This is a genomic window from Bacteroidia bacterium, assembly GCA_027493955.1.
Taxonomy (GTDB): domain Bacteria; phylum Bacteroidota; class Ignavibacteria; order SZUA-365; family SZUA-365; genus JAOSJT01.
Window position 1 is genome coordinate 692,059 of record JAOSJT010000001.1, and the last position, 922,746, is coordinate 1,614,804.

705 protein-coding genes, 7 tRNA genes, 1 other RNA gene, 15 pseudogenes and 1 riboswitch (1 of these 729 only partly in view) are annotated in these 922,746 nt (G+C 56.6%); of the genes and pseudogenes, 359 read left to right on the top strand and 369 right to left on the bottom strand.

Annotated elements, in window-relative coordinates:
* The 5 genes from M5R41_02730 to M5R41_02750 form a co-directional block, all read left to right on the top strand.
* Positions 1-754 carry the 3' portion of an MBL fold metallo-hydrolase gene (locus M5R41_02730; GenBank protein ID MCZ7555305.1) on the top strand. Its footprint begins 116 nt before the window's first position, so 754 of the gene's 870 nt are visible here — the last part of the coding sequence; its start codon lies beyond the left edge, outside the window; it ends in the stop codon at positions 752-754.
* Between the two features lie 12 nt (positions 755-766).
* A complete protein-coding gene (locus M5R41_02735; protein MCZ7555306.1) occupies positions 767-1,093 on the top strand; it encodes a Rieske 2Fe-2S domain-containing protein in 327 nt (108 codons plus the stop codon).
* Entirely contained in the window at positions 1,053-2,042 is a 990-nt protein-coding gene (gene queG, locus M5R41_02740; protein ID MCZ7555307.1) for a tRNA epoxyqueuosine(34) reductase QueG, read from the top strand. The genes M5R41_02735 and queG overlap by 41 nt, the downstream gene beginning before the upstream one ends.
* 29 nt (positions 2,043-2,071) lie before the next feature.
* Positions 2,072-3,016 (top strand): thioredoxin-disulfide reductase, encoded by a 945-nt coding sequence (trxB, locus tag M5R41_02745; protein MCZ7555308.1) that lies wholly within the window; start codon positions 2,072-2,074, stop codon positions 3,014-3,016.
* A 1,218-nt stretch (positions 3,017-4,234) separates the two neighbouring features.
* The gene (locus M5R41_02750) at positions 4,235-6,115 is read left to right on the top strand and encodes a hypothetical protein (protein MCZ7555309.1); all 1,881 of its coding nucleotides are present in this window, start codon (positions 4,235-4,237) and stop codon (positions 6,113-6,115) included.
* Positions 6,116-6,181: 66 nt separating this feature from the next.
* Here the strand turns inward: M5R41_02750 and M5R41_02755 are convergent, their stop codons facing one another.
* The 19 genes from M5R41_02755 to M5R41_02845 form a co-directional block, all read right to left on the bottom strand.
* Entirely contained in the window at positions 6,182-7,201 is a 1,020-nt protein-coding gene (locus M5R41_02755; protein MCZ7555310.1) for a tetratricopeptide repeat protein, read from the bottom strand.
* Between the two features lie 11 nt (positions 7,202-7,212).
* Positions 7,213-9,129, bottom strand: coding sequence for an excinuclease ABC subunit UvrC (uvrC, locus tag M5R41_02760; protein MCZ7555311.1), 1,917 nt, complete (start codon positions 9,127-9,129; stop codon positions 7,213-7,215).
* A gap of 85 nt (positions 9,130-9,214) precedes the next feature.
* On the bottom strand, positions 9,215-9,619 hold the full coding sequence (gene mce, locus M5R41_02765; GenBank protein MCZ7555312.1) for a methylmalonyl-CoA epimerase: 405 nt from the start codon (positions 9,617-9,619) through the stop codon (positions 9,215-9,217).
* Between the two features lie 418 nt (positions 9,620-10,037).
* The gene (locus M5R41_02770) at positions 10,038-10,988 is read right to left on the bottom strand and encodes a hypothetical protein (protein MCZ7555313.1); all 951 of its coding nucleotides are present in this window, start codon (positions 10,986-10,988) and stop codon (positions 10,038-10,040) included.
* Between the two features lie 52 nt (positions 10,989-11,040).
* Complete coding sequence (locus tag M5R41_02775; protein ID MCZ7555314.1) at positions 11,041-11,451, bottom strand: hypothetical protein; 411 nt, start codon at positions 11,449-11,451, stop codon at positions 11,041-11,043.
* Positions 11,452-11,510: 59 nt separating this feature from the next.
* Complete coding sequence (locus tag M5R41_02780) at positions 11,511-12,029, bottom strand: hypothetical protein (protein MCZ7555315.1); 519 nt, start codon at positions 12,027-12,029, stop codon at positions 11,511-11,513.
* A 270-nt stretch (positions 12,030-12,299) separates the two neighbouring features.
* Positions 12,300-14,765: a DNA gyrase subunit A gene (gene gyrA / locus M5R41_02785; protein ID MCZ7555316.1), complete on the bottom strand. Its 2,466-nt coding sequence runs from the start codon at positions 14,763-14,765 to the stop codon at positions 12,300-12,302.
* Positions 14,766-15,026: 261 nt separating this feature from the next.
* Positions 15,027-16,403 carry an MATE family efflux transporter gene (locus M5R41_02790; protein ID MCZ7555317.1) on the bottom strand — a complete coding sequence of 459 codons (1,377 nt, stop codon included), beginning with the start codon at positions 16,401-16,403 and terminating at the stop codon, positions 15,027-15,029.
* A gap of 102 nt (positions 16,404-16,505) precedes the next feature.
* The gene (locus M5R41_02795; GenBank protein MCZ7555318.1) at positions 16,506-18,245 is read right to left on the bottom strand and encodes an ATP-binding protein; all 1,740 of its coding nucleotides are present in this window, start codon (positions 18,243-18,245) and stop codon (positions 16,506-16,508) included.
* Positions 18,246-18,349: 104 nt separating this feature from the next.
* Positions 18,350-19,606 carry a hypothetical protein gene (locus M5R41_02800; protein MCZ7555319.1) on the bottom strand — a complete coding sequence of 419 codons (1,257 nt, stop codon included), beginning with the start codon at positions 19,604-19,606 and terminating at the stop codon, positions 18,350-18,352.
* A gap of 9 nt (positions 19,607-19,615) precedes the next feature.
* Entirely contained in the window at positions 19,616-20,047 is a 432-nt protein-coding gene (locus tag M5R41_02805; GenBank protein ID MCZ7555320.1) for a hypothetical protein, read from the bottom strand.
* On the bottom strand, positions 20,044-21,270 hold the full coding sequence (locus M5R41_02810) for a hypothetical protein (GenBank protein MCZ7555321.1): 1,227 nt from the start codon (positions 21,268-21,270) through the stop codon (positions 20,044-20,046). The genes M5R41_02805 and M5R41_02810 overlap by 4 nt, the downstream gene beginning before the upstream one ends.
* A complete protein-coding gene (locus M5R41_02815; GenBank protein MCZ7555322.1) occupies positions 21,236-22,870 on the bottom strand; it encodes a response regulator in 1,635 nt (544 codons plus the stop codon). The genes M5R41_02810 and M5R41_02815 overlap by 35 nt, the downstream gene beginning before the upstream one ends.
* The gene (locus M5R41_02820; GenBank protein ID MCZ7555323.1) at positions 22,801-23,199 is read right to left on the bottom strand and encodes a response regulator; all 399 of its coding nucleotides are present in this window, start codon (positions 23,197-23,199) and stop codon (positions 22,801-22,803) included. Before M5R41_02820 ends, M5R41_02815 begins: the two co-directional genes overlap by 70 nt.
* A 272-nt stretch (positions 23,200-23,471) precedes the next feature.
* The gene (locus M5R41_02825; GenBank protein ID MCZ7555324.1) at positions 23,472-24,779 is read right to left on the bottom strand and encodes a TolC family protein; all 1,308 of its coding nucleotides are present in this window, start codon (positions 24,777-24,779) and stop codon (positions 23,472-23,474) included.
* The gene (locus M5R41_02830; GenBank protein ID MCZ7555325.1) at positions 24,776-27,940 is read right to left on the bottom strand and encodes an efflux RND transporter permease subunit; all 3,165 of its coding nucleotides are present in this window, start codon (positions 27,938-27,940) and stop codon (positions 24,776-24,778) included. The genes M5R41_02825 and M5R41_02830 overlap by 4 nt, the downstream gene beginning before the upstream one ends.
* Positions 27,937-29,112, bottom strand: a complete 1,176-nt coding sequence (locus tag M5R41_02835) for an efflux RND transporter periplasmic adaptor subunit (GenBank protein ID MCZ7555326.1) — start codon at positions 29,110-29,112, stop codon at positions 27,937-27,939. Before M5R41_02835 ends, M5R41_02830 begins: the two co-directional genes overlap by 4 nt.
* 281 nt (positions 29,113-29,393) lie before the next feature.
* The gene (locus M5R41_02840; GenBank protein MCZ7555327.1) at positions 29,394-29,840 is read right to left on the bottom strand and encodes a DoxX family protein; all 447 of its coding nucleotides are present in this window, start codon (positions 29,838-29,840) and stop codon (positions 29,394-29,396) included.
* 218 nt (positions 29,841-30,058) lie between these two features.
* Positions 30,059-30,946 (bottom strand): NmrA family NAD(P)-binding protein, encoded by an 888-nt coding sequence (locus tag M5R41_02845; protein MCZ7555328.1) that lies wholly within the window; start codon positions 30,944-30,946, stop codon positions 30,059-30,061.
* A gap of 670 nt (positions 30,947-31,616) precedes the next feature.
* Between M5R41_02845 and M5R41_02850 the strand changes: the two genes are divergently transcribed.
* The 4 genes from M5R41_02850 to M5R41_02865 all read left to right on the top strand — a co-directional run bounded on the left by M5R41_02850 (position 31,617) and on the right by M5R41_02865 (position 39,266).
* Positions 31,617-32,495 carry a hypothetical protein gene (locus tag M5R41_02850; protein ID MCZ7555329.1) on the top strand — a complete coding sequence of 293 codons (879 nt, stop codon included), beginning with the start codon at positions 31,617-31,619 and terminating at the stop codon, positions 32,493-32,495.
* A gap of 99 nt (positions 32,496-32,594) precedes the next feature.
* Positions 32,595-33,161, top strand: coding sequence for a dual specificity protein phosphatase family protein (locus M5R41_02855; protein ID MCZ7555330.1), 567 nt, complete (start codon positions 32,595-32,597; stop codon positions 33,159-33,161).
* Positions 33,158-35,854, top strand: a complete 2,697-nt coding sequence (locus M5R41_02860) for a PD-(D/E)XK nuclease family protein (protein MCZ7555331.1) — start codon at positions 33,158-33,160, stop codon at positions 35,852-35,854. The genes M5R41_02855 and M5R41_02860 overlap by 4 nt, the downstream gene beginning before the upstream one ends.
* Positions 35,847-39,266, top strand: a complete 3,420-nt coding sequence (locus M5R41_02865; GenBank protein ID MCZ7555332.1) for a UvrD-helicase domain-containing protein — start codon at positions 35,847-35,849, stop codon at positions 39,264-39,266. Before M5R41_02860 ends, M5R41_02865 begins: the two co-directional genes overlap by 8 nt.
* A 95-nt stretch (positions 39,267-39,361) precedes the next feature.
* On the opposite strand, the gene M5R41_02870 is transcribed toward M5R41_02865, so the two are convergent.
* The 9 genes from M5R41_02870 to M5R41_02910 form a co-directional block, all read right to left on the bottom strand.
* Positions 39,362-39,826: a hypothetical protein gene (locus tag M5R41_02870; protein MCZ7555333.1), complete on the bottom strand. Its 465-nt coding sequence runs from the start codon at positions 39,824-39,826 to the stop codon at positions 39,362-39,364.
* A 59-nt stretch (positions 39,827-39,885) separates the two neighbouring features.
* On the bottom strand, positions 39,886-40,356 hold the full coding sequence (locus tag M5R41_02875) for a hypothetical protein (protein MCZ7555334.1): 471 nt from the start codon (positions 40,354-40,356) through the stop codon (positions 39,886-39,888).
* Between the two features lie 173 nt (positions 40,357-40,529).
* The gene (locus tag M5R41_02880; protein MCZ7555335.1) at positions 40,530-41,381 is read right to left on the bottom strand and encodes an energy transducer TonB; all 852 of its coding nucleotides are present in this window, start codon (positions 41,379-41,381) and stop codon (positions 40,530-40,532) included.
* On the bottom strand, positions 41,362-41,790 hold the full coding sequence (locus M5R41_02885) for a biopolymer transporter ExbD (protein MCZ7555336.1): 429 nt from the start codon (positions 41,788-41,790) through the stop codon (positions 41,362-41,364). The genes M5R41_02880 and M5R41_02885 overlap by 20 nt, the downstream gene beginning before the upstream one ends.
* Positions 41,787-42,470 (bottom strand): MotA/TolQ/ExbB proton channel family protein, encoded by a 684-nt coding sequence (locus tag M5R41_02890; GenBank protein ID MCZ7555337.1) that lies wholly within the window; start codon positions 42,468-42,470, stop codon positions 41,787-41,789. Before M5R41_02890 ends, M5R41_02885 begins: the two co-directional genes overlap by 4 nt.
* 35 nt (positions 42,471-42,505) lie before the next feature.
* The gene (locus M5R41_02895; protein ID MCZ7555338.1) at positions 42,506-43,480 is read right to left on the bottom strand and encodes an HU family DNA-binding protein; all 975 of its coding nucleotides are present in this window, start codon (positions 43,478-43,480) and stop codon (positions 42,506-42,508) included.
* The gene (locus M5R41_02900) at positions 43,470-43,703 is read right to left on the bottom strand and encodes a hypothetical protein (GenBank protein ID MCZ7555339.1); all 234 of its coding nucleotides are present in this window, start codon (positions 43,701-43,703) and stop codon (positions 43,470-43,472) included. Before M5R41_02900 ends, M5R41_02895 begins: the two co-directional genes overlap by 11 nt.
* A gap of 1 nt (position 43,704) precedes the next feature.
* A complete protein-coding gene (locus M5R41_02905; GenBank protein MCZ7555340.1) occupies positions 43,705-45,423 on the bottom strand; it encodes a hypothetical protein in 1,719 nt (572 codons plus the stop codon).
* Positions 45,420-48,416, bottom strand: a complete 2,997-nt coding sequence (locus M5R41_02910) for a tetratricopeptide repeat protein (GenBank protein ID MCZ7555341.1) — start codon at positions 48,414-48,416, stop codon at positions 45,420-45,422. The genes M5R41_02905 and M5R41_02910 overlap by 4 nt, the downstream gene beginning before the upstream one ends.
* A gap of 352 nt (positions 48,417-48,768) precedes the next feature.
* Between M5R41_02910 and M5R41_02915 the strand changes: the two genes are divergently transcribed.
* The 10 genes from M5R41_02915 (at position 48,769) to M5R41_02960 (ending at position 63,356) form a co-directional block, all read left to right on the top strand.
* A complete protein-coding gene (locus M5R41_02915) occupies positions 48,769-50,076 on the top strand; it encodes an AAA family ATPase (protein MCZ7555342.1) in 1,308 nt (435 codons plus the stop codon).
* Between the two features lie 376 nt (positions 50,077-50,452).
* Positions 50,453-51,976, top strand: a complete 1,524-nt coding sequence (locus M5R41_02920; GenBank protein ID MCZ7555343.1) for a VWA domain-containing protein — start codon at positions 50,453-50,455, stop codon at positions 51,974-51,976.
* Positions 51,977-52,107: 131 nt separating this feature from the next.
* Positions 52,108-52,923, top strand: a complete 816-nt coding sequence (locus tag M5R41_02925) for a TIGR00282 family metallophosphoesterase (protein MCZ7555344.1) — start codon at positions 52,108-52,110, stop codon at positions 52,921-52,923.
* The gene (locus M5R41_02930) at positions 52,904-53,791 is read left to right on the top strand and encodes a bifunctional 5,10-methylene-tetrahydrofolate dehydrogenase/5,10-methylene-tetrahydrofolate cyclohydrolase (GenBank protein ID MCZ7555345.1); all 888 of its coding nucleotides are present in this window, start codon (positions 52,904-52,906) and stop codon (positions 53,789-53,791) included. Before M5R41_02925 ends, M5R41_02930 begins: the two co-directional genes overlap by 20 nt.
* A 44-nt stretch (positions 53,792-53,835) precedes the next feature.
* Positions 53,836-54,945 (top strand): alanine dehydrogenase, encoded by a 1,110-nt coding sequence (locus tag M5R41_02935; protein ID MCZ7555346.1) that lies wholly within the window; start codon positions 53,836-53,838, stop codon positions 54,943-54,945.
* Between the two features lie 38 nt (positions 54,946-54,983).
* A complete protein-coding gene (locus M5R41_02940; protein ID MCZ7555347.1) occupies positions 54,984-56,297 on the top strand; it encodes a 4-hydroxybutyrate CoA-transferase in 1,314 nt (437 codons plus the stop codon).
* A 217-nt stretch (positions 56,298-56,514) separates the two neighbouring features.
* The gene (locus tag M5R41_02945) at positions 56,515-57,312 is read left to right on the top strand and encodes a hypothetical protein (protein ID MCZ7555348.1); all 798 of its coding nucleotides are present in this window, start codon (positions 56,515-56,517) and stop codon (positions 57,310-57,312) included.
* Positions 57,313-57,319: 7 nt separating this feature from the next.
* A complete protein-coding gene (locus tag M5R41_02950; protein MCZ7555349.1) occupies positions 57,320-58,903 on the top strand; it encodes an OmpA family protein in 1,584 nt (527 codons plus the stop codon).
* 277 nt (positions 58,904-59,180) lie between these two features.
* The gene (locus M5R41_02955; protein MCZ7555350.1) at positions 59,181-61,304 is read left to right on the top strand and encodes a VWA domain-containing protein; all 2,124 of its coding nucleotides are present in this window, start codon (positions 59,181-59,183) and stop codon (positions 61,302-61,304) included.
* Positions 61,305-61,310: 6 nt separating this feature from the next.
* Positions 61,311-63,356: a VWA domain-containing protein gene (locus M5R41_02960; GenBank protein ID MCZ7555351.1), complete on the top strand. Its 2,046-nt coding sequence runs from the start codon at positions 61,311-61,313 to the stop codon at positions 63,354-63,356.
* Between the two features lie 245 nt (positions 63,357-63,601).
* Here the strand turns inward: M5R41_02960 and M5R41_02965 are convergent, their stop codons facing one another.
* Both M5R41_02965 and M5R41_02970 read right to left on the bottom strand, forming a co-directional pair.
* A complete protein-coding gene (locus M5R41_02965; protein MCZ7555352.1) occupies positions 63,602-64,213 on the bottom strand; it encodes an RNA methyltransferase in 612 nt (203 codons plus the stop codon).
* Between the two features lie 111 nt (positions 64,214-64,324).
* Positions 64,325-64,397 (bottom strand) — tRNA-Met (locus M5R41_02970).
* A gap of 1,071 nt (positions 64,398-65,468) precedes the next feature.
* On the opposite strand from M5R41_02970, the gene M5R41_02975 reads away from it, so the two are divergent.
* Positions 65,469-65,795: a TfoX/Sxy family protein gene (locus tag M5R41_02975; protein ID MCZ7555353.1), complete on the top strand. Its 327-nt coding sequence runs from the start codon at positions 65,469-65,471 to the stop codon at positions 65,793-65,795.
* Positions 65,796-66,661: 866 nt separating this feature from the next.
* On the top strand, positions 66,662-68,131 hold the full coding sequence (locus M5R41_02980) for a hypothetical protein (GenBank protein ID MCZ7555354.1): 1,470 nt from the start codon (positions 66,662-66,664) through the stop codon (positions 68,129-68,131).
* 1,206 nt (positions 68,132-69,337) lie between these two features.
* On the opposite strand, the gene M5R41_02985 is transcribed toward M5R41_02980, so the two are convergent.
* Genes M5R41_02985 through M5R41_03010 form a run of 6 tightly spaced genes read right to left on the bottom strand, consistent with a single transcriptional unit; the run spans position 69,338 to position 74,029 of the window.
* A complete protein-coding gene (locus M5R41_02985; protein ID MCZ7555355.1) occupies positions 69,338-70,309 on the bottom strand; it encodes an NAD-dependent epimerase/dehydratase family protein in 972 nt (323 codons plus the stop codon).
* Between the two features lie 52 nt (positions 70,310-70,361).
* The gene (locus M5R41_02990) at positions 70,362-71,270 is read right to left on the bottom strand and encodes a phosphatase PAP2 family protein (GenBank protein ID MCZ7555356.1); all 909 of its coding nucleotides are present in this window, start codon (positions 71,268-71,270) and stop codon (positions 70,362-70,364) included.
* A gap of 9 nt (positions 71,271-71,279) precedes the next feature.
* The gene (locus M5R41_02995) at positions 71,280-71,993 is read right to left on the bottom strand and encodes a CPBP family intramembrane metalloprotease (GenBank protein ID MCZ7555357.1); all 714 of its coding nucleotides are present in this window, start codon (positions 71,991-71,993) and stop codon (positions 71,280-71,282) included.
* A complete protein-coding gene (locus M5R41_03000; GenBank protein ID MCZ7555358.1) occupies positions 71,990-72,994 on the bottom strand; it encodes an NAD-dependent epimerase/dehydratase family protein in 1,005 nt (334 codons plus the stop codon). Before M5R41_03000 ends, M5R41_02995 begins: the two co-directional genes overlap by 4 nt.
* Positions 72,991-73,857 carry a DUF3108 domain-containing protein gene (locus tag M5R41_03005; protein MCZ7555359.1) on the bottom strand — a complete coding sequence of 289 codons (867 nt, stop codon included), beginning with the start codon at positions 73,855-73,857 and terminating at the stop codon, positions 72,991-72,993. Before M5R41_03005 ends, M5R41_03000 begins: the two co-directional genes overlap by 4 nt.
* Positions 73,850-74,029, bottom strand: a complete 180-nt coding sequence (locus M5R41_03010) for a hypothetical protein (protein ID MCZ7555360.1) — start codon at positions 74,027-74,029, stop codon at positions 73,850-73,852. The genes M5R41_03005 and M5R41_03010 overlap by 8 nt, the downstream gene beginning before the upstream one ends.
* A 383-nt stretch (positions 74,030-74,412) precedes the next feature.
* On the opposite strand from M5R41_03010, the gene M5R41_03015 reads away from it, so the two are divergent.
* Positions 74,413-76,398, top strand: a complete 1,986-nt coding sequence (locus M5R41_03015) for a T9SS type A sorting domain-containing protein (protein ID MCZ7555361.1) — start codon at positions 74,413-74,415, stop codon at positions 76,396-76,398.
* 263 nt (positions 76,399-76,661) lie between these two features.
* Here the strand turns inward: M5R41_03015 and M5R41_03020 are convergent, their stop codons facing one another.
* The 3 genes from M5R41_03020 to M5R41_03030 all read right to left on the bottom strand — a co-directional run bounded on the left by M5R41_03020 (position 76,662) and on the right by M5R41_03030 (position 81,696).
* Entirely contained in the window at positions 76,662-79,067 is a 2,406-nt protein-coding gene (locus tag M5R41_03020; protein MCZ7555362.1) for a PKD domain-containing protein, read from the bottom strand.
* Between the two features lie 428 nt (positions 79,068-79,495).
* Complete coding sequence (locus M5R41_03025; GenBank protein MCZ7555363.1) at positions 79,496-80,095, bottom strand: indolepyruvate oxidoreductase subunit beta; 600 nt, start codon at positions 80,093-80,095, stop codon at positions 79,496-79,498.
* On the bottom strand, positions 80,092-81,696 hold the full coding sequence (locus M5R41_03030; protein ID MCZ7555364.1) for a thiamine pyrophosphate-dependent enzyme: 1,605 nt from the start codon (positions 81,694-81,696) through the stop codon (positions 80,092-80,094). Before M5R41_03030 ends, M5R41_03025 begins: the two co-directional genes overlap by 4 nt.
* A 211-nt stretch (positions 81,697-81,907) precedes the next feature.
* On the opposite strand from M5R41_03030, the gene M5R41_03035 reads away from it, so the two are divergent.
* The 6 genes from M5R41_03035 to M5R41_03060 all read left to right on the top strand — a co-directional run bounded on the left by M5R41_03035 (position 81,908) and on the right by M5R41_03060 (position 90,909).
* Positions 81,908-82,993: a PA0069 family radical SAM protein gene (locus M5R41_03035; protein MCZ7555365.1), complete on the top strand. Its 1,086-nt coding sequence runs from the start codon at positions 81,908-81,910 to the stop codon at positions 82,991-82,993.
* Between the two features lie 116 nt (positions 82,994-83,109).
* A complete protein-coding gene (locus tag M5R41_03040; protein MCZ7555366.1) occupies positions 83,110-83,802 on the top strand; it encodes a response regulator transcription factor in 693 nt (230 codons plus the stop codon).
* Positions 83,803-85,638, top strand: coding sequence for a cell wall metabolism sensor histidine kinase WalK (locus M5R41_03045; protein MCZ7555367.1), 1,836 nt, complete (start codon positions 83,803-83,805; stop codon positions 85,636-85,638).
* Positions 85,635-86,315 (top strand): phosphate signaling complex protein PhoU, encoded by a 681-nt coding sequence (phoU, locus tag M5R41_03050; GenBank protein ID MCZ7555368.1) that lies wholly within the window; start codon positions 85,635-85,637, stop codon positions 86,313-86,315. Before M5R41_03045 ends, phoU begins: the two co-directional genes overlap by 4 nt.
* 25 nt (positions 86,316-86,340) lie before the next feature.
* Complete coding sequence (locus M5R41_03055) at positions 86,341-88,581, top strand: inorganic phosphate transporter (GenBank protein MCZ7555369.1); 2,241 nt, start codon at positions 86,341-86,343, stop codon at positions 88,579-88,581.
* Between the two features lie 81 nt (positions 88,582-88,662).
* A complete protein-coding gene (locus tag M5R41_03060; protein MCZ7555370.1) occupies positions 88,663-90,909 on the top strand; it encodes an inorganic phosphate transporter in 2,247 nt (748 codons plus the stop codon).
* Between the two features lie 1,103 nt (positions 90,910-92,012).
* Here the strand turns inward: M5R41_03060 and M5R41_03065 are convergent.
* A complete protein-coding gene (locus M5R41_03065) occupies positions 92,013-93,128 on the bottom strand; it encodes a hypothetical protein (GenBank protein ID MCZ7555371.1) in 1,116 nt (371 codons plus the stop codon).
* Positions 93,129-93,263: 135 nt separating this feature from the next.
* Between M5R41_03065 and M5R41_03070 the strand changes: the two genes are divergently transcribed.
* The 18 genes and pseudogenes from M5R41_03070 (at position 93,264) to M5R41_03155 (ending at position 111,268) form a co-directional block, all read left to right on the top strand.
* Positions 93,264-94,166 (top strand): DMT family transporter, encoded by a 903-nt coding sequence (locus M5R41_03070; protein MCZ7555372.1) that lies wholly within the window; start codon positions 93,264-93,266, stop codon positions 94,164-94,166.
* A gap of 224 nt (positions 94,167-94,390) precedes the next feature.
* The gene (locus M5R41_03075; protein MCZ7555373.1) at positions 94,391-95,827 is read left to right on the top strand and encodes a hypothetical protein; all 1,437 of its coding nucleotides are present in this window, start codon (positions 94,391-94,393) and stop codon (positions 95,825-95,827) included.
* A gap of 277 nt (positions 95,828-96,104) precedes the next feature.
* Positions 96,105-96,518 (top strand): DUF1801 domain-containing protein, encoded by a 414-nt coding sequence (locus tag M5R41_03080; protein ID MCZ7555374.1) that lies wholly within the window; start codon positions 96,105-96,107, stop codon positions 96,516-96,518.
* 660 nt (positions 96,519-97,178) lie between these two features.
* Positions 97,179-98,417, top strand: a complete 1,239-nt coding sequence (locus M5R41_03085; protein MCZ7555375.1) for a T9SS type A sorting domain-containing protein — start codon at positions 97,179-97,181, stop codon at positions 98,415-98,417.
* Between the two features lie 231 nt (positions 98,418-98,648).
* Complete coding sequence (locus M5R41_03090; protein ID MCZ7555376.1) at positions 98,649-99,344, top strand: ribonuclease H-like domain-containing protein; 696 nt, start codon at positions 98,649-98,651, stop codon at positions 99,342-99,344.
* Between the two features lie 33 nt (positions 99,345-99,377).
* Complete coding sequence (locus M5R41_03095) at positions 99,378-99,953, top strand: macro domain-containing protein (GenBank protein ID MCZ7555377.1); 576 nt, start codon at positions 99,378-99,380, stop codon at positions 99,951-99,953.
* Between the two features lie 35 nt (positions 99,954-99,988).
* A complete protein-coding gene (gene hppD / locus M5R41_03100) occupies positions 99,989-101,101 on the top strand; it encodes a 4-hydroxyphenylpyruvate dioxygenase (GenBank protein MCZ7555378.1) in 1,113 nt (370 codons plus the stop codon).
* 222 nt (positions 101,102-101,323) lie between these two features.
* Entirely contained in the window at positions 101,324-101,824 is a 501-nt protein-coding gene (locus M5R41_03105) for an NYN domain-containing protein (protein MCZ7555379.1), read from the top strand.
* 60 nt (positions 101,825-101,884) lie between these two features.
* On the top strand, positions 101,885-102,700 hold the full coding sequence (locus tag M5R41_03110; GenBank protein MCZ7555380.1) for an ABC transporter permease: 816 nt from the start codon (positions 101,885-101,887) through the stop codon (positions 102,698-102,700).
* Positions 102,700-103,443, top strand: coding sequence for an ABC transporter ATP-binding protein (locus M5R41_03115; GenBank protein ID MCZ7555381.1), 744 nt, complete (start codon positions 102,700-102,702; stop codon positions 103,441-103,443). The genes M5R41_03110 and M5R41_03115 overlap by 1 nt, the downstream gene beginning before the upstream one ends.
* The gene (locus M5R41_03120) at positions 103,440-104,504 is read left to right on the top strand and encodes an MlaD family protein (GenBank protein ID MCZ7555382.1); all 1,065 of its coding nucleotides are present in this window, start codon (positions 103,440-103,442) and stop codon (positions 104,502-104,504) included. The genes M5R41_03115 and M5R41_03120 overlap by 4 nt, the downstream gene beginning before the upstream one ends.
* Positions 104,501-105,406 (top strand): PfkB family carbohydrate kinase, encoded by a 906-nt coding sequence (locus tag M5R41_03125; protein MCZ7555383.1) that lies wholly within the window; start codon positions 104,501-104,503, stop codon positions 105,404-105,406. Before M5R41_03120 ends, M5R41_03125 begins: the two co-directional genes overlap by 4 nt.
* The gene (locus M5R41_03130) at positions 105,403-106,344 is read left to right on the top strand and encodes an NAD(P)-dependent oxidoreductase (protein ID MCZ7555384.1); all 942 of its coding nucleotides are present in this window, start codon (positions 105,403-105,405) and stop codon (positions 106,342-106,344) included. The genes M5R41_03125 and M5R41_03130 overlap by 4 nt, the downstream gene beginning before the upstream one ends.
* Before the next feature lie 23 nt (positions 106,345-106,367).
* A pseudogene (gene serS, locus M5R41_03135) lies at positions 106,368-107,656 on the top strand (serine--tRNA ligase).
* A gap of 78 nt (positions 107,657-107,734) precedes the next feature.
* The gene (locus M5R41_03140; protein MCZ7555385.1) at positions 107,735-108,523 is read left to right on the top strand and encodes an HAD family hydrolase; all 789 of its coding nucleotides are present in this window, start codon (positions 107,735-107,737) and stop codon (positions 108,521-108,523) included.
* Positions 108,520-108,831: a hypothetical protein gene (locus M5R41_03145; GenBank protein ID MCZ7555386.1), complete on the top strand. Its 312-nt coding sequence runs from the start codon at positions 108,520-108,522 to the stop codon at positions 108,829-108,831. The genes M5R41_03140 and M5R41_03145 overlap by 4 nt, the downstream gene beginning before the upstream one ends.
* The gene (locus M5R41_03150) at positions 108,789-110,267 is read left to right on the top strand and encodes an ABC transporter ATP-binding protein/permease (protein MCZ7555387.1); all 1,479 of its coding nucleotides are present in this window, start codon (positions 108,789-108,791) and stop codon (positions 110,265-110,267) included. The genes M5R41_03145 and M5R41_03150 overlap by 43 nt, the downstream gene beginning before the upstream one ends.
* Complete coding sequence (locus M5R41_03155; GenBank protein ID MCZ7555388.1) at positions 110,264-111,268, top strand: bifunctional oligoribonuclease/PAP phosphatase NrnA; 1,005 nt, start codon at positions 110,264-110,266, stop codon at positions 111,266-111,268. Before M5R41_03150 ends, M5R41_03155 begins: the two co-directional genes overlap by 4 nt.
* A 150-nt stretch (positions 111,269-111,418) precedes the next feature.
* Here M5R41_03155 and M5R41_03160 read toward each other — a convergent pair whose 3' ends face one another.
* Positions 111,419-111,889: a periplasmic heavy metal sensor gene (locus tag M5R41_03160; protein ID MCZ7555389.1), complete on the bottom strand. Its 471-nt coding sequence runs from the start codon at positions 111,887-111,889 to the stop codon at positions 111,419-111,421.
* A 119-nt stretch (positions 111,890-112,008) separates the two neighbouring features.
* Between M5R41_03160 and M5R41_03165 the strand changes: the two genes are divergently transcribed.
* Positions 112,009-112,479, top strand: coding sequence for a hypothetical protein (locus M5R41_03165; protein MCZ7555390.1), 471 nt, complete (start codon positions 112,009-112,011; stop codon positions 112,477-112,479).
* Positions 112,476-113,453: an asparaginase gene (locus M5R41_03170; protein ID MCZ7555391.1), complete on the top strand. Its 978-nt coding sequence runs from the start codon at positions 112,476-112,478 to the stop codon at positions 113,451-113,453. The genes M5R41_03165 and M5R41_03170 overlap by 4 nt, the downstream gene beginning before the upstream one ends.
* An 88-nt stretch (positions 113,454-113,541) precedes the next feature.
* On the opposite strand, the gene M5R41_03175 is transcribed toward M5R41_03170, so the two are convergent.
* The gene (locus M5R41_03175) at positions 113,542-114,474 is read right to left on the bottom strand and encodes a DUF4835 family protein (protein ID MCZ7555392.1); all 933 of its coding nucleotides are present in this window, start codon (positions 114,472-114,474) and stop codon (positions 113,542-113,544) included.
* Between the two features lie 129 nt (positions 114,475-114,603).
* Between M5R41_03175 and M5R41_03180 the strand changes: the two genes are divergently transcribed.
* The 29 genes and pseudogenes from M5R41_03180 to M5R41_03320 all read left to right on the top strand — a co-directional run bounded on the left by M5R41_03180 (position 114,604) and on the right by M5R41_03320 (position 141,591).
* Positions 114,604-115,320 (top strand): hypothetical protein, encoded by a 717-nt coding sequence (locus M5R41_03180; GenBank protein ID MCZ7555393.1) that lies wholly within the window; start codon positions 114,604-114,606, stop codon positions 115,318-115,320.
* A 67-nt stretch (positions 115,321-115,387) separates the two neighbouring features.
* Positions 115,388-116,170 (top strand): enoyl-CoA hydratase-related protein, encoded by a 783-nt coding sequence (locus M5R41_03185; protein ID MCZ7555394.1) that lies wholly within the window; start codon positions 115,388-115,390, stop codon positions 116,168-116,170.
* The gene (locus tag M5R41_03190; protein MCZ7555395.1) at positions 116,167-117,270 is read left to right on the top strand and encodes a divergent polysaccharide deacetylase family protein; all 1,104 of its coding nucleotides are present in this window, start codon (positions 116,167-116,169) and stop codon (positions 117,268-117,270) included. The genes M5R41_03185 and M5R41_03190 overlap by 4 nt, the downstream gene beginning before the upstream one ends.
* 106 nt (positions 117,271-117,376) lie before the next feature.
* A complete protein-coding gene (locus tag M5R41_03195) occupies positions 117,377-118,156 on the top strand; it encodes a hypothetical protein (protein ID MCZ7555396.1) in 780 nt (259 codons plus the stop codon).
* 280 nt (positions 118,157-118,436) lie between these two features.
* A pseudogene (locus tag M5R41_03200) lies at positions 118,437-118,649 on the top strand (4Fe-4S binding protein).
* 164 nt (positions 118,650-118,813) lie between these two features.
* Positions 118,814-119,881, top strand: coding sequence for a 3-methyl-2-oxobutanoate dehydrogenase subunit VorB (locus M5R41_03205; GenBank protein ID MCZ7555397.1), 1,068 nt, complete (start codon positions 118,814-118,816; stop codon positions 119,879-119,881).
* A 14-nt stretch (positions 119,882-119,895) separates the two neighbouring features.
* The gene (locus tag M5R41_03210) at positions 119,896-120,693 is read left to right on the top strand and encodes a thiamine pyrophosphate-dependent enzyme (protein ID MCZ7555398.1); all 798 of its coding nucleotides are present in this window, start codon (positions 119,896-119,898) and stop codon (positions 120,691-120,693) included.
* Entirely contained in the window at positions 120,686-121,240 is a 555-nt protein-coding gene (locus M5R41_03215; protein ID MCZ7555399.1) for a 2-oxoacid:acceptor oxidoreductase family protein, read from the top strand. Before M5R41_03210 ends, M5R41_03215 begins: the two co-directional genes overlap by 8 nt.
* A gap of 165 nt (positions 121,241-121,405) precedes the next feature.
* Positions 121,406-122,155, top strand: a complete 750-nt coding sequence (locus M5R41_03220; GenBank protein MCZ7555400.1) for a DUF1573 domain-containing protein — start codon at positions 121,406-121,408, stop codon at positions 122,153-122,155.
* A gap of 93 nt (positions 122,156-122,248) precedes the next feature.
* Positions 122,249-123,055 carry a DUF1573 domain-containing protein gene (locus M5R41_03225; protein MCZ7555401.1) on the top strand — a complete coding sequence of 269 codons (807 nt, stop codon included), beginning with the start codon at positions 122,249-122,251 and terminating at the stop codon, positions 123,053-123,055.
* An 18-nt stretch (positions 123,056-123,073) separates the two neighbouring features.
* Positions 123,074-123,346, top strand: a complete 273-nt coding sequence (locus M5R41_03230) for a hypothetical protein (protein ID MCZ7555402.1) — start codon at positions 123,074-123,076, stop codon at positions 123,344-123,346.
* A gap of 619 nt (positions 123,347-123,965) precedes the next feature.
* Positions 123,966-125,543, top strand: a complete 1,578-nt coding sequence (locus tag M5R41_03235) for a hypothetical protein (protein ID MCZ7555403.1) — start codon at positions 123,966-123,968, stop codon at positions 125,541-125,543.
* A complete protein-coding gene (locus M5R41_03240) occupies positions 125,533-126,243 on the top strand; it encodes a 3-oxoacid CoA-transferase subunit A (protein ID MCZ7555404.1) in 711 nt (236 codons plus the stop codon). Before M5R41_03235 ends, M5R41_03240 begins: the two co-directional genes overlap by 11 nt.
* Entirely contained in the window at positions 126,240-126,908 is a 669-nt protein-coding gene (locus M5R41_03245) for a 3-oxoacid CoA-transferase subunit B (protein ID MCZ7555405.1), read from the top strand. The genes M5R41_03240 and M5R41_03245 overlap by 4 nt, the downstream gene beginning before the upstream one ends.
* Before the next feature lie 14 nt (positions 126,909-126,922).
* Positions 126,923-128,272 carry an aspartate aminotransferase family protein gene (locus tag M5R41_03250; GenBank protein ID MCZ7555406.1) on the top strand — a complete coding sequence of 450 codons (1,350 nt, stop codon included), beginning with the start codon at positions 126,923-126,925 and terminating at the stop codon, positions 128,270-128,272.
* Complete coding sequence (gene pcaF / locus M5R41_03255; GenBank protein ID MCZ7555407.1) at positions 128,269-129,471, top strand: 3-oxoadipyl-CoA thiolase; 1,203 nt, start codon at positions 128,269-128,271, stop codon at positions 129,469-129,471. Before M5R41_03250 ends, pcaF begins: the two co-directional genes overlap by 4 nt.
* A 466-nt stretch (positions 129,472-129,937) precedes the next feature.
* Entirely contained in the window at positions 129,938-130,588 is a 651-nt protein-coding gene (locus M5R41_03260) for a phosphatidylserine decarboxylase family protein (protein ID MCZ7555408.1), read from the top strand.
* 16 nt (positions 130,589-130,604) lie between these two features.
* On the top strand, positions 130,605-131,384 hold the full coding sequence (gene pssA / locus M5R41_03265; GenBank protein ID MCZ7555409.1) for a CDP-diacylglycerol--serine O-phosphatidyltransferase: 780 nt from the start codon (positions 130,605-130,607) through the stop codon (positions 131,382-131,384).
* 12 nt (positions 131,385-131,396) lie between these two features.
* Positions 131,397-131,645 carry a phosphoribosylformylglycinamidine synthase subunit PurS gene (gene purS / locus M5R41_03270; protein ID MCZ7555410.1) on the top strand — a complete coding sequence of 83 codons (249 nt, stop codon included), beginning with the start codon at positions 131,397-131,399 and terminating at the stop codon, positions 131,643-131,645.
* Between the two features lie 9 nt (positions 131,646-131,654).
* Positions 131,655-132,371 (top strand): phosphoribosylformylglycinamidine synthase subunit PurQ, encoded by a 717-nt coding sequence (gene purQ / locus M5R41_03275; GenBank protein MCZ7555411.1) that lies wholly within the window; start codon positions 131,655-131,657, stop codon positions 132,369-132,371.
* Positions 132,372-132,383: 12 nt separating this feature from the next.
* The gene (tatA, locus tag M5R41_03280) at positions 132,384-132,572 is read left to right on the top strand and encodes a twin-arginine translocase TatA/TatE family subunit (GenBank protein MCZ7555412.1); all 189 of its coding nucleotides are present in this window, start codon (positions 132,384-132,386) and stop codon (positions 132,570-132,572) included.
* Between the two features lie 190 nt (positions 132,573-132,762).
* A complete protein-coding gene (gene gatA / locus M5R41_03285) occupies positions 132,763-134,172 on the top strand; it encodes an Asp-tRNA(Asn)/Glu-tRNA(Gln) amidotransferase subunit GatA (GenBank protein MCZ7555413.1) in 1,410 nt (469 codons plus the stop codon).
* Positions 134,169-134,912, top strand: a complete 744-nt coding sequence (locus M5R41_03290) for an HAD-IB family phosphatase (protein ID MCZ7555414.1) — start codon at positions 134,169-134,171, stop codon at positions 134,910-134,912. The genes gatA and M5R41_03290 overlap by 4 nt, the downstream gene beginning before the upstream one ends.
* A 24-nt stretch (positions 134,913-134,936) precedes the next feature.
* Entirely contained in the window at positions 134,937-135,965 is a 1,029-nt protein-coding gene (locus M5R41_03295; protein ID MCZ7555415.1) for a site-2 protease family protein, read from the top strand.
* A 157-nt stretch (positions 135,966-136,122) separates the two neighbouring features.
* Entirely contained in the window at positions 136,123-136,941 is an 819-nt protein-coding gene (locus M5R41_03300) for a hypothetical protein (protein ID MCZ7555416.1), read from the top strand.
* Entirely contained in the window at positions 136,941-138,509 is a 1,569-nt protein-coding gene (locus M5R41_03305; GenBank protein MCZ7555417.1) for a hypothetical protein, read from the top strand. The genes M5R41_03300 and M5R41_03305 overlap by 1 nt, the downstream gene beginning before the upstream one ends.
* 14 nt (positions 138,510-138,523) lie before the next feature.
* Positions 138,524-139,525, top strand: coding sequence for a hypothetical protein (locus M5R41_03310; GenBank protein ID MCZ7555418.1), 1,002 nt, complete (start codon positions 138,524-138,526; stop codon positions 139,523-139,525).
* Between the two features lie 12 nt (positions 139,526-139,537).
* Positions 139,538-140,461 (top strand): PorV/PorQ family protein, encoded by a 924-nt coding sequence (locus tag M5R41_03315; GenBank protein MCZ7555419.1) that lies wholly within the window; start codon positions 139,538-139,540, stop codon positions 140,459-140,461.
* An 8-nt stretch (positions 140,462-140,469) separates the two neighbouring features.
* Complete coding sequence (locus tag M5R41_03320; GenBank protein ID MCZ7555420.1) at positions 140,470-141,591, top strand: glycosyltransferase; 1,122 nt, start codon at positions 140,470-140,472, stop codon at positions 141,589-141,591.
* Positions 141,592-141,697: 106 nt separating this feature from the next.
* Here the strand turns inward: M5R41_03320 and M5R41_03325 are convergent.
* A tRNA-Ser gene (locus M5R41_03325) sits at positions 141,698-141,784 on the bottom strand.
* A 158-nt stretch (positions 141,785-141,942) separates the two neighbouring features.
* Between M5R41_03325 and M5R41_03330 the strand changes: the two genes are divergently transcribed.
* The 3 genes from M5R41_03330 to M5R41_03340 all read left to right on the top strand — a co-directional run bounded on the left by M5R41_03330 (position 141,943) and on the right by M5R41_03340 (position 143,088).
* Entirely contained in the window at positions 141,943-142,356 is a 414-nt protein-coding gene (locus M5R41_03330) for a hypothetical protein (GenBank protein MCZ7555421.1), read from the top strand.
* A 130-nt stretch (positions 142,357-142,486) separates the two neighbouring features.
* On the top strand, positions 142,487-142,762 hold the full coding sequence (locus M5R41_03335) for a type II toxin-antitoxin system Phd/YefM family antitoxin (protein MCZ7555422.1): 276 nt from the start codon (positions 142,487-142,489) through the stop codon (positions 142,760-142,762).
* Positions 142,762-143,088 carry a type II toxin-antitoxin system RelE/ParE family toxin gene (locus M5R41_03340; GenBank protein MCZ7555423.1) on the top strand — a complete coding sequence of 109 codons (327 nt, stop codon included), beginning with the start codon at positions 142,762-142,764 and terminating at the stop codon, positions 143,086-143,088. The genes M5R41_03335 and M5R41_03340 overlap by 1 nt, the downstream gene beginning before the upstream one ends.
* Before the next feature lie 140 nt (positions 143,089-143,228).
* Here M5R41_03340 and M5R41_03345 read toward each other — a convergent pair whose 3' ends face one another.
* Positions 143,229-143,396, bottom strand: coding sequence for a hypothetical protein (locus M5R41_03345; protein ID MCZ7555424.1), 168 nt, complete (start codon positions 143,394-143,396; stop codon positions 143,229-143,231).
* A gap of 314 nt (positions 143,397-143,710) precedes the next feature.
* Between M5R41_03345 and M5R41_03350 the strand changes: the two genes are divergently transcribed.
* On the top strand, positions 143,711-149,173 hold the full coding sequence (locus M5R41_03350) for a fibronectin type III domain-containing protein (GenBank protein MCZ7555425.1): 5,463 nt from the start codon (positions 143,711-143,713) through the stop codon (positions 149,171-149,173).
* Positions 149,174-149,310: 137 nt separating this feature from the next.
* Here M5R41_03350 and M5R41_03355 read toward each other — a convergent pair whose 3' ends face one another.
* The 3 genes from M5R41_03355 to M5R41_03365 all read right to left on the bottom strand — a co-directional run bounded on the left by M5R41_03355 (position 149,311) and on the right by M5R41_03365 (position 154,721).
* Positions 149,311-150,501, bottom strand: coding sequence for an ATP-binding protein (locus tag M5R41_03355; protein MCZ7555426.1), 1,191 nt, complete (start codon positions 150,499-150,501; stop codon positions 149,311-149,313).
* A gap of 534 nt (positions 150,502-151,035) precedes the next feature.
* Positions 151,036-151,182, bottom strand: coding sequence for a hypothetical protein (locus M5R41_03360; protein ID MCZ7555427.1), 147 nt, complete (start codon positions 151,180-151,182; stop codon positions 151,036-151,038).
* Between the two features lie 290 nt (positions 151,183-151,472).
* On the bottom strand, positions 151,473-154,721 hold the full coding sequence (locus M5R41_03365; GenBank protein MCZ7555428.1) for a T9SS type A sorting domain-containing protein: 3,249 nt from the start codon (positions 154,719-154,721) through the stop codon (positions 151,473-151,475).
* Between the two features lie 342 nt (positions 154,722-155,063).
* On the opposite strand from M5R41_03365, the gene M5R41_03370 reads away from it, so the two are divergent.
* From M5R41_03370 to M5R41_03390, 5 genes are all read left to right on the top strand, one after another.
* A complete protein-coding gene (locus M5R41_03370; GenBank protein MCZ7555429.1) occupies positions 155,064-157,841 on the top strand; it encodes a T9SS type A sorting domain-containing protein in 2,778 nt (925 codons plus the stop codon).
* 61 nt (positions 157,842-157,902) lie between these two features.
* Positions 157,903-159,309 carry a hypothetical protein gene (locus M5R41_03375; GenBank protein ID MCZ7555430.1) on the top strand — a complete coding sequence of 469 codons (1,407 nt, stop codon included), beginning with the start codon at positions 157,903-157,905 and terminating at the stop codon, positions 159,307-159,309.
* 349 nt (positions 159,310-159,658) lie between these two features.
* Positions 159,659-161,089 (top strand): hypothetical protein, encoded by a 1,431-nt coding sequence (locus M5R41_03380; protein MCZ7555431.1) that lies wholly within the window; start codon positions 159,659-159,661, stop codon positions 161,087-161,089.
* Positions 161,090-161,408: 319 nt separating this feature from the next.
* Positions 161,409-161,606 carry a hypothetical protein gene (locus M5R41_03385; protein MCZ7555432.1) on the top strand — a complete coding sequence of 66 codons (198 nt, stop codon included), beginning with the start codon at positions 161,409-161,411 and terminating at the stop codon, positions 161,604-161,606.
* Positions 161,603-161,959: a type II toxin-antitoxin system PemK/MazF family toxin gene (locus M5R41_03390; protein ID MCZ7555433.1), complete on the top strand. Its 357-nt coding sequence runs from the start codon at positions 161,603-161,605 to the stop codon at positions 161,957-161,959. Before M5R41_03385 ends, M5R41_03390 begins: the two co-directional genes overlap by 4 nt.
* A 99-nt stretch (positions 161,960-162,058) precedes the next feature.
* Here the strand turns inward: M5R41_03390 and M5R41_03395 are convergent, their stop codons facing one another.
* The 3 genes from M5R41_03395 to M5R41_03405 form a co-directional block, all read right to left on the bottom strand.
* A complete protein-coding gene (locus tag M5R41_03395) occupies positions 162,059-162,409 on the bottom strand; it encodes a PAS domain-containing protein (GenBank protein ID MCZ7555434.1) in 351 nt (116 codons plus the stop codon).
* A 120-nt stretch (positions 162,410-162,529) separates the two neighbouring features.
* Positions 162,530-164,329: a hypothetical protein gene (locus tag M5R41_03400; protein ID MCZ7555435.1), complete on the bottom strand. Its 1,800-nt coding sequence runs from the start codon at positions 164,327-164,329 to the stop codon at positions 162,530-162,532.
* 273 nt (positions 164,330-164,602) lie between these two features.
* Positions 164,603-165,463: a hypothetical protein gene (locus M5R41_03405; protein ID MCZ7555436.1), complete on the bottom strand. Its 861-nt coding sequence runs from the start codon at positions 165,461-165,463 to the stop codon at positions 164,603-164,605.
* A 756-nt stretch (positions 165,464-166,219) separates the two neighbouring features.
* Between M5R41_03405 and M5R41_03410 the strand changes: the two genes are divergently transcribed.
* The 8 genes from M5R41_03410 to M5R41_03445 all read left to right on the top strand — a co-directional run bounded on the left by M5R41_03410 (position 166,220) and on the right by M5R41_03445 (position 178,287).
* A complete protein-coding gene (locus M5R41_03410; GenBank protein MCZ7555437.1) occupies positions 166,220-168,679 on the top strand; it encodes a PAS domain S-box protein in 2,460 nt (819 codons plus the stop codon).
* Positions 168,676-169,308: a response regulator transcription factor gene (locus M5R41_03415; protein ID MCZ7555438.1), complete on the top strand. Its 633-nt coding sequence runs from the start codon at positions 168,676-168,678 to the stop codon at positions 169,306-169,308. The genes M5R41_03410 and M5R41_03415 overlap by 4 nt, the downstream gene beginning before the upstream one ends.
* Before the next feature lie 164 nt (positions 169,309-169,472).
* On the top strand, positions 169,473-169,862 hold the full coding sequence (locus M5R41_03420; protein MCZ7555439.1) for a response regulator: 390 nt from the start codon (positions 169,473-169,475) through the stop codon (positions 169,860-169,862).
* A gap of 13 nt (positions 169,863-169,875) precedes the next feature.
* Positions 169,876-171,705, top strand: a complete 1,830-nt coding sequence (locus tag M5R41_03425; protein ID MCZ7555440.1) for an ATP-binding protein — start codon at positions 169,876-169,878, stop codon at positions 171,703-171,705.
* A gap of 32 nt (positions 171,706-171,737) precedes the next feature.
* Positions 171,738-174,227 carry a PAS domain S-box protein gene (locus M5R41_03430; protein ID MCZ7555441.1) on the top strand — a complete coding sequence of 830 codons (2,490 nt, stop codon included), beginning with the start codon at positions 171,738-171,740 and terminating at the stop codon, positions 174,225-174,227.
* Between the two features lie 488 nt (positions 174,228-174,715).
* On the top strand, positions 174,716-175,369 hold the full coding sequence (locus M5R41_03435) for a hypothetical protein (protein MCZ7555442.1): 654 nt from the start codon (positions 174,716-174,718) through the stop codon (positions 175,367-175,369).
* Positions 175,366-176,715, top strand: a complete 1,350-nt coding sequence (locus tag M5R41_03440) for a hypothetical protein (GenBank protein ID MCZ7555443.1) — start codon at positions 175,366-175,368, stop codon at positions 176,713-176,715. The genes M5R41_03435 and M5R41_03440 overlap by 4 nt, the downstream gene beginning before the upstream one ends.
* A 405-nt stretch (positions 176,716-177,120) precedes the next feature.
* Positions 177,121-178,287: an ATP-binding protein gene (locus tag M5R41_03445; GenBank protein MCZ7555444.1), complete on the top strand. Its 1,167-nt coding sequence runs from the start codon at positions 177,121-177,123 to the stop codon at positions 178,285-178,287.
* Between the two features lie 294 nt (positions 178,288-178,581).
* Here the strand turns inward: M5R41_03445 and M5R41_03450 are convergent, their stop codons facing one another.
* From M5R41_03450 to M5R41_03460, 3 genes and pseudogenes are all read right to left on the bottom strand, one after another.
* The gene (locus M5R41_03450; protein ID MCZ7555445.1) at positions 178,582-179,193 is read right to left on the bottom strand and encodes a hypothetical protein; all 612 of its coding nucleotides are present in this window, start codon (positions 179,191-179,193) and stop codon (positions 178,582-178,584) included.
* Positions 179,194-179,955: 762 nt separating this feature from the next.
* Positions 179,956-180,360 (bottom strand): annotated as a pseudogene (locus tag M5R41_03455) (PIN domain-containing protein).
* A gap of 1 nt (position 180,361) precedes the next feature.
* The gene (locus M5R41_03460; GenBank protein MCZ7555446.1) at positions 180,362-180,823 is read right to left on the bottom strand and encodes a helix-turn-helix domain-containing protein; all 462 of its coding nucleotides are present in this window, start codon (positions 180,821-180,823) and stop codon (positions 180,362-180,364) included.
* Between the two features lie 542 nt (positions 180,824-181,365).
* Here M5R41_03460 and M5R41_03465 point away from each other — a divergent pair.
* From M5R41_03465 to M5R41_03535, 15 genes and pseudogenes are all read left to right on the top strand, one after another.
* Positions 181,366-183,171, top strand: coding sequence for a DUF262 domain-containing protein (locus M5R41_03465; protein ID MCZ7555447.1), 1,806 nt, complete (start codon positions 181,366-181,368; stop codon positions 183,169-183,171).
* Between the two features lie 37 nt (positions 183,172-183,208).
* Entirely contained in the window at positions 183,209-183,976 is a 768-nt protein-coding gene (locus M5R41_03470) for a hypothetical protein (GenBank protein MCZ7555448.1), read from the top strand.
* A 76-nt stretch (positions 183,977-184,052) separates the two neighbouring features.
* On the top strand, positions 184,053-184,955 hold the full coding sequence (locus M5R41_03475) for an HNH endonuclease (GenBank protein ID MCZ7555449.1): 903 nt from the start codon (positions 184,053-184,055) through the stop codon (positions 184,953-184,955).
* Between the two features lie 34 nt (positions 184,956-184,989).
* A pseudogene (locus tag M5R41_03480) lies at positions 184,990-185,328 on the top strand (site-specific DNA-methyltransferase).
* A 95-nt stretch (positions 185,329-185,423) separates the two neighbouring features.
* Positions 185,424-186,215 (top strand): abortive infection family protein, encoded by a 792-nt coding sequence (locus tag M5R41_03485; GenBank protein ID MCZ7555450.1) that lies wholly within the window; start codon positions 185,424-185,426, stop codon positions 186,213-186,215.
* Positions 186,216-186,231: 16 nt separating this feature from the next.
* Positions 186,232-186,888 carry a hypothetical protein gene (locus M5R41_03490; protein MCZ7555451.1) on the top strand — a complete coding sequence of 219 codons (657 nt, stop codon included), beginning with the start codon at positions 186,232-186,234 and terminating at the stop codon, positions 186,886-186,888.
* Between the two features lie 70 nt (positions 186,889-186,958).
* Positions 186,959-187,180: a hypothetical protein gene (locus tag M5R41_03495; protein MCZ7555452.1), complete on the top strand. Its 222-nt coding sequence runs from the start codon at positions 186,959-186,961 to the stop codon at positions 187,178-187,180.
* A gap of 178 nt (positions 187,181-187,358) precedes the next feature.
* Positions 187,359-187,727 (top strand): type II toxin-antitoxin system RelE/ParE family toxin, encoded by a 369-nt coding sequence (locus tag M5R41_03500; protein MCZ7555453.1) that lies wholly within the window; start codon positions 187,359-187,361, stop codon positions 187,725-187,727.
* A 4-nt stretch (positions 187,728-187,731) separates the two neighbouring features.
* Entirely contained in the window at positions 187,732-188,112 is a 381-nt protein-coding gene (locus M5R41_03505; protein ID MCZ7555454.1) for a helix-turn-helix transcriptional regulator, read from the top strand.
* A gap of 127 nt (positions 188,113-188,239) precedes the next feature.
* Positions 188,240-191,746: an IPT/TIG domain-containing protein gene (locus M5R41_03510; protein ID MCZ7555455.1), complete on the top strand. Its 3,507-nt coding sequence runs from the start codon at positions 188,240-188,242 to the stop codon at positions 191,744-191,746.
* 101 nt (positions 191,747-191,847) lie between these two features.
* The gene (locus M5R41_03515; GenBank protein MCZ7555456.1) at positions 191,848-192,738 is read left to right on the top strand and encodes a hypothetical protein; all 891 of its coding nucleotides are present in this window, start codon (positions 191,848-191,850) and stop codon (positions 192,736-192,738) included.
* Positions 192,739-192,945: 207 nt separating this feature from the next.
* Positions 192,946-193,470 (top strand): response regulator, encoded by a 525-nt coding sequence (locus tag M5R41_03520; GenBank protein ID MCZ7555457.1) that lies wholly within the window; start codon positions 192,946-192,948, stop codon positions 193,468-193,470.
* A gap of 45 nt (positions 193,471-193,515) precedes the next feature.
* Positions 193,516-194,412 carry an HNH endonuclease gene (locus M5R41_03525; protein ID MCZ7555458.1) on the top strand — a complete coding sequence of 299 codons (897 nt, stop codon included), beginning with the start codon at positions 193,516-193,518 and terminating at the stop codon, positions 194,410-194,412.
* Between the two features lie 202 nt (positions 194,413-194,614).
* Positions 194,615-194,845 (top strand): hypothetical protein, encoded by a 231-nt coding sequence (locus M5R41_03530; protein ID MCZ7555459.1) that lies wholly within the window; start codon positions 194,615-194,617, stop codon positions 194,843-194,845.
* A gap of 896 nt (positions 194,846-195,741) precedes the next feature.
* A complete protein-coding gene (locus M5R41_03535) occupies positions 195,742-196,296 on the top strand; it encodes a transposase (protein ID MCZ7555460.1) in 555 nt (184 codons plus the stop codon).
* 502 nt (positions 196,297-196,798) lie between these two features.
* Here the strand turns inward: M5R41_03535 and M5R41_03540 are convergent.
* Both M5R41_03540 and M5R41_03545 read right to left on the bottom strand, forming a co-directional pair.
* Positions 196,799-198,004 (bottom strand): T9SS type A sorting domain-containing protein, encoded by a 1,206-nt coding sequence (locus M5R41_03540; GenBank protein ID MCZ7555461.1) that lies wholly within the window; start codon positions 198,002-198,004, stop codon positions 196,799-196,801.
* A gap of 662 nt (positions 198,005-198,666) precedes the next feature.
* Complete coding sequence (locus M5R41_03545) at positions 198,667-198,966, bottom strand: hypothetical protein (GenBank protein MCZ7555462.1); 300 nt, start codon at positions 198,964-198,966, stop codon at positions 198,667-198,669.
* A 179-nt stretch (positions 198,967-199,145) separates the two neighbouring features.
* Between M5R41_03545 and M5R41_03550 the strand changes: the two genes are divergently transcribed.
* The 9 genes and pseudogenes from M5R41_03550 (at position 199,146) to M5R41_03590 (ending at position 210,007) form a co-directional block, all read left to right on the top strand.
* Positions 199,146-200,609, top strand: coding sequence for an MACPF domain-containing protein (locus M5R41_03550; GenBank protein ID MCZ7555463.1), 1,464 nt, complete (start codon positions 199,146-199,148; stop codon positions 200,607-200,609).
* 263 nt (positions 200,610-200,872) lie between these two features.
* Positions 200,873-201,304 (top strand): SRPBCC family protein, encoded by a 432-nt coding sequence (locus M5R41_03555; protein MCZ7555464.1) that lies wholly within the window; start codon positions 200,873-200,875, stop codon positions 201,302-201,304.
* Positions 201,305-201,385: 81 nt separating this feature from the next.
* Positions 201,386-201,775, top strand: a complete 390-nt coding sequence (locus M5R41_03560; protein ID MCZ7555465.1) for a DUF1801 domain-containing protein — start codon at positions 201,386-201,388, stop codon at positions 201,773-201,775.
* 144 nt (positions 201,776-201,919) lie between these two features.
* Positions 201,920-203,431: an acetyl-CoA carboxylase biotin carboxylase subunit gene (gene accC / locus M5R41_03565; GenBank protein ID MCZ7555466.1), complete on the top strand. Its 1,512-nt coding sequence runs from the start codon at positions 201,920-201,922 to the stop codon at positions 203,429-203,431.
* A gap of 307 nt (positions 203,432-203,738) precedes the next feature.
* Positions 203,739-203,936 (top strand): annotated as a pseudogene (locus tag M5R41_03570) (hypothetical protein).
* A gap of 25 nt (positions 203,937-203,961) precedes the next feature.
* Positions 203,962-205,245, top strand: a complete 1,284-nt coding sequence (locus tag M5R41_03575) for an outer membrane protein transport protein (protein ID MCZ7555467.1) — start codon at positions 203,962-203,964, stop codon at positions 205,243-205,245.
* Entirely contained in the window at positions 205,245-206,537 is a 1,293-nt protein-coding gene (locus M5R41_03580) for a hypothetical protein (GenBank protein MCZ7555468.1), read from the top strand. Before M5R41_03575 ends, M5R41_03580 begins: the two co-directional genes overlap by 1 nt.
* A 246-nt stretch (positions 206,538-206,783) precedes the next feature.
* On the top strand, positions 206,784-209,018 hold the full coding sequence (gene purL, locus M5R41_03585; protein MCZ7555469.1) for a phosphoribosylformylglycinamidine synthase subunit PurL: 2,235 nt from the start codon (positions 206,784-206,786) through the stop codon (positions 209,016-209,018).
* Positions 209,015-210,007 carry a YihY/virulence factor BrkB family protein gene (locus M5R41_03590; protein ID MCZ7555470.1) on the top strand — a complete coding sequence of 331 codons (993 nt, stop codon included), beginning with the start codon at positions 209,015-209,017 and terminating at the stop codon, positions 210,005-210,007. The genes purL and M5R41_03590 overlap by 4 nt, the downstream gene beginning before the upstream one ends.
* Positions 210,008-210,223: 216 nt before the next feature.
* Here M5R41_03590 and M5R41_03595 read toward each other — a convergent pair whose 3' ends face one another.
* A complete protein-coding gene (locus tag M5R41_03595; GenBank protein MCZ7555471.1) occupies positions 210,224-210,982 on the bottom strand; it encodes a slipin family protein in 759 nt (252 codons plus the stop codon).
* Positions 210,983-211,023: 41 nt separating this feature from the next.
* Complete coding sequence (locus M5R41_03600; protein MCZ7555472.1) at positions 211,024-212,352, bottom strand: nodulation protein NfeD; 1,329 nt, start codon at positions 212,350-212,352, stop codon at positions 211,024-211,026.
* A 290-nt stretch (positions 212,353-212,642) separates the two neighbouring features.
* Here M5R41_03600 and M5R41_03605 point away from each other — a divergent pair, with 290 nt between their 5' ends.
* The 12 genes from M5R41_03605 to xseB (M5R41_03660) all read left to right on the top strand — a co-directional run bounded on the left by M5R41_03605 (position 212,643) and on the right by xseB (M5R41_03660) (position 225,609).
* The gene (locus M5R41_03605) at positions 212,643-213,164 is read left to right on the top strand and encodes a hypothetical protein (protein MCZ7555473.1); all 522 of its coding nucleotides are present in this window, start codon (positions 212,643-212,645) and stop codon (positions 213,162-213,164) included.
* Positions 213,165-213,860: 696 nt separating this feature from the next.
* Positions 213,861-214,172 carry a hypothetical protein gene (locus M5R41_03610; protein ID MCZ7555474.1) on the top strand — a complete coding sequence of 104 codons (312 nt, stop codon included), beginning with the start codon at positions 213,861-213,863 and terminating at the stop codon, positions 214,170-214,172.
* 60 nt (positions 214,173-214,232) lie between these two features.
* Complete coding sequence (gene secA, locus M5R41_03615; protein MCZ7555475.1) at positions 214,233-217,301, top strand: preprotein translocase subunit SecA; 3,069 nt, start codon at positions 214,233-214,235, stop codon at positions 217,299-217,301.
* A 93-nt stretch (positions 217,302-217,394) separates the two neighbouring features.
* Complete coding sequence (locus M5R41_03620) at positions 217,395-218,099, top strand: hypothetical protein (GenBank protein MCZ7555476.1); 705 nt, start codon at positions 217,395-217,397, stop codon at positions 218,097-218,099.
* 21 nt (positions 218,100-218,120) lie between these two features.
* Entirely contained in the window at positions 218,121-218,831 is a 711-nt protein-coding gene (locus M5R41_03625) for a putative N-acetylmannosamine-6-phosphate 2-epimerase (protein MCZ7555477.1), read from the top strand.
* A gap of 223 nt (positions 218,832-219,054) precedes the next feature.
* On the top strand, positions 219,055-219,747 hold the full coding sequence (locus M5R41_03630) for a MotA/TolQ/ExbB proton channel family protein (protein ID MCZ7555478.1): 693 nt from the start codon (positions 219,055-219,057) through the stop codon (positions 219,745-219,747).
* A 39-nt stretch (positions 219,748-219,786) separates the two neighbouring features.
* Positions 219,787-220,296 (top strand): biopolymer transporter ExbD, encoded by a 510-nt coding sequence (locus M5R41_03635; GenBank protein ID MCZ7555479.1) that lies wholly within the window; start codon positions 219,787-219,789, stop codon positions 220,294-220,296.
* A 13-nt stretch (positions 220,297-220,309) separates the two neighbouring features.
* A complete protein-coding gene (locus M5R41_03640; GenBank protein MCZ7555480.1) occupies positions 220,310-220,723 on the top strand; it encodes a biopolymer transporter ExbD in 414 nt (137 codons plus the stop codon).
* Positions 220,724-220,804: 81 nt separating this feature from the next.
* Positions 220,805-221,263: a GatB/YqeY domain-containing protein gene (locus M5R41_03645; GenBank protein MCZ7555481.1), complete on the top strand. Its 459-nt coding sequence runs from the start codon at positions 220,805-220,807 to the stop codon at positions 221,261-221,263.
* The gene (locus M5R41_03650; protein ID MCZ7555482.1) at positions 221,256-223,631 is read left to right on the top strand and encodes an endonuclease MutS2; all 2,376 of its coding nucleotides are present in this window, start codon (positions 221,256-221,258) and stop codon (positions 223,629-223,631) included. The genes M5R41_03645 and M5R41_03650 overlap by 8 nt, the downstream gene beginning before the upstream one ends.
* Positions 223,632-223,820: 189 nt before the next feature.
* Positions 223,821-225,401 carry an exodeoxyribonuclease VII large subunit gene (xseA, locus tag M5R41_03655; protein MCZ7555483.1) on the top strand — a complete coding sequence of 527 codons (1,581 nt, stop codon included), beginning with the start codon at positions 223,821-223,823 and terminating at the stop codon, positions 225,399-225,401.
* The gene (gene xseB / locus M5R41_03660) at positions 225,394-225,609 is read left to right on the top strand and encodes an exodeoxyribonuclease VII small subunit (GenBank protein ID MCZ7555484.1); all 216 of its coding nucleotides are present in this window, start codon (positions 225,394-225,396) and stop codon (positions 225,607-225,609) included. The genes xseA (M5R41_03655) and xseB (M5R41_03660) overlap by 8 nt, the downstream gene beginning before the upstream one ends.
* A gap of 266 nt (positions 225,610-225,875) precedes the next feature.
* Here the strand turns inward: xseB (M5R41_03660) and M5R41_03665 are convergent, their stop codons facing one another.
* The 8 genes from M5R41_03665 to M5R41_03700 form a co-directional block, all read right to left on the bottom strand.
* Complete coding sequence (locus tag M5R41_03665) at positions 225,876-228,755, bottom strand: hypothetical protein (protein ID MCZ7555485.1); 2,880 nt, start codon at positions 228,753-228,755, stop codon at positions 225,876-225,878.
* Between the two features lie 147 nt (positions 228,756-228,902).
* Positions 228,903-229,409 carry a LuxR C-terminal-related transcriptional regulator gene (locus M5R41_03670; GenBank protein MCZ7555486.1) on the bottom strand — a complete coding sequence of 169 codons (507 nt, stop codon included), beginning with the start codon at positions 229,407-229,409 and terminating at the stop codon, positions 228,903-228,905.
* A 38-nt stretch (positions 229,410-229,447) separates the two neighbouring features.
* Positions 229,448-229,675 (bottom strand): hypothetical protein, encoded by a 228-nt coding sequence (locus M5R41_03675; protein MCZ7555487.1) that lies wholly within the window; start codon positions 229,673-229,675, stop codon positions 229,448-229,450.
* Between the two features lie 530 nt (positions 229,676-230,205).
* On the bottom strand, positions 230,206-232,260 hold the full coding sequence (locus M5R41_03680; protein MCZ7555488.1) for a T9SS type A sorting domain-containing protein: 2,055 nt from the start codon (positions 232,258-232,260) through the stop codon (positions 230,206-230,208).
* Between the two features lie 88 nt (positions 232,261-232,348).
* Positions 232,349-233,368: a PorV/PorQ family protein gene (locus M5R41_03685; protein MCZ7555489.1), complete on the bottom strand. Its 1,020-nt coding sequence runs from the start codon at positions 233,366-233,368 to the stop codon at positions 232,349-232,351.
* 18 nt (positions 233,369-233,386) lie between these two features.
* On the bottom strand, positions 233,387-237,205 hold the full coding sequence (locus M5R41_03690) for a hypothetical protein (GenBank protein MCZ7555490.1): 3,819 nt from the start codon (positions 237,203-237,205) through the stop codon (positions 233,387-233,389).
* 17 nt (positions 237,206-237,222) lie between these two features.
* Positions 237,223-239,991 (bottom strand): TonB-dependent receptor, encoded by a 2,769-nt coding sequence (locus M5R41_03695; protein ID MCZ7555491.1) that lies wholly within the window; start codon positions 239,989-239,991, stop codon positions 237,223-237,225.
* Positions 239,992-240,021: 30 nt separating this feature from the next.
* On the bottom strand, positions 240,022-241,056 hold the full coding sequence (locus M5R41_03700; protein ID MCZ7555492.1) for a LacI family transcriptional regulator: 1,035 nt from the start codon (positions 241,054-241,056) through the stop codon (positions 240,022-240,024).
* 361 nt (positions 241,057-241,417) lie between these two features.
* Here M5R41_03700 and M5R41_03705 point away from each other — a divergent pair, with 361 nt between their 5' ends.
* Positions 241,418-243,592: a S46 family peptidase gene (locus M5R41_03705; GenBank protein ID MCZ7555493.1), complete on the top strand. Its 2,175-nt coding sequence runs from the start codon at positions 241,418-241,420 to the stop codon at positions 243,590-243,592.
* Between the two features lie 399 nt (positions 243,593-243,991).
* The gene (locus tag M5R41_03710; protein MCZ7555494.1) at positions 243,992-246,157 is read left to right on the top strand and encodes a S46 family peptidase; all 2,166 of its coding nucleotides are present in this window, start codon (positions 243,992-243,994) and stop codon (positions 246,155-246,157) included.
* A 253-nt stretch (positions 246,158-246,410) separates the two neighbouring features.
* Here M5R41_03710 and M5R41_03715 read toward each other — a convergent pair whose 3' ends face one another.
* The 3 genes from M5R41_03715 to M5R41_03725 all read right to left on the bottom strand — a co-directional run bounded on the left by M5R41_03715 (position 246,411) and on the right by M5R41_03725 (position 251,650).
* Entirely contained in the window at positions 246,411-249,167 is a 2,757-nt protein-coding gene (locus tag M5R41_03715; protein MCZ7555495.1) for a T9SS type A sorting domain-containing protein, read from the bottom strand.
* Between the two features lie 306 nt (positions 249,168-249,473).
* On the bottom strand, positions 249,474-250,910 hold the full coding sequence (locus M5R41_03720) for an alpha/beta hydrolase-fold protein (protein ID MCZ7555496.1): 1,437 nt from the start codon (positions 250,908-250,910) through the stop codon (positions 249,474-249,476).
* Positions 250,907-251,650 (bottom strand): DNA alkylation repair protein, encoded by a 744-nt coding sequence (locus M5R41_03725; GenBank protein MCZ7555497.1) that lies wholly within the window; start codon positions 251,648-251,650, stop codon positions 250,907-250,909. The genes M5R41_03720 and M5R41_03725 overlap by 4 nt, the downstream gene beginning before the upstream one ends.
* Before the next feature lie 93 nt (positions 251,651-251,743).
* Between M5R41_03725 and M5R41_03730 the strand changes: the two genes are divergently transcribed.
* The 20 genes and pseudogenes from M5R41_03730 to M5R41_03825 all read left to right on the top strand — a co-directional run bounded on the left by M5R41_03730 (position 251,744) and on the right by M5R41_03825 (position 272,806).
* On the top strand, positions 251,744-252,196 hold the full coding sequence (locus M5R41_03730) for a MarR family transcriptional regulator (GenBank protein ID MCZ7555498.1): 453 nt from the start codon (positions 251,744-251,746) through the stop codon (positions 252,194-252,196).
* Between the two features lie 45 nt (positions 252,197-252,241).
* Positions 252,242-252,943 (top strand): pirin family protein, encoded by a 702-nt coding sequence (locus tag M5R41_03735; protein MCZ7555499.1) that lies wholly within the window; start codon positions 252,242-252,244, stop codon positions 252,941-252,943.
* Positions 252,944-253,296: 353 nt separating this feature from the next.
* Positions 253,297-255,081 carry an activator of (R)-2-hydroxyglutaryl-CoA dehydratase gene (locus tag M5R41_03740; protein ID MCZ7555500.1) on the top strand — a complete coding sequence of 595 codons (1,785 nt, stop codon included), beginning with the start codon at positions 253,297-253,299 and terminating at the stop codon, positions 255,079-255,081.
* Complete coding sequence (locus M5R41_03745) at positions 255,078-258,515, top strand: acyl-CoA dehydratase activase-related protein (protein MCZ7555501.1); 3,438 nt, start codon at positions 255,078-255,080, stop codon at positions 258,513-258,515. The genes M5R41_03740 and M5R41_03745 overlap by 4 nt, the downstream gene beginning before the upstream one ends.
* A complete protein-coding gene (locus tag M5R41_03750; protein ID MCZ7555502.1) occupies positions 258,512-259,513 on the top strand; it encodes a GDSL-type esterase/lipase family protein in 1,002 nt (333 codons plus the stop codon). Before M5R41_03745 ends, M5R41_03750 begins: the two co-directional genes overlap by 4 nt.
* Positions 259,514-259,525: 12 nt before the next feature.
* Positions 259,526-260,671 (top strand): PIG-L family deacetylase, encoded by a 1,146-nt coding sequence (locus M5R41_03755; GenBank protein MCZ7555503.1) that lies wholly within the window; start codon positions 259,526-259,528, stop codon positions 260,669-260,671.
* A 6-nt stretch (positions 260,672-260,677) separates the two neighbouring features.
* Positions 260,678-261,775, top strand: coding sequence for a glycosyltransferase (locus tag M5R41_03760; GenBank protein ID MCZ7555504.1), 1,098 nt, complete (start codon positions 260,678-260,680; stop codon positions 261,773-261,775).
* Positions 261,772-262,944, top strand: coding sequence for a glycosyltransferase (locus M5R41_03765; GenBank protein MCZ7555505.1), 1,173 nt, complete (start codon positions 261,772-261,774; stop codon positions 262,942-262,944). The genes M5R41_03760 and M5R41_03765 overlap by 4 nt, the downstream gene beginning before the upstream one ends.
* Entirely contained in the window at positions 262,944-264,251 is a 1,308-nt protein-coding gene (locus tag M5R41_03770; GenBank protein MCZ7555506.1) for an oligosaccharide flippase family protein, read from the top strand. The genes M5R41_03765 and M5R41_03770 overlap by 1 nt, the downstream gene beginning before the upstream one ends.
* A pseudogene (locus tag M5R41_03775) lies at positions 264,248-264,562 on the top strand (hypothetical protein). The gene M5R41_03770 and the pseudogene M5R41_03775 overlap by 4 nt, the downstream one beginning before the upstream one ends.
* A gap of 60 nt (positions 264,563-264,622) precedes the next feature.
* Positions 264,623-264,817: pseudogene (locus M5R41_03780) on the top strand (antibiotic acetyltransferase).
* Positions 264,814-265,878 (top strand): GNAT family N-acetyltransferase, encoded by a 1,065-nt coding sequence (locus M5R41_03785; GenBank protein MCZ7555507.1) that lies wholly within the window; start codon positions 264,814-264,816, stop codon positions 265,876-265,878. The pseudogene M5R41_03780 and the gene M5R41_03785 overlap by 4 nt, the downstream one beginning before the upstream one ends.
* Complete coding sequence (locus M5R41_03790; protein MCZ7555508.1) at positions 265,871-266,404, top strand: GNAT family N-acetyltransferase; 534 nt, start codon at positions 265,871-265,873, stop codon at positions 266,402-266,404. Before M5R41_03785 ends, M5R41_03790 begins: the two co-directional genes overlap by 8 nt.
* Positions 266,401-267,201 (top strand): PIG-L family deacetylase, encoded by an 801-nt coding sequence (locus M5R41_03795; GenBank protein ID MCZ7555509.1) that lies wholly within the window; start codon positions 266,401-266,403, stop codon positions 267,199-267,201. The genes M5R41_03790 and M5R41_03795 overlap by 4 nt, the downstream gene beginning before the upstream one ends.
* Before the next feature lie 35 nt (positions 267,202-267,236).
* Complete coding sequence (locus M5R41_03800) at positions 267,237-268,010, top strand: hypothetical protein (protein ID MCZ7555510.1); 774 nt, start codon at positions 267,237-267,239, stop codon at positions 268,008-268,010.
* 1 nt (position 268,011) lies between these two features.
* Positions 268,012-268,797, top strand: a complete 786-nt coding sequence (locus M5R41_03805; protein MCZ7555511.1) for a hypothetical protein — start codon at positions 268,012-268,014, stop codon at positions 268,795-268,797.
* A 234-nt stretch (positions 268,798-269,031) separates the two neighbouring features.
* A complete protein-coding gene (locus M5R41_03810; GenBank protein MCZ7555512.1) occupies positions 269,032-269,274 on the top strand; it encodes a type II toxin-antitoxin system Phd/YefM family antitoxin in 243 nt (80 codons plus the stop codon).
* Complete coding sequence (locus tag M5R41_03815) at positions 269,274-269,534, top strand: Txe/YoeB family addiction module toxin (GenBank protein MCZ7555513.1); 261 nt, start codon at positions 269,274-269,276, stop codon at positions 269,532-269,534. Before M5R41_03810 ends, M5R41_03815 begins: the two co-directional genes overlap by 1 nt.
* A 354-nt stretch (positions 269,535-269,888) precedes the next feature.
* Positions 269,889-270,845: a glycosyltransferase family 2 protein gene (locus M5R41_03820; protein ID MCZ7555514.1), complete on the top strand. Its 957-nt coding sequence runs from the start codon at positions 269,889-269,891 to the stop codon at positions 270,843-270,845.
* Positions 270,842-272,806, top strand: a complete 1,965-nt coding sequence (locus M5R41_03825) for a tetratricopeptide repeat protein (protein ID MCZ7555515.1) — start codon at positions 270,842-270,844, stop codon at positions 272,804-272,806. Before M5R41_03820 ends, M5R41_03825 begins: the two co-directional genes overlap by 4 nt.
* A 39-nt stretch (positions 272,807-272,845) precedes the next feature.
* Here M5R41_03825 and M5R41_03830 read toward each other — a convergent pair whose 3' ends face one another.
* Positions 272,846-274,393 carry a hypothetical protein gene (locus tag M5R41_03830; protein MCZ7555516.1) on the bottom strand — a complete coding sequence of 516 codons (1,548 nt, stop codon included), beginning with the start codon at positions 274,391-274,393 and terminating at the stop codon, positions 272,846-272,848.
* A 472-nt stretch (positions 274,394-274,865) separates the two neighbouring features.
* Between M5R41_03830 and M5R41_03835 the strand changes: the two genes are divergently transcribed.
* From M5R41_03835 to M5R41_03850, 4 genes are all read left to right on the top strand, one after another.
* Positions 274,866-275,633: a class I SAM-dependent methyltransferase gene (locus M5R41_03835; protein MCZ7555517.1), complete on the top strand. Its 768-nt coding sequence runs from the start codon at positions 274,866-274,868 to the stop codon at positions 275,631-275,633.
* 520 nt (positions 275,634-276,153) lie between these two features.
* Positions 276,154-277,308 (top strand): glycosyltransferase family 4 protein, encoded by a 1,155-nt coding sequence (locus M5R41_03840; GenBank protein ID MCZ7555518.1) that lies wholly within the window; start codon positions 276,154-276,156, stop codon positions 277,306-277,308.
* A gap of 243 nt (positions 277,309-277,551) precedes the next feature.
* Positions 277,552-280,140, top strand: coding sequence for a T9SS type A sorting domain-containing protein (locus M5R41_03845; GenBank protein ID MCZ7555519.1), 2,589 nt, complete (start codon positions 277,552-277,554; stop codon positions 280,138-280,140).
* Between the two features lie 329 nt (positions 280,141-280,469).
* Positions 280,470-280,862: a four helix bundle protein gene (locus M5R41_03850; GenBank protein MCZ7555520.1), complete on the top strand. Its 393-nt coding sequence runs from the start codon at positions 280,470-280,472 to the stop codon at positions 280,860-280,862.
* A 157-nt stretch (positions 280,863-281,019) separates the two neighbouring features.
* Here M5R41_03850 and M5R41_03855 read toward each other — a convergent pair whose 3' ends face one another.
* Genes M5R41_03855 through xseA (M5R41_03880) form a run of 6 tightly spaced genes read right to left on the bottom strand, consistent with a single transcriptional unit; the run spans position 281,020 to position 287,540 of the window.
* Positions 281,020-281,655, bottom strand: a complete 636-nt coding sequence (locus M5R41_03855; GenBank protein MCZ7555521.1) for a riboflavin synthase — start codon at positions 281,653-281,655, stop codon at positions 281,020-281,022.
* A gap of 6 nt (positions 281,656-281,661) precedes the next feature.
* Complete coding sequence (gene ribD / locus M5R41_03860; GenBank protein ID MCZ7555522.1) at positions 281,662-282,771, bottom strand: bifunctional diaminohydroxyphosphoribosylaminopyrimidine deaminase/5-amino-6-(5-phosphoribosylamino)uracil reductase RibD; 1,110 nt, start codon at positions 282,769-282,771, stop codon at positions 281,662-281,664.
* A gap of 10 nt (positions 282,772-282,781) precedes the next feature.
* Positions 282,782-284,119 carry a phosphodiester glycosidase family protein gene (locus M5R41_03865; GenBank protein ID MCZ7555523.1) on the bottom strand — a complete coding sequence of 446 codons (1,338 nt, stop codon included), beginning with the start codon at positions 284,117-284,119 and terminating at the stop codon, positions 282,782-282,784.
* A 4-nt stretch (positions 284,120-284,123) separates the two neighbouring features.
* Positions 284,124-286,049 carry a 1-deoxy-D-xylulose-5-phosphate synthase gene (dxs, locus tag M5R41_03870; GenBank protein MCZ7555524.1) on the bottom strand — a complete coding sequence of 642 codons (1,926 nt, stop codon included), beginning with the start codon at positions 286,047-286,049 and terminating at the stop codon, positions 284,124-284,126.
* Positions 286,050-286,075: 26 nt separating this feature from the next.
* Complete coding sequence (gene xseB, locus M5R41_03875) at positions 286,076-286,309, bottom strand: exodeoxyribonuclease VII small subunit (protein MCZ7555525.1); 234 nt, start codon at positions 286,307-286,309, stop codon at positions 286,076-286,078.
* Entirely contained in the window at positions 286,302-287,540 is a 1,239-nt protein-coding gene (gene xseA, locus M5R41_03880; protein MCZ7555526.1) for an exodeoxyribonuclease VII large subunit, read from the bottom strand. The genes xseB (M5R41_03875) and xseA (M5R41_03880) overlap by 8 nt, the downstream gene beginning before the upstream one ends.
* A gap of 375 nt (positions 287,541-287,915) precedes the next feature.
* Here xseA (M5R41_03880) and M5R41_03885 point away from each other — a divergent pair, with 375 nt between their 5' ends.
* The 4 genes from M5R41_03885 (at position 287,916) to M5R41_03900 (ending at position 296,721) form a co-directional block, all read left to right on the top strand.
* Entirely contained in the window at positions 287,916-289,688 is a 1,773-nt protein-coding gene (locus M5R41_03885) for a T9SS type A sorting domain-containing protein (protein MCZ7555527.1), read from the top strand.
* Positions 289,689-289,719: 31 nt separating this feature from the next.
* Positions 289,720-293,886 carry a T9SS type A sorting domain-containing protein gene (locus M5R41_03890; protein MCZ7555528.1) on the top strand — a complete coding sequence of 1,389 codons (4,167 nt, stop codon included), beginning with the start codon at positions 289,720-289,722 and terminating at the stop codon, positions 293,884-293,886.
* A 96-nt stretch (positions 293,887-293,982) separates the two neighbouring features.
* On the top strand, positions 293,983-295,110 hold the full coding sequence (locus tag M5R41_03895; GenBank protein MCZ7555529.1) for an IS110 family transposase: 1,128 nt from the start codon (positions 293,983-293,985) through the stop codon (positions 295,108-295,110).
* A gap of 708 nt (positions 295,111-295,818) precedes the next feature.
* Positions 295,819-296,721, top strand: a complete 903-nt coding sequence (locus M5R41_03900) for a fibronectin type III domain-containing protein (protein ID MCZ7555530.1) — start codon at positions 295,819-295,821, stop codon at positions 296,719-296,721.
* A gap of 374 nt (positions 296,722-297,095) precedes the next feature.
* Here the strand turns inward: M5R41_03900 and nadB are convergent, their stop codons facing one another.
* From nadB to M5R41_04085, 37 genes are all read right to left on the bottom strand, one after another.
* On the bottom strand, positions 297,096-298,700 hold the full coding sequence (nadB, locus tag M5R41_03905) for an L-aspartate oxidase (protein ID MCZ7555531.1): 1,605 nt from the start codon (positions 298,698-298,700) through the stop codon (positions 297,096-297,098).
* A gap of 39 nt (positions 298,701-298,739) precedes the next feature.
* Positions 298,740-299,924, bottom strand: coding sequence for an acetylornithine/succinylornithine family transaminase (locus tag M5R41_03910; protein ID MCZ7555532.1), 1,185 nt, complete (start codon positions 299,922-299,924; stop codon positions 298,740-298,742).
* Entirely contained in the window at positions 299,921-300,553 is a 633-nt protein-coding gene (gene coaE / locus M5R41_03915; GenBank protein MCZ7555533.1) for a dephospho-CoA kinase, read from the bottom strand. The genes M5R41_03910 and coaE overlap by 4 nt, the downstream gene beginning before the upstream one ends.
* A 9-nt stretch (positions 300,554-300,562) precedes the next feature.
* Positions 300,563-302,131 (bottom strand): ribonuclease Y, encoded by a 1,569-nt coding sequence (gene rny, locus M5R41_03920; protein MCZ7555534.1) that lies wholly within the window; start codon positions 302,129-302,131, stop codon positions 300,563-300,565.
* 260 nt (positions 302,132-302,391) lie between these two features.
* On the bottom strand, positions 302,392-302,673 hold the full coding sequence (locus M5R41_03925; protein MCZ7555535.1) for a cell division protein ZapA: 282 nt from the start codon (positions 302,671-302,673) through the stop codon (positions 302,392-302,394).
* 55 nt (positions 302,674-302,728) lie between these two features.
* Complete coding sequence (locus M5R41_03930; GenBank protein MCZ7555536.1) at positions 302,729-303,052, bottom strand: hypothetical protein; 324 nt, start codon at positions 303,050-303,052, stop codon at positions 302,729-302,731.
* Between the two features lie 69 nt (positions 303,053-303,121).
* On the bottom strand, positions 303,122-305,491 hold the full coding sequence (gene pheT, locus M5R41_03935; protein MCZ7555537.1) for a phenylalanine--tRNA ligase subunit beta: 2,370 nt from the start codon (positions 305,489-305,491) through the stop codon (positions 303,122-303,124).
* A 1-nt stretch (position 305,492) separates the two neighbouring features.
* Positions 305,493-306,500: a phenylalanine--tRNA ligase subunit alpha gene (pheS, locus tag M5R41_03940; GenBank protein MCZ7555538.1), complete on the bottom strand. Its 1,008-nt coding sequence runs from the start codon at positions 306,498-306,500 to the stop codon at positions 305,493-305,495.
* A 98-nt stretch (positions 306,501-306,598) separates the two neighbouring features.
* Complete coding sequence (rplT, locus tag M5R41_03945; GenBank protein MCZ7555539.1) at positions 306,599-306,946, bottom strand: 50S ribosomal protein L20; 348 nt, start codon at positions 306,944-306,946, stop codon at positions 306,599-306,601.
* Between the two features lie 17 nt (positions 306,947-306,963).
* Positions 306,964-307,152 (bottom strand): 50S ribosomal protein L35, encoded by a 189-nt coding sequence (gene rpmI, locus M5R41_03950; GenBank protein MCZ7555540.1) that lies wholly within the window; start codon positions 307,150-307,152, stop codon positions 306,964-306,966.
* 81 nt (positions 307,153-307,233) lie between these two features.
* Complete coding sequence (gene infC, locus M5R41_03955) at positions 307,234-307,758, bottom strand: translation initiation factor IF-3 (protein ID MCZ7555541.1); 525 nt, start codon at positions 307,756-307,758, stop codon at positions 307,234-307,236.
* Positions 307,759-307,824: 66 nt separating this feature from the next.
* Positions 307,825-309,747, bottom strand: coding sequence for a threonine--tRNA ligase (gene thrS / locus M5R41_03960; GenBank protein ID MCZ7555542.1), 1,923 nt, complete (start codon positions 309,745-309,747; stop codon positions 307,825-307,827).
* 71 nt (positions 309,748-309,818) lie between these two features.
* Positions 309,819-309,892 (bottom strand) — tRNA-Val (locus M5R41_03965).
* Between the two features lie 302 nt (positions 309,893-310,194).
* Positions 310,195-311,454 (bottom strand): hypothetical protein, encoded by a 1,260-nt coding sequence (locus M5R41_03970; protein ID MCZ7555543.1) that lies wholly within the window; start codon positions 311,452-311,454, stop codon positions 310,195-310,197.
* A gap of 406 nt (positions 311,455-311,860) precedes the next feature.
* A complete protein-coding gene (locus M5R41_03975; protein MCZ7555544.1) occupies positions 311,861-312,805 on the bottom strand; it encodes a hypothetical protein in 945 nt (314 codons plus the stop codon).
* Positions 312,806-313,136: 331 nt separating this feature from the next.
* On the bottom strand, positions 313,137-313,553 hold the full coding sequence (locus M5R41_03980; protein ID MCZ7555545.1) for a hypothetical protein: 417 nt from the start codon (positions 313,551-313,553) through the stop codon (positions 313,137-313,139).
* A gap of 492 nt (positions 313,554-314,045) precedes the next feature.
* Positions 314,046-314,600 carry a DUF4287 domain-containing protein gene (locus M5R41_03985; GenBank protein ID MCZ7555546.1) on the bottom strand — a complete coding sequence of 185 codons (555 nt, stop codon included), beginning with the start codon at positions 314,598-314,600 and terminating at the stop codon, positions 314,046-314,048.
* A 273-nt stretch (positions 314,601-314,873) separates the two neighbouring features.
* Entirely contained in the window at positions 314,874-316,253 is a 1,380-nt protein-coding gene (locus tag M5R41_03990; GenBank protein ID MCZ7555547.1) for a serine hydrolase, read from the bottom strand.
* A gap of 184 nt (positions 316,254-316,437) precedes the next feature.
* Positions 316,438-316,932 carry a 5-(carboxyamino)imidazole ribonucleotide mutase gene (purE, locus tag M5R41_03995; protein ID MCZ7555548.1) on the bottom strand — a complete coding sequence of 165 codons (495 nt, stop codon included), beginning with the start codon at positions 316,930-316,932 and terminating at the stop codon, positions 316,438-316,440.
* Positions 316,926-318,083 (bottom strand): 5-(carboxyamino)imidazole ribonucleotide synthase, encoded by a 1,158-nt coding sequence (locus M5R41_04000; protein ID MCZ7555549.1) that lies wholly within the window; start codon positions 318,081-318,083, stop codon positions 316,926-316,928. Before M5R41_04000 ends, purE begins: the two co-directional genes overlap by 7 nt.
* Before the next feature lie 29 nt (positions 318,084-318,112).
* Positions 318,113-319,075, bottom strand: a complete 963-nt coding sequence (locus M5R41_04005; protein ID MCZ7555550.1) for a sodium-dependent bicarbonate transport family permease — start codon at positions 319,073-319,075, stop codon at positions 318,113-318,115.
* Between the two features lie 646 nt (positions 319,076-319,721).
* Positions 319,722-320,798 (bottom strand): ribosome small subunit-dependent GTPase A, encoded by a 1,077-nt coding sequence (gene rsgA / locus M5R41_04010; protein MCZ7555551.1) that lies wholly within the window; start codon positions 320,796-320,798, stop codon positions 319,722-319,724.
* A gap of 251 nt (positions 320,799-321,049) precedes the next feature.
* Positions 321,050-322,639, bottom strand: a complete 1,590-nt coding sequence (locus M5R41_04015) for an ATP-binding cassette domain-containing protein (GenBank protein ID MCZ7555552.1) — start codon at positions 322,637-322,639, stop codon at positions 321,050-321,052.
* Positions 322,640-322,921: 282 nt separating this feature from the next.
* Positions 322,922-323,638: a pyridoxine 5'-phosphate synthase gene (locus tag M5R41_04020; protein MCZ7555553.1), complete on the bottom strand. Its 717-nt coding sequence runs from the start codon at positions 323,636-323,638 to the stop codon at positions 322,922-322,924.
* A gap of 60 nt (positions 323,639-323,698) precedes the next feature.
* Positions 323,699-324,517 carry a CPBP family intramembrane metalloprotease gene (locus M5R41_04025; GenBank protein ID MCZ7555554.1) on the bottom strand — a complete coding sequence of 273 codons (819 nt, stop codon included), beginning with the start codon at positions 324,515-324,517 and terminating at the stop codon, positions 323,699-323,701.
* Positions 324,518-324,526: 9 nt separating this feature from the next.
* Positions 324,527-325,477, bottom strand: a complete 951-nt coding sequence (porQ, locus tag M5R41_04030; GenBank protein MCZ7555555.1) for a type IX secretion system protein PorQ — start codon at positions 325,475-325,477, stop codon at positions 324,527-324,529.
* 68 nt (positions 325,478-325,545) lie between these two features.
* Positions 325,546-326,490 carry a nitronate monooxygenase gene (locus tag M5R41_04035; GenBank protein MCZ7555556.1) on the bottom strand — a complete coding sequence of 315 codons (945 nt, stop codon included), beginning with the start codon at positions 326,488-326,490 and terminating at the stop codon, positions 325,546-325,548.
* Positions 326,491-326,493: 3 nt separating this feature from the next.
* Entirely contained in the window at positions 326,494-327,987 is a 1,494-nt protein-coding gene (locus tag M5R41_04040; GenBank protein ID MCZ7555557.1) for a hypothetical protein, read from the bottom strand.
* 20 nt (positions 327,988-328,007) lie between these two features.
* The gene (acpS, locus tag M5R41_04045) at positions 328,008-328,385 is read right to left on the bottom strand and encodes a holo-ACP synthase (GenBank protein MCZ7555558.1); all 378 of its coding nucleotides are present in this window, start codon (positions 328,383-328,385) and stop codon (positions 328,008-328,010) included.
* Positions 328,382-329,071, bottom strand: coding sequence for an HAD-IA family hydrolase (locus M5R41_04050; protein MCZ7555559.1), 690 nt, complete (start codon positions 329,069-329,071; stop codon positions 328,382-328,384). Before M5R41_04050 ends, acpS begins: the two co-directional genes overlap by 4 nt.
* Positions 329,068-329,856 carry an MBL fold metallo-hydrolase gene (locus M5R41_04055; GenBank protein MCZ7555560.1) on the bottom strand — a complete coding sequence of 263 codons (789 nt, stop codon included), beginning with the start codon at positions 329,854-329,856 and terminating at the stop codon, positions 329,068-329,070. Before M5R41_04055 ends, M5R41_04050 begins: the two co-directional genes overlap by 4 nt.
* Positions 329,853-330,128 carry a hypothetical protein gene (locus M5R41_04060; GenBank protein ID MCZ7555561.1) on the bottom strand — a complete coding sequence of 92 codons (276 nt, stop codon included), beginning with the start codon at positions 330,126-330,128 and terminating at the stop codon, positions 329,853-329,855. The genes M5R41_04055 and M5R41_04060 overlap by 4 nt, the downstream gene beginning before the upstream one ends.
* A gap of 3 nt (positions 330,129-330,131) precedes the next feature.
* Positions 330,132-330,716, bottom strand: a complete 585-nt coding sequence (locus M5R41_04065) for a hypothetical protein (GenBank protein ID MCZ7555562.1) — start codon at positions 330,714-330,716, stop codon at positions 330,132-330,134.
* A gap of 12 nt (positions 330,717-330,728) precedes the next feature.
* Positions 330,729-332,075 carry an ATP-dependent protease ATPase subunit HslU gene (gene hslU / locus M5R41_04070; protein MCZ7555563.1) on the bottom strand — a complete coding sequence of 449 codons (1,347 nt, stop codon included), beginning with the start codon at positions 332,073-332,075 and terminating at the stop codon, positions 330,729-330,731.
* Positions 332,076-332,077: 2 nt separating this feature from the next.
* Positions 332,078-332,635 (bottom strand): ATP-dependent protease subunit HslV, encoded by a 558-nt coding sequence (gene hslV / locus M5R41_04075; GenBank protein ID MCZ7555564.1) that lies wholly within the window; start codon positions 332,633-332,635, stop codon positions 332,078-332,080.
* Between the two features lie 7 nt (positions 332,636-332,642).
* On the bottom strand, positions 332,643-334,154 hold the full coding sequence (gene rpoN, locus M5R41_04080) for an RNA polymerase factor sigma-54 (GenBank protein ID MCZ7555565.1): 1,512 nt from the start codon (positions 334,152-334,154) through the stop codon (positions 332,643-332,645).
* A 2-nt stretch (positions 334,155-334,156) separates the two neighbouring features.
* Complete coding sequence (locus M5R41_04085) at positions 334,157-334,723, bottom strand: DUF3109 family protein (GenBank protein MCZ7555566.1); 567 nt, start codon at positions 334,721-334,723, stop codon at positions 334,157-334,159.
* On the opposite strand from M5R41_04085, the gene M5R41_04090 reads away from it, so the two are divergent.
* From M5R41_04090 to M5R41_04125, 8 genes are all read left to right on the top strand, one after another.
* Complete coding sequence (locus M5R41_04090) at positions 334,661-334,966, top strand: hypothetical protein (protein MCZ7555567.1); 306 nt, start codon at positions 334,661-334,663, stop codon at positions 334,964-334,966. The genes M5R41_04085 and M5R41_04090 overlap by 63 nt on opposite strands.
* A gap of 44 nt (positions 334,967-335,010) precedes the next feature.
* Positions 335,011-335,664 carry a TetR/AcrR family transcriptional regulator gene (locus tag M5R41_04095; GenBank protein MCZ7555568.1) on the top strand — a complete coding sequence of 218 codons (654 nt, stop codon included), beginning with the start codon at positions 335,011-335,013 and terminating at the stop codon, positions 335,662-335,664.
* Positions 335,661-336,980: a TolC family protein gene (locus tag M5R41_04100; protein MCZ7555569.1), complete on the top strand. Its 1,320-nt coding sequence runs from the start codon at positions 335,661-335,663 to the stop codon at positions 336,978-336,980. Before M5R41_04095 ends, M5R41_04100 begins: the two co-directional genes overlap by 4 nt.
* Before the next feature lie 12 nt (positions 336,981-336,992).
* Positions 336,993-337,886, top strand: a complete 894-nt coding sequence (locus M5R41_04105; protein MCZ7555570.1) for an efflux RND transporter periplasmic adaptor subunit — start codon at positions 336,993-336,995, stop codon at positions 337,884-337,886.
* Positions 337,886-338,818, top strand: a complete 933-nt coding sequence (locus tag M5R41_04110; protein MCZ7555571.1) for an ABC transporter ATP-binding protein — start codon at positions 337,886-337,888, stop codon at positions 338,816-338,818. The genes M5R41_04105 and M5R41_04110 overlap by 1 nt, the downstream gene beginning before the upstream one ends.
* A gap of 20 nt (positions 338,819-338,838) precedes the next feature.
* Positions 338,839-339,648 (top strand): ABC transporter ATP-binding protein, encoded by an 810-nt coding sequence (locus tag M5R41_04115; protein MCZ7555572.1) that lies wholly within the window; start codon positions 338,839-338,841, stop codon positions 339,646-339,648.
* The gene (locus M5R41_04120; GenBank protein ID MCZ7555573.1) at positions 339,645-340,748 is read left to right on the top strand and encodes an ABC transporter permease; all 1,104 of its coding nucleotides are present in this window, start codon (positions 339,645-339,647) and stop codon (positions 340,746-340,748) included. Before M5R41_04115 ends, M5R41_04120 begins: the two co-directional genes overlap by 4 nt.
* A 218-nt stretch (positions 340,749-340,966) precedes the next feature.
* Positions 340,967-342,094, top strand: a complete 1,128-nt coding sequence (locus M5R41_04125) for an ABC transporter permease (protein MCZ7555574.1) — start codon at positions 340,967-340,969, stop codon at positions 342,092-342,094.
* Positions 342,095-342,240: 146 nt separating this feature from the next.
* On the opposite strand, the gene M5R41_04130 is transcribed toward M5R41_04125, so the two are convergent.
* The 4 genes from M5R41_04130 to M5R41_04145 form a co-directional block, all read right to left on the bottom strand.
* On the bottom strand, positions 342,241-342,771 hold the full coding sequence (locus M5R41_04130; protein MCZ7555575.1) for a hypothetical protein: 531 nt from the start codon (positions 342,769-342,771) through the stop codon (positions 342,241-342,243).
* Between the two features lie 82 nt (positions 342,772-342,853).
* On the bottom strand, positions 342,854-345,604 hold the full coding sequence (locus tag M5R41_04135) for an insulinase family protein (protein MCZ7555576.1): 2,751 nt from the start codon (positions 345,602-345,604) through the stop codon (positions 342,854-342,856).
* A 178-nt stretch (positions 345,605-345,782) separates the two neighbouring features.
* Complete coding sequence (locus M5R41_04140; protein ID MCZ7555577.1) at positions 345,783-348,029, bottom strand: hypothetical protein; 2,247 nt, start codon at positions 348,027-348,029, stop codon at positions 345,783-345,785.
* Between the two features lie 57 nt (positions 348,030-348,086).
* Positions 348,087-348,752 (bottom strand): polysaccharide deacetylase family protein, encoded by a 666-nt coding sequence (locus M5R41_04145; protein ID MCZ7555578.1) that lies wholly within the window; start codon positions 348,750-348,752, stop codon positions 348,087-348,089.
* On the opposite strand from M5R41_04145, the gene M5R41_04150 reads away from it, so the two are divergent.
* The 3 genes and pseudogenes from M5R41_04150 to aspA all read left to right on the top strand — a co-directional run bounded on the left by M5R41_04150 (position 348,741) and on the right by aspA (position 351,310).
* Positions 348,741-349,016, top strand: coding sequence for a hypothetical protein (locus M5R41_04150; GenBank protein ID MCZ7555579.1), 276 nt, complete (start codon positions 348,741-348,743; stop codon positions 349,014-349,016). The two genes, M5R41_04145 and M5R41_04150, sit on opposite strands and share 12 nt — an antisense overlap.
* Before the next feature lie 479 nt (positions 349,017-349,495).
* A pseudogene (locus M5R41_04155) lies at positions 349,496-349,777 on the top strand (cyclic nucleotide-binding domain-containing protein).
* Positions 349,778-349,843: 66 nt separating this feature from the next.
* Positions 349,844-351,310, top strand: coding sequence for an aspartate ammonia-lyase (gene aspA, locus M5R41_04160; protein ID MCZ7555580.1), 1,467 nt, complete (start codon positions 349,844-349,846; stop codon positions 351,308-351,310).
* A gap of 987 nt (positions 351,311-352,297) precedes the next feature.
* Here aspA and M5R41_04165 read toward each other — a convergent pair.
* Positions 352,298-353,623, bottom strand: coding sequence for a hypothetical protein (locus tag M5R41_04165; GenBank protein MCZ7555581.1), 1,326 nt, complete (start codon positions 353,621-353,623; stop codon positions 352,298-352,300).
* On the opposite strand from M5R41_04165, the gene dacB reads away from it, so the two are divergent.
* Positions 353,589-355,046 carry a D-alanyl-D-alanine carboxypeptidase/D-alanyl-D-alanine-endopeptidase gene (gene dacB / locus M5R41_04170; GenBank protein ID MCZ7555582.1) on the top strand — a complete coding sequence of 486 codons (1,458 nt, stop codon included), beginning with the start codon at positions 353,589-353,591 and terminating at the stop codon, positions 355,044-355,046. The two genes, M5R41_04165 and dacB, sit on opposite strands and share 35 nt — an antisense overlap.
* Here the strand turns inward: dacB and M5R41_04175 are convergent.
* From M5R41_04175 to M5R41_04215, 9 genes are read right to left on the bottom strand one after another with little or no spacing between them, the layout of a single operon-like run.
* Entirely contained in the window at positions 355,030-355,332 is a 303-nt protein-coding gene (locus M5R41_04175) for an MFS transporter (GenBank protein ID MCZ7555583.1), read from the bottom strand. The two genes, dacB and M5R41_04175, sit on opposite strands and share 17 nt — an antisense overlap.
* A 35-nt stretch (positions 355,333-355,367) precedes the next feature.
* Positions 355,368-357,554 (bottom strand): polyribonucleotide nucleotidyltransferase, encoded by a 2,187-nt coding sequence (gene pnp / locus M5R41_04180; protein MCZ7555584.1) that lies wholly within the window; start codon positions 357,552-357,554, stop codon positions 355,368-355,370.
* A 41-nt stretch (positions 357,555-357,595) separates the two neighbouring features.
* On the bottom strand, positions 357,596-357,865 hold the full coding sequence (gene rpsO / locus M5R41_04185) for a 30S ribosomal protein S15 (GenBank protein ID MCZ7555585.1): 270 nt from the start codon (positions 357,863-357,865) through the stop codon (positions 357,596-357,598).
* A 29-nt stretch (positions 357,866-357,894) separates the two neighbouring features.
* On the bottom strand, positions 357,895-358,839 hold the full coding sequence (locus M5R41_04190) for a bifunctional riboflavin kinase/FAD synthetase (protein ID MCZ7555586.1): 945 nt from the start codon (positions 358,837-358,839) through the stop codon (positions 357,895-357,897).
* Entirely contained in the window at positions 358,836-359,573 is a 738-nt protein-coding gene (truB, locus tag M5R41_04195; GenBank protein MCZ7555587.1) for a tRNA pseudouridine(55) synthase TruB, read from the bottom strand. The genes M5R41_04190 and truB overlap by 4 nt, the downstream gene beginning before the upstream one ends.
* Positions 359,570-359,923, bottom strand: a complete 354-nt coding sequence (rbfA, locus tag M5R41_04200; protein MCZ7555588.1) for a 30S ribosome-binding factor RbfA — start codon at positions 359,921-359,923, stop codon at positions 359,570-359,572. Before rbfA ends, truB begins: the two co-directional genes overlap by 4 nt.
* A 6-nt stretch (positions 359,924-359,929) precedes the next feature.
* The gene (infB, locus tag M5R41_04205) at positions 359,930-362,746 is read right to left on the bottom strand and encodes a translation initiation factor IF-2 (protein MCZ7555589.1); all 2,817 of its coding nucleotides are present in this window, start codon (positions 362,744-362,746) and stop codon (positions 359,930-359,932) included.
* A gap of 45 nt (positions 362,747-362,791) precedes the next feature.
* Positions 362,792-364,057 carry a transcription termination factor NusA gene (gene nusA, locus M5R41_04210; GenBank protein ID MCZ7555590.1) on the bottom strand — a complete coding sequence of 422 codons (1,266 nt, stop codon included), beginning with the start codon at positions 364,055-364,057 and terminating at the stop codon, positions 362,792-362,794.
* 40 nt (positions 364,058-364,097) lie between these two features.
* Positions 364,098-364,640 carry a ribosome maturation factor RimP gene (locus tag M5R41_04215; protein ID MCZ7555591.1) on the bottom strand — a complete coding sequence of 181 codons (543 nt, stop codon included), beginning with the start codon at positions 364,638-364,640 and terminating at the stop codon, positions 364,098-364,100.
* Between the two features lie 40 nt (positions 364,641-364,680).
* Here M5R41_04215 and smpB point away from each other — a divergent pair, with 40 nt between their 5' ends.
* From smpB to M5R41_04230, 3 genes are read left to right on the top strand one after another with little or no spacing between them, the layout of a single operon-like run.
* Entirely contained in the window at positions 364,681-365,136 is a 456-nt protein-coding gene (gene smpB, locus M5R41_04220; protein ID MCZ7555592.1) for an SsrA-binding protein SmpB, read from the top strand.
* Positions 365,137-365,168: 32 nt separating this feature from the next.
* Positions 365,169-366,356, top strand: coding sequence for a tyrosine--tRNA ligase (gene tyrS / locus M5R41_04225; GenBank protein ID MCZ7555593.1), 1,188 nt, complete (start codon positions 365,169-365,171; stop codon positions 366,354-366,356).
* Between the two features lie 47 nt (positions 366,357-366,403).
* Complete coding sequence (locus M5R41_04230; GenBank protein MCZ7555594.1) at positions 366,404-366,946, top strand: arginine decarboxylase, pyruvoyl-dependent; 543 nt, start codon at positions 366,404-366,406, stop codon at positions 366,944-366,946.
* A gap of 129 nt (positions 366,947-367,075) precedes the next feature.
* Here M5R41_04230 and M5R41_04235 read toward each other — a convergent pair whose 3' ends face one another.
* The 7 genes from M5R41_04235 to M5R41_04265 are packed head-to-tail and all read right to left on the bottom strand — an operon-like array spanning position 367,076 to position 372,176.
* On the bottom strand, positions 367,076-367,516 hold the full coding sequence (locus tag M5R41_04235) for an acyl-CoA thioesterase (protein MCZ7555595.1): 441 nt from the start codon (positions 367,514-367,516) through the stop codon (positions 367,076-367,078).
* Between the two features lie 2 nt (positions 367,517-367,518).
* Positions 367,519-368,556: an aminotransferase class I/II-fold pyridoxal phosphate-dependent enzyme gene (locus M5R41_04240; protein ID MCZ7555596.1), complete on the bottom strand. Its 1,038-nt coding sequence runs from the start codon at positions 368,554-368,556 to the stop codon at positions 367,519-367,521.
* Positions 368,553-370,211, bottom strand: coding sequence for an apolipoprotein N-acyltransferase (gene lnt, locus M5R41_04245; GenBank protein MCZ7555597.1), 1,659 nt, complete (start codon positions 370,209-370,211; stop codon positions 368,553-368,555). The genes M5R41_04240 and lnt overlap by 4 nt, the downstream gene beginning before the upstream one ends.
* Positions 370,208-370,789: a phosphatase PAP2 family protein gene (locus tag M5R41_04250; GenBank protein MCZ7555598.1), complete on the bottom strand. Its 582-nt coding sequence runs from the start codon at positions 370,787-370,789 to the stop codon at positions 370,208-370,210. The genes lnt and M5R41_04250 overlap by 4 nt, the downstream gene beginning before the upstream one ends.
* A complete protein-coding gene (locus M5R41_04255) occupies positions 370,786-371,421 on the bottom strand; it encodes a DedA family protein (protein MCZ7555599.1) in 636 nt (211 codons plus the stop codon). The genes M5R41_04250 and M5R41_04255 overlap by 4 nt, the downstream gene beginning before the upstream one ends.
* A 3-nt stretch (positions 371,422-371,424) precedes the next feature.
* Positions 371,425-371,919 carry a 2-C-methyl-D-erythritol 2,4-cyclodiphosphate synthase gene (ispF, locus tag M5R41_04260; GenBank protein ID MCZ7555600.1) on the bottom strand — a complete coding sequence of 165 codons (495 nt, stop codon included), beginning with the start codon at positions 371,917-371,919 and terminating at the stop codon, positions 371,425-371,427.
* Positions 371,916-372,176, bottom strand: coding sequence for an acylphosphatase (locus M5R41_04265; protein ID MCZ7555601.1), 261 nt, complete (start codon positions 372,174-372,176; stop codon positions 371,916-371,918). The genes ispF and M5R41_04265 overlap by 4 nt, the downstream gene beginning before the upstream one ends.
* Positions 372,177-372,458: 282 nt before the next feature.
* Here M5R41_04265 and M5R41_04270 point away from each other — a divergent pair, with 282 nt between their 5' ends.
* Positions 372,459-374,012, top strand: coding sequence for a metallopeptidase TldD-related protein (locus tag M5R41_04270; GenBank protein MCZ7555602.1), 1,554 nt, complete (start codon positions 372,459-372,461; stop codon positions 374,010-374,012).
* Positions 374,009-375,334: a metallopeptidase TldD-related protein gene (locus M5R41_04275; GenBank protein MCZ7555603.1), complete on the top strand. Its 1,326-nt coding sequence runs from the start codon at positions 374,009-374,011 to the stop codon at positions 375,332-375,334. The genes M5R41_04270 and M5R41_04275 overlap by 4 nt, the downstream gene beginning before the upstream one ends.
* Here M5R41_04275 and M5R41_04280 read toward each other — a convergent pair whose 3' ends face one another.
* Positions 375,335-376,129, bottom strand: a complete 795-nt coding sequence (locus M5R41_04280) for a DMT family transporter (GenBank protein ID MCZ7555604.1) — start codon at positions 376,127-376,129, stop codon at positions 375,335-375,337.
* Between the two features lie 34 nt (positions 376,130-376,163).
* Between M5R41_04280 and M5R41_04285 the strand changes: the two genes are divergently transcribed.
* Complete coding sequence (locus M5R41_04285) at positions 376,164-376,538, top strand: hypothetical protein (protein ID MCZ7555605.1); 375 nt, start codon at positions 376,164-376,166, stop codon at positions 376,536-376,538.
* Positions 376,539-376,577: 39 nt separating this feature from the next.
* Here M5R41_04285 and M5R41_04290 read toward each other — a convergent pair whose 3' ends face one another.
* From M5R41_04290 to M5R41_04305, 4 genes are all read right to left on the bottom strand, one after another.
* A complete protein-coding gene (locus M5R41_04290; protein MCZ7555606.1) occupies positions 376,578-377,933 on the bottom strand; it encodes a sigma-54 dependent transcriptional regulator in 1,356 nt (451 codons plus the stop codon).
* The gene (locus M5R41_04295; GenBank protein ID MCZ7555607.1) at positions 377,905-378,687 is read right to left on the bottom strand and encodes a hypothetical protein; all 783 of its coding nucleotides are present in this window, start codon (positions 378,685-378,687) and stop codon (positions 377,905-377,907) included. The genes M5R41_04290 and M5R41_04295 overlap by 29 nt, the downstream gene beginning before the upstream one ends.
* A complete protein-coding gene (locus M5R41_04300; protein ID MCZ7555608.1) occupies positions 378,687-380,339 on the bottom strand; it encodes an acyl-CoA carboxylase subunit beta in 1,653 nt (550 codons plus the stop codon). The genes M5R41_04295 and M5R41_04300 overlap by 1 nt, the downstream gene beginning before the upstream one ends.
* A 515-nt stretch (positions 380,340-380,854) precedes the next feature.
* The gene (locus M5R41_04305; protein ID MCZ7555609.1) at positions 380,855-381,046 is read right to left on the bottom strand and encodes a hypothetical protein; all 192 of its coding nucleotides are present in this window, start codon (positions 381,044-381,046) and stop codon (positions 380,855-380,857) included.
* A gap of 75 nt (positions 381,047-381,121) precedes the next feature.
* Between M5R41_04305 and M5R41_04310 the strand changes: the two genes are divergently transcribed.
* From M5R41_04310 to M5R41_04345, 8 genes are all read left to right on the top strand, one after another.
* On the top strand, positions 381,122-384,295 hold the full coding sequence (locus M5R41_04310; protein MCZ7555610.1) for a T9SS type A sorting domain-containing protein: 3,174 nt from the start codon (positions 381,122-381,124) through the stop codon (positions 384,293-384,295).
* Positions 384,296-384,410: 115 nt separating this feature from the next.
* Complete coding sequence (locus M5R41_04315; protein ID MCZ7555611.1) at positions 384,411-385,631, top strand: hypothetical protein; 1,221 nt, start codon at positions 384,411-384,413, stop codon at positions 385,629-385,631.
* A gap of 97 nt (positions 385,632-385,728) precedes the next feature.
* On the top strand, positions 385,729-388,320 hold the full coding sequence (locus M5R41_04320) for a T9SS type A sorting domain-containing protein (GenBank protein MCZ7555612.1): 2,592 nt from the start codon (positions 385,729-385,731) through the stop codon (positions 388,318-388,320).
* Between the two features lie 664 nt (positions 388,321-388,984).
* Positions 388,985-390,040: an ABC transporter ATP-binding protein gene (locus M5R41_04325; protein MCZ7555613.1), complete on the top strand. Its 1,056-nt coding sequence runs from the start codon at positions 388,985-388,987 to the stop codon at positions 390,038-390,040.
* A 117-nt stretch (positions 390,041-390,157) separates the two neighbouring features.
* Positions 390,158-393,184, top strand: a complete 3,027-nt coding sequence (locus M5R41_04330) for a T9SS type A sorting domain-containing protein (protein MCZ7555614.1) — start codon at positions 390,158-390,160, stop codon at positions 393,182-393,184.
* Between the two features lie 118 nt (positions 393,185-393,302).
* The gene (locus tag M5R41_04335) at positions 393,303-394,301 is read left to right on the top strand and encodes a M28 family peptidase (protein MCZ7555615.1); all 999 of its coding nucleotides are present in this window, start codon (positions 393,303-393,305) and stop codon (positions 394,299-394,301) included.
* Positions 394,302-394,307: 6 nt separating this feature from the next.
* The gene (gene prmA / locus M5R41_04340) at positions 394,308-395,156 is read left to right on the top strand and encodes a 50S ribosomal protein L11 methyltransferase (protein MCZ7555616.1); all 849 of its coding nucleotides are present in this window, start codon (positions 394,308-394,310) and stop codon (positions 395,154-395,156) included.
* Positions 395,156-396,094: a Ppx/GppA family phosphatase gene (locus tag M5R41_04345; protein ID MCZ7555617.1), complete on the top strand. Its 939-nt coding sequence runs from the start codon at positions 395,156-395,158 to the stop codon at positions 396,092-396,094. The genes prmA and M5R41_04345 overlap by 1 nt, the downstream gene beginning before the upstream one ends.
* Here M5R41_04345 and M5R41_04350 read toward each other — a convergent pair.
* Together M5R41_04350 and M5R41_04355 are read right to left on the bottom strand one after the other, a co-directional pair.
* Positions 396,037-397,224, bottom strand: coding sequence for a cysteine desulfurase (locus M5R41_04350; protein ID MCZ7555618.1), 1,188 nt, complete (start codon positions 397,222-397,224; stop codon positions 396,037-396,039). The genes M5R41_04345 and M5R41_04350 overlap by 58 nt on opposite strands.
* Positions 397,221-397,973 (bottom strand): biotin--[acetyl-CoA-carboxylase] ligase, encoded by a 753-nt coding sequence (locus M5R41_04355; GenBank protein MCZ7555619.1) that lies wholly within the window; start codon positions 397,971-397,973, stop codon positions 397,221-397,223. Before M5R41_04355 ends, M5R41_04350 begins: the two co-directional genes overlap by 4 nt.
* Positions 397,974-398,282: 309 nt before the next feature.
* Here M5R41_04355 and M5R41_04360 point away from each other — a divergent pair, with 309 nt between their 5' ends.
* On the top strand, positions 398,283-401,900 hold the full coding sequence (locus M5R41_04360; GenBank protein ID MCZ7555620.1) for a T9SS type A sorting domain-containing protein: 3,618 nt from the start codon (positions 398,283-398,285) through the stop codon (positions 401,898-401,900).
* A 188-nt stretch (positions 401,901-402,088) separates the two neighbouring features.
* On the opposite strand, the gene radC is transcribed toward M5R41_04360, so the two are convergent.
* The gene (radC, locus tag M5R41_04365) at positions 402,089-402,799 is read right to left on the bottom strand and encodes a DNA repair protein RadC (protein ID MCZ7555621.1); all 711 of its coding nucleotides are present in this window, start codon (positions 402,797-402,799) and stop codon (positions 402,089-402,091) included.
* Positions 402,800-403,318: 519 nt separating this feature from the next.
* Between radC and M5R41_04370 the strand changes: the two genes are divergently transcribed.
* From M5R41_04370 to M5R41_04380, 3 genes are all read left to right on the top strand, one after another.
* A complete protein-coding gene (locus M5R41_04370) occupies positions 403,319-403,804 on the top strand; it encodes an archease (GenBank protein MCZ7555622.1) in 486 nt (161 codons plus the stop codon).
* A 129-nt stretch (positions 403,805-403,933) separates the two neighbouring features.
* Positions 403,934-405,370 carry an RtcB family protein gene (locus tag M5R41_04375; GenBank protein MCZ7555623.1) on the top strand — a complete coding sequence of 479 codons (1,437 nt, stop codon included), beginning with the start codon at positions 403,934-403,936 and terminating at the stop codon, positions 405,368-405,370.
* Positions 405,371-405,600: 230 nt separating this feature from the next.
* The gene (locus tag M5R41_04380) at positions 405,601-406,374 is read left to right on the top strand and encodes a DUF4382 domain-containing protein (protein ID MCZ7555624.1); all 774 of its coding nucleotides are present in this window, start codon (positions 405,601-405,603) and stop codon (positions 406,372-406,374) included.
* 101 nt (positions 406,375-406,475) lie between these two features.
* On the opposite strand, the pseudogene M5R41_04385 reads toward M5R41_04380, so the two are convergent.
* The 7 genes and pseudogenes from M5R41_04385 to M5R41_04415 form a co-directional block, all read right to left on the bottom strand.
* Positions 406,476-406,565: pseudogene (locus tag M5R41_04385) on the bottom strand (hypothetical protein).
* Between the two features lie 371 nt (positions 406,566-406,936).
* Positions 406,937-408,166, bottom strand: coding sequence for an ABC transporter permease (locus tag M5R41_04390; protein ID MCZ7555625.1), 1,230 nt, complete (start codon positions 408,164-408,166; stop codon positions 406,937-406,939).
* Between the two features lie 4 nt (positions 408,167-408,170).
* Positions 408,171-409,397 (bottom strand): ABC transporter permease, encoded by a 1,227-nt coding sequence (locus M5R41_04395; GenBank protein MCZ7555626.1) that lies wholly within the window; start codon positions 409,395-409,397, stop codon positions 408,171-408,173.
* Positions 409,398-409,402: 5 nt separating this feature from the next.
* Complete coding sequence (locus M5R41_04400; GenBank protein MCZ7555627.1) at positions 409,403-410,107, bottom strand: ABC transporter ATP-binding protein; 705 nt, start codon at positions 410,105-410,107, stop codon at positions 409,403-409,405.
* 9 nt (positions 410,108-410,116) lie between these two features.
* On the bottom strand, positions 410,117-411,418 hold the full coding sequence (locus M5R41_04405) for an efflux RND transporter periplasmic adaptor subunit (GenBank protein ID MCZ7555628.1): 1,302 nt from the start codon (positions 411,416-411,418) through the stop codon (positions 410,117-410,119).
* Positions 411,419-411,439: 21 nt separating this feature from the next.
* A complete protein-coding gene (locus M5R41_04410; GenBank protein ID MCZ7555629.1) occupies positions 411,440-412,774 on the bottom strand; it encodes a TolC family protein in 1,335 nt (444 codons plus the stop codon).
* 94 nt (positions 412,775-412,868) lie between these two features.
* Positions 412,869-414,365, bottom strand: coding sequence for a CCA tRNA nucleotidyltransferase (locus M5R41_04415; GenBank protein ID MCZ7555630.1), 1,497 nt, complete (start codon positions 414,363-414,365; stop codon positions 412,869-412,871).
* Between the two features lie 313 nt (positions 414,366-414,678).
* Between M5R41_04415 and M5R41_04420 the strand changes: the two genes are divergently transcribed.
* From M5R41_04420 to M5R41_04440, 5 genes are all read left to right on the top strand, one after another.
* On the top strand, positions 414,679-415,116 hold the full coding sequence (locus M5R41_04420) for an Hsp20/alpha crystallin family protein (protein ID MCZ7555631.1): 438 nt from the start codon (positions 414,679-414,681) through the stop codon (positions 415,114-415,116).
* 30 nt (positions 415,117-415,146) lie between these two features.
* Positions 415,147-417,063, top strand: coding sequence for a molecular chaperone DnaK (dnaK, locus tag M5R41_04425; GenBank protein MCZ7555632.1), 1,917 nt, complete (start codon positions 415,147-415,149; stop codon positions 417,061-417,063).
* A 917-nt stretch (positions 417,064-417,980) separates the two neighbouring features.
* Positions 417,981-418,181, top strand: a complete 201-nt coding sequence (locus tag M5R41_04430; protein MCZ7555633.1) for a Trm112 family protein — start codon at positions 417,981-417,983, stop codon at positions 418,179-418,181.
* Positions 418,182-418,400: 219 nt separating this feature from the next.
* Positions 418,401-420,461 carry a hypothetical protein gene (locus M5R41_04435; GenBank protein MCZ7555634.1) on the top strand — a complete coding sequence of 687 codons (2,061 nt, stop codon included), beginning with the start codon at positions 418,401-418,403 and terminating at the stop codon, positions 420,459-420,461.
* Positions 420,462-420,466: 5 nt separating this feature from the next.
* Complete coding sequence (locus M5R41_04440) at positions 420,467-422,566, top strand: T9SS type A sorting domain-containing protein (protein ID MCZ7555635.1); 2,100 nt, start codon at positions 420,467-420,469, stop codon at positions 422,564-422,566.
* Positions 422,567-422,646: 80 nt separating this feature from the next.
* Here M5R41_04440 and M5R41_04445 read toward each other — a convergent pair whose 3' ends face one another.
* Genes M5R41_04445 through M5R41_04460 form a run of 4 tightly spaced genes read right to left on the bottom strand, consistent with a single transcriptional unit; the run spans position 422,647 to position 426,153 of the window.
* On the bottom strand, positions 422,647-423,567 hold the full coding sequence (locus M5R41_04445) for a transketolase family protein (protein ID MCZ7555636.1): 921 nt from the start codon (positions 423,565-423,567) through the stop codon (positions 422,647-422,649).
* A gap of 6 nt (positions 423,568-423,573) precedes the next feature.
* On the bottom strand, positions 423,574-424,410 hold the full coding sequence (locus tag M5R41_04450) for a transketolase (protein ID MCZ7555637.1): 837 nt from the start codon (positions 424,408-424,410) through the stop codon (positions 423,574-423,576).
* Positions 424,411-424,450: 40 nt separating this feature from the next.
* Entirely contained in the window at positions 424,451-424,792 is a 342-nt protein-coding gene (locus M5R41_04455; GenBank protein ID MCZ7555638.1) for a hypothetical protein, read from the bottom strand.
* A complete protein-coding gene (locus tag M5R41_04460) occupies positions 424,792-426,153 on the bottom strand; it encodes a DUF1446 domain-containing protein (GenBank protein ID MCZ7555639.1) in 1,362 nt (453 codons plus the stop codon). The genes M5R41_04455 and M5R41_04460 overlap by 1 nt, the downstream gene beginning before the upstream one ends.
* A gap of 229 nt (positions 426,154-426,382) precedes the next feature.
* Here M5R41_04460 and M5R41_04465 point away from each other — a divergent pair, with 229 nt between their 5' ends.
* Positions 426,383-427,795, top strand: a complete 1,413-nt coding sequence (locus M5R41_04465) for an MFS transporter (GenBank protein ID MCZ7555640.1) — start codon at positions 426,383-426,385, stop codon at positions 427,793-427,795.
* A gap of 216 nt (positions 427,796-428,011) precedes the next feature.
* Here M5R41_04465 and M5R41_04470 read toward each other — a convergent pair whose 3' ends face one another.
* The gene (locus M5R41_04470) at positions 428,012-430,663 is read right to left on the bottom strand and encodes a T9SS type A sorting domain-containing protein (protein ID MCZ7555641.1); all 2,652 of its coding nucleotides are present in this window, start codon (positions 430,661-430,663) and stop codon (positions 428,012-428,014) included.
* A 198-nt stretch (positions 430,664-430,861) separates the two neighbouring features.
* Here M5R41_04470 and amrA point away from each other — a divergent pair, with 198 nt between their 5' ends.
* The 3 genes from amrA to M5R41_04485 are packed head-to-tail and all read left to right on the top strand — an operon-like array spanning position 430,862 to position 433,184.
* Positions 430,862-431,458 carry an AmmeMemoRadiSam system protein A gene (gene amrA / locus M5R41_04475; protein MCZ7555642.1) on the top strand — a complete coding sequence of 199 codons (597 nt, stop codon included), beginning with the start codon at positions 430,862-430,864 and terminating at the stop codon, positions 431,456-431,458.
* Positions 431,455-432,303 (top strand): AmmeMemoRadiSam system protein B, encoded by an 849-nt coding sequence (gene amrB, locus M5R41_04480; protein ID MCZ7555643.1) that lies wholly within the window; start codon positions 431,455-431,457, stop codon positions 432,301-432,303. The genes amrA and amrB overlap by 4 nt, the downstream gene beginning before the upstream one ends.
* Positions 432,300-433,184 (top strand): DUF2520 domain-containing protein, encoded by an 885-nt coding sequence (locus M5R41_04485; GenBank protein ID MCZ7555644.1) that lies wholly within the window; start codon positions 432,300-432,302, stop codon positions 433,182-433,184. Before amrB ends, M5R41_04485 begins: the two co-directional genes overlap by 4 nt.
* A 92-nt stretch (positions 433,185-433,276) precedes the next feature.
* On the opposite strand, the gene M5R41_04490 is transcribed toward M5R41_04485, so the two are convergent.
* The 8 genes from M5R41_04490 to M5R41_04525 all read right to left on the bottom strand — a co-directional run bounded on the left by M5R41_04490 (position 433,277) and on the right by M5R41_04525 (position 440,068).
* Positions 433,277-434,044: a hypothetical protein gene (locus M5R41_04490; protein MCZ7555645.1), complete on the bottom strand. Its 768-nt coding sequence runs from the start codon at positions 434,042-434,044 to the stop codon at positions 433,277-433,279.
* Positions 434,045-434,393: 349 nt separating this feature from the next.
* Positions 434,394-435,275 (bottom strand): tetratricopeptide repeat protein, encoded by an 882-nt coding sequence (locus M5R41_04495; GenBank protein MCZ7555646.1) that lies wholly within the window; start codon positions 435,273-435,275, stop codon positions 434,394-434,396.
* 4 nt (positions 435,276-435,279) lie between these two features.
* Positions 435,280-436,821: a glutamine-hydrolyzing GMP synthase gene (guaA, locus tag M5R41_04500; GenBank protein ID MCZ7555647.1), complete on the bottom strand. Its 1,542-nt coding sequence runs from the start codon at positions 436,819-436,821 to the stop codon at positions 435,280-435,282.
* 75 nt (positions 436,822-436,896) lie between these two features.
* Positions 436,897-437,274 carry a glycine cleavage system protein GcvH gene (gcvH, locus tag M5R41_04505; GenBank protein MCZ7555648.1) on the bottom strand — a complete coding sequence of 126 codons (378 nt, stop codon included), beginning with the start codon at positions 437,272-437,274 and terminating at the stop codon, positions 436,897-436,899.
* Positions 437,275-437,303: 29 nt separating this feature from the next.
* Positions 437,304-438,644 carry an acetyl-CoA carboxylase biotin carboxylase subunit gene (gene accC / locus M5R41_04510; GenBank protein ID MCZ7555649.1) on the bottom strand — a complete coding sequence of 447 codons (1,341 nt, stop codon included), beginning with the start codon at positions 438,642-438,644 and terminating at the stop codon, positions 437,304-437,306.
* 39 nt (positions 438,645-438,683) lie between these two features.
* Positions 438,684-439,154: an acetyl-CoA carboxylase biotin carboxyl carrier protein gene (accB, locus tag M5R41_04515; GenBank protein ID MCZ7555650.1), complete on the bottom strand. Its 471-nt coding sequence runs from the start codon at positions 439,152-439,154 to the stop codon at positions 438,684-438,686.
* Between the two features lie 29 nt (positions 439,155-439,183).
* A complete protein-coding gene (gene efp, locus M5R41_04520; GenBank protein MCZ7555651.1) occupies positions 439,184-439,744 on the bottom strand; it encodes an elongation factor P in 561 nt (186 codons plus the stop codon).
* 201 nt (positions 439,745-439,945) lie between these two features.
* Positions 439,946-440,068: a hypothetical protein gene (locus M5R41_04525; protein MCZ7555652.1), complete on the bottom strand. Its 123-nt coding sequence runs from the start codon at positions 440,066-440,068 to the stop codon at positions 439,946-439,948.
* A gap of 58 nt (positions 440,069-440,126) precedes the next feature.
* Between M5R41_04525 and M5R41_04530 the strand changes: the two genes are divergently transcribed.
* From M5R41_04530 to M5R41_04550, 5 genes are all read left to right on the top strand, one after another.
* Positions 440,127-441,137 (top strand): hypothetical protein, encoded by a 1,011-nt coding sequence (locus tag M5R41_04530; protein ID MCZ7555653.1) that lies wholly within the window; start codon positions 440,127-440,129, stop codon positions 441,135-441,137.
* The gene (locus M5R41_04535) at positions 441,134-442,048 is read left to right on the top strand and encodes a hypothetical protein (protein ID MCZ7555654.1); all 915 of its coding nucleotides are present in this window, start codon (positions 441,134-441,136) and stop codon (positions 442,046-442,048) included. The genes M5R41_04530 and M5R41_04535 overlap by 4 nt, the downstream gene beginning before the upstream one ends.
* A gap of 10 nt (positions 442,049-442,058) precedes the next feature.
* A complete protein-coding gene (locus M5R41_04540) occupies positions 442,059-443,045 on the top strand; it encodes a GNAT family N-acetyltransferase (protein ID MCZ7555655.1) in 987 nt (328 codons plus the stop codon).
* Complete coding sequence (locus M5R41_04545) at positions 443,042-445,123, top strand: TonB-dependent receptor (protein ID MCZ7555656.1); 2,082 nt, start codon at positions 443,042-443,044, stop codon at positions 445,121-445,123. Before M5R41_04540 ends, M5R41_04545 begins: the two co-directional genes overlap by 4 nt.
* A 136-nt stretch (positions 445,124-445,259) precedes the next feature.
* A complete protein-coding gene (locus tag M5R41_04550; protein ID MCZ7555657.1) occupies positions 445,260-446,441 on the top strand; it encodes a PLP-dependent aspartate aminotransferase family protein in 1,182 nt (393 codons plus the stop codon).
* A gap of 273 nt (positions 446,442-446,714) precedes the next feature.
* Here the strand turns inward: M5R41_04550 and M5R41_04555 are convergent, their stop codons facing one another.
* Complete coding sequence (locus M5R41_04555; GenBank protein MCZ7555658.1) at positions 446,715-447,866, bottom strand: MFS transporter; 1,152 nt, start codon at positions 447,864-447,866, stop codon at positions 446,715-446,717.
* Between the two features lie 286 nt (positions 447,867-448,152).
* Positions 448,153-449,349, bottom strand: coding sequence for a DNA polymerase IV (dinB, locus tag M5R41_04560; GenBank protein ID MCZ7555659.1), 1,197 nt, complete (start codon positions 449,347-449,349; stop codon positions 448,153-448,155).
* A gap of 257 nt (positions 449,350-449,606) precedes the next feature.
* Between dinB and M5R41_04565 the strand changes: the two genes are divergently transcribed.
* On the top strand, positions 449,607-450,215 hold the full coding sequence (locus M5R41_04565) for a sigma-70 family RNA polymerase sigma factor (GenBank protein ID MCZ7555660.1): 609 nt from the start codon (positions 449,607-449,609) through the stop codon (positions 450,213-450,215).
* A gap of 60 nt (positions 450,216-450,275) precedes the next feature.
* Positions 450,276-450,349, top strand: a tRNA-Pro gene (locus M5R41_04570).
* A gap of 80 nt (positions 450,350-450,429) precedes the next feature.
* On the opposite strand, the gene M5R41_04575 is transcribed toward M5R41_04570, so the two are convergent.
* From M5R41_04575 to M5R41_04595, 5 genes are all read right to left on the bottom strand, one after another.
* Positions 450,430-452,265 carry a hypothetical protein gene (locus M5R41_04575; GenBank protein ID MCZ7555661.1) on the bottom strand — a complete coding sequence of 612 codons (1,836 nt, stop codon included), beginning with the start codon at positions 452,263-452,265 and terminating at the stop codon, positions 450,430-450,432.
* A 187-nt stretch (positions 452,266-452,452) separates the two neighbouring features.
* On the bottom strand, positions 452,453-453,502 hold the full coding sequence (locus M5R41_04580; GenBank protein MCZ7555662.1) for a PorV/PorQ family protein: 1,050 nt from the start codon (positions 453,500-453,502) through the stop codon (positions 452,453-452,455).
* Positions 453,503-453,567: 65 nt separating this feature from the next.
* Positions 453,568-456,837 (bottom strand): T9SS type A sorting domain-containing protein, encoded by a 3,270-nt coding sequence (locus tag M5R41_04585; protein MCZ7555663.1) that lies wholly within the window; start codon positions 456,835-456,837, stop codon positions 453,568-453,570.
* Positions 456,838-456,891: 54 nt separating this feature from the next.
* The gene (locus tag M5R41_04590) at positions 456,892-459,855 is read right to left on the bottom strand and encodes a TonB-dependent receptor (protein ID MCZ7555664.1); all 2,964 of its coding nucleotides are present in this window, start codon (positions 459,853-459,855) and stop codon (positions 456,892-456,894) included.
* A 547-nt stretch (positions 459,856-460,402) separates the two neighbouring features.
* The gene (locus tag M5R41_04595) at positions 460,403-460,558 is read right to left on the bottom strand and encodes a hypothetical protein (GenBank protein MCZ7555665.1); all 156 of its coding nucleotides are present in this window, start codon (positions 460,556-460,558) and stop codon (positions 460,403-460,405) included.
* Between M5R41_04595 and M5R41_04600 the strand changes: the two genes are divergently transcribed.
* The 4 genes from M5R41_04600 to M5R41_04615 are packed head-to-tail and all read left to right on the top strand — an operon-like array spanning position 460,539 to position 463,891.
* Positions 460,539-462,278: a carbon starvation protein A gene (locus M5R41_04600; protein MCZ7555666.1), complete on the top strand. Its 1,740-nt coding sequence runs from the start codon at positions 460,539-460,541 to the stop codon at positions 462,276-462,278. The genes M5R41_04595 and M5R41_04600 overlap by 20 nt on opposite strands.
* Positions 462,279-462,327: 49 nt before the next feature.
* Complete coding sequence (locus M5R41_04605; GenBank protein ID MCZ7555667.1) at positions 462,328-462,726, top strand: hypothetical protein; 399 nt, start codon at positions 462,328-462,330, stop codon at positions 462,724-462,726.
* Positions 462,723-463,010 carry a hypothetical protein gene (locus M5R41_04610; GenBank protein ID MCZ7555668.1) on the top strand — a complete coding sequence of 96 codons (288 nt, stop codon included), beginning with the start codon at positions 462,723-462,725 and terminating at the stop codon, positions 463,008-463,010. The genes M5R41_04605 and M5R41_04610 overlap by 4 nt, the downstream gene beginning before the upstream one ends.
* An 11-nt stretch (positions 463,011-463,021) precedes the next feature.
* Positions 463,022-463,891 (top strand): TRC40/GET3/ArsA family transport-energizing ATPase, encoded by an 870-nt coding sequence (locus M5R41_04615; GenBank protein MCZ7555669.1) that lies wholly within the window; start codon positions 463,022-463,024, stop codon positions 463,889-463,891.
* Positions 463,892-463,915: 24 nt separating this feature from the next.
* Here M5R41_04615 and M5R41_04620 read toward each other — a convergent pair whose 3' ends face one another.
* Entirely contained in the window at positions 463,916-464,812 is an 897-nt protein-coding gene (locus M5R41_04620; GenBank protein MCZ7555670.1) for an SdiA-regulated domain-containing protein, read from the bottom strand.
* 134 nt (positions 464,813-464,946) lie between these two features.
* Here M5R41_04620 and M5R41_04625 point away from each other — a divergent pair, with 134 nt between their 5' ends.
* The gene (locus M5R41_04625; GenBank protein MCZ7555671.1) at positions 464,947-465,930 is read left to right on the top strand and encodes a malate dehydrogenase; all 984 of its coding nucleotides are present in this window, start codon (positions 464,947-464,949) and stop codon (positions 465,928-465,930) included.
* A gap of 217 nt (positions 465,931-466,147) precedes the next feature.
* Here the strand turns inward: M5R41_04625 and mnmA are convergent, their stop codons facing one another.
* A complete protein-coding gene (gene mnmA, locus M5R41_04630) occupies positions 466,148-467,248 on the bottom strand; it encodes a tRNA 2-thiouridine(34) synthase MnmA (GenBank protein ID MCZ7555672.1) in 1,101 nt (366 codons plus the stop codon).
* 103 nt (positions 467,249-467,351) lie between these two features.
* On the opposite strand from mnmA, the gene M5R41_04635 reads away from it, so the two are divergent.
* Positions 467,352-468,113, top strand: a complete 762-nt coding sequence (locus M5R41_04635; protein ID MCZ7555673.1) for a lysophospholipid acyltransferase family protein — start codon at positions 467,352-467,354, stop codon at positions 468,111-468,113.
* Between the two features lie 109 nt (positions 468,114-468,222).
* Here M5R41_04635 and hpnE read toward each other — a convergent pair whose 3' ends face one another.
* From hpnE to hpnC, 3 genes are read right to left on the bottom strand one after another with little or no spacing between them, the layout of a single operon-like run.
* Complete coding sequence (hpnE, locus tag M5R41_04640; GenBank protein MCZ7555674.1) at positions 468,223-469,572, bottom strand: hydroxysqualene dehydroxylase HpnE; 1,350 nt, start codon at positions 469,570-469,572, stop codon at positions 468,223-468,225.
* On the bottom strand, positions 469,569-470,429 hold the full coding sequence (gene hpnD / locus M5R41_04645) for a presqualene diphosphate synthase HpnD (GenBank protein MCZ7555675.1): 861 nt from the start codon (positions 470,427-470,429) through the stop codon (positions 469,569-469,571). Before hpnD ends, hpnE begins: the two co-directional genes overlap by 4 nt.
* Positions 470,422-471,291 carry a squalene synthase HpnC gene (hpnC, locus tag M5R41_04650; protein MCZ7555676.1) on the bottom strand — a complete coding sequence of 290 codons (870 nt, stop codon included), beginning with the start codon at positions 471,289-471,291 and terminating at the stop codon, positions 470,422-470,424. Before hpnC ends, hpnD begins: the two co-directional genes overlap by 8 nt.
* A gap of 185 nt (positions 471,292-471,476) precedes the next feature.
* Between hpnC and M5R41_04655 the strand changes: the two genes are divergently transcribed.
* Positions 471,477-472,253 (top strand): DUF481 domain-containing protein, encoded by a 777-nt coding sequence (locus tag M5R41_04655; protein MCZ7555677.1) that lies wholly within the window; start codon positions 471,477-471,479, stop codon positions 472,251-472,253.
* On the opposite strand, the gene M5R41_04660 is transcribed toward M5R41_04655, so the two are convergent.
* Both M5R41_04660 and M5R41_04665 read right to left on the bottom strand, forming a co-directional pair.
* Complete coding sequence (locus M5R41_04660; GenBank protein ID MCZ7555678.1) at positions 472,239-473,417, bottom strand: small ribosomal subunit Rsm22 family protein; 1,179 nt, start codon at positions 473,415-473,417, stop codon at positions 472,239-472,241. The two genes, M5R41_04655 and M5R41_04660, sit on opposite strands and share 15 nt — an antisense overlap.
* A 288-nt stretch (positions 473,418-473,705) precedes the next feature.
* Positions 473,706-473,957, bottom strand: a complete 252-nt coding sequence (locus M5R41_04665) for a hypothetical protein (protein MCZ7555679.1) — start codon at positions 473,955-473,957, stop codon at positions 473,706-473,708.
* 113 nt (positions 473,958-474,070) lie between these two features.
* Between M5R41_04665 and M5R41_04670 the strand changes: the two genes are divergently transcribed.
* From M5R41_04670 to M5R41_04710, 9 genes are all read left to right on the top strand, one after another.
* Positions 474,071-474,610, top strand: a complete 540-nt coding sequence (locus M5R41_04670) for a hypothetical protein (GenBank protein ID MCZ7555680.1) — start codon at positions 474,071-474,073, stop codon at positions 474,608-474,610.
* 16 nt (positions 474,611-474,626) lie between these two features.
* The gene (locus tag M5R41_04675) at positions 474,627-474,974 is read left to right on the top strand and encodes a hypothetical protein (GenBank protein ID MCZ7555681.1); all 348 of its coding nucleotides are present in this window, start codon (positions 474,627-474,629) and stop codon (positions 474,972-474,974) included.
* Positions 474,971-475,465: a GNAT family N-acetyltransferase gene (locus tag M5R41_04680; protein MCZ7555682.1), complete on the top strand. Its 495-nt coding sequence runs from the start codon at positions 474,971-474,973 to the stop codon at positions 475,463-475,465. Before M5R41_04675 ends, M5R41_04680 begins: the two co-directional genes overlap by 4 nt.
* 40 nt (positions 475,466-475,505) lie before the next feature.
* On the top strand, positions 475,506-477,704 hold the full coding sequence (locus M5R41_04685; GenBank protein MCZ7555683.1) for a S9 family peptidase: 2,199 nt from the start codon (positions 475,506-475,508) through the stop codon (positions 477,702-477,704).
* A 373-nt stretch (positions 477,705-478,077) separates the two neighbouring features.
* A complete protein-coding gene (locus tag M5R41_04690; GenBank protein ID MCZ7555684.1) occupies positions 478,078-478,680 on the top strand; it encodes an RNA polymerase sigma factor in 603 nt (200 codons plus the stop codon).
* Complete coding sequence (locus tag M5R41_04695; protein ID MCZ7555685.1) at positions 478,677-480,023, top strand: hypothetical protein; 1,347 nt, start codon at positions 478,677-478,679, stop codon at positions 480,021-480,023. The genes M5R41_04690 and M5R41_04695 overlap by 4 nt, the downstream gene beginning before the upstream one ends.
* 31 nt (positions 480,024-480,054) lie before the next feature.
* Positions 480,055-481,356 carry a hypothetical protein gene (locus tag M5R41_04700; GenBank protein MCZ7555686.1) on the top strand — a complete coding sequence of 434 codons (1,302 nt, stop codon included), beginning with the start codon at positions 480,055-480,057 and terminating at the stop codon, positions 481,354-481,356.
* A 39-nt stretch (positions 481,357-481,395) separates the two neighbouring features.
* Positions 481,396-482,181, top strand: a complete 786-nt coding sequence (locus tag M5R41_04705) for a glycosyltransferase family 2 protein (protein ID MCZ7555687.1) — start codon at positions 481,396-481,398, stop codon at positions 482,179-482,181.
* Positions 482,181-483,224 carry a glycosyltransferase family 9 protein gene (locus tag M5R41_04710; GenBank protein ID MCZ7555688.1) on the top strand — a complete coding sequence of 348 codons (1,044 nt, stop codon included), beginning with the start codon at positions 482,181-482,183 and terminating at the stop codon, positions 483,222-483,224. The genes M5R41_04705 and M5R41_04710 overlap by 1 nt, the downstream gene beginning before the upstream one ends.
* Before the next feature lie 69 nt (positions 483,225-483,293).
* On the opposite strand, the gene M5R41_04715 is transcribed toward M5R41_04710, so the two are convergent.
* The 32 genes from M5R41_04715 to M5R41_04870 form a co-directional block, all read right to left on the bottom strand.
* Entirely contained in the window at positions 483,294-485,702 is a 2,409-nt protein-coding gene (locus tag M5R41_04715; GenBank protein ID MCZ7555689.1) for an AAA family ATPase, read from the bottom strand.
* A gap of 98 nt (positions 485,703-485,800) precedes the next feature.
* Positions 485,801-489,034: an efflux RND transporter permease subunit gene (locus M5R41_04720; GenBank protein ID MCZ7555690.1), complete on the bottom strand. Its 3,234-nt coding sequence runs from the start codon at positions 489,032-489,034 to the stop codon at positions 485,801-485,803.
* A 28-nt stretch (positions 489,035-489,062) separates the two neighbouring features.
* Positions 489,063-490,124 carry an efflux RND transporter periplasmic adaptor subunit gene (locus tag M5R41_04725; protein ID MCZ7555691.1) on the bottom strand — a complete coding sequence of 354 codons (1,062 nt, stop codon included), beginning with the start codon at positions 490,122-490,124 and terminating at the stop codon, positions 489,063-489,065.
* 28 nt (positions 490,125-490,152) lie between these two features.
* Positions 490,153-491,496 (bottom strand): TolC family protein, encoded by a 1,344-nt coding sequence (locus M5R41_04730; GenBank protein ID MCZ7555692.1) that lies wholly within the window; start codon positions 491,494-491,496, stop codon positions 490,153-490,155.
* A gap of 35 nt (positions 491,497-491,531) precedes the next feature.
* Positions 491,532-492,230, bottom strand: coding sequence for a TetR/AcrR family transcriptional regulator (locus M5R41_04735; GenBank protein MCZ7555693.1), 699 nt, complete (start codon positions 492,228-492,230; stop codon positions 491,532-491,534).
* Between the two features lie 652 nt (positions 492,231-492,882).
* Positions 492,883-493,860, bottom strand: a complete 978-nt coding sequence (locus M5R41_04740) for a deoxyhypusine synthase family protein (GenBank protein ID MCZ7555694.1) — start codon at positions 493,858-493,860, stop codon at positions 492,883-492,885.
* Between the two features lie 340 nt (positions 493,861-494,200).
* On the bottom strand, positions 494,201-494,791 hold the full coding sequence (locus M5R41_04745; protein ID MCZ7555695.1) for a CoA pyrophosphatase: 591 nt from the start codon (positions 494,789-494,791) through the stop codon (positions 494,201-494,203).
* Positions 494,791-495,660, bottom strand: a complete 870-nt coding sequence (gene nadC, locus M5R41_04750; GenBank protein ID MCZ7555696.1) for a carboxylating nicotinate-nucleotide diphosphorylase — start codon at positions 495,658-495,660, stop codon at positions 494,791-494,793. The genes M5R41_04745 and nadC overlap by 1 nt, the downstream gene beginning before the upstream one ends.
* Positions 495,657-496,229 (bottom strand): gamma carbonic anhydrase family protein, encoded by a 573-nt coding sequence (locus M5R41_04755; protein MCZ7555697.1) that lies wholly within the window; start codon positions 496,227-496,229, stop codon positions 495,657-495,659. Before M5R41_04755 ends, nadC begins: the two co-directional genes overlap by 4 nt.
* A 16-nt stretch (positions 496,230-496,245) precedes the next feature.
* The gene (locus tag M5R41_04760; protein ID MCZ7555698.1) at positions 496,246-497,127 is read right to left on the bottom strand and encodes a DUF3108 domain-containing protein; all 882 of its coding nucleotides are present in this window, start codon (positions 497,125-497,127) and stop codon (positions 496,246-496,248) included.
* A gap of 21 nt (positions 497,128-497,148) precedes the next feature.
* The gene (locus M5R41_04765) at positions 497,149-498,750 is read right to left on the bottom strand and encodes a S41 family peptidase (GenBank protein ID MCZ7555699.1); all 1,602 of its coding nucleotides are present in this window, start codon (positions 498,748-498,750) and stop codon (positions 497,149-497,151) included.
* A 155-nt stretch (positions 498,751-498,905) separates the two neighbouring features.
* Entirely contained in the window at positions 498,906-499,733 is an 828-nt protein-coding gene (locus M5R41_04770; GenBank protein ID MCZ7555700.1) for a formylglycine-generating enzyme family protein, read from the bottom strand.
* Positions 499,734-499,796: 63 nt separating this feature from the next.
* Positions 499,797-500,519, bottom strand: a complete 723-nt coding sequence (locus tag M5R41_04775; GenBank protein MCZ7555701.1) for a glycosyltransferase — start codon at positions 500,517-500,519, stop codon at positions 499,797-499,799.
* A 211-nt stretch (positions 500,520-500,730) separates the two neighbouring features.
* Positions 500,731-501,726, bottom strand: a complete 996-nt coding sequence (locus M5R41_04780) for a hypothetical protein (GenBank protein ID MCZ7555702.1) — start codon at positions 501,724-501,726, stop codon at positions 500,731-500,733.
* A 220-nt stretch (positions 501,727-501,946) separates the two neighbouring features.
* The gene (locus M5R41_04785) at positions 501,947-503,116 is read right to left on the bottom strand and encodes a T9SS type A sorting domain-containing protein (protein ID MCZ7555703.1); all 1,170 of its coding nucleotides are present in this window, start codon (positions 503,114-503,116) and stop codon (positions 501,947-501,949) included.
* A 458-nt stretch (positions 503,117-503,574) separates the two neighbouring features.
* Positions 503,575-504,402: a CxxxxCH/CxxCH domain-containing protein gene (locus M5R41_04790; GenBank protein MCZ7555704.1), complete on the bottom strand. Its 828-nt coding sequence runs from the start codon at positions 504,400-504,402 to the stop codon at positions 503,575-503,577.
* Positions 504,399-505,484, bottom strand: coding sequence for a hypothetical protein (locus tag M5R41_04795; protein ID MCZ7555705.1), 1,086 nt, complete (start codon positions 505,482-505,484; stop codon positions 504,399-504,401). The genes M5R41_04790 and M5R41_04795 overlap by 4 nt, the downstream gene beginning before the upstream one ends.
* Before the next feature lie 10 nt (positions 505,485-505,494).
* Positions 505,495-506,778: a hypothetical protein gene (locus M5R41_04800; protein ID MCZ7555706.1), complete on the bottom strand. Its 1,284-nt coding sequence runs from the start codon at positions 506,776-506,778 to the stop codon at positions 505,495-505,497.
* A gap of 165 nt (positions 506,779-506,943) precedes the next feature.
* Complete coding sequence (locus M5R41_04805) at positions 506,944-507,465, bottom strand: cytochrome c family protein (GenBank protein ID MCZ7555707.1); 522 nt, start codon at positions 507,463-507,465, stop codon at positions 506,944-506,946.
* Positions 507,466-507,643: 178 nt separating this feature from the next.
* Positions 507,644-509,158, bottom strand: coding sequence for an NADH-quinone oxidoreductase subunit N (locus M5R41_04810; GenBank protein MCZ7555708.1), 1,515 nt, complete (start codon positions 509,156-509,158; stop codon positions 507,644-507,646).
* Between the two features lie 37 nt (positions 509,159-509,195).
* Positions 509,196-510,776 carry an NADH-quinone oxidoreductase subunit M gene (locus M5R41_04815; protein MCZ7555709.1) on the bottom strand — a complete coding sequence of 527 codons (1,581 nt, stop codon included), beginning with the start codon at positions 510,774-510,776 and terminating at the stop codon, positions 509,196-509,198.
* A gap of 48 nt (positions 510,777-510,824) precedes the next feature.
* Positions 510,825-513,032 (bottom strand): NADH-quinone oxidoreductase subunit L, encoded by a 2,208-nt coding sequence (gene nuoL / locus M5R41_04820; GenBank protein ID MCZ7555710.1) that lies wholly within the window; start codon positions 513,030-513,032, stop codon positions 510,825-510,827.
* A gap of 45 nt (positions 513,033-513,077) precedes the next feature.
* The gene (locus tag M5R41_04825; protein ID MCZ7555711.1) at positions 513,078-515,012 is read right to left on the bottom strand and encodes a hypothetical protein; all 1,935 of its coding nucleotides are present in this window, start codon (positions 515,010-515,012) and stop codon (positions 513,078-513,080) included.
* Entirely contained in the window at positions 515,009-515,311 is a 303-nt protein-coding gene (gene nuoK / locus M5R41_04830) for an NADH-quinone oxidoreductase subunit NuoK (GenBank protein MCZ7555712.1), read from the bottom strand. The genes M5R41_04825 and nuoK overlap by 4 nt, the downstream gene beginning before the upstream one ends.
* A 17-nt stretch (positions 515,312-515,328) precedes the next feature.
* Positions 515,329-515,823, bottom strand: coding sequence for an NADH-quinone oxidoreductase subunit J (locus tag M5R41_04835; protein ID MCZ7555713.1), 495 nt, complete (start codon positions 515,821-515,823; stop codon positions 515,329-515,331).
* A 32-nt stretch (positions 515,824-515,855) separates the two neighbouring features.
* Complete coding sequence (locus M5R41_04840; protein ID MCZ7555714.1) at positions 515,856-516,461, bottom strand: NADH-quinone oxidoreductase subunit I; 606 nt, start codon at positions 516,459-516,461, stop codon at positions 515,856-515,858.
* Between the two features lie 12 nt (positions 516,462-516,473).
* Entirely contained in the window at positions 516,474-517,586 is a 1,113-nt protein-coding gene (locus tag M5R41_04845) for an NADH-quinone oxidoreductase subunit H (GenBank protein ID MCZ7555715.1), read from the bottom strand.
* Between the two features lie 29 nt (positions 517,587-517,615).
* Positions 517,616-518,773, bottom strand: coding sequence for an NADH-quinone oxidoreductase subunit D (locus M5R41_04850; protein MCZ7555716.1), 1,158 nt, complete (start codon positions 518,771-518,773; stop codon positions 517,616-517,618).
* A gap of 11 nt (positions 518,774-518,784) precedes the next feature.
* A complete protein-coding gene (locus tag M5R41_04855; protein ID MCZ7555717.1) occupies positions 518,785-519,255 on the bottom strand; it encodes an NADH-quinone oxidoreductase subunit C in 471 nt (156 codons plus the stop codon).
* Between the two features lie 47 nt (positions 519,256-519,302).
* On the bottom strand, positions 519,303-519,809 hold the full coding sequence (nuoB, locus tag M5R41_04860) for an NADH-quinone oxidoreductase subunit NuoB (GenBank protein ID MCZ7555718.1): 507 nt from the start codon (positions 519,807-519,809) through the stop codon (positions 519,303-519,305).
* 14 nt (positions 519,810-519,823) lie between these two features.
* Positions 519,824-520,279 carry an NADH-quinone oxidoreductase subunit A gene (locus M5R41_04865; protein ID MCZ7555719.1) on the bottom strand — a complete coding sequence of 152 codons (456 nt, stop codon included), beginning with the start codon at positions 520,277-520,279 and terminating at the stop codon, positions 519,824-519,826.
* A 100-nt stretch (positions 520,280-520,379) separates the two neighbouring features.
* On the bottom strand, positions 520,380-520,982 hold the full coding sequence (locus tag M5R41_04870) for a DUF4389 domain-containing protein (protein ID MCZ7555720.1): 603 nt from the start codon (positions 520,980-520,982) through the stop codon (positions 520,380-520,382).
* A 154-nt stretch (positions 520,983-521,136) separates the two neighbouring features.
* Between M5R41_04870 and M5R41_04875 the strand changes: the two genes are divergently transcribed.
* Together M5R41_04875 and M5R41_04880 are read left to right on the top strand one after the other, a co-directional pair.
* Entirely contained in the window at positions 521,137-521,475 is a 339-nt protein-coding gene (locus M5R41_04875) for a P-II family nitrogen regulator (protein ID MCZ7555721.1), read from the top strand.
* A gap of 256 nt (positions 521,476-521,731) precedes the next feature.
* Complete coding sequence (locus M5R41_04880) at positions 521,732-523,681, top strand: C39 family peptidase (protein MCZ7555722.1); 1,950 nt, start codon at positions 521,732-521,734, stop codon at positions 523,679-523,681.
* A 212-nt stretch (positions 523,682-523,893) separates the two neighbouring features.
* Here M5R41_04880 and M5R41_04885 read toward each other — a convergent pair whose 3' ends face one another.
* Positions 523,894-525,534, bottom strand: a complete 1,641-nt coding sequence (locus M5R41_04885) for a DUF362 domain-containing protein (protein MCZ7555723.1) — start codon at positions 525,532-525,534, stop codon at positions 523,894-523,896.
* A gap of 278 nt (positions 525,535-525,812) precedes the next feature.
* Between M5R41_04885 and M5R41_04890 the strand changes: the two genes are divergently transcribed.
* Together M5R41_04890 and M5R41_04895 are read left to right on the top strand one after the other, a co-directional pair.
* Positions 525,813-526,352, top strand: coding sequence for a hypothetical protein (locus M5R41_04890; GenBank protein ID MCZ7555724.1), 540 nt, complete (start codon positions 525,813-525,815; stop codon positions 526,350-526,352).
* Positions 526,353-526,953: 601 nt separating this feature from the next.
* Complete coding sequence (locus M5R41_04895) at positions 526,954-528,270, top strand: hypothetical protein (protein MCZ7555725.1); 1,317 nt, start codon at positions 526,954-526,956, stop codon at positions 528,268-528,270.
* 121 nt (positions 528,271-528,391) lie between these two features.
* Here M5R41_04895 and M5R41_04900 read toward each other — a convergent pair whose 3' ends face one another.
* Positions 528,392-529,108 (bottom strand): porin family protein, encoded by a 717-nt coding sequence (locus tag M5R41_04900; protein MCZ7555726.1) that lies wholly within the window; start codon positions 529,106-529,108, stop codon positions 528,392-528,394.
* Between the two features lie 438 nt (positions 529,109-529,546).
* Between M5R41_04900 and M5R41_04905 the strand changes: the two genes are divergently transcribed.
* Positions 529,547-531,460: an ABC-F family ATP-binding cassette domain-containing protein gene (locus tag M5R41_04905; protein MCZ7555727.1), complete on the top strand. Its 1,914-nt coding sequence runs from the start codon at positions 529,547-529,549 to the stop codon at positions 531,458-531,460.
* A 259-nt stretch (positions 531,461-531,719) separates the two neighbouring features.
* Positions 531,720-534,716 carry an alpha-amylase family glycosyl hydrolase gene (locus tag M5R41_04910; GenBank protein ID MCZ7555728.1) on the top strand — a complete coding sequence of 999 codons (2,997 nt, stop codon included), beginning with the start codon at positions 531,720-531,722 and terminating at the stop codon, positions 534,714-534,716.
* Positions 534,717-534,874: 158 nt separating this feature from the next.
* Here the strand turns inward: M5R41_04910 and M5R41_04915 are convergent, their stop codons facing one another.
* The 4 genes from M5R41_04915 to M5R41_04930 all read right to left on the bottom strand — a co-directional run bounded on the left by M5R41_04915 (position 534,875) and on the right by M5R41_04930 (position 540,248).
* Positions 534,875-535,759 carry a DUF3078 domain-containing protein gene (locus M5R41_04915; protein MCZ7555729.1) on the bottom strand — a complete coding sequence of 295 codons (885 nt, stop codon included), beginning with the start codon at positions 535,757-535,759 and terminating at the stop codon, positions 534,875-534,877.
* Between the two features lie 100 nt (positions 535,760-535,859).
* A complete protein-coding gene (locus tag M5R41_04920; protein MCZ7555730.1) occupies positions 535,860-537,509 on the bottom strand; it encodes a hypothetical protein in 1,650 nt (549 codons plus the stop codon).
* Positions 537,506-538,273 carry an ABC transporter ATP-binding protein gene (locus M5R41_04925; GenBank protein MCZ7555731.1) on the bottom strand — a complete coding sequence of 256 codons (768 nt, stop codon included), beginning with the start codon at positions 538,271-538,273 and terminating at the stop codon, positions 537,506-537,508. The genes M5R41_04920 and M5R41_04925 overlap by 4 nt, the downstream gene beginning before the upstream one ends.
* Positions 538,274-538,412: 139 nt before the next feature.
* Complete coding sequence (locus M5R41_04930; protein MCZ7555732.1) at positions 538,413-540,248, bottom strand: YCF48-related protein; 1,836 nt, start codon at positions 540,246-540,248, stop codon at positions 538,413-538,415.
* Between the two features lie 318 nt (positions 540,249-540,566).
* On the opposite strand from M5R41_04930, the gene M5R41_04935 reads away from it, so the two are divergent.
* From M5R41_04935 to M5R41_04960, 6 genes are all read left to right on the top strand, one after another.
* The gene (locus M5R41_04935) at positions 540,567-541,475 is read left to right on the top strand and encodes a metal ABC transporter substrate-binding protein (GenBank protein ID MCZ7555733.1); all 909 of its coding nucleotides are present in this window, start codon (positions 540,567-540,569) and stop codon (positions 541,473-541,475) included.
* On the top strand, positions 541,472-542,275 hold the full coding sequence (locus tag M5R41_04940; GenBank protein ID MCZ7555734.1) for a metal ABC transporter ATP-binding protein: 804 nt from the start codon (positions 541,472-541,474) through the stop codon (positions 542,273-542,275). The genes M5R41_04935 and M5R41_04940 overlap by 4 nt, the downstream gene beginning before the upstream one ends.
* Positions 542,276-542,309: 34 nt before the next feature.
* Positions 542,310-543,116: a metal ABC transporter permease gene (locus M5R41_04945; GenBank protein ID MCZ7555735.1), complete on the top strand. Its 807-nt coding sequence runs from the start codon at positions 542,310-542,312 to the stop codon at positions 543,114-543,116.
* 366 nt (positions 543,117-543,482) lie between these two features.
* Positions 543,483-544,304 carry a 16S rRNA (adenine(1518)-N(6)/adenine(1519)-N(6))-dimethyltransferase RsmA gene (gene rsmA, locus M5R41_04950; protein MCZ7555736.1) on the top strand — a complete coding sequence of 274 codons (822 nt, stop codon included), beginning with the start codon at positions 543,483-543,485 and terminating at the stop codon, positions 544,302-544,304.
* Positions 544,285-545,700: a magnesium transporter gene (gene mgtE, locus M5R41_04955; protein MCZ7555737.1), complete on the top strand. Its 1,416-nt coding sequence runs from the start codon at positions 544,285-544,287 to the stop codon at positions 545,698-545,700. Before rsmA ends, mgtE begins: the two co-directional genes overlap by 20 nt.
* Before the next feature lie 165 nt (positions 545,701-545,865).
* Positions 545,866-546,852, top strand: coding sequence for a phosphatase PAP2 family protein (locus M5R41_04960; GenBank protein ID MCZ7555738.1), 987 nt, complete (start codon positions 545,866-545,868; stop codon positions 546,850-546,852).
* 20 nt (positions 546,853-546,872) lie between these two features.
* On the opposite strand, the gene M5R41_04965 is transcribed toward M5R41_04960, so the two are convergent.
* The 16 genes and pseudogenes from M5R41_04965 to M5R41_05040 form a co-directional block, all read right to left on the bottom strand.
* Positions 546,873-547,103 (bottom strand): hypothetical protein, encoded by a 231-nt coding sequence (locus M5R41_04965; GenBank protein ID MCZ7555739.1) that lies wholly within the window; start codon positions 547,101-547,103, stop codon positions 546,873-546,875.
* 348 nt (positions 547,104-547,451) lie between these two features.
* Positions 547,452-547,910, bottom strand: a complete 459-nt coding sequence (locus M5R41_04970; GenBank protein ID MCZ7555740.1) for an MOSC domain-containing protein — start codon at positions 547,908-547,910, stop codon at positions 547,452-547,454.
* 85 nt (positions 547,911-547,995) lie between these two features.
* Positions 547,996-548,985 carry a GTP 3',8-cyclase MoaA gene (gene moaA / locus M5R41_04975; GenBank protein ID MCZ7555741.1) on the bottom strand — a complete coding sequence of 330 codons (990 nt, stop codon included), beginning with the start codon at positions 548,983-548,985 and terminating at the stop codon, positions 547,996-547,998.
* A gap of 68 nt (positions 548,986-549,053) precedes the next feature.
* Positions 549,054-549,203: riboswitch (molybdenum cofactor riboswitch) on the bottom strand.
* Positions 549,204-549,239: 36 nt separating this feature from the next.
* Positions 549,240-550,415 carry a hypothetical protein gene (locus M5R41_04980; GenBank protein MCZ7555742.1) on the bottom strand — a complete coding sequence of 392 codons (1,176 nt, stop codon included), beginning with the start codon at positions 550,413-550,415 and terminating at the stop codon, positions 549,240-549,242.
* Entirely contained in the window at positions 550,412-550,996 is a 585-nt protein-coding gene (locus M5R41_04985; protein ID MCZ7555743.1) for a cytochrome c, read from the bottom strand. Before M5R41_04985 ends, M5R41_04980 begins: the two co-directional genes overlap by 4 nt.
* Positions 550,993-551,541, bottom strand: coding sequence for a DUF3341 domain-containing protein (locus M5R41_04990; protein ID MCZ7555744.1), 549 nt, complete (start codon positions 551,539-551,541; stop codon positions 550,993-550,995). Before M5R41_04990 ends, M5R41_04985 begins: the two co-directional genes overlap by 4 nt.
* A gap of 14 nt (positions 551,542-551,555) precedes the next feature.
* Positions 551,556-553,013 (bottom strand): polysulfide reductase NrfD, encoded by a 1,458-nt coding sequence (gene nrfD / locus M5R41_04995; GenBank protein ID MCZ7555745.1) that lies wholly within the window; start codon positions 553,011-553,013, stop codon positions 551,556-551,558.
* Positions 553,006-556,011: a 4Fe-4S dicluster domain-containing protein gene (locus M5R41_05000; GenBank protein ID MCZ7555746.1), complete on the bottom strand. Its 3,006-nt coding sequence runs from the start codon at positions 556,009-556,011 to the stop codon at positions 553,006-553,008. Before M5R41_05000 ends, nrfD begins: the two co-directional genes overlap by 8 nt.
* A gap of 60 nt (positions 556,012-556,071) precedes the next feature.
* Positions 556,072-556,731, bottom strand: coding sequence for a cytochrome c family protein (locus M5R41_05005; protein MCZ7555747.1), 660 nt, complete (start codon positions 556,729-556,731; stop codon positions 556,072-556,074).
* A 9-nt stretch (positions 556,732-556,740) separates the two neighbouring features.
* Positions 556,741-558,054: pseudogene (locus M5R41_05010) on the bottom strand (MFS transporter).
* A gap of 14 nt (positions 558,055-558,068) precedes the next feature.
* On the bottom strand, positions 558,069-559,670 hold the full coding sequence (locus M5R41_05015) for an MFS transporter (protein MCZ7555748.1): 1,602 nt from the start codon (positions 559,668-559,670) through the stop codon (positions 558,069-558,071).
* A 1-nt stretch (position 559,671) separates the two neighbouring features.
* Positions 559,672-560,382, bottom strand: a complete 711-nt coding sequence (gene narI / locus M5R41_05020) for a respiratory nitrate reductase subunit gamma (GenBank protein ID MCZ7555749.1) — start codon at positions 560,380-560,382, stop codon at positions 559,672-559,674.
* On the bottom strand, positions 560,375-560,932 hold the full coding sequence (locus tag M5R41_05025) for a molecular chaperone TorD family protein (protein ID MCZ7555750.1): 558 nt from the start codon (positions 560,930-560,932) through the stop codon (positions 560,375-560,377). Before M5R41_05025 ends, narI begins: the two co-directional genes overlap by 8 nt.
* On the bottom strand, positions 560,932-562,422 hold the full coding sequence (gene narH / locus M5R41_05030) for a nitrate reductase subunit beta (protein MCZ7555751.1): 1,491 nt from the start codon (positions 562,420-562,422) through the stop codon (positions 560,932-560,934). The genes M5R41_05025 and narH overlap by 1 nt, the downstream gene beginning before the upstream one ends.
* 60 nt (positions 562,423-562,482) lie before the next feature.
* Positions 562,483-566,130 (bottom strand): nitrate reductase subunit alpha, encoded by a 3,648-nt coding sequence (locus tag M5R41_05035; GenBank protein MCZ7555752.1) that lies wholly within the window; start codon positions 566,128-566,130, stop codon positions 562,483-562,485.
* Between the two features lie 58 nt (positions 566,131-566,188).
* Positions 566,189-567,079 (bottom strand): cytochrome c, encoded by an 891-nt coding sequence (locus tag M5R41_05040; GenBank protein ID MCZ7555753.1) that lies wholly within the window; start codon positions 567,077-567,079, stop codon positions 566,189-566,191.
* 971 nt (positions 567,080-568,050) lie between these two features.
* Between M5R41_05040 and M5R41_05045 the strand changes: the two genes are divergently transcribed.
* Positions 568,051-568,431, top strand: coding sequence for a GxxExxY protein (locus M5R41_05045; protein ID MCZ7555754.1), 381 nt, complete (start codon positions 568,051-568,053; stop codon positions 568,429-568,431).
* Positions 568,432-568,957: 526 nt separating this feature from the next.
* On the opposite strand, the gene M5R41_05050 is transcribed toward M5R41_05045, so the two are convergent.
* From M5R41_05050 to M5R41_05080, 7 genes are all read right to left on the bottom strand, one after another.
* Positions 568,958-569,458, bottom strand: coding sequence for a hypothetical protein (locus M5R41_05050; GenBank protein ID MCZ7555755.1), 501 nt, complete (start codon positions 569,456-569,458; stop codon positions 568,958-568,960).
* A gap of 99 nt (positions 569,459-569,557) precedes the next feature.
* Positions 569,558-569,914 carry a BREX-1 system adenine-specific DNA-methyltransferase PglX gene (locus M5R41_05055; protein ID MCZ7555756.1) on the bottom strand — a complete coding sequence of 119 codons (357 nt, stop codon included), beginning with the start codon at positions 569,912-569,914 and terminating at the stop codon, positions 569,558-569,560.
* Positions 569,915-570,144: 230 nt separating this feature from the next.
* Complete coding sequence (locus tag M5R41_05060; GenBank protein MCZ7555757.1) at positions 570,145-570,552, bottom strand: hypothetical protein; 408 nt, start codon at positions 570,550-570,552, stop codon at positions 570,145-570,147.
* A 113-nt stretch (positions 570,553-570,665) separates the two neighbouring features.
* Positions 570,666-572,939 (bottom strand): ATP-binding protein, encoded by a 2,274-nt coding sequence (locus tag M5R41_05065; GenBank protein ID MCZ7555758.1) that lies wholly within the window; start codon positions 572,937-572,939, stop codon positions 570,666-570,668.
* A gap of 153 nt (positions 572,940-573,092) precedes the next feature.
* Positions 573,093-574,067 carry a transcriptional regulator gene (locus M5R41_05070; protein MCZ7555759.1) on the bottom strand — a complete coding sequence of 325 codons (975 nt, stop codon included), beginning with the start codon at positions 574,065-574,067 and terminating at the stop codon, positions 573,093-573,095.
* Positions 574,068-574,636: 569 nt separating this feature from the next.
* The gene (locus tag M5R41_05075) at positions 574,637-575,728 is read right to left on the bottom strand and encodes a HigA family addiction module antitoxin (protein MCZ7555760.1); all 1,092 of its coding nucleotides are present in this window, start codon (positions 575,726-575,728) and stop codon (positions 574,637-574,639) included.
* Between the two features lie 26 nt (positions 575,729-575,754).
* The gene (locus M5R41_05080; GenBank protein MCZ7555761.1) at positions 575,755-576,099 is read right to left on the bottom strand and encodes a type II toxin-antitoxin system RelE/ParE family toxin; all 345 of its coding nucleotides are present in this window, start codon (positions 576,097-576,099) and stop codon (positions 575,755-575,757) included.
* Between the two features lie 321 nt (positions 576,100-576,420).
* Here M5R41_05080 and M5R41_05085 point away from each other — a divergent pair, with 321 nt between their 5' ends.
* The 6 genes from M5R41_05085 (at position 576,421) to M5R41_05110 (ending at position 583,948) form a co-directional block, all read left to right on the top strand.
* Positions 576,421-579,405 (top strand): Eco57I restriction-modification methylase domain-containing protein, encoded by a 2,985-nt coding sequence (locus M5R41_05085; protein ID MCZ7555762.1) that lies wholly within the window; start codon positions 576,421-576,423, stop codon positions 579,403-579,405.
* Positions 579,406-579,457: 52 nt separating this feature from the next.
* Entirely contained in the window at positions 579,458-580,075 is a 618-nt protein-coding gene (locus tag M5R41_05090) for a superinfection exclusion B family protein (protein MCZ7555763.1), read from the top strand.
* A 38-nt stretch (positions 580,076-580,113) separates the two neighbouring features.
* Entirely contained in the window at positions 580,114-581,082 is a 969-nt protein-coding gene (locus M5R41_05095; GenBank protein ID MCZ7555764.1) for an HTH domain-containing protein, read from the top strand.
* A gap of 162 nt (positions 581,083-581,244) precedes the next feature.
* Positions 581,245-582,513, top strand: a complete 1,269-nt coding sequence (locus M5R41_05100; protein MCZ7555765.1) for a DUF4041 domain-containing protein — start codon at positions 581,245-581,247, stop codon at positions 582,511-582,513.
* Positions 582,514-582,564: 51 nt separating this feature from the next.
* The gene (locus tag M5R41_05105) at positions 582,565-583,017 is read left to right on the top strand and encodes a hypothetical protein (protein MCZ7555766.1); all 453 of its coding nucleotides are present in this window, start codon (positions 582,565-582,567) and stop codon (positions 583,015-583,017) included.
* A gap of 238 nt (positions 583,018-583,255) precedes the next feature.
* Positions 583,256-583,948 carry a hypothetical protein gene (locus M5R41_05110; protein MCZ7555767.1) on the top strand — a complete coding sequence of 231 codons (693 nt, stop codon included), beginning with the start codon at positions 583,256-583,258 and terminating at the stop codon, positions 583,946-583,948.
* 86 nt (positions 583,949-584,034) lie between these two features.
* Here the strand turns inward: M5R41_05110 and M5R41_05115 are convergent, their stop codons facing one another.
* From M5R41_05115 to M5R41_05145, 7 genes and pseudogenes are all read right to left on the bottom strand, one after another.
* Positions 584,035-585,072, bottom strand: coding sequence for an IS630 family transposase (locus M5R41_05115; protein MCZ7555768.1), 1,038 nt, complete (start codon positions 585,070-585,072; stop codon positions 584,035-584,037).
* Between the two features lie 182 nt (positions 585,073-585,254).
* Positions 585,255-586,301: pseudogene (locus tag M5R41_05120) on the bottom strand (IS630 family transposase).
* A 110-nt stretch (positions 586,302-586,411) separates the two neighbouring features.
* Positions 586,412-587,416 carry an HNH endonuclease gene (locus tag M5R41_05125; GenBank protein MCZ7555769.1) on the bottom strand — a complete coding sequence of 335 codons (1,005 nt, stop codon included), beginning with the start codon at positions 587,414-587,416 and terminating at the stop codon, positions 586,412-586,414.
* A 112-nt stretch (positions 587,417-587,528) separates the two neighbouring features.
* Complete coding sequence (locus M5R41_05130; protein MCZ7555770.1) at positions 587,529-588,155, bottom strand: SEC-C domain-containing protein; 627 nt, start codon at positions 588,153-588,155, stop codon at positions 587,529-587,531.
* 99 nt (positions 588,156-588,254) lie between these two features.
* On the bottom strand, positions 588,255-589,118 hold the full coding sequence (locus tag M5R41_05135) for an Mrr restriction system protein (GenBank protein ID MCZ7555771.1): 864 nt from the start codon (positions 589,116-589,118) through the stop codon (positions 588,255-588,257).
* A gap of 246 nt (positions 589,119-589,364) precedes the next feature.
* On the bottom strand, positions 589,365-591,050 hold the full coding sequence (locus tag M5R41_05140) for an AIPR family protein (GenBank protein MCZ7555772.1): 1,686 nt from the start codon (positions 591,048-591,050) through the stop codon (positions 589,365-589,367).
* Positions 591,051-591,377: 327 nt separating this feature from the next.
* Positions 591,378-591,653 (bottom strand): annotated as a pseudogene (locus M5R41_05145) (DUF2326 domain-containing protein).
* A 1,301-nt stretch (positions 591,654-592,954) separates the two neighbouring features.
* On the opposite strand from M5R41_05145, the gene M5R41_05150 reads away from it, so the two are divergent.
* Complete coding sequence (locus M5R41_05150; GenBank protein MCZ7555773.1) at positions 592,955-594,355, top strand: sigma 54-interacting transcriptional regulator; 1,401 nt, start codon at positions 592,955-592,957, stop codon at positions 594,353-594,355.
* Here M5R41_05150 and M5R41_05155 read toward each other — a convergent pair.
* The 7 genes from M5R41_05155 to M5R41_05185 form a co-directional block, all read right to left on the bottom strand.
* The gene (locus tag M5R41_05155) at positions 594,333-595,196 is read right to left on the bottom strand and encodes an amidohydrolase (GenBank protein MCZ7555774.1); all 864 of its coding nucleotides are present in this window, start codon (positions 595,194-595,196) and stop codon (positions 594,333-594,335) included. The two genes, M5R41_05150 and M5R41_05155, sit on opposite strands and share 23 nt — an antisense overlap.
* A gap of 16 nt (positions 595,197-595,212) precedes the next feature.
* A complete protein-coding gene (locus M5R41_05160) occupies positions 595,213-596,544 on the bottom strand; it encodes a DUF2272 domain-containing protein (protein ID MCZ7555775.1) in 1,332 nt (443 codons plus the stop codon).
* 16 nt (positions 596,545-596,560) lie between these two features.
* Positions 596,561-598,144 (bottom strand): hypothetical protein, encoded by a 1,584-nt coding sequence (locus M5R41_05165; GenBank protein MCZ7555776.1) that lies wholly within the window; start codon positions 598,142-598,144, stop codon positions 596,561-596,563.
* Positions 598,137-599,339 carry a hypothetical protein gene (locus tag M5R41_05170; GenBank protein ID MCZ7555777.1) on the bottom strand — a complete coding sequence of 401 codons (1,203 nt, stop codon included), beginning with the start codon at positions 599,337-599,339 and terminating at the stop codon, positions 598,137-598,139. The genes M5R41_05165 and M5R41_05170 overlap by 8 nt, the downstream gene beginning before the upstream one ends.
* A 101-nt stretch (positions 599,340-599,440) precedes the next feature.
* Positions 599,441-600,100, bottom strand: coding sequence for a hypothetical protein (locus tag M5R41_05175; GenBank protein MCZ7555778.1), 660 nt, complete (start codon positions 600,098-600,100; stop codon positions 599,441-599,443).
* A gap of 755 nt (positions 600,101-600,855) precedes the next feature.
* Positions 600,856-601,158, bottom strand: a complete 303-nt coding sequence (locus M5R41_05180) for a HigA family addiction module antitoxin (GenBank protein ID MCZ7555779.1) — start codon at positions 601,156-601,158, stop codon at positions 600,856-600,858.
* Between the two features lie 11 nt (positions 601,159-601,169).
* On the bottom strand, positions 601,170-601,448 hold the full coding sequence (locus tag M5R41_05185) for a type II toxin-antitoxin system RelE/ParE family toxin (GenBank protein MCZ7555780.1): 279 nt from the start codon (positions 601,446-601,448) through the stop codon (positions 601,170-601,172).
* Between the two features lie 913 nt (positions 601,449-602,361).
* Here M5R41_05185 and M5R41_05190 point away from each other — a divergent pair.
* A complete protein-coding gene (locus M5R41_05190) occupies positions 602,362-604,440 on the top strand; it encodes a DEAD/DEAH box helicase (GenBank protein ID MCZ7555781.1) in 2,079 nt (692 codons plus the stop codon).
* Positions 604,437-605,381, top strand: a pseudogene (locus tag M5R41_05195) (DNA-processing protein DprA). Before M5R41_05190 ends, M5R41_05195 begins: the two are co-directional and overlap by 4 nt.
* A 336-nt stretch (positions 605,382-605,717) precedes the next feature.
* Here M5R41_05195 and M5R41_05200 read toward each other — a convergent pair.
* The 4 genes from M5R41_05200 to M5R41_05215 all read right to left on the bottom strand — a co-directional run bounded on the left by M5R41_05200 (position 605,718) and on the right by M5R41_05215 (position 610,266).
* Entirely contained in the window at positions 605,718-605,867 is a 150-nt protein-coding gene (locus tag M5R41_05200; GenBank protein ID MCZ7555782.1) for an addiction module toxin, HicA family, read from the bottom strand.
* Complete coding sequence (locus M5R41_05205; GenBank protein MCZ7555783.1) at positions 605,864-606,076, bottom strand: type II toxin-antitoxin system HicB family antitoxin; 213 nt, start codon at positions 606,074-606,076, stop codon at positions 605,864-605,866. The genes M5R41_05200 and M5R41_05205 overlap by 4 nt, the downstream gene beginning before the upstream one ends.
* A 447-nt stretch (positions 606,077-606,523) precedes the next feature.
* Positions 606,524-607,924, bottom strand: a complete 1,401-nt coding sequence (locus M5R41_05210; protein MCZ7555784.1) for a sigma-54 dependent transcriptional regulator — start codon at positions 607,922-607,924, stop codon at positions 606,524-606,526.
* Complete coding sequence (locus M5R41_05215; GenBank protein ID MCZ7555785.1) at positions 607,924-610,266, bottom strand: ATP-binding protein; 2,343 nt, start codon at positions 610,264-610,266, stop codon at positions 607,924-607,926. Before M5R41_05215 ends, M5R41_05210 begins: the two co-directional genes overlap by 1 nt.
* A gap of 596 nt (positions 610,267-610,862) precedes the next feature.
* On the opposite strand from M5R41_05215, the gene M5R41_05220 reads away from it, so the two are divergent.
* From M5R41_05220 to M5R41_05240, 5 genes are all read left to right on the top strand, one after another.
* On the top strand, positions 610,863-611,177 hold the full coding sequence (locus M5R41_05220; protein ID MCZ7555786.1) for a transposase: 315 nt from the start codon (positions 610,863-610,865) through the stop codon (positions 611,175-611,177).
* Complete coding sequence (locus M5R41_05225; protein ID MCZ7555787.1) at positions 611,174-612,055, top strand: IS3 family transposase; 882 nt, start codon at positions 611,174-611,176, stop codon at positions 612,053-612,055. The genes M5R41_05220 and M5R41_05225 overlap by 4 nt, the downstream gene beginning before the upstream one ends.
* A gap of 714 nt (positions 612,056-612,769) precedes the next feature.
* A complete protein-coding gene (locus M5R41_05230) occupies positions 612,770-613,786 on the top strand; it encodes a hypothetical protein (GenBank protein MCZ7555788.1) in 1,017 nt (338 codons plus the stop codon).
* 8 nt (positions 613,787-613,794) lie between these two features.
* Complete coding sequence (locus M5R41_05235) at positions 613,795-614,268, top strand: hypothetical protein (protein MCZ7555789.1); 474 nt, start codon at positions 613,795-613,797, stop codon at positions 614,266-614,268.
* A 9-nt stretch (positions 614,269-614,277) separates the two neighbouring features.
* Positions 614,278-617,337, top strand: a complete 3,060-nt coding sequence (locus tag M5R41_05240) for a LamG domain-containing protein (GenBank protein ID MCZ7555790.1) — start codon at positions 614,278-614,280, stop codon at positions 617,335-617,337.
* 57 nt (positions 617,338-617,394) lie between these two features.
* Here the strand turns inward: M5R41_05240 and M5R41_05245 are convergent, their stop codons facing one another.
* From M5R41_05245 to M5R41_05315, 15 genes are all read right to left on the bottom strand, one after another.
* The gene (locus tag M5R41_05245) at positions 617,395-617,742 is read right to left on the bottom strand and encodes a hypothetical protein (GenBank protein MCZ7555791.1); all 348 of its coding nucleotides are present in this window, start codon (positions 617,740-617,742) and stop codon (positions 617,395-617,397) included.
* 1,070 nt (positions 617,743-618,812) lie between these two features.
* Positions 618,813-619,229 carry a hypothetical protein gene (locus tag M5R41_05250; protein MCZ7555792.1) on the bottom strand — a complete coding sequence of 139 codons (417 nt, stop codon included), beginning with the start codon at positions 619,227-619,229 and terminating at the stop codon, positions 618,813-618,815.
* Between the two features lie 217 nt (positions 619,230-619,446).
* Positions 619,447-620,499 (bottom strand): ATP-binding protein, encoded by a 1,053-nt coding sequence (locus M5R41_05255; GenBank protein MCZ7555793.1) that lies wholly within the window; start codon positions 620,497-620,499, stop codon positions 619,447-619,449.
* Complete coding sequence (locus tag M5R41_05260; GenBank protein ID MCZ7555794.1) at positions 620,499-621,176, bottom strand: response regulator transcription factor; 678 nt, start codon at positions 621,174-621,176, stop codon at positions 620,499-620,501. The genes M5R41_05255 and M5R41_05260 overlap by 1 nt, the downstream gene beginning before the upstream one ends.
* A 392-nt stretch (positions 621,177-621,568) precedes the next feature.
* The gene (locus tag M5R41_05265; protein MCZ7555795.1) at positions 621,569-622,864 is read right to left on the bottom strand and encodes a response regulator; all 1,296 of its coding nucleotides are present in this window, start codon (positions 622,862-622,864) and stop codon (positions 621,569-621,571) included.
* 33 nt (positions 622,865-622,897) lie between these two features.
* A complete protein-coding gene (locus M5R41_05270; GenBank protein MCZ7555796.1) occupies positions 622,898-623,980 on the bottom strand; it encodes a CheB methylesterase domain-containing protein in 1,083 nt (360 codons plus the stop codon).
* A gap of 4 nt (positions 623,981-623,984) precedes the next feature.
* Complete coding sequence (locus M5R41_05275) at positions 623,985-625,724, bottom strand: response regulator (protein MCZ7555797.1); 1,740 nt, start codon at positions 625,722-625,724, stop codon at positions 623,985-623,987.
* A 128-nt stretch (positions 625,725-625,852) separates the two neighbouring features.
* Positions 625,853-626,389: an Hpt domain-containing protein gene (locus M5R41_05280; GenBank protein MCZ7555798.1), complete on the bottom strand. Its 537-nt coding sequence runs from the start codon at positions 626,387-626,389 to the stop codon at positions 625,853-625,855.
* A gap of 28 nt (positions 626,390-626,417) precedes the next feature.
* The gene (locus M5R41_05285; GenBank protein MCZ7555799.1) at positions 626,418-628,214 is read right to left on the bottom strand and encodes a methyl-accepting chemotaxis protein; all 1,797 of its coding nucleotides are present in this window, start codon (positions 628,212-628,214) and stop codon (positions 626,418-626,420) included.
* Between the two features lie 29 nt (positions 628,215-628,243).
* Positions 628,244-628,843: a chemotaxis protein CheW gene (locus M5R41_05290; protein ID MCZ7555800.1), complete on the bottom strand. Its 600-nt coding sequence runs from the start codon at positions 628,841-628,843 to the stop codon at positions 628,244-628,246.
* On the bottom strand, positions 628,843-630,411 hold the full coding sequence (locus M5R41_05295; protein MCZ7555801.1) for a hypothetical protein: 1,569 nt from the start codon (positions 630,409-630,411) through the stop codon (positions 628,843-628,845). Before M5R41_05295 ends, M5R41_05290 begins: the two co-directional genes overlap by 1 nt.
* A complete protein-coding gene (locus M5R41_05300; protein ID MCZ7555802.1) occupies positions 630,408-630,926 on the bottom strand; it encodes a chemotaxis protein CheW in 519 nt (172 codons plus the stop codon). Before M5R41_05300 ends, M5R41_05295 begins: the two co-directional genes overlap by 4 nt.
* Positions 630,927-631,283: 357 nt before the next feature.
* Positions 631,284-632,576, bottom strand: coding sequence for an adenylosuccinate lyase (gene purB, locus M5R41_05305; GenBank protein ID MCZ7555803.1), 1,293 nt, complete (start codon positions 632,574-632,576; stop codon positions 631,284-631,286).
* A 12-nt stretch (positions 632,577-632,588) separates the two neighbouring features.
* A complete protein-coding gene (locus M5R41_05310; GenBank protein ID MCZ7555804.1) occupies positions 632,589-633,728 on the bottom strand; it encodes a trypsin-like peptidase domain-containing protein in 1,140 nt (379 codons plus the stop codon).
* Positions 633,728-634,387 carry a glycerol-3-phosphate acyltransferase gene (locus M5R41_05315; protein ID MCZ7555805.1) on the bottom strand — a complete coding sequence of 220 codons (660 nt, stop codon included), beginning with the start codon at positions 634,385-634,387 and terminating at the stop codon, positions 633,728-633,730. The genes M5R41_05310 and M5R41_05315 overlap by 1 nt, the downstream gene beginning before the upstream one ends.
* A gap of 272 nt (positions 634,388-634,659) precedes the next feature.
* Between M5R41_05315 and sppA the strand changes: the two genes are divergently transcribed.
* From sppA to M5R41_05355, 8 genes are all read left to right on the top strand, one after another.
* Positions 634,660-635,586: a signal peptide peptidase SppA gene (gene sppA, locus M5R41_05320; protein MCZ7555806.1), complete on the top strand. Its 927-nt coding sequence runs from the start codon at positions 634,660-634,662 to the stop codon at positions 635,584-635,586.
* 24 nt (positions 635,587-635,610) lie between these two features.
* The gene (locus tag M5R41_05325) at positions 635,611-635,907 is read left to right on the top strand and encodes an integration host factor subunit beta (GenBank protein ID MCZ7555807.1); all 297 of its coding nucleotides are present in this window, start codon (positions 635,611-635,613) and stop codon (positions 635,905-635,907) included.
* 9 nt (positions 635,908-635,916) lie between these two features.
* Positions 635,917-636,801, top strand: coding sequence for a tetratricopeptide repeat protein (locus M5R41_05330; GenBank protein MCZ7555808.1), 885 nt, complete (start codon positions 635,917-635,919; stop codon positions 636,799-636,801).
* 161 nt (positions 636,802-636,962) lie between these two features.
* A complete protein-coding gene (locus M5R41_05335; GenBank protein MCZ7555809.1) occupies positions 636,963-637,487 on the top strand; it encodes an HIT domain-containing protein in 525 nt (174 codons plus the stop codon).
* Between the two features lie 12 nt (positions 637,488-637,499).
* The gene (locus tag M5R41_05340) at positions 637,500-637,898 is read left to right on the top strand and encodes a YtxH domain-containing protein (GenBank protein ID MCZ7555810.1); all 399 of its coding nucleotides are present in this window, start codon (positions 637,500-637,502) and stop codon (positions 637,896-637,898) included.
* Between the two features lie 95 nt (positions 637,899-637,993).
* A complete protein-coding gene (locus tag M5R41_05345) occupies positions 637,994-638,386 on the top strand; it encodes a hypothetical protein (protein ID MCZ7555811.1) in 393 nt (130 codons plus the stop codon).
* Positions 638,383-639,291: a decaprenyl-phosphate phosphoribosyltransferase gene (locus M5R41_05350; GenBank protein MCZ7555812.1), complete on the top strand. Its 909-nt coding sequence runs from the start codon at positions 638,383-638,385 to the stop codon at positions 639,289-639,291. Before M5R41_05345 ends, M5R41_05350 begins: the two co-directional genes overlap by 4 nt.
* A gap of 5 nt (positions 639,292-639,296) precedes the next feature.
* Entirely contained in the window at positions 639,297-640,403 is a 1,107-nt protein-coding gene (locus tag M5R41_05355) for a DUF362 domain-containing protein (GenBank protein ID MCZ7555813.1), read from the top strand.
* 105 nt (positions 640,404-640,508) lie between these two features.
* Here the strand turns inward: M5R41_05355 and M5R41_05360 are convergent, their stop codons facing one another.
* From M5R41_05360 to M5R41_05410, 11 genes and pseudogenes are all read right to left on the bottom strand, one after another.
* Positions 640,509-640,841 (bottom strand): ATP-binding protein, encoded by a 333-nt coding sequence (locus M5R41_05360; protein ID MCZ7555814.1) that lies wholly within the window; start codon positions 640,839-640,841, stop codon positions 640,509-640,511.
* Between the two features lie 402 nt (positions 640,842-641,243).
* Positions 641,244-641,603 (bottom strand): annotated as a pseudogene (locus M5R41_05365) (response regulator).
* A gap of 30 nt (positions 641,604-641,633) precedes the next feature.
* Positions 641,634-645,347, bottom strand: a complete 3,714-nt coding sequence (locus M5R41_05370; GenBank protein MCZ7555815.1) for an ATP-binding protein — start codon at positions 645,345-645,347, stop codon at positions 641,634-641,636.
* A gap of 128 nt (positions 645,348-645,475) precedes the next feature.
* Complete coding sequence (locus M5R41_05375) at positions 645,476-646,843, bottom strand: MmgE/PrpD family protein (protein ID MCZ7555816.1); 1,368 nt, start codon at positions 646,841-646,843, stop codon at positions 645,476-645,478.
* A 43-nt stretch (positions 646,844-646,886) separates the two neighbouring features.
* Positions 646,887-648,857 (bottom strand): homoaconitase, encoded by a 1,971-nt coding sequence (gene lysF / locus M5R41_05380; GenBank protein MCZ7555817.1) that lies wholly within the window; start codon positions 648,855-648,857, stop codon positions 646,887-646,889.
* A gap of 35 nt (positions 648,858-648,892) precedes the next feature.
* Positions 648,893-649,426, bottom strand: coding sequence for an HD domain-containing protein (locus M5R41_05385; protein MCZ7555818.1), 534 nt, complete (start codon positions 649,424-649,426; stop codon positions 648,893-648,895).
* A gap of 50 nt (positions 649,427-649,476) precedes the next feature.
* A complete protein-coding gene (locus M5R41_05390) occupies positions 649,477-650,148 on the bottom strand; it encodes an LUD domain-containing protein (GenBank protein MCZ7555819.1) in 672 nt (223 codons plus the stop codon).
* The gene (locus tag M5R41_05395) at positions 650,135-651,550 is read right to left on the bottom strand and encodes a LutB/LldF family L-lactate oxidation iron-sulfur protein (GenBank protein MCZ7555820.1); all 1,416 of its coding nucleotides are present in this window, start codon (positions 651,548-651,550) and stop codon (positions 650,135-650,137) included. The genes M5R41_05390 and M5R41_05395 overlap by 14 nt, the downstream gene beginning before the upstream one ends.
* Positions 651,547-652,296: a (Fe-S)-binding protein gene (locus M5R41_05400; protein ID MCZ7555821.1), complete on the bottom strand. Its 750-nt coding sequence runs from the start codon at positions 652,294-652,296 to the stop codon at positions 651,547-651,549. Before M5R41_05400 ends, M5R41_05395 begins: the two co-directional genes overlap by 4 nt.
* A 1,221-nt stretch (positions 652,297-653,517) precedes the next feature.
* Complete coding sequence (locus M5R41_05405; GenBank protein MCZ7555822.1) at positions 653,518-654,381, bottom strand: DUF72 domain-containing protein; 864 nt, start codon at positions 654,379-654,381, stop codon at positions 653,518-653,520.
* Between the two features lie 200 nt (positions 654,382-654,581).
* On the bottom strand, positions 654,582-655,907 hold the full coding sequence (locus M5R41_05410; protein MCZ7555823.1) for a hypothetical protein: 1,326 nt from the start codon (positions 655,905-655,907) through the stop codon (positions 654,582-654,584).
* A 493-nt stretch (positions 655,908-656,400) separates the two neighbouring features.
* Between M5R41_05410 and M5R41_05415 the strand changes: the two genes are divergently transcribed.
* Positions 656,401-656,916 carry a T9SS type A sorting domain-containing protein gene (locus M5R41_05415; GenBank protein ID MCZ7555824.1) on the top strand — a complete coding sequence of 172 codons (516 nt, stop codon included), beginning with the start codon at positions 656,401-656,403 and terminating at the stop codon, positions 656,914-656,916.
* 91 nt (positions 656,917-657,007) lie between these two features.
* Here the strand turns inward: M5R41_05415 and ftnA are convergent, their stop codons facing one another.
* From ftnA to M5R41_05430, 3 genes are all read right to left on the bottom strand, one after another.
* A complete protein-coding gene (gene ftnA / locus M5R41_05420) occupies positions 657,008-657,511 on the bottom strand; it encodes a non-heme ferritin (GenBank protein MCZ7555825.1) in 504 nt (167 codons plus the stop codon).
* Between the two features lie 159 nt (positions 657,512-657,670).
* A complete protein-coding gene (locus M5R41_05425) occupies positions 657,671-659,380 on the bottom strand; it encodes a proline--tRNA ligase (protein ID MCZ7555826.1) in 1,710 nt (569 codons plus the stop codon).
* 840 nt (positions 659,381-660,220) lie between these two features.
* On the bottom strand, positions 660,221-661,162 hold the full coding sequence (locus M5R41_05430) for a prolyl oligopeptidase family serine peptidase (protein ID MCZ7555827.1): 942 nt from the start codon (positions 661,160-661,162) through the stop codon (positions 660,221-660,223).
* A gap of 386 nt (positions 661,163-661,548) precedes the next feature.
* Here M5R41_05430 and M5R41_05435 point away from each other — a divergent pair, with 386 nt between their 5' ends.
* On the top strand, positions 661,549-662,412 hold the full coding sequence (locus M5R41_05435) for a hypothetical protein (protein MCZ7555828.1): 864 nt from the start codon (positions 661,549-661,551) through the stop codon (positions 662,410-662,412).
* A 19-nt stretch (positions 662,413-662,431) separates the two neighbouring features.
* On the opposite strand, the gene M5R41_05440 is transcribed toward M5R41_05435, so the two are convergent.
* From M5R41_05440 to M5R41_05450, 3 genes are all read right to left on the bottom strand, one after another.
* Positions 662,432-662,989, bottom strand: a complete 558-nt coding sequence (locus tag M5R41_05440) for a plasmid pRiA4b ORF-3 family protein (GenBank protein MCZ7555829.1) — start codon at positions 662,987-662,989, stop codon at positions 662,432-662,434.
* 321 nt (positions 662,990-663,310) lie between these two features.
* Positions 663,311-663,955: a ferritin-like domain-containing protein gene (locus M5R41_05445; protein MCZ7555830.1), complete on the bottom strand. Its 645-nt coding sequence runs from the start codon at positions 663,953-663,955 to the stop codon at positions 663,311-663,313.
* Positions 663,956-664,150: 195 nt separating this feature from the next.
* Entirely contained in the window at positions 664,151-665,101 is a 951-nt protein-coding gene (locus M5R41_05450; protein ID MCZ7555831.1) for an NmrA/HSCARG family protein, read from the bottom strand.
* Positions 665,102-665,602: 501 nt separating this feature from the next.
* Here M5R41_05450 and M5R41_05455 point away from each other — a divergent pair.
* Positions 665,603-666,247: an energy transducer TonB gene (locus M5R41_05455; protein MCZ7555832.1), complete on the top strand. Its 645-nt coding sequence runs from the start codon at positions 665,603-665,605 to the stop codon at positions 666,245-666,247.
* 135 nt (positions 666,248-666,382) lie between these two features.
* Here the strand turns inward: M5R41_05455 and M5R41_05460 are convergent, their stop codons facing one another.
* The gene (locus M5R41_05460) at positions 666,383-667,546 is read right to left on the bottom strand and encodes an ATP-binding protein (GenBank protein ID MCZ7555833.1); all 1,164 of its coding nucleotides are present in this window, start codon (positions 667,544-667,546) and stop codon (positions 666,383-666,385) included.
* A 208-nt stretch (positions 667,547-667,754) separates the two neighbouring features.
* Between M5R41_05460 and M5R41_05465 the strand changes: the two genes are divergently transcribed.
* Positions 667,755-668,204, top strand: coding sequence for a MaoC/PaaZ C-terminal domain-containing protein (locus M5R41_05465; protein MCZ7555834.1), 450 nt, complete (start codon positions 667,755-667,757; stop codon positions 668,202-668,204).
* Between the two features lie 112 nt (positions 668,205-668,316).
* On the opposite strand, the gene M5R41_05470 is transcribed toward M5R41_05465, so the two are convergent.
* Positions 668,317-669,162, bottom strand: coding sequence for a hypothetical protein (locus M5R41_05470; GenBank protein ID MCZ7555835.1), 846 nt, complete (start codon positions 669,160-669,162; stop codon positions 668,317-668,319).
* Positions 669,163-669,298: 136 nt separating this feature from the next.
* Positions 669,299-669,372, bottom strand: a tRNA-Arg gene (locus M5R41_05475).
* Positions 669,373-669,605: 233 nt separating this feature from the next.
* On the opposite strand from M5R41_05475, the gene M5R41_05480 reads away from it, so the two are divergent.
* From M5R41_05480 to M5R41_05495, 4 genes are all read left to right on the top strand, one after another.
* A complete protein-coding gene (locus tag M5R41_05480; GenBank protein MCZ7555836.1) occupies positions 669,606-671,357 on the top strand; it encodes a tail fiber domain-containing protein in 1,752 nt (583 codons plus the stop codon).
* 332 nt (positions 671,358-671,689) lie between these two features.
* A complete protein-coding gene (locus tag M5R41_05485) occupies positions 671,690-673,141 on the top strand; it encodes a tail fiber domain-containing protein (protein MCZ7555837.1) in 1,452 nt (483 codons plus the stop codon).
* A 332-nt stretch (positions 673,142-673,473) separates the two neighbouring features.
* Positions 673,474-675,372, top strand: coding sequence for a tail fiber domain-containing protein (locus tag M5R41_05490; GenBank protein ID MCZ7555838.1), 1,899 nt, complete (start codon positions 673,474-673,476; stop codon positions 675,370-675,372).
* A gap of 13 nt (positions 675,373-675,385) precedes the next feature.
* Complete coding sequence (locus M5R41_05495; protein MCZ7555839.1) at positions 675,386-676,171, top strand: T9SS type A sorting domain-containing protein; 786 nt, start codon at positions 675,386-675,388, stop codon at positions 676,169-676,171.
* Between the two features lie 394 nt (positions 676,172-676,565).
* On the opposite strand, the gene M5R41_05500 is transcribed toward M5R41_05495, so the two are convergent.
* The gene (locus M5R41_05500; protein MCZ7555840.1) at positions 676,566-677,576 is read right to left on the bottom strand and encodes a MerR family transcriptional regulator; all 1,011 of its coding nucleotides are present in this window, start codon (positions 677,574-677,576) and stop codon (positions 676,566-676,568) included.
* Positions 677,577-677,754: 178 nt separating this feature from the next.
* On the opposite strand from M5R41_05500, the gene M5R41_05505 reads away from it, so the two are divergent.
* The 6 genes from M5R41_05505 to M5R41_05530 all read left to right on the top strand — a co-directional run bounded on the left by M5R41_05505 (position 677,755) and on the right by M5R41_05530 (position 684,146).
* Complete coding sequence (locus M5R41_05505) at positions 677,755-679,119, top strand: DUF4397 domain-containing protein (GenBank protein ID MCZ7555841.1); 1,365 nt, start codon at positions 677,755-677,757, stop codon at positions 679,117-679,119.
* Between the two features lie 46 nt (positions 679,120-679,165).
* Positions 679,166-679,669 carry a fasciclin domain-containing protein gene (locus M5R41_05510; protein ID MCZ7555842.1) on the top strand — a complete coding sequence of 168 codons (504 nt, stop codon included), beginning with the start codon at positions 679,166-679,168 and terminating at the stop codon, positions 679,667-679,669.
* Positions 679,670-679,883: 214 nt separating this feature from the next.
* Positions 679,884-682,013, top strand: a complete 2,130-nt coding sequence (locus M5R41_05515; protein ID MCZ7555843.1) for a YCF48-related protein — start codon at positions 679,884-679,886, stop codon at positions 682,011-682,013.
* A 590-nt stretch (positions 682,014-682,603) separates the two neighbouring features.
* Positions 682,604-682,858, top strand: a complete 255-nt coding sequence (locus tag M5R41_05520) for a helix-turn-helix transcriptional regulator (GenBank protein ID MCZ7555844.1) — start codon at positions 682,604-682,606, stop codon at positions 682,856-682,858.
* Positions 682,855-683,184: a HipA N-terminal domain-containing protein gene (locus tag M5R41_05525; protein ID MCZ7555845.1), complete on the top strand. Its 330-nt coding sequence runs from the start codon at positions 682,855-682,857 to the stop codon at positions 683,182-683,184. Before M5R41_05520 ends, M5R41_05525 begins: the two co-directional genes overlap by 4 nt.
* Positions 683,181-684,146 carry a HipA domain-containing protein gene (locus tag M5R41_05530; GenBank protein ID MCZ7555846.1) on the top strand — a complete coding sequence of 322 codons (966 nt, stop codon included), beginning with the start codon at positions 683,181-683,183 and terminating at the stop codon, positions 684,144-684,146. Before M5R41_05525 ends, M5R41_05530 begins: the two co-directional genes overlap by 4 nt.
* 252 nt (positions 684,147-684,398) lie before the next feature.
* On the opposite strand, the gene M5R41_05535 is transcribed toward M5R41_05530, so the two are convergent.
* From M5R41_05535 to M5R41_05560, 6 genes are all read right to left on the bottom strand, one after another.
* On the bottom strand, positions 684,399-685,973 hold the full coding sequence (locus M5R41_05535; protein MCZ7555847.1) for a DUF1566 domain-containing protein: 1,575 nt from the start codon (positions 685,971-685,973) through the stop codon (positions 684,399-684,401).
* Positions 685,974-686,235: 262 nt separating this feature from the next.
* Entirely contained in the window at positions 686,236-687,909 is a 1,674-nt protein-coding gene (locus M5R41_05540; protein MCZ7555848.1) for an aryl-sulfate sulfotransferase, read from the bottom strand.
* 455 nt (positions 687,910-688,364) lie between these two features.
* On the bottom strand, positions 688,365-690,215 hold the full coding sequence (locus M5R41_05545) for a hypothetical protein (protein MCZ7555849.1): 1,851 nt from the start codon (positions 690,213-690,215) through the stop codon (positions 688,365-688,367).
* Positions 690,212-690,610 carry a hypothetical protein gene (locus M5R41_05550; GenBank protein MCZ7555850.1) on the bottom strand — a complete coding sequence of 133 codons (399 nt, stop codon included), beginning with the start codon at positions 690,608-690,610 and terminating at the stop codon, positions 690,212-690,214. Before M5R41_05550 ends, M5R41_05545 begins: the two co-directional genes overlap by 4 nt.
* A gap of 732 nt (positions 690,611-691,342) precedes the next feature.
* Positions 691,343-691,717 (bottom strand): DUF86 domain-containing protein, encoded by a 375-nt coding sequence (locus M5R41_05555; protein ID MCZ7555851.1) that lies wholly within the window; start codon positions 691,715-691,717, stop codon positions 691,343-691,345.
* Positions 691,707-692,006 carry a nucleotidyltransferase family protein gene (locus tag M5R41_05560; protein MCZ7555852.1) on the bottom strand — a complete coding sequence of 100 codons (300 nt, stop codon included), beginning with the start codon at positions 692,004-692,006 and terminating at the stop codon, positions 691,707-691,709. Before M5R41_05560 ends, M5R41_05555 begins: the two co-directional genes overlap by 11 nt.
* Positions 692,007-693,053: 1,047 nt before the next feature.
* Between M5R41_05560 and M5R41_05565 the strand changes: the two genes are divergently transcribed.
* A complete protein-coding gene (locus M5R41_05565) occupies positions 693,054-694,880 on the top strand; it encodes a DEAD/DEAH box helicase (protein MCZ7555853.1) in 1,827 nt (608 codons plus the stop codon).
* An 86-nt stretch (positions 694,881-694,966) separates the two neighbouring features.
* On the opposite strand, the gene M5R41_05570 is transcribed toward M5R41_05565, so the two are convergent.
* The 5 genes from M5R41_05570 to M5R41_05590 form a co-directional block, all read right to left on the bottom strand.
* Positions 694,967-698,002, bottom strand: a complete 3,036-nt coding sequence (locus M5R41_05570; GenBank protein ID MCZ7555854.1) for a histidine kinase — start codon at positions 698,000-698,002, stop codon at positions 694,967-694,969.
* Between the two features lie 154 nt (positions 698,003-698,156).
* A complete protein-coding gene (locus M5R41_05575) occupies positions 698,157-699,443 on the bottom strand; it encodes a Glu/Leu/Phe/Val dehydrogenase (GenBank protein ID MCZ7555855.1) in 1,287 nt (428 codons plus the stop codon).
* Positions 699,444-700,863: 1,420 nt separating this feature from the next.
* On the bottom strand, positions 700,864-702,057 hold the full coding sequence (locus tag M5R41_05580) for a hypothetical protein (protein ID MCZ7555856.1): 1,194 nt from the start codon (positions 702,055-702,057) through the stop codon (positions 700,864-700,866).
* 240 nt (positions 702,058-702,297) lie between these two features.
* The gene (locus tag M5R41_05585) at positions 702,298-703,002 is read right to left on the bottom strand and encodes a hypothetical protein (protein MCZ7555857.1); all 705 of its coding nucleotides are present in this window, start codon (positions 703,000-703,002) and stop codon (positions 702,298-702,300) included.
* Between the two features lie 599 nt (positions 703,003-703,601).
* Positions 703,602-704,600 (bottom strand): DMT family transporter, encoded by a 999-nt coding sequence (locus M5R41_05590; protein ID MCZ7555858.1) that lies wholly within the window; start codon positions 704,598-704,600, stop codon positions 703,602-703,604.
* Positions 704,601-706,162: 1,562 nt separating this feature from the next.
* On the opposite strand from M5R41_05590, the gene M5R41_05595 reads away from it, so the two are divergent.
* Positions 706,163-707,485, top strand: a complete 1,323-nt coding sequence (locus M5R41_05595) for a saccharopine dehydrogenase NADP-binding domain-containing protein (protein MCZ7555859.1) — start codon at positions 706,163-706,165, stop codon at positions 707,483-707,485.
* A gap of 69 nt (positions 707,486-707,554) precedes the next feature.
* Here the strand turns inward: M5R41_05595 and M5R41_05600 are convergent, their stop codons facing one another.
* Together M5R41_05600 and M5R41_05605 are read right to left on the bottom strand one after the other, a co-directional pair.
* Positions 707,555-708,877 (bottom strand): bifunctional lysine ketoglutarate reductase /saccharopine dehydrogenase family protein, encoded by a 1,323-nt coding sequence (locus tag M5R41_05600; protein MCZ7555860.1) that lies wholly within the window; start codon positions 708,875-708,877, stop codon positions 707,555-707,557.
* A 124-nt stretch (positions 708,878-709,001) separates the two neighbouring features.
* Positions 709,002-709,997: an acetylserotonin O-methyltransferase gene (locus M5R41_05605; GenBank protein ID MCZ7555861.1), complete on the bottom strand. Its 996-nt coding sequence runs from the start codon at positions 709,995-709,997 to the stop codon at positions 709,002-709,004.
* 177 nt (positions 709,998-710,174) lie between these two features.
* Between M5R41_05605 and M5R41_05610 the strand changes: the two genes are divergently transcribed.
* The 4 genes from M5R41_05610 (at position 710,175) to M5R41_05625 (ending at position 717,683) form a co-directional block, all read left to right on the top strand.
* Entirely contained in the window at positions 710,175-712,070 is a 1,896-nt protein-coding gene (locus M5R41_05610; GenBank protein ID MCZ7555862.1) for a 5'-nucleotidase C-terminal domain-containing protein, read from the top strand.
* A 339-nt stretch (positions 712,071-712,409) separates the two neighbouring features.
* On the top strand, positions 712,410-714,308 hold the full coding sequence (locus tag M5R41_05615; protein MCZ7555863.1) for a bifunctional metallophosphatase/5'-nucleotidase: 1,899 nt from the start codon (positions 712,410-712,412) through the stop codon (positions 714,306-714,308).
* 199 nt (positions 714,309-714,507) lie between these two features.
* On the top strand, positions 714,508-717,009 hold the full coding sequence (locus M5R41_05620) for an ATP-binding protein (protein ID MCZ7555864.1): 2,502 nt from the start codon (positions 714,508-714,510) through the stop codon (positions 717,007-717,009).
* Positions 717,006-717,683, top strand: a complete 678-nt coding sequence (locus M5R41_05625; protein ID MCZ7555865.1) for a response regulator transcription factor — start codon at positions 717,006-717,008, stop codon at positions 717,681-717,683. Before M5R41_05620 ends, M5R41_05625 begins: the two co-directional genes overlap by 4 nt.
* Positions 717,684-717,787: 104 nt before the next feature.
* On the opposite strand, the gene M5R41_05630 is transcribed toward M5R41_05625, so the two are convergent.
* The gene (locus M5R41_05630) at positions 717,788-719,755 is read right to left on the bottom strand and encodes a hypothetical protein (GenBank protein MCZ7555866.1); all 1,968 of its coding nucleotides are present in this window, start codon (positions 719,753-719,755) and stop codon (positions 717,788-717,790) included.
* Between the two features lie 281 nt (positions 719,756-720,036).
* Here M5R41_05630 and M5R41_05635 point away from each other — a divergent pair.
* A tRNA-Gly gene (locus tag M5R41_05635) sits at positions 720,037-720,112 on the top strand.
* A gap of 195 nt (positions 720,113-720,307) precedes the next feature.
* Here M5R41_05635 and M5R41_05640 read toward each other — a convergent pair.
* From M5R41_05640 to M5R41_05650, 3 genes are all read right to left on the bottom strand, one after another.
* Positions 720,308-723,454 carry a hypothetical protein gene (locus tag M5R41_05640; protein ID MCZ7555867.1) on the bottom strand — a complete coding sequence of 1,049 codons (3,147 nt, stop codon included), beginning with the start codon at positions 723,452-723,454 and terminating at the stop codon, positions 720,308-720,310.
* A 558-nt stretch (positions 723,455-724,012) separates the two neighbouring features.
* Complete coding sequence (locus M5R41_05645) at positions 724,013-725,401, bottom strand: AbgT family transporter (protein MCZ7555868.1); 1,389 nt, start codon at positions 725,399-725,401, stop codon at positions 724,013-724,015.
* A gap of 160 nt (positions 725,402-725,561) precedes the next feature.
* Positions 725,562-726,992, bottom strand: a complete 1,431-nt coding sequence (locus M5R41_05650; GenBank protein ID MCZ7555869.1) for a sigma-54 dependent transcriptional regulator — start codon at positions 726,990-726,992, stop codon at positions 725,562-725,564.
* A gap of 434 nt (positions 726,993-727,426) precedes the next feature.
* Here M5R41_05650 and M5R41_05655 point away from each other — a divergent pair, with 434 nt between their 5' ends.
* The 22 genes from M5R41_05655 to M5R41_05760 all read left to right on the top strand — a co-directional run bounded on the left by M5R41_05655 (position 727,427) and on the right by M5R41_05760 (position 755,596).
* Positions 727,427-728,098, top strand: coding sequence for a glycine cleavage system protein H (locus M5R41_05655; GenBank protein ID MCZ7555870.1), 672 nt, complete (start codon positions 727,427-727,429; stop codon positions 728,096-728,098).
* A 62-nt stretch (positions 728,099-728,160) separates the two neighbouring features.
* Positions 728,161-729,060, top strand: a complete 900-nt coding sequence (locus M5R41_05660) for a 4Fe-4S dicluster domain-containing protein (GenBank protein ID MCZ7555871.1) — start codon at positions 728,161-728,163, stop codon at positions 729,058-729,060.
* Between the two features lie 10 nt (positions 729,061-729,070).
* Positions 729,071-730,270 carry a Ni/Fe-hydrogenase cytochrome b subunit gene (hybB, locus tag M5R41_05665; GenBank protein ID MCZ7555872.1) on the top strand — a complete coding sequence of 400 codons (1,200 nt, stop codon included), beginning with the start codon at positions 729,071-729,073 and terminating at the stop codon, positions 730,268-730,270.
* A 108-nt stretch (positions 730,271-730,378) separates the two neighbouring features.
* Positions 730,379-731,176, top strand: a complete 798-nt coding sequence (locus M5R41_05670) for a hypothetical protein (protein MCZ7555873.1) — start codon at positions 730,379-730,381, stop codon at positions 731,174-731,176.
* Positions 731,177-731,359: 183 nt separating this feature from the next.
* Positions 731,360-732,961 carry an ATP-binding protein gene (locus M5R41_05675; protein ID MCZ7555874.1) on the top strand — a complete coding sequence of 534 codons (1,602 nt, stop codon included), beginning with the start codon at positions 731,360-731,362 and terminating at the stop codon, positions 732,959-732,961.
* Complete coding sequence (locus M5R41_05680) at positions 732,958-734,319, top strand: sigma-54 dependent transcriptional regulator (protein MCZ7555875.1); 1,362 nt, start codon at positions 732,958-732,960, stop codon at positions 734,317-734,319. Before M5R41_05675 ends, M5R41_05680 begins: the two co-directional genes overlap by 4 nt.
* 6 nt (positions 734,320-734,325) lie before the next feature.
* On the top strand, positions 734,326-734,859 hold the full coding sequence (locus M5R41_05685; protein ID MCZ7555876.1) for an archaemetzincin: 534 nt from the start codon (positions 734,326-734,328) through the stop codon (positions 734,857-734,859).
* Between the two features lie 153 nt (positions 734,860-735,012).
* The gene (locus M5R41_05690) at positions 735,013-736,398 is read left to right on the top strand and encodes a hypothetical protein (protein ID MCZ7555877.1); all 1,386 of its coding nucleotides are present in this window, start codon (positions 735,013-735,015) and stop codon (positions 736,396-736,398) included.
* Positions 736,399-736,539: 141 nt separating this feature from the next.
* Positions 736,540-737,667 carry a DNA-processing protein DprA gene (gene dprA / locus M5R41_05695; GenBank protein MCZ7555878.1) on the top strand — a complete coding sequence of 376 codons (1,128 nt, stop codon included), beginning with the start codon at positions 736,540-736,542 and terminating at the stop codon, positions 737,665-737,667.
* A gap of 55 nt (positions 737,668-737,722) precedes the next feature.
* A complete protein-coding gene (locus M5R41_05700) occupies positions 737,723-739,006 on the top strand; it encodes an efflux RND transporter periplasmic adaptor subunit (protein MCZ7555879.1) in 1,284 nt (427 codons plus the stop codon).
* Positions 739,003-740,313 carry an ABC transporter permease gene (locus M5R41_05705; protein MCZ7555880.1) on the top strand — a complete coding sequence of 437 codons (1,311 nt, stop codon included), beginning with the start codon at positions 739,003-739,005 and terminating at the stop codon, positions 740,311-740,313. The genes M5R41_05700 and M5R41_05705 overlap by 4 nt, the downstream gene beginning before the upstream one ends.
* Positions 740,306-741,793 (top strand): TolC family protein, encoded by a 1,488-nt coding sequence (locus M5R41_05710; protein MCZ7555881.1) that lies wholly within the window; start codon positions 740,306-740,308, stop codon positions 741,791-741,793. The genes M5R41_05705 and M5R41_05710 overlap by 8 nt, the downstream gene beginning before the upstream one ends.
* A 307-nt stretch (positions 741,794-742,100) precedes the next feature.
* A complete protein-coding gene (locus M5R41_05715) occupies positions 742,101-743,453 on the top strand; it encodes a DUF4115 domain-containing protein (protein ID MCZ7555882.1) in 1,353 nt (450 codons plus the stop codon).
* 5 nt (positions 743,454-743,458) lie between these two features.
* A complete protein-coding gene (gene ligA, locus M5R41_05720; protein ID MCZ7555883.1) occupies positions 743,459-745,495 on the top strand; it encodes an NAD-dependent DNA ligase LigA in 2,037 nt (678 codons plus the stop codon).
* Positions 745,492-745,836 carry an STAS domain-containing protein gene (locus M5R41_05725; GenBank protein MCZ7555884.1) on the top strand — a complete coding sequence of 115 codons (345 nt, stop codon included), beginning with the start codon at positions 745,492-745,494 and terminating at the stop codon, positions 745,834-745,836. Before ligA ends, M5R41_05725 begins: the two co-directional genes overlap by 4 nt.
* A gap of 57 nt (positions 745,837-745,893) precedes the next feature.
* Positions 745,894-747,384, top strand: coding sequence for a sodium:solute symporter (locus tag M5R41_05730; protein MCZ7555885.1), 1,491 nt, complete (start codon positions 745,894-745,896; stop codon positions 747,382-747,384).
* The gene (locus M5R41_05735; GenBank protein MCZ7555886.1) at positions 747,381-749,162 is read left to right on the top strand and encodes a Na+:solute symporter; all 1,782 of its coding nucleotides are present in this window, start codon (positions 747,381-747,383) and stop codon (positions 749,160-749,162) included. Before M5R41_05730 ends, M5R41_05735 begins: the two co-directional genes overlap by 4 nt.
* Entirely contained in the window at positions 749,146-750,021 is an 876-nt protein-coding gene (locus M5R41_05740) for a Cof-type HAD-IIB family hydrolase (protein MCZ7555887.1), read from the top strand. The genes M5R41_05735 and M5R41_05740 overlap by 17 nt, the downstream gene beginning before the upstream one ends.
* Positions 750,022-750,057: 36 nt before the next feature.
* A complete protein-coding gene (locus M5R41_05745) occupies positions 750,058-752,391 on the top strand; it encodes an HDIG domain-containing protein (protein MCZ7555888.1) in 2,334 nt (777 codons plus the stop codon).
* A gap of 3 nt (positions 752,392-752,394) precedes the next feature.
* On the top strand, positions 752,395-753,297 hold the full coding sequence (gene xerD / locus M5R41_05750; protein MCZ7555889.1) for a site-specific tyrosine recombinase XerD: 903 nt from the start codon (positions 752,395-752,397) through the stop codon (positions 753,295-753,297).
* 23 nt (positions 753,298-753,320) lie between these two features.
* Positions 753,321-753,947 (top strand): dTMP kinase, encoded by a 627-nt coding sequence (gene tmk, locus M5R41_05755; GenBank protein ID MCZ7555890.1) that lies wholly within the window; start codon positions 753,321-753,323, stop codon positions 753,945-753,947.
* On the top strand, positions 753,944-755,596 hold the full coding sequence (locus M5R41_05760) for a S41 family peptidase (GenBank protein ID MCZ7555891.1): 1,653 nt from the start codon (positions 753,944-753,946) through the stop codon (positions 755,594-755,596). Before tmk ends, M5R41_05760 begins: the two co-directional genes overlap by 4 nt.
* A 478-nt stretch (positions 755,597-756,074) precedes the next feature.
* Here M5R41_05760 and M5R41_05765 read toward each other — a convergent pair whose 3' ends face one another.
* The 3 genes from M5R41_05765 to M5R41_05775 form a co-directional block, all read right to left on the bottom strand.
* A complete protein-coding gene (locus tag M5R41_05765; protein MCZ7555892.1) occupies positions 756,075-756,218 on the bottom strand; it encodes a Fe-Mn family superoxide dismutase in 144 nt (47 codons plus the stop codon).
* A 397-nt stretch (positions 756,219-756,615) separates the two neighbouring features.
* Positions 756,616-756,972, bottom strand: coding sequence for an iron-sulfur cluster assembly accessory protein (locus M5R41_05770; GenBank protein ID MCZ7555893.1), 357 nt, complete (start codon positions 756,970-756,972; stop codon positions 756,616-756,618).
* Between the two features lie 64 nt (positions 756,973-757,036).
* On the bottom strand, positions 757,037-757,348 hold the full coding sequence (locus tag M5R41_05775) for a hypothetical protein (protein MCZ7555894.1): 312 nt from the start codon (positions 757,346-757,348) through the stop codon (positions 757,037-757,039).
* A 237-nt stretch (positions 757,349-757,585) separates the two neighbouring features.
* Between M5R41_05775 and purN the strand changes: the two genes are divergently transcribed.
* From purN to M5R41_05835, 12 genes are all read left to right on the top strand, one after another.
* On the top strand, positions 757,586-758,197 hold the full coding sequence (gene purN / locus M5R41_05780) for a phosphoribosylglycinamide formyltransferase (protein ID MCZ7555895.1): 612 nt from the start codon (positions 757,586-757,588) through the stop codon (positions 758,195-758,197).
* Complete coding sequence (gene purH / locus M5R41_05785; protein ID MCZ7555896.1) at positions 758,194-759,735, top strand: bifunctional phosphoribosylaminoimidazolecarboxamide formyltransferase/IMP cyclohydrolase; 1,542 nt, start codon at positions 758,194-758,196, stop codon at positions 759,733-759,735. The genes purN and purH overlap by 4 nt, the downstream gene beginning before the upstream one ends.
* A 13-nt stretch (positions 759,736-759,748) precedes the next feature.
* Positions 759,749-760,774, top strand: coding sequence for a rod shape-determining protein (locus tag M5R41_05790; protein MCZ7555897.1), 1,026 nt, complete (start codon positions 759,749-759,751; stop codon positions 760,772-760,774).
* A 24-nt stretch (positions 760,775-760,798) separates the two neighbouring features.
* Complete coding sequence (mreC, locus tag M5R41_05795) at positions 760,799-761,641, top strand: rod shape-determining protein MreC (protein MCZ7555898.1); 843 nt, start codon at positions 760,799-760,801, stop codon at positions 761,639-761,641.
* The gene (mreD, locus tag M5R41_05800) at positions 761,638-762,147 is read left to right on the top strand and encodes a rod shape-determining protein MreD (GenBank protein MCZ7555899.1); all 510 of its coding nucleotides are present in this window, start codon (positions 761,638-761,640) and stop codon (positions 762,145-762,147) included. Before mreC ends, mreD begins: the two co-directional genes overlap by 4 nt.
* Positions 762,148-762,152: 5 nt before the next feature.
* Positions 762,153-763,994 (top strand): penicillin-binding protein 2, encoded by a 1,842-nt coding sequence (mrdA, locus tag M5R41_05805; protein ID MCZ7555900.1) that lies wholly within the window; start codon positions 762,153-762,155, stop codon positions 763,992-763,994.
* Positions 763,994-765,226: a rod shape-determining protein RodA gene (gene rodA, locus M5R41_05810; protein ID MCZ7555901.1), complete on the top strand. Its 1,233-nt coding sequence runs from the start codon at positions 763,994-763,996 to the stop codon at positions 765,224-765,226. Before mrdA ends, rodA begins: the two co-directional genes overlap by 1 nt.
* A gap of 275 nt (positions 765,227-765,501) precedes the next feature.
* A complete protein-coding gene (locus M5R41_05815; protein MCZ7555902.1) occupies positions 765,502-766,464 on the top strand; it encodes a 3-hydroxyacyl-CoA dehydrogenase NAD-binding domain-containing protein in 963 nt (320 codons plus the stop codon).
* A gap of 2 nt (positions 766,465-766,466) precedes the next feature.
* Positions 766,467-767,720, top strand: a complete 1,254-nt coding sequence (locus M5R41_05820) for an acetate kinase (GenBank protein ID MCZ7555903.1) — start codon at positions 766,467-766,469, stop codon at positions 767,718-767,720.
* Positions 767,721-767,772: 52 nt separating this feature from the next.
* Positions 767,773-768,798, top strand: a complete 1,026-nt coding sequence (locus M5R41_05825) for a glycosyltransferase family 9 protein (protein ID MCZ7555904.1) — start codon at positions 767,773-767,775, stop codon at positions 768,796-768,798.
* Complete coding sequence (locus tag M5R41_05830) at positions 768,788-769,201, top strand: Ig-like domain-containing protein (protein ID MCZ7555905.1); 414 nt, start codon at positions 768,788-768,790, stop codon at positions 769,199-769,201. The genes M5R41_05825 and M5R41_05830 overlap by 11 nt, the downstream gene beginning before the upstream one ends.
* Positions 769,202-769,314: 113 nt before the next feature.
* Complete coding sequence (locus M5R41_05835) at positions 769,315-769,575, top strand: hypothetical protein (GenBank protein MCZ7555906.1); 261 nt, start codon at positions 769,315-769,317, stop codon at positions 769,573-769,575.
* Positions 769,576-769,686: 111 nt separating this feature from the next.
* On the opposite strand, the gene M5R41_05840 is transcribed toward M5R41_05835, so the two are convergent.
* The 7 genes from M5R41_05840 to metG form a co-directional block, all read right to left on the bottom strand.
* The gene (locus tag M5R41_05840; GenBank protein MCZ7555907.1) at positions 769,687-771,114 is read right to left on the bottom strand and encodes an insulinase family protein; all 1,428 of its coding nucleotides are present in this window, start codon (positions 771,112-771,114) and stop codon (positions 769,687-769,689) included.
* Between the two features lie 22 nt (positions 771,115-771,136).
* Positions 771,137-771,535 (bottom strand): hypothetical protein, encoded by a 399-nt coding sequence (locus M5R41_05845; GenBank protein MCZ7555908.1) that lies wholly within the window; start codon positions 771,533-771,535, stop codon positions 771,137-771,139.
* A 12-nt stretch (positions 771,536-771,547) separates the two neighbouring features.
* Complete coding sequence (hisS, locus tag M5R41_05850) at positions 771,548-772,801, bottom strand: histidine--tRNA ligase (GenBank protein MCZ7555909.1); 1,254 nt, start codon at positions 772,799-772,801, stop codon at positions 771,548-771,550.
* An 85-nt stretch (positions 772,802-772,886) separates the two neighbouring features.
* Positions 772,887-773,357, bottom strand: coding sequence for a PTS sugar transporter subunit IIA (locus M5R41_05855; GenBank protein MCZ7555910.1), 471 nt, complete (start codon positions 773,355-773,357; stop codon positions 772,887-772,889).
* A 42-nt stretch (positions 773,358-773,399) separates the two neighbouring features.
* Positions 773,400-775,919, bottom strand: a complete 2,520-nt coding sequence (locus M5R41_05860) for a sugar phosphate nucleotidyltransferase (protein ID MCZ7555911.1) — start codon at positions 775,917-775,919, stop codon at positions 773,400-773,402.
* Between the two features lie 250 nt (positions 775,920-776,169).
* Positions 776,170-776,655 carry a hypothetical protein gene (locus M5R41_05865; GenBank protein MCZ7555912.1) on the bottom strand — a complete coding sequence of 162 codons (486 nt, stop codon included), beginning with the start codon at positions 776,653-776,655 and terminating at the stop codon, positions 776,170-776,172.
* A gap of 7 nt (positions 776,656-776,662) precedes the next feature.
* Positions 776,663-778,696 carry a methionine--tRNA ligase gene (gene metG / locus M5R41_05870; GenBank protein MCZ7555913.1) on the bottom strand — a complete coding sequence of 678 codons (2,034 nt, stop codon included), beginning with the start codon at positions 778,694-778,696 and terminating at the stop codon, positions 776,663-776,665.
* A gap of 289 nt (positions 778,697-778,985) precedes the next feature.
* Between metG and M5R41_05875 the strand changes: the two genes are divergently transcribed.
* From M5R41_05875 to M5R41_05935, 13 genes are all read left to right on the top strand, one after another.
* Complete coding sequence (locus tag M5R41_05875; protein ID MCZ7555914.1) at positions 778,986-779,309, top strand: EF-hand domain-containing protein; 324 nt, start codon at positions 778,986-778,988, stop codon at positions 779,307-779,309.
* 46 nt (positions 779,310-779,355) lie between these two features.
* A complete protein-coding gene (locus tag M5R41_05880; GenBank protein ID MCZ7555915.1) occupies positions 779,356-779,907 on the top strand; it encodes a sigma-70 family RNA polymerase sigma factor in 552 nt (183 codons plus the stop codon).
* Positions 779,894-780,550 carry a zf-HC2 domain-containing protein gene (locus M5R41_05885; GenBank protein ID MCZ7555916.1) on the top strand — a complete coding sequence of 219 codons (657 nt, stop codon included), beginning with the start codon at positions 779,894-779,896 and terminating at the stop codon, positions 780,548-780,550. The genes M5R41_05880 and M5R41_05885 overlap by 14 nt, the downstream gene beginning before the upstream one ends.
* Before the next feature lie 7 nt (positions 780,551-780,557).
* Positions 780,558-781,046: a hypothetical protein gene (locus tag M5R41_05890; GenBank protein ID MCZ7555917.1), complete on the top strand. Its 489-nt coding sequence runs from the start codon at positions 780,558-780,560 to the stop codon at positions 781,044-781,046.
* A gap of 651 nt (positions 781,047-781,697) precedes the next feature.
* The gene (locus M5R41_05895; GenBank protein MCZ7555918.1) at positions 781,698-785,087 is read left to right on the top strand and encodes a T9SS type A sorting domain-containing protein; all 3,390 of its coding nucleotides are present in this window, start codon (positions 781,698-781,700) and stop codon (positions 785,085-785,087) included.
* Entirely contained in the window at positions 785,084-786,901 is a 1,818-nt protein-coding gene (locus tag M5R41_05900) for a T9SS type A sorting domain-containing protein (protein ID MCZ7555919.1), read from the top strand. The genes M5R41_05895 and M5R41_05900 overlap by 4 nt, the downstream gene beginning before the upstream one ends.
* Before the next feature lie 364 nt (positions 786,902-787,265).
* Complete coding sequence (locus M5R41_05905; GenBank protein MCZ7555920.1) at positions 787,266-789,464, top strand: bi-domain-containing oxidoreductase; 2,199 nt, start codon at positions 787,266-787,268, stop codon at positions 789,462-789,464.
* A gap of 9 nt (positions 789,465-789,473) precedes the next feature.
* Positions 789,474-790,295 carry an undecaprenyl-diphosphate phosphatase gene (locus tag M5R41_05910; GenBank protein MCZ7555921.1) on the top strand — a complete coding sequence of 274 codons (822 nt, stop codon included), beginning with the start codon at positions 789,474-789,476 and terminating at the stop codon, positions 790,293-790,295.
* 19 nt (positions 790,296-790,314) lie between these two features.
* Positions 790,315-790,917 (top strand): peptidylprolyl isomerase, encoded by a 603-nt coding sequence (locus M5R41_05915; GenBank protein ID MCZ7555922.1) that lies wholly within the window; start codon positions 790,315-790,317, stop codon positions 790,915-790,917.
* A 12-nt stretch (positions 790,918-790,929) separates the two neighbouring features.
* Positions 790,930-791,973: a DNA polymerase III subunit delta gene (holA, locus tag M5R41_05920; GenBank protein ID MCZ7555923.1), complete on the top strand. Its 1,044-nt coding sequence runs from the start codon at positions 790,930-790,932 to the stop codon at positions 791,971-791,973.
* Positions 791,974-791,995: 22 nt separating this feature from the next.
* On the top strand, positions 791,996-792,646 hold the full coding sequence (locus M5R41_05925) for a sigma-70 family RNA polymerase sigma factor (GenBank protein ID MCZ7555924.1): 651 nt from the start codon (positions 791,996-791,998) through the stop codon (positions 792,644-792,646).
* Between the two features lie 17 nt (positions 792,647-792,663).
* A complete protein-coding gene (locus tag M5R41_05930; protein MCZ7555925.1) occupies positions 792,664-793,356 on the top strand; it encodes a hypothetical protein in 693 nt (230 codons plus the stop codon).
* Between the two features lie 3 nt (positions 793,357-793,359).
* Entirely contained in the window at positions 793,360-794,652 is a 1,293-nt protein-coding gene (locus M5R41_05935; protein MCZ7555926.1) for a replication-associated recombination protein A, read from the top strand.
* Positions 794,653-794,729: 77 nt separating this feature from the next.
* Here the strand turns inward: M5R41_05935 and M5R41_05940 are convergent, their stop codons facing one another.
* Both M5R41_05940 and upp read right to left on the bottom strand, forming a co-directional pair.
* A complete protein-coding gene (locus M5R41_05940) occupies positions 794,730-795,320 on the bottom strand; it encodes a hypothetical protein (protein MCZ7555927.1) in 591 nt (196 codons plus the stop codon).
* A gap of 103 nt (positions 795,321-795,423) precedes the next feature.
* Positions 795,424-796,068: a uracil phosphoribosyltransferase gene (upp, locus tag M5R41_05945; protein MCZ7555928.1), complete on the bottom strand. Its 645-nt coding sequence runs from the start codon at positions 796,066-796,068 to the stop codon at positions 795,424-795,426.
* Positions 796,069-796,157: 89 nt separating this feature from the next.
* Here upp and M5R41_05950 point away from each other — a divergent pair, with 89 nt between their 5' ends.
* Entirely contained in the window at positions 796,158-797,576 is a 1,419-nt protein-coding gene (locus tag M5R41_05950; protein ID MCZ7555929.1) for a cation-efflux pump, read from the top strand.
* On the opposite strand, the gene M5R41_05955 is transcribed toward M5R41_05950, so the two are convergent.
* The 23 genes from M5R41_05955 to pip all read right to left on the bottom strand — a co-directional run bounded on the left by M5R41_05955 (position 797,563) and on the right by pip (position 826,915).
* Positions 797,563-798,030, bottom strand: coding sequence for a flavin reductase family protein (locus M5R41_05955; GenBank protein ID MCZ7555930.1), 468 nt, complete (start codon positions 798,028-798,030; stop codon positions 797,563-797,565). The genes M5R41_05950 and M5R41_05955 overlap by 14 nt on opposite strands.
* A 141-nt stretch (positions 798,031-798,171) precedes the next feature.
* Positions 798,172-799,704: an aldehyde dehydrogenase family protein gene (locus M5R41_05960; GenBank protein ID MCZ7555931.1), complete on the bottom strand. Its 1,533-nt coding sequence runs from the start codon at positions 799,702-799,704 to the stop codon at positions 798,172-798,174.
* A 9-nt stretch (positions 799,705-799,713) separates the two neighbouring features.
* Positions 799,714-800,160, bottom strand: a complete 447-nt coding sequence (locus M5R41_05965) for an Rrf2 family transcriptional regulator (GenBank protein MCZ7555932.1) — start codon at positions 800,158-800,160, stop codon at positions 799,714-799,716.
* A 132-nt stretch (positions 800,161-800,292) separates the two neighbouring features.
* Positions 800,293-802,983, bottom strand: coding sequence for a PAS domain S-box protein (locus M5R41_05970; GenBank protein ID MCZ7555933.1), 2,691 nt, complete (start codon positions 802,981-802,983; stop codon positions 800,293-800,295).
* 85 nt (positions 802,984-803,068) lie between these two features.
* On the bottom strand, positions 803,069-804,331 hold the full coding sequence (locus M5R41_05975; GenBank protein MCZ7555934.1) for a type II and III secretion system protein: 1,263 nt from the start codon (positions 804,329-804,331) through the stop codon (positions 803,069-803,071).
* Positions 804,332-804,339: 8 nt separating this feature from the next.
* A complete protein-coding gene (pilO, locus tag M5R41_05980; protein ID MCZ7555935.1) occupies positions 804,340-805,248 on the bottom strand; it encodes a type 4a pilus biogenesis protein PilO in 909 nt (302 codons plus the stop codon).
* A gap of 2 nt (positions 805,249-805,250) precedes the next feature.
* Positions 805,251-805,586: a hypothetical protein gene (locus M5R41_05985; protein MCZ7555936.1), complete on the bottom strand. Its 336-nt coding sequence runs from the start codon at positions 805,584-805,586 to the stop codon at positions 805,251-805,253.
* Positions 805,587-805,604: 18 nt separating this feature from the next.
* A complete protein-coding gene (locus M5R41_05990; GenBank protein ID MCZ7555937.1) occupies positions 805,605-806,894 on the bottom strand; it encodes a hypothetical protein in 1,290 nt (429 codons plus the stop codon).
* Positions 806,895-806,912: 18 nt separating this feature from the next.
* The gene (locus M5R41_05995; GenBank protein MCZ7555938.1) at positions 806,913-808,232 is read right to left on the bottom strand and encodes an ATPase, T2SS/T4P/T4SS family; all 1,320 of its coding nucleotides are present in this window, start codon (positions 808,230-808,232) and stop codon (positions 806,913-806,915) included.
* A gap of 252 nt (positions 808,233-808,484) precedes the next feature.
* Positions 808,485-809,513, bottom strand: a complete 1,029-nt coding sequence (locus M5R41_06000; protein MCZ7555939.1) for a hypothetical protein — start codon at positions 809,511-809,513, stop codon at positions 808,485-808,487.
* A gap of 9 nt (positions 809,514-809,522) precedes the next feature.
* Positions 809,523-810,089, bottom strand: a complete 567-nt coding sequence (locus tag M5R41_06005; GenBank protein MCZ7555940.1) for a hypothetical protein — start codon at positions 810,087-810,089, stop codon at positions 809,523-809,525.
* Between the two features lies 1 nt (position 810,090).
* On the bottom strand, positions 810,091-810,603 hold the full coding sequence (locus tag M5R41_06010) for a hypothetical protein (protein MCZ7555941.1): 513 nt from the start codon (positions 810,601-810,603) through the stop codon (positions 810,091-810,093).
* Between the two features lie 147 nt (positions 810,604-810,750).
* Positions 810,751-812,547: an ATPase, T2SS/T4P/T4SS family gene (locus M5R41_06015; GenBank protein ID MCZ7555942.1), complete on the bottom strand. Its 1,797-nt coding sequence runs from the start codon at positions 812,545-812,547 to the stop codon at positions 810,751-810,753.
* Positions 812,507-813,958 carry a type II secretion system F family protein gene (locus tag M5R41_06020; GenBank protein MCZ7555943.1) on the bottom strand — a complete coding sequence of 484 codons (1,452 nt, stop codon included), beginning with the start codon at positions 813,956-813,958 and terminating at the stop codon, positions 812,507-812,509. Before M5R41_06020 ends, M5R41_06015 begins: the two co-directional genes overlap by 41 nt.
* Positions 813,959-814,233: 275 nt before the next feature.
* Positions 814,234-814,650 (bottom strand): hypothetical protein, encoded by a 417-nt coding sequence (locus tag M5R41_06025; GenBank protein MCZ7555944.1) that lies wholly within the window; start codon positions 814,648-814,650, stop codon positions 814,234-814,236.
* A gap of 273 nt (positions 814,651-814,923) precedes the next feature.
* Positions 814,924-817,332: a TonB-dependent receptor gene (locus M5R41_06030; GenBank protein MCZ7555945.1), complete on the bottom strand. Its 2,409-nt coding sequence runs from the start codon at positions 817,330-817,332 to the stop codon at positions 814,924-814,926.
* A 208-nt stretch (positions 817,333-817,540) separates the two neighbouring features.
* Positions 817,541-818,041, bottom strand: coding sequence for a hypothetical protein (locus M5R41_06035; protein MCZ7555946.1), 501 nt, complete (start codon positions 818,039-818,041; stop codon positions 817,541-817,543).
* Positions 818,042-818,437: 396 nt separating this feature from the next.
* The gene (locus M5R41_06040) at positions 818,438-818,968 is read right to left on the bottom strand and encodes a methylated-DNA--[protein]-cysteine S-methyltransferase (GenBank protein MCZ7555947.1); all 531 of its coding nucleotides are present in this window, start codon (positions 818,966-818,968) and stop codon (positions 818,438-818,440) included.
* A gap of 237 nt (positions 818,969-819,205) precedes the next feature.
* Positions 819,206-822,046 carry an insulinase family protein gene (locus M5R41_06045; GenBank protein MCZ7555948.1) on the bottom strand — a complete coding sequence of 947 codons (2,841 nt, stop codon included), beginning with the start codon at positions 822,044-822,046 and terminating at the stop codon, positions 819,206-819,208.
* A 138-nt stretch (positions 822,047-822,184) separates the two neighbouring features.
* Entirely contained in the window at positions 822,185-823,474 is a 1,290-nt protein-coding gene (locus M5R41_06050; protein MCZ7555949.1) for an adenylate/guanylate cyclase domain-containing protein, read from the bottom strand.
* Positions 823,474-825,201 (bottom strand): YgiQ family radical SAM protein, encoded by a 1,728-nt coding sequence (locus M5R41_06055; protein ID MCZ7555950.1) that lies wholly within the window; start codon positions 825,199-825,201, stop codon positions 823,474-823,476. The genes M5R41_06050 and M5R41_06055 overlap by 1 nt, the downstream gene beginning before the upstream one ends.
* Before the next feature lie 6 nt (positions 825,202-825,207).
* Positions 825,208-825,867, bottom strand: coding sequence for a class II aldolase/adducin family protein (locus tag M5R41_06060; protein ID MCZ7555951.1), 660 nt, complete (start codon positions 825,865-825,867; stop codon positions 825,208-825,210).
* Positions 825,851-826,915 carry a prolyl aminopeptidase gene (pip, locus tag M5R41_06065; protein MCZ7555952.1) on the bottom strand — a complete coding sequence of 355 codons (1,065 nt, stop codon included), beginning with the start codon at positions 826,913-826,915 and terminating at the stop codon, positions 825,851-825,853. Before pip ends, M5R41_06060 begins: the two co-directional genes overlap by 17 nt.
* Positions 826,916-827,053: 138 nt before the next feature.
* Between pip and M5R41_06070 the strand changes: the two genes are divergently transcribed.
* The 5 genes from M5R41_06070 (at position 827,054) to M5R41_06090 (ending at position 832,440) form a co-directional block, all read left to right on the top strand.
* A complete protein-coding gene (locus M5R41_06070) occupies positions 827,054-827,239 on the top strand; it encodes a histone H1 (GenBank protein MCZ7555953.1) in 186 nt (61 codons plus the stop codon).
* Positions 827,240-828,172, top strand: a complete 933-nt coding sequence (locus tag M5R41_06075; GenBank protein MCZ7555954.1) for a hypothetical protein — start codon at positions 827,240-827,242, stop codon at positions 828,170-828,172.
* Positions 828,173-828,282: 110 nt separating this feature from the next.
* Positions 828,283-829,488 carry a dipeptidase gene (locus tag M5R41_06080; protein MCZ7555955.1) on the top strand — a complete coding sequence of 402 codons (1,206 nt, stop codon included), beginning with the start codon at positions 828,283-828,285 and terminating at the stop codon, positions 829,486-829,488.
* Positions 829,489-829,692: 204 nt separating this feature from the next.
* Entirely contained in the window at positions 829,693-830,904 is a 1,212-nt protein-coding gene (gene sucC, locus M5R41_06085; protein MCZ7555956.1) for an ADP-forming succinate--CoA ligase subunit beta, read from the top strand.
* A gap of 300 nt (positions 830,905-831,204) precedes the next feature.
* Positions 831,205-832,440 (top strand): YCF48-related protein, encoded by a 1,236-nt coding sequence (locus tag M5R41_06090; protein ID MCZ7555957.1) that lies wholly within the window; start codon positions 831,205-831,207, stop codon positions 832,438-832,440.
* 47 nt (positions 832,441-832,487) lie between these two features.
* Here M5R41_06090 and M5R41_06095 read toward each other — a convergent pair whose 3' ends face one another.
* Positions 832,488-833,333: an alpha/beta hydrolase gene (locus M5R41_06095; GenBank protein MCZ7555958.1), complete on the bottom strand. Its 846-nt coding sequence runs from the start codon at positions 833,331-833,333 to the stop codon at positions 832,488-832,490.
* Positions 833,334-833,403: 70 nt separating this feature from the next.
* Here M5R41_06095 and M5R41_06100 point away from each other — a divergent pair, with 70 nt between their 5' ends.
* Both M5R41_06100 and M5R41_06105 read left to right on the top strand, forming a co-directional pair.
* Positions 833,404-834,534, top strand: coding sequence for a glycosyltransferase (locus tag M5R41_06100; protein ID MCZ7555959.1), 1,131 nt, complete (start codon positions 833,404-833,406; stop codon positions 834,532-834,534).
* Between the two features lie 435 nt (positions 834,535-834,969).
* Positions 834,970-835,935: a PfkB family carbohydrate kinase gene (locus M5R41_06105; protein MCZ7555960.1), complete on the top strand. Its 966-nt coding sequence runs from the start codon at positions 834,970-834,972 to the stop codon at positions 835,933-835,935.
* Between the two features lie 127 nt (positions 835,936-836,062).
* Here M5R41_06105 and fmt read toward each other — a convergent pair whose 3' ends face one another.
* Positions 836,063-836,992 carry a methionyl-tRNA formyltransferase gene (gene fmt, locus M5R41_06110; protein MCZ7555961.1) on the bottom strand — a complete coding sequence of 310 codons (930 nt, stop codon included), beginning with the start codon at positions 836,990-836,992 and terminating at the stop codon, positions 836,063-836,065.
* A 30-nt stretch (positions 836,993-837,022) separates the two neighbouring features.
* Positions 837,023-837,583: a peptide deformylase gene (gene def / locus M5R41_06115; GenBank protein ID MCZ7555962.1), complete on the bottom strand. Its 561-nt coding sequence runs from the start codon at positions 837,581-837,583 to the stop codon at positions 837,023-837,025.
* 122 nt (positions 837,584-837,705) lie between these two features.
* On the opposite strand from def, the gene M5R41_06120 reads away from it, so the two are divergent.
* The 3 genes from M5R41_06120 to M5R41_06130 all read left to right on the top strand — a co-directional run bounded on the left by M5R41_06120 (position 837,706) and on the right by M5R41_06130 (position 842,242).
* A complete protein-coding gene (locus M5R41_06120) occupies positions 837,706-838,497 on the top strand; it encodes an SDR family oxidoreductase (GenBank protein MCZ7555963.1) in 792 nt (263 codons plus the stop codon).
* 322 nt (positions 838,498-838,819) lie between these two features.
* Positions 838,820-842,074, top strand: coding sequence for a CHAT domain-containing protein (locus M5R41_06125; GenBank protein ID MCZ7555964.1), 3,255 nt, complete (start codon positions 838,820-838,822; stop codon positions 842,072-842,074).
* Positions 842,075-842,169: 95 nt separating this feature from the next.
* A tRNA-Met gene (locus M5R41_06130) sits at positions 842,170-842,242 on the top strand.
* 855 nt (positions 842,243-843,097) lie between these two features.
* Here M5R41_06130 and M5R41_06135 read toward each other — a convergent pair.
* Positions 843,098-844,213 (bottom strand): IS4 family transposase, encoded by a 1,116-nt coding sequence (locus tag M5R41_06135; protein ID MCZ7555965.1) that lies wholly within the window; start codon positions 844,211-844,213, stop codon positions 843,098-843,100.
* Positions 844,214-844,984: 771 nt separating this feature from the next.
* On the opposite strand from M5R41_06135, the gene M5R41_06140 reads away from it, so the two are divergent.
* On the top strand, positions 844,985-845,749 hold the full coding sequence (locus M5R41_06140) for a hypothetical protein (protein MCZ7555966.1): 765 nt from the start codon (positions 844,985-844,987) through the stop codon (positions 845,747-845,749).
* Positions 845,750-845,894: 145 nt separating this feature from the next.
* On the opposite strand, the gene M5R41_06145 is transcribed toward M5R41_06140, so the two are convergent.
* The 3 genes from M5R41_06145 to M5R41_06155 form a co-directional block, all read right to left on the bottom strand.
* A complete protein-coding gene (locus M5R41_06145; GenBank protein MCZ7555967.1) occupies positions 845,895-846,779 on the bottom strand; it encodes a hypothetical protein in 885 nt (294 codons plus the stop codon).
* A 60-nt stretch (positions 846,780-846,839) separates the two neighbouring features.
* Entirely contained in the window at positions 846,840-847,376 is a 537-nt protein-coding gene (locus M5R41_06150; GenBank protein ID MCZ7555968.1) for a tetratricopeptide repeat protein, read from the bottom strand.
* A 757-nt stretch (positions 847,377-848,133) separates the two neighbouring features.
* On the bottom strand, positions 848,134-848,754 hold the full coding sequence (locus tag M5R41_06155) for a hypothetical protein (GenBank protein MCZ7555969.1): 621 nt from the start codon (positions 848,752-848,754) through the stop codon (positions 848,134-848,136).
* Positions 848,755-848,984: 230 nt separating this feature from the next.
* On the opposite strand from M5R41_06155, the gene M5R41_06160 reads away from it, so the two are divergent.
* Positions 848,985-849,518, top strand: coding sequence for a hypothetical protein (locus M5R41_06160; protein ID MCZ7555970.1), 534 nt, complete (start codon positions 848,985-848,987; stop codon positions 849,516-849,518).
* A gap of 98 nt (positions 849,519-849,616) precedes the next feature.
* Here M5R41_06160 and cfa read toward each other — a convergent pair whose 3' ends face one another.
* The 5 genes from cfa to M5R41_06185 form a co-directional block, all read right to left on the bottom strand.
* Positions 849,617-850,732 carry a cyclopropane fatty acyl phospholipid synthase gene (gene cfa, locus M5R41_06165; protein ID MCZ7555971.1) on the bottom strand — a complete coding sequence of 372 codons (1,116 nt, stop codon included), beginning with the start codon at positions 850,730-850,732 and terminating at the stop codon, positions 849,617-849,619.
* Positions 850,733-851,500: 768 nt separating this feature from the next.
* Positions 851,501-852,625 (bottom strand): hypothetical protein, encoded by a 1,125-nt coding sequence (locus M5R41_06170; GenBank protein MCZ7555972.1) that lies wholly within the window; start codon positions 852,623-852,625, stop codon positions 851,501-851,503.
* Between the two features lie 67 nt (positions 852,626-852,692).
* Positions 852,693-853,598: an SEC-C domain-containing protein gene (locus M5R41_06175; GenBank protein ID MCZ7555973.1), complete on the bottom strand. Its 906-nt coding sequence runs from the start codon at positions 853,596-853,598 to the stop codon at positions 852,693-852,695.
* Between the two features lie 9 nt (positions 853,599-853,607).
* Positions 853,608-854,075, bottom strand: coding sequence for a hypothetical protein (locus M5R41_06180; protein ID MCZ7555974.1), 468 nt, complete (start codon positions 854,073-854,075; stop codon positions 853,608-853,610).
* A gap of 421 nt (positions 854,076-854,496) precedes the next feature.
* Positions 854,497-862,044 carry a hypothetical protein gene (locus tag M5R41_06185; protein MCZ7555975.1) on the bottom strand — a complete coding sequence of 2,516 codons (7,548 nt, stop codon included), beginning with the start codon at positions 862,042-862,044 and terminating at the stop codon, positions 854,497-854,499.
* A 433-nt stretch (positions 862,045-862,477) separates the two neighbouring features.
* Between M5R41_06185 and M5R41_06190 the strand changes: the two genes are divergently transcribed.
* Entirely contained in the window at positions 862,478-863,350 is an 873-nt protein-coding gene (locus M5R41_06190) for a hypothetical protein (GenBank protein MCZ7555976.1), read from the top strand.
* 120 nt (positions 863,351-863,470) lie between these two features.
* Here the strand turns inward: M5R41_06190 and M5R41_06195 are convergent, their stop codons facing one another.
* Complete coding sequence (locus tag M5R41_06195) at positions 863,471-864,694, bottom strand: hypothetical protein (protein MCZ7555977.1); 1,224 nt, start codon at positions 864,692-864,694, stop codon at positions 863,471-863,473.
* Between the two features lie 422 nt (positions 864,695-865,116).
* On the opposite strand from M5R41_06195, the gene M5R41_06200 reads away from it, so the two are divergent.
* Complete coding sequence (locus M5R41_06200; GenBank protein MCZ7555978.1) at positions 865,117-867,273, top strand: T9SS type A sorting domain-containing protein; 2,157 nt, start codon at positions 865,117-865,119, stop codon at positions 867,271-867,273.
* 67 nt (positions 867,274-867,340) lie between these two features.
* Here the strand turns inward: M5R41_06200 and M5R41_06205 are convergent, their stop codons facing one another.
* Both M5R41_06205 and M5R41_06210 read right to left on the bottom strand, forming a co-directional pair.
* Positions 867,341-868,792 carry a choice-of-anchor D domain-containing protein gene (locus M5R41_06205; protein MCZ7555979.1) on the bottom strand — a complete coding sequence of 484 codons (1,452 nt, stop codon included), beginning with the start codon at positions 868,790-868,792 and terminating at the stop codon, positions 867,341-867,343.
* Entirely contained in the window at positions 868,792-870,996 is a 2,205-nt protein-coding gene (locus tag M5R41_06210) for an SUMF1/EgtB/PvdO family nonheme iron enzyme (protein MCZ7555980.1), read from the bottom strand. Before M5R41_06210 ends, M5R41_06205 begins: the two co-directional genes overlap by 1 nt.
* 280 nt (positions 870,997-871,276) lie before the next feature.
* On the opposite strand from M5R41_06210, the gene M5R41_06215 reads away from it, so the two are divergent.
* From M5R41_06215 to M5R41_06260, 10 genes are all read left to right on the top strand, one after another.
* The gene (locus M5R41_06215; GenBank protein MCZ7555981.1) at positions 871,277-871,792 is read left to right on the top strand and encodes a hypothetical protein; all 516 of its coding nucleotides are present in this window, start codon (positions 871,277-871,279) and stop codon (positions 871,790-871,792) included.
* A gap of 172 nt (positions 871,793-871,964) precedes the next feature.
* Positions 871,965-872,522 carry a hypothetical protein gene (locus M5R41_06220; protein MCZ7555982.1) on the top strand — a complete coding sequence of 186 codons (558 nt, stop codon included), beginning with the start codon at positions 871,965-871,967 and terminating at the stop codon, positions 872,520-872,522.
* A 221-nt stretch (positions 872,523-872,743) separates the two neighbouring features.
* A complete protein-coding gene (locus M5R41_06225) occupies positions 872,744-875,830 on the top strand; it encodes a T9SS type A sorting domain-containing protein (protein MCZ7555983.1) in 3,087 nt (1,028 codons plus the stop codon).
* Between the two features lie 156 nt (positions 875,831-875,986).
* The gene (locus M5R41_06230; protein MCZ7555984.1) at positions 875,987-876,595 is read left to right on the top strand and encodes a hypothetical protein; all 609 of its coding nucleotides are present in this window, start codon (positions 875,987-875,989) and stop codon (positions 876,593-876,595) included.
* A 621-nt stretch (positions 876,596-877,216) separates the two neighbouring features.
* A complete protein-coding gene (locus M5R41_06235; GenBank protein MCZ7555985.1) occupies positions 877,217-879,298 on the top strand; it encodes a TerB N-terminal domain-containing protein in 2,082 nt (693 codons plus the stop codon).
* The gene (locus M5R41_06240) at positions 879,288-880,604 is read left to right on the top strand and encodes an ATP-binding protein (protein ID MCZ7555986.1); all 1,317 of its coding nucleotides are present in this window, start codon (positions 879,288-879,290) and stop codon (positions 880,602-880,604) included. Before M5R41_06235 ends, M5R41_06240 begins: the two co-directional genes overlap by 11 nt.
* 8 nt (positions 880,605-880,612) lie before the next feature.
* A complete protein-coding gene (locus tag M5R41_06245) occupies positions 880,613-882,790 on the top strand; it encodes a DEAD/DEAH box helicase (GenBank protein ID MCZ7555987.1) in 2,178 nt (725 codons plus the stop codon).
* 388 nt (positions 882,791-883,178) lie between these two features.
* Positions 883,179-884,366 carry an iron-containing alcohol dehydrogenase gene (locus M5R41_06250; protein ID MCZ7555988.1) on the top strand — a complete coding sequence of 396 codons (1,188 nt, stop codon included), beginning with the start codon at positions 883,179-883,181 and terminating at the stop codon, positions 884,364-884,366.
* 257 nt (positions 884,367-884,623) lie between these two features.
* The gene (locus M5R41_06255; protein MCZ7555989.1) at positions 884,624-886,234 is read left to right on the top strand and encodes a hypothetical protein; all 1,611 of its coding nucleotides are present in this window, start codon (positions 884,624-884,626) and stop codon (positions 886,232-886,234) included.
* A gap of 81 nt (positions 886,235-886,315) precedes the next feature.
* On the top strand, positions 886,316-887,941 hold the full coding sequence (locus M5R41_06260) for a hypothetical protein (GenBank protein ID MCZ7555990.1): 1,626 nt from the start codon (positions 886,316-886,318) through the stop codon (positions 887,939-887,941).
* 611 nt (positions 887,942-888,552) lie between these two features.
* On the opposite strand, the gene katG is transcribed toward M5R41_06260, so the two are convergent.
* The 3 genes from katG to M5R41_06275 all read right to left on the bottom strand — a co-directional run bounded on the left by katG (position 888,553) and on the right by M5R41_06275 (position 894,399).
* Positions 888,553-890,736: a catalase/peroxidase HPI gene (gene katG, locus M5R41_06265; protein ID MCZ7555991.1), complete on the bottom strand. Its 2,184-nt coding sequence runs from the start codon at positions 890,734-890,736 to the stop codon at positions 888,553-888,555.
* A gap of 140 nt (positions 890,737-890,876) precedes the next feature.
* Complete coding sequence (locus M5R41_06270; protein MCZ7555992.1) at positions 890,877-891,272, bottom strand: transcriptional repressor; 396 nt, start codon at positions 891,270-891,272, stop codon at positions 890,877-890,879.
* A gap of 205 nt (positions 891,273-891,477) precedes the next feature.
* Positions 891,478-894,399, bottom strand: coding sequence for a choice-of-anchor D domain-containing protein (locus M5R41_06275; protein ID MCZ7555993.1), 2,922 nt, complete (start codon positions 894,397-894,399; stop codon positions 891,478-891,480).
* An 843-nt stretch (positions 894,400-895,242) separates the two neighbouring features.
* On the opposite strand from M5R41_06275, the gene M5R41_06280 reads away from it, so the two are divergent.
* Positions 895,243-897,111 (top strand): YCF48-related protein, encoded by a 1,869-nt coding sequence (locus M5R41_06280; protein MCZ7555994.1) that lies wholly within the window; start codon positions 895,243-895,245, stop codon positions 897,109-897,111.
* 362 nt (positions 897,112-897,473) lie between these two features.
* On the opposite strand, the gene M5R41_06285 is transcribed toward M5R41_06280, so the two are convergent.
* Positions 897,474-898,643 carry a Fic family protein gene (locus tag M5R41_06285; protein ID MCZ7555995.1) on the bottom strand — a complete coding sequence of 390 codons (1,170 nt, stop codon included), beginning with the start codon at positions 898,641-898,643 and terminating at the stop codon, positions 897,474-897,476.
* Positions 898,644-899,133: 490 nt separating this feature from the next.
* Here M5R41_06285 and M5R41_06290 point away from each other — a divergent pair, with 490 nt between their 5' ends.
* On the top strand, positions 899,134-900,003 hold the full coding sequence (locus M5R41_06290) for a hypothetical protein (GenBank protein ID MCZ7555996.1): 870 nt from the start codon (positions 899,134-899,136) through the stop codon (positions 900,001-900,003).
* Positions 900,004-900,142: 139 nt separating this feature from the next.
* Here M5R41_06290 and M5R41_06295 read toward each other — a convergent pair.
* Together M5R41_06295 and M5R41_06300 are read right to left on the bottom strand one after the other, a co-directional pair.
* Positions 900,143-900,355: pseudogene (locus M5R41_06295) on the bottom strand (ATP-binding protein).
* A gap of 508 nt (positions 900,356-900,863) precedes the next feature.
* Positions 900,864-901,877 carry a Fic family protein gene (locus tag M5R41_06300; protein MCZ7555997.1) on the bottom strand — a complete coding sequence of 338 codons (1,014 nt, stop codon included), beginning with the start codon at positions 901,875-901,877 and terminating at the stop codon, positions 900,864-900,866.
* A gap of 395 nt (positions 901,878-902,272) precedes the next feature.
* On the opposite strand from M5R41_06300, the gene M5R41_06305 reads away from it, so the two are divergent.
* Positions 902,273-903,241 (top strand): leucine-rich repeat domain-containing protein, encoded by a 969-nt coding sequence (locus tag M5R41_06305; GenBank protein ID MCZ7555998.1) that lies wholly within the window; start codon positions 902,273-902,275, stop codon positions 903,239-903,241.
* A 1,521-nt stretch (positions 903,242-904,762) separates the two neighbouring features.
* Here M5R41_06305 and M5R41_06310 read toward each other — a convergent pair.
* Positions 904,763-905,071, bottom strand: coding sequence for a hypothetical protein (locus M5R41_06310; protein ID MCZ7555999.1), 309 nt, complete (start codon positions 905,069-905,071; stop codon positions 904,763-904,765).
* A gap of 827 nt (positions 905,072-905,898) precedes the next feature.
* Between M5R41_06310 and M5R41_06315 the strand changes: the two genes are divergently transcribed.
* Positions 905,899-906,186: a hypothetical protein gene (locus M5R41_06315; GenBank protein MCZ7556000.1), complete on the top strand. Its 288-nt coding sequence runs from the start codon at positions 905,899-905,901 to the stop codon at positions 906,184-906,186.
* Between the two features lie 25 nt (positions 906,187-906,211).
* On the opposite strand, the gene M5R41_06320 is transcribed toward M5R41_06315, so the two are convergent.
* Positions 906,212-908,263 carry a hypothetical protein gene (locus M5R41_06320; protein ID MCZ7556001.1) on the bottom strand — a complete coding sequence of 684 codons (2,052 nt, stop codon included), beginning with the start codon at positions 908,261-908,263 and terminating at the stop codon, positions 906,212-906,214.
* 387 nt (positions 908,264-908,650) lie between these two features.
* Between M5R41_06320 and M5R41_06325 the strand changes: the two genes are divergently transcribed.
* The 5 genes from M5R41_06325 to M5R41_06345 are packed head-to-tail and all read left to right on the top strand — an operon-like array spanning position 908,651 to position 916,771.
* Positions 908,651-910,624: a site-specific DNA-methyltransferase gene (locus tag M5R41_06325; GenBank protein ID MCZ7556002.1), complete on the top strand. Its 1,974-nt coding sequence runs from the start codon at positions 908,651-908,653 to the stop codon at positions 910,622-910,624.
* A gap of 1 nt (position 910,625) precedes the next feature.
* The gene (locus M5R41_06330; protein MCZ7556003.1) at positions 910,626-913,208 is read left to right on the top strand and encodes a DEAD/DEAH box helicase family protein; all 2,583 of its coding nucleotides are present in this window, start codon (positions 910,626-910,628) and stop codon (positions 913,206-913,208) included.
* 11 nt (positions 913,209-913,219) lie between these two features.
* A complete protein-coding gene (locus tag M5R41_06335) occupies positions 913,220-915,562 on the top strand; it encodes a hypothetical protein (protein MCZ7556004.1) in 2,343 nt (780 codons plus the stop codon).
* 37 nt (positions 915,563-915,599) lie between these two features.
* Positions 915,600-916,070, top strand: a complete 471-nt coding sequence (locus M5R41_06340) for a hypothetical protein (protein ID MCZ7556005.1) — start codon at positions 915,600-915,602, stop codon at positions 916,068-916,070.
* 38 nt (positions 916,071-916,108) lie between these two features.
* Positions 916,109-916,771, top strand: coding sequence for a hypothetical protein (locus tag M5R41_06345; protein MCZ7556006.1), 663 nt, complete (start codon positions 916,109-916,111; stop codon positions 916,769-916,771).
* A gap of 1,335 nt (positions 916,772-918,106) precedes the next feature.
* On the opposite strand, the gene M5R41_06350 is transcribed toward M5R41_06345, so the two are convergent.
* The 4 genes from M5R41_06350 to M5R41_06365 all read right to left on the bottom strand — a co-directional run bounded on the left by M5R41_06350 (position 918,107) and on the right by M5R41_06365 (position 922,493).
* Complete coding sequence (locus M5R41_06350; GenBank protein MCZ7556007.1) at positions 918,107-918,826, bottom strand: hypothetical protein; 720 nt, start codon at positions 918,824-918,826, stop codon at positions 918,107-918,109.
* A 236-nt stretch (positions 918,827-919,062) separates the two neighbouring features.
* Positions 919,063-919,299, bottom strand: coding sequence for a hypothetical protein (locus M5R41_06355; protein ID MCZ7556008.1), 237 nt, complete (start codon positions 919,297-919,299; stop codon positions 919,063-919,065).
* Positions 919,300-921,049: 1,750 nt separating this feature from the next.
* Positions 921,050-921,408: a transfer-messenger RNA gene (gene ssrA, locus M5R41_06360) on the bottom strand.
* Between the two features lie 206 nt (positions 921,409-921,614).
* Positions 921,615-922,493, bottom strand: a complete 879-nt coding sequence (locus M5R41_06365; protein ID MCZ7556009.1) for a hypothetical protein — start codon at positions 922,491-922,493, stop codon at positions 921,615-921,617.
* Positions 922,494-922,746 lie beyond the last annotated feature (253 nt).

Consider the following 922,746-nt stretch of genomic DNA (forward strand, 5'->3'; position numbering starts at 1 on the left):
CGCACAGAATCGCGTCGCGATGACGATGCGTTCGCTTGTGTTGCGCGACGAGAAACGCGTGATTCTTGTCGACACAGGCGTGGGCGACAAGGACGGGGAAAAATTCCAATCGATATACGCCATTGATCACTCGCAGTTCAGATTGGCGGATCAACTGGCCGCTCTCGGCATCGCGACGGAAGATGTGACGGATGTAGTGCTGACGCATTTGCATTTCGACCATGTGGGCGGCTGCGTCCGTCGCATGGGTGAGCGACTGGAACCGGTGTTCACGCATGCAAGGCATTACGTGCAACAGCGTCACTGGGATTGGGCGATGCGTCCTTCGGACAAGGACAAGGCCAGTTTTATCCCGGACAACTACCTTCCTCTCCACGACGCGGGATTGTTGTCCTTTCTGGATGGCGAGACGGAATTGTTCGAGGGCCTTCACCTGGAAATCGTGAATGGCCATACCTTTGCGCAGCAAATGGTGCGCATTGCCGGTGATGGCCGTTCCTTGCTGTATGCCGCTGATCTGATCCCCATGAGTGCGCATATTCCGGCACCGTGGATCATGAGTTACGATCTCCAGCCCCTCGTTACGCTGGAAGAGAAGCTTCGCGTACTGGATCGTTCCGCCCGGGAGGGTGACATTGTGTTGTTCGAACATGATACCGGAACGGAAGCGGCGAGCATCGTCAGAACGGAAAAGGGCTACACCGCCGGCGTTCGCGGAAGGCTTGCGGACGTGCTGAATGAAAACGCCGCATAGTCCGGTACAGCCATGGTGTATCGCGTAGCGTCACTGAACGAATTGCGCCCGAACGCGGGAAGAGCGTTTAACGCGGGAGAGTACAATCTCGCGCTCTTTCTTTTGGAAGGACGCGTGTACGCTATAGAAAATCTCTGTCCGCATCAGCACATCCCCGTGCTCTCCGAGGGCAGTCTCGAGGGGACGGTGCTCACCTGTCCCATGCACGGATGGCGCTACGATATCACAAGCGGTGCCTGTGTACACGCCAGCGGGCGCGTCAAGACCTTTGTCACAGAGATTCGTGACGGAGATGTGTATGTTGAAATCGACGAGGACGAGCATGAATCCTGGTGGTGAAGACGTACAGCGACGCACGCGTGAGATACGCTCCGCTGCACTCGCGCTCGGATTCAGCCATGTCGGCTTCGCCGCGGCGCAGGAGTTACGCGACGAACGTGTGCACCTCGATCAATGGCTGGCGCAGGGCCATCATGCAGCGATGCTCTGGATGGGGAGCGACGTCGCAAAGCGCACCGATCCACGTGCCGTGCTTCCGGGAGCGCGCTCGGTGATCTCCGTGGCGATGAACTACTACACATCCGAGGCGCACCGCGGCGAACCCGGCACAGCAAAGATCTCCCGCTACGCCTGGGGCGACGATTATCACGACATCGTAGGTGAACGTCTTGAACAACTGGAGAAGCTCCTCCACGATATGCTGCCGGAGGTGCGAACGCGGCGCTACTGCGATACGGGGCCCGTTATGGACAAAGCATGGGCTGTGCGCGCGGGTATCGGCTGGTTGGGAAAAAACGGCAACGTGATCACCCGTGATCTCGGCTCCTGGGTGTTTCTGGGCGAAATTCTGGCAACATGCGATTTTGTGTACGATCAGCCGATGGCGGATTTCTGCGGGACGTGTACGCTCTGTATCGAAGCGTGTCCGACGCAGGCCATCGTTGCGCCGACGGTGGTCGATTCCCGGCGCTGTCTGTCCTGGTTGACCATAGAGTGCCGTGACGAGGAATTGCCGTTGCGCGAAGGAATGCGCATGGATGGATGGGTCTTCGGCTGCGATGTGTGTCAGGACGTGTGCCCGTGGAATTCCTTTGCACGGGAAAGCGCCGAGCCCGGATTTCAACCCCGCAGTGCCAACATTTCTCCTCCGCTCGCCGAGTTGGCGGTCATAGGCGACGAGGAATTTCGCGAACGATTTCGCCGGAGTCCGGTCAAGCGTTGCAAACCATGGGGAATGCGGCGGAATGCGCGAACCGTTTCCGCGGAAAATGAATCAAACGTAGATTAGAAACCTCAGCACATCATCAAGAGAGAAACATGGAACATCGCAAAGTCATCATCATCGGTTCAGGTCCCGCCGGCCTCACCGCCGCGCTGTATGCCGCACGCGCCAATCTTTTTCCGCTCGTATTCGAGGGTAATCAGCCGGGCGGACAGCTCACGATCACGACGGAAGTGGAGAATTACCCCGGTTTCCCGGAGGGCATCACCGGTCCCAAGCTCATGGATGAAATGCGCAAGCAGGCGCATCGCTTCGGAGCCGAAAGCAAGTACGAGCATGTGACCGCCGTGGATTTCGGGGCGACGCCTTTCCGTGTCATGGTGGGCGACGCGGCGTATACCGCCGACAGCATTATTGTCTCCACCGGAGCGTCCGCGCGTCTGCTCGGCCTGGAAAGTGAAAAAGAGTACATGGGGTACGGCGTTTCCGCCTGCGCCACCTGCGACGGGTTTTTCTTCAAGAATCAGGAAGTCGCCGTCGTCGGTGGGGGGGACACGGCAATAGAAGAGGCCCTGTTCCTGACAAAGTATGCGACGAGGGTGACAATCATCCATCGTCGCGACGAGTTGCGCGCATCCAAGATTATGCGGGAACGCGCGCTCAACAATCCGAAAATCGCGTTCAAATGGAATTCCGTGGTGGAGGAAGTGAAAGGGAAGGAAGAATTCGGAGCGAAGCGCCTCACACATCTTGCGCTGCGCGACGTCACGTCAAACGCGACGGAAGATTTTCCCGTCGACGGTCTCTTCATCGGCATCGGGCATCAGCCGAACACCGACCTGTTCAAAGGCCTGCTCGATATGGACGAGAACGGCTACCTGGTCACCAGGAGCAAGAGCACGTACACCAATATAGACGGAGTGTTCGCCTGTGGCGACGTGCAGGATCACGTGTACCGACAGGCCGTTTCCGCCGCCGGAAGCGGATGCATGGCAGCCATAGACGCGGAGCGCTGGCTCGCCGCTCGTGGCATTGAGTAACACGAGAGCAATTTTCATGACAGTGAATGCCCGCTTCGGCGGGCATTTTATTTATCATCCCAAGGGAATCCCGGAACAGTCCTACGCTGGCGGCACCGCGTCAAAGCCAAGGAAAGAGGACGCTCAACATTAATTTATTGTAAGGTTGTCCGATTCTATTGCTACGGCGGTCATCCCTGTGTAGATTAGCAACGGATCATGTGGTCTGTTGTTTCCGCCGACATGCTCCGGTCAGATACGCAACGCTTCTGTCGGTCTCCTTCAAGCCGGAAGATAGTGGAATATTAAGGAATCAAATTGTCGGAGGATGTTATGCGAAGTAAGTCAGCACAGATATTTGGAACTATCATCATTGCATTCGTACTGATAGTACCCAATTATATATCGCAAGGTCAAATCTATTCAATTGCATCCGGACAATGGACTGATATCACAACCTGGAGTACATCAGGGATACCTGGTGTTGGTTCACGAGTCGTCGTCTCTACAGGTCATACTGTTACCTTAATTGCAAGTTCAGCAGTAACAATCAGAGAGGTTGTGGTTGAACCAAATGCACAGTTGGTGATAGATGGTGGTGAGCTGTATATGGGTACTAGTGGGATGAGCCGCCAGTTGCTGGTGAATGGAGCCCTATCGATAATAAACGGTGGGTATATTGAGACGAATGGTGCTGAAATTACAATCAACGGTTCGATGCTCTTGAATACGAGTATGGGTATTGACGCTGGGCTTTCGATATTCACCGTAAATTCACTTGCAGAAGTCGATATTCAAAATGGATCCTTTTACTGTCTTGATTTCCGTCTGCTTTCTGACGGAGCGCTGTACATTGACGGTGGAAACGGGATCAATGCGCTTGGAGCAGTGAATATTTCGGGATTGCTGTCTTCACGCGGTGCATTTCCAACTACTAGGGTGTTTAACTCAAGTGGTCCCTTTACCGTCTCTGGGGTGCTGACTGTTGGTGCAACAACTGTTTCTGGAAACTATCTGCTTTCACAACCAATCACGCTCCTGAACGGAAGTGAGGTTCGCTATGTGAGGGCGGGAAATCAGACGATTGAACCGGCACTAAGTTACCATGGCTTGAGACTTTCTGGGAGCGGAAACAAATCCGTGTCTTCTGTGCTCTCCGTATCCGACAAGTTTTTAATCAAAGACAACGCCCGCTTTGTTAACACCAACAATTCGACTGTGAATTTTGGATCGAATCTGATGGACAGCAGCGCCACGACGAATCATCAGTTCGGAAGCGGGAATTACAATTTTACCGGTACCACCATCGCCGCGACCAGCGCGTTGGATTTCAGCGGCAGTACGGTCACTTTCAGCGGCAGTTCTGTGACAATCGGTGACGGCTCCCTGGGCAATGCGCCGATTACGTTCGGCACGGTGAACGTGACCAATACAAACACCATTCTCACCCTCGGCAGCAACGCGTTTTCCGGCCATATTGCGTTCACGGGACCGCTCGCCATGAGCGGCACCAACGCCGCCCTGTATGCCACGGGCGGTACGTTGACATTGGCCTCGCTCAACGCTTCCGGAACCTACGCCTACGTCGACCTTGCCAACAGTGCGGTCACCGTCGTCGGCAATCTGCAGTGCGCGGCGGATATGCGCATTGCCGCGCCCACCACCGTCGGCGGCTATTGCGCTACGGGTGGCGACCTCCTCATCGACAATGAACTCGATGTGAGCGGCAATACCAATGTCGGCGGTGGATTGTTCGGCAGTTCCAGCGGTGCGGGCACGAACACCTTCACCGGTGCGGTGACGGTGAGTGGTCCGGAAATCTCCATCACAGGCGGCAGCGTGACGCTGACGTCCGGGCTGGTGCACTCGACCGCGGCGACCGGCTCGTACTGTACGCTCGGCGGTACGCTCACTGTCGGCGCAGGAACCACCGTGGCGCTGAATTCGGAAACCGTGAATTTCACCGGAAACCTCTCCTTCCATACGCTGGCCGTTACGAATGCGAACGGTGTGTGCAACGCGACATCGGATTTTTCCGTCGCTCATACAGCCAACTTCGCAAAAGATGTGAACATGCCCGGCAAAACGCTCACCTTCCTGAACTCCGCTCCGCTGACCAGCATGCTCGGAAACGGCGAAGTCGTCGGTACTGTGTACCGTACCCTCCAGACGGCGGGGAAGTACACCTTCAATGGTCAATACGCCACCCTGATGATCCCGACTCTCTCCGGCGACGAAGACTACAGCTTCACGTTCATGAAAATGGCACCGGATCAGCAGGCCATCAGCCGTTGCTATGACATTCGTCGCATCGGCTCGAACCTTACACCGGCTTCCGGGACGTACACGCTCGGCTTACAGTACAAAGACACCGAGCTGAACGGAAACGATGAAAACACCTTGTTGCTCTGCTATGGTACCTACGGGAGCGCGGGAGAGGATCAGTTCCTGAAACTCTCCACAAGTAATGTGAACAACTCCGCGAATATCGTGACCTATGTGTACGACGGGACAATGAGTCTCAATCAGCGCTATACCCTCGCCGATGTGAATGCGCCGCTCCCGGTTGAACTGGTGTCGTTCAGTGGAAGGCGTAAGTCCCATGGCGTGGAGCTGCGCTGGGCGACCGCAACAGAGCTCAACAACTACGGCTTCGACGTCGAGCGTTCATTCGCCCGTGATAAGGGATACACGAGCATTGGCTTTGTGGAAGGCAAGGGCAGCAGCTTCACGCGTTCGGAATACCGCTTCACCGATGCGTCCGCGCCCGGGAAAACGCTGTATTACAGACTGCGGCAAATTGACCGCGACGGCGGCGAGAGCTATGGTCCCGTTGTCGAAATCAGCGGTGACGCACCGGTGTTCGAACTGTCGAATTATCCCAATCCGTTCAATCCGACGACCACCATCAGTTTTGTGAGCATGGAGGATGGTGAAGCCATTATTACCGTGGTCAACAGTCTCGGTGAAACTGTCGCGCAACCCTTTGCCTCGCCGGTCCTTCGCGGAGAGCGTGTATCCGTTCCGTTCGACGCCGCCGCATTGCCGGGTGGAGTGTATTTCTATCACCTGACCATCGGCTCAACCGTGAGCAGCGGCAAAATGCTTCTTGTGAAATAGACCGCGGATCGGGCGAACCGCTCTGTCAGGACGTCATTCCACCCTGGCAACAGTGCGTTTCTCGCTTCACAAGTCCGACAACATTTCCTCTACTTCTTCGATGCGCCGGGTAATACGCTCGGCGCCATCGTTTGTAAAGGGCTTGAGTGTCAGGCCTTTGCGTGCCAGCACCCATGAGGCTTCCTTTCGCGCGGTGGCCGTATCGTTAAGCTTCGCGCTCATCAACGCAATTTTGGCGCGTGCCTGAATTTCGATGTAGCGTCGCTCGCTGACCTCTCCGTCAATGGAGCGCAAGATACGCCGGTATGCTTCACGTGCGAGAGACCAGTTTTCCTTTCCTTCGGCGGCTGAAGCCAACCCCCAGAGAAAGAGGCGGTTGTTCGGGTAGCGCTTGAGAATATTTTGGGCCGCATGAATCGCATCGTCCCAGCGCTCCTCTTCGATAAATATCCAGATGAGTGAATTGGTCGCCTGAGCGGCTGTGTACTCGGCGCGGCGCTCGGCCTGACGCAAGGCCGCTATACCCTCTGCACGTTCGTCGTCCAACAGAGGCGTCCAGGTGAGGAAGCGCATGTTCCGGCTCTTCCAGTATTTGTATGTCCCGAGACCTGTCAGCGCATCGAAGGCCTCCGGATGTTTCGCGAGACATTTTTCGAAATACCCTGTAGCGCGCAGGCCGTGGGAGAGTCCGGCAAGCCAATTCTCGCCATCACGGAAATTGTAATAGGCGATGTAGCTGCGAGCCATGCCCAGATAGTACAGGCCCTCGGCTTCGGTGGCGGAGGCATGCGTCATGTCGTCTGCGAGTTTTTCCGTCTTTTCCAGCAGGGCGAGGTACTCCTTGCCGCGGACGGGCGTTTCGAAATCGAGCGACATCACCTGCATCAGAATGGCCTTGTTCATGACGCCGGCCGGATGCTGAGGAAACTTGCGGACCGCTTCGTCGAATTTTGCCATAGCGGCCCGGTATTCCTGTTTTCCGGAACGATCAATACCCTCGACGATCAGATCGTGGAGAGCGGTATCCGGTATGCGTTGTGCTGTAGCCGAGGCGAAAACGAGGAAGAACACTGTGAGGTGTCGCATGCCCAGATTTGTCATTCAGAGTCCTTTTCAGATTGATCGGAAGCGGGGGAGGTGTCCTCACCGGGATCATCGCCGTTGATGGTCGTATCGGCATCCGCCCCGTCGAAGTACACGCGAATACGTTTCGCCGCCGCCCAGCCCACATGTTCCGCAAGTTGCTCCGGCGATGCCTCCTGAACGCTTCGTACGGACCCGAAGGCAGTAAGCAGCGCGGTGGCACGTTTAGGCCCCACGCCGTCGATCTGCTCCAGCTCCGTTTGCAGTGTGGATTTGTCCCGCTTGCTTCGATGGTAGGTGATGGCAAAGCGATGGGCTTCATCACGGACGCGCTGCAGAAGGTGAAGACCAGGCGAGGTTTTCGCGATATTCATAGGAAGACTTTCGCCGGGTACGAACACTTCCTCCAGGCGCTTTGCGAGACCGATGACGGGGACGTGTTCCAGCCCGAGCTCAGTCAGCACCTCGACAGCGGAGGAGAGCTGTCCTTTGCCGCCATCGATGACGATCAGGTCCGGAAGGGGGGTGTCTTCACTCAACGAGCGCTCATACCGGCGCCGCACCACCTCGCGCATGCTCGCGAAGTCGTCCACGCCCTCCACTGTCCTGATGCTGAATTTTCTGTACTCGCTTTTGCGCGCTTTCCCGTCCAAAAAACACACCATGGACGCAACGGTCTCGTCGCCCTGAAAATGCGAGATATCAAAACACTCGATGCGGCGCGGCGGTGCGGGGAGGCGCAGGTCGCGCTGCAGCGCCTCCAGCGTTTTTGGCAGGGTGTTCGAGGACTTCATCTTCTGCAGGAGAATTTCATCGAGCAGGAAGGTCGCATTTGCAGTGCACATGCCGAGGAGTTTCAGCTTATCGCCGGCCTTCGGCACCGTGAAGGAAACACGCATCTGTGCCCGATCTTCAAGCCAGCTGCGCAGGGCTGCTTCGGAATCCAACGGGAGTGGCAGAACGATCTCCGGTGGAATGTCCTGCGTTGCGGTGTAGTAGCGATGCAGCAGGTGCTCGAGTATGTCTTCTTCCTCTTCGACCTCTGCGCCGGTAAGGGTGAAATGCTGTTTCCCGACGATGTTTCCGTCGCGGACACGGAACACCACTCCCACCGCATCGCTGTCTCTGCGCGCAAGCGCTACGATGTCTCTGTCCTTGAAATCCGCTGCGGCAACTTTCTGCTTGTCCTGCCAGATTTGCAGCGCCTGCACACGGTTGCGGAGGTCCGCCGCCTTCTCGAATTCCAGGCGCGCGGCGCAGGCGTGCATCTCCTCTTCGAGAATGTGTCGCAAGGTACGCGTTTTGCCCTTCAGGAGCTGTTCGACCTGTGCGATCATCGCACGATACTCCGCCTGCGACACAAAATCTTCACAGGGTCCCTGACATTTTTTAATATGGTAATCCAGACAAACGGTGACCTTGCGCCGCGCGATCACTTCGGCATCGAGCGCATAATCGCAACTGCGTATGGGAAAAATGCCTCGAATGGTACGGAGCATCAGATGCATGGACCGCACATCGGTGTAGGGACCGTAGTAGCGGGAGCCGTCGCGTATGATGCGGCGCGTCGGAAAAACGCGCGGATAGGGCTCGTTCGTCACGACGATGTACGGATAACTCTTGTCGTCTTTGAGGCGGATGTTATACCGCGGCGTGTGCTCCTTGATCAGGTTGTTTTCGAGCAGCAGCGCTTCGACTTCGGAGTCGGTGACGATGAGTTCCAGATCGGCGATCTTGGATACGAGCACCTCACGCTTGAGATCGTAGCCGCCTCGCTCCTGAAAATAGGATCGTACACGGGTTCGGAGATTCTTCGCTTTCCCGACATAGATAATGGTTCCTTCCGCATTCCGGAATTGATACACTCCTGGTGAACCGGGCAGGGTGTCGAGTTTTCGTTTCAGAATGTCGGATTGTTCTTGAGCTTCCATCTACCAGGGCCTTGGCGGGTGGTTCAGCGCGGAGCGAAACGGCGCCGCGATTCGCGGAACTCGCGGCGCCGTACGGATCGCCGAATCAGGATGCGGGTTGACAGATCTCCACCAGCACACCGCCGGCGGATTTGGGATGAATGAACGCGACGAGAAAATTATCCGCTCCCATGCGCGGTTCTTCGTCAATGAGTTTCACACCGGCCTCCTTCAGGCGGCGCAATTCCGCGTGAATATCATCCACCTCGAACGCCATGTGATGGATACCCTCACCACGCTTTTCGATGAATTTCGTGATGGGAGAATCCTCGGCGATGCCCGCCGTAAGTTCGATATTCGTGTCGTCCACGTGGAAGCTGCTGACATCCACTTTCTGCGCTTCGACGCGCTCGATGTGCGAAGGAGTCATTCCCAGTAAGGTCTCGAAGGTCTTCTGCGCGTCGGCGATTTCTTTGACCGCTATGCCGATATGCGCGATGCGTTTGATCATGGTTGAACCGTATTCTTGTGACAAATGGTGTCGCTGCTGCGACCATGAAAAGTACCGAAATCGTGAACGAGGAAAAAGCGGAGAGCAGACACTAGAGAGCGGAGAGCAGAGAGCAGAGAGCGGAGAGCAGAGAGCAGAGAGCAGAGAGCAGAGAGCAGAGAGCAGAGAGCAGAGAGCAGAGAGCAGAGAGCAGAGAGCAGAGAGCGGAGAGCAGAGAGCATGTCCGTGGGAGATGGCGCGATGCGAAAAGGAGCCTGGAAGCGGTGACAGTGCGCTGTGCTCATACATTCGGATAGCACGACCATGCGCTCCGCTCTCGCTCTCAGCTTCCGCTCAGAAGCGCACGCGTCCGTCACACACAGAAATAAAAAAAAACCGGACCATGCGGTCCGGTTCAATACACAGTGGCGGCAATGCTCTAGAGGAATTTGTTGCAGCGCTGAATCATGCGCATTGCGGGGGCGCGAAGCGATTCGATGTCGGTGAGACTGAGTACGCGTTCGAACTGTTCCCGCGCGTCGCGGTAGCGCTTGAGCCCGAAATAGGTTTCGCCCATCCAGTATACGCCACGCACCTGCAACAGTGCATCGGGGGCCTGCTCGCTTATTTCCTGGAAGAGACTGAGCGCCGTGCTGTAGCGGCGTTCTTCAAAATTATTCCGCGCGATCTGGAATTTCTGTAACCAGGCTTCCAGCATCGGATTGCCTACGGAGACCGGCGGCGGCGGGGGCGGAGGCGCCTGAACTGCCGGCGGGGGAGGAGAGGCACCACGACGCAATTGTTCACCATAATTGGTGAGCGGGTTATTCGTCGGCGCGACCATCACAAAGCGGAAATTTTCCGGCGAGAGATATTTGAGCACGAAGCCGTGGAAGGGGAAGTTGTACAGTTCGCCTTCCTCGTTGATCACATACTCGCCCTCGTTGCCGAAGAACTGCGTTCGCGCAGTCGTCAACCGCCAGCGGTGTCCGTCGAACAGGTATTGATTGTCCAGCGGGAGATCGGAGGTGCCGATAATGCCCATCTCGATAACCGCATACGAGCTGGGATTCAATATGAGATAGTACGTGGAATTCTGCGGCGGAATGTAGACGACGGGAGAGGTGCCCTTCTGGAAGATGTACGGGACGTTCGCTCTGTCAAGGATGTTGCGTGCTTCACCCCACTGCATGCCGAGCGAGACACCGTAGATGGCCATGTTCAGACTGGTCATACCATCGGGAATCTGCATGAGCGACTGTCGTGCAATGTCCATCACGGGAGTGTTCTGCGCCGAGCAGCGATCTCCTCCGGAGCCGGAAACCTGCAGCAGTGCAACGATGAGCGCTACTTTGAGGAAATCCAGCGGGATATTCATTCGAGATGTCATACGGGCCTCCGGATGTTGATGAGGTGCATGCCTGAAATGTGGGCCGGCTCGATCAGAGCAATCTGTCGCGCAGTTCTACTTTCAGATCTGCAACGCGCGGAATGTCAATACCGGGTTCCTTGTACCCAATGATGTAATCCTCATCCACTTTGATGCGTACGGTTTTTCTTCCGTAGGTGAATTTGACAGAGATACGTGTGCGCACCTCCACGCCCTGCGATTCGACGGTCTCGTGCAGCCACTCGGATTTCATATAGCCGTCGTCTTTCGCAAGTGTCTCGAATTGATAGCCCCGTGTCAGCAGACCATCGACCACCACCATCCAGGCGTCGTTGTAGTCCAGACTTTGACGGACTTCGTAGGTGATCCAATTGTCGTTGTCTTCGCTGACGATCGGCTGACATCCGAAGAGCACGGGAAGACTCAGCAGGACGAGCAGTGATGCGATAGCAGTGCGTTTCATGTGCAGACTCCTTGAAGTGTTGGTCTCGTTCGGTCTGAGGGTGGTCACCGGTTTCTTGCTCACCGGCCTGCTAGGCAGCGGTCGAGCAGCTGCAGCAGTTCTTTGTACAATGCTTGCAGCGACGGACGGCTTGCTTCCTTCGCGGCTGTGCGGTTTCCTTCGGTATAACTGAAATCTCTTTCACCTGATCCCGGAATGGCCTTCATGGCGTCGTCGTTGCGGCCACGCAGTGTGGTGATATATCCGGGAGACAGGCAGTACAGATGACTGAGCGAATCAATAACCGCGGTGTTGACACTATGGTAGTCGTGTGCTGTCGGATTGGCCGGGAGATTCGGCCACGGATGCGTAGCCTTGGAACGCTGTTTCTCCCATGCGGTGGCTGTATGCTTCTCCTGCTGCCGATAGGAGTCGATCGAACGCGGTGTGCTTGCGGGTGGCGTGTGATACTGTCCGCTCTTCTCTGCGCGATTCCACGACGCTTCGACCGTCCCTTCGCGCGCCTGCGCGAGCGACAGCCGCGGCAACAGCAGCAGTGATACGACAAACAGAGCGATAAATGCGGTAATCCTTTTCATGTACACCTCATGCTGCATACCGTGATCCCGGACGGGGAGCGTCGGCTGGTGAAAGAGCAGTATGTTTCTCGTTGCGATGGACTCGCTGAAATTGAGCAATTCATGAATACAGGGAACCTAGTCATGAACTGATTAAAAGTCAATAGTTCGTTACTAAAAGCTCGTAATGTTCTCGAAGCGAAAGGACGCTGCGTCTTTCTTTCGCGAACGATAAAGGGCCTGTGCTCATGCAATCCTCGAACGCCTCGGGAGGGGGTGGAGGATTGCGGTCTATGGCGCGGGATCAACAGCATCGGCATCGTTGCTGATGTCCTGATCCGCAGTCACGCGCGCGATGTCCGCGATGGAATCTCCTTCGCGGAGATTGATGAGACGCACCCCTTGGGTATTCCGGCCCATGACGCGTATGCTGCGCATATGCTGGCGTATCACCTGACCCTTGACAGTGATGATGACCAGATCGTCCAGATCGGAGACTTCCTTGAGTCCGATCACGGGGCCTGTTTTCGGTGTCACATTCATTGTGATCACACCTTTCCCGCCGCGCCGTGTATGCCGGTACTCCGACACTTCACTGCGCTTGCCGTAGCCGTGTTCGCTCACGACGAGAACATTGCTGGTGGGGCGGCAGAGTATCATACCGATGACGCGATCGTCGTCGGCGAGACTGATCCCGCGCACACCCGTCGCACCACGGCCCATGTCGCGCACATCCGTTTCGGAAAAACGAATGGCCTGTCCGAGACGGGTGGCGATGAGCATATCGTTGTTCCCGTCGGTGATTTTCGCTTCGATGAGATTGTCGCCCGCATCGAGGGAGATAGCGATGATGCCGGTGGATCGCGGATTGCCATAGGCGCTGAGGACGGTCTTCTTCACCGTGCCCTGCTGGGTCACCATCATGATGTACTGGTCGTCGGTGAACTCCTTGACGGTGACGAAGGCCGCGATGGTTTCGTCCTTCTGCTTGTTGATGCAGTTTATTATGGCTCTGCCACGCGCCACGCGTCCGCCTTCGGGCACTTCAAACACCTTGAGCCAGTAGCAGCGGCCCTTGTCGGTGAAGAAGAGGATGTAATGATGCGTCGAGGCGATAAACATGTGCTCGACGAAATCGTCCTCGCGTGAGGCGGACCCGGCCACGCCCTTGCCGCCGCGGCCTTGCCTGCGGTAGGTGCTGACGGGCGTGCGCTTGATGAAGCCCTGATGGCTGATGGTGATGACCACGTCTTCTTCAGCGATCATGTCTTCCAGACGGAAGTCCGCGTAATCATAGATGATTTCGGTGCGGCGGTCGTCGCTGAAGCGGTCCTTCAACACCCGGAGTTCATCACCGATGACCTGCCAGCGCAATGTTTCGTTTTCCAGAATGCCGCGCAGACGGGTGATCAATTTGATGGTTTCTTTGTACTCGTCTTCGATTTTTTTCCGCTCGAGACCGGTCAGGCGCTGCAGGCGCATATCGAGAATGGCTTTCGCCTGAATCTCGCTGAGCTTGAAGCGCTTCATGAGGTTTGTGCGGGCGGTTTCGGTGTCTTTGGATTTCTTGATCGTCTCGATGACTTCGTCGATGTTGTCGAGCGCGATGATGTACCCTTCGAGAATGTGTGCGCGTTTTTCCGCTTCCGCCAACTCGAATTTGGTTCGGCGCACGACGACATCGTGACGGAAATCAAGAAAATGACGCATCATCTCCCGGAGGGACAAGACTTTCGGACGTCCGTCAACCAGCGCGAGCATGATGGCGCCGAAGGTGACCTGCATTTGTGTGTGCTTGTAGAGATTGTTCAGCACCACCTCGGGATTGCCGTCGCGCTTGATTTCTATGACCATGCGCATACCGTCACGATCGCTCTCGTCGCGGATGTTCGAGATGCCGTCGATCTTTCCCGCCTTGACCAGTTCAACGATTTTCTCTATCAAATTCGCTTTGTTGACCTGATAGGGAAGTTCGCTGACGATGATATTTTCCCGTCCGTTTTTAAGCGTTTCGATATTCGCGCGTCCGCGGACGATAATTTTGCCGCGGCCGGTGAGGTAGGCGTCCTGCACTCCCTGATAGCCGAAGATGATGCCGCCGGTGGGGAAGTCGGGTGCGAGGACGTGTTTCATGATGTCCTCGGGCGAAATCTGCGGATTGTCTATCATGGCGAGCAGGCCGTCTATCACCTCTCCGAGATTATGCGGAGGAATGTTCGTTGCCATACCCACCGCGATACCGCCGGCACCGTTGACGAGCAGGTTGGGAAGCAGCGCGGGAAGCACTTTCGGTTCCTGCAGGGACTCGTCGAAGTTCGAAGTGAAATCGACGGTATCCTTTTCCAGGTCGCGCAGCAACTCCGCAGCAATGGGAGCCATGCGTGCCTCGGTATAGCGCATGGCCGCTGCGCTGTCGCCGTCCACGGAACCGTAGTTCCCCTGACCCTGAACCAACGGATAGCGGAGCGAAAAGTCCTGCACCATGCGCACCATGGCATCGTACACCGCGGAATCCCCGTGCGGATGATACTTGCCCAGCACCTCGCCCACAATACGCGCCGATTTCTTGTACGCGCGGTTGGGAGCGAGGCCCAGCTCGTTCATTCCGAACAGAATGCGCCGGTGTACCGGTTTGAGACCGTCGCGCACGTCCGGGAGGGCACGCGAGACGATGACGGACATGGAATAATCGATGTAGGAATTCTTGAGTTCGTCCTCGATGTTGACGCGGACGATTTTATCGGTAGGGGTGGACATGCAATGGTACGGTAAGTGTTTTCGCGGAATAAAATATCATTAAAATTTACGGAAAATTTGCCGGAATCGGAAATATTTCCGTACGGTTCATCGCACGAAAGGGGGCGCCTTCGCACCCGGAACCGAATCCGGTGAAACCATAACCTACGGCAATCCGGGGTTCTCGATCCTCCTGGCGCGCGAGGAAACCGGCTCTCGCTTTTTCTCCGCAGCAGCGTAGCGAGAAGACGGCTCAACGACGGGGTCGCGCAAGCCGCCTCCTCACGGAAGGGGCTGATGGCCGTCCGCAGCGGCACTCCACCTGTGGGCGAGACGCTCACATTGTCTGCGGAAGCGAACAATGAAGCTTGCTCCCGCCACGCTCAATCCGGCGACAAAACCCAGCCACACTCCTTCGGGCCCGAGTCCCGCTTCGAAGGCCAACAGATAGCTCGCAGGGACACCGATCAACCAGTACGCGACGATGGCGATGCCGAGCGGCACATTGACGTCGGTCATCCCGCGGAGTATGCCCAAGCCGACGGCCTGCGTGCCGTCCGAAAGCTGGAACAAGGCCGCGATCACAAGCAGAGAGGCCGCAAGTGTTACCACGGCCTCATCGCTCACATACAGCGCGGGGAGCTGCTGGCGCATGAAAACAAAACTGATCGCCGCGAGCGACATGACAGTCCAGGCCATGAGGTACGCTGTGTATCCTGCCCTGCGGAGGTTCGCTGCATCCTTACGACCGAAAGCATTTCCAACACGAATAGTCGCCGCATTGGAAATACCGAGAATCGCCATATAGCTTATAGCGGCGAGGTTGATGGCAATCTGATGTGCGGCCAGGGCTGTGGTACCGATCCAACCCATCATCAGGGCGGAAAAGGAAAACGAGCCGGCTTCAAACAGCCATTGCAGCCCGCTGGGCAGGCCGAGCCGAAGAATGCGCCGCTGCAGGTCGGCGCTGAATCTGGCGGTACGTGCGAAGACGAGATGCGCGGTGAAGCGCCGGGAACGAAAAAGGTAGATCAGGATCGCGACCGCCGCAAACAGCTCGACAAGAAAACTCGATAATCCCGCACCCGTCAATCCCATCGCCGGCATTCCCAGCTTGCCGTGAATGAAAACCCAGTTCCCGCCGACATTGACCAGATTTGCGGCGAGCACAATGTACATCGCGGGCCGGGTGAAAGAGAGTCCTTCGATGAAATTCCGCACAGACATGAACAGCAGCATGGGGACGAAGGTCAATCCCATCATTCGAAGGTAGGGTGTCGCTTCCCGCACCACATCCTGCGGTTGACCCAGCATATGCAGATACCCGGCCATCGCCCAGGCCACCCCGACCATACTGATCCCGAACAGCACGTTTTGCTGCACTCCCTGACGAAGTACCCGGCCTGCTTCCTCCGCGTTGCCTTCGCCATCCGCTATCGCTGTCAGCGGGGTAATTGCCGAGGCGACACCGGCAGCGAAAACCAGCAACAGCACGAAGACGCTGTGTCCCAGCGATGCGCCCGCCAGCGGTACGGCGCCCAAAGAGCCCACCATCAGACTGTCCACAACGCCAAGCATGATATGACCCAGTTGCCCGATGGCGACCGGTACTGCCAGGTGCAGGGATTCGCGAATATGTATGCGCCAGGAGATGGACATTATTCACGTCGTTCGGCTTGGTGACACAGCAACCGTTCCGCCTGTTTGTGCACGGGATAGTGCGGGATCACCACGTGATTGTCGGGGCGAGAGGGAATGCGCTTATGCAGCATCCGGTCTGCGAACGGGCAAGGTGATGGTAAACGCGGTTCTTCCCGGTACGCTCTCCACCGACACGGTTCCGTCGTGTTTCTCGATGATGCGGCGCACGATATCCAGTCCGAGTCCGGAGCCTTCGCCGGCGGTTTTCGTGGTAAAGAACGGCTCGAATATTTTTTCCCGAATGTCGTCGGCAATCCCACGGCCTGAATCAGTGATCCGGACGACGATATCCTCACCGAGGAGCTCGGTCTCCACTTCGAGCGTCCCATGATTATCCATGGCATGGATGGCGTTGTGGATAAGATTGGTCCACACTTGATTGAGTTCGTCCGGGAAGCATAAAATGGGCGGCACCGGCGAGAAACGCCTCTGCACCTCGATGCCATGCTTCAGCTGGTTGTGATACAGGGTGAGCACGGTTTCGATACCGTCGGTGATACTGGCGATGGTTGCTGCGCCGCCCGGATCGCGGTGGGAATAACTTTTCAACGCGAACACAATTTTGGAAGCCCGGTCCACCGCGGTTTCGATATTCCGGCTGTTGCGTTGCTGCAGCACCAATCGCGCGGCGACGCGCAAAACATCTATCGTGTTGTCGAGATGGAGGAGAGCGGAGTACCGTCCCAGATTTTCGAACAACCCCATATCGGCGAAATACCCCGCGACGTCGTCCGCATCCGGGATACCTTCCAGTTCCATCTGCGCGAGGAGGTCGCGTTTGCGTTCGCGCTCTTCACGCGCGGAGAGATGTTCGTTCCTGCTCAGGGCTTCCTGGACAAGAGCGAAAAACAAGTCTTGTTCGGCGCTGCCGAGGCTGCGCAGTACGACAGGCAAATGCAGGAGCGTGTGCTCCAGCGCCCGCTCAATATTGGAAATCGACGCACGGATGGCACCCAGCGGGGTGTTAATTTCATGCGCGATACCCGCGATGAGCTGACCGAGCGCGGCCATTTTTTCTGATTGGATGAGCTGCGCCTGCGTAGCCTTGAGATGTTCGAGAGTCCGTGCAAGCTGCCTGCGCTCGGCTTCGAGCAGGCGATTCTTGGTTTGCAGCTCCGAGTTCGCTTCCTGTACAATCTGCTGTGCGTTGCGCACACTGCCCAGCATTTTACCGAATTCCACAGCGAGATCACCGATTTCATCGTTCGTGGTGCGGTCCACACGCGCATCGAGGTCGCCATGGCCGACCTTGATTGCGGCGAGACGGAGCAGCGAGAGCGGACGCACGATAAGGCCCGCCTGCCACACCGCGAATAAGATTCCGAGAAACAGGGTGATCACCGCAACGCTGATTATCGTCGCCCGCAGTTCGGCGATCTGTTGATTGATGAAGGAGGCACTGCTTCCCACGACGACGGAACCGGTGAAAACATCCGTCGTGATCCGTTGCTCGGCAAAAATGACGGCTTCGTCATTGTCGGCGCCGGGTTTGTACACAAAATCCGGGGGGGAGGCGGAAAACGTACTGCCATCCTCGGCGATGAGCGCGATGGCGGAGACATCAAACTCGTCGGCTTGCGGGATCGCGGCCCAATCCTCGTTGTCGAGCGCGATCTTCATCGAGCGTGCAACACCCTTGGCGAGAGATTGTACTTCCTTGCGATGAGAATTCCGCATCGCTTCCTTCAGCTCGGAGGGGAAATACACTGCCATGAACAGTGAGAGCAGCGCGATGAAGAGAATCACCGGCAACTGAATTTTATACCGTACCTCGAAGCGCTTTTTTGTTTTGTGTTTCATGGCTGTGGCGTGCTACCGTGTCGATGATCCGTGAATAGCAGTTCGTGGCGGTGTCCATTCCGTCGAGGGCGGTTCGCCCGGCCAGGGTTTGCGCAGGGACGGCGTCAAAGGAGCACGCTGACGCCGAAGAGGATAAAAATGATGCGAAGATCCTGATGAAATTCCATGTTCTCCGCGGCAACGCCGTGTTCACGCTCGTCGTAGAGCACGACCTGGCCCTTGACGGTGACGGCCCTGCGCAGGCGCCAGGAAAGTCCCGGCAGTGGCAATGAGTAATCCGCATCCACACCGAAGCGATAGTCCCCCCACTGCATCGAGACGTACGGATAGATCGCGTCGGTGAGGTCGTACCCGAGAACCCAGTACAGGAACCATTGCTCCATCTTCAAATCGCGTTCACCCGCCTCGTCGAGATCGTAAGCGACGTTGATCAGCTCTGTTTCGAGTGTCAATCGCGAAACGTGCACAGACAGATCGCCTCCGAGGCGCCAGCGTTTTGCGTCGTCGGGGAGGAGGGAGAGCGTTTCCAGCGAAATGGAACTCTCGTGCGAAGCATAGCGCCGGAGCATATTGTTCGCGTCGTGGGTGAGCGAAGCGCCAAACTTGATCTGTTCGTCCCGCGACCGTACGCCGATGCGTCCCCCGAACAGTTTCAATGCGAAGCTGTTGGGATCCACGCCGCTCAAAAATTCGAACTGCGGATTTTTCTCCGTTTCGATGTCGTGCAGGGCATCGTACCGGGTGATGTAGGAACTTTCGCTGTTGCCGGCGTAGACGGCATAGTCGGCGAAGACGGGCCCCCATGGGATGCTGCCGTACACCTGCACGTAGGCGTGTTCCGGAATGTAGTCCTCGGTCATGAAACGCGTCGAAAGGAGCCGTTCATACACGAGAGGGCGGAAAATGTACGGCTGAAGCGCAAGACGGTTCTTGATTTCATTGAAATGATTAAATGCGGGGAACAACAGCCCGAGCTTCAGATTGACCTCGTCCCGCAGAGAATAGTTCATCCACGCTTCCTGAATACTCAGCGATCCCCACCTCTTCTCGCTGGAATAATTGAGCTGAAATTCGATATCCACGAAAGCGGAAAAAGCGTCGTCAAACTGTTTGGTAAAAAAGAAATCCAGCTGCTGCAGCGCAAAGGAATTTCGTGACTCACCGAGCGAGGCTGTCGCCGGTATGCCCACCACCGAGCGTTCCAGTTGTGAATTCTGATTGAAAAAAATTGCCTGCATGGAACCGAAGGTCTGCATGTCTCCGACGTCCTGTGCGGTGATTGCGACAGGAAACAGGAGTAGCAGCAACGCGTACACGCGGATGCTGTTGGCACGGGAGGGTATGGTGTGTCGCTGCTTCATCTGTCGTGTTTACCTGATGCGTGCAACAATGCGGACGTCTTTTCCGCTTTTCAGTGATCGCTCGCTGACATACCCGATGGCGCCCTCGGTTTCGGCGACGAGATCGATCAGCGCTTCTTCGGTGGGGACAGACCGTGGCGGCCGGGCCTTGCCGGTGAATTGCTTGCGGAGCCAGATCTTCTTCAATTCTTCCTCGGACATACCGATGAATTCATGGAACGCTTCCTTGGCCCGACCGGATTTGAGCTCGAAGACATTTATGCGCGTACCGCTCTCCCAGCGCGAGGTGTTCAGGGTGTAAATATCCATGAGTTCTTTGCTGCCGAGATTTTTCGTGCTCACGGAAGAATGCACAATCACGACGGTTTGCGCGGTCGCATCCATACCCGAAAGGAGAAGCGCGGTGAGCAGCAATGCGAAGGTGAGGTGCGGAATTTTCATAGCAGCACACTCAGGCCGATAAACACAAATTTCAGCACTGCCTTGTCCGAAGGAAAATTTTTGTCATACAACTGTTCATGAACGATGAACTGTCCCTTTGCGGTGACGGAGGGATTGAGCTTCATCGAGGCACCGACCGAGAATGTGGTGTGCCGCCAGGATTCGCCGAAGGTCCCGTGTCCGGCCTCGCCGGATGTGTACAGAAAAAGTTGATCCGTGAACCAATATCCGAGCATACCATAGACAAAGGAGAGCGACATGTCTATACCGAGACGCTCCGCTTTCTCATAATCGTAAAACACGCCGATGTATTCACCCTCGAATTGCACGGGACCGATCGATCCGGAAAGATCGGCACCGAGACGATTGCGCGGCGCGTCACCGACGAGGTCCGCCCGCGGGAGGATGATGGATGGCATGTAGCTCAAGGTGTCACGCAAGTTGTCGTAATCGTGCGTCCACGATATGCCGGCTTTGATCTGCTCGTCGCGCGAACGCATTCCCACCCTGCCGCCGAACAGCTTGAGTTTCACGTCCGTGGGATCCACACCGCTGAGAAACTCGAAATTCTGATTCCGTTCGCTGACGAGTGCTCCATCGGGGCCCATTCTCGTGATATAGGACGCCTCGGCGTTGCCGGTGTATACCGCATAGTCAATGAAGGTTTTCGATAATGGGATAGCACCGTGGATTTGCAGAAATGCGTGTTCCGGGATATAGTTTTCGGAGTTGTACAGCCGGCTCAGCAGACGTTCATACACGCCCGGACGAAAGATATACGGCAGCAGAGCGAGTCGATTTTTGATTTCGTTGAGGTGATTGAACGACGGATAGAGCAGTCCGGCTTTGACGGTGAATTCGTCCATGGGTGCATACTGCAACCAGGCTTCCTGCACGCTCATCGATCCCCACCGATGCTCGGATGAATAATTCAACTGGTACTCGAGATCGATGAAGGCGCTGAACTCGTCGTCGATTTCGCGATGGAGAAAGATGTCGAGCTGTTGGATCGCGAAGGAACTGCGCTCCTCGGAGAGGGAGAACTTTCCGTAGCGGTTGTTGTCCGTCACGGAGACTCGCGATTTCTGCGTGAAAAAAATTGCCTGAAAGGATCCGAACATCGAGGTCTCACCATCCTGTGCGGACAGGGGAACGGCGCTGAAGAACAGCAACGCGATCAGCAGACACTCAGGAAACGACGGTCGGACGCTGTAGGAGCCCATTGATAAAACTCTCCGCATCGGTCGAGAACATGGATGTGAATCGTAAAACATACTCCCCGTCTGCTTCTGTGACAACTTTCGCGTAGACTTCGCTCGTGCGTTCCTCTGATTCCGTGCGAATGCGGCAGACACGTACATCACTGTAGCGGGGGAGCGCAACCTCGGGTCGAATGCGGGCCCGGTGGACGGAACAGGAAAGAAGTGCTGCGCTGATACGTTCGTTGGAGAGGGATTTCCCGTCGAGCACCGCAAGTTCCACCTGCACACCTTCGTGCACGGGCGACATTTCGGCGAGTATGGGAGAAAACGAGGTGGAGTAGGCGCCGCCGATTGCTCTAACCTCCGAGATGCGAAGCGGATGCGGGACGCCCTTGACCGAAATGTCGAAGGTGCTGTCGATGCGCAGTGCGGCGGTGCAGCGTTGCACCGTTTCGGATGAAATCAGCACCTGCTGACCGGTGCTCAGTGATTCAATGCGCGCCGCGAGATTGGCCGGTGTTCCGACAATCCCGTATTTCGCGCGTTTCTCCGATCCGATGTTGCCGATCACCACCTCCCCCGATGAAATGCCGATACCCATTTCCATCAAGGGAAGGTGTTCTTCGAGATGTGCATCGTTAATGTCGCGCATCGCGTTTTGCATTCCGAGGGCACAGGCGACGGCGCATTCGGCATGATCCGGCAGACGCCTGGGAGCTCCGAATACCGCCATGACGCCATCACCAAGAAACTCGATAATGATGCCGTTGAACGCTGAAATGATGGCCACCATGCGTTCGAAGTAGCGATTCAGTACCCGGACCACGGTCTCTGGAGGATATTGCTGCGTCAGCGTCGTGAAGCCGCGGAGATCGGAGAACAGCACGGAAATGTCGCGTCGCTCGCCACCGAACTGCAACCCTTCCGGGTCCTCGAGCAGCCGCACCATCACTTCGTCGCTGACGTACCGCCCGAAAATCCGCCGGATGAAATCGTTTCGTACTTCGAGATCCTTGCGCTGTGTTTCGATGTTGCTCATCTGCCGGTGAATCTCATCCCTTTGCCGGACGACTTCGCGTGTCCTGTCCTGCACGAGGCGCTCGAGATTCTCATTCATTTCGCGAAGAGCGACGTTCTGTTCTTCGAGTTTTTTGTCCTGATAGTAGCTTCTGATCGCTTCTTTGATGGTAAGCACCAGATCGGTCTCTTCCCAGGGTTTGGCGATGTAGCGATACAAATTGGCGTAATTGACGGCGTCTCCCACCGCGCCGGCATCGGCCTGTCCTGTGAGGAGGATGTTGAAGGACTTGGGACTCAAGGCATGGATGTGGCGCAACAACTCATTCCCTTTCATGCCGGGCATGATCTGATCGCACACGATCACCGGAATATCGATCTCCTCGCGCAGAAGTGCGCGCGCTACTTCGAGCGCTTCGTCACCGCTTTCGATGACTTCGATGCGATAGGTGTCGGAGAAATGGTTGCGAAGCTGATCCCGGAGACTGATGAGAATCATGTCCTCATCATCCACGCAGAGTATGACGGGCTTGCTCACGACAGCACCATCGCGGCGGAGATCATGTCGATCAACTCCGCTTCGCGCCAGGGTTTCAGGATGCATGCCCGCATACCACCTTCGAGTTTTGCACGCTCTATCGCGACGTGGTCGGCCTGTCCCGTGAGCATGAACGTCACGATCTCAGGGTGCCGCTGATGGACCTGCACGAGAAACTCGTCACCTCTGATGCCAGGCATGAGCCAGTCGGAAACGATGAGAAGAATCGTGACGCCGCCATGGACGAGATCCTCGATCACCTCCCAGGCCTCGTCGGCATTTTCGGCGATCTCATACCGGAAGCGTTCACCGAAATTGTTCTTCAATTGCGTTCTGAGGCTATCGAGAACAATGACTTCATCGTCGACGCATAAAATTGCTTGCTTCATGGTCATCCATCGTTTCTGCATTCAGGCACAAACGAAAATATACGCAGTCGTGTCGAGAGTGCATAGTCCCGAGCGATCATGCGCTTAACGACGATGATGGGAAGCACAAGCGCCAGAGTGCGCCGGAAGCTAGGACGGCGGGTCGGAGAAGGATCTGTGCGATGAAGAGAAACAGCTTTGCTCGCCGGGGAAGCCGTCAGGAGACGGACAGGAAAGCGCCGGCGAGAGCCACCTTGTGGCTGCTGCCGCAGGCCGTCGGGTTTCTCACTCTCAGCGGATCAGAAGCGCAGATCCCCCGTGGTACGCTGAACATCGATCAGGGCAACGCGCGCGAGGTAGCGCGCGGTGATATTCGCGGCTTCCGCCCGCACGTACTGCAACTGTGCGTCACGAAATTCGAGCGAACTGATGACGCCTGTGTTGTAGCGTTCGAGATGGAGATCCAGGCTGCGACGAGCGGCATCGAGATTGCGTTCCGAGAGACGTGTGGCTTCCAGGCGCGCATCGAGTGTCAACAACTGTGCGCGGAGATCGGCATCGACACGCAGACGTGCTTCCTCCAGCAGGAGTCGGCGGTTTTCACGCACGAGTTCGGCGTTCTGCAATTCCGTGCTGTTGCGCAGGCCATTAAAGAGATTCAGCGAGAGGTTCAAGCCCACCGTTGCGTCGGCACTCTGTGTTGTGATGTCCTGTGAGAAACGTTCGCTGCTCGACGCGACCAGGCGGTCCGAATACCCCCATGTCGCGAACAGGCCGAGTCGCGGTAAGAAACCGGAGCGGGACGCAGTGACATCCTCCTGCGCAACCGTGAGATTTCCACTTGCAATACGCAACGCGGCATTACGCTCCCGCGCCAGCCGGAAAAGTTCATCCCGTTCCTTGTCCGTGCCCCGGACGTCTATGACGGACGTGACCTCGCAGGGAGTGTCCGCCGGGCGGCCAAGATTCAGATTCAGTTCCTGACGTGCGATATCCACGGCTAGTTGTTGTTGCAGCAATTCAAGCGAGTCGCTCGCATAGGCGACTTCAGCGGTGAGCAACGTTGTCAGCGAACCACCAAGCTCGCGGCGTACGCGTTCCTTTTCCAGACGGACCGCGGAAATCTCCAGGGAACGCCGAAGCACCAGTTCGAGCTGCTGTTGCTGTACGAGGGAAAAATATGCGCGCGCGATGGATGTCACCGCTGCCTCGATGCCGGCTCTCGCCTGTTCTTCGCCGAGACGGGCCAGAGCGTGATAGCGGTTGCGGTCGGCGAACATTCGGAAGCCGTCGAACAGCGTCCAATTGAGAGAGAGTTGTGCCGTCATCGAGCGGGTCTCACTGTCACCGAAACTGAAGGGCGAGTTGGTTTGCTGTCTGCTGTCGAGCAGCGATCCGGATGCCGACGCATCCAGTGTCGGCAGGAGTGCGGAGGTTCCGAACGTCGCAGTATTCATCGCGATATCGGCGCTGTTGCGCGCAATGCGGATGCTGTAGTTATTCTCCAGGCCTATCGCAACCGCGTCTTCGAGTGTCATGTGTTGTGCCGTAGCGCGGAAGTTGACCGAAGCGACGAGCAGGATCAGAGCAGTCATGAACGCTTTCATCGGTGTGCCTCCAGCCTCCGCGATTCCATGACCGCCGGCTCCACCTCTTCCGGAGTAAGATGCTTCCCGAGAATCCGCACATGCCAGATGCTTCGCAGGCGATTGACCACGAGAAAGGTGGCGGGGACGACCATCAACAGAATAAAAGTACCGAATAACAATCCGTAGGCCACGGAAATCGCCATCGGAATGAGAAACTGCGCCTGTCGGCTGGTCTCGAGAATGAGCGGAGCGAGTCCGACGGCGGTGGTGAGCGTTGTCAGAAGAATGGGTCGGAGTCGCGCCACCGTTGCCTTGTGGACGGCCTCGAAAACCGGCATGCCGGCTCGCAGGTTTCTGTTGATCTGATCAATCAGGACAATGCTGTCGTTGATGATAATACCGACCAGTGCGATCAACCCGTAGAGCGACAGCGTGTTGAGCTGTACACCATGGATACCATGACCCCACACCGCGCCGAGTATACCGAGCGGGATGATGCTGAACACAATACCCGCCTGCGCATAGGAGCGGAATACGAGAACGACAAGAATGAACATCGCCAGCAATGCCACGGAAAATGCGGAGCGCATGGAATTCACGGATTTCTCCTGGCCGCGGGACTGGCCTTCGAATGAGGCCCGCACACCTTGCACACCCGCAAGTATGGGCGGAAGGATATCTTCGCGAATCTGCCCGAGTATGGGAGGAAGATCGGCATTATGGTCGGCGAGATTCGCTTCGATCTTTATCTCGCGCATGTTTTCCAGCCGATTGATCGTTGTGATGCCGCGCTGTATGGAATATTCGGCCAACTCCGAGAAGGGATATTCCGCACCATCCGGCGTTCTGATACGCATACGGTCAATGAAACCCAGCGACGACCTGTCCTCCGGACGATAGCGCACCCAGACGCGGATTTCGTCGCGGCCCCGCTGTATCCGTTGCACCTCCTGTCCGAAAAAGCCCTGACGCACTTGTGTTGTGACGTCACGCAGGGTCAGGCCCAGAGCGTATGCTCGCGGTTTGAGTCGCACATCAATTTCCCGTCGTCCTTCCTGATCCGAGTCGGTGACATCCTTGAGCGTGGGTAAATTGTTCAGCTCACCAACAAGCCGGTTGCGCGCTTTTGACAGCTGTTCGAGATCGGAACCGAGCAAGCTGACGGAGACCGGTTTTCCAAAAAATCCAATCCTGCCGTAGGTCAGTTTTTGCGCTTCGTGAATCGGACCAACGGCATCGCGCAACATGTTTGCCAGCTGCGGTGTGTCCATATCACGCTCTTCGCTGTCGAGGAGTTGCAGCGTGATCATACCAACATGACTGCCATTTTCGCCGAAATCGTTCCTTCCGATGTCACGCTTGATGCCGAGTACGACGTCCTTCCCGTCTTCCCGCTTCGATTTCAACTCTTTGTTCAATTTCCAGGCTTTGGCCTCGATGAGACGAAGCAGAGAATCCGTATCGGCTTCCTGACGTCCCGGAACCAATGATATGCTTACCGGAAGCGTGTCACCATCAATAAAGGGAAAGAAGGTAACGCCGATATGCCCGCCGCGAAGAAGTCCGAGAGTGATGAGGACGGCGGCGACAGGAGTCACAACGGTGAGCCATTTGTGCTCGAGCGCGAACCGCAGGGAAGGAGAAAAAAAGCGATGCGTCATCCATTCGATGAAACCATTTATGCGTTTCCGTATGGGAGCATCCTCGCGGTGGGCGTGAAGACCTTTGGAATGCGCCAGATGCGCCGGGAGAATGAAAAACGATTCGATGAGAGAAAACGCCAGCGTGGCGATCACCACGAGCGCCATATGCCAGATGAATTTCCCGAGAAAACCTTCCAGGAAAAAGAACGGCGAAAATGCAATAATGGTGGTAAGCACCGACGCCGTCACCGGCGCCACCATTTCTTTCGTTCCGTCGATGGCCGAAAGCAGAGCGGATTTGCCGCTCTCGTAGTGGGAATAGATGTTCTCGGCGACGACAATGGCATCGTCAACAAGAATACCGACCACAACAATCATACCGAACAGCGAGATGACGTTGATGGTTATGCCGACAAAGCCGGCCACGATGAACATGCCCGCGAAGGAAAAGGGAATACCGACCGAAACCCAGAAGGAGAGGCGGAGATTCAGGAAAAATCCCAGCGTGATGATGACCAGCGCAAGCCCCATCAGTCCATTGTTGATCAGCAGATCCAGGCGCTGACTCAGAGCGACGGTACGATCATCCAGGACGTACGATTGAATCTCGCGATGATTGTCGTTGAAGGAAGCAACGAGGCGCTTTGCTGTGCCGGCGATTGCGAGGATGTCTTCCTCGCGAGTCTTGTCTATGTTGAGAATGACGGCCGGTTGTCCGTTGTACCAGCTTCGGTCGGGAACATCTTCCCAGCGTTCGTGTATGCCTGCGATGTCCGCCAGTCGGATCACCTGACCATCCGCTCCACCGCGCACGACCAGATCGGATAATTCCTTCGCGAAATACTTCCTGGCATTGGCGCGGATGAGGATTTCCTCATCTTGTGTATCGAACTTCCCGCCCGAAAGGTTTATGTTTTCCGAGGCGACCGCGGAGGCGAGCTCACTGAAACGCATTCCGTACCGCCGCAAATCCTCCTCCGATACCTCGAGGGAAAATTCGAGCAGCGGTACTCCCTCGATATCCACCTGTGAAATTTCCGGTGTCGCGAGCAGATCATCGCGGAAACGCTCCGCGTAATACTTCAGATTGTAAAGATCTGTCGCACCGTACAGGACAACGGAAAGTGCGCGGGATCGAAATTTCTGTTCAAAGATGATGGGCTTTTCGCTGCCGAGCGGAAAGGAATTGATCCGGTCCACCGCGTTCTTAACATCCGCCGTCACCACATCCATATCGGCTTTCGGAAGCACCTCGACAGTGATGAGACCGAAGTTTTCCCGTGACACCGAGGTGACACGATCGATGCCTTCCAGACCGTCTATGGCTTCCTCGATTTTCAACACCACGCCTTCTTCGACTTCCTCCGGCGATGCCCCGGGAAACACCACCTGCACCGTCAGGAGATCGGGGCGCGTTTCGGGAAAAAAGGAAAACTTGAGGTTGAAAAGGAAGAGTAAACCGAAGATGATGATGCCGAACATGAGTACATTCGTCCAGACCGTATGCTGTACGAAGTACGCGATGATACGCATCATTGTCCGCCGGCCTCCTCGCCGGAAAACTTCGCCTGTACCGGCATGCCCGGAGCGACACCCTGCATCAGTTCCGTGACGAGTGTATCTCCGTCGGAGAGCCCGCGATTGACTAAAACACTTTGAGCGCCGGAATTGATCAGATCAACCTCACGTCGCACGAGCGCTCCATCGTGCACAAGGTAGACGTAGCGATTGTCATACACCGCCCGACGCGGTACACGCACAGCGGCCTCGAGTCCCTTTCCCGGGATGCGGGCGCTTACATACATGCCCTCGATCAATCCGGCGGGAGTAGAGACCGAGACGAATACGGGCACCGTCTGCGTGCGCTTGTCGACAGATGTTCCTATACGCGCGACCCGACCCGACCAGATGCGATCCTCACCGGAGCGCAGAAACACCTCCGCGTCTGATTTCAGCCAGGGCAATTCGGACGCCGGGATCGGGAGTTCTATCTCCATATTCTCCAGGCTGATGATCTCGCCCACGGGAGATCCGCTTCTGGTGGAGGAACCGGGTCTGAGAGTGGTGGAAACAATGCTGCCGTCGAAGGGCGCACGAATGCGGTGCTTCTCCAGCGTGATCTCCAGATTCTTGGTTGTGTAAAATAACTTGTAGACCTGTGCGCGGGTCAGTAAGAGCTTCACGTTTCTGCTCGCCGGTTCCGGCAGTTCTTCGAGCATGCTGTAGAAGGCGCAGCGATCAAAATAGCGCTGCCAGGTTTCATACTCCTCCGGGAAATCCACTTTGAGTTCAGGCAACACCGAAGCGAGCGCGTTCAGGAAGTCGCTTTTGGAACTGTTCAGATTCAGCTCTGCCTGTCTGTCGTCTATCCGCAACAACACCTGTCCCCGACGAAATCGCTGTGCGGGCTTGAAGGGAACGTCGCCCGTTTCGGCGAGGCCGCTCACTTCGCTGATCAACTGCACAGGTTGAGAGGACACGACGCGGCCTAACGCCTCGATCTCCACTGCCATGGCAGAAAGGCGAATGACGGTGGCGTCCACCGGCTTGACCATTTTCGCGGGTGGTCTGCGAGGCGGTTCTTCCTTCATTCCCGCCAACACCTGCATGAGTACGAAACCGGCACCGAGAATGAGAATGGGCAGGGCGTAGTAATAATACTTTCGCCTTGATGGCGTGGAGGGTGATGGTGTATGATGTTCTGTCATGGAATAGTCTGAATTTTGGTAATACTAACCAACACCGCTTTTCGTGAATTTGGTTTCACCGGGTGCGGTGGAGCGGTACGACGGATCGCCCATGGCGGTGATGCGCCACACCCACAGGCGAAGTACAGGGATATGGCGCGAGAGTATTGAAAATGGCCGAAAATGTCGAAAAAATCGAGCTGCCGCAAGCGGTAACCCGTGCGGGCATGCTCCTCATCGCCTGTGGCGTTTCGGAAGAGTGGGAGACCGTGACGCTCGTGGCCGCCGGCGCGTCCCGCGGTTCAACCCCAGTACCGTCTGGTCAGGGCCCTGTCGACGGAAGCCGTTCCGCTTCCCGCGATCATAATGATGAGGGCGAGTCCGAACACAAGCAAATGATACTCGAAGCCTTCACCCTCTTTCATTCCGCTCCAGTTCATGAAAAAGCCATACGCGTAATGCACCTTGATGATCGTTCCCAGCATTATCGCGGCTATCCACAGCGCCATGAATCTCCCTGCCAGACCGATCAGCAGGCTGATGACCCCGATGGTTTCGCCTGCTATCACCGCGATTCCAAGATAGTAGGGAATACCTTGAAGCACGAAGTCATCGAGCGCGGGGATGAGGCCTTTCCCGCCGAACATACCGAGAGATTTCTGCAGACCGTGCGGGAGGAGTACAACAGCAAGCGTAATGCGTGCGACGAGGCCGGCGGAGTGATCTTCAGTGAAAACGAACTGTGCCATGAGTGTATCCGGTTAATCGTAATGACAGATGGTTACAAAGGAAATAATCATGTGTAGCCGAAATGGCTCGCGTCGCTCCGTTGGAGCACAAAATTCAGACAGCAATGAGCCCTGGTGCTTTCTGTTCGCGTGCCCGTATGCGTACGTCGTGCCGCGACGCACCGTCGGCCGCGGCACGACGTGTCCGGAAACCAGGAGCTGCGGAAATGTACAGCGCCTCATGTCGCATGATACACAGCCGCAAAGGTCGGCGCAAAGGCCTCGATGGAAGTCGGAGTCGTATTCAATGAATTCCGCGGCTGGTTGACGCATATCAAGCGCTCGTTGATAGCCCGGGCGAGTTCCGTCATCTCCTTGGCAGCATTGTCGGAATATCCTGTTCGCCGCAAACCTTCCCGCATGTCGTCATAGGTGAACGTCACATACGGCAAATCGTCTTTACCGATCAAGGCGCCAAAAACACGTGCCGTTTCATGCAGGGTCGCATCGCGCTCGCCGAGGAGCTCCCGGATCTGGACACCGGTGAAATTTCTTGCGATCAGCGCCTCCGCGGCCACGGGTGCGATGTCGCGAGTGGCGATCATCGCGAACGGCACATCGCCTTTGATAGCGCCGCCCATCATGCCGCTATGCTTAATCAGCGGGATGGAGGCCAATAAATTTTCCATGAAATACGTGGGGCGAAGGTGCAGCACGTTGATACCGGGGATGCTGTTGAGGCGCTGCTCCTGATCATGTAACCCCTTGACAGGGCCTGTTCCTTCGGCAAGATGTGCACCGTGGCTGCTCAGATGCACAACGTGCGTAATGCCGCTTCCCCTCAGGGCGGTGATGACGGAATCACCGACGTAGCGGCTATGATTGCGGACATTCTCCGCGTCATTTCGTTGCGGCGTCATCACGAAGGCGGCACCCGCTCCCTGAAACGCCTGTTGAAGAAATTCGCTGTCCAAAACATCGCCAATGGCGATATCGGCTCCAAGATCCGCGAGCGGACGTAGGCGCGCTGTATGCCTTCCGATCACCCGGACACGCATCCCGTGCTCGAGAAGAATGCGTGCGGTTTGACTTCCCACATTTCCCGATGCGCCCATGAGAACAATCATGACAGTCTCCTTTTCGATGTTGGTGAAGGATGATCTGTAAACGCGTTGGATTTGTGACGTCGTACGTCGGGAAGATACGGTATTTCGTCATCAGCCGAAAGGAATAGTTTTGCGCGCAACTGCGCGCGTCACATGCATACGAATAGCTGTCGTCACCGAATACCGGGCTAACGAGATGCCGGGTACGATGTATGTATGACGCAATGCGCACCGGGCAACAGGGCTGCCTTTCTGCCTTGAAGCCGTTCACGATTTGCATGTGCATTATATTTCATGTGTCCTGCACAAATCAGGGAGCATGCCGTGAAGAGACTCAAAGAACTCAGTACCCGCCGCCTACGGGGTTTCGATTATTCCCAACCCGCGAAGCATCTGATCGTGTTCAAGACCAGGGGAATGCCGGGATATTCGGAACAACGATGAACGGCGTGACCATTCCGCATCTGGTCGTGCCGCTGTGGCGATACATGAATCGCCCACTTCCGCTTCGGCTCGTGCTGCTGCGGCGATACATGAATCGCCCACTCCAGGGAAAATCCGACATCCTGCATCCGTTGTGTTTTACGTAAAATAAACCGTAATTTTGTCTATCGACCCCGGGATTGATGTCCGAGGCCACAGCCGTTACCACCGACGCTGTCCACTCCTCCACAATTTCTGGAAACCGTGTATGAAGCGCTCTCTACTTCTTCTTTCGCTCTTCCTCCTTCTTGTTTCCTCACAAAGTTTCTCCTCCGGTTGGCCGCGAGCACAGCGCCAGACGTACCTGCATCTGGGATGGAGTGGATTCAGCACCGATACCTATCTCGCGGGTTCGACACCCGTGACACTGGAGAATCTGAGCGAAAATTCTTTCGCTTTCTACGGTGAGTATGGTTATTCGGAGAGACTTACCGGAACCGTACGCCTGCCTGGCTATCGGATGCTCTCTCTGCGCACCAAGGATGGTCTGACCTCGAATGTCCAGGCACCCGGAGATGTCGAAGCCGGGCTGCGCTATGCATGGATACACGATGGATCAACCGTGTTCAGCACCGGCATTACCGCATCGTTTCCGCTTGGGGAAACGTCGGACAGAATGGGGCTGTGGACCGGTGACGGCGAGTATAATCAGCTGTTCTCTCTCAATCTGGAACACCGTCTGACAGCGTTCCCCGCTTGCGCAGCACTAGCCCTCGGCTTTAATAATCGAAACGCCGGCTATTCCGATGAGCTTATCCTGGGGGCCCAAATCGGTGTGCGTACCGTCGGACCGATTTCTCTCAGCATGCTGTTGCTTGCAGTGGAGCCCCTGAAAAACGGTTCGCTCGATTATTTCGGAGGCAATTACGGTTTTGCCACAAACAGGCAGCGCTACCTGCAGTATGGACCGGAACTCAGCATCGACCTCATGGATGGCTTCGGTATGAACATCGCCGTGCTCGCGGTAACCCGCGCGGAAAATGTTGCCTCGGCGGTGACTGTCCGTAGCGGTGTGTATTTCACCCTGGACGGCACCCGGCCTGCCCGGGTCTTGCTTTCGGAAGGGGATGTCCAGACAGGGCAGTAACCGAAGCGTGCGTTGTGCATCCGGCGGCTCCTCCGCCGGATTTTTTTTTGCCCGTGTGTTCCGTATTCTATACGATAGAGTTCAGTACACACGGTCACTATGAATTACAGGGATCAACAGCCGTCACCACCTCGCCCTTTCCCTCGATCCTACTGGGTGAAAGCGGGATCTCTGCTTGCAGGATATTATCCGGGTTCGACTGATCCCGGGGAAGAAGCTTCGAAGCTTCAGCGGCTTCTCGAATGCGGCGTATCCAGAATCATCAATCTTGTGGAGAGATACGAGATAACCCTCGCCGGAGTGGCCGTGGTCGACTACACGGACGCATTGATGGAGCAGGCTTTCGCTACAGACCGGGACGTTTGCATCTGCCGCTTTCCTGTGCAGGATATGTCCGTGCCCGATCACAAGACTATGAGGGAAATTCTCGATACCATAGACATGGCAATCGCGGAAGGGGAACTGGTGTATGTTCATTGCCTGGGTGGTCTCGGTCGCACAGGTACCGTAATCGGTTGCTGGCTCGCCAGACACGCGTACGCGACGGGCGAAGAGGTTTTGGCCACAATCGAGAGTTTGCGCCGAGATGACGCGAAGCGTTTCAGCGCATCCCCGCAAACCTGGGAGCAATGCGAATTCGTCAAGCGCTGGATCCCCGGGGAATGATGTCTGCAACCATAGCGCATTGGTCCGATCTTGCCAGCATCGCGGAAAACGGCGGTACGATCATTACCGTGTCGGCCCGACTCGCACACGCGTTAAGCGAACAATACATCCGCTGGAAACAAGAGTGCGGCGCGAAGGCCTGGGAAACCCCGGACATCATCCCGCTCAATTCCTGGGTGCGTCGTGGAGCGCTCACCGCAGTGCCAGGCACCGGCCCTGCGTCGCAGGAGACGATGCTCCCCCTGACGGAGGGTATCGAGACCGCCGTATGGGAGGAAGCTATCGGGGAAGTGACCCATGAAGACGCGCCCGTCCATGTGCCCGCGCTTGCGGCTATTCTGCGACATGCGTTTTCCGTCGAACAGCAATGGCAACTCACGCCATGGATACATGCGGACAGTACCGAGGATACACGTCTCTATATCGCGGTCCGCGATGCGGTGGTGGCACGCTGCCGGGCCTTCGGCACCGCTCCTGCCTCCACGCAATGGAGGAGTATTCTGCATGTGCTGAAGGAAGGAGCGTTGGCGTTGCCGGCGAATGTGGTCTTTGCCGGATTCGAACGCACTCCGACGGCTGCCCTGCGACAGATCCAGGAACTGCTCGAAGCGCGAGGTACAGTTCTGTGGCGCTGGAATCCGCGGGGCACCGGCTCGTCGCCGCACTACATGCGCTATGCGACGGGTGAGGAAGAAATCCTCGCGGCGGCCTCGTGGGCGCGATCGCTGCTCGAACAGGGAGAAGAGGATATAGCTGTCGTATTTCCTCGACTGCAGGATGTGCGCGGCGTGGTGCAGCGTCTCTTTGCGGAAGTCCTCTCCTGCTCGGCCGGGAAGGAAGACGCTGAAGGAGCGCTGCCGTCGTTCGAGTTATCGTTGGGATCGACGCTGGCAGAGGAACCCCTCGTCCATGCGGCGCTTCTGCTCATCGATGCTCTCACATCCACGGTGCGGGCAGAGGAAATGAGCCGCATCCTGCTGTCGCCGTTCGTAATGGGAGATGCGTCACAGCGGAACGCACGCGCGCTGCTGGACCGGGAACTTCGCCGTGCGCTCCTGTCCGAAGAAGAATGGTCGTCCTTCACGGAACGTCTAGGTCGGGCGTACCAGTCGGAGAGCGGCGATGCTCTTCTGGACGCGCTGCTCTCGCATGCAATCCCGAATGAGAAACGTCTTCCTTCCGCCTGGGCGGATTTCATGGCGGAGATGTTACGGACCTTCGGCTGGCCGGGCGAGCGGTCACTCACAAGCAGAGAATATCAGGCACAACTCCGCTTCCACGAACAACTCGCTTCTCTCGCGGGCTTCGACGCGCTGTATGGACCGGTGTCCGTGCAGGCCGCGGCCGCACAGCTCCGCAGATTGATTCACTCTATGATCTTCCAACCGCAGTCACACCGGGCGCCGGTGCAAATCATGGGTGTGTTCGAAGCACTGGGGCAGCGATTCCGGCATTTGCGTATCTGCGATATGACAGAGGAATCCTGGCCGCCGGCCGCGAGACCCGCTGCCTGTATTCCACTATCCGTACAGAAACGGGCGGGAGTCGCCGATGCTTCCGTCGATATCCACGCCCGTGATATGGAAGCAGTGACGCGTGCCCTGTTCCATGCCTCGGAGAACGTGATTGTGACGCATGCCATGGCAGCGGATGATCGCGAGTTGCTTCCCTCTCCCTTGCTTGGCGCGGTGGAGGACTGTGACGCGGATGTTCCGGAGCTGCGGCTCGCCAGACGCGTACACCGGTTGTCTGACAGGAATACCGAGCATGTCACGGATGAACAAGCGCCGCCGCTGTCTGTACCGGCTGCGATTGCCGGGGGCTCCCGCGTGTTCACCGATCAGGCGCGCTGTCCGTTCAGAGCTTTTGCCGCGCATCGGCTCGGGATTCGCACCCTTGAAATCCCTGAGCATGGCGTGCGGGCCCTGGATCGCGGGATCCTCATTCATGACGTGCTCGGCGCCATCTGGAAATCTCTCGGTGATCAGCGCGCGCTGCTTTCTGCCGATCTCCCGTCGGTAATCCGCGACGCCGTGGCGTCGGTGTTCCGTCGCACCGGCATCGTGAAGCATGGACGGCTAGCGGACGCTATGGTTCATGCGGAGATGGAATGTGTGACGCGGCTCGCCGAGGAAATGCTGCGCGTGGATGCCGCGCGCGAGCTGTTCACCGACGTCGGTGTCGAGCAACCCTGTGAAGCGGACATCGCGGGATTGAGGATCTCGCTGCGGACGGACCGCGTCGATCGTCTGGAGGACGGCACGTATGCGATCATTGATTACAAGACTTCAAAGAAATCCCATGCCGAATGGCTGAGCCGGCGTCCCCTCGAACCGCAACTTCCCCTGTATGCGATCACCCTCGGGGAAAAGGTATCCGCCTTGGCATTCGGCACGGTACGACGGTCGGAATGTGGCTACACGGGCATCGCGGCGGATCCATCCCGCTTTTCGTCTCTGAAAACACCGGAATCACTTGCCGAAAAGGAAGAGATCCCGACGGAATGGTCCACGTTGCTGGCATCGTGGGGTGAGATTCTCGAGTCCTTGGCGCGAGCCTTTCGTGACGGAGATGCGCGTGTTGATCCGCGTGATGGATCGGATACCTGCGCACAATGCGATTTTCACGCGTTATGCAGGGTAGACGAGTTCTCCCGTCAGAATCCCATCCAGGAGGGTACGGTTGATGAGTGAAACCGAACTTCTCAATCTCGATACGGAAGCGCGACGTGCGGTGCTGGATGTGGCTCGTTCCTTCATCGTACAGGCTCCGGCCGGCGCCGGGAAAACAGAACTGCTCGTGCAACGCTACCTGGCCCTGCTTGCGGCCGTGGACGCCCCGGAAGAAATCGTGGCCATCACGTTTACGCGCAAAGCCGCCGCCGAAATGCGCGTTCGCGTTCTGGGCGCACTCGCTTCCGTCCATCACGATCCGGAGTCTGTCCCACCGCATCGCCGCGTCACACGAACATTGGCAGACGCCGCTCTGAAAAGGGATGCCGTATTCGGCTGGAATCTCGAACGACACCCGGCCCGCATGCGCATCATGACCATTGACGCGCTCAATGGGTGGCTGGCGCGTCAGTTGCCCTGGCGATCCGGATTGGGCGGTCAGATGTCCGTCGGTGATCATCCGGAGGATCTGCATCTCGAGGCGGCGCGACGGGTACTCAACGAGGAGCATCGCGACCCGCGCTTCCGCGAACAGCTCGAGCGTCTGCTGGTGCACCTTGACAACCGCTACTCCGATATCGAGACCCGGATCGCGTCGCTGCTCGGAGTGCGGGAGCAGTGGCGTAAAGTTCTGGGCGACGGCGGCGCGGTTGCGCGTGAAACCCTGGAGGCGGGCTTGCGGCGCATCGTGGAAGAACACCTCGCCGCCCTCGTCTCCGTTATGCCGGCGCAGTGCCAACAGCTTCCGCGCTTTGCCGCGCACGCTGCGTCCACACTTGCGGGAGCCGGCGGCATCGCCGATACACATCCCGTTCTGGCTCTGAAGGACATGCAGCTGTTACCGGATGCGGATATCCGGAACCTTGAGCGGTGGCAGGCGCTGGCCTGGCTCCTGCTTACGGATGCGAATACACTCCGGAGTCCGAAAGGAATTACGAAGAATCACGGCTTCCTCCCGGGTGAGCCCGTGAAGAAGGAGTTTCAGGACTTTCTTGAAGTGCTCGGAGGCGAAGATGCCTTCTTGCGACTTCTCGCCGCGACGCGCACATTGCCGGACGTGTGCTACAGCGATGCGCAATGGGGCATGCTGGAAACCATCATAGGCATTCTGCTGCACGCGGACGATTCACTGCATCGTCTCTTTGCCGCCCGGGGAACCGTGGATCACACCGAGGTGGCCGCAGCGGCTCTGAACGCTCTGGGTGATGACCTGCATCCTTCCGACCTGGCCATGATGTTGGAATACCGCATCGGCCATATTCTCATTGACGAATTCCAGGATACCTCGGCGGGACAGTTTGCGCTCCTGGAGCGTCTGACGGAAGCATGGACGCCCGACGATGGGCATTCGCTTTTCCTTGTCGGTGATCCCATGCAATCCATCTACCGTTTCCGTGAAGCGGAAGTCGGTCTTTTCCTCCGTACCTGGAAAGAGGGACGCATCGGCAGTGTCCCGTTGCAGCGATCGCGTCTTACAAAAAATTTCCGCTCCGCGCCCGGTATCGTGCACTGGGTCAACGAGGTGTTCTCCCGCCTCCTCCCGCCCGAAGACGACGCGGAGAACGGCGCGGTGTCCTACGCATCGTCCATTCCAGGAGGGATGTCCGATCCGGAAGGACCGCAGCCGGGCGAGGTCGTCAGCTTTTTTCCATTTTATGATGACGACAGACGCGAGGAAGCGGCCTTCATTGCACGGACTGCTATCGAATACCGGAAGCGCTCTACTGCCGCACCGGGTGGCGATCCGGCTGTGGCCATACTCGTCCGTGCACGCGCGCATCTCGCACCCATCGCGGCCGCTTTGCGCGAAGCGGGACAGCGTTTCCGAGCCGTCGAAATAGAGGCGCTCGCACAAACGCCCATGGTGCGCGATCTTCAGGCGCTGACCTTCGCACTTCTGCATCCCGCCGATGATCTCTCCGCGTATGCCGTACTTCGCGCTCCCTGGTGCGGGGCCTCGCTCACCGCGCTCACCCGCATTGCGAACGCCCGGGTGAGTACGACCGTATTCGATGCGGTCCACTCCTGCCTTGCGCAAGGGGAATTCGACGGGACGGATGCGATCGCGCTTACCCGTTGTATGGACGTAGTGCAGAAAGCGACGCAGCGTGTCGGACGCCTTCCTCTGCGCAGTCTGGTGGAATCGTGCTGGATGGAACTGGGTGGGCCCGCCTGCGCGGACGAGGAAGCGATCGAGACAGCGGAGGCCTTTTTTTCAATACTTGAAAGTTGCGACGAAGGTGGCGGACTCACGGATTATCGGGAAATGCACAAGCGCCTCGATCAGCTCTACGCGCCGCCCGATCCGTTGGCCGACGCCGATCTGCAGTTGATGACGCTGCACAAGGCCAAAGGCCTGCAATTCGATACGGTACTGATGCCCCGACTGGATGCGACGTCCCGACCGGCGCAAAACGAACTCATCCTCTGGCAGCATGGCACGCGCGCGGGTGCGGCGGATTTCCTCCTCGCGCCCGTCGCGGAGCGGGGCGAAGGGCAGGACCCGACTTATACCTGGATCAGGAATTCGAACAAACAGCGGGACGAGCACGAAAGGCTGCGCCTGCTGTACGTTGGCACGACACGGGCGAAGCAGCGGCTCGTACTGACCGCGAATCTCAAGTCCAAAGAAAAGAATGGAGAAAGGGTACTCTCCGCGCCCAGAGCAGGCTCATTTCTTTCTGACCTCTGGCCCGTGCTCGAAAGACAATGCCGCGAGGGTTTCGACGTGGCGCTGGCCTCGCGGCGCAACACTACGGCGTTGAGCACGGGAACGCAACCGCGTACACCGCAGTTGCTCATGCGCTTCGCCGCCACGTGGACTCCGCCGCCATGGCCTCCCGCCGTACAGCTTCCGCGTCAGGAACGGGCGGCGGCAGTCGCGGAGGAATTACGCTCCTCGCCATTCCGCGCAGGCGAGCAGGCACGTGCTGCCGGCATCATCGTCCACGGGTTGCTCGCTCTGCTGGCTGAGCATGGGACGGCATTCTGGAACGAATCCGGCACAGACCAGCGGCACCGCATCATCACCCGTCAGTTGGGTGATGTACAGCTTCCCGGCGGAACGCAGGAGAGCATCGCCACGGCCGAGCTGGCGATACACAACACCCTTGCGGATGAACGCGGACAGTGGATACTGCGGCGATGGCCGGGAGGGAAGCAGGAATGGCGATTGAGCGCGGTCCTCGACGGGATTGTGCGCAATGTGATTATCGACAGAAGCTTTGTGGACGATGACGGAACGCGCTGGATTATCGACTATAAAACTGCTCTGCACGAAGGTGCCGGGCGCGATGAATTTTTGCATCGGCAAGTCGAAGCGTACACACCACAACTTCGCCGTTATGCCGAGATTGTCTCCGCGCTGGAGCATCGGCCACAGCGCCTCGGTCTGTACTTTCCTCTGATGTCGGAATGGCGGGAAATTGTGTAACGGTGCGGGCAGGGTAGCATTGTCCACGCTGGGCATTCGCCGCGGCGAGGGTCTCTGGTCAACGGAAGAGTGATCGCTGTACCGGCGGAGCGATGCTAGCGCGCAAGCTGCGCCACCTGCACATCGCTGAGATCACGAAATGTGAGGAGGAAGAAGTACGTACCCGGCGCAAGCTTTTCGGCGCTGAAGGTCGTGGTGTGTTTTCCGGACGGCAAATCCTGATTGACGAGCGTTGTCACCGGTCGTCCATTGGAGTCGAAAACCTGTATTCTGGTCCTGCCTGCGTCCGGAAGAGTGAAACGCAGCGTCGTGCTCGTAGAGAAGGTTGAAGGGGAGCAGGTGTCGAACAGAATCGTACGCTCGCGCGACGGACCAGTCCTGCTCAACGGTGTTTCCGGCAAAGCGCCCGCCAAAATCTCCGGTACAAAGTCGGATCCGTCCCACAGGAGAAAATACTGAATGGCATTCTCGGCCATCTCCTCGAGACGCAGATCCTTCGCCGCAGACATGAAATCCACCACGGCCCGATCACTGTCGTCGGTCATGATGGGACGAATCACCGCCTGATTCCTGGCAAACCAGTCAATGAAAATCCGTACGGCGCCCGCTTGCCAAATCTCTATCGCGGAATCCAGCCTCGACTGCAGCAGCGGCAGGCAGGGCCGGAGCGACTGCCTATGCGTTGTGCTTCTCCGAGAAGTCGCTTGCGCGTCTCGAAATTACCCTCGAGTCGAGACCGAAAATCCAGTGCGCGCTTGAAATCCTTTCCACGACGGGCTTTGGAAAATTCCTGTTCATGGGTCACGATGCGATCGAGTAAAACGTGGGATTGTTTCCGCAGGTTCTCGAGCCTCGCGAGATCGACGGATTTCAGTGATGCATCGAACTGCTGCTTGAACGAGGTCAGCGCCGGCAGAACACTGCGCGAGAGGTAGGTCGCTACATCTTTGCGCAAACTCTGCATCACCTCGTCTGTCCTCTGGGGTCGGCTCCCGTTCTGGGCAAGAAGGGGAATGCCAAACTCTGCCAGGAAGAGGAGAAAAACGACGGTCAGACTGTAGGAGCTGTGATAGCGGGTACGGGCGTTCATTATTCGTTCGGTGATGACCTTAATCACAACAATCTACAGCGAAACGGAAGCATGGAACAAGGCGAATCCGCGTCCCCAGATCCGCAGGGTATTGATGAACGTCCTGATGAAGGTATTGATGAAGGTGAACTTCATCGCTCGGGATGCACACGTCCCGCGCTCTGCGCCCCCACTCAGCGCAGTTTGAACGTAAACGTCGCCGTGCCCACCTGATCCGCCTGCTGCGCGGAGGAGGGGAGGACGTTGAATTTCCATGTGCGCATGGCGTCCAGAGCGGCGCGCTCGTACGCCGCCTCGCCTTTCTGTATAACGGTCATGCCGTACATAGTGCCGTCGGGACGCACGCGGAAGCGCACGGATACGGTGGCGTCGCGCGTCGAGCCCGGCGGGAAGGCCGGCAAAATACCCGCGATGCGATTGCGTGACAGGCCGCCATCCCACTGAATGTTGGCGCTGGAGCGTGGCGTGGCGCTGAGTGTACCGGGATCGGCAGTGATGGAGCGCTCGGTGCCGCTGCCGGCTCCGGTGACGTTGTCAGAGCTCTGCGATGAAGTGGAAAGTCCCTGCTCACGGGATTCGCGCCGCGTGACATCTCCGGTCACATTCCCGCTCGAACGTTCCTGTTTGCCGCCTCCGAAATCAGAGAATTCTACAGGATTCGCACCACCGCGGAGATCGCGCGGCGGAACGGTGGTGGACGGCGCGCTGCGGTCGGCACCGGCTTCGCGGGCGACGGTCTGCCGCGACGGCGCCTGACGCGCCGCCGGTTGCGCGACGCTTGATGTCTGTGAACGGCGGGGCGTGGAACTGACCGCGGTCTGCTGGCGGGGCTGCACGCGCGCTACAGACTCGAACTCGCGCGTGACAGCAGCTGCCGGCTCCGGCTCGACAAGGGTGATTTCCAGTGTCAGCGGCAGTTTGCGTATGTCGGTAAACACTGCCCAGAAAATCATGATCAACAGCAGTATCGCGTGCAGACCAATGGAAATACCCCAGCTTTTCGCATCAACGCTGTTCACCGTCATTGCCGTCCTGTAGTTTGGTGGAGACAAAGAATCTCGTCGCTCCGGCTCCCTTGGCCTCGTCCATGACAAAGACCGCCCGCTCGAGGGGAACATCGCGGTCGCTGGACAACACGATCACCTGCTGCTCGGGATCGGTAATGGCGGCACGAAGGGCTTCGCTGAAAGCATCACGCGCTACTTCCTCGTTGTTCAGAAACATGCGACCGTCATTGAGCAAGGTCACGACTACTTGCTGCTGTTCCGAAGCCGTGGTGTTGCGCGCCTGCGGCAGCGTCACCTTGATTCCTTCGGTGATGATGAACGAGGAGGTCAGGAGAAAAAAGATCAGCAGAAGCAGCACGATGTCGGTCAGCGAGGAGTAGCTGAACACCGACAAGGGCTTATTCGCGGTGGACAGTTCGATCTTCATCGCGCCTGCCCCTGTGTCTGTGCCTCACGCGCCATCTGCGCACGCTTGGCTGCGATCTGCGCCTTGCGTTGCTCCCCCTGCGCAATGTCAAGGAAATCATTGCAGCTGTTTTCCGTCTCGAACACGAAACGGGTGACGCGGTTCAAAAGATAATTGTACATGAAATACGCCGGAATACCGATGATCAATCCGAACGCGGTTGTCAGCAGCGCTTCCCAGATTCCCGAAGCGAGTATCTGCGGATTGACAACGCCTTCGTTGACTTCGATCACACGAAAAGCCGAAATCATGCCCGTCACTGTTCCAAGAAACCCCAGCAAAGGAGCGATACCCGCGATGGAAGCGAGTAAACCCAATCCACGTTCGAGTTTGTACACCTCCATGCGCGCTGCGCTCTCCACCGCATCCTTGACATCCTGATGCGATCCCTTCATTTTCAGAAGGCCGGCCCGCAAAATCATGGACAGCGGCGTGCTGGCCTGCGAGCATAAGGAAAGCGCGGCGGAGACATCGCCTTTACTCAGAACGGAGCGGATCTGGAGAATGAACTTGCCGCCATCGCCCTTCACCTTGGACAGGGTGATGAGCTTCTGCACGATCAGATACGTTGCAATGAGTGAGGCGGCAAGAATGAACCACATGATGATTCCGCCTTTGAGGAAAAGATCGAACACTGTCATCGGAGTCTCCATTGGTGAGGGATTTCTTCAATTTATCATGTGTGAAACAGGGTTGGCGCTTGCCGGTAATGACCGGTGGATGGGTCGATACCCGGCAGTTCGTGAACGGGTGCATCGGAATACACCAGGTACAGGATGATCGCCAGGACGCAGAGAGTCACCAGCACCGCGATGATGAGCAGTCCACGGCTGGTCTTTTTCTCCGGGGGATGAAACAGTTGATCGCGGTTTTTATAAAAACTGTCACCGTCGGAAAAATCCTGATGTTCTGTTTCTTCCGCAAGAACAATATTCGGTACCTCTGAAACGGCTGCGACGTCTGCGGCCGCTTCCACGGCCTGATGCTGCTTCCCGCCATCGCTCACAGGAACGGTGTCGTGTACGGATGCTGCTTCGTATGCGAAGCTGCGCGGCTGCTCCGAAGCGCTGCCGTCCGGCCAGTCCGACGGAGTGGCGTAATGGACCGCGTCCTCGCTCTCATCGTCGTATTGCTCGTACGATGCATCCGAAAAAAATGCCGAATCCTCGTCTTCTCCTGCCTCATCCCGTTCGGCGTACGCCACCTCTTCCGAGGGAGATGGCAGCGGCAACTCCGTTTCGTCTGCCTCTTCGGCAGCAGAATCGTCGAACGCATCAATTCTGTCGCCGTACCTCCGCAACGAAACCGTCGGCTGTGGTGTCAGGACTTCGGTCACGATTTCCGCCACATCTACCGGAGTGGTGTTCGTCGTGTGCACCTGGGTGACTGCATGCAACGGTACGACGAAATCCTCTCTGCGCATTCTGACCGTTGTCCCGGTTTGCCGCGGCAACGGGGAATAATAGCGAATCTGTCCGGATGAGTTGTCCCGGATGTACTCGAAACTGCCCAAGCCCCCCAGGTCCACCACTTCACCTGCACGAATAAGCGTTTTCGCCGTATCGAAGTAAGCGTGGAGGAAGACGCGAATACTGTGCGCGGGTACCTCCAGGCGTTCGGAAAGCGCCGTCACGAGCTGCTCACGATCCATGGCGTTCCTCCGGCGTATCGGGGAGCAGGGATGTGTGCGGGACGAAACTGCGAATGCCCGCCTCTGTCTTCAGGGTGCCAAGCGTCATCAGTTCGACGTCTTCACCTTGTCGCAGCATTTCCTCCACCAACACGTCCAGGCCGGCGGTGAAGCGTATCATCTCGTCCGGACTGATGGGCAGCCGTCCTGCGAGTCGCACTATGATATCAGCGGATCGTGACATGTCAGAACCGAACGATGATTCCGCCGATGACGAACAACGGACGCTCCTGGTATCCGCGCCAGCGCTGATAGTCATTGTCGAGAAGATTGGAGGCCTGCAAAAATACCCCGACACTGTCGAACAGACGATACTCCGCACCGAAGCCCAACAGCATCGAAGCGGGGACATCACCCTCTTGTGTGAATTGGCTCCCTACGAGCTGCGCCGTCGCTTCGACGTTGAGCCCGAAAGGGAAGACATGCGAAAGCAGGGTCCGTAACTCGAGTGAGGGCAGGTAAGGGATGGAAGCATCGAGTTCGTCGTCATGCGAACTCCGTACAGCCGCGTCCACCTGAATACGCGTCCGTTTGTTGAAACGGTGATGCAGCTCGAGGTGCAAAGCGAAAATCGAGGACGACGCACCGTAGCGGAGTTGCCATTGCTGTCGCACGGGATCGTCCAACAGATCGAAACGCGGCCAGGACGATGTGGAGAGATACTCCGCGTAGAGGCGACCGGATGTGGAACGACGATCGTCGAACGCCACCCCGGTACTGAAGCGGAGCGGAATATCCGTATGGCGTACATCGGATGCCAGCATGAGGAACGGATTGATGCGGCGCATCCCATCGAAGGTGGTCTCCCGCACTTCCGGCTCGAAGGCGAACCAGCTCACGTAATCGTCGTGCAGCCGCAACGACAGTCGCGCTTCGGGGTAAAGACGCATACTGACAGCCTCTTCACTTCCGCGGAAGAGGTACAGATCGAGTCCTGCATCGAGCCAAAGAGCATCCGTAATGCTATGTCTGCCCTCGGCGCCGATTCTGTTGTAGAATGGCGCCGATGCCTCCTTGTCCTTTGGCTTGACATCGCCGAAATGAAACTCTCCGCGCGTCACAACGGGAATACCGAAGATGCCATGCCGTGTGTGTATGTCGATGCCGGCGCGGAGTTCGGCCTGATCCCAGGTCTCGATGGGGAGCGAGTCGCGCAGCGAGAGGTGCTCGCGCAAAGTCGTGGAAGCGAAAAACGCCGAGACGTCATGATCGAAGACGGGATTCTTTCTGGAGATCAGGCTGCCACGAAAATGCATATGGTCCGCGTCGCGCTGAAAATCGAGCAGCGGCAGACTCTGTTGCAGCTTGTCCGCATAGAGTCCGTAGGACGTCCCCTCGTAGCGGAAATCGCCCTCGATGCGCGAAGAAGCGAAAAAGGGCAGGGAGGTTTTCGGAAGCCAGGTGCCCGCGTTGGCGTGCACATGTCCCTGTTCGTAATCCGCCAGTCGGACGTGGCCGCGACTTTTTTCCCAGCTCCCGTCAATGGCGACATCGGCATCGGAAAAGCGGTTCGCGTACCAGGCCTGTACGGACGGTGTTTCGAAGCTGCCGTAGCCGGCCTTGACGCTGAGCACGTTCTGTATGCCTTTCGGCGAAACAAGCGCAAGCGGAAGGCGCGTCGGATGTGTGCTCATGAAGCGCTGCTCACGCTCGCCGCGTCCGGCGCGGGCAAGCAGACCCCGCTCGTCCGGATCACCTATTACGCCCTTTCTGTCGTCGGTGAAGCTGGCCACGTCGCTCCCGGTTATGACATACTCCGGCAAGTTCAGCGCGGGGAGGGCGTCCCCTGGACGTCGGGTTTCGGGTTTGAAGTCCTTTGGGGGCGGCAAGGGCTTATCCTGGGCGAACAGCAGCGCACCGGTAAAAAACAATGAAAGCAGTGTTGCGGTCAGAAAGCGCCTCATCGCAACGTCTCCAGTTTTCTTGCGGCGGTACGGGCTTCGTCGCTGCCCGCGAATTCCGCGGTGATGCGCTCGTAGACGCTGCGGGCTTGCGCGTTTTTCCCAAGTTCCTCGTGCAGCATGCCGAGGCGCAGCAACGCACGTGCAGTCCAGGGCATGGCATCCGGAAATACATAGCCTACGCGCAGCAGAGCTTCTTCCGCCTGTTCGGGGCGCGCAGCTCCTGCCAGGAGTTCGCCTTTGCGGTACTGCGCTTCCGCGGCCACTGCGTCGCTTCTGCTTGCAGCCACGGCATCCAGCGCCGCCACGGCCTTGTCCAGTGATCCCTCTTCGGCGTCAAGCAGTGCGAGTTCGATTTCGGAGAGGACGGCGAATTTTTCGCCCGGCTGCGCGGCCTTCGCCGCGGAAAAGTCGGAGCGGGCCTCGACGAATTTTTTCTCGCTGCGGAAACTCAAGCCGCGCCGGTACAGCGCCCGGGCCTTGTGCGCTCTGCCGCGGGGGTGGGCGAGAATCTCCTCGCAATGCTGCATCGCCGTGCTTCTGTCCTGTAGTTGCATTGCGGTCTCGGTCAGCTCGAACAACGCTTCCACCGCCTGCTCGCTGGAGCGGTCGATGGCATAGCCCTCTCTGAGTGTCTTTCGCGCTTCCTCCAGATCTCCGTTTTCGCGATAGACGCGACCGAGCAGGACGTGTGCCTCCTGTCTGTGCGCTCCGTTGGGATATGCCGCGATAAAGCGCTGCAGCAGGGGAATCGCCTTTGCCGCGTCGGGTTGTGCCGCAGCGGACCGTACCTCCGCGAACTCCACATTCTCCGCGCCGCTGCCGCTGGGATGGGCGCCGAGCCAATCCGCTTTGACGCGATCAGCGGCATCGTTCTGTCCGCGCATGCGCAGCGTCTGTGCAAGTCCGTCCAGCGCGTCGCTGACAATGGGCGAGTCGGGATGCTCATCGAGGACGCGCCGATAGGCCGCCTCCGCATTTGCGTAATCGCCTTTGTTGTAATGGCAGTCGGCTATCGTGTATTTGGTCTGCGCCAGTAACGGGCTCGCGGGCCAGGTGCTGATGAGCTTATGGAATTCGGTGAGAGCCACATCGTAATCGCGGCTCTGGAAATACATCCAGGCGAGGCTGAACTGCGCCTTGTCCGCGTATTCGGAATCCGCATACCGCGCCAGCATGCCTCTCAGGGTGGAAATGGCGCTGGGCGTGTTTCCGAGTCGATGCTCGCAGGATGCGAGCTGCAATAGCGCGTATGCGGTCAGGGGATTCGCCGGATACATGCGCGACGTGTACCTGTAGGTTTTCGCGGCGTCTTCAAAGCGCTTGAGCGCGTATTGTGCATCCCCAAGACGCACGTTGGCGTCCACATCGTGTTTTCCCGCGCGGAATTCTGTTGTGAGCCGCTGGAAGGTGGGCACGGCGGCGGCGAAATTCTGCATTCGGAACTGTGTCCACCCCAGCCCGTACAGCGCGTCCTGCGTTATCGCGGAATCCCTAGTGCTCTCGAGGGCTTGCATGTACGCCGCTTCGGCCGCCTCGAACTCCTCCGTTTTGAAATGCGACTCCGCCAGCCAGGTGAGACCCTCCGCCCGATATGCGTGGTCGGGATAGCGTTGCGTGAAATTCTTGAGCACGATAACGGCGGCGGGATAGCGCGCTGCCTTGTGAAGACTGAAGCCCTGCCGGAACAACGCTTTCGCGACGATGTCAGGATTGGCGTCGGCAATGCTCGCGGCCGAACCGAAGGCCTCGGCGGCTTCGGAGGCCTGACCCTGTTTCAGGCGTGTTTCGCCCAGCATGTACCAGCTGTCGGACAAGACATCGCTTTGCGGAAAGCCGGTAGCGACCGTGGAGAAATGCGTCATGGCCCGATCGTAGAGTTTCTCGTTGTAGGCGGCCATTCCGAGTTCGAAATGCGCATTGTCCGTGTAGGCGCCATCGGATTTTCTCGCAATGATGCCGTCAAATACCATCCTTGCGGCATCGAGCTGTCCATTCAACCGAAGGGCCACTCCCTTGCGAAATGCGGCTGCTTCGGCGATTTCACCGTCCTTCTGCGAAAGCGCATCGAAGGTGGAGACGGCATCGGAATATTTCTGCTGTTCGATCTGTGTCCAGCCAAGGGCGTACTGCACCTGCTTAGCGCGAGCGTTGCCGGGGTACGCCTGCAGGAACGACTGGTACAACGATTCCGCTTCGGCATGACGCCCCAATTTGTACTGAGATTCCGCGCGGAGAAACAGCCGCTCGGCCGCATTGTCCGGATCAGGGCTGTCTGTCAGACTCTCCAGCCAGGCCAGCGATTGCTCGAACTCCTTGCGTTGAAAGAGACAGGCACCCTTTCGCGTGAAGACACTGGATCGCAGCGCGCTTTCGGGAAAGAGGTTCAGAAATTCCTCGTATACGGCCAGCGCCTCATCATGGCGCTCCTGCTTTTCGCGCACGAATCCGGTCGAAAAAAACGCGTAATCGCGAATCCTGCCTTCGGGGTAATGTTCATAGGATATGCGGTAATATCGGAGCGCGTCTTCGTACTGTTCCATGCGAAATGCGGATTCACCCGCCCAATATGCGGATTCATGCGCAAGATTGCCGCGCGGCCAGCTGCGGACAACGGTGGAGAACTGCTCGAACGCCTTCTGGAAGTTTCCCTGCCGGTAGTATACCTCTCCTTCACGGAAACCGGCATCGTCCGCCAGCTTGCTGTCCGGATGATCCTTCTGAAAACGGGCGAAGGCCAGAGCCGCATCGCTGAGCGCGGCGCTTTGATACTGGCTCTCGGCAACGTAGTACTCCGCGTCCACGCGCAAATCGCTGGCGGGGAAATCGGCGACGAACTGACGGAATTTGATCAGCGCCATGTGATAACTGCCGTCTTCGAACAGCCCGAGCGCAAAAGCGTAATCCTGTTGCTCGCGAAGCGACGCGGGTTGAGCCGAAACGGTGGTTATGGAAAGGAGGAAGAGAAAAAACAGTGGGACGAGTGGTCGTGCCATGACAGGCTCATTTGTGAGCGAAACGGGGCGACTTAAAGTGATACTATAGATGGATCACTTAACTATGACAAATTATCTATATATCTGCCACGTGTCAAGGGAGTTCGGCATTTGTGGGCTTTTCTTTCCATTCAAGGATTTCCGTGCTCCCGATCTGCCAAGGAGGAGTCGCGTGGCTGAGCTCAGCCGTCTGCAACCAGGAGCCACTCGCGTACGCACGCGATGCTTTTCGAACAACGCCATACTCGATTATCGCGCGGCGATTTCACTACCATGGAATGCGAACCATTTTGCGCAATCCGACCCGATATCGTAGCTTGTCAGCAACAGTATCACCCTGCACCGGAAGCCCATGCCCCATACCCGCGCTCCCTTTCACCTCCAGGAAACGCTGGACCTTTTTCGTGAATCCATCGAGTTCGTCAACCGCCGCATCATCAACCGTACGGCGGTCATCGACCAGATATTTTCGGCCCTGCTCATGCGGGAGCACGCCCTGGTGCAAAGCCGCACCGGCGCCGCGAAATCGTTGCTGGTGAATCAGATCTTCGCCACCTTCGAAGGCGCGGCTGTGTTCAAGGTGCAGGCCTCCAAGGAACAGCAGCCGGACACCTACTTCGGCGCGCTCGATATCGAGGAACTGAAAAAGGGACGAATCGTCCATAATACCAGCAATTCCCTCGTCGAGAGTGAATTCGGTTTCATTGACGAGATATTCGATGCAAATGATTACACTCTTCGGGCTCTGCTCACCACTCTCAACGAGAGAGCGCTGATTCTCGGCGCGCAGTACGTGCCGGCCAGGGTGCATACCGTCATCGCCGCCACGAACTATCTGCGCGTCAGCGAAATCACCGAAGCCTTGCTCGATCGCTTCATATTCAAGGCCCTGTTCATTCCCGCAAAGGAGCCCTACACGCAGTACCAGATCGCGCAGCGCTATCTCCTGCATCACGGACGTCCCACGGCGCCTCGGCGCCTCATCCCGTACGCCTCTCTCGATCGCACCAGTCTGATCATTCGCGGGGAGGATGCCGATCACAATATCCATATTCCGCTGCATGTGATTTTTTTCGCCAATTCCGTCGTGCGCTACTACGAGACGCAGCGGAACCGCCTCATCCGCGAACGTCCCCACGAACATCCGCACATGCAGGATTTCTATATCTCGCCGCGCACCTACACCCGAGCGATGGACATGCTTCGCGTGCTTGCATTTCTCCAGGGTCGCATGGAAGTCATCCCTGAAGATGTGTCCAAGCTCTGGTATCTCTATACTACTGTCGGTATGCGCGACGAGCAGGAGCTGTTCGAGAAATGCTATACCACCATATTCAAGCAATTGAGTTCCGCCCGCGCCTTCGAGCAAATTCAGAAACTGCTGGAGTTTCAGGAATTCATCGAGATACTGAAAGGCGACCGTAAATTGCTGACACAGCCGATCACGCAGATTGAAGGCACACCCATGCGGCGCACCCTGCGCGAATGGGCCCGCGACACCCTCGGCGTCAGCGACGCCACCGTCGAACACAACAGGCGTCTCCTCGAATCGTATCACAAAGCGCTCGAACCCGTCACGGAAGAAATCGCGGAGTTCAAGAAGCGACAGGAGCGCGACATTATCGAGTTGTTCACGCCCACTCCGCACATCTGGACCTGACGCGTTACGATTGACGATTGTCGATTGATCCGCCTTTAACGGAACGATGTAGCCGCTTCCGGCGGAAGACGTGAAAAGGTAAAGAGAGTAAAGGGGAGGAAGTGAAGAGTGAAGAGTGAAGAGTGAAGAGCGAAGAGTGAAGAGCGAAGAGTGAAGAGCGAAGAGTGAAGAGTGAAGAGTGAAGACCCTAAATCGTCCCGCCTTCGCTCGTATTTTATGACGTCGGTACTATGTACCGATGATGCTTCGGCGGGCAGGCAATCGTGAACGCAGAATTCGCAGAAAAAACAGAACACGCAGAAAAGACAGCAACGATGGATGAGCAGTCCCTGTAAATGCGCAAATCCAAAATCGTAAATCGTAAATCGTACATCTCATGTCTTCGGTCTATAATCACTTTTTCGACATCATGGAGGACCTCGGCTTCTTCGAGCATATCTACGAAGAGTTGCCGGAGGATTTTACCGCGGTGTTCGAAATAGCGAGAATTCTGGAGGATGAGCACAGTCCTCTCACCGAAGCATTGCGGCCGGTGCTGACACTGCGGACACCGGGAGGGAAGCGTAGCGAGGAAAGCGAAGCGGAGCAGCTGCAGGTGTTCATCACCGACGAAGAGGAATACGAAGCCGGTCTTATCCGCACGCCGCAACATCTGCCGCGCATCTACAATCACCAATGGCTGTTGCCGGAACAGGTGTTCTATCACCGCCTCGCAAAAAAGGAACTCTGGGTGCCGTATGCCCGCGAACCGCGGTACTACGCGGTGGATCCCGATGCGGACGATTACCGGCCCGACGGTCGCAAGCAGAAACTGTATCTCCTCCTCGACACGTCGAGTTCCATGGCCATGCGTAACCGCATCAATCTCGCAAAGGCCGTGGTGTACCATTTTCTCAAGCACAACATGAAGGAGCTGGGGTATATTCACTTCCGCACCTTCGACACAAAAATCGGCGAGCTGCACGAAGCACGGGACAGTGCCGGTTTCCGGGCGCTGATCAGTTACGTCATGCGTCTCCACGCGCTGGGCAACGGGACGGCCATGGCGCGTGCCATAACCCAGGCCGTGCGCGATATCAACGAATTGCCGCAACTGTCGGGCACGGAAATCCTGATTATCACCGACGGTGCCTGCGCGCTCAACGAAGCGGAAATCCGATCCATGCTCGGTGAACGCATCGTCATCAACACCATCAAAATCGGCAGAACGCAGCTCTACGCCTCGCGCAGCTATATCCATGACCGCCTCTTCGAAGACGACACCGAGCAGCACCGCATTCTCGACCGACTGCAAAAACGCCAGTCCGAGCTGCGCTATCAGCTCGAACACGCGCAGAGTGTGCAACTCAGACGTCGCTACGAAGAGTCGCTGCAAGCGCTTCAGACCGAACTGGACCGACAGGTCAATGCCATGACCGAAGAAATCACCGTCGGCTACGGGCACGAACTCGAACGGCTGTCGGAATTCTACATCTCTCTCGACGACATGGACCTGCCCGGTCTGTTCACCTTCCGTCAGGAGCAATTGGATGACGTCCGTGCGCTCTTCGCGGAAATAACAGCCGAACTCGACCTGCACTGCTCCCTCGAACAGCTGCGCAAACTCGCGCTGCTCATGGATCACCTGAACCTGCTCATCAAGAACACGAGCGATCCGGACCTGAAGAAACAGTTCGAGGAGTTGCAGGAAGAAGTGAGCCGTCGGCTCACCGGCTGCATCGAAGCCCAGATAGAAAAAAGCGGGGGAGGGGTGTTCCGCGCACTCAGCGCCGCCGATCGCCATGATCTCGAATTCCTCATTTCGTCGGCCTCGGGGTTGCACCTCGGCCTCTGGCGTGCCTTTATCTGGAAGCTTCTGGGGAGACTGAGAAAGATCGTCGGCGCAGGGAAAAACACCTGATCCGCCCGCGCCGGGACCTGCGCGCACGCGGCACCTCGCCCGGACGCTCTCGCTGTCGCGTCCGCGTTTGAGCCTGCGCTCCCTTTTTCGTACCTTACATGACTGTCCGTTTTCTGAAATTACACGCTTGTATGCAATCACTACGTATCCTTTTCATCGGTGACATTGTCGGGACCCCCGGCATGAATGCCGTTCGTCTTTTCCTTCCGTCGCTCGTGCAAAAGCATGCGGTGCAATTCGTCATCGCAAACGGGGAGAATGCGATGGATGGTAAAAGCATCAGCGAGCAGCAGTACAAGGATCTCAGGGAACTCGGTGTGCATGTCGTCACATCCGGAAATCACATCTGGGAAAAGTGGCATATACAGAAGCTCCTGGGAGGTGAGCCCAATCTGCTGCGCCCGCTGAACTATCCCCGCGAGAATGTCGGTCGCGGATTCTGTATCGTGGATCTCGGGACCGCCGGCTCCGTCGCTGTCCTGAATCTGCAGGGCCGCACGTTCATGAACGATATAGATTGTCCTTTCAAAACCGCCGATTGGGCGGTGGAGAAATTGCGGGAGCAGACGAAAATCATCATCGTCGATATGCATGCCGAAGCCACGGCAGAGAAAATCGCCATGGGCTGGCATCTCGACGGACGCGTCAGCGCCGTGCTCGGAACCCATACGCACATTCAGACTGCCGACGCACGCATTTTGCCCCAGGGAACGGCGTATCTCACTGATGTCGGCATGACCGGCCCGTACGATTCCGTCGTCGGTATGCGCAAGGACATCGCCCTCCGCCGCTTCATCCGTCAAACGCCGCACAAATTCGAAATGGCGGCGGACGACGTGCACCTCTCGGCGGTACTTCTCGATATAGACGCCCTCACGGGCAAAGCACATTCCATCACTCCGATGACACTCCCGGAATTCCAACGCAATGCAAACGAAGATCATTGACGGATCGGCCATCGCAGCGGCCATCAAGGACGAAGTACGGCAGGACACCGCGCTGTTGCGGGAAAAATGGGACATCGCGCCCGGTCTGGCGTTTCTGCTGGTTGGCGACAATGCCGCCTCGCGTTCCTATGTCGCTTCAAAGGAAAAAGCCTGCGATTATTGCGGCTTCCATTCCTCCACCGTGCAGCTGCCGGGCGACGCAACACAACAGCAGGTGCTTGCACAAATCGATACCTGGAACATCGATCCCGATATTCACGGCATACTCGTACAGCTCCCGCTTCCCGATCATATCGACGAAAACAAAGTGATTGAAGCCGTTGTACCGCGCAAGGACGTGGACGGCTTTCATCCCGTCAACGTCGGGAAACTCTCCATAGGGCAGGAGTGCTTCGCGCCGTGCACGCCCGCCGGTATTCAGGAGTTGCTTGTCCGTAGCAATATCCCCACCGCGGGGAAACATGTCGTGGTTGTGGGGCGGAGCAACATCGTCGGTAAACCCATCGCGGCCATGCTGCTGCAGAAGTCCGCGACGGCAAACGCCGTGGTGACCGTTGCGCACGCGGCGGCGGGGGACCTCAGCCGCTATACGCGCGATGCGGACATCCTCATCGTGGCGACAGGGCGGGTGAATACCGTAACGGCGGACATGGTGCGCGAAGGCGTCGTGGTGATCGATGTCGGTATCAACCGCGTGGAAGATGCGGGCGCACCGAAAGGGTATCGTATCACGGGCGATGTGGATTTCGAGGGCGTCGCTCCCAAGGCATCAGCCATCACGCCTGTCCCGGGCGGCGTCGGTCCCATGACCATCGCCATGCTCATGCGCAACACCTTACAAGCCGCGCAACGCGCCGCGCGGCAATAGTGGCTCTCACGCACATTCGCAACACCAAGGTATAGAGGTTCATCATGATCATCGGAATTCTCAAGGAACGCTTCGTCAACGAGCAGCGTGTTGCCCTTTCACCATTCGGCGTGGAATCCCTTGTCGCTTCCGGAGCGCAGGTCGTCGTCGAACACGATGCGGGAGCCGAGGCACGCTTCAGTGACGAACAGTACATCAACGCCGGCGCAGTGATCGCGTACTCCGCGGAAGAAACCGCCGGACGCGCCGACATTCTGCTCAAAGTTATGCCGCCCGAGGAAACCGAGTACGATCTCCTCCGGCCTGAGCAGGTGCTTATGTCCTTCCAATTGCTCGGCATGGGAAAAAAGAAATATGTAGAGCATTTGCTCCAGAATCAGGTGACCGCGGTCGCCTATGAGCTGCTGAAGGCGCATGATGGCAGCTTTCCGATCATGCGGCTCATGAGCGAGATTTCCGGACAGGTGGCGGCCCAGGTGGCGTCGCGTTTTCTGCGCAGCGACCACGGCGGCCGTGGCGTGCTGCTTGGCGGACTCGCCGGGGTGGCCCCCGCAGCTGTGGTCATTATCGGCGCGGGCGCTTCGGGTATGTCCGCGGCACAGGCCATGCTCGGCCTCGGCGCGCAGGTCATCCTTCTGGACAACAATCTCGACAGACTGCGGCTTGCCGACCAGTACTTCAACAAGCATATCACGACCGTCATGGCGTCGCCGGAAAATCTGCGGCGCGGATGTAAAATCGCCGATGTGCTCGTGGGCGCGATTTCCATTGCCGACGAAGGCGGACATCACCTCATAACCGAGGATATGGTCAAAACCATGAAGCCCGGAGCGGTCATTCTGGACATTTCCATCAATCAGGGTGGTTGCGTCGAAACCAGCCGTCCGACCACCATTACCGATCCCATATTCTTCAAGCATGGTGTCATCCATTATGCCGTGCCGAATATGCCGTCGGTCGTCGCGCGTACGTCAACCTACGCGCTCACGAACGCGCTGCTGCCGTATCTTCAGACCCTGCTCAACGGCTTCGATCCCAAGGCCAAGTACGATCCCTGTGTGCGCTGCGGTGTGATTACCCACGCCGGTAAAGGAACGCATGCGACGCTTCAAGACATTTACGGACTCGATGTCGAGCCCTACGAATGCTGCTGATTGCATTCTTATAGAACAGACTGCCGAGGAACACTTTTATGCAATGGACCACCAGCTATCGCAACAAGCTGAAAACGGCTGAAGAAGCCGTACAAATCATCAAATCCGGTGACGATGTGTACATTCATCCGGGCTGCGCCGTACCGGAAACCCTCATCCGCGCCATGGTCGGCAGGGGCAAGGACCTCACCGATGTGACCGTGCACCACATCCTCACCATAGGCGAAGCCGGGTACGTCTCCGACGACATGCAGGGACACTTCCGCCATAACGCGCTGTTCATCGGGCATAATGTGCGCGAAGCAGTGAATTCGGGCAAAGCCGACGCCACCCACATCTACCTGCATCAGGTCGCCGAGCTTTTCTACAAGAAAATCATCCCCATCGATGTGGCGCTGATTCATGTGTCTCCTCCCGACGAGCACGGCTTCTGTTCTTTCGGCGTTGGAGTGGAAATGACCAAGCCGGCTTGCGAGATGGCCAAGGTCATCATCGCGCAGGTCAATCCGAACATGCCCCGCGTGCTCGGCGACTGCTTCATTCACATCAACAAGTTGGCCCATATCGTCGAGGTGGACGTACCGATCAAGGAAATGCCGCAGGTGGGGGATATCACCGATCCCGAAGAACTCGAGGTGTACAAACTGCTCGGCGGCCATGTCGCCGAACTGATCGAAGACGAATCCACCCTGCAGATGGGCATCGGCGCGATTCCGGATGCAGTGCTCGGTTATCTCGAAAACAAACGCGACCTCGGTATTCACACGGAGATGTTTTCCGACGGCGTGATCAAGCTCGTCGAGATGGGTGTGATCAACAACGAGAAGAAAACACTGCACAAAGGAAAAATGGTCGCCTCCTTCGTGCTCGGAACCAAACTCATCTACGACTTCATCGACAACAATCCGGTGGTAGAATTCCATCCCAGCCACTACGTGAACGATCCCTTCATCGTGGCGCAGAATCGGAAAATGGTCGCCATCAATTCCGCGCTGCAGGTGGATCTCACCGGACAGGTGTGCGCCGATTCCATCGGTCCCCGCCTGTACAGCGGCTTCGGTGGTCAGGTGGACTTCATACGCGGCGCCTCGCGGTCGCAGGGCGGGAAACCCATAATCGCTTTGCCGGCTACGGCAAGGAACGGCGAATTGAGCCGCATCGTACCGCATCTCATTCCGGGAGCGGGTGTCACCACCAACAGGGCCGATGTGCATTATGTGGTCACCGAATACGGTATCGCGTCGCTGTTCGGAAAGACGGTGCGTCAGCGCGTGAACGAACTGATTCACATCGCGCATCCCAAATTCCGCGATGAACTCCGCGCGTATGCCCGTAAGGTGAACTATATCTGACGACGCAGGCTTGCGCCGCCTGCCGGCGACGGGAAGTGTGTTCAACAGCACGGCGGCGTATTTCGCCCGGACCATCGGTCCGATGCGCAGGACCCGCCGTCAGGCACGACGTCATTTCGCAGAGCGCCGGGACTCGAAGGGGTTCCGGCGTTTGCTGTTGTTTTTTCGGCGATTTTCGCCGATACTAACACTTTGTGTTCATACTGAAGGGGCAAAAATGAAGCACTCTCTCACAGACAATGCACGAAGTGCATGGAACGGCATGCTGTTCGCCGTCGTGTTCCTGTTGTTCGCACCTGCTGCACAAGCCCAGTTCTCCTTCGGGAGTGCGCCGCCGCCCGACGTGCTGCATCCCGCACCGTCACAATGGTGGATAGGCCCGCAGATCGGCGTGAATCTCAATACACATGAGGGAGAGTATTTCACGGACTTCTGCGAATGCGCTTTCAAGGACGGCAGCGGAACCGGACTTACCGCAGGCGTTGAAATCGGACACATGCTCGCTCCCTGGCTCGGCGTGGCTCTGAAACTGGTGTACAACGACCTGCAGGCGCAGTACGAGTATCCGATTCGGCTGCCTACCACGACCGAAGACGATGAAATTATTGATGTCAATTACATGCGTGAGCTGGATGTCCGTCTCGGGTATATCCTGCTTCATCCCGTCGTGCAGATCCAGCCTTTGCCCTTCATCTACCTCTTCGCCGGTCCGGCTATCGGCATTCGCACCACCGCGAAACACGACTATACGCTGCGCATCAATGATCCCGGAGTGGAGTTCCTCTACACAGGTCTCGATGAGCATCTCGTGAAAGAAGACAGCGGCGAAATTCCAAATGCCGAGTCGTTCCGCGCCGATGTCCGCGCGGGTCTGGGTTTGAACCTCGGCATCGGGCGCGGGCTGCGTCTCGCGCCGGAGGTATCGTATGGCATTCCTCTCACGACCATCGCGGATGACGACGACTGGAAGGCCGCAGCCATTCACATCACAGCCGTTTTAAAAATTGATCTGTAATAAACTCATGAATATCCGATACAGTATCCCGCGTCTCGTTCCCCTCATCTTCGTTGCCGCGCTGTTCAGCGCCTGCGGAAGTATCGACCCCGCATCGGTGATGAATCACGAGAAAGTCGCAGCCGAAAACCTGGGGGAAGATGTCAACTCCGCGTTCGACGACTACGGGATGGTGCTTTTCCGCAACCGTCTCATTTTTACCAGTAAACGCCCGACGGCCGAAGGCTATATCCAGGGCGACGATCTGTGGTTTTCCGATCGCGAGGGAAAGAGCTGGTCCCACGCGCTGAATTACGGCGGAACCATCAATTCCGTCAACGACGAAGGATCGCTCTACATCGCGCCGGACGGTGAGTATGTGTACTACGTGCAATGCGAGACGGAAGACGGGCTCGGTGATTGCGACATCTACATGGCGCGCATGGATTACAACGGGAAATGGCAGGATATTCGCAACCTCGGCGAGAACGTCAACACCAAATACTGGGATTCGCAGCCGTATCTTTCGCCCGACGGCGAGTACCTCTACTTCGCCTCGGACAGAACAGGTGGCTACGGAGGTACGGACATCTGGCGCAGCAAGCGCTTGCGCAATGGGAAATGGGGAAAGGCGCAGAACCTCGGGCCGCAAATCAACACCGGCGGCGATGAGAAATCACCGACACTGGCTCCCAACGGCATAGACCTTTTCTTCTCCAGCAACGGACACAACGGCCTCGGCGGAATGGATCTCTTCCGCTCCATTCTCGGCAAAGACGACAAATGGTCGCCGCCGGTCAACATCGGGCAGCCGTTCAATTGCCGGAACGACGACATGTTCTTCCGGCTTTCCCCGATGGAGGATACCGTGTTCATCGCCTCGTCGAGAAGCGGCGGTCTCGGTGCGCTGGATGTATGGGCGGTATGGCCGAATCCTTTCAAGGATACCGCGCGCTACGAGTACTGGGTCCGTGGTGTGGTGTTTGACACCGTCACCACCATGGGCCTCACGGGCTCGTCGCTGCACGTCAGACCGGAGCAGGGAGCGCCATTCACCGTGCGACCGGACAGGAACGGCCGCTATCAGTTCAAAACCAAACTCGGGGCCTCCTATGAGGCCACCGCATCGGCCGAAGGATACGAAAACCTGACGCTGCGTTTCTCCGTACCGAAATCGCTGTACTACAACGAATACCGCCGCAGCTTCGGTCTCGGGAAACCACAGGGGGCAGAGCAGCAACGCCCGGACGATACGCCATCGCGGGATCTTACCATCACGTACTTTGATTTCGATAAAGCCGAAGTCACCTCCGAGTACAAAATGCAGCTTCAGGAATTCTTCGTCGCCACGATCAAGCCGCTGATAGATCAGCGGGTCGAGTTCAGCGTTCAACTCGACGCGCACACCGACGACAGAGGCACGGAGGATTACAACATTGCGCTTTCGCGAAGGCGGGGAGCGGCCGTGAGTGCTGTTCTCAAGTCCAGCGGCGTACCCCTGGACGCCATTCGCATCAATGCCTACGGCAAAAGCCGTCCCGTGAATCAGAACGAATCGGACGAAGCCCGATCCCTCAACCGTCGCGTCGAGCTTCGCATCGAACGCCTGTAGAGATGTCGCATGCAACGTCTCAATACTTCCGTTGCATGCACCAACTCTCGACGGACGTTGCATGCAACGTCTCTCCATGATGGCCGATGATGGGCGGGTAGGGCAACGATTTTGCTCTTTACTTCGTTGCCGGACATCGCTACATTACGGGCATCCCGGAACGCTCCCGTCCGCATGCGTAACTTTCATTTTTCTGGCCACGTAACATCGCAGTGCTGTCGGGTGTCATTCCTTTTTGTTCCCGGCGGATACTTTCAGCATACACACGGCGGGCGCCATGGTTCACAAGCGTATTCATCCTGTCATCGTTCAGGTCCTGCGGCTGGTACCGTTGCTGCTGTTGTGTACCTGCGGCGCGCATGCCCAATACAGACTGAAACTTTCCTCGCCCGATTTTACCCGTTACCCGCTTATTGAGCTGCCCTTCGAGATCATTGACAACACTTCCGCTATCGATACGATTCGGGCGGACGCGATTCGCGTTTTTGAAAACGGCAAAGAAATGCAACCCGTGCAGGTCGAATGCGGTGGATATACGGTGGCCCAGAAAATCCATTTCATGTTTCTGATGGATGTGAGCTACAGTATGGCATTCCGTGAGGGCTCGAGCGAAAAAGATCCGGACAGCGTGAAGTGGCGCACCGCCAAGCGCGTGTTCAACGACGCGTATCGCTCGCTGCGCGATACCGACGAAGCGGCCCTGGCGAGTTTCGCCGCGGATTTCGATGTCGAACAGTTCTTTACCACCGATAAAAAAGCCCTCACCGACGCGACCATGGGCATGGCGTTGCGAAGCGGAACAGCCATTTACGACGCGGTGGTCAATGCCGTCTCGCTGCTCGAGCAGCGCGAAGGCAAACGCGTGATCATTCTTCTCACGGATGGTGTGGACAACTGGTCGCAAAGCACCTTGCGCCAGGCCGTGAATATGGCCTGGGGTCGCGGGATTCCGGTGCATGTCATAGGTTTGGGGTTTTACGTGGATCAGACCGACCCCTTTCGGGTGGACAAGGATACACTGCAGGCCATCGCGGACGGGACGGGCGGGAAAGCCTATTTTACCGCCAAGTCCGAAGAGCTGGCGGAAATTTTCGAACGCATTATCAAAAGCATTTATACCGTGTCCTGTGTCGCGCGCTACACCTCGCCGGATACGTGCAGCGACGGGGCCGCACGCGTCGTGTCGGTACAGGCGACGGTGAAGGGAAGCACCCTGATCGAACAGGTGGTGTACACCTTGCCGGATCTGCGCTCACGTTTGCGCCTGCACGCTGCGTTTCCTTCCGAAGCCACCCATGAGCAGGTGTACAGTATACCATTGCTCGCCGAGGGAGAAATCCGTCCCGGCCAACAATTGCATGCGGATTTTACCTTTCGCTATGACCCGGCGCATCTCGAATTCCGCGGCCTCGATGCAACACCCGCATTGCTGAACCCCGCCGATGTAACGGTGAATGAAAACCCGCCGGGTGAACTTCACTTCTCGGTGGCCGGAGCGATGCCCGTTTCCGGTCTTCCCTACGGGAGCCCGCAGGCATTGTTCACGATGAACTTTTATGTGCCGCGTCATGACACTATCGCCACCACCTCGATGAGCCTCGCGGTGGGGGGGATGTATCAGAACTGTACCATCCTCGGCACGGGCAGCAGCCAGAGCATACGTGTGCAAGGATGTCCGGCGGAGCTGTCTATTGTGCTGGACACGACGGTCATCGCCCTTCCGGGTTCGGACTTTTACCTGCCTGTGTATTTGAAAACCGATCTTGATCCCCGTCAGTCCGTTCATACGGTATTCACCATCGTCCACGGACCGGAAATCGAGTATCTCGGGTACTCGCTCAAAGGCACTATCCTGGAGGGCGCCGATATTACCCTGACACAGGACGCCGGTCTGCTGTCTTTTGAAGCATACTCCGCGATGCCGGCACTGCGTTCAGGTGTGTTGCTCTATCTGCGTTTGCGTGCCGCCAAATTGAAAGAGGCGGGAAGAGCGGATTTCACACTGCTCGTCTCCCGTTTCACCCAGCAATCTCTGGAGACTTCGTCGTTTGTCTGCAATCCTCCCATTCGCATCAGCGGCGCGGATGTATGGATAGACGGTATCTGCGCTCCGCTCGTCCGTCGCAAAGCGATCACCGTGCTTCAAAGTGTGTATCCACAGCCCATTACCTCCGCGGACGCCGCTGTCGGGATTGATTTTTCTTCCTATGGTGTTGGAGCTGTTTCACTGCGTGTCGTGGACGCATCCGGAAAAACCGTATCCATCATTACGGACGGAATGCTGCCCGACGGCAAGCACAGCGTGTTGTGGCATACGGGTGCTTTGCCTCCCGGCATGTATTTTATCGTCTTGCGGCAAGATGACGCCGCTGATTCCAGAAAAATCCTCATCCAAAGGTAGGTGCGTTTGAATCGCTTTGTACTTTTGCTCTTCGCTGTGTGTATGCTCGCTATCGACGCCGCCGCGCAGCGGACTCTTTCCATAGACATCACCCAGGTCCGGCTCGACGAATTTCCGCTCATTCGCGTCCACCTGCAAGTGCGAAGGGAGGGTGCGGTGCCTGTGCAGTTGGCCGAATTGTCGCCCCTTGTCACGGAAAACGGCATCCCGCAAACCATCGAATCCCTTGTCTGTCCGGACGACGGCTCCATACGCCTGTCGCTCGCGATTGTGCTGGATCGCTCGGGCAGTATGGCCAGGTTTCCGAACGATCCGAACAGGGTGGATCCGGACAGTGTGAAAATGCGTGATGCCAAACGCGCGATAGCGGGCTTTCTCGATCTCCTGACCCCGCGCGACGAGGCGGGAATATTCACCTTTACCACTTCGACCGTTTTTCAGACCCACCTCTTCACGGTAGAACAGGATTTCACCACCGATATCGACGCGCTCAAGGGATCCCTGGTGCCGATCGTCGCACTGGGCGGAACACGCATGTGGGAGGCGATCATCGACGCGGTGCGTCTTCTTCGCGTGCGACCCGGTCGCAAAGCGATGATTCTCGTAACGGACGGGAAAAACACGCAGGGAAATAATTTCCGTCAGCAAGCGGTACAGGACGCCGTCAATGCCGGGATCCCCGTCTACAGCATCGGGATAGGCGCCGACGTAGACGTGTTTGAGCTCAACGCGCTCGGCACGGCTACCGGTGGACGCTTCTACAACGCTCCGGGCAGCGATGGACTCAACGCCATTTTTACTCTCATAGCGAACGAGCTTATCACCGACGAATGCGTGCTCAAGTATCGCAGCAGCGCCACTTGCCCCGATGCGACGCAACGTCTGGTGGACGTGCAGGTAGGCGGCGGCGGTTTGATTGCCGAGGATGATACGACGTATTCGGCCCCCGACGCCAGAGAGCGCATAGCCTTCGAGGCGCGTCCGCCAGCCACAATCGCATCGCGCAGTCGCCTTCGGATTCCGGTGTATCCTACTACATCTGTCAACAGCGCGACGGCAGTAACGTATTCAATGACAGTACGTTACGATAATACCTTCATGCGTTGGTTGAGCGTGGATGCGACAGGCGGCGTCTCCGAAGGGCTGCCGTTGAACGTGCGGGAGAGCAGTCCGGGAGTATTGCTTGTGGATATGCCGGGCGGAGTACCCGCACGGCCGGACGGGCCGTTATTCACGCTGGACTTCGACGTGTTGGCCGTTCCCGACGATTTCCCCACGACCGTTATCATCAGCGAAGCGCGTTTCGCGACGCTGTGTCCCTTTATTGTGACCGCCTTCCCCGGATCGCTCACGCTGCTGCCTTGCGAGGAGCGATTCACGATGGGCGAGACGCAGCGCATGGTCGTATTACCCGGCGAAGCTGTGACCGTGCCGATTCGCATGGATCCGCAGCCTACCGTTGGTGACCGCATTGTCTATCGTGGCGGAATCACCTACGATCCGTCATTACTGCGCTTTGACGGTTTATCGTTGCTTGGCGGTGTGGTGGATGGTTCCGCGCTGGTCACAGGTGGAGACGGAACGCTCGACGTCAGTATTGACGGCCTGGCCAGGGCCGGCTCGGATGTGTTCGCTACTTTGCGCTTCACCTCGGCCAGTCTCAAAAATGCGGAGCGCACCGTTGTGACCCTTTCATCCAGGGAATTCAGCACCGCGTGCAAGGTAGTGGCGCAATGGAATCCTGTGGAGCTATTCGTGGACGGCATCTGTCAGCCGCTGGTGCGGAGAAAAGCGGTGGCCCAGTTTAGCAATCATCCCAATCCCGTGTCCGGGCCCACCACGTTTACCTTCACCGTGCCGGAAGAGGGCGCGGTTCGGCTGTTCATCATCGACAGCTATGGCAGACAGCTGCGGCAACTCTTGCATGCGAAGCTGCCGGCGGGAGAGTACACGCACAGCTTCGACGCCACGGATCTTCCGGCCGGCGACTACCTCGGCGTGCTCGAAACCCCCGGTGGTATGCTGACGAGAAAAATCCTGCTGGTGAAATAAGTAACCGGCTTGGATATCGGAAATCCTGCGGATCCGTACGCGGATGCTGCGGATTGCAGTGTATCGTCGCTGTAAGCTTTTTTCGAAACTGTGCCGAGGGATTGCTCAGGTCGCGCAATGAAAAGCGCGGCCTGTTTTCCCCGTTCGCATTCCGCGTCTTCCGCTCCGATTTTTCGGGCGGCACCCCTGTATTCTTCCTCCGCCTGAATCCGCGTACATATCCCGCGAAAATCCGAGTACCGTTTCTACAGTTGCGCCCAGCTTCGTAACGTCTCCTGCAGCACGGTTTCCCCGAGCTGCGGGGTGTCGTACATACCCGCGGCATTGCGCTGCCGCAGGGCTTCGTACAGCGACACGGCGGCGGCTACGGAAACGTTCAGACTTTCCACCATGCCCATCATGGGAATGAAGTACACCCCGTCCGCGCGTTCACAAGCTTCATCGGACACACCGCGATTCTCGTTGCCCAGGATAATGGCCGTGGGCTGCGTGAAATCAATGCTGTGCAGACCCACCGCTTCGCGCGTGAGATGCGAGGCGTACACGCGAAACCCCTGAGAGCGCAGCGCGGCGAAACAGGAATCCACATCCGTATGCAACACGGTTTCCAGCCACTTTTTCGCGCTGGCGGAGCTCTGTTTGCCGTGACGCAGCAGATTGGGCGGCTCTTCCACCGTGTAGAGCAGATGCACGGTGTGGATGCCCGTCGCGTCGGCGCTGCGGAGAATGGCGCTGACATTGTGCGGATCCCAGACGTTTTCCAGCACGATACTGAGCGTGTTCTGCCTGCGGCGGAGCACTGTTTCCAGACGCTGTCGCCTGCGGTCGGTGATGGTTTCGAGCGTGTGTTTTCTCATGCGGCAGGAAGGGGCTGTGGTACTCGGGGTGTGCTGCGTACGCGGCTTCCCGGATGCGGCTAGCGCATGCAGGGGCACAGAAAGAAAAAAGCCACCGCGAGATGGCTTTTGTAGCGGGTGACGGACTCGAACCGCCGACACGTGGATTATGATTCCACTGCTCTACCGACTGAGCTAACCCGCCGGAGAAAAACAATATACTCCGGAGAGGGGAGAAAGGCAAACACCGGCGCGTTCTCAATTGCGTTACCGCAGCGCATAGGGAATGAAACGCAAAGACGCAGAGGGGCAGAGACGCAGAGGCTTTCTTTAAGGGGCTGGTATCGTGGAGCTCGTCTCGTGACGAAAGGGAAGTGACGCGGAAGCGTTGGTGATGTGTCTGGGTTCATTCTGAAACGATCGAGATGGATAATACCGCCACCCACATCTTGAGCGAAGGCTCGGCGATTCCTCCCCCCATAATTTTCCTCTGCGCCTCTGCTGCTCTGCGCCTCTGCGTTAGGAAATGAAACGCAGAGACGCAGAGGGGCAGAGACGCAGAGGCTTTCTTTAAGGGGCTGGTATCGTGGCGTTCGTCTCGTTACGAAAGGGAAGTGACGCGGAAGCGTTGGTGATGTGTCTGGGTTCATTCTGAAACGATCGAGATGGATAATACCGCCACCCACATCTTGAGCGAAGGCTCGGCGATTCCTCCCCCTATAATTTTCCTCTGCGCCTCTGCTGCTCTGCGCCTCTGCGTTAAATCTCCCTCCGCGCCTCTGCACCTTTGCGTCTCTGCGTTAGGGAATGAAACGCAAAGACGCCCCTTCGACTACGCTCAGGAGGGGCAGAGACGCAGAGGCTTTTTTTTAGGGGCTGGTATCGTGGAGCTCGTCTCGTGACGAAACGGAAGTGACGCGGAAGCGTCGGTGATGTGTCTGGGTTCATTCTGAAACGATCGAGATGGATAATACCGCCACCCACATCTTGAGCGAAGGCTCGGCGATTCCTCCCCCCATAATTTTTCCTCTGCGCCTCTGCACCTTTGCGTCTCTGCGTTAAATGTCCCTCTGCGCCTCTGCGTTAAATCTGCCTCCGCGCCTCTGCGTTAAATCTCCCTCCGCGCCTCTGCGCTAGGGAATGCAGCGCAAAGGCGCCCCTTCGACTACGCTCAGGAGGGGCAAAGCCGCAGAGTGTATCCGTTGGGAAACACAGACGCCAGTACTATTTTTCGACCTGTTCTCAAACGGATTCACTCCAGACAGGAAACGGCACTATGGCTTCTGACAAGCAATTCGTGGACTTCGTAACCGACCAGATCCGCGGGGCCGGCGAAATCGTTGCAAAAAAGATGTTTGGCGAGTACGGAGTATTCTCCGACGGAAAAATATTCGGCTTGATCTGCGACAACAAACTCTTTATCAAAGCCACCGAAGCGGGGAGGAAGTATATCGGGACGGTGGTCGAGGCTCCGCCCTATCCCGGCGCGAAACCGAGCTTTCTTATCGGCGAAACTATCGAAGACGCCGCCTGGCTCAGTGAGCTGGTGCGGGTGACGCTGCGGGAATTACCGGCGCCGAAACCCAAAAAGCGAAAAGCGTAATACCAGCGGAGTTCCGTACCACCGGAATGACGCTGGATTCGTCCCTCTCAGCAGCGTCACGGTCGCCATACCCGCCGCGATAGATTCTGCGTCTCCGCTTCGCTCCGCATAGAATGACCGTGGGCTGTCACCCTGCGCGAAGCCGAAGGGGCCTGCCCTGAGCGAAGCTGAAGGGGCCTGCCCTGAGCGAAGTCGCCGTCACCCTGCGCGAAGCGAAGCGAGTCGCAGGGCCTGTCCTGAGCGAAGCCGAAGGGTCCAACGCGGGGAGGGATAGATTCTGCGACTCCGCTTCGCTCCGCGCAGAATGACCGCAGTGTGTCACCCTGCGAGAAGCCGAAGGTGCCTGCCCTGAGCGAAGCCGAAGGGGCCTGCCCTGAGCGAAGCCGCCGTCACCCTGCGCGAAGCGAAGCGAGTCGCAGGGTCCAACGCGGGGAGCGATACATTCTGCGACTCCGCTTCACTTCGCGCAGAATGACCGCAGTTTGTCACCCTGCGAGAAGCCGAAGGGGCCAATGTGGCCTTGCGCGATGTGACCATTGAGAGAGAAGGTACATGCTGCCTTCATGGCTATATGACACCTGAGCGTGTTAAAGTATTCCCAATGTAGTGTTTTTTTTTCAGCCTACCTCGCTTTGGGCAGGGTAGGGGTGGGCAAAGATAACTGAAGCATGAGGGCCGGATAAAGCCACCCGAAACGATGCGAGGCAAATAATCGAAAATGAGAGGCACAATTCACGGAGAAAACGTCCCGGAGGCAGCATCGTGGAGACGTACGGTATGACAATGTCTATTGGGGAAATATCCCTCCCTTGACTTCCTCCTTATCCTGCGCTAACATTCCTGTTTCTAACAGAAACGGAGTCCCCATGACTGGCAAAGGTAACCGAAGCTGCAGGCACGACTGTTGGTACGTGCAAGTGTTCCTCCCGGTGCTGCTCGCAATGCTCTTTCTGCCTGCGATTGTCAGCGCACAGCCCGTCTTCGTCGGTCTCGGAGGGGAGCATGTCACACATCTTGTTGCGGAGCAATGTGATCCGGGGGAGCGGTGGGTACCGGGCACGGCGAATCTGCTCTATGCGGCGGTAAAGGGCGGTGCGCTGCATCAGGGCTTTACCTGGGACGACAGCGGCGTGTGGCGGCGGCTGGAGGATATCGCGCCAACGATGGAGGATGTCACCGCACTCACGGTGCAGCACTGGGGTGTGGGTCCGCGGGACGGCCTGTTTCTGCTCGCCGCCGTGCGGCATGATGCGGAAGCAACGGAGGCCGGCGTGCTGTTCAGACGCGCGGTGGATGCCTTCAATCCTGTGGGTGACGCATGGGTGCGGGCCGACAGCGGGATACTCCGCGGCGATACGGCGACGATAGTGTACGCGCTGGCGGCTTTTTACTATACCGGGCATACGCCGCCGCAAGCGGTGCTGGGCTGGACGGGGCTGCATCCGCTGCGCGGCGGCGCGGGCGGTGTGTTCTGGGAACAGGGCGCAATGAATGGTCGCATTGCTCTGGCCATGGACGTCACGCCGAAGTGGTTCGGGCGTCACGCCTGGGCCGCGGGGCAAAGCGCGCAGGGCGTGGGCGAAGCCGCGTTGTACCGCTCCACCGATCAGGGCGAAAGCTGGCAGGAACGCCGCATCACATACCCCATACCCGCGGCGTGTAGCGCTGTGGCGGCATGTCCGGGCAGTCCCGACACCGTAGCGGTGGTGTGCGCCGGCACCTTGTATCTGAGCCGCGATGCCGGTGTGACGCTGGATGAAGCATTCCGACTCTCCGCTGCGCACGTCACGAGCGTCGTCTTCGATCCGCTGTATCCCACGCATCTGTACGCCGCCACGGATGGCATGCTCGAAGTCTATCGCTCCACCGATCTGGGCGCTCGCTGGCACAAGCTCGCTCAGCCCTCGCCGCTGCCGTCCGCGCGTGTGACCTGCATGACCATGGCGATGATGGACACGGTACCGATGGGGCGTCCTCCGCGGCGGGGCTTGTTCCTCGGCACGACGGGTGCGGGCGTGTGGCGCTACGATGTGGATATGATCGTGCAGCACGCGGGGCCGCCGGGTGAACGGCCCGCGGAGCTGCGCTTACACATGCAGCCGAATCCCGCTACCACAAGCACGGAAATCCGCCTCAGCGGTGCGGCTGCGGGACCTGTCGTCGTCGCGCTGCGGGATATGCTTGGTCGCACGTTGCTGCAACGAACGCTGCATGCCGACAGCGAAGGCCAAGCTCGCGGAATTTTGGACGTGGCAGCTCTGCCGTCCGGCGTGTATGTTTTGCATGCGCCAGGCGCACCGCATGGTCGCCCGCTGCTGCTCCGCGTGCTGCGCTGAGAGAGAACAGCGCCCATCCAGGCACTCCGCGCCGCTGCGTTAGGGAATGAAACGCAGAGACGCCCCTTCGACTACGCTCAGGAGGGGCAGAGACGCAGAGGCTTTTTTTAAGGGGCTGGTATCGTGGCGTTCGTCTCGTTACGAAAGGGGAGTGACGCGGAAGCGTTGGTAATGTGTCTGGGTTCATTCTGAAACGATCGAGATGGATAATACCGCCACCCACATCTTGAGCGAAGGTTCGGCGATTCCTCCCCCCATAATTTTTCCTCTGCGCCTCTGCACCTCTGCGCCGCTGCGTTAGGGAATGAAACGCAGAGACGCAGAGGGGCAGAGACGCAGAGACTTTCTTTAAGGGGCTGGTATCGTGGCGCTCGTCTCGTTACGAAAGGGGAGTGACGCGGAAGCGTTGGTAATGTGTCTGGGTTCATTCTGAAACGATCGAGATGGATAATACCGCCACCCACATCTTGAGCGAAGGTTCGGCGATTCCTCCCCCTCTAATTTTCCTCCGCGCCTCTGCACCTCCGCGCCTCTGCGTTAGGGAATGAAACGCAGAGACGCCCCTTCGACTACGCTCAGGAGGGGCAGAGACGCAGAGGCTTTTTTTAAGGGGCTGGTATCGTGGCGTTCGTCTCGTTACGAAAGGGAAGTGACGCGGAAGCGTTGGTGATGTGTCTGGGTTCATTCTGAAACGATCGAGATGGATAATACCGCCACCCACATCTTGAGCGAAGGCTCGGCGATTCCTCCCCCCATAATTTTCCTCCGCGCCTCTGCACCTCTGCGCCTCTGCGTTAGGGAATGAAACGCAGAGACGCCCCTTCGACTACGCTCAGGAGGGGCAGAGACGCAGAGGCTTTTTTTAAGGGGCTGGTATCGTGGAGTGACGCGGAAGCGTTGGTGATGTGTCTGGGTTCATTCTGAAACGATCGAGATGGATAATACCGCCACCCACATCTTGAGCGAAGGCTCGGCGATTCCTCCCCCCATAATTTTCCTCTGCGCCTCTGCACCTCTGCGCCTCTGCGTTAAATGTCCCTCTGCGCCGCTGCACCTTTGCGTCTCTGCGTTAAATGTCCCTCTGCGCCTCTGCGCCTCTGCGTTAAATCTCCCTCCGCGCCTCTGCACCTTTGCGCCTCTGCGTTAAATGTCCCTCTGCGCCGCTGCGTTAGCAGAATCCATCCCTCCCCGCATGTAGTACCCTCCTCACAGCCAGCCGTTTTCGATATACCAGTCGTAGGTTCCGATCATACCGGATCCGAGCGAATACCGGGGCTCGAAACCAAGTGTGCCTTGCGCCTTGGCTATCGAGCAACTCCACGCGCGCTGTACGGCTTCCCGCACTTTCTGCACATTGAAAAACACTTCACGGCGGGCGATGCGCCCCGCGCATTCACCGAGCAGTCCGGTAAGATATATCACCGCCACGGGCAGATGCAGCACGAGAGGCCGGCGGTTCATGGCTACGGCGATGGAGTTACAAATCTCGTCGCTGCGATAATCCGTCTCGCTGCCGATGAAGAATGTTTCATTCACACCGTCGGGATGCGAAGCCGCGAGTTCGATGCCGCGCACAAGATCGCCGACATGCACCAGATTGAGCAACTGCGTGCCCGAACCAAGCAGCAACTCCACTCCGGAGCGGATCATCTTGAAATACCGGAAGAAATCGCGATCACGCGGACCGTATACGGCGCTGGGCCGGACAATGGTGACAGGCAGCTGCGACGCGGCGTTCATGACCTCGATTTCCGCAAGCATTTTGCTGCGTCCGTAATGCGAGACGGGATGGTAGTCGGTGGACTCGGTAATGGCTTCACCTCCGCGGCGGGGTCCCACAGCGGTGAGACTGCTGACATACACGAAGCGGTTGATATGCGACCCATGCCGAATGCAGGCATCCAGCAAATCGCGTGTCATGAGGTGATTGGCCAGATAATAGTCGCTGTTTCTGCGCGCGCGGGTGAGTCCCGCGAGATGAAAGACGATATCCACATCGCGTAGCGCGTCCGCCAGGGCGTCGCAATCGCGGAGATCGGCGTACACCACATCGGCGCCGAGATGATCGCCGAACATTTTGTCTTTCGCGATGATGCGGAGCTTCCAGCCCTTGCGATGCAGGGATTCGGCGAGATGACTGCCGATGAAGCCGGTTCCTCCGGTGATGAGAGCGTTCATGACTTCCTCCGTAAAGTGCGCACAGTGACGAGACGTGCGCGGTGTAATGACTTCAGTTGCTTTCCGTGGCCATGCCCTCGATGCGCGGCCGCATGCGTGCCGCAGCCGTTGCGTGAGCGCGACCGCGGAGCGCGTACAGGACGACGAGGGCGAGTGCGATGCCGACAATGCTGTCCGATATGTAATGGAAACGTCCGTACACGGTCGCAAGGGGAATGCTGAGCAGAAACGGCGTCATGGCGGCGGCCCAGCGACGGTTCCAGCGCCAGAGCGTCGCGAACATGACCGTGCCCGCCGCGTTGTGCGGACTGGGGAAGCTGCCGCCGGGGAAATGCACGTTGGCCCGCACCCACTCGGCCATCCACGTGAAGGGACCTCCGACGAGCGGTACGCTGTACTGCGCCGGATCATAAAAGAGTTGGCTGGCAATGGGGTACAGCACGAAGCCGACATCGCAACAAAGATTCACCAGAAGCAGACAGAACAGATATTCGTACGCGGGCCGCTCTCCTCCGACCCGAAACACCACCCAGGCCGTGAGCGGCAACAGCGGTATGTAAATGACATAGGATGCCATCAGCCATTCCGTCAGCAGCGGATGCACCCAGGATTGCAGCAGCAGGGAAGTCTCGATGCCGGTGAACACGCGTTCGAAACGGATGAGCGCGGCGTCCTGCCATTCCCGGAAAATGAGCAATTGCAGGCCCGCGACCGCATCGAAGAAGAAGGACGTCAGCCAGACGATACCCGCCATGCGCAGCAAAAGCGCCAAGGGATTGTTCAGCCGCCCGGACACGACGACGACGAACACGAGCGCCGCCGCCGCGATACCGCAGTGCAGCACGATGCGCGAGGGCTCCTGTACCCGCTCCGGAAACAACAACGTCAGAGCGATGATCACACCGAGCGCGGAGAGCGCGACGGCGACGATGGAGTGATAATCGTTTTTCCGGGATGCCATCACACACCTCTACAGGGAAAGAATAATGGATGCATCGGTAACCACACCAATGCCCGCATGCAGCAACAGCGGCCAGAGTACGGACCGGGTTCTGAGCGCCAGCCAGCCGAAGAGAAGACCGCCGGCTATAGACATATACAGTTCGCCCGCGGGATAGTTGATATGCCACAGCGCCGAGGGTATGGTCTGTACACAGATGGCCACCGCGTCACCGGAGATGCGTCGCAATCCGAACAAAAGGAAGCCCCTGAAAAGAAACTCCCATGCGGCGTAGAATAGCAGCAAGCGCCCGGCGCTATGCACGAGAAAGCGAGACAGGGAGTCGCCCGCTGCTCTGTCCACCGGATACGTCGCCCGCATGTCCTCCATGGATGCCGCGGGAAGCAGAAAGAGCAGGGAAATGACCGGCAGAAGCACAGCGATGGCGCGGAGCCCGAACTTCCAGTCGCCGATACACACCCCGTAATCCGCAAGCGCATCCTTCCAAAGGACGCGTATCACCAGCGCGGGCAGCAGCCCGAAGAGCAGAACGGTGGCTCCGTAATACGCCCACACCCGCGCCGTATCCGATGCGAGCAGACCCGTGGCGGGCAGTGCGTCCACTCCGCAGGCCTGTCGGTGCAGCGTGGTAACTACGACGCCGATCAGCAGTGCGAGCGAAGCCATTTGCTCATCGCGGCGCATCCCGCGCCACTGCAGCGAGAGAAGCGAGGGGATGTTCATGACGCCGCGCCTCCTTCCCGCCGGTCTGTGCGCAGCCACGCCAGAGTGCTCCGGAGTGCCGCACGCATGGGTGTGGGCTGATAGCCGAGTTCCTCCGCCGCGCGTCTGCTTGTACACAGCCAATTGTCGTAAAACACATCCACCCAGGCGGGAGTGATGACGGGTGTCATCCAGCCACGGCGACCCATTCGCTCCTGAAGCACAGCGGCGGCGGTGGCGACAGACTTTGGTACATGCACGAGCAGGCGTTGCTGGCCGGAGCATTCCGCCAGCAGGGCGAAGAATTCGTTGAACGTGAGATTGCAGCCGCCGATGATGTAATGCCGTCCTGTGGCGCCTCGTTCCATCGCACGTATCATCCCCTCCACCACATCTTCCACGTACACGTAGTTGCCCGCCGCATGGCCCTCGCCGGGAAGCATGCGCCAGGTGCCGCGACGGTACTGATCTATGAGAATGGTGGTGGAATTGGCCTCGGTAAGTGGACCGGGACCAAACACACGTGTGGGGTGAATCACCACGGCATCCAGGCCTTGCGCAACCGCCTCATCCACGACGTCGAGCGCATCCACTTTCAGCTGCTCGTAGAGCGTGGCGGGCGGCGTCGCGCGTGGTGTCTGCTCCGATACGGCGTGTCCGTTGGACGGACCGTACACCATGACCGTTGAGGTATAGAGCAAGCGGCGTATGCTCGCTTTTCGTGCGGCGGTACACAGAGCCTGGAGAGCGGCACGATTCTCCGCGCGGAGTCGATCGGGCTGCGAAGACCAGTTGCCGGCGAAAGCGGCCAGATGGTACACGCGGTCGCAGCCGATGAGCGCCCTGGTGAGATCAGCCTCCGACGTCAGTTCACCGCGTACGATCTCGGCATGGCTGTGCCCGAAGGTGCTCATATCCGACGATGACCGGCAGAACAGACGCAGCTCGTCCCCTTGCTGGAGTAGTCTTCGCGTGAGGGATTGACCGATAAAGCCGCTGGCCCCGGTGACGAGCGTTTTCATTGCGCACCTCCTTGCCTCGTCGTTTTGCTGTCACGCAGCTCGGCGCATTGCTGCGTTGACCATCCGGGACGCTGCACTTCTTCGAGTTCGAGCACGATGGAGCCGATGGCTATGCCCATTTCGGCGCGCAGAGGAAGCGCGGCACCGTCGGCGGTGCACCACACGTCGATGTTTCCTCCCAAACCGCCCGCCGCATTGTTGACCCAGTCCGACCGAATGACCGTTTTTGTGACCGGGAGGGATTTCGGAAAGGCGGGCACTTCCAGGTATTCGATGGCGGCGGAGGAATGCGCTCTGGACTCGACGATTTCGCCGTCAATAAGGACGGGGATGCTCGTTCTGCCGCCGGAACCCGCAAGTCCGCGCACCAGCATGAACATGCCGACCGCGTCGTATACGCGACGGTTTTCTTTCCGGGTCTTTTTACTGATCAGCTTTTCTCTGTCATGCAATTCCATGGTGAGAATGGCCGCGGAGGTGTCCAGTTGATAGCGGGTGAGTTCCGCGGGATCGTGCTCGGTTTTCATGGAAAAATCCAGACAATGCGGAAAAGCGGGCTGCAGCAAGGCCTGATTCCTGAGACGCACGTCGATGAATGGCAGGCCGGAGGCGGATTTGGCCATCATTCGTACCCGCATGAGCATACGAGATCCGGCTTGCTGGCTCTCCTGCCGAATGACGATGCTCCCGAGCCGAATGAATTTCCAGCGCACGGCGTAACGCAGCACTTCTCCGTCGGAAAACGGACGCGGCGTGTACGAGGCCGGAACAGAGGAATTCTGGCCCCTGCAAGGGGAGGGGAGCAAGGCCAGGAACAATCCGGTCAAAAGGACCAGAGCGGCGGATCGGATGATGCTACGCATGATCGAACCCGCCTTGCTGATCCTGTTCGTGGAGAAAACTTCTGCATGCGCCGGAGCCGAGTATCAGGCCGCACAGAGCCCGCAGCAGTATGGCGATGAAAAACACTGTGGCGAGTATCCACAGACCGTTCATCGCGAGAAGTCGGGTGAGTATCCATTGAAGCGTTTCCATGACGCACCTCCGTTTCACAGGGTTGTTGCAGTGTTCATGAGAAAACTATCGCAACCCCCGCTCGCGCCTGTCACGAAGTTGTCAGAGTCCTGTCGAAGGTCGTCGGAGTTGTGTCATCATTCGCCAACGTCTCCATCGCGCCCCGCCACCGTCCGGGAAGCATCAATGCACATTTGTGTATCCGAAGATGATGGTGTATCTTTCTCGTATTGATATAAGGACACATATGTCTTAAGCATCGTCCAGGACAGGCGAGCGGCTCCTGCACAGGAGTCGCGTACCCTTCAGGCGTGCAATCCGGGCGATGCGGCATATTCATGAAGAGTCATCCGGGCACGCAACAAGCACCTTTCACATATCTGTACCTTCAGGAGGCTTTTCGTATGAAACAGTGGGACATCTCTTCCGTTCACACCGTCAACCGCATGCTTCTCCTGGCCTTTCTCATCGTCTGTTTCGAATCCGCGAGTGCCCAGCGCTTCCGCGAGGTGGACGATTATGGCTGGGCGAGGGGCGAGAATCACACAGCACCGTTTCTGGTGGATATTGACGGCAACGGTCTGCTTGATCTGATTGTGGGCACGGAATACAGCGGATTGATGCGCTGGGAGCAGAGTGCGGGGAATCCGGACCAGTTCCGTCGAATACAGCGCGATTTTCTGATGCCGGCTGAGGGGTCGCGTGTCTGTCCGGTGTACCACGATCTGGACGGCGATGGCAAGCTCGATCTGCTGCTTGCCGACCAGGCGGGCTGGGTGCATCACTACGTGCAAAAGGAGGCACACAGTACAGAATTCACCCTGTACAAGGAGAAAATGTCGGATATCAAGGTCTGGTCCGCAGGAAGAATCTGGCTGGGCGATCTGGATGGAAACGGGCTGCTGGATATCATCACGGGCAGTTCGCAACAATCCGTCTTTCGTTACGAACAGAAGTCAACACAGTCCTTTGAATTCGCCAAAATGCGCGATGTGCGTATTCCGATCAGTACCTACTACCTCGCACCGACGCTGCACGACATAGACGGCGACGGACTGCTCGAGATGCTGCTCGGAAGTCACGATTTCAAGATCCGTCTGCTCCGGCAGCATGCGGCGGTGAAGGATTCCTTCCTGCTCGTGTCGGATACGTGGAACGGTATTATTGACGTCGAGAACGCCACGCCTGTGCTCACCGATGCTGACGGCGATGGTTTACTGGACATGTTCTGTGGGAGCAAGGGCGGACTGATTCATCATTATGAGCAAGTAACCCCGAACGGCTTGGACGGCTGGGTGTTACGGAGCAATAACCTGCTGGGCACCTGGGATTTCGGCTTGCGAAGTCATTCCCTTGTGTACGATCTGGACAAGGACGGCAGGCTGGACATTTTGCGCACCGATGTTCCCGATGAAAGTGATTCGAGAGACAGAGCGGTGCAGCATTTTCGGCAAACAGCCATCGGGGCGCTGACCGTAGAGCATGTGGGGGTTCTTCCGGGTATCGTTGCGGGGATTCACGACAAGCTCGCGGTGACCGACCTGGACGGAGACGGACAACTGGATTTCTTTCTGATCCGCAATGGCAAGGGCATGGAGCATTACCGGCAACGCAGCGGCGCGCCATTCGCATTCGACCTGGTAACGTCGAATTTCCTGTCCGATATTCCATGGACCGACCCCTTCGTGCCCTCGGTCGTCGATCTCGATGGAAACGGGAAGCTGGATATGCTGCTGTTCTACTCGAATAATCGCGTTGCGCGCCTCGAACAGCAGACGCCGGGATCGTTATCTTTCGTCATGCTCGAGGAAAGCTGGATGAATTCGCAGGAGTTTTATCCCGACGCGCATATCCTGGATTACGACAGGGATGGCTTGTACGACATGATACTGGGTGGACGCATGGGGAAGCTGGCGCATTACCGCCAAAGCGCCGCGAATGCGACGACGTTTGAGAAAGGGAACCTCGACCTCTCCGCGATAAACGTCAAACTGCATTCACAGCCCTTTGTGGTGGATGTGAACGATGATGGACGACTCGATTTCGTGGTGGGCGACGGAGCCGGAGGGTTGTCGCTGTACACGAATGAAGGACCCGCTTCGGTACCGTCCCGCGAAGCTGTCTCCGGTGATTTCCGAATTGCGCGGCTTTCACCCAATCCAAGCTCGGGAGCTGCGGCGCTGGCAATCGAGTTGCGCAAACCGCTGCGTATCACTGTCGCTGTGTATGATGTGCTCGGCAGAGAAGTCGCGCGTCCGTTGGACGGCGTGACGATGCGTGAAGGCCTTCAACATATCGGCCTCGAGTTACAGGGGTTGCCCGCCGGACAGTACTCCGTGCTGGCGGAAGCGGATGGGCAGAATAGCGCGGTGACACTGATCAAGCACTAGCGCGTATGCATTCGGATGCCCCTGGTCTGGTCGCGCGCTGCGAAGGATACGCATTCGCAAGCGCTTGCATACCGCTACGATATCAGAACAACGGGATTGCGCGCACCCGCTGTGCGCAGCTCCGGCAGACTGGTGAGCGCAACATTCGCTGACATAATAATGGCGCGACCGGAACATGACTCCGGTCGCGCCGTTTCGTTCAGCAGGCAGAGTGCCTTCAGGCGGAGCTGGAGAACTCGTGCCGGGCCTTTCGGCCTGCTCGTTCAGAGCCCGACCACCATGACGCGGGTCTGGCGTGTTCCCTGCGCATCGAGGTGGTAGTAGTATGTACCCGCGGGAAGCAGCCGCGCATCGAACGCGACAGTATGCCGGCCTTCGGGCAGCCGGCTGTCGAGCATCGACCGCAGTTCCCGACCGAGAAGATCAAATACCCTTATCCGCACATCTGCCTCGGCCGAGAGTTCGAAGTCGATATACGTAAGCGAGACGGCAGGATTCGGATAGTTCTGCTCCAGTACACAGTGAAAGGGCTGGGCAGGCGCTTCCTTCAGCGCTGCTTCGCACTTGCTTATCACACCGAGACTGCTGTTGAAGGTTCGGCCGCTGACGGAGACGTCTGTGACTGTGAAGCACCAGGTGCCGGATGGATTTTTCACCGGCGCAGTCTCCAAAATGACCTGACCGTTGCTGCCCGTATTGCCATTGAGCGTACCGGAGTTCGGGCCGCTGTAACTCACACCCACAGCCGCTCCCGCAACAGGGAGTTGTGTATCATCGAGTACGAGAATGACGTCCCGGCCAGCCCATTTACCCCCTGGCTTGGAAACTCTGCTGACTGTCTGATTCCCGACGTAGGCATAGGCATTCGCGGAGGCGACAGTGACAGTCACCTTGACTGTGACGCTCGCGTTTCCATCATCCGTGACGGTAACCTTTGCGGTATATACGCCGGGTGAAGTGTACGTGTGGTTCGCGGTATGCATAGTCGCACCAGCGGCGATGCTGTTATCCCCAAAATCCCACTCATACAGCACGATACTGCCGTCGGCGTCGGAGGCCGTCGCGGTGAATGTCACTAACTGAGGAGCGGTACCCTGGAGAGTCGAAGCAGAGAGCGTAACCAAAGGCGGAAGATTGTAGATGTAGTCCAGCGGTTGCGAAGGATCGAGCACCCACGGCTCGATGCCATGAACTCCGTCATTCTGCCAGAAAAAAAGCTTTCCCAGCGCAAGTGTGGGCCAGGCGATAATTGTGGCGGGGCAGCCGGTGCATACATCCTTTACCATGCGCGTACCCTGTGCGCTTCCGTCGCTCTGCCACATTTCGAAGCCATGTGTCCCGTTATTAGCGACGAAGTAAAAAGTGAAGCTGTTTTCATGGTACACAACAGGGAAGAAGCCGTCAGGATAATTCGGATTGAAAGTTGATCCCGACCATCCCGGATCTGAGGTGTATCGAAGCGGCTCGCAGTCGCCGCCCGGATTAATGCGCATAACGCGCGCAAGCGCCGGTTGCGCGGCTGGATTGTACGACCAGAGTTGTCGCCCCTCGATACCGTCAGTTGCAGTGAAAAACAGCGTCCCATTGACGGGCGTCAGCCACTGTGGTGTGGACGATGCAGAACCGGAACAAATGTCGGCGATCATCATGGTCCCTTGCGCTGTGCCGTCGCTGCGCCAGAGCTCGACACCGTTGCTGCCGTCATTCGCCGTGAAGTACACGTAACTCCCCATCGAGACGAGCCACGAGGGATTGGAGCCTGTGGAGCCGGGATTGATGTCCTTCACTTGTAACGTGCTCAAAGCGGTGCCGTTGGTGATCCAGAGTTCGCTGCCGGTGCTAAGCCGTGTGTTCACAAATACCACGGACGAATTATGGGCTTTGAAAAAGGCTCGACCATCGCCGGGAGATACGAATTCGCCCTCCTTCGTATTGCTTGTAAGGAGGATCGAACCATTGGCGGTGCCGTCGGAGCAGGCGAGATCGTTGAATTGCGTGCCCCAGGGGATTTTCGCTTTCGATACATGGAAGTAGAGTTTTCCGGCTGTGGAGGTGAGATACCCGATTCCGGAACCATAGGGCGAGGTCGCGAAATCCTTTACCAAATACGTGCCACCGGGTGTTCCATCGCTGCGGAAGATCTCGTGGCAATAAATAGTGAAATGCTGATTTCCTGGTGGGTTGTACGTCTTTGTCCTGTTGGCGGCGTGGAAGTACGCAATGCCATTCAGCTCCACGAAATCTCCCGGATACGATGGTTCGCTGCCCGGGAAAATGTCCTTCACCAACACAGTACCCGGCGCTGTACCATCGCTTTTCCAAAGTTCATGACCCGGAAGAGCGTCACTCTGGCCGGTGATGAGCAACTCACCGCCGAGCGCAATCATGTTCCAGACACCACCGTCCGGTCCCGGGTAGAGATCCGTGACACGGATGGTTTGCGTGCTGCCGTCTGTCTTGTACAACTCTGAACCGTAGATGTTGTTGTACATAGCGAAATAGAGTAAGCTGTTCAGCGGTGCGTTCTGTTTGCTGAAAAAGGAGAAGCTGCTGGAAGCTGTTCCCGGTGTCAGGTCCGAAAGAAGCTTCGGATTCGCCGTTTGCCCTCGAACAGTCGATCCCATCAGCAGAATTGTGAGTGTTGCAATCAATGTTGCCCAGCGTTTCATTCCGTCATCTCCGTGCTTCGTGTGCGTTTTCGTGGATTGAACATGTAGTGCAAGTGAATCGGATACCGGTTGAGCGATGCGATGGAGCGCGGGTTCTATGCCACTGCGCCATGCGGATAGAGACACGGATCAAAAATAGAATATAACGGTGATAATATCCATTGAAAATGCCGTACGACACAGGGGGATGAACTGTTGTGGGACCGGGTGTTTGAATGACATGCGCAATTTAGCGCTATCGTGTAACGCGAGGAAATGGGTATCACCACCCATTTTTCTAGGTGTTGACACGGACAATGCGTCTGTGCAGCTTCCGCGACAAACAGCCGAGAATGACAAAAAAAAGGGGCGCGGTGCTTGCCGCGTCCCCGGGAGGATGGGAGAATGCTTGCGGCGGCTGTGTGTGAGCCGCCTGCAGAGGAAACGCGCTACACGCCGTGCGCCGCGAGATCCTTGGCGTCGGCGTAGGCGCGGCCGGCGCGCAGCGCGGCGATGTTCTGCTGCACCACGGCATCGCCCTTGCGCTGGAAAATGGCGGTAATGGAATGCTCCAGCTCTTCGGTGCTCATGCCCACATGCCCTGAAGCCGCGCCCAGGATGACGATATTCATGGAACGCGCGGTTGCGACTTCGCGCGCGAGTTTATCCGCATCGATGAGCACGCTGCGGGGCATGGCCTCGATGGTGGCCCACACCTGCTCGTGATCGGGGTAATTCGGGATGTTGACGAAGGGCTTGCGGTTCGCGATCAGCCAACCGTCGGGCGCGAGAAAGCTGGTGTAGCGCAGCGCTTCCATCGGTTCGATGGAAATAATCAGATCCGCCTTGCCCTCGGGAATGAGATCGGAGTGTATGACCTTGTCGCTGATGCGCAGATGCGATTGTACGTCGCCTCCGCGCTGCGACATGCCGTGCACTTCGGCCTGCTTGAGATACAGCCCGCGCTCCACCGCGGCGTGCCCGATAATGGTGGCAATGGTCAGAATACCCTGTCCGCCGACGCCGGCGAGAATGATATCGCTTTTCATTTCGCGGCCTCCTTTTCAAGCATTTTCGAGATTTTCAAGGTCTGAATGCACTCCCGGCGTTCGATGATGACGGAAACACCTTCGTAATACAACTCTTCCTTGATCACGCGCATGTTGTCATCGTGATTTTTTTTCAACGGCTCCACGACGCGTACATGGTCTTTGGGTACACCGAGACCGATGCAAATGTCCTCGAGCTTCCCGCGCGCCGAAGAGGTCTGTCCGCCCGTCATCCCCGTAGTTTCATTATCCACAATCATGACGGTGATGGGTGAGTTCTCGATGATGGCATCGAGCAGACCGGTCATGCCGGAGTGCGTGAAGGTGGAATCACCGATCACCGCCACGGCAGGGAAGAGGCCCGCGTCCGCGGCACCCTTGGCCATGGTAATGGAGGCGCCCATATCCACGCAGGTATTGATGGCGTTGAAAGGCTCGAGTGCGCCGAGGGTGTAACAGCCGATGTCGCTGAACACGCGGCCGGGCTCCAGCTCTCGCAGTACTTCGTTCAGCGCGTTGTAACTGTCTATGTGCGGACAGCCGGGACAGAGCTCGGGCGGACGCGGCTTCACGATCTCGGCTTTGGGTTTGCCTGTCTCCACCGTGCGGCCGAGCGCGGTCGCAACGATGTTGGGATTGAGTTCCCCGGCGCGCGGCACCGTGCCGTCGAGTCGTCCGAGAATGGCGTAGGATTCATCCAGAAGTCCGCGGATCTGCTCTTCGAGGAAGGGAGCGCCGTCCTCGAGTATCAGCACCTTGTCGCAGGACTTGAGAATGGTGCGGATCATGTTCCGAGGCGCGGGATACTGGCCGATTTTGAGTACGGGATGCGGACAACCGTCCTGGAAATTTTCCATCAGATAATTGTGCGCGATACCGCAGGCGATGATACCGAGCGTGCGGTCGGGGCCTTCCGTGTAGCTGTTGAATGGGGACTGCTCCGAATCCTCTTCGAAGCCCGCCTGTTTACCCAGCAGACTTTGGTAATTGCGGCGGGCGATACTGGGCAGGAGCACGAACTGCCGTTTGTCCTGCGGCAGGGTGAGGGCGTTCGCGTCGCGGGGCTCCCGCAGTTCCACCCCCGAGCGCGAATGCGCAAGCCGCGTGGTGATGCGCACGAGCACGGGCGTCCCGAATTTTTCAGAAAGATCGAAGCCGTAAGACATTGCATGATATGCTTCCTGCTGATCGGCGGGCTCTATCATCGGAATGAGGGCGAATTTGCCGTAGAATCGCGAGTCCTGCTCGTTCTGCGACGAGTGCATCGAGGGATCGTCCGCGGCGACGACGATGAGGCCTCCGTTTGCGCCCGTGATGCCCGCATTGATGAAACCGTCCGCGGCCACGTTGAGACCGACGTGCTTCATGCAGGCCATGGCGCGCTTGCCGGCGTAGGACATGCCGAGGGCGGCTTCCATGGCGGTTTTCTCATTGGCGCTCCAATCGCTGTGTACGCCGCGTTCGCGCGCGGCTTTCGATCGCTGAATGTACTCGGTAATCTCTGTCGATGGGGTGCCCGGATAGGCGTACACACCGGAAAGCCCGGCATCGATCGCGCCCTGAGCGATGGCCTCATCCCCGAGCAAGAGCATACGTTTCATAACTTGTCCTCTGTATTAAGAGTGTCGAAGGTGTTGCAATTCCACGTCCACCCCTGTGGGTGTCATGAAAGATAATACCGGTTGGTCTTTTATCCTAGAACGTTGGAGGAAAAACAACGGGAGCGACGACACGGAGCCGCGGCATGGCATTTCCCGTTTCGGGGCGTTGCCCGGCCTTTCATTTTTTCCACCCGCGCAGCAAATTACCCGCATGAGCGAACAACCCGATGAGAAAATACCACCATCACGCAAGCTCACGCGTGGACGCGGGAGCGGGAGTAACCCGCGGAACCGCTTTGAAAGCATCCGTATCGAGCGGGACAGCGACTACGACGACAGCGAAGACGCCCCGATACGCACGCAATTCCTGCGTGACGACAGCAAAAGTGTGATAGCCTACAATACGAGTCCCGATATCGGATTCGAGGCGAGCATCAATCCCTACCGCGGCTGCGAGCATGGCTGTACCTATTGCTATGCCCGACCGTTTCACGAGTACCTGGGATTCTCCGCCGGTCTGGATTTCGAAACCCGCATTCTCGTGAAAGAGAAGGCACCGGAGCTGTTGCGCAGGGAATTGGGCAGCGCGAGTTGGAAACCCCGGGTTCTGGAATTGAGCGGCGTGACGGATCCCTATCAACCAGTGGAGCGCGCGCTGCGCGTCACGCGCGGCTGCCTGGAGGTACTCGCGGAATGCCGTAACCCGGTGCAAATCATTACAAAAAACGATCTCATCTGTCGCGACAGCGATCTGCTCTCGGAACTCGCCCGCTACCAGGCGGCGGCGGCTGTCCTCTCCATCACCACGCTCGACACCCGGCTGGCGCGTGCGCTCGAACCACGCACTTCCACCCCGGAACGGCGTCTGGAAGCGATTTCAAGACTGAGTGAGGCCGGAATTCCGACGGGCGTGAGCATCTCTCCGGTGATTCCCGCGCTGACGGATGAGGAAATGCCCCGCATTCTCGCGGAAGCGGCGCGCCATGGAGCGAGCTTCGCGTTTTTCATTCCGCTGCGCCTGCCCCATGCCGTCGCATCCCTTTTCACAGACTGGCTCGAGGTGCACCTGCCGGACAGGAAGGAAAAAATCCTGAACCGGATTAAATCCATGCGCGGGGGTGCATTGAATGATGCGCGTTTCGGCTCGCGCATGCGCGGACAGGGCATACACGCGGAGCAGTTCCGGGCACTGTTTCACGCGGTGTGCAGGAAGGAAGGGCTTGACGGACCATTTCCGCAGCTTTCGACCGGGCATTTTCGCAGACCGGCCGCCGCCGGTCAACTTCGCCTGTTCTGAATGCTTTCAAGCACGGCCGACGAAAAAATAATGCAATCCTCGCAGAACCCTAACACGATCCTAACAATATTAGCCGGATATTTGAATAGTTCTGTATCACGATTGCGGCATCACACATGTCGAAAGCAGGAATACTGGTTGTGGAAGATGAAGAGGAAATCCTCGAACTCATCACCTACAATCTCAGTCGCGAAGGGTACGACGTTCGGGCCGTCAGCGCCGGCGAGGAAGCCCTGAAGCTCATTCAGAACAAAGCGCCGGATCTGATGCTGCTCGATCTCATGCTGCCGGGCGTGGATGGTCTCGAGGTTTGCAAGGCCGTAAAAGGAAATCCGGCGACGAAAGACATTTCCATCATCATGCTCACGGCGCGCAGCGAAGAGGCGGATATCGTGACCGGACTGGAACTGGGCGCGGACGACTACATCACGAAACCCTTCAGCCGCAGGGTGCTGCTCGCACGCGTAAAAGCGGTGCTGCGTCGCCGCTCAGAACCCGAAACTCCCGAATCGGGAGGCATTCTGCGCATTCACAACATTCTCATCAATCCCGGACGTCACGAGGTCCTGATAGACGATCAGGAAGTGCAGCTCACGCTCACGGAGTTCCGCGTCCTGCATTTCCTCGCGAGCCGTCCCGGATGGGTGTTTACCCGCTCGCAGATAGTGGAAGCGGTGCGGGGCGACGGCTATCCCGTGACGGACCGCTCGGTGGATGTGCAAATCGTCGGATTGCGCAAAAAATTGGAGGATGCCGGAAAATATATTGAAACCGTACGTGGTGTCGGGTATCGGTTTATGGAGCCATAAATGCCGAAAAAGAGGCTGTTCTGGCAGCTGTATGCATCGAATTTTCTCATAGTCTTTCTCGCTCTTTTTGCTTTCACATTTTTGACCACCAGCTCCGTCAACAGCATTCTGCTCAGGCAGGTGTCGGCGGATCTCAAGGCAAGAGCAATGCTGCTGGAAGACGTCGTGCGCGAGCATATCGCGGATTCCACCTATAACGCATTGGAAGAAAAATGCGCGCGGCTGGGGAAGAACAGCGGCACGCGCATCACCGTCATTCTGGCCGATGGCTTGGTCATCGCGGACTCCGACAGGCCCGCCCGCACCATGGAGAACCACGCCGCACGGCCCGAAGTGCAGGACGCGCTGCACGGTCGCCACGGCTCGTCGACGCGTTTCAGCGAAACCGTGCAGCAGAACGCCATGTATTCCGCCGTACCGATCCGTCGCGGGGATACGGTGTTTGCGGTGCTCCGTGCCGCCGTACCGGTGCACACGGTGGAGGGTACCATCAGGAATATTCAATGGAATATTGTCATCGGCGGTATCGTCATCACGCTGCTCGCCGGTGTCGTGAGTCTCTTCATTTCGAGAAATATTACCCGTCCCATCGCTGAATTGAAGCAAGGGGCGCGCCGCTTCGCGGAAGGGGATCTCGATTATCGCCTGACCGTGCCCGAGGCGCATGAGCTGCGCGATTTTGCCGAGGTCATGAACACCATGGCCGAGCAGCTGCAGGACCGCATCAGCATTATCGTGCGGCAAAACAGCGAGCAGGACGCGGTGTTTTCCAGCATGATCGAGGGGGTGCTCGCCTTCGATACCGAGGAACGGCTGATCAACATCAACACCTCCGCCGCGCGCATGCTCAGCATACAACCCGAGCGGGCGCTGGGGAAATCCATTATCGAAATCATCCGCAATGTCGGCCTCCAGCGCTTCGTGGGCGAAACGCTCGCCAGCGGCAAGCCCATCGAGGGCTACATCACCATACTCGAGGAACAACAGGAGCGCTTCCTCCAGTCGCACGGCAGTCTGCTGCGTGACCAGGCGGGCCGCGTGCTCGGTGCGCTCGTCGTGTTGAATGACGTGACGGAACTCCGCAAGCTGGAGACGGTGCGGCGCGATTTCGTGGCCAACGTGTCGCATGAATTGAAAACGCCGATTACCAGCATCAAGGGCTTCGTGGAAACGCTGCTCGACGGCGCCTTACAAGATAAAGAAGATACCCTCCGTTTTCTGGGCATTATTTCCCGGCAGGCTGATCGGCTCAATTCCATTATCGAGGATTTGCTCAGTCTCTCGCGCATCGAGCAGGGCGCGGAGAAGGAACAGATCGAATTCGCGCAAACCGCCATCGGGGACGTCCTTGCCTCCGCGGTCCAATCCTGTCAGATGGATGCGGACGCGAAACGCATGACGCTGCTTCTCGACTGCCCGCCGCTGTTGCGCGCCGAAGTGAACTCCGCGTTGCTGGAACAGGCGCTGGTCAATCTCGTCAACAATGCGATGAAATACAGCGAAGACGGCAAGCGCGTGTGGGTGCAGGCGGCCGTGCAGGACGACGAGCATCTCACCATCACTGTGCGCGACGAGGGCTTCGGCATCGAAGCCGAGCATCTGCCGCGGCTCTTTGAGCGGTTTTACCGTATCGACAAAGCCCGCAGTCGCACCATGGGCGGAACCGGCCTTGGCCTCGCTATTGTCAAGCACATCGTGCAGGCGCATCATGGACAGATCGAAGTCAGCAGTTCACCGGGCGCCGGGAGCACCTTTGTCCTGCGTCTGCCGCTGATACAGCGTCGCTCCGAAATGCCGCTGTCGGGCACTGGTGGCTCCGAAGGAGGAATGAAATGAACGCCGACGCACCCGCCTACGATATGAAGCAACTGCGCATGAAGCTTTTACGGCTGAGCGCTCTCGCCGAGGAGAATACCCGTCGTGCGGTGCTCGCCCTGCGTGGCCGGGACCGCGCGACAGCAGATGTGGTCATTGCGAACGAGGCGGAAATCAACGCTCTCGAAATAGAAATCGAACAGGACTGCGTACGACTGCTTTCCAATGGCATCAACGAACGTCGCGACGTGCAGAACATCGTCAGCGTTCTGCGCATCAACACCGATCTCGAGCGCATCGGAGATCTCGCGGCCAATGTTGCGCGGCACGTGGCTGACGTAAGTCAATGCGAGCAGGCTTTGTTGCCCGCACAATTGCTGCGAATGGCGGACTGTGCCCTCGCGATGCTGCATCAGGCCCTCGATGCCTTCGTGGATCTGGATGCCGTGTCCGCACGCGAAGTCTGCGGCCTGGATGACGAAGTGGACGAGCTCAACCGCGTGGTTCATTCGTTGGTGCGGGACCGTATCGTGGCATCTCCGCAACTCACAGACAATCTGCTCAGCGTGCTCGGCGCGGCCCGGCAGCTCGAACGCATAGCCGACTGCGCAACCAATATCGCCGAAGACGTCCTGTATCTGGTCTCCGGCTCCGTATTCCGTCACAGCAAAACCGACTCTCACGCAACGGATGCGTGAAATACACCACTTTTTCACACACACAATGGAAATCTACTACGTCATTCTCGCAGTTCTGCTCCTCGCCGCAATCGCCGATCTCGTGGTTGGTGTAGCCAACGACGCGGTGAATTTTTTGAATTCGGCTATCGGATCCAAGGTCGCACCGCGTGTGCTGATCATGCTGGTGGCTTCGGCGGGAATTATTGTTGGCGTCACCTTCTCCAGCGGCATGATGGAGATTGCGCGAAAGGGCATCTTCAATCCCGAAATGCTGACCTTTCCGGAAGTCATGATCATCTTCGCGGCCACCATGCTGACGGATGTATTGTTGCTGGATTTGTTCAACACCTTCGGTCTTCCAACCTCAACGACGGTCTCGCTGGTGTTCGAGCTTCTGGGCGCGGCCTTTTCGATTTCTCTCGTAAAGGTGTTGCAGGATGGCGGTGGTGTGAGCGAGGCGCTCGCGTTTATCAACACGGCGAGTGTGCTGAAAATATTGTTCAGTATCGTGCTCTCCGTCGTCGTCGCTTTTATTGCGGGCGCGCTGATTCAGTATCTCTCCCGTATGCTGTTCACTTTCGACATCAATTCACGCATCAAGCGGTATGGTTCCATCTGGGGAGGGGCCGCTCTGGCGGGGATTACGTATTTTCTGCTGGTCAAGGGCGCGAAGGGAGCATCTTTTCTCGATGCGTCTCAGGCGACCTGGTTAAAGGATCACGCATTGATGCTCGCCGGGCTTTCCCTCGTGTTCTGGACGCTCGTCATGCAGTTCGTTTCACTGTTCACCCGCGTCAATGTGTTCAAGCCCGTCGTTCTGGCGGGGACCTTCGCATTGGCCATGGCGTTCGCGGCGAACGATCTGGTGAACTTCATCGGTGCGCCGCTCGCCGGTCTTGCGGCTTTCGAGGAAGTGCAATACCTGTCGGATCCGCTGAACACCCTCATGGGATCTCTCGCCGAACCGGTGCGTGCCAACACGATGATGCTTCTGATTGCGGGACTCATCATGGCGGCGACACTGTGGATGAGCAAAAAGGCGCGTACCGTCACAGCCACTGAAGTGAATCTCGGACGGCAGGGGGAGGGTGCGGAGCGGTTTGAAGCGAATCCCATCGCGCGTTCCATCGTGCGCATGGTGCTTTCGGTGTTCCGCTTTTTCGGATATGTAACACCCGCATCCTGGAAGCGGGCCATCGAGCGCCGCTTCGATACCTCGAAGTATCAGCCGGTGCCGGACGAGAACGGCGAGTATCCCTCCTTCGATTATCTTCGCGCCTCGGTCAATCTCATCGTTTCGGCATTGCTGATCTCCTTCGGGACGACGCTCAAGTTGCCGCTTTCCACCACCTATGTGACCTTCATGGTCGCCATGGCCACAGCGTTGCCGGACCGCGCCTGGGGGAGGGATTCGGCTGTCTACAGGGTGTCCGGTGTGCTCACCGTCGTCGGCGGGTGGTTTTTCACCGCGCTGATAGCCGCGAGTTCGGCGGCGCTCATTGCCGTCATCATTTTTTACACGCAGCTTCCCGGACTCATCGCCATCATGCTGATTGCGTTGCTGCTTTTAGGCAACAGCATTCGCGTGCATCGCCGGAGAGAGCGGGAGCACGAAGAGGAAAACCGCTATCTCATATCTCCGTCCACTATGGCGGAAGCGTCGAAGCGCATTCGTACCGAAGTGTCGGATATCATCGCGGGCGTGGCCGAGACGGTAAGGAAATCCAACGACGGTCTCGCTTCGGAGAATCGCCTGCTCATGAAGGAGGCGCGTGATCAGGCCCGCACCTTGGCAAAACGCGGGAAGGGCATGGCGCATTCCGTGATGAACACCGCGCATCTCGAAGAGAGCGAGGATGCCGTAGATGACAAATCCTATGCGGAAGTCATCGGCTCGATTTCTCTGCTGCTTCGCGGATTGCGAAACATGACAGGGCAGTGTTATACCCACGTCAATAATAACCACCGTGCCCTCACGGAGGAGCAAATTCTTGACCTGAAAGAAATCGAAGCCGGACTGCTGCATTTTCTTGAACGGCTGTCCGCAGAGATAAAAGACGCGCAACCCGAACTTTCGTCCGACACGGAGTCTGAGGCGGAGGGTATTGTGAGCATGATCAGAAAGGCCGACAAACGCCAGTTGAAGCGCTCGAAGAAGGAAAAGCAGACGACGCGTAGCAGCCTGCTCATGCTCGAAATATTGACCGAATATGAAGAAATCGTGTATCATACCATGGCTCTCCGGAGACGGAGCGCGCAGCTTGCCGATACACCCGGGCTGTAATCCGGACCCGCACCGCCCCCTCAATGGCGATCGTGTTTGCCGGAACACCGATGACAACTTTATTCACAACATGATACAGTGATGGAAATCTTTTACTTCATTCTCATCATCCTCGCGATCGCCGCCGTGACCGATCTCATGGTCGGCGTCGCGAATGACGCAGTGAATTTCCTCAACTCCGCCGTCGGTGCCAAGGTGGCTCCGCGCACTGTCATTCTCATCGTCGCCACCGCAGGCATTCTCGTGGGTGTGACGTTTTCCAGCGGTCTCATGGAGATTGCCAGGAAGGGGATATTCAATCCCGGCATGCTGACCTTCCCCGAGGTCATGTTCATTTTTGCGGCAACGATGCTGACGGATGTGCTCCTCCTGGACTTTTTCAACACCTTCGGTTTGCCGACTTCCACCACGGTGTCGCTGGTGTTCGAATTGCTCGGTGCCGCTTTCGCCATCTCCCTGATCAAAGTGTTGGAGACGGGAGGCGGTGTCGCCGAGGCGCTGGCATTCATCAATACGGCCAGTGTGTTGAAAATCATCTTCGGTATCATATTGTCCGTTGTCGCCGCCTTCCTTGTCGGCTCACTGGCGCAATATCTTTCGCGTATGCTCTTCACCTTCGATCTCAACTCGCGAGTGAAGCGATATGGCGCGCTGTGGGGAGGCTTCGCGCTGGCGATCCTTACCTACTTCCTCCTCGTGAAAGGCGCGAAAGGGGCGTCGTTCCTCGAGCCCGATCAGGCCGACTGGTTAAAAAGCAGCGCGCTGTGGCTTGCCGCGCTGTCCATGCTGTTCTGGGCGTTGATCATGCAATTGCTCACATGGTTCACGAAAGTCAACATTTTCAAAATCGTCACGCTTGCCGGGACTTTTGCCCTTGCGATGGCCTTTGCGGCGAACGATCTCGTGAATTTCATCGGCGCGCCGCTCGCTGGCCTTGCTGCATTCGAATTCGCCGATGGCAGCCCCAATCCGCTGACCATGACGATGGAGGCGCTGTCGGACCCCGTTCGGGCCAACACGTATCTGCTGCTTCTCGCCGGTATCATCATGGCGATCACTCTGTGGGTGAACAAGAAGGCGCGTACCGTCACAGCGACGTCGGTCAATCTTGGAAGACAAAGCGAAGGCTCAGAGCGCTTCGAATCGAACGCGGCCGCCCGTTCCATAGTCCGTCTCTTCCTGTCGGTGATCCGCTTTTTCTCGTTGATCACGCCGCCGGCAATGAAAAAATGGGTGGAGGGACGTTTCGATACCAGCAAATTCAAACCCGTACCCGATGAAAACGGAGAGGTACCGGCGTTCGATATGTTGCGCGCTTCCGTGAGTCTCATCGTTGCCGCGCTGCTGGTTTCCATTGGTACGACACTCAAACTGCCGCTCTCCACCACCTATGTCACCTTTATGGTGGCGATGGCGACCGCGCTCCCCGACCGCGCGTGGGGAAGGGACTCCGCCGTGTATCGCGTGTCCGGCGTGCTCACCGTTGTGGGCGGGTGGTTTTTCACGGCCATCATAGCGGCAAGCGCAGCAGGTATTGTCGCAACGATTATCTACTTCACCGAGCTGCCCGGTCTCATCGGGCTGACTGTCCTCGCTGTCTTTCTTCTCATTCGGAGCGTCAGGATACACAAAACCCGTGAAGCGGAAGCCGCCGAGGAAGCGCGTACGCTCGTCACCGCCGACACTGTGGAGGAAGCCGTCACGACGTTGTACAACGATCTCAGCACGCTGATCACAGCCACCGGCGAGATTCTGCACGGCACGAACGATGGCCTTGTCACCGAAAACCGCATGGAACTCCGCGAGATGCGCGAAAAAGCCAAGCAACTCCATAAGCGCTCAAAAAACATGGCCACCGTCATTCTGCAGACCTCAAAATTGGAGGAGAAGGACGACGCGGTGGAGGATCGCACCTACGCGGAAATCATGAGTTCTATGACGCTGCTGCTGCGCAGTTTGCGCGATATGACCACGCACTGTTACTCCCATGTCAGCAACAATCATCAGCCGATGACGGAGGAGCAGATCAACGATATTCACGATATCGAACGTGAGTTACTCGAACAGCTCGACATCGTGGCATCCAGTCTCTCGGCGGCCGATTTCTCCCGCGTCGAGCAGGTCAACATCGAAACGCAGGACGTACGCGACCGCATCCGTAAAGCGGACAAGCGTCAGCTCAAGCGTTCGAAAAAGGATAAGCAGACTACCAGAACCAGTTTACTTTTCCTGGAAATGCTCACCGAATACGAGGAAATCATTTACCATACCAGGACGATTTACGAATTATGCCTGTCCTGTCAGGTTGACCCGCCCGCACAGGGATAAGCCGGATAACAGCAATAGGAAAAGCAAAGCGCCCCGCAATACACGGGGCGCTTTGCATCAGAGAGCGAAGGCGGTCTGTCGCTGACTCCGCCATCCTTTACAGTAGAGCGAAAGCGGGAGCTTCATGGAACGCCCACTTTTGCGCCGAATGTGGGAGCTTCATGGACCGCCCACTTTTGCAACGAATGTGGGAGCTTCATGGACCGCCCACTTGTGCGCCGAATGTGGGAGCTTCATGGAACGCCCACTTTTGCAGCGAATGTGGGAGCTTCATGGACCGCCCACTTCTACACCGAATGTGGGAGCTTCATGGAACGCCCACTTTTGCAGCGAATGTGGGAGCTTCATGGAACGCCCACTTTTGCAGCGGATGTGGGAGCTTCATGAACCGCCCACTTGTGCAGCGAATATGGGAGCTTCATGGAACGCCCACTTTTGCAGCGGATGTGGGAGCTTCATGGAACGCCCACTTGTGCAGCGGATGTGGGAGCTTCATGGACCGCCTACTTTTGCACCGAATGTGGGAGCTTCATGGAACGCCCACTTGTGCAGCGAATGTGGGGACTTCATGGACCGCCCACTTCTGCATCGAATGTGGGAGTTTCATGGACCGCCCACTTCTACACCGAATGTGGGAGTTTCATGGACCGCCCACTTTTGCGCCGAATGTGGGAGCTTCATGGACCGTCCACTTGTGCGCCGAATGTGGGAGCTTCATGGAACGCCCACTTTTGCGCCGAATGTGGGAGCTTCATGGACCGTCCACTTTTGCGCCGAATGTGGGAGCTTCATGGAACGCCCACTTGTGCAGCGAATGTGGGGACTTCATGGACCGCCCACTTCTGCATCGAATGTGGGAGTTTCATGGACCGCCCACTTCTCCACCGAATGTGGGAGTTTCATGGACCGCCCACTTCTGCATCGAATGTGGGAGTTTCATGGGACGCCTACTTGTGCAGCGAATGTGGGGACTTCATGGACCGCCCACTTCTGCATCGAATGTGGGAGTTTCATGGGACGCCTACTTGTGCATCGGACGCATACAAAAGCGCCCCGCAATACACGGGGCGCTTTGCTTTTGTATAGCAATGGCAAAGTGTCGATCAGAACCCGTACTCTACGGAAAGCTTCAGTATCTCCGTCAGTCCGTCTCCGTTTTTGTCGAGCACTTTTTCAAAATCGACAAGCAGCTTGGACTTCTTGTGAATATGCCAGGTCGCTCCCACTATGATCGTATTCTCCTCCCATTCGCTCGGGGAGTCCGGCAAAGCGAAATGATCGTAGCGACCGAACACGCTCAACGGTGTTTCGGGAATGCGGATATCGGTGAATGCCGACCAGCCGCTGTTTTTTTCAGCGATGCCGTCCGCATTGACGGTCTTTCCTTTGTAATCCCCTGTACCAGTGAAGTAGGTGAGCGCGACAACCAGTCGTTGATGCTCGAAGCTGAGATGGCCGACATTTTTCTTCCAATCCACGCTGCGCTCCACATTGCCTTTTCCGTACGCGCCGGCGTAGGTAAGTTGCATGCCCGGAATGATATCCGGCAACGGCCGCACGCTGATGCGTCCCTCGATGGACTTATTGAGGTTATGTTCGATGGCGTGATAGCCGCCACCGTTGAACAGCCCCAGCGCCACGCTGCCATAGCGGCCGGGATAAGACGAAGAGACGGTTTTCTGGTACTCTTCGGGCATCTCGCCGCCAAGGAGCGCACCCAGCTGGGCGCCGAAATCGGCGGAGTTGAGTACATCACCGCGCTCGAGAAACATCGGACCCTGCACACGGTAGAGATTGATCTTTTGCTCGAATTCCAGCCAGGGGCGGCCAATGAGACCGAACTCGAGGTAAGGCGCCTGGAGGAAGGACAGGTCCGGAAGAGACGCTGTGACATAGCAATATTTCAGCCGCAACTCGAGATCGCCTTCGCCGTCGCCATCCCGGTCCACCGCTATGTCTGGTGTGACGCGACCGTTGAGCCAGGGGAGCACCTCCGCCCGAATGTTGATATACGCCCTGTTGATGAAGAAATTACTGTAGGGGACGCCGCTGACCCTGCCATCTTCATAGGAAATGAAGAATTGACCGCCGACCTGAACGGGGCTTTTGGCGGTGACGGTTTTCGGGACGTTGTTGGGGGTATCTGCAGTGGTTTGCGCCGCCACGTGCCCGCAGAGGGCACATATGAGCATCGCGCCGGCAAGTGCCAAGCGTTTCATCGGGTTCTCCTGTGTGAATCAGATGGATGGCCGGAAAGAGCATGAACCGGCTCAATACTCCAAAATGGAGAAGCGCGTTTGATTTTCCAACATCCGTTTCATTCCTCGACGGAGCGGAGTATCTTGCATCCGTATATGGCAATATCACGACAACAACGCGCGCTCCTCTATGCACTGGGTTCGGTATTGTGCTGGTCCACCGTCGCCACGGCATTCAAGCTTGCGCTGCGCGATGTCGGCGTGCCGGCGCTGGTGCTCTATTCCACGCTGACGTCGGCGTTGGTGCTGAGCGCGATTGTGGCGGCGAGCAAGCGACGAAACGCCCTGCGCGACCTGACGGCGAAGGACGTGTTGCTCTCCTCAATCATGGGCTTGCTCAATCCTTTCGCCTATTATCTCGTGCTGTTCCGTGCGTATGATTTGCTTCCCGCGCAGGAAGCGCAGCCGCTCAATTACACCTGGCCCATCGTACTCTCGCTCATGGCGGCGCTCCTGTTGGGGCAAAAGGTACGCGGGAAAGACGCGGTTGCGATGCTGGTCAGCTTCTGCGGCGTCATCGTCATCTCCACCCGCGGTGATGTGGGCGGTCTGCATTTCACCAACCCGGAAGGAGTCGCTCTCGCCGTTGGGAGCTCTGTCATTTGGGCATCGTATTGGATACTGAATATGCGCAGCACCATCGATCCCGTGCTGCGCCTCGCATTGAATTTCTGCGCGGGCACAGTGTACATCGCGGTCTTCGTTCTCCTGGTCGGCGCGGATCTGTCCGCTTCACCGTCAGGAGCGCTTGCCGCAGTATATATTGGGCTGTTCGAGATGGGGCTGACCTTCGTACTATGGATGAGCGCGCTCCGTCATGCGCGAAGCGCGGCCACCGTGAGCAATCTCGTGTATCTGTCCCCGTTCCTCTCGCTGTTGATCATCGCGACAGTGTTGGGCGAAAACATTTATCCTTCGACGCTCATCGGTCTGGTGCTGATAGTTGGCGGGATTCTCTGGCAGCAATTCGGTGAGCGGTCCGGAAGCGGAGCTGTGTAGCGTGCAGCCGTGTAGTCACGATAGCGCGCCGGGGAGACGCACCCCGGAAGGGGTTGCCCGGCTTAGTGTACCGTGCCTCGTTCTCCCGGGGATCGCATGCGTGTTGATCTGTGGCGCGAAACAGAGCATGTCCGGGGGCCTCCGACCCGCTACGATTGAAATACGTGCTTAACTTTTATCTCCTTCGTCCGTAATCTTACCGTACACTCAACAGCGGGAAACAGATGAACACAAGCGATACCGAACTCGTGCTGCGCGATCTCCGGAAGCAGCTTCCCCGTCTCAAGGGGCGAATTACGGCAGCGGATGCCAGTGCGGCGACGGGGCATTCCTACGATGCCGTCCGCGATGCGCTAGACGAACTGATGAACATCTTTGTCTGCCGACTGCAGGTCACCGAATCCGGTGAAATCCTCTACGATTTCGGAGGCAGCTTGCGCCGGCGCGGCAGCAAGACCCTGCGGGAACGTTTGGGTGATGCAGGTCGCTTTCTCTGGAAAGCCTTCACCATCGGCTTCAAACTGTGGATAACCGTCATGCTCGTGGTGTACTTCACCGCCTTCGTCGTCATCCTCATTGCAATGCTGCTGGGAGGGAAGGATACGAAGAGGGGAATCAAGCTCGGATGGATAGCCGATCTGTTCGCGGACATGTTCCGAATCAGAGGCGCGCGAATGGCTGTGGGATACGCTGTAGACAGCGATGGCTTACGGCACAGAGAACTCCGGCAGATCAGGCGGCGTCAACCCGACGTCACCGAGGAAAACAAACGTTTGGTTCAATCCGTGTACGATTTCGTTTTCGGTCCGCCGCGTCCGGACTTCGATCCCTTCGCGAATGAGAAGGAAGTCGCGGCCTGGTTGCGTCGCGAGAAGGGGATTCTGACAATGACCGAGCTGGTGGCGCTCGCCGGCTGGACCTACGACGAGGCCTCGGAGCGCATGGCGGAGTATCTCACGCGCTTCAAGGGCGATGCGGATATTACGGAAGACGGCGTACTGATCGGGAGATTCGATCGTTTATTACTGTCAGGCGACCGCGCAGCGGGAGGAGGGAAGGTCGAGTTGTTCTGGGATGAATATGAAGCGCCGTATGTCATGACGGGGAATTCGACAGGCCGTAACGCCTTCATTGCTTTCATGAACGGCTTCAATCTGCTGTTTTCGCTGGCGATGTTTTCTTCGCCCGGGGGTATGGCAATAGTGATGGAAAATGCGGGAATTCCGCTCGCGCCGGATTTCATCCATGTTGTGTTCGGTATCGTGCCGCTGCTCTTCTCCGTGATCTTCTTCGCCGTGCCACTACTTCGTTTCCCATCTGTCTGGCGTGCGGAGCGCCGGCGACACTTGCGTAATCTCCGCCGGCGCATTCTGCGCATCGTTTTCGAAGAGCAGGGACGTCCGTTTACGGCCGCGCAGCTGCATGCGCGCATCGCGGCAGCGGGAGGGAAGGTTCCCAATCTGAAAGAACTGGAGGCCGCGCTCGCCGCTCTGCTGCCATATTTTGACGGGCGGACCACCTTGGAAGACGACGGAACCGTGCTTTACGTCTTCGATCGTGTCGGGCATGAAGTGCAGGTGGCTCGCAGGGAACGGACCGTCCGTCAAACCCCAGGCCTCGGGAAGGTGCTCTTCGATACGGGCGAGTCCACGACGCTATGAGCTGCCACAGTGAGCGCAGAAAGGGAACTTGCTCCGATGGGCGGCGCAATCCTGTGAAGAGTAAACGGTGAAGGGTAAGGAGTAAAGAGTAGAGAGCCCGAAGCGCGATAGCTCCTCTAACACCGAGCTTCAGCCCGGAGTCCGATCTGATTGCATGACCGTGAGCCCGTCGGTCATGGCCCGCAGAAGGCTGAGAGCTCTTGCATCCTTCGCAGCCATTCCGTACAATCAAGCTGCTCGTCACGGAAAGCATCACATACATATTCGCAGGAATGCTATGGCAAAGATCAAGACCCATGCCACGGACGTCAGCGTCATGGAGTTCATAGAGAAAAAGACGCAGGGGGTGAAGCGCGATGATACGCTCGCCCTTCTGGATTTGTGCAGCGAAATAAGCGGTTTTCCGCCGGTGATGTGGGGCCCCTCCATTATCGGCTTCGGTCAATATCACTACCGCTACGCAAGCGGACACGAGGGCGACATGCCTGTCGTCGCGTTTTCGCCGCGGAAGGAAGCCCTCGTCGTGTATCTCTCCGAACACGAGGGACGCGACGAGTTGCTCGCACGGCTGGGGAAGTACAAAATCGGAAAAGCGTGTCTGTACATCAAAAAGCTCGCCGACGTGGATGTCGCCGTGCTACGTCAGCTCATTGTCGTCTCGATGGAATATGTCAGATCTCTGTATCCCTGAACTCCCGCTGTTTCCGTCGTCACAAAATACGCAGCTCGGGTGATTTCCTGCCCTTACCCTGCGAGCGGAAAGCGACAATGAGAGTGCGTTTTCCGTGAACTACGAGCATCCCCGCTGATAATCCGCTGCGGCAGGGCATAGAAATTCATGGAACGCCCATTTATCCACCGCATGTGGGCGATTCATGGAACGCCCATTTTTGTAAGCAGAATGTGGGAGGTTCACAGATTACTCCTAATTTGTTGAAGCAACAACGTACGCTTAAATCGTTGGGAATGTCGCTCAGTGAACCAGGGCCCGGTCAGATCCTGCTTGGTAGCACTGCCGGAATAACCTGTCGTCCTTGATACGGCGATCAGGAGAGGAGCAGAAGATGCGCTCAGCGGAGACATTTCCATCAGGCCAGGAATACCGCGATTGCGAAGCCGGCTTTGCGACGTAGCCCAAGTAGTTGCGTGAATCCATCGGTCGGATACGACAAATCTGCTCTTCTTTCACCCGTGCTCCGGAATGAAACATTCCCGAATACGGATTACGTACATCATATTTATAACAGTACTTTAATTAATGTTGATAAGTCATAGTAATATAATGTACTAGAGTCTTTGGCACGGTTCATGAATGTAATTGATCGAGTCTGTTTTGAACATAGGTCGGTCAATGAAAAATCTCCGCTACACCACTCTCGCAATTCTCTTCACTCTGCTCACAATAATCTTCAATGCTCAGTCGCAGATTGTGTTAAGCAGCTTCGACTTCAACAGCATCCCGTTGACGACGGCCACAGCCGGTCCGAATGCCACATCGGTGAACAACAATGCCGAGACCGATGGCCGCGGCGTGTGCTTTCAGACGAGCGGCGCAAACGTCGGTGTGGATCTTGTGCTCCCGACAGCCTCAATCCTCTCGAATCTGTCGAGCCTCGACCTCGTCATGGAATTCGCGAGAAATGAGGGTACGGCCTATCTTTTTGAAGGTGGCTCGAATAACTTGCGTTTGGAGGGAGGGGTTTTGTACTTCACATACGCTGCGCGCCGCAATGCCAATAATAACAACAATCCCGTGATTGTGACGCTGCAGTATGGCGGACTGCCTGTCAGTTCTTCCGGTCAGTTTTCCACAATTCGCGCCGCCTATGACGCAGTGACCGGTGTCGGAGCACTGTTCGTCAATAACTCTCTGGTCGCCTCCAATCAGGGTACCGCGAACCGTCCCCTTGTTTGGACCGGCGCGGATAATTTCACCATCGGACGTATGATGGACGGAAGCGGGAACGGCTTCGTGATGCTCGGATCTTTTGCGCTGCACAGTGGACTCATCAGCGCTCTCCCGGTGGAACTCGTATCCTTCTCTGCGCTCAAGCGCGCCAATACGGTGGAATTACGCTGGAATACCGCTACCGAGCTCAACAACTACGGCTTCGAGGTGGAACGCTCGTTCGACAAGAAGCACTGGGAGGTCCTGGACTTCGTACCGGGGCATGGCACCGTGAACAGCCCGCGCAGCTACACCTGGAGTGACGCCTCCGCACTGCGCAGCAACAGAAACGACGTCCATTACCGTCTCCGCCAGATCGACCGCGACGGCAGCTTCGAATACTCCTCCGTCGTGTCGGTGAGTCTTCATGGGGAAACGGGCTTCGCCATTCAACCCGCGTTTCCGAATCCTTTCAATCCGTCAACCACGTTTACGCTGCGCCTGCAGACAGAGGAGAGCGTGCATGTGTGCGTAGCCGACGCGAGCGGCCGCATTGTCGCAACCCTGGTGAACGGCGAAATCCTCTCCGCCGGCACGCACAACATCAGCTTCCATGCGGACGACCTCCCCAGCGGCCTGTACTTCGCAATGGTGCGGACCGCTACACAGAGCGGCAGCATCAAGCTGATGCTTCAGAAATAACCGATCGCCTTCGGTGCCCGCAGGCACTGTTCGATCAGACTCAGGAAACAGCGGTGGACTTCCACCGCTGTTTCTGTTACAGGATGACCGATGCCAGGTTCTCACCGAAGCTGTTAGACCGATCGGAGAACGCAGGGCAGCCCCGCGTCCGGTCTGAGGAATTGCATGGAAAGCGGATGAAGCATTAGCTACATTAAATGAATATTCGCAACAGGTTATGGGAGTTACCTCATGCGCTCACGAATCATTCTCGACATCGAAACCTCCGGCGTTCCCTTTGATTCTCTGGATGCCGAACAGCAGCAGTACCTGCTGAAATTCACTATCTCCGAAGAAGACCGCGAAGAGGAGAAACGCAAGGTGAACCTCTACCCCTACACGGCTTCCGTTGTCGCCATCGGCATGCTAAATGTGGACTCGGAGGCCGCGCGCGTGTACTATCTGCCCGGTGAGGCGGATGAAGAGGCTTGGACCTCGCCTGATGGGCGGACGGAGTTTATACCACTCGACGAACGCTCCATGCTCGAGTTCTTCTGGCGGGACGTCCGGCCGTATGAGCAAATCATCACGTTCAACGGACGCATGTTCGATGCGCCGTTCCTGCACGTGCGTTCCGCCATGCTTGGCGTGCCGGCATCGCGCTCGCTCATGCCGCCGCGATACAATTCCACCAGCCACTTCGACCTCATGGAACAGCTCACGTTTTTCCATGCCACACGACGCTTCAGCCTGGATTTTCTCTGCACCGCGTTCGGGATAGACAGTCCCAAGCGCCATGGTGTGACCGGACATGACATCAACGCATTTGTAGCTGCGGGACGATTTCGCGACATTGCGGTATACAACGAGCGTGATCTGCGCGCGACGCGGGAGCTCTACCTGCGATGGATGCATTCCTGGCCTGGAGGGGACCGCGTTGCGGGTTGAATCGCGCCGACCCGCAACAATGCTGGAAGAGCCATGATCAATCCACTCCGCCCGAATCTTCCTCCGGGCGTACTGTATCTGCGTGAGTACGGACCGGTGACCTTCGAAATCGTGCATGGCGACATCACCGACGAAGTGACGGACGCCATCGTCAATGCCGCCAATGAACACCTGCAGCACGGAGGAGGCGTCGCCGCCGCCATCGTCGAAAAGGGAGGCGACATTATTCAAATCGAAAGCAACCGGCTTGCACCCGTCCCGGTGGGCGAAGCGGTGGTGACCGGACCCGGACAGCTTCCTGTCCGCTTTATCATTCACACGGTGGGGCCGCAATGGCGGGGCGGCGGGTTCGGTGAAGAAGAACAACTCGCCGAAGCCGTGCTCAGCGCCCTCAAACGCGCTACGGAACTCGGCCTGGAAAGTCTGTCGTTGCCCGCGGTGAGTTGCGGAATTTTTTCCTATCCACCTGCCCACGCCGCTGGCGTCATAATTCGGACAATTCGTATCTTTTGTAAGGAACAGGAAACATCGCTGCGGCACATCCGCTGTACGATACTGGAACGCGACACGGCCGAGCTCTTCGGTCGCGTCCTTCAGCACGAAGTGTAATCACGTACTAATTTTTTCGATAGACTGGAGCAACAATGCAGGTAGACACCAAAGAACTCCATGCGGATCTGCTGCCTCTCCGCGCCGTGCAACACGTGGAGATTTACTGCGGCAACGCGAAGCAATCCGCGTACTATTACCGCCAGGCCTTCGGGTTTTCGCTCGTCGGCTATCTCGGGCCCGAAACCGGTGTGCGCGATCGCGTTTCCTACGCCCTGCAGCAGGGCAAGGTGCGTTTCATCCTCACGACACCGATTCTGGAAGACGGTATCATCCCGTTTCTGGGCAAACACGGCGACAGCGTCCGTGACATCGCCCTCGAAACGAGTGACGCGGAATTCTGCTTCAACACGACAGTAGCCCGGGGGGCAACACCTGTAATGGAGCCGCAGATCATCGAGGATGCTCATGGTAAGGTGAAGATCGCCACTGTTGCCACCTACGGCGACACCGTGCACACCTTCGTGGAAAATCTCGGCTACGACGGTCCGTTTCTTCCCGGTTTCAACGCTATGCCGCACGATCCGATGGCCCGGCCCGTCGGACTCAAGCACATCGACCATATCGTGGGCAATGTGGATTGGAATCAGATGGAAACCTGGGTGAAATTCTACACGGATGTGTTCGGCTTCTCCCGTTTCGTGTCCTTCGACGACAAAGACATCTCCACCGAGTACTCGGCGCTGCGGTCCACCGTGGTCTCCAATCAGAACAAGTGGATCAAGTTTCCCATCAACGAACCGGCCGAAGGCCTCAAAAAAAGTCAGATCGAAGAATACATCGTCTTCCACAACGGCGCCGGCGTGCAGCATATCGCCATCGAAACCGACGACATCATCGCCACCATCGCGCAGATGCGGGCGCAGGGCGTGGAATTCCTCGACATCCCCATGTCGTATTACGACGATCTCATCGAGCGTGTGGGTCCCATCGACGAGGATTTGAGCAAGCTCAAAGATCTGAATATTCTCGTGGACCGCGACGACAAGGGGTATATGCTCCAGATCTTCACCAAGCCAGTGGAAGACCGACCCACCTTGTTTATCGAAATCATTCAGCGCAAAGGGGGCGAGAGCTTCGGCAAGGGGAATTTCAAAGCGCTGTTCGTGTCCATCGAGCGCGAGCAGGAGCGCCGCGGCAATCTCTGACAATTTCCATCTCCGCAAAACGGTCGCATCCTTCGCGGAGGCGACCGTTTTTTTTTAGTTCATAAGGAGTTGCGCTGTCACACGTTGCTGACGGAAGAAATGTGCAAAAATGCGCCGTATGCGGCGGACGCATGCTTCGGGGCAGCAGAAACAACCTTGCACGGATGACGCACCTTTGCTGCATCCGCTGATCCGTAATTCCGAATTCCGTACATTGCACATGTGGAGTTCAAGAAGACCTATATCGACGGCTACAACGTCCTCCGGAAGATTTCCCGTCTCGAACGGCTGATGCATTCCAATGGGGATGCGGCGCGTCGCGGATTCATCGATTTCGTGCGTAAACGTTCGCGCAATCTTGGTCATGTCGTCGTGGTATTCGACGGACACGGCGAATCCATAGGAGGCGGACCGAAAATCAGCACCGTCTATTCGCTGACCCGCACCGCCGATTCCTGGATACGGCAGAGTCTCGAGCGTGATCGGCATCCCCGTATGGTACTCGTCGTTTCCTCCGATAATGAAATTCGTGCGCATGCGCTGGCCTGCGAAGCCGAAGTCATGTCCGCAAAGGAATTCATAGACGAGGGAACACCCGTTGACCGGGAGGAAAATCTCGAGCAGTATCTGAAGAACCGCAGCCTGTCGGAAGCGGAAATCGCGACCTGGCTGCATGCCTTCGGTGAGGCCTCCGCCAAGCACCGTGGCGGTGGCGCGAGGTAACATTGGAAATTGCGGCGGTATTTTCTAGCTTAAAGGATACCCAAAATACAGGGTAGCACTATGGCCGAGCCACAGCAAGCACCACGAGAAACATATCTGCAATTCACGATGATGCGCTTGCGCCGCTCGATGGAAGAGGTGTATCAGATCACCATCTTCGGCCTCCGCTTTTTCAAGTATGTGTTCACACCGCCCTACGAATGGGCGCAGGTGCGCAAGCATCTCGACGACCTCGGGGCAAAATCCATTCCGTTGCTCACCGTCGTGGGCCTCATCATGGGACTGATTCTCGCACTGCAGTCGCGTCCCACACTGGACCGCTTCGGGGCGGGGGCTTTTCTGCCGGCCATGCTCGCCCTTACCATCGTCCGGGAGATGGGACCGGTGATCACGGCCCTTATCGTGGCAGGACGCGTCAGCTCCGGTATCGGCGCGGAAGTCGGTTCGATGAAAGTCACGGAACAGATAGACGCGCTGGAAGTCAGCGCGGTGGATCCGTTCAACTACCTCGTGGTGACGCGTGTGCTGGCCTGCATCATCATGCTGCCGCTGCTGACGGCCTACGTGGACTTTCTCGCCATTTCGGGCGGGTATCTCGCGGAGTGGATCGCAAGCAATTCGAGTATGCAATTGTATTTCACCGAAGTCATTCAATCCCTGAAATTCTACGATCTCCTGCCGGGGGTGGGCAAGACGCTGGCCTTCGGGTACATCATCGGCGTGATCGGGGCGTATCAGGGCTTCAATACCAGCCGCGGCACCGAGGGAGTCGGGCGAGCCGCCACCTCCGCCGTGGTGCTCGCGTCACTGAACATCATCTTCCTTGATCTCGTCATTATTCAGCTCACCTTCCTCTTTTTCGGCACCGGCACCTGATGACGCAGAACGGCATACTGATAGACGTACGCGACGTCTGGAAAAGTTTCGGCGACCTGGAGGTCCTGAAAGGTGTGTCCATGCAGGTGCACAAGGGATCCAGCGATGTCATTCTCGGACGCAGCGGCATCGGCAAGAGTGTACTGCTCAAGAGCATCGTGGGTCTCCTGACGCCGGAGAGCGGCAGTATCGAGGTGATGGGGGAGAGAGTCATCGGCATGAAAACCACGGCGCTCAACCGCATCCGCCGGAATATCGGCTACGTGTTTCAATATGCGGCCCTGTATGATTCGCTGACCGTGCGTGAAAATCTGGAGTTTCCGCTCCGAAAACATACAACGCTTGGCGAAGATGAGATTCAGCAGCGCGTAGTGGAACAGCTGGAACTGGTGGGACTCGAGCAGGCGATAGATAAAATGCCGTCCGAACTCAGCGGCGGTATGAAGAAACGTATCGGTCTCGCCCGCGCCATCATCACCCGTCCCGATATTGTGCTCTACGACGAGCCCACCGCCGGTCTGGATCCCATCACCGCGCGCGAAATCAGCGAGCTGATCATCAGTCTGGAAGAGCAGTTCGGCATCACGTCCATCACCGTGACGCATGACCTGGAATGTGCACAGACCATCGCGAACCGGATCTATATACTCGACGACGGCGTCTTTCAGCGCAGCGGCAGCTTCGACGAGCTGAAGGCCTCCACCGATCCAATCACACGAGCATTCTTCAAGGTTGTTCTATGATGAAGCGAACACTGTCCCGGGCCCGCGTCGGCTTTCTGATTTTCGTCGGAGTGCTGACCTTTACGGTGGCGATTTTCTTCGTGGGCGAGAAGAGCCAGATCTTCAGCTCGGTGTTTTACGTGCAGGTGAATTTTCCCAATGCCGAAGGCGTCAAACCCGGTGCCTATGTCGTGCTCAGCGGCTACAACGTAGGCACGGTTTCTACGCTCAAGCTCACCCCGGGAGCGGATTCCGTCCGACTGATTCTGCGTATAGACAGCGACGTATGGAAATTCATCAAAAGTGATTCCAAAGCGGAGATCAAGCAGGAAGGGCTTGTCGGAAATAAATTCATCAATATTGGCATCGGCAGCACGAACGCCGCACGGGTCGAGAATTACGGCTTTGTGCAGGGGGTGCCGCCCTTCGCGCTTGCCGGCCTCGCGGATAATTTCACCGCGATGATGGACACCGCCAAACAGGTATCCGTGGAACTCAACACCCTTCTGGGCAATCTCAACCGCGGGAAGGGTACGGCTGGCCGGCTCCTGCACGACGACGCGCTGTACCTTGAACTCGTGGCCCTGACCGAAGAAACCAAGGAGGGAATCCGCAAAACCAACACGCAGTTGGATCAGCTCTCGAAGCTTCTCGCGAACTCCATGAAAGTCGTGGACCGCGTAGCCCTGAGCGCCGATACCGCCATGGCCAATACCAGCAAGCTGACCGCCGAAGCGGCCTCGCTCATGGAAGACATCAACGCGGGTAAAGGAACTATCGGCGCGCTGCTCAAGGACAGGGAACTCTATGATTCGCTTGTGACCCTGCTGAGCGCGCTGACCGACGTGACCTACGATGCCGGCAACGCGGCGGATCAGACGGCGAAAGGCATTCGCGCCATGCGGGAGCATTGGCTGCTGGGCAGGGTGTTTGGCGGAGAGGATATGGAGAGCGAAGAACCGATGCAGTCCGCCTACGTGAAAAAAATGCGGGAACTGCAGACCCGTCTGCGCGAACTCGAGAAGCGCGAAGAGCGGCTCCGCGCGATAGAGACGGAAAAGGGACAGAAGTCGGGCCGATGAACATCGTCATTCTCGGGCATCTGGTCCTGGATGAGATCCACACCTTCGATGGCGGCATTATCGAAAGCGCGGGGGGCATCACCTTTCCGCTGTCGGCTTTCGCCGCGGCGTCCGCACCGGAGGATGTGCTGCTTCCCGTGTTTCCGTACGGGAGCGATGCCGGCGACGTGCTGCGCGGACTCTTGCGCGACTTCCCGAATATAGACGCTTCGCATTGCACCGCTGTCGCGGAAGCAAATACGCGGGTGCGCTTGTTCCACGATGCCCACGCCGGCTACAACACGCAGCTCGTTTCCAGTCTCGGCTCCATCTCGCGCGACAGTCTCCAACGCGTGCTCCCGCAGGCACAGCTCGTGTATCTCAACATGATGACGGGACAGGACATACTCCCATCGGAGGCGGCGCTTCTCCGTGATCCGGGCCGTCTCGTGTATCTGGATTTGCACATGATCGCCTACCGCGTTCGTCCGGATGGTCATCGCGAACCCGCCGCGCCGTCCGATTGGGCGCAGTGGGCACGCGCAACGGATGTGCTGCAGTGCAACGAGCGGGAATTCGCGGCCTTCCTCCCGGATGACGCAGACGACGCATCGCGTGTGCGCCGACTCTTCGATGCCGCCGATCTCCGCTGTGTCGTGATTACACGGGGCGAAAAGGGTGCGGACATTTTTCTCCCCTCCGGAGAGCGCGCGCATGTACCCGCGGAGCCGGTCACGCGTCTTGTGGACACCACCGGATGCGGCGATACTTTCGGCAGCGTGTTCGCATTGGGCCTGGCCCGGAACGAAAACGTCGAGCTTGCCGCCCGCCGGGCGGCACGGGCCGCGTCCTTCGTGGCCTCGGTACCGGGGTCGCACGGTATCGGCGGATTACGTGCGGTACTTGCGGAGGCGCTACCATGAAAGTGCTTATCACTGGTGCGCACGGCTTGCTCGGGCAGAAGCTGGCGCTCGTACTTGGGGCGGAAACGCGCTGGGAACTGCTGCTGACGGATCTTGCGCCCCGCACGTTTTTCATCAACGAGCGCTTCGACTATCAGCAGCTCGACATCACCATCCGCACAGATGTGAAAAGTCTCATCGCCGCCTACAAGCCTGACGTGATCATCAATACCGCGGCCATGACCGATGTGGACGGTTGCGAGACGGACAAAGTCGCGGCATGGAGTCTCAACACGGACGCATTGAAGCACCTCATCATCGGTGCCCGGCGCATCGAGGGCTGCCGTATCGTTCAGCTCTCCACCGATTACGTGTTCGATGGCCGCAGCGGCCCCTACGACGAGCAGTCGCGTCCCGCACCCCTGAGCTATTACGGCAAATCCAAGCTTGCCGCGGAAAACGCGCTGCGCAGCAGCGGGGTGGATGGACTCATCGTCCGTACGCAGGTGCTGTACGGCACCGGATATGAGGTCAGGAAAAATTTCGTCTCCTGGGTGTTGTCCCAGTTGGAAAAAAACACTCCGTTCAAGGTCGTGGACGATCAGACAGGCAATCCAACGCTTGCGGACGACCTGGCCTGGGGCATTCTCAAGCTGATCGAGCGCGGTTGCAGCGGCGTGTATCATGTGAGTGGCCCGGAGGCCATAACCCGTTTTTCATTTGCCCGAAAAATTGCCGACATTTTCGGGTTCCAACCGGGACTCATCACCCGGACCACCTCGGCGGAAATCGGCCAGGCCGCAAACCGTCCCATGGACAGCACCTTCATCACGCTGAAATTCGAAGCTGCCACCGGCACACGACTCGGCGATACCGCGCAGGGCCTCGAGCGCCTGCGCTATCAGATCAGGGATGGAGCGGAGCACACCGGTCTGTTATCCGATCCGCGATTCAAATAATTTTCACTCATCGACAATGCTCTATGCTTGACATCAGAAGAATCCGTGAGCAGCCCGACCTCGTGCGTCAGGGCATCGCAAACAAAAATGAAAAAGGCGATCTCGACGCGGTGCTCGCACTCGATCGCCGCCGCCGCGACATCATCGCAGAGGTCGAGGTGTTGAAGAATACCCGGAATGTCGTTTCCGAGGAAATCGCGCGGCTCAAAAAGGAGAAAATCGCCGCCGAGGACAAAATTGCGGAAATGAAGACCGTGTCCGACCGCATCAAGTCCATGGACGAAGAACTGCGGGGCGTGGAAGAGCAGCTCGAAGGCGCGTTGCTCTATCTTCCGAATCTCTGTCACAGCTCCGTGCCCGTGGGCGGGGGCGGCCGACAATTTGGTCGTGCGGGAATGGATCCCTGATCACACGATGAATCTGAAGGAGGAAGCGGATTTTCCGCTCCTCGATCATGTGGAACTCGGAAAAAAGCTGAACATTCTCGATTTCGAACGCGGAACGAAACTCAGCGGCAGCGGCTTTCCGCTCTATGTCGGCCGCGGCGCGCCACACTCGAGCGCGCCCTTATCAATTTCATGCTGGACACCCATCTGCGCGAGCATGGCTATCGCGAGGTGTTCCCGCCCTTCGCCGTCAATACCGATTCCATGAGGGGCACGGGACAACTTCCGAAAATGGCGGAGGACATGTACCGCTGCGCCGACGACGATCTCTACCTGATTCCGACGGCTGAAGTGCCCATCACCAACATGTACCGCGACGACATACTCGGCCCGGAAGAGGTACCCGCGTATTTCTGCGGCTATTCCGCCTGTTTCAGGCGCGAAGCGGGCTCCTACGGCAAGCAGACCAAGGGCTTCCTCCGCGTGCATCAGTTCAACAAAGTCGAGCTGGTGAAATTCGTGTCTTCCGCCACGTCGTACGACGAGCTGGAGTCGCTGGTGGTGAATGTCGAGAACATACTCCGCGCGCTGGGCATACCGTATCGCGTCCTGCAGCTCTGCACGGGCGACACCTCCTTCGCATCGGCGAAAACCTACGACATCGAAGTCTGGTCGCCGACAGAACGCAACTGGCTCGAAGCGTCGTCGTGCAGCAATTTCGAGGATTTCGGGCGCGCCGGGCGAATATTCGCTGGCGTCCGGAAGGACAGAAGAGCAAGCCGGAATTCGTGCATACGCTTAACGGCTCGGGACTGGCCACATCGCGGCTCATGGTGTCGCTGCTCGAAAACTGCCAGACGCCCGAGGGCAAGGTCATTGTGCCGAAAGTCTTGCAGCCCTATACAGGCTTCAGTATCATCGAATAGACGGGCGAACCCGCGCACAAGCTCCCGCGGCCGACGGCGGCGGGAGTTTTTCCTTTCCATGACGTGTTATATCTGCTTATGAGCATCATATCCGCGGTTACCATAGATTTTTGGAACACGCTCGTGGATTCGAGCAACGGGCCTCTCAGGCGCCGGGCGCGCAACGAGGCCATGCAGCGCGTATTTGAGGCCCTGCATCGCGCTTGGGACGAAGACGCCGTGAACGACGCTTTCCGGATAGCGTACGAGCGTTTCGAGCATCGCTGGTACGGCGAGCAGCGCACCATGCGGGCCGACGAATCCGTGCGCATTTTGTGGGATCATCTCAACCTGGACGTACCAGCGGATCTTCACAACGAAGTCGTGCGCCGCATGGAGTGGAGCATACTCGACGGTATGCCGCAACTGCTTCCGCATGCCGGGGATGTTCTGCGCACACTCGCTGCGCACAAGAAAATCGCCCTCATTTCCGACACGGCCATGTCTCCGGGGAGCGTCCTGCGCGAGGTGCTCGTGCAGCACGGTGTTGCGCAGCATTTTCACGCGATGGTGTTTTCCGATGAAACCGGAGTCTCCAAGCCGCATGCGCGTGCCTTCACCACGGCGCTCTCGCAGCTCGGGGCCGAGGCGCGCTCGGCCGTACATATCGGCGACATCGAGCGCACGGACATCGCCGGAGCCAAAGCCAGCGGCATGAGAGCGATACTGTTTCGCGGTGACGTCACGGGCCGCTATCACGGTGAGCAAGATACCGACCGAACAGCGGCGGATGCCATAGCGCACAGCTGGCTGGAAATTGAGAACATCATCGCGGGATGGGACGCGGCCAATGGCGCACCCACCGCACAGACGAAAGGACAGGGATGAAAGCGCTCTGGCGACTCATGCCGTATTTCCGCAAGTATCAGTCCACCATGCTGTGGGGCATTTTTCACATTTTCATCAGCACCGTGTTCGCGGTCGTGGCGCCGGTGTTGATACGGAAGGCCATTGACGGTGTGCAAAGCAATCTGAGCACCACCGCGCTCATCGAATACGCGGCGCTCATCGTGCTCGTCTCCATCATCAGCGGCGTTTTCTCTACCTCACGCGGCAGACCATCATCGTCGTCTCGCGACACATCGAGTACGATCTGCGCAATGATTTTCTCGCGCATCTGCAGAAACTGTCGCTGAACTATTTCAGCACCACGACCACGGGCGACATCATGGCCTATGCCACCAACGACATTTCCGCGGTGCGCATGTTCGTGGGCCCGGCGGTGATGTACACGGCGAACACAGTCTTCAGTTTCATCATCATCGTGGGTGTGATGCTCGCCATCCATCCGTTGCTCACCCTGTACGCGCTGCTGCCTCTGCCGTTGCTCTCGTGGGCGGTGAATCGTCTCGGCAATCTCATTCACAAACGCTACGAGGAAATTCAGCAGCATTATGGTGTGCTCACGAGCAGGGCAAACGAGAATATTTCCGGCATTCGCGTCGTCAAGGCGTATTTACGCGAGCAGTATGAGATCGGTGTGTTCCGCCGTCTGAGCGAAGAGTACCGCGACAGGAATATGCGCATGGTGCGCATACAGTCGCTGTTCATGCCCATGCTGGGTTTGCTCGTGGGGGTGTCGGTCATTCTCATCATCTGGCTCGGGGGACGCGCCGTCATAGCGCAGGAGATGACGCTGGGCGCGCTGATGCAGTTCATCATTTATCTCGGCATGCTCATCTGGCCCATGGCGGCCATCGGGTGGGTGGTGAATCTGGTGCAGCGCGCCTCCGCCTCGATGAAGCGCCTCGATCAGGTGCTGCTGCGCGAGCCGGATATCGCGGACGGTCCCGAAACCGACCACGCAATAGCGCGGTTGCACGGGAATATCCGTTTCGAACATGTCAGCTTCCGCTATGGCGAAAACCTTCCGGAGGTTCTGCGCAACATCGATCTCGAACTCAAAGCGGGAGAAACGCTCGGCATCATCGGTATGACCGGTTCAGGCAAAAGCTCGCTGGTGCAGCTTATCCCGCGGCTGTTCGACGTCTCGACAGGTACCGTTTTCATTGACGGGCATGATGTGCGACGTATCCCGTTGGAGGTGCTGCGGCGTCACATTTCCTTTGTCACGCAGGAAACCTTCCTCTTCTCGGATACCCTGCGCAACAACATCGGCTACGGTGTGGACGGCGCGGACGAAGCCGACGTACTCGAAGCCGCGTCGCTGGCGCAATTGGATAAGGATGTCCGGGATTTTCCCAAAGGGTACGAAACAATGCTCGGTGAACGCGGCATCACCTTGTCCGGTGGCCAGAAGCAGCGGGTGAGTCTCGCGCGCGCGTTGCTGCGCAATCCCACCATACTGATTCTCGACGACGCGCTCTCGGCGGTGGACACGCATACGGAAGAAGACATTCTCCGTCGCCTGCGCACGGTACTCGCCGGACGTACGAGCATACTCATCAGTCATCGCATATCCACCGTGCAGTTGGCGGACCGCATCATCGTGCTTCGCGATGGTGAAATTACGGAGGAGGGGACGCATGAACAGCTCGTCGCGCTCGAAGGTCTGTACGCCGATCTGTATCAGAAGCAGCTTCTCGCGGCCGAACTGGAGGAAATGGAATGAGCGATCCCGCCTTGCCCATGACGGATACCGCCGGCATGCTCGCTGTACTGCGCGGTGAGGGACCGGTCATCATCACGACGCACACAACGCCGGATGCCGATGCGCTCGGGAGTCAGCTCGGACTGTTGCGCTTCCTGCGCGCGCAAGGCCGTGAGGTCCGCGCCATCAATGCCGACGCCGTACCCGAAGCCCTGCGCTTTCTCGACGGTGGCAATGATCTGGAGCGATGGGACGCCGCAGTGCACGAACACGTCGTCCTCGATGCAGCGCTGATCGTCTGCGTGGATCTCAACGAGCGCGGACGTTGCGGGGCGCTCGCTTCCGCACTGGAGCGGAGCGGGGCCACGATTGCCGTCATTGATCATCACCTCGATCCTAAACCCTTCGCGCATCACTATCTCAGCGTCATCGAAGCCTCGTCCACAGCGGAAATCGTGCTCGATCTCATCACCGCTGCCGGCATGCCGCTGGATTTCGCACTCGCGCAGCCGCTGTACGCGGGGATAGTGACGGACACGGGATCGTTCCGATTCGAGCGCACCACCCCCGCGCTGCATCGCAAAGCCGCCCTGCTGCTCGAGGCGGGTGTCGATCCGCAGGACACGCACCGGCGCATCTACGATGACTATCCCGTGGGACGCACGATGCTGCTCGGACGCGTTCTGGCGGATATGCGCCAGGTGTGCGACGGGCGTGTAACGATTCTTCGAGTTACCCGACAGATGTTCGAGGATACCGGCACGTCACTCGAGGATGTGGAGAACATCGTCAATTACGGACTGGGGATACGTGGCGTGGAGGCCACCGCCTTGCTGACGGAAGTGGAAGACACTGTGAAAATCAGCTTCCGTTCACGCGGCGCCATAGCGGTCAACACCATCGCGCAGCAGTTCAACGGGGGAGGGCATCGTCTCGCCGCGGGCGGCCGTGTGTATGGTCAGCCCCTCGAAAGCGTCACACAGCGCGTGGTCAAGGCCCTGTGCAAGGCTGTGGGAGCGTAGGGTACCCATCCTGGACATGCCTTGACCGTTGAGTGCTGAGCATCTTCGCGACAGTGTCGCCAGAAAAAAAAACGAGCAGCGACTATTCTTCGCTGCTCGTCCGCGCGGGTAGCAAGCCCTACTTTCCGCTATCCGCTCATCGTTTTCCTCTTAGTCGTCGTCCTCGTCGTCGTCTCTGTCGCCGTGGCGGCCGGGGCGATGGCCGTCGCGACCCCGCATGCCGCGCATGCCCTCGTCGCGCGATTCGAGCCAGGTCTTCCGCTGCTCGGGTGTGAGGATGTTCATCAGACTCTGACGCATGTCGAAGAGCAGCATTTTCTGCTGAAGCTGTACGTCGGCGATTTCCTTGTTCAGTGCTTCGTAGCGCTTGCGGTCGGGCTGTTCGGCGTCCATGAGTTCCTTGAGGTCGAGACGTTTCTTCTGCACAGCCGCTCGCAGATCAATGCCTTTTTTCCGGTGCTCGCGCATGGCGTCTTTCAGCGCGCTTTTCTGCTCGGCGCTCAGATCAAGCTTCTCGAGACGGCGAAGTCCTTCCTCCCTGAAACCGCGGCCGGGCTGCGCTGAGGCGCCGAAACTCAGGAGCAGCATCATTGCGATAAGGGGAAAAATTTGTCGGGTCATTGCGGTATTCCTTGTTTGATGAAGGTTTCCATGCTAGTTTCGGGGGTATGACACGTCTGCAGAATTGCGGGTTTAACCCGCGAGGCAGAAAGGGAATCCATCGAATCACAAGGCTACCGGTGCGGAACGCGGACACGACGGAGCAATCCGACAACTCATCATCACGCAGCTCACTGCGCTCCATTCTTTTGCTCGGCGCGGCGCTGCTGTGCCTCGCGGCGGGGCTTTGGTCCTACGTGTATCTGCTCACACCAGTCCGCTATGAATTGTCCCTGCAACCGGAATCATTACCGGCCATCCCCGGTGCGTCCGTGGAACTTCGCGCGGAAGGAATAAACCGCATCGGCTCCGCCGTCCCCTGGTCGGCGCAACCGCTGCGCTGCTCCCTCCTCGAAGGCGAAGGGCTCGTGGAACTCCTCTACAACGCTGACAGCAGCATGGTGACGGTCACCTCCCTCGGACACGAGGGTCTGGTGCAACTGCGCATCACTGTTGCGAATTGGCCGTTTCCGCTGCTCGCGAGTTTGCGCATCCTGGCTCCGCTGGCCCTCTTCCACTTTCCATCACATCATCCCGTACACACAGCATGAGCACCATTTCCATTATCTTCACCGGCGGCACCATTTCCATGACCATAGACCCCGCGAGCGGGGGAGCGGTGCCGTCGCTGAGCGGCGAGCAGATTCTCGGAAAAATGGCGGATGTCCGCGCCCTCGCCGACATGCGCTGCATCGAGTATGGCAAATATCCCGGACCGCATGTGACACCTTCCATGATGCTCGATATCGCCCGCATCGCGCAGGCTGAAGCGGATCGCGACGATGTCGCCGGCGTGATCATTACCCACGGCACGGATACGCTTGAGGAAACCGCCTATCTGCTGGATCTCGTGCTCGACACCGCCAAGCCCGTCATACTCGTGGGCTCGATGAACCATTCCGAAGATCCGGATTGGGACGGTCCCGTTAACGTGCGCGACGCCGTGCTCACCATCGTCTCCGGACAGTTCAAGGGCCTCGGCGTCATGACTTGCCTGAGCGGCGACATCAACGCGGCCAGCGAGGTGACGAAAACCCATACGCTGCAGCGCGATACCTTCATGAGCTTCGATTTCGGACCTCTCGGGAGAATATTCGAAGGCAAGGCGGTGTTCCTCCGCAAGCCCTTCATTCATGATCATATCGGCACGGACGCCGTTGTGGAGCCGGTGCATATTCTGAAATGCTACGCGGGAATGGACATCACGCCGTTCCGCACGGTGATACAGCATCAAGTGCGGGGACTGGTTGTGGAGGCCATGGGCACCGGCAACGTGCCGCCCAAAGCCTATGACGGGATACTGGAAGTCCTGGATGCAGACATTCCCGTGGTGCTGGTATCGCGCTGTCCGCGGGGCAACACCGACGATGTGTACGGATACTACGGCGCGGGACGCAATCTGCACGCGGCTGGCGTGATTTTCGCCCGCTATCTCAACGGACAAAAAGCGCGCATCAAACTCATGCTCTCACTTTCAATGACGCGTGACAGAAAGCGATTGGCGGGGATGTTCGAGGGATCATAAAAAAATCGCCGCTTCTTTGCGAAGCGGCGTGCGGGCCGGAGGGGCCGGCACCGCGAATGGGGAAGTCCAAACTCAGGGAGCCATCATGTCAGAACATGCACTGACGATACACCTCCGACCGTGCGGGATCGGCGGTGACCATCGCACTCATCACTTTACCACGCTCGGCATAGCCGTCGAGCAAACGACAGAACTCGCTGCTCTTGGCGTCGAGCCACATCGTCAGCAGCAGCGAACGACCGCTCGTGCGCGTCAGCACCGTGGCGATGCTCTCCAACGCCTTGCCGATGGATTGCTGCGCGACGTCTTTTTCGGTTTCGATGAAGTCCAGTCCTTCGTAGTAATACCAGTACAGAGCGGTTCTGAAACTTTCGTATTGGGCGTTGAGAAACTCGGAAATGAAATTCAGCCGGCTGTACTGGTTGGGATTCCCGCGCCACTCCTGAGCCCGCGTACCCGCCTGGCTGCGCTGTGCGACGGTCAGCGCCTTCTGATAATAGTCGGATCCCTGCAACGGCTCGTAGCTGTCGAAATCCATCCCGAGAATCAGGTAGATGTAAAAATCAATGAAACTCGCGATTTCGTTGTACTGAAAATCATCGTGAATGATGGGCTGTCCCTTGATGTAGCTGAAGGCCCATTTTTGATCGAGAATACGGACAATGAGCGATGTGCCCGCGGTGGGGCGGCCGTCCTTCCAGGTGCGGCGCTGCGCGTCGATCACAACCTGCGCGGTGAATTCTCCTCCGTCCGTGCCGGAGTTGAAGTTGATGCTCATGCGCACGGGAATCCTGTCGCCGTAGAATTCGACTTCCGTCCAGCGGTAATCGTTGACATAGTCCAGCAATTTCTGCTGAAATTCGGAGAGATAGTCCTTCTGCGAGGGTGTCAGGACGTCCATGGTGATTTCCACCGAGAGGTCGATTTCCTGGGCTCGGGCAGGAAGTGTGCAGAGGAGCAGGGCGGCAAGCGCAGGGAGGAGCAGTCGCATGAAAAATTCCATTTCGTTTCGTCTCTTCATCATAACAAAATAGAGAAAACGACATGGTACGGCAAGGCAGTCGCCAGTCTCCTTTTGTGTCTGCTCTGCTGTGCCCCTCACGCCTTCGGCGGCGGCGAGTCGCGCGAAACGGGCGCGCGCACGTTTGCTATGGGCGGCGCCGGAGTTGCGCTGACGGGGGATCTCTGGTCCGCGATGAGAAATCCCGCGCTGCTCTCCCGTTCAGCACTGTCTGCTTCGGCAGTATGGCAACCGGGTCGCTACGAACTCAGTGCATTGTCGTCGGCCGGCGTCGCGGGCGCGACACGGTTCGGATCCTTCGGAATCGGTGCCGCGGTGACGCATTTCGGAGGGGAGCTGTACCGTGAACTGCTCCCGTCCGTCGGCTTCGGCATGCGTGTCGCCGAACATATCAGCGTGGGTGCGCAGACGAGTCTGCTCTGCATTTCCATCGCGCGCTACGGCGGCACCGCACTGCCCCTGCTGGATCTCGGCGCTACCGTGGATATCGCGCCCACGCTGCTCGTCGCCGTCGCCGCCGGAAATGTTACTCACAGCGCGCTCACGGGAAACATCACGGATCGTTTGCCGGTCACCGTGCGCATGGGCGCGTGCTGGCAGCCGGATGATGCACTGCTCCTGCAACTCGAGCTCGACAAGGACATGCGCTGGCCCGTGACCACACGCATGGGTGGAGAGTACCGGCCGCTGCCGTTCGTGGCGATCCGTGCCGGCGCGACAACGGAACCATGGACAGTCTCCGGGGGCTTCGGGCTGCGCCATGGGGGCATCGTCTTCGACTATGCCTATGCCTGGCACCCGGATCTGGGCGGCACGCATGCGCTCGGCATTGGGATTCAGCCGTAAAGCTGGTATTTTGAGAGTCATCGAAACGCCCGCAGGGGCCGCATGCATATCACAAGCGAGTGACGCCATGACTTATTCAACACTTCTGTACGAGGTGAGCGACGGTATCGCCGTCATCACACTCAACCGTCCCGACAAGCTGAACGCTCTGAATCACGAAACCCTGCAGGAGCTGAAAAGCGCCGTCGGCATGGCCAATCACGACGCGGCGGTGGACGTCATCATTCTCACCGGGTCCGGAGAGAAGGCCTTTGTCGCGGGGGCGGACATCGCGGAGCTGACGCAGCAGGACGCGGTTTCCGGTCAGCGTTTCGCGCTTTTCGGTCAGGGCGTGTTCAACGACATCGAGCAAAGCGCGAAACCGGTGATCGCAGCCGTCAACGGCTTTGCACTCGGCGGCGGATGCGAGCTCGCGCTGGCCTGCCATATCCGTATCGCTTCCGAGAACGCGAAATTCGGTCAGCCGGAGGTCAATCTCGGCGTCATTCCCGGCTATGGCGGCACGCAGCGGCTCGCCCGCATCGTCGGCTGGGGGAAGGCGACGGAACTCATACTCACCGGTGAAATGGTGGACGCAGCCGAAGCGCTGCGCATCGGTTTGGCGAACCGCGTGGTCGCCCGCGGAGAAGCATTGAGCGCCGCCCGCGCCATGGCCGCCGTCATACACAGCAAGGGTCAACCCGCCGTGCGACTTGCGCTGCAAGCGTTGCGCTGCGTTCCGCAAATGGGGCTGCGCGAGGGACTCGCAACCGAGGCGGCCTTGTTCGGACTGGCCTGCGGTACGGATGATTTCCGGGAGGGGACCAGCGCGTTTCTGGAGAAACGACCCGCGAGTTTTACCGGGAAATGAACTTCGACTCTTTCGACGAGGACGCGCACGGGAACCGTCCTTCTTTCGTGCAGCAACAGGGACCCGACAGGGGCGTACGCATCCGCATGTGGATAGCGGGCGTGCTTGTCGTATTCATTGTTCTCCTCTTCGTGGCGGAACGCTTCGTGACACTCGTGCAGCCGAACCTCGAGCGCATGCAGGAGAAGCGCGACGTCGCGTCCATCGAAAGCTTGCAGGAAGACGTCGAACGCATTCTGAATGATTTCGGCATACAGCCGGAGTGGATACGGCGACGCGTCGTGGAGGTCGGGGATCTGGGCCAGGTGCGTGATCTGTGGCTCATCAAAGTTCCGACCGATCTGCCGTTCGCTTCGCTGAATCTCGATCTGAAGACCATGGCTGAGCAATATCAGGGCAAGGCCTTCGCGGTGGAGAACGCGAAAGAGGCGCAGATCGCCCTGCATATTGTTTTCCGCAAAACGATACGCTACTCGTTAATCTTTCACCCCACAAGCGAAGTGCGGCGGCAGACCGGGAATATCTCCCTGCTGGTTGACGGACTGGAATCCGCGTCGGACGGAGATATCGAACATTTATTGCAGAGTCGCGAACCCATCGCTGCGATCCTGGAGCCGTCGAAAGACGCGGTGCCCCTGCACACACGTCTCCGCGCAGCCGGCCGCGACATCGTGCTGCACCTGCACTTCAAACCCGCGGCGGATGTGGGCTCTCGCTTCGAATTGTCCGAGGACTTGCGGACGGAGGAAATTCAAAGCCATCTGCGATACATCGTGCGGAATTTTCCGGGCTGCCGTGCGTATTACGTCACTTCCGAACGCGCGCCGGGGCTGTACATGCGCACGGTGGAAGAGGAAATGAAAGCGCAGGGGATACGCAAACTCGAAAGCGCCGTGCTGACGTATATTGACCGCTCTTCACAGACGAATGTGATGAGTACCCGCATGAATGACATCGCGGCGCTGGCGGTGAAAGACGGAACCGCCGTCGGTGTCGTGGAACTGCGTCCCGAGGTGCTGGGCTTCCTCGAAACGGAAATCGGCCGGCTGCGCAAAAAAGGCTTTGCCTTCGTGCGGCTCTCCGGCTCCGCCCTGCAATAGCCCCACGCGCAGAGAGGGCAATTCGCCGTGCGTACCCCGGAAAGGTGATTGCGCGGCGAAGGTTTTGCGTGTACATTATTTGATTCCTCAACCTGTCGGAGTTTTCGTGCGTTTTCATCTGCTTGTCCCGGCGTTTCTTGCCTGCACATTTCTGCTCCCCGGTCCCTGCATTGCGCAACCCACCTCAACGGAGGAAGCCGGTGAGGATTTCGCTTCCGTGTATGAGCGTCACCTGGCCGCGTCCATGGACAAGGATTTTGCATCTCCGCTCGTATCGGAACCGGGAGGGGAGAGGAAATCCGGAACACTCGCCGTGTTGTACTCGGTGGTGCTGCCCGGGATGGGGGAACTGTATGCCGATTGTTTCGACCGCGGCAAATACCCGCTCATGACCGAGGCGGCGCTTTGGCTGGGACTTCTCGGAGTCAACGCCTACGGGGATTGGGTGCAAACCGATGCCCGCAGCTATGCGCGGCAGCACGCGGGCTTCGATCCGGACGGGAAAAATGACGAGTTCTACGTGCGCATCGAGAATTACCAGGATCTCTACGATTACAACAATCAGCGCCTGATCGAGCGGCGTCTGGACGAGCTCTACCCGGACGAGGCGCAGTGGTACTGGGGATGGGACAGCGACGAGAACAGAAAGTACTACAAGGATCGCCGCATCCTGTCGGACCAGATGCACAACGCGGTGTCCTTCTTCGTCCTGGGCATGGTGGCAAACCGCATCTGGAGCGCCATACAGAGCGCCATGTTCGTACGCCGCCACAACGCGGCCCTCGAGCAGTCAAGCTGGCTTCCCGATCTGCGTCCGCAGCTCATCGCGAGAGCCGGCCGCACGGACGAGCTGCGCTTCAATTTTTCGCTGAAACTCTCGCGATAGGCCCTATGGTGCCTGCCGCAACCGGCTGTCCCGATCGCCTTTCATCAAAAGGAAATCGTAACCCGTCACACCCCGTTGCTTGTTTTGCAGCGGGATTTCGTGTACCTTTGTCTTAAATCCTCCCGCGCGGGGAGGATGTGTACAAAGGAAACCGTCGCACGTGCATCGCGCTGATTTTTCGAATACCTGCTTAGACAACACGGAACCGGTGTACCGCTACGGCGCACCGGTCTGTTGTATAGAAACCGTCGTCACTGAACACTGAATATGGAGTGATCCTATGGCCAAAATCCGTGGTGATATCAAAATTGACATAGAGAAGTGCAAAGGTTGCGAACTCTGTGTCGTTGCCTGTCCGCAGGAGGCGCTGACACTCGCCAAGGATATCAACAAGCAGGGCTATCATTATGCCGTGCTTATCGAGGATGTCTGTACCGGGTGCACCAATTGCTCTATGGTCTGCCCGGACGCGATCATCACCGTGTACCGCGAAGACAAAAAATCCGGCTCGAAAGTCCCCGTAGCGGAGATCCGCAACGTCACCGGCGATATCCGTATCCAGGTGGGCGTTGAGGAAGCCGCACAGAACTGAACCGGCGCTTCCCGTGACATTAATTCGAACAATCCGCGCATAGCCTGACAAGGAGTTTACCAATTATGGGTGAATTACGACTGATGAAGGGAAACGAAGCGCTCGCAGAAGCGGCGATTCGTGCCGGAATGGATGCCTATTTCGGCTACCCCATCACACCGCAGTCCGAAGTTCTCGAATACCTTACCCGCGAAGCGTATAATCGCACGCAATGCACTATTCTTCAGGCGGAAAGTGAAATCGCCTCCATCAACATGGTGTACGGCGCGGCCGGTGCCGGCCAGCGCGTCATGACCACCTCATCCAGCCCCGGCATCAGTCTCATGCAGGAAGGCATTTCCTACATTGCCGGTGCCGAACTGCCCTGCCTTCTTGCCAATGTCAATCGCGGCGGCCCCGGTTTGGGGACCATTCAACCGTCGCAGGGTGATTATTTCCAGTCGGTCAAGGGTGGGGGACATGGCGACTACCGTCTCATCGTTCTCGCTCCCGCCACCGTTCAGGAAATGGCGGATTTCGTGCTGGATGGCTGGTTGCTCGCGGAGAAATACCGCAATCCCGTTCTCATCCTCACGGACGGGGCGCTGGGACAGATGATGGAAAAAGTGGAATTACGCGATCAGGAGCCACGCGGTAATCGTCCCGTACCCTCCTGGGCGACCGTCGGCAAGGATGCCGGTCGCGAGCGCAACATCATCACTTCGCTGTTCATTCAGCCGGAACAGATGGAACAGGTGAACTTGCGTCTGCAAGCCAAATACCGCGAGATCGAAAAGAATGAGATTCGCGTCCAGGAAATTGAAACCGCCGACGCCGATTTCGTTCTGGTTGCATACGGACTTTCAGCCCGCATCAGCCGCAAGGTCGCCGAAATCCTCCGCGCCGAAGGCATAAAGGTCGGACTCATCCGGCCCATCACACTCTGGCCGTATCCCTATCAAACCATCGCCGACGCTGCCGCACACGCGAAGGGCTTTTTCGTGCTCGAACTCAACGCCGGACAAATGGTCGAAGACGTGCGCCTCGCCGTCAATGGTCGTTGCCCTGTCGAGCAGTACGGCCGTATGGGCGGGATCATTCCCTCGCCCGAGGAAGTGGCGGAGGTCGCCAGGAAGATGTACTCGAAACTCTAGGAGACGACACAGATATGGAACACACCCAGGAAATTGAACACAACTACGAAGGGCTGGATGTCGTCTGTGAACGTCCCTCCACCCTCGTTGACGCGCGCATGCACTACTGCCCCGGCTGCGGCCACGGCGTGGCGCATCGCATCATCATGGAAGCGGTACAGGAACTTGGCATTCAAAGCAACACCGTCGGAGTCGCTCCCGTCGGTTGCTCCGTTTTCGCCTATCACTACATGAACATCGACATGCAGGAAGCAGCGCACGGACGCGCTACGGCCGTGGCCACCGGCATCAAGCGCTGCCTGCCCGACAAATACGTCTTTACCTATCAGGGTGACGGCGATCTCGCAGCCATCGGTACGGGCGAGACACTGCATACCGTCAACCGCGGCGAAAATATTCTCATCGTCTTCATCAACAACGCCATTTACGGCATGACCGGCGGCCAGATGGCTCCGACCACACTGATCGGCCAGAAGACTTCGACATCGCCGTACGGTCGCGAAACGCAGTTCAACGGCAATCCGCTGAAAATCACCGAACTGCTTGCCATGTTGCCCGGTGCGTTCTACGTTACGCGCCAGGCGGTGAATACGCCGGTGAATGTGCGCAAGGCAAAAAAAGCCATCATGAATGGCTTCAAATGGCAGGCCTTGAAAAAAGGTACCTGCTTCGTCGAAATCGTGTCCAACTGCCCGACAAACTGGGGTATGAAGCCCGTCGAGTCCAACAAATGGCTCGAGGAACACATGCTCCCGTTCTTCCCGCTGGGCGATCTGAAAGTACCGTCAAAGGAGGATCTCGAGAATGGTTGAGGAAGTGATTTTCGCAGGCTTCGGCGGCCAGGGTGTACTGTCCATGGGACAGGTGCTCTCCTACGCCGGCATGATCGAGAACCGTGAAGTGTGCTGGATGCCGTCCTACGGACCTGAAATGCGCGGCGGTACGGCAAACTGCATCGTTACCATCAGCTCCAATGAAATCAGCAGCCCCATTATCGGGCGCTTCGACACCGTCGTTGCCTTGAATCAGCCGTCGCTGGACAAATTCCAGGATGCCGTCAAACCCGGCGGCACGCTGATCTACGACAGCACCAACATCATCGATCCTCCCACGCGCACGGATGTGGATATCGTTCCCATTCCGGCGAGCGAGGAAGCGGTGAAGTTGAAAAACACCAAAATCATGAACATGATCGTGCTGGGGGCCTTCATCGAGAAACGGAAAACCGTACAGATTGCCACCGTTCTCGAAGCATTGAAAAAAGTGCTGCCCGAGAGGCACCATCATCTCATTCCACTGAACGAGACCGCCCTCTTGCGTGGCGCCGAACTCGCCCAGTCTTCTGTACCGGTCGCGTAAAGCGAGCAGTAGTTCTGTGAAGAAGGCGGAGGAACAATCTCCGCCTTTTTCCGTTCAAAAAGGCTGTGCTGCCCGAAAAGGGATGCGATTTCGCATTGTTCCCGGTCATTTTCTTCCGTAAGATGGTGGTGTGTAACATTTGGCTGTGTAATGTGTTGTTCTGATATGATGCGACGTTCTACCGCCACGACCACTCTCTTCTTCCTCCTGACGCTCACCATCGCGGCACAGCCCGCGCGTTTCGCTACGCTGTCGCACGACTTCGGTGAAATGGGACAGAATGAGGCTCGCAGCTTCGTGTTCCTTGTCACCAACACCGGGGCGGACGTCCTGCGTCTCACGCCCCCGCGCGCCAGTTGCGGCTGCACCGCGGTGCTGCTGAGCCAGTCGGAATTGCAGCCGGGGGATTCCGCCCGCATCGAAGTGGAATTTCGCAGTGGCCCCGCCATGCTCGGGCCCGTGAATAAATCCGTCCAGGTGGGGCATCTCGTCAACGGCAAGGAGCGCGAGCTCGCCACTTTGCGTATTCAGGCGGACGTGGTCGGCATTGTGCGCTACGATCCCGGTATGATCGAGTTTCGTAGCGTCCTGGGGAAGGAATTCCGCAGCACAGTCCGGCTCATTTCCCGAAGTGAGCAGCCAATTCGTATAACGGAAATCACCCCGGCGCTGATGATGTATGCGGACAGCTCCGACGGCAATACCTATCATGTGGACCATGTGGTGGCGATGCCTTTCGAGGATGTGCGTGTCAAGCCCTCTGCGGAAGAAATCCCTCCCGGCGGGGAAGTGGAACTCGAGTGTGTCTTTACACTCAGGAACAAGGGACAGCTCAACGGCGCCATTCGCGTCGCTCTGGACCGTTCGGAAATTCGCATCCCGGTAGTGGGCGTCATCCTCCGGTCAGGCCCGTAGCTCCCGCGGAGGAGAAGGAAAGGCCCCATTGTCAGAAAAAACCGGAATCGTTATATTTACATATTGATCACAATTTGAACTGGAGATTGTTCAATGAGAACCGCCTCAACCCTGATAGCAGCAGCCCTGCTCATCTTCGGACTCTCCGCCACCGCGCACGCGCAGGCGACGGACAACTCGTGCTTCGCACTCGAAGGCACTTCGGATTACTATTTTGGTGAAATAGATCAAAACGCCACCGTCGAACATACCTTCGTTTTCAAGAACAATTGCGACCGTGTCATCGAAATCGGTTCCGCCCGCGCAAGCTGTGGCTGTACCGCGGCCGTCATTTCGGAGAATTCCATCGCTCCGGGCAAGGAAGCCAAGATTCAGGTCAAGTTCACCCCGCCGAAAGGCACACGCGGCCGTACCACCAAAACAGTGAGTGTGTACCTCAAAGACGAGCAGCAGCCGCATACCGTCATCCGCTTCTCCGCGACCGTACAAACCGACATTGACGTACAGCCGCAGTACATACAGCTCATGGGCGGCGAAGTCGGCAAGGAAATCAGCGGCGTGACGACTGTCAAGAATGTCTCGCAAAAAGAGTTGAACATTGCCGACGTCAGCGTGAGCATGACCACCTATGCCGACACGTCCGGCACGGGCAATGTTGTGGGCCTGCCCCTTACCAACGCGCGCGTCTCACCGGAGCGCTTCACGCTCAAGGCCGGCGAGAGCAGAGACGTGACGGTGTTTGTCACTCCGCAGTACAAAGGTCAGATCAGCGGTGCCGTGCGCCTCAAAGCCGGCGATAACGAGGGCATGATTCAGGTGTTCGGCGTCATTCGCGATGCCACACCGAACCTGCAGCGCAGCGACGCCGGACAAATGTTGAATTCGGCACCCGGACGGTAACGACACCAAGGAGAAAGGATGAAGCGAATTATCCCCGAATACACCGCGCTGATTGATATCATTCAGGACGCTCTGGACAAGGAAAAAGATGCGCAGGCCTTTTATCTGGAGGCCGCCGACATGGCACAGGCCGCCGAGGTGCGCGATTTTCTCCTCGAAATGGCGGAGATGGAACGAAGTCACACCGAGTTGCTCTCCCGCAAACTGGAAGCGCTGAAATCCAATCAGGTCGTGATGGACGGCATACTTTCCAGCTTCGAAGACGATCCGCGTCCGGACGAAGCGGAGTAACGAGGTCATTCCGTACTACGCACAGCGGCTCCCGAGTGGAGCCGCTGTTGTTTTATGCGCGTGCGTGCGGATGCCGCCGGCCAGCTCGCGGTTTCCCGGGATGGAGATGACGCACGGTTCCGGGGCTGCGTCGCGGCGCAATGCGGTGATTCGAGGCGTCGTTCATCCTTGCCCGCTCCGGGCTGTACGCGCACGCTGTGGGGTGTCGCTTGTGTTTCAGGCGACTTTCGTATATTTATATCGTGGAAAGACATGCGACTTTCCACAGCCTCCGCAGTCCACACGAAATGCCCCCACGGGGAAGAACGGATCTCACAAATACATGCGCAGACACACGACGATTGTACCTCCTCACCGCCGCGTTGACGCTCCTGTTTCCTCCATTCCCTCGTCGTTCTGTACAGTGCGTCCGATGAATGTATCGGCGACGTCAACACCGCACGCTGACGAACACGTTCAGTGCTCCACCCGCGTGTATCGGAGCCGTCCGTTGAAGAGCGCAGCGGCGCAATCCATTCGTCCGCTCGACCGCTTTCCGGCCGGGTCAAGGGCTGCTGCCGAACGTAACCGTACGCTCATGGATATGACTACTCATTTCTTCACAATACGATGACACACTATGATCGAAAGCCCAGCCATCCGCGCCCGTGATGTCGACGACATGCTTACGCGGTATCATTTCTCAAGCGAAACCCGCCGTATTATCGAGGAGGAACATCTGCTTCCACCGGCGCTGTTGCATCGCCTGCATTTGAATTTCGCGGAGCAGTCGCGCTTCTTTCGTACCGATGCCTACTACTTTTCAGGGAAGACCTATTACAACGGACTCGCCGGTTTCCGGGAGATTATCGGCGTGCTCACAGCGAATGGCATTGAAATCGGCGATATCACAGAGCGCGAATTCTTCATCGAAGTGTACCGTTTTCTCGCCACCAAGCACGTGCTGAACTCCATCGACTGGAGTAATTACGAGGAAGACACGATGTATCAGCTGGTCTTTCCCCAGCCCGGAATGATTCCCCGTGACGAAGTACAAAAGTACATCAACGCTGCCACGGATGAAGAGCGCCGCATGGTCGTCGAGGAGTACACCCGGAAGACGAATCCGCACGACGGCAAGCAGATGCTCAACAAGCCATGGTTCCTCAATGACGATGGCCAGTTGGAAATCCTGCAGGGCTGCCAGCATAAATATCCGCCCATCGCGCTGATCTTCGATCAATTCACCCAGAATTGCTTCGCCTTCTGCACCTATTGCTTCCGGCATGCGCAGGTGCGCGGGGATGAGGACATGTTCGTGCAGGACGACGTTGAACAATTGCTCATGTATCTCCGTCAGCACAAGGAGATTACCGACATTCTGATCACGGGAGGTGATGGCGGTTTTATTCACTATGATCGCCTTGCCGAGTACGTGCTACCGTTGCTGTCGGATCCGACCTTGGCGCATATACGCACGCTGCGCTTCGGTTCACGCGCGTTGACCTTCCATCCGGAACTGCTTCTGACCGACGAATTCGAGAACATCCTCTCGTTGCTGCAGCAATGTGTGGATAGTGGCGTGCAGGTCATCTGGGTGGCGCATCTGTCTACGCCGCGCGACATACTCAATCCCGGGACCATTGCGGCGATACGTCGCCTGAAGGCGCACGGAGTCGCGATCAGGAGTCAGAGCCCCATCATGAAGCACATCAGTCTGTTCACGCATCCGGACGGGACGGTGGACATCGACCGTTCAGCGCAAAACTGGATAGACCTCGGCAATCTGCTCGGCATGCTCGGTGTGGGATTCCACTCCATGTACTGCGCGCGACCCACCGGCGAGCACCATTACTTCACCGCGCCGCTTGCCGACATTCACAAGATTTTCAGCAAGGTGTACAAATCTCTGTCGTCGGTCAACCGTCCGTCGCGCTACATCACCATGACCTCGTCGGCGGGCAAAATATCCCTCCTCGGCACCGCGGAGGTGAACGGAGAGACGGTCTTCGCCCTGAAATTCAACGAAGGGCGCAATATGGACTGGATGGACCGGGTGTATCTCGCGCGTTACGACGAACAGGAGAACACCATAGAGAAGCTCTTGCCGTATCAGGGCGAGAAGCATTTCTACGAGGACGAATGTGAGGAGATTGAGCGTCGTCTCGAGGCAGCACTGCGACACGAAATGGCCAGGGCCGGCAACAATGATCAATAAAATTGTATCCTCGGCCGCGGCCGCTGTAGCCGACGTCTTCGATGGAGCTACGGTGCTCATCAGCGGTTTCGGTGAAGCGGGCAGTCCCATCGAACTGATTCACGCGCTGGTGGATCGGGGAGCCCGGGAACTGACCATCGTCAGCAACAATACCGGCAGTGGTCATGTCGGTCTCGCCTCTCTGATCGAACAGGGCTGCGTTCGGAAAATGATCTGTTCCTTTCCCAAGACGGCGAACTCCGTGGTCTTCCCCGCATTGTATGAGCGCGGCGACATCGAGCTCGAACTCGTTCCGCAGGGCACCATGGCTGAGCGCATCCGTTGCGGCGGTGCGGGGATACCCGCGTTCTATACGCCGACCTCTGTGAACACACCTCTGGCCGAGGGAAAGGAACATCGCGATTTTGATGGTGTACCGCACGTGCTTGAACATGCCATTCGCGCGGATTTTGCTTTGGTGAAATGCAGACGTGCCGATCGGTACGGAAATCTCGTGTATAACAAGACAGCACGGAATTTCGGCCCGGTGATGTGTACCGCCGCCCGGGTGACGGTCGTGCAGGCCGGCGAGGTCGTTGATGTCGGAGTGATCGATCCGGAATGTGTCGTGACACCCGGAATTTTCGTGCAGCGCGTGGTGCATGTCGCCCATCCGCAGGATGAATCCACACTCGTCGCCGAAGGCAGGAGGTACCCATGAACGACAAACACGTTGGCTGGGACATGCGCGACGTCGCCCGCAATGTTGCCCATGATATTCCCGACGGCTCCTATGTCAATCTCGGCATAGGTATTCCGGAGCTTGTGGCGGGTTTTGTACCCGAAGGACGCGAACTCCTGTACCACACCGAGAACGGTCTGCTGGGAATGGGCCCCGCAGCGGAAACGGGGAAGGAAGACCCCGAGCTTATCAACGCGGGCAAGAAATGCATCACCGCTCTGCCCGGCGCGTGTTACTTCCACCATGCCGACAGCTTCATGATGATACGCGGCGGGCACATCGATTACTGCGTGCTCGGCGCGTACCAGGTGTCCCAGGAAGGCGATCTGGCCAATTGGTCCACAGGGGAGCCCGGCACTGTACCCGCTGTGGGAGGCGCCATGGATCTTGTCGCCGGCGTGCGCAACATTTTTGTCATCACCCAGCACTGCACCAAGTCCGGTGAATCCAAAATCGTGCGTAGGTGCAGTTATCCGCTGACAGGCAAGGGTGTGGTGACACGCATCTATACCAATTACGCCACTCTGGATGTGCGCGAACGACGACTGTTCGTGCGCGAACTCGCACCCGGCGTGGATATGGATTTCCTCCGCGGCGTGACGGCGGCGGAGCTGCATGAAGCAACCGCGTCAGCACGCGCGTAGATCTGAGAGACACCATGACAACGAACAACAGTGAAGCCATCTACACCAAGGCCTGCGAAGTGCTTCCGGGTGGTGTAAGCCGAAACACCGTGTACCGCCGTCCCCATCCGCATTACGTGGAACACGCGGCCGGTTGCCTGATCACCGATATCGAGGGAGTGACGCGCCTCGATTTCGCAAACAACATGGCGGCGCTGATCCACGGCCACGCGCATCCGGCGATTGTGGAAGCGGTGACCGCACAACTGCAGCGCGGAAGTGCCTATACGATGGCTTCGGGTATAGAGGTCGATTTTGCGGAATTATTGCGGGATCGAACTCCGGGATTCGAAATGCTGCGCTTCGTGAATTCCGGCACCGAAGCCGTCATGGCAATGATCAAGGCCGCCCGCGCTTTTACGGGACGTCCAAAAATCGCGAAAGCGGAAGGGGCGTATCATGGCACCTACGATTTCGCCGAAGTCAGTCAGGTGGCCAATCCCGGAAATTGGGGCGATATCAGCAATCCGAACAGCGTACCGTTGGCCTTCGGCACCCCGCAGGGCGTACTCGATGATGTGGTGATTTTTCCGTACAACGATGTCGAGCGGACCCTGGCCATACTCGACCGCCACGCCGGGGAACTCGCCTGCGTACTCATCGACCCCGTGCCGCATCGCGTGGGTCTGGTCCCCGGCACCGCTGATTTTGTCGAAGCGCTCCATGCCTGGACCCGTCGCAACGACGCGCTGCTGTGCTTCGATGAGGTGGTAACCTTCCGTGTTGCCTACGGCGGCGCACAGGAGAGGTACAGTGTCCGTCCCGATTTGACCGCACTCGGTAAAATTATCGGCGGCGGCTTCCCTGTTGGCGCACTTGCCGGACGTGCGGATGTCATGCAGGTGCTCGATCCGCGCCAGGCGAAGTTGCCCTTCCCGCATTCCGGTACGTTCTCCGCCAATCCGATCACCATGACCGCCGGCTACACCGCTATGACGCTCTTCGATCACGCCGCGGTACAGCGTCTCAACGCCCTGACCGCACAGGCCATCGGGCGCATCGAGGAAGCGATTCGATTGGCGAACGTCCCGGTTTCCATTACCGGCGCAGGTTCCATGTTCCGAATGCACCTTTCCGAGGTAGCGCCGGCCACCTATCGCGAAGCGTGGCAACCGAAAGAGACGCAAAAAGTGATCGAAGAACTCCTGGAATTCATGTACACCGAGGAGCACATCCTCATGATCAACACCTTTGCCTGTATGTTTTCCACCGTGATGGGAACGGCAGAGGTGGACCGCCTCGCTGAAAGCCTCCTCCGCACGTTTCGTGCGCTGAAACCGAACATCGATGCCGTCGCCCGACGGGCAGGAGAATCGCATTCATGAAAGACGTCTATATCTGCGATGCCATTCGCACGCCCATCGGACGCCACGGCGGCGCACTCGCAACCGTTCGGCCGGACGATCTCGCCGCTGCGGTACTCCGCGGTATCCTCGACCGCAATCCTTCCTTACCGCACGACCGCATCAGTGACGTCATTCTCGGCTGTGCCAATCAGGCAGGGGAGGACAACCGCAATGTGGCCCGCATGGCGGTGTTGCTGGCCGGCTTGCCTGACAGCGTACCCGGCATGACCGTGAACCGCCTCTGCGGTTCAGGAATGGATGCGGTGGGGCGTGCCGCGCAGGCCATTCGTGCGGGTGAGGCGGATGTGGTGCTGGCGGGAGGCGTCGAGAGCATGAGCCGCGCGCCGTTCGTTATCGGGAAGGCAGCGGAGGCCTTCTCCCGTAACGTGCAGATGTACGACACCCACCCGGGATGGCGCTTCGTCAATCCATCCCTCGAGACGCTGTATGGTACGGATTCCATGATGCAAACCGCACAGAATCTGGCGACCGACTTCGACATCTCGCGCGAAGATCAGGATGCTTTCGCGTTTCGCAGCCAGGAAAAAGCGGCAGCGGCGCAAACTGATGGCCGCCTCGCGGATGAAATCATTCCGATCACCATCCCTCAATCCAGAGGCAACGCCCTCTGCGTCGATCGCGACGAGCACCCGCGTGCGACGTCCATGGAAAAACTCGCCACGCTCAGATCGCTGAGCGGACCAGCGGGAAGTATCACCGCAGGTAATTCTTCGGGCATTAATGATGGCGCCGCGGCTCTGTTGCTCGCATCGGAAGACGCGGTCAGGAGCTACGGACTTACCCCACGAGTAGTCGTACGGGGAATGGCCGTCGCTGGAGTCCCTCCGCGCATCATGGGTATCGGACCCGTACCGGCGACGAAGTCGCTTCTCGCCAGGCTCGGCATGGCACTCGGGCAGATGGATGTGATCGAGCTCAACGAAGCCTTCGCCGCGCAGGCCCTGGCCTGTCTGCGCGTACTTGATATACCCGACGACGATGCACGTGTCAATCCCCGAGGCGGCGCTATAGCGTTCGGTCATCCGTTGGGCATGAGCGGTGCGCGGCTGATCGTCACAGCCACGTCGCAATTGGTGCATACCGGTGGCAGAAATGCCCTGTGCACCATGTGCATTGGCGTTGGGCAGGGGATTGCCATGGTGATCGAACGGGTGTAGTACCGCCGGCTCCGTCGCGTTCAGAGAGAGCGTGTCGGGCGCTCAGAACACGATGTCCTGATCGGCTAATTTTCTTTCCGACCCGCCGCGGTTCGTCGTGATGTCATGTGGGCGCACGATCGGAGGGGATGGGAGACTCGTTTCCCCGATACCCGAAGATTGTTCCGATGGGACTTACCCTTCATCCCCGCGCCCAGGGCAATGCTAACTGTCGGACTCGGTGCGGACCGTACGGTCCCCAGCGCAGAGTCGTTGTGTCTCTGTCAGGAGTGTCGCACGTGAACCGAGGTCAAAGTCTGACCACGGACAGACGAAAACTCTACGACCGCGGCATCTCCGTCCGCACCTGCGGAAGGCAGCGGCCCTGCGCACAGAGGTGGTTTCCGACGTGCTGCATTGTGGATTCACCCCCGATTTCGGTATCTTACTGAATTACTCACGGAACTTCTCCGTAACTTTTTCGCGCATGATTACGAAATACGGTCTCGACGTTGCCATTCCACTGATCGTCATCAGTCTCGCACTGATCGGAGGGGCGTTTTTGATTTCCCTCACCCCTCTGCGGGTGTTGATGCTCATTGTAGGCATCGGAACACTGGCCTTTACGCTCAATTTCTTCCGTGACCCCGACCGCACAACCCCGGACGTCGAAGGCGGCGTGATTTCCCCGGCGGACGGCAAAGTCGTGAGTATCGCTGTCGTTGATGCTCCGGAGTATCTCGAAGGACGCGCGATGCAGGTGTGCATTTTCATGTCGCCGCTCAATGTGCATGTCAATCGCTTTCCGGTGGACGGGATCGTGGAGTACGTCCGGCATTACGAAGGAAAATTCATGGCTGCGTGGGAGGATAAATCGAGCGATCTCAACGAGCGCACTCTGATTGGGGTGAATACCGGCACGTATCGCCTGCTCTTCAAACAGATTGCGGGGTTCGTGGCACGGAGAATCGTCTGTCCGCTCTCGCCCGGCGATACCGCGCGGGTTGGGGAGCGTTTCGGTATGATAAAATTTGGAAGCAGGGTGGACGTCCTGATGCCCGAAGATGCGGAAGTACAGGTACGGTTGAATCAGCATGTGACGGCCGGAGAAACCGTCATCGCTGTTGTCAGGCGCTGAACACGAGGCATACCGCGTGAAAATCCGTCTCAGCAGATCCATTGTTCCGAATCTCTTCACGGTGCTGAATATTTTTTTCGGCTTCATGTGCATGATTCATGCCTTGCAGGGCAAATATGTGCTGGCGGCCTGGTATGTCATCCTTTCGGCGATATGCGATTCACTCGACGGCTTTATGGCCCGTCTGACGCATTCGGCAAGTGAGTTCGGTGTGGAACTCGACTCGCTGGCCGACGTGGTGAGTTTCGGTGTCGCGCCCTCGTTTCTGTTGTACTCTCTCGTGCTTCACGACTACGGAGCGTTCGGCGCCCTCGTTGCGGCGCTTCCGCTGATACTGGGCGCCTTGCGGCTCGCACGCTTCAATGTGCAACTGGTGGGATTTTCGAAAGAGTACTTTACGGGAATGCCCATACCACTCTCCGCGTTGACCCTGATCTCCTATGTTCTCTTTTTTCATCCTCAGGAGGTCGTTGCCAGCGAGCAACTTCGCATCGGTCTTATCGCGCTCACCGTCGCCTGCGGTATTCTCATGGTCAGCACCATACGGTATCCGGTCATACCCCGCATCTCCATCGGGGCATTCCGCGAAAAACCTTTCGCGATGAGCGCCTTCGCCATCGGTGCTCTCGCCGTACTTGTCTCGCTCGGCAAACTCCTCTTTCCGGTGCTCATGCTCGTTATGATCAGCGGACCGTTTTTTGCCACGGGGCGCCTCATCCGGCGCGGCCATGCGCGCTATTATTCCGTTTCCGACGACAACGACGACGAACATCACATCACAGCTGATTCGAACTGATACAGGAACGTCATGTACAAGGCAGTCATTACCGTGAAACTCCGTCCTTCCATCCTCGATCCGGAGGGCAAAGCCATAGAGCACGCGTTAACTTCGCTGGGCCATACGGCGCTCGGGGGCGTACGCGTGGGGAAACATATCGAACTGAACGTCGCCGCTGCTGATCAGGCGCAGGCCGCGCAACAGGTGGAGGAAGCCTGTCGCAAACTGCTGGCAAACACGGTGATGGAAGATTATTCATTCACTCTCACCGAAATCTGAGGACGCACGATGTCCAGGCTCACTTTTGGTGTCGTGGTTTTTCCCGGTTCGAACTGTGATCATGACGCATATCACGCGGTGAAACACGTTCTCGGCCAGAACGCCGAATTTCTCTGGCATAAGGAAAGCGATCTCAAGGGGGCCGATGTCATCGTGCTCCCCGGCGGCTTCTCCTACGGGGATTACCTCCGTTGCGGAGCGATATCCCGCTTTTCTTCCATTATGAAGGAAGTGGTGCGCCACGCCGAACGTGGCGGACACGTTATCGGCATCTGCAATGGGTTTCAGATACTCACCGAGGCGGGACTGCTGCCCGGAGCGCTGTTGCGCAATGAATCCCTGCATTTTGTCTGCCGTGATGTGCACCTGCGTGTAGAGAATTCCGATACGGCCTTTACCCGAGCTTTTTCGAGCGGACAGGTCATGAGAATTCCCGTTGCTCATGGCGAAGGAAATTTCTATACTGATGAGGATACGCTCAAACAGATCGAGGACGCCGGACAGGTGATCTTCCGCTATGTACAGGCCGACGGCACCGTGCATACCGACGCGAATCCCAACGGCTCACGCAACAATATCGCCGGGATAATCAACCGGCAGGGCAACGTCCTCGGGATGATGCCGCATCCCGAACGCGGGATGGAAGACATTCTCGGATCCACCGACGGCATCGGTGTGTTCGCTTCACTGATCACGACGTTGACGGGCGCTGTCCCGGTTCAATAACAGGAGGTTATCATGTTCGGCAATATCGGTGGATGGGAAATTCTCATCGTCGTTCTTCTCATCCTCATTTTCTTCGGTGCGAAAAAAATTCCCGAGCTCGCCCAGGGCCTCGGCAAAGGAATCAAGGAATTCCGCAAGGCGGCAAAGGACATCCAGGACGACATCAGTCTCGACGAGAAAAAACTCGACGAGAAGAAATAGGCGTCGGCTACGGGCAAGCACCCTTGCGTGCTGTTCAGAGGGTGTCCCGGACCTCGCAGGAGAGGTCAGTGCCGCAAACCGGCGTTCTGTCGGGTGTGTCTCTGGCAGGGCAGCACACGCGGAGCGAGCGCCCGGACACGAGAGTACGGTAGGCGACGTTGTGCGACGGGGAGAAATTGTATACTTCACGATGAATGAACACCGAGCTACGGAATCTTGCCTGGCGCGTCTCCGGAGCGCTTTGGTCGCGATCGAGCGGCAGCGCGCGCTGAACGCGTTCATCGAGGTATTCGGGAAAGATGCTTACGCGCAGGCGGCGGCTGCCGACACGCATCCTCCGGCGGGCACCGCTTCTCCGGTGTCCGGCATGCTGCTCGGCATCAAGGACAACATCAGCATACAAGGGAAGGCCTGCACCGCGGCCTCGCGCATACTGCAGGGCTACTGTGCCCCCTTCGACGCCACCGTGATTACGCGGCTGCGTGAGGCGGGTGCCGTGTTCGTGGGGCGGTGCAATATGGACGAATTCGCCATGGGATCGAGTGGCGAGACTTCGGCGTACGGTGCGACGCGCCATCCCTTCCTCGATACCAGAGTGCCGGGGGGCAGCAGCAGCGGTTCGGCGGCGGCTGTAGCGGCGGGATTGGTTGATGCCGCTCTCGGCAGTGATACAGGCGGCTCTATTCGCCAACCGGCCGCCTTCTGCGGTGTCGTCGGGATGAAGCCCTCATGGGGACGGGTCTCGCGCTATGGTCTCATCTCCTTCGCGCCCTCGTTCGAACAGATCGGCCCCATCGCGCGCAGTGTGCGCGATGCCGCGGCGCTTCTGCTCGTCATGGCCGGTGAAGACGCGAACGACGCCACGACCGCCGCACGTACCGTCCCGGATTATCCCGCGGCCTGTGATCGCGGTGTCGCCGGCTTGCGTTTTGGCATTCTCGATTACGGGAAAAATGACAGCGATGATCCGTTCACCGGCGCCGCGCTTTCCCGTTCTGCGCAGGCGCTTCGGCAACAGGGCGCGTCGCTCCATCCCGTTCATGTGCACTATCTCGACGCAGTGCTTCCGGTGTATTACGTCATCGCGAATGTGGAAGCCGCGGGCAATCTGGCGCGCTATGACGGAATGCGCTTTGGCGCACGCCGTGCGGGCGCGCACTTCGAGGAGGCCATACGGAATGCGCGCACGGAGGGATTCGGTGCCGAAGTGCGCAGACGCCTGCTGCAGGGTGCGTGGATACAGGGTGATGGCCGCCAGGACGAGCACTATCAGCGAGCGCAACGTGTGCGCACAGTGCTGCGGGAGGAATGGGAGAGAGTGTTTGATGTGGTGGACGTCGTTCTTACACCAGTCACGAAGGGCCCGCCATTCATGACGGGGGAGCGCAGCAGCGCGATGGCTATGCGCGCTTCCGACGAGTGTACCGCTGTCGCGAATGTAGCCGGCCTGCCTGCGATGAGTCTGCCGCTGCCGCCGACGCCGGAAGGATTCCCTTGCGCTGTGCAACTCCTCGCGAGACCTTTCGGTGAAGAAGACTTGTTCGCTGCGGCTGCCGCGATAGAGCGCGCCTGCCCCGCTGCGGAAGGATGGGGAGCATGATGCCCATGTCAGACGGGGGCGCATTGCCGCATCCTACCGTACGGATATACACCGATTTTGACGGGACCATCACCCCGGACGATATCGGCGCGCTGCTGTTTCGGCGGCTGTGCGGTGATTCGGTGTTCGATGCGATTACCGCACAGTGGTCCGACGGTCAATACACCGGTGTCGAGATGTACACCCGCCTCGCCGCCTCCGCGACTCCCGCCGGCGAAAGCATTCTCACTGACCTGTTGGTCGATCACGACATCGATCAGAGCTTTCCCGCCTTCGTGCAGTGGTGCGATGCGCACGGCTATCCCGTGACTATTCTGAGCGATGGTTTTGATGCGTACATTGAACCCATGCTTGCGCGCCGCGACCTCCGGCTTTCCGTGCGTTGCAATACACTACGCTTCGAACACCAGCGCGTGATCATGGAATTTCCGTTTGCGGATGAGCGTTGTTACCGGACGGCGAACTGCAAAGCCCATCACGTCGCCTTGCTTTCCCGCGACGAGGACCTCGTGGTGTATGTGGGCGACGGACGTTCGGACTTCGAAGCCGCGGCCATGGCGGATCTTGTTTTCGCACGCGGATTGCTCGAAACGCATTGTCAGATGGAGAATATCACCTTTCGACGGTTTTCGACATTCAACGACGTACGCATCATACTGTCCGGCCTCATCAGCCAGGGCAAACTGCGACGGCGCAAGCGTGCCGAACTGCTGCGCAGGCAACTATGGACGAGCGGCTGACGGGCCGATACAATGGAGCGCACCATGAATGAACCACTGCTACACCCCGGCGCGACGGCGGAACTGTCGCCGAAGCAAATTCTCAAACATGCGGGGCTGTTTCTTCTGACGCTGATCACGACAACGGTGTCGGGCATGCTTTGGCAAAACAAAACAGATTTGTCGGATATCGCAGTAGGGCTGCCCTATGCCTTCGCGGCGCTGTTCATTCTCACCTGCCACGAGTTCGGACACTATTTCGCCGCACGCAGGCACCGCGTCCGTACCACGCTTCCGTTCTACATCCCATTGCCGCCGGTTCCGGGCATGATCAATTTCGGCACGCTGGGCGCCGTCATCCGCACACGCGAACCGATACCCGGCCGCGTTGCGCTTTTCGATATCGGTATAGCGGGTCCCATCGCGGGTTTCATCGCGTCCGTCATCATCCTCGCCCTGGGCTTTATGACGCTTCCGGGAAATGACTTTTTACTGGCCATCCATCCGGATTACGATTTCGCGATCGGCGCCTCCGCTTCGGCGGAGCATGGTCTGAGTCTGCGCTTCGGCACCACACTGCTCTACGATTTCATGCAGGCGGTGTTCGCACGACCCGGAGCCTACGTTCCCCCCATGTCGGAGATGTATCACTATCCGTTGCTCATCACCGGTTGGTTTGGCCTTCTGGTCACCGCGCTGAATTTGCTTCCCGCTGGACAGCTCGACGGAGGACACATCACCTACGCGATGTTCGGCGACGCGCAGAAATACTTCGGTCGCATCATTTTTGCCCTGCTTCTGTTTTTCGGCGGCATGGGCTTTTTTCCTTCACTGCTCGATCTTCTGGGCTTTACGGATGCGGCCCTCGGGCTCATCGCGGCCATCCCCGGCTACGAGGCGTTGTTCTGGCCCGGCTGGCTGTTCTGGGCTGTACTCATAGCCGTGTTCATCAAGATCGAACATCCCCCTGTACCGATAGATGAGGATCTGACCCCGCGCCGGAGAATGCTCGGCTGGTTCTCTTTCCTCATGCTCATCCTCTCACTTTCTCCCGCGCCGATTTACATCGGATAGGGGGAAAATCCGTCCGGGATCGCAGCGGTCATTGTTTTTCGGCGGTACCCTCCGTATGTTGAAAGAGCTTCCCGTGATTGTTGCGTACAAGCCGGGGCATGCTCCGTCGAGTTGCTCCGGCTTCATCATTCCGGAGATCCATCATATTTCACAGACTATGAAACACATGCGCATCACCTGTTTGACAGCCCTGGCGGCGCTGCTGCTGATTTCCTGCAGCAGCGACGACGCGACCGTCGATCCACCGATCACCTCGCCCTCGGTCGTTCTGCGGGATCTGAAACTTTCCGATCTCATCATCGATACGGACACGGTCAATGTCATTCCCGGGCAGGATAAATCGCCGACGGACCCGGTCACACTGCCGCTGAATGTCCGTGTGCGCGTGCTCGGCGCCGCCGCGCTGAACGAAGTGACATGCAGAGTGACTCTCGACGGCAAATCGCAGGTGCTTGCGGAGCTTCCGCTTCAGGCCGCCGGCGGCGAGATCTGGTCCGCGAACCTGCCCCTCGCCATACGCAGGGGAGATGTGGGGGATTACCGCGTGGAAGTGCACGCGATGGACCGCAACGGCTTGAACAGCAATATCGCAGTCTCCAAGGTGCGCGTGGTGTACGGGTCACAACCCCCCGTGATTCACGAGGTGTTCGCGCCGGACACGCTGGAAATTCAATCCACGGCTTTCACCGTCGTGGTCGCCGCACGTGTCTCCGATCCTTCGGGCCTGGCAGACATTAAGGGGGTGTTTTTCAATTCCTTCCTCCCCAACGGGCAACCCTCACAAGGGAATCCCTTCATTCTGCAGGACGATGGTCACGCCGGTTCCGGAGACGACGTCGCGGGCGACGGCATTTACTCGCTCCGCATCACCGTACCGCCCACGGCGATGCGCGGTGTCTATCGCTTTGAGTTCCGTGCGCTGGACTACAGCAACCTCTCCAGTAATTTGTTTATTCACACAATATTGATGAACTGATGATAAGGAACGTCTCTGTCGCGGGATGGCTCATGTTGGGTGCCGTCCTGCTCACAGGCCGAATGTACGCCCAACAGAGCCCTTTCTCCTATACTCTCGGTAAAACGCCGCAGCTCTCCGAGGATCGTCCCTCAAGCAACAGCGCGGTGGATTTCCTTCTCGACGGAAACCGCCTGTGGGTCGCCGGCGGGAAAGGCCTCGAATATACGAGCGATGGCGGAGCCAATTGGGTGCCGTTCGGATCGAAGGCACCGTTTGATCAGGAATCCATCGCAGCAATCGCAGGCAGCGGTGCTACGTTGTGGACCTCCCTCGCCGGATCCGAGAAAACCGATCAGGGTTCGATACCCAAAGGACTCGGACTCGCCGTGTCCACCGATGCCGGCGCTACGTGGAAGCGTATTGACCAGCCGATGGAGGCCAGGGAACTCTCCACCTACGACATCGCCTACGGTGGCAACACCATTAAAGCGCTAGCGGTGACTACGGATTTCAACAACATCACCTATGACATCGCCATGTCGGGACAAACGGTATGGATCGCGAGCTTCGCGGGAGGATTGCGGAAATCCACGGACGGCGGTGTCAGCTTTCAGCCCGTCGTACTTCCGCCTGATTTTCTGGACAGGATAGCGCCCACAGACACGCTCAATTTCGAGTTGTCGCCCGTCAACCGTCCGGATCTCGGCTTACGCGAAAGTCTCAATCATCGGGTGTTTTCCGTACACGCGATCGGGAACGACACGATCTGGGCGGGCACCGCGGGCGGAGTCAATCTTTCGACGGACGGCGGATCGTCCTGGCGGAAATTCTCCTTCAACAATCAGACAAGTCCGATTTCCGGAAACTTCGTCGTTGCCATCGATCACAATTACATCGGTGGAGTGCTGCATGTGTGGGCCGCGACGGTGAATGCGCTCAATCCCACCGAGTTTCGCGCCGTGAGTGTGACGAGCGATATGGGTGAAACCTGGCAAACCTCGCTTCGCGGTGAGTTCACCAATAATTTCGGTTTCAAAGGCGAGGTCGTGTATGCCGCCACGAATTCCGGCATCTACCGATCGGACGACGGCGGTAAAAGCTGGCTGGGATTTTCACGCTTCGTGGATCAGGTGAGCAGACAGGTTTCTGCGGCCCCCAATTGCTACGCCGTCACTTCGCAGGGCGACGAGGTCTGGGTGGCGAACGCCGATGGACTCATGAAAACCCGCGACGACGCGCAGCAGTTTTTTGGCACCACCTGGACCATTCTGCGCGCGGCCGATCCCGTCACCACGGCCGGAACTGTCTATGCCTACCCGAATCCTTTCGCACCCGACGACGAAGTGTGCCGCATACGGTATCGCAGCGGCAGCCGGGGCACGGTTTCGATGAAGGTCTACGATTTCGCGATGTTTCCCGTGCGCACCATACTCAATAACGCCTCACGTACGCCCGACAGCGAACACGACGAGGTGTGGGACGGGACGAACGACGCCGGCGGAAGAGCCGCAAATGGCGTGTATTACATTCAGGTCACGCTTGACGATCTCGATCCTTCGTGGACGAAAATCGTGGTGCTGCAATGAGGGAGGCAGGCTTGATGAACACCCGCACAGCAGTAATTGCTCTCATCACATTGTGTCTGACAACCGTCGCCGTGCATGCACAGGAAGGCACGGCCGGTGTGTTCACCCGCATGGGCTTCGGCGCCCGCGGGCAGGGAATGGGCAATGCGCTCTCCACCGTTATGGACGGAACGATTTCCACCTACTACAATCCCGCCCTCAGTGCTTTTCAGGAGGGATATGTCCTGCATGGCAGCTATGCCTTCCTCTCCCTGGACCGCAAATTCAATCAGGTCAGCTATACGCAGACTCTGCGCATTTACGACAAGGAAGCCGCGGTCTATGAAGCGGAACCGGGCGTACAGTCCATTTCCGGTATCTCCGTCGGCTGGATCAACGCCGGAGACGGCACGATTCAGGGCTACGACAGCGACGGCAGACCGACGGAAGAGTTGAGCGTTTTCGAGAATCAGTTCTACGTGAACTTCGGGACCCGTTTCTCCGATCGCCTCGCCGTCGGCTTCAATGCAAAATTCTACTATTCCGGCTTATACGAGGGCGTCACCTCCTCCGGCTTCGGTGTGGACGTCGGTATTCTCTATCAGCTCTCCCCGACGCTCCGCGTCGCTCTCATCGCGCAGGAACTGCTGAGCAAGTACAAATGGGATACGAGCGATTTGTACGGACCGCAGCGCGGTAACTCGACGGAGGATCCCTTTGCCCGCATCTACCGCGCCGGAATAGGGTATACACTGCCGCGCGAGTACGGTATCGTATCCGCGGAAGTGGAGATGATTGACGGAGATTCGTATCTTGGACGCGTGGGCGTCGAAGTTCCCGTCGTGAAACAGATCACTCTTCGCGGCGGTGTCGAGCGGCTGGATTTCTCCGACAAGGGTATCGATCCGCGTCCGACGTTCGGATTTTCCGTAACGCAGCCGGTTGCACAAATGGAGCCGGTCATTCATTACGCGTTTATTCTGGAACCGATCGCGCCGTCACCCACGCACGTACTGTCCTTCGCTGTGTCATTCTGATCCGGAGACCCGATGTTGCATCGCTCTGTCGTCGTCGTTTTTCTTCTCACCACACTGGCCCTTCCGTCGCAGCTCGTTGCGCAGGCCGGGGGATCCGGTTTGTCGTTTCTGAAAATCGGTGCTGATGCGCGCGCCATGGCCATGGGGGATGTGGGCGTCGTTACCTCCGACCTGGGGGCGGCCGTGTACTACAATCCCGCACTGCTGTCGGACGATGAGAACGCCTCGATCACCATCACGCATAACGAGTGGGTTCAGGATCTGAGTACGGAATATCTCGGCGTCGTGGTGCCGTTTTCGTCGTGGACGCTCGGCATACACATGGGCCTGACCAGTGTGGAGGGAATTGAAATCCGCGACCGCCCGGGAGAGGCGCAGGGGACCTTTGATTCACGAAATTTCGCCGGTGGTCTGAGCATGGCGTTCGCTCTGACAGACGGACTGGACGTAGGCATCACCGCGAAGTACGTGATGGAGAAAATTTACACGGACGCGGCGGACGGCTACGCCTTCGATTTCGGCGCGAGCATCGATCCGTTCGAAGGCGGGGATTTGCACGGCTTGCGTTTTGGCCTCGCAGTGGCGAATCTGGGAAGCATGTCCGAGTTGCGCTACGCCTCCACGACCTTACCGACGCTGCTGCGCGCGGGAGCGTCCTACGACATTCCGGTGCCCTCGCTCAGGAGCACACTGGTTGTCACCGGCGGAGTGATGTCGGTGTTCGAAGATGAAGCGACGCATGCGGCGCTGGGCGCGGAGTTCAATTATGTGAATTCCGTGTATTTCCGTGCGGGGTATCAGAGCGGCTACGAGATCAAGAACGTCTCCTTCGGCGCGGGCTTCGCCTACACGTCGCTGCGCTTCGATTACGCCTTCACGCCGTTTACCGAGAGCTTCGGCGCCGCGCACACCATCGCGCTTTCCATAAGACTCTGACGCGCGGCATGGACGCGCGGAAGCATATTTGCTTCACCTTCGCGGGCGATATTTCCCGTGATTCCCGTCTCCGCCGTTTCGCGAGCACGCTTGCAGACGCCTACCGCGTCTCCGTCATCGCCCTGTCCGACGCTCCGTCTCCACATTTGCAGGATATAGACGTCCGGAATATCCCTCCCGGTCATTCCTCATTGCGGCGCGCGCTTCCCGCGTTCTGGTTTCATGCCGCGCGGATGGCCGAGGCGCTCCGCGCAGATCTCTATGTCGCTTCCGATCTCTATACGTTGCCCGCTGCGGCACGGGCGGCCAAGGCCGCGACGGCGCCGCTGATCTACGACTCTCGTGAGCTGTACACCTCCATCGCGGCACTGCGGGGGAGAGCCCTGACACAGCGCTTTTGGTCCTTGATCGAGCGTGTGTACGCGCCGCGCGCCGACACGCTGCTCACCGTCAATACCTCCATCGCGGACATCCTTCGCGGCAGAGGGTATGGACACGTCGCCGTCGTCAGAAATGTCGCGGACTGGAAGGCGGCCGGACGCGAGAATCTTCTTCGATCCTTGCTCGACATACCGGAAAATGTTGTCGTTTTGCTGTCGCAGGGCGGCCTGCAGAAGGGGAGAGGCGCGCTGCCCATGCTCCGTGCCGTCGCGCAAGTATCAGATTGCGCCCTCGTGTTTCTTGGTGACGGACCGCTGGCGTCCGACGTGTTGCAGCATGCACGGGACAAGGGGATGGCGGAGAGGGTGTTCGTGCTGCCCGCGGTGCCGTCCGTCGAGCTGCAACGCTATACCGTTTCCGCAGATGTTGGAATCTGTCTCATCGAAGCGCTGGGAGAAAGTTACCGGCTCAGTCTTCCGAACAAGCTGTTTGAATATCTGGCAGCGGGATTACCGGTATTGGCCAGTGACGGACCGGAAATCTCCGCCGTGATCAGGGAGGCGGGAGCGGGAATCTCCGTCAATCCCGCAAACGGGCAGGCCGTGACGCAGGCCCTGCAACTCCTCGTACATGATCGGCAGCTGCGCGGTCGCTGCGCGGAGAATGCGTCCATTGCCGCGGAGCACTACACCTGGGAGAATGAAAAGGCGGTCCTTCTCGATGCCATTCGGATGCTTATCCGCCCCTGAACGAAGTGACACGCCACCGTCCGGACCCTGGGAAGCTTTGGAGTATTGTCCCTTCCTAGGAAAAACAGAAAAAGGCTTGAGCACGATGTACTCAAGCCTTTCGGTGCGGAGAGACTGGGATTCGAACCCAGGGTACCCATAAGGGCACAACGGTTTTCGAGACCGCCCCATTCAACCGCTCTGGCATCTCTCCTTTTGGGGCATCGCCTAAAAAAGACGATTTTTAAAGATACGCTAACCGCTTCAAAAACACAAAAAACTCGAAACAATCCGACGACAACAGGAAGTCACCACGAATCTGGTAGTTGATTCGGGGCAGGATCTGAGGAATTGATAGGAGACATCAAATCAATGAAAATGAAGCGTGCGGCAGCTCTAATGTACGCAATCATCACCACTGGCGTCATAGTTTTTCAAGTTGCTTTGGCTGCCGGTGCGCATTGGGGGGAGTTCGCCATGGGCGGAGCCTTACCCGGCCAGTTCCCACCCGCGTTGCGTATAGCAGCACACGTCCAGGCGGTACTGCTCGCGGGCACTGCGGTCGTCGTGCTGGCTAGGGCGGGCCTGATTCTGCCCAATTGGTCTCGAGTTTCTCGACGACTCGTGTGCTTCGTCGTTGCATTCGCGGTACTGAGCTTCGTTCTCAATCTGATCACACCAAGCGCGGGTGAACGGGCCCTCTGGGTACCGATTGCATTTCTTCTACTGATGAGCAGCGGCATCGTGGCGTTCAGAACATCATCGGACCGCCCTTCCGGTGATTGACCCTTCGCCGTAGTTGAGCGTCCCTTCGACTTCGCTCAGGGACCGCCGACACTCGCTCAGGGACCGCCGAAACCCCGCTTGACAGTGAAGCTGTTTACGGACTATATTTGGTCTTACAAGGAGTGCCGATATGAAACTCTCTCGACAGATCAAACCCATAAGCTACCTGAAAGCGCATGCTGCGGAAATCGTACGCACCATGTCCGTGCAAGAGGGACCCCTGATCATCACCCAGAACGGCCAAGCCAAGGTTGTGTTGCAGGATATCGAAAGCTATGAGCAAATTCAGGAGACAATGGCGCTGCTGAAGATTCTTGCTCTCGGCACGCGTCAGGTTGAGGAGGGCAGGGTGCAGCCCGCTGGAGAAGTCGTCCAGCGCCTCCGGAGCCGGAGCAAGAATCGCTGATGTCCCTCCGGGTGTTTCTGACCGACGATGCGTCTCGCGACCTGGAGCGCTTGTACGATTACATTGACTCCCACGACGCGCCGGGAAAAGCGGATTACGTGCTTGATCAAATAGAAAAGTGTTTTTCCAAGCTCGCTGAAAACCCGGAGCGTGGTGCCTATCCTAAAGAATTGCTGGCCACAGGGCTTCGCGAGTACCGGGAGATTTATTTCAAACCATATCGGATTATTTATCGAATCATATCCGACGAGGTTTTCGTTATGGTGATTGGCGATGGCCGCCGTGATATGCAGGCGGTGCTACAGCGGCGATTACTCCAAGCCTGAATCCTGTAGGCATGCGGGAATCCTCCCACATTCACGATAGTTGACCCTTCGTCTCTTCATTCGAACGTGAGAAGGGAGTTCAGCCGCAAGGCCGGATGCAGAATATGCCGGACCGTATTGAAGTCAACCCCGGTAATTTCTCACCCCACCCACCTCTCCACATCCGTCATCAGGAATTCCTCCACTGGTATTCCGTCGCCGTCGACGAGCAGCATGCGGTCGGGATGGAAGGCGGCGTTGAAGCGCTCCATGCCGGGGAGTGTGTCGCGAACGCGTCCGCTTCTGAACGGCCACAGCGCTGAAAACACAGAAATTTCGATAACATGAATCTTGAAGCTACTTGGCAGATGAACATACGATCAAGTGTCGGCGGCAGCGCACCCCTACACGTGTAACTTTTCACGTGTAACTTTTCATGGTGTCAGGGGTTATTTCTTCCTATCTTCAGGTGAAGATTCGCGATTACCTGCTCCCTTACCGTTATGCGGGAAGCTGATCCACTGTGTGAGGAACGAAGATGAGCAAGAGGCAAGGAATTCCGAAGCGTTCATTGTGCTCGATCCTGATGGTTGCGGTATTCGTCGCTCTGTCGAATGGCGCACAGTCACAATCACCGAGCCGCATGGCAGACGAATCGTGGGGAAGCTATTTCGGGGGTGGTCTTTTCGATATCATCACCGCAGTTGCATGCGATGCGGGAGGGAATATCTACGTCGCCGGGGAGTCGACGAGTACGGATTTTCCAGTATTGAATGCCGTTCAACCAACGCATGCCGGTGGATACAAGGACGGTATCGTCGCGAAGTTCGATGCGGGGGGACAACTGCTCTGGTCGACCTATTTCGGCGGCAGCGACCTGGATCGCATCGCGGCTATTACCGTCGATGCCTTCGGAAATCTGATTCTGCTCGGATCGACGCGAAGCGCTGATTTTCCCGTTGTCCAGCCCTGGCAACCACAGATTGCCGGCGAAGCGGATATGTTTCTTGCGAAGTTCCGTCCCGACGGGGTGCCGATCTGGGCGACCTTTTTCGGAGGAAGCGGGATGGAAGGTACGAATACCACGGAAGGGTACGGGGGAGGGTTGACGACGGATGCTTCGGGAGCGATATACGCGGGATTTTTTTCCTCAAGCACGGATATTCCGGTCGCGCATGCACAGCAGGCACAGTATTCAGGTACGACCGATGGTTTTCTGCTCAAGTTCTCTTCGGGTGGAGCACTCGGCTGGTCGACGTATCTCGGAGGAAGCGAGGCAGACGAAATTCTCGGTTGTGCCGCGACGCCGCAGGGAACCGTCGCGGTCTGCGGATATACGCGAAGTGGTGATTTCCCCCTTCTGCATCCCCTCCAGTCTTCGTTTATCCCGAACCAGTTTGACGGATTCGTTGCCGAGTATGATTCCACGGGCGGTTTGCTCTGGTCGACATACGTTGGGGGGAACGGTTTGGATGAAGCGAATCGCATCGTCAGTGACGCGCAGGGGGCGCTCTATGCGGTGCTCACGAGCAGGAGCACGGACCTGCCGGTTTTGAATCCTATTCAGGCGGCAAATGCCGGTCTCCAGGATATCTATATCAGCAAATATGCCGCGACAGGTACACCCGCGAACGGACGGATTCGGGAATGGGCTACCTACCTCGGCGGCTCCGACAATGATCGCGCCTATCATGGTGGGCTGGACGTAGACGCAGGGGGGAGACTGTTGCTCTCGGGCAGCACGCAGAGTGTGGATTTCCCTCTTCGGAGCGCGTTTCAGAAGCAGAGGAATACGCCATACGAGATGTTCGTCAGCGTACTGAATCCGGACCGATCAATGTTGTTCTCTTCCTACTTCGGCGGTTCCTCCAACGACCTGGCATACCAATCCGAGTTCGACGGTAAAGGCAACATTGTCGTTGCCGGGCGTACGGACAGTCCGGATTTCCCTATCATCAACGGATGGCAGCAGACACATGCGTCCACCGACGGCGTCATTCTGCGCATTCCGGCGGTCGGTCCCTCTTTCGGTATCCCAACCGCTCCCGTTTTCCTGCGCGTTATTGAGGCGTACGCCACCCGTTTGCTCCTGGAATGGACAGACCTCTCCGATCATGAAAGCGCCTTCGTCCTCGAACAACAGATGCCGGACACGTCGTGGTTTCCGATCAATACCATCCCGGCTAATACCGAGCGCTTTATGGTGGAACATCTCAGGCCGGAAACCGAATATCGTTTCCGCATGAAGGCCATCAATCCAATGTATGAGTCCGATTACTCCAACGTCGCAATCGACACGACGCTGCGTTTTGCTCCACCGTCGAATCTACGGGCGGTGCGCTCTACCGAGGTGACTGTTACCCTCCGGTGGGATGATCAGTCCGACAGCGAATCGGGTTTCGTAGTCGAGAGCAGTATGTCGGGCTTCGGATGGCGTATCGTCGATACAGTTGATGCTGATCTCACGGAATGCTCGGTATGGGTGGGAGCGCCATCGACGGTTTCGGAATTTCGTGTCCGGGCTGTGGAAGGAAGCTACGCGTCGGCCTACTCGAACATCGAAACCGCAGCCACGCTTCCGTTCACACCGCCAGGGCAGCTTACCGCGCAGCCGTTTTCATGCGAAGAAATCACACTGAACTGGACCAACGAATCGCTATCGGAGACTGCCTTCATCGTGGACATCCGAAACGGGCTGTCGTGGATCCCGGTCGATACCCTGGCACCCGAATCCACGACAAGCTCGATACGGGGACTGGCTGCATCGACGCCATACACTTTCGGCGTTCGTGCGATGATACACGCAATCAATTCGGGATACGGTGATACGGTTTCGACAACGACGCTTGGGTTTCTTCAAATGCCGACGAATCTTCAGGGCTTGGTGCTGTCCTCAACAGAAGTGAGGTTGGATTGGGAAGACAATGCGGCAAGCGAAACGGGATACGAAATCTGGCAACGCATCGAAGCGGGTATCTGGCAACTCGCTTCTACTGTTAACGCGAATGTCACGGGCCACCTCCTCGCCGCCCTTCCGCCCGATACGAACCTTGCATTCTTTGTCCGTGCCGTTTCTGCGGGAGCGGTGTCGGGGCGTTCGAACGAGGTCGCGCTCACAACACGTGCGGCACCCTCCACACCGAGGAAGTTGACCGCTGTACCAGTGAATCATCATTCGATCCTTTTATCTTGGGAGAGCGGATCGGGGAACGAGACCGGTTATGAATTAAGCCGGAAAATGGAAGGAGGGGATTGGGTAACAATTCGGGTGACCGGTGCCGACACCACCTTCGTCACCGATGATAATCTGCAGCAGGCAACATCGTACCATTATCGCGTACGTGCCTTCAATGCGCGCGGATACTCGGTCTGGTCTCCGGAAGAGATAGCCGTGACGCCGGCGGTTCCTATCCCATCGGCTCCGTTCGGTCTGCGGGTTCGCGCAATCGATGCGCGCAGCGTGGAACTGCAGTGGATCCTTCCACCGCCACACTATGAGGATGGGGTACAGATCGAGGAATCGCTTACGGGAGATGCAGCAGACTTCACACTCCTTTATCCTTTTGCTCAAAAGGGAGCTGAGCGATATATACGCAGCGGTCTCACGCCCGAGACACTCTATTACTATCGTATCCGTTCGTACAATAGCTCCGGATTTTCACCCTTCACGGACACAGTCAGCGTCACCACACCGGAAGCGAATTTTCCAGCTATTCCCCAGGATATCATCGTGCACGCAAGCGCCCCGTCGGTCATCGAGCTCGCATGGACGATGCCTTCGGATTCGAAGCCGGAAGATGGATTTGAGCTACAGCGTTCGCTCACTGCCGCACCGTCCGGATTCTCCGATGTAACACCGGCTCCGGGCCAGCATGCGCGCACGTATACGGATTCGGGTTTGACTGCAGAGACGCGCTATTACTATCGTCTGCGGGCGTTCAACAGTTTCGGAACGTCCGATTGGTCCGAAACTGTGAGCGCCATCACGCCAAAAATACGGATAACGCCGGCCTTGCTCGCGGCAGTGGATGAGAAACGACTTCTTGCCAAACGCCTCGAAGCGCTGATCCCCGAAGGCCCCGTGGAAATGCAGACTCTCCGTTATCTCCTCGGCGATTACACGCGCGGTTATGACGAATCGGCCGCCTTGGGATTGCTCGACCGATGGTCGAATGTCGGCGCAGAACAGCCTGACAGCGCTGTCGAGGCGCTGAAGCGCTACATGTTGTTCGAGGAGGCGCTGGAAATGAGTTGGGGCGATCCATCCGCGATTCCTCCTCTCGTGGGAGTCGGAGATGTCGCTCGCCAGGCCGGACGCGCACCTGCGGTGCTGAGCAAGAATCTGATCGCTCTTATGCTCGCGTGGAAACAGCAGCGAGGACTTGCCGGCAGACGGCCGGATCTCGAGAACGCGGCGATGGAGGATATGGTGCTTGCCGTCGCCGATAACCTGCAGCAACTGCTCGTGCGCATGGGTGCGAACACGGGTACAACCTTGAACCGATTCGTCGAGAGCGCAGTGCTCCTCCGTGGCGACGTGCCGGAATGCAGCGCTTCCTTGATGCTTTCCCTGTCTGATTTCTGGTGTGAGCGCATGCTCGGTCGATATTACTTACCGTCGACGCAGCCGCTCATCCCCAGGTACGCCCTGAAAACCGAGGAGATGCTGTTTAGCGGTACCCATTCGGCTGCTGTGGGGAGACGTGACGCGTTTCTCTCCAACCTGCGTCTCGATATCGATACCCTGAGCTCAGGGTTTCAGGATTTCATAGATCTCTGTTATGAGTTGGATGCCGCAGCAGACATCGGAAAGTTGCCTGCGACCGAGTCCAAACAGTTTCTCGGACGGCTGACGGCGCTGCGTACGAAGTTGATGGAGGCGATGCATACCGTGCTGACGCAGGCTGCCATCCCGGTGGAGAACCTCTTGTTCCTGTCTGCGGTCGATTCCGCTGTCGCTGCCATTCCATCGGCGCTGATGCATGCGGGTGAATCCATATTCAATCCATCATTGTCCGGCATCTCAAGCAGTGCCGGCGACTCATTCTTCCACAGACGCACAGTCCCTTCAATCCAGGTCGTTCAGGACATCGCTGACGATGCTGCACTTCTACTCGCACTGAGGGAGCATGTCATTGCGGGCGACACGGCATATGTATCCGCAAACGCAGGGGCCCTGCGTCGCAGCGGGACGGAAATGGTCTCCGCATTAGAACGCATGCAGCGACCACTGGCGGGCATCCCTCCGCAGAAGATGTTCGAGAACGAGTCTGTGCGTAAGGAAGTCTATGGTACACTCGCGGATCTGCAGCGGGTGAAGACGCGGCGTCTGCTACTTTCGGCCGGACTCTTCGACTATCTGATTTCTCCGGAAGACGGCAAACAGGCGAACCTTATCACGGACATCGATTCCATTGCGGCGTTGGTACCGCTTGCCATCGACGCGCTCACCACGTTGCGGAGCCGAATCGAGGTAATGATCACACAGCCCGCACTCCTCTTCGATCGGGCAACTGTACGGCGAATCGGTGGCTCCAATCCCGCGAGCTGCCGGCTCCGATTCGCCGTCAGGAATGTTGGAATGAATATGACGGTGCCAGGATCCGTTCACATCGCTTGCCTCACGTCTGGTGTGGGTGCCGGCATCGAGTGGATCGACATCGGAGTACTCTCCGCGTCGGAGGAGATTGAAGATAGCCTCGACATCGAGATTGATGCGGATATCGACGCCATCCTTCTGCAAGCGCTCATGGTTGACGGAAATGATCGCAGCCATGTCGACCGCCGCGCAGTTGCGATAGAACAATCGACGACCAACATACGACAGAGCAGGCCGTTTCCCGCCGCCGCGGTGCTGCAGCAGAACTACCCGAATCCCGCAGGACGTGAGACGATTCTTCCGTTTACGCTCCAACGCACGTGTCGAGCGAGGATCCGCGTGTTCAATCTCCTGGGCGAAAAGATCGCGGACATATATGACGGATATCTTCCGGCAGGGGAGTACCGTTTCCCCTTTGACTGTAGCCGACTGCCTGCCGGTGTGTACCGCTATCAGCTTGACGTCGGAGGAAGCATTAGCACGAGGCTGATGTTGCTCGTTCCGTAGGGAAATATAATCTGGAGATAGTGCTCCGATAAGCGCACATTACCCGGCATTATAGCAGGAAAATTGTTGCTTCGGATTTCACCGGTATCGCCGTTGCACGCGCTATTAGCACGTTGAAGCACCTGTCAGTGCAGCTCTCACCCCACCCACCTCTCCACATCCGTCATCAGGAATTCCTCCACCGCTATGCCGTCGGCGCCGACGAGCAGCATGCGGTCGGGATGGAAGGCGGCGTTGAAGCGCTCCATGCCGGGGAGTGTGTCGCGAACGCGTCCACTCTTGACTTCTATGGCCGTCAGGCCGCGCTTGCTTTGAATGACGAAATCCACTTCGCGGTCGCCATCGCGCCAGTAGTACAGCTCGAAATTTTTGTTCGACGCCGCATTCAGCAAATGGGCACCGACGGCGGACTCAACCAAATGGCCCCAGAATACGGGATCGCGCCGGGCTTCCTCGTAAGTGTAGCCGGACTGCGCGGAGATCAGCGCGTTGTTGTACACCTGGAATTTGGGACTGGAGCCTCGCTTGCGGACGGCTTCGCCGGCGAATTTCTGTAAGCCTCCAAGCAGACCGGAAGCCGAAAGCAGGTCGAGATAATGTGCCAGGGTGGTTGTGTTGCCGGCATCCTGCAACTGCCCGAGCAATTTCGTATACGACAGTATCCGCGATGAGTATTGGCAACCAAGCTCGAACATCCTCCGAAGCAAGACAGGCTTGTCGATACGTGTGAGCATGAAGACATCGCGCGAGATGGAGGTTTCAATAAGCGCATCGCGTATGTAGCTGCTCCACCGCGACGCATCGTCGATCAATGACGCGGATCCCGGATAGCCTCCGTGGTAGATGTACTGCTCGATGGTCCAGCCAAATGCTTGCGACATCTCCGCAGCCGACCAGTGGGGGAGGTGGAGGGTCTCGAAGCGCCCGGCAAGGCTCTCCGTCATTCCGCGATGCATCAGCAACGGTGCGGAACCGAGCAGTATTACGCGAATATCCCGTTGTGTCCGCGTATCCTCGTCCCAAAGCCGCTTCACCGTCTCGGACCATCCCGGAAGCTTCTGGATTTCGTCGAGTATGAGCAATGAGGATGCATCTTTCGAGCGGAGGCGGGCGATTTCCCACTGCTGTGCTATCCACACATCGCCGAGGGAACCCGGCTCGTCCGCGCTGGCGTAGTGCGCCGACATTCCCGCAACCTCGATGAGTTGGCGCACCAGTGTGGTTTTCCCGACCTGCCTCGCACCGGTCAGGATCTGAATGAATCTCCGCGGCTCCGCAATGCGCCCAGCCAGTACCTCGAATTCTGATCTGCGAAACGCTTGAAGCATCAGTATCTCCGTTGCCTGCTTTCCTTAACCTGGCCCCTGAGCGACGTTGATGGGGCGAATATTACTCAATATGCTGAGTAAAAATACTCAATACCTTGAGTATAATCAAGTTCTGATTAGAATCCACAGTTGAAGGAATCGAATAGATAAGAAGTGCTTAATGCATTGCAATAAAAGGTATTACGTCGATCGGATAGACCAAAACATAAGATATTACAGCCGTATCTTCGGCTGTCCGGAATCAGCAAGGCGAACGCTGTATCCGCGTTCATCCGCTCCAACCATGGCCACCGACGACAAGCCGCGTATCCCAACTGATCCATATAGCGCAGAGTTGTGCATTTACATGCTCAATACATTGAGTAAAAATACTCATCGTATTGAGTAAATGTGACGTCCAGTGTGGCCAAGTACTTTGACTGTACATCAGAAGAGCATGCGGGTGATCAAATAAAACACCCCGCGAAATGTGCGAGGTGTTTGCCAAGTTCGCAGCAGGGGCCGTCCGTTTGTCGTCCGGTATCGCTTTCCTCGCTAACGCAGCAGTGTCATCGCACGATGCAGGACAACGCCGCCGGCTTCGATGCGGCAGAAGTAGACGCCGCCCGGGAGGGCCGAAGCGTCGAAATCGATGACGTGGCTGCCGGCTTCGCGCAGCTCGCCGTCGACGGAATGCGCCACTTCGCGGCCGAGCACTGGACCTGTTTCTCTCCCGGATTGAACATTGAATCAGTCAGCGCAATTATACAAAAAACAACGATAAAGACAATCAAACATGATAAGCATCGCTAATATGCAGGTGCGAAAAAACGAGCTTAACAGCCGCGCTCGGCTATTACAACCGGACACGACTTCGCCACCGCTCCACGTTGAGGAAACGATGTGAATGACACCTCCGGAACCTGAGTACCGATGTCACAACAGACGCCGCCGGGTCATGCTTGAGATCAGATCGCAGCACAACGGAATGCTTATCTCAAGACCAGCACTGTTCTGCTCTCGCGCCTGCCATCCGCATCAAGACAGAGCAGGTAGGTACCGTTTCGCAGCGATGCGGCATCGAAGCGCACTCTGTGCGTGCCGGCGGACATCGCACGATCGAGCACCATTGCTACCCGTCTGCCGAGCAGATCGAACACCGTCACGCGTGCATGCATCTCCCGCGGCAAATCGAAGCTGATGGTCGTGCTATTCCCACCGCTCGCGCTGCCGGGTCCAAAGGGATTGGGATAATTCTGATGCAGAGCGATCGCCGACGGTCGTGTCGCTTCGCTGCGGATGTCGAGCAGGCGCGGCTTCGCGAGTATGTACACGTCGCGATTGCTCACCGGTACCGGCGCGATGATATGGTATTCATCGCCGTCTTCGAACATGGGCATGTTCGCTTCGCGAAACCCGTGGAGTACGTACAGCAAATCCAGATTTACGGCATCCGCATACGCCTGGCCCTGAAATTTCTTGTCCGGAGTCTCTGCGTAATCATCCGCGTAAATGAGGAGGAATTCGCGGTCATCGGGGCGATCCGTCGGCCACCAGGTGCTGTCGGCACTGGGTCTGTTGACTTGCTCGCTGAAACCCAGCATGATCTGCCGCGGATTGCTGGTATCGCTCATATCGTAGGCGCGCAACGGCACATCGAAGTAACCCTGAAAGCGATAGTTCGGGACGGTTCCGCGCATGTATCCGAGAGCTTTTTGACCGTTGTTCCTGTCGAACACCAATTTCACCGGAAGCACATCGTAGAGATTCAGCTTCGAATTCCAGAATTCCTTGCCTATCATGAGCTGCTCGGCATCGGCTCGGAACCATGCGCGGGAGGGCTCGGTGAATGCGCCGACAACTGTTTTGCGGAAGCTGTCCAACTTCTGTCCCTGACTGTCGAACACAAGCTCATCGAACGCGGTACCCATGCTCAGACGCCACCCGTCGATGGTGGGGGAGTCATGTACCCATTTATCCGGGAGAGGGAGTCCGCGATGCAGCGTTGTGCCCAGCGTGACATTTTCCACCCATAAGGTCTTTGTGCCGAAATCCTCGCCTTCAACGCTCACGCGGTAATCATGCAGCGTGAGGGCGGCAGGATCCATGACGGAGTAACCGAGCGAACCAACGGCGTGACCCTCGACATGCGCAAGCAGCCCGTGAAGATCCGGGACGTCGTAATCCACCACCTCGATACGCAGCACATCGGTCCAGTGCTGATAGTTGTCGGAAATCAGCGTGACGGGGAAGAGCAGTTCCGTGCCCCCCACTGCGTCCGCGGGAATAGTGATGGAGAGGTAGGAATTGCGATCGGCTGCGTCGTACGTGGTTTCGCTGAATTCTCCGGGCGGGATGTGTTCGTCGTGTCGCAGCACCGTCCACTCCGCATACATAGATGTGGAGTCGCGGAGGAAGAGATGCCATCCGCCGAGCGTGTCGGCGGAGAGATTATCGAAACGCAGTCGTAACCGCAGATTCTCGCCCGGATTTGCCTGGCCGTCGAAATTTCTGCTGTCTGAGACGATTTCGGCGATACGTACGCGGACCTCGCCGCTGGTGGGGATTTCGCTTTCCACGAACCACTGCTTCTCACCCTCCGCGTCTTTGCTGAGCACGAACAGGTCCGCTCCGCTCGCCACCGGGCTGACACCGTTGAAGCTGCCTCCGTATATCCCGTCGCCGGCTGTTTGATCGCCGTCCACACCGTTATCGTTTAATGGAGTGCGCGCAACGTCCGCACCATCCGGAGCGCGAAGTAAAGCGGCCACCTCCAGCGTACCCGAGTGAAAGGGACCTCCGGAAACATTCACCTCATAGTCACCGGGTGTTGCTGTAAAGGAAATGGAACTCGAGAACACCGGCGGCATCACACCGCGCGGCAAATTCCGGTTGATATCGTGAAGTTGCCGAGTGAGGTTACGCAGCGCGCGGACGCTGAGCAGGCTATTCCCGCCCTGCGCCGCGATATGCGCAAACAGTACCTTCTGTGTGTCGCCAACGGCGAATTCAAATGGTCCGCTGCTCGAGATGGCGCGCCTGTCGCCCGGCGCGTGAACGATACCATCCACCCAACCATGCCGCAATACCGGATCTCCGCTGAGCGCAAGCGGGGTCGCCCGCTGACGCACGGGATCGATCATGCTCTGGCCGTTCCACAGTTTGCCGCTGAGATTATGATACATTTGATCCCTGCCTGCGGGCTCTTTGAGCGCCGCGTCGCGGTAAACACTGCTCCCGCCGATGTAAAATGTGTAGCCTGACAGCGGGAGATTTGCATAGCCGTTACGGAGTTCGTTTCCATACCGTGCAGTGTGTCCGGCGGCGGGCTTTACAGGTGTTTGCAGCCATACGGTTCCGCTTTGCGGAGGGAGGCCGAGTTCTCCGTCGCGCGATCTGCCGTTATAGGTGAACATGAGCCCGAGCGAAGTGTCCACTCCGACAAAGTCGTCGAAGGCGTCCCCGAGGTCGGGATCCTCCCAGGCGCCGAGGTACATGTCGGGGAACGAATCAGTGCTTTTCTGAAAATAGGTGTGTTCCCGGAAGATTACATTTTCAAGAACCGGATGTCCGCTTGAAGCCCATATATGGGTATGCATTTCCAGTCCGAGAGGCATATCGCCATACAGGTTGATCGTTCGTCTGGAATCGAGATCGTTACCGGCGAACCAGAACGCTTCGTCTCCGTTCAGAAGCGGTCCGTCGCTGTTGCCTCCCAGTTGCCAGGCCGTGGTGTCGGGATCGTATATACCATTCCCGTTGGCATCCACCCATGGCGCCCCGAACTGCACCGGCCATTCGGCCAGATCGCGAAGCAGGTAGGTACGAGTGGCGAGGGATTGCGCATTCCACCAGACAGGATCAAAGCGGCGGGCGCGGAAAATCCTGTGCAGAGGATGCTGCGGATCATCTGCGATACCGTCCGCCCTGATGACACCCGCCTGCCAGCCATGATTGTAGGTGGAGCCGCCCACGTGCGGGGTGTCGAAGAGGCGCGCACCATGCACGACCCCGCTCATGAACACGAGTTTGTTGCCGCTTCCGACCGGCCACTCCAAGCCGCTCCCGGAGCTGGTCGGATTATGCGCTAACGCTCCGTTGTTGCTGAACCACAGCAGCATGCGGTTGGCGCTGATGAAGTCCCAGTGATCGTTTTTCAACGTCCGGTCGGGAGTATTACCTTGTGCAAGACAAACAGACGAAAAACTCGCTAACAGCAGTACGGTACACAACGCGCGCATGCTACCTCCAGTCCTTTTCGTGAAATGCGGCAATACCGCAAAAGAATGCTCAATACCTTGAACTTGTGTACATATTGTGACAAAGTCAAGGCAAAACGGCATTCACTCGATAGGAAGACGGTTGCCGGGCCCTGCATACGGAATATCCGGGCGGTGGGCTGCTGAAATACGGTTGTGCCGACGAGCGTGAGGCCACAAAAAAAATATTTCGAAGAGGGGAACGAATCGTCCGCTCAAGTGTCATCCCTATGGTGAATCGTAGTTTCGTGTTTCAAGGAGGTGGAAATGTACGTTGATTTGTCGAAGTTGAAACTATCCTGCACCAGACGATTCGGAGTAACCGTGAAATCACCTTGGTACTGCGCCGTTTTTCTTCTGGTATGTGCGTCGCTTGCTCTGTATCCGGTAAATGCGGTTCAGGCGCAGGGACAACGAGGGCTGGAGCTACGTTTCGCGTCTCCGGATACGGTGAAAGTCGCGGCGGATTCAACCGTCAGCTTTCAGCTCATCGCGAGAATGCCCGACGGCAGTGTGGATACGAACTGGGACCAGAGCGGAGTGTACGCCACACTGCGCGTCTTGAACTGCACTGCCGAGACGGATACGAGCGTCAGATCGTGGAACAGCCGCCTGGATGCCTATACCTGGCTGATCATCGATCACATGGGCGTGGCGCTGCCGGGATCACCCCGGACGGAGTACACCGTCACGCCGCTCATTTTCGCCAAGGGTGTGGCCTCGTTCCGCTTTCGCTCCACCAAAGCGGAGTCCGGTGTGCGTTTGCTGATCTCGCCGGCGCATGATTCGATCAGCGCCCTGTCGCCGCCGATATCCGTCCTTCCCGGAGCGCTCGACAACATTCTGGTGGATTTGACCAGGGCTACCGATTCAGAGCCGCCGCTGTTCTATCTGCATCGTCCGGTGGAAGTCGTGGTTACGGCGCGCGATACCTGGTCGAATATGGTACAGGACAGCATACCGTTGCGCCTCCTGCGGGCCTCCACGTTCGAGCTTGAGGGCATTCCGGGCCTGCCGAATCCTTTTCTCGATAATCTCTCTCTCAAGGGTGTCGGGCGGTTTTATTTCCGCCCTGTCCTGCCCAGGCCTGTGTCGGGAGGCGTTGGGTGCAGACTCACCGCCTCTGTACCGAAGCGCTGGAATGTGACCGGCGCGAGCGACGAATTTTTCTACGACATTCATCCGCCACATCCCTTTGCTCTCACGACCCCGGTGGATATGTTTCATCAGAAGCTGGTGCGACACAATAGTCTCGAGATGTTTATTTGGCAAAGGCCTTCACCACCTGATCCATACACCGGTATTCGCGTGTTTTCGGCTTCACAGGAACTCGTTTCAGACACGGTCCGCTATACGATACATTTTCTTGATGCGGCGACGCGCAGCAGGGAATACGTCCTTCCATCGGACGATAATGGATTATATCCCGCTTTTTCCGTTACACAATCCGTCCTTGCGAACATCATCGACTCACTTTCCGGAATCCCGGACGTAGCGACCTTCGATGTGATCTGGTACGTCGAAGCGACGGATGGCGACTGGGTCACACGCTCGACTTCCGCGGGGGCGGACAGCAGCGGGCGAAGGATGAGGATAACAAACGAGATGTATGCCGACAAAGCCGTCGCGCTGTATATTCCCGCGCCTGGTCCGTTCACACTCGAAGCCGGAGAAGAATTTTATTTCGAGCTGCAAGCCCAAACCCTCGGCGGCTTCGTGCGCGACTGGGACGTGATCGGCAAGGATGCGACGCTGCTGATTCGCGGCACAACCGTGGATTCCGATTCCTCCACGCGGGCATGGGGTGCAGACTCGCTGGGATATTCGTGGTCGAGGCTGACCGTCGGTGGGACGGTACTTCAACCCGTGAGGCCCGGAGAATACCGGATACCGCCCGCATTGTTCAACAACGGCCGCGCCCCGGCGCGATACATCTCGAGTAAAGCGGAAAGAAACATCCGTTTGGAAATATCGCCGCTAAAAACAGGATGGATGCAACAATCGCCGGATATCAGCTGGAAGTCCGGACAGCTCGACAATGTTTTTGCCGACATCACCTGGCCGCATGCGGGAGAAAACGGAGTCTATGTACAGCGGGAGTATGAGGTCGTTTTGCATGCACGCGATCGTTTTCTGAATCCGGTTGCGGAGGCAGTGCCCGTGCGACTGAGCTTCCGCTATCCCGACGAGATCGATGTCGTCGACAGCACGCTGAATCTGGATTCGGTCATTACGATCAACGGCTCGCTCCCGCTGCGACTGCTATCGACAGTGGCACGCGGCGCGGATAGCGTGCTGACTGCGATGCAGGAAATTGTGCTGGAGCACGAAGGTCCCACTGCCATACTTTCAGCTAAGCAGACATACACTGTATTGGATCATGCACCCTCGCCGTTTTCACTTCGCGAGCCTCCCGACCACGCTCAGTTCACCCTTGTAAGATACGCGAACACGGAACATTTCAAATGGAACAGGCCGGAGCCACCGGATCCCTTCACGGATATGCGTGTTTCGCGATACTCCGATTCGCTCGCAAGCGACGACCTCCGCTACCGTGTGTACATAATGGATGCGGCGACCTTGACCAGTGGGCTGGCCATTACTTCCAACGAAGACGGCCGGCAGCCGCAGCTGACAATGACGCATGGCGCGCTGGCTGCGGTGCTCGAACGCATCGCCGGTTCGCCTCTCGCGCGTACCATCGATGTGCTCTGGTATGTCGAAGCGACGGATGGTTTGTTCACCACCTTTTCCGACTCACCCTCATCGGGACTAGCGGGTTACCGGCTCCGGCTTGAGAAGTATGGACCACCGACCGGGACGGATGTGTTCCTCCCTGTCGGAGTTTCGCTCTCGCCGAACTACCCCAACCCCTTCAACCCTTCGACACGCATTGAATTCAGCACGACGCAGCGCGGGCCCGTTGTACTGAGAGTGTACAATCTGCTCGGCGAAGCGATAACGACATTGCACGACGGCCCGCTCGATGCAGGCAGGCATGTTCGGGATTTCGACGCAAAGGATTTCCCATCGGGCGTGTATATCTGTCGCCTCGAAGCTGAAGGTTTGTCGTTGTCGACACGCATGGTGCTGTTGAGGTAACCCGAATCGACTTCATGAAAAACGTTGTATGTTGCATTTTCGAACGCAATAGGTAATGCAGATGAATAAGCTCAGGATATGGTGTATGCTGACCGGCCTGCTCCTGCTGCTTTCCGCATGTTCGAAAGAGCAGGGCACCGAGCCGGATGTCCCTCCTCCTCCGCCGGTGACCTCGAAGCAGCCGTTCAGGATTACCTCGCCGACGGATACCGCATTGGTTAGCGCCCGTCAGACGATAACGCTTCGATGGGTACTTCTCGATACGGCGCTCTCTGCGTTGACTGTTCATTACCGGTACACGAGTGAAATTCAATGGAGGCAATTGGTCTTTACATCGGCGCAGACGGGGGAGATCTCTTTCGATGTAAAACGCTTCAAATACCCAACCTTCAAGCTCGCTATCAGCACAACCGATGAGAAGCACTGGGATTCCTCCGGTGTTATCACCCTCGACGACAGGCCGGTACGACTTATTACCCCGACGGATGGAGCGATATTTGTTGGTCAGCCCGAGGTAACCTTCACGTGGGAGGCACGCGAGCCGGGAATCGAGATGGTTCAGATTCAATGGTCCATTCACGGGGGCCCGTGGCAATTCGGATATCTCAGACTGACCTCGGACTCGTCGTTTCATCCGGTCGATGCACCTTTCACCACAGGGCAATGTGTTGATTTCCGGATACGCGCTTTCGATTGGTCTGGTTGGAGTTACACGAGAAGTGTCGCTTTTGCGGAGTTCGAGCTTCGATCACCGGCTGAAGGAGGAGTGTTGTATCGTTGGCTGCCACTCGAGATTTCTGCAACGGTGAATATTCCATGCGACAAGAACCGCGGTGAAGTACAGTACGAACTATCGCTCGACGAGGGGCGAACATGGCTCCAGGTCGAACAGGGCAGACGGATCACCGAAGATGCACGAAGTGGTGTTATGCTGCGCATGACTCATACCGGTACTGGTTGGGTCCGGACGCACAGCGCTATACGCATCGAAGACCGAAGCAGCGAGTATTTCAGCCTCAGTCCGGGAAAAACCTTCAGGTATTATGTGTTCGGAACAGATGCGACCCCCAGCTTCACAGACACGACCAGCAGATCCTGGCACACAATCACCGTGTTGCGGGAGCGCTCGGGTATCGGGCGTACGGAGTACGAATGCAGCATTGTCATCGAAACCCCCGATGGCAGCAGATCCACATCCACAGGCCTGCTCTGGCGGCAGCACGATGGGCAGCAAATGATCGGAGGATCTTTCGAACCATTCAAAAATGTCAATTTGCCCGGAATACATGACATTTCCGTCGACATTCTCAATACGAGCATCGTTCACGGCACACCTGGTGAAATCCCCATCTCCTCGACGAGCTACGAGACGAGGAGGGGCAAGGGCATCGTTTCGAAAACCTTCGCGACAGCGGTAAGCCGCATACCTCCAAGAGGTTACGGGACGCACTACAGGTTGCTCGAGTGAGCTGTGAACGGTGTTCGAGAGTTATTGCCCTGGATGCGATTCTGTTTTCTGGAAATGCCGTAACGCGTTATTTGTGCCCTTACCTTTCCGTACGATCTGGTATAGCCTGCGTCCCTGTACGCCCTCGGATTGTCGCTGCTACGGTGTTCCGGAATGATCTCTGTCCCGACAGGAGTTGACTTCCTGATCCGACGGCCCTATAATACGATCAGAAATCGGGCACCGCTTTAAGGTCGTAATTCATGCGCCAATGATGCATTCGGATTTCACAATATCCAGCGCTCAGCCATAATGGTCAACATACCAGGCTGATGACAAATGCTGCCACGGAGAAAGGAAGGTAATGCAGATGAATAAGCTCAGGATATGGTGTATGCTGACCGGCCTGCTCCTGCTGCTTTCCGCATGTTCGAAAGAGCAGGGCACCGAGCCGGATGTCCCTCCTCCTCCGCCGGTGACCTGGAAGCAGCCGTTCGAAATCACTTTTCCAAAAGACACTGTGACATACTTTCGAAGCCATCCGGTTACTATCCGATGGGTATTGTATGACAGCACGCTCGCGACGCTGGATCTGTACTATCGTTCATTGGACGAAGACTTCTGGACAAAGGAAAGTCGTATCTCCGCTGCCACTCGAAGCTTCACTTTCCAGCCCAACCGGTTTTCCGCAAAGAAGTACCGCTTCGCTCTCTCGACAACCGATGGAAGCTATTGGGATTCGACGTCGGTTGTTTCTCTTGATCGCGTTCCCTTGATGCTTGTCGAACCGGAAGCCGGCCAACTCCGACTGAAAACGGATACGAACCGTTTCACCTGGATCATTATGGATGACGCGATAGCGTTTATCGAGTTGCGATGGTCTCCTGCGGGTACTGGTGCGTGGACGAACGGTTGGACAAAGCAGGCCTCGGTGTCCACATTTGTCTGGGAAAATCCTCCGTTCTCCACAGGAAGCATGGATTTCGAAATACGAGGACATTACGACGCGAGCAGCGGCGGCGGAGTGACAGAGTGGACATCCGTGCGGGGTGTGGGATACGGCGAATTCTCCCTTACCGCTCCTCCTGCGGGAAGCGTTTTCCGGCGGTTTCTCAAAGCACAGATTTCCAGTACCGTTATCGTTCCGCCGGGATTTGGAACGGCTGCGGAAACTGTGTATGAGGTGTCGACAGACGGTGGGACGACTTGGTCGGCTACATCCTCGGATTGGACAATCCTGCAGCCGGCGTCGACGAATGCCTCTGTCCGGATGCGGCACGAGATAATGGGACGCGTCACTGCTTCGGGTCCATACATCATCGAGGACAAAAGCAGCGAGTACTTCAGCCTCAGTCCGGGTAAAGTATTCAGATATTACGTGTATCGAGTAGACGAAACTCGGTACAGCCGCGACACGACCAGCAAAGCATGGCACACGATCACCGTGTTGCGCGAACGCGCGGGTATCGGGCGTACGGAGTACGAATGCAGCATTGCCATCGAAACCCCCGATGGCAGCCGGTCCACATCCCCAGGTCTGCTCTGGCGGCAGCACGATGGGCAGCAAATGATCGGAGGATATTTCGAACCGTTCAAAAATGTCAATTTGCCCGGAATACATGACATTTCCGTCGACGTCCTCACGACGCGTATCCTCCACGGCACACCCGGTGAAATCCCCATCTCCTCGACGAGCTACGAGACGCACCGGGGCAAGGGAATTGTTTCAAAAACCAACACGACCGCAGTAAGCCGTATGCCACCACAAGGATACGGGACGCACTACATTTTGCTCGAGTGAGCTGTGAGAGGTTGACGAGAGCGATTGCTCGGGATTCGCCCTTATTTCATGGAAATGCCTCGACGCGCTATCGTGTCTTTGCGTCTCCGCCTTGATCTCTTCCCTCAAAGCCTCCAAATATGCATCACGAATTACCGGGGGCATCTCCATTCACGCCATTGAGTTGACGCTGCTTCTGCGCGTTCGTGTGATCTTCGCAGCGGCAGACTTGATTCGCGAATTTGACGCGCCTATACTGGGACTAGAATATGAGCCCTGAATTAAGGTCGTAAATGAGGTGCCAATGATACAGTCGAAATTCACAATATCCGAAGAAAACATGCATTTTCTTGACCAACACAGTCGATTTGGCTTCAAGGATAAAAGCGAAGCCGTTCGTGCCGCACTGGACAAGTTGAGCGCTCACCTGCTTCTGGAGCAACTCCGAGCCTCGGCACAAGCATATTCCGAGATCTACGAGAACGATGAAGAAACACGGGAATGGCTTGACAATGCGGCTGAGGAATGGCCCGGATGAGAGAACTTAGGCGTGGGATGGTGGTGACAGTGAAGTTCAATCCTGTGAAGGGATCTGAAACGGGGAAAGAGCGGCCCTGGGTGATCGTAACGAATGATGTCTACAACGCGCGTGTTCCCGTGATTCAGGTAGTACCTATCACTGAGTGGTCTGCTAAGAAAGCCGCAATCCTCACGAATGTCGCGATTGAAGCGTCACCGGAGAACGGTCTTCGGAGAACATCCGTGGCTGACTGCCTTCAAACGCGGCCCATAGACAGACGTCACAAGTTGAGCGGCATTCTGGGAACGTTGGACTCGGAGACCATGAAGAGTATTGATAAGGCGTTGCGCCTGGTTTTCGAGCTGTCCTGAATAGCTGGCCAAGGTGCACGAGCAGTGCATTGCGGGACTTACTGCCTGCGCGCTCCCATTCGCTCCCATTCGTGATTCTGCACAACAAACATTGAACACTTACTGTGCCGCCGGCGTCCTCACAAAATGCGGCATCTCCTCCGGCAGCTCGAGGGAGAATTCGACAATGCCGGCGAAAGCGCCGTGCTCGTCATGCCACGGGGACTGGTAAATCAGCTTTTTCTTGCCGGCCTTTTCAATGGTGTAGGCGTTCAGTTCACCGCTCGCGAGCATGCCGACGAGCCGTGTGCGCGATGGCTCGGGATGGCAGTCCAGCACGTTGCTGCCGATAAGCTTCCTGCCGCCATCGGCAGCGAAGATTTCGGCAGCCTTGTCGTTCATGTAGGTGATGATGCCGTCGCGATCGCAGACGGTGATACCGGCGGGAAGATGGGCGAAATAGTCTGTCATTGTGCGGGAGCTTGAGTGAAGGGAGGAGAGAGTGGTGAGTGAAGAGTAAAGAGGAAAGAGTGAAAAGTGAAGAGTGAAGAGCTTCGGAGTCTTCACTCTTTGTTTCGGATACTCTGTGGGTCAACTGACGCTTGCGGGCACGAGCGCGCAGAGTCTCTGTTCGAGCAGTTCGAGTTCGTCGGCGATGCGTTTGCGCATTGCGGCGCTTTCTTCCTGCAGTTCGTGCAGCATGCCCCGGTAGTACTCTATGCCTTTGAACAAATTGTCGGCAAAGGCCTGAAGGTACTCTTCGGTTTTTGCGGGCACGGTGGCAATGCCGTCGGTCAGCAGGCGCTGGAAATAATCAATATACAGTTGAAGCTCTTTTACGAACATATGCGGCCGGTTGGGATCCGTCATGATATTGATGCGGCCGTAAATGTGATCCACCATCTGCTTCAACGTAGAAATGCGCGAGAAGTATGCGAGATTGGGTCCCGGGCAGACCGACACCGCCTTGCTGAGCTTGGGGATGTCGATGAGATTCACGTTCAGTGCCGAAACGGTGAGGCCCTCGCAGAGGCATGCTTTCTCGATGGCTTCGTTGCGCGCCTCGTCGAAATCCCCCTGCTCGCCATGCTGCTCGCGCAGATCCCGGATTTTATGTTTCAGGAAGGTGATGGATGCCGTGCACAGCGGCTTCTGTCCGTAGTCGGTGTTGAAGGAGAGAAATTTCTTGATGCACGGAGAGCCCGGTTTCCCGGCCGCGGCGAGCTGATACTTCTCGGTGTCCTTTTCGTTTCCGCGGAGATTGTTGAAGGGCACGCCGAGAGGGGAGACCTCGCTGAGGTACAGATCCTCCGAGCGTGCGGCACGCAGACGCTCCAACGTTTCATCGGGGACGTTCATGACTTCCGGTACGAGCAGGAAGGGGCTTCCCCAGCCGATGGATTGCAGACCGTAATGCCGGAGCAGAAATTCGTGTTCGCTGGACGTACCGACACCGCCTTGCGCCGTTACGGCGAATTGCATCGCCGACTCATGAAAATCAATGTTGCGTGCGACCAATGCGCCGCGGTACACCGCCATGATCTCCTCGTGCAGTTCGTCCCGCCGGGAACGGAATTCCTCCAGTATGGGTCCCATCAAAAGACCGTCGGTGGCGAAGGCATGTCCGCCGCAATTGAGTCCCGACTCGATGCGGAATTCCGAAACCCACAATCCCTTTTTCGCGAGAAACTTCCCCTGTATCAGCGCGCTGCGGAAATCGCTGACCTTCACGATGATGCGCTTGCGTAACCGTCCTTCCGCATCCGGATAGAAATCGCTGAAGTTGCTGATATAGTTGTACAGGCGCGGATTAAATCCGGCGGAGAATACAATACCGCTTTCGAGCTCACTGAGGGCGAAGCCGCGGAGGGAGGCGTGCGCGTCGTTAAACTCCACCGGGAGATCCGTGTGGTCCGCGGCCTGGTTCGGCTTGTCGACCTTGGTCATGATATTGACCTCGATCTCGCCGGGAGTGATGCGCTCGCGCAGCCAGTGCTGCAATCGTTGCAACACCGTGCTGTCCGTGCTGGCCATCATTTCGTGATATTTCTTCTTCAGTTCCGAATAATCGGGAAGCAGTTCGAAATAGCGATGCAATTCACTGTCGGGACCGAAAGCGGAGTTCTTCAGCGCGTCGAATTGCTCGCGGACCATGCGGTGCACCATGTTCAGGTACGCCGTGATGCGGCGTGCGCGCGAGTCTTCCTCGCGCTCTTCGATGGGATCGTAGTGCAGGCCGTCTTTTTCCAGATAATGCTTTCGCAGATGCTCCATCAGACCGTCGTCCACGAGCGACAGCACGGAAGATATGCCGTATCGCGCGACTTTGAGCGGCGCATCGATGGAAAAACCGATGCCGAGAACAGGGATGTGAAATGTATGTTCAGCCATGGATGTGACCGTGTGTACAAAAAATGCTGCGTACAGGAAATCCGCGCCGTGAGGTTGGCGAGGTCATTGATGCGACAAGCGTGTGTATGGGCATGTCGAGCGCGGCGAAATTCGTGCGAACTTCACAACAAATCAATATATCGCCTTTGGGGCCCAGGAACAATGGAATTCCACGGCCCCATCGGTCGCGGCGTGTGGAGGATCGGTAGGAGACCCAGAACCTGCACGGCTCTCTCTTTCCGCATCGCGGACGGGGACACGCGGAATCGGCGCTCAGCGTGTGAGCATCGAGCGAATGGACTGCAACTCCGCGATGGCATCCGAAAAATTTTCTATCAATCGGTCAACGACGCTCTGCAACTGGGTGATGTCCACGGATACATAATTCGGGTTGATCAGCGAAGAAACCGTTGCGGGAGCCGCGGCTGCGCTCTTCACCGGCGCAGGAGCTGCGGTGCGCGTTGCGCGGGGTGCGCTGCTTTTCTTCGGTCCGGAGGAGGCTTTTCCACGAGAAGGCGTTTCCAGTTCGCCGGAAATCGCGCGTGTATGCACATCTTCGAGGAGACCGAACACTCTGTCCGACACGCGCCCGGCTTTCCTGTTTTTGATATTGCCAAGTGTGATTTGATTGATACCTGTTTCGCGGGAAATTGCGGCCACGTTCCAACCGCCGGCCAGCAGAGCGTTGAGCATTGTTACCGCGTTCTCGATGGTGTTTTCTGCCATGGGACGTACCCTTTCTGTGCTGTGGGGATTTCGAGTAATGTCAATGAAAGTAAATGCGTATTGATCGGGATGACGCTCGGCCAGGGCGCTTTGCGACACTTCATGCAGCTGACTGGTCTCCGGGTTCAGGAAGAGCACGAAATCCATACTGTCATAGACCGCGTCGAGAAAGGTTTCCCATTCCATTCCGACCGCGTTGAAGCGGAACAACGGCGTCGTGAACAGCTCGTCCGGCACACCGCGCGGAGGACGCGAACGGAGGGGCGGCTCGGTGAAATGCCAAGTTGCATGTCCGTAAAAATGGTCGCCCAGTTCAGGCGCCTTGAATAGAATACCCGGCGGGGATATCACCAGGATTTTAATATCATCCCCGTACATCGGTTCTCCCGAGAAAAGAATGCCTTTCATGTGCTCTCCGGTTTCTGTCGTTTCAATTGCGTGCGCACGCTGACGGAGTTTCGGCGGCAGGAGATTCCCGGCATAGTTTCGCTGCAATCCCTCTGTTGCGGGAGGGGTGAGGAATTCCCCGCAGCACCTTTCTGACAGGCGCGCTGCCATTCCCTGTGCATCCGGGGGTAAAACGAGGAACACCGCTGCGGCGCCTGTGCAAAATACCGATTGCGCTGCTCAGAGAGAAATGGGCTTTCACACGCGCGCGTGGTACGGTTGTGCCCTGGCTCCCGGAGCAATTTTGTACCCGTATCATGCTGCGTGCGCTCACCGGTCCGCCTGGGCGGATACACTGGTCCATTTCGGGGATGACATAGGGTTTCGGTGGTTTCGGCTCGGTCCCTGAGCGAAGTCGAAGTGCCGCTCAGCCACCGCCGAAAGGCAACCACCGGGAAAGGATCCATGATTACCGAAGTTCCGGTCCTTGAGCAGAGTCGAAGGGAGCGGCGACCGACTTTCACAGAGATTATCGGTCCTTATCCATCGATGCCATTAACAACCGGATAAGCGCGGTGTTCGGATTTCCCGATGTTCGTAGGGAGGGATATCCTAATGGAATTATCAGGGCATTCCGGATTCTCCGCTCTCAGCTGCGATGTCGGTCCGGCGAATTCGTAGCTTGTTGTGAAATTCCAACCGAATGCGTAGAATGTTCAGGCAATCGCTTTTTTTGATTGATAGTGTTCCGTTCCGGGCAATTCTCTTTCGCATTCCATGACAACGAAGGCAGGAATGTTCGTCAAATCCGAAATCCGCATCCCTCTCATTTTTTTACTCTCCGCTGCGGCGTGGATACTGCTTTCCGATACGGTTGTCCATTGGTTTTTGACTGACACCATATTGCAGCACAGGATGCAGACCTTTAAAGGTCTGTTCTTCATCGTGATGCTCACTGTGCTGCTCTTTTTCCTGATCCGCAGCGCCGCTCGTCGTGACGCTCAACGCCTGAACGAGATCGAGGCGTTGCACGCAATTCAGCGATCGATCTTCAATGCAATGAAACGCGCATTCATTTCCGTTGATCGGGAGTGGAATGTCACATCCTGCAATGCAGCGGGTTTGGAATTGCTCGGTCGCTCCACCGAGGTTGAGGTGCTGGGACTGAAGCTGTGGGGACTGCTGCCCGTCCATCTCCTCAGTGCGCTGCGCACGCATGCACATGACCTTGAACGGGAGGGGAGCGAGAGCGAGCATGAGATCGAATGCAGCGACGGTGAGTGGTGGTCCGTCCAGTATTTATCGTTTCCCGAGGGAAGAGGCCTGTTCTTCGAGGACGTCAGTGAAAGGAAAGCGGCCGCTCTGCGTGAGGTCGAATCAACCAGGGAACGTGCGGAACTCACGCGACGCCTTCAACTGCATATCGAGCGCCTGCCGATAGGGTACATCATCACGGACAGGAATTTCGAGTTTCAGTACCTGAATCCCGCCGCCGAGGAGATATTCGGATATAGCAGAGAAGAACTTCTCGGTAAAACCCCGTATGGTCGCATTATCCCTGAAGAGGTGCGGGACTTCGTCGAAAGCAAGCGCCAGGAGTGGGTGAAAGGGGGTCTCACCGCGCATGGAACGAATCAGAATATTTCGCGCGATCGCGGCGTAATCTATTGCGACTGGTTCAATACGCCGATCATGTCGGATGACGGCGAGTTTCAATACCTCATCTCCATGGTCCGTGATGTGACGGATCGCGTGCTTGCCGACGAGGAGTTGCGCCGCAGCGAATTGCGCTACCGCGCCGTGGTCGAGGATCAAAACGAATTCATCGTTCGCTGGCTGCCGGATGGGACCCGAACGTTCGTGAATCACAGCTACTGCCGATTCTATGGTATGGACAGCGCCGGGATGCTGGCAATCAACCAGTTCGCTGTCCTGAATGAGAAAGATGCGGCCGAATTGCGCGTCGCGCTCACGGGACTTCTTCCGGACGCACCATCGCTCGCCGTGCTGCATACGGAAATCCGAAACGATGGTCGGGGGCGCAAGTTGCGCTGGTCTCACCGCGCCCTGTTCGGTGCGGACGGTGTGCTGCGCGAATTGCAGTCCGTGGCGCGTGATATCACAGAGCAGGTGGAGGCCGAACAACGGTTACGGCAGAGCGAAGAACGGCTGCGCGTGCTCATTGACTTCGCGAGTGAGGGCATTCTGACGCTCGAGAATCGGGTGTTTACCTCCTGTAACAGAGTCGCCGCGAATATGCTGGGGCTCCGCCCGGAAGATGTCGTCGGACGCACACCCGAGGATCTCTCTCCGGAATTTCAGCAGGGTGGGGAGAGTTCTGCCGCCCTGGTGACCCGAAATACTGCCGTTGCGCTCGGAGGGGTGCCTTTGGTTTTCGAATGGCAGCATCTCAGGGCGGACGGCTCTGTCGCGGACATCGAAGTGAGTCTCGGACGTATTGAAGATGCCGACGGGGCAAAGCTGCTCTGCTTCTGGCGAGACGTCACGGAACGGAAGATTGCGCAGGAACACCTGAAAGAATCCCGCGAGCAACTCCGCGCCCTCACCGCCCGTCTTGATCAGGTGCGCGAGGAGGAACGCCGTCAACTCTCACGCGAATTGCATGATGGGCTCGGCCAGGCGCTCACCGCACTGAAAATTGACATCTCTCTCATGAAACGATTTCTCACCGCAGCGGCCGCTCCATCGGAGCAGATCGAAACCGTCGATTCCATGACACGGCTTGTGGACGACACACTGCACATGACCAGAAATCTCGCTTCTTCGTTGCGACCGGCTCTCCTGGAAGAAGTCGGGCTCGAACGCGCACTCAAATCCCTGTTGACCGATGTCGCCGCGCGCGCCGGACTGGGCTGCTCTATCGAAGCGCCGCCCCTCGTACGAAATATGAAGCCCGACATTTCGCTGGCGCTGTACCGCATCGCGCAGGAAGCGCTGACCAATGTCCTCCGCCATGCCCGGGCCGATACCGTGCATATCAGTTTCCTCACGGAAGAAGAGGGTGTCGCCATGCACATAGACGACAATGGTATCGGTATTGACTCGGATCATGGCTGGCGTCAGGGAGCGCTCGGCATCGTCGGTATGCGCGAACGCGCCGAACAGGCGGGCTGCACGCTTGCCGTACAGCGCCTGCAGCAACGTGGCACACGCGTTCGTGTCACCATCCCGGCCGAAGCGTTTAGCAGCGACACAGTGCAGGAAGAATACGCATGATTCGTGTAGTCATCATTGACGATCACAATCTCGTCCGTGAAGGGTTGAAGAAATTGCTCGCTGCGGAGACCGACATCACCGTGGCAGGCGAAGCGGGGGAGGCGCTTGCCGGACTTACGGTGATCGAGAGTGTCGCACCGGACATCGTGCTGCTCGACGTTTCGCTTCCCGGACGCAGTGGTCTGGATATCCTGCTGGACATCCGGCAGCGATTTCCCTCCGTACGTGTGCTGATGCTCAGCATGCACCCCGAGGAATCCTACGGTGTTCGCGCACTGACGGCAGGCGCGTCAGGATATCTCGGGAAAGATACGGTACCGGAAGAGCTTGCGGCCGCGATCAGGCGTATTCACGGAGGGCGCAAGTACATCACACCAGAGCTGGCCGAACGCCTCGCCGAGGATCTCGGCAAGCAGGAGGTGTCGGAAGCGCATGAGCGACTGTCGCAACGGGAGTTTGAAGTCATGCTCCATATCGCCTCCGGAAAGCAACCGCGGGATATTGCCGGCATCCTCTGCATCGGTGAGCGGACGGTAGGGACCTATCGCCGGCGCATACTCGAGAAACTCCATCTCACCTCCACAGCCGATATCATTCACTACGTACTCGACCACCGGCTCCTGACCTGAATCGCGTACGCATTCTGCGTACAGACAGGGGCGTCTTTAACGCACACGGCGCACTGCCGATTGCGCGGCGGAAGACGTGTCATCCACGTACAGCCGCTCTCGGCCGCTTGTGGCACTTTGTATACATGATACTGACCGCATCCAATTCCACCGGGATTACACGCATGCGAATTCTCATCGCAGATGATTCAAAGGAAATTGCCAGCCGCCTGCAGAGGTTGCTGAGCGACCTGCCGGAAGTTGCCGTCGCTGTGGTTGCCACAACCATCGAATCTTCGATCGCCGCTCTGCAGACCATGCGGCCGGATCTTCTTATTCTCGATTTACACTTTCCTGAAGGCAGCGGTCTGGAGATACTTTCGGCGATTTCTGCCGGAAAGTCCGAGACGCAAGTCATTCTGTTCTCGGCCTTTGCCGGCATGCTCGATCACGCGGAGTACACACGGGCACCTGTGCTCGCCATACTCGATAAATCCATTGACCTCGAACCCCTCATCGAGCATATCGAAAAACTGTATCAACTCAAACAGCGACGGATCGGGAGTAATGGATAGGGGAACGGATACTATGAGCCGCCTGCCGGACCTCGCAGCGCTTCCGAGCCGTGATACCACGGCGGCCGAAGACGCGTACCTGCGTGACGACGCCATGATGGGGTATGCGCATCACCGGCGCGATGGAGCGAAACATGCAACGGATCGCACGGCGAGCAGCGAAGCGCCAGACGCATTGCGCGAAAACGGCGGCGTCCACCGGCTGCGCCTGCGCATACAGGATGCTTTCGGAGAATATCGGCTTGTGACCTGCGACGCCTGGCCGCTGCCGGGCATGCGAGAGTTCTGTCTTATCGCTCGTGAATCGCCCACAGCCCTTGAAGAGGATTCGAAAGCACTGAGGTTGAGACGTCTGCTCGAACTGACGACTGCAGAGGTTATCATACTGCAGCGCGACGGCACCATACATTCCGTGACGGCTGCGGCAGCCAATGCCGTCGGCTGCAGCGCGTGTGATCTTGAGGGGACGTCTATACAGGCGCTCAGCCCCGATTTCGTATGCGGCGAAGGTTCAGAACTCCTGCACAGCGTGGACACGGTCGGTGCGTATCGGGAACGGATGCTGTTCAGACATCGCGATGGTGGCTCCATACGCCGGGATATGGTCGTGACCTCTCTCGAACCGGATTATACGGAATTCTTGTGTGTCACCGTGCTCCCGGAGAGCGAGTCGATCCCGAATGAGCCGAGCACGCACAGCAGCGTTGATCGCTTCCGCGAACTGGCGGAGCATGCGGAGGACTTGATTTATAGCTATCGCTTGTATCCGGAGAGAGGATTCGAGTACGTCAATCAGGCAGCAACCGCCATTACCGGCTACACACCCGGGGAGCATTACGCGGATCCGGACCTCGGATTGAAGCTCATTCATCCCGACGATGCGGCCAAGCTTGCAATGCTCATGCAGGACAGGGACAGCGATGAACCTATGCAATTACGATGGATGAAGAAAGACGGAACGATGATCTGGACCGAGCAAATAAACAGAATAGTACGAGACGAGTCAGGAAGGCCTGTGAGAATAGATGGAATAGCGAGAGATATGACGCGACACAAGGAAACGGAAGAGGAGATCCGGAAAACGAACGCGACACTCGAAATGCTGGTTGACGCACGGACACGCGAACTGCACAATTCCAACCGCGATCTGGAAACCGTACTGTATTCGGTTGCCCATGATCTCCGGGCACCGCTGCGGCATATCGAGGGCTATCTCGGCTTGCTGCGATCGGAACTGACCGATACCGCTGACGGACATATCGCAGCCGGCTATCTCGATACACTGGAGCGTACGGCAGCGCGCATGAGTGGTCAGTTCGACGCACTGCTGTCGTTTTCCCGCATCGGGCATCAGGAGATGCGCCACACAACCATTCCGATGGAAGCGCTTGTTGATGAGGTGAAGCATCAACTCGATTCAGCCCTGGCGCCTCAAAACGTCGAATGGCGAATTGGTGATCTCCCGCCCGCGTGCGGTGATCCGGATATGGTGCTGAGCGTGGTCTCGAATCTCCTCGGCAATGCCGTGAAATTTACCCGTCAATGCGCACACGCGCGGATCAGCATCGAAGGTGTTATGGAAAACGGCATGAACCGCTATCGCATCAGTGACAACGGTGAGGGCTTCGATATGCGTCATGCCCACAAGTTGTTTCAGTTGTTCCAGCGCTTACATACACGAGAGGAATACGAGGGGCATGGTATCGGCCTGGCTCTCGTGCGTCGTATCGTGCATCTGCACGGCGGTTCGATTTCCGCCGACGGAAGACCCGGCCACGGAGCGACCTTCACCTTTACCTTGCCATCCGCCGCAGCCTGTGGCTGTGCGCCGCATGCCTCCTAGCAGGTTTCAGGAAACATACGCGACCTACGCCCATGCATCACGCAAATATTGAATACGGAATCGCGCAATCGCAGCTCGCTGCAAGCGCAGCGCGTACGGCGAGCGAAACACCGCCGGTCGCGGACGCGACGCCGATTCGCATTCTGCATCTCGAAGACGATGCCGACGACGCGGCACTCACTGCGGCGTTGCTTCGCAAAGGCGGGGTGCTGTGCAGCATTCAACGGGTGGTGGATAAAGATGAATTTACCGAGGCCCTCGATAGTGGCGCTGTGGACATTATTCTCTCGGATATGTCCTTGCCCCGTTTCAACGGTATGGATGCGCTCGCAATCGCCCGTGAGCGACATCCACTCGTCCCGTTCATTTTTCTCTCCGGCAACATGGGGGAGGAGACCGCAATTGATACGCTGCTGGAAGGCGCCAGCGATTATGTCCTGAAGCATCGCATGAAACGGCTTGTCCCCGCCGTGCGCCGCGTCCTGAAGGAAGCGGAAGAATTACGGAAACGGGAGGAGGCCGAAGCGGAGATCCGCCGCATGCAGGACTGGGCGAATAGAATATCGAGCATCATATCTCACAGTCCGATCGTCGCGTTCTCCTGGACTCCCATGCCGGGATGGCCGGTGTCTTTCGTGTCGGACAATGTCCGCCAATTCGGCTACATACCGGAGGACTTCCTGACGTATGGCCTGCTGTACGCTTCCATTATTCATCCCGATGATCTGCCCGTGCTGGAGGAAGCCGTCCGCGAATTTATCTCCACCACCCAGACCGAGATGACGACGGAGTATAGGATACTGCACAAAGACGGCAGCGTGCGCTGGGTGGAAGATCACACGACCGTGAGCAGAAACGCCGATAACTCGCTCGCCACCATTGACGGTCTCGTCGTTGATATTACCGAGCGGAAGGGGCATCAGATCGAGCAAGAGCTCAACACGGCACGCATGCAGATGCTGTATGAACTGGCGTCCAAGGAAGACGATGATGAGGCGGCGCTTCTGGATCATGTGCTCAACAAGGCAGTGTCCCTGACCGGGAGCGCCATCGGATACTTCCATTTCCTGGATCCTGTAAGCGGCCGTATCGCCGAATCACGATGGACCGAAAATGTACCTGCGAAATGCAGACACATAGAGCATCCCTGCGTTTGCTTCGACAGAGTGGAGTTATGGACGACCTGTGTTCAGACGCGGCAACCACAGATCCGTTCCGGCAACGGGATTCCGGAAGACGCGTGTCTCGTTCACTCGAAACAGTCTGCACGATTTATGCGTCACGCGGTCGTACCCGTCATGGACGGAGGTACGGTGGTGATGCTGGCGGGCGTGGGGGAGAAGGCCGAAGCATACAATGAGAGCGACCTTCGCCTGCTGCAGTTGATCATGCTGGAGATGTGGCGTATGCGCAAGCGCATTCGCGCGACGATGGAATTGAAAAAATTGTCCCGCGCGGTAGAGTACAGTCCCGCGTCCATCGTGATCACCGATGTGCATGGCAACATCGAGTATGTGAATCCCCGGCTGGAGAGCATGAGCGGGTATTCAAGCGAAGAACTTCTCGGCAAGCATGTCCGGATATTCCGCTCCGGTGAGCAGAATGAGGATTATTACAACGATCTTTGGAGCAGAATTCTCGCCGGTCAGGTTTGGCGCGGGACGCTGCGGAACCGGAAGAAAGACGGCAGTCTGTATTGGGAGTCGTTGTTCATTGCACCGATTGCCGATCACAAAGGCGACATCGTGAATTTCGTGGCCGTGAAAGAGGACGTCTCCGAACGCATCGAAGCGGAGCAGTCACTCATCAACGCGCGCGCGGAGGCCGAGCGCGCTGCCAGGATAAAGGATCAGTTCATCGCCTTGATCTCCCACGAAATTCGCACGCCCCTGAACGTCATCTTCGGGTATTCCGGACTGATCCGTGAAGTGTATACCGAACTGATTCAGCCTCTCGATCATTACATGTTCGAAGCCATCGAGGATGCGGGGAAACGCCTCATGCGTACGGTGGACCTCCTGCTGGCTGCGTCGTCGCTCGGAGCGGGATCCTACACCCCCGTATTCGAAGAATTTGAAGCCATGTCCACCCTGGAGCGTCTTCTCCAGCAGTACTATTACACGGCGCATCAGAAAGATCTGTATCTGGAATGTCACGTACACACCGATCGGGTACCTCTCCGTCTTGACCGTCTGGGTTTCGAGCAGTCCATACAGAATCTTGTGGACAATGCCCTCAAATTCACGACCACCGGCGGCGTATTCATTACCACAGCGGAAGAGGAGAAGCAACTCCGCATAGATATTCGCGATACCGGTCCCGGTATGTCGCAGGAATTCATCACCAGAGCGTTTCATCCCTTCACCCAGGAAAGCGAGGGCTACTCGCGACCCTTTGAAGGCCTCGGGCTTGGACTGGCCCTGGTCAAGCAATACATCGAAATCAACGGCGGCCGAATCTCGGTACAGTCCGAGCCAGGCAAAGGGAGCGTGTTCTCGGTGTATTTCCCCCTACCCACGTAAGTATTTCCTCTCTCACTCATCCTACCTCGTCCCCTCGCACTGGATCCGGTGCGAGGGGAATTCCTTCCGTCTCAGGCATCCTTACCTTCCGGACGACGCCTCCTTCGCGCACGATACAAGACATCGCCGGACCTCTTGCATCTGACCGACGGGAAATGTATGTTCAATTGCGACATTTAATAAGATAACAGCTCGTACGATATCCGGATTGAAGCGCGCAGTACGCGCACGAAGGAAGGTGATCGGTGTTGTGCTGCCGTGAGGCATCATCGCTCACCCGGCACCTCCAATCATCGTGGACAGGAGCGTATGAACGAGCGCATTGCGTTGAAAAATCGAAGAAGCACGTAGCGCGGACGAGGGAATACCGCATCCTCCGAAGCGTCTGCACCAATGCGTCCTCGACAGCGGTTCGCCGCACGTTGCGGCAATACCAGGATTGTGCACCTTGCCGAGAAAAAATCCAACACCACAATGGAGACCCCGCGATGAGTGATACCGGACCGGAACGCTGGCAACGGAAGATGCTTCCCGTCATGAACGGGATGCTCATCGGATTGACCGTCTTTTTTTTCGCCGCAAGTTTGTTCCAACTGTATCGTCTGCAGGATCGCATCGAGGCGGCTCCGACACTCGACCTTTCCGGAACCCTGGGCGAAGCTCCCGTCGAAACCGACGAGGAGATCACCATACAGACCTTGCGCTGGCGCACGCTTGCCATGCTCGAAAGCAACACACTCGCGCGTCGCTATCATCAGGCGAATGTATCGCTCATGTCACGGATATGGACGCGCTATCTCGGCTTTGTCACCGGAATGATCATGGTGCTTGTCGGTTGCGCCTTCGTACTCGGGAAACTTCAGGGTCCGGAAACAAATATTGCCGTCGAGGCAAAGGAGAGCGTGAAGTTGTCCGTGATTTCGGCCTCACCCGGCATGCTGCTGGCGGTTCTCGGCACGGTACTGATGATGATCACCATCATCGTGCACACGGAAATCAGCGTCAACGATGGCTCGGTGTATACGCCTGAATGGCACATGCTGCGGGACGCGGAGCTTGATCCTCCTCCCGGAGATGCAGCAGGAGAGGGCGGCGACACCATATCTCCCGAATTGTTACAACGGCTCAAGGAGCAGCAATGAAAACGGTATACAGCATTCTGCTTTTGGCATTGGGAAAGCACCGGAACTATGCTCGTCTGGTGTGTATCTCGCTTATTCTTCTCGTCTGCGTTGTGCTGCCGTCGAGGGCGCAAAGTGACCTGAGCACCTTCATGAAACTGTATGATGAAAAACGCTATGCGGAACTCCTTGAGCGTCTGGTCGAGTATCGCGACCGGGTGCCGAACGCGAGAAATCCGAACACGGATCTTCTGCTGGCGGCGACGCTGTGCAACATGCCACAGCTGAGCGGGCAGGGGATCTATTGGTACAAGCGTGTGTTGTCACGCTACGATCTGGCGGCGGAAACGCGCAGCCTGATACGGGATGCGGAAAGGTCCTGTGGCAGTGGTACCACGGTCGCTCTCCGTACGAGTGTTGCCATTCGATCGAGTGGCAGTGGTGTGGGGGTCCGATCGAAGGAGTTTTACTGGATGGACAGGGAGGACGCACCCTTACTGAGCGAGACGGCGAAGACCATCACGGTACTCGCAGAAGAGGAAATCGGTAGGCGGCTCTTCGAGCCCGAAGAGGGCGACAAGGGTGTCCGGTTTATAAAAGAACTTGTTGGATCCGGGTTTACCGTGCTGCAGCGGGGAAATTTCATTATCGCATCCCAACGGTCATTTACCACGCAACAGCTGCGTACCATTCAATCCGAACTTCAGACCGTGCTTTCCTTCTACGTGCGGCACTATACCATGCCTGAGCCCCGGCATCTGATCTGCGTGTACATTGTTCCCTCCGTCGGAGACTTGCGGCGCTTGTCGGAACGGATTCACGGGTTGGATATCTCGGATAACTGCATCGGCTATACGTTTCACGATGACAACAGTATTGCGGCGACCATGTCGGGTCCGGGCACAGGCACCCTGCGCCACGAATTGTTTCACTTGCTCGTGCGTCAGAACTTCGGTGACATACCCGTGTGGTTCGAGGAAGGAATCGCGGCGCTGTACGAGGTTTCGAACATTCAGGACAGCCTCGTGCAGGGACTGCCGAATTGGCGGGGAAAGGTACTGAAGCACACGGCGCGAAAGCGACCCACCGTGGAAAAACTGATCGCGATGGATCAACTGTCCTTCGACGAGGTTGAGTCCAGGAGTATCGAGAAACGGGCAGCCAATCATGCCATGGCGCGATACTTCGCTCTTTATCTTCAGGAGAAAGGAAAACTCGCCGCGCTGTATTCAGCGTTGCGGAATATTGATGTGTTGCAGATGCCTCAGGATGATGAAACGAAATCCATCGTCGAACGCGTGCTGGCTGCCGACGTCGGAGCCATCGATGCGGATTTCCTGAACTGGTTCGGGACGCTTTCCCACTGATTCCGGACCGACGTCGAAGTACGTCAGCGGTGATGAAAACCCCGGGAGGACCCAAACTTCGGTAATGGAAATTTCTCCATGCTTTTTCTCCGCGAGCATGCGTAGCACTTCATGCGAAACCGCTCGCAATGTCATCAACGGCTTCCATAATTCCCGACATCCCTCTCAGGAAGGCGATGCGTCTTTGCGTCCCGTCTCTCCTCGTCAGAGGGGAATGGAACGCAAAGACGCCCCTTCGACTCCGCTCAGGAGGTGCAGAGACGCGGTGATGCTCCATAGTACAGGCGGTTGACGTCACCAGTTACGTGTTCGTTACCTTTCCTTGCATCGAATACAATCGAATATTCGTATGAACATACGAGTAGATCCTTGCAAAACAGGAATACACTTCCTATATTTGCAAGGATGATACAGCGATGTATGAAAGAAACGCTTATCCAGGCGCTTCAAGAGGTGCCTGCGGTCTGTTTGCTGGGACCACGGCAGGCAGGGAAGACCACTCTGGCTTTGACGGTGGCGGAGCACTTCGACGCGCTGTACATCGATCTCGAATCGGAAACGGATCGCGCGCGTCTCGCGGATGCGGAGAGCTATCTGTCCATGCATAGCGGGAGATTGGTAATTCTCGACGAGGTGCAGCGCTTGCCGGGATTGTTCCCTTCGCTCCGCGGATTGATTGACACATCCCGGCGCGCAGGAAAAAAGCACGGCAGCTATCTGCTGCTTGGGTCGGCCTCTCCTGATCTGCTCCGGCAATCCGGCGAAACTCTCGCGGGACGCATACGCTATCTTGAGCTGTCGCCATTCACGATTTCTGAAGTTGTTGAGCTGCATACTGATCGGCTCTGGCTTCTGGGAGGCTTTCCTGACAGCCTTCTCGCGGATGACGAAAGTACGAGCATGCGCTGGCGTATGGATTTCATACGCAGCTATCTCGAGCGCGATATACCGCTGCTGGGACCCCGCATTCCGGCGGAAACCCTGCGACGCTTCTGGACCATGCTCGGGCACTTGCAGGGGGGAATGCTCAATACCGCCGGACTCGCGCGCGGATTGGGCGTTGACGCAAAAACCGCCGGACGCTATCTGGACCTACTCGTAGACCTGTTTCTCGTTCGCAGGTTGCCGCCCTGGTTCGCCAACGTCGGCAAGCGTCTCATGAAATCGCCGAAGGTGTACATACGCGATTCCGGTATTCTCCATGCGTTACTGTCCATTCGCAGCATGGATACGCTCCTGTCGCATCCCGTGATCGGCGGGAGCTGGGAGGGATTCGTCGTCGAGAACCTGCTGGTAAACGCACCGGAAAATGCAACCGGGTATTTTTATCGCAGCAGCGGCGGAGCGGAAATTGATTTGCTCATCGTTTTCGGGGACGGGGATCGCTGGGCGATAGAAATCAAGAGAAGCCACAAACCGAACGTGGATCGCGGCTTTCACGAAGCCTGCTCGGACACGCACCCCTCACGACGCTTCCTCGTCTATCCCGGCCAACATCGCTATCCGCTCGGTTCCGGCATCGAAGCCGTACCCCTCGGCGACCTCGTCCATGAACTCCGCACACTTCAGTAATCCGTGCAAATCCGCACGCTTTTTCGTCAACGGCTTCCATGATTCCCGACATCCTTCTCAGGAAGGCGTTCCGTCCATGCGTCCCGTTTTCTCCTCGCCAGAAGGGAATGGAACGCAAAGACGCCCCTTCGACTCCGCTCAGGAGGTGCAGAGACGCGGTGATGCTCCATAGCACAGGCGACGGACATCATGCGATACGTCCCGCAAAACCGTTCTTCCGCGAGCATACGTCGCAATCCGTGTCATAAACGCAGCGGTTCGCGTCGCCAGCGTACCGCTTGGAGCACGAATTCGTCACCACAGCACGCCAAGCAGAAATTCAACGGATTGTGCACGATGCGAGGATGAAACGCGGTGGCCATACGACAGTTCGACGCTGAGACGTGTACTCGGCCATACCGGGTAAGCATAGCCCAGGCCCAGCAGAATCCCGAAGCCGGAATTGTCGGCAATCTCGTAACGGACGCGCTCCTTGCCGTCGCTGATATCCACCTGATTCCACTGCATCACCAGACCCGGATCCAGACGCACATAGACACCTTCGCCTGCAATGCCGGTAAAGGTGTACTGCATGCTCGGTCCGAATTGCGCGAAATTCAGTGAGGCATTCCATCCCGGTCCCTCGTAGGTGTCGAAGAACCCCGTCACCGCCATGCCCAACAGGGCGCGATGATTCAGAATTGGCCAGTACAGTCCGATATCCATTGCCGCGAGCAGGCTGCGGTGACCACTCTCCGAGCGAAGAAACTCTGTGTACTCCCGCATACCATCGCTGTACCGGACAAATGGATAGCCGACTCCCGCGCGGAAATAGTAGGTCTCCCGTTCGTGCTCCTGTGCCATGGTTACGACGGAAAGTAACTGCATAGCCACGGCGCATAGCGCCATTCCGATCAGGTGTTTCATGCTGTACCCGCAAACACGTGAATGATTTGTGAAATGAATCTACGGAGCAAAGGACTAAGAGTAAAGTGTCCGATGATTACAGTAAGCTCACCCAACATCCAAGTCACACAAAATGGTATATGCGAGGACTAGGCTCAAATGCGCTTCCATTCATCCTTGCACATCTGCTCTTGAATTTCGGAAACACAGCAACTTTCAGGCGTCGCGTCTTCTCCAACCACCTCAACCGGAAACACGGATCTTTGTGACACTGATTCTCGCGGATTAAGCGACGCGGATTTCCGCGGATTATGGCGGATCAACGCGGATCTAAGATCTAATCCGTGTTAATCCGCCCTTATCAGCGCAGATCCGCGTCACGTGAATCCGCGTCCCCCAATCAGCGTGAATCCGTGTCACGAAAATCTGCCTTGTGCATAAAGCAGCGCAGTGCCAGATTACAGTTTACTTTTCCAGGTAACCAGCACGACAGGGAGTCATCATGCTGATCCATGAAAACATCACCGACAAGATCCTGAGAGCCTTCTGCGCCATGTACAACGGACTGGGCTCGAGCCATAAGGGTAGATGTGACATAAAAATCCGCGTAAATCCGCATCAGTACTTTTCGACAAGTCTGCGAAACGCATCAGCAGCTCGGATCAGGGACAGTGATCCGAAGCAATGCAGTAGCGCCTCGAAGGTCATAGGCGGATTTTTCAGTGCACCTAGCTGCATACCAAGTGCCTTATAGCATAGTAGCGGCTTGTCTGCAATGCATGCAACCAAAAAGGCATCAGGATGCATAGCCTCGATACCATATTTGCCAAGTTCTTCCTGAGGGAAATCCTGAAGATTGTATGTAACGATAATCTCCGCGTGGCAGTGTTGTGCCAATGCCACGACGTGGCGATCGTCGGGATCGGGGAGATGAATCGTCGGAATGAGATGCTCAAAACCTCCGACCATACCTTCCAGTACATGCGCATTCATCAGATCACGCGTTCGTTCAATTCGTGCGCGTGTGAGGTCCGGACGCTTTTCCTGCAGACTCCGCATCCATTCTTCGTGAATCGTATTCGACCAGCGAGCCCGGAATACGTCAAGCAAGGCCAAACGCATCAACAGATCGCGAAGCGGAGCCTGAAAGAGAACGCAGGAATCCAGGACGACACACGATTCTCGAATGTCAGTAGCCAAGACCCATGTCCTGAGCTTCGCGCGTGAGTTCGTCGAGTATCCGTGATCGTTCTGTGTCGATCTGCCGCTTGTACTGCGCAACGTCTTCAAAGCGTATCCGTCTGTGTGCACCGACCTTGCGATATGGAATTTTTGCTTCCGTGAGAAGTTTCACAAGGAATGGCCGCGAAACATTGAGATAATCCGCTGCCTGCTGTGTTGTCAGTTCAGTCTTAAGCGGCATCAATGCAACATCTTTGCCCTGGGCCATGTGTTCAAGAATCTCAACAAGGAGAGCGTACGCAGCCGCAGGAATGCGAATCGCTTCCTTCCCGCCAAGGCTCACCCGATACCCTTCGATCTGCGGTTCCGCAACTGCTTTGGATATTTTCTCGATCGCAGCTCTGGCCATTTCTACATCACCCGACTCAGGCGACTGCCCACCGTTGTATGAAACTGTTTCGATACTCATTTCTGTCCTTTTATTCTAGTATTTAGTAAACGAAACAAACGAAATATACGAAATAATAGAAACAATCACAGATGTCCATCCCGATCCTCTCCCAACTCCGCGAAAATCCGTGTCAGTGACACAGATCAACGCGAATCTTCGAGATGAGCGTTCTTATATCCGCGAAAATCCGTCTTAATCCGCGTCAATCCGTGTCACAAAAAATATTTTCACGCAACCTTCATTTTTTTCACCACAGTCCCTCATTGGTCCTATATATACATAAGGAAACTTCCGCGTCACGCCGCGCCGCAGCTCCGGAAGTGAACGAGTGAAACGGTTGCACATATCCGGAAATGTGAGTAAGTTCCCGATGTTGAGTCTTTTCATCGCCTGCTCCCGATCCGTCACCACCCGTGGGTTCCGCATGCGTTTTGACCGCGTAAAAGTGCTTTTCTTCTCCGTCAACGCCGTAATTGCGGGGGATGGGCGTAGGGGCGAAACACACCCGGACACACGACTTCGGACCTTTCACAACAATCCAAAATCCTCATCATGACATTATGACAGCCCAACGCTACACCGTCACGCAATACGGCATCAGCACACTTCTCACCTGGGTTCAGACCGGAGCGATTGCCATTCCCGAGATCCAGCGACCATTCGTGTGGAGTTCAACAAAGGTCAGGAATTTTCTGGATTCCCTCTATCAGGGCTTCCCGGTCGGCTATCTCATCGCCTGGAAGAATCACGATGTGAAGCTCAAAGACGGTTCGTTTTCCGATGGAAAACGCATCCTTATCGACGGACAGCAACGAGTCACGGCTCTCATGGCCGCGTTGCTCGGCTGGGAAGTGATGACCAAGGATTACGAACATGTACGCATCCGTATCGCCTTCCATCCGCAGCGTGAAGTGTTCGAGGTGCACAATCCCGCCATTGCCAAGGACGTCACCTGGATTCAGGATGTTTCCGTGCTGTTCGCCAACGGCGCAGATCTCTTCTCCGTGGTGATGGGCTATTGCGCACAAAATCCCGGGATGGAGCAGAAGGATGTCTTCCAGGTGTTGTCCCGCCTCGCAGGGATAGTGAACAATCAGGTCGGTGTCATAGATTTGGATGCGGCGCTTGACATCGAGACCGTCACGGAGATTTTTATCCGGGTCAACTCCGAGGGAGTACCGCTCAGCCAGGCGGATTTCGCCATGTCCAAAATCGCCAGCAACGAGGAGTATGGCGGCAGCGATCTTCGCAAGGCCATCGATTATTTCTGTCACCTGGCCGTAGCACCGGATTTTTACAAGAAAATCCAGGAAGGGGACAAAAAATTCGCCGACACCGACTACTTCGGGAAAATGTCCTGGCTGCAGAATGAAAACGACGATATTTACGATCCGTCATACACAGACATGCTGCGTGTGGCCTTCACTTCGGAATTCCGACGCGGCAAACTAGAGGATCTCGTCGCTTTGCTCTCCGGACGCAATTTCGAGACCAAGCAATACGAGGCGGATATCGCGGAAAAGAGCTTCGCGCTGCTTCGTAAAGGCGTGATGAATTTCATGAATGAAAACAAATTCAAGCAATTCGTCATGATCGTCACCTCCGCGGGCTTTGTGGACAGCGCGCTGCTCGGTTCGCAGAACGTGCTTAACTTCGGCTATATACTCTATCTCTCGTTGCGCGATAGTGGGGCAGAGCAAAACCAGATACAGAAATTCGTGCGGCGCTGGTTGGTCATGTCCATGCTCACGGGCAGATACTCGGGTTCTGCGGAAACGCGCATCGACAACGACATCAAGCAGATTCAGGAACTCGGTTTCGAGCGCTATGCGCAACTCACCTACGACGGTGAGCTCTCCGACGCATATTGGGATACAATGCTGCCACAGCAGTTGGTCACCATCTCTACAGCCAGTCCAGCCTTCAACGTGTTTCGCGCTGCACAGGTGTACATGCTCGACAAGGGCTTTCTCTCGGATGCCGTCACCGTACACAGTCTGCTCACGGTGAAATCCGATCTCCACCATTTCTTCCCGAAGGATTTCCTGAAAAAGAACGGCGCAACGAAAGGCCGTTACAACCAGGTCGCAAATCTCGTGGTGACGGACACTCCGATCAATCTCTGCATCGGCAGCACGCCGCCAGAGGTGTATATGGCTGCGGAATGGGAGGCGTGTCTGCAACCCGATGCGAAGAAAAAGCGCTGCGGCCATATCGAGCTTCCCGAGCAACTCATGCAAAATCTCAATTCCCATTGCATCCCGCTGGACAGCGAACTGTACAGCTACGAGCGCTACGACGACTTCCTAGAAGAGCGTCGAAAGCTCATGGCGGGGAAGATGCGGGAGTACTTCAAAGCACTGTAATCAACGCTCATAAAAACTCATCCACGTGGAGAAACACATGCCACAGGCCAGCACCTATCGCTTTCCCTTCGGCCAACCGGTGAAGGATGTCGTTCAAAAGGACCGCAGCCCCAAGAAGGTATTCGTCCTCGGAGTGTACGCCAGCGCTGTGCATGCGGAGTGGCGCGATGCGAAGGGCAAAATGCTCGTGCGCGCCCTCGCAGTGGCCAGCGAGCCGGAGATATTCTGGAGAGGGGACGGTGCGGAGAAAATTATCAGGAAAATCAAATTGCCGGAAGGCGTGGGGACGCTGCAACCGGCTGCCGAGCAATACAACGGACCATCAGGCAAGGTGCTGGATGCAATGATCTTGAATCCGCTGGGTTTGAAGCGAGAGGATGTGTGGTTATGCGATCTGGTACCCCAAAGCCGCATGAATCCCGGCCAAGCGAAAGCAATCGAAACTCATTACAGTAAACTCGTGGAGAAGGGCATCGTTGAACCCGCAAACCTTCCCGAACTCGAAGACATCGACGACAAACGCCGCGCCGCCATACTCCGCGAGCTGGAGCGCTCCGGAGCCGACACAATCATCCTTCTCGGCGACGTTCCCATAAAACAGTGGCTGAAGCCTTATGCTCAGGGTTGGAGCACGCTGAGCAATTTTGTGAACAAGCACGGATACGGAAACAGTGTTCCCGTGACAATCAACGGTAAGACCTACGAAGTGCTGCCGCTTGTGCATCCGAGGCAGGCGGGGAAGTTGGGGATGAGCAGTTCCGATTGGGCAAAAATCCATAGAAAATGGCTGGGTAATCGGGTATAGATTTTTCGTGGAACGAACTGCATTCAGTGGAATCGAACACCATAGCGAAACTAACGGAAAAAACGAGGTGTGAACGATGTCGGATATGTATGTCGGTGTGACTGACAATGATTGGTTCAAATTTCTTCGTGACCGTCAGCCTGATGAGGTCAATTTCTGGAAACCGAAGGGTACACCGTTTAAGGCGTTGCAGCCAGGTGGATTGTTCTTTTTCAAACTGCATGCACCGCTGCGAAAAATTGCCGGTTACGGAATCTTTGTCGAAGCCCCAATACTCCCCCTGAAACTAGCCTGGGATGCTTTTGGCGAGAAAAATGGTGTCTCCAGTCTGAATGACCTGCAGAGACGAATAGCGCGATACAGAAGAGACCACGACCCGAATCCCTACATCACATGCATAATGCTCGCGCAGCCGGTGTTCAGACCGGATGAGGGATGGATGCAACAGCCCTCTGCTTGGGGCGACAGCATTGTGTCGGGAAAGGGATACGAAGCAGATTCTTCAGATGGTAAACGCATGTACAAATTCGCTGAGGAGCTACTCAGTGTTGTGGACAATGGAATTGTAGCCGACAACCGTCAGCGCTATCAGCATCGGTTACAGAAGGTACGATATGGGCAGGGCACTTTCCGTATTCTCGTTACCGAGTCCTACCAGCGTCGCTGTGCGATCACCGGGGAACGAACGTTGCCGGTTCTCGAAGCAGCACATATCAAACCATACGCTCTTGACGGACAACATAATGTGCAGAACGGACTCTTGCTTCGCTCGGATGTGCATACCCTTTTTGATGACGGGTACATTACAGTTACAACGGATCATCGTGTCGAAGTGAGCAGACGGATAAAAGAGCAGTACGAGAATGGCAGGGATTATTACAAGCATCATGGAAACAAGCTGATAGTACTGCCATCAGTCGAGGAGCAACCGGATAGAGACTTACTGTTGTGGCATAATGAGCACGTCTACCAGGGTTGAGTTAACAATAAATCTGAAAATGAGCGTCAAGCAAGCCGACGGCAACATCCGCGTCAAGGTCAACGGTGTAGACGTTTTCGATCCCGGCACCGGCGAAGTCCGCAGCGACAACGCCGACGGCATCGCTTGCTGGTTCATCGATACCGACTACAACGGTGAGAGCTTCTACGTCCGCCACGCCTACTTCCTCGGCCAGAACGATCCCTACAAAGCCCTCAAGACCACCCTCCGCGCCGAAATCAACCCCGACGCCTGGGACACCCTGCACAGCGACACCTCCCGACCCTTCCCCATCCCCGCCTCCCGCCGCATCGCCGTCAAGGTGATCAACCATCTCGGCGATGAGGTGATGAAGGTATGGAAGGTGGGGTGAGGGGGGGGCGAATCCACTCAATTCAATGAAAGAAAGCGGCTCATTGGTAAATTTTTAAGTAATAAGTTGATCAAATAAACAGGCAGGAATTTCAAATGGGCGATTTTTGGGAAATGTTAACAGAAATGGAGCGGAACCCTGACTTATCAGATTTTCAGACCGACATGGAAAGAGCCGAATATTTGCAACGGTTGCTAATCAATCAATCAACGAATGACGGCCCAGCAAATAATGATCACTATGTCCAACTGCGAAAATATTTTCTTGAAAAGCCTGAACATAGAGTTTTAGTGCCCACATGGGTCAGAACAAATCGCGATCTAAGCCAATTCTGGCAGTTTATTAAATTCAAGTTTAGCACCTATGCTGAAAGACGTGAGTTCGTTTGGAGTGAATTTTCGCCATTACTTGAAGCGATTGAGTCATCTACCGATGTGCCGCACGAAATTGCGTTCACTGAAGCACTCAAGGAATTCAATTCCGAGCAACTAATCGATTTATGGAATAAGAACATGGATCGGAAAAATACTGATCCAGACGGGGCCATCACAGCGGCAAAGAGCCTCCTGGAATCAGTATTCAAACATATTCTAGATGATCTCGCCATAGATTATAGCAGTAATTCAGATCTGCACGATCTGTATAAAAAGGTTGCAGAAAACCTTAATTTATCAGCATCACAGCATGAGGAACATATTTTCAAACAAATTCTTGGGTCATGCAGTGGTGTCGTATCGGGAATGAGCAGATTAAGGAATGCCATGGGTGATGCTCATGGGCAAGGGAGAAAAAACTATAGAGCTACACCGAGACATGCCCAACTGGCAGTGAATCTCGCGGGTAGCGTCGCTTTGTTCGTACTCGAGACATACAAGGATCGTAAATAAAATATTGGAGCACGGTATGGTATCATTTGGAAGGCAAGCTGAAGCACTTAAGAGAAAAGAAGCGTTGCTATTCCAGAGATGGGGTGGTGAACGCCCTACCGACGGCCTTGTTTCACCAGAGTATTATGTTCGTTCGAAACCACGAGTCGTGTTCCTGATGAAGGAGACTAACGGTAAAGTAGATCTTACAGATTTTCTCAGAAATGGTGGCCGATGGCAGACATGGAACAACGTCGTACGTTGGAGTAGACTCCTACGCAATGGATTTGCAGTTCCTTTGAGGAAAATTACTGATGAGGACCGCCGTAACGAATTGCTTCACTTAGCCATAGTAAATATCAAGAAGACTCCCGGAGGCGCACGTGCTTCAAAGTCGGAGCTTAGGCACGCAGTAATGCATGATTATGGGTTGCTACGGGATCAGTTAGAACTGTATCAACCAGATGTGATCGTGTGCTGCGGCCAGGATGTGACAGATCTGTTGCCCGAGATCATAGATGTCAGACCTGCCAATGATGCTCAAAAGATACTGCACCTCTCTTGGAGCGACACATCGTCTAAGGGTGTAGCCATACCCTTTTATCACCCTGCATGCAGACGCAATAAGGTAGCGCTGCTTAACGAATTAAAGCATCTTGTCGAAACGAACAAGTTGATCAAACTCTGGAGATGAAGACGGACTTCATCAAGAATGAACTCCGCTATGTCGAGGATGAAAATGGATTTTGAAGGAGAATGCCACCATGCCAAAAGAACTCTACCCATCCTCCTTTCTCTGCGCATGCGGTTACCAAGCGGACTTCTACGAGAGCACAGTCAGAGAGATGCAAAAAGCGAGTATCAGCCGTCAACAACGCCTCGGTGCTGATGACGATGAGCACGTTATTGTCTTCGAGCGTGGAGAATTCACGGCCATGTGGTGTCCGAAGGCAGGCAAGGAGGTTCCAGCCGACGGCGACGCGTAACGCATTGCCACGCACACGCCGGCATCCCGGATTCGAGAAGGTCGTCCTTCCACGAAACGAAGTTTCGAAGCTGTAGAAAGCGCGGTTGCCGTACATGACGCAAGCCTTGAAAATGTAGACGATCTCATGATAAAGTACTTGACAGCAGTTTACCTTTAGGTTAACTTTGGAGTGGACGATGAGGACACGGAAAATCTGGACCGGAGAACAAGCGGACATCAACGCTATCACGGATGCCGACGGTCATTGCCCTGTTCTGGATTTTCTCAATCGACTTGATGCGCGTGCTCAGAAGAGGTTACTCATGCTTTTCGACCTCTTCGGCAAGTGCGGACGCAGCAGGAACTCGGAGATGTTCGAAGAGATCGGCGTCGGTATCTGGGCTATCAAGAATGCCGCGTTTCGCATCTTCTGTTTCTTCACGCCACACGCAGCAAAAACGACATTGGTCCTCACCCACGCAATCGATGGCAAAGACAACACATCAGACAGCAACGAAGTACTGAAGGCCGAACAATATCTCAGGCGCTTCATCAGGAAAGGTTAGAGCAATGCAGCAGAGCAATTGGTTTGCGCAGCAATTCGCGAAATTTGAGAAGGATCCCGAGTTCCATGCAGGAGTGCTCCGACTGAGTTTCTACGAAGACGTGCTACGCATCATGGAAGAAAAGGGCATCAACAGAAGCGAACTTGCGGCGCGACTCGGCTGCAGCAAGGCCTACATCACCAAGCTCTTCAGCGACTCCACCAACGTAACCATACAGACCATGGCAAAAATATCCTTTGCGCTTGATTGCGAATTGAGCATCACCATGAACTCAAAGGAGAAAAAATCCGGGTGTACCACAAACGCACAATCGGGCAGATCTACAGAACGAAGTAATAGAGCCAGAAAAGGACGAAGACAATACTTAGATGTGAGGGCGTGGTGAAACGGCGGGAAAGATTTCGGGAGCTGGGTATTGACAATGACTTTAATTATTTGTAAATAGCAGATAAGATTAGATGAAAATACTCTCTGGTTAATTCGTTGAACGTCATAAAAATAGGAATGTGTCAATGAAAAGGACATGTACGACAGTATTAGTTGCATTTTTCGTGACTTCTTTGGCGGTTTATTCGCAATCTGTAGAGGTCTCTTTCTCAGGAAAGGAAATCTACAGTGGGAAAGCAGTTCAGCTGGATTCGGTTCGGATAGAAAATCTCATGACTGGTCAGATTGTTGTTCTCCATTCAGACTTTGTATTTGATCTCGGGAATCTGACAGGTATCCATGATGGTGATGTTGAAGTCCTTCCATCTTCATTTAACCTCAGCGGAAATTTCGCTAATCCCTTCGTCGACGAAACAAGGTTCAGGATTGGAATTAATAGTCCAGGGGAGACTACAATCGGGCTTTATTCCCTCACTGGAGAGATTCTGGTATTGATAAAGAAGCCTCTCGAGTCGGGAGAGAGTGAATTTATAATACAAGGTAATGGTCTTGCGCCAGGGATTTATCTACTTGTTGCCAAACACCGCGAGAATTCACAGTCGGTAAAAATTCTCAAAACAGGACCTGTCGTATCTGGGTCTCCAGCTATTTTCCAGAGTGGAAGCACTAGTGCAAGCGCTTATAGTTTCGGAAAGACAAAAATCACTGATGTTTTCCGTTTCACTGGTTACGCAAAGGACCATATATCGGCAGTCATCGATACGTCCTTGACAACAAAAACCAGACTTGAGTTTGTTTTTACAAAAATACTGTATAAAGCGCCGCAGCTGCTCTCGTTCGAGACGGATCGAACAAAACGCGCAATTAAACTACCAATCTATTTAACTGTAAAAACGAGTGATTCAGATAAGATTCTTGAACTTATCAGAATAGATTTCGAAGGCGACGGTATTATCGATGATTCAATATCAATTCAGGGCAACACCTCGGATCAAGATTCTGTTCAGTTTGTTGTGCGCTACCAATCAGAAGGTGCATATACACCAACTATTGAAATACAAGATAAAAGAGGATACGCCACAGCACATGTTCTCGATTCAGCAATCAGCATAGTCGAGATGATATTAAACCCCGAAACGAAGTTAATACGTAAGGAAGAAATCGCGAGCTCGGGTATCACATATGACTCGAGTTGGACTTTTACATTGTCTGATGAAGTACTTCATCGAATGAATATTCAGATAGGAAGTATCCTTGTCAGTGACACTGGGGAAGGATTTATAAGAAAAGTTATAAAAATAGAAGAAGTACAAAATCAGAACTTCGTTCAAACAGAGCAAGGTTCGCTAAACGAGGTGTATGAAGAGGCGTTTCTTTCATTTGATAATAAGTTGAAATTCGATTCACTGACAAGTTCAAGAAACGAGGAATTATTAAGTAAATCACCGAGCGGTTTCTCAAGGGTGAAAAAAAGCTTCGAAGTAAAATGGAGTGATCCCTCAAAACTATTGCAGGTGAATCTTGCTGGGTGGTTATCGGCGAGCGAACCAAGAATATCCTTATACAAAGAACTTGATAAGGGGAAGTTGGTTAGAGCCAGTTTCCTCTTTGAAGTGAGTTTAGAGGCTAAATTGTCAGCTTCTGGTTCCGGTAGAGGGGAAATGAGGAAGGATGTTGGTGGTCCGATTTCATTGGGCACCTTTCTTATCCCTGGAACCTTCATCCCCGTCACTTCTAGTCTTCAGTTTTCGATTGGAGTTAGTGGAAAATTGGAAACTGGTGTTGAGGCAGAAGCAACCATCACGCGATCCATCTTTGTACGTGCTACGTTTGAAGATGGAGTTTGGGATGTAGTTGAGGATGGAGATACTGATTTTGAATTTGTGCCTCCACGTATTGCTCTGGGTGCGAATGTTAAATTTTTCGGGTCCGCAAGAGTTACGACGAAGATTGCTGGTTTACTTGGTCCATACGTTGAAGTGAGCGCATATCCAATTCTTTTGGACGTTGAGGCTGATCGCTCCCCCGTGGCGGAGTTGTATTGGGGAATCGAGGGTAAAATTGGTTTTATGATGAAAATGTTTGTACTTGAGGATATAGACTTTCATGCCAAATTAGATGGTGTTCAATACAAATACTGGGATAGTGGTAAGGCAATAGGGCCATTGTCGAGTATTGCTCCCTTAAGCATTGCACCGGGAATGGTTGTGACGCTTCGTGGAGAAAACTTTGGTAACTCCAGAGATGATCAACAAGTGTTTTTTGTAAGATACAATGATTTTAATCAGTTTTATGCTTCAGACTATATTGAATGGTCGAACACTGAAATAAGGGTTCGAGTACCCGAGGGCGTGGATGCTCACGGAACTGTTTGTGTAAAGGATGCATTTTGTAGCAGCAATCTTATCCCATATCTGCTAAGTGGACTTCCGGTTCTTACTACAGCTGAAGTAAGCGATATTGAAGTTAATATGGGATCAATTTCTGCCACTTGTGGCGGACAGATTTCATACGATGGCGGATTCTTGGTAACATCAAGAGGTGTTTGCTGGAGTGAATCGGAGTTTCCGACTACTGCCCACGCAAAAACAGATAATGGTTCTGGAATTGGGGATTTCACTAGTCAACTTACTGGCTTGAAAGTTAATACATCCTATCTTGTTAGGGCGTATGCAACAAACGGTGTAGGAACAAGTTATGGTGAAGTCAAAATTTTTAATACACCTGAAGAACCAGTACCTTTGGCTCTTACAACAACAGCTGTAAGTAATATTACGATTTCAACGGCTAACACCGGTGGGAATATTATCTCTGATGGCGGTATCCATATAGTAAAACGCGGCGTGTGCTGGAGTACTACTCCAAATCCTACAGTGTTAGATAATAAAACAACAGATGGGTTTGGTATAGGAGTGTATTCCAGCTTATTATCTGGTCTCACAGCTGCTACGACCTATTACGTACGAGCTTATGCTACGAATGCGACTGGAACGGGGTACGGTAACGAAGTTTCATTTACCACGCAATCAGTAAGCAGTGGTGGTGAGATTACTATTGGTACACAGGTGTGGATGCTGAGAAACCTGGACGTATCAACATACCGTAATGGCGATACAATATCACAGGTTACAGATCCTACAGCATGGAATGGTCTAACCACCGGTGCTTGGTGCTATTACAACAACGACCCTGCGATGGGAGCGATCTATGGCAAGCTATATAATTGGTACGCGATAAGCGATCCGCGGGGTTTGGCACCTACTGGCTGGCACGTACCAAGCGACGAGGAATGGAAAACTCTGGAAAAAACACTCGGTATGTCGCAATCTGAGGTAGATGCTACAGATTGGCGCGGTACCGATGAAGGAGGCAAGATGAAAGAGATCGGCACAGCACATTGGATGAGTCCGAATACGGGAGCGACGAACAGCAGCGGTTTCACAGCTCTTCCGGGAGGCTTCCGCTCCGGCGGAAAGGACTACTCTGTGGGCAGCAATGGCTACTGGTGGTCGTCGTCTGAGTCCGGCGCGACAAAAGCATGGTATCGCGAGCTGGGCCACAGCCGCGCGAGAGTGAGCCGCGGCGCTGCCAAGGGCAACGGGTTCTCCGTACGCTGTATTAAAGACGACTGATTGTTAGAGTACACTGTCTTACATGAAGATGAGGCGATGGATAATCACAGAGTAAGAAACAGGATGAATCAACTTATTGTCGATATCATAGTTCTCATCTCATCCGTCGCGGTTATGATCGCGGCTATACAACCTTCGACGAGGATACGCAGGCACTGCGCGGCCGTCTGCTCTCGACTGAAACCATGCGCCGCAATCTCCTGCGCTCGGCGCGCGTGCGCTGCTCCCGCGACGAACTGAGTCACGACATTCTGCACAACCGCATACTCAAGACCACGGTGGTGCAGCTTTTACGGACGTACGGTATCGATGAGAGCATAGCCGCGAATCTTGTCGATCACCGACATCGCATGCACACCGTGAGTGAAATTCCTCTGTCCGACAGCGTGTTTTCGCGTGTGGTCTTGCACAGAAACAACCTCTTCTATGATTTCCTGCTCAAAATCTCGCAATTGATCTTCCATAACCTGCTCCCGGCGGAAGAGCAGGGGCATTACTATTTCCTGGATTTTATCAACGATCAGGTAAAGATGCGGCTGCTCTTTGAGGAATTCATCCGCAATTTCTACCGTCTCGAACAAAACGACTGGAAGGTGGATCGTGATACCAATGATTGGCAGCTCGACGCAGTGACGGAGGATTCCGCCCGCTTTCTGCCCGCAATGCAGACGGACGTGTCCCTCGTGAATCGTCACCGCCGCATCGTCATAGAATGCAAATTCACAGCCAGCCATTTCCAGCAGCGCTTTGCGCAGTCCAAGGAGACCTTCCGTTCATCGCATATGTATCAGCTCAACGCATATCTTCAGAATCTGCACGACCGTTACCCGGAGCAGGAAATCGAAGGAATTCTTCTTTATCCTACCGTGCGCGAATCCCTCCGCCACGAATTCCTGAACAAGCGCGGCCAGCGCGTACGGATATGGTCGATAGATCTGAATGCTCCGTGGAGGCAGATACATGAGGAGCTGCTGGGGTTGGTTGCACGATGAAGCGAACGGGTACGAACAGAATCGAAATGTTCTCAACATTTGTAAAGGTACGCCATGAGTGATGTAAGTAATCTCCTCGTCGGCCTTTCCTCACTGATTTGGCCGGTCATCATATTTTATCTGATCATCTGATTCAGTGGTCCAATCAAGGACATCATCAATACCGCAAAGACCCGGGGCTTCGCAATTAAAGTAGGTGGTACCGAATTGTCTTTCGAAGAAGCGGCGAAGCAACAACTCATTCAAATCAACGATCTTCAGAAACAGCCCGTCCGGATTTCGCATGAAGTTGAGGAGTTAAATGAAAATCGGGATGGCGTTCTCCCTCGGAAAGATACTCCCGGTCCGAAGATTAGGAGGATTCTCTGGGTCGATGACTACCCGAGTAATAATGCGAGCATCGTATCGCATCTGACGAATCTAGGCATAGTTGTGGACACAGCTTTGACTACGCAGGAAGGTCTTAAGCGCTTTCATTCAGATCATTACAACCTGATTATTTCAGACATGGGAAGGAATGAAGACGGAACCGAGAACCCGGTTGCGGGAATTGATCTCACGAAGGCAATACGGCAATACGATACCGATCTGCCAGTAATCATCTTTTGTTCGAGGCGCGCCAGGCAGAGATATGCAGAGGAAGTCTTGACGTCTGGAGTAAGCGCAGTCACGAATTCTGCTGTGAGATTGCTCTCGGAAATCTCGCGGATTGGAAGCTTTACATCCGATTAGCGAGCTGTAGCAAATCCCGCATGAACAACAGTCTTTGGAGGTATCATGCTCACTCTCGATCACTCAATCCGTACCGCCGCCTTCGACTGGCTTGCGCGCAATGCTGATCCCGATAGCGGCTTGATCACGTGGACTCAGCTTTCGACCGGATTTCCCTATGGCGATACACGGATTCCGCTGGTGACGCAGCGCGGGATATTTAAACCGCGGCAGCTCGATATCCCGCTGAGTATTCGAACGAGCCCGCAAGATCCATATGGCGATGCTTTCGAAGGGAACGAGGTGTTGCTGTACCGCTACTTCGGCACGGTTGCGAATCACCGCGACAACGCCGGGTTGCGCGAGGCCATGAGGCAGCGCCTTCCGCTGGTGTATCTCAAGGGTATATCCCCCGGGAAGTACTGCGCGGTCTGGCCGGTGTATATCATCGGTGATGATCCGAGGCTGCTCCGCTTCCGCGCCACTGCGGACATGCAGTTCTCGTATCAGATCGAAGAGGAGGAGGACAGCCAACTCATCACCATTCGCCGGGGGTATGCCATGGCGCAGGTGCGTGTGCGTCTGCATCAGACGAGTTTCCGGGATATGATCATGCGCGCGTACCGCTCCACGTGCAGCATGTGCACGCTCAAGCACGAAGAACTGCTCGATGCTGCGCATATCATCCCGGACAGCAACGCGTTGGGTGTGCCCGAGGTCACCAACGGCCTGGCGCTGTGCAAGATACACCACGCGGCCTTCGACAAGCACATCCTGGGCATCGATCCCGATTATCACATCGAGGTGCGTGAGGACATTCTCGAAGAAGTAGACGGTCCGATGCTGCAACACGGGCTGAAGGAAATGCAGGGCCGCAAGCTCTATCTGCCGAAGAACGCAGCGCACTATCCCGACCGCGAGCGCCTGGAGCAACGGTTTGCGGAATTCCGAAGGGCGGGATGAGGTCCTCTCCGCTTTGACGAACGATGTAGCCGTATCCCGGACGAATCGGAGCGACTGGAAGCGATGGAAAAGGACCTTCGCGACTCTCTCTACTTCACCAGACAGGTAATAGAAATGGGAGGGAAATTACGAATTGCATCTCACCGGAAAGGACGTATCCAACACGCAGCATACACACGTACATTCATTTCCAGGAGTAATCATGCGCATCACCGCCCTTATCCTGAACATGGGATTGTTGATATTCTTCATTTCCGAACTCATACGCGTCGGCTTCGGATATTTCGGTTTGATCGAGTTTCTCGCGACGGTGCTGATAGGCGGTTCGACGATACTCAGCATAGTGTATATCGTCGTCGCGTGTGATCGTCCCTGGTTCGCGTTTCGTTTCGCGAAAGCAGAGAAGGCGCGGGAGACCGGGGTTTCACCGTAATCCTTGGGCTGTGATCGGAGGGGGATGGAACGCAGCCCTTCGACGGTCCCTGAGCGTCCCTTCGATGGTAGCTGAGCGTAGTCGAAGCTCGCCCAGGGACCGCCGAGACCTCACTTGAGCGCTGTCGGAGGGCTGCGTTAGATTATACTCCCAGCGCATATGCGTTGAATTCTCCTCCCTGCGTCCCTGCGCCTTCGCGTCTTTGCGTTGAATTTCTTGCAACTCAAAGTAGCGTTTTGATTTCGTAAATCGAGACGATGTGGATTTGTGCACGGTGCCGAGCATATTGATTCGTTGGAATATCGATTACGCGACCTTCGATAAAAACACTCCCGAAATCAATCATGACGAGTCATCGAAGTGTTACAGTCCGTGTAACAGGAGGCGGATGCGCCAATGTGTTCCTGGGGTTTTCAAGAGTCCTTGCATTACAACCGGAAAAGCGTTTCCGGCCAAGCATATTGCATCAGGGCAACCGAAATGACCTTGATTTCAGTGCCCGGTAAGGTTAGTTTTTGAGAAGTATCCATTACAGGGAAGCCATGGATACAATACTTGATCTGGATGTCACGATGTTGTTGCAATCATGATCCACAAACCGACAAAAAATGTCAGATTCTGTACGATAACGGGTCACTAACTGCTTTAGCTATAGTGAAACATCCACATCACCGAAGGCAACATTTATCCCGCTATGAGTTGGTTGCAGTCTGTGCAAGTTATCACGTGTTTTCACCATGGTCACCATCGTAATCATTGGCGCATTATCGGGCGGGATAGCCGTTCTGCGAAGATCGCCACTTCTAAGTTCCATACGTAAATACATTACCGTAACGCAGCACAAAAGAGACCTGCAACACAAAAATTCGTAGGGAAAAACAAAGGGAGCTTCACACATGACACTGTACAGAAATCGCTATCGCGTCGAATCCGCCCGGAAGCAAGGTTTTGATTATTCATCGGCTGGATATTACTATCTCACGGTGTGCACCTGCAACATGGTTCACCTATTCGGTGAAATCATCAATCATGAAATGGTGCTGAACGAATACGGCGATATTGTTCATCAGGAATGGTTCAAATCTTTTGAGATACGCCGGGAATTACAGTCCGACGAATTCATTGTCATGCCCAACCACATCCACGGGATAGTTCGCATTGTTCGGCCTCCCGCTGAGGCACAGTCATGTCGCAATCCAGAAATTGCTGACTGTTCAGAACTTGTCAACCGTGAGGGATGTCCATTGACACCGAAATCCATTTCATCATTCATGGCTGGTGTCAAATCAGCAATAACAACACGAATCAATATCTCGCGTGGCACCCCGGGTAAACCTGTGTGGCAGCCCAGATTTTATGATAGTATCATTCGAGACGATGCAAGCCTGTTTCGTGTTCGCGAATACATTCGGAACAATCCAAAAAAATGGGGACAGGATCCCATGAAATAATCACACCGAAATCCAAATAGAACAGCGACCAGAAATCGGCGTCATGGTCATGACCGGGGCACCGCGGACATCGGCGTCGCAACGGAAAAATGCATTGAAATAACCAGCCATGATTTCGATGCGTATGTAGAGACGCCCGGCCGGGCGTCTCTACGAATCATGACACACCATACGAACATCGCCGCCATCGTCATGACCGGATCACCGCGGACAACGCCGCCATCGTCACGATCGGATAACAACGGACATCGCCGTCGCAACGGAAAATGCATTGAAATAACCAGCCATGATTTCGATGCGTATGTAATGACACCCGGCCGGGCGTCCCTACACAGGCGCCTGTTGATACCTGCCTGCGTCTGTTGGTACCTGTCCCGCACCTGCCCGTGCCTGCCCGTGACAGCGATGTGGACGCAAGGTCGTTTCCGGAAATCGGTCCTGACGCAAGATTACTTCAGCCCTCAGGTGACTGCACCACCGCGTCCGCGAGCGGTGGCTGCGCTCACTTGAGCAGAATCATCGGTCTCTCGATGCACACGCCGTCCATGATCACACGGTAAAAATAAGTGCCGGATGGCAGGGTGGAAGCGTCGAATTGAACGACGTGCATTCCGGCATGCTCGAAGCCATCCACCAGCGTGCGGACTTCCCGCCCCAGCCAATCGTACACAACCAGCCGGATCGCGCCGTCCGCCGCGAGCCGATAGCTGATGCTCGTGACCGGATTGTACGGATTCGGATAATTCTGCAACAAATCAACGGTATTCTGTGTCACTGTGGCTTCACATGGTCCCAGCTGATCGCCGATATTCAGATGCGCCGGCACCGCCGGCGCGGCGATGCACAGGGTGTTGCCCTGATGGCAGACAAGCACCTTGTTCATGTTTTGTCCGCAGCGGACATCAACGACACGGACCTCAACGACGTCCGATGCGCTGCGATTGGCTGCATCGGTCACGGTGAGCGTGTAGGAGGTCGTTACGGTGGGACTGACGGATATGCTGGCGCCGCTTTGCGCATTCGACCAGGCGAATTGGTACGGAGGATTACCGCCGGTCACCGTCCCCGTGAGTGTCACGGATTGCGGTCCGTAGCCAATGTAGATGGTCTGATCCGGACCTGCATCGGCGATCGGGGGAGCTTGCAGTACGCTCCCTTCGATGATAACATCGTCAACCCAGATTTCACTTCCGATAGCGATGTCCCAGATGAGAATGTCAACCGTCGTTGCCGTACCATTCATCGCTCGATCCCAGAGTTTCACCGAAGGATCATTCTGGTATTGGCTTGGAGGAGCGATGCCGATATAATCGGCAGGATAAGTACCATACAAAACCTGGTCGAGAAACACATACCCGCCTGAACCCCAATTCAAGCCTAACTCTGCCCATTTGAAGGAAATGTTCGTAAGCAGATAGGGTACCTGAAAATCAATGTGTATCATTGTCCAGTAGGGCTGTGCGTACGGTGAACCGGAATTGTAGCAATTAAAGCCGCAACTGGATTTCCCGAATCGTACGGCTTTGGTACTGCCGAATATGGCACTCGGGGCTACTCCCGCTGCCGGTGTCAGATTGCCGCTCGACAGAATTGTGATTTTCGGATCGAGTGTCCCTTCGAAATCCTCCGATAGCGCGACTTGCGCATGCGCCAGATTCGCCAGATGCAGCAACAGCATCGCAACACCAATGAATAGCAGGGTTCTCATCGTCGTAACTCCTTTCAATGTGGATTGGTTTTGTACCGACTGTATTTCATGACGGGTACTTCCATTTCCGTATGACACGAGAACGATGGCCACGGAGCGCCGATAGCAGAGCAGGGGACGGAGCGGGTCCTGCCGCACGCTGCCTGCGCCGCGTACCATGTTCTGGCATGTTCGAACGTGTGTTGCTTGCATGCGTCGCGGCCCGATGCCGCCTCCGGGCCGCTCAACGGAACGGGGCATCACCGATGGCGATGGGGCGCACGACGCAGACTCTGGTCAAGAAATGTTCATACAACATTACACATATTATGGTCTTATGTCAAGATTGTTCGAACATTTATTCTATCGTACAATAAGCGGACATTCGTTGCAGCGTATCTCTCTGAGCACGCGGGGAGGAGGCGGAGCGTGGAACGGGCGTGATGCACTATACATGCCATCAGCGGTCTCCGAGCCGGGTATGGCGCTGGGGTTCTCCACAGCGGCTGGGGCGCAGTGTCCCGCGTCGCCTGCTCCCGTCGTTCATACACGCGGTATGAAGCGGACACGCGCGGATTCGCGTGCAGGCGCACATTTACGATCCGGAATAGTATGTATTCCGGGCATTGACTTTACGCGAAAATCGAAGTACTATCCGGTCGATTCCATAGTTGAGTTACGACTTACCCGGGCTGGAAAGCTCCTCTCCAAGGACGCGCATAATGGACGCGCACCGGTTTCATTGGTATGTGATCAACGCACGTCGGGGTGCCATCGCCTCCTGCGCCATAGCGCCAGCGCTGCCGGCGAAGGAGCGGCGCCATGCTGCTGCCATCGCTTGCGCCGCGGGCCGCGCAAGAGACGAAATCCCGTTGCAGGTCCGTCGCCGACATTTGGTGCAGCATCCGTCCGTCATCGCAATTCATCTCCACAATACACTGCATATTCATCCCGAGCCAGCCGTACTGCGCTGCGGGACGCATGAAATCCACCCCATCCAGGCTTCCCGAATATTCACACGAAACACTGTCAGATCGAAACCGCCGTGCGCGGACCCGTCGCGTGCGTATTCCTCTACGCGCCGTAGGTCGCAGCTGCGCGTCGCCTCGGTATCACCATCCATTCCATCAGCACCTCACGGATACAGAGAAAGGAGTCCGCAATGAACAACCTGATCGCGCCATGCAGAATCGGCATGCTGGTGCTTCTCGCTCTCCTCTGCCTGCGCTGCGGGGAAGAGAATTCCACGCAGCCGGCGCCGGATCCCAATGACAACGCGCTGCCCGGGGTCTCATACATGGGACACGGCTACGATGTGTTCGGCGACTACGCCAAATCCGAGCATGTGAAAAGTCCGCTCTTCCAGTACGGTGATTGGAGTACCGTCACCGTACAAGGCAAGGCGTATTCCATTCCGAAGGATATTGCGTACACCAGCGTCAATACTTCGGACTTCCGATCCGTCTACGGCCTGACGTCTCATGAGTACAGAAATCACATGAGCGTGAATGCGAGTTTGAGCGGCTCGTACTCATTCTTCAGCATGTCCGTAACCAACAACTACAGTGCGAGCTATTACAAGAGCAGCAACAAAGCGTTCTGTACGGTGCAGAATGTGATCAAGAAATGGAAGCTGACGCTTCCGTATACGGATACCGCGAAGCTGAAGGGTCTGCTGACCGCAGAGGCGAGAAGCGACATAGCCACACTCGCGCCACAGACACTTTTCAGCAAATACGGCACCCATTTCCTGGCCGAACTGCTCATCGGCGCACGGGCGGATTACAATACCTGCGTCACCAAATGCGCAGAGACTTCGATAATCAAGAACAACTTCGAGATCTGTGCCGAAGCGAGTTTCAAAAAGAAATCGGGTTCGGGCAGTTTCTCCATAGTGACGGAGCAGCAGTTGCAGAGCTTCGAGAGCAATTCCTCACAGAAGCTGAAAGTCTCGGGTGGCAGAAGTGAATACGGATCCTACATCTTTCAGACCGGCAAGTACGACAAATGGATAGAGTCCATCAACAACCTCGAAGATTTGACGATAGCGGATTTCACACAGAACAGCCTGATTCCGATTTGGGAATTGTGCGCGGATGAGGTGAGAAAAAACCAACTGCGCACGGCGTTCGACACCTACGCCATGCAGTTCGCCCTGCCGGCGCTGGTGAATGACGCGATCGACGGACTGTATTTCGAAGTATCGAACAATGCGCCTGTTACCCCGACACCGGGATGGACCATCATTAATCAGGATCTGAACAGAGATGCGAAGGGCAAATTCATATTTCTGTGTTACAAAACAGGCCTCGACGATACGGAAACCATCTCCGACATCACGTTTCTCCTCAATAATCAGGCGACCCCGGCCGGCTACAACAAGATCCCGCAGGATCTGAATGAAGGTGCGGGTGGGGACTTCATCTATTTGTGCTATAAGAAGCAAATCACCAACAGGCCGATTCGCAGAATCGTCATCCTGATCGGACGGGATGCGGCGCCGCCTCCAGGATTCTACTTCGCCGAGAATTTCTATTACCGGAGGAAGCAGGACCTCAACGAGGGCGCCGGAGGAAACTTCATCTGGCTGGCGTACTCGTACGATCTGCCGAATTCCTGGGATTGAAAAACTCCAGGCCACGATGGAAGTGCACATACGTTGCGGGCACACGCGGGAGGGTTGATTTCGCTCATACGTGCGTCTGAACGGGTCTATTTTCCGGGCCGGGCGTAGTTCGGGCACGGGGGAATTCGGATATTGTCCAGAAAAAGCAGACATTTCCGAAATACCAGTGCCTGCGCGCCGGGCATCATCATCGTCCACCGGGTTCACGCGCATGTTCACGGAGGGTCATCTTTTCCGCATACATTCGAAAGGAAGCCATACCCATGTCCTATACACCGATAACCATAGAAGCAAGCATCGCTGCCGATACCGCCGTTGTCTGGGAGTATTATACAAAACCCGAGCACATCATCGGGTGGAATTTCGCTACACCGGAGTGGCAGTGTCCCGCCGCGGAAAACGACCTTCGCGCCGGCGGGCGCTACTTCGCGCGGATGGAGGCGAAAGACGGCAGTTATGGCTTCGACTTCGAAGCCGTGTATGACGAAGTGATTCCGCAAGAGAAAATCGCCTATACCATGGGGGACGGCAGACGTGCGACGACGACATTCGAGGGCCTCGGCGCGACGACAAAGGTCACGACGATTTTCGATGCCGAAGCTTCCAATCCTCTGGAAATGCAAAGAGCCGGTTGGCAGGCGATTCTGGACAATTTCAAGAGCTATTGCGAAGCACGACACGCGGATGAGCAGTGAACCCGCATGCCGCAGCAGCGTTCTGCGCAAGCCGGCGCCGTACATATCAAACACATGCATCCCCGAAAGGTACCGAATACTATGCACACGGACATTCTAGCCTACAACGCAGCGTTGGCACCCGAGGAGCAGGAGATCTGCGATACGCTGGCTGCTGAAATCTGTCGCGCGTTGCCTGAAGCGGAGAACAAAATCTGGCACCGTCATCCCGTCTGGTTCCTGGATGGGAATCCCGTCGCGGGGTACAGCAAATTAAAGGGCTGCGTCCGCCTGCTGTTCTGGAGCGGGCAGTCCTTTGAAGAAGCGGAACTGCGCCCGGAGGGCAGCTTCAAAGCGGCCGAGAAGCGCTATACCACCGTCGAAGAGGTGAAGGTAAAGGAACTGAAGCGCTGGCTCGAGAAGAGCAGGGACATACAGTGGGATTACAAGAATCTGGTGAAAAGGAAAGGCAAGCTCGAGCGCCTGAAATGAACTGACCCGTCCCGATCCGCAGCATCCGTGTACCAATGCGTACGCGGATTTCGCGGATGGATCATGGCAGCTTGGAACATACCATACCTTTGCGTATTATTCCCGCCGAGCTGATTTTTAATTATCCACCTGCAATCGAGGCCTGTGAAGATTCGATCCATCCTGATCGCGAACAGGGGAGAAATCGCTGTTCGCATACAACGCGCCTGCCGCGAGCTGGGAATACGCAGCGTCGCCGTCTATTCCGACGCCGACCGCGACGCCCTGCACGTGCGCAACGCCGACGAAGCTTACAACATCGGTCCCGCACCCTCCGCACAAAGTTATCTGCGCGCCGACGTCCTCATCGATACCGCTCTGCGCGCCGGCTGCGATGCCGTTCATCCGGGTTATGGCTTTCTTTCGGAAAATGCGTCGTTCGCGCAAGCCGTGCGCGACGCAGGTCTGCTGTTCATCGGTCCACCCGCATCGGCCATACGCAGCATGGGCGACAAAACATCCGCGCGCACCCTGATGATGCAAAAGAACGTTCCCGTGGTGCCGGGGACGGACAAGGCCATCACCTCCGACGACGAAGCGCTGGCCACCGCGGACAGCATCGGCTATCCGGTGCTGCTCAAGGCGGCGGCCGGGGGCGGCGGAAAGGGCATGCGCGTGGTGGAACGCCCGGATGACTTGCTCAAAGCTCTCGAAGGTGCGCGAAACGAAGCCCGCTCCGCCTTCAGCGATGATCGCGTGTACATGGAGAAATACGTCCTCGAACCGCGTCACATCGAGATACAGGTCCTCGCGGATGCGCACGGCAATTGCGTGTACCTCGGCGAGCGAGAATGCTCCATTCAGCGGCGTCATCAGAAAGTCGTCGAAGAAGCGCCGTCCGTGATCGTTGACGCGGATCTGCGGCGGCGGATGGGTGAAGCGGCGGTGCAGGCGGCGAAATCCTGCGGCTACGAGAACGCCGGTACCATAGAATTTCTGGTGGATCGGGACAAGAATTTTTACTTTCTGGAAATGAATACGCGTTTGCAGGTGGAGCACCCCGTCACCGAAATGGTGACCGGCATAGATCTCGTGAAAATGCAGATTCGCGTGGCCGAGGGCGAACCGCTCCCGTTCACCCAGGCGGATATCGTCATTCGCGGCCATGCCATAGAATGCCGCATTTGTGCGGAAGATGTACGCGGCAATTTTCTGCCCTCCGTCGGCACGCTGCTCGAATATCGTCCACCGCACGGTTTCGGTGTGCGCGACGACAGCGGTGTGAGTTCCGGCAGCGACATTTCCATTCACTACGATCCCATGTTTGCGAAGCTCATCGCCTGGGGTATGGATCGGGACGATGCGATAGGAAAAATGCGCCGGGCGCTGGACGAATTCGTGATTCTCGGCGTGGAGACAACGATTCCTTTTTGCAGATACGTCATGGACCATCCCAACTTCCTGAACGGCGACTTCGCCATCGATTTCGTGCAAAAGCATTTTCGCGTCGAAGATCTTGCGCAGCCCGATGAAGATGCGACGCTGGCCGCGATGCTCGGATCCGTGCTGGTGGAACAATGGCAACCCGTTTCTGCCGAACCCGCGCAACGTAACGGACACGGGCCGCAGCGCCAGTGCTCGCCTTGGGTCATGCGTCACAGAAGAGGAGGGCATTGATATGGCGAAGTACACCGCACGGGCGGCCGGCAGGGAAGCCATCATCGAAACACGGGAGGACGGAGGAATCTTTGTCAACGGGGAAGCGGTAGATGCGGAGCTGTACCGCAGCAGACAGGGCCATTTTCTGCGCATCGGCACACGGGTCTGGTCACTCAACGTGCTCGATGCAGCCGATGATGCGGGCTTGCGCCACATCGCCGTGAACGGCCGTGTGATAGCGGTGGAACTCAATGATGAGACGTCCTTATTATTGCGTTCGTTGGCGACGGACAAGGCCACGCGGGTACATCACGCGGTGTTGCGATCTCCTATGCCGGGCCGCATCGCGCGGGTGCTGGTGCACGAAGGTGAGCTGATCGAAGCCGGCCAGGGCGTACTCATCCTTGAGGCCATGAAGATGGAAAATGAAATAAAAGCTCCTTCCACCGGTATCGTGAAAGCGGTAGTGGTGAAGGAAGGTGATGCGGTCGAGAAAAACGCTCTTCTCATAGAAATCTCCTGATGTACTCACATTCCACGGAGGATCAGTGTTCAGACTGCGAACCTCACTGCTGCTCGTCGCAATCGTTCTGTGCGGAAGCTCGGCTGTTCACGCCGGCGGCTTTCAGTTGAACGAACACGGTGCGCGGGCCATGGCACAGGCGGGCGCATTCGCCGCGCGCGCGAGCGACCCCTCGGCCATGTTCTTCAATCCCGCAGGACTTTCCTTCCAGCGGGGCTTTCAGGTGATGGGCGGCGCCACGCTCATCACACCGAGTTACTCCTACTACGGTCCGAGCAACAACAACAGCAATCAGCGCTGGGACATGCTCGACAACATGTTTTATCCCCCGAATTTCTACGCCGCGAACACCTGGACGGACGGTGTGCTGAGTGGCTTCGCGGCCGGTATCGGCGTGACTACTCCGTACGGCCTCGGCACGGAATGGGCGGACAACTGGGTCGGCCGCGCGGTTACCCGTGAAATCGAACTACAGACCTTCTACATCATGCCGACGGTTTCCTATGCCGTCAATGAGTGGCTGGCCTTCGGCCTGGGTGCAAATATCGTATTCTCGAATGTGAGTTTGCGCCGGGCGGTGACGAATTTCGATCCCGAGCTGGACCTGGAACTGGAGGGCAGCGGCGATCCGGCGTTCAGCTGGAACATGGGTGTCATCGTGAAACCCATGGAGAACGTGAGTCTCGGTTTCACTTACCGGGCTGAGACCTCGATTGATTTCGAAGGCACGGCGAATTTCCATCCCACCGCCGCGCTGCAACCGTTGTTTCCCGGCGGCGACGTAACGACATCGTTGAGTCCTCCCGCCACGTGGTTTGCCGGCATCGCCTGGGCGCCGGTGAAAAATTTTGAGCTGGAATTCGATTTCCAGGGCATACAATGGTCCAGCTACGATAAACTGGCCCTGGATTTCGCCGTGGACAATGTGAACACGGCCGGCGTTGCGCAGACCGACGTATCCATGCCAAAGGATTATGAGGATACGTTTATCCTGCGTCTCGGTGCGGAATACCGCATACCGCTGCTCGGTCTGGCTCTGCGTGGCGGATACTTCTATGACCGCAATCCGGTGCCGGACAAGAGCCTCGAGCCATTGCTTCCGGATTCGGATCGGCATGGACTCAACATCGGCTTCGGCTTCGATCTGCTGCCCAGTCTCACGATTGACGTGGCGTATCTGAATCTCATTTTCCTCGATCGCGTCACCAACGAGACAACACATCCGGATGGTGTACACATGAACGGCAAGTACACCGGAAACGCGTCCCTGATCGGTTTTAACATCACATACGTGCTGGGAGGTGACTGATGAATACCACGCACTACTTCCGGATACTTTGCTGTGTGCTGTTTCTCGGCGCGATTGCTTCGTGCAGTGAGGAAGAGAATCCGGTGAAGGATTTTTCCCTCGGCAGCATCGATGCCTCCGTGTACGTTGCCGTCGGCGACAGTTACACCGCGGGAATGCAATCCGCTTCGCTCTTCGAGCAGGGGCAGATGTACAGTTATCCCAATCTCATCGCGGCGCAGATCAAGACGCCCGCATTCGTGCAACCCCTCATGCCGTATCCCGGGACAGGGGAGTTGCGGCTTCTTTCCTCCATGTCCCCGCCGAGCATCGTCGCGAAGAATCCGAGTTTGAATCCGCCAACCAACGTGGCGCACGGGACTGCCTATCACAATCTCGGCATCCCCTTCGCCATCATGTATGACGCTCTGGACACATCACCCATCGCCGAGCGGGGCACAACACGTGGTAATCCCTTCTATCAGATGATCATGCGAAATCAGACGGCGTTCGGAGTGTCGCTGGTGGATCAGGCCATCAGCTTGAACCCAACGTTCATGACGTTCTGGCTCGGGTATTCCGACGTGCTCGAGTATGCGAGATCGGGTGGCACGCGCGGCACGAACTCCGGCCTCGACGGCAATCCTCCGGGGAAATTCCCCACGGAAATCGCGGTATTCCAGCAGTCCGTACAAGCCGCGTTCGCAAAAATCAAGGCAATGCTCCCGAACACCAAAGTCCTGGTGGCGAACATTCCGAATCCGACGAAATTGCCATATTTCACCACTGTTCCACGCAAGGTCGCCAATCCGACGAATCCGGAACAGCCGCTGTCCATTTATTATCGGAATAATGACAACAATGTCATTTCCGTCGGACCCAACGAGTTCGTGTTGCTCACTGCGCAGGACCAGCTCAAACAGATGATCGGACTTTCGCCGAGCAATCCGCTGCCATCCGCCTTCGTGCTCGATGACGCAGAGGTGAGCACGGTGATCAATGCCGTGACGGCGTACAACACCATCATCTATACCGAAGCGCTTCGTCAGGGCTTCACGCTGGTTGACATGCATGCGTACTTCGACAAGTTGGTCAGCGACGGCGTGCATATCGCCGGAGAGAGCTACTCAGGCGCCTTTATCACCGGTGGGGTGTTCAGTCTCGATGGCATTCATCTCAGCGCACGTGGCAACGGACTCGTCGCGAATCACTTCATCGCGGCTATGAACCAGGCCTACGGGGCCAGCATACACAATGTGCAGATGCACACGCTCCCCGGTATCCCGGCGCCCGGCACGTTCAGCAAGCGCTGAGCGACACGGATTTCCGCGGATGAAAAGGCGGATTAACGCGAATTAGTCCGAATGGTGATGCGGGAAGGAGCATTTTTGACCGCATGATTGCCGTGGAATTACTTGACGACACCCTGCTGAAGAGCGGGGTGTCGTTTTATTTTTCTGCACCCGCGTCGCTGCGTCGATACGTGTGTTTCACTCTCTCGCCACAAAATCGTACTTTTCATGCTGTACCGATTTCGGAACCCGAAACAGCAGGACCGCATGATCAACGAACCCGTCGTCACCGCCGATATCGCCCGAGAACTGGGTCTCACGGACGAGGAGTACCAGAAAATTCTCGCCTACCTCCAAGGCCGCACACCGACGTACACCGAACTCGGGATGTACAGTGTGATGTGGAGTGAGCATTGCTCGTACAAAAATTCCATCGCCGTACTCAAGACCCTTCCGCGCAGCGGGGGACGTTTGCTCGTTGGCGCAGGTGAAGAGAACGCCGGACTGGTGGACATAGGCGATGGGCTCGCTATCGCATTCAAAATTGAATCACACAATCACCCGTCGGCTATCGAACCGTTCCAGGGTGCCGCGACGGGCGTTGGCGGGATTTTACGGGACATATTCACCATGGGTGCGCGACCCATCGCGGCCTGCGACTCGCTGCGCTTCGGGGATCCCGCGAATCCGCGTGTACAATTCCTCGTGAAAGGAGTCGTGCACGGCATCGGCCATTACGGGAACTGTTTCGGCGTACCCACGGTCGCCGGAGAGATATACTTCGACAATGCGTATCAGGGGAATCCCCTTGTCAATGCCATGGCTGTCGGCATCGTGAAGCATGATCAAACCGCTTCCGCCATAGCGAAAGGCGCCGGCAACCCGGTGATGATCGTCGGCTCCTCCACAGGACGTGACGGCATACACGGCGCAACTTTTGCCTCGGTGGACTTGAGCGAAGAATCGGAGTCGAAGCGTCCGTCTGTGCAGGTTGGCGATCCCTTTACGGAGAAGCTGCTACTCGAGGCGACACTCGAAATCATCCGTGAGGATTTGATCATCGGCATACAGGACATGGGAGCCGCAGGCATCACCTGTTCGTCCTGCGAAATGTCCGCAAAAGGCGAGAGCGGCATGGATCTCGATCTCGATCTCGTGCCCGCGCGTGAAGAGAACATGAGCGCCTACGAGTTGCTGCTTTCGGAGTCACAGGAGCGCATGCTCGTCGTGGCCAAGCAGGGAAGTGAAGCGCGGGTGAAGGAAATTTTCGACAAGTGGGATCTGCATGCCGTTACCATCGGCCATGTGACCGACGACGGCATGGTGACGATTCGCCGTCACGGTGAGGTGAAGGCCGTGGTCCCCGCCGACAGTCTCGTGCTGGGCGGCGGAGCGCCGGTGTACATACGCGAAACGAAGCGACCGGATTATCTCGATCTCACGGAGTCCTTCCGCATGGAATCCGTTCCCGTGCCCTCCGATTGCGGCGCCGTGCTGCTCGCCCTGCTCGGAACGCCGAATATCGCCAGCAAGCGCTGGGTGTACGAGCAGTACGATACCTCCGTGCGGACCAATACGGCGGTCGGACCCGGTTCCGACGCCGCAGTCATTCGTATCAAAGGAACGGACAAGGCCATCGCCGTGTGCACCGATTGCAACGGCCGGTATGTGTATCTCAATCCCCGCAAGGGAGCGAGCATCGCCGTAGCCGAAGCAGCGCGCAACGTCGCCTGCACCGGTGCACAACCGTTGGCGATCACGAATTGTCTGAACTTCGGCAATCCCTACAAGCCGGAGGTGTATTATCAATTCCGCGAGGCCTGTGGTGGCATGGGCGATGCCTGCCGCGTCTTCGATACACCCGTCACCGGCGGCAACGTCAGTTTCTACAATGAAAATCCCAATGGCGCCGTATTCCCGACGCCTGTCATCGGCATGCTGGGCCTGATCGAGCATGTCGATCACATCACCACCTCCGGTTTCCGTACCGCGGGCGATGCGGTGATTCTGTTCGGCGAAGCGCAGAACGACATCAACGGCAGCGAGTACCTGGCGAGCTGGCATGGCATCGTCGGAGGGGACGCACCGTTCCTCGATCTCGACCAGGAGAAACGCCTCCATGCGGCGCTGCTCGCGGCCATACGCGCCGGACTGCTGCACAGCGCGCACGACGTGTCCGACGGCGGACTTGCCGTCTGTCTGGCCGAGTGCTGCCTCACGTCGCCGTCCAAGCTCGGGACTGTAGTCTCCCTGCCGGTGAATGATCTGCGAAAGGATGCCTTGTATTTCGGGGAGTCGCAATCGCGCGCTGTCGTGAGCTGCGATTCCGCGCGCGTTGATGAACTCCTCGCCCTGGCTGCCGCGCACGGCGTACCCGCAATGTCCATCGGAATCGTCGGGGGGGCGGAGCTCCGCGTGAACGACGACATCGGCATTGCAGTGAGCGACATGGACGCACGCTACGAACGCGCGCTTCCGGAGCTATTAGAATCCGGGGCATGAAACGCTCGGGTAAGGAGCGCATGCAGCAGGCACTGACCCTGCTGAGGGATTTCCTCTCGCTGCATTGGGTGCGCGACACCTTCATGTATTTCATCCGCATCGTGGAGCGGATGGAACAGAATCACATTTTTCTTTCCGCCGCCGGCCTCAGTTTCAATGTGTTGCTGTGCTTCATCCCGCTCGTCCTTCTGGTGTTTTACGCGCTGGGCTTTTACCTCGGGACGGAGGACGCCATAGCGACCGTGGATCGCTCCATACAGGATCTGGGATTATTTCCGTATGAGCGCGAGCAGTTGCGCGGAATGGTGATCGATCTCATACGCGAGTTCGTCGGCGGTTCGCAACTGGCCGGCCTCATCGGCGCGTTGGGCCTGATATGGACCTCCAGCGCACTATTCGGCGCATTACGCACCGTGCTGGGCCGGATTTTTCACGTGGAAGACACACGGAGCATTTTCGCATCCAAGCTTCGCGACTTCGCAATGTTGTCTGTCGTCGGAATCGCCGTCATACTCGTGACGGTGTTCATGTACGGTGTGTCCATGATCAAGGGGCTGGGACAAAAGGTGTTCGGCTTGGAATTGGAGTCGTTCATCTTTAATGACGTGCTCAACGCCCTGATTCCCTTCGTCCTCAGTTTTTTACTCTTCCTCATCGTGTTCACCATCGTCCCGGACAAGCGGCAGCGATTTCGCGTTGTCCTGATTGCCAGCAGCATCGCCGCATTGCTGTGGGGACTGGCGAAGTTCGCTTTTTCCTACTACCTGCAGCATCTGTGGAAAATCGGCATGATTTACGGTCCCTACGCCGTACTCGTCGCCACCGCCCTGTGGGTGTATTACAGCAGTCTCGCACTGCTCTTCGCAGCGGAGGTGGGACAGATGTACGACGAACGGCGACGACTCCGCAAGCTGTTTACCGAGAAAAGCCTGACACGCGTCGTTGAGCGCAGCAGGGAAACCACGCTGCGCTTTCCGACACACGAGTGACGACACAGGATTGCCTGCCCGCCGAAGCATCATAGGACCATGGTACAACCGTCAGTTCGTAAGAGCGCAGGCGGGACGACTGACGATTAACGACTTACGAGTACCTCTGTCCGGACGGAGCGATTACACGGTGTAACCTTCAACGTTTCACGTCTCTCAAATTCTGACGAATTCGCGCGTTACAAGTGAACTGAGCAGACACCAATTCGTAAATCGTCAGTCTTTTCTGTCCTGCAGGAACGGTTTAAACAGGTCAATGGGAATGGGGAAGAGTGTCGTCGAATTGTGTTCTGCGGCGACGACAGTCAACGTTTGCAGATACCGCAATTGTAAGGCGGCCGGATTGCGTGAAAGCACTGCGGCGGCATCCGCGAGTTTTGCGGAAGCCTGAAACTCTCCTTCGGCGGCGATGACTTTCGCGCGGCGTTCGCGCTCCGCTTCGGCTTGTTTGGCCATGGCGCGCTGCATTTCCTGCGGGAGGTCTATATGCTTCACCTCCACGAGACTGACCTTGATGCCCCAGGGCTCCGTCTGGTGGTCGATGATTTCCTGCAACTGTTTGTTGATTTTGTCGCGTTCCGAGAGGAGTTCGTCCAGCTCGGACTGACCGAGTATGCTGCGCAGCGTGGTCTGTGAGAGCTGACTGGTCGCGAACATAAAGTTCTCCACCTCGACTATCGCTTTCGAGGAATCGATAACACGGAAATACACGACCGCGCTCACCTTCACCGACACGTTGTCGCGCGTGATAACGTCCTGCGGCGGCACATCGAGGACGATGGTACGCAAACTGACCTTGACCATGCGGTCCACCAGCGGTATGACAAGGATGAGTCCCGGTCCCTTCGCCGCGATAAGGCGGCCGAGGCGGAAAATCACGCCGCGTTCATATTCGCGCAGCACTCGTATGGCGCTGCTGAGTATGAGCACGATGAACATGATGAGAACGCCGAAAACACTTCCGATTGCATCCATACGTGTACCTCTTTTCGCTTGCGTGAAATAGATGTGCGGATTTAAGCTGAATACTGCGTATCGTCCGTGGGCTCCACGATGAGGACGAAGCCGGCCATGCCGTGCACGGTGACGCGGGCGCCCGCGGGGACTGTGGCTGAAGTGCATCGCGCTTTCCAGCGTTCGCCATGCACGAATACCGCGCCTTCCGGATCAAGATCCTCGAGTACGGTGCCGATTTCTCCACGCAGTCCTTCTGAGCCTGTTGTGGGTTTCTTCCGCTGTGCCGCGATACCTTTGCCGACGACGAAGAGGAAGAAGGCAGCAGAACACAGCGTGACCGCAAGTATAACGGTGGTGGAAATCTCGAGAAACTCCAGTCCCGGCTGTGTGTCTATGAGCATGATGGAGCCGAGAAAAAGCGAAACGACGCCGCCGACAGACAGCAGGCCGTGGCTGACGATTTTGACTTCCAGAATGAACAGAATGACACCGAAGAGTATCAGTGCCAGTCCCGCATAATTGACCGGCAGTGTGTTCATGGAATAAAATGCGAGGATGAGGCAGATTCCTCCGACGACACCGGGAAAAATCGCACCGGGATTGTAGAGTTCGAAGAACAGTCCGTACATCCCGAGCATGAGCAGAATATAGGCGATGTTCGGATCGCTGAGCACATCCAGCAATTCCTGCTGAAAGGACATGTCCCGTTGCACGATCTCCGCGTCAATGAGGGAGAGGGTGATCGTGTCGCCGCGAACAGCGACGCGTCTGCCTTCGAGCTGCGCGAGCAGGTCTTTCTCGTCCCGGGCAACGAGATCTATCACGTTGAGTCGCAGCGCTTCGGTTTCCGTAATTGCAGCGCTTTGACGCACGCTCGCTTCCGCCCAGTCCCTGTTCCTGCCGCGCTCCTCGGCGATACTGCGCGCAAATGCTGCGGCATCATTGGTGGCTTTGGAGAGCGGGACATTGGAGGAGTCCGCGATGTTGCTCTGGCCCTCTGCGATGGTTACCGGATGCGCGGCACCGATATTCGTGCCAGGCGCCATGGCTGCCACATGTGCGGCCATGGTGATGAAGGCACCGGCCGATGCCGCCTGTGAACCGCCGGGTGCGACATAGACAATGACGGGAAGAGGACTTTCAAGAAAATCCCGTACAATCTCTCTTGTGGACTGCAGCAGGCCTCCGGGTGTATTCAGCCGCAACAACACCGCGCTCATGCCCATTTGTTGTGCTTCTTCGATCGCGTCGTGAAGATATTTCGCGGAGGCGGGATTGATACTTCCGTCGATAGTGACGGAGAGGATACGTTGCTGACCGGAAAGCGGCGTTGCGCCACTGAAGACGATGAAAAGGAGCAGGGAGAGCAGTATGCCGCGGAAGTGCATGATGACCCTCGTCAATGGTGACGGTGTAGTGTACAGAAACTCGGGTCAAGACGCAACAGGCATCCGATGAAAAGGAAAGTGCCGGAGTGCGTTTGCGGAAGCCGTTTACCACGTTGTCCCCGCCCTTTCGGCACAAGGCGAAACGCAAGGATGGAATCGAGTTCCCCTCGACCGCATGCTACCGGGAAAAAGGTGTCCTTTCGGGGGGCAAATCTGGATTGTTCCGTTCGATCTTTCGCCGTACTATTGTATTACAGATACATGCATCCGCTGTAAATGGAGGGCCCGGAGTGAAACATTTGCTGTACAATATAGCGGCCGTACTGCTGCTGTGTGCGCGTCCCGCTCTAGCTCAGGATGACCAGGAAAGAATGCGGAATCCATGGCGGTGGGAAAGAACGGACATGGGTGTCATGGCCGGCTTTGGTGCCTCGGGTATGTCGTTCCGGACCGGCCTGGTATACTTCGATGTCACAATCGCCTACAAGCCGCCGGATTTTGCGGATATCCGCCATTGGTTCGCGAAGAAGGCCGATCCTGACAGCGACAAGGGTCTGTTGATAACGGGATTCGCACTCGGTGGAATCGTGCCAATGGGAAGATTCGGTATCATGGGTGGTCTGGATCTGCATCTCCGTAGTTCGCTATTCACGGAGTACAGGGGCGCGAAACCGGACATCAAAAAGTACTCAACCCAACTTCACTATTTGGCGGGACTGTATTTCATTCCGACGTGGTGCGGGATCGGGCTCGGTTACGGGACAGGAAGGTCGTTCAATGCATCCTTTGTGTGGATGATTGGAGAGAGTTGAAACTGACATGCATGGCATCGACACAAAATCATTACGCGGTACATTTGCGCCGGGCAAACATCCCGGGTTTCCATCATCCCAGTTGTCAGCGGTAAACCGTTTGCATCGAGCGGGTCATGCGTGACCTGCTGGTTCAATAAACGAACGCTCGATCAGCAGGCTCCGGCCCTTACGCTGCCCCCGCATTCCACACTGTTTGCGTTGTAGTGCACACAGCTTCTCGCAATCGGTCACATCTTCCATACGTCCGTGCGCATGGCCATTTGGATTCACGTGCCGACATCGATGATTTCTTGAGAAGCAGCTATCCCGAAGTGAGAACCGAAGGTGGCGAAACGGAGAGAACTGTACACGAGAATGTACAACCTCGATAAGAAATCCTTCTTTCGAATGTCGAACGATGTGTACGAGTACAAGCTGCAGTGTGCAATAACGCCTCTATACTTGATTCAGAGATTCGGAAATTTCAACAGGGAGAAGGCATCGAATTCCTTCAAGGAAAGTATCAGCGAATGGCGTGCATGGAGCGACACAATAACAGCTTTCATCGGTACCAAGTGCTGTCGGAGTCACAGGCGAAATTGCGAGACGAATTGAATGCGAAAATACGGTGGGGTATGGGGGCGTGCGCGGACCTTGCTTCCACCTGTGGAAACTTCTACATTTCATGATTGATTCATTTGTTCATTTTGGTGTATGACCGGTTTTCTCGTAACAGTTTCCCTCGTTTGCGGCTGCGTTCTCAATTCCGACGGCGCATTCGTCGAAACACCGAATCTCACCCCTGTGCGTTCGGTGGTGGGAAGCGTTGTCACGGCGCTGTACGAGGTCGGGGTACGTGGCGACCACTCCTCCGCGAAGCTGCATGCCGGGATACACGCCGTTCTGACATTGAATGATGGGGTGCTCGGTGCGTGGACGTCGCGTTCCTTTGCCGATGCATCCTGCCGCGGGCGATCAAGCGCGTTCTATCTGACGCCTCCCGTGAGAGCGCCGTCGTTTCACTGATCGAACAGTGAAAACGTTGGTTGTAACTCCACAGGAACTCAATACAGGAACGATGACACCATGATGAATTTCATCACAAAACTCTTCGGCGGAAGTAAAAAAGAGCGGGACACCAAGCAACTCTTGCCTCTCGTTGAAGAGATAAACGAGCATTACGCAAAGCTTGCCTCTCTGACCGACGACGAACTGCGCGCGAAAACCACAGAATTCCGCGAGCGCATCCGCAACGAGATAGCGGGGATAGAAGAGGAAATCGCCGCCATACAGCAAACGCTGACCGAGGACAAGGAAGGGACTGACCGCGAGGCCCTGCATGACAAGCTCAAGGACCTGAAAACCGCTCTCAAGGAAACCATCGAGGACGTGCTCGACGATATTCTCCCGGAGGCCTTCGCCGTGGTCAAGGACACCTGCCGACGCCTGGTCGGCACGGAGTACCTGGTGGTCGATAATAAAATGACCTGGGACATGGTACCCTTCGACGTGCAGCTTATCGGTGGTATCGTTCTTCACCAGGGCAAGATATCCGAAATGGCGACCGGCGAAGGTAAAACACTCGTCGCGACCCTGCCGCTGTACCTCAATGCGCTTCCGGGCAAGGGCGTGCATGTCGTTACCGTCAACGATTATCTCGCACGCCGCGACAGCGAATGGATGGGGCTGGTATTTGAATTTCACGGAATCACCGTGGGGTGCATTCAGAACTGGATGAGTCCGCAGGAGCGCCGCGAAATTTACAACCGCGACATCACTTACGGCACGAACAACGAGTTCGGCTTCGACTACCTGCGCGACAACATGGTTATCGAGACTTCCGACCTCGTGCAGCGGGAACATAATTTCGCCATCGTGGACGAAGTGGACTCCGTGCTCATCGACGAGGCGCGAACGCCGCTCATCATCAGCGGTCCCATTGGTGAATCGGACCACAAGTTCGACGAAATGAAACCGCGTGTGGAACGCCTCGTCAACGCGCAGAACGCCTTTATCGCCAAAATTCTCGCAGAAGCGGAACGGCTGCTCGCCGAAGACAAGCGCGAGGAAGCAGGCGTGCTTATCTACCGTGCGCAGAGAGGTTTGCCCAAGAACAAGAAGCTGCTGAAAATCCTCAGTGAACCCGAGAATCAGTCCCTCATGCAGAAAACCGAGAATGTATACCGCGCCGACAACGCGCGCCGCATGCCGGAAATTCTCGAGGAGCTGTATTTCTCCATAGACGAAAAATCCTTCGCCGTCGATCTCACAGAGAAAGGCCGACTCTTCCTGGCACCGTCCAAGGACGAACCGGATTTCTTCGTCCTCCCGGACATCGCCGGCGAGATGAGCCAGCTCTCGGGTGAAGGTGTCGATCCGCGTGACATGCAGAAGCAGAAGGACAAGCTTCAGCAGCTCTATGCGGAGCGCAGCGACCGCATTCACACCGTACATCAACTCCTGAAGGCCTGGTGCCTGTACGAGAAAGACGTGGAATACGTCGTACAGGAGGGGAAGGTCATGATTGTGGATACCTTTACCGGCCGCATTCTCCCGGGCCGCCGCTACTCCGAAGGTCTGCATCAGGCGATCGAGAGCAAGGAAAACGTCAAAGTCGAAGGCGATACGCAAACCCTGGCCACGATTACCCTGCAGAACTACTTCCGTCTGTACAAAAAACTCGCCGGCATGACGGGTACCGCCGAAACGGAAGCGGGTGAGTTTTACGAGATCTACAAGCTGGACGTGGTCGTCATCCCCACCAACAAACCCATTGTTCGCGATGATCAGGAAGATCACGTGTACAAAACGAAACGTGAGAAGTACAACGCGGTCATAGATTTCGTGCAGGAATGCCGCGACAACCGCCAACCGGTGCTCGTCGGCACCACCAGCGTGGAGGTGTCGGAAACACTTTCCCGCATGCTCAAGCGCAAGAACATCGCGCATAACGTACTCAACGCCAAGCAGCATCAGCATGAGGCGGATATCGTGCGCAACGCCGGTCTGCCCGGCGCGGTGACCATCGCCACCAACATGGCCGGCCGCGGAACCGATATCAAGCTGGGGCCGGGCGTGCGCGAAGCGGGCGGTCTCGTTATCGTCGGAACGGAGCGGCACGAAGCCCGCCGCATCGATCGCCAGCTCCGCGGTCGCGCGGGACGCCAGGGCGATCCGGGCGCTTCGCGCTTCTACATCTCGCTGGAAGACGATCTCATGCGTTTGTTCAAATCCGACCGCATCGCCAGCGTGATGACGCGGCTGGGCGTACAGGAAGGCGAGGTTATCACCCACTCGATGATCACGAAATCCGTCGAGCGCGCGCAGAAGAAAGTCGAGGAGAATAATTTCGGCATCCGCAAGCGTCTGCTCGAATACGACAACGTGATGAATCAGCAGCGGACGGTCATTTACTCCCGTCGTCGCCAGGCGTTGCTCGGCGAGAATCTGAAAGATGAAATCTTCGACATGCTCGAGCAGTACGCTTCCGAGATAGCGGATACGCACTGGGAAGCCGGCGATATGGATGCGTTCCGCGAGGAAGTGCGAAGGAATCTCGTAGTGGATCTGCCCTTTGATCCGGACAAACAGCGCATAGGCAGCGCCGATGATCTGAAGGATCTTGTCATCTCGAACGCACGCGATTTTCTCCGCCGCAAGGAGGAGGATCTGGGATCCGATCTTATGCAGCAGCTCATGCGCATGGCCATGCTGCAGGTCATAGACATGCGGTGGAAGGAGCATCTCCGCGAGATGGACGATCTCAAGGAAGGCATTCACATGCGCGCGTACGGCCAGAAAGATCCTCTGATCGAATACAAGAAAGAGGCCTTCGAAATGTTCGTGCAGATGATCGGCATGATCAATCGCGAGGTGCTCGGCATGGTGTTCCGCCTCTATCCTGTGCGCGATCAGCAGATGCCGACGCGTCCGCGGGCACCGCGCATTTCCGACCTGGTCACCACGCATCAGTCCTCTGAAGGTATGGGGTATCAGGGGAACCGCGAGGCCATACCCGGAGCGGAGGCGCCGCAGGAGGCCATCGCCGGAAGACGGCAGCCCATACGCGTCGAGAAGCGGCCGGGACGCAACGATCCCTGTCCCTGTGGCAGCGGAAAGAAGTACAAGCAGTGTCACGGACTGTCCGAGCAGTAGCGCCGGTCCGGGCTGAAAGAAATTTCGAAGAAACACATCCGTCACCGTAACGTGACGGTACCAATAAATCGTTCTGCGGAAGGATGGGTACGCATGAGTGCGGAAACGGTGATCTGCGGTGCGTGCGGAGGGGAGAATTCTCTCCTCGCTCTGCGCTGTGACGGGTGCGGCGCGTATTTGCGTGACCGCGTACCGGCGCTCGACCTGTTTTCGACACTGTGGGGAATGCTCGAAGCACCCCGGACAACATTTCTCCGTATTGCGCGCAGCGAACAGAAGAATTACACGCATCTGCTTTTTGCCGGCAGCGGACCCGTCGTGCTGGCGGCGGTGCTCGCCGTGACGCGGGCAGGGGACACGCGTGCCGGCTTTGTGGAAATACTTGCCAGCATCGCGTTCGGCGGACCTGTCGCCGGTCTGCTCCATGGCGTTCTGGCGTCGTTCGGGCTTGTGCTGCTGACCCGTCTGCATACACCGCAACAGCGGTACCGCGATGCCGCCGCAGCGCTGGCCTGGTCGTTGTCGCCATTGCTCTGGCTGTCGGTCCTCATACTCCCGTTGCAGCTCGGCATTTTCGGCGTGACGCTCTTTTCCGAAAACCCCGCGGCGTGGAATGTGCAGCCGCTGCCGTACTGGCTGCTGATCACGGCGGACGCGGCGGCATTGCTCTGGACCCTTGCCCTCTTGCTCAAAAGTCAGTGGCCTCGTGGAGGGGGAGTGTCGGCTCTCGTAGCCGTCGTGCTCGCGGCAGTGGCGGTGTATGCTGGTATTGTTCCGGCAATCATTTTCGTGCTCTGATCTTTTGCCGTATTTTTGTGTATGATGAAGCGTCAGAATATTCACGAGATCATTCGACAGGGTGTGATCGTTTCCTGTCATGCCGACGACGGTATGCGGGATGAAGCGATATTCGCGTATTTCGTTCAGGCGGCTGTTGCGGGCGGCGCGGTGGCGCTGCGCATCGAAGGTGCGGAGCGCGTACGGAACACGCGCAGCCAGACCGAACTCCCCATCATCGGATTCGCCGAGGGCTGCTATGCGGATGGTGCCATGCTCATCACACCGACGATGGACGCTATAGACGCGCTCTTCGCCGCAGGTGCCGACGCCGTCGCCGTGGACGTGACCAAGCGCAAAAGACCGGACGGCACCGACGGTTTCATTTTTTTCGAACAGGCGCGGAAGCGCTTCACCGGACTGCTCTGGGCGGATGTCGCCAATTTTCGTGAGGGCATTCGTGCCGCGGAAATCGGCGCTGACTTCATCGCCACAACCTTGTCCGGTCATACACCCGGCACCGCGACGTATGATTATCGCACGCCAGACTACGTACTTATCCGTGAATTATCGCATTCCCTCACCATCCCCGTGATCGCCGAAGGGCGCATCTGGACGCCCGAGGCGGCGGTAGAGGCCTTGCGGGCGGGCGCGCACGCTGTGGTGGTCGGGTCCGCGATAACGCGACCCCGTATCATCACCACGACGTTCGTCGAAGCGCTGAAAGAGCAGGCGGAGACGCACCGCGGATGAAAGCTCATACAAATCACATGGTTCGATTCAAGGATTATGAGTATTTTACCTTTGAAACGGCTTGAGTTTCGGCTCGCCGGGGCGTATTTTTGATATGATGTAGCTGACCGCGAAATAGTTACGCGTGTCGGCACTGAAGGATCTTCGGGGCAAAGGACTTCGGAGACGATACAAACAGAAGAAACATCGTTAACCATTCATCTCTTTTTGGAGGCACACCGTAATGCAGCATCTTCTTGGATCCTTTCTCCTTCTCCTGCAGGAAGCGGGTGAGAGTACAGGCACCATCAATTTTCTGGTTGAAAAGTTCAACCAGGGCGGCGGCTTCATGTGGCCGATTCTCGCGTGTCTCGTGCTTGGTCTCGCCTTCGTCATTTTCAAATTCATCTCCATTGGCCGCGCGTCGGTGAACACCAAGAAGTTCCTTATCGATGTCAAGAAAGCGCTGGATGAGGGTGGTGTGGAAAAGGCCCTCGGTGTGTGCAGGAAAAGCAGCGGTTCCATCGCGAGCGTGTTCCAGGCCGGTCTGATGCGCGCGGACGAAGGTATCGACGCAGCCGAGAAAGCCGTCATCAGCTACGGCTCGATCGAGATGTCCTTCCTCGAACGCGGACTGATTTGGATTTCGACGTTCATTTCCATCGCTCCGTTGCTTGGGTTCACCGGTACGGTGCAAGGTATGATCCAGGCCTTCGATTCGATCGCCGCGGCGAAAAACATCTCGCCGGAAATCGTCGCCACAGGTATTTCCGTCGCGTTGCTCACGACGCTGTTCGGTCTGATCGTGGCCATGGTCCTTCAGGTATTCTACAACTACTTCGTTGCCCGCATCGACAAACTGGTGGTGGAGATGGAAGAAAGCTCCATCGAACTCATCGATTCGCTCGTGCTGCTTGAGAGGAAGAAGAAGGGATAAATATCCTATTCTTCCGATCATCTCAACGAGGAGCATCACATGTTCAGAAAAAAGAAAAAGGCGCCGGTTGAAATCCCCACCAGTTCGATGGCGGATATCTCCTTCCTGCTGCTGCTCTTCTTCCTCGTGACGACCACGATCGATGTCGACACCGGCATCGACCTCGTGCTGCCGCCATGGGTGGAAAACGCGGAACAGGTGCAGGTGAAGTCCGAAAACATCGCCAACATCCTCGTCAACGAGGTGGGCGATGTGCTCATCGATGAAAAGATTTACGGCGTACCGCAAATCAAGGCGGAAATAATCGCACGCATCAAGGCGAATCCCAAGCTGATCATCTCGTACAAGACGGTCCGGGATACGCCGTACAAGATCTACATCGACGTCATGGATCAGCTCAAGCTGGCGTACCGCGATCTCCGCGACGAATACAGCCGCGAAAAATTCGGCGTTCCGATGGAGAATGCCACAGAAGCGCAGATTCAGGAAATCCGCCAGGCCGTTCCGCAGCGTATCTCACTCGCGGAGCCCGCGCAGGCGGAAGAGTAGGAGAGAAGCGACAATGAAATTCAAGAAAAAAGTAGCCCAGGCGCAGCAGACGATTCCGACAGCATCCTTGCCGGACATCATCTTCATGCTGCTCATTTTCTTCATGGTCACCACCGTGCTCCGTGAAGTGGACATCAAAGTGCGTTACACCCTGCCCAGCGCTGTGGCTCTCGAGAAAATCGACAACAAGCGTCTGCTGTCCTACATCTGGATTGGCGAGGATGAGCGCATACAGATCGACGACAGCATTCTGCCCGTCGATGCCGTCAGCGAGATCGCCTATCAGAAGCGTTTGAGCAATCCGAACATCATCATGTCCCTGCGCATCGACAAGGGTTCGCGCATGGGTATCGTGAACGATGTCCAACAGGAACTCCGGCGCGCCGACGCGCTTCGCATCAATTACTCGGCGCTGATCAAACTCTGACGCCGCAACCGTTTCCGGAAAAAGGCAAGCGTCGTCCGATGGTTGCCTTTTTTCATTTTTTTCACCAGCACGGATACCGTCATGTCACTTACAGAACGTATCGCGGAAGACATGAAAGCCGCCATGAAAGCGGGCGACAAAACGAGCCTGGAAACGCTTCGCACCATACGCGCCGCCATTCTCGAAGTGGAGAAGCAGAAAGTCGGAACCACGCTCAGTGAAGACGACGATCTCACTATTCTCAATGCCGCGGCGAAGAAACGCCGCGAAGCCATAGAGCAATACCGCAATGCCGGCCGGAGCGATTTGGCGGAACAGGAAGAACGCGAACTGGCGGTCATTGCACGCTATCTGCCTGCGCAACTCGATGAAGCGGAATTGCTGGACATCGTCCGCGCGGCGATCGCCGATGCGGAAGCGGTGGACATGAAGGACTTCGGCAAAGTCATGGGACCGCTCATGAAACAGCTGAAAGGAAAGGCGGACGGCACGAAAGTGCAGGCACTGCTGAAATCCCTGCTCGGCGGCGGACATGCCTGAGAGCGCCGCGTTCAACGACGCGATAGAAAAGCTCGAGTTCGAGCGTATTCGCTCGCATATCGCGGGACGCTGCGCATCGTTGTACGGACGCGCTCACGTGGAGGCGCTGTATCCGATGACCGTCCCGGTGGAAATCAACGACGAACTCGCGCGCGTGGACGAGATGCTCCGTCTGATCGAGGCCGACGAGAGACCTCCGCTCGTGGATATTCTCGACATACGCGCCGTACTTCACCGCGCCGCGAAAGAAGGCAGTGTCGTACCCTCTGAAGATTTCCGCAGCGTTTTACAGGCCTTGACGCTGTTCCGTGAACTGCGGACGTTTTTGCTCAAGCGCAGCGAGCGCGCACCATTGCTCGCGCATATCGCGTCGGAACTCCCGGAGAACAAGTTGCTCGAATTTCACATCGACCGCGTTATTGACGACGAGGGCGGAGTGAAGGACGGCGCAAGCAAGGAACTCCGCGCGATACGACGCGAAATCATCGAGCGATCCGGACAGCTGCGCAGACGCATGGAGAGCATTCTCAAGCGCGTCTCGGAGCAGGAGATGGTGATGGAGGAACTGGTGACCCTGCGCGACGGCCGCATGGTGCTCCCGGTTAAGGCAGAGTACAAGCGGCAAATACAGGGCTTCATTCATTCGACCTCCGCGACGGGGCAGACGGTGTATATCGAACCCACCGAGACGCTCGAGCTGAACAACGACATCCGCGACCTGCAATTTGCCGAGCTCAGGGAAATCAACACGATACTGACGGAACTCACCGACAGGCTTCGCGGCGATGTTCCCGCGATGCTGACGGGCCTCATCGCCTTTGGCGAAATCGATGCTCTCTCTGCGCGGGCGCGCTATGCGCGCGATATGCTCGCCACCTGTCCGACGGTCAAGCGCGACGGCCCGCTGCTGCTCCGGCAGGCGCGCCATCCCTTGTTGCTGCTGCACAAGAAAATGTCGGACGTCATTCCTCTCGACATCAGCATCGGAGACGACGCCACGACAATCATCATCACTGGCCCCAACGCCGGCGGGAAAAGCGTGACGATGAAAACCGTGGGTCTGCTGGCGCTGATGTTGCAGGCCGGCATTCCCGTGCCTTGCGACGGGGAGAGCAGCTTTCCCGTGTACGACAACATATTTGTGGATATCGGCGACGAGCAGTCACTGGAAAATGATCTGAGTACCTTCTCTTCCCATGTCAGCCGCCTCGCCCGCATCGTGGATGGAGCGAGTATGCGTACTCTCGTGCTCATAGATGAAATCGGTACGGGCACCGATCCCGCGGAGGGGTCGGCGCTTGGCGCGGCCATTCTGGAACGGTTGACCGCGCTGAAGGCGCATGTGATCGCCACGACGCATCATGGCATGCTCAAAGCTTTCGCGCATGAGCAGGAGGGGATGGAAAACGCGGCGATGGAATTCGACATGCAGACGCTGCAGCCGACATATCGCTTTCGCGCCGGTCTTCCGGGCAGCAGCTATGCCTTCGAAATCACACGTCGCCACGGGATGAATCCCGCGATTATCGAGCGTGCCCGCGACATCATGGGAACACAGAGCAATGCCCTCGAGCAATTACTCGCTGAAGTCGAACGGCAGTCACAGGCCCTGGGAAATCGCCTGCGGCGCTCGGAGCAGCTCGAAGAAAAGTACCGCGCGCTCGTGGAGGAGTACGACGGAAAAATGAAACAGGTCCGGGCCGAGGCCCGGGATGTAAAAAAGCATGCTCTCGAAGATGCGCAGCGCATCGTGGAAGACGCGCGCGCTTCCGTGGAGAAGAGCATACGCGAGATCCGGGAAGAGCAGGCCTCGCGTGAAGCGATTCATCGCGCACACGAGCGTCTGGACAAGCAGAAGCAGGACGCCACGAAGGGCCTGGGCGAACTCGAAGATGTACCGGCCACACCGTCGGAGGCGCGGAAGCCCTTCCTCCCCGGCGACGAAGTGTTCATGGTCGACAGTCCCGCAACCATCGGCACGGTGCTTGATACCGCCAGCGGCGAAAAAATCCCGGTTGCCTTCGGCAGCATGCGCATGCTTGTAGAGATACAGAAGTTACGGCGACACGAGGGCAATCGTAAAGCTGTCCCCGCCGCCTCCGTGACAGTGGAAGCCGTGGAACGCAATGAAATCGATATCCGCGGCCTCTACGGAGACGATGCCATTCGAAAAATCGATCTCTTCCTGTATCAGGCGTGGACAAGCGGCTTGCTGCGTGTCGACATTATTCACGGCAAGGGTACCGGAGCGCTACGGCAGAAGGTGCACGCTTTTCTGAAGGATCTTCCCTTTGTGGAAAGCTATCAGCTCGGTGAGTGGAACGAAGGCGGCTCCGGAGTCACGAAGGTCGTGTTCAAAGGGGATTGACCGCGCGACGCTGCGATGGTATGCTACGCAGCGGCATTCGGAGGGCGGCCTGGGATGAACTTCGGGCGCGGAGATCGGCTCCGAACAGCAACACGGGAGTCGCTTCTTCGCCTTTCGCTCTCCGTCTGATCGTATGGCAAATAACACGGGTGTTCGTACATTCCAACAGGATACAATGCACTGCTTCCAATGACTGAACCGACCATTTTTCCACTTTCGCGCATCACCGCCCGCATCGGGGAGATTCTCGCGCCGGTCGCGGAAAAGGACTTCTGGGTTCAGGCAGAAATAGGTGATGTATCCGACAAGGGAGGCCACTACTATGGTACCCTCGTCGAGACGAAGGACGGAAGGCAAGTGGCGAAACTCGCGTTTCGTATGTGGAACAGGGACCGGACACGCATCGCCGCAGCGTTTCTCAAGGCCGGGCTTGTTCTGGAACTGAAAACCGGGATGAAGGTCATTTTCGAATGCCGCCTTGAGTTTCACGAGCTCTACGGTTTGAGTCTGGTTGCCAGCAACGCCGATCCGCGTTTCATTCTCGGAGAATTGGAACTTCGCAAGCGGGAAATAATTGATCGTCTGACGGGCGAAGGCGCCGATCAGCTGAACAAGAAATGGCGTGTACCGCAACTGCCGCTGCGCATCGGTTTGATCACCAGCAGGGAGAGTGCGGCATATGCCGATGTGTACAAAACGCTCGAGCGTGGGGGCTTCGCCTATCGTGTGTCCTTCACGGAAGCGGTGATGCAGGGCGAGAACGCTGAAGCCTCGATTCTTCGCGCTCTCGGTCTTCTCGATCGGCTTTCTGTGGATCTGGTCATTCTCGTCCGTGGGGGAGGAAGCAAATCCGACCTGGCGACACTGGATAATGAGCGCATAGCGCGTGCAATAGCGACGTTCAATAAACCGGTATGGGTCGCGATTGGCCACGAGACCGATAGCGGTGTTCTGGATGTTGTTGCGCACAGCTCCTTCAAGACGCCGACAGCGCTCGCAGAAGCCATCGTCAGTCGCTTCGAAGGCGCGGCACGGGATATGCGGCAGGCAGAAGAGCGTATCCGGCGGGAGTGGATACACGCCATCGGGCGTCAACACACCCGCATTCAACGCGACACGGTTGGTATTCTCCAGGGCAGCCGCAAGCTGGCGGCACTGACGCGAACGCAATTACTGGGTGCTGTCGAGCGCATGCGAAGGGGAGTGGGCGAGAGAACGATTTCGGCACACAGGAATAACGACAAACAAAACAATGAGTTACGGCGCCGTATCTCAAGCGCAATAGAGCATAAAATGGCCACGCTTCGCACGGACATGCGCGGCCTGAACAGCGCAGTGCTGAAAACATTGCGTGCCGCCGCACTGGCGAAAGAGGCGCAGAGCATGCGACTCTCTCCACGTCGGGTGTGGACAATTGTGCAAAGCGGTGACGCGGACGCACGTGTTCGCATGTACGCGCTGCTCGGCTCCGCAAAGCGCACAGTCGAGCGCTACGGGGAACAGCTTCGCGCGTCGCTTGACCGGGCCGTTTCTTCGAATACTCTTCCGCGATTACGACACGAAGCGGCGTCGCTGGAGCAACGTCACACCAACGTCCTCGCATACGATCCACGGCGGGTTCTCGCGCGTGGTTTCAGTATCGTGCGGACAACGAACGGACGGATCATCGGCAGTATTGATGCGATAGAGCCGGGCATGTCCGTCGGTATATCATTTCACGATGGTGACGCCCGCGCATCCATCAGCAGCAAGGAGAAACATCATGAGTGACACACCCCTCAGCTACGAGGAAAAGGCACAACGGCTGAACGACATTCTCACACGTCTCGATAATTCCGAAACGCCCATAGACGACCTGGCGAAAGACGTCAAGGAAGGAGTGCGCCTCATAAAGGAAATGAGCGAGACCCTTCGTAAAGTCGAACTCGAAGTCAAGGATGCTTTCAGGGAACTCGAAGAGCTGCAGCAACCGAAATAGCCTGCGTCTGCGCTGGGTCTGCGCGCTTGGAACAATTCGTGCAGGGATTGCGCGAATGGAAGCGGATGCATGCGGATGCTATTACATGGGCGTAGACGATGGATCCGTCGTTGACTACTCCTCGAACATTCCCTCACGAAAACACCTGCCACCCCATGGCCATCCTGTCCCAATCTTCCGTATACGATCATAGGTTACGTGGAAAAGAAATGGGGCGGTGTGAACCGCCCCATACTGCTTTTCATGAGGAGAGAGAAAGAGAGAGGTTACTTGAGCAGCAGCATCATTCTCGTGTGGACGCTTTCGGAGCCGCTCGCGTTCCGGACAGCAAGACGAGCCATATAACTACCGGCGGGGCTGTTGCCGCTGTCCCACAGCTTCATGTGACGGCCGGCACCGAAGTTCTCGTCCACAAGTTTCGCAACTTCACGACCGAGCGCGTCGTGTATCGTCAATTGCACCTGCATGGCTTCGGGGAGATTCCACGCGATAGTGGTTGAAGGGTTGAAGGGATTCGGGTAATTCGCCTCGAGCTCGACACGAGAGGGCCGGGAAATCGAGACTGGGCCGGACTTCGATGATGCGCATGCGCTGGTAACGAGATACAGAGGCGCATCCTCGGTCACAAGGCTATTAATCGAAACGGGCACGTGGATTTTGAACGCAGAAGTGGTGGTATTTCCGGCATAATCCGTCGCCGCAACGCTCACGGAGTAGACGCGTCCGTTGCCGCCACCCAGACGCTCTTTGCGTACCTGGACGGACTGGCAGTCGACCGCGATGAGAATGTCGTCCAACGTCGCTCCGTCCCCGTCATGTGCATCTTCGGCTTCATCGCTGGTGACTTGTGTGATGCGGAGACTCGAAGCCAAACCGGGAGTATCGTCGCAATTATCGGAGACCGAAGCCACCATCTGCGCGATGCTGAAGGACTGATAGGTATGATTGGGCATCCAGAGGCGCACCGGATTGGCGGCGAGCGTAATGGCCGGGGGCGTCACGTCGTCGACGATAACATTTTGGGTCTGTGTCGATGTGTTGCCTTCCGAATCGGTGAAGGACCAGGTAACGACATACGAACCCTGAGCGGTGTAGACGAGCGGATCGGTTGTTGTGCCGTAAATCATGCCTTCGCAGCGGTCGGTTGCGGTCGGGACGGTGGTCACTTCGGCCGAGCATTCACCGGTGACGTCGGGAAGCGTTGCGACATCGGGAACAGGGGCATCCTCGTCACATTCTGACAGCGTCAGATCATACAGGATGGGAGTATCCGTGATGTTCGGTTCACGCGACAACGTGGTGCGGATCTCGACATACTGGCCCGCGAAACCTGCGTCGCACAGGTCATTCCCCGAGCCCACCTGAACGAAGGGCACGAGCGAGAGGCCTGCCTGAGAGGCCGCGCTGCGGACTTCCACCTTGATCGCGGTACCAGCCGGTGTCGATCCACTCCAGGAGACGCTGCCCCACTTCGTTCCGACCACGCCGCTGTTGTGCACCACCGTCCAGGTACCCTGCTGTGAGGTGGCGCCGATGGCCACGGCACCCGTCATGTCGCTGTAGTTGTACGGAAAGGCGCTTGCACCGAGAGGTACGGTCAAATCCACCGCACCGAGTCCGTCACCACCCGCCGCGGGATCGATACGCATGGCGTTGTGCGAATTGTAATTGGTGACCCAGACTTTATCGTTGGCATCGACAGCGACACCGGTAGGAGTGGAGCCGACCGGGATGAGTTTCTTGATTGCGCCGGCGTTGGAAAGACGCACAAGGGTATTGCTGTTGCGATTGGGAACCCAAACGTCGTTATCGGAAGTGACGGCAACACCGCTGGGTTGTGCTCCTCCGGTCGGGAACGTGCCCAACACGGCACCCGCGGGCGAATATTTGCGGATGACGTTATCACTGTAGCTGGTATTCCAGATATTGCCGAAGCCGTCGATGCCCAGTCCGTACGATGTTCCGAAAGAGAGACAGGTAGCGGTGTTTGCAACCGGATCGTAGCGGGTCAAACGATTGTACGACACATCGGCGGACCAGAGAATTCCCGCACCGTCAATGAGACCACCGTAACCGCCACCACAGAGAGGTCCTCTCGTTGTGAGAATGGCTCCCGTGTTTCCATCGAGCTTATGAAAGGGGAAAATACCGCCAAAATTGTAGCCGCCGACCCATACGTTGTTGTCGGCATCCATGGACAGATGGCGCACATTCGGGGTGCCGGGCGTACGCTGGTAGATGGTAATACATTCGTCATCCGCGGTGGAAACACCGCCATTGTTGTCCGCACCGCCGGCATTTGTCCAGGGGCGAACGTCACCGGAGCCGCGGGAGGTTTTGATGAGACCATCGTTGTCGCGATCAATTGCCGTACTGTAAATGAACGGCGGTTTGAGATACAGCCCGATCGGATTCGGACTTCCATCCGAGTCACAGCGGGTGCCTCCGACGACAATTGCAATTTTCACGACCGATCCGTTATTGCCAGCGGATTCTGCGCGATTACCGACCCAGACATTACCGAAGAAATCGACGGTGGTACGGGAGGGATCGCGGAAGCGTCCGTCGGGAGCCGTGTAATACTCGCCGAGAATGGCACCCGTTGCCACGTCGAGTCTCGCCGCCGTACCGCGACCGGAAAGCGCGATCCAGATAAAGGGCGGAGGCGTGACGCGGTCATTCAACTGCAACTGATCGTTGTTCGGGGAGTCGTGATTCACATTCTGCAGGTTACCCAAATCGAAGTCCGCATCGGTAGTGTAGATTACCGAACACACTGAATTATTGACTGCGTGAATTCCCGGTACGGAAGTGGTGAACGAATTCGCACGTGCTTCGTGAACGTTCACCCTCGAGGTCGCATGCCCGGTAGATGATGCGCTCAGAGCGTCAAGGCGCGCCTGCACCGCTGGCGTCGCTGCGTGCATCGACGTGCCGCCGAGAGAAATATGGGTCGACACAGGCTCGGCAATGCGCTGCGAAGAGGCCATGAAATCAGCTTCGGGGTTGAGGAGAAATTGTGTGCTGGTTTGGAACGAGGTTTCGACTTCCTTGCTTTGTGATGACACCTTGCTGTCCTGCGCCGTCACCGCCGACGACAGAAGGCACAGTACCAGGAAGAGATATGGCAGAGCAACATTGCGCATAGCGAGACTCCTTGAATGGGTTTCGTGATGGAACGTGAAACGCGGGTTGGTACGCGAGATACGTATTGTGAATGGCACCACGAAACGTAGGAATTTGGCAATGTGTATGCAATAGGTATTATTACGTATTTTTATAGGTAGTGTTACCTATATGCCGCCGGAATATCCGCGTATCACTTCCCGGTGATCGAGCGCATAGCGCAGGAGGGAGTAGCGACCGCTCAGGTTCAGTTTCTTGCAGATGCTCAAGCGGTGATGATCCACCGTCCTCCTGCTGATATGCAATTGATTCGCGATTTCCGCCGATGAGCGCGAGGCCGCGATAAGCGTGAGGATGCGGCGTTCCGAGATGGTCAATTGCGAAAGACCGGGATCACGCATATTCCTGTACCCGTCTCTCCCGCCAGCGATCACTGAACGCAGCATCGGACTGAGCCAAGTCTCGCCGCGCAGCGCTGCAGCAAGCGCGATCGGGAGCTCCGTATCCACTGCCTCCCGCACAACACAAGCGCTGATACCCGCGAAATGCGCGGTAAGGAGGGTGAGTCCTTCAGCATAGGGAGCGATGATGACACTGCGGATAGCATCCCGGTTAATCGCCAAATGATGGATCCAAACCGCTGCGGATGTCGTGGAGGCGGCATCAAATTCCATGACCAGTACAGTCGGAAACGGAGGAGCGAGAACGCTCGTCAGATCCGATGGATGATCCAGATCGGCTGAGATACGACAAGGGCGGAGAGCCCGTAGGTAATCGAATATCCCACGTCGAAACGAAGCGCTGCCTCCGCAGAGTGCGACCAAAATGGTATCGTCTGTTGGAAATTCTGATGATCGCCTGTCCATAAGCGAATCCTGTCTTTCGTGATAGGGAGAGAGGTACTGACGCCGATGCCGTGCCATTCGGCAATTTGTTGCATGCGAACACAAACACAGTGGCGCTTCCAATGTGCTGCGCGCAACAAACGGCGTCGTTCATATACCAGGTGGCTGCATTCAGCTGATTCTGACCCCGAATGATAGGAATTCCATTCAAGAAAAACAAGATCTCCTATGTCCGATATGTGATATCCATGTAGTGACAATCAGGCAAGGGGCTCTTTCTTGCGCAGATATCACGGTTTGCAGACGGATGCTTACGAAGGCATGCGCGAGGATTCCTTCTGAATCAGCTACGTAAACAAGCATCCGTCATCATTCCATAGAGTACCGCGTGCAAATCCTTTTCTCTCCGCCCAGCACTTACGAGCACAGATTGAACAATTTCATACATGGATTCCACGGATAGAACGCGGAACGCACGGATGGTATCTCCCGGCGGAGCCGATACGTCAGTCGAAGACTCCCACAAGAGTGTTCCTGCGCGAGCATCCTTGCCATTCCGTGCGACTCGTGTATAAAAAAAGTCCCGCTGCACAGCGGGACTTTGTCGAAAACGGATTGCGACGGTTTATTTCACCAGACTCATCTTGCGGGTCTGGGAGAAGCTGCCTGCCGTCATGCGGTAGAAGTACACACCGCTCTGGAGACCGCTGGCGTCAACGGTGACGCGATAGGTGCCGGGCTCCTGCATGCGCTGTACCAGTGTGCCGACCTGCTTGCCCAGCGCGTCGAACAGCGTGATGGTCACGAGTTCGGAGCGCGTGAGCTGATAGGTGATGCTGGTCACGGGATTGAACGGATTGGGATAATTCTGTTCGAGCACATAGCCCGTGGGAAGCACGTCGAGACGCGAAATGGAATTCACGATCGGGCCGCCGGCGTCGAAATCCCAGGCGTCGTAGAACTTCGGATCTATCGAGCCCCACTGCGCGCGGATTGTGACATCGGTCTGGCTGTCGTCAATGTTGGAAATGTGGTTGTTGCCGAATCCGCCTTCATTGTCGCCACCACGAATACCGAACTTGTATTCCTGGCCAACGAAGCGCTTGGAACCGGTGCTGTCCGGACCGTAGGTGAACTGGACGGTGAAGATGCTGTCGCCGGCAACGGCGTCACCGTGCGTGCCGTCATCCCACATACGTTTGTACGTGGTTTCGCGCAGCTGTAAGCCCCAGGTCGTCCAACCATCGGTGGCGGGACCATTCATCCAGACACCATCGGAAAGAATGGTGGTGGCGTCGGTCACGTGATCCACACCCTGAATGTCGGTAAGCGTGGAGCCCTTCGCGACCTGATAAATTGCCGGACGGAGATCCAGCTCCCAGGTCACATTGACGTCGCGCGCGAGTACGGAGCTGTTGCGGAAGCGCGGCATGCGGTTGGGGCTGACCTGACTGTCCTCGGTGTCATTCACATCCACATCCAGCGCTTCGGGCACGAACATGCGGCGCTCGGCGAGGGGATCGCTGCTGCTCTCGAAATCGAAGTTGAAGTAGGTTTCACGGATTTCCTGACCGTCTTTTTGCATGTAGTACTGGTAGAAAATGCGCTTGCCGGTTTTCGCGACCAGCGTCTGACTGCCAACATACACATTGGTGAAACCCTGCTTGGTAAGATCCACACGAGCCGGGCTGTTTCCGTTCAGATCCCGCGCCGTACCGGACCAACCGGTCTGCACATACAGCGTATCGCCGGCCCGGAAGCCACGCTCCTGAATTGCGCGGCTCATGTCCACGCTGAAATTCACAGTTATGGTGTCCGTACCGAGGAAAGGTACAGGACGGACATCGCTGAACCACACCCAGTGAAGGGTCGTATCCGCAAATCCCACCGGCACGGTGAAGGTTCTGTCCGGACGATCCTCCCACTTCTTCGGGTCGGCATCGGGATCATCCGATCCGGCGATCACGAATTTGTAGGGGATGGACTGCCCTTCGGTGACTTCCGCCTTCGGAAGCAGAACCACACCGGAATAGAAATTGCCTGCCACATACTGGCGGCTGCCGCCGTTGCCATGCGGTTGTTCCTGCGTGAGGAACAGCGTGTGGGCCCAGCTCAAATTGCCAAGATAATCCGGCCATGCGGCACCGCGTACACCCACCTTGTCGGTGGCGGGATTGAATCCTTCCCAGCCCTGCATATTGACGCGTACCCACACGGCGATGCTGTCGCTGTTGACAGGCCAGGGACGGAAAAACTGCTCCTGATTATCCGGTGTGCCGTTCGCAAATTGCAGCGGCAACACAATATCAGAAGTTTCGGTCGTGAGAATGCGGTTCCCGCTGGGATCCGTGCTGTTCTGCTCCCAGCCTTTGTGCTCGTTGTCACCGGTAGCGCTCACGGCATTGGTGAACACCTTGTACTGTATTGTGGAATTTGCGGGAAACTCCACCGTCGCTGTCCAGTAGTCTCCGCCGATGTTCGTCAGATTGACACCGGTGCTGCCATCCCAGGTCAGCGGGGCAGTGTCGCCACGCAGCTGTACGACCGCCTGATCCGGCCAGAGCGTGTCTGGTACCGTCGCGGTGTTTACGAGAAAGGTGACCCGCACCGTCTGCGCCATGGCAGAACCCGCGAGGAACACCAGCAGAAGCATTGCAAAGCGAATGCTGCTCTTCGTCATAAATAACCTCCTGAAGTGATGTGTGTTGAGTAATTGCATACTCATAGAATGTTTGTATGTCGTTTGCTTTGATCGTTCATACCTCTGTTCAGAAATCGACGCTCAACGTGATGGTCTGAACGTTTTTGAAAATGCCGAATTCCTGATACGAATAGTCCAGTGTCGCGGCGGTTGCGCCGAAGAGGGGATAGTGTAAACCGATTCCGGCGGTAAATCCTTCTTCCGCGTCATCCATGAACAAGGCCTTCCAGCCCGCACGCACGAAGAACATTTCACGGAAAGCGACCTCGCCGCCGAGATTGACATGCTCCGCATTGTCGTTCGGACGAACCGCATCTGCAGCCAGCGTCGCGCGCAGTATCTCACCGCGATGCACGTCGTAGGATACTCCTGCGCGGAAGAACAAGGGCAGTTCCCAGGAATCCGTTTTCAGATTCGCCACAATTGTCTCGTTGTTTCCCGTATTGTCGGGATCGAGATCGATGCGCCGCGTGAGATCCTTGCCGTCCATACGCATGTCGCCACCGAAATTGCTGAGACTCATGCCCAGTCGTAACCCGTCGAACGGTGTGGTGAACAACAGACCGACGTCGAAAGCGATGCTCGACGCACTCTCGTTCCAGATGTGCTGCGAAATGTACTTGAAGGATGCACCAATCGAGAAACGGTCGGTCAGGTTGCGTGCGTAACTGATCGTAAAAGCGATGTCCTGTGCGCTCCAGCGCTCACCGGTTCCTTCCGGCCGCTGGACGGTCGTGACGTCGTCCTCTCCGAGATCGAGCTGTGTCAGACTGATGCCGAGAGCATTGTCCGAATCCAGCGCCAACGTTATACCGATCCAATTGAGATCGGTCTCCACAAGCCAGTCCGTGTGCGAAGCCATGACCTGTGAATGTCCGATACGCGACAGCGCTCCGGGATTCCAGTACATCGCGGAGGCGTCGCCACTCATGGCGACAAATGCGCCGCCCATGCTGTTGGCGCGCGGACCGACGCCGATGCCCAGAAACTGCGCGGCGGTTGTGCCCACCTTGCTCTGTGCATGCAGCAGGGGAGTCGCTCCGAAGAGGAGCAGAGTCAGCAGAAGGGATCGAAGCAGTGTGTTCATGGTTCCTCCGTTCCTTCGCTACTTGATAATGGCGATTTTGCCGCTCTTCTCGCCGGCAGATGATTCGAGCACATAGAAATACACGCCGTAGGCGATATCGAGATTTTCTTTGGATTTCAGATTCCACGTCACTGTACCGTCCTCGATGCTGCTGTCGTGATGCAAGGTGATCACATGCTCACCGCGGACAGTGAAGATGCTGATCTTCGCCTTGGCAGGTACGTGTATGAAATCAATCTTTCGGTCGCCGCGTCCTGTCGTGATGCCCGGAGGCAACGGCGACTCATGCGTGCTCGCGGAGATATAGGGATTCGGTACAACCTTCACCCTGTTGAGCAGATTGCCGGCCAGCGCGTTGTCCGTCTTCGGGAGCGTGGGGGAAAACTCGAAGACGTCGCCGTTCCGGAAGGGCTTCGTGGTCTTGATGACGAGCTTCTCACCGTCAGTGAAATCGTACACCTGGTCGGGTGGGACGCTCGGCCTGTTCTCAAACGTCATAATCCAGGAGAAGAACGACGTACCGTCTCGCCTGAGATCGAAGAGCGCAAGCTGATCGCTCTTGGAGAGCTTGCGATTGTTGTCCGTGTCCACGAAAATGAAGGGGATTTTGTGATTATCCGTCATGTTGAACACGGTGAAATTCACCGGTATCGCGGGCGATCCGAACAGGGCTGCGGAGGTGTCCACGATAGCAGAGGAGAAGCGGATTTCGTAATCGGATGGATATCTGCTGCCCTTCAACGTATCGCCGGGACTCAATAGAATATTCGTCGTCGAGAAGGTGTAGATCATGCTCTTCGCCCCGGTATTGAATCCCGATGCCGTATCGATCAGGCGGATTTGCCAGTCGTTGCGGAAATCGAGCTTCAATCCGTCAAAGATATCCGAATCCAGTGCTTCATTCACATAGGGACTGTTTCTGATGTACGGACTCTCGAACACAGGATAGTAATTGTACAGCACCTCGACGCTTCCGAGAAGACTCGTCGGCGAAGATGCCCGAATTTCTCCGCGCTTCGTGTCGACCCTGTAGCGGGAAGCGTCCACAGGACCATTTGCATCCTTGATCAGTACATTGTCCCCCCGCAGATGCTGATGCGGAAGTTTTACCGGGAGGGTGTCCTTCACGCTGATGGTGAAGGTCTGCTGCGCGGTGTTGTACACGCTGTATGTCGTGGTAATCTGCGCAAGCTCATCGGGATCCGCCTGATCCAGCTTGCCGTCCACGTCGTTGTCGAGCCCGTCACTGGAGACATCGGTGAAGGTGACGCGGTAGGTCACCGTTTGCAGGGTGCGGGGATCGAGCACGTCGAAATAAATCTTGCCTGTCCCGTAACGCTGCGTCGTCGTCAGTTCCACGCCGGTGGGAGCTCCGACGTAGCCACCCACGGGGGCGTTCGGAACGGCCACGGCGGTGTTGATGTCGAGTTCGGGTTTTCCGCCGGCGAGCAGACGGATACGTTTGGAGTTTTCCGCCGGGAATATGTCCGTCTGTTCATTGCCGCGGTCGTAGGCCACGATGGCGTAGTAATACGTGCGTCCATTCTCCACATCGAAGTCCGTCCAGGAATGCTCCAGGCCGGAATTGGCGCCGAGATTGAAGGATCGTCCTGACACGGTGGAAAACAGCTCGGGACTGGGCCTGAAATACCCCTGAATGTTGTTGATCAGATCGAACTGTGCGACGGGTTTGAAACCCACGATATTGCCATCCGCATCGGTGATGCGCGCCGCGTCGATGAAATTCGGATCGGTGGCCTTATAGATCTTGTACCCTTCGAAGTCGAACTCCTTGAGTACGGGGTCGTAGGATTTCTCTGCCTTACGGTCCCAATACAGCGTCACGCTTTTATCTCCGGGGACTGCGGTGAGCGTCGGTTTATCGGGAGCGACAGGGAAGCGGTAGTTGCTGTTGTAAATTTTCTGTACCGTTTCACGGTGTTTGAGCAGGTCGGCGATATCGGTTTCGAATCCGCCTTGTCCGCCGCCGTATACCAGGGCGAGCGAGAAGCGCTCGGTATTGCCGGCGAGCAGCGGAAAATATCCGGACCCGTAAATGAAATCGCCGTCTTCGCCGCGTTGGGGACGGTTATTGATGATGGAGCGCGGAACATCGAAAATCCTTGGCGCCATGCGCTTCCATAAATCCGCGTCGTCGGCGAGCGTGATATCGCCTGCCGGCGCAAAGTATTGGAAACTGGTCAGACCGATTTGATCGCTTTCGTCCACATCGGTTTTGTCAATGTTGGGTTCGCCCGGCAATCCGGTGTCGCGACCGCCGAAATCGTACCCCGAGGTAGGGGCGCCGTCACCTTCGCCTGCGTCGTTCGTGCCGGGCACACCGTCGCGACCGAGGTCGTCAAAGTCTATGTTCCAGTCCCGGTCGTTGTCCACAAGATCGCTGCGCCGTTCGTCCAGCATCAAATCGGAGGTACCGGCGCCGGTGAGGTAATCGACATACCGCAGAGGCCGGAGTATGTCGATGAGTGTGTTGCCTTGCGTGTCGCGCTTCAACTGTCGGTAATGCAGATAGTAGTTTTCGTCGATCACGCCATCGAGATCGTTGTCAATGCCGTCGTACGCATTGGGATTGACGATGGAATTTCCCTGCGTATCCTGAATGATGTTCCCTTCCGCGAGGATGGTCTGGCCGGGAAGAATGTCGATGCTCAGACCGCGGGTGTTCACCGTGATGGGAGCACTGCCAATATCCACGATGCTGCGATTGTATGTCTCGTCGATACGCACCACCCGCGTTCCGGGAAGGATGCGCGTCGAATCGAAACTCTCTGCGCGAAAAACCGGGGCGGATGCCCCGAAACCCGCGTCGTTGTCATTGTCGATGCCATCGAACGGATTGCCCGGGCTTTCCAGAAACGCGTATCCGACGAGTCCGACCGGCCCGACCCAACTGGGATTACGGCTGTTATTGTCCGGAAAATCTCCGGTGTAGGTCAAATCGAGATTGACGTCGAAAAAGGAAAAATCATCGTCGTACTCCGTCGGGGAGTTGTCGTTCCCGGTTGCGCCGATATACGTGCCGACGAGCATGCCGAACACGGCTCTGTTGTAATCCGTCGTGCCGGTATTGGTGATTTCATAGAGAAAGAAGATGTTGTCCTGTGCGAGGAACTGCGCCCATTGCAGTCCGCGTACGCGCATCTCGAGACCAAGGCCGTTGCGCGCGGGATTACGGGAGTCGGGCTTGAACGCCACCCCGAGCGTGTTGTTTCCGCTGAAATTGTAACGCTGGTCGTTGTTGTCGTCCATGACGAAATATGTCTCTTCGTCGCTGTTGGAGGTCTTGCCGAAAAAGCCGTTCCACGAGCCGCGCCAGCCGGGATCCGTGGCGTCATTGAGTTTATCGGGCCAAAACTGCGGCCAGGTTTTCGGATCGGTGTACAACGCGACGCCCGGTTCATTGGCGTTGGCATAGCCCGCGACGGGTTCCCATGTCCAGGGGATACCGGCAGGCGATTCGTCACGCCTGCGGGTGGGACGATCCACCGGCACCGTGACCACGCTTGGCCAGGTCTTTCCGTCGAAGCGCACTTCGGCGCCGATAAAAGGACTCACGTCTCCCAGATATCCGTTGTTATCGTAAATCCACGATCCGCGCGGACCGCCTGTGGCGGGTTGTCCGATCACGCCCCAGTTTCCGAAAACGGTTTTTACGCGGTTACCGGCCATGACATTGGAGCGCCGGTACTCCCGCCCGCTCTGCGCCTCGAGCAGAGAAGGGGAGAGGGTGAGAAGCAGCAAAAGCAGTACGCTGGTACGTGCGAAGGCGCGGGCTGCCGTTGTATTCATGATCGTCACAGTGCTGTTGGTGTGCATATCTGTCCTCCTCACTGTCAGAAATCGATGGTAAGACCGATCTCGACGCGCCGAGGCTCGGAATAATGGCTGCGATTGATGAACCAGTCGTCAATGCTGTTCACCAGTTCGGGGGTGTTCTGGGCTTTGATGCGCGCAAGGTCCGTTGTGTACCCGGCACGGCCGGTGTCGTCGTACACGCCGACTTCATTCAGCGCGTCGAAGAGGTTGAACACGCGGAGGAAGATCGTGGTATTGAGAAATGCGAGCTGCAGGGTCTTGTATAAGCGAAGATCGGCGTTCAATGTCGAGGGCTTCAGCTGGCTGTTGGTGATCAGCGATGTGATGTCCTCGCTGCGCCGCGGCGTATAGGGCATGCCGTTACCGAATTGCAGTATGAGACTGCCGCCGTACGAAGGACCGTTGTACGAAACGGAGCCATTGACGGTATGACGCTGATCCCACTCCAGGGGTGTGAGCTGAACATCCGGCAGGTCGCCGCGGGCAGCCGCCTGCTGCGCGGAATAGGGATCGGATGCGGTGCCGCGGGCGATCTGGAAAGTGTAGTCCAGCGATGCTGCGATACCGTCGGCAAAGCGCTTGGTAAAGGAGAACACCAGTCCGCGCGTATACGCAAAATCACTGTTGACAACCTGCGAGTAGGTCGAAGCGCCACCGAACACGGTAATCTGCTCCGCGCGCGTTCCCGCCAGGTCGCGGGTATCGCGTATGTACGCGGTGACGTCCACCGAAATGTCGTCCGTGAGCTGTTGCTGCAGACCGATTTCGGCGTTCACGGTTTTTTCCGGTTCGAGGTCTGCGTTTCCGACTGTGCCCTGATTCCCTGTACCCGAACCGATTTTGTACAGCGCGTTGGTGTACATCAGCTCGAAGCGGGGGATCTGGAAAAAATGTCCGTAGGAAAAATGCAGCACACCGCGCTCGGTTATGGGGAAGGCCGCCCCGAAGCGTGGGCTGAACTTGTATTTCACCGAGGCATCCTTCCACCAGTAGGCTTCACGCTCTTCCACCGTGAGCGAGGGTTCATTCGCGTCCTGCACGCCGTTTCCGTTGATATCGCGATACCGGTTCACCGGCCTGATCGGATCGTAAATGTTCGGATCCGTGGGATCCGCGAGTATGCGGCCGTCCGGATCGAAGAGGTCGAAACGCAGCCCGAGATTGATGATGAGGTCATCAAACTCCATTTTATCCTGTATGTACGCGGCGAATTCCTTCGGCGTCCGCGTGTATTCGTTCCGGAACACAGTGCTGATATCGAGAATGCGGGTGCGGATGAAGGGATCGCTTTTCGCGAAATCGAAATCGGTCTGATCCTCCGCGGGTCGCAGGGTGATGTCGTTGTAAAAAATGTCGTGCATACTCGCCTGAATGCCCGCCTTCACCAGGTGCTGCTGCGTGACCTGACTGGTGATGTCCCATTTTCCGACGAGCGTCTGTGTGCTGCGCTCGAAATACTGCATGTCCATGCCGCCGGTCGCATAACTGTATGCGGTGACCGGGGAAGCAAGATTCGGATGCACGTAACGGGGATCGAATGGATCTTCGAACACCGACCGTGTGAAATCTTTCTGAAACAGCGAAAGACCGACGGTATAAAACGTCTTGTCGGACAGCAGATGCGTGAGCTGTGCGAGATGCGTCATTCCGACGCGGTAACTTGTCGGATTGCCGCCGGGATTCAGGAAGTAAAAGGAATTGAAATCCTGATACGTGACGTCATCGTGAATGTACTGATACCAGAACTTCAGCGCGTTGGAAATGCGGAAACTCAGCTTGGCCTGGCCGTAAAACTTCTCGCTGCCGTTCATCTCTACCATTTCGCCGTTTCCGAGGCCCGTCGCCGGATCACGGCTTTCGATAAACGTCCCCGCGCTGTCGATATACGCGATGTTGGCGGGATTGTACTTGCGATACCCGTGCAGCCAGCCCCCGAATTTGACGTAACGGCCCGTTGCGGTGAAGAATATGCGGTCGCGCAGCACGGGTCCGTTCAGTGTGAGGTCGAAATTGTGTATCGCCGTGGGTTGAACCTCGTCAATCCCCTTGAAAATGTCGTCGTTCGCGCTGAGGTAGTCGCCGATATAGGTGCTGAAACTCCCGCTGAACGTATTGCTGCCGTCGCGTGTGGCGATATTGACAATACCGGACAGCGCTTGTCCGTACTCGGCGTTGAAAGCGCCGCTGACGAGTTGCAGTTCCTGGACCTGATTCTTGTTGACTTCCACCACCGTCCCTCCGTCGTAGGCGTCGGTGACGGGAACACCGTCGATCCAATACGCCACCTCGCCGCGACGTCCTCCGCGTACATGGCCGTCAATATAGCCGGCTTGCAGACTGAGCACTTCGCTCACTTCGGTGACGGGCAGCGCCTCGATTTCCTCCTGGCCGACGACAGCGGTGGATGCGGTCAGATCTTTGCGCACGAGAGGGCGGGTGGCTGTAATCACGACTTCCTCTTCCAACGCGACGACGGACTCCCCGAGCTGTGCGTTGATGCGCGTCGTGAGGTCGATGTTCACACGGACATCATTGACCGTGACCGGCGAATACCCGATGGCGGAAAATTTCAATTGATACGTCCCGGGGGGAACGTTGAGTATGGTGTACTCGCCATCGAGATTTGTTGCGGCGCCGAGCGTCGTCCCGGCAAGCACAACGTTGACGCCGGGAATTCCTTCGCCGGTCGTCTTGTCCGTGACCTTTCCCGCAATTTTGCCCGCAGCCGCGAACAGCGATCCCGGGAGAAGTATGAAGAGAAATAAAATGATGTAGCACTGTTTCATAGCACCTCTACGCTCCGCGAGATAGGTGAATCAGGTGTTCAGGGATCCAGAGGGAGGAGGACCCGCCGTATGGCGGATAATCAGTTCCGGCGTGAAGCAGCGATGCGCAGGTTCGAGTTCGGGCATCTCGAGCCGCTCGAAGAGCCGTTCCGTCGCCAACTCGCCGAGCTTGCGAATGGGCTGTCGCATTGTCGTTAAATCATAATAGCGGGCCAGTTCGATATCGTCGAAACTCACGATGGAGATGTCGTCGGGACATCGGAGACCGGCCTCCTTGATCGCATGAAGCGCTCCGATGGCCTGAATGTCGCTCGCAATAAAGACTGCGGTGGGACGTTCACTCTCCGGACGGTGCAAAAGTCTGCTCATGACTTCGTGGCCGGCGTTTCGGGTGAATCCGTCATTATGCGTTTCGCGTTCCGGACTGAACACGCCGATGTCGTGGACGAAGCTGTACTCCGCGATCGCTTGCTGATATCCGTGCGAACGTTCACGCGAAGGTGTCGATTCCGGAAAGCCCGTGATCATCGCAATCCGTGTATGTCCGAGCGAAATCAGGTAGCGCGTCGCCGTGCATGCTCCGGCGGAATTCTCGATATAAAAGCAATCGAAGAATTCGTGGTAACGATCCACGAGAATGATCGGAAAATTGTTTTTCAGATAAATGCGCGTGTAATCGGCCGGCAGATCTATCGACGCGATCAGCATTCCGTCCGAATGACCGGCACGCAGCGATCGCTGCAAATAGTTATCGATCTGTTTTGGATGATTGACGCCGTACAAAAGAAGATCATAATCATCTTCGAACAGACGGTCTTGCACACCGCTCAACAGTTCCACAAAAAAATTGTTGGTGATGTACGGCATGATCGCGGTTATGGTCTTGCTTTTCCTTCTTGCGAGACGCTGCGCCGATGCATTCGGGCTATAGTCCAATCCCCGGGCGATTTTCAATACATGCTCGCGTGTTGAATCGGACACGGAGGGATGGTTATTGAGGACTCTGGAAACGGTTCCAACGCCAACGTTGGCTTCTCTGGCGATGTCATAGATGGTAACGCCCAAAGGGACCTCCACATGCATGGTCGGAAAATGAAAAACCACTGGAAGCGTTTCCAAATTACAAAATGATGAGATATGTGTCAAGCTTTTATGTGAATTATTGTCACTATTCGAAATGTGTTAAAATCCGAAAGTATGCGGTAAGGGGAGGAGATAATCCTGTTGTGCGATGCAGCGTGAGCACCACCTCGCGTTGTTCCGTTGTGCCGGAAATGCGGATCGATAAATCACAGGAGCCCCGATTCCTTGCCCATTCAGTGCGATATGGCGATATGGGAGGATTGTTGTAGATTGTGAAATGTATCTGCCGATACGAGTATCTTCTCCGGGCATCTACCTATTTTCATTCAAGATGAGGATATCTATGTCGAATCTTTTTCATCGCTTACGCGCCCTCCTCGCAACGCTTGCCATCGCGGCACTTCTGGGAGGTTGTGGCGCGGGAACGCAGACACTGTCGGATTATGACACCGCGAGAAAGGCGGAGTTAGAGACGATCAAGGCCGGCCGTTTCGACGGCGGCCGTATGTGGACTTTCGAATATCCACCTCTGGACTACTTTGGTCAGACCTACGGTTTCCGTCCGGATAATGCCTGGATGGAGGACGCAAGGCTTTCTTCGCTCCGCATGTCCACAGGGTGCTCCGCATCCTTCGTCAGCGCGGATGGACTTGTCATGACCAATCATCACTGCTCTCGCACCGCTTTGGTGGCCATTCAGAAGGATGGAGAAATCCTGCTCGATTCGGGATTTTTCGCTCCCACGCTTGCCGACGAAAGAAAGGTTCCGAACGTCTATTTCGACCAACTCCTCGAGATACGCGACGTCACAAAGGATATCCATGCTGTCATGGATGCCGCTTCGACGGACAAGGACAGGGTGGCCGCGCGTGATGCAAAAATCAAGGAGATTCAGGCGGCAGCCGAGGAAGAGACCAAGCTGCGCGCGCAGGTGGTTACCCTATACAACGGCGGCAAATACTCGCTCTACCTGTATCGCCGTTTCAACGATTGCCGCATCGTGTTCGCGCCCGAACTGCAGACCGCACACTACGGCGGAGAGCACGACAACTTCACCTATCCGCGTTACAGTCTTGACGTAACCTTTTTCCGTATTTACGACGAGGAAGGGAAGCCGTACAAGCCGGAAAATTGGTTCGAGTGGAGTAAAAGCGGCGCGCGTGAGGATGAACTGGTATTCGTGATCGGGAATCCCGGAAGCACCAACCGCCTGAGCACCACCGAGCAGCTCGAGTATTTCCGCGATGTGCAGTATCCTGCGATCTTCGAATTGATCAACAACCGTATGGATGTGCTTCTCAACTATTCCGAAATGAATCCGGACAAACGTCAGGAACTGCGTACGGATATTCTGAGCATGTCCAATAGCCAGAAAGCCTACGCAGGGCGTCTGAGCGGGCTTCGCGACGATGTGCTCATGCAGCGGAGACGGGATTTCGACAAACAGTTCAAATCCGCTGTGATGAGTCGCCCCGAACTCAAAGCGAAATACGGTCATGTCTGGGACGAAATTGCCGAAACGCGCCGCAAGCTCCGTTCCATTTCGGGCGACTTGTACGGTCTGCGCATGAACGGTATCGGCGTCGCCGATCACCTCGCCAAAGCCGGCCAGCTCGTGCGGCTCGCCACGGAACTGCGTAAAAAGGAAGACGAACGTCAGGATCCCTACAAGGGCCAGACGCTTGAACTGACCCGACGCGCGATGGGGAAACCGGTGTCCGCCGATCCTGCCCTCGAGCGCCTGACACTGGAGCGTCAACTGCATGTGATGATGAAACAGCTTGGGGCGGAAGATCCTGTTGTCGTCGCGGCCCTGCGCGGACGTGATGCGAAAAGCGCCGCGCAGTCCATGGTCTCCGGCAGCATGCTCTCCGATTCGGTACGTCTCGCGGCCCTCATTGCCGGCGCACCCGAGTCCATCATGACATCGGAAGATCCGTTCATTGTGATAGCCCGCATGGCGATGCCCCGGCTCGAAAAGGCGATAGAGATCAATAATGGCGTCAGTGCGGCCGATCAGGTGAATCGCACCCTTCTGGGGCGCGCACTTTTTGACGTGTATGGCACTGAGATCCCGCCGGATGCGACCTTCACGTTGCGTATCGCCGATGGCGTCGTGAAGGGCTACGACTACAACGGTACGAAAGCCCCCGCCTACACGACATTCTACGGCATGTACGACCGGTACAAGAGCTTCCCGGGTCGACACGACTGGGAGCTTCCCGAACGGTGGAAAACACCTCCCGCGACCATGAATCTTGCGACACCACTGAACTTCGCGTCCACCAACGACATTATCGGGGGCAATTCCGGTAGTCCGATGATCAACAAAAACCAGGAAGTCGTCGGTCTGATCTTCGATGGCAATATTGAAAGTCTCCCCGGAGATTTCATCTTCGCCGAGGACAGAGGCAACCGAACTGTGTCCGTGCATTCCGCCGGCATTATGGAAGCCGTTCGGCATATTTTCAAAGCCGAGCGTGTTGCACGCGAGCTGGAACTGGGACGAATCCCCTGATGCAACACGGGGGAGGCGCATGCGTCGCATTGCGATGCAACGCTACCCCGGTTACGTCTCGATAATCCCGGGCTTCAGTTTTTCTTATCGTGCCCATCCGCCTGTCCCAGGACAGGCGGGTGGGCACGCTTCTTTGTCGCATGCGGCTGATCACCACCCCGGCGTACTCTCGTGAAACGTGCGCATCGCGGAAAGGCATGGCGCTGACCTGTGTGCTGACGGGCGCCCTTGCGACTGCATCTTTTCCTCGCAACGTCCGTATCATGAGAATTGCTGCTCTTGCAGCGCCGGAAGCGCTTCACGCTTCTTGTTTCACCCCAGACGATCTTTTTGTAACTTATATATTCCGCTTCTGCGGGACTCTCATCCGTCATTCCTTCCACTTTTTCAGGATGTCATATGCGATTACCGGTACAAAAAGGAATCCTGTTGATTCTGGCCGTCACTTTTCTCGTCGGTTGCGGCGGCTCACAGGAACTCACACCGTACGAGAAACAGAAACAGGAAGCGCTTTCCAGTATCGAAGCCGGCCGTTTCGACAACGGCCGTATGTGGACCTTCGATTACCCTCCCATGCAGTATTTCAGGGAACAGTACAATTTCACCCCCGACCAGCAATGGATGGACGATGTGCGCATGTCCGCCCTCCGCTTCGCGACCTACTGTTCCGCATCCTTTGTCAGTGAGGATGGTCTGGTCATGACCAACCACCATTGTGGCCGTGAAGCGGTGACTTCCGCGACGCAGCCGGGCGAGGACCTGAGCAAAAATGGTTTCATCGCGCAGACGCTCGCCGATGAACGCAAGGTGGAGGACCTTTTCGTCGAGCAGCTCGTGGAAATCCGCGACGTCACGGATGTGATCAATGCCGCGATGGATGCGGTGAGCGGTGACGATAAGAAGCTTGAAGCGCGCGACGCCAAGATGGAGGAACTCGAAGGGAAGATCGCGGAAGAAACAGGCAACCGTGTACAGCTGGTGACCTTCTTCAACGGGGGCAAATACTCCGCCTATGTGTTCAAGCGTTACGACGATGTGCGACTGGTGTTCTCGCCAGAACTGGCCTTGGGCTTTTTCGGCGGTGACGACGACAATTTCACCTTCCCGCGCTACACGCTGGATTGCAATTTCTTCCGCGTATATGATGAGAACGGCAAACCACTCAAGACGAAGCACTTCTACAAGTGGAGCGCAAACGGGCCGAAGGAAGGGGAACTCGTGTTCACCGTCGGTAATCCGGGCAGCACAAGCCGACTCAGCACGACGGCACAGCTGGAGTTCAACCGCGACATTCAGTTCCCCTGGATATCCGGTCTCCTCGACGACTATGTAGACGTGTTGAAAACCTACATCGCGCAGCGTCCCGAGAAGAAGGACGAAATGATCAATCAGGTGTTCAGCATGGCTAACGGGCAAAAGGCCTACAAGGGGCAGCTCGAAGGTCTCCGCAATGACGTGCTGATGCAGCGCCGCAAGGACTTTGACGCGAAATTCCGGGCCAATGTCGAAAAAAATCCGACACTCAAGGCTAAATACGGACATCTCTGGAACGAGATTGCCGCGAACCGCGAAAAGGTCCGCGCCGTCGCGCCTGACTTGCTCGGCCTGCGTTTCGAGGTACTGGGAGCCCCCGAGTTTCTGGGACAATCGTTGAGCCTTGTGCGTCTGCTCGACGAGCTGGACAAGCCCGAAGCCGACCGCGGCAAGAATTACAAGGGCGATGCGCTGAAACTCACCATGCGCGCACTCGGTAAGCGTAAGACGCCCGACATGCTGATGGAAAAACTTACCCTCACGAAAAAGCTGGCCGGTATGCAGCGCTGGCTGGGGAAGGATGATCCGCTCGTGCAATATGCGTTGAAGGGGCAAACACCCGAGCAGGCCGCCGAGCGTCTTCTTCGCGAGTCCGTGCTCGCGGATTCTGTCCGCTTTGCTGCTTTCGCGGAAGGCATGCCGGAGTCAATCCGCAACTCCGATGATCCCTTCATCGTGATCGCGCGTATGGCCTCACCGCGCCGCGCGACGGCGCAAAAAGTATCCGCTGAAGTGAGTGCCCAGGACGAAGTGAACAACGCCTTGCTCGGTCGCGCCTTGTTCGAGATTTACGGCACCTCCATCCCGCCGGATGCGACGTTCACGCTGCGCATTTCCGACGGCGTTGTGGAGGGCTACGAATACAATGGCACAAAGGCGCCGGCGTTCACGACCTATTACGGTATGTATGACCGGCATTACTCCTTCCCGACCGACGAGCAGTGGGCGCTGCCCGAACGCTGGAAAAAACCCTCCCCGGAATTCAACCTCAACACACCGCTGAATTTTGTGTCCACCAACGACATCATCGGCGGCAATTCCGGCAGTCCGCTCATCAACCGGAACAAGGAAGTCGTCGGTCTTGCATTCGATGGCAACATCGAAAGTCTGCCCGGTGAATTCATTTTCGCACCAGAACTCGGTAACCGTACCGTCAGCGTGCACTCGGCCGGAATGATCGAGGCGATTCACCACATCTATAAACTTGAACGTCTCTCCAACGAATTGCGCCAGGGCCGCATCGCGAACTGACGTTTCTCCCTCGCATGATGATACAGGGCCACCCGCGGGTGGCCCTGTGTCGTTCTGAATGCGATCAGAGAGAAGAGGGAAGAACACGCCATCACTGCCGGCGAGATTCATTGCATGGGCATATCCTTCCAGAAATCCGTGGTTCGTGCCAACGCCATTCGTGCGTTCTGGTGGAATCCGCTTCGGCACAGGGAAGTGGAAAGTGTCCGTCGCACCGAGCTGCGCATCGCACGGCCGTGCCCTCTGCCCTCAGCTATTTTATCAGCATCATAGACTTTGTGCTGCGTCCGCCGTCAAATTCGAGATGATAGAAGTACGCACCACCCGGCAGCGAAGAGGCGTCGAAGTGCTCGATATGCGTGCCTGCGTGCTGCGTTCCTTCATACAGTGTGCGTCTCAGCGATCCCCGAACATCGGTCACGTACAAACGGATGAGACCGGAATGGGGAAGCTCATAGCGAATGGTCGTTCGCGGGTTGAACGGGTTCGGATAATTCTGGCTGAGAGTGAAGGCATCGCTCTGCGCACGGAAATCCACACGGAGTTCTGACGAGTATTCGATACTTCCGTCGTAACGGGACTGCTTGAGACGGTAGAGCGCCGATGCGGTGGTGGCGGGTATGCTCCGGTCGTTGAAACTGTACTGCCGAACGGCGAGAGAAGGTTCGGCTTCGACGTAGGAGATTTCATTCCATGCACCATCGTCGAGCGCCCGTTCGATTGCGAAACCGCGAATAGCGGCGGTGCTTCCTGTTCGCCAGGAGAGATCCACTCCCGAAGCGGCTCGGGCGGCGCTGAACGCGACCAATTCCACACTGGTCGTGACCGTCAGTCCATATATGCTGCGGCCATGTGTCGCAGCCATCAGCTGACCGCTGACGGGATGCAATTCGAGGTCCACAACGACGACTTTGGGCATGCCCTCGCCGAGTATTTGCCAGGTCTCGCCTCCATCGGTGGTGGCGTACACACCGAAGTCCGTGCCCACGTACAGCTCGTTCGCGTTATGCGGATTGATTTCGAGCGCGTTTGTGGGAATGGCGGGAAGGTTGCCGGAAATGCTGCTCCATGTGGTACCGCCGTCCGTGCTCTTGAACACGCTCTCGCGCACGTACCCTGAAAACGACGCGTAATATGTGCTGTCGCTGACCGGATCGAAAATGATGTCTGTGACATTTCGACTGGGGGTACCGGTTGATATGCGCGTCCAGTCCACACCGCTATTGGTGGATTTGTAAATCTTACCGTCGGTGTATCCCACGAGCATTATCTCCGGGCGCTTCGGGGAAATCGCAATGTAATTGATCGCCCGCGAGCTGTCCATCGTACCATGGAAGGCAAACCAGCTCTCCGCTCTGTTCGTGCTTTTGTACAACTGCTTGTTCGTGCAGGTGAACAGGACGGTCGGATTGGTGGGGTGGATGGCGACGGGGGTGACCCAGGGACCGGACCCGAAAAGTCCCTTGTTCGCTCCGACCCAATTCTTTCCGCCATTGGTAGAACGCAGATGCGATCCGTTCTGATACTCCGCGTAACGGTAATTGAGATCGGAATAGTCGAACACACAATACCCGCCGTCACCGCCCGTAGAATGCACCCAGATCTCATTCCCTTCATGGCGTGTATTCGAGCCGTTATCCTGCGTCCCACCCATCATCAGGGTCGGATCCTGTGCCGCGATGCCGAGCTCGTAGAATTGCGTGATCGGGAGGTTCGCATTGAGACTGCTGAAGGTGATACCGCCGTTGCCCGACACATACATACCCCCGTCGTTGCCCAGGTAGCAGACATCCGGAGCGGTGGGGGAGAATTCAATGGCATGCTGATCCACATGCACCCCGCCGCGCGGGGAAAAGGTTTTACAGCCGTCCAAACTGAGGTACAGGCCGACACCGCCCACCAACACTTTGTCGGGGTCGGTTGGATGCACACCGATTTCGCAATTGTACCAGCCGTACGTGCTGAAGAAATTCGTGGGATTTACCACCGGTGTGGTGCGTGCCCAGGTGTCGCCGCCGTCGGTGGATTTCACCATTGCGTAAGTTTTATTGGCGTTCGGACCTTTCGCATGGACCAGCACCGCATAAATGATGTTGGGTTGCGTCAGGCAAAGGTCCAGTGCAAGCCGACCTATGCTGTCGCGGGCGACGACACCGAGATTCAATTCGTCCCAGGTTGCCCCGCTGTTGGTGGACTTCAGCACTCCCTGGCCCTGGACGCCGGCATACAGGATGGAATCGATGGTCGGATGAGAAACGAGATCATGTGCCATACCCTGTTTGGTCTGTTTCCAGGTTCTGCCCGAATCCAGAGACTGATACAGGCCTTGCCGCGATGCAGCGTTGATGATATTGCTATTCGTTTTGTGGACACGAATCGCACCGATATTTTTCATGGCGCTGCCACCGATCACCTCCCACGTCGTCCCCGCGTCGGTGGAACGCACGACGCCGACACCGGGATATGAATCCGCACTACCGTTTGCCTCGCCCGTACCGAGGTACACGATGTCGGGGTTGTTGGGATCGATATCAATGGATCCGGTAGCCATGGTGGGTAAATCATCGGACACAGGCACGAAACTTGCCGAAAGACTCGTACCGTTGACGGATTTCCACACGCCGCCGTCCGCCGCCGTGAAGTACACGATGTCGGGATTCGTTGGATGAATTGCTATACCGGTAATGCGGCCGCCAATGTTCACGGGGCCGAGTTGCACCCAGGTTCCGGAAGATATCGCGCCGTTCTTTCCCATGCGCACCCGCGGTTTGAACAACGACATGTGCCGCGTCTCACGCCAGGCTTGCTCCCGAACGCCTTCCGGAATGGATCCGTCGGGATCGAGGCGTTGATCACGGAACCAGCGGAATCGCTCCTGTATCCAGCGCTCACTGTCGCGATGAAGACTGAGCTGCTCGGGTGGCTCAACAGTCAGGAGCGGCGAATAATTTTGCGAATAGGCAAACTGCGTCGTTAGGAGCAGTGCGAGAAGAATGAAACAATATTTCATGTTGGAGGGGGAAAGTGGGACAAGTGGCTGTGATGTGAAGCGTCGAGATTTCACAACACGTTTATACAATTTCTCACTTCGGACGCAGCGACGCAAGGAAAATCGGAGCCGCCTGTCGCGTGAGGAGAAAGCAGTCTTTCGCAGGAGGGTTGTCTGTCAGGATTTCAGGGAAAGGACATGAAATCAGCAGTTGGCCGTGTGCAACGAGGTTTGTGCATCGCACAACCGAAGCTGTCCTGCGGCTTCTTTCGCCGTGAGGACCGGGCCTGAACTGAGTTTTTCGAAAGGACCTGGATTCGGAGCCGGTCAGTGCAGATGGATTGTACGCATGTTGCTGTGGCCATCAACGGTGACGCGAAGGAAGTACGTCCCTCTGGGCAGAGCGCTTGTTTCCACAGTCAACGTGTGCGAGCCGGCCTGCAGAGCGCCGTCATGGACTCTTCGGACGACACGCCCAAGCGTATCATGGAGCGTCGCAACCACGCTGTCGTATGCAGGCAACCGGACGTCGAAACTCAGGTGATCGCGGGCGGGATTGGGTCGTGCGGCGGATATCTCGAATCCGAAAGACCGGGGCGAGGGGGAGTCGCCGGAATGCAGAAGCCATGCAAAAAACCACACCAGAGCATCGTCAATATGCGCCCGCCAGTTGCCCCAGCTGTGGCCCTCAAAGAATTCCTGATACAGAAGTTCATACTGCGTGTGCTGCAGCTGCGCGGCGAAGCTGCGGACGAGAGGGATGAGCACGGGAATGTCGTACACTCCGAGATCGAGGTAGAGCTTCAATGGCAAGAGCGGCTGCTGATTGAATCTGTCGGAGATTGCCGGAATGATATTGCTGGACTGCGCGGCGACATTGCCGAACACGTGCGGATACCGCATGGCGATGTACAGACCGATATTCCCGCCGTTCGATGCGCCGATCATCGCTCGCGCACCCGCATCCTTGCGTATGCGATATCGCGCCTCGAGAACGGGTAACAACTCCTGTACGATGAAGCGGCTGAATGCGTCCATTGCGCTGCCGGCATACTCTTCGGTGCGCCGCACGGGAGGAACGAACACCGCGATGACGGGCGGAATGCGACCTTCGTGAATCAGATTGTCGAGAATGGTCGGCACAGCAGCAAGCCGGATGTAATCGGGACCGTCATGCACGAGAAGCAGCGGGTACGCGTGAGAACTTCCCTGATATCCCTCGGGGAGATACACCGTGACCTGTCGTTGATTCCCCAACTCAACACTCGTTATTGTGGTGTCGATAAGCCGTCCCCGAGGGATTCCCGCCTGTTGCAGGACCTCACGGGGTTCTTCGTAGAGCGACATGCGCAGTTCGGAATTCGGACCGAAACCTCCCGCAATAGTCCGTGGATTCCGCGGATCCAGTATCCACGCTTTGTCCGCGACAATTTTGTAATCGATGCGGGCGCTCGGATTGAATACTTCGGAACGATACCAGAGATCGGTATGCGCGATACGAACGAGCGGGGAGCGGGTGTCACTCCAGTTGTTGTGATCACCCGCGATGGAAACATCGAGTGCCTGTCCCTTGAAGAGGAAGTAACACAGCGAATCCTTTTCGATAAACGGCGTGTGGCTGAGTGTCGTGAGAAAGCTGTCCGCCATGAACTGCCGCCGGTATTCCGGCGCGGACTGCACACGTGACAAAAACAGTGAAAAGTCCTGTGCAACCGCTGACGCTCCCAGAGCGCACAGCACGAATATGTAAACGAGTTTCCTCATACTGTATTGACCGCTCGGCTTGCTTTTGGCTTCATGGATCGTTCTTCTTTGGCTCGTATGCGCCCGATCGTCACCTCGTTGCGCAGCTCGCGCAGGGCGTCCCGCGCTATCCAGCATGCGCTGCGGGAGTCGCTTTTCAAAAGCTGCTCCGCCATCGTCACCGCTGCCTGATGTAAAACCAGGGAGCGTTTACCGATTTGACGCAATGCCCAGTTTACTGACTTTTTCACAAAATTCCGCTCGTCCGTCGCACCCCTTTCTATCAACGGCAGCAGCGCGATAAAATCCTGGTCGCTCAGTGTTTTACCGTGCAGCGCCAGACTGGCCAGTGTGGCAAATGCGGCACGTTTGACAAACTCCTCCTCGCGCAAGGCCCAGTCGTGCATCGCTTCGGGAGCGTACGGCGATGCCCAGAACAGATTCATGCAGCACTGATCCGTGAGGTCCCATGAATTGCACGCCTGTACCCAGCGATCCATCTGCGCACGCGAAAGCTTGAGCGGATCGGCGATCAGCGCGGCGAGAATGCGGGCCTCATGCCATCCACTGTCCCACAAGATGAGCGACAGCTCATGATGCCTTTTGGTGCGTTTTGCCAGTGCGCGCACGACAGGCATGCCGGTACCCCATGCATGAGTCGTGTCGATACCATACCGCGCCATACCAGTAAGGTTGGAGGTCCTACCGGCTGATCGCAATTCCTGGATCAGTTCTTCCGCGTATGTTTCAATGGGAGTCACGAATCAATATCGGCAGCCCTGAGAAAATTTCAAATACCTTTGTGACGACTTGCATCACTGCACGTAATTGCAGATATTTAAACTTAAAGAATTATGCATACCACGCATAAATATGGCTCGAAGGCGGATAAAGCGCTGAATCTCTGGATAAAGCTCGCGCGGGCCTACTCCGTTTTCAATAAGGCGAGCGTGCACGACATCCGCGGCTTCGGTCTGACGCAACCGCAATTCGGCGCACTGGAATGCCTCGGGCATCTGGGACCGATGACTATCGGTGAGCTGTCTCGCAAAATGCTCGTCAGCGGCGGTAATATGACCTGCGTCGTTGATAACCTGGAAAAGGAAGGCCTGGTACAGCGATCTACCGATATGTCCGACAGGCGTTCCGTCATCGTCGAATTGACCGAGAAAGGAATACGCACTTTTGAGGAAATATTTCCCCGACATGCGGAATTCGTCGCGGACGTCGCGGCCGTGCTCAACGAGGAAGAACAGGAACAACTCGCTCTCTTGCTGAAAAAGCTCGGTACGAACATTCATTACTGATTTTTTTTTCGTCATTATTTCAAATTCAAAATATATGGTGCGCACATGGTGACTTACAGACCGGCAGCGGAACGGGGACTCACACGAAGCAACTGGCTCCGAAGCTATCACAGTTTTTCCTTCAACACGTATTTCGATCCGAGACATATGCAATTCGGCCCTTTGCGCGTCCTCAACGACGACTACGTGGACGCGGGCGCAGGTTTCCCCATGCATGCGCATCGGGACATGGAAATCCTTACCTGGGTGGTGGAGGGTACTCTGGAACATCGGGACAGCACAGGCGGTCAGGGCATCATCCGTCCCGGCGAATTGCAGCGCATGACAGCCGGCAGAGGTGTGCGCCATTCGGAATTCAATCATTCGCAGGATGAAAGTCTGCGACTTCTGCAAATCTGGATCTTGCCGGATGAGAACGGTCTCGACGCAAGCTACGAGCAACAGAGCTTCGACCCATCCTTGTGGCACAACAGCTTCTATGAGCTCGCTTCAGGTGCCGGCGGCGAGGGCAGCATTACCATCAATCAGGACGTGCGCATGTTCATCGTACAGCTCGATCAGGGAATCGAGGCAAGCAGGGGATTGTCACAAGAACGGGGTGCATACGTCTTCACCATCGATGGTTCACTGACGGTCAACGGTCAGCCTGTCACCACGGGGGATGCGGTCATGCTCGAACGGGAACGCGAAATTCGCATACAATCCGAGACCGGTGGAAGCGTGCTGCTGTTTGATCTTCCGTTGTAGACGCCAAACTGTACCAGACCACCCATGCGTCCTGTGTGAATTGACAGAAACCCTGTATGCCCGGAATCCCGGCGCCACAATCACGCTGCGTTGATGCTGCGGCTGTCCCATAGGGCCTGAGCAACGGCTACGGATCGGACCCCGCCTGGACGGAATCTTCGCACATACCTCGCTCCGTTTTCCCGAGAGTGACGGTGCCTGCCGTAGTGGCGAAGCGCACCCGACAGCGCTCTTTCATTCTCATGTGAAATGCGTATCTTTGATATTGTCACGTTCTACAGACAGCACGCACCGCCTGTTGAGGAGCGCTTCATCCTGTATTCTTTGGACGAAAGAAGAAACGTTTCATCTCGATGATGCATGATTCCGTACGAAATACCCGGCCGCGTCCCGGTAACGATCACGGTATCGACCCGGCCATACTGGACGCCATTCGCAGCGGTGCCATGACCATCGGCGAGGCCCTCGAGCGGGAGCGTGAACGACTGGCTTCGGAGAAGGGTCTGACACGAGACGGTGTGGCGCACTGGAATCGTCCGACGGAGCGAGCCTTCACACGCAAGGAGAGGGAACACACCACCGTGCTCTTCGGCGGCCTGACGTGGAAGCACGAGCGATTGATACAGGCGAATCTGCGCCGCCTCGGCTACAAGGCGGAGTATCTGCCGGCACCTGACGGACGCGCATACGAGAAAGGCAAGGAATTCAGCAATAACGGTCTGTGCAATCCGACGTACTTCACCGTCGGCTGCCTGATCGCCTATCTCCAGGATCTGGAAGCTTCCGGGCTGTCACGCACGGACATCATCGATTCCTATATCTTTTTCACTGCGGGCGCATGCGGACCCTGTCGCTTCGGGATGTACGAATCGGAGTACCGTCTCGCTTTGCGCAATGCGGGCTTCGACGGTTTCCGCGTTCTGATTCTTCAGCAACAAGGCGGCCTCGATCAGACTGCGGAGAACGCCGGCCTGGAGATGAATCTGGATTTTACCCTCGGCATTGTCAACGCGTTTGTTCTCGCCGATGTGCTCAACGATCTCGCCTATCGCACGCGTCCGTATGAACGCACGGCGGGTGCGACCGACCGTGCTCTCGAAGCGGCGATGGAACACGTGGCACGGGCAGTCGAAACCTTGCCGGTGCTGCGGCCGTCCCGCACGCTCACAACACTTCTCGGACGCCGCACGGCGGGTACGGCTCTCGCACTTAAAAAATTTCGCAGGCATATTTTTGGACAGGAGCTTCTACGGGCGTTGCGTGAGGCGCGGACGTACTTCACCGACATAGAAACCGATCGCACCCGCGTCAAGCCTCTCGTGAAAATCACCGGTGAGTTCTGGGCTCAAACAACGGAAGGGGATGGCAATTTTCGCATGTTCCGCTTCCTCGAGCAGGAAGGGGCCGAGGTGCTCATCGAACCCATCACTCCCTGGCTGCTGTACCTGCTCCATCAGGAAAAACAGGCGCGTCGCGACCGACGCCTGTTGGATGTTGATCCTTCGCTGCCGCGCGTGCGCAAGCTCTCGCGGAAAGCGGCATCACTGTTCCGCTATGCGCAGGCACAGTCGCTGCTCACCCTGGCCGAATATTTCTATGCGCGCGAGTACCGCCGCTACCGACGCGCGATGCACGACATCCCGCAGTCCTTGCCGGATCAGTACCATTTTTCCAGAATCGCTTCCCGTTATTTCAATACCCGCATCGAGGGGGGAGAAGGCCATCTGGAGGTGGCGAAGACGATTTACTACTCGGAAAACGCGCTCTGTCACATGATGCTCTCGCTGAAACCCTTCGGCTGTCTGCCCAGCACACAGTCCGACGGTGTGCAATCCGCTGTCGTCGCCCATCATAAGGATATTCTCTTCCTCCCGATCGAAACCTCGGGTGAAGGCGAGATCAACGCCCAGAGCCGTGTCCAGATGATGCTGGCGGATGCGCGTGAGCGGGCCAGGGACGAGTTCGAACGCGCGCTTGCGGACAACTGCTTGTCCGTCGAAGCGTTACGCGAGGCCATGGAACACCATCCGGAACTGCGTTCCGCTTTTCTGCGACTTCCGCCCGACGGAAAACACGCGGGTACCGCGGCCCGGTTTGTCCGGCATGTGGCCGCACTGTCGAGGAGGACAGCGCGATGAGCCACGAACGTCCGCGCTACCTGATCGGCCTCGATGTGGGCAGCACGACGGTTAAGGCTGTCGTCGCGCATACCGAAGACGGATCTGTGATCTGGAAAGACTATCAGCGACATGAAACCCGGCAGGCGGAGAAAGTGCTGGAGTTTCTCCTGCGCATCGAGAGCGAATTCGGTGACGCACCCGGGCAATGCAGCGTCTACATCACCGGTTCCGGAGGCAAGACCCTCGCACCTGTGATCGGGGCGCGCTTCGTGCAGGAGGTCACCGCTGTGGCGCTTGCCGCCGAGAGGCGCTGTCCCCGCGCCGGCTCCGCGATTGAATTGGGCGGACAGGATGCGAAAATTCTGATTTTTCAGCGGGATGCGGAAAGCGGCCGTTCGAAGAAAATCGCATCCATGAACGACAAGTGTGCCGGCGGGACGGGAGCGGTGATAGATAAAATCAACGCGAAACTCCGGCTTTCCCCGTCGGATTTGTCCATGCTCCGCTACGAGGGTGTGCGTGTCCATCCCGTCGCGGGAAAATGCGGGGTGTTCGCCGAAACCGACATCAACAGTCTGCAAAAACAGGGGGTACCTCCACAGGAATTGATGGCCTCCCTGTTCGAGTCCATCGTACAGCAGAATCTCTCGGTGCTCACGCGCGGAAATACTCTTCTGCCGGATGTGTTGCTGCTTGGAGGCCCGAATACCTTCATTCCCGGCCTCGTCGAATGCTGGCAGCACAATATCCCTCCTATCTGGGAGGAACGCGGTGTGTCTCTGCCTCCCGGCACGACCCCTTCAGACCTGATTTACGTACCCCCGGATGCGCAGTATTTCGCCGCGCTGGGCTGCGTGGAGCATGCCTTGCGCAGCGACGATCACGACAGCTTTCTGGGAAGCTCGGCGCTCCGTGAATTCATTACGGCAGATCGTGGAGCGCTGAAGCGGGAAAAAGCCGGCGCACCGCTCTGTGCGGATACCGCTGAGCTGGAGGAGTTCCGTCGGCACTACACCCGTCCCGATTTTGCACCGGCGGTGCTTCATCCCGCAACGCGCTTCGACGCGTATCTCGGCATCGACGGCGGATCCACATCCACAAAGGGTGTTCTTATCGACAGGCAGAGACGGGTGGCGTTCAAGGCCTATCGTCTGTCCGGCGGCAATCCTATAGAAGACAGCAGGGAGATTATCACCGCGCTTCGCTCGCAGGTTGAGGAGCAGGGCTCCTCACTGCGCATTCTCGGTGTGGGCACTACCGGGTACGCCAAGGATATCCTCAAGGATTCCTTCGGAGCCGACGTCGCCCTCGTTGAAACCGTGGCGCATACACAGGCCGCCAGACACTTCTATCCGGATGCGGACGTGATCTGCGATGTCGGAGGTCAGGACATCAAACTCATTCTGCTTCATGAAGGTCGCGTTGTTGATTTCAAGTTGAATACGCAGTGCTCGGCAGGGAATGGCTACTTCCTCCAAAGCACGGCGGAAAGTTTCGGCTTCGATGTGGATGACTTCGCGGAGGCCGCTTTTCGCGCTACGCAGGTTCCGGAATTCGGCTTCGGCTGCGCGGTGTTTCTGCAATCGGATATCGTGGACTTTCAGCGCCAGGGTTGGAGCCGCGAAGAGATCATGGCGGGTCTCGCAAAGGTGCTGCCGAAAAATATCTGGCTCTACGTATCACAGATCACGAATCTCGAGATGCTCGGGGGCACCTTCGTTCTGCAGGGCGGTACGCAACGAAATCTTGCAGCCGTCAAAGCGCAGGTGGACTTCATCAGGAAGAAGTTTCATTCTCTCGATCCCACGATCATCGTCCATGAACACACGGGCGAGGCCGGTGCCATCGGCGCGGCGCTTGAATCCGCGCGTCTGCACGCGTCCGGAAGGGAAACGACGTTCATCGGTTTGGATGCGGCCGAGTATATTCGCTTCACCTCGAGACGGGATGAATCTACACGCTGTAACTTTTGCAAAAACAATTGCTTACGCACATTTATTGATGTTGATACCGCCGACAGCGATGAAACGCGCCGACTTATCATCGCCACGTGTGAAAAGGGAAGTGTCGAGGAAGCGGATGAGATGCGAACCATTGCACGCGACCTTTCCCGCATCCGCAAACAATTCCCGAATTATGCCGACGTAGCCGCAAGACTGGCATTTACCTCCTTCGTTCAGACGAATGAAACCGCATCCCGCATCGGAACCCCCGGCGGAAAAAGCAGAGGAGAAATCCGTATCGGCATTCCGCGCGCCTTGAATCTGTACGCGCATGCCCCATTTTTCACAGCCTATTTTCAGACACTCGGCATTGCCTTCGAGAATATCGTTTTCTCGTCGCCCACCACAGACAGTCTGTATCGTGAAGGGAGCCGGCGAGGAGCCATCGATCCCTGCTTCCCGAGCAAACTGGCTCTTTCGCACGTGCACAACCTGCTCAATACGCATCATGCGCGCAGACCTCTCGACGCCGTCTTTTTTCCGATGGTAGACGACATGCCAAGCGATCTGCACGGTACCCAGGCGTCGAAGGCCTGTCCGACCATCACCGGCACGGTCGAGTCGGTAGAAGCCGCTTTTACCAAGGAATCGGACGTATTTGCCGAACTTGGTCTTCCGTATGTGCATCCTTTCCTGAATCTGGCGGATCACCGGCTTGCGGAGCGGCAGCTTTTCGACGGATTGCGTCCTTTTCTGGCTCCGGGAGTGGAGGAGCACGGCGCAGCGATGCGTGCGGGCTATATGGCGCTGAATCACTTTCACGATGCGCTGCGCAGCCAGGCGCGTGATACCCTGCTTGAACTGGAAGAGGAAAAACGTATCGGCATCGTCTTGCTCGGCCGGCCGTATCACAACGATCCCGGCATCAATCATGGCATCCCGGCCGAATTTCAGAAACTCGGCTACCCAGTGTTCACGCAGGATGCCTTGCCGACGGACGATGAAACTCTGCAACGCGTATTCGGCGACGATATGGCGCAGGGACGCATTCCGCATCCGATGAGTATCGACGACGTCTGGAAAAACAGCTACAGTGAAAACACGAACCGCAAGGTGTGGGCCGCGAAATTCGTGGCGCGCCATCCCAATCTCGTCGCGCTGGAATTATCAAGCTTCAAATGTGGTCACGATGGTCCCATCTATGCTGTCGTGCAGGAAATCATCGAGTGCTCGGGAACCCCGTATTTTTCCTTCAAGGATATCGACGAAAACCGTCCCAGCGGGAGCATCAGGATTCGCGTGGAAACCATAGGGTATTTTCTTAAACGGTATCGCGAAACTCTTGAAAATAAAATTCATTTGCAGGCCGAACTTCAAGCGGAATTACGATCCTACGAAGCCCGTCTGCTCGCGGCCCTCGGTGCGGCTCCCGCAGCCCATCCGCACTTCGCGCAGCCGGCCCGCCCTGATCTCATTCCCATAGAAATCCATCGCAAACCGCTCGAATGAGACGCGTCCGACGCCGTTTCTCCCTCTATCTGTTGCTGTTGCCGCATATGTTCACCGTATCCGTGTTCGCGCAGCACGGCGTGGATATCTGCTATTTCGGCGATTCCATCACCGAGGGTTGGATAGAAGCGGTGTTCCGGCCCGGACAATCGTATCCCGCCAAAACCGATTCGCTGCTGATAGCGTCCGGCCGGGATATCAGATCACTGCACAGCGGAAGGGGAGGTGAGACGACGGATGACGCACTCGCCCGCATTGACTCGGATGTCCTTCGACACACGCCGCGCATCGTTATACTGGCATTTGGCAGCAATGACTGGTTTGTGTGGGGTAATCCGCCCTTCCAGCGCGTACAGCATGAGCGCTATGCGCGCAATCTGCGCGTGCTGATCCGGAAGGTACGTGGAATAGGAGCTATTCCTGTGCTTCTCACTCCACCCGTCGCGGTCCAGCACAGACTGTATGCCCTGTTTGATTCCATGCTCTATGCCGGTCTGGGCGGAGCGGAGTTTTGCAGCGAACGCTACGCCCGTACCGCGGCCCAGGTGGCACGGGAGGAACATGCCTTATGGCTCGAGAGCGTATCCTCTGACGATAGGGAGCGATTTCTCGGCTCGGATGGTGTGCACCTGTTGGCCGAGGGACATCATGCGCTTGCTGAAGCGCTCGCACGCTTGCTTTCCGGCATTCTGGATTCCACCGCGACGATACCACTCACTTCAACCGTAGACCTCTATCCCGTTCCGTATCAACCCTCGACGCATCAGCATCTCATAGTTTCCATTGCTACACGAGCAGAAGAAGAAGTGCAGGTCCGCATTATTGATTTCGGGGGCAGGGAAGTCCGGAAATTCGTATATTTCGCGTGGTCCGCAGGCACGCAGTATCTGCTCTGGGACGGCAGGACGACAAACGGAACACCCGCCGCCGCAGGCGCATATACCGTGTTTGTGCGAGCCGGATCGCGATATTCGCGCCATCAGCTGCTCATACTGTAACGGAGTGCTCTCATGCGACAATTGCTCGTTCTTTCGTTCTTCCTCGCCTCCACAGCGGTATCCCAGATTCTTCCCAGCGGTAACGATCCTTCCATGTACAAGGTGGGTTACGATATACCCGCTGGCGTGGAGCACGGCACCTGGGATTTTGACGAATGGCCGGGCGTGGATCACAAAGTCGTGTACACGAAAAATTTCATGTACGGTGATGCGAACGAAAAAGTGAAAATCGATTATAATCTGAGCGTATTCGAGAAGACTGATCACACGGGCTATCTGAGAACTCCCGCGGAACTTTCCTCCCGTTTCACATCCATGAACGCGGCGTTGAGCGGCCATCGGAGCATCATCGGTATTTTCACGCATCCCGACGACGAAATTCTTCTCGCCGGTGGATTGTTCGCGTGGGCTGCGGAGCGAGGCATGAATGCGAAAATCTATCTCGTCTCGAATGGCGCTGATGGTTCGAAGGGATTCACCGACGCTCCCGCGTCAGAACTTGGGGGGTACAACTGCTTCGGCATCATGCCGGACGGGAAAGTGCGCGTCGCCACCGATCGCATGGGACGCGAAAAGGAACGCATCCTCCGGGCCTATGCAAAAAGACTCGGCGTGTCCGTTGAAATTCTTCCGGTAGCGCTTCAACTCGATGGCAAGAACATCGTTCAGGTAGGCGAGTTTGCGGGGTTGGATTTCAAGAAAACTTTCGCACCGGGATCAGACGCACGGAAGGCCATCGAGCGCTCTATCGTCGAAATGCTGCAGCGTGAACGTCCCGAAGTGGTGGTAACGCACGGCTCCGGGGGTGAATACGCCAACTATCTGCACAAAACGGTCCATCAGATCGTCAAGACCTCCGTCATCTCCCTGAAGTCTTTACTGCGCTGCAAACTGTTTACCGGTTTCCCTGAATACAATTACGACGATCGCATAACGCATTTTCTGGATCTGCGTGACGGGACGCAGGCCTGGCAGAAAAAGCATGATGCTTTCAAGGGACTCGAATTCGTCTATCAACCGGGCAATGACTACGACAAGCCATGGAATCCGAATGATGCCCTCATGGACGGGGTGTTCGTGAAGGACTACGGCTATACACCGATTGAGGGTAAACCACCCAGATACGAGTTTTTTCAATTGCTTGATGCCGGCAATTAAACCTGCATGAACATCATCCATTTCGCCAATCATTTTTCACCGCGCATTGGTGGCGTGGAATTGAGTGTCGCCTGCACCGCCGAAGCCCAGGCGCGGAGAGGCCATCGGGTGACAGTTCTCACCGAAACACCTTCGTCCGAAGATCCGGCACGTCCGTATCAGGTGAAGCGATTTTCCGTTCCCATCCGGCGGCCGTTCACACGCCTGCTGTACTGGCGGTGGATGTGGCAAAACAGAGCATGGATAGGCGCGGCGGACGTTCTGCACTTTCACGACTACACGACGTTTCTCCATTGGTTCTCTCCCCTCAGACTGCTCATACGCAAGCCGCGCTACGTCATCACTTTTCATGGCTTCGAGGGGATGCCGATTCGACGGCGGCACAAGGTGTTTCGCTCCGTCACGGCACGATGCATGCACGTCTGTTTGGGCGTCGGTTCGTATCTCGCGCAGTATTACGCGCATCGCTTCGACGCCTTTTATCTTGGCGCGCCGGTACGCGCCCTGGGTGTGCTGCCGCGAGGTGACGCCGCTACCTTTGCGTATGTTGGCCGCCTTGCACCGGATACCGGCATCGTGGAGTTTCTGCGCGATCTCGAAACGGTCGTCTCGGGCCGCTCTCTGCACGCCACCGTCCGGCTGGCGGGCGAGGGCAGCGCCGGAGAGACACTACGTGCGCGAACATCCGCATACCTTCGCATGGAGTTCCGAGGAATGGTGACCGATCCGGAAGCCGTGTACACGGGTGCGGGCATGATCGTCGCCACGGGTTTCCTCGCACTGTTTGACGCGTTCAGGACAGGTATTCCCGTGATCATTCCTGCATACAACACACTGAAACTTCGCTACGCCCGATCCATACCCGGGATAGAGGACATGGCTTTCGTTCTTCCAGACTCCGAAAGCGCAGTTGCCACGCTTCGGAACCTTCTGGATGGCAGCGCTGAGGAGCTTGCGCGGGCACGTGCGGCGCGGGCCTCGGAGTGGATTCGCGGACGGAGCTGGGACGAGGTCGCGGAAGTATTGGATGTCTGGTATCAGTCTTCACACACGAACGAACGAGAAACAGAAGTGCAAGCAGGGAGAAGCGGCGTATGCGCGTGAGCGACACACAGCATTTCATGATTTTCGGCCTGACCTCGTGGGATTCCTTTCCGCAGCGCGAACAAGGGCTTGCGCGCGAGCTGGCTGCACAGGGCCACGAGGTGGACGTCATCGAAATGCCCGCATCCATGGCGGGAAAAACCCACGGAGTACTTCAGAAGCTGTTCACTCCGCTTGCACGCGACCGCGGTTTTCTGCGAAGCGAAACGCCGGCCAACCTGCGGGTGCACATCCCGCCCGTCATGCCCACCGGCTTCCGGAACACACTGACACCCATGGTGGACCGTTTGCTCTTTCGCCGCTGGTTTTCGGAAACCTTCCGCGGAGTGGATATGCGATCCAGCATTGGCCTGATCATGATGCCTCTGTGGTGGGGACGTTTTCTCGAACGCGATGTGTTCGACCCCGGTTTTCTCGTGTATGACATCGCGGATGCGCTGGAAGTGCAAAGCCGGAGTCCGCGAACGCTCAGCCGACTTCGGGATTGCGAGCATCTGCTCTCCCGCGAAGCGGATCTGGTGACCTTCAGTGCGCAGGAGATGCAGAGAGAGGTTGATATCCTGTTTCCCGGGGTGGCATCCCTCTTCCTTCCGAACGCGGTGTCCAGGGAATTTGTGGAGCAGTGCGCTGTGCGCAACGGCAATCCTGCCACAGAAAAGAAGGAAATCGGGTACGTCGGTTCAACCTGCGGGAAATGGTTCGATGCGGACCTGCTGCTGGAGGTGATACGCTCCTTCCCGGATTGCACCGTATCGATTCTGGGGCCGGTGGACAAGCACCTCGCCGCGCGCTGCGCACAGCATGCGAATGTGCGTTTGCACGGCTTCGTTCCGCACAAGCAGCTTCCCGAGCATCTGCTCCGATTCGATGTCGCCATCATTCCATTCCGGCAGAACGGCATCACACGCATTGTGAATCCCCTGAAGCTCTATGAGTACGCCTCGGCGGGACTACCCATGGTGGCAACATACACCGACGAACTCCGCAATTACGCTCCGCTCGTGACCCTGGCACGCGATGCCGGGAGCTTCCTTCAGGCCATCGCCGATGCATTGGAATCCGACGCGCAGGACGTGCGCGAGAAGCGCCGTTCTTTCGCAATGGCGAACACCTGGACGGAGCGGGTCCATCGCTTGCTCGCGGTGCTGAAACGACAGGCGGACAATTGATGGTGCGGCGTACACTGGAACGAATCCGTGATCGCTTGCCCGCGGGGGCGCGTGATGCGGGTGTGGTGTTCACCGGCGACGTCTCATCCAAATTCCTGACCTTTCTCATTACGCTGTCCATGCTCGCGATGCTCACACCGGAAGAATATCTCCTGTATGGGCTGTTTATCACCGTACTTGCCGCGGTGAACCAGTTCACGGATTCCGGACTGCATCAGAGCTTCATTCGTTTCTACGCCCTGTACAAGAACGACAATCCCGATCGTGCGCAGGCCTACTACCAACTCACGCTGCGAATAAAAATCGTCATTACCCTCTGCGCCGCCGCCGCCCTGTACGTGTTCGCAGGTCCGCTCGCGAACAACGTGCTCGAAGCTCCGGCCATAGAGGCACCTCTTCGTATCATGACCATCGCGGTGATCGGCGGGGGACTGATGGAGTACATACTCTCTGTGCTTCAGGCGCGGCAGGAATTCGCACGATTCACCGCGATCCGTCTTGCCGAAGCCGCTCTGAAAACGGGTTTCATTTATGCGGCGATACTCTTCGGCGCGTTTTCCCTCGATGTCGTGTACGCGTCCTACGCGGCGGCACCGCTGCTCGTAGGATTTGCCGCTGTGTATTTCGTCACCTCCATGCGCGGCACGGTGGAATACGATTGGCGTGACGTCGGGACAGAGTTGTTCCGCTTCGCAAAGTGGCTGATGATTACGTCTTTCGCAACGATGTTTCTGATGCGTCTGGACGTGTTCATGGTTTCTCCCTTGCTCTCGGACATGCCGGATGAAGCCGGTTTGTATATCGCGGCAACCAAGCTCTGCACGCCGCTGATTGTGTTGGCCGGTTCCGTGTCCACGGTGTTCTTTCCGAAAGCGATGGAACTGCGCAGTACCGCCGACATGAAACGCTATCTGCTCCGCACGCTCGCGGTAAGCGTTCCCGTGACGGGAGTCGGACTGCTGTACCTCGTGACGCTCTCTGTCATGATTCCAGAGTGGTTCCCCGCATACGAGCCATCCCTGCCTCTCTTCGCGGTGCTCTTCATCGGTTATGCCTGGACTATCGTCGGCAATCCCGTCACCATGCTTATCCTGAGCATCAATCGGGCACGAGCCGCGACATGGATCGCGTTGGCGCAACTCGTTGTCACAACAGTGTCGCATTACTACTTCATCACCAGCATGGGCGCGATGGGTGCGGCGGTCAGCAGCGTGCTCGTCTGGTTCGCGGCGGGTGCGGTGACGATGTGGTATATCTGGGTGCATCGGTCCGAAATAGAAAACGTCGCGGCGGAGGGAAGCGCATGAAGCACGTAGCCGCAACCTTTGCCGCATGGCTCTTCCGCAAGCTGCAGGGCGCTGAATTGCATCTGGCACTCGCACGCCTCCGCAAGGCGGGACATGCGATTCATCCCACTGCCACATTCGGACCGCGGACGCAGATTCATATTCATGACGGCGCGTCGCTCCGCATCGGTGCGGGAGTGGAAATACTGAACGACAACTGGCTCATCGCGCATCCAGGCGACGAACTCGTGCTCGGCGAGCGGGTGTTCATCTCACAGCACTGTACCGTATCCGGCACGGTGCGTATCGGGGCCGACACGCTGATCGCCGGGTACGTGACGATCATCGACGCGAATCATGTGTTTACCGATGCATCGCGCCCGATACGAGAGCAGGGCGGGCGTAAGGCGCCCATCACGATAGGCAGCGATGTGTGGATCGGTGCGCACGCGGTCATCCTGCAGGGTGTGTCCATCGGTGACGGAGCCGTCGTCGCCGCCAACGCCACGGTGACGCACGACGTGCCGCCGCATGCCGTGGTCGGTGGAACTCCCGCACGCATCATCGCAGAACGCGGTGCGCCATGACGGTCCGCGCGACAGACTGGACGGACGCGCGAGCTCTGGCGTGGTGGCATGGGTGCTATACTGCGGGCTCGCTGTACCGAAACACCTTTTTTCAATCGCCGGAATGGGTGCTGACCTGGAAGAGGCACTATGTCGATACGCATCCCCGGAGAGAAGCTCTGCTGCTCACCGCAGAGGAACAGGGACGCCTGATCGCGCTCGCTCCGTTGTTTTTGCATACCAGACATTTCGGTCCGTTTCGCGGCTGGCGCTCCCTGCATCTCATGGGCGAGCGTCTGGCGCAGTACCCGGATATCGTGACGGATGCAGCGGTTCCCGAGGCGGTGTGGACCGCCATTCTCGGGTATCTCGAAGACACCTATCCCGATGCCTGGCTGGAAATCCGTGATGCGCTGCCGGAATCCACGGCCTTCGGCCTGTCCGGTGTTGTTGCAGAGGAAGGGGAATGCTACCTCCGTCTGCCATTGCGCGGTCTGACACCGGAAACGCTCGAAACCTCCGCCACGGATCATATGCGACGGGAATTGTCGCGTGCCCGGAATCGTCTCGCCACGGATGCGACGTGGCATTGGGAATTCACGACAGCTCCCGACGAGGCGGTGCTGTCTGCATTGATCCTTCTGAACCGCCAGCGTTTCGGCAGCGCATCGTGGTTTGAAGACGCAGCCAGCCAAAGTTTTTTTCTCGACCTCTGCGCTGTGGCCGGTGGCGAAAGCTGGTGCGCGGTGCTGCGGCATGAGGGGATGATCGTGTCCATACTCATGGGACATACGCACGGGGACAGCATGCTGTATCTGCTCTCCGGCATGGATACGCAGTATCGGTCGCTCAGTCCCGGGACGATGAATCTGGGTCGCACCATAGCGCATGCCGCTGCATCGGGGTATGCCTATTTCGATTTTCTTCGCGGTGAAGAAGCATACAAAAGGGAATTCCATCCGGAAGAGAGACTGTCGCGGCACCTTCTGCGCGTCCCGCCGGCGGCCAGATTCCGCAAGCACGTCGCGGACAGTGCACGACGCCTGTTCGTCCGCGCGGAAAGGAAGCGTCGCAATGCCTGACCTGCTCCATCATCTGCATTTCTTCCGTGCGACGACTGGCGGACACTCCGAAATTCCCCCGGAGACATTTCGTCTCGCTACGACACCCACACAGCTGCCCCCTATGCCGAAAGCCCTTGTGCCATTCCGTGATATTCATGCTTCGCGTTTCGCGGAAGGCCATGCCGCCGTGCTCGGCGAAAGCAACGGTACCCTGGCGTTCATCGCCTGGCTGGCGTTCGGAACATTGCGCATCGATGAACTCGCCCGCACCTGGCATATTCCGGAGCGAAGCGCGGTACTGTACGATGTGAACACCATGCCCGAGCATCGCGGCCGCGGTCTGTATACGTCCGCGCTCCGATGGGTATTGGGAACGCTGGCCGGAATGAACGTCTCCCGCTGCTGGATCTATGCGGAACAGAGCAACACCGCATCGCTGCGAGGCATAGCGAAGGCGGGCTTCGCGCACATCGGAAGCATGCGATCATTCCGAATCGGTAACTGTGCCCTTCGGCTGGGGCGCGTCGCAGAGAGCGGACTATGATGCTCCTTCGACAGATACTGGACCGCTTGCGACAGCGGCGCCTGCAACTACGGGCACGGCAACTCACGGATTTTGCTTTCGACACGCTGGCGACGGTGTATCCGCGTCCACTCGAATGGCGCGGACCGCCTCAGCGCGTGCTGGTGCTCACCCCCCATGCCGACGACGAGACTTTCGGAGCGGGAGGAAGCATGCTGCTCCACGCCGATCGCGGAGATACGCAGCACATCATCCTTTTTTCCGACAATGCGGCCAGCATCGACGACACGTCACTGGAAACGCGGGAGAAGGTGGCACTGCGCGAAGCGGAGTTCGACGCCGCCTCCGCGTGCGTACCCGGTCTGCGAACAACAGCACTGCGCCTGGGCGAGAAGGATTTTCACGAAAATATTCCCGCACCACCCGCATTTGTTCGTCAACTCGTTGAGTTTCAGCCCGATGTTTTGTATCTTCCTTCGTTATTCGATAATCATCGCGATCATCGGGTACTCAATATCTGGTTATCCCGGACACTCCGTACGCACAAGGACGTCCGGCCCCTCATACGGGGTTTCGAAGTGTGGAGTCCATTGCCCGCCACCGTCGTTGCCGATATCACCAGCCGCGTGGAAGACAAAAAGAACATGATGCGTTGTTATCCGTCCCAGTTACGCGCCATCGATTACGAGCATCATATCCTCGGTCTCAACGCCTACAGGGCAATGACGTTCGGATCAACGGCACGCTTCGCGGAAGCATTTCTTGAATTGCCTTCCGATGCGTATCTTACACTCGGAAATTCGGTTTTTCACTTGTAGAATATCATAGTCAAGCGCCCAGGAGGACAGCTTCAATGCGGAAATTCTCGAAAGCGTCACTCAGTATCATACTGGCAACCGCTGCATTCATCCTTAGCACGATGCAGCTTGATGCACAGGTCGGCAAGAACCTCGTTATCAACAGGTTCGTGTCCGATCCCGACAACATCGAAACACATGTCGTGGTAAGCGACGTGGACGGTGTCGGCCCCAATCTCAAACTCTCGATTTACAATGAGGAAGGCCGCCTGGTCTATGAGCGGTACGAAACCCTAAAGGCTTTCGGGAAAATCAACTACGATCCGCTCATGTATCTGAATGCCTATCAGCACGGGTACAACCAGAATCCGAAATTTGTCGGTACTGTGCGCATTGAAAGCGACGGTGGCAACATCGCCGGCCAGTATTGGGAAAAATATCGCAAGGCCGATCGTTCGTTCATGAACATCGCCGTACCCGCCTCCGATGGCAATGGCTATGATAAACTGGTCTGCCAGCATTTCGTGAGTGACAAGACCGTGGATTCCCGTATCATCGTTTCGAATACCGACGTGGTGCGTCCGGTTTCCATCGACGTGAAGTTCTATTCCGACAACGGCGGTCTCGTCGGCGTCGAAAAGCGCGTGATTCCGCCCAACGGCGTGACAACCATACAGCCCTACAAAGTGCTGCGCGGCGTACAAATGACGGGAACCGCCTATCTGGTGGTCGTCGGCGCCGGGAAAATCACGGGCGAATACTGGCAGGCGGTGGAAAACGAGAAATATCAGATCGCGCTGCCGCTCGAGGGTGTCACCAAAATCCGGTGACATGCCGACGCTGCTTCGCATATTGTTGATCCTCACGGGAATTGCGTGCGTGCCCTCAGCGGCGCGCGCGCAATTTTCGTTTAGCGATGACGAACACGCGCCGCAACTCCGTGTGGGCGATCAGCTCATCGTGAACTATTTCGAATCCGACGACGAGCTCTTCACCACCTACCTGGTGATCACCGACCATGAAGGAAGCGGGGCAGTGGTCAACGTCATGGTGCATGACGACGCAGGGACGCTGATGGATGAGCAGTCGTTCTTCCTGCCCATTTTCGGCAAAGTCAATTACGATCCCGCGCTGCGCTTGCGCGGGAAGAAATTCTCCGGCACGATTCGCATCTTCTCCGACGGCGGAAACGTCTCGGCCCAATACTGGCATTTTTATCGCGATCCATCCCGCTCGGCCTTCAATACCGCCATCCCCGCAGCTTCCGCCACAGGCGGTGCGGCGCTGCTGTGTCAGCACGTCGTGTCCGCCCCCGACATCGACGCTCGCCTCATTCTCGCGAATCCGTCCTCCGACAGCGCCGTGACGGTTTCAGTCACCTTTTATCTCGATCGGGGCAAGCAGCTTACGCGCGACGTGCATGTCGTGCCGCCGGACGGCATGCTCGCCCTCGATCCGTACAAAGAGAACGAGGGCCTCGTGCGTACCGGTCTCGCCTACTGTGAAGTGGTGGGGAATGGGGTGATTACCGGCGAATACTGGCAAACCAGTGAAAAAGAGCGATACCGAGTGTCTCTGCCGCTCGATATCATCCCGGTCCGTGCGAAGCACTGGTAGCTTCGTCGAAAGCCCTATGGGCTGAATCCGGACCGCCGCTGCGGCTCATGCTCTGGTATGACCTACCGCCTTCTATACCTCGTCTCTCGCAACCCTCTGAACTGCTATGGAACCGTCCCCCTTGCGCAGGCACCGGTGACTGTACTAAGTTTTTCCTACGGTATACAAAATACCTTGACAATGCGTACGGAATATCGCACGTTCGGCAAGGTATTAAGACAAACGGATAGCACAATGGCAATATTCACCGTCACCGAAGCGCGCGCCAATCTCTACCGGCTGGTGGATGAGACGGCGGATTCGCATGAGCCCATCATCATACAGGGCAAGCGCTCGCGGGCCGTCCTGATTTCCGAGGGGGACTGGCGTTCCATGCAGGAAACCATGCACTTGCTCGGCATTCCGGGAGTGCGCGAATCCATTCGCCTCGGCATGGAAACTCCTCTCGAAGAGTGCGACGGCGAGCCCGGCTGGTAATGAGGATCATCGTATTCACCAGGCAGGCGCAGGCCGACGCGAGAAAAATTGAAGCCGCCGGCCTCCGCACGAATGCCGAACGATTGCTGGAAACTCTCAGGGAAGATCCGTTCGCGTCCTATCCCCGTTACGAAAATCTGCTTGGCGACCTGCGGGGAGCATACTCCCGCCGCATCAACATACAGCACCGACTGGTGTATCAGGTGCTGCGGGAAGAGGGGTTGGTGAAAGTACTGCGGATGTGGACACATTATGAGTAGTGATTGATCCTGGCTGCTCGATGGATGAACGGCCCTTCGGCGGTGCTGAGCGAAGTTGAAAACACGCTCAGGGACCGCTCCAACCAACACTCCGGGAGACCATTCAAGCCAGGTTCAGGATCCGTTCAAGCCACGCGCAGCGGGATGATTCAAAGCTCGCTCAACGAGACAGTCCTCATCGGAGGGACATGACGTCATGCATGAATCTGCGTGTGACAATTCTTATGGCGTGCTCCGTTGATTTCCGTTACATGTCGCGCTATTTTGCATCCATCCATTTTTTGACACGGTGGGAGCGCCAGCGATCGTTGCGCTTTCGCCGTCGATGTTTGAAACGACGAGGCCTCCTCTCCGATGAGCACGACACGACAGCTATCAGTCATCATTCCGGTTCGAAACGAGGAAGGAAATGTCAAACCTCTCTGCGAAGGCCTTCTGGCGGTATTGTCCGATATCACAGCGGAGTATGAAATCATTTTCATCGACGACGGCAGCACCGACGGCACCTTCGCGGGAGTCAAGGAGTTCAGCACACGCGACGCGCGTATCACGGGCATCTCGCTCTCCCGCAATTTCGGCCATCAGATCGCGCTGCTCGCAGGCATGCGGCGTAGCAGGGGAGAAATCGTCATCAGCATGGACGGCGACCTGCAGCATCCACCGGAAGTTATTCCGACACTTCTGCAAAAACATCTCGAGGGCTTCGACATCGTCAATACGCGGCGCATCGATGCTTCCGATACCGGATATGTCAAAAAATTGACTTCAAGGTGGTTTTACCACGTGCTGAATTTTCTCGGCGAGGTACAGGTGCAGCCGGGTTCGGCGGACTTCCGGCTGATGAGCAGAAGGGCGGTGGAGGCCTTTCTCGCCATCCCCGAGCGCGACCGTTTCACGCGCGGGCTCGTCAGCTGGATGGGATTCCCGCAGGCGGTGGTGGAGTATACGGCGCGACCTCGTCTGAGCGGGCGAACGAAATACAGTCCCGCTGCGATGCTGCGCTTTGCTCTGAGCGGAATCACTTCCTTCTCCTCCCGGCCGTTGCACCTGTCATTCTATCTCGGGATTATGATTTCTCTCGCGGGCCTGCTGTATGCGGTGTATGCGGTGGTCATGTTTTTCGCCGGCCGCACCATCACCGGTTGGGCGTCCATACTGGTCTCCGTGCTCATTATCGGAGGTGTGATTCTCGTCAGTCTCGGGATCATCGGGGAATATATCGCCCGCATTTTTCATGAAGTAAAATCGCGTCCGTTGTACTTTATCAAGGACGAAACGGGCGAGCAGAAAAAGAACAACGAGCAACCATGACAAAAAAGAAACAACAAATCGGAAAACCCTCCGGCAACGCCTCATCAGCGCGACCGACCGGGATGACCATGACACCGCTCCGCTGGGCAGCCCTGGCGGCAGTGCTTCTCGTAATCGTCGTCGTGTATTGGGACATGTTTTCGGCGAGTTTCATCAACTATGACGACGACGTGTACGTCACCGAAAACCCGCTGATCACCTCGCTGAACTGGGACAACATCAAAGCGCTGTTCAGCGGATATTATCGGAATCAGTATTCGCCGGTCGCGATGTTCCTCATGGCGGTGCAGATTTCTCTGTTCGGCCTCACTGCGGCGCTGCCATTCAAAATCGTGAGCGTACTGCTTCACGCGGCGAATGCGCTGCTGGTGTTCCTCACCGTGCGCCGTCTGAGCGGGCGCTTTGATTACGCGTGGATAACGTCTCTGTTTTTCGCGGTGCATCCCATGCAGGTGGAGTCCGTGGCATGGCTGACCGCCTCCATGAAAATCGGGGCCTACACCTTTTTCTTTCTGCTGGCGCTGCTGTTGTACGTTCGGTATGTGGACACGAAGAGGCTCCTGTACTATTGGCTCTCATTGTTTGTCTTTCTGTTGTCCTGTTTCTCCAAGGAACAGGCCATCGCGCTGGCCGTCACCTTGCCGCTGGTGGATTATCTCCGCGGAAGAGCCGTGTTCAGTCGCGCCGTTCTTCTGGAAAAGCTGCCGTTCGCCATCATCGCGGTGATATTTGGTCTCGCCACCATGACAGTCGTGGAGGAAATGCAGGGCGGAACTCCCGCGTACGCGTATTACACCGCCGTGGACCGGCTGATTTTCACCTCATACGCGTTGGCGAGTTATGTGATAAAGATGATACTTCCGATGCAGTTATCGGCCTTTTACACGTATCCGCTGCGCGACGCCATTCCGGGCTGGTATTACGTCACACCCATCATCGCTCTGGCCGTCGGCGCGGCGTTGTACGCGGCGTGGAAAAGAAACAACAAAATGGTGGTCTTCGGAATTCTGTTTTTCCTCTTCAACATCTTTCTGACACTGCTTTCGCAGGTACTGTCCGTGCGGGATGTGATCATGGCCGATCGCTACGTCTATCTGCCGGCGATAGGATTCTTCCTCATCCTTGCGCATTTCGCCCAGAAGCTCCTTGCCGCGAAGAAGCTTGCTCCGGAAATCGTGTACGGGGTTCTGGGATTGGCGGCTGTCGTGTATGCCGGGACCGCGTATGTACGTACGACGGTGTGGAACAACAGTATCTCCATATTCACTGACGTCATTGAAAAGGGACAACTCGAAAACAATCGTTACAATCCCTACCTCGCGCTGGCGCACACCAACAGGGGAGTGGCGCGCAGGGCAGCGGGCGATCGCGACGGCGCGCTCGAAGATTACAACACGGCGATCACCATCAATCCCGCCCATGCCAACGCCTGGCTGAATCGCGGCAATGTGTATTTCTACTCCGGCAGGCTCGCGGAAGCGGTGGAGGATTACAATACCGCGCTGAAACATCAGGACGACAATCCCAAAACCTACTCCGGCCGCGGAGCCGCCTACGCCCAGCTCGGCAAGCCGGACCTCGCACTGGCGGATTTGAACAAGGCGCTGCAACTCTCGCCCGATTTCCTCGATGCCCGGCAGAATCGTGTATTGCTGTACTTCGACATGCAGAGGAACGCGGAAGCGCTTCAGGACGCCGAATACTATCTGCGATTCAAGCCGCAGGACGCGGACATGATTCACATCACGGCGATTCTGCTCGAACGTCTCGGACGCAGCGCAGAGGCCGAGTCTGCGTTCAACCGTGCCATCATGATCAGACCCGGCAACGCTCAATTTCACCTCAACCGCTCCTTTTTTTACCGCGATCGCGGCAACCGCGCGGCGGCACTGGCGGATGCGGAGAGAGCACGCGCCCTCGGCATGAACGTGGACGAGAGCTACATCAACAGTCTCCGGTAGCTGCCGGCGCACTGCGCATCCCGGCAACCGGTATTTCTCTCATCTGATCACCAGAAACGTCTTCAGCATCTTTCTGTCACCGGCAAGAAACACCATTGTGTACGTGCCCGGAAGCAGATGCCCGGTATCCTGCCGGAGAAGCACGGAGCCACCATGCAGCTCGAGGGTGCGTTCAAAAACCAAGCGCCCGCGAATATCATAGCACCATGCTCTGAGGTGACCTCTTGAATCGGAAGGCGTGCTGATTCGCAGGCGAAGAAACGTCCCGACGGGATGCGGATATACATCGCCGGCGTGCAGTTCCGACGGTAACTCGCTTTCGATGTCATTTGTCAGCATATCGATATCGAAAATCCGGATCCAGGGTATCCAGTTGTTCACGGATTGTCTGTGTTGCCAGCAGAGGTAAACGCGGGATCCCTGTACAGTGAGCACCGGAAGTGTACGCGCTCCGGGACCGCTTGCATGAGCCTGTTTCACAGCACCGATAACTCGCCATTCCTGATCAAATCGTGCCACAAGGAGCACCGTATCACCGGGACTGTGCTCAGCGACCCAGGCGACGAGCGTCGTCCCGTCGTTCAGCGGATGCACGGTATAATCCGCTTTGTTATCCCGAACGTTCACGCACACTGGTCCGATGAGGAAGAGCTTTCGGATGTCCGCCGTCGCCGAATCAACACGCTCGATGTACAAGCTATTCGATTGGTTGTCCTTGCGCAGTATCTCGTATCCATGCGAGCGAAAGGGGAGTACGATATCCGAATAATCCAGGTCGGCCCCATTAAGGGTATCGATGATCAGTGCTTCGCGCATTTTTCCCGTCTTGATATTGAATCGCGAGAGGGATCGGATATAGGGATTCAGCGTATCGTGAGGACCGCCAATGCGATCGCGGCGATACAGCGCGCAGTCTCCCGCAAACGGACGTGAAATACGAGTCAGTGTAAGCGGAAAATCGGACTCATGCCAATCATGTCTCTCGCTCACCATTGTCAGAATTGGCGGGGAGGAGGTCCATCGGTGCACCACAGTATGTGCGCCTACTCCGCCGCCCCATTCATAGGAGGAGGAATTCAGCTCATGGGTTTCCAGAACAATAATGGAGCTGTCCCGCCATCCATTCATCATTTCGATCCAGCTGCTGCTCGACCAGGGATCCACCATCCCACGCTCCTGATGGATGCTGGCCACCACAACGGATGAGTCCTGAATCACCGATCCCTCTCCGTGACACAGTTTGAAGCTTTCATGCCATCCTTGCGTATTACCCTGACTTGACGATTGCCTGGTGGAGAATACGCCGTACCAGCGTTCGTCGTCGAGCGCGAGCACTTTCGAGAAAGATTTCGGAGGGAGGGCGCGTTCGAGCACCTGCGCTTTCGAATCCACCCATACCGTCGTGTCCCCCCTGGTGATCATCGCTTCACCGGCGGTATTCACCGCGACAGACAGTTCCGCAGGATAGTATTGCGGTCTGAGGTTCAATCTGCGCTCAGGGGCTCCGTGCAGGACGTCCTGCGCCGCCACAGGGCCGCCCATCACGAATGTGAGGGCGACGATACAGACTCGTTGACGGATATTCATTTCATCCTCCTTGATAAATATTCTAGTTGTGAATTCGGGCAGCCAAATTCGGGATGCTCGTTTGCACCGCAATTTCGCGATTGCCGAAGCCCGCCGCCTCCCATATCTATGGGATATTTTGCGGGCGGCATCATTATTTTTAAGACCTGGTCTGCATGTTGGATCACGGTGCATCAATGTGTGTTTCCGCGAAAGGAATCCCTGCGTGACGGTGACCATCGGCATCGTAGACCACCGTGATTATTATCATTCATCACTGACGCGTTTATTGATACCGAACAGGCCTGCATGTTTCCACACCGCCGATACCATCCTTTGAACAGAGCGCAAAAGCGCGTAATTTTGAGGATGATCGCTCTGCATCCAATATCCCTGGAGATTCTCGCTGAAGCATGCATACAAAAGGGCATTACAGGCACGATCTAACTTTACATAATATTTATTATACGAAGCAGTTGGCATACGCGAATACATGAAAGAATCAACCAAACAGAACTGGGAAAGCTTCTGGCAGCAAAAAGCCGAAACCAAGGAAGTCTACGCGAACACCGACCGCATACGACGCCATCTCATGCGGCAAATGGATCTTCGCGGTAAACGCATCCTCGAAGTCGGCGCTGGTACGGGCCGCGATTCCTTTTACATGTCCCAGGACGGCGCCACGCTCGTGCTGCTGGACTATTCCATGAATTCCCTTAAAATCATCAGGAACGGACTGCCGGCAGACAGTCCCATCACCGCGGTTGGCGGCGACGCTCTCGGACTTCCGTTTCCCGACGAAACCTTCGACGCAATCTTCCATCAGGGACTTCTTGAGCATTTCAGAGAGCCTGAGGCCCGAAAGTTGCTCGAAGAGAACGTGCGTGTTCTTAAAACCGGCGGATTACTGGTGGTTGATGTTCCTCAGCGCTGGCACGTGTACACAATCATCAAGCACATCCTCATCGCCCTCAACGCGTGGTTTGCAGGCTGGGAACGCGAATTTTCGGTGCGCGAACTGCGTAATCTGTTAAAATCATTGAAGTTACAGCCGGTGCACGCCTACGGCGAATGGATGTATCCCAGTCTGGTGTACCGGACACTGCGCGAAGCGCTGTACAAGCTCGGAATCAAGCTTCCGCTCTATCCGAAACTCATTCCGCCAGTTTCCCGACTTCGTGAGCGCATCCGTAACGCGATGGACGGCAGTTTCGTGAAGCTCAATACCGCACTTTCCATTGGAGTGATCGCCAAAAAATGATCGCTTGAATCGTTAAACGTTAAAAGTTAAACGTTAAACGAGAGCTGCAAGTCGTTTCTCGAGAATCGTTAATCGTGAACCGGGTCGAACGAAGCAACGCGATTCAGAAGCGGAGAATGCACTTCATTGAGAGAGAATAATGGCAGATTATACCTCAATAAACGCCTGTAATCCGTTATGTATAAATGATTTATCCGCATCGTCCTTACATCATTTCTGGTCCTGACTATTCGAGCCGCCCACCCCGATTAACGATCCAGATTCTCGATTAACGATTCCCGATTAACGATTCTCGACTAACGATTCCCGACTAACGATTCCCGATTAACGATTCCCGATTAACGATTCTCGATTAACGATTCTCGATTAACGATTCTCGATTAACGATTCTCGATTAACGATTCTCGATTAACGATTCCCGATTAACGATTCTCGACTAACGATTCCCGATTAACGATTCTCGACTAACGATTCCCGATTAACGATTCTCGACTAACGATTCCCGATTAACGATTAACGCATGTCCGAAAAACGTTTAAAAATCCTCGTTTTCAACTGGCAAGACATCACCAATCCTCTGGCCGGCGGAGCCGAGGTGCATCTCCACGAGGTTTTCGAGCGTCTCGCCGCACGCGGACACAAGGTGACCCTGTTTTGTCATCATTTTGCCGGCGCGGCGCGCGAGGAAACGCGGAACGGCATACGCATCATTCGCAAAGGCGGACGCTTCCTGTTCAATCTCCATGTGCCGCTGGCCTGGTGGACCCGTTTCCGCAAGGATGGCTATGATGTGGTTGTGGACGACGTCAACAAAATCCCCTTCCTCACTCCCCTCTTTATTCGCACTCCGATTCAGGGAGTGACGCATCATCTCTTCGGCAAGAGCATCTTTCTCGAAACGATATGGCCGCTCGCGGCATACGTGTACCTTTCCGAGCGTCTGATAAAGCCCGTGTACAAGCATGTGCACTTCATCATCGGATCGCCGAGCACGCATAAGGAGTACCTCGAATGGGGCTTTCCGGAAGATCAAGTGACGGTCGTAAACTATTGCGTTAACAGAGATATCTACTATCCCGATGAACGTAATTCCTTCGATGAATTCCGCCTTGGGTATTTCGGACGCCTGAAGAAATACAAGTCCGTGGATCATCTCATCAGCGCAATGGCCGTGCTGCGCGGGCAGTATCCGAAGATCAGGCTCGACATCATCGGCGACGGCGACGACAAGGACAGACTCATTGCGCATACGCAGCAGCTCGGGCTCGGGGATATCGTCACCTTTCACGGCTTCATACCCGAGGAAGACAAGGCGCCGCTGCTGCAGAAAATGCATCTCGTCGTCAATACCTCCTCCAAGGAGGGCTGGGGTCTCACCGTGGTCGAAGCCAATGCCTGCGGCGTTCCCGTGGTGGCGGCCAATGTACCCGGACTTCGCGACTCGGTAGTCGATGGTAGAACCGGCCTGCTCTACGAGTATGCAAACATTGAAGATATGATCGGTAAGATCAAGGTGTTTCTGGATTCCGTCGGGACCAGAAATGAATTCCGTGAGAGAGCCCTCGCCTGGGCCGCCGAATTCGACTGGGAGATCGCCGCGGACCGCACGCTGGAGTTGATGGAGAACAGCATCCGAAAATACACGCTCTTTCGGTCGAGATCGGAACGCGCATAACGCGGATTGTCAAGGGTTTTTAGGGAGAGTTTTTTTCGGGGGCTCGATTCCGAGGTTTTGCCCGGTAGCCCCCGAAGAGCTGTTCTCCCGACGAGATTCGCGTACCACCTCCCCTGATGGCGCTACGTAGTAACCTTGACTTTCTGATCTGACGTTCGTAACTTCAATGTTACAATATCAGAGCTTTATAGCTTATGTATTTTTTATATACGTGAGACATTCGCTCAATTCTCAGGAGGTGTTATGCCGAGGGTTCTTCTACTTGCCTGGATCGCAGCATCCTTTACGTATGAGGTGGGTTCGGCACAAACGGTGGGCTTCGACCCTGCGCCGGTATTTTATGGCGGAAACATGCGCATCGCCATCTCCATGTTCGGGCAAATCGGCAGGAGCAATGATGCTCGAACACATGGCTGGTTCTGGCCGGGAGATGCGACTTCCGCCCCCCTGTCTCGTACGATGTGCTACGCGTCTACACCTGTGTTGGTGGGGCTGGCCGGGGGAAGCCGACGAGTATCCGGGGCGTATTACCGGAACAGCTTCATCCCGGGCCCGATCTCGAATGGTAAGGCGCAGTCTGATCCGACCGATCCGTTGTACCGCGCCTACACCATAACCATGGGACAAACCGACACTCAAGATTACCGCGAATGGCCCTCATCGCTTGGAGCTCCCTCTCTCGCGAATGGAGAGCCAGAGCTATACGGCAAAAAGCAGATGTTCTGGGTAATGAATGATCTCGATTCCGTTATGATGATGGAAAGTACCGGCAGCATTCCTCTGGGACTTGAGCTCCGCTGCCTCATGTACGAACCGTCGGCAGCCGGGGCTGAAGATCATACCGTCCTCCTCCAGATCACCTATATCAATAAGGGGACGGAGTACATCAGCGACGCCTACACAGGATACTATATGGATATGGATATCCGTGACGGCCATAGGAATCATGCAATGAGCGACTCGGCACGCGGCATGATCTATGCGTATTCCGCAGATGATAACTACAAGACCCAAGGAATGCCGGCGGCACTGGCCCTCGTGATGCTGCAGACACCCGTTGTTCCGGCTCCTGGAGAACGTGCGCGCTGGTTTTCCGGCTGGAAAACGGACGCACGGAACATGCCTGTTACAGCGGCGGTAATGCCCGTCAAATCAAGCTCTAGTCCAATAGGAGATCCGCTAAACGGCGATGATTCCTCAAAGTGGTATGCATTGATGCGCGGACAAGGTGCTTCAGACGTGTTTGTGCTGAATCCTGCAACCAGTATGGCTTCCAGATTCTGGATTTCCGGAGATCCCATCGCTGGTACAGGATGGCAAAGTTGGAATGGCCTGCCGCTCTCCGACGGTAAAGCGATCGTCCAACCGGTCAGCGATAAGCGCGTTCTGATTTCCTCCGGACCATTCAACCTGGCTCCGGGAGACACCCAGCAAGTCACCTATGCCTTCGTTGCCGCTCGCGGAGCTACCTCGGCTGCTGCGATTCACGCGCTGCATGACCGCGTAGACTTTATCCGCGCGTACTTTCTCGGAAACCCATTGGCCACCGCATGTCTCGAGGCTGGATGTACACCGGTCGGTGCAGCGACCGGAACAGGGCAAGTAGACGTCCGGGCTCGCTTCCGGGGTATTGCTCCGGACGTAAGAATCGAGGTCTTCGACACGAAGGGAAAACTCCTCATCGCAGCACCGCTGGAACGCAGCGCTTCGAATAATGATTGGATATACCAAGGCAGAGTATCTGTGCCCCTGACCAATGAGAAGGGCGTGAATAGTACGCTCGTTGCGGAATGGAATGGAGAAGTGCTTCGTATACCCGCACGTGTTTCCATGCAGCTCGTAGGGAGAATGACCTGTATGTCCACTCTCATGCTGGAGGAAGGTGACGACAACAAACGTGTCGCGCCCGAGGAAGAGGCAAAGTGGTTTCCACACATCTACAACACGACACGTTACACCTACGACGTGTATGCGCAATCTTATCATCTCCCCAATTCGCAGTGGCTGTATATCCCATCAATAGGATCGTACAGCACAGTTCCCACCTGGGACCGTCCCTGGGAGCCATCTATGGGCTTTAACAGCGTATGGGACCCGTCACTTATCACCGCTGCCGACACCATGCAGTATTTCTATGATCTGTACGATCCGTCGAAGAATGTCTGGTGGGAAGCGGTAAGCCGCGTTCCCACGGATACGGTGGCCGGAGAATGGTACGATGTACTTATGACGCAGGTGCGCGGGTCGTCGCAGGGTCAGCCGGGAATCCGGATCATACATCAGACCGCGTTGCAGGATAAATGGTATGTAGCCCAAATCAGTGGTGATTGGTATTCCACGAAACTCTCGCTGTATGACTCCCTCAGCGGAGCGCCCTACTTTCTGGATTATGGGTTGGACGTATTCACCGGCCCGGCACCGACGATTGACGGATTCCGTGTGGTGCGTGGTACCCTCTCAGGGCCGGAAAAACCGGGAACACGGGCAAAACAAGGAGATCTGTTCGTTTTCAACCCACGCCACACAGTCCTCGCCCGTTCAAACAAGCCTCCGAATGAATGGACCGTTTCGGAGGCATCACCCATGCCACTCACCGATGGAACCTCCGTGAGAATCGAGTTGCCCTTCGCTACCCCACTCCGCGTCGAAGTGTACAACTCCATCGGCCAACGCGTCAAGGTGCTGCGCGACGAGTTTGCGCGTGCCGGCCGCCACCTGCTGATCTGGGACGGCTACTGGACCGACGGCCGCCCTGCGGATTCGGGAATGTACCTGCTGCGAGTTGTAAGCGGCAACGGCGAGGTGACGAGGAAGATTATGGTGTTGCGGTAGGTTGGGGAGCGCAGGGATGGTGAAAAGGTGGGAGGGGATCGTGAAAAGGTGAAAAGGAAAAAAGGTTAAAAGGTAGGAGAATGGTGAAAAGGAAAAAAGGTTAGAAGGTTAAAAGGTAAGAGCGCTAATTCGAAGAGCGTCGTACCTTTTTACTTTTTTTCCTATTCACCCCGCTCCGGCGAATCTTCGACTTTTCACGATCCTATTCCTACCCCTCCGGTGCAAAATATTTTGACTCGCACTGATCGACAACATCATGTATATTGATTAAATCAGAATGAGGGAAGGGGATATTCCACTCATTCATTCTTAGTAGTCAGGGAGTAGTTATGGATCACCAATTTGAATGGTCGCATCGCCGATTGGATGCATGGAAAATCGCCATGGACCTTGCGGTCAAGGTCTCAGAAGAATTGAGAAAATTCCCACCTTACGAATTGTATGGGCTCTGTGCACAGCTTCGGGATGCGTCCGTATCGGTCCCGACAAATATCGCGGAGGGTGCGGCAAGGCCGTCGAAACGTGAGTATTATCGTTTCCTTGGAATCTCGAGAGCTTCACTGAGTGAAATGGATACCGAATTAGAACTGGCAAAGCGGCTCGGATATATCTCGACAGATTCCGAAGTGTTTCCGCTGCTCACCAGAGCATCATATTTGCTGGACGGGCTTATGAAACACGTTAAGTCCAAGATCGAGCATCCCAGGGCAGGCAAAAGGTAACAACGAGATCAAATCCCCTTCCCTCAAATCTATTACCTTTTCCCATCAGCTCAGACCACACGTGCCGATTCTTTCGCTCCAAGAACATACATATTAATTGGAACCAGCCTCTTACCTTTTTTCCTTTTCACCTTTTCACCCTTTCACGATCCTCCCCTCAATACCCCAGCTTCTCCAGAAACTCATTGGTCACCCCGCCGCTCTTCCCCTGGGAAACATAGCTCAGCACGTACTTCCCTATCATGTCGAGTTCGATGTTCACGTCGCTGCCTTTTGCAAGCGAGGCGAAGAGCGTGTTGCTCCAAGTGTGCGGAATGACGGAAACGCGGAAGGATGATGTGGATTTTTCAGCGACGGTGAGGCTCACTCCGTCGATGCAGATGCTGCCCTGGGGAATGATGTTGGCAGCTGCCTGCGGCGGGAAGCCTATTTCCACCATCCAGCTCTCCTGCCGGCGTTCGACGGAGAGAATGCGCGAGGTGAAATCCACATGTCCCTGCACGAAATGTCCGCCGAGTTTGCCGCCGACGCGCAAGGCACGCTCAAGATTCACTCTCCAACCACTCCTGAATGACCCGATGGTGGTCTTTTTCACCGTCTCCTCCACGGCCTCGACCGTGAAGCTGTCCTTCGAAAAAGAGATGACGGTGAGACAGGCGCCGTTGACGGCGATGCTGTCCCCCGTCGCCAGATCGCGCAACGCCACAGAAGCGGCGATTTCGAGACTGCGTCCCTTGCCCAAGGGTGATACCGTACGCACGAGTCCGATTTCCTCAATAATGCCCGTGAACATGTGCCGCTACCCCTTTCTGTTTCTGAGAACGGTGTATGTATCTCCCCCGATCAGTTGCACATGCTCCACACCATAGCGATGCGCGCCGGACAGATGCAGCGGACGGAGGGCGGAAAAGGCGCCGATGCCCTGCCCCAGCACGATGGGGGCCGTGAATACGTCGATGCGATCCGCCAATCCCGCATGGACGAAGGCGGAGAACACCTCCGCGCCGCCCTCGACAAGTATCGAGCGTACGCCGGCGTCCGTGTACAGCGCTTTCAACGCGGCGGACAGCGAGGCGTATTCCATCGGATCGGTCGAGACTTCAAGGACGGCGACACCTCGAGCACGGATCTTCGCGACTTCCTCCGCGTGGTGCTTCGCCGCTTTTACGGATGTCACAACGAGTGTGCGGTCAGGTTTGCCATCCGTGAACAACATCGTTGAGCGCGGAAAGCCCCAGGAACGCGTGAGTACCACGCGCAAGGGATCGCGCCCCTGTACATGCCGCACGGTAAGCGAGGGATTGTCTTTGCGCACGGTTCCTGCGCCCACGAGCACGGCATCGTACAGCGAGCGGAGGCGGTGCACTTCGATGCGCGACTCTTCCGAGGTTATCCAGTGTGAGTTCCCTTTCGCGGCGGCAATAAAGCCGTCAAGTGTCTGTGCAATTTTCAGCAGCACAAAAGGACGCTGATGCAGCGTGTTTGCGAGCCAGACCTCGTTGAGGGCTTCGCAGCGCTGTCGCTCCACGTTTTCGGATACCAAGACACCGGCACCCCGCAAGCGTGCCGCCCCGCCGCCGGCGACAGCGGGATTTGGGTCGGGCATGCCGATCACCACCTTCGCGATACCGGCGTCGAGAATCGCTTCGGTGCAGGGGGGCGTTTTTCCGAAATGATTGCAGGGCTCGAGTGTGACGTACATCGTGGCGCCGTGTGCACGCTCGCCCGCGCTGCGCAGGGCTTCCACCTCGGCATGTGGCCCGCCATAGCGCTGATGCCATCCCTTGCCGACGATGCGTCCGCCGGACACGATGAGCGCTCCCACCATGGGATTGGGTTCCACGGCGCCGCGTCCGCGTTCGGCCAGCTCCAGACATTTCCGCATGTACTGCGAGTCTTTTTCGGACATTGCTTCTCCCCTATTTGCGACGGAGGATTTTTTTCACACGCTGCAGATCGGACTCCGCCGTTTTCCCAAGACGCTCATAAATCAACAATGCGGTAGATATTTTCCTGCTGCGGCGATTGCCGGTAAGCGGTACGCGGGTAACGTCCTCGATCATCATGGTCGCCGAGCTGCCGCCGTCGAAATTCAAGGCCTGCCAGGCACCGTAGGCGAGCTGCAACTCAGCCATGGTCTGCAGACTGGCACCCCGCCGCCGCTGTTTACGATTGTAGGGTTCCACGGTTATGAGGATGAGCGAATCACCGCCCTGGGAGATGCCGACGGACGAGCGACCGTAATGTCCCGTCACGAAGCGCTGCTTTTTCAATCCCGCTTCAACCCACTCGATGCTCGGCTTTCCGTCGCGGACGATGCGCGGTACCCCGCCCGTCATTTCCACCACGGGACCCGGAATGGGCGGATCACAGACGGATGACAGCGCGAAGCGGTCGCCCACCATGAGCGAATAAAACAGAGGAAATTGTCCCTTGCCAAAACTGATCACTCCGCCGTTTTCCGGAATGGCGACAAAGCCAGTATCCATGGCGGTGATGCGGCATTGCACCGGCGTGTTGACGCGCGGAGTACCGAGATATTCGAACTGCAGTTTCAGTGTCCCGCTCTCCGGACTGACGCTCCACACCGAGTCCATCAACGCCAGAATCATGGTATCTATCGCGGCTTCTGTTTCGTCCGTCACCACATCGCGTGATGCCTCGCGAATACCCAAAGTGTCTATGAAGGGGACGCTGTTGCCGAAGTACGTCGTGTACAGCACAATCTCGGTGGAATCCGTGCGGCGATTCAATCGGGATATGGGAATGCTTCCGACACGCGTCCGGATGCGCACATCGATGTGAAACGTATCGATATACATTCCCCCGTCTTCGGTAATGGCGAGCGAGGGCCAGTTACGGTATTTGTCCGCAGTCAGCAGTTCACCGTCGCTTACCGTCGGGCCCATGGGATGCAGAGTCCCGGCCTTCCAGAAATTCGCATTCACGCCTGCCAGTACGCGGACAGCCGTGAGCGCGCTGTCGAAACGATGCGCTATGCTGTGCACGCGTTCGAGTCCGGAAATGTGATCGAGGCCCTTGCCAACGCGCACGCCGAGAAAAGGATTGGACAGGTCCACAACCAGCGCGTGGACCGAGAGGCGGCTTTTCGGAATGTAGGTATGCGAATACGTGACGCCCGGAGTCAGTTCGCGTGTACTGTCGGGCTTAGGCCAGGCGCCACCGCCCTTTTGTGCGGATGCGAGCGCCGGAACGAGGGCGATCAGCAGCAGCGTGATGACGGTGCGTCGCGTCATTCCCTCAGCTTTGCTGTTCCATGGCGGATGCGAGACTGACACCGACGAGCGCTCCGGCCGTGCGCGCGATGCCCAGCGGATCCAGATTCAGATCGCGGTGTAATTCTTCCTGTGTCCCGTGATCAACGAAGTCATCCGGCAGACCATGCAAATGCACGGCGGGCCTGTGTTCTGTTTTACTTGCGAAATATTCGGCAACGGCGCTGCCGAAACCGCCGACGATACTGTTGTCTTCCACGGTCAGCAGTATGCGATGCCGCGCGGCGAGTTCGTCCAGAAGCGCGCCGTCAAGGGGCTTGATGAAGCGCATGTTGACCACGGTGGCGCGGACGCCGGAGTGCTCCAGCAGCTCGGCCGCTTTCAGCGAGTGGGCCACCATGTTTCCTACCGCCAGAATGGCGATGTCCTCCCCTTCGCGCAGCACTTCACCCTTTCCGACGGGCACGGACGCGAAAGTCTCGCGCAGAGGTTTCCCTGTAGCGCTGCCGCGGGGATAGCGCAGGGCCACAGGACCTTTCACGTCGTACACGGCGGTGTACAGCATATCGCGCAATTCCTGCTCGTCCGCGGGCGCCATGAGCACCAGCCCCGGCACCATGCGCAGATAGCTGAGATCGTAGGCGCCGTGATGCGTGGGGCCGTCCGCTCCCACAAGACCGCCGCGGTCGAGCGCGAACACCACGTGCAAATCCTGGAGTGCGACGTCATGAATGACCTGATCGATCGCGCGCTGCAGGAAGGTGGAATAGATCGCGACGACGGGCACGTATCCTTCCGTCGCCATGCCCGCCGCGAAGGTCACGCCGTGGGGTTCCGCTATTCCGACATCAAAGTATTTATCAGGAACTTCGCGCTCGAGGATGTCGAGGCCGGTACCGGTGGACATCGCGGCGGTAATACCGACGACGCGGGGATGCTGTCGTACGATCTCCACCAGCGCATTGCCGAAAATGGTCGTATAGGCGGGTTTGGTGTCCGCTTTTTTCGGGGCCTTACCGGTGATTTTGTCGAACGGCGTCACACCATGCAGATGCATGTCGTCCGCTTCGGCGGGCGCGTAGCCCTTGCCTTTTTGCGTCACGACATGGACGAGCACGGGGCCGTTCCACTCCTGCACCTCGCGAAACAATTTCACCATGGTCACGACGTTGTGACCGTTGATCGGACCAAAGTAGCGGAAGCCCAGGGCCTCCCACAACACGCCGGGAGTCACCATCGCCTTGATACCGCCTTCAACACGGGAGGCGATTTTGCGGAATCGATCGCCAAGATCGTCGAACTTCCCCGCCAATTCCCACATTTTCGCGCGGAAGCGATTATACGTGGGCGAGGCCACGAGTTCGTTGAAATAATTGGAAATCGCCCAGACGTTCGGCGAAATGGACATGTTGTTGTCGTTGAGCACGACAATCATGTTTTTTTTCAGCAGGCCGCAGTTGTTCATGGCCTCATACGCCATGCCGCCCGTCATCGAGCCGTCGCCGATCACGGCAACCACTTTGTAATCCTCACCCTCGTAATCGCGGGCGGTGGCTATGCCCAGCGCCGCGGAGATGGATGTGGTCGCATGGCCGGCTCCGAACACGTCATAGGGACTCTCTTTGCGCTTGAGAAAGCCGCTCAGGCCCTGATACTGCCGTATGGTGTGGAAACGGTGCTTTCGCCCGGTAATGATTTTGTGCGGATAGGCCTGATGCCCCACGTCCCAGATGACCTTGTCCTCGGGAGTATTGAATGCGTAATGCAGGGCGACGGCGAGTTCCACAGTCCCGAGACCGGCACCGAGGTGCCCGCCGGTTTTTGCCACCGAGTCGATGAGAAAGTCACGTATCTCCTGACAGAGGGGCCGGAGATCGCTGAGTTCCAGGGTGCGCAGGTCGACGGGAGAATCAACCTTGTCAAGAATGGGCGTATGCAAAGGTGTGGTCATGCGGGTCCGGAAAATGATGAATCGTGTTATTCCGCCTCGAAGTCCAGGAGTTCAAACACACCGTCAGCGCGTTTCCGCAGCTCCTTGACCCTGGTTCTGGCTTCCGACAGATCTTTAACACAGGATTCGACGATAAGAATTCCTTCCTCGTACAGTTTCATGCTGTCTTCGAGAGGTGTTTCTTCGGCGTCGAGTTTCTGGACTATGTCCTGTAAACGCTGAAGCGAAGCCTCTATGCCGGTATTTTTTTGCTTACCCATGGCGCTGCACCTCCGTAACTGCCGCCTGAATATGTCCGTCGCGCAGGGTGATGCCGACGATATCGGCGGCGTGCAATTGCGCGACGGAAGTGATGCGCCGTCCGTCTCTTTCCAGTAATACAGCACCTCGTCGAAACAGGCGCTCCGGATCGTGTGCGGCGAGACGTTCGCGCTGCAGCTCCGCTGCATGACTGCGGCGCTCTATCACACGGTCCATGCCGCGATGCAATTGCGCTCCGCGTTCGTCCGTCAGTTGCCGCAAGGTGCGGAGTCGCCCGTCGAGACGCGTCAGGGCGCGGTCCGCCAACGCACTGCGAAACTCGTCCGCGCGACGCCGCAACAGAGAATCTACGAATTTCCCGGCAGTGATGGTAGTTTCTTTCAGCCAGGACAGGATGTCGTCGAGAGCGGGCACCACGAGCTCTCCGGCGACGCTTGGTGTGGCGGCGCGGAGATCCGCGACGTGATCAGCAATGGTCACGTCAATTTCATGTCCCACGGCACTGACGACAGGAATTACCGACGCGGCGATGGCGCGCGCCACGATTTCTTCATTAAAGGCCCACAGATCCTCTATGGAGCCTCCCCCGCGACCGGTAATGATCACATCGATTTCGCCGTAGTCGTTGCAAAGCTGCAAACCCCGCACGATTTGCTCGGCCGCTCCGGCACCCTGCACCTGCACGGGTACCATGAGCAATTGCACGGCGGGATTCCGGCGGGAAATGACGCTGATCAGATCGCGTACCGCGGCTCCGGTGGGCGATGTCACAAGCGCCACGACGGATGGATATGCGGGCAGTTCGCGCTTGCGCGCCTCGTCGAACAATCCCTCGGCGTGCAGTTCGCGCTTGAGTTTTTCGAAGGCGAGCTGCAGGGCTCCCTCGCCGCGCGGCTGCATATCCGTGACCACGAGCTGATACTGACCGCGCGGCTCGTACACCGAAAGCCGTCCCCTGCACACCACTTCCATGCCGTTCTGTGGCCGGAAGAATGTATTCATAGCGTTGCCACGGAACATGACGCCCGATATCTGGGCGCCGCTGTCTTTCAACGTAAAGTACCAGTGACCGGAGCTGTGTCGGACGAAATTGGAAATCTCGCCGTTGACGGAAACGACTCCGAAGCTCCCTTCGAGAGTATCTTTGATGAGGCGTGTGAGTACGCTGACGCTAAAAATCTGTTTCTGGTCCACCGTGCTTCCCAATAGTGCAACTTCTAAATGTAGCATTTCGCGGTGGTCTGAGGCAATGCACAAAAACGTGGGTGAATGGCGTGCTGCATCGCCGCTGTGGTTCAAGTGGACCGACGGGCGCGGAGCGCGTAGCTCCAGCTTCCCAAAACAGTACGTATCACTCGTTTAACGTATAACGTTTTACGTTTAACCTCCCTGTAACTTTTCGGTGTCTCATGTGTTATTCTTGTACCAGCGATACTTTGTCCCCTATCCATTTAATGTCCTGTCACCCGATCGCGGAAGCGGAGATATTTTTTTTTGCGCGGGGGAATTTTTTACGGTTTCAAGTGTCACCCATTGTGAATTGATAACGATGCGCGACCGATACACGGCCGAAACGACGGTTCTCAACAACACAAGGAGGTTTGCATGATGAAAGGTGTTTTTCTCTTCACGGCCCGCACACGGGGGCGGCCAAGGGCGCCGCGCTCGAATCGTGCGGCGATAACGCTGTTGCCTGTGGCGCTGCTGCTTCAGTTTGTCTTGCTGACGCCGGTTTGCGCCCAGGATGCGCGGGCGCCCGCCCTGCTCGCGAAATCCCCCGCCGAAATGGGCGTTATGTACAACGAGTTCGACACGATAGCCACCGTGATACCGAAGATACATACAGGGCTGGGGTGGTTTACCGCTGAGCTTGGGGATCTGAATGGCGACGGTTTCGACGACTATGCCGTGACCTCGTCGCTCGACACAACGTTCCTCTTCTACGGTGGTGTTCCCTTGCCCGTCGAGCCGCGGTATTTCGTGCTCGGCGGTTCGGGTGGTGTGGCCGCCGGTGATTTCAACGGCGATGGATACGTGGATTTGGCGACGACGGTTCGAGCCAATAATGTGACGGGTAATCCCGACCCGGAGCGGAGAGGATTTATACGTGTGTACTACAACACACGAAGCGATCCACCTTTTCGCGGTTCGGATCCTGATCAAATATTGCGGGCACCCGAGGGTAAAGTCGAGTTATGGGGTACTCCATTGGCGGGAGGGGACGTTTGGTATCCGGGCATCAAGGTTTGCGATTTCAACGGCGATGGCGTCCCGGATCTCCTGACGCACGCAACGCGAAAGGACTCCACGCTTGTATCAAATGGATACAAGTTCTACCAGGTATTCTTCGGTGGAGATTCGCTCCCAACCACGCCAAATCTGGAAATTCGCCCTCCGGTACGGGGTGACGGTATCAGTCATAACTACGACTATCGCTATCATGTCGGCGATCTCAACGGCGACGGCTGCACTGACATAATGATTCGCAGTCTGTACTACGACAACCATCCTCAGGGTGCACACTCGCCGTTGGATGTCTACCTGGGTAATTCCGCAGGGCGGGTCGAGGCTCCTTCATTCTCCATGGAATACGGGTTCTGGAAACAGAATGACCGCTTCGGAGTTGCGGATCTGAACAACGATGGCTGCGACGAGGTGATCGGCGCCTACTCGGTAACGTATGGAAATGCTCCCTACTGCCAAGGACGCCCGGACATTTCGAGCATTCAGGCCGACGATTCGCTGCGCAATCCGTTGCCGAGCGTGCTTGTTGGTTCACAAATGGTTTGTCCGGTCGGTGACGTCAACGGCGACGGTACGCGCGATGTGCTCGTCAGTTGGGTGCCGGAGCTGTTCCGAATGACGTCGGTGTATTTCCTCTATGCCAACCGGAGCGGTGCGGTTAACAAAACTGCGTATGGATCTTTCGGAGTGGATCTAGACCTCGATAATCTCGAGTGGGGCGCATGGCCGGTCGGTGACGTCAACGGTGACGGTTATGACGACGTCATCCTCTTGGGACTACCATCGGATACTCCCGGGAACAGATCGATCCGTTTCCGCATCTACGGCGGGAACAGCAAACTTGTCACCGTTGCTGACATACCGCGGCTTCCGGAGAGCATGCGGTTGAGCGCATACCCGAATCCTGTGCATGCCGGGCAGAGCGTGCAACTGCTCCTGCACAGCGATGCCGCGCTGTCGGGAGATGTACTCCTTTTCGATGCGCTCGGCCGCGAACTGCGGCGCATGTCCGTAAACGTCGAGGCGCGATCGAACTCCTGGCCGCTCGCTCTCGATGGTCTCCTGCCTGGCATGTACAGCATAGTCTTCCGTTCCGCGACACGCACTTCACATACATCGCTTCTTGTGCTCTGACCCGTCATTCACAATCAACAGGAGAAAGGTGATGCGTATTTGCAGCGTTCTTTTCCTCGCCCTGCTGGCGACGAGTACGCTCCACTGCCAGACGCTCGACAAATTCTATATCGGCGCATTCTGGGTGGGCGGCAATGCCACCGATACCGTACGGCAACCGAATCCCGGTTCGGTGGCAACCTACAATGAAGCTACCAACTTACCCTCCGACCTCCCGCAAGGCAGATTCGACGAACTACAGGATCTTGGCCTCAATCTCGCGGGCATCGAGCTTCATTATAATTCCATCGTCCGTAGCGACGAAAACGGACAGCGCAACGTGCTCCGTGATATAACCGACGATCTGGTCGCAAACTACAGTACGGCCTTTGAAACCGACATCGATGTGTGCATCTTCGACTGGGGGATACACACGGCCAGCGAACTCAACCGTGTTATCCTCAATCCGGAATCCACGTGGGATTTCGAGCACCGTACGTTCGATTCAACAAGCCTCGCGGCACTTACTGCCTTCCGTAGTTTCCCATTCAACAACCTTCGAACCGACCGCTCCATCCTCGAACAAACGCAGACCATCAACTGCGTCCGCTTCACGCAACCGGGCGACACGGTCCGGGGCCTGCGCTTCGAGAGGAAACGGGAGCTGACCGCGAGAAAGAACTACTGGGGCGATAACGAATCCCATCACAGCCAGCCTAAAAATCTGATCGCGGGGCTGTATCATCTTTCCGTGGTACTTGCGGATGATGAGGATGAGTTCACTAATCCTCCCAATTCATCGGCGACGGTCCTGACCATCCGCATTTTCTCGACACATCCGGATTCCATAACCAAACGCGTTTCTCGCGATTTTGTCGTGCCGGGCAGCGCATTCTACGACGGTCCCACGCTCCGTGCCGCACCGTTCGAATATCACCTCGCTCAGATCGAGATGCGCATCGACTCGTTCGACGTGCGCACACCGGGGACCTCCGAGGACGCCTGGATGCACAGCGCCCTCACGGTAAACGATCCCGACTCGACAACGAACTGGGAGCGTACGGATGTGCTGGTGGCGGATCGACTCAAGCACTGGAAGGACCTCATCGACAAGGACCTGATGGGTCCTCTTGAGATTGAAGTCTTTGCGAATTCGAACGCCCATTTTCTTGTCGACGCGGTGTGCCTGTCGAGCCCCGCCGCCTACGGACTTTTCGCCTCGGGCGATAGTCATGCGGGTGTACATTCCGGCATGCATACGGATTTCATGACCCGCCTCTCCGCCATCGCCAGCGACCGCAACGGCGTGGGCAGCTTCACAACGAGCAGGATACCACTCATGACGGTCCAGGAACAGCGCCCGAGCATCGGCTCATGGCCAAGCGCGCGCGTGGTGGGTGCCGCCCTGGCCGACAGCCTCCCGCATTGCCTCCCCTACTCGGCGCACGGAGCGGAGGTAAGCACCGAGGATATGGGTCCATTGCTGGAATTTCACCGGAACATGGTTTCCGGATTTTACACGTATTCCGTGGACTACGCGTATCCCCGTATGTGTGAAGATCCGGACCCAAGCGCGTACTACGATTCTCTGTATCAGCACTACAGTTTCGCCAAGGCCGGTCGCATGCGTGACAATGTCACCCGCTACCGGAGCTATACCGTGAGCCGCGCTCTGAGAGGCATCCATGCGCCGTGGATTCCGTTTGTGCAAAACCACAGCAATATGTTCGTGCGGGATGCGGACTCTCTCGGAGTTGCGTGGGACAAGGATCCCCTGCGCGAACCCAACGCGGCCGAGCTAAGACTGATGTGCAACATCGCGCTCGCCCACGGAGCGGATGGCATCATGTTCTATCAGTACAATACACATGGAGCGAGGATTATTGATGCCGCAAACGCCTGCTGGCCGCGTCTGCGTCGCGACTGGGTCTTGGACTCAACTCGTCAGATACATACCAACTCGGGTTCAATGGGCTTTCTGGGCGCCAACAACCTGCCGCGCGTGTGCGACACGAACGGTGAAAACAAATGGGATTCTACCAAAACTTATATCGCGGGATTTTTACGTCCCGTGGGCGAGCTCCTGCGGGAGATGACCTGGGAGCGAAGCAAATCCTGGTACTGCGGCGAAGGCGAGGCGCAACTGGTCTCGAAGGTCATCAGTCAGAGACAGGATGCGCTCGATCCCATCGACGGGTCGTCCGAAACGTTCGTGGAAACGGCGGAGTTCAGTGATGCGGGGACGAAGCACCTCCTCGTCATCAACGGCCGGGCGCATCGCGAGGGACAGCGGCATATCACGGTAAAGCTCGCACGACACGAAGTGACCTACGATGAATGGAAAGTGACCAACGTTCAGACAGGTGATATCTGGATCGTTCGGCCCAACGATGCACCCGACAGCACCAGCACGGCGAACGGCTTCACCGAATTTTTCGCCCCCGGCTCGGCGGCGTTGTACCGTCTCGAACCGTTTGCGGACGAGACGCTGGATTTCGATGGCGAATGTCTGTCGGGAAGCATCTTCATCGAACCGGCTGCGATGCTGTATATCAAGCCCTCCGATAACCTGCGCTTCCGGTCGGGACGCGGGCTCTATTGCGATGGTCAGCTCTTCGGTCAGGGAGCCAGCTTCGATGCGTGCGATACTGAAATCACCTGGGAAGGGATTGTCGCTCGAAATAACGGAGAGGTCAACCTCGTCGATGCGCTGATCTCCCGCGGCGGTGTCGTCGCCGGTTCGGGAGGTACGGTGGGGGTCAACAATATACAGGTCAGCGGGACCTCGACCGCCCTCAGGAATTATGGGGGCGTGCTCGAAAGCGAAGGCAGCACGTCTACCGATGTTTTTCACCATCTCTCCGTCGTTGGACCCGGCTCGACCGGGACTCCCAGCACCTGGCTTGTTCGGGACATCGCGACGGGAAACGCTGAGGACAGTTCAACGGCGGTCTTCGTTTCCTTCGGAGATGCCGCCATTGACGAAATCGAAGCGGGAAACTTCTGGAGAAGCATCCGCTGTCTCGATGGACACCTGATCGGTGATGTGGATGGAGCCGAGCCGGTGGATGGATTGAACAATCGGCTTTCATCGGTATCCATCGGACTCGAGGCGGGTTGGAGCGGCAGCATCGATCTTGGCGAAATTAGAATCAGCCCAACGGAATGCGCACGGAACCTGATTGCCATCGACAGCGCGATGGGATATCACGCCATCTGCGAAACCGGATCCACCGTTGCGGCACGTCAAAACTGGTGGGATCCGCTCGATCTGCTTGCCGTACCCGATCCTATTCGTATTCAGGGGACAGTGCTCTACGATTACGTTCGCACGGATCCGTTACCGTTCGCGCCGACATATCGTGAGTCTCTTGCCGGTGGTCGGACCCTGGAGAAATCGATCGCATCCCAACCAACGCCGACATTTTCCGACTCACTCCGCGCAGCGTTCAAACGTCGTGACACCCTCGCACTGCGGTCGTGCGTCACCGCATTCCTGCAATCTCCGGTCGCCGCTGTGGCGGAGTACACGCAGCTTCGCAGGATACACAGCATACTGCGTCAATCCGGCGAAGCGGATCTTGTCGATTCTCTTCTGCTGCTTTGTCTCCGGCGTCCCGATGTGGAGAGCAAGCTCCTTGCGTGCGATATCGCCACCGCCGATAGTCTGTATTCGGAAGCAATACAGATCCTGAACAGCTACAGCTTCATCGCCCGACCCTCACTGCAGACGCGCGCGCTCGTCCGTAAAACACAACTGTATCCCCGCTCCGGCCCCGGAGGGTATGTCTCCGGATTGAGCGCTCTGGATAGCCTGCTCTCACTTGCGGGCATCGATGGCCCGTTGCTGGATTATGCCGGTTGGTATCCCAGACTCTATTCGGGTCTGACGTCTGTGCAACGTCACGCAATCCCGAAGTTGCCCGTACGTTCACTCCTCGACCGCGTCATTCCCTCCAGCATAGTAATGGGACAGAACTATCCCAATCCCTTCTCCGCCGTCACGTCCTTCACCTTCAAACTCCCCGACACCCGCGAAGTGAAGCTCACCGTGCATGACATGCTCGGCCGCGAATTGACGGTGGTCAAACAGGGTATGCTCGATCGCGGCGTCCACTCGGCGGTGCTGCATGCGGAAAGGCTCTCGGCGGGCATGTATTTGTATCGCCTGCAGGCCGGGAGCGAGGTGTTGCAGGGAAGGATGGTTCTTGTAAGGTAAAGGGTAAAGAGACGGTATGTTGAAAATGGATAGCAAACCTCACCGTCGTTGATGCATACATTGCATCACCAACAATATACCAACAGGAGGTTTGCTATGACTCGGAAACTGAAACTTCAACCTATCAAAGAAATGTTTGCCGATCAAGATCTCTACATCGGCATCGACGTACACCTGAAGAGTTGGACCGTTTGTATCCTCACCGCGACACGTGTGTATCGATCATTTAATCAGCCACCGGATCCTTCTGTGCTTATTGATCATTTACATCGACACTTTCCCGGCGCCCGATACCATTGCGTCTATGAAGCCGGATACTTTGGATTTTCGGCGGCACGCGCACTCAACGCCGCCGGTGTCGAGTGCATTGTCGTACACCCCGCGGATGTTCCCCAATCGGATTATGAGCGGCGGAACAAATCGGATCGCATCGACGCCCGGAAACTCGCGCATGAATTGCGCGGCAAACACTTGAAGGCGATCTACATACCCGAGGCGGAGATGGAACAAGACCGTGGGCTTCTGCGGGCGCGCGAGGATGTGGTCACAAAGCAATCGCGCGTCAAGCATCAAATCCGCGCCTATTTGAAGCAGCATGCGGTGCCGTTTCCGTTGAACGAGAGTGGTTCTCCGCGTTCATGGTCTCGCGCGGTGATTGCCAAACTCGCGAAGATCGTTTTGCCCGCACACAGTGGCACACGCACGTTGCAATTCCTTGTTCGGGAGTTGTTGTTCCACCGTGAGCAACTTCTCGAGCTCACCCGCGAGATACGCGCGTTGTCCCGCACCGCGCGCTATGCCGAGAATGTGGAGCTGCTCTGTAGTTGTCCGGGCATTGGTATGGTAACAGCCATGGCGTTATTAACGGAATTGGCGGATATCCGACGCTTCCCCAATGCCGATCGCCTCGCCAAATATATCGGGCTGATACCGGACGAGGAGTCGAGCGGCGATACGAAGAAGACGAAGGGCGTATCGAAGCGGCGGAACGCGCATCTGCGTCACAAATTGATCGAAAGCGCCTGGGTTGCCGCGCGCACCGACCCGGCCCTGATCGCCGTGTACGAAAGGGCATGCCGCCGTATGAAGAAACAACGCGCAATTATTGTCGTCGCGCGGAAATTGTTGAATCGACTCCGCGCGGTGCTGTTACGCAAAGAAAAGTACCAGATGGGCCAGACGGCCATGCTGGCGAGCGAAGACACGTTGGAGCACGCGGCCTAAACACCGCCCGTCTCCGAAGGGCAACGTCCCCAGCTCGTCCGAGTAGACGCATTTTTCTGTGGATCTCAACGCTTACCCTTTACTGCGGCAAACACGACGAATCACCGCACGAGACGCATTTTTCTGTGGATCTCAACGCTTACCCTTTACTGCGGCAAACACGACGAATCACCGCACGAGGTGCACCGAATCGTACGCCTGACCGCTTTTTAGAGACTGCGGATCCACCCATGATAGAACGTAATAACGGATTTGTGGCGTATTGATAACGAGCGTCTCTCTCGGGTACGACCACTCACAAAAGTCTCCGCGTCATGGTCGAGCAACAAACGGACAGTCGTATGCCCACGTTCCACCAAGGAAAGATGGCCCGGTGATCCCCGCTGTCAAGATGGCGGGACACACTTCAGCTTGAAGACCACGGGCCAGCACCGCATCTTGACAGCACGGCTCCACCGAGCCCATGGGCTTCTGGTGGAACATGGGCTAGAGAAGTATGTGCGGACTGACATTTTTTTCTGGTGATGGCTTGCTTTTTCACACAAAAGTAAAGGGTAAAGGGGTCTATAACCGTAGAGTGTACTCTTCATCCTTTATCAGTTTGTCATACGCTCAAGGCGGTCCGGACACGCGCCGGGCCGCCTCCCTTTGCCGGATCATTCGAGAACAGAAAATGCATAGATTACACACTTCAGAACTGGTGCGCATATGAAATCGATCATCCTTCCTCTTTTCGCTTTGCTCGTGTTCACCTTCGCCGCCTGCGACAGCACGGAGCCGACGTTGCCCGCTCTCGCCGCTCCGGCGCAACTCAGGGCTGCATCCGATAGCGGTGCCCTCATACTTGCCTGGAGTCCATCGACGGACGAGGGGCATTCCGAATTTTCGGGCTATCACGTGACCGTGACGGACACCCGCACCGAAGCAATACAACATTTTGATGCGGGACGGAACAGCACGTATCGTCTCACAGGTCTCGAAAATGGCGTGCTCTATCGCCTCGCTGTCCGATGTTGGGGCAAGGACGGTCTTTCCTCCCCGCAGGAGCGTTCCATCCTCTGGTCGCCCGCACAGCGCCGTGCGCACGATGCCGCCGGACAGCCGATACGCGTGTATGCCGTCACCGCCACCGGCTACCCCTCGGCCGTGGACATCCTGAATCCCGAAGGCCGCGTCGAAGCGTTACTGCTCAACTCCGCCGCCTTCCGCGAACGCGCCAGTCTGTATGTGCATACACTCGGCAGCGCGGCCGCCCTGATCATACGCAGTCCCGAGCTTGCCTTCGATCCCGGTCCCCGTACCCGCTTCGCGGATTGGGTGAACGGCGGCTATGTAATGGAAGCCAACAGTCTCAACGAGCCGCTCGCCTCCTCTCCTCCGGACACGTCTACCTACACCGCCACGTTCATCACGCTTCCGAACGGCACGTATCCGAAGGGGCGCGTGTACTTCGGCAAACTGCTGCGGCCCGGCGGCGACATCTATTTCCGCATGCTGGTCAAGCGCGGCGCGAACGGTCGCATGGCGCAGGGCACGGGCGACAATCGCTATATCGAAATCGAGGTGAGCGTGCAGAGCACGGCGGGGAATCACTTCGCGAAGCGGGGGTGAGCACTCACATCTCCACCATCTCCCGGTGGCATGGCCGGAATACCAAAAGGGCGCCTCGTTCGAAGTAAATAAAACAGTTCAGAACTGAACCTCTTTTCCTCTTAACCCGCTCGTCATCAAGACCGCAAGACTGCCCGGTAACAGGCCCCTTTTGCCTTTACCCTTCACCCTTTACCATGCATCACCTTTACGACAAAGGAGCCCGGAAACCCGCCCCCTTTACCCTTTACTCTTCACCCTTTACCAGGAATCATCGAAACTAACCTATCAGCCCGCAACAGCGCCCCTTTACTCTTTACCCTTTACCCTTTACCAAGATTCTCCAAAACCACAAGGCGTCCCGGCAACAGACCCCTTCACTCTTTACCCTTCCCTCACCCAAAAACAGACAGCACCGTATCCGTCTGGCTCAGCGCGGTATCAGGCAGCGGGAAGTCCGTGGTGTAGTGCAGTCCCCTGCTCTCGCGGCGCTGAAGTGCGCTGTCGATGATGAGCCGCGCGAGCATGGTGATGTTGCGCAATTCTATCAGCGCTTCGGACACGCGTGTGCGTTTGTAAAAATTCTCCACTTCGAATTGCAGAAGGAGAATACGGCGCTGAGCGCGCTCCAGTCGGAGATTCGAGCGGACGATGCCGACGTAATCCCACATCAGCGTGCGCACTTCATTGCGGTTGTGGGAGATCAGCACCCATTCCTCGGGATTGTCGGTGCCGCTGTCGTCCCATGGCGCGATATCCGCAGCCGGAGGTGTCGGGGCGGCCGCGGAGAGCGTGGCCAGGGCCGCGCGATGCGCGAAGACCAGTGCTTCGAGCAGAGAATTGCTCGCCAGTCGGTTGGCGCCGTGCAAACCGGTCATAGCCGCCTCGCCGCAGACGAACAATCCTTTCAGATCGGAGCGCCCATAGTCGTCGGTAATCACACCGCCGCAGGTATAATGCGCCGCGGGAACGACGGGAATGTAATCCCTTGCCAGATCGAGATTTACCTCTTTGCACCTCGCGGAAATACTGGGGAATGCCTTATGCACTTCTCCCGCGTCGAGGTGTCGCAAATCGAGGAAGACGCACTCCTCTCCTGAGCGCTTGAGCTCGCTGTCTATGGCACGAGCCACAATGTCGCGCGGCGCCAGTTCGAGCCTGCTGTCGTATTTGGCCATGAAGCGCTCTCCCGAGGCCGTACGCAGGATCGCCCCGAAGCCGCGGACCGCTTCCGAAATGAGAAAGGAGCGCGCTTGTGGGTGGTACAGCGTCGTGGGATGAAACTGGATGAACTCCATATTCGCGACACGCGCACCGGCACGATAGGCCATAGCTATGCCGTCGCCCGTCGCGATGGCGGGATTGGTGGTGTGCAAATACACTTGTCCGCAGCCACCGGTGGTGAGTACTGTCGTGCCGGCAAGAAAGACGTCCACCTCGTCGTTCACCTTGTCCAGCACGTACGCGCCCCAGCAGTGTATGTGCCCCGGTTGTAACGCCTGCGGTTGAATGAAATTGTGCTCGGTGAGCAGATCGATGGCGAGGTGATTTTCGTACACGGTCACATTCGGATGGCTGCGGACGCGTTCCACGAGCACGCGTTCGATTTCCCTTCCGGTGTAATCCCTGGCATGGACGATGCGGTTGCGCGAGTGTCCCCCCTCCCGGCCGAGTTCGAGTTCCGCATCGTTCTCGCGCGTGAAGCCCACACCGAGCTCCAGCAGTTCCCGCACCAGATCCGGCCCTTCTTCCACCACCATCGTGACGATATCGCGATGACACAACCCGGCGCCGGCGGTGAGCGTGTCCTGTTCATGCAGGGCGAAGGCGTCGTCGCCGCTGAACACGGAGGCAATGCCCCCCTGCGCGTAGTTGGTGTTGGATTCCACCGTGTCTTTCTTGGTCACAAGCGCGACACTTCGCCGCTCAGCAACGCGCAAGGTGTAGAACAAGCCGGCGATACCGCTGCCGATGACGAGCACATCCGTTTGTCTGATCATTGTCCGGGTCTCCGCAACAGTGCGGGATTCAACTTCATTTCAGGAGCGAAACTGCTTGTGTTGCAATATGTTGGAGAGAATACCCAATGCCGTTTCCACATGCTGTTTCTCGATAATAAGCGGCGGAAGCAGTCGGATGACACGCTCTCTGGTGACATTGATGAGCAAGCCCTCTTCCAGACACAAACCCATCGCTACGCGCATGTCGCGCGTACACTCGATGCCGACCATGCACCCTCTGCCCCGGATCTCGGTGATCAATCCGGGATGCTCTGCGGCCAGGGCGCGAAGTCCCTCCATAAGCATGTTGCCGATCTGTGCCGCATGCTTCATAAGTCCGTCCCGGAGCGCATCCACCACCTCTCTGCCGGCGGCGCATGCCACGGGATTGCCGCCGAAGGTGCTGCCGTGGCTACCCGGATCGAACACGTCGGTGAGCTCGCCTTTCACCAGCAGGGCGCCCAGCGGCAAGCCGCCGCCGAGGGATTTCGCCATGGTGACGATGTCGGGTTGAACACCCCAGTGCTCGAAGGAGAGGAAGCGCCCCGTGCGGCCCATACCCGCCTGAATCTCATCCGCGACGATCAGGAAGCCATGCTCATCGCGCAAACGAAACAGCGTTTCGACAAATTCGTCCGTCGCGGGTACAATGCCTCCCTCGCCCTGAATGAATTCCAGCACCACAGCCGCGACGTCTCTTCCGGTTGCCGCTTCGAGCGCAGCCGCATCGTTGAACGGAAGATGCTCGCAGCCCTCGAGAAAGGGGCCGAAACCGTCGCGGTACTTCGGCGCGTCCATCAGCGACATGCCCGCATAGGTGCGGCCGTGAAAGGAGCCGGTAAAGGAGAGAATGCGCTTGCGCCGTCGGATCGATGCCCAGCGGCGGACAAGCTTGAATGCCGCCTCCATGACTTCCGCGCCGCTGTTCGCGAAAAACAGTTTGTCATAACCCGACAACGCGCGGACGCGCTCGGCGAGCTCTATCTGCGGACGTTGAGGGAAGAGATTGGAGACGTGTATGTAGCGTGCCGCCTGCGTGCCGATAGCTTCCAGTATGGCGGGATGCGCATAGCCCAGGGCATTGACCGCCAGACCTCCGAAGAAATCGAGATAGCGCTTCCCTTCCGTGTCAATCAGGTAGACGCCCTCCCCCCGCTCGATATCCATCGGCAGGCGCGTGTACGTGGCGAGCAGCGAGGCGTGGTCGCGTTCGGGCAGCGTCATGGCCGGCGCCGCCGCAACGCGGACAGCATGGTGAGAATGATATCGGCGGCGCGGAGCATTTCTTCCACGGTGCCGCTGTTGCGTATGGTGAAATCGGCGAGATCCGCTTTTTCCTCCGGTGCGAGCTGATGGCGCATGCGGTCGCGCACAGCCGCCGCGCTTACGCCGTCGCGCTCCATGATGCGCCCAACGGCGATTTCCGGATCGGTAAGCACGGTGACTACGTAATCGAAATCCTCATCCAGCCGGGCTTCGTAAATGAGCGCGGACTCGACGAACACCATGCGCGCGCCTTCGGAAAACAGGCGTTGCGCCTCGGCAAGGATACGTGTATGCGTGGGGGGATGCACGATGGCGTTGAGCTTGGCGAGTTTGTCGCTGTCGTTGAACACCACCTCCGCCAGCCATGTACGATTGAGGCCGCCGTCGGAGAGATACACCTGTTCACCGAAGACGCGCCGCAAATCATCCCGCACCTGCCCGTCGTCGAGCATGCACAAGCGCGCGATTTCGTCCGCGTGCAACACCGGATGCCGCTGCGCGATGTGCGCGGCGACCGTGCTTTTTCCCGAGCCGATGCCGCCCGTCAGGCCGATGAACAGCCCGCTGCCGGGTTCATAGTCACTCATATTGCACCTCTATTTCGCGAAGGCGATGGAGCGTTTCTCGCGTATCACCGTGACCTTTATCTGGCCGGGATACTCCATTTCCTGTTGGATTTTCTCGGCGATGTCATTCGCGAGCTGATCGGCGAGATTGTCGTCGATGCGGTCATGTTCCACCACCACGCGCACCTCACGGCCTGCCTGAATGGCATAGGTTTTCGCAACGCCTTCGAAGCCGGTGGCGATGGTCTCCAGTTTTTCGAGCCGCTTGACATAGCCCTCCAGAGATTCGCGCCGTGCGCCGGGACGCGCGCCGCTGATGGCATCCGCCGCCTGGACGATGGGTGCGTACGGCGATTCCATCTCGATATCGTCGTGATGCGAGCCGACGGCGTTGATGATGATGGGATGCTCGCGGTACTTTTTCACGATGTCCATGCCCAGCAACGCATGCGGCCCCTCGATGTTGCGATCCACTGTTTTACCGATGTCGTGCAGCAGCCCCGCGCGCGTCGCGATTTTCGGATCGAGACCCAGTTCCGCCGCCATGATGCCGCAAAGCCAGCCGACCTCGACCGAGTGCTGAAGGAGATTCTGTCCGTAACTCGAACGGAATTTCATCTTTCCGACCATTCGCTTGATCTCATTGTGCGCATTGTGAATGCCGAGATCGAGCAACGTGTTTTCACCGGCGCGGAAGATTTCCTCTTCCAGTTCCTTACGGACCTTTTCCACCACTTCCTCGATACGGGCGGGATGGATGCGTCCGTCCGCCATGAGCGTTTCGAGCGCCATACGCGCCACTTCGCGGCGGAAGGGATCGAAGCCGGAGAGAATTACGGCCTCGGGCGTGTCGTCCACGATAACGTCGATGCCGGTGGCGGCTTCGAAGGCGCGTATATTCCTGCCTTCGCGTCCGATGATGCGGCCTTTCATATCCTCGCTGGCGAGGTTGAGCACGCTCACCGTGGTTTCGACGGAATGATCGGATGCGGTGCGCTGAATGGCCTGGATAATGACGCGCTGGGCTTCCTTGCGCGCCGTGGTCTTCATTTCGTCACGGATTTCCTTGAGTTGCTGAGCGGCCTGGAGCTTGGCGTCGTTGGTCATGTTTTCGACCAGCATTTTCTTCGCATCGTCGCGCGACATGCCAGACGCGCGTTCGAGGCGTTCCGTCTGCTCGGCGACGAGCTGCTCCGCACGCTGCAGGCGTTCATCGAGGGTGCTTTCTTTTTTCGCCAGACGATCTTCCACTTGCTTGAGCGTCTGTTCTTTTTTCGTGACGACTTCGAGTTTGGCGACGAGAGAATCGTCTTTTTCGGAGAGCTGCTTTTCGCGGGCCTGGATCTTACTGCGTTGCCGGTTCAGCTCCTTTTCCACTTCCTGCTTTTTATGGAACCACTCGTCCTTGACTTCCAGAAGTTTTTCTTTTTTTACGTGTTCGGCTTCTTTCTCCGCCGCTTCCACAATTTCACGCGCGCGTTCTTCCGCGGCGGAAATCTTATTTTGGCCGACGCGTGAAGCGATGAACCAACCGATGAAGAGGAAGAGCGCACAGAGCGCGGCAACGGTCGGCAACAGCCAGTACAGTTCGACATTCATAAAAAATCGTCCTCCGTCTATAAAAAAACCGCACTACCCCGATCGCAGTGGAGGGAAAAAAGAACCCTACCTTGACACGGTGGGTAAATGCCTTTGCATCGTTTGCTTCCACTGCCGGTCGCGAGCGACCGGATCACGAGGGATCGAGGCCTGCAATTGATGCGAAGAGTCAGATTCCCAGTAAAGACGTGTTGGTTCTTTTTAACGTATCCTGCGATCGGAACGCAGTGCGGTATTTTCTTTCCGGATGGTAATCCGTGTCAACCTATGGCACCATCGAGAAGGTCCGTAATGGAACGGATGTCCTGTTCTACTTTTCTCAATAGCTGCCGCTTTTCTTCCTGCTCGTGAGAGAGATCCTCAGCGAGATTGAGCGCGGAAAGTACGGCGAGGGTGACCGGTGGTTGATCGGGAATCTGCGTATGCAGATCCGTCATCATTTTATCCAGCCGCCGGGCCGACTCCGTCGTGAGTTCTTCGTCGTCCACCCGGAGCGGATACTCCTGGCCATATATCCTCAATCGTACGCTCTTTGCTTCCATGTACGTGTGATTCGATTACCGATTCAAACCGCGAAAATGCAGAATCCAATTGTCTTTATCTGGGGTCCGACCCGAGATGCGAGTTGATACGCTTCAGCAGGTCGTCAATCTGACGCTCGAGGGCCTCTCGTTCGTCAGGCGAAAGATACAACAGTCTTTCGCCAACTTCAACAGCTGTATGGTGCGGCGGATGATTTTCGAGGGCCTCGATGCGCTGCTCCTTCTGCGTCAACTGCGACTCCATGGTCCGCAGTGTGAGCTCGAGTTCCTCCACACGAGTACGGAGCTGGCCGTTCTCCTCGCGCAACGCTTCAATCTGTGCGACGACAGCTTTGGCTTTTTGCCACAGATCCGCGAGGGCGGCCTGTATGATGTTCATCGCAGCATTTCGTCCTACGGAGGTCTCTGAATCCGCCATGGTGCGTCCGCGTTAGTTGCTGTTCAATCTTTAGATCCGGAGTTCGGCCTGGTGGTCACGTCGCAAGGCGTCGAGCACGGTTTGTACAGCTGCCTGAATCTCGTCGTCCTTCAGCGTTCTGTCGTCGGCACGAAACGTCATGCTGAAAGCCATGCTCTTCCTTCCCGCACCGAGACTCTCATGCCGAAACACATCCACGACACGCCAATCCCGAAGGTTTGCAGCTCCGCTGGCCGCGATGCAATTGCTCAATGCATCCACCGTGACAGTTTCCTGCACGATGACGGCCAGATCTCGCGACACAGCGGGAAACTTCGCGACCGCTGTATAGCTCTGCTGCTCCGTAAGCACTTCCAGAAAAGCGTCCATCTCGAATTCTGCATACATGACGGGCTGTTCAATACCGAAACTTGCGAGGATGTGATCAGAAACCGCAACAGCTTGCCCGATGTATCTGCCTTTGACTTCAATATGTAATGCTGCCGGACTTAAAGTGCTGGTTCTATCATAACAAAATTTCGTGTCTTTTTCAAGATGCAATGCGGAGATAAACGTCTCCACCGCTCCTTTAAGATCGAAGAAATCGCTGTCGCGAGAGCCGGCATACCAGCTCCGTTCCTGCGCAGATCCGGTAATGATAGCTGCCAGCATATCACGTTCGTTGAACGCATCGTCCGTTGTGAAATAGATACGTCCCATTTCAAACAGACGCAGCGAAGCGTTGCCGTTGCGTATGTTATGGTCAACCGCTTCAAGCAAAGAAGAGAGCAGACTGCCGCGAAGCGCAGGCCGCTCCTTGCTCACGGGATTGCGCACGGAAACCACATTCGCTCCTCCGAGACCCGCATGCGCGTGCGGCACGAGACTGGACGACAGAATTTCATCGAAGCCGAAACCCAGCCACAGTGCGCGAAAGCGTTGCGACAGCGCCTGTGCATCGAACTGATCCCCCACGTTGAGCGATATCCGTGTAGGCACCGGAATATTGTCGTAGCCGTGTATGCGTGCGATTTCCTCAATGAGGTCAATTTCGCGGGATATGTCGTTGCGGAACGTCGGAACGATGCAGTCAAAACTCGCGTCGGCGTTGTCGTAAAGCGTGAAGGACAACGATTCCAGAATCGTCCGCTGCTCTTCCGCAGGGAGATCAATCCCGAGGATGTCGCAGCACCGTTGCGGACGCAAGGTGATGCGCTTCGGCTCCACGGGTACGGGGTACGCGTCATAGAGGCCTCGCACGGTGCCGCCGGCAATATCCGCAATCAGCGCGGCAGCCCGGCGAAGCGCCCACATGGTGATGTTGGGATCGGTGCCACGTTCGAAACGATAGCTGGAATCGGTTGACAATCCGAGCCGCCTGGCTGTACGCCGAACGGAGGAGGGATTGAAACAGGCGCTTTCGAGGAGAATGCTGGTCGTACCGCTCGTTACCGCGCTATCCAGACCTCCCATGACACCCGCAACCGCTACCGCGGCCTGCTCATCACAGATGAGCAGTGCTCCTTCGGGCAACGAGCGCTGCTCGCCATCGAGCGTGCTGATCGTTTCTCCGTCGCGCGAGGTACGGACGTGAATACCACTCCCCTGCAATTTCGCGCGATCGAACGCATGCATGGGTTGGCCGATTTCCATGAGAATGTAATTCGTGACATCCACCACATTGTTGATCGGACGAATGTCCGCCGCACGCAAACGGGCTGCGAGCCATTCGGGAGAATCACCAATGCGAACACCCTCGATAAGCGCTCCGGAATAACGGACGCACAGTTCCGCATCGTCAATGTCAATGCGGAAGTCCGCGGCATCCTCAATAGTCGGCTCCTGCACCTGCGGCAGGCGCAGGGGCTGCCGGGTGGCGGCGGCTATATCGCGCGCAACGCCGATATGCGAGAGAGCGTCCCCCCGGTTCGGCGTGATGCCTATGCCGATGAGCACATCATTAATACCGAGATATTCCGCTATCGGCATGCCGGGCAAGGCATCCGCAGGGAGAACGGCGATGCCACTGTGATCGTCGTCCAGACCGAGTTCCGCGGTAGAGCAGATCATTCCGGCAGACTCGACACCGCGCAGTTTGCGTTTCTCGATGGTGAAGCCGCCGGACGGCACCACCGTCCCGACCTTAGCGAAAATGATTTTCTGTCCGGCCGCCACGTTCGGCGCACCGCACACCACGGTGCTCACGGCTTCGCCGTCGTGCACGGTGCACACGGAAAGCTTGTCCGCATTCGGATGTTTCTCACAGGTCAGTACGGAACCTACCACAAAACCGTTGAGCGCGGCGGCTCTATCTTCAATGAATTCAACCTCTAAACCCACATCGGTGAGTATGCGGTCGAGATCGTTGTGATCCGCAGGAAGGGTGACGTACTCGGAGAGCCAGTTTCTTGAAAGCTGCATATCAGTTGAACTGTTGATTGATGCGCATGTCGTTTTCGAAGAGGAGACGGATGTCGTCGATACCGTGACGGAGCATGGCGGTGCGTTCGATACCGATGCCGAACGCATATCCGCTGTACACCTCGGGATCCACGTTCACGAAGCCGAATACATTGGGATCCACCATACCGCAGCCGAGAATTTCCAGCCATCCGCTGTTCTTGCAGACGCGGCATCCGGAGCCGCCGCACAGATAACAGGTTACATCCATTTCGGCCGAGGGCTCGGTGAACGGAAAATAACTGGGGCGGAAGCGGTAGCGCACGCCGGCGCCGTAGTACATGTTCGCGAAGGTGACCATCGCACCTTTGAGATCGGCGAAAGTAATGCCCTTGTCCACGACAAGACCGTCTATCTGATGGAATTGCACATGACTACGGGCACTGATTACTTCGTTGCGGTAGACGCGCCCGGGAAATATCGCACGGATCGGTGGCTGCATACTCTCCATCAAGCGTATCTGCACGGGAGTGGTGTGCGTGCGCAGCAGATGCGTGTCCGTGATGAAGAAGGTGTCCTGCATGTCGCGCGCCGGATGATCGGCGGGGAAATTCAGCGCTTCGAAGTTGTAGTAATCGGTTTCGATTTCCGGGCCGTCGGCTACACTGAACCCCATGCGACGGAATATTCCCGTGATTTCGTCAATTGCCTGTGACACGATATGTTGATGTCCCCTTTTCGGGCGACGTCCGGGCAGACTCAGATCCACGCCCTGGGCCGCGTCGCTATTCTTGACCTGCGCAGCGGCATCGTCATGGATGCCTTGGGCTTTCTGGCGGAGTTCATTGAGCATTTTGCCTGCCAGCGGTTTCTCAGCGGGCGGGAGTTGCTTCATGGACTCGAACAGTTCGGCGATAATCCCTTTGCGGGACAGCCAGGTAATGCGGAAGCGCTCGACAGCATCGGCATCGAGGACGGTAGGCGCCTCCTGGTCGAGTCTCGTGCGTAGTTCTTCTATCTGCTCCTTCACGGCAAGCTCCGGTTTGGTTTCAGCGGAAAAAGGAACGGCGGGCACACTGGAGGTCACTCTCCATGTAGCCCGCCGTAAAGCCAGGGACGACGCAGGAGTTATGCCACAGCCATTTTCACGATCTCGGCAAAAGCATTGCCATCATTGACCGCGATATCGGCGAGCATTTTCCTGTTGATGTCGATGTGTTTCTTGTTGAGTCCGTCAATAAGCCGGGAGTAGCTGACGCCCTGCATACGGGACGCCGCGTTGATGCGGGTGATCCACAGCTGGCGCATGCTGCGCTTTTTGGCGCGGCGGTCGCGATACGCGTAGCCGAGCCCTTTATCGACGTGATGTTTGGCGACGGTTAATATCTTGCTGCGGGCCGCGACCATACCCTTGGCGCGCTGCAGAATTTTCTTCCTGCGGCGGTGCGACGCGACCTTGTTTTTTGCACGTGGCATTGTTCACCTGCTCTGTATTAAATCATCATTCTTACGCGTTTTTCTTCCACCGCGGCGACGAGCGTGCTCTGACGCAGACCACGTTTGCGCTTGGTGCTCTTCTTCGTCAGGATGTGGCTATGGTAGGCCTTTTCGCGCTTGACGCGACCGCTGCCGGTCAACTTGAAGCGCTTTTTGGCTCCTGACTTACCCTTGAATTTCGGCATTGTACTTGAACTCCTGTTGAGTATTCCGTCTGAAAAACAAAGCTAGGTAATATACGAATTTTTTCAACACAGAACCAGTGTTTATTCGCTTTTCTGCTCTTTCGGCTTCACTTTTTTCTTGTCCGGAGCGAAAATGGCGATCATCTGGCGTCCCTCCATGTTGGGTTCCCGCTCCACGATGGCGATGTCCGCCAGCGCCTCCTTGAGGCGGTTGATCAGGTTCAGACCCAGTTCCTGATGCGCCATCTGGCGGCCGCGAAAAACGACGGCGGCTTTGACCTTGTTGCCCTCGAGGATGAACTGCCGGGCGTGGCGGAGTTTGAAATCGAAATCGTGCGTATCCGTTGTCGGATGATAGCGAACCTCTTTCAACGCGACGACAACTTGCTTTTTCTTCATCGCCCGCTCTTTTTTCTGCTGCTCGTATTTGAACTTTCCGTAGTCCATAATACGGCAGACAGGCGGTTCCGCCTGCGGGGCGATTTCCACAAGGTCGAGTTCTTTCTGTTCTGCCAGCGCACGCGCCTTGTCAGGCGTGGTGATGCCGAGCTGTGACCCGTCTGCATCGATCAGGCGGATTTGTCGCGCCGTGATTTCTTCGTTGATGCGGGTTCTGTTCTGCGGTGTCCGTACGGGAGGACGATTTGGGGTAGCCGTGGGGCCTCCGGGCTGTTACAGTGATTTGCTGTGAATTTCAGTAGTCAAGTCGCGCACTATATCGTCGAGTGTTCGGAAGCCGAGGTCGCCTTCCCTGTGTTTACGCAGGGACGCTCCTCGTGCCGATTGCTCTTTCTCTCCGATCACGAGCATGTACGGCACTTTGTGGACTTCCCAATCACGGATTTTATAGCCGATTTTTTCATTGCGGCTGTCCAGCTCGCAGCGCACACCTGCGGAGCGCAGCGTATCGCGAACCTCCGCCGCATACGCCATGAAGTTGTCGCTGATGGGCAGCACAGCCGCCTGCACCGGAGCGAGCCATGTAGGAAACGCGCCGGCGAAATGTTCGATCAATATACCAATAAATCGCTCCATGGACCCCATCACCGCGCGGTGTATCATCACCGGACGCTGACGCTCGTTGTTTTCGTCGATATACTCGAGGCCGAAGCGCTCGGGCATATTGAAGTCGAGCTGTATTGTGGCGAGTTGCCAGGAACGTTTGAGAGCGTCACGGACGCTGATATCGATTTTCGGTCCGTAAAACGCTCCGTCACCGGGATTGAGCTTGTAGTCGATGCCGTTTGCCGCGAGAGCTTCTGCCAGACTGCGCTCGGCGGTTTCCCACAACTGCGGGACCCCCATCGCATCCTCCGGACGCGTGGAGAGCGCGAAATACGGTTCGAAGCCGAAAATGGCGTAGAATTTGCGTACGAGTCCCAGCAATTGGGTGATCTCGTCCTGAATCTGATCGGGACGCACGTAGAGATGCGCATCATCCATACAGAATTGCCGTACGCGGAACATACCGTTGAGCGCGCCGGAGAGTTCGTTGCGGTGATTGGTGCCCAACTCGGAGAAGCGCAACGGCAGATCGCGATAGCTGCGCACGCGGTGACGGTACACGTAGGTACTTTCGGGGCAGTTCATCGGTTTGAGACTGAAGATATGGTCTTCACCATCTTCAACGATGAACATGTTTTCCTGATAGTGTTCCCAGTGGCCCGACTGCTCCCACAACTCCTTTTTCACGAGAATGGGCGTGAGAATTTCGTCGTACCCCGCGCTGTCGAGCATGTCGCGAATGAGCTTCTGCAATTCCTTGTACACGACCATGCCGCGGGGCAGCCAGAACACGGCACCGGGCGACACTTCATGGAAGGTGAATAGATCGAGTTCGCGGCCGAGTTTGCGGTGATCGCGCTTTTTCGCCTCCTCGAGCCGTTCGAGATACTCCTCGAGTTCTTTCTTTTTCGGGAAAGAAATGCCGTAGATGCGCTGCAGTTGCTTGTTCTTCGCGTCCCCCTTCCAGTAGGAGCCGGAAATATTCAGCAGCTTCACATACTTGATGCGCCCGGTTGAGGGCAAATGCGGACCACGGCAGAGGTCGGTGAACGAACCTTCCTCGTAGCAGCTGATCACCTCGTTCTCCTCGTCGAAGCCCGTGATGAGTTCCAGCTTGTACTGATCGCCTTTTGCGCCCCAAAAATCAAGGGCTTCCTGCTTGCTGAGTTCGCGGCGGACAAAGGGTTTGTCTTCCCTGACAAGTTCCATCATGCGCGCCTCGATGCGGACAAGGTCCTCGGGCGTGAGTACATGGTTGATGTCAATGTCGTAATAAAAACCCTGCTCGATCGCGGGACCGACACCGAACTTGGCACCGGGAAACAGATCCTCCACAGCGTGGGCCATGAGATGACTGGAGCTGTGCCAGTAGACTTCTTTGCCTTCGTCATCGTTCCACGTGAGAATGCGCACGAGGGCGTCCGCATTGATGGGACGCATGAGGTCGAAAATATTTCCGTCCACCAATGCGCCCAGCGCTTCGCGCGCCAGACCCGCCGATATGCTCTCGGCGATCTCCATCCCGGTCACGCCGCTTTTATAGGTGCGGGAATCGCCGTTCGGGAAGGTTACTGTGATCTGCTCTGCCATGGCTGTCGCCTGATCGTTTGAGATTATAAAGAAAAAATCGGATACACTCCGATTTTTTCTCCGCTCGGGAGTGGGTTCTACAGGAGTCGAACCTGTGACCTCTACCATGTCAAGGTAGCGCTCTAACCAACTGAGCTAAGAACCCAGAACAAAGGTCCATAAATATAGACACAGAATCGCGAAAAAGCAAATATTTCATGTGGTTTTTCAGCGGATTTTCAGCGCAATGACGCTCGCATGGCGAGCGGCGCAACCGACACAGGCCGGGAATCCATGCCCGGATCACAACGGTGTCCGACAGATACGCGGATCACATCGACGGGCACGGAGCTGCGCGGAGGAATGATCCGGCGGATGTTTCCGAAAATTCATCGGACAGCGAAATGCAAGATTCCTCTGCGTGCATCCGTGTCCCGATACGTCTGCGGACGTCGCAATATTGCCGCGCTATTGCACCTCATACGAATCCCAGAGGTCGGCGGTGTTTTTCACCTCCTTCATCTGGCTCATGAAAATGTCCTTGCCATTGCTGCGCAGGTTGATCATGCCGAACAGAATCGTGTTCTTCTTCAGGTTCGTGGAACGGGCAAGTTCGGTGGAATAAACGAGCGGCCGTCTGCTTTTCGAGTACTTGCCCGCGCAACCTATGGCGTCGGCGCGGGGATGCGCGTGCCCTTCGTTGTCTCCGGACGAGATCACGGTCGCGTAGGGGTTGACGCGCTGCATGAAGTCCTCGGTGAAATCGGAAGACCCATGGTGACAGGACTTCGCGACGTCCACCTCGAAGGGATTGTTCTGCCCGTAGGCGTCGATAAGGTAGCTCTGTGACGCGGAGTTCAGATCTCCTCCAAGCAGGACGGTTCGGGATCCGAAAGTCAGTTTGAGGACAATACTGTGGCCGTTGATCGTCTTTCCCTCGTCGCTCCAGTAGACGAACGCTTTTTTTCTTCCGACCGTTTCGAGCATGGGCGCAAGCACATCGAGCCGGAACGTCTGTCCGTCGATGGTCCGGTTGATGATGACATCCCCCGCCGCGCAGCGTTTCACTTTCTGCACCCTCCCCTCGCCGTGCGCTCCGTGCAAGGCATTCATGAATGCCGTAATGTCTCTGTTGAACGGCGCCGGACTCTTGACCGTCAGGAGGTTGTCGAATATCCTTGTGAGATAACGTACTCCATTTTCCTTCACCGTTTCACCGAGACCGGTGTCATAGGGGTTGCCTTTCTCAGCGAATTTCAGAATGCCGGGGTGAAGCACGGTCCCGATGGTAAAACCCTTGTTCTCCAGAATCCTGATGCAGCCGCGGTAATGGTCCGTATCGAAATGGCTGACGATAAGGTAGTCAATATGCACGGTGTGCCCGGCTTTCAGGAGATAGGTGTATTGCCACTTCGTGAGGTAGTTGTGCATGCTGCTGTTGGGTCCCGCGTCGATCAGGATGCGGTACTTTCCTATCTCGATGAGCACACCGTCTCCCTGCCCGACATCGAGAAAGAAGATCTTCAATCCCATGGTGTCCGCAAGACTATCCTTATGCATCCAGCCGTGTGTGCCGAAGGGTTTCACCTCACACCACGCGCCCTGCTCGCTCAGGATTTCGACATAGGTACCCATAAGGAGCCGATTGACGGCCTTCTTCCCTTTGTCGTTCACAACGTTCTGATACACAACCGCTTCGTTGACGGCGGCATACTTGAAATTGCTCATATTATCCTCCGATGATCAATGTATATGGCAGTGTTCTCCAAAGCGTACAGCGGTGATACAAACACCGTGCCCGGATCATCCGGATTGGTGAAGGTATAACGCGGGGTGTCGGTAGGTGAGAACGCTGACAATGTACACAGACCGAAATTTGCATCCAACATCGAAACGCCATCGGGAACAAACATTGAATGAAGAGATATTGCAGACCTCTGCACAAGCGAAGAAAATCCTGAGCTGATTGCGGCTGCTGCTATCCACCGATCACTCGATGTACGAGCAGCGTCAGATTTTCGAGCCGCGATATGATCACGTTGCAGGATGTTATGCCGCCTGCGACAAGAACATTGCATCGCTCTCAGCGATCAGAGCAATGCCGCATTGTGTAAAGGCCCGGTTGAATTGGCGTCTATCGCAGGAAGAACGTATCGGCTTTCCAATTCTTCACGTTGTTCTCGATGTAGACGCAGATGCGGTAGAGCGCCGCCTCGTCACGAATGATATTATCCCAGAATCGCGGCTGCCATGCGAACTCACTTCCCGAGCGACGAACGTATTTGCTCACCGCCGACTTATACGATCCGATCACGGAGGATACGGTGTTCTTTCCTTGATTGCGGTATCGTTGAGCGGAATACGAATGATTCCGCGCAGGAGCACTCTCCGACCTGGGACTGCTCAATCCGGGTATGGGCCGATGTATCGTTGCCTCATCTGTTTTGAATATGGATGAACCGGGGACGGTATCGATATCGGAAATCGTGGGGGATTGCACGGATCGGGGAATTGCGGGGATCGGGGGATTGCGCGGATCGGGGGATTGCACGGATCGGGGGATTGCACGGATCGGGGGATTGCACGGATCGGGGGGATTTGTAGAGACAAGGCATGCCTTGTCTCTACCAAATCCGCCGGCCGCACGATCCGGACGTATATCGTCAATATTAACGCCAATATCGTGGATACGGTCCGTCGTTGCGTGATCCGCCGGATTGTAATCGATTTCCGTGAACGTTGAATTTTGCGGGATAATATCCGGCACCGCGGTATTGGTAGCTGCATCGCGTCCGGCATCGTTGCCGGGTTGGATGAATATGACTCCGTGAACGTGATTGGGCATTACCACAAACGACCCCAGATCGATGCCGCTGCTGTGCTCCGGGATTTCATGCCACACGCTCTGTGCAATCTTTCCCGCTTCCGAGGGGATCATAACACCATTCCGAATTTCTCCGAAATACTGTTTACGGTAGCGCGTACAAATGGTAATGAAATACGCCCCAGGATGACCGTAATCCCACCATTCGGCTCTCGCGGAGGGAATACGGTACCGGTTTTGAAATTTGTCCGTCATTTCAGACTCCCTGTTCTGTTCCCAAAATATTCCTGTCAGTACAGGGGAAATCCGCCGATTCAATTATCCCCGACAACAGAAATCGACCGACAACAAAAAAGCAATATTATCTATGCCGGCACAAGGGAATTTTCCATCCCCACCCCGGCATACTATTGCACACGTTCACGGACTGACGGGCATGTCCTCGGATGCGTGTTTCTGTGCTTGCGTTCCGTCACAGGTGTGACTCTCAAGCTGTAATATCAGATTCTTCACTCCTATACTATGCTTTGGATCCACGACGCTCTACGCTCTCCTACTGCAACGATTCGATCCTTGTATTTCTTTATCAGTGAAACACCAGCACTGCAAGCACAACGATGATGACCCCGAGCAGCAGCGAGATTTTTCCAAGCGCTTCGAGTCCCTTGAGCTTGTGCACATCACCCTGCTTCGCCTTCCGCACCTTGCCGCTGATGATGCCGATCAATGCGGCGAGCAGCACAACGAGACTCAATTTCACAATCAGCAAAGGCGAATTTCCGAGCACAGACCAGAACGGCGTCATCAAATAGCCGCCCGAAAGAATGAGCAGCGTTAGACCGATATGCCCCATCCGGCTCAGTACGAATGTCTGCATTCGGAACTTCCCCGCTTCCTCCGGTGCCATTTTCGATGCGGCCATGCCGAGAAACATGAAACCGAAACTCGTACCCAGTCCCATGGCCAGACCAATGAAATGCAGTATCAACATGGTATCGCGCATGATGCGTTCTCCTCAATGTGTTGGTTTGAAAATTGCAACATAGACATTATTATCGACATTCGGTATACGGAGGAAACGCTCGTCGGTTTCATAATGGCCGCAACATCACATCAAAGCTCAGGACCCGGCAGCGGGATGATTTTCCTGCTATGCGAATCGGGTACGTAGTGCAACTCGCCGGGTTCTTCACTGGGTTCTCCGGCGTATGGGAGAGGAGCGTTGCCAGTCAAGCTCCGGACGCAGGAAGCGGGATACGCTTTCATGCAAATACGTCCTTGAGACACGGCGTGATCGTCTGTGCGCATAAACCTGACTTCGCGATCGACATCAGGAGAACGATAGTTAGTGATTTCTATCATGACAAACCGGGATATCTGCAGGGATTATGGCTCCGCACAAAGAATGAGATTTATTGACCGCCCACATTTATACCGAATGTGGGAGGTTCATGAATCGCCCACAGTGTGCGCGCCTGAACTGGCACCTGCGTACTCAACCCGCGTTATCGTAGGCCAATTTAATCCACCGCAGCACTTCCGTGTCGATATCCTCTGTACTCGCAAGATTGATCTTGTGCGAACACATGGCATTGCTGCTGTTGATGGCTTGCAGCTTTCCCGAGGGCTCCTGCCCTTTGAGATTCAGACCTATTTCGAAGCGCGTCTTTGTTGCGGGTTGCAACATGGCGAACTGCTTTTTACGACGGAGACTGACGTAGGCATTTTTCGGGGCTATCTCCACATCGTCACCGAAGCGCGAGATCTGCTGCATCAGCGCATCGTAGAGCGGCCGGAGATGTTCCTTGCCCTGATACTGCTTGACGATGAGATCGTCCTGGTTATCCACCGAGGCGGCGTCCGATCCTCTGGACTTGTGCGCAATGAGATTCGCATAGCCATGCGTCAGTCCATGCTGTTCCTTGAGGAACTTCAGAATTTCACCGTGCTTCGGTAGTTGCTCTTGCCGGACTACCGCGATCCACTGCTCCAGAGAGCGCCCGGTGCTTGTATGAAGATTCTCTATCATTGTCTGTGTCGCCTGATCCATTGAATTCTCCTCGATGTGTACAACTGTTCGTCCGCATGGAACCGGAGCGACGCGCCATCGCGGTCCAATGAGCGATGACCATGCGGCTCGGGAGATGTTCCACGCGGGATTAAAATATTGTTTTGCTTTTATTTATTCAAGAGCGCAGAACCTCGGTACGTCGGAAAGCAGCAATTCGTCGTCCCGGAAGAAGACGCGATGCAGGTTGTCCGATTCCTCGGGGATGCGCTTGCGTGAGCACGGCGACGGCGCCTCATCGTTCGCTTCATACGCTCAGCGTGTGAGCCGGACCAGCATGTCGCGCACGAAGGGATTCTCGGGTTCGAGGTCGAGACTCCGGCGGAAATACTTCAATGCCTCCTCATTGTTACCCGTTTCCATGTACCCTTCGCCGAGAGCTTGCAGCGCCTTGGCGGAACCGGGATACACACGCACGTTGAAGGCAAAAAGACGAAGCGCGAGACCGGACTCGCCACGATCAATACTCTCGAAACCCTCCTGGCGCATGCGATATTCCAGCAGCATCTCATCCGGAGCTTTGGCATCGAAGAGCTGCTGCGCCTCCCCGGAATCCGAGGTTCGCAATGCGTTGATGATGCGCTGCGTAAACGCGCGATTCGTTGCGTTGTCCGGCGGAGGAATGACCGGCTGGTACGACGGACGGAACAGTATTCGCGCGATTTCGAAAGCAATGCGCGCGAAGTACTGATGGGCATTGTTGCACAGCACGATGATGACTACCTCATCCTCGGGAAAGCGGACATAGTCGGCATAGAACACTCTGTTCGTTCCGTTGTGCCAGAAACGCCGGCTTCCCCACTCGGTCAGCGACACATCCCAGCCATAGGCATAGTAGGACGTACTGTCTTCATCCGCACGCAGAATCGGGTGATAGTACTTCTGTTTGGCTTCGTACGAGAGAATGTTCGTGCCGAGGAGGGCATGATGCCAGCGTAACAGATCAGCGGTCGTCGACAGCACCCCACCATTCCCCAGGAGATGCCGGAAGGGTGCGTTACCGTCCCATGCCTTCTCCGTCGGCAGGCCCCACAGAACCTGCTCCTCGTCATACCCGATGGCAACCGCCTCCCGGTCGAAGGCGGGACGGGAATATCCTGTGTGCTCCATTCCGGCAGGCTTCCACAGCTGTTCGTACAGATAGCTCTCCCACGAGCTGCGTGAGACGCGTTCAACGATGATGGCGAGCAGACTGTAGCCGACGTTGGAATAGGAAAAACCGCTGCCGGGCGAAAATTCCAGCGGCGCGTTCAGAACGCTGTCAATGAAAGCCCCGGTCGTAATCGCTTCATAATCGCCGCCAACATTGCCGACAAGACCCGACTGATGTCGTAGCATATCGTGAATCGTGATCTGCTGCTTGTCCGCCGGGACATTCGCGAAGTACCGTGTCAGCGGATCTTCAGTGGACAGCTTCCCTTGCATTTCCAGCTTCAGAATCGCGGCAGCGGTGAACTGCTTTGTAATGGAGCCGATGTCGAACACGGTTTCCGCTGTATTCCGCTGCTGACGCTCTCTGTCGGCAAATCCATACCCCCGCGAAAGCAGCAGTTGTCCTTTCTGCTCGACAAGAACTGTGCCGTGAAAACCGATCTTTTCCATCGCGCCGAGATACGCAGCAATGTGCAGCCGCATACGGTCCTGTTGTGCCGAAAGCGAGACGGAGCAGAAAGAGAGGGTCGTGAAAAAGACGAGTAAGTATGCTTTATGGACCAAGAACGTGTCTTTCGGTATATGAAACAGTAACGAATCCCGCAGGAGTACCTGACCGGTATTTCACTTCAGCCGATCGCAGGTGAATGAAGAGTCAGACCGGTGCTCAAGCATTCCCGAGCCTCTGCACCTTCGCCATGACCTCGGCAGACAATCGCTGTTTATAATCCTGAATTTGCGTACGCAGCTGCGGGTATTTGCCTGACAGTATCTGGAGCGCGAGCAGACCGGCGTTCTTCGCTCCGTTCAGCGCGACCGTCGCTACCGGTACGCCGCCGGGCATCTGAAGAATGGAGAGAATCGAATCCCACCCGTCTATGGATATTGATGACTTTATGGGGACACCGATCACCGGCAGGGGTGAAATGGATGCGACCATACCGGGTAAATGGGCCGCTCCACCCGCACCGGCGATGATGACCTCGATTCCCCGTTGATGCGCGTTTTCCGCATAGTCAAACAAGCGCTTCGGCGTGCGATGGGCGGAGACTATTGTCAATTCGTAGGATATGCCGAATTCTTTGATGATTTCTGCAGCCTGCGTCATAACAGGCAAATCAGAATCCGACCCCATGATGATACTGACGACCGGTTCTACCATGACGTTACCCTCAGTGTGCGTTTCACAATATCGGACTTTTGTATCGCTTCCTCGATAGTCGGAGCAAGCACTGTCACATGACCCATTTTTCTGAATGGTTTCGTTACCTTTTTTCCATACAGATGGATCTTCACACCACCAATGCTCATGCACTCCGTCAATCCTTCATAACGGACGGGACCATCGCACCCTGGTTCACCGAGGAGATTGATCATGACGGAGGGCATTTTCAACTGCGTGCTGCCCAACGGAAAATTGAATATAGCCCGCAGCAACTGCTCGAACTGCGATGTGACCACACTTTCGATCGTATGATGACCGCTGTTATGCGGTCTGGGAGCAATCTCGTTTACCCACACTGCGTTGTTCGTATCGACAAACATCTCCACAGCCAGTACGCCTCGCAGGTTCAACAATGAAACGATTCGGGTGGCGATATCTGTCGCCTGTGCAAGGATCTCCGCATCCAGCGCAGCGGGGCAGATCAATCTCTCCACCAGATTTGCCTCATCATTAAATTCCATCTCCACGACCGGAAAGCACTGTGTCTCTCCCCTGCCGTTCCGTGCGACGATTACGGCAATCTCCTTCCGGATGTCAATGAGTGACTCCACAACCGATGCGCCGTTGAGTGCGTCGACCAGATCATCCTTCGATCGCATGAGCGCAACGCCCTTCCCGTCATATCCTCCCTTGCGCAGTTTTTGGACGAACGGCAGGGGCAGGGTTTGCCTCTCGGCAGCGGCAAGAACTGCTTCTCTGTTATCACAGAGGACGAAGCGGGGAGAGGGTATATGGTTGTCCCGATAAAATATTTTTTGCAAACCCTTATCCTGAATGATTTCGAGTGTTTCAGGTTCAGGATAGATTTTTTTTCCGTCGGCTTTGAGCTGTTTCAGAGCCTCGATGTTCACATTTTCGATCTCGAAGGTGATGAGATCCACCATGTTTCCGAAACGGATGACATCATCATAATCGAGCTGACTCCCCTGCACAAAGCAGGTGCACGACGTTGCGGCCGGGCAGTGATCGTCCGTATCGAGGATATACGTCCGTACATCCCAATTACTGGCCGCCAGGACCAGCATCTTGCCCAGCTGACCTCCCGCGATTATTCCAAGCTTGAAATCAGATGTAACTAATTGTTCCATAGTTCATTTCCGATGATTGCTACCTCTGGTCACAGGGCATTCGCAATGAAATAATACACGGGCATACCTATGGAGATGTTGAACGGGAAGGTGATTCCCAGCGCCATAGGGATATACAGACCCGGATCGGCCTTGGGTGCGGCGAGTCGCATCGCCGCAGGCACGGCGATATACGACGCGCTTGCGGCAAGAACAGCAAGAATGAATCTGTCGCCCGTGTTCTCTATCAGCAAACCGCTTATCGCGGCAACAACGACTCCGTTGACAAGTGGAATGACAATGGCGAACATCGTCGCGAACGCACCATATTTTCTGAAGGTGGCGAAGCGTCTTGCCGTCACCATTCCCATCTCGAGCAGGAAAATCGCAAGGAAGCCTTTGAAAATATCCGTGGTAAACGGCTTGATGCCCTCCGCCTGCTTCGCATCGGCAATCAGCCCGATGAAGAGACTCCCCAGGATCATCAACACACTTCCATTGGTGAACGCGTGGCTTGCCGTACGCGCCAGATTCACTTCCCTGCGCGTATCTGAATCATATTTCATCAACAGTATGACTCCGATGATAATGGCCGGCGCTTCCATCAACGCCATCACGGCAACCATGTGTCCACCAAAGTCAATCTGCTGGCCTTCGAGAAACGAAACGGCTGCGACAAAGGTCACCGCACTGACCGATCCATAGGCGGCGGCAACCGCACCCGCATCGCTGATGGACATTTTCCGTTTCAGAATGAAAAATGTGTAGAGGGGAATACACAGGGCGATGACGAAGCCGAACAGCAACGCGTAGATGATTTCGGCAGAGAAACCGCTGTAGGCCAGTTCCTGGCCGCCTTTGAAACCAATCGCGAACAGGAGGTACAACGAGATGAACTTGCTTGATGATTCGGGAATCTCCATATCGCTTTTGACCAATACGGCAAGCGTTCCCAGCGCGAAAAACAGGAGGGTCGGATTTGTGAGGTTCGAAATAAGAATCTGGAAGTCCATGTCCGTTTTCTTCTGGTAGTACATCCGAAATCAAGAGATCGCACGCCGAAGGTGCGCTGCCTGCCTGTGCCAGGTCGGGAGGAATTCCCTCACCTTTCCCACGATGCCGGAAACAGCCCCGGACGCATCGTCGAATCACCCGCATTGTCTCCGTACAACGGCGAGGTCGCCCGCCTGGGTACAGAATGGCCCGCTTCGAGGTCGAATTTCGAGTCAAGGCTATATATGCTTCGCGGACGTTTACCGCGTTTTCGAAGCCGATTCAGACAACACGCGGAACGGGAGTCGCAGGAGGAGGACCTTCCCCTGACGTACTTTTGCATGCTTTCTCAAGAATCCGTCACTTCGAATGTCCTGCCGAAGGAGATATGCATACACATCTCCGGTCTCCGTATCGTCGTTCAGACCTCTCAAGTATCGTGCTTCCGTCGTCCATATGCAAACGAAATGGGGGCTCGAGGAGTATCGGGGTTCTGGACGATCCAGGCCTGCCCGGAGCCGCATTCCCCTTCGCGAAGTCAGCTTTGGGAGAGCTGCCCGGGCGCCCTTCGGCAAAGGTCCTTCGTGGTCCCGCGCGGGTGGACGAGCGACTTTCGCGGCACTCCCTCCATGAACCGATTCTCACGTGCACACGGATACAGACAGCTCAGAATTTCGACCCGGGATGCTTTTTCATCAATTTCTTGTAATCCTTCAGAACCTTGCCGAAGATTTTCTCGTTGCGTCGGCGTTCGGCGACGGTGCTTTCGAAATGCGCGCGCTCGCGTTCCATCTTCATGAAATTCTCGTAGGTGCCGTTGTCGAGTTCTCCGCTGTCGAGGGCTGCGAGAACCCGGCAGCCGATTTCGGACGTATGCGTGCAATCAGGAAAACGGCATTCACGTGAAAGCTCGCTTATTCTGTCGAAGGTACGTTCCAGGCCTTCTCCGGCATCCGCTATGCCCACCTCGCGCATTCCGGGATTATCGATGAGAATGCCTCCGCCGTCAAGCACGACCAGCTCACGATGCGTGGTGACGTGCCGACCCTTGCTGGTGCTGTCGCTGATTGCATCCGTGCGCATGAGCGTTTTGCCGGAAAGATGGTTGAGCAGAGTAGACTTCCCCACCCCGGATGAACCAAGCAGACAGTGCGTTTTCCCTACCGCGATGCATGCCCGGAGTTCGGAATATCCCTCTTCTGTTTCACTGCTGATCGCGAGGACCGGAACATCATCGATGCGCGACCGGACGCGTTCCAGGATGACAGACAGGTCCGCGGCATCGATCAAATCGATTTTCGTGAGTAAAATGATCGGCCGGACGTTCGATGCGTAGCAAATGGTCAGGTAGCGCTCGAGACGGTTGATGTTGAAATCCCTGTCCGCGGCCTGCACCAGGAACGCCACGTCGATATTCGCCGCGATGACCTGAATTTCCGCATGTTTGCCCACGGCTTGTCGCCTGATCACCGAATGCCGCGGAAGCACGGCATGAATGACCGCCAGTTCGGGATCGCTGATGGATACGGCCACCCAGTCGCCCACTGCAGGAAAGTCCTCGCGACCCCGTGCGGAGAAGCGGAGGGTTCCGGTGATCTCCCCGCTGTACTCTCCCGCTGCGGCACGGACGACGTAGCGTTCCTTATGCTCGGCGATGACGCGGGCGGGTTGGAATGCTGCGAAGTCATTGGTCGTGAACAGGTTTGAAAAATGTTCGTCGTAACCGAGTTCCTGAAGTGTCATGGGATGTACAATTCGTTTCGAAAGAACATGATTGTGTGCGACAAGGGTCTATGGGTACATTGAACCGAAGCGCGTCAGCGGGAAACAATCGTCCCGGATGGAAAATACGAATGACGCGTGATATAATCCTGTTCGGGGAAGAACATCTCTTCACTTTTTGGAATGGGCTGAATTCTCACCCCTGTCGCATGAGAAAACGCGCAACGATTCCCGGTGAGGAAAACGGATTGATTCGGGTGCATGTGAAGCCATTAGGACAGGTCCATGACTCTCTCCACCCCGACATCCTCAAGAAAGACACTGTCGTGTGAAACCACGAGGAGTGTTCCCCGGTACTCGTTAACCGCGTGGGTGAGGATGTCTATGCTTTGCAGGTCCAGATTGTTGGTCGGTTCGTCGAGCACGAAGATGTCCGGTGTCTGATGGGCTATCATGAGACAGCAAAGCGAAAGACGGAGCTTTTCGCCGCCGCTGAGCGTGCCGCAGGGCTTGTCGAGGAAGGACTCATCGAACAGAAAGCGATAGAGACGAATGCGCAGCTCGTGTTCCTCGAGTGCCTCACGGTTGTACAGGCACACCTGCTCATACACGGTTCGCTCATCGCGGATCAGCGAATAGTCCTGATCAATGAACACCGCATGCATTCGGGCGCGCTGTACCGCGCCGACCGCAGGTTCGATATCCCCAAGCAGAAGGCGCAGCAACGTGCTTTTCCCCGAACCGTTGGCGCCACACAGACTGATGCGCTCGCCGCTGCGTATGGTGAAACGCAACGGAGCGGACCAGAGCAGATCACCGCCGAAGTGGTGATTCATGTCCAACGCTTCAAGGAGGATTTTCCCCTGATACAGGTCGGGATCACCGAAATCCAATCTGAGTCTGCGGTGCGACGGAAGACGTTGCCGCGCTTGAAGCAATTGTTCCTGCATGGAATCTTGTTTTGCTTCGTGCTCCTGGCGCAGGCGCCTGGCGCTGCGCTCTGCCGTATCCTTGCGCTTCTTCCGGGCGATGCGTGGTCCGCCGCCGGCGTCGAGCTTTTTTCGTCCGCGAACCTCTCCCTTTTCTTTCCGTTCCCGCACCTCGCGTGCCTCGCGTTCGGCTTTGCGTACGGCGGTTGAAAAATTGCCGACCTCTTGTATTGCCGCCTGTTCCTGTGCGGATTTTTGTGCCAGATAGAGATCGTAACCGCCGCCGTAGAAAACCAATCCCCGCGATGTCAATTCGCAGACGGGACTGAGGAGACGCAGCAATAGTCGATCATGGGTCACGACCACGAGAGTGTCCGTCGTATCGCGGATATAGTCGTAGAGCAGCGCTCGGCTGTGTACGTCCAGATGATTGCTGGGTTCATCCATGAGCACGATATCAGGCCGATGCAGGCGGATTCCGGCGAGGAAGACCTTGGTTTTCTCTCCCCCGCTGAGTCTGGAGAGGGGTTCTGCGAGATCGACTCCCGGCAGTTGCCAGAGGTCGAGCGCCTCGCGGCAGCGCTCTTCGATATTCCAGTCCTCGTCGAGCACTTCGAAGTGGACCGCAAGCGTTTCACCGTTCAGTATGGCCCGCAGAGCGTGCAGCTTCCCGGAGACGCCAAGAGCATCCGCGATGGTGCAGGTATCAAACTGACCGAAGTGCTGTGGGATGTAGAAGCGGCGTCCTTCGCACATCACTGCACCGCTTGTGGGTTCGATCAACCCCGCCATGATGCGCAACAGGGTGGATTTGCCCGTACCATTATTCCCGATCAGCGCGGTCTTGTGACGGTTGGCGAATGACGCGGAGATATTTTCGAACAGGAGTTCTTTATCGGGATGTCTGTACGTGATATTTTGTACCGTGAGCATATATTCCTTCTCGACAACGTGAATAATCCGGACGTCGGGTGGTCGAATTGAAAGAATATGCTGTTCTCATCGGACGGATCTCCTGGGATGCGGTCGGGTACAGAATAGGGTATTCGTTTGTGACCGAATTTTGTTGCACCGCTCAATTGAAAAACTGGGGATCTCTCGCCGTCTCCTCTGACGGAGCGAAGAATCCGCTGCACGAGGGATTTGCGCGAAGGCACGGCAGAGCCGAATCTCGTGATGCCCGCGCGGTATGAAGCAGAGCGAAGCCCTGCTCCGTCACCACCCTCTCGTCAGTCGCACCATTTCCTGCACGGCCTGGGGCAAGCCCACGAACACTGCGCGTGCAACGAGCGCGTGGCCGATGCTGACTTCTTCGATCTCACGGATGGGAGTGATATAGCGGATGTTCGTGTAATTGAGCCCGTGGCCTGCGTTGACGCCGAGTCCCAGTGACGCGGCATACGTGGCGGCATTGCGGATGCGCGCCAGCTGCTCGAGGAGTTCTTCCTGGCTTCGGGCGTTGGCGAATTCACCGGTATGGAGCTCGATGATGTCCGCTCCCACCTGTGATGCCGCTTCGATCTGCTCGTCTATTGGATCGACGAAAATACTCACTTCGATATCGTTTTGATGAAGGATGCGCACAGCTTCCTCCACTTTTTGTGCTTCCTTCAGGATGTCGAGTCCGGATTCCGTCGTCAGCTCCTTGCGCTTCTCGGGAACGAGCGTGGCGAGGTCGGGAAGAATATCAATGGCTACCTGTATGATTTCGTCCGTGATGGCCATTTCGAAATCGAGTTTGGTCTTGATCGTGTCCCGCAGGAGTCGGACGTCGCGATCATTGACGTGTCGGCGGTCTTCACGCAAATGACACACTATACCTTCGGCCCCGTACAGTTCGCAGAGCTGCGCTGCCGTGACGGGATCGGGCTCCAGACCTCCGCGGGCTTCGCGAAGTGTGGCAAAATGATCGATGTTGACGCAGAGACGCATGAGAAATCACCGGTACTTGTTCCACATTTCCGGCCTGATCGCCGGCGTGTGGAAAGATACTCACGCGCCGAGAAGGGAAAAAATTGCCCGCAGGGCTTCAATTCCTATCCCATGCGCTCCGCTGCGGAAACGCAAGGTGGAAAGCAGATCTATGGTCAACATCACTGACCAGTGAATCAGCACGGCATACCAGAAAGAACGCACCCGCAGCGAGAGCGCTCCCAGAGCTATCGCGGCGGCAATGGAGCCGATGGTTTCGGGTAGCGGTTTGCCGTAGTGCAGAATGACGAACGGTATCATCTGCACGAAAACCGCAACGGCGGGTCCTGTATGCGGTGCCAAACCGAAAACGGTATAGCCGCGCCAGATAAATTCCCAACCGATGAAATACAGGAGGAAGGCCCCTTCGTAGAGCAGAAACAATGTCCAGTCGCCGCGCACGGACGCGGCATGCGGATAGACTTGCTGGAACATCGGCATGTCGCTCACGACCCACAGTATCGGCAGCATGACCAGGTAGAACAACGCCGAGATCTTCAGTCCGAAGCGCCAGTCACCCACTCCGAGACCGAATCCGCGAAGCGGGCGCCGGTGGATGAGCACGATGACGAGTAGTGGTAACAAAAAGTACACAACGAATTCGGAGCCGAACCAGTACAGATACTGATAAAGCTCAAAGAGCGGATCTGCACCCAGCACGGAGTACCATTGCTCAGTGAAAAAACGCTTGCTGCCCACATGGACCGACAGGATGCCCAGGGCGGCAATGGTAAGAAACACCGTGGTGACGTCGCGCGGTGTACGACGCGCCTCGGCGATAAACGTGCGAAGAGCGGCCGCGAGGGACCGCTCTCCGTTATCATTCCGTTCGTCCGTCATGGGGAGGTATCAGAACGTGGTACCCAATGAAAAACGATGCATGGCTCCTATTTCTCCCATCGAGTTCCATGCGTAGTCAACGACAAAGTTGGCGACCGTCAGTCCGAAGCCCGCGGAAAAACCGGCGAGTTTGGCGCTGTTGCCGATTTTCCATTCGCGGCGGCCTTCATTGTAGTACCCGACCCGGGCGCGCAGGGACTCGCTCAGATCGAACTCCCCGCCCAGAGAGTAATTTGCGAAACGGTCGAAAAAGCCGTCGCTGTCCTCGTTCAGCTTGTGAAAATTGAGCATGACCGTCAGCGGCAGGTGTTCGAGTTTTTTCCCGACACCGATGCGCACGTCCAGAGGTAAATCCTCCTTGACGGTATTGAAGGCGCTGATTTGCGTACCGGCGTGCAGTATCCCGGCGGCCAGTACGATTTGTTCGTCGGGAATGAGATAAGACACTCCCGCGTCCAGCGCAATACCGGCGGAGCTGTAATCGTCGATATAGGAGTAGATGAGCTTCAGCGCGGCGCCATAGGAAAGATCGCCTGCCCTATTACCGTAGCCGACGCTGAACGCGAGATCCGAAGCACCGAAGGTACCGCCCAGCAGATTGCCGAATTTGTCGGTACGCTCCATCGAGCCGTAATTCAGATAGACGACGCCGGCGCTGAGCCAACCGATGTCGGGCATTTCCTGACCATACACCGCATAGCCGGCGTTGACGTCGAGCAAATGTTTGACGAAGCCGACGGAGGCCGACGGCGCCTCGAGGGTGCTGAGAGCGCCGGGATTCGCGAACAGCAGGGTTGGATCGTTGCGCATGGTGAGGAAGGTGTTTCCGAGCGCAGCGGCGCGGGCGTTCATGGTCACACGCAGGAAGTCATACACCGGATTACCTCCGGCGCTGAGAGCCACCGGCAGAGAAACGGTGAGAGTCGCAATTGCGGCGAGTGTACAGAGGAAACGCTTCATAGGTATACGGTGATTGTGGATCAAACTTCAATCTACATTTTTCCGGAGGCATGCGGCAAGGGGAAAAATCAGCCGCCGCAGAGCGCCTCTCTTGTGTATTCGTATTCGTCGAGCAATCGGCGAAGCACTTCGGCAGCGGGACGCACGGCATGCACCAATGCGCTGCTCTGCCCCGCCTCGAACTCCCCTTCCTCGAGATTGCCCTCGAACATACCCATCATTTCGCGTTTGCGTCCTAGCAATGCAAGCTGTGCCTCGCGATCGGCACCCCCGGCTTCCGCCTCCAGCGCGCGCAGCGCGAAGGGTGTACGGATAAGCCGCACGGGTGCCGCCTTTTTCAACGTGAGCACTGTACCGCCATCACCCGTGTCGACGATGAGCTGCTTGAACGTGTCATGCGCGGAGGATTCCTCTGTCGCGGCGAACAGCGTACCGATTTGCACGCCGTCGGCACCGAGCGCCATGGCAGCGCACATCTGCGCACCTGTGGCGATGCCTCCGGCGGCGATCACGGGAATGTCCACGGCCGCCCGCACCTGCGGGATGAGGCAGAACGTGGTGGTTTCCTCATAGCCATTGTGTCCGCCCGCTTCGAAGCCCTCGGCAACGACGGCATCACACCCGACATCCTGCACTTTTTTCGCGTGTTTGACGGAGGGTACGACATGCGCGACCACACAGCCCGCCTGCTTCAGAAGCGGCAGGTACTTCCCGGGGTGGCCGGCGGAGGTAAAGACAATGCGAATGCCCTCTTCTATGGCTGCGCGGACGAGATCTTCCGCATCGCCGCGAAGCAAGGGAATGTTCACTCCGAGAGGCGCTTTCGTTGCGGCGAATCCTTTGCGTATATGTTCGCGCAGCAGGTCCGGTTTCATCGAGCCGGCTCCGATGAGGCCCAGGCCGCCGGCTTCGGACACGGCGGCGGCGAGACGGTAGCCGGAGACCCAGACCATGCCGGCCTGGATCACCGGATACCGTATACCGAATAGATCTGTGACGCGCGTCGCCTTCATGCGTCAGGGCACATACTCGTATTGAATCAGATTGAAGCCGGCGTTGTTGCTGCCGAATCCGCCATTGGAGCGGTAATTGAACGTCGCCAGTTCGAGATTATTCAACACGTAAGTGGTCTGAAAATTCGTTGCCGTCGCGTCCAGGAGAACGTCGAAGGAATTGATGCCGAACATGTTCAGCGCCGGAGAGGCTACCGGACCGCTTCCATCCTGCCTGTTCATATCATAATCCAGCAGGCACAGGAAAAACGTATTCATGCCGGTACCCGCTCCTCCAGCTGCAGGGGCATTCGCTACGGTAAGCAACTGGACGTCGCCGATGGATTCTCCGGCGGGGTTGAAGCGTTTGGCCAGCAGATTGTCGCGTCCGTGGTGCAACACGTGATTCTGCGAGTAGACAATGGCATTGGCATGCGTGCCCGTGCGCAGCGCCGCGCTGAAGGCGGTCAGCATGGTCGAGCCGCCCGTGCGCGGAACCAGACGCAGACGCTCCGTCAGAGAATTGTCCCGCCAGGGTTGGCGGTAGATATGCATGTCGTAGTGCGACGGGGATGCCGTGCGAACAAGAAGTTCGATGTGGCTGTCCGGCGAAACGTTGTCCGTCAACTCGAAATAACCGTTGGCATCACTCGTTGCGCTGGGGCCTCCGGTGATGCGCTGATAGGTTCCGTCCGTATTCTTGCGGATTTTGATGGACACAACCGTTGCGCCCGCGATGCCGGTATTGTCGATGAAGTCGATAACACGGCCGCGCAGAACGTATGGTTGTCCCGGTTTCGTGGCGGGGAGTTTGGTGACGACAGGTGCGGCCCCGGTAAAGAAGGCGAATATTTTTCCGAACGCCTCCGCGGAACTCGCGAGTTGTCTGTTGTCATGGTCCGCGAGCTGTTCGTTCTGCGCGCCGGTGAGCGAGCCGTAATTGGCATCGCCAAGCTGCAGCGCGTCCTTGCCGTTGCTGCGCAGCGTCAGATATTTGCACGGGGGCGGAGTGGGATCGCCATTGACGGTGATGCTCAGGTCGAACGCGGGTCCCGCGTACGCGACACGGGCGACTTTTGCCGTGCCTCCCAGCGTGGCGAGATATTTCTGTACCGCTTTCGCGCCGGCACCGTGTGCCACGATGTCCACGCGGGCTTCCCCGCTCGACGCGGTCAGCGCATCCACGCGGGATTTGACGGCTGTCGCCATTTTGTCCACATCAGCTTCCCCGGATTCGTTCATGAACAGTTCGAAGTCTTCCGCATTGATCTGTGCTTCGGTGTAGCCGTTGCGCAGCATCAACTGCGTGAGCTGTGTGAACATGTCGGCGGCTTCCATCGCGCCATGCACGAACACGACGGGCCGCTTGCGGGCGTCGATCGTTGTGGTGTCGCCGGGATCCACTGGATCGGGATCGGGTTTCGTCGGTTCGTCGTCCGAGCATCCGACGAAGACGACTGCTCCGAAGAACAGCGCCATTACGCCGAGGCGCAGAAGTCTGGTGTACATACGCTCCATGGGGCCTCCTGTCTAACCGCTCAACCGCGCTCCACCACCACCATGGCGGTAACGTACGCTGTGCTGTGCGAAAGTGAAAGATGAATGTTGAACTGTCCGAATTGATCCGCTAGCGAATTATGCAGACGGAAGGATGGTTTGCCATTGTCGTCGTTACACACCTCTACATCCTTCCACGAAAACTGCCCGCGCCAGCCGGTGCCTATGGCTTTGGAAAACGCTTCCTTCGCGGCGAAACGCGCGGCGAAGTGCTGCGCGGGGATAAGTTTCCCCCGGCAGTAGGCGATTTCGTCTTCGGTGAACACTTTCTTCTCGAAGCGTCCCCCCCAATCGCCGAGGAGTCCTTCGAAGCGGACGATTTCTTCGATATCCACACCGATGCCGAGAATGTCGCTCACGCCGGATCTCCGTTGATATCGCGCACGATCCCGATCAGCGCGCTGATGTCGGCGAGATCGTAATCCGCCGATGTGACGCCGGTGTTGAACGTGTCGCCATAGCGCGCGAAGGCGGTGCGCATCCCGATATTGCGTGCGCCCAGTATGTCGCGCTCCTCCCAATCGCCGACCATAATGGCGCGCTCCGGAGCGATATTCATGAGAGACAGCACGCGGCGGAACGGACCCGGATCCGGTTTCCGGACACCGGTATCCTCAAAAGTGACAACGGCATCGAAGATATGATGGAGGTTGAGTGAGCACAGCCGCAACCAGGCCTCGAGCTTGGGCGCATCGGAAACCACGCCGAGTCGCAATCCCATGCGCGCGAGCGTAAACAACGTCATGTGCACATGGGCGTAGGGAACGAGATTCGCTTCACGCGCTTTGCGGTAGCCGACGATGCCGGCGGCGAGGATTTTATAATCCACCTCGCCTGTCAGCTCTTCAAGCACCTGGTTGAACACGCGCTGATATTCGATGCCCTGTTCCTTGTACACCTGCGCGATGAGGGAATCGATGTCTTCGAAGGAGCGCTGCAGCCCGGCATCGATCATCGCGCGAATGCCCGCCTGTACGGCGTTGCGCTTCATGAGCATGAAGTCGACCAGCGTGTTGTCAAGATCGAAAACGACGGCGTGTATCATGGGGAGCTCTCATCACTCGTGATCAGAAGACCATCATACGAAAATTCCATGGTTTCCGGAAGCAGCACACTGTCGCGCTCGTGTTTAATATTGTGCGCGATATGCGTGAAGTAGGTGCGGGAAGCGGCGATGTTTTCCGCGATGCCTATGGCCTGTTGCAGCGAAAGATGGGTCGGGTGCGCGCGATGGCGCAGCGCATCGAGCACCAGAACATCGAGGCCGCTGAGTCGCTCAAGCGTGGAGGCGGGTATTTCGCTCACATCGGTGAGGTAGGCCACCCGGCCGATGCGATAGCCCAACACCGACATGCGTCCGTGCAGCGCAGGCAACGGGACGACGCGAACACCGGCGATGAAAAAATCCTGCGCACCATCCACCGTATGTTTTTCCACCACCGGAAGTCCCCCGCCCACCTGCTTCGCGTGTCCGAAGGCATAGCGAAAGGTGACGGAAAGTTCATCCAGCGTCTCCTGCATACCATACAGAGGCATGGGCATGGATTGGATGAAGTTGTATTGCCGAAGGTCGTCGAAGCCGCCGATATGATCGAAATGGTGGTGCGTGTAGAGCACGGCGTGAATTGCGGGAACACGATGCCGCAGCATCTGCTGACGAAAATCCGAGGACGTATCGACGAGAAGGTTTATTCCGTCCACGCTGAACAACACAGACGGACGCAGGCGCCTGTCGCGATCGTCGGCGGATGTACAGGTTTCACAGTCGCAGCCGATTGCCGGTACGCCCTGCGAGGTTCCCGTTCCGAGCATTCTCAGAGACACGCTCATGCGTTTTCGAGTTTCCCCTTTTCGATGTCGATAACTTCCCGTACGGCGGGTTTGACAAAAATCGCATCCACACCGAGATCGCCCAGTGCGCGCGCGATGACGGAGATTTTTCTCTCAAGCTGAAAGCGCTTGTTCACGACGAGGAGGCGTTCCTCGCGAAGTATACAGGCGCCGCCGTTGAAATCTCCGCGTTCATAGCGGATTTTATAGCCAAGTTGCTCGACCGTTTCGCGCAATTCTTCGAGCAGCATTTCTCGTTCCATCCCGGCCATGGCTTACTGCTTCTCCTCACGTGTGGATGTGTCGCGTCGCATGGGCTGAATGAACAGCACCGCGAGCGCGGTGAAATAACTGAGCACCGCCATCACGGGCAAACCGTGGAGCGCACCGATGCGATGCGAGAGCGTTTTCCGCAGTTCGGTGCGAAACACCTCGTAGGCGGCACTGCCGCTGCTGAGGTAGGCAGACCGGGCCTCGAGCCAGTCGAAAATGAAATGCAGATCCAACCAGGCGGTGAAGATTTCGGCGGGCACGAACATGAAAAACAGAATGGACGCCATCAGCAGCCAGCCATTATCCTTGAATGTCAGTGTCGTACGCTTCAGCAAAACGATGGCGCTGACAAGCACGGTCAGATAGGCGCAGACAATAATGGTCGTGGACGCTGCGACAAGCTGGAAAAGCATCCGTTCCTGATGCACGTTAATCCCGGGATCGAAGACCAGCGTGGTTGGAAGAAAAAATTCATTGGCGATGATCGCGCGGTACACCGTTCCTCCAAGCCAGAGAATTGTTCCGAGCGCGAGAAGAAAAAGGAAAAAGCGCGTCACGCCGTCAGTGGTTTTAGCGGTTGATTGCATAGGTAGTGTGACTCAGAGAATGAACTGGCTGAGATCGCGGTCCGTCGCTATACCCGAGAGTTTCTCGTGGACCATGGCTCCGTCGACGGTCAGATGCGGTTCGGTCATGCCTTCGGGTACATCGAAGAGAATGCCCTCGAGCAGCGTGGTCAGTATGGTGTGCAGGCGGCGTGCGCCGATGTTTTCGACATTGCGGTTCACTTCCGCGGCGATACGCGCTATCTCGCGAATGGCATCGTCGGTAAAATCCATGCCGAGCCCCTCGGTTTCCAGCAATGCGGTATACTGCTTGAGGAGCGCGTTGCGCGGACGGGTGAGGATGAGGACAAAATCCTCCTCTGTCAGACTGTCGAGTTCCACGCGAATCGGGAAACGTCCCTGCAATTCCGGTATGAGGTCGCTGGGTTTGGAGACATGGAAAGCACCGGATGCAATGAAGAGGATGTGATCCGTGCGGACCACACCGTACTTGGTATTCACGGCACTGCCTTCCACGATGGGCAGCAGATCGCGCTGCACGCCCTCTCGGGACACATCCGGTCCGGAACCGCTGCTTTTCGGTCCGGCGATTTTATCAATTTCATCAAGAAAAATGATGCCGGCATTCTGCACGCGTTGCAGAGCAATTTTCGACACCGCGTCGTTGTCGATAAGTTTTTGGGCTTCTTCCTGCTCGAGCAGCGGGCGCGCTTCCGCGATTTTCACTTTGCGGGTTTTCTTCCGCTTGGGCATCATGGAGTTGACGAGGTTCTGCAAATCCACACCCATGTCTTCAAGGCCCATGGGACCGAAAACCTGCATGCTCGAACCCGTCGCGGTGATTTCTACTTCAATTTCCCGCTCGTCAAATTTTCCGGCGCGCAGTTGGCCGCGGAGGCGTTCCCGCGTTTCGGTCTGCATATCCTCTTCCTGACCGGGCGAGCGCGGAAAAATAATCTCCATGATACGGTCTTCCGCCAACTGGGCGGCACGCTCACGGACTTCGGCCGCTTTCTCTTCGCGAACCTGATTGATCGCGATTTCGACGAGGTCGCGGACCATGGATTCCACGTCGCGGCCGACGTAGCCGACTTCGGTGAATTTCGACGCCTCGATTTTCAGGAAGGGTGCGCCCGCGAGTCGTGAAAGGCGGCGCGCGATTTCGGTTTTTCCAACACCGGTGGGACCGATGAGGATGATATTGTTTGGCATGATTTCATCGCGCAGCGGCGGCTGTACTTGCTGACGCCGCCAGCGATTGCGCAGCGCGATGGCCACGGAACGCTTGGCGTTATTTTGCCCGATGATGTATTTGTCCAGTTCCTCGACGATACGCCTGGGCGTCAGCGAGTCCTGGAGAGAAAGAAACGAGTCTTCCATGATCAGGAGAGTTCCTCGATAATGATGTTGTCGTTGGTATACACGCAGATTTCGGCTGCGATGTGTAGAGATTTTTCCACTATGTCACGCGCCTGTAGTTCGGTGCTTCGGGCGAGGGCGCGTGCGGCGGCGAGAGCGAAGCTCCCTCCCGATCCAATCGCGACGATGCCGTCGTCGGGCTCGATCACATCGCCGGTACCGGACACGATGAGCGCCTTGTCACGGTTGAGCACGGCGAGCATGGCCTCGAGCTGACGCAGATATTTGTCCGTGCGCCACTCGCGCGCGAGTTCCACCGCGGCGCGCTCGAGATTGCCGCGATATTCCTGAAGCTTGGCTTCGAATTTTTCCGAAAGGGTAAATGCATCCGCCGCGCTGCCGGCAAAACCGGCGAGGACCGTTCCGTTATACATCGAGCGGATTTTCCGCGAATGATGTTTCATGACCGTTTGTCCCACCGTCACCTGTCCATCCGCGCCGAGCACCGCCGAGCCGCCCCGGACGACACCGAGTACCGTCGTGGACCGAATGAGGCGTGGAGCGGGTGCAGAATCGTTCATTGCCATTTCAGTTGAGTCCTTTTCTGAGTCGTGATACGGGAATATCCATGGCTTCGCGATACTTGGCAACCGTACGGCGGGCGATGACATATCCCCGTTCCTGTAATACGTCGGTTATTGCCTGATCGCTGAGAGGTTTGCGGGGGTGTTCGTTGTCAATCATTTCACGTATCATGGCCATGATTTCCTTGTTGGCTATTTCCTCACCGCTTTCGGTGACAATGCCTTCGCTGAAGAAATGGCGCAATTCAAAGACCCCCCATTCGGTTTGCGCGTACTTTCCGTTGACGACGCGCGAAATGGTGGAGATATCCATGCCGATATCGTCTGCGATATCCTTGTACACGAGAGGCCGCAGAAAGCCCTTTCCCTGCTCGAACCATTCCTTCTGATGCTCGATGATGCTCCACATGACCAGATACATCGTTTGCCGACGCTGGTGGATGGACTGGATGAACCATTTGGCGGCGTCCATTTTCTGGCGCAGAAATGTTCGCGCTTCCGAGGAAAGGTTTTTCCTGCCATGTGTCATGAGCTGGCGGTATGCCCGGCTGATGCGCAGCGGAGGCACCCCACGATCGTTGAGCTGCACGACGAATTCCCCGTCTTCGCGCGTCACGAAGAAGTCCGGAATGATGTAATTGATATTATCCACGGCATCGCCTTCGCCCGGCTTCGGATTCAAGCCGCGAATGATATCGAAAGCCCTGCGGAGCATATCTTCGCTGATGTGCAACTGATGCATGATGCGGTCGAAGTGCTTTTTACTGAACAGGTCGAAGGCTTCGCGAAGGATGCGAATGGCGATGATGCGCGCGGTGCTCGTGTTGGGGAGCATTTCGAGCTGGGTCAAGAGGCATTCCCGCAGGTTTCGGGAAGCGATGCCCGGCGGTTCCAGCCGTTGCACGCGTTTGAGAACCGACTCGGCATGTTCCATCGAGATTTCGGTCTCATGCTGACCGTTCGTTTCCTCGACGATTTCACCGAGCGAACGGCGCAGGTAACCGTCATCGTCGATGTTCCAGATAATGGCTTCCACGAGCAGCACTTCATCTTCGCTCAGATCGAGCATACGCACCTGATCGAGAAGGCGCTCGCGCATGGATACGACGGCAGGAGTCGGAATTTCGTAATCGTCTTCGCTGTCGTAGTAGTTTACCGTCGCGGCCCCTTCGTTGTCGTCCAGAAATTCGTCCCAGGAGTATTCCTCGTCCCTGTTCTCCTGAATACTGCGCTCGATGACATCTTCCGGCGACGGGGGTGAATCCACCGTGAGGGCATCCGCGTTCAAAAGATCTGCTTCGCCATTGTCGCCGCTTTCCTGATCCACGACGGCTTCAAGCTCGAAATCCATTTCTTCTTCCTGCTCCATGCCCTCTTCGAGGAGTGGGTTGAGTTCCAACTCATCCTTGATGGTTTGCTCGAGCTGAAGAACGGGAAGTTGAAGAATTTTAAGGTATTGAACCTGTGCAGGCGTAAGTTTTTGTTGAAGGGTCTGCCTTTGCGTGAGATTGAGCATGGTCAGTCGGTACCTCCCCTGACCGCGTCACTGCGTGCCTTGATCGCATCGAAGGTACTTTGTCCGAAAGCGCGAACGAGCGGCTCACGCAGAAAATCCACGAGAGGAATATCCAGATGCTCTCCCAATTCAACGGCGGGATCGCATTCGGTAAAACGCTCATACCGAAGCTGATCGCGCTGTTTTCCTCGGACACGTATGGGAAACAGGTGGCAGGAAATCGGTTTTGGCCAGGAAATCTCCCCCGCTTCAGCGGCCCGCTGGATAGAGCAGCGGGCGATCCCGTCCTCGTACACGACGAAAACGCATGCCCTTTCATCGTAGCAGCGTATGGTCATTTCCCCGTCGTCTTCGACAAAAAGCCCCTCACTCTCGACCAGTCGTCTATGCGGCTGCGGAACACGCGAATGCAGAAGCGCCCAGGCCTCCTCCAGAATCGGCATTTCCGCCTCAAGCACTGGCGGACCGCTTCCTCCTGGAAAAGTGCAACAGGCGGCCTTGCAGGCATGCAGGTCGCAGACAAAACGGGTGGTCAATATCTTTCGGTCAATGTGCAAATGACTTGGCACGATTTTTATTGCAACTTTTCAAAAATATTGAAAACTTCACGCCCAAACAAAAAAAATCGATGGACTCCCTCCGCACGCGATATACGCAAAGGCTTGCCCCCGCGTCGGCGATGCTACACTGCTGCTTCACCGAAAGCGACGGCCGATGTAGCGTCCCTTGATGCTCGCCAGTGCATCAAGGGGATGCAGCGGCAGAAAGGAAATATTCGCATCGGTATAGCGACACTTGACATTGCAGCATGAATACTGTATGTTAATCAGAGAATTTAATTTTTTGGTTAATACTTATGGTTAACAATCAGAGCCTACCCGAATACAGCGAGACAGAAGAAAAAATCTTTCTCGCGGCTCTGGTGGAATTCGCCACGCATGGGCGAAAGGGTGCCCGCATGCAGGAAATTGCGGCACAGGCGGGCTACAACAAGGCCCTGGTGCATTATTACTTCCGCAGCAAGGAACGGTTGTATGAAGAAGTCTTTGCTTTTGTTATTCGCCGTTTCATCAAAGGTCTGTTCGATGATTTGGAGTCGGCGCCTGATTTTCCAGCCATGCTTCGCATGCTGATTGAGCGGTATATCTCGTTGCTGGATCGCACCCCCTGGCTTCCGAAATTCATGCTCCGCGAATTATGGGAAGGTGCAGCGGTGCTTCAAGACAGACTCCGGACACTGTTCCCGGAGGGGAGCAACAGCCCGCCCGCATTTTTCATTGCCAGGATGGACGAAGCAGTGGCAAAAGGTGTCCTGCGGCCGCTCGATCCCGTGCAGACGCTGTTTACCATCCTCGGCTCCTGTATTTTCTTTTTCGCCGCCTTCCCGGTTTTCTCCGCATTCCTGCCGGGAGTGGATAAGGAGCGACCGCGCCTCGTGCAGGAACGTGCCGATCACATCTACGATATCATTATGAATGGGCTACTTCCACGGGAGGGTATGTCGGCATGAGACATCGTTATTCCGGAATACCCGCCATTCTGCTGATGGTCTTTCTTTTCGTCGGTGAGCCGCTCCAAGCACAGACGGTCCTGTCGCTGCGGCAGGCAGTGGACCTTGCCTTGTCGCGTGCAGAAGAAATCGAACTTGCCAGACTTCGCGTTGAGCAGGCCGGGCATACTCTGGATCGGCTCAAGGCGCAGCGCCTGCCGTCTGTGTCCCTTTCCGCGAGCTATTCATGGATAAGCGAGACGGCAGGAATTGACCTGCAGGTGCCAGGTCTGTTCTCCCGTCGCCTCAGCTTTGGTGACGGAAACGTGTACGATGCGGGGATTACCGCAGCCGTTCCGCTGTTTACGGGGTTTCGTCTGTCGAAGCAGCAGGATGCCTTGCAGGGGCAGGTCCTTGCCGCGACTGAGCTGCATCGTGCACGACGCATCGACGTAGCCCGTACTGTTGCGTCCGTATACCGCAGGGCGCAACTCGCGCGCATGTCCGTACGGATTCATGAGCAACAACGCGAGGCATTGATCGCCCAAAAGCACATGCTCGCGGCGCTTCTCGCGCAGGGTCAGGCGCTGGCCTACGATACCCTGGTGATATCCTCACGCATCATGGCACTCGAGGTGGCCCGAACGGCAAGTGAGAATGAACACCGCAACGCGCTCCTAACGCTCGCAGTGCTCGTCTCACCATCAGAGTCCCTGGAGGTTGACGAAAACACCGTCGTGGATGACGCGTTCATCCACGCAGGGCATGCCGCCCTGTTGCGGGAAGCACTGGACCAGCGACCGGACATTCGTCAACTGGCAGCGCAGTCCGCGTCGGCGCGCAGTCTCGCTGATGCCGAACGCGCGTCGCTGTATCCCAGCGTCAACGCTGCGGCGTCGTTTCATTACGGTAAACCAGGTGTTGATCAGATACGCAACGAATGGATGCGCTATTACACCGCCGGATTGTCGTTGCAATGGAATCTTTGGTCATGGGGAGCCGATAAACACGCGATTGAAGCCCGTGAAATCGATGCGCGCAGTATGGACCTCTCAGAACGTCGCCTGCGTACCGAAGTGGAGGCCGGCATCACCCTTTTGCGCAACGAACTGGATGTGCTGCGCGCGAACATCGCCCTGCTCGAAATGCAGATGGTTCGAGAAGAGGAACGATTCCGCCTGGCCGGCGCGCGTCTCCGGGAAGGAATGGCGAACGCGGTGGATGTGGTGGACGCAGAAACGGCGCTGACCAACGCTTCGCTCGAGCGGAGTAAGGCCGTCATTCAATACGCAGTGAAAGTGCATGAACTTTCCGCCGCGATCGGGCGGGAACAATAAGGAGTTTCAGAGATGTCAGGAATCCGCATAGCCACCATTCTCACAGCGCTTCTCTTCATTTCGTCCTGCGGAGATGACCACGATCAGAAAATGACCTTTACCGGACTCGTGGACGCAAACACCGTTCGTGTCAGTGCGGAAAACGCCGGTCGTGTGCTCGCCATACATGCCGATGAGGGCGCGATTGTAGCAAAAGGCGACACCATCGCCGTCGTCGACACCGAGCGTCTCGATCATCAGGCGACACAGCAGGACGCTCTGCTGAGCGAGTTGGAACTGCAACGGAAAGCAGCGGTGGAACGACGCGCTGCCGCGGCAATTCAAAGAGAAAATCTGCATCGGAAGCTTGTACGTTTCCGCGCTCTTCTTGCCGAACACGCGGTGACACAGCAAAGCGTGGACGACCTCGCCGCGCAGCTCGATGCCACTGATGCGGAGCTTCGTTCCGCCGACCGCTCACTGGCCGCAATGGAGAGCAAACGGGCGCAGATTCTTGCCGGGAAGGGCGTGATCGAAACACAGCGCAGTGATGCGCATATACTCGCTCCCCTTTCCGGGACAGTGCTCGTTCGCTATGTCGAGGCAGGTGAGGTACTGGGGCCGGGCTCCCCCGTCTGTGAAATCGCCGACCTCGGCGCAATGTGGACACGGGTGTATCTCAGCGCAAAACAGCTTGCACAGGTACGACTCGGCCAGGAGGTACAGGTATACATGGATGGTAGCGACACCGCTCTGACCGGACGCGTGAGTTGGATTGCGGACAAAGCCGAGTTTACCCCCAAATCCATTCTGACGGAAGAAACACGCGCCTCCCTCGTGTACGCAGCGAAAATCAGCGTCGCCAATCCCGGGGGAGCGTTGAAAATCGGAATGCCTATCACCGTCGTTGTACACGGCAGGGACTGATGGAAACGATCATCGAAGCGAGCGAAGTACGGAAATCCTTCGGCAGCGTCCGCGCTGTGGACAGGTTAAGCTTTTCCGTGTCCGCGGGTGAAATTTACGGCATCATCGGGCCGGACGGCGCGGGCAAGACCACCCTGCTCCGCATGATCGTCACACTCCTTCGCCCGGACGGCGGTCACCTGACCGTACGCGGCTACGACGTTTCGCAGCACATGCGGCAGATTCGCGCACTTGTCGGTTACATGCCGCAGCGTTTTTCGCTGTATCCCGATCTGTCGGTGAAGCAGAATCTGCATTTCTTCGCGGAGTTGTTCAATGTGCCGAAGGAACAAATCGCCTCGCGAAAACGCCGCTTGTACGAATTCAGCCGGCTCGAAGAATTTTCCAACCGTCTCGCGGGCCGTCTGTCCGGAGGCATGAAACAGAAACTGGCTCTTTCCTGCACACTCATTCACGATCCGGTGCTGCTCGTACTGGACGAACCCACCACCGGGGTCGATCCCGTGTCGCGAACGGAGTTTTGGAACATCCTCCAGGAATTGCGTGCGCAAGGCGTGAGCATCGTCGTATCCACGCCGTACATGGACGAGGCCTTGCTGTGTGATCATGTGATAATCATGCACAACGGCTGTCGTCTGGGCGATGGTGCTCCCGCAGAGTTGCTTGCGCGTCACCCCTTTCCGGTTTTCTCCCTTCCCGTGGGCGGGCACGGGATCACGGTCTCGTCTCTCGAAACCGTGGCGGACGTCGTTTCCGTACAGATCTTCGGAGAAACATTGCATGTAACAGCGGCGCCCAACACGACTTCGGCGGTATTACGAAGTCGTGTGGCGGAATTGACAGGCCAGGATATTCCCGTGCATCGCATCGATCCAACCCTCGAAGATGTATTCATTTCCCTGGTATTGGAAAAACAGAACGCCATCGCTTGAAGCGTACCGGAATCCGCAGCATGAATAAACACCGAGTCTCCACGATAAAGAGTACGAATATCCCGGATGACGTGTCCGTACACGCGCACGCCCTGACACGGCGCTTCGGAACATTCACCGCGGTGGACGAGATTTCACTGGATGTCCACAAAGGAGAGATCTTCGGTTTTCTCGGTGCCAACGGTGCGGGCAAGACCACTGCGATACGCATGTTCTGCGGTCTGCTGGCTCCCACCGGAGGCGAAGCGCGCGTGGGCGGCTACGACGTGGCGACGCAGCCCGCGAAGATACGACAGAACATCGGCTACATGAGTCAGAAGTTCTCACTGTACGAAGACCTGACCGTCGCACAGAACATCGAATTCTACGGCGGTATGTACGGGCTGTCTCGCAAGCACATATTTGACGCCACCGAACGCCTGCTCAACGAATTGGACATGCACAGTCAGCGCAATACCCTGACGCGGGCACTTCCCCTCGGATGGAAACAGCGTCTGGCCCTCAGCGCCGCGCTCCTCCACAATCCGGACATCCTGTTTCTCGATGAACCGACCGGCGGTGTGGATCCCATTTCCCGCAGGAATTTCTGGCGCATCATTTACGACATCGCCGCGGCGGGTACGACGGTGTTCGTTACCACGCATTACATGGACGAGGCGGAATACTGCGGACGAGTTTCCATCATGCATCAGGGCCGCATTATCGCAATGGGTACCCCCTCCGCATTGAAACGCACGCACGGTCTGGGCAGCATGCAGGAGATCTTTGTCCACCTGATCGACGGCAACAATAGTACGCGGCCGCGACGCTCGGGGGGAGGAAGGCCATGAGGCGCAGACTGTACGCGATTCTCCGTAAGGAGTTCATTCACATAGTCCGCGACTGGCGCTCGCTGCTGATCGTCATTCTCATGCCGCTCGCGATGATCATCCTGTACGGTTATGCGATCACACTGGACATGCGCAATATTCGCTTCGCGGTCATCGATGAGGCGCGCAGCCCGGAAAGCCGCGAGATCATTCGGGCGTTCAGCGAAAACGGATTTTTCGTGCGGACACCTGGGGACTTGACGCATGGGGATATAGAGCGAAGCTTTCTGCATCGCACGGTCGCTCTCGTCATCATCATTCCGCAAGATTTTTCAACGGACCTGCTTCGCGACGGACGCGCACGCGTTCAGCTCATTATCGATGCGACAGACAGCAACGCAGGGACCTTCATCAGTGCCTACGCGGAACAGGTGCTGACACTGGCCTCTTCGCGTCTGAATGGACAGCCGCGTATGCTGTTCGACATAACACCGCGCATTTTCTACAATCCCGATATGAAGAGCGCGTATTTTTTCGTCCCTGGTTTGGTGGCGCTCATCCTCATGCTCATTTCCGCGTTACTGACTTCCATTGCCATCACGCGCGAAAAAGAGACCGGTACGATGGAACAAATACTGGTATCGCCTGTGCGTCCGGTGGAAATCATCGTGGGCAAAGTTGCGCCGTATATTGTGCTCGGACTACTGAACGCTGTGGTGATCATTGTCAGTGCGAGGCTGCTGTTCGACGTACCGATACGCGGAGATCTGCTGCTGTTGGCATTCCTCTCGTTGATCTATGTGTTTGTGGCCCTCAGTTTCGGACTGCTCTTCTCCACCGTGGCCAGGACACAGCAGGTGGCGATGTTCATGACTCTGATGGCCACGATACTTCCGACCATGATGCTGAGCGGTTTCATTTTTCCGGTGGCCAGCATGCCTGAGGTTCTGCGCTGGATATCGCGCATCATCCCCGCGACTTACTACCTCGACATTATCCGGGGCATCATGCTCAAAGGCATCGGGTTGCGTGAACTCGCGACGCAAGCCGCAGTTCTCACCGTATTCGGCCTTGTGTTGCTCGCTGTCGCCACCAAGCGCTTCAGCGTCAGATTGGACTAATGATTGACGACGTACGATGTACGATTGACGATTTATTTGCTTCAGGCGGAACGATCTCCGATTAATTCGTGCAAAACAGTACTGTAAAATCGTGCGTTATTCATCAGATACAATTTTTGAGGGTACCCATATGGCAACGCGGGCTCAACGGTAGAGAGCGTTAATTCGTCGTTCGTGATTCGTAATTGAAAACCGTCAATCGTAGTCGTACATCGTCAATGGTTAAACGCATTTTTTATCTGGTACAGAAAGAGTTTCGGCAAGTCTTCCGGGACAAGTCGATGATCGCAATTCTCTTTGTCGTACCGTTCATACAGTTGGTGCTGCTCGGCAACGCCATCACGACGGAGGTGAAGCATATTCCCCTGCTCATCAGTGACCAGGACAACACCCCGTTGAGCCGCGGACTGGCGGCGGCATTCGGGAACATGGTGTATTTTGATGTGCTGGGAAACGAAACGGATTACAGCGAATTAACGCGTTCGCTGGACGAAGGGCACACCAAGGCGGCGCTGATCATCCCGAAACACTTCCAACGGGATGTGGTCCTCTCGCGCAGACCGGCTGTTCAGGTGCTGCTCGACGGACTGGACGGCAATACGGCAGGTGTTGCGCTCAGATACATTTCGCAGATCACCGGGCAGTATCAGGGACGTCTCGTTTCTGATCAGCCGGCACTGGTAGCGATGTTGCGCGACAACCGCTCCATTACCGCCGAAACGCGATTCTGGTTTAATCCGGAAATGGAGAGCAAAGTCTACGTTGTACCTGGTATCGTGGGTCTGTTGCTTCTCATCATCACGGTGTTTCTCACCAGCATGAGCATCGTGCGCGAAAAGGAGATCGGCACACTGGAGCAGCTCATGGTGACGCCTCTGCGTTCTTCGGAGCTTATACTGGGAAAAATCATTCCCTTCTCCATTCTCGGCATGATAGAAATCAGTATTGCCATGGTGCTGGTGTATGTGCTGTTTGGTATCGGCGTGGAAGGCAGCGTACTCTTGCTCTTCGCCGAATCCGGACTGTTCATTCTCACCACGCTGGGGGTGGGCATTCTCATCTCCACGATATCGGAAACGCAGCAGCAGGCGCTGTTTGTGGGGTGGTTTTTCATGATATTCGCCATCATGCTCTCAGGTTTTTTCGTACCCATCGCCAACATGCCCGACGTATTGCAATGGGTGACCTATCTCAATCCGCTGCGCTATTTCCTGACGGTGGTGCGGGAAATCTACCTGAAGGGCAGTTCGATTGAGTACCTGCTCCCCGAAACCCTGGCGATGATGCTGTTCGGTGTCATCGTATTCAGCACCGCGGTATGGCGGTACCAGCGGCGGCTGGCATAAAAAACCGACAGCTCTCAAAGGTTGTGGAAGTTGGCCTTGGAGAGCTGATCGGAGGATGTTATGCCCTGAAGTATACGAAGAGGGTGCCGTTTGGTTGCGTACGGGCGTAGGTCAAAAATCCGGTACCATGGAAGAAGCCTCCAGCGCTACTCACAGAGCGCACCGATGTAGTTCCATTTTCTCCGGATTATCTCGAAATCCAGAAAACGCGGAAGCTTCCCTCCCCGATCCAAATATTCGGCGAAGATCTCCGCAAAGTCTTCTGCAGGACTTTCTGCGGCGAAACTGCTGACATGGATTTCCTTGTCATATCGCTGTGCACCTCCGTTGAAATAGTGTCCACCGAATACCGCCGCGAACGCATCCGTCCCGATGATTTCGCGATGTGTTTCCGCGTACACATGCCCATACGCGTGACGCAACACGTGACGCAAAGAGAGTATGTCCCGCTGAAAGTGATCTCGCAGCACAGACATCGCGGCTTCGGGAATCGTGATGTTTCCGTCTCCGGTCCGGCACCGCCACGGATGATCCGGATCAAAAGGAAGCAGCGAGACATCCGCATTGCGCATGGGTTTGTCGAACAAGCCTGCACGACCCAGCTCGCGGCGCACAACATGGAGATGCTTCTCCAATTCCGGAGCATCGATGTGACCAATAATCTGAGGATACGGCATCCGGCCCTCCTGTTCAGGTTCCGTTCGTAAGAGCTACCATCCACGCCGACAAGCTGCGATTCCGACTCCGGGGGCAGGCATTTCAACGGACCTGGCGTAGCACACGCCCCTCGTCATCTACGACATACGCAGAGCCCCAGGCCAGTTCCTTGACCGCAGCTTCCGTGACAGCCAGATCGCCGACCACGACAGTGATGGCATGGTTGAAACGCAGGTGACGCTGTGCCGCCTCCGTTACACGCGGTACAGTCTGTGCAGAAGTTTCGGACAAATACGTATCAAGTTCGCTCAACGGCAGATCGAAGCTCAACAGAGACGCGAGTTGCCCCAGGACCATCTCGTTGCTTTCGAAGTTCTGTGTATATCCGCGCATAAGATTGTTTTTCATATTGCGCAACTCGTCTTCCGTCACCGGAATCGTGCCCGACATGCCCTCGATCTCCTTTCTGAATTCAAAAAGCGCTTCCCTGGTGTACGCCGACTGAACCCCCGCGGTCGCCAGCCAGCTTCCATATCCCTTCCCGGCGCCGACCCGACTGAATGCTCCATAGGTATAGCCCTTGTCCTCGCGGAGATTCAGATTCAGACGCGAGGAAAACGCCCCCCCGAGCAGCGCGTTCGTCAGTTGCAGAAGGTGGTAATCAGGACTGAAGCGATCGGGAGCAACACTCCCGATGCGAATCTCTGATTGCGGGGCCGAAGGACGATCGCACAGATATATGGTGTGCGCAGGGGGAGCCACGAGCGTTGGGAGCGTCTGCGTCGGCAGATCCGCGGCTTTCCACTCTCCCAGATATTTCTTCGCAAGACTCACGGCTTGCTCGAGCGTGATATCACCGACAAAGACAAGCACCGCGTTGTTCGGCCGCCAGAAGGTGCCCCAGGTCCGCCGCAAGTCATCGGTGGTCAACGCGGAAAGTGATGTTTCGCTCCCGTTGGCCGGTATTCCCAGAGGGTGCTCTTTGCCAAAAAGCAGGGTCGCGAGCAGTCGCGAAGCGAGAGTGGACGGATCGTTTTTGCCCCTGCGCACGTCATCGATACTCTGTCTGCGCACCCGATCGAACTCCTGTTCCGGAAAGGCCGGATTGAGAATGACATCGGAAAAAATCTCCATGGCCTCATCGCGGTACTGGGCGAGTGTACGGAGGGAAACCGCAGCGGACATTTTGCTGCCGTTGACGCTGAGCGAAGCACCGATGCGATCGAGATCCTCCTTGATACGAATGGCGTTGCGTTTGGCTGTGCCCTCGTCCAGCATATCAGCGGTAAGAGCGCTGCACCCCGCTTTGTCAGCAGTCTCGAGTTGATCCTGGGTTTTGAGCAGAAGGCGCGCCGAAAACAGCGGTAGCTGTCCCCTGCGCGATACAACGACTTCAAGTCCATTATCAAGACTCGTGCGCTCCACCACCGGTGACTGGAACACGACGGGGCCTTCCGTGGAAGGCGGAATGCTCCTGTCGAATTCTTCCGCATCGGGACGACTGCTGGTCTCAGGCGTTATGATCACCTCGAGCCGATGGGCATCTGCGATCCATGTACGGAAATCACGTTTCACCGCATCAGCGCTCACCTGCTGATATCTGTCGTAGTCCTGCTGGAAATAGTCCGGTGTACCGAGATAGGTGTTGTATCCATTGAGACGATCCGCTATACCCCCGAAGCCGCCAATGCGTTCGAGTCCGGAGATGAACTGCATCGCTGCGCCCGCCTTGAAGCGCAACAGGTCCTCCGATGTGGATCCTTGCTTCGCGAAGGCCTGAATCTGTTCGTCGATCTCTGTTGTGATGCGCCCAAGGTCCGCTCCCTCACTTGCGGTAACGATAATGTGGAACTGTCCGGCAATTTCGCGACTCGTATTCCGGACACGCACGTTGTTGGCAAGCTTGAGTTCGCTGACCAGACGCCGGAACAGCAAGGAATTCTTCCCCTGTCCAAGAATTTCCGCTGCCGCGTCAAGTGGCGCTTCCTCAGGAGAATACTGCTGAGGGACAGCATAGACGAACTCGACTCTCGCGGCAGGCACGCGGTCGGTGGCGTGTACCCGTTTGGTAGAAGGAAGCACCGGAATGTTGACGCCTGGGCGGGACAGCGGTTTCCCGGCCGGGATGGGACCGAAATATTTCCGGATGAGTCTCTTCGCCACGTCGGGATCAAAGTCACCGCATAACGTCAACGAGCAGTTGTTCGGTACGTACCACGTGTTGAAAAATTCCCGCACATCGTCCAGGGTGGCATTGGTGAGATCGGTGATGGAGCCGATAACGGTATGCGCGTAGGGATGACCGAACGGGTACAGATGTTCGGCAACCAGATATTGTACTGCGGAATACGGTGCGTTATCACCCTGTCGTTTTTCATTCTTCACCACATCCTGCTGATTGGCGAAGGACTCCTGGGTGAGTACATCGTCAAGAAAGCCCATGCGATCGGACTCCATCCACAGCGCATATTCGAGCGAACTTGTCGGAACGGTCTGAAAATAATTGGTACGATCTTCGTTGGTGGTACCGTTGACGCCGCCGGTGCGGAGATTCGCTCCTGCCCGTTCAATAAGCGCAAGGTACTCTCCCTGCACATGCTTCGAACCCTGAAACATCATATGTTCGAACAAATGTGCGAATCCGCTTTTTCCCTGCTCTTCATTCTTGGAGCCGACATGGTACCAGAGATTGACATTGACGGCGGGAATACTGCGGTTGACACACAGTATCACCTGCAATCCATTGGCGAGGGTGTATTTTTCAAACTCGATTTTCGGAAGAGATTGCGCCACTACCTGCTGCCGCAGAGTCACGATCATGACAAGGACGCAAAGCAGACGAATACTTTTCATTGTGTCTCTCCATGCGGATACTGATTGAATTGCTGGAAAATACGCATTGCGGCATCTCTTTGCGAATACCGATTCCCTCATGACGGACGGATCATCGGAGACAGACATGTGTCTGTCGTGCTGCGACCTGGTGCCAGCAGCGCTACGGCCCGACCACCACCACCACGAACACCCGGCTTCAACGACGCCGGAGTTTCACGATCACCGCGGAAGCGGGCGGAAGATCCACGACAAGCCTTCGTGCAGCCGCATCCCATGCGTGAAAGCGCCCGCGCGGGAACAGTTCGGTCGCCTGAACGACATTGCGGTCAGACAATTCGATGTCGATGCGCCGGCCTCCATGCGCGTCCACGCGCTTATTGAGTATGAACAGCACGGTTGCAGCGCTGTCGGCGGGATCGGAGAAGGCGGTAACCTCGACGAAGCGTCTTCCGGGTACATCGGCATCACGTCCGCCGAAGGGTTTCGTCTCAACACTGCGTACGACGTCTATCATCCTGCCGCGTAATCCCGCCTCGACGCTGACACCTGACTGCCACAGCAACCCCACAAGTGCGTCCCCCGCCGGCTGAAGTTCGTTGAGAACACTGACGCGCGTCGAGTCCCACTTACTCTCGTCGTTGGTGTCCATCCGCCGCGGTTGGTTGGAATGCGGATCGAGAAAACCGATGCAGCCCATGTTGCCATACTGCGGATCGGAACGTTTCCGAACGACAGGAGTGGTAGCCAGTCCCGGCCAGCTCGAAAAACTGTAGAACACCAGTCCACTCGCTCCATACGCCAGCGCGAGATTGCAGTTGAAGCGCAACTCCGCCGCCGACGGCTCCCGCAGCCATATGGTGTCGGCTATGGGCAGTACCGGCCAGCCACCGCGGAACTGCCAGGAATGATTTTGAATGGCCGGCATCCAATCGATACCGCCCACCGCGCGACGCTGCTCTGCATAGAGTCGGTACCAGACCGGGAGCTGCACAAGATTTGTCCACGTGTTGCGCCCTCCATGCTCCCACGGGACGGGTGTGTAGCAGGAATCGTAGTACCAGGAATCACGCGGTGTTGCATGAAACGCTTCCTGAAAAGGATAGGAATAGAAACCCGAGGTCTTTCCGAGCATGATGGCAGCAGACCCGCGTATGCGTTGCGTATCGAGCGAAGCTTCACCACTCGTGTACGTAAAAAGGCGAACAGGGGCGCGTTTGGACCCTGCCGCTTCCCGAAGCATAGCGGTCATTTTACGGCCGATGGGCCAGGCAGCGTCCTCAGGCAATGATTCCGCGAACTCGAGCCAGGCCAGTGCCGGCCAGGCCGCACTGGAATCAGCGCCGAGAAGGCGCAAGCGTTTACGGACCACCTCGTCGAATCCATGATGTTCAGCATGCGTATCGACGGGATTGCAGAACGCGTAGCTACGTGCATCGCTGAGACATACCGCATCCAACGACACCGGCACGACGCCATGGTACTCCACGACGAGATCCGCGTCCGCAGCCAACGCTGTCCGCGCGTTGCGTTCGCTCCCCGATTCCGGCGTGCGTCGCACCGACACCCGACCATCGGTTTTCGTGTACACATGCACTCCTCCGAGGGCGACTTCCACTGCTTCTGCGGGATTCCGGAGATATGCCTCTGCTAATTCTGTCGTCCCGAGTGCAAAGCGTACCGTGTCGCTCCCCACGCGGAGATGTATGGTGAGTACCACCCTCTCCTCATGGATTGCAGGCATACGCATCGGTGCAAGGCGGATAGAGAGAACATAGTGGCCTGAAGCGGGTCCGCTGCTTCCTTGCGCGCGGACACCGCCGCAGCCACGATTCAGCAGACGCGCACCCACGTCACGGGAAGGGAGAAGCAACAAGACATTCTCCCGGCCCTCGTGGCGGAGAGGACGGTCGCAACCGTACGCATGTCGTTCCGCCGCAACGCTGTGCAACGCGACGCCGGCGCGACGTTCGGGAAAATCATGTAACGATTCGGGATGCAGTACACGTCGTTCTCCTTCACCCAGATCCCGGATCCCGGCATCGGTCAACATCAGGCGCAAACCTCGCGCATGAGCGGCCTTGCACAGACGGAGCGCGACATTGCGCTCGTCATCGCGCACCGCATCAGGAAATACTGTGAACTGCGCAAAGGTCATTCCGAGTTCGCGCAGTTGATCCCAACGCCGGGATGGTATCGCATCGGCGCGACCGCTATTGCTTTCGCTCGTATCGCGGATCCAGCTTCCCCATGTGCTGTTCGGTACGGGGAAACGCATATCACCGAGAACGCCGTAGGCGCCGATCTCGATTTTCTGGCCCGCCATATTGGGTGGACAAAGGACAGACACAAGCGCGATGCCTGACAGGAGAATCCCGAAACGCAGGATCGGGTTCGTAAAGCTGCGCGGGAGAGCGTGGAGAGAAGTGACGGGAAATATGATCATGATGCCCGTGTGCTTTGAAGGAATATCGGCATTTTTTCGGCACGAAGGCGCATGGCATCAAAATCTGACTGCGCAGGATTCTTCGTCGCTCTGTCTGCCGCTTTCGGGGACACTCCGTCCGAGGATTTTTCGTAACAATTTTCGCATCACCTCGCGCAGTAAAATACCACAGGCACCGTATTCCGTCTCCATCCTCAGTCGTTGCACGTGTCTGGCATTCCATTCCGGCCGCCATCCCGCTGTTCCGAAGCTGTAATCCAGGGTACACCGCTCTATAAGTTCGTCGATACGACGTTGTGTGATGCCCGCATCTCCGAAGGGATAGGAGAAGAGTCGAGCGTGCAACGGCACAATACGCGCAATTCGGTCGAGACTCTCATTCACCATATCAACAACAACATGTGTGTCGCTCCCCGACACAGGCGCGTGATCCATTCCATGCGAACCGATGAGCACACCCCGTCTCGACAGTGCGTGCAATGCTTCAGATCCAAGATATGGACGCAGATGTTGAGCGCAAACCCGGATATCGATACCAAGAATCTTCGCTGCCACATCCAGCACATCGCGGTCAGCATAGGTAACATTCAGCAACTGTCGGCCGACACCATCGCCGGCTATCCCCCGTTCGGTAAGCATATTCGACACACGCGCCAGTACTGTCGGTACGGTTACCTGCGCATAGGCAGCCTCGACGAGGATACTGGCCTTATGTCTGTACATGAGATCAGTGTTGTCAAAAAACGCAGGACAAACGAAGAGCAGGACAGTCCATCCGGCATCGAGAGCGCGCGATATGGCGAAGAAAGCGCCCGCCCGCAGGCCATCGTCAAACGCGATGACCTTCCTTCCCTCCAGGTGGAATCCATGCCCGCGGATATCGGACTTACTGGACCTGTTCGACCTGTCGCATATGCGGTTGAGCAGATGGAGATCCCGTCGGTAATCAACCGGACTCCGAATAGTCTGTACCCATCGCAAATATGACGGAGCCGACCGGACAATAGCGTGATAGTACGGGATGAGACTAGCAGTATTGCCTTTCTGACCTTTGTTCCGTATTTGTTGATCTTTGTTCCGTTCTGCGATGCCAGGTGAGGTCTCGGTCAAACGGACCTGGATTGAAGCTGCGCTGTGTTTCTGACGTATCATGCAGCAATATGCCACTGCGACATACCTCCCCGCCTCCCATAGATATGGGATTTTTCATTGCATCAGGAAATAGTATTTTTGTGAGTGCAATCCGAGGAACACGAGCATATATGTGATTTATTTCACGTTTTAATCCAACAGATGAACGGTTTTGACATGTTTTTTGTGTATATTTAGGAATCAGGGCCGATTACAAGCTCATCATACGTGAATTTCATTGACTTTTTACCGATAGCAGGCATACCATGAATACCGAAGTAATGCGAAATTTCATCGCGGGCATCGAACTATTCGCCGATCTCACAACAGACGAGATGAACATTGTTCTCTCCGGTTTTGAAGTGCGTCATTACGAGTTGAATGAGATGCTGTTTTCCGAGAACAGACCGCGGGAATTTCTCTTCATCCTGTATGACGGCATGGTGGAAATGTTCAAGACGACAGCGTTCGGGAAGGAGAAGCGCATCACCATTTTCAATAAGTTCGATTTTATTGGAGAAGGACTGCTGCTCGAGGACTCCCCGCACTCCATGTCCGGCCGCGCATTGCTATCGACAACCGCCTTTGTCATAAGCAAAGCCACGCTCGAAGACGTCTTTTCCACGCATCCGCACATTGCCGTCAAGATCACCTCGCGCGTCGCGCGCGTGATATCTCGTCGCATGCGGCAAACGACGACGCATGTGGTCAACGTCGCCGTGCAATACGAAAGTGGTCGCACACGCAGTGAACATGACCTGCTCGGGGACCGTGAGGTACCGGCGGAACGGTACTACGGCATACAAACACTCCGCGCTATCGAGAATTTCAATATTAGCGGTGTACCGCTCAGCTTCTTCCCTTCTCTCATCGAAGCCTTGGCCATGGTGAAAATGGCTTCCGCCAAGGCCAATTACGATCTCGGTTTGCTGGCGCGCCCCATCATGGAAGCTATCTGCCAGGCCTGCACGGAGATCATCAATGGTCGCCTGCATGGGCACTTCGCCGTGGATATGATACAGGGAGGTGCCGGCACCTCGACAAACATGAACGCGAATGAGGTTATTGCCAACCGCGCTCTGGAAATACTGGGATACGAGAAAGGTGAGTACAAGTACTGCCATCCCAACAACCACGTGAACCTCTCACAGTCCACCAACGACGCATATCCCACAGCCGCGAAAATCGCAATGCTTATGAGCAATGCGGTGTTCATCGAGGTTCTGAAGGACCTGATACAGAGTTTCCGCGACAAAGGCAAGGAGTTTGCGAATGTCGTGAAAATGGGACGCACGCAGCTGCAGGACGCGGTACCGATGACGCTCGGGCAAAGTTTTACCGCCTGGGCCGACACGCTCGCTGAGGAAATTGATCGTCTCCAGCAGAACGCCGCGCTGTTTCTGGAAATCAACATGGGCGCCACTGCAATCGGTACGGGCATCAATGCCGATCCGGGGTATGCGGAAAAAGTCGTCGCCCATCTGCAGGACATCACCTGCTATCCCGTCACGAATGCGCACAACCTGGTGGAAGCGACGCAGGATACGGGCCCCTTCCTGATGTACTCTTCCGCGATCAAACGCCTGGCAGTGAAGTTGTCGAAAATCTGCAACGATCTTCGCTTGCTGTCGTCGGGACCACGCGCCGGCCTGAATGAAATCAACCTGCCGCGTATGCAGCCCGGGTCGTCCATCATGCCGGGGAAGGTGAATCCCGTCATCCCGGAAGTGGTGAATCAGATAGCATTCAAAGTTATCGGCAACGATCTGACCATCACCCTCGCATGCGAGGCCGGGCAGCTTGAGCTGAACGTGTTCGAGCCCATCATCGTGCAATGCCTGTTCGAGTCCATGGAAATGCTCAAGAACGGCATGAACACGCTGAATTACCGCTGCATCAAGGGTATCACAGCCAATGTCGCCCGGTGTCGCGAACTCGTAGAGCGCAGCATCGGGCTGGTAACAGCTCTCAATCCCGTCCTCGGCTACGAAATCTGTACCGCACTCGCCAAGGAGGCGCTGGAAAGCGACCGTGGCGTGTACGAGCTCGTTCTCGAGAAACAACTCATGTCCCGCGAAGAACTCGACCGCTTGCTCGCTCCCGAGAATATGCTGCAACCGATGAAAATGCCACGCTCCGCGGACGAATAGTTCCGATCCCGCGACACGTATTTCAACGCCGACTCGGATCATCGAGCGGATGGACAGGAGTTTCATCTACGGGATCTCTGCTCGGAAGTGCGCAGGCCAAGGAATCGAGGCGCTTTCACATGAGACAAATGCCTGCTCAGGATGCCAACGCGCCCTGCATGCTTCCTTTGTATCGCGCTCCCTTTCGCCTTGCATGAAACGAATCCTGAGTACCGTTTTTCTCACCGTTTTATGGAAACGCCGGTAACAGCGGCAGTATTGACGGATGAAGAGGAGCTCAGGAGATTGTGCGCGGAATCGGCCGCACGCTACGCGATGATCCGCTTCCCGGTGCATCAGCGCTCCGGTGCCGGGCCGGTACTATCACTTCTCCCGGCTGTCACCCCGGATGTGAGCGGGGGCACGGTTTCCGGAGTATCCGATATCGGCGTCTCAGACTCACCTGAGAACGGACACGAGACGTCACTATTGGGTCGCGCGTTTTTGCTCATGGGGCGAATGGTCGTCTCGGATTCTGGGTACGAAGACCGGAGACAGACGACGCCGGAGAAACGTTTTGCGACGCCCAACCCCCGTTCGCCTGCAGCGCGTACTCGGGCAGTGGAGATCGAAGGATAGGATCGTCGCCGGGCGTCCGGCAGGCACTGAACGAACATCGAGAATACTTAAGTCGGTGAAACCGAGATCCGGAGATACACGTCGCGTCGGACGGGATCGCTATGTCCGAAGGCGTGATGTACGGTACAAACAAGGCCAGGCGAAATGGTTTGCGGTGCGGAAATGGGAGTAAGAGAGGCGTTTTACAGCGATGCAACTTCCGGTCGCTGGTTTGTGGTGTTTCATGAAACAACCCGGAGACGGGTATAGCCGAAAAATCGAAGATTCGCTTGCATACGACTCTCCCCGCCCGCCACCCGTACCCCCGCAGCGCAGGGCTCGGCGACAAACCCAATGCTCCACTCCTCCATCCTGCTTTACCTTCTCCGCTTACAACACACCGGCTCCGCGCAAACGGCGGGCAAGATAGCGTGTGCGCAAATCAAGCCGCTCGAACATACGTTTGTATTCGGTCATAAAGCTGATGCGTCCGTACGTCTCCGGCATCCCCTCTCGATACTCGCGCGCGGTGCTGAGCACCGTCGCCCAATCGCGACGACTGGCGTGATCCACGTCATGGTACACGGCACAAAAACCGGCTCCATGTAACACCGAAGAACGCGAAAACAGCTTCCTCGGGAGTCGAAGCGTGAAATCCCAACTGTTATAGTCCGTGGCATCGCTGCGCATGGTCACGGCAATATGCGGCAACAGCGAATCCGCCCGTTTGTCGCCGAGTATCGTCACCGCGGGCCCATGTCCCTCGCCGTCTCCCATTATCAGCAACAACGTGACATGCGACTGTTCGGGATAACGCTGCCGCGTACCATCGCGCTGTATGCGCGGACGACCGCTGAGATCGAAATGTAACGCCAGATAATCTGCCGAATCGGAAACGGCGTGATGGAGCAAACGATCATCGTGAATGCGGATTTCGAACAGCACGGACGCACTGTCATAACGCGCGCTGAGCATGAAATGGCTGTCTTCCGCGCCGTACCAGCTGCTCCCTCCGCGAACGATCATGAATGCGGTCGTATCCCCCACGCGTACGGGGATGTCCGACGGCAGTTCCAGCGCTGCCGGATACACCGGAAGCGAATAAAAGTGTTGATCCAGAAACGTGCGTCCGGTGTTGACGCCGAAGTAGCGCTCCCAGCCCATGTTTGTCAGATGATCCAGGGATTGCTCGAAGCCCACGGCGGTGCTCCCTCCTCCAGCACGGAGACGACGTGTGGTCCATTCGGATACGCGCCGGAACAGGCCTTGCGCCATGCTGTATCCCGTGATGCGCCAATCGAACTCCCCTGTTTTCTCGGTTACGTGACAAACTCCCTGCTCGATGGAAAATCCTACCTCGATGGGCTCAAGCATGTAGCGGCGTTGCACCGTGTGCGCGAGTTCGAAATCGGGTCCGCTATTCAGGAAAAAATGGACATCGATCACACGAGGCGGAGCATCGGTGCTGCGAGTGGACAACACGAGATCCATGCCGTCGTCGCCCGAATAGTCGCCGTAGTCGTACCCGTGAATTTTGCACTTTGGCGGGAGTTTTGATAGAATGGATGCTATCTTTTCACGGGAAAAGATCTGTGACAATACATCGGCGAAGGCCGCAAATTCCAGACTGTCCGACGGCGCAGACGATGCGGCGCGCAGGACGTATGGAACGAGGAGCATAATGACTGTTACGACTATCAGAAAAGACTTCGACATGCGTTCCTACTGGGTTGCTACATTCACGATACTTGGCGTTCTGCTCCTGCTTCACAGTACCTCGGCGCAGCGAAACACATCGCCGCTCGAGGCGCTTGTCGCGTCCGTTGATGGCGAAGTGGAGGGGAAACTGTTCCGCAACAGCATTGCCGCAGTGGAAATCACCGACGTTCGTAGTGGAAAGACGCTGTATTCCAGGAACGCCAACCTTTTGCTTCGTCCGGCTTCGAACACAAAGCTGTTCACTTCGGCGGCTGTGCTGCTCGGTATTGACGACAGCGGAACGTTCAGCACAGATCTGGCCCTGACAGGTTCCGCCACGCTCGTGTGTGCCGCCGGAGGTGATCCGCTGTTCCGTTTGAAAGATATTCAAAAACTCACTGAAATCGCACTGGGAGCCGGTATTTCGCACATCGATACACTGCTACTGGATGCTGCTGAATTCGACACAACGGTATTCGGTGAAGGATGGATGTGGGATGATGAGAGCGACCCCTTCCTTCCCGCACTTTCGCCATTCTGTCTCGAACGCAACATCTTCACTCTAAACATTAAACAAGACACGCAAGTACATACAGAATTGGATGTTAGCAGTATTCCGCTTATACCGAATCTTGAATGGTCGTGGAGCAGAAGTCCGAAACCTTTGACCGTCATCAAAGAGCCGCGCAGCAATCGCTTTCAGCTTCACGGCACTCTCGGTCGCGGAGAACGGTTTTCAAAAAGCTACCCGGTCTGGCAACCCCAATCGCTTTTCGCGGACGCGTTTGCACGGAGCTTGCGCGAAGCGGGATTGGCGGATTCCACTCTTTCCATCATGTATGGAAGCGCACCTGATGAACGTGTTGAGCTCGGAACCGTTGTGCGTCCACTCGACGAAGTGCTTGCTGCAATGAATAAGGAAAGCAACAATCTCTGTGCGGAAATGGCGCTGCGGCTACTGGGATTGCGGAGCGCGGTGGGCACGGCTTCGGCCCGGGCGGGCATCGCTGCTATGGAAAAACTCTTTACCGACCGGGGCCTCGTACCGGGAGGACTTTCACTCGTCGATGGCTCCGGTATCTCCTTTTACAATCTTGCCACCGCAACATCCATCACCCGGGTGCTGCGTATGATGGCCGCGCATCCCCTCTTCGAGCGCTACCGGGCGTCACTGTCCGTGGCAAGTGTGGACGGTACGCTGCGGAATCGCCTGAAGGATGACAAGATGGGAAAGTTTTTTCAGGGAAAGACAGGCACATTGAGAGGGGTGAGTGCGCTGTCGGGGTACGTCCAGGCTCCCGGGGGACGACTACTTACCGTCGTGTTGTTGATGCAGAATTTTTCCGGGGATGGTGCGTTGTACCGACGTGCACAGGACAGGATAGTGAGGCACTGCATCGAGTACAGTGCCTCACCCGCTGCTTCTACACAACCTCGATGAGGGTGCGGTATTCGGTTTTGCCGTCTTTGATGAACTCGTCGACAATGCGATTGATCAATTGATCCGTCACTTCATCGGCGTCGTCCTCAAGCGCATCGTACTCCTCCATCGATGCGCAGACGTACATCTCGTTGAACACGTTCGGTTTCGTCATGCTTTCGAACACCGAGTAGTTCTTTCCCCGTTCATGTATCAGGTAATTTTTCAAAGCCTGGATGGTCTCGAGATACTCCTCCCGTTTTTCTTCCTTGATCGGGTAGGAAATCGTAAAGATGACTCTTGGCATCTGGTACTCCGTGTTTTCGTTGGGGAAAGGACCGCTCAGCGGCGGCCTCCGTGTCTGGAACCACCGCTACCGCCCCGGCGCTGACCTCCACCGCCGCCGCTGCTGCGATGATGACCTTCGTCCGGTTTTTCTTCATAGCCCTCGGGAGGCTCCATAAGTGCTTTGCGACTGAGAACAAGTTTTCCATTGTCCTCGACGCGCAGCAACTTGACGGTAACGATGTCGCCGACTTTCAGCACTTCTTCGACGTTGGCAATACGTCGGAAGTCAATCTGCGAAATGTGCAGCAATCCTTCCTTGCCAGGCAGAATTTCGATGAAGGCGCCGAAATCCATGATTTTTTTCACGGGACCGGTGTACACCTCGCCCGCTTCGGGTACTGTGGTAATGCGTTTGATCATTTCCACTGCACGGGCGCTGCTGTCGGCGTTGTTGGATGCGATCGTGACCCGTCCGTCTTCTTCGATATTGACTTCCGCACCGCTTTCGGCAACGATGGCCTTGATATTCTTTCCTCCCGGTCCGATCACCGCGCCGATCATATCCACAGGGATATAGATGGTGGTGAGTCGGGGGGCGTACTCGGAAAGATCGGGGCGGCTTTCTTCGATGGTTTCGTTCATGACATCCAGAATATGGAATCTGCCGGCACGGGCTTGCTCCAACGCCGTTTCCATGATCTCGATGGTGATACCCTTGATTTTGATATCCATCTGATAGGATGTGATGCCATCCTTCGTGCCGGCGACCTTGAAGTCCATGTCACCGAGGTGATCCTCGTTGCCCAGGATATCGGTGAGAATGGCCACCCGATCGCCGTCCTTGATAAGACCCATCGCCACGCCGGCTACGGGTTTCTTAATCGGAACACCGGCATCCATGAGCGCCATGGAACCTGAGCACACCGTCGCCATGGAGGACGAACCGTTGGATTCGAGGATGTCGCACAAAAGACGAATAGTGTACGGAAATTCTTCCGTGGGCGGGATCAGCGCTTTAAGTGCGCGCTCGGCGAGATTTCCATGACCGATTTCACGACGACTGGTGAAGCCCATGCGTCCGACTTCCCCTACCGAGAACGGCGGGAAATTGTAATGCAACATGAAGCGCTTGCGCGATTCCTCGCCGAGCCCGTCAATGATCTGCTCGTCGGATTTCGTTCCAAGCGTGCAGCTCATGAGGGCCTGTGTTTCACCGCGCGTGAAAAGCGACGACCCGTGTGCGCGTGGGAGAAGTCCCACGTCACAAGAAATCGGTCGCACGTCCGTCAGTCCGCGTCCGTCGAGTCGCACACCTTTGTCGAGAATGGTGTCGCGCATGGCCTTTTTTTCGAGATCATGGACGAGATTCTTGATGGTCTGCTCCTGCTCGGGATAGTCTTCCGCCAAGGCTGCGAGGACTTCGTCGTACAGCGCATGCGTCTGCTCGGAGCGTGCCTGTTTGTCGAGCACGGTGCCGGCCAGATCATAGAGCTTGTCCCACGCGAGGGCGTGAATTTTATCTTCCAGTCCTTCGGGCAACTCCGCGACGGCAACCTGCATGCGGGGCTTACCGCATTCGGCATGGAGTTCGGAAATCGCGTTACAGATTTCCGCGATATGTTTGTGACCGAAGGCCAGCGCGTCGAGCATGTCGCGTTCGGAGATCTCCTTCGCTTCACCTTCCACCATGAGGATGGAATCGGCCGTGCCGGCCAGGACAACCTCGAGATCGGAGTTCTTCAAATCCTCGAAGGTCGGATTCACGATGAGTTGACCGTTGACGCGCCCTACACGCACTTCCGCGATGGGTCCTTCGAATGGTGCGCCGGAAATCATCATCGCGGCGGAGGCGGCCGTCGTTGCGAGCACATCCGCGTCGTTCTCCTGATCGGAGGAATATACCGACGCAATGACCTGTACTTCGTTGCGGAAGTCGTCGGCAAACATCGGCCTGATGGGTCGATCCATCAATCGCGCGGAAAGAATCTCCTTCTCGGAAGGTTTTCCCTCACGCTTGAAAAAGCCGCCGGGGATTTTTCCCGCAGCGGAGGTTTTTTCACGATACTCGCAGCTCAAGGGAAAGAAGTCAATGCCTTCCCGGGGTGAGTCTGCGACAACGACGGTGGAGAGCACCATGGTCTCTCCGTAGGTGATGAGCACCGATCCGCTCGCCTGACGGGCGAGGCGGCCGGTTTCAAACACCATGGTTTTACCGCCGATTTCTATTTCTTTTCTAGTCATGTGATCCTTGGTGTAAAAGCTTCCCTTGGGAAGAGCGCGCATTACTTGCGCAACTCGAGTTCCTTGACGATGGTGCGATAGCGATTCATGTCGATCTTCTGCAAATAGGCGAGAAGGCGACGGCGCTTACCGACCATTTTCAGCAGGCCGCGACGGCTGTGATGATCTTTCTTGAACGCATCGAAATGCGGGGACAGTCCGTTGATCGTTTCGGTGAGAATCGCGATCTGGACTTCGGCTTTGCCGGTGTCGTTCGCGTGGGCACCGAATTTCGCAACGAGTTCCTGCTTGCGTTCTTTCGTGAGAGGCATGATTGTAGCTCCTTGGTAAACAGATAAAGTTATTTCGTATTCAGTTGATTTCGTCGGATAACGGCTCGTTCAATATCTTCGGCGATTTGTGCGACAAGTTGTTCGCGGGTGTCAAAACGGATCTCATCGCGCAACCGGTCGAGCAATGCAACGTGCAGCTGCAGACCGTAGAATCTGCCCGAACAAGCTAAAATATGAACTTCCAATGAGAAATGCACCTGCTGAGAAACGGTCGGGCGTAATCCGATATTCATGACGCCCGTGTATGTTTCGCCTCGCAATGTCACATCCACCAGATAGACGCCACCCTTGGGAAGCATTTTGGATGTGTCCTGCACCTGTATATTGGCGGTAGGGAATCCGAGCTGCGAACCGAGTCCGTCGCCGCGGACCACGATACCCGCAAGCATATACGGACGACCGAGCAGTCGCGACGCTTTCAGGACATCGCCCTCCTTCAGTGCGGATCGGACGGCAGTGCTGCTGACTTTCACGCCTTCGAGCAGAAGTTCACCGACCGGTGTGACGTCAATACCATTGCTCATACCGAGACGCTGCAGTTCATCCACCGTCCCCGTGCGTCCCTTCCCGAAAGCGTGATCCATCCCCACCACGAGATGGCGCACGCGAAAGGTGCGCATGATGTATTCGTCAAAAAAATCCTTCGCGTCAAGCATCGACAGATCGCGCGTAAACGGCAGCACCATGCACGTGTCGATGCCCGATTGTGCGAGCTGCTCGATGCGTTCGTCAATCGTTGTGAGCAGATAGGTCGGATCACCCCGGCGTCCGATCACCTCGCGCGGATGCGGATCGAAGGTGAGCAGTACAGAAGGCAATCCTGATTCGACGGAGATGCTGCGGACGCGGTCAAGAATTTTTCTGTGACCGAGATGCAGGCCGTCGAACGTTCCCAGCGTGAGGACGACCGGACCGCGGTGGGGCCATTGTTCGAGACTTCGGCACACGATCATACGGCGCCTCCCGGAACTCCCTCGTGCGGCTGCTTGGGCCTGGCGGCTGCATGGACGATATCGTCCAGCGCCCATGCTTCATCAACATGGAATGCGCCGATGGCGGTACGGCGTAGATTGCTCAAGTACGCACCGCATCCGAGATGCTGGCCGAGGTCGTGCACGAGAGAACGGACGTACGTGCCTTTGGAACACTCGATCTTGAAAGCGACTTCCGGCAGTTCCACGCGGGTGATGTGAAACGTGGCGATATGCACTTCGCGCGGTGTGCGTTCGACCTCCATCCCCTTTCGCGCGAGCGTATAGAGGCGTTTACCTTCGACCTTCACCGCGGAGAACATTGGCGGGAGCTGCGAGACGGTGCCGGTGAAATGGTTTGCGGCGGCTTGTAACTCTTCCAAACGCAGAGGCGGGACAGCGCAGACATTCTCTTCCGGCGTTGCGGCATCGTAGCTGGCAGTGACGGCTCCGAGTTTCATGCTGCCCTCGTACGTTTTCGGCAGTGCCTGAAACGCATCGATGCGTTTCGTCATGCTCATGGAGCACAGAATCAGCAGGCCGGTGGCGAGCGGGTCCAGAGTACCGGCGTGCCCGACTTTTTTGACACGCAAGCTACCGCGCACCTTTTTCACGACATCAAATGAGGTCCAATCCCGGGGTTTGTCGACCAGCAGCGCTCCCCCGCTGTGTGATATGAAATGCTCGATGGTATTGAAACCCTGCTCGCCTGTCAACGATTCTTCTCGTCCTCGTGGATTTTCCTGAGCAGTTCCTCGATGCGTTCCACACGATCGAGCGATTGATCAATATAGAAGCGCAATTCCGGCGTAAACTTGATACGCACGGATTTGCCTACGGCCATTCGTATCTCCCTGGCATTTTCATTGAGAAAATCAAGTACCTGCTCGTCTGTCTTGCCGCTGTGGAAATGGCTGACATGCACGCGCGCCAACCGGAGGTCCGGTGTCACGGTTACCTCTGTCACCGTAAGCAATCCGTACCCCGCCGTCTCGATATCCTTCGACAGCGTTTCACTGATCTGCTGCTTGATGAGCGCGGCGACTCGCGACGTGCGTATGGACATAAGCTGTTACTGCGCCTGTTCGAGAGACCGTTTTACTTCTACCTGCTCGTACGATTCGATGACGTCGCCGATCTTGATGTCGTTGAAGCCATCGAGACTGATACCGCATTCGAAGCCCGTGTCAACATCGCGCACATCGTCTTTGAAGCGTTTAAGAGAGCTGATGCCACCGGTGAAGATGACGATACCATCGCGCAGCAATCGGACACGCGCATTGCGATTGATTTTTCCATCCTGCACATAGCAACCGGCGATGGCACCCACTCTGGAAATGCGGAAGACCTCGCGCACCAGAACGGTGGCGTTGATTTTCTCCTTGATTTCCGGACGCAGCATTCCTTCGAGTGCATCACGCACGTCTTCGATGGCATCGTAGATGATGTCGTACATGCGGATGTCCACATCCTCGCTCTCGGCCAGCTTTCGGGCGTTGAGATTGGGACGGACGCGGAAGCCAATGATGATGGCGTTGGATGCGCTTGCGAGCAGCACGTCGGACTCGGAGATGGCGCCGACACCCTTGTGAATGACGTCGATGCGCACTTCGCCCGTCGACAGCTTGAGCAGAGAGTCGGACAGCGCTTCGACAGAACCGTCCACATCGCCTTTGACAACAATGGGGAGATCCTGTACGCCGCCAAGCTTGATCTGTTCGGAGATATCGTCGAGCGTCTTGCGCCGCACGCGCCGGAAGTCGGATTCGCGTTTGATCTGCTGGCGGTTCGTCGAAATTTCACGCGCTTTCCGTTCGCCTTCCACCACATAGAACGCGTCGCCCGCCTGCGGAGCCCCATTGAAGCCCAACACCTGCACGGGCATGGCCGGAGAGGCTTCCTCAACGCGCTTGCCGCGTTCGTCCATCATTGCGCGCACCTTGCCGAATTCGTTTCCGGCTACGAAGGAGTCGCCGACACGCAGTGTGCCTTTCTGAACGAGGACGGTTGCAATGATGCCCTTCCCCTTGTCCAGCTCGGCCTCGATAACCGTGCCGCGCGCTTCGCGGTCGGGATTCGCTTTGTATTCCATGATATCGGCTTCGAGGAGAATGCGCTCGAGCAGATCCTCGATGTTGATACCCTCTTTGGCGGAAATCGGTACGCAGCCGTATTTGCCACCCCATTCCTCGACGAGAATGCCGCGGTCGGCAAGCTGCTGTTTGACCTTGTCCTGATTCGCTTCGGGCTTGTCGATTTTGTTGAGAGCGACAACGATCGGCACCTTGGCGGCCTGTGCGTGACTGATGGCTTCCACGGTCTGTGGCATGACGCTATCGTCGGCGGCGACGACAAGGACGACGATATCCGTAACCTGGGCGCCGCGGGCACGCATAGCGGTAAAGGCCTCGTGGCCCGGTGTATCGAGGAAGGTGATTTTCCGGCCGGACTCCAGAGTGACGGTGTACGCACCGATATGCTGCGTGATGCCGCCGCTCTCGCCCGCCACGACATTGGTCTTGCGGATAAAATCGAGAAGCTTGGTTTTTCCGTGATCCACATGGCCCATGATGGTGACGATGGGCGGACGCGGCAGGAGCGTATCCTCGTCATCCTCCTCTTCGACAAATTCTTCCTCGACGAATTCTTCATGCGGTTGCAATTCGAAGCCGAATTCCGCGGCCACCATTTCGATGATTTCGAGTTCGAGGCGCTGGTTGATCGAGGCCATGACACCGAGTCCGATGAGGGCCTGAATGACCTGGCTGACGCCGACGTTCATCAGCGATGCGATTTCGCTGACGGTGGCGTATTCGTAGATGCGCAGGATCTTTTTCTCGCGCTCCTGCATCTCGATTTCGCGCAGCTGCTCTTCTTCCCTGCGCGCGCGTTTGCGTTTGCGGAGGGCGGAGCGTTGGGACGTCGCGCCGAAATCGGACATGGAGGCGATGGTTTTCTTGATGGCGCTTGCAACTTCCGCCTGATCTACTTCTTTCGGTTTGGGGCCTCGTTTGCCGCCCTTACGCGCAAGTTTCTTATCCAGTGACTCTTCGGTTGCAGGCTTCGCACCGGGTAATTCCTTTTTCTTTTTCTTCTTCTTCCGCTTGGGCTTGTCATCATCCGCCGCATCACCGGTGGAGGCACCGGGTTTCGTGTCCTTCTTGCGCTCAGCAGCTGCAGCGGCGGCGTTGAGATCGATTTTCCCCATGACCGTGAGTCCGCGCATCTTGGGTACCGCAGCCTCGATGGAAAGGTCGATTTCCTCGGTTTTCGCTTTTTTCTTCACCTCCGGTTGCTTCTCCGCCTCGGGGGCCGCTACCGGGGCCTCGGTCACTTCTTCAGACACCGTATCGGCAACTGCGGCCTCCACCTCCTGTGCCTCTTCCACGACGACGGGAGGGACTTCTTCGACAACGACAACAGGCGGGGTTTCCGCCTCGATGGGTTGCGAAGGCAGATGTTCGACATCGACGTGCTCCACGGCAGGCTCTTCCACCTCGGGCACCTGCTCGACAGGCGTGGTTTGCTCGGCGGGCGGTTCTGCCACCTCGGTGGCGACTTCTTCGGCGAGAATGGGTTCCACCTCTGCGTCTGGAACGGTGGGCGGCTCCGCACCGACGAGGATTTCGCCATCTTCCGATAGCTGATCCTCCCCGCGGCGACGCTTGTCGATCTCGTCAAACTCCTTGCGCTTTCGCGCGTGTCGTTCAGCGTCGACCTTTTCTTTCTTGTAATGCCGCTCGATCAGTTCCATCATCGGATCGTCGATTATCGACATGTGATTTTTGACATCACATCCCTTCTTGATAAGGAAATCGATGAGAGTGTCGTGGGAGAGGTTGAACTCCTTCGCGACTTTGTAAAGACGTGTTTTTTTCTGATCAGTCACAGTTCGCCGTCAGTGTGCGTTTGAGATGGAAAGGTGGTCAGCCGGTCAGTCCTCTTCGGTAAAGGCCTTTTTCATTTCGATCACGACTTCATTGATTTTTTCGATCGTAATACCCGGCACCTTGGAAAGAATGTCGGAAACCGGCGCGAGAATAACATCGTTCGCCGTGCGGTAGCCGGCGGCGATAAAGCTGTTGATGAGTTCTTCGCCGTACTCATCCACAAATTCCTGAAGATCAATTTCGTATTCAGCCATGGTCTTGGTAATCTCCATACCCTCTTTGACGATCTCGAGTCTGAAGCCCGTCAGCTCCGAGGCAAGGCGGATATTCTGCCCGTTTCTGCCGATGGCGAGGGAGGCCTGATCGGTGTCCACATGCACTTTCGCTGTGCGCGTGGCGCGATCAAGTTTGATCTCCGATAGTTTTGCGGGTGCAAGGGCACGCTGAATGAACAGATACGGATCATCGGTCCAGTTGATCACGTCAATGTTCTCGTTGTTCAGCTCGCGGACGATAGCGTGAATGCGCACGCCTTTCATACCGACACAGGCGCCGACGGCATCGATACGGTCATCATGCGATTCGACGGCAACCTTGGCACGCTCACCCGGCTCGCGGGCAATTTTCCGAATGGTGATGACGCCGTCGTAAATCTCGGGAATTTCCTGTTCGAAGAGCTTTTGCAGAAACAGGGAATCGGCGCGCGAAACGACAACCATGGGCATGCCGCTTCCTTTGCGGACGACCTCCTTGACGACGCAGCGGATGACGTCGCCCTTGCGGTAGCGCTCCTTGCCAATTTGTTCGGATTTCGGAAGGAGAAGTTCAGAACGGTTGTGATTGATCAGCACATCGCTTCTGCGGACCTGATACACGTCGCCGACGACGATGTCGCCAACTTTGTCGGAATACTCGTCGTAAATGAGGTCTTTCTCGATTTCTTTGATACGCTGGTTCAGGTTCTGTTTCGCTGTCGCCACAAGACGGCGGCCGAACTCGGCCATGTCAATGATCTCGACATACTCTTCCCCCACCTCAAGTTCCTCACCGGATTTTGCGCGTGCGGTTTCGACGTCGATCTGCAGTGTGGGATCCTCGACCTCATCAACCACTTCGCGGATGAGGAAGATTTCGATGTCGCCCTTATCCATGTTGACGACAATCTCGAAATTCGCTTCGGCTCCATATTTCTTTCGGACCATCATTCCGAAGATATCTTCGATGACGGACACCAGACGATCGCGGTCTATACCCTTCTCACGAACCATCTGGCTGAATGACTCGACGATCTCTGAATTCATGCGGCTCATTTCTGTTGCTCCTGCCCTGGGGCGTGTATGCGACTCAAGTTTACAATTTAGCGATAATGTGTGCTTCCATGATCTCATCGTGCGGAATGGCAACGAAGCCATTGCCGACACGAAGAATCAGCTGTTCCTCATCCACATCGTGTATCTCGCCTTCAAGCGGCTGCTGTCCGCCCGCAATAGCGCGAAGCAGTGCGACATGACGATTTTTATGGCGTCCGAACTGCCACGGAAAACGAATCGGACGCTCGAGCCCGGGAGAGGAAACATTCAGTGTGTAGGCGCCATCGAACCACTGTTCGGCTTCCATGAAGGCGTCGACAGCTCTGCTGATATCGGCGAGCTGGTCGGCGGCAATGCCCTGATCCGTATCAGCGAATACCTCCACCACGGTGCGGTTCCGTTGACCACGGACGGTAATATCAACCAATTTGGCACCATTTTCCAGCACCAGCGGCTGCAGTAGTTCGAATATTTGTTGTTCTGTCGGTACCATAATAAAAAATGCGGGTACGCCCCACATCTGAAACATCATAATATAGAGCACATCGCCATCATTTGCAATTGTCTGCGGGTCTTTTTTCATTGTTTTCTCTTTTGTTTTGCGAATTGTGCATGGACAAGGAATGACAACCCCGAAAGACACCGTCAAAGGAATCATGGTAAACCGCCGCGCGCGGCATGAATACCATGTGCTTGAGACGCTCGAAGTCGGTATCGTACTGAAGGGAACGGAAGTGAAATCCATCCGTGCGGGGAAGGTCAATCTGCAGGACAGTTACGCAACCGTGGAAGCCGGAGAGCTCTTCCTGTACAATATGCACGTCAGTCCCTTCGAGAAAGGCAATATTTTCAATCACGACCCCGTTCGTGTGCGCAAGCTGCTCGCGAAGCGCCGGGAGATACTCAAGCTTGCACAAAAAACCAATGAGAAAGGCCTGACCCTGATTCCTCTGCAGCTGTATTTCGTCGGCAGGCATCTCAAGGTGGAATTGGGTGTGTGCAAAGGCAAGAAGCTTTACGATAAACGGGAATCCCTCAAATCACGCGATGTACAACGAGACCTGGAACGATTGCATTGACGACTCACCGCTTCCCCCCCGTCAACGAACAGATGGACGTCATCCGCAAGGGCGCGTTCGAGATTCTTCCCGAAGAAGAACTGCTGCGCAAACTGGAACGCTCTCTCGCGACCGCGACACCGCTCAACATCAAGCTCGGATGCGACCCCAGCAGGCCCGATCTGCATCTCGGTCATTCCGTCGTTCTTCGGAAATTGCGGCAGTTTCAGGACCTTGGCCATCAGGCCATCCTCATCGTGGGTGATTTCACCGGCATGATCGGAGATCCGACGGGCAAGAGCAAAACCCGTCCGTCGCTCACCCTGGAGGATACTCGCGCGAACGGACAATCCTATTTTGAACAGGCCGCGCATGTGCTGGATATCGAGCGCGTGTCCATCGTCTACAATTCGGACTGGCTGGCACCGATGCAGTTCGAGGACGTCATCAAGCTCGCCGCGAAGTACACGGTCGCCCGCATGCTCGAACGTGATGATTTTGAGAAACGCTATCGCGCGCAGGAAGCGATCTCCGTGCACGAATTCCTGTATCCCCTCGCGCAGGCCATGGACTCCGTCGCTGTCAAATCGGACGTGGAACTCGGGGGAACGGATCAGAAATTCAATCTGCTCGTCGGAAGAGATATACAGCGGGAATTCGGACAGGAGCCCCAGATCATTCTCACCATGCCGCTGCTGGAGGGCACAGACGGCGTGGAAAAAATGAGCAAATCGCTTGACAACTACGTGGCCTTTACCGACACGCCCGAGGATATGTACGGGAAAACACTCTCCATACCGGATACGTTGATCCTGCCGTGGTTCCGTCTCCTCACCGATTTCCCTGCTGAACGACTCGGGAATATTGACGCGGCCATGGAGCGCGGTGAAAATCCGCGGGACTTCAAACGCGAACTCGCCCGGGTGATTGTCGCGCAGTATTATGATGAAACGGCTGCCGCCGCCGCAGAAGCGCATTTCGATCGGGTCATTAAAAACAAACAAGCCCCGGAAGAGGTCGAGGTATTTCCCATCCCGAAGGACAGTGATATTTCGTTGCTGGATGTTATTTTTGAAGCAGGCCTTGTCAAGTCCAGAAGCGAAGGCCGGCAACTGATGAAACAGGCAGCGGTCAGTATCGGCGATACCCGCATTCTCGATCCGATGACGCCGGTCCCCGATTCCGATGAAGTCATCGTCAAGGTCGGCAAACGACGGTTTATAAAAATCGTCCGGAGCTGAAACAGTCCATCATCACTTCCATAGATCCATCCATAGGAGGCCCAGCGTTGTTCGTACCGAAGCGCATTTTCTTCACAAAAGGTGTCGGAAGGCACAAGGACTATCTGCAGTCCTTCGAGCTTGCCCTGCGCGATGCAGATCTCGAGCAGCAGAATCTTGTCACTGTTTCGAGCATTTATCCGCCGGGTTGCAAACGCATCAGTAAAGCCATCGGTTTGCGCGAGCTCGAACCGGGTCAGATCACCTTCGTCGTCATGGCACGTAACGCAACCAACGAAGCGAATCGCCTTGTCGCCGCGTCCATCGGCGTCGCCATCCCCACGGACGGAACAACGTACGGCTATCTCTCCGAACACCACCCCTTTGGTGAAACACAGCGCGTCGCCGGCGACTATGCGGAGGACCTGGCAGCCACCATGCTTGCGACAACGCTCGGCGTCGACTTCGATCCCGACAAAGCGTGGGATGAGCGCGAGCAGCTGTACAAGGCCTCGGGTAAACTTTTCCAATCCTTCAATGTGACGCAGTCCGCGGAAGGAAAACTGGGATTATGGACCACCGCCGTGGCTTGCGCGGTCCTTCTGCCCTGACATCACTCGTCCAATATCATCAGTCGGACATGGCCGCGCGCGGGATGTCCGACTGAAGTATTTTCGGACCCCGGTGTCTGCTTCCGGATCACGCGCAACGCTGTGAGAAAAGAAAAAGCCGAGAGGCAGTTATTTCCGGGGAATGGCGCCTTCGTACGCAGCTATAAGGGAGCGAAGTGCTTCCGGCACTCTGCTCGGTGTATTACTCTCCGTATCGACGTGGACAAAGACGTGCTCTCCCCTCGCGCACAAGGTGCCATCGGTCTTGCGCGCGATGTGTTCGAAGCCGATGCTGCTCTCCCCGATGAAAGATATGCGTGTCAGTATCTCCAGCATCTCGTCGAAATACGCCGGGGCGGCATACTCGCAGCAGTTCTTCACCACGAAAAATTTATCATGCGTCAGGAAGGTCCCTTCATCCATGGGAAGCCCCACCGCGCGTATGTACTCCACCCGCGCTTCTTCAAAGAAGTACAAATACTGCAGATTATGAACGACATTCTGGCGATCCACGTGATAGGAACGCACGCGCAGAGGCCAGATATGACGGAAAGTTCGTGCCGAGTCCATGATTACCTCAAAATTGCGTGACAGATCCCGATTGCGCGGTCGACGTCGTCATCGGACAAGCCGATGTGAAAAACAGCGCGAAGTGTGCGACCCATGCCCATACCAATGAGAACACCCTGTTCTCTGAGCTCTTGCTGAACGGATTCCGCCCGGCGTGTGGAGTCGGAAAAATCCAGCAGAACCATGTTGCTCTGCACCCGGTCGCGGTCAATGCGCATCTGCGTACAATCCTGCAGGGCTTCCGCGAAACGTCGCGCACGGAGATGATCCTGATGAAGCAGCGGCAGATGCTCCTGCACGCCGTACGCCGCCGCTGCGGCAAGAACACCGGCCTGACGCATCCCGCCGCCGAATATTTTCCGATACTTGTGCGCCCGCGCAATGAACTCCGTCGGACCGAGCAGCATGGAACCCGCCGGTGCGCCCAGTCCCTTGGAAAAACAAATCGAGATGGAATCCACCGCCGCTCCAAATTCCGCGAATGCCGTCCCCGTGGCGACGTGCGCGTTCCAAATGCGTGCCCCGTCCAGATGGAGCGGGATCTGACGCGCACGACAGAGACCGGACAGCGCACGCATTTCCGCGATGGGATACAGAGTCCCGCCGCAGCGGTTGTGCGTATTCTCGATGCAGACCAGCGACGACCGCGGATAGTAATAGTCCGGCGGCCGCACTGCCTCCTCGACGTCCCGAGGGTCGAGCACACCCATCGCACCCCGTACGGTCCGGAGCTGGACGGCGGACATCATCGCGGGCGCCGCGGTTTCATAATTGAAGATATGCGACTCCTCTTCGACAATGATCTCGTCTCCGGGTTGCGTCCAGGCCTTGATGGCGAGCTGATTGCTCATGACGCCGGTCGGTACGAACAAGCCGGCCTCCTTGCCGAACAGCGCAGCCATATCGCGTTGCAGTTGGTTCACGGAAGGATCTTCGGCATACACATCATCGCCAAGGGGAGCGGACACCATGGCCGCGTACATGCCCTGCGTCGGCCGGGTAACCGTATCGCTTCGGAGGTCAATCGGATGGGAAGTCATTTTTTGTAGTGCACCGCGATGAATGAAAGAAGAAGCAGTAATCCTGTCGCGACCGTGGTTCCAATGGGAAGCCAGTCGCCGTGGCGGGCGTAGAAGGTGATTTCGTCGGTCGACTCCACCTCATCGAGAATGGCGGCTTGTGTGTACAGCTTCGTCTCCTGCCGCACCTCGCCGTATTTGTTGATGAAGCAGCTCACGCCATTGTTCGCGCAGCGCGCGATAGCGCGACGATTCTCGATCGCCCGGAGCACCGTGTAGCGTTGCAGCTGATACGGGCCGGAGGTCGGGCCAAACCAGCCGTCGTTCGTGATCACCCCGAAGGCATTCGCACCGCGCGCGGCAAAGCCCGCGACGAACGACGGATACAGTGTTTCGTAGCAGATCATCGCCCAGAATCCGTCGCGTGTCGGCCGGTTGTTCAGGGTAAACACGGTAGTGTCGTTTCCCAGCCCCCAGTTACTGATGCCGACGCCCCAGGTGAGCGCGTCCTGCATAAACGGTAAGGCATCGAGATACGGAATGCGCTCGCTCAACGGTGTGAGGCGGGATTTCTTGTATACCTGCGGCACAGTCTCCCCCGCCTCCACGAGCATCGCCGCGTTGAAATCATGATACCGGATATTCGTATCTGGTATGCGGCGAGCGCTTCCGGGCGCCGTTTCGGGATCGTCATAGAATACCGTGTAGGGAAATCCGGTGAGCAGCGCGACGCCGGAACTGTCTACCCTGCGGCGCAGCTCCAGCCACTCCTCGCGATACGTGGCCTGAAGAATGCGGAACGGTATGGCTGTTTCGGGCATCAGCACGAGATCGGGTTGGAATTGCGCGAGAGAATCATAGAGATGAAGCAATTTCTGCAGCTTCATCAGCGGTGTTTCACCGCTTCCCCACTTCTCGTAGGGATCGATGTCCGGCTGTACGATGCCGATGCGCAGAGTGCGCTGCGCTGCCTCGGGATTGCGCAACAGCACTGTTCCGTGGATCTTGGGAAGCAGGAGCAACAGCACGACGGTCGCAAGCAGCGCCAGGGCCGGACGCGACGGAAAATGCCACGTCCCGCGAATAATGTGCCGAACGCCGATGTAGAGCAATGCGTTGATGCTTGCTATCCAAAGCGTGATACCAAAGGTTCCCGTCACTGTGATATACTGTATGCCGATATGATCATAGGTCTGCGTATTGGCGAGCAGCATCCAGGGAAAGGACAGTTCGGGCAGATGCGCCAGCCACTCCCAGGTTGTCCACAAAAAAGGAAAACCCGCTCCCATAGCCACCGGCCCCAGACGACGTCGGATGAAATAGAGCAGCATGCCGGGGATAGTGAACAGCAAAGGATGAACCAGATTCACCACCACACCCGCGGCCTTGAGCCAGGGATCGTCGCCCCACCAACCGCTGATCCAATAGATGGTGCCGAAATTCGCCACGAGAAAGGCGAGATAGCTGTAACGAAACGCACCGGCGAAACTCCGCTGCCGCTCCAGGAGAAATAAAAACGGCACCAGCGCCACGAGCGCCGTATGGCCGAAGGGAACGGGCGGAAACGCGAGTGCAAGCAGCAGTCCGGATGCGCAAGCGAGGAGCATGTTCCGGCTTCGCGAATACTCCTGCACTACCTCGCTACGCGGTGCGTCGCGTCGTGTGATCGTCATCATGATGCGGTGTTGCCTTTCTTTGTGGCAATGAAATCCGAAAACCACTGCGATCCCTTCTCCCAGCTATACGCTACCCCCGCGGCAATGAGTGTGCCCAGAACTGCTCCTCCGATGATGTCGGAGAAATAATGTACTCCGACGTAGACCCGTGAATACGCTACCAGCACCGCCCAGAGCAGCAGCCAGGGACGCGCCTGGCGATAAAAATGCGAGACCAGTATCGCCATCGCAAAATTGTTCACCGCGTGCGAAGAAGGGAAAGACTTGCCTCCGCCGCAGCCGACAAGAAGGCGAACATCCTCCAGCGTGTGACAGGGACGCAGACGCCCGACCAGCGGCTTGATTCCGAAACTGCTGAGCTGATCGCTGATGGTGATGGTGACCAGCAGGAGGATGACGGTGATCACCCCGCGTTTCTTCCCGAAAATCATCAACGCCAGCAGCGAGACGGCGTATATGATATAAAAATTCTTGACCTCCGTGATCGTCGGAAAAAACCAGTCGCCCAGCGGATTCGCCAGCGCCTCGTTACCGAAGCGGAAAAGCGCCAGGTCAATGCTGTACAGCCATTCGATCATGCGTTGCCGTTCCCCTGGCCGTTGCCGTTCCGTTTCTTCCGCCATTTCCACCAGGCACGGACGGCCCAGAGCGCAACAACGAGTGTCAGTAAGACGGTAATCACCCGGCTGTATGTGCTCAGGTACTCCCCGATATCCTTCCAGTTGTCGCCGAGCGCATAGCCGGCATAAATGAGAATCGCGTTCCAGAGCAAGGCGCTGAGTGCGGACAGAACCACGGTGATGCCGAAGTGCATTTCCGCGATACCGGCGCAGAAGCTGATCACCGCGCGGGTTCCCGAGAGAAAGCGATTGGCGATGACCACCCAGAAGCCATAGCGTCCGAACCAGCTATGAACCTTGGCGACGAGTTCTGGCGAGATGAATTTGATTTTCCCCGTTTCAAGCACGCGATGCCCGAAGGATTTGCCGAGCGAATACATCGTCACAAAGCCCGCGGTGCTTCCGGCCGTCGCGAAAAGGAGAGTAAGAAGTACGCTTCCCTCTCCCAGACTGATGATGGAGCCGGCCGCGACAATGAGTACATCGCTCGGAGACGGTGGGAAAATATTCTCCAGCCAGGCGAAAAAAAACAGCGCAAAGTAAATCCAGACTACATCAATGCGTGAGAGAAAAGCGACGATTTCCTCCACCTGTTACCTCGCTGCGAATATCAGGGCTGTTGCATGGGCGGTGACGCCCGCTCCCGTTCCGACAAAGCCGAGCGTCTCGCTCGTTGTAGCCTTGAGGGATATCCGGGAAATGCTGACGCCGCAAGCGGTGGCGATATTCTGACGCATCTGCTGCTTGTATGGCAGAATTTTCGGTCGCTCGAGCACCAGCGTCGCATCGATGTTGCCGATGGCATAGCCGCTCTCCGCCAGGCGCTGCACGCTCCGCTCGAGCAGGGAGATGCTCGAAATGCCGCGGTATGCGGCTTCGCTATCAGGGAAATGTTCGCCGATATCCCCGAGCGCCGCCGCGCCCAAAAGCGCATCGCATATTGCATGCAGCAGCACATCCCCGTCGGAGTGCGCCACCGTGCCGAATTCCGATGCAATGGTCACCCCGCCGAGGATGAGGGATTCTCCCGGAGCGAGGCGGTGCACATCGTAGCCATACCCTATGCGGTAAGGAAAATCTTCATTCATCGTATTTCGAACGTCTGGAACACATTTTCGCTCTCCTCCCACGTCACCCGAACGTCAGCCACCGCGGAGCGCATGGGACCTTTGCGCAAGTCCTCGAGCAGGATACGCAGATCGATCTCCCTGCCCTGCGCGAGCACCTCCACGCGTCCGTCCGCGCAATTCCGAACCCATCCGTTGATGCTCAACCCCTCCGCGATGCGCAGAACGAAATAGCGGAAACCCACCCCCTGAACAAAACCCGATATACTGACATGCATCGTGGTGCAACTCATGTTTCAAGATACGGAGAGCAAAACTGAAAAACACCGGGTTAGGCGCTCGAGCGCTGCGGGTTTCCCATGCGACAATTGCCGAAGAGCACCTAGGCTCAAGGCCTCCGTGGAGTACCGTCGTGCTTGCCGAAGCGTTGCTGTAGCCGGTATTTCGTTGCCAAACCGCAACGTACCGCGATGTGTGTCCACCCGTCGGACGAGCGCTTCTATGCACTTTCCCTTTCTCGCACTACATTAGATGTTTGTACCATGCCGATGAATTGACACATGCGCCGAAGAACATTTCTCTCTCTCACCGGAACCGCGACGGGCAGTCTGCTGCTGCGGCCATCCGCGCAGATCTTTTCCCGCTCTCTGCTCCGAAGCGAAAACCGGGAGAGCGACCTGCTGATCGATCTGGTCGATGCCGCGATGACGCAAGGAGCCGAATATGCCGACGCCCGTCTGCTGTCCACTCGAGCGCAGACGGTGCAATTGCGCAAAGACGTCGTCGCGCAACTCACCGATGTCGAAGATCGCGGCTTCCTGCTTCGGGTGTTCAAGAATGGCGGATGGGCGAGCAGCGCCATCAGCGGCGCTGTGGAGATACATCCGCGGCATGTGGCACGCCAGGCGCTGCAGTCCGCACTGACAGCATCGCAACTTTCGCCTGTCCCCTTCGATCCGATGCATCGGCCCGAGCAGCTCACCGCCGCGTACGCCACTCCCATGGAGCGCGATCCCTTCGAGGTGCCGCTGCAGGAAAAAATCGATTTCCTTCGCGAAATAGCCACCGCGCCTCTCACCGTGCAGCAAATCCCGCATACGGTGGCGAATCTCTTCCTCAACAGGACAGACAGCGATTTTTTCAACAGCACGCAAACCCGCCTGCGACAGACCACGACAAGCCTGTATCAGAACTATGCGCTGACCGCCTTCAGTCAGGCACTGAAACGCATGGATTCCCGCAGCAGTCCGCGCGAAGCCAAGGCCGGCGGCTGGGAATTGCTGAAGGAATACTCGCGCAGCGAACTCGACACGCTCATTCAGGACGTGATGAAAAAACTGCAAGCCGAAGCACTCGCAGAGGGCTCCTTCGATGTCGTTGTGGATCCGACGGTCATGTGGGATTTGATCACCGACACACTGCTCCCGCATCTGGACGCTCGCCGCATGCTCGAACGCGACGGCGCGCGACCGGGAGGCAGATGGTTGACGCCGGACATGGTCGGCGCAGCACAGATCACGTCACCCGCTCTTACGCTGGGCTGGGACAACACTCTCCCGGGGGGACTTGCGACCTGCGGTTGGGATGACTCGGGACGACCCGCGGACAGCGGAACCCTGATAGATCAGGGGAAACTCCTTCGCATCGTCGGTTCGGATGAAATCGGCGGTGTACCGGCGCATCTTGCTCATACGCGCTCGAATAGCTGGCGGCAGCCGCCGCACTGCTCCATGCCCAACATCGTGCTGAAAAGCGGTGGGACGAAGACGCTGCAACGCCTGATCGAGTCGGTGCCGAATGGTATACTCATCCGCGGCCGTGGAAGTATTATCACGAATCCGCAACGCACCATCGCGCGCATCCGACCGCAGATGGGTTGGCGTATCCGTGCCGGAGAGGTCACGGACATGGTACGGGATTTCGAAATTGAGGTCCCCGTGGAGAAGCTCTGGAACAGTCTCGGTGAGACGGGCGGCCCGCTGACGGCGATCACCGCGGGCGAATTGTTTCCGGAGCGCTGCTACCCACTGTGGACGCAACCCTTCTCCGTATCCACCCCGGCGGCACTGTTCCGCGCCCTTCCAGTGTACTCTTCAACCGAGAATGCATCATGACGCGCACCGACACCGAGCAACTGCTCTCCCGCATCATCAACCGCTCGAAAGCCGAGGAAACCTTCGCGGTACTTCGCGGGACCAACGCCACCACGCTGCGCTTCGCAGACTCGCTCCTTCTGCCGCCGTTGCAGCTTTCGGACCGGATAGTGCAGATCAGCATCAGGCGCGGAAAAAAATATGCCTCCACCACGCTCACCGCCTTCGATGACGCGTCCGTGGACCGGTGTTTCTCCCGTCTCGAAGACATGCTCCCACAGTTCACCGAAACGGATACCATTATCCCCTTCCCGGAAACGCGCCTCGTTCTCGAAGCACCGCTCTTTCATCAGCGGAACGAGGATATTGCACCGGAGTGGCGAAACGCAGCCGCGGAAAAGATGCTCGATACCTTCCGCACGGCGGCCCTCTCGGTAAGCGGCAGTCTCGTGACCAGCGACTCGGTACTGGCTGTCGCAACCTCGAACGGACTGTTTCTTCATCAACCGTCTTCGCTCATCCACGGTGATGTACGGGCGTACTCCGGCGATGGCTTGCAGACGTCCTCCGCGCGCGTGTACCGCCACCGTCTGGACACGTTCGATGCGGCCGCTTTCGCGACCCATGTACGGGATCGCTGTTTGCTTTGGAAGCATCCCGCGGATATCAAAGCCGAGCGCATCACGACCATTTTCTCACCGCATGCCTTGGCGGACTTGCTCATGCCCCTGTTGCAGCAATTTTCCATGCGCGCCGTGCAGGACGACAAAAGCTTCCTGCGCCGCCTGGACGGTTCGACCTTCGTCGGTTCGAGAATGTTTGCGAAGGGTGTGCATCTGCGTTCCGATCCGTTCGATCAGGAAGTCCCGTCGCTGCCGTTTACCATGGAGGGCAATGAGGTCAAAGCCGTCACGTGGGTGCGCGACGGCGTCATCGAGAATGTGGCCGAGGGCAGATATGATACAGCGGGAAGCGTCCGCGACGTCCGTCCCCTGCCGACGAATCTCATCATGGAGGGTGGCGACGCGCAGATCGGGGATTTGATCAAGAAGACCAAACGCGGTTTGCTCGTGCACGGCTTCGCCTCACTCGGGATGGTAGATCCCAGGAACTGCCTTCTCTCAGGCTCCACCCGCGACGGCGTGTTTCTCATCGAGAACGGGAAAATTTCCAAAGCTGTGAAAAACCTTGTGCTCCGCGAAACCCCGGTGTATCTGCTCAAGGAGGTCCTCGACATGTCCGTGCCCGAGGTGGTTTCTCCGTCGGGCTCCTATTTTCCCATGCGCCTCCCTTCGCTGCTCGTCAAGGACGTCATGTACACGCAAGCGAGCGGCGTGATCTGATTATTCCTTATTCAGCGCGGCGAGCAGTTCGGAGATCAGCAGGCCGGCGAACATCAGCGACGCCCCGACAACCTCGATGGTACTCATGGTTTCACCCAGTGCGAAATACGCCATGACGGCGGCGAACACCGGTTCGAGGGAAAAGATGATAGCGGCCTTGGTCGGTGTGGTCTCGCGCTGATATTTCGATTGCACGAAAATCGCAATGGTGGAAGCGAAGAAGGCCAGATACAGCACCGCTCCTATCGCACCAGCGGAAAACACCGCCGGACCTCCGCCGAAGAACGGTGCAAGCACAAAACCGATCACCGCAGTCACGACAAACTGATAAAATACGATCTCGCGGTCGAAGCCGTTTTTCGTAAACACGTCGAGATACACGATGTAAAAGGCGAAAACAACGGCACAAAGCAACACCAGCAAATCACCCTGATTGAAGGTGCTGTCGGTGGGATTGGTGAACAGGTACAGCCCGGCTGCCACGATGAGTACACCAAGGATGTTTCCCCACGACGGCATGCGTCGCTCGATGGCCAGTTGCAGCAGCGGTGTAAAGACGACCATGGTCCCGGTGAGGAATCCGGCTTTCGACGCTGTGGTCTGCACGAGTCCGATGGTCTGCAACGCGAAACCGCCTCCGAGCAGCGCACCCAGTATCAACCCGGCTTTGAGTGAGGCCCTGGTAGTTGTCCGTATGTCCCGGAAGGTGTAGATTCCAACCATCAGGGCCGCGAGTGCGAAGCGCGCACCCTGCAACACCATAGGCGGCAGATCGTTCAGCGTGTATTTCGTCACGCTGAAGGTGGACCCCCAAATCAATGTAATCGCGATGAGAAATCTGTCTGCTCTCGGAAATATCGGACTGCCGCTCTTGTTGGCCTGCATGTTCTGTGTGTGCTCCATGTGGGGATGCGGCGGCGGGGAAACACCCCGGCTGCCGGAAGAGAAGTTCGAGCAAATATACGGCGATATCCTCTTTCTGGGAGAATTGCACCGCGAGGACACGCTGGCCATGCGCAAGGCGGTGGACTCGCTGCTCAAAGCGCATAACACCGACAGCACGGCTCTGCTCGCCACCGCGCGCGAGCTCGCCGACGACAGCGGCGCGCTCAACTCCATCTATCGCAATCTGATTCTCCGCTTCGAAACGCTTTCCATGCCGGACAGCTCGAAAGATGTCCCCGAATGGGACAGGCCGAACTGAAGCACCTTCTCAGGCTGCTCTCCCCCGCTTCTCTCAACATCAGCTTCGTTCGAGTCCGTATTTCTTGATCTTGGAATAAAGATGGCTGCGCTGAATGCCGAGTTCATCCGCTGTGCGGCTGATGTTCCAGTCATAGCGATCGAGCTGCCGTTGAATGAACAACTTCTCGGCCCTGTCCTTGAACTCCTGAAAATTCATGTCCATCGGAAGAGCGTCGTCCGCCGGGGTGACGCTACCCAGAACGTAGCGCCCCACGTCCGCGCTGCCGATATGCTGTGCAACCATGATCACGAGTCGCTCCACGGCGTTGCGCAATTCCCGCACGTTACCCGGCCATTGCATGGCACACAGCCGCTCCATTGCGGCATCGTCTATGCTCCGTTCGGGAAGTTTATTCTTTTTGCAGGATTCGCGGAGGAAATGCCGGACGAGGTCGGGAATGTCTTCCCGACGGTCGCGCAACGGGGGCACATGAATCGGAATGACGTTCAGGCGATGGTATAAATCCTCGCGGAAGCGTCCTTCGCGAATTTCCGTGAACAGATCCTTGTTCGTGGCGGCCAGCACGCGCACGTCCACCGAAATTTTCTTGCCGCCTCCCACGCGCTCGAAGGTGCCTTCTTCGAGAATGCGGAGTACCTTTGCCTGTGCCGGCAGACTCATGTCTCCGATTTCATCGAGAAACAGAATACCGGCGTCGCTCTGCTCGAACTTGCCGATGCGCTGCGCCGTGGCTCCTGTGAACGATCCCTTTTCGTGACCGAACAACTCGGATTCGATCAGTTCATGCGGAATGGCGGCGCAGTTGACCTCCACCATGTCTTTGCCGGCACGGGTGCTCTGCCGGTGGATCGCGCGCGCCACGAGTTCCTTTCCTGTTCCGTTCTCTCCGGTGATAAGAACATACGCTTCGGTAGGTGCAACGCGCGCTATCGTTTCCTGCAATTCACGCATCACGCGTGAGCGACCAATGATCTCGCCGGATGGTTCGATCTGACTGCGCATCTCGCGATTCTCGCGAAGCAATGACGTCTGTGTAATCGCGTTGCGCAGCGTGATGAGAATTTTTTCCCTGTCAGGCGGCTTGGTCAGAAAATCGAACGCGCCTTTGCGCGTGGCCTCCACAGCCGTTTCGATGCTCCCATGCCCGGTGAGCAGAATCACCGGAAGCGTCGGATTACTCTCACGAAGACGTTCCAATGTTTCCATACCATCCATACCCGACATTTTGATGTCGAGAATCACGGCATCGGGTGATCGCCGCTGCACCGCCGCGAGCGCTGCGGGACCGCTGTCTGCATCCTCCACGTCAAAACCTTCGTACTCGAGCGTCATTCGCAAGGTCTCGCGTATGCTCTGTTCATCGTCAACGATCAGGATGCGTGCTGCTTTCATTGTTTTTTGACCAATGGTGAAAAATGTCCGATGGGCGTACGGCCCGCTGCCGCTGAAGTTGCATGGCGAAGACTATGCCCATGCGGTTGACCATGATGTCGCGGTCGTCGTGAAAGCCTTCGAGCTTGAACACCTGCTCGAACCACTCCACACCGTAACCGAGGACGTCAGCCAACGAGGGTTCATTCACGACGGTTTGCAGATATGCCGAGCCGAAAAAATGCGGCAGCTTGTCGCGATCCAGCGAAGGCGGCGTATCGGGCAGCAGCAGACCAGGCAGATTGGCCAGCCGTCGCTGAAAGTCGCTCCTGCTCTCTGTGGAAACCGGTACGGTAATCGTCCAACCGAGCAGCGGTACCACCGCCGGAAAGCGATGATACGGCAAGGTGGCCCAGGTGAGCGCCAGCAGCGCCGCTTGTATGTCGCCCTCCGCGAGATACACCGCGTGATCGAACAACGCGTCGAGCAATCTCAGATCTCTCTCCTGCGTTCTGGGCTCCGTCAGCTCGAGATCGGTGATGTATCCCCGCAGTTCGTACATGATTCCCAGCGGCTCCGGCAGCAACGCCCTCCGTAACATCGCCCAGATGCCCGGGAAGGGGACGTCGCCGACCCGTTCGCCGAGCGATGGGATTGCGTCTTCGGCTGGGACACGCTGCGCCGACGCGGGCGCAACGAACAACAACGGGAGTACGACGACAAGGCGGAATGTACCGGTCCGGAGCGCCCCCTGCCGTGTCTGGCCTCGCCGCATCAGGTCTGAATCACTCCCGGATTGAAAGGGCGCAGTTCCGGATTGCAGTCCGCGGCGTCTATGCACGTCGAGATCACAGCGCGCGTATCCACGGGATCGATGATGCCGTCCACCCACAGCCGGGCTGCGGCATAGTAGGGGCTGGTCTGCGCGTCGTAACTTTGCTGAATGGTTTTCAGGAGTTCCTGCTGCTCTTCCTCGGTGATGCTCCGGCCGCTGTGCTTCATTTGGGAGAGACGGATTTCCAGCAGGGTCTTGCTCGCCTGCGCTCCGCCCATAACCGCGATTTGTGCCGTGGGCCAGGCGAAGATGAAACGCGGATCGTAGGCCTTGCCGCACATGGCGTAGTTGCCCGCTCCGTAGCTGTTGCCCACGACGATGGTGATTTTCGGCACCACGCTGTTTGCGACCGCATTGACCATCTTTGCGCCGTCCTTGATGATGCCGCCGTGCTCGGCGCGGCTGCCTACCATGAATCCGGTGACGTCCTGAATAAACACCAGCGGAATGCGCTTCTGATTGCAGTTCATGATAAATCGTGTGGCCTTGTCCGCGCTGTCGCTGTAAATCACACCGCCGATCTGCATTTCGCCTTTGCCGTTTTTCACGATGGTGCGCTGATTGGCGACGATGCCCACCGCCCAGCCGTCTATGCGCGCGTACGCGCACACCAGCGTCTGTCCGTAGTCCGCCTTGTATTCGATGAATTCCTGATCGTCCACGATGCAGGCGATCACATCCTTCATGTCGTAGGGACGAGCCCTGTCTTTCGGTACTATGCCATACAGATCCGAAGCAGGGCGTGCGGGATCCACCGCCGCAATGCGATTGTACCCGGCGCGCGGCCGGGCGCCGAGTTTGGAGACCAGATCGCGGTATCCCCGGAGGCAACTCGGGTCGTCGGGCATGCGATAATCGGTGACGCCGCTGACCGAGCTGTGAACGTTGGCCCCGCCGAGACTCTCATTGTCTATCTCTTCGCCGATGGCGGATTTAACGAGGTGTGATCCGGCGAGAAACACCGAGCCCGTTCCCTCCACAATCATGGCCTCGTCGCTCATGATGGGCAAATAGGCCCCTCCCGCGACGCAATGGCCCATGATGGCGGAAATCTGCGGGATGCCCATGGAGGACATGATGGCATTGTTGCGGAAAATTCTTCCGAAATGCTCCTTGTCGGGAAATATTTCGTCCTGCAGGGGCAAAAACACACCGGCCGAATCCACGAGGTAGATGATGGGCAGGCGGTTTTCCATGGCTATTTCCTGCGCGCGCAGATTTTTCTTGGCGGTGATGGGAAACCAGGCGCCGGCTTTCACGGTGGCGTCGTTGGCTACCAGCACGCACAGACGACCGTGAATGTACCCCAGCCCGAACACCGTCCCCGCCGAGGGCGCGCCACCGTACTCGTTGTACATTTCCCAGGCGGTGAACAGCCCGATTTCCATGAAGGGCGAGCCCGTATCGAGCAGCGCGTCGATGCGTTCACGTGCCGTCAGTTTTCTCCGGGAGTGATGTTTTTCTATGGCCTTCTTGCCTCCTCCCAAACGTACATGCTCCTCCCGCGCATGCAGCACGCGCAGCAGATTCTTCATGGCGTCTTCATTGACCAGGGCGGCTTCGTCGATACGGGCGGATCGTGCATCCTGCATGGATTTTTCCATCTGTGGAACGTCGTTGAAAATACTCCACCGCAGGTCGAGAGACAAACGGACGTGCGAAGTACTACGAAATGGCGGTGCGACCTTTGTCCGCATTCGTACACGGGCCGACGCGGATTGGGGACGGATTCATGCGAAAAGATTTCCCCGAGTTCTCAATGCGAAAAGCTTCGGGGTGCCGCCATACAAACATACTCCGCGTAACCCCTTTCATTTCCGCCTGGCCCCCTTCTCCGAATGCGTTGAGGCTGTGTCTCCGGGGGGGATTGTACTTGCTTGAATCTAAACGAGACAAGGATGGTCGTAATTACTTGACATTTGCAAAATTATATTGTAACATAGCTCCCACGGAAGACATCGGAGTCCCATAACCGGAGAAAAAGGTGCATGGGTGCGCGTTTCCCTGAATCCCGTCAATAGTCGCTTGTGTTCAGAGTTGTCCGCGTTCCGTACTCTTGCCGCCTTCGGAGGTAGTCGCTGATACTGCGGTACACGCCTGTACCGTGTTACATATCACGTTCATGGAGGACCTTGTTATGGAGCTGTACCACCCACCCACCCACCCACCCACCCACCCACCCACCCACCCGTCCGGACAACTGAAGGGTATCGGCAACGCCCAGCGCGAGCATTGCCGTCGGGGCAAGCGAAATGCGCAATATAAGCCGGGAGACGCGCGTGTCAAAGATATATCGCATTCCCCGGTCTTGCTTTTTATTGCGGTCTGCCTGCTCGCTACCATCATGGTTGGGACGGTGCATGCGCAGCAAACCATGATGCTCATGACACACGAAGTCGAGGTTGTCTGCCAGGGGGTACCCGGAGATAACGTCAGCATCAGCGCTGAGGCGGACGGAGATGTGTATGGCGCAAATTTCAGGTTGTTGGATTCCGGCGATCCCAACAACTACAAGTACTTTTACAGCGATCAGAGCAGCGCCTTGAGTAACGGACAGAATGTGGATCAATTACTCTGGGATTTCACCGACGACAATACGGCGGGTGCGGGAAAATTGATGTACGGGTTCTATGAATTCACTGGACCCAATGACACCAAATGCTACCTTAATTACCTGCACTGTTATGCCGGCGGCCCGGATGTCCAATTGCGGTTCTCCTATTCCGGAGGAGTGTACTCATGGGCCTGGAACGACGGAGGCAACTGGGTCACCTTCACCAACCTCAACCTCTGGGAAATCACAAATGAGAGCCGGGATGTGAGCTGTTTCCAGGTTGACGTTACCTTGCAAAATGTGTTCCATCTCAAAGCGGGAGGTACACGCAACGATTATGGTTCAATCTTTGTGGACAACATCTCCACCTCCTACCCTTCTCCATCCACGGTAGAATTCGATCTGGAGTCCAATCACGACTCCTGGCCCAGTCTCAACATCACCAACGCGGTCGAATCAGGTGTGATTCACAAGTTCCATGACTGGAATGGCTACGAAGTCTACCACAATGTCATTCACAACTGGGACGCAACAACGATTACAAAAGTAGACGCCAACCACAAACATACCTCCGGGGGGCTGGGCAAAGTACGCTTCGACGGCACTCCGTCCACCTCCACAGTGGAAATGCGTGATCCATGGAAAGTTGTATGGCCGCAAAATGATCGGCCGTACTCGGACTTCGACTTCCATCAGATAAGCTTCCCGTACAATGGCTACAACTTCAAGAATGTTGCGGGAATGGGAGGACTGTTTGACGGCGAGGACCCAACAAGCCCAGCTCATTCGTACTTCTCCATACGCACTCCGGAATATCTCGAATGGAACGGTTCCTCCTGGGTACTCGCGCAGGCAAGCAACTTTCCGGCTGTCGGTGATGCGATGCACTGGAAGTTCCGGGGCACCCCGAACGAACACGACATCATGACCTACGCTCCGGTAAATCAGAGTCATGTTGTCTCCGATTATGTTACGAAGGACCTTGTTCTTCAGACTGAAGAAACGGATGTGCTCGTCGAGTATAAAACCCATCTTCTGTCCAGCACCCCTGTGCAATTCGGCAGCGCATCGGGACCTCTCGGCGCCAATTCGCAACGTCAGGTAGACATGATGAGCAACGACGGCTATGTGGCCGTGTATGAAAGCAATGAGTATATCTGGCTCATGCGCAGCGCTCCCGATCCCGTGCAGTGGGAGTGGGAACTGCCACTTGGCCCGGGAATCCGACCTTCTCTGTGGGCAGTCGGCGACTCCGCTTACGTGAGCTGGATACACGACGGCAGGATTCAGGTCGGGAAATACCACGCCGGGCAGTTCAACATGCTCGAAACCTGTACACTGATCAACTACGAACCGGCGGACCATGCCTACCCCGTCGTGGCGTATATCGAAGACTTCGTTTGCCTGGTGTATGAGGCTCAGGGCAGGACAGATTTGTTCTACGTGGTCATTCAAAACGATACCTGGTATGACGAAGGCATAGTACCCGACGCCCTATCATCCGGCATATCCTGCCTGACTCCGAGCATGACAACGAGCCCGGGTGGATTTCATCTTGCCTGGCGAGAAGGTGACGATATAGCCACCCGGACAATGACGGTGCAGACGTGGACAAACCCTCCACAGATCGCTTTCGACGCACCAGAGCTGCTTCCGCGTTACAACGAGTGGTATGTCGGTGCGCCATCCATCACGAAGTATCATTTCGATGCGCAGCCACCGAATGACATCCTTCGGGTCGTAGCCGCCCCATCGCGGGGATCCTTCGGAGACGCCAAGATCAACATTTTCAGTATGGACGTGAGCCTTACCTGGTCGCCCATGCAGTCCTTTTTCGGCAACTACTACACGAATGACATTTGGGCTCCCTCGCTTTCGTCTATCGATCGCGATCCATGCGCGGCGGCATACGACAACGTACGGTGTGCCTTCAATGTCGCCGACCTGACGACAAATCCGGTCTCGTATTCCACCCGCGCAGTGGGTGTGAATTGCGGCACATGGCAAGTGAACGACCCACAGGTGTCACAGGCCACACATCCCACTCTCGTGGCTTTTCCGCCAGAGAATATGGGTCTGGAACTCTACATCGATCTGGCGTCGAATGATGTACCCACTCCATTAGCAAGCACGTGCAAGCAGATCGGGAGCACACGCAACGCACTGAACAAGGCCTCCGCCAGCAACGATCTTCTCGCTTCACGGGTGCTGTGGTTGCGGGAGGATACAGCATGGGTTGGGCTCGGTCTCGGTAACATGCTTATGCAGCGCCCAACAGGAGATGAACCGATAGACTGGCATCAACTCCCGAAACCGGGCACGGCCATTTCGCCGGCCGGAGTTGGCTCCTACATCCTCTCCGATGAGTTTGTACCCAACGCACAATCCGTGCTGCGATACAGCATTCTGCGCGAGAGACTTGTGACACTCGGCGGTCCCGACGTAGATGCCGTATACATCGAACTGCTCGATGCGGGAACGGGCAATGTGCTCGAAATCATTGAAAACATCGATCCATCGGCGTTACAGGTTGGAAGAAACATCACTACAGTGTACAAATCGTTGCAGTCGTATTCCGACAGAAATGTTCGTCTCCGCATGCGTCCGCTGTTCAATGTATCAGCGCCTGAATTTGCCGTGGCGGACTACTACAACATCGAGCGGGATTCTACCGTTGTCTTTCCGAAGGCGCAAAGCGAGTCCGAGATGCATGTCGCGACTCCCGAAGCTTCGGATATTCGCCTGGAACAGAACTATCCCAATCCGTTCAATCCCGTGACAACGTTGCGCTATTATCTCCCCCGCTCCTCATTCGTTACGTTCAGGGTGTACGACAATCTCGGAATCATCGTGACGACGTTAAAGGAAGGTGACTGCGAAGCGGGTTCGCATAGCGTTACCTTTGATGCAAGGGGTCTGGCCAGCGGCAACTATATAGCGAAGCTTACGGTTGACGGCTACTCGGTGATGCGGCGCATGACGCTTCTGCGCTGAGTGATTTATCCGGCAACATGAACCTGACACGTATCTCATGACGTCAAACTCCTGGATTCCGGTTGTAGTACCGGAGTCCAGGAATATTACACAGATAATTCGGGCGGATTACACAATGAGACGCAACATACATTCTCCAAGTCGTTACGACGCTGTAGTTTGCAACTATATGCGCCGGCAGAGCTCTTTGCCGCATGTTTTCGGGATTTGCTTCATATACGCAATAATCGTATCTCTTATTGGATGCGATGATGCACCCGATACACCTTTACCGAACACACCTCTCGATAATCCCACAATTCAATCCGTTGACACCACATCTCATGAATACACCTGGAAGACCTGGCACTTCGGGGATACACCAACGAGCCACTTGCAATCGGTGAGTGCCATTCACGACGATTTAGCCATCGCGGTAGGTTATATAGTCTTCCGCAATACCGACACCACGAAAAGCGGCCGATGGTCAAGCTATAATGCGATGAAGTGGGATGGCGCTGAGTGGCGTCCATTCACAGTGCTGAGGCAATCGATACACGACGCTGAACCAAGAGGAGGAATAAAGAGATACGACACCGCTTATGTAAGCGCTCGCGCAACACAAGAAAGCGTATGGGGAGAGGCACCAAACAATTGGTCCTTTTATCCTAGTGCGAACTACTGGGATGGTACGACATGGGTAACTGAACGCTTCTTCTATCGCAGTGACAGCGTTAGCATATTTCGGTTCTGGGGTCCTGAGCGTGATCGCTGGTACTGGGGTGTCAACGGGTATATCGTTCACGGAAGCGGCCGGAACTTTAAAATCCAGCATCGAGTGGTGTATGATGAAATCCGCGGTGTTGCGGGTAACAAGGACGAGGCCTGGGCTGTCGGCATTGGTTATCCCTTATGGTCGAATCCCTTCGTGTTGCACTACAAGTACGGAACCTGGCAAAAACTTGATTTTCACCTCGCCTCTTCTCTAAATTCCACCGAGGCAGTCTGGTCGGATGACATCGGCGCAAACCCCGGCGGCTGCGTGGTCATGGTCGGAAGCCATATCATACTCTATGATAGTACCTGGCAAAATGTTACCAGACCGCTGGGGCCCTTAAAGCTTCCGCACACTCGTTCCTTCCGCTGCGTGCATGGCACGGGACGGAATAACATCTGGGTCGGCGGCGATCGCGGCGTGGTGGCGCATTACAACGGGAAAAGTTGGCGGCATTACCCTGAACTGGACAACGAGGACATATCGTACTACGGCGCCTGGGCAACCAAAACCAGGGTTTTTCTGGTCGGTAAAGAAGGATACCAGGCCGTTATTACCGTGGGAACGCGTGTGAACAAATAATACGCGTCCGACGGATCAGTGCAGGACCGTTGCCCTTGATTTTCTATGCAGGATATCGGATATTTCGGTTTATTATTACGCACACGACGGAGGTGACATGACCAAATCGTTCATAGGTGTTTGCCTGATACTCCTCGTTGCCGAAACCGCTACGGCGCAAACGGGAGCTTTCCAATCCAATCCGGTATTTACCGGCGGAAATATGGAGTTCCATGTATCCCTCAGGGGGCAGCTCGGTCACGACACCACACGCGGCGGGCATGGAATAGTCTGGCCCGCAAGCGGGGTCTCCTCCCTCTCTTCGCGCGGCTTGTGCTTCTCCTCCACACCGGTGCTCCTCGGTCTCGTTCGGGACGGATATCGCGTCGCCGCATCATTTGAGAGGGATGCCTTTCTCCCCGGTCCCATCATCGACGGGCAGCCGGTTGCCAATCCTTTCGACGCACGCTTCCGCGCCTACACCATCGAAGAGGGCGATATCGCGGCAATCGATTACCGCGAATGGCCCGCCGAACTCGGCGCGCCCGTGAACGCCGATGGCTCCCCACTGTTCTATGGCCGCAAGCAGATGTTCTGGGTGATGAACGATCTCGATGCGGACGCTCTGTCGAAGAGCACAGGCACCCCTCCGCTGGGTGTGGAAATGCGTTGCCTGCTGTACGAACCCTGGCCGGGCATGGCAAGAGAGAATACGCTGCTGCTGCAGGTCACCTATATCAACCAAGGCTCCGAACGTATCGAAGACGCACTGCTGGGCTATTACATGGATATGGACGTGCGCAACGGTACGCAAAACCTAGCTGGTACGGATTCGCTCCGAGGCATGGCCTGTGTGTACGACGCAGGACTGAATACCACCGGGAACGGCATGCCCACCGCCTTCGGGCTCGTGATGCTTCAAACGCCTGTCTTGCCCGCGCCTGGTGAGAAGGCGCGCTGGAATGACGGATGGCGCGAAGGATACCGCAACGGTCCCGTCGGCGCCGCCGTACTGCCGACGAAGTCCTCCCCGGCCGCTATACGCGATCCCAGGCAAGGCGAAGGGGGCGATCAATGGCTGGCTCTGATGCAGGGCCGCGGCACGGGTGGCGTTCGTGTCCTGAATCCGCTCACAGGCCTGCCTTCTGCGTTCTGGGTGTCCGGCGATCCCGTGAGCGGTACCGGCTGGCTCCCATCACATGGCATCGACCTCGCCACGGGCCAGAACCTGGGGCAGCGAGTGTCGGACGTGCGTGTCATGCTATCCTCCGGCAAAATCGATCTCGCTCCCGGCGATACGCAGCAGGTGACCTATGCCTTTGTCGCCGCGCGCGGGGCATCGCCCGCCGCTGCAATCGCCGACCTTCAGCACCGTGTGGATTTCCTTCGCGCCGATTTCATGAAAACTCCGCTTGCCGCCGCGTACAGAGATGCTTCCATCTCTCTGGACACCTCCCCAGAGGGAAACACCCGCATTCACGCATCCGCCCTCATGGCCGGCATCGATGCGGAGATGCGTGTCGAAATCACCGACGCGCGCGGAGCGCTGCTCCGGTCGGCTCCCCTCGCGCGCCAGGCCTCGGGTTCTGATTGGGCTTACAGTGCTGTCGTCACGATGCCGGAACTCCGTCGCGAAGGCGTCAACGCCTCCTTCATCGCCGAAGCCAATGGTGAAATTCTCCGCATACCCGGACGAGTATCCATTCCGATCGGCGGCACGCTGGAGCTGGACGGCTTCAGCATGCTCGAGGAAGGCGACGGCAATAACAGGGTCGCGCCGGATGAAGACGCGAAATGGTTTCCCCTCATCCATAACCGAACGCCCTTCGATTACTCTCTGTACGCGCAATCCTACGACTTGCCGAATTCCGTTTGGTTGCATGTAAGCGGTATCCCCGCAAACAGCACGGTGCCTGAGGTGTCCGGCCCCTGGCAATGGCTTCCGGCCTGGGGATACTGCTCCGTCTGGAATCCCGGCTTGATCAGCGCGACAGGCAGCCTGCGCTACGATTACGATGTGTATGACCCGGCATGGAATTCCTGGTGGAATCGCGCATCAATCGTGCCGACCGACACCATCGCACAGGAATGGTACGACGCTCTCATGACGCAAGTCGCCGGAAGCTCGGACGAACGACCGGGTGTTCGCATCATCGACAAGGCACTGCTGCAAGACCGCTGGTATGTCGCGACCGTCGGCGGCAGCGGCTGGGAAAGGACGCTGTCACTGCGCGATTCCCTCTCCGAGCACCTGTACGTGCATCCGTATGGATTGGACCATTTCAACGGAGGCATTCCTGTGACCGATGGATTCAGAATGGTCCGCGGCACCATCACGAGTTACGACAAGAACCGCAACACCGTGACCGCCGCCGATCGCTTCATCTTCAATCCGCGGCATGTGCTGCTGGGCCGCAGCCGCACGCCGAGTCCGTCGCTGTCCATGAGCGAACCAGGACCGCAACCATTGACCGACTGGTCAGCGACCTATCTCGACCTTCCCGAAGAATCGCAACTCCGCGTCGAGGTCTACAACGCCGTCGGGCAGCGCGTCAAAGTACTGCGAAACGAATACGCGCAAGGAGGCCGCCATCTCCTGATCTGGGACGGCTACTGGGCCGACGGCCGTCCTGCTGACACGGGCATGTACCTTCTGCGCGCCGTGACGAAGAGCGGCGAAGTAACAAGAAAGATTATGGTGCTGCGGTAGGTGTGTATCGTTAATCGTGAAACGTGAATCGTTAATCATTCCACCTGAGGCGGATAAATCGTAAGTCGTCCCGCCTGAGTGTGCCTACCGATCCGCCGGGGCGGACACCGGCCCATTTCGTAAGTGACATCATCGCACACCAGTACGTGCCAGCAAACCTCGTCATGCTGAGGGCTGCGACAGCACGGATATTGCTTAAAAACCCGATGTCAGCAGAGCAGCGTCTCGAAGCATGATTCTTTCCGTAACGTAATCAGAGCCCCACTTCCATAAGATGTCATTAACCTGATGAGCTGGGGTGCAGGTGGCGCGTGCTCGCGAGTCCCCCGGATGTGGTTGGGGGGGTACACTCCAGTGTCGTCCTTCGGACTCAGAGTGCGGGTGGGTTGAGCGCATCCCCCAACTGTCGTTGGGCGTTATAGGAGGTGTCGTCCTTCGGACTAAGTTATCGGGTCGGTTGCGCGTGGCCCCCAACTGACGTTGGGGTCGAAGACTCGCCATGGCGAGCTTAAGGGAAGTGTCGTCAGCCTCAATGTGCCCACCAGTCCGTGGATAAATCGTACATCGAAAATCGTAAGTCGTAAATCCTCCTTGTCTCTGCCCGGGTGGCATCGTATTTTTCGATACACTACCACCTGAGGCCATTCAGGGACAAAGGAACTTCATGGATCGCGGGCTCGCTCAACCCATCGTCAGCGTCAGGAATCTCACGGTTTCTTTCGAAACCCACGAGGGGAAAGCCGACGTCGTGCAGAACGCCTCGTTCGAGCTGTATCCCGGTGAAACTCTCGGGATAGTAGGAGAATCCGGCTGCGGAAAAACGGTGACCGCGCTCGCCATTATGCGGCTGATTCGCCCGCCAGGGGAAATCCGTTCGGGAGAAATCGAGTTCAAAGGGCAGGATTTGCTCACCCTGCCGGAGCGTCAGATGCGCGCAATCCGCGGCCGGGAGATCTCGATGGTGTTTCAGGAACCCATGACCTCACTCAATCCGGTGTTCACCATCGGTGATCAACTTCTGGAAGTGCTGCTGTTTCATGAAAGGATTTCGTGGAACGAGGCCTACGGCCGCTGTCGGGAGCTGTTGTTCCGCGTGGGACTCCATCACCCTGATACGGTCATGCTCTCGTACCCGCATCAACTTTCCGGCGGCATGCGGCAACGGGTCATGATAGCCATGGGACTTGCCTGCAACCCGCAGGTTATCATTGCCGATGAGCCCACAACCGCCATAGACGTCACCGCACAGTCGCAGGTGCTTGGTCTTATCAATCAACTCAAGCTCGAGTTCCGTATGGCGGTGCTGCTCATTACCCACGATCTGGGCGTCGTTGCGCAGACCTGCGACAGAGTCGCCATCATGTACGCCTCGCGGATAGTGGAAACCGGGACGGTGCGCGATATTTTCCATCACCCGCGCCATCCCTACACCATCGGGCTGCTCAAATCCATCCCTTCGATGCACTTACGCGGCGAACGTCTCAACATCATCCCTGGGCAGGTCCCCCGCCCCACCATGTATCCCGCCGGATGCAATTTTCATTCGCGCTGCGACTTTGCCACCGAGACGTGCATCCAACATGAGCCGGAGTTGCGACCCCTCGCCGGAGGGCAGCAGGTCGCCTGCTGGAACTGGGCGGCCGTCCCTGCTTTCAAGCGACCATCCCGTGCTCCGATCGGCATTTCTCCGGTTGCAGGCGGGGATGCAATTATGCCTTGATTTCCTGCGTGATTTGCCGTAACCTGTAAGATTGACACGGTGTCATCTTACAAAGATGCATACCATCAAATACTCGACATTGACAGCCCATTTCCACGTACCATCCCCGAGGTCTCAATGAGAATCCTGTTCCTGGGTTTTCTCCTTCTCCTGAACTTCTTTCAGGTACCTTTTGCGTCTGCGCAGCATGATCATAACGCAGATGAAGGCATAGCCGTCCGTCTACCGGAAGAGTCGTTCCTGCTTACATCCTCCCATGTACAGGAACGTCAATCTTTGTCCAAGGCGCACAGCGCATTCAGTAGCTTCATTCGCTCTAACGCCGACTGGTCCTTCGATTACGATGCCCTGCGCAGAACCCCGCACCGCGCCTCGGGAAGTGGTATTCCCATCGAGGGCTTCCAGAACATTTCGCTGCTCAACGCACCGCAGGCGGGTCGTGCATTCATCCGGCAACACGCGGGCGAGTTGAACGTCAATCCCACGAACCTCCGTCTGCTGTACTCGGAGATCCTGGACGGTAAAGCGTATCAGAAATACATTCAGACGTACAACGGCATCGACGTGTTGTTCAGTTACGTGGATCTGAGAATATCCTCCACCGGACGCGTCTTCATGTTCGGTTCGGATTACCACCCGGCACTCGCCGTAAACACCACGCCGGCGGTCAGCGAAGCGGCCGCCCGGGAATTCGCCAAAGCGGGGCTTCCCTACGTTGACACGCATGAGCACATCACGGATCGCGGTCTGGTGATTCTGCCCGTGCGCTACAGCGACCGCTACGAATACCGTTTGGTGTACAATTTCGAGGTGCACAGCGGCGTCAAAGAACGCTGGGACACCTACGTGGACGCCCATGACGGCACTATCGTCTGGCGGAAAAACCTTATCCCGCATTTCGCCTGCAGCGGTCACGAAGGACCGAACGGCGTCACCAACGTGGTGAACGGCCGCATCATGATCAACATCTTTCAGGAAAGCTATGTCGAAGCACCTGTGACTGTCCCGCTCAAAAATGCCTACGTCTGGGTGGCAGGAAAGATGTACACCACCGACAGCGACGGACGCTTCACCGTGGATCTGGGTGCCGCCACGACGGGACAATTGATCACAAAATTTACCGGACCCTACGCCAACGTGCGTCGCGCAGATACGACCCGCGTCAGCGGCGGCACGCCCGTCAACGCGGTACAATCCATGACCGTCGCGGCCGGGCAGAATCTTGAAATCGTCTGGGACAACACGAATTCCGTGGCCTCGGAGCGCAACACGTTTTATCACATCAATCTCGCCAGGGACTTCTCACGCGCCCTGGATGCCGGTCCGGCCAACAATACGCTCGACACGCAGATCCCGGGTATCGTGGAGATCAACAGCGAGTGCAACGCATTCTTTGACGGACGAGGAGTGAACTTTTTCAAATCCAGCTTGTCCTGCGGCAACACCGGAGAGATTTCTTCCGTCATCCATCACGAACTCGGTCACGGCATCCACATCTGGTTGACGCAGAAGCTCATCGGACGCGCACCCGTCAACGGCGCCCTGAAGGAAGCGATTGCGGATCTCACGACCAACCTGCTGCGGGACGATCCCCGTATCGGTGTCGGCTTTCTGAAAAACGGCGCGGGCGGCGGCATCATCCGTAATTCGGACAATACACTGCGCTATCCGGAAAACGTGGTCAATGAAATTCACGACGACGGCATGATCCTGACCGGCGCGGTTTGGGATGTGCGTCGGGCAATCGGTCTCGAGCAAACAGCCAAGCTGTATCACATGGCGATGTACGGAACACCGGACGGCGCCTCCCTCGGTGTCGCGCTTGCGGATTACTTCATTGAATTTCTCGTCGCCGACGACGATGACGGCAACCTCGCGAACGGCACCCCGCATTCCGAAGCAATCATCGCCGCGTTCAATGCACATGGCATCCCGGGTTCGGCCATCAGCATCACGCATACACCGCTCGGCGACCAGAACAGCGTCACCACTCCGTACGGCATTAGCGGCAGAGCGCGCGTGAGCAACGAAATCAATCAGGAGATGATGAGCGTCACGCAGGTAGATGTCGTGTACAGCGTGGACGACTGGAAAAACACCCTGCGTTTCACGACCGCCTATGATGCGGCATCGAAAAATTTCACCGGTGAATTCCCTCCCCAGCCCGCCGGCACCATCGTACGATATTACCTCGAGGCCTTCGATAATTTCGGCACGAGCGCGAAGGAACCGATGAACGCACCGCAATCGAATTACCTGTTCCTTGTGGGCTTCGAGCAAAAATATTTCCATGACGGTGAAACGGCGGATGGCTGGTCTGTCCGCGGAGACGCCGGGACTGGGGAATGGGTGCGGGAGGATCCTGTCGGTACCTGGAACACCTCGCTCGGCACCCCGCCGGATGTCCCCTACGTTCAACCAAACGAGGACAACACTCCCGGAACCGGCAAGACGAAATGCTGGGTGACCGGTAACGCCGCCCGCGGCGCCGGACTGGGTACGAATGATGTGGACGATGGCGAAACGACCATTTTCACACGGAACTACGATATTTCGGGAATGTCGAATCCTGTGTTGCGGTATTTTCGCTGGTACAGCAACAACGCAGGCGCCGAGCCGAATTCGGACTTCTGGACGGTGCGCATCAGCAGCACATCCGGAAACTGGGGTATTCTCGAGCGTACGAAGGTCTCCGATGCCTCATGGCAGCCGAAAGTGTTCATTTTGAAGGAACACGTCAGCTTCACTCCGGATCTCGTGGTGCAATTCACTGCCGAAGATGCTGAGCCGGGCTCCCTCGTCGAAGCAGCCGTTGACGATTTCGAAATTCTGGACGTGAATCCTGCGCTCGTCAGCGTCGAAAACGAGCATGCGCTCCCGACAGGTCTCGCGCTGTCTCAGAATTATCCGAATCCCTTCAATCCATCGACAGTGATTCGCTATCAGCTTCCGACAGCGAGTATGGTCGAGCTTCGCGTGTTCAATGCTCTGGGCGTAGAAGTGGCAGCCCCTGTTCTCGGTCACCGCTCCGCGGGCACACACAGCGTCAGCTTCGATGCCGGAGAACTGCCTTCCGGTATGTACCTGTACGAGTTGCGCGCACTGGGCAGCAGACTCACCAGAACCATGCTGCTCGCACGCTGAGGCAGCAAGTTTTTCGTTACGACACCCGGAACGCCCTGTTCCGGGTGTTTTTTATTCCCGTTGATTTTTGTTCCATCGTGCGTTTTGTCTCTCGCGCCGGAATGCGTAGCTTATTCGCATGAGCAATCGATACCTCCGCAACCTGACCGCCATCCCGCTGTTGCTGCTCGCTTCCTGCGGCGGCGGCACTAAACAAGACGAAGCACAGATTCCCACCCCGATGTTCAGCCCTCCCGCTTCTCAACCCTCGTTCAGTGGCGAAACCGCTATGCGGTATATCACGGAACAGGTTACCTTCGGTCCGCGCGTTCCGGGCTCTCCCGCGCATACGGAGTGCCGGGACTACTATGTGAAGCATTTCACAGATCTTGGCTGGGAGACTTCGCTGCAGTCCTTTTCGATGCCCGGGTACGAAGGAGTGACCCTTGATCTGCATAACGTCGTCGCGCGCTTCCGTCCGGAGGTGCAGCCCCGCGTCCTGCTCTGCGCGCACTGGGATTCCCGGCCCTTTTCCGACATGGAAACGGATGAGACTCTGAAACTCCTTGCGGTTCCCGGAGCGAATGACGGAGCCAGCGGCGTTGCCGTACTGATGCATCTCGCGGAAATCCTGTCCGCCACTCCACCGCAGATCGGAGTGGATATCGTTCTCTTCGATGGGGAGGATTACGGGAAGGACGGCGAAGAAAGCATGTTCTGTCTCGGTTCCAAATATTACGCCGCATCGCTGGGGACGGAAAGCGCACCGCTCTTCGCAGTGCTGCTCGATCTCGTGGGAGACAAGGAAGCGGTGTTTCCCCGGGAGGGTTTTTCCGAGCAGTTCGCCAAGGATATCCTGGATTTGTTCTGGTCGCAAGCGGCGGCACTCGGACTGAAGCAATTCGTCAACAGCAGGCATTCCCCTATTATCGATGATCACCTTCCGCTGAATACCACAGGCGGCATTAAAGCCATCAATATCATTGACGCCTCGCTTGTCGGTCATGCCGATGCAAACGAACGCAGAAAATACTGGCACACGCAAAGGGACACCCCTGAGCAATGTTCAGCGGCGACGCTCGAGGCGGTTGGCTCCCTCCTGTTACGTGTGCTTTTCGGACTGCAACCATCCACCTGAGAACCCATGAGTACAGAACAACCGGACTATATTCGACTGCGCTTTCCCGTCAGTGAACACGACGAGCAGGTGCAGGCACTGTTGCATTCGCTCGAACCTCTCGGTTTCCTTGAGGAAGAGAGTACCTGGGAAGCGTATTTTCCCTGCGAGGCATGGGATGGAGGAATCTCCGACGCGTTCAGTGCCTCCCTGCACCGCCTCCGGCTCGATATCGTGTACGATGTGGAACGTTTCGAGAAACAGAACTGGAACAAGGAATGGGAAGACAGCATCACCCCCGTCAGGGTTTCCGACCGCATTGTCATCACTCCTTCCTGGCACACCGTTGATACGCGTGAAGATGAGATCCTCCTCGTCATTGACCCGAAAATGTCCTTCGGCACGGGTTTTCACGCCACGACACGCCTGATGCTGCGACTGATGGAGCAGACGGTACAAGCGGGCGACACTGTTCTGGATGTCGGCACGGGAACCGGTGTACTCGCCATAGCCGCCGTGAAACTGGGTGCGCAGGCAGCGGAGGGAATGGACATTGACGAATGGTCGAAGGAGAACGCCGAGGAAAACTGCATTCGCAACGGTGTGCTGTCGCAGGTACGCATACACCACGGATCGCTTGAAACAGTACACGGCCCCTATGACCTGATCCTGTCGAATATCACCAGAAACGACAATATCGAAATGCTCCCTGCATTGGCTGCCATGCTGCGGAAAGGCGGACGGATCGTGCTCTCCGGCTTCTATTCCACAGACCGGGGTGATCTGCTTTCCGCCCTCCACGACAACGGCTTCACGCTGATCGCGGAAATGGCGGAAGACGAATGGCATGCCATCAGCGGAGAAAAGGCATCATAATGAGAGTCGCGTCCATCGATATAGGAACGAACACCATTCTCATGCTCATCGCGGATCTTGCGGAGAACGGAACGCTGACCGTACTGAGCGACGAACAGCGCATCGCGCGTGTCGGCAAGGGCGTCGATAAAACCGGCGCCATCGCCTGGGAAGCGTTTTCACGGAGCGAAAGCATCCTCGAGGAGTATCTCGCCACAGCCCGTTCCATGCGTGTGGATGTGATCCGTGCGACCGGCACCAGCGCGCTGCGTGATGCGCACAATCGGGAGGACTACCTCAACTACATGCAGCAAAGGCTGGATCTTGATATAGAAATTCTGGACGGCGCCGACGAGGCATTATGGACCTACGGTGGCGCGATCTCGGGTTTCACGGAGAGGAAGGGGCGTTTTGCGGTGCTGGACATCGGCGGAGGCTCGACGGAGCTTACCAGCGGCGAGGGTTTCCGCATTATCGAACGTAAAAGTCTGGATATCGGTTGTGTCAGACTCACGGAAAAATTTCTGCCGCACTCACCGCCACGCGAACAGGAACTGCTCGCTCTCATCGATCATGTTGATCACGCGGTCAGACAATTCCCGCATTTCGATGTGCATGACACGGTTTTCGTTGGAGTTGCCGGCACTGTCACGACACTCGCGGCCGTGGAACTGGGCCTCGAGAGCTACGACAGGAACGCGGTCGCCGGATTCCGTCTGAGCCGCGAGACCATCGAGAGGCGCTACAGGCAATTCAGTGCTCTGTCGAAAGAGGAATTGCAGCATGCCCTGCGCATCGATCCCGGGCGCGCGGATATCATTCTCGTCGGCGTCGTGATCCTCCTGCGCTTCATGACAGCGCGGGGATTGCCGGACGTCACAGTATCGGAGCGCGGACTGCGTTACGGTATCGCCTTGCGTGAATGGGAACGGGAACTCGAGCGCTCTACCATGTCCTGAACGCTTCGCACAAACACCTCCGCCCCTCGTTCCACCGTTTCCGCCTCCGTGAAGGCGCCAAAGGAAAAACGCACGCTGCTGCGTGCGGAATGTTCGTCGTGCCCGATTGCACGCATGACATGAGAGGGCTCGATGCTCCCCGCCGTACACGCCGATCCGGCCGAGACGGCACATCCGCGGAGATCGAGATCCACCAACAGCATACCGCCATCGATGGGATAGTGCGCATATGGAAGCGTGACACTGACAATGTTCGGAAGCGTCCTCACACTCACGTTTTCCACGATGCCAGGCACACCGTCGCGCAGCCGTCGCAGAAGCTGCTCCCGCAATCGCACCCAGGTAGCATAACGTGTTTCGCGTTCTTCCAGCGCCAGACGCGCCGCTTCACCAAAGCCCACAATCGCCGCAACCGCCTCGGTTCCACCCCGACGTGCACGCTCCTGAGCCCCGCCGAGAATCATCGGCCTGAAATCCAGACCCCTGCGCATATACAGGGCGCCGATTCCTTGCGGGCCATGAAGTTTGTGTGCGGAAAGCGAAGCGAGATCAATTCGGGTATCATGAATCCGTAGAGGTACCTTGCCCGCGCTCTGCACCATATCGCAGAATAAAAGACCAGTATAACCGTGAAGGACATCCGACACGGCGGCCACGTCGAGCAAGCCCCCGGTCTCATTGTTGGCATGCATCAGGGCGATGAGCACGGTATCGCTTCGCAGCGCACGCTCGGTGTCGTCCGGACTCGGGACAGCTCCCCTGTCCACCGGAAGCATGGAGACGACGCTGTGTCGCCGATTCGCCAACGGCTGCAGCACGGCCTGATGCTCGGCGGGAGAGGTAAGCACATGCGCGTTCTGTTCCGTGCCGGCCAGAGCGAAATGGATTGCCGTATTGTTGCTCTCCGTTCCTCCACTGGTAAAGACGATCTCCGAAGGGTGGGCGCAGATAAGCGCCGCAACCGATTCCCGCGCACGTTCGACGGCCACGCGTGCTTCTCTGCCAAAACGGTGTATACTCGACGGATTAGCCGCTTCGCCGCGCATCCATGGCAGCATGGCTTCCAGGACACGAGGATGCAAACGGGTCGTGGATGCGTTGTCGAGGTAGTAAGGAGATACCTGCGTCATCCGCCACTGTCCTCCGCCGGGGAAATGGAAACATCGCCCGCTACAACGGAACTGACCTCTCCCCCTTCTCCACGAACGAGCAAAGAACCGTCATCGGCGATACCCATCGCGACCGCGAAGCGATTCCGGTCGTGCTCCCGAATCTCAATCCGCTTTCCGATCATAGACGTGTGTTGCATCCACTGAGCGATGATGGGAGCGTTTCCCTCTTCTTCCCACACGTTGTACAACAGGTCGATCTCACGACACAGACGCGCAATCACATCACCGACAGCGAAGGTCGCTCCCGTCAGTAACGCGAGGGACGTCGGCGGCAGGCGATATTCTCCTTCGAAGTGCGTCTGATTCACGTTAATCCCAATGCCGACGACAGCCCAGGAACGACTTCCAAGCGATCCCGATTCGACCAGAATCCCGCAAATCTTTTTCCCTCCTGCCATCACGTCGTTGGGCCATTTGACTTCAGATGAAATATCGGCCAGGCCATTCAGCGTACGAACCACTGCGCAGCCCGCGAGCAGCGGCAATCCTCCCCAATCCTCCAATGAGCGGGATGGATGCAGAATAAGCGATGCCAGGATGTTGCTGCCGGGCGCGGCGTTCCATGACCTGCTGAGACGACCGCGTCCCGCCGTCTGATAATCGGCCGTTACAAGCGTGCCATGTCGACCATCCTCCTTCGCGATCTGCTTCGCATACGTGTTGGTTGAATCGATGGACGCAAAATGAATGTGAGCAATGCCAAGCATGAGTATCTCCGGTACGTTGATTCAATCTACGGTCGCGACATGCCAACGGCAAACGCGTCGTCGAGGACAAAATATGAGAGGCGCCGGACCGAATACACGCTATGGGTACACGCACGGGTACAAAGCGGAGAGCTATGGCCGCCCCGACATTGGTCCGTGCGTTTTTACCTTGTTTTTATGCAGAAAACCGAAGTAGATTGAGAGCATAGGATTTTTCCATCTCTTCCACGGATGGGATTCTTCGCACTGATCCCGCATGCAACGAACATAGTGCATAGAGCTGTTATACTTCAAAACACGAGGTACTGTATGAAGCGAACTGCCACCTTATTTCTGCCGATGCTGCTGTTCCTGGCTGTTCAAGCCCAGGCACAACCCTTCGGCGCCGTGATATACGTCGGTGACAATTCCGCCGATATTCTCATGTTCGATCTTGAGAACACCAATTTTTCCAAAGTCGAATTCTATCGCGGCGCTAAACTCATCGGCACAACCTTTCTGAATGCGAAAGACGGTGGGATCATTACCGACTACGGGCTCAACAAAGGGACGCAGTATCAGTATCAGTACCGCGCCTACCGTTCCGCCGGTGGTTTTGCCGACGGCAACCTTATAAACGGGGTCTTCCTCGGTGGTGATATTCAGGGTCTTCTGACCCGTCCCGACACCATTAACATGAGCACCGATGTTGTTGACTCCGTGTTTATCTATCCCGGCGGTCATATGCATTTTGGCCCCTCCGCAAATATTGGCTGGATTCTCGGAACCGCCGGTACCCTCTCCGGCATTGTTGTCCTCGGAAGCGCGGATCCCGCAGCAGTCCCGCACGGACAATTCAGCGCCTCCGGCGGTACGTTGAACGACATCAACATTCAGTGCTGGGGAAAAATGGGTCCGCTCCGCAATTTTATCTTCTACGGGTCGGACGTCGTCATCTACGGCAACGAGGAAACGCTGCTCGACAATGTGAAATTCGACTGGGTTACCGCGAGTGGCCGAAACGATTACGCCTACATGCGCCACTACGGCAATAATATTACTGCGACGCGCTGTCTGCTCGTCCACGAAGCGCAGGTACTCGGTGTGAAATCAGCCGATATCTGCACCATCGAAGGCGACGCCACCATGGGGGTGAGCAACATCTCGAACTCCACCGTGAATAAAGGGCAGATTACAGTACGTCCCCCCGGAGAACCCACGACGGTGCGCCACAACACCATCATCGAAGGTGGTGTCACTATTTCCAACAAAACTGTCGCCGAATTCAACACATTCAGCCACAACGCCACAGTCAATATCTCACCGTCCGCAGGCGGCTTCGATCCCGCGGATGTAAGAGACGTACGGGTCAATTATAATCACTTCACGCGCAACAGCAGCAATCAGGTTGGGAATATTTCCAACTTCCAGGCTGACACCATAGATGGTACAAAAAACTACTGGGGCGACTGCCATGGTCCCAGCGCCGGTGAACGTGCGACGATGGGCAAGGTGCGTCTCGATCCCTTCCTGCGTGTGGAGTACCCCCAAGCCAGCTACTGGATGTCGCTGAATCCCAGCAAAACAAAAATTATCGCAAACGACCTCGATGAAATCGAGTTCAACGGGCATTTCAGCAACGTCCTGTCAGGTCAGGACACTGCCGGTGTGGTGCTCAGCTATCTGATCGTCGTTGCCGGTGATACGGTGTATTCCGGTGATCTTGTGTCGGATGCCAACGGCCGCGTGAATTTCAAATTCACCATGCCGGCAAAATACGCGCAGGTCACGGGTTTTGCGGTGTACTTCAAATCCACGCTGCAGTGCATTGAAAAAGCCTACTTCATGAATATCGAGAAGCAAAGCGGTCCGGATCTCGAAGTGTATCAGGTTGATATCTTCCAGACCCTCGGTCCCACGCAAACGTTGGTTCCGAACAAAGGCTTTGCCGTCGAGGCGACCATACTGACGACCGAGGCTATAACGACTCCCTTCCGGGTCATCGCCGAGGTGAATGGAAATACCTACGACAAGTTCTACGTCAAGAACAAGGATTTCATCAGCGTGGATTACACCATGGAGAATCAGTTGCAGGAAATCGCCATGCCGCGACTGCAACCGATCATTCTCGTGTTTCTCATCAATGAAACCGGTCTCAATCCCGGATCTGCGGAAATTTCCGTGACCGTGGATCCTGAAGAGGGCGGCGACTTCCGCGGCCGGATCTTCGAACCGAATGAACTCAACAATTCGAAATCCGCTTTTGCGACGGTGAAAGGCACGAACTTCGGAAACGATGGCGACGCCGATCTGAACGTCTTTGTCCAGGCCTTCGACAATTACCCCACAGGAACGCTCAACCGGGTCCGTTCGTGGGCCGACAGTGCCGCGAATTTCATGCTGAAGACCTGGCCATTGAAGGCGGGCCAGTTGACTTTTTCAACAGATGACGTGATCGCCGATTACAGCCACATTCACGCCGACACCTTGCTGCAGGAAACCTATCAGTATTATCTGATGAAATCCTACAAGGAGATGCGTCGGAAAAACGCCGCCGCTGATCGCTACATCCTGGCCGTTCAGCCGAATTGGTTCACCTATCATCTCCACAGACAACTGTTCAATCACCGCGCATCACAGACCCTGTCCTGGTCAGGTACCTGGGATCTTATGGTCGCAAGCACCGATCACTACAAGCATGCCGTCCATGCATTGGGTCACTCCTTCGGCCTGCGTCGTCAGGACATGGATGCGAGCAATGAGGAGCAAAAAGAGCAGTACATCGATAACTTCATCGCCGCGGACGTCTATTTCGGCATTGATATCTACGAGGGGCGCTACATGCACGCAAACCTCGACAACAAGGTCTCGCGCCGTCAGAAAGTGAAGTGCTTCATGGGCGGAAGTCAGCTCCCGAATCCCGGCTATGATTTCTATCTGTGGGTCAGCGAACTCGAGTTCAACAAGCTCTGGTCAGCCGTATCGAGTTTCAATGCCTCAAAATCCGGGCTGAAGAAGGGCGTGACTCCCAAAGCGCTGTTCATCGAAGGAAATCTGGACGATGCGACACGCAGCTTCAATTTCGGTCCCTGGATGAAACTTGAAAACGCCACGATTTCCGGAATGGTGGACGAGCTGTATGCGACGCACACATTCAAGGTCCTCGACAGCGGAAATCAGGAAATAGCGAGCTATCGCTATCGCCCCACCTTCCGCGCCCTCGGTCTCGATGAGATGGATGCGCTCACGAACGACGATCCGCAGATGGCGGTCGAGCATTTCGCATTCGTGGTTCCCTGCCCTGACGATGCACGCAAGGTCGTCGTCGAGCATCAGGGGAATGTTGTGGCGGAACGGATTCTTTCGACGAACAAGCCCGTCGTGAGCATCGACTTCCCCGCCAACAATGCCGATGTTCAGAACGAAAACTTCCTGGCCCGCTGGAGTGCGACGGATCCGGATGGTGAGACACGTTTCTGGTATACAACCTGGTTGAGCACCAACAACGGTCTCACATGGCAACCACTGACGTACGAAAACGAAGCCGTCGAGGATTCCATCTTCGCAAAGAAGGGTACTTCCGGCTACCGTCTTCGCGTCGTTGCAAATGACGGTGTGAACACCTCGGATACTGTCGAAGTGGCGTTCAGTGTGCTCACGTCAACAAAGCAGATCCCGAATCCCGCAGCGTTCGAACTGCGGCAAAACTACCCGAACCCATTCAATCCGACGACGACGCTGTCCTTCACATTGCCGGTGGCCGATCATACCAGCCTGATTGTGTATGACGCACTCGGCAGACCGGTCGCGACGGTTATCGAAGGGTATCGCTCCGCAGGGACGCACTATGTGTCCTTCGACGCCGAGGGTCTCTCCAGCGGTACGTATCTTGCCGTATTGCGCTCAGGAGACCAGACAGCGACGATTCGCATGACGCTGGCCCGCTGATCGCGATACACATCGCCAGACTACACAGGCGCCATCCCGACAGGGATGGCGCCTTTCCTTACCGCATACCGCGAGAACCTACCACTCACTGCTGACGCTGATTTCGTGTGAGACGGATGAGCGAGTCCCGGCAGCTTCCACTCCGCAAGCAAGTGGTCGTGTCGCGCTTTCGGCAATCTCGAGCAGAGCTACATCCATCCGCTCTCCACAAAACTGATGTAGTTGCTTCCACAAATGATCACGTGATCCTGAATCGGGATGCCCATCATCTTCCCGGCTTCTATGAGTTGCTTGGTGATGACATGGTCCTCTTTACTCGCTTCGCGCACACCTGAAGGGTGATTGTGAAGGAGGATGATGGAGGATGCGTATTCCGTCACCGCAGCGCGAAATACCTCACGGGGATGCGCCAGACTGGCATTGACCAAACCCTCTGATACCACATGCTCGCGTAAGACTCGGCCGGAGTTGTTCATCAGCAATGCGATGAAGCGCTCAGTGGGCCAATCCCGTAACTTCGGAATATAGATGCGCGCTACATCTTCGGGTGCGCGGATACTGTCACGTTCTTCATCCCCGGCGGAGGCATAACGCCTCCCGAGTTCGAATGCCGCGAAAATGGTCGCCGCGCGCGCCGGACCTATCCCGGAAAAAGCGCAGAGTTCAGATACCGGTCTGGTTGCGAGTCGACGCAACGTTTCATGCCGCAGGAGCAGATCGCGTGCGACATCCAGCGCCGTCATTCCCGTACTGCCGGTATTGATGAGAATGGCCAGCAGCTCACTGTCACTCAATACCTCGGCGCCCTGCCGCAGCAACTTCTCTCGCGGACGCTCATTCTCGGGCCATAGCTTGAGAGAGTGCCGGCGCGTTCCGCCAATTTCCTCTTTCATTTTCATTCTCTTCTCCCTTTGCTTGAATATGTTCCAAAGTTGAATCTGCTTTTACAGCGGAAGACGGAAACGTCACAGATCTGGGGTGGTCCGGGGGTTTGATACTATTTCCGACTTCATTTCCCGTTTTCCTTCATAGGATAGTGACGGACTCGGCAACCACGCCGGAAATCCGCGGTACGTCACGACTGCCCGGTCAGCACAGCAGGCTGGTGACGTCGCATTTTCCTGAACTCTTCCGTATTGTCCGGACGCAGCGGGATGCACAGAGTCCCTTACCCCGCAGTGTTGCGTTGCCGGAGAGCAACAGTGTGCAATATGCGTGCCTGTGGTGCGTTTTACAAGATGGAGACGTATTTTTCCCCTGATCAGCACCATATTGCCGAAACGCACCTTGCGTCTCGTTCTGCCGCGCGTAAGCTACCGCTCGGGCGTCTCCTCCTTGCGATCACTCTCAACATCTGCACATCTCCCGCTCGTCGATGACAACATTAATTTTTGTTAAGGTTATCCAGCACTGTTCGGATGTTCAAGCATTTGTTGTATTTTGATCGAAGCAACGTCGTCGCTCTGATGAAAGTAGATCGCATGATTGTCCGGTTCGAGGAACTCGATCACACCGCTGACTCTGGTATCCGTGCGTTTGGCAGGGATCAGGCGGAGCTGTTCGTAAACGCAGCGCAAGGAATGATGTCGCTCATCTTCTCCGGTATGATAGACGTGAGCCCCGGGCTGCGTACGGACTTTCACATAACCGGTGACTCGATCGAGAGTCTTCTGCGTGAGTGGCTTTCGGAAGTGCTCTTTATCCATAACGTCAAACACGTCTATCCTGTCAGTTACCGCGTAAATTCGTGCTCGCCAACGCATTTTCGTGCGTCGGTGTACAGCCTGCCCATGAGCGACGATATGCGCATCGGTGCAACAGAACTCAAAGCGGTGACCTGGCATGGCCTGCGTGTACACGGTTCTCCTGCCAGAATGGAGGCGGAAGTCATTTTCGACACCTGAGAGGTACCGATCAATCTCCTTCGCAATACTGTAAGGAGTTCGTCACAACGCGTCACACGTTGACGGTTCTTGATCATACTCTTCGAACAACGGTATTCCATACGAATCGGATCGGATAAGGCAAAACGGATGGATGTCAGAAAGCTGACCGAAACAACCTGGGAGATCCCGAAGAGCGGCAGGATGCGCGTTCCGGGATTGATTTACGCATCAGAACGCATGATGCAGTCCATCCGTGAAGACCAGAGTGTGCAACAGGTCATGAATGTTGCCCATCTGCCGGGTATCGTCCGATACTCGCTCGCCATGCCTGATATTCATTGGGGGTATGGTTTCCCGATTGGGGGTGTCTGTGCGACACACGCGGAGGATGGCGTGGTATCGCCTGGCGGCGTTGGGTACGATATCAACTGCGGCGTGCGTTTGGTAGCAACGTCGCTTCTGGCGCGTGAGGTACAACCGCGCATCCGCCGCCTGCTGGACGAACTGTTCAAATCCGTGCCGACCGGTGTGGGTGCTTCCAAAGCGATACCGAAACTGAGCAGAAAGGAACTGCATGACGTCGCGATACAGGGCGCCGGGTGGGCCGTCAAGCGTGGTTTCGGTAGCGCCGATCAACTTGAGTATATCGAAGAACACGGGCATCTTGCACAAGCCGAACCCTCCTTTGTCGACGAGCGAGCCTGGGAACGCGGCGCCGATCAGCTCGGCACACTCGGTTCGGGCAATCACTTTCTGGAGGTCGGGCGGGTCAGCGAAGTGTTTCATCCCGCAGCGGCGAAAACCTTTGGCCTTGAGGAAGACCGCATTGTATTCCTCATCCATTGCGGATCGCGGGGTTTCGGGTATCAGATCTGCGACGACTACCTGAAAACAGCGATGCGGGCGACGGACAGATACGGTATTGAGCTCCCCGATCGTCAGCTCGCCTGCGCACCGCTGAAAAGCGACGAAGGCCGCCGCTATCTCGGTGCCATGCGCTGTGCGGCGAATTTTGCATTCGCAAACAGGCAGGTAATCATGCATCTTGCGGCGGAGGCGTTCATGAAAGCGCTCAATGTGACACCGCGTGAGTTAGGCCTCTCCCTCGTCTATGACATCTGCCACAACATCGCGAAATTTGAGACCCATGAGATTGATGGATCCCCGATGCACGTCTGTATGCATCGCAAAGGAGCCACACGTTCCTTCGGTCCGGGCAGCGATCACATCCCCAGGAATTACCGCAGCATCGGACAACCCGTCCTCATTCCGGGAGACATGGGAAGGTATTCCTATCTCTGTGTCGGTACGGAAAAAGCGATGCGCGAAACCTTCGGTTCCTCGTGCCATGGTGCGGGAAGACACATGAGCCGGAAGAAGGCACTGAGCGTCGCCAAAGGACGCAATATGGTCCGGGAATTGCAGGAGGTTGGTGTGGAAATTCGCGCCACGGGTATGCGCACCATCGCCGAAGAAATGCCTCATGCCTATAAGGATGTATCAGACGTCGTCAATGTGATGCACGATTCGGGTATCACTCTTAAGGTTGCGAAATTTAAACCACTTGGCGTAATAAAGGGATGAGGCAGCCATGCTCGTGACCATTCACGGATCGCATCCGGAATCCCCTACCTGCCGGAGCAGAACGCGCAGCTCAGGCGTTGTTCTTCTCCCGGATACAGTGATTCCCATTCCACGTTCTGTCTGTGCGCCTGCCAGGAACGAAAACGTTTCCCGTATCGTAGAATGAGTTTTGTGCATGAATCCGTTTCCTTTTACCAATTTGCATGTCCTTTTCACTCATTGAGGTTGTCATGAAAATCCTCCGCGTTCTTTTGCTTCCCCTGCTCGCACTTTCCTTTGTCGCCTGCGACGAGGATAGCACGACACCGTCTACCACCGGCACCTTGAGCGTGCGCTTGACGGATGCACCGGCGGATTACGACGCGGTCCGAATCACCTTTGCCGAAATCGCTGCGCATATTGATGACAAATGGGTTACTGTCAACGGAAACCCTGTAACCGTGAACCTGCTGGAATGGAACAACGGAAAATCCATCGAAATCGGTCGTGCGGAGTTGGGCCCCGGGAAATACACGCAAATCCGCCTCATGGTGACGAAGGCGGAACTCGACGTTGACGGAAAGACCTGGAATCTCGATATCCCCAGCGCCGATCAGACCGGTTTGAAACTCAACGGAAATTTCGATGTTGTCGCGGGCTCCACCTACGAACTGATGCTCGACTTTGATGCGAGTAAATCCATCGTTCGCATGGGACCTCCGAACAATCCGAACGGCTATAAGCTCCAGCCGACGATACGTGTCATCGAGAAAGGTATGAGCGGTTCGGTGGGTGGTAAAGTACAGGATACCCCCGTCACTGCGTTAGCAACGGTCTCACAAAACGGCGCAGATATCACAAGCACGCCCGTGGACGAAATCACCGGCGAGTTCCTTCTCGCTTTCCTCGCTCCAGGGACGTACACCGTGCGCGTGGAAGACGTGAACGGAAAAATCTATACCGCTGCCGATGTGATCGTGGAAGCAGGAAAAAAGACCGATCTTGGGATGGTCCAGCTGCAATAGCTGCGGCTATCAGATTTGGTCGCCGGATGCACTATGTGACGACCGGAATACCAACGAGGGCAGAGTGGAAACACTCTGCCCTCTCCGTTCAGGTATACTCACTTCTCGACGAGATCCATACCGCAGACAGGACAGCTCCCGGCAGCGGTATAGGTTTTCTCGCCCTCGCATTTCATGGGACAATAAAACACGGCAGCAGTCTGAACAGAATCCTGGACGGCACCTGTCTCCGTGGCCTTTTCCGTGTCTTTCGAGCCGCAAGCGGTGAGCGAGAGAAGTGTCGCAAACGCCATGGCGGTGGTGATGCGTATGTATCTCAGCATGAGTATCGTCTCTTCTTGTGATTCGATGAGTGCGACAGCCAAAGTACGAAACTTTGCGCTCAGGGACTACTCAGCACGGAATCTCGCAGGAATACCTCGTCCCTCACCGTGCGTTGCGAAACAGGATAACACGCGGAAGAGGACCGGCGGACGTTACCGCGATGCGGGAATGGTCAACAGTATGGTTGTGGGATACACCGAAACGCAGGGTTGCGCGTTATAGAGCGTCGCACCTGTCGCTACTCATAACGCAAGGCGTCTATGGGATCGAGATTCGAGGCCTTCCACGCAGGATAGGTACCGAAAACGACACCAATCAGGACGCACGCTGCTATACCAAAAGCAATCCAGCCGATCTGTATGATGGGCCGTATGTCCAACGCCAGGGCAAGGGCATTGCCGGCGGCGAGACCGAGGACGATGCCCAGGATCCCACCGAACACGGTGATTACGACCGACTCGGTGAGAAATTGCCGTATGATGATGCGCCTGGTCGCTCCCACGGCCTTGCGTACACCGATTTCGCGCGTGCGTTCCGTCACCGACACAAGCATGATGTTCATGATCCCTATCCCCGCCGCGAGCAGCGCCATCGCCGCGAGCGCAAGAGTGCCGAGACGTACGTACTCCGTTGTTTCATTGAATTGACGAATGACGGACTCATTCGAGAAAATCGCGAAATCATTATCTTCCCCGGGCTTCACACCGCGAATACCCCGCAGGATACCGATGACTTCATCCTGCACGGCTTCGAAACTTTCGCGCGAAGGTGCCTGCACCATGATATGTACGGAACGGTTGCGACCAAACTGCTCGAAAAATGTGGTGATGGGAAGGATGAAGTAGCGATCCTGATTTCCGAATAACCCTCCCCTGCTCTTCAAAATGCCGATCACCTTGTACGGCACGCCTTTGAGCTGCACGGTCTCGCCAACGGGATTGAAGCTCGCGGGAAATATTGCCTTTGCAAGATCGGCGCCGAGAATCACAACCTTGCGCGTCAGATCGAGATCGGACTGTGTGAGCCCGCGGCCGAGGTCCACTTCCCACTGATTTGTCGGAAGTCCACCCGGTGTTTCACCGGCGACGGCGATATTCGGATCTGTTTTCTTATTGCGCCAGGAAACCGGTAAACCAAAAGTCCACACTTCGACCCCGATGGTCTTCGCACCGCGGGTGCGTTCCAGAACGGCTTGACCCTGCTGCCATGTGATGTCCTTGCGGTTTCGGGTTCTGTCCCGCCATCCGGGACCGCCCCCCATGCCACCCTCGTGCTTCTGCACCTGAAACGTATTGGCGCCGAGCTGACTCAAGCCCCCTTCGATACTTTTTTGCAAAGCCCCGAGCGCTGTCATGACACTGATAATGGAGAACACCCCGATGGCGACGCTCAACAGCGTCAGCGCGGAACGCAGGCGATTTCCACGCAGTGTTTGAAACGCGGTCGCTATGCTCTCGCCGATCTGCATGACATCACTCGTAACGCAGGGCGTCCACCGGATCCATGCGCGCTGCCGTCCACGCGGGAATGATGCCGGAGATGAGTCCGACGCCGATGGAAATCGTCAGGGAAAGGACAACCACCCACACGGGCATCTTTGAGGGAAGAACCTCGTCAATGATAAGACTGAGCGGAAAGGACAGAGCGAGACCAATAAGCCCGCCAAGGAGGCACAGTGTGGCGGCTTCCACCAGAAACTGAAATAATATGGATCGTCGTTTGGCGCCAAGCGCCTTTCGTGTGCCGATTTCTCTGGTGCGCTCCTTGACGGACACGAACATGATGTTCATAATGCCTACACCTCCGACCAGCAAGGAAAGTGAGGTAATGAGGAAGCCCACCACACCAATGGTACTCACCACACTGTCGAAAATCTGCTTGAGGAAATCCTGTGTGTTGACACCGAAATCAATTTCTTCGCCGGGCTTGACTCCGCGGATACTCCGGAAGACGCCTATCATTTCTTCTTTCGCATCCTCCTTGTCGACACCGGGAAACATCTTCACATGAATGTCGATGGAGCGGTTGCTGCCGAACATCTTGAGGAAGTTTTCCGCAGGTATGAACGCCTGTGTATCCTTGGAGAAGAAGCTCGTCCCGAGAAATTCACCTTCTTTCTCGAGAACACCGATAATGCGATAACTGAACCCTCCGATTTTGATGGTCTTCCCCAGCGGATCCTCGCGCTCGAAAAGATTTGACGCAACGTCAGCACCGATCACACACACGGGCCGCCCGGCAGCGGCCTCATACTCGTTGAAGAATCGGCCATCGGCCGGAACCACACCGGATGTGAGTTCATACGCCGGTTCGGTACCATTGATGTTGCCCTTGACCGATCTGTTGCGGTATTTCATCGTCTGCTGCCACGTGGATACGACGGGAACCACGGCTTCTGCGATGTGCAGTTGGTCCTTGAGCAACTCGGCTTCGCGGAACGTCACGTCCTTTCGATTGCGGGACTTCCACCACTCGGAACCGAACCAGTCCCATTTACTCAGGTAATACACATCGGCACCAAGCGATGAAATACTCTTGTCCAGCGCCATGCCGAGTCCCTCGATAACCGTGGCCATGAGAGTCACAACCACCACCCCGATAACGATACCAAGGGTGGTGAGTATCGAGCGCATCTTATTGTCGGCTATCGCGCCGAACGCGATACTGATGCCTTCCTTGAATTCGTACAGTCGAAGCATGGCGTTTACGCCTCACGTGTGTAAACCTTAGGATCTGTCACCGGTGTGTCACTGGCGATTTTTCCATCAAAGAGCCGTATGATGCGATGGGCGTGGTCGGCGATGTCCTCCTCGTGCGTAACGAGGATGATGGTATTACCCTGCTGATGCAGGTCGGAAAACAGCTGCATGATCTCGATCCCGGTTTTCGAATCGAGATTGCCGGTGGGCTCGTCCGCGAGAATGATGGACGGATTGTTCACGAGCGCCCGCGCAACGGCAACACGCTGCCGTTGGCCACCGGACAGCTCATTCGGTTTGTGCGTCATACGGTCACCCAGACCGACGGAGCGCAGCGCATCCTCCGCGCGGCGTTTGCGCTCCGCAGCGGGTACACCGGCATAAATGAGCGGAAGCTCCACGTTGTGCAGCGATGTGGATCGGGGCAGGAGGTTGAAGGTCTGAAAGACGAAGCCGATGCGTCGATTGCGGATATTCGCCAGTTCATTGTCATCCATATCCCCGACGTTTTCACCCGCGAATTCATACAAGCCCGCAGTCGGTGTATCCAGGCAACCGATCACATTCATAAGCGTCGATTTGCCCGAACCCGAGGGGCCCATGATGGCGACGTACTCGTTTTCGTGTATATCCACGGACACCCCGGAGAGCGCGTGCACCAGTTCCGCGCCCATGTCATACGTCTTGACGACATTGGTTAAATGTATCAGTGGCATGAGCTACTCCGTTACGGTCGCACCGATCTTACGGACTTTCTTGTTGTCCACGCGCACGCGCATGCTGTCGTTGAGGTCACGGCTGATGGCACGATAACTGCCGGTGATCACCTCTACGCCTTCCTCCAGTCCTTCTCGAATTTCGATGTACGCGTCACTGCTGATACCTGTTTTCACCGGCATCTTTCTGGCAAGGCCTTCCTTGAGGGCAAACACCACCTCCTGCGGCTTGGTTTTCTTCTCCTTGACATCCGTCACGCCCTGAATTTCCACGTCGCCAAGGTCTTCGCGTTCGGCGATGGGTTTCTCCTTCTCCTCTCGCGTGGTCACAGACTGCAGCGGAACGACGATCACATCACGCCGTGTGTCGGTCTCGATACGCGCGGTGGCGGACATGCCGGGTCGAAACTCGACACCGTCATTCTTCATGACAAGTCGCACTTCGAAATTCGTGACCTCTTCCTGTGTTCCAAGGCCCTTTGTCAGTGCGGTATTCGCGATCTGATAGACAGTGGCGGTGAATTCGCGGTCCGGCCAGGCATCAACTTCCACGCGGGCGGTGTCGCCAAGCGAAATGAGAATGACATCGTTCTCGTTCACCTCCACCCGGGCTTCCATAATGGACAGATCGCTCACCGTCATAATTTCCGTTCCCTGCATGAAGCTGGATCCCGAAACGCGTTCGCCAAGCTTGGAAATGAGCTGGGTGACCATTCCATCGATGGGTGAATAAATGCTGGTTTTGTTCAATTCCTCCCGTGCGCGGTTGACGTTTGCCTCGTAGCTCTGTATGTCCGCACGCGCGGCATCAATATTCGCCTTCGAAATTTCATAGGCGCTTTTAATGGATTCGAGCGCGGATTCGGAGATCAGTCCTTTCTTGAACAGCTCCTGCTGTCTGCGATACTCGGCATCCGTCTTTCGGAAATCCGCTTCCGTCTGAATGAGCTGCGAGCGTGCCCGGTTCAGCGCGGCCAGGGCCTGATCCCGTTGCGCGGTGTAGGTGTCCGGTTTGATGCGCACAAGCAACTGGCCCTTTTTCACGACATCACCCTCTTTTACCGGCAGACCGATGATCTCGCCGGATACCTCGGCGTTGATCTTTACCTGCGTCTGCGGCTGGATTTTACCGGTGGCCTCGACCACCTGCGTGATGGTGCGGCGCGATACCTTTTCCGTCTGCACCGTGATGATCTCTTCCTTACCGCTGCCGATGATCACGGCCACGACCACGATGACGAGCAGTGCTCCCAAAATGGAGAAAATGATGATTTTTTTCTTTTTTGATTTCCCGTTGCTGGCCATGAGATTTCCTCGCTGCCTTTGCTAGTATTGAGTACGACCAAGTTGGAATTCCATGCCACGCTGCGCTGTCAGATAATTGAAGCGGGCATTGATGACATCGCTTTCCGCCAGACGGAGTCCCGCTGCGGCGGTGATGAGGTCCAGCAGTGTTCCTGAGCCGAGATTGTATCGTTCGGTAGCGATGCGATGATCCTCACGCGCGGAGATGAGCTTGGTTGCCGCAATCTCCACATTGACGCCGGCGGTTTCCAGATTGTTCATCGCCTTGAGTATCTCGGTGGCAATGGTACGCCGTAACTGATCACGCTGCAAGCCGATTTCGCGTACCGCGATTTCGGAGCGCTGTACGGCGGTCGAGACCTGGAAACCCGCAAAAATAGGGACATCCAGGCTCAGGCCGTAGGAGAAACGGTCGTACACCGTAAAATCCTTCAGTTCGAGATTACTCCAGTTGTACTGCGCGAAGGCGGAAAGCACCGGATAGTGACCGGAGCGGGCGATACTGATGCCTTTCTCGGCGCTGAGTAAACTCAGTTCCCTCTCGCGGTAATCGGCGCGCGCTTTAGCCGCTTCGTCAACGAGCGATGGGAAATCTCCGAGATCGGAGTGCCAGCGCGCGATATCACCAGGCGTAATTTCCTGCTCGCTCTGTGCATCCGCGATGGTGAAATCCATACGCGGTTCGAGACCGAGCAATGCCTGCATGTCCACAAGCGCATTTTGATAGCTATTCCGCGCGTCGAGCAGCGACAGACGGTCCGAACCGACCTGAACCTCCTGTTTGTACACGTCCGCCAGGGGGACCGAACCGACGCGATTCATTTCGCGAATCAACTCGAGCTGCTTGTTACTGCGCTCGACGTTGGCTTCCTGTACGCGCGTCAGCTCACGCAGCCTGAGCGTGTTGAAATACGCTTGCTGAATCATGAAGACCACGGATTGCGTTGTGCGCGTGGCAAAATGTTGAGAGGCCTCGTAATCCAGCAGACTTTTATCCACTGTGTTGAAATTCCGCATGCCATCGAAAATGGTCAGTCCCGCATTCACGCCGTAGCTCCAGGAGTCGCGCGATTCCACCAGTCCGTCTGGACGGATGCGAATCTGGTTCTCATCGGAGCGCACCCAGGTACCCGAGGCATTCACCGAAGGAAGGAATTCGCCATAGGCGGATGTGCGGTACGTAGAAGATGATTCAACCTGATTGCGCGCCCGTTGTACGTCGAGGTTGCGCTTCAGGCCCGTGTCGATGCATTGCTGCAGGGACCATGGGCTTGTCGATTCCTGCTGTTGCGCAGACAGCGCCGGAGCGCACATGCTCAGGAGCAGAAAATACAGACCGACTGAATGTGCTTTCATGGAAACCGGGGATTGTACAAATGAGATGGTAATGTACGAAAGAGATTGCAGAATTCACCGCAAAAGAGAATGACGGATTGACAAAGAAAAAGTTTCATTCACGCAAGTTTTCCGGCAAACCACTGAGCTGACTTTTCCTGGACCGCGGTTTACCGGGATGGGACATGGCGAGCACCTCGTCCTTGATGGATTCGAGATACGCAAGAGCGGCAGTACTGTCGTTGGGGATAATCCCGTCGAGTACGGCATCTTCGATGCGGGTTTTGAGTACACCAACGAGGATACCGGGACGTATGCCGCAGACGCGCATGATGGTTTCACCATCCAGGGGTGGTTGCCAGTTGCGCAGACGGTCTCGTTCCTCCACTTCGCGGATGCGTAGCACGAGTGCATCGTAATTGCGCAAATACTTTTTCACGAGCTTCGGATTTTTCGTGGTGATGTCCGAACGACACAGGTCGAGCAATTCGCCGAGGTGCTCTCCGGCATCCACCACCAAACGCCGTATCGCGGTGTCCGTTACCTCCTCATTGATCAGCGCGATGGGGCGCAAATGAAGCAAGACCATTTTTTTGACGAACGACACCGGTTCGAGCGGTAATTTCATGCGACGAAAAATGGGAAGGACCATACGCGCACCGATTTCGGGATGTCCGTGAAAAGTCCATCCCGTTTCCTCGACAAAGGCCTTGGTCCGCGGTTTGGCGATGTCGTGCAACAGCGCACTGAAGCGGAGCCAGATATCCTCAGTCACACCGCAAAGATTGTCGAGGACTTTCAACGTGTGGTAGAAAACATCTTTATGATGGAAGTTTTTTACACCGTCCGGGTATTCCATGGAACGTTGGTCCACGCCGGCAAGCTGCGACAATTCGGGAAACACATGGCTCAGCAAACCGCATTCCTGCATGGGTGCCAGCCCCACCGACGGCTTCGGCGCGGCTAGTAATTTCAAAAATTCGTCGCGTATCCGCTCCATGGAGACAATCGCGATGCGCTCACGCATATCGCGTATAGCCGCGAGGGCCGGAGACGCTATCGTGAAATCCAGTTGCGCTGCGAAACGGAATGCGCGCATCATGCGCAAGGGATCGTCGGAAAACGTGGCGGAGGGCTCGAGCGGCGTCCTCAGGACGCGCAGCGCAAGATCTTCACGCCCGTGAAAGGGATCGATGAGGCGTCCGTAGTCGTCGGGTAAGAGAGAGGCCGCCATTGCGTTGACCGTGAAATCCCTGCGTCGGAGGTCATCGTCAATGCTCCCTGTGCTTACCACCGGCTTCCGCGAGGTTTCGAGGTATTCTTCTCTCCGGGTTCCGACGAACTCTATTTCCGTGTTATCCACGGCAATGCGCGCGGTACCGAATCGCGCAAATTCCACCACCCGTGAGCTGTGCAGTGCGCTATGCACCGCGTGCGCAAAAGCGATGCCGTCGCCTTCCACGGAGATGTCAATATCCTTGATTTCTTTGCCCAGCAAGATGTCGCGCACCACGCCGCCTACGACGAACGCACGTTCGCCGCGGGAAGCAGCCAGCGCGCCGATGCGTTGCAGCAAGGGATTCAGGAGCTCTATGTGGGTGATTTCAGGCACGTATGGTTCGCGCGGTGCTTGAATGAAAGTTCGTGTTGATCCGGATACTACCGCGCTCTCCTCTCTCACCGAATGAAATCCGGATTTTGTGCATGCGCTTCGTTTTACCAAACATTAAATGTAGGAAAATCTTTTCGCAGAAACAATGCAGTTTTTCGTCTGACGTATTGTCAGAAAACGCTTCTGCCACTTTGTCACCGTGCTGCCATTTTGCGTGGCGAGCGATGCAAAGATGACACAAATGGAGGGAATTTACACTTTGGTACGATACTTGATGAGATTTAACGGAATCATTTCACCAAGGAGGCACATCATGCCGCATTATCGTTTTGACCCGATGAAGGAATTCGAGAATCTTTCGCAGCGCATGCGGAAATTCGCAGATGAGTTTCCCGAAACCTTTTCCCTTGAATTCGGCAAAGGCTTCGAGCCCAAAGTGGACGTGTATCACGATGATGCGAGCATCAGCGTGATAGCGGAGTTGCCGGGAATGGCCAAAAATGAGATTTCCGTCTCCCTGGCCGACGGAGTGCTGACTCTGAAAGGCGAGAAGAAGCTTCCGGTCAGTGGCGAAGGCACAACCATCCTCCGCTCGGAGCGCTCCTTCGGTGAGTTCAAGCGCCTGATCGAACTTCCGGGTGAGGTGGACGCGAACAGCATCAGCGCGCACATGGATGCCGGTGTCTTAAGCATCGTCATCCGGAAAAAAGTGCGCGTGCAGGACAAGGAAATAACGATAGAAATCGGTTAACAGTAATTCAACGCAAGGAGTTTTCACACAATGGGCAAAATTATCGGTATTGACCTGGGAACGACCAATTCGGTTGTCGCTGTGATGGAAGGCAGCACACCGACTGTCATCCCGAACTCGGACGGCGGACGCACTACACCCTCCGTCATCGGTTTCAAAAAAGACGGTGAACGCGTGATCGGCAATGCCGCCAAGCGTCAGGCCGTTACCAATCCGAAGAACACCGTGTATTCCATAAAACGCTTCATGGGCCGGCGCTACGATGAAGTTCTCAACGAAATCTCGGAAGTCCCCTACGAAGTGATTCGCGGCGACAACGACACCGCACGTGTGCGCATTGAAGACCGCGTGTACTCGCCGCCCGAGATCAGCGCCATGGTGTTGCAAGCACTCAAAAAATCCGCCGAAGATTACCTGGGTGAGAAGGTCACCGAAGCGGTGATTACCGTACCCGCGTATTTCAACGATGCACAGCGCCAGGCGACCAAAGACGCGGGTGAAATCGCAGGCCTTACCGTGCGGCGTATCATCAACGAGCCAACGGCGGCCGCGCTGGCGTACGGTCTCGATAAAAAGAACAAGCAGCAGAAAATCGCCGTGTACGATCTCGGCGGCGGCACCTTCGATATCTCCATACTCGAACTCGGCGATGGCGTGTTCGAGGTGAAGTCCACAAACGGCGATACGCATCTCGGCGGCGACGATTTCGATCAGCGACTCATCGATTTTCTGGCGGATGAATTCCAGAAGAATGAGGGCGTTGATCTCCGCAAGGATGCCATGGCCTTGCAGCGTTTGCGCGAAGCGGCGGAGAAGGCGAAAATGGAACTCTCCTCCCAACTGCAGACCGACGTCAATCTCCCCTTCATCACCGCGACGGCGGAAGGCCCGAAGCATCTCAACACGACCATCACGCGTACGAAGTTCGAGCAACTTACCGACGATCTCGTTCGCCGCACCGTCGATCCCTGCAAGGCCGCCTTACAGGATGCCGGACTCACACCGAACGACATCGATGAAGTCATTCTGGTTGGCGGCTCTACGCGCATCCCGCGCGTACAGCAGATTGTCAAAGACCTCTTCGGGAAGGAACCGCACAAGGGCGTGAATCCCGACGAAGTCGTCGGTGTAGGCGCGGCCATTCAGGGTGGCGTACTCGCCGGCGATGTCAGCGACGTGCTGCTGCTGGACGTCACCCCGCTCTCATTAGGCATCGAGACGCTCGGCGGTGTGATGACGACGCTGATTCCGTCGAACACCACCATTCCCACCCGCAAAAGCGAGATTTTCTCCACGGCGGCCGACAGCCAGACCTCGGTGGAAATTCACGTGTTGCAGGGCGAGCGTCCCATGGCTGCGGACAACCGCACACTCGGACGATTCCATCTCGATGGCATTCCCCCTGCGCCGCGCGGCGTTCCGCAGGTGGAGGTGACTTTCGATATCGACGCCAACGGCATTCTCCATGTGGCGGCCAAGGACAAGGCCACGAATAAAGAGCAGAGCATTCGCATCACTTCGTCCAGCGGACTCGATAAGGACGACATCGAGCGCATGCGCCGCGAGGCGCAGGAACACGCGGCCGACGACAAGAAGCGCAAGGAGGAAGTGGATTTGCGCAATCAGGCGGACAGTCTCGTATTCCAGACCCGCAAACAGCTTGAAGACTTCAAGGATCAGCTCGATGCGGACACGAAAGCGAAACTCGAGGATCAGGCCAAGCGACTCGAAGAGGCACTGAAGGCCGGCGTGGCCGCGGACATCAAGTCGACGATGGATGAACTGAACAAGACCTGGAACGAGGCCTCCACGAAGATGTATCAGAATGCGCAGCAGCCCGGTGCCGGTCCCGATCCTGGAGCCGCGAATGCCGGAGATGCAAATACGGGTGGTGGATCCTCCGCCACCGATGCAGACTACGAAGTCGTGGACGACGAGAAAAAGTAATTTCCCTTCCATGAAGATGCGACGGCGCGGAGTTCCCATTGGCTCCGCGCCGTTGCAGTATTACACAGAGAGCAAAGAGCGGAGAGCACGGCCGTGTGGGGGCGCGGCGCGAAGAGCAGAGAGCTGAGAGCAGAGAGCACGGCCGTGTGGGGGCGCTCGCACCGTACAAGTGCCTCAGTTCGGGAGGATGGCGCCTGCCCGCCGAAGCCATTGCACAGCGCTTCGGTATCTCGATACTGTGATTTGGCGCAGGCGGGGAGAGCGAAGAGCGGAGAGCACGGCCGTGTGGGGGCGCTCGCACGGTACAAGTGCCTCGGTTCGGGAGGAGGCAGAGAGCGAAGAGCGGAGAGCATGGCCGTGTGGGGGCGCTCGCACCGTACAAGTGCCTCAGTTCGGGAGAACGCAGAGAGCAAAGAGCGGAGAGCACGGTCGTGTGGGGGCGCTCGCACCGTAGAAGTGGATCAGTTCGGGAGAATAGCGCCTGCCCGCCGAAGCCTTTGCACAGTGCTTCGGCATCTCGATAATGTGATTTGGCGCAGGCGGGAAGAGCGGAGAGCACGGCCGTGTGGAATAGCTCAAATCGTACAAGCCCCTCACTTCGGGAGGAGGCAGAGAGCGAAGAGCGGAGAGCATGGCCGTGCAAGATCGCTCGAATTGCACAAGTGCCTTAGTTTGGGAGGCGGAAGGCGTCGGATGAGCACAAGAGCCAGACAGCGGTTATAGTTCTTTGTGCGGACATCCGTTACGCACGACCGTGCTCTCTGCTCTCTGCTCTCTGCTCTCTGCTCTCTGCTCCGGCCGCACCACCGCCCGTACAGACGCCCGGCCGCGCGTCTCTACCGCACCACCACCACCCGCGTTGCTTTTCGACGCCTTCGCATGTAGATTATCTGCATGTGCAATCATTGGAAACGAACATGATCAGTGAAGATTTGTTGAAGATTCTCGTCTGTCCCATCGGAAAGTCGGAACTGCGGCTGGAGGGCGATACGCTCGTGTGCACGAGCTGTGGTGTCAAGTACCGCATCGAGGACGATATCCCCATTATGCTCATCGAGGAGGCGGAGCTGCCGGAGGGTGTGACGTCAATCGACGATCTGGAGTGCATGAAGAAGTAGGTGCCTGAAGAGAGTACACTCATCTTTTGATTGCTAAGCCAGCGTGAGAACTGACTCCGTTGTCGATGTAGTACCCCGTCAGTGGCGGCGAGGAACAAGGTAGGAATCTGATGACGCCATATGGAGGGACAAAACCTCGGTAATTTATTTTCAGGGGATGGGAATTATTTCGCGTTTCAAGTGTCATCAGTAGTACAAACACTTTTTGCAGGTCGCGATATGTTCCAACGTTGTGTTATCCGGGCATTCGTCCTCTACGCATTCCTATTCCCTTGCCATACGCATGGACAGTCCACTTGGGAGGTGTTCTATCCTTCGGGAAGCGGAGCTTCGCAACTCGTCCGGGATTCTGATTCACTGTTCGCGGTGATCGACGACAATCTCTTCATTTCAGGAGATTGTGGTGAGAACTGGCGGCGGGTGGAGGGATTTCATCCACAGATCTACGCGATGGCGACGGATGACGAGGGACTGTATATCGCAGCCGGAAAAGCAGGATTATTTATTCGGAAGCACGGCGACGAGAAACTTCGGCGATCGGGAATCGACACTCTCGCCTTCTACGGAATCCTCAATCACGCGGACACGCTGTTCCTCAATTCGAGAGACGCTCTGTACACGACCATCGATCGCGGAATACATTTTACCAGAGTCTCTGTAATCGAGAAGTTCCGGCGGTTTCTGTTCTCCGATGGGATCGCGCTGTACGCGGACATCGGGACGAATTATCTTGCCCGCAGTGAAGACGGCGGTGTTACATGGCTGCAATGTTCGGTCACTCTTGATTATGGTCAGCAATTTTTAGCCCATCGTGGCAATCTTTACTGCGGAATTTCGGATGTGAGGGCGTTGCAAAGATCCACCGACCGTGGAGCGACCTGGAAGAAGGTACCTTCCGTACCTGTGGATCCACGTACGGACCGATTTTTCATGAATCTCAAAGGGATTTCCACTCTGACCGCGGACGAAGAAGCGCTGTACATTAATACAGGCCGAGGAATATTTCGGAGTACGGATGAAGGCGGAAGCTGGCAGGCGATATCCGATGCCGACACCCGATTCAAATCCATGTTAAAAACTCCGCACTGTCTTCTTGCCGGCAGCGCGGCCGGAAGTTTCCGTTACATCGAGCAGGCGCGACACTGGCGGCAGCTTCCGTTGTACTGGTTCGACGCGATACCAACGTTACAAGCGGGAGGGCGCTTCATCTGTGACGGAGGCGGACGCTTCTCTCCCGATGAAGGAAGCAGTTGGTGGGCAGACAGCCACTCTTTTCAGCCAGTCGCTTCCAGGCCTGACGGGACTCTCTACAGATCTCAGGAAGCCGGCAGTGATTCGGCCTGGCTCATGATGTCGATTGATAATGGTATGCACTGGGAGATTATCGATTCCTTACCCCGCGGTCGGAGCAGACTTGCCGCAAATGACAGGTATCTGATCGCAGCTCATTTCACAAGCTACCAAACGACGCTGCGTCTCTCCGACGACGGCGGCGGCATCTGGGTGTCCATTCTCGACCATCCCGTTTCGTTGCCGAATGTTACGATGAATGCCTCGAACCACATTCTTCTCAATTCCGGGAATACCTGGCTCTTCTCGCCGGACCTTGGTGTAAGCTGGGATTCGGTGCACAGCTACAGCGTCGATACTATACGCAGAGCGACTCTCACCAGCCATTCATTCTTCATCGAGACGGATAAAGGGATATTCCGCTGGATACGGCCAGGTGAATGGGAGCACGTACTGGTTGATCAATCGATCTCCGATGCGAGGATCGCGGGTGGCTGGCGCCAATATCTTTGTGTTTTAGGACGTGATTCACTGCACCTGTTGAACGAGGAAAGCCGAGTGTGGGCGGCTGTTCCCCTCCCTGATCCATTCAGAGCATCCGGAGAGCGTCCGGCATTCGCCACATCGAATTCATACGTCTTCGTCGCGCAGAAATTCGGAATGGCGTACCGGTTGAAACCTGAAGGAATCACCTCGCTCCATGTGCGTTCCCTTGCAGGGCTTGACAAACTGCCGATAGTAGTGCACATGTCGCCCCATCCGGCTTGCGGGCAGGTTACGATAGCGTTGGACGGTCAGCATGATGCGAGCGTCGAGGTGTCTGTATACGATATGCAGAGCCGCAAGGTCATGGATCTGTATCAGGGTGAGCTTGGCTCCGGATCGCAGACCATCCACGGCGATGTTTCCATGCTCCCGGTTGGTGCTTATGTGCTGCACATCGCCAACGAATCGCGGCGAGTATTTCACCCGTTCATCGTTGCGAGGTGATTATCATGCGAATTATCTGCGGAAAGCGCTTCAGCCTGCTTCGAATGGCCTCCCTGACGGGGATGTTTCTTTTCATGTTCGCGACCGTTTTCGTAGCCAGCCCGGCACACGCCCAGTATCGAACTCTGCTGACGTTTCCGGATCCCGAGGTCAGCAGCATCATTCATTTCAACGATACGTTGTACGGGCTGCCCGGGATGCTCTATTCAACGGACAGAGGCGAACGCTGGTCTCCGTATTCCTGCCGCATCGACTGGGATTTGCATACCTGCCATTCCGCAGCCGGAAATGATTCGCTTTTGTTGATCCTGACATCAAGAGGTTTGTTTTCCAAATCCCGCCGCGAAGGAGTATTCCGATGGATCTCCTCCCGAACGGGTCAGCAACTGCACATGACCGGCAGCATCGTCCATTTCACCGATGTCAGGGAAGACACAACTGTACTCGCATTTTCGACATCCAACGGTCTCGATGCCAGGGCATACGCGCACCCAGGGAAGAATGCGGAAATTCTGTTCTGTGAGGATTCTTCCGTCTGGATACTCGCCGATAACAAAACATTGTATCACAGCACGAATCTCGGCAAATCCTGGACGCCCAAGCTGTCCGGAAACGGGAACTCAGTCAGGGGTCTTGCTCGCTATCGAGACAAGCTCTACTGCATTCCTTCGATATGGCAGGACAGGCTGCTGGTTTCGCCTGACGATGATACATGGACGCCAATGGCCTTGCCGTTTTACACTTCAAATGACACACGGCTTGGGACATTTAACGGACAACTTCATGTCTGGTCTCCAACCCTCGGGATACAGCGATTTGATGAGGCATTGAATCGTTGGATAAAAATTGCGGATGGTGTTCGTGGTATGAATCGATTAACGATGGAGTACGGAGCGTTTTATTCCACCGGAGATGGTTTATTTCTCTATGAGCCATCGCGAAGCGCATGGCGATTGCTCGCCGAGCGCAACCCGTACAGTTCCGATCCCCTGCTCTTCACGACGCAAAGTTCATTTTTCATTTCGGACGACGCAAACAAAGCCATAGTCATGAGGCGGGAGGATAACACATGGTGGAGTATCACCAAACCGAAAAATCTGTATTTCCAGAACCTCGCTGAAATCGATAATGTGCTATACAGTGCCTACGACACGACATTCCTGCATTCTGTCGACGGAGGTATACACTGGTCCCAAGCAGGGAGACTTCCCGTTCGCTGTCGGTTTTTTGGGGCAAGTAATGGAAAATTCGTAATCGTGACAATGGCGAGTTACACCGACACAGCTTTTGTCATGCATTCCGATGATCACGGTACGACCTGGAAGCGTGAAGGCGGCTTCATCGATGATCAGGGTGTCACAGGCATGTTTTTACGTGATAGCCGGCGTCTGATCAGAACCAGACAAAACGGCCCTGTGGATCACTGGTATTACTCCGGCGACGAAGGTGGCAGCTGGATTGAACTTAATAGCACCTTGCAGGCGCCGATCAAGCTCATCGTGCTGACCGAGCAGGCTATCGTAGCACAGACAACGTACGGACTGTGGAAATCGGTGGATCATGGAGCGAGTTGGGAGGGTATTTACATCCCATTTGAGGATTTTTCGCTTCGACTCGCAATCCCCGGTGGTGTATGTCTCACGGTACCTGATGGCTTTGTATTTGTTCACATGGATAATTCCGCTCCACGTTTTCTCCGATTCCCGTTGGAATCCGCTTCCGTGAATCAGCTCGTTTCGAATGGTAAGGAACTCTACTTTTCAGGTTTCAGAAAATTCGTGATCGCACTTGAATTGACGCCTGAAGTTCTTTCGGTTTTGCATTCCCCTGTCCTGACTGATGACGCTTCCTTTACTGCAGGGGGCATCTGGCCCATGCCAGTGAGGGATGGCGGTTCGATACCAGTAACCGCGAAGTATGCAATGGATGTCAGCGTATCAATTATGGACTTCCTGGGACGGGATGTAGTGGATGAATACATCGTTGCGCTACAACCGGGTGAGAATATTCTTGCGCTACCGGGAAAGCGGCTGACCCCAGGAATCTATTTTGTCAGATTGTCGGATGGCGAGACTGTTAGCATCCGTCGATGTATCGTGAAATAGCGGCAGTCGACCACCTACCTTGTGTTTGGAGAAAAAGGCGCCGATGGGCGCCTTTTCCTGTATCCTCACAACATATATGCTCATCGCAGGAAATCCAGCACCTGTCGTTTGATCCCGGCTGTGTCGAGGCCGTAATATTCGTACAGACCAGTGGGAGAACCTGAACGGCCGTAGGTGGTCATGCCGATACGCTTCATGCGCGTGGGCTGCTGCTCGGAGAGGAGTTCCGTCACGGCGCCGCCGAGTCCTCCGACAATGCTGTGATCTTCCACGGTGATGACGCGGCCGGTTTCGCGGGCGGCTCTGACAACCGTTTCCGCGTCCAGTGGCGCTATGGTGTGGATATTGTACACGCGAATGTCGAATCCTTCACCCTTGAGGTCCTCCGCCACCCTGAGCGCGTTGTACACCACGCCACCGGTCGCGAATATCACAGCATCATTTCCGGCCTTGAGCAGATCCGCCTTGCCGAATTCGAAGCGATAGGTTTCGTCATGGATGTCCTCCAAACCCTGTCGGGTTAGTCGGAGAAACGCGGGCTGTTGATGCGTCGCGAGGAAATCCACTGCGGCCCGGGCCTCGCGGTCATCCGCCGGCTGAATGATGGTCATATTCGGCAGCGTACGCATGAGACCGATGTCTTCCAGCGCCATCTGGCTGTACCCGTCCTCGCCGATGGCCACGCCGCAATGCGTGCCGACGATTGTGACGTTGGCTTCGCTGTAGCCGATGGACATACGAATGGCCTCGAAACGGCCGACAACAAAGGTGGAAAAGGAGCAGATGAACGGTTTTTTTCCGCTGAGCGCCATGCCTGCGGCCGCACCGATCATGTTGTGTTCCTGTATGCCCATTTCGTAGAAACGTTCGGGATACTTCGCGGCAAAAAGCTGTGATTGGGTGGACTTGGAAAGATCGGCGTCAAAAACGACGATATCCGGATGCGTGGCTCCGAGCTCCGCGAGCCGCTCGCCAAAAGATACACGGGTTGCTGTTGCCATGGTGCGCTATGCTTCCTTGGTGAGTTGGGCCTGAAGTTCTTCGATGGCGCGCTGAGCGTCCGCGTCGCCGGGCGCCTTGCCGTGCCATTCGGTGGGATGTTCCATGAAGGACACGCCTTTTCCCTTCACGGTGTGCGCTATGATGAAATGCGGCTTGCCATCCAGCCGCTGGGCGTTCGACAGCGCCGTATCTATCTCCTCCACGTCGTGTCCGTCGATTTCCTGCACGTCCCAGTTGAAGGCACGCAGCTTTTCGGCAAGGGGTTCGAGGTTGATGATCTCGTTCGTGGGACCGTCAATCTGCCCTTTGTTGTAGTCCAGAATGACAATGAGATTGTCGAGCTTGTACATCGCCGCGGAAAGCAATGCCTCCCAGATCTGCCCTTCCTGCATTTCGCCATCCCCCACCACGCAATATGTGCGACGGGCACTGCCATCCAGACGCGCCGCCATGGCCATACCCTGGGCGATGCTGAGGCCCTGGCCAAGAGAACCGGTGGGCGCCTCCACGGCGGGCATGGAGACGTTGTGCGGATGTCCCTGAAGGGGACTGTCTATCTGACGCAGGGTGATCAGATCCTCGTGCTTGATCACTCCGGCGCGAGCAAGCACGGCGTAGAGCGCCGGAACCCCGTGACCTTTGGAGAGCACAAGCCGGTTCCTGTCGGGATCAAGGACATTGTCCGCCGTACGGCCAACGTATTTGAGCATGGTGACGGTGAGAATGTCGATCAGCGACAGCGATCCGCCCGGATGGCCGGAGCCGGCGGCGTGCAACATTCGGATGATATCGATTCGCATTTCCTGTGCGTACCGATGCAGAGCGGGGAGCGAAAGATCCATTGAGCGGGGATGGATGTATGGTGAACGAAAAGGATTGAGATCAGTCGTAGAGCAATTCTTCGTCGATGTCGATTTCCATGCGCAGCATGGCGGAGCTGAGAGTCTTGCCCTGCGCGTCGTTTTTCAGCGACACCGTGCCTCCGCCGCCAAGCGTGTTATGGAGGATGAAATTCAGCGCACCGATATTGGGAAGTTCGAAACGCTCGACGGCACCGAAGCAAATACCCTCAAAGTGCCGCTTCACACGATCAACGGTAAGTTCTTTTAACAGAATGGGATAGAAGCGTTCATCGCGAGCAATGACTCCCACGTTTCCGGCATCTCCTTTGTCCCCGGAGCGGGCGTGCGCAATTTCTATGAGACGGATGCGGCGTAGGGACATCAGCGCTCCTCCACGATAACGTTTGGAGTGACAGCGGCTTTCGGAATGAGCGCCGGCCAGTATGCGATAACGTCGCTGGGCTTGGGTCGTCCGCCGGCGAATCCTGTCACCGATGGCGGTCCGGTAAGAATAAGCGGCGCGAGTTCCTGCCCGAAGCGGGCGATATGCTCTTTGTTCTTGCCTCTCACACCGATGCGCAGCAGCACCTCGTTGATCTCGGCGGGCATGGTGGCCAGCGGACCAAGGCAGGAAGAGTGGCCGACGAATTCGCTCAAAATTTCTTCGAATTCAAGCCCGAGATCCGCCAGACGCGTACGTAAAATAGCATCCGCGGCCTGGGCCTTTTCCAGAGCATCCGGCCAGGCGTAGGTTAGCGTTCCCGTGGCGGAGTAGCCGTCGTGATAGGAGGCCGATACTTTATAGAACGGCGTGTACGGCCTGCCTTTGACGTCGAAGACCCGCACCCGATTCTCCCCTTCTTGCCTGAGACGTATGGAGGTGAAATCGGCAATACAGTCCGGGGTGATGTACTCGGTCGGATCGCCGATTTCGTAGAGCAGTTGCTCCTTTACCGTTGCTTCCGACACAAGTCCGCCGGTGTTCTCGTGCTTGGTGATGACGACCGTGCCGTCGGGATGCGCTTCCGCGATGGGAAAACCGATATGCGCGAGATCCGGAACGGATTTCCAGTCACCGAGAAAATTCCCGCCACTGCTCTGTCCGCCGCATTCGAGGATGTGACCGGCGACTGTACCCGCGGCAAGGAGGTCCCAGTCGTTTTCCGTCCATCCGAATTCGTGAATCATCGGCGCAAGAGTAAGGCCAGTGTCGGTGGTCCTGCCCGTGATGATGATTTGGGCGCCCTGACGCAGCGCCTCGACGATGGGCCAGGCACCGAAGTACACATTGGCGGAGACAATGCGATCGCGGATGTCCCGCAGAGGCGCGTCGGTTTCCATGTTGCGCAGTTCGATACCCTGTGCGAGCAGCGCGTCAATGTCGTCGAGGATGTTGTCACCGAGGACCACGCCAATGCGCAGGCCGCGGATACCCGCTTTGTCCGCTTCACGGAATATTGCGTCGCGACATGCAAGAGGATTCACTCCCCCACCATTGGTAATCACCCGGACGTTCTTTTCCATGATATGCGGGAGCATACGACCGATTTGTCCAGGCAAATCGCGTGCGTACCCGAGGGAGGGATCACGCAGCTTCTGTTTCTGCATGATGGACATGGTCACTTCCGCGAGGAAATCCATCATGAGATAGTCGATCGGTCCCCGCGTCACCTGATGATACGGAGCATCGATGAGATCGCCCCAGAAGCCCTGTCCGCTTGCGATTCGGATATGCTGTTTCAATGGATCCTTTGCGCTGGAAAGTGGGAAGCCACGGTTACCGCCATACATTTCGCGTCAATACGCGACAATTATGAATGTACACAATCATGCTTTGAGAAACAAAAAATCGGCGGTTTCCGACGATTTTTCGGGTGCCGTTGTCGTTTGAAGCGTGCAGAATTCGTATCTTGAATTCTGTGCCGCCCCGGCGAGTATCCACTTTTATTCACTATATCGACGTTGTGCGCCTATGACAGACACACACGACAAGCCGCGACTCAAGGATTTTCCGAAAACCTACTGGGTCGTCATTCTGTTCGAGTTTTTCGAACGCGGTTCCTATTACGGGATGATGAGCATACTCTCGGTGTACATGACGGACATCCTTGGATTTTCCAAGGAAGGTGTCGGAGTCATCAAGAGTACGATTCAGCCGCTGCTGTATTTCCTTCCCATTTTCACCGGGGCGATCGGCGACCGCATGGGCTATCGCAAGACGCTTATGGTGGCCTTTACATTGCTGGGAGGCGGCTACTTCCTTACAAGCCAGATGACCACATACAGCGCCGTGTTTTTCGGTCTGGTCATCATGGGTTTCGGCGCCGGGACGTTCAAGCCGGTGATTTCCGGTTCGATCGCAAAAATGACGGACGAGCGTACAAGCACGCTCGGTTTCGGTATTTTTTACTGGACGATCAATCTCGGGGCCTTCCTTTTCCCGCTCATCATCGTCCCGATGCTGAAGGCCATATCCTGGCATTACGTCATCATCGCCTCCGCGATCGGCACGGGCGCTATGCTCATTCCCACCATTTTCCTGTACAAGGAGCCCATCGAGCCGCGCAAGGAGAAGGAATCCTTCGGCACGGTCATTCGGGAAATTCTGGGCAAGCTCTGGATGGTGGTCACGGACTGGCGTTTCATTCTGTTCATTTTTATTTACTCCTGGTTCTGGATTCTGTATTTCCAGATGTTCGACAGTGTACTCTGGTACGTCAAAGCCTTTGTTGACGCTTCACCATTGAACGGCTTCATACAGGGGACCTTCGGCATCAACTGGAGCTTCGATGTGGAGCACGTGACCGTGATCAACGCCGGCACCATCATCCTGTTGCAACTCTTCATATCACGCATCGTGAGCAAAACGAAGGCTTTGCCCACCATGATCACCGGCATCTCTCTCGGCACACTGGGCATGGCCATTCTGGCGATCAACACCAATATCTGGGTTTTCATGGCCGGCATTATCATTTTCTCCATTGGGGAAATGACCGCGCATCCGAAGTTCATCAGCTATCTCGGTCTTATCGCTCCTCCCGACAAGAAAGCGACGTACATGGGCTTCGGCTTCCTTTATGGCGCCTTCGGTTCGCTTATCGGCGGCGTACTCGGTGCGAAGCTGTACGTGTTGTTCATCGATAATCCGATGATCAACTTTGTCCGTTCCGTGGCGGTGGAGAGGGGATTCGGCGATTTCCCGGTCAAAGCGACGATTGATCAGGCCCTGGAGATCGGGGCGCAGCTCGGTCTCACGAAAACCGATATCTCGGCCCACGCCTACACCTCGGAGTTGTGGCTGGTGTTCAGCTGCATCGGCGTCGTCTGTATCGTTGGCTTGCTGCTGTATCAGAAATTCATTGGTGCACGTACGGCAAGTACGTAGAGGAGCGCGGAGCGCACGTCCGTGCGACATGGCCCATGCTGCACAAGCACCCCGATGCGGTAGACCATAATAGACAAAACGAAAGCAGAGTCCGCGGACTCTGCTTTCGTTTTGTAGGTCTCGGTATACCGAATCGAGTTTCTTGTGCGGAGTGAGCAAGGTTTTAGGGACGTGCTCTCAGCTCTCTGTTCCCCGCTCCGCTCTCGCAGTCTCCCTCTACCGCAGCAGCATGAGTTTTCGGGTTTGTTTCTGCCGTCCGGAGACCAGTTCGTAGATATACACGCCGCTGCGGAGATCGTTGACGTTGATGGCGATGCGGTGTTCCCCTGCTTCGCGGGGTTCGTCGAGCAGTGTGCGGACGAGCCGCCCGTCGGTGTCGTAGAGGTTGATACGTGCATGACCGGCATGCGAGAGCGAAAATGGTATCACCGAACTCGGATTGAAGGGATTGGGATAATTCTGTCCGAGCTGCATGACCAAAGGTTTCGGAACTTCCGGTGTATTGACAACAACACTGGTCATCCACATACCACGACCGTGCGTCGCGGCATAGAGAATGTCGTCCTGCGTGATTTTCAGATCGTCTATCACCACATTGGGGAGCCCCGTACCGTAGGGAGTCCAGTTCTCTCCCCCATCCTCACTGATATACACGCCCACGTCGGTGCCAACGAACACAACGTCCGGTCGTTTTTCATAAATCGCAATGCCACCGACTGGGATGGCAGGCAGGCTGGTCGCCTCGCTACCACCTTTCATATGTCTCCACGTGTTCCCTCCATCCGTGGTCTTGTACACCCCGGTGGTGGCGGAAAATGCCGCGGTGCCGACATAGGCAATATCCGGATTCGTCGGATGTACCGCCACCTCACCCAGATACAGCGGCGGCAGCCCGGCATCGATGCGCGTGTACGTCACACTCCCGGCCTGCGCCATGGCGTTGGTTGTTTTCCAGGCACGCGCCGAAAAACCCGTCACCATGTACAGGACGTTCGGATCGGATTTGCAGAAGGCAAGGTCCTGAATCTGTGCGAGCGAACTCGTCGCGTTTGTCAGGTCATCGGAAATCGCCGTCCAGCTCTGCATACCATTGACAGTGCGATACAGTTTGTTTCCCCCCAGGAACAAGGTTTTCGGTTCTGTGGGATGCATGATGAAGGGCGTGACGAAACTGAACATATAATTGCCGCTCGCATCCGTACGCGTCAGACCCGAGATCGCGCCCTCGAACGAGTTCCCTCCGTTCGTGGTGCGCCCCAGATTGCCATACTGCGAAGTGACGTAAAATATTGTCGAGTCGGTATAGTCGAAGGCCACATAGCCCCCGTCTCCCCCCCAGCTCAGCCGCCGCCATCCGCCGGGGCTGTTGGAATTACCGAGATTATTCCGGCGATCCTGCGTTCCCCCGGCGATACGTCTCGTATTGCGTCTGTCGAAATCCATTGCGTAAAACTGCATGCATGCAAGACCGGAGTTCAACTCCTCGCAGATGACACTCGCGGCCAGACAGTCGTTCGTGCGGAACACACCGCCGTCGCTGGACATGGCCATGATTTTCGGATTTTGCGGATGGAAGGAAATGTAATGCATGTCCACCCATGAGCTGTTGGTGGCGCCGTCGCGGTTGGTTATGCGCGAGAAGGAATCACCGGAATTCGTACTGCGCCACCATTCGATTCCTCCAAGAAAGACGACGTTCGGATTCGTCGGATGAATACGGATGTGCAGATTGTAATCGCCCTGCGAGCGCAGCACCTGCCGCATGTTCGCCTGCGTGGACGATGCGAGTTTTTCCCACGTGATGCCGTGATCGGTGGAGCGGAACACCCCGAGGAAATCCTCATTTTCGGTCGGCGCGAATTTCGGAGCTCGCGACATGGCGCACATGATCAGTCCCGGTTGCGACACACTCGCATCGAGCACGACGCGCCCAATGGAATCGGGATTGGGCAGGTTGGTCACGATTTTGTTGAAGGTGAATCGCGTGCCGAGCGAGTCCGAGTAATACAGTCCGTTGCTGCTTCGTCCATTGTAATTACCGAAACCCACGATGACGCGATTGCGCTTATGCGGGTCGATAAGCACATCGCGCGCCGGACCATTCAATACCGCCTGCCAGGATGCGCCGGCATCGGTGCTGCGAAACAGCGCACCCGTGCCGCCGCCAAAGGATGCAGCTGCAAAAATGAGATTCGGATTATCCGGATGCACTTCCACATGGTTGATCGCAAGATCATTGTCACGGACGAGGCCGGGCATGAGGTTTGTCCAGGTCTCTCCCCCGTCAGTGGAGCGATACAGTCCGTCACCATACACCTTATCCCAATTCATCGAACCCTCGCCCGTCCCGATATAGATGATATCGGGATTGACCGGATCGAACGCCATGTGGCCGATGGCCAGTGTCGGGAGGTGATCGCTCATCGCACGCCAGGAGCCGCCGCCGTTGGTGGATTTGAACAGACCGCCGGACGCCGAACCCGCGTACATGATATCCGGATTGGTCGGATGATATTTCACGACACGTACACGTCCGCCGATGGTTGAAGGCCCCACGAACGTCCAGTTCATGCCGAATGCCGACTTGCGCAGTCCGATTTGTACGGATTGCAGTGCAATCGCTTCCTGCAAACCGCGCGAGATACTGCGATCGGCATTCCAGGTCCGTGGCAGGATGTAGTGATCCAGATTCGGGTTGTCGCCCGCCCTTCCTGCGCGTGCATCCGCGCGTCGTTCGGCCTTGAGCGCCTTGTGCTGCGCACGCCAGGACGAGATCAGCTGTCGCTCATCGGTGGGAATCTGATCGAGCACGAGCACGGTAAGTACAGCGGTAGCTGCGAGTATGGAGATGGAGCTACGAAAGTTCATCGCTTTCCTTTTTCATGTCCGCACCCCGTCATGTACATGACAGGGAGCGGTTGATTTCGTATATTCTGCTATCGAGACGTTCGAGTCGTCAATCAGCGGGCGCCAAGCCAGATTGACGCCAATTCAAAAGATAGATTCCTCGATCTTCAAAGGCAATACAATTCGGTATCAACAACCAACGCAATCAACAGCCAACGCATGATATCAGCCACTGAACAGCGGCGCCTCGCTCCCGACATTCTCCGCACCGCGCGCACGGTCATCGAGGCGCGTGTACGCGGGGATCGCACGGTAACCCCGCCGGATGTGCCCGAAAACATCATCGCGAGTGGCGTGTTCGTGACGGTACGTGTGGACGGTGCACTTCGAGGGTGCATCGGTTTTGTGGAGATCAGCGTACCTTTCAGCATCGCGCTCGCGGAAGCTGCATCGCGCGCAGCGATGGAAGACACACGTTTCGAGCCTGTTGAGCGCAGCGAGCTTCCCCGGCTGCGCGTCGAGGTGACCCTGCTCGGTCCTCTCGAGGATATTCATGGGCCGGAAGATATTGAACTCGGCAAGCATGGTATTCGCATAGACCATGACGGCCGACGGGGATTACTGCTCCCGCAGGTGGCGACGGAGCATCACTGGACCGCAGAGGAATTTCTCTCGGCCCTCTGCCGCAAGGCGTACCTTCCACTGGACACGTGGAGAAGCGGTCGTGCACGTCTCTCGCGCTTTTGCGGCATAGTCTTCCGTGAGGAGGACGTTTCAGACATCGTGCAATCAGCACAGGACACGAGGACCACATGAAAGCAATGCACATTCGGCAACCCGCCGTGAGCGGCTTGTTCTATCCGGCGGATCCGACGCTGCTCAGCCTGCACATCGACAGTCTGCTCGATGAGCACTCCCAAGCGCATGCGGGTGCTCTGCCTCTCGGTGTGATCGCACCGCATGCCGGGTACGCCTGGTCAGGATCAGTGGCCGCAGCAGCGTATGCCCGATTGCGCGGACACAACTTCCGCACTGCGGTTATCGTGTCCCCGAGCCATCGTGAGTATTTCAATGGTATTTCGGTGTTCGAGGGCGATGCCTACCGTACGCCGCTCGGCCTGATCAATGTGGATGTGGAGTTGCGGGAGAAGCTGCTCGCATCGCGCGGGGTCATTCACGAATCCAGCCTGGGCCACAGAGACGAGCATGCCATCGAAGTACATCTGCCCTTTCTCCAGCGTGTCAATCCCGACGCCAAAATCCTCCCGATAGTGATGGGAGATCAGCGCGCGGAGCATTGTTCTCTGCTGGCGGATGCGCTTGCCGCGTCGGTGAATCCGGCGAATACCATCATCATCGCCTCAAGCGATCTGTCGCATTTTCACGACCAGCTCACCGCCGTGGGCCTCGACAACGTAGCGGCGAAGGACATACGGGAGGGTCTGCCCATGAAACTGCTGGACGACCTGGCCACACACCGCTGCGAGGCTTGCGGCGGCGGACCCATTGCCGTCGTCCTTTCCGCTTGCGCGCAGCTCGGTGCCGACAATGTGTCGGTGCTCAAGCAGTGCACCTCCGGCGATGTGTCGGGCGATACGCAACGCGTCGTGGGGTATCTCAGCGCCATTGTCAGCGCGGCCATGCCGGGGAAACGTCCGTGATCACCCGAAGCTTCGGTCTCGTTGGCGCGGGTCGTGTGGGTCTCGCAATGACGCGGCATGCGATCATGCAGGGGTTTGATTTTCTTTGGGGAGTGGATCCGCGTCTGGAGGAGCTCTCGGGATTAGATAACGAAATTGTACGGCGCTTGCACGCGCGCGTCGCTGATATCCCGGATGTACCCGTTGATGCCTGCGTTATTGCCGTCGGAGACGAGCAGATCGGTATCGTTACGAAGGAGCTGGTGACGCAAGGCACACTCCGCACCGGAACGCTCGTATTCCATACCTCCGGTGTTCGAACATCGGCGGAATTGCTTCCCCTGGAAGACGCCGGAATGCTCACCGGTTCGATACATCCGATACAGTCCTTCATCGCGTCCGCAGGAGAGACCCCGCTCCGCGGAATCGGCTGTGGTATCGAGGGTACGGACGCTTTTTATGCGCGTGCGGTCGCTCTGGCCAGGGATTTCGGCTGGTCCGCATTGCGCATCGCCACGGATCAGAAGGCACTGTATCATGCGGCCTGCGTCTTTGCCGGCAATTTCCCCACCGTCCTCGCCGCGCTGTCGGAGGAGCTACTCCGGAAGTCTGCGGTGGAATCTCCGGACAGAACCCTGCCGTTCCTGTTACCAATGATGGAAGAAGTGCTTTCGCGTTTGCAGCACACCGCTCCGCGGGCCTCCCTTACTGGTCCCGCTTCGCGCGGTCAATCGACCGTGCTTTTGCAGCATTTCGAACAACTCCTCGGGTTCGACTCTCTGAGCGCGGAAGTGTATCGCTCGCTGAGTCTGGCCGCGGCAAAGCTCGCCGGAGTGTCGCCCGCATCGCTGTCACATCTCCGTGCTGCTCTCGTGGAGAGCGAAGGCCGCAAGGACATGTAAATCCGCCCTCCCCCGCATAATCCGTGTCACCTGTCTACGAATCATGTACGGCTATGGTAGGTACAGTTTCCGTACTTGTCTGTAGGTGCGATTCAGCCGAGATACGCGTTGTGTAAGTCGTACCATGTGGGATCCGGTACCCCGGGATGCGCAATCTGCCGGGGATGCGCTAGAGGCAGAATGTCGACTTCCCGGCCGGCAATACTTCTGCGCACAACGGCGCCGTATCCCTGGTCATCCACGAAATCATGCAAATCCCGCCATTCCCAGTCGCCCGTAACGGGACGTACAAACCAATGGAGCGCCTGATCTCCGAGAACAATCATTCTTTCGGCGCCCGATTCGTGCAGTTCACCGATGATTTCCTCGCAGCGTTGTTCCGTAATCAGCTCCGGTACGCCGGGCATGTCCGGCATGGGCAGATGAAACTGCGCCATGCGGTGGAAGTATTGCCGTCGGATCGCTTTTCGCTGTACGTTGTTGAGACAGGTATGCGGCACACAATCGCATAACCATACATCCGTGCGTGTAAGACCCAACGGCTCGAGTATGCGCCCATCGAGTACGCGTCCGGCAAGTCCGTTAAACCCCTCGGCTGTAGCACCAAGCGTACCTGCTCCCGGCGGAACCGCTATTGCACGAACGATGTCTTCTGATGTGATCCCGGACTTGTCACCGGTCCAATACATCTCCGGCTCGCTCGCTACGGCGAGGGCCTTTACCAGTATCTCGCCCTCCGCATCAGTCCAGCATGCATGCACCGCTCCGGCGTACGCACCGAGTATGAAAGTGGATTTGGGAGACCTGTCCTGTTGTGTCCGAATGGAAAGGGGCTGGCCAAAGGGGAAACGGTAATCCATGGGTAGTGGTGGATGAAAGGTGAAAAATGAAAGGAAAAATGAACAACGGTTGAAATACGTTCCGGAGAAGAGAATCCGTATCCCCGGAGTTTCACGTTACAACCATGATGGCGTGCCTCGGAAGATAGTTCGTGCGCCCAATGCTCGTCACGTCAGTCCGCACATTCCATCAATCACAGAACCCGGGCCTCGCCCTGTATGATCGACGTGCAGCATTTCATCGAACACCGGTACACGCGATGCCATAGAGACGGGTATGGAGCGACATCATCGTGCGTACCGGCGAAGCACGGACACGACAGCGCGGGTACTCGCACCGAATGCACAGCGGGCTCACGGTAACACATCGTCACTGCGGAAGCTTGCCGTGCGGGGCAAGATATTGCAATTGTTCGAGCGCTTCTTCGTTCTCCGGGTCGATTTCGAGCACACGGGTGAAATATTCCTCCGCACGCACGCGGTTGGATTTGAGAAGGGCAACCCGCCCGAGTCCTAAAAGCGCGGCTTCACGATGGCTCTCTTTTTGCAGCACTTCCTTGTACACCTGTTCGGCTTCGTCCGGAAAACCTGCACGGAGCATGGCTCCCGCAAGTGGAAGCAACAGCTCGGCCTTGCCCGGTTCGATGAGCAGGGCGCGCTCGAGAGCGTTCATTGCGGCGGTCCACTGTCTCGCCGCAAGATGTGCGGAAGCCAGTGCGGCGAGTGCCACGGTGGAGCGTGGATCGATCTGCGTCGCTCGCTGCAATGCCTCGATGGCGGACCTGTTCCTCCCGTTGCGCAGACGGGTTTCGCCCAGAGCGAGAGCCGCGTCGAGATGATTGTCCTGCAGCTCCAGCGCGCGATGAAAATGACGCTCGGCATGCTCCAGTTCACCGCGCTGCCAGTACACCATCCCCAGCGAGTAATGCGCCTTTGCATCATCGCTCGGCGCCAGTCGTTCAAGATAAAAGAGCGATCGCTCGTAATTTCCGCTCTGATAGCAGATGACACCCAGGGAATACAGAATCTCGTGGTTACGGGGTTCATGCTTCAGTGCGCGGAGCAGCACCTGCTCTGATGCGTTGAGATTTCCCATTTCCAGGTACACCTGACCAAGCCGAATGCGGTAACGAATATCATCGGGCACCATTTCGATCACCCGCTGATACATCTGCACCGCGTGCAGCCACATACGGTGTTGCTCGAAGTAGCGCGCTTCGTCCAGCAATTGCTGTACGCGGTGTTCGTTCACGCTGCTATTCCCATTCGATGGTCGAAGGCGGCTTGGAACTGATGTCGTACACGACACGATTCACACCACGTACCTCATTGATAATCCTGTTGGAGATACGCTCCAGAACATCGTACGGAATGCGCGCCCAATCGGCGGTCATCCCGTCGAGACTGGTGACGGCCCGGAGAGCCACGGTGTACTCATAGGTTCTTGCGTCTCCCATCACCCCTACCGAACGGACGGGCAGCAGCACGGCAAAAGCCTGCCAGATATTGTCATACTCTCCCGCTTTACGGATTTCCTGCATGTACACTTCATCCACATCGCGCAGGAGGTCGAGGCGCGGTTTCTCTACCTCGCCCAAGACACGTATGGCGAGTCCGGGGCCGGGAAAAGGATGACGGTCGAGAATATGCGCCGGCATGTCGAGTTCGCGTCCGACACGACGCACTTCGTCCTTGAACAATTCTCGGAAGGGTTCGATGAGCTTGAGATGCATGCGCTCCGGCAACCCCCCGACATTGTGATGGGATTTGATGGTGGCCGAGGGACCTTTGAAGCTCACGGATTCGATCACATCCGGATACAGGGTGCCCTGTGCAAGCCAGGCGGCGTCGCTGAATTCTTTCGCTTCCTTCTCGAAGACCTCGATAAAGGTCACGCCGATGATTTTTCTTTTCTCTTCGGGATCGGTCACACCGGCGAGACGGCTGAGGAATAAATCCGTGGCATCCACGAATTTAAGCGGAATGTGAAAGACGTCGCGGAAGGTCTCGACCACTTTCGCGCTCTCATTCTTGCGCATCACGCCGTTGTCGATATGGATGCATTGCAGTTGATCACCGATGGCGCGATGCAGCAGCACGGCAGCAACAGCGGAATCCACCCCTCCGCTCAGCGCGCAGATGACGCGTCCGTCGCCTACGGTTGCGCGAATGTCCTCGATGGAGCCTTCGATGAAGGAACGGGGATTCCATCCGCCTGCCGCACCGCAGATGCCGTACACGAAATTCGAGAGTATGGACGCGCCCTCGGCAGTATGCACGACTTCCGGGTGGAACTGCACACCGTACTGGCGCTTCGCGCTGTTGCGTATAGCGCAGATGGGTGCGTTGGGTGTGTGCGCGATAGTCTCAAAGTCACGCGGGATGCGGGTGAGCGCATCGCCATGGCTCATCCAGACCACGGTTTCCTGACTCACCCCTTTGAATAAATCGTCGCCGCTGTCAATGATGAGCTCGGCTTTGCCGTATTCCCTGCGCGCGGCGGGATCCACCGCGCCTTCGTTGTGTACGGCGATGAGCTGCAATCCGTAGCAGATGCCCAGAATCGGAATGTGCAGGTTGAATACCGACGCATCGATGCCCGGAGCCCCATCCTCGTACACACTGCTGGGTCCGCCCGAAAGAACGATCCCCTTCGGATTGTTGGCGTTGATAGCCGTGAGAGCGGTGTGGCAGGGATGGATTTCGCAGTATACGCCGAGCTCCCTGACGCGGCGAGCGATGAGCTGCGTGTATTGTGACCCGAAATCAACGATGCAGATCCATTCGGTATGATGCATGGCGACAAATATGGAGGGATAATGAATGACCGGTCGGATACGTTGTCCGACCGGTCAGGAAATTGTTGCGTTACGTTATTTGCCGATGAGTGCTTTGTATTCGTCCGCACTGAGCAGCGCGTTATACTCGTCCATCGAAGCGATGGTCATTTTCACCATCCAACCCTTGCCATAGGGATCGGAATTGACTATTTCGGGGCTGCCATCGAGATCGGGATTGATTTCGGTGATGGTGCCACCGAGCGGCGCGATGATGTCGGAGACGGTCTTCACAGCTTCGATGGAACCAAAGCTTTCACCCGAGACGACGGAGCGCATTTCAGGAATGTCGATAAACACGACATCGCCAAGCTCGCCTTGCGCGTACTCTGTGATGCCGACAACCGCGGTACCGTCTTCGAGACGGACCCATTCATGCGAATCGGTATACTTGAGATTTTCCGGGAATTGCATACTAGCTCCTGGGTTGAAATGAGAACGTTTTATGCTATGTCGAGGCGTTCGATAAAATGCGTGTCCACATCACCATCGATAAACGCCGGATGCTCCATCACTTTTCTATGAAACGGAATCGTCGTGTGTACCCCCTCGATCACGAACTCTTCCAACGCCTGACGGGCGCGAGCGAGAGCTTCAGCGCGGTCTTTGCCGTGCACGATGAGCTTGCCGATCATGGAATCATAATACGGCGGTATGGCATACCCCTGGTACACATGAGAATCGACACGGACGCCGTAACCACTGGGCATGTGCCATGTTGTGATGAGGCCAGGCGAGGGCCTGAAGTCGTGCGCGGGATCCTCGGCATTGATGCGGCACTCGATTGCGTGCCCCTGATGCCCCTTGAACATGTGGGGATCTATTTCCTCACCTGCGGCGATACGGATTTGTTCGCGGATGAGATCGATGCCGGTTACCGCTTCGGTGACGGGGTGCTCGACCTGTATGCGTGTATTCATTTCCATGAAATAGAAATCGCCGTTGGCATCGAGGAGGAACTCGATGGTTCCCGCTCCCTCGTAGGCGATGCTCCTCGCAGCGGCAACAGCGGCCTCGCCCATGCGCTGACGCAACTCCGGCGTGACGGCGGTGGAGGGGGCTTCTTCGATGAGTTTCTGATGGCGGCGCTGCACGGAACAATCGCGCTCGCCGAGATGCACGACGTTGCCATGCTTATCACCCAGCACCTGAATCTCGATATGCCGGGGCCGATTGATGTACTTCTCCATGTACAAGTCGCCGTTGTTGAAGGCGGACTCGGCTTCGGCCTTGGCCATCAGGAACTGTTTCTCGAATTCCTCGCGGTGACGAACGATGCGCATGCCCTTTCCTCCGCCACCAGCGGAGGCCTTGATCATGACAGGCACGTCCATGCTGTCGAGTAGCCGCAGCGCGTGATCCATATCCTCCACCACACCATCGCTGCCGGGTACCGTTGGCACGTTGACAGCCGCGACCGTCTCCTTTGCCAGCGACTTATTGCCCATGCGGTGAATCATTTGCGGTGACGGACCGATGAAAACAAGGCCGGAATCGGTACAGATTTCGGAAAATCCGGGATTCTCCGCCAGGAAGCCATAGCCCGGGTGAATGGCATCGGCACCCGTGATGGCAGCCGCACTGATGATGCGGGGGATGTTGAGATAGCTCTCCCTGCCCTGGGGCGGACCGATACACACCGCTTCATCCGCAAAACGGACATGCAGGGAGTTTTCGTCGGCCGTCGAGTACACCGCGACGGTTTTAATGCCCATAACCTTGCAGGTACGGATGATGCGGAGGGCTATTTCGCCTCTGTTCGCGATTAAAATTTTAGAAATCACGGCAGTCTCGGTTTAGTCGAAATGGTATCGGCCCGGACTTCAGGACGGGTCGATAAGAAACAGAGGCTGGTTGTATTCGACGGCCTGTCCGTTCTCCACAAGCACTTTCACGACCCGGCCGGAAATATCGGACTCGATGTCGTTCATGATTTTCATTGCTTCGATAATGCAGAGCGTGTCACCGGCGGTCACGTTTTGTCCGACCTGCACGTAGGGATCTGCATCGGGTGATGAAGAGCGGTAGAAGGTTCCGACGATGGGTGAGCGCACCTCGTGATAGCTACCGGCAACAGCGGGCTGCGGAGCCGCGGGGGGAATCTCGGCCTGGCCGGTCGGGACAGGAGAAACGGAGGGGGCAGCTGCCGCGACATGCTGGACGGCAGGAAGCACGGCTTGTGCGGCCACGGCACGAGTGATACGGACGCGCTTGCCGTCCTCCTCTATCTCGATTTCTGCGATTTCCGACTCGTTGACTATTTTTATCAGTCGTTTGACATACTGAAGATCCATTGCGGCTCCTGTGTGTGAAAGGAGGAGAACTATTTCACTCGTTCGAGGTATGCGCCGGTGCGCGTATCGATTTTCAGTTTTTCGCCCTGTTCGATGAAGAGCGGTACGACCACCGCGGCACCCGTTTCGACGATGGCGCGCTTGCTGCCGCCTTGCGCCGTATCACCGCGCACGCCGGGTTCGGTTTCCGTGACGACAAGTTCTACCGTGATGGGGAGCTCACCGGAAATCGGTGTGTCGCCATCCATGAGTATTTCGCACACTTCTCCTTCACGCAGGAAGCGAACGGAATCACCGAAAGTCACGGCGTCTACGTGTATCTGCTCGTAATTCTCCTGATCCATGAAGCAGAGATAATCGCCTTCAGGGTAGAGGAACTGGAATTTGCGGCGATCCACACGCACGACATCCACGTTCTCCCCAGGGCGGAAGCGTTGCTCAAAGGCGGAACCGGTACGCATATTGCGCAGCTTGGTGAGAACCATCGCCCCGCCCTTTCCCGGCTTGTGGTGGCGCCACTCAACAATAGTGTGAAGATCGCCGTTGAAGCGAATGATAAGACCGTTGCGAAAATCAGTCGTAGAACCCATACAAATAGTTACTCTGAACAATGATGAATATCCGATACAGAACTTTAAGTTAGGCAGGAACAGCCATAAAATCAAGAAATGCAGGTTTTACGGAAACGTGCGGAGATTGCTCCGCGGGTGGACACGGATGATGACGGTTTGCCGCGAATGATTTCGTTGGTGGTACGTTGATTCCGGGTACACCTTGGGATTCGGAGTTGATCATTCGAGGACGTTGTACACTGCCTGCGCCACGTCTTCCCCGCGCTCCGTCCATCCGCGAAGGACCATGACCTTCCGTATCAACAGCGCGGCGGTCCGCGCCGCAGATCCGCTCCGATCCATGCAATCCGCGCAGCGAAACTCAATTTTTCCACGCGGTGAATTTGCATATTTTATCAAAATGGACAGAATAGCACGCATCACAGCATTCCCCTTTCTGATCGCAGCATTGCTCGCGCTCGTCGCAACAGGCTGCGGTAACAATGAGAAGGAAATTCCCAAGGAGGAGCGCGGGGAGCCGAATGTGCTGCCGGAAGAAATCGTGCTCTACCGCGAAGCGCGTGACGCCTTTCGGGAGTGGGTGCGCGTCTTTGACGCACAGCGTTCCTTTCAATCCGCATTCGGCCTGCTCTCGCGTGTCAGCAGGTCGCGACTGCGAGAAGAGGGAGTAAACGACGCTGCCGGCTTCGAACGTTGGTTCGTGGAGCGGGCCAATGCGGGTGTGCCGCCCTTCTCCTATACATTCTCACGTTTCGACATCATCGACATAGAGATGCGCGACAGCAGCGAGGCGCTGCTCACCGGCACCTTCATTGTGCAAGTGCATTCGACGACGTTCGAGAGCGTCGGCACGTTCCGTCTGCGGCGACAAGGCGGTCGCTGGGTGGTACCGTTCGCGGAAAGCGGTGATTTCGAAGCATCCTGGTGGCAGAAGGAACGACAGTTCTCCACACGTGTGCGCGAAGAAGGCACATCCACATACACAGCGCAGAAACTCGGACTGTCCGTACGCTACCCCATTACCTGGGATGTCTCCACCCGCGGCACGCTCGGCATACCAGGGCACGGAAGCGCAGGCGCAGGCATCGAACTCACGTACATTGATCCGACAACCTTACTCCCGCAGGCCATTATGCGCATCGCGACGCTCCCTGTGCCCGTGCCCGACAGCGTCTTTGCACTATCCGGTAATGGCGGATCAACGGATCCGGTCGTCCTGCGCCGTGAGAATGCGACCGTAACGGAAGGCGGCACACTGTCCGGCAAACTGACGATTCTCGCCGATGTCCTCAACAACAGACAGATCGCCGTGCTTGCGGTCGTTGATGAGAACAGCAGCTTCCAGTTTTTCGGGCAAACGTTTGAATCCATCCTTTCCTCCATCGCAACCAGTAAGGTCACGCCGCAATGAGATTGCTCTATACTCTGTTATTCTTCTCCATCACACTACTGTCCGCCACCGCTTGCGAGCGCGAGGCCGGTACAAAGGACTCCCCTGCTCAGCCCGCTGCCGAAGGCCGTATGGAAGGCCGCGACGCGGTGGATGACTCTGTCCACGTCCCGCGTGTCGCGGATCCGAAGCTCAAAGCGGAGCTGCAAAGAGAGTTGAAACAGATTATGGCCGTCCGGAATGCCGCGGATCGTCCGGACGAGATTCAGAGCATGATCGTCGATTTGCAGGCACTCTTCAAAGTGTTGACGGTGACGGCACGGGCGTTCGACAAGCAGGGGCAGTTCACGAAGGAGATTCAGGCGGAAATGGGGCGCTTTCGGAACTCCGACGAGACTGTGAAAGACGATGCCGGACGCATAATGAATGGTCTTACCGGTGTGTACAACATGTATGCGATACTGGCAAAAATGCGTTTTGTGGGACGCGAAGAGCAACAACGGCAGATTCAGGGCATACACAACGCCACCGTCTCGATGTTCAAGCCGGACATTCAGGCAGTACGGGCCGCTGCGGCAATCGCCAAAAGCGTGTATATGCTCTGTACCATGATCATGCGAGACATCGATTCCGAGGGACTGTATATCGAGGCGTTCGAGCAGATTGAAGACCGCTACAAGGAGGGAAACAAGGTATCGAGCATGGATGAGGACAGGTATATCAATGGCGTATTCCGCACCTTTGAGGTCTCGCAACTGTGGGCACTCTGGATGAATCCGGCGGAAAGGAGCAAGATATCCGGACTGAGCGGAGAGATCGCCGGCAAAAGCGCGCGTGCCGAGAGTGTCGGTGAGCAGATGAGCGTTGCCACGGAGTACCTGTACCGCATCAGCTTACACATCGCGGCGGAAACCGTATCGCTCACTCTGTAGGAGCATCGGGATGAGGTTGTGGATGGTCGAGACGGCGCGACTTGACGATGCCGGTGCAGAATGGGAAGAACTGCACCGGCGAGCCAAAGGGATTGTGTTTACGTCCGGCGACTGGCTGCGCACCCTCGCCGATATGTACGGTCGTGAGGCATATTGCGTTCTTGTGGGCGACGGGGAGATGATTCGTGCGGGTATTCCGTTGCTGCTGAAACGAAAGGGAATGCTACGCTACTCCGGTGCACTGCCGATGAGCCTCTATTCCGGGCTTCTGCACACGCTTGCTCCCGAAGACTATCCCGGAGCCTGTGAGGCGCTGCTGAGCGAAAGCGAGCAGCTTTGCCATTTCGCCTCTCTGTCCCTCCCGCATGATAATGCGTTGATCTCCATACTTGCTTCCCGCGAATGGGATGTGCAGCACCGTCTGAGTCTGCGCCTCGACCTCTCGAATCCTGAGCGACTCTGGAACGGATACAGTCAATCCCTGCGTCGGAAAATCCGCAGAGCTTCAGAAGTACCCTTGACGATTCGTGACGATGCTCCTGTTGACCTCCTCATCGACTTGTATGAAAAAAGCTATCTGCGCCACGGAATACTCCCTCCCACGCCGCCGCAACAGATGCGCGGCTGGCTCTCCCGGCTGCGGCAGCAAGGACTGTTGCATTGTTTTGCCGCGTACCGTGCGGACGGTGTGCCGGCAGCTGCCCGCGCGCTCATACGGGATGGCGATATGGTGTACGACTGGCTTGCCGGTGCCGACCCGGTTGTGGCCCCGTCCGGGTCGCATTCTCTCTTGCACACCATCCTTCTCCGCTACTCCGCGGAGGGTGCGAAAACGTTTGATTTCATGGGCGCCAACACACCCGGCGTGGTCGAGTTCAAAAGAAGTTTCGGACCGTACGAACATCCGTACGTTGAGGCCTATTGGTACCGGACACCGCTGGTGAAGACCTTGTTGCGGATACAGAGTGCGCGATTACTGCGCGGGAGACGGCTGTGACACGACTTCTCTTCCTCTTCTCGTGCCTGCTCATCATCAACACGACGGCCTGGGCACAAATTGACAGCGTCGCGACACCTGATGACACGACATTCGTATCGTCTGCCGCTGATGCGGGAACCTCCCCTGTCACCGCCCCCTTGTCGCTCGCTCGTCATGGCAGACCGTCACCTGCGCATATCACACTGTCGCGGGACTCCATTCTCCTGCTGTCCTATCACCATGCCGGCGAGGTTCTCGGCGCCATGGCGGGGATACAGGAGTTCAGTCTCGGGAATTTTGGACAGCCGCTTTGGTTGGGGCGCATGGGATCGGGTCCCCGCCAGTGGACGATGACGCTGAACGGCAGTGATCTTGCCGGCGCCTTGACGGATGGCCCGGAGATGCATCAAATCCCGATCGAGGACATAGGCACACTCAGCATCTCCGCACAGTACGACGCATTCTGGCTGGGCGGCCCCGGTGCCGTGCTCGCAGCCGATGTTGTGGAGAAGGAATGGCACGCGCCCCGTCCGGTAACACGGCTTCGTCATACTGAAGCGGCCAACGAATACCTCTACACCGACGGAATGTTTACCCTGGACGTGTCGGACCGGGAGAATGTGTTCATCGCCGGAACCCGCACCGTAATCGGTACATCCGGTTCAAACGACGCGGCACGCTTCGCAAACAACAGGCATGAGAGCTGGAATCTGCGATTGCGCTACCGGAATCAGATCAGTACCGCAGTGAGTGCGCGAGTGGCGCTGCGCTACGACGACGGCATTACCCTGCTCAATGGCGGTGTCGCGCCACCACTGGACGCAGACCTCAATCTCTACCCCTATCCGGTGGATGGAACCGAGCCCTTCAGCACGGAGGCCTTCGACGCGAAAGTGGCATCGCTCGTGAATACCACGATGTCCACACAGCGGCAGCGGTATACCGCCGAAGGCGGCGGCCGGATACAGTGGGACAAGGACAGCGCGCATGTCACGGATGTACGATTCACGGCACAATCCGAGGTGAGCCGCTTTCACGACCGCATGCAGGAGCTCCTGGTGGACAGCATCGCCGACCCTCTGCTCAACATCACCGATGCCTGGTCGCGAACTGCAGTGGAGCTTCGCCATACGAACGACCTCGGCTGGTCCACATTGAACCTGGCGGCATCGGCCTCTCCCTACAGCGCAAAAAAAGGCGGCGAGATGTTTTCACGCAGCGGCCTGAACACCATGCTGCGCGGCAAATTGGATTTGACCCTGGGAGCACTGCACGCGACAGGAATGGCGCGATTGGATAACATGTACGGCAGGAGCGCGTTGAGTGCGGGAGCGGGGGCTGATGTTCGCATCGGAGATGCGCTGACGGTGTGGGGAGGCGTATCGTACTCCCCCAGGATATATTCGCTTACCGAGCAATGGTATCGCGAGGGAGCGTCAGCGACGCTGCCCAAGGAAGCGCCGCTTGAAGATTTGCGCACGACCGAGCTGGGCGCACGGGTGCTGTTGGCCTGGCTGAATGCGGATGTTCGCGTATTCCAGCGCAGAGCGGAAAACCGACTTCTGCTGCGCAGTACGCCCATGACAGGTACCCTCCCCGGCAGATACAGTCTGGCAGTCACCGAGACAGGAGAAAGCGAAAACCTTTCCGGAGTGAGCGCCGATATCCGTATCGCGCTGTGGCGCTTTTTCCTCGATCAGCAAGGGACGTTGCTGCAATCGGACAGGACGCAGAGCGTCGCGCGTTCCCTGCTCGCGCCTGAACGATCGTACCGGGCGGAGCTGTATTATCGGGGATCACTGATCGAAGGGACACTCGATCTGCGCATCGGCGGGTCGTTCAACTACAACAGCGCGTATTTGCCGCTGAGCTATCACCCGCTCACGGGGCTCTTCACGTACGCATCTCCGGACAACGCATGGACGTACACCGACATGTGGCGAGTGGATGCCTTCGTTTTCGCCACCATCAAGGACAGAGCGACCATTCACGTCGTGTTGCACAACGCATTCGACACGCCGTATATCACGACGCAGTTTTATCCGATGTTCGACCGCGCCGTACGTATCGGCGTGGATTGGATTTTCTTTGATTGACGTTTTCTCGCATCGGACTATTCAGTATGTTTTATTTCCGGTCCGCAGGACCTCGTTCAGAACACTCCTGCGATGCGGGACCTCTTCTCCGACCGGAAATGCACCTTTTCCTCTCGTATTATATCGGAGTTCTATCGTGAAATCCATTCGTGACGCAGCCAAAGCAACACAGGCCGTTCATGCCGGCATCGAGGAAGACCGTTTCGGCGCGGTGGTTCCACCCATTTATCAGACGTCGACGTTCAAATTCGAAAATGTCCAGCACGGGGCGGATCTGTTCGCCGGCAAAGGCGACGGCTACATTTACACCCGCATGCTCAATCCCACTATACAGGCGATGGAAAACGCGATCGCGATTCTCGAAGGCGGCTCGCACGGCCTCGGTTGCGGCAGCGGCATGGCGGCGATTCACACCGCGCTGGCAACGCTCCTGAAAGCCGGAGACCATGTGGTGTGCAGCGAGTCCGTATACGGACCGACCAGCACCCTTCTGAAGAATTACCTCACCGGCTTCGGTATCGAGAGCACCTTCGTCGATTCATCGAGCACCGAAGCGGTTGCGGCGGCGGTGAGTCCCGCGACACGTGTCATTTTTATTGAGACACCAGCAAATCCGACACTCGTAATCAGCGACCTCAGGGCAATCGCCGCCATTGCACAGAACGCGCAGGCGAAACTGGTCGTTGACAATACCTTCATGAATCCCGTAATGCAGCGACCGCTGGAAATGGGCGCCGATGTCGTTGTGCACAGTTTGACAAAATCCCTGAACGGGCATGCGGATGTTGTGGGTGGTATCATCGTCGTGAAGGATGAAGAGACCTATACCACCTTCCGCAAGGCGCTGAATAATTTCGGCGGTGTGATTGATCCCTTCAACTCCTTCCTCGTGCATCGGGGGCTGAAAACACTGCATCTCCGCACTGAACGTTCCTCCGATAATGCGATGAAAATCGCACAATGGCTCGAAACACACCCCGCCATCGAATGGGTACGCTATCCCGGTTTGCCCAGTCATCCGCAACATGAACTGGCAACCCAACAGATGGACGGATACGGATCAATGATTGCCTGTGAACTGAAGGGCGGTATGGAAGCCGGCATATCGGTCATGAACAGCGTCCAGCTCTTCGCATTGGCGGTCAGTCTCGGTGGCGTGGAATCTCTGATTCAACATCCCGCCAGCATGACGCATTTCACCATGGGCAAGGAACAACGCGAGCAGGCTCACATTACCGATGGCTTGGTCCGTATCTCCGTCGGCATAGAAGATGTCGACGAATTGATCACAGACCTGGAGCAAGCGCTCCGAGCGTAAGCGCACAAGTAATCCGTCTCAGGCGGAACGACCCAGGATCGACGATTTACGATTGAAGATTTTCGATTTGTCGTCGTATCCGAAGTTGTAGCGAAGCGCTGAGAACCCGGCGTTCTCAGATCTTCGAAGGACCGGGATGAACGGCAGAGAGAGGGCAGAGTGTTTGCAACTCTGCCCTTCTTCATTAGCAACACCCGCTTCCTCTTCCTCTCCCCCTTCACTCTTTCCTCTTTCCTCTTTCCTCTTTCCTCTTTCCTCTTTCCTCTTTCCTCCTCACTCTTTCCTCTTTCTCCTCACAAACGGGAGCGCAAGCAGCACACAAAGTATCTCCGTCGCGCCGGCCAGATAGAACGCTTCGGTATATCCGGCGACATCAGCCATAAGCCCCCCGGCAAGCGGACCAAGTGCGAATCCGATCGATCCCATGGCGTTAAAGCCACCCATGGCGGAGGCCTTTCGTTCCGGTGGAGCAATGGTGGCGATCATCCAGAGACTGGGGGCGTACATCGCGGCCGCAAGAATCCCGCAGCCAACCATGAGATAGGGCATCTGCTCGGGATGCACATGCCCCGTGAACAACACCAGCACGCCGTACAGCAACGAACCGGCAAGCAGGAGTGTCAGCCCCCCGATACGGTCGGTCAGGCGGCCAAAGACATAGGTCAGTAACGAAAACGGCAGGAGAAATCCGGCCAGCATACGTCCCGCCTCTCCCGCTCCCAATGCAAATTCCTGCGCCACATACAGCGGAAACGTGACCGCGAAAAATCCCACCGTGAATCTGTCAATAAAGGTGAACGCATAAGGAAGAAGTAAAGCACGGTGATCGTGCACCACCGTCAGCGCATCGCGCAGCGACCGCGCCTGCGCTGTCGGAGTGTCGTCGAGCAGGAAATGCGCCGTCACTGCGCAGGCCAGCAGAATCACGAAGCCCATCGTGCAAAGCAACACCATGGATTCCGCCCCGATAGCGCCGCCTACAGGAAACGCCAACGTGGTACCGAGGGAAATCGCCCCGCCCATCAATCCCATTACCTTGCCCGAGTGTCCTTTGCGGGCGTAATCCGCTGCCAGTGTCATTACCATGGAGAAGCCCAGAATGCTCGTGGATCCCTCAAGGAAGCGCAGTGCAAGCAGCATCCCATAATCCGGTGCGAAGGGCAATGCGACGTGGAACATCCCCGTCGCCACATAGCCCGCCACAAGAAAGGGCTTCCGCCTCCCGCGCCTGTCCGACAGCGCCCCCCACACGAACGCGAACACCACGTGCGGTACGAGATACGACACCGCAAACAGCGATGAGGCCGTATCACTCAACACGAAGCGGTCCCGTACGAATGCGCCGATATTCGGAAACACCACCGCCGTGGAAAAGGTACTTGCAAAGCCCAGCGCCGCGAGCAACATGATCTGCTTCCAGGGCACGGCGTTTTCAGTTAACGGTAGACTCACCTTACGATATACGATATGCGATTTACGATTGCAGTCGGAATTGGACGTCACCGAATACAATGTACCATATACGACTCCCCCGACATAGCGGCATTACGGGGAAGTTTTCCTTGATCTGAGGCCAGGAAGTCCCGAAAATGCGAGCACGGATCACGTGCATCGTTACACGTTAAAACGTTACAGGTTACGGGTTTAACGTTAAACGAGGATACTGTATGAAATACCAAATACAATCGGAAATCGCTCCGACTGAGGCGGATCAAGCGTGGCGCAGTTTTTTCTGGCGTTCTTCCAGCACGCTGCCATAGGTGAGGGCGTCGCGACCGAAGCGCTGGCGGATACTGTCGAGTCCGGCGTAAAGGCGGTCGTATTTTTCCTCTTTTTCTTCGAAGAGAAACAGTTGACCATAATCCTCGATGAGGTCGGAGGTACTGATGCCGAGCAGACGCACGCGTACGCGCCGCGTGTACAGCGCACGAAAGCAGCGCTCGGCGAGGGCGAAGATAACGTGATCGGCGTTGCTGTACTCGCAACGCAGGCTTTTGGTGACGGTGACGAAATCCGCGTAGCGGAGCTTGAGCGTGACACAGGAAGCGAGAAAGCCCTGCTCACGCAAATCGTGTCCGATACGCTGCGAAAGATGCCGCAGCGTTGCGACCATGGTGTCGGGATCGAGCACGTCTTCGGAATAGGTGTTTTCGGCACCCAGGGATTTGCGCCGCCGGTACGGGAGAATGGGACTGTGGTCTATGCCGCGGGAATGCTCGTGCAGACTGCGTCCCGGCTTGCCATACATGTTGGAAAAGAGCTGCAGCGGCAGGGCGGCAATATCGCCAATGCGTGGTATGCCCATGGACAGCAGTTCGCGCTCCATCACGTCGCCCACGCCCGGCAGCAACGCGATGTGATGCGGCGCGAGGAAGGGCGCCTCTCCCCCGTCCGGTACATGCATATCGCCCGCGCGTTTGCCGACGTTGGTGGCCACTTTGGCTACAAGCTTGTTGCGCGCGACACCGTAGGTAAGCGGCAAATGCAGTTCGCCCAGGATGGTGCGTTTGACCTTGCTCCCCCACGCTGTTTCCGGCCCCATCACGCGCGAGCAGCCACTGAGGTCAAGATAGAATTCGTCAATCGAGGCCTTTTCCATGACGGGCACGAAATCTTCGAGTATTTCCGACACGCGATCAGAATACTGCGCGTAATGCGTGAAATTCGGATGCAAAAACACTGCTTTGGGGCACAGCTCCCACGCGCGGCGCAGCGGCATGGCCGAGTGTATACCGAACATGCGCGCCTCGCGCGAGCAGCCCGCCACCACGCCACGCTGAAACGGCGTCCCCCCCACCACCACGGGACGCCCGACCAGTGACGGGTCCAGCAGACGCTCCACGGACACGAAAAACGTGTCCATATCGAGATGCATGCAGCGTGTAGGGGATGCAGCCGCCGCGGACATGTTTTGTTCTCCTCGGAATTATAGTTAGACATTCGTCTTATGTATTGTACGAAAATGCCGGAGCAATGTCAACCAGCGTATGAAAAAACCAACGAGCGCAGCAGAAAACAGATGCAGCGGAATGTGCGTACCGCGGCGTACTTCACGGGGTCGGTGCGCATCGCAGTCCGCGTCTGCATCCCGCGAACAAAACGTAGTTTGAATTCTGTGGCCAAACACGTATGTTGAATGATACTGTTGGAACGCCTATTCATTGTATGTATCAGACCCCGGACGAAAGACGAGAACAGTCCCGCATCGAGGACAAGGCCTTGATCGCAGCCGCGATCGCGGGTCAGCAGGATGCGTACAAGCGGCTGATGAAAAAGTATCACGGTGCCATCGCAAATCTGGTGACACGCATGATAGGCAATCAGGATGACGTCGAGGATTTGACGCAGGAAGCGTTCATAAAAGCCTTCAATTCCCTCGCTTCCTTCAACGACGAATTCGCGTTTTCCACCTGGCTGTACAAAATCGCCTCGAACAATTGCATCGATTACATGCGGAAGCGTCGCCTGCGTACGATGTCCATTGATCGTCCCGCTCCCGGTTCCGACGGTGACCAGCAGTACGAAATCCCGGATTCGTCCAATATCCCCGACCAGCATATTCAGCAGTCGCAGCAGTCGCAGACCATTCAGAAAGCAATCGACAATTTGCCTGACAAGTACCGCACCGTCATCATCATGCGGCATCAGGAGGAAAAGAGCTATGACGAAATTGCCGTCGCTCTCGATCTGCCCATTGGTACGGTCAAGGCGCACATTTTCCGCGCCCGTGAAATGCTGTACAAGCAGCTGCGTGGAAAAGTCGGAAATTACTGATTTTTTCCGTCAGGATATTGGAAAAATACCGGATTATGCCTATATTTAAATCTACCGTTTCGGGGCGTGGCTCAGCCCGGTAGAGCGCTCGGTTCGGGACCGAGAGGTCGGAAGTTCAAATCTTCTCGCCCCGACGAAAAAAGGAAGTTCCATGAACTTCCTTTTTGTTTATCGGCGATTCGTGTACTCACCCAGCCTGCGACAGCACTGCGAACTACGGCGGCGACAGTTCCGCACCTCTCGAAAGTCCTTCCATGACGGCCTCGTGCAAAGGCATCACCGCGGGTGCGGCGGGGATGCGACCTCCAAAGCCGAGGTGACGGATTGTGAACATCTGCATCGCCGGGACTTCCGTGCGTTCCAGAACATCTTCGTGCATTCGCAGATTCGCCTTACCCGCGTGCTCTCTGAGCATATCCTCGATTTTCCTGCGTTCGACTCCCTCGCGTGCGCGGGCAGCAATGGCCCGCCGAAGCGCTGACCAATCCTGTATCCCGGCGTCGAGACGACGTTTCCCCAGAAGTTCGAAATATGACCAGCCATCAGGACCACGGAAAGGACCAGCTCTCTCCCCGATCGTGAGTCCGAATGCGCCGCGCCCCAGTATGCCCTGCTGCGCGACGCTAAACCACCCGAACACACCGCCCCTCTCCGTCGCACCATCGCGAAGAGATTCACGACCCGCAATGCTCCGTATATCCTCCCCTGCTTCAACTCTTCGTTTGACCTCGGCGGAAGTCTCCTGATCAGCACTGAGAACCTCCAGCAGCAGTACTTCGGGAAACGGGCCGAAAAGTTCAGGGTGGGTGATGTAGTATTGCCAGACACTGTCGTCGCTCGCGATGAACTGCTCCCAAAGTACGTCCGGGAGCATTTGCGCGAGTCCGCTGGAAACCCATCCCGCCATGTCGCGACGCACTTCATTACTCTGTTCCAGCCGCAAGGCGTACCCCAGCCTCACAAGCATCATGCGGTCCAGCACGTCGCGCACGCGCTGCGCGAATAGCTGTGGAAGTGTCCTTACGTCCTCGCGCTTCAGGCGGAGATCCAGCGCCTCCAGGCGGTCGAGCACTTCGCCGATAGTACAGAGCGTCTCCTGCCGGACCACCGCAAACGGCTGTTCCAGTTCTTTCGCGAACTGCGCACGGAGTTCCTCGAATGTTTCGCTCCGCGCGAGGAGCATATCCGCAGTGTCCGCAGCCGCTTGTGCGCGATATTCCCGCAACAGCGCCTCACCGATGCGACGGTATGCGGTTTCGTTCATGCGGGCAGTATCACCACGCCAGCAGCTTTGAACAAATGCGACGGTGCGAACAGCTTCACGCTCCCTCCGAAGATCCGCCTCGATGCGCCGGCCCTGCTTCTCCAGTTCATAGCGTGTGCGTATGGGATTGCCATGTTCGCGTTTCCGAAGCAGATACCAGAACCCGTCTATGAGAAGCGGAGCGGACACCGCACCGGCTTGCAGCGTAGCGGCAGCGCGTAACAGCGGTGATTCGGTCTCGACAGGCTGTGTGAATCGTAACGAATCCGCCATGCCTGTGTTTTGCTGCTCGACAAGAAGTGTGTCGAACGATACACCCGACATGATCAGACGATGTAAATTCCTGATGTTCCCCTCGTCGGGAGAAAGCAGGAATTCCACCTCGATCTCAGACTCCTCCTCAAGATACCGGGAAAGGATATCTTCATCCGTGATCCGAACGACAGCGCGCACACTGTCCCGGTACAGTTTGTCGCGCACGAACGCTTCCTCTGCCAGGCGATAATTCCGCACGAACCTGTCCTCTTCGGCCAGACCGAGACGGCGTGCCTCGGCAGCCAGCAGTCGCTCCGCAACGAGCGCATACAGAAAGTGCCGTTTGACGATCCCTGTGAGATCCACCCTGTCCTTGAGCGGGAACACCGTCAGTGCGTACCGCGAGCGGAATTCCCCCACGGTAATCGCCTCACCATTCACGGTGGCAAGGATATCGGAATCAGGTGCCGTCTGCGCTGCGACAACCGTTGAGAGAAGGAGAAAAAGCGATGTGAAGCAGAAGGATTTCATTCCGGTAATATACGATCTGCACGCATGAGTCCTCCCTACGTAAAAGATGCACGGCCACCGTGCTTTGTTGTGTGCAAGGGCAACACATGGCAGGCATGTTCGGATACCTTGCAGTCAGGGCGGGCTATGAATGGAAGCGCCCCTCGCCGTGGGAGCGAGGGGCGCAATACTTCTCTGTTGATCAGTATCAGAAGCCGACTTTCAGAGCGACGACGTGCTGATCCGAGAATGTTGTCCGGGTGCGGTATGCATAATCGAGGTACAGCTTGACACCGCCCGCCCATTGCTGCAAACCGAAGCCGAAGGCCGGGCCGTACATGTACCCGTCCTCTCCGTCAATATCGGTCTTCGCTTCATCGGTGATCGCATAGGAGCCACGGAGCGAAAGGAATTTGCTGAACGTATACTCCGCGCCGATACGATACTGATCGGTGACGAAGTTGTTGTTCTCAAATGATGTCATGAGCATGATGTCGTGCATCTCATCGAGTGCGCGGCGATAGGCAAAGCCGATTTCCAGCGAAGTCGGCAGCTGGAAACCCGCAGCGTCGATTTTCAGCAACTGGCCTGTGCGATCGGCACCCACCTCGTCCACCACACGGAAGAGGCCTGGACCGTCGTATTCCATATTGCCGCCAAGATGACGCAGCGTGACACCCATTTCGAGTCCGTTAATGCCGGCGAGACCACTGTATTGCACACCGACGTCAAATGCGAGTCCGCTGGTGCTCGCGCGTCCGAGCTCTTCCGAAATAAGGTTCACGGTGATACCGGAACGGATTCTATCCGTGAGCGCGCGTGAATACGAGAGCCCGAGCGTCAGGAACGTTGGCGAAAACGTGGCGCCCGTACCGTCGGGTTGGCGTTCGTCGGTGATCAGCATATCGCTGAAGGAAAAGGATTTGACAGAGAAGGCGATATGGCCGAGGCCTTCCACCAGACTGCCGATGACGAAGTAGCTGATGCCGTCGTTGTCGAGACCGTTCATTTGTGAAAACAGTACTTCGACACCATGGGGACTGCCGGAAAGACCGGCGGGATTGTAGTAAATGGCTTCCACGCCGGTAAGTCCGGCCGTGTAGGCGCTGCCGAGCGCGATTCCGCGCGCCCCGACAGGGATGAGCAGCTGATCGGCGGCAGCGGTGCCCTCCTTATTGCCGCTTTGCGCGAAGGCGGTGGACGCGGTCAGTACGAAGACCAGCAGCGCCATCGCTATATATCCGAGTCTTATGCGCATGAGTGTATCTCCTTTTTCTCGTTCGTTCGTTATTATCTTCTCGTTCAAAATGTCACCTGTACCGATCAGATGCGGTCAAGGAACTGCGTTTCGGTGATCACAGCGAGCTTGACGATGCGTTCCACACCCAGATCGGGCATTTCGATGTGGATGTAGTACAAACCGCTGGCTGCCGGAAGACCATTGTCATTCTGCAGATTCCAGGTGGCGTACTGCGTATTGTCGTTCTTTTCAAACGACGAAACGAGAACACCGGAGAGCGTGTACACTTTGAACTTCGCGCGCGGCGGAAGATGATTGAACGTAACGAAACGCTGATACTTGTTGCGCTCGCGCTTGTTGGCTCCGTAGTACGGGTTGGGAAATACGCTGATTTTGCTGATGTCATCCTGCGCGACCGTCTTTGAATAGGACGGCGCGAAGGTCGTAAACACGTATTTGTCGTCACCCGCGAACGGCACTTTAGGAGTGATGCGATACAGATCACCGTCTCTCCAGGCCTTGGTCACACCGACATACTGCGGCAGAAGCATATACCAGCCCCAGTACATGATCGGCATGGTGTTTCCATTCCGCTGCAGGGAGAAATTCGACGCGGACCAATCGGGATTCGGCGTGTCGCTGTACGGGTAATCGAGGATGAACAGCATCTCGCGATCGTCTGCCGAGGCGGTGGGATTGTATATCCGGTTGTTTCCGGGTCTGTTCACCTGTTCAACCCACGCATAGGATAGCTGGCGATGATTGGCGGGATCCGGATCGGACACGTCCCAGATTTGAATGGGTGATTCAAAATAACCGATGTACGCGTAGTTGACGGGCGACGTACCACGGTTGAAGAGGTAGCCCTTCGAGGGTTTCTTCGAATCGAAGCGGATCTCAACGACCTTTTTAATGTCGTACGACTTCAGGCTGCTTCCGAAGTTCGAAGGATTCAGGGTAATGGCCATGGACGTGTTGCCCATCTGCCAGGAATAGCCACCCGTGCCCTTCGTTGATTCGAAGGCTTCGAATACCTCGGGACCACCATCCCATTCGATGCGCAGAATTTCGTCGTGGTTGGACTTGGGATCGCCGGCATCGTAACCGTCCTTGGTGAACTGCTTGTAGTAACCGGTTCCGGATACGCCGATCTTGAAGCCATCAACGATATAGAACTCTTTCTCCAGGCCTTCCATGGAAGACGAGCGGTTCACGACCACCTTGTTCTTGGTGATGTTCGTCAGCGTCCAGGAAGAATAATTTTCCACAGTCAGGGTCTCGTCCACGACACCATCGAGATTATGATCGTACGGAGTTTCCACCTGACCGAGAGGATTGAACGTCACCTCGTAGGTATCGCCTGTCATTTCCAGGGGATCCACGACCATGACGTCCACGAAACCAGCCGATTTACCGCTGGTATGCGCGACGGGAAGGTGTTCGTCTATTTTTTCGCCGAAACGCCAGCCCGGATCGTAGTCCTGAGGACGCACTTCAAGAATCACCGGCGACGACTCCAACTGACGCGGAGAGGCGTCGGGTGCCTTGTTGAAACCGTACGCTGTCACGGCAAAGTAGTATGGCTGATTGTTCACGAGCGGACGATCGGTCAGCACATCCGTGGTAACATCGTACATGCGCTGTACGCCGCCATCATTTCCATACTGCCGCGGCATCTCAAGCACGAGACCGGATTTTTCGTCTATGATCTCGTCGAAAATCACGGAGACGCCGTCACTGATGTCGTAGGTTGCGAGTCGTATACCGTCCTCAAGCGGTGAGCTGCCGGTCGGGAACTGATACACATTGTAGCCCTGGAACTCGAAGCCGCGGTCGTTGTGATTCTCGATGCGGTTGACCAGAGCGGGATCGCCCCAGTGAAGGATCACACGCTTCGGAAGCAAGGTGACGTTCACATTCGGCGAAGGAGGTGCCTTGGGAAGATCGAATTGGTTGTCGAACGCGAGCTGCGCGAACTTGTCGTAGAATTTGAGCACCTTGATGCTGCTCAATCTGTCCGCACCCTGCGCAACGATGGTGGAAACCACCACTTCCTGCGTGTCGCCTACCGCAAGGGTAAAGGGACCGGCAGTCATCAGAATACGCCGGTCACCGGGCGCGTTGATGATGCCATCCACCCATCCGTCTCCGGTAAGCGGGTCGCCGGCAAGACACACCGAGACCTCACGCCCGGTGGTCGGGTCAATGTACAGACGACCATTCCAGAGACGTCCGATCATGTAATTGTACATGTGCAAGGAGCCCTGCGGATCTTTCAGAGTGGGGTCGCGATACACGGAGCTGCCGTTGATGTAAAACGCGAACGTGGACACCTTCAGGTTTCTATACCCTTGACGATGTCCGAAGTTGTACACCGCTTCGTCTCCGGCGCTCGGAACAATGGGTCCCTGGAAGAAGTCGTAGCCGGCTGCCGGCGGAATTCCGTAGGTTTCGTCCTTTGCGTAACCATTGTACACGTAGCCCAGGCTGAGCAGTGTATCGATGCCCACGAAGTCGTCCATTGCATCCCCGAGGTCAGGGTCGGACCATTTCGAGAAATAAGCATCGGTGAGGTCGTCCGTTCCTTTATTGATCACGGTGTACTTTTTGAACACCATGTTCGCGAGCGGACCCGTCTGGGCATAGGCCCACACGAGCGTGTGCAATTCGATGCCGATCGGCTGCACACCGTAGAGGTTGAGCGTACGGCGGCTGTCGAGATCGTTGGAGACGAACCACACTGTTTCGTCGCCCGGGAGCAGGGGCGTATCAGACTTGCAGCTGTCATACCCGGCTTCGAGGAATTCCTGAAAATCCGGTTCATAGATGCCGTTACCGTTGCGGTCCCTCCACGGAGCACCGAACTGTACCGGCCACTGGTCGTAGTCGAGTTTCATCTGCTGTTGGAAGGCCGCTTCCAGGGCCGCATACTGATCGGGATCCACTTTGCGAATCTTGAACAGGCGATGCAAAGGATCGTTGGGATCGGCGGCGGTGCCGTCGGGTTTGATGTTTCCGGCCTGCAGACCGGGATTGTAGGTGGCGCCTCCTACACGGACGCTACCCTGCACGCGACCGCCCCAGATGATACCATCGGTGAAGATCGCGTATTTCGCCGAACCGTTGGGCCATTCAAAGCCCGAACCGGACGACAAGGGGTTATGCGACATGCGGCCGTTGTTCGACATCCACATGAGGCAGTTGTTCACCGAGATGAAATCCCAATGATCGTTTTTCAAATCCTTGGCGAGAGAGGGATCCTGTTTTTTCTCGCCCTCGGGTGAGGTCGCGTAGGCCGGCAAGGCGAACGAGAGCAACAACAGAGGGATGAGAACATGTGTGAAGTTTTTCATGTATCTGATCTCCAGTTTTCTGATCCAGTGACGTTGCGAGTGACTTTCGGCGGGTTAGAAATTCACCCGCATGCCCAGCCAGATGCGGCGAGGGGCACCGAAAACGCCGGCGTTCATCAGGGCATTCTGGTAGTAGAAATCCTGATAGAGCTGCCCGAAAATTTCATCGTACGATGCATAGGTCGCGATCTGCTTCTGGCCGTCATCGGAGGCAAGATAGTTGTTGCTTTCCGCGCTGCCGGAGGTTGCATATACACCGGTGATGTTCTTGATATTCAGAACGTTCGTGCAACGAATGTAGAAATTCGCGTTGACCGGGCCGATGGGCACGGTTTTGTCGATATTCATGTCGAGCTGGAACACCCACGGCGTGCGGGAGGAGTTGATTTCCTCTATCGGCACGCGGCGGTCTCCAAAACTGAACTCGTTGACTCGCGTATATGGTGTGCCACTGTTGAAGGAGAAGAGCAGGTTGATGCCGAAACGTTCGAGGGGTTTGACACCGAACAATTCCGGACCGTCGTCACCACCGAAACGGTAGTCCATATTGATGGATCCACGGTGCGTCTGATCGAACGCCAGGGTCATCGGATACTTCGGAAGGAACGGCGTTTCCGTGGGCGACAGCCAGAGTGCGCGGAAGGACGTGGAGGGGCTCGAGCCGGTTCCGCGGGCATCGGAATACGTGTAATTCGTGGTGAGATAAATACGCTCCGTGCGACGCATCGTCATCTGTAACGACACACCCATGGTGGTGGCGAAATCGCCGTTCACCCAGGCGTAATACGCGGGATGCTCCGCACCGAATTCGGCGGTCACCATGCGCTGCTGGATCTGATCACGGATGTCCTTGTAGAAGGCACCGATATCGAACGCGAGGTTGTCACCGAGCTGCTGCCGGAAACCGAAGTCATACTGAATGGTTTTCTCGGGACGAAGTCCGAAGCCGACCGGGCTGCTGATGGCATATCCACCTTTGATCTGTGATGCGATGGTCGCATTACCGAGGTAGACGTCGCGCAAACGGGATTGCTGGACGAAAATACCATACTGGGCGTAGAACACGGTCTGATCGGTTACCGGGAAGGAGAAACCGATACGCGGGCTGACGGTTGCCGAAGGATCCACGTCACGGAGATTATCCGGGCTTTGATCAATCAACCCTTCGGGCGTGAACTTGATATTGGCCGGATTGACAAACACTTTCGAATTCGTGTTGATGTAGTCGTAGCGCAGACCGACATTGACGACCAGATCCTCGAATTCCATTTTGTCGAGCAGGTAGAATGCCGCGAACACCGGTGTTTTCGGTCCGTCGGGACCGCTATCCAGGCGGCGGCCGTAGTAATCATAGCCGTAATTGCTCGTACCGCTGGAACCGGCGATCTCGAGCGCGTTGGCGTCCGGATTCAGGCGCAGAAAGGATGCAAGACCGAAAGCATCCACACCAAATGAGCGGATCGAATACTGAGTGAATTCACCACCCGTCTTGATTTCGTGCTGGCGTCCAATCTGATGCACAAAGTTGATCTTCGCCTGCACGGAGTTGAATGCGGACTTGCCATAGCCGGCACCAATGGGATATCCTTCCGGAACAAAGCTGGCGCCGAACGCGGTCACTGCCAACTCGGGAATACCATCGGCAAGAAGATGATACCCGAATGCGGCGTTCGCTACGGAATCGCCGTACTGGAAGATGTTGTGCCTCAAATCGGGATCCATCTGAACGCCGAAATTGCCGAAGTAGCCGAGATAAATTTCGTAGAACGTGGACGGACTGAGAAGATGCGTGAATTTGGTGTTGATGCTGTAATCCTCGCTCTCGCTCAAGCTCGCGCGTTTCTCCGCGAGTTGCGTGGTCAAACCAGCTCCGCCGCGACCGGTGCCGTAGCCGTAGGAACCGTCCACACGCACGTTGATCGGGTTGAGGTCGAAGGTGAGGTTACCATTCAGCAGGTAGCTCTCGTTCGCTGCGTTCAGGAAGAGCCCACCCGGGAAGCGATAGTCCACTTTTTGGGCGGCGGATCCCAGACGGGGATCGAAAATACCGACCTTGGCCTGTTCCTCTGGCGGCAGCAGCGCATGCGCTTCGGTCTGACGCAGGAGAGGATCGTACTTCGTCGTGAGATCGTAATCCTCGCGCCAGCCGGAGGATGGCGTACGGCTGAAGGAATTCTGTCCTGCGACGAAAAACTTTACCGGTCCGAACAGTGGTCCACCCGCCGTGAGAATATAGACACTGCTTCCGGTGGAGTAGGTACCCAGAGTTTTTTCGCCGATAGGAGCGTAGTTATCGGTATAGGCCTCGAATTCAAAATTGAGCTTGCGGCCACCGGTGCGCGTGGTCGTGCTGATGAGACCGGCATTGGCGCCGCCGAATTCGGCCGAGTAACCGCCCGCCTGCAAACTCTGCTCGGCGATGGCGTTGGAGATGACCGACAGCGAGCGACCGCCGAACAGCGGGTTGTTGACCGACATGCCGTTGATAACGTAGCCGGTTGCGTCGGCACGGCTGCCGCGGACAAAGATTGTGCCGCCAATGGAAACAACACCGGCCTGAAGCGCGGTGATGCTTTCGACACCGCGAACGGGAAGGTTCTCGATATCTTCCTGCGTCACCGTGGTCTTGCTGTTGGTGACGTTTTTGTCGACCAGCGGTTTTTGAGCGACGATAATGACCTCATCCATCTTGTACGACTCCGAGGGGAGTTGCACATCCTTGATCGAGGTCTCATTGGAACGCACGAGGATGTTTTCGATGGTGATGGGTTTGTACCCGATATAGCTTGCCTTGAGTGTGGCCTTGCCGATCGGCACATTGAGAATGACGAAGCCGCCGTTGACGTCCGTCGCGGCGCCGCGGGATGTACCGCCCACTTCGACGATAATGTTCGCCCCGATCAGGGGTTCACCGGTCTCAAGGTCAGTTACTTTTCCTGACACCTTGCCGGTCTGGGCCAGCAAGACCGCGGGAGCGAGGATCAGGAGAAGCAGAACTGCCAGTAGCGTTTTGTGCATACGAGCCTCCAAAGGTTTCTACGCAGATGACTATCGTTGATGCATTTTCGTTTTCAGTGTCACCGGATGTGCCATGCATCCGGCCGGGGAGTCAATCAGTGTTTGAGAGCTTACGAACCAGTTGCGCCAAGCCTCGGGATCGTAACGATGCCAGAGCGATTGTGCGCATATTAGCTAGACACGAATACCGGGAATGCGTTACATGCCTGAACGCCCCGCCACGGCAGCGCGCGGGCGGAAGTTCGGTGCGGGAAAGGATGGAAGACGAATCGTCGTCGTAGCAAGTGCATCCGGTTCGGTCAACGGTTCATGCCGGCTGTTCCGGCGAAGGTTCGGCGGCTGCATGTGCATTCGCCGCATCTTCAAATATCAGATTATTCAATCTGCTTTCCAAGCGCTCGCGTTGTTTTTTCAACACGGACGTCAGCAGACTCCGGGGTTGGTAGCGCGTGGATCGTTTGAACTTAATGTAATGACTCCCTCATGATTCTGCAACGATTTCCCCGTGCGAGGATATCCGTAACGCACCGAAGCAGCACCCCGCCGGTCACAACATCCAGACAAACGCTTCGCTGCTCTTCGGAGAATTCTGTTCTCTCTTCCCGGGGAAAATCGTAAGTTGCGGACTGTTTCCGCCGCCCGGTCGGGCAGCGATCTTTTCCACACCATCGGAGCGTGTTGCGATGCAGGCAATGCTGATCATGATTGGCTCCTTCGTCGGGTATCTGCTGATGTACCGGTTCTATGGCCGGTATATCGGACGAAGGATTTTTTCTATAAATGACCAGACAGTTCCGCCTTCCGTCGCTCTGCGGGATGACATCGATTTCGTTCCGACACGCAAGGAAGTGATTTTCGGACATCATTTCACTTCGATTGCGGGCACGGGACCGATCGTCGGACCGGCGATCGCCATCATCTGGGGATGGGCCCCGGCGCTGTTATGGGTGTTTGTCGGAAGCATCGTGATGGGCGCCGTACATGATTTCGGATCACTGATCATCTCGATGCGGAATCAGGGAAAATCCATATCCGATTACACGTCACGATACGTCAACAGCCGGACCCGCTACCTCTTCTTCATCATCGTGTTTCTCGAACTCTGGATAGTGATTTCGATTTTCGGGATGGTTATCGCGGTGATTTTTCACATGTTTCCCGAATCCGTCGTCCCGGTCTGGCTGCAGATTCCCATCGCGGTCGCGCTTGGGTACGGCATGTACCGTCGCGGCTGGAGTGTCGCGCGCTCCTCATTCGCGGCGGTCGTGCTCATGTATCTGAGCATGGTGCTCGGTGCCTGGATACCTCTTGATTTGCCGGTCATCGCGGGAATACCACCGACGGGGATGTGGACGCTTGTTCTGCTGGCATACGCCTGGATCGCCTCCACCCTGCCGGTGACCACATTGCTCCAACCGAGAGATTTCATCAATGCGTATCAGCTCCTCATTGCCATGGGTCTTCTCGTGTTTGGAGCCATAGCGGCAGCGTTGACCATGAATCTTGAAGTGGTCGCACCCGCGTTTCAGGCCGCACCCGCCGACACACCACCGCTATGGCCCTTTCTTTTTATCACCATCGCCTGCGGGGCGATCAGCGGATTTCATGCCCTCGTCTCTTCAGGCACCTCGGCGAAGCAGGTTCGATCGGAGAGTGATTCTCTTTTTGTCGGTTATGGCTCCATGCTCGTTGAGGGCGCCCTCGCCACCGTGGTCATCATCGCTGTCGCGGCCGGTATCGGTCTCGGTTTGCAGGATGCGGCCAGTGGCACCGTGTTGACCGGGACGGCGGCATGGAGCAGTCTCTACTCCTCCTGGGCAGCGGCGCAGGGCATGGGATCGAAGATCACCGCGTTCGTGGACGGATCGGCGAACATGATAGGGGCAATCGGAATACCGCGGGACCTGGCAGTGGTGCTGATGGGGGTGTTTGTCGCTTCCTTCGCCGGTACGACACTGGACACGGCCACGCGTATACAGCGCTATGTGGTGACCGAGTTGTTTACGGGTCTGCACGTACGCGCCTTCGGGAACCGTCAGGTGGCGACAGGTTTCGCGGTCATCACCGCGGCCTTGCTCGCCTTCGCTTCAGGTGCGGATGGACAGGGCGCTCTCAGCCTCTGGCCTCTGTTTGGAGCGGTGAATCAGACGCTCGCCGCCCTGGCGCTTATCATCGTGACGTTGTATTTGCGGCAGCGGGGCGGCTTGAAATGGATCACAGCGGGGATTCCGGCGGTGTTCATGAGCGTCATGACCTTGTGGGCGAGCATTCTGAATCAGTTCGATTACGGCGCATCCAACAACATCCTGCTTCAGATCATCAATGCGGTGATCGTTCTGATTGTGGTCTGGATTATCATCGAAGGCGTCCGCGCGTTTCTGCAACCGCAAAAGATGTCCGCAACCATCGCATCGGAATCGTGATATGCACGAACGCATACGACGACGGTTAATACGGACCTGGAGAGTCGTCATGGCGCTTCCTTTCAGCGCTTCGCTGGTCGCACAGTATCTGCGCGAGTCGGGTCTGCTTGCACCGTTGCTCCGCGAGGACTCTCCCGCGGTCGCGGTAGTCCTGCTCTGCCTCGCCGCAGCGGGAGGGCTTGCGTTGCCGATGATGTACCGCATCTTGTTTTCCCGTGCGCATCGGACGCGGGAAAGCGTGCCGCCGGATGCGTTTTTCCGCTTCGAAAACAATGCCATTGTGCTGGCGTCCTTTCCCGCATGGTGTTTGCTCGCCGACATTCTCCTCGGACTCTCACTCCTTTTCACGTCCGCCATCCTGCTCATGGCACTGTATGCGGCCTACGCGCATTTTCCATCCGGCAGGCTGCTGTCCGCGGACGCACACACATTCCGCGTCCGACTATGAAATCACTCACAGACATGCTCGATGCATTACGTCAGGCACTTGCGACCCTCGACGCGGTGCAGCGCGGGAAGGCGGTGGACATCGTGCAATGGGAATATGAGGAATTGCGTCACATCTTTGCGCTCCTCGTTCTCGGCAGTGCGACTGGCATGCCGACCCCTCCACCGGAGATCGGTCTCGGCCTTCTGCCGCTCATGGAGGAGGAATTGCGGATGATGCTGGATAGGATGGAAACAGCTCACACGCCCCTTTCGAAGCTCTTTTCATCGCTTTCGGTGGGATGATGGCTCCGCGTTTGTCTTTTTTTACCGGCAAAGGCGGCGTTGGAAAATCCACGTTGTCGTCGCTCTACGCCCTCGCGCAGGCAAAGCGCGGCGGACAGGTGCTGCTGATTTCCATGGATCCCGCACACAATCTGGGCGACATTTTTCAACGCGAGCTCGGAGAAGAAGAAGTTCGCTGCGCGGATGGTCTGCTGGTGTGTGAACCCGACATCCGGGAATGGAGCAAGAGGTATATACACGACATCGAGGAGCAGGTGCGCGCTTCGTACCGCTATCTGACCGCGCTGAATCTCGATGGGTATTTTTCGGTGCTGCGCCACTCACCCGGACTGGAGGAGTACGCGATGACCCTGATATTTCGCACGCTGCTCGAACGGCATTCCGGGCTCGATGCTCTTGTATTCGATATGCCTCCGACGGCACTCACGCTTCGCTTCCTCGCGTCTCCATCCATTTCCCGAATCTGGCTCGAACAACTCATCGCACTGCGCAGGGCCATGCTTGAACGGAAGGAGATGATCACCACAGTGACGCTCGGCAGGCGGGTCATTGAGACAGACAGGATAGTACGTCGTCTCGAAGTCGAGCGTGAAACCGCGCATTCGGCCGAGGCGTTGTTTCGCGATAAGAGAACGACCTTTTTCGTTGTGCGAAATCCCGATACGCTTTCCGCAAAAGAGGCGAAACGGATTCAAGGCGAGATGGCGGCCTTGGACCTCTCCCCCGTCCATTTGCTTCTGAACAAGATGGAAGCCGATGCCGCCGGGTCTCCCGCCGCAGCAGAGGCATTCGCGGTGTTTCCGTACTCCCCTGCGGAATTGTGCGGACTCCCGGCGCTCGAGAAGTACCTCACGAGTATCAGCAGCAACTTCGGCGAATGAAGCGGACACTGCTCGTGCGCTGCTTCAGCGCTTCGACATGGGATACAGCGTCAATGTCCCATTTTTTTTTCCTTCATCCGCGATTACGAGCTCTCCACCCCGTAGAAAGGTGATTCCCTCCGGTTGCGGATGCGCCTTTTTCGCCAAGCGTGCGTGTCCGAGGATGGCTCCCTCGGCGGAGAGCTCCACGAGATACTGTCCCTTGGAGCTGAGCAGAAAAAATGTGCCGCTTTGCGGATTGCGCTCGATTCCGGAAAATCCGTTATCGTTTTTCCCGGTGATACGGCCGAGTTGTGAACGGGAAAGCACGAAGCGGGGTGCGGATTTCAATCGTTTGTCGGTTAGGGAAAATGCCCACACCGCTCTGTCCCCCACCGTTCGGGTACCGGCGTATTCCTTACAGGCAAGCAGGAGTTCGTTTCGTACAGGATCGTAGCAGAGCCCCTCGACATCGTTTCGACGTGAGAGAGCGGTTTTGTACACCGTATACTTCGCGTTTCCCGTTGTGCCCGGATCGCTGAACGCGAAGAGCGTGCCGGCGCTGTTCACAAGCCAGATCTGCTCTCCAGCTACCGCTATTCCCTCGAAATCCTCGCGTGCAAGCCCCCTTCCAAGATCGAAGCTCCTGATCTGCTTACCGCTCCAGGGTTCCAGCACATAGATGCGCCCCGCTTCATCGTTGTGCGCATAGAGTTTACCGTCGGAGGTGAGTGCCAGTCCTGAAATTTCGGAAAGCGCAGAAGGGAGTCGTTTAACGGACGCGCTTTTTTCGGACACATCGAAACGATGCAGCAAAGCTGTTTGGGCGAAGAGAGTCTGTTGCGCGATACCGCCGGAGAGCAGCAGCGAAAGGACGAGCAGCGTCACGTATGACCGATGGGCTGGTTGAAGCTGCAGAGGGAGCGAATGTTCAATGTGCATGGGCCTTCACAATTTTTTCCGCGAAAAAAAAGATACGGCACTTGAAATTGAACAAAAAACTGAGTAGCATTCATTTCCGATTCCGGAACTCCCAATTATCCATAGTATTTGCACCTGAACACATGAGGTCCCCAATGTCCAACACCGTTTCTGTTGCCGTAACCGGCGCCGCCGGAGCGATCGGATACGCTCTGCTTCCCCGTATTGCCTCCGGCCAGTTACTTGGTCCCGACACCCGTATATCCTTGCGTCTCCTCGAACTTCCAGTCGCCATGGCCTCCCTGGAGGGCGTCGTCATGGAACTCGACGATTGTGCCTTCCCGCTGCTGGACAGCATTCACATTACCGACGACCCCGCCGTCGCTTTCGAGGGCGTTTCCTGGGCGATGCTTGTCGGCTCCAAACCGCGTACGAAGGGCATGGAGCGCAACGATTTGATCCGTGACAACGGACCGATTTTCGTCGGTCAGGGGAAAGCCCTGCTGAAAGCCGCCACGGACGTTCGTGCCGTCGTCGTCGGCAATCCCTGCAATACGAACGCGCTGATCGCAATGCACAACGCACAGGATATTCCGCGCGATCGCTTTTCGGCGATGACCCGGCTGGACCAGAATCGCGCCGCCGCGCAGCTCGCGAAGAAGGCGGGTGTCGGCGTGGCAGAAATCACGAACATGACCATCTGGGGGAATCATTCGGCGACGCAGTATCCCGACACCGAAAACGCGAAAATCGGTGGAAAACCTGTACGCGACGTCATTTCCGACGTGGAGTGGCTTCAGGGGGATATGATCAAGAAAGTACAACAGCGTGGCGCGGAAATCATCAACGCGCGCGGCAGTTCCTCCGCTTTCAGTGCGGCGAATGCTTCCATTGACCATGTTCGCAGCCTTCGTGCAAAAACACCGGACGGCGACTGGTATTCCGCCGCCATCGTTTCCGACGGAAGTTACGGCATACCCGAGGGGCTCATCTTCTCCTATCCGCTCGTGAGCGACGGCAGCGGTAACTGGAGTATCGTGCAGGGTCTCGAGCACAGCGATTTCGCCAAGGACAAAGTGGCGAAAACCGTTGAGGAACTCCTTGCCGAACGCGAGGTGGTCAAGGATCTGCTCTCCTGACAAGCTCCCGGACAATCCTCACCAGAATACACGCAGGTACGTTTCGACGTACCTGCTTTATTTTTTTCAGCATACGCACGCGGATGAAAACGGATTGGAGCGGATTTTCGCGGGTTTTCACGCCCGCCGCATGGAACTGCAAGGTGTTTGAACCAGATCGCGGAAACTCCGCATTTGCTGTATGCAGGATGCGTTCAACCCCACTTCAGGTCCGTGATCATTCAGGAACTTCCTCGATCACCCCTCCTCCGACGACGTCTTCACCGTCATACCACACCGTTGACTGACCTCTCGTAATGGCGCTCTTCGCCTCGTCAAATTCGATACGAATGCGGCCGTTCCCGAGCGGATACAAGGTCGCCGGCGCTGCAGTATCTTTGTAGCGAATTTTCGCTTCAACACGGACCGGAGCTTCGGGGAAGGGGTACTTCTGCATGGTGACGTCCCCCGCGACGCAGCTGCGCCGGAGCAGTTCGTTTTTTCGACCGACGGTGACGGTGTTCGACGCAGCGTCGATACCTGTCACATACAGCGCCTCTCCGGCAGCCACGTTGAGACCCCTGCGCTGTCCGATGGTATAAAACGGGTAGCCGTCGTGCCGACCAATCTCTTTTCCCTCAAAGAGTACGCTGCCGCCGGCTACACGCTGTTCCAGGCCCTTCACATTTTCGCGAAGAAAGCGGGTGTAGTCATTATCGGGAATGAAGCAGATTTCGTAGCTTTCGCGCTTGACGGCGGTCCGCAAACCACGTGATTCGGCCCATGCACGGGTTTCAGCCTTCGTCCAATCTCCAAGGGGCAACACCGTGCATGCCAGGCTCTCCTGCGACACGGCCCAGAGTGCGTATGACTGGTCCTTGGCGCTGTCTCTTCCACGTGATATCCACCTGCGTCCGTTCGCGGGATCGAAGCCCAGTCGCGCGTAATGCCCCATGGCCACCACATCCGCGCCAATCTCCATCCCCTTGCGAATCAGTTCCTCCCATTTGATCTTCCGGTTGCAGATGACGCACGGATTGGGCGTACTACCTTCCATATAGGTTGCGATGAAGCGGTCAATGACATTCTCGCGGAATGGCTGCGAAAAATCGAACACATAATGCGGGATGCCGAGTTGCGCACACACTTCCCTGGCGTCATTGATACCGTCAAGTGAGCAACAACTAGTATCGTTGGCCGCATTACCGCCTATGTCGTCATAGTTGTACGTTTTTATCGTAACACCGATCACATCATGGCCGGCTTCGACCAGGATACCCGCCGCAACACTGGAATCTATCCCTCCCGACATACCGACGACGATTCGTTTCTTCTCCACTGCATTCCTTTCAGGTTTTTGCGAGAGCTCGGCGATCCGCTATATTATTGCGGATGCCCACAAGTAATATTGGTAACACAAGAGTTTCCAACAACATTTCCGCATGATCACTGCAAGGAAATCCGCACTCACAGAGGCCTTCTGGTATCGGTACTTCCGACGGAAATTGCGAAAGCGATTCCGTGCATTGCGTGTGAAAGGAGCCGCCACGGTACCGGGCTGGCATGGGAGCACAACGAGTTTGAGAGAAACCCTGCCAATAGTATTCATCGCGAATCATTCCTCGTGGTGGGATGCCGTCGTACCCCTGATTCTTTCGTATGGGCATTTTCGGCATGATGCCTACGCCATGATGGAAGAAAAGCAGCTTGCGCGGTACAGCTTTTTCCGCGGTGTGGGCTGTTTTTCCGTGCTTCGGGAAGACGCGCGGTCGGCGTTGCGCAGTCTTGATTATGCTGCTGAGCTGCTGCATGGCACGGCGCGTGTACTCTGGATGTATCCCCAGGGTTCAATAGTTTCCGTGGAACAGCGCCCACTCGGATTTTTCAACGGGATTTCGCGCCTGCTCTACGCCCTGCAGGATGCCTATGTCATTCCCGTGGCGTTCCGCTACGAATTCCTTGGAGAGGAAGCGCCTGAAATCCTCGTCTCTTTCGGTGAACCCTGGCGCATCTATGCCCCCGATTTGCCGGACAGGAGCACCACAACCGCTCAGCTCGAACAACGGGTCATCCGCACCATGGATGAACAGCGGGAAAGCGTCATCCGGCGTGATTTCACCGGGTATGCCGTTCTGCATCATGGGACGGTGTCCATCAACCAGCGATGGGATTCCTTGCGGGGTAAACAGAGCGCGATGGGTTGATGAATTCCTGTCCGCCGGAGCATCACCTACGATCACTCCACCGCCGGCCACTCGGAGCGGAGGCGGTGGCGAGGTGCGACGCTCGACTCAAGTTCTCAAGTGCGGTCGGTTAACGGGAATTTTCTATCAGGGAAAAATCCTGCTGTACAGCGCGGGCGGCCGCTTCTCCGCTCAAGATCGCACCCTCTATAGTTGCAGGCAGAGACGTCGCCGTCCAGTCGCCGGCCAGATACAAACCTGGTATTTCCGTTCGCGGGAGCGGGCGATGGGGATCAATTCCCGTTGATGGCAGGAATGTGGCACGCCGTTCGTGCACAGGAAGAATGCGAAGGATATCCTGGGCGGACAAACCCGGGATAAGCAGTGGCAATTCATGCGCGAGCAAGGCCCGCATGTCGTCCGGATGCTTGTCCTGCAGGGCATCCGAGGCGGATATCGTACACGACACCCTCCAGCGGCCATCAGCGTCGCGCCCTTTCGGAAAAAGCCACTGAACCGCGGTTCCCAGCGCGCCCGTCATCACCGGGATGGAAGGATCGCGCGCAAGCCATACGTGAACGGAAAGGATGGGGGACGGTTCGAACAGCGCGAGGGTACGGCGCAATGTGTCGAATTCCGTAACGTCAGGGAGAAGGCGCGAAAGAGACCATGGCGCAACAGCGCTCACAATCGCGTCCGCGGACAGCATTTCTCCTCCTTTCAACCGTACAGCAATGGTGTTTCGCCCGGATATTTCCAGGCACTCCGCAGTCTGGTGCAATGCGACTCGCGCTCCGCGTTCCACAAGTCGCTCTTCCGCAGACCGGACGAGCAGTTTCGATAAACCGACTTCAGGGAGCAACATATCGGCTGCATCTTTCCCGGAAAAAAATATCGTACGCAACACGGTGTAGAGATACCCCGCTGATGCTGTTGCGGGGCTGGAATTGAGTGTGGCAAGCACGACCGGAGTCCAAAAGCACTCCATCGCCCGTTCACTCTGCCCAAGTGACATCAACCACGTGCGGCAGTCCACCTCATGCAGCGCAGCCGCTCTTTCGCTGCTGAAGAAGCGCAGCGATGCCATCGTGCGAACAATTCCCAAGCGCTCCCGGAGCGAGAGCAGTCTGTATCGGAGCAGGGCCTGCACCATGCCCAGGGATCCCGGCAATGCCCCGGCACCAAGTCGGGCGCTTTCGCCATTCGCGTGTCGAAACGCCAGCGACAGACCGTGCAAACGACGGATCAGAGCCCCGGTGCCGATGCGTTCGACATAGCGTAACGTGGCAACGTAGCAACCCATCAGTACATGCTGACCGTTGTCTATTTCCTCACCGGAAATCCGGTCCGTGAACGAAAAGGCCCGGCCACCCGCGTGCGGCCGGGCTTCCAGCAGTGTTACGTCACAGCCGGCATCCACGAGTCCGAGAGACGCCGAGAGTCCGGCAAGGCCGGCACCCAGTACGATGACACGCTTCATACAGGAGAAGCGTACTGGAGGGGGGCTCGGCTGAAATACTCCGAGGCGGCGATGCGGAATTTTTCAAAGCCCGTCAGTGATACCCGCGTATCAAATACAGGAAAATTATTGCGTTCGATTTTTTCCAGGATGCGGAAATAGATTTTGTCCATGATGCGGGCGGCAAAAAAAGCGCCGTGATCCTCCTCTGCGAGGGACACACGTGCTTTCGAATAATAGGTCTTTGCTCGCTCCACCTGGAAGCGCATCATGCGAACAAACTCCTCGTTGTATTCGAGACGCAGAAGCTGATCCGTCGTGTATCCAAAACGATCAAAATCCTCCAGAGGAATGTACACCCGGCCGTTGGCGGCGTCTTCGCGAACATCGCGCACGATATTGGTCAGTTGCAGCGCTATGCCGAGATCGATGGCGTACTGTCGGGTACGAATGTTCTTGTACCCAAAGATTTCGCTGCACATCAACCCCACTGTGGATGCAACGTGGTAGCAATAGGTGTAGAGTTCGTCGAACGTGGCGTAGCGATCTTTCTCCAGGTCCATGCGCATGCCGCGCACCAAATCGAAGAAATGCTGCGCGGGGATGTTGAAGCGCGTCGCTATCGTATGCAGTTTGTTGAGGAGGGGATGAGTACTCTCACCGAGAAAGCCTCGTTCGAGCTCCATTTTCCAACTCTGGAGATGCGCACTCCTTTCGTCGCTCGTCCCGCCCTCATCAACGATATCGTCCGTATAGCGACAGAAGGCATACACCGTATGTATCGCTTCGCGTTTTTCCTCCGGCAACATCGCGAAGGAAAGCATGAAGTTTGTCTTGCTTTTCCGCGTAATATCGGTGGTGATATCGTGTTCAGGCATGATGCGAATCTTTCAGAAGCGCGTGATACACCATGGAAGTATAGTCTCCGTAACCGAGTGTGGGACGATGAGAGACGGTAGTATACTCTTGTTTTTTAATTTTTTCAAGAATCCTGTAACCACCATGCCAGACGGCGCGAATCTCCACACCGAGCCGCCACGGAAGTAAACGGAACAACGGTTGTGCGTCAAGGAAGTATCGTCGTGTCCGATCCACCTGAAACGCAATGCACGCCCGCAATCCGGTGCTGTCCCTGCCCGCAAGCACATCGGCAGATGCAACGCCGAATCGGGCCAAATCGTCTTTGGGGATGTATATCCTCGGCTTCAGACGATCGACCGATACATCCTGCCAGAAATTGGCAAGCTGTAATCCGGTACAGAGACTGTCTGACAGGTGTGCGGTTCGCTCGCTCAAAATACCATTCAGCGCGAGAACAATGCGCCCCACCGGATTGGCGGAACGCCGGCAGTATTCGAGAACTTGCCCGAAGGTCTCGTATTCTTCTGTCACGGCATCCTGGGTAAATGCATCCAGAAGATCATGGAAGAGCTGCACCGGAATATCGAAGCTCCGGATGGTATCGGCCAAAGCCGTAAACACGTGGCCGCTGCCCCTCCCCTGACAGGCTTGTTCGAGCCGCATCCTCCACTGCGCAAGATCCTCCAGCCGCTGATCGGGTGACGCAGTTCCTTCGTCGGCGAGATCGTCCGCGTGTCGCGCAAAAGCATACACCGCCGCCACGTGCGGGCGCAATCTGCGTGGCATCGCAAGGGATGCGACGGGAAAATTCTCATAATGCCGTCTGGCAAGCCGAAGGCAGTAACTGTAGGATTCCTGAAGAGTTACACGCTCTGTCATGATGCAAAATGCATCATCGGGTGCTCAGCTCCAATCCCGAAACGAATACTCAGACGTCGGGAATGATGTTCAATCCCGGCCCTCCCGCCGTTATACCATCCGTGCGTACAGAAAAAGCATTCCTCCTCGGCCTCAGTCATCGTACATTGCAGGATACAGCCCAAGTCACGAAACGGACCGTTCCTGTGAGTATACCTCTTTCCTTCATCACGCTCTCGCTGCTCCTGTCGATGCAGGCGGTGGCGCAGGTAAACACCGAGAAACTCCGCAGTTCCGACAGCGGTCGCGGACTGGCCGTTTCCGTATCTGCGGCTACCGGCCTGGTGCGGGGGAATTCCGAGTATTTTTCCTTCACCGCTTCGGGCCGCAGCGATCTCATGCTGGATGAGAGCTACCATTTCCTCGTCGCCTCGTATGATATGCGTGAAAGTGGTGAAGGAAAAATCAGCAACAAAGGGTTTGCGCATCTCCGCACTATGTGGAATGTGCGGAAGAACTTGATACTGGAGGGCTTCACGCAGCTCCAATACGATCAGTTCATTCTGCTCAAGCAGCGCACGCTCGCGGGCAGCGGCGTGCGTCTGGGCATCCCTCTCGCAGGCGATTCGTCCGGCGGTGATGCGCTGCAAATATTCGTTGGAGTGGGTGCGATGTACGAGCATGAGTTGTATGGTGCGGATGAACGTGATGTGGTATTCCACCGCCTGAGGTCAACAAACTATCTTTCACTCATATACTCGTTGGATACACGTGTTACGTTAAGCACTGTAGCATACGCTCAGCCGCTGTTCGACGAGCCTGCCAATCACCGCTTCGTCCTGGAAGCCTCGGTCATGGTTCGCTTGACGACCTTTCTCGCGCTGCATGTTGATGTGGCATGGAATTATAACAGCCACCCCGTCGGAAATATCAGGCGCTACGATCTTGAGTTGAGCAACGGTGTCTCTCTAACCATCAGGTGATGCGGGCCGTAGTCTGGTGACGACCGTTTCCGGCAATACCTGCTGTCCATCCCCGCGTGCTTCCGCATTGTTGACCGAAATGATATCGTAGCGGTTCAGGGTATCCATCGCCGCGTTGCTCGCGCTGGCGTCGCGGGTGTTCCTGCGCAGACGGACGCGCCCCTGTTCGCCGCAGGCAAAGCACCAGCTCCTCCCTTTTTCCTTTGCCAGCTCGCTCACGACGCGGCATGGATTCGCCGTATCGAGCTGTCCGGCCAGTGTCGCGCCGTGGCGGTTCAGAACCAGATAGCTGAATTTCAGGGATAACTTCACCATACCGAGCATGTGATCTATGGTTCTGATATACTCCGGTCGCTCCCACGCCGCCTCGTGATGACACCAGTCCTGTGGCGCTTCCAGTGCCGGGCAGTGCTGCTGACGAAAACACGGCGAGTACACCGTCCAGCCCTCATGCACCAACGTATCCCGAAGCTCCAGCAGTCTCCGCGAAGTGCTTCTCAGGGCGGGCTCGATGAGCACCACCCACCCGTTTACCTTGGTCATCTGCCGTAACAGGGCGTTTACACTCCGCGCATTGTCCGGGATCTCATTCAGTGCATTCATCATCAGAACCACATCATAGGAAGCAGAATGTGACCGCACGCGGGAGATATCCGCTCGCATCGTCGACAGGTGTAATCCCGGGAGAACGCTTTTCAGGGCGACACCCAAGGTCGCCGTGAAATCGAGAGCTTGCGGCAGCACATCCAGACCAGTATAGGAGAGATCGCAGTCCGGAGGCAGCCAGGATACCAGTCCCGCGAGTCCGGTACCGGGACCGCACCCCAGATCGATGACGCTCAAGTCGCTCCTCTCCCGAAATACGCCGGCAAGGGCTATCTCGCCGAGTGGCACGTGGAGTTTGAGCATATTCGCTGTCATGTAGTAGAGCGTGTATGCCGCTCTGAGCGCTGGGTCCGAAAGATAGGGTAACGTACGCTGATTCCTGCGCGTTTGAACGTCGTTCAGGTGTGCGGACAAGCGTTGTACGGCATCCGCCGTGCGCCTGAGCAGAGCGGAGTCACCGGTATCCAAGCCGAAATAGTGCTTCAGCACCACGGGCCACGACTCCGGGATACGAAGTATCGAGGACTGATCTCCAACATCCATGACGGTTCTATGCATTCTGCAGTTTGCTCACCGATTCTCCACCTCCGCTTTCCACAGACGGTATGCACCGGAGCAACGCATCTTCTGACGGGAGTAAATAAAAAGGCACAACGGTCTTCATCAGTACAGATAGGAACTGACAAGACCGCTGTGTCAACACTGCTGCCGCACCGTCACCGTTTACCCGGTGAGACACGTCTCCATATGCTCGATGTAAACCCTCCGTCGTGGCAGGCGGTCTCAGAAACAACCGTTCCTGACAGCACACCCACGAGGGAGTGATGCGACAAGAATGCGTGAGAATCAGTTCTCGTCGTCGTCCTCGCCTTCGCCACCCTCGAGGCTGTCCAGTTCTTCGTTCGCGTCAAGAATGATCGCGACGAGATCGATCACCTGTTCGAGTTTGTCCTGGGGAACGAATGTGCCGAGCAGCGCGACGCCCGCATCGAGACGGGCTTCGGCGTCGTCGTTGTCGAAGATGGCTTCGAGCACCTTGGTCGCTTCCTCTTCGGAAATGTTCAAAAAGCCGGTCTTCATCGCGTCGTCGAAATGCATGATTACTCCAAATTGAATAAAAAAGACTCTCTTCCAATATACACAAAACTCTCATCCGCGCATCCGGAATACCGCGCTTTCGTATATTAGAATTTTACGATGAACGAGATCTCATGCACGATTCATACAGCACCATTCTCGCACTGTCTCTCCTGATCATCACGACCCATCTGCATGCGTACCGCTGTGAAGCCCAGACAGAGGAGCGCCGGCGTGCGGGCGATGTCGGCCTGCTCCTGTCCGCCGGGGTCTCCAACGGAGCGCGGATCGGTGTAACGAGTTTTATCCTCGACCAATTTTCCACCGAAGCATCCTTCGGCCTGGTACGCATAAAGCTGCTGGAGGCGGGAGACGAGGTGAAGCATACTGCGGGATATTCCGCATCGCTCGCGGCATCCTGGTACACACATCGCGACGCTCCCGTCAGTCCGCTCATCTTCGTGCAGGGCAGTTGGGTCACTGCCGATGGCGCACGCATCGACCAACAGCGGTGGATCGCATGCGTGGGCATCGGTACGGAGTATTCTCCCCTGCCTTCCCTGGGCGTGTTTATGCGATTCGGACCCGCACTGCAGACGATACGGACCCGGGGCAACAGTGCGTCGGAGCTGAGTTTGCAGTTCGATGCCGGATTAAACCTGTTTCTCCGATGACGGGACCCCTGCGCAGATGAAACACCGACTGACAGAGACAGGCGATACGGATGTATCTGCAGCGGCGCGCATGCTGCCGGCACTGCTGCGCGAGGCCCCGATACCCGTACGACGCGACTGGTTGCTCGTAAAAGCACGACAATATCTGTTTCTTCGTATTGCCGCGTTCGCCTTTACCGGCATTTTTTCCGTGATGCTCATTGTACAAATCCTGTTCACACCGGTGCTTCCTGTCGGTACCGTGCTGTTTTCTCTCCCCGCAATGATCCTCTCCCTGCTGGTCGCGTCGGCGATGCAGCGGGCACGCCGGCGACACCTCGATGCGGCGCATTTTCTCCACACATTGGAACAACGCAGCGTATGAAACACGTTGACACCTCCGCAGTGCGAATCACTTCGCTCGCGCACGAGCATGCAGATCATTTTCTCGCGCTCATCGACGCACTGGCCGATTACGAAAAACTCGCACGACCCGACGCTGCCGCCAAACAGCGCCTTCTGGAGGATGGGCTCGGCACGAGGCAGCGCTTCGAAGCGTTTCTTGCATGGATCGATGACACGCCGGTCGGGTACGCAATTACTTTTGAGACGTACTCCAGTTTTCTCGCAAAACCCACACAATATCTCGAAGATATTTTCATCCTTCCCGAGTACCGTAAGCAGAAAGCCGGACTCGCCTTGTTCCTGCACGTAGCCGGGCTTGCCCGAACGCGTGGCTGCGGACGCATGGAATGGACGGTATTGGACTGGAACACCTCCGCACAGAGTTTCTACGACGCGCTGGGCGCCGTACATCTTCGCGAATGGTTCCTCTACCGTTTGACGGAAGAACAACTCGCAACCCTGCCACATTGATATCGAACAATCGAAACATGCCAAGTAACATGAGGTTTGCATGACGAAGCTTACAAAAATTGGGACGATGATTGTCCTGTTGGCCGCGCTGCTCCTTGCCGTACCGCTCACAGCGCAAAAAAAGGCGGTGACCCTGCGTGACGTCTTCGGTAATCCCGCGTTCTCACCACCACGCATGGTCAATCTTCAGTGGATGCAAAACGGCACACAGTACACCTACATCAAATCGGACCGTGAAAGCGGATCGCGCTCCATCATGCGCGTTGATGCGCGAAGTGGTGATGAGCAGGTGCTGTTGAATATTGCTGACCTTCCCCTGCCCGACAAGAAATTTCAGGCCTACCGTTGGGAGGAAAACGAGCGCTTCATGCTGATTACCGTCGAGGAGCGTCCTATCTGGCGACGTTCGACGATTGGTGAGTACGCCGTATACGACACGCAGCTGAAAAAACTCATTCCCGTTCCGAAGCACGAATCCGGTGTGATGAATGTCAAAGTCTCACCGGATGGTTCATGGGTGGGGTATGTGTACAACGACAATATCTGGATCATGAATCTCGAAACAGGTGAGGAACGGCAGCTGACGAACGACGCACGCGAGGCGGTGTACAACGGCCGTTTCGGGTGGGTGTACGAGGAGGAGTTCAGCATCGTTGACGGCTGGCGCTGGTCGCCTGACAGCAAGCGCATCGCATTCTGGCAGGAAGATGAACGGCAGGTACGTGAGTTCACCATGACGAATTGGATGCCGTTGTATCAGGACCTCATCCGCATCCGTTACCCCAAGCCCGGTGAAAAAAATCCGATCGAGAAAATCGGTGTCATCGACATCGCGGACGGCGCAATCCGCTGGATGGACCTTGGGAACGAAACCGACATCTATGTCCCCCGTATCGCCTGGACGCGCGATGCGAACACACTGTGCCTCTACCGGATGCATCGACTGCAAAACGAGCTCGAATTGCTGTTCGCGGACGTCCGCACCGGCGCAACCCGCGTCGTGCACAGAGAACAATCCGCCACCGGCTGGATAAACGTGGATGACGCTCACTATCTGAATTTTCTGAAGAAAAGCGACCGCTTCCTCTGGTTATCGGAAAAGGACGGCTTCAACCATCTCTATCTGTACGACTACAACGGGAAACTGCTCCGGCAAGTCACATCCGGGCAATGGGAAATTACTGAAGTCGCAGGTATCAGTGCCGACGAGAAAACGGTGTTTTACGTCTCGACGGAGCCTTCGGCGCTCGAACGTCACCTCTATCGCGTGAACATCGACAACGGGAAACGAAAAAGATTGACGGCACAAGCAGGACGACATACCGTTGCGGTCAGTCCCGGTGGCAATTTGTTCATTGACACGTGGTCCAATACGGCCCAGGCAAGCACACGCGCACTGTTCGACGGCGACGGGAAAGAGCTACGATCCCTCGGCGCGGTGGACATGGCTGTGTTTGATAGCTATGCGTGGAGCAAGAAGGAGTTGTTCACTGTAACCACAGCTGATGGACTCACTCTCGACGCGAGCATGATCAAGCCGCCGGATTTCGATCCAAGCAAGAAGTATCCGGTCTTTTTCGATGTCTACGGCGGCCCCGGTACACAGGCGGTATACAACTCCTGGCCTGGTACCATGCAGCAATGGTATGCGAACGAGGGTTTCATCGTCGTGCAGGTGGACAACCGGGGCAGCGGTGGTCGCGGTACCGCTTTCAAGCACGCTGTGTACAAACAGCTCGGGAAGTGGGAAGCCAACGATTATATCGAAACCGCGAAATATCTTTCCACACTTCCGTACGTGGACGGCAAGCGCATCGGTATCTGGGGCTGGAGTTATGGCGGCTACATGGCGGCACTGACGATGATGCTTGGCGCCGACCATTTTGCCGCCGGAACAGCCATCGCCCCGGTCGTGGACTGGACATTGTATGACACCATTTATGCGGAGCGCTTCATGCAGCGGCCAGACGACAATCCCGAAGGCTACCGGGTCGGGTCCTGCCTCGAACATGCCGATAAGCTCAAGGGAAAGCTGCTCATTATTCACGGCGGATTGGACGACAATGTGCACGTGCAGAACGCAATGAAGCTTGTGGACCTGCTTCTGGAGGCCGGTACGCAATTCGATATGCGCATTTACCCGAATGGTGATCATGGCGTCGCAGGCGGAATGAAATCGCGCCTTGGCCTGTTCGAATACTACATGCAGCACATGAAGCGCCATCTCAGCGATTCCTGATCCTTCTCTGATTGCAGCGGCATTGTACCTGGCCGCCATCGGAATTTCTGATGGCGGCCATACTTTTTTAGGCGAACGAAAGCAAAGATCGGCCCGTCGCGGAGATCCCCCGGTTCAGCGAGCACCGATCACAGCAGAATCCGGCCGGAGCAGCAGAGACGCGCCACACGATCTGATCGTGTGGCACAGCGTGCAGTCCACGTACAGGAAAGGGCTCACCGCATCGAAACAGAACATCCCGTAGCCGGTGGCCCAGGCGTCACGCCTCCCGGGCTTGTGATCTGCGATGGATCTGTTATATTCCGCTGACATGAAACAAACGTGACGTTCATGTGTCTATTCCCGATGCGGCCTAAGCCCGCAGCAGATACCATTGCCGAAACAGACACGTCATACCGGCACTTCCCGCTTTGTTGATTACACGGATGCACAATTGTATTCGATGACGGCGGATGGAAAGAACGGCGAAGCCGCTTTCCGTGAGCTGTACGCACGCCTGTCGGGTCAGTTGTACGCCTACTGCAAGTGCCTGGCCTGGCGGAGAGACGAAGGAGACGACCTGTTTCAGGAAGCGTTCGCGCGCTTGTATGAGAGTGCTCTGCAGCAGCGGCAGATCAGCAATATTTCCGGGTATCTGATAAAAATCGCCAGAAATCTCTGGCTGAACATACAGCGTGACCGCAGACCTACGGTCGGACTTGAGCTGGCCGAGAACGCCATGCAGGAACCGCCGCATGAAAAGACGGAGATGTTGGATCTGATCCGAATGGCAATGGAATTGCTGCCCGATGATTATCGGGAGGCGTATTACATGCGGGAATTCGCCGATTTGCCCTATGAGGAAATCGCGACGGTTATGGAAACCACTCCCGGCAACATTCGGATACGTGTCACTCGCGCCCGCGAACGCATTCGGGGCATACTCGAACCCTACATCGCAGAATACGAAAACGATACGCAGCGACAGAAGCCATGAACACGCACAACACACTCTCAGCCGATGATCTCCTGCACGCCTGGATAGACGGCGAACTTCCAACCGAGCAGGAGCCACAGTTCTATTCGTTGCTCGCCTCCGATTCTGTGTATCGCGAGCGGCTTCGCCAGTTCCAGACCATTCGCAGGCAAGCCCTGCGATACGGCGTACAGGCGACCCCCCCGGCCGAATTGGGGACACAGCTTTTCGAGCGACTGGGACTCCCCGCCGACGAACACAGATCATCGCGCACGCGCGTGCTTCCGTTTTTCGCGACGTTCTGGTCGCCAATCGCCTCCGCAGCCGCCGCTGCTTTTCTCACTGCCGTGATCATTCTCGGTATACAGAAAAACAACACATCGTTCGAGAACGCTTCTCTCGCCCAACAGTCCGGAGTCGCGGCACCGACGCCGCAGACACTGGCGGCGGATCCGGCACCGAACACACATCCACCCCGTTCGTTGCCTTCGATGAAATTCGTGGATGCACGGACGGCATCCCCGGCATCGCAGGTCCAACCATCACCTGTTCAAGGGGTCTACAACGAAGCCGTTTCGACGGACACTCCGTTGGAAGGAGAGACATCCCCGGAAAACGGCTCTGTCAGCACTGCGGAAAATCACTCCGTCGAATCCGGCAATGTGCCCACCCCCTTCCGAACCGATGCTCTCGAGACGCCTATCGCAGGCACGTCCGAAGCACCGGATGAACAAGAGAGCCTGCGACCTGAAGCGCATCCTTCTGAAGGTTTCACCGCAGTGAACGATTTGCCTGTCGCGAGCGGGCAACGGGACGAGCTCAGCGGCTATCGCGACGGTCCGGCGCCCTTTCCCCAACAAATGGCGCTTTCCGCCGCGGATATCCTCACTATCGAAATCCGGGGAACGACGGCCTCCTCCTTCCCAAGAGCCACCATCCCCTCCAATCCTGCTCCCTGGATGGAAAACATGGCCATCGGTGTGTTCTATCCTGACGAGCATACCGATCTTGGTTTGGAATACGGACAGGAAGCGTTTTCTCAGCATTACAGCGGCATGGAAAACGGGAAATACGTCCGCTATGAGCAAAATCTTCGCTCCTCCTGGCTCATCGCAACCGTCAGACAGCGCATGGGGCGCATCGAGTCGCTCGCAGGGTTTGAACCCTATGCCTCGATCAGTGCGGGAGCAACGTTCGAACTCTGGCCCCTGCTGAAAGGCGGGTTCGGATTGATGTACATGCCCGATAATCGCGTCCGCTTCCATATTGGTCTCGAGGGTGCGCTGCTCGCCTTCCCGTATCAGGAGCAATGGTTCACATCGAAGCGCGCGGGCATCACCTACGGCCTTTCCGTCTTGTTCTGAAACGCCTCTGTACAAACATGCAATGATGACAATGCACGACAATATTGCAGACAGGAAACAATCGCGCGCACCATCGCCGCTGAACGGCCGGACGACGACGCAGGTCCCGAATCCTTTCCGACCAGTGCATGGGGTCGCGCCAGCCATCGTGCTCTGTGCCATTGCCGCACTGCTCGTCGGCTGCGCCTCTCCAACCGATCCGGATACGCCGCGGCGGCGCATAGCGGAACCATCGAAATATTTCCTCAACACGCTGCATATCAGTGAGTATGACGAGGGTTTCGACGTGTCGGAGCTACCCGACGGGGGATTCATATTCGCGGGACGCACCTGGATGGCGCATACCGCGTCAATTGACGTCCTGCTTGTCCGTACCGATGCCGAAGGCATCGTTCTCTGGAAAAAAACCTTTGGTGGCGTGTACGAGGATCAGGCCTATTCCGTCGAGCATACCTCCGACGGCGGCTTCATCATCGTCGGTACCACCGAGTCCTATACCAATGGCTTCACCGACATCTGGTTGATAAAAACCGACGCGCAGGGAACCATGCTCTGGAACCGCTCCTACGGCGGGACGAGTTACGATTACGGCCTGGATGTCCGCGAGTGCTTCAACGGCGGTTACATTGTCGCCGGACAATCTCAGCAGTCCCTTACCGGCGGCAAATATGCGATGTTGCTGCGTACGGATGAACTAGGCAATGAGATCTGGAATAAGCTCTACGGCGGCAGGGATGGCGACATCGCCGCGTCGGTGGATCAACTTGCGGACGGCGGCTTTGTGGTGGCCGGCGCAACGACATCCGCAACAACCGGCAGCAGCGCGCTGTGGGTATTCCGAACATCCCCGAGTGGTGAAATCCTCTGGGACCGGAGCATCAGTGGCGCCCAGAGCAACATCGGTACGCGTCTGCATACGCTTGCTGACGGCAGCGTGGCGGTCATCGGGTATTCCATGCCACCAAATTCCCAGAACTCCAATATGCTGTTCGTCCGTCTCGACCCGGCGGGTGATGTCACCGTGAATACCATTCTGCACGACAATGCTTTTGGTACCGGTATAGACGAAGCGGCGGATGGCAACTTTGTCGTATGCGGATATACCAATCCCTACAGCGGCGACGCCTCCGATATCGTGCTCTCCAAGGTGAGCCGTGACGGGAACGTCCTCTGGACGCGTCTCATTGGCGGCAACAGGCGCGATCGTGCCGCAGCGGTTGTCATCACCAGCGACAACGGTTATCTGCTCACGGGCAGTACGCGATCGTACGGTCATGGCGACCTGGATCTTCTGATGCTCAAAACCAACGACATCGGCTTGTACGAGGAATAAGCCCTCCCCCCTCCACTGCGATTTTCGTATCTTGGGAGAATGAAAACTGCCACGCAAACAGACGGCGCACTTTCCGTTATCATCATTGCCGGCGATGAGGAAAAAAACATCGCTGCCTGCCTCGAATCCGTATCCTGGGCCCATGAACGCATTGTCGTCTGCTCCTCCCGCGCGGACAGAACTGAAGAAATCGCTCGTTTCTACGCGACCCGAGTGGAATTCCGGGAGTTTCAGGGGTATGCACCGCAAAAACAGTATGCGTTAGACCTCGCAACCTGTGAATGGGTCTTGAGTCTCGATGCCGACGAACGGGCTACATCCGAGCTTCGTGACGAGATTCTCCGTGTCACCACGGATACCGGTGCCTGTGACGGGTACACCATACCGCGGAAAAACTATTTCAACGATATTTGGCTCCGGCATGGGGGATGGTATCCCGACCGCCAACTCCGCCTGTTTCGCAAATCGGCCACCGTCGTTACAAACCGACTGGTGCATGAGGGCTTCGATGTGCGGGGCCGTCGCGGAGAACTCCAATCGCCCATGCTCCACTACACCCTTCCGCGTGTCAGGCGGCTCCTGCGAAAAAACCTGGATTACGCTTTGTATGAAGCCCGGGAAAAGGCCACGCGACGGCGTATCGGTGTTCTGGATTTTCTGCTGCGTCCGCCCATAGAATTTCTGAAAAAATACGTCTTCCAGCGTGGCTTTCTCGATGGTTGGGAAGGATATATCGTGGCGCTCATTCATGCCTCGAACAAACTCAACGTCCTGATCTATCTCTGGGAAATGCAGCGGCGCGGCGGTGACGGGAGAGAGGAGTAATGCCTCGGCGACGTCGTATCCTCGTCGTACGTCCCGACCGCATAGGCGATGTCGCACTGGCAACGCCGACGATCAGGGCGTTGCGCCATCACTTTCCCGATGCATTCCTGGCGGTACTTGTCCGTCCGTCTACGGAACCTGTGCTGCGGCACAATCCACATCTCGACGCGATTCTGCTCGACGATTATGAAAACGAGCATGCCGGCAAAAGAGGATTTTTCGACCGGCTGCGCATGCTGCGAAAACATGATTTCGATACAGCCCTGATGCTGCTCCCATCGGAACGCCATGCATGGATGACCTTTCTCGCCGGTATACGGACGCGCATCGGGGTTGGAAACAAGCTGTATCAGTACCTTACCTTCACACGCCGCGTCAGCAGGAATAAGTATATTCCGCTGCGTCATGAAGCAGATTATTGTCTCGATCTCGCCCGTCGTCTGGGTGTTCGTACGGACGATCTTTCCCTGGAGCTGTATCTGACACAGGAGGAAAAGGACATTGCCGTCGCGGAACTGAAGGCGACGGGCTGGCGGGAGTCGCACCGACTTGTCGCGCTCCATCCCGAAAGCGGAGGTTCGGCGCCGAACTGGAAGCCGGAGAACTACGCCGCGCTCGCGGAGCGCGTGCTTCGCGAGACCGACGATACGCAAATCCTCGTGCTGCTTTCGAAGAACGGGAGCGTCCTGCAACCCTTGTTTGACGTCCCCGGAAAGGAGCGCGTGCTCATTCCCGCGCCCCGCAATGACCTGCGCTTCGCCATGGCCTGCATCGATGCATCGTCAGTGACCGTGAGCGCAAGTACGGGGCCCATGCATCTCGCGGCGGGTCTTGGAATTCCGACCGTGAATCTGTTCTGTCCCCTTACAGCCTGCTCGCCGGCACTCTGGGGGCCCAAAGGGAACCGCGCCGAAATTCTACTCCCCGTTGACGGTTATTGCTCGCAACAGTGTCCGGGCGATCCCAAGCTCTGTACGTTCGAGGGCGGCATATCCGTGGAAGACGCCACCGCCGCCGTAGTCAGACAGTTGGCGACGGTATAGCGACCTCAAAAACCGGCACGCTCAGTGCCTGTACCGGGGATATGCAGTGCGAAGCTACGTTCCGCGGCTTCAGTGCTTTTTCAGCGGTTTCGAGAGTTCATACAACTTCCGCAGACGTTGCTGAACACGTCCGAACAAGGATCCTTCGGGATACGTGCCATCCGCATCCGCGGCGCCGGCCGCAACGCCCGTCAGCAACTCGATGCCCTCCCGCACATTGGAGATCGCCCAGATGTGGAAACGGCCCTCGCGTGCCGCCTGGACGACGGATTCTTTCAGCATGAGATCGCTGACGTTCTGGGCGGGGATAATGACGCCTTCGCAGCCCCGGAGTCCGCGGCGACGGCACACGTCGAAGAAACCCTCGATTTTCTCGTTCACCCCTCCTATCGGCTGAATATCCCCTTTCTGATTCATGGATCCCGTGACGGCGATGTACTGCCGGATAGGGACACCCGAGAGTGCGGAAAGCAGCGCGTAGATCTCCGTCGAAGAAGCGCTGTCGCCATCCACACCGCTGTACGACTGCTCGAAGGAAACGGATGCGGCGAAGGACAGCGGGTGCTCTTGTGCGAATTGCTCGCGCAGATAGCCTGAGAGAATGAGCACACCTTTGTCATGTGTTCGTCCGCTCAGGCGGGCCTCCCGCTCGATGTTGATAATGCCGGCCTTTCCGGCACTGACGCTCGCCGTGATGCGCGACGGTTTCCCGAAAGAAAATCGCTCGCCCCCGTACACCGCGAGTCCGTTGATCTGACCGATTTTTCCGCCTTCCGTATCAATCAGTATCACCGCTTCATCAATCATTTCCTGCAGTTTTTCTTCATAGAGCGCGTGCCGGTTGTAGGTCTCCTCTATCGCCTTGTCGACGTGTTCCGCAGTGACGTACCGATTACTGTTCTGCATGCACCAGTAGTTCGCTTCGCGTACGATATCGGCAATTTCGCTGAACTGCGTCGTGACTTTCTTTTTGCTGCTGACGAGACGCGCACCGTACTCGACGATGGAGGAGATCGCGGTCTTGTCGAAATGCTTCAAACTTTCGTCGGTGATCAGCTTGCGCACCAGGGCCGTGTACTGGCGGACGGCCAGCTCGCTGTTCGGCATTTCGTAATCGAAATCCGCCTTCACTTTGAAAATTTTCTTGAAATCGCGCTCGTATTCATTCAGCAATCCATAAATCTCGTTGTTTCCGATGAGAATCACTTTGAGATTGACATCGATTGCCTGCGGCTTCATCGCTGACACGGACTGCTGCGTGAACATCTCGATACTCTGAATTTCCAGCTTCCGGTACAGGAGTACGCGCTGCAGGTTTTTCCACACGCCCGGTTCCGAGAGTGCATCCGCCGCGTTGAGCACCAGAAATCCGCCATCGGCGCGAAGCACCGCACCCGGCTTGATCATGGTAAAATCGGAGAAAAAGAATCCGTTGGTATCCTGTTGCCGCTCGATGGTCCCGAAGAGGTTGCGGAAGGTCGGGGCCGTCTCGATGATGACGGGGCACACGGAGGTTGCGCTGTTGTCGAGCACGAGATTGACCTCGTACTCGGAGGGGATGCTCATATCCTCGCGGGATTTGAACTGTTCGAGATTATCGAGCAAGCTTTCCATCACGGAGTTCAGATAATGCTGCACCGAATCATCCGTATAGCTCGCGAGCAACTCCTGGAACATCGGAACGAGATAAAACGAGGCCGTCTGGCGTTCATGGTCATTGATGATGCGCTGATATTCCCGGTTCAGCAGCATTCCCTGGCGAAATATTTCCTGCAGGGAATTTCTGTGCTGCCGGTACTTTTCCATCAATCCTTCCGCGTCCTCCTTACTCAGCATGTTCTGCTGCACGGCCGCGGGCAGATCGGAGATCATGATGGCTTTGTCCTGCAGGCGAACCAGCAACTCCGGATGTGTCGCCTGCCCCTCCTGCACCCGTCCCAGTAAAAATCCATCCGGCTCAATCGTCCGTTCAAATGCCGCGAAAAGTTCTGTTTCCTTCCTGTTGTATTCCTCGACAAAGGCCTGTCGGTTGCGGAGGTACTCCGTCTCTTCGAAGATTCCGGGGATGCGCTCTCGCACCAGGCGCATTACTTCCGCCATTTCCGAGCGGAAATGGGCCCCCTGGCCGCGATCGAATATCAGTAACAGCGGCTGATCCGGATCGTCAAAATTGTTGACGTAACACAAATCGCGGGAAGCGCATATCCGCGGCTGTATATGCTCGAGTATGGTTTTGATCGTCGTGGCCTTCCCTGTGCCGGAGAGACCGCACACGAAGATGTTATAGCCGGGACTGTAGAGTTCCACCCCGAGTTTCAACGCTCTGAGTGCGCGATCCTGCCCGATAATGCCTTCAATCGGCTCGACCTCTTCTGTGGTCTCCGCCGGAATGATCTCCTCGGGACAATACCAACGGTAATCCTCGACCGTCAGCTCAGGGTGAATACTTGCGGGGATGAGGTGCGTATTGTCGTTCATGGCGCTTCCAATATTGATAGAGCAGGAAATTAGCCAGAATTGCTGAAAGGAAAAAGCCGGCGGCACGAGAACGGCCGCCGGCTTTTCAAAAAGGAAGATTAGTCTTTCGCCGCGTCCATTTGTGGCACCGGTCTGCGGAACACACGCCGTACCCAGGCACCGGCCTGATTCCCGGCGCTTTCCAGAAGTGCATACACGGTCGGGACGATCACCAGCGTAAGGAAGGTGGAGACGCTCAGTCCTGCGATGATGGCTATACCCAGCGGCCGCCAGAAATCGCTGGATTCCGCGCCGATCACCAACGTGAACTGCCGCCAGTCGATATCAACACCGGTCGCGAGAGGTACCACGCCAAGAATCGTCGAGATCGCCGTCAGCACGACCGGACGAAGACGTGTTCTGCCGGCTTCGAGCAGAGCCTGCTCCAACGGCATGCCTTCGCGGATTTTCTCCTTGGCGAAATCCAGCAATACGATGGCGTTTTTCACAACAATTCCCGCCAGAGCAATGACACCGACACCAGTCATAATGATGCCGAAGGGCGTCTGTGTCACCAGCAGACCGAGTAACACTCCGATCAGTGACAGCAGCACGGAGATCATAATGACGAAGGGGACCTTCACCGAGTTGAATTCGCTTACCATCAGGAGGAAAATCAGCATGATGGTGATAAACAGCGCCTTCATCAGGAAGCTTGCGGCCTCGGCCTGCTCTTCCTGCTGACCGGAAAACTTCACCGAATATCCATCGGGCATGGGAAAGCTCGCGAGCTCGGTTTTGACATCCTTGAGTACATCGTCCGCCAGTCGCCCTTGCGCATCACCGGTCACAGTGATCACGCGTTTGTAATCCTTGCGACGGATGTCGGTGACGCCGGTAGTGCGTACAACGTCGGCAACCGTGCTCAACGGTACGGACATGAGCACGCCTCGTCTGTTCATGAAGGTGATCTCGAGATTTTCGATATCCTCCACTGTACGCCGTTGTTTCTCTTCCAGGCGAACGGTGATTTTATATTCATCCTCACCGACTCGGAATTTCGCCGCTTCGGCACCATTGATGGCGGATCGTACGGTACCGCCGATCTGCGCCGTGCTGATCTCGAGCAGAGCGGCTTTTTCCCTGTCCACGATAACCTGGATCTCGGGTTTGCCCGCATCGTAGTCGTCATCGAGATCCACCAGACCCGGAACGGTTTTGATCGTCTCGCGAATGCGCTCGGACAAGGCGCGCAGCTGTGTATAATCTTCGCCCGAAATCTCAATACTGACTGCCTTGCCGACGGGCGGTCCCATTTGTTCCAGCTCCACTGTGACATCCGCACCCGGAATGTCCTTCACGGTATTGCGAATTTCCTCGACGGTGGTAAAGGAGTTTTGCCGGCGTTCATGTTTCCCGTAGAAGCTGAGCGCGTAGTTGGCCTTATTGGAAATACTGGAGCCGCCGAAATCGAAGGGATTATTCGATGAGCCGACATTGGTGACACGGAATTCGATGTCGTCGTATCCTTCGATCTTGCTGATGTTGCGCTCCGCGATTCGGGCGACCTCATTCGTCACCTCCAGCGGAGTTCCCGGCGGCGTGGATATCATCAAGGTGACGTTACTCGGTTCCGTGTTCGGGAAGAACTCCACACCCGTATTGAATACACCGAACAGAACGAATACGAAGACAAGCAACCCGAATGAACCGGCAACGGTCTTGCCCTTGTGCTTGAGAGCCCAACGCAACGTGCCGACGTACTGGCGCTGCGCGGTGGGAAAGAATTTTTCGTCCACCCAATGATAGATCAGGGTGAAGGGATTGTATTTGCGCCACCAGGAGGGATGCTCCAGTGCGCGTTTCGCCTGAGCAATTTCCTTCCGGTAATTGATCCACACGGAACCCTGCACAGGACTGATCACGAAAGCCACGACCAGCGACGACAGCATCGTCGCGATCAGGGTTATGGGCAAATAGCTCATGAAATCGCCGACGATACCGGGCCAGAACAGCAGCGGAAGAAACGCCGATATCGTTGTCAGCGTCGCCGTCGTTACCGGAATGGCTACCTCTTGTGTGGCCTTTTTCGCGGCGGTGATAAGGTTCTCACCATATTCCTGCTGATGCCGGTAAATGTTTTCAATGACGACGATCGCATCGTCCACCACAATCCCGAGCACGAGCACGAGCGCAAACAGTACCACGAAATTCAGCGTGATGCCCATGATGGAGAGGATAATGAAGCCCATGAACATCGAGAGCGGAATGGCAGTGCTGATAAGCATCGCGTTCTTGACACCGAAGAACATGAACAGAACGATGATGACCAGGAACATACCCGTCATGATGCTGTTCTCGAGTTCGTAGACACGCTCCTCGATCATCGTGGACATGTCGTTGGTGATGGACAGAGTTACGCCCTGCGGAAGCTTTTCATCCATCTCCCGCTCGATTTGCCGGACATCAGCGGCGATACGGACGAGATTCTCTCCGGCACGTTTCTTCACGGGCAGTGTGATCACCTGCTGCTCGTTGAGACGCGCATAGCTTTTTCGGTCTTCGAAGGAAAACTCGACCGATGCGACGTCCCTGAGGTAGATCGGTTTGCCATTGCGCATTTTCACAATGATATCTTCTATCGGGCCGGGATTTTTATACTCTCCCGGAATGCGTATCGTGTAATCCGTGCGCTCGTTCTCCAGCGAACCACCGGGTATGGTGATATGCTCGCCCTGAATGGCTTCGGTGATATCGTTGAAGCTGATCTGATAGCCCTTCATACGATTCACATCCACATTGACCTGCACCTCGGGTTCGAGGGCGCCGGTAATGTCGGCGCTGAGCACGCCGGGAATCGCTTCGATCTTGTCCTGCATGTCCTTGGCGATCTCTTTGAGCTTCGGGAGTCCGAGAGATCCGCCAATGTTGACATACATGATGGGGAACTCGGAAAAATTGATTTCCGAGATGATCGGTTCAAGAATATCCGCGGGGAGTTTGGGCCGAGTGGAGTTCACCTTGTCCCGCACGCGGCGCAGGGCTTCGTCCACATCGATACCGGTCTCGAACTCGATGAAAATGGTGGCAAGACCTTCTTTGGACGACGAGCTTATCTGCTTTACATCTTTGAGTGTCTTGAATTCCTTTTCCATCGGTTGGGTGATGAGTCCTTCCATATCCGTCGGGCTCACTCCCACGTACGGGACGGAGACGATGATATAGGGTATCGTAATATCGGGTGCGGCTTCGCGCGGCATCGACATGTAGGACTGGAATCCGATCACCACGATGATCAGAATCAGGATGTACACGGCGACGCGATTGTCGACAGCCAGGTTCCAGATTTTCATAACAGTGCTATCCTTCCCTGTCGGGATATCAGTTCTTTACAAATACGGGCTGACCATCGGCTACGTTCTGATAGCCGAGCGTGATGAGCTTGTCTCCGGCGTTAAGCCCGGAGGAAATCAATACCTTCCCTCGGCTGGATCCGCCGATAGAGATTTTTCTTTCACGAGCCACACCATCCTCGACCACATACACGGAGAATTCGTCAATGTTGGTTTTGGTGATGTAATCGCTCTGGATGGCAATCACATCGCGTTGCGCGGCAAGGACGATGTTGAGTGCTGCTATCATTTCCGGTTTGAGTTTTCCCCCGGCGCCGGCAACCAGCACCTCGATGGGAATGGTGCGGTTATCCTTGTTCACGGCCGCTGCGACAAAACCGACTGTCCCGTGAAATTTCTGCCCGGGAAGTGCGTCCACGGTGAATGTCACCTTATCGCCGGAACGGAAATTTCCGGCGAAACGCTCCGGCACACCGGCTTCGATTTTGAGGTTGCCGGTATTCACCACATGCGCTATCGGCAGACCGGGCCCGCTCATTTCGCCATTTTCCACGAAGCGTTCGTTCAGGACGCCGTTGATGGGGCTTTTCACTTTCGTACGCTCAAGACGCTCGCGGCTCATGTCCAACTGCGCTTTCGCGGCGTCGCGCTGGTACTGGAGTGTTTTCAATTGCAGTTCGGAGATGCCCTGTTGTTCGTACACCCGTTTCTGCTTCTCATAGTTGGTCTGTGCGATGTTGTATTGCGCCAGAGCGGCATCATAGGTCGCCCGCGCAATGGCGCTGTCCAGCACCACGAGTACCTGCCCCTTCCGTACGGATGCGCCGCGCGGAACGAGCCAGTGAAGAACGCGACCGCCTTCATCCGACGGCACTTTGACGTCGTCGAACGAAGCCACAATACCGGTGAGTTGCAATACCTCGGCGAAGTCACCTGTCCGAACCTCCATCACACTGACGGTGACCGCGTTTTCAGCGTCCTTTTCCGAGGGCTGCTGCGCGGAGTTCGCCTGCTTGTCTCCACATGCCGACAGCAGGCCGGCTGCGGTCAGCAGCAGAACGGAGAGCGTTAAAATCATGCGACGTTTCATGGGAATTCTCTGTAGATGAAGTAATACTTTATTTCGAATCGGGGTGGTGGAGACTCAGAGCCTGCTCAAGATCGGCGGCGGCCACGAGGTAATCGTACATTGCCTGCACGCGGTTGACCCGTGCGCGCATCAGCGCCAGATCCGCATCGTTGACTTCGAGCTGTGTGCCCGAACCGTCCTGATACCGTACTGTGGCAATGCTGTAGCCTTTTTCCGCCTGTTCCACCGTGCTTGTCTGAGACTCGATTCGCTTGCGGGCTTCATCGAGCCGGAAACGAATATTTTGCGTGTTGGTGAGCATGCCATCCTTGGCCATGCTGAGTTGCTGCTGCGTCGTCATCATGTCCACGCGCGCCTGATCAACACGCGAACTGGTCTGCAGGCCGTTGAACAGGTTCAGACTGAGCTGCACACCCACCTGCGAGGAACGCACGAAGTCATTCGTCGAAATGCGTCCGAGATGTTCGTTCTGCGCCTGCCATTGATAGTCGCCGAAGGCCGCGAGCGTGGGCAGGGATTCGGACCGGTAAATTGTCACGAGCTTTTCGTTGACGCGCATCTGGTCCTCGAGCGCCCGAAGACCCGCGTTATTCTCCACCGCCAGGGTGGACGCGTTATCCAGCAGTACCGGGTCCACGGGTTCGAAGCGCAACTCGCCCTGCACGTCTATGGGTTCACCGGGCGGCATGCTCAGGAGCATCTTCAGACCGTTGAGCGCGAGCTGGACGTTGCGCTCCGCTTCGATGACGGAGGGACGTATATTTTCCGTCTGAACGCGGGCGCGTATCAGGTCGTACTCGGAAACTATACCCTGGTCGAAGAACAATTGCACATTTGCGAGGTTTTTTTCCGCGTTCGCCAGACTGGCCTGCACCATGCGATGAACATCCTTGACGAAGAGCACGCCGTAAAATGCCTTTTTGACATCGGCGACGGTCTTATTGTACGTCTCGTTGTAGAGATGCCGTGAGGCATCCTGGTAAATTCTGGCCGTCCCGACTCCGGTAAATACCGCAGCATTGAACAACACCTGCGTCGCCGAGAATCCGAATTGATACGAATTGTCCGATCCGATTTCGATGGGAATGATTCGGCCGCTTTCAGGATTCTGGAAATCCGGAAGGAAGAACACGGGTTTTTTCAGTGCGCGAATATAGGTACCGGAAGCCGAGATGGTCGGCAAGGCCGTACCGACTGCTTCGCCGACCTGATAATCGGCTTTTTCCATCCGCAGACGTGCGACTTCGAGTTCCCGGTTCCGTTCGGTTGCGATCTTCACCGCTTCGTCGAGGGTCAGACCGCGCTGTGCCGTAAGGTTCGGCGAAGCGGTTGCGGCGAGTGCCAGAATGATAAAGGCTACTCGTAACTTCATTGTTACTCCCATGCGGTTGATACATGTCGTTGATTTCATCGGCGTCGTCCCGCTTTTCCGTTTTTCCGACAGAGGACACCGTAAAAATAGGTTCGTTCTATGAGCGCAAGCCCGTCTTCGATCAGCGTCTGCGTTTCCTCTTCGGAGATGTTCATCGCGACGAATCCATCGTAACACATTTGATGAAAATGGATGTGCACGACGGATTTGAAGACGGAGAATACGGTGGTGAGATAGATAAACGCGGCCTGCGTTTCAGGCAGGGGCAAAGGATCGATCTCGCCGGTGACGCTTGCCCGACGGAGCGGTTCTTCGAGAATGAGCAAAAGATTCGGCAGCATGGCCGCGAGATGCGGATGGTGATCCATTCGGTGCATTTCGCGCATGAGCAAATTATACATCGCCACGTTGCTGAAGAGGTGCGAAAGCAATTGCCGCGCAAACGCGAGGTAGCTCTCCTTGAGTGTTTGTCCCGGATGGACGCAGGTGTTGACGGCGATTTCCAGAATCTCGTCGAGCACGTCCGCAATGACCGTCTCGAACAGTTCTTCCTTGCTCTGGAAGTAGTTGTACAGCGTCCCCTTTCCGAATTCCGCTTTCTCGGCAATTTCATCCAACGTCGCCGCGGAGAATCCCCGGGCTGAGAAAACCGCTCGTGCGGCATTCACGATTTCCTGCCGCTTGAACAGTTTTTCCCGTTCTTTTCGACTGAGTTTTTGAACTTCCTGTTGCATGAGGTATCAACACATAAAATATACTGCTCGGTTCCATCTGTGACCACGCAGTCGTTTTTTCGACCGTATAGTCACATTACGAGCAAACTATGTGTTTGTTGCATACGCCGCAAGTGAGAAATTCATGAGCGATAGCGATCAGGCGTGTCGCCGGGGATCGTTCCCGGCATCAATACTATCATTGACATTGCTCCGATGCTGACATTGTTCATGATACGGAACTCGCCGTCGGGAGTTGCAACGGAGGGAGGAGCGACGGTCTCCGCCCAAGACTGGGTTCCATGAACCGCGCTCTTGTGCGGAAATTTGCGGTCGATGTCCGCAGATATGACGACGCGGCCGGCAGGCACCGCTGGCCCCGGGTCTTCTCCTGTGTATTGCTGACATCAGAGAAAAGCGAATCCCACTGCGCGTCACGCCATGATGACGGTACATGCGGCGAAGCGGCTCCGTACGCAGATATCCGCTGCGGAAAACACCCTTAAGCGATTGTATGGAAGCGGCGTGACGCGGCTCAGGCAACGCAGAAAGCAGTGGAACCCGACGACATCCCCGAAGGAGCGCAGCGCAGCCGGCCGCACCCCGGCAGGCGCGCTTTCAGCATGTATGTTTCCGACTCTTTACTCTTTATTTTTCCTGCCGGAACTCCGCCTTACCAGCCGAGCACATACGCGAAAATCAACGGAGCCACGATGGTGGCATCGGATTCAATGATGTACTTCGGTGTATCCACGCCGAGTTTGCCCCAGGTGATTTTTTCGTTCGGTACAGCGCCCGAGTAGGAGCCAAAGCTGGTCGTGGAGTCGCTGATCTGGCAGAAATAGGCCCATAGCGGTACATCTTCGCGTTGCAGGTCCTGATGCAGCATGGGAACCACGCAAATGGGGAAATCGCCCGCGATGCCGCCGCCGATCTGGAAAAAGCCCAACGGCCGCTCGGCTGTGAATGCCTGGAAAAAATCCGCGAGCCTGATCATGTACTCGATACCTGTGCGTACGGTGTGCACATTTTTGACATCACCGGAAATACAGTGACCCGCATACATGTTTCCAAGCGTGGAATCTTCCCAGCCGGGCACGATGATGGGAAGGTTTTTCTCCGCCGCCGCCATCAGCCAGCTGTCCTTCGGGTCGATCTGATAGTACTCCTTCAGCTTTCCCTTGAGCAGGATGCGGTAGAAGAATTCATGCGGGAAATAGCGCTCACCCCTGCTGTCTGCGTCCATCCACTCCTCCAGTACCGCGCGCTCGAGTCGCCGCATCGCTTCTTCTTCCGGAATGCAGGTATCGGTGACGCGGTTCATGTGCCTGTCGAGCAACGCCTTCTCCATTTCCGGCGTGAGGTCGCGGTAGTTCGGAATTCGTTCGTAGAAATCATGCGCGACGAGATTAAAGATGTCTTCTTCCAGATTCGCGCCTGTGCAGGTGATGATCTGCACCTTGTCCTGCCGAATCATCTCCGCGAGAGAGAGACCGAGCTCCGCGGTGCTCATGGCTCCTGCGAGGGTAACCATCATGCCTCCGCCCTCCTCGATCAGTTGCCTGTACCCCATTGCTGCATCAACCAACGCCGCGGCATTGAAATGTCTGTAGTGATAGGTGATGAAATCGCTGATACTGTGGTGGCTCATTGCAGATGTCTCAATTTGATGATACGAACAGAAAACAGAATAGCAGTTTGCGGAAACAGAAACAAGACGACGTACGATGTACTACGCATAAATACGACGGAATCTCTGTCGTACCGACATGTGCCTCGCTTCCAAGGTCGCGGCTTCGCCGGCACCGAGGTCAGATGCGCGATTGACAATCGTTTATCGGTTTAACGTTTCCCGATTCCCTCCGCGCCGAAGCATCGTAGGTACATGGCACGATCGTCGGTGTATAAGAGCGAAGGCGGGACGATTCCCTCCGCCCAGGCGGACCGATTCCCGATTAACGATTCCCGATTCCCGACTGTCTCCCACATCTCTACGGCTTCGCCAATAAATCGAGGAGGTTCCTAATAATAAGCGCTGTCGCGCCCCAGATGATTTCACCGTCCCAATGGTGATAGAGCACCTCGCGTGCGACGCCTTCGTGCTGCAGGATGCGTCGTTCAACGTTGGCTTCGTCGGCAAAGAAACAGAACGGCACAGTGAAGATGCGGGCCACCTCTGCGGGATTGGGCTCAAAAAGCGCGTCCGCGCTCACAATGCCCACCACCGGAGTGATGATGAAACCGGATGGCGTCCAGATGTCGTTGTGACAACCGAGCAGGGTGACGTGCTCGGGCAGGAGACCTATTTCTTCGTGCGTTTCACGCAGTGCGGCTTGCTCCACGGTCTCCCCGACATCCACACTGCCTCCGGGAAAAGCGATCTGTCCCTGATGATGCGGCAGATCGGAATTCCTGCGCGTCAGAATGATACGCCACTCCCCCGCGTCTTCCATCAACGGTACGAGGACGGAAGCGTAGCGATAACCCTCTTTGCGCAAGGACTGACGCGTATGGCGATCGAGTCGCGTGCGAATGTCTTCCGCGGTGAGTGTGCATGCTCCGGTAATGGTGGCTCCCGACATCAGTCCTGCACAATATCGAAGGAAATGTCCAGCGCTTTGACGGAGTGTGTCAAGCCACCGACGGAAATCATATCTACGCCGGTCTCCGCGATGGCGCGCACGGTGTGTTCGTTCACATTGCCAGAGGCCTCGATTTTGATTTCCGGCTTGCGGGAGCGGATGAGCTTTACGGCAGTGGTCATTTCGTCGAGGGAGAAATTGTCCAGCATGATCACGTCCAGTCGGTCACAGCTCAACGCTTCGATCACCTCGTTCAGCGAGCCCGTCTCCACTTCGATGCGCATGGCAGCATCTGCCGGAATGCGGGCCGCCGCGAGTTCCACCGCACTGCGCAATCCCCCCGCCGCGGCGATGTGATTGTCCTTGATCAGAACCATATCGTCGAGCCCGAAACGGTGATTGGTGCCGCGTCCATGCTTCACCGCCAGTTTGTCGAAGGCGCGCAGTCCGGGTACGGTTTTTCTGGTATCCATGATGCTGACGCCGGTGCCCTCCACCAGTTTCAGGTACGATGCAGCGGCGGTGGCGATGCCGGACATGCGTTGCAGGAAATTCAGGGCCACACGCTCCGCCGTGAGCATGGATGCGAGGGATCCGCGCACCGTGGCGATGGTCGAGCCCCGAAGCACGGGCATACCGTCCATGATCTGCGCTTCGATGACGAGACTGTCATCCACGATATGCAGGACGGTGGCTGCGACTTCGAGGCCGGACAGCACGCCGTTGGCCTTGGCGAGAAATTTTCCGCTGCCAGGGAGATCGAGCGGGACGGTGCATTGCGTGGTGATGTCGCCCGTCCCGATGTCTTCACGCAGCGCAAGTTCGATACGCTGCAACATGGCGCTGTCGTGGAGGATGGAGAGTTTCATATCCTTCCGCTCTTTTTGTATTCGAAATAGGAATGCAGATCCAGGCCTCGTTCGAGATCGCGATGCGTACGGTATTGCGAGACGTAATGCAGATAATTCTGCGCCGATTTCCGCAGGCGCTCACGTTCCTCGTCGCGGAGTTCCCTCACCACGGTCGCGGGCACTCCCGCAACCAGCGAACCTTCGGGCACACGGTATCCCTCGCGCACCACCGCACCAGCCGCGACGAGACTCTCACGCCCGATCACCGCATTGTCCAGCACTTTCGCCCCCATGCCGATAAGACAGGCGTCTTCGATGGTGCAGGCGTGCAGTATCGCGCCATGCCCGACGGTCACATCCGCGCCGATAACCAGCGGGTATTTCTGCCAGGTCTCATGCAGCGTACAGTTGTCCTGAATATTCGTGCGCGGACCGATGGTGACGCGGTGTACATCGCCGCGAATAACAGTGCCGAACCAGATGCTCACATCCTCCGCGATATGCACGTCGCCGACGATAACGACATCATCGGTAATGAAAGCGGATGGATGGATTTCCGGGTACCGTCCCTCGTAGGGAAAAATCATATGTTCTCCATGAATGTCACGAATCGTAGCGCGGAGGCCGCCAGCCCTTGCGCTTCCACTTGATAAGTTCGATACGCACACTGCCAATGAGCACGTGCATTTTCGCGGTGATGGGAATCGCGGCGCTGTCGTCGCTGAACCACCCTTCGAAGCCGCCGGTTAGTCCGAAAATACCGGTGAATCCCGTTTCTCCCTCGAGTTTTCTGGTACGCACGTCGTACTTCAGCGCGTCAATTTCAATATTGTCCCTGCCGCTTCCGAAGTGGATTTTTGTCGTTGCCTTGCTGCGATACATGAGCACAGGCACGTGATGCGTACATTTCGCGTGAGCAAAGGCACGGGCGTAAAACAGCAGAGACAGGCCGTCCTGCCATTTTTTTCCTTCGAGATCCAGAGTATCCCGTTTTTCGGTTCCGGCATGGTTCTCGATGTACTCGTTGATATACACGACATCGAGGCGTGGCTTGTACACGTACTCGATATGCTTGAACGCGGAATCCTCGACGATGTACTCCTTGTTCCGAAAGCCCACCGAGGCGAGAGAATCCCCAATGCGGGTCTGAAACAGCGTGTTGAGTGTGACGAAGGGCACGCCGCGGTAGGTGCGAATCAGTCCCTCGGCGCTGACGCGAATCCCGTCGGGCATGCTGTCCACCGCGACGATACGCGACGTGATGGTCCCCAAGCCGATGCCGAGATAACTGACTTCATAGGTGAGTTCTTCGCCTGCCTGAAACATGGCCATGTTGGGACTGCATCCCGGCGTCCAGCGCTGCTGGGCATGTGTCGGAACCGCCAAAACGAGAACGAGGTACAGAAGCACTCTCGAGACCCGCGACCATGGAATCCGATAAAATGGAACGTGGCTCCGGGAGAAGCCACGTTCACCTATGCGCATCACGGTTGACACGTCAGAATCTCAGCGCAGTCCGGCGATTTTTTTTGCTTCCGGGAACAAGGTCATCGCTTTGCGGAACTGCGGATCGACGTCGAGGATGACGCGGAACTGCCCTTCGTTGCCGTACAGCGTGCGGGCCACCTGCGCCTTGAGCTGGGCCTTGAGCCAATCCTTGTCCACGTCATACTCCTTCTGATCGAAGACCACGCCCTTCGACGAACCGAAATCAATAAAGTCCTTCATCATGCTTTCCGGGATGTCGAAGTCGCGTACGAATTGCGCAGCGGTAGAGCCGTCGAATTTTTTCCGCAGGGAAGCGCCGTTTTTATCGAGGTAAATCGTCATGAAGTCGAACACGTGCACGCGCATTTTCGCGGCATACGTTTTGAGGTTCTCGTACTTGACGATGTAATCCGGTGTGATGCCACCGCCGCCGTACACGGTTCTGCCACCTGCCGTTTTGTGTTGCGGGCGTGTGGAATCCGCTTCTTCGATGTGTTCGACGTTGTCGCTGTCTTCCTCGTCGCGCTCGTAGGCGCCACGGAAATACTCCTCGTCGCCTTCCTTGTAGGGACGTTGGATGATGCGTCCGCTGGGCGTGTAGTAGCGCGCGGTGGTCAGACGGAAGGCGCTGCCGTCCTGCAGGTCGAACTGGCGCTGAACGAGGCCTTTGCCGAAGGATGTTTCGCCCACGATGAGGCCGCGATCATGATCCTGCACGGCGCCCGCCACGATTTCACTGGCCGAAGCGCTGCCGTTGCTGAGCATGATGATGAGAGGCAGATCCTGGAACTCGCCGCCGCCCGTCGCCACGAAGTTTTCGTCGAAGTCTGCGCGGCGCCCCTTTGTGTAAACGATTTTCTGGCCCTTTTTCAGGAATTCATTCGCCATGCGGAAGGACTGCTCGAGATAGCCGCCGGGATTGCCGCGCAGATCGAGGATCATGTTCTTCATGCCCTTGCTCTTCATCTCGCGCAGTCCTGCGATGAACTCGTCGTAGGTATTGGCGGCATAGCGGTTGATGCTCATGTAGCCCGTGCCGTCCTCGGTGAGGAAATAGGTGTTCACGCTGTAGAGCGGAATCTTGTCACGCACGATGGTAAAAGCGATGGGATCGCTCACGCCGGAGCGGATAACGCGCACTTTGACCTGCGTTCCCTTCTCGCCGCGGAGCTTCTTCTGCACGTCTTCGTTCTTGAGCTTTACGCTGCTCTCGTCGCCGATCTCCACGATCTTGTCTCCGGCGAGCAGACCGACCTTTTCGCTGGGTCCGCCAAAGATAACATTCGCCACCGTAATGGTGTCGTTGACGATGCGAAACTCGATGCCCACCCCTTCGAAGCTGCCCTTGAAGTCTTCCTGCACTTTCTCGAGCTGCTTGGGACTGATGTACACACTGTGCGGGTCGAGCGACTTGAGCATGCCCTCGATGGCGTGTGTTACGAGATCGGAGACCTTCACCTCGTCAACATAGTATTTTTGAGCGTAATTAAGGACGTCTTTGAACTTATTGAACTGCTCGTAGATGTTGTCCTCGGATATGGCGCGGATTTGCGTGCCCATGAAAATGCCGAAGACGAGGAGCAGAAACACACTGACGGCGGAGAACTTTTTGCGCAACATGGAATTCCTCTATATCAAGGGTGAGGGTGCGATTGCGGAAAATACCAAACATTGAATTCTAGCGAAACCTGCGCTTTAATGCAATGCCGAATTTTGCCCCATACGGACAGGGCACATCAAAGGTAAATGCGTGGTCAGGCGAAATCGTTCCGGGCTCAGCCCTGTTTTCGTACGATCCGAAAACCGATGTCTATACTGCGGAATGCCGGCCGCAACATCGACCGGAAGGACACGCGATGCCCGTAGTAATACACGAACCATGATCCTCCGCGGCACACTTTTTCCTGTCCGGAGGCGGGGCCCGTCGGATTGTCGTTGATTCCTTCTCCGTAGTAATCGACCTTGTACCAATCCCAACACCACTCGAAGACGTTGCCGTGCATGTCGTGCAATCCCCATGCGTTGGCTTCGAGCTTGGCGACCTCATTCGGCTTACCGCTGCTGTTCCCGGAATTCCAGGAACAGCGATTGAGATCCGCTGTGGAATTACCGCAGTGATAATCTGTGGTAGTACCGGCACGACAGGCGTACTCCCATTCCGCCTCCGTGGGAAGACGGTAGCCATTCGCGTTGAAGTCACAGGTGACGCTGTTGGGAATACCGCTGTAGCAGGGTGTGCGTCCTTCCTTTTCGCTGAGCTTGTTGCAGAACTCGAGAGCCTCGTACCAACTGAGACTCTCGACGGGAAGCCTGTCTCCCACAGCTTTGCTGGGATTATTGCCCATGATATCGCGGTACTGCTGCTGCGTGATTTCCGTCTTGCTCATCATGAACGCCTTGACGGCGACAGTGCGGGCAGGTCGCTCATTCTGCTCATACTTGTTCGCCGCATCGCCCATGGTGAAGCTGCCGCCGGGAATGGCCAGCATCTCTACGCCTATAGCGGTACCCGGATCGTCATCGTCACTGCAGGAAACGAACAATATCGGGATTAATATGGCTACTATCAGGGCACAATCTGTGCATCGGAAAGATCGTAACATTGTTAGCATCTTATAAAATGGTACACCGGTACTATTGCTCCACAAATATACGATATTCTCTCCCTATCTCACAGCTTCCCATTCTTCGGAAGACGATGAATTTCTGAAGATCACAGCCAACGCGTTACGTGTCCAGCCCCAGACGATATGTGTGTAGCCGTATTTGCGGAAGCGCCGGGGTGACTCATAGATCACCACTTCGGGCAGCATGACGATGCGTCCGTGTTTTCGAACCCTGCGGAACAAATCGTAGTCCTCCCCCGCAACCATGGCCGGATTGTATCCGCCGACGCGCTCGAACATCTCGCGCGTCAACGCCTGGCACTCGCCACGGCCCATTCCTTCACCGATGGCATTGAGAAAGCGCACATAGGCATTATGCCAGAGGTGAAACACACGGTCGGAGAACCTCTCTTCTTCGGGAAACACCTGCACTTCCGCAGTTGCCCCGGATATCCCATCGGTGTTCAGAGCCTGGCGCACTCTCCGGAAGAACAGCGCCATGTCGCTGACGCGTACGTCGGCGTTGAGAAATACCAGCACATCCCCTTTCGCGGCGGATGCACCGACGTTTCGTCCTTCCGCGATTGTCTGCCTCCGCGGTTCTGCATGCTGAATCACCACCGCACCCCATTCCCGGGCGATACGCACGGTATCGTCCGTACTACCGCCATCGCTGATCACCACCTCCACGTTGTGCCGCTCCAGCAACTCGCGATCGAATTGCCCGAGAAACGACGGGAGAAGCTTTTCTTCCTGAAGCGTGGGGATGATGAGGCTGATCAAGATTGGTTAAACGTTAAAGGTTAAACGTTAAAGGTTAAACGTTAAAGGTTAAACGTTAAAGGTTAAACGTTAAACGATAGGATGGAAGGATTGACTAGGGTGAATAGATGTAGAGGATGAGTCCAAAGATACAAGCTGTTGTCATTATACACTTTACAGACATTCGTGTAACTTTTAACTTTTAACGTTTAACGTTTAACGTTTGACGGCGTTAGAAGTACAGTCCATAGGCCACATAATTCGGCGAAATGCGTATGGCCGGGGCCGGGAAGCGAATGTAGTTCAGCGCCTGCTTCAGGGTATGCATAAACCAATTGTCGCCGGGTATGACTTTGGTCATGTCATAGTCGAGTGCGAGAATCACGTTCCGCTCTTTGATCTCATGCACTTCCATGTTGCGGACACTCACACCGACGGCAAGGGCCAACCAATCCGGCCAGTACGGCTTCCAGCTTCGCGGCAGCAACCCCTCCACATGCAGACTCATCCAGTAGGTCTGTCCCTCGTAGTCGTCTATGGCATTGCCTTTATGCGTACCGTTGCGCATTGCACTGGATGGCCAATAGGAAAACTTTGGCTGCAGGTGTTCGACACCCGGAACATACTCCTGCATGACGGGCCAGAATGCCCCGACAACGTCGGCGTAGGCGTCTCCGGGGCTGAATCCCCAATCTTTGGCGAAGCCGTCTTCGAATTCCACATACAGTTCGAAAAGCGCCCCCATGGCGAAACCGCCCCAAACGGATGCATCCCGTGAGAATCCCGACCATTCCAGTGATTTCTGTCCCAGGAAAGAGCCGAAGGCCCCGCCCAAAAAATGTCCGGCTTTGTCGACGTTCAACGCATAAATCGGATCATCCTGAAAATGGAAACTGGTGCGCTGATCGCTCCACCAGGCATTCCGCTGATAAATATGAATTCCCGTGACCAGGGCGCCGAGCGTACCGCCCACAATGGCCGCCCTGCCCCAGCGCACATCGGTGTGATTCGGGTCATAGCCCTCGAACGGGAGAGGTTTTGGCGTCTCCTCACCGGAGATCACCTCGCCAGTCTCGCCGGTGCCGAGCGAGTCACCGCCGCTTTCCGGGAGCTCGATTCTGGAAGTGAGGCCAAGCGAATCCTTCGGCGATTGCGCGATGCCGGGGCAAGTAACCGCAGTGAGGAGTATCAGGAAAAGCAGGGTCTGGTGGGCGCGACGAAGGGGCATGCATACATCCGGTTGCACAGAATATCAAGGTAAGATAGTGCTCTGTGCGGCGAAGAACAATGGATTTGCGATTGACGAAGTACGATTTACGATATACGAGTTGACAAATTATCTGCAGCGGTACACGTTTGCTTTTGCGCAGCTTAGCGCACGTATGGATCTCCCGGGATGCGTTCGCTACGCTCTCCGCCCTACGCCCTTCGCTCTCTGTCCCGAGTCGTTATCGCAGCAGCAGCATCCTGTCTGTTGTGCGTCCGTTTCCCATGAGACGAAGCAGATACACGCCCGCCGCCACGCGGCGGCCGGTTTGTGACGTCAGATCCCAGTTCAGCACTGTGCCTGATTCAATACCATCAAAGCGCTTCAGCTCGCGGCCAAGGAGATCGGTGACGAGCAGCAGCGCGGGAGGGGCGTCCGTATTGGTGACGTGTATGCTCACGTGATCGGCTGCGGGATTGGGCCAGACGCTGAGCGCCGCGCTGTTGGGGACGGACGCGAGCTCGACCCCGGCGATATCCGAGTACGCGGTACTGCCGTCGAAGTCGAGCTGTCGGAGTCGGTACTTCAACCGCTCCCCGGCGGGCAGTGATGCGGCGGTGACGTCCGTGTACTCGTAGTCCGCGCCCGCATGCTCAGCTGCGCGGGCGCGGATGAAATGCAGGTCGTCCCAGCTTTCGCTCTCTCCAGCAATCTGCCGTTGCACGGTGAAGCCGGCGTTTTGCACCTCGGCCTCCGTGCGCCAACGCAGGTGGACCTGATTATCCGGCAGCGGCGTTGCAGTGAAAGAACGAAAGGTGACAGGCCAGTAGTCAACGCCGTTTATGCGGGCATGATAGAGATAGGAGATGCGCCCAAGATTGTTCATGTAATACCGCCCCAGTCCCTCGGCATAGCGGTAGTGGAAATGAAACGCCCCTCCCCCCCATACTCTTCGGGGCCGCTTGAAGTTGACATACAGCTCCCCTATGACGTCGGATGGCAGCGAGTCAATTCTCCAGGGTGCCATTGGAAATGTGTCCCCGCATCGAAAATACAGACTGTCGTTACGGATGGAGAGGTTCAATTCCTCATATTCCGTCGTATCCGGGCAATACGCGGAAGCGTTGTGCGGGCCGCGATACCCGTACACGACGCCTGTCGTGCTGTCCACGCGCAGTGTGGTATTGTTGCTGAACACGAAGTAGCGTTTCCCGTTCGGGAAAAGCGAATCCTTGACGATGCGCACCTCATTCCAGCCTGAAAAGCGCTCTCCTTGCGGCGTCCAGTCGTAGACCTTGTACAGCCAGATATTGCCGTTGTGCAGAGGTAAATAGGAAAGATCGGTGGCGGTGGGCTGGGCTACCGCCGTTGTCGCGGCGAACAGCAGGATGAGACGGATCGGAATGTTCATGCGAGATATTCCTCCTGATATCGCAGTGCAGCGTCCTTTCAATGCGCAGTCGAGATGCACCGGCTCGGGGCAGAGCGAGCGGCACTTTGAATGACACATGAGATGTTTGAAAGTTACGAATATCCGAACTCTCTTTTTCCCTCAGCAGCCGTATCGTTATTCCCGCCGATTCGCGTGTGGAGATGCGACACCACTCGATGATGCTTCCCCGCGTCTGACCGGGCATCCGCGTACGAGTAACCTTCCCGACTTCACCGATGCGGCACCCAGATCAGACGAAACTATTTTGCCTGGCCAAGACAGGATGACAGAGAAGAAATAATCGCAAAGACGCCCCTTCTCTTTGCGCCTCTGCAACTTTGCGCCTTTGCGTTCATTCCCATCTTTTTCTTCTCCCGACTCCTAAAAAAATCCCCCATCGGAAGACGGGGGAAAATGAAACAGATGCTGGCCGAAGCTTACCAGTCGGTGCGCTCCTGGCCGAAGACCTCGAGCTTGCCGTTGATGTGCTTCGCCTGTATCAACACACCGTTGTCATAGGCATTCGCGTGACAGCCGGTACAGTTCGTTACCGGGGAGTGCGGCGGTTTCGGCAACGGACTTCCGGTTGCGGGATCGCCGTGGCAGCTTCCGCACTTCGCCTGATCCGCGCCCTTCCATGCAACAGTGGCGTTGTTGCCGTTGGTGAAATTTCCGTGGCAATAGGTATTGGAGCAGGTTCCTGCGGCGGCATCATACGTCGGGGTCCCTGTCGTGCCTTTGGTTTGAATAGCGGCAAAGGCGTTGTTGAACATCACCTCAGCCTTACCCGGCGTGGTCTTGTCGATGTGGACGGGATCGCTGAAATTGGCCGGGAGGTCGTGGCAATCCGAACAAGCGACAGTCACCGCGGACAGCGTGCCGCCTTCAAGATGCAGCTTGTGGGCGTTGTACCACTGCGGATAGGCCTTTTTGGTCTGTGAATCTCCATGACAGAGATAGCAGGCCTCGGGACCTCCGTCGGCGGTAACATGGCAACCGCTGGCGTTACAGGACTGCCCGGTAAGACCACCGGCGTAATCGGGACCATGGCAGGTGCGGCAGGAGGAGATGTCCCAGCCGAGACGGTTGCGAATGTCCTTGCCGTGGAAATTGTCCGCGGTAAACACACCGTAGCCGTTGCCATGCGCCCCGTACAGCACGGGCTCGCCCGGGAGATCGGCCGGATCCTTGAGTTCACTCGAGCATGCCGCGAAGAGCAGCACCGAGACGAACAGCACAGAGAGAATCGGAGTGAGTCTTTTCATCGCATACCTCCAGTCACGACTCCGGTATTATGGCAGGTGGCGCAAATGGGATCGCCGCCGTCAAGGTTGTGGCAGGTCGCGCAGCTTTCCATGTCCATTTTCGCGAGTTTGCCGTGTCGGTTCATGGCGCTGCCACCGCCGAGCGAAACGAAGCCCGCGAGCTGATGCGATTGCGGAACAATGCGCATGCCGGAGGCATCGTGACCGTTCTGATGGCAGGGCTGGCAGAAGCTTTCGGGCTCATGACAGGTTTCGCAGCGGCTGGACTTCGCGCGCGCATCGAAACCGTGCGTGTAGCGATAGGTCAGCGGATGTGCTTTCTGGACGCTCAACACGTCGGGACGATCCATTTTCTCGCCTCTGGGCGAAGCGGGATTGTAGAAGCGATCCGCCGCGACGCCCGACGGCACGTCGTTCGTCGGCGTGTGGCATTCCTGACAGAAGCTTTGGGAGTGACAGCTTGCACAGTCGCGCGAAGCTTCACCGTTCATCGCCATTTTGCCGTGATTGGCGATGAAATCCGCGGTCATATGATTGTGCGGATACAGCCCGGCCAGCGTCGTGTGACAGGATTCGCAGCGGTTGCTTGCCGGAATCACTTTCGCGATGTCTTCGCTGCCGCGCAGGATGGGTGCGGTTGCATCGGCATCGTTGTGGCAGCGTGAGCAGATGTCCATGGACGGATACGCGGACTCCTCATCGGCGACGATGCCGCCGTGACAGACGCCGCACGCTTGTTCCATTTCGGCATGCTGCTTGTGCGAGAAAATGAGTCGGCGGTCTTTTACCTGGAGGACCTGCGCCGCAAGATCCGCGCTCTCGTCCAGCGACCAGTACCCGCGCACGTCGGCATCCTCATGGCAGCCGATGCACGTCTCGGGAGTCGGCATCAGATTGTCGCCGGCGGCTTCGCTTTCGGCCGCATTGTGGCAGGCACTGCATTCAGCCAGGTCTTTGTGAATGGCATGGGAGAATACCACTCCCCTGTCGCCGGCGACGACGCCGGAGGGAGAGGTGGTCAGTACCGCGCCGATTACCGAAGCGGTAAGCAGCAGGGCGAGGAAGATGTAGGTTCGTTTCATGGTCTTCCTCCTAATCCCAAAGCCCGAGCGCTTCGGAGAACCAGTAACTGACTCTGGCGAAGGCACGCATGTCTGATTCGTAAATTTTGTTGGTCATGTACTGTCCCTGTACGTCGAAAGAGAGCATTTTCCAAGGACGGACGGTTGCGCCCACGACACCGACCCAGGTCGAAGTCTTGTCCAGGTTCTCTCCGAGCGCATAGCTGCTGTACACGGCACCTACATGCGGCACGAGCATGCCCTGCATGAGCGGATAGGTGAATTGCAGATTGAAACCGTCGAGATCACCGTCGTAGCTGACGTCCTTGGTGTACATGATGGAGGCGTACTTGTTGGCCGCGCCGAGAGAGACGCGCATGGCGTTGTCATCATCGTACATCACGGTGCTGACACGGCCGAGCAGAGTCAGTCGCGGATGGATGCGATAGTCCACGCCGAGGGCCACTTCCTGGTTCGCGCTCGCTTCGAGCAGCGCGAAATAAGAATTGTACGCCAGAACGGGCTCGCGATGAGCGAAGTTGAGACTCAGGCCCAGTGTGGGCAGAGCCTGGTACGTGGCGGCGACTTCGGCGCGTGAGGTGCGTTCGAAATTGAAATCGTAATCGAAGCGACCGTACAGCCACATGCGTCCGCTGGAATGCGCGACGTTGACGCTGCCGTACTGATTGGCGCGGGAGCCGTAGTCCATGAGCGTCGGGGTAAGATTCATCTGCTCATCGGGGCGCCAGGTCCAGAACAGTTCTGCCTCGCGGTGGCGGTTCATGTAGCTGAGTCCGATCTTGGTATCCTCGATGAGATACAGCAACAATTGACCACCGACTTGCCAGTTCTCGTCGATGTTGTGGAAGAAATCCGGCTTTTGCGCGACCGGTGCGAGCCCGCCGCCGTATGCGACGATTTCGACACCGTCCGTTGGCCGAATGTTGAGAGCGGCACCGTCGATGGTGCCGTAGTTGACGCCGGCGAACACCGGCTGGCGGCCGAGTTTAAGGTCGACCATGTCAAAGACATTCTTCACGCGCAGGTAGGCGTTGAAGAGACGGAGTGCGGGATCGTTGTGCATTTCATTGGAGAAATCCGTCGATCCTTGCAGATACGTGTGGAAGGAAACGTCGGAGGTACCGACGTTGAGCTGGATGTTTTCATAGGCACGGAGTTGTGACGTTGACGTGCCGTTGACATCCTGTCGTTCCCACCCGTAGGCTGATGTCACGAGCCGGCCGTTGATCGTCTGCGCATGCAGCGACCCGGCCAAAACGATCATGAACACCAGAAGGCTGTACACATGCTTCATGCGCTATCCCTCTTGCCTGTTGTTGAGTTCGGAAACATCGGACACCGCGTTCCGGCATTCAGTGCCTTCGGCGCGGTGTCGTAACGCGGGAAACGGTTGCTTCTATGCTGAAATGAAAAACCGGGCGGGCAATGCCGCCCGGTTTGTGCATTCCGCGTTTCGGATTTACTTGCCGGAAGGATGGGCGACCTTTTTCCAGGCCTCAGCGAACTTCAGCGGACGATAGGTCGGGCTCTTTTCGTTGTGGCAGGTCTTGCACTGCTTTTCGGCGCTGCCGTCGGCGACTTTCGGGAGCTGGAGACCCAACTTGACACCTTCTTCGACGCTCTTCGCATGCTTGTTCTTGTACTCGCTGCCCGCGCCGTGGCAGGATTCACATCCCACGCCCTCGGCGGCAAATTTCTTGTCGGTCACGTGGCAGCTCAGGCACTCCGGTGTTTCAGCGGCTTTGGTCTTGAAACCCTTCTCTGTGGCAATCTTGTCCGCTTCGGCACTTTGAAGGGTCTTGAATGCGCTGGCGTGCGGCGATTTTTCCCAATGCTTGTAGGATTCGCCGCCCATTTTCGCGTTGCTGTGGCAGGCCTTGCAGGTCTTCGCGCCACCATTTGTGGGTCCGGTATTGCTGGTGAACGCCGACACCGCCATGAACATGACGGCGAGTGCGATGAAGGTTGCTGCGGTTTTCATGGTCACCTCGATAGTGATGTAGTGCGGGAATTCGTGTAAACTCTATGTTCAGTTTCAGACAGCGATCAGCCACAGACCTGTTACACGACACGCAAGTATGACAAGTTCCGAATTTCTTGACGGTATTAATACTTGCTAGTATGAAAAATACGGCCTTCCGTGATACAAGACAAGTCTGTCAGCGAAGAAAAATCTCCACCGAGCGCTGTGCGATGGAAACGAGTGGTCCCCAGTACAGTCCAAAGACGATGGTGGGAACAATGAACACAAGTGCGACGATCGTTACGGAGGGTGCGAAGCGGAGATCGCCGTCGTTACCCGGTTTGGCGTCGCGAAGGTACATATTGCGCATAACGCGCGCGTAGTAGTAGAGCGAAATGGCGCTGTTGATAACACCGATAATGGCCAGCCAGTAGAACTGCCCGTCCATGACGGCCGAAAACAGCATCCATTTGCCGATAAATCCGGCAAGGGGCGGCAGCCCTGTCAGAGAGACGAGGAAGACGGAGAAACCCAGCGCGATGAGCGGGGCGCGTTTGGCCAGGCCGTTGTAATCGTCTATATGCTCGCTGCCGATCTTGTCCGCGACGACCATGACGATGTAGAAGGCACCAAGATTCATGAAATAGTACACCATGAAATACATCAGCATCGAGGCGATGCCCAGATCGCTCATGACAACGAGCCCCATGAGAATGTAGCCGGCGTGCGCAATGCTCGAATAGGCGAGCATGCGTTTGAGATTGTCCTGCCAGATGGCCACGAGGTTTCCGAGCGTCATGGTGAGAACGGAAAGCACCGCAACGATCAGGTTCCACTCAACGTAAGGGAGACTCGCCCAGCGGCCGGGATCCAGCAAGGCATCGAAAAACGTCACGTAGAAGAAGCGAATCATCATCGCGAAGCCGGCTGCCTTGGAGGCGACGGCAAGAAATGCAGTGACCGCTATGGGGGACCCTTCGTACACGTCGGGCGTCCAGAAATGGAAAGGCACTGCGCTGATTTTGTACCCAAAACCGGCGGTAATCATGATGAGCGCGATGATGAGAACAATGTACCCGCCCACGTTATGCGCCACCGCGCCCGAAGAGAGCGTTGCCTGTATGGAACTGAGTTCGAGCGATCCGGTGAGTCCGAACAGCAGCGAAATTCCATAGAGCATCACCCCACTCGACGCTCCGCCAAACAGCACGTATTTCAGCGCTGCTTCACCGGAACGACGATGTTTTTTGCTGAAGCCCGCCAAAACGTAGGACGGAATGCTGACCATTTCCAGCGCCATGTACATCATCAGGAGATTGGTGGCACCGGACATGAGTACCATGCCGACCGTGGTGGCGGCCAGAAAGCAGAAAAATTCGCCCATGCTCCCCTGCTGCTTCAGTTCGCCCGATTGCAGGGAAAAGACGATGATGACGATGCCGGTAGCGATTATCAGGACCTTGAAAAACACCGAAAACGGATCAATCGCGTACATGGCACCGAAGAGCTCCCTCGGCTCGCTGCCGGTAAACGCCAGTGCGAGCAAAGCCAGAACGAAACCGAGCAACACCACCATTCCGGTGGGCACGCCGGAATACATCCGGCCTTTCCGGCCGAGAATGAACTCCACCACCATGGCGAGCACAAAGGTGAGCGCCAGAATGATCTCGGGCCAGACAGAGGGGATGCTTGAGAAAATTATTTCGATCATGAGTCGTACTCTCGCTGTAAGCTCGTTCGGTATTCGATCAGAATGCGCTCATCAGTACCTGGCCGGCACTGTTGTTGACGAAGTCCACAAGGTGTCCGAGTGACGTGCTCATCCAGTTCAATGCCGGAGACGGATACACGCCCAACGCGATGATGATAATCGCGAGCGGAAGCAGGGTGAATACTTCACGCCCGTTGACATCCGGCATCACGTTTTCCCACTTCTCCGGTAGTGTCCCCATGAACACGCGCTGGAAGGTCCAGAGCATATAGCCCGCACCCAGCACGATACCGAGCGTGGAGAGTATTGTCCACAGTTTGTTGGTCTGGAAAGCACCGAGGAAGACAAAGGCTTCGCTGACGAAACCGCTCATGGACGGCAGGCCAATGGCCGCGAAAAACGCTATGACCGTGAAGAAGGAATACACGGGCATCTTGTTGTAAAGGCCGCCGAATTCGTTGAGCCCTCTCGTGTGGGCGCGGTCGTAGATGACGCCCACCAAGAGGAAGAGCATTGCCGTTATGGTACCGTGATTGAACATCTGGAAAACGGCGCCGGTCATGCCCTGCACGTTGAGCGCCGCCATGCCCAGAAGCACATAGCCCATGTGCGAAACCGAGGAATACGCGATCAGCTTCTTGAAATCCGTCTGCGCCATGGCACAGAGCGCACCGTACACGATATTGACGAAGCCCAGAATCATCATCGGTATCTGGAAGTACAGCGTCATCTCCGGGAAAATCGGAAAACTGATGCGCAGCAGACCGTACGTGCCCATTTTCAGAAGCACACCCGCCAGAATGACGGAAATGGCCGTCGGTGCCTCGACGTGTGCGTCGGGGAGCCAGGTATGGAAGGGGAAAATCGGCACCTTGATCGCGAAACCGATGAACAAGCCGATGAAGGCAAGCATGCGCGCCGTACTTCCCACAGTGGCGAACACGCCCTGCGTCACATTCGCGGGATCCATCATCGCGAGCATATTGAACGTGTGCACGCCCGTGGTCGGATCCACGGTGCTGAAATACAGGCCGATCATCACCAGCAGCAGCAGCACCGAACCCGCGAGCGTGTAGATGAAGAACTTGATGGCCGCGTACTCGCGTCGGGGTCCGCCCCAGATGCCGATAAGAAAGTACATCGGCAGCAGCATCAGTTCCCAGAACACGTAGAACAGGAACATGTCGATGGCGCAAAACACGCCCATCATACCCGTATCCAGCAGCAGGAACATCACGAAATAACCCTTGACGGACTTCGTGATACTGAAGGAGGAAAAGGTGGCGATGAAGCTGATCAATGCCGTCAGCAAGACCATGGGCATGGACAATCCGTCAATGCCGAGGAAATACTCGATTCGGATTTCGCCGAACCAGGGTGTCTCCGGGATGACTATCCATGGCAGACGTTCGACGAACTGCATGGTGGCGATTTCGGTAATACCGACCTTGCTGGTGTCGAAATTCATCCAGATAAGGATGGCCAACACTACCTGTAACCCGGTCATGATCGCGGCAGTGATCTGAATGCTGCGGGTCTTTTCCTTCGGGAGGAAGAGAATGATGATCATGCCGAGTACCGGCAGGAAGGTGATCAGTGTAAGGATGGGGAATTGCATCAATCCTCCAACAGTGAGCTCGTATAATGAATCAAATTCGTTCGTCTATTAGCGGAACATGTAGAACAGCACTACCACGCCGACGAGCACGAAGGCGATGTAGGTCTGAATACGTCCGGTTTGTGTCTTTTTGAACATGATGCCGAAAAAGCCGACGACGTATGCGGTGAGATTGACGCCGCCGTCGACGACCCATTTGTCGAACAGTCCGCTGATGCGCGACTGCAGTTGTGTTACGTACGCAGCGCCATTCACCGCTCCGTCCACCACCCAGGTGTCGAACCAGGCCATCATGCGTGCGGTAAGGTGAACGCCGGGTACGACGATCCATTTCTCATAGATCTCGTCGAAATACCATTTGTTCAGCAGGAAGGTGTGCAACGGTCGGAAACGATCCGCCATGCGATCGGGATCCACCATGCGACGGCGGTACATGGCGAAGGCGAACAAAATGCCCAGACCCGCCACGATGAGGGAAGTGATCATCGCCGGTGTATGCGATTCGTGTACCGCATGCTCCAGTACCTCCTGTGCGGGATTGCCCTGCGGCACGCTTGCCGGGGCGGCATGCGTGTGATCGGTGTGGCCCGGTGGTGTGGCATGCGCGTTATCGCCGGCATGCGCGTCCGCCAGCGGATGCCACTCCCCTGCCGTCACCGTAACGGGGGTTTTAATCCCCTGCACGAACCAGCCGCTGGGTCCGGACAACGGATTCCACGAGTAGAAGAACCACAACGACAGCGACGCGAGCACGATGATGGGAATTTTCATCGTCATCGGCGACTCGTGTATATGCGCAAACACATCGGGTCGCTTGGCATCGCCCAGGAAGGTCAGGATCACGAGCCGGAACATGTAAAACGCCGTCATGGCTGCGACCAGGAAGCCGATCCAGGGTATGATCGCTGCGATGTCGCCCCGTAGGCCGCCGAACGCCCATGCGCCGGCCAAAATCTCATCCTTGCTCAGGAAGCCGGAGAACAAGGGTACGCCCGAAATGGCGAGCGTCGCCGCGAGGAAGGTATAAAAGGTGACGGGCATCTTTTTCGCCAGTCCGCCCATATTCCGGATGTCCTGCGGATCGGTGTCGTGATCGTGCAGGTGATGCAGGCTGTGATGCATGGCGTGTATGACCGAACCGGAGCCGAGGAACAGGCAGGCCTTGAACATGGCATGGGTCACAAGATGGAAGAAGCCGGCCGTGTACGCGCCGACGCCCAGGGCCATGATCATATAGCCAAGCTGACTGACGGTGGAATAGGCGAGGACTTTCTTGATGTCGTTCTGCACCAGGGCGATGGTCGCCGCAACGAACGCTGTGATCGTACCGACGATGGCGATAACCAGCAGCGCCTCGCCCGACAGCATGGGAAACACGCGCGCAACCAGATACACTCCTGCTGCGACCATGGTCGCGGCATGAATGAGCGCGCTCACGGGCGTCGGACCCTCCATCGCGTCGGGAAGCCAGGTGTGCAGAGGAAATTGCGCGCTCTTCCCTACCGCACCCATGAAGATGAGTATACCCGCCGCGGTGAGCCAGACTTCCGAGCCGAAAGGCAAATTGCCCGCGGCGATGGCGGCGAAAATCTCGTCGAAACGGAAAGTGCCATAGCTGGCGAAAATGATGAGTATACCGATCCACATCCCGATGTCGCCCACGCGATTCACCAGGAAAGCCTTGGTCCCGGCGTATCCCGGCATGGGCTTTTCGTACCAGAAACCGATGAGAAGATAGGAACTCAGTCCCACCAATTCCCATGCCGCGTACATCATCAGGAGGTTGTTCGTTATCACGATGCCCAGCATGGAGAAGGCGAACACCCCGAGATAGGCGAAATAACGGTGATACTTCGGATCGCCCTGCATGTAGCCGATGGAGAACAGATGCACCAGCGCGGTGATGAGCATGACGACGACGAGCATCACGGCGACGATCTTGTCGATCATGATGCCCAGTTCGATGCGCAACGGCACATGGGCGCCGAACACGTTCATCGTCGTGTTGAAGTCCACCCACGTAAAGGACAGTTGCACCGGTGCTTCCGGAAAGCCCGGTATGGCCGCTGCCGGAGGAAGATTGAACGTGCCGATCATCACCACGAAGGCGAGCGCCAGGCCGATAAACATCAGCGTGGTTGCTATCGTGTCCCCTTTCCGCGGCAGACGCTTGCCGAACGCAAGCAGCAGCGCAAAGGATGCGAGCGGGATGAACAGAACGACCAGTGAGAGAGTGAGCAGTGTTTGTGCCGTCATAACAGTATGCGCTGTGTTCTGAGACTCAAAGTCGTTGCTCCGCGATCATTCGCGGATAATGGAAATTGTGACCATGTCGCCAGGGTTTCTCGCGGATTTGCCGCTTGCCTTCAGCCGCTCGGGAGCGACACCTTTGCCGGTCAGGTAGAGAACAATCGCTTCTGCGCGTATTTGCGCCAGACGCTGTTGCATGTCACCGGGTTTACCGCTCAGTGTTACGGTAATCTCTATCGCTGTTGAGGGATTATCGCTGAGCATTTGCTGGAGCGGTGCGAATTGCGTCCCCACATCCCCGAGTAACTTGACGCCGTCCTCGGAGAATTCCACACCGCGCAGCGGCGCGCTGAGACCGACACGGGGTTCAATGATAAGGGGCACGACGTCGGGGCAACCGTCGCTGTCGCGATAGCCGTTGATAATTTCCGGTTTGCCCGGACAGAGGTCTTTTCCGTCATGTATCCCATCGCCATCGCTGTCGAGCACGGTGGGATTGGCTCCGGCACGCACTTCATCGCCGTCCGTTACGCCGTCGTTGTCGGAATCGGGCTGCAGGGGATTCGTCTTGTACTGATTGACCTCGGCCCCGTCGTCCAGTCCATCTCCATCGCTGTCGGGATTTGCGGGATCGGTGCCGAGCTCGAGCTCTTTCGCGTCAGCGAGACCGTCGCGATCCGAATCCGCGAGGCGTGGATCGGTTTTGTGCCGCATGATTTCCGCATAATCGTCGAGGCCGTCAGAATCGGTATCAATACGCAACGGCGAACTTTTGTGCGTATGCACCTCGTCGCCGTCTTTGAGACCATCCTTATCGGTATCACCGTCAAAGGGATCCGTGCCGTGCGCCAATTCCTCACCGTCCTTGAGCCCGTCGTTATCGGTATCGGGATTGAGGGGGTCTGTTTTCTTCGCGATTTCTTCGGCGTCCGTCAGCCGGTCTTCGTCGGTGTCGGTCTTGAGCGGATCGGTGCGATACGAGTACACCTCTTCCCAGTCCGTGAGTCCGTCACCATCGGTGTCGGGATTCAACGGATCGGTGCCGGTACCGGCCTCGTAGGTATCGGAGAGGCCATCGCCGTCGCGGTCCTTGTGTCCGAAGAGGTATACCTGCACACCGAACGTCATGCTTCCCCAACTGTCCGCGTTTTCCGTGGAGCGGGTGCGGTCCACTCGTCCGGCGGTGTTGAACATTTCCTGCACATCCACCCCGAAACCATCCATCATGTCGTTGCCCGAACCGAGGAGGAAACGATAGCTGAGATCGAGGTTGAGGGCGATTGCATCGGTGAGGAGGAGATCGAAACCGAAACCGACGGGGATGACCGGCAGCGTATTCGCGCCTTCGGAAAGAGTGGATATTCCCTGCTTCACACCGGTGGGAGTGTCCACGCTGTACGTTTCGTCGCCAAGAGTCACATTCAACAGCGGTGAACCGTCCGGCAGCGTGCGCTCGATGTTCGAATTCTCATAGCGCATCATGCCCAGGCCGGTGGAGATGTACACATTGAGCCGGCTGCGGGGAAAGAGGTTCACCAGGCCGCGGACTTCTCCAAAAAGCAGCTTGTCGGTTTCCATCACCTGATGGCGCATGGCGGGATCGTCCGCAAAAACTGAAAAGTCGCCTCCGGGAAATTCGGTGAGACCGAGGAGACGCGGATCCTTATAAAACTGCCGTGTGTAAGCATCCTTGAACTCGTCGCGCAGGCGCCGGTTGTACACATACTTGCCAAAGCCGCCATCCACCTGCAGTGCCACTTCCGGCATGAAAAAATACTTCACGTGGAAGTGTGCGGCGCCTCCGAAATTCTGATCGGTAAATTCGCCGAAGTACTTGGTCAGTCCTCCGCCGGCGCCAATGACGAGCATTTCATCCGGCGACCACGAATAGGTGACCTTTTGTGCGGATGCCGTGAACGATGCGACGGTCAGCAACAGCCACAGAGCCGGAAATGCGTAACGGCGATATGACGGGTACTTCGTCATTCCCTGAGTTTGTTGATCTGATCCGCTTCCACGGTGTTGTTCATTTTGTAAATGTGCAGCACGATGGCGAGGGCGACCGCCGCTTCGGCCGCGGCCAGCACAATGACAAACAGGGCGACCACATGCCCCTGGAGTTTCAGTCCGTCGTAATACGCGAACGCGATGAAATTGATATTGGCCGCGTTGAGAATGAGCTCTATACCCATGAGCATGAGCACCGCGTTGCGGCGAATCGTGAGCGCAAGCACACCGAGGGAGAAGAGAATCGCGCTGACGACGAGGTAATGCGTCAATCCGATGTTCATCAGGTCCATGATCACTCCTGACGGCGGGCGATGAACGCCGCGCCCATGATGGCCGCGAGCAGCAGTATGCCCGCGAGTTCGAACGGCATGATGAAAGTAGTGAGCAGAAGCTCGCCGATTTCCATGGTCGTACCTTCAATATCCGGCATCATCCCGCTTGTCGGCCATGTAGCGCTGGTAAACACGTTGACAAGCGTTCCCATGACGAGACCGACGACGATGAGCGCCGGGATAGTTTTCATGGTCGGTGCCTGCACTTCGGCGTCGGTCGCCTTGCGCGTCAGCATGACACCAAACACCATCAGGATGAGAATGCCGCCGATATACACCATGATTTGTGCGACGGCCACGAAATCGGCATTGAGCAGCACGTAGAGGCCGGCGACGCCGAGGAAGGTGAACAGCAGCGAAAAGGCCGCATAGATCACGCTGCGCGAGAACACCACGACGAAACCGGAGATCACGGCGAGCGCTGCGAAGACGTAAAAAAGTATTGCGATTTCCATGTGTGTTGTATCGTTTTTTCGCCGATGGAGAACTACTGACCTTCTGAGGGGGATGCATTCGCCGCCGCGTCCGCATCCGCCTTGGCCTTGGCTTCGGCGTCCGCTTTCGCTTTGGCTTCGGCTGCGGCCTTTTTCTTGGCTTCCTGTTCGAGACGAAGCTTCTCGGCGTTCGCTTTCTTCTCCTCCACTTCTTCAGGAGACATGGTCGAGAAGCGATAGAGAAGGTCATCGCGGTTGTATTCGGAGAATTCGAACACGTCGGTCATTTCAATGCATTCCGTCGGGCAAGGTGGTACGCAGAGCCCGCAATAGCAGCATTTGGCGATGTCGATGTCGAACTGCGTGACCCAGAGCCGTTTGCGATTGCCGGTGGAGGTTTCACCGAGATCCTCTTCGGCGAGGGCTTTCACCGTTTCGATAGTGATGCAATTTACCGGACAGGCCTTGGCGCATTGATCACAGCCGATGCAGTCGTCCATGTTGACGTAGAGTCTGTTACGCACGCGCTCCGGCATTTCGCGCTTCACCGTAGGATACTGAATGGTCACGTTTTTCGTGAACAGATGTCCCCAGGTGATGCGCATGCCTATCAGCGCCGTGGCGATTCCGTCATAAATATCTTTGAAATATCCGCCCATGTGCGAATGCCTTTACTTGAGGAGGATAACGAGTAAACCGACGAGCAACGCGATACCGAAGGAAAACGGGATGAGCACCTTCCAGCACATGTACATGAGCTGATCCACCCGCAGTCGCGGCAGCGTCCAGCGAAGCCAAATCATGGCAAAGACGAAAAACAGACCTTTGAACGCGAGCCAGCCGAACTGCTCCACCGGCACCAGCCAGGACACACCTACCAGATCGCCGAGATACGCGCCGAAGGGACTGTGCCAACCGCCGAAGAACAGCACCGCGGTTACGGCCGACACGAGAAACATGTTGGCGTATTCGGACATGAAGAACATCGCGAATTTCATGCCGCTGTATTCCGTGTGGTAGCCCGATACAAGCTCGGATTCGGCTTCGGGGATGTCGAAAGGCGTACGGTTGGTTTCGGCCAGCGCGGAGATGTAGTAGATAACGAACGTGGCAAGGAAAAGCGGTAAAAAGACCAGATTCGCCCAGGATCCGGCGAGTACCGTGCCGCCCGCGAGCACGACATCGTTCTTCGGTCCGCCGAAGACAAGCCAGTTCCAGACGGGACCTGCCTGTGCGTGCACGATGTCCTGAAAATTGAGACTGCCGACGAACATCACGACAATGACGAAAGCCATCGCGGCCGGAACTTCATACGATACGATTTGCGCAACCGCGCGCATGGCGCCGAAGAGACTGTATTTGTTATGCGACGCCCACCCCGCCATCATGATGGCGGCCACGTTCAGAGAGCCGATAGCGAGCAGGTAGAACAAGCCGAGATTCAGATCCGCGCCGACATAGAGACTGCTGAACGGAATCACGGCGAACGCCGCGTACGCGCTCATGAAGGACAGGAAGGGTGCGAGATTGAACAGCGTCTTGTCCGCGCTGGAGGGTGTGATGTCTTCCTTCTGCAGCAGCTTGAAGACGTCGGCGATCGGCTGGATAATACCCCACGGTCCGGTGCGCATAGGACCGAGACGGTCCTGCATCCAGGCGGATATTTTCACCTCGCCGAGAATGGCGAGCAGAGCGTAGAGCAGCAGGAAAACCAGCGGCAGCGCGCAGTACAGGATCAGTGTGAGGTAATTGTCGCCGAGCAGAGATTGGAGCAAAGATTCCATAAATGCCAGCAGTTCAAGTGGTGCGTCTGTTACCTGTCAATTTCGCCGAGCACGATGTCGACGCTTCCGAGAATAGCCACGATATCCGCGATGAGATGTCCGCGGGAAATGTCGTCCATCACCGAGAGGTTGACGAAGCTGGGGCCGCGCGCCTTCACGCGGAAGGGATTGCCCGTGCCATCGCTGACGACGTAGTAGCCGAGTTCCCCGCGCGGATTTTCGACGCGGGTGTAGATTTCGCCTTTCGGCGGTCGAATTTTCTTGGGAATCGCGGAGGTGACGTCGCCCTCGGGAAAGGATGCAAGCGCCTGTTCTATGATGCGGCAGCTCTGTTCCATTTCGCGTACGCGTACCATGTGACGGTCCCAGCAGTCGCCGAGCGTCCCCGCTTCGCCGGTTCCGACAACCACGTCCCAATCAAAACGATCATAGATGCAGTACGGATCATCGCGGCGCAAATCCCAGTTCACGCCGGAACCGCGCAACATGGGTCCCGAGCAGGAATAGCTCAGCGCCACATCCGCCGGCAGCACGCCGATATTGGCGGTACGTTCGATGAAAATCTTGTTGTAGTTCAACAGATTATTCACCTCCACCACTGTCGGCCGGAAGTGCTTGATGAAGGCAGCGACCTCCTGCACGAAGCCGTCGTGCACGTCGTGCGACACGCCTCCCACCCACATGTAATTGTACAGCAGGCGAGCACCACAGGTCTTCTCGAAAATATCGAGAATGTATTCGCGGTCGCGGAAGCAGTACAGGAATGGTGTGAACGCACCGATGTCCATGCCGAAGGTACCGATTGCCACGAGATGCGAGGCGATGCGCTGCAGTTCCGCCATGATAATGCGAATGTACTCCACCCGATCCGGCAACTCGATACCCATGAGCCGCTCCACCGCGAGCACATAGCCGTGATTGTTGTTCATCGCGGCCAGATAGTCCATGCGGTCGGTGTAGGGAATGACCTGGGGATAGGTCATGTTTTCGGCATGCTTCTCGAAGCAGCGGTGCAGGTAGCCCATATGCGGGATGACCTTTACGACCATTTCGCCGTCGAGGACCAGTTCGAGTCGCAGCACACCGTGCGTGGACGGATGCTGCGGACCCATGTTGAGTACCATCTCGTCGGTGGTCAGCCGGCCGGAGGCGATGTCTTCCTGAAGGGATTCGAAGGTGTGATTCATATCCGCCAGTCTCAGTACGGGACTTTCATGCCGTTGTAGAATTCAGGGACCTGGTAGTCTTTCCGCAGCGGATGCCCCTCCCAGTCGTCCGGGAGCAGGATGCGGCGGTGATCGCGATGGCCCTCAAAGGTAACTCCGATGAGATCGTACGCCTCCCGTTCGTGCCAGTCGGCGGTTCGCCAGACTTTTTCCACCGTCGGGATGAGCGGATTATCCGCGGGCACGATGACCTTCAGCGTCAGCTTGTGCATGAGCCTGGTGCTGTGCAGGTGATACACGGCACCCAGCGTGCCGTCGCCGTAATCCATGCCGCTGAGGCACATAAGGTTGTCGAAGAGCAGCGACTCGTCATCACGCAATTGCAGTGAGACATCCTTTATTGCCGTGGCGGGTACGATGATGCAGGGCACGGCTTCATCGAGCGTCAGTGCATGCTCGGGGAAGAGCGTGGTGAGGTATGCGTGAATGTCGTTTGCAGTCATGGGAGTGATCGTGCTGTGATTATTGCCCGGCGTGTTGCGCTGCGAACTTACGCGGCCGCTTCGCTTTTCTCTTGTTTGACCACGGTGAAGGTGCGCACTTTTTCCTGCAGGCGCATCCAGCCTTCGAGCAGTGCTTCGGGACGAGGCGGACACCCGGGGATATACACGTCCACGGGTACGACACGATCGACCCCTTTGAGGACGTGGTAGCCGTGTTCCCAGTACGGGCCGCCGCAGTTCGAGCAGCTCCCCATGGACACGACGTAGCGCGGTTCGGCCATTTGCTCGTACAGGCGCTTGACGCGCGAGGCCATTTTGAGCGTGACGGTACCGGCCACGATCATCACGTCGCATTGACGGGGGCTGGGGCGCGGCAGAACGCCGAAACGCATGATATCGTTGTGCGACGCGCTCGCCGCCATCATCTCGATGGCACAGCACGCGAGACCGAAGGACATCTGCCAAAGCGAGCAGAGGCGCGCCCAATTCAGCACACCTTCGACGCTGGTGATGACGATGTTGCTGTTGTCAAATTGCTTGCTGAGAAGTCCCATGTTCTGTCCTTTCGCTATTCCGTCGTTCCGGCGGTCTGTACGTCGCCCGTCTGTACTCTTCGCAGCGGGGATCGGTCCACAATATCGTCGAGACGCGGAATGCGCGGCTCCGGACGGACCCATTCAAGATCGCCTTTCGCCCAGAGATAGAAGTCCGCGAGGAAGAGAATGATGATGAACAATGCCCCTGCCGCATAGGCGAACATCCCCAGCTTCTGATAGATGAGCGCCCAGGGAAAGAGCACGACGAGTTCGACGTCGAACAGAATAAAAATCAGCGCGACAACGTAGAAGCGGATGTTGAAGCGCATCCACTGCGGACCGATGGGATCCTCGCCGCACTCGTAGGGAAGGAGCTTCTCGTGCGTGGGATTGTGCGGCCGCAGAAGCTTCGCGACAAGCAGACCACCGGCCACGAACACCAATCCGAGGATGATGAAGATCAGGGCTTTGCCGAATTCCGTGAGCATGTGTTATTGTCAGATGTTGCTAGAGACAACGAAGTCGGAACAAGCTAATGGAAAAAACAGACAAATCAAAAGATGGCGATAATGCAATCTGATACCCTGATTACATTTCGTCGGAAAAACGCTCCAGAGCGGCCTGCGGCTGACTTCCGTTGAAGGGCGGGTATTCATCCACCAGGAGCAGAGAATACGCGCGCAAACGGGCATTATAGATGAAATATGCTTTCAGCCACGCATACTGCCAGTCCGCAAGGCGGCCGAGTACGAGGATGGTGAGCGTCGCCATCATATGTGTGATAAAAAACGGAACGAAATAGCCGACGGAAAAGAAAAAATGCGGAAAGAGCAGCAAGGGACGCAGCAGCGTCGTCCAGCGCGACAGGCGCTGCGGATACTCGACCAGAACACCGATACCGCGACGTTTTTCCGCATCGCCGGTAAACGGCGGATACATGTCGGTGAGATAGAGGGCATAGGCCGCCAGCGTCGCCGTAAAGCGAAAATACCCTTCGAGAAAATCCCAGAGAAGCTGGGGATTTCTACCGAGAAGAACGGTCGCAACCCACGCGACTGTATGCACGAGCGCCATCAGCACCGTGTAAGGTATGGCCCAGAGCCAGAGCGGCAGCAGCAAAAACGGACGCAGCAACAGCATGAGCCGGGAGGGATGTTCGGGTTTGAGGATGTGGAACACCGCTGGATACATGCCGTAACTTGCCCTCTTGTGATCAGAATGAAAACATGATGGAGACCGCCGTGCGTGAACGTACAGTACAATGCTACGAAACGCGGGCCAAAGATAAAACTTTGACTTTTCGACGTCACCACATAACTTTCTATCCCCATTCATCGGTATGTGCATGAAAAAAATCGAAGCGATCATACGGCCTTTCAAACTTGACGACGTGCGCGACGGCTTGCTGGAAATCGGCATTCAGGGCATGACCATCACCGAAGTGCGCGGCTACGGGCGGCAGAAGGGTCACACCGAAACCTACCGCGGCGCGGAGTATCAAATCGACACGCTGCCGAAAATCAAGCTCGAAATCGTCGTCGCCGATCATCTCGCCGAACCGGTGATAGACACCATCATCAAATTCGCCGCCACCGGACAGGTAGGCGACGGTAAAATCTTCGTCCTCCCCGTCGAAGACGCCATCCGCATCCGCACCGAGGAGAGCGGCGACGGGGCGTTGTAGGTACGAGGAAGCTACCGTCACTCACTATCAATTTCCGGCTACCGGGGAAGCTCCATTCTGTCGTAATACCTGTTAACGGGCGACTACCGTTGATGCTTTGGCTGGATTATCGCCAAGGTACCCCTGGTCTGCATGCATATCGGATATTGCATGTTCCCCCATGCAATTATACTTTGGGGATACAGTTATCATTTTCTTGGTTCCGGAGCCCGCCGGGCGCATTGTTCCGCACCTTTCACAGCAGGGTATAGAGATCATGAACACACCGTTTCTTCTGACTCGCATGGCGCTGCTTGCGGCGCTTGTTCTTATGCTGCTCGCTTCATGCAGCGAGGATCCTGCCAACGATATCGGCAATGGCCTCGATCCGGCAAATGTGCTGGAATCCACGAAAACAAGTATCGGAGCTGAGGGTGGTACCGTATCCCTGAGCGATGGCTGTAGGGTCGACATCACCGCGGGCGCGCTATCCGCCGCCACGGAGATACAGCTCGCAAAACTGCGGCAGGATGACTTTTTCACGGGAGCGGGCTTGCTCGTATACGATGTGAGCGCCGCGAACGCCCCCTCCGCTATCACCGTGACGCTGCCTGCGTCCAAAGGACAAACCAGCGAGGATTTCGCCGTCTTCAACTACGACCCGACCTATGAGGAGGAAATCGACGGCCGTGATGTGCCGTTCACCTATGACTCGGTCAGCGGCTCTATCTCGGCCGTGATTCAGACCGATGGCGTTCGAGGCGGAGCCGGTCCCCGGAAAGCGCTCACGGGAATCAAGCGCACACGCATCGTCGTGGCGAACGAAGCCCTGGTCGAACCCAGTGTGAGCACGAAAACCATCCCGATGCCCTTTTATCAGCAGGATGCGAAAACATGCTATGCCACCTGCGTAAAAATGCTCGCACGCGCATACTCGCCACAAGGAACGACGCAGGTCTGCGACATATTGAAGTGGATTGATTATCCGCCGACGACCGGGCCGAACTCGTACATGTATCAGTGGCACATGCCGTCGCTGATACGGCGGAGTACGGGATCGACAGCGCAGAGCGGACGGTACTGGTGGGCGCGATCGGCGTTCAACAACCTCATTACGCAACTCGATGCAGGATATCCGGTCGTCATAGGGCGTATGGGGCATTCCATTCTGGTCATCGGCTATGAAAAAACATCTCCGCTGAAAGGTCCGAGCTCCTATCGCTATCTCGTCAACGATCCCTCCGGCGACTACGCGCCGAACACCTGGAAAAACTGGGACTGGCTGTTTCAGCGCAGTTTCGATTTCAACACCTTTGTCGAAATCTGGATACCGCAGGCACCTCCCGGCAGCCGAACGCTGCAAACTCTCGGCATGCCGATGACTTCAGCCACGGGACGTGTTGAATTTTTGCAGACGAATGAAGACACCGGCGAAGACATTCCGATGGTGTCGCTCGATTTCAACAAGGCGCAAACAACCGGGTACGGCTGGAAATACCGCACGCAATGGGTATCGCGCATCCCGGAGGAGGCGTCGAAAATCCGTGTGCAGGCGCAACTGCGCAATGCCGATGCAACGAAGACTCCTCGCCTGGGCGTGTCCATGAAAATTGCGCAACACGGCACGGGAGGAGGAATATTCACTGCAACAGATTTCCTGACTCCGCCTTCATCCGGCGCGAAGAGCGAGTACATGAAGACCGTCCCGTTGTCGGACTTCTACAAAGCCGGTGGTGATACGACGTGCACTCTGACGATGGAACTGTTCGATGCACAAGGCACCACCGTTGACAAATGGTCGGTTGATTTCACCCTCTCCCCTGCCGCCGCCGAATATCGCATCATCAAGGAAAGCGGCAACGCCACGCCGTCGGGCATCACCCTCACGCTCCCGACGCAGGTAGAGTTCGGAAAGTCCTACCACATTCGCGGCGTATGGGCGGACGTACCGACCTATCCCGACGCGCAATACTCCGTGCTGGGTGGTTTTGTCAGCGATGAAACGGACCTCGAGAAGGAACTCTGGGTGCAGGCGGTGTTCCGTGAAAAGTTCGTCGATCTGAAAGGTTTTCACCATTATTTCGACGACAATATCAGCATTCCCGACACGGACAAAACCCGCAAATACTTCAAGCTCCAGATCACCATGCGCGCATACGACGCATCCAACGCCTCGGCACCGTACTGGCTTCAGACGAGGATATACAAGATTCCTATAAAGCAGTGAGGGGATGGGTGAAGAGTGAAGAGTGAAGAGTGAAGAGTGAAGAGTGAAGAGTAAAGAGGTCTGTAAGTGCTATATTTGCGGCCGGACCCGGGAATCGGGAGCGCGTCTCCTGTCCGTCGGGATTTTTCTCCTTTTTCTTTTTAACCCTTTACAGCCCTTCACTCTTTACTCTTGACTCTTCACTCTTTCCGTACCTCCTCACAATAACCGCTTCAACGAAGCAATGTGACTCTGCAATGTGCATTTCCCGAAACGGAGGCAATGCGCGCTATGTAGAGGCCGGCGGGCAAGTGTCCGGTATGCCAGCGCAGAGTGTGCGTGCCCTCCGCTTTCCAGCCCTCGGAAAATGACGCAACGCGGCTGCCGCGAATGTCATAGAGGTCAATATGCGCGTTCCCGGCACGGGGCAAAGTGTACTCGATCAATGCGCTGTCGCGCACAGGATTGGTCAACGCCTTGATATGGACGTGCAGCGGCAGGCCTGCAGCCGGCGCGGCGGAGAGTGTACTATAGTCGAACGGCTCGTTGACGAGATGGTAGTACTCTTCGGATTGTCCGTCGTAGTTCCGCCGGAGATAGGGGCACACGAGCGGAGTACGCGGCATTTCCTCCAACACAGCGAGTTGCGGTGTCCCACCATTCCAATCGTACACCGGTATTCGCCGGGGATCCATTTGTCCGAGCAGGCCGCGCTCGCGGGCGAGGTGAAACAGTCCGAAGTTGCCGGGTTCATGACCCGCGAGCCAGGTACCGACGACGTCCACAAGCAATGGATCCTTCCCGAAGATCAGGACATTGCTCATGAAATCCTGCGGTGTGTCGTTGGGTCCCGGTCCCTTGGTGAAACCGTTGCCGTTTCTCCCGTAAATGCCCTCGATAATGTTCAATCCGACATTGGTGACACGTATCGAGTCCAGTGTGCGATGCGCCCAGGTCTCCATGCCCAGACCACCCATGCCGTCCGTTTCGGGTCTGTCCCAGCGGGGAATGCCAGCGGCGCGATGCCGGGCGTATGCTTCGGTGACGCGCTGCTCGATGTCCGCGTGAAACACGCTCCTCTCGGCGCCGCTGCGGTTTTTCGTGGCTTCCAGTCCCTCGCAGAAATGCACGAGCGGGGCAACGACCATTCCCTGGAGGTTCTTCGTGCACAGCGTCATCCCCATACCATGCGTTTTGAACTTGGCAATGTTCAGCAGCCAGCTCTGTTCGTCGTTGCAGGGCGCGAGAAAACCGATGCGGTTGAACATGACGCCGTCGGGGACGTCGCGCCAAATCACTTCCGTACCGGTTTGCAGATCCTGAAAGCGCATGTCATAGATATTGCGGCCCGATGGAAAATCGAAGAGATGCATGCCATGTTTTGCGGTCACGGCTTGCATGCGCTGTCCCGTCACGAGGTACTCACCGGTACAATACCCATTGGCCATCCAGTTGGCTTCGCGTGCGAACATGTTATAGCCGGGGAAACCCGTTTCGCGAATGCCGCCGAACAATCCGTCCATGAAGTCGATGTCGGTGATGATCCCCATTCCTTCCGGCGTATTTCCCGTGCCCGTCGTGCAGGTGAGATTGGGTTTCACAGCGAGGGCGTGAGAGAAAGGAATACCGGTACTTTCATGCCCGGTGAAATACTCCCGCGCGAAGGACAGTCCCTCCGCGCGTTTCGCGTTCGTATCGAGCTTATCTCCCACGTTGGTCCTGCGGATAAACACCGACTCCGGATGGGCCTCCACGAAGGGATGCGGCTGCAGGTGCGAAGGCGCCGGTGTTCTCCTCCCCCATCCCGTGCGCGGGAACAGCACACCCGCCGCCGCCGCCGTTGTGACCCCTGCAAGAAAATCACGTCGTTTCATCGCTACCTCACTCGTTCGTGAACGGAATACTCGGCACATACGGTAGACACATGAGCGGGCAATTCGTTCCCTACCGGAGATAATAATTGCACGCTTGGCGATGTTACGACGAAATCCTGACGAACGCAAATGTATCCATCATTCGGGTCCGAAACTGAAGTGCATTGAAATAACCTGACGGAAAGTCGATACAGTCGCCGGAGAAATCGTGAACGATCCGTCGCTCATAAGGGCCGGACGCGCCGGGCGGAAGCGGCCGGGCCATACCGGAGTGCTTCATGAATCACCCACTTTTGCATCGAATGTGGGAGGTTCATGAATCGCCCACTTTTATGACGAATATCGGTGTTTCATGGATCGGCCAAGGGATACGTACGCCGATCAACACGGATTGGAGCGGATTTACACGGCGCTTTTTGATATGCGTGGTGCTCGGAACATCCCCTCTTGCTGCATTCATGGGTGCTTCACGAATCGCCCACTTTTATGACGAATATCGGTGTTTCATGGATCGGCCAAGGGATACGTGCGCCGATCAACACGGATTGGAGCGGATTTACACGGCGCTTTTTGATATGGGTGGTGCTTGGAACATCCCCTCTTGCTGCATTCATGGGAGCTTCATGAATCGCCCACTTTTGCATCGAATGTGGGAGCTTCATGAATCGCCCACTTTTATGACGAATATCGGTGTTTCATGGATCGGCCAAGGGATACGTACGCCGATCAACACGGATTGGAGCGGATTTACACGGCGCTTTTTGATATGGGTGGTGCTCGGAACATCCCCTCTTGCTGCATTCATGGGAGCTTCATGAATCGCCCACTTTTGCAAGAAATGTGGGTGGTTCATGAATCGGTCAAGGGATACGTACGCCGATCAACACGGATTGGAGCGGATTTACACGGCGCTTTTTGATATGGGTGGTGCTCGGAACATCCCCTCTTGCTGCATTCATGGGAGCTTCATGAATCGCCCACTTTTGCAAGAAATATGGGTGGTTCATGAACCGGTCAAGGGATACGTACGCCGATCAACACGGATTGGAGCGGATTTACACGGCGCTTTTTGATATGGGTGGTGCTTGGAACATCCCCTCTTGCTGCATTCATGGGAGCTTCATGAATCGCCCACTTTTGCATCGAATGTGGGAGGTTCATGAATCGCCCACTTTTGTGCCATATGTGAGTACTGAAACGACGAAGTCCGGAGTCGGCTCCGGCAAACTCGCAGAAATGGTGCAACCGCCGCCATGCCGCACGAACCTTGAAGCGCGGTACCATCCGAAGCGCCATTAATCCTGCACGATCACCCGTCGGTCAGGGAATTATTGTTTCCGCCCGGCTTTCCCTCTTCTGTTGGCGTATGGCAACGACACCTGTCGTATATTCCATTTTTTCATGTACGGATGATTTGCCATGCTGACACAACTATTTTCCGGTGACTACTCTCAGGACGAACGAAGAAAGCGATTTGAATTGACGACGTGCTGGAGTGAAGGAGCCGCGGAAAAGGCGATCTCGATCGCCGAGGAACTCCTTCGCGAGACCACGAACGACCCCGCTCTCTGGGCCGCCTACCTCGTGAACCAGCTTGACATGCAGGTTGATTTGGAGTCCCACGAAATCATCATCAAGACCTTCGTGGAGAACGACAGTGCACTGTCCGTGAAACTCGCCGCAGTCTGTATGACGATGGACCAGGTGCAAACGCCAGACGTCAGGACCCTGGTCGGCGAGACCTTTATCCAGCTCAAACGCTCCGCTCCCTACGATCAGGAAGCAGTCGAAATGTGTATTCCCTTTGTGGAAGCGTTGCTGGCGTCAGGGTATTTGAGCCTCGCACGCGATGTCGCGGAATTGCTGGCGCATGAGTCGCGTACAGAGCGCATTGATGCCCGTCTCGCTCTTCTCCTCGGCGCAATCGGCGATGTGATCGAGAATCCGATGTGCACACTCACCACAATGGTGGCGCAATATCTTGGAGGCCTCGCTCCATCACGCGAAGGGATGGCAGCCTCAAGTATTACCATGTTGCTGCCCTTCGGATTCGCCGCCTGGAAGGAGCTTCGTGAAACCCAGACCAAGCTGGACTACCTCCATCTCGATAGAGACGAAAGAAGCGTCTTGCTCGAGAGTTTTGCGCTGCAATTTCAGCACTTCCACGAGAACCCTTCAGAGGTGGAGTTGTATGAGGTCATTGAAGCGATGTCTCAGGAAATACTCGGTTGGAAAATCGCGCACGGCTACCCGACGAAAGACATGAGGCTGGCGCCTGAGCAACCGGAAGGATCGGTGCCGCGCATTCCGGAAATGGACGACGAAGACTATCTGCGGTTCGTGGATTATGTCACGGATCGTTTCGAGAGGATTTTCCCCGAACATCCTCCCGAGCACTCGGTGTTGACCATACTGAGCTTGCTTTCTGTGTACGCCGAAGGATATCGCATCACCGATGTGCATGCCGCTCTCGAAGCCGGAAACACCGAGAACGAGCTACTCGCCTACATGCGCGAAATGCTGGCGGTTGTCGAAGATCTTTGGACCCTCCACACAAGGCACGACGAAGTGGACAAAGCCATGTCCATCATGGAAATCTATGACAATGCGGCGGATCTCTGTGGCAGGGATCTCGCCTATGAGGTGCTCGAGCTTCAGCTCGCGACACTACACCTGGAAAGAAAAACCATACAGAAGCTCATCAAAGAGGCAGTACGGGAGAGGAAGAAACCCTGACCCGAGCACTCCGCTTATTCCTGACATTCGCGAAATCCACAATGCCAGCCCGCGGCAGACCGTAAAAACGAACCCGCCACGGACGGCGGGTTCGGGGTGTGCGCGGACTTCATGTGTGCGCTCACATTTTCAGCACGATACCCAACTGCGCCTGCACGCCGGTGAAGTCCTTTTGTCCGGTAAACAGTTCTTCCTCGAATTCCAGATTCTGATACTTCGCGGCGGCGGAGATACCGAATTCCGGAGACAGAAACACGTCCAACCCCAGACCGAAATACCAGCCGAAGCGAATGTGGCTGTCGTCATCGTTGAGTTCGTTGCGTTCGGAAATCTTCAGACTGCGGCCAGTCAGTCCGAAGTAGGCGCCACCACCAAGCATCGCATAGGGCTGAAAGGGATTGTCCGGCAGAGGCGCAACGGAAAGCCCGAGCGTGACGGGAACGATCACCACCCAGGAATCGGCATTGAGGATGTCTTCGGCGTTCGCGACAGAGGTACTACGCAGCTTATACGTGTAACTGGAGTACCATCCGGAGACCGCGAGATCCACGTACATCGGACGCCCGAGATTGCGTCGGTAGTGGAAATCGAGACCAAGTGCCTGCGACTGGTCGATGTCGCCTTCGGCTTCGTTGATGGAAACATCATTGAACTTGAATCCCTTCTCCCAATCCTTCGGGAACCACACTCCCGCACGAATCGAATAGTAGTTCTGCTTCTCGGGTTGATCCTGCTGAATGACGATGGTGGTTCTGTCGTCCCGCGGCTTATCCTGCTGCGCGACAATAGATGCCGTGAATAGCACCACGAGAAGGAAAATGGAAATGACGTACTTCATGCTGCCTCCTGGACTATGAATTCTGACTACCTTGTTTTCCTGATGAACACCGGCCTCGGCGCGGCTTACGGAAGTCCTGTGAATTTCGAATGTTCAAAGGTAGCGATATTGCGTCAAAGGAAAAAAAAGTATTGATCGCCTGCCCGCCGAAGCATCGTACGTGAAAGGCACAACCGTTGGTGACGAAGAGCGAAGGCGGGACCATGTACGATGTTGCTCTACTCCGGGCGTCATAGAGGATTCGTTCTACCGATTCTCCACGCACTCCACCGCGCCGACCGACGCAATACGTCTGATCCGAAAACAGCAATACTATATCCCAATTACTTTTTCACCATTGTACCCTTTTTCCTTTTCACGAAGAACATCGCCCCTATTACTTCGTAGGTCGTACATCATACGTCGTAATTCTTGTATCTTAAATGATTGATCAGATTGATGAATTCCGTTTTTATGGTTCTTTTCACCTGTACGAAACTCAGTAAAGCATTTCACGATACCGCGCTCTTCACCGAAGTATCCTTCGGCATGGAGGATGGCGACCGTGTAGGATTGATCGGTCGGAATGGCGCGGGTAAAACCACGCTCCTGCGCATCATCGCCGGTATGGAAGCGGCGGACAGCGGTACGGTGGCTTTCAACAACGCCGCCACGTGGGAGTATCTCGAGCAGATGCCGGGATTCGAGGCGGAGCAATCGGTGCTGGATGCGGTGATGGACGGGCGCGCGGATATCCGGGCCCTGCTCGACCGTCACGCGGAACTCTGCCTTCTGGTCGCGCGCACACATGACCTGACGACGCAGCGGGAACTGGACGACGTGGATTCCCGCATCGAGCATGCGAATGGCTGGGCCCTCGAAAGCGAGGCCAAGGCCATGCTGCAGAAACTGGGTGTGACGGAATTCGATGCGGACGTGCGCCGACTCTCCGGCGGACAGCGCAAGCGCGTTGCGCTGGCCCGCGCACTGTTGCGCGATCCCGACCTCCTCATTCTCGATGAACCGACAAACCATCTGGACGCCGACTCGGTGCAATGGTTGCAGGACCGCCTGCAGCAATCGCGCAAGGCGCTGCTGCTGATCACGCATGATCGCTACTTCCTCGATGCCGTGGTGAATCGTATTGTGGAAATGGAGCAACTGCAACTCTTAAGTTTCCCGGGGAATTACGAGGATTATCTCGAGCGCAAGGAGGCCATGATCAGTGCGCAGGAAGCGGAGGCCGAGCGGCTGCGCTCGAAGATGCGCACCGAGCTGGCGTGGCTGCAACGCGGTGCTCCCGCGCGGCGCACGAAGCAAAAGAGTCGCGTCGACTGGATATCCCGAATGGAAGCCGCTCCCCGCCCCGTGCAGGAGAAGAATATCAAAATCGAGGTGGGCAGCAGTTTCCTTGGCAGCAAGGTGATCGAAGCGGTGAACATAAGCAAACGCATCGGCGGCAAGTTGCTGTTCGAGCGCTTCACACACCACTCCACACCCGGTGAACGCATCGGCATCATCGGACCCAACGGCTGCGGAAAATCCACCTTGCTGAACGTCCTCTGCGGCGATCTGCAACCGGATACGGGAAGCGTGAAAATCGGCGTGTCGGTCAGTATCGGCTATTTCCGGCAGGAGAACGACGACTTCGATCCCACAATGAGCGTGCTGGCAACGCTGCGTTCCGTTGCAGAATATATCGATACCGGCATCGGACGCGACCGCTACCTCTCCGCGTCGGACATGCTCAACAAATTCCATTTCCCGTACAAAAAACAAAATGCGCTGGTGGGTACGCTCTCAGGCGGTGAGCGGCGCCGTCTTGCGCTGCTCATGGTGCTCATGCGCAATCCCAACGTGCTGTTTCTCGATGAGCCCACGAACGACTTCGACATTCAGACGCTCAACGCACTCGAAGAGTATCTCCAGCATTTCCAGGGTTTTCTCGTCATAGTGTCGCATGATCGCATGTTTCTCGATCGTACGGTGGACTACATTTACGCCTTCGACGGCGAGGGGGGAATCAGACAGTACCCGGGCAATTACACGAATTACCTGCAACGACGGGAGAGTGAAAAATCCGAGGCGGCCACGCGGGACGACGGCAAAGCGAAGAAGGAGCAGTCCGACGCTTCCGACAAACCGAAAAATGTCAAGCCCCTCACCTGGAAGGAAGAGCGCGAACTCGAAGCAATCGAACGCGAAATCGCCGCTCTCGAAACGGAACAGAGCGAAATCTCATCGCGCCTCTCCACCGGCAACGAAGACTATACCGTGCTCGGTGAACTGAGCAACCGCATTCGGGATATTGACCTGCGCGTATCCGCGCTGTCCGAGCGATGGATGGAACTGGAGGAAAAACGGGAGAGGTGATCCGCTCGCCGGGCCGCCGCGCGCCCACACAGGGATTGTATCACGGCATGTTGTCCCGGGATGATCCGCAACGTCTGAATGCGTGCGAGACGACAGTGCCGCTGTTGTGACGCGCAGCTAAATCTTATCCGCCTCAGGCTCGGAACGGATACGGCCCGTTGTTCGTCCGCTTCCGGCACTGCGGTGCATCCGCTTTTCCCTGCCGATCCCTTGCGTCTTTTCGTATATTTCCATCTTGTCTCAAAGCCGCGGTACCTGCATGCGTAATGCGTTTTTCCTCCTGCTTTTTCTGTCCGCAAGCATCATCGCGTCCGCACAGGACAGTGTGGATGTCACTTTCAGATATACACCCGCCGGGAATCCCTCCATTGTTCATCTCCCGGGCGAGTTCAACAATTGGGCCAACAACAGCGGGGGCAGTATCAATCCGGATCCCCGGTGGACGATGTCGAAGGATGCGGAGGGGGTGTGGAGCAAGACCGTGCGACTGCGCGTGGGCGGTGGCGGCGCTCCCGGCGGAGCGTATGAGTACAAATTCAACGAGGGCGGCTCCTCCTCCGGTTGGCTGGCCGATCCGCTGAATCCGCGAAGCTACGGATCCTTCGGCAACAGCATCATCCATGTGAGACGTCCGACCGTGCTGCACGTCCTTCCGCGCCCCGGAAGCATTGTCGGCACCGCCACACCCGAAGTGATTGCCGAGGTGTTTGCCTCGGTGAATGGCCAGGTGGATACCGCCGCGTCGCATATCCTTGTCAATGGCGTCCGGATGGCGGAGTTCGGAGGGCGCTTCGACGCATCCACGGGATATCTTCGTGTCACACTGCCCGTCATGAGCGACGGGGAGCATTCGGTCGTCGTGGTCGCGGTGGAAACGGGCGGCTATGAAACACGCGACTCGACACGCTTCACCGTACGCGCCGCGCCGTTGCAATGGCTGACGCGTCCGAATCCCCGTGTTTTGCGCGACAGCGCTCTGCTCACACTCAAGGCCACCGACGCGGGCATCACTGCTGTGCGCATGATCCGAAACGGTACGGATACGCTCGACGGCATGCTCAGCGGCGATACCTACACGGCACGGTTCGCGCTGGAAGAAGGCGACAACATGTTTGTGGCGTTTGGGATGAAGGACGGAGCCCCTGTGGCGGCATCGCCTCTCACTTTGCGCCGCTTCGTTGATCACACCCCGCGCGCGGTGATATTGTATGGGATCAGCAGCGGCATGGTGACACTCAATGCACTGGCGAGCGACGATCCTGACGGTGATTCGCTGCGCTTCCGATGGATTTCCGAAGACGACATCAATCCTCTCGCGTTGAACATCGACCGCGAGGGCGTGTTCTGCAGTTTCCCGCTTCCGTCGGTGCCCGGAGAATACTATTTCAGACTGGAAGCACGCGATCCCGCGGACAACATCGGCATCGCCCGCAATTATCTGCGTGTTCCCGCCGGCCCGGGCGAGGCCAATATGCCGACCACCCCGAACGAGAATCCCTCCTGGGTCCGGGATGCCATAGTGTACGAGGTATTTGTCCCCGCTTTTTCCTCCCGGGGAGACCTGCAGGGCGTGATCGACGGCATACCTCATATGCGACGACTCGGTGTGAACACCCTGTGGCTGATGCCCATCATGGACAATCTCGGCGGCATCAACAGCTTCAACGGTGGCTACAACATCGTGGATTTCTACAACGTGGATGAAAGCATCGGCACACTGGCGGATTACGACCGACTGGTGGACAGCTGCCGCGCCAACGGTATACGACTCATTCTCGACATAACCCCGAATCATGTATCCGGGTCGCATCCCTGGGTCGAGGACATTCGCGCCTGGAAAGACTACTCCATCTACCGTCCGTTCATCGAGGCCCGTCGTCTGGGAGGCGACCGGGGTCTCGGGCAGTCGGTGCTTTCAGAGAGCGGCTATGCGCTATACGCCCGTTACTCGAACTGGACGCTCGCGAATCTCAATCTCGAACATCCCGAAACCCGCGATGCCATGCTCGATGTGTACCGCTACTGGCTTGTGGACAGACGCGCCGACGGATTCCGGCTGGACGTGTACTGGGGTCCGCAGGAGCGGTATGGGTCGGCGACATGGTGGCGTCCCTTCCGCGAGGCCATCAAACGCTACAAACCGGAGGTTTTTATCCTCGGCGAAACCGACGGTACAGGTCCGGGGAGCGAGGTGAACTATGCCGATCGGGGAGGCGCGATGGATGCCGGATACGACTGGAGCTGGTACGGGCAAATGAAAAACACTCTGGGCAACGGTGACGTCGCCATGCTGCACAACCGCACCATCAACTATTCACCGGACGGCCGGTACAACTATCACACCGGACCCAACGCGCATTATTTCCGCTTTATGGAGAATCATGACGAGGACCGCGTCGCCCAGATCTTTCGGAGCAATACCGAGCGCACGAAGCCCGGCGTGGTGACCATGTTCATGGCTCCCGGCATCCCCATGCTGTATGCGGGACAGGAAGTCGGCTGGCAGGGACAGCGCGACCGCATCAATTTCACGTCACCACCACGGCCTGATTTTCTCGACTTCTACGCAAAGCTGATCAACACGAGGTCGCGCTTTCCGGGTCTGCGAACAGCGGTGGCGCACCATCTTGAACATGGCACACCGGGTGTGTACGCCTTTGTTCGACCCTGGTTGAACGGCAACACCATCGTTGTCTCGAATTACCGCGACATCGCCGTCAGCGTCACGATCAACGTCGAGGAGCGCTTGCTCACATTGGCCTCACCCCTGACGCAAGGCGCTCTGCTCTACCTGAACGATGTCCTGCGGGATTCGAGTTACGCGATACGCGCGGAGACGCTCGCCGCGCTGCCATTCCGTCTCGACGCCTTCGCGTCACGAGTTCTCGTGCTGTCGGACAGTGCGTACTTTCCGGTGGTCACTTCCACGAAGCACCCCCCCGAGGCCGCACCTTTTGCATTCTCCCTTGCACAAACCTGGCCCAATCCGCTGCCGTCCGGACGCGATGCCGTGCTGGAGTACAGTCTTGACGGCCGCAGCGCGGATCGCTACGACGTCGTTGTCGAAATCTACGACATGCTCGGACGCCGGGTATTCAGCCAGGCCGCCGGAGAACGCGGAGCAGGCCTTCACAGCGAGGTGTTGCGGACCGGCAGTGCGCTGCATCCCGGTAGTTACCTGTACCGCCTCGTGGCAAGAAATCTTTCAAGCGGCGAGGCTCGGAGCGCAAGCCGCATACTGACAATGACGCGCTGACAGCTCCGCCAGCATCGGCTCGTGAGCCCTGGGACATCGCGATGACCGGTCAGGAAGGTCCGGGTACTACAGACTCCATGGACATCGGGGGCATGAAAAAAGCGGTCGACACTCCGTCGACCGCTTTCCCGTTCGGCAAAAGCGCAAGCGTGGACCGCTCAGATCAAGGTATAGCGCAGTCCCAGAGCGAGCACTTGCTTTACCTGCGTACGCAGCGTCTGTGCGGGTTCGTGCACGACGAGCACGTTGAGCGACGCGTTCATATAATCGTTCACCTTCGCGTTGATCGAGGTATCCCAGCGGACATTCCAGACGTCCAGATTGTCGAAGGCCGAAAAGAGATTGAGCTGCGAAGTGAAGAGCACATTTTCCATAACGGTAAATTTTACGCCCGTTGCGGACTCTATACCGGTTTCGAAACGGAAAGTCTCGATTTCATCTGTCGTTTCCTTGTCGTCGGCGAAACCGTAATCGCTGGAAAAGGTCTCTTTAAATGCGACGCCGAGACGCGTGTAGAAGGCGTCGGATGGTCCGTATTTGAAACCGATGGACTGGATCAGATAGCCCGGATCGAAGAAACCCGAGGTCTGTACGCGTTCGTCCAGACCGGTCTGTTCGTTTTTCATCAGGACGTACCCGGGGGCGATCTGCGTACGGAGCTGATTCGCCACGTACGGATCCACCGGCCACCCGATGTTGCGGGAATAGATGCTTTCCCAGAACAACTCGTCATCGGCTTTTTCAAAATCCGCATCACCGAGTTTCGTTTGGCCATATGTGAGTTTCAGGATATTCTGCCAGGTCCAGTCGGCCTGCACATGGTTGAATTGACCGTTCACCAGAAAGGTCCAGGCGAGGGTGTTCTCGCCACCCTGCGTCCAGTCATGTAAGCTGACCTGTGTCAGATTGAGGCCGGCCACGAGCGTATTTTGCCAGCCAAGGGGTTTTTCCTTTTTCTCGGCGTCCTGGGCTTGCGCAGAAACCGTGAACGCCAGGAGAAGTACCGCAGTACCTGTGAGACACATCTTGCAATAGATATTCATACTACCCTCTCGTTTTTATTGTGAAGATCCTGCGTGCATACAATGGAGAGATTTCTCTACGGAAAAACGCATAAACTCCCCGGAAATGCAAACGTGACGGTCAATAATCGTACTGGAGCCGCGCGCTCATGCGTCGTACCCGCACCGCGGCGAAGCGCTCGAACAACAACGTCATCACGGCGAGCACGACAAGGGTGATGGCGGTAGCGGCCTGGGACGGGTAAATGAGATGGGCGAGAATGTTGATGATAATGGTCATGCTCAATGCCGCGACTATGATCCCAACGAACACACCGGCGGTGCGTTCGCCTTTGCGCACCGGTCTGGAGAACGGCAGAAAGGGATTCGTCACCACCAGGACCTGAAGAATGAGATGCGAAATGATACCGAGCATGAACACATGAATGAGCACATTGAGGAAGCTTTCGAAGAAAATCGAAAACACGACGCCCAGGCCCAGCACATAGGGAAAAATGAAAAATATCACCAGCACGTCCTTGACGGCCAGCACGATTTTTCCTTTGTCCGACGGAGTGACGTAGAATATCCAGCTCGCCTGATACGAATCACTCCGTCCGAGGGAGGCCATGAGCAGAACCGGGAAAAAAGCCATGGCAAAGTACAGGAGATTCGCCTTCTGAACATGCCGTGACGGCTCCACGAAAGGATCCGCCAAACCGCTCCCCTCCGCCAGACCGGTCAGCAAATACAGCAGCGTCAGCGGAACGATGGCCAGCACCGCCATGCGGAACTTATGATCGTGCTTGAACTGATTGTGTATCAGCAGCGCAGCCGCCCGGCCTTCGCCGTGCCGGAACCAGCCAAGCGGACCGGCTATTTTGCCGGATGCGCGGATCGGTTCCGTCACCTCGCTCAAACGCGACAGCAAGGAGGCGTACTCAAGAGACAGCTTGCCGTACGAATACACGAGCAGCATCGCCGTGAGACCGACACCGAAGCCTATGGAAAGCGTGGTGGTGAAACTCGCCTCGCCCGTCACGATGAGCATGAGACTCACGAACCAGGTAGAGGGCAGCAAAAGCGTCCATGGCTCCTGCGTCATCATGACATCGGACAGCGCCCCGGAATTGAGCATTGTCGAAAATATCATGCCGCTGCCGTACACGAGGAAGGAGAGCACGAGCTGGAGATACGAAAAAATCCGTTTCAGTTTTTTCGGGTGCACCCAACGCATCAGGTTGACGTACAGAAAGATGATGGCGAGTGTGATCAGTACCGATGCACCGAACATCCCGGCCAGTGACGCCAATCCCAGTAGCGGTCGGAAGCCATCGAGAAACGTGTACAGTATAGCGGGTATGATGCCTATCGCCAGCGTCATGACGCCGATGTAGATCATCAGGTTGCTCATGCGTGCCGCGAAAAACGTGCGGGAATTCACAGGGCGCGGCGACAGAATGTGAAAATCTTCGGGAGAGACGATCACACTCTGGAACTCGACCAGCACGGACATGGCGACCGCGAACATGCCGATGGCGATCAGCACCGAACCGGTGAAAAACTCATTGGAGTTCTCGATAATCGTGAAACTCATCACCAGGCCGAGAAAGCCGTAAAAGAGCGGTATCTGCCACAACCCGGGCAGGCCCTTTCGCCGTTTTCCGGATTTCTTCTTCCTGGATGCGTTGAACAGCCCGGTACGAAAATCCACCCGCAGCGAGAGGAGCAGCAGCGCACGGAACTGCACCGGATCTATGCCGAGTGCCCGTAACACGGCGTTGACCATCACACACGCTCCAGCGCCGCGAGAACGTCGTCCGAGAGATCGGCAGCGGTACGAATTCCTGTCAGCTTGGTAAACGCCTCCTCGAGCGAATGCGAGTCCGTCCCTTCCATGATCTCCAGCGTGGTGCCGGAAATAATCTGCTGCCCCTTGTCGATAATGATGATGCGCGAGCAAATACGCTCCACCACCTCGAGGATATGGGAACAGAAAAATATCGTTTTTCCCTGGGCTGCCAGCTTGCGCAGCAACTCCTTCACCACCAGCGCGGCATTGGCATCGAGACCGTTCAGCGGTTCGTCGAGAAACAGCACATCCGGTTTATGGACCAGCGCGGACGCGATGAGCACCTTTTGCCTGGTCCCTTTGGACAGTTCCGCGATGCGCTGATCCCGAAAGCGGGTGATGTCAAAAATCTCGAGCAAATCGTTGAAGCGGTTCGTCGCCACCGAGGGATCGATGTGATAGAGACTCGCGACAAAATCCAGATACTCCACGGGTGTGAGCGAATCATACATTGCCCCGCTCTCGGGAATGTACCCGATGCGCTCTTTCATCGGCAGTTGATCTTTTACGACATCAAAGCCGGCAACTTCACCCCGGCCGCTCGTGGGTAACAGCATGCCCGTGAGCATTTTCACGGTGGTTGATTTGCCCGCGCCATTTGTTCCGAGAAAACCGAGGATTTCACCCGGATGCACCTCGAAACTGAGATGATCCACCGCCTTGAAATCGTTGAAGGTCTTGGTCAGTTCGTATGCACGGATCATGACGGCTACTGTGAGGGGAGTTGAACGCGGAGCGTAGTGATTTCCGCAGGAAGGTACGAAGAAGGAGGTGGTGGAAATCCCGTCCCCGCACGACGGCGGGGACGGGATAACAGGACTCAGGCAGGGACGGACGGGTCGTTTACCATTCGCAACGGAGAATGGTGCCGTTGTGGCCGACAATCCACTGCAATTTCGAATTGATGGCGGCAACGTCCATGACGCCGACATCGGAGACTTTCGGAAGATTCGTCCACGTGCGGCCGCCATTGTTCGTGACCAGCACGGTGCCTTCCGGCGCCACCGCCATGCCGTTGAGTTCGCTGGAGAAATGAATGGAAGCGACCGGCAGGAAGAGATTGGTACGCGCCTTGGACCAGGTTTGACCTCCATCCTCGGTGTACAGAATCGCGCCGCGGGAACCGCTCGCCCAGCCCGTGCGCATGTTGTGGAAATGCACACTCAGGAAATCGGATTTGAAATCCTCGATATTGGAGAAATCCACCTGTTTCCAGGAGGCACCGTCGTCACACGAGCGGAACATCGTGGTCTGATCGCCGACGGCCACCCAGCAGCCGTCGCCCAGTGTCGCGATGTCGAGCATCTTCACCTTGAGGGGGAAGGTCGCTTCCTCCCACGTCGTGCCGTTGTTGCTGCTGCGCAGATACACGCCTTCGTTGCCAACCGCGATGCCTGTGCCTTTCTTGTTGAACGCGATGGCATAGAGATGCGCGCCTTTTTCCTGACGTGCGGGAGTCCAGGAACGTCCGCCGTCGTTGGTCTTGGCGATATACCCCATGTGTCCGCAAATCCACGCGTTGCTGGCATCGAGCATGTGCAAACCCGACAGTTCGATTGCGCCGGGGACCTTGGCATCGGTCCAGGTAGCACCACCATCGGCGGTGGCTTTCGTCATCGCTTCGTTGGACAGTACGATACCGTTGTTCTCATCCACGAAATCCACCTGATAGAAGCTCGCGCGGGACCCCTTGGACACGCTGTACCATGAATCGCCCCAGTCGGTTGAGCGGAGCAACGTACCCTCGACGCCCAGCACGATACCCGTGCCGGTGCCGTCTTCACTGAACGACACGTCCATCAAATCCTTATCCGTACCGGAGTTCACTTTGGCCCATGTTTCTCCGCCGTCGGTGGTCTTGATGACGACACCGCCTTTCCCCACGCACCAGCCATTCTTTTCACCGACGAAGTACATGGAGATAAGCGTCACGCCGGTGGGCGTCGGGATCATGCGCCATTTTTCACCGCGGTCTGTGGTCTTGAGCATGAGGCCATTGCCGCCGCAGATCAGGCGGGTGGTATTGTTGACGTAGTAAATATATTCGGGATTTCCGGGGAGGTCGAAGTTTTTCTTGATCCAGCTGTTGCCTCCATCGAGCGTTTCCAGGATCAGACCATTCCAACCCATCGCCCAGCCCCGCTTGTCGTCATCGAAGTAAATCGAGCGGAGGAAAAAGGGCTCGTTGTATGAACGGTCCATCCAACTCTGTCCGCCGTCCGTGGTGTGCAGAATCAAACCACCGACGCCGCAGGCCCAACCCTCTTCCCTGCTGAAAAAATTCACGGCGTAGACGCGTTTGGATGTGCGGGTATTCTGCCGCTTCCAGGTTTTTCCGCCGTCCTTGGTATGGCTGATGATGCCATCTTCGCCACAGGCCCAGCCATATTCGGCGTCAATGAAGCTCTGGTCGTGGAAGGAAATAGTGGTATTGCTTTCCGTCAGCTTCCAGGTAACACCATCGTCGGTGGAACGGATGATACGCCCCTGATCGCCGACAATCACTATGTGATTGGACTGCGGACGCTGAATACTGTTGTTCGTGACGCCGTGTGGCAAGGGATTGATCCACGTCAACGTCTGTGCCGACACGGACACCGCCGTCAGCAAAACGAGCGAGAAGAAAGACGCCAGAAAAACGGCTCGTTGTTTGAACACCGGAGCAATACGGTCACTCATGAGCTAAGTCCTCTTTGGTTGCAAAGGCTGGTAGCGTAACGCAATTAGGAAAATACGTGCAATTTCACTGAAATGAAAACCCACAGATTGACGAATTGACGACGTACGGTTGACGAATTCTCCGCCTCCGCCGGAATGATGTAGGCGCCTCTGGCGGAACGATGCACGATGATCGTCAAGTATTTGCATTACAATGGAGCTGCTTTCCTTTTTAGCACAATACGAGACGCGCTCTATCCTCTTTACTCTTGACTCTTCACCCTTTCCTCTTCTTCCCGGCCCATCGCAAATAACGCGCTTTCACAGTACATTGTACAGATGAAACACGCACTGCCGCTTTCGACGATTCTTCTTGTGTTGTTGCTGTCCGCGGGCTGCGCGGATCGGCGTGAGGACGATGCGCGTCCGCTCGTCGTGGTCAGCATTCAGCCCCTGGCGCATTGGGTGGACGCGGTGGGGGGGGACGCACTGCGCGTGATTACCTTGCTCCCGTCCAACGCGAATCCGCACACCTTCGAGCTTCTGCCCCGGCAGATCGAGGACGCGTCCGATGCGCGCCTGCTGCTCACCATAGGAGCCGGACTGGAACCCTGGGCCGACAAGTTGGCACAAAACATGAAATCGGACAGCACCCTCCGTCTCGTGCTCAGCGACGGGGAGCAATTGCTGCAGGATGCGCACGAGCATCATCACGGGCACGATCACGGACATGTACACGCCTTCGGCAATCCCCATCTCTGGCTCGATCCGCTATTTGCCGTACGTTCTGTTGAGAAAATCAGAGATGCGCTGGGACGCCTGTATCCGCAGAACGCGCAACGCTTCCGCGAGCGCGCCGCACACTACATCGACTCGCTCAGGCAACTCCACGCGGATATCGAAGCCGTAACGACCACCTGGACGCAGCGCCGCTTCATCGCCGATCACAGCTCCTGGGTATACTTCGCGGAGCGCTACGGACTGCGCGAGGCCGGAGCCATCGAGCAGCAACCGGGGCGCGAAATCTCCGCGCGTGAATTGGCCGGCCTCATCCGCATGATGCGCGCGAGCGGTATCAGGGCCATTTTCGCCGACAAGCGCAGCAACGCACGCGGCGTGACGCTGCTTGCAGAAGAAAGCGGTGCGCGCATCGCTTTTCTCGATCCCCTCGGCGGTGCGCTCACGTCGGCGAGCTATCTCACACTGATGCGTGAAAACCTGGCCGCCATGGACGGCGTCATGCGATGAGCGATATACCGGACATAGAATTCCGTAACGTCTCGGTCTCGTACGGACAGCTCCCCGCGCTCGAAGATGTCAGCATCGTCATACCACACGGGAGCTTTTGGGGCATTATCGGCCCCAACGGATCGGGGAAAAGCACGCTCGTGAAAGCGGCGCTGGGGCTTCTCACACCCTGGCGCGGCGAGGTCCGCACCTTTGGTCGCCCTCCGGCGCAGCTCGGGGAACTGCGCGCGCGCATCGGCTACGTGCCACAATACACGCAGATGGATTTCAGTTTTCCCATTCGCGTCATCGACGCGGTGATGATGGGCCTGTACGGGAGTATCGGGCTGTTCGGACGCGTCCGCAAAGAGCATCGTGAGCAGGCCATGCACGCCTTACGCATGGTACAGCTCGAGGATTTCGCCGGAAGGCATATCAGCGAGCTCTCGGGCGGACAGCGCCAGCGCGTGCTCATCGCACGCGCGCTGGTGGTGCAACCACGGCTACTCATTCTCGACGAGCCCACCGCCGCGCTGGACCACTCCTCCGCGGAAAATCTCTACGACTGGATCAACGAGTTGCATCTCTCACACGACATGACCATTCTGCTCATCACGCACGAAATCGGCGTGGTGAGCCGGCATGTGGACACCATCGCCTGCATGAACCGCACGCTTGTCGCGCATGGACGGCCACAGGAAGTGCTGACCGCTCCCACGCTCGAGACGATGTACGGCTGCGGTGCGGTACTGTTTTCTCACGGCGAAGTGCCGCACATGGTCGTACGTCCCGAGTCGGATGCACACGGGCATCATCATTGATTTTGACACAACGGGAATTTCGACGCACGGTACAATGACAGAGCTTCTCTCCCATACGTTCATGCAGCGGGCCCTGATCGAGGCGGTGCTCGTGGGCGGCGTCTGCGCACTGATCGGCGTGTATGTCGTTCTCAACGGATTGTCGTTCATCGGTGCGGGAATATCGCACTCCACCTTTGCCGGCGTGGCCTTCGGACTGCTGCTCGGCATTGATCCGGTCCTGACCGCGTTGCTGTTCTCCATGGCCGTCGCGCTGAGCATCGGTGCGGTGAGCGAGCACTCCACGCTGTCGCACGACACCGCGGTCGGCATTTTCTTCGCCGCCACGATGGCGCTGGGCGTGTTGCTCATTTCCCTCATGGACAATTACTACGTTGATATTTTCAGCTACCTCTTCGGCAACATTCTCGCGCTTACGGCCGCGGATCTCTGGATCAGCGGTATCATGGCGGCGCTGATCGGCGTCGTGATCGCCCTTTTGTACAAGGAACTGCTCGCGCTCAGTTTCGATGCGGAGCTGGCGGGAGTGATGGGCCTGCCGGTACGTTTTCTCCGTTATTTGCTGCTCGCGCTCATGGCGCTGACCGTCGTGCTGAGCGTGAAATCCGTCGGCATCGTCCTGGTCTCCGCGCTCATCGTCACACCTGCCGCCGCCGCACAGCAGCTCACGCGCAGTTTCAGCCGCATGATGCTCCTCTCGGTGATCTTCGGAGCCGGAAGCTCTATAGCCGGTCTCCTCCTCTCCTACTGGATAAACGTCCCTTCCGGAGCGGGCATCGTGCTCGTCGCCACACTCGTGTTTTTTATCGCCTGGGCAGTATCACCCGCACGACGACAATGAATTACGACTTTCGACAAACGATTTACGACTTACGATTGCCTGCCCGCCGAAGCATCGTAGGAACATAGAACAACCGTCGGTACATGAGCGCGCAGGCGGGACGACTTACGACTGACGATTTACGATTCACGATTGCCTGCCCGCCGAAGCATCGTAGGAACATTGAACAACCGTCGGTACATGAGAGCGCAGGCGGGACGACTTACGATTTACGATTTATCCGCCTCAGGCTGACCGATTAACTCCGCCTCTGGCGGACCGATGAACGATTCCCGATTCCCGATTCCCGATTCACGATTCACGATTAACGGTTCACGATTAACGATTCCCGATTAACGATTCACGATTAACGATTCCCTCGTCCGTATGGATCAAAGCAACTACACGCCGAAAAAATCGCTCGGGCAGCATTTTTTGCACGACATGAACATCGCGCGGAAAATTGTGGAGGAATTGCGTCCGGCGGTAGGCGACACGATACTCGAAATCGGGCCTGGCAAAGGTGTATTGACAGGGTTGCTCGTGGCAAGCGGCGCGCGTGTTGTGGCGGCGGATATCGACGAACGTTCGATCGAAGCCCTGCGCGACCGTTTCCCCGCAAACAGCACGCCCAACCTCCGCTTGCTGCATGCGGACATTCTGGATGTCGCGCTCGCGGATGTTGATTGGCTGCACGGTGTCCCGGTGCGTGTCATCGGTAATTTGCCCTACAACATCACCAGTCAGATTCTCTTCCGCCTGTTCGACCAGCACGAGCGGATTCGCGACGCGGTGTTCATGATGCAGCGTGAGGTGGCGGACCGGCTCGTCGCGCCACACGGGGGCAAGGACTACGGGATACTCTCGGTAGTGACGCAGGTACATGCACGCGTACACCGCTGTTTTCACGTATCGCCGAATGTGTTCACGCCCCGTCCAAAAGTGTGGTCCAGCGTGGTGCATCTCGATTTCCACGGTGCGTTACTGGGAGAAATCAGGAATTATTCGTTTTTTAGAAGTCTGGTCAAGGCCACGTTCGGGAAACGGCGAAAAACCCTCGCCAACACCCTGCGATTTGCGGAAATTGACAGTTCTGCGCTTCAGGACACGCATGCGGACTGGCTTGCATTACGGCCCGAACAGCTCGCCATCGGCGATTTCATCACATTAAGCAACATCCTGCTGGGATATGAGCGACGAACCGATTGACAACAGAGAGGAAGACGTTTTCTACGATTCCGTCGACGGCGTGCAATCCACCACGACGCTCGCCGATCCGGAACTGCTGGAAGATATCCGTGTGCTGGTCGAAACGCAGTCGGCCGCGGCGTTGCTGAACATTCTCACCGATTTACGCTCCGCCGACATTGCGGACATTCTCAATCAGCTCCCGGACGAAGACGCACGCTATCTGTTCGAGCTCCTGCCACCGGAAGAGGCCTCCGAGGTACTGCTCGATTTGCAGGAACATGTGCGCGAAGCTCTCATGGTGGAGCTCACCGCCGAGCGATTGAGTGAGATCGTCGTCGAGCTGGATTCCGACGACGCGGTGGACATCGTTTCCGAACTTGCGGAAGAGATCGCCGAGCAGATTCTCGATACCCTCGAGCCGGACGATTCCGCCGAACTCCGCGAACTGCTCGGCTACGACGAGGATACCGCCGGCGGTCTCATGGCGACGGAATTCCCCGTGGTCCGCTTCTCCGGGACCGCGCAGGACGCCATCGAAGCGGTTCGGAGCACCGCCGAGGACACACCGGACGTGTACGAAGTCTACGCCGTAGACGAAGACGGCAAGCTGCGCGGCATCATTGACCTGAAAAACCTCCTGCTCGTCAAAGCCGATACACCAGTGACGGACATCATGGACGTGGACATCATCAGCGTGCGCACGGACGTGGACCAGGAGGATGTGGCGAACGTCATGCGTAAGTACGACCTGCTGACGTTGCCGGTGGTGGACGCGGAGAATCACCCTGTGGGCATCATCACCTTCGACGATATCGCGGACGTCATCCACGAAGAGGCGCAGGAAGACATTTCGCGCATGTCGGGTATCATGGACGATACCGACACATCCTCTTCCGTGTTCGATATTTTCCGTGGGCGCCTCCCCTGGCTGCTCGTGGGTTTCGCGGGCGAAATACTCGCGGCCTTCGTTCTGAGCAATTTCGAGGAGGAGATCAGCAAGGTCGTCATCGCCGCGTTTTTCATACCCATCATCATGGCCATGGGCGGCAACGCGGGCATACAGGCCTCCTCCGTCGTCGTACGCGGCCTTGCCACCGGTGAACTTGCCTTGAGCCGAACATTCCGGCGACTCGTGCGGGAATTCACCTCCGCCCTGCTCATGGGTGTCGCCCTGGGTTTGCTGCTGTTCGTTATCGTCATCGCGTGGTCCGGCGACGGCAATTTCGGTCTCACCGTGTCGCTTTCCCTGCTCATCGTGATCACCAACGCCACCATTGTCGGAGCCACCGTTCCCCTTATGCTGGATCGCATGAACATCGATCCGGCCCTCGCGACCGGCCCCTTCATCACAACGTCCAACGACGCGCTCGGATTGTTGATTTACCTCGCATTGCTGACACTGATTTATCTGTAACGACGAGATGTGTGATGCGGGGAGAGCGACAGCGGGAGTGTTGCTGTTGTTGGCAACAACGCAACGAAAGCAAAAGATTTCTTACATTGAACATCGTTCTGAAGCGGTCCTCACGCTCCCTGCCGGACCGCCGGAATTCATGCGCTCACACAATCCGGACATATTGTGCCGAAACGTCTCCTGAAATCCCTGCTCGCGCATTACACGAGTATGGATCTGGTCAACAGCGTGTTTTTCATGCTGCTTGCGCTCTTTACACTGCTCTACCACCAGGACATTCCCGGTTGGGAGCTCTTTCTCGTTTCGGATGCGCTGGTCATCGGGGCTATCGTGGTGCTTGCGCGTTTCGCCGCACGACGAGGGCATATCTGGAATCTGCTGCACGGCTTTTACATGATGTTGTGCATACCGATCGCGTTCAAGCAAATGTATTTTCTGGTCCCCGCCATCAATCCCATCGATTATGATCGCGCGCTGATGGCTATTGACCGGGCCTTGTTCCGCTCCGATCCGACGCATGTACTCATGGCTATCGCCCATCCGGTACTGACCGAAGTGCTGCAAATCGCGTACGGCAGTTTTTATCTCCTGCCGCTCATCCTCGCGGTGGATCTGTACCGGAAAATGCGCATGAAGGCCTTCAAGACGGTGTTCATGATGGTCATACTCGGATTCTATCTCTCCTATCTCGGCTATGTCGCCGTGCCGGCCATCGGACCGCGATTCACGTTACATACTTTCGACAGCAAAGACGCCGAGCTGCCGGGACTGCTGCTGACCACGCCGCTCCGTGCGTATACGAACACCGGCGAATCCATTCCTCCCGGTACGCCTGATCCCGCCGCGACGGTACAGCGGGATGTGTTTCCCAGCGGCCACACGCAGATCACCCTGCTCGTCATGCTGCTGGCGTTCCGTTACCGTGCCCGGACGCGCTGGTTTCTGCTGGTGACAGGTTCGCTGCTCATACTCGCGACCGTGTATCTCCGCTATCATTACGTGATCGATCTGATCGGGGGCGCATTGTTCGCAGTGCTCACCCTTCAGCTGGGCCGCATCATCGACGACTGGTGGACAGCGCGTCGTCAGCGTTACGCTGCGCAGACCATGCACTGGCGGACAGATGTCCGCGGTGCTTCACATCCCTCGTAGACGCTCCGTACAGCACTGCTTCAGGAGTACTGCTCCGACGCATCGCGCGGGAAGACCTCCAGCTCGTCATCTACATTGATAACGCCTCCGTTGAGCACACGGGCGAAGATCCCCTCCCGCGGCATGACGCAATCACCGGCCTTGTCGTAAATGGCGCAGCGGGTGTGGCAATGCTTGCTGCTTCGCACGCCCGGCGTAAAAGTGGGTGTTTCATGAACCGCCCACATTCGATGCAAAAGTGGGTGTTTCATGAACCGCCCACATTCGGTGTAAAAGTGGGTGTTCCATGATCCGCCCACATTCGATGCAAAAGTGGGTGTTTCATGAACCGCCCACATTCGATGCAAAAGTGGGTGTTTCATGAACCGCCCACATTCGATGCAAAAGTGGGTGTTTCATGAACCGCCCACATTCGATGCAAAAGTGGGTGTTTCATGAACCGCCCACATTCGGTGTAAAATTGGGTGTTCCTTGTATCTCAATATCCGCGCAGTACCCTCATTCCGCCCCAAATCCTCGGAACCCATCGAAAAAACACTCATACACGGCTTACGATGGGTCGTCGCAGAGGAAGAATCTTCCCCTTGTGAAGCGGACGGCTAGCGCACGGTCACCGACTCGGCGCACGGCAACACCTCCACCTCGTCGCCCACATTGATCACGCCTCCGTTGAGCACACGGGCAAAGATCCCCTCCCGCGGCATGACGCAATCACCGGCCTTGTAGTAAATGGCGCAGCGGGTGTGGCACTCCTTGCCAATCTGTGTGATCTCGAGTACTGTGCCTCCGATGCGGAGCAACGTACCGATCGCGAGTTCCGGCAGCGTAATGAATTGTGTCGTGATGTTTTCGGCGAATGCGCCGGGACGCACCTTGAGTCCTTTCGCCCGCATGGTGTCTATGCTCTCCATGGCGAGCAAACTGACCTGACGATGCCAGTTCCCCGCGTGCGCGTCGCCCACTATACCCCATTCCTCCTTCAATTCCGCGCTTGTTCTGTTCGATTTCGGAATGCCCTTGCGAGCACTGATCGAGATTGCGGCGACGCTGCCGTGCAGTGTGTTCATATCGTTCGTCTCCGGGTGTGATGCGAATGTTCTGCTGAAACGAGACTGTTGATCAAAAGGTGACAGGCCGTCATGCTCACCCCCCTATCCGAATCATGGACCTGTTGTGCAAATCCACGAGTTGCCGCACGCCGGGATGCGCTTTCCACTTCCCCGCAAGCGCGTCGTTCATCACCCCGGCGATGCTCGCATCGTCCGCACCCGAGCGGAGCAACGAGCGGATATTGCATTCGCTTGTCGAGAACAGACAGGGTTTGAGCGAGCCGTCGGCGGTGAGACGCAACCGGTTGCAGGTGTCGCAGAAATGCTCGGACATCGCGGAGATGAAACCTACACGGCCCGCGAAACCGGGTATACGGTACATGCGGGCCACGCCGGCATGCGTATCGCCGACCGCAGGATGCAGCGTGTACTCGCGGGAAAGACATTCGCGCATTTCTGACGCCGTCATCAGGCCGCCAGAGGACCAGGCGTTGGCGTCGAAGGGCATGTACTCGATAAAACGGATATCGAGAGCCCTTTCACGCGTGAGTTCCGCGACGTCGCAGAGTTCGTCGTCGTTGACCCCACGCATGACCACCATGTTGATTTTCACTTTCGCGAAGCCGGCACGCAAGGCCGCGGCGACACCTGCCATAACGGCGCTGTGATCGTCTCGTCGTGTTATGCGCGCGAAGCGCTCCGGCCGCAATGTGTCGAGACTGATGTTCACCGCATCGAGGCCGGCATCGCACAACACATCGGCGGAGCGCGCAAGCAAGGTGCCGTTCGTGGTCATACCCAGTTGCCGGAGGCCCGGGAGCGCGCGCAGGCGCCGGACGATTTCCGGGAGATCGCTTCGAACGAGCGGTTCGCCACCGGTGAGGCGGATTTTCGTGACACCGGCGTCCACCGCCACACGCGCCACACGCACGATTTCCTCCGTGGTGAGCATGTGCTCTCTGGGCTGCAGACTGAGCCCGTCGGCGGGCATGCAGTAAGTGCAGCGTAAATTGCAGCGCTCGGTTACCGCGATGCGGAGGTAGGTGTGCTTTCGATGATGTCCGTCTATGAGAGATGGTCGCATGGCGTTCGTTCCTTGTGATACAGCCGGTCCGGGGTGGACAGGCAGATGGCGACGGTGTGGAGCGATCCATTCCGCGACGCGCATCTCCTTTCCAGGCCGGGGGGCGCCGCTGTTTCCGGTTGCGCCGTACTCCCTTGCGGGAGGGATCCAGTGATCCACGGTCGCACCGCCATTCCGCTGCGCGGGGCAGACGGGGCGACTCGGAGATGAGATATGTCAATACTCCGCGCCGTCTGTGACGGCACGAACAGGTATCAGCTGTGGTAGTGCAGACTTTCGACCAGTGTCGGATCCTGCACAGGTACGATCTGCTTCCTGGTCAGTCCTTTCAGGGTAATGAGCAAAAACAGGGCGACAGCGGCCGCGAGCGGCGCGACTTCCCACAGACCCACGGACGGAGCGTCGGGCATGAACGGCGGCGCGATCATCCAGAACAGATCGATCCAATGTCCGATGAGTATGATGACGCTCACATTGAGCAGCAGGCCTTCAGCACGCTTTGCCCTGGCGGAGAGTAAGGCGACAAAAGGCAGCAGCCAATTGAACACGACATTGAGAATAGTGAACGTAAGCCAACCGCCCTGCTGCCGTGAGAGATAATAGCCGGTTTCCTCCGGGATATTGGAGTACCAGATGAGCATATACTGACTGAACCAAATGTACATCCAGAAGGTGCTGAAGGCGAACATCAGTTTCCCGAGGTCATGCAAATGATCGGGCCGAATGAGATCGCCGAACACCCCGCGGCGCTTGAGGCCGATCAGCAGAGCGGTGAGGGCCGCGGTGCCGGTCAGAAGAATACCCGAAATGTGATAGACGCCGAAAATGGTACTGAACCAATGCGCTTCCAGCGACATGATCCAATCCGTGGACGCCAGCCAGATCGTCAATGCGACAAGAACGAGAAAGAGCGCCGATATGCGCATATTCCTGTCCGTCAGCCGCTCATCGCCGGTGCGGTCCTGCAGCTCGGAATTTCGTCGCAATGCCGCGGTGAAACCGATCCAGATCACAAAGAACACCACAATGCGTCCAACGAAAAACGGGACATTGAGCCAGGGTGCCTTGGAGGCGATGAGATGATCCTGCGCGAGTACGCTTGTGTGACTCCATTCGTAGAGCGTGGAGATCCCGAATGCCGTCAGCAGCATGAGAGCGAAACTCACCGGCAGCGAGCGCGTCATCGCTTCGGGTACGCGGCGGAACACCGTACTCCAGCCCGCGCGGGTGATAAAGGTCAGCGCGATAAAGATGCCCCCCGCCAGCGCCAGGCCCACGATGTAGTAATTCGCCAGCAGGATGGCCGGCCAGATGCGCACCGGAGCGAGAAGCAGTCCCGCCGCGCTGCCCAGTGCGCCGAGCGCGATCACGAGCACAAGATTGCGCAGCAGCGCCGGGCGAATGGTGTAGGTCGTATGTTCCGCGGTCATTGCATACCTCCTGTCGTCTGCCCGGCCGTCTGTTGCATGGAACGAATGTGGAGAATTGACCTCCGGATATCCGCCGGCGTGATTTGTGAGCGATACTGCGGCATATTGCCCCGACCGTCGGCGATGATGCTGTACAGCGCGCTGTCACTGAGGCGCAGCGCATTTTCAGCGAGCAGCGACGGCGGCGGCGGATAGCCGCGTTTCGCCACTTCTCCGTCTCCGGCCCCGGCAGCTCCGTGACAAGGCCGGCAGAAAATGTCATACACCTCCCGTCCGCGCGGCAAAGCAGCGCTCAGCCGTTGCTGCGCGCTGCTGTCGGTCGACGACAGGGCCTCGGCGGGAAGCACGCCCGGCGTCGTTTCTTCCCGCGCGACGCGTGTGCCCGGTACCGGATTCGGACTTCTGCGTCGCATTTCTGCCACCCAGCGCTCGGTCTGTCCCTCGACAGGAACGGAATACACCATACCAGGGAGGAATTCCAGATTGCGCTTCGTCCAGACGGTCTCGATGGACATGGTCAGAATCACGACAATGGCGATGAGCAGCGCGAGCAGAATATGATGAAAACGCAGTGTCTTCATGAGAGCACCTCCACGCGTTCCTCTATCACCGAAGCGTGATGCGCACGGCACAGCGCCTCGATGGCGCGAACGTCAAACGCGGCATTGTCCTGATGCAGCAGTAACCCGAAGCCATCGTCGGTAACGCGCTGATGCACCACTGCCGCCTTGCGTCCGGGCCAGAGCCGCGAGCGCAGCAGGAACGTGGCCACAGTGCCGAGCCCGGCGAAGAGCACTGTGATCTCGAACGTCACCGGCACGAAGGCTGGTACGGACGCCAGTGGCTTGCCACCGACGTTCAGCGGCCAGCTCCCGGCGGAGGTCCAGACCTGAAACCAGAGTTTGGCGGCTGCGCCCGACAGGCCGAAAAGCAGACAAACGAGAGGAAGCCGCGACGGACGCTGCCCCAACGCTTTGTCCAGGCCATGGACCGCATAAGGAGTGAAGGATTCGAGAATGGTGATGCCGCGCGCGCGCAGCGCTTTCGCGGCGGCGAGAATATCGTGCTCGTTGTCGAACACCGCCAGAAGCACGCGTCGGGTTGAATCTGCGATCGGGGGGGTCATAAGCTTTCTCACTTTCACTGTACGCTTGAATGCACCGCGTCCTTTTTCTCCGTGCGTGTCGCGCCCGGAGCCGCCGCTTTGCCGTTCTTTCTCACCAGCGCTCCCGCCGCATCGAGAACGGTGCGGCCGTACCCCAGCACGCTTTTCACCTCCGCCACCGCTATCATGGGCAGCAGGCGCGCGAAGATCAGGAAGAGCGCGAAAAACAGACCGAAGGAACCGACCATGGTGCCGATTTCTATCCACGTGGGTGTGTACGCAGACCAGCTGCCGGGCAGGAAATCACGGGTGAGCGACGTCATGATGATCACGAAACGCTCGAACCACATACCCACGTTGATGACGATGGAAAGAATGAACACCGTCACCACCGAGCGGCGTAACCTGCGTATCCAGAAAAACTGCGGCGCGATCACGTTGCACGACACCATGATCCAGTACGCCCAGGCGTAGGGACCGAACATGCGGTTGGCAAATGCGAATTGTTCGTATTCATTGCCGGAATACCAGGCCGTGAACAACTCCGTCAGATACGCGAAGCCCACGATACTGCCCGTTGCGATGATGATCTTGGTCATGGACTCGATGTGATGCAGCGTGATGTACTCTTCGAAATGCAGCACCTTGCGTGTGATGATCATCAGCGTGAGCACCATCGCGAAGCCGGAAAACACCGCGCCCGCAACGAAGTACGGCGGGAAAATGGTCGTATGCCAGCCCGGTATCACGGACGTCGCGAAGTCCCAGCTCACGATAGTATGCACCGACACCACCAGCGGTGTCGCGAGGCCGGCGAGCAGCAGATACACCGATTCGTAGCGTATCCAATGCCGACCGGAGCCATTCCACCCGAGACTGAAAATGCCCGCCAGTTTTCTGCGCAGCTTGCTCTTCGCGCGGTCGCGCAGAGTTGCCAGATCCGGTATCAAGCCCACATACCAGAACACCAGGGAAATCGTCAGGTAGGTGCTGATCGCGAACATGTCCCAGATCAGCGGCGAGCGGAAATTCACCCACAGCGGACCACGGAAATTCGGATACGGCACGAACCAGAACGCGAGCCACGGCCGTCCCATGTGAATGATGGGATAGATGCCCGCGCAGATAACGGCGATGATGGTCATGGCCTCGGCGGAACGATTGACGGACGTGCGCCATTTCTGGCGGAACAGGAAGAGAATCGCCGAGATCAGCGTGCCCGCGTGACCGATGCCGATCCAAAACACGAAGTTCGTAATGTCGAACGCCCAGCCCACGGTGTTGTTCAGACCCCAGGTACCTACGCCCGTCATGATCTGATATACTGTCGTCACCACACCCGCGGCGACCATGGTCATGGCCATGGTAAATGCCAGCCACCACAGCGGCCCCGCCTTCGCATCCATCGGCGCGCAGATGTCGTCGGTGACCTGGCGCAGGGATTTATCGCCCAGGACCAGCGGTGTGCGGAGTTTCGAATACACTTCAGCCATGGCCATTCTCCTTGACGGGTGTCGCGGCATGTCGTACCTGCATCAGATAACCGACCGATGGTCTGACGCCCAGTTCTTCGAGGACGCGATAATGCCGGGGATTGCGCATTTCCTTCGCAACGGCGCTTTCACGGTCGTTCATATCGCCGAAACGGATTGCACGGGTGGGACAGGACTGCATGCAGGCGGGTTGTATTTCGCCGTCGGCGGGTACGCGTCCCTCCCCTTTTGCCACGATTTTCGCTTCCTGAATGCGCTGCACACAGAAGGAGCATTTCTCCATCACGCCGCGGGAACGCACGGTGACATCGGGATTGAGGACAAGATTTTCCTCTTCCTCCCGTTCGTAATTGAACCAATTGAATCGGCGGACCTTATACGGGCAGTTGTTCGAGCAGTAGCGCGTGCCCACGCAGCGATTGTACACCTGCTGATTGAGTCCTTCGCCGGAATGCACGGTGGCGAGAACGGGACATACCGTTTCGCAGGGCGCATTGTCGCAGTGATGGCAGAGCATGGGTTGATGCGCCACGCGCAGATCGCCATCGGTGTCGTGGAAATAGTAGCGATCAATGCGCAGCCAGTGCATATCGCGATTGCGGCGCACCTCGTCCTTGCCGACGACGGGGATGTTGTTTTCCACCTGGCAACCGATCACGCAGGCGGAGCAGCCCGTGCAGGCGTTCACGTCAATAGTCATGCCCCAGTGATGCCCGTTGTACGCGTGCTCTTTCCACATACTGTGCAGCTCATGCGCCGGGCCATGGGGAAGCTTTCCCGCCGCAAGCTGCGCGAGAGTAATCTCCTGCACGCAGGGTCTCTGTTTGCCGCTGCCGTCCCCTTCCGGTCCGGGAACTGCGAGATACTGATACTCCTGCGCCAGCGCGAGTTGCGTGTGTTTTCCGCTCGGGACCGCCGACACATGCAGTCCGTCGTCGCGCAGTACGCCATCCACAAAAACCCGCACGCCGCTCACGCGTACGCCCACACCGCCGTCGGCGCCGGTCGTGGGCCGACCGAACCACCAGGATGCCTGCGGCTTCGCGAAACGCCGTCCCACAAGTGTGCCGTAGCCCATCGCCACGGCGAGTGTACCGTCCGCCTGCCCCTCCTGAATGAGCACGGGCAGCTCTATCGCCTGTCCACCCTCATTTTTTCCGCCGATGCGGAGCAAATCACCCTGTTGCAGCTTGTACTTCCTGGCCGTGTTCTTGCTCAGGGACGCGACATTCTCCCAGGAGCATTTCGTGACGGGATCGGGGAGTTCGAGCAACCAGGCATTGCCACCGGAAGTGCTGTCCGGCATGCCGACACGGGGATGGATGATCAGCTCCAATTCACCGGCGCCCTGTTTCGGCATCCGCTGATCGGTTGCTATCATCGTCGAAGAAATTGCCTCCCGAACCGGAAGCGACTCCGTGACCCGTATGCTACCCGTGGCGAGCGTCGCGTTCCACCAGTCGTCGAAATCTGCTGCGCCGCTTCGCGGGAACACCGCGTCGCGCCAGTACTCGCGTATGAGATCGTAGGCACGCGCAGTGGTTCCGTTCCAGATGTTGAGGGCCTCAAGTACTGGACGATACTCGTTTGACGGCGGTATCATCGGTTGTGAAAGTGTGAACACACCCGCGACGGGCCGCGCATCGCTCCACTCCTCGAGGAAATGCGGCGTCGGGCAAACGTAGGCCGCGTACCGCGTTGTTTCGTCGGTGTGCGAAGTGCAATGAATGCTGAGGGGCACGCGCTGCAGCGCATCGCCCAGTTTCCAGGAATCGGGCGCGTCGTATACAGGATTCACATTGACGGTGATCAGCGCGTCCACGCCGCCGCCATGCATTTCCTGCACGAGGGCGTGAAACTGCTCGTCGCTGCCCTGCTTCTGCCGCGACGGGCCGGCGACGTCGATGGTTGTGCCGTAGCTGCCGAGCATGCTGTTGATATGCAGCGCCAAACGTTGCGACGCTCTGTCGTTCGTTCCGCAGAGCAGCAGCGCGGCACCGCGCGCCTCCCACAGTTTGTCCGTCAGCAGATCGAGCGTGGCTTCGGGGAGCGGGAGCTTCGTCCGGGGGGCGGGAACGCTTTGTCCGGCACGCTGCGCGATGCGATGCCGCAGATGCAGCAGCACGGCGTACCGATCCGCACCGCCGAGCGCGATACGGTAATCGGCTTTCGTCCCGGTCAGCGACATGCGCGCTTCGATGTGCGCATGCCACGACATCTGCGCGTCCTTTCCGTCCAAAGTCCGGCCGGCTATCCACGCCGCGCTGTATTCGACGGGAGAAATCCAGGTTCCCAGGAAATCCGCATCGAACGACACGATCACGCGCGCCTCGCCGAGAAGGAAGCGCGGCAGCATCCGTACTCCGAAGGCCTCAGCATGCGCGTCAAGCAGCGCCGACACCGAAAGCGCATCGTACATCACATGCTTCCCGTCCGCAAAACCGGAAAGAAAGGCGTCAATGGCGCGCTGCAGCGTGGGACTCGTGATGCTGCCGCTGAGGATGCGCACGCGCGCGGAGGTCTTCCGCAGTCGGTCAAACTCTTTCCCGAGATCGGTATCAAGTCGCTCCCAGGTCGTGCGTTCCCCTTTGCGCAAAGGCGCTTTCAGGCGATGACTGTCATACAACGCAAGCAGCGAGGCCTGTCCCGCAGCGCACAGACCGCCTTTGGAGACGGGATGCTCCGGCAGTCCTTCGATTTTCACGGGACGGTTGTCCCGGTTGCGCACGAGTATACCGCAGCCCGCGCTGCACGCGGCACAAGTACCGGCGTACCACGCCGAGGTACCCGGAGTGACTTCGGGCTCGAGCCTTACGTGAGGAAGCGTCTTGCTGTCGCGGGGTTGCTCGCAACCCACCGTCAGCGCTGCGAGCGTAAAGCCGGTGAGTTTGAGGAAATCGCGCCGAGGCACGCCGCGAACCTGCTCCTCACCCTCCGCTTCTGCGTGCACGTGGTGAACATGCTCACGTATTTCGCTTGCTTTGTCTGCTGTGTTCATACGCATTCGTCATTCTGTGATCGTGTGCCGACGCAGCAGAGCGCGACGGCGCGGTTACTGCTAATAGTGACAGGCGACGCAGTCTATCGGCGCATTGACCTTTCTGCCTCCGACACCGATGGCGTTGCTTTCGCGGTGACAATTCACGCACCAGCCCATCGAGAGATCCTCGACCTGCCGCACGCGCTCCATGGTCTGTACTTCGCCGTGGCATTGCTGGCATTGCACGCCCGCGCGTACGTGAGGACGGTGATCGAAATACACGAAGTCGGGCAAATTGTGCACGCGCACCCATTCGACCGGCGCCGCGGCCATAGAGGAATCCGGCTGTAATTCGTCATTCCAACCTGCGGAGATGTACAGCGGCCTGAGGGCTGGGCTGATCACACGCCGGGGACTGCGTTCCTTTTTCGTGGCCGCTTCGCTCTCCGCGCGCACTGCGGCGAAGGGCGCGGAAATAAAGCCGTGGCAATTCATGCAGACGTTTGTCGGTGGAACGCCGGCGCTTTTGCTTCGCTCGGCGCCAAAATGACAGTAGCGGCAGTCAATACCCAATTCCCCCGCATGCAGGCGATGGGAATAGCTGATCGGCTGCGCAGGTTCATAGCCCTGATTGTTCCCCGGCAAATTCACCGAAGTCCTGGCCGTGTCGATGAGCGCGAGCGCGGCAAGAAACAGACCGGCGCTCAACAGTAATGTCAACAAACGGGAACGTGTCATCTGCAACACCTACGAAGGTTTTTCAGCGCCCTTGCGCGTGTAATACCACCAATTGATGAACGTCGCCAAGAGATAGTATGCGGCGATCGCCATGAAAAAGGGCATAGCGGAACCGGTGGACGAAATCGCGGAGCCGATAAGAACGGAGAAAAGGAAGGGTCCATATGCCGCGACCGCCGCGGTGAACCCGATGACGCCCGCCGCCTGTCGCGGCGAATGCGAAAAGATCACCGGATACTGCCGGAATGTCGACGCGTTGCCCACGCCGCTGAAGAAAAACATCACCAGCATCAGCGTCACGAACAGCGGAAAGCTGTCGTAGGAATCCGGAGTCAATACTCCGGTAAATACCATCGCGAGCGCGGTGAGCAGCAGACCGATGCCCACGATATGCGTCAGTATGCCGCCGCCGATGCGGTCCGCCACCGGACCGAACAACACGCGCACCGCGCTGCCCACGAGCGGTCCGAGAAACGCGTACGCCAACGGATCAGGCGCTTCCGGAAATCCGCCGTACACGGTTTTTATCATCAGCGGAAACGCCGCCGACAGTCCGGAAAACGATCCGAAGGTCATCACATAGGTTATGGTGCAAAACCAGGTGTGCTTGTTGCGGAAAATGTCCATCTGCTCGCGCACGGAAGCCTGTACCGGCACGCGCCGCAGCAGGGTCCACGCGAGTACCGTCATGAGCAACAGCGGAATCGCGTACACAAACGCGGCGTTCTGCAGCCAGATGGACACCACGGCGCCGTCTTTCGTCATGCTCTGCGGTCCTCCCGCCAGTGCGCCGAAGGCCGCGAAACCGATGATCCACGGCGTGACGAATTGCACGATGCTCACGCCGAAATTGCCTATGCCCGCCTGTATGCCGAGCGCAGTGCCCTGCAATCGTTTCGGGAAGAACAGACTGGTGCTCGGCATGTAGGAGGAGAAATCTCCCCCACCGAATCCGGCGCTGAACGCCAATACCATGAATATCCACCACGGCGTGTCCGGATTCATGACCGCGAGTCCGATACCGATCACCGGAAGCAGTTTGATGAAGGTCGCAATGGTGATCACATTGCGCGTGCCGAATAACGGTATCAGAAACGTGTGCAGAATACGCAACGTACCACCCGCCAGCCCGGGCATCGCCGCGAGCCAGAACAACTCCATCGTCGTGAAGGTGAAGCCGATGGCAGGTAGACGAACCACGACAGCGCTCATCATGAACCAGGTGGCGAAGGACAGCAGCAGGGAGAATGTGGTGATCCACAGCGTGCGCCACGCGATGCTGCTGCCCCGGGCGGACCAGAATTCCGCCTGCTCCGGTTGCCAGATCTCGAGGCGCGTCATGCGTTCCCTCCGTGTTCACCGTGCGCCACGCTCGTCTCGCTCGCTGCAGGCATTGCCGCGAGCCCGTCCAGCGGCGCGATGGTGACAGCGCCGGCGGGTGAAACCTCCACCGCACCGTCAAGATGCGCGTCAAACGATCCCTTCGGTTCTTTCAGAAGGACCAGACAGGAGAGAAAGCTGACGGCGGCGCCGGCCGCGAGGATGAAGAAAAAACTGCTCGCATCCACATAGGAGAAAATGACCAGGTACAGCACAGCGCCCACATTGCCGTATGCTCCCGCCATCCCGGCAATCTGTCCCGTCATATTCTTTTTTATCAGCGGAATAATGGCGAAGGTGGCCCCCTCGGCACCTTGTACGAAAAAGGAGCACAGCACCGTCACCGCCACGGCCAGCCATATCGGCCAGGCCCCGGTGATCAACCCCATGGTCGCGAACCCCCCGGTGATACCGAGCATGTACAAGCTCATCACCAGCTTGCGGTTGTGCATTTTATCGGAGATCAGACCACCAAGCGGACGAGCGACAAGATTGACGAAGGCGAAACTCGAGGCGATCAATCCCGCCGATTCCGCCCCGAGCAGGAAGGTGCTCTCGAAGAATGCCGGCAGCATGGATACCACGGCCAGCTCGGCACCGAAATTCGCAATGTAGGTCATGTTCAAAGCTGCGACGCTGCTGAAGGGATATCTCTCCGCCTCAGGGACCCCTCTCCTGAGAATCGGAATATTCACCTGCAAAGTCTTCAATACGTGCATCACATAGATCACAACGAGAATAGCGAAGATCATGTACAGGTACTCCGCACTCAACAGCGTCGCGCCACTATTGTCCGCTCCGGGAAGCTCGATCACATGTATGCGCCAGGCCAGCAATCCCAGCGCGCCGACCAGCGGAAAGGACCAGACGAGGTATTGCACGAGATCACCGTATGACGACACCTCCATCGGCTGCATTTTTTTCGCCCCCACGAAAACAACGCCCTTCGGTGTGTCGCGCACGAGAAAGTAGTACAGCACCCCGTACACCAGCGCCACTACACCGTTGATGAACAGCGCCCAGCGCCAGCCCCCCTCCGTCATGCCGAACCACTCCCCCATCAACGTCAGAGCCAGCCACGGCAAGGTCACCGCCGCCCAGGCCGATCCGAAGTTGCCCCAGCCAGCATAAAACCCCTCCGCGCGACCGATCATCATCGGCGGAAACCACTGCGAGACCATGCGTATGCCGATGACAAAACTCGCGCCCACCGAGCCCAGCACCAACCGCGCCACGAGCAATTGCAGGAAACTGTCGCCAAAGGCGAAAATAAAGGTCGGAATAGCCATCAACACCAGCAAACCCGAAAACACTACGCGCGGACCGTAACGGTCTATCAGCACGCCAATCAGTATGCGCGCAGGAATGGTCAGCGCCACATTGCAGATTGCCAGAATTTTCAAATGCTCGGGTGTGAGCCAGCCGATTTCCCGCAGCATGGTCGTCGCAAGCGGCGCCATGTTGAACCAGATGTAGAAGGATATGAAAAACGCTATCCACGTAAAATGAAGGACACGGATGCGCTCCTGCGCGAAATCGAGCAACTCGGGCTTTTTCATGTCACGCCCTCCGGTTAATCAATCTGCGAATGCCATACCAGCGCACGACTTGCGGACGTCGCCACAGGTAATGATTGGGCACGACCAGCACATGCACGAGACGCGTGAAGGGAAACACGGCCACCAACACCCAAGCCATCACGATATGCGCCTTAACCATGAACGGCATGGCCGAGACGGATGCCGCATCCGGAGAGAGCGTGACGATGGACCAGAGATACGGCGCGGCCGAGGCGGCGAACCACGACGATCCCCAACCGTGAAACAGCGCTACATACAAACCGCTGAACACGTTTAGTAGCAAAATGCTCAGCACAATGCGGTCCGCTCTGCTCGTGACGATGCGCAGCTTGGGATCGCGCAGGCGCCGTACGATGAGTCCGATCAGACCGACAAAGGTCAGCAGTCCGAAAATCAGCGCGGAAACCTCCAGCACGTACAGGCGCAACGGGTTGCTGTTCCACGACAGCACCTCGGCAGGCAGAAGAAAGCCGATGAGATGTCCGAGCGCGAGCGCGATGATGCCGTAATGAAACGGCACCAGCGCCCAAAAGTGATGCTGATTCTCCAGGAATTGCGAGGAGAGACTGGAGTAGGTGAACATCTTGCCCCGGTAGCGCTGTATCGAGACGAGGAGGAACACCGCCGCCGCGATGTAGGGAAACACCACGAGCAGTAATGTGTCGAGACTGAGCAGCATGCTGTCAAACATCCGCGTGTACTCCTTGCTGAGTTGGGCACAGTGAAAGCAGAAGTGATTGCAGCGCGTCGAGCAAACGCCGGTAGGGATTCTCCGGCCCTTCCCACGCATCCATCAACACCGACATCCCCCGGAGCAGATATTGCTCAACCATGCCCGTGCGCTGCGTGTCGCTCATGCGACCGAAGAGCTGCAAGACATGGGTAAGGTGATCCGGCAGCTCACAGCCCTCGGCTATACCGTATTCGCGAAGCTGCTGGCGCATCAGCACCAGAAAGGCGCCGCGCTCGTAGCGCTCGCCGTACAGATGCCAGCCGAGCTCCAGCGATGCCGACGGGTTGATGTCGAAGGTACGCGTGTACAGCTCCTCGAGCTCCGTGGGTGAAAGCTGCCCGACGGCGACGGCGAATTCCCGCAGCGCACGATGCGTCTCCGGATAGCGCTCATGCACCTCCGCCCCGGAAAAGCAGAGCAGCGTGCGCACGAGGGCCTTTTCGGTTTCCGCTGTGGGATAGGCGAAGAGCACCGCCAGATCGTCAAATACTGTCTGTGACAGGCGCATCACAGCCCCCTCTCCGGTCCGCTCACGAAGCCAAAGCCCACGGACGATTTGTGCTGGCCAACGTCCTCCATCATTTCAATCGCTTCCTCGCGGTGCATGGGCGGAATGACGAAGCGGTCGTCGAAGGTGCACAGCGAGGTGAGTTTGTAAATGGCCTCCGCCTCTTCGGCCGTACAATCCGCTTCTTTCAGCGCACGCTCGGCAGCATCGGCGGTAATGTCGCCCACGGTCACCGCGCGACGATGCATGCGAATGGCCTTCATTTTCTTGAGCGCATACAGCAACTTGCCCTCATGCCCCGCGCCGAAAAGCTTCGCGAGATACTTCAGCGGCACGCGTGAATTTTCTATGTCATGGAAAAAGCTGCCGTCCACACTGCTCACCACGTTTTCGTCCAGATTCGCCATCACGGGTGAAAGAGGCGGCACGTAAAACAGCATCGGCAGCGTGCGATACTCGATATGCGGCGGCAGGGCGATTTTCCACTCCTTGACGAAACGGTACACGGGCGACTTCTGTGCGTACTCGATAACGGAGTCGTGTATGTTATTTTTTCGCGCCGCTTCGATCACCACCGGATCGTGCGGATCCAAAATCAGACTGCGCTGTCCTTCCACCAGCTCGTCGTCCGGCAGTGCGGCCACCTCGGTGATGCGGTCCGCATCGTACAGCAACACGCCGAGATAACGGATACGCCCGACGCAGGAATGGAAACATGCGGGGGCCTGGCCGGTCTCGAGACGGGGATAGCAGAGTATGCATTTCTCGGACTTGCCGGTGTTCCAGTTGTAAAAGGTTTTCTTGTACGGACACGCGGCCACACAGGCGCGCCAGCCGCGGCAGCGCTTCTGGTCAATGAGCACGATGCCGTCTTCACCCCGCTTGTACAGTGCGCCGGATGGACACGCGGCCACGCAGCCGGGATTGAGGCAGTGATTGCAGATGCGCGGGAAATAGAAAAACACCAGCCGTTCTATGGCGAACATCTGTTTGCGCATGTCCTCGGGCAGCGCGTCCAGATTCGGATCGTTTTCCGCATACACGGGCGAACCACCGAGATCGTCGTCCCAATTCGGTCCCGCCTCCACGTTGATGGGCTCGCCCGTCACCATGGAAATCGGCCGCGCAGTCGGCTGATCCGAACCCTCGGGCGCGTTGAACAATTCGTCGTACTTGTACGTCCATGGCTCGTAGTAATCGTCCATGCTCGGCTGCGACGGATTGTGGAAAATGTTCGGCACGATGCGCGCCTTGCCCGTGGACTTCAGCCGCAACGTGTCGCCGTGCTTTTCCCAGCCACCGCGATACTGTTCCTGATCCTCCCATTTTGTCGGATAGCCGGTGCCGGGCTTGGTCTCGACATTGTTCCACCACATGTATTCGGTGCCCTTGCGGTCGGTCCACACGTTCTTGCAGGCGATGCTGCATGTGTGACAACCGATGCATTTGTCGAGATGAAACACCATGGATATCTGCGAGCGGACGTTCATGCGGTGGTCTCCTGTCGTGTCGTGCGTGCTGTAGGGAGTTTTGTCGATGCGCTCATGCCGTCACCAGATGAGTTCGGGAAGTTTGCGGACCAGCACATGCGTATCTCTGTTGCAGCCGGTCGGGCCCCAGTAGTTGAAATGGAAGGTGAACTGCCCGTAGCCGCCTACCATGAGATTGGGCTTGAGGCGCGTGCGTGTCAGCGAATTGTGTCCGCCCGCGCGCTTGTTGTTGCGCAGCGGCGATTTCGGCACGGAGTACGTGCGCTCCGGCGAGTGGTAAATGATGCAGATGCCGCGGGGAATGCGCGCGCTTACCGCCGCCCGCGTCACCACCACACCGTGATCGTTGTGTACCTCCACCCAGTCGTTGTCCACTATACCGATGTCTTCGGCATCCTTGTCGTTGATCCAGAAGGGTTCGACGCCGCGGGACAGCGTGGTCATACGCTGATTGTCGCCGTAGGTGGAGTGGATGTGCCACTTGCCGTGCGGCGTGAGATAGTTGAGCATGATGGTCTTCCCCACTTCCTCGCTGAAGCGTAAATCCGAGTACTGCGTGGGCAGCGGCTTGGGCTTGTACGTCGGCACATGCTCGCCGAAATGAATGTAGCCGGGATGGTCGAGATACAGATGCTGGCGTCCCGTCAATGTTCTCCAGGGCACGAGCGCTTCCTTGTTGTAGGTGAAGGGCGCATAGGCGCGTCCGTTCTCGGTAAGACCCGACCACATCGGACTGTTGAGCAAACGCATGGGTCTGCCCTGCAACTCTTTGTAGCTGATGCGTACGCCGCGATTTTTCTCGGCCAGATGCGCCAGAGGCAAACCCACCTTTTCTTCCATGTTGCGATACGAGCGCCAGGCGAGTTCGCCGTTGGTGACGGTTGCGAGTTTGAGAATGGCGTCGCAGACCTGTGTGTCTTCTTTGAGCGAGGGCATGCGCAGACCATTGCTGAATTCCGACGGTTGCTCCGCGGCGAGCTTGTCGTATTCATCCTCGACCATGTAAATCGTGCCGTGCGCGCCAAGACCGTTGCTGCGCACGCGAGGACCCAGCGTCGTATACTGCTCGTACAGCTTCCGGTAATCGCGAGTGACGATAGTCATGCCGGGCATGGTCTTGCCGGGCACGGCCTCGATCTCGCCTTTGTACCAGTCGCGCATGTCGGGCTGAGCGATCTCCGCGGCCGAATCATGCGCCAGCGGCGTGAGCACGAGGTCGCGCACGGGCTCGGGAAAATGCCGCGCCGCCAGTTCCGAAAACTTTTTCGATATGGCGGAAAAAATCTGCCAATCGCTTTTCGATTCCCAACAGGGCGGCACGGCTGCGGACAGCGGATGGATAAAGCTGTGCATGTCCGTCGAATTCAGATCGGCCTTCTCGTACCAGGTGGCCGCGGGAAGGACGATGTCCGAATACAGCGCCGAAGTGTCCATGCGGAAATTGAGATCCACGACGAGATCCATTTTGCCATGCGGCACCTTGTCATGCCACACGATTTCCTTGACGCTGTCTTTTGCCAACTCGCCCGCTATGGCGTTGTCATGTGTACCGAGGTAATGCCGCAGGAAGTATTCATGGCCTTTGCTGCTGGACATCAGGGCGTTGCCGCGCCAGATGTACCACACGCGCGGCCAGTTTTCCTCCGCGTCAGGATCCTGCACGGAAAAGGTTAAACGACCATCTTTCAGCCGGGCGATGACCTCCTCACGAATGGAGGCGTCGTCGCTCTTCCCTTCCGCGGCCAATTCCTGCATCAGCGCGACGGTGTTGCGGTTGAATTGCGGGTAGAACGGCAGCCACCCCTGACGCACGGCGCGGACTTGCACGTCTATCGTATGCCCCTTCGCGATCGATCCCTGCATCTCGCGCTGCGGCACGGTGTGATAATCGGTGAATTCCTTTTCGTAGCGCCACTGATCGGTGTTGACGTAATGCCAGCTCGGCGCGTTCTGCAGGCGCGAGGCGGCGTGCCAGTCCTTGGCGAAGGCGATGGCGCCCCAGGATTCGCCTGGAGCGAGTTTTTCCTGCCCCACATAATGCGCCAGTCCGCCGCCGTTGACGCCCACGCAGCCGGCGAACATCAGCGCGTGTATCGCGGCGCGGTACATCAGATTCGCGTGATACCAGTGATTGATGCCGGCACCGATGATCACGGTGCATTTGCCGCCGGTGCGCTCGGCCGTCACCGCCCACTCGCGCGCGAATTGAATGAGGTCCTGCCTGCTGATGCCGGTGTACTTTTCCGACCAGGCCGGCGTGTACGGCGAATTCTCGTCGTCGTAATCCATCGGATAATCGCCCTTCAGTCCGCGGCTCACTCCGTACTGCGCCATGAGAATGTCGTACACGGTGGTGACCAGAGCGACGGAGCCGTCCGCCAGTGTCAGGCGACGCACGGGGACGTCGCGATACAGATTGCGGCCTTCGGCGAAATCGTCGAAACGGACGGGTACGACGTCGTCGCGTGCGTCCAGGAAGCTCAGCTCGGGTTCTATGGCGCTGCCGTCGCTGCCGTCTTTCAGTTCCAGATTCCATTTCCCTTTTTCGCTGCCCCAGCGATGCCCGGCGCTGCCCATGGGCATTTTCGGCGCATCGCTCGCTGCATCCCACATGAGGAATTTCCACTCGCCGTGCTCTTCGCCGGAGTAACGCTGCAAGCGTCCAGCGCGCAGAAGCTGTCCCGCCTCGTATGCGTCTTTCTCTTTCGTAATCTCCACAAGAAACGGCGCGTCGGAGAATTTTTTCGCATAGTCTATGAAATACGGCGTCTTCGTCTGTACGTGATATTCGGTCAGCAGCACGTGATTCACCGCCATCCACCAGGCGCCGTCCTGACCGGCGTTGAGCGACACCCACTTGTCGGCGTATTTGGCCACCTGATTGAAGTCCGGCGAGAATACGTACATCTTCGTCCCGTTGTGACGGGATTCCGCGGCGAAGTGACAGTCCGGCGTGCGCGTCATGTTGAGATTGGAACCCATCACCGCGAGCAGCTTGGCGTTGTACCAGTCCGCGCTTTCGTTCACGTCCGTTTGCTCTCCCCAGGTTTCGGGTGAAGCCGACGGCAGATCGCAGTACCAGTCGTAGAAGGACAGCGCCACGCCTCCCATGAGCTGCAGCATGCGCGCGCCGGAGGCATAGCTGATCATGGACATTGCCGGAATGGGCGAAAAGCCCGCGATACGGTCCGGGCCGTGTTTCTTGATTGTGTGAATGTTGGCGGAGGCCATGATTTCCAGCACCACGTCCCAGGTTGTGCGGCGGAATCCCCCCTTGCCGCGCGCCACTTGCCAGCGCTTGCGGGATTCGGGATTGTTCATCAGCGATTGCCAGGCCTCCACCGGATCGTCAAAATCCACCCGCGCCTTGTTCCACAGGTCCAGCAGCGCCCCGCGGATGTACGGATACTTGACGCGCAGCGGACTGTACAGATACCAGGAAAAGGAAATCCCGCGCTGGCAGCCGCGCGGCTCATAGGGCGGCAAACCGGACTCCAGCATCGGATAATCGAGACCCTGCATTTCCCAGGTGACGATGCCGTCCTTGACGTGAATCATCCACGTGCAACTGCCGGTGCAATTCACGCCGTGCGTGCTGCGCACCACCTTGTCGTGCTGCCAGCGGTTGCGATAAAATTCTTCCCAGCCGCGATCCTTCGCGTCTTCCTCGTCCCGAATCCAGGGATTGCTGTTGGCGCTGTCTTTCATGAGTCAGGACTCCATTTCCATTGATGAACGTCGTAGCGGAATACGGTTGAGCGCGGGATTACACCGCATCGTGACCCGCCCTGCGGCGCATGCGTTCCACCAGCGCGCGTCGCACGCTCCTGAATCGCTTGCTCCATATCACATCGAAGAGGCCGAGCACGAGTATCACACCTCCGAGGCCGAAGAGCAGAAAATTCAAACGCGCCGTGGAGGTGTCCGCCGGATTGCGCTGCAGCGTGTTCTCGAAATAGGCGACGAGTGAACGAATCTCCCCCTCCGTAAGCGGCGTCTGCTTGAACACCGCCTGCATGGTGGGTGTGGCGGGCGCGGCCAGCCAGGTGCTCAGATTTTTACGATTCTGATAGCGCTCGAATACCGTGGTCAAGTCTGGACCCAGCGTGCCGCCGCCGAGACCACCAATGCCTTGCACCGCATGGCAGCTCATGCAGGACGCGGCGCCGTTGCTCAGACGAACGTCTCCGTTGAACAACTTGCGTCCCGCCGCCACATCGGCAGCGGTAAAGGGACGGTCGTCCACCTGCACGCCCTTGAATTCCGACGCTTCCAGCGCTGATTCCTTTTCGATCAGCGCGTACAATTCCTCGGCGCGGGCCCGCGTCACCGTGGGCAGCGTGGGCATCATCACACCACGAAACTCCTGCAGCAATTGCCGCGCGGTCGCGTCACCCTTGTCTATCATGGCCTTCGGATCCATCATGAAGGACAGCGTCCACTCCTTTTCGCGGCGCTTGTGCACGTCCTTCAGATCGGGACCCGTGAGCGGACCGCCGCCAATGCTGTGGCAGCTCATGCAGTTCTGCCGGAAAAACGTCGCCGCGTCTTGCGCCGCACCGTACTCGCTCAGGAGCAGAACGGCCGCTGCCGCAAGCAGCGCGTGGAGGATAACGCATCGTGGATGGAAGTTCGAACAAGTACGATGTGACGGCATGCCTGACACCTGTCTGTGCATTGATAGAGCATATCAATGCACAGACTGTGCCAACACTCCGGGCTGCACCCAAATCCCTCAATAACCATGCGATTTAGACAAACAGCGCCATCCCCCATCCTCTCCCAACCCCGCCGCTGTAAACTCCCGTATGCGGCATTTCCAGGCGCTTCCTTCAATACGCGGCGATTTTCCACGATTCGCCACTGTATACCGAAGTATGCAGCATCGGAGCGCCCTGCCAACGCGGAGACGCAGAGGGGATTTTAACGCAGAGGCGCAGAGTTGCAAAGGCGCAGAGGGACATTTAACGCAGAGGCGCCCCTTCGACTACGCTCAGGAGTTGCAAAGGCGCAGAGGGACATTTAACGCAGAGGCGCAGAGTTGCAAAGGCGCAGAGGGACATTTAACGCAGAGGCGCAGTGTTGCAAAGGCGCAGAGATACATTTAACGCAGAGGCGCAGAGTTGCAAAGGCGCAGAGGGACATTTAACGCAGAGGCGCAGAGTTGCAGAGGCGCAGAGGGACATTTAACGCAGAGGCGCAGAGTTGCAAAGGCGCAGAGGGACATTTAACGCATAGGCGCAGAGTTGCAAAGGCGCAGAGGGAAATGATAGGGGGAGATATCGCCGAAACCTCGATCATGATGTTGGTGGCGGAATGATCCATCCCGATCGTTTCAGAATGAACCTAGCCACATCAGACCTAAAAAAAATTCCTCTGCGTCTCTGCATCTCTGCGACTCTGCGTTAAAATCTCCTCTGCGACTCTGCGTTAAAATCTCCTCGGCGTCTCTGCATCTCTGCGACTCTGCGTTAAAATCTCCTCTGCGACTCTGCATCTCTGCGACTTTGCGTTCAATTCCCCTCCCCTGCGGCTCCACCATAGTACCGTAGATTGGACTTGCCCGCCGCGTCTTTCCTGTACATGTTGCATAGTCTGTTCTTTTTTCAACAATGGGGAGTTGTCGTCATGCACGAAAACGATGTCAGCCAAATAATCGTAGATTGCGCCATCGAGGTACACAGAACACTGGGCGGTCCCGGTCTGCTTGAACGTGCGTACGAGGAACCTCTCGTCTGGGAGTTGGGGCGGGCGGGGATGAACGTCGAACGGCAGCTCGTTCTGCCGATCAGCTATAAGGGAACACCTCTCGAATCCAGTTTCCGCATCGACCTGCTGGTGAACAATCTCGTGCTTGTCGAGTGCAAGGCCGTTTCGCTATACAACGATATTTTCCAGGCGCAGGTATTGACCTATCTGCGCCTGATGAATCTGAAGCTGGGACTGGTCATCAACTTCGGTGAGAAGCTCGTGAAGGACGGAGTGCACCGCGTAGTAAACGGCCTCTAACCGCAGAGGCGCCGGGGAAAAGAGGGGAATGTAACGCAGAGACGCAAAGAAGCAGAGGCGCAGAGGAGAATGTAACGCAGCCCTTCGACTTCGCTCAGGGGCCGGCGCAGAGAGGCAGAGGCGCAGCGGAAAATGATAGGGGGAGATATCGCCGAAACCTCGATCATGATGTGGGTGTCGGAATGATCCATCCCGATCGTTTCAGAATGAACCCAGCCACATCAGACCTTAAAAAAATTCCTCCGCGTCTCTGCATCTCTGCGACTTTGCGTTAAAAATCCCCTCCTCCGCGTCTCTGCATCTCTGCGACTCTGCGTTAAAAATCTTCTCCTCCGCGTCTCTGCATCTCTGCGACTCTGCGTTAAAAATCCCCTCCTCTGCGTCTCTGCATCTCTGCGACTCTGCGTTAAAAATCTTCTCCTCTGCGTCTCTGCATCTCTGCGACTCTGCGTTAAAAATCTTCTCCTCTGCGTCTCTGCATCTCTGCGACTCTGCGTTAAAAATCCTCTCCTCTGCGTCTCTTCGTTCATTCCCTCCGCACGTAGCGAATCCTGCCTGGAATTTCCGCCGACAGATTCGCATAGGTACGCAAGGTCGCTTCAATGCCTTCCGGGGTGTGCCAGGTCGAATAGATCTCGAGCGTATCGTGCTCGTAGTCGAAATCCCGCAACAGGGTGAGTGCCGCACCCTCCATCGTCCGGGTTCGCGTATGCCGCAGCATGCCGATGAGCGTACGCAGATTCTCGTGATACTCCCGCACGCGGTCTTCATTCCTTCCGAGCAAGGCAAGTAATCTTTGATCGTGACGTAAACGGAATTGCATGGTGACTTCGATTAACACGTTGCGCCGAAACGAGTTACCCGGTGCGTGAAATGAAAAATCTACGGCTGTGTACAAATCCCACAGCGCTTTCAGTACCGCCATTCCTTCGTCCTTCTCCGAAACTAGGTTAAGCGCGTGTACGTCGTACGGACGAAAATAATTGTCGCCCAATATGTCCTCGAGACGTTTGCTGACGGTGTTCATGATTTTCTGGCCCCCGATAATTGCTCGTTTGCTGTACTCAGTCTCTTTATGCGCTTCGTATGCGCGTATCGTCTGCCTTCGGTCTCGCGAGCGGAGCGCTTACGATTCACTCTTCAACATTCCGCTGAGTGTGAGCATGGCGCAGGTCTTTTCGTCACGGGTCTGCCGCGATATCTCCACAAGCCCCTCTTCGACCAGTGCGCGTACTCCCTGCTCCACTTCCTCCGGCGTTCGGGTCTTCTTGAATGGCGCGGCTTTGAGCTCTTCCATGCTTACCTCCTCTTCACCTGAATCGCCAAGATGGACGATGACGGCCAGCAGTTCGATGGTATCGTTGTCCAGTTCCGATTCCAGATCCGATCGCATGTCGTCGTAGGCACTCAGGAAGTTCGTCGTGCGCGGGTCCAATACGCCGTACGACAGCGTGTCCAGATTTTCGATCAGAATGTCTTTCATTGTTTTCTCTCCTTGTGGTACTGTGAAAATTTGCGTGCGGTCACGGGATACCCTACGAAGCCACGCAGGGCGAAATGGTTCTCAACTCGTTTGCCGCAGCTCCTGAAACCGGCCGGATTGCGGCTGCGGCGAGTTTCAGATGCCGCACAACGCTTCGGGGACTTCCGTCCGGGGCCGTACTCCCCGCCGCGAGGGGGCTGCGAACGCATCATTCGCCACCTGCCCCATCGTCAATTCTCAGGGACGATTGAATGATAGATTTGCACCCACGGTGCATAACGGCTAAACAGATCGATGACGGTCGGGTCGTCGTCAAAAAAGCACTGTACGTGTTCGCAAACACTTATATGGACTTTTTGCCAGAGAAAGCGTTCGAGCCAGTCGAGTTGCTTCGGGGCCTCACCGAGCATTTCCTCTCCTGTCGGCAGCAGGATCAGCTTGGAATAGATGACGCCGTACCCGCGCAGTTCATCTTCCGTATGTTCCCGCACCGCGGAGCTTTTTGTGCGCGCCGAGATTATGAGCACCTTGCCGCCTTCTCTGTATACCGCTTTCGTAAGCATGCTGAAAAACTCCGGTGCTGCGGTTATCGTTCCGTCTATGTCGAGTCCTACGACCATGCGGGGGATGATATGCATTTTGTCTCTTTCTCCTTTTTCTCTTGCGCTTGAATCATTCCGTTGATCAGAATATGCCGTTAGTGTCGCTCAAACCTCGAGACTTTCGATAGTACTTCGACGTTGCGATGAGGTCATTGCCGGAAGCCCAGTGTTCTCGATGCTGTTTCAAACGATCCTTCCGCTTCACGCATACATGCCGTTTGCAGGTCGTTCATGCGGAGGACGTCTCCTCGAAGTGCGGCACTGCGCAGAGCCGCGGCGGCCGCTATGGCGATCTGCCCTCCCGAGAACGGCCATGCGGCGGCGAGATCTTCCAGACGGACATCGGAAGCACGGGGCACACCCTCGGGGATATGCGCTTCCCACAGCTCTCGCCGTACGGAAAGGTCCGGTCGCTGGAAGAGGATTTTTTCGTCAAAACGCCGGCTGAAGGCCTCGTCCATCGCTTCGGTGAAATTCGTCGTGGCGACGAGGACGCCCGGAAAGCTCTCCAGATTTTCCAGAAACAAGCTCTGCATCTGGCTGTACATCCGGTCCACGCTGTGACCGCTCTCAGCGATGCGATGGGTGAGAAACTGGTCGCATTCGTTCAGCAGCAACACGGGCGGTGCGGCTGCGGAGGCGCACAATTCGCGGTATTCGCTGAACAGGGCGGCGACATTCTGCTGGCTCTCGCCTACCCATTTGGACAGTATTCTGCTGATGTCTGTCACGAGCAAGGGGCGTCCGAGCGTGCCGGCCAGGCCCTCCGCGGCGAAGGTTTTACCCGTACCGGGCTCACCGCTGAACAACAGCAGCAGAGATTCCGTGGGCCGCGACGCGGTCACACCGCTCACACCCCAGGTCCGCAGGCGTTCCCGGACTTCGCCGCATACCCCCCGCGCAGCCGCGTCGAGGCGCAGATGCTCCGCCGCGTCGAGTTTCACCGCGGCGAGCGTGTGACGGGGTATACGGACATCGAACAGTCCGGAGTTGCTGACAAGCAGCGTAGCCGTTTCAGGTTCCTGCTCCGCTGTGACACGACGGAGCATCGCCGCGGGCATGGCGATATCGGGCGAGCCGAAGGCCATGGTGCGTACGGCGACGAAGCCGTGACGTAGCAGCGGCGAAGATGGCTCGAAGTGGCGGCGCAATTTCCAGCTTTCCGTCAGACTCGCGCTCAGACGCACCAGAACATCAGGGATGTCTATATAGGTATCCTTCATGCCCGCGAGCATGGCGGTGCCGATGATAAAGCGCTCGGTCTCGCCGAATCCGTGCTCGCGGATCAGACGTTCGAGCGGGATATCCGCGGTACTGCATGCTGTGCGGGAGAGCAGTTCACGGTACAGCGGATTCTCGGAAAGAGACGTCCTGGTCACGGAGCTTGCCCTTCGACGCGCGGGTCTCTGGCCGACCGCTTCGTCATACAGATTCTCCAGGAAACCGAGCCACGCGTCGAGATACTCGCCGTTGCTGGTAAAACCATCTCCGCTGTCGGTTGTCTCCTCTGCTTCTCTGTCAGGCGCAACTGAAGTTCCGCCGCATGATGGCGCGAGTACGAGTTCCAGGAGGTCCTGACGCAGATCGACATCCATGCGCATGACGCTGCCGCCGTTGTTCAGGGATACGAGTCCGCGCGCGACGAGCGCTCCCTCGCCGCTGAAATATCTGCGCAATTCGTACATGCTGAAAGGATCGCTGCCGAAGAACGGCGCGAGCTCACGAACTTCTATGCTGTCGCACGACAGTTCCTTGCGGCACAGCAGAAGCAGCATCTGCCAGTCCAGTTCACTCAGGCCTTCTCTGTTGCGCAGTTCCTCCAGCGGCAGCCGGCATGTGCTGTGCAGGGTGAGAATACCGATGCGGCGACGCATGCTTTCCGTCTCCGCGGGAGCGGAAGCGCCGCTCGTTCTGCCGGAGCGGCGACCCGAACGTCCGCCGGGATGCTGCTGCTGCAAAAAGTCGTAGAGCGCGTCAATGTAGGCGAAGCAGTCCCTGAAGTAGGCTCTGTTGTCCGCATACCCGGGAAATGCGGCGGCTTCTTCGCACTCAAGCAGGAGGGTGACGCTCAGGTTCCGCAGTGCCGCTCCGCTGAGCTCGGAGAAAGCGTCCGTCGGATCATCCGGATTTTTGAGCGCGATGAATCCTTTCTCCGCCAGGCGCGGCAGCACCACATCCCAACGGGGAGTACCCGGTGCGCGGCGCGAAAGCAGCGATATCAAATCGCACCCTTGTACCTCCAAAGCGCCTCGCCCGGTCTGATGGACGACAAGCGCCAGTGCGGCGATTTCCTCGTCGTTGCAGGGCTCGGGCAGGAGCTCCCGTACTCGTGCGAGCAACTTCCGTGAGAGGCGGCCGTTTTCCGCTTTGAGAGCTTCGGCCGCGCTGTCCAGTTCGTCGAAAAGCCGCTGTGTGTGTTCCATCGTGTACTCCGTACTCTGTATCGTGGTAATAACAAGATACGGGCGCAGAACGACAGAAGACGTCAAACTGTCAAACGGCTATGTTCGGTAGGTCCGGAAACGCCGGATGGGACGGGCTTGCAGGGCTTGCGCAGTGCGCCGGAGTACGCGCGTTTACCCTTTCCGGTACATTTTCGCCACGGCGGAAGCGGTCTTTCGGATCTCCCTGCGCAGCGTTGCGGGTTCGAGCACCTCGGCATGCGCACCCCAGCGCAGTATCCATGCGACCAGTTCGAGCGAAGGACCGACGCGCATGGAAAGAATTACGCCGCCGTCCTCGAGGGCTTCGATACGCTGACTGGCGTGCCACTGGCGATCCTCGACGGAGGGGCGCACCGTTGCGTCGAAGCGAATACGTACGTCCTCCGGCTTCTCATACCAGATGCCGAAATTTCCGGCAAGAAAGTTTTGGAGATTGAAGTCCGGGTCGCGTTCGAAGGTCTGGTCCAGCAGTTCCGCGGCTTTCATGCGGTTCATGGCCAGGTAAATCAGATTTCCGTAACGCGGTTGCTTCCCGACCACGTACAGCGCACCGCCGTAGAGCAGCAATGAATAGGGATGGAAAAGATAGCGTTTGTCGCGGTACTGCACGCGGCACACCCTGCCCGACAAAATGCCGCGAAACACGGCATGCAGCGCTTCGGCATAGCCGCCGGGCAGCGCCCTTCCGGGCTGATAGTTGTACACGTACTGTTCGCCGGTAAACGCCGAGGGGACAGCCAGCGCCCCGCTCGGGAGCAACTGCTCCAGCTTCGCGAATACCGCGTTGATATCCTCCCCTATCCGCGTACCCTGAAAAATGCCGGCGGATTGCGACAGCAACACCGCCGCGAGCGTTTCGTCCGCCGTGAGCGTCTCGGGAATATGGTCGAACGCCCGTTCGAGCGAATAGTGATATTCGTTATGCGCTCCCCTTCTGCTCACGATAGGAATATTGGCGGACGACAGATCGCTGAGCGTGCGCTGAATGGTGCGCCGCGTAATCTCGCCGTCGAAGAAATCGTACAGATCGTTCACAGTGACCTCGCGCTCCCTCGCGAGCTTCAGGAGAATGCGCAGCGAGCGCTGAAGCTTGGTATTGTCGGCCATGATCGCTCCTCGTGAGGATACAAAGGTACATGATCAGCACTAAGATCGACAATTTCCGTCAAACTGAGCAGCCGTCGGGCCCTGAGCGTAGCGAAGGGCAACTACCGTCGAAGGGCCAACGTCCGCGTTTTTACACTCTTCACAAGTACCGTCCGGATGCTGACATAAGCTTCGGCCGAGGCCCGGAAGCGAATCCGAGGCCTCTCCCCATCACGTAGAGACCTTGCATGCAACGTCTCTACATGATGGGGAGCCTTGAACTCTGCTCCAAACATCGTCCTCGGTGTTCTCCTTCTTCTAGCTCGGAGTAGCCGGCGTCAAATGCTGCGCAGGTACTCCCTGAGCCACTCAGTCCCAAATCTTCCGGAAACAGGATCGTATCCTTCTTCGGAGATCTCAGCCGCCGCCCGGTGCCCTCCTTCCACAGGCCTGAGACGTTCGCCGGATGGATAAAGGAGGGCTCCAGTGTGCGGGAGCGTTTGTGCGATTTGCCGGGGATTGCCTGAAGCGCGGCCGATGCATCAGGTGGTCAGCACAAACGCGTATTTCACATGGCGAACCGAGCAACGTTACGCGAACAAGTCAATCTTGTGTCTGAACCCATTACCAAAATGAATTGGAATGAGCCGTAAATATTGCAGTCTGCCGATGATGACGCCTGCGGGAGTCCTGAATTTTTCTGCGAACGAGCAGATCATTTTTTCTGTCAGCGGGGCTGATGCGACGATTTCCTGCAATTCGCTTTCAGGCAACAATATCCTTGCTGCAAAAGAATTGGCTTCGCTCTCTTTCTGTCGGTCAATGTCTGCGCCTTCAACATTTTCCAGGAAAATATCTTTCTTGCCATGCCAAATGATATGTGCCGCTTCATGAAAGAAGGTGAACCAAAAATGGTCGTTGGTTTTATATCTTCCCGAAAGCTGAATAATGGGTTTGTTATGAAACCAGCGCGTGGCGCCGCTTATGGGAGCTTTGGGCAAATTCTGTGTGAATACAACCGCCACACCGCATGCGGCACATATGCGTTGTAACTGTTGCGCAAAATCATCGGGCATCAGGAAGGCAAGTTCTTTTATTTCACTCAAGGCATTCCTGAAATTGCTTTTGTTAAACTCCGCCAATACAATTTCTTTTGCCTGTATCTCTCCTTTGCGCAGCCAGGCGGAAACAGCATGCGGACTTTGCGTATGTGCCAGAGAAACGCGAAAAGCTACCGAAACTTCCGCGTCAATGTAAATACGTTTCCATTCCCCGGCGGAGGCGACGGAAAAGAACTTCAACAAGCTCTCAACTAACAGGTTTTTCTTTCTGGTGTCGGGCAACCAGCCGTATTTTCGCATTGCTGCCACAGGAAATGCACTCAACCAGTCTTTTTCCTTTTCAAGTTCCGCCTGTTGCTGCAAGGCATACAGCTCCTTCCGGTATGACGTTTCTCTGTTCAGCCAAAAGCCGGCAGGAATACCCAGAACGTTCTCCAACTGAAAAGCGGTTGCGGTCGTAATCGGCTCTCGTCCTTTAATGATGTCGTTTATCTTCTCCTTGGGCCTTCCCATTCGCTCGGCAAGTTCGGCCTGGCTCATGCCAAGATAATCGAGATGCTCCTGAATGGTGTCGCCGGGAGGTGAAAGGAATGATGCTGCTATTTCAATGTTCGTTGCCATGACGTTTCGTTTTTCTGTCTGTTTTTCTAGTGATAGTCTTCGATGTCGTTAATCTGAATTTTGGTAATTTCTTCCCACTCCAATCCTCCATCATCTTTTTTGGGTATCGGGTTATGCTTCGGCTCAAAAACCATCCTGTAATTCGGAGACACATCTACCGCCAATTCACCTTTACGGTCGCCCGTCAGTTCGTGGCATCGCGCCGCCGGAAGCGTCCTCATGATCGCCAGCGTATCCGCAGCGGCCAATTCCTGAAGACGTTGATTCACTTTCCTGGCAAGCTGGCCATAATTTTTTAACAGCTCTTTAGGGTCGGTCAAGCGCTTTTCAAGGCTTCGGCTTTTGTAACTGATTTCCACTTCGCGGATCATAGTATTAACGATAAAGGTTAACAAAATTTAAGCATCCTCTCTGAAGAAAGCAAATCGGTCCAAGATTCTCTCGGAATACCAGCGATCCGAAACCGCTCAACCCTCTGCTGTTCACCTTGTCTCGGCTCGACTGTTATAACGAAGTCTGGGAGACGTCCGCCGGGGTACGGGCGCGTTAGCTCAATGTACCGGTGCCGCATGGTCGACGATTACCTCCACCTATGCCGGACCGATTCCTAAGTCTTGATTTTCTCTCTCGCGTTACAAGAATTTTCTTCGTACATTTCGTAGTAGTCTATCATTATTTGTGGGTTCCCCTTGATGTTTGAATCCGCCTTCGCGTCCGTTGCCGAGCTTGTGAGCACCTTCCAGGCCGGGGAAAAGTATTACCTCAGTCCCGCGTATCAGGAACAGGAAGCGCGCCGCGATTTCATCGACCGCTTCTTCACGGCGCTGGGCTGGGATGTGATGCATGAAACGCAGAAGGATCCCTACAAACAGGAAGTGAAAATCGAGAAAAAGCCGGACGTGCGCACGCAACGCCGGGCGGACTACGCCTTTTATCTCGCACCGGATTACCGCAATCCGGTGTTTTTCGTGGAGGCCAAGAAACCCTCGCGCAACCTGAAGAATGCCGACGATTACTTTCAGGCCGTGCGCTATGCCTCGAGCGCCAAAACGCCCATCGCGGTGCTGACGGATTTCGAGGAATTCCACATACTCGACGCGCGCTTCAAGCCGGATATCTCCACGATTTCGGGGCGGCTGGTCAAGCAATTCCATTACTCGCAGTATGCGGACAAGGACGCCTTCGCCGAACTGTACTATCTCTTCGGCCGCGAAGCGGTGGAGGGCGATGCGATATCGCGTTTCGTGGACGCCCTGCCCCGACCCAAAGCCGGAGCGGGCAAGCAGCAGCGCCTCGCGCTCGAAGACACACGCGAAATCGACGCCGCCTTTCTGGCCGAGCTGGACGACATGCGCCTCATCCTGGCGAAGGCGTTCAAGAAGCGCAACGAGGATTGGGACGGCGAGTTGCTCACCGAGGCCGTGCAGCGCTGCATAGACCGCATCGTGTTCATGCGCTTCCTGGAAGACAAGCTCATCGAACCCGATCTCGAAATCGGATCGCTGGGCAAGAAAAAAGGCGTGTGGGAGGAGTTTCTCGACACGTCGCGGCGCCTCAACGCCAAGTACAACGGCGTGGTGTTCCGCGCGCACAGCATAGACGTGCCGGCGTGCAAGGGTCCCGACGAAGCCGAGTTCGCCGCCGTGCTTGCGCGCTTTTCGCGGGCCGAGTCGCCGTACGATTTCAACGCCATTCCCATACACATACTCGGATCCATTTACGAGCGCTTTCTCGGCAAGGTGATACGCGCCACCGCCAAGCAGGCCAAGGTCGAAGAAAAGCCCGAAGTGCGCAAGGCCGGCGGAGTGTATTACACCCCCGAATTCATCGTGCGCTATATCGTGGACCGCACCGTGGGCGAAGTGATAAAAGATCGCACACCGGCGCAGATCGCGGGCATGCGTTTTGCGGATATCGCCTGCGGCAGCGGCTCCTTCCTGATCACCGTGTTCGATACGCTGCTGCGCTATCACACCGAATGGTACAACGCGCATCCCGACAAGGCGAAGAAAGACGGCTGCCACGAGCTGGACGGACGCTGGGTGCTTTCGCTGCGGCTCAAGCAGAACATACTCCGTAATTCCGTGTTCGGCGTGGATAAGGATGCGCAGGCTGTGGAGGTGACGCAGCTCTCGCTGTACCTCAAGCTGCTGGAGGACGAAAGCACCGCCACCGCCAACGAAATGCAGACGCTGTTTCACGAGAAAATCCTCCCCGATCTTTCGAAGAATATCATACCGGGGAATTCGCTCATCGAGTCGGACATACTCGACGGCAACTTGTTCAACGGCGACGAAGAGCGCGACCTCTACCCACTCGATTACCGCCTCGCCTTCCCCGAGGCCATGAAAAACGGCGGCTTCGATGTGGTGCTCGGCAATCCCCCCTACGTGCGTCAGGAGACGCTGGGTCCCGTGCAGAAGGGCTATTACAAGACGCATTACAAGGTGTATCACGGCGTGGCGGATCTCTACGCCTACTTCATCGAGCGGGCGGTGACGCTGCTCAGGCCCAAAGGACGCTTCGGATACATCGTGGCCAACAAATGGTTGCGGGCCAATTACGGCGCCCGCTGCGCGGCCTGGCTCAAGCAGCAGCATATAGAAGAAATCACCGATTTCGGCGATCTGCCCGTCTTCCCCGGCGTCACCACCTATCCCTGCCTGCTGTTTATCTCCAAAGATGAGCCCGCCGACAGCTTCGAGGCCGTAAAAATCGACACACTCAACTTCGAAGACCTGCACGAAGAGCGCCGCCGCCTCGCCTACACCGTGCGGCAAAGCACGCTCAGCGACGAAGGCTGGTCCCTCTCCGACGAGCACACACAGGCCCTGCTCGAAAAAATCCGCGCCGCCGGCATTCCGCTTTCCGAGTACGTCAAAGGCAAGATCTACTACGGCATCAAAACCGGCCTCAACGAAGCCTTCGTCATCGACGACGCCGTACGCGCGCAGCTCATCGCCGAGGACCCGCGCAGCGCCGAGTTGATTAAGCCCTTTCTGGCAGGGAGGGATATCAAGAGGTATGAGCCGTTGAAGAGCAACAAATGGCTGATCTTTACCCGACGCGGCATAAACATCAAGGATTATCCGGCCATCGAACGCCATCTAAAGCAGTTCAAGTCCCGCCTCATGCCCAAGCCAAAGAATTTCACTGGCACGAATTGGGAAGGCAGAAAACCCGGCAGCTACAAATGGTACGAGCTTCAGGATACGGTGGATTATTATGAGGAGTTTGAGAGGCCAAAGATCATCATTCCGGCCATTGTCCAGAAGGCATCGTACGCGTATGATGATCAAAGCTTTTACTCAAACGACAAGACCGCGATAATCCCGACAACCGATCTGTACCTTCTCGGCCTCTTGAACTCGAAAGTGCTCGACTTCTTCATGCACAGCATCTCCGCAACCAGGCAAGGTGGCTATTACGAGTACAAACCGATGTACGTCTCCCAACTCCCGATTGTCGTGCCCGACAAGGACGACAAACATGCGAATACGTTACGAGCTCAAATCGAGGACCTCGTGCGGCAGATGCTCGATGTGAGGAAGCGCCTTGCATCGGCTAAGACGGAGAAAGATAGGACGTACTACCAGTCGCGAGTCAGCTCGATCGAGCAGCGGATTGATGAGGTGGTGATGGAGATGTATGGGGTGAAGGAGATTTTTCCTAGTTGATAACAGGAAACGATTCAAATGTTTAAGTCACATAAGTCTTTGAGATGAATCTGTGAAAACAATTGCGATTTTGGTCCAAATAGCCGCCGTCATCTTCGCACCCATATTGGGAGCAGTAATACTGGATGCAAATCAGAGACATACAGTTTTATCACTATTCGACTCTCCATCTACATTCTCATTTTTTCTATTTTTTTCTGTCGGAGCAATAATAATCTCCTATCACCTTGGCAATTGGATTGGGTACCGCCGCATTTCAGCAGAAATATTAAACAGAGGAAAAGAGATAATACCGACATCGATATCTGAGAAAACGATTGAGATAAGCTCAACCGTTGAGCAAGTTGAGCGATACAGGCGTAAACTCAGAACACTAACAGCTAATGAAAAATCTCTCCTCACGCGGCATTTTACGAAACCAGATAGCAAATCTTCAGTCTTACCAAACGAAGATGATACTGTTCGATCTCTGTCACGAGCATCAGTTATACATGTAGTAAACGCAAGGTCAACGCACAACCAAAATGCTGAGTATTGGATTGCGGAATGGGCTTGGCAAATACTAAAAATGGAGCCTTATTTATTGCAACCCGAATCGCACAGACAGAAATCACCAAATAACCGTCCCTTCAAACGTAATAACCATTTAGACGGGCTGGACAATTTCTGAGTCAATCCAAAATTCGAAATAATGTTCTGAGGTTTTCAATGGCCATTTATTCCTACCTTGAACTCGCCTACGATGTTCTCAAAGCGTCGGAACAGCCTTTAACTTACCAGGAGATCTGGAATCTTGGTGTGGATAGGCGATTGGCGGACAAAATCAGGACAAAAGGCAAAACACCTTGGCAAAGTCTCGGCGCTCAACTTTACGTGGAGGTTCGGGACAATGAGGACTCCCGCTTCATAAAGGTCGGAAAACGGCCCGCGAGATTTTTCCTGAAAGAACGGGAAAGGGAACTGCAACCTGACTCTGTTGCCAAAATCGAAAAGGAAGAAGCAAAGAAGAAAGAAACGAAAACAACGTATCACGAGCGAGACCTCCATCCCCTTCTCACCTATTTCGCCTACGCCAATCCCACCTTCAACCGAGGCCGATCGATTTTAACGAAAACGATCTATCATGAGAAGTCGCAGCGATCAGGCTACAATGAGTGGGTTCATCCGGATATCGTTGGGTTCTACCTCCCTCTGGATGACTGGCGACCCGATGTGATCGAGTTTAACCGCTTGTCGGACAACAACTCCCTTCGACTGTTTTCGTTCGAGCTTAAGCGGAGTCTGACAAAAGGCAACTACAGAGAAGCATACTTTCAGGCCGTCTCCAATTCATCATGGGCACACGAGGGCTACCTGGTCGCCGCCGAGATCCTTCAGGACGACGAATTTCTTGCAGAACTCGAGCGACTTGCCTCCTCCTTCGGCATCGGCATCATACACCTAGACCCTACAGACATCGACAGCTCAAGCATTCTCTACCCAGCTCGAGGGAGGGCCATACTTGATTGGGAGACCATCAACAAGCTGTGTGAGCAAAACACAGATTTCGAGAAATTCTTGCAGGATGTGAAGATCGATTTCGAGTCGAAGCGGATTCACCGGGCTGAGTATGATGAGGTGGTGAAGGATATTCAGTATTACATCAAAGACAAGCTAAAGATCGAAGGGACCACCTAGAAATGAGCGACCTGCAAGCCATAGTGCGCATGCCCACTGTTCTGTTCTACGCGCAGACCTTCATAACCAATGTAATCGAATTCGACAACAAGCCCGCAGCATAATCTACCTTGATTATAGAATGATCAATTGCAAAACTATAAACGTAAACCGGAGGACTAGATGAGCTTCAAGGATATTTTCAATGCATCTTCGATTCGAAAGGAAAATGAAAGACTTCAAAAATTCATCGAAGAAGTCGGTGCAGGCGATGCACTTAAATTGAAAAGTAAAATCGAAGAGATGGAGATTGAGTTAAAAAGGATCTCAGAGAAAAACGTAATTCTCCAATCAGAGATGCATCAAATAGAGAAAGAGATTAGTCAGAAAAAATCAGAAATCATTGTTTTAGATGAAGAAATACTTCTTGAATCATTTGCGTTATACAAACCGAAATATGATTTCATGAGCAGCGATGAATACAAAGATCGTCTTACTGAATGTAGAGATAAGCAAAAAGATTTAATCAAATCTGGGATGGCTGTCCTGGCGAATGAAAGTTGGACCGTAAACAACAGCAAGGCCGAGGGTAAGAAAATGGTGAACGACATGAAAAAGCTCATCCTTCGGTCGTTCAACAATGAATGTGATTACTGTGTCGACAATGTCAAGTTCAACAACATGGATTCTCAGGAGAAAAGAATTGAGAAATCGTTCGAGACTTTGAACAAACTTGGACGAATTATGAATGCAAAGATAACCGACGCATATAAAAAATTAAAGTATGAGGAACTTTTCTTAGCTTTCGAGTATCAGCAGAAAAAACAAGAGGAGAAAGAAGAGCAAAAGCGTGTGCGTGAAGAATTACGGGAGCAGCAGAAATTGGAGCAGGAGATCAGGCAGGCAAGGGAAAGGATAGCAAAGGAAAAGAAGCACTTCAATCAAGCAATAAAGGACCTTGAAAAGAAGTTGAGTGAAGCGTCTGATGAATCCATGCGAAATCAGATACTTGAAAAACTCGAAGAGGTGAAAGGACAGTTCAATGAGCTTGAGAAAGAAGAAAAGGTCATTGACTATAGAGAACAGAATGCAAAAGCAGGATACGTGTACATTATCTCCAACATCGGCGCCTTCGGTGAGAATGTTTATAAAATTGGTATGACGCGAAGGCTTGAACCCATGGATCGAATCGATGAGCTGGGTGATGCATCTGTACCCTTCTCCTTTGACGTTCACGGCTTAATATTTTCCGATAATGCTCCGGCGCTAGAAGCAAAACTCCAGGAGCATTTCTACGAAGGACGGTTAAACAAGATGAATCATCGGAAGGAGTTTTACAGAGCGGATATTTTTGAAATCGAAAAGGTTGTTAAGGAGAATTACGATAAGGTGGTTGACATCGTGAAGGAAGCCCCAGCCGAGCAATATCGCGAAAGCATGAAACTTAATTGAGCACTCAGATACAGGTAATCCTTTTTACAAAACGACTAGGAGGGCAGACTCATGGCTGGTGGCGTAGGTATTTTACTTTGGCTCGCATTATGTGGCGCAGTTGCCGTATACGCTTCTAATAAAGGTCTTTCCGCTCTTGGGCTCTTCATGCTATCCTTCTTCTTTACTCCGCTTGTAGGTATCATTGTTGCGATTTCGAGCGAACCAGGTGGAAGCAAATCATCTATGAGCAAAGTTGGAAGTGGCGATCTCCGTCCTTGTGCAAAGTGTTCGAAAGGTCTACGACCGGAGGAAAGGGTTTGCAGGTATTGCGGCACAGACCTGTCCATAGTGTTCGATGAGGAAAAGAAGCAAATCGATTCATATATCTTAGCGGGCAAGAGTGCTCTAGATATAAGAAATGAAATGGGTTTATCTCCCACTGGCGTCGTTGCACGATTTAAGATACATTACGGAACTCACCTCATCAATGAGATCAAGGTGCAGGTGGGGGATACTCGCTGAGTGGAGTCAGGTCGTCACAAAACCAAGCTCGACATCAAATGGCGCGAAGACGAATCCGAATACGACATTGACAATCTCCCCGACCCCCGATATCATCACCGCGGAATTCATCGAGAATTTGGAAGTGGCACAGTAGAGCTTTAGATGGGTGGTGAAGAACCGATAGCACTATTCGTATCATTCTTCTCTTGGATACACACCTTTACACTGTCTTTATGACAGACATGGAGAAACGGGCATGTTCAATCGACTCATCGTAATTGGAATCGCGGTTATTGCGATCTCGTATCCGGTCCTATCACAAGAGCTTCAGGATACCTCGTCTTCTGGTGGTTCTATCGTGCGATGGTTGCACAGGCATGTCACGGAGCATCTTTGTGGTTATGATGTTCGATGCTTCTTTGGTAGGAAAAATCAAATTGATAGCATCCGCGCAGATGCGAGCCATGCTCCGAGTGAAGGATTGTACCTCGTTCCCGAACGGTTATACTACAAAGAAGGTGGTACGATCTCCCCTGAAAAGTATTCAGCATTGTCTACCTGTGATAAAATAGCTGGGAAGCCTATCTTAATCGGTACCTCTTTCCACTCATCGGGTGAAATGAGTTTCGAGGGTTATGTGAGTCCTACACGAGAGTTACTCGCTGGAGTTCAAAGCGCGGAGTTCATCAAGATTTCAAATTCTCGATTCCCGCATGGTCTCACAAAGCATCGATTTACTGCAAAAGATGTATCAATCGTTCAGTCACGTTTCCTACAAGAAGTTACGATTAGCAACTGCAAGTTCGACAATCTATACTTCCAAATCGACACACTCCTGTCGTCGTGGCACATCAAGAAGAGTAACGTTCAAAATTTGCTTCTACGCGAATTGACAGCAAACGGCAGCATCTCGATAAGTAATACAAAGATTGAGAAGAACCTTACTTAGGAAGATATTACCGCGCATCAAATAGTGATAGACGGCGGCACCTTCCAAAGTATTTTTATTAACCCGGCCATCATATAAAGTGCACTTCATGCAGCGTACCTGATCGACGGATGAGTAAAATATTTCATAACGCACTTTGGAGATTTGTTGAGCATCTGCATATGCGAAGAAATGGCGTCTTTCAGCTTTTGCTTGTCACGGATAGGCGGCTTCGAGTGCACGCCTGCCTTCAAATCACAATTGAGGTACTCGTCAGGATTCAGTTCGGGAGAATACGAGGGGAGGTAGAATATTTCGATTTCGTTGGAGTGCTCGATCAGCCACTCTTTGACAATCTTTGCATGGTGCATTTTAAGATTGTCCAAGATCAGGAAGATCTTACGCCCTTCTGCTCCACGTATCAAACGCTTCAGGAACTTGATGAACACCTGCGCGTTCAGTGTGCCATCGTAGATCATCCACCGAACCAAGCCCTGATTGGTCACTGTCGATATCATATTGACCGATGTGTACTTTGCCGACAGTCGGACGACGGGTGTACTACCCTTTGGTGCATAACTGCGACCATGCTGACTGTCACTGCGTACGCCAGTTTCGTCCCCCCAATGGATCTCGGCATTCTCTGCTTTTGCACGCTCCTGAATAGCGGGGTATTCCTCCTCAATCCAGGCACGCACCGCTTCTGGACGTTGCTCGTACGAGCGTTTTGTTGGCTTTTGGGGTGTAAATCCCCAGCGTTTGAGATAATGTCCGACGGTGCGAATAGGCATGGTGATTCCAAACCGGAGCTTAATCAGTTCCACGACAGCTTGACGCGTCCACAGGGCAAAACTGAGCTTGAGTTGATCAGGCATCTTATCAATGATGCAACGCTGGACTTCGTCTTCCTGCGCCTGGGTCAGCGTTCTGTTCATGCCCTCTTTAATGCCACGCTTTTTGGACTTGATTGCGCTTGCACCATGTTCTTCGTACTGCCGGCACCAAATGGAAACGCTATTCCTACTTGCATCGATGATTTGAGAAATTTCTGTGTACGTCATGCCCGTTTTGCGCAGACGGATCGCTTGCTTGCGCAATTGTTCCTGAGCCTCGGGAGACAGCGTTCGTGCATCTTGTTTTTCCATGATACCAATATACCATATTTCTCATTGAAAATCAAGATATTTAATGGCCGGGTTAATAATAGAGAGATGGAAGCTGATGTTCACAGATATATGAATAAGCACAAAATCGATTTAGCAGGAGAATTACGAGCAATGTATTAAAGTCATATATTTATTAACCCGGCAATCATATAAATTGCATTTCATGCCGCGTACCTAATCGAAGGGTGATAAAAATACTTCATGACACGCTTTGGTGATTTGTTGAGCATCTGCATATGCGAAGAAATAGCATTTTTCAACTTTTGTTTGTCACGGATCGGAGGCTTGGAGTGCACGCCCGCCTTCAAATCGCAATTGAGATACTCGTCAGGATTCAGCTCGGGAGAATACGAGGGGAGGTAGAATATTTCGATTTCGGCGGTATGCTCGGTCAGCTACTCTTTTACAATCTTTGCATGGTGCACTTTCAGATTGTCCAAGATCAGGAAGATCTTGCGCCCTTGTGCTCCGCGTACCAAACGCTTCAGGAACTTGATGAACACCTGTGCGTTCAGTGTGCCATCGTAGATCATCCACCGAACCAAGCCCTGATTGGTCACTGTCGATATCATGTTGACCGCTGTGTACTTTGCGGACAGCCGGACGACCGGCGTACTGCCTTTTGGTGCATAACTGCGATCATGCTGACTGTCGCTACGGACTCCCGTCTCGTCGCCCCAATGGATCTCGGCATTTTCTGCTTTCGCACGCTCTTGAATAGCGGGGTATTCCTCTTCAAGCCATGTGCGCACCTCTTCTGGACGTTGCTCGTACGAGCGTTTTGTTAGCTTTTGGGGTGTAAATCCCCAGCGTTTGAGATAATGTCCGACCGTGCGAATAGGCATCGTGATTCCAAACCGCAGCTTAATCAGTTCCACGACAGCTTGACGCGTCCACAGGGCAAAACTGAGCTTGAGTTGATCAGGCATCTTATCAATGATGCAACGCTGGACTTCGTCTTCCTGCGCCTGGGTCAGCGTTCTACTCATGCCCTCTTTAATACCACGCTTTTTAGACTTGATCGCGCCTGCACCATGTTCTTCGTACTGCCGACACCATATGGAAACGCTATTCCTACTTGCATCGATGATTTCAGAAATCTCTTTGTACGACATTCCCGTTTTGCGCAGACGGATCGCTTGCTTGCGCAATTGTTCCTGAGCCTCGGGGGAAAGCGTTCGTGCATCTTGTATTTCCGTGGTACCAATATACCATATTTTTTAACCAAAAACAAGATATTTAATGGCCGGGTTAATATTATAGCACAATGGAGATAAATAATCATTTTCAAATTCATGAGTATTCATAATTAATTAGACTAGCGATTAATAAACAATATATTTCCACTTTGTTGTTGGATTTCCTTTTTTATAGGATCCACCACTATGCTAGAAGCGGATACGCTTGGAATAACACTCCAACTGCTAAGTAATATCTTGTAAATAAAACCCGTCTGTGCAAAAAGTGAAGCATATGCATAAATGCTTGTTCCCTCTGTTACGATAGATATCGCATGCTTGTTAACTAAATCTTCTGGATATTTACCTTTGTCGGAGAATGATACAGATTGATTCGGGATGTTATCTGTCAATACAAATTCACGTATATTATCAAATTGAGACTGTAGGACAAAGCCGGGCCCGTACTTTAGAGCAGCATAATTCAATGCAATTTTCCCATAAGCTCTGTATATCTCAGTACTGACTTGGCCTTCAATATATACAATAAGTTTGCCATCTTCTAATAAGTTATTGTTCATTATCAAAGTAAAATCCTTAAAATTTTTCATTATACCATATTTTTCTAACTTGCGCTGGGCAATCCTCATTTCTACCTCAGAACCTGCGTAAACAGTAACAGAACCAGCTTCTTTGAATGTCTTTACTTTAGAACGAAAATATAAATAGTTAAATCTAGATATATCAGCAATTTTTATTAGCTCTATTTCTCCCATGCTACCTATCAATTTTATTTGTGGCAACAAATGAATAGAGAGCTTAGGACCAGCGATCGGTTCTACGTATAATCCTGCGAAATCGCCAAATTTGCGCTCTAGGGGAATTCGCTGACTAACGCGACTTTGCTTTACAAGGAATCTGCTCTTGTTCCTTCTGCCGGATTTTAGAAGTTCCAATCTCAACACAGATTCTCTGCTGTCATACGCCAGTACTCTATCAATTGTGCGACCGAAGAAACTATTGCATTCTTCGCATACACAATTAATTTGCAAGCTATTAGGACAGCCAAATGATCTTGGTATTACGTGTTCCAAGTTAAACTCCGATGTTGACTTTTCTCGCTTGCAGTAAATACATATCCGCATATCACGAACTCAGACATCCGTTAAGTAATATTGTTTGCATGAGACTTTATATTTTATTCATAGAAATTAATGACTTCCTCGGAGTAATTTATGTCCATAATTTAATTGCATACTATAAGCCAAAACCGTGGCACTTCTTGTATTTCTTCCCACTCCCGCAGATACAAAGATCGTTCCGACTCATACTCGGTATAAGCTTTCTTATTTCCTCAAGGGCCTGGATTCGCTTGTAGTGTACGTTTTTAAACTCTTCAGCTTCTACACCAATTAGTTCTATCTCCCCATGCATTTTCGCCCTATCGCCTCGATTCATAATCTCAAATTCTCGTGCCGCCATTGCTAATAAAGTATGTACAGCCGCGTGATCCATAAGAGCTAAACGGATATTATCAGTTTGCTTGTTTTCATATCGCATATTTCTGTCTCGTAGAAATAAAACGGTATTGCATCCGAATATTTTTGGAGTTAAATCAAGTAGAGTGCCATCCTCGCTTTCCCACATTGAATGGAATTCAGCCTCCACATAGACAGTGGGCAACTCCCAAATCAGCCAACCATATGCCGCGCAACCTCCTTTCTTCTCAATCCACTTTTCAACAATCGGGAAGCAGTCCATCCGTTCCCCATCCTTTACTGGCCTTACATCTACATAGATCGGCTCTTCACCAGGAACAATCTTCCTACAGAAACCAAGGATAGCGTCTGATATTAATAACGGCGTGTTTGGTGTAAGAATCATCGTAAGTCTCCTTGAATCATTTATAGAATTCGATGCTTTAATTCGAAAACATCCCGGAAACAGAAGAGATCAATGAGTAGAAAATTAGGCTTCTAGCCATCAGCTCGACGGCGCATAGAAGTAGATAGGCAGCAGCGGCAACAGGTTCTTGTCTTCATCGGATAACTTGAAGTAAAATTCCTGCCAGAGTGAGATCAGCCGATCGAGATCGATGAGCTCGACATGCACATGGGAACCGCGCGCCGTACTTTTGGACTCCGCAGTGAAACCGCCGCTCGCTACGAAAATTCCAACGTCACCATCCTTTTGCAGTAACCCCATGAGTTGCCGGATTTCGTGAACGCTCGAAGAGTTTTCTCGATGCTTGATTTGCACCTTGATCCGCGGTGTCGTCGTTCCAAGCGGATCACGGTACGCGATCACATCGATTCCACCGTCCTTCCCCTGCGGTGCAACAAACGGCGTGTAATACCCCATTCCTCTTAGTAACGCCGCGACGAGCTCCTGGAATTCGTAGGGGTTCTTCTGGTTGATCTGATGCTTCAATCCCTCGATGGCCAACTGTTCGATTTCATGAATCGTGGCTTCCTGGCTTTGCTCGCCATCGGAGGGTTCCTCACCCTCTGTGGATTCCGTGCCACGACTCTCCGCCTTCCACTTCCTGTACGCCGTATTTGCCGCCTCAAGCAGACCTTTGGGGCCAAGCTTCAATGCGGCCACGCCTTCGGGAGTAACGTACCACACGCCCTTTTTTTTGATCAGGAAGCCCGCTTTGATACAATCGATGCTGAAAAAATGAAGAATCGACTTCCAACGCGTATAGCCGGATTTTTCGTACGTCGCCTTGGCCCATTCATCAAGCTCTACACGCTTCTCGATCTCCGCCAGTACTTCCTTCCCGGGAAGCTCGCCACCGTTGTCCTTCAGAATGGTCAGCGCTGCGTGAATTACTCGAGATGCCAAGTCGCGTGATGGAGAGAGAGTTTCCTTTGCCATTGATTTCCCGCTGCCTGATTGATGGAAGTGTGAGAAAATACGTGTTATCTGAAATTCGCGCCGTGATTTCCGTCCCTGGGATGCTGCAATACGGATGTCAACGGATAATTCACTGCGATTCATGAAATTACAGGAAATGTCCGCGCAATGCAACATACCATCGCTCCCTTCACCAACAGATACAGACCGCTCCCAAAGTCTACCCCAGAGTTTTCAAACCTCCAGGGTATTCAGTCTTTCGATCAGATCGCCGCGTCGGAAGGTTGCCGAGAGCTGCTGCATGGAAATATCATCGCGCTCGCCGTAGAGGGAGCGCAGGGCCATTTCCACATCCGTGACCGAGGCCCGGAAATACTCCTCGCCGCGTTGTTCGATGAGTGTTTCCGCCATCGGGAAGTTGCGGTGGTCGAGGCCTTCAAGTGTGAGATTCAAATCCGTAAGCAGTCGCATGCCCATGCGCATGGCTATGAAACAGGAAGCGTATCTGACAAACAAGGGATCATCAGCAGTCGGTCTGCGGCGGTGATTCTCTGCAATGCGATATAACAACACAGCAACGATGGCTTGGGCGCCATTGAGAGTGTCGGTGAAGATTGCGGGATAGAGTTTTCCAAAATGCTCGCGCGTGAGGAATTTTGCCTGATGCGGGGCATGCCTCCATACAGCCAATATCGCCTCGGCGGCTGTACCGGAGGTAATATCAGTAGGCTTCGAAGCAGATTCCGTACGCTTCCTGCGGTAGGAAAAGCCGAGCGATTCGATACTTGCTTCCAATTGCCGTTGCCGTTCATCGTTTGAATGAAGGTCTTTCAGATCGACAGGATTCTGGCTGTTGGTTGCATGGGTGATCTGAAGCACGATGTCCTGATCATCTTTCGGCAGCTTGTATATGCGCACAAGCACCGACGCCTGCTCGGGAAGCGCGAGGTTCTTACGCTGCATCTCAGTCAGCGTTTTCAAAATCGTCATACAGGTTTGGCCACCGTTCACGATCTGGAGGTTTTCCACCTTGACCTGATAATCGCTTTGCTGCAAGGCGTTGTAGGAAAAGTCACTGCAGACGAAGGTCAACCCATTGTTGAAGAAATAGAAGTTGGCAGGTGTCTGGGATACAAGTGTATCACGTATGCCCAGGTTTACCCGATTGCCATGCAGACCGAGATAACGACGGACGTTCCTCTCCAGTAAGCGCTCGCCATGCTTGCGCATGAGGTCCGCCACTTCCGTGACCGGGATGCGTCCGATGCATACACGGCTGAATTTCATGTCCTCGAACACGGCATCTCCGGTGAGACGCAACAATTCATCAACCGGCTTACTGCTCTGGATCACGTTCACAAGCACGTCGTGGTTTACATGCTCCCAGGTGACCTGATCGCCAAGTCCACTTCTCAGGATAGCGTTTTGAGCGTTCTCATTCCATTTCAGGCCATTGTTGCAGGCAACAATGCGTACCCTCGGAATCGCGCCATCGCGGATCAGCGAGCGCGCTGCTTCCACCTTTACTTCCAGCCGCTCGTTGATAGCGCCAAGTGTAGCGGACGGGTCGAAAATGTATCGGACAGCGTTGATGAGGTCGTCAATGCCTTTCGCTTCGAAATTGGATGTACCCTCGAGGTTTGTCTTGTACTTCGCCTGAAAAAGTGTTACCGCAAATTCGCCATCCACCGCCTCTGTAAGATGCATGGCATCCACGCCGAAATCTCCCCCACCCTCTGTAAGGCAATCGAAAGTCTCATCCAGATCAAGATCGAGCATTGTCTGCACGCACAAGTACACGAAGGCCAGGGACTTCAGCCTGGTCTCGTCATTGATGCGCAGCTCCTGCTGTGCCCGTTCCCTGATCTCATCCATGAGTCCGGACAGCCTTTGATCAATGATTGACGCGTTGAGATTCATTTCGTAGCTCCTCTTCAAATTTCCCGCGACCACGAAGCACGGATCGATGTTCAGTATCATTGGAAATTGCAACCGGATCGCTTTGAATGCAAATCGGAGGCGGGGCGCGAAGCGCCATCTACTCGAATGATTGCCTATGCTGATCCTCGCGCGTCTTTAACCCGTAGCCGAACGGATGGCCCGCGCATGTACGCCAGTACCGATCTCTCTGTTAACAGATACGCGGCGCACTGCGGGTTACGGCACAGTTTTCAAACCTCCAGAGCGCGCAGTCTTTCGAGATCGTACGCGACAACTGTTTGTTATCGCCCTATGCGCGGCTATCCTTCAGAATCGCACACCAAACAGCCCCCCGTCTTCCGTGGCATCGTTCAACACCGTGTCGGGGACGTATTCCGAAAGGTTGAAGTCGGTGATGGTTTCTTTGAACGCATCGTCCTCGTTGATGGTAACGATGTACTGAAAGCCCAGCTCTGCCGCCGTTTCCGCGCCAACCTTCAGGGCGCTGATGAGCTGGCGGCCGTCCACTCCGTCGAAGAGATGGCTGTCGTGGATCAGGATGCCTGGCCCCATTCCCCGCCGGGCACACAAGCGCATGAGCATCTCTGCCCGCTCTCGTCGCTCTCATTCAATGGCTTCGGCGCAGAACTATGCGGTGGAGGAGGTGTCGTCAGCCTCAGGCTGAGGTTTTCTTATCGGGGGTGGGCCGTGCGTGCCCCCCATACTCACGTATGGGGTTAGAGGAGGTGTCGCCCTGCGGGCTGAGGAGATGAGATTGGTGCCGGACGCGTGAGCCCCACACTTACGTATGGGGTTTCGGGAAGTGTCGCCCTGCGGGCTTTTCTTATCGGGGGTGGGGCCGTGCGTGCCCCCATACTCACGTATGGGGTTAGAGGAGGTGTCGCCCTGCGGGCTTAAATACCTCTCCCCGCTCTCGTCGCTCTCGTCGATCTCAATAAATGGCTTCAACTCAAAGCTTCCGAGTAGCGCTCAAAAAATCTCTCGTCGCTCTCGTCGATCTCAATAAATGGCTTCAACTCAAAGCTTCCGAGTAGCGCTCAAAAAATCTCTCGCCGCTCTCGTCGTTCTCATTCAATGGCTTCAGCACAGAATCGGGAATCTTGAATCGTCCCACCTTCGCTCACTCTACCGTCGATGGTCCCGTGTAGCCACAATGCTTCGCGGGCAGGAAGTCGGTCCGGCTGGGTGGGGGTCGTTGTCAGAATTGTGTGGCATACGTTTCACGAAGAGCGTTTCACGTTTCGCGTGGGGATCGATGGCTCTGATGAAAATGTTTGAAAACCGCGCGCGACCTGGTCCCCCGCTCCCGGCTCTCTCCATACCTACCATACTTGGCTGCTGTGCTGAGATTCCGTGCAAGAGATACGGGATGGCGTGCCCTCCCGATGCATGGGAGCCAATCTTCAGGATTATTCCTCTCCTGTTTTTTTATTTTTGTTTTATTTTTTGAGCAGCTCTTGCTTTGTCGAGGCGTGCTTATTACGTTTACAATCTGTCTTGATATGTTTCTGCTTCAAGGTGCAAGTGTAACTGATTCCCGTGGGAGCATCGGGATAGGTGATTTCTCTCCTTGCGGCGAATACGCTTTTGTCCCCCTCACTTCGGCGCGAGCTTCGGTGATGGTGAATGTCGGCCTTATATTATGAATCAGCTTTTTACGTCTTACATGAAGAGTATGTGAGAGTCTGGACCGTAAACGGATGCGAGACTGTTGCGCTGGTGGTACCGTTTTGTTCCCCCGTTTCGCCTCGCACGCAGTCGACCCTCAGACGCACCTCCCAACCGTCCGGATATCTTGACTGCAAGTATTCATCCAGAGGTCAACCGAGGAGAATGGAAAAGAGTAACGACTCCGCATTCCTGTCAACACCCCGCTTGCCTGCATGACGAACGACCGGCAGGTTATCACCGTGTGGGTGCATCATCACGGTGGTTCAGGTACTGAACCATTGATGGAGCAGCTTACCAGCCGAGGGATACGGCTGGTCGAGCGCAGCCCTGAAACGGAGAGATTCGGCGGATTGTTCATCGTGGACGCGATCGACACGCAGGCGCTGGAACTCCTGCGCGCGTACTCGAAGGGCGGGCGTTCCCGCGTGTTCGCGCTCGGTATGGGCGGCGAGCTGCTTCGAAGCGAACATCTATGGGCCGTGCTTGCCTCCGGTGCTTCCGATGCCGGCAATTGGAATTCCGGTCTGCTAAAAGCGGAGGACCTGACGGAGCGCTTCCGCCGATGGGAGGACATCGAAACGATACTCCGATCGCCACTCGTCGCGAATAATCTCGTTGGTTCCTGTTCCTGTTGGCACATGTTCCTCCGTAGGGTTATCGAAGCAGCCTGCTATTCATGTTCCTCTATATTACTATCCGGCCAGAGCGGAACCGGGAAGGAACTGCTGGCGAGACTCATTCATACGCTCGACAGAAGAGAGGACAAAGGTGAACTTATCGTTCTTGATTGCACAACGATACAAGCCGAATTGTCAGGGAGCGAGTTTTTCGGGCATGAGAAAGGATCATTCACCGGCGCGATCTCGCGCAGAGACGGCGCGTTCGCGCTGGCCGATAAAGGGACCCTGTTTCTCGACGAAATCAGCGAATTACCGCTCCCCTTGCAGGCCAAATTGCTCCGCGTAATTCAGGAGGGATCATACAAACGCATCGGGGGGAATACTTGGCATGAGACGAATTTTCGACTTCTCTGCGCGACGAACCGGGATCTCGATCTTCTCATGGAGGAAGGTTTATTCCGGCGCGACCTCTATTACCGTATAGCCACCTGGACGGCAAACGTACCGCCTCTTTCTGATCGACGCGAGGACATACCGGAGTTGGTCAGGTACTTCGCACGTCAGCTCTGTGCTGACGGGAAGGATGTCTGTCTCGATGCGCCTGTCGAGCAGTACCTGTTCGAGCGCGTCTACCATGGCAACGTACGAGAACTGCGTCAGGTGATATCCCGCATCATGCTACGGCATGTCGGGGGCGGAGCGGTAACCGTCGGCACTCTCGATCCGGATGACGTACCGCGCGGCGACGCGAAACATACCAGCGGTACAACCGGCGGACTGGAAGATTCCGTGCGCCAGCTTCTCGTAAAAGGCACCGGGCTGAAGGAGATCGGGAAAATGGCTGAAAATGCCGCGTTGTCTATAGTTCTCGACGAAGAAAACGGCCGCCTTGGAGATGCAGCGATGCGGCTTGGCCTTACGCGTCGCGCTCTGGAGTTACGAAGGGCGGGAAACGGCCAAAGAAAACCGTTTAAAAAGAATGGAGGGCCTTGAGACGTTCTCCGCCACAGGATAGGTACCTCCGGCCATGCAACCAGGGATTCTGCAGTTCCAGGGTCGCGGAATTCCAATGGACTTGCAGAGACCCTGACTGCGGAGCGTGCCTCCGGACACGGGATATGAGGCTGAGGAAGTTTCCGCTCAGTATCCAATGTTCATCAGCTGCCGACAACTCCAGCGCACGAATCTTCGCAAGCTCCACGGCCGGATGCAACCAGGGCCCATCGGACCCGAAGAGTATTTTTCTTACACCGCATCTCCGCACCGCTTCCACGAGCAGGTCGAAGCGCCGAACGCCGGAAGTGTCCGTATAGATGTTCGGATGACGCTCCAGCTGATCCAGAAATGACCGTTGGGCCTTCCAATCGTCAGCGAAGCTCCCGAGATGGGGGATGATAAATAAAACCTTCGGATATTCTGTAGCCAGCAGTTCGATGTGCGCAACCTCCCCCATCACATCGTACAGGATTGGCAAATTGTACGCCTGCGCCACCTCGCATATTTCACGCGATATTCCTCCGTCATTGCGGTGGACTTTGATTCCCACAAAACCATATTCCCGGACCGCAACCGTGACCATGTGATACACCCTACCCCTGTCCCGATCGGGATGGACGAATGCAAATCCGTAGAATCGATCCGGTCGGCTCAGGACAACACGCCCGACATATCTGTTTGCCTCCGCGTAGTCCGAATGGAATGTCGCGAAAAGTACCGTTCTGTGAATCCCCGCCCGTGAAGCGCGCCGGAGATAGGTACGGATATCCGCAGTGGAATCCCAAGGCCCTGTCAGGCCGTCACCTTTTCCGACGTGGCAGTGGCAATCGATGATCATAGGCCATCGACCAGCATCATTCCCACCCCCATAACTCGCCCGGAAGTTCAAATTCTCGCTGATTCGTGAGGGTGTGCCTCCCATGATGATCGATCACCTTTCGCTCCGCGACGCGTAAGACCGCGTCGTTCGCTCCAGACATCTTCCTGAGCCGTACACGGTAGAACGACAACGGGATATTGAGATGGGTAAGGCACCAGGCATGTTGTTGAAGCCGTTGAGGGAGTGAGCGCGCTTTCCCGACGTATATCCTTTTGAAATTTGGCAGTGAGCCGCCTGAGCTTCGTTGGTAGATTTCGTAAATCCCCGGTGCGGGGGCACTTTTTATGACCTCCTCGAAACTCAGGAGGTCAGTAGTATATACGGGTAATTCGTCGCTTATTTCCTCGACCATGAAACGTTCGTTTTCGGTGATCGTCGTGTCTCGATACGAGAGTACGGCAAAATAGCCGGGTTTTTGAATGAATCCTTCCGAATCGATCGGGACACGGGTGCTTGACACGGAATCCCTCACATTACCTCCTACAGTGATGAGCGTACCAGGCTGGACTGCCACAACGATGTCGCAATGTGTCGGCATTCCGGCCGTGAGGTTGTCGTAGGTCGCACCGCTCCCGGCCCTGCGCCTGCATACGATATCACCGACTTGGGGTCTCGCTTCGCTCAGGCGAAAGGCCTTGAGTGGATTGGCGTTGTTCGTTATCCTGTTCTGCTTCGCGGCAAGCGTGTACACCGAATGAGAAGGAGAGTATTTGAATGTGTTCCCCGCCCCGGCGTGACGCATCACCCAGGAAATGAATGCGGCGCTCCAGGGTACTGCCGACCACCACGATGGAAGATGCGTTAGTGTTTCCGGCTTCAGTCCCGTTCCGATGAGCCAGTAATCGTACAGCACGGGGCGCATGCGGATGTCGCTCTCTTTCATGCTGCCATTTCCCCAACGCTGCAGTTCACCGAGCGCTATACTGCGGATACTCTTCGCCAGTGCGGAAATCGGCGTCCCGGGGGCAGGCAATACTGCTTGCGCCGGCGCCATTGAAGCGGATGTGGAGCCGGCGCCCGCCTTCGGAGGCTGAGCGCCGGCACGTATCAATGCTGCTTTCGTTCTCGCCCCCACGACACCGTCAGTAGCGATTCCCGCCATGTTTTGAAAACGACGAACGGCGTCGCGCGTACGGGGTCCCATGATCCCGTCGACCACCAGACGCAGTCCGAGAATCCGGTTCAATGATGCCTGCACCCAGCGAATATTCGGTACGCTTTTCCGGCTATATGTCGAGCCCACCTCATACTGCGATGTCGGCGACGGAACATACAGCTGATCTGCGGAGAATCTGCTCATTCTCATCGTAGCATCCGTTGGATTACAGAACTTTTTGCTGCTTCATGCGCTCACGAATGAGAATTGAAGGCAGAGTAGCGTTTACAGCACTGCTCGTAATGTTGGCGTTCACTGCGCTGTTCGTCAGATCAACACCTGTCACAGCGCGGTAGGCGTGGATGTACCCCTGAATTTCATTTCTCCAGAACCGCACCCAGTTTTTAGCGGAATCGGCCTCAGAGATGTCGTTCCAGTTGCCGAACCGAATACCCAGAAGAAGTTGTTCGCCAAAAACACCGAGATCGCGGTAATGCATGACAGGGGTGTCTGACCAACCATACAGTTTTTTTATACTGTCCACCTGCCTCATCCATTCTTCAGGGTAAGCCACCATCGTCCTGCCAGGCAGGAAAGTTTTGATTTCCGGTCTCGCAAGCATCCACTGCTGTATGAGCATCTCGACGCGTGCCGTCCATGGCAGATCGCCGTACTGATTGTGTCCGCCCTCTGTCAGTATGAGATGTGTCTCCTTCAGAGCATTCAATACGGGAAATCCATCCGAGATAACAGTCGTATTGTCGTCCTGCTTGAAGAAGGCTGCACAACGATTGAGCAGGTTATGGAATGATTCGAGAAACTTTGAGCGGGAATCAGCGGAGCGGAGCGGCGGAACCGCGCGTCCTTCGAGTCGTAATCCGTACTGATGATCGTACTCATAGGCGCGCCGGAGAATTGTCAGCCGGTGCTGCTCGTCCTGAATATAGTCCCACAGGATGTTGTTCAATGGGCGGAGAGGGTCCATCTCCAGGTGTGCGAGTGGATCTCGTGAGGAACCCGCCCGCACATTCTGAAAACGCCGGCTTATGGCATTTACGCTCTGCACCAGCATCCCTTCCTCGTGCCAGTAGGACCAGATCAGCTCCAACATACAGGGATTTGTGAGCTGTGTTTCCAGAATCCCATAACAGGACGAAACTTCGCCTGCCTGTTTCAGAGGTATCCCTTTAAGAGCATTGATGATAGAACTCAGATAGGGCAACGTGTACCCTCGTGACTGCTCGCTGATCTTATGAAGGTATTTCTCCTTCGCTTCAGCGAGCACCTCAACCGAGACACCTCTGAAAGCCCTCCGCTTGACCATCCGATCACTCTCTTCCGCTGTTTGGTGCTGGTCGTCGAAGGATTTGACCAATTCACCGCACTCCTGCTTAAGAAAGAGTTCGGCTGCGACTTTGACCAGCCCGTAGTTCGTAACCTTAAGAGGCTTCGTCTGATCCGCGATCTTCTTAAGGTATTCAGCAGCATCTTCCGTATTACGTTTCATTTCCAGTTCGCAGAGTACATTGTGCATGAACTCATCAAACTTTTTAAATCCCACCGCTGCGGTGCGATTCTTGATCATGACCCATAATGCCTGATCAGATGTGACAGGAGTATCCGTTTTCGTCAGACTTACCTGGACAGGTTCGACGTTGGACATTATCTCCTTCACAAATGCATCCGCTGGTGTGGCTGTTGCGAGATCGATGATGGTGTCATTGCTCATCGAAGGCTCTTGAGCTTTGGGGTCGGTGCGCTGTGTGGGTGGAGAAGTGTCCTTCACAACCTGTTTTATTCTTCTAGCCATTGATAGCTCCAGCTTTATTGTGATGATGAAGTCTTATTGGGCATGCTGTTCCTTTCTTTGCCCAAACGGCTAACGATGCCGAGATGAGTGAACTCTCGCGCCCTGCTGACAGATTTCCGTTGGCCTTGTTTTGACCGATTACCGCAAGAAATCTGGTCGGTGAGTTGAGGATCATTTTTTCTATTTCCATCCTCGTCTTTGGTTTCCGAGACAACGCTTCCGGAGTTCGGTCAGGTGCGGCCGAGATGTCGGCGATTGAAGCACCACCGAGAATTCTCGGTCGGTGTTGAAGTATCAGATCTACGAAAGTAGGCATCGTCTCAGAAAGGAGATCGATGACATGCCGTACTTTTTTCGTCGCTCCAGTCGGGGGGTACACGTTGTGCCATAAAGACTGCATCCTCCTCCATTGTGGATGGGGATATAACCCGTTACCCAGTGCTGCGCTTAAAACGACCCGTATCCACGGCATGGGATGAGGATCAAGAGGGTTGAAGCGGAAAATGAGAGGGGATGGTAGACTTACCACTGTCATCAGTCCCATCGTCGCTCCAATACCGATCTTCCCGACCGCCCAGAGATCCGGGAGTATCTCGGAAATCCAGCGCTCCCACAGAATCCACGCGGGCAGCTCCGGCCCCCCCTTTTTCTGCATGCCTCTGAGCGTTGGTCGAATCGAGTCCACGAGCCCCAGTAACGCAGATACCTGATGCCCTGCTTCATGGACAAGCGACGCGGCGATCCCGCTGCCGACCATGCGCTCCCGTGGGATGCGTATGAACGCGACCGGATTCCGGCTGCCACCAGGCAAAGGCGTGTGAAGACGACGGATTGCCGCACCGATCCCCCGATCCAGATAACACATGGCGGGAGGAATGGGATACAAAAATCCGGGTACTTTCATTGCATCCTGTGCAAGCACATCGAGTCCGGCGAGCCACACACCATTCATCAATTCACTCCGTTGCGTGATAGCATCGGAGAAATGATCGACCTGGCTCATCATCCAATCGTACTTCATCCGGAGCATAGCGTATCGATGCTGTACAGCTTCCGCCGGTACGCCAGAAATCGCGTCGCTTGAAAGCCAATCGATAAAGCGCTCTATGGAATCTCGGACATGCAGCTTGATACGCCTGAGATGCTCATCGATGATCGGAAGCACTCCCGGAAGTGGCGCGGCTGCTGGGACCATGGTCTCGGTAAGCGAGAATGGTCGCACCTGATAGAGCCGTGCGAGTAACCCGGAGGCCTCGAGTGCCAGATACCGTCGTGCACAGGAGGTATCGATCACGATCAGACTCCGAAAAGGATTATCCTGTTGCCGCGGCGGATCCATTTACCGGTGAGGTGCCCTTGCGAAGCGACTCGGCCTAACTGTTGACGCACCAGACCAGGAATATAGCGTTTAGCAGCGGCCTGGACGGCTGAGGTAACTGCTGCGGGACTTGGCCTTGGGGAGGAAAGAGCATTTTTCGTCGTTGCACCCGCAAATTTCACGAAGCGGCGAGCGACCTCGAATTCCTGATCCTCCTGGCTCATGCCGGCTACCTCCATCTCGAAGAGATTGGTGGCCGCAGACGCGAGCTTCCCGCCAATTGAGGCCCCGATGGGACCGCCGAAGAATCCACCCAGCGCTGATCCGGCGATGGGAAGTGCGGATTTGGCCGCGCTCTTCAGTACACCACCGAGCGCTTTCCCCACGGGTGACTTGACGAATTTTCCGACGCCCCGTCCCACACGCTTGATGAGTTTTCCGAGGAACTGGTCCAACTCCGCTTCATCCGTGATTTCGAGTAATTCGGATGCGAGTTCCATCTCCTCCACTTCGGAGAAAGGGCTTTCCGTATCAGTTTCCCCATAATATTCGTTGTCGAATTCGAACTCGAACGCATCCGTTTCGAACGCGTCTGTCTCCATCGTTAACTCTGCGAGTGTTCGATCGATGTCATGCATGGCTGCTCCTTGAATGATTTGAAAAATTAGTGGCAGATCATTCGGTAACTGCAAGCACCGTGCCAATCAAAAACAGTTCATTTTCGCGATATTCCGCGAAAGTGTTTTCGCATTTGGAGCATCGCAAATAGGACAGTGCGAAAAAATGTTCGCATACCCGCATTTCTTCACCTGCCTTGAGAACGACTTCCTCAGGTAACCTCTTCTGCTTCCATACTTACCAAGCACACGAACTCCCTGGCTGTGTGTAATAGAACCGCTGATTCGTGGGCAGACTCACGCGGGGAGCGGGAGGTACGGCTATCGACACCGTGGGTGGTCAATATTGCCGGTGATGTCGCTTCTCGATAGCGGTAGCAGATCAGTGCAGTATCCCTGCGCTAATATTACCCCCAAGCGGTTTGCTTCGCAGTCTGAACTTCTGGGTGGCATTACATGCCTGTGACCTCGTGGGGTGTATATCTGTTAACATTGTGCGGCCGTTCACCTCGGCTAACCTCAGTGGAGCACGTTCGCCTGAGGTCGGCGACTTTTTGGTCAAGACAATCAAGATTTTTCGAGCATCTCCCACTTGGCGCATGGACCCGAGGGTTATCGGAACGTGTATCCCCTCTATGCCTTTGCGTCTCCGCGTTGCTTTCCCCTCCCCTACGCGCCGCCCTAGTACATCGTGGACACGGGAGCGGTGATCACGGTGGGCGCCGGCCCCTTCGGCTTCGCTCAGGGACCGATGACTGGCCCGCGTCTACGGGCTGTCACGTTGCGGCACTGCGTCTGTGCGGTACGATGGCGTTCAGTTCTTTGTCGATGCGTCGATGTGTTTTTTCGAGATCGCACAAGGCCTGCGCCCGAAGCCAGTAGCCGTTCGAAAGTCCGAAATACCGGCACAGCCGCAGATCGGTATCCGCGGTGATGGCGCGTTTGCCGGATACAATCTCGCTAATGCGTTGCGCCGGTACGCCGATGTCTTTCGCCAGTCGGTATTGTGATAGACCCATGGGAAGCAGGAACTCCTCCAGCAGGAGATCTCCAGGGGTTACGGGGGGCAGCGAGTTCATGGCGTGTATCCTCAATGGTAATCAACAATTTCGACATCCGCGGCGCCGTGCTCCGTCCAGCGAAAACAGAGGCGCCATTGATCGTTTATCCTGATGCTGTGTGTTCCGACGCGTTCGCCTGCAAGCGCTTCCAGCCGGTTTCCCGGAGATACGCGCAATTCCTTCAACGACATCGCGATTTCCAGCTGGCGCAATTTTCTCCGTGCAACAGTTTCTATCGCTGTGAAACGGCGCACGCGGTATCCATGGGCGAGCTTTTCGGTTGCGTCACAGCGGAAGGAGACGATCATGTGGAATAATAACGTATCGCGTGATTATAGTCAAGCCGGAATGACGATCACGTTGCAAAACAGAGATCTCCCAACGGCTTCTGCCTGGTTTTCTTCCTGGCACACCGCCATGCGAGACGCGCTGCAAATCCTCTCCGCGCTTTCATTCAATGGCTTCGGTGCAGGGATCACAGAGCTCACAGAGGGGAACAGAGGGCACAGAGAGAGATTTTTATGACGCAGTCTCTCCGCACTCTCATTCGATGGCTTCAGCGCAGATCGGGAATAGTTAATCGGGAAGTGGGAATCGTTAATCGGGAATCGTTAAACGTAAGTATGCGCATCATTCGGAAAGGTGCTTGGTTGCTCTGCCAGCGAACGTTCGACTTCCGCCCAAAAACCTCTCCCCGCGTACGTCGCTCTCGTCGCTCTCATTCGATGGCTGCGGCGTAGGGTTCACGGAGGTCACAGAGGGAAACAGAGGACACAGAGGGATGTTTTGCAGTCGCCGCCTCCGTGCTCCTCCCCTCCGCGACTCTGTGCAGATCCTGAGCGAGGTTTCGCGGTCCCTGAGCGTAGGCTCAGCCACCACCGAAAGGCTGCATCTTCGCGGCTCAGTCTCCTCCCCTCCGCGACTCTGTGCAGATCCTGAGCGAGGTTTCGGCGGTCCCTGAGCGTAGGCTCAGCCGCCACCGAAAGGCTGCATCTTCGCGGCTCAGTCTCCTCCCCGCCGCGGCTCCACGCTCGGGACGGTGCCGGCGAAATGCATTGACAGCGGATGCGGCGTTGCGTAGCTTGTTTTTTCGTGCGCGACGGTTGTCGCGCGGGACGCATCGAAACAGGGAACGGCCGGCAGGGCGTGCGTGGTGCAGGGAAACGCGCCCGATCCATCGGAATGTTCGTCATCATCACGGCACAATTACGGGGAAAACTGATGCTGTATCAATCATCGAGAGCGCTTCAACTGCTGAGACTGGGAACGGGTATCGCGGACGCCACCTTCCGCGAGGGGCAGGAAGAAGCCATTCAACACATCGTGGAAGGTCACGGCCGTCTGCTCGTCGTGCAAAAAACGGGCTGGGGCAAAAGTTTCGTGTATTTTATCGCGGCGCGCATGCTGCGGGATGCCGGCCACGGTCCGGCGCTGCTCATTTCACCGCTGCTCGCGCTGATGCGCAATCAGATCGCAGCCGCCGAACGCATGGGTGTGCGCGCGGCGAGTATCAACAGCGACAATCAGGATGCCTGGACGGACATCGAGTCCCGTCTCGCGCGGGATGAGATCGATATCCTCCTCATCTCGCCCGAACGATTGGCCAACGAGTGGTTCCGCGCCAATGTGCTGGGTCCCGTCGCCGCGCGCATCGCGCTGCTGGTGATCGACGAGGCGCATTGCATTTCCGATTGGGGACACGACTTCCGTCCGCAGTATCGCCTGCTGGAGAGAATCGTGCGAACGCTGCCGCCGAATATGCGTCTGCTCGCCACAACCGCGACGGCGAACAATCGCGTCCTGGAGGACCTCGTCGCGGTGCTGGGTCCGGGGCTGGCGCTGTCCCGCGGCGATCTCAATCGCGCCTCGCTCTGTCTGCAAACGCTGCGGATCCCGGGACAGGCCGAGCGTCTCGCGTGGCTCGCGGAGCGCTTCGCGACGCTCGACGGTCATGGCATCGTGTACACGCTCACCGTCCGCGACGCGGGCCTGGTCGCCGACTGGCTGAAATCCCGCGGCTTCCCTGTGCACGCATACACGGGAGATACGGGTGAGCGCCGGGAGGAGCTCGAATGGGCGCTGCTGCGGAATGAGGTAAAAGCCCTCGTCGCCACCACCGCCCTGGGCATGGGCTACGACAAACCGGATCTCGCCTTTGTGATCCATTATCAGATGCCGTCCTCGGTGGTGGCGTATTACCAGCAGGTGGGCCGGGCGGGCCGCGCGCTGGACGCCGCGTACGGTGTGCTGCTCAGCGGCGAAGAAGACGACAGTATTAACGACTATTTCATCCGCAGCGCCTTCCCCACCCGCGAGGAAGTCGCCGAAGTGCTGCGCGCGCTGGAGCAAGCTCCCGACGGCCTCTCCGTGCCCGAGCTGCTGAGCCGGATAAACGTGAGCAAGGGTCGCGTGGAGAAAACTATGGCGCTGTTGTCGCTCGAGTCGCCGGCACCGATCGCCAGGCTCGGGAGCAAATGGCAGCTCACGGCCGCGACGCTCGGCGAAGCGTTCTGGGCACGCGCCGGGCGCCTGACGGCCTTGCGGCGCACGGAGCACGAGCAGATGCTGGAGTACCTGCGTCTCCCCTTCGGCGAGCATATGTCCTATCTCATCAGGGCGCTCGACGGCGATCCATGCAGCGTTGGCGCGCCTCCGCTGGCGCCCCTGCCGGAAAGTGTTGACCCGTTGTTGCTTCGAGCCGCCATCGCTTTTCTGCGCCGCAGCAGGCTGCCGTTCGAACAGCGGAAAAAATGGCCGGATGGCGGTCTGCCGCGCTATGCCGTCAAAGGCATGATCGCGGCCGCGCAACAGGCGCGTCCCGGAATGGCCCTGTGTCAGTGGGGCGACGCCGGATGGGGCGACGATGTGCGAAAAGGGAAATATCGCGACGGCCGCTTCGCCGACGCATTGGTCGCGGCAGCCGCAGCCATGGTTCGGGAATGGGATCCGCAGCCGGCGCCCGCGTGGGTGACCGGCATTCCCTCCCTCAGGCACCCCGATCTCGTAGCGGACTTCGCCGCACGTCTTGCCGCTGCGCTCGGCCTGCCGTATTATACAGTACTCGTACGGACCGACCACAGACCTGAACAGAAAACCATGGCAAACAGCACACAACAGGCGCGCAATGTGGACGGCGCTCTCGCCTGCAACGGCGTACCGATGCCCGAAGCGCCGGTCCTGCTGGTCGACGACATCGTGGATTCACGCTGGACCCTGACCGTGGCCGCGTGGCTCCTGCGCTCGCACGGGAGCGGCGACGTGTGGCCGATGGCGCTCGCGCGGGCGGGGTACGAGCAATGAACGGACCACTCTCCGACGATACCCAGGCCATTCTGCTCCTGACGGCGCCGTTGATCGCCGGCAGGTCCGCGACGTCAACGGAGCTACTCACACCGGGCGAATACAAACGCCTGGCCGCGGTTCTGCGCGACCTTCAGAGCACTCCGGCGGACCTGCTGACCTCGCGCGCAAGCGCGTTGACGGATGCCTGCGCGGCGGTTGTCGCCCCTGATCGCATGGGCCGCCTGCTGAGCAGGGGCTTTCTGCTGAGCCAGGTGGTCGAGCGCTGGCGGAATCGCGCGATCTGGATACTGGGTCATACCGATGAGGGCTATCCGCAGCGCTTCAGGGGTCGCCTGGGCGAGGATGCGCCACCGGTGCTCTACGGCTGCGGAGACGCGGACATCCTGGATTCCGGAGGTCTCGCCGTGGTTGGCTCGCGCAACGCGGAGGAAAAGCTCATTGACTTTACGATGGCTGTCGGAAGCTTAAGCGCCCGTGCCGGCAGAACACTGATTTCCGGCGGCGCCAGAGGCATTGATCAGGCGGCGATGCGCGGCGCATTGGAGGCAGGCGGAAGGGTCAGCGGTGTGCTCGCCGACAGCCTCGAACGCAGCACGATGCAGCGCGAGCACCGCAACGTGCTGCTCGACGGACGCATGGTGCTTATCTCGCCGTACGATCCCAATGCGGGCTTCAACGTCGGCAATGCCATGCAGCGCAACAAGCTGATCTACGCCCTGGCGGACGCGGCACTGGTGGTTTCGTCGGATCTGAAAAAAGGCGGCACCTGGGCCGGTGCCGCCGAGCAGCTGGATAAACGGAGATTCGTACCGGTTTTCGTGCGTTCCGCGGGAGAAGCCTCCGAAGGACTGACCGCCTTGCGCGCCAGGGGCGGGATTCCGTGGCCGGATCCCCGGGACGTCGACGACTTCGCCGCCATCTTCGACATACCACTCCCGCGACCGCAGGAGGGTACACAAGACACCCTTTTCGGTTTTCCGTAGAAGGGCACGGTAGGCGTGACGCCGGGTGCCGATCATCCTGAGGTAAATTTCGAAGCTTTCGTTCGGTGGAGTTAAACCGTTAAACGTTAAACGAGGGAGGGCTCTCTTTCTATGTGGGGCTGGCTCGCTCTGCTTACGGATGTTTGCGTTGGGCCTGAAATGCTCTCCCCGTTCTCATCGCTCTCATTCGATAGCATCGGTGCAAGGGTTCTTAAGGGGGAGAGGGTCGTTTGCGCTTGTAGCGCCGCGGCTTTATTTGATCGGCGTAATCCCCAGATCCCTGCAAATCTTTTACGCCAGGAGTTCTTTGATCTCCGAATGCCGGGGCACGGCTGAACGGGTATTCATTGTCGGATTCCACCACCACGAGTGTTTGCTTCCCTCCCGCAGCAATGCACACCTCTGGCTGCGAAGATAGCGCAGGAGGTCGCCTCTCTTCATACAGCTATTTTTTCGGTGCGGAAGCCACCGCCCGCTGCATTCAATGCGTCGCGGCGGTTGAATTCCAGCGCTTCCCGCAATGTCACCGCCAGGGTTTCCATCAGGTCTTCATAGCTGCTTTCCTGACAATTCACACCGGGAACTTCCTCGATCCATCCTATCCACCATTCACCGTCTTGCTTGACAACGGCGGTATATTCGTTCTTCATCAGTACATTCTCCTTGTTACCGTACCGTGGGATGGCGGTTGTTGGCACAAGCAGTCAGTTCCATCCCGTCAACCACCCGGCAATGTAGGAATTTTTTCGGGTCGCTGCGCACGCGAGCTGAGGTTGAGGGAGTGCCGCCCTCCGGGCATAAAAACCTCTCCATTATCTCTCAACATGGCTTCGGCAGAGAATCGGGGGAGTTAAACTGTTAAACGTGAAATGTTAAACGATGGGAGGGCCTGTAGAGTGGAGGGAGGGGCTGGTACGTTTTGATGGGTGGCAATGCGCCTTCGTTGCGGATAGAGGCCGTGCGAGCCGGTAAAACAAATAGCGATGTCACGAATCAACCCAGTTCCATCAGCCCTTCAAAAACTCCTCTGCGACACCCCTCCCCTGCCCCTCCCCTGCGTCTCTGCGCCTTGCATTTCGCGGTGTGCCACGTCGGCTTCAGGCTTTCTCGAAATTGCTGCGATCAATATTCAGGCGTTTCATCATTTTTTGTATGGCGGCGCGGGTGAGGCCGCATTCTTCGGCGGCGTGGGAGATGTTGCCGCCGGTGCGTCCGAGAATGTTTTCGAGGAACTGCCGTTGAAAATCGGCCAGCAGGCGCTGCTTGGCTTCTTCGTAGGTTATGGCGGGCGTGTGTCGCTGCGTAGCGGTCGCGGCGCTCGCGCCGTGGAGAAAGAAGTGATGCGGAAGCAGATCGGCTCCCCTGCCGAGTATCACGGCGCGCTGCGTGGCGTTTTCGAGTTCGCGCACATTCCCCGGCCAGCTGTACTGTCGCAAGGCGGTTGCGGCGTCGGCGGTGATGGCGAGAATGCTGGTACTTCCCGGCAGACACAATTGCGCGGCGCGTCGCACGAAATGGCGGGCTAATGGCAGTATGTCGGCTGGACGCTCGCGCAGAGGCGGTATGGTGACGTGAAACACGCCGAGCCGGTAGTACAAATCCTCACGGAACTGCCCGGCCTCAACCATCTTCCGTAAATCGCGGTTGCAGGCGGCGATGAGACGAAAATCCGTCGCCTCGTCGCTGCCGGAGCCCAGCGGACGGATAATTTTTTCCTGCAGTACGCGCAGCAGCTTGGACTGGAAAACCGGCGACATGGAGGCGATCTCGTCGAGGAAGAGCGTGCCGCCATGCGCGCGCCGCAGCATGCCTTCGTAATTCCTGTCCGCACCGGTAAACGCGCCGCGCCGGAAGCCGAAGAGCTCGGACTCGAGCAAGGTATCCGGCAGAGCCGCGCAGTTAACGGCCACGAAGGGCTTGGCGAAGCCGCTGCGGCGATGGATAGCCCGCGCGACGAGTTCCTTGCCCGTACCGCTTTCGCCGTTGATGAGAACGGGGACGTGCGTAGCGGCTACCTGTCGCACAAGCTCGAGAACGGCCAGCATGCCCGGATCCACTGCGATAATTCCCTCCTCGCTGGTGTCCTCCTGCACAGCCGTACGTGCGGCGAGAATGCGGCGGCCGCTCATGGCCACCGTCTGGAGGATTTCATCATTGTCGAAAGGCTTGGTGAGGAAGTTTGCGGCGCCGGCGTGCAGGCATTCCACCGCCAGCTCTATCGTTCCGAAGCCGGTGACGAGAATCACCTCCACAGCCGGATGCGTGGCTTTGATGTCGCGAAGCAAATCCACACCCGATCGTCCGGGCATGCGGATATCGGAAATCACCAGATCCACGGGTGAGGACGCGAGCTGTGCCAGCGCTTCCTCGGCCGACGCCGCGGAAGCTATCACGGCGCCCGTGGGCGTGAGGAGGCGCGTCAGCCCCAGACGGAGATCCGGCTCATCGTCCACCACGAGAATGCGGAGGTTGGTGAGTATGTCCGCCGCCGCGCACATCAGTCCCTCCCTCTCACGACGGTCGGTGTTGCCGCTGCGCCCGTTCCGGGCGGCGAGGTATAGCCGGCGAGACCGGAGGAGGCCACGTCCGCGTCCAGCGTCAGTTCCGTGCGGACACGCGGGATGGCGACACGGAATACCGTCTCGCCCGGTCGTGAAGTCGCCAGCGCGAGGGTGCCGCCGAGCGTGGTGATGATACGGCGGGAAATGGACAAGCCCAGTCCCGTCCCCTTGCCGCTGGGTTTGGAGGTGAAGAAGGGTTCAAAAATACTGTGCTGATGCTCCAATGGAATTCCGGGTCCGTTATCCATGATATCCACCAGCAGGCCGGCGCTGTCGTTGTCTTCCCATCGCGTCCGCACGGTGATGCGTCCGCCTTCTTCATCGAGCGCCTGCAGGGCGTTCATGATCAGATTGACGAACACCTGACGCAGCCAGGTTTCGTCGCTGCGTACGACGGCGTCGCCGTTCATGAACTCCATATCGAAGCAGACATTTCCCTTTTCATACAGTGGACGCAGAAAACGGACAACATCAACGAGTACTTCATGCAGGTCGGTTTCCTCCTCGCCCGCTGCCTCGCCGCGTCCGTAGCTGAGCAGGTAGCGAATGGTGCGCTTGCAACTTTCGGTGTTGCGGAGAATGACGTCGAGATGCTCGGAATAGGTCGCATCGTCTCGCAAATCGCTGCGCATCATTTGCGCGAACATGGAAATGGCGGCAAGGGGATTGTTCAGCTCATGCGCCATCACGGCGGAGACCTCGCCCAGCACAGCAAGGCGATCCTGATGCGCCTGCTTTTCGTCTATGCGCATGCGTTCGGTGACGTCGCGTCCCACGAGCACGGTGCCTTCGAGGCCCGCCATCGAGGCGATGCTCGAGGAAACGACTTCGTACACACGGTGGCCGACATCGAGCATGCAATCGCGCGCGGGCATGCGATGGTCCAGCAGGCATTGCCGGCAGTCGCGTTCGCCGGGTCGTCCGCAGGCGCAGCGCCGGGGTGCCAGCGGCAGCTGTGCGTCGCGCAGGTACTCGAGCAGCGGCGCCGCCGCGTTGTTATGCATGATCAGTGTCGCATCGCGGTCGAAGTACAGCACGGCATCGTCCATGGAATGCACGACGGTATTGAGCAAATCGCGTTCGATACTGAGCGCTTTACGCTGCTCGTCCAGTTGCCGGGCGGTATTGCGCAGACGGGTGGTGCGTTCTTCTGTTGCGGCTGCCATGAGGTTGAAGGAGCGGGCTACATCGCCGATTTCATCCTCCCCGCTGTCGTCCACATGGATGGTAAAATCGCCGGCCGTCATGGCGCGGGCGGCGTCCCCGAGCGCCGCGAGAGGTTTGATGAGGAAGCGCACGGGGAAATACAGGAGAATGAGCGACACGAGAGCTATGAGCACGCCGGCGCCGAGAAAGCTGCTCTGCAAGCCGGACACCGGGAGCATGGCTCTGTGCGCATCCACGGCCACATGGACGCGCCATCCGTACGAACCTATTGCGTGCTCCCGCATGATGGCGGGCGACGGTGCCGCGGCAGCAACGGAAGCGACGTCCCGCATCGCGAAGGATGCCGCATCGGCCTCCTCCCCCGGGGCGTTGCCGGCATGGCCTCCCGGTGCGGTTCCGCTTGCCGGGGTGAGCACGAAACGGCCGCCGCGCTGATCCGAAAGCGTGACGATGTGTTCGGAGAGCATTCCTGTGGCGCGAGCCGTATCCATGCCGGAGAGGTTGCCCACGAGTCGCCGTAGATCAATCCAGAAACACAAGGTACCGATGCGTGTACCACCGCCGAGATTGCGAACCGGTGTACTTATCGCGAAATGCCGGTTATCGCCGTCTCCCGACTCCACGAAGCTGCTGTACCAGAGTGTGTCGTGCCGGAGTAAATCCCGGGTGACACCGGCGGGAATGCGCCTATCCGCATCGCGTACCGAGGCCAGTATGTTTCCTTCGGGACCCAGCAGCAGCAGATCGGTCAGAGCGGAAATGAGAGGAAATTTATTGCGTGCGAGATGCGCGGCGAGATGTTCGTGCACGACGTCTCCTTGCGCATTGCCCGCGAGGCCGTTGACCGCGAGCAGTGTTTCCATTTGCGCACGGATGTACCCGTCGGAAGCGAAGTCCTCCGCGCGACGTCCCATGAGATGCAGCGTGGCGGACAGTTCGTGCGCCAGTCCGGCGCTCTCCGCGGCGATGCGCAGATTTATCTCGCTTTCCAGCGCCGAGCCCGCGGAGACGGAAATGAGATATCCCCCGACGCCGAACGCGAACAGGCAGATACCTACGAAGGCCCCAGTCAGCTTGTACTTGATCTGAACATGTGACAGTGGATCGCGCAACGTCGTATCCTTTCAGCGATCATAATCATCGAGTCTTTTGTCGATTTTAATATACGACGGTGATTGGAGCTTGTCAAGTGGCGGAGAAATCAAGGTGAATCGTTCAATGTGAATCGTTAATCGTTAAACGTGGCTCGTGAGTCGTGAATCGTTGCAGGTCAAGGACCCTTCACCAACCCGAGTGTCGCCCTTCGGGCTGATGGCGAATGTGCTGTGCGCGTGCCCCCTCAGCTGAAGCTGGTGGCTAGAGGAAGTGTCGCCCTTCGGGCTGGGGACGTCATCGCTGGGTGCGGAAGTCCCCCAACTGCCGTTGGGGGATACAGGAAGAGTCGCCCTTCGGGCTCTTCACACTTCACCCTTCACCCTTTACCTCCCTCGTGTCGCCCTTCGGGCTGATGGCGGATGTGCTGTGCGCGTGCCCCCCCAGCTGAAGCTGGGGGTTAGAGGAAGTGTCGCCCTTCGGGCTCTTCACCCTTTACCCTTCACCCTTTACCTCCCCGTGTCGCCCTTCGGGCTCTTCACCCTGGAGTGTCCCGAAGAAATTGCACAGAGAGTTCCCCCCGGTTACCTTTTCAAAAATCACCGGAGACTCTGTCATGGTAAAACGAACCCACAAGAAATATGATGCTGCATTCAAACGATCCGTGATCGAGTTGGCTGACAGCACCGATCGACCCGACTCCGCGCTTGAGGAGGAGTTCGACCTCTATGATGGTGCGATACGCACCTGGCGCCGTCAGCTTCTGACACAGAAGTCAGAGGCCTTTCCCGGCAACGGAAATCTTCCCGCCAGTGATTCTGAACTGCATCGTCTTCGTCGAGAGAACGAGATTCTCCGTCAGGAGCGCGAAATATTAAAAAAAGCAGTGGCCATCTTCTCGCTACCCACGAAGCCCGGTTCCGGTTTATGAACGCATATCGGAACGAGTTTAGCATCGAAAGGATGGCCAGCGTGCTCAACGTATCGTGCTCAGGCTATTATGCATGGCGTCGTCGTGGCGAGCATGCACGCGCCGAGCGCACCGCAGCCTTCGATATGGCGGTCCGGGAGGAATTCCTGCGCAGGAAATCCAGCTACGGCGTACGTCGTCTCGTCAAAGCATTACGCAAGCGCGGTTTCGCGTGCGGGCGGAGCCGCGTGGCGGCCAGCATGCGTCGGCAGGGATTGAAGGTCAAGCATCGTCGCCGTTTCATTACCACGACAGATTCGAAGCATTCGTATACTGTCTCGCCAAATATGCTCGAACGCCAGTTTTCGGTCGATGCACCTGATACGGTGTGGGTGAGTGATATCACGTATTTGCGCAGCACCTCCGGATGGTTGTACTTGTGCGTGTTTATCGACCTGTTTTCCCGGAAGATCGTCGGCTGGGAGGTCAGCACATCGTTGCGCCATACAATGGTTGTGACCGCGTTCAAACGCGCGGCTTGGACGCGAAGCATACGTGCGGGGCTTATCGTGCATTCTGATCGCGGTGTGCAATACTGCTGCGAGGGATTCCGCAGTGCCCTGCGCCCTTACGGCAGCATTCAGAGCATGAGCAGGAAGGGTGATTGCTGGGATAACGCCGTCGCCGAGTCATTTTTTGCCACGTTGAAGAAGGAAATGCCGGAAGGACTTCTCTTCGCGTCGGTGACGGATGCCCGGCGATACCTCTTCGAGTACATTGAACTTGAATACAATAATCAGCGTCTGCACAGCACGCTGGGCTATCATACGCCGCAGGAACACGAGAATCTGTATTGGTCGAAGAAACGTCTCGGCAATGACATGGAGCAGGCGGCATGAAACGATATGAGCGAGAGCAAGGCGCGCAGCGAACCGCGCTGGCAGTCGGGGCGACTGGAGCCCCCAAGAGAGCTCAGGGCCGCCCCGGCGCCACCCCGCGGTTCCTCTGCGCGACTGCGAACGCGACCACTACAAGCACACTGTCATTTCAATCCGGGGGGAACTCACTGTCCATTTTTTGCGGTACACTCCACCCTTTACCCTTTACCCTTTACCTGCCCCGTGTCGCCCTTCGGGCTGATGGCGGATGTGCTGTGCGCGTGGCCCCTCAGCTGAAGCTGGGGGCTAGAGGAAGTGTCGCCCTTCGGGCTGGGGACGTCATCGCTGGGTGCGGAAGTCCCCCAACTGCCGTTGGGGGATACAGGAAGTGTCACCCTTCGGGCTCTTCACCCTTCACCCTTCACCCTTTACCTCCCCCGTGTCGCCCTTCCCCCCGGGCTGACGCCCGGGGTTAGAGGAAGTGTCGCCCTTCGGGCTCTTCACCCTTTACCCTTTACCCTTTACCTCCCCCGTGACGCCCTTCGGGCTCTTCACCCTTCACCCTTCACCCTTCACCCTTTACCTCCCCCGTGTCGCCCTTCGGGCCCTTCACCCTTCACCCTTCACCCTTCACCCTTTACCTCCCCGTGTCGCCCTTCACCCTTCACTCTTCCGGTTTTGCTCTTCCTCACGCAGGCGCTACATTGGAGTATCGTAACCGCTACCCGCAAGAGCATGAACCTGCATCAAGCCCTGACAGATTTGCTTTCCGCGCAGTCCTCGCGTCAAGCGATGCATGAGATCGTGCGGACAGCTGTGGAGCATGCGCGCGGGTACATTCGCTGGCTGGTATGGAATCGCGGGTACACGATCACCCCGCTCGGTATGTCTATGGACGATCTCGCGTATGATCTCATCGCCGAGCTCGTTTCGGATATTGACGGTCCGGAGTTGCGGCGCCTTCAGACCGCGATACACGACGTGATGCAGCGCGATCCGGGCGTGAGCCTGGAAGCGGCGTTCAAGGTCATCTGCTACCGTACGGTGCAAATTCATCTCGCCCGCCTGTTCATCGAAATCCATCCTGTGCGTGCGCGCCTGCTCCGGTCGCTGCGGCGTTTTGTAAAGGCGCAGAGCGGTCTGCAGCGCATCGAAAGTGTGAATGGTTTCTGGTACACGCGGGAGGACAGCGACGCGAAACTGGAACTGCCGCCGGCGCAACCTGATATGCTCGCGCAATTCGCCGCCACGGTGGGCGGACACCCGCATCCCGTGCACGCGGTGCTGCTGCAGTTGCTCGACGGACTCGCCGCCTATCCGGAATTGCGGCAGGCGGTGTTCGAGGACGACGTGCTCGACATCACATTGCGCATCATTCAGAGTGATCAGGTGGCGGCCACGCCCGAGACGGATAGTACGGACGGAGCCGAGCAGATAGACACGGATGCGGTGCTGCAATCCGTGCTCGGTGTGCTCGACGAGTTGCGGACCTGGGTGTACGACTCCTATGTGCGGCGGAACAAACTCCGCGAAGCCGAAGCGGATGTGATGCTTGCCGCTGTGCACGCCTACGTCAACGATCTCGCCGCAGGTCAGGATCACGGACACCTGTACTATCTTCAGCAGCGCATTCCGGGTTTGACACAGGAGGCGTACCGCGAGCGGTATCGAAACACCTACGAGTACATTGTGCGGCGTGTTTTCACCGCGGCACGACAAAGGCTTCAATGTATTCTTGAAGTGAAAGACTGACGGCCATTATGCCGAATCATCATCATATCGACGGAAGCGCGCATCTTGGCACCGCCCGGTTGCTGGATCTGGCGAACGCGAACGGCACGCATCCGCATCTGGACAACTGCGCGTTTTGCCGCGAACAGTACGAGGCGCTCATCGCCATCGCACGTTTCGTCGCTCCGGATGTCGACAGCGCGGTGGCGGATGGCGGCACGGGGTATCGCCTTGCAGCGCACAGCGAGACGGAGACGCAAGCCGAACTGCTGCTGCGGCAGACCTGGTACCTCGACGGCGGCAATGTGCTGCTGCGCGTTTTCGAGGAGCGCGCGCACGACCGCCTCGTGGCGTACGTCATCTGCGATCCGCAGCGCCTTCCCCTGCTCTCTTTCCGCTTCAGCGGCGTCGACGGTGTTTTTCATCCGGCACACGACGGCAGCTTCGTCATCGGCGGCAGCGACATTGACATCGAACCGATGACGGTTTCCATCGACATGTGAGGATCCTCTGTGAACGCGGACGATGCGCTCTCGTCGATGAGCACTCCCCTCGAGCTCGACCTCACAGCCCGCCATGCGACACGCCAGCTTCGCAGGACCACTTCCCCGCTGCGCCGCTTTGCTATACTGACCGATTTTTTCGCACAGACCGAACATCTTCCCGCAATCTGGACAGCGTCCTACTATCGAGCCCTGTACCCGGCACTCAGCGCCTGCGTTCGGCACGCGTATGTGCGCTGGGGCGCTCCGGCGCGCTGGTTGCGCACGCTCCGTATACTGGAACGTGTGCGCGAGAGTACGTGGGCCCGCGAAACGCCGGCTTTCGATGAGACGATAGAGACGGTACGGGAAAAATGCTGCGCCGCATTGGCATGCGTGGGCGCCGGGCGTGAGATGCATACACTGGTGCGGGAGTACGATTCCTCGCTCGCGGATGTGAGCGACGCGCTCCCGGCCCGGATGCTCAATGCCGTGACACTCGGTCAGAATCCTGTCGCGGTATTCATCTCAGAGTGTTATCCGATCGGGGACGCACCGCCCTTCCTCGTGGACGCGCAGGCATCGCTGGAAAGCGCCCTTGCGGATGCGGTCATGCCGGGTGTGCTGCTGGTGGATACCGGTGAGCCGGGGACACAGATCACCGGCGTCGTCCTGCATCCGGAAATCAGTATCACCCCGTCCGCGCAATGGCGGGCACAGTTCGGAAATCAGCTCGCGGAAGACGAGGGGAGCGCGCATCGCCAGCTGCGCACGGCACTCGAGGCGGCGCGCAGCACTGTGGAGAAACATTTCGCGACGGAGTTGCCGCCAAGGCGCGCTTCCGTGCACTTTCCCGATCAGCATGCCGCATATTCCGGGCAGTCTATGGGTCTGGCGGTCGCGCTCGCGCTCACGGAAAAGCTGCAGCAGCGCTTCAACCGGAAACAGCTCTGGGCGATGCAAACAGGGATCTGCTGCACTGGTGGCGTACACGAAGACGGGCGCGTGCTGCCCGTCGCGGAGGAATCGCTGAAGGCGAAGGTGGAGGCCGCGCTGTTTTCTCCGTGCGTGGCCCTGGTGCTGCACAGCGCTCTGCTGGAACGTGCGCAGGAACATCTCCAGACATTGCGCGTCTCCTGGCCCGGTGCGCGTCTCGCATTGTACGGGGTGACCTCGCTGGACGATTGCGTTTCTTTGCCCGGCATTGTGCGCGTTATTGAACGTAATCCCTACGACAGACTGCTGACCTTCGCGAAGCGCAAATCCACCGAGCTGTTGCTCGCGGGCATTATTCTGTTGCTGCTCACCGTGGGATATTTCTGGTGGAAAGCTCAGTACGGCTATCCGGACCTGGAATACAGCAGCGGAGCGCAAATAGGACAAAATGCTCTGGTGCATAATCCCCGCCGCGCCTCAGACTGGCAGTTCAGAGATTTCGAGGAAGTGCGCGCAGCGATTCTCGACTTCGGGGATCTCGAGATCGGCGCTGATGCCACCCGCAATCTTTGGCTCTGGAACATGACGCCATCGACACTCGACGTGGCATTGGGTATCGAAGGTGAACAGGCGGACCAATGGTACATCAGTTGGAATGGCGGCGGGCAGCAGATTCCCGCTACCGACTCTCTCCGCGTGATGATCAAATTCGCGCCGACGCGCAACGCCACCGGTAGCCGGGCGCGTTTTACGGTGCGCGACGCGCATAGCGGCGAGTTGCTGAGCTCCATCGCATTGCACGGAGCCGCGGGGCCGCCACTGCCCGGCGGCTACGCACTTCGCTTCGACGGCGTGGATGATATGCTGCATTTCGGAGAAGACGCTATCGCTTTCGCGCGTGATGAGGGCACGCTCGAATTCTGGTTTCGCCTGGATTCGATCAGCGGTTGTGTGCTCTCCAACAATCGGAACCTGCCGTACGGGCCCGCCTCGCAAAATATGACCATCGAAATACGCGACACGACTATCAGCTATCATATCGGCAATCACAGAGGTGACGTGCGTCTCGGCGGCAAGTTCCTGAACTCCACCGGCATCTGGCACCATCTGGCTGTGGCCTTTTCGCGCAAAGACCGAGGTATTCAAATTGTGCTCGATGGAGAACTGATCAAGGATGTTTCGGAAGAATTCATCATCGAAGCCGTAACAAAACCGTACGTCACCTTCGGCGCGTACTACAACGGCGAAAGTCTGCAAAATCCCTTTCGCGGCGCTTTGGATGAAATCCGCATGTGGGACCGGGCTCTGTCCGCCGACACAATACGCGCGCGTATGCACAGCAAGCTAAGCGCGCTGACACCCGGTCTCCTAGGGTACTGGGACTTCGATGTGATCGCGGAGGTGTCCGCATTCAACGGGAACGAACGAACGCAGGACGGCCAATTGCTGCACCGGCCCGCGCATATTCGCTCCGCCGTCCCACTGACGCCGGCTCCTGGTGCTGATGTCCGTCTTATCCGGAAGACGAAAGGCGCGACGGCCCTGGAACTGCAGCCGTTCCGCTGGCTTCAGTGCGGCACGGATCCGGTTGAGGGATCGCCGGAGCGGAGCTACGCCATACGGTATTTCCGTCGGCCGGGGAGCAGACGCGCCGTTTTTTCGGTGATGAATCAGGATGCGTATGTCGCGGTGAGGGATTCGTTCGCGATGGTAGTGGGGTTTGAGCATGTCACGCTGCCCGTACGGCAGGGATGGAATTCCGTGATCGCCACTGTTGACAGAGAGCGCATCGAGGTGCTGGTTAACGGCAGCGTCGCCATGACGGGCACAGCAGACCTGCTCAAGCGCGGGCCGGGGTACCGCTATGAAGGTCTGCAAGTCGGGATTTTCCACGACAAGTACAATACCTTTGGTCCCAAATATTACGATAACACCCGTCCCGCATTACTGCGTACGCTCGCTGTGGCTGATTTTTGTGTCTGGAAAAAGCGCCTGACTCCCGCCGAGCTCGCAGTGTACACGCAGGGCGGTATCCCGCGTGACCGTCTCGCCGCGCACTGGCTACTCGATACGCTGCCGGACAACAACGGGAACCTGCACGATAGCGTGGGCGGCCATCTGCTGCATCTCTGGCGCTATCTCCCGTGGATGTAACGACGCTGCTGGCTGCGACTTGCTGCTGCGGGGTGCGTGCGGTGGCGCTGCTGCTTGCTATGCCGGCGTTTGTGCGTCCCCTGCCTCTCCATCGTCAACGTCCGATACTTCCGCGGCGTCGGCGTCGTGTACGGACCGGCTCACGGTGATGCTTCGGATCGCTGCAGCGCCGTCCGCCTCGATGAGATAGTAGTACATGCCTTCCGGGTAAGCGGCGACCTCCAGGACAACGGTATGTCTCCCCTTCGGATATGCACCGAGCTTTCGCTCGGTCATGATCGTTCCGAGATTGTTGTAGAGTTTCAATGAAACGTTCGCGGATTTCCGCAGTTCATACGCAACGGTGGCTGTATCCGATGCCGGTTCGGGCGAGTGGCGATAGACGATGAGCGTATTGTTCAGCATGCGTTCTTCTCCGCGCGATAGATTCCACACCTCTGTTATCACAGGTATTGCGGCCATAGGCGCGGAATGGAGAAATCGGACGCGCAGGGTCGTAAAGCTGTGGTTACGGCGAGTGTGAGTAAACGCAGATCCTCGACGGCTGGGTGCGGAAGTCCCCCAACTACCGTTCGAGGTTACAGGTAGTGTCGCCCTTCGGGCTCTTCACCCTTCACCCTTCACCCTTTACCTCCCCGTGTCGCCCTTCGGGCTCTTCACCCTTTACCCTTCACCCTTTACCTCCCCGTGTCGCCCTTCGGGCTGATGGCGGATGTGCTGTGCGCGTGGCCCCCGGGCTGACGCCCGGGGTTAGAGGAAGTGTCGCCCTTCGGGCTCTTCACCCTTCACCCTTCACCCTTTACCTCCCCCGTGTCGCCCTTCGGGCTCTTCACCCTTCACCCTTCACCCTTTACCTCCCCCGTGTCGCCCTTCGGGCTCTTCACCCTTCACCCTTTACCTCCCCCGTGTCGCCCTTCGGGCCCTTCACCCTTCACCCTTCACCCTTTACCTCCCCCGTGTCGCCCTTCGGGCTCTTCACCCTTCACCCTTCACCCTTTACCTCCCCGTGTCGCCCTTCGGGCTCTTCACCCTTCACCCTTCACCCTTTACCTCCCCGTGTCGCCCTTCGGGCTCTTCACCCTTTACCCTTCACCCTTTACCTCCCCCGTGTCGCCCTTCGGGCTCTTCACCCTTCACTCTTCACCCTTTACCTCCCCGTGTCGCCCTTCGGGCTCTTCACCCTTTACCCTTCACGCTTTACCTCCCCCGTGTCGCCCTTCGGGCTCTTCACCCTTCACCCTTCACCCTTTACCTCCCCCGTGTCGCCCTTCGGGCTCTTCGCCCTTTACCCTTCACCCTTTACCTCCAGCTGTCGCCCTGCGCACTCAAAATCGTTTAACGTTTCACGTTTAACGTTTAACTCTTCCAATTACGTCTAACTCTCCCAAAAGAAAGCGCCGCCATCCCGAAGGACAGCGGCGCCGAACCGAATGCAAGAGGAGGGAGAAAAATCGCTTGGCAGGCGGTTATTCGGCTTACCAGCCGGCGTAGGTCACTGTGACGCGGTCTTCGTCCGTGGTCTGGGTCATGTCCACGAGAACGACGACCGTTTTCGCCGCATCGTTGGCTGATGTACCCGTAATTTCGAAGGTGTCACCCGTGGACTGGGTAATGGTATAGGCACCGTTGACGTTCTCGCCGGCGCCGCTGCCGTTGTCGCTCATACCGCAATCGGTGATTTCGATACCGTCAAACGCATTGTTGCCGCCACCGAGCATGGTCGGTTTGCGATAGAAGCCCTGGGCAGCCGACGCGATGCGGAGGCAGTCCTGCGTGATGGCGTCTTTGTTGGCCTGTTCGGCGTTGGAACCGAAAATGTTGATACCGACCACCACCGCGATACCGACGATGATGACACCGAGAACGATGAGAAGCAGCTGTTGAGTACCCATGGTAAAACTCCTGTTGGTTGGTGAAGAAGAGAGAGTGTTAAAAGACCTTGATAATGCTCAGTGATTTCTCAATGAATTCTACACTCCAATTTAGGAGGCCTACCTTACGGGAAGCTTAATCCATCATTACAAGAGTGAAAGGAAACGGCGATGCAGGGGAGGGAGCGGGCGGGGAGCGGGAAGAGGGGGCGGATTCGTATTTACTGATATGCGGGTTTTATTCTCCACTGTTACGCAACGGGAAGCGGATGGTGAACGTACTGCCCTTCCCCAGCTCGCTGTCCACGGTAATGGTGCCGCCGTGATTGCGCACGATCCATTGCACGAGATACAATCCCAATCCCGTTCCCTTGGGACCGTGCCGCTCGGTGTCGTTGACGCGGTAAAAGCGTTCGAACAGACGCGGAATCGCCTCGGGGGGGATTCCGATGCCTGTATCCTGAATATGCACCGCCACCATGTCGTCCTCCCGCTCCATGGAGATGGAAATGGTGCCGTGCTTGCGATTGTATTTCACCGCGTTGTCCACGAGGTTGAGCAGGACGCGGCGGATGCGCAACGGTTCGGCATCTATCCACGCGTCCGCCACGGGACCAAGCGCGACGTCGATACCGGCCTGCTCGGCGAAGAGCGACGCCTCGTCGGCGATCTCCTCCACGAGCTCGCGCAAATCCACCGCTTGCAGCTCGATGGGTCGCTCGCCGATTTCCGTTTTGGCGATGAGGAGAAGGTCATCCAGAATGCGCGAGAGGCGCAGAATTTCCTCCAGCAGACTGCCGAGCAGCCGCTGGTATTCCTCGGGTGATTTGGTGTTCCGGAGCGCCAGTTCAATTTCCCCGCGCATGATGGTGAGGGGCGTGCGGAGTTCATGCGACGCATTGGCGGAAAAATTCTGAATCTGCTCGTATGCGGTCTGCATGTTGCTGATGGTGCTGCGCACCGTGTGCATGCGCTCCCGAAAATCCTCACCTTCGGGAAGCAGCGTCTCACTCTGCCCCGGGGATCCGGTCGCACCCCCCCCCCGCCTCGGGTACAGCTCCTGGGAGATAATCCAGCCGATGGCGTAAGCGAAGAACAGCCCTGCCGGAATGAACAGTATCCCGTAGCCGGCGAACATGTTTTTGTACCGTTCGAGCACGACGGGATCAAACAGATTCACCGAGTACACGTGCCTGGTGAAAACGGTGATGATAATCAGCAAAATGAGCGTGAAGGCGCCGAAAATCGTGGAGCCATACAGCAGAACCGCGCGCTGTCTGGCGGACAGCATTATTCCGCCTCGTCCTTGAGAATATAGCCGACGCCGCGTATGGTGTGAATGAGCTTGACCTCGAAATCATCGTCCACCTTCTTGCGCAAACGCGTCATGTACACGTCGAGGACATTGGTTCCTGTGTCGAAGGTGATTTCCCAAATATGTTCGATGATGGCCGAGCGGGTGAGCACGCAATTTTTGTTGCGGAGCAGATATTCGAGAAGTTTGAATTCCTTCACCGTAAGATCCAGCGTGGTGCCGCCGCGCTTGACGATGTGCTGGATCTGATCCAGTTCGAGGTTGTCCGCGCTCAGCGTATTGCTGGGTTTCTCCATGTGCGCGCGACGCAGGAGCGAGCGTACGCGGGCGATGCACTCGGCAAGTGCGAACGGCTTCGTCAGATAATCGTCGGCGCCGATGTTCAGGACCTCGACCTTGCTCTCGAGTTGTCCTTTGGCGGTGAGAACGAGCACTGGTGTGCCCTTCTCCTTGCGGAGTTCCTTGAGTACCTCCACGCCATTCTTGCGCGGAAGCATCAGGTCGAGAATGATGCAGTCGTAGGCTTCGGTGAGAGCCATGAACAGCCCGTCTTCCCCGTCCATGGCGGTGTCAACGGAAAACAGCTCCTCCTCGAATCCCTTCTTGAGGAACTGCGAAACCTTTGCTTCGTCTTCGACAATGAGGATCCGCATCACCACCCTTAAATGTGTCACATTGCTGTCAAGTATAACGGAAATCAAGGCAAAATGCAACCGGCGCAAGGACATGCAGCGCTACATTTCATGTTGTGCTTCAATGAAAACAGACTACTCTGCTCAAGAATCCGCGTGGTGACAGTGGTGTCGCGTGCGTCCGGTCGTCAGCGCCCTTCGGCGATGGTCGAGCAGCCCTTCGGCTACGCTCAGGGACCGCCGAAAGCACACTGTAGGACCGCGAAACTTCGCTCTTTGATGAAGCCGCTTCTAGAATCGTGCTACCGGTGCATCCCTGTGTTGGTCAGACGGAGCGACATCACACGCCTGCCTGAATCGGGCCAGGTAACCTGTTGTCATTCATGCCATGGAACGGAGTGTTGTATCCGAGGTCAGATACGCGTCACGTCTCCCTGATGCAGCGGTATGCTGAAACGAAATGTCGAGCCCTTCCCCACCGCGCTGTCAAGCGTGATACTCCCGCGATGCTTGTCTATGATGCTTTTCGCGATCGCCAGGCCAAGGCCCGTGCTTTTTTCGTTTCCTGTCGGACGAACGCTTGTCGTGCTGAACGGCTTGAACAACTTTTCGAACTCCCCTTCGGGAATGCCGGGACCATGATCGCGAACAGTACACCACAACACTTCACTGTCGCTGCCGACACTGATTTCCACGACCGAACCCTTGAAGGAAAATTTTATAGCATTGTCGATCAGATTCGTCATGACCTGCTCGATACGCGCGGCATCAAACACGAAGGCCGGAATGTCGGCGGATGCGCTGACGGTAAGCTCGATACCCTTTTTGCGGGCGGCGAACCCCTGCGCCTCGACGACGCGCTCGAGCACGGGCGAGAACTCGGCCGCCTCCATCTGCATCTCGAAATTCCCGGTCTCGATTTTGTGCACGTCCAGCAAATCGTTGATCATCTGCACCATGAAGGAACTGCTGGACTGAATCGCGGACACGACGGTTCGGTGCGCGGCAGGCAACTCATCCTTTTTGTCCTTGAGCAGATAATCGCTATACCCTTCGATCAGGTACAGCGGATTGCGCAAATCATGCGCGGCCATGCCGAGCAGCATATTCTTCTGGTCGTTGAGCAGCAGAAGCTTGCGGTTGCTGTTTTCCAGCTCCTCCTGCGCCGCGCGCAGCCGCCTGTTCGCGATTTCCAGTTCCTTGTTCTTCTCGACCGCGTTCTCGTATGTGGAGAGCAACAGATCAATGATCTGAATACGCTCGGACGTGAGATAGTGCTTTTTGTTCGCGAAGTAAATTTCAATGCCCATCCCGGTGCGCATGCGCGAGCGCACATCGAGGTTGATAAGGATATACTTGATCCTCGACAGCAGCATTTCTTCGCTGTAGGGCTTGTTGAGAAAGTTATCCGCGCCGCTCTCCAACCCGCGTATGATGTCCTGCGGATCCGAAAGGGTCGTCAACAGAATGACCGGAATATCCTGCAGCGTCTCGTCGCCCTTGATGGTGCTGCAAAACTCGTAGCCGTCCATTTCCGGCATGAGCACATCCGAAATAATCAGCGTGGGGCGCTGCTCGGCAACCGCCGCCAATCCTTCCTTGCCATTGGTGGCAAGACGGACGGAATAGTCCTGTTTCTCCAGCGTGTATTTCAGTTTCAACGCCTGGGTCGGACTGTCTTCCACCACCAGGATGTCAATGGTATTCACGTAGGGTCCTTCTTCGGAACGAGTGTGAAAGGGTCAATGGTTTTTATAGGGTGCGGCTCTGTAGCCGCTCAGCGTAAGCAACGCGGGTGCGATTTGCTGCACCGGAAGTATATGCCGCGCTGCGCCCAGCTTTATCGCCTCGCCGGGAATGCCGTGGATGAGTGAGCTTTCTTTGTCCTGAACGAGCGTCGTCGCGCCGTGTTCATACAACGCCCGCATCTCGTGCGCACCGTCGTTGCCCATGCCGGAGAGCAACACCGCAAGCGTGCTGCTGCCGAACGCGTCCAGCGCACTCGTGAACAACAAGCCGATGGATGGTCGGAAGCCGTTCACCGCCGCATCGTCCCGCAATACAATACGATTATCGCGTGAAACTGTCAAATGTCTGTCGTCAGGCGCAATGTACAGGGTTTCAGGGCGCAGCGGCACGTATTGCTCCGCCACGAGCACGTTGATGGACGACTGCTGCCGCAACCAGCGCGCAAATCCCTGCACATAGCCCGGAGCGAGATGCTGCACGACAAGAATGGGCAGCGGAAAATCGGCCGGAAGATGCAGCACAATTTCCTGCAGCGCCTTCGTTCCTCCGGCGGAAGCTCCGACCACGACGATGTGCGGCTCGGGGGTCTGCCTGGGATGCATTCCTGATTGCGGTTCGGCCGCAATGGCGGATTGCGTCGGGGCGAGGCGTGACAACGATTCGTATTTCTGTGCGTCCCAGCGTCTGATCACCTTGACTTCGCTGAGCAGCAGGAGCTGCCGTATGGCCTGCTCCTGTCCGCGCGCATCATCGCCCGGGAAATGCAGCACACCGATAACACCGCTGCCGGTGCTGTCGATTTTTCCGTTGAGCCGCAGCACGTTTGCCGCTGCTGTCAACACCACGACGGGGATGACGTGTTCACTCATGATCTCTGCCGCCTTCCCGATGGCGGCATCCTCGTCGTCTGTCGCATCAACGACTATGAGATCCACTTGCGTGTGATTCAACACGCCGACGACGTCGGCCGCGAATCCGAAGGCGAGCACGGTTTCGAGCAGGCCCGGTCTGCGAAGGCGCCGTTGCAACTGCGCCGCAAGCGATTCATCGCGCGCTATGACGCATACCTGAATCATACGCTCAAATCAACCGTCCTATCACCTCAAGCAGATTGCTCTGATCGAATCCGCTTTTGATGATGTATGCGTTCGCGCCTACATCGAATCCGCGCTCGCGATCTTCCCGCGACTCCAGACCCGTCACCAGCACCACGGGTACTTCGTGCAGCTTCTCGTCTTTCCGTATGGACTGCGTCAGCTCGAAGCCGTTCATGCGCGGCATTTCGACGTCGGAAACCACAAGATCGTAGGCAGCTTCCCGCAAATGCGTCAACGCGTCGATGCCGTCCACCGCGGTCTTGACCTGATAGCCCGACGACACGAGAATGTCGTGGAGGAGGACACGCGAAGTGATGGAATCGTCGACGACGAGCAGGCGGCGTTTCTCATCCGTCCGTGCAGCGGCACTTTTCTGCAACGGACGTTCGCCTGATCTGGTCGCGTCGAGCAGGTCGGGTATGTGCAGCACGGGGACGAGTTCTCCGGTGCCGAGCAGCGTCGCACCGGAGACCGCACGCACACGCGCGATGGGTTCGGGCAGCGGCTTGACGACGACGTCCTGCTCCCACAGCACCTCCTCGACCTGTACCGAAAAGGTCGTATCGTTGCAGGAAAGCACAAGCAGTGAATCGCGCGCCGCCGCAGACTGCGCGGCTGCCGGCATGCCCAGTAATTCTTCCAGCCGGTACACGGGTATCGTCGCACCCTCAAAGTCAAATACCGTTCGTCCGTCCAACACGGAAAAATCTTCACGGGCAAGCGACACACCGCGTACGATGTACTGCAGCGGCACGACGTACATGCGCCCCGAGGTGCGGACGATCACACCCTGGGCATTGGAAAGGGAAACCGGAAGCAGCAGTCTGAACGTCGTCCCCCGCCCTGCCTTCGTGCTCACTACCACCTCACCACCGAGCGCTGACACATTTTCGCGCACCACGGACAATCCGACACCGCGTCCGGAGAGTTCGGTCACGGACTTCGCGGTGGACAAGCCGCTGTGGAATACAAGATCCAGAATGCGTTCATCCGTCCAGGTATCGAGCACATCGCTGCCCGCGACACCCTCCGCTTTCGCTTTGGCCCGCACTGCGGCAATGTCTATGCCCGCTCCGTCGTCCGCCAGTGCCAGTTCTATGCGATTGTCGCCGGCGCTGATGATGTCCAGTCGCAATGAACCCGTGACGGACTTGCCGGCGGTTTCGCGCCGGGCTGCGTCCTCTATGCCGTGGTCGATGCTGTTTCGCAGAAGATGCAGAAGGGGATCCTTGAGTTCCTCCAGAATACGCTTATCAATGCGCACGTCATCGCCGGAGACGCGGAATTCCACTTTCTTTCCGAGGTCACGGGCGAGCTTATTGACCATGGAGGGAAGCGCATCGGTGATCATCGAGAAAGGCAAGAGTAACAGCTGGCGCGTCTGCTCCAATAACGCATCGGTCATGGCATCCATGATGTACACGCCACCCTGGGCGTTCTCGATGTTCTTGCTCACAGTCGCTTCAATCGCGTCAATCTGCCGTGATGTCCAGGCGACGAAGTCGCGAAGTTCATCCGCTGTGAACGCCGCTGCTGTCTCCTGCTTTTCATTCGCGATCATCCGATCCGAGAGGCGCCCTTGCACCCGGTGATATTCCCCCATCCACTCCCGGCACTGATCGATGACGAGACGGAGTTCCCCTGTCGTCCGGCCGAGCATGAACTTCACCGTGCTGAGTTCCTCCGCCTGACGGTACAGCGCGTCCAGTTCCGTCACGGACACACGGACGCTGTCCTTGAGTGTTTTCTGCGCGAAGGGAGGTGCCGCCGGGGCGGTGCCGGCCGCTTCCGGAGAAGCGACAGTGTGCGAGTTGCGCGTATCGCGCGGGGTATCGGGCTTGTGCGCCCCGTTCAGACGCGCGGGGGCGGGAGAGCGGGGGGGGCGGTGTCTGTCACGATTCCAGGCGGGAGGTCGAAGGATTGCTCACGCACGGGGATGTCGGGAGCGGACGACGGCGCCTCCGCTACCACCGGGCTGTTCCCCGAATTCGCATGTTCGACAGCGAGTTTGAGCGCGTCCAGAAGCGGGTGCAGCACGGAGCTGCTCACGGCACCTTCGGTATTCGTTTCAATCATCATACCGAGCACATCGCAGACGTCGGACAGCAGCGCGAAGGGCGCCGACTGCACATTCCGCACATCCTTCTTCCATTTGGCAAACAGGCTTTCCATCTGTTGACACACACTCTCGATGTCGTTCCTGTTGACGGCGCGTGCCGCCCCCTTGAGGCTGTGCGCTTCTCTGAAGATCAGTTCCACCACGTCTGTGGGATCACGGTCGCCCGCTTGCTCCAGGTCGGCCAGACCGCGACGAATGGCCGTGAAGTGTTCTTCCGCCTCCACGGCAAAGGCCTCGGTGAGCCGTTTGAGAAATTCCTCTTCGTTCATCAGCATCCCGGAAAAATTGGCGTGCCTGTCACAGTTTATAGCGCTCGACGAAGCGCTGCAGTCTCGTTCCAAGCTCCTTGAGATTTTGCGCGGTCAGTTCCACCTGATGGATGGATTCGACGTTTTGCTCGCTGCCGTTCTTGATGTGTTGAATCGCCGTGGTAACCTGATCCAGGCCCAGCACCTGCTCTTTGGATGAGGCGGCGATCTGTAACAGGGACTCGGCGGCATCGGTGATACCGTTCATCACCGTCTGTATCGCTTTTCCGGATACGGCGGAGAGCTGTGCCCCGTCCTCGGCGAGTTTCGTACCGCGTTCGGCCACCATCACGGCGGAAGCGGTCGCCTTTTGCGTATCGACAAGGATGGAACGCACCTTCGCGGTGGCCTGCTTTGATTGCTCGGCATGATTCCGGATTTCACGCGCCACAACGGTGAAGCCTTTGCCATAGTCGCCCGCTTTTGCCGCTTCAATGGCGGCATTGACGGCGAGGATATTGGACTGCTCGGCGAGATCGTTCACCGAAGTCACGATATCGCTGATGGCCTGGCCCTGCTCACTGAGTTTGATGATGCTTTCGGCTATGCCGCGCATCTGCTCACGTATGCTCTCCATGCTGTTGATGCTCTGTCCGATGGCCTCCACCCCGTCTCGGGAGACACGGAGAGTTTCCTGTGTGTCATCGGAGATGATACGCGCCTTCTGATTACTCATCTGCGAGGACTGCTTGACCTCCTGCAAGGTGCTGGCGGTTTCGTTGACGGCGGAAGCGGTGGCGCGCGCACTGGCCGCGATCTGCACCATCGTGGAGGACAGTTCTGCGGTGGCGGCGGCGAGAACGTTGATCCCTTCCAGCATTTCACCGATTTGTGAACGAAGGCGATCAACCATGGTGGAAAGCGCCTTCCCCAAAACGTCTTTCTCGGACAACGGTGTGATGTGCACGGTCAGGTCGCCATCGGCGATCCGCGCCGCCACCTGAGCCTCGTGATCCGAATTCGCGCGGAGCTTTTCGAGCGTCTTGAGCAAATCGCCAATCTCGTCTTCACGATCCGTCTGAATCGGAATGGTCGTATCGCCCTGACCCAACCGTTCGGCGATCATGGTCGCTTCGATGAGGGGCCGCGCGATAAGCCGCGAGATGTAGGTCGCGAAGAAGGAGACGAACAGAATACCGATGGAAAACGCAAGCACTCTCGCTATGGTCGTCGTGGTTTCAATGCTTTCAATGCGTCCTTGCGCAGCTTCGAGGAGATTCGATACTTCGAACGCAAACACATCGGTCATGCTCCAGAACGTGGTTTCATTCTCATCGAGACGGCCTTTCAGCGCGATAAATGCGCCGCGATCTCCGCGTTCGATGGCGGTAATAGCCTGTGCCGCGAGTTCAACAAAATCCTCATGTATGCGCGTGATCTTGACGAACTGTTTGCGGACGCTGCCGGCGGCGGTCATGATATCCGGATCGTCGCTCTGCTCCTCCACGGTCTGCAGATAGGTCTGCAACCGCAGTAGTTCGGCTTGTACTTTTCGCTGCAGCTGCAGATACTGCTCGCGAAGCTCAATAAAGCTGCCTCCGGCAAGGTCGGGAGATGAATACGACCGTATCTGTTCGAATACCAGACGTTCGCGAAACAACGTATTCTCGACATCCCCCCCAGCCGCCTGCAGCGGCATGTGCACTTTCATCAGCGTTTCGTACTCCGATATCGCACGAGCGGACTGATAGTTCTCCACACCCGCGAGAGCAAGAAGAATGACGATGATCACGCCGAAACCGGTGAACAGCTTATTTTTCGTTCTGATATTGGCGAACCATTTCATGCGTGCTTCCTTTGCTCTTGTATGATCATTCAGGGTTCTGTGCTATTAAGGGCGTCGAGGAATCGCGGCACATCAATCAGCAATGTCCTGTGCTCTGTCATGCCGCTGATGAATTTCCTCTTTTCCGCGGCAAGAAACGTCGGCACGGGACGAACCGTGTCCGTTGCGATACTCGTCATTCCCAAAATCGAATCCACAAGAATTCCGATGCGGAACCGGTCATGCCGAAGAATGACCACGCGATGCATCGTCGTGATATTCGTACCAGGTATCTGCAACTGCGGTTTGGGATCGAGTACCGCGAACAATACCCCGCGGTTGCTTGACAGTCCGATAATCCCGGTGGGGGTGTTCGGCAGCGAAACCATATTGTGCAGGGGCACGACCTCGTCCACGTCCGCACAGGGAAGAGCGTACGCGTCCGTGCCGAGCTGTACCGTGAGCACCTCCATCTCATGGCTGCGGGATGTTTCTTCGCTCTTACGAGGTTGACTGTACTCGATGGCGCGCTGCCGCAGGACGTCCTCGTCGGCGGGGAGCGACGACGGGTGATCGGCGCGGAGCGGCGCTCGGTCTTTCAGCATGCGGGACGATGCCGTCGCGATCGCGGTATGGAGTACGTCGAACATCAGACCTGCCGTCCTTCCATGGTGCGTATCAACACGGCGAGGTGGCGCGCGGTCATATCACCCCAGAACAGTACCTGGTCCTGATCGGGGAGCGCTTCGATAAGTTCGAGGGCATTCCCGAGATGCCGGGCCGCGCGGGCATCTTTTCCAAGAAAACGATACAGCGATCCGATACCGAAATGTGCGGGGATGAACGTGGGATCGAGGTACAGCGCCCGATCGAACACTTGCAGCGCCCGCTGCGTCTCGCCGAGTTCGCGAAGGATGGTCGCGTGGATGCACTGACAGTAGGCGCTCATCTTGTGCTCGCTCACGGCGCGTTCGGCGGCCGACAGAGCTTCTTCCAGGCGACCGGCATCCGCGAGATCACGCGCCCGATCCCCCGCCGCCTGTGCCGCGTCAATGATCGTCTGTGCTTCTCCCGTTCTTGCCGCGCTGACGACGGATGCCGCACCGCTTTCCGCTGCATGCGCATCGGCGTTATCCACGAGGGCTGCAAACGCGTCGGAATCCTCTACAACCGGCAGCGCGGGCAGAGGTAAATCCAAAAGCAGGTCGGATGCAGTGTTTCTGATGTGCGCATCGGATTTTTGCAGCGCTCTCCCGGAAAGCAATTCATCGAAGGGATGGGTCCTGCCTGCGTCTTTCCGGCCATCCGGGGTGGGTGTCGCATCCCGCTCCGCATCTTCCTTCCGTCTGATGGCGGGAAATTCCTGTCGCTGATAATGAAACAATGTGATGTCGCCGAAACGTTTTCCTTCGAACCCGGGCTGATTGATGAGCGTCGTTTCCGTCATACTCGGGACGAGCCAACCATCAGGCCGCAGCGACGCCCGGAAGCCCTGCACAATCTCGTTCACCACAGGCCGGGTAAAGTACATGAGTACATTGCGGCAGAGAATCAGGTCCATCGGGGACGGATACGTGCCGACGTCCACGAGATTCAACGGACGGAATTCCACCATGGACCGCAACGTCTCACTGACCGTGTAACGGTTGTCGCCTTCCGCCACGAACCAACGGTTGATGAGTTCCTCGCTCATATCGCGGAACGACCAATCGCGATACACTCCGCGCCGCGCTCTGTCGAGCGATATGGTATTGATATCGGTGCCGAGAATATGCACACGCATCCCGCTCTCCTCCCGAAGCAGCGACGCGATAATAATGGCAAGCGTGTAGACCTCCTCGCCGGTGCTGCAACCGGCGCTCCAGACGCGCAGCAACGAGTCTCCCGTCTCGGATTTCCGCCGAAGTATTTCGGGCAATATGGCATCGCGCAACACGGATATGACAGCGAGTTCACGGAAGAAGTAGGACTCACCGATGGTCAGATGCTTGGCCAGAATGCGGACCTGCTCCTCGCTTTGTTCTTCGTTCTGCAGCCAGGAGAGGCATTCCTCCACAGTGCTCATCCCCAGTTCCCCGACGGCCGGCCGCAGCAACCGGCGGAGATCTGTCCACTGATGCGGGAGATATCGCAATCCCAGCAGACGTTCCACTTTCGCGAAAACCTGATGCAGATGTAATGCCGCACCGGGCTCCGGAGGCAATGTGCGTGTTGTCACAAGGTTTCTTCCTCTAGCTGGAGCAGCTCCGCTTCGCGAAGCGCGCTTGTGAAGAAATCATCAAGCCCGTTCAACATCTCCGACGGTTCGAGTACAGGAACCACCTGGCCTTCGACGACGACGTAGCGATGTGCGTCAGCGATGGTCGTTCGCACATCCAGCACACGGGACGCGGTCGTCGACACAAATTCCACGACCTCGTCGACGAGTATGGCCACATCTCCCCGCGCCGTGCTGCAAATAGCGAAGCGCTGCCGCGGGTGCAGCACCGCAGGCCGTTCGCGAAAGAGACGCGCGAGATCAATAACCGGCAGAACGTCTCCATGCAGATTGAATACGCCGATGACGTGATCAGGGAAGCTGCGTCCCGGTGACACGGCGCAAGCGGGAAGCATTTCCCGCACCGCGCCCAGTGGAATCGCAGCTGTCGCTCGCCCGTTCCGGACGAGCATGGCTGTCGTATGTTCGATGTTCTGCTGTGCCGTCATCTGTATCATTGGGCTTTTGTCAGTCATTGTGCGTTCCGGAAGAGCGAGAATGCCGGTACGCTTCATGTAAACTAACAGCGTCGCCTTACAGCAAGCTGAACAAGGTATTAACAAATTGTAAGTGAGGAACGGAGGTATACAGGGAAGCGTCGAAATCACGGAGGGATCGTCCGTCGCCTATGGCCTGAAGCCATCCTTCAGGCCCGCATCTGCTGAGCGCGGGCAGCTGTATCTGCCCAGAAAAACGGACGGTCACGGCAGGCGTGCCCCTGCGGGCGACGCTCCGTGACCGTCCGTGTAGTATGAAGTGCGGAACGTCCGCGCGGCGTTCTGCCGGCAGGCTTCACCCGGAATGAGGGGCGTCATTCCGCGGATGCCATGCCGTCACAGTCCGAGCCGCTCGAAAATCATGTCGACATGTTTCATGCCGGCCGTGGGATCGAAACACTGATCCAGAATCTGGTCGCTGAGCAAGGCACGGACCTCCGGATCGCCTTCCAGCAGGGTGCGCAAATGCACATCCTCCCTCCAGACGCGCATGGCATGGCCCTGCACGATGCGGTAGGCCTCTTCACGGAGCATACCGCCCTTCGTGAGCGCGAGCAGCACCTGCTGCGAAAAAATCAGTCCGCGCGTGCCGTTGATATTCCGGAGCATGTTGTCGGGATACACGAGAAGCTTTTCGACGATGCCCTTCATCTTCGCGAGCATGTAGTCCAGCGCGATGGTGGCGTCGGGCAGGATGACGCGTTCGACGGAGGAATGCGTGATGTCGCGTTCGTGCCACAGGGCCTGATTCTCGAAAGCCGCCAGCGCGTATCCCCGCAGGATGCGTGCCATACCGGCCACGCGTTCGCAGGTGATAGGATTGCGCTTGTGCGGCATGGCACTGCTGCCCTTCTGTCCTTTCGCAAAGTACTCCTCGGCTTCCAGTACTTCGGTCTTCTGGAGATGACGGATTTCCGTCGCAAATTTCTCGAGCGACCCGCCGATGATGGCGATCGTGGAAAGAAACTCCGCATGCCGGTCGCGCTGCAAGACCTGCGTGGAAATCGGCGAGGGTTTGAGGTGCATCTTCTCGCAGACGTAGCGCTCGACGAAGGGATCGATGTTCGCATACGTGCCTACGGCGCCCGAGAGCTTGCCGTACGAAATGCTTTCAATCGCCCGGTCGAGGCGGTCGAGGTCGCGCCGAATCTCTTCATGCCACATGGCCAGTTTGAGTCCGAAGGTCATCGGTTCGGCGTGAATGCCATGCGTCCGTCCGATGGCAGGTGTGTATTTAAGTTCCTTCGCGCGAAGCGCCACGACCTCGCGCAGGGCGGTGAGACCTTCGCGCAGCAGCAGTCCCGCCTTGCGTGTGATGGCGGACAGCGCGGTATCCACCACATCCGACGACGTGAGGCCGAGATGAATGTAGCGGGAGTTTTCGCCGACGTTTTCCGCGACGTTGGTGAGGAAAGCGATCACGTCGTGATTCAGCGTTTGTTCCAGCTCCGTAATGCGGTCCACGGAGAAATCCGCTCGTTCACGTATGACCGGGATCGCCTCCCGCGGAATCAACCCGAGTTCGGCCTGGGCTTCGCAGGCGTACAATTCCACTTCGAGCCAGGTCTGAAATTTCGCCTCGTCGGTCCAGAGCGTCCCCATCTCGGGACGCGTATAACGATGAATCATGCTGTACCTTTTCTATTCTAGAGTGAGATCGATGGTGCGGACTTTGCTGTCGCGGAGCACTTCGAGCCGGATGACATCACCGCGCATGGAATAGCGGACAAGAGATTCCAGAATACCGATGGAGTACAAGGGTTCGCCATTGGCCCGAAGTATGATATCCGCCTCTTCGAGACCCGATTTTGCGGCCGCGCCGCGCCTGTTGGTCAGGCGTGTCACAACCACCCCTTCCACCTTCTCGAGACCGTAGGCGCGCGCGATGGCTTCGTCCACCTGCTGCGCCCGAAAACCGGGGTCGAACTCGCGATCCACCTTGCCGTCGCGGCGGAGTATGTCCACAATTTCCTTGACGCGATTGACGGGTACGGCAAAGCCCAGTCCGACGCTTCCCTGATTCGGCGAATAAATGACGGTGTTGACGCCGATCACTTCGCCGTTGCTGTTGACCAGCGGACCGCCGCTGTTTCCGGTGTTGATGGCGGCGTCGGTCTGCAGCATATTCCGGTAGATGCCCCCGCCCTGACTCTGCTCCAGAAACACATGCGTTGCGCTGATGACGCCCACGGTGACCGTGGGTTTGGCGGTCGAAGTAAACAAGCCGAAGGGATTTCCGAAAGCGATGCTCCACTCTCCGACGATCACATCGTCCGAATTCCCGAGCTTGAGATACGGCAGATCACGATCGGCCTCGATTTTCAGCAGGGCGACATCCGTGACGGGATCGGTACCGATGACTTTCGCGTTATGTTTCGAGCCGTCGGACATGGTGATGACGATTTCCGTGGCGCGACCGGCCACGTGGTCGTTTGTGACGCAATACCCTTCCGGCGAAATGATGAACCCGCTGCCCGCGCTCTGCAGGCGCTGGCTGAAGTACCTCTCCCCGTAAAACATCTGCCAGAAGGGATCGAGCTGGCGGCGGCGGATTTCCGTGACGTTGATTCCCACCACCGCAGGACTCACGATCTCGATAGAGCGAGTTATGGCATTGCGTCGTGAATTGGAAATCTCATCCTGACCGGCGGGTGCCGAGGTACGATATTGCGGAGGATCCTCTTCGGGGACGACGCGATCGGGTCCCGCATTGCACGCTGTGGCCATCAGGGAAAAAAGAGCCGCGATGAGCAGACGATGGAAGATTTCTTGACGAAACATTATTCCTGTCCAGACTGAGTTGTTGTGTATGATGACGCTTTCCCCGTGCGCAGTAACGTCCGCAGGGGTTCGATATGGCGAATGAGAATAAGAGCGAACAGAAGAAGGACCGGAGGGAGCAGCCACCAGGTGTCCGCTGGTGAGTGCATCATACCGCCCGCAAACAGATCGAGGGTGAACAGCACCGTCGCCGGTGTCATTACCGACGCGGCGATATTCCCGATGTGGACGTTGCGCGTTTTCGCGAATACCAGCAGCCAGTACAGAATCCAGAGACCCAGCAAGAGCGGATTGAAAGCGATGGCAGCCCCAGCCGCCGGTGCGAGGCCCCTGCCGCCTTTCCAGCCGATCCAGGGCGAGTAATTATGCCCCGCCACAACGGCGAGCATGGCAATTGCGGACGCGGTGTAACCGTCCGCGGCTACACTTCCCGCAATGGCTGTGGCACCGAAACCCTTGAGTACATCGATGAACAGGACGAGCACTCCAACGCGCTTGCTGCGCGATACCTCGAAGGCGTTGAGCGTTCCGATATTGCCGCTGCCTTCGTGACGCAGATCCTTACCGCTGTGTCGCCGCACAAGCAGATAGGCAGTCGGAAATGAACCGACAATGAATGCGCAAGTTGAAATGACGGAATAGATGAGCAAACTCTGCATTCACATAATATACATGTTGCGGCCGTGAGAATTCCAGCCCTGATTTTCTCCATGCATCACGCATTGCCCTTGCTCCCTGCCGGGCGTCGTCCTCGCATGAGGCATACCCGAAGATCGTCCCGGGCTCCCGCTCCGGGTGGCGGCAACGTGATAGGATCAGGAGCCTCCACATGTGATTGTGCACAGCCACATTACGGACATCCATTGATTGACAAGAGAGGATGTTTTTCGTAACTTAATGATCCTCAATAAGTTAAGCTGAAAATGAGGCAATGAGCACAACTGGAAAATGGATACTGGGAATCGTGGTGGCCTTCGCGGGAATGGCCTTCGTGGTGTTTGCCATCGCGATATTTTCCTTCGTCGGAGCTCTCACAACCGCCTCCTCCCCCACCTATGAGGAGAGCACGGGTGGTTCGGGAACGGACCGCGTGGCGGTTATCCGCCTCGAGGAAGCTATCACGGACGCGTCCGAGGTTGTCCGCCAGTTGCAAAAATACCGCAAACGGAGTTCGGTGAAAGCCATTGTGCTGCGGCTGGACTCTCCCGGCGGCGGCGTGGTCCCGAGCCATGAGATTTATGAGGAAGTGAACAAAACCCGGAAACTCGGCACGCCCGTTGTCGTGTCCATGGGGTCGGTGGCCGCAAGCGGCGCATACTACATCGCCTGCGCCGCTTCGCGTGTCGTGGCCAATCCGGGCACCATCACAGGCAGCATCGGCGTGGTCTCCACCTTCCCGAATTTCAAAGGATTGATGGATAAAATCGGCGTGGAGCAGACCACGATCAAATCCGGTGAATTCAAGGATGTGGGCAATCCCGCGCGTGCCATGACGGAGCGCGAACGCAGTTTCCTCCAATCGTCCATTGACAATGTGTATGGACAGTTCCTGCGTATTGTCGCGACTGCCCGCAATCTGCCGGAGGATTCCGTGCGCGCGCTGGCGGACGGCAGGATCTACACGGGCGAACAAGCTTACAAATCCGGGCTCGTGGACACTCTCGGGACCTTCCAGACCGCCGTGCTCATTGCCGGGACGCTGGGCAAAATCAGCGGTGAGCCGCGCATCACGGAAGAAGTGCAGCGCGAATCGCTGCTGGACATCTTCATGGGTACGCGATCATCGGAAACCCTCCGCCGCCTCGAGGCGACATTGCGCAATACTCCGCCAGTGGAGTATCGCATGCTGTTTCAGTAACGTTTCATTACTGCAGGTACATACGTGACAAAAGCTGACATCGTCGACAATATCGCGGCTGCCACGGGTCTGACAAAGGTCGAGACCGAAGCGGTCGTAGATGGCTTCCTCGCAACCGTGAGTCAGGCCCTGAAGGAAGGGCATTCGATAGAAATCCGCGGTTTCGGAAGCTTCAAAGTCAAAAAGCGCAAAGCCCGCATGGCACGCAACCCGCGAACGGGCGAAGACGTCTATGTCGACGAGCATTTCGTCCCGGTATTCAAAGTATCCAAGGAGATGCGGCATGGTGTGGACCAGGCCCTTAAATCTCTGGAAGAGTAGCGCCATCGCATGAACGATACACGAAATATCTGTCCTGCCTGTGGCTCCGCCCTTGAACGCGGTGCTTCCGTTTGCGACATCTGCGGCGAGGATCTGACGCGGGCCGCGGCAGCGACCGCGGATACGGCGCCCGTCGTCCCGATGTCCACCGCTCCGGAACCGAGAAACCCCGCGTCCACCGCCACAGGCAAGCCCGTGTACTGTACGAAGTGCGGGAGCGGCAACGAAACCGGCGACACCTATTGTCATTCCTGCGGATCCCCGTTGCGTGCTGCGCAAGCACGGAAGAGCACGAAGAAACAGCCAGCAAAGGTCCCCGCACCCTCGGCGCTCTTTACGACGCCGCAATGGATCGCAGTCTGCGTGGGGAGTTTCATTCTCGGAGCGGTAGTCGTGGCGGCCTTTTTCCCGGCCACAGACAATGCCGCCGCCCCTGCTCCACAGGGGGGGGAAACACAGCAAGCAGCCGGCGACAAACGTCCCACCATCGCGCAGGTCAACGCGGCCCGTGATGCCGCGGCCGCAAATCCTTCCGACATGGGCGCGCAATTGCGGTATGCGAATATTCTGCACGATGCCATGATGCTCGATCAGGCCATCGCGCAATACAAATCGTATCTCGGTACCGTGCCGGAGGACGTGGACGCGCGTGTCGACCTCGGAGTCTGTTATTTTGAGCAGAAGAAATACGACGAGGCCATCACGGAAATGGAAACCGCTCTGCGCGTCAATCCGCGACATCAACTCGGCAACTACAATCTCGGCATTGTGAACCTGAATGCCGGGAATACGGCGAAAGCCATCGAATGGTTCAACAAAGCAGTGGAAATCGACCCGAATTCACCCTACGGGCAGAATGCCAGCCGCATCATCGCAGAGCATTCCACACCGTAACGATGATAACAGAATTTCCGAATACTTCAATTTTCCATTAACCGGAGGTTCCCTCATGCCCTGCGGCAAAAAAAGAAAACGCCATAAAATGGCGACGCACAAGCGGAAAAAACGTCTGCGCAAGAACAGGCATAAGAAGAAAAACCGCTAGTCGGTGAAGCATGGATAGACTCTGGTCTCCCTGGAGATCGCACTATATCCAGACATTTGGAACGGATCAGGAAGCCCGGGGCTGCGTGTTCTGCGACGCCCTGGCTTCCGGCCGCGATGACGACACCTATCTCGTCAAGCGACACCGGCGGTGTTTTTCCATGCTTAACCTGTATCCGTACAACAGTGGGCATCTTCTGATCATCCCCAACGCCCATGTCGCATCACTCACGGATCTCGATCGCGAGACCTACACCGAGCTCTTCGAACTCGTGCGCGATTGGTTGCGGGTATGCGATGGCGCCATGCACCCGCAAGGGTACAATATCGGGTCCAACCTCGGCCGTAACGCCGGAGCGGGCATCGACCAGCATGTGCACATGCACATCGTACCGCGCTGGAGCGGTGACGCCAATTTCATGCCGGTGATTGCGGACACGAAAGTCATTTCGGAATCGCTGCACGATACGATGCTGAAGCTCAGGAGCGGATTTGACGCATTACCGTCGTATTTTTCACACGCACACGACAGTTAATAAGGAGTACCCATGTCCGACAACAGCACACGCAACCTTCTCGTCGGTTTCCTCTCCGGCGCCGTCGTCGGTGGAATCATCGCCCTGCTCTACGCCCCGAAACCGGGGAAAGAACTGCGCGGAGATCTCCGTCGCAAAGGCGGCGAAATCGCGGAGGACATCGAGGAGTATCTTCAGGAAGCGCAGGACAAGGCCCGCACCATCATCAATGAAGGGAAGGAGCGTTCCTCCGCCCTCATCACCGATGCGAAGCGGAAAGCCGAAACCCTGCTCAAGGACGCCGAGCATATCATGACCGACGCCCGCAGCCGCATGACACAGGAAAGCGGCAGAATCAAAACCGCCGTCAAAGCGGGCGTGGACGCCTACAAGGACGAACGCGACAAAGAGAGCGAGGCGCCGGCCTCCTGATCCCGCATCCAACCGACGTACGAGGGCGGCGCGCAACGGATACCATCCACAGCCGCCGCCCTCCTTTTTGTTTCCGACTACACGGAGGCCGCACGATGGACGTTATTCAAAATCTTCTCTGGATTGTATTGCTCGCGGGCGGCATCGCTCTCGTGGTCGTCCTCATCATGGTGCTGCTGCGGCTCAAGAGCAGCATCGAACTGCTGCTGCAGGAGGTGCAGCGCTTCGGGGATCGCACCGAACCCATACTCGAAAAACTCGAGAAGGTGGCAGTGAAGACCGAAGAAGCCCTCGAAATGATCACGGAAAACCGCGAGGCGCTTTCCGAAGCCACAGGGTACATACGCAAAGTCGCGGCCAACATCTATCGCATCGAAAACGCCTTGCAGGAGCAGATCGAACCGTCGGTCATGGCCCTTGCGCGACGCCTTAGCGGTGTCCGCCGCGGCATTGAAACCTTTCTCGACGTTCTGCGGAGACGTGCATGAAGACGCAAAGCGTCACGGTCGCACGGGGCAACGCTGTGACCCTGCTCATCCGGACCATGCGTCCGCGGCAGTGGGTAAAAAATCTCTTCGTATTCTCGCCGCTGTTGTTCTCGCGCCATCTTTTCGATACGTCGATACTCGCGCTCTCGCTTGTCGGCTTCGCGCTGTTTTCCCTGACCGCGAGCACCATTTATATCATCAACGACATCATCGATGCGGAAACAGATCGCCTGCATCCGGTCAAGCGACTGCGTCCCCTGGCATCAGGGGCACTGTCCACCGTTGTGGCGGGAACGGCGGCCGGTGTGATCGGTTTTACCGCCGTCGCACTGTCGTTCGCGATACACACGCGATTCGGCGTGGTGATTCTCGCGTATCTGGTGATGAACATCGTGTATTCCCTGTTCCTGAAGCGCGCGGTCATCATTGACGTCATGACCATCGCGGCGTCTTTCGTTTTGCGTATCGCCGCGGGAGCGGTGATCATTTCCGTTCCGATGTCGGAGTGGCTGTTGATCTGTACATCCCTGCTGGCACTGTTTCTTGGATTCAGCAAGCGCAGACACGAGATCACGGTGCTCGAAGAAGACGCGCACATCCATCGGCCGGTGCTGCTCGAGTACAACACCTACTTTCTCGATCAGATGACCTCGCTGGTCACAGCATCCACTCTCATCTGTTACATTCTGTACACCGTCTCCCCCGAAACGGTGGACAAATTCGGCTCGAAGAATTTGCTCCTGACCGTTCCCTTCGTCCTGTATGGTCTGTTCCGTTATCTGTATCTGGTGCACAAGCGCAACACGGGCGGCGATCCGACGGCTGAGTTGCTGAGCGATACACCGTTGATACTGAACATCGCGCTCTGGGCCGCTTCTGTAGTCATAATCATTTACATGCGCTGATCCTCATGAAAAGTAAAGTCGCCGTTCTGCATACGACACCCGAGACCGTCCTCGACGATTATGTGCGCCTGGCCGAATTGGCCGGCATGGACACAGTACTCGACCCCTCCGCCACGACCATCCTCAAGGATAACATCTCCTGGCATTTTCCCTTTCCCGGAGCCAACACGACACCGTGGCAGCTCGAAGCCACCGTGCTGGCCCTCCGTAAGCATGGCTTCGGCGACATCACCTGCGTACAAAACAAAACAGTCGTGACGGACGCCTTCAAGGGTGAGGATTTGAACGGCTACGTACCCATTTTCAAGAAATACGACATCCCCGTCCTCTTCAATTTCAAGGAAGAGGACATGACCTGGGTACGCTACGAGCCCAAAGCCGACATGCTCGTCCTGCCGAAAATTTACCCCGAAGGGATTTTTATTCCGGAATACTTTTTCGGGAAAAACATCATCCACCTGCCGACGGTGAAGTGTCACATTTACACCACGACCACGGGCGCGATGAAAAACGCCTTCGGGGGCTTGCTCAACACCAAGCGCCATTACACGCATTCATGGATCCATGAAACGCTGGTGGACCTTCTGGCAATACAGAAGGAAATTCACGCCGGCCTGTTCGCCTTCATGGATGGAACAACAGCGGGCAACGGTCCCGGTCCGCGTACCATGTACCCCGAAATCAAGAACGTCATCCTGGCCAGCGATGATCAGGTCGCCATCGACGCTGTCGCGGCGAAAATGATGGGCTTCGATCCGCTGGCGGAGCTTCGGTATGTGCGATTGGCGCATGACCGCGGGCTCGGCATCGGCGATGTCCGCGACATCGAAATCGTGGGCGACGACATCAGCAACGAGCGCTGGGGCTTCGAGGTGGGTGACAACGGCGCAAGCCGCGTCGGCGATATCATGTGGTTCGGACCCCTCAAGGGCTTGCAGAAGCTTTTCTTCCACACGCCGCTCGTGCATGCGTTTGTGGCCGGCTCTGAAATCTATCATGATTACTACCGCTGGCCGCTGAAGGACAAGCGAACATTCGAGAACTGGCTCGCCTCCACAACATGGGGCGCGCTGTTCAATGAGTACCGCCGGAAGGGAACGCTCGCGGATTGAGTTGCCGGCACACCGACCGTGCGCACGGCGGTGTCACGAATACAGGTATGCCCCCTTGTCTGGGGGCATTTTCTTTGAGAACAAGGCACGTGCGGGTGATGGTCTCTATGCGAGCTGCAATGTAAACGTAAACGTACTGCCCCTCCCGGGTTCGGACGCGACGGACAATTTCTGCCCGTGCATCGCGATGAGCTCTCTGCACAGAATCAACCCCAGCCCGGTCCCTTTTTCCTTTTCCGTTCCGGGAATACTGTGCGAATTCGTTATTTCGAACAGCGTCGCCCGCACCGCTTCATCCATACCGATACCACTGTCAATGACGGAAATCGTCGCCGTATTCTCGCCCGCCTGACACTGCACATCCACAATGATGGTGCCGCCCCGGGGCGTGTACTTCACGGCGTTCTGCACGAGATTACGCAACACCGTGGAGATCATCTGCGGATCTGCAAGAACGGATACCGATGTGTCTCCGCTCGCAACGAATTGGATATCTTTCCGAGCCGCCTGTGTGTGCAGAATGGACCAGATTCCCTCGAGAATTTCCTGAAACGCTATGGCTGTGGGAGTGTAGGTGATGGTACCAAGTTGAATGCGCGACCATTCGAGAAGGTTTTCCAACAGGCGGTAGACGCCGCGCCCGGTGTTGCGCATTTCCGACAACAACGGTTTGACTTCCTCCACATCAACCTCACCGAGATTGTCGGAGAGATATTCAGCGATGCTCATGAAACTGCCGAGCGGGCCCCGAAGGTCATGCGCGATGATGGAGAAAAACTTGTCCTTGTCGCGAAGAGCCTTCGCGAGTTCCTGCTTCGAGCGCTGCAACTCGAGGTGCGTCCGCACGCGGGCGAGGAGTTCCGGACGGCTGAACGGCTTCGTGATATAGTCCACAGCACCCAGTTCGAAGCCGCGGACGATGTCCTCCGTGTCCGTCTTCGCGGTGACGAAAATAATCGGGATCTGGCTCGTACGTTCTTGCTGTTTTATCAGACGGCAGGTTTCATATCCGTCAATGCCCGGCATCATGATATCGAGAAGAATCAGTTCCGGCGTCACGTTTTCAAGAATGGACATCGCCTGCATACCGCTGGTGGCCACCGCGACATCGTAGTCGGCTTCACGCAGGAAATTCCCGAGAATCTGAATATTCTTGGTAACGTCGTCAACGACGAGAATGAGATCGCGTGTCCTGTTCATCTGTCTGAATGGGCCCGGAGGTGTCTCAGTTTAACCTTCGTTGGAGCGTGTGGCAAGTTGCCGCAGTTTGCGGTATTCCTGCTCGAAACTTTGTAATGTATGGGGCAAATTGTCCATATCAAAACTATTTACCTCCCGCAGAAGGGTATTTGTCCAATCCTCGAAGAACCGGCACCCCAGTTCCTCCCCCACCGCCTGAATCGTCAGGGCGAAGCGCTCAATTTCCTGAAGTACGAAACGGCTTCGTATCTGCTCCCAGGTTTCATAGTGTTTGCTCTCGATTCTTTCAAGCATTGCGCTGCACGCGGCGAGATCGTCGTCGAGCATCACGGTGGATGGCTGCGGCAGCGCTTCGGCAACGGTTTCTCCCTGATCGCTGACGGTGTCGGTGCGCTGTGCGCCGCTATCGGAAGCGATTTCGACATCAGGAAGTAATACGCGGAATGTGCTGCCCTTTCCGACCTCGCTTCTGACATCGATATGACCGTGCATCATGCGCACCAGACGGTTGGAGATGGCGAGCCCCAGGCCGGTCCCGCCGCTTTGTCTGTCGCGTGCGCTCGGTCCTTGCTGAAAAGGTTCGAAGATTTTTTCGATCACCGCGGGTGGAATACCGCTCCCCGTATCCATGATGGAGAACTCGACGGTACAATGCGAACTCTGCCGATGCAGCATTGCGGCATGTATGGTGATGGAACCGCGTTCGGTGAACTTGACCGCATTGCCGACGAGATTCAGCAGAATCTGCCTCAACCGCACATCATCGATGATGAGCTCCACCGGCAGGGCGTCATCAACAATGGCGTAGAAGCTGATGTTCCGCTTTTTTACATTCCACTGAAAAATACGTTGTACCTCGTTGACCAGCGCGCGAATATTCGTCGGTTTGTACACGAGTTCCAGCCGTCCCGCTTCGATGCGGGAGAGGTCAAGAATGTCGTTGATGAGTTGCAGCAGAGTGTTGCCGCTTATGGCGATGGAATCGAGGTATTCCCTGCTGCCGTCGTCCTTGATCCGATCCTGAAGAAGTTCCGTGAATCCCAGGATGGCGTTCATCGGTGTCCGAATTTCGTGACTCATATGCGCGAGAAATTCGCTCTTGACCGCGTTGGCCCGGTAGGCCTCCTCTTCGGCGCGACGACGATGCTCGATCTCGTGCAAGAGTTGTTCGTTCATGCGGGTAAGCCGTGCAGTGCGCTCGTCAATGAGCAGGGCCAGCTTGCGTTCCTGTATGCGATGCGACGCGATGCGCCAGCGAAACACGGCAAAGACAACTGCGCCCAGCAGCAGAATACCCAGAATGCGGAACCAGACCGTCTCATATAAGGCCGGACGCACATTCAGGTACAGGATCATTTTATCGGGATTCCAGACACCATCGTTGTTCGAGCCCTGAACGAGCAGTGTGTAAAAACCGGGCTCCAGACCGATCAGTGAGAGATCGCGGGAGGATCCGAGATTCTGCCAGTCGGCATGTACCCCGTCGATCTGGTAGCGGTAACGGTTTTCACCGGGACGAATAAAATTCAATGCGGCGAAGGTCAGGTAGGTCTGATTCTCCGTCGCGGGAATAACCAGGGTATCACCCGAAATAATCTGGTAGCGCAGCGCCCTGTCACCGATCTTGCACGCCGTCACCACAAGCGGCGGCACGTAGGAATTGTTCTGTATCATCCCGGGATGGAAATGCGTGACGCCGGCGACTCCTCCAAAAAGCATTTCTCCGTCCGTTGTCCGATAAAAGGCGGCGGCGTTGAATTCGTTTCCCTGAAGTCCGTCTTCCGCATCGTAGGTTGCGGTCACCCCCCGCTCCGGATGGAAGCGCGCAAGTCCGTAATTGGTACTGAGCCAGAATTGTCCGTCATCGTCTTCCAGAATGCCGTAGATCACGTCGTTCGGAAGCCCGTCACGGGTGGTGTATGTTGTAAAAACCCCTTTCGATGGATCGTAGGAACTCAATCCCCTTCCGGTGCCGGCCCAGACGTTCCCGCCGCGGTCAATGTGTATGCAATAGACGCTGTTGGAAGGCAGCGAGGTGGGATCCATTGGATCATGCGACAACAGGGTGCCATGTCCGTGCTGCGGATCCATGATCATGAGTCCGGAGCGATCGAGAGCAATGTACACCCACCCTCGTTCGTCCTGACGAATGTCCCGCACAATATCGCGCGCACCGCTGGTACGCACGAGCGGAGAGATCTGCAGGTAGCGCACGGTCAGGGATTTCGCATCCACAATGGAAATCCCGGACTCTGTCCCCACCCAGAGCGAGCCGTCTCGTGTCCGGGTCATTTTGGAAATGATGCCCCCCACTATCCCCTGCGACCCCCTGGTACGGAAGCGGCCAAGTTTTCCGCTTTTCATCTCCATGGTGTATATGCCGTCCCCTTCCGTCCCGAGCAGCAGCACCCCCGGCGTGCGGGGATGCGGATGGATGGTGTAAATGCTGTTGACGAAACCTCCCGGCAGACCCGGACGACGATAATCACGGGAAAGTTGTGAAATGACTCTGACTCTGCCTTCGCGGTCAACACTGTTCAATCCGCCGTATCCTCCGATCCAAATATGATCCTGCGTATCAACGTACAACGCCCGCACGCTCTCGAAGGACAACGAGTACGGACCCAGCCCGCGCTCATGGATCAATCCGAAAGGCTTGATGGATGGTGCCGTATAACTCAGACCACGCCCGTTGCTTCCGATCCATACGATGCCGCTTCGATCCTCGAACAGGGCGCGGATGCCATCGGTGCCCAGACTGCTGGCGCGTCCGGACTGCTGTACAAAGCGGTGCACGACACGGCTGCGCGTATCGAACATCAGCATCCCCGACGCTTCCGATCCGCACCAGATCCGCCCGCGTCTGTCCAGCAACATGGTGTTGGGTCTGACGAATTGCTTCCCCTGCAGCGACGAGTAGCTGTCCGTCACATCTTCCCATCTCATCGTTTTCAACGAAAGTTTCGCGATACCACCGGACAGCGTGCCTACCCACAGAATCGAATCGCCGGCGAGAACAGCGCTGGTGACCAGCGAGTCCGATCCGTGTCTGAAAACCGGACGAATGACCGTCCCCTTTCCGGTGGTCATGTCGAAGAGGTTCATCCCTGCCCCATGCGCGACAAGCCAGAGGTAACGGCTGCCGCTGGGGAGAATCCCGTGAATATCGTTGCTCGCCACCCCGCTGCCGCGTCCGGCGGCATAACTGTACTGTCGCCATGTCCCGGTTTGCGGAGTATAGCGATGCAATCCGCTGCCATGTGTCGCAACCCAAAGTCGGCCGGTGTTGTCCACGTGCAAGGCGGCGATGCCATCGCGATAATACGAAACCTGTGAATCGAATCGTGTCGAATGCCTGGTAAATTTCCCGGACCTCGGATCACGGGAAAATATACCCTCATCCGTACCAATCCATAACGTATTTGCAGCATCCACCGCCAGGGCGACAATGCGGCCACTCCCGAGACTGGAGGAATCCTTTCCGTCTGGTCGGTATACGACAAAGCGATAACCGTCGTAGCGATTCAGTCCGTCCGCAGTGCCGAACCATAGATAACCGCTCTTGTCCTGCACTATCGCTTTGACGAGACCTTGAGACAAGCCCTGCTCCACGCGAAGCTGCTCGAACTGCAGCTCATTCAGTCGCTGCGCGTCGCCCCTGACGGGATGCACGATGACCAACAGAATGATGAGCACCGGTATTGTCATCACTTGCGGGATGTGACTGAAGAAAGGGGCTTTCATTCGGACTGGGCCAACACGAGTGCATCCTTCGATGAGGTATACGGTCAAAATATCACGAAACAGATCGGGAACAAACAGCAAGAGCGGGGACAGTCCCGCTCTCGCCGCATTCCGAAAGCTGCGGAATGTCACACGATCATACTTTTCATGAAATCCCTCGCCGAGAAATCCTGACAACGGAAAATGATATCCTTCTTCGCCGCCTGCGCTTCGGGCGAAAGCAGTTTGGCGGACAGAGCGTTGAACTTGTTCTCGAGATCCTCCATGCTCATAGGCTCACGCGGATCGCCCTTCGGATACTCGAGGTACTCGCTGAACTCCCGTCCGTCCGTGGTGCGAACAAGCACGCGCGAGGGTTGCTTGGCCGGGAACATCTTCTCGAATTCCTCCGACGCTTCCCCCTTGATTTTGTCTATCACTTCCCAGATTCGCGGATCTTTCAGTTTCTCTTCGGAGAAGGACTGCGTCGTCACCTTGTGGTCCACCAGCGCGGCGGCAAGGCAGTACGGCAGGGAGTGATCGGCCGTTTCACGGGAATCCGGGCGGTACTTGTGCGGATCGAAGAGAATATCACACGCGCGGGCAATGGTCGTCACCCGTACTTCCTGAATCTGATCATAGGAGATGTTGTTTTCCGTTACAGCTTTCAGTGCGCAGGTGATATGTGTGTGCGTGAGGGCCTCGGTCGGGAAGGCCTTCATACTGCACTCAAGAATCTTGAAGGAATCGCCCAGGCCGCCAAGTAGTTTATCCAGGTTCCAGTCGGGACCGTACACGTCCATAAACCCTTCCTTGCCCTCGTAGACGGCCTCGGTACCAGTGTACCCGCGTTGAGCCATCAACGCTGCGAACACCCCCGTCTGCGTGGCCATGGGGTCCACGGTGTTTTTCATCATGGTAAGCTTGCCGGCGGTGGGACAGCCGATGGTATGATTATGGCAGCCGTTGATGCCGATGGCGTTCACCATCTGATCGACCGTGAGTCCGAGCACCTTGCCCGCGACAATGGGCGAGACGAACTGCGTGAGCGTCGCGTGATGCCATTTACGCTCGCGCACGCCGGGTACCGCAAATTCACAGAGGCGTTGCTCGAATTCATAGGCGAGCACGATTGCGGTGATGACATCCTTCATCGACGCGTTGACCTTTTCGCCGACAGACAGCGCCGCCGGGATGATGTCCGACGGATGCGACGGATCTTCCTTCCAGTAAATGTCATTGAAATCCAGTGCGCGGATCATCAGCGAATTGACGAGTGTGGCGTTTACGGCGGGCATTTTGTCCCCGAAACCCAGCAGGGTTGCTTCCCCTTCGCCACCCATTTCGAGATAGATATCCCGAATGATGTTGACATCCCGGGTGTGCGATGCGCCGTACGCACAGCCGATAGAGTCATACAGGTAGCGATGCACTTCGTGAACGACGCGTTCGGGCAGATCATCGTATGTGAGATTGACGGCGAATTCCGCGATGCGACGTGAAATGGATGTCTCCATGATGCTTCCTGGTCAGTAAATGAATTGACAAAGTTACGACTGTTCAACCGAGCCGCTGCATAATCCAGGGCTCGAGGCCGTCGGCGAGGATAAGTTCCTGCGCGGCGGGTCCGATGGGATCGATACTGTACGCAACACCACCGGTACGAATCTCCGACGTACGGAAATCGATTTCCGCGATCACGCCTGTACGTACCGTAGGGTGTTCGGCGCCGAGACGCTGCTTGAGATCTCTGACGAGTTGCGGCGCCTCGACGACGAGGAAGCCGTTATTGATTGCATTGCGTGCATAGGTCTCGCTGAGCGACCCTGCAAGCACCAGGCGAATGCCGCGATACTTCAGCGCGGTGGCGGCTTGCTCGCGTGAGCTTCCTGTTCCGAAATTGAAGCCACCGACGAGAATGTCTCCTTCCCGCACAAGCGATTGAAAGGCAGGGTCATAGTTTTCCATGGCCACCTGCGCTTGCTGCTCCGGCGTGAAATCGTCGTTGTAGGTGTACTTGCCGGGGTAGATGCCGTCGGTGTTCAGGTTGTCCTGATGGCAGAACAACAGTTCCCCCGTGACGATCGGCGGAAATCCATCAATGACAATGGTTTCGCCGCGCGCAGCGGTTTGTCGTTCCGGTATCCGAATGCTTCCCACGGCTTCGCGCGCGTGTCCGTCGCCCGGCATGTCGATATAGCCAGCTACCGCAGACGCCGCAACGATAGCCGGCGAAGCGAGATAGGCCTGTGCGCTGGGCGAGCCCATGCGGCCTTTGAAGTTCCTGTTTGTGGCGGAAATTCCCACTTCCCCGTCCTCCAGTAAGCCGACACCAAGCCCGATGCACGGGCCGCAACCCGGAGGCAGTGCAATCGCGCCGGCATCGATCAGTGCGGGCCAGTCGCCGCGCCGTTCGCTCTCCGCCTGAACTTCGCTTGAAGCGGCGGCGACGTAAAGCTGCACCCCTTCCGCGACGCGCCGGCCGCGCAGCACGGCAGCGGCTTCCGCGAGGTCCTCCACGCGGCCGTTGACGCAGGAGAGCAGATAGGCCTTCTGTATCGGGATGCGCTGCTCGCGCATCACGGCGACGGGTGACATCGTCTTGACATGATTGGGACCCGATACATGCGGTGTGACCGTTGACAGATCCAGTGTCAGTACTTTTGCGTACACCGCATCCGGCGAGGCCTGCGGAATGGCCGCGGCGAGTTGTTCAATGCGCCGGGCGTTCATGCGAGGATGCATACCCTCTCCGTCGGTATCACTGGCGACACCCTCGAGTCCTCGTTGCGCGACGAAACCGGCGCGCGCACTGAGCCAGTCGAGGGTCACCTCGTCCACGGGAAAGACTCCCGCGAGCGCTCCCCATTCCGTCGTCATATTGGCAATGGTCAGTCGCTGATCCACACTGAGCTGAGCGATGCCGTCTCCGGTGAATTCGATGGCGTGGTTCAGCACCTCGTCCTTGTTGAATACCCCGCACAGTGCGATGATGACGTCCTTTCCGGTTACACCGGGCATGAGCGTACCCGTCAGAGCCACCTGTGCGACAGGCGGTACCTTCCACCAGGTGCGTCCGGTCGCCCATATGGCTGCGGCATCCGTTCGCACGATTGGTGTTCCGAGACACCCGAGCCCGCCGTACATGTTGCTGTGGCTGTCGGATGCGACGGCCATGGTGCCAGGCCACGCATAGCCCTCCTCGCACATGATCTGATGACCGATCCCTCTGCCGGCCGGATAAAAGTCTATACCGTGCGCGCGGGCGAAGTTCTCGATCTTTGCATACTTCTCGAGATTCTTTTCGCTCCTGTCCTGCACGTTGTGGTCGAGCGTGATGACGATCTGTCTGGGATTGTGGACTTTCGTCGCTCCGATGCTTCTGAATTTCGGAATGACAGCCCCGGTATTATCATGTGTCATGACATGTGCGGGCTGAATGTAGATGTAGTCACCCGAGTGGATGGTTTGCCCGGCTTCGAGACCGACAGCATAACGCTGGGCAATGGCTTCGATGAGATTCTGTGCCATATGTGCTTCTCCGATGCTTGATGCGGTGAGCGTGGCTATTTCACGAGTTCGAAATCGATGAAGTCGCAATGATGAAACACGATGCTTTCGGGCAGGCGCTTTTCACCTTCTCCTTCCTTGGAGTGCGTGGCGATGATGTGCATCACTTCCGAGGGCACACCATGCTTGAAGGCAAGGCCGACACCGCTGAACGGATGCCGTATGTGTTTTCCGTAATCGGATTTCACGGGCTTGCCGTCGAGGATCTCGTACTCGAACAGTTTGCCGACATCCGCGAGCAAGGCGCCGGCAATGAGGTAGTCGCGATTGATCGGAGTTTTCTTCTCCTTGTGTATAGCGGTGAGCACATCGTCGGTGGCGATACACATCAGGCAAACAGCGCGAACATGATCCAGGAATGAGATAGTGACATTGGACGCAAGCAGCGTAAATGGAATACCGAGAAGCAACTCTTCCGTCCATCCCCGGAAATCAATCGCTTCCTGCCAGCACGCGGCAACCTTTTCCCGCAGGTCCGCGTCGCCGATCGCTTGAATTTCTGGAAGCAGGCGGTTTACGAGTTCACTCATGACGACCTCTTGAAGTATGTTGTGATGGATAAAGCGAAGTTCCTGTACACTCACGGGGTTTCTATCAGTACGACGGTAAGCGTCCCGGGACCGTGAACGCCGGTAACGAGCACTTTTTCGATATCGGCGGTTTTGCTCGGGCCTCCGATCAGCGTCACAGCGCTTTTCTTTTCGACGCGCACCAGCTCTTCCAATAGTGGAGCGGCTGCGTGCAGTGTGGGAACGATGCGCTCGACGGGGAGAAAAGCGACATGTTCATCCGACAGCAAAGATACGGAACGAGTCTCTCCGTGTGAAACAGCCGCGATCACAGCTCCGGAATCGGCAATACCGGCCAGCGCGGCTGTCACGCCGATATCCGCGGCATTGAAGCTGCGCACGTCGCGATCCGGCGCGGAAGCGCCGTTGAACACGCTGATGCCCGGCAGTTGGGCGAGGAGCCGCTCATCGATCCCGAGGGTTCGAAGCAGCATGTCCTCCGCCAATACAACACAGCTCTTGCCCCTGGCGTGTGCGACAAAGCGCTCCGCGGCATCGCTGCGGTTGCAGCGTAGCACCGTGCTTCCCGCTGCGATGGCATTTCTTTCAAATTGCTCCGCCGTCGCGCTTCCTGCGCTACAGGCCAGGTCACGGAGTCGCACGGCCAGATCCGCGTAATGCGCCGATCTCATCCCCTCCCCGCTTGCCGGCAGCAACGAATACAAGACGTCACGAGCGTTCACGTGCATGCTCCTCCCATAGCTGTTTGAATGATCGCTCCGGCAGTGCGGGAAAATCCCTAGTGCGGCTCCATACAGGGACTCGGGGTGCGCTGCCGCCACCAGCGAGAAGAGGCGATAAGAAACGCGCAACGCGTCCTGAAAAATCGAAAAGCCAATCACGCGACGCCAGCACTCTGAAAAGTTTCATACCCATGCGTTCGGGCCAGGGACCGTGTCCGTGTCCGGCAATACTTTTCCTCCACCAGAGCAGCAGATGATGCAAATCTATCTTTACGGGGCAAATATCCGCGCAGGCACCGCACAGGGATGATGTGTACGGCATGGCTTTGGCGCGCTGTTCTCCATGAAACACCGGCGATATCACACTGCCGATGGGACCTGGATAGACAGAGCCGTAGCCATGGCCGCCGATTTTCTGATACACTGGGCAGACGTTCATGCAGGCACCGCAGCGGATGCACAGCAATGCGTCGCGGAGCGCATCATCGGCCAGCATGCGGCTGCGGCCGTTGTCGAGTATGACGATGTGGAGCGCACGCGGCCCATCGCTCTCCTCCGTTCCGGCGGGTCCCGTGATGATGGATGTGTAGCAGGTGAGGCGTTGACCTGTGGCGCTGCGGCCGAGCATGTTCAGAAACAGACCGAGGAAGTGTATATCCGGCAGCAGTTTCTCGAAGCCCATCACCGCGATGTGCGTGCGCGGCAGACTGCTGCACATACGCGCATTGCCCTCGTTTTCTACAATGACGATGCTGCCGCTCTCTGCAATCGCGAAATTGACGCCTGAAATACCCAGATCGGCTGCGAGGAAGTCATCGCGCAACGTATCTCGGGCGACGCGCGTGAGGTGCTCAGGATCTTCGCTGTACGCGATTCCCAGCTTTTCCGCGAACAGCGCACCGATTTCCTTTCTGTTCTTGTGCAGCGCCGGTGCGGTGATATGCGAAGGAATTTCGCCGGCGAGTTGCACGATGTACTCCCCGAGATCGGTTTCCACGGTACGGACTCCCGCCTCTTCCAACGCATGATTGAGACCGATTTCCTCGGTGGTCATGGATTTGCTTTTCACGGCGAGGCGGGAGCCGCTTTCCTTCGCTATCCGTGTTATGATACCGCGGGCTTCTTCGGCGTCGCGTGCGAAGTGGAGAATAGCTCCGGCTTCTGTTGCCTTCTGTTCGAAGAGCTCGAGATACCCGCGCAGGTTGTCTATGACATGGCGTTTGACATCGTGCGCCAGCCCGCGCATTTCCTCCCAGTCGTCGTAGTCACCGATAACAGCCGCGCGTTTGTCCAGCGAAGTTTGTGTCGCGCGTCGAATATTTCCCCGCAGTGCGGTATCATGAATTCGCTCAGCCACGAGGCGGTGAAGATTTTCCGGAATGAGAGGCGTAGCGTTGCTCATCGCGCCTCCATGGCCAGGATATCGGCAATGTGCATGGTGCGGACCGGAAGCCCCTGTCGCCGCAGCACCCCGTCAATATTCATCAAACAGCTCGAGTCCACGCCTGTGACCACCTCCGCGCCGCTGCGAACAATACTCTGTACTTTTTCTTCGGCCATCACACTGGAAATATCCGCGTGTTTCACCGCGAACGTTCCTCCGAAACCGCAGCAGACTTCCGCTGCATCCATTTCGATGAGATCCAGCCCGCGCACCCGGCGCAGGAGGCGCCTCGGCTGTTCCTTGATGTGCAGTTCACGCAGCGCGTGACAGGAATCGTGCACCGTCACGGTGGCGGAAAACGCGGCGCCGACATCGTCCACGTGCAGAACGTCCACGAGAAAGGAGGTGAATTCGTGCATCCTGCGGCGCACACGTGCGGCTTTTTCCCGATATTCCGGTGCGAGTTCGAGCAGATTCCCGTAAAAAACCATCACCATCGAGGCACAGGAGCCGGACGGAACGACGATGTAGTCCGTGCCGTCATCGTCAAAAATGTCCAGAAAACGTTCGGCGAGCTGCCGACTCTCTGCATGATAACCGCTGTTGAAGGCCGGTTGGCCGCAGCAGGTCTGTCTTGTATCATAGCTGACCGTTAATCCGAGGCGTTCAAGCACTCTGACCATGTTCATCCCGGTTGCCGGAAAAACCTGATCCGTAAGACATGGTATGAACAACGAAACCCGCACCACCGCTCTCCGCATCATGATGTGTTTCGTAAAATACCACAATATCACGAAGAAACGGAGTGAAATTACATTTCACCCCAACTTGTTTCATCGCGTGCGGAGAGAGTGCGTACCGTGAACGCTCATTTACCCCCCCGATTTATCGCGGAGAAAGAGCACACCGCGCACTCACCGGCCCGCCCCGGCGCCACCCCGCGGTTCCTCTGCGCGACTGCGAACGCGACCACTACCAGCACACTGTCATTTCAATCGGGGGGGGAACTCACTGTCCATTTTTTGCGGTACACTCCAGTCGGGGCGACTGGAGCCCCCAAGAGAGCTCAGGGCCGCCCCGGCGCAACCCCGCGGTTCCTCTGCGCGACTGCGAACGCGACCACTACAAGCACACTGTCATTTCAATCGGGGGAATTCACTGTCCATTTTTTGCGGTACACTCCAGTCGGGGCGACTGGAGCCCCCAAGAGAGCTCAGGGCCGCCCCGGCGCCAACCCGCGATTCCTCTGCGCGACTGCGAACGCGACCACTACAAGCACACTGTCATTTCAACCGGGGGGGAACTCGCTGTCCATTTTTTGCGGTACACTCCAGTCGGGGCGACTGTAGCCCCCAAGAGAGCTCAGGGCCGCCCCGCGGTTCCGCTGCGCGACTGCGAACGCGACCACTACAAGCACACTGTCATTTTAATCCGGGGGGGAACTCACTGTCAATTTTTTGCGGTACACTCCAAACCTGTATTTCTTCAATGACCAGGGGGGTCAGTTTTCGGTTATCAGAGGGGGTCAATTTTCGAGTAGCGTTACCACCGGAAGGCCAAACGCTCTTCTACCCCTCCCCACGATTCATCGGGGGGAGAGAGGCACACCGCGGACTCACCGGCCCGGAGGCGAAACCGGTGCCGCTTCGGCACAATCCAACCCGCAGTGACTCCGCTCGGCCTCCGGCCTCGCTCCGTCACTGAGGGTCCCTGGCCGTTGGAACTGTTGCTGCCACAAGGGGCCAAAAGAAAAATCACGCTGTGTACGTGGAAAACGGATCATCAGTGATACGGAAAACCAGAATAACCTGTATTTCTTCAATGACCAGGGGGGTCAGTTTTCGGTTATCAGAGGGGGTCAATTTTCGAGTAGCGTTACCACCGGAGGGCCAAACGCTCTTCTACCCCCCCCCCCACGATTCATCGGGGGGAGAGAGGCACACCGCGGACTTCAACCGCTTCTTAGGCGCAATCCTCGGCGATTGTCAAAACTTCTCCAGCGAAGGATGTATATCAAGTGCCTGAGCGATGGTGGAAACTGTTTCAATCGCCTGAGCACGGGGATGATTATTTGCGAAAACATAGACGCTACCTGACGCTTCTAACAAAGTAAGAATGTTGTTGACTATCTGAAGGATTTCATCCGGGGTGTAACGGTAATCGTAACGTGTGACGTTGTCGCCGTCGAACCAGTTCTGCGCATTCCGGCCATGCAAACGGTAGTACGAGAAATCCCGCCCCGCAACGAGTGCATCGCTGGTCAGCCCCGGGAGTTTCGGGGCATCTACCGAACATAATGTTATTCCACGCTTCCTTGCGTAAGCATAAGTCATTTCATTGTACCAACTTGAGTGCCTGAGTTCGAGTACAACATGAAATGTGTTGAAGTACTCAACAATTTCATCCAGGTAGGACATGTTGTCCTGCGTACACCTGAAGCTGTACGGAAACTGAAAGAGCAGGCAACTGAGCTGATCGGTGTCCGACAGCACCATCATGGCATCGGCGAATTCCTGCCAGCTCTGCTGCACGGAACGACGCTCATGCGTCAAACTCTGATGAGCCTTGACGCTGAAACGCATGTTCGGCGCCTTGTTCCGTATTTGAAACAGTGTGCTGGGACGCGGCATGGTGTAATACGTGTAGTTCAGCTCCGAAACCGGGAAAAAATGCTGATAATACTCCAGCATTCGCGGCTTTTTCACATCGTGTCGGTAGAACGGCCCAACCCAGTCATCGTAGGAATACCCGCTGGTGCCAAGGTAAATGCCCCGTTGACGCAACTTCCAAATGCTTCTCGGCGGAAGCATGCGCGTCTCCAATTCGGTAAAAAGTGTTTCCTGATACATGACGGCACACATGGTTAGCTTTTTGTCTAACCTAATGTACGCAAGCGCTGCGACGATGTCAAGAGAAAAATGCCTGCATGTGAAAATTTCACCTTTCCGCGAAAAATCCTGCGAAATCTTCCGGAAGGCGGCCGGTGAACAAAACGCGAAAGGCCCGGATAACGTACCCGGGCCCGCGAAGTTGCGCTTGGTCGCGAAGCTCAGCCCTGTGGCGCCGCTTTTTCCTGCTTCTGAAGCATCCCGCGTGCGATCGGTGCCAATGCGGCTATGCCGAAAACCAGAATCTCATTGAAATAATCAACGTCATCGAGTTCTATGCCGATGAGATTGACGCCAAGCGTCAGGTACAGGACGGCGGCGATGAGGCCGAACAGCGACCAACCGGCGATGGATTTCGCGGCTTGCGTGGTGGATTCCTCATTCCTCCGGAGCAGCCAGATGACCAGACTGCCCAGTAACCCTCCGAGCAGCGCGGAAATGAAAAACATCCAGGGAAAAACGTACATCATGCTCATGCTCTGCGTACTGTAGCGGGGCGAACTCACTTCCACCGTGGCTTCACCGGTTCCACGCGAACGCAAGCGCACCGTAGCGAAATCCCCACCGCGGAGCTGCAACGTGGCGGGCGACAGCGATCCCTTGTCCGCGGTGAAATTGATGCTCACCCGCTCCGTGCTGTCGGCACCGCGCAACAACACCGTAATGGGCACGCTCTCCAATCCCCACCCCTGCAGGATGCGGGAACGCGATGCGAACAAGAGCACGGGTTCAATAGCCACCCCGATGGGCACTCCCTCGGGTTGTGCGTAGGTGTACATCTCGAATTGCATCGGCGGAAGCGGACTCGCCTCGGTAAGGAGCAACACCCGGGCTTCGCCGTTGGTGCTGTCAAACGCGATTTCCTCCGGTGCTATCCCGTCTATTCCCGGGGATGAAAAAAAGAATCGCATCGGTTCGGGAAGAGCTGTCGCTTTCCATCGGGTGGGATCGAACAACGCAAAACGGACGACGCTTTGAAACGCCTGCACGACCGGATCATATCGCAGTGGCGAAACCTTGAAAATCGGAACGATATTCGTCAGTCCCGCCACGGACACTGCGTAGCTTTCATTCAATTGCTGCCAGTCTTTATACCGCCGGATGTTTTCGGGTTTGTTGCCGGGGTCCAGAGTGCGCACACCGGAAGTAACTCTCCGAATCGAGATGTTATGCAATGTCGGCATGGTCTTTTTCCCCTGGATTTCCCCTCCGGATATCGAACCCTGCTCCGTCTGCTCCTCCGGCGAACCGCTGTCGCCGGTACCCGCAGGTTTCTGCGTCTCGATGGCCTTCATCGAATCCGTAACACGGTCCCGCATCAGACGGCGCAACGCGTCGTCCTGTATGGTGTAAATGCGTGGTTTGATCGTCGGCTGTTGCAATGTCGTGGATCGAAGGCGGGAATCCTGAGCGAAGAGGAAGTACCCGCCGGAGAAATCGGGAAACAGAATCGCGAGTGCAATGCCGACAGTTACGAAGCGTATCATGATACCGTCCTTTCAGACAGGAACTGAAGAAAATCCATCTCGGATCCGACCACGCATGTTAGCTCATCCGCACAGGTATGCGTAGAGGTGATAGCACCTCGGCTCTCGGGAATGCGTGTACGATACAGATGGTCCGGCAGACTGGCACAAAATAGTTTCCCCGTTGTACGAAATCAACCCAAAATGCAATTCCACTTTTTTTCCTGCCCCACTAGTCGTGTATGAGACTGGTCGCAGGCGAGGTCGTCAAGCCGGTCCGGCTGGAAAACGCTCGTACGTTCTCGGGCTGATCTAGGTAGTACCACCCATAAAAATAGGTGCTACCACCTATTTCTCTGCTCTCCCAGGTTTGCGTAATTACTATTGTCATAATTCTCAAACGTGTCGCTCCCTGGCTCCCTGTGTCAACCGCGGGTCACATCACCATTTGTACGGTGCTGCGTCCCGTCAAGAAAAGGAATTGGTATGCATTGTTTGCGCAGGAGTCCCTGTCATGAAATCCGCCATGGTATTGATCTGTGTCGTCGCCATCACCGCGCTCCGCCCGTCCCCGAGCTGTGCGCAACACTTGAGTGACTCACCCGTTCCGCTACCGCTCGTCGCGATGCTGCAAGGCACAAACGCGGTTGCCTGTCTATCGCATAACGTTCAGCGGACGGGTGCTTCCCTGCGGGAAACATCCTTCAACCCACATCCCAATCCGACCGATCTCACGGCAATGAACGACAGCGTGAACTCCCGCGGCCGGGGTTTCATGCTTGAACAGAATTACCCGAATCCCTTCAATCCCGGCACAGTGATTCGCTTCTCTATTCCCGAAGATGCGCTCGTGAGCATCCGTCTGTACAATCTGCTCGGTGTTGAATTGATGGTTCTGCTTAACGAGCACCGACGTGCCGGATCCCACAGCATCACCGTGGACGGCAGAAAGCTGGCCACCGGCAGCTACCTCTATGCGCTCGAACTCCCCGGACGGCGTCTCGTACGCATGATGACGGTGGTACGATGATTTCAATGGAAGAACGCTCTCCTCTCTCTCCCGCAAACGCACACAGGGCGCGGTTACCCGCGCCCTGCGTTTGATCGTACCGATGTGATAATCACGCTTCCGGCGCGGTGGCCATTTTCCCGAGATCACGGTCAATGAGGTACAATCCCCTGCCATCGTAGGCAATGAGATTGATCTTGTCGAGAATGGAAGTGAAGAGATTTTCTTCCTCGTGCTGCTCGCCGACATACCACTGCAGGAAATTCAGCGACGAATAATCCTTCTCTTCATATGCCAGCGCAACAAGCTCGTTGATCTTGCTGGTGACGAATTTCTCGTGATTGAGAATGAGGCTGAACATTTCCTGCAGCGACTCGTACTCGCTGCGCGGCTTCTCCATCGCGCTGATGATGGCCAGATTCCCGGTTTCACCGAGATAGTTGAACAGCTTCATCATGTGCATGCGCTCTTCCTCGGAATGCGTCTTGAGGAAGGCAGCCGTGCCGTCAAAGCCCTTCCACTCGCACCAGGCGGCCATTTGAAGATACAGATTCGAAGACTCGAATTCGATGGTGACCTGCTCGTTGAGCTTGTCGATCATCTTTGTGCTCAGCATGTGATTCTCCTTCGGTGATGAAATAGATGCGGATATTCTGACTCAAGTAAGCTCAACAGCGGATTTCTGAAAATCGTTTCCGACTGTGAGGTCCGCCCCTTCGACGCTTGACCCGGAGGGGACGTCCCAGGCAGTCAACAGCGACACCGCGGCGACGCGTTACACGCTCAGCGACGCGAGCAACTCCTTGCAGACGCGCACAGCGTCGGACACCGGTACGATGCTGCGCTCGCCGGTGTTGCGGACCTTGATTTCCACATTGCCTTCGGCGAGATGTTTTTCTCCGACAATCACATTCAGAGGCATACCCAGCAAATCGGCGTCTTTGAACTTGAAGCCGGGACTCACACCGGTACGATCATCGAACAGCACCTCGAAACCCGCCGCCTCGAGTGCGTCATGCAGGGACTCGGCATTGTCGCGCACGAGTTCGCTCTCCATTTTCACGCCGGTGAGATGAATGTGAAATGGTGCGATGGAAGGATGCCAGCATATGCCGTCCTTGTCATGACGCTGTTCGATATGACAGGCCACGATGCGTTCGACACCGATGCCGTAGCTGCCCATGATAATGGGATGCTCCTGCCCCTTGTCATCGAGGAAGGTGGCCTTGAGCGCTTCGCTATACTTGGTGCCGAGTTTGAAAATATGTCCGACCTCGATCGCTTTTTTCACACTGAGCGGCAATCCCTTCAACGGATCCGGCTCGCCCTCGAGCACGGTGCGGAGATCATGATACGCGGTGATGTTCGCGTCGCGGTCGAGATCGATATTGCGGTAATGGAAGCCGTTTTCATTGGCCCCGCTCACCATCCCATTCGCGTGGGCGATGCGGAGATCCGCGATTTGCGGAATCGTGGACTTCAGGTTGATCGGACCGATGGATCCGCTGTCCGCGCCGGTCAACGCGGCGAGTTCTTCGTCATGCGCCGGCCGAATGGTATTGGCCTTCAGCGCTGTCTGCAGCTTCGCCTCGTTGAGCTGATCGTTGCCGCACATGAAAATCAGATACGGCTGTTCGTCCGCGAAATACACGAGTGACTTTGCGCAGCGTTGCTCGGGTATTCCATATTGCTCCACCAAATCGTCTATGGATTTGGCCGTCGGTGTGGCAAATTTTTCCGCTGTGGGATTGTCCGCAATACGCTCGACGGACGGAATAGCCGAACTCGCGACTTCGATATTCGCCGCATAGCCGCTCTCGAGGTTGAAGGCGCATAAATCCTCGCCGGCGTCGGATTCCACCATGAATTCCTGCGAACCACTGCCGCCCATCGCGCCGCTGGAGGCGCCGACGACAAAGAACTGCAGTCCGCAACGCGAGTAAATGCGGCAATACGCCTCGTAATGCTTCTGATAGCTCGCGTCAAGTCCCTCCCAGGAATTATCCAGGGAATACGCATCCTTCATGAGGAATTGGCGACTGCGAATCACGCCGGATTTGGGGCGCGGTTCGTTGCGGAATTTCGTCTGTATCTGATACCAGATCTGCGGCATGTCGCGATAGGAATGCACGAATGCCTGCGCGATATGCGTGATGATTTCTTCATGCGTTGGTGCGAGTACGAGATCGCGGTTCTTGATATGGAACATCGTGTCGCCGAAGGCCTCGACGCGTCCCGTCTCCTCCCAAATATCCTTTGGATTCAAGGCCGGCAGATGCAATTCCATTCCACCGATTCCATCCATCTCCTCGCGAATGATCTGCATGACCTTTTTCCATACGCGGTAGCCCAACGGCAACAGCGAGTAAATGCCGGCTGAAAGTCCCCGAATCATGCCCGCGCGCAGCATGAGCTGATGACTGGGAATGACGGCCTCCGCCGGAACCTCTTTCAGTGTGGGAATGAAGTACTTCGATAGACGCATTGAGATAACTCGTTGATATGCAAGCAGTTATAAAATATTCGATACAGGTGTATCTACTAAATATACGACTAATCGCGAGGTGATACAAAAGGTATAAAAACGATAAGAGACGCAATCCCCGTCACCCCGCCGCGGCAAGTCTGCCACGGCGGGGTGATTCGTTCCGTAACGCACATGGAGACTCTACAGGACATGCAAACAGATCACCCTTCGAGACGCCGCCCCATTTTCTCTGCATCGCGAATGATTATACAGCGGCGGCCCTGTTAATGACATCGATGAATGAGGACCGATAATCGCCGTGAAAGCCGGCCCCTGATCATAGCCGAAGGGGCCGGCCCCTTCGGCTCCGCTCAGGGACCGGCACTTCGGTAATCATGGACCCTTTCCCGGTTGTTGCCCTTCGGCTGAGGCTGAGCGAAGCCGAAGCCACGCTCAGGGATCGAGCCGAAACCACAGAGATCTCATGTCATCGCATGAAATGGACCGGTGTCCGCCCAGGCGGACGGGTAGGCACACTGCTTATGACATCGAGTCGGGACCTGCTTTACTCGTGCGTTACGGACGGAATCATGCTTCGAGACGCCACCGGACGACGTCGGAGCATCAGCTTGAAATTTTACTGCGGTTCAGCCTGAGGCTGATCAGCATGACGAGCTTGGTTAGCGTCGCTGATACCGCCTGATGTCATGCGCGAAATGGAGCGGTGTCCGCCCAGGCGGTCTGGTGGGCACACTTAGGGTGACGAAGTCGACCTACGCCCCGGAAGCTTGAACACCGATGTCTTAGGCAGGGAGCGATGATAAAAGCAGCATTCAGCTTCGGGATTTCGCCCCTTCGCTACGGCAACGTATGTTTCTTCATCCATTCCCAGTGCCGCTCCGCACCTTTCATCCAGTGGTTCGTGCCATTGGGATAAGCATGAGCAAGCCCATTTACCATAACGATGTTGAAGCTGTGTGTCTTCATGACGTCGCTCGCCGGAAAAGTCGCAATCATCGCGGTGTTGGTGTCACCGGTGATCGTGTACGCAGTCGAGCAATGAAAGGTGCTTGTGTGCACCTGAATAACATTCTGGAAATACGGAATCGCGAACCCGGCTTCGAAGGAGGACAGCGGTACCGGAGCGTGGAAAAATCTGTCGTCCTCATTGCCGAACTGAAACACCACTGGCATATCGGTGCGCCTGGGGGTAAAGCTGCCGCCATTCGGCGAGGAACCGGCATTTTCCACCGCGGCCGCGAATACGTCGCCCATTTCCACCGCGCAGCGGAAGGCCATCTGACCGCCATTGGAAAAACCGGCGACATAGATTCGTTTTTCGTCCACCGTAAATTTGGCCTTGAGCTCGGAGATGATCTGCCGCAGAAACTTGACGTCATCCCTGGGGATCTCCCCGGCGCAGTACTCGAAGGACCCGGGGTAAATATTCCACTTCGTGGTGGTGGATCTTCCGTCCTCATCGGTGATACAGTGTCGCCATGACGAAGGGAAAACCGTCAGAATGTTCTCCTTCTCCCCTACTTCTTTCCATCCGGAAATATTGTAGAATTTCTCGCCGTCTCCGCTGGTGCCGTGCAGCATAAACACCACCGGTCGTGCACTGCTCCCGTCGTATCCCGTCGGAACGTGGACGTAGTACTCGCGTTCATCGCCGTCCACCATCGTGGTGAAGCGATTCTTGCCGGTGACGAATCCCTGGTCCGACGCAGGGGTTGTCTCGTCCGAACATGCGCTCATGGCGATGAGCAATACAAGAGAAAAAATGCGAGTGTATTTCATCATATCTCTCCGATGATTTCTGCGTGCTGGGTTCGTGAACGCTTCCGCTCCTTCTTGTCGCCGGTGCACGGACGCCGCATGCTCCCCGCAAAGGGGAAGGCCGTGCCCTGACGGGCGATGGCCTGCGGATGCAATCGGGACGCGGTGGATGATGCGGCAGATAAAATACATGCCGTCGCGCGAAGATGCAAAATAAAATCCCATCCGGCTTTTTTTTTGCGTCGACGCCGATGCATCTGCGTACTCTGCCGTTTTACGCACGACGTTTCGACGGGAACGCACGACGTTCTTCCCTTGTTGCTTTTGCATCACGATCTTCGTCTTTCATCACCCGCGGTACTGCGCTGGCCTATCCCCGTACCATTCATTTTCCCGGCGGAACACTCATGAAGAACATCGCATTCGTAGTCCTTTTCCTGCTCCTGCTCTCCCCTCTTGAGCTTTCCGCGCAATGCTCCGATGCCGGCGCATGCAGTATCGGCGGAAGCATGCACGAACAGGAATCCGATGCCGCAAAGCACTCGCTGACGCTTCGCTACGGTTACGGCCAAAGCGGCAAAACAGACGAACTCCGTTTCCATGCGCTGCAGCTCGAAGCAGATATACAAATCCTGACACACTCAAGCCTCGGAGTCCGTCTCCCGTGGACGAAGGTGGAAGGACCGCGCGGGAGCGCGAGCGGCATCGGCGATCTGCTGCTGATCTGGGATCAGCAGCTGTGGACCGCTGACGACATCGCATTGCATGCGCAAGGCGGGGTCAAACTTGCTACCGGCGAAGACAATGCCGAAGCGTTACCGCAAAGCTATCAACCAGGCTTGGGGACCAACGATCTCCTCTTCGGACTGAGCCTGGCATACAGCCGCTGGCACGTTGCCGCGGCATACCAGTACAGCCCCGGACGCAGCGCCAACGCGATCACACGTCTGCGCCGCGGTGATGACATCATGCTGCGGGGCGGGTATGCAACAGATATTTCGGATATGCATGTCGGGATCGAGCTTCTGGCCGTCAAACGGCTCTCTCTCTCCAGCGTGCTCGATGCGACCGCCGAAGGTGGGGAGATCTTCCTGGACGTCCCCGGCAGCGATCAGTTCCAGCTCAACCTTGCCGCTCAGGCCTCACTGCCGCTGTCCGACGTCCTGTCCGTGCTCGCGCATACCGCCGTACCACTGCTCAAACGCGAGGTGAATGTGGACGGACTCACAAGGGCGCTGACCGTGTCCGCCGGTCTGCGCATGCACTTCTGAACTTCGGCGGACCCGTGCATCAGTCGAACGAATAACGTGAGAGGTCGCGGTTGACGGTGTCGGGATCGAAGAATGCTTCGTCGAAATTGTCGCCGATCCATTCACGGAAAAATCCGTGTTCCTCATGCGTTGGATCGTTGATTGCTTTGAGAAACGCGTAAAATCCCGGTATTCCACCCACATCCTCCGGCGGGCAAGCGAGCGCACCATCCGAACAACGCGGGTAGAGAATATCCGGATCCGGGTCCTGAATGTTTTCAAGCACAATGTCGTGAAGCCAGCCATCGCCGAAATCATATTCGTAGGTGATGCGGTCGCTGGTCTGACGCAGAAGGTCATGAACGCGCACGGTTGATGCTTCCACCACACCAAAGGCGTCCGGCGCGGCCGCATCCGCGTAAAAATCCTCACCCGCTCTGAATTGATACAGATGCTGATTCTGCCATCCCATGACGATCTGCAGCGCTTCGTGCAGTTGCCGGAGTGTCATATCCCCGCGCACGAGAATGCGCCGCCAAATGGGAGGATCACTGTACTGGAGAGTGATGTGAAGCTGACAGATCTTTGATTGAGACATGATGACCCGGATGATTGTGTGGCGTCAGGATTACGAATGAAAACATAGTGACAAGCGGTGTTCGGATGCAAAGGGCTGTCCGTTCATCCGTCATCCGCCACCCGTCTCCACTCTTCCGGACAATCCCTTCAATTACGGCAGGATTTTGACACCGCGTTTCCGTTGTGGTACGGTGGCAGCGCGGAATATTGTGTTTCGCGTTTGTGCTCACGATGGAGTTTCCTGAAGAAAGCATGTTGATCGTTGGAAGCATATATTCCGCTTTTCGACGATGTTCGCCGCCATGCGCCGCATCCCGTTGCGAACGCTGCATGCACGTCGTTATGCAGCTTCATCAGGGAAGTGCGACAGTCGCTTCAATCGCGGGTGCAGAAAGAACAACGGCAGCTTCACCAGCACGAGCGAGTAGTGAATCCAGTAATCGGTGAGGCGTTCCTGTACGCCCGGCGCATGACTGCCGCGCTGTCGCAGCCAGCGCTGATACGGCAGGCAGTGCGAGGGTTCATCCCGTTCGATAATACGGAAAATGCGAACGAGGCGTGCATCCCGACGCAGTATGCGCGACCGCAACAACACGTCAACCTGCCGCATGCCGCGAAATTCCGTGATCATGATCAGACGACACAAGCGGAAAAACAACGCGTCGTCCGCCAGGATCTCGGCGACATCGAGATCATCGAGCGAGGTCCGGAAAATGAACAACACGAACTGATCGATATACCCGAAGGTGGAGTCCACCGCGAGCGGTGTGCTTTGAAGCGCCTGGAAGTAGCGTTTGAACATGAGATAGTGTTTACGCTCATCGCGCGTGTGCTTCTCGACCGCTGCGATAAAGACGCTTTCCTCGGGATATTTCAGCCGAAGCGCCGCGAGCAAGCGCTCGAGCCCGCGATACGCCTGATACTCGTTGAAGAGATACACCGAGGCGAGCACGTCATGATACCGTTTGGTGAATGCTGTATACATCGGACGTCTCACGCGCGTGTGCTGCAACATGGTGCGTGCGCGAGGGAAATGGTGTTCGGCACGCCCGCCTGCCCGCATGACACGAAGCTGACACCGCGTGCCGGGCGCACGGAGGCACGCGCGCCCGGAAAAGGAAAGCGGATGGACGCAATCGCAGGATCACATCCATCCGCCATCGGTAGACGGGTGACCGCCTCAGCCAAGTGGAATGCGATCCTTGTTCAGCATCACCCATTCCTCGAAGGACTGCAGCGCGGGATTCAGGGAACGCGCTTCCTCGATGTTGCGGACCTCGCAGAAATAGTCGTTGAAATCGCGTTTAAACTGAAACATGTTGCCCACATCATCCGCACCCGGGAAACCGAAGCTGCGGTACACCTCGGGCTCCACCGCATTGTAGCGCACCTGCTGCCCGAGGGCTTTCCCCAATTCAGAGGCCATTTCCGCGACGGTGGGATGTCCGCCTGCTATGCCCACCGCCTTGCCGATGTACGCATCACCCCGTTTGAAAATACCGTAGGCGCACTTTCCAATATCTTCGGCCGCAATGCCGGGCAGCCGTGCGTCACCCATGCACATGGTCAGCCCGAGTACGCCGTCAGGACCTTTGGTGGGATTCATGCCGAAGTAAATGAGATTTTCCCAGTAAAATGATGTCAGCAGCAGCGTGGTCGGCACACCCCGGTCCAGAAACGCGGCGTTCGCCTCGCCTTTCGCATCGAAATGAGGCACCTTGTATTTCTCCATCAGCGTGGGCATGCTGTTATCACTCAACGGCAGCCACTTTCTCGTATCCTCGAGCGTGGACCAGATGACATGCGACACCCCGGCCGCCTTCGCCGCTTCAGCCATGTTCTGCGCCTGTGCGAGCTCTTTTTCCGGCGAAAAATGCTCCCAGAAATTCGTGACACAGTAGGCACCATGGGCACCGTTGAATGCCTGCTTGATACTTTCCACATCGTCGAGATCCGCCTGCACGACTTCTGCGCCCATGGCTTTTAATGCCTGCGCTTTGTCCGATGCGGCGTTGCGCGTTATGGCGCGGACGGTGAACGAACTCTCCGTATCGTTGAGAATGGCGCGGACGAGTCCCCCACCCTGCGCACCGGTGGCGCCGGTGACGGCTATGATTTTCTGTATCGACATAGTATTTCCTTCCGGATGAATATGAAACGTTGTTTGGATCGGAGTATCGGCCGCAATCGTCTGCGGTCTGCCGGCATATGCGCCGGCCACAAGGATTTCCGCCTGATGCACTGTATGAGTGTTGAAGAAGAAATATGGGATTATTCTGTATCGAAGTCAAGGCACCGCGGCGGGAATACGAATACGCGCACAGTGCTCTGATCACCGACGTTATCACCGGATATCGTCATCTCATTCAGAATGAATGAAGCGCATTGGGCCGCTGTTCGGGTTCGTACCATCAAGGATCAGCGGCACGCGTCCACGACCAGCGGATGCGAGTTTTGGACAATGTGCATCGCGCGTCAGTACCGGGTGGAACAGTAGTATTCACCGTTCTCTCTTCTCACGGCTCCGGGTATCTTGCCGCAAGCGAGTGATTGACATGCTCCCTGCGTTGCCGTACATTGGGAAAATCTGATTCGTAGCCCTTTACGCAACCCGGCATGAAAGGAGGTCGTGATGACTTTCAACAGCATCGGAAGGACCGGTATGCGATCAAAAGTCCGTCGCTCCATCAAGGGTAGTCTTCTCGCCGTCGTATTCCTCATTATCGGCGCATTCGGATTTTTCCTTGCCCTCGACAGAGCACCGGTAGGAACCGCTGCAACCGACGAAATCATCAGTGTCCAGGTGATTGAGCGAACCCGACAGCTGCAGCCGCCGCCCCCGCCGCATCATGTACCCATCCCGGCCGAAGCCGTCGGTAAGGTATCGGCACCCGAGGTGGACGCCGACCGCGACGATGCGCAAGGCGCCTCCACACCCCTTTCAAGGCGCACTCAGGATCAACAGGATGCCGATGACGACAGATTCTATCCCATCGAGGAGGCGCCGGAAATCATCGGCGGGATGAGCACACTGAGGAAGCATCTCGTCTACCCCGATTTCGCAGTTCGCGCGGGTATTGAAGGATCCGTTACCGTCCTCGCGTACGTCAACAAGGAAGGTATCGTGATGCGGACAGAAGTTTTGCGCGGCATAGGCGCTGGTTGCGACGAAGCCGCCATGGACGCCGTCAGAAAGGTACGTTTCAAACCTGCGGAGCAGCGGGGCAAACCCGTAAACGTGAAGGCCTCCGTTCAGGTCAGTTTCCGTTTAAAGTAATCACAGATTTTACGCGACTGCAGTGTTGCGTCCATACGAACCGGGAACGCTTGCTTCGTGCACTGTGGCAGCGACGCAGAGGGGCCGCCTGACTCTGAATACGGGTTCAGTCGTCGCGAAAACAGTACTGCGCTGTTATCCCTCCGCCTCCGTAAACAGCTCGCCCGGCGTCGCCAGCGTAGCGAGCGGCACGACCTCTACGCGATCGCTCAAGGGATAGCGTTTGGATCCCGGGTAGACCACAGCCACCCGCTCGAGACCCAGATCCTCCATGGCGATGCGTATCGATGGCGTCAGTTTCGGCGCGTCGCGACGCTTGCACTCGACACCAAATAGTTTGTCCCCCCGTCGTAACAGCAGATTCATTTCCGCGCCCTGATGCGTGGCCCAGAACCAGGCATCGTCGTGCGCCTCGGTCGCGAGTATATGCTCGATTACGAAGCCTTCCCACGAAGCACCCTGCTTGGGATGGGAGTACAGCGCATTTTCATTCGAGATGCCGAGGAGCTGATGCAATACGCCGCTGTCGCGGATGTAGATTTTTGGCGACTTCACCTGGCGTTTACCCAGGTTGGCGTGCCAGGGCTGAAGCTGCCGGACCATGAGTGCGTCTGTCAACAGGTCGAGATAGCGGCGTGTCGTCGACGGACTGACCCCGAGCGCTTTCGCAGGTTCTGTCGCCTTCCAGATTTGGCCGTGGTAATGGGCGAGCATGGTCCAGAAGCGCAGCAGGGAGATTGCGGGTACCTGCACGCCCCACTGCGGCAAATCGCGTTCGAGCAGTGATTGAACGAACTGCTTGCGCCAGGCGAAGCTCTCACCTTCGTTCCTCGCAAGAAAGGACCGCGGAAATCCGCCGCGAAGCCAGAGTGCCGTCATCGCGTCCACTCCTGCTTCGTTTAGCGTGAATCCGCCGATCTCGACGCGCTCCATCCGTCCGGCCAGACTCTCGGAACTCTGACGAAGCAAATCGCCGGAGGCACTGCCAAGAATCAGGAAGCGGGCAGTTTTCGATCTCCTGTCCGCCAGCACGCGCAGGATGGGAAACAGATCGGGACGCCGCTGCACTTCGTCTATCACGACCAGACCACTCAGTGGCTCCAGTGCGGTTCGTGCCTCGTCCAGTCGAATGAGGCTCACCGGATCTTCGAGATCGAAGTAATTCGCTGATTCTTCCGACAAAAATTCACGTGCCAGCGTCGTCTTGCCCGATTGCCGCGCTCCGGTCAGGACGGTAACCGGTACGCGACCGAGCGCCGACCGAATCCTTTCCAGTAAAATGTCGCGTGTGATTATCATGACAACAATATACCATGAATATCCTGCATCATGCAACCGTTTTTCATGGTGGCTTCAGGTGGCCACGGACTCGCCCCGGGAGGCATGCGGCAAGCAGCATTCCCGGTCATAGGGCGCCACCCCCTTCCGGCAGGATTGATACCCTATGCCGCTGTGCAACGCCGGGGCGCGTATTGTATGCTTTTCACAACACGAGTACTTTGTGAGCATGTATTTCGACGACTTCCATCCCGGCCTGCACATCGAGACGAACGCGCGCACCGTCACCGAAACGGAACTCGACGCCTTTCTGGATCTCGCCGACTTGCATCTACCCATGTTTCTCGACGACGAAGGCGCACGGGAGGTCGGGCATTCCCGGCGACTGGTCACTGGTCCCATGATACTTGCCGTGGCGCTCGGCCTTGTGCGCGCACATGGCTGTTTCGATCAGGTGGTGGCGGCGCTGGAATTCAATCACGTGCGCTTCCGAAAGGCGGTGCATCCGGGCGACTCCCTGCGGGCCGGGCTCACCGTGCGTGAAAGTCGCCCCACCAGCCATCCCGGCCGCGGATTGGTCATAGTCGATTTTATTGTGCGCAATCAGGAGGACGCGACCGTGCTGGAAATGCAGGGCACGTATCTGTTCAGGAGATCACCGCAGCCGTCCACCCCCTGACCACCCTCTTCCCTCTCCCGCTTCCCTCATTCCCATTCTCTTCGCTCTTCACTCTTCCCTCTTCACTCTTCACCACTCTTTTCACCTCTCTCCACACCATCCGCACACTTCACTATCGCACACTCCACGCTTCATGCCAGGTGCGTCCGGTGACCTTCAATCCGAATTCGTGCGACAGCCGCTCCTGAAGATCGGGAAAATGTCCTACCCCGTACAGAATACCGATGTGCATTTTTCCGATACGGCGCTGTTCACGAAGCACATCAAGCACTCTCTGATTGCGAAGTGGTACACCCCTATCCATCAGGTCCGCAGAATCTTCCCTCTTCAGCAGTCCATCGGCGAACACCCTGCGCAGGGAGAGTCGCATTTCCTGCGGGAGCCCCGAGGGAAAGTTCTCCAGCAAGGCATACATGCGTCTATCGTTCGAATAATCCGGCAAGGAATCCGTGAAACCGGGCAGCAGGATATTCATCTCCTGTTCCGACAGATCCGCATGGACGAAGGTCGGACGCGTGTAGTCGATGCCTTCCTGCTGCCGCATCATCCCCAACAGCGCGGCGAGGTGTTTGTAGGAGCGACGCATCGGTGTGTCCTCGAAGAGATCCTCATTCCTGCGCACGGTGTCCGGTACACTGCCTGTTGCCACCATCTCGAACAGCACCACCTCGCAGGCTGCGGCGGCGCTGTCGATACGACGAAAAAAAGCAGTGTCCGCGACATGCAGCACCGCCAGCAGATCTACCGTCATTCCGTCGTCCGAGGACAAGCGCGTAATCGCCAGCTCCAACGCGGCGGGAGTACCATCGTCCTGAGTACCCAGGCGCATAAAATCCACGCAGTATGTCTGTTGTCCCTTCGCCGTCCCGGACAACAGCGCACCCGTTTGACCGAAGCTGAAAGAGGTGTGCAACAAGCAGAGAAGAATGTTCAAACTGAATAACGGCACAACGGACATACAGGACTCCTGCTACGTATTTCGCGCACAGGTCAAGATGGCAAAACGCCTTCCCCCAAGCAAGCACCCGTCAGGTATACGTCATCAAATCCCCACCATACAGGGAGACTGCAGCAGTATTGTTTGCTTTGATTTGTACCCCCGGGGTGACTCGAACACCCGACCTGCGGTTTAGGAAACCGTCGCTCTATCCACCTGAGCTACGGGGGCGATTAACACCGAAATGTACTGATTTTCATGATGAATCGCCAATGACAGCGTGATTTCTGAATGGAAGATACTTGAATGGAGATGCTGGTCCGCTCGAAGGTCAGCCTGCTGATATTTGGGACATGGATCATCCTATCCCCAAATCCGCAATTGACTTTTCCGCAAAAATGATGTACTATGGCTCCACGATATCCATCTTGCACCTACCACACAACCTCGCGAGGGTCGAAGTTATGAAGAACTTCATCGTCTGCACCTTCCTGCTGCTTGTCCTGACCGCCGTTACGAACGCACAGGACATCGAAACAACACTCTCCGGTAACACCACGACACAGGGATTCACCGTCAAAAGCTTCGCGGGCACACCGTTATTCACGGTGCGGGCGGACGGAAAAATCGGACTCGGCATTCTCAATCCCGACGCGCTGCTGCACGTGGCGGGACAAGTGAAAATCACCGGCGGGTCTCCCGGCGCGGGAAAGTTGCTCACCTCCGACGCCAACGGGCTCGCCACTTGGACTATGCTTTCGTCGTTGCCTCCGGACGGTCCTGCGGGCGGGGATCTCACCGGCAGCTACCCCAATCCCACCATCGCCAACAGCGCGATTACCTCGGCAAAGATCGCCGTCGGGGCAGTGACACTTTCAAAAATCAGCATAGCGGGTGCGACCACCGGCGAAGTGCTCACCTACGACGGTACCAAACTCGCGTGGTCTCCGCCGACTTCTACCGGCGTCACGCTCGACCAGGCATACGACATGGGAGGAGCGGGAGCGGGTCGTACAATTACCGCCGATGCTGGTGCGGTGGTTATTGCCGGTGTGGATGGCTTTCTCGTGACTGCCGGAAGCACCTCGCAAGGTTCGATACCGGCAAGCGGAGCCGGTTCGCGCATGATGTGGTATCCGAAAAAGCGAGCATTTCGGGCAGGCGAGGTACTTGGAACTCAATGGGATGACGCGAACATCGCTGGCTACTCGATGGCGACGGGATTAAATACGACTGCCAGCGGAACGGCGTCAAGCGCGCTCGGGCACAGCACAACCGCCAGCGGTTCGAACTCCACGGCACTGGGATGGCTCACAACCGCTAGCGCACATGCGTCCATTGCAATGGGTTATGGCGCGACAGCTAGCGGCACCTACTCCATAGCGACCGGCCAAAACACAACTGCAAGTGGATCCAGCTCCACCGCGATGGGGGCCGCTTCGATCGCAAGCGGTAGCTACTCCACCGCCATGGGTTCCAACTCCACCGCCAGCGGCAACAGCTCGACCTCGATGGGAAACTACGTCACCGCGAGCGGCAATTACACTACTGCGATCGGGAGATACGCCAGCACCGGTGGTTACGCGGGTTCCATGGCGATCGGGGATAACAGTACTTCCAGCCTTCTGACGAACACCGCTGAAAACCAATGGATCGTGCGATTCGCCGGGGGTATTCGTTTCTATACCAACTCTGCAATGACGATGGGTTCCTATATGAGTCCTAACACGAGCGGGTGGATGTTTATCAGTGACCGGAATAAAAAGGAGAATTTCACAGTGGTAGACGGCGAGGACCTCCTCTCGCGGCTGCGTTCCGTCCCCGTTTCCGAATGGAATTACAAAGGCACGGATGCGTCTATCCGCTATATCGGACCCATGGCGCAGGATTTCTGGCAGGCCTTCCATCTCGGCGGAACGGACTCGCTCGGCATCAACAGTGTGGCCATCGACGGCGTGAATATGGCTGCAATACAGGCGCTGGAAAAACGGACGGCGGAATTGAACGAGAAGACTGCGGAGCTGCAGCGAAAAACGGATGAGATTGCCTCACTCAAGGAGAAGGTCGCCACACTTGAAAATGCTCAGGCACAGTACGCTGCTCAGGCCGCCGAATTACGCCGGCTCAAGAGCGAATTCGACACACTCAGAACTCTTCTCACGGAGAAAACCACTGAGATGAGTGTGAAGCATGCATCGCTCGACGCGGGCAAGTGATAAATGACGCGTGTGTACGCATCTCCAATGTACCGTCCATGTGCATCGACACATGCAGGCACAGCGTTCACCTGCACCGCAGATATTACCCGAGTCTCCATGGTTCAGAGGTTGTATTCCGGCTCTTTCGACACATTCGAGCAAAGCGCATTCAAAACCATCACTCGTCCACGATTCCTTTGGCATGTACCCACGATGGGCCATTCGCTGAATGTTTGCTTCTGACGTATACTACTTTCTCCTCCGATGTTGACTCTGATTGAAATAGTACGCATCTTTGCAGGAGATTTTCCATTATGCACCTACCACACAACCTCGCGAGGGTCGAAGTTATGAAAAACTTCATCGTCTGCACCTTCCTGCTGCTTGTCCTGACCGCCGTTACGAACGCGCAGGACATCGAAACGACACTCTCCGGCAACACCACGACACAGGGATTCACCGTCAAAAGCTTCGCGGGCACACCGCTGTTCACCGTACGGGGGGACGGCAAGATCGGCATCAACATCCTGAATCCCACCGCAGCACTGCATGTGGCGGGACAACTTATAATCACTGGCGGCACACCCGGCGCGGGCAAGGTGCTGACCTCCGATGCGAATGGCCTTGCGTCATGGACATCTCCTGCTTCAACTGGGGTCACGCTCGACCAGGCGTACGACCAGGGCGGCGCGGGAGCGGGTCGCATAATCACTGCGGACGCGGGTGCCGTGGTTATTGCAGGGGTGGACGGATTACTCGTGACCGCCGGAAGCACATCACAGGGTTCGATACCGGCAAGTGGAGCCGGAGCACGTATGATGTGGTATCCGAAGAAGCGGGCGTTCCGGACTGGATACGTGGATGGAGGCCAATGGGATGATGCCAACATTGGAATCAACTCCACCGCGATGGGATACAACACAATGGCCAGCGGCACCTCCTCCACCGCTGTGGGAGGCGCCACAACCGCCAGCGGCGACCGCTCCACCGCGATGGGAGGCGCCACAACCGCCAGCGGCACGCGCTCCACTGCGATGGGGAGTGGCACAATCGCGAGCGGCGAATACTCCACCGCGATGGGGTATTCCACAACCGCAAGCGGCGACAACTCCACGGCTTTGGGAAGCTACGTGAGTACCGGCGGATATCTGGGTGCAATGGCGATGGGAGACAGGAGCACGGCCACGCTTCTCTCGAATACTGCTTCGAACCAATGGGTTGCGCGTTTTGCCGGAGGTATCCGTTTCTACACCAATCCCACCACGACGACAGGTGCCTACATGAATGCCAGCGCCAGCGGCTGGACGAATGTCAGTGACAAGAATAAAAAGGAGAATTTCACAGCTATCGACGGAGAAGCCCTTCTTGCACGATTGCGCTCCGTCCCCGTCTCCGAATGGAATTACAAAGGCACGGACGTGTCTATCCGCTATATCGGACCCATGGCGCAGGATTTCTGGCAGGCCTTCCATCTCGGCGGAACGGACTCCCTCGGCATCAACAGTGTAGCCATCGACGGCGTGAATATGGCTGCAATACAGGCGCTGGAGAAACGGACGGCGGAGATGAACGAGAAGACGGCGGAGCTGCAGCAAAAGACGGCCGAGTTAAAGCAAAAGTCCGATGAGATTGCATTGTTGAAAGAAGAGGTCGCAGCGCTTAAAACATCTCAGGCACAGTACGCTGCTCAGGCCGCCGAATTACGCCGGCTCAAGAGCGAATTCGACACACTCAGAACTCTTCTCACGGAGAAAACCACTGAGATGAGTGTGAAACATGCCTCGCTCGACGCGGGCAAGTGAAAAACGACGCGTCTCTATGAATCTCCAATGTACCCTGCATGCGCATCGATACATGCAGGCACAGTGTTCACCTGCACCGCAGACATTACCCGAGTCTCCATGGTTCAGAAATTGTATACCGGCTCTTTCGACACATTCGAGCAAAGCTCATTCAAAGCCATCGCTCGTCCACGATTCCATCGGCATGTACGGACGGAGGATCGTTCGCTGAATGTTTCCTTCTGACGTATACTACTTTCTCCTCCGATGTTGATTCTGATTGAAATAGTACGCATCTTTGCAGGAGAATTTCCATAATGCACCTACCACACAACCTCGCGAGGGTCGAAGTTATGAAGCACTTCATCGTCTGCAGCTCTCTGCTGCTCATCTTAACCGCCGTGACGAACGCGCAGGACATCGAAACGACACTCTCCGGCAATACCACGACACAGGGATTCACCGTCAAAAGCTTCGCGGGCACACCATTGTTCACAGTGCGGGCGGACGGGAAAATCGGACTCGGCATTCTCAATCCAGACGCGCTGCTGCATGTGGCGGGACAAGTGAAAATCACCGGCGGCTCTCCCGGCGCGGGAAAGTTGCTGACCTCCGACGCCAATGGGCTCGCCTCATGGACTATGCTCTCGTCGCTGCCGCCGGACGGTCCTGCGGGCGGGGACCTGACGGGTAACTACCCGAATCCCACAATCGCAAACAGCGCAATAACCTCCGCAAAGATCGCCACAGGAGCCGTGACGCTCTCGAAAATCAGCACAACGGGAGCGACGTCGGGTGAAATACTCAGATACGACGGTACGAAGATCGTCTGGGATACGCCCTCCGCAGGTGGCGTCACGCTCGACCAGGCATACGACATGGGAGGAACGGGAGCGGGTCGTACGATCACCGCCGACGCGGGAGCGGTGGTAATTGCCGGAGTAGACGGCTTTCTCGCGACTGCCGGAACAAGTTCTCAGGGATCGATACCTGCAAGCGGAGCCGGTTCGCGAATGATGTGGTATCCGAAGAAGCGGGCATTCCGGGCAGGAACTGTGAATGGAAACCAATGGGATGATGCGAATATTGGTGTTATCTCCAACGCAATGGGATCCAACATAACCGCCAGTGGGAACTACTCCACCGCGATGGGATTCGCCTCAACCGCGAGCGGCAGCGCTTCCACCGCGATGGGGAGTAACACAACAGCCAGCGGTGATTATTCCACCGCGATTGGGGCCAGCACAACCGCTAGCGCCAACACGTCCACCGCGATGGGATACAGCACAATCGCGAGAGGCAGCCAATCCACCGCGATGGGAGGCTTCGCAGACGCGAGCGGATTTATTTCCACCGCGATGGGGAATAACACCTACGCGAGCGGTGACTACTCCACCGCGCTAGGCAGGTACACAACCGCCAGCGGCATCTCGTCTACCGCTATGGGGAGCAACACTACGGCTAGCGGCACCAACTCCACCGCGATGGGGGATTACACAACCGCCAGCGCGTATGGCTCCACCGCGATGGGCAGAAACACAACCGCCAGCGGAAACTACTCCACCGCAATGGGATACTACACAACCGCCAGCGGCGAAAGCTCCACAGCTATCGGAAGCTACGTGAGTACCGGCAGTTATCTGGGTGCAATGGCGATGGGAGACAGGAGCACGACCTCGCTTCTTACGAATACTGCTTCGAACCAATGGGTTGCGCGTTTTGCCGGAGGTATTCGCTTCTACACCAATCCGACTATAGCATCGGGTGCCTACATGAATCCCAATGCCAGCGGCTGGACCAATGTCAGCGACCGAAATAAAAAGGAAAATTTCACCGCTATTGATGGAGAAGCCCTTCTTGCACAGCTGCGCTCCGTCCCCGTCTCCGAATGGAATTACAAAGGCACGGACGCGTCTATCCGCTATATCGGACCCATGGCGCAGGATTTCTGGCAGGCCTTCCATCTCGGCGGAACGGACTCCCTCGGCATCAACAGTGTAGCCATCGACGGCGTGAATATGGCTGCAATACAGGCGCTGGAAAAACGGACGGCGGAGATGAGACAAAAGACCGACGAAATCGCCCTCCTGAAAGAAGAGCTTGCGGTATTAAAGACTTCTCTGGAAGTTTTTGAAACCCAGGCCGCGGAAATTCGTCAGCTCAAAAATGACCTCACCGTGCTCAAAGCGCTTCTCACCGAAGCGTCCCCTGCCGGGAGCGTGAAACATGCATCGCTCGATTCGGGCAAGTGAAAGGAGGACTTTCATGAAAACAACATCGCTCTTCTTTATCTGCGTTCTGATCGCGGCTTCCACTGCCTTCGCCCAGCGAGGCCAAATAACCATTCCCGTCGGCGCGCAAATCTCCATCCCGACCCGGGCGCAGCTCTGTGCGGACCGCTACTTTGCGAACCATCCCGGCTATGGCACGTTGAGCTACGGCAACGATCCCGCGCGCATTTGCGGCTCCGTCATCCCGGTGGAATTCCTCAGTCTCTCGGCGTACCATATCAACGGCAATGTCACCGTGCTGTGGCGGACCGCCGCCGAAAGCAATTGCGCAGGGTACGAGGTGCAGCGCTCGCCCGATCAGGCATCGTGGCAACCCACGGGCTACGTCCCCGGCCGCGGCACAACCATGCAGGAACACAGCTACAGCTATGAGGACCTGCTCCCTCCCGGCATTTCCGCAGCGCGGACGCTTTTCTACCGCCTCAGGCAAATCGATTACGATGGCAACTTCGCATATTCGCCCGTGGTGATGGTGAACATCGGCGCTGCGCCGCAAACGCTTGCGCTGCATGCCGCCTATCCCAACCCCGCGTCGGATCGTATATCCGTGCGCTACACGCTGCCGGATGCCGGGTCGGCACGCATCGCCGTGTACGCGATGACGGGGCAGGAAGTACTTTCCATTGATGACGGAGAACTCTCTGGCGCCGGAGAGCATTTCCTTTCGGTGAATACCTCCTACCTGGCGCCGGGTGCGTATTTCATCGAGCTCCTCACAGGCGGCACGCGGCTCGTGCGACCCTTCGTCGTGCGACGATGAGCGTCGGGGCAGCTTGCTGCTCGTATAACTGATTTTTCTACTGTGAAGGGTGCGGCCGGTCAGCCGCACCCTTTACATTGTATGTCCGTCACCCGGGGAGTACGATAATCTGCTTTTCATCCTGGCAGAAGAAGCCTGAATGAAAAGAGAAGCGGTCACTGTGCCATCAATCCTCATATACTACCTGTAAAGTCCCTCTGCGCCTTGGCGTTTCCTGAGCGTAGTCGAAGGGGCGACTTTGCGTTAATTTCTTCTCCCTGAGCCGCAATGGCGCAGAGGGAGAGGAAGTTATCGCTAAGACGCTAAGGATGCCCTGGGCAAAGCGAGACTCACCTTGTCTTCATGGCAGAAGATGCCTGATTGAAACGAGAGATGGGCACCGTGCCATCGATCCTTATACAGTACCCTTAAAGTCCCTCTGCGCCTTTGCCTCTTTGCGACTTTGCGTTAATTTCTTCTCCCTGAGCCGCAATGGCGCGTCCCGGACATCGAGCAGCGGGCCGAGGTCGTCGAGATCGCGAATGATGGCCGCGTCCATCGATTCGAGAGAAGCCGCGTACGCCCCCGCCGCACGTCCTCCCACTGCCACGGCAACGCCACCGGGAAGAAGCGTGGCGAGGCGACGCAAATCGCGGTGCAGCAGAGCATCGTCGGCGGGATAGACGATGCCGAGAATCAACATGCGCGCACTCAATTGACGCACGGCGGCCGCGATTTCCTCCGACGGAAGATTGGCGCCGAGATACACGACATTCCATCCACGCATGGCAACCGTTACTGCCGCGATGAGCGCTCCGAGTTCGTGTACTTGATTCACCGGCGTGCAAACCAGCGCCGAGGGAGCGCTGGGGAAGCGCGGCGCCGCAGCAACGATGGAGCCGAGAAAGGTGCGCACGGCTGCGGTCGCCATGTGCTCGTGCGCGATGCGCATCGTCCCCTCCTGCCATTGACGCCCGAGTGCTTCAAGAAACGGTACGATGACCTCCCCTATCAACGCCTGCTGCGGCAGATGAAGCGAGGCCTGCGTCAGCACATCCTCCAAGGCACGAACGTCCAGCGCGCGGACTGCCGCGAGCATATCGCCCTGAAAATCTCTTCCTTCGGGAGATCCGGTGCTACCCGGATCCGGCACATGCTTCCCGGTGCGTTCTTTCGCGAGAAGCTCTATAAGCGCTTCGTTGCTCAACGCCGCAAGCTCCCCGATGGAATGCCTCAGCTCGATAAGCTGGCGGAGCAAAATCAAACGCTCGATATCCCTGTCGGAATAGAGACGGCGGTTGCTTTCCGTCCGCTCCGGAGACAAAACCTGATGCCTCTTCTCCCACGCACGGATGACATACACAGACACGCCCGACATCTCCGATGCGAGTCTTATGGGGTATTTGTATGTTTGGCTGTCTTTCATTTTGTCTAGTATTTGTATCAAACTTATTGATAAAATGTATGGAATGCAAGCATCATTACGCACTATGCAAAAATTTCTGAAATATTTGTCTAACTACGGAACCATTATTTCTAGACACAGGTTTACAATACCGTAAGCATTACAGAGCTTTTCACTCAACGATACAAAAGGACCAGACATGAAACGGACAATGATTCAGGCGCTTCCTCTCAACATGGCAACGGCATTGCGCATGCCTGCATTTACGCTCCTTCTTCTCACGGCGGCCCTCCTGTCGATGAGCACCACGGGATGCAGCGAGGATGAAGCGACACCTGCAGCTCCGATGACGAACAACGGTCAGTCATCGATTCGCGTTGTGCACACCTCGCACGATGCTCCCGCCGTGGATGTGTGGGTCAACGGGAGCAAAGCCATCAGCAATCTCGCCTACGGTGCGAGCTCAGGGTACGCTGTAGTCAACGCGGGTACGGTCAATGTCAAGGTGGTCCCCGCTGGAGCGACATCTCCGGTAGTTATTGAGGCGAACCTGCCTATCGAACAGAGCAAAAGGTATACGGTGCTGGCAATGAACACGCTCGCCAACATCACTCCGGTGGTCGCCAACGATGCTGATGCCGGCGCGAAAGCGAAAGTACGCTTCATTCATGCATCTACCGACGCTCCGGCTGTCGATATCAAGTTGAATAACGGTGCCGGAGCTTCGCTTTTCGCCAACACCGCATTCAAAGGTGTGAGAGATTTTATTGAAGTCGATGGTGGCTCCTACACGCTGGCCGTCACCGCCGCGGGCAATTCCAAAGAAGTTGTGATCCTTGACAAGGTAACTCTGGAAAACGGCAAGATGTACTCGATCGTAGCACATGGCACGCTTGACGCAAGCGACAACTATCCGTTTGGAGTTCGCGCTTTCATTGACAATGGCGATGGCAAGCTCTTCGCGGATCTCTCCCCCGCGACGGCGCTTCTCAAGGTCATCCACGCCTCTCCCGACGCCCCGGCTGTCGACCTCTACCTCGATGGTGTCTTGTCCGGTTCCAATCTGACATTTCCGAATAATACCGGCTATTTGAGCATCCCCGCCGGAACGCGTGCTATAAAGGTGAATGTGGCCGGAACCATGACCACTGCTATCGGCGCCGACCTCCTGTTCGATGCGGGTAAAAACTACTCCGTCTTCGCGGTCAACCGCGTCGCCAACATCGAAGCGCTGGTGCTGCAAGATGATCTCACGATGCCTGCTGCCGGTCAAGCGCATGTACGCTTCGTGCATCTCTCGTCCGATGCCCCTGCGGTAGATATTACCACCAAGGACGGAACAGTCGTCTTCCCCAACGTGTCCTTCAAGAAATTCACGAGCTTTCTCCCGCTCAATGCAGGATCCTATGATCTGCAGGTTCGTCTGGCCGGGACCTCAACGGTTGTCCTCGATCTGAACGGCATCCGTCTCGACAACGGTAAAATCTACACCGTCTTCGCCCGCGGCTTCGTATCCGGCTCCGGCGGCACGGCTCTCAACGCGCAGATTATCGTCAACAAGTAAAAAATCATCGAACTCAATAACATCACATCAATACAAGGAACACATCATGAAAACTCGCATAGCCTCCATCCTCTTCGGCCTTTTATCCATCGCGCTCTTCGCTCAATCCCCTGTTCAGGCGCACGGCCATGAAAAAGGAAAAAAAGACATTGTGACCGTCGCCGTGGAAGCCGGAAACTTCACCACGCTTGCCAAGGCGCTGACCGCCACCGGCCTTGTCGACGCTCTCAAGGGTAAGGGTCCGTTCACCGTCTTCGCTCCCACGGACGAAGCCTTCGCCAAACTGCCGAAGGGAACGCTGGAAAGTCTTCTCAAGGACACGGAAGCGCTGAAGAACATCCTTCTCTACCATGTGGTCAGTGGCAGTGTGACTTCATCAGAAGTTGTCAAACTCAAGAACGCAACGACCTTGTCGGGTCAGTCGGTCATGATCAGCGTCAAAGGCGACAAAGTGATGATCGACAAGTCTTCCGTCACCGCAGTCGACATTGCCGCATCGAACGGCGTGATTCACGTCATCGATCAGGTGCTGATTCCGGCAACGAAATAACACTCAGAACTCTGTTTTTTTCGAACGCCGCGGAGCTTCTTCGCGGCGTTCGTGTATATTGACATTTCCATGACAATACGCCCGGCTTGGCCGCATAATTTGCTTCCGGAGTCCGCATTCACGATGCCGGATATCCGAGGATCACCAGTACACGACTCACCATTTTGCCAGAACGGAAACGACGCACTTTCACCGACAACCGGAGTAATACCCAATGCTGAACACACGGATACTGACCATTGCAGCCCTGACGATGGCATTATTCCCTTTGACTTCGGTCAGCCAGAATTTCTGGTCACAGACCGACGGTCCTCACGGCGCTTCCGTCAAGTCGCTGGCAATAGCTAACGACGGCTCGCTTCTGGCGGGAACGGAAGGAGGAGGTCTCTTCCGCTCACCGGACGACGGAGAACACTGGGAACGAATATTCGTACAGGTTCTCAACGGCATCACGCCGAAGTACAGCGAAGTTCCTGCAATCGCCCTAAACAGCGCCGGTCACATTTATATCGGCACCTGGGGTGGTGGTATTTACAGTTCGAGAAACAACGGGAACACGTGGAGCGGCGGGTTGCCTTCGTTCACCGGAGTACGTTCGCTGGTCTTCAATGCAAGTGGAGACCTGCTTGCGGGATTCGACGGAGGAAGCTACGCATCCGGGGTATATCGGACTACGGACAACGGCTTCAGCTGGACAAACGTCGGCTTGAAAAGCTATAGACCGAACGCTTTCGCAAAAGGCGAGGACGATACACTGTACGCGTCCTCGAGTTCCGGATGCCACCTATCAACCGATTGCGGTGCTTCGTGGTCTCCTATGGGCTATCTCATACAGAACAGGGACTGCAACTCTATAGCACTTCTCGAGGACGGCACGATTCTCACTGGCACGGACCGCGGTATTTTCAAAACGACAAACAACGGCGTTGAGTGGACGCAGGCGAACAATAATCTGCTCGACACCTTTGTGTTGTCAATCGCCGTCGGGCAGAACGGGACGGTCTTTGCAGGGACGTCGAAAGGGAGTGTCTATGCTTCGTCCAACCGGGGCGGAAACTGGCAGCGCATCAATGAGGGGTCTATCTGGTCTGCGGTAAACGTACTCCTGGCCGATCCAGCACGCGGGCTGTTTGCCGGGACGGCAGGCGGAGGCATTTTTCACACGTCTGACGCCGGGGAGAATTGGATGCGGAAGGACCGCCGCCTGCCCGCCACGCTCGTACGCTCCATGACGGTCGCAACGGATGGACGCATTTACGCCGCTACGGCGGGCGCTGGCGTGCATCACTCTTCCGATAACGGCGAATCCTGGTATTCAACGGCGCTGGACAGTATAGACGCGCGGACGATTTTCGCATATTCCGGCGGCCATTTGTTTGCCGGTGCGGACAGTGGCGTCGTCTATCGCTCTTCGGATGAAGGACAGACCTGGCAACGGATGCTGACAGGCGGCGTCAATGCTGTCCGCTGCTTCGGCATACATTCCACAGGCACGCTTTTCGCAGGAACGTTCGGGGAGGGTGTTTTCCGCTCCACCGACGGAGGTGACAACTGGGCGCCATCGAACGCCGGATTGACGAATATGTATATCTCAGCCACCGCCACGGCTCGTAACGGCAATATAATCGTCGGGAGTTCCTGGGGACTGTTTATTTCGACAGACGCAGGCCTTAATTGGAGGCTCAATTCCACGCTGTCCACCGTCGGCATATCCTCGATATCCGTGACCTCGATGGGCGACCTGATAGCAGTCGCCTCGGCATCTCTTTACAAATCAACGAATCATGGGGTCAACTGGACCAGGATGACGACGGCTTCGACTTCAGGGATTCAGGCGTTGGCAACCGGCCCCGGTGGTCGGATATGGTTCAGCTCCGGACCAAGGTCCTTCAGCAACATTCCCGTAGTGTATGAATCGACCGACGACGGGGTTACATGGACCGACGTTGATCATTCAACGTCCATTCTCTCCCTCGTCTTGACTGCCAACGGCTACCTTCTTGCCGGCACAGACGGCAGCGGAGTGCTCCGTAGCGCAAAAGTGGTGCTTCCGACATCTTCCGATAAGCCCCGACCGCCAGCAGAGTGTCGACTGGAATCCAACTATCCGAACCCATTCAGTAGCCGAACCACGATCCGCTTCACACTTTCCCACCGGCAATCCGTCCGCCTGACAGTGCACAATCTCGCCGGTGAGCAGGTGGCGCAGCTCCTGTCGGGCCAATACGATGCCGGCACTCATTGTGTGGAATGGGCTGTGCCGGAATACCCCGACGGTGCGTATTTCTGTCGGCTGATTGCGGACGGAGCCGTGCAATCAAGCATGCTCATGATCGTTCGGTGAGACGTCGGGAGACCTTGGTAGACTGACGGGAACAGAATGATTTGCGGAGTAAGACCAAACGAATAGACGAGGCGTGATTCACGTCATCGATCAGGTGCTGATTCCCGCAACGAAATAACACTCAGAACTCTGTTCTTTTTCGAACGCCGCGGCGCTTCTCCGCGGCGTTCGTGTATTTAGCAGCCGAAGGGGGCTTGCTCGCTGTCACATTCCCGCTGTTGATTGCCAGGTGGTACTGCCTTCAAAGGGCCGGGCGACATTGACGCTCCGACAGCAGCCACAAGATACACCCGACGGTAGGTATATGATCGATGCCGTGTCGTGGAATGCAGGCGAATATCTGCTGCTCGCGGGATAACAGGCTCTCCGCGTTGTGGAACAGCGATGCAGGCGATGGCATTGCGGAGCCAGACGATATCAAAGTGCGGCTCTACCCAACACGGTACCGTAGCAAGAAGGAGAATATCACTTGCTTTTATACCTTTACGGGTATATGTTAAGGGGTGATATCCATTTTTATACCTGCACGGGTATAACAAGTTCGCAACAGAAGCAATTATACCCGATCAGGTACAATACTCGGTGAGATAATGAACATTCAGCGGTTCGTCAAGGAAAAGCGAAAAGCAACGGGTCTGACACAGCCCGATCTCGCTGAGCGCGCGGGCGTCGGATTGAGATTCGTCCGGGATTTGGAGCAGGGCAAAGCCACGTTACGAATGGACAAAGTGAACCTTGTGCTCCGTACTTTCGGGCACGAGTTGGGGCCGGTACCCATGGATCGCGATCTGCTTTTAGAAAGCGAGACCGGTATCGAACGATCAAAGAAGCGGAGCATGCAATGAGAATCGCAGAGGTATTCATGCACGAACAATACGCGGGGAGACTCATCGAAGATGAGAACGGGTACACGTTCACCTATGATCCAACCTACCTCGCCTCCGGAGGAAAACCAGCAATCAGCCTCACCCTCCCTCTTCAAAAAGAATCATTCGAAAACCCGGTCCTCTTTCCGTTTTTCGACGGCCTGATTCCCGAGGGATGGCTGCTGGACGTCGCCCGCGAAAATTGGAAGCTGGATCCGCGCGACCGCATGGGATTACTTATGACGTGTTGTCGCGACTGCATCGGCGCCGTCAGTGTGCGCGCCACCGGAGAAGCAGGATTATGAACTCTGTGAAACGCTGTCTGTTCTGCTATGCATTGCTCGATGATGAGTCCGGAGATTTTCACCCGGCATGCAGTCGAAAAATGTTCGGCACTCCTCAACCGCCCAAGTTACCGTACTCCGAGTCGGACATGCTGCGTCTGGCGCTGCAGGTAGTCCGCTCGCGGATAGCGGTAACCGGTGTGCAGGCAAAATTGTCGCTCGAACTGGAAAAGGCCGTGAAAAACGTACACGACAGGCGGTTTACCATCGTCGGAATGTGGGGACGTTATACTCTCAAACCTCCGACCCCGCAGTATCCGTACCTGCCGGAAGTGGAAGATTGCACCATGCATTTGGCATCGCTGGCAGGTTTACGCACCGTACCGCACTCACTGATTCGCATGCAATCAGGAAAGCTCGCGTACATCACCGCGAGAATTGATCGCACAAAGGAGGGGCTGCTGCACATGGAGGACATGTGCCAGATTACGGGTCGGCTCACAGAACACAAGTATCACGGCTCACACGAGCAAATTGCGAGAGCCCTCATCCGGTACTCGGCGAATCCCTTGTTCGACGTCGGCATATTCTACGAACAGGTCCTGTTTTCATTCCTTACGGGGAATGCGGACATGCATCTGAAGAATTTCTCGCTGATCGACAGTCCCGGTATCGGCTATGCGCTCGCCCCGGCGTACGACATGGTCGCCACCGCGCTGGTCAATCCGAAGGATACGGAGGAACTCGCGCTGACACTTGACGGCAAGAAGCGGAGCATTTCCCGGCGCAGCTTCGAGAATGCGTGTTATCTCGCCGGGCTGAATGAAAAATCCGTGGGTGCCATGTTCCGCCGCTTTGAGAAGGCGATCCCGCGCTGGATGGAATTCATAGGAATCAGCTTTTTGCCGGAAGCCGTGAAGGAAGAATTCAGGGCGATCATAAAGCAACGCGCCGGGAGAGTGGGGCTCTGTACCGGTGAATAGGAATCCGGATTCTCGTCCGGTGATTTCGTGTATGTCAATACATCCGCTCACCCAATCCGATGTATGCCTTCAACCTGAACCGACGACAACTGTGCACTCGTTCCGCTACATACATCATACAGGCCGAGTGGGGTCGCGCGATATTCTCGCGGGGAGGAAATCTTCATCCATGCCTTCCGCGATATGTCGAAAAAAACAGCCGGACTGAGCGGTAGCATGCTGCGCACACATCCCGGTTTCGCTTCAGACGAATCACCAGACGAGCATACTGCGCATGGACTGCACGCCACCCGCTCGCAGAACGACGGTGTATACGCCTGATGGAATCTGCCGCACGCGGAAAGGGACGCTGTACATCCCGCACTCCTGCAGGCCTTCCACAAGCGTCGCGACGCAGCGCCCCATCGCATCGTACACACGCAGCGACACCTCGCCTGCAGCGGGGAGTGTGTAATTGATCGTCGTCGCTTCGCGGAAGGGATTCGGATAATTCTGCTCCAATCGCGGACTCGCCGGCGTTGTCTCAAGCTGCGACCCATGATCTCCCATTCCGGTGGTGGCCGATGCGTCGCGTACCAGACGCACGTAATTATATATGCGAATCGCGTCCCCCTGCGGACCGCGGCCCTGCGGATAGTCCGCGGGATCGCCCGCTTTGGGATCGGAGCGCTGACAACCGGCGCCGTGCACGTCTATCCACCTGCCGTTCATATAGCCCATTCCCCTGCCGAAGGCCACATACGCTGCGGCGTTTCCGCTGCCGTTGAATGCCGCGTGCGTGGTCGAAGACCAATAACAGGGGTAATCCTGTTCGCCCGCTTCATTCGTGATGCTCGTGCAATCGAATACCGGATCGATGGCCGGAGAATTGCTGCTGGCCGGCGCGCGTGTGTAATCAAGTATGCTCTGAAGCTCCTTGACATTGGGCAGGCGCCAGTCGTTGTGGCCCAGATACGTTTCGTTGTTTTTCTGCGCCGCCCAGGCGAGGGCGTCCTGCCAATTCAGTTTGACGCCGCCGTCGGATTGCGACCACATCAGTCCTGTTGCACGGTCGGTGATAGTGCCATCGCCATTGTCGAAGAAGTCATTGTTGCCGTAGCTCGTGTTGCCCCGCACGCAGAGCACGAAATATGTCGCTGTCCGCCCGCCCGGTCCGGTGGATTTCGGGTAACCTTTGATGCGTCCATCGGCGAAATTGACACCGAACATGGTCTCGCCGCCGCCCATAGTCGTGGATGTGTACAGCGTGCTGCTCGCGTACTGCGCATCGATAATGCGTTCGCCCGCCGCGGGATCTCCGTAAGCGAATCTGAGATACTCCTGATCGAGGAAGGACGTCAATTGCCGCGTGTCGGTACCGTTGTAGCCGGAAGGATCGGTGCCGCGAAAATCCATGAGGGAATACAGCTCCTTGATCGTCGGCAGTCTCCAGTCACTGTAGCCGCCGTGCACCGCAGAATTGAGCGCCACGGGATGAGCCGTGGCCTGCGCGAAGGTGAGCTTATCTGCGGATGAGACAATCCCGTCGCCGTTGGTGTCCGCAGCCCGCTGCCAGGTCAAACCGCTGACGTGGTCGAACACCGTCAAGCCATCGGTGCTCACGGTATAACTCGGCTGATGTCCCGCGTACTGTGCGTCCTGCCCGTGGAAGGGTTGCCCGATTTGCGGCGTCGCTATGACCGCGTTGTTGTTGTAGCTCAACTGCTGATGCGTATCAACCACGGAATACGGCAATTGCTGCGCATGCGTCATCCATGCTGAAAGAGGACAAAGCACCAGGAAGAGTGTATACGGCAATCGTTTTGTTGAACGATGTGAAGCTTTCATGCTGTGTTGCCTCAAAAACCGCTATGTGGGACGCAGTTGCATTTTCTCCGCTCTGCGCCAAAGATGTGTTTGACAGGAAAAGGGTGAGATTCGTTTAATGCCCGCAGTGGAGAGCACGAGCGGCCGCTGATCATACGGCGGACGTCTCCACTGAGAGCGCTCTGCTCCGAACGGCAGTACGATAAAATCGCGGATTCTGTGCGACGCGCATCTTGTTGCATGCTACGTCAAAATACTCCGCCACACGGCGTGGAAACCTGCCTTACTTCAACAGCATCATGGATTTGCTGATCGTGGCACTTCCGCTGCGCAGTCGGCTGAGAAGTATGCCACTCATGATTCCATCCGCATTAAAAGGCAACTCGTAACTACCCGCTTCCAGCACACCATCGATCAGCGTTTGCACTACCCTGCCCATCACATCGGATACAGTCAACACAACATGCTCCCTTTGCGGAATGGAAAAACGCATCGTCGTGACGGGATTGAAGGGGTTGGGGTAGTTCTGATAAAGCGTCACCTCGGAAGGATACCCGGCTTCGCCCTTGACGCCGGTCGGATACAATTCTATCGTTCCGCCAGGTGTGAGATCCCTCCCCGCAACACCGGCGTAGTCGGGCGCATAGCGATTTATTTTGAACACCGTGTTCCGCATCGGTCTGTCTCCCTGCGTCATCGGACCGGTGATACTCACGGGATTGATATACCTCCAGACGATCTCGCCGGCGGCGGTGACTTCAAAAAACACGCCGTCGGGTCCGTCGCAAATCAGGGTGTTCCCGTTCTCCAGGCGTGTCGCACCGGAAACGTTGAGAGCGAAGAACGAGGCCGGCGGTGACGCCTTGTACGTCCACGCCGTTCGGTCGGGACCGAAGGCGGAATCTGTTGCGCGCTCGTAGGAACCATCGGGGGCCAGAGGCGGAACGATCTCCTCGATGGATGAATACGCGCCTCCGGGCCGTCTCGGACCATTGTTGAAAATGAGGATGTTTCCGGCGCCGGGATATCCCGCATCTATCCAGCGCGCATCGTGTTGCGCGAAAAGCTTCTGATCGGTCGCATTCCCCATTTTGTAGGCCTGCGGATTGCCCCAACGATAGAGCAGGTCCCCCCCCTTTCCACGCTTTCCACCCGTGTGTCCCGCCGCTTCCGCTTTCGTGGTACTGTGATCGATAACCCATACCTCGTGTGTCGCATGCACACTGAGAATGATCTCATCGCGTAACGCATTGTATCGCACGGAATTGATATGCAGCCAGTCGTCCTTCATATCGCCGAAATTGATATCGAAGAGTTCGGGATGCTGAGATACGATACCGTAATTCGCCTTTGTCGAATCATAATCCTGCACGAGGTGATCCCATATATCCCACTCCCAGACGATGACACCGCCATTGCTGCCCGTCGGTTGTACTTCTATGACTTTTTCCGACCAGACCTCCGTGTACGTGGCGCCGCTCAGATTTCTCCCCGCCGCGGCGGCTTCCGACAGCGATTTCTTCATCCAGGCAATCAGCAGGATATTCCCGTTGGGCAACACTTCCACGTCGTGATGCGTGCAGTAACTGTCGCTGAAATAGTCGAAACTCCATGTGAGTGTGCCGCTCCAGTCGAAGCGCTCGACGCGGCCCGCGGCGCCACCCGCAGTAAACGGATGGCCCGACTCGGCCGCTGCCGCCCGCAGCAGTGAACCGTCTGGCAGCAACATGGCGGCCTGTCCCGGAAAATAAGCGCTTTTCCATGAGCGCAGCAATTTCCCGTCGTTGTCGATCAGATAGGTCGTGTTGGATCTGACAGGAGCGAACAGCGTATATCCGCGAAACGCCTTCGCTGTGTCATGCAGCAGCATCCCGACAGTATTGGTCTGACCGTGCAGACTCGCGGCGCAGTACAGCAACAACAGAAAGGTGATTCGTGTGAAAGATGTCGTGCGCAAGAGGATCTCCATGGATGAGGGGGGATGGTTTGGGTTGATGCTTGATCGATTAATATCAGAAAACTTCGGTAAAATATGAACCGCGTCGCGCGGCCCGTGGCACAGTTGTTACAAATCTAAAGCCCGCAGCATACGATACTATTGAACCCCAGTCCATGCGCCATGATAGCGGATATGGGATCATGTCGAGACAGGCATGCTCGCATACAGGGGATATGGTTGCTACCCGGCGGTGTAGAATCGTGAAATGCTGCTCAGCGCAGTACACAGGTGCTCCTCACCTTCATAGCTCTTGCGCGTCAATCAGCATTCCTCGGAAATTCTGCGACTTCCTCTGCTCCGTCACTGCTATTGAGGGTCTCCCCTGCATGAGCTCTCAAAGTACGTATAGACTCGTGGTCCCGACGTAAATCTCAATCAACGGGTCGGTCATCCGCTGAGTACCGCTCCGCATCTCACTCCCCCGCCGTTCCCGCACCCGGTATGGGGATGTTGAGCAGCGGCAGACTCGTGCCGAAAAACCAGTACGGCGTATCGAGAAACAGATTGTATCCGAAGCCCGCCTGGAGATAATCTCGAAAAATGGATCCGACGATCGCGATGCCCGGCTCCGGCACATCGTCCTTGTCGAAATACAGCGCGCTCACATTGAGCCCGATGCCGGGATTGATGAGGCGGTTGTACAACGCGCTGCTCCGGCTGCCGGCTTTGAGGAGAACACTGTAGGATGGCGCCGCCTGGAAGCGCCGCTGCACCTCGGTGACGCCCAGCGGATCCACAAACACCAATCCGACAGTCGTTTCGATATGCGACACTACCTGATACAACTGTATGGTCGTCGTGTACAGGTCGGTCGCCGTCTCGCCTTTTCCCGCAGCGGGATCAACGCGCGCCGCACCGAGCCTGATCACGACCGCATCACCCGGCGCACGCTTCCCGGTGTAGCGGAGATCCAGCGTCGTCTCCGCCGGCAACTGCGCGATGTCGTGCCGCGTGACCAGCGCACCGAACGCGAGCGCCTGCGCGGTGATGTTGTCTCCGGAATGCGCAAGACCGCCGGAATAACGCACCTGGTCGAGAATTGCATGAATCGGTGTAATTGCCGTGTGCACGCAGGTGAGCAAGGTCCTCCGCAGGTCCCGCACACGCTCCGCCGTTCGCGCATTCAGACCACCCAGTGTGGCGAGGATTCCTCGCTCATCCGCCAGAGCGGCGATATGCTGCGCAAGACGCTTCGTCGCGTTCGCCAGATCATGCACATCAATGACAGCGGCCTGCAGCCACACTGTCGCGTCGCCCTTCTCCGCTGCACCCGTGTATTTTCTGTGAAGCCCGGAAACGATATCCGCATACTGCGTGATCTCCGCTTTCAGTTTCGAGAGTTCCTCCCGCGCGGACCCGCCTATGCCACCCGCTTCGGACAGCAGTGTGTCCATCGTGCCGCGAAGCCCGCCGGCGCAGCCTTCGATTGTCTCGCGAACGACAGTGAAGGTTTGTGCCAGCATGCTCTCGAGCATACGCTGTACATCGGTTCTGCCCGCGTTGTACTCCTTTGCGAGCGCTGCGGAACGATCGAGCTGTTTCTTCTGCTCTTCGGTAAGGACGACATTCCATCGGGGGATTTCGTAAAACTCGCCCTGCGGATACGCGTCGAAGCCCGCAAGATGCAGCGGCACGCTGCCTTCGCCTGTGCGCATCCACGCCCCGAGCGCAATGTACACCGCTTCGTTCGCGATGCGTGCATCGAGCGTGTCGGTGAGCTGCGCGGTGTATTCCGCCGCCGCCTCAAACACAAGACGATAGGTATCGTGCGTAGACGGACCGGCTTTTTCCAGGCGTCTTTCCACCATCACACCAAATGTTGCAGCATCCGCATTTGCTATTTCGAGAATCTTGTCTCCGATGGTCGCCGCGGGGTCCATGGCCTGTTCGAAAGCTTTGAGATCCTGCGGCGTCATCGCACTTTCCACCAGTGTTTTCAGCGCCACGGCGACATCCGGCAGCACCGCGAGACCCTGACGCGCAGCTTGCTGCAGGACGATCAGGCGCTCCAGTTCCTCTTCCGGGAAACCCCTGACAGGGAACGATACGGCGAGACGTCTGCGGATTTCGGACAGGTCCAGACGAATATGCAGCGTGCTGTTGATGTCCACTATGGGCGCCGCACCTTGCATGATCCACTTCCTGCCGTCCTGATCGATTTCCTCCAGTTGTATCGCGCCGGATGTTTGATCCCGCCCGAAGCTCGTGACAGCAGTGAGGAGCACCGCAGCGCAAATCCACGAAAGGAGCTTCATCCATCTCATGCGTCTTCCTCCATTTTCTCCGCCCGGAAATACGCCTGCAGGACACGCATAAGATTCGGTACGCCATCAGATGCGAGCATCACATCCCGTATGGCATCGGTGATGGACATGGAGAAGGCTCTGCAGTGCCCGAGGGCGGCAGGGAGCCTTTCCGCCCCGGAGAAGTTACGGATCTGCGTTTCGAGCATTACGGGCTGCCTGATCCAGACGACCCATCGTGGCTCAGACTCCGCGCCGCTGAGTTTTGCCGCGCGCTGCACCAGGTCCTCGGCTTCAGGGCCCGTCCCCAGTACCACGAAGAGTACATAGGGCTGCTCATATACGAGATCCGCGAGCATCCTCCCCGCCAGTTCCGCATCGTCGGTGGGGAGTATGGTTGTCTTTCTGAATTCCATCGGTGAGACCTCCAAAGTAATTGCGATGATATGGCGGAAAAAACAATGCCGTATCGGTATTCAGCAAGAACAAGGTGCGCTTTCTCCGTTGTTCGTACTGTCTCTGGTCACATGCCACAGTGGAGCGGCTGCTTCCTTCTGCATACAAACAGTATTGCACGGCACGTCGGCTCAGGGAACACGGACCTGTGATATCGCGCACATGACTGACGACTGGCCGGTGACGCCGGAATGCACGAAACGCACGGTGCCGGGTGCGGATTTACGGATATTCGACTGATTACACCAAATTTTGTAGCAATATACCTGAAGGTGCGATGGATGTCAATGGGGGGATCAAAGTCCGACGGGCGACCGTCGGTCGGCCTCTGCCTGGCGAAGGTCTCTATCGGGGATGCCAGCAGGTCCCTGTGGTTTCGGTCCCTGAGCGGAGCCGAAGTGCCGACTTCCATAGTGATCATCGTGCCATAACCCACGATGTCCTGCTCAACATGGTGACTCGATGGTATCATTCAACATGGCACGGCGTTGCCATGCGAGCGCATCGAGGCTCGAAGCTGCTCTTCGGGCGTAATGATTGTCCCGAGCAACAGTGAGAGACCTTCAACACCGGGAGTGAATGAGAAGGAACGAGTGCGAGCGGAAGCTCGCCGCAGCACGTGGTGGAGGAATGTTTTCAGCGCGGATGGTCGAAGAAGAATGCTTCGGGGCGTATAACCCCAACGTATGCACTCACGACCCCTCACCCTCGAAGAGCGGAGTTTGTGCGTCGTGACCGCGTAACAGATGATGGAGTGCGTTCCGAAGTGGCGGTAAATCCGTCGAAAGAATCTGCCACACGATATCCAGGTCTACTTCCTCATAGGCATGAATCAACCTGTTCCGCGTACCACTCATTTCCCTCCACGGTATATCAGGATGCGCAGTTCTCGTTTCTTCGCTGACTTTCGACGCGGCTTCACCGATGATTTCGAGAAGTCGTATAATCGCGAGGGCACGCATTTCATCGGACTGGAGGTCCTGACGACGTATCGTGTCGCTAAATCCCAGCGCTTTCTCCGTCGCGTCAAGCATGTGGCGGATGCGAATGCGGTCCTTATTCAGCATAGAGAACCCGGGCGTGTTGCATGACTTCCTCTCTGAAGTATTTGCTCAAACTGTTCGGTGTATGAAGATCGACGCGGCGATGCAGTAACTCCTCCAACTCGTCCTGCATTGTGATAAATGCGAACCCGGGAACGTGCCCTTCATGGAATTCCACAAGAACGTCGATGTCACTCGAATCGGTAAAATGTTGTCCCAGAATTGATCCGAAGAGTGATAACTTCTTCACATGGTATCGGCCACAGAGGGCGGTGAGCGCTTCGATAGGGATCGATGAGAGATGTTCCGTCATGGAGGACCCTTATGAAAAATAACGCAGCGTGTACGGTTGAGTCGTGACAGAAGCTTCTCGCGACACAGAAGACGGACGTGCGATGCGGACAACAATGACAATGACCGTGCACGGAGTATAATGTGTTTCCAATTTCTCGTACCTGCAGTATTCACCGCGCAGTCGTGTCGCTAATATACGGAACAACGCTGATTATCACGTGGATATACCGGCAATGCCATGGAGAGGGCACACTCCCCGGCACCAGCTCTGCATCCACAAATCTCGTGCATCGTCATCCCGATGTGCCTTCAACGGTACACTATTGCTCCGCGGACCTCGGGTTGTCTCGTGGAATGCAATCTGGTGATTCGCACTGCAGCGCATGGTGGAATATGGTACGAAATCCACTCAGGTAATCCCGCAGGCAATTCCTCAACGCCGATTCTCCGCTCTCCATTCCCGGGAGAACGGATCCATACCAATGGTCTCATTTCCGATACCGGGTGCTTCCCGAGACGGACGCCACAGACACGCAGGTCGCAGATACTATCTCTGAATAGGAGACCCCCTTTTCTTGCCGCACCAAAAGAGTGATGACTGTGCTGCGGCGTGCACAGACAGGACTCGGGGCTGATGGGGATTTCTTGCCGGTGCAATCAAACATTTCCCATGCATCCACGCCAATGCTTGCATGATATTTTTCTGTTCGCGCACAATAGAGATGTCCATGAATATGCACGATAGAAATGTCCGATTTTTCCTTGATCTGGACGAACAGCATGTTTCGCCCACATAGCGCACGGAAACCGCGAGCGGGTGCATTCGCATGCATGATATTTTTCTCTAGGTTTTCAGAAATCTTGTTTGTACCTTACTAGCTGTCGTGAGATACACGGCACCCGCCTCTGATCCACAGGTTTCGGACGCGGACTTTTGAGAATCGCTTCCGATCCCGGTGATCCCTCCCCTGAACCAGATTTCTCTGGCGTAAGACGGACACAGGACACCCCCGCCTGACGGGGCTCCGATCAAGTGCGTCTCTCCAATGCAAATACAAGGAACTCAATGAGTTTTCAATCTCTCGGTCTCTCCGAGCCGTTGCTGCGCGCAGTGCAGACGGCCGGCTATGAGACACCCTCGGAAATCCAGGCTCTGGCCATCCCTCCCGTTCTTTCCGGCTCCGATGTGCTCGGACGCGCAAAGACGGGCTCGGGAAAAACCGCCGCCTTCGTTCTCCCCATTCTCGATCGGCTCACACAAAGCGCGCCATTGAGCAGATTTCATGGCCGCGCCCGCCGCGGCAAGGTCCGCGCACTGGTGCTCGCGCCTACGCGTGAGCTCGCGCAACAGATCAACGAGTCAACCCGGAAATACGGCCGCTTCCTGCAACTCCGCAGCGACGCGCATTTCGGCGGCGTGTCCATCGAACCGCAGATAGATCGTCTGCGGAACGGCATGGATCTGCTCGCCGCCACGCCCGGTCGACTTCTCGACCACCTGAATCGCGGCAGCGTGGATCTCAGCGCCTGCGAAGTGCTCATCGTGGACGAAGCTGACCGCATGTTCGACATGGGCTTCATCACCGACGTCAAGCGCATCATCGCGCATATCCCGAAAGAGCGTCAGACGCTGCTCTTCAGCGCAACCATCAACGACGAGGTGCGCAAGCTCGCCGCCATCATCATGAAGGATCCTGTCAAAATCGAGGTCGGCATCGAACGCAGCCCCGTCGAATCCGTCCGTCAGCAATTTCTGGCGGTGGAAAAAGACCAGAAATTCGGTTTGCTCTCCGATCTTCTCGGACAGAAGGAACTGGAAAGCGTCCTCGTATTTTCCCGCACCAAACACGGTGCCGATAAAATCAGCAAACGTCTCGGAAACGAAGGCGTCGGTTCGGCGGTCCTCCACGCCAACCGCTCGCAAAGCCAGCGAAACAAGGCGCTCGATGATTTCAAGCGCGGACGTGTCCGCGTGCTCATCGCCACCGACATCGCCGCGCGCGGCATCGATGTACAGGGCATCTCGCATGTCATCAATTTCGATACGCCGACCTATGCCGAGGATTACATTCACCGTATTGGTCGAACCGGCCGCGCGGAAGCCACCGGCGACGCCATCACCTTTGTCTCGCGCGATGAGCGGATCATGCTCAAGCGCATCGAGTCTTTTACCGGACTCCGCTTCCACCTTGAAACGTCTGATGGTCAGGTCCTCCCGGATCGCACGTATCAGGCGCGGCAGGCCAGCGGTCAGAGCGCATCGCGCAATGGCGGACAGGGCAGGCCCGACAGTCGCAGGAGCGAGGAATCTCGCGACAACCGCGGCAGAAATGGGAATCAACGCTTCGGTGGTCCTCGCAGCGAACGCGGCGAGCGCGACACGTATCGCGGCCGAGGCGGTTCGGAACAAACCGCTCCGGCACCACAGCGTGCCAACGGCGGAGCGCCGCGTCACGGACAGACAGCCCGACCCCTGGAGAGCGAAGGGCGCCCCTTCCGTACGCATACCGAACGTCCCGGGCAGGGTCCCCGTCCGCAACCGCGTCACGAGCGGACAGATGCGCGTGACAAAGGCGCACCGCGCCGCTTGAGGGATAACGGAGCAAACGGACTCCCCGCGAACGGCGAACGTCGCGAGCACCGCGAAGCGACAGTCGCCCGACCCGAAGCCCCGCGCAAACGCGTGGCCTCGAACATCCCCGAATGGGCGCTGCCCGTTGCGAAAAAGCCACGCAACCGCAACAACACGGCACCGAAGCCCGACGGCGCGAACAACTGGTCAACGGAATACAACGCGTCGTTCCGTGGCGGTTCCGCAAGAAAAAATGGGTTTGCGCCGAAGCATTCCTCCGGGCACTCCGACAACAAAACCTCCTACGGTAAGCGGAAATAGCCAACCGTGGTCCTGAAATGAGCAACGGCGCTCTCACCTGTGTGAGGGCGCCGTTGCTCTTTGTGTATGCGACACACGGACGACCGCTATCCAGAGGTATTGCTTCCGTTCTGCAACAGCCGCTGCTTCAACACCACTCCCTCACCGGATTGTCCGTTCACGAGAATTTCCACATCCTCCGGCGCGAGAACATGCTTGCAATACGTCGTTTCCTCCTGCACCGGCAACGACTCCAGCCAGTCCCAGTCAATGCTGTGCTGCTCGTTGTAATGCCGCAGCGTGAAATACGCAATGCGGAACGACGTGAGATTCTGAAAAAAATGCGATCCCTGCGACGGATCAATGATCATGTCCGGGAGAGAGGTCTCGGCGATGGCACGCGCGGAGGAGATGTCGGAAAAACCCACCGGGATGCCGAGCGACGGATCGGAGCTACCCCAACGGCCCGGTCCGATCAGCAGATACGGTGTACGCTCGGCAAGCAGGCGCTGATTGATGGCGCTGATTTCCTTGACCATCATGCGCGTTTTCATGGCGCTGAAGGTCTCGGGTTTGACGTAGACGATATGCCGCACATGGGTCAGGCCGTTGCCCAACGCCTGCTCGCTGCGGAAGAGGACGGACTCCTGCGGGACGGCGCTCATATTCACGTTCACGCTCCCCTCCTGCTTGACCATGGGCCGGAGCTGCAGAAAGCTGAACTCCGCCGGAGCGGCCGCCTTCCGTCCAAGCCGTACGGCGAATTCGATCTCGACGGGACAATTCACCGCGGTCTCGCACATTCCCACCAGAAGTCGAACCACCTCATTCAACGGAATGATGCCGGATTTGAGAATGGGTGCGAAGGTCAGCACGCGCGGTCCCTGGCGGCCGATGCCTTCGTACAGACGATCATCCTGTCCGGAATACGTGGAGGCGAGATGCTCCAGCGTGCCGTGCTTCTCCGCCTCATCAAGGCCGAGGACGACCAGATTCTGATCCTCGCGCGGATATTTCCGGACGATATCGGATTCCAGATCCAGCGCGTAGAATTTCAGCTGCGAATTGTGAAACAGATCGCGCGTGGTCCCGAACTGCGGATACACCGTCGGATAGGCGGGACTGAACTGCAGGCTCGTACCGCCATCAACGATGGTCTTTCCGAGGCCCAGCGCGAGATTCACGACGCCATCTTTCTGTTTCGCCTTGCCGAAGGGATAGTAGTTGAAGGAGCGCGCCACACCGGAAATATGCGGATAGAAATAGCGTCCGCAGCGGTCCCCGGCGATTTCCTGTATCACCACCGCCATACGCTCCTCTTCGATGCGGTTGGATGTGGCTTCGATGTAATTCCGCGCGGCGCGGAAATACGTGGACGCATACACAAATTTCACCGCTTGCGTCAGGTTGTGGAAACGCACCGACGGATCGCTGCTGCTGTTCGGTATCATCACCGTGGCGTAAATGCCGGCGAAGGGCTGATACATGGCGTCTTCGAGCAGCGACGAGGAACGTACGGCCAGAGGAAAGCGCGCTTTGTCCAGAATGGCGCGCAGGTCGCCGAGCACGGTCGGCGGCAGATCAGCGTGTAGAAAGGCGCGGAGTATTTCGCCGTCGGAGACGTTCAGCAGGGCGAGTTCGAGCAAATCGTTTTGCTCGACAAATTGCGTGAAAACGTCCGTGCCGAGTACGATGGTGCGCGGTATGGAGATGCTCATGTCCGGGAAGAAATCCCGATCCAGATATTTCCGGAGCAGATTATCCGTGAACGCCAGGCCGCGTCCCTTGCCGCCGAGTGAACCCGAGCCGATGCGCAAAAAGCGGCTCTCGCTGTCGTAGTCGCTGCGGCTGAAATCCTGTATCACCCCTTTCTGATCCTGCACGAGGTGCTCGGTGATGACGGAGATCAGATAGGCGCGCAGTTCTTCGATACTCGTGAACTGGCTTACCTTCACCGGCTTGATGCGGTCCGCCAGCTCGAAGCGGGTACGCGCACAGAGCCAGTTGCTGAAGTGATCGCGCCGCGCATGGAATTCCAGAGACGCGGCGGGGATGTAGCGAAGCTTTTCGCGCAGGTCGCGAATCGTTCGCGCGCGGGACAGCTCGGTGCCATCGGGCTCGCGAAACACGAAATCCCCGAAACCGAAGTTCTGCGTCATGAATTCGCTGAGCTCCTGCAACAGAATGCGGGAATTCTTGTCCACGAACGCCAGCCCTTCGTGTTCGATACGCAGCCGGTATTCCGTGCTCGAAGACTGGATCAGAATGGGGAGTTCCTCATTGAGCAGGCGTGCCTCGGCGGCGAACATCAGACCCGCTTCGGGATCGGTCTCGCCGCCCCGGGTGAAGGACAGATCGGAAATAATGCCCAGTATGCCTTTGCCGTACCGCCGGAGCAGCGCGGTGGCTTCCTCATAGTTTCGCGCGAGCAGAATTTTCGGACGGGCGCGCTGCCGCAGCAATTTGTCCGCGAAGTTTCTCCCCTCTTCGATCAAACCCTGCGTCTGACGGATCAGCTCCGCGTAAATCAGCGGGAGATAGGATGAATAAAACCAGGGGGAATCCTCGACAAGCAACACCGCGCGCACACCGAAATCGAGGCAGTCCACCGGCGCGTTGCGAATATCCTCGAAGAGCTTGATTATGGCGAGAAACAACGTGCGATCACCGGACCAGACGAAGACGTTGTCGAAAATGCGCATATCGGCGGTGTTCATGAACAGCTCGAACTCCGCCGATTGAAAGGACAGAAGAAACACCGGCAGCTCGGGATGACGATGCTTGAGCGCGGAACAAAAGGACGCCAGGTCCATATCGCCCAGACGCAGCATGCTGATGACGATGTCGAATTCCCGCGTTTCCAGAAGCTGCAGTGCCGCCTCACCCGAACTCACCCGCGTGATATGCGGCGCGTAGTGAAGGTTCAGCTCGGAGTACTCGTTGAAAATGGCCTCTGTCAACTGACCGTCTTCCACGAGCGTGTAGTAATCGTACAGACTCGACACGAGCAGGATATTGTTCACCCGCACCCGCATCAGATCCTTGAAGTCCAGCTGGCGCCGTTGACGCGCGCGATAATCCTCGCCGAACTGGCTGATCAGTCTGGTGACTTCATCGTCGTAGCTGCTAGCGGCAATGGCCATGGATACGCACCGTTACACATTGAGCGAGAAGAAGGTTCGGGGTACCGGGATCACCGACCGGCGCGTTTCGCCGCGCATGCGGGCAGTGTACACCGACGTTGCGGACCGCGTCCGTGCAGAGACACAGAAGCTCCGGCGCGATGCCGTACGCCCGCTACACCCAGCCACGCATTCTGCAGGCTTCGGCCACGCGGGCGATGGCGATCATGTAGGCGGCGTCGCGCATGGGAATGCCCCGACGATGCGCCATACCCGATACGGCGAAATAGGCGTCGGTCATTTTCGCGTCCAGTTTACTGATCACCTCGTCGCGTGTCCAGTAGTAATTCATGTTGCTCTGCACCTGCTCGAAGTAGCTGCAGGTAACGCCGCCGGCGTTCGCGAGGAAATCCGGGATAAGCCAGATGCCTTTCTCGCGTATGACGGGATCAGCCACGGGCGTGGTGGGCCCATTCGCCCCCTCGGCGATGATTTTAACGGAGGGAGAAATGGATTTGACCGTATCGCGATTGATTTGATTCTCGAGCGCGGCGGGAATCAGCACATCCACGTCCTGTTCTATCCACGCGTCGCCCGGCAGCACCTCATAGCCGGCGTCCAGGGCCTTCTCCTTGCTGATCTCTCCGTAGGAGTTCGTGAGTGTGCGCAGCACTTTCAGGTCGACGCCGTCTTTTTTCCGGAAGGCGACGGCGGTTTGCTCCTTCTGATTCCAGCTCGAGACGCAGATGGTTTTCCCGCCGTAATAGTTGAGCAGCTCTATGGCATACTGGGCCACGTTGCCGAAGCCCTGTACCGACGCCGTGGCGTCGGCGATGTTCAAGCCCAGTTCCTGCAGCGCTTCGCGTACGGTGTATATTACACCGTAGCCGGTGGATTCGGCGCGCCCCAGCGAACCGCCGAGACCTACGGGCTTGCCCGTAATGGCGCCGGGGCTGCGATGGCCCACGAGCGTTTCGTACTCATCGAGCATCCAGAGCATGTGCTGCGACGAGGTCATCACATCGGGCGCGGGGATGTCGATGTCCGGGCCGATGAATTTCGCCACCTGCCGCACCCAGCCCCTGCAGAGCGCTTCCTGCTCCCGCTGCGAAAGATTGTGCGGATCGCAGACCACGCCGCCCTTCCCTCCGCCGAGTGGAATATCCACGACGGCTGTTTTCCACGTCATCCACATGGACAGTGCCCGGACGGTGTCGGCGGTTTCCTGCGGATGGAAGCGGACACCGCCTTTGCATGGCCCCCGCGCATCATTGTGCTGAATACGGAAGCCGCGGAACACCTTGCAGCTGCCGTCATCCATACGGATGGGGATGTTGAAATGAAATTCGCGGTCTGGTACGCGCAACAACGAGCGCGTTCCGTCATCCAGCCCGAGCCGTTCCGCAAAGGAATCGAACTGCTGTTGCGCCATTTTGTAGGGATTGAACGAATCTCCGCTCATGCCGGCACTCCTGAAAGGTGAGTCGCTTCTGTTTTTCGATGCAAAGCCGGGGTGCTTCAAGATTCTCAGCCCCGGGACGGATTCATCACTGAAATTAGGGCTTTTCGGCGACATTCTCAATTCTGCATCGGGAACTCTGAATTGAGTAGGAGGGAGTTGGGGATGTCTGATTTCCTAGCGCTGCCACCTCCACCTCTCGAAACCATGCGTTAATAGTGGCACAGGACTCGGTAGCGAGTTGCGAAGGTGGGGATTGTAACTTGTGGCACAATTCGAAATTACGTTTTGCGCGAAACGGGTTGTAGGCTGCGGGATCATGATTTGGAAAATATATCAGACAGAAGTGCATGCCGACTCAACCGCATGTCATCTCGTGTGTTCTACTGATCAGGGATCAGCATCAGAACTTGTCGCTTCCTTCTTGGATCTTAACGGGGTATCGAAACTGAATAAATTTATCCCGAACAAGACACGGATTCATAACATGCGGATCTATGAAAAAGGGAGGACGCAGTGTTCCTCCCTTTGTGAGTATTCGTCGATGATTGAGTAGTAGGACTATATTTCCGGACTTCGGTACTGAGTTCTAACCAGAGTATACATCTTACTCGGGAAATTCGGTAATCTCGTATTCCGTAGGGATACGATCTGTAGAGGCTCCGATACTCGCTCCGCGCCCCTCGAACTCGTCGTGTACGGTAAAATCTTTACCGTCTGATGAGACACAGTAGCACGGAACTGGTTCTGGCCAACAATAGAAGGTATGAACTCTTCCACCATCTGCGTTCATACCCCAGGTTTTACTTTCATATCTGCCATCCCTACATGTTCCCGCGCCACTCCAAGTATAGCCATCTTGCGCGGTGTAGTTCGTAGACGTTGACACGCTCAAGAAGGCGAGCGCGAAAACAATGAAGACCATCAGCAACTTCATTTCACCTCCAGTTTATAACGATGCCCACATTCATTGTGAATCGACAGGTATATGCATTTCGATTACAGTCTGTTTGATTTGCGTTTTAATCTGTATATAATTGCAGGAATAGCGTTTTCACTTGTACCGATATATATAGTATCCTTCTTGTGCAAGGCTATCACCCATGGGTACGTCGTTGGATCTATCGACGAAACACTGTCCGCTGGATAGTATTTCACATCGAATCCCTTTTTCGCGAACAAAGCAATTCTTTTCCGAGCTTCAATCGGCCGTTCAGCGACAACGTATATTGTGTTTCGGAAGGAATATAACTCCAACCGCCTACAACACTCTATAAGAGTTGAAACACAAGATATGCAACCATCTGCCGGTATAAACATTTTCACGGTAGCATTGTTATCAAATTTCTGCGCTATACTGGGTACCACCGCCCAGAACGAGTAAAATAGGGTACATAGCAGAAACCGTCGCACGCCTTCACCCTCAATTTATTATGATTTTATACTTGTACATAAGGTAGTTCCTCTCCCCCGTTGTGCTCCTGGCAATAACATAGGCATAGTCATTCTCGTCGAGCACGATTTGCTCAATGATCCTGGATATGTTTTCAAACGTCGCAGTTCCAATGTAGCGAAGCGAACCTGGATGATATAAGTGAGCTGCATAGCGAATATTGTTACCATATTTTTCCATTGCAAAGACGCATAGATGACGACAGGATTCGCTGATTGACCTTATTGCAATTCGATCTGGCGATAACTGTTCACCAACATTCCCGCCTCGTGGGAGCGCACATGCTATTCGATCCTCCATATAGTAAAGGTATGGCTCAACCCCATGAGAATACAAACACACGCCATCATTTTTCCAAAATACGACTGGCTCTTCTATGGCATACTCCCAAGGGGTTGCTTCTCTTTTGGCAAAAATGTATGTATTATCGTCTGGCTTGCTATATCGAAACATTGTTTTAGGATTGTCAATATTGTTCTTTAATGTCATCAATCCTCCTATAATAGTATCGCATGCGGGATTCAGATAATACGAACCACAAACATAGTTATACGGATACAACGTTATCTGGCAGACTGTTAGTCTTTTTGAGTGCGTGTCAACGCGTAAGAGTGCCGGTAAACCGAGAACAGTTGTATCCTGCTTATGATTCCTGCTAATGATACACGGACCGGAGACCAAGGTTAGTAACACAATCTCATCATCTGAGATGATTCTGTAACCTCTGACGTAATGTTGAATTCGCGCAAGTAATTCCTCGTTTCTAATGCATTTACGCGAAATACTGTAGGCTTGCTGCGAATCAGGCTTGATGTACCCTTTAATTTCCCTGACTTCCCGTTGATTCTGCGGAAACAGCGAATCGACGAGTTCTTCTTTTAATTCAAAGTGGAATGTAACAGCTCCTGATTTTATGTCTCGAAATGTGATGGAATTATCCATGAATCCTGAGATGATGAGTTGTTCCTTCTCTATACTTGCAACATTCACAGATACTATCTCACAGCCTTCATCTTCCGACAGAACAACGGAATCCACCAATGAGTACTCAACGATTGCCTCATTAGGACGTTCCAGAGGTACTTTTGAGGACACAGCTAACGAAATTGCGGCTACCACAATTGGGAGACAGACAATGGCCGCTATTCTTGTTTTCGCCTTCATTCGGACCTCCGTCTTTCTTCTCGAACCAATTTTCTTTGACTCTCTATTTGTATTTACCCACCACTTGCTCCGCCTTGGCGAGTTTTTTTGTATTTTTTTTTCAGTCGCCGACGTTTTTCTTCGAAGTTCGCGCGATTCGCCGGTTCTCACTGAGTTTGTCGCGCTCGTGCGGAGCCGTTCCTCGCCTGTTGCCCGGCCTTTTCCATGGCTCCGCGGCGAAATTTGCCACGACAATGCCGATCACCTTCTACGGTTCCAGGTCGTGCGCAATTCATCCCTGAACCAATTCACGATGTTCAGGTATATCGACCGATACGTAGCCCTGTATTCCGCGGAGCTCATGCCTTCGTTCCTACGGAAATACACGGCGGGCTCTTCCGCGATCCCGATCAGACAATCACTGATCCACTCCCGGATCGCGCCGAGCATGGCCTCTGCCACAGGCATCGTGAGCTTTCCTTTCCCGACATAGGCCGCACGCACCCATGCCCCCGTCGTATCGAGCGCCGCCTCGATGCCGGCCCGCAGCTCATTTTCCTCTCTCTCCGGAATACCATGTTCGCTTGACTCACCCTCCCCGGACTTGTACATAGCCGCAGGCCACATCTTCGTATAGTGCAACACGTCCCTTTCGGGCACCTCGCGTCTGTAATCCTCCTGAGCGGCGAGGACACTCAGACTGGCAGTCAGAACCTGTACGACGGGATTAGTCGGGTGCCCCCCGCTCGATGAGGCGACGCGGGCGTTGTAGATCGGGAGATACCGGGGGATGCGCCGGAGGAGCTCCTCGACCGGCATGAACGGTCGGTCTTTCAGTATATCTCTGCCGGCAAGGCTGTATACGCGACCGAGCTCGGAGTCAGCATGCTTCAGTCCGGGCGTCTTTTTCCTATGATGATCAAGCGCCCTTAGAAGATTTGTATGCGTGGCATTGTCTTCCGACAAAATGCGGCAAAACTCCTGACGCACGCAACGCCGGACGAGACCGTGTATATACCCGCACGGGAGTACGAAATGCTCAGGGAAAGTGCAAATTGCCGCAAGCGATCGTCTGAGTTTCCCGCAGGGCTTCTTCCCGTCCCAAGCGAGAAGGCCTGCCATGCTATCATTCGCCACGTCGCGTTGCGACAGGCCCAACTCGTCGAGCCGCCAATATCCGTGATGCATCTGACGCCCGACTTCCTCATATTCAAACGTCAGCATTATCTGAATAGGCTCCGCCACCTCGGCGTTGCTCAGCGTCCGCTCCAACAGACCCCGGAACAAACGCTCATGCACGTTTTTGTGTTCGCACTCCGCCATACGGGACTCCTCACCTCGTTTGTCCGCAACATCCGGACCCGAACCCTCACGACACCGGGACATCATGCGCTCCGCGCGAAACAGGACAGACGATCCCGTCGCGGAGTGATCCAGGCTCCGGTCAACATTTTACGAGGTTTTTCTCTGATATGCAATATGGATTGAGACCGGAGAAAAGAAAAAGGGAAGCAACCCGGACGGATCACTTCCCTTCGCATACGGCAGGGTTCACTTCACCGATTTCACACCACCTGCCGGAACACTCTCCTCGTCATACGGAGCATGTGGCTTCCCCCCACCGGCAACCAACTGAAGCGATGCAGCGAGCCCAGAAACAATCCTGACATGATCAGCAGCAGACCCACGAATGTCGAGGGGTATATGCGTTCGCCAACGATGCCGCTTATCAGTATCAGCGAAAGAAACGGCACCAGATACACAACATTCCCGATTCGCGCCGACGACTCGCCCGAGGTCAGCGCACGGAACCAGATCACATAGGTTATTCCCATTTCGAACAAGCCGATATACATCGACCCCAGCAGACCGCGTCCCTGCGGCAGAGTCAGACCATCGGTGAGCAGCAGGTAGATCAAAATAAACGCGGAGCCGAAGGCAAAGTTGACGAACAGACGGACGATGCGGTCTCGTTCTTCCCGCATGTTCAGTATCCAATAGCCCGCCCAGATCGCCGCGCTTGCCACGGCGCAGAGCAGTCCGCCGATATGCAACTCCGCCAGCGCGGCGGCACCGCCACCAAGCGAAATCACGACGACACCCACAAAGCTCATACTGATTTTTATATAATCCATACGCAGGATTTTCTGGCCGAGGAACACCGCCGAGAGCAGTATCAGAAAAACGGGCCATATATAATTAATCGGCTGCGCGAACTGCGCAGGCAGCAAATCATAGGAGGAGAACATCAGCAGATAGTAGAGAAAGGGATTCAGGGCGCCCAGCACGGCGGACTTACCATAATCCCGCAAGGACCAAAGATGCCGCAGTCTCCACAACTTCCGCTGGCGGACAAGGACCAGAAACAGGACGACGAGCGAGGTGGCCGAGGCGGTGAGCAACATGGGACCCACCTTCGTATACCCGAGCGTCAGTTTGAACGCCGACGCGACCGTGGACCACAGAAAGGTGGCGAGTATCGCGTCCTGCAGGCCGCCGCCTTCGCGGAGTCCCGTGATTGCTTTCCAGCCGTTGCTTCGTATGCTCTGCGCAGATATCTGCATTACCGTTTTTTCTGTTTTGCGTTGCGCCCCGCGGCAGTCGGCGCGGAGACACTGTGTTCGATACATGGAGAGGTTGGCCGGGTGACGGAGTCCGGTAGCGGTTGCTCGCGTCACCCTTCAGCGGAGGGTATGTTCAGAGGGAAGCGATTGCCGACCGCTCGTGAATGAAGTACGCGCGCGCCGAGGAATCGTGGAGGGATTTTTGGAGGGGATTGACGTTTGTCATTTTCTCTGAGTTTATGTACCGCAATTGGTCGCGGCAGATTCGCTATTAATATAGCGATTTATTTTGAGAAAGCAAGATCCTTGCAAATATATTCCGTATGATACTTCATTTCTCTGCAATTATCCTGCTTTATTCGACCAATAGTGCAATATTTTCACAAGAGAGAGGCTGCATTCAGCATATCTGCAGTATCGAAGTGGGGCTGGGATTCGCATCCTACGACATCATTAGAAATCGAACACCGGCGCAGTCCTGCTTATGACATCAGGTGATGTGTACCAAGGATGACTGTGGCCGGTCCCTTCGGCGGTAGGCGAGCGCTCTTCGGCTTCGTTCAGGGTGCGGAAACTCCGCACAAGGACCGAAACCACCGGGAATAATGTCATCCGCAAAATCGACCGGTGTACGCGCCTCTAAGAACGCTGTTACTGACATCGAGTAGGATTTACTTGCTTGACCGGACGCTGCTCCTTCGACTCCGTGCCCGTGAACGTCGGTGCATCCTCCAGCGATATTGCTGCGGGCACTCCGCTGCTAAGGACATGTTGGACGATATGGGTCGACTCTGAGACTACCAAACCTCGTCACCCTGAGTGTTTCTACCGGCGCGTACACCGGCCCATTTCTGAGCTGACATCTGAGACGTATCAGTAGCGCCAACAAACCCCGTCACCCTGAGCGAAACGACCGCTGCACGTAGTGAGTCTGAGGCACAGACTTTCACGGTCGTGGAGTCGTCCTTCGACAGCCACCGGGTGATACCTGGTCATTGCAGCTAAAATATTCTCGTGGTGGCTGCTCAGGAGGCCTGCGTCCGGAATCCGCGAGTCAAGTAGGTCCGCACAGTCTCCAAGATGTCATTAACAGGAGGCACGACAGGAAAGGTGCGTTTCGAAGCTCAGATTCAAGCAGAGTGCCGTCAGGGTGACCGTGTTTGCGTCGATTTCTTCAAACCAATGTCACACTCGAAATAAACGGCGTCCACCTGGGCGGACTGGTTGGCACACTTGGTTCGAAGATCGAAGATTCGCTGTGGCGGACTCGTCGAGGCGAGCTGACAGGCTTATTTGGCATTGCTGCCGCTCTTACACCCTCTTTCCTTCTGTTCTTTCTGTGCCTTCTGTGGTACTGCCTTCTGTGGTACTGCCTTCTGTGGTACTGCCTTCTGTGGTACTGCCTTCTGTGGTCTGTGTTTTTTTTCACGATTATCCCCGCTGTATATTGCATCTGGTACTATGCTTCCTCCCCGAGGGTCTCACGCGGAATCCCGATTGAATCCAGTCAGCACCATACATCTACCAAACAGTTTTCTCAGCCGAGAAACAAGGAGCCATCAATGAAACAGGTCCTCGTGCTGGGCGCCGGCCTCGTCGCGCGTCCGCTTGTACGTTACCTTCTCGAAGATCCCGATTTCCAGGTCACCGTCGCCACGCGTACCGTCAGTAAAGCCGACGAACTGATCGCCGGACATCCCCACGGCGTCAGTAAAAAAGTGGATGTGAGCGACGAAACCGCTCTCCGCGAGCTGATCGCGACGGCGGATATCGTTATCAGCCTTCTCCCGTGGATTCATCACCTCACTGTCGCGAACCTCTGTGTCGAATACGGGAAGAACATGGTCACCACCTCGTATGTCAAGCCCGAAATGCAGGCGCTGGACGGGCAGGTGCGCGAGAAAGGATTGATTTTCCTCAATGAAATCGGCGTCGATCCGGGTATCGATCACATGGCGGCTATGCGCGTGATCAACGGGGTCAAGAACGCGGGCGGAAAGATCACGAGTTTCTATTCGTACTGCGGTGGCCTTCCTGCCTTGCAGGACAACACGAATCCCTGGGGTTACAAGTTCTCGTGGAGTCCGGTAGGCGTGATGCTCGCAGCGAAAAACAGCGGCCGCTATCTGAAAAACGGCGCCGTCGTGGATGTGGCTCCCGAGCAGCTCTTCGAACACTACTGGCTGCTTGACGTACCGGGCAGCGGCACGTTCGAGGCGTATGTAAACCGCGACTCCCTCCCGTATGTCGATCTGTACGGCGTGCAGGGCATCGAAAGCATGTACCGCGGAACGCTGCGCAACGTCAGTCACTGCGAGTCATGGAATTATTTCAAGAAGCTCGGGCTGTTCGATCAGGAGCGCACCTTCGACTTTGGCACTACCGCGCCTCGCCAGGTGCTGGCGGCGCTGGTGGACAGCAACGGCGACGATCTCGTGGCGGACATGGCGCGCTTCCTCGGTATCGCACCGTATGCGGTCGCCATAAAGAAGCTCCAATGGCTCGGTCTGTTCAGCGATGAATTGCTGCCGCTGGGCGTGGCGTCGGTGTTCGATATGTTCGCGCATGTCATGGAGAAGCGCCTGGTCTACGCTCCGGGTGAGGTGGATCTGCTCGCGCAGCATCACGAATTCATCGCGGAATATCCGGACGGCCGCCGGGAATTCATCACATCAACCATGGTGGATACCGGGATACCGCATGGCGACAGCTCCATGGCGCGCACAGTCAGCCTCCCGGCAGCCATCGCCACGAAAATGATTCTGAAGGGCATCATCGACCTCAAGGGCGTGGTCATTCCCGTGCATCCGGAGATCTACAATCCGGTGCTGGACGAATTGGAAACCATGGACATCCGTCTCGTCGAGCGCAAGCGCGATCTCTGAGTCGCAATTCTTCCGGAACGAAACGAGGGACATCGCAGGATGTCCCTCGTTTTTTCGTCTGTGCGACGTTCAGGCGTGTTGTACGAGCTGCTCCTCGAGATAGCGGAAGCGTTCAACGAGCGAACCTTGGTGTGCGATGATTGCGTTCTTGAGTTCCGGCGGGAGATCCAGCGTCTCGAACGGCTGTGTGAAATCCGCGGCGGCAAGTGCGGGCACCAGCGGTTCGAGCGAAGCACCGAAAGCCGCGGAGGCTTCGCGCGGCAGTTCGGTCGGGAGTTTATCCACCGCGAGAATGACGGGCCCGGCGCCTTCCCATCCGTCTATGACATTGCCGCTCAGCGGCTCGTACACGTAGACGGGATTGACGGAGCTTGTTTCCTTGACGTTGAGCTGCACCGAGCCGTCTATGTCGCAGGTGATGTCGCCGACGACACGGAGTCGCGGAGGCGCGGCGCCGCTCCAGAGAGCGCGTGCACCCTCGATGCTGAGCAGGCGGGGGTAACGGGCCTCCCAGTAAATGCCATTCACCATCAGTGTCAGGTGCGGAAGATAGCGATCGAATTTCGATTGGTAAAATTCCGGATGCTCGTAGAAATGCTGAAGCACAAACGGCGCGTTCGGATCTTTCGCTTCGAACATATCCTCTTCGCGGAATTCCACCTTGTAGCAGACGCGGTTCGAGAATTCCCCCTTCGCCATGAATGCCGCGAGCTCCGAGGCCTCGATGCGCTGTGTAGGGAGCAGATCGTACAGATGCTGCGCGCCCCGTGAAACATTGCCGTAGCCGGTGAAGCCGGTAATGAAGGGCACGATGGCATCCGGAAGTCCGTTGGCGGCGATGTCCTCCCCTACTGCTTTCAATGCCTCCTCGGCGCGATGCAGAAGCTCATACTCCGTGGCATATTTCACCTGCGCAAAGGGCGAGGCAATACCCTCGGAGAGCAGACGTCGCCCGAGCGCCCAGAGTGAGTCTATCATCCCCGCGAGGCCCGCGAAATTCCCGAAGAACACCAGGCGGCGGCCCTGCGCATCCTTGACGAGCTCATAGTCAATCAGCGTGATGCGATGGTCGAGGATATAACGCAGCATGGGCATGTTGTACGGCTGCCCCTTCACCGTATGGGAGAAGAACATATACGCTTTGTCGTCCAGCATGAACTGCGGCTGAATCTCCTTTACGCCGAAGACGACATTCGCATCGCGAAAATCGTCCGTGAGCTCGGCACCGGCGGAAATGTACTCCTGATCGGCAAAGACGCGGCGCTCCATGGGTTCGACGAGCACCCGCAACCCCCGCCCGGCGATGAGTCGGCCGAGTTGTTCCGGCGACAAGGGCACGCGCCGCTGCGTGATGTCTTTTGTTTCCTTCCGTACGCCGATGCAATTGATCATGGTGAGGGTGCTCCTTCTGTGTTCCCGATGTGCCGCCTCCGTCGCGGAGGCATCCATGAAATGTAGCACCGGACGAACACATCTCCAACCCGTACGCCGGAGCAGGTACGGAGCGCTCTCTCCTTTATTCCTGACGCTTTCTCGCGTGCAATTGCGCGGCCCCGAAAAGCGTGTCGTGCCGCTCGATATCCGTAAGCCCTGCGGAGCGCATCCAGGCCGCGACTTCCTGCTCCGTGTACGTGTCCCCGGCCTCGGTGGCCACGAGCATGTTGATCGCGAACAGCGCGGCCGACGGCGGGTGTACCCGGTCTTCGTCGATAATAAAATCCTGTACGATCAGCCGGCCTCCGTCGTTCAGCGCGTCCGCGCACTTGCGGATAAGCATGGTGTTCTGCTCAGGACTGTTGCTGTGCACAATAGCGGAGAGGAAGATCACGTCATAGCCGCTCCCGATGCCGTCCGTCAGGTAATCCCCCGCCAGTGTTTCTATCCTGTGCTCGAGTCCCGCGTCACGTATGTAGCGGCGCGTTATCGGTATGACGGCCGGGAGATCGAAGACTGTGGCCTTGAGATCCTGTTTGACGCGCACCATGGCCATGGCGTAGGCGCCGGAGCCGCCGCCAAGATCGAGCGCGGACGCGGCGTCGTGGAAATCAATCAGGTTCACATCGGCCGGGGCCTGCACTTTCGCGCGATGATGCATGGCGGCGATAAAGTTTTCAAGCCAATCCGGGGTACGATCCTCCACAGGCGTATGCTCAGGCGCTGTACCTGTGCGGACGGCCTCGGTGAGCCGACTCCAGCGCTCCCACAAATTGGAATAGTGCCCGAGATTCGTGAAGCACTCGTCGGAAGCGGGTGACAGGAATCTGCGGGAAGCGTCCGAATGCCTGTAGCGCTCTCCGTCCGTATACACCAATCCCAGTGCGCACAGTGCGCTCAACAAGCGATCGGTGGCTCGCGGATCGCTCCCGCAGGCGTTGGCGATTTCCGCGGCGGTGCGGTTTCCCGCATCGAGGAGCTTCCACAGGCCCAATTCCTCAGCGGTCAGAATGATGCGGCTCTGGCGATACCCGTTGATGGCGGCCAGAAGAGATTCCGAAGTCCAGGCTGTACTCATGGTGTCGTCCGTTCCTGTCGCGTGTATGAATGACGGATACCCGTTCGACTGCAAGTTAGCACCCTGTGGCGGATCGCGGTAGTCGTACGACAAGGATTTGACATTTTCATGACAAACAGCACAGCCGCAAATCCGATTTTCGTAACAGTCACCCATCACACTACACAGGAGGTTATCATGATCCGTTCTCTGTTCGTCTCGATTGTCGCTCTGCTGCTTTCCGTGAATGTGCAGATGTTCGCGCAGCAGGCCAAACATCTGACAGTATTGCATCTCAATGATTCTCACAGCAATCTCCTTCCCGGCGCGCCACGGGACATGCTCGGCCAGGGCACAATGGGAGGTATTGCGCGCGTTGCCACCGTCATCAATCGTGAGCGCCTGGGTGATCAACCCGTCCTGACGCTGCACGCCGGCGACGTATTTATTGGTGATCCCATGTACAATCTGTTCTACGATCAGCCGCTGGAGCTGTCCCTGCTCGCGGCACTCGGGATCGACGCCATGGCCGTCGGGAATCATGAATTCGATCTGACGCCATACTACCTGGAGCAAGCGCTGAACAATACGCTGGGTGCGCCTCCCGCCTTTCCGTTGCTTTCCGCAAATCTCGATCTCACCAACTGGTCTTCACTCTCACAGTACATTCAACCTGCCGTGATCAAGCAGTATCCGGGCATGAAAGTCGGTATTTTCGGATTGACGACACCAGCGGCGAATTACCTTTCACAGCCTTATCCTGTGGTGGTCATCGGCGATCCCGCGAATCCGACACCTCTGATGCAGCTGATCGCCGCACAGGTTACGGATCTCCGCGATTCCGGCTGCGATATCGTCATCTGCCTGTCGCACATGGGTGTGGCGCTGGACCAGGCCATTGCGGCGAATATTCCCGGCATCGATGTCATTGTCGGCGGACACGACCATTGGCCGCTCGCTCAACCCCTCGTTGTCCAGAATCCTTCCGGAAAGCCGGTCAGTATCGTTCAAACCGTCGGTCATAACCGCCAGATAGGCAAACTGCACCTGAAACTCCATAAGGGCGTGGTCACTGTATTGAATTATCATCTCATCAATCTTGACAGCACCGTCCCCGAAGATGCCACCATCAAGGGGATGGTTGACGGCGCGGCATCTTTGCTCGAGGGATATCTTCCCGGACTGTTCAGCCAGCCGGTAGCGTTGTGTACAGGTACACTCACACAAGAAGCCGTCGGTGTGGATCAGCCGGGTTATCACGACACTCATGCCGGTAACCTCATTACGGATGCGTACATGGCGGCCACCGGCGCGGATATAGCCGTGCAAGCGGGAGGCTCGATCGCACAGCCGCTGTATGCCGGTCCCGTGCTTCCGGTGGACATCTTCCGTATGATCGGTTACGGCTTCAACACGACCAACGGCCTTGGATATTTCGTCACCACAATCGACGTCAAGGGGAGTGATCTTTGGATGGCGCTGGAATCCGTGCTTGCAGATCTCAGCAGCGACGAAATGCTGATGCAGGTGTCCTCATCCATGTCCTATGCGTATGACCCGACAAAAGCGGTTGGCAGCCGGTTACAGTATGTATTGATCAATGGGAGCATGATCGATCCCAACACAACCTACACGGTTGCCTGCAACGAGGCCGTCCCGATGTTCCTGACGCTGATGGGTGTTCCGTTCAGCAATCCGCAGCCCACCATGTACACGGAGTTCGAGGTGATGCTCGATTACATTATGACCCTGGGTACTGTCAGTCCCGGAACACTGCCCGGCCGCGTGCGCGCCATCGTGGTACCGAAGCGCGCGGAGGATATCCAGCCGGTGGCATTGTCGGTTACGACATCGCCGAATCCGTTTACCGACAACGCCGTGATCAACGTTACCCTGTCGGATGCAAGCGAGTTGACGCTGCTGGTGGTGGACGTGCTCGGCAGAACGGTTGCCCGCCTTGCCGAAGGGCGGTATGATGCGGGCATGGTCTCGAAACAATTGCACGCTGGAGCACTGCAGGCGGGCGTGTATTTCGTTGTCGCGCAAACGGGTGACGGACATGTGCTGACCTCGCGCATACTCAAGATGCGGTAATTCCGTCGAAGACGCCCACTTTCCCGTACTTGCGACCAGCGGCTGCGCGAACAGCCGCTGGTTGCTTTTTTGTGGCCGGGATTGCATATTGCCTGTGTCAGTATTTACGAGCTTATACTCATATTTTACAGCTCACATCCGCAACGCCGGAGTATGAAGCGCAATTCTCCCTGCCCGCTCAGCGTGTGGAGCCATCCCCTGCCGCTGCAGGCCCTGCAGGAGGCTGAATCGTGGATGTACGACAACACATAACGGATTGATGACATTTTTCTGACAATTCGGAGGCGTGCTTTACCGAATTTCATAGTGGTTTTGAAACCTCACAGCAAGGAGAATCACATGACACGCTTCACGACTCTCATTCTTCTCGGCCTGCTTGCCGCCATTCCGCTGCAAGGCCAGCAGGTGCACAATCTGACCATCCTTCACGTCAACGACTCGCACAGCAACTTGCTGCCCATGGCTCCGCGCAACACTTCCGGCGAAGGGTCGGTAGGCGGTATCGCGCGAGCCGCGACGATCATTCACAATGAACGCCTGGGGAGCGACCCCGTCCTCACACTTCATGCCGGCGACGTTTTCATCGGCGATCCGATGTACAATCTGCTTTACGATCAGCCAGCCGAGCTTTCCCTTTTGGCATTGCTCGGTTTCGACGCAATGGCGGTGGGCAATCACGAGTTTGATCTCACCCCTATGGCGCTGTTGCTGGGGCTCTCGAACACACTGGGTGATACCCCGCCCTTCCCGCTTCTGTCGGCGAATCTGGACCTGTCGCATGAGCAGGTGCAGCCCTTGCAACATTACATAAAAAATGCCGTGATCAAGGAATACGCGGGGCTCAAGGTGGGTATTTTCGGCCTCACCACTCCGTGGACGAATCACTTCTCCCAACCGTCTCCGGCCAGCGTGATCGAAGACCCTGAACAACTCATGACGCTGATCGGCACCGAGGTCGCCACACTGCGCGGCCAGGGATGCGATGTGGTGATCTGCCTGTCGCACATGGGCTTCGATCTTGACGTCCTGATTGCTTCGACGATTCCGGGAATAGACGTCATTGTGGGAGGTCACGACCACAAGGCTCTCGCAACGCCCGTTGTGGTAAGCGATCCGATGGGTGGGAGTACATCCATCGTCCAAACCGCGGGATTCTACCGTCAGATGGGCCGCATGAAACTTACTGTTCAGGACGGGGTGGTTTCCGTTGCCGACTATGAGCTGCTTGCTCTCGACCAGAGCGTGGAAGAAGACGCTACGGTGAAAGCGATGATAGACGGTATTGCCGCAGAGATCGAACAGGTGGTGCCAGGGTTGTTTTCGACACCCATCGCGCAATGCACCGCCGATCTGAGTGAGGAAGCGCGGGATCTGATGCATGCGGGTGCGCATGATACGCATGTCGGGAATCTGGTTGCCGATGCCTTCGCCGCTGTGACCGGAGCAGATATCGGCATACAGCCGGGCGGTTCGACGGCGCAGCCGCTGTACGCTGGGCCAATTCTCCCCGTGGATGTGTTCCGGATGATCGGATACGGTTTCAATGAAACGAACGGACTCGGTTTTCGCGTCGTCACGCTGTCTCTCAGTGGCGCAGCGCTCATGATGACGCTGGAAGCGACGCTTGCCGATATTGAGAGCAATGACGAGATGCTCATGCAGGTGTCGTCGTCGCTTGCGTACACATACGATCCGAGGGAAGCTGTCGGAGCGCGTCTGAAAACCGTACTCTACAATGGCGCCCCTCTGGACCCCGGAGCGACGTACACAGTGGCCAGCAATGAACTGGCCGCCACGTTCCTGGACATTTTACAAATTCCGTACGACAATCTCGCGATTTTCAATGATATGACGGAGTTCGAAGTTCTCCTCGGCTACCTGATGGACCTGGAAACGGTCAATGCAAATCCTCTCCCCGGGCGCGTCGCATCTCTTGCTACCGTCGGTCTGGGTGAGGTGCTCCCGCCCTCGCCGTCGAATATCGCCCTTGATGCGGCCCCACATCCCTTCACCACACAGACGGCGATCACCGTGTCGCTCGAACAGGCGGCAACACTCGACGTCATCGTGCATGATATGCTGGGCCGCGCCGTGTCGCATATCGCTTCCGGCAGATATGGTCAAGGAAGACACACCATGCTGTGGAACGCACCCGAGGCGGCTCCCGGCCTGTACTTTTGCATCGCGCGCGATTCCGATGGCGGGGCCGTGTGCATGCCTCTGCTGAAAGTGCGCTGAAGCATCCGGTGACGACAGGCCGGTCCTGCGCGTCCTCCGCCGCCCCCGTACGAGGGATATGCGGAACTCGCAGGACCGGCCTGATGGCCGGCAGTTCCTACCCACCCTGTGACTCCGGTAATTGCATTTGATGCTCCGATGCTGTACCATTGTATTTAAGCTACCGACGTCCTCATTTCCCACCAGCATGGAGGCAGCGATGCCTCGGAACAACCTTCGCAAGGCGCTCTTCGTTCTGCTCGAGGTCATCGTGCTGTTTCTCTGTGCAATGGGCATTAAACAGAGCGCAGAAAAGGCGACCATTCACAAGAGCGACCTCATTGATCGGCAGACGCGCGGAGATTCGATTATCGTGTCCGACAGCAAAGGGAATCTGCAAAAAGGCGATCAACTGCTGGAGATCGATGGTATCAGGCTCCATCATGTGTACGACGTCGAGTTCGTCCTCGACGGCAAGCCGATCGGCGCTGATGTCGCCCTGACCATCGGAAGAGATGGAAAGCGGCTGGTCGTTCATGAGAGGCTCACAGCGTATTATTCACCGTTTGACATCGTTGCGCAGCTGCTCGCCGCGGCCGGCTGTCTCCTGATTGGCATCTTTGTGCTGTCAAGCCGCCCGGGTGATGCTGCCGCTATCCGGTTCAAAGGACTGACGATGGTGGTTGCCTGTCTTGTCAGCTTTACGGCCGGTTATTACCGAACCGAACCGGAAGGGATCGGCTATCTGCTTCGATTTCTTTTCCCTGCGAAGTACATCTGGACGGGAGCGTTCCTCCTCGATTTCTGCCTGAGGTATGCCGCCCCACGGCAGCAACCGCGTCGGAGTTTTCTCTACGTATTGTATGCACTGCCCATTATCGCAACGATACTGGGTACAGTCTTTTCCATTCGCGCTTTTGCATCCACAGACCTTCTCGATGCTGTGCCGTACTATACCATACTCACCTTGTTCAAGGGCGTGTTGATCGTTCTTGCGCTTTGCGCGGTAGGGTATGTACTTCTGCGCTACCATCGTACGAATGACCGCGTCGAGCGGCGAAGACTGATGTGGGTCCTCGGCAGCGTCGGCTTCAGTGTCGTCTGGTACGTCCTGTTCTGGCAAATACCCACATCCATCGTGATACGGAACACTGTGCCCACGCAGTACCATGCGCTGCTGGATCTCCTGGAGTTTCCCGAGAGCACGCTGCTGCTTGCGCTGACGCTGAGTTGCCTGGGCATAGCAATCGGAACCGTCCGTCATCGTCTGTTCGACATTGAAGTTCTTTCGAGGCGTGGACTCGTCACCTTCATTGTCCTGAGTTCTCTTCTTCTGTTGTATGTTCTTACCATGTACATCATCACGCAGAGTTTGGGACAATCGGATCAGACCACCTTTATTACGGCATCAACGGTTGTCATGGCACTATTGCTCCTCGCCGTGACACCGATGCGTTCGCTGACACAGCATTTCGTGGATAAATACCTGTTTCGTGTCGAGTACGATTTTCGCCTGGCGCTGAGCCGACTACAGGAGGCGATGGATCAGTGCCTGAATACCGACGGTGTCGCCAAAGTGCTTGTGGATGACCTGACGAATCTGTTGAAAATCGAACAGGCGGTGTTGCTGCAAAGGAACCGAGAGGAGCACTTCACCATCGCCCGGGCGCAGCGGATCACCCGACGTCAGGGCTCGTCCATCACCCTCAAGGCGCATCGTCTCCAGGCACTGGACGCTGCGGTGTATGACTTCGGAGGATTCTGCGAACCGAGTGCCGAGATCCCGCGGCTCGACTTCCCTGGAGCGAAGCGCATGGGTTTCGCACTTGTCAGCGTGTTAAAAGACGAAAGCGACAGGGTTACCGGACTGCTGGTTTTTGGAAGGAAACTGGGCATGGCACCGTTCAGCGTCGAGGATACCGACATCATTGCCAAGATTTCGGAGCAGGCAACAGGACAACTGGCAAAAATTGTCCTGCAAGAGAAACTGACGATTGAAATGCATGAAAGTAACCGGCTCCGCGAACTGAACCGCATGAAATCCCAATTCGTGTCCGGTGTGAGTCACGATCTCAAGACACCGCTCACCGCCATACGCATGTACACGGAAATGATCTCCATGCGTCATGAGAACCTCGACAAAGACACAGGGAAGTATCTGGCCGTGATCGACGGCGAATGCCGGCGTTTATCGAAACTTGTGGATAATGTGCTCGATTTCTCGCGCATTGAGCAGGGAAAGCGCGAATACCACATGAGAAAAACCGACATTGTGGAACTGGTCGAAGAGACGGTGGACGTGATGCGCTATCAGTTCGACATCAGCGGCTTCACCTGCACCGTACTCCGCCATTACACATCCTGCCGAGTGCTCATGGACCGACAGGCCATGCAGGACGCATGCATCAACCTGCTTTCCAATGCGATCAAGTACTCCGGAGAGGCGAAGCATATTACCGTGGAGATCTCGCGTGACGAGTTCTTCGGACGTATCGCCGTGGAGGATTTCGGCGACGGCATCACCGCGGAGGACATTCCGCATCTTTTTGAGCCGTTCTATCGGTCACACGCCGAGCATGTACAGCGGCAAGGCGGCGTGGGACTTGGCCTCTCTCTGGTGCGACATATCATGACGGCGCACAAGGGCGCCATAGAAGTACAAAGCGTTCCCGGCCGCGGAAGCACGTTCACTCTCATCATACCGATACAGGAGACAGCATGAAGCGCATTTTCATTATCGAAGATGATCCGGCGATACGTGAAGGACTCGAAGTAAGCCTCCGGGACGCGCATTACGAGGTCGAAGCGGAAGCAGACGGAGAGCGCGGTTTCGTGAAGGTGAAACGCAATCCCCCGGACGCCATCATCCTCGACCTGATGCTGCCGTCGAAGAACGGTGAGGACATCTGTCGCGACCTTCGCGCGGCAGGTGTGCAAACGCCCATTCTCATGTTGACAAGCAAAGGAAGTGAATTGGATACGGTGCTGGGTCTGGAACTCGGAGCCGATGATTACATGACAAAACCCTTCTCTCTTCGTGAGCTGCACGCCCGCATCAAGGCCCTGCTCCGACGCGCTCCGGAGACGCATCCGGTGGAGGAGATGGAAGTCAACGGTATATGGCTCAACACGCGCACGCGCGAAGTGCTGCGCGACGGGAGCGCCATTGATCTGTCAACGAGGGAATTCGATATCCTCACCTATATGATGCAGCATAAGAACGAAGTGATCACACGGGACATGCTGCTCGACGATGTGTGGGGCTACGAGCACTATCCGACGACGCGCACGGTGGATAACTATATTCTTTCACTGCGTAAAAAAATCGAACCGGAACCGTCGCATCCCAGATACATCATCACCATACACACATCGGGGTATAAATTCATTGGCTGAACGCAAGCCAGCGATGGAGCCTGCCGCGCTCGGCCCTGAACGCTTCGCTCCGGCACCCACACGCCCGCCGTGGCAGGGAAGTTGCAGTGGCGGCTCTCTGCGGCTCAGGTGGCCGCACTACCACCGACTCCCTCGTGTTCGGAAATCACGATGAGTCGCAATGTCTGACTGATGGCAAGTTGCGATTGACGCTCTGGATTGAGCTGCATTGCGGGACTGTCAGTATCACCGCGCTCGATTCCGATCAGCGTATCCCCCGCGGCGGTGACCAGAAGTTGCAGCTGCCCGAACGTCATGGTCGTCCCCTCCTCCGCATACCAGACCGACGGTTTGAGATAGATCTCCATTCCCTCTTCATCGAAAAAGTCCCGGATGACAAGTTCGGTGCGTTTATCCCGGCATATCTGGGCAATCATTTTGCTCACGAGCGAGTTGCTGATAATGACATCTTTTGATGCGCCCGTCGATTCGGCAAGCGCCTTGTTCGCCGGATCGAGAATCTCGCTGACGATTTGCTGACTGTCGGGAAACGGTTTCCCGCGAAGCACGGCGCTTTCGCGCATGGAGCGCAACAGCAGCAGCAGCATAATGACTTTCGTATCCGCGTCCTCATTTCCCTCGCGCCGACCTGCCTCACCGAAAATGATGATCGCGTCATAGTTCTCCGGCTCGACCCGCTCCAGAACTCCTTCGCTGAGAGCGTCATCGCGAAGAATCTCAAGTGAGAGTGACCGGGTTCTGTAATTTCTGATTTCTGCCTCCGAAAACCAGTCGGGTACGGCAGCGCTCACGAGTGTCGCAGTGAACGCGGCGTTCAGTGTGGAAGCATAGCGCAGGTACTCTTCGAGCAATGGCAGCGTTTTCTCATTCCACCCAAGCAGCAGGAGCGACTGCACGCGCGGGGTGGTATCGGACGCCGCAGACCGGATTTCAGGCAGTACTGGTATGTTGTTTTCTGTCTGCAGACGCATCGCGTCGTCGCTGCGCGCGAGACAGATGAGAACGTCGTGCGCGTCCAGGCGGAAATCCGCTTGTCCCGCATGCGGAGCGAGCACGGGTACACCGCGGCGGAAAATGCCTATCGGTATAGCCTGTGCAAAGGCACGTGCCGCAGCGTGCCACGGCAGCCCGGCCAATGGAGCGGCCGGAGTAAAATGGAGCTCATTTCCGAAATGCGACAGGATTTCCTCGTACACGCTCACCAGGCCGTTCTGCCGTGCAGTCTGGAGGATGATGCGGCTCAGATGCTCCGCCGGTTGGACCAGGCTGATCGCGACGTCGCCGGCGGCTGCATACGCGAGACGAAGCATGGATCTGCGATTGAGCTCCGCGACGATCAACGGCGAGCGTCCGCTGTCGGTCTGCTGCACAAGATGCGCGACCGCCATGATGCTCTTCACCACCTGCGCATCTCCCCCACTGCTGAGTATGACGACGGTGCTCGCCCGCTGCACGTTGAGGCGTTGCAAATCGCTCATGTCGGTCAGCGATCCCTGACGGATCACGCAGCGGGCCTGGCGGCGATTGATGACGCGCTTTACACGTTCATCGATCTCGTCGATGGGATGCTCGGTGTGCAGTACAAAGGTCGGCCGCGCACCCTCAAGTCCTTCAAGAAGCTCTGTCATGACCGGCAGTACTTTTCCACTCCAACCGAGGATAACGACATGATCCTCTTCAATGACGCGCGATGTGCCCCGGCGGACCTGCTCGAGTTTTTGCTGCACGCGCGAACCGAACAAACCCACGAGCGCAGCGAAAACGACGAGATTGAACATCGTCATCATGAGCGAGAGCACCTGCGGCAGTGTAGCGCGCTCTATCCAGTAGCTTTCCAGCACATGCGTGACCACCCACCAGAAGCGCGTGGACGGCCAGAACGGATCGGACGCGCCGCTTTCGACATCAAAATCGGATCCGGGTTGTACGGCAAGAATCTCCGCCAGAATATAAAACGCGGAGACAACGGCCGTCACTACCACCGCAGCTACCACGAGCTGCAACGCGAAGCCGGATTGGAAGAATTGGTCGCTTTTGTAGCGGAGACGATCCCGGAACGAGGGTGATTTCATAAGAGGTACGCCATGTGAAGAGCATTTCAAGATACAAAAGTCATCCGAAACTGCGAATCCCGTACTGCGACAAACGTCGTGTGCTCTCATCCTGACCGAGTATCGCCACGCCTGCGACAGTGCTCCTCACCTCCAGCATGAGGGACTCGTGAAAGAGACCTGTAAACAGAACGGTCCACTGTACCGACTACCAGCGGTATCCTTCCCGCCTCTGTAACCCTCCCACTTCGACGCCGATCCTTGACTTCCATTGCCGGCGGGTCTATATTTGCGATGTAGCTGCGGGTGTAACTCAGTTGGTAGAGTGTCAGCTTCCCAAGCTGAATGTCGCGGGTTCGAATCCCGTCTCCCGCTCCACAAAAGACGCAGCGTCCTTCAATTTGTTGGACGCTGTTATTTATTTGGCAAATCGGGAATCGTTCATCGGGAATCGTTCATCGGTCCGCCTGAGATCTCTCATAAGTGCTTCAAATCGTAAATCGGAAGTCGTAAATGCACAAGTCCCGCCCTTTCGGACGGGACTTGCGCAGTTTGGAATGTTAGAGATAGCGCTTACTTATTCAGCGTCATCTTCACCGTTTTCGAGAAGCTCAGGCCGCTTTCGTTGCCCGTCATGTTCACGATGGCCAGGTACTGACCGCTCGGAAGATTCGTGGCGTCGAAAGTGTACTGATGCACACCGGCTTCCACAATACCGTCAACCGCCGTCGCCACAACGCGACCCAGCATGTCCACCACGCGCAGATGCACGCGGCTCGGCTCGGGTACGCTGTACTGCAGCGTCGTCGTCGGGTTGAACGGATTCGGGAAGTTCTGGCTCATATCGAAAGTCGTCGGGGCAAAGCTGGCATCGTTGCGCGGCGTGACACCACCGTGCTGCTTCATCCAGTTCATTTTGATGGCGATGTAGTCGAAATTATTCACCACACCGTTGCCGTCCGCATCCATGTAGCAGCCCATGGCCGTGAACCACGGCGCGCTGGCCTGCGGCATCCACTGAATGTAGGTCAGCGGATTCTGTACGGCGTCTGCGCGGTAGCGGGCCGGACCGTTGAGCCACTGCGTGCTCAGGTTGGCGTCATGGATGTACTCGTTCAGATCCTTGCGGTCCGTATAGTTCACCACGCCGTCGTTGTTCACGTCGCCGGGCCATACTTCGCAGGGCGTGGCGCCGAGGGGCACGAGCAGCAGCGACGAGGGATACGGCATGTAGTTGCGGTAATAGCCGCAGGAGTTCTTCGTGTTGAAGACAAGCTCGACCTTGTAATAACCCGAAGGCAGCGAAGCTGGCAGATTGAAGTACGAGGTACCGTTCAGATCCTGATTGGCCAGCTTGTTCGCGCTGAAAGTCTCGCTGTACATGAGCTGATTGCCCGGTACGCTGTAGAAGTTAGCCGTCATCGTGATCGTCGCGTCGAAAGGCGGGAAAATCACGCTGTACCGTACGCCTACCGTACCCGGAAGTTCGACGTAGCCGATGGGATTGCCACTGCCGTCGACGAAGTCGTAGGTAAGACTGTTGGCGATCAGATAGCACGCCTCGTCCGCGCCCATGTACGGACGTACGCGGGGCTCCTTGTCGATATCGTCGGTAATTGTTGGCAACATCATACCGATCAGATCGTCGTCGTCATCCGATGGAGCCGCGAGGTGGAGGTTGCCGGTCATGTAATCGGCAAAGGTCACCGGCTTACTGACGGAATTGGCGTCGCGTCCTGAGGCAACCTGCAGCGCGGCGAGATTCGCGCGATCGGCGTTCCAGTATGCGAGCACCGTTCCGTTGGTGTGAATGTTATTGTGATCCGATTCCACGATGTTGGTGCCCGGAACAACATACCAGGCACGGCCGACGCCGGTATGCGTGATAATGTTGTTCACATAGCGCGTGTTGGCACCGTAGTAGGAATACAGTGCGTAACCCGTCGCCAACGTACCATCCATGGTCACGGTATTATGTGCAAAGAGCACGTCGTTGCAATAGTACACGCGGGCGGCGTAGTAATTGGTCGTGGCTGCGCGACTCATGAAGAAATTGTTCGCAATGCGCGAGTTGCCGGCCTGATAGTAGTTGTCGTAGTAGATCATGAAGCCGTAGCCTGTGGAACCGCCGCTCGAGAAAAACTGATTGCGCTCGATCTCGGACGAGAATCCGTAGTACATCAAAAAGGTGTACTTGGTCGCGTACGCCGAGGTCTGCTCCACGCGGTTGTCGAAGAATTTGAGCTGACCGATGTAATAGAAGTACACCGGGTAATAGTAGGAATTCGTGACCTGACAACCTTCGACACGGAAGTTGTTCATCGTTGCGGTCGTGCTTGAACCCCAAACGTACATTCCGTAGCTGCCGTTGCGGATGCCGCAGTTCCTGAACGTCATATTGGGCTGATTCGAGCCGGAGGCGGAATACACGACGGCGGTATTCGTCGAAATGGTTGTGGTAACGACACTGATGAGTTCGCAATTTTCCACCGTACAGTCGCTGGAGGTACCGGCCATTTCCACAACCGTGGAGTAGGTGGTGTTCGTGGCCTGCATGGTCATATTCTTGAAGGTCACGAATTGCGCACCGGAAAACCTCACGACGAAATTATTCGCGAGTACGGTAGCGTTATTCGTCAGCGTCACATCGCCCTTGTTCCCCGTCTCGGACTGGAAGGTGATGGTGTTGACGGCCGAGGTACCCGGGATGGGACCGAGATTCGCACTGGTGGGATAACTGCCGCTGCGGATATTGAATACCACCGGACCGCAAACGCCATTCGCTACGAGGTCCGCGACGGCGGCGTTGATGGTCGGATAGTCCGGCGATGCGCCTCCGATGGTGTAGGTACCGCTGATGGCGGCCTTTTTTGTCACGTTCAGCGTGTCATTGATGTTCACTGTGTCCGCAACGCCGTTGGGCATGGACGTCCAGACCCTGAACACGTATGGCGTACCAGACGCGAAGTTCATTGTAGTCAACGTCACCGGTGTATTGCGGGTGGTCGCATTGAGCGTATCGAGAAGGCCGGTCCAGTTGATCGGCGTCTGCGGCACGCTGTTGATCGTGTAATTGATCGTGACGGAGGTGATCTGGTTGAAGCCGGCGTTGGTCAGGTTGACAATCACGGGATACGAGCCGGCGCAAAAATCAACCGGAGAGGTCATGGCAGTGATACCGGCGTTGTTATGGCCCTGTACCGTGCTGCGAATTTCAATTTCATAGAAATTCGGATTGCTGGTCTGCGAGCCCGTAATGCTCATGTTGGTCACGCGCAATTGCGTGGTGGCAACCGATGGAAAGGTCACGGTTTGCGTCAGAGCGGAGTTGGGCAGCGTGAAATCCCAGTGGTTGATCCAGGTTGTGCCATTCCAGTATTGTATGCGGCCTGAGGCCATGCAGCGGGTGTTGAGATCAACGCGGAAAAACTTGATTTCACCGACGCTTTTCGCGGATGTCCAGGTGAACTGAATCCACGAGTTCGGATCCGGATTTGAGGCGGTGGATGTCCACCCCCAGTCGATGAAAATTCCGTCGTTGTACTTTTCCGGCCCATACGTGCCGGAGCCGCCTCCCGAGTGTGTGCAGGTGCAGCCGTTGGACTGCAAGGCGAGATTGGGACTTTGTGCGAACGCGGGGACCGAAATCACCACGACGCAAAACGCCAGGACGACTCCGGAGAGCGCGAGCTTCAGAAATGACGTTGATGAAATGTTCATGAGTACCTCCAGGTTTGGTACGTGGATGATGCTGAATACTCTATGCGGTCTGTCGAGTAACGGACAGGAATGATTCCAGCGGTGGTTAAGATCGTAAAGTGTGAATATACTCCACACAACAATCGAGTCGTTGTCGTTCTCCTCATGATTCGTAGCGGCGTACGGGGCTAACGTGTTTGTCTGAAATCCTGCTGTCCTAATCGATGCGCGACAGCGGGACGCGGTAATCTATCGAAAATCCGCTCACCGCGCAATGAAATTCCACCTACCCCATGCTTGCCGGTACTGCTTCCGCTCGCGGACTTCCCGGCTCCCGTCGCTGTGAACATCGTTCAGTGCCATAGGCAAGCGAGCGTTTTTTGCACTTCTTGCCATACCGAGGAAATACTGGTGTCGAACATCTCTCCTCCGAGGCGGAAAACAGGGATCGCATACAGATCCCGGCTCCGTGAAAACAGATGCGTGAAAAACGCCGGCCATCTGCGATGCGTGGGGAAGACGCTGATTCACCGGGGCTCCGTGAAAAAAATACGAGGGGAAACTTCCTTGCTGCCTTCCCTACTCCCAATGCGTCAGCACCGGCCATATCAGCAGCAGTAGAGAGAGTACAAAAAAGACGAGTTGCAGCGGCCAATGCCAACGGAACCAGCGGTCGTAGGGAATTTTTGCCATGCTCAATGTCCCTATCGTGACTCCCGAAGTAGGGATAATCATGTTGGTAAATCCATCACCCAGTTGATAGGCCAACACCGCAGTCTGACGCGTGAGGCCGGATAAATCCGCGAGCGGCGCCATGATGGGCATAGTCAACGCCGCTTTGGTGGACCCCGACGGGATGAAGAAATTCAGCGCCATCTGCATCACGTACATTGCGTCAGCGGCGAGAATCCGGGGCATGCTGGCGGTCACCCGCGACATACCGTACAGTATGCTGTCCATAATCCTGCCATCCTCGAGTATCACAATGATACCTCCCGTAAAGCCTACAATGATCGCGGCGCTGGTCATGTCCTTCATCCCCGCAATGAAATGCTTCGCAAGGGTATTGGGACCCTGCCCCGAGGCGATGCCGGAAAACACCCCCATAGCGAAGAAGAGACCTCCGATTTCATTGATATACCAATCCCACAGCGTAACACCGAGTATCATACCGACAACACCGCCGAACAGAATACCCAACGACAACGCATGGCGCAGGGAAAATCCCGCATGCTCCTGCTGACGCCGCAGGAGTTCCTCACGCCTCTCGGAATCGATATCATACATCGCGCTGCTACGAGGATTTTTCTTGACTCGTGCGGCGTAAATCATTACCCACGCTATCGTTACGGCTGTGACCACAATCCACACGACAAGGCGGTACTCCCAACCCGATACAGGCGGAATACCCGCGATGCCCTGTGCGATCTGAAGGGTGAACGGATTGAGAAAGGCTCCGGCAAATCCCACACCCGCGGCGAGAAAACTCAGAGAAACACCGACGAAGGAATCGTAGCCGAGCGACAGCGCGAGAGGAACGAAGATGAGTACGAAAGGCATCGCCTCTTCGCACATGCCGAATACCGCGCCGAACAACGAGAAAAAGGTCATCACAATGGGAATGAGAAGATACTCTCTTCCTGCCATACGCTTCACCAGCTGTTGGGTGCCGGCCGCAATGGCGCCGCTCTCATTGAAGATGGAAAACGCTCCTCCTATGATGAAAATGAACGCGATAATCTCCGCGAGCCGGAGAAAACCTTTCAACGGCGCGACGAACACCTCGACATTCTGCGGGACGGCAGGTGCGGGACGATAGGAACCCTCGACAAGCACCTCCCGCTGCGTCCCGCCGACATCCACCATTTTTCTTTCGAACGCTCCCCCCGGCAGCAGCCAGGTGCCGACGGCGGCGGCAAGGATTAGAAAGAAGACGATTACGAAAACGTTAGGAATTTTCTGGCCCATATGCGTGAGATCACTTGACGGAGGGAGATGCAACGTATGTGTTTACAACACGTTGCGCGAGTCTGCGCAAGGTGTGCATTGCGGATTCCGCGCTGGCCACACCGGTTTGCATTCCCGGCCTCGAGGCGCGACAGTCGCTTTCAGGACGCGGTGAACGGGATCAGTGTTCGGGATCCTGCAGGCGGTACTCCTTGACCTTCGTCTGCATCGTTTTATAGTCGATTTGCAGGATGCGCGCCGCTTTGGCTTTGTTCCAACCTGTCCGCTTCAAGGTTTCGAGCAGAATCTGTCGCTCGATCTGCGAGGTATGCTTGCGCACGTGATCCTTGAGCGACAGTCCCTGATCCACATCCAGTTCCTCGAGTTCGGGAGCGATGACAGCAGTGATGTGCCGCTCCGGCGCCATTTCCAGATCGAGCTGTTCGGCAGAAATAAAATCATCGGCGAAAAGTACCGCTCTCCGGACCACTGCGCGAAGCTGTGCGACATTGTTCGGCCAGTTGAAGGAGATAAGTTTGTCCAGGGCCCGCGGAGTGAAACCGGTGACTTCCTTGCTCAATTCCTTATTCGCCTGCTGTATGAAACGCGAGGCGAGATACGGGATGTCGGTCTTCCGCTCACGTAAGGCCGGAATATGGACGCTGTATTCGTTGAGCCGGTAGTACAGATCCACGCGGAAGGATTTCTCTTCCATCATGTCTATCAGATCGCGGCTCGTCGAGCAGATGACACGGATGTCAATGGGAATGGAGGATTCGCTGCCCAGACGTGCGACGGAACGGTTCTGCAATGTATGCAGCAACTTCGCCTGAATTTTCAGCGGCATTGCGCTGACTTCCTCGATGTACACGGTTCCGCCGTTCGCTTTTTCGAAGAGACCGGCGTGCCCCGCACCCGCGTCCGGGAAGGCGGTCGCCGTGTAGCCGAACAGCTCGCGATCGAGCTGGACTTCGCTTTGCGCGTCGCAGGCGATAGCGACAAACGGCTGTTGAGAACGCACGCTGGCGTCGTGCAGCACGCGTGCGACGATGGATTTCCCCGCGCCGCGCTCACCGGTGATGAGCACATCGAACTGCGTGCGGGCGACGCGTTTGACAATGGACGCCAACTCGATGATGACGTCGCTCGTCCCCATGAGACGCAGCATTTCATCCTGCTGCTGCCGGCGCTCCTCGGAAAGGCTGGCGTGCTTCCTGCGGCCCAGACGCTCTTCGAGGCCCCTTCCCACGACATCGAGCATCTCCGCCATCTCGAACGGTTTGGCGATGTAGTCGAAGGCACCGGATTTCATGGCGTCAACCGCTCCCGGCACGCCGGCGAGCCCCGTCATGAAGATAACGGGAACCTCAGGGTTGCTCTGCCGCATATGCAGCATCGTTTCCCTTCCGCTCAGGCCCGGCATGAGAACATCCAGGACGACGATGTCCGGATCATCCTTTCTGAAACGCTCCAGCGCAGTTTCCCCATCCTGAGCGACCATCGCGAGAAGTCCGTTTTTCTCGAACATACGCTTGAGCAGAAAGCACATCTGTTCCTCGTCGTCGACGACCAGTACTTTCATCCCTTTGTATTTGTCCAGTGTTGCTTCCATGAGTAGCGCCTTCCGTGGATATGTGGTAGTAAAATAATGGAGAGAAGTATCGTTTTCAAGTGATACAGGAATTTTTTCTATGGAGATTATGCACCAGTTCCTATATCAGACTACCGAATCACAGCCCTTTAGGTGCTGCTTAATTTTTCAACAGTGACAGGTGAAAAATGCAACACCCATCTAAACGGTTGATTTACAACACTTTACAAGATTTGCAGTAATTTCGCCCTCGGCGAGCTGCTGAATAGTTCTACAATCACGAAGCTGAGTGATAGCTCCGGGCGATGGTACAATCGCCATAAATCATTTCATTACAATGCTTTACAGGATGCTACCATGATCGTGAAATTTTTGGCATGGTAATTGCTGAAGATTTAAGCAGTTGAATTGCTGAATCTTTCAACACCAAAACCCAATCTCTCAAGGAGTTCGTCATGGTAGCACTATTTGTCATCCTGTTCGTCGTTCTGCTGCTCGCCGTCGACCTGATCATTCAGGCGAGGAGCAAACGGTATCCGCTCATGTCGGCGGTTCCGGCCGGCACGAAGGCGGCGTCACATCGCGAAACGCTGCGCATCCCGAAAGGCGTCTTTTTCCATCCCGGACACACCTGGGCACGCCTGCAGGATGGAGACAGCCTGAGTGTCGGTATCGATGATTTCATTCAGAAGGCACTCGGATCCATAGGCAGTATCACTCTTCCCGCCGTCGGACAATTTGTTCGTCAGGGCGACCCCGTCATCACCGTCGAACATGCCGGCAAGCGCATGCAGCTCGTGGCACCGGTCACCGGACGCATCACTTCCGTGAACAGGGATGTTCTGGAGAATCCGCATCTGATCAGCGAGAATCCGTACACGGACGGCTGGTTGTTCATGGTGGACGCGACGGAAATGGCGGCGAGCTTGCAGACCATGCACGTCGCGGAACAAGCGATTTCGTGGATTAAGGAAGAAGTGAAGCGTTTCCGCGAGTTCCTCGCAGGAAGTACGCTGCAGCCTGCGGTCGGCGAGGCGATGCTGGACGGTGGCGTCCCGGTAGCGGGTTCGCTCGATCACCTCGATGAGAACGCTCTCAACGAATTCGAAGAGCGCTTCCTCCGGTAAGCTGTAACAGCACCGACTTCCCCTACCGAATCATTTGTTTCATCGCTACCAGGAGCAGTTTCATGCCAAACGCCATGCTCATCGATCTCTCTCTGTGTGTCGGTTGCGGCGCCTGCCGCACCGCGTGCCAGGAGATACATCACTTTCCGGATGAGGAGAACACCGCGCTGAACGAACACAATTTCACTCTTCTCGAGCATCGGGAGCTCAAGGATGGAAATGAAATGTGGGTTCGGCGCATGTGTCAGCACTGCCAGGAACCCGCATGCGCTTCCGCATGCCTTGTCGGCGCGCTCGAAAAAACCAAAGACGGTGCCGTGACCTGGGATACGGACAAGTGCATCGGCTGCCGCTACTGCATGCTCGCCTGCCCGTTCGATATTCCGAAGTACGAATGGGGCAAATTTTCCCCCAAAGTACGCAAATGTACGATGTGCCACGCCGAGCGCAGGATCACGGCTGACATGAGCGTCGGGAGCGACGGCTATCTTGTCGACCGCCATGGCAAGCAGCTCCGCATCGACGGCCATCCGGTGAAGGAAGAGGATCGCGAAAAGGTCATCGAGATGACCACGGCCGCCGATGGCTCGCGCGCGAGCGCCTGCTCGGTGGCATGCCCGACGGAAGCGACAAAATTCGGCGACCGCGACCAGCTGCTCGCCGAAGCGCATGATCGTATCAAGAGCGATCCGGACACCTACGTACAGCGTGTCTACGGTAGTACCGAAGTGGGAGGAACATCCGTGTTCTATGTCTCCACGGTTCCCTTCGAGGACCTGGGCTTCATCACCAAGCTCGAGCATACCCCGCTCCCGGAAAAAACATGGAATATCCTGAAACACATTCCGAACGCGGTCGTCACCGCCGGTGTCGCCCTCAGCGCAGTGTACTGGATCACCAGCCGCCGGGAAGATGTACGTCGCTACGAAGAAGAACAGAAACAGTCCTCAACCGAGAAGTAAGGAGACACCCATGATCAGGAAACTCACATTTTGGAAAGTCATGGCCGCGTTCTTCCTCCTTGCCGGACTTGCGGCGGCCGTGGTTCGTTTTGTCCTCGGCCTGGGTGCCGCGACCAATCTCTCGGATATGACCCCCTGGGGACTGTGGATCGGCTTCGACGTGGTGACGGGCGTAGGTCTGGCCGCGGGTGGATTCACCCTTGCGGGCATGGTGTACGTCTTCAACGTCAAACGCTTCAAGCCCATCGTGCGTCCGGCGATTCTCACAGCGTTTCTCGGCTACCTGCTCGTGATTGTGGGCCTGATGTTCGATCTCGGTCGTCCCTGGTCCATTTGGCATGCGCTGATCTATCAAAATCCGCACTCCGTGCTGTTTGAGGTCGCCATGTGCGTGATGATCTACACAACCGTGCTGGCACTCGAGTTCTCGCCGGTGGTTCTGGAGCGATTCAAGCTGCATCGTCCGCTGAAGGTCATCAAGGCCATCACGATACCGCTGATCATTCTGGGCATCCTGTTGTCCATGCTCCATCAGTCCTCCCTCGGTTCGTTGTATCTGATTATTCCCCAGAAAATGCATCCGTTCTGGTATTCTCCCCTGCTGCCCTTCCAGTTCTTCATCAGCGCCATCGCGGTGGGACTTGGAATGACCATCGTGGAGTCCTATCTGAGCTCCCGCGTATTCCAGAAGGCACTGGAGACGCCTCTGCTCCGCCAGCTCGCCCGCATCATGCTGGGGGTTATTTTCGTGTACTTCACGATTCGCTTCATCGACTTCTCCGAGCGCGGCGCATTTCCTCTTCTGTTCGACGGAAGCCGCGAAGCGGCGATGATGTGGGTGGAACTGCTGCTGATGTTCATCCTGCCGCTCGTGTTGTTCAACATCGGCAAATGGGGACATTCGAAGCAGGGGCTGTTCTTCACCGCTGTGTCGTTCGTACTCGGTTTCGTCACCAATCGTCTGAACACGACAATGACGTCAATCGAAGCATACTATCAGGAACACTTCGGTGCGACCTATTTCCCGTCACTCGGTGAACTTGCGGTGACGATCGCAATAGTAACACTGGGTTTTGTCCTTTTCGGACTCGCTGTGAAATACTTCGACATATTCCCGAATTATGTCGAAGAAGAGGAAGCCGTAATCGATCTCGCAACGGGCAAAACGGAACATCTCGCGCACGGCGACCCGTTGCCCAAGACCACCTGACTCTGACGATCTCTCCTTGAACATTGGTTTCGCAAGGCGCCATGGGGGCGGCCGCACCGCCCCCGCGCCGAAGCGCAGCGAGCAGCACACATTCGACAGGAAGCGGACATGATGACTCAGCAACGACATACGGAAGCCCCGGCAGCGTGCATCTGGACGCAAGCCGGCGTATTGCGCGACAGGCTATGCGACCGCGGCTTCGCCTGCGACAGCTGTCCCCTCGATGCGGCTCTCAGGCGCGTGGAGCCCCCTGACGCCTGTCTGGATGCGGGACTGACTTTTGAGACGATAGCGGTAAGCGTCCCCGAAGGTGTTGCCACCCTCCCCCCTTCTCTGGTGCAGCCTTTCCTGCGCATGGATCTCTGCAACGAATGCCGTTACAGCCCCAATCATGTGTGGCTGCGTCGGGATGTATCCGCACGCTACTGGTGCGGCCTTGATTCCTTTGCGGCCGCCCTCCTGCCGGATGACGCGATAGTCGTGAGCGCCGCATCCGGAACACGACTCGATGTGGGTGATCCCTGCGCGTGGATATACTCACGGGATCTTGCACTCCCGATTTCCGCACCGATCCGGGGGACACTCACGGCGCATCGGCACGACAGCACGATTCCCGCCGCGAGCATCATCGCCGGTCCGTATTCCAGCGGAGCGATTGTCGCAGTCCTTCCCGAGAGTCAGGACGCCGGCGTCGCCCATACACGTTCCGCCCTCGAGCAGGCATCACATTTTCGCCATGATGTGCGGCGTTTGCTCGCCGGACTCACCCGCGTCGCGCGTCAGCATGAGATTTCCACCGGGATATGCCTCAACGACGGAGGAGAATCCGTGCGCAGCATACGTGCATTGCTCGGTGATACGGCGTGGTCCACCTTCCTTCGCGGCTTTCTCTGTCCCGCCCGATAGCACCGCAAGGCGTAGCGCCCCGACAGCCCGGAATCCCATCCCCCGCGACACGGGGGATGCGTTCGTTTTTCCCCGTCTGTCGCTTCGATCCCGTCATTGGAGAATAAGCTCCGGATAGTTGTCAAGTTTATCGCAATTCACTAGCTTTCCACTGACGCTGCGGCTCATCGCTCCGAGAACCCCATGCAGATACACCGTTCCATATCCTTTAAAATCGTTATCATCCTTTTTCTTGCGCTCCTGTTGGTGACGATAGGCACGACGTATGTGCATGACACAGTGCTGGCGCGGTACCTCGAAAATACGATTCACCTCTGCGCCGAGCGGACGTCCACCTTCTCGAAGCTCGCGCTGCACAACGGCATGCAGGAAAATCACCGCGAGGACATCCGCCGGACGATCCGCGAGATGGGTAAAGCGCAATCCATTGACGCCATTCGCGTCTACGACAAGTCCGGCCGGATAAGCTACTCGGCCGCGGAGCGCGATGTCGACTCCGTCGTGGATATGCAATCCCAGGCCTGCTTCATGTGCCATAGCGACGTCGTGCCCGTACGCACCGACACCGATCATTACATGCGCATTTACACAGCGGAAGACGGGCATCGCGTGCTTGGCCTGATCACGCCCATACGCAACCAGCGGTCGTGCTGGGATGCCGACTGCCATGCCCATTCGGCGGAGCAAACCGTGCTCGGGGTGCTGGACGTCCAACTCTCGCTCGAGGATATTGATGCTCAGGTGGTGCAAGGCAGGAAACTGATGATAGGCTCGGCCTTCCTGACCTTTCTGCTGCTCGCCGCTGTTACGCTCGCGTTCATTTATCAACTTGTGCACCGGCCTGTGAAATCCGTCATCCAGGGAACCAAATCTCTCGCCGCGGGCGACCTCGAACACAGCGTGCCAATTGAGCGCGAGGACGAGTTGGGTGAGCTTGCACACGCATTCAATTCCATGGCGCGGGATTTAAAGCTCGCGAAGGCGGAACTGCTGGAATGGTCCAACACCCTCGAAGAGAAGGTCGAGCGGAAAACCGCCGAACTCAACACCGTACAGTCGCAGATACTGCACATGGAAAAGATGGCCTCACTCGGCAAGCTCAGTTCCATGATCGCGCATGAATTGAATAATCCGCTCGCGGGCATCCTGACCTACGCGAAGCTCACACAGAAGCGACTCGACAGCGGCGATTTGCAGGGTCCGAAAGTGGAAGCCATGCGCAACGACATGAAACTGATCGCGGACGAGGCCAAACGCTGCGGCGACATCGTGAAGAATTTGCTCTTCTTCGCACGCGGACATTCAACGCAGTACAAACAGGCCGATCTCAACGACGTGATCATGAAATCCATTCGTCTCGTACAGCACAACCTCGATCTGTACGAGATCACGATGGACATTCACCTCCCGAAGCCCGCCATAATCGTCACCTGCGATCAGAACCAGATGCAGCAGGCGGTGCTCGCAATCATATTGAATGCGATCGAGGCCATGCAGGAAGGCGGCAAGCTCAGCATTTTCCTGGCGCGCATGCAGGACGTCGCGCTGATCCGTATCGCCGATACGGGGATAGGAATTTCGGAGGAGGATCAGAAGCACATTTTCGAGCCGTTTTTCACTACCAAGGAAGAAGGCGTCGGCACCGGACTCGGCTTGTCCATCGTCTACGGCATTGTCCGCGCGCATGACGGCACCATCGAGGTGGAAAGCTCGTCCGGGAAGGGTACCACCTTCACGATCAGAATACCGGTGAATCCCCAGAATCAACAGCAGCAGGAAGCATGACGACAGCATTCGACCCCGCAGATATCCGCATCATGATCGTGGATGACGAAGCCAGTGTTCGTCAGTCTCTCGAAGCCTGGTTTCTGGACGACGGTTACACCGTTGTCACGGCCGGCAATGCCGCGGAAGCGCTCACGACCATGCAGGAGCGCACGATAGACATCATCCTGCTGGACATCAAAATGCCCGGCATGGACGGTCTGGCGTTGCAGGACAGAATCCGCGAATTCAATCAGGACGTGGTGATCATTATCATCACCGCGTTCGCGACGGTGGACACCGCCGTGCGCGCGCTCAAAGCCGGCGCCTTCGACTACACGACCAAGCCGGTGGATCCCGACGAGCTGTCCATTCTCGTGCGCAACGCCGTGGAAAAGATCCGTTTACGCCGGGAGAATGAGTCCCTCAAAGAATCACTCGACACACTGCAATTCATCGACGAGATCATCGGTGAAAGCGCGGCGATGCGTCAAGTGCTGGATCTCATTCGCACCGTCGCGCCGACGGATTCCACCGTCCTGATTCTCGGCGAAAGCGGTACCGGCAAGGAGCTGGTCGCCCGCGCGATTCACATGAACAGCAAGCACCGCTATTTTCCGCTCATTCCGGTGAACTGTGGCGCGCTCGCCGAATCTCTGCTGGAAAGCGAACTGTTCGGACACGAGCGCGGCGCCTTCACGGGAGCGCAGTATCGCCGGAAGGGAAAGTTCGAGATGGCGAAAGGGGGAACGCTCTTCCTCGATGAAATCGGAACCTTAAGCCTGAAATCGCAGGTGGACCTGTTGCGCGTCTTACAGGACAAGGAGTTCCACCGGGTCGGAGGCGAACAATTGGTGAAGGTGGATTTCCGCCTCGTCTGTGCCACGAATTCCGACCTTGAATCGGCGGTGAAGGAAGGGACGTTCAGAGAGGACCTCTTTTACCGCATCAATGTATTCGTGATCACCATTCCCCCGCTGCGTGAACGTCGCGAAGATATTCCCCTGCTCGCGCGCCATTTCATGGAGAGACACGCGGCATCAACGAACAGACAGGTGCATGCGATTTCCGACGAAGCGCTTGCAATGCTCCGCGACCATGACTGGCCAGGCAATGTGCGCGAACTGGAAAATGCCATCGAGAGAGCTCTGGTGGTCAACCGCAGCGGAATAATCAGTCCCGACGATCTTCCTCTCCGCACGGCATCGATGACGATGGTCAGTTCCGGCGACACCCTCGCGGACGTTGAGAGAGATCACATACGGCGCATGCTCGAGGAAATGAACTGGAACATATCCAAAACCGCGGAACGCCTGAGCATTGATCGCGTGACGCTGTACAATAAAATCGAGAAATACGGTCTCAAGCGCCCGGAGTAACTCCGCATGCAGTCGGTGCAACTCATAGCGCTGGGCACCAGTGCCAGGCAGCTCGGACTCAGCGACGTACGGAGCGGGATCCTGAAGGTCCTTCCGGTCGATGTCCAGCTCAGCGATCTGCACCTCGACATCGACGCAGCGCTGGACAGCTCGCGCAAACAGTATCACTCGACACAGATTCTTGCAATGATTCTCGAGGCGGCCAATGCGGGCACGTCCAAGCTCCTCGGTGTCACGTCGTACGACCTCTTTATCCCGGTTCTCACATTTGTCTTCGGCCAGGCACAACTCAACAATCGGGCGGGGGTGTTTTCCACTTTTCGCCTGAACAATGAGTTCTACGGACTCCGGCGTTCCGACAAGCTGCTCCTGCAACGAACAGTCAAGGAAGCCTTGCATGAGCTCGGTCACACGTTCGGATTGCGACACTGCATGGACCACCCCTGTGTCATGAATTCCTCAACCTATGTCGAGGACATTGACCTGAAACCAGGGGATTTCTGTTTGCCTTGTTTGCGCCATTTGCAGACTGTACTTTAATACTATCGGTCGTCCGCTTCAGGGAATTTCGGCGGACGCATTCCTGAAACACAACATATCCCGGCTGTTCCACAGTCAGCATCCGTCAACATTTTCGGACGGGAAAGCTGCTTCGGGAACGCATCTCACGGTCAAACACATGGGAGCATCGTCATGAGCACATTCAGGATCGGGCATGTTTGGAACAGAGGCTTCGCGGTGCTTCTGGCCGCACTGCACATCCTCCTCGTACAGGTTCCGCTCCGGTCGCAGAGCATCGTCTGTGATTTCGGAGTTTCCGAAGGTCTGCACTCATCGGGGGAAAGCAGTACGTTTTTACCGGCGCCCGTTATCGGGACGGCACGAGTCCGCATTGGAACGCAGGGCGGGTCTGCGCGTCTGCTCAACCCGGGAAATCCCGTCGTCGGCGGCGCAAGCGAACTCGCAATCGAGGGCCCGACCGGCTCATCGTTGAATAAGTTTTCCATGTATGATCTCACCGCCGGGGCCTCCGTCACAATGCGTTTTGATTGTGGGGTCAGTGGCGGACGCGGCGAATGGTACCTCTTCATTGGCAGTGGCACCACGTACGCAGGAAACACCGGTTTCTCCGGAGCGCAGACCTTCACGGGACTGCGGTGGATCATCGACAGTCTCGGCGGAGTGACTCTCTCCGTCCGAAGCGGCAGCGCATGGACAATACTCAATGTGCCCATTTCACGCGATAGTCTCATGCGCTTCGACGTGTATTGCAACAACAACGCGACGAGCGGGCAGTACAGCTATCACGGCGGCGAGAGCGTGACTGCACACTGCGTGGATATTTGGCTGAATGGAACGCTCATCGCCAACGACATCGTCAAAGCGGGACTCTCCGATACAACCTTGCTGAACGCATTCATGATCTATGGTTCCTCCAGCCCGAACAACGGATCCACCTTCAGCATTGACGAGATCACCTGGCTCCCTTCCATAGCGCAGCAACCCCTGCCGGTCGAGCTTTCGGAGTTCACCGCAGTACGGCGCGGGACGGATGTGGATGTACGCTGGACTACGGAAACGGAGATGAACTGCTACGGCTTCGCCGTCGAACGACGCGCGACAGCCGACGGGAAGGGCTGGACGGAACGGGGTTTCCTGCAGGGCGCAGGCAATTCCAACACAGCACGACAGTATTCGTACCGCGACGTTGCCGTGAGTACGGATACGAGTTGGGAATACCGCCTCAGACAGATCGACAGGGACGGAACGGTGGAATACAGCAAGGTGCTTCTGATAGCGGCCGAAGCAACGGAAGGGCATCATTTGTTCGAGCCCCCCTACCCGAATCCCGCTCTTGATCACACATATTTTCGCCTGACGCTGATTGCCCCGGCGCGGGTCCGGTTGCGTTTATACAGCAGCAGCGGCTTACACGTGTACGATGTGCCCATCCCGTGCCTCCTCCCCGCGGGCCGGCATAGTATCGCGTACCGCTGCACGGACCTGCCCCGGGGCCTCTATTACTGCCTCTGCGACATCGGCGGTGTCACGAATCTGCAACCCATTCTCCTTCTCTGAACAGATACCGATGCTCGCCGGAGCCTCCGTACTATTTTCGCAAGACCGGTCCGCCCGCGGGCAGAAGCTCCCAACCACCGAAACTCCGGTGAACAGACTGAGAGTCCGCCGTCGTCGCCGGACATCATCCCGATGCCATTCATGAACATCGACGCCTATGATTACCTGCGTATTTCGATGCTCCCCGGCATAGGTCCGGCACGGGGAAGAGCATTGCTTTCCCGGTTCGGGAGTTTCGCCGCGTTATTGCGGGCGAGACGCGCCGATGTACTCCAGGTGGACGGCTTCCAATACCAATTGGCTGAGAGCTTGCTTGCTGCACTCGCGGATGAGCGAAACTCCGGCGCGATAGAGCGGACGACCACGCGGAATACGGAATTGTGTGAGCGTTATGGATACACGTTCATCGGCTGCAACGATCCATCCTTTCCCGCCCTGCTCAAGGGCATCTATGATCCACCGTTGTATCTCTTCGTGCGCGGCACGTACACGGACAGCGACAGCAGAGCCGCGGCCATTGTGGGCACGAGACAGCCGAGCGATTATGGGAAGCAGGTATCGGAGCATTTTGCGAGCAGTCTTGCGCGTGATGGCGTCACCGTTGTCAGTGGTCTCGCGCTGGGTATCGACACGGTGGCGCATCGGAGCGCGCTCGCCGCCGGAGGTCGGAGTATCGCCGTCATGGGCAGCGGTTTACGGCGCGTGTATCCAACGAGCAACAGGGATCTCGCTGCGGGCATCGCGGAGAACGGATGCGTGATTTCGGAACTCCCGCTCGAAGCGGCGCCCGATGCCACGAATTTTCCTCGTCGTAACCGCATCATCAGCGGACTGTCGCGCTGCCTGCTGGTCATGGAGAGCGCTGAACGCGGCGGAGCCATGATCAGCGCGCAATTGGCCCTGGATCAAGGCCGTGAAGTGTTTGCCGTGCCGGGCAGTATTTTCAATCCGAAATCCGCAGGTCCGCATATGCTGCTGCAAAAGTGCATGGCCCGACCGGCAACGAAGGTCGAGGATGTGTATGGAGAGGTACTGGCACTGCGCAACTGCGGCACGCCGCGACACCAGGCGGTATCCGCCCAGCTCTCGCTCATCGAACAGCAGATCGCCGACCAGCTCAGCCACGAACCGCTGCACATTGACGAAATCGCCGCGCGCACAGGGCTCCCTCTCCCGGCGTTGCTGGTAGACCTGTTACAGATGGAGTTCAAGGATGCCGTCCGGCAGCTACCCGGGAAACATTTTATCCGTGGTCCGGCATTGATGTAAGCGAATAATTCCGGATATTTCCATGAATTAGACGTATCAATATTTGAAAACGAACATGAACAAGAAAAAGATCACCGCTGTTTCACTTTCCGCGGTTATCGTCATTGCGCTCCTTGGTTGGTGGTTCTGGCCATCCGGAGGAGCCGATGTTCCAACCTACACTGTCAAGCGGAGCGATTTCAACATCTACGTCGTCGAAAGTGGAGCCGTGCGTTCCAAAAATTCGTTTACCATCACCGCCCCGCGCATCTTTTCCGGCGGAAATCTGCAGGTTGTGTCCTTAGCCCCGGAGGGGACCATCGCGCAGGTGGATCAGGTGCTCGTCCGTTTTGACCCTACTGCCGCGATGAAGCGCATTTCCGACAAACAGACGGAACTGCAGGCAGCGCTTGCGGATCTTGCGAAACTCAAGGCGCAGCAAGCGGGCGAGGAAAGCCAGGCCGAAACAGAGTATCAGACCGCGAATCTCAATTTTCAGCTCGCTACGATACAGCGCGAGAAAATGCAATTTGAGCCGGAAGCTCGCAAGCGTGAAGCTGAAATAGAATTCGAACGCGCGAGAATGTCATTCGAGCAGGCAAAACTGAATCTCGACAACAGGCGCATCATCAGAAAATCCGAGCTCGGCAATCTCCAGCTCCGCATTCAGCAGATTCGGGCCGATATCGGGGTATCCGAGAAGGAGATGGAACAGCTCACCATCAAAGCACCGATAAGCGGACTGATTGTGTACGAGACCAACTGGTCCACCGGGCGCAAGATCACCACAGGAGACCAGCCCTGGCCCGGCATGCCGATCATCTCACTCCCCGACTTGTCCGCGATGCAGACCGAGGTGAGCGTCAACGAAATGGATATCGCCAAGGTGAAAAAGGATCAACGCGTCCTGGTTATACCGGACGCTTTTCCCGACCGGAGTTTCATGGGGACTATCAGCAGCGTCTCACAGATCGGTCGCGAGAAGGGACAGGGATCAAACGTCAAGGTGTTCGACATAGTCGTGGATCTCGATTCAAGTCACGAAGTGCTCAAGCCGGGTATCACCACGACAAATAAAATCATCGTCGGCACGGTGAAAAAGGTGTTGTCCATACCGATCATTTCGGTGTTCGAGGAAGAGGGCACGACCTGGGTGTATGTCCGTAACGGTTCCTCCTTCGACAAGCGCCGCGTTCAACTCGATCAGCGAAATGACAATTTCGTGGTCGTACGGAAAGGGCTGTCGGCGGGTGATCGCGTCGCGCTGCGCAATCCGGAGAAAGAGGCGGAGGAAGCGGTTGAGGAAGAGGAGCCGGTGACGGTGAAGCCCGCCGCGGCTGGTGCCGGGGGACGGAGATGAGCGAGCCGTTGCTGCAGCATCGCGAAGCGTTGCGCATCGCCCTGGAAAGTCTGCGTCTGCACAAAACCCGATCATTCCTGACCATGCTCGGCATCGTCTTCGGTGTGGGTGCGGTCATCGCCATGCTCTCCATCGGCGAAGGCGCCCGTCAGGAATCCCTGGAGCAAATTGAAGTACTCGGGGTACGCAACGTGATTATACGCTCTCAGGATCCGCCCGACGCCGCCGCGGACGACGAAGCGCTGCAATCGCGACCTCTGGGCATTTCGCTCAAGGATGCCGACGCCATTCGCGAGGTCTGTGATTTCGTCGAAAATCTCACCGTGAACTGGGAAACGTCGGTGGAAGCCCGTACCTATGAGGGAAAGCAAAGCGTCACCCTCATCGGCTCCACCCCGGCGCATCGGGACATCTTCAACGTGCGCCTGAGCAGCGGTGCCTTCCTCACCGCACATCATCTCCGGCAGACGGCGAATGTCTGCATCATCGGCAGCGAAGCGCGCCAGGCGCTGTTCGGTTTCAAGGATCCCTTGTTTCAGATGGTGAAACTGCAGGATCAATGGTTTACCGTGATCGGTGTCATGCAGGAAAAGGCTCAAGCCACAACCGGCGGAATCGCTCTTCCCGAAGCAAATGTTTCGGCGATCATTCCCATCACGACAGCGATGGCGAAATTCCCCCGCGACGTCGAAAGCACCTCAATGCGTTCCGGCCGACGCCGACGGTTCCGCTCCAGCGAACAGCAGTACATCGACCGCAATACCATTGACCAGATCGCCGTACAAGTCAGAAACGAAACAGCCATAGAAGAAGCTGCCGTGATTATCCGTCGGCTTCTCATACAGCGCCACAATCAGAAGGAAGACTTTACGGTTACCATCCCCGAGCAGCTCATCGAGCAAAGCCAGAAAACGCAGAGCATTTTTAATATTGTCATGGGTGCTATTGCGGGAATTTCACTGCTCGTGGGAGGCATCGGTATCATGAATATCATGCTGGCCAGTGTGCTGGAGCGGACACGCGAAATCGGTGTCCGTCGCGCCATTGGAGCGACGCGCACGATGATCATCACGCAGTTCCTCGCCGAGGCCTCGATGCTCTCCATTTTTGGTGGATTCCTCGGGGTTATTCTGGGCTGGGGCCTGACGGAACTCATCACCGCCTATGCGGATTGGCGCACCATTATCAGCGGCTGGTCCATTCTCCTCGCCTTCAGTGTGGCGGTAATTACCGGGATTGTCTTTGGATTTTATCCCGCCCGGAGAGCGGCGGATCAGGATGTCATAGAATCACTTCGTTATGAATAACACCTTCAGACTCCTGGTCCCGGGAGGTTTTTTCGCGGGACTCATTCTGCTCGCATGCTCCGCCATGGCGCAAACCACACTGACACTGGAAGCGGCGCTACGCCAGGCGTTCGACCAAAGCGTTAGCGCGCGCACGGCACGCGAAGAATTGCGGGCTTCCGAGGCTGCCGCCGAAGCCGCCCGCCGCGCCCTGTACAGCACGGTGGACCTCAGCGTGGACGTTCCCTCCTACAGCCGCACCCTCAATGCGCAATACAACATCGAGACGCGTCGATATGAATTTTTCCCCATGGAAATGCTGCAATGGACGGGCCGGCTGGACGTGTCACAACCGATTATCTGGACAAACAGTACGATAACCCTCTCGGGCTTGCTCTACCGACAGGACCAGAAGGACGACAGTCCCGGCGGATCATTTTACAGGGATTTTTACACCGATTTAGCTGTACAGCTCCGGCAGCCACTGTTTGTACCGAATTCTCAGCGCATAGCCCTGCGCCGCGCACGGATCAATTACGAGGAGGCGCTGGCCGATTACTTGCGGAGTACGCTTGAATTGCGCTACATGGTCACCGAACGATTCTATCAGCTCTACGCGGCCCAGGAACGCGTGATGATACAGGAAGATCGTGTTCGGCAGGAAACAGAATCCTTCACCACGGGACAACGCAAGTACCGCGCCGGCCTCATCGCAGAGGTGGAAGCGTTGCAATTCGAAGTGGATCAGGCGGCTGCGCAAAATGACCTCCTTTCCGCGTACAATCGTCTGGCGGCGCAGGCGAACAGTTTCAAGCAGCTCATCGGTGTCCCTCTGGAAGATTCTCTGCATCTGCTCCTGAGTGATACGACAATCACCACGGTATACGTCGACGAAGCCGAGGCAATCGGAATGGCGAAACGCACCCGGGTGGATTTACAGCGCGCACACAATAACGTGGAACGTGGAGAGCTGTCGCTGGACGAGATCGAAGGACAACGCAGCATACGGGGTGATCTGTTTCTCAGCTACGGATTGAACAACAACGATCAACGACTTTCCACACTGTATAACGATTTACGCGACACCCGTCGCGCCACCTTCACCATTACACTCCCCATCTTTGATTGGGGGAAACACTCCCGAGACGTCGAGGCGGCCGAGGCGCGGCTGCGCATCGCGCGCCTGGCGTCCGAGGATCTGGAAACCACTATTGAGCGCGAGATCAAGGAACTTCTTGCGGGCATCGCGTCCTCCGCGCGCCGCGCGGAAGTACTGAAGCAATCCCGCCTGCTTGCGGAGATCGCGAATGATATCAGCACGAAGCGCTATGAAGTGGGAACCATCGGCTCCACGGAACTCGCACAGGCGCGCACACGCCTACTGCAGGCCCGCCTCAGTGCGCTGGAAGCCATCATTGATTACAATATTGCACTCGCGGATCTGGCACGACGAACGGGGTACGATTTTAAAGCACGCACCACGCTGACCCTTCCCGAGTGAGGCAAGCACGCGAGGCGACGGATCTGAACAACGGCTACGGCTCCTCACGCATCCATGGGTTCGAACGGATGATTGAGAACACAGCCAGTGCACACCGCTGCATGCTTCGTGCGCGGGGAGCATGCGCTCTCCAAACTCCGTGCCTGAGGTAACGCGATGTTCGCCCGTACCCTTACTCGTTGGGCACAACCCTTGTGCGCTCCTTCCCGGTCGCGCGACGCCCTGTGAGATCGCCTTGCTTTTCCAAGGGTGCCGCCCTAATTTTCAACGACGTTTCGCACTGAAAAAAAAGGATGCACTCCATTTTATGAAGGCCTTCGGCGAACATCTTGTACGAGCACGCGAAGCCGCCGGGTTTTCACTCGACGACATACATCAGCGTACGCGTATCAGCAGGAAAAATCTTCAGCTTCTCGAGGCCGGTGATTTTCCTTCCATTCCGCAGACGTATGTGCGCGCGTTTGTCCGCGAGTATGCCCGTGTCGTAGGCTTGGACGAAGAAGACACGATCGCACTGTACAACGAGCTTGCCGAGCGCGACCGCGGGATCCCTCCTCCCCCCGATGCCATTGACAGTTCGAATCTTCTTCCGCGCATGGATGACAGTGTCGAGTTCATCCCGTTGAGCGACCGCTCCGCTTCTCACGTGGAGGTGGAGGGTACTGCCGAAGCGATCGATGATGAGTTCATTCCCAAGATTCGCAAATCGCCTTACGTGCAGGCGGACAGTGCCGCGGCGATAGACATCCGCACTTCGCCCCCTACGTCCGCACAGAAGCCATCGGAGAAGCAGCCCGTGCCTTCCGGGGCATCCTCTGCCGGCAACGATCCCGCAATTCATTCCGGTGCGAAGGATACTCCTCCGATACCCGCGATACCGACCGCCGTACCGGCAACCGGCAGTGCTCCGCCAAGTTCCGACGCCGGGACGCGGGACGAAGGCGAGAAGAAAGCAGCAGCGACTCCGACCCGCGAAGGACAGCCGCCAACCAGCGAGACCGCAAAAACGGCAACTGCACCCGAAGAGACGGCGCCTCGCCGAAAGGATTCTCCCCCCAGAAAAAGCGTGTACGACACGAAACCGCCGATAGAAGAACCCAGACGTGGTCTGCCTCCCGGGGAGGACAAGACACCGGAGCGGCGCATCATCGGTGTCGGCCTGGTCGTCATTGCTATGGTGGCGGTGGCTGCGTACAGTATATACTTCTTCAGCTTCCGCGACGACTCCGGAGCGGATGCCATTGATTCCACCGCCATCAAGGCCAGTATCGAGGCCGGACGCTTTATCGATTCGACACAGTCCACCATGACGGAACTCGCGTTGCCCGCCGACACCCTGCCGCTGGATACGCGCACCCCGCCTGAACCCGTCGAATCCCGGCCAATCGTGCATGCACGCGACGACAGTCTTGTTCTCGAAGCTTTCAGCAGCACGCCGGTGTGGTTTTCCGTGAAGATGGATACACTACGCACCGAACGCGGCTCCCTTTCTTCCAACGAACACCGCACCTGGAAGGCACGGGAATATTTTGTGGTGACTCTGGGAGACGCCGGTGCGGTGACGTTTTTCCTCAACGGCCGTGAGATCGGGACACTCGGCGAGGAAGGAACCGTCGTGAAGAACGTCGTACTCTCCCGCTCACGCATTCGCGGAGACTGACGCCTATGTCCGCAAGCGAAGCCCTGCGCGCCCGACACGCCGCTCTTGTGGATGAAATCCTGCATCATGATTTCCAATACTACATCCTCGCCGAACCCGAAATCAGCGATGAGCAGTATGACACCCTGATGCGCGAGCTTGTCGCACTGGAGGAGCAGCATCCGGACTTGCGGAGTTCCGACTCTCCAACCCAGCGTGTCGGTGGTGGCATCACCCGAGACTTTCCGACCGTGTCCCACGACACACCCATGCTCAGTCTCGCCAATTCCTATTCCGAACAAGATATCCGCGATTTTCACCGGCGCGTGTCGGAATCCCTCGGCATCGCCGAAGTGGAGTACCACGCCGAACTGAAGCTCGATGGTGTCGCCATATCTCTCCGGTACGCCGATGGCGTGCTGGAACGCGCGGCAACCCGGGGCGACGGTATTCAGGGCGACGACATCACACCCAATGCGCGAACCATCCGAGCGCTTCCCCTTCGCGTCAGAGGAAAGCATCACCCTGCCCTCTTTGAGGTCCGGGGAGAGGTAGTGATGTACAAGGAAGATTTCGCCCGGCTCAACGAAGAGCGTGAGGCCGCAGGGGATAAGCTTTTCGCCAATCCGAGGAATTCCGCCGCAGGCACGCTGAAACTGCAGGATTCATCGGTGGTAAGCCGGAGAAATCTCCGCAGCTTCGTCTATGCGGTCGGTGCAGATGTCGCGGGCGTGGAGACGCAATCGGGTGCGTTACAATGGCTCCGCGACTGCGGTTTTCCGGTCAATCCCCATCACGCGCTGTGTACCGACATCGATGCCGTCATCGCTTTCTGGCGCCATTGGGAAGAGCATCGGGACGAACTTCCTTATGAGATCGATGGCGTCGTGGTCAAGGTCAACAGTCTCCGCGGGCAGCGGGAACTGGGATCGGTGGCGAAAAGTCCGCGCTGGGCTATTGCCTTCAAATTCGCATCCCGACAGGCGAACACTGTGCTGCGCGATATCACCTTTCAGGTCGGCCGCATGGGGACGGTGACTCCCGTCGCCGAACTGGAGCCGGTACTTCTCGCGGGAAGCACCATCAGCCGTGCGACGCTTCACAATGAGGATTTCATCCGCGACCTCGATCTCCGTCCGGGCGATGTGGTGACCATAGAAAAGGGCGGCGACGTCATCCCGAAAGTCACCGCCGCCGATCACAGCGCACGAAAGGAGAACAGCACACCGTTCGCATTCACGAGTGTGTGTCCCGCCTGTTTATCTGCGCTGCGACGGCCGGAGGGTCTGGCGGCATGGTTCTGCGAGAATCAGCGTTGTCCGGCGCAGGTTCGGGGCCGCATCGAACATTTCGCCTCCCGGACCGCCATGGACATCGAAGGCCTCGGGGAAGCCGTGGTGGACGTCCTCGTGCGGCAGGGCCTTGTCAGCACAGTCGCCGACCTCTATTGGTTACACGAGCATCGCGAAACGCTCGAACGTGTCGAACGTTTCGGAAAAAGGAGCGTACAGAAGCTTTTGGAGGGCATCGAGTCCAGCAAATCCCGATCATTCGAGCGCGTGCTCTACGCCCTGGGTATTCGATTCGTAGGGCAGGGAGTCGCCGCTCTGCTGGCCGGGCGCTTCCCGTCGTTCGATGCTCTCGGCTCAGCGACCATCGAGGAACTGGAGGCGACCGATGGTGTTGGGCCGCGCATTGCGAGAAGCGTGAGAAGCTTTTTCGAGGATGCGGAAGCTCTCGCCGTCGTGCGCAAACTTCGGGACGCGGGTGTCACGTCTCACGGGACCGCGCGCACGGTGCGGACGCATGATTTTTTTTCCGGCAAAACTTTCGTGATCACCGGTACACTCATCGGCTATACGCGCGATGAGGCGAAGGCATTGATCGAGGGGTTCGGCGGTAAGGTGACAGGAAGCGTCAGCGCCAAAACATCGTTCGTACTTGCGGGCGAGGCCGCCGGCTCGAAACTGGACAAAGCCCGGGCGCTTGGCATACGAGTCATTGACGAAGACGAATTTGTTTCACACATTACTGCATCAGAAACATCTGCGGACACAGCATGAAGTTCACCGTCGAAAAAGAAGACAAGCTCTCCATTTTCCATCTGCACGAAAGCCGGCTTGACGCCACGAATTCGGCCGAGGCAAAAGCGGAATTCCTTATTCTCTGTCAATCCAACATCGACATCCTCATCATCAATCTTTCGGAAGTGACGTTTTGCGACAGCAGCGGTTTGAGCGCGATTCTGCTGGCTGAGCGCTCGCTGCGCGAGCGCGATGGCGGAATTATCGTGGTGGATGTACACGGGAAGGTCCGGTCTCTTTTCGAGATCGCGAAGCTCATGGATGTCATCCCCCTCGTGTCGTCCGTTGAGGAAGCACGCTCTCTGATTATCGAGGATTGAGTCAGGCGGGCAACGACCCGCAAGCCAGCAACTCCCGCAGTCATCAGGATTTCCTGCATGGGATTCACCTACTTTGATGCAGCTGTCATCGTCGTGTATCTCGTCGGCGTCGCCGCGTTCGGTATGTTCATGGGTGGGCGGCAGACGTCCGCCCGCGATTATTTCCTCAGCGACAAGGCGGTACCGTGGTGGGCGGTGTGTCTGACCATCGTCGCGACAGAAACCAGCGCACTCACCTTTCTATCGCTCCCCGGCGTGGCGTGGGGAGGATCCATGGTGTTCCTGCAACTCGCAGGCGGCTACATCCTGGGCCGTCTGCTGGTGGCCTGGATATTCATCCCACGGTACTTCGACGGCAAGCTCGATACCGCATATGCGCTGATCGAACATCGCTTCGGCGGCGGTTTGCGCCGGGCTTCGTCTTTCGTCTTCATGATCACCAGGCTCTTCGCCGATGGGGTACGGTTGTATGCAACGGCGATTCCCCTCGCTCTGTTGCTGCACAATTTCGAGGTGCTGCCCGAGGGCAACGACACGATGATCTATCTCATTTCGCTTACCTTCCTGACGATACTGACGCTTGTCTATGTGTTCGCCGGAGGCATCCGGGCGGTGATCTGGGCGGATGTCATGCAATGGGTTGTGTACATTCTCGGCGCGCTCGCATCCATTGTCGTGCTCTTCCACTTGCTTCCGGGTAATCCGGTTGCCATTGTCGCCGAATTGGTGAAGGCCGGAAAGCTCACCATGGTGGATCTCATGCCGGAGAACGGCGTGACGGGAATCTTCACCACGCCGTACACACTCCTTGGCGGGCTGTTCGGAGGAGCAGTGCTTTCCATGGCGTCGCATGGAACGGATCAGCTCATTGTCCAACGTGTGCTCGCCGCGCAGAAACCGGAGCCCGCGAAGCGCGCCATGATATGGAGCGGTATTATCGTATTCGTACAATTTTTTCTTTTTCTCTTTGTCGGCGCGCTGCTCTGGCGCTTCAATCCCGACGGGGGCATGAATGCGAATGACGTGTTCGCGGTATTCATAATTCACCAATTGCCACCGGGATTGACCGGTCTGGTGATCGCCGGTATTCTCGCCGCAGCGATGAGCACACTCTCGAGTTCGATCAGCGCACTCGGTTCGGCAACCATGATGGATTATGTTCTGCCGCTGCTGCGCGAGCCTCTGTCCCCCGCCCGCGCATTGCGGGTCTCACGCCTGCTTTCCATCGGTTGGGCCATTCTGCTCCTGCTTACGGCGGCGCTGTTCATCGGCACCGCACAGACCGTCGTAGAGCTCGCGCTCAGCATCGCCTCGTATACGTACGGCGGACTGCTCGGTATTTTCCTTCTCGGCGTTCTTCGCGGACATTACCGCAGCGCAGCGGTCCTGATCGGCTTTATCGCCGGCATCATTGCTTCCGGCTGCATCATCCTGCTGACGCCGCTCGCATGGACCTGGTACACCCCCGCCGGAGCAGCGGCGACGGTTGCGGCAGCCTGGCTCGCCAATTCCATGCAGCGAACAGGCACGAAGGAGACGAAGGCATGACGCTTGTAGACTGGATTATCATGGCGGTCTATTTCGCGCTCTCCGTCTCCGCCGGTCTGTTTTTTGCGAAACGAGCGGGACGGAACACCGAGGAGTTCTTTCTCGGAGGAAGAAAATTTCCATGGTGGCTGGCAGGGCTTTCGATGGTGGCGACGACATTCGCCGCGGATACGCCGTTGGCGGTTACCGAACTCGTGGCCACACGCGGAGTGGCAGGAAACTGGCTTTGGTGGAACATGGCCATCGGAGGGATGCTCACGGTTTTCTTTTTTGCGCGGCAATGGCGCCGTTCCGGAGTCATGACCGATCTGGAGATAATCGAACTTCGCTACAGCGGCCGCCCGGCGGCTTTTCTTCGTGGATTCCGCTCGGTGTACCTCGGGTTGTTCATGAACGCGGTGATCATGGGTTGGGTGAACGTCGCCATGGCAACAATTCTGCGCGGGATGTTCGGAATATCCGAAGAACATGTGCTCTTCTACGTCGGTGGGGCCATGTTTTTCACCGCATTGTACTCGTCGGTGTCCGGGTTGTGGGGTGTGGCGGTCACTGACGCCGTGCAGTTCGGTATCGCCATGATCGGCTGCATCGTATTGGCGGTGCTCGTCGTGCAATCCCCAGCTGTCGGCGGTATCGGCGGACTGCATTCCGCGCTTCCGGCGCACACCTTTGATGTGCTTCCCCGCATCGGGTCGGTCACTGAAGGAGTCACCGGCGTGCTGACACTGTCGGCAGGCGCATTTATCGCCTACATCGGCATACAGTGGTGGGCATCGTGGTATCCCGGCGCAGAACCTGGAGGCGGGGGATACATTGCACAGCGCATGATGAGCACCAAGGACGAACGGCATGCGGTGTTCTCCGTGCTCTTTTTTCAGGTCGCGCATTACTGCCTGCGCCCCTGGCCATGGATACTGGTCGGGCTTTCGAGCCTCGTCCTCTATCCCGATCTTTCAGTAGCGGACAAAAAGCTCGGCTACATTTACGCCATGAACGACTTCCTCCCCGCCGGCCTGAAAGGATTGCTGGTTGCCGCGTTTTTCGCCGCGTACATGTCAACGATTGCGACACATTTGAATTGGGGCACAAGCTACCTGGTTCACGACCTGTGGCGACGCTTTGTACGGCCCGGGCGCGATGAGCGGCACTACGTCCGTACGTCACGCCTAACGACGCTGTTGCTGATGCTGCTGTCACTTCTGCTCACGTTTTTTATTGATTCGATTTCGTCTGCCTGGCAGTTTATCATCGAATGTGGAGCCGGCCTGGGACTCGTCCTGCTGCTGCGGTGGTACTGGTGGCGCGTGAACGCCTGGAGTGAGATCGTAGCGACCATCGCTCCGGCGGTTGCGTACACCGCCATCGTATTGCACAACGCGTTTGTGCCGGAACAGGCGGCCATCGGATTCCCCACATCGCTCTTTCTCATCGTTGGCATCACCACATTCTCCTGGCTGCTGGTGACGTTACTCACCCGTCCGACCGACGCGGACGTGCTGAGCAGCTTCTTTCGTCGCGTCCGTCCGGGAGGCGTATGGGGACCCATTTCCCTGCGGAATGCCGACGTCGTGCCCGGTGAACGTATCGCTCCGCGCCTTCTTTCCTGGCTTCTTGGGATCGTCCTCATTTATTCCGTACTTTTCCTGGTAAGCGCATTCCTGTTTGGTGGAAGTGGAGAAGTGCTTTTGTGGCTGCTCGTGACCTGTGCCTCGGCTGTCGCACTATGGATATTGTTACGTACCCAGGATACATGGACTGATCGTGATCTCACTGTTTGACCGTCGAAGCCGGCGACTCAACCGTCTCAAACGTATCAACTGCATCGCCTGCGATCTCGACGGAACCCTCTTGCGGTCCGACAACGAGATCAGTTCGGAGGTTCTCGCAGCGGCGAACGAAGCGGTACAGGCAGGTGTGCGCATCGTGTTGGCTTCCGGTCGGACGGACAGTTTCACGCGGCACTATGCGGAGCAGCTCGGCATAGACACACCGATCATTTCACTTAATGGAAGCCTCGTACGTCAAAATGAACAAGGAGCCCTGTCAGCGTCACTGTTGCCGGAAAAACTGGGCAAGGAAATCGAAGCGGTGCAGCAGCTCGGCACCGCAGCGGCTTCCGTGTCTGTATTCACCGAATCCGGCATTTTCGTAGAAGACGAGCACCCCGCCATCCCGCGTTACCTTCGAACGAAACATGATGAGGTATTCCGCATCGCATCCCTGTCGGCCATGTACAGCCGCGCGGTGCTCATCGTGCTCAGTGGCGAATACAACGCCGTCCAGCGCTATTCCATCGCCATTTCGCGACGCTTCGGGCGAAAGCTGCAACGAACGATGTATCAGAGCGGCAGCGGCAGCGATCGTTTTTACCTCGAAATACGTAACGCCCATACGAACAAAGCGACGGGGCTTGCATTCGTCCTCAATCATCTCGGTCTGCAACCAAAGCAATGCGCTTCGATAGGTGACTACACCAATGACCTTGAAATGTGTAAATTCACTGGAGTATCCGCCGCCATGCGTAACGGTTGCGACGAGCTGAAAGCGGTGGCGGATGTCGTCACCCTGCGCTCCAACGACGAAGACGGCGTGGCGGAATTTCTGCGCCTCATCCTCGCGCAACGCGGGCGCGGCTAGGCATAATGTAACAACCGAACCGAGCAGTTTGCCACTATGGAACAACCCGTCCCATCCAAGGGCTTCCTCGACCTCCTCAAACACAGCATGATTGTGAAAATCCTGCTCGCTGTGTTTCTCGTTGTCGTTATCGCGATGTTGTACCCGAAAGGACTGACCTATCAGTACGAGTATCGTGAAGGGGACATCTGGATCGACGAAGATCTTATCGCGCAGTTCGCCTTTGCCGTGTACAGGGATCCCAAAATTGTGGAGAAAGAGCAACGCGAAGCCGCCATGAACACCCCATGGAGCTTCGACCGATTCCAGAATGTGCGCGCGGTCGTCAGAGACTCCATTGAAAGAAATCTCGATCATTTGGAGCGGACTGTGCGCGCTGCTCTTAGCACCCGTCCACGGCGGCAGAGGCAGAATTACTACAATACGATTGCGGACAGTCTCGCCCGCAGCACCTCCAAACGCATTCAGCCACCACTGACCGGCCCACAGTGGCGCCGATGGCTGGCCCTGCTTGACGGAAGGATCAGTGATGCCGAATTCGCGCGAGCACGGATGATCGTTCTCGAGCTCGTTGAACAGATGTATTCCAATGGCTACATCGACCGGGAAAAGCCCACCTTTCACCTCGATGTCCTCGCCATCCGTCTCGACAGTACGACTGAGCTCCGTACGCCCGTGAAGGATTTTTTTGACAGGAATGAAGCCGGACAGTTTTTGCGACAACGACTGCGCAGTAGTTTTCCGCAGGATACGGTATTCGCGGATGCACTCAGCGCGTTGTCCATGAAGTCGCTGATACCCAACGTGTTGTATAATAATGAGCAGACACAGTTTGCCATTCAGGCTGCGGTCAATAACGTCGCCCGAACAGACGACATCGTAAAATCGAACGAACGCATTGTCAGCAGACACGAACGGGTGACTCCCAACATCAAGCGCAAACTGGATTCCTACGTTCTCGCAAAGGCCGAGCGTGCGGGTGATTCCAACGAGCTTCTCCTCTTTCTTGGCCGTGCGGGACATACGATTGCGATTCTGTTTCTCCCCGTGATATACATCTCTTTGTTCAGAAAGCGTATCATCATGGATAATGCGCGTCTTCTGCTGATCGCAACGATCATTTTACTCATCGCATTCCTGTCCTATCTCACCTTCACCCTGTCGCTTGACGGCCCGGTGCAATACCTCATCATTGTCCCGGCCGCGGCGATGCTGCTCACGGTCATTTTTGATTCCCGCGTCGCGTTCTATACCACAGTAACGATCAGTTTTCTCGTCGGGGCCTTACGGGGCAATGAGTACTCGATCATCATTGCGTCCATCCTGGCAGGATCCATGGCGATTTACACCGTGCGTGATATCAAGAACCGAACGCAAATTTTCCGATCGCTGATGTTCATTTTTCTTGGGTATGCGTTCGCGATAGTGGTGAATGGTTTACAGCGCTCCATTTCCCCCGACGTACTCGGCGTCGAGCTGGCATATGCTCTGGCGAATTCTATTCTCTCGCCGGTGTTCACCTTCGGCCTTCTGATTTTCTTCGAGAAGGTCTTCAGAATCACTACCGACCTCACCCTTCTGGAACTTTCGGATTTCAATCATCCTCTGTTGCGGGATCTCTCGGCCCGCGCTCCCGGGACGTTCCATCACAGCATCGTCATGGGGACCCTGGCTGAAGCGGCGGCGACGGCCATCGGCGCCAATGCCACACTCGCCCGCGTCGGGGCCTATTACCACGATATCGGCAAAATGCTGGAGCCCGAATTCTTTGTCGAAAATCAGATCGGCACACAGAATGTGCACGATTCTCTCGATCCGAAATCCAGTGCCCGGCACATCATGGACCATGTACTCCGCGGGATCGAGCTGGCGAAAGAACATAACATTCCCGACCGCGTCATCGAGTTCATCCCCGCACACCACGGCACCACGCTCGTCAGCTATTTCTACGAAAAGGAGCGTGCCGGCGGAGATCCGGATACGCCACAGGCGGATTTCCGCTACGGTGGTCCGCGTCCATCCTCCAAAGAAACGGCTATTGTGATGCTTGCCGACACCATCGAGGCAGCGACGAGAGCGATCGAGGAACCGACCATCGACAAGATTCGCGATCTTATTGACCGTATCGTCGCGAAGCGTCTCGCCGAAGGTGAGTTGAATGACAGCGATCTGACGTTCCGCGAGTTGACCATCGTGAAGAGCAGTTTCCTGAACATCCTGACCGGCATTCATCATTCACGCATCAAGTATCCGAGCGAGGAAGATGCGAAAGCGGCGAAAAAGATCGCGGAGCGCACGTCGAGGCTCCTTAACCTCCCATCCACAGCCGATGCGCTGCAACAGCGTCTGAAAAAACTCGATTCGTTCTGACCCATGCCCTCGTTTGCATCCGTTCTTACGGCATTCAAAACCTACATTGCTCTCGAACGCGGCTTCGCCTCCAACTCCATCGATGGCTACATGCGCGACATCGTTCGTTATACACAATGGATGGCAGATCAGGGCGGGATCGACAATCCCGGCCACATCAGCATGACCGATGTGACGCGTTACCTGAAACTCCTGGCAGATACCGGTCTTGCCGCAGCTTCCCTCTCGCGCACGATTTCGACCATCCGGCATTTCCATCGCTTCCTCCTCGACGAGGGCTACGCGCAGACGAATGCAGCCGAACTGATAGATACACCCGCGCTCACCAGGCATCTCCCCATGGTGCTGACGCAGGATGAAATGCTGCGCATTCTCGAGCAACCGGATACCTCCACTACGCTGGGCACACGCGACAAAGCGCTCCTCGAAATGCTGTACGCAACCGGAATGCGCGTCTCCGAGCTCATCTCCCTCGCATTTGAACACTTCCTCCTGCCGGAAGCCTTGATACGTATTCTCGGAAAAGGCGGCAAGGAGCGCATCGTTCCGGTGGGAAGAGAAGCGATTGAGCGGACACAGCGCTATATTACACATGTCCGTCCCCGACTCAGCAGGCGGGACAAACCAACAACAGTCATTTTTCTCAATCACCGGGGCGGTCCGCTGACACGGATGTCCATATTGAATTTCGTAAAGAAGTACGCATTATCCGCAGGTATCGCGACAGACGTGCACCCGCACACGTTCAGGCACAGCTTCGCAACGCATTTACTCGAAGGCGGAGCCGATTTACGATCCGTACAGGAGATGCTCGGGCACTCCGATATCAGCACAACGCAGATCTATACGCACATTGACCGTGACTATCTTAAAGAAGTCCACACCACCTACCATCCACGCGCCTGAATGTATTTCCCTGTGAGCTCCACATGTTCATTTCGTTCGAAGGAATAGATTTCTGCGGCAAGACGACGCAGATAGAGCGTCTGGCCAGCATCATGGAAAAGAGAGGCGAGCGATGCCTGCTCGTCCGGGAACCCGGCGGAACGGTGTTGTCGGAACAGATCAGAGCGATGTTGCTGGACAAGGGACACATCGCGATGCATGCGGTAACGGAATTGCTCCTTTTTTCCGCCGCCAGATCTCAACTCGTGCAGGAGATCATCATTCCGGCACTGCAGCGAGGGGAGCATGTGATTGCAGATCGCTTCTTCGATTCCACAACCGCCTATCAGGGTTTTGGGCGGGGTCTGGACATAGAACGCATACTCTCGCTGCATGATACCGCTGCGCATGGAATCATACCCGATCGCACGCTGTTCATCGATATCAGCGTTGAAGAAAGCTTCAGACGCCGCGTCGCCGACGGCAGAGCAACGGACCGGATGGAACAGGCTGATTTCACCTTTTTCGAACGCGTGAGAAATGGCTATCACGCGCTCGCACGGCGTTACCCGGGCAGGATCACCTTGCTCGACGGCATGCAAAGCATCGACGCGATAGCGCATCGCATCGAATCCCTGCTCTCTTCTCCAGAAAAGGACGCAATGCAGTGATACGCAACATCTTCATGCACAGACTAGGAATCACGGCACTCGCACTCGGCGTCGCCGCTTTTCTGCTTGCCGCAGGCGATGCGGATCTGCAACGACTGCTGCGAGGTCAGGAACTCATCGTGACGATGTACCGTCTCATTCTGTCGGATCATGTCGAGGAAATTCCCCCTGACGACTTGCTGGAGGCCGCGACGAAAGGGATGTTCAGCGCTATCGATCCCTATGCGGAATTTATCGAGGAACGTGGCAGCGCGGAGATGGACATCCTCAACCGCGGGTCGTATGGAGGGCTCGGGATAAAGGTCCTGACATGGAATAATAAGCACTACGTCAGCTTTGTCTACGATGCCGTCAGGACGCTCACGGAGCTGCGCCCCGGCGACATGATCGTGCAGGTGGATTCCATTCGCTTACTCAACGGCAGTGCACGCGACATGCGTGAATTGCTGCGCGGAACACCCGGCACACCGGTGTCGATTCGGATAGTGCGTCCTGGTACATCCGATACTCTCACAATCAACACGATGCGGCGCAGTGTCGAGGTAACACCGCTCGCGTATGCCGAGCTTCTCGACAACGAGATCGCGTACGTCAAGCTCGCGCGATTCTCCCGTTTCGCCGCAGATTCCTTGCGGACCACCTTGCGCGGCATGATGCGCGAAAAACCACTCAAGGGCGTCATACTCGATCTTCGCGACAATCCCGGTGGACTGCTCGAGAGTGCGGTAGCTGTCGTAAGTCTCTTCGTGCCTCCCGGTCAACCCGTTGTCAGCATGCGGGGGCGTGATCCTTCCAAGGAGCGGCATTATGCTTCACTGCCCTCCCCCATCGCCGAGAACATACCCATCGCCGTGCTCGTCAACAAGCGCAGCGCAAGCGCCAGCGAGATCGTCGCGGGCGCTATTCAGGATCTGGATCGTGGTATCGTGCTCGGGAACCGTACCTTCGGCAAGGGTCTGGTGCAGAACATTCTTCAGATGAATTACCGGACCTCGCTGAAACTGACCACGGCAAAATATTACCTCCCCTCGGGTCGCTGCATTCAACGATTTCAGTACGTGGGAGGGAAAGCTGTCACCGCAGAAGGAATAGACAGCATCGGAGCTACGTTCCGCACTCTGAAACTCGCACGCACGGTCAGACAGTCCACCGGCATCGTACCGGATCTGTCGGTACCGGACGATTCCCTGCAAGGCCCACTGCGTTGTCTCAATACTGCGCACGCCGTGTTCTTTTTTGTGAGCGATTATCTCAATACCCATGCCCGGGCACTTCCCCAGGGCGAAGCAGCACTTCAGCGGGAGTTCTCCGGATGGCTTGCCCGCAACGATCACTGTCTGGATACCGAACTCCAGGATCAGTATTCCGCACTGTTACAGCACGCCGAGCAATACCACGTTGACAAAGCTGCCCTCAACGCGCTGCGTGCCCTCGAAGGCAGGCTTGTCGTGGACAGCGATCTCGTTGTCAGGAAATACTGGAAGTGGCTGAAGCGCGAGATTGAACTGGAATTCGCACTGCAATCTTCTGGTGAACGTGCGCAGATCGTTCGCGCACTTCAGGACGATCAACTGGCGCAGACCGCCAGGGCATTGCTCCGCGATGACAAGCGGTTTCACGCAACGCTTAAAAGCGGTCCGGAGTACTGATTTGATTTGCCTGACGCGATTCCCTGAACGCGTCATCGCAGCATGACACCTGGCACCATAACCCTGCGTCTGCCGCCTTCACGGCAGCAGGTGCATGGTATCCCGTCCGCATCGCAAAAACAGTGGACACTCGGGTGATACCCGGTCACTTCCTCTTCACCATCCACAGAACATTCTTGACGTCTGCTGAATGACAGCACTCCCGAGCCTGGACCCGGGAGTACTCTATGATCATCTCGTGCATGTCAGCAGTTGCCGCCGAAACGAAGCCAGTGCTGCTTAATACGTCCACAGTGAACACGTGCGATGAAATTGTCGATGTATGCTGCGCTTCCGGGGCCATCCTTGTGATAGAATCATGCTCGAAGGCGTCGCACGCAATCAGGGGAATACCTCCCCAAATCTCTCGGTAGCGGTGCTCGTCTGCGAGGACGTTCAAAAGGAGTCCGCTGTACAATGGATCAAAAACGAGCAGTCCCTACCAGCTCAGTTTCGCGGAAAGCGCAAAGGCCTTGAAATCAACCTTCCACGCATCGAAAGAGCCGAAGTGACGGACGATGGCCGCGAGCACTTCCGGACCTTTTGAGGGGTCGCCATCACCGCCGAGGTCATTCCAGTACACATCGTGCAGTAGTGCGCCGGAGTGGTTCCAGGTTAGCGTCGTTTGAGTTCTCCGATTTCGCGTCGTTGCCGTTTACAGCGCCGTGATCCGCTGTTTCGAGTCCCTGTGCAATGGCTTTCCGGGATGCGACGTATCTGTTGTTACGCCTGTTGCAGTGCCAGTCGGAGGTCTCCGGGGAGAGCACACCCTAGGGCAGCGGCTGCGCTTCCTCCTCCGTACAGGGTCTGAGATTGAACGCCCATTCGTACGCCATCATGTACTCTTCTCATTGTTCATCAGGATGTGCCGGGTCGGCTGTTTCCATATAAGACAAGCGGTACGTGATTAGTTTACAAATAGTACAAAAAAAGCGCCACCGCATTTTGCAGTGGCGCGGGGATTCCGGTATCGGGCGGGCTCAGACGCCGAACGAGGATCCGCAGCCGCACGTGCGTACGGCATTGGGATTATTGAAGACGAAGCCCCTGCCCTGCAGACCATCGGTATAGTCCAGTTCGGTGCCATCGAGATAATACAGGCTCTTTGCGTCGACGACAAGCTTGACGCCCTGAATCTCCAGCAACTCATCGGAGTCGCGGAAATCTCCGTCAAAGCCGAGAGAATACGAAAGGCCGGAACATCCGCCTCCTTTGACGCCGATGCGCAGGCGATATTCGTCCGGGATGGCGTTCTCCTGGCGAATGTTGGTGATCTCCGCGACGGCTTTTTCGGTAAGAGTGATCTCGCCGATGTGTTCTTCTATGTGTTCTGACATGTCGGGCTCCTGACTGGCTGAGTGCGATAACGTGTGTTTATCTGTTGCTTGTTCTTCGTGCTTGCTACGCAGCTGCTTCCTTCGATGCTGCCGCCTCTTTCACCACGCGCGGACGAAGGTAACGCTCGTGATGCAGAATCCAGGTATTGCGGGAGTGCGGACGAAGTATGCTACGCTGCTCCAGGTCTGCGATAACCTGCCGGGCGATGTCATCAGCCTTCCGCGTACCGACGTCCACGCCCTCTTTCGCCCTGAAGTAATCGCGGACACCGTACTGAAAATCCCGGTAAAAAATGTTGCTCAGGTGAAATACAGGAAATCCGTGTTCCCGCATGAAATCGAGAAGTTCAGTATCCCGGCCGATGATGTTCTGCATGTACAATACTCCTGACATAAAATTCAATCCGTAATATACAAAACACGGAGTCAAAATTTGTGGTTCCTCCTCAGAACGTCCTTCCCGGGAGCACCTCGAGGGGATTGTCCGCACGGCGAGGGCTTGAGCCGCAGAGGAGCTACGCTCCGCATCGTCCATATTCCAGAGGTTTTTCCGGATTGAATGACAGGCAGGGATTCCGTAACTTGTTGTTTTGTCTCACGTGCGCGAACGTCGGTGAACATTTCGGTATTCGTCTCCGGTAGAGGATCCAACCTGCGGGCCATTCACGCGGCTGTACAGCGGGGCGAGCTCGATGCACGGCTGCGTCTGGTCATTTCCAACAGATCGGACTCCCCTGCTCTCGATTTCGGGCGGACTATCGGCGCACAGACGACATCATTGGCCGACACCGCACCCGGGAGTGAAGAAGAGACCGCCCGAATACTGGACGTGCTTCGACAGGTCGAGACGGAGTTTATCGTTCTTGCCGGTTACATGAGAATGATTCCGGAGAAGGTGGTGAAGCAATACCACCAGCGCATTGTGAACATTCATCCCGCTCTTCTGCCTTCGTTCGGAGGGAAAGGGATGTATGGGCACAAGGTTCACGAAGCCGTTCTCGCTGCCGGAGTGAAAGTCTCGGGCGCAACCGTACACCTGGTAAATGAGGAGTATGACCGCGGTCCCATCGTCATGCAACAGTGCGTTCCGGTGCTGGATAGCGATACACCCGAAACACTAGCGGCCCGGGTACTCGAAGTGGAACACGCGCTGTACTCCCGCGCCCTACAATTGCTCATCTCCGGTCGCATCCGGATCACAGAAAACAGAACCTTTATCCAATGAATGCACTTCCTATCAGACGCGCACTTATCAGTGTCTACGACAAAAGCGGCATAGTCGGCTTTGCCCGCGCGTTACAGGCCGCAGGGATCGAAATTCTCTCCACAGGCGGTACCGCCCAAATGCTGCAGGAGTACGGCATCGCCGTAACGCTTGTACAGGACGTCACAGGCTTTCCTGAAATGCTCGATGGCCGCGTCAAGACGTTGCACCCCGCGATTCATGCCGGATTGCTGGCACGTCGCGACCGCCCTGACCATCTCGCCGTAATCGCCGAGCACGGTATCGTACCGATCGATCTCGTCGTCATCAACCTCTATCCGTTTTCGAAGACGGTGGACTCCGGAGCCCGCGAGGAAGAATGCATCGAACAGATAGACATCGGTGGTCCGGCGATGATACGGTCCGCTTCCAAGAACCATGCCGCTGTGACCGTGGTGTGCGATCCGGAGGATTATGACACCGTCCTGCGCGCAGTTACCGAGCATGGGACCACCACGCTGTCCATGCGCAGGGAACTTGCGGGAAAGGCCTTCGCGCATACCGCTCACTACGATCACGCGATCGCATCCTGGCTTGAACGCGGCAGCGACCACACCGCAGCACTCCCGACACGGCTGCTCATCTCGGCGGAGAAGGTGGCTGATCTTCGCTACGGAGAGAATCCGCATCAGCCGGCTGCGCTGTACGGCGGTTTCTTCGACGATTTTGTCAAATTGCATGGGAAAGAGCTCTCCTATAACAATATCGTGGACATCGAAGCGGCGTCGCATTTGTGCGACGAATTCGACGCCGCGGCCGCCGTTATCGTCAAGCACACAAATCCATGCGGCTGCGCGACGGCCTCTTCCCTGCTTGCCGCATGGCACGATGCTCTGGCCACGGATCCCGTATCCGCTTACGGCGGTATTGTCGCCTTCAATCGCGAAGTGGACGTGCAAACCGCCGAGGCGCTCAATCAGCTGTTCACGGAAGTGGTGATCGCGCCCGCGTTCGCATCCGACGCTCTCGACATCCTTCAACGCAAACGTGACCGTCGTCTGATCAAGAAAATCGTTCACGACCAAGCCAGTCCCGGAGTGCAGGTAAAATCCATTCGAAATGGTTATCTTTGTCAGCTGGACGATACGGCCCCGATTCAGGAAACGGAATGGAAGGTCGTGACCATGCGTACGCCGGATGCAGCCGAATTTGCCGCACTGCGCTTTGCCTGGAGAGTCGCCCGGCACGTGAAATCGAATGCCATCGTCTACGCCAGGGATAGCAGGACACTGGGCATTGGCGCGGGACAAATGTCGCGCGTCGATTCCAGCAGAATTGCTGTTTCAAAGGCCGGAAACGCCGGACTTGAACTCACTGCTTCGGTCGTCGCTTCCGACGCGTTTTTTCCTTTCGCAGACGGCCTGCTGGAAGCCGTGCACGCCGGAGCCACCGCGGTCATTCAGCCCGGAGGCTCGGTGCGCGATCAGGAAGTCATTGAAGCAGCGGATGCGCACAACATAGCGATGGTGTTCACCGGTACTCGTCATTTCAAGCATTGATGCAAAAAATACTATGGGCCTGTTCAGTCTTTTCGCCAACGATATAGCAATCGACCTCGGCACCGCCAACACCCTGATCTGGGTTAAAGGAAAAGGCGTCGTTCTCAGTGAACCATCGATTGTAGCGTTCGATAAAAACACAAAAAAAATTATCGCTATCGGCAACGATGCCCGGGAGATGCAGGGGAAAACCCACCGCGAGCTGCAGGTGGTGCGACCCATGCGTGATGGGGTGATCGCCGATTTCGAAATCGCCGAGGGCATGCTTCGTGCCTTTATCAAGAAAATCATGAATAGCTGGGTGCCCTCCCGTCGCATCGTGATCTCCGTCCCAAGTGGTATCACGGAAGTGGAGAAACGGGCCGTGCGCGACAGCGCAGAGCACGCAGGGGCCAAAGAGGTCTATCTCGTCGCCGAACCCATGGCCGCCGCCATCGGTATCGGACTCAATGTGGATGCTCCTGTTGGCGACATGATTATCGATATCGGTGGCGGTACCACAGAAATTGCCGTGATCGCCCTGTCGGGAATCGTACAGGAAGAATCCATTCGCATCGCAGGCGACGAGCTGAACAGCGCCATCATTCAACACTTCAAAAAAAGTCATAACCTGCTGATCGGCGAGCGCACCGCGGAGATCATCAAATGTGAAGTCGGCTCGGCGACGCCGCTGAAACAGGAACTGGTAGTCCGCGTCAAGGGCCGCGATCTGATCGGCGGCCTGCCGACGACTGTAGAGGCCTCCTCCGTCGAAATCCGCGAAGCGCTTGCGGAACCGATCACCGCCATCGTGGAAGCGGTGAAGGTGACGCTTGAACGCACCCCTCCCGAACTCGCGGCTGACATTCTCGACCGCGGTATCATGCTTACCGGTGGCGGTGCGTTGCTCAAGGGCCTCGATGCCCGCATCAGAAAAGAGACGAATCTTCCAGTGCACGTCGCAGAGGATCCCCTCACCGCCGTCGTGCGTGGCACGGGCGCCATCATGGAGAACCTTCATCATTACAGCAAGGTCATCCTCAAGGGGAAGAAGTACTGATTTTGAACGGACTGGATGAGCGCCATGCAGCTTTTCCTCGCATTCATCAGAATCTTCCGGGAATACATCGTGCTCGTCATTCTGGCGGCACTGTCCCTGCTGCTCATGACGAACAGCAGCAGCGCGCCTGTCCGCGTCTTCCGTTCCGTGAGCATAATCTTTTTTGCGACGCTGCAGAGCGGCTCCACGTGGGCCGCTGAAGTCATTTCCCCTCGCACCGACGAGAATACGCTCCGCGACGTCAACGTGGGCTTGCTCGAAGAAGTGATGCGCCTTCGTGGATTGCAGCAGGAGAACATCGAACTCCGCCGCAGCATCGGTCTGCGTGAACGAACCCCCTATCCGCTCGTGACAGCGGAAATCGTGGGAAAGAACCTCGCTCTCGGCCAGAACATGATCACGCTCGACGTCGGCGAAGACGATAGCGTGCGTGTGAATATGCCCATTATAAGTGAAACGGGTCTCGTCGGGAAAATCGTCGCGACAAGCAATCGCTATGCGATCGGGATGCTCGCTCTGCACCGTGACTTCCGCACGCCGGCAAAAATCAAGCGTTCGCGCGTGGACGGCATCATCGCATATCACTCCGGTTCCAGACTCAGACTGCAAAACATCTGGAAAACCGCTGATGTGATCAAGGGGGATACCATCGTCACGTCTGAATACAGCAACGTTTTTCCACCCGAAATCCTTATTGGTGTTGTTACGAGCATAGGACCCGGCGAGGGCGGTTTATTCAGTCAGATCGAGGTGCAGCCCCTCGCGGCATTCTCTTCTCTTGAACGCGTGTTCGTCGTATTGCGGAAGAGCAATGAAGAGCGCAACAGACTGGAGCGGACAAACGTCGCCGGCGAGGAAAGCCCATGAACAGCGAAGTCCGTTTTCACGTGTGGGCCGCAGGCAGTATGCTCGGTTTGGCAGCGCTCCAGGTTGCCCTCGGGAGTCTTATGGACATTGGCGGCGTGATACCGGCCTTCCTCCTCATAGGGGTGCTGTTCCTGTCTCAACTCCGCGGTCAACTCGCAGCGATGCTGCACGGATTTCCGGCAGGAATTCTGGTGGATCTGTATGCCGGTGAGCTTGTCGGGATAACCGCGCTCGCCTTGATTATCGCCGGATTTGCCATCGGCTATACGTATGACCAGGAGCGCCGCGAACGCGTCATCCGTTCTCCGCGCATGGTTCTGTTGATCGCCGCCGGGGCGTTGCTCTATCACTCGGTGTATGTGTTCTCGTATATCCGAAGCCTCGATGTCGATTTCCTGGCGTTGCTGCTCGCACAAACGATCGGCGGAACCGTGTATACCACAATTCTTGGGAGCATTCTGGTACTGATTCTCGCGCGTACGACCCGAAAGATCATGGTGGAGTAACAGTAATGATGGAGAATCTGGAATTCGCGGGGCGCAGACGTGCGTATATTCTCGGCGGCCTGATCGTCTTCTCACTGGCGCTGCTGGTGATACGTTTGGTGGATCTCCAGTTCTTGCAGTATGAGAGCTTCCGCTCCACTGCGGAAAAAAACTCCATCAGGCAACAACCAAAGAGTCCGTTACGCGGGAATATGTATGATCGTGATGGTGCGCTGATTGTCGAAAACAACCCCAGCTACACCCTGACAATCACCCCCTTCGAATTTCAATGGCACACACTGCCACTCCTCGTGCGTCTCTTTGACGTGGACACGAATCTTGTCCGCTACCGCGTGACACGGGCCGGCATCAATTCCTTTGATCCGGTGAAAATACTCCCGAATCTGAGCTTCGCACAGGTCAGCCTGCTCGAGGAGAACAGGACACTCCTCCCGGGGGTCGGATTTCTGATCGAAAGTACGCGTCGGTACAATCTCGACGCGCGCATGGCACACCTGCTCGGCTATACGAAGGAAATCTCCCCGACACTTCTGCGAACGCTGGGCGAGTATTATCAGCCGGGCGATATTGTCGGCTTCAACGGCATAGAGGCGTACTACGAACCCATTCTTCGCGGACGGAAAGGGTATGGCTATCACACGGTGAACGCCATGGGAAGAGTGGTGGAAAGCTTCGAACACGGTCGCTCCGATATTCCCGCCCGTGAAGGAGCGGACCTCTTCCTCTCGATTGATCAGCAATTGCAGCGCTACGGCGAGCAAATCATGCGAAATCGGCGCGGCGCCATCGTCGCCATGGACCCGCGTAACGGGGAGGTTCTTGCCTTCGTCAGCGCACCCGATTACGACCTGAATGACCTCAGCGGAAAAATCAGCCCGGAAGTCTGGAACGGACTTATCGGAAACCCTGCCAAGCCCATGTACAATCGATGTTCCATGGCTGCATATCCGCCCGGCTCCACATTCAAGATGCTCGTCGCCGTTGCGGCATTGCAGGAAGGCATTATTGATCCGGACACGAAAATTCACTGCCCCGGTTCCTACCCGCTCGCAGGCAAGGATTTCCGTTGCCATGGTGCGCATGGGAATGTCGGCGTGGTAGCCGCTCTGGAGTATTCCTGCAATGTGTTTTTCTACAAACTGATCTTCAAGCTGGGTTTCGCGAATCTTCAGAAATACGGGGCACTGTTTCATTTCGGCAGACCCACCGGCATGGACATCAGCAATGAGTCCGCCGGTATCGTCCCGAGCGAAGAATACTACAACCGGCGCTACGGCACCCGATGGAATATCGGCTATCTCGTGAATCTCGGCATTGGTCAGGGTGAAGTCAACACCACCCCTCTGCAGATGGCTGCCTATACCGCGGCGATCGCAAACGGCGGGACCTACTACACACCGCACGCCGTACGGAAGGTTCGCGACAGATTTCGTAACCAGACCACCGATATACCGGTGAAATCGGAGAAGCTGCCGATCTCACGTGAAGCGATGTCCGTTATCCAGCGCGGTATGTTGCGCGTCGTCCATGGAGGAGGGACAGGGTACGCGGCGAGAGTGTCGGGAGTCCGTGTGGCCGGAAAAACAGGTACCGCGCAAAATCCTCCGAATCCGGATCACGCATGGTTCGTCGGCTACGCTCCGTTCGAGGAGCCGACAATCGCCGTCGCTGTCATCGTCGAGAACGGGGGTTTCGGGGGATCCACCGCCGCGCCCATCGCCGCTGCGATGATACGGCAATATCTTTATCCCCAGAGACGCGAGGCATCAAGCGTGCGCGACAGCACCGAGGTCGCTCCGGCAGTTGAAATCCCGGTTGTGCATCCTTCACATCCAGTGGCTGATTGATGAAGGGACGCGGCATTTCTCCTTACGTACGACGCCTGGACTGGATGATTCTTGCACCGGTCCTCCTCCTCGTCGCTTTCGGTCTGCTCGCGATCTTCAGCGCTACGCACAACGCCGAACTGATCGTGAAATTCCAGAAACAGATTTTCTGGGCCGCATTGGGTATACTGTCGCTGTTGCTCGTCTTACTGGCACCCCCACGATTCTTTCATTACAGCGCATATCTGCTGTATGGGGCAGCATTGCTCCTGTTATCCCTCGTGCTCGTGTTCGGCCATACCGTATCCGGTAACGCCGGCTGGTTCGGCATCGGCGGCTTCGGGGTGCAGCCTTCGGAGTTCGCGAAAATCGCCACCATCCTTGCACTGGCGCGCTATCTGTCGGATCGGACGACAAGCTTACGTTCCTTACCGGATATCGGCAAGGCGATCGGCATTGTCGCATTGCCCTGGCTCCTCATCTTCATGCAGCCGGATTTCGGGACAGGATTGGTGTACTGGGTATTTTTTATTTCGATGCTGTTCTGGTCCGGAGCGGAGATGCTGCTGCTCATCGTCATGCTCTCACCGGTTCTCGTGGCGGTGCTGGCGATCATCGATCTGTGGTACTTCATACTTGCCACACTGGTCGTGGCAGGACTGTATTACATCGTGCGAAGGAACCTCGGTTTCGCGCTCATTTTCTTCGCCTTCAATCTTTCGATCGGTTTTGGTGTACAATACGCATACGAGCACCTACCTGCATATCAGAAGGCGCGCATTGCCGTATTCATTGACCCCTCACAAGCCCCGCTCTCGGCAGGGTGGAACGTCATACAGTCCAAAGTCGCGGTCGGCTCGGGAGGACTCTTCGGCAAAGGATACTTGCAGGGGACACAGACACAGCTCCGCTTCGTACCGGAGCAGTGGACCGATTTCATTTTCTGCGTTCCCGCAGAGGAATTCGGTTTCATTGGCGCCGTCATCATCCTCCTTCTCTATGGCCTCCTCTTTATCCGCGGTCTGGTTATAGCAAAGAATCTGGAATTGCGCTTTGCCAGCCTTGTTGTCGCCGGGCTGGTTGCCATGCTTGCCTTTCACGTGGTCGTGAGCATTGGCATGAGTCTTGGAACAATCCCCGTCATAGGCATCCCGCTCCCCTTCATGAGTTACGGCGGGTCCTTTTTCATCACATCCATGGTTGCTATCGGGATAATACTCCACGCCTGGATGTACAGAACAGGGATGGAGTAGACGACAGGCAGGTGTCGGAACGACGTACGTCATGTAGAAACTGCGAGCGAGGCAGGTACACCGTGCGACCCTCACCCGACAGAGGGTTTGCGTATCCTGTTCTTCCTCGGTACTTTAGTAAGATTACGGATGTGCAGGCACGTATGTCCGTCGTTATGCACCGATGCAGAGGATACACCACTTCTCAAATCGCCAGATCGTGACAATAATCCCGAATTCACAAGTGTTATACACACGCATCTCAGATTCAGAACGCCAGGTAACGGAGTATTATCATGCCTGAAGAACAGATCTCGTTAAAAGATCTCGAACAAGAAATGTCTATCGCAGCACCGCAGGAAACCGCGCGCATTGATTACGTGGGACTCGTCGGCGGCGGAGTCATGGGCCGTGGCCTCGCCCATACACTTTCCGCGCAGGGTCTGAACGTCCTCATCGTCGAGCGGGACGAGGAACGTGCACAACTGTGCCTCGACGGCCTCGCCGAAAATATGGATCGTGAAATCCAGCGTTGGAGCATGACGTCCAGTGAAAAACGCGCCCTGCTCAGCCGAATCAAAGTCACTACCGACATCACCGAAGTATCGCATACCGATTTTGTGATGGAAGTGGTGGATGAGCAATTCGATCTCAAGCAGGAATTACTCCTGAAACTCGACAAATTGTGTTCGCCGGGCACCATCATCGCGTCGAACACGTCCACACTCAGTCTCACGAGAATTGCCAAACCGGTTGTGCATCCGTCACGCATCATCGGCCTGCATTTTGCAAACCCGGTGCCGAAAACACCGCTCTGTGAAATCGTCCGCGCGTTCCAGACTTCGGACGAGACCTTCCGCCGGACCAGGGAGTTCATCAATTCCATCGGGAAGACGCCGGTCGAGGTGTACGAATATCCGGGCTTCATCACCACCCGCGTCATCATCCCGATGCTCAACGAAGCGATGTACGTGCTCATGGAGGGTGTTGCCAGCGCCGAAGATATTGACACAGCCATGCGGCTGGCCTACAATCTCCCGACAGGTCCTCTCGAGCTGGCGGATAGCATGGGACTCGAGGAGTTGCTCGCGTGGATGGAATCCATGTTCCAGGAGCTGGGCGACTCGAAATACCGCCCCTGCCCTCTTCTCAGAAGAAAGGTCCGCGAACAGAAATACGGACTGAAAAGCGGCGAAGGATTTTTCCGCTACGACGACGCAGGCAAACGAATTTCCGACACTCAGGCACAGGAGGCGTGATCATGAACATTCTCGTCGTCAATTGCGGCAGCTCTTCGATCAAATACCAGTTCATCGAAACAGAAACACAAACGCGCCTCGCCAAAGGTCTTGTGGACCGGATCGGTATGAGCGGTGCGGTGCTCACGAACACGCGGCACGATAACGACACGATCAAGCTGACCGGTGAAATCCTTGATCATGGTATGGCCATTGAATACGTTCTCGCCGTGTTGCTCAGTAAAAACCATGGCGTCATCAAGGATAAATCCGAAATCCATGCCGTCGGTCACCGCGTCGTGCACGGTGCCGAGGATTTCGCAGGTTCCGTGCTCATCACGGAGGATGTGCTCCGGTCTCTGCGCGACAACATCGAACTCGCCCCGCTGCACAACCCGCACAACATCCGCGGCATCATGGCCTGCAAGCAACATCTTGCCGATATTCCTCAAGTGGGCGTCTTCGATACGGCCTTTCATCAGTCCATGGAGCCACATGCGTTTCTGTACGGCATACCGTATGTGTTCTACAAGAAATACAAGATCAGGCGCTACGGCTTCCATGGTACTTCCCATTTCTTCGTCTCAAATCGGATGGCGACACTGATGGGCAAACCGATCAGTGAATTACGTCTCGTCACCTGCCATCTCGGCAATGGCTGCAGCATGGCGGCAGTGAATTGTGGCGTGAGCGTGGATACCACCATGGGTTTCACTCCGCTCGAAGGTCTCATCATGGGCAGCCGCAGCGGTGATCTCGATCCGCAGCTCATCCTGTATATCATGGGCAAGGAAGGGCTCTCCCTCAACGAGGCAACAACTCTCCTGAACAAGCACAGCGGTTTGATGGGCATTTCCGGTGTGAGCAGCGACATGCGCGAAATCGAACAGGAGAGCGAAAAGCTAAATGACCGCGCTCGTCTCGCCTTCGACATGTTCTGTTATCGCGTCACCAAGTATATTGGCGCGTATGCCGCCGCGATGGGCGGAATAGACGGAATCGTGTTCACCGGCGGCATCGGCGAAAACAGCATTCTCGTACGCGAGTACGTCTGCAGCAAACTGGCCTTCCTCGGCGTGGACTTCGATCCGGACGCGAACGCTTCAGGTCCGAAAGAACGCTTCATTACCGCCCCGAATTCCAGCACCGTCGTAGGTGTGGTGCCCACGAACGAGGAGCTTGTCATTGCGCTCGACACCATGGCCATCGTCAAAGGGGAATTACCTCCCTCGATGACAAACATGGCGCGCAATCAGGCACTGGAGCAGATCCATTGATGCATTCGCGGTGGTGGCCGGTAACCACATCGCGGACCAACGGAAACACGCCGTGAACATCGGCGGGCGACACATTCGCTCCATTCTCGTGATCAAGCTGCGGGCGATCGGCGACGTATTGCTTTCCACCATCGTCACTCCCAATCTCAGGCGCGCGTTTCCGGACGCGCGCATTGATTTTGTAACGGAACGGCCCGCTCAGGATATCATTACAGAGAATCCGTACATCGACGACGCCATCGTGTTTTCTCCGAAGAAGGACAGCAGCCTCCGTCTGTTCTCCCGCCTCTATCACGCCCGCTACGATCTCGTCTTTGACCTGTTCTGCAATCCCCGTTCCGCGCAGCTTACCTTCGCTACACGGGCTCCCGTACGCGTTGGGTATCCCTTCCGGGGCAGAGCATGGGCGTATAACGTGCATGTGGAAAGCAGAGCTGACAGGGTGCACAACACGCAGTTCAATCTCGACGCGCTTCGTGCGTTGGATATTCCCACCCCGGAGAGCAACCTGGTACTGCGTATTCCCGACGAGGTTCAATCATGGGCAGCCGGTTACATCAAGAATAGGAGAACACGCTCCGGACCCGTGATTGCGCTGAATTCCAGTGGGACATGGGAGAGCAAACGATGGGGCCTGAACCATTTCGCCGACCTCGCCGACATCCTCATCGATACGCTCGACGCGAACATCCTCCTCATGCACGGTCCGGGAGAGATGCCGGATGTCGAACACATTGCCTCCTCCATGCACAGGGAAGCTACCATTCCGCCTCCGACAACGCTCAAACAGCTTGCCGCCCTCTTTGCCTGCTGCGATGCGACGATCAGCAACGACTCCGGCCCCATGCATATATCCGCCGCGATCGGCACACCGACTCTCGGGATATTCGGTCCGACAAACCCCCTGCTGCAAGGTCCCGTAGGTCGGCACAGCAGGTGGATACGTCTGGAGGGGCTGGAATGCCTTGCATGCAACAAAACAATCTGCGACATTGGCAACATCTGTATGCGCGACCTGGGCGTGGATAGTGTGTATCAGGCATACCTTCACATGATGGATAAACGCGATGAATGTTGATTCTGTACTCCTCCGCCGTGTACTTGCTCCGATCCTCTTCCTGCTCGCCGTGCTCATTATCGCCTGCGACGACGCAGTCACGCCCGACGAGCCGCCGCGAATCAGCATCACCCAGCCCGCAGACAGCGCGCTCGTTACCGATAGCGTTGTGCGGATCACCACCGAAGTCATGGTCAAATGCGGGTGCAACAGCCATGTGGAATTTCGTATCGACGGTGAACATGTGTATTCCGATTATTTTCCTTTTTTTTCCTTCGATTGGAATACATTGGGCTATGAGAAAGGATGGCATAGCATAGCAACACGACTCGTCGTGCGTGATGTTGGTGAGGCATGGGACTCGATAGCGGTGTTCGTCTCACGGGGGGACAGTCTTCGCGAGGCCTCTTCAGACCATTTATAACGGGGTATGCCGATGTACCCTGCGCCCGCTGTAACCTTTCCTCCAGTTTCGTTGTTTATCTTGTTATGCGTCTGTTGATTCCGGGACGCAGCGACAACGAGAATCGGTAAACCATGCGACACGAAGATTACGATATTATCCACACGCTGCACGACCATGTCGAGGAGTTCATCCGCAGGCACGGAATCGAGCCGTGCGTGCTCGTCGTTTCTCCTGAGGCGTATCAATGGCTCCGTGCACTGCAGGACGCGGAAGGACAGGAAGACTTGCACGGAGTTCCGGAAATTGGAGACTGGCTCTTTCGCAGTGACAACGTGCTGCTGCGGGTAGAGATAGACGAGATGGCGGATAATTTTACGCTGCGCTTGCGATAGCACAAGAGTCACCGGCGCACTGCCGGCAACAGCGACTGGTCCCGGAAATGGAAAAAGCGCATTCCCTGTCGAGGGAATGCGCTTTTTCGCTTGACGAATACTGAAACGCTGTTATTCGATCTGGGCGCGCTTGACCGGAACTGATCCGAGGACGCTGGAGAGAGGTTTCCTCAGGGTGAAGGCATTTCCAAGCACGACGATACAGAGTCGGGAAGCATCGAATAATTCACGCGCCAGACCGTTTACATCCTCCGGTCTCATCTCGCGCAGACGGTCGGCGAAGGAAAACACCTCTTGTACCGGGCTGCCGTATACCGCAGCTTCCTTGAGAAGGCTCTGAAGATTGCGGTTCGAGGCAAACATCAGCGGACTGTCGCGAAGCAATTCTTCCCGTACACGATTGAGTTCTTCCACTGTTATGCCATCGGTGGCCAGTGCCTGCAATTCGTTTTTCACGAGAATGATCACACTGTCGGCGAGCACTGGCGAGGTCGATCCTGAGATGATGAGATACGAGCATTCCCGGGCGACGCCGATATTCGAAATGAAAGATGGGGACACCACATGTCTGCCCCACAGCGCGGAGCGGAGACGGGAATCGTTTCCCTCACCGAGAATGCGATTCAGCACGACCAGCGCGGGGAAACGGCGGTCCGACTGCGGTATTGCCGTTACGCCGAGGCGAAAGTACGCGAGATTGTGCACGGTGCTGGTGTCGTCGAGGATGATATTGCGGGAAGCGGCTTTCGTGATCGGGGTGATTGTGCCTCGCGGTGTTGCGCCTCGCTTCCATCCGCCGAAGCGTTCCGTCAGGACGGTGCGTACAAACGCCGGATCAAGGTCACCTGTCACCACCACCGTCGTGCGTTCCGGTGTGTAGCAGCGCTGATGAAATTCCCGGACCTGCTGCACCGTTATCGGATCGATCTCCGATTGCATGGGTTGCAGTCTTCTGCCGAGCACACTCGCCTCTCCGCAGAGCATGCCGATCAACTCTTTGGTTGCTTTGCTCCCCGCACCAAGCGTCTGATCCGGGAGTCTCGTACGGGACTCCGTTTTCAGAACCGCCAGCTCCTGCGCGTTGAAGGTGGGATTGATGAGCGCGTCGGCGGCGACATCCATCGAGGTGGAGAAATTCCTGTTCAGCGTCTTCACATACAACTGAGAGTAATCGTAATGCGTGTACGGCAGAAGCACTGTCGCCTGCTCGTGCAGGAAATCGTCCATCATCTGTCTTGTTCGTTTCTCGCTCCCTGCGAGCAGCAGTTGTGACGTCACGAAAGCGAGTCCCGATTCACCGCTGTGTTCGCAGGAAAGACCGGCATCAACAATAATGCTGATTTCCGCGATGGGAACATCATTTACCCTGGTGAGAAAATATCGCAGTCCGTTGGGTAAACTGTCCGATGCCACGGCGGGCACGGGAGTCACCACCTCGCCTTTTGCGGCCGGAATTGCGGAACGGCTTTGTGCGCAGAGCGGCTGCATTGCCGCCAGTTGCAGCACAACACCGAGAGAGAGCAAGATAAAGCGTTGCATTCTGTATGCGTGAGATATGATACTACTCATGAATTTCGATGGTGAGGAATGGATCCGTCTGCGATACATCCGCCAACAGCGTGGCCTTGTTGTTCCGGGCTGCGATACGGAACGCATTCCTGACATTTCCCGGCTTGACGATCACGACATCGTATTCGCCGTCAAGATCGAAGAAGTCCACCGTCCCTTCCGCTTTTCCCGTCGCGGGAAGCGTCAAATCGCCGGTTTTCAGTCCTTTGAGGGTGATCTCCATCGTGTTTCGCTTCTGCTTGTGGTCAATAGCGATGTGGTATTGAAAATGATGGAAATCCTCGGTGGTTCTGAACTGGAATCGGAGGCACTCCCGCTTTGCAGGAACATTCCAAGCCGCTCCAATTTCCAGGGAATACTCAATCGGACCTTTGTCAATTCGCGGAAACATAGAGCCTCCAACTCAATGGGAAGAGCCGGTGAAATGGGTGGTAATTTGGTCAAACGGTAGATCTGTCTGTGAACCGTCGGCCATATTTTTGAGCACGGCGGTTTTGCGGGCCAGCTCGGCTTCACCAACGATAAGGACCGACCGGGCGCCGCCCCGATTCGCCTCGCGCATCTGGGCTTTCATGCTCCGTGCGGCGTAGTCGAGATCCACAGCGAGATTCAACGAACGCAGCGTCACCGCGGTTTCGAACGCCCACGACCGGCTTTCGTTGTCCAGGGCAACGATGTACACATCCGGTTGCGGTGCCGGAAACGGAAACGCCATTTTTTCCATCACCATCAGGAGTCGTTCAATTCCTGATGCGAAACCCACGGAGGGCGTCGGCTTGCCGCCGAGTTGCTCCACGAGCGCATCGTAGCGCCCTCCCCCGCCGAGCGCATCCTGGGAGCCAAGATCGGAGCTGACAAATTCAAACGCGGTGCGGGTGTAATAGTCAAGTCCGCGCACGAGGCGTGGGTCAATGGTATACGCGATACCGAGTTTTGTGAGGAGTGCGGTGACCGCTTCGAAATGTTCCTGGCATTCCGGCGACAGGTAGTCGAGAATCACCGGTGCGTCCGCGGTGGCTTCGCGATCACCTTCGTCTTTGGAATCGAGCACGCGCATCGGATTGCTCTCGGTACGCCGCTGACTTTCGGGCGTCAGGCGGTCGTAGACGCCTCGGAGGTACGCCTGCAGTGCCTCGCGATATTGCGGCCGGCAAGAGGCGTCACCAACGGAATTCAGCTTCAGGGTATAACCTATTCCGAGACGTCGGTAGATTTCCGCAGCCATCGCAATGATTTCCGCGTCACACACAGGTGAAGGCAGCCCTATACACTCGAAACCGAACTGATGGAACTGCCTGAATCTACCAGCCTGCGGACGCTCCTGCCGAAACATCGGCCCGATATAGTACAGGCGATTCAGCGCGGATTGCTCTCCCATGTTATGCTGGATAAACGCCCGGATGACGGGAGCGGTCATTTCCGGCCGCAGCGTCAGACTGCTGCCGCCCTTATCGAGAAAGGTGTACATCTCCTTTCCGACAATATCGGTTTCTTCGCCGATACCACGCGTAAACACCGCGGTATCCTCGAACACCGGTGTCCGAATTTCACCATAGCAGTATTTCGCCATTACATCCCGAATAACCTGCTCGACGAAATTCCATGCGACGGTGTCAGCAGGAAGGAGATCGCGTGTGCCCTTGACATTTTTGTACATAGCCATGATCTGTTTCTCTGGTTGGGACGAAAAAGGCACGCTTGATGCATGCCTTTTCCTGAATCCATGGGTGGCCGTAGCCGGATTACACGTCGAGATAATTCATTTCCTCGTCCTTGAGGACGGTGAGGATCTCTGCGGAACTGCCGGCCTGCAACAACTTCGAGCGTAACTCTTCCTTGTTCATGAGTCGGGAGATTCGGCTGAGCAGCTTGATATGCGCGCCCACAAGACTATCCTTGCCGATGAGCAGGAAGAGGAGACGAACGGGCTCATGATCGAGTGACTGATAGTCGATTGCTTTTTCCGTCACGCCAAAGGCGGCGACGATGTCCGTTACTGCATCGGTTTTACCATGAGGGATGGCAAATCCTTTGCCGACACCTGTGGACATGATTTTTTCGCGTTCGAAAATCGCCTGGCGAACCTTCTCAAGGTCCTTGATTTTCTGGGATTTCGCGGCAAGATCAATGATCGCATTGATCACATCTTCCTTGGTGTCGCCGGGAATGTTGACCTTGATCAGATCTTCGGTAAGAATGCTGGTGATTTTCATTGTCATTTCTGATTGAACGAATGAGGTTCCATAGCCCGTAAATTACGGATTATCCCGCCATCGAACAACTTTCTCCTCATAGTCGCGCGCAAGAGCCTCCGCGCGGTCACGCGCCTCCGCCTCGACGAAGATGTAGAACTCCTCATGTTCCTTGCTGGGTAAAAGCAGCACCCACGCAGCACCGTCGAAGAGAATTTTTATCCCGTCAATGAGTTCGCGTCGATGTGCCTCCGATTCGTGCATCGCGTAGCGCATGACCTTCCCCTTGTCCTGCCAACGGCACGGAACAACAAGGTCGATGCGATGATAGCGGGGGATGTCCGCGTCGATGTCGCCAAGACGTTTCCCGGTGACCGCCATCATCTCGAGGATTTTCGCGACACTGAACATGGCGTCCGTCGCGAAAAGAAATTCCGGGAAAATGAAACCGCCCTTCGTGCCCGCAACATATCCGATTTCCGGATCCTTCAAAACTGCATTCATCATGCCGCCGTGCGTATTCGGTGTCCGGATGAGTTCCACACCGTATTCAGCCGCGATAACGTCCATTTCGCCGCTGGCGGCGACCGGACAGGCAATTTTCTTCAGAGGGGTGCCCAGCTGACGGCGACTTTCGAGGTAGAATTTCGTCACGATGGACATCAGTCGTTCCTCGGGGATGAAATTCCCTCTCTCGTCGGCCGCGAACACCTTCTCTCCACCAGCGTCAAGCAATACCCCGATGTCGCAGGAGAGCGAACGCACGATATTCGAGACGTTCGTGCAGGCGGCGTTGAATTCCTCCTTGTTCCGGGTCAGACGCGTGCGGTCGATATAGGCATTGAGAGAAATCACCTGTGCGCCAAGCTTGGAGAGGATATTCGGGAAGATCGATGAGGTGATACCGTAGCTGTAATCAATCACGACGCTGAAGCTCTTGCTGGCGATGAGTGCATGGTCAATCTCGGAGAGAAAGCGTTCGCGGTAGGTCTCCGTTGTGCGTTCCGGGAAATACAGTGAACCGATGCTGTCATACCCTGCACGTTTGAAGTCCTCCGAAAAGAACTGCCGCTCGATGGCTTTGCTGCGCTTGGACGCAAGGTCCTGTCCGTCTGCGTCGAAGAGGATGATGTCCATCGATTTCTTATCGAAAGGCGATTTCCTGACATGAAAACCAGCCGCATAGCGTCCGCTGCGGAGGATCTGTCGCATCATGGGTATGGAGGTGCTTTGCATGTCATGCACATTGACGCCGGACGACATCAGCCCGCACGCGATGGCGCGCTTCATCATGCGTGAAGCATTGTCCGGATCGCGGCTGGCGAGAATCTGCGTGCCGTCGCCAAGCATGGCGCCGATGGAGGCTCCGAGTTTGGCTCCGAATTCCGGATTCATCTCGATGTTGGCGCTGCCGGTGATCCTTGCGTCGGTGAACAGTTCGCGAAGCCACTTGTCTTCCCAGACCAGGCTCTTGGTCAGCACAGCTCCGTCCTGCACGATTTTCTCCGGCCAGAGCTTGATGTTGGACAGTAATGTGGCACCTTGGCCGATGTTACAGCGATCACTGATGAACACATTATCCGACACCGTGACGCCGGCGTTCAACGTGCTGTGAAAACCCACCACGGAATTCGAAACTTGTACCGAATCCTCGATGATGCAGCCATCCCAGATGATGGAGTTCAGAATGACAGCTCCGTCGTGCACCGTCACATTATTGCCGATGACGGAATTGATGATTCTCGCAGAATCGGCAACACGGGCTCCACGTCCGATCACAACGCTGCCGCTCCAGTGTGCGGTGTCTGCGGGAACGGTACTACCCTCGCCCACCCATACATTCCCGTTGCGTGTGCCATCGATATTGACAGTCACCCGGCCGGAAAGGGAATCCATGGATGCTTCATGATACTCGTCCAGCGTCCCCACATCGCGCCAATACCCTTCGGCAATGTATCCGCACAACTTCTTCCCCTCGAGCATCATCTGCGGAAAGAGGTTCTTGCTGAAATCGAAATCCTCCTTATACGGGATCATATCGAGGATGTGATTTTCGAGGATATAGATGCCGGTGTTGATCGTATCGCTGAACACTTCTCCCCAACTCGGTTTTTCAAGGAAGCGGGTGATATTTCCCTGCTCGTCCACGATGACGACACCGAATTGCAATGGATTCGGAACACGCGTCAGGACCAGAGTGGCATCCGCTCCTTTTTCTTCATGAAAGCGTATTGCCGCCGTAAGATCGAAATCGGTGAGGACGTCGCCGCTGATGATGATGATGCGATCTTTGCCGATTTTTTCCAGCGCGTTCCGTACGCTGCCGGCGGTTCCGAAATCCGCTTCGGCCTGCATGTACTGCATGGTTATACCGAAGTCACTTCCTTCTCCAAAGAAGTTCTTTATCACGGCGGGATGATAGTACAGCAACGAAATGATGTCGTTGAAGCCATGCGTGCGGAGCAGATCGACGATGTGCAGCATCATCGGTCGGTTAGCCATCGGCACCATGGGTTTGGGGATGTTGCAGGTGAGGGGGCGCAGTCGAGTCCCGAATCCGCCCGCCATGATCACAGCTTTCATGGATGTGTCGTGTTAGTTTGTAGGGCCCTGTCTTGTCCGAAATTACGAAACCGGACGGGGGGAAACAAACCGGACACGCAGTAACCCATTTTTCCGGACATCGGCGCGTGTATTTTCGGGCGATGTGTTCCGCGAAAAACACCAGCATCGGCGTGACGGCGGTCATGCCGCAGCCCGCAGCATGAGCGGGAAAAACCGGAATGCGAAAGACAGCAGGTTTCTTCCGACGTCATGGCCGGCGGAACATGTGTCAGAACGGCTGTGGCGGCAAATTTGTGAAATCTACTTTTATCTCGATATCCCCGACGAAGCGCCCGGAACCCAGATCAACAGGAGTAGGAGTGTTGACGTCACCCGACGCGGTATACACCCCCACCACGCGCCAGTCCTGGAAAAGATTGGCTCCGAATTGTTGGGCCGCGACGATATACGCAAAGCGACCTTTCAAACCGTCGAGCACGATGCGCCAGGATTGCGGCGTTGTACCAAAGGCCAATTGCTCCGAGAACAAAGCCGTACCACCGAGTACTTCGGTAAGAATATCGACGGGGGGATAATTCCTGAACGCCACGATACGAAGATCCCGAACACTGTCCGCAGGCGGCCATGGGGACGTGACGGTCAGCGTCCCTCCGAGTCCGGGCGTCTGCGTATCGATTGGGTCGGGTGCCAGGCCCTCGTCGCATCCTGAGAGAAAGCACAAGGATAGCAGCGCTATGAAAAAATGCTTCCGCATGGCGACGTCACTTCACTATTGCCCCATTGGCAATGTCCGTTTCCGGAGTCACGAGTATGGGCCCCTCGGAATCGTTCGATGCGGCGAGCAGCATGCCCTGTGATTCGATGCCGAACAGCTTCGCGGGCTTCAGATTGGCGACGATCACGATGGCCTTTCCTTTCAGGTCCTCCGGAGCATAGCGCATCGCTATGCCGGCGACAATCTGGCGCGTCTCGCTTCCGATATCCACCGTCAGCTTCACGAGCTTGGAGGACTTGGGCACCGCTTCAGCCCCGACGATGCGTCCCGTCCGCAGATCGAGCTTCATCACATCGTCAATGCTGATCTGTTCCTTCAGGGGCGGGTACTGCACATCGCTCTCACCGCTCATGACGCCGAGCTTTGCTGTTTCCGCGTCAATGGCCGCGTCGTCGATTTTTTCAAAAAGGATGCTCTTCTCGCCCAGTTGATGTCCGGCCGGGAGCCTCTGCGTACGCGGGGCATCCCATTGTACGGGTACCACATCTTCAAGAAGCATGATCCGATGCATCGCCGCGGCGGTGAACGGAAGCACGGGCTCGATGTACACGCGCAGCGCGTACATCACTTGCAGGCAGCAGTTGAGCGTCGTAGCACACACTGACCGGTCGCTCTTGATCGTCTTCCACGGCTCCTGGTCGTTGAAATATTTGTTGGCCGCACGCGCCAGGTTCATCATCGCTGTAACACCGTCGCGGAAGCGGAATTTCTCAAAGGCCTCGGCCACTGAGTCGGCCGTGCGGTCGATTTCGGAGAGGAAAGCTCTGTCAGCCTCGCTCAAGGCGCCCGGCTCCGGAACGCGGTTCTCAAAGTATTTGTCCGCGAAATGCAGTGTGCGGTTGACGAAGTTTCCAAGGATGTCGGCGAGCTCGTTGTTGTTGCGCGCCTGAAAATCCTTCCAGTAAAAATCGCTGTCCCGCGATTCCGGCATGTTCATGGCGAGGGTGTAACGGAGAGGATCCGCAGGCCAGGTGTCCAGAAACTCGTTCAGCTCGATGGACCAGTTCATGCTCTTCGAGAATTTCTTTCCTTCGAGATTCAGAAATTCGTTTGCGGGAACATTGTCCGGAAGCACATGGCCGCCCTTTGCCATGATCATCGCTGGAAACATCAGGCAGTGAAACACGATGTTGTCCTTGCCGATGAAGGCCACGTAGCGCGTCTCCTCGTCCTGCCAGTACTGTTTCCATGCATCGGGCTGCCCCATGCGCACGGCCCATTCCTTCGTCGAGCTGATATACCCGAGCACCGCGTCGAACCAGACGTAGATGACTTTACCCTGCTCTTCCTCGCCCGGAACACTGACGCCCCAGGTGAGATCGCGCGTGATGGGACGATCGCCGAGACCGGCCTTCAGCCAGCTGCGCACCTGCTGCAGCACATTGTCCTTCCAGTCGCCCGCGTGCGATTCGACGTATTGCTCAAGTCGCGTCTGAAATGCTCCGAGCGGGAAGTTCCAGTGCGTGGACTCGCGCACAACTGGCGTCGCATCGCTGAGCAAACTGCGTGGATGGAGCAACTCGGTCTGATCGTAGTATTTGCTGCAGTTCTCGCATTGATCCCCGTAGGCGCGGTCGTAGCCGCAATGAGGGCAGGTCCCCGTCACGAAACGATCGGGTAAAAACATGCCTGCATCGGGATCGAAGAGCTGCATTTCTGAGCTCTGCCGAATGAGGCCCTTCTCCTTCAAGTCACTGAACCACTCCCGGGCCGTCTCGTGATGCACCGGCAGCGAGGTACGGGAGTAGTTGTCGAAGCTGATACCGCAGCGCGAAAACGCCCGCGCGTTCAGCTCATGATAGCGGTCAATAATTTCCTGAGGCGAAACCCCCTCTTTCTTCGCGGAAATCAGAATACTGACGCCGTGTTCATCGGACCCACAGATGTACAGGACGTCGGTGCCTTTGAGCCGATGGTAACGCACGTACATATCGGCTGGCAGGTACGCACCGGCAAGGTGACCGAAATGGATGGAACCGTTGGCATAGGGAAGCGCGGAGGTGACGAGTAAACGTTTCATGAATGTATGCATGAGAAATGGTGGCCGTATGCAGCGTGCCGAAGCGCTGTAGCGAGCAAAGCAATGCAGTATAACACATCTTTGCGAATCGGTGCAAAACGGCAAGAGTCAGGAACGGACGAACAGAATCCGCTGGGCTCCCGTCAAGTCTTCCGACAGTGTCCGACGCGAGGCGATCAATCTGCGGCGGCAGTGTCGCCGCCCGGGAATGCCTCGAGCGGATTAAACCTATAACTGGCGCGCATTGTCCTACCGGAGTTGTGTGTTTTGAGATATTCCGGAGCCCGTAATGAATACACATCGCGTGTTGTCCGCAATTCTGGTCCTGTGTGCCCTGCTTCTCGTTATTGCATGCTCCACTGACGAAGCCATGGAAGAGGAATTACGGCCGCGCCGGGGCGGCGATCCTGCAGAAGTATTCAGGCGCCTGGACAGCGACGGCGATGGTGTGCTGACACGGGAAGAATTTCGTGCGATACCCGCAAGAAACCGCACACCGGACGAAATATTTACGCGTCTCGATCGTGACGGAAACGGTGCTCTCTCTCAATCCGAATTCATGGAAGCCCGGCAAGGACGGCAGGATGGTTCACGCGGCGGAAGCGATCGTTAGCATCGCGGATGTACAAGTCAATCGTGGATTCAGTAATTTCCGATGTATGAACGATACCCCCGATGACGATCTCGTTCTGGCCTGCCGCGACGGCGACAGACGCGCATTCAACGAACTGGTGCGTCGCTACCAAAAGCGCGTATTTCACGTGGTGCAGGGCATCGTCCGCAACGGCGATGATGCGCTCGACATCACACAAGACGTGTTCATACGGGCGTGGAAAGGATTGGACCGTTTTCAGGGGCAGGCGAAGGTGTTCACCTGGCTGTATCGCATCGCGGTGAATCTCAGTCTCAATCACCTGCGCAGCGCATGGTTCCGCTCGTTTCTGCCGGTCGGAGACAATCATGAGCGTATCGGTTCCGACGAGACTGATGCGCACACAAAGCTGGAGCAGGACGAAGCCCGACGGGCCGTCAACAACGCCATCGAGGCCCTTCCGCCAAAACAACGGGCAGTGTTCGTGCTCCGGTACTACGAAGAATTGCCGTACGAGGAAATCGCAGGTATACTGAAAACCTCCGTCGGCGGACTCAAGGCAAACTATCACCACGCAGTGAAGAAAATCGAGGAGCATGTGCGTCATGCATTGTCGTAACATCAAACCCCTGCTGCCGGATCACGCCAACGGCGCCGTCAGCGCCTCCGAGGCCGAAGCCGTGCGTTCTCATACTGAGCACTGCCCCGACTGTGCCGCAGAGCTTGCTCGATATCAGGGACTGTTCGCGGGTCCCCTGTCACGTGAAGCACGCGCGTCGCACGTGGACTGGTCCGCGTTCGGCGTACGTCTCAACGAGCGCCTCGACGGTGAAGAGCGAAAAACATCATTCCTGATGAGGCCCGCGGCAGCCATTCCCGCAGTCGCGTTGCTGATCGTGGGCGCACTCAGTGTGTACTTCTTCGGCGTGCCGGTGCTCGGACCGAACTCCTCACAGTCCTTGTACAGCGACATCGAGCGTTCACTGGGCGAAGAAGTCCTGCGCACGTTTCCTTTCGAAACGCTGGATGACATCGTTGTGAGCACCGGGAGCGACGCTGGCCTCTCCGCTGTTCCACTGAACTCCGGGATGTTGGACTCAGACGTGGTTGATGAAATTTTCGCAGACGCTCTCGGTGACAGCCACATAGCCGCAGCGGACTCCTGGCTTGCGTCCGAGCCGGATCTCCTCTCCTCCCTCACTTCGGACGAAGCGGAGCAAATTATCATTGAACTGCAATCGAAGACATTTTTGGAGCATTGAGGTCATCATGTCACGCAGAATCACCCTATCCGGTCTCATCATTTTCTACGCGGCGCTCACTCTCACCGCGCTGCCACTCGCGGCGCAGGACGGCCCGGACGACGAAGAGGGGCGCCGCAGAGTCGAAGATCTCAGGCGCGTGAAGCTCATTGAAGCGCTCGATCTCAACGAGGAGCAATCGGTGCGGCTTCTCACGCGCGAAAAGGACTTCCGCGAAAAGGAGCGCCAGGCGCAGGAGCGCCGCAAGACGCTGTTTAAAACACTCGAAAGCAAAATCGAGGAGAAAGCCTCCGACGAAGTGCTACGCGAGCACATTCTGAAACTGCACGAAAGCGGTCTCGAAATGCAGAACCTGCGGCGCGATTACCTGTTCTCCCTCGGCGACATACTGAGCATGCAGCAGATCGCACGTATGGTCGTTTTCGAGCAGCGCTTCATGCAGGAGGTGCGCACGCTCATACAGCGCTACCGGAAGGGCGGACGACCGGGACGGTGAGGAGATGCCATGGGCCTGAAAGTGCCTCTCCCTCCGAGGGCCGGCCCATCCTGGCTCCGTTGTTGATCGACACCGCCTGACTCCATCACCACAACTGCGCAAGTCCGGACCCATTGCCTGTAGCTTACCGTGGCGCATCGCAGCAATCATCCCCGGATATTCCTGTTCATCTTCAGTGTCATGGGTCAATCGGAGCGTTGGATGAACGACCACCTGCGACGCAAATGACCTTTTACGAACGGAGTGCCGGGCAGCACTTCCAAGACCGATTCAGATCGATCTCCAGATTCGCCCATCACGTTTCAGCTTCTCGCACATTCATCAGCAAGAAATGACCACGCACTGCCTCTCGGAAGCAGCGACCACGCATGGATACGCATCCCATCGTCGGACAGAAGCGGGTCAATCTCTCGTTTCACTCCCCACATTGACTTTCACCGACATTCTTCGTAAATAACGGCATCGAAGTTCGAATTCAGCCGATTTCGTGATCACGCCGTGCTTCATATACACGCACACCTCACGCTTGTTCACGTGTTTAGGAGAAAGAGGAAATGAAATCCATTATCGCGCTGTTCATCATTATTCTCGGGGGGGGGGGTAATCCTTCCAACTCAACAATTATTCGCACAAGCGGTTGATACCACCGTCGTGGCTATACTCTGTGTGCAATTCGCCGACAAGGATACCGTGATCGACTCACGTGGAGGTGTAGGACTGTCGCCGCCGCCCGCTCTCGACGTCATTGAAAACAAGTACCGCTACGAAGCGTTCTGGGATATCATCTTCCAGCCAACGGACAGCGTGAAACATCCGGAGTCGGACTTCCCGCTCACCTATGCGCGGGGTAACCGGGGCTTTTTCCAGTACGGCAGCCTGCGCAGATACATCGAGGACAACAGTTACGGACTCCACACCGTTGTACCGTATCGCGCATGGAGCGCTTCGAGCGGCCTGATCAACACCGTAACGCCGGACAGCAGCGGAGATCCGAAGCGCGCGATCGTCAACTGGCTGACAGTACCAAAAGTCAAGATGATTGAAGGTGACAGCGGCAAAATAAAAGCAAACTTTGAGAGTCCCTACACACTTGCCGACAGCGCAATACTTGCCGCCAAGGAAGCACGAGTAATTGCCTGGGATAGCATCGATGTCGTTATCATCTACTATGCCGGCTTGAACGCGTTCGGGTACTCAAAAGCCGGGACGTTCAGGGATTCGGAAGACACGATTCAGTATGCCATTTCAAGCGAACGATACGGGGTCGATGGTGATGCAAACGCCTTTTGCTTCATCTATCCACGCGTGGTGTTTCACGAGTTTCTCCATGCCGCGTTTGGGGCTCAGGACTTACACTACAAGAACATCAAGCCATATTGCGTTGGTGTTGGCCATTTTTCGATCATGGGTGACAGTTCTCCTCTCGCCGCTTACACTCCGGAAATGCTCGATCCCTGGCACAAACTCCGGATGGGCTGGCTGCGCTACTACGTTCCGGATGCGTTGAAGGACACACTGAACCTCATTACCCCGATCGATACAACGAACTTTTATCTCCCCGTGGTTTCCGAACCCTACAATGGAGGACCTCCTTACGTTCTTGTGATCCCATTTCGCATGCATCCGGATGTCGATGGATGGAATCGATCGGCACGTCGCTACCTTATCGTAGAAAATCGACGGGCCGTCGGCTGGGATCGCGTGGTGGCTGTGGACGAGATGGATAAAAATTCTCCGACCTACGGGCAAATACGGGGTACTTGTGGTTTTTTGATATGGACGAGTGCGCTTGACCGATGGATCGAGGGGTGGGTGTACGATGCCGACGGGGATTTTCGTACGTGGCAAAGCACAGAACTGTACGGTGAACCCGAGGATGTGTACGATGGCTCACCAGGCCGGAACGTATTTTCGCTCTGGTCCGAACCCAACGTGTTCTCCTGGCCAGAGCCGAATGAGGGAGTTAGATTGAAAAATGAAGATCAGCGTAACGTGTACATCGAATTCCCACCCTACGTGGATTCCAGCAACATTAATCCGATTTCTCGACTCGTAATTGATCGCTTCGTCCCCGCCGCGCATACGTACGGGGATTTTGTTGAGGAAGACGTTTCTCCGACCAAGTACGCGGCGCAGAAGAAAATCCATCTGCACGACACTCTGACTCTCGCCATGTTCCGCGCGGACGGCAAGACCTATGTCATGAGCGGAAAGGATGTTGACGATCTTCGTGATGTTGCCTGCCTCAATTATGCCATTGCCGCCTCTGACACGCTGATGGATAACTCGGCGTTGACGTTTTATCCCAATCCGGCTCTACCTTCGAAATGGAGCATGAATTATGTTTGGCAGCAGGAAACCGAGGGTGGATACTTCACCAGGGTGGAGTACGCTGATGCAGCTTTGTCGTCGGTAAAACAGCAATACCGAAAAACCTGGGGCCCCTTCCAGCAGCAACCCCGTCCCGTGATAGCGAGCAGGGGGCAGTTTGGTGTGCTTGCCTTCGCCGGTGACGACGGCATATACTCAAGCACATCCACAAATGCGGGCATGACCTGGTCCGAACCCGCGCTTGTGCCCGGCTCGCAGGCCGGCAGTGGCATCCCCTGCATTCTGATGGACAGCGAGGCGCGCGGAGATAGCGCCTGGTTGCTCGCTTTCGTGAATCGTTTAAATCTGAAGGATGAAACCTGGCTTCACCGAAGTTCGACGAATCAAACAGTAAGACTTTCCGATAACAATCAGAGCGCCTGCGCCAATCCCAACGCCTCGCGCCTCGGAGACAAGCTCTCCGTGGTATATCAGTATCATGATACCAAGCGCGATCGCAACCACATTGCGCGCATAGAAGTCGATCTCTCGAAAACCGACCCGCCGAATGATCGAGATGCGTTTGGACTATTGATGCAAAAAGATGACGATGTCAACCGAGATCCCGCACTCATCTACACGGATACTTCCGATGCCCGGAAATCTCTTCTGTACTGGGTATTCAACAAAGGCGAGAAGTTGCTCTCAGCAGCGACCTACGAACAGAACGACAGTCTCAACGGCTGGTATCGCGGTATTGAAGGAGCGTTGAGCAGCAAGCCGACCTCGTATCCGCATCTGCTCCTCCACGAGCCGGGCAATCCGAAGTTGGTGGTCTCCCGCACAGGTTCCTCCTATGGCATGCAACTGCTAGCCGACAGCACCCCTGCCGTCGTGGTGATGACGCGGAATGAGGATCTCGACGCCAACCCGGCACTGCTCCGCCTCGCTACGCAGCTCGGGATGATGTTTCGTGACGCTGGCGGCGATCACTTGATGCATGCGCGATGGCGTACACCCGTCGTTGTACGAGTGGCCGACACCATCGCTATAGTCCATTACGATTATGGCGCCACAAAGAATTTTGCAAGCGCCGTCATGGACTCGCTCACCCGGACACGGGTCTTCAACATGACGGACGAGGATGTTGCCGTATTCGCGCTCGATCTTTCGATGTCGCAAACCGCACCAGATACTATAATTTTTGAATCACAGCTTGTGGATGCCGTGTCCGGTCAGAGTATCTCGGGCAGCGGCGAGATGCGGATAGCACCAAGGACTGGCGATACGACGGTGTATATCGGTCTGGAACTGCCGAACGGGGATCCTCCCACGGATTGCTTCATCGTGACATCCATGGCCCGGGGGTACTATCAGCCGGGCGAGCTGCCGCGTCTCGACCTAACTCGTTACATGCTGTACAGCACCGAAACCATGCCGAAGCGGAACTCGTGGGCCTCGCGCGTGTTGCCCCAAACCGGGAGCATACAAACATACCCGCAACCCACCCGCGATGAACTGCGTTTTGTCGTAGAAGGAGCAGTGCCGGAGGCAAGCCGGGCGCAACTCTTCGACTTGCTCGGCCGCCGCGTAGCCGAGGCGCCGTTGCTGTACAACGGCCGCAATTCACACGGGAGCATGAAACTAGAGGGACTTGTACCCGGGATGTATATACTGACCGTGCCGGCGCCAGAAGGTGTGCGTACCACGAAAGTTCTGGTGGCGAGATGAAATCAGTGACAACACCAGAATGGGGGCGGAGAGTGACTTCGTCCCTCCCGATCATTTTTGTGATCGTGTGCACTCTATTTTCCTCCACAGCACTCGCCCAGACCCGTTACTGGGAGGTATTGACCCTGTTCGGAGGCAAGGGCGATGCTACAGTGGTAAAAGTAATGCTGTATGACACGAAACGTGATCAAGTAATCATTGCCGGTAGTACAGAGGAGCGCGATCTGCCGGTAACGCCGGATGCTATCAAAACCCAATTCACGGACGGGATGGATGGGTATATCGCAGTGTTCAACGCAGATTGCAGCGAGTTGATCTATTGCAGCTACATAGGTGGCATGCGCTTCGATGGCGTTGCGGATATTATCAGGCTCGATGAGGATCGCTTGCTGGTAGCGGTAAACACACCGTCGAGAGACCTCCCCGTAACCGGGACGGCATGGTCAGCTGTTCCTCCATCTGGCTCTGATGATTTTGTCTGGCTTGCCGTGTTGTCGCTCGAAAGTTTTGAGCTGCTGCACGCGGGGTATTTCGGAGGAAACACCTTCGATGCAATCGCAAAGGTGATACGGATGAGGAATGGAGACATTGTGATGACGGGTTGGACCGAATCCACCGACTTGCCCGTCACACCGGATGCGTTCCAGAGCCGGAAATTGGGCCGCCCGGATCACGGGGATGCCTGGATCGCCGTCTTCGACACAGCGTTGGTACTGACGTTTTGCAGCTATCATGGCGGTGCCGGAGATTACGACAATGCCGAGGGTGCTTTGACGGAAACGGAGGACTATATCGTCTTCACCGGCTGGACATGGTCACCGGACCTGCCGGTGACTGAGAACGCGTATCAAAAAACCTTCGCCGATGGCGGTCGGGGTTGGTGGGACGCATATCTGACCATTATCTCGAAAGAGGACAAACGGAACGTCTACACGACATATCTGGGAGGGTCAGACTCGGAGGGCATAGGGGACATCATTGTTGCAGATGATGATCGCATCGTCCTTATGGGCGCGACGAGTTCGCCGGATTTTCCCGTCACACCGGACGCGTGGCAGTCCGTCCTGAATGAATCATCGGGGAAGGGTGCCAGCAATATAATCGTGGCCGTTTTCTCTTTGCGCGACATGCGCTTTGAGCACGTCACCTTTATCGGCGGAGGTGGTGGGGATGGCGCCAACGCGGGCATCTACGATCAGGACCGCGACGCTGTGCGAATACTTGCGACGAGTGGCTCCACTGAATTCCCCTTTCTGCAACCCAAACCTTCGAATATGCCTGACCGGGGTGTACTGCTTGACTTCGATGTGAGTTCGGGTACGCCTATCGGCGCCATTCCGGTATTGGATTTGCGTGTTTCTTACATGCGCAAACTTATCACCACTACTTCGGGCAGAATGCTGTTTACAGGAACTATGGGATACGACGCTAAAGTCGATACCTTACCCGTACGCAGCACTGCGCACAGGTCTGTCATCACCGGGATAAGAGACGTCTTCATCGGCGAAATATACAACAAGCCCGTGAGCTTGGAGGCGCTGGCGGATCCCGACAACGTCTCCGGCACGCTACGTATACTCAACAATCCCGCAAGCAACGAACTGCGCTTCGTGATTGAGGGTGCAGTGCCGGAGGCAAGCCGGGCGCAACTGTACGACCTGCTCGGCCGTCGCGTGGCCGAGGCGCCACTGCTGTACAACGGCCGCAATGCGCATGGGAGCATGCAGATCCAGGGGCTTGCGCCGGGTCTGTACCTGCTTGCCATACCGGGAGCGGACGGCGTGCGCTCGGCGAAAGTGATGGTGACGAAGTGACACTGCACAACGGAAGGCGGTTTTTAGACCCATTCACCAGTCAGCCACCTACCCGCCATCCGCATTATCCTGATCCTTGACTACTGTACGGACGAAACCACCAATCTCTTGCGGCAGAGTACAAAAATAGGACATTCATCCCCACTTCGTGAGCAAACCCCTCAGCATCCCGCAGTCTGAGACGCCGTTGAAGTTGCACAGCGGGATACGCGCGGTTTCGGCACGTTCGGCCCTCCGCATGATGCAGAAGCCACCGGTCAAGTACTCCGAAAACTTCAGAAATTTCGGCCGATTCGCGCTTCCGCATTGCGCCTTACATTTCGCGCACATAGGAAAAGTGCTCCCTGACCCGTAATTTTTGAGAATGAAGCAGATTGCACAACATATCAAATCAGGCGCGATGAATGTCGCGGACGTCCCTGCCCCGGCGCTCGGCAGGGGTATGATTCTCGTCAAAAATTACTTCTCCGTCATCAGCGCCGGAACGGAGAAAACCTCGGTGGACTCTCGGAAATCCTCGATGTTGCAGCGGGCGAAAAGTCAGCCAGAGGAGGTTCGCAAGGTTGTAGACGAGATGCGCCGCAACGGTTTTTCCAAAACCTACAAGCGCATCATGAGCAAGCTGGACTCCAGCGCGGCGCTGGGCTACAGCACCGCAGGCGTGGTGCTGGCCGTCGAAGAAGGAGTGCAGGACATAGAAGTCGGCGATACAGTCGCCTGCGCGGGCGCCGAATACGCGGTACACAGCGATGTTATCGCCGTACCGAGAAATCTCGTCGCGAAAATTCCCGACGGGGTTTCCATGGAGACGGCGGCGTACACCACCATCGCCGCAATCGCTCTGCAGGGCGTGCGGCAGACGGCTCCCTCACTCGGCGAAACAGTGGTCGTCATCGGCCTCGGTCTGCTCGGGCAGTTTACCGTGCAATTCCTGAAAGCCAATGGCTGTACGGTGATCGGCGTAGATCTTGATCCCGCCGCCGTGGCACTGGCCTTGCGCTCCGGTGCCGACGCCGCCCTGCATCGCCATGACGATCCTGTCGAGTCCGTGGTGGCCTCCCTCAGCGGCGGGCACGGGGCCGACGCAGTGATAATCACGGCGGGGACCAGCAGCAACGATCCCATCGAACTGAGCGGCCGCATTACCCGGGAAAAAGGTCGGGTCGTTGTCGTAGGCGCGGCCCCGATGAATATTCCTCGTGGTCCGTATTACATGAAGGAAATTGACATTCGCATTTCACGCTCCTACGGTCCGGGGCGTTACGACAGGGACTACGAGGCAGAAGGCCTCGATTATCCGATCAGCTACGTGCGCTGGACGGAGAACAGAAACATGCAGGCCTACCTGCAACTCGCGCGGCAGGGCGCAGTGAATACCGACCTGCTCACCACGCATCGCTTTCCGGTGGAGCAAGCCCTCAATGCCTATGCGCTTATCGAAGGCGAGAAGACGGAGCCCTATGTCGGCATCGTTCTCACCTACGACGACCTGCCTCCGACGGAGCTCGATACAGTCACCAGACCGCGTCCGGAGCAGCCACCGGTCATTTCCCCGAAACGGAGTTCGCTGACCGTCGGCTTCATCGGCGCCGGCAGTTTCGCCTCGGGCTTTCTGTTGCCGCACCTCCGGGAGATGAGCGACGTCACGCTGGACATGGTCTGCAACCGCAGTGGCCTGACCAGCGCCGACATGCGGAACAAGTTCGGCTTCCGGCGCTCGTCCACCGATGTGCGCGAAGTCCTGGAAGACGAGCAGATCGGCACGGTGTTCATCGCCACGCGGCACGGGGAGCATGCACCCTACACCTTTGAAGCCTTGCGCCGCGGCAAGCACGTTTTTGTGGAGAAACCTTTAGCACTCAATGAAGAGGAACTGCAACCCATCGAGCGTCTGCTTGCGTCAAATCCGGAATTGCACGGCAAACTGCATCTCATGGTGGGCTTCAACCGGCGATTCGCTCCCCTCGTCACAGAGATGCGTGATTTTTTCAAGACCGGCGCTGAACCCGCCATCGTCCACTACTACGTCAATGCCGGCTTCCTTCCGGCCGATCACTGGACACAGCACCCCGTAGACGGTGGCGGACGCATCGTCGGAGAGGTGTGTCATTTCATTGATACTATCCAATTCCTCACCGGCGGGACACCGGTACGACTGTCCGCGGAGTCCATCGCATCATCGAACGAAGCCGTCACGAACTGGGACAACGTAAATATCACGATGCGCATGGACAACGGTGCGCTCGGCATCATCACCTATGCGTCGAACGGCGATACCTCCATACCGAAGGAACGCATCGTGATGTCTTCGGGCAACGCTTCGGCCGTCATGGACAATTTCCAGTCGCTGTTGCTCGCCCGCGGCGGGAAGCAGGAGCGCAAGCGCGGATCGGGCGACAAGGGGCACCGGAACGAAGTGATCGCGTTCATGGAGGCAATACGAAATAAAAGTTCCGAAGTCATCCCGCTGTCGAGCCTGCTCGCCACGACACGCACTACCTTCCGCATTCTCGATGCGCTCCGCACGCGGGAAACCGTGACGCTCACGGACGGCGGGAGGTAAGCGGAGAGCATGGATCTGTTTCAGGCGATCATATTGGGTGTCGTGCAGGGGCTGACCGAGTTCATCCCCATCAGCAGCACCGCCCATTTACGTATCGTCCCGGCATTGTGCGGCTGGCCTGATCCCGGCGCCGCGTTCACAGCCGTGACGCAGATCGGCACTCTGGTTGCCGTGTTGCTCTATTTTCGCGGTGACCTGCGCAGATTGTCGGCCGCCTTCCTGCACGGGATACGCAGCCGAAAACCGTTTGGGGAGCCACAGTCGCGAATGTCCTGGTTCATCCTGCTCGGCACGCTGCCCATCATCGTGTTCGGGCTGCTGTTCAAGGATTTGATCGAGACGGAGTTCCGTTCACTCTGGGTCATTTCCGGCAGTTTGATCCTCCTCGCGCTGCTGCTGGCGCTCGCGGAGTTTCTCGGCAGACGGACGAGAAACATATCCAACCTCACTGCGCTCGATATTATGCTGATCGGCTGCGCGCAGGCACTGGCGTTGATACCCGGCTCGTCCCGATCAGGAACGACCATCACCGCCGGACTGTTTTTGAACCTGCAGCGCGAGGATGCGGCGCGATTTTCCTTTCTCTTGAGCATCCCCGCTATCAGTCTCAGCGGCGTGTATCAACTCTGGCAACTGCGAGAACTGTTAGTCGGCGACTTCGGTGTACATTTGCTCGTTGCGACGGTCGTTTCGGGCATCGTCGGCTATGCGAGCATAGAATTCCTGTTGCGCTTTCTCCGAAGTCACAGCACCACCGTGTTCATCCTGTACCGGATCGGGCTCGGTGTACTGCTCATCGTCATGCTTTCGACACAGATCCTACAACCATAACAACAACAAGGAGTACACGATGCATAAAGCCATCTTCTCCCTTCTGGCCCTCACCGTCCTGCTGACCGTAACGAGCCTGACGGCCACTGCACAGAAGACCACCAAAACCAAAAGCAAGGAGACCGCCAAAGTGACCAATGAAATAGCCGTCATTGAAACCGATCACGGAACTATCGAGATCGAATTCTATCGAAAAGATGCCCCGAAGACCGTAGAGAATTTCGTGCAATTGGCCAAGCGCGGCTTTTACAACGGCGTGCTCTTCCATCGCGTCATCAGCGGTTTCATGATTCAGGGCGGAGATCCCACCGGTACCGGTTCGGGCGGCGAGAGTATTTACGGCGCGACGTTCAACGATGAAATCGACAAGAACTCCGAGCTGTACAAGACCGGGTACAAGCGCGGCGTGGTGGCCATGGCCAACCGCGGACCAAACACCAACAGCAGCCAGTTCTTCATTATGCACAAGGATTACCAACTGCCTCCGCTGTACACCATTTTCGGCCGCGTCACCAAGGGCATCGAGACCATAGACAAGATTGCGGCGCAGCCGACCGCTCCCGGAGATCGTCCCAAGACGAACATTCCGATGAAGAAGGTGACCATCAAGACTGCGGACTGACATCCGGAAGCAATGACCGAATCGGATCTCCGCAAGCAGCTCGCGAAAAGAAACCTCCTTCCCGTGTACCTGTTGCACGGGGAGGAGGATTTCCTCGTTGAGCGCTCCGCGAAAGCCATTGCCGACGCCGCCTTGCTGGACGGCGACCGCTCGTTCAACTATCACGTCTTTCGCGGCACGGAGCACAAGGCAGAAGACGTGGTCTCTTCGGCGAATTCCTTCCCGTTCATGGCGGACAAGCGCGTGGTCATGGTAAAGGAGAGCGATAAATTTTTCGCCGCTTCTCCCTTGCAGCAGTACCTTCGAAACCCCAATCCGGACACCGTGCTCATCCTCTGCGCCGAGGCGCTGTCCGGAAGCGGAAGAAAAAAGGCCGGGAGCTCCGCTAAAAAAAGCATGGACGTACCATCCTTTCTTACGGACGTCGAGCGGCAGAAGGGACCGGCTGCTGTACTGGAGTTCAAGGCACTCAAGGATGCCGCCGCACAAGAGTGGATAGTTGCGGAGTTCCTTGCGACGGGGAAACGAATCACCCCCGAGGCCTGCACCGTTTTCAATACGCTGAAGGGGAACAGCGCACGCGTGTTGTCATCGGAAATCGAAAAGATCCTTACCGCCGTGCCCGACGCCGCGACAATAGGCGTTGACGAGGTATACACACATCTCGGCGCGTCAAGGGAGTTCAACGTGTTCGAGTTGAGCAATGCGGTTTCTGCGCGGAACGGTATGCTCGCGCAAAACATCCTGGTACGCGTTTTGGTGACCGAGGAGCCGGTGATGATACTGAATACGCTGTTTCGGCAGATGTTGCTGCTTTGGAAGATCCGGAGCTACAGTTTCAACGGGCGCGCCACGGATGAAGACGCGCGCAATCTGGGGGCGGTGTTCGGCTGGCAGGTAGAAAACGCCCGCCAGTACGTTACGAATTTCAGGGATTCTGAGTATTTTGAACGGTGCTTTGAATTTTTCCTCGAAGCGGATCTGGCAATAAAAACCCTTCCTGTCTCGGCAGACATCGCCATCACCCGGCTCGTCGCGCAGCTGACAAGGAAGTAATGTCTTACAATTGGCGGCATTCATGGAACAGGAGCAGGAACTTTCTCTCGAACAGAAAGTAGAACGCCTTATCGGTGATCGAAAACTGGACCGTTCGACACTCGATGCGCTGTCTGATGAAGAACTGATGCTGCTGTTTCAGCGCGATGTGCTCCCCGCTTTCGATATACTGGTGGAGCGATTTCAGAACCCGCTGATGAATTACATTTTCCGTTTCGTGGGTTCCAATGACGACGCAGCCGATATCCTTCAGGAAACCTTCATCCGCGTGTACAGAAAGCGACATCTGTACAAGACCATCGCCCGATTTTCCACCTGGATTTACACAATTGCGGGAAATCTGGCGAAAAGCGAGCTTCGAAAATCGTATCGAAAAGGAAGCATTCCGCTCGTGATTGAGCGTGAAAACGACGACGATTACGTACTCCCGCTCTCGGTCGAAGACCCCCTCCCCGACAGGCGTGCCGACAGCGCCCTGCTCTACGAACGGATTCAGAAATCACTCGAGCAACTTCCCGAAGCGTTCCGCGAAGCTGTCATCCTGCGGGACATTCAGGAATTGAGCTATGAAGAGATCGCCGAGATTATCGGTATGCCCATCGGCACGGTGAAGTCCCGCATCAACCGTGGACGCGCACAACTTCAGGAACTTCTCAAAGACCTCTATGCATAATTGCTCCGGTATGTGTCATGAATGAGACAAGAGAACATCGAGACGCGGAACAGCATCCGGAGCCCGGATACGATGCATTGCTTCGGGACCTCCGCTCATTGCCGAAAGTCAACGCCCCTCTGGATTTTCAGCACCATCTCAACGAAAAGCTCAACGCGCTGCGCCACGTCGAAGCCCTGCCGTGGTGGAAGCGTTTTTTTATGCCGGCCCGTGAAGGCGGGTACCAAATCCCGGCATTCGCCTACGGGGCCGTTGCGACTGTCGTTGTGCTTGCGGTGTCTGTGTACGTGTACCGCGCATCCTTCGTCGAAGAGACTTTCCGGTCGGAACAGGAAACGCCGGCGGAACAGGTCCTTCCTGAGCAACAGGACATCGACCAACCGGCCCAACAACCCGTCGTGAAGGAGAAGCTGCCTCCCCCTTCTCCTTCCTCTCCTGCTACTCCTCCGGCTGCGCGACAACCAGAACTTCGGCCTATGCCCCCACCGCCGGTCACAAGAACGCCCGCCCCCGCCCCCGCGCGAAGAAGTCCCGAGGTTCGCGAGGAAGCCAACGCGACAGAGTCCAACGAATTGAAATTCAGAACCCGCGGTGATTTTGACTATGATCCGGAATTCAGTTCGCCGCAGGATAGCGTCATGCGGCGTTTGGATTCTCTTCGGAAGCTGCAAATGGACAGAAGACCGCCGAACCAACCCAATCCCCGTTAACTCATGGATGCCGTCCTCCCGGCCGTCCCCCTCGCGGAGCGGCAGCGTCCCCGCAACATCGCCGAATACGTCGGGCAGCGTCACCTCATAGCGCCCGGTAAGCCCCTCACGCAAATGATGGAGCGTGGAGCGCTTTTCAGTATGATACTGTGGGGTCCACCCGGATCGGGGAAAACCACGCTCGCACGTTTGCTGAGCGGTACGAGCAAGGCCGTGTTCGAGCAGCTTTCGGCTGTGTCCTCCGGTGTCAAAGATGTGCGTGCCATTATCGAGGCGGCGAAAAAGCGTCGCTGGGAGTTGGGTGAGAGACAAACCATTCTCTTTATCGATGAGATTCACCGCTTCAACAAATCGCAGCAAGATGCGTTGCTGCAGGCAGTGGAACAGGGTGACATCGTGCTCATCGGTGCGACAACGGAAAATCCGTCCTTTGAAATCATCCCGCCGCTGCGTTCGCGCGCGCGGACGTTCATTCTGAATCCTCTCACCATGGAGGATCTCCAGACGATATTGCAGCGCGCGCTCGACACGGATGTCGCTCTCTCCCGACTTGACGTACGCATCGAGGATGCGGATATGCTGATTGCGTACAGCGGAGGCGATGCCAGAACGCTGCTCAACGGGCTCGAAATGTGCTGCCTGCTTGCAGAGCAGGATGGGAAAGTCGTCATCACTCAGGCGGTACTCGAAGAGGCCTTCCAGCGCGCTTTCGCCAAGTACGACAAAGGCGGGGAGGAACATTATAACATCATTTCCGCCTTCATCAAATCCGTACGCGGCAGCGATCCGGACGCGGCGCTGTACTGGATGGCGCGCATGCTCGAGGGAGGCGAGGATCCGCTGTTCGTCGCCCGCCGCCTTATTGTGCTCGCATCCGAGGACATCGGCAACGCCGATCCGAACGCCCTGCTACTCGCGACAGCATGCTTTCAGGCGGTGCATGCGATTGGCATGCCCGAAGCGCGGATCGTTCTCGCACAAACCGCCACCTTTCTCGCCAGTACCGGGAAAAGCAATGCCGCCTACCTCGGCATTGAAAAGGCCTACGCGGACATCCGCGCACTTCCGCCCTATCCCGTGCCACTGCATCTGCGCAACGCCCCGACGAGCCTGATGAAATCCCAGGGCTACGGCAAGGGTTACAAATACGCCCATGATTTCGCCGGACATTTCGTGGAACAGCACTATCTGCCCGACGAGCTGAAAGACAGGATATACTACGAACCCACGGAAGAAGGACGCGAAGCCCGGATTCGGGAACATCTCCGAACGCTGTGGAAACGCCGCAGAAGCTGAAATCTGGCGCACTCTCAGCACCAGCTCCCCCCGTCAGCGACGGACAGCATGTGCTCTGCCGGAGCGAGCTTTCTTCGTCACTCTCCTCCAATGAGATCGATCAGAAACTTCAACGCCTGAATGACGTTGAGTTGCGGTCCCGTGTATTGCTCTGCACGGCGGTAGCCCAACACCGGGTTGTATCCACCATAGCTGCCCTGAACCCTGGCCGCTTCGATGACCCATGACGGGACGAACTGCTCAAATTTCATCACATCCTCAAGACGGAAGCTGACCGGCGGAAGCGAATCGCGAACGAAGCCCGAACCCGCGAGCATTTCCCTCACCACCATATCCTTGTATTGCGGATACTCCCCGATCAGTCGCGTCAATTCCACCCAGGCCTGCTCCGGTGTGATTTCGGGATCCAGTACACGCTTCGGTGGAGTCCAGACGCGGGCGCTATCCGGTTTCGGTATAAAGACGTCAACCTCCGCTACCTGTGTTTCCGGTATCCGTTGCTGCACGGTTTGCGGCGGCGACGGTACGGGGACGACGCGGCTCGCAGCATGCTCAAGAGGCTTTGCGGGCGCCGGGGTATCGCGCAATTCGGTATCAGCTTCGGTAAGCACGAAATAGAGCTGGCGCTCCGTTTTGACCACCTCGCGCAGATAGATGATTGATGCCATCAGAAGGAAAACAGCGTGTGCGCCAAGAGTGATCAGTAACGCTGCTCGATGTGCCGTGAACGCCCTCATGCGTCAGCTCTCACCTTGCGACATCTGTTAGTGCTCATTCCGTACCAAACAGTCTGTCCCCCGCATCCCCGAGGCCCGGACGGATATAGCCGTTGTCATCGAGTTGGCGGTCCAACGCCGCGACATACATGTGCAGATCGGGATCGTGTTGCGCAATGACGTGTACGCCCGGAGGAGCGGCGACAAGGGCCAGGAGCCGGATGCGTCCGGCACCCGCGGCACGTAATTGGTTTAGCGCCGCCAACGCGCTTCCTCCGGTCGCCAACATGGGATCGAGCAGTAGCACCTCACTGTCGGCGAGATGTGACGGAAGTTTGGTATAGTACGACACGCTTTCCAGCGTCCGCTCGTTGCGATACATACCGAGATGTCCGACAGCGGCATTGGGAAACACATCCAGCGCACCATCGAGCATACCGAGACCCGCACGCAGGATAGGTACGAGAATCACGCGGCGCAGGACTTCGACGCCCTCCGTTTCCTCCAGCGGCGTCTGTATGACTACGGAACGCGTTTCGAGCGTTGACGATGCCTCGAGAGTCAGCACGCGCGCGATGCGCCGGAGGGCAGCGCGGAACTCCCGTCTGGTGGTAGACGCCGCACGCATGACGCTCATATCGGCGGCTACCGCGGGGTGGCGTGAAACGTGCAACGTGGACGGTATTGATGAATGCTCCATATGGAAACATACATTGCCGGAAGACCAGCATCAATACAGGACGATTTTTTGCGCTTCCGTCTGACACGGTTATGCGGTATTTTTCATGCATGCAACCATCCGTCCCGGCTCACGATCACGAAGTCATGGTAAGGGAAAAACACCGCGTCGCAATGACGTCCGTGATTGCGGCAGTGGCTTTAACCGGACTGAAACTCGGTGTGGGATTATGGACCGGTTCTCTGGGCATACTGTCTGAAGCCCTGCACTCAGGGCTCGATCTTGTGGCTGCACTCGTGACGCTGGTCGCGGTACGCATTTCCGACCGTCCGCCGGACAGGGATCATCAGTTCGGTCACGGAAAAATTGAAAATCTTTCTGCGCTGTTCGAAACACTCCTGCTGCTCGTCACATGCGGTTGGATTCTCTACGAGGCATGGGACCGGCTTGCCACCGGCGCTGTGCACATCGATCTGAACGTGTATGCGTTCGCTGTCATCATCATTTCTATTGTCGTGGACATTTCGCGTTCACGCGCACTCATGCGCATCGCGAAAAATACAACAGCCCAGGCCCTCGAAGCGGACGCTCTGCATTTCCAGACGGACATTTACAGTTCCTCCGTCGTGTTGCTCGGGCTTGTTACCGTCGCGATCGGGTTTCCGGAAGCAGATGCAATAGCGGCGGCAGTGGTCGCATTCATTGTTATCGGGATCAGCGTCCGCCTTGGGCGGCGCACGATCGATGGATTGCTCGACAGGGTTCCGGAAGGCGTAGAGGAAAGCGTCCGGCAGGTAATCCTGGAAGTGGACGGAGTCGAGAGTATCCGCTCCCTTCGCTTGCGGCCTTCCGGCGGCGCGCTCTTCGTGAATCTCGTGATAGGCATACAGCGTACGACCTGGTTCGACAGGGCGCACCGCATAGTTGACGCAGTGGAGGCCGCACTCGCCCGGGAGTTTCCGCGTATGGATGTGATCGTTCACTCCGAACCCGTCGTGGGCATACGGGAAAAACTCTCCGACCACATTGAATGGCTCGTGCGGCAGAGCGGACTGACGGCGCACAACGTGCAGATACTGTGGGTGGAGGACGGGTATGTTCTGGATTTCGACATTGAGTATCCGCAAGGAACGAGTTTTACCGACGCGCATACGCTGGCTACGGAAGTCGAAGACAGGATACGCACTGCCCTTCCGCTGATGCGCGAGGTGCGCATTCACCTCGAGGAAGAGATGGTCACCGCACTTCCCGGGAGGGACGTCACGGGACGTGAACACCGGATTGTGTGTGACGCTGAAGCACTGTTTCTGCGCACGCCCGACGTCCGTGGCGGATCCGGCATCCGCTGTTACGATACTGTGGAAGGGCTGAAATTCAGCGCGTGTATACAGCTCCCCGCCCGTCTCTCCCTGGCGGAAATGCACGGCGTCATTGACGCACTCGAGGGTGAAATCAAGGGACTCGACGCTCGCATCAGGAATGTCTTTCTGCACGCCGAACCCGTCGACGATACTCCTACATTTCTGTGAGTCTTCCGTATTTCCCGCGAAAGTACAAAAGCGGCGGAGCGTCGCGCAGGACTCGCATATCCTGCACTTCCGCCAGAAAGATACTGTGATCGCCACCATCGTAGACGGCTGTTACCCGCACGTCCAAATATGCGATGGAGCCCTCGATCACCGGACAACCGGAGTCCGTCTCCCACACGGTTGCGTGCTTGAAGCGGTCCGCCGGCGGAGCGCCGGCGAATACCGTTGAAAGCAGCTGTTGATCCTCGGCGAGGATATTTACGACAAACCGTCCGCTTTCCTCGATCGCATCGTGTGAGGTTGTGTTTTTTGCGATGTTGATCTGTATCAGCATCGGCTCCAGGGAAACCGATGTGAAAGAATTTATTGTCAGTCCGACATATTCATTCCCGAATCGTGTCGTCACGATAGTCACTCCTGTGACAAAGGATCCGAGGACTTGTCGGAATCGCATACTTTGCTCAGTCATCGAAAATCTCCAATTGGCCATTCATACGTGTGCGACGTGTTGTGCGCACCGGGATATACCATAACACGGAAAATGCAAAAAAAGCGCCCCGGGGAGTCCGGGGCGCCCGCTTTGAATGAAAGAACCTTAGATGTCGAATTTGATGCCCTGTGCGAGAGGCAGCGAGGAGCCGTAGTTGATGGTGTTGGTCTGACGCCGCATGTAGGCTTTCCATGCGTCGGAGCCGGATTCGCGTCCGCCGCCGGTTTCCTTCTCGCCGCCGAACGCTCCGCCAATTTCCGCACCCGAGGTACCGATATTCACGTTGGCGATACCACAGTCGGATCCCCAATGCGAGAGGAAGGTCTCGGCCTCCTGCAGTTTGTCCGTGAAAATGGCCGAAGAGAGTCCCTGCACGACACCATTCTGAAGAGCGATCGCGTTTTCGACCTCTCCCGAGTACTTGATCAGATAGAGAATCGGGGCGAAGGTCTCTTCCTGCACGATGTGGAAATGATTCTCGGCCTCTACGATAGCCGGACGGACGTAGCATCCGGACTCAAAACCGGGTCCGGTGAGCACCTCTCCGCCGTATATCACCGCGCCACCTTCCGCACGGGCGAGTTCGAGCGCCTTGGTGAACATCGCCACGGCTGCGGTATCGATGAGGGGACCGACATGATTGCTCTCGTCCATCGGCGTACCGATGCGCAGAGACGTGTAGGCCTTCACAATGGCGTCTTTGACCGTGTCGTAGATGCTGTCGTGAATGATGAGGCGTCGCGTGGTGGTACAGCGCTGACCCGCTGTGCCCACGGCACCGAAGACAATGGCTGGCACCGCCATCTTCAGGTTGGCATGCGGCGAGAGAATGATCGCATTGTTTCCGCCCAGTTCGAGAATGGCGCGGCCAAAGCGACGCGCAACGACTTCGTTGGCGTGACGGCCCACGGCCGTTGAACCGGTGACAGACACGAGCGGGATGCGTTTATCGTTGAGCATGCGCTCGCCGATGGTCGCTCCCTTTCCGATGACAAGGGAGAACAAGCCTTCAGGAAGATTATGCTCCTTGAGCACCTCTCCGATAATATTCTGGCAGGCGATGGCGGTAAGCGGCACTTTCGATGATGGTTTCCAGAGATTCACATCGCCGCACACCGCCGCGATCATCGCGTTCCAGGACCATACCGCAACGGGGAAGTTGAATGCGGAAATGGTCAGTACCACACCGAGGGGATGATACTGATCGTACATGCGATGTTTTTCGCGCTCTGAATGCATGGTGAAGCCGTAGAGCTGGCGTGACTGACCGACGGCGAAGTCGCAGATATCAATCATCTCCTGGACCTCACCCAGGCCCTCCTGCAACGATTTACCCATCTCGAAGGAGACCAGCATTCCCAGAGGCTGCTTGTATTCGCGCAGCTTGTTGCCGATGATGCGGACGATTTCTCCACGCTTGGGCGCGGGAACGGTTCGCCACCATGCGAAGGCCTCAGCAGCCTTTTGCATGACTTTCTCATAATCCTCCTCGGAGGCCTGATACACTTTCGCGATGAATTCTCCTGTGGCCGGAGAATGAACGTCAATGACGCCGGCGGTGGTGGATGTATACCACTCCTGACCCGACGAAGCGCCGTAATTGATCTCCCTGATTCCCAGGACGTTGAGAAACTCCATGAATGCACCTCACCTTGGCAATTGAGACGTTGTGACAGTTGACTGTATGCGTTCGAGAACCTGCGCGAGCGTTATGCCGCGCATCTCGTCTTCAATGCGTATTTGAATATCGGCGAACAGATCGAGAAACCAGGCATGCAGAAGACCGGCGTCGTTCTGTGTCGAAGCGTTCCCCTTGCCCACATCGAGGTGGAAGGCCTTCTCTGTTTCGACGGAGCAATAGACTTCCTGAAGATGGATCGCTCGGGCCGGTTTGGCGAGAAGAAAACCGCCCGCACTTCCGCGCGTACTCCGGACGACACCCCCGCGGACGAGCATGGAAAGGATATTCCGTAAGCGCGAGGGATGCGTTCCCATACGACGCGAAAGCTCTTCACTGGAAAGCGAATGCTCTCCCGCCTCCGCGAGGAAGCAGAGAGCTTGAATGGCTGTGAAGAGTTTGGTAGAAGCAGACATGCGATAATTGTTACAGATCCTGTAACAAATTTCGCAAATCCGGAGATGTCTGTCAAGGGGTCACAACGGGAAATCCGTCGGTGAGGTATCGCCAATCCGGTCTCTCGCGTGTCACGGAAGTGGATGCAACCCTTATATCGCAGCGGCGAGCAACTCTTCCATGGTTTTCAGAAGCATGGCGTGGTCCACCGGTTTCGCAAAATACCGGTTGCAGCCCGCGCTGAGGCAGCGCTCTCTGTCGGATCCGAATGCATGCGCGGTAACCGCAATCACAGGGACATGCGTATAGCGGGGAATGCGACGCATATCGCTCACAAAATCTAGACCGCTCTCCTCACCACCCAGAGAAACATCCGCGATGATGATGTTGATGTCCTTGCTCATGAGCGCATCATGCGCCTCAGCCACGCTCTCGGCGGTGAACACATTGTAGTGCTTCTTCAGTGTGATGCGCATGAACTGCCGGGTGTCGGCGTCATCTTCGACGACGAGCAAATTGGGAAGTTTTCGGTCTTCAGCAGAAAGAGGCAGAACCGGCGCGACGAAATGCCTTTTCTCGGGTAACACTCCGGATTCGGGTCGGGTCGTGGAAACGATAATGCGCTCCGGAAGCGTAAGGGTGAATATGGAACCAACGCCACGCGCACTCTTGATGGTGATACGTCCGCCAATCTGCTCCAGATACCGGCGTACCAGCGCGAGGCCCAGTCCGACGCCTTCCAGCGCGTGGCCACTATCTCCGGTGTTGCCAAGCGATCCGAGAAACATCTTGTTCTGATATTCCTCGGAAATTCCGATGCCGGTATCTTCTACATCGATGGCAATTTCCCCCGTGTCCCGCTGATAGAGCCGGACTTCAACATATCCCTTCCGGGTAAACTTGATGGCATTGTCGAGCAGACTTTCAATACTCTTGGCGAGGAAGCCCTCATCGGTGCGTACCCGCGCGTCGCCGATCTGATTGTCGAAGGACAGCGCGAGCGATTTCGTTTCGGAGAGCGTACGGGCATCGTTGACGCGGTCTTCGATCAGTCGTTTGAGGGAAATCTCCGTATCGTGAAATTCGATGGTTCCTGTCTGCAGCCGCGAGATATCCAGAATGATATCGATGGATTTCGTTAGTTTGTCGGCGGACTCGAACACAAAGCTGAAATACTTGTCCTGTTCCTTGTTCATCGCAGGCCGTAGCTCGGAGGAAATATGTTTCAGATAGCCGATCATGATGTATAGCGGCGTCCGAATGCCATGCGAAATGTTTGCGATAAAGGCATCCTTGAGCTTATCGGCGGCTTCGACGGATTCCTTCGCGGCGATCAATGATTGCTCGATTTTCTTTCGCTCGGAGATATCGCTCTTGATGGCGACGAAATGCGTAATATTCCCGAATTCATCCTTGACCGGCGTGATGGTCTGTTCCTCGATGTACTCGGTACCATCTTTCCGACGCGCGGGAAGTTCACCTTGCCACACGCGCCCGGCAAGCACCGTACGCCAGATCAAGGCACGCAGTTCGCTGTTTTCATTTCCGGGAGCGTCGATGTGCAGTGGTTTGCCGAGAGCTTCCAACTGCGTGTATCCGCTCATCTGCGAGAACGCGGCATTGACCCAGATGATGGCGCCGGAGAGATCGGTAATGACGATGGCGTTGGCAGCAGCTTCCAGCGCGGTGCTCTGAAGATGCAATTGCGCTTCCGCTCGTTTCCGGTCTGTGATCTCACGAACGATCGTCACGGTCTGGTCAATCCCACAGGGTGCGATACGGGCTTCAAAATACCGTATTCCGTGGGCAAATGGGATCGAGTATTCCTTGAGCTGTACTTCGCCCGTTTCGAGAGCCACCTTGAAGGGTTGCTCAAATTGCGCCATCAGACTCCAGGCGAACTGTTCACGTGTCATATCCGTCTGCAGCGTTCCAGGAGGAATCAAGAGCACAGGGTCCGGGGAGTACATTCCGCTGCCATCACGTAACAACATGAGGTCAGGCAAGGCACTCAGCACGGCACGCTGTCGTGATTCGCTATCGCGCAATGCTTCTTCGACGCGCCTGCGTTCGTCGATCTCCTCGTTGAGTTCCTTCGTACGCTCGCCGACACGCTGTTCTAGTGTGAGATTCGCTTCTTCCAGTTCGTCGTACGCGTCTTTGAGGTTGCTTACCATTTGATTGAATGAAAAGGCAAGGTGACCAACCTCGTCCTGCGAAGAGACATGTGCGCGTTTCACGAAATCACCGCCGGCTATCTGTTCGACGGTCTGGACCATACTGCGCAATGGATTTGTGATCACCGTGGCCACACCGATCACCGTGAGCACACCGATCAGGAAGATGATGAGACTGATCAGCGCAATGGAGGTCTGACTGCCAGCGACCTGCTCATCGATGATACGCGTCGAAAGCCCCAGGTACAGAGTCCCGATGCGCGTCTCCCCGTTCATCACTGCGACAGCGGATTTCGAGATGCCGCCCGTGGGCGAAAAACGGTCCAAGGTGCTGCTATAATCGGCCCTTTCAGCGATATCTTGCCCGTGCGCGTACAGCAACCGGCCGTCATTGTCATAGAGCAGGAGATAGGACAGCAGTGTATCCTGCTTCGCGCTTTCGATGGCCAGGTCCACAACTTCCTGCGATTTCAGCGTGGAATCCCGTCCAAAGATCAGCGCCGTGGAGCCGGCGAGCGCCTCAGACCGGGCGTGAAGACTTTCCTGCGCCTGTTCCTTCAACCGCGACGGAAAAAAGATGAATATGAAAATGGAAACCGTCCAGAACAGCAACGACACGACGGCGGTAAGCTTGACGCGAATGGAAAGGTTGGAAAAAAGCTTCATGCTGTGTCTCGATTCTGGCACACGATGATAGCACCCATCATACGCGGCGCGCTTCTGTGAAAGACTTCATCCATTTCAGCGGCGGTCAACGATTTTGCCGGGCCAGTTCAATCTGGTTCAGCAAATTCTGGCGCAACGCCTCGAGCCTGTTGGCTTCATTCAACAGTGATTGCTGTCCGTTACGTATTTCGTTCATCCGTGTGGCGATACGTTTTTGCAGAGTTGGAACGATATTCGCTTTCAGGACAATGATCAATTCCTTTTTGTCAATGGTCGTTTCTTCATAGCCGAAGAGGTAGCGGAGGCCGAAGACCCACCACGGAAGATCCTTGAGAAAAGGGACGCCCCGTCGGATGTTTTTCGCCTCGTTCGAAACAAGACCGCCCACCACTGTCTCTTCGCCGTCGATCAGCACGACGGATGTGGTTGCAAGAGTTTTGTTGATGATCGTGGAAACGACGTCCGGAAGGGCTGTGCTGCGTTCGGCGCTGATTTCGAGATTCACGAATTCAATGGAATCCTGTACGATGACGGTCGGTGTGACTTCAATGATCGTACCGGTGCTGAAAAATTTCTCCGTCGTGTTACCGGCGAAGTCCTTCTGTTTGATGGAAATATCCTGTCCTACCTGTATGCGGCCTTTCTCACCGGAGCGAACGGTGATGTTCGGGCTCGAGATCAATTCACCAAGATTTTCGGATTGGAACGCCTTCAATGCCGCGAGCAATTCGACAGTCCCATTTCCGATGGCAAGGGTAGTGATATTGCCTGTTTCGATTTCCGTTTCACCTTCCCCGCCTCCATCGTCCGCCTCTTTGAAGGAGGTGGTCCCGGTTACGGAATTCAGTATACCCACAGATGTCGAAGGCGTGGAATTTGTCAGGAACCAGTCAAGACCCAGCCGTTCGAGTTCACTGCGATTGGCTTCGAAAAATACCGCGCTGATCTGTACCTCACGCGTCTGCAAGGCCTCGGCCGCCTTGACCATTTTCTCCTCGGACTTCGCCGCCTGCTTGGACAGTGCGTACACACGGGTGAAGTCCTCGGAGTCGATATACCAATGCGCAAGCGCTTTCAGAACCAGCTCGAAGGCATCGAACCAGTGCATGTTCACGATGTTGATGCCGATTTTGTCCTTGCTATCACCATCGTAGATGATGGGCTTGCTGCGGAAGCGTTTGCTTGCGGCGTTGAAGATCTCCACCGCCTGCGTAAATGTCGCTTCGGCATCGATGGAGATCAGTTCCTCCGGAGGAGTATATTCCCGCACCGGGAGTCGCTCCTGCGCTGCGGCATACGTTGCAGCGCAAAGGAGAAGCAGGACGATGAGAAAGTGGCGCATGTTCATGGGAGACCTCATTTCCGTTTGGAACCGATGTTCTGTGGTTCGAGGCGAAGTGTGAGAATAAAGCGTTCTATCATGCCGCCTTTGTTGAGCAGGAAGAGCACCTGCCGCCTTTCGGGCATGATTTTGGAGACGTAACCGAGATAGACTTCGTCGCCTTCGCTGAGCATGACGAGCTGATTGTTCTGGTCACTGATGAAGGCTTTACCCTTCATTATTGCCAGAAGCGTCGATTGCTCAACATTGGGCAAATCAAACGTATTCGGTGGAATTTCCGGCGTAATAAGCGAGCGGAACGGATCGTGTCCGAAAGGAAGGAACGACGTCGAAGCGAGGGACAAGGTGGTGAGCGTATCGGCAAAGGGTTCCTGATTGGAATAATACGCGAACACGTCCACATCGAACTGGACGGTATGTTCAATGCGCCCCATGTCATCGTTCACTTTATGGACTTCGCGGATATCGAAATTGGCCAGCTTCATAAGTCTGGGGCCGTATTCCAGGTACTGGACCATGCGGCCGAAACTTGCAAACGGACCCTGCCCCGCAAGATGATAGCGAATGTAGCCGCAGCCGCTCTGTTCGACCTGCTCCTCGGTAAACACATTGAGATCCAGATCGGGAGTGTACATCAGGATATCGTTGAGATACTGATTTGTACGGCTGGCGATTTCCTCGCTCGGGAGTGTTTTCGGGCGCTGCCTCCAGGAGGCGTTGAGGAGTTCGACGCGTTCCTGGACCTCGAGCAGGCGGTCGAACAGTTCATCGGGATTTCCGAGCTGTTGCTGCAACGTGGCGCGCTCGGTCTGGAGCTCCTCCAGACGCGGTTCCTGTTCGAAATAGATATACCCGAAGCCCGCCCCGGCTGCCAGAAGCAGTAACACCGCGAGAACAATACTATTGCGTATGGCGTATGGCATGGCTACTCTCCTTTCCCCTGGCTATTCGTGGCCGGTGACGGAGCGGAGACCGGAATTTCGCCGATGGCGGTACGAACGGAGTCGTGCCACACCGCAGCGCGGGAGCCGGAATAGGGATACAGACTATCGATTTTCAAACTCATGTCGTAACGGAAAACCTTTGCTTTCCCGATCTCCTGCACAGTGACCTCCCGAAGTCTGGTCAGGCCAATGCTGTTGGACAGTGAAGGAATGCCCGGCCTCTGCAGCGCGTATCCGACAACGGCAGTCCCGCCATCTTTTTCAAATTTCAGCTCACTCACCCATACATTCCCGAGGCGCGCGGTTGCCTGTGCCAACGTATCCAGCGTCTCCGACTAGGTTTCACTGCCGACGAGCAGGGTATCGAGCGTCAGCGTTGCTGTGCGGATTGCCTGGGATCGCGATTCCAACTCGTTGATCTGATCAACGATTTGCTGTTGTTCGGCGAGCTGCTGTTTACTGAAACGCAGTTCTGAATCTATTGCGGAAATTTGATCCTGACGCTCGAGCACCATAATGGTCAGGATGGTGACCAGAACAAAAAGTCCCAACAATAAGACGACACCGTGCCACGCCAGCTTGAAGATTTTCTGATCCTGGAGAATCTTCTGCGGCGTAATGTCGAGGCGATAGAAATGCTCATTCTTCGGCTGCAGGGCCTGCCATGCAAGTGAAACAGGCACTACGTAGCTGCTCATTTCCTGAAGGATGGCCTTGTCATCGGAGTGACCGATGCGAAGTCGGCGAAGTGAATGGAAGACGACCTGCGGGTTGTTCTCGAGAATTTCTTCCTTCAGTCCGATCTCTTCCGCTTTGCCGCTCAAAACAACTCGGTCAGGGCTCACGTACCCTGCATTCTCCGCGGTCAGTTCAATACGATTGTACAGCGTTGAAACGAGATGCGCATCATGCGCGCCCTGCTGGATCGGCGGACCGATATACTCGATGTCATGGCCTCGCATCACGTAGAAATGCGTGACATCCTCATCGACATGAATCACATGCAATAACTCGTTCGGCTTGGCCGGGAAGTGCACACGGACCATGTTTATGAGAGCGATGTCGTTGCTCGTAATGAACTCGATACGCGGCGAGCGCTTGTCCCCCCCTTGTGGTGACGAGCAGATTTCCACGAGCGGAGACTGGTCAACACTCGCTATCGTCAACGCATGCTTACTCCCGGCGCGTGTTTGCGCAATCGCCTGTTTCGGGAGTTGCATATTCAGGGTTTTGTTGATTTCCTCAACCACCCGGGCGCGAATCTTCGCGTTGGTGTCCTTTTTATCGGTTTGCAGGAGGATCGTTCGAACATGCGGATCTTCGAACGACATTGCGAAAGAAGCGCGCGGTTGATAGTGCGTTGCGATGAATTCCCGTATAGAGGAATAATCGATATTTTCCTCTGTATCGGCGTCACCTCCGCCGGCCCCCTGCTCAAAGGGATTGTCGTTCTTCGGCGCTTCCTCATCCATACTCCCTGTGAATTGCTTCACCGGCAGCGGCATGGAAGCGAGATCCATGATGTTGAGCTTGAGTCCGATTCGGCCCACGACCGCGAGACGCAGCGTTGCGCCCTCGATCGAAATACCAATGCAGACTTTTTGCGGCCGTTTCTGTGTGCTCATAGCGTGTTGTTCAGGGGTTTATGCAACCTGCTTGCTGATCAGCTGCTTGATGCGCTTCTTGTTATTCGCATGATTGACGGCTTCGTCAATGCTGATGATTTTCTGCTGGTACAGGCGGAAAAGATCCTGCTCCATGGTGATCATCCCCAGCGCTCCACCTTCGGTGATCATCTGATAGATTTCGCCGGTGTTTCCGTTCTTGATCGCGGCACGTACGGAAGGAGTCACGATCAGCACCTCCTTGGCCAGCGTTCTCTTTCGATCCACTGTCGGCACCAGCTTCTGGGAGACGACCAGTCGCAGCACGTCCGCAAGCCGGTTGCGCACCCGGTCCTGTTCCAGAGGTGGAACCTCACCGATGATGCGGTCTATGCTCTCAACGGCGGAGGACGTGTGCAAGGTAGAGAAGACCTTGTGACCGGAGTCGGTGATTTCCAACGCGGACATAATCGTCTCGGGATCGCGCATTTCGCCGATGACCACGATGTCGGGATCCTGACGCAAGGCCTGTACCGTGCCGTCTTTGAAAGACAGCACATCTCTGCCGACTTCGCGATGCCGGATTACGGATCGTCCCGGGGTATGGACGTACTCGATCGGCGAGCCGATGATGATGATGTGCGAGTCAACGGAACTGTTATTGGCGTCAATAATCGCGTCGAGCGTCGTACTTTTCCCGGAGCCGGTAATACCGGTCACCAGGATCAGGCCCTCTTTGGTATGCTTGAGGTTGACGATGTTCGTGATATTCGGATGGAAATTGTATGTCGAGTACGGCCGTATTTTGGCGGTGATGGCGCGCATGTTCATGCCCACGGCATCGAGATCAAAGTACGCGGTGCCGCGATACCTGAACATTTCGCCATTGACGGTGGTCTGATAGGAGAAATCCAGGCTGCGCTGTTCCAGCAGAAGATTCCGTTGTCGCGGCAGCACCAGCGATTGGATCAACACATCGGCGAAGGGCGATTCGAGTCGCGGCAGCGCTGTTTGCGGCAGCTTGTTCCCATGCACACGAAACCAAATTTCCCCCCGCGTTCCGAAACTGCCGATGTCAATATCGGATGCTTCGACGGAGCGCATGTACTCAAGGACGCGCTCATAGAAATAGCGCAACACCTGGACGGCCTTGTCGTCGAGAGATTCGAGCTGTTTAGCGATGTATTCCTGTCGCTCCGTCCCGTAATAATGGCCGGGCATATCACGAACGACATACTCCATGACCTTCAGGGCATTGGAGATGACTTTTTCGGCTATGACGGGTTCCTCCCCTTTTCCGCGCACCGTATGCGCGGTATGGGTGATCCGTTGAGCAGTATCGACGCTGGCGTCATTCATGGGCAGGCATGATCGTTGACGTGGTACGGACTCAAGTGGGCTCAGCGGCGGAAGCTATGTGATTCCGCGCGGGTGTCCTGGGACGCACGTTATGAATATACGAGGTTTTCAAGAGTTTCGGAATATTGGCTCATAAAAAACTTTAAGATGCAGTCTCGCGTCGTACGTGCGACAATGCCGGATGCCGTGGAGAGTGTAAGGGACGTGTCGCCGTAATTCTTTATGCCGCAGTACATGATGCTGCTCTCCTCGTTACTCATAGTACTTGTAAATTTCCACAGCCAGAAGGCCGAGATTGCCGAGCACCGTACTGAGCGTCTGGTAGCTATACTTCACCGAGGGATTCCCGTTGACGTGCACGTTTGTCACCTTGCTGGGATCGGTATTACCAACCCACACCGTACCAAGAATGGACGGGGTTCCCGTACCGCCGAGTTCGATTCGTACGTCACCCGAGAGCGCGAGGATGATTCCTTGCCATTTGACTCCACCCTTCATGATGAGTTGACCATCGACGACGAGGATACCTGCTCCCGTGATCGTCCCTGTCCATTCGAGATCACCCGGGACATGGACAATTTCCGGCTTCGCCAGACTGCCGAAGGTAGAGTTGCTCGCATATTTTCCTGCGGGTAACAAGATCGTTCTCCGCGCTTTATAGAAATTTTGCAGACTGATCAGATCAGTAGCCCCGAACTGACCGATGCTGGGCTGTCCGCCGGCACCCCATATTCTGTCCTCCACGCCATTGGTCGTCACCTGTTTTGTGACATCTCCTACGATCTTACTTGTCTGCACACCGATTCCATGAACAGCCGTCGAAGAGCCCATGGTCCCGTCAATATTCCAGTCGCGTCCGTCTATATCAAAGGCTGTTCCGCTGTTGGTAAAGGAGACGGAATCACCGAATACCGTCAGGGCGCTTTCCACATTGGGAAATATGGAACTCAATTTTGCTTCCACGAGGATGTTGTGCACGGCTCCGTTGATCAGTCCGCGGGACTGAATCCGTACCGAATCGATACCGATATCGGTCACGCGCACAGAGGTCGTGCCGCCCGCCACCCCTACACTCGTGAAACCCATGCGCCAATTTTTCTCACGACGCAGCCGGCTGACTGCCATATTGACCCCGCTGCGGGCGACGTTCAGGGCCTGCTCGCGTTCGAAGAGGGAGGCAGTGGTTTCGTTCGAGTAATCCCACATACCCATGAATCCCAACAGGGAAATGGAGAGGAGCAGGGTGGATAGCGCGACGATGATAAATGATTGCTGACCCATTGCCGCCTCCTATTTCAGATTTTTCGGAGTGATGGTGAACTCGTTCTGCGAGTACTGATACCCGTCCTCCGAAGACATGGAACTCTTCAGGCGCATACCCACCGTAATCGCCTTGACATCGGCCGGAGCGGTGGTTTCGATGAGTTTCTTGTACGTCGGGTCAAGGCGATAGTACTTGAAGTACCCGCGAACGATTCCGAGGTCGGCGCCCTGCACCTTCCGCCCGTTCACGATACGGAAGAGAGGCAACTCGGCCGTATTGGTCCAAACGGTATTGGGGCTGTAATCTCCAAAAGTATAGCTGATGGTATCGATCTTTCCATCGTTCCCGAGGTCGCAGCGGAAGGTGAAAATCCGAGCGGACGACTGCAGGATTTTCAGCGTATCACAGCCGAAACCGGCTTTCATGATATCATGCCGCAGCGTGCTGGTGACTTCGGTCACATCACCCTGCTGGACGATTTTGTTGACGGATTCAACCTGCGAGTTTTGCCTCTCGCCCTGGAAAAAGGCGAAGTTCAGGATGATCATACCCGCGATGACCACCGAACCGATGATATCCAGATGACTGCTCATATTAGTATGTGGCCAGGTATGACATACGGACTGTATCGGGAGAAAAGTCGTTTGTGATCACAAGATCCGCACGTTTGGAGAACGTGTAGCCGGATACGGCGAGATTCGGATTTGATTCCGAGACGTAGCGTACCGATACCGCAACACGGTACCCCCAGGTTTCCCAGAGACACCTGGGTGTCGCCGTCGTGGGTGTGGTACCCGGCTGCGGGCTGCGGAACACCGATCCGTGAAAATCGTCGAAATCGTCGAAGTTGGGATAGACGCCGACGCCGGGACCACAGGATGTGAGATCCGAGGCCTGCCGTATCCACTTCCCACCCGCAATACTCGCGTCGAAGGGCCGCTGTGCCATTTCCTCGAACAACGAACGTCCTATAGCGACGGCTTTCTGCGTGTACTCGTTACCGTCCAGCACATCTTCGTTCTGAAAATTCAGGGCACGAAAGTTGAGCATGACGGTACCGAGGAGCATAAATGCCCCTATCGTCAATGCCATTTGTCCGGAATTCATCGTGCTACCTCGCTTTCCTGCTGATTCTGTTGCGTTCTGTTACCACACGTGCCATGAATATAGGTCATGAAATCGTTCGCTGCCTGACAGTCTCATTACATTCACATTACATTTTGTTCAGATTCATTCTTCAGCACACCGGCCGCATCAATCGTCGGACATGGTTGCGGCGATCACTTCGGCCACGGACGTCGTCCCCTCCTTGACGCGCTCACGCGCAGAGGCGCGCAGGGTGAGCATGCCTTCGGAGATGGCGATTTGACGCACCTTCTCCTCATCAATTTCCTCTCCGGAGTCGAAGATTGCCTGACGCACAGCCCGGGAGAAGAAGAGCGCTTCATGAATAGCGACCCGGCCCTTATAGCCCTTGACACAGGAGCTGCATCCGACCGCTTCGTAAAATGTCGTATTCCGGATTTCCTCTTCTGTAAAACCAACATTTTTCAATTCGGGGATGTTCAGATCCCGCACTTCCCGCTTGCACTTGGGACACAAGCGCCGCATCAGACGCTGCGCCACCACGAGATTGATCGCATAGGCAATGAGGAAGGTTTCGATGCCCATCTTGAACAGACGTGTGACCGCGCTGGGAGCGTCGTTGGTATGCAGCGTCGAGAAGGTGAGGTGACCGGTATTTGCCAGCTTGATCGCCACATCCGCCGTGGCCTTGTCGCGCATCTCGCCCACCATGACGATATCGGGATCGTGACGGAGTATGGCCCGAATCGCCGCTTCAAAATCGACCTTGTGGCTGATCTTGATCTGACGTGCACCGTCGATCACGTATTCGACCGGATCCTCGACGGTCAGGACGTTGACCTGCGGCGTGATGACAGAGTAGAGGGCCGCAACCAGCGTGGTACTCTTCCCGCTTCCTGTCGGACCGGTAAGGATGACCATGCCCTGTGGTTTGGAGATCGATGTTTTGAACCATTCCAGCGCTTTCGGTTGAAAACCGATTTTCGCGATGTCCTTGATCACTTTGCGGCTGTCGAGAACACGTATGACGATGCTCTCGAATTTCATGGCAAATTCCGAACCGGCGATGGGCAGCACGGACACACGGAAGCGAATCACGGTATTGTCGATCGTACGCTGAATAAAACCGTCCTGCGCCGATTCGCGCTCGAAGCGGTCGATGTTCATCGAACGATCCTTGACCACAGCCAGAACAGCTTCGGGGCGCGTTCCGTCGACACGGTTCCACAGTTGCAGTTTTCCGTCGGAACGGAAGTGGAATTCCGTCGTCGTCAACGACGTCGGAAAAATGTGAATATCGCTGACTCCCTGCCGTACCGCTTCGATGAGACACCCCTCGAAGAGGTTGACCAGCATGGACTTGTTGATCTCCGCATCGAGTTCCGCTTCGTCGATTCCCGATTCGGTATCAACCTCCTCCATTTCCCCTTCCATGTCCTTGAGACTTTCGAGGAAGATGTTGTCTCCTCGAAGGACATTGTCGAGATGGGGCTGCAGGCTGGGGAGATCCGCGTAATACACTTCATATTTGAGTGCACGGAACAGATTCGCGACACGCGGGATGTCCCTGTGGATTGGAATCGCCGAGACCAGGATGAGCTTATCCGGTGTACGGCTGTCGAACTGCATCGGAAGAGTTTTCGACTTGAACAGCATCGCGCGCTGTTCCTGGTTCAGCGATTCGACCAGCTGTTTGATGACGTTGATCCGGCGTTCCGTCATGGCTTCGTCCACCTTCAGGGTCTTGAAGGCATAGATGCGCGCCACTTCCGAGAACACGGTGTGGTGATCGAGCTTGAATTCCTCGACGAGAATCTCGGCGAGACTGCGGCTCTTGTTCCCGACTTCACGCTCCTTGGCGGTCAGGGCTTTGCTGATCGTTTCGCGATCGACGATGCCCTTATGCAGGAGCGCTACGCCGACTTTATCGACTTTGCGTTCCAGTAAGGAGGCTGCGGCATCCATTGACGAAATTCCTTATTCTATCCTGAAATACGCCTCCCGCAGTGAACAGCAGCAGATAATCCGCAATGCTGCCCATGCCCGGTGCACTCTTGGGCTTGATGACGGCTGTTTCGGAGGAGACGATGGTAATGGCGGTCATGACGATCATGATGATCAGGGCCACCCAGAGTTGCATGAAATCCACCACGGACTTCAGTTTATAGGTCGTTTCGCGCTCGTAATAATTCGCCAGCTGCAACGACGTTTCCCGCACCATACCCGTTTCCGCACCGGCGTGGAAACGCGAAAGCGCGGTTTTCGTAAATACCCCCGCCGCTTCAAAGGACTCGTGCAGTCCCTTGCCGTGCTTGAGCATCATCGGGATGGTGATGGTTTTGATTTGATTTTCAAAGTAGGTATTACCCGTGGCTTCGGCGGCGGTTTTGATGATGTCGATGTTCTCTCCTGAACCGCTGTACATGCTGTAGAACACGCGGCAGAAAACCTCTATGGCCGTCTTGTGAATCAGCGCACCCATTACGGGGACGCGGAAGGATATTTTATCCACCCATTCCCTGCCCCGGGGATTTTTGATCAGTGCGAAGAGCCCCGCACCCATGGCGATGAGGAGCAGGATGAACCAATGGATATTTGCGACAAGCCAGTCCGACATCTCCAGCGTCGCTTCGGTCATCGGGGGCAATTCGATGCCGTACTTGAGAAACATGCGCGCTGTCTCGGGGAAGATATAGGCCACGTAGAAAATCACGGCGATCACCAGCAGAACCAAGGTGATCATGGGCATGAGCATGGCGCTTTTCATGCTCTTCTTGAACTCCAGACGCCGCTCAAGGAATTTCGCGGTTGAGTCGTACATCTCGGCCATGGCACCGCTCTTCGATGCGAGGCCGAGCATTTTGGCCGTAAATTTTCCGAAAATATTTTCGTACTTCAGAAAGACCCGCTCGCTTTCGGCACCCTTCCGGAGATCCGCATTGATGTCCTTGAGCGTCTCCCGAAGCATCTTGTTGTCAATGTCATTCGACAGAAGATTCAGAACTTCGTTAAAGGGAAGTTTTTCACGCAGCAAGTCTGCGCTCAAACGCACGAAGGTGATTACATCGGCAACCGGTGGTGTGCCGATATTCAAACCGACTTTTTTACGGACAAAGACTACCTTGTAGCCCATACCCGTAAGCGCGGCCACGACCTCTTCTTTCGAAAAGGCCTTTTGCTCACCCTCGAGCACCTTTTCGCCTTTTTGCGCTTTGTACACGAAGGTCAGGCGTTTCTCCAGCTTGTCGAGCTTGAACGACCGGCCTTTGGAAAGGTCTTGTATCTTGCGCTTGGCTTCCGCCGCGTTACCGGCTGTGATCGTTCCCTGAACGATCTTTCCCGAAGGAACAACCCCCTGAAACCGAAAATCGGCCATATCGCACTTCCTTTTCTGTCCAGCTTCCTCAGTTTTCATGCCCTGCTTGAAGTTCCGCTTGGCAGGGATTCTCGCTCAACAAGTTAGCGTGGCAACCTTAACAGACACTTAATCGCACATTACAAGCATGAAAGGAAGATGCGGTGAGATATCGGCCTCTACTCCTGTCCTTCTGCTCCCTCTCTCACATCGCCCTGCGGAACGGCTTTACGAAAAGCAAAAGCCGGCACAACTGCTGTACCGGCTCCATGCGTGAAAAGCGATGTCCATCTATGCTACCAGTTTTGGTAATCCACAATCATGCGTTTTTCAGTGGTTGCTGTCATGTCAATGGATACCACGACCATACTTTTTGGATTGCGGAGAGAAGCGCCGGTCACCTCCAGGACGGCCTCCGCAGCTTTGGTGATCGTGTACTTCCCGTTGATGTTTTCGGTCTCGAGAGGTGAAGCGCCTTCATTCATGCCGAGGTGTGACATGTTGATGTTGTCGAAGCGGTTGTTGCCGCCTCCCAACATGGATGGTTTCCGAAAATAGCCCTCCGCCGCCGAGACCATGCGCAAACAATCCTGGGTAATGGCGTCCTTGTTCGCCTCTTCACTGTTGCTTCCGAAAATATTCGTACCCACAACAATCGCGATGCCGACGACCACGACCCCCACCACTACAAGGAGAAGCTGTAACGTGCCCATACCACCGCTCCGTCCGGTTTATCTGTGTTCAATTCGTGTCCTCAACCTTTTCCTTTCCTTCGGCCTATCGTCTCAATGCAACAGGCAAGGTAACACGCGAGTCTTACAGCATGCTGAACCGAACATTACAAGTCTGTCAGACTGTCGCCTCTCCACGGAGCTTCGTCCTCCCCGGCGGAGCGCACGCGCGCGCGCAACCGCCGGCAAGCCATGGTCTCAGCCGATCCAACACCACGGGGAAGACGCCGGGCTCAATAGCGCCACGATCGGATGTTATACTCTGACGGACAGCGAGGTGATCACATTCCGTCCCGGCGCGGTAATGCCGGACGAGTATGGACGATACCTTTTATCTGTAATGTTTTCGATTCCGAAGGACAACGAGAACGTATCATTCAGTCGATAGCGGCTTTTCAGATTCACGGTCATCCATGACGGCGAGTACGGGCGACCCAGTTCGTCGGGGGCGTACAGATAGTCCTTGCCGCGCTCCTCGGGGGCCAGGTCATCATATGCCACTTCACCATTGTACAGCGCGTACAGATCTATTTCGAGATTGCCGCCTTTCCATCCCAGATGCGTGCTTCCGAACCAGGGGGGCGCGTGACGCAGAGGCGCCGTGCTGCCATCGTCGAGTTCTTCGATGCCTTTCTGTGCATTGATGCGCGAGACCAGAGAGAGACCCCATGGAAAACGGATTTCCATATCCGCCTGAATTCCGTACACCTCTGCGAAAGCGGCATTCTGTATCGCCTGCACACGACTCATCTCACCGTCGTAGACGAGACTGTCCAAACCACCGAAGCTGAAATCCCGCCGTACGAGCGCATCATCCAGCCAGGTGAAGTAGCCGGTCACGCTCAACTTCACAGCACGACTGACAACGCTGCTGGCGGTTATCTCCGCGTTATATGCATATTCGGGAGTGAGCTTCGGGTTGGGAACAATGACATAGCCCGGAGTCGAATCGAATACTTTGCCCGCGTCATCCACATTGGGTGCACGAAAACCGGTGGAAAGATTTGCATTGAATTGCCAACCGCCTCCCGCGTTGTATACCGTACCGAGGCTGCCGTTGAGCGCACTGTTGCGCAAGCGCAATTCCGTGAAGGGAAACGGGTAAAACGTCGTGTCGAAACTCCCATCCAGTGTTATATAGTTGTACCGCAGTCCCGCGTGCAAAATGACACCGGCCCCGAGAATACGGCGGTAATCGGTATACACAGCCCAGGACATCCAATCCGCACCATCCGGATAGCGGCTGGGGCCGGGAGCGATCGATCCCTGAAGGATATTCTCATCTGTACCGCTTGATCCGATGGAATTGGAGAGCAGCTCGATGCCATAATGGAGTCTGTCGGCCGGTGAGAAATTTCGTTCGAAATCGGCATTGAGCGAGAGTGCGTCCACCTCTTCCGTGCGGTTGTAGCGCGTGGCAGCATTGAAATCCCGGTCATGCCTGCTTTCCTTGAAGCATTGCCACGCCGCGGTGAGATGGAGATCATCGAACATCGCGTGTTGTGCATTCAGTGTTGCATTGAGTGCATGCATCATCCACACCTGTGGACCGTAGTTCCACTCCGCCGAACGTTGTTTCGTGCCGCGATACCGCAGGAGACGATCATACCGCGCATAGTCGCTCGTTTCGGAGTAATGCGCACCGTATCGTACATCCCATGCATCATTCGGCTTGAAGCGGATTTTCTGCATCACGCTCCACTGTGTGTACCCGCTGGGGACCTGTACTTCGGGATCAGGATTGCTGAGCATGGTGTCCCTGCCGTCCACGCGTGCGGCGTAGGTGCCGCGAAGGTACGCCTCGGGTCCGTCGCTCCCCATCCGCAGATCTCCGAACTCGGACCAGGTGAACGTCGTGGCAAAAGCCCATTTCCGCAGGCCGAGACGCAGCCCGAGATGCCCGGTCTTTTCCCGATTCGCGGAGGAATAGCGCGTGATGGCGTTGGCTGCAAGCAACGGTTGACTGCCGTAGGAAAATCCCGGTGTGATCGTATTGAACGTCATGACGCCTCCGAGCGCATCGCTGCCGTACATCACGGAACCGGGCCCAAACAGCACTTCCGTCCGTTCGATGGTAAAGGGATCAACGGAGATGACATTCTGCACATTTCCGCTCCTGAAAATGGCGGTGTTCATGCGCACGCCATCCACCGCGAGCAACACACGATTCGTCGCGAAGCCACGTATCATCGGGCTGCCGCCGCCAAGCTGGCTTTTCTGCACGAAGATCTCTCCGCTGTTGGCAAGCACATCCGCCGCGGTCTGGGGATTCTGCAATGCGGCATCAGCGCGGGACAGGGTGATCATGCGCGCCGGGACCTCGCTCCGGGCCTGCTTCCACCGTGTGGCGGAAACGACAACCTCGTCCAGGGCGAATGCCGTCTGACGCAACAGCAGCGTCGGCGTGCGTTCGGCCAGTTGCGTATAGGAAAGTATGATGCGTTCATAGCCGATCATTTCGATGCGAATGCTGTCCGATGCGGAGAAGGGTGCTATGTCCACCCTGCCTTTCGCGTCTGTCACAGCCGACACACGAGGACTGAAGCTGAACAGCGCCACCTGTTCGAGCGGCTCACGCGTGACTCCGTCCCGGATGGTCAGCAACTGTGCATTGACCAGTGCCGCGTTGAACAGGACGAGGCACAAGAGTAGTATAGTTTTCATTCTGAAACATCCTTGTCAATTCGGATACTCATGGCAGGCTTCTCCCGCCAGGGGATGGGAAAAATCGCTCGACGGCACCATCGTGAAGCAGGTACCATACACGCTGATGCGAACGTTCATTGCGAACGCACGCATGCAGACACACACCACGACGAGACTGAGACTCATCGGGTGATACGCATATCGGCAAGCGGAAAAGGGAAGAATATCAGAAGAGGAGTTCCGGAGGAGGTTTCGGCGGTATCAACAGAGAGCTCGGCGGGTGTACGGCCGACGGCGCCGTGACGGCAGCACAGCAGGGAGCGGATGGGAGGGGCATTCCCGCTCCTGCAAGATACAATGCGTCCACCATGCGCCGGATTTCCTGTTGCTGACGCCTTCGCTCCGGATTGCTCTGCATTTCGTCCTGCATCATACGATGCAATCCGGCAAACAACGCGGTTTCGGCATCATCATAGATGCAGGCATAGTAGGTAGTGTCGCCCCGTCGCTCCTGTCGTACGATATCGTACATCTTTCCATCGAAGCGGAATTCTTTGGCGTGTATGCGCTGAAAACGGGTGTTGGGAGATGTCTCCAGAGACGTCGGGATGGCGAGCCGCACAAGATCTTTCTCGCTGACGCCGGCCTTGATGCGTTTCCGCACATCGTGACGAATCTGCTGCTGCAGCAGCGAAAACGCAAACAGCGGTCCCGTCGTCTGTGCCATGAGGAGCACAAGCAGAAAAACAGCAATACCTCGCACTCTCCTGTAGGGTGAAAATGTCGGATGAGCGGAATGCATGCTGAATGAGTAGGATACGCAATAGGTTCTATGTGGATGCCGAAGCAACGGCAGCGGGAAACGGATTCTCCGGCAGCAATAAATGTGACGATCCCCCAAACGAAAATCAAGGCAGAAACCACGTCGGTCCTCCCTTCCGGCACTGCGCGTCCACAGGACATCCCCGGGTGATGACGGTAGATCCGGCGTCATACAAACATCGCCGCACGCAGCAACCTGCGGTACCGAGCGGACAGCCTGCCTGATGCTTGCTGACACGGTGTGCTGCACGCTGAAGGACTTCCCTATGCGTCGATGCACTTCGATGACAATAGGCGGATACTACACCAGCAGAGCTCCCTCGACGCGCAGCAGGTGTTTTTTTCTGTCGATGCCACCGCCGTAGCCGACGAGACTCCCGTCCTCCCCGAGCACGCGGTGACAGGGAATGATGATCGCGATGGGATTTCGCCCTACCGCCTGCCCCACCGCCCGTGACGCATGGGGATTACCTATCGCCTCGGCCACGGCGTGGTACGAGCAAGTCGTCCCGTAGGGGATGGCGCGCAACGCCGTCCACACCTGCAACTGAAAATCCGTACCGAGCAACTGCGACCGCACCTTAAAGCGCTTGAGGTTTCCGTTGAAGTACCGGGTCAGCTGCTCATGGATCGGATCATGCAAGCTGCCGGCTGGCACGGCGGTCCATTGAGCGAGATATCGGTTCACCCAGCTGGAATACTCCTGTCCTTCCTCTTCGGCATCGAAGCCGAGGTAACACAGCGCGTCGTCCAGCGACAGCAATCGGAGCCGACCGAGCGGCGAAGCTACGAAGGATTGCAATAGAGCCCTGGGTACACGATGTGGTGTCATGGAGCACCCCTGTGCTGTGGGTTGGCATGATGGTCTGGACAATGTACATAAGTGCGAGCAGAGAGCAAACTTGAGACATGCCGGAGGGTGGTTCCGTCCGGCCTCCCGCTCGGGAAGGCCGTACCCGTGACCACCGAGGCGCGGCGGCAAGGCGTCGGAGCGGTACAAATACGAAGAGCATGACAAACGCCATGCTCTTCGTGTGCAACAAACAGAGTGCGTGGGCCGACTGCGCGGTCAGGAACCCTTTTGTTCCGGAAGCAGGACAACCTGAACGTACCGTTCGAGGTTGATGTATTTTTTTGCGGCGTCAAGGATATGCTGCGCGGTGAGACCGTCGATCATTTTTTCGTACTGCATGAACTGATTCAGCGGCTCGCCGAGCGATATGGCGCGCATGAGCTGCCCCATCCAGAAGCCGTTTTCTTTCATGCCCGTTTCACGTTCCCGGCGCTGAATTTCCTTGATCTTCCCGATATTCTCCTCGGATGCAGGATTTTCGACAACGTCCTTCAGGACCTTGCGCATGGTTTCGATCATTTCGTCCACACGATCGGGACTGGTGCCGAAGTTGATCATGATGGCGTACTCGGCGTCCGGATATTTGTCCGCGTTAGCGTTCACACCCACACCGTAGCTGCCGCCTTTATCCTCGCGAATCGCTTCCCGGAGCTGTATCGTGAGATACTCTTCCAGAGCGGAAAAGGCGTAACGATTTTCGTACGTCCACTCGAAAGGCCCCGTCATCACGAAGGCAATCATGGTTTTATCATCCACGCCTTTCCGCACGATCTTTTCAACCTTCCCGGTGGGCGGCTTGACGTTGTGATTCTTCCATGTTTCCTTGCGTCCGGTGGTCGGAAGCTGACCGATGTACTTTTCGACCATCGGCTTGAGTTCTTCCGGCTTGATGTTTCCGACAAACGTGAAGGTGAAATCGCTGGCATCACGGAAGCGATCGGAATAGATGTCGAAAGCCTTGTCCAGATCGACGCGCTCCAGCCATGCTTTGGTAACGGGCTGCTGCCGCGGGTGATAATTCGCGAGCGTTGTGGTGAGCGTATCCGAGAACACGCGCTCCGGCTGATTGCCGAAATTCTCGAACATGGACATCATGCGTGTCTTGAAGGAATTGAACGATGTGGTGTCTTTACGCGGCTGATGGAAATACAGATAGAGTAACTGGAATGCGGTTTCCATGTCCTTGGGAGCGAAGCTGCCGTTGAAACCCTCATTTTCCGAGCTGATAGTCGGGGAGACGTTGGCGACTTTCCCGGCCAACGTCTTACGCAGCTGAATCTGATTGAATTCGCCCACACCTCCCATGCTGATGATGCTGGATGCGAGCGCGGCACTGGGCAGATCCGTGTCGCCCACGAGGGAGATACCACCGGGACTGGTCGCACCGAACAGGACTTCGTCGGCCTTGAAATCCGTCTGCTTGACGAAGACCTTGATACCGTTGGAGAGCGTCCATTCCGTGACGTCGATGTCCTCGTGCTTTTTCTCCGAGGCAACACGCACCTTTGACGGACCCAATTCGACTAACGGTTTGTTCGCGACTTCGTCCACGTAGGGATCGAGTTTCATGGCTTCCACACGCTCTATCACTGCACGGAGCTGCTGCTCCGTCGGAGGCGTGAGTCCCTCTTTTTCCGGCATGCTGAACGTGATCACGCGATTCGCATCGGTGAAATATTCATCCGTCAGTTTATTGACTTCGCGGAGGGTAATGGTCTCAAGATATTTCTTGTACAGTTCGTACTCCATCTCGATACCGGGGATGGGCTCTTCGACAAGGAAATTGCGAACGAACTCGGATGCATGCGATCCGGATTGCGTTTTCTCGCGTTCGTTGTACTGCCGTTCCATGCCGCGAAGCACATTGGTTTTCGCGCGTTCGAGTTCGGAGGCGGTGAAGCCGTGCTGTTTGACGCGATACGCCTCTTTGAGCAGCGCCTCGAAGCCGCGCTCCACGTCGCCTTCCTTCGGAATCGCGTTCAGGACAACGACCTCGCGGGCGCGCACGAAGCCGCCTTTCCCGGCGGAGGCGGATACGAAGGGCGGATTGTTCTGTTGCAGCAATTCACTGTAGCGGTCGTTGAGCATCCTGCTGAAAAGCCGTTCAGCCATGGAGGCACGGAAGTCCTTGACTTTCCGCTCCACCTTCGGCTCATGTTTGAAATACAGGGCAACCGACGACGATGTCGCTTCGGGATCCGATGCGATGGTGCAGAGCAATTCCGCATGATCCGGAACAGGCTCCGTTGGCCGAACGAGCGCCTCGGCGGGTTTCGGGATCGATCCGAACATCGCGGAGATTTTCTTTTCCATCGTCGCAACATCAAAATCACCGACCGCGACAATGGCCATCAGGTCGGGACGATACCACTTGCGGTAAAAACCCTTCAGTGTTTCGTACTCGAAGCTCTTCAGAATATCGGGCTTGCCAATCGGAAGACGATCTGCGTACTTCGAGCCATGGAGCAGCACGGGAAATTGTATATCGCGGATGCGCGACGAGGCACCCTTCCGGGCGCGCCATTCCTCTATGATGACGCCGCGCTCCTTGTCGATCTCTTCGTCGTCGAAGGTCACATTGCTCGCCCAATCCACAAGGACCTGCATACCCTGGGTGATGATGGTTTCGTCGTCCATCGGTATCTCCAGCATATACACGGTTTCATCGAAGCTGGTGTAGGCGTTGAGGTCGGCGCCGAAGCGCATGCCGATGCCCTCGAGATATTCCACGAGCTTGTTTTTAGGGAAATGCTTCGTGCCGTTGAAACACATGTGCTCCACGAAATGCGCGAGGCCCTGTTCGGGATCGGTCTCCAGAACAGATCCGGCGTTCACAGCCAGGCGCAGAGCGGCGCGGTTTTCCGGCTTCTTGTTCTGCATGATGTAGTAGCGCATGCCGTTGGCGAGCGTACCGATTTTCACGTTGGGATTGACGGGGATGTCGGCGCCGAGGCCGGGAACAGGTGCCTTGCCAGGAGTCTCCTGGGCGAACGCACCCGGGAGAGCGAATATCGTCATGAACACAGCGACGACACTCGTGAGACGGAATACTTTCATACATTACTCCACACATTAGGGAATCGGGTTCAATCAGTTTTTAAGATACGAAGCAACCGGGAAAAAGATGCGGTAATTTTCCGTCCCCAAGTCTGTGCCGCTCCCGGAGCAGCGTAGCGGGCGGAACGGGGAGGCCGGTTACGCCAGCTTGTATATCACGACCGGATCGCTGCAACCCTTGAGAAGAGCGGTGCCGAGACTCTCGGTGAAAAGCGAGTGATGCTCGATGCGGCTCCAGGTGCTGCCGGAAATGAGCACGGAGCTGTTGTAGCTTTTATTGAGCTGTTCGATACGCGAGGCGAGAATGACCGCGCTCCCGGTAACGGAATACTGCCGCCTTCCCGCCGCCCCGATGTTTCCCGTCACCGCTTCACCCGTATGCACGCCTATGCCAATGCGTGTGAACGGAATCGCTCCCTGCGCGTTCAGACGCTCGACCGCGGAATGCATCGCCAGTGCGGCGTTCACAGCGTCGCTTGCATGTGCCGCATTGCCTACCGGGGCGCCGAACGTGGCCATGAAACCGTCACCCAGAAACTGATTGACAATGCCGTTGTTTCTCTCGACGATGGGGATAAGCGTACCGAACACGGTATTGAGATAGCTCACCACCTCGCGGGGCGGACGACTGCCGACCAAGGGGGTGAAATCGCGGATGTCGAGGAACAGAACGGTCACGGTGCGCAGCACCCCCTCCGCGTGTTCCGGATGGTTGAGTAATTCTGCGGCGACGGGCTCGGATACCTGCTGTCCGAAGAGCTGTATCACCTGCCGTTTCTCCTCCGCCGCACGAAGCATGCCCGCGATGCGCAGGCGCAGGAGTCTGGTGATGAGGGCCGCGGCCGCGCCGGCCGCCAGCAGCAACACGCAACGCGAGGTGTAGAACAAAGGCGAGGCGAAGACGGGGTCCACCGACGATGTGTCACTCGTCGAAAGCACGTACAGCACCAGTGCGCAGTATTGCGCCGCGGCCAGGACGCCCGTGAACAGCGAGAGACCGGCGCTCAGTCGCAATACGGAAACGATGATAAAAATGAAGTACAACGCGATCATGGGCGACAGCAGCGCGTGCACGGGATGCACCGATTGTCCGACAAGAAGAATGCCCACTCCGGGGAGGGTGATTTCCACGGTGACGTTGGCGATTCTGCCGAACAGTGGAACGCGTCTGCGCTTTTTCTCGAAGGCAAGAAACAGGAAAGAAATCGCGCCCTCGTACAGGCCGATACTCAGCAGCAGCATGAAAACGGGTTGACGAAAGGCCGGAATGCTGAGGGTCGCAAGCAGCTTGTGCGGCAACAGAGCCGAAAGAATGACGACCATGAGCGCGGTGGAAAAGAAGATGACCGAGAGGATGCGCGCACGAAGCTGTTCGCTGCGTGCCGTCTCGATATCCAGTTCTTCACCGGGTTTCAGCCAGTTGTGCATCAGTGCCGCCTCCGTCGCGCATTGTCCGGTCTGTGCGCCGCCCCCCCACCCAGCACTGCCTCCTTCTGTCTGCGCTTTCCGGCGAGAGTGCGTTCCACGAACAGCGCTTCACCCGTGAAGGGATGCAACTCCGTGTGATACATCACGGAGGCCCAGGTTCCGGGTGTGGGCGTGAAGATCTGCACATGCTCGGCGCTCACCCCCAATCCTTCCGCGGCCACTCTGCGCAGAGCGTGCATGTGCTGTTCTTCACAGCCGGGATACGCGGCGATGAAGTAGTAGCTGAGATACTGCTTCTTTCCTGCGACACGGGATCGTTCGACGAACAATTTTCTGAAGTCCAGATAGTCCTCCAGCCCGCCTTTCCCCATCAAATGCAGGATGCCGGGGTCGGAATGCTCCGGGGCGAGACGCAATTGTCCGGAGACATGATACGCGGCGAGCTCGTCGAGAAAACGCATGCCGCATTTCTCGTCTGCAAGCAGCAAGTCGGGCCGGATGCCGCTGGCCACGAACACATGCCGAATACCCGGGAGGGCTCGCAATTTTCTCAGAAGTCGCTCGTAGCGGCTGTGGTTCACCGGCATACTTCGGCACAGATCGGGAAAGGCGCAACGTTTGTCGTCGCAAACACCTTTTGCGAGCTTCTTCGCGCATTCGTACCCGTACATGTTTGCGGTGGGCCCACCCACGTCGGGTATCACTCCGGTAAATTTTCGATGCGTGCTCATTCGTCGGGCTTCGTCGAGCACCGACTGCTCGCTCCTCCATCGAATCGTCCTGCCTTCGTGCACAGCTATAGCGCAGAAGTTGCATTCGCCATAGCAACCGCGGTGCGTCTGAACGGAGAAGCGAATCGTATCCAACGCCCGTATCACTCCCTGCCCGTTGTAGGACGGATGCGCATCGCGTTCGAAATCAAGCGTATAGACCCCATCGAGATCCTCCTGCGTCTCCCATGGCGGAGGCGGATGATGGATAAGCCACCTGTCCCCATGCCGCTGCTGCAAGCCCTGTGCCGTGTGCGGATCGAGATTGCGGTAAAACGCATCGAACATTCGAATAAAGGCCTGCGGATCTGATTTCACTTCTTCAAAGGACGGGAGATCCAGATACTCTGCACGTGCGTCCCGCGCGATGCAGCAGGTGCCCGGCACCGCGTCGACGGCTTCACCGTGACGGAGCAATTCCGCGAGATGCAACACGGTGCGTTCCCCCATTCCATACACCAGCAGATCGGCTTTGGCATCGAAGAGAATCGAGCGCCTCAGCGCATCATCCCAGTAGTCGTAATGCGCGACGCGTCGAAGACTTGCTTCGATCCCTCCCAGAATGATCGGCCGTGTGGCGCGGAAGGCGCGGCGGATCAGGTTCGCATAGACTATCACCGCGCGGTCGGGACGGCGCGTGTTCTCTGCCCCGGGTGTATAGTCGTCGCTGCGGCGCTTCTTTTTCAGGGCGGTGTAATTCGCGACCATGGAATCGACACTGCCTCCCGTCACACCCCAGAACAGTCGCGGCTCGCCGAGCGCGCTGATATCGGCGAGGTCATGCATATTCGGTTGGGCGATCACACCGACGCGAAACCCTGCTACGAGCAGAGACTTGCCGATCAACGCGGTGCCGATATGCGGGGCGTCGATATAGGCATCACCCGTGACGAGAATGACGTCCAATTCCTCCCATCCGAGGGTACGCATTTCCTTCAGGCTCATGGGAAGGAACATACGGCCCTACCTCCGCTCCCGGGCATCGGACCGACCGTAGCTGCGGAATTTCTCTATGACGCGTTCCATCTCCTCGTCACCGAGAAGAACCGGCGTCCCGATTGCCCTTGCCTGATACTGTATTCGCGCGACGAGTTCCACCTCCTCGGCCACCGTGTACGCGTGTTCCACATCGTCGCCCACAGCCAGCAAACCGTGATTGGCCAGCAGCACAGCGTTGCCGGCTCCCAACGCATCCACGGCGTTGCGCGCGAGCTGTGTGGTGCCGTAGGTTGCGTACTCCGCGACGGGTACCGTTTTTCCCGCGAAGCCGATCAGGTAATGCACCGCCGAAATTTCCTCTCGCAGGCAGGCAAAGGTGGAGGCATAGGGCGAATGCGTGTGCACGACGGCTCCGCAACCGGGGCGCACCGCATACACGGCGAGATGCATCGCAAGTTCACTGCTCGGAGGCCGATGACCGCTCAGGGTGTTGCCCTGCAGGTCGACGAGCACAAGATCATCCTCCGTCATGGACGCGTAGGGAACGCCACTCGGACTCACAAGCACACAGTCCGCGTCTTCAGGGCGGATGCTGATATTCCCTCCCGATCCTGTGGTCAGACCGGAGGAGAGCATGGATTTCAGGGCGCCGACAAGCGCAGCGCGTTCAATGTTGTAACTCATGACTTTTCTCCTTCGCCGGAGCGGAAAATCTCGCTTCAATATCATGGAAAACCCGGAGCAGCGCTGTCTGCGTTTCCGGTTCCGATGCGCTGTGACCCGATGCGGGCGTGAGCAGCAGAGTGGACAGGGGCAGGGCCCGATGCAATCGCCACGCAGCTTCGGGCGGACACACGACATCATAGCGGCCATTGACTATCCAGGCAGGTATGTGCGCGATGCGTCCGGCATTCCGCAGCAGTTCGTCGTCGCCGAGCCAGCAGCGATGTGCCATGTACACGTTTTCGAACAGCGCGAAGGCGAGAGGATTTCCCGTTTCGAGCCAGGCTTGTACCCTCCGCAGACGCGTGCTGTCCCGGTCCACCGCACTCGCCGCTGTTTCATACCATGCCCACGCACGCGCGACGCGCAGCACGGCGAGAGAATCATCCTGTTGCAGCAACTCCGCGAGATACCCCGGAAGCGGACGGCGGGATCTGTCCGGAAGCACGGTGAGCAGTTCTTCATACAGGTCCGGAAAAAAATTTGGCCAGCCTCCGTGATACAGATGATCGATTTCCGCATCCGTTCCGAGAAAAACACCCCGGAATACCAAGGCGCATACGCGCCGCGGATACCGTTGCGCGTACGCGAGCGCCAGAGTACTTCCCCACGATCCTCCGAACAGCACCATGCTGTCTATTCCCAGGGTCATGCGAAGTTTTTCGATGTCGTCCACAAGGTCCCAGGTGGTGTTCTCCCGAAGCTCGCCGTACGGCTTCGATCGGCCCGCACCCCTCTGGTCGAACTGGATGATATTGAACACTGCGGGATCGCACAGCCGTCTCGCGATGGGCGAGCTGCCTCCCCCGGGGCCGCCGTGAAGGATAACAAGCGGCAAACCATCAGGATTGCCGCTGCATTCGTAGAACAGTTCGTGCAGATCCGAAACGCGCAGATAGCCGCTCTCCCGCGGTTCGAGCGCCGGCCACATGCCGCTCTCTCCCTGTCCGTAGGCATGGAAAAGAGCGAGTACGCCGAAACCAAGGAAAAACAGAAAGTGCCGTTGCATAAAAAAACCTCGAAATTCAATCTACAGAACCTTGCATCCATGCGCCAATTCTGCCATTTTGGATTCTTCAATGGTATCGTATATTACAGTGTCACGCTGATATCAACTTACGTTCACTTTTCCATAACTGGAGGAACCATGAATCGCTACCAGGATTTGCTCACGCTTGTTCAGTCGTTTGAAGGCGATTTCGAAAAGTTTTTCGTCAAAGGCAACAAGTCGGCCGGAACCCGGGTGCGTAAGCACATGAACGAGCTCAAGAAGTTCGCCCAGGATCTTCGCAATCAGGTTCAGGATATCAAGAAGGCCGAGGAAGGCAAGTAAATGAAGCCGGCGACGCACTCGCCGATTCATCTCTCGCTTCCCGGGGCGTTCCATTATGAGCACACCCTCTATTCGCATGGATGGTGTGCTCTTCTCCCTTTTTCACTGGATACATCGTCGAACGTGCTCCGCCGCACGATCACCCTCCCGCGACGGCGCACCGCCGTTCTGACTTTTGAACCGCAACGCAATCATTCCATGCGTTGCGGCATCGAGCACAGAGGCGCGCTGCGGGATGCTGACTGGTCCGTTGCGCAACAGAGCATTCGCAGCATGTTTCAGTTGGATCAGAAGCTCGACGCGTTTTATCGCCGTATCTCCCCTGATACACGTTTCGGATGGATGGCGCAGAAAAAGACCGGGCGCATGCTCCGCGGCCTGACGTTTTTCGAGGACGTGATAAAAATGGTCCTGACCACCAACTGCGCCTGGTCGCTCACGGAAACCATGACGGAGCGGCTTGTGCGCCGTTTCGGCACGCCCGCCGGCGCCGACAGTCCCGCGTTCCCCGACGCGGAAGCGATTGCCGATGCGAGCGAGGCCGAACTGCGATCCGAAGTCAAACTGGGGTACAGGGCTCCGTATGTTCTCGCGCTCAGCAGGCGGGTTGCTTCCGGGGTGCTGGATATCGAGGCGTTCAGAACATCCACCGCTCCGGCAGAGGAATTGTACAAGGAACTGCTGCGACTCGAAGGAGTCGGTCCTTACGCCGCCGGCAATCTCCTCAAACTGCTCGGGCGTTTCGACTATCTCGGTCTCGACAGTTGGTGCCGCGCGTCATTCTCGAAACTGCACGGAAATGGCGCAACCGTGTCCGACGCCGAGATCGAGCGCTTTTACGCAGCATATGACGAGTGGAAGGGCCTTGTGATGTGGCTCGACGTCACGCAACACTGGTACGCGGAAAAATTCCCCTTCCTCGCCCAAACGTGATGCACCGTCCGAGCGCTCCCTCCGTAACGGTGCATGCCTGCCCGTTATCGAATCCCGTAGTCGTACCATTGAGAAAATATCCCCTTCGCCTGCTTCCGGCAATACTCACGATGCGTTCAACCATCTCCCGCTTCCCGCTCCGCCGTCTCTCTCTTTTTTCCGCATTGCTCTGTGTCGTATTCACGCCGATGCACGCTCAGGAGGAGGATTACGTACGCCTACACCGCGAAGCCGTGGTGGTCGACGGACACAACGATGTACTGGGACGCGTCGTTTCGGGCACGCGTGTGGATGTGCGGGGCTCGACCGGACATTCCGATCTTCCCCGTTTCCGCGAGGGAGAACTGGACGTGCAGGTGTTCAGCATCTGGGTCCATCCGAAGAAGGGTGTGCGCGATGGTTGGATCAGCGTCCGTGCGCAGCTGGACTCGCTCCATGCCATCGCGAAAAGGCATCCTTCGCAGCTGCGTCTGGTGCGAACGGCGCGGGAATTCGACGCGGCGTCCGCAGCGGGAGCGTTGGCCGCAGTCATCAGCATCGAGGGGAGCAGTGCACTGGACGGAAAACCGGAACGCATCAGGGAGTTGCACGCAAAAGGACTGCGCGTTTTCGCCCCCACCTGGAACTACAGCGTGGACTGGGCTTCCTCATCAGTGGATGAAGCCGCGGGTAAGAAATCCATAGGTCTCACCCATCATGGCAAGCGGCTCGTGCGTCTGCTGGACTCGCTCGGTATCATTCTCGACATCTCGCATCTAGGCGCTCGTGCAGCGGCCGATGCGCTGTCCGTCACCCGCAATCCCGTGATCGCCTCCCATTCATCGTGTGCCGCGCTGAGACCGCATCATCGCAACCTTACGGACGAACAACTCCGCACCGTGGCGAAGCGCGGTGGCGTGGTGATGATCAACTTTTTCCCGCCCTTCCTTCTTTCCGGTATGACCTCCGCCAAAGTCGCCGCGACACGCAAGCTCTGCACAGCGTTGGATATACTTGCCGCGAAACACCCACGTCGTGGTACCGCGTTTCTGAAAGAATATGACAGACTACTCGCTTCCGCCCGCAAGAGCGGGCTTCCGACGCTGCTGGACGTCGCGGACCACATCGATCACGCGGTGCGCATCGCTGGTGCCGCATCGGTGGGGCTGGGATCGGATTTCGACGGCATCCCCTATGCGCCAGCCGGCCTGCACGATGTCACCTGGCTTCCAATGCTGACGCGCGAGTTGTTGCGGCGCGGACACAGCGAAGGCACAGTCGAGGGGATTCTCGGAAAGAATTTCCTGCGTGTGTTCCGGCAGGTGTGCAAAGAATAACAGAAGGATTCTTCACGGAGAGCCGGGGTTGGGAGAGCGAGAGGCAGTGACGACGCACACGCGCTCAAGGCCACTCTCGACGCACCGCGCACGCGTGCAAATTCACACATTTTGCGCACTCGCCGGGATTTGCGATCTTTGTATGATCCGTCATTTTTTCCGCATATCTGGAAATTCACATACCATCAGTTCAAGGACAGACGCATGAAAATTCATGAGTACCAGGGAAAGGACATTCTGAAACGCTTCAACGTCCCCACTCCTCAAGGCGGTGTCGCCACATCCCCCGCGCAAGCGGTGAAGGTCGCGCAGAAGCTCGGCGGATCCCTGTGGGTCGTCAAATCGCAGATACATGCGGGCGGTCGTGGCAAGGGAAATATCTATGATCCCAAAACCCGGGCGCTCATTCTCGATGGCGGTGTCAAGGTCGCGAAATCCCTGAAGGAAGTCGAGGAATACACGGCGAAAATGTTGAAGAACCTGCTCGTGACCATACAGACCGGTGAAGAAGGAAAGATCGTCAACCGCGTCCTGATCGAGCAGGGAGTGAACATCGCGAAGGAATTCTATGCCGGTATGCTTCTCGACCGCGCACAGTCCAGGAACATTATGATGGTATCCACCGAGGGCGGCATGGAAATCGAGAAAGTCGCGGAAGAAACACCGGAGAAAATTCTCAAAGCCGTCATCGATCCCACCATCGGTTTCCAGGCCTATCAGGCGCGCGAACTCGCGTTCGGTCTGGGCCTGAGCGGCGCGGCGTTCAAGAATGCCGTCAACTTCATGATGAAGCTCGCGCACGCGTACGAGGAACTCGACGCCTCGATGTTCGAAATCAATCCCCTGGTCCTGACCAAGGAAGGCGAGATGATCGCGCTCGACGCCAAAGTTGCGCTCGATGACAACGCGCTGTATCGTCACAGCGATTTCGGCGCAATGCGTGACACCACCGAAGAAGCTCCGCTGGAAGTGGAGGCATCCAAATTCAACCTGAACTACATCAAGCTCGATGGCAACGTCGGCTGTATGGTCAACGGCGCAGGTCTCGCCATGGCGACGATGGACATCATCAAGCTCGCCGGCGGCGAACCCGCGAATTTCCTCGACGTGGGCGGCGGCGCGAGTGCCGAGACCACGGAGCAAGGATTCCGCATCATCCTGAGCGATCCGAACGTGAAAGCGATTCTGATCAACATATTCGGCGGCATCGTCCGCTGCGACCGCATCGCCAACGGCGTCGTCCAGGCCGCAAAAAATCTCAAGCAGCTGAACGTTCCTCTCGTCGTCCGCCTTGCCGGAACCAACGCCGAGGAGGCCGCCGTCATTCTCGAAAAATCCGGTATGAATTTCATGGTGGCGCACAACTTCAAGGAAGCCGCGGAACAGGTCACGCAGGCGCTCGCAGCCAGGAACTGACACGGACAGGTGTACAGCAGCAGCGGAGCAGAAATGCTCCGCTTTTTTTTTCGATTGCGCGATATTACAGTTCTCTTACAGGGATTTATCCGCATTACAAAAGATTAATGCAACCCACGAAACCGATGCCGGAGCAGGTGAATCACCATTTCATCCAATGAATACAGGCCTCCCCGCCATGTACCCGCAACCGATCCTGCGGAGGCATGGCGCCGCGTCGTCTGCGAACTTGTGCTATACGGATTCTGTCGAATAAATTACCACCGTTGACAGTGCAACACCATTGTTCTGCGAGGTACCATGAAACGCCTGCTCCACATTCTTCTGATATCCCTGCTGACCACTCTGGGCGCACACGCACAAGTCGGCTGGTTTGATCAATCCACGGGGGACGAAACAGTACTCTTCGGCGTCGAGATGCTCGACGCATCCGTCGCTGTCGCCGTGGGTCCGGATGGGGTGATACTCCGCACCACCGACGGCGGCTCATCCTCGAAACTGGTCCCGTCCGGCACGCAAAACGTGCTGCGCCGCATTCGCTTCCATAGCCCCACTCTTGCCGTGATCTCGGCCAATGACGGAGAAATGCTGAAATCCACCGACGCGGGCGCCACGTGGGCACCATTGCAGACGGGCACGACGAAAGGCCTGTACGATGTGCACTTCTTTGACGAAAACCGCTGGCTCGCCATTGGCCAGGGTGCGTACGTCACCGAGACCACGGACGGAGGCGCAACCTGGAAGCAAAAGGCTTCCGGGATTAACAACTGGAACGAAATCGCTTTTCGCGGTTCTTTTGGCCTCATGGCCGGAAACAAGGGTGATATCAACGTCAGCACCAACGGGGGAGCAAGCTGGACAAAGCGCTCCTCTCCGGACGATCTCGAACTGCGCTCCGTGTGTATCCTCGACGACAGCACCGCCGTGATGTCGGGCATCAACGGAACGCTGATCAAGACAACGAACAAGGGAAGAAACTGGAAGCTCGTTTATGCGTCCATACCCATGGCATCCAACCGTGTATCCAGTGTCCGCAGCCTCACACGCGATCACCTCGTCGCTGTGGCCTACGGCGGCGTGATCATCGAATCCTGGAATGCCGGAGAAACCTGGGACCCGCAGAACAGCATCACCGGACAAAATCTCGAAAGTCTCTCCTTCATCAACAGCAAGATCGGCACAGTGGTGGGTTGGAACGGAACAATACTCCGCACCAGCAATGGAGGAACAATGTCGGTGCGGCACGACGGTGCGGCGTTACCGGTCGGACTGCGCATTCTGGAACAATATCCCCTCCCCTTGCGTCACGACGCCGTTGCAGCCGGCATCCTTCGTCTCAATGTGGAAGAGGCTGGTCATGTGCGCATCACCGCGGTGGATGTGCTGGGCCGCACACGCGCCACGCTCTTCGATGGCTATCTCGTCGAGGGCAGCCACAGCGTTGCACTGCAGCCATCCGCGCTCAACGCGGGGACCTACATTCTCCACATCGCGCAGAATGCGCGGGCTATCACCGGAAAACTCGTTATTGAATAGCAGAGCCAGATCTCTTGAGCAATAAACGGACGGCGCTCGCCGTCCGTTTACCATTTGCGCGCTTCGTTCAGCAGCCAGGTTGCGGTGACATCGAGGACGCTGTCCAGCGCGGCGGTGCTCCCCGCAAAAGGATGGACCGCTCCGAAGGTATGATCGGTATTGGGGATAACGTGCAGGGTCGTGTTGCTCGCATCGGCTGAACTATACAGTTTCCGCCCCTCATCGAGAGGCACGGAAACGTCCTGATCGCCGTGGAGGATCAACCACGGCCGACGGATACGTCCCGCCGCGGCAAGGATATCGAGGCGTCGGCTATTGATTTCCAGGTCGTCGAGCATGCAGACCCCCATGGGCATGAGCTGATTCGTGCGCGCGTTCAGGATTTCCATGCGCCCCTGCTCACGCCACTGCTTCTTGATCTTGGGTCCCCAGCGGTCGAACGTGCTGACGCCCGCCCAGGTAATCACCGCTCTGATGCGTGCATCCTCCGCGGTTTTCACGACACTGATTCCGCCGCCGAGCGAATGCCCGAGCACGACGAGCTTCGCAGGGTCCGTGCGCTCTATCCTGAGATCCCCGCCTTCAACAGCATTGATGACATCGTCGAGATCCTCAAGCTCACGCGAAGCGGTGTTCCGCTCGAACCGGTCGAGAGCGGTAAAATTCAGCGGGTCATCGCCTATCCCGTTGAGAGAAAAATTGAAGCGCAGGACGGAGATGCCGTGCGCGGCGAGGGTGTCGGCCGCAAAAGGAAACATCCCCCAATCTTTGAAACCCTTGAATCCATGACAGATGATGAGCAAGGGAGCGGCTTCCCCTGTCTCAGCCGGATGAATGTTCCCGCGGATGAGATCCCCGTGTCTGTTGGTGAGAGCGAAATCCTTCTTGTCCATGCCTATGCTATGTTGTGTGTGTTGCCTATCTTGTTCCAGCAAAGTAGCGCCTTCCACCGCAACGGACAATATGCAACTCCCTCAACGAATAGCACTTGTGCACGACTGGCTCACCGGCATGCGTGGCGGAGAAAAGGTATTGGAGGTCTTCTGTGAACTGTTTCCTGAGGCACCGGTATTCACACTTGTCGCCATTCCCGACAAGCTCAGCGCGACACTTGCCTCCCGCCGCATCGTTACCAGTTTCCTCCAGCGCATCCCCGGCATAGAGCGGCGGTACAGACATTTTCTTCCCCTCTTTCCGCTGGCGATAGAGCGCATGGACCTTCGAGGATACGATCTCGTGCTCTCTTCTTCCCATGCCGTCGCCAAAGGTGTGCGCCCGGACAAACATGCCTTACACATCAGTTACATACACACACCGATGCGCTATGTGTGGGATATGTTCGATCAGTATTTCAATGCGGCCAGTACCGGCAGCGTCGCACTCGCGGTGATTCGACTCATCGCCGCACGGATACGGCGCTGGGACGTTCGGAGTTGTTCGCGTGTACATCATTTCATCGCGAATTCCGCGTACATTGCCGACCGCGTCGTACGGCACTACCATCGAGACGCCACCGTGATTCACCCGCCGGTCAGCGTCGAGCGCTTCACCATCGGAGCGGGAAGCGGAAAGGGTTTCCTGGTCGTTTCCGCGCTCGTTCCGTACAAGCGCGTGGACCTTGCCATCGAGGCCGCAAATGCGCTCGGAGAAGAACTACGCATCATCGGCGACGGACCGGAAGCGTCAAAGCTGCGCGCAATGGCGGGGCCGACCGTTCGTTTCGACGGCTGGGTATCGGACGAAGAAATTGCGGCCGCCTACAGCAGTTGCTGTGCACTGCTCTTCCCCGGCGAGGAGGACTTCGGTATTGTCCCCGTGGAGGCGATGGCGTCTGGACGACCCGTGATCGCATACGGCCGAGGCGGGGCGACGGAGACCGTGCGCGATGGGCAGACCGGACTGCTCTTCAACGAGCAAACGACGGCATCCCTCATTGCAGCGATGCAACGCTTCGACAGACACACCTTCGACGCAGCGGCCATACGCAGACATGCGGAGGGTTTCAGCCGGGAGCGCTTTGCGGATGAGATCCGGCAATTCGTAACACATGCCTGGCAGGAATGGCGATTGACGGCGCATGCTGTTTCCGAATGAGTTGATGGTAGTTGAGCGGCAGCTTCGGCGGTTTCGCCGATGCCGTGGTTGAAACCGGGTCTTTGCGGATGCTTGGTTTGGGAGAAGCGAACAACACCGTGCGCTACACGTCGACCCTTTTCAGCCGAATGCAGGTGGTTTATGCATCGCCCACTTTGTGACCGAATGTGGGCGTTTCATGAATCGCCCGTTTTTTTACCCGAAACGCACTTCCATCGTCCTCGGTGTTGGAGAGGCTCCGAAAGAATCCGCATCCATTGGTGTCCGTCCGCATACATCGTTTCAGCTTGAACGTTTCAGGCACCGCCATAATCCCGTGCACAAAGAGAGCAAACATCGATCGCACATTTTGCGTATGTTTCATCCTATCGTATATTCAGCGATGGACGTTCAAATCACCTCAGCAGACAAACATCAATGATGAGGACTACAGGGATGAATGAAGTAAAAACACCACCACCGGTGCTGTTCGATCTTACGACAGTCGGGGAAGCCTATGTCGAACTGCACGCGGAGGACAACACGCTTCCGGAAGCACCAGCATTCGAACGGCGCATAGCCGGTTCGGCCGCACTGACGGCCATATACTACACCATGCTCGGCGGTAAAGCCAACTGCATCGCCTGCGTCGGTGCCGACGCTCTCGGAACCTACGTGCAGAACACGCTGCGTCAGCACAAGGTGGAAGCCGGCACGATGCAGTTCTCTAAAGAGCACCCGACGAGTTTGCGTTTCAGCGCGAAGAAGGGACGGCTGGCGCAGTCCACCTATTACCGGCTTGCAGACTGGCAGCTGCACAACACCAAGGAACATGTGGCGCAGGCACAGAGCTCACGCATCGTGTTCGGCAGCGGCTTTATCCTGATCAAGCATCCCGCGCGGCATAGTCTGTTCGAAATGCTGCGCCTTGCAAAAAAATGGGACAGCACTACCGTCTTCCAGCCGCATTTTGATCCCACGCAGTGGGCCAGCAAAAGCGAAGCGCTGCTGACGATCAAGAAAACCTTGCAGTTCGCCGATATCCTCACACCCACATTGGACGATGCCGAAGCATTGCTCGGGAAGGGAACAAAGGAAGACTACCTGAAACACTATCACGATATGGGTTGCCGCACCGTTATCATGAACCTCGGCAAGCAGGGTTCCCTGCTCTCTGACGGCGTAAAAGTCGTGCGTGTCCCCGCTGTCGAGGGAGACGTCGTGGACCCGTCGGGTGCGGACGAAGCATGGCACGCGGCACTGTTCTACGCCATGAACAAGGGGAAATCCATGCCGAACGCCGTGTATTTCGCCAATACCGTCTCAAGCTATGTGCTGGCGCGTACCGGGTCGCTCGTCGCTTTACCCGCTCCCGGTGAGATTACGCAGGAAATGCTCGGAAAGGCGTTTGAAGACGTGTAAATCACGTCGCTGCGGTACGACAACGGCGGAACAGGTGTTCCGCCGTTTTTTTTACATCCGCAAGTACTTCGCGCCACCGGTGGCGACGCACGAGGAGGCGGCGAAGTCCGAAACCTCCGCGCAGCTTTCAGCTTTCCAGAACTTCTCTTTCGGCGGTGAAGCGATATCCTCGAAGGAACTCTTCCACACCCATCGCTCGCTTGCCCTCCTGCTGGAGCTCGAGTATCGCGAGCGAACCGCGACCGCATTGTACCTGAAGGCCGTTGGCGTCAATCCGCAGTGCGCCACTCTCGCCACTGCTCTCTTCTTCGAGCACCTGCGATCGAAGAATTTTTATCAACTTCCCGCGGTGATGCGTCCACGCGGCGGGATAGGGACTGAGTCCACGGATGAGATTATGTACGTCACGGGCGGGACGTGTCCAGTCAAGGCGGCAGGTATCCTTGAAAATTTTCGGTGCCGGTGTCGCCTGCGCATCGTCCTGCAGCTGTGTGATCAGGTTGCCGGTCTCGATACGGCGCACGGTGCGCAGTACGACATCCGCGCCAAGCGTCATCAGGCAATCGTGTAATTCACCCGCAGTCATATCGTCGTGCAGTTCCGTGCGCTCCTGCAGGATAATATTTCCCGTGTCCACCGCGGGTTTCAGAAAGAAGGTTGTCACCCCGCTCTCCTTCTCTCCCCGGATGAGAGCCCAGTTGATGGGTGCCGCGCCGCGGTACTTCGGGAGCAGGGAGGCGTGCAGGTTGAAGCTGCCGTAGGTCGGTATGTTGAAGACGGACTCCGGGAGGATACGAAAGGCGACGACAACGAAAAGGTCCGGAGCAAGGGCGCGCAGCTCGTCCGCGAAACGCTCGTCACGCATTGAATCCGGCTGCAGCACGGGAATCCCCAGTCGCGTCGCTGCGTCTTTCACCGCTGTGCCGCTCATCTGCTGACCGCGGCCACGAGGCTTATCGGGAGCGGTGACGACGGTGACGGGTTCGAAACCGGCGTCATGCAAGGCGAGAAGAGACGGCACCGCGAATTGCGGCGTACCCATGAACACGATGCGCATTATTCAGAGCCCGATGGTTGAAGCAGCATGTCAGTCGGCGAATTCAACGTTTTTCGCCATAACGTAATCCGCTTTCTCTTCACCCGCCTTTATCCGTTTGAGCGCGGGAACAACGAGACGCTTGCGCAACCCCTTCAGATAGTCGGTGAAAAAGATGCCATCGAGGTGATCGTATTCGTGCTGAATCACCCGCGCGAGAAAATCGCCGGCTTCCATCTCCTGATCTTCGAAATTTGCGTCCTTATACCGAATGTGCAATTTTTCGGGCCGTGTGACATCCTCGCGCAAGTTCGGTACGCTCAGGCACCCCTCTTCGTAGGTGATTTCGTCGCCCCAGAGATCCGTGATTACGGGATTGATCATCACGAGGGGAGTTGATTCGGTATAGCCCTCGACGGAAGTAAGATCCATGACGAAAAGAGACGAGCCGACTCCGACCTGATTCGCCGCGAGCCCCACGCCGCTTGCCTGATGCATCGTCTCGAACATATCTACGATGAGTTGCGTCAGCTCCGGACCCGGTCTTTCGACAAGGCGCGTTTCCTCGCGCAGCACTTTTGCATCGTACGGATAGATGGGAAGAATGGCCATGACGGTATTTCCGGAAACAGTCTGTTCGTATATCGTTTCTTCGCAGCACGAAAAATCGTACCTTCGCGCATATGCAATTATAAATGTACTCACGAAAATTTTATAGAGGAAGGCAAAACGTCATGGAACTCGGTTTGAAAGGAAAACGTGCTTTCGTCGCCGGCTCCAGCGAAGGCATCGGACGTGCTATCGCGGAAGGCCTGGCTCTGGAGGGATGCGACGTCATGCTGTGTTCGCGTTCGGAAGAAAAACTCATCGCCGCCGCGAACGCGATTCGGGCGCGAGTGCAGGCGGATGTTCATTTCGTACCCGCCGATCTGGATCTCCCGGAACATATCGAAGCCGCCGCTGCGGCGACCCTCGGGGCCTTCGGCGGCGTCGACATTCTCGTCACGAATAATGGCGGACCTGCTCCCGGAGATTTTCTCAGCATGACCGAGAAACAGTGGCTGGCCGGCTACAACCGTACGCTGATGAGCGGAGTGCGCCTGATCAGGGCATTTTTGCCAGGCATGATCGAGCGGCAATTCGGACGCATCATCAACGTGACCAGTATTTCCGTAAAGATGCCCGTCGCGCGTCTTCTGCTCTCCAACACCTTCCGCGCCGGCGTGACCGGCATGGCCAAGACGCTGTCCGACGAAGTGTCAAAGCACGGTATCACCATCAACAACATCGCACCCGGCTATATACGCACCGGACGTCAGACGCAGCTCTTCACCGACCGCGCCGAAAAAGCTGGTGTCACCATCGAGGATATACGCGAACAGATCACCGCCTCCATTCCCATGGGCCGCATCGGCCACCCGGATGAAGTCGCGAATCTCGCGGTGTTCCTGGCCAGCGACGCCGCCTCGTACATCACCGGAACGACCATTACGGTGGACGGAGGCCTCAATCGCGGCCCGATGTGAGAGACGATGCATGAGAGCGGAGTTTCGATGTTCGGCCGTCGAAACAGGGCACAGTGAAAGAACCGGTGGCGATGTTTTCAGGAAGGACTACGACATCCACGCCGGTATCTCTGCGACTCGACGCACCCGGACAGTTTACGCAACCCTAAGGCCGCACCGCGAGAATATAACCCGCGATAAAACCGTTTACTGATTCCTTTCGTCCCTTGCGGCGACCACCCGCACATTGAATAGTACGCCGATTTCCGTTACCTTGAGAACGATTCAAGGATACGGACCTCGTTTGAAGCATTCCCCTGCGAATAGAAGTTGCACCGTGACAATGATGCACCTCGCTGCAGCTGCGGCGATGTTCCTTTTTGTTCTCCTGCCGTCGCGGCTGTCGGCCCAGGACCCCCGCACGGGCTGTATTGCGGATCCCGGATCGCATTTTCGCAGTGCCAGGGACTCGGTTGCCTGTCTGGAGGCATTCGAACGGCTCGACATGTTGTCCGCACGGCTGGCTGCGGCGCCGACGCCCGGACACATCGCGGAGTACCGGGCAGCGGCCGATTCGGTGCTGACCTTCACCGCACATGCACTTGAGGATACCTCACACCCACTGTATATCGAAGCGCTCGCATGCGTCTCAGAAGCGTTGTGGATGACGGATCGCGAGCAATCCACCGCGATTCTCGAACGCGCTGTTGCCGCCCTGCGCACGCTTCCCGTGCCCTGCCGCAGCGCCTGGGCCGGGCGTCTGTTCGGCAATCTTGCATACCAGTTGTATGAATCCGGGTTGTATGAAAAAGCCGAACTGCTGTATCACGAAAGCATCGCGGTGCTCACGGGGCTTGAGCAGCCTCCGGCGGCGCTCACCGCGTCACAGTACCTCTTTCTCGGTCTGTTGCAGCGGCGTGCCCTGAAACCCGAAAAGGCTGCCGAGGCCTTCTCGGAATCCGCTGCGTGGCAGCTTGCGGCGCGGGACACCGCGAGCTCGGCCGAAGCACTTGGTTGGTATGCGGACGCGCTCTACCGGTCGCACGATTTTGACGGGGCGGAGCGCGCATACCTGCGCGCATACAGCATGCTGCGTCAGATTCTGGGTGGTCAGTCCGAACGCACTCTTGCGGCCATGCAGGATCTGGCCACGTACTACATGTTTGTGGCGCGCTTCGATGATGCACATCGCATACTGCGGGACATACTCTCCGCTGTAACGCGACCTGGCGCGTCCTACGATGCAATCCTCGTGTTCTACACATACATCAGTCTGGCAGGAGCATGCGCGGAATTGGGGAGCGACGCGGAGGCTGAATCCTATTTCCATGAGGCGGCTCGCAGCGCTGAGCGTATTCCGGACGCCGACCGGCCTATGTATCAGGCGATGGTCACGAACAACACCGCATCGTTCCTTGCGAATCGGGAGCGTTACGACGAAGCCGCCACCCTCGTCGAGAAAGCCATGGAGCTGATGGACGTTTCCGGCTGGGCCGATGTGGAGCACTTCAAAGCGCGCGCGGCCAGCAACCTCGCCTCGATGTATTCCGAACTCGGACGTTACGCCGAAGCCGAATCGCTGCTCGTATTCGCGGTGGAAATGTATGGCCGCGCGTTCGGTGAGAACTCGGGCGAACTGGCCGCCCCGCTCAGCAATCTCGGGATGGTGTACAGGGATCTCGGACGATACGAAGACGCGTACGCACACATCGTCCGCGCGCTCACCCTCAGTGAGCAATTCTCCGGACCCGGACATCCTCTGCACGCACGTCTGTTGCGGAATCTCGCTTCGGTGGAACTGGCGATGCGGCGGGACTCGGCCGCTATCGTCCACCTGCGGCAAGCCGAAGCGGAACTCCGTCGCTGGTACGATCCCTGGCACATCGAGATGCTCGATTGTTTTCAGATTATGGGGAGATGGTGTGAGCGTCATCCCGACGATGCCGACGCTCCGGATGTGATGCGCCTCCTCGCCGAGGGTACGACGCGTCGGCTGCGCGATTCGTTCGATTTCGAAAGTGAACAAAGACAACTCCAACTCTACGAGCGCTTCGCCGCGAAAAATCTGGGAATCATTGCGCGATGGGCCCGCAGCACCACCAATCCCTCAGCGGCGGAAATACTGTTCACTGCGCTGATGCACCTCAAAGGCGAAATCCTTGCCGAACAGACACGGATACACCGTGGTGTACGGGGGCGACAACAGGAAGCCGACCTCGCGCAACGATTGTACGACACGCGTGAGCGCTACGCGGCGCTGGCAACAAAGCCGCCTGCGGAGGCGATACTCGCGCTACGCCAGCGCTTGCTCCGTGAGATTGATTCGTTGGATGCCGCGCTGCGGAGTTTCAGTGCCGGGTATATGAGGCAGCGTCGTCTCAACGACGCCGGATGGCGCGAGGTGCAGCGTGCCCTGCGGCGCGACGAGGCGATGATCATCTACCTGTTCACCCCCGCCGGAGAGTCGGACAGCACCCGTGGTCTCGTGGCTATCGTACTGCGGGCGGATTCTCCGCCGCTTCTCGTGCCCCTATGCAGCGAGGGCGAGTTGCAAAGAGCGCTCGTAACACCGTTGGACGCGAAAGTTCTGTCCTTGCTCCCCGAAGACGAGAAGATGCTGAAACTCGGCGCACTCATCTGGGATCCCCTGGCTGGCTCTTTGCGTAATATCCGCCGCTGCGTGATCATCCCGGACGGCGTCCTCCATCGCGTAGCCTTTGCTGCTCTCGTCAGCAGCGCTTCCGGTGAACCCGCGGTACTTGACGCGGTTTTGGAATTACGCCAGCATGTGAGCCTGAAGGGTTTGCTCACACGTCATCCCTCCTCCATCCCCGAACGCGATCCAACCGCATCGCGCTGTGTCCTGATCGGAAATCCTGAATTCGGAACTTCGGCGTCCGGACAGAGCACCCGGCTTCACAGCATCTGGGCTCCATTACCCGGTACCAAGCGCGAACTGCACCGGATCGCCGGCATCTGCAGAGAAAACGGCGTTGAGACACGCATTGCCGAAGGTGACGAAGCATCGGAGCACACTGTCAAATCGCTGTCCTCCACCGATGTCAGGATATTGCACATCGCTACACACGGATTCTTTTTCCCCGCACCGAGCGACGAGGCAACTGCATCAACCACCCTCATGGAGAACACCCGCGGGCGCGAGAGCTTTCGCATCGAGAGGCATCCGTTGCTGCGCTCCGGACTGATCCTGGCGCGGGCCAATGCCGCCTGGAGCGGAGGACCCGTCGGAGAAAAGGACGAGGACGGCATTCTCACCGCGCTGGAGATCAGTCGTCTCGATTTCGGCGGAACGGAACTGGTGACATTGAGCGCCTGCGAAACCGCTCTGGGCGACATCACCACCGGCGACGGCGTCTTCGGGCTGCAGAGATCCTTTTTCATCGCCGGTGCATCGTCATTGCTGATGAGTTTATGGAAAGTCCCGGACCAACCAACCGCTGAACTGATGAGCGCGTTTTATGCCGCATGGTTTTCCGGAATGAGCACCAGCGAAGCCCTGCGCACCGCACGTTCCGAGCTTCGGATCAAATATCCCGATCCGCGGATCTGGGCGCCGTTCGTGCTGGTAGGAGAATGACGACATCTTCATCAACACACCATGCGAACGCGACAGTCTGTTTTCAAGAATTTCGCTTGCTTTCGGCAGCCCAGTACCGTATATTATAAATCCACCGCGGGGTGGAGCAATTGGTAGCTCGTCGGGCTCATAACCCGAAGGTTGTTGGTTCAAGTCCAGCCCCCGCTACAAAAAGGCGATCAGCAATGGTCGCCTTTCTTTGTTCGTTTCCCGGCTACAGTGGAACAATGAATCGTTCGTCGGGCTCATTACTCCGCCTAGGCGGATTGTTGGTTCAAGTCCAGCCCCCGCTACAAAAAGGCGATCAGCAATGGTCGCCTTTCTTTGTTCGTTTCCCGGCTACAGTGGAACAATGAATCGTTCGTCGGGCTCATTACTCCGCCTAGGCGGATTGTTGGTTCAAGTCCAGCCCCCGCTACAAAAAGGCGATCAGCAATGGTCGCCTTTCTTTGTTCGTTTCCCGGCTACAGTGGAACAATGAATCGTTCGTCGGGCTCATTACTCCGCACAGGTCAGCCTGGGCTGATTGGTTTCCGCCGGAGGCGGACCAGCCCCCGCTACAAAAAGGCGATCAGCAATGGTCGCCTTTCTTTGTTCGTTTCCCGGCTACAGTGGAACAATGAATCGTTCGTCGGGCTCATTACTCCGCCTAGGCGGATTGTTGGTTCAAGTCCAGCCCCCGCTACAAAAAGGCGATCAGCAATGGTCGCCTTTCTTTGTTCGTTTCCCGGCTACAGTGGAACAATGAATCGTTCGTCGGGCTCATTACTCCGCCTGGTCAGCCTGGGCTGATTGGTTTCCGCCGGAGGCGGACCAGCCCCAAAGGCGCTAACTTAAGGAAAAATGGGAACCAGATCATTTGCTAGTACTCGCGCTTGCTGCATGCCTCTGCGGCGTGGCGCGTTGAAGAAATGTCGGAAGAGCGATTCGGCGTCCCGACACCAGTCCTGCGCCGAGACCCTCCCGAGAATACAAAAACGAATTCCATCAATCAAAGCTCGTTGAATACGCCAAATCGATGGATTACGTTCTGACAAGTCGATGCCCCCATGGGGAAAAAGAGAGGAATTCCTCCGTCAAATCTTCCAGAATTAAAGCGGCCAGGAATTTCGCATAGAGGTAGCTGTGCGTAAGGGGAGGATCCTTTGTCGGGACCTCGCCAAGATTCAGGAGGCTTTTCAGACGCTTGAACGCCAACTCGATTTGCCATCGGAACCGATAGAGTTCGAGCCCATCGAGCGCGCTCAACTCGTCGGCGGGGACGGACGTCAGCACCATAATGTACCTCGCCGCTTCAAGTGTTCGAGGGTCAATGGTTCTGCTCTTTCTCGATCGTTCGCGCAGGACCCGTTCACGCGCAGCCTTCGCGGCGGCTTCCGATTTCCGAATGACCAGCAATCGCGCGGGGATTGCCGGGATGTTGTCTTTCGGTACCGCCTGCGTGCGGACAGCAAACTCCGTCGGTGTCGCGTCACTGATACTGCGGAGCGCTCTGAGGATGTCGAACGCGTCTCCCGCAATATCACATAACGGCACATTCTGCCAATTCAGTCGAATAAGAAAATCAGCCTTGGCGGAGATCACGGCATGGAACCCCGCGCGATGTGCATAGCCACAATCACCGACAACGAGATCATGAGGGCAAAAGTGAAAGCGCTTGAGGCTTTCGCCGCCATGGACATCGGTCACTTCCACTGAATCAATCTTCAAATCCATCAGATTGAAGCCAAGGTGGACGCGCCAATCTGTTCCCATCGAACCCGGTCGATTGATAGTGGTTGCATCCACCAGACGTAGATGTCGTGCGGCATGGGCTAGCTGGGGTGGCGGCGCTCGTTCTGTTAACTTAAGAGCGAGTAAATGTCCGAGCCAGTCCGAGGCGAGACGCAGACGCTTCATCAAGGCGACATCAGATATATGAGCAATGTCGATGACCTCGGCCCATGCGGCTGTTTGTCGGAGCGACATCTCGCAGAACCCATAGGCAAACGCTAGCCGTAGTAGGGTTGAAGCCTTATCAATAAGCCTTTTCCGGGTAATCGCCCCAAATTCCTTTGCCGTCCGCTCCAGCACATCATCAGGGGGAAAGAAGGAAAGAAGATGGGCCCACTCGTATTCAAGTTGACTCTTGGCATCCATGCGGTAAAGGTACAAAACCGCACGGAAAAAGTCAAGCTCTTAAGTTAGCGCCTATGCGGACCAGCCCCCGCTACAAAAAGGCGATCAGCAATGGTCGCCTTTCTTTGTTCGTTTCCCGGCTACAGTGGAACAATGAATCGTTCGTCGGGCTCATTACTCCGCCCAGGTCAGCCTGGGCTGATTGGTTTCCGCCGGAGGCGGACCAGCCCCAGCTACAAAAAGGCGATCAGCAATGGTCGCCTTTCTTTGTTCGTTTCCCGGCTACAGTGGAACAATGAATCGTTCGTCGGGCTCATTACTCCGCCTAGGTCAGCCTGGGCTGATTGGTTTCCGCCGGAGGCGGACCAGCCCCCGCTACAAAAAGGCGATCAGCAATGGTCGCCTTTCTTTGTTCGTTTCCCGGCTACAGTGGAACAATGAATCGTTCGTCGGGCTCATTACTCCGCCCAGGTCAGCCTGGGCTGATTGGTTTCCGCCGGAGGTGGACCAGCCCCCGCTACAAAAAGGCGATCAGCAATGGTCGCCTTTCTTTGTTCGTTTCCCGGCTACAGTGGAACAATGAATCGTTCGTCGGGCTCATTACTCCGCCCAGGTCAGCCTGGGCTGATTGGTTTCCGCCGGAGGCGGACCAGCCCCAGCTACAAAAAGGCGATCAGCAATAATCGTTTTGATTTGCCTGCCTGGACAATCTCGATTAATACTCGTTGCTTGATTCCAGAGTATTCGTTACGTTGCTCTCATATTTCCATGCACCTTACGGAGAACACGCTCATGCAACGACTGCTACTTCTCTTTCTCCTCGTCGCGGGAATCTGCGTAACATTGACCTTGAGCGCCTGCGATGATGATGAATCGACAGGACCGAATGATCTCGGAGGCGATCCCAATCTCGAACTGACACAGGTCGGGCAGGAGTTTCCGATTTCCATCACCATCCCGGGATCACCCGGTTCGATTATCAGCGAGCTCAAAGACAGCATTGTCATCACCGCGAACAACGGCGGCATCGTGTCGCTTCGTGGAATTTTCTCCTTCGACAGCACCTGGGTGCGGGGCTTGGAAGCGGAACTCGGCATATCGGCGCTGCCGATGGACGCCAAGCGTGCGGTGCTGACGCATTTCGTCGAGCTGTTCGGCGCCGTGCTGGATACGGCGGACAAGAACAACATGAATGCCCGTGTGGACGCGAAGCTCAAGGTGACGTCCGAAGGCATGCAGGAATTCGTCAGCAGCGGCGGCGACCTTTCAAAACCGTTTACCATCGTCAAGTACAACGCCAACGTCGGTGATACGTGGAATTTCACCAACAGCAAGGGAGAGAACATCACCCGCACCGTTTCATACAAATCCACCACGGATGATTTCCCCGTCGGATTCTGGAATATCAAGGTCATCAAGGTCGACGAAACGCGCGAAAGTCCCGTGTTCGAAAAAATCACCTGGGTGACGAATCACAAATTCGGACTGGTGGGTGTGCTCCTGAAAACCAAGACCGGAAAGGATGTCAACATGACGGTATTTCCCCCGACGATGTGACGCAGATCGGCGAGCTGTGTGCTAGGTGTTCCCCGGTACGCACTGTCGCCTTCGGGATAATGTCGGGCATCACTCCCCGACCCTTACAGCAGCGGCGCGGGAAATACATCCCGCGCCGTTTTCATGAGTAGTGATATCCGACATCTCACTGCGTATCGATAGAATCGTCCGGCGGGAAACCCGCCACGCAAAGCCAACTGTCGTCCGGCTGACGTAGGTAGAGCTGACCATCGCCATAGCCGATGCCGCTGCCGTAAAGGCACGCGCAGCGAGGGCACATATCGGCAAAGGTGATGCTGTCGCGCAGACGTCCGTCGACGAGCAGCTCTCCTCTATTGAAATCGCATGCGCAGATATCGCAGCGCTCCGGAGCCGCGTAACGCTCGATGTTCAGCTTGCGTCCTTTCGCTTCATCTATCAGCCTGCGGAGGTGCTCCTCCGCGGTTGCGGGAAGGTGTGAAGTGCGGGCTCTCCTGGGCTGTCGCTCAGGCATAACATAGTCGTCTTCTCCGTTACCGAAGGTGATATCCACCGTGAAGCCGGATGCACAGTCGAGGGCTTCCACCGCAGCATGGAAAGGAGCAAAACCGGCGGTACCGAGCTCTTTCAGATGATCATCCTCGAGTTCCGGAACTTCGTCTGCGTATGCGTACCACGTCATCGCATTGCAGAAATTCGTCTCTCCTGTTTCGGGACGTGCGTCGTACCCATAGAACAGATGCAGCCATGTCGGATCAAACAATACGAGAGTGGTAAACCACAGCCCGCTCACGCCGCCATCCGCGAACGGCCACGATATTCCTATCAAACCGTCAGGTGCGGGAGCTGCGCCGTCGGTCCACGGCAACTGGCTGCATGCCTCGAGCGCGGTATCCAGCCAGCAGAGCTCGTCGGCAGAGTATCCCGACCGCGAGGTGATTTTCGTGAGCAGGAGTACAAGTGCATCGATCATCGTCCTGTTGTTGACGTGACGCAGTAGGGCGCTGTTTCCCTCCGCGAGTGATCCGCCCATATTTCCGTTCTGACTCATGCTGCTCTCCTTGTACTGGTGGATGTGCACAGTTTTCTGACAATTGGATTCAAACCGGGTTCACTGCTCCGCAGGATCGTTTACGTAGGCTTCCTCGGCCTGTATCGCTTCGAGCAACTCGGCCGCCATATCCGTATCAAGTGGGCTGAGAAAGCCCAGCGATTCCCAGGCCAAGTCGAGCTGTCCCGTCATGAGCTGGCATAACCCGAGACTGAACCACCCTCTAGCCCATAGCGGTTCGAGTTCCGTAACACGCCGGAGACAGTCGCGACCGGTCGGGAAGCGGCCGCAATTCATATGTGCAATCCCGAGATTGTACCAGGCAACGTAGGCCCTGGGATTTCTGGCCGTGACGCTCTCAAGCACTATCCTTGCGCGCTCGTAGCGGTCGAGCTGCAGGAGCGCGTAGGCTAGTTTGTGAAGTTCACCGTCGGAGAGGCTTTCGTCCACAGCGGCCCGGTCGAACGCCTCGATTGCCTGCTCCCACTGCGCTCGGTCGTAAAAATCGCCAGCCATCGCGAGATCTGGATTGGTCGTCTGCGCCCGCAGCATACCTGCGCAGGAGAGCAGCATGAGTGCGGCGATGATGTGTTTCATATGACCTCCGGTGTTTGATGGAAGGGACGAGCTTCGTAGCGCAGGGTGTGAGAGTCGGCCTCCTTGTTTCGATATGTTGTGTGTGTCCTATCACATAGCAAGTTCCGCGCCAAATTTTCCGATGAATGTTTTCAGGGCTTTCGGATAGCTGTATCTGATGAAATCGTGTAGAACGTTCACACAGATGTGATCGATTTTCCCGGTATGGCTGATCCCCAACCACGGCTTGCACGGGAGCACTCCGCGAGATTCCGACCTAAGTGGCGAGCAAGCAGCACCGTCTGCGTGTTTACAGCGAGCACTTGCTTTTCGTCGGCTGCACTGTGCACACGGCAATCTGCTGCCGCATCTCATTGTCCGGCCTCATCTGCAGCAGGTGATATACCGATCGGCGAACATGAGGGCATACGGAAATGGATACACACACTTCATCTGGTTAGGGAAATTTTTGGGAAGTCGATACAGCATGCCCTCAACAACACCTACGACAGGATCGTCAACATCATCAAGGACAAGGGCGGATTCTTTCGAAGCGGCGATCCGTGGAGTTGGGAAGCGGGTTCGAGCATCGGTATCCGTACGCGGCATTCGCTCAGCCAAATATATCCTGAGACCGCGGCTTTCGCTCCGTCGAATGTCGACGACGTTGCTCCCTGAATCCCGAGGCCTGCGCGGCGATGGCGGAGGATGCAACCATGGCACAACAGCCAGGCTTTCAGACTGCGCGTGCGAACTGCGCATATTCGCTCCCTGGATTTCAGAATGTTCCCATGATGATTGTCAGCTCATAGCCGGTAGACCTGAAGCGTCCCGCTGTGGCTCTGTGAATCTCGATTCCGATGTGAAAATTGTTGAGTACCCGGACGGCGATTCCGCTATGCAACGCCGCACCCAGTGTGCGATAGTTGTCAACATTGTAGTAATCCTCTCGCACGTTATGATACACATGACGGAACGCAAAGACGGTGCCCACCACGTCGATTTCCTGTCGCACCCTGGTATACTGGAAGTCACCCAGCTCGGTACCTGTTACGAGGCAGGGACCGGCGGCGACGTACACAGATACAAATCCGTACGCGAAATGCGCTCCGCCCATCAGCGCGTACTCCTGCTGCTTTTCCCACTCAAGAGATTTATTGTACGGCACATCCGGATCCTCCCACTGAAATCTCCCCGTGGCGAGCACGAGCAGATGCCCATAGGCGTAGCGGCCCGACAGAGCGACACCCTCTCCCCGCCCGCCGGTGATGAACGCAATGCCGCTCGCCCCACGATGCAGCCCCCAGTTTTCGGACTCCACTGTATCCTGAGCTCCGGCCGGCGCGGTAATGAACAAGCACGCACAGACGAGCAACAGGCAGGTTAATTTCTCAGTCATGACGTCCTCCATCGTTTGCAAGTGATAGGTTCTCTCAACTGAACATACAAGCACACAGAAGTTCAGCTGTCACAAAGAAATCACGAAAGTGTCAAAGAGTTGGTCAATCCTTTCGTCTCACAGCTCAACGACAGTGTGGAGGCAGTTGACAATTCGATGACAACTTTGAGAGGAAAGATGCTTTCCTTACTTGAGTAGTATGTATGATCGATATTCTGGTGAGGAATGCCATGAAATCATCGTCTCGAACACTGTGCTCTATTCTGCTGTTCACTATTATCTGTCAGGCCTGTGCACCCACCAGGCGGGTTCTGCAGCCTCCGGCACAGAACATCATCACAAGCATGCGCTATCTCATTGTAAAAAATGCGCTGTACGAGCGCATTTCATTGCAAAACGACACGCTCGTCTGTCGCGCGATGAAAAGACCGCCGTTGTCGGGGAGCGGACCTCACGTTCACATCCCCGCATCCGAGGCTAAGTCCCTCGGCTTCGACAACACGAATATGGCACATCTCGTACTGAATGATTCGACGGTGCTGCCAGGACGAGGCGACACGCTGCTTGTCCCCGTATCGGCGGTTACGAATATTTTGGCACGAGAGTACGATTCCGAGGCAGCCACAGCGATGGCGGTGGGCAGTACGGTCGCTATCGGCGCGGGAGTCCTGGTCACGGTATTGGTTGTTGCGACGGTTGTTGGCCTCGTCGCTTTTTTCAAGGTTCTCGGGATCATCGGCTCTATGGGAAAGACCGGGTTATGACCCTGTACCGGATCGAAGACGATGCAGAGTGGCTTTTATCCTAATGGCGCCATCGCGCACGGACTGCATCGCGATACCCCTCGGAACTCAGCAAGGCCTCAGCGTACCGCTTCGTATCCTCCCGCCACACCTTTCTTCGAAAACACAATCTGCCACACCTGACTGCGGCGCGCACGGAAGGAACCTGGCGTACTGAGCAACAGGTACTTCCACATGCGGTAGAAGCGCTTGTCGTAATGCGGCGCAATGACGTCTTTCCAGTTGCGATCGAAATTCGCGAACCAGGCTTCGAGCGTCGGTGCGTAATGCACACCGATGTTCTGCCAGTCCTCCAGCACGAACAACCCCTTCGCGGCTCGCGCAATCTGCTCGGCGACTGGCAGACGGGCGCCCGGGAAGATGTAGCGCTCCGTCCATGGATCCGTGCTTTCGCGCTCCCTGTTCACGCCAAGAGTGTGTAACACAAAGAGACCCTCATCATTCAGACACTTCTCCGCGATTTCCATGTATTCTCGATAATTCGGCGGGCCGACGTGTTCGAACATTCCAATTGACACGATATGGTCGAAGCGCTCATCGAGATCACGGTAGTCTTGCATTCGGAGTTCTATCGGTAACCCCTCGCACAGCTCTTTGCCCAAAGCTATCTGCTCGGAAGCAAGTGTGATTCCGGTTCCGCGGGCTCCGTAGCGTTCGGCGGCGAACTTCAGGAAGCTCCCCCAGCCGCAGCCGATGTCCAGCACATGATCGCCATCCTTCAGGCCGAGCTTGCGGCAGACGAGGTCAAGCTTCGCCTCCTGCGCATCATCGAGGTTGTCTGCGTTCTTCCAGTACGCACAGGAATACACCATCCGCTTGTCCAACATGTTACGGAACAGCAAATTCCCCCGGTTATAATGCGAGGCCACGTCCCGTGACGCACCCGAGCGGCTCTGGATGTTCATCAGCTTGGCCTGGAGCACAGGGATGAGTAGTTTCATTGGTCGTACGACATGCTCAAGATCGGCCAGCAGCAGTTTGCGGACCATTTCTCCGAGATCTTCGCAATCCCACCAGCCATCGACATATGATTCGCCGAGTCCCAACACACCGTCGCTCAGCAACCGCTGATACAGCTTTCGGTTGTGCACCGTAAGATCCCACGCCCGGGAGCCGTTGATTTGCACATCAGCATGCGCCAGTAAATCAGCGAGAAGGTTCTCCGCCTTGTCCATAGTACCTCCGGAAGTACGAGTTGGAGCGGATCACGTTATCAGCCGCAGTCCCGTGGGCGAATTCGCCGACGATGACCACAGTACAGCACCACACATCGAGGTGTATGGCGGATCCAGCTGGTCCGTCTGATGAAAAATATGTGTGCTGAATATTACACCAGGGGGTTTTCGAAATCAAGACCCGGCCGTGTGGTTTCAGGTTCACCTTCGAGCATAGATTCTTTTGTGAACACCACCTTCTCAAATAGATGAGGGTCACGTGAATCGAGCGCTTACGAGCGTATCATCACCATGACCCGACGACGGACGAACGCCCTGAATTCGCGGACAGTGCGACGGTAGGGTAACCCAATAATCGGATACTTGCGGCTGTATATCTCTGGGTGCAAATAGAAACGGTATCCCCGGGACAGGCAAGGCTGCGACGAAGGATCGCATCCTCGCACCCTCTCACAGCATACCACCAAAACGATGAAAACCGTCCAATATGCTTGAGGTGGGTCCCTTGGAAATCACTGCACAGGAAAACCGAAGTATAAAAATTGATGTAAGGCTCCCCTTAAGCCCATCTCACCGGAACACCCGGTCTTTTGTGCTACTCATAGCAATCCCGGACGCGGGCTGTTGTGGAGCGTACCTTACCGTGCACAAGTAGCGTGCTGAACAAAGTAACGCAGCAAGCGGTTTTCATTGCCAGCTGTGCGCGAAAACGCGCTCATAAACCCTACATGAGCCTGCATCATTACGCGGTCCGTAGCCCGGGCGCCATCATTCGTAATAGGATACGATTTTCGGCCTTCCCGCCTCCACCTGCCAGACCTTCTTTGCGACAGCATTGTGTAACGGATTGTAGAAAATATCCGCCGTCCCGCCGAAGTCTATTTCCCCCTTCGCAATGATGGAACCAACAATCGCTGTGGTACCGGTAATCTTGGCGCTGCCCCCGATCAGCAAGGTCGCATCAATCGAACTCGTGCCATTGATCTTCGCATCTCCGGCAACCAGAATACCAAGATTATTGCCGGAGGGATCGATGGCGGTCACGTTCGCACCACCATTGATCGTGAGATCGCCCGTGACGAGAAATACCCCATACCCGGTCATTTGACCATTCAGTTTCAGGTCCCCCCGTACATATATGATCTCAGGATTATCCCGCGTACCGAGTGTCATGTTGCCATTGATCGTGGTGCTGGAATAGAACTTCCGGGTGGCGAGCGCTTCCCATTTACTGGGGTCTATTTCCGGAATCGCCACCGGAGGGACCTTCGAGACAAGCGACCCACCGCTGAGCACATTGGGGAAAAAAATGCCTGTCGCACCACCGGCGGAAGGACAGTTCTCACTGTAACTTCCATACCCTTCCACCCTGGAGGACCCGCCGAATGTAAGGTCGTGATTTGTATGCACGTTCGCATTCAGCGTCGGATTGTTGTAATCCATAATTCTGACGTTGCCGGTAAGATCCATGCTCTGGTCGGAGAGAATACCATACCCGAGACCGGGCGGGCGAATGTAGGCGCTCGGAATTTCTACAACCGCCCGTATGGTGAATACCTCATCCAACACCGTACCGGTAGCCGTGACCAGACGCGCGTTGTTAAGATTGGCGTCCGGTCCTCCGGGGTACATAGCACGAGTGCGCTGCACGCTGACCGCGAGTGTGCCGCCTCCCATCGCGTCGGAAGTATACCCCTCGGACCACGTGGAGTCCTGTGCAAGTCGGCTGATCGCGTGCTCTATTCCGCTGCGTGCGAGATTGCGTGCCTGATTGATTTCGTAGTCCTGAACCGCCACGTTACTGGAATTGAGGTTACTGCGATTCAATTGGAGCGAGGCGAGGGAGGCAATTATTCCCATCGCGATCACCAGCACGACAAGCATTTTACCCATGATTTCTTCCCGTTCAGGAGTAGTACTGTGATGGTAAGGTGTTGAGGACTGTCAGTTGCGGATACCGTTACAAACCGTGACAATCCTTGTATTTCTTACCGCTGCCGCAGGGGCAGGGATTGTTCTTGTTCGCGGGCGGCACGATAACAGGATCGGGATCGTCCGCCGGAGGCGTGACAGTGCCGCCACTTCCCGGATCGGTCGTGCCGGGATCTGTGCCGCCCGGATCACCTGCACCGGGATCGGTATTGCCCGGATCGCCTGTGCCGGGGTCGGTGTTGCCCGGATAACCCGTCCCGGTTTGGCTCGTTCCTGTGCCCGTCTCACTACCGGATTCAGCAATTTGCGGTGGTTCAACATTCAGGTTCCTCGGATAAATCGTTTTATGCCAGTACGCTCCTACCTGGCAATCCACCGCCGATGCGAGGAGTTGTGTCTGATCGAGACTCGTTTGTATACCAGCGGTGCTCCCGGAATTCGCTCCCCCGGAAGTAGCGAAGTATTTGTCATAGAGCACATTGCTCGTCAGCATCGAGGCCTCGACAGCGCGAATACTTGCAGGGTCTGAGGTCACGGCACCATTCCGGTCGTAAGCCGTGAACAGTACCATGCTACCGCGTGTCGTCCATGATTTCGGTGCAGCGCCCGGTATCGCAATGCGCCGTGTCACAATCGGGCCCGTGCGGGTTCGGGTCATGATGTACGTAATTGTATCCACGACGCCGTTGTTGTCGTAATCCGATAGAAACGAGATGGACTGATTGCTGATCGTAACGACCTTCCGCGGGTCCGTCACCCGGTATCCGAGATTCGTCAGTTCCCTCTCCATGGTTTGGCTCATTTCGGCGAGGGAAAGTTGCGACATTTCCTGCATGACAACATCACTCGTCGTATCCTGCATGGTGATGACCACCGTGGTCATCAGCGCAAGAACGATTCCGCCTATGATAAATGATCCGAGAGTATCCAGCATTATCGTGCCTCAATGACTTTTGTAATGCACAAGAATTACGGGTTGCTCCATGAACTCTGATGTGATCGTAACGCGTAAGCGCTTCATTCTGGTACGAACGCTTGAAGTCTTATTCGGAGTTGCAGGATTGACGTAATCGACGGCCCCGAGAAGACGGAATGATCCCGCGCGCGGCGTCGAGCGGGTGGTGCTATAGCGATGATAATCGTCGAAGTCATTGAAGTTGGGATACGCTTCCCAGGAACCCCGCCCCAGGCTGCCCGGTGCGGTAAACGTGGCGACTGTGGCTTTCTCATCGGTTGCCGTCGCGGCATCGAACGCTTTTCCCGCTGCTTCGTTCACCATGGACTGTCCCACCGCCGTTGCAGCCATAATATATTCCGACTGTGACATCTGCTGTTCGCTGAACAACTGTGTCCGGTTGATATTGAGTACCAGCAGGGAGAGCAGGACCATCGCTCCCAAAACGAGCATCATCTGTACACCGCCCATATTCGCACCCGTTTGTTGATAGATTCGGCAGACAGGAGAATCGGTGGCTGCGTAGTTCCCGATTCATTTATCCTATTCTAAAATACGCATCGTTGATCCTCGACGCATGAACATCGTATTACAAATACATTACAGTCTGTTCAGATTGTCCCGGAGCACAGGTCCTCTCGAGCTCTCGCCGACGAGGTGCCATCATGTGCGTACCGTCCTCGCCTTCTTCCGCATGCGTTCCGGGATACGCAGGGTGACCGGTTATCACTCCAAGGTTATTCCTGATTGCACATGTTCTCCCGTGTCCCTTCCCGCTGGCAAAAGCGCCTGTGGTATCCCCCATGATCACATTGTCGATAAAAAGAAAAGCGGGGTGGACACAGACGTATCCACCCCGCATCTTCGTACGTGTTGTTTACCGGAGCAGCAGCATCAGCCGCTCGCGGAGGAACTCGCGCTTGCTCGCCTGTGCTGTGGCGTGCATGCGGTAGAAGTAGCTGCCCGAGGGGACAGCGGTTCCGGAGTTCTCTTTCGCATTCCAGCGTGCGTAGTGCGTCCCTGCTTCGACGAGATCATCGACGAGAGTCGCGACCACCTGACCGAACGCATTGATCACGGTCAGTCTCACGTAGCTGGCTTCAGGCACATAGTACCGAATGGTCGTGGTCGGATTGAACGGGTTGGGATAGTTCTCGAACAACGCGTATTCGTCAGGGGCATGCGCGGGGGTGGTTTTCCGCGTGCCGAACGCCGGGTCTTCCGCGTCGGTATCACGGCCATCACTGGTCCGTCCACGTCCGTCACCGGAGCGCGCTGTTGCATTGTCCACCGGATCGTCTCCGGTGAAGCCCACGAGATTGATCACGCAGGAACCCTGACAGCCCGCATTGTACGGATTGTTCGGATTCCAGTTTGCATCGCGCACGACCAGCGTATAGGTCTGATTATCATGACACGGGACCGTGAAGGTCGGCGTGTTGATATTGCCGGGCGACCAGTGGTAGGTATATGGGGGCGTTCCACCGTGTACATTCGAGCTGATCGTGCGCGTACCCGTCACCGGATCGCACGGGGTAACGTCACAGATAACCACGAGTGGAGGCGGCTCGAATATTGAGATCTGTACGGTATCCGCGCAGTTGTTGACATCGCGCACAATGAATGTGTGCAGGCCCGCTCCGCGTATGTACGTGCCCGTACCGATATACCCCGGAGTGCCACCAGACGCCGTGACAGTGACGTTGGTCATACCACCGTTGCAGAGAATCGGCGTGGCGACGGCGGCTGCAACCAGAGGCGGGGGACCGACGATGCCGATGGATACGCTCGCGGTGCAACCGTTGGCGTCGGTCACGGTGAAAGTGTGTATGCCCTTCGGTCGGCTGAACGTCCCCGTGCCGGAGTACGGAGGCGTTCCTCCGGACGCCGTCACCGTCACCGTTGCATAATCATAGCTGCAGGTAAGAGGCGGAGCGGTAGCGGCAGCCTGCAGCAACGGGGGTTCGGTTATGGTAATCGTCGTCGTGGCTGTGCAGCCGTTCGAATCGGTGACGGTGAAGATATGCGTTCCGGCGGGCTTGCTGAATGCGCCAGTACCACTGTACGGCGGGGTACCACCCGATGCGGTCACAGTGACGGTCGTGGTGCCGCCATTGCACAATATCGGAGGAGCACTGGATGCCGGGATGAGTGGAGGCGGTTCACTGATGAGGATGTCGGTCGAGGCCGTACAGCCGTTTGCGTCCGTCACCACGAAGGTGTGGCGCCCGGGACCGCGAGCGGACACTCCGGTTCCGGAGTAGGGAGCGGTACCACCATACGCGGTTACCGTCACAGTGGCACTGTCACCGTAGCACAATATCGGCGTGGCAAACACCGAAGCGTGCAGCTGTGGCGGCTCCGGAACAACGATGGTGACCTGGGCGGTGCAGCCATTCGCATCCGTAACGGTAAACGTGTAGGTTCCGGCGGGTCGCGTGAAAACACCCGTTCCGGAGTAACCGGGCGTACCGCCCGTGGCGCTCACAGTCACGTTGCTGTGGCCGCCTTTGCAGAGAATCGGCGTAGCGGTGGCTACTGGTACTATGGGCGGCGGCTGCGTAATCGTGATGATCGTGCTGTCTTCGCAGCCGTTGGCGTCGGTTACCACAAAAATGTGCGTACCGGCGGGACGACTGAAGTTGCCGATCCCGCTGTATGGCGGTGTACCACCGGTGGCGGATACCGTAACCGTGGACGTGCCACCGAAACAGAGAATCGGGGTTGCGGTGGATGTCGCCACCAGCAGCGGTGGTTCAGTGATTGTGACCGCCGCAGTGTCCACGCATCCGTTCGCGTCGGTGACAATGAAGAGAAACGACCCGGGTCTGCGACCGAAGCGGCCAACACCGGAATATGGCGGTGTACCACCCGTTGCGGTGATATCCACGATGGACGTGTCTCCAAAGCAGAGAATCGGCGTTGCGCTCGCATCGGCCACAAGCTGCGGAGGTTGTGTAATGGTGATGGATGCGCCAGCGGTGCAGCCGTTGGCATCCGTCACCGTGAAGACGTAGGAACCCGCCGCACGTCTGACGGTTTGCACGCCGATATACGGCGGAGTTCCTCCGGTAGCGGTTATGGTGATCGTCGCGCTGTCGCCATGGCAGAGAATCGGCGGAGCGCTTGCAGTAACGACAAGTGCAGGTGGCTCAGTGATGGTTACGGAGGTGACCGCGCTGCAGTTGTTCGCATCAGTCACGACAAAGGTATGCGTGCCGGCCCTGCGGCTGAACAGCCCCGTTCCGGTGTACGGCGGAATACCGCCGGAAGCCGTAACGGTAATGGTGGTATTGCCACCATTACAAAGAATTGGTGTCCCACTCGATGATGCAACCAGAAGCGGCGGTTCCGTGATCGTTACTGTGGCGGAAGCCGTACAGCCATTGGCGTCGGTGACGACAAAAGTGAAGTTGCCCGCGCCACGGACAAAAGTCCCGGTGCCGGTATAGGGCTGTGTGCCGCCGTACGCGGTAACGGTGACCGTCGAGCTGTCACCCTTGCAGAGTATGGGTGTCGCGAAGGCCGAGGCGTTGAGCAACGGCGGATCGGGAATGCTGATCGTCGTTATCGCCGAGCAACCGTTCGCGTCGGTAACCGAGAAGGAGTATGTGCCGGCTGAACGTGTGTACACTCCGGGACCGCTGTACGGGGGGGTACCTCCGGTGGCGGTGACGGTGATCGTGGTAAGTCCTCCATGACACATGATCGGGGTCGCGGTCGCGGCAGGTAGCAGTGCGGGTGGCTGCGGAATTACAACTACTGTCGTATCCGTGCAACCGTTGGCATCTGTGACGGTGAGAACATGTGTGCCCGCCGGACGACTGACGTTGCCGACACCGGTGTACGGCGGAGTACCGCCCGTCGCGGTGACGGTAACGGTGGACGTGCCTCCGAAGCACAGAATCGGTGTGAAGCTCGCATCGGAGACAAGTGCCGGCGGTTCGGTGAGCGTCACTGAAACAGTGTCCCGACAGCCATTCGCGTCCACGACGATGAAGTCGAAGTTACCCGGACGACGCTTAAAGGATCCGATGCCGGAGTATGGAGGAGTTCCTCCGTTTGCGGTGACGTCCACTGTCGCGGTATCTCCGTTACAAAGAATCGGCGTGATATTGGCGACGGCGACAAGTTGCGGCGGCTGGACAACGGAAACCTGTGCAGTCGCGGTGCAGCCGTTCGCGTCCGTGACAGTGAATGAATACACACCCGCTACTCTGCGGAACGTCCCGACGCCGGCGTAGGGTGCGGTACCTCCCGTTGCGCCAATGGTCACCGATGTGGTGTCGCCATTGCACAGTATCGGAGGCGCCGAGGCCGTGATTCCCAGTACCGGCGGTTGCGTGATGGTGACGGAAACGGACGCGGAACAATTGTTCGCGTCGCTCACGGTAAAGGTGTACGTACCGGCGGCACGGATAAACGCGCCCGTCCCGGTGTAGGGTTGTGTCCCGCCTGTCGCCGTCACGGTCACTGTTGAAGTCCCCCCATTGCATGTGATGGGAGTCGCAATAGCGCTCACGGTCAATGTCGGCGGTTGAGTAACGGTCACGGCCGCCGTAGCGGTGCAGCCATTGGCATCAGTGACAGTGAAGGTGTACGAACCGGCGGGACGTGCAAACACGCCCGTGCCGCTGTAGGGAGCTGTCCCGCCCGAAGCTGTGACGGTTATGGTGGAATTTCCTCCGTTGCACGATACCGGCGTCGCGTTTGCGACAGCTGCCAACAGCGTGGGTTCTGTTACGGTGACAGACGCCGTCGCCGTACAATTGTTGGCATCGGTTACGGTGAAGGTGTAGTTGCCGGCCGGTCGGTTGAACACCCCGGCACCACTGTACGGCGGCGTGCCGCCGCTTGCGGTAACGGTAATGGTGGACGATCCTCCATGACAGAGTATCGGTGTACCGCTGGCGGCTGCATTCAATGCCGGGGGTTCGGTGATGTTGATGGATGCGATACCCTGACAGTTGTTCGCGTCCGTCACGGTAAAGGTGTAGTTGCCCGCTCCGCGCACGAAAGCGCCCGTGCCCGTGTAAGGTGGTGTGCCTCCCGTCGCCATAACCGTGACTGTCGTCGTACCGCCGTTGCAGAGAATCGGCTGCGCGGTCGCGGTCGCGACGATAGCGCTCGTCGATACGACGGTGACAGTCGCCGAGGCGGTGCAATTATTCGCATCCGTTACCACAAACGTGTACGTGCCTTGCGGTCTGCTGAAGACGCCGGTGCCGAGATACGGCGGGGTACCACCTGTGGCGGCAACCGTGATAGTCGCGTTCCCGTTGTTACACGCTGCGGTAGTCGCACTTGCGGAAGCACTGAGCAGCGGCGGCTGGATGATGCTCAGTGAAGCGCTTGCGCTGCAACCATTCGCGTCTGTGACGGTAAAGGTGTACGTCCCTGCAGCACGGCGGAATACACCCGTGCCGCTGTAGGGTGCGGTACCACCCGTTGCGGTAACGGTCACCGATGTGGTGTCGCCATGACAGAGAATATTCTGCGCGGTCGCGGCGACATTCAGCGCCGGCGGTGCGGTAATGGTCACCGAGGTTACCGCCGTGCAGTTATTCGCATCGGTGACGGTGAAGGAGAAGTTACCTGGTCCACGCACGAAGGCACCCGTACCGGTGTAGGGCGGTGTGCCCCCGCTTGCGGCCACGGTGACTGTGGAATTGCCGCCGGTACAGAGTATCGGGCTCGCGTTTGCTGTTGCAAGCAGAGTAGGTGGTTCAGTAATGGTAACCGTGGCGGATCCTGCGCAATTCGCCGCATCCGTTACAATGAACGTGTACGTTCCGGCGCCGCGACTGAATACCCCTGTTCCGGTGTACGGCGGGGTACCGCCCGTCGCGGAAACAGTGACCGTGGAACTGCCGCCGCCGCAGGTGATCGGTGTAGCTGTGGCCGTGACGCTGACAGCCGGTGTGCCGGTAACAGTGACCGAAGCAATCGCGCTGCAGTTATTCGCGTCGGTAACGGTGAATGTGTACGTACCGATCGTCCTGCTGAAAGTACCTGTGCCAACATATGGCGGCGTACCTCCTGCGGCCGTAACCGTGACGGTGGAAATGTTGTTACCGCATACGATCTGTGTCGCGCTCGCCGAAGCCGTCAATTGCGGCGGCGCGGTGATCGTCAATGCGGCCGAGCTCGCCGTGCAACCATTCGCGTCTGTCACGGTAAAGCTGTAGGTGCCCGCTCCCCTGCTGAACACACCGGTTCCCGTGTAGGGTGGCGTACCGCCCGTCGCGGTGACGGTGACGGTGGACTGTGTACCGTAGCAGTTGATCGGTGTCGCGCTGGCAGCGACGGTGAAGGTCGGCGGTTCGGTAATCGTCACAGTGGCCGTACCCACGCAATTGGCGGCGTCGGTCACGGTGAAGGTGTATGTACCGGCAGTGCGGGGAAACGTCCCCGTGCCGGTAAACGGTGGCGTGCCGCCCGTGGCGGACACGGTAACAGTGGACGTACCACCCGGACAGAGAACGGAAGTCGCGGTCGCGGCCACGTTCAGTTGGGGTGAACCGGTCACCGTGGCTGTCGCCACCGCGGTGCAATTGTTCGCGTCGGTGACGGTGAAGTTGTAGGTACCGGGCGCACGGTTGAAGGTGCCCGTGCCCGTGTATGGAGGTGTTCCGCCGGTCGCGCTCACGGTCACAGCGGCCGTACCGACTCCGCACGCCGCGGATCCGGAAACGCTCGCCGAAGCAGCAAGTGTCGGTGGTTCGGTGATCGTCAGCGAGGCCGAGCTCGCCGTGCAGCCGTTCGCGTCCGTGACGGTAAAGGAATAAGTACCAGCAGTGCGTGAAAACGTCCCTGTTCCCGTATATGGCGGTGTGCCGCCCGTCGCGGTGACGGTGACGGTGGATGTGCCTCCGCCGCAAAGAATCGGCGTGGCGCTGGCAGAGACATTGAACGTACCGGGCTGCGTGATGGTAATCTGCGTTGTTGCCGTGCAGCTATTCGCGTCACTGATCGTGAAGCTGTAGCTTCCCGCCGGGCGTGTGAACGTTCCCGTACCGCTGTACGGCGGCGTGCCGCCCGAGGCGGTAATCGTCACCGTAGATGTGCCGCTGGGGCAAAGAATGGGAGTAAAGGATGCATTGATGCTGCATGGCGGGGGTTCCGGTATGGTCACCGACGTGGCGGCGCTGCAACCGGAAGCATCGGTAACAATGAACGTATGCTTGCCGGCGCCGCGATTGAATTTTCCCGTTCCCTGATAGGGAGCACGGCCTCCATGACCGGTCACGGTCACTTCAGACGTACCGCCATGACAGAGGATGGGTGTCGGACTTGAGGAGGCGCCCAAGCCATTCACCAGTACCGGGAAGGGACAGGTGACTGTCTGCGTCCCGTTGCTCACCGCCACCGTCAGCACATATCCACCGGCGTTTGCACCGGCATGAACGGTAACCGACTGCCCTGTCGCGGAGCCGACGATGCTCGCGCCGCTCGTGTTATTCGTCAGTGTCCATGCGTAGGTATAGCCCCTCATCGAGGTATTGAAAGCGTATACGTTTTGCGAGTTCACACAAATGATGTCGGGTCCGCCGACGTTGCAGGCAATATTCAGCGCAACGGCATTCCCCATAATCTGATTGTCCCGCCTTCCGAGAGATTTGCCATCGAGCTTTCCAAGGGAAACATGATACGATCCGCCGCTGATGCTCCCCGCTCCGAGTCCCGGTCCATAACCGATGCCGGAACCGGCGGACGCGACATCCTCTCCCATCGCCAGGTGTGTCGCCATCTCCACGAGAATGGACGTGGAGGTGGATGTCCATACGAGTGTGTATTCAGCGTCAGCATCCTTGCCGGATGTATAACCATTGAACACAAGAGAAGCCGCGAATATCGGCGCGTTCCCGTACAGTTTTATCGTCCTGTTTCCGAACGTCGTCTCATAATTTGCGATACTCGATGCAATGGAATGCGAGAGGAGGCTCCCCATCGCATCCGGGACATTAACCGTAAAGCTGTGCGTTCCCGCACGAATAGTATTGCATAGCGACGACAACGACGCAGGCGGCCCCATCGCCGCACCGCACTCGTTCAGATTGACCAGCGTGGTCGGACCGGCGATGGTGCTGGCCGCGGTAATTGCCTGATCATAAGAGGTCAGAAAATCGTACGCGTGCTTCCCATTCTTCGTCGCTTTGTGACTGAACGTAAGCATATGGATATTTCCGGGACTCGCCGGAATATTCGTCAGCATCAGGCGCTGCGGTACGGACATCCCCTCATAGTACGCGGAGTTGTTTCTCTGCACGATGGAATTGACCCAGTGCACATCTCCGAGCTGGTAGGGGCGATCATTGTTCGCAGCTTGTCGGAAGTCCACAGTCAACGACTGGGATACGGCAACCACGCTCCAGAACAGCAACAGCAGCAGGAATGTGGGCAAAGTTCGTCTCGAAAACATCATGGCACACCTCGTCCATTCATAGGGAATTCAGTTCGCAGGCTTGATATCGGTTCTCGCTGGCAGTCGAGCCCGGATCATGATGCAAATTAGAGAGGCCACCTTTCGGGAGAATGAACTCTACATTACAAACTGCTGACGAATTCCTTACAGACGTGAAAGGTGAGTAGGGAGCGGCGTATCTGGTGGCGGGGATAACGGGGTTTTTCCATGCGAATTGGCGGGTTGCGTCGTTCAAAGCAGAGCTTCGACGGCGATACCGCTATGGAATATTTTTCACTCTCCCCTCTACCGAGGTCAGGCCGTACAAGAACATCTATCGTGATTATGCTGATTTTTTTATCTTTTATTGCCGGCACGCTTCGCCAATACGCCTCACCTTTCCGGATTTTTCTGACGCATGTACCTGGTGTACATTGCTTTCGGAGGCATCAACATGAAATCCGATCGAGTCCTTTCTGTTGTCATCCCCATGTCCGCCGCCCTGCTTGCAACCGCAGCGGCTATAGCCGGTGTGTTTTTTCGCGGCGACGGTAACTACGTTTCCGTCACCAGCGTGCGCGGCGAAACCTACGACATGGCGGTCAACGGCGTATACGCGAACAACGCTCTGCGTGTGGTCGCGGAAGGCGTCGGCTGGGACATATTCACCCTCGCGATTGCGGTACCGGCGCTGTTATTCACTCTGCCAGGGGTGTACCGCAACGCGATGCGAGCCCGGCTCTTTGCCATTGGTATTCTTGGCTATCTCAGTTATCAGTATCTGATGTATGCGCTGACCTGGGCCTTCGGTCCCCTGTTCCTACTCTTCATCGCGGTGCAGACTGTCAGCCTTGTTGCCCTGGTGTATCTGCTCGCGCGTATTGATCTGCCTTCCCTCGCGGCTGGCATCGGCAAGCACTTCCCCGCCCGCGGGATGGCCCTGCTCAGCGGGCTCATGGCGCTTCTGCTTACAGGCATGTGGGTGACGCGCATTCTCGAAGTGCTGAAGCATGATTCAGGCCCGGAGCTCTTCGGAATGACCACAATGACGGTACAGGCACTTGATCTTGGAATCGTCGTGCCGCTTGCACTGTTCACCGCCGTGCTCGCCTGGCGCCGCAGACCCTCCGGCTACCTGCTCTGCTCTGTCGTGGTGGTTAAATCCTTCGCGATGGCCGCGGCTATTTGCGCCATGCTGCTCTCCGCCTGGGCGGTGGAAGGCGCAGTGGAATTACCGCCGCTCATCATCTTCGCCGCGGCGGCTGTGGCGAGCGCCTGGCTGGGTGCGAGAATGTATGCGAATATTGGGATGGATATCGTCGAATAGTGTCGGGCAGCATCGCCGGTCGGCCTGTATAAGCGAATCGAGGGGTACTGAACGTCGAGGTTCCCCAATCTCATCGCCGGGATGAAGTTGTAATGAAGCGATTCGTAGCAGTCGCTGGTATCAGAACTGACCGTACCAATACCTCCGGAAGTCGTTCACCCTTCCCTTCAACGGACGCCCGGACCACTCGGCAAATTCTTCGTCGTACTCGCTGCAAAATTTCTCGAGCACCGCCATCACAATCTCCTTGGACGGATCGTCTTCAAGCAGGCCTGCGGTCTGTTCGAAGGCGAAAATCGTCTGCTGCATTTTCATGATATCCCGTTCCAGGCTGCGACGTGCATAATCGGGATTAACGGTGAGGAGAGGCGCAATCGGCAGGTATCGTGGGTGATTCCGAAGTTCCCTTAACTCAGCTTCCAACTGATTCACCTGTTCCCGCAGCGAATGGTTGTACATCGCCAGTGTTTCGTCAGGCAGAAAGTTGATACGCTCGGCGCCGCGTTCCATTTCGATCATCTCGATGCGGAGCAGCGCCTGCAAATCCTGATTCTGATAGGCCACGGTCACGGTCTTCATCACGTCGTCCCGGCGAAGGCGCTCGGCTTCGTCCAGAGTCGTGTCTGGGTGCAGTGCCTTTGCGATATTCAGGTACACTGTGCGTATGCTGCGCTTGACGCGCTCCGAATGCGCTTTCTCCGCCAATTCCGCCTGAATATCTTTCGCGATGTTTCTTGCCTGCCGCGGGTCGTCCCTGTTCATTTCGGAAAAGTGTTGTTCAAATTCCGCGGCGAAACGTGCGAAGCTTTCCTCGCTGTCTTCCATGTCGCCGAGATCCATGTCTATTCCGAACGCCTCCCGGAATCCCTGCTCCATCGCGTCCTTCATTTCGTCGAACTCTTGTTGCGCGGTTTCACGCAGCGAAACGCCGTTCCATCGGTCAAACACTTGTTCTCCCGCCTCCGTCGCTTCTATGACCGAGAATGCTTCGCGCAGCAACGTGATAATGGTGAATCGCAGCTTGAGACTCTGCACCTTCCCATAAGTGAAGCGCTTCCCCGCCCTGTCCAACGCGAGTGCGACATCGAGTTGCCATTGTGCGAAACTCGCGTCGAGTCCGGGCATTTCGCGCGACCAGTCCTCGAGCAGCTCATCATAGAGCATTGTATTTGTCTGCAGCTGACGTTGCACTTGCTCGATGCGCTTCGTCAGGCGGTTGAACTCGTTCTGCGCCTTGCTCAGCTTCTTGCGATTGCCTTTACGGATGGCCAGTCCCGCGTCGTTCTTACGGGCGACGTCCTTGAACGCTTCTTCATCGAAAAGGGAGTAGTTGGGGTCTTGCATGGGGGATTGATCGTAGTGGGAGTGTCATGATTACAATAGAGGAGAACTGTGCAATCCTTGGAGCTGCATCGGATGCATGCGGTCGTATCCACACCATACCCGGACTGCGCAGGTACGAACGCAAGCGCAGCACTCGCAGAATATAGATGCAAGACTTGGAAAGAGCAATCGGTATCGAATGAGGAGCTGCCGGACATGAGGAGATGCCTGACTGAGTTGCGGACAACGTCTTCTCCGCGCAATCCCTTGCATTGTTCTCAATATTTTCATAACTTTTTGTATTAAGTGCAGCATGTCTTTCATGCCGCCATACGAAGCCTGACTCCTCTCTTCGTAGCTTTTCGTTGGTCGGACGCGACACTCCACCCTCACAGTGCGGCGTAACCGGCTGTTTATCCACATACAACCTTCAAGGCATCAACATGAATCACAACGCTACTTGTGTTTTCAGGTATCTGCCGTTCATCGCCTGCCTGATGTTCGGGCTCACGTTTGTGCCGGGCACCGCCCATGCACAATTCCGCAGCGTCACATCGGGAGATTGGAACAACCCGCTTACCTGGGGTAGCCTGGCCGGCCTCCCCGGTCCGTCGGACGCAGTGCAGATCCTGGCGGGCCATACGGTAACCGTCACGCCCGGCAGTCCCGGTTGCAATCAGTGCCGCACTCTCACCGTCGGACGCAGCGTCGGAAACGCCGCACTTGTCTTTGCATCAGGATCCGCTCTCACGGTGGCGGACTCCGTCACCATCGGCGGCGGCTCTACCGGCGAAGTCGGCATTATCTCGTTCGCGAACGGCGGCACGCTGATTACCCCGCAAATACTTCCCGGAAATTCCGGCGCCGCGCAGTGGGTAGCGGGGACGGGCACCGTACAATTCACGGGCACCTGCAATGTGGTGATGTCATCGGATCTGTTCAACAGCTTTCACCACGTGATTATAGACAAAAGCAACGGCACCGTGTCGGTGGATCGCGACATTCTCGTCAGCGGCAACTGGACGGTGAATTCCGCGTTCGATCCGCAAACCTTTACGGTCACCTTCAACGGGAGCAGTACTCAGACCATCGCCGGCTCCATTCCCGCGACGTTCAACAGTCTGGTGAACAGCGGCGCGGGGCTCACGCTCGCGCAGGATGTTTCCCTGAGCGGCGACTGGACGAATCATGCCCCGGTCTCCCCTGCGACGCGGTCTGTAAGCTTCGTCGGCGGCACCTTCCAGCAAATCGGGGGCAGCCTCACCCCACAGTTTCATCACCTTGTGAACGACAAAACGGGATCCGCGCTCGTCGTCAACGTCAGTCTCTCACTCACCGGAAACCTCACCAATAACTGGGCGCTGTCATTCACCAGCGGAACGGTGGCCTTCAACGGAAGCACGAATCAGACCATCGGTGGATCCTCTCCGCTCACGCTCCCCGCCGTCACACTGGATAAACCAGGGGGGACCCTCACACTCGCCGATCATTCAACGACCATCACCGGGCTTCTGACACTCTCGAACGGAAAATTCCTCATTGGTGACAACAATGTAACCGTCGGACAGATCGCGGGAAGCGGCGGATCGGCTGCCAGCTATATTTGCACGGACGGGAATGGAATGCTGACGCGCTCCGTCAACACCACGGACGTGCTGTTCCCCATCGGTACTCTCAGTGGTTACAATCCTGTGAAAATCAATAATGCCGGTACACGTGACGTTTTCTCCGCCCGTGTCCGCGAAGGCCTCACGAACGCTCTACCGAACAACGCCTATGTGAACCGGGAGTGGAATATCACGGAAGCCGTACCGGGAGGCAGCAACGCACAACTCACCTTTCAGTGGAATACGGCGGACGAACTCTCCGGGTTCGGTCGCAGTCTGGGACTATCCGTCTTCCACTATGCCTCGGGTTGGTCGCAAACCTCCGCCACATTCACGGATCTCGGTTCCGGCGTGTACAGCGCGACCGCCGGCGGATGCAGCAGCTTTTCGCCTTTCACCGTCGGCAATCCCGGCGCCCTTCCCGTCGAACTCACCTCCTTTACCGCACGCTATGTAAATGAGGAGGTGCGCCTGCAGTGGAGCACGGCCACAGAGCTGAACAACTACGGTTTCACGGTTGAGCGCTCGACGGACGGCACGGTGTGGCAGGATGTCGCCTTTGTGCATGGCGCGGGCAACTCCAACAGTCCCAAACGGTACAGCGTCACGGACGGCGCCCGTGATCTGCCGCGCAAGGGTGAAGTGGCCTACCGGCTTCGTCAGATCGATCGCGACGGAACGACCGAGCATTCGAAGACGGTGTACGTGCGTCTTGGCGCCGCTCCGACGTCCATGACGCTCTACCCGGCGTATCCCAATCCCTTCAATCCCTCCACGACGTTGAGTTTTTCCCTTCCCGAAAGCGCGACGCTCTCCGTGCGGGTGTTCAACACATACGGTCAGCTCGTCGCCGCGCTTCACGAAGCGACGCAGATGGATGCGGGCTTCCATACGCTCGATGTCAATGGCGCCGGTCTGCCCAGCGGAGTCTATTTCGTGTGTTTCGAGACCGCGGATCGCACCTTGCAGCAGCGCATCGTACTCAGCAAATAACATCCGACAGGCGATGAAAAAAGGCGGGGCTTGTCTCCGCCTTTTTCTTTTCATTGCGGAAGAAGATCTATTTCAGCACCACCATCGGGCGCACGGCGCTTAAGGCACCACCGCGCAGCCGGATCCAGCACACACCGGAAGGCAGCGAGCGGGACGAAAATGCTATCGCGTGCGACCCTGCCCGAAGGTCCCCTCTGTAAACCTCGGCCAGTACGCGCCCGGCGGCGTCAATGATGTCGAGTTGAACGGGAGCGCTCTCGATGAGTTCGAAACGCAGTATGGTCTCGCCGTTGAAAGGATTGGGCTGATTCGGTAAAATGCGGAAACGTCCTTCAGCCGTGAACAAGCGGTCTCCACCCTCTTCGCAAATTCCCGTCAACCGAAACTGACCTGGCTCTTCGGTCAGCGCCACATCGCCCCCGCGCGCGACTGAATTACGCAGTTCCAGCACGGTCTCTTCCCGGCTACCGAGTGTGGCGACAAAATCGAGAACGGCGACGATGCTGTCCGCGCCTGCCAGTAACGGCAGATTGTCCAGAGCGATGTGTCGTGTGCCGTCGCGCACTTCTCCGTGGGGAGTGGCGCCGGTCGGCACAAGCAGAGACGCATCGAAGCACAATTCGGTGTACAGCGTGGTGGCACCGCTCAGCAGGAGATTCTCATGCTTCGACAGGCGCAGCGGCATACGGACGATATCTCCAGCCCGCGCTGTCACTGTGCCCGCGGAAATCGTCGCGCTTGCCGCGACACTGCGTCCCTCGCCGAAGAGCTGCGCCACAGGTCGTTGCGCGCTGTTCTCCACCTCGAAGACCAGACTTCCGCTGCTGCGCCCTCCCCTGCGCGGCGCGAAGCGCAAGGTCATCGCGTGCATTCCCAGCGGAGGCAGCGTAAACGGTGCTCCACCGCTCAAGACGCTGAACTGCTCCGTGTCCGGTCCGCCTTGTTCACTGCCGAGCACGGTGACCGGTGCCGCGGAGAGATTGCGTAGAAGCACGTTCAGGGTGCTGTCGCGCTTGCCCCCCACGGGCACGATGCCGAAATCGATCATGCCCGCCTCCAATGCTATCATCGGCTCCACACCGACCCCGCGAATGACGTAGCGCTGCGTGTCCACCTGCGTGATCAACACAATGGTCGCGCTGCGCATACCCGCGACGCGGGGAGCAAAGGAAAAGCCTGTCGCCTGCGCCGCGCTCCGCGCCAGCCGATACGGAGCGCGTCCTGCCGTAATCGCGAAATCCCCCGCTTGTGCGCCCTCGATATACAGCGAATCAATGCGAATGGCGACGACGCTGGTATTCGTCACGAAGTCCTGCAGCAGTGTGTCGCGCGCGCTTCCCACTACCACGGTACCCATATCCACCTCACGGGCAGCGGCCGAGGGAACGACGATGGAGAACACTGCATCCGATTCGTCGCTGAGCTGCGCATGCGCGGGAGTCAGGCTCAGCAGTAACATAATGAGCACAGTGGCTGAGCGAAGCCGACGCGCGAAGTATGTGTGGATACGCTGCTGCATCAGTACGTCCTCACCACTCTGAATCCATCTGTCGTTCTCGCATTGCGCGCCCCTGCCTGATCGCGACGCGACGCACGGCAGCCGGTGGCGGACTCGCGCCAATGCCCGCCGCGCAATAGGGCGTTGAGCGCAGACGAACGGGGATTCGGACCGGCGGGATCGGTCTGATCCGAGGAAGGATACACGGCGAAAACGTCCCAGACCAGCTCGGCGACGTTGCCGTGCACATCCCGCAGTCCGTAACCGTTTACCGCCTTCTGCCCGACGGGCATGGGATCGGAAGTGTTGCCGCAGTACCACCCTGCTGCGTCCAGAGACATGTCGGTCGGCGAGCAATAGGGTTCGCGCATCGCACCGTTCCAGAAATCGGTGGACGTACCCGCGCGACAGGCGTATTCCCATTCGGCCTCTGTGGGCAGGCGATAGCCGTTCTTCCCGAAATCGCAGTACACCATGGAGCCGTTGATCACATAGCACGAATCGAGTCCCTCCATCACCGAACGCCGGTTGCAGTACTCCACGGCCTGTACCCACGACACGGCCTGCACGGGCAGAGTTTCTCCGATGACACCGGAAGGATTGCCGCTCATGACCTCCAGCCACTGGCGCTGCGTGATTTCCGTCACCGACATCAGGAAGGGGCGCGTCAGCGTCACGCTCTGCGACGGGCGCTCCTCGGTGGATCCGGTACCGATGAGGTCTCCGCGCTTGAATGTCCCCGCAGGGATGATCACCATGCCGGAAGGGATTTGATCGGGCATACGGGCAGTCACACGCACGAGGCAATGGTCGCTGGGGGTGTTCGGGACGCGCCAGTTATAAGCGAGCCCCGTCACATTCCGTGCGACGGGCAGCCAGGTCGCGCCGGCGTTGGTGCTGTAGTCCAGATTCACGGCGTCCGTGGGCGCCACGCCCTCCCAGGTTATCACCGTGTCGCTGCCGGCAACGAACACCTCGCCGCCGTTCGGATGCAACAGGCGAATGGTCCGTCTGTCCCTGCCCAGCCCGGGGGTGCCGGCGGTCGCGAAAAAACCACCTTCACAGGCGTCCGTGTCCACGAAAAAGCGGTTCACCACGTATCCGGAATCCGCAGCGTCGTAGCGCAGGGTGAGCGTGCGGCTCTGCCCGCGCAGCAGAGTGAATGGCGGAGGACTCCCTCCGTAATCTTCAATAGTGAACATCGGGAATTCCGGCGCGATGGATCGTATCAGAACATCGGCGTTGCGCGCGGTGATGCTCACCGTTTTCCGTACGGTGGATGGGGCGGCCACCTCTCCGAACGCCACGACGCGCGATGGCAGAAATTCGAGCAGCGGCAGCATATCCGCGGTGAGCGTGTACGATGCGCCACCGGCCGCACCATAACCCGGCGCCTCACACAGTACCGTGCGGATAAAATCGCAGCCGTCGCTCTCCCACTCGATAACGCAGGGAGGGATGTCCTGTGCCATATCGAGAATACCGCGGAAAATCGCCGCGGCCTCCGCTGCGCTGCGCACATTCTCGAACCATCGCCCGCCGGTTTGCTCCGCCACCGTACGAAGGACGTCCGGCATCCTGTTATCCAGTGTGACGGCGTAAATCCGTGCGTTCAACTGTCTGGCTGTAGCGAGTATCATCTGCGCGTCTCCCGACGCATAGCCATCCGTCAGCAACACGACGATACGGCTGTGCCGGCCGCGCGCGAGTACGGGTAAGGCTCCGGCAAACTGATGCCACAGTGCCGCATCATAGCTCGTGCCGCCACCCGCGCGTAATCGATTCACCGCTCCCCGGAGCAAAGCGCGGTCGTTGGTAAAATCCTGATGCAGTACATTGGAAAAGTTGAAGGACGTCACGGCGCATTCCGATTGTCCCTGCGGAAAAGCGTCTATCCACGCTCCCGCGGCCGCTTTCGCGAGTTCCAGGCCAGGACCTTCCATGCTTCCGGATGCGTCTAAGGTAAGCACGGCCGAGATCGGCGCCGGCTGCGTGACGGGCGGACATTCCACCCGCAGGATAGTGCGCGGCAGTCCGTTCTCCGACAAGCGCAACTCCGCCGGCGACATTGACGCGACGCGACGCCCCAGATTGTCGTACAGCAGCAGCTTTGCGCGCAGCAGCGGATAGGCCCGTGTGTCCACGTCATACAGCGACAGCGATTGCGCCCCCGCAGCAGCGGGCAGCAGAAGCGCAAAAAGGCAGCAATAGACAACACGCCGCACGTATGTTCCTCTCGAGGCAGTGGTACGCCGATATACTACGAATTTTTCCCGTAAAAATCGATGTCGGGAATCGGGAATCGGGAATCGGTCCGCGGCGGAGGGAATCGGGAATCGGGAATCGTTAATCGGTCCGGATTGGCGGAATGGAATCGAAACGCGGTCCTCTTCACCCTTCACTTTTCACTCTCCACATCTCACCCTATCGGTCACAAATTTTTACCTGTAAAAAAGCCTATAGTATCTGTATATTGAAATTAACGTTTTTTCATACGGGAGTTTTATGAAAACGATCATCATTTTTGCGGCCCTGTTCTGCTGGTTCGGAAATGCGGCTGCGCAACAGGAAGCGACGCTCAATCTGCACGACGGACGTGAAATCACAGGCATTATCAGCCACATCACGTCAGACAGCGTGTACCTCACGGAGCCGAAAAACGTCTCTTATTCCGACAGGAACGAGACGCTGCCTGTGCTCGTGTTTGCCCGTCCGCACATAGCCTCTGTGGAAATCCGCGGCGGCTCGAACGTCCTTGGCAGCACCCTTGTCGGCATGGGTATAGGGGGGTTGACCGGCGCGTTGCTCGTCCTGACCAATCAAGGGGACGGCACGATGAAGGAGTTGGAAAATTTTCTCGATGCGGTTTTTGTCGGTTCCGCTGTTCTTGTAGGCGGCATCATCGGTCTGACCGTCGGGCTTCTGGCGGGGCGCCCGGATACGACGTTCGATCTGTCCAGAGACGCCGATTTTGATCTGCTGCGCAAAGCCTACGGCAACGCGCCGCTCGCACGCAGATGAAGCGCCCGCGCCCTTTATGTCGCCGGGAGGCGGTGAAGGAAGAAGCGGAAGCGTGTTGAATGAGATCTTTCCGGAGCGAGGAGGCGTTGATGCGTACAGGAGAAAGGTCTCCCCGCTCCGGAAAATGTCGAGTAGTACATGACGGTGATAACAATTTTGTCGCGGAGTCCCCATGAAGCCCTTCCTGTTCCTGGCGATCATCCTGTTTCTTGCAGGCACAGTCGTTGCGCAGAAAACTGCGACGTTCACCCTTCAGGACGGCGAAGAGATTACCGCAGTCATCGTGTCGGTTTCCGATGACAGCATCGTTTTCACGCAACCGCATCTCGTCCATTATGCCGAGCGAACCGAAGCCTTGCCCCGACACGCACTCGCACGAGAGCAGATACGGACCATTACCTACGACGGAGGGGTCTCGGTGCTCAGCACCACCCTCATCGGCGCTGGTGCCGGACTGATCACCTCCGGTATCCTCGCGGCTACGATGGATGATGACGAAGGCTTTCTGAGTAAAGTGTTCGTGCCGGTCTTCCGCGCGTTCTTCATCATCGTCGGGACAGCCGGCGGAGCGATCGGTGGCTTGCTCTATGGTCTGTTGGCGCCGGATTCAGGTACAAGCTTCGACCTCTCCAAAGACGCGGACTACGAAATCCTCAAGGCCGCACACACCCCGGACGCGAACGGGTACGATAACAACGCCACTCCATCACAAACCCCGGAGCGCTTCTGACCCAAGCAGGATTCAGAACACAGCCTCCATTTCGCTGGATAATCAATACCCCGCGCACAGGGTGATACCATACGCCGTCTGAACCTCTGTGCCCTCCGTGCTCCCACCTCTGTGCCCTCCGTGCTCCCCACTCTGTGCCCTCCGTGTCCCCCCACGATTGTAACCTCCCCCCCCTCCTCCGTGGTCATTCTCAATTGCCCTGTACACGTCATTGTATCCAGATGAACACACCGCTACGCTTCACCCTCGCACTTTTACTTCTCGCACCACCAGTCACAGCGCAGCGGATTGTGCTCGAACCACTGCCCGGACAAATGGTGTGTTCCGCGCGCGCGGGACATTTGAACCGTCAGGTCTTCGCGCTCGGTTTGCCGGAAACCATCGGTTCATCCGAGGGCATGATTCTGAATTTCCCCGAAGTGAACATACAGTGGCAGGGACCCGACGCAAACGGCGCCCTGCGGCATACCTGGCGAAGTGAAGGCAAGGTGGAATACCTGCTTACCGTCACTCCATACGTCGATTACGTGGACGCTGAAATGACGGTCAGGAATCTGGGGCGCAGCAACTGGACCAATGTCTTTTCCTTCAATTGCCTCAATCCTGTCAACGCGCCGCAATTTCAGGACTGGACGCTCGAACGAACGTGGATGTCGAAAAACGGCCAACCCTTCCGCATGGACGGTACGACACGCATCAACAATGGCTTGATGAAAACCGTGCAATTCTATGTAAATGAAGGAGTTACGCCCGTCTCCCCCTTTGTCAATGGTTTTCAGGCTACAAGTCCGGACCGCACCGACGACTCGTGGATAGTCACCATGTCGGAGGACGGCGCGTCGTACATGGCGGCCACCAGCCCGAAATCCTGCTTTCTCTTCGACAATCTCGATCGCTGTTGCATTCACTCCGCAACAAACTTCGGCAGCATTCCGGCGGGGGGCGAAGCCACCACCACGTCTCGCTTCTATCTCGCCAGGGGTACGCTCGACGACTTTCTACTGCGCTTCGACACCGAAATCCGGCAAAAGGACTCAAGCGATGCGCGTGTACTGATGTGCTGGGGAAGGCCCTGGTCGCTCGCCGATACAACGCAATGGCCCGAGGTATACCGGCATCTCGACATTCAGAAAATCTACATCGGCGACATCAGCTCGCGAACGGACACCGCCCAGACCCGGCGTTTTGTGCGGGCACTGATGGCACAGGACATCAAAATCGCCGTCGAACTCGGCGGCCTGCTGGACTGGCATGCCGACAAAGGCGACCGTGCCGGCGAGGCCTCCTTCCAACAGGATTGGGCCAATGTGAAACCGTTGATTGACATGATCAGGGAAGTTGATCCCTCTCGGAGCATAGACATGCTGGACATGGACGGGCCTATCCGGCGCATGCTCTTCCCGAATAATGTCAAAGCCAACCATCACACTATCGCGACCGCTGTGCATGAGCTGTTCGAAGTCGCGAAACTCTGGCGAGACTCCATCCCCGGCATCGAGCTGAATCTGCTCACGAACTTCCCCAACTGGGCCTGGGGCGATACACCCGCCTATTTCGCCATCTCGGGCGAGCGCAACGGATACGGCCAGTACAAGGATGTGCTGGACGCCGTGCAAGCCAAATCCCTGGAAACCGGCATACATTTCGACGGTCTGACCGTAGACAATCCCTACGACTACGCAATGGGACGCGCGCAGACCAATCAGCCCGCCGAGATCGCCGGGGTGGACTGGATGCAGCGCCTGGCGGAACTCGACATCCGCGCCCGTGAAATGGGATTGAAGGTGAACATGATTTTCAACACCAACGGCGCACGCACGGCGCAAATGTATTCGGAGCAGACGCTGGCCTTCATGGACCTCTACCACCAGCGCGTACCCGAACCGGACGGCTATTGGATTCAGAGCTGGTATCAACTGCCGGACGCCTGGCTGCCCGAAGAAGCGCCTTATACCATGACGAATCTCACGCTCGAGGCCTTGAAGAAACTCGGGCGCGTACAACCATCCGATCCGCCGCGGGCATTGCTTGAGCCCGCGGACGGACGGGTGTATCACGGTGTACAGTACATGACCTTCGACGGCGGCGAACCCATCGCCGGCTATCTCAGCGCGCTCAACGACAGCACCATTCAACCCGCGGTGCGCGGGCTCTTCTTCAGCATTCCCGGTACTCGCGGACCCGCGCAGTCATTGCGTCAGCTCTCTACCTTCCTGGCGGATGCGGACCGCCTCGGCTTCATTCCGGAGCTCAGTCTCTTTCTCGTCAGTGACGTGGCCACCGACACCGTCATCGCAACATCCACACAATACGACGCTGTCATAGACAGCATCATCACCCTGTGCAAGAATTACGGCAAGGCCATGTTTCTGCGCATCGGAGGCGAGTTCAACGGCAAGGGCGACGGATGGAATGGCGGCGGGTACACTCCGCATCATTACGTCACCATGTTTCGCAAAATCACCGACATGTTCGACGCGCGAGGCTTCCGCGACAGCATCGCGAACATTTGGTGCTACTATCCCGCCGCCGCCAACGACTTCGACAGTGTGGATGTCAACGGCGCGCTGTGGTATCCCGGTGACGAATATGTGGACTGGTTCGGTCTGGATCTCTTCGATCCTCAGGATTTCGACCTCGCGCTTCCGGACTATGATCGCAGAGGCATCACACGCAAAGGCAAGTCCGAACGCTTCCTCGCCATGGCGCGCGCCAAGGGCAAGCCCGTATATATGAGCGAAACCTCCGCCAAAGGTATGAATATCAGCGCCGACGCCGCCGATAGTCAGGCCGACTGGGACGCCTGGTTCGCGAAGTTCTGGGAATTCATCGCAGCGCATCCCGAAATCAAGGGCTACAGCTACATCAACGCCAATTGGCCCGTCGGTGCCTATCCCGGCTGGGGTGACGCGCGCATCAACAACAGCCCGCTGCTCAGCAAGTGGTATCGCGACGAGATGAAGAAAGCGAAATACATTCATCTCCCCTGGTCCGGCACCACCGCCGCCAGCGGCCCCGGAGGAGCGGCAGCAGCGCTGACCCTGCACCCCAGCTATCCGAATCCCGCGCGTACCGCCACCACTATCGTGGTCGAACTCTCCGCCTCCTCCGCGCTCCGCGTGGATGTGTACGACGCCCTCGGCCGCCGGGTGCGCACGCTCGATGCGGGTCATCGTTCCGCCGGCCTGCAACACCTGCATTGGGACGGCCGCCACGACAATGGCGTACTCGCCCATCCCGGCATCTACCACTATCGCGCCTACTCAGGCGATGCCGTCGCAACCGGACGCATCGTGCTGCTGCGGTAGAGAGACAAGCCGGCGACTATTTACAAGCGATTTTTTCAGGTTTTTTCCCTATTCTTGCTTTCCTCGCAACCGTGGAGCGGCCTGTCTTCTTTGACATTTCACAGGCGCGCACGAAATTGCATTACACACGATTCATTGAACTACCCTGAGGGACGAATGCCAGGAGCTACAAGACGAGGTGTTGCCGCGTTGCTCCTCATCCTCCTGATGGCGGGATGCGAGTCCAACCGCGAGCAGGATGAGCGGCAGGTGCGGCGGCAGTTTCACGTGCCGGATGAGGTGCGGCTCGACACGCTGCGGGGCAGTCCGGAAACCGGCGGTTGGTTCGGGCGGGAGGGACTGCGCATACGGGCGGTGTTTCAGTTCAGCGAGGCGCAATTCGCCGCGTACCTGCGGAGTTTGCACGACCCGAAGGTATGGGAGCCAGTATCCTTCCTGCACTACAGTCCCGATGGTGCGGAGGAAGTGTCGGCTGACGCACTCCGATGGCGACGTCTTCCGTTACCGGAATTCCCGCGTCCGTTGGCGCATCTGCGCGGGTTGTTCGATACCAGCATAACGGAGGGATGGTATTACTGCTCACTCGTGCTGTATTTGCGCGGCGACAGCATCGTGCACCCGGGCGGGGGCTACCATTTCGAATGGAGCACTATCGGCAGGCATGGCACCGAAAGCACCGATGACACGCATCCGGTGATCACCACCTTCGGCATACTCGATACGAAGCGGCGTCGACTGTATGCATGGATCGGATTCAGCGGGTGACGCGGTGTGGGCGTATGGCGTACCCGTGCTCGATCGAGGCGCCCTGGCGGACGATTCACCCCTCACGATGCTCCACGTATGCGATACAAAGAATCATATTTTGCTGTAGAAAGCTAAAGTTTCAAACACTACAGCAGCAGCAAATAGCCGGAACAATTTTCCGTTCGGAACCTGCCGTTCATCACCCCCGCCTATCCATCCCGGAACAAGCAAAGCGACGACCACGGGGACGTTTGTCTTTTCACCAGCGAGACAGACGATTGCTGACGAAGGCTCCGAAGAGGATGCTCGATGTGCAATGAAACGGTGAATGCCTGAGTATCTGCGAAATCGCGGCATCGTGCGCATGGAGGGGATTTCCGCATGCGGTCACGTATCGCTGCATTGAATGCTGCTCGCTGAGTCCGTACATTTTCTGAATCCGATCATACGGGGCTCGCGACGACGTCCCGCGGAGATCGGACAGGGACACTCACATCGGGGAAATGCCGTGTCGATACCGCTCCCGGGGAATACCCGCACCCGCCTGACTGCTTGTCGGTGCGCATTCCATTCCCGGAACACTTCGCCCCTCTTTCGATTCGCTTCGCCGCTCTCGTGCGCAATGCGGGAGGAGCGCTGATGTCGTGTGATAATCCTGCGAAGTGGATAGGCGCGGGCGACAGCATCGTTGTTCACGGTCATATCATCTCAGGCGGCCTGGTGTACGTCGGCGAGCTGCTGCCGTCGCTCGCGGGGTACGAGGATGATCCCTCTCTCATCAATCCCAAGCTGCCGGTACAGCGTACGTCATCGCACGATACCGCGCCGGCAATGCCCCGCAGTCCTTACTACAAATACATCTCGCCACAATGTCGCGATGCCTATCTGCGTTGGCTTTCAACAGGCAGAACCCGTCGCGTTCCGGACATCGGCTATGTTCTGCTGTTCCTCTACGGTCTCGAGAGGCGGCTGTTCATCGATGGCCCGAAATCGCTGTTGCCGGTGGCCGAGCGACAGGCCATAGTACATGAAGTTCTCCGGCTGCAGAGCTTGTACGGGCAGCTTGCGTCATTTCTGAAAATGACGGATAATCTCCTGGCTATGGAATGGGTGCTCTACCGGAGAGATCAGACTCCGCCGGCCTGCTTCACCGTCGCGGACAGGTATTGCCCCGATGGGGTGATGGTGAAGCTCGCGTATTATATAGCCGTCGGTAAACCGATTCACGCCGAATTGGCTTACCAGACGTTGATGATCATCGGCGAATCGGGTTTGCGCACAGCAGCCCGGCGGTGCAGGGAGCAGTTCAGGGAGCTGTTTCTCCTGCGCTTTACACGACAATATGGCAACGGCATCGTACTCAGGCCGGTGAGGGAACCACACAGCTTTTGCTACCATGCCGCAAATCCATCAATGCGGTACTTGTTGAATTTCCATGTTGACGGGCTCTCGAATCCCTGGTATCGCACCGATTTGATGAATAGAATCGATGCTATGGTATCCCTCTGTACACTGGAACTTGACGCGTACAGCCGTGCCGTTGGTCGTGAGGGTTCCAATCCCAACGGATTAGTCGCAACCGGGGTTCTGCCGAAGGAATTGATGCAACGCCACAGCGGCTACGGAAAGCTGAAATCGATTCTCGAAGAGCACGTAGGAGAGCAGTTTTTATGGGTATCCATAGAACAATTGTATGCATGCTTCGATGAGCTGCCCCCCGCGCGCTTCAGGAAAGGTGAGTACGCCGTCCTTGCGGCGATGATAGAATCCATGGGATTTCAAGTGGCTCCCGATGTTCGCACGCATGCGATTGAACCCGGCGCCAGTGAGCGGATCGTCATTTTCCCTCTGGATGACAGGACACGCAACACGCCTCCGCACCGCTTCCGCATCATCACGATAGTCCTGCATCTCGGTGCTCTGCTTTGCTCTGCAGCCAGGACGAGTACACACGGCGGAACATATATACTCCGCCGGCTGATCGATGATGACGACGAAGTAAGCGCAACGGAGAAGAACTCCCTCCTCGCTTTCCTGCTCTGGTGCGTCCGCACGCAACCGGGTACTGCCGGATTGAAGAAACGTCTCTCCGAAATCAGCGAGGAAGAGCGATACGCCATACGCCAAATACTGATATCGGTGGCGTATGCGGACGGACGCATCGATCCGAAGGAAGTCCGTCAATTGGAGAAATTATATACGACACTGGGTCTGGACAAGGAACAGGTCGCAAGGGATCTTCACACGTTTGCGGCTGATTCCGGACCTGTCACCGTTGGCAGGCGCGAGAGCGAAGCGACATTCGCCATACCTCGTCCGCCGGTTGCGCCTCCGGCCGGCTTCGAATTGAACCAGGAGTTCATTCGCATACGCGAGGAGGAAACCAGGCGGGTCAAAGGCGTGCTCGAGGAAATCTTCTCGGATGCGGCGGAAGCGCAGCCCGTCGATGTCGGAGGCGGACAGCCCGAAAGGGATTCCGATGAAGTCTTGCACGCCCTGGATGATGCGCATCGAAAGCTCTTCCTGCGCATCGTTGAGCGGGATCGCTGGGGATTGGAAACCTTCGATGCTCTGTGTACCGAACTCGGTGTGATGACCGACGGCGCTATGGAAGTGCTCAACGAATGGGCCTATACGAAAGCCAACGCTCCCCTGCTGGAAGCCGGCGACCATGTATACATTGACCTCGATCTTGCAAAGGAGATACAGAATGTCCAATGAAGGATCACCCCGCCTCCGTCCGAGGGATCGCGACGCTATTATACAATCCTTGCGCGCGGGAGTCACCCCGAGAACCGGCCTGCAGCATATTCAGGTCGGACGCGTACGCGAAGTCGAAGCCCTTCTCCGCGACATCGAAGCGATAGCGACGGGTGGTTCGGCCATTCGCTTCATTATCGGAGAATTCGGATCCGGAAAGAGCTTCTTTCTGCAACTCATTCGCACAATCGCGCTGGAGAAAGGAATGGTGACCATACACGCGGATCTTGCACCGGACCGGCGTCTGCACGCCACCGGCGGTCAGGCGAGAAATCTGTACGCGGAACTTCTTCGCAATCTCTCGACGCGCACCAAGCCCGACGGCAACGCTCTGGGCAGCGTGGTGGAACGCTTCATCACCGAAGCGAGAAAGCGCGCCGCCGCAACACATGAGAATGTGCACGCCATCATCGACGAACAACTGCAGCTTCTGTCGGAACTCGTGGGTGGATATGATTTTGCGCAGGTGATAGCCGCATACTGGACGGGCTTCGAAAACGGAAACGAGCAGCTCAAAACCGATGCCGTACGCTGGCTGCGCGGCGAAATATCGACGAAAACCGATGCGCGCAACTCCCTGGGCGTGCGAACCATTGTTGACGACGCGAATGTGTACGACATGCTCAAATTGCTCAGCCTGTTTGTGCGTCAGGCAGGCTACTCCGGTTTACTGGTGAACCTCGATGAAATGGTCAACCTGTACAAGCTGAACAATCGGACAGCGAGAGTGTCGAATTACGAGCAGATACTGCGCATACTCAACGATTGCCTGCAGGGAAGCGCGCGGCACATCGGTTTCCTGTTCGGTGGGACGCCGGAATTTCTTCTCGATCCACGAAAGGGATTGTATAGCTATGAGGCCCTTCACTCCCGTCTCGCGGAGAACTCCTTCGCCCGCGCAGCCGGGGTAATAGACTATTCATCCCCGACACTGCATCTCGCGAATCTCACACCCGAAGAACTGCTCATACTGCTGAAAAATCTGCGGCATGTCTACGCCGCGGGCGAGGTGGAGCAGTACCTCCTACCCGATGAAGCACTGAGGGCATTCCTGTCGCATTGTTCGCAGCGCATCGGCGACGCCTACTTCCGCACTCCGCGAAATACAGTAAAAGCGTTTATGAACCTCCTCTCCGTCCTGGATCAGAATCGCTCACTGCAATGGATGCAACTCATCGGGCAAGTGCGGGTCGAGATAGAAAGCAATTCCGACATGCCGGAAACAGAGATCGTGGACGACGACGAACTGGCCTCCTTCACCCTCTGAGGCCTGCGATGAGCGAATCACGCGGTTTCGAAGTCTTGCACAAGGGCGTGCAACGCTGGATCTGGGAGCAGCAATGGACCTCGCTGCGGGATATACAGGAGCGCGCGATCGAACCGATACTACGGGCGGATCGCGATGTGATCATCAGTGCAGCCACGGCGTCGGGCAAAACGGAAGCCGCCTTTTTGCCCGCGTGTTCTCATGTCGCCACGGCTCCCCCGGCTGGCATTGCGATACTCTACATCAGTCCCCTCAAGGCGCTGATCAATGATCAATACCGAAGGTTACGACGACTCTGCGAGATACTCGACCTGCCGCTTACTGCCTGGCACGGCGACGTGCTCCGCTCGGTAAAGGAGAAGCAGAGAAAGAAGCCGGGCGGCATTATCCTGATCACGCCGGAGTCTCTTGAGGCGCTGCTTCTGCATCACGCAATCTGGTGCGGTCAGGCATTTCGAGAGCTCAAGTATGTGATTATTGACGAATTTCATGCCTTCCTCGGATCCGAGCGCGGTATGCAATTGCAATCCCTGCTGCACCGCGTAGAATTCCTGTTCGGACGCAGTATTCCCAGAATAGCGCTCAGCGCCACGTTGAGCGATCTGCAACATGTGGCGCATTTCCTGAGGCCGCAACGCGGGAGCGTTCCCTGTGAGATAATTACCTCCAGCGCCTTCAGGTCGGATGTGAAGGTGCAGCTACGCGGATATATACAGCGCCCGGACGATGATGAAGCGCAGCGCGGCGCGTGCGGATCGCTGACAAACGATTTGTACAGATTGTTGAGGGGCTCCTCGCACCTGATTTTCGCGAACTCCCGCGCGCGCACAGAAGAACTCGCCGCGAGTTTGTCCGATCTCTGCGAACGCGACGGGGTTCCGAACGAGTTCTTCCCGCATCACGGCAACCTTTCGAAAGAGCTTCGGGAGCAAGTCGAAGCGCGGCTTCTGGCCGCCAGGCTTCCCACCTCGGCTGTGTGCACCATGACGCTGGAGTTGGGAATAGACATCGGCAGCGTCGACTCTATTGCGCAGATTTCCGCGGCGCATTCCGTTGCGGGCATGCGGCAGCGCCTTGGGCGTTCCGGACGCAGAGGCGACGCCGCGGTGCTGCGACTTTTTATCGAAGAGGAAGAAATCACCGCGAGGACGCATCTGATTGATCGCCTGCGGCTCCAAACGGTGCAATCCATAGCCATGGTACAGCTCCTGCTTCGCAAATGGTGCGAACCGACACCCGCGCGTCAATATCACCTATCGACACTTGTACAGCAAACCGTGTCGGTCATCGGGCAGTACGGCGGCGTATGCGCGCGTCAATTGTGGTCACTGTTGTGCGAGAGCGGTCCATTCTCACTCGTGGACTCCGCCGTATACGCGGAGTTGCTTCGCTGTCTCGGTGCGAGCGATATTCTCACGCAAACGCATGATGGCCTGCTTGTACTCGGCGCGCGCGGTGAAAAACTGGTGGATCACTTTTCCTTTTATTGCGCATTTAACACACCCGATGAATATCGACTCGAATACCATGGAAAGACGCTCGGTACCATCCCTTACGACAGACCTCTGCTTCCCGGTCAGTTGATCATTTTCGGTGGCCAGCGTTGGGAAACGCTGAGTATTGACGCCGAAAAGAAAATCATCACCCTCCGACCCGCCACAGGAGGACGGCCTCCGAAATTCAGCGGCGCAGGTCCCATGCTGCATGACGTCATTCGCGCCGAAATGAAACGCGTGTACGAAGAGCGGCTCTTTCCTCCCTACCTGAATGCGGCCGCCCGGGACAATCTCACCGAGGGTTTCGCGTGCTATCATTCGCTCGGGCTCGGCGTCACCGATGTGTTGCAACTCGGAAATACGCTTCATATCCTCTCGTGGCGGGGAGACCGCGTCGTCAACACCATCACCGTGTTATTGCGCCGTGCGGGCCTGATAGCAGACACATTCGGCGGGATAATCGAAATCGCGAGTTGCACGCCGATGTCGCTGCGGGACGCCATCACGCAAATCATGCAGAATGCGCTTCCCTCCCCGGAGGAATTGGGTGCATCGGTAGCGGACACATACGTTGATAAACACGATTCCCTGTTGCCGAAACATCTCCGCGAAGCATCCTACGGCCGGCGCTATTTCGATGTGGATGGCGCTGTGGAGTGGATGAAGGGTGTGCTGAACAACGAGCGCTGAGGGGCCGGATTGTGCGGACCTCCTGTTATCGCCTACGTCGCTGTGATAGGCGGATTGTAGGGGGCTCCTGTTATCGCGGAGATATCCGGGGGCACTGAGGGAGGTTTTGATGGGATCACTCGAAAAATACGTTCCAGCCTACAGCACCCGTTAAAGCAATGCAATCGATAAAGCTCTATTCCCCATAAATTTCTCCTCTGCGTCTCTGCGCCGGCCCCCGAGCGAGGCTTCGGCGGTCCCTGAGCGCAGTCGAAGGGCAGCCACCGTCGAAGGGCCGCGATCAGAATGCTTCTTCCCGGATAAGTGCTACTTTTACAATGGAACGTGTTCACTTCAGCAATTGCGACAATAGGTTGAAACTCGCCAGTACCTCTCACAGGAGCCACGCATGAAATTCGATTTTATCAATCCAACAAAAGTTATATTCGGCGCGGGATCGCTCGCGCGACTGGGCGAAGCGGTGCGCGCGCACGGCAGCCGCGCCCTGCTCGTTACCGGCGGCGGCAGCGTGAAACGCAACGGCAGCTTTGATCGCGCAATCGCAAGCCTGGAAGCGGCGGGTGTGTCCGTAGTGGAATGCTCCGGCGTGGAACCCAATCCCCGTATCTCCACCGTCATCCGCGGCGCGAATACTGCCCGCGAGCACTCCTGCGATGTGGTGATCGCGCTTGGCGGCGGCAGCACCATGGACGCCGCCAAAGTCATGGCCGCGGCTGTGTTGTATGATGGCGATCCCTGGGATATGATCGCCCATGGGCAAGCGGAGCAACGCCTCCCGACCAGCGCCTTGCCGATCATCACCGTGCCCACGCTCGCGGCCACAGGTTCGGAGATGAATCGCGGCGCCGTGATCACCAATGAAGAGACGACGGAGAAATCCGCCGTCATCGCGGACTGCCTCTTCCCGCGCGTCGCCGTGGTCGATCCGGAACTGACCGTCAGCGTTCCGCCTGATCAGACAGCCTATGGCGTCTGCGACCTGATCACGCATGTGACCGAAGGATATTTTAATGGTGTGGATGGTACGCCGCTGCAGGACCGCTTCGCAGAGGGCGTGATTCTCACCGCCATCGAGTGTGGCCCGAAGGCCGTGGCCGACGGAAACAACATCGAAGCACGCACGCAGATTCAATGGGCGTCCGTGGTGGCGCTCAACGGCTGGGTGCAGGTTGGCACACGGGCCGCCTATCCCGTGCACGGCATCGAGCATACAATTTCCGCGCATCACGACGTGGCGCATGGAGCGGGCCTGGCCGTGGTCAATCCCGCATGGATGCTCTTCGCGGCGAAGTCCCGTCCCGCGAAATTCGCGCAGTTTGCCGTGCGCGTCATGGGTGTGCTTGCTGTGGACAAAAACGAGGTGGAGGTCGCCTTCGAGGGCATCGACCGCTTCGAGGCCTTCCTCCGCTCCATCGGCTGCCCCACCCGACTCTCGGAGCTCGGCATAGGCGATGAACTGCTCGGGCGCTATGCGGCAGATACCATACGCATCGCGAATCATCCCAAGCGCATACTACCCGGTCGACCGCCGATGAGCGAGGAGGATATCGTGGAGATGTTGCGGGGGGTGGTGTAGTATCCGCAATTCATCAGCACTGAGTTGAATCGCCTCTCATCCCCGCTTTTCCGTCTCAACTTCCATCGAAGCCTGTCACAGCGTCAATGCGAGGTTCAGAGATCCGCATCAGAGGTACATACGCAATACGTGCACACGTGGACGGGACGAGCGCGAGCGCAATGCACGTATGCATTTCCGCGCCCCCTCTTGACTGTGTCGTTGAAAATGACTACAATGTCCGTTTCGATGCACCTTTATTTCGGCAGGAGGATCTCATGAAGCGCCTGGTACTGTTTCTTTTCGCACTGCTCCCCATCGCAAGCTTGAATGGCAACGCGCAGATCGTCGGCGGTGTCGCGCTGGAGTACGATTCCGCCATGCTGTTTACCGTAGAAGCGGGCACGACGCTGCAATTCGAGCTCGTGGCGCGGGACACTGCGAACAACGTAATTGAAAATTGGCACACGATCGGACAGAACGCGGTGCTCGCTGTGCGTGGCACGGACGCCGAAACGGACAGCAGCACGAGATCATGGAGCGCCGATCCGCTGGGTTTCTCCTGGCTGGAACTGCGGCTGAACGGCACCGTGCTCACCTTGGATTCGGTTGGACAGGATCAGGGATTGTACTACACCCTCCCCCCTTCCGCGTTCACGCTCGGTAAGGCCACCCTCGACTTCACGTTGACCTTAGCCGGGAAAGACATTACGCTTACGGTTACTCCAACGTTCACCATGTTCGCACAGCAAACCCCTCCCATCACCATCGTTCCCGGACCGCACGAAAATTATCTCGTGGAAGTGACCTGGCCGAAGTCGGACAAGGAGAAGGTGTTCCTGCTGCGCCGCTATGAAATCGTCGTCGCGCCAAGAGATCGCTACCTGAACATGATCACCACTCCCGACATTGCAACTTCCTTTTCCGCCGCCTTCCCCTCCGAGTTCGAAACTGGGCCTGGGAGCCCAAGCATCTTCGTTGGTACGGTGTACATCAGGGGTGTGACGAATTACTTTCTCATGTCCAGCGTCCGCCGACTGGACATGATGGGTGATGCCCGACAGATTATCATGGCGAACAAAGCCGGCGATGCGAGTATCAAGGGCTGGTCCGATCCCTTCGAGATCATCGACCATGCCCCGTATCCGTTCGCCCTGCTCAAGCCGCCGGATCAAACCCGGCTTATACTCTTACCCTTCCACACCGAGACCTTTACATGGACCAAAGCCCTGCCCCAGGATCCGTACACCGACATGCAGATTTCTCGATTTAGTCCGATGACCTGCAGCGACACGGTGAAGTACGAGGTTACCTTTGTGGACTCGCAAACCTTGACACGCAGCATGAACTACCCCTCCGACAGCAATGGACTAGCGGCATCGCTCACCATGACGCACAAACAACTTGCGGGAATCATCGAAGCAATGTCGGGTAGCCCGACCACACTTGAACAGGAGGTAACGTGGTATGTAACGGCGCGCGATTACGACGGCTATTTGAATTCGGACGAAGGGCCGCTGTTCGCGACCCTTTCCTCACCGCCCAATCTCGATCCGCAAAACCGCCCTGGGTACAGGCTGATTCTAAGGATCGAGGTGACAGGTGTCGATCCCGGACCGATAATCCCGGACTTCACCTTGCACCAGAATTTTCCGAATCCGTTTTCACCATCAACATCAATTCTCTTCGACCTGCACTCTCCGGCGCATTGCCGGCTGCTGGTCTATAACATCGTCGGCGAAGAAGTCGCACTACTTCAGGAAGGCCTACTCGAGAGCGGCAAGTACCAGTATATCTTCAACGGCGATGGTCTGCCTCCGGGTGTGTACTCGTACCGCTTGGAAGTTGACGGTGCCATACATGCGCGGAGCATGCTGCTGCTGCGCTGATATTGCCCGTTACTTGCTTCTTTTTGTGAAAATGACTACAATGTCCGTTTCGATGCACCTTTATTCCGGCAGGAGGATATCATGAAGCGCCTGGTACTGTATGTTTTCGCCCTGCTCCCCATCGCAACATTAATCAGCAACGCGCAAATCGTTGGCGGAATCGAGTTGGATTACGATCCTGCAACGACGTTCACGGTAGAAGCCGGCACGACGCTGCCATTCGAATTGGTTGCACGCGACACGGCACGCAACATCATCGGGAACTGGGACGCGATCGGACGGAATGCCGTTCTTACCGTGCGGGGCTCGAATGCGGAGACAGACAGCAGCACGCGGTCGTGGAGCGATGATCCGCTTGGCTTCAGTTGGCTGGAGCTGAGGCTGAATGGCACCCTGCTCGTCCTCGATTCGACGGGAGCGGAGCAACAAGATGTTCTGCTCTTCTACACCATTCCCACAGCCGCATTCACGACAGGGCGGGCAGCTCTCGCCTTTACACAAAGTGCTACCGGAAGAGATATCATTCTGGGCGTTACGCCGCGCGTCGCACAGCTCGAGCAGCAGTCCCCACCGATCACCATTCTTCCCGGCCCCGATGATAACTATTTCGTGGACCTGGGGTGGCCACTATCGGGCGATGACAAGGTTTTTCTGCAACGGCGCTATGAAATCGTCGTAGCTCCGAGAGACCGCTACCTGAACTGGATTTCCGGGCGCAACGTCGAGACCTCCTTTAGCGCACTGTTCCCGGCCGAGTTCGATACCAGCAGAATGGGCCTTTCGAATATTTTTTCTGGCCGGGTGTACATCAATGGGCTGACAAATTACTTCCTCATGTCAAGCGTCCGCCGCATCGACGCAAATGGAGACGTCCGGCAGATCATCATGGCGAACAAAGAAGGCGATGCGAGTATCAAGGGATGGTCCGATCCTTTCGAGATTATCGACCATGCACCGAATCCGTTCGCATTAAGGGAGCCAGTGGATCGCACCATACTCGTCCTGTCCAGGGCAAGCGACACCCAAACGTTCACGTGGGTCAAATCCCTGCCGCAGGACCCATACACCGACATCCAAGTCTCCCGCTTCAATCCCGCAACATACTCGGACGCAGTGAAATACGACATCACCTTTGTTGATGCTCCTACTCTGACGCGCAGCGTAGTATTCGACGCCGACAGCGGTGGTCTCGCGGCATCCTTTAGTACGACTCATGGGCAACTCGCCGTGATCATGGATCAGCTCTCGGGGAGCCCAACAAGCACGCAACAGGAAGTCGTATGGTATGTGACCGCGCGTGACTACGACAACAGCTTTGGCCAAATGGAGGGCCCACAGTACGCGACCATGTCATCGCCGCCGTACCTGGATCCTCAGACGCGCCCCGGATTTCGGTTGAGGCTTGTCAAGGAGCCAACGCATGTTGACTTCGAACTGAATCCGGAGCATTTCGCGCTGAGGCAAAATTTTCCCAATCCATTTTCTCCTTCCACATCGATACGGGTGGAGATACCCTATCCCACATGGGGTCGTCTTGCGGTGTATAATCTCCTCGGAGAAGAGGTCGCGATTCTTCACGACGGAATGCTTCCGGCAGGGAGATACCCCTTTCAGTTCAAGAGTGCCGGACTTACGCCGGGAGTGTACACCTACACACTTTTCGTGAATGGTGAACAATTTACGCGGAGCATGCTGATGCTCCGCTGAGCTCACTCGTTGCGATTATATACAAGCGCACCGCCGCAGCCGGGACCGGATGTATCCGATCCACGACTGCGGCGGCGCTGCGTTTGACATGGGGACCAGGTTCTTGATGACAGCCAGCATCGTCACCCTGAGTCATGTAACCATCGCTCCGCACCGGTTTATATCGAGTGTGACATTTGAGAAAATGTTAAAAAGTACCGTCATGCTGAGCGCAGCGCCGCAGAATGGGTTTAGGTTGAAAAACAATGCTAACCCGGCGCGAAGTCGAAGCACGGCGTCCGTCTTATTCGGTGTTTACAAGTCCAGATCCAAAGTTGTCATGAGCAGGAGGCACGACAAGCAAATCGGCGGGTGAAGCGCGAAAGTCAGCAGAGTGCCGGCTCGAAGGGTGAAGACTCGCCGCGGCGGGGTGATTGGTTTCGGTCCAGCAATCGGTTGGCAAGTCCTCTCGAGTCTCCGAGTGCGATGCGAAAAGAATCACCCTTCGAGACGCAGCCGCACACGATCAGTGCTTCGAGCTGTTTTCGTTGCGCGGCTGCTCCTCAGGGTGACGATATGTGTTGGCATCAGTAAGCCCTGATGTCATTAACCAAATGGACCAGCGTGCGGTGTTACGCGAGGTCGAAGCGGTCGAGGTTCATCACTTTGTTCCATGCCGCGACGAAGTCCTTCACGAATTTTTCTTTTGCGTCGTCGCTGGCATACACCTCCGCCAATGCACGCAACTCGGAATTGGAACCGAACACCAGGTCGGCCCGTGTGCCTGTCCATTTCACTGCGCCGGTCGAACGGTCGAAACCCTCGTACAAGCCCTCTGTGGCAGCCGGCTTCCACTCGGTGTCCATGTCGAGGACGTTGACGAAGAAATCGTTGCTCAGCGTTCCGGGCGTCGTGGTGAACACGCCGTGCGCGGATTGTCCGGCATTGGCGTTGAGCGCGCGCATGCCACCGACCAACACGGTCATCTCCGGCGCGGTGAGCGTCAGGAGTTGAGCGCGGTCGAGAAGCAATTCTTCGGCGGGGACGTTGACGCCGGGACGCACATAGTTGCGGAAGCCGTCGCCGGCGGGCTCGAGTACCGCGAAGGATTCAACATCCGTCTGTTCCTGCGTGGCGTCGGTGCGGCCCGGCGCGAAGGGCACGCTCACCGAATGACCGGCCTTCTTTGCGGCCTCTTCTACGGCCGCGCAACCGCCCAGCACGATGATATCGGCCAGGGAGATCTTTTTATTGCCGCTCTGCGCTGCGTTGAAGGCGTGCTGAATGCCCTCGAGTTTCTGCAGCACTGCTTGGAGCGTGCCGGGCTCGTTCACTTCCCAGTCCTTCTGCGGAGCGAGACGAATGCGCGCGCCGTTGGCTCCGCCGCGTTTGTCGGAATCGCGATAGCTCGCCGCCGAAGCCCACGCTGTCTTGACGAGTTGCGGGACGGAGAGGCCGGACTCGAGAATCTGCTTCTTGAGCGTGGCGACGTCCGCATCGTTGACCAGTTCATGATCCACAGCGGGCACGGGATCCTGCCAGATCAGCACTTCCGAAGGGACTTCGGGACCAAGATAGCGCGCTATCGGGCCCATGTCGCGGTGCGTCAATTTGAACCAGGCACGCGCAAAAGCGTCGGCGAATGCATCCGGATTCTGATGAAAGCGACGCGAGATCGGCTCATAGATCGGATCGAAACGCAGGGACAGATCCGCTGTAGTCATCATCGGGCGGTGCTTTTTCGACGGGTCGTGCGCGTCGGGAATCATGTGCTCTTCCTTGACGTCCTTGGCCAGCCACTGCCATGCGCCTGCGGGACTTTTCACCAATTCCCACTCATAGCCGAACAACATGTCGAAATAGCCCATGTCCCATGTGGTGGGATTGGGCTTCCATGCGCCTTCGATGCCGCTGGTCGTTGTGTGCGCGCCCTTGCCGCTGCCGAAGCTGTTCTTCCATCCCAGACCCATTTGCTCGAGGGGCGCACCTTCAGGTTCGGGACCGACCAGCGCGGGATCGCCTGCACCGTGGGCCTTGCCGAAGGTGTGTCCACCCGCCACGAGGGCGACGGTTTCCTCGTCGTTCATCGCCATCCGCGCAAAGGTCTCGCGCACGTCGCGCCCGGAGGCGACGGGATCGGGATTACCGTTGGGGCCTTCGGGATTGACGTAAATCAAACCCATCTGAACGGCACCGAGGGGATTTTCCAGCACGCGATCACCGGTGTAACGCTTGTCGCCCAGCCATTCGGTTTCGGAGCCCCAATAAATATCCTCCTCAGGTTCCCAGATGTCCTCTCGTCCGCCGCCGAAGCCGAAGGTTTTGAAACCCATGGTTTCCAGCGCCACATTTCCGGCGAGGATCAGAAGGTCCGCCCAGGATATCTGTTTGCCGTATTTTTTCTTGATGGGCCAGAGCAGACGGCGCGCCTTGTCGAGGTTGCCGTTGTCGGGCCAGCTATTGATCGGTGCAAAGCGCTGATTGCCCGTGCTTCCGCCGCCGCGTCCGTCCGCAATGCGGTACGTACCCGCAGCGTGCCAGGTCATGCGGATGAACAGCCCGCCATAGTGCCCCCAATCCGCCGGCCACCAGTCCTTCGAATCCGTCATGAGCGATCGGAGATCCGCTTTCAGCGACGCATAATCCAGCTTCCTGAATTCATCCGCGTAATTGAAATCTCCGTCCATGGGATTGACCTTGGCCGAATGCTGGCTGAGAATTTTCAGATTGAGCCGTTTCGGCCACCAGTCGGTATTGGACTGCAAGCCGACATTGGTCCTTCCGCCATGGAAGGGACATTTTCCTTCACTTGACATAGTGTCCTCCATACTGAATGAATGAATGATACCTGTGTACGTACGTGTCGTTCGGATCGCCGTAAGCTGTTCTTCCCTCTGCGCGAAAGCAGACGGAGCAGCTCGTGAGGAGGTTGACGCTGTAATCTATGAAAAAAGGACTACTGTTTCTTCCTGCCGCGCAGTATCACCTGATAATCGCGGATGTCGTATTCCCGCAATTTCTGCCTCCCCTCTACGGTGAGCCAGTCCCAGGGAATGTCAATGATCGTCCCGTCTTCTTCATCAATGAAGTGATGGTGCTTCTGCAGATTGGGATCAAACACCACTATGCCCTCCTTGAGCACCTGCGTGCGCAACAGCCCCTTCTCCACGAAGAGATTGAGCGTGTTGTACACGGTTGCGCGCGAAACGATGGAGCATCTTTTTTGCGCCTCGACGAGAATATCGTCCGCGGTGGGATGATGGTTGTTGCCCAACACCGCTTCCGCGATTGCCACGCGCTGCGCGGTGGGTTGTATGCCGTGATCCTGCAGTGCAGCTATTGCGCTATTCATGACACGTAATATACATGCGCACGTGGACGTTGTCAAGTATTAGAATAAGTCCAATTGATGAAATTCTTTCGGTGATGCATTTTTTACCTCATTGCTGCCTGCCTTGCGTCATGACGCACATGCTTTTCCTCCGAACGCGAACCGCCCATCACCGGTAACGATGATGGGCGGTCGGGAGTGACAACGTGCGTGAGCTGCTGAGCCGTCAGCGCAGGAGCAACATTTTGCGTGAGATGGTGTTGCCTTCGAAGCTGAGACGGTAGATGTACAGACCCGAGGCCAGCGACGTCGCATCGAAGCTGCATGTGTAAGTACCCGGAGCATGGACGCCTTCCGCGAGCACGGCGACTTCACGCCCGAGGTGATCGAGCACCGACAGACGCAACGCACCCTGTGCGGGAATGCTGAAGCGTATCGCCGTCGAGGGATTGAAAGGATTCGGGTAATTCTGCGCGAGCGCGAATTCGCCCGGACGCGCATTCAGTTGCTGCACATCCGATACATCGGAGCCCACACCCCGCACAAGTACGGTATCCGGCGAGGTGGGCGCATTGCTGACGATAATCAGTACTCCGCTGCGATCGCCCAGCACACTCGGGGCAAAACGTATCGTCTCATTGAAACTGGATCCGCCCGCAACCTCACACTGTCCCGCCACCGCCGAGAAATCGGCGTTGGTGGAGGTGATGGAAGAAACGGAAAGCGTCTGCCCGCCGGGATTGAGAATCGTAAGTGTGAGATCCTTGGTATTGCCCACTTTGACAGTGTCGAAGAGGAGCTGCGTCGGCGAAAAGGAAATCGCGGGGCTTACCACGCCGACACCGTCCACAGTGATCGTGTGCGGAGAAGAAACCGCATTGCTCGTGACGGTGAACGTGCCGCTGAGCGGTCCGGCGGCGTTGGGCGCAAAACGCAGCGTGAATGCCTTCGCAGCGCTCGGCGCGATGACCGAGAGCGGTGTCTCCAGAGTGAAGCGGGGATTACTCGATGTAAACGTCGAAATCCGAAGCGTATCGTTGCCGGTGTTTGTAATAGTAACAGAGGCATCCTTATTCGCGCCGACGGTAACGTCGCCGAAGGAGATGGTCGTGTTGTCCATCGTCAGCGTCACCACGCCCGCACCCGTACCGGTCAACGATATGACCGTCGGGGAGCCCGCCGCATTGCTGTTCAGAGTGAGGTTGGCCGTGATGGGGCCTGTAGCCGAAGGAGCGAAACGCACCGAGTCGGTGAACGATGCGCCGGGCGCGAGCACGCGTGAAGCAATGCTCACCGTGAAGCTCGCATTCGAGGTGGTGATGCTCGATACGTTGAGCGTATCGGTTCCCGGATTCGTGATGAGCAGCGGCAGGGATTTGCTCGCGCCGATAGTCACGGTTCCGAAACTCATCGTCGTTTTGTCCACCTGTATCGCGGCAGCGCCGGTGCCCCGTCCCGTGACGCGAATGGTGTCCGGACCGGAGCTGGAGTTGCTGTTGATGACAATCGTTGCGCTGAACGAATTTTTGCCGGCTGGTGTGAAACGCGCGAATGCCGTGACATCGCCGCCGGGAGGAATGGTGTTGTCGTCCGGCGTCAGGCTGAATTGCGGATCACTCGAGGATATGGACGCGATAGTTACCGCGGCACCGCCGGGATTGCTGAGTGTGATCTGTTTCGATGAGGTGCTGTTGATGGCGACATCACCGAAGTCCAGTGCTTTCGAGGACAGCGTCAATTGCGGTGGCGCTATCGGGAAACTTCCGTCGGCGAGAATTTTCGAAGCGTAGATCTCCACATTGGAGAACGATGGTCGGTAGTCTTCCCACGCCACGATGGCACCGTTCTGACCGTCGGGCAGCATGCGCGCGAACTGTTGCGAGTTGTTCGCCGTGCATACCGGAACTCCGGCAGCCGTCCAGAGCGGTGCACCGGCATCGGACACACGCTGCGCGTAAATGTCGGTGTTGAGAGCGCCTTTGGTTTTGTCTTCGAAAGCGACGATCACGCCACCGCTGCCATCGGACACGACCGAGGGTGCCACCTGATCGCCGGTGCGATTGGATACGGCGACACCGTCCGCCGCCCACATCTTCGTGCCGTTCGTGTCGAGAACCTGCACATACGCGCGCACCTTCCCGGCGGTGCGGCCGTCCTGCCAGGAAATGGCGAGTTTCCCGGGCGCGATATTCGAAAGGTTGTGATTCAACTGCCCGCCGTTCGTTGACGTAGCCCTGAGCGATGTGGCTTGTGTACCGTCCGGCCGGAGCACCACAATGTGCAGATTGGCTTGCGTCGTCGACGTCCAGTCCAGATAGCCAAGAAACGCGTTTCCTGTGCCGTCACCGACCAGCAGCGGTGCATCCTGCGAGCCGCTGGATGTTGCGACGCCGACGCCCTTGGCAGCCCATTGCACCACACCATTGGAATCGAGGCGTTGTGCGTACACGTCGTACTCGGGCCTGGGATAGTACGCGTACGCGATGTACGCGCCGCCTTTGCCGTCACTGGTGATGCTCGGTGCGTTGGAGAAGCGGAGCGTCCCGGAGACAAGGACCGGAGTGCTCCAGCGTGCCGTACCGTTGGCATCGTAGCGCTGCGCATAAATCTTACTGCCCGGGGGAAGCCGCCAGTGGCCCTGGTTCCACACGACAATCGCACCGCCCCTGCCGTCGGTTGTCAGCTTGGGATCGGCCTGGTTGCTGGTGTCGGTCGTGACTGCTATACCGTCTGGCGTCCAGAGCACATTGCCGGAGGCATCGATGCGTTGGATATAGATGTCGTTATTGCCGTTTCTCGTATCCGTCCAGGCGATGATCGCACCGCCGGCTCCGTCGGAAACGATGTCAGGACCCGACTGGGAATTCGTGGCACTACTGACCACGACACCATTGACTGTCCAGCGGACATACCCATCCTTATCAATTCTCTGGGCATAGACATCAGACGAGGCCACCATGACCCGTTCGTCGGTCCAGCAGAATATGGCCCCGCCCTGGCCATCACTGACGAGACGGTGTCCCGTTTGGTTGTTCCCGGCACGGACAATCGGATTGTTCACTGCGGGACTGGAAGCCCATTGCGCATGGGTGGTAAAGGAAAACACGAAGAAAAATAGAAAAACGAGAGGCAGCATCTGTTTTGTCATCAGATATGCTCCTTAGCAGTGAGAAAGACATGGATGAGGATGATCACGTGGATGAGATTTCCTCTGCGAACTGTGCTAAAGCTTTAATATACACACTCGTTCCGAGAATTGGGCATAGTTGCCGCCGATTTTCGATTTCCCTCGGGCAGACGGTAGAAAAAAACTCGTCCGGGGGTTGCAATGCACGACGCCGCGAGGGTGGATCGGGCAAATCGATGCTCCGTCCCGAGTTCAACTGCATGAGTCGCGGAGCGAATCCCGGTCATGGGCACCCACCTTCCGGTGATGATGCGTCTATTGCCGGAAGTACACTTCACAATTCAGTCCGTCGAGGACGGGCGGAAGGATGTCGGCATTCAGACGAGCTGCTTCAAACGGCGAGGAGCGGGATGCGCGTGCTCGACTCCGGCGGCTTTTTCGCTCCTGACCACGATGGAAACTCCATCCCGGCGTGGTCTTCAGAGATCCGATTGCTTTTTGCACATTCCGCTATTTTTCTATACTTTTCAGCCACCATCTGAAACATTTGTGTGCAACGAGTCTCGCCACCTTGGAGTTATCGCAATGCCAACAGTACACCGTTCGAGTCCGGCGCGGCGTGGTGGGCAGAACATCAAACGTCTGCATATCTGGTTAACCGCTGCGATATTCATTTTGAATTTGCAGCAAGGGCTTTCACAGCCCGGTTGGATTTGGCAGAATCCAATACAACAGCGTACGGGTGGTACATCTGTAGATTGCACCAGTCCGGACGCTTGTACGGTTATCTGGTACAAGAGCCAAATCTTCCGTACAATAAATGGCGGTGCCGACTGGGAGCTTCAATTCAGCGGCACAAGCGAAATGTTGCGTAGAGTGCGCTTCATCAACGCGAATATCGGAGTTATCGTTGGCGATTCGGGTATTATTCTGCGAACAACCAACGGAGGAGGGCTCTGGCGACGACAACAGAGTGGAACATCGGCCTCACTGCATGATGTGTGTTTCACCGATGTCAACACCGGGGCTGTGGTCGGTGAGCATGGGACAATCCGTTTGACGACAGATGGGGGGGAGAATTGGGTGAAACCAGCGTTCAACACCGTTGATAACCTCTACAGCGTTTCATTCAGCGATGCGAGGAACGGTACGGCAGTCGGAGGAAACACCGCCGTCATCCGCACGACAGACGGTGGCAGCACCTGGTCGAGGCAAACGGTACCATCTCCGATGAGTCTCATCGCCGTGTTCTTCCGCGATTCGAGCAACGGCTATATCGCAGGCGCACGGGGAGTCTTCTTCCGTACGACGGACGCGGGCGTGACGTGGCGTCAAGGAGCGCACACCGGTTCCGGATCCACCCGAAATATGAATGTGACTGATGACGGTACAATCACGTTGACCGGCTTCGACAATGCGATCGTCACTTCAGTTGATGGTGGCTACAACTGGATGAAAACGTACCTACCCGTACGCATGGAAACAATTGAGGCAGCTTTCATCGATAGGAATCGCGGATTTGTCCTTGTTGGAGGAGGCATACTTCGCACCACCGATGCAGGATCAACCTGGGTGGTGTGTGATGAGAAGCAGACCTGGACCAGGAACGATCTGCTTTGCGTCAGCTTTTCGAGTGACGCTGTCGGATTCACCGGCGGAGCGGGCGGAACAATCATGCAGACCTGGGACGGGGGGAATACATGGAAACATGAAATCAGTGGAAGCACAGCGGGTATCAACGATATCGTATCCACAGGGAGCGACACCGGATTCGCGGTCAGCGGTGACGGCGTGATCCTCCGCACTGTGAACGGTGGTACGGATTGGGAGCCACGATATTCGAGCAGCGGAACATCGATCCAGAGAATTTCCTTCATCGATGCGAACATCGGCATGGCCGTTGGGCAGGACGGTCTGATTCTGCAGACATCGGACGGAGGTTCCACCTGGACGAAAACGATGAGCGCCAGCACTGCGTGGCTATCGGGAGTGATGCTGGCAGACACCTCCCGCGCAACCGCGGTGGGTTCCGGAGGTACCATACTCCAGACCAGCGATGGCGGCGTCTCGTGGCGACGGATGGCGGGTTCTTCGACAGAGTGGCTTCGGCAGGTCGCGTTTCTCGACAGCGAAACGGGAATCATCGTCGGCAGCCGCGGCGTCATCCTGCAAACCACCGACGGCGGATCGAACTGGATGGAACGACAAAGCGGGACAGACAGACAGCTCAACGATATCGAGGTCACCTCAACCCACTCCGCTATCGCAGTGGGTGCGGACGGAACAGTGCTCAGAACCACCGACCGCGGATACTCGTGGGAGATGCAGACCTGTCCTTCCGTTGAAGACTTGCATGCTGTGACCTTCACGGATAGTCTCACCGGTACCATCGTCGGGAATAATGGTGTCATACTTCGCACCACCTCGGGGGGTGTGACCTGGATCGGAGAACAACCCCGTGCGCCAAGGGATATCGTTCTCGCGCAGAACTACCCCAATCCCTTCAATCCTTCCACAACTATTGAATTCACTCTCCCGCAAGCACAGCGAGTCACGCTCATCGTAACCGATCTCTTCGGCCGGGAGATCCGAAGGTTGATTGATGGCGACTTCCGGGAAGCTGGAATCCATCAGGTGATTTTCGATGCGGCAGGACTGCCTTCGGGCGTGTACCTGTACAGTTTGACCGACGGAAGCAGGAGAAACACAAGAACAATGGTGCTCCTCCGGTAAACGTCGCGATACCACAGCATCCAAGCTCCAATGGACTCTGGTGGATTCAGTCCAATCACGTCGGAGTGATCAACGAAAGCAGCCCAAGGATGATCATTCCGGGCTGCTTCGATTGTTTGTGGAACAAACAGCTCTCGACCCCGGCTCAAGCTCCAACCTTGAACTGTCCCATAACACTTGGAAAACCAAGGGCTTCGCAAAGGAAGCCGTTTCGCACCTCAACTTCACTCCGAGGAAGCAACTTTTTCTCCCCCAGACGTCCAGGCTCCGGACGAGGATGCCGGGTTTGCAACGCGAGCGAATACCAAGAACCATCTCCCGACGAATCCGATTCGATTCCGGAAAACGGGGATCGAATCGACCTACATACCCGGCAATTCCGTGCCGCGATTCATGATCTCGATATAGCCCGCATAGCTGAAAAGGCGATTGCGTTTCCGGGCGGTCAGCTCCCTGACGATGCCGAGCTGCTCCAGGTGGCCGAGCGCCTTGTTGACCGTAGCCGGGGTGAAGCCGGTCTTTTCCACCAACGAGCCCGAGGTCGCGATGGGATGCTCCATCAACGCAATGTGGACTTGCAGGGTGGATGCCGCCGCCCGTCCCAGGCCACTGATCTTTTCACGGTCCTGCTTCGAAAGGTCGAGGAGTTGCTGCGTCGTTTCCACCGCCTGGGTGGCGGTGACTATGACCCCCTCGGCGAAGAAGTCGAGCCAGGCTTCCCAGTCACCGGTCATACGCACGGTGTTGAGCAGCTCGTAGTAATACTGGCGGTGCGTCTTGAAGTAGAGGCTGAGGTAGAGCATCGGCTCTCGCAGCACCTTCTGCTCGCATAACAGCAGCGTGATCAGCAGACGGCCCAAACGGCCGTTACCGTCCAGAAACGGGTGGATGGTTTCAAACTGCACATGGGCCAGAGCCGCCTTGAGCAGCACAGGGGTCGGCTCCGGCTGGTCATGGAGGAAGAGCTCCAGCTTGCTCATGCACTCCGGTACCTCTTGAGCCGGAGGCGGAACGAAGGCCGCGTTACCCGGCCGGGTGCCGCCGATCCAGTTCTGGCTGCGTCGAAACTCGCCCGGGATCTGATTGCCTCCCCGGCCGTTGTGCAACAGCACGCCGTGGATCTCGCGGAACAGCCGCAGCGACAGCGGTAGCCCTTCCTCCAACAGGCGCAGGCCATGTTCGAGGGCGGCGGCATAGTTACTGACCTCGCGCACGTCATCCAGCGGCACGCCGGGTGCCTGATCAAGCTCGAACAGCAGCAGGTCCGAAAGCGAGGACTGGGTTCCCTCGATCATCGAGGAGAGCACCGCCTCCTTGCGGACATACATGTAGAGGAACAGCGAGGTATCCGGCAGCAGGGTGGATACGCTGTCAAGCCGCCCGAGCGCCAACAGTGCCTGATCAAACTTGTTGCGCAGTTCCGGGGTCCAGTCGATAGGCGGCAGCGGTGGCAGCGGAGAGGGGACAAAGGCCCGGGCCTTCTCACCCACCGTCGATATGGTCACGTATTTGCCTTGGAGTTTTCGCTTCATCCCGCCTGTCTTCCTCGAAGGTAAAATAAGGTTCGATTTTATTTTAGGTTAAGTCATCATCCTAAAATATACAAGCAAGAAGGAAAAATCAAGTTGATTTGTGAACGACCACTGCGAATTCCTCAAATGAGCTGCGACGCATTTGCTAAAGCGTGATAATGTACATCCACGGTTCCGAGTTTTCGGTTGCCGGAAAGCCCTTTGTATCGAAGGGGTTCGGGCCGTTCGCCGGAATGCGTGCTCTCCGGAGACGGGAAGTGCGATTCTCTTACCCGCCGGCATCATTCTCAGGAAACCCGCATCTGTCATATCGCGATGAACATCATAATTGACCGAAGGGAAGCACGGTGATGGCGGCTCCTTATCTCACCTTCGGACCAAATCTCGCATCCGATTGTCGCCTGTGATATACGCAACCTCGAAGCGCCACGGAATGCGCATTGCACTGACAGAGCGCACGTGTATATTACCATCATCAATTGGGACGACCATGCCAGAACTGAAAGTGCGCATCGCGTTTCTCTCCATTGCACTGTTTGTCCTCCCTGGAACAGTGCTCCATGCACAGCCCGACAGCTACCGTATGAGCGTGGAGGCGGACGGCCGTTATGCCGCCGGAGAGGAGTGGTTCGCAGGCGTGACCGCGCAATACAGCCTGAGCGGCATTCCTCTTCACGGACGCTATGTTCTGGAGGCCGCGCGCGCGACTGTGCCAAGGACAGAGTTCGTCGCGGGCCTGCGCGTCGGCGAAGACAGACTGCACCGCCGGGTAGGTGATGAAACGACGTCCTATTACGGACACGCCGCCTTCCTCGTCACCGACGACCTGGCGGTGGGACCCCTTCTGCGTTACGACTTTCGCGGCGCGGTCTCCATAGAGCACCAGACCCTGGTTGTCGCGGCGATAGCCGATGTGTACAGGCAGAAGCTCCGCATGCGCTGGGTGCTGGGCGCCACGCGATATCAGTACCGGTGGCCAGAGTACAACGGGGGCCGCTTCTACGACCCAGTCTGGGGCTTTATTGCCGAGAATCACATGGCGCAGGGCGGCGACGTCACCGGCTACACGCATGACATTTCCCTGTGGATCCATCAGGAGGGTGTGACCTTGCGGTATGCCCCTGTGCTTGAGTTTGCGCTGAACGAGTGGCTCACAAGCGGACCGCTGTTCGAAGGCAGCGCCAGCGGCTCCAACGGCGGCGCAGGCCTCTTCCTTCGTGCCGAGGTTGGCCTCTTCCTCCGTGCGTACATCCAGTCCCGCCTTTTCCTCCAGCTCACTCCGCGCTATCCGGTCTTGAGCTCTGACAATCACCAGATCGACGGCGTCTTCTTTACGGGGGGCGTCGGCGTCAGGTTGTGAGGAGATGGCGGGTGTGTGACGTTTGGCGAAAACGATCAGAGCTCACTGATAACCCAATTACATCGCGACTGTTTTTTCCGCCGTGTGACATGGCCATCATGACGACAGGGAGTGTGATTTCAGACCGTGTCATCATTGGTTATCTTTTGGTTTTTATTGGTTTTCGTTTTCTGTCCTTCTCAGCGTTCGCTACCTCCGCAACATTTCGCGTCTGTTCAAGCCGGTAGCTCTGCACGTTGTGCTCCATGATGATGCTCTCATGGACGAGCCGGAATATGGCAGCGGCTGTCGACATAGTATCACTGCAGATGGTCTCCCACTTCGAGAACGAGAGGTTACTGGTCAGGAGGATATCAAGGAGCTAGTCGGGTACAGTTCGATCATTTACGCGCATCACCGACCGGACGACCTGCATCACCAGGTACGCAAGCTCGATGGGTTGCTAAACGAGGAAATGGGTCAGCATCGCTGATCCTTTTTTCTTTACCCCTAGACCACCGTCGCAAGAATCTCGCAAGTCGACAGCGGTTTTGAGCGTCCGACGTAGCACGACCATCCCTGTAAGTCCTTTAAAATCAAAGCCCGTCTGGTTAGGACGGGCCTGATCGGGTAGGGTGTGGAGATGGGGCCTATCGCAACGGATGGACGAGACATCCTTCCAAACTCCGTGACGCTTGTCACAAGTTGTGTTGCGAGCTTGTCACAAGTTGTGTCGCTCGTCGTCTTACAAGTCATTTCGGCAGATGCCAGAGAACTCGTCACAGCTTGTCATAGCTCGGTGTCACAGCTTGTCATAGCTCGGTGTCACAGCTTGTCATAGCTCGGTGTCACAGCTTGTCATAGCTCGGTGTCACAGCTTGTCATAGCCTTTCCAACCTGTAATGCCGGGTGGGGTCCGTCGCTCCCGCTCCGATTTCAGTAATCAGGTGCTTATCCAGCATCCCTTTCAAGTCCCGCTGCAGGCTGCGGCGGTTGACGGTCGGGCACAGCGATTCGAATTCCTGGATACTCAGTTTCCCGTGCTGCAGGATGTGGCCCAGCGCTTTCGACTGACGCTCGTTCAGGCCGTGCTGTTTAACGAGGATGTCGCGACGGATGATCTGCTCGCTTCGGTCACGCACTTCGGCCATCTGGGTCTCAAGGCCGGTCACAAAATACTCGAGCCAGCTGGTCATGTCCATCCCGTTTTCGCGCACGCTCTGGATCGACCGATAGAAGGTCGATCGGTCGCGGTCATAGTATTCGCTGATAGTGAACAACCGCTTGAAGTCGTACCCGGCTTTGTAAAGGCAGAGGGTGGAGAGGAGACGCGAGGCGCGGCCGTTGCCATCCAGGAACGGGTGGATGTGCACAAGCTGGAACTGGGCGATACCACTCACCAGCACAGGATGGACGTCCAGATCGAAGTTTAACCACTTCACCAGTTCGGACATCATCACCGGCACCTCCATCGTTGTAGGTGGTGTGTAGATGACGTCGTGCGTGCTGGAGTTGACAACGTAGTTCTGGACGTGACGATATTCCCCCGGCGCCGCGCTGCCGCCACGCACGCCTTCAACCAGTTTGCGGTGGATCTCGCGGATCATCCCCTCGGTGATCGGATCGCCGCTCTGCAGACACTCGGAGACAAACTCGAAGGCAGTGCGGTAGTTGAGCAATTCCCGCGCATCGTCCGGATCGGCCTCCAGCACTGCTTCGCCTTTCCAGAGACGTGCAGCTTGATCCAGTGTCAGCTGAGTTCCTTCGATATGGGTGGTGTGATGCGCCTCCAGCATCAAAGCCTGCTCGCCAACTTCTCGCACCCAGTCGGCAGACAGCTGTGCCGCTTCCAGAAAGCCCCGCGCCCGCTCGATGCGGGTAATCGCCTGGGTCATGCGGTTGGTGATGGTGAACCGGGGCTGGAAACTCAAAGCTGGATCTCGATTGTAGCCGTGTTTTAGAAGGAAAATATGCCATACATGCGGGATTTCAAATGCCGCGGGGACGATTCACTTGCAAAGTCGCGTCTTTGCATTCGACAAGGACAAGAAGAAAATCGTGTTGTCTGACGTCGAGTACTTCAACGAGGGGCGCGCAAGAGAAATCATTGCGGAACGCAAGGTGATAAAGATCGAAACGATGAGGAAAATGAGGAAGGAAAATCTGCGGAAATTGATTAGGTCAATGTCCTGAAACATGGGATTGACACTAAGGAAACCATCATTTAGCTTATCATATGACCGAGGTGCGAATAATGCGATTTCCAAAAAGGCATAGCAAGATAGGACAGGTGTTCTCACGAATCTCCGTAATGCTGCTTTTGGGGATTGTTGGCGGCTGTGACAGCACAGAGCCCCCTCTCGAGGGCTGTACTTGGTGCAATGACTACTATGAAGCATTGAAAAACCCGGACAAGGTAGTTCACCTTTCCTTGGAGGCGGAAGGTATAGATTCCAGAATTGGATTGTTCCGAAATCTTGAAAAATTCGATGCCTACATATTCTATTCGGATTTCCCTACTGAAATGGCCGCACTACCCAAGCTGAAATCGATTCGTTTTACCTATGGGGGCGGAGATTCGCTTCCCTGCGTCCTTTCTCAATCAGAAAGCTTGGAGCATCTCGGTTTCTTATTCTCGCGAATATCCGTGATAGGTGATTGCATAGGTGATTTCAAGAGGCTGTCAACCCTTACAATTAATTCCAAAAGTATTGATACCGTATCACCAAGAATCACAAAACTTCTATCCCTGGACGCACTTGGTCTTGAGGGATTCACAAAGGAACAGTTCCCGGTTGCTGTATTCAACATTCCCAATCTTACCTACCTCAATCTGAGCGTGTCTCCCGCTGAGGCACTCCCCGCCCGGATCGGGAATCTGCAGACGCTGAAGACCCTCCAGATATCCCGTACGAGTATTCGAACGCTGCCAACCGAAATTCAGGAGTTGACGCGCCTCGAGCATTTGCGGCTTTTTGATAACAGGATCGATACTCTCCCTGTTGAGTTGTGGGGATTAACAACCCTTGTAGAATTGAACCTGTCCGGTAATGAACTGTCCGAGATCTCACCTCTTGTTGGTCGGTTGAATCGACTGCAAACGCTTCAACTCGACAGCAACAGGCTCAACACCTTGCCGGATGAAGTGAGCCTGCTCGATCCAACCCTGGAAACGCTTTCGCTCCGAGGCAATCAGTTTTCCGATGCGGAGAAGAAGAGGATAAAACAACTCCTGCCAAGAACAATCATCACGTTCTGAATTGGTTTTCGATTTATTCATGGCTCCATGCAGGACGCTCTGCCCACTGGAAACGTCTCGGAGTCTAGAAAGATTTGATATACACACAAGGCCCCGGAAATCCGGGGCTTTCTGGTGAGAGATGCGCGGTTATAGTCCGCTAGTTCGCCGAAAAACATCCAAAAAACATCCAACATGCAGTCGATTCAAGTTGATTCAGTCGATTCGAGTGGATGAGAACTAACGAAAACAGCCCGGAATCGGCGATCCCGGGCTGTTTCAGTAGTGGTGTGGACAGCGTGGGACAGATATCGAACCTTTTTCCTCATCCCAACTTCCGAAACCAAGGACTTCATGCTTCGCTTCCAACCCCTCCTCTGACGACAAGTCTGAGTCGAGACTGACTGGTTCATCCTTCACATCCTTGTCCCTGCTGGTACACCGAACTATCAAGTTATCGAACTTTTTTACCCAACCAACACGTGCGACGAAGGATTTGCTCGACTTGTTCCAACCGCTTCTTGCCTCCTACAAGACCGATCAGGAGCAGGGGGCCTGATTCCCCCTCCGGCACCGCAGATCTCCGCTCCCAGACCGCCGTAGGTGCCTGATCCGGGCATCTGCGGCCTTTCTTCGTCACAGGCGAGAAGCTTTCCACCATTCTTCCCCCAAGTGAAGGGTCTCTCCGGGGAAGCTGTTTGTCTGACATAGGGGTGTTCCTCCCTTTTGAAGTGCAGTTGTTCCTGTGTCATTGGAATCAGATGCTTCGTTCCAAGCTGTGATCTCTCCGGGAAAGCTGTTTGTCTACCATAGGGGTGTTTCATTCCTTTGAGGTGCATAGTTCCTGTGTCATTGGAATCAGATCACTGGTTCCAAGCTGTGATCCCTCTGGGGACTCTGTTTGTCTACCATGGGGGTGTTTCATTCCTTTGAGGTGCATAGTTCCTGTATCATTGAAATCAGATCCTTGGTTCCAAGCTGTGGTTCCTTCAGACATCATCATACAGCATGGAAGCGATCTACTCTGTTGCAGGAGATCATGACTGGTGTCCTTGGAGCCAGAAAGAATTCTTTCAGGAAGCAGATGATGAGATTGACTTCCCAGAGATCTCAATGCTGATGTCGAAGAGAAGTGTTCCCGGTGACGATCTCTTGATGTCCCAATCTCCGTTGCGATCCGGATCACATGTCTTCGAGACTGAGAAGAACTTCATGCGGAATCAATGGATCGAACGATGCCACACGGCCCGGATGCGACTACGACCAGCAAGGAAGAACTCCCATCGCTGAGTAGGGCCGTCCAACATCTTCCTCATGCAGTGTGGTGTTTCTCCTCCTTCCGCAGACGGTGGTATGCGGCGAGATACATGATGGCCCTGTTAATAAAGTCCTCAAGACCCCTTGGAGCAATCGGAGACGTTGGAGTCCCTGTCTGATGTCGATCATATTCCACGAGTCGCATGACGTTGAAGGCCAAAACTTGCAACGTGGTCTCGTATACGTCACCGGACATATCGTAGTCGTGGCGAGGCATGGGTCTCTTCATGCCAGTGCTCCCTGATCAACAGTCCGGAGAAGCTTCGAGATCCGAGATCGCCGCTGGGCTTCGTCGAGTGGCATGGGGGCAACATCGACGAGATCGTCGGAGGTGATCCTGTCATGAAGGAAACGCAGATACTTCGTTCCCCGGATTAAGACATCCGAAAGATCGCTCGTCTGATCTGAATCACGATTCTCTACGTCGATCACCAATGCGAGGTCATCAATGGATTCCACAGCCTCGGCGAAGTCGGCGAGAATCTCTGATGGGATGTTTGTGTTGATGAAGAATGCTGTGCTGTCGTTGGTCATAGTGTTTCCTCTTTGATTCCAGATTCCTTTCGATAACTATGATCCCGATGAATGATCGAGTCGGTCGGAGGATAGTTATTGGAAACAAAGTTGGAGAATGCGATGCGACACCCTTCAATATCACAGGAGCAGGAACTGCGACAGCGGCTCATCAAACAACTGTTGAGAGAGACAATTCAGAAAGAAGATGTGGTCAGGGATATCAAAGACACTCTGCGATCTCTCCTGAGCGGAGCGGAGGAGATACTCGCAACTGTGAGACGAGATTACTTGGATCTTGGAGCGGATGCAAGCCGTAGGCAGAGATACCGGGATCACATCGATTCATTTTACCGACAAGCCCGATCAATCATGGACTCACTTTCCTTGAGCATCCATCGGCTTGGATCTGGAACTGAGGAGAAGGTTCTTCTGCGTCAGGTCGAACGGGCCTATCAATTGATCGAGCGGACGTATAATATGTGCATGGATCTGCTTGCCGGAGCGAACGACATCCTGAATGGGTAGCACACTGTTTCGCACTTCCATAACGGCTCAATCTTGCTTCTCCAAGATACCCGCAACCGTAGACTCTGATGGTACATGATTCCTGCTTTTTACCCATTGGAATGTGAGTTGTTCAAAGAACAGGGTTGAGCCATAAGTTGAACTTGGAAAACGAACTACTCGGCTTTTTGCGTGTACGTAATATTGTCATCAATACATGACCGAACAGCAATGAGTGCACATCGTACTTTGAGGCAACAACCATTTCAGTCTGCCGGAGTATATGTACTTGAAATGGGCTTTGGTGTCCTTCCAGCAGAAACAACAAACGAGGTACAACAATGAAGATGTGGATTCACCCCGATAATATCGATCTTGATTTCTCCTCAGACAAGGAAGTCGATCTGTGCTTACCGATGATTCTTCACGAGATGGCTCCTGAACGTGTATCAGCGGATTCATCACATGTGTTCGTGGATTTATCCGGGTTGACAGACGCACAAAAGGGATTCGAAAGAGATGCAATCCTCTACATGTGGAATATCAATCATCCAGCACATCGGTGCATACCTTTCTACAACGTATCCGTCGATTGGGCAGACTCTCCCTTGAATTCAGCCGCTCTGTGAGAGAGGCCAGTTGAGATAAGAATGTTCAGCTATTCTCACGTTTCAGATGCGATGTCTGCGATCCTCGGCGACGAAACCGTTCGAGAGAGTCCATCACCTTTCGTTTTGCAACTTCGAGTTGAACCGCATCGAGATCGTGTCGATATGCCTTTGTATCCGGAATCTCACTGATCGATGCGATGGTTTGTATTGCATGTAACTTGACTTCCAGAGCTTTAATCAGTTCATCCGACCCATATCCCGCCTGATCATACGGCTGGGTTGAGATCTGGATGACTGGAGTTTGCTTGATCCGGGTCTTGTACTCGATCACGGTGTGATTCACCGGATCAAAAACATCTTCTGACTGAGCCGTGATGAGCAGTGCATCGAAGGCGTTGGCAGAAAACGGGACGTAGCAGGATGTTTGGCGATGCCCGATTTTTGTAATCGCCGGGAGCAGGTACGTCTTCATATATTTCATACCTGTGATCTCGCTCACCCGATATCCACGCCCAAAGGTCTTACGCAGATCCGCACAGACCTTGCATGCCCTCCGACGAGGAAGCGACTCGGAGCAGATTACCCGCAAGAATCGCTTGCCTGTTTCAACGCCGTGATAATAAACGGGCACAAAGACTTCGCCATCAGGCAGACAGATGGGCTGAAAGACGACGTTGTTGTGCAGGAGCAGTATTCTGACACCACCGTAAAGCTTCGAGCGTCGCCTCGAAACTGAGTCCATGTCCTTCACTTTGATCACGAGAGGGGCTTCCGATATCTCCTTTGTTGAATGTTGCTTCGTTGTTGGAGGGAACCCGACATACTGCTCGAAGACAGATTTCAGGATTCGGTCAACATCCGCTACTCGGTCGGGAGTGGTCAGAAGTGCGTCGTGCACGGTGAGCAATACCGCATCTGGAAATGCTTCTGCAATTTGGCCAACAGTTTTGTCGAGAACGATGAAGGCCTCTGCCCGTTGGAGGATGTGGGAAAGGTGGGCGTGGTCAAACTGTTTGTAGGAATCAAGCAGTTGCATCAATGATGGATACGATTCTTCAAACAAGGATTTGACGATTGAAGTTGTCGTGGTACTTGAGTACAAGGCCTTAAAGACCTTTTTCTTGAGTTCCTCTATCGTGTAGACCCTTTTCCTTTCCCGAAGTTCGTCAACAAGAAACTGATAAAGGGTACCGCCCTGCACCTTCGATTGAAACGATTCCAGCTCCCCGGATTTCCGAAAACGCTTTGCCGCTGATAGCACACTCTTCAAAGCGTCGACATTCACAAATTGTGCGTAGATGCTTGGAGCAAGTTTCCGAAATGAAAACTCTGAATTTCCTCTGATGAAGTCAGTGTTCGAGATGGCGAGAAATAGCGAAAGTTGGCTGTTCGAAAGATCGATTTCCTCGAAGTGAATCCCTTCATATCTCAGGAATCCCCGAAGCCCCTTCCGCATATTAGTAATTGGCGTGTTGAGGCGGCACCCGTACTCGCCGACGAGGAAAATGCCGATCTCATCCCTGAGATACCCAATCGATTGCATGTCCTGATGATGTAACGACTGAAGATAGGTGCTTGTAGCATAGTCAGGATGTGTCAAGTAAGAAAGCTCCAGCCAGCGAGTAGCGGCCCCTTCGTCGATTGTGACCCCTCGAATCGAACGCCACAGAAACGGATGTCTCTCCACGCCGTTCATCCGTGAATATTTCTGGATCGAAGACGACTGTCGCCGTCGGATTGCTTCGACCTTCTTGAACGGTGAGTTGGCGAAGCGATGATGGTACATGTACTCTGTAGACCGCACTCTTCGGACAGGGGGACGGCCCCTGACCACGACATCGTTGTCCACGAGATATTGGAGGTACTGCGTTGGATTGTGGATGGAGAGACTCTGGAGCACCTCGACGTTTAGAGGAACGAAACCCTTGCTGTCCTCAAGGTCATCCTCAATTAGTAATCTGTCGGATAGAATGCCGAGTATCGAGATAAGCTTCTCCCGGTCGAAGTTCCGGATCGACGAAGGTGGATGGTCGTGGAGGAGCATGTCAATGTCAAGATCGGCAGGGATCTGGTAGTGTTCAGTCTCAATCGCCATTACAATCGACCTGTCTCAGTTGATGGTGTTGTCCGGCTCTGTTGTCATCGCACCGTCCGCATGGCTCCGGCTTCCGCAAGCACAGACCTGATTGTCTTCCCGAAGTGCGGGTGCCGAAAGAGTCGGACGAGCGTAAAGCCGGGGAAGCTTCTGGATGAATCGGAGTTCTGCGGTATTTCGGTGGCAGACCATGTAGCTAAGATACGACGGAGCGGAAGAACTGAAAGCATGTTTGGTAACGTCGCTTGCTACGTTTGTCGGAGCGGAGAAAATATTCTGGGCAGGTTGCCCAATCCATGCAGATTCGGTACTTTTCAATGACAATCCAGATTCTGAACTCTTCGTCTCGATTGTCCGAGCATAGCACAACCAGCAGAGGCACACGACATGACCGAACTCATATGGGATGGTAAGTACAAAGACGGTAAAAAAGTCGCCCCCGTCCGAATCCCTCTCCCTTTCCAGACCATTGAGACGGTAAACGAGTCCACCGAGGATCGCAAGAAGACCATCGATCTCTTCGCCTCTGGCAAGCCCACCGAGTGGCGTAACCGTCTTATCTGGGGGGACAAGAAGTACGTCCTGCCGAGCCTGCTTCCAGAGTTTGCTGGGAAGGTTGACCTAATCTATATCGATCCACCATTCAATGCTGGGGCAGATTTCACTTACAGGGCTACGATTGCAGATAATCCCGATACTGAAGAAGATGAACGTACAGAATTCGTCAAGGAACCAAGCATCATTGAGCAGAAGGCATACAGAGATACGTGGGGACGTGGTTTGGATTCATATCTTCAATGGTTCTACGATACCATAGTGATTCTCCGAGACCTACTTTCACAAGACGGATCGCTCTATGTACATCTCGATTACAATATGATGCACTACGCAAAGGTAGCCCTTGATGAGGTGTTCGGTCAGGATTATTTTCAAAATGAAATAGTATGGAAACGCACAGGAGCACATAATTCAGCGAAGCGGTATGGTCCAGTCCATGACGTTATTCTATTCTATACAAAGAGTGCAACCTTTGTCTGGAATCAACAATACCAAGACAACAGCAAATATGTCGAACAAAGATACGCTACGGTGGATGAGAACGGTCGGCGGTTTCAAGCAGTGAGTCTGATAGCGGCAGGCATCCGTTCGGGTTCGTCCGGTCGTTCTTGGAGGGGTATTGATGTAACTGCAAAAGGTAATCACTGGCGATACACAATTGCCAAGTTGGATGAACTCGACAAGAACGGGGATATTTATTGGCCTGAGCGTGGTGGTCTTCCTCGACTAAAAATGTATGCCGAGGATGTGAAAGGTTCATTAGTACAAGACTGGTGGGACGATATTCCTCCTGTGAATTCGCAAGCCTCTGAGCGTCTTGGGTACCAAACTCAGAAACCAGAGGCTCTGCTTGAGAGACTGATACGAGCCTCGTCAAATGAAGGTAATTTGATTCTCGATTGCTTCTGTGGGTCAGGCACAACCGTCGCAGTATCAGAAAGGTTAAAGAGGCGATGGATATCGTGCGACCTCGGACGCTTTGCTATTCATACGACGAGAAAACGATTACTTCAAATGGAGGGGATCAGCCCTTTCGTCATACAAAACCTTGGAAAGTACGAACGACAGGCTTGGCAAGAATTAGAATTTCAACATCCCGAGAATCGATCAACTCAAGAGCAATTATATCGCTATTTTATCCTTGATCTTTTCAGAGCCGAACCGGTAAAGGGTTTTCTGTGGCTACACGGCAAGCGTGGCAAGAGGATGGTTCACGTCGGAGCTGTCGATGCTCCAATCTCTTTGGGAGATGTCAAAGCAATCATTCAGGAGTTCTGGAAATCTGCGGGGAAAGCTACGGACATTAACACCAATGGAGTCGATATCCTCGGATGGGAATTCGCATTTGACATCAATGAGACTGCGAGGCAACAGGCTATCGCCAGCAAGGTGGACATCAAATTCAAGAAGATTCCTCGTGAGGTACTGGAGCAGAAAGCTGTCGATGCTGGAGACATCAAGTTCTTCGAGCTTGCGGGTCTGGATGTGAAGACGAAGGCGACGGGCAAAGCTGTACGGTTGTCATTGAATGATTTCATCATTCCTCCCGATGACGTGCCCGACGAGGTGCGATCAGCAATCACGCACTGGTCGCAGTGGATCGATTACTGGGCTGTGGACTGGGACTACAAGGATGACACCTTCCACAACGAATGGCAGACGTATCGCACAAAGAAAGAACCTAAGCTACTGCTTGAAGCAAAGCACGAGTACGAATCAAAGGGAAACTACATTGTCGTCATCAAGGTGATCGACATACTCGGCAACGACACGACGAAGGCCATCAGCGTAAAGGTTGGTTAATATGGGAAAGAGCAAAAAGGCTTCGAAGGAAGACGACCTGTTCGGAATCGCAGAACAGATGAAGACAGCCGTGTGCGTCCCTGCGATTCGCAACGCTGTCGATGTCTGGAGGTCATCGGGCTACAAAGGTGTCACCGACACAACTCACGAACTTTTGAACTTTTGGTTCAAGACCGATCATCGCCTTCCGACTGGTAGAAGCTTCTCTTACTACGCCGCTCAGCGTGAATCTATAGAGACACTCGTGTATCTCTACGAGGTGGCAAAGACGAGATCGAGGAAAGCTCTGCTTGAGCAATACGCTTACGATACGAAAGACCTCCGCTTGCCGCCGTATGACGATTTTGCCCGTTACTGTATCAAGATGGCGACTGGAAGCGGCAAGACAAAGGTCATGGCGTTATCGATTGTTTGGCATTACTTCAATGCCGTTAGGGAGGACTCAGAGGACTTTGCCAAGACCTATCTCGTGATCGCCCCAAACGTCATAGTCTTTGAACGACTTCGCACGGATTTCGCCAGCGGTCACATCTTCAAAGCCGATCCCATGTTCCCGAAGCATTTCGAAATGTTCTGGGATTTCGAATGCTACATGCGTGGCGACGGCGAAAGGGCTTGCTCGGAAGGAGCACTGTTCCTCACTAACATTCAGCAGTTCTACGAGCGTCCGAACTCTCAGAACGGCAATGAGCCGGATGTCATGACTGCGGTTTTGGGACAAAAACCCAAGACCGAGAAGATGGATATTTCGGACTTTGATGAACGAATTGAAAATCGTGATGGTCTGCTCCTTGTGGTGAACGATGAAGCTCACCACACACATGATGAGGAGAGTGAGTGGAACAACGTGATCCGAAGACTTCATACCAGCACAAGCATCGCATCCCAACTCGACTTCTCGGCGACTCCTCGGTACAGCAAGGGAGGGCTGTTCGCTTGGACTGTGTACGATTACCCGCTCAAGCAGGCGATTCTTGACAACATCGTGAAACGCCCAGTGAAGGGAATCGCAAAGGTGACCGAGGCGAAATCAAATGTCGCATCAACTCGATACGCTGGATTCCTCATTGCTGGTGTAGAGAGGTGGAAGGAATATAACAAACAGCTTCAGCCGTTGAAGAAAAAACCAATCCTGTTCATCATGATGAACAGCACCGCCGAAGCAGACGATATCGGGGAATGGCTCCGCACCAAATATCCGAAAGAATTCGCAGGCGATAGGACGCTTGTCATCCATACGAATCGGGTAGGCGAGATCGTCAAGGGAGAAGAAGATTCTGCCAGACGGCTTGCTCGTGAAGTTGACGAAGACGAATCGCCTGTCAACGCTATCGTCAGTGTGTTGATGTTGCGTGAAGGCTGGGATGTCCAAAACGTGACTGTCGTAGTTGGATTGAGACCATACACTGCCAAGGCGAACATACTGCCCGAACAGACAATTGGTCGTGGACTCCGACTGATGTTCCGCACCGCAGGAAGCGGATACACGGAACGAGTGGATATCATCGGGAACAAGGCGTTTCTCGAATTTGTCGAGGAGCTTGAAACACTCGAAGGACTCAAACTCGACACTTTCGAGCTTGGTAAAGACAAGTTAAAGATCATCACGATCCAGCCCATCGATGAGAAGCTGAAAGCAGATATCGGTGTGCCTGACATCTCACCTTCACTTGTGCGAAAGACATCCCTCGCCGATGATATCGCTGGACTTGATGTCACGAAATTCAAGATTAATCCGTTGCCACTGACTGCTGAAGAGCAATCCAGCAAATCCTTCCAGTACGAGGGGAGAGATATTCTCACGGATGAGATTCTTTTCTCACGTGAATTCACACTTCCTCCCGCCCAAACCGCTCAGGAGGTCATTGGTTACTACGCCCGTCGGATTGCCGCCAACCTTAAGCTCCCCTCACAGTTTGCGGCCCTTACTCCCAAGCTGAAAGAGTTCTTTGAGAAGAAAGCCTTCGGAAAGGAAGTCGAACTCAACGATCCCGCAGTCGTGCAGGCAATGAGTTCCAATCTCGCCAGCTACGTTGTAACGAAGGAATTCGAAAAAGCACTGCGAGACATCATCGTTGAAGAAAAGACACCAGTCTTGCTCACTCCCGAACGGTTGCTCTCCTCGACTCCTCCATTTCCCTTTTCATCGAAACGAAAGATCCTCGAATCGAAGAAGTGCGTGTTCAACTACGTGCCCTGCGACAACGAGCTTGAATACGCTTTCGCCAAGTTCCTCAATGCGGCAGACGATGTGGAAGCGTTCGCCAAGATTCCTGAGCAGTTTGGATTCGCAATCGAGTACCCCGACTCGCTCTCGAACATCAGGAACTATTTCTCTGACTTTGTAGCCAGATTGACCGATGGCACCCGATGGATCATCGAGACGAAAGGCAGAGAGGACATCGAGGTGCGATTGAAGGATCAAGCGGCAGAACGGTGGTGTGAGAATGCGACACTCCTCACTCAACATAGTTGGTCGTACCTCAAGGTTCCTCAGTCCGATTTTGAAAAGCTTAGGCCCAGTAGATTTGCAGAGCTTGCATCTTGCCTCAGCATTGACAAATTGGCCTTTACTAACGAGTAGAGCGTATTGCTATGAGTAACAGTGATCTTCTTTCTGGACTCTTCGCATATCCCGCAACGCCCACGCCAGTCGGTGCAACAATATGTACGGCATTGGATAAATGTCACCTCGACTCCAGATATCGTGGCCTCGTATCTTGGGAGGAATTGGATATCCCCGGCAGGTTGATCCAGACAGAAATACTCACAAAGATTGACTCAGGTAACATCTTCTTTGCTGATATCACATTTCCGAACTTCAATGTGGTTTTTGAGATAGGGTATGCAATCGGCTCGAAGAAAAGATGCATTATTACCAAAAACGCCGCTTTGAAAGACGACCAGCAGTTATTCCGTGAGATAGGTGTATTTGATACCCTTGGCTATGCTCCATATCAAGATTCGAATGGCCTCTGCGAGATAATTACTGGAATGCGTGACAAGCTTGCGTTGTCATTTGAGATTGAATCGCTTAATAATTCTGCTCCAGTGTACCTCGTTCTCCCCGATGTAAAAACAGATCTCGAAACACACTTGATTTCGAGAATCAAGAAGGCGAGGCTGTTCTATCGTTCATTTGATCCTCAAGAGACTGGACGACTCTCAGCCCTCGACGCAATTGAGCAAGTATCTGTATCGCACGGTATCATTGTACCTTTTGTGAATAGCGTATACAAGAAGAGCGACATTCACAATATGCGAGCGGCTTTTATTGCGGGACTCGCATTCGGCATGGAAAAGAAGATCCTGCTCCTTCAGAATGGCGATGATCCGATACCACTTGATTACAGAGATTTCGTATCGAGATATCGCCATCCCGGAGAAATGGATAATCATATCTCCGAATTTGCATCGGCAATAACAGCTTCAATCCAGTCCTCAAGGCCCCCCATTATTGATCGTGCTGACAATCTTCTTAAGCGATTAGATCTGGGTGCTTCTTCTGCGGAAAACGAATTCCGTGACTTGGGTGAATACTATTTGGTTACGTCGGAGTATCAGAGCGTTGAACGAGGAGAGGTGCAGGTAGTAGCAGGAAGGAAGGGGTCTGGCAAGTCTGCATTGTTTTTCCAATTGAGAGATAAGATTCGCCGGAACAAGCGGAATGTAGTCATAGATCTAAAACCGGAAGGATTTGAGCTTCTCAAATTCAAGGAACAAGTATTGGATTATCTCGAAGAGGGAACGAGAGCACACACGATCACGGCTTTTTGGGAGTACCTTCTTCTTCTTGAGATATGTCACAAAATTCTGGACAAAGACAGAATTACTCATGTCAGAAATCACAATCTGTACGAACCATATCAACGTTTATCTGAGCTATACGCTTCTGATTTGTACATTTCAGAAGGTGATTTCGCAGAAAGAATGCGTTTCATCACGCAAAAGATCACAGAAGAGTACTCGCTTCATCGTGGTGATGAAAAATCGGTTCATCGCCTTCAGACTGGCGAAATCACAAAATTGCTACACCGGCACGATGTTCCGGAACTGCGAAACATTCTCCTTAAGTATCTTCCCAACAAGGAATCACTTTGGTTGCTCTTAGACAACTTGGACAAGGGCTGGCCTCCGCATGGTATCACGACTGACGATGTTTTGTCATTAAGGTGCTTATTGGACGCTATGGCAAAACTCCAAAGAGAGTTTCGTAACCGTGGCATTACGACCAATGGAGTTGTATTCATCCGCAACGATGTCTATGAGAATTTAATTTCCTCACTTTCGGATAGAGGAAAGATATCACATGTTTTGCTTGACTGGACTGACACGGACCTGTTACTCGAAGTGCTTCGACGACGATTCATCAAGATTGGCATGGATGAATCTCTATCATTTGTGGATATATGGCATCAGATATGTGTCAGTCATATCAACGGACAGAACAGCGAAGGCTACATCTTGGATCGTTCAATGATGAGGCCACGTTCGCTGATTGAGTATGTAAAGCAATGCAGAGGTCATGCGATCAATATGGGCCACTCAAAGATTGAGGTAGAGGATATAATACGGGCTGAAGAGGTGTATTCCACCAAGCTTGTCACCGACATAAGTCTCGAAATAGGGGACGTAATGCCTGTTGCATCGGATGTCCTCTATGAATTGATAGAATCAACCTCGGAACTGTCGTATGAACAACTACAAACTGCGGTTTCACGATTGGATATAGACGAGACTCAAAGACTTGCGGTTATTGATCTGCTCATATGGTACGCAGTTATTGGATTTCGAAGAGAAAGCGGCGAACCAACATTTATCTACACCGTCGGATATGATATGAAGCGTTTTAATGCATTGCTTCGAAATAGAGAGGATTCTGGAGTGAAATACGTGATCAATCCTGCGTTTTGGTCTGGGTTGGAAATATCACACTAAAAAGACGCACAGTATTAAATAGCAGTCGAGGTTTCCGATGCCCAAAAGTGACACTCAAATGGTAGCAACTGCCGGGGAACACTTTGTAGCATTCCGTCTGGCCCAGCTTGGTTTCGTCGTGGCTATGCCGAGGCTCAATTCTCCTGCCGTTGATTTGATGGCAAGCAGTTTCGATGGATCAAAGATGGTCACGATTCAAGTAAAAACTGCCTCTTGGGCAGAAAGAACAAGGGGGCGAGGTAAAGATAAGCGGCTGGATCATGTCGAGTTCCCATTAGGACACAAAGCCGCCTCTCGCAGTGACCCGAACTATTTTTATGCCTTTGTCGATCTGAGAGGAATGAACACCCATACGACACCCACCGTGTACATCGTTCCTTCTGAACATATAAAGCAATACTGTGGAGATTGGACGAGCAAGTATTCAATGATTCGGTGGCACCCAAAAACAGAGGAAGTGGATCAGTTCAAAGAAGAGTGGGGCCTTATCGTTGATGCGTTACGATAACAATTCAAACCTGTTACCGTGATCTGACGGAGGGAAATATGGATTCAGCAATGAATGAATCTTTACTTCAAAATCTTGAGAATGTTGAACAGGTACTCAAGAAGTCGTACCAGCAACTCATGGAAATTATGTCCAAGAGTGGTTGCCACATGGACTTCTACACTATTGGGACGGTCAAGAGGTCATTATCATTGGCAAACGCTTTCATCCTACTCATTCGGAACCAAAATTATTTTGTCCCATCTGCACTGCTTCGTCTTCAGATTGACAATTGTTTGAGATATCATGCGACTTATCTTGTGGCTGATCCGAATATTTTCGCAGAAGCGATTATGAACGGCGAAAGAATTGATCATTATCGTGATCGAACGAACCACAAGATGCGGGATGGCTACCTCGTTGATTCATTGTCGGATAAATACCCATGGGTACGTCTACTTTACGATGAGGCATGCAAAGATGTGCATCTTTCGGATAAGCACCTTCTTTCGATATTCTCATCGACAGATCAACAATCATTTACCGCTCGAATTGAAGTGTCTCCATTTGACCGGTACATTGATTTCGACGAGTGGAAGCATCTGATTGACGACTTCACCATGATCACTGTTCTCTTGAATACTCTCGTAGAAGGTTGGATAAGAGAGAAACGCTCAAAGCAGAAAAGCACTGGGTCTACCGAAATAATACCTGATGGGTAGTGTCTTCAGCGTACAACAGTGGGTTACAGGAGCATTGTTACTGAGGTATTAACCCTTTTCTTCATCACCTCCGACGATCTCGTCGATGTTGCCCCCATGCCACTCGACGAAGCCCAGCGGCGATCTCGGATCTCGAAGCTTCTCCGGACTGTTGATCAGGGAGCACTGGCATGAAGAGACCCATGCCTCGCCACGACTACGATATGTCCGGTGACGTATACGAGACCACGTTGCAAGTTTTGGCCTTCAACGTCATGCGACTCGTGGAATATGATCGACATCAGACAGGGACTCCAACGTCTCCGATTGCTCCAAGGGGTCTTGAGGACTTTATTAACAGGGCCATCATGTATCTCGCCGCATACCACCGTCTGCGGAAGGAGGAGAAACACCACACTGCATGAGGAAGATGTTGGACGGCCCTACTCAGCGATGGGAGTTCTTCCTTGCTGGTCGTAGTCGCATCCGGGCCGTGTGGCATCGTTCGATCCATTGATTCCGCATGAAGTTCTTCTCAGTCTCGAAGACATGTGATCCGGATCGCAACGGAGATTGGGACATCAAGAGATCGTCACCGGGAACACTTCTCTTCGACATCAGCATTGAGATCTCTGGGAAGTCAATCTCATCATCTGCTTCCTGAAAGAATTCTTTCTGGCTCCAAGGACACCAGTCATGATCTCCTGCAACAGAGTAGATCGCTTCCATGCTGTATGATGATGTCTGAAGGAACCACAGCTTGGAACCAAGGATCTGATTTCAATGATACAGGAACTATGCACCTCAAAGGAATGAAACACCCCCATGGTAGACAAACAGAGTCCCCAGAGGGATCACAGCTTGGAACCAGTGATCTGATTCCAATGACACAGGAACTATGCACCTCAAAGGAATGAAACACCCCTATGGTAGACAAACAGCTTTCCCGGAGAGATCACAGCTTGGAACGAAGCATCTGATTCCAATGACACAGGAACAACTGCACTTCAAAAGGGAGGAACACCCCTATGTCAGACAAACAGCTTCCCCGGAGAGACCCTTCACTTGGGGGAAGAATGGTGGAAAGCTTCTCGCCTGTGACGAAGAAAGGCCGCAGATGCCCGGATCAGGCACCTACGGCGGTCTGGGAGCGGAGATCTGCGGTGCCGGAGGGGGAATCAGGCCCCCTGCTCCTGATCGGTCTTGTAGGAGGCAAGAAGCGGTTGGAACAAGTCGAGCAAATCCTTCGTCGCACGTGTTGGTTGGGTAAAAAAGTTCGATAACTTGATAGTTCGGTGTACCAGCAGGGACAAGGATGTGAAGGATGAACCAGTCAGTCTCGACTCAGACTTGTCGTCAGAGGAGGGGTTGGAAGCGAAGCATGAAGTCCTTGGTTTCGGAAGTTGGGATGAGGAAAAAGGTTCGATATCTGTCCCACGCTGTCCACAGTTCAGGACAATCGCCGTTCTTTTCACCGAGAACGGCGATTCCGTTTCTGCACATCGTCGCTATAACTGCAATGGAGTCAAGCGGTTGGCGATACTCGACATGGAGAGCACCCTCTGTCCAAACGCAGTTCGAGAATACAGCGGAGGTGATCGTCCACCGAGTATCGGCATCTCCCAGCAAGAACCTGTCCCGCAGTGAGTTCTGAAGTTCGAGAATTTGCCTACCGATTCGGATCGAGTGTCCGTTCATCGACCTAAGGATTCTCAGATCTGCTTCGATCCCTTCGATCTCGCTCTCCACTTCTTCCCGGTAACTGCGATACTCAGTTGCAGAGATAAGACCGCTGAGCTTGTCTCGGTACATCATCTCGACCTGCTTGCGAAGACCCAGAATGCGGTCTCTCTCTTTGGACTCCTGCTCCTCCTTCAAGGCGTCCTGCTCGTGCGAGTTCGTATCGAGTGCTCTACTGAGGGTTTTAAGAACATCTTCGTCCAATCGTAGATTCTGAAGCCGATCCGCAATCGCCGAGGTTATCGATTCGTCCTTGATGTGAGGTCTGGTACACCGTTGCGGTCGCCCAGTGCAATGCCAGTAAAGGAATTTTCCCTTCTTGAGGTCGGCACTCATCGTGCGATTGCACTGAATACAATCTGAAAGGGTAGTTATTACATCAGCAACAACTACACTTTCAAATGGAGGTAAAATGAAAAAGAAACCGAAAGACCTTTCTGAGTTCAGAGCGTTTCGGATTGTTGAAAACGTGAACCTGTCTGGAGTTGAACACAGACCTATTGACGAAGTCTGTTTCGTTCGATTTTCGGTGATTGAGGACTTCGATTTTGCCGAGACACGGATTCAGCCGATCAAAGAATCTTCAGTTTCAACGTGATACGAGCAACGAGGATATCACTGCCATCAACAGTTCCGAGTTCATGAATCACATCGGTCACTTCCATGTCGCCATCTTTTCCGGAGAGTTTCTCCCCGATTCTGGGAATGATGGGTGTGAAACCAATCGGATACACTTTGTCGGCCTTTCCTGTCGGACCTGAAAAAGTCACAACATACTGAAGGTTCGGTGATGCGGAATTTGTAGCCATTTTATCTCCTATTAGTGAGGGTTGCAGGTCGCTCCTGCAAGCATGGGAAATTATGATTCCTTCCAATGCCATCCAACCATTCGTTTCCACGGAGATGGGTCAAGACTGAGCAGTATCATCAAGAGCTTCGACATTCGGGATCTGTGCCACCTCATATGACAGATCGCAAGAATTTGAAAAAATGCTGAAAAATCGCTATTTTAAAGCAAAAAGAATGCGAGTAGCAGAAAACAAAGTCCTCGGTGTACTGTACGCTCGTGTCTCCTCGCAGGAACAACTTCGAGAAGGATACAGTGTTGACGCACAGCAACGCCTCCTTCGACGATATGCGAAAGAGAACGGCATCCGGATCGTTGAGGAGTACATTGAAGTCCAATCGGCAAAACTTGCTTCTCGGCAGAAATTCCATGCAATGATCCAGTATCTGAGGTCGAGAGAGCCGGAAGTTGCAGACGGTTCTTCCAGACTTGCGATTTTAGTCGAGCGTACCGATAGACTTTACAGAAATTTCAAAGACTTCGTCACCTTGGATGACCTCAAGGTGGAGATTCACATCGTCAGCGAGAACATCGTGATCAGCCGTGATTCTCGTTCAAACGAGAAATTCATTCATGGCATCCAAGTTCTCCTTGCGAAAAATTATTTGGATAATCTCAGCCAAGAAATCCGAAAGGGACTAACTGAGAAAGCGAAGCAGGGATTCTATCCGGGGCATGCACCAGTGGGGTATCGCACGGTACGTGTTGATGGTAAAAGCCTCATGGTGGTTGATGAAAAGGAAGCTGAAGTTATCCGAAATCTTTTCACATCATATGTCAACCAGTGCCGTTCGCTCAATGCCCTGCAAGAAAAATTCTTGGGCACCGTCCTCCGTAGACCAAGTTCTGTTGACTATCGACTGACACGTTCCAACATCAGTCGGATTCTCAACAACCCGATCTATTGCGGTCAATTCATCTGGAAGAAGAAGCTCTATCATGGAGTACATGTCCCAATCATAGACAAAGCGTTGTTCCAGAGGACGCAGGAGATTCTCAGGGAGAACCAGAAGACACCGAGCAAGAACCGCACGAGGAAATGGGCGTACCAAGGTCTGATGAAGTGCGGGCAGTGCAATCGCACGATGAGTGCCGACCTCAAGAAGGGAAAATTCCTTTACTGGCATTGCACTGGGCGACCGCAACGGTGTACCAGACCTCACATCAAGGACGAATCGATAACCTCGGCGATTGCGGATCGGCTTCAGAATCTACGATTGGACGAAGATGTTCTTAAAACCCTCAGTAGAGCACTCGATACGAACTCGCACGAGCAGGACGCCTTGAAGGAGGAGCAGGAGTCCAAAGAGAGAGACCGCATTCTGGGTCTTCGCAAGCAGGTCGAGATGATGTACCGAGACAAGCTCAGCGGTCTTATCTCTGCAACTGAGTATCGCAGTTACCGGGAAGAAGTGGAGAGCGAGATCGAAGGGATCGAAGCAGATCTGAGAATCCTTAGGTCGATGAACGGACACTCGATCCGAATCGGTAGGCAAATTCTCGAACTTCAGAACTCACTGCGGGACAGGTTCTTGCTGGGAGATGCCGATACTCGGTGGACGATCACCTCCGCTGTATTCTCGAACTGCGTTTGGACAGAGGGTGCTCTCCATGTCGAGTATCGCCAACCGCTTGACTCCATTGCAGTTATAGCGACGATGTGCAGAAACGGAATCGCCGTTCTCGGTGAAAAGAACGGCGATTGTCCTGAACTGTGGAGATGGGGGGAATCGAACCCCCGTCCGAAATGCAGAACCTGCAACTTGCTACGCTCGTAGTCAGTCTTTTAGGTTTCGCCCGCGTACTGCCCGACAGACAGGACGTGTGCGCGAACTAGTCAGGAGATGTGTTTTGGCCCCCTCCCCTGGCGCTTGGGGTGCCTAGTCCGTCTTTTGCGACGTCACTTCCTTTAGCCGACGGGCGCGCCTCCGGAGGACGTGGCGGTCAATTAAGCCGCCAGTGCGTAATCGTAGTTGGCAATTATACCAGTTGACACAGGATTAACGTGCTTATGTCAGGCACGGAACGCGTTTGCATGACCCCGACATCCCGTCGAAACCATTGCATCCCCAGTATGGGTCTCATAAAATACTGTACTCAGCGCTGCGAGGCAATGCATTTTCCGATGCACATCCGATGCGCTGGAAGTGTCGCGCATCCGCGGCGCAACGCGAGCATGAAGAGACGGAATCGCTCATGAGATACGGGACAATGGAAAGCGCTGGAATCCGGATGTAAGGCGGCACGGCAGCATACCGTCTCGTGCATGTCCGCTTGTTACGGCGCGAAAACCAGCCGGAGCAACACCGTCCGGTCCTTCCAGGACTGCTCCCCGACCGCCAGCGTGTGCACACCGACGTCCAGCCGCAACCGCTCCGTAGGTGCGAGCACCGCTCCGAGCATAAGCGTCGCAGCGTTGTGCTCCGCGCCGTGTCCTGGGGCGCTCTCGAAATGCGCTTCCACGCGCGGCTGGATGAACGCGGAGAGCTGATAACCGATACCGCCGGCGACATGCAGATGCAAATCCGGATCCGGACTGCGGGTATAGCCGTAATGGACGCCCGCCTGCAGGGTGCCCGCCACGCGCCGCGCGGCCACGCTCGCAACAAGCAGCTGATCCATGCCGAACGCCACGCCTTCCGCGGCTTCGAGCGGTACGGACACTGACGGCACCCAGGAGAGATTCCAATCCCCGGCCCCTTCGTAGAGTTGCATTTTCATGCCCATGCGCAAATCCCCAAACCCGCTGCTGTACTCCCGCGGCGCACCCGCACAGTACTCGGCGCACCATTGCAGCTCACCCATGATGTCAATGTGCTCGGTGACGCCGTATGCCGCACCGGCGCTCAACACCTGTGAACGCTCGGCGTAGCCATCGGCGGGAAGGACGATGAGGCCGAAAGAGCCGTGCAGCACTCTGTCGGCGTACAGCGTGGAAAGTTCGAGCGTCCCGGCCCCGAGCAGACGGCTGTCCTCCACCATGAGGCCCGCGGTGCCGGCATCCTGCGCATGGAGGTCCTGCGCAATCAAGACGGTACCGAGCAGCAGAAGACAGGCGCGGAAGCCCCGTCGGAAGCACGATGTGCGATGGATTGAACGTGCGATGCTTTCGTGATATTCGAGGAGGTTGGAGGCGGGACGAAGGTGCTGTGTCATAGAAAATTCCATACGTTATTTAGATCTGATCTAAATATATATAACAGGAACACGCATGTCAAGACCTTTTTCTCGTTATACCGGACACGACATATCCGAATTCCTGTGCGAATGGGAGCATGGCGGATGTGCTCCGCACCTCGCTCAGCCCCACGTCGATTACGGAAATCCGGACTTCACTCCGCGAAGGCGGCTCGCGGTGACCGCTATGCATCGGCCGGGTACCGGGATCTTTGTCCGAGCACTTTCAGGC

What these genes read in the sequence shown, in the direction of transcription:
- M5R41_02735 (MCZ7555306.1), top strand. Translation starts at nt 767, where the DNA reads ATGGTGTATCGCGTAGCGTCACTGAACGAATTGCGCCCGAACGCGGGA.
- queG (MCZ7555307.1), top strand. Translation starts at nt 1,053, where the DNA reads ATGTTGAAATCGACGAGGACGAGCATGAATCCTGGTGGTGAAGACGTA.
- trxB (MCZ7555308.1), top strand. Translation starts at nt 2,072, where the DNA reads ATGGAACATCGCAAAGTCATCATCATCGGTTCAGGTCCCGCCGGCCTC.
- M5R41_02750 (MCZ7555309.1), top strand. Translation starts at nt 4,235, where the DNA reads ATGGACAGCAGCGCCACGACGAATCATCAGTTCGGAAGCGGGAATTAC.
- M5R41_02755 (MCZ7555310.1), bottom strand. Translation starts at nt 7,201, where the DNA reads ATGCGACACCTCACAGTGTTCTTCCTCGTTTTCGCCTCGGCTACAGCA.
- uvrC (MCZ7555311.1), bottom strand. Translation starts at nt 9,129, where the DNA reads ATGGAAGCTCAAGAACAATCCGACATTCTGAAACGAAAACTCGACACC.
- mce (MCZ7555312.1), bottom strand. Translation starts at nt 9,619, where the DNA reads ATGATCAAACGCATCGCGCATATCGGCATAGCGGTCAAAGAAATCGCC.
- M5R41_02770 (MCZ7555313.1), bottom strand. Translation starts at nt 10,988, where the DNA reads ATGACATCTCGAATGAATATCCCGCTGGATTTCCTCAAAGTAGCGCTC.
- M5R41_02775 (MCZ7555314.1), bottom strand. Translation starts at nt 11,451, where the DNA reads ATGAAACGCACTGCTATCGCATCACTGCTCGTCCTGCTGAGTCTTCCC.
- M5R41_02780 (MCZ7555315.1), bottom strand. Translation starts at nt 12,029, where the DNA reads ATGAAAAGGATTACCGCATTTATCGCTCTGTTTGTCGTATCACTGCTG.
- gyrA (MCZ7555316.1), bottom strand. Translation starts at nt 14,765, where the DNA reads ATGTCCACCCCTACCGATAAAATCGTCCGCGTCAACATCGAGGACGAA.
- M5R41_02790 (MCZ7555317.1), bottom strand. Translation starts at nt 16,403, where the DNA reads ATGTCCATCTCCTGGCGCATACATATTCGCGAATCCCTGCACCTGGCA.
- M5R41_02795 (MCZ7555318.1), bottom strand. Translation starts at nt 18,245, where the DNA reads ATGAAACACAAAACAAAAAAGCGCTTCGAGGTACGGTATAAAATTCAG.
- M5R41_02800 (MCZ7555319.1), bottom strand. Translation starts at nt 19,606, where the DNA reads ATGAAGCAGCGACACACCATACCCTCCCGTGCCAACAGCATCCGCGTG.
- M5R41_02805 (MCZ7555320.1), bottom strand. Translation starts at nt 20,047, where the DNA reads ATGAAAATTCCGCACCTCACCTTCGCATTGCTGCTCACCGCGCTTCTC.
- M5R41_02810 (MCZ7555321.1), bottom strand. Translation starts at nt 21,270, where the DNA reads ATGGGCTCCTACAGCGTCCGACCGTCGTTTCCTGAGTGTCTGCTGATC.
- M5R41_02815 (MCZ7555322.1), bottom strand. Translation starts at nt 22,870, where the DNA reads ATGCATCCTGAAACCCTGGCGCGAAGCGGAGTTGATCGACATGATCTC.
- M5R41_02820 (MCZ7555323.1), bottom strand. Translation starts at nt 23,199, where the DNA reads ATGACCATGAAGCAAGCAATTTTATGCGTCGACGATGAAGTCATTGTT.
- M5R41_02825 (MCZ7555324.1), bottom strand. Translation starts at nt 24,779, where the DNA reads ATGAAAGCGTTCATGACTGCTCTGATCCTGCTCGTCGCTTCGGTCAAC.
- M5R41_02830 (MCZ7555325.1), bottom strand. Translation starts at nt 27,940, where the DNA reads ATGATGCGTATCATCGCGTACTTCGTACAGCATACGGTCTGGACGAAT.
- M5R41_02835 (MCZ7555326.1), bottom strand. Translation starts at nt 29,112, where the DNA reads ATGACAGAACATCATACACCATCACCCTCCACGCCATCAAGGCGAAAG.
- M5R41_02840 (MCZ7555327.1), bottom strand. Translation starts at nt 29,840, where the DNA reads ATGGCACAGTTCGTTTTCACTGAAGATCACTCCGCCGGCCTCGTCGCA.
- M5R41_02845 (MCZ7555328.1), bottom strand. Translation starts at nt 30,946, where the DNA reads ATGATTGTTCTCATGGGCGCATCGGGAAATGTGGGAAGTCAAACCGCA.
- M5R41_02850 (MCZ7555329.1), top strand. Translation starts at nt 31,617, where the DNA reads ATGAAGCGCTCTCTACTTCTTCTTTCGCTCTTCCTCCTTCTTGTTTCC.
- M5R41_02855 (MCZ7555330.1), top strand. Translation starts at nt 32,595, where the DNA reads ATGAATTACAGGGATCAACAGCCGTCACCACCTCGCCCTTTCCCTCGA.
- M5R41_02860 (MCZ7555331.1), top strand. Translation starts at nt 33,158, where the DNA reads ATGATGTCTGCAACCATAGCGCATTGGTCCGATCTTGCCAGCATCGCG.
- M5R41_02865 (MCZ7555332.1), top strand. Translation starts at nt 35,847, where the DNA reads ATGAGTGAAACCGAACTTCTCAATCTCGATACGGAAGCGCGACGTGCG.
- M5R41_02875 (MCZ7555334.1), bottom strand. Translation starts at nt 40,356, where the DNA reads ATGAACGCCCGTACCCGCTATCACAGCTCCTACAGTCTGACCGTCGTT.
- M5R41_02880 (MCZ7555335.1), bottom strand. Translation starts at nt 41,381, where the DNA reads ATGACGGTGAACAGCGTTGATGCGAAAAGCTGGGGTATTTCCATTGGT.
- M5R41_02885 (MCZ7555336.1), bottom strand. Translation starts at nt 41,790, where the DNA reads ATGAAGATCGAACTGTCCACCGCGAATAAGCCCTTGTCGGTGTTCAGC.
- M5R41_02890 (MCZ7555337.1), bottom strand. Translation starts at nt 42,470, where the DNA reads ATGACAGTGTTCGATCTTTTCCTCAAAGGCGGAATCATCATGTGGTTC.
- M5R41_02895 (MCZ7555338.1), bottom strand. Translation starts at nt 43,480, where the DNA reads ATGGATCGTGAGCAGCTCGTGACGGCGCTTTCCGAACGCCTGGAGGTA.
- M5R41_02900 (MCZ7555339.1), bottom strand. Translation starts at nt 43,703, where the DNA reads ATGTCACGATCCGCTGATATCATAGTGCGACTCGCAGGACGGCTGCCC.
- M5R41_02905 (MCZ7555340.1), bottom strand. Translation starts at nt 45,423, where the DNA reads ATGAGGCGCTTTCTGACCGCAACACTGCTTTCATTGTTTTTTACCGGT.
- M5R41_02910 (MCZ7555341.1), bottom strand. Translation starts at nt 48,416, where the DNA reads ATGGCACGACCACTCGTCCCACTGTTTTTTCTCTTCCTCCTTTCCATA.
- M5R41_02915 (MCZ7555342.1), top strand. Translation starts at nt 48,769, where the DNA reads ATGCCCCATACCCGCGCTCCCTTTCACCTCCAGGAAACGCTGGACCTT.
- M5R41_02920 (MCZ7555343.1), top strand. Translation starts at nt 50,453, where the DNA reads ATGTCTTCGGTCTATAATCACTTTTTCGACATCATGGAGGACCTCGGC.
- M5R41_02925 (MCZ7555344.1), top strand. Translation starts at nt 52,108, where the DNA reads ATGCAATCACTACGTATCCTTTTCATCGGTGACATTGTCGGGACCCCC.
- M5R41_02930 (MCZ7555345.1), top strand. Translation starts at nt 52,904, where the DNA reads ATGCAAACGAAGATCATTGACGGATCGGCCATCGCAGCGGCCATCAAG.
- M5R41_02935 (MCZ7555346.1), top strand. Translation starts at nt 53,836, where the DNA reads ATGATCATCGGAATTCTCAAGGAACGCTTCGTCAACGAGCAGCGTGTT.
- M5R41_02940 (MCZ7555347.1), top strand. Translation starts at nt 54,984, where the DNA reads ATGCAATGGACCACCAGCTATCGCAACAAGCTGAAAACGGCTGAAGAA.
- M5R41_02945 (MCZ7555348.1), top strand. Translation starts at nt 56,515, where the DNA reads ATGAAGCACTCTCTCACAGACAATGCACGAAGTGCATGGAACGGCATG.
- M5R41_02950 (MCZ7555349.1), top strand. Translation starts at nt 57,320, where the DNA reads ATGAATATCCGATACAGTATCCCGCGTCTCGTTCCCCTCATCTTCGTT.
- M5R41_02955 (MCZ7555350.1), top strand. Translation starts at nt 59,181, where the DNA reads ATGGTTCACAAGCGTATTCATCCTGTCATCGTTCAGGTCCTGCGGCTG.
- M5R41_02965 (MCZ7555352.1), bottom strand. Translation starts at nt 64,213, where the DNA reads ATGAGAAAACACACGCTCGAAACCATCACCGACCGCAGGCGACAGCGT.
- M5R41_02975 (MCZ7555353.1), top strand. Translation starts at nt 65,469, where the DNA reads ATGGCTTCTGACAAGCAATTCGTGGACTTCGTAACCGACCAGATCCGC.
- M5R41_02980 (MCZ7555354.1), top strand. Translation starts at nt 66,662, where the DNA reads ATGACTGGCAAAGGTAACCGAAGCTGCAGGCACGACTGTTGGTACGTG.
- M5R41_02985 (MCZ7555355.1), bottom strand. Translation starts at nt 70,309, where the DNA reads ATGAACGCTCTCATCACCGGAGGAACCGGCTTCATCGGCAGTCATCTC.
- M5R41_02990 (MCZ7555356.1), bottom strand. Translation starts at nt 71,270, where the DNA reads ATGGCATCCCGGAAAAACGATTATCACTCCATCGTCGCCGTCGCGCTC.
- M5R41_02995 (MCZ7555357.1), bottom strand. Translation starts at nt 71,993, where the DNA reads ATGAACATCCCCTCGCTTCTCTCGCTGCAGTGGCGCGGGATGCGCCGC.
- M5R41_03000 (MCZ7555358.1), bottom strand. Translation starts at nt 72,994, where the DNA reads ATGAAAACGCTCGTCACCGGGGCCAGCGGCTTTATCGGTCAATCCCTC.
- M5R41_03005 (MCZ7555359.1), bottom strand. Translation starts at nt 73,857, where the DNA reads ATGCGTAGCATCATCCGATCCGCCGCTCTGGTCCTTTTGACCGGATTG.
- M5R41_03010 (MCZ7555360.1), bottom strand. Translation starts at nt 74,029, where the DNA reads ATGGAAACGCTTCAATGGATACTCACCCGACTTCTCGCGATGAACGGT.
- M5R41_03015 (MCZ7555361.1), top strand. Translation starts at nt 74,413, where the DNA reads ATGAAACAGTGGGACATCTCTTCCGTTCACACCGTCAACCGCATGCTT.
- M5R41_03020 (MCZ7555362.1), bottom strand. Translation starts at nt 79,067, where the DNA reads ATGAAACGCTGGGCAACATTGATTGCAACACTCACAATTCTGCTGATG.
- M5R41_03025 (MCZ7555363.1), bottom strand. Translation starts at nt 80,095, where the DNA reads ATGAAAAGCGATATCATTCTCGCCGGCGTCGGCGGACAGGGTATTCTG.
- M5R41_03030 (MCZ7555364.1), bottom strand. Translation starts at nt 81,696, where the DNA reads ATGAAACGTATGCTCTTGCTCGGGGATGAGGCCATCGCTCAGGGCGCG.
- M5R41_03035 (MCZ7555365.1), top strand. Translation starts at nt 81,908, where the DNA reads ATGAGCGAACAACCCGATGAGAAAATACCACCATCACGCAAGCTCACG.
- M5R41_03040 (MCZ7555366.1), top strand. Translation starts at nt 83,110, where the DNA reads ATGTCGAAAGCAGGAATACTGGTTGTGGAAGATGAAGAGGAAATCCTC.
- M5R41_03045 (MCZ7555367.1), top strand. Translation starts at nt 83,803, where the DNA reads ATGCCGAAAAAGAGGCTGTTCTGGCAGCTGTATGCATCGAATTTTCTC.
- phoU (MCZ7555368.1), top strand. Translation starts at nt 85,635, where the DNA reads ATGAACGCCGACGCACCCGCCTACGATATGAAGCAACTGCGCATGAAG.
- M5R41_03055 (MCZ7555369.1), top strand. Translation starts at nt 86,341, where the DNA reads ATGGAAATCTACTACGTCATTCTCGCAGTTCTGCTCCTCGCCGCAATC.
- M5R41_03060 (MCZ7555370.1), top strand. Translation starts at nt 88,663, where the DNA reads ATGGAAATCTTTTACTTCATTCTCATCATCCTCGCGATCGCCGCCGTG.
- M5R41_03065 (MCZ7555371.1), bottom strand. Translation starts at nt 93,128, where the DNA reads ATGAAACGCTTGGCACTTGCCGGCGCGATGCTCATATGTGCCCTCTGC.
- M5R41_03070 (MCZ7555372.1), top strand. Translation starts at nt 93,264, where the DNA reads ATGGCAATATCACGACAACAACGCGCGCTCCTCTATGCACTGGGTTCG.
- M5R41_03075 (MCZ7555373.1), top strand. Translation starts at nt 94,391, where the DNA reads ATGAACACAAGCGATACCGAACTCGTGCTGCGCGATCTCCGGAAGCAG.
- M5R41_03080 (MCZ7555374.1), top strand. Translation starts at nt 96,105, where the DNA reads ATGGCAAAGATCAAGACCCATGCCACGGACGTCAGCGTCATGGAGTTC.
- M5R41_03085 (MCZ7555375.1), top strand. Translation starts at nt 97,179, where the DNA reads ATGAAAAATCTCCGCTACACCACTCTCGCAATTCTCTTCACTCTGCTC.
- M5R41_03090 (MCZ7555376.1), top strand. Translation starts at nt 98,649, where the DNA reads ATGCGCTCACGAATCATTCTCGACATCGAAACCTCCGGCGTTCCCTTT.
- M5R41_03095 (MCZ7555377.1), top strand. Translation starts at nt 99,378, where the DNA reads ATGATCAATCCACTCCGCCCGAATCTTCCTCCGGGCGTACTGTATCTG.
- hppD (MCZ7555378.1), top strand. Translation starts at nt 99,989, where the DNA reads ATGCAGGTAGACACCAAAGAACTCCATGCGGATCTGCTGCCTCTCCGC.
- M5R41_03110 (MCZ7555380.1), top strand. Translation starts at nt 101,885, where the DNA reads ATGGCCGAGCCACAGCAAGCACCACGAGAAACATATCTGCAATTCACG.
- M5R41_03115 (MCZ7555381.1), top strand. Translation starts at nt 102,700, where the DNA reads ATGACGCAGAACGGCATACTGATAGACGTACGCGACGTCTGGAAAAGT.
- M5R41_03120 (MCZ7555382.1), top strand. Translation starts at nt 103,440, where the DNA reads ATGATGAAGCGAACACTGTCCCGGGCCCGCGTCGGCTTTCTGATTTTC.
- M5R41_03125 (MCZ7555383.1), top strand. Translation starts at nt 104,501, where the DNA reads ATGAACATCGTCATTCTCGGGCATCTGGTCCTGGATGAGATCCACACC.
- M5R41_03130 (MCZ7555384.1), top strand. Translation starts at nt 105,403, where the DNA reads ATGAAAGTGCTTATCACTGGTGCGCACGGCTTGCTCGGGCAGAAGCTG.
- M5R41_03140 (MCZ7555385.1), top strand. Translation starts at nt 107,735, where the DNA reads ATGAGCATCATATCCGCGGTTACCATAGATTTTTGGAACACGCTCGTG.
- M5R41_03145 (MCZ7555386.1), top strand. Translation starts at nt 108,520, where the DNA reads ATGAAAGCGCTCTGGCGACTCATGCCGTATTTCCGCAAGTATCAGTCC.
- M5R41_03155 (MCZ7555388.1), top strand. Translation starts at nt 110,264, where the DNA reads ATGAGCGATCCCGCCTTGCCCATGACGGATACCGCCGGCATGCTCGCT.
- M5R41_03160 (MCZ7555389.1), bottom strand. Translation starts at nt 111,889, where the DNA reads ATGACCCGACAAATTTTTCCCCTTATCGCAATGATGCTGCTCCTGAGT.
- M5R41_03170 (MCZ7555391.1), top strand. Translation starts at nt 112,476, where the DNA reads ATGAGCACCATTTCCATTATCTTCACCGGCGGCACCATTTCCATGACC.
- M5R41_03175 (MCZ7555392.1), bottom strand. Translation starts at nt 114,474, where the DNA reads ATGAAGAGACGAAACGAAATGGAATTTTTCATGCGACTGCTCCTCCCT.
- M5R41_03180 (MCZ7555393.1), top strand. Translation starts at nt 114,604, where the DNA reads ATGGGCGGCGCCGGAGTTGCGCTGACGGGGGATCTCTGGTCCGCGATG.
- M5R41_03185 (MCZ7555394.1), top strand. Translation starts at nt 115,388, where the DNA reads ATGACTTATTCAACACTTCTGTACGAGGTGAGCGACGGTATCGCCGTC.
- M5R41_03190 (MCZ7555395.1), top strand. Translation starts at nt 116,167, where the DNA reads ATGAACTTCGACTCTTTCGACGAGGACGCGCACGGGAACCGTCCTTCT.
- M5R41_03205 (MCZ7555397.1), top strand. Translation starts at nt 118,814, where the DNA reads ATGGGTGAATTACGACTGATGAAGGGAAACGAAGCGCTCGCAGAAGCG.
- M5R41_03210 (MCZ7555398.1), top strand. Translation starts at nt 119,896, where the DNA reads ATGGAACACACCCAGGAAATTGAACACAACTACGAAGGGCTGGATGTC.
- M5R41_03215 (MCZ7555399.1), top strand. Translation starts at nt 120,686, where the DNA reads ATGGTTGAGGAAGTGATTTTCGCAGGCTTCGGCGGCCAGGGTGTACTG.
- M5R41_03220 (MCZ7555400.1), top strand. Translation starts at nt 121,406, where the DNA reads ATGATGCGACGTTCTACCGCCACGACCACTCTCTTCTTCCTCCTGACG.
- M5R41_03225 (MCZ7555401.1), top strand. Translation starts at nt 122,249, where the DNA reads ATGAGAACCGCCTCAACCCTGATAGCAGCAGCCCTGCTCATCTTCGGA.
- M5R41_03230 (MCZ7555402.1), top strand. Translation starts at nt 123,074, where the DNA reads ATGAAGCGAATTATCCCCGAATACACCGCGCTGATTGATATCATTCAG.
- M5R41_03235 (MCZ7555403.1), top strand. Translation starts at nt 123,966, where the DNA reads ATGATCGAAAGCCCAGCCATCCGCGCCCGTGATGTCGACGACATGCTT.
- M5R41_03240 (MCZ7555404.1), top strand. Translation starts at nt 125,533, where the DNA reads ATGATCAATAAAATTGTATCCTCGGCCGCGGCCGCTGTAGCCGACGTC.
- M5R41_03245 (MCZ7555405.1), top strand. Translation starts at nt 126,240, where the DNA reads ATGAACGACAAACACGTTGGCTGGGACATGCGCGACGTCGCCCGCAAT.
- M5R41_03250 (MCZ7555406.1), top strand. Translation starts at nt 126,923, where the DNA reads ATGACAACGAACAACAGTGAAGCCATCTACACCAAGGCCTGCGAAGTG.
- pcaF (MCZ7555407.1), top strand. Translation starts at nt 128,269, where the DNA reads ATGAAAGACGTCTATATCTGCGATGCCATTCGCACGCCCATCGGACGC.
- M5R41_03260 (MCZ7555408.1), top strand. Translation starts at nt 129,938, where the DNA reads ATGATTACGAAATACGGTCTCGACGTTGCCATTCCACTGATCGTCATC.
- purS (MCZ7555410.1), top strand. Translation starts at nt 131,397, where the DNA reads ATGTACAAGGCAGTCATTACCGTGAAACTCCGTCCTTCCATCCTCGAT.
- purQ (MCZ7555411.1), top strand. Translation starts at nt 131,655, where the DNA reads ATGTCCAGGCTCACTTTTGGTGTCGTGGTTTTTCCCGGTTCGAACTGT.
- tatA (MCZ7555412.1), top strand. Translation starts at nt 132,384, where the DNA reads ATGTTCGGCAATATCGGTGGATGGGAAATTCTCATCGTCGTTCTTCTC.
- gatA (MCZ7555413.1), top strand. Translation starts at nt 132,763, where the DNA reads ATGAATGAACACCGAGCTACGGAATCTTGCCTGGCGCGTCTCCGGAGC.
- M5R41_03290 (MCZ7555414.1), top strand. Translation starts at nt 134,169, where the DNA reads ATGATGCCCATGTCAGACGGGGGCGCATTGCCGCATCCTACCGTACGG.
- M5R41_03295 (MCZ7555415.1), top strand. Translation starts at nt 134,937, where the DNA reads ATGAATGAACCACTGCTACACCCCGGCGCGACGGCGGAACTGTCGCCG.
- M5R41_03300 (MCZ7555416.1), top strand. Translation starts at nt 136,123, where the DNA reads ATGAAACACATGCGCATCACCTGTTTGACAGCCCTGGCGGCGCTGCTG.
- M5R41_03305 (MCZ7555417.1), top strand. Translation starts at nt 136,941, where the DNA reads ATGATAAGGAACGTCTCTGTCGCGGGATGGCTCATGTTGGGTGCCGTC.
- M5R41_03310 (MCZ7555418.1), top strand. Translation starts at nt 138,524, where the DNA reads ATGAACACCCGCACAGCAGTAATTGCTCTCATCACATTGTGTCTGACA.
- M5R41_03315 (MCZ7555419.1), top strand. Translation starts at nt 139,538, where the DNA reads ATGTTGCATCGCTCTGTCGTCGTCGTTTTTCTTCTCACCACACTGGCC.
- M5R41_03320 (MCZ7555420.1), top strand. Translation starts at nt 140,470, where the DNA reads ATGGACGCGCGGAAGCATATTTGCTTCACCTTCGCGGGCGATATTTCC.
- M5R41_03330 (MCZ7555421.1), top strand. Translation starts at nt 141,943, where the DNA reads ATGAAAATGAAGCGTGCGGCAGCTCTAATGTACGCAATCATCACCACT.
- M5R41_03335 (MCZ7555422.1), top strand. Translation starts at nt 142,487, where the DNA reads ATGAAACTCTCTCGACAGATCAAACCCATAAGCTACCTGAAAGCGCAT.
- M5R41_03340 (MCZ7555423.1), top strand. Translation starts at nt 142,762, where the DNA reads ATGTCCCTCCGGGTGTTTCTGACCGACGATGCGTCTCGCGACCTGGAG.
- M5R41_03350 (MCZ7555425.1), top strand. Translation starts at nt 143,711, where the DNA reads ATGGCAGACGAATCGTGGGGAAGCTATTTCGGGGGTGGTCTTTTCGAT.
- M5R41_03355 (MCZ7555426.1), bottom strand. Translation starts at nt 150,501, where the DNA reads ATGCTTCAAGCGTTTCGCAGATCAGAATTCGAGGTACTGGCTGGGCGC.
- M5R41_03365 (MCZ7555428.1), bottom strand. Translation starts at nt 154,721, where the DNA reads ATGCGCGCGTTGTGTACCGTACTGCTGTTAGCGAGTTTTTCGTCTGTT.
- M5R41_03375 (MCZ7555430.1), top strand. Translation starts at nt 157,903, where the DNA reads ATGAATAAGCTCAGGATATGGTGTATGCTGACCGGCCTGCTCCTGCTG.
- M5R41_03380 (MCZ7555431.1), top strand. Translation starts at nt 159,659, where the DNA reads ATGAATAAGCTCAGGATATGGTGTATGCTGACCGGCCTGCTCCTGCTG.
- M5R41_03385 (MCZ7555432.1), top strand. Translation starts at nt 161,409, where the DNA reads ATGCATTTTCTTGACCAACACAGTCGATTTGGCTTCAAGGATAAAAGC.
- M5R41_03390 (MCZ7555433.1), top strand. Translation starts at nt 161,603, where the DNA reads ATGAGAGAACTTAGGCGTGGGATGGTGGTGACAGTGAAGTTCAATCCT.
- M5R41_03395 (MCZ7555434.1), bottom strand. Translation starts at nt 162,409, where the DNA reads ATGACAGACTATTTCGCCCATCTTCCCGCCGGTATCACCGTCTGCGAT.
- M5R41_03400 (MCZ7555435.1), bottom strand. Translation starts at nt 164,329, where the DNA reads ATGGCTGAACATACATTTCACATCCCTGTTCTCGGCATCGGTTTTTCC.
- M5R41_03405 (MCZ7555436.1), bottom strand. Translation starts at nt 165,463, where the DNA reads ATGAAAGGCATTCTTTTCTCGGGAGAACCGATGTACGGGGATGATATT.
- M5R41_03410 (MCZ7555437.1), top strand. Translation starts at nt 166,220, where the DNA reads ATGACAACGAAGGCAGGAATGTTCGTCAAATCCGAAATCCGCATCCCT.
- M5R41_03415 (MCZ7555438.1), top strand. Translation starts at nt 168,676, where the DNA reads ATGATTCGTGTAGTCATCATTGACGATCACAATCTCGTCCGTGAAGGG.
- M5R41_03420 (MCZ7555439.1), top strand. Translation starts at nt 169,473, where the DNA reads ATGCGAATTCTCATCGCAGATGATTCAAAGGAAATTGCCAGCCGCCTG.
- M5R41_03425 (MCZ7555440.1), top strand. Translation starts at nt 169,876, where the DNA reads ATGAGCCGCCTGCCGGACCTCGCAGCGCTTCCGAGCCGTGATACCACG.
- M5R41_03430 (MCZ7555441.1), top strand. Translation starts at nt 171,738, where the DNA reads ATGCATCACGCAAATATTGAATACGGAATCGCGCAATCGCAGCTCGCT.
- M5R41_03435 (MCZ7555442.1), top strand. Translation starts at nt 174,716, where the DNA reads ATGAGTGATACCGGACCGGAACGCTGGCAACGGAAGATGCTTCCCGTC.
- M5R41_03440 (MCZ7555443.1), top strand. Translation starts at nt 175,366, where the DNA reads ATGAAAACGGTATACAGCATTCTGCTTTTGGCATTGGGAAAGCACCGG.
- M5R41_03445 (MCZ7555444.1), top strand. Translation starts at nt 177,121, where the DNA reads ATGATACAGCGATGTATGAAAGAAACGCTTATCCAGGCGCTTCAAGAG.
- M5R41_03450 (MCZ7555445.1), bottom strand. Translation starts at nt 179,193, where the DNA reads ATGAAACACCTGATCGGAATGGCGCTATGCGCCGTGGCTATGCAGTTA.
- M5R41_03460 (MCZ7555446.1), bottom strand. Translation starts at nt 180,823, where the DNA reads ATGAGTATCGAAACAGTTTCATACAACGGTGGGCAGTCGCCTGAGTCG.
- M5R41_03465 (MCZ7555447.1), top strand. Translation starts at nt 181,366, where the DNA reads ATGACAGCCCAACGCTACACCGTCACGCAATACGGCATCAGCACACTT.
- M5R41_03470 (MCZ7555448.1), top strand. Translation starts at nt 183,209, where the DNA reads ATGCCACAGGCCAGCACCTATCGCTTTCCCTTCGGCCAACCGGTGAAG.
- M5R41_03475 (MCZ7555449.1), top strand. Translation starts at nt 184,053, where the DNA reads ATGTCGGATATGTATGTCGGTGTGACTGACAATGATTGGTTCAAATTT.
- M5R41_03485 (MCZ7555450.1), top strand. Translation starts at nt 185,424, where the DNA reads ATGGGCGATTTTTGGGAAATGTTAACAGAAATGGAGCGGAACCCTGAC.
- M5R41_03490 (MCZ7555451.1), top strand. Translation starts at nt 186,232, where the DNA reads ATGGTATCATTTGGAAGGCAAGCTGAAGCACTTAAGAGAAAAGAAGCG.
- M5R41_03495 (MCZ7555452.1), top strand. Translation starts at nt 186,959, where the DNA reads ATGCCAAAAGAACTCTACCCATCCTCCTTTCTCTGCGCATGCGGTTAC.
- M5R41_03500 (MCZ7555453.1), top strand. Translation starts at nt 187,359, where the DNA reads ATGAGGACACGGAAAATCTGGACCGGAGAACAAGCGGACATCAACGCT.
- M5R41_03505 (MCZ7555454.1), top strand. Translation starts at nt 187,732, where the DNA reads ATGCAGCAGAGCAATTGGTTTGCGCAGCAATTCGCGAAATTTGAGAAG.
- M5R41_03510 (MCZ7555455.1), top strand. Translation starts at nt 188,240, where the DNA reads ATGAAAAGGACATGTACGACAGTATTAGTTGCATTTTTCGTGACTTCT.
- M5R41_03525 (MCZ7555458.1), top strand. Translation starts at nt 193,516, where the DNA reads ATGCTCACTCTCGATCACTCAATCCGTACCGCCGCCTTCGACTGGCTT.
- M5R41_03530 (MCZ7555459.1), top strand. Translation starts at nt 194,615, where the DNA reads ATGCGCATCACCGCCCTTATCCTGAACATGGGATTGTTGATATTCTTC.
- M5R41_03535 (MCZ7555460.1), top strand. Translation starts at nt 195,742, where the DNA reads ATGACACTGTACAGAAATCGCTATCGCGTCGAATCCGCCCGGAAGCAA.
- M5R41_03540 (MCZ7555461.1), bottom strand. Translation starts at nt 198,004, where the DNA reads ATGAGAACCCTGCTATTCATTGGTGTTGCGATGCTGTTGCTGCATCTG.
- M5R41_03545 (MCZ7555462.1), bottom strand. Translation starts at nt 198,966, where the DNA reads ATGCGTCCCGCAGCGCAGTACGGCTGGCTCGGGATGAATATGCAGTGT.
- M5R41_03550 (MCZ7555463.1), top strand. Translation starts at nt 199,146, where the DNA reads ATGAACAACCTGATCGCGCCATGCAGAATCGGCATGCTGGTGCTTCTC.
- M5R41_03555 (MCZ7555464.1), top strand. Translation starts at nt 200,873, where the DNA reads ATGTCCTATACACCGATAACCATAGAAGCAAGCATCGCTGCCGATACC.
- M5R41_03560 (MCZ7555465.1), top strand. Translation starts at nt 201,386, where the DNA reads ATGCACACGGACATTCTAGCCTACAACGCAGCGTTGGCACCCGAGGAG.
- M5R41_03580 (MCZ7555468.1), top strand. Translation starts at nt 205,245, where the DNA reads ATGAATACCACGCACTACTTCCGGATACTTTGCTGTGTGCTGTTTCTC.
- purL (MCZ7555469.1), top strand. Translation starts at nt 206,784, where the DNA reads ATGATCAACGAACCCGTCGTCACCGCCGATATCGCCCGAGAACTGGGT.
- M5R41_03590 (MCZ7555470.1), top strand. Translation starts at nt 209,015, where the DNA reads ATGAAACGCTCGGGTAAGGAGCGCATGCAGCAGGCACTGACCCTGCTG.
- M5R41_03595 (MCZ7555471.1), bottom strand. Translation starts at nt 210,982, where the DNA reads ATGGATGCAATCGGAAGTGTTTTCGGCGTTCTCATCATGTTCATCGTG.
- M5R41_03600 (MCZ7555472.1), bottom strand. Translation starts at nt 212,352, where the DNA reads ATGCACTTCCGCGGCATACTGCTCTCCCTGCTCCTTTTCATCGTCTTC.
- M5R41_03610 (MCZ7555474.1), top strand. Translation starts at nt 213,861, where the DNA reads ATGACCGGTTTTCTCGTAACAGTTTCCCTCGTTTGCGGCTGCGTTCTC.
- secA (MCZ7555475.1), top strand. Translation starts at nt 214,233, where the DNA reads ATGATGAATTTCATCACAAAACTCTTCGGCGGAAGTAAAAAAGAGCGG.
- M5R41_03620 (MCZ7555476.1), top strand. Translation starts at nt 217,395, where the DNA reads ATGAGTGCGGAAACGGTGATCTGCGGTGCGTGCGGAGGGGAGAATTCT.
- M5R41_03625 (MCZ7555477.1), top strand. Translation starts at nt 218,121, where the DNA reads ATGATGAAGCGTCAGAATATTCACGAGATCATTCGACAGGGTGTGATC.
- M5R41_03630 (MCZ7555478.1), top strand. Translation starts at nt 219,055, where the DNA reads ATGCAGCATCTTCTTGGATCCTTTCTCCTTCTCCTGCAGGAAGCGGGT.
- M5R41_03635 (MCZ7555479.1), top strand. Translation starts at nt 219,787, where the DNA reads ATGTTCAGAAAAAAGAAAAAGGCGCCGGTTGAAATCCCCACCAGTTCG.
- M5R41_03640 (MCZ7555480.1), top strand. Translation starts at nt 220,310, where the DNA reads ATGAAATTCAAGAAAAAAGTAGCCCAGGCGCAGCAGACGATTCCGACA.
- M5R41_03645 (MCZ7555481.1), top strand. Translation starts at nt 220,805, where the DNA reads ATGTCACTTACAGAACGTATCGCGGAAGACATGAAAGCCGCCATGAAA.
- M5R41_03650 (MCZ7555482.1), top strand. Translation starts at nt 221,256, where the DNA reads ATGCCTGAGAGCGCCGCGTTCAACGACGCGATAGAAAAGCTCGAGTTC.
- xseA (MCZ7555483.1), top strand. Translation starts at nt 223,821, where the DNA reads ATGACTGAACCGACCATTTTTCCACTTTCGCGCATCACCGCCCGCATC.
- xseB (MCZ7555484.1), top strand. Translation starts at nt 225,394, where the DNA reads ATGAGTGACACACCCCTCAGCTACGAGGAAAAGGCACAACGGCTGAAC.
- M5R41_03665 (MCZ7555485.1), bottom strand. Translation starts at nt 228,755, where the DNA reads ATGCGCAATGTTGCTCTGCCATATCTCTTCCTGGTACTGTGCCTTCTG.
- M5R41_03670 (MCZ7555486.1), bottom strand. Translation starts at nt 229,409, where the DNA reads ATGGAATTTGATGCCGCCTCCACGACATCCGCAGCGGTTTGGATCCAT.
- M5R41_03675 (MCZ7555487.1), bottom strand. Translation starts at nt 229,675, where the DNA reads ATGCAACAAATTGCCGAATGGCACGGCATCGGCGTCAGTACCTCTCTC.
- M5R41_03680 (MCZ7555488.1), bottom strand. Translation starts at nt 232,260, where the DNA reads ATGACGAAGAGCAGCATTCGCTTTGCAATGCTTCTGCTGGTGTTCCTC.
- M5R41_03685 (MCZ7555489.1), bottom strand. Translation starts at nt 233,368, where the DNA reads ATGAACACACTGCTTCGATCCCTTCTGCTGACTCTGCTCCTCTTCGGA.
- M5R41_03690 (MCZ7555490.1), bottom strand. Translation starts at nt 237,205, where the DNA reads ATGCACACCAACAGCACTGTGACGATCATGAATACAACGGCAGCCCGC.
- M5R41_03695 (MCZ7555491.1), bottom strand. Translation starts at nt 239,991, where the DNA reads ATGAAACAGTGCTACATCATTTTATTTCTCTTCATACTTCTCCCGGGA.
- M5R41_03705 (MCZ7555493.1), top strand. Translation starts at nt 241,418, where the DNA reads ATGTCGAATCTTTTTCATCGCTTACGCGCCCTCCTCGCAACGCTTGCC.
- M5R41_03710 (MCZ7555494.1), top strand. Translation starts at nt 243,992, where the DNA reads ATGCGATTACCGGTACAAAAAGGAATCCTGTTGATTCTGGCCGTCACT.
- M5R41_03715 (MCZ7555495.1), bottom strand. Translation starts at nt 249,167, where the DNA reads ATGAAATATTGTTTCATTCTTCTCGCACTGCTCCTAACGACGCAGTTT.
- M5R41_03720 (MCZ7555496.1), bottom strand. Translation starts at nt 250,910, where the DNA reads ATGAGGAAACTCGTTTACATATTCGTGCTGTGCGCTCTGGGAGCGTCA.
- M5R41_03730 (MCZ7555498.1), top strand. Translation starts at nt 251,744, where the DNA reads ATGCATACCACGCATAAATATGGCTCGAAGGCGGATAAAGCGCTGAAT.
- M5R41_03735 (MCZ7555499.1), top strand. Translation starts at nt 252,242, where the DNA reads ATGGTGACTTACAGACCGGCAGCGGAACGGGGACTCACACGAAGCAAC.
- M5R41_03740 (MCZ7555500.1), top strand. Translation starts at nt 253,297, where the DNA reads ATGATGCATGATTCCGTACGAAATACCCGGCCGCGTCCCGGTAACGAT.
- M5R41_03745 (MCZ7555501.1), top strand. Translation starts at nt 255,078, where the DNA reads ATGAGCCACGAACGTCCGCGCTACCTGATCGGCCTCGATGTGGGCAGC.
- M5R41_03750 (MCZ7555502.1), top strand. Translation starts at nt 258,512, where the DNA reads ATGAGACGCGTCCGACGCCGTTTCTCCCTCTATCTGTTGCTGTTGCCG.
- M5R41_03755 (MCZ7555503.1), top strand. Translation starts at nt 259,526, where the DNA reads ATGCGACAATTGCTCGTTCTTTCGTTCTTCCTCGCCTCCACAGCGGTA.
- M5R41_03760 (MCZ7555504.1), top strand. Translation starts at nt 260,678, where the DNA reads ATGAACATCATCCATTTCGCCAATCATTTTTCACCGCGCATTGGTGGC.
- M5R41_03770 (MCZ7555506.1), top strand. Translation starts at nt 262,944, where the DNA reads ATGGTGCGGCGTACACTGGAACGAATCCGTGATCGCTTGCCCGCGGGG.
- M5R41_03785 (MCZ7555507.1), top strand. Translation starts at nt 264,814, where the DNA reads ATGACGGTCCGCGCGACAGACTGGACGGACGCGCGAGCTCTGGCGTGG.
- M5R41_03790 (MCZ7555508.1), top strand. Translation starts at nt 265,871, where the DNA reads ATGCCTGACCTGCTCCATCATCTGCATTTCTTCCGTGCGACGACTGGC.
- M5R41_03795 (MCZ7555509.1), top strand. Translation starts at nt 266,401, where the DNA reads ATGATGCTCCTTCGACAGATACTGGACCGCTTGCGACAGCGGCGCCTG.
- M5R41_03800 (MCZ7555510.1), top strand. Translation starts at nt 267,237, where the DNA reads ATGCGGAAATTCTCGAAAGCGTCACTCAGTATCATACTGGCAACCGCT.
- M5R41_03805 (MCZ7555511.1), top strand. Translation starts at nt 268,012, where the DNA reads ATGCCGACGCTGCTTCGCATATTGTTGATCCTCACGGGAATTGCGTGC.
- M5R41_03810 (MCZ7555512.1), top strand. Translation starts at nt 269,032, where the DNA reads ATGGCAATATTCACCGTCACCGAAGCGCGCGCCAATCTCTACCGGCTG.
- M5R41_03815 (MCZ7555513.1), top strand. Translation starts at nt 269,274, where the DNA reads ATGAGGATCATCGTATTCACCAGGCAGGCGCAGGCCGACGCGAGAAAA.
- M5R41_03820 (MCZ7555514.1), top strand. Translation starts at nt 269,889, where the DNA reads ATGAGCACGACACGACAGCTATCAGTCATCATTCCGGTTCGAAACGAG.
- M5R41_03825 (MCZ7555515.1), top strand. Translation starts at nt 270,842, where the DNA reads ATGACAAAAAAGAAACAACAAATCGGAAAACCCTCCGGCAACGCCTCA.
- M5R41_03830 (MCZ7555516.1), bottom strand. Translation starts at nt 274,393, where the DNA reads ATGAATATCCGTCAACGAGTCTGTATCGTCGCCCTCACATTCGTGATG.
- M5R41_03835 (MCZ7555517.1), top strand. Translation starts at nt 274,866, where the DNA reads ATGAAAGAATCAACCAAACAGAACTGGGAAAGCTTCTGGCAGCAAAAA.
- M5R41_03840 (MCZ7555518.1), top strand. Translation starts at nt 276,154, where the DNA reads ATGTCCGAAAAACGTTTAAAAATCCTCGTTTTCAACTGGCAAGACATC.
- M5R41_03845 (MCZ7555519.1), top strand. Translation starts at nt 277,552, where the DNA reads ATGCCGAGGGTTCTTCTACTTGCCTGGATCGCAGCATCCTTTACGTAT.
- M5R41_03850 (MCZ7555520.1), top strand. Translation starts at nt 280,470, where the DNA reads ATGGATCACCAATTTGAATGGTCGCATCGCCGATTGGATGCATGGAAA.
- M5R41_03855 (MCZ7555521.1), bottom strand. Translation starts at nt 281,655, where the DNA reads ATGTTCACGGGCATTATTGAGGAAATCGGACTCGTGCGTACGGTATCA.
- ribD (MCZ7555522.1), bottom strand. Translation starts at nt 282,771, where the DNA reads ATGTCCGAAAAAGACTCGCAGTACATGCGGAAATGTCTGGAGCTGGCC.
- M5R41_03865 (MCZ7555523.1), bottom strand. Translation starts at nt 284,119, where the DNA reads ATGACGCGACGCACCGTCATCACGCTGCTGCTGATCGCCCTCGTTCCG.
- dxs (MCZ7555524.1), bottom strand. Translation starts at nt 286,049, where the DNA reads ATGACCACACCTTTGCATACGCCCATTCTTGACAAGGTTGATTCTCCC.
- xseB (MCZ7555525.1), bottom strand. Translation starts at nt 286,309, where the DNA reads ATGGGTAAGCAAAAAAATACCGGCATAGAGGCTTCGCTTCAGCGTTTA.
- xseA (MCZ7555526.1), bottom strand. Translation starts at nt 287,540, where the DNA reads ATGCTACATTTAGAAGTTGCACTATTGGGAAGCACGGTGGACCAGAAA.
- M5R41_03885 (MCZ7555527.1), top strand. Translation starts at nt 287,916, where the DNA reads ATGATGAAAGGTGTTTTTCTCTTCACGGCCCGCACACGGGGGCGGCCA.
- M5R41_03890 (MCZ7555528.1), top strand. Translation starts at nt 289,720, where the DNA reads ATGCGTATTTGCAGCGTTCTTTTCCTCGCCCTGCTGGCGACGAGTACG.
- M5R41_03895 (MCZ7555529.1), top strand. Translation starts at nt 293,983, where the DNA reads ATGACTCGGAAACTGAAACTTCAACCTATCAAAGAAATGTTTGCCGAT.
- M5R41_03900 (MCZ7555530.1), top strand. Translation starts at nt 295,819, where the DNA reads ATGAAATCGATCATCCTTCCTCTTTTCGCTTTGCTCGTGTTCACCTTC.
- nadB (MCZ7555531.1), bottom strand. Translation starts at nt 298,700, where the DNA reads ATGATCAGACAAACGGATGTGCTCGTCATCGGCAGCGGTATCGCCGGC.
- M5R41_03910 (MCZ7555532.1), bottom strand. Translation starts at nt 299,924, where the DNA reads ATGACGCTGCCCGAACGCGACCACGCCTCGCTGCTCGCCACGTACACG.
- coaE (MCZ7555533.1), bottom strand. Translation starts at nt 300,553, where the DNA reads ATGAGTGACTATGAACCCGGCAGCGGGCTGTTCATCGGCCTGACGGGC.
- rny (MCZ7555534.1), bottom strand. Translation starts at nt 302,131, where the DNA reads ATGAATGTCGAACTGTACTGGCTGTTGCCGACCGTTGCCGCGCTCTGT.
- M5R41_03925 (MCZ7555535.1), bottom strand. Translation starts at nt 302,673, where the DNA reads ATGGAAGCAAAGAGCGTACGATTGAGGATATATGGCCAGGAGTATCCG.
- M5R41_03930 (MCZ7555536.1), bottom strand. Translation starts at nt 303,052, where the DNA reads ATGAACATCATACAGGCCGCCCTCGCGGATCTGTGGCAAAAAGCCAAA.
- pheT (MCZ7555537.1), bottom strand. Translation starts at nt 305,491, where the DNA reads ATGCAGCTTTCAAGAAACTGGCTCTCCGAGTACGTCACCCTTCCTGCG.
- rplT (MCZ7555539.1), bottom strand. Translation starts at nt 306,946, where the DNA reads ATGCCACGTGCAAAAAACAAGGTCGCGTCGCACCGCCGCAGGAAGAAA.
- rpmI (MCZ7555540.1), bottom strand. Translation starts at nt 307,152, where the DNA reads ATGCCGAAATTCAAGGGTAAGTCAGGAGCCAAAAAGCGCTTCAAGTTG.
- thrS (MCZ7555542.1), bottom strand. Translation starts at nt 309,747, where the DNA reads ATGGCAGAGCAGATCACAGTAACCTTCCCGAACGGCGATTCCCGCACC.
- M5R41_03970 (MCZ7555543.1), bottom strand. Translation starts at nt 311,454, where the DNA reads ATGAGCAATTTCAAGTATGCCGCCGTCAACGAAGCGGTTGTGTATCAG.
- M5R41_03975 (MCZ7555544.1), bottom strand. Translation starts at nt 312,805, where the DNA reads ATGACGGACAAATTTCAAAACCGGTACCGTATTCCCTCCGCGAGAGCC.
- M5R41_03980 (MCZ7555545.1), bottom strand. Translation starts at nt 313,553, where the DNA reads ATGCGCGATACCATGTTGATACTGCATTTCATTGGTCTGGCCATGGGA.
- M5R41_03985 (MCZ7555546.1), bottom strand. Translation starts at nt 314,600, where the DNA reads ATGGATCAGGCGACACAGACAATGATAGAGAATCTTCATACAAGCACC.
- M5R41_03990 (MCZ7555547.1), bottom strand. Translation starts at nt 316,253, where the DNA reads ATGCGGCTGCACATTGCTGCGTATCTCGGCGCGATGGAAAAGATCGGT.
- purE (MCZ7555548.1), bottom strand. Translation starts at nt 316,932, where the DNA reads ATGGTAGAACCGGTCGTCAGTATCATCATGGGGTCGGATTCTGATTTG.
- M5R41_04000 (MCZ7555549.1), bottom strand. Translation starts at nt 318,083, where the DNA reads ATGGAACAATTAGTTACATCTGATTTCAAGCTTGGAATAATCGCGGGA.
- M5R41_04005 (MCZ7555550.1), bottom strand. Translation starts at nt 319,075, where the DNA reads ATGGACTTCCAGATTCTTATTTCGAACCTCACAAATCCGACCCTCCTG.
- rsgA (MCZ7555551.1), bottom strand. Translation starts at nt 320,798, where the DNA reads ATGACACTTCAGGAACTCGGTTACGACGAACATTTTTCAAACCTGTTC.
- M5R41_04015 (MCZ7555552.1), bottom strand. Translation starts at nt 322,639, where the DNA reads ATGCTCACGGTACAAAATATCACGTACAGACATCCCGATAAAGAACTC.
- M5R41_04020 (MCZ7555553.1), bottom strand. Translation starts at nt 323,638, where the DNA reads ATGCGTCTCTGCGTCAACATCGATCATTTTGCCACACTTCGCGAAGCC.
- M5R41_04025 (MCZ7555554.1), bottom strand. Translation starts at nt 324,517, where the DNA reads ATGACGGACGAACGGAATGATAACGGAGAGCGGTCCCTCGCGGCCGCT.
- porQ (MCZ7555555.1), bottom strand. Translation starts at nt 325,477, where the DNA reads ATGAAGCGTTTCCTCTGTACACTCGCCGCAATTGCGACTCTCACCGTT.
- M5R41_04035 (MCZ7555556.1), bottom strand. Translation starts at nt 326,490, where the DNA reads ATGAAGGCGACGCGCGTCACAGATCTATTCGGTATACGGTATCCGGTG.
- M5R41_04040 (MCZ7555557.1), bottom strand. Translation starts at nt 327,987, where the DNA reads ATGGAGCGTATGTACACCAGACTTCTGCGCCTCGGCGTAATGGCGCTG.
- M5R41_04050 (MCZ7555559.1), bottom strand. Translation starts at nt 329,071, where the DNA reads ATGATACACGCCGTCGTTTTCGATCTTGACAACACGCTGGTCGACTTC.
- M5R41_04055 (MCZ7555560.1), bottom strand. Translation starts at nt 329,856, where the DNA reads ATGAGCGTGTCTCTGAGAATGCTCGGAACGGGAACCTCGCAGGGCGTA.
- M5R41_04060 (MCZ7555561.1), bottom strand. Translation starts at nt 330,128, where the DNA reads ATGGCCGGGATGGAACGAGAAATGCTGCTCGAAGAATTGCGCGAAACG.
- M5R41_04065 (MCZ7555562.1), bottom strand. Translation starts at nt 330,716, where the DNA reads ATGCAATCAACCGCTAAAACCACTGACGGCGTGACGCGCTTTTTCCTT.
- hslU (MCZ7555563.1), bottom strand. Translation starts at nt 332,075, where the DNA reads ATGGAAGACTCGTTTCTTTCTCTCCAGGACTCGCTGACGCCCAGGCGT.
- hslV (MCZ7555564.1), bottom strand. Translation starts at nt 332,635, where the DNA reads ATGAACGATTCTGCACCCGCTCCACGCCTCATTCGGTCCACGACGGTA.
- rpoN (MCZ7555565.1), bottom strand. Translation starts at nt 334,154, where the DNA reads ATGCTCAATCTCACGCAAAGGCAGACCCTTCAACAAAAACTTACGCCT.
- M5R41_04090 (MCZ7555567.1), top strand. Translation starts at nt 334,661, where the DNA reads ATGCAGGTCGCAGACAAAACGGGTGGTCAATATCTTTCGGTCAATGTG.
- M5R41_04095 (MCZ7555568.1), top strand. Translation starts at nt 335,011, where the DNA reads ATGGTTAACAATCAGAGCCTACCCGAATACAGCGAGACAGAAGAAAAA.
- M5R41_04100 (MCZ7555569.1), top strand. Translation starts at nt 335,661, where the DNA reads ATGAGACATCGTTATTCCGGAATACCCGCCATTCTGCTGATGGTCTTT.
- M5R41_04105 (MCZ7555570.1), top strand. Translation starts at nt 336,993, where the DNA reads ATGTCAGGAATCCGCATAGCCACCATTCTCACAGCGCTTCTCTTCATT.
- M5R41_04110 (MCZ7555571.1), top strand. Translation starts at nt 337,886, where the DNA reads ATGGAAACGATCATCGAAGCGAGCGAAGTACGGAAATCCTTCGGCAGC.
- M5R41_04115 (MCZ7555572.1), top strand. Translation starts at nt 338,839, where the DNA reads ATGAATAAACACCGAGTCTCCACGATAAAGAGTACGAATATCCCGGAT.
- M5R41_04120 (MCZ7555573.1), top strand. Translation starts at nt 339,645, where the DNA reads ATGAGGCGCAGACTGTACGCGATTCTCCGTAAGGAGTTCATTCACATA.
- M5R41_04125 (MCZ7555574.1), top strand. Translation starts at nt 340,967, where the DNA reads ATGGTTAAACGCATTTTTTATCTGGTACAGAAAGAGTTTCGGCAAGTC.
- M5R41_04130 (MCZ7555575.1), bottom strand. Translation starts at nt 342,771, where the DNA reads ATGCCGTATCCTCAGATTATTGGTCACATCGATGCTCCGGAATTGGAG.
- M5R41_04135 (MCZ7555576.1), bottom strand. Translation starts at nt 345,604, where the DNA reads ATGAAAAGTATTCGTCTGCTTTGCGTCCTTGTCATGATCGTGACTCTG.
- M5R41_04140 (MCZ7555577.1), bottom strand. Translation starts at nt 348,029, where the DNA reads ATGATCATATTTCCCGTCACTTCTCTCCACGCTCTCCCGCGCAGCTTT.
- M5R41_04150 (MCZ7555579.1), top strand. Translation starts at nt 348,741, where the DNA reads ATGTCTGTACATGAGATCAGTGTTGTCAAAAAACGCAGGACAAACGAA.
- M5R41_04145 (MCZ7555578.1), bottom strand. Translation starts at nt 348,752, where the DNA reads ATGTACAGACATAAGGCCAGTATCCTCGTCGAGGCTGCCTATGCGCAG.
- aspA (MCZ7555580.1), top strand. Translation starts at nt 349,844, where the DNA reads ATGCGGCAAACGACGACGCATGTGGTCAACGTCGCCGTGCAATACGAA.
- dacB (MCZ7555582.1), top strand. Translation starts at nt 353,589, where the DNA reads ATGACTGTTACGACTATCAGAAAAGACTTCGACATGCGTTCCTACTGG.
- M5R41_04165 (MCZ7555581.1), bottom strand. Translation starts at nt 353,623, where the DNA reads ATGTCGAAGTCTTTTCTGATAGTCGTAACAGTCATTATGCTCCTCGTT.
- M5R41_04175 (MCZ7555583.1), bottom strand. Translation starts at nt 355,332, where the DNA reads ATGCCAAGAGTCATCTTTACGATTTCCTACCCGATCAAGGAAGAAAAA.
- pnp (MCZ7555584.1), bottom strand. Translation starts at nt 357,554, where the DNA reads ATGACTAGAAAAGAAATAGAAATCGGCGGTAAAACCATGGTGTTTGAA.
- rpsO (MCZ7555585.1), bottom strand. Translation starts at nt 357,865, where the DNA reads ATGCCTCTCACGAAAGAACGCAAGCAGGAACTCGTTGCGAAATTCGGT.
- M5R41_04190 (MCZ7555586.1), bottom strand. Translation starts at nt 358,839, where the DNA reads ATGATCGTGTGCCGAAGTCTCGAACAATGGCCCCACCGCGGTCCGGTC.
- rbfA (MCZ7555588.1), bottom strand. Translation starts at nt 359,923, where the DNA reads ATGTCCATACGCACGTCGCGAGTCGCCGCGCTCATCAAGCAGCAGATC.
- nusA (MCZ7555590.1), bottom strand. Translation starts at nt 364,057, where the DNA reads ATGAGCCGCATGAATTCAGAGATCGTCGAGTCATTCAGCCAGATGGTT.
- M5R41_04215 (MCZ7555591.1), bottom strand. Translation starts at nt 364,640, where the DNA reads ATGAAAAAAGACCCGCAGACAATTGCAAATGATGGCGATGTGCTCTAT.
- smpB (MCZ7555592.1), top strand. Translation starts at nt 364,681, where the DNA reads ATGACAACCCCGAAAGACACCGTCAAAGGAATCATGGTAAACCGCCGC.
- tyrS (MCZ7555593.1), top strand. Translation starts at nt 365,169, where the DNA reads ATGGACGTCATCCGCAAGGGCGCGTTCGAGATTCTTCCCGAAGAAGAA.
- M5R41_04235 (MCZ7555595.1), bottom strand. Translation starts at nt 367,516, where the DNA reads ATGGACTCGGCACGAACTTTCCGTCATATCTGGCCTCTGCGCGTGCGT.
- M5R41_04240 (MCZ7555596.1), bottom strand. Translation starts at nt 368,556, where the DNA reads ATGACTTCCCATCCGATTGACCTCCGAAGCGATACGGTTACCCGGCCG.
- lnt (MCZ7555597.1), bottom strand. Translation starts at nt 370,211, where the DNA reads ATGATGACGATCACACGACGCGACGCACCGCGTAGCGAGGTAGTGCAG.
- M5R41_04250 (MCZ7555598.1), bottom strand. Translation starts at nt 370,789, where the DNA reads ATGATCGAATGGCTGTACAGCATTGACCTGGCGCTTTTCCGCTTCGGT.
- ispF (MCZ7555600.1), bottom strand. Translation starts at nt 371,919, where the DNA reads ATGAATGAAGATTTTCCTTACCGCATAGGGTATGGCTACGATGTGCAC.
- M5R41_04265 (MCZ7555601.1), bottom strand. Translation starts at nt 372,176, where the DNA reads ATGCATGTCAGTATATCGGGTTTTGTTCAGGGGGTGGGTTTCCGCTAT.
- M5R41_04270 (MCZ7555602.1), top strand. Translation starts at nt 372,459, where the DNA reads ATGCGCCGAAGAACATTTCTCTCTCTCACCGGAACCGCGACGGGCAGT.
- M5R41_04275 (MCZ7555603.1), top strand. Translation starts at nt 374,009, where the DNA reads ATGACGCGCACCGACACCGAGCAACTGCTCTCCCGCATCATCAACCGC.
- M5R41_04285 (MCZ7555605.1), top strand. Translation starts at nt 376,164, where the DNA reads ATGAGAAATCTGTCTGCTCTCGGAAATATCGGACTGCCGCTCTTGTTG.
- M5R41_04290 (MCZ7555606.1), bottom strand. Translation starts at nt 377,933, where the DNA reads ATGAAAGCAGCACGCATCCTGATCGTTGACGATGAACAGAGCATACGC.
- M5R41_04295 (MCZ7555607.1), bottom strand. Translation starts at nt 378,687, where the DNA reads ATGCGGCGAGGCCAGACACGGCAGGGGGCGCTCCGGACCGGTACATTC.
- M5R41_04300 (MCZ7555608.1), bottom strand. Translation starts at nt 380,339, where the DNA reads ATGCAGGATGCACGATCCGCCCGTATCGACGAAGCCGCCCTGGTCAAT.
- M5R41_04305 (MCZ7555609.1), bottom strand. Translation starts at nt 381,046, where the DNA reads ATGCGATATATCTTTGACACGCGCGTCTCCCGGCTTATATTGCGCATT.
- M5R41_04310 (MCZ7555610.1), top strand. Translation starts at nt 381,122, where the DNA reads ATGATGCTCATGACACACGAAGTCGAGGTTGTCTGCCAGGGGGTACCC.
- M5R41_04315 (MCZ7555611.1), top strand. Translation starts at nt 384,411, where the DNA reads ATGAGACGCAACATACATTCTCCAAGTCGTTACGACGCTGTAGTTTGC.
- M5R41_04320 (MCZ7555612.1), top strand. Translation starts at nt 385,729, where the DNA reads ATGACCAAATCGTTCATAGGTGTTTGCCTGATACTCCTCGTTGCCGAA.
- M5R41_04325 (MCZ7555613.1), top strand. Translation starts at nt 388,985, where the DNA reads ATGGATCGCGGGCTCGCTCAACCCATCGTCAGCGTCAGGAATCTCACG.
- M5R41_04330 (MCZ7555614.1), top strand. Translation starts at nt 390,158, where the DNA reads ATGAGAATCCTGTTCCTGGGTTTTCTCCTTCTCCTGAACTTCTTTCAG.
- M5R41_04335 (MCZ7555615.1), top strand. Translation starts at nt 393,303, where the DNA reads ATGAGCAATCGATACCTCCGCAACCTGACCGCCATCCCGCTGTTGCTG.
- prmA (MCZ7555616.1), top strand. Translation starts at nt 394,308, where the DNA reads ATGAGTACAGAACAACCGGACTATATTCGACTGCGCTTTCCCGTCAGT.
- M5R41_04345 (MCZ7555617.1), top strand. Translation starts at nt 395,156, where the DNA reads ATGAGAGTCGCGTCCATCGATATAGGAACGAACACCATTCTCATGCTC.
- M5R41_04350 (MCZ7555618.1), bottom strand. Translation starts at nt 397,224, where the DNA reads ATGACGCAGGTATCTCCTTACTACCTCGACAACGCATCCACGACCCGT.
- M5R41_04355 (MCZ7555619.1), bottom strand. Translation starts at nt 397,973, where the DNA reads ATGCTTGGCATTGCTCACATTCATTTTGCGTCCATCGATTCAACCAAC.
- M5R41_04360 (MCZ7555620.1), top strand. Translation starts at nt 398,283, where the DNA reads ATGAAGCGAACTGCCACCTTATTTCTGCCGATGCTGCTGTTCCTGGCT.
- radC (MCZ7555621.1), bottom strand. Translation starts at nt 402,799, where the DNA reads ATGAAAATGAAAGAGGAAATTGGCGGAACGCGCCGGCACTCTCTCAAG.
- M5R41_04370 (MCZ7555622.1), top strand. Translation starts at nt 403,319, where the DNA reads ATGTTCAAGCATTTGTTGTATTTTGATCGAAGCAACGTCGTCGCTCTG.
- M5R41_04375 (MCZ7555623.1), top strand. Translation starts at nt 403,934, where the DNA reads ATGGATGTCAGAAAGCTGACCGAAACAACCTGGGAGATCCCGAAGAGC.
- M5R41_04380 (MCZ7555624.1), top strand. Translation starts at nt 405,601, where the DNA reads ATGAAAATCCTCCGCGTTCTTTTGCTTCCCCTGCTCGCACTTTCCTTT.
- M5R41_04390 (MCZ7555625.1), bottom strand. Translation starts at nt 408,166, where the DNA reads ATGCAGATCGGCGAGAGCATAGCGACCGCGTTTCAAACACTGCGTGGA.
- M5R41_04395 (MCZ7555626.1), bottom strand. Translation starts at nt 409,397, where the DNA reads ATGCTTCGACTGTACGAATTCAAGGAAGGCATCAGTATCGCGTTCGGC.
- M5R41_04405 (MCZ7555628.1), bottom strand. Translation starts at nt 411,418, where the DNA reads ATGGCCAGCAACGGGAAATCAAAAAAGAAAAAAATCATCATTTTCTCC.
- M5R41_04410 (MCZ7555629.1), bottom strand. Translation starts at nt 412,774, where the DNA reads ATGAAAGCACATTCAGTCGGTCTGTATTTTCTGCTCCTGAGCATGTGC.
- M5R41_04420 (MCZ7555631.1), top strand. Translation starts at nt 414,679, where the DNA reads ATGCCGCATTATCGTTTTGACCCGATGAAGGAATTCGAGAATCTTTCG.
- dnaK (MCZ7555632.1), top strand. Translation starts at nt 415,147, where the DNA reads ATGGGCAAAATTATCGGTATTGACCTGGGAACGACCAATTCGGTTGTC.
- M5R41_04430 (MCZ7555633.1), top strand. Translation starts at nt 417,981, where the DNA reads ATGATCAGTGAAGATTTGTTGAAGATTCTCGTCTGTCCCATCGGAAAG.
- M5R41_04435 (MCZ7555634.1), top strand. Translation starts at nt 418,401, where the DNA reads ATGTTCCAACGTTGTGTTATCCGGGCATTCGTCCTCTACGCATTCCTA.
- M5R41_04440 (MCZ7555635.1), top strand. Translation starts at nt 420,467, where the DNA reads ATGCGAATTATCTGCGGAAAGCGCTTCAGCCTGCTTCGAATGGCCTCC.
- M5R41_04445 (MCZ7555636.1), bottom strand. Translation starts at nt 423,567, where the DNA reads ATGGCAACAGCAACCCGTGTATCTTTTGGCGAGCGGCTCGCGGAGCTC.
- M5R41_04450 (MCZ7555637.1), bottom strand. Translation starts at nt 424,410, where the DNA reads ATGGATCTTTCGCTCCCCGCTCTGCATCGGTACGCACAGGAAATGCGA.
- M5R41_04455 (MCZ7555638.1), bottom strand. Translation starts at nt 424,792, where the DNA reads ATGTCCCTACGCCGCATCCGTCTCATAGAAATTGCGCACGCCCGCTCC.
- M5R41_04465 (MCZ7555640.1), top strand. Translation starts at nt 426,383, where the DNA reads ATGACAGACACACACGACAAGCCGCGACTCAAGGATTTTCCGAAAACC.
- M5R41_04470 (MCZ7555641.1), bottom strand. Translation starts at nt 430,663, where the DNA reads ATGAACTTTCGTAGCTCCATCTCCATACTCGCAGCTACCGCTGTACTT.
- amrA (MCZ7555642.1), top strand. Translation starts at nt 430,862, where the DNA reads ATGATATCAGCCACTGAACAGCGGCGCCTCGCTCCCGACATTCTCCGC.
- amrB (MCZ7555643.1), top strand. Translation starts at nt 431,455, where the DNA reads ATGAAAGCAATGCACATTCGGCAACCCGCCGTGAGCGGCTTGTTCTAT.
- M5R41_04490 (MCZ7555645.1), bottom strand. Translation starts at nt 434,044, where the DNA reads ATGGATTACCGTTTCCCCTTTGGCCAGCCCCTTTCCATTCGGACACAA.
- guaA (MCZ7555647.1), bottom strand. Translation starts at nt 436,821, where the DNA reads ATGCATCATACCGAATGGATCTGCATCGTTGATTTCGGGTCACAATAC.
- gcvH (MCZ7555648.1), bottom strand. Translation starts at nt 437,274, where the DNA reads ATGCAATTCCCGGAAAATCTCAAGTATACCGATTCGCATGAATGGGTC.
- accB (MCZ7555650.1), bottom strand. Translation starts at nt 439,154, where the DNA reads ATGGATCTTCAGTATGTCAAACGACTGATAAAAATAGTCAACGAGTCG.
- efp (MCZ7555651.1), bottom strand. Translation starts at nt 439,744, where the DNA reads ATGGGTTCTACGACTGATTTTCGCAACGGTCTTATCATTCGCTTCAAC.
- M5R41_04525 (MCZ7555652.1), bottom strand. Translation starts at nt 440,068, where the DNA reads ATGGATCGGAGCGGATCTGCGGCGCGGACCGCCGCGCTGTTGATACGG.
- M5R41_04530 (MCZ7555653.1), top strand. Translation starts at nt 440,127, where the DNA reads ATGGACAGAATAGCACGCATCACAGCATTCCCCTTTCTGATCGCAGCA.
- M5R41_04535 (MCZ7555654.1), top strand. Translation starts at nt 441,134, where the DNA reads ATGAGATTGCTCTATACTCTGTTATTCTTCTCCATCACACTACTGTCC.
- M5R41_04540 (MCZ7555655.1), top strand. Translation starts at nt 442,059, where the DNA reads ATGAGGTTGTGGATGGTCGAGACGGCGCGACTTGACGATGCCGGTGCA.
- dinB (MCZ7555659.1), bottom strand. Translation starts at nt 449,349, where the DNA reads ATGTCCGCGGCGGCTGCATCCCCTACACGCTGCATGCATCTCGATATG.
- M5R41_04565 (MCZ7555660.1), top strand. Translation starts at nt 449,607, where the DNA reads ATGTATCAGACCCCGGACGAAAGACGAGAACAGTCCCGCATCGAGGAC.
- M5R41_04575 (MCZ7555661.1), bottom strand. Translation starts at nt 452,265, where the DNA reads ATGAAATCCTTCTGCTTCACATCGCTTTTTCTCCTTCTCTCAACGGTT.
- M5R41_04580 (MCZ7555662.1), bottom strand. Translation starts at nt 453,502, where the DNA reads ATGCGCATAAGACTCGGATATATAGCGATGGCGCTGCTGGTCTTCGTA.
- M5R41_04585 (MCZ7555663.1), bottom strand. Translation starts at nt 456,837, where the DNA reads ATGAAAAACTTCACACATGTTCTCATCCCTCTGTTGTTGCTCTCGTTC.
- M5R41_04590 (MCZ7555664.1), bottom strand. Translation starts at nt 459,855, where the DNA reads ATGCACAAAACGCTACTGGCAGTTCTGCTTCTCCTGATCCTCGCTCCC.
- M5R41_04600 (MCZ7555666.1), top strand. Translation starts at nt 460,539, where the DNA reads ATGCAGGCAATGCTGATCATGATTGGCTCCTTCGTCGGGTATCTGCTG.
- M5R41_04595 (MCZ7555665.1), bottom strand. Translation starts at nt 460,558, where the DNA reads ATGATCAGCATTGCCTGCATCGCAACACGCTCCGATGGTGTGGAAAAG.
- M5R41_04605 (MCZ7555667.1), top strand. Translation starts at nt 462,328, where the DNA reads ATGGCGCTTCCTTTCAGCGCTTCGCTGGTCGCACAGTATCTGCGCGAG.
- M5R41_04610 (MCZ7555668.1), top strand. Translation starts at nt 462,723, where the DNA reads ATGAAATCACTCACAGACATGCTCGATGCATTACGTCAGGCACTTGCG.
- M5R41_04620 (MCZ7555670.1), bottom strand. Translation starts at nt 464,812, where the DNA reads ATGCACATTGAACATTCGCTCCCTCTGCAGCTTCAACCAGCCCATCGG.
- M5R41_04625 (MCZ7555671.1), top strand. Translation starts at nt 464,947, where the DNA reads ATGTCCAACACCGTTTCTGTTGCCGTAACCGGCGCCGCCGGAGCGATC.
- M5R41_04635 (MCZ7555673.1), top strand. Translation starts at nt 467,352, where the DNA reads ATGATCACTGCAAGGAAATCCGCACTCACAGAGGCCTTCTGGTATCGG.
- hpnE (MCZ7555674.1), bottom strand. Translation starts at nt 469,572, where the DNA reads ATGAAGCGTGTCATCGTACTGGGTGCCGGCCTTGCCGGACTCTCGGCG.
- hpnD (MCZ7555675.1), bottom strand. Translation starts at nt 470,429, where the DNA reads ATGCCTGAACACGATATCACCACCGATATTACGCGGAAAAGCAAGACA.
- hpnC (MCZ7555676.1), bottom strand. Translation starts at nt 471,291, where the DNA reads ATGACAGAGCGTGTAACTCTTCAGGAATCCTACAGTTACTGCCTTCGG.
- M5R41_04660 (MCZ7555678.1), bottom strand. Translation starts at nt 473,417, where the DNA reads ATGCATAGAACCGTCATGGATGTTGGAGATCAGTCCTCGATACTTCGT.
- M5R41_04665 (MCZ7555679.1), bottom strand. Translation starts at nt 473,957, where the DNA reads ATGCATTTCGACGACGCGATGAAGACCGGCTTTTTGAACATTTCCGAA.
- M5R41_04670 (MCZ7555680.1), top strand. Translation starts at nt 474,071, where the DNA reads ATGCACGATTCATACAGCACCATTCTCGCACTGTCTCTCCTGATCATC.
- M5R41_04675 (MCZ7555681.1), top strand. Translation starts at nt 474,627, where the DNA reads ATGAAACACCGACTGACAGAGACAGGCGATACGGATGTATCTGCAGCG.
- M5R41_04680 (MCZ7555682.1), top strand. Translation starts at nt 474,971, where the DNA reads ATGAAACACGTTGACACCTCCGCAGTGCGAATCACTTCGCTCGCGCAC.
- M5R41_04685 (MCZ7555683.1), top strand. Translation starts at nt 475,506, where the DNA reads ATGACGAAGCTTACAAAAATTGGGACGATGATTGTCCTGTTGGCCGCG.
- M5R41_04695 (MCZ7555685.1), top strand. Translation starts at nt 478,677, where the DNA reads ATGAACACGCACAACACACTCTCAGCCGATGATCTCCTGCACGCCTGG.
- M5R41_04700 (MCZ7555686.1), top strand. Translation starts at nt 480,055, where the DNA reads ATGCACGACAATATTGCAGACAGGAAACAATCGCGCGCACCATCGCCG.
- M5R41_04705 (MCZ7555687.1), top strand. Translation starts at nt 481,396, where the DNA reads ATGAAAACTGCCACGCAAACAGACGGCGCACTTTCCGTTATCATCATT.
- M5R41_04710 (MCZ7555688.1), top strand. Translation starts at nt 482,181, where the DNA reads ATGCCTCGGCGACGTCGTATCCTCGTCGTACGTCCCGACCGCATAGGC.
- M5R41_04715 (MCZ7555689.1), bottom strand. Translation starts at nt 485,702, where the DNA reads ATGAACGACAATACGCACCTCATCCCCGCAAGTATTCACCCTGAGCTG.
- M5R41_04720 (MCZ7555690.1), bottom strand. Translation starts at nt 489,034, where the DNA reads ATGAAAATCTGGAACCTGGCTGTCGACAATCGCGTCGCCGTGTACATC.
- M5R41_04725 (MCZ7555691.1), bottom strand. Translation starts at nt 490,124, where the DNA reads ATGAAACGTCGCATGATTTTAACGCTCTCCGTTCTGCTGCTGACCGCA.
- M5R41_04730 (MCZ7555692.1), bottom strand. Translation starts at nt 491,496, where the DNA reads ATGAAGTTACGAGTAGCCTTTATCATTCTGGCACTCGCCGCAACCGCT.
- M5R41_04735 (MCZ7555693.1), bottom strand. Translation starts at nt 492,230, where the DNA reads ATGCAACAGGAAGTTCAAAAACTCAGTCGAAAAGAACGGGAAAAACTG.
- M5R41_04740 (MCZ7555694.1), bottom strand. Translation starts at nt 493,860, where the DNA reads ATGAGCCACCACAGTATCAGCGATTTCATCACCTATCACTACAGACAT.
- M5R41_04745 (MCZ7555695.1), bottom strand. Translation starts at nt 494,791, where the DNA reads ATGTCGGGAGCCACCATTACCGGAGCATGCACACTCACCGCGGAAGAC.
- nadC (MCZ7555696.1), bottom strand. Translation starts at nt 495,660, where the DNA reads ATGAAACTCTCCATCCTCCACGACAGCGCCATGTTGCAGCGTATCGAA.
- M5R41_04755 (MCZ7555697.1), bottom strand. Translation starts at nt 496,229, where the DNA reads ATGATTTTTCCCTACGAGGGACGGTACCCGGAAATCCATCCATCCGCT.
- M5R41_04760 (MCZ7555698.1), bottom strand. Translation starts at nt 497,127, where the DNA reads ATGCGCATAGGTGAACGTGGCTTCTCCCGGAGCCACGTTCCATTTTAT.
- M5R41_04765 (MCZ7555699.1), bottom strand. Translation starts at nt 498,750, where the DNA reads ATGTTGCGCAAAAAGTTCTCCGCCGTCAGTGTGTTTCTGCTCCTCGTC.
- M5R41_04770 (MCZ7555700.1), bottom strand. Translation starts at nt 499,733, where the DNA reads ATGTTACGATCTTTCCGATGCACAGATTGTGCCCTGATAGTAGCCATA.
- M5R41_04780 (MCZ7555702.1), bottom strand. Translation starts at nt 501,726, where the DNA reads ATGCCCCTTCGTCGCGCCCACCAGACCCTGCTTTTCCTGATACTCCTC.
- M5R41_04785 (MCZ7555703.1), bottom strand. Translation starts at nt 503,116, where the DNA reads ATGAACATTCCGATCCGTCTCATCCTGCTGTTCGCCGCGACAACGGCG.
- M5R41_04790 (MCZ7555704.1), bottom strand. Translation starts at nt 504,402, where the DNA reads ATGAAAAGACTCACTCCGATTCTCTCTGTGCTGTTCGTCTCGGTGCTG.
- M5R41_04795 (MCZ7555705.1), bottom strand. Translation starts at nt 505,484, where the DNA reads ATGAAACGAACCTACATCTTCCTCGCCCTGCTGCTTACCGCTTCGGTA.
- M5R41_04800 (MCZ7555706.1), bottom strand. Translation starts at nt 506,778, where the DNA reads ATGAAGCATGTGTACAGCCTTCTGGTGTTCATGATCGTTTTGGCCGGG.
- M5R41_04805 (MCZ7555707.1), bottom strand. Translation starts at nt 507,465, where the DNA reads ATGAAAACCGCAGCAACCTTCATCGCACTCGCCGTCATGTTCATGGCG.
- M5R41_04810 (MCZ7555708.1), bottom strand. Translation starts at nt 509,158, where the DNA reads ATGATCGAAATAATTTTCTCAAGCATCCCCTCTGTCTGGCCCGAGATC.
- M5R41_04815 (MCZ7555709.1), bottom strand. Translation starts at nt 510,776, where the DNA reads ATGCAATTCCCCATCCTTACACTGATCACCTTCCTGCCGGTACTCGGC.
- nuoL (MCZ7555710.1), bottom strand. Translation starts at nt 513,032, where the DNA reads ATGACGGCACAAACACTGCTCACTCTCTCACTGGTCGTTCTGTTCATC.
- M5R41_04825 (MCZ7555711.1), bottom strand. Translation starts at nt 515,012, where the DNA reads ATGACGAAGTACCCGTCATATCGCCGTTACGCATTTCCGGCTCTGTGG.
- M5R41_04835 (MCZ7555713.1), bottom strand. Translation starts at nt 515,823, where the DNA reads ATGGAAATCGCAATACTTTTTTACGTCTTCGCAGCGCTCGCCGTGATC.
- M5R41_04840 (MCZ7555714.1), bottom strand. Translation starts at nt 516,461, where the DNA reads ATGGGCGGATATTTCAAAGATATTTATGACGGAATCGCCACGGCGCTG.
- M5R41_04845 (MCZ7555715.1), bottom strand. Translation starts at nt 517,586, where the DNA reads ATGGAATCTTTGCTCCAATCTCTGCTCGGCGACAATTACCTCACACTG.
- M5R41_04850 (MCZ7555716.1), bottom strand. Translation starts at nt 518,773, where the DNA reads ATGAATCACACCTTCGAATCCCTTCAGGAAGACATCGCCTCCGGCCGG.
- M5R41_04855 (MCZ7555717.1), bottom strand. Translation starts at nt 519,255, where the DNA reads ATGACTGCAAACGACATTCACGCATACCTCACCACGCTCTTCCCCGAG.
- nuoB (MCZ7555718.1), bottom strand. Translation starts at nt 519,809, where the DNA reads ATGGGACTTCTCAGCAAGCAATTTGACAACAGCAACATCGTCATCACC.
- M5R41_04865 (MCZ7555719.1), bottom strand. Translation starts at nt 520,279, where the DNA reads ATGCTCACGGAATTCGGCAAAGCCCTGATCTTCATCATCCTCGGATTG.
- M5R41_04870 (MCZ7555720.1), bottom strand. Translation starts at nt 520,982, where the DNA reads ATGTATCCAGCGGTGTTCCACATCCTCAAACCCGAACATCCCTCCCGG.
- M5R41_04875 (MCZ7555721.1), top strand. Translation starts at nt 521,137, where the DNA reads ATGAAAAAAATCGAAGCGATCATACGGCCTTTCAAACTTGACGACGTG.
- M5R41_04880 (MCZ7555722.1), top strand. Translation starts at nt 521,732, where the DNA reads ATGAACACACCGTTTCTTCTGACTCGCATGGCGCTGCTTGCGGCGCTT.
- M5R41_04885 (MCZ7555723.1), bottom strand. Translation starts at nt 525,534, where the DNA reads ATGAAACGACGTGATTTTCTTGCAGGGGTCACAACGGCGGCGGCGGCG.
- M5R41_04890 (MCZ7555724.1), top strand. Translation starts at nt 525,813, where the DNA reads ATGAATCACCCACTTTTGCATCGAATGTGGGAGGTTCATGAATCGCCC.
- M5R41_04895 (MCZ7555725.1), top strand. Translation starts at nt 526,954, where the DNA reads ATGCTGACACAACTATTTTCCGGTGACTACTCTCAGGACGAACGAAGA.
- M5R41_04900 (MCZ7555726.1), bottom strand. Translation starts at nt 529,108, where the DNA reads ATGAAGTACGTCATTTCCATTTTCCTTCTCGTGGTGCTATTCACGGCA.
- M5R41_04905 (MCZ7555727.1), top strand. Translation starts at nt 529,547, where the DNA reads ATGAATTCCGTTTTTATGGTTCTTTTCACCTGTACGAAACTCAGTAAA.
- M5R41_04910 (MCZ7555728.1), top strand. Translation starts at nt 531,720, where the DNA reads ATGCGTAATGCGTTTTTCCTCCTGCTTTTTCTGTCCGCAAGCATCATC.
- M5R41_04915 (MCZ7555729.1), bottom strand. Translation starts at nt 535,759, where the DNA reads ATGAATATCTATTGCAAGATGTGTCTCACAGGTACTGCGGTACTTCTC.
- M5R41_04925 (MCZ7555731.1), bottom strand. Translation starts at nt 538,273, where the DNA reads ATGATCCGTGCATACGAACTGACCAAGACCTTCAACGATTTCAAGGCG.
- M5R41_04930 (MCZ7555732.1), bottom strand. Translation starts at nt 540,248, where the DNA reads ATGAGTGACCGTATTGCTCCGGTGTTCAAACAACGAGCCGTTTTTCTG.
- M5R41_04935 (MCZ7555733.1), top strand. Translation starts at nt 540,567, where the DNA reads ATGAAACACGCACTGCCGCTTTCGACGATTCTTCTTGTGTTGTTGCTG.
- M5R41_04940 (MCZ7555734.1), top strand. Translation starts at nt 541,472, where the DNA reads ATGAGCGATATACCGGACATAGAATTCCGTAACGTCTCGGTCTCGTAC.
- M5R41_04945 (MCZ7555735.1), top strand. Translation starts at nt 542,310, where the DNA reads ATGACAGAGCTTCTCTCCCATACGTTCATGCAGCGGGCCCTGATCGAG.
- rsmA (MCZ7555736.1), top strand. Translation starts at nt 543,483, where the DNA reads ATGGATCAAAGCAACTACACGCCGAAAAAATCGCTCGGGCAGCATTTT.
- mgtE (MCZ7555737.1), top strand. Translation starts at nt 544,285, where the DNA reads ATGAGCGACGAACCGATTGACAACAGAGAGGAAGACGTTTTCTACGAT.
- M5R41_04965 (MCZ7555739.1), bottom strand. Translation starts at nt 547,103, where the DNA reads ATGAAACACCCACTTTTGCATCGAATGTGGGCGGTTCATGAAACACCC.
- moaA (MCZ7555741.1), bottom strand. Translation starts at nt 548,985, where the DNA reads ATGCGACCATCTCTCATAGACGGACATCATCGAAAGCACACCTACCTC.
- M5R41_04980 (MCZ7555742.1), bottom strand. Translation starts at nt 550,415, where the DNA reads ATGACCGCGGAACATACGACCTACACCATTCGCCCGGCGCTGCTGCGC.
- M5R41_04985 (MCZ7555743.1), bottom strand. Translation starts at nt 550,996, where the DNA reads ATGAAGACACTGCGTTTTCATCATATTCTGCTCGCGCTGCTCATCGCC.
- M5R41_04990 (MCZ7555744.1), bottom strand. Translation starts at nt 551,541, where the DNA reads ATGACCCCCCCGATCGCAGATTCAACCCGACGCGTGCTTCTGGCGGTG.
- nrfD (MCZ7555745.1), bottom strand. Translation starts at nt 553,013, where the DNA reads ATGGCTGAAGTGTATTCGAAACTCCGCACACCGCTGGTCCTGGGCGAT.
- M5R41_05000 (MCZ7555746.1), bottom strand. Translation starts at nt 556,011, where the DNA reads ATGAACACAGCAGACAAAGCAAGCGAAATACGTGAGCATGTTCACCAC.
- M5R41_05005 (MCZ7555747.1), bottom strand. Translation starts at nt 556,731, where the DNA reads ATGACACGTTCCCGTTTGTTGACATTACTGTTGAGCGCCGGTCTGTTT.
- M5R41_05015 (MCZ7555748.1), bottom strand. Translation starts at nt 559,670, where the DNA reads ATGAAAAAGCCCGAGTTGCTCGATTTCGCGCAGGAGCGCATCCGTGTC.
- narI (MCZ7555749.1), bottom strand. Translation starts at nt 560,382, where the DNA reads ATGTTTGACAGCATGCTGCTCAGTCTCGACACATTACTGCTCGTGGTG.
- M5R41_05025 (MCZ7555750.1), bottom strand. Translation starts at nt 560,932, where the DNA reads ATGCGCCTGTCACAGACAGTATTTGACGATCTGGCGGTGCTCTTCGCC.
- narH (MCZ7555751.1), bottom strand. Translation starts at nt 562,422, where the DNA reads ATGAACGTCCGCTCGCAGATATCCATGGTGTTTCATCTCGACAAATGC.
- M5R41_05035 (MCZ7555752.1), bottom strand. Translation starts at nt 566,130, where the DNA reads ATGAAAGACAGCGCCAACAGCAATCCCTGGATTCGGGACGAGGAAGAC.
- M5R41_05040 (MCZ7555753.1), bottom strand. Translation starts at nt 567,079, where the DNA reads ATGCCGTCACATCGTACTTGTTCGAACTTCCATCCACGATGCGTTATC.
- M5R41_05045 (MCZ7555754.1), top strand. Translation starts at nt 568,051, where the DNA reads ATGCACGAAAACGATGTCAGCCAAATAATCGTAGATTGCGCCATCGAG.
- M5R41_05050 (MCZ7555755.1), bottom strand. Translation starts at nt 569,458, where the DNA reads ATGAACACCGTCAGCAAACGTCTCGAGGACATATTGGGCGACAATTAT.
- M5R41_05055 (MCZ7555756.1), bottom strand. Translation starts at nt 569,914, where the DNA reads ATGAAAGACATTCTGATCGAAAATCTGGACACGCTGTCGTACGGCGTA.
- M5R41_05060 (MCZ7555757.1), bottom strand. Translation starts at nt 570,552, where the DNA reads ATGCATATCATCCCCCGCATGGTCGTAGGACTCGACATAGACGGAACG.
- M5R41_05065 (MCZ7555758.1), bottom strand. Translation starts at nt 572,939, where the DNA reads ATGGAACACACACAGCGGCTTTTCGACGAACTGGACAGCGCGGCCGAA.
- M5R41_05070 (MCZ7555759.1), bottom strand. Translation starts at nt 574,067, where the DNA reads ATGGCCGACAATACCAAGCTTCAGCGCTCGCTGCGCATTCTCCTGAAG.
- M5R41_05075 (MCZ7555760.1), bottom strand. Translation starts at nt 575,728, where the DNA reads ATGGCAACGAACATTGAAATAGCAGCATCATTCCTTTCACCTCCCGGC.
- M5R41_05080 (MCZ7555761.1), bottom strand. Translation starts at nt 576,099, where the DNA reads ATGATCCGCGAAGTGGAAATCAGTTACAAAAGCCGAAGCCTTGAAAAG.
- M5R41_05085 (MCZ7555762.1), top strand. Translation starts at nt 576,421, where the DNA reads ATGTTTGAATCCGCCTTCGCGTCCGTTGCCGAGCTTGTGAGCACCTTC.
- M5R41_05095 (MCZ7555764.1), top strand. Translation starts at nt 580,114, where the DNA reads ATGGCCATTTATTCCTACCTTGAACTCGCCTACGATGTTCTCAAAGCG.
- M5R41_05100 (MCZ7555765.1), top strand. Translation starts at nt 581,245, where the DNA reads ATGAGCTTCAAGGATATTTTCAATGCATCTTCGATTCGAAAGGAAAAT.
- M5R41_05105 (MCZ7555766.1), top strand. Translation starts at nt 582,565, where the DNA reads ATGGCTGGTGGCGTAGGTATTTTACTTTGGCTCGCATTATGTGGCGCA.
- M5R41_05110 (MCZ7555767.1), top strand. Translation starts at nt 583,256, where the DNA reads ATGTTCAATCGACTCATCGTAATTGGAATCGCGGTTATTGCGATCTCG.
- M5R41_05115 (MCZ7555768.1), bottom strand. Translation starts at nt 585,072, where the DNA reads ATGGAAAAACAAGATGCACGAACGCTGTCTCCCGAGGCTCAGGAACAA.
- M5R41_05125 (MCZ7555769.1), bottom strand. Translation starts at nt 587,416, where the DNA reads ATGCGGATATGTATTTACTGCAAGCGAGAAAAGTCAACATCGGAGTTT.
- M5R41_05130 (MCZ7555770.1), bottom strand. Translation starts at nt 588,155, where the DNA reads ATGATTCTTACACCAAACACGCCGTTATTAATATCAGACGCTATCCTT.
- M5R41_05140 (MCZ7555772.1), bottom strand. Translation starts at nt 591,050, where the DNA reads ATGAATCTCAACGCGTCAATCATTGATCAAAGGCTGTCCGGACTCATG.
- M5R41_05150 (MCZ7555773.1), top strand. Translation starts at nt 592,955, where the DNA reads ATGACGAACGACCGGCAGGTTATCACCGTGTGGGTGCATCATCACGGT.
- M5R41_05155 (MCZ7555774.1), bottom strand. Translation starts at nt 595,196, where the DNA reads ATGATCATCGATTGCCACTGCCACGTCGGAAAAGGTGACGGCCTGACA.
- M5R41_05160 (MCZ7555775.1), bottom strand. Translation starts at nt 596,544, where the DNA reads ATGAGAATGAGCAGATTCTCCGCAGATCAGCTGTATGTTCCGTCGCCG.
- M5R41_05165 (MCZ7555776.1), bottom strand. Translation starts at nt 598,144, where the DNA reads ATGGCTAGAAGAATAAAACAGGTTGTGAAGGACACTTCTCCACCCACA.
- M5R41_05170 (MCZ7555777.1), bottom strand. Translation starts at nt 599,339, where the DNA reads ATGGTCCCAGCAGCCGCGCCACTTCCGGGAGTGCTTCCGATCATCGAT.
- M5R41_05175 (MCZ7555778.1), bottom strand. Translation starts at nt 600,100, where the DNA reads ATGCATGACATCGATCGAACACTCGCAGAGTTAACGATGGAGACAGAC.
- M5R41_05180 (MCZ7555779.1), bottom strand. Translation starts at nt 601,158, where the DNA reads ATGAACTCGCTGCCCCCCGTAACCCCTGGAGATCTCCTGCTGGAGGAG.
- M5R41_05185 (MCZ7555780.1), bottom strand. Translation starts at nt 601,448, where the DNA reads ATGATCGTCTCCTTCCGCTGTGACGCAACCGAAAAGCTCGCCCATGGA.
- M5R41_05190 (MCZ7555781.1), top strand. Translation starts at nt 602,362, where the DNA reads ATGCTGTATCAATCATCGAGAGCGCTTCAACTGCTGAGACTGGGAACG.
- M5R41_05200 (MCZ7555782.1), bottom strand. Translation starts at nt 605,867, where the DNA reads ATGAAGAGAGGCGACCTCCTGCGCTATCTTCGCAGCCAGAGGTGTGCA.
- M5R41_05205 (MCZ7555783.1), bottom strand. Translation starts at nt 606,076, where the DNA reads ATGAAGAACGAATATACCGCCGTTGTCAAGCAAGACGGTGAATGGTGG.
- M5R41_05210 (MCZ7555784.1), bottom strand. Translation starts at nt 607,924, where the DNA reads ATGTGCGCGGCGGCGGACATACTCACCAACCTCCGCATTCTCGTGGTG.
- M5R41_05220 (MCZ7555786.1), top strand. Translation starts at nt 610,863, where the DNA reads ATGGTAAAACGAACCCACAAGAAATATGATGCTGCATTCAAACGATCC.
- M5R41_05225 (MCZ7555787.1), top strand. Translation starts at nt 611,174, where the DNA reads ATGAACGCATATCGGAACGAGTTTAGCATCGAAAGGATGGCCAGCGTG.
- M5R41_05230 (MCZ7555788.1), top strand. Translation starts at nt 612,770, where the DNA reads ATGAACCTGCATCAAGCCCTGACAGATTTGCTTTCCGCGCAGTCCTCG.
- M5R41_05235 (MCZ7555789.1), top strand. Translation starts at nt 613,795, where the DNA reads ATGCCGAATCATCATCATATCGACGGAAGCGCGCATCTTGGCACCGCC.
- M5R41_05245 (MCZ7555791.1), bottom strand. Translation starts at nt 617,742, where the DNA reads ATGCTGAACAATACGCTCATCGTCTATCGCCACTCGCCCGAACCGGCA.
- M5R41_05250 (MCZ7555792.1), bottom strand. Translation starts at nt 619,229, where the DNA reads ATGGGTACTCAACAGCTGCTTCTCATCGTTCTCGGTGTCATCATCGTC.
- M5R41_05255 (MCZ7555793.1), bottom strand. Translation starts at nt 620,499, where the DNA reads ATGCTGTCCGCCAGACAGCGCGCGGTTCTGCTGTATGGCTCCACGATT.
- M5R41_05260 (MCZ7555794.1), bottom strand. Translation starts at nt 621,176, where the DNA reads ATGCGGATCCTCATTGTCGAAGACGAAGCAAAGGTTTCGCAGTTCCTC.
- M5R41_05270 (MCZ7555796.1), bottom strand. Translation starts at nt 623,980, where the DNA reads ATGATTCAGGTATGCGTCATAGCGCGCGATGAATCGCTTGCGGCGCAG.
- M5R41_05280 (MCZ7555798.1), bottom strand. Translation starts at nt 626,389, where the DNA reads ATGAACGAAGAGGAATTTCTCAAACGGCTCACCGAGGCCTTTGCCGTG.
- M5R41_05285 (MCZ7555799.1), bottom strand. Translation starts at nt 628,214, where the DNA reads ATGAAATGGTTCGCCAATATCAGAACGAAAAATAAGCTGTTCACCGGT.
- M5R41_05290 (MCZ7555800.1), bottom strand. Translation starts at nt 628,843, where the DNA reads ATGTTCGACGTACTCCATACCGCGATCGCGACGGCATCGTCCCGCATG.
- M5R41_05300 (MCZ7555802.1), bottom strand. Translation starts at nt 630,926, where the DNA reads ATGACTGACAAAAGCCCAATGATACAGATGACGGCACAGCAGAACATC.
- purB (MCZ7555803.1), bottom strand. Translation starts at nt 632,576, where the DNA reads ATGATTCATCGTTATACGCGTCCCGAGATGGGGACGCTCTGGACCGAC.
- M5R41_05310 (MCZ7555804.1), bottom strand. Translation starts at nt 633,728, where the DNA reads ATGTTTCGTCAAGAAATCTTCCATCGTCTGCTCATCGCGGCTCTTTTT.
- M5R41_05315 (MCZ7555805.1), bottom strand. Translation starts at nt 634,387, where the DNA reads ATGCAGAGTTTGCTCATCTATTCCGTCATTTCAACTTGCGCATTCATT.
- sppA (MCZ7555806.1), top strand. Translation starts at nt 634,660, where the DNA reads ATGAGCACAACTGGAAAATGGATACTGGGAATCGTGGTGGCCTTCGCG.
- M5R41_05330 (MCZ7555808.1), top strand. Translation starts at nt 635,917, where the DNA reads ATGAACGATACACGAAATATCTGTCCTGCCTGTGGCTCCGCCCTTGAA.
- M5R41_05335 (MCZ7555809.1), top strand. Translation starts at nt 636,963, where the DNA reads ATGGATAGACTCTGGTCTCCCTGGAGATCGCACTATATCCAGACATTT.
- M5R41_05340 (MCZ7555810.1), top strand. Translation starts at nt 637,500, where the DNA reads ATGTCCGACAACAGCACACGCAACCTTCTCGTCGGTTTCCTCTCCGGC.
- M5R41_05345 (MCZ7555811.1), top strand. Translation starts at nt 637,994, where the DNA reads ATGGACGTTATTCAAAATCTTCTCTGGATTGTATTGCTCGCGGGCGGC.
- M5R41_05350 (MCZ7555812.1), top strand. Translation starts at nt 638,383, where the DNA reads ATGAAGACGCAAAGCGTCACGGTCGCACGGGGCAACGCTGTGACCCTG.
- M5R41_05355 (MCZ7555813.1), top strand. Translation starts at nt 639,297, where the DNA reads ATGAAAAGTAAAGTCGCCGTTCTGCATACGACACCCGAGACCGTCCTC.
- M5R41_05360 (MCZ7555814.1), bottom strand. Translation starts at nt 640,841, where the DNA reads ATGATCTCCACGGTGTTGCGTAATCTCGTGCAGAACGCCGTGAAGTAC.
- M5R41_05370 (MCZ7555815.1), bottom strand. Translation starts at nt 645,347, where the DNA reads ATGAAAGCCCCTTTCTTCAGTCACATCCCGCAAGTGATGACAATACCG.
- M5R41_05375 (MCZ7555816.1), bottom strand. Translation starts at nt 646,843, where the DNA reads ATGGAGACATCCATTTCACGTCGCATCGCGGAATTCGCCGTCAATCTC.
- lysF (MCZ7555817.1), bottom strand. Translation starts at nt 648,857, where the DNA reads ATGGCACAGAATCTCATCGAAGCCATTGCCCAGCGTTATGCTGTCGGT.
- M5R41_05385 (MCZ7555818.1), bottom strand. Translation starts at nt 649,426, where the DNA reads ATGAGTGAACTCGTAAACCGCCTGCTTCCAGAAATTCAAGCGATCGGC.
- M5R41_05395 (MCZ7555820.1), bottom strand. Translation starts at nt 651,550, where the DNA reads ATGAGCAACGCTACGCCTCTCATTCCGGAAAATCTTCACCGCCTCGTG.
- M5R41_05400 (MCZ7555821.1), bottom strand. Translation starts at nt 652,296, where the DNA reads ATGATGCGGAGAGCGGTGGTGCGGGTTTCGTTGTTCATACCATGTCTT.
- M5R41_05405 (MCZ7555822.1), bottom strand. Translation starts at nt 654,381, where the DNA reads ATGTATCAGGAAACACTTTTTACCGAATTGGAGACGCGCATGCTTCCG.
- M5R41_05410 (MCZ7555823.1), bottom strand. Translation starts at nt 655,907, where the DNA reads ATGATACGCTTCGTAACTGTCGGCATTGCACTCGCGATTCTGTTTCCC.
- M5R41_05415 (MCZ7555824.1), top strand. Translation starts at nt 656,401, where the DNA reads ATGAAATCCGCCATGGTATTGATCTGTGTCGTCGCCATCACCGCGCTC.
- ftnA (MCZ7555825.1), bottom strand. Translation starts at nt 657,511, where the DNA reads ATGCTGAGCACAAAGATGATCGACAAGCTCAACGAGCAGGTCACCATC.
- M5R41_05425 (MCZ7555826.1), bottom strand. Translation starts at nt 659,380, where the DNA reads ATGCGTCTATCGAAGTACTTCATTCCCACACTGAAAGAGGTTCCGGCG.
- M5R41_05430 (MCZ7555827.1), bottom strand. Translation starts at nt 661,162, where the DNA reads ATGAAATACACTCGCATTTTTTCTCTTGTATTGCTCATCGCCATGAGC.
- M5R41_05435 (MCZ7555828.1), top strand. Translation starts at nt 661,549, where the DNA reads ATGAAGAACATCGCATTCGTAGTCCTTTTCCTGCTCCTGCTCTCCCCT.
- M5R41_05440 (MCZ7555829.1), bottom strand. Translation starts at nt 662,989, where the DNA reads ATGTCTCAATCAAAGATCTGTCAGCTTCACATCACTCTCCAGTACAGT.
- M5R41_05445 (MCZ7555830.1), bottom strand. Translation starts at nt 663,955, where the DNA reads ATGTATACAGCATTCACCAAACGGTATCATGACGTGCTCGCCTCGGTG.
- M5R41_05450 (MCZ7555831.1), bottom strand. Translation starts at nt 665,101, where the DNA reads ATGTCGATACAGAAAATCATAGCCGTCACCGGCGCCACCGGTGCGCAG.
- M5R41_05455 (MCZ7555832.1), top strand. Translation starts at nt 665,603, where the DNA reads ATGACTTTCAACAGCATCGGAAGGACCGGTATGCGATCAAAAGTCCGT.
- M5R41_05460 (MCZ7555833.1), bottom strand. Translation starts at nt 667,546, where the DNA reads ATGATAATCACACGCGACATTTTACTGGAAAGGATTCGGTCGGCGCTC.
- M5R41_05465 (MCZ7555834.1), top strand. Translation starts at nt 667,755, where the DNA reads ATGTATTTCGACGACTTCCATCCCGGCCTGCACATCGAGACGAACGCG.
- M5R41_05470 (MCZ7555835.1), bottom strand. Translation starts at nt 669,162, where the DNA reads ATGTCCGTTGTGCCGTTATTCAGTTTGAACATTCTTCTCTGCTTGTTG.
- M5R41_05480 (MCZ7555836.1), top strand. Translation starts at nt 669,606, where the DNA reads ATGAAGAACTTCATCGTCTGCACCTTCCTGCTGCTTGTCCTGACCGCC.
- M5R41_05485 (MCZ7555837.1), top strand. Translation starts at nt 671,690, where the DNA reads ATGAAAAACTTCATCGTCTGCACCTTCCTGCTGCTTGTCCTGACCGCC.
- M5R41_05490 (MCZ7555838.1), top strand. Translation starts at nt 673,474, where the DNA reads ATGAAGCACTTCATCGTCTGCAGCTCTCTGCTGCTCATCTTAACCGCC.
- M5R41_05495 (MCZ7555839.1), top strand. Translation starts at nt 675,386, where the DNA reads ATGAAAACAACATCGCTCTTCTTTATCTGCGTTCTGATCGCGGCTTCC.
- M5R41_05500 (MCZ7555840.1), bottom strand. Translation starts at nt 677,576, where the DNA reads ATGAAAGACAGCCAAACATACAAATACCCCATAAGACTCGCATCGGAG.
- M5R41_05505 (MCZ7555841.1), top strand. Translation starts at nt 677,755, where the DNA reads ATGAAACGGACAATGATTCAGGCGCTTCCTCTCAACATGGCAACGGCA.
- M5R41_05510 (MCZ7555842.1), top strand. Translation starts at nt 679,166, where the DNA reads ATGAAAACTCGCATAGCCTCCATCCTCTTCGGCCTTTTATCCATCGCG.
- M5R41_05515 (MCZ7555843.1), top strand. Translation starts at nt 679,884, where the DNA reads ATGCTGAACACACGGATACTGACCATTGCAGCCCTGACGATGGCATTA.
- M5R41_05520 (MCZ7555844.1), top strand. Translation starts at nt 682,604, where the DNA reads ATGAACATTCAGCGGTTCGTCAAGGAAAAGCGAAAAGCAACGGGTCTG.
- M5R41_05525 (MCZ7555845.1), top strand. Translation starts at nt 682,855, where the DNA reads ATGAGAATCGCAGAGGTATTCATGCACGAACAATACGCGGGGAGACTC.
- M5R41_05530 (MCZ7555846.1), top strand. Translation starts at nt 683,181, where the DNA reads ATGAACTCTGTGAAACGCTGTCTGTTCTGCTATGCATTGCTCGATGAT.
- M5R41_05535 (MCZ7555847.1), bottom strand. Translation starts at nt 685,973, where the DNA reads ATGAAAGCTTCACATCGTTCAACAAAACGATTGCCGTATACACTCTTC.
- M5R41_05545 (MCZ7555849.1), bottom strand. Translation starts at nt 690,215, where the DNA reads ATGAGATGGATGAAGCTCCTTTCGTGGATTTGCGCTGCGGTGCTCCTC.
- M5R41_05550 (MCZ7555850.1), bottom strand. Translation starts at nt 690,610, where the DNA reads ATGGAATTCAGAAAGACAACCATACTCCCCACCGACGATGCGGAACTG.
- M5R41_05555 (MCZ7555851.1), bottom strand. Translation starts at nt 691,717, where the DNA reads ATGCTGAATAAGGACCGCATTCGCATCCGCCACATGCTTGACGCGACG.
- M5R41_05560 (MCZ7555852.1), bottom strand. Translation starts at nt 692,006, where the DNA reads ATGACGGAACATCTCTCATCGATCCCTATCGAAGCGCTCACCGCCCTC.
- M5R41_05565 (MCZ7555853.1), top strand. Translation starts at nt 693,054, where the DNA reads ATGAGTTTTCAATCTCTCGGTCTCTCCGAGCCGTTGCTGCGCGCAGTG.
- M5R41_05570 (MCZ7555854.1), bottom strand. Translation starts at nt 698,002, where the DNA reads ATGGCCATTGCCGCTAGCAGCTACGACGATGAAGTCACCAGACTGATC.
- M5R41_05575 (MCZ7555855.1), bottom strand. Translation starts at nt 699,443, where the DNA reads ATGAGCGGAGATTCGTTCAATCCCTACAAAATGGCGCAACAGCAGTTC.
- M5R41_05580 (MCZ7555856.1), bottom strand. Translation starts at nt 702,057, where the DNA reads ATGAAGGCGAAAACAAGAATAGCGGCCATTGTCTGTCTCCCAATTGTG.
- M5R41_05590 (MCZ7555858.1), bottom strand. Translation starts at nt 704,600, where the DNA reads ATGCAGATATCTGCGCAGAGCATACGAAGCAACGGCTGGAAAGCAATC.
- M5R41_05595 (MCZ7555859.1), top strand. Translation starts at nt 706,163, where the DNA reads ATGAAACAGGTCCTCGTGCTGGGCGCCGGCCTCGTCGCGCGTCCGCTT.
- M5R41_05600 (MCZ7555860.1), bottom strand. Translation starts at nt 708,877, where the DNA reads ATGATCAATTGCATCGGCGTACGGAAGGAAACAAAAGACATCACGCAG.
- M5R41_05605 (MCZ7555861.1), bottom strand. Translation starts at nt 709,997, where the DNA reads ATGAGTACAGCCTGGACTTCGGAATCTCTTCTGGCCGCCATCAACGGG.
- M5R41_05610 (MCZ7555862.1), top strand. Translation starts at nt 710,175, where the DNA reads ATGATCCGTTCTCTGTTCGTCTCGATTGTCGCTCTGCTGCTTTCCGTG.
- M5R41_05615 (MCZ7555863.1), top strand. Translation starts at nt 712,410, where the DNA reads ATGACACGCTTCACGACTCTCATTCTTCTCGGCCTGCTTGCCGCCATT.
- M5R41_05620 (MCZ7555864.1), top strand. Translation starts at nt 714,508, where the DNA reads ATGCCTCGGAACAACCTTCGCAAGGCGCTCTTCGTTCTGCTCGAGGTC.
- M5R41_05625 (MCZ7555865.1), top strand. Translation starts at nt 717,006, where the DNA reads ATGAAGCGCATTTTCATTATCGAAGATGATCCGGCGATACGTGAAGGA.
- M5R41_05630 (MCZ7555866.1), bottom strand. Translation starts at nt 719,755, where the DNA reads ATGAAATCACCCTCGTTCCGGGATCGTCTCCGCTACAAAAGCGACCAA.
- M5R41_05640 (MCZ7555867.1), bottom strand. Translation starts at nt 723,454, where the DNA reads ATGAACATTTCATCAACGTCATTTCTGAAGCTCGCGCTCTCCGGAGTC.
- M5R41_05645 (MCZ7555868.1), bottom strand. Translation starts at nt 725,401, where the DNA reads ATGGGCCAGAAAATTCCTAACGTTTTCGTAATCGTCTTCTTTCTAATC.
- M5R41_05650 (MCZ7555869.1), bottom strand. Translation starts at nt 726,992, where the DNA reads ATGGAAGCAACACTGGACAAATACAAAGGGATGAAAGTACTGGTCGTC.
- M5R41_05655 (MCZ7555870.1), top strand. Translation starts at nt 727,427, where the DNA reads ATGGTAGCACTATTTGTCATCCTGTTCGTCGTTCTGCTGCTCGCCGTC.
- M5R41_05660 (MCZ7555871.1), top strand. Translation starts at nt 728,161, where the DNA reads ATGCCAAACGCCATGCTCATCGATCTCTCTCTGTGTGTCGGTTGCGGC.
- hybB (MCZ7555872.1), top strand. Translation starts at nt 729,071, where the DNA reads ATGATCAGGAAACTCACATTTTGGAAAGTCATGGCCGCGTTCTTCCTC.
- M5R41_05670 (MCZ7555873.1), top strand. Translation starts at nt 730,379, where the DNA reads ATGATGACTCAGCAACGACATACGGAAGCCCCGGCAGCGTGCATCTGG.
- M5R41_05675 (MCZ7555874.1), top strand. Translation starts at nt 731,360, where the DNA reads ATGCAGATACACCGTTCCATATCCTTTAAAATCGTTATCATCCTTTTT.
- M5R41_05680 (MCZ7555875.1), top strand. Translation starts at nt 732,958, where the DNA reads ATGACGACAGCATTCGACCCCGCAGATATCCGCATCATGATCGTGGAT.
- M5R41_05685 (MCZ7555876.1), top strand. Translation starts at nt 734,326, where the DNA reads ATGCAGTCGGTGCAACTCATAGCGCTGGGCACCAGTGCCAGGCAGCTC.
- M5R41_05690 (MCZ7555877.1), top strand. Translation starts at nt 735,013, where the DNA reads ATGAGCACATTCAGGATCGGGCATGTTTGGAACAGAGGCTTCGCGGTG.
- dprA (MCZ7555878.1), top strand. Translation starts at nt 736,540, where the DNA reads ATGAACATCGACGCCTATGATTACCTGCGTATTTCGATGCTCCCCGGC.
- M5R41_05700 (MCZ7555879.1), top strand. Translation starts at nt 737,723, where the DNA reads ATGAACAAGAAAAAGATCACCGCTGTTTCACTTTCCGCGGTTATCGTC.
- M5R41_05705 (MCZ7555880.1), top strand. Translation starts at nt 739,003, where the DNA reads ATGAGCGAGCCGTTGCTGCAGCATCGCGAAGCGTTGCGCATCGCCCTG.
- M5R41_05710 (MCZ7555881.1), top strand. Translation starts at nt 740,306, where the DNA reads ATGAATAACACCTTCAGACTCCTGGTCCCGGGAGGTTTTTTCGCGGGA.
- M5R41_05715 (MCZ7555882.1), top strand. Translation starts at nt 742,101, where the DNA reads ATGAAGGCCTTCGGCGAACATCTTGTACGAGCACGCGAAGCCGCCGGG.
- ligA (MCZ7555883.1), top strand. Translation starts at nt 743,459, where the DNA reads ATGTCCGCAAGCGAAGCCCTGCGCGCCCGACACGCCGCTCTTGTGGAT.
- M5R41_05725 (MCZ7555884.1), top strand. Translation starts at nt 745,492, where the DNA reads ATGAAGTTCACCGTCGAAAAAGAAGACAAGCTCTCCATTTTCCATCTG.
- M5R41_05730 (MCZ7555885.1), top strand. Translation starts at nt 745,894, where the DNA reads ATGGGATTCACCTACTTTGATGCAGCTGTCATCGTCGTGTATCTCGTC.
- M5R41_05735 (MCZ7555886.1), top strand. Translation starts at nt 747,381, where the DNA reads ATGACGCTTGTAGACTGGATTATCATGGCGGTCTATTTCGCGCTCTCC.
- M5R41_05745 (MCZ7555888.1), top strand. Translation starts at nt 750,058, where the DNA reads ATGGAACAACCCGTCCCATCCAAGGGCTTCCTCGACCTCCTCAAACAC.
- xerD (MCZ7555889.1), top strand. Translation starts at nt 752,395, where the DNA reads ATGCCCTCGTTTGCATCCGTTCTTACGGCATTCAAAACCTACATTGCT.
- tmk (MCZ7555890.1), top strand. Translation starts at nt 753,321, where the DNA reads ATGTTCATTTCGTTCGAAGGAATAGATTTCTGCGGCAAGACGACGCAG.
- M5R41_05770 (MCZ7555893.1), bottom strand. Translation starts at nt 756,972, where the DNA reads ATGTCAGAACACATAGAAGAACACATCGGCGAGATCACTCTTACCGAA.
- M5R41_05775 (MCZ7555894.1), bottom strand. Translation starts at nt 757,348, where the DNA reads ATGCAGAACATCATCGGCCGGGATACTGAACTTCTCGATTTCATGCGG.
- purH (MCZ7555896.1), top strand. Translation starts at nt 758,194, where the DNA reads ATGAATGCACTTCCTATCAGACGCGCACTTATCAGTGTCTACGACAAA.
- M5R41_05790 (MCZ7555897.1), top strand. Translation starts at nt 759,749, where the DNA reads ATGGGCCTGTTCAGTCTTTTCGCCAACGATATAGCAATCGACCTCGGC.
- mreC (MCZ7555898.1), top strand. Translation starts at nt 760,799, where the DNA reads ATGCAGCTTTTCCTCGCATTCATCAGAATCTTCCGGGAATACATCGTG.
- mreD (MCZ7555899.1), top strand. Translation starts at nt 761,638, where the DNA reads ATGAACAGCGAAGTCCGTTTTCACGTGTGGGCCGCAGGCAGTATGCTC.
- mrdA (MCZ7555900.1), top strand. Translation starts at nt 762,153, where the DNA reads ATGATGGAGAATCTGGAATTCGCGGGGCGCAGACGTGCGTATATTCTC.
- rodA (MCZ7555901.1), top strand. Translation starts at nt 763,994, where the DNA reads ATGAAGGGACGCGGCATTTCTCCTTACGTACGACGCCTGGACTGGATG.
- M5R41_05815 (MCZ7555902.1), top strand. Translation starts at nt 765,502, where the DNA reads ATGCCTGAAGAACAGATCTCGTTAAAAGATCTCGAACAAGAAATGTCT.
- M5R41_05820 (MCZ7555903.1), top strand. Translation starts at nt 766,467, where the DNA reads ATGAACATTCTCGTCGTCAATTGCGGCAGCTCTTCGATCAAATACCAG.
- M5R41_05830 (MCZ7555905.1), top strand. Translation starts at nt 768,788, where the DNA reads ATGAATGTTGATTCTGTACTCCTCCGCCGTGTACTTGCTCCGATCCTC.
- M5R41_05835 (MCZ7555906.1), top strand. Translation starts at nt 769,315, where the DNA reads ATGCGACACGAAGATTACGATATTATCCACACGCTGCACGACCATGTC.
- M5R41_05840 (MCZ7555907.1), bottom strand. Translation starts at nt 771,114, where the DNA reads ATGCAACGCTTTATCTTGCTCTCTCTCGGTGTTGTGCTGCAACTGGCG.
- M5R41_05845 (MCZ7555908.1), bottom strand. Translation starts at nt 771,535, where the DNA reads ATGTTTCCGCGAATTGACAAAGGTCCGATTGAGTATTCCCTGGAAATT.
- hisS (MCZ7555909.1), bottom strand. Translation starts at nt 772,801, where the DNA reads ATGTACAAAAATGTCAAGGGCACACGCGATCTCCTTCCTGCTGACACC.
- M5R41_05855 (MCZ7555910.1), bottom strand. Translation starts at nt 773,357, where the DNA reads ATGAAAATCACCAGCATTCTTACCGAAGATCTGATCAAGGTCAACATT.
- M5R41_05860 (MCZ7555911.1), bottom strand. Translation starts at nt 775,919, where the DNA reads ATGAAAGCTGTGATCATGGCGGGCGGATTCGGGACTCGACTGCGCCCC.
- M5R41_05865 (MCZ7555912.1), bottom strand. Translation starts at nt 776,655, where the DNA reads ATGCGGAAGCATTTTTTCATAGCGCTGCTATCCTTGTGCTTTCTCTCA.
- metG (MCZ7555913.1), bottom strand. Translation starts at nt 778,696, where the DNA reads ATGAAACGTTTACTCGTCACCTCCGCGCTTCCCTATGCCAACGGTTCC.
- M5R41_05875 (MCZ7555914.1), top strand. Translation starts at nt 778,986, where the DNA reads ATGAATACACATCGCGTGTTGTCCGCAATTCTGGTCCTGTGTGCCCTG.
- M5R41_05880 (MCZ7555915.1), top strand. Translation starts at nt 779,356, where the DNA reads ATGAACGATACCCCCGATGACGATCTCGTTCTGGCCTGCCGCGACGGC.
- M5R41_05885 (MCZ7555916.1), top strand. Translation starts at nt 779,894, where the DNA reads ATGCATTGTCGTAACATCAAACCCCTGCTGCCGGATCACGCCAACGGC.
- M5R41_05890 (MCZ7555917.1), top strand. Translation starts at nt 780,558, where the DNA reads ATGTCACGCAGAATCACCCTATCCGGTCTCATCATTTTCTACGCGGCG.
- M5R41_05900 (MCZ7555919.1), top strand. Translation starts at nt 785,084, where the DNA reads ATGAAATCAGTGACAACACCAGAATGGGGGCGGAGAGTGACTTCGTCC.
- M5R41_05905 (MCZ7555920.1), top strand. Translation starts at nt 787,266, where the DNA reads ATGAAGCAGATTGCACAACATATCAAATCAGGCGCGATGAATGTCGCG.
- M5R41_05910 (MCZ7555921.1), top strand. Translation starts at nt 789,474, where the DNA reads ATGGATCTGTTTCAGGCGATCATATTGGGTGTCGTGCAGGGGCTGACC.
- M5R41_05915 (MCZ7555922.1), top strand. Translation starts at nt 790,315, where the DNA reads ATGCATAAAGCCATCTTCTCCCTTCTGGCCCTCACCGTCCTGCTGACC.
- holA (MCZ7555923.1), top strand. Translation starts at nt 790,930, where the DNA reads ATGACCGAATCGGATCTCCGCAAGCAGCTCGCGAAAAGAAACCTCCTT.
- M5R41_05925 (MCZ7555924.1), top strand. Translation starts at nt 791,996, where the DNA reads ATGGAACAGGAGCAGGAACTTTCTCTCGAACAGAAAGTAGAACGCCTT.
- M5R41_05930 (MCZ7555925.1), top strand. Translation starts at nt 792,664, where the DNA reads ATGAATGAGACAAGAGAACATCGAGACGCGGAACAGCATCCGGAGCCC.
- M5R41_05935 (MCZ7555926.1), top strand. Translation starts at nt 793,360, where the DNA reads ATGGATGCCGTCCTCCCGGCCGTCCCCCTCGCGGAGCGGCAGCGTCCC.
- M5R41_05940 (MCZ7555927.1), bottom strand. Translation starts at nt 795,320, where the DNA reads ATGGCATCAATCATCTATCTGCGCGAGGTGGTCAAAACGGAGCGCCAG.
- upp (MCZ7555928.1), bottom strand. Translation starts at nt 796,068, where the DNA reads ATGGAGCATTCATCAATACCGTCCACGTTGCACGTTTCACGCCACCCC.
- M5R41_05950 (MCZ7555929.1), top strand. Translation starts at nt 796,158, where the DNA reads ATGCAACCATCCGTCCCGGCTCACGATCACGAAGTCATGGTAAGGGAA.
- M5R41_05955 (MCZ7555930.1), bottom strand. Translation starts at nt 798,030, where the DNA reads ATGCGATTCCGACAAGTCCTCGGATCCTTTGTCACAGGAGTGACTATC.
- M5R41_05960 (MCZ7555931.1), bottom strand. Translation starts at nt 799,704, where the DNA reads ATGGAGTTTCTCAACGTCCTGGGAATCAGGGAGATCAATTACGGCGCT.
- M5R41_05965 (MCZ7555932.1), bottom strand. Translation starts at nt 800,160, where the DNA reads ATGTCTGCTTCTACCAAACTCTTCACAGCCATTCAAGCTCTCTGCTTC.
- M5R41_05970 (MCZ7555933.1), bottom strand. Translation starts at nt 802,983, where the DNA reads ATGAAGCTTTTTTCCAACCTTTCCATTCGCGTCAAGCTTACCGCCGTC.
- M5R41_05975 (MCZ7555934.1), bottom strand. Translation starts at nt 804,331, where the DNA reads ATGAACATGCGCCACTTTCTCATCGTCCTGCTTCTCCTTTGCGCTGCA.
- pilO (MCZ7555935.1), bottom strand. Translation starts at nt 805,248, where the DNA reads ATGCCATACGCCATACGCAATAGTATTGTTCTCGCGGTGTTACTGCTT.
- M5R41_05990 (MCZ7555937.1), bottom strand. Translation starts at nt 806,894, where the DNA reads ATGAGCACACAGAAACGGCCGCAAAAAGTCTGCATTGGTATTTCGATC.
- M5R41_05995 (MCZ7555938.1), bottom strand. Translation starts at nt 808,232, where the DNA reads ATGAATGACGCCAGCGTCGATACTGCTCAACGGATCACCCATACCGCG.
- M5R41_06000 (MCZ7555939.1), bottom strand. Translation starts at nt 809,513, where the DNA reads ATGGGTCAGCAATCATTTATCATCGTCGCGCTATCCACCCTGCTCCTC.
- M5R41_06005 (MCZ7555940.1), bottom strand. Translation starts at nt 810,089, where the DNA reads ATGAGCAGTCATCTGGATATCATCGGTTCGGTGGTCATCGCGGGTATG.
- M5R41_06010 (MCZ7555941.1), bottom strand. Translation starts at nt 810,603, where the DNA reads ATGAATTCCGGACAAATGGCATTGACGATAGGGGCATTTATGCTCCTC.
- M5R41_06015 (MCZ7555942.1), bottom strand. Translation starts at nt 812,547, where the DNA reads ATGGATGCCGCAGCCTCCTTACTGGAACGCAAAGTCGATAAAGTCGGC.
- M5R41_06020 (MCZ7555943.1), bottom strand. Translation starts at nt 813,958, where the DNA reads ATGGCCGATTTTCGGTTTCAGGGGGTTGTTCCTTCGGGAAAGATCGTT.
- M5R41_06025 (MCZ7555944.1), bottom strand. Translation starts at nt 814,650, where the DNA reads ATGGGCACGTTACAGCTTCTCCTTGTAGTGGTGGGGGTCGTGGTCGTC.
- M5R41_06030 (MCZ7555945.1), bottom strand. Translation starts at nt 817,332, where the DNA reads ATGAAAACTATACTACTCTTGTGCCTCGTCCTGTTCAACGCGGCACTG.
- M5R41_06035 (MCZ7555946.1), bottom strand. Translation starts at nt 818,041, where the DNA reads ATGGCACAGACGACGGGACCGCTGTTTGCGTTTTCGCTGCTGCAGCAG.
- M5R41_06040 (MCZ7555947.1), bottom strand. Translation starts at nt 818,968, where the DNA reads ATGACACCACATCGTGTACCCAGGGCTCTATTGCAATCCTTCGTAGCT.
- M5R41_06045 (MCZ7555948.1), bottom strand. Translation starts at nt 822,046, where the DNA reads ATGAAAGTATTCCGTCTCACGAGTGTCGTCGCTGTGTTCATGACGATA.
- M5R41_06050 (MCZ7555949.1), bottom strand. Translation starts at nt 823,474, where the DNA reads ATGCACAACTGGCTGAAACCCGGTGAAGAACTGGATATCGAGACGGCA.
- M5R41_06055 (MCZ7555950.1), bottom strand. Translation starts at nt 825,201, where the DNA reads ATGTTCCTTCCCATGAGCCTGAAGGAAATGCGTACCCTCGGATGGGAG.
- M5R41_06060 (MCZ7555951.1), bottom strand. Translation starts at nt 825,867, where the DNA reads ATGAGTTACAACATTGAACGCGCTGCGCTTGTCGGCGCCCTGAAATCC.
- pip (MCZ7555952.1), bottom strand. Translation starts at nt 826,915, where the DNA reads ATGCAACGGCACTTTCTGTTTTTCCTTGGTTTCGGCGTACTCGCTCTT.
- M5R41_06070 (MCZ7555953.1), top strand. Translation starts at nt 827,054, where the DNA reads ATGAATCGCTACCAGGATTTGCTCACGCTTGTTCAGTCGTTTGAAGGC.
- M5R41_06075 (MCZ7555954.1), top strand. Translation starts at nt 827,240, where the DNA reads ATGAAGCCGGCGACGCACTCGCCGATTCATCTCTCGCTTCCCGGGGCG.
- M5R41_06080 (MCZ7555955.1), top strand. Translation starts at nt 828,283, where the DNA reads ATGCGTTCAACCATCTCCCGCTTCCCGCTCCGCCGTCTCTCTCTTTTT.
- sucC (MCZ7555956.1), top strand. Translation starts at nt 829,693, where the DNA reads ATGAAAATTCATGAGTACCAGGGAAAGGACATTCTGAAACGCTTCAAC.
- M5R41_06090 (MCZ7555957.1), top strand. Translation starts at nt 831,205, where the DNA reads ATGAAACGCCTGCTCCACATTCTTCTGATATCCCTGCTGACCACTCTG.
- M5R41_06095 (MCZ7555958.1), bottom strand. Translation starts at nt 833,333, where the DNA reads ATGGACAAGAAGGATTTCGCTCTCACCAACAGACACGGGGATCTCATC.
- M5R41_06100 (MCZ7555959.1), top strand. Translation starts at nt 833,404, where the DNA reads ATGCAACTCCCTCAACGAATAGCACTTGTGCACGACTGGCTCACCGGC.
- M5R41_06105 (MCZ7555960.1), top strand. Translation starts at nt 834,970, where the DNA reads ATGAATGAAGTAAAAACACCACCACCGGTGCTGTTCGATCTTACGACA.
- fmt (MCZ7555961.1), bottom strand. Translation starts at nt 836,992, where the DNA reads ATGCGCATCGTGTTCATGGGTACGCCGCAATTCGCGGTGCCGTCTCTT.
- def (MCZ7555962.1), bottom strand. Translation starts at nt 837,583, where the DNA reads ATGGCCATTCTTCCCATCTATCCGTACGATGCAAAAGTGCTGCGCGAG.
- M5R41_06120 (MCZ7555963.1), top strand. Translation starts at nt 837,706, where the DNA reads ATGGAACTCGGTTTGAAAGGAAAACGTGCTTTCGTCGCCGGCTCCAGC.
- M5R41_06125 (MCZ7555964.1), top strand. Translation starts at nt 838,820, where the DNA reads ATGATGCACCTCGCTGCAGCTGCGGCGATGTTCCTTTTTGTTCTCCTG.
- M5R41_06135 (MCZ7555965.1), bottom strand. Translation starts at nt 844,213, where the DNA reads ATGGATGCCAAGAGTCAACTTGAATACGAGTGGGCCCATCTTCTTTCC.
- M5R41_06140 (MCZ7555966.1), top strand. Translation starts at nt 844,985, where the DNA reads ATGCAACGACTGCTACTTCTCTTTCTCCTCGTCGCGGGAATCTGCGTA.
- M5R41_06145 (MCZ7555967.1), bottom strand. Translation starts at nt 846,779, where the DNA reads ATGAGTCAGAACGGAAATATGGGCGGATCACTCGCGGAGGGAAACAGC.
- M5R41_06150 (MCZ7555968.1), bottom strand. Translation starts at nt 847,376, where the DNA reads ATGAAACACATCATCGCCGCACTCATGCTGCTCTCCTGCGCAGGTATG.
- M5R41_06155 (MCZ7555969.1), bottom strand. Translation starts at nt 848,754, where the DNA reads ATGACTGAGAAATTAACCTGCCTGTTGCTCGTCTGTGCGTGCTTGTTC.
- M5R41_06160 (MCZ7555970.1), top strand. Translation starts at nt 848,985, where the DNA reads ATGAAATCATCGTCTCGAACACTGTGCTCTATTCTGCTGTTCACTATT.
- cfa (MCZ7555971.1), bottom strand. Translation starts at nt 850,732, where the DNA reads ATGGACAAGGCGGAGAACCTTCTCGCTGATTTACTGGCGCATGCTGAT.
- M5R41_06170 (MCZ7555972.1), bottom strand. Translation starts at nt 852,625, where the DNA reads ATGGGTAAAATGCTTGTCGTGCTGGTGATCGCGATGGGAATAATTGCC.
- M5R41_06175 (MCZ7555973.1), bottom strand. Translation starts at nt 853,598, where the DNA reads ATGCTGGATACTCTCGGATCATTTATCATAGGCGGAATCGTTCTTGCG.
- M5R41_06180 (MCZ7555974.1), bottom strand. Translation starts at nt 854,075, where the DNA reads ATGATGCTCGTTTTGGGAGCGATGGTCCTGCTCTCCCTGCTGGTACTC.
- M5R41_06185 (MCZ7555975.1), bottom strand. Translation starts at nt 862,044, where the DNA reads ATGATGTTTTCGAGACGAACTTTGCCCACATTCCTGCTGCTGTTGCTG.
- M5R41_06190 (MCZ7555976.1), top strand. Translation starts at nt 862,478, where the DNA reads ATGAAATCCGATCGAGTCCTTTCTGTTGTCATCCCCATGTCCGCCGCC.
- M5R41_06195 (MCZ7555977.1), bottom strand. Translation starts at nt 864,694, where the DNA reads ATGCAAGACCCCAACTACTCCCTTTTCGATGAAGAAGCGTTCAAGGAC.
- M5R41_06200 (MCZ7555978.1), top strand. Translation starts at nt 865,117, where the DNA reads ATGAATCACAACGCTACTTGTGTTTTCAGGTATCTGCCGTTCATCGCC.
- M5R41_06205 (MCZ7555979.1), bottom strand. Translation starts at nt 868,792, where the DNA reads ATGCAGCAGCGTATCCACACATACTTCGCGCGTCGGCTTCGCTCAGCC.
- M5R41_06215 (MCZ7555981.1), top strand. Translation starts at nt 871,277, where the DNA reads ATGAAAACGATCATCATTTTTGCGGCCCTGTTCTGCTGGTTCGGAAAT.
- M5R41_06220 (MCZ7555982.1), top strand. Translation starts at nt 871,965, where the DNA reads ATGAAGCCCTTCCTGTTCCTGGCGATCATCCTGTTTCTTGCAGGCACA.
- M5R41_06225 (MCZ7555983.1), top strand. Translation starts at nt 872,744, where the DNA reads ATGAACACACCGCTACGCTTCACCCTCGCACTTTTACTTCTCGCACCA.
- M5R41_06230 (MCZ7555984.1), top strand. Translation starts at nt 875,987, where the DNA reads ATGCCAGGAGCTACAAGACGAGGTGTTGCCGCGTTGCTCCTCATCCTC.
- M5R41_06235 (MCZ7555985.1), top strand. Translation starts at nt 877,217, where the DNA reads ATGTCGTGTGATAATCCTGCGAAGTGGATAGGCGCGGGCGACAGCATC.
- M5R41_06240 (MCZ7555986.1), top strand. Translation starts at nt 879,288, where the DNA reads ATGTCCAATGAAGGATCACCCCGCCTCCGTCCGAGGGATCGCGACGCT.
- M5R41_06245 (MCZ7555987.1), top strand. Translation starts at nt 880,613, where the DNA reads ATGAGCGAATCACGCGGTTTCGAAGTCTTGCACAAGGGCGTGCAACGC.
- M5R41_06250 (MCZ7555988.1), top strand. Translation starts at nt 883,179, where the DNA reads ATGAAATTCGATTTTATCAATCCAACAAAAGTTATATTCGGCGCGGGA.
- M5R41_06255 (MCZ7555989.1), top strand. Translation starts at nt 884,624, where the DNA reads ATGAAGCGCCTGGTACTGTTTCTTTTCGCACTGCTCCCCATCGCAAGC.
- M5R41_06260 (MCZ7555990.1), top strand. Translation starts at nt 886,316, where the DNA reads ATGAAGCGCCTGGTACTGTATGTTTTCGCCCTGCTCCCCATCGCAACA.
- katG (MCZ7555991.1), bottom strand. Translation starts at nt 890,736, where the DNA reads ATGTCAAGTGAAGGAAAATGTCCCTTCCATGGCGGAAGGACCAATGTC.
- M5R41_06270 (MCZ7555992.1), bottom strand. Translation starts at nt 891,272, where the DNA reads ATGAATAGCGCAATAGCTGCACTGCAGGATCACGGCATACAACCCACC.
- M5R41_06275 (MCZ7555993.1), bottom strand. Translation starts at nt 894,399, where the DNA reads ATGACAAAACAGATGCTGCCTCTCGTTTTTCTATTTTTCTTCGTGTTT.
- M5R41_06280 (MCZ7555994.1), top strand. Translation starts at nt 895,243, where the DNA reads ATGTTGCGTAGAGTGCGCTTCATCAACGCGAATATCGGAGTTATCGTT.
- M5R41_06285 (MCZ7555995.1), bottom strand. Translation starts at nt 898,643, where the DNA reads ATGAAGCGAAAACTCCAAGGCAAATACGTGACCATATCGACGGTGGGT.
- M5R41_06290 (MCZ7555996.1), top strand. Translation starts at nt 899,134, where the DNA reads ATGCCAGAACTGAAAGTGCGCATCGCGTTTCTCTCCATTGCACTGTTT.
- M5R41_06300 (MCZ7555997.1), bottom strand. Translation starts at nt 901,877, where the DNA reads ATGACCCAGGCGATTACCCGCATCGAGCGGGCGCGGGGCTTTCTGGAA.
- M5R41_06310 (MCZ7555999.1), bottom strand. Translation starts at nt 905,071, where the DNA reads ATGACCAACGACAGCACAGCATTCTTCATCAACACAAACATCCCATCA.
- M5R41_06315 (MCZ7556000.1), top strand. Translation starts at nt 905,899, where the DNA reads ATGAAGATGTGGATTCACCCCGATAATATCGATCTTGATTTCTCCTCA.
- M5R41_06320 (MCZ7556001.1), bottom strand. Translation starts at nt 908,263, where the DNA reads ATGGCGATTGAGACTGAACACTACCAGATCCCTGCCGATCTTGACATT.
- M5R41_06325 (MCZ7556002.1), top strand. Translation starts at nt 908,651, where the DNA reads ATGACCGAACTCATATGGGATGGTAAGTACAAAGACGGTAAAAAAGTC.
- M5R41_06330 (MCZ7556003.1), top strand. Translation starts at nt 910,626, where the DNA reads ATGGGAAAGAGCAAAAAGGCTTCGAAGGAAGACGACCTGTTCGGAATC.
- M5R41_06335 (MCZ7556004.1), top strand. Translation starts at nt 913,220, where the DNA reads ATGAGTAACAGTGATCTTCTTTCTGGACTCTTCGCATATCCCGCAACG.
- M5R41_06340 (MCZ7556005.1), top strand. Translation starts at nt 915,600, where the DNA reads ATGCCCAAAAGTGACACTCAAATGGTAGCAACTGCCGGGGAACACTTT.
- M5R41_06345 (MCZ7556006.1), top strand. Translation starts at nt 916,109, where the DNA reads ATGGATTCAGCAATGAATGAATCTTTACTTCAAAATCTTGAGAATGTT.
- M5R41_06350 (MCZ7556007.1), bottom strand. Translation starts at nt 918,826, where the DNA reads ATGAGTGCCGACCTCAAGAAGGGAAAATTCCTTTACTGGCATTGCACT.
- M5R41_06355 (MCZ7556008.1), bottom strand. Translation starts at nt 919,299, where the DNA reads ATGGCTACAAATTCCGCATCACCGAACCTTCAGTATGTTGTGACTTTT.
- M5R41_06365 (MCZ7556009.1), bottom strand. Translation starts at nt 922,493, where the DNA reads ATGACACAGCACCTTCGTCCCGCCTCCAACCTCCTCGAATATCACGAA.